This window comes from Pedococcus sp. P1_H8, assembly GCF_056405175.1.
In genome coordinates this window covers 1-704607 of sequence record NZ_JBFUCP010000004.1, presented here as the reverse complement: position 1 = coordinate 704607, position 704607 = coordinate 1, and the positions used below count along the sequence as shown (strand labels likewise).

The 704607-nt window shown below is 69.8% G+C and carries 665 protein-coding genes, 8 tRNA genes and 3 pseudogenes; 449 read left to right on the top strand and 227 right to left on the bottom strand.

What is annotated here, in order from left to right; all coding sequences use genetic code 11:
* The first annotated feature begins 82 nt into the window (after window positions 1–82).
* From AC1DYG_RS08805 to AC1DYG_RS08780, 6 genes are all read left to right on the top strand, one after another.
* Window positions 83–571: an N-acetyltransferase family protein gene (locus AC1DYG_RS08805; RefSeq protein WP_477639470.1), complete on the top strand. Its 489-nt coding sequence runs from the start codon at window positions 83–85 to the stop codon at window positions 569–571.
* Window positions 572–580: 9 nt separating this feature from the next.
* Window positions 581–1294 (top strand): AIM24 family protein, encoded by a 714-nt coding sequence (locus AC1DYG_RS08800; protein WP_477639469.1) that lies wholly within the window; start codon window positions 581–583, stop codon window positions 1292–1294.
* Window positions 1291–2790, top strand: a complete 1500-nt coding sequence (locus AC1DYG_RS08795) for a DUF7059 domain-containing protein (RefSeq protein WP_477639468.1) — start codon at window positions 1291–1293, stop codon at window positions 2788–2790. The genes AC1DYG_RS08800 and AC1DYG_RS08795 overlap by 4 nt, the downstream gene beginning before the upstream one ends.
* 134 nt (window positions 2791–2924) lie before the next feature.
* Window positions 2925–3572, top strand: coding sequence for a TetR/AcrR family transcriptional regulator (locus AC1DYG_RS08790; RefSeq protein WP_477639467.1), 648 nt, complete (start codon window positions 2925–2927; stop codon window positions 3570–3572).
* Window positions 3572–5308 (top strand): ABC transporter ATP-binding protein, encoded by a 1737-nt coding sequence (locus AC1DYG_RS08785; protein ID WP_477639466.1) that lies wholly within the window; start codon window positions 3572–3574, stop codon window positions 5306–5308. The genes AC1DYG_RS08790 and AC1DYG_RS08785 overlap by 1 nt, the downstream gene beginning before the upstream one ends.
* Window positions 5305–7341 (top strand): ABC transporter ATP-binding protein, encoded by a 2037-nt coding sequence (locus AC1DYG_RS08780; RefSeq protein ID WP_477639465.1) that lies wholly within the window; start codon window positions 5305–5307, stop codon window positions 7339–7341. Before AC1DYG_RS08785 ends, AC1DYG_RS08780 begins: the two co-directional genes overlap by 4 nt.
* Window positions 7342–7408: 67 nt before the next feature.
* On the opposite strand, the gene AC1DYG_RS08775 is transcribed toward AC1DYG_RS08780, so the two are convergent.
* Window positions 7409–8932: an alpha/beta hydrolase gene (locus AC1DYG_RS08775; RefSeq protein ID WP_477639464.1), complete on the bottom strand. Its 1524-nt coding sequence runs from the start codon at window positions 8930–8932 to the stop codon at window positions 7409–7411.
* 9 nt (window positions 8933–8941) lie between these two features.
* Window positions 8942–9373 carry a DUF1801 domain-containing protein gene (locus AC1DYG_RS08770; RefSeq protein ID WP_477639463.1) on the bottom strand — a complete coding sequence of 144 codons (432 nt, stop codon included), beginning with the start codon at window positions 9371–9373 and terminating at the stop codon, window positions 8942–8944.
* Window positions 9374–9511: 138 nt separating this feature from the next.
* Between AC1DYG_RS08770 and AC1DYG_RS08765 the strand changes: the two genes are divergently transcribed.
* Window positions 9512–11275: a sodium:solute symporter family protein gene (locus tag AC1DYG_RS08765; protein ID WP_477639462.1), complete on the top strand. Its 1764-nt coding sequence runs from the start codon at window positions 9512–9514 to the stop codon at window positions 11273–11275.
* An 11-nt stretch (window positions 11276–11286) separates the two neighbouring features.
* Window positions 11287–11601, top strand: coding sequence for a hypothetical protein (locus AC1DYG_RS08760; protein ID WP_477639461.1), 315 nt, complete (start codon window positions 11287–11289; stop codon window positions 11599–11601).
* Window positions 11602–11686: 85 nt separating this feature from the next.
* Here AC1DYG_RS08760 and AC1DYG_RS08755 read toward each other — a convergent pair whose 3' ends face one another.
* Window positions 11687–12088 carry a VOC family protein gene (locus AC1DYG_RS08755; RefSeq protein ID WP_477639460.1) on the bottom strand — a complete coding sequence of 134 codons (402 nt, stop codon included), beginning with the start codon at window positions 12086–12088 and terminating at the stop codon, window positions 11687–11689.
* Window positions 12085–12804 carry a TetR/AcrR family transcriptional regulator gene (locus tag AC1DYG_RS08750; protein WP_477639459.1) on the bottom strand — a complete coding sequence of 240 codons (720 nt, stop codon included), beginning with the start codon at window positions 12802–12804 and terminating at the stop codon, window positions 12085–12087. Before AC1DYG_RS08750 ends, AC1DYG_RS08755 begins: the two co-directional genes overlap by 4 nt.
* Before the next feature lie 139 nt (window positions 12805–12943).
* On the opposite strand from AC1DYG_RS08750, the gene AC1DYG_RS08745 reads away from it, so the two are divergent.
* Window positions 12944–14014, top strand: coding sequence for an NAD(P)-dependent alcohol dehydrogenase (locus AC1DYG_RS08745; RefSeq protein ID WP_477639458.1), 1071 nt, complete (start codon window positions 12944–12946; stop codon window positions 14012–14014).
* A 78-nt stretch (window positions 14015–14092) separates the two neighbouring features.
* Here the strand turns inward: AC1DYG_RS08745 and AC1DYG_RS08740 are convergent, their stop codons facing one another.
* Window positions 14093–14896 carry a dioxygenase family protein gene (locus tag AC1DYG_RS08740; protein WP_477639457.1) on the bottom strand — a complete coding sequence of 268 codons (804 nt, stop codon included), beginning with the start codon at window positions 14894–14896 and terminating at the stop codon, window positions 14093–14095.
* A 162-nt stretch (window positions 14897–15058) separates the two neighbouring features.
* Between AC1DYG_RS08740 and topA the strand changes: the two genes are divergently transcribed.
* The 12 genes from topA to AC1DYG_RS08680 all read left to right on the top strand — a co-directional run bounded on the left by topA (window position 15059) and on the right by AC1DYG_RS08680 (window position 29569).
* Complete coding sequence (gene topA, locus AC1DYG_RS08735) at window positions 15059–17860, top strand: type I DNA topoisomerase (RefSeq protein ID WP_477639456.1); 2802 nt, start codon at window positions 15059–15061, stop codon at window positions 17858–17860.
* A 6-nt stretch (window positions 17861–17866) separates the two neighbouring features.
* Window positions 17867–19231: a serine hydrolase domain-containing protein gene (locus AC1DYG_RS08730; protein WP_477639455.1), complete on the top strand. Its 1365-nt coding sequence runs from the start codon at window positions 17867–17869 to the stop codon at window positions 19229–19231.
* A 205-nt stretch (window positions 19232–19436) separates the two neighbouring features.
* Window positions 19437–20210 (top strand): ABC transporter ATP-binding protein, encoded by a 774-nt coding sequence (locus AC1DYG_RS08725; protein ID WP_477639454.1) that lies wholly within the window; start codon window positions 19437–19439, stop codon window positions 20208–20210.
* A 5-nt stretch (window positions 20211–20215) separates the two neighbouring features.
* Entirely contained in the window at window positions 20216–20923 is a 708-nt protein-coding gene (locus tag AC1DYG_RS08720) for an ABC transporter ATP-binding protein (RefSeq protein ID WP_477639453.1), read from the top strand.
* Window positions 20924–21032: 109 nt separating this feature from the next.
* Window positions 21033–22286, top strand: a complete 1254-nt coding sequence (locus AC1DYG_RS08715; protein WP_477639452.1) for an ABC transporter substrate-binding protein — start codon at window positions 21033–21035, stop codon at window positions 22284–22286.
* A 92-nt stretch (window positions 22287–22378) separates the two neighbouring features.
* Window positions 22379–23251, top strand: coding sequence for a branched-chain amino acid ABC transporter permease (locus AC1DYG_RS08710; RefSeq protein ID WP_477639451.1), 873 nt, complete (start codon window positions 22379–22381; stop codon window positions 23249–23251).
* Window positions 23248–24273, top strand: a complete 1026-nt coding sequence (locus AC1DYG_RS08705; protein WP_477639450.1) for a branched-chain amino acid ABC transporter permease — start codon at window positions 23248–23250, stop codon at window positions 24271–24273. The genes AC1DYG_RS08710 and AC1DYG_RS08705 overlap by 4 nt, the downstream gene beginning before the upstream one ends.
* A 160-nt stretch (window positions 24274–24433) precedes the next feature.
* The gene (locus AC1DYG_RS08700) at window positions 24434–25207 is read left to right on the top strand and encodes a MerR family transcriptional regulator (RefSeq protein WP_477639449.1); all 774 of its coding nucleotides are present in this window, start codon (window positions 24434–24436) and stop codon (window positions 25205–25207) included.
* A gap of 222 nt (window positions 25208–25429) precedes the next feature.
* Window positions 25430–26053, top strand: a complete 624-nt coding sequence (locus AC1DYG_RS08695; RefSeq protein ID WP_477639448.1) for a GNAT family N-acetyltransferase — start codon at window positions 25430–25432, stop codon at window positions 26051–26053.
* 186 nt (window positions 26054–26239) lie between these two features.
* On the top strand, window positions 26240–26857 hold the full coding sequence (tmk, locus tag AC1DYG_RS08690; RefSeq protein WP_477639447.1) for a dTMP kinase: 618 nt from the start codon (window positions 26240–26242) through the stop codon (window positions 26855–26857).
* Window positions 26854–27993: a DNA polymerase III subunit delta' gene (locus tag AC1DYG_RS08685; RefSeq protein ID WP_477639446.1), complete on the top strand. Its 1140-nt coding sequence runs from the start codon at window positions 26854–26856 to the stop codon at window positions 27991–27993. The genes tmk and AC1DYG_RS08685 overlap by 4 nt, the downstream gene beginning before the upstream one ends.
* 34 nt (window positions 27994–28027) lie before the next feature.
* Window positions 28028–29569 (top strand): alpha/beta hydrolase, encoded by a 1542-nt coding sequence (locus tag AC1DYG_RS08680; protein ID WP_477639445.1) that lies wholly within the window; start codon window positions 28028–28030, stop codon window positions 29567–29569.
* A gap of 74 nt (window positions 29570–29643) precedes the next feature.
* Here AC1DYG_RS08680 and AC1DYG_RS08675 read toward each other — a convergent pair whose 3' ends face one another.
* Entirely contained in the window at window positions 29644–30441 is a 798-nt protein-coding gene (locus AC1DYG_RS08675; RefSeq protein ID WP_477639444.1) for an SIMPL domain-containing protein, read from the bottom strand.
* Window positions 30442–30593: 152 nt separating this feature from the next.
* On the opposite strand from AC1DYG_RS08675, the gene AC1DYG_RS08670 reads away from it, so the two are divergent.
* From AC1DYG_RS08670 to AC1DYG_RS08650, 5 genes are all read left to right on the top strand, one after another.
* Window positions 30594–30670: transfer RNA gene (locus AC1DYG_RS08670), tRNA-Thr, on the top strand.
* Window positions 30671–30801: 131 nt separating this feature from the next.
* Window positions 30802–32064, top strand: a complete 1263-nt coding sequence (locus AC1DYG_RS08665; protein WP_477639443.1) for an alkaline phosphatase family protein — start codon at window positions 30802–30804, stop codon at window positions 32062–32064.
* Complete coding sequence (locus AC1DYG_RS08660; protein ID WP_477639442.1) at window positions 32064–33239, top strand: alkaline phosphatase family protein; 1176 nt, start codon at window positions 32064–32066, stop codon at window positions 33237–33239. The genes AC1DYG_RS08665 and AC1DYG_RS08660 overlap by 1 nt, the downstream gene beginning before the upstream one ends.
* Before the next feature lie 53 nt (window positions 33240–33292).
* Window positions 33293–33634, top strand: coding sequence for a DUF2200 domain-containing protein (locus tag AC1DYG_RS08655; RefSeq protein ID WP_477639441.1), 342 nt, complete (start codon window positions 33293–33295; stop codon window positions 33632–33634).
* Between the two features lie 112 nt (window positions 33635–33746).
* On the top strand, window positions 33747–34988 hold the full coding sequence (locus AC1DYG_RS08650) for an RNA polymerase sigma factor (protein WP_477639489.1): 1242 nt from the start codon (window positions 33747–33749) through the stop codon (window positions 34986–34988).
* Window positions 34989–35087: 99 nt separating this feature from the next.
* Here AC1DYG_RS08650 and AC1DYG_RS08645 read toward each other — a convergent pair whose 3' ends face one another.
* Window positions 35088–35723 carry an ANTAR domain-containing protein gene (locus AC1DYG_RS08645; RefSeq protein WP_477639440.1) on the bottom strand — a complete coding sequence of 212 codons (636 nt, stop codon included), beginning with the start codon at window positions 35721–35723 and terminating at the stop codon, window positions 35088–35090.
* 249 nt (window positions 35724–35972) lie between these two features.
* Here AC1DYG_RS08645 and AC1DYG_RS08640 point away from each other — a divergent pair, with 249 nt between their 5' ends.
* The 4 genes from AC1DYG_RS08640 (at window position 35973) to AC1DYG_RS08625 (ending at window position 38398) form a co-directional block, all read left to right on the top strand.
* Window positions 35973–36179 carry a hypothetical protein gene (locus tag AC1DYG_RS08640; RefSeq protein WP_477639439.1) on the top strand — a complete coding sequence of 69 codons (207 nt, stop codon included), beginning with the start codon at window positions 35973–35975 and terminating at the stop codon, window positions 36177–36179.
* 30 nt (window positions 36180–36209) lie between these two features.
* A complete protein-coding gene (locus tag AC1DYG_RS08635) occupies window positions 36210–37094 on the top strand; it encodes a diacylglycerol/lipid kinase family protein (protein ID WP_477639438.1) in 885 nt (294 codons plus the stop codon).
* 128 nt (window positions 37095–37222) lie between these two features.
* On the top strand, window positions 37223–37642 hold the full coding sequence (locus AC1DYG_RS08630; protein WP_477639437.1) for a hypothetical protein: 420 nt from the start codon (window positions 37223–37225) through the stop codon (window positions 37640–37642).
* An 81-nt stretch (window positions 37643–37723) separates the two neighbouring features.
* Window positions 37724–38398, top strand: coding sequence for a DUF6766 family protein (locus tag AC1DYG_RS08625; protein ID WP_477639436.1), 675 nt, complete (start codon window positions 37724–37726; stop codon window positions 38396–38398).
* A 10-nt stretch (window positions 38399–38408) separates the two neighbouring features.
* Here AC1DYG_RS08625 and AC1DYG_RS08620 read toward each other — a convergent pair whose 3' ends face one another.
* The 4 genes from AC1DYG_RS08620 to AC1DYG_RS08605 are packed head-to-tail and all read right to left on the bottom strand — an operon-like array spanning window position 38409 to window position 42230.
* Window positions 38409–38786 (bottom strand): hypothetical protein, encoded by a 378-nt coding sequence (locus tag AC1DYG_RS08620; RefSeq protein ID WP_477639435.1) that lies wholly within the window; start codon window positions 38784–38786, stop codon window positions 38409–38411.
* Window positions 38783–39475, bottom strand: a complete 693-nt coding sequence (locus AC1DYG_RS08615) for an HAD family hydrolase (RefSeq protein WP_477639434.1) — start codon at window positions 39473–39475, stop codon at window positions 38783–38785. Before AC1DYG_RS08615 ends, AC1DYG_RS08620 begins: the two co-directional genes overlap by 4 nt.
* Window positions 39468–40487 (bottom strand): SDR family oxidoreductase, encoded by a 1020-nt coding sequence (locus AC1DYG_RS08610; protein ID WP_477639433.1) that lies wholly within the window; start codon window positions 40485–40487, stop codon window positions 39468–39470. Before AC1DYG_RS08610 ends, AC1DYG_RS08615 begins: the two co-directional genes overlap by 8 nt.
* 39 nt (window positions 40488–40526) lie before the next feature.
* Complete coding sequence (locus AC1DYG_RS08605; protein WP_477639432.1) at window positions 40527–42230, bottom strand: alpha-amylase family protein; 1704 nt, start codon at window positions 42228–42230, stop codon at window positions 40527–40529.
* A 159-nt stretch (window positions 42231–42389) separates the two neighbouring features.
* On the opposite strand from AC1DYG_RS08605, the gene AC1DYG_RS08600 reads away from it, so the two are divergent.
* Window positions 42390–44228: a GAF domain-containing SpoIIE family protein phosphatase gene (locus AC1DYG_RS08600; protein WP_477639431.1), complete on the top strand. Its 1839-nt coding sequence runs from the start codon at window positions 42390–42392 to the stop codon at window positions 44226–44228.
* A 47-nt stretch (window positions 44229–44275) separates the two neighbouring features.
* On the opposite strand, the gene AC1DYG_RS08595 is transcribed toward AC1DYG_RS08600, so the two are convergent.
* The gene (locus tag AC1DYG_RS08595) at window positions 44276–44959 is read right to left on the bottom strand and encodes a phosphatase PAP2 family protein (RefSeq protein WP_477639430.1); all 684 of its coding nucleotides are present in this window, start codon (window positions 44957–44959) and stop codon (window positions 44276–44278) included.
* A gap of 91 nt (window positions 44960–45050) precedes the next feature.
* Window positions 45051–45491, bottom strand: coding sequence for a YkvA family protein (locus tag AC1DYG_RS08590; RefSeq protein WP_477639429.1), 441 nt, complete (start codon window positions 45489–45491; stop codon window positions 45051–45053).
* Between the two features lie 435 nt (window positions 45492–45926).
* On the opposite strand from AC1DYG_RS08590, the gene AC1DYG_RS08585 reads away from it, so the two are divergent.
* The 4 genes from AC1DYG_RS08585 to AC1DYG_RS08570 are packed head-to-tail and all read left to right on the top strand — an operon-like array spanning window position 45927 to window position 51083.
* Window positions 45927–49736 (top strand): sensor histidine kinase, encoded by a 3810-nt coding sequence (locus AC1DYG_RS08585; protein ID WP_477639428.1) that lies wholly within the window; start codon window positions 45927–45929, stop codon window positions 49734–49736.
* The gene (locus tag AC1DYG_RS08580; protein WP_477613829.1) at window positions 49723–50142 is read left to right on the top strand and encodes a roadblock/LC7 domain-containing protein; all 420 of its coding nucleotides are present in this window, start codon (window positions 49723–49725) and stop codon (window positions 50140–50142) included. Before AC1DYG_RS08585 ends, AC1DYG_RS08580 begins: the two co-directional genes overlap by 14 nt.
* A 4-nt stretch (window positions 50143–50146) precedes the next feature.
* The gene (locus AC1DYG_RS08575; protein WP_477639427.1) at window positions 50147–50518 is read left to right on the top strand and encodes a DUF742 domain-containing protein; all 372 of its coding nucleotides are present in this window, start codon (window positions 50147–50149) and stop codon (window positions 50516–50518) included.
* Complete coding sequence (locus AC1DYG_RS08570; RefSeq protein ID WP_477624873.1) at window positions 50499–51083, top strand: GTP-binding protein; 585 nt, start codon at window positions 50499–50501, stop codon at window positions 51081–51083. The genes AC1DYG_RS08575 and AC1DYG_RS08570 overlap by 20 nt, the downstream gene beginning before the upstream one ends.
* Window positions 51084–51219: 136 nt before the next feature.
* On the opposite strand, the gene AC1DYG_RS08565 is transcribed toward AC1DYG_RS08570, so the two are convergent.
* The 3 genes from AC1DYG_RS08565 to AC1DYG_RS08555 are packed head-to-tail and all read right to left on the bottom strand — an operon-like array spanning window position 51220 to window position 53969.
* Window positions 51220–52686 (bottom strand): LLM class flavin-dependent oxidoreductase, encoded by a 1467-nt coding sequence (locus AC1DYG_RS08565; RefSeq protein WP_477639426.1) that lies wholly within the window; start codon window positions 52684–52686, stop codon window positions 51220–51222.
* 35 nt (window positions 52687–52721) lie between these two features.
* Window positions 52722–53111, bottom strand: coding sequence for a VOC family protein (locus AC1DYG_RS08560; RefSeq protein ID WP_477639425.1), 390 nt, complete (start codon window positions 53109–53111; stop codon window positions 52722–52724).
* 24 nt (window positions 53112–53135) lie between these two features.
* Window positions 53136–53969, bottom strand: a complete 834-nt coding sequence (locus tag AC1DYG_RS08555) for an alpha/beta fold hydrolase (RefSeq protein ID WP_477639424.1) — start codon at window positions 53967–53969, stop codon at window positions 53136–53138.
* Window positions 53970–54017: 48 nt separating this feature from the next.
* On the opposite strand from AC1DYG_RS08555, the gene AC1DYG_RS08550 reads away from it, so the two are divergent.
* The 3 genes from AC1DYG_RS08550 to AC1DYG_RS08540 all read left to right on the top strand — a co-directional run bounded on the left by AC1DYG_RS08550 (window position 54018) and on the right by AC1DYG_RS08540 (window position 57589).
* The gene (locus AC1DYG_RS08550) at window positions 54018–54464 is read left to right on the top strand and encodes an SRPBCC family protein (protein ID WP_477639423.1); all 447 of its coding nucleotides are present in this window, start codon (window positions 54018–54020) and stop codon (window positions 54462–54464) included.
* A gap of 73 nt (window positions 54465–54537) precedes the next feature.
* Window positions 54538–55857, top strand: coding sequence for an MFS transporter (locus tag AC1DYG_RS08545; RefSeq protein ID WP_477639422.1), 1320 nt, complete (start codon window positions 54538–54540; stop codon window positions 55855–55857).
* Window positions 55858–56224: 367 nt separating this feature from the next.
* Window positions 56225–57589, top strand: coding sequence for a C40 family peptidase (locus tag AC1DYG_RS08540; RefSeq protein ID WP_477639421.1), 1365 nt, complete (start codon window positions 56225–56227; stop codon window positions 57587–57589).
* Between the two features lie 169 nt (window positions 57590–57758).
* On the opposite strand, the gene AC1DYG_RS08535 is transcribed toward AC1DYG_RS08540, so the two are convergent.
* Complete coding sequence (locus AC1DYG_RS08535; protein WP_056921746.1) at window positions 57759–58316, bottom strand: inorganic diphosphatase; 558 nt, start codon at window positions 58314–58316, stop codon at window positions 57759–57761.
* Window positions 58317–58426: 110 nt separating this feature from the next.
* On the opposite strand from AC1DYG_RS08535, the gene dacB reads away from it, so the two are divergent.
* From dacB to AC1DYG_RS08485, 10 genes are all read left to right on the top strand, one after another.
* Window positions 58427–59863, top strand: coding sequence for a D-alanyl-D-alanine carboxypeptidase/D-alanyl-D-alanine endopeptidase (gene dacB, locus AC1DYG_RS08530; RefSeq protein WP_477639420.1), 1437 nt, complete (start codon window positions 58427–58429; stop codon window positions 59861–59863).
* 14 nt (window positions 59864–59877) lie between these two features.
* Window positions 59878–60897: a zinc-dependent metalloprotease gene (locus AC1DYG_RS08525; RefSeq protein ID WP_477639419.1), complete on the top strand. Its 1020-nt coding sequence runs from the start codon at window positions 59878–59880 to the stop codon at window positions 60895–60897.
* Window positions 60894–61874, top strand: coding sequence for a tRNA lysidine(34) synthetase TilS (gene tilS, locus AC1DYG_RS08520; RefSeq protein ID WP_477639418.1), 981 nt, complete (start codon window positions 60894–60896; stop codon window positions 61872–61874). The genes AC1DYG_RS08525 and tilS overlap by 4 nt, the downstream gene beginning before the upstream one ends.
* Before the next feature lie 35 nt (window positions 61875–61909).
* Window positions 61910–62461, top strand: a complete 552-nt coding sequence (gene hpt / locus AC1DYG_RS08515; RefSeq protein WP_477639417.1) for a hypoxanthine phosphoribosyltransferase — start codon at window positions 61910–61912, stop codon at window positions 62459–62461.
* A 155-nt stretch (window positions 62462–62616) separates the two neighbouring features.
* Window positions 62617–64713, top strand: coding sequence for an ATP-dependent zinc metalloprotease FtsH (gene ftsH / locus AC1DYG_RS08510; RefSeq protein ID WP_477639416.1), 2097 nt, complete (start codon window positions 62617–62619; stop codon window positions 64711–64713).
* Complete coding sequence (gene folE / locus AC1DYG_RS08505) at window positions 64703–65296, top strand: GTP cyclohydrolase I FolE (protein WP_477639415.1); 594 nt, start codon at window positions 64703–64705, stop codon at window positions 65294–65296. The genes ftsH and folE overlap by 11 nt, the downstream gene beginning before the upstream one ends.
* On the top strand, window positions 65293–67029 hold the full coding sequence (locus tag AC1DYG_RS08500; protein WP_477639414.1) for a phosphatidylglycerol lysyltransferase domain-containing protein: 1737 nt from the start codon (window positions 65293–65295) through the stop codon (window positions 67027–67029). The genes folE and AC1DYG_RS08500 overlap by 4 nt, the downstream gene beginning before the upstream one ends.
* A gap of 107 nt (window positions 67030–67136) precedes the next feature.
* Window positions 67137–67934 carry a dihydropteroate synthase gene (gene folP / locus AC1DYG_RS08495; RefSeq protein WP_477639488.1) on the top strand — a complete coding sequence of 266 codons (798 nt, stop codon included), beginning with the start codon at window positions 67137–67139 and terminating at the stop codon, window positions 67932–67934.
* A gap of 93 nt (window positions 67935–68027) precedes the next feature.
* Window positions 68028–68912 (top strand): 2-amino-4-hydroxy-6-hydroxymethyldihydropteridine diphosphokinase, encoded by an 885-nt coding sequence (gene folK, locus AC1DYG_RS08490; RefSeq protein ID WP_477639413.1) that lies wholly within the window; start codon window positions 68028–68030, stop codon window positions 68910–68912.
* Entirely contained in the window at window positions 68909–69385 is a 477-nt protein-coding gene (locus AC1DYG_RS08485; RefSeq protein WP_477639412.1) for a DUF3180 domain-containing protein, read from the top strand. Before folK ends, AC1DYG_RS08485 begins: the two co-directional genes overlap by 4 nt.
* 200 nt (window positions 69386–69585) lie before the next feature.
* Here the strand turns inward: AC1DYG_RS08485 and AC1DYG_RS08480 are convergent, their stop codons facing one another.
* Window positions 69586–70719: an NADH-quinone oxidoreductase subunit D gene (locus AC1DYG_RS08480; RefSeq protein ID WP_477613915.1), complete on the bottom strand. Its 1134-nt coding sequence runs from the start codon at window positions 70717–70719 to the stop codon at window positions 69586–69588.
* Between the two features lie 132 nt (window positions 70720–70851).
* Window positions 70852–71427, bottom strand: a complete 576-nt coding sequence (locus AC1DYG_RS08475) for a hypothetical protein (RefSeq protein WP_477639411.1) — start codon at window positions 71425–71427, stop codon at window positions 70852–70854.
* Between the two features lie 93 nt (window positions 71428–71520).
* Here AC1DYG_RS08475 and AC1DYG_RS08470 point away from each other — a divergent pair, with 93 nt between their 5' ends.
* A complete protein-coding gene (locus tag AC1DYG_RS08470; RefSeq protein ID WP_477639410.1) occupies window positions 71521–72723 on the top strand; it encodes a cytochrome P450 in 1203 nt (400 codons plus the stop codon).
* Here the strand turns inward: AC1DYG_RS08470 and AC1DYG_RS08465 are convergent.
* Window positions 72707–73651 carry an SAM-dependent methyltransferase gene (locus tag AC1DYG_RS08465; protein ID WP_477639409.1) on the bottom strand — a complete coding sequence of 315 codons (945 nt, stop codon included), beginning with the start codon at window positions 73649–73651 and terminating at the stop codon, window positions 72707–72709. The genes AC1DYG_RS08470 and AC1DYG_RS08465 overlap by 17 nt on opposite strands.
* 95 nt (window positions 73652–73746) lie before the next feature.
* On the opposite strand from AC1DYG_RS08465, the gene AC1DYG_RS08460 reads away from it, so the two are divergent.
* The 9 genes from AC1DYG_RS08460 (at window position 73747) to AC1DYG_RS08420 (ending at window position 81574) form a co-directional block, all read left to right on the top strand.
* Window positions 73747–74643: a Rossmann-like and DUF2520 domain-containing protein gene (locus tag AC1DYG_RS08460; protein ID WP_477639408.1), complete on the top strand. Its 897-nt coding sequence runs from the start codon at window positions 73747–73749 to the stop codon at window positions 74641–74643.
* A gap of 18 nt (window positions 74644–74661) precedes the next feature.
* Window positions 74662–75612, top strand: coding sequence for a pantoate--beta-alanine ligase (panC, locus tag AC1DYG_RS08455; RefSeq protein WP_477639487.1), 951 nt, complete (start codon window positions 74662–74664; stop codon window positions 75610–75612).
* A 22-nt stretch (window positions 75613–75634) separates the two neighbouring features.
* Window positions 75635–76060 (top strand): aspartate 1-decarboxylase, encoded by a 426-nt coding sequence (gene panD, locus AC1DYG_RS08450; RefSeq protein WP_477639407.1) that lies wholly within the window; start codon window positions 75635–75637, stop codon window positions 76058–76060.
* Window positions 76053–77786 (top strand): L-aspartate oxidase, encoded by a 1734-nt coding sequence (locus AC1DYG_RS08445; RefSeq protein ID WP_477639406.1) that lies wholly within the window; start codon window positions 76053–76055, stop codon window positions 77784–77786. Before panD ends, AC1DYG_RS08445 begins: the two co-directional genes overlap by 8 nt.
* Entirely contained in the window at window positions 77783–78685 is a 903-nt protein-coding gene (gene nadC, locus AC1DYG_RS08440; RefSeq protein ID WP_477639405.1) for a carboxylating nicotinate-nucleotide diphosphorylase, read from the top strand. Before AC1DYG_RS08445 ends, nadC begins: the two co-directional genes overlap by 4 nt.
* A 222-nt stretch (window positions 78686–78907) precedes the next feature.
* Window positions 78908–80365 carry a lysine--tRNA ligase gene (lysS, locus tag AC1DYG_RS08435; protein ID WP_477639486.1) on the top strand — a complete coding sequence of 486 codons (1458 nt, stop codon included), beginning with the start codon at window positions 78908–78910 and terminating at the stop codon, window positions 80363–80365.
* Window positions 80362–80562 carry a hypothetical protein gene (locus AC1DYG_RS08430; RefSeq protein WP_477639404.1) on the top strand — a complete coding sequence of 67 codons (201 nt, stop codon included), beginning with the start codon at window positions 80362–80364 and terminating at the stop codon, window positions 80560–80562. The genes lysS and AC1DYG_RS08430 overlap by 4 nt, the downstream gene beginning before the upstream one ends.
* Before the next feature lie 89 nt (window positions 80563–80651).
* On the top strand, window positions 80652–80981 hold the full coding sequence (locus AC1DYG_RS08425; RefSeq protein ID WP_477639403.1) for a histone-like nucleoid-structuring protein Lsr2: 330 nt from the start codon (window positions 80652–80654) through the stop codon (window positions 80979–80981).
* 197 nt (window positions 80982–81178) lie between these two features.
* On the top strand, window positions 81179–81574 hold the full coding sequence (locus tag AC1DYG_RS08420; protein ID WP_477639402.1) for a (2Fe-2S)-binding protein: 396 nt from the start codon (window positions 81179–81181) through the stop codon (window positions 81572–81574).
* A 13-nt stretch (window positions 81575–81587) separates the two neighbouring features.
* Here AC1DYG_RS08420 and ligD (AC1DYG_RS08415) read toward each other — a convergent pair whose 3' ends face one another.
* On the bottom strand, window positions 81588–82469 hold the full coding sequence (gene ligD / locus AC1DYG_RS08415; protein WP_477639401.1) for a non-homologous end-joining DNA ligase: 882 nt from the start codon (window positions 82467–82469) through the stop codon (window positions 81588–81590).
* A complete protein-coding gene (ligD, locus tag AC1DYG_RS08410) occupies window positions 82462–83406 on the bottom strand; it encodes a non-homologous end-joining DNA ligase (RefSeq protein ID WP_477639400.1) in 945 nt (314 codons plus the stop codon). Before ligD (AC1DYG_RS08410) ends, ligD (AC1DYG_RS08415) begins: the two co-directional genes overlap by 8 nt.
* 88 nt (window positions 83407–83494) lie before the next feature.
* Here ligD (AC1DYG_RS08410) and ku point away from each other — a divergent pair, with 88 nt between their 5' ends.
* The 3 genes from ku (at window position 83495) to AC1DYG_RS08395 (ending at window position 86165) form a co-directional block, all read left to right on the top strand.
* The gene (ku, locus tag AC1DYG_RS08405; RefSeq protein WP_477639399.1) at window positions 83495–84361 is read left to right on the top strand and encodes a non-homologous end joining protein Ku; all 867 of its coding nucleotides are present in this window, start codon (window positions 83495–83497) and stop codon (window positions 84359–84361) included.
* Window positions 84362–84394: 33 nt separating this feature from the next.
* Window positions 84395–85222: an Fpg/Nei family DNA glycosylase gene (locus AC1DYG_RS08400; RefSeq protein ID WP_477639398.1), complete on the top strand. Its 828-nt coding sequence runs from the start codon at window positions 84395–84397 to the stop codon at window positions 85220–85222.
* 157 nt (window positions 85223–85379) lie between these two features.
* Window positions 85380–86165: a hypothetical protein gene (locus tag AC1DYG_RS08395; protein ID WP_477639397.1), complete on the top strand. Its 786-nt coding sequence runs from the start codon at window positions 85380–85382 to the stop codon at window positions 86163–86165.
* A 61-nt stretch (window positions 86166–86226) separates the two neighbouring features.
* Here the strand turns inward: AC1DYG_RS08395 and AC1DYG_RS08390 are convergent, their stop codons facing one another.
* The 5 genes from AC1DYG_RS08390 to AC1DYG_RS08370 form a co-directional block, all read right to left on the bottom strand.
* Window positions 86227–87339 carry a VWA domain-containing protein gene (locus AC1DYG_RS08390; protein ID WP_477639396.1) on the bottom strand — a complete coding sequence of 371 codons (1113 nt, stop codon included), beginning with the start codon at window positions 87337–87339 and terminating at the stop codon, window positions 86227–86229.
* 2 nt (window positions 87340–87341) lie between these two features.
* Window positions 87342–88328, bottom strand: a complete 987-nt coding sequence (locus AC1DYG_RS08385) for a vWA domain-containing protein (protein WP_477639395.1) — start codon at window positions 88326–88328, stop codon at window positions 87342–87344.
* Window positions 88325–89233, bottom strand: a complete 909-nt coding sequence (locus AC1DYG_RS08380; protein ID WP_477639394.1) for a DUF58 domain-containing protein — start codon at window positions 89231–89233, stop codon at window positions 88325–88327. Before AC1DYG_RS08380 ends, AC1DYG_RS08385 begins: the two co-directional genes overlap by 4 nt.
* A gap of 11 nt (window positions 89234–89244) precedes the next feature.
* On the bottom strand, window positions 89245–90288 hold the full coding sequence (locus AC1DYG_RS08375) for an AAA family ATPase (RefSeq protein ID WP_477639393.1): 1044 nt from the start codon (window positions 90286–90288) through the stop codon (window positions 89245–89247).
* 62 nt (window positions 90289–90350) lie between these two features.
* Window positions 90351–91199 carry a S1C family serine protease gene (locus AC1DYG_RS08370; protein ID WP_477639392.1) on the bottom strand — a complete coding sequence of 283 codons (849 nt, stop codon included), beginning with the start codon at window positions 91197–91199 and terminating at the stop codon, window positions 90351–90353.
* A 146-nt stretch (window positions 91200–91345) separates the two neighbouring features.
* On the opposite strand from AC1DYG_RS08370, the gene paaK reads away from it, so the two are divergent.
* The 3 genes from paaK to AC1DYG_RS08355 all read left to right on the top strand — a co-directional run bounded on the left by paaK (window position 91346) and on the right by AC1DYG_RS08355 (window position 96117).
* Window positions 91346–92623 carry a phenylacetate--CoA ligase PaaK gene (gene paaK, locus AC1DYG_RS08365; protein WP_477639391.1) on the top strand — a complete coding sequence of 426 codons (1278 nt, stop codon included), beginning with the start codon at window positions 91346–91348 and terminating at the stop codon, window positions 92621–92623.
* Window positions 92624–92730: 107 nt separating this feature from the next.
* A complete protein-coding gene (locus tag AC1DYG_RS08360) occupies window positions 92731–93243 on the top strand; it encodes a hypothetical protein (protein WP_477639390.1) in 513 nt (170 codons plus the stop codon).
* Window positions 93244–93594: 351 nt separating this feature from the next.
* A complete protein-coding gene (locus AC1DYG_RS08355) occupies window positions 93595–96117 on the top strand; it encodes an ATP-dependent Clp protease ATP-binding subunit (protein WP_477639389.1) in 2523 nt (840 codons plus the stop codon).
* A 90-nt stretch (window positions 96118–96207) separates the two neighbouring features.
* Here the strand turns inward: AC1DYG_RS08355 and AC1DYG_RS08350 are convergent, their stop codons facing one another.
* On the bottom strand, window positions 96208–96918 hold the full coding sequence (locus AC1DYG_RS08350) for a DUF305 domain-containing protein (protein WP_477639388.1): 711 nt from the start codon (window positions 96916–96918) through the stop codon (window positions 96208–96210).
* A 147-nt stretch (window positions 96919–97065) separates the two neighbouring features.
* On the opposite strand from AC1DYG_RS08350, the gene AC1DYG_RS08345 reads away from it, so the two are divergent.
* The 4 genes from AC1DYG_RS08345 to AC1DYG_RS08330 all read left to right on the top strand — a co-directional run bounded on the left by AC1DYG_RS08345 (window position 97066) and on the right by AC1DYG_RS08330 (window position 100832).
* Complete coding sequence (locus AC1DYG_RS08345; protein WP_477639387.1) at window positions 97066–98433, top strand: LVIVD repeat-containing protein; 1368 nt, start codon at window positions 97066–97068, stop codon at window positions 98431–98433.
* Window positions 98434–98546: 113 nt separating this feature from the next.
* Complete coding sequence (locus tag AC1DYG_RS08340; RefSeq protein WP_477639386.1) at window positions 98547–99716, top strand: LCP family protein; 1170 nt, start codon at window positions 98547–98549, stop codon at window positions 99714–99716.
* On the top strand, window positions 99709–100239 hold the full coding sequence (locus AC1DYG_RS08335; protein WP_477639385.1) for an amino-acid N-acetyltransferase: 531 nt from the start codon (window positions 99709–99711) through the stop codon (window positions 100237–100239). The genes AC1DYG_RS08340 and AC1DYG_RS08335 overlap by 8 nt, the downstream gene beginning before the upstream one ends.
* 146 nt (window positions 100240–100385) lie before the next feature.
* Window positions 100386–100832 carry a hypothetical protein gene (locus tag AC1DYG_RS08330; RefSeq protein ID WP_477639384.1) on the top strand — a complete coding sequence of 149 codons (447 nt, stop codon included), beginning with the start codon at window positions 100386–100388 and terminating at the stop codon, window positions 100830–100832.
* Window positions 100833–100895: 63 nt separating this feature from the next.
* Here the strand turns inward: AC1DYG_RS08330 and AC1DYG_RS08325 are convergent, their stop codons facing one another.
* From AC1DYG_RS08325 to AC1DYG_RS08280, 10 genes are all read right to left on the bottom strand, one after another.
* Window positions 100896–102404 (bottom strand): MFS transporter, encoded by a 1509-nt coding sequence (locus tag AC1DYG_RS08325; RefSeq protein ID WP_477639383.1) that lies wholly within the window; start codon window positions 102402–102404, stop codon window positions 100896–100898.
* A 7-nt stretch (window positions 102405–102411) separates the two neighbouring features.
* On the bottom strand, window positions 102412–103314 hold the full coding sequence (locus tag AC1DYG_RS08320) for an HhH-GPD family protein (protein WP_477639382.1): 903 nt from the start codon (window positions 103312–103314) through the stop codon (window positions 102412–102414).
* Window positions 103311–104387 carry a DNA integrity scanning diadenylate cyclase DisA gene (gene disA / locus AC1DYG_RS08315; RefSeq protein ID WP_477639381.1) on the bottom strand — a complete coding sequence of 359 codons (1077 nt, stop codon included), beginning with the start codon at window positions 104385–104387 and terminating at the stop codon, window positions 103311–103313. The genes AC1DYG_RS08320 and disA overlap by 4 nt, the downstream gene beginning before the upstream one ends.
* A gap of 44 nt (window positions 104388–104431) precedes the next feature.
* A complete protein-coding gene (gene radA, locus AC1DYG_RS08310) occupies window positions 104432–105817 on the bottom strand; it encodes a DNA repair protein RadA (RefSeq protein ID WP_477639380.1) in 1386 nt (461 codons plus the stop codon).
* Between the two features lie 81 nt (window positions 105818–105898).
* The gene (locus AC1DYG_RS08305; RefSeq protein WP_477639379.1) at window positions 105899–106327 is read right to left on the bottom strand and encodes an SRPBCC family protein; all 429 of its coding nucleotides are present in this window, start codon (window positions 106325–106327) and stop codon (window positions 105899–105901) included.
* A gap of 115 nt (window positions 106328–106442) precedes the next feature.
* Entirely contained in the window at window positions 106443–107141 is a 699-nt protein-coding gene (locus AC1DYG_RS08300; RefSeq protein ID WP_477639378.1) for a class I SAM-dependent methyltransferase, read from the bottom strand.
* A complete protein-coding gene (locus AC1DYG_RS08295) occupies window positions 107138–107938 on the bottom strand; it encodes a DUF3109 family protein (protein WP_477639377.1) in 801 nt (266 codons plus the stop codon). The genes AC1DYG_RS08300 and AC1DYG_RS08295 overlap by 4 nt, the downstream gene beginning before the upstream one ends.
* A 162-nt stretch (window positions 107939–108100) precedes the next feature.
* The gene (locus AC1DYG_RS08290) at window positions 108101–109147 is read right to left on the bottom strand and encodes a HEAT repeat domain-containing protein (protein ID WP_477639376.1); all 1047 of its coding nucleotides are present in this window, start codon (window positions 109145–109147) and stop codon (window positions 108101–108103) included.
* A gap of 8 nt (window positions 109148–109155) precedes the next feature.
* Window positions 109156–109824 (bottom strand): matrixin family metalloprotease, encoded by a 669-nt coding sequence (locus AC1DYG_RS08285; RefSeq protein WP_477639375.1) that lies wholly within the window; start codon window positions 109822–109824, stop codon window positions 109156–109158.
* Window positions 109825–109827: 3 nt separating this feature from the next.
* Window positions 109828–110334 carry a hypothetical protein gene (locus tag AC1DYG_RS08280; protein WP_477639374.1) on the bottom strand — a complete coding sequence of 169 codons (507 nt, stop codon included), beginning with the start codon at window positions 110332–110334 and terminating at the stop codon, window positions 109828–109830.
* A gap of 133 nt (window positions 110335–110467) precedes the next feature.
* Here AC1DYG_RS08280 and AC1DYG_RS08275 point away from each other — a divergent pair, with 133 nt between their 5' ends.
* The 8 genes from AC1DYG_RS08275 to AC1DYG_RS08240 all read left to right on the top strand — a co-directional run bounded on the left by AC1DYG_RS08275 (window position 110468) and on the right by AC1DYG_RS08240 (window position 117009).
* Window positions 110468–111394, top strand: coding sequence for a Ppx/GppA phosphatase family protein (locus tag AC1DYG_RS08275; protein WP_477639373.1), 927 nt, complete (start codon window positions 110468–110470; stop codon window positions 111392–111394).
* Window positions 111395–111417: 23 nt separating this feature from the next.
* Entirely contained in the window at window positions 111418–112236 is an 819-nt protein-coding gene (locus AC1DYG_RS08270; protein ID WP_477639372.1) for a sugar phosphate isomerase/epimerase family protein, read from the top strand.
* Window positions 112233–112826 carry a TetR/AcrR family transcriptional regulator gene (locus tag AC1DYG_RS08265; protein ID WP_477639371.1) on the top strand — a complete coding sequence of 198 codons (594 nt, stop codon included), beginning with the start codon at window positions 112233–112235 and terminating at the stop codon, window positions 112824–112826. The genes AC1DYG_RS08270 and AC1DYG_RS08265 overlap by 4 nt, the downstream gene beginning before the upstream one ends.
* 88 nt (window positions 112827–112914) lie before the next feature.
* Window positions 112915–113640, top strand: coding sequence for an ABC transporter ATP-binding protein (locus AC1DYG_RS08260; protein WP_477639370.1), 726 nt, complete (start codon window positions 112915–112917; stop codon window positions 113638–113640).
* Window positions 113637–114371, top strand: a complete 735-nt coding sequence (locus AC1DYG_RS08255) for an ABC transporter permease (RefSeq protein ID WP_477639369.1) — start codon at window positions 113637–113639, stop codon at window positions 114369–114371. Before AC1DYG_RS08260 ends, AC1DYG_RS08255 begins: the two co-directional genes overlap by 4 nt.
* A 143-nt stretch (window positions 114372–114514) precedes the next feature.
* Complete coding sequence (locus AC1DYG_RS08250) at window positions 114515–115465, top strand: proline dehydrogenase family protein (RefSeq protein ID WP_477639368.1); 951 nt, start codon at window positions 114515–114517, stop codon at window positions 115463–115465.
* A 36-nt stretch (window positions 115466–115501) separates the two neighbouring features.
* Window positions 115502–116308 carry a pyrroline-5-carboxylate reductase gene (proC, locus tag AC1DYG_RS08245; RefSeq protein ID WP_477639367.1) on the top strand — a complete coding sequence of 269 codons (807 nt, stop codon included), beginning with the start codon at window positions 115502–115504 and terminating at the stop codon, window positions 116306–116308.
* A gap of 164 nt (window positions 116309–116472) precedes the next feature.
* A complete protein-coding gene (locus tag AC1DYG_RS08240; protein ID WP_477639366.1) occupies window positions 116473–117009 on the top strand; it encodes an N-acetyltransferase family protein in 537 nt (178 codons plus the stop codon).
* Between the two features lie 107 nt (window positions 117010–117116).
* Here the strand turns inward: AC1DYG_RS08240 and AC1DYG_RS08235 are convergent, their stop codons facing one another.
* The gene (locus AC1DYG_RS08235) at window positions 117117–117800 is read right to left on the bottom strand and encodes a potassium channel family protein (protein WP_477639365.1); all 684 of its coding nucleotides are present in this window, start codon (window positions 117798–117800) and stop codon (window positions 117117–117119) included.
* A gap of 88 nt (window positions 117801–117888) precedes the next feature.
* On the opposite strand from AC1DYG_RS08235, the gene AC1DYG_RS08230 reads away from it, so the two are divergent.
* Together AC1DYG_RS08230 and AC1DYG_RS08225 are read left to right on the top strand one after the other, a co-directional pair.
* Window positions 117889–119085 (top strand): acetoin utilization protein AcuC, encoded by a 1197-nt coding sequence (locus AC1DYG_RS08230; protein WP_477639364.1) that lies wholly within the window; start codon window positions 117889–117891, stop codon window positions 119083–119085.
* 214 nt (window positions 119086–119299) lie between these two features.
* Window positions 119300–119461: pseudogene (locus AC1DYG_RS08225) on the top strand (helix-turn-helix domain-containing protein); the annotation flags it as partial.
* A gap of 48 nt (window positions 119462–119509) precedes the next feature.
* On the opposite strand, the gene AC1DYG_RS08220 reads toward AC1DYG_RS08225, so the two are convergent.
* Window positions 119510–122746 (bottom strand): M36 family metallopeptidase, encoded by a 3237-nt coding sequence (locus AC1DYG_RS08220; protein ID WP_477639363.1) that lies wholly within the window; start codon window positions 122744–122746, stop codon window positions 119510–119512.
* Window positions 122747–123022: 276 nt separating this feature from the next.
* Here AC1DYG_RS08220 and AC1DYG_RS08215 point away from each other — a divergent pair, with 276 nt between their 5' ends.
* The 3 genes from AC1DYG_RS08215 (at window position 123023) to AC1DYG_RS08205 (ending at window position 125712) form a co-directional block, all read left to right on the top strand.
* Window positions 123023–123121 (top strand): 30S ribosomal protein bS22, encoded by a 99-nt coding sequence (locus AC1DYG_RS08215; protein WP_003792170.1) that lies wholly within the window; start codon window positions 123023–123025, stop codon window positions 123119–123121.
* A gap of 186 nt (window positions 123122–123307) precedes the next feature.
* A complete protein-coding gene (locus AC1DYG_RS08210; protein WP_477639362.1) occupies window positions 123308–124357 on the top strand; it encodes an SDR family oxidoreductase in 1050 nt (349 codons plus the stop codon).
* A complete protein-coding gene (locus AC1DYG_RS08205; RefSeq protein ID WP_477639361.1) occupies window positions 124357–125712 on the top strand; it encodes a lysophospholipid acyltransferase family protein in 1356 nt (451 codons plus the stop codon). The genes AC1DYG_RS08210 and AC1DYG_RS08205 overlap by 1 nt, the downstream gene beginning before the upstream one ends.
* A gap of 7 nt (window positions 125713–125719) precedes the next feature.
* Here AC1DYG_RS08205 and AC1DYG_RS08200 read toward each other — a convergent pair whose 3' ends face one another.
* The gene (locus AC1DYG_RS08200) at window positions 125720–126892 is read right to left on the bottom strand and encodes a hypothetical protein (protein ID WP_477639360.1); all 1173 of its coding nucleotides are present in this window, start codon (window positions 126890–126892) and stop codon (window positions 125720–125722) included.
* 171 nt (window positions 126893–127063) lie between these two features.
* Window positions 127064–127771, bottom strand: coding sequence for a sigma-70 family RNA polymerase sigma factor (locus AC1DYG_RS08195; RefSeq protein ID WP_477639359.1), 708 nt, complete (start codon window positions 127769–127771; stop codon window positions 127064–127066).
* A 358-nt stretch (window positions 127772–128129) separates the two neighbouring features.
* Here AC1DYG_RS08195 and AC1DYG_RS08190 point away from each other — a divergent pair, with 358 nt between their 5' ends.
* From AC1DYG_RS08190 to hemB, 6 genes are all read left to right on the top strand, one after another.
* Window positions 128130–128393, top strand: a complete 264-nt coding sequence (locus AC1DYG_RS08190; protein ID WP_477639358.1) for a glutaredoxin family protein — start codon at window positions 128130–128132, stop codon at window positions 128391–128393.
* Window positions 128394–128526: 133 nt separating this feature from the next.
* Window positions 128527–129243, top strand: coding sequence for a redox-sensing transcriptional repressor Rex (locus AC1DYG_RS08185; protein ID WP_477639357.1), 717 nt, complete (start codon window positions 128527–128529; stop codon window positions 129241–129243).
* Window positions 129240–130550, top strand: a complete 1311-nt coding sequence (locus AC1DYG_RS08180) for a glutamyl-tRNA reductase (RefSeq protein ID WP_477639356.1) — start codon at window positions 129240–129242, stop codon at window positions 130548–130550. The genes AC1DYG_RS08185 and AC1DYG_RS08180 overlap by 4 nt, the downstream gene beginning before the upstream one ends.
* Window positions 130547–131614, top strand: a complete 1068-nt coding sequence (gene hemC, locus AC1DYG_RS08175; RefSeq protein WP_477639355.1) for a hydroxymethylbilane synthase — start codon at window positions 130547–130549, stop codon at window positions 131612–131614. The genes AC1DYG_RS08180 and hemC overlap by 4 nt, the downstream gene beginning before the upstream one ends.
* The gene (locus AC1DYG_RS08170; protein ID WP_477639354.1) at window positions 131611–133251 is read left to right on the top strand and encodes a bifunctional uroporphyrinogen-III C-methyltransferase/uroporphyrinogen-III synthase; all 1641 of its coding nucleotides are present in this window, start codon (window positions 131611–131613) and stop codon (window positions 133249–133251) included. Before hemC ends, AC1DYG_RS08170 begins: the two co-directional genes overlap by 4 nt.
* A gap of 6 nt (window positions 133252–133257) precedes the next feature.
* On the top strand, window positions 133258–134253 hold the full coding sequence (gene hemB, locus AC1DYG_RS08165; RefSeq protein WP_477639353.1) for a porphobilinogen synthase: 996 nt from the start codon (window positions 133258–133260) through the stop codon (window positions 134251–134253).
* A 157-nt stretch (window positions 134254–134410) separates the two neighbouring features.
* Here hemB and AC1DYG_RS08160 read toward each other — a convergent pair whose 3' ends face one another.
* Window positions 134411–134944, bottom strand: coding sequence for a YceI family protein (locus AC1DYG_RS08160; protein ID WP_477639352.1), 534 nt, complete (start codon window positions 134942–134944; stop codon window positions 134411–134413).
* Window positions 134945–135060: 116 nt separating this feature from the next.
* Between AC1DYG_RS08160 and AC1DYG_RS08155 the strand changes: the two genes are divergently transcribed.
* Genes AC1DYG_RS08155 through AC1DYG_RS08120 form a run of 8 tightly spaced genes read left to right on the top strand, consistent with a single transcriptional unit; the run spans window position 135061 to window position 141911 of the window.
* A complete protein-coding gene (locus AC1DYG_RS08155) occupies window positions 135061–135618 on the top strand; it encodes a MarR family winged helix-turn-helix transcriptional regulator (RefSeq protein WP_477639351.1) in 558 nt (185 codons plus the stop codon).
* Between the two features lie 45 nt (window positions 135619–135663).
* Complete coding sequence (gene hemL / locus AC1DYG_RS08150; RefSeq protein ID WP_477639350.1) at window positions 135664–137007, top strand: glutamate-1-semialdehyde 2,1-aminomutase; 1344 nt, start codon at window positions 135664–135666, stop codon at window positions 137005–137007.
* Between the two features lie 32 nt (window positions 137008–137039).
* Complete coding sequence (locus AC1DYG_RS08145; RefSeq protein ID WP_477639485.1) at window positions 137040–137654, top strand: histidine phosphatase family protein; 615 nt, start codon at window positions 137040–137042, stop codon at window positions 137652–137654.
* On the top strand, window positions 137651–138253 hold the full coding sequence (locus AC1DYG_RS08140) for a TlpA family protein disulfide reductase (RefSeq protein ID WP_477639349.1): 603 nt from the start codon (window positions 137651–137653) through the stop codon (window positions 138251–138253). The genes AC1DYG_RS08145 and AC1DYG_RS08140 overlap by 4 nt, the downstream gene beginning before the upstream one ends.
* Window positions 138254–138295: 42 nt before the next feature.
* On the top strand, window positions 138296–139048 hold the full coding sequence (locus AC1DYG_RS08135) for a cytochrome c biogenesis CcdA family protein (protein ID WP_477639348.1): 753 nt from the start codon (window positions 138296–138298) through the stop codon (window positions 139046–139048).
* 1 nt (window position 139049) lies between these two features.
* A complete protein-coding gene (resB, locus tag AC1DYG_RS08130; RefSeq protein WP_477639347.1) occupies window positions 139050–140651 on the top strand; it encodes a cytochrome c biogenesis protein ResB in 1602 nt (533 codons plus the stop codon).
* Window positions 140648–141601, top strand: coding sequence for a c-type cytochrome biogenesis protein CcsB (gene ccsB, locus AC1DYG_RS08125; RefSeq protein ID WP_477639346.1), 954 nt, complete (start codon window positions 140648–140650; stop codon window positions 141599–141601). The genes resB and ccsB overlap by 4 nt, the downstream gene beginning before the upstream one ends.
* Window positions 141602–141614: 13 nt before the next feature.
* The gene (locus AC1DYG_RS08120) at window positions 141615–141911 is read left to right on the top strand and encodes a DUF4229 domain-containing protein (protein WP_477639345.1); all 297 of its coding nucleotides are present in this window, start codon (window positions 141615–141617) and stop codon (window positions 141909–141911) included.
* A gap of 9 nt (window positions 141912–141920) precedes the next feature.
* On the opposite strand, the gene AC1DYG_RS08115 is transcribed toward AC1DYG_RS08120, so the two are convergent.
* The 3 genes from AC1DYG_RS08115 to menE form a co-directional block, all read right to left on the bottom strand.
* Entirely contained in the window at window positions 141921–142796 is an 876-nt protein-coding gene (locus tag AC1DYG_RS08115; protein WP_477639344.1) for a 1,4-dihydroxy-2-naphthoate polyprenyltransferase, read from the bottom strand.
* Window positions 142797–142899: 103 nt separating this feature from the next.
* The gene (locus AC1DYG_RS08110; protein WP_477639343.1) at window positions 142900–143178 is read right to left on the bottom strand and encodes a PLDc N-terminal domain-containing protein; all 279 of its coding nucleotides are present in this window, start codon (window positions 143176–143178) and stop codon (window positions 142900–142902) included.
* Window positions 143179–143190: 12 nt separating this feature from the next.
* Window positions 143191–144384 carry an o-succinylbenzoate--CoA ligase gene (menE, locus tag AC1DYG_RS08105; RefSeq protein WP_477639342.1) on the bottom strand — a complete coding sequence of 398 codons (1194 nt, stop codon included), beginning with the start codon at window positions 144382–144384 and terminating at the stop codon, window positions 143191–143193.
* A 67-nt stretch (window positions 144385–144451) separates the two neighbouring features.
* Here menE and AC1DYG_RS08100 point away from each other — a divergent pair, with 67 nt between their 5' ends.
* Together AC1DYG_RS08100 and AC1DYG_RS08095 are read left to right on the top strand one after the other, a co-directional pair.
* Window positions 144452–144904, top strand: a complete 453-nt coding sequence (locus tag AC1DYG_RS08100) for a hemerythrin domain-containing protein (protein WP_477639341.1) — start codon at window positions 144452–144454, stop codon at window positions 144902–144904.
* A 216-nt stretch (window positions 144905–145120) separates the two neighbouring features.
* Window positions 145121–146044 (top strand): aminoglycoside phosphotransferase family protein, encoded by a 924-nt coding sequence (locus tag AC1DYG_RS08095; protein WP_477639340.1) that lies wholly within the window; start codon window positions 145121–145123, stop codon window positions 146042–146044.
* A gap of 114 nt (window positions 146045–146158) precedes the next feature.
* Here the strand turns inward: AC1DYG_RS08095 and AC1DYG_RS08090 are convergent, their stop codons facing one another.
* From AC1DYG_RS08090 to AC1DYG_RS08080, 3 genes are all read right to left on the bottom strand, one after another.
* Window positions 146159–147097 carry a 1,4-dihydroxy-2-naphthoyl-CoA synthase gene (locus AC1DYG_RS08090; RefSeq protein WP_477639339.1) on the bottom strand — a complete coding sequence of 313 codons (939 nt, stop codon included), beginning with the start codon at window positions 147095–147097 and terminating at the stop codon, window positions 146159–146161.
* A gap of 61 nt (window positions 147098–147158) precedes the next feature.
* Window positions 147159–147599: a TA system VapC family ribonuclease toxin gene (locus tag AC1DYG_RS08085; protein ID WP_477639338.1), complete on the bottom strand. Its 441-nt coding sequence runs from the start codon at window positions 147597–147599 to the stop codon at window positions 147159–147161.
* Window positions 147596–147844, bottom strand: a complete 249-nt coding sequence (locus AC1DYG_RS08080) for a CopG family ribbon-helix-helix protein (protein WP_477639337.1) — start codon at window positions 147842–147844, stop codon at window positions 147596–147598. Before AC1DYG_RS08080 ends, AC1DYG_RS08085 begins: the two co-directional genes overlap by 4 nt.
* Window positions 147845–148114: 270 nt before the next feature.
* Here AC1DYG_RS08080 and AC1DYG_RS08075 point away from each other — a divergent pair, with 270 nt between their 5' ends.
* Entirely contained in the window at window positions 148115–148918 is an 804-nt protein-coding gene (locus AC1DYG_RS08075) for a hypothetical protein (protein WP_477639336.1), read from the top strand.
* A 45-nt stretch (window positions 148919–148963) separates the two neighbouring features.
* Here the strand turns inward: AC1DYG_RS08075 and AC1DYG_RS08070 are convergent, their stop codons facing one another.
* A complete protein-coding gene (locus tag AC1DYG_RS08070; RefSeq protein WP_477639335.1) occupies window positions 148964–149446 on the bottom strand; it encodes a glutathione peroxidase in 483 nt (160 codons plus the stop codon).
* A gap of 114 nt (window positions 149447–149560) precedes the next feature.
* On the opposite strand from AC1DYG_RS08070, the gene AC1DYG_RS08065 reads away from it, so the two are divergent.
* The 10 genes from AC1DYG_RS08065 to menD all read left to right on the top strand — a co-directional run bounded on the left by AC1DYG_RS08065 (window position 149561) and on the right by menD (window position 160636).
* The gene (locus AC1DYG_RS08065) at window positions 149561–150118 is read left to right on the top strand and encodes a CHRD domain-containing protein (protein ID WP_477639334.1); all 558 of its coding nucleotides are present in this window, start codon (window positions 149561–149563) and stop codon (window positions 150116–150118) included.
* A 62-nt stretch (window positions 150119–150180) separates the two neighbouring features.
* Complete coding sequence (locus AC1DYG_RS08060) at window positions 150181–151218, top strand: o-succinylbenzoate synthase (protein WP_477639333.1); 1038 nt, start codon at window positions 150181–150183, stop codon at window positions 151216–151218.
* Window positions 151219–151228: 10 nt separating this feature from the next.
* On the top strand, window positions 151229–152452 hold the full coding sequence (locus AC1DYG_RS08055; RefSeq protein ID WP_477639332.1) for an ATP-grasp domain-containing protein: 1224 nt from the start codon (window positions 151229–151231) through the stop codon (window positions 152450–152452).
* A 16-nt stretch (window positions 152453–152468) separates the two neighbouring features.
* Window positions 152469–153485, top strand: a complete 1017-nt coding sequence (locus AC1DYG_RS08050; RefSeq protein ID WP_477639331.1) for a type 1 glutamine amidotransferase family protein — start codon at window positions 152469–152471, stop codon at window positions 153483–153485.
* Window positions 153482–154630 carry an alpha/beta hydrolase-fold protein gene (locus tag AC1DYG_RS08045; protein ID WP_477639330.1) on the top strand — a complete coding sequence of 383 codons (1149 nt, stop codon included), beginning with the start codon at window positions 153482–153484 and terminating at the stop codon, window positions 154628–154630. The genes AC1DYG_RS08050 and AC1DYG_RS08045 overlap by 4 nt, the downstream gene beginning before the upstream one ends.
* 35 nt (window positions 154631–154665) lie before the next feature.
* Window positions 154666–155388 carry an esterase family protein gene (locus AC1DYG_RS08040; protein ID WP_477613728.1) on the top strand — a complete coding sequence of 241 codons (723 nt, stop codon included), beginning with the start codon at window positions 154666–154668 and terminating at the stop codon, window positions 155386–155388.
* Window positions 155385–156824, top strand: a complete 1440-nt coding sequence (locus tag AC1DYG_RS08035) for a M20/M25/M40 family metallo-hydrolase (RefSeq protein WP_477639329.1) — start codon at window positions 155385–155387, stop codon at window positions 156822–156824. Before AC1DYG_RS08040 ends, AC1DYG_RS08035 begins: the two co-directional genes overlap by 4 nt.
* Before the next feature lie 92 nt (window positions 156825–156916).
* Window positions 156917–157243, top strand: coding sequence for a hypothetical protein (locus AC1DYG_RS08030; RefSeq protein ID WP_477639328.1), 327 nt, complete (start codon window positions 156917–156919; stop codon window positions 157241–157243).
* Window positions 157240–158778: a PGAP1-like alpha/beta domain-containing protein gene (locus tag AC1DYG_RS08025; protein WP_477639327.1), complete on the top strand. Its 1539-nt coding sequence runs from the start codon at window positions 157240–157242 to the stop codon at window positions 158776–158778. Before AC1DYG_RS08030 ends, AC1DYG_RS08025 begins: the two co-directional genes overlap by 4 nt.
* A gap of 40 nt (window positions 158779–158818) precedes the next feature.
* Window positions 158819–160636, top strand: coding sequence for a 2-succinyl-5-enolpyruvyl-6-hydroxy-3-cyclohexene-1-carboxylate synthase (gene menD, locus AC1DYG_RS08020; RefSeq protein ID WP_477639326.1), 1818 nt, complete (start codon window positions 158819–158821; stop codon window positions 160634–160636).
* A gap of 38 nt (window positions 160637–160674) precedes the next feature.
* On the opposite strand, the gene AC1DYG_RS08015 is transcribed toward menD, so the two are convergent.
* Window positions 160675–161325, bottom strand: a complete 651-nt coding sequence (locus tag AC1DYG_RS08015) for an HAD family hydrolase (RefSeq protein WP_477639325.1) — start codon at window positions 161323–161325, stop codon at window positions 160675–160677.
* 2 nt (window positions 161326–161327) lie between these two features.
* A complete protein-coding gene (locus AC1DYG_RS08010; RefSeq protein WP_477639324.1) occupies window positions 161328–162620 on the bottom strand; it encodes an isochorismate synthase in 1293 nt (430 codons plus the stop codon).
* A gap of 121 nt (window positions 162621–162741) precedes the next feature.
* Between AC1DYG_RS08010 and AC1DYG_RS08005 the strand changes: the two genes are divergently transcribed.
* From AC1DYG_RS08005 to AC1DYG_RS07925, 17 genes are all read left to right on the top strand, one after another.
* Window positions 162742–163464, top strand: coding sequence for a demethylmenaquinone methyltransferase (locus AC1DYG_RS08005; RefSeq protein WP_477639323.1), 723 nt, complete (start codon window positions 162742–162744; stop codon window positions 163462–163464).
* An 89-nt stretch (window positions 163465–163553) separates the two neighbouring features.
* Window positions 163554–164888 carry a geranylgeranyl reductase family protein gene (locus tag AC1DYG_RS08000; protein ID WP_477639322.1) on the top strand — a complete coding sequence of 445 codons (1335 nt, stop codon included), beginning with the start codon at window positions 163554–163556 and terminating at the stop codon, window positions 164886–164888.
* 133 nt (window positions 164889–165021) lie between these two features.
* A complete protein-coding gene (locus tag AC1DYG_RS07995) occupies window positions 165022–165384 on the top strand; it encodes an NADH-quinone oxidoreductase subunit A (protein WP_477639321.1) in 363 nt (120 codons plus the stop codon).
* 20 nt (window positions 165385–165404) lie between these two features.
* Window positions 165405–166034, top strand: a complete 630-nt coding sequence (locus AC1DYG_RS07990; protein WP_477623838.1) for a NuoB/complex I 20 kDa subunit family protein — start codon at window positions 165405–165407, stop codon at window positions 166032–166034.
* Complete coding sequence (locus AC1DYG_RS07985; RefSeq protein ID WP_477639320.1) at window positions 166031–166843, top strand: NADH-quinone oxidoreductase subunit C; 813 nt, start codon at window positions 166031–166033, stop codon at window positions 166841–166843. Before AC1DYG_RS07990 ends, AC1DYG_RS07985 begins: the two co-directional genes overlap by 4 nt.
* The gene (locus tag AC1DYG_RS07980; protein ID WP_477639319.1) at window positions 166843–168204 is read left to right on the top strand and encodes an NADH-quinone oxidoreductase subunit D; all 1362 of its coding nucleotides are present in this window, start codon (window positions 166843–166845) and stop codon (window positions 168202–168204) included. Before AC1DYG_RS07985 ends, AC1DYG_RS07980 begins: the two co-directional genes overlap by 1 nt.
* Window positions 168204–169130 carry an NADH-quinone oxidoreductase subunit NuoE gene (nuoE, locus tag AC1DYG_RS07975; protein WP_477639318.1) on the top strand — a complete coding sequence of 309 codons (927 nt, stop codon included), beginning with the start codon at window positions 168204–168206 and terminating at the stop codon, window positions 169128–169130. The genes AC1DYG_RS07980 and nuoE overlap by 1 nt, the downstream gene beginning before the upstream one ends.
* The gene (gene nuoF / locus AC1DYG_RS07970; RefSeq protein WP_477639317.1) at window positions 169127–170440 is read left to right on the top strand and encodes an NADH-quinone oxidoreductase subunit NuoF; all 1314 of its coding nucleotides are present in this window, start codon (window positions 169127–169129) and stop codon (window positions 170438–170440) included. Before nuoE ends, nuoF begins: the two co-directional genes overlap by 4 nt.
* Window positions 170437–172947 (top strand): NADH-quinone oxidoreductase subunit G, encoded by a 2511-nt coding sequence (locus tag AC1DYG_RS07965; protein ID WP_477639316.1) that lies wholly within the window; start codon window positions 170437–170439, stop codon window positions 172945–172947. The genes nuoF and AC1DYG_RS07965 overlap by 4 nt, the downstream gene beginning before the upstream one ends.
* 35 nt (window positions 172948–172982) lie before the next feature.
* On the top strand, window positions 172983–174350 hold the full coding sequence (nuoH, locus tag AC1DYG_RS07960) for an NADH-quinone oxidoreductase subunit NuoH (protein WP_477639484.1): 1368 nt from the start codon (window positions 172983–172985) through the stop codon (window positions 174348–174350).
* Window positions 174343–174951 (top strand): NADH-quinone oxidoreductase subunit NuoI, encoded by a 609-nt coding sequence (nuoI, locus tag AC1DYG_RS07955; RefSeq protein WP_477639315.1) that lies wholly within the window; start codon window positions 174343–174345, stop codon window positions 174949–174951. The genes nuoH (AC1DYG_RS07960) and nuoI overlap by 8 nt, the downstream gene beginning before the upstream one ends.
* Window positions 174948–175718: an NADH-quinone oxidoreductase subunit J gene (locus AC1DYG_RS07950; RefSeq protein WP_477639314.1), complete on the top strand. Its 771-nt coding sequence runs from the start codon at window positions 174948–174950 to the stop codon at window positions 175716–175718. Before nuoI ends, AC1DYG_RS07950 begins: the two co-directional genes overlap by 4 nt.
* Window positions 175715–176014, top strand: a complete 300-nt coding sequence (gene nuoK / locus AC1DYG_RS07945) for an NADH-quinone oxidoreductase subunit NuoK (RefSeq protein WP_140741957.1) — start codon at window positions 175715–175717, stop codon at window positions 176012–176014. The genes AC1DYG_RS07950 and nuoK (AC1DYG_RS07945) overlap by 4 nt, the downstream gene beginning before the upstream one ends.
* Before the next feature lie 13 nt (window positions 176015–176027).
* Window positions 176028–177980 (top strand): NADH-quinone oxidoreductase subunit L, encoded by a 1953-nt coding sequence (nuoL, locus tag AC1DYG_RS07940; protein ID WP_477639313.1) that lies wholly within the window; start codon window positions 176028–176030, stop codon window positions 177978–177980.
* The gene (locus AC1DYG_RS07935) at window positions 177980–179509 is read left to right on the top strand and encodes an NADH-quinone oxidoreductase subunit M (RefSeq protein ID WP_477639312.1); all 1530 of its coding nucleotides are present in this window, start codon (window positions 177980–177982) and stop codon (window positions 179507–179509) included. The genes nuoL and AC1DYG_RS07935 overlap by 1 nt, the downstream gene beginning before the upstream one ends.
* 8 nt (window positions 179510–179517) lie before the next feature.
* Window positions 179518–181107 carry an NADH-quinone oxidoreductase subunit NuoN gene (gene nuoN, locus AC1DYG_RS07930; RefSeq protein WP_477639483.1) on the top strand — a complete coding sequence of 530 codons (1590 nt, stop codon included), beginning with the start codon at window positions 179518–179520 and terminating at the stop codon, window positions 181105–181107.
* On the top strand, window positions 181104–182141 hold the full coding sequence (locus tag AC1DYG_RS07925; RefSeq protein WP_477639311.1) for a polyprenyl synthetase family protein: 1038 nt from the start codon (window positions 181104–181106) through the stop codon (window positions 182139–182141). The genes nuoN and AC1DYG_RS07925 overlap by 4 nt, the downstream gene beginning before the upstream one ends.
* Window positions 182142–182392: 251 nt before the next feature.
* Here AC1DYG_RS07925 and AC1DYG_RS07920 read toward each other — a convergent pair whose 3' ends face one another.
* Entirely contained in the window at window positions 182393–184414 is a 2022-nt protein-coding gene (locus AC1DYG_RS07920; RefSeq protein WP_477639310.1) for a PhoX family protein, read from the bottom strand.
* Window positions 184415–184588: 174 nt separating this feature from the next.
* On the opposite strand from AC1DYG_RS07920, the gene AC1DYG_RS07915 reads away from it, so the two are divergent.
* The 9 genes from AC1DYG_RS07915 (at window position 184589) to AC1DYG_RS07875 (ending at window position 195572) form a co-directional block, all read left to right on the top strand.
* Entirely contained in the window at window positions 184589–185734 is a 1146-nt protein-coding gene (locus tag AC1DYG_RS07915) for an amino acid deaminase/aldolase (protein ID WP_477639309.1), read from the top strand.
* On the top strand, window positions 185731–187032 hold the full coding sequence (locus AC1DYG_RS07910) for a D-arabinono-1,4-lactone oxidase (protein WP_477639308.1): 1302 nt from the start codon (window positions 185731–185733) through the stop codon (window positions 187030–187032). Before AC1DYG_RS07915 ends, AC1DYG_RS07910 begins: the two co-directional genes overlap by 4 nt.
* A 25-nt stretch (window positions 187033–187057) precedes the next feature.
* Window positions 187058–187567 (top strand): DinB family protein, encoded by a 510-nt coding sequence (locus AC1DYG_RS07905; RefSeq protein ID WP_477639307.1) that lies wholly within the window; start codon window positions 187058–187060, stop codon window positions 187565–187567.
* A gap of 151 nt (window positions 187568–187718) precedes the next feature.
* Window positions 187719–188933 (top strand): ROK family protein, encoded by a 1215-nt coding sequence (locus AC1DYG_RS07900; RefSeq protein WP_477639306.1) that lies wholly within the window; start codon window positions 187719–187721, stop codon window positions 188931–188933.
* Window positions 188930–189811: a carbohydrate ABC transporter permease gene (locus AC1DYG_RS07895; RefSeq protein WP_477639305.1), complete on the top strand. Its 882-nt coding sequence runs from the start codon at window positions 188930–188932 to the stop codon at window positions 189809–189811. Before AC1DYG_RS07900 ends, AC1DYG_RS07895 begins: the two co-directional genes overlap by 4 nt.
* Window positions 189804–190685, top strand: a complete 882-nt coding sequence (locus AC1DYG_RS07890; protein ID WP_477639304.1) for a carbohydrate ABC transporter permease — start codon at window positions 189804–189806, stop codon at window positions 190683–190685. Before AC1DYG_RS07895 ends, AC1DYG_RS07890 begins: the two co-directional genes overlap by 8 nt.
* Window positions 190686–190754: 69 nt before the next feature.
* A complete protein-coding gene (locus AC1DYG_RS07885; RefSeq protein ID WP_477639303.1) occupies window positions 190755–192020 on the top strand; it encodes an ABC transporter substrate-binding protein in 1266 nt (421 codons plus the stop codon).
* Window positions 192021–192087: 67 nt separating this feature from the next.
* A complete protein-coding gene (locus tag AC1DYG_RS07880; protein WP_477639302.1) occupies window positions 192088–193269 on the top strand; it encodes a glycoside hydrolase family 15 protein in 1182 nt (393 codons plus the stop codon).
* Window positions 193266–195572, top strand: a complete 2307-nt coding sequence (locus AC1DYG_RS07875; protein ID WP_477639301.1) for a glycoside hydrolase family 31 protein — start codon at window positions 193266–193268, stop codon at window positions 195570–195572. Before AC1DYG_RS07880 ends, AC1DYG_RS07875 begins: the two co-directional genes overlap by 4 nt.
* Before the next feature lie 82 nt (window positions 195573–195654).
* On the opposite strand, the gene rarD is transcribed toward AC1DYG_RS07875, so the two are convergent.
* From rarD to AC1DYG_RS07830, 9 genes are all read right to left on the bottom strand, one after another.
* Window positions 195655–196575, bottom strand: coding sequence for an EamA family transporter RarD (gene rarD, locus AC1DYG_RS07870; RefSeq protein WP_477639300.1), 921 nt, complete (start codon window positions 196573–196575; stop codon window positions 195655–195657).
* Window positions 196576–196599: 24 nt separating this feature from the next.
* Window positions 196600–197697, bottom strand: coding sequence for a 2-oxoacid:ferredoxin oxidoreductase subunit beta (locus AC1DYG_RS07865; RefSeq protein ID WP_477639299.1), 1098 nt, complete (start codon window positions 197695–197697; stop codon window positions 196600–196602).
* Window positions 197694–199637, bottom strand: coding sequence for a 2-oxoacid:acceptor oxidoreductase subunit alpha (locus tag AC1DYG_RS07860; protein WP_477639298.1), 1944 nt, complete (start codon window positions 199635–199637; stop codon window positions 197694–197696). Before AC1DYG_RS07860 ends, AC1DYG_RS07865 begins: the two co-directional genes overlap by 4 nt.
* A gap of 159 nt (window positions 199638–199796) precedes the next feature.
* Window positions 199797–200507: an urease accessory protein UreD gene (locus AC1DYG_RS07855; protein WP_477639297.1), complete on the bottom strand. Its 711-nt coding sequence runs from the start codon at window positions 200505–200507 to the stop codon at window positions 199797–199799.
* Window positions 200491–201246: an urease accessory protein UreG gene (gene ureG, locus AC1DYG_RS07850; RefSeq protein ID WP_477639296.1), complete on the bottom strand. Its 756-nt coding sequence runs from the start codon at window positions 201244–201246 to the stop codon at window positions 200491–200493. Before ureG ends, AC1DYG_RS07855 begins: the two co-directional genes overlap by 17 nt.
* The gene (locus tag AC1DYG_RS07845; RefSeq protein WP_477639295.1) at window positions 201239–201907 is read right to left on the bottom strand and encodes an urease accessory protein UreF; all 669 of its coding nucleotides are present in this window, start codon (window positions 201905–201907) and stop codon (window positions 201239–201241) included. Before AC1DYG_RS07845 ends, ureG begins: the two co-directional genes overlap by 8 nt.
* A gap of 13 nt (window positions 201908–201920) precedes the next feature.
* On the bottom strand, window positions 201921–203630 hold the full coding sequence (locus tag AC1DYG_RS07840; protein WP_477639294.1) for an urease subunit alpha: 1710 nt from the start codon (window positions 203628–203630) through the stop codon (window positions 201921–201923).
* Entirely contained in the window at window positions 203623–203943 is a 321-nt protein-coding gene (gene ureB / locus AC1DYG_RS07835) for an urease subunit beta (protein ID WP_477639293.1), read from the bottom strand. Before ureB ends, AC1DYG_RS07840 begins: the two co-directional genes overlap by 8 nt.
* A gap of 53 nt (window positions 203944–203996) precedes the next feature.
* Window positions 203997–204299, bottom strand: coding sequence for an urease subunit gamma (locus AC1DYG_RS07830; protein ID WP_477639292.1), 303 nt, complete (start codon window positions 204297–204299; stop codon window positions 203997–203999).
* Between the two features lie 127 nt (window positions 204300–204426).
* Here AC1DYG_RS07830 and AC1DYG_RS07825 point away from each other — a divergent pair, with 127 nt between their 5' ends.
* The 3 genes from AC1DYG_RS07825 to AC1DYG_RS07815 all read left to right on the top strand — a co-directional run bounded on the left by AC1DYG_RS07825 (window position 204427) and on the right by AC1DYG_RS07815 (window position 206990).
* Window positions 204427–205110, top strand: coding sequence for a hypothetical protein (locus AC1DYG_RS07825; protein WP_477639291.1), 684 nt, complete (start codon window positions 204427–204429; stop codon window positions 205108–205110).
* Window positions 205111–205426: 316 nt separating this feature from the next.
* On the top strand, window positions 205427–205756 hold the full coding sequence (locus AC1DYG_RS07820; RefSeq protein ID WP_477639290.1) for a hypothetical protein: 330 nt from the start codon (window positions 205427–205429) through the stop codon (window positions 205754–205756).
* A 1-nt stretch (window position 205757) separates the two neighbouring features.
* Complete coding sequence (locus AC1DYG_RS07815; protein WP_477639289.1) at window positions 205758–206990, top strand: hypothetical protein; 1233 nt, start codon at window positions 205758–205760, stop codon at window positions 206988–206990.
* Window positions 206991–207073: 83 nt separating this feature from the next.
* On the opposite strand, the gene AC1DYG_RS07810 is transcribed toward AC1DYG_RS07815, so the two are convergent.
* A complete protein-coding gene (locus AC1DYG_RS07810) occupies window positions 207074–208561 on the bottom strand; it encodes an HNH endonuclease signature motif containing protein (RefSeq protein ID WP_477639288.1) in 1488 nt (495 codons plus the stop codon).
* A gap of 254 nt (window positions 208562–208815) precedes the next feature.
* Window positions 208816–209235, bottom strand: coding sequence for a cupin domain-containing protein (locus tag AC1DYG_RS07805; protein ID WP_477639287.1), 420 nt, complete (start codon window positions 209233–209235; stop codon window positions 208816–208818).
* A 103-nt stretch (window positions 209236–209338) separates the two neighbouring features.
* On the opposite strand from AC1DYG_RS07805, the gene AC1DYG_RS07800 reads away from it, so the two are divergent.
* Window positions 209339–210322: a glycosyl hydrolase gene (locus tag AC1DYG_RS07800; RefSeq protein ID WP_477639286.1), complete on the top strand. Its 984-nt coding sequence runs from the start codon at window positions 209339–209341 to the stop codon at window positions 210320–210322.
* 107 nt (window positions 210323–210429) lie between these two features.
* On the top strand, window positions 210430–210972 hold the full coding sequence (locus AC1DYG_RS07795) for a GNAT family N-acetyltransferase (protein ID WP_477639285.1): 543 nt from the start codon (window positions 210430–210432) through the stop codon (window positions 210970–210972).
* A 56-nt stretch (window positions 210973–211028) separates the two neighbouring features.
* Here the strand turns inward: AC1DYG_RS07795 and AC1DYG_RS07790 are convergent, their stop codons facing one another.
* Window positions 211029–211526: a DinB family protein gene (locus tag AC1DYG_RS07790; protein ID WP_477639284.1), complete on the bottom strand. Its 498-nt coding sequence runs from the start codon at window positions 211524–211526 to the stop codon at window positions 211029–211031.
* 46 nt (window positions 211527–211572) lie between these two features.
* Complete coding sequence (locus AC1DYG_RS07785) at window positions 211573–212220, bottom strand: LON peptidase substrate-binding domain-containing protein (RefSeq protein ID WP_477639283.1); 648 nt, start codon at window positions 212218–212220, stop codon at window positions 211573–211575.
* 70 nt (window positions 212221–212290) lie between these two features.
* On the opposite strand from AC1DYG_RS07785, the gene AC1DYG_RS07780 reads away from it, so the two are divergent.
* The 12 genes from AC1DYG_RS07780 to AC1DYG_RS07725 all read left to right on the top strand — a co-directional run bounded on the left by AC1DYG_RS07780 (window position 212291) and on the right by AC1DYG_RS07725 (window position 222662).
* Complete coding sequence (locus AC1DYG_RS07780; protein ID WP_477617950.1) at window positions 212291–212647, top strand: NADH-quinone oxidoreductase subunit A; 357 nt, start codon at window positions 212291–212293, stop codon at window positions 212645–212647.
* Window positions 212647–213234, top strand: a complete 588-nt coding sequence (locus AC1DYG_RS07775) for an NADH-quinone oxidoreductase subunit B (protein WP_477639282.1) — start codon at window positions 212647–212649, stop codon at window positions 213232–213234. Before AC1DYG_RS07780 ends, AC1DYG_RS07775 begins: the two co-directional genes overlap by 1 nt.
* Window positions 213231–213797 (top strand): NADH-quinone oxidoreductase subunit C, encoded by a 567-nt coding sequence (locus AC1DYG_RS07770; RefSeq protein ID WP_477639281.1) that lies wholly within the window; start codon window positions 213231–213233, stop codon window positions 213795–213797. Before AC1DYG_RS07775 ends, AC1DYG_RS07770 begins: the two co-directional genes overlap by 4 nt.
* Entirely contained in the window at window positions 213794–214753 is a 960-nt protein-coding gene (gene nuoH, locus AC1DYG_RS07765; protein WP_477639280.1) for an NADH-quinone oxidoreductase subunit NuoH, read from the top strand. Before AC1DYG_RS07770 ends, nuoH (AC1DYG_RS07765) begins: the two co-directional genes overlap by 4 nt.
* 84 nt (window positions 214754–214837) lie before the next feature.
* Window positions 214838–215449 carry a NuoI/complex I 23 kDa subunit family protein gene (locus AC1DYG_RS07760; RefSeq protein ID WP_477639279.1) on the top strand — a complete coding sequence of 204 codons (612 nt, stop codon included), beginning with the start codon at window positions 214838–214840 and terminating at the stop codon, window positions 215447–215449.
* Complete coding sequence (locus AC1DYG_RS07755; RefSeq protein ID WP_477639278.1) at window positions 215446–216018, top strand: NADH-quinone oxidoreductase subunit J family protein; 573 nt, start codon at window positions 215446–215448, stop codon at window positions 216016–216018. The genes AC1DYG_RS07760 and AC1DYG_RS07755 overlap by 4 nt, the downstream gene beginning before the upstream one ends.
* Complete coding sequence (nuoK, locus tag AC1DYG_RS07750; RefSeq protein ID WP_477639277.1) at window positions 216015–216338, top strand: NADH-quinone oxidoreductase subunit NuoK; 324 nt, start codon at window positions 216015–216017, stop codon at window positions 216336–216338. The genes AC1DYG_RS07755 and nuoK (AC1DYG_RS07750) overlap by 4 nt, the downstream gene beginning before the upstream one ends.
* Window positions 216335–218209, top strand: coding sequence for an NADH-quinone oxidoreductase subunit 5 family protein (locus tag AC1DYG_RS07745; RefSeq protein WP_477639276.1), 1875 nt, complete (start codon window positions 216335–216337; stop codon window positions 218207–218209). The genes nuoK (AC1DYG_RS07750) and AC1DYG_RS07745 overlap by 4 nt, the downstream gene beginning before the upstream one ends.
* Complete coding sequence (locus AC1DYG_RS07740; RefSeq protein WP_477639275.1) at window positions 218203–219678, top strand: complex I subunit 4 family protein; 1476 nt, start codon at window positions 218203–218205, stop codon at window positions 219676–219678. Before AC1DYG_RS07745 ends, AC1DYG_RS07740 begins: the two co-directional genes overlap by 7 nt.
* The gene (locus AC1DYG_RS07735) at window positions 219675–221216 is read left to right on the top strand and encodes a proton-conducting transporter transmembrane domain-containing protein (RefSeq protein ID WP_477639274.1); all 1542 of its coding nucleotides are present in this window, start codon (window positions 219675–219677) and stop codon (window positions 221214–221216) included. The genes AC1DYG_RS07740 and AC1DYG_RS07735 overlap by 4 nt, the downstream gene beginning before the upstream one ends.
* A gap of 104 nt (window positions 221217–221320) precedes the next feature.
* Complete coding sequence (gene htpX, locus AC1DYG_RS07730; RefSeq protein ID WP_477639273.1) at window positions 221321–222208, top strand: zinc metalloprotease HtpX; 888 nt, start codon at window positions 221321–221323, stop codon at window positions 222206–222208.
* A 241-nt stretch (window positions 222209–222449) separates the two neighbouring features.
* The gene (locus tag AC1DYG_RS07725) at window positions 222450–222662 is read left to right on the top strand and encodes a cold-shock protein (RefSeq protein WP_477639272.1); all 213 of its coding nucleotides are present in this window, start codon (window positions 222450–222452) and stop codon (window positions 222660–222662) included.
* A 111-nt stretch (window positions 222663–222773) separates the two neighbouring features.
* Here AC1DYG_RS07725 and AC1DYG_RS07720 read toward each other — a convergent pair whose 3' ends face one another.
* Window positions 222774–223661 carry an SGNH/GDSL hydrolase family protein gene (locus AC1DYG_RS07720; protein ID WP_477639271.1) on the bottom strand — a complete coding sequence of 296 codons (888 nt, stop codon included), beginning with the start codon at window positions 223659–223661 and terminating at the stop codon, window positions 222774–222776.
* A gap of 104 nt (window positions 223662–223765) precedes the next feature.
* Here AC1DYG_RS07720 and pepN point away from each other — a divergent pair, with 104 nt between their 5' ends.
* The 3 genes from pepN (at window position 223766) to AC1DYG_RS07705 (ending at window position 229770) form a co-directional block, all read left to right on the top strand.
* Window positions 223766–226237 (top strand): aminopeptidase N, encoded by a 2472-nt coding sequence (pepN, locus tag AC1DYG_RS07715; RefSeq protein WP_477639270.1) that lies wholly within the window; start codon window positions 223766–223768, stop codon window positions 226235–226237.
* Window positions 226238–226395: 158 nt separating this feature from the next.
* Window positions 226396–228561: an MSCRAMM family protein gene (locus tag AC1DYG_RS07710; RefSeq protein ID WP_477639269.1), complete on the top strand. Its 2166-nt coding sequence runs from the start codon at window positions 226396–226398 to the stop codon at window positions 228559–228561.
* A 246-nt stretch (window positions 228562–228807) separates the two neighbouring features.
* Window positions 228808–229770 carry a serine/threonine-protein kinase gene (locus AC1DYG_RS07705; protein ID WP_477639268.1) on the top strand — a complete coding sequence of 321 codons (963 nt, stop codon included), beginning with the start codon at window positions 228808–228810 and terminating at the stop codon, window positions 229768–229770.
* 3 nt (window positions 229771–229773) lie between these two features.
* On the opposite strand, the gene AC1DYG_RS07700 is transcribed toward AC1DYG_RS07705, so the two are convergent.
* Window positions 229774–230274: a YajQ family cyclic di-GMP-binding protein gene (locus AC1DYG_RS07700; RefSeq protein ID WP_477639267.1), complete on the bottom strand. Its 501-nt coding sequence runs from the start codon at window positions 230272–230274 to the stop codon at window positions 229774–229776.
* A gap of 101 nt (window positions 230275–230375) precedes the next feature.
* Between AC1DYG_RS07700 and AC1DYG_RS07695 the strand changes: the two genes are divergently transcribed.
* Window positions 230376–230459 (top strand) — tRNA-Tyr (locus tag AC1DYG_RS07695).
* A gap of 272 nt (window positions 230460–230731) precedes the next feature.
* On the opposite strand, the gene AC1DYG_RS07690 is transcribed toward AC1DYG_RS07695, so the two are convergent.
* A complete protein-coding gene (locus tag AC1DYG_RS07690) occupies window positions 230732–231463 on the bottom strand; it encodes a FadR/GntR family transcriptional regulator (protein ID WP_477639266.1) in 732 nt (243 codons plus the stop codon).
* Between the two features lie 156 nt (window positions 231464–231619).
* Between AC1DYG_RS07690 and AC1DYG_RS07685 the strand changes: the two genes are divergently transcribed.
* From AC1DYG_RS07685 to AC1DYG_RS07670, 4 genes are read left to right on the top strand one after another with little or no spacing between them, the layout of a single operon-like run.
* Window positions 231620–232468 (top strand): fumarylacetoacetate hydrolase family protein, encoded by an 849-nt coding sequence (locus tag AC1DYG_RS07685; protein ID WP_477639265.1) that lies wholly within the window; start codon window positions 231620–231622, stop codon window positions 232466–232468.
* Window positions 232468–233232, top strand: coding sequence for an SDR family NAD(P)-dependent oxidoreductase (locus AC1DYG_RS07680; RefSeq protein ID WP_477639264.1), 765 nt, complete (start codon window positions 232468–232470; stop codon window positions 233230–233232). The genes AC1DYG_RS07685 and AC1DYG_RS07680 overlap by 1 nt, the downstream gene beginning before the upstream one ends.
* A complete protein-coding gene (locus tag AC1DYG_RS07675) occupies window positions 233229–234080 on the top strand; it encodes an amidohydrolase family protein (protein ID WP_477639263.1) in 852 nt (283 codons plus the stop codon). The genes AC1DYG_RS07680 and AC1DYG_RS07675 overlap by 4 nt, the downstream gene beginning before the upstream one ends.
* Entirely contained in the window at window positions 234077–235054 is a 978-nt protein-coding gene (locus AC1DYG_RS07670) for an aldo/keto reductase (protein WP_477639262.1), read from the top strand. The genes AC1DYG_RS07675 and AC1DYG_RS07670 overlap by 4 nt, the downstream gene beginning before the upstream one ends.
* A gap of 5 nt (window positions 235055–235059) precedes the next feature.
* On the opposite strand, the gene AC1DYG_RS07665 is transcribed toward AC1DYG_RS07670, so the two are convergent.
* Window positions 235060–235812: a FadR/GntR family transcriptional regulator gene (locus AC1DYG_RS07665; protein ID WP_477639261.1), complete on the bottom strand. Its 753-nt coding sequence runs from the start codon at window positions 235810–235812 to the stop codon at window positions 235060–235062.
* Between the two features lie 147 nt (window positions 235813–235959).
* On the opposite strand from AC1DYG_RS07665, the gene AC1DYG_RS07660 reads away from it, so the two are divergent.
* The 14 genes from AC1DYG_RS07660 to AC1DYG_RS07595 all read left to right on the top strand — a co-directional run bounded on the left by AC1DYG_RS07660 (window position 235960) and on the right by AC1DYG_RS07595 (window position 247323).
* The gene (locus AC1DYG_RS07660; RefSeq protein WP_477639260.1) at window positions 235960–237363 is read left to right on the top strand and encodes an ABC transporter substrate-binding protein; all 1404 of its coding nucleotides are present in this window, start codon (window positions 235960–235962) and stop codon (window positions 237361–237363) included.
* 4 nt (window positions 237364–237367) lie between these two features.
* Window positions 237368–238279 carry a carbohydrate ABC transporter permease gene (locus AC1DYG_RS07655; protein ID WP_477639259.1) on the top strand — a complete coding sequence of 304 codons (912 nt, stop codon included), beginning with the start codon at window positions 237368–237370 and terminating at the stop codon, window positions 238277–238279.
* 10 nt (window positions 238280–238289) lie between these two features.
* Window positions 238290–239234 (top strand): carbohydrate ABC transporter permease, encoded by a 945-nt coding sequence (locus tag AC1DYG_RS07650; protein WP_477639258.1) that lies wholly within the window; start codon window positions 238290–238292, stop codon window positions 239232–239234.
* Between the two features lies 1 nt (window position 239235).
* Window positions 239236–240372, top strand: a complete 1137-nt coding sequence (locus AC1DYG_RS07645) for a mandelate racemase/muconate lactonizing enzyme family protein (protein ID WP_477639257.1) — start codon at window positions 239236–239238, stop codon at window positions 240370–240372.
* A gap of 28 nt (window positions 240373–240400) precedes the next feature.
* Window positions 240401–241099, top strand: coding sequence for a deoxyribose-phosphate aldolase (gene deoC, locus AC1DYG_RS07640; RefSeq protein WP_477639256.1), 699 nt, complete (start codon window positions 240401–240403; stop codon window positions 241097–241099).
* Window positions 241089–242051 carry a ribokinase gene (locus AC1DYG_RS07635; RefSeq protein ID WP_477639255.1) on the top strand — a complete coding sequence of 321 codons (963 nt, stop codon included), beginning with the start codon at window positions 241089–241091 and terminating at the stop codon, window positions 242049–242051. Before deoC ends, AC1DYG_RS07635 begins: the two co-directional genes overlap by 11 nt.
* The gene (gene rbsD, locus AC1DYG_RS07630) at window positions 242048–242545 is read left to right on the top strand and encodes a D-ribose pyranase (RefSeq protein WP_477639254.1); all 498 of its coding nucleotides are present in this window, start codon (window positions 242048–242050) and stop codon (window positions 242543–242545) included. Before AC1DYG_RS07635 ends, rbsD begins: the two co-directional genes overlap by 4 nt.
* Before the next feature lie 129 nt (window positions 242546–242674).
* A tRNA-Tyr gene (locus tag AC1DYG_RS07625) sits at window positions 242675–242754 on the top strand.
* Between the two features lie 361 nt (window positions 242755–243115).
* Window positions 243116–243655, top strand: coding sequence for an ABC transporter substrate-binding protein (locus AC1DYG_RS07620; RefSeq protein ID WP_477639253.1), 540 nt, complete (start codon window positions 243116–243118; stop codon window positions 243653–243655).
* A gap of 233 nt (window positions 243656–243888) precedes the next feature.
* Window positions 243889–244215 carry a hypothetical protein gene (locus AC1DYG_RS07615; RefSeq protein WP_477639252.1) on the top strand — a complete coding sequence of 109 codons (327 nt, stop codon included), beginning with the start codon at window positions 243889–243891 and terminating at the stop codon, window positions 244213–244215.
* 433 nt (window positions 244216–244648) lie between these two features.
* The gene (locus AC1DYG_RS07610; protein WP_477639251.1) at window positions 244649–245731 is read left to right on the top strand and encodes a sigma-70 family RNA polymerase sigma factor; all 1083 of its coding nucleotides are present in this window, start codon (window positions 244649–244651) and stop codon (window positions 245729–245731) included.
* A gap of 2 nt (window positions 245732–245733) precedes the next feature.
* On the top strand, window positions 245734–246627 hold the full coding sequence (locus AC1DYG_RS07605) for an STAS domain-containing protein (protein WP_477639250.1): 894 nt from the start codon (window positions 245734–245736) through the stop codon (window positions 246625–246627).
* A complete protein-coding gene (locus tag AC1DYG_RS07600) occupies window positions 246624–247010 on the top strand; it encodes an STAS domain-containing protein (RefSeq protein WP_477639249.1) in 387 nt (128 codons plus the stop codon). The genes AC1DYG_RS07605 and AC1DYG_RS07600 overlap by 4 nt, the downstream gene beginning before the upstream one ends.
* Entirely contained in the window at window positions 247003–247323 is a 321-nt protein-coding gene (locus tag AC1DYG_RS07595; RefSeq protein ID WP_477639248.1) for a phosphatase RsbU N-terminal domain-containing protein, read from the top strand. Before AC1DYG_RS07600 ends, AC1DYG_RS07595 begins: the two co-directional genes overlap by 8 nt.
* 43 nt (window positions 247324–247366) lie before the next feature.
* Here AC1DYG_RS07595 and AC1DYG_RS07590 read toward each other — a convergent pair whose 3' ends face one another.
* Both AC1DYG_RS07590 and AC1DYG_RS07585 read right to left on the bottom strand, forming a co-directional pair.
* Window positions 247367–247744 (bottom strand): VOC family protein, encoded by a 378-nt coding sequence (locus AC1DYG_RS07590; protein ID WP_477639247.1) that lies wholly within the window; start codon window positions 247742–247744, stop codon window positions 247367–247369.
* A gap of 242 nt (window positions 247745–247986) precedes the next feature.
* Entirely contained in the window at window positions 247987–248349 is a 363-nt protein-coding gene (locus AC1DYG_RS07585; RefSeq protein WP_477639246.1) for a response regulator transcription factor, read from the bottom strand.
* A gap of 100 nt (window positions 248350–248449) precedes the next feature.
* Between AC1DYG_RS07585 and AC1DYG_RS07580 the strand changes: the two genes are divergently transcribed.
* A complete protein-coding gene (locus tag AC1DYG_RS07580) occupies window positions 248450–248938 on the top strand; it encodes a hypothetical protein (protein WP_477639245.1) in 489 nt (162 codons plus the stop codon).
* Between the two features lie 179 nt (window positions 248939–249117).
* Window positions 249118–250215, top strand: coding sequence for a lactonase family protein (locus AC1DYG_RS07575; protein ID WP_477639244.1), 1098 nt, complete (start codon window positions 249118–249120; stop codon window positions 250213–250215).
* Between the two features lie 133 nt (window positions 250216–250348).
* Here the strand turns inward: AC1DYG_RS07575 and AC1DYG_RS07570 are convergent, their stop codons facing one another.
* Window positions 250349–251773 (bottom strand): glycosyltransferase 87 family protein, encoded by a 1425-nt coding sequence (locus tag AC1DYG_RS07570; protein ID WP_477639243.1) that lies wholly within the window; start codon window positions 251771–251773, stop codon window positions 250349–250351.
* A gap of 152 nt (window positions 251774–251925) precedes the next feature.
* Between AC1DYG_RS07570 and AC1DYG_RS07565 the strand changes: the two genes are divergently transcribed.
* Both AC1DYG_RS07565 and AC1DYG_RS07560 read left to right on the top strand, forming a co-directional pair.
* Entirely contained in the window at window positions 251926–253065 is a 1140-nt protein-coding gene (locus tag AC1DYG_RS07565) for a molybdopterin-dependent oxidoreductase (RefSeq protein WP_477639242.1), read from the top strand.
* On the top strand, window positions 253062–253388 hold the full coding sequence (locus tag AC1DYG_RS07560; RefSeq protein WP_477639241.1) for a hypothetical protein: 327 nt from the start codon (window positions 253062–253064) through the stop codon (window positions 253386–253388). Before AC1DYG_RS07565 ends, AC1DYG_RS07560 begins: the two co-directional genes overlap by 4 nt.
* 75 nt (window positions 253389–253463) lie before the next feature.
* On the opposite strand, the gene AC1DYG_RS07555 is transcribed toward AC1DYG_RS07560, so the two are convergent.
* Window positions 253464–254711, bottom strand: coding sequence for a TIGR04282 family arsenosugar biosynthesis glycosyltransferase (locus AC1DYG_RS07555; protein ID WP_477639240.1), 1248 nt, complete (start codon window positions 254709–254711; stop codon window positions 253464–253466).
* A 38-nt stretch (window positions 254712–254749) separates the two neighbouring features.
* On the bottom strand, window positions 254750–255427 hold the full coding sequence (locus AC1DYG_RS07550) for a glycosyltransferase family 2 protein (RefSeq protein ID WP_477639239.1): 678 nt from the start codon (window positions 255425–255427) through the stop codon (window positions 254750–254752).
* Between the two features lie 123 nt (window positions 255428–255550).
* Between AC1DYG_RS07550 and AC1DYG_RS07545 the strand changes: the two genes are divergently transcribed.
* On the top strand, window positions 255551–256255 hold the full coding sequence (locus tag AC1DYG_RS07545; protein ID WP_477639238.1) for a response regulator transcription factor: 705 nt from the start codon (window positions 255551–255553) through the stop codon (window positions 256253–256255).
* Between the two features lie 5 nt (window positions 256256–256260).
* Window positions 256261–257400 (top strand): sensor histidine kinase, encoded by a 1140-nt coding sequence (locus AC1DYG_RS07540; RefSeq protein WP_477639482.1) that lies wholly within the window; start codon window positions 256261–256263, stop codon window positions 257398–257400.
* A 30-nt stretch (window positions 257401–257430) separates the two neighbouring features.
* Here the strand turns inward: AC1DYG_RS07540 and AC1DYG_RS07535 are convergent, their stop codons facing one another.
* The gene (locus AC1DYG_RS07535) at window positions 257431–258486 is read right to left on the bottom strand and encodes an NAD-dependent epimerase/dehydratase family protein (RefSeq protein ID WP_477639237.1); all 1056 of its coding nucleotides are present in this window, start codon (window positions 258484–258486) and stop codon (window positions 257431–257433) included.
* Window positions 258487–258735: 249 nt separating this feature from the next.
* On the opposite strand from AC1DYG_RS07535, the gene AC1DYG_RS07530 reads away from it, so the two are divergent.
* The 17 genes and pseudogenes from AC1DYG_RS07530 (at window position 258736) to mmsB (ending at window position 281178) form a co-directional block, all read left to right on the top strand.
* Window positions 258736–261816, top strand: coding sequence for an alpha-mannosidase (locus AC1DYG_RS07530; RefSeq protein WP_477639236.1), 3081 nt, complete (start codon window positions 258736–258738; stop codon window positions 261814–261816).
* Between the two features lie 226 nt (window positions 261817–262042).
* Window positions 262043–262705 carry a GntR family transcriptional regulator gene (locus tag AC1DYG_RS07525; protein WP_477639235.1) on the top strand — a complete coding sequence of 221 codons (663 nt, stop codon included), beginning with the start codon at window positions 262043–262045 and terminating at the stop codon, window positions 262703–262705.
* 123 nt (window positions 262706–262828) lie between these two features.
* Window positions 262829–263620: a biuret amidohydrolase gene (gene biuH, locus AC1DYG_RS07520; protein ID WP_477639234.1), complete on the top strand. Its 792-nt coding sequence runs from the start codon at window positions 262829–262831 to the stop codon at window positions 263618–263620.
* Window positions 263617–264312 carry a cysteine hydrolase family protein gene (locus AC1DYG_RS07515; RefSeq protein ID WP_477639233.1) on the top strand — a complete coding sequence of 232 codons (696 nt, stop codon included), beginning with the start codon at window positions 263617–263619 and terminating at the stop codon, window positions 264310–264312. Before biuH ends, AC1DYG_RS07515 begins: the two co-directional genes overlap by 4 nt.
* A 35-nt stretch (window positions 264313–264347) precedes the next feature.
* Window positions 264348–266006 (top strand): hypothetical protein, encoded by a 1659-nt coding sequence (locus tag AC1DYG_RS07510; protein WP_477639232.1) that lies wholly within the window; start codon window positions 264348–264350, stop codon window positions 266004–266006.
* Entirely contained in the window at window positions 266006–266380 is a 375-nt protein-coding gene (locus AC1DYG_RS07505; RefSeq protein ID WP_477639481.1) for an AtzH-like domain-containing protein, read from the top strand. Before AC1DYG_RS07510 ends, AC1DYG_RS07505 begins: the two co-directional genes overlap by 1 nt.
* A 4-nt stretch (window positions 266381–266384) precedes the next feature.
* Window positions 266385–268094, top strand: a complete 1710-nt coding sequence (gene atzF / locus AC1DYG_RS07500; protein ID WP_477639231.1) for an allophanate hydrolase — start codon at window positions 266385–266387, stop codon at window positions 268092–268094.
* A gap of 193 nt (window positions 268095–268287) precedes the next feature.
* Window positions 268288–270354: a S8 family serine peptidase gene (locus AC1DYG_RS07495; RefSeq protein WP_477639230.1), complete on the top strand. Its 2067-nt coding sequence runs from the start codon at window positions 268288–268290 to the stop codon at window positions 270352–270354.
* Between the two features lie 157 nt (window positions 270355–270511).
* On the top strand, window positions 270512–270736 hold the full coding sequence (locus AC1DYG_RS07490; protein ID WP_477639229.1) for a hypothetical protein: 225 nt from the start codon (window positions 270512–270514) through the stop codon (window positions 270734–270736).
* Window positions 270645–271745: pseudogene (locus AC1DYG_RS07485) on the top strand (glycoside hydrolase family 32 protein); the annotation flags it as partial. The gene AC1DYG_RS07490 and the pseudogene AC1DYG_RS07485, both read left to right, overlap by 92 nt.
* 64 nt (window positions 271746–271809) lie before the next feature.
* Window positions 271810–272844, top strand: a complete 1035-nt coding sequence (locus AC1DYG_RS07480; protein ID WP_477639228.1) for a LacI family DNA-binding transcriptional regulator — start codon at window positions 271810–271812, stop codon at window positions 272842–272844.
* A gap of 183 nt (window positions 272845–273027) precedes the next feature.
* Window positions 273028–274698 (top strand): ribulokinase, encoded by a 1671-nt coding sequence (araB, locus tag AC1DYG_RS07475; protein ID WP_477639227.1) that lies wholly within the window; start codon window positions 273028–273030, stop codon window positions 274696–274698.
* Complete coding sequence (locus tag AC1DYG_RS07470) at window positions 274695–275393, top strand: L-ribulose-5-phosphate 4-epimerase (RefSeq protein WP_477639226.1); 699 nt, start codon at window positions 274695–274697, stop codon at window positions 275391–275393. Before araB ends, AC1DYG_RS07470 begins: the two co-directional genes overlap by 4 nt.
* Complete coding sequence (araA, locus tag AC1DYG_RS07465) at window positions 275390–276889, top strand: L-arabinose isomerase (RefSeq protein WP_477639225.1); 1500 nt, start codon at window positions 275390–275392, stop codon at window positions 276887–276889. Before AC1DYG_RS07470 ends, araA begins: the two co-directional genes overlap by 4 nt.
* 96 nt (window positions 276890–276985) lie before the next feature.
* Entirely contained in the window at window positions 276986–278083 is a 1098-nt protein-coding gene (chvE, locus tag AC1DYG_RS07460) for a multiple monosaccharide ABC transporter substrate-binding protein (protein ID WP_477639224.1), read from the top strand.
* 142 nt (window positions 278084–278225) lie between these two features.
* A complete protein-coding gene (gene mmsA, locus AC1DYG_RS07455) occupies window positions 278226–279758 on the top strand; it encodes a multiple monosaccharide ABC transporter ATP-binding protein (RefSeq protein ID WP_477639223.1) in 1533 nt (510 codons plus the stop codon).
* Between the two features lies 1 nt (window position 279759).
* Window positions 279760–281178 carry a multiple monosaccharide ABC transporter permease gene (gene mmsB, locus AC1DYG_RS07450; protein WP_477639222.1) on the top strand — a complete coding sequence of 473 codons (1419 nt, stop codon included), beginning with the start codon at window positions 279760–279762 and terminating at the stop codon, window positions 281176–281178.
* 62 nt (window positions 281179–281240) lie between these two features.
* Here the strand turns inward: mmsB and AC1DYG_RS07445 are convergent, their stop codons facing one another.
* Window positions 281241–281978, bottom strand: a complete 738-nt coding sequence (locus AC1DYG_RS07445; protein ID WP_477639221.1) for a GntR family transcriptional regulator — start codon at window positions 281976–281978, stop codon at window positions 281241–281243.
* A gap of 172 nt (window positions 281979–282150) precedes the next feature.
* On the opposite strand from AC1DYG_RS07445, the gene AC1DYG_RS07440 reads away from it, so the two are divergent.
* The 6 genes from AC1DYG_RS07440 to iolD are packed head-to-tail and all read left to right on the top strand — an operon-like array spanning window position 282151 to window position 288834.
* Window positions 282151–283155: a Gfo/Idh/MocA family protein gene (locus AC1DYG_RS07440; protein WP_477639220.1), complete on the top strand. Its 1005-nt coding sequence runs from the start codon at window positions 282151–282153 to the stop codon at window positions 283153–283155.
* 3 nt (window positions 283156–283158) lie between these two features.
* Window positions 283159–284067 (top strand): TIM barrel protein, encoded by a 909-nt coding sequence (locus tag AC1DYG_RS07435; protein WP_477639219.1) that lies wholly within the window; start codon window positions 283159–283161, stop codon window positions 284065–284067.
* Window position 284068: 1 nt separating this feature from the next.
* Window positions 284069–285082 carry a 5-dehydro-2-deoxygluconokinase gene (iolC, locus tag AC1DYG_RS07430; RefSeq protein WP_477639218.1) on the top strand — a complete coding sequence of 338 codons (1014 nt, stop codon included), beginning with the start codon at window positions 284069–284071 and terminating at the stop codon, window positions 285080–285082.
* 47 nt (window positions 285083–285129) lie between these two features.
* Window positions 285130–285996: a Cgl0159 family (beta/alpha)8-fold protein gene (locus AC1DYG_RS07425; protein WP_477639217.1), complete on the top strand. Its 867-nt coding sequence runs from the start codon at window positions 285130–285132 to the stop codon at window positions 285994–285996.
* Complete coding sequence (gene iolB, locus AC1DYG_RS07420) at window positions 285993–286898, top strand: 5-deoxy-glucuronate isomerase (protein ID WP_477639216.1); 906 nt, start codon at window positions 285993–285995, stop codon at window positions 286896–286898. Before AC1DYG_RS07425 ends, iolB begins: the two co-directional genes overlap by 4 nt.
* A gap of 1 nt (window position 286899) precedes the next feature.
* Window positions 286900–288834 (top strand): 3D-(3,5/4)-trihydroxycyclohexane-1,2-dione acylhydrolase (decyclizing), encoded by a 1935-nt coding sequence (gene iolD / locus AC1DYG_RS07415; protein WP_477639215.1) that lies wholly within the window; start codon window positions 286900–286902, stop codon window positions 288832–288834.
* Window positions 288835–288891: 57 nt separating this feature from the next.
* On the opposite strand, the gene AC1DYG_RS07410 is transcribed toward iolD, so the two are convergent.
* Genes AC1DYG_RS07410 through AC1DYG_RS07395 form a run of 4 tightly spaced genes read right to left on the bottom strand, consistent with a single transcriptional unit; the run spans window position 288892 to window position 292254 of the window.
* Window positions 288892–289299: a universal stress protein gene (locus AC1DYG_RS07410; protein ID WP_477639214.1), complete on the bottom strand. Its 408-nt coding sequence runs from the start codon at window positions 289297–289299 to the stop codon at window positions 288892–288894.
* On the bottom strand, window positions 289296–290129 hold the full coding sequence (locus tag AC1DYG_RS07405) for an ATP-binding cassette domain-containing protein (RefSeq protein ID WP_477639213.1): 834 nt from the start codon (window positions 290127–290129) through the stop codon (window positions 289296–289298). The genes AC1DYG_RS07410 and AC1DYG_RS07405 overlap by 4 nt, the downstream gene beginning before the upstream one ends.
* Window positions 290126–291148 carry an ABC transporter permease gene (locus tag AC1DYG_RS07400; RefSeq protein ID WP_477639212.1) on the bottom strand — a complete coding sequence of 341 codons (1023 nt, stop codon included), beginning with the start codon at window positions 291146–291148 and terminating at the stop codon, window positions 290126–290128. Before AC1DYG_RS07400 ends, AC1DYG_RS07405 begins: the two co-directional genes overlap by 4 nt.
* A gap of 2 nt (window positions 291149–291150) precedes the next feature.
* A complete protein-coding gene (locus tag AC1DYG_RS07395; protein WP_477639211.1) occupies window positions 291151–292254 on the bottom strand; it encodes a substrate-binding domain-containing protein in 1104 nt (367 codons plus the stop codon).
* A gap of 112 nt (window positions 292255–292366) precedes the next feature.
* Between AC1DYG_RS07395 and AC1DYG_RS07390 the strand changes: the two genes are divergently transcribed.
* Window positions 292367–293401, top strand: a complete 1035-nt coding sequence (locus AC1DYG_RS07390) for a LacI family DNA-binding transcriptional regulator (protein ID WP_477639210.1) — start codon at window positions 292367–292369, stop codon at window positions 293399–293401.
* A 30-nt stretch (window positions 293402–293431) separates the two neighbouring features.
* Here the strand turns inward: AC1DYG_RS07390 and AC1DYG_RS07385 are convergent, their stop codons facing one another.
* Together AC1DYG_RS07385 and AC1DYG_RS07380 are read right to left on the bottom strand one after the other, a co-directional pair.
* A complete protein-coding gene (locus AC1DYG_RS07385; RefSeq protein ID WP_477639209.1) occupies window positions 293432–294175 on the bottom strand; it encodes a DUF4386 domain-containing protein in 744 nt (247 codons plus the stop codon).
* Window positions 294176–294187: 12 nt separating this feature from the next.
* Complete coding sequence (locus AC1DYG_RS07380; protein ID WP_477639208.1) at window positions 294188–294451, bottom strand: putative antibiotic biosynthesis monooxygenase; 264 nt, start codon at window positions 294449–294451, stop codon at window positions 294188–294190.
* Between the two features lie 77 nt (window positions 294452–294528).
* Here AC1DYG_RS07380 and AC1DYG_RS07375 point away from each other — a divergent pair, with 77 nt between their 5' ends.
* Together AC1DYG_RS07375 and AC1DYG_RS07370 are read left to right on the top strand one after the other, a co-directional pair.
* Complete coding sequence (locus tag AC1DYG_RS07375; protein WP_477639480.1) at window positions 294529–295152, top strand: helix-turn-helix domain-containing protein; 624 nt, start codon at window positions 294529–294531, stop codon at window positions 295150–295152.
* Window positions 295153–295200: 48 nt separating this feature from the next.
* Entirely contained in the window at window positions 295201–298011 is a 2811-nt protein-coding gene (locus AC1DYG_RS07370; RefSeq protein ID WP_477639207.1) for a winged helix-turn-helix domain-containing protein, read from the top strand.
* On the opposite strand, the gene AC1DYG_RS07365 is transcribed toward AC1DYG_RS07370, so the two are convergent.
* Complete coding sequence (locus AC1DYG_RS07365; RefSeq protein WP_477639206.1) at window positions 297995–299269, bottom strand: MFS transporter; 1275 nt, start codon at window positions 299267–299269, stop codon at window positions 297995–297997. The two genes, AC1DYG_RS07370 and AC1DYG_RS07365, sit on opposite strands and share 17 nt — an antisense overlap.
* Window positions 299270–299543: 274 nt before the next feature.
* On the opposite strand from AC1DYG_RS07365, the gene AC1DYG_RS07360 reads away from it, so the two are divergent.
* Window positions 299544–299798 (top strand): hypothetical protein, encoded by a 255-nt coding sequence (locus AC1DYG_RS07360; RefSeq protein ID WP_477639205.1) that lies wholly within the window; start codon window positions 299544–299546, stop codon window positions 299796–299798.
* Window position 299799: 1 nt separating this feature from the next.
* On the top strand, window positions 299800–300531 hold the full coding sequence (locus AC1DYG_RS07355; RefSeq protein ID WP_477639204.1) for a DUF4386 domain-containing protein: 732 nt from the start codon (window positions 299800–299802) through the stop codon (window positions 300529–300531).
* A 163-nt stretch (window positions 300532–300694) separates the two neighbouring features.
* On the opposite strand, the gene AC1DYG_RS07350 is transcribed toward AC1DYG_RS07355, so the two are convergent.
* A complete protein-coding gene (locus AC1DYG_RS07350) occupies window positions 300695–304261 on the bottom strand; it encodes a galactose oxidase-like domain-containing protein (protein WP_477639203.1) in 3567 nt (1188 codons plus the stop codon).
* A 174-nt stretch (window positions 304262–304435) separates the two neighbouring features.
* Here AC1DYG_RS07350 and AC1DYG_RS07345 point away from each other — a divergent pair, with 174 nt between their 5' ends.
* On the top strand, window positions 304436–305482 hold the full coding sequence (locus tag AC1DYG_RS07345; protein WP_477639202.1) for an NAD(P)H-binding protein: 1047 nt from the start codon (window positions 304436–304438) through the stop codon (window positions 305480–305482).
* 43 nt (window positions 305483–305525) lie between these two features.
* On the opposite strand, the gene AC1DYG_RS07340 is transcribed toward AC1DYG_RS07345, so the two are convergent.
* Window positions 305526–305993, bottom strand: a complete 468-nt coding sequence (locus AC1DYG_RS07340; protein ID WP_477639201.1) for an SRPBCC family protein — start codon at window positions 305991–305993, stop codon at window positions 305526–305528.
* Window positions 305994–306068: 75 nt separating this feature from the next.
* Here AC1DYG_RS07340 and AC1DYG_RS07335 point away from each other — a divergent pair, with 75 nt between their 5' ends.
* Window positions 306069–307340, top strand: coding sequence for a D-arabinono-1,4-lactone oxidase (locus AC1DYG_RS07335; protein ID WP_477639200.1), 1272 nt, complete (start codon window positions 306069–306071; stop codon window positions 307338–307340).
* Window positions 307341–307366: 26 nt separating this feature from the next.
* Complete coding sequence (locus tag AC1DYG_RS07330) at window positions 307367–307993, top strand: TetR/AcrR family transcriptional regulator (RefSeq protein ID WP_477639199.1); 627 nt, start codon at window positions 307367–307369, stop codon at window positions 307991–307993.
* Here AC1DYG_RS07330 and AC1DYG_RS07325 read toward each other — a convergent pair.
* From AC1DYG_RS07325 to paaA, 7 genes are all read right to left on the bottom strand, one after another.
* Window positions 307981–308838 carry a 3-hydroxyacyl-CoA dehydrogenase family protein gene (locus AC1DYG_RS07325; RefSeq protein WP_477639198.1) on the bottom strand — a complete coding sequence of 286 codons (858 nt, stop codon included), beginning with the start codon at window positions 308836–308838 and terminating at the stop codon, window positions 307981–307983. The two genes, AC1DYG_RS07330 and AC1DYG_RS07325, sit on opposite strands and share 13 nt — an antisense overlap.
* Before the next feature lie 171 nt (window positions 308839–309009).
* Window positions 309010–310188, bottom strand: a complete 1179-nt coding sequence (locus AC1DYG_RS07320) for a thiolase family protein (protein WP_477639197.1) — start codon at window positions 310186–310188, stop codon at window positions 309010–309012.
* Between the two features lie 60 nt (window positions 310189–310248).
* Window positions 310249–311349 carry a 1,2-phenylacetyl-CoA epoxidase subunit PaaE gene (gene paaE, locus AC1DYG_RS07315; protein ID WP_477639196.1) on the bottom strand — a complete coding sequence of 367 codons (1101 nt, stop codon included), beginning with the start codon at window positions 311347–311349 and terminating at the stop codon, window positions 310249–310251.
* Entirely contained in the window at window positions 311350–311922 is a 573-nt protein-coding gene (paaD, locus tag AC1DYG_RS07310; RefSeq protein ID WP_477639195.1) for a 1,2-phenylacetyl-CoA epoxidase subunit PaaD, read from the bottom strand.
* 2 nt (window positions 311923–311924) lie between these two features.
* Window positions 311925–312968 (bottom strand): 1,2-phenylacetyl-CoA epoxidase subunit PaaC, encoded by a 1044-nt coding sequence (paaC, locus tag AC1DYG_RS07305; RefSeq protein ID WP_477639194.1) that lies wholly within the window; start codon window positions 312966–312968, stop codon window positions 311925–311927.
* An 11-nt stretch (window positions 312969–312979) separates the two neighbouring features.
* On the bottom strand, window positions 312980–313306 hold the full coding sequence (gene paaB, locus AC1DYG_RS07300; RefSeq protein ID WP_477639193.1) for a 1,2-phenylacetyl-CoA epoxidase subunit PaaB: 327 nt from the start codon (window positions 313304–313306) through the stop codon (window positions 312980–312982).
* Window positions 313303–314298 (bottom strand): 1,2-phenylacetyl-CoA epoxidase subunit PaaA, encoded by a 996-nt coding sequence (gene paaA, locus AC1DYG_RS07295; RefSeq protein ID WP_477639192.1) that lies wholly within the window; start codon window positions 314296–314298, stop codon window positions 313303–313305. The genes paaB and paaA overlap by 4 nt, the downstream gene beginning before the upstream one ends.
* Before the next feature lie 242 nt (window positions 314299–314540).
* Between paaA and AC1DYG_RS07290 the strand changes: the two genes are divergently transcribed.
* The 17 genes from AC1DYG_RS07290 (at window position 314541) to AC1DYG_RS07210 (ending at window position 333315) form a co-directional block, all read left to right on the top strand.
* Window positions 314541–320060: an ATP-binding protein gene (locus AC1DYG_RS07290; protein ID WP_477639191.1), complete on the top strand. Its 5520-nt coding sequence runs from the start codon at window positions 314541–314543 to the stop codon at window positions 320058–320060.
* On the top strand, window positions 320057–320674 hold the full coding sequence (locus tag AC1DYG_RS07285) for a nucleotidyltransferase family protein (protein WP_477639479.1): 618 nt from the start codon (window positions 320057–320059) through the stop codon (window positions 320672–320674). Before AC1DYG_RS07290 ends, AC1DYG_RS07285 begins: the two co-directional genes overlap by 4 nt.
* 48 nt (window positions 320675–320722) lie before the next feature.
* Entirely contained in the window at window positions 320723–321613 is an 891-nt protein-coding gene (locus AC1DYG_RS07280) for an AAA family ATPase (RefSeq protein WP_477639190.1), read from the top strand.
* A complete protein-coding gene (locus AC1DYG_RS07275) occupies window positions 321610–322752 on the top strand; it encodes a vWA domain-containing protein (RefSeq protein WP_477639189.1) in 1143 nt (380 codons plus the stop codon). Before AC1DYG_RS07280 ends, AC1DYG_RS07275 begins: the two co-directional genes overlap by 4 nt.
* The gene (locus AC1DYG_RS07270; RefSeq protein WP_477639188.1) at window positions 322745–323968 is read left to right on the top strand and encodes an XdhC family protein; all 1224 of its coding nucleotides are present in this window, start codon (window positions 322745–322747) and stop codon (window positions 323966–323968) included. The genes AC1DYG_RS07275 and AC1DYG_RS07270 overlap by 8 nt, the downstream gene beginning before the upstream one ends.
* Window positions 323969–324079: 111 nt before the next feature.
* Entirely contained in the window at window positions 324080–324577 is a 498-nt protein-coding gene (locus tag AC1DYG_RS07265) for a (2Fe-2S)-binding protein (RefSeq protein ID WP_477639187.1), read from the top strand.
* Window positions 324574–327060: a xanthine dehydrogenase family protein molybdopterin-binding subunit gene (locus tag AC1DYG_RS07260; RefSeq protein ID WP_477639186.1), complete on the top strand. Its 2487-nt coding sequence runs from the start codon at window positions 324574–324576 to the stop codon at window positions 327058–327060. The genes AC1DYG_RS07265 and AC1DYG_RS07260 overlap by 4 nt, the downstream gene beginning before the upstream one ends.
* On the top strand, window positions 327057–327911 hold the full coding sequence (locus tag AC1DYG_RS07255; RefSeq protein WP_477639185.1) for an FAD binding domain-containing protein: 855 nt from the start codon (window positions 327057–327059) through the stop codon (window positions 327909–327911). Before AC1DYG_RS07260 ends, AC1DYG_RS07255 begins: the two co-directional genes overlap by 4 nt.
* Window positions 327912–327915: 4 nt before the next feature.
* On the top strand, window positions 327916–328659 hold the full coding sequence (locus AC1DYG_RS07250) for an SRPBCC family protein (RefSeq protein WP_477639184.1): 744 nt from the start codon (window positions 327916–327918) through the stop codon (window positions 328657–328659).
* 161 nt (window positions 328660–328820) lie between these two features.
* Entirely contained in the window at window positions 328821–329270 is a 450-nt protein-coding gene (gene aroQ, locus AC1DYG_RS07245) for a type II 3-dehydroquinate dehydratase (protein WP_477639183.1), read from the top strand.
* Between the two features lie 61 nt (window positions 329271–329331).
* Window positions 329332–330549: an acyl-CoA dehydrogenase family protein gene (locus tag AC1DYG_RS07240; RefSeq protein WP_477639182.1), complete on the top strand. Its 1218-nt coding sequence runs from the start codon at window positions 329332–329334 to the stop codon at window positions 330547–330549.
* 217 nt (window positions 330550–330766) lie between these two features.
* Window positions 330767–330839: transfer RNA gene (locus tag AC1DYG_RS07235), tRNA-Thr, on the top strand.
* Window positions 330840–330871: 32 nt separating this feature from the next.
* A tRNA-Met gene (locus AC1DYG_RS07230) sits at window positions 330872–330945 on the top strand.
* Between the two features lie 129 nt (window positions 330946–331074).
* Window positions 331075–331245, top strand: coding sequence for a 50S ribosomal protein L33 (gene rpmG / locus AC1DYG_RS07225; protein ID WP_179420867.1), 171 nt, complete (start codon window positions 331075–331077; stop codon window positions 331243–331245).
* A 111-nt stretch (window positions 331246–331356) separates the two neighbouring features.
* Window positions 331357–331803, top strand: coding sequence for an FAS1-like dehydratase domain-containing protein (locus AC1DYG_RS07220; protein ID WP_477639181.1), 447 nt, complete (start codon window positions 331357–331359; stop codon window positions 331801–331803).
* 2 nt (window positions 331804–331805) lie between these two features.
* A complete protein-coding gene (locus tag AC1DYG_RS07215; protein ID WP_477639180.1) occupies window positions 331806–332228 on the top strand; it encodes a MaoC family dehydratase in 423 nt (140 codons plus the stop codon).
* A gap of 10 nt (window positions 332229–332238) precedes the next feature.
* On the top strand, window positions 332239–333315 hold the full coding sequence (locus tag AC1DYG_RS07210; protein WP_477639179.1) for a UDP-N-acetylmuramate dehydrogenase: 1077 nt from the start codon (window positions 332239–332241) through the stop codon (window positions 333313–333315).
* A gap of 91 nt (window positions 333316–333406) precedes the next feature.
* On the opposite strand, the gene AC1DYG_RS07205 is transcribed toward AC1DYG_RS07210, so the two are convergent.
* The 3 genes from AC1DYG_RS07205 to AC1DYG_RS07195 all read right to left on the bottom strand — a co-directional run bounded on the left by AC1DYG_RS07205 (window position 333407) and on the right by AC1DYG_RS07195 (window position 336354).
* On the bottom strand, window positions 333407–334435 hold the full coding sequence (locus AC1DYG_RS07205; protein ID WP_477639178.1) for an adenosine deaminase: 1029 nt from the start codon (window positions 334433–334435) through the stop codon (window positions 333407–333409).
* A 19-nt stretch (window positions 334436–334454) separates the two neighbouring features.
* Complete coding sequence (locus AC1DYG_RS07200; RefSeq protein ID WP_477639177.1) at window positions 334455–334952, bottom strand: DUF5709 domain-containing protein; 498 nt, start codon at window positions 334950–334952, stop codon at window positions 334455–334457.
* Window positions 334953–335043: 91 nt separating this feature from the next.
* Window positions 335044–336354: an aspartate aminotransferase type Ic gene (locus AC1DYG_RS07195; protein WP_477639478.1), complete on the bottom strand. Its 1311-nt coding sequence runs from the start codon at window positions 336352–336354 to the stop codon at window positions 335044–335046.
* A 248-nt stretch (window positions 336355–336602) separates the two neighbouring features.
* On the opposite strand from AC1DYG_RS07195, the gene AC1DYG_RS07190 reads away from it, so the two are divergent.
* The 25 genes from AC1DYG_RS07190 to tuf all read left to right on the top strand — a co-directional run bounded on the left by AC1DYG_RS07190 (window position 336603) and on the right by tuf (window position 365751).
* Window positions 336603–336675, top strand: a tRNA-Trp gene (locus AC1DYG_RS07190).
* Between the two features lie 59 nt (window positions 336676–336734).
* Window positions 336735–337004, top strand: coding sequence for a preprotein translocase subunit SecE (gene secE / locus AC1DYG_RS07185; protein WP_477613544.1), 270 nt, complete (start codon window positions 336735–336737; stop codon window positions 337002–337004).
* Between the two features lie 65 nt (window positions 337005–337069).
* On the top strand, window positions 337070–337981 hold the full coding sequence (nusG, locus tag AC1DYG_RS07180; RefSeq protein ID WP_477639176.1) for a transcription termination/antitermination protein NusG: 912 nt from the start codon (window positions 337070–337072) through the stop codon (window positions 337979–337981).
* A 93-nt stretch (window positions 337982–338074) separates the two neighbouring features.
* Window positions 338075–338509 carry a 50S ribosomal protein L11 gene (gene rplK, locus AC1DYG_RS07175; RefSeq protein ID WP_477639175.1) on the top strand — a complete coding sequence of 145 codons (435 nt, stop codon included), beginning with the start codon at window positions 338075–338077 and terminating at the stop codon, window positions 338507–338509.
* A gap of 194 nt (window positions 338510–338703) precedes the next feature.
* Window positions 338704–339423: a 50S ribosomal protein L1 gene (rplA, locus tag AC1DYG_RS07170; RefSeq protein WP_477639174.1), complete on the top strand. Its 720-nt coding sequence runs from the start codon at window positions 338704–338706 to the stop codon at window positions 339421–339423.
* A 128-nt stretch (window positions 339424–339551) separates the two neighbouring features.
* The gene (locus tag AC1DYG_RS07165) at window positions 339552–340307 is read left to right on the top strand and encodes a hypothetical protein (protein WP_477639173.1); all 756 of its coding nucleotides are present in this window, start codon (window positions 339552–339554) and stop codon (window positions 340305–340307) included.
* Window positions 340308–340611: 304 nt separating this feature from the next.
* Window positions 340612–341280, top strand: coding sequence for a 50S ribosomal protein L10 (gene rplJ, locus AC1DYG_RS07160; RefSeq protein ID WP_477639172.1), 669 nt, complete (start codon window positions 340612–340614; stop codon window positions 341278–341280).
* 86 nt (window positions 341281–341366) lie between these two features.
* The gene (gene rplL, locus AC1DYG_RS07155) at window positions 341367–341753 is read left to right on the top strand and encodes a 50S ribosomal protein L7/L12 (protein ID WP_477618540.1); all 387 of its coding nucleotides are present in this window, start codon (window positions 341367–341369) and stop codon (window positions 341751–341753) included.
* Between the two features lie 183 nt (window positions 341754–341936).
* Window positions 341937–342938, top strand: a complete 1002-nt coding sequence (locus tag AC1DYG_RS07150; RefSeq protein WP_477639171.1) for an ABC transporter ATP-binding protein — start codon at window positions 341937–341939, stop codon at window positions 342936–342938.
* Window positions 342938–343708, top strand: a complete 771-nt coding sequence (locus AC1DYG_RS07145; protein WP_477639170.1) for an MlaE family ABC transporter permease — start codon at window positions 342938–342940, stop codon at window positions 343706–343708. The genes AC1DYG_RS07150 and AC1DYG_RS07145 overlap by 1 nt, the downstream gene beginning before the upstream one ends.
* A 15-nt stretch (window positions 343709–343723) precedes the next feature.
* Window positions 343724–344551, top strand: coding sequence for an MlaE family ABC transporter permease (locus AC1DYG_RS07140; protein WP_477639169.1), 828 nt, complete (start codon window positions 343724–343726; stop codon window positions 344549–344551).
* A gap of 3 nt (window positions 344552–344554) precedes the next feature.
* Complete coding sequence (locus AC1DYG_RS07135) at window positions 344555–345874, top strand: MCE family protein (RefSeq protein ID WP_477639168.1); 1320 nt, start codon at window positions 344555–344557, stop codon at window positions 345872–345874.
* Window positions 345871–346917: an MCE family protein gene (locus AC1DYG_RS07130; RefSeq protein ID WP_477639167.1), complete on the top strand. Its 1047-nt coding sequence runs from the start codon at window positions 345871–345873 to the stop codon at window positions 346915–346917. The genes AC1DYG_RS07135 and AC1DYG_RS07130 overlap by 4 nt, the downstream gene beginning before the upstream one ends.
* Entirely contained in the window at window positions 346914–347885 is a 972-nt protein-coding gene (locus AC1DYG_RS07125) for an MCE family protein (protein ID WP_477639166.1), read from the top strand. Before AC1DYG_RS07130 ends, AC1DYG_RS07125 begins: the two co-directional genes overlap by 4 nt.
* Window positions 347885–349168: an MCE family protein gene (locus AC1DYG_RS07120; RefSeq protein WP_477639165.1), complete on the top strand. Its 1284-nt coding sequence runs from the start codon at window positions 347885–347887 to the stop codon at window positions 349166–349168. The genes AC1DYG_RS07125 and AC1DYG_RS07120 overlap by 1 nt, the downstream gene beginning before the upstream one ends.
* Window positions 349165–350418: an MCE family protein gene (locus tag AC1DYG_RS07115; protein WP_477639164.1), complete on the top strand. Its 1254-nt coding sequence runs from the start codon at window positions 349165–349167 to the stop codon at window positions 350416–350418. Before AC1DYG_RS07120 ends, AC1DYG_RS07115 begins: the two co-directional genes overlap by 4 nt.
* Window positions 350415–351686 (top strand): MCE family protein, encoded by a 1272-nt coding sequence (locus AC1DYG_RS07110; RefSeq protein ID WP_477639163.1) that lies wholly within the window; start codon window positions 350415–350417, stop codon window positions 351684–351686. Before AC1DYG_RS07115 ends, AC1DYG_RS07110 begins: the two co-directional genes overlap by 4 nt.
* Entirely contained in the window at window positions 351683–352285 is a 603-nt protein-coding gene (locus AC1DYG_RS07105; RefSeq protein ID WP_477639162.1) for a hypothetical protein, read from the top strand. Before AC1DYG_RS07110 ends, AC1DYG_RS07105 begins: the two co-directional genes overlap by 4 nt.
* A 7-nt stretch (window positions 352286–352292) precedes the next feature.
* Window positions 352293–352973, top strand: a complete 681-nt coding sequence (locus AC1DYG_RS07100) for a hypothetical protein (RefSeq protein ID WP_477639161.1) — start codon at window positions 352293–352295, stop codon at window positions 352971–352973.
* A 435-nt stretch (window positions 352974–353408) separates the two neighbouring features.
* A complete protein-coding gene (gene rpoB, locus AC1DYG_RS07095; RefSeq protein WP_477639160.1) occupies window positions 353409–356885 on the top strand; it encodes a DNA-directed RNA polymerase subunit beta in 3477 nt (1158 codons plus the stop codon).
* Between the two features lie 104 nt (window positions 356886–356989).
* Window positions 356990–360907, top strand: coding sequence for a DNA-directed RNA polymerase subunit beta' (locus AC1DYG_RS07090; protein WP_477639159.1), 3918 nt, complete (start codon window positions 356990–356992; stop codon window positions 360905–360907).
* A gap of 450 nt (window positions 360908–361357) precedes the next feature.
* Window positions 361358–361732 carry a 30S ribosomal protein S12 gene (gene rpsL, locus AC1DYG_RS07085; protein ID WP_056883290.1) on the top strand — a complete coding sequence of 125 codons (375 nt, stop codon included), beginning with the start codon at window positions 361358–361360 and terminating at the stop codon, window positions 361730–361732.
* A complete protein-coding gene (gene rpsG, locus AC1DYG_RS07080) occupies window positions 361732–362202 on the top strand; it encodes a 30S ribosomal protein S7 (protein WP_056915473.1) in 471 nt (156 codons plus the stop codon). The genes rpsL and rpsG overlap by 1 nt, the downstream gene beginning before the upstream one ends.
* Window positions 362203–362322: 120 nt before the next feature.
* Window positions 362323–364440, top strand: a complete 2118-nt coding sequence (fusA, locus tag AC1DYG_RS07075; protein ID WP_477613521.1) for an elongation factor G — start codon at window positions 362323–362325, stop codon at window positions 364438–364440.
* A 114-nt stretch (window positions 364441–364554) separates the two neighbouring features.
* Window positions 364555–365751, top strand: a complete 1197-nt coding sequence (gene tuf / locus AC1DYG_RS07070) for an elongation factor Tu (protein WP_140743520.1) — start codon at window positions 364555–364557, stop codon at window positions 365749–365751.
* A 195-nt stretch (window positions 365752–365946) separates the two neighbouring features.
* Here the strand turns inward: tuf and AC1DYG_RS07065 are convergent, their stop codons facing one another.
* Both AC1DYG_RS07065 and AC1DYG_RS07060 read right to left on the bottom strand, forming a co-directional pair.
* A complete protein-coding gene (locus AC1DYG_RS07065; RefSeq protein WP_477639158.1) occupies window positions 365947–366561 on the bottom strand; it encodes a GNAT family N-acetyltransferase in 615 nt (204 codons plus the stop codon).
* Complete coding sequence (locus AC1DYG_RS07060) at window positions 366561–367865, bottom strand: alpha-hydroxy-acid oxidizing protein (protein WP_477639157.1); 1305 nt, start codon at window positions 367863–367865, stop codon at window positions 366561–366563. The genes AC1DYG_RS07065 and AC1DYG_RS07060 overlap by 1 nt, the downstream gene beginning before the upstream one ends.
* A gap of 166 nt (window positions 367866–368031) precedes the next feature.
* Between AC1DYG_RS07060 and AC1DYG_RS07055 the strand changes: the two genes are divergently transcribed.
* From AC1DYG_RS07055 to rplQ, 32 genes are all read left to right on the top strand, one after another.
* Window positions 368032–368604: a hypothetical protein gene (locus AC1DYG_RS07055; protein ID WP_477639156.1), complete on the top strand. Its 573-nt coding sequence runs from the start codon at window positions 368032–368034 to the stop codon at window positions 368602–368604.
* A gap of 492 nt (window positions 368605–369096) precedes the next feature.
* Window positions 369097–369405, top strand: a complete 309-nt coding sequence (gene rpsJ / locus AC1DYG_RS07050) for a 30S ribosomal protein S10 (protein ID WP_009775966.1) — start codon at window positions 369097–369099, stop codon at window positions 369403–369405.
* A 10-nt stretch (window positions 369406–369415) separates the two neighbouring features.
* Window positions 369416–370072 (top strand): 50S ribosomal protein L3, encoded by a 657-nt coding sequence (gene rplC, locus AC1DYG_RS07045; RefSeq protein WP_477639155.1) that lies wholly within the window; start codon window positions 369416–369418, stop codon window positions 370070–370072.
* Between the two features lie 5 nt (window positions 370073–370077).
* Window positions 370078–371139: a 50S ribosomal protein L4, sunset domain variant gene (rplD, locus tag AC1DYG_RS07040; protein WP_477639154.1), complete on the top strand. Its 1062-nt coding sequence runs from the start codon at window positions 370078–370080 to the stop codon at window positions 371137–371139.
* Entirely contained in the window at window positions 371136–371447 is a 312-nt protein-coding gene (gene rplW / locus AC1DYG_RS07035; RefSeq protein ID WP_477613514.1) for a 50S ribosomal protein L23, read from the top strand. The genes rplD and rplW overlap by 4 nt, the downstream gene beginning before the upstream one ends.
* A gap of 35 nt (window positions 371448–371482) precedes the next feature.
* Complete coding sequence (rplB, locus tag AC1DYG_RS07030; RefSeq protein WP_056923997.1) at window positions 371483–372319, top strand: 50S ribosomal protein L2; 837 nt, start codon at window positions 371483–371485, stop codon at window positions 372317–372319.
* Window positions 372320–372337: 18 nt separating this feature from the next.
* Window positions 372338–372619, top strand: coding sequence for a 30S ribosomal protein S19 (gene rpsS, locus AC1DYG_RS07025; protein ID WP_056923996.1), 282 nt, complete (start codon window positions 372338–372340; stop codon window positions 372617–372619).
* Between the two features lie 32 nt (window positions 372620–372651).
* The gene (gene rplV / locus AC1DYG_RS07020) at window positions 372652–373020 is read left to right on the top strand and encodes a 50S ribosomal protein L22 (RefSeq protein WP_477613901.1); all 369 of its coding nucleotides are present in this window, start codon (window positions 372652–372654) and stop codon (window positions 373018–373020) included.
* Window positions 373020–373841: a 30S ribosomal protein S3 gene (rpsC, locus tag AC1DYG_RS07015; protein ID WP_477639153.1), complete on the top strand. Its 822-nt coding sequence runs from the start codon at window positions 373020–373022 to the stop codon at window positions 373839–373841. The genes rplV and rpsC overlap by 1 nt, the downstream gene beginning before the upstream one ends.
* Window position 373842: 1 nt before the next feature.
* The gene (gene rplP / locus AC1DYG_RS07010; RefSeq protein WP_477639152.1) at window positions 373843–374262 is read left to right on the top strand and encodes a 50S ribosomal protein L16; all 420 of its coding nucleotides are present in this window, start codon (window positions 373843–373845) and stop codon (window positions 374260–374262) included.
* The gene (gene rpmC / locus AC1DYG_RS07005; protein WP_477639151.1) at window positions 374262–374516 is read left to right on the top strand and encodes a 50S ribosomal protein L29; all 255 of its coding nucleotides are present in this window, start codon (window positions 374262–374264) and stop codon (window positions 374514–374516) included. Before rplP ends, rpmC begins: the two co-directional genes overlap by 1 nt.
* Window positions 374513–374815, top strand: a complete 303-nt coding sequence (rpsQ, locus tag AC1DYG_RS07000) for a 30S ribosomal protein S17 (protein ID WP_477639150.1) — start codon at window positions 374513–374515, stop codon at window positions 374813–374815. Before rpmC ends, rpsQ begins: the two co-directional genes overlap by 4 nt.
* 134 nt (window positions 374816–374949) lie before the next feature.
* Window positions 374950–375318 carry a 50S ribosomal protein L14 gene (gene rplN / locus AC1DYG_RS06995; RefSeq protein ID WP_056923992.1) on the top strand — a complete coding sequence of 123 codons (369 nt, stop codon included), beginning with the start codon at window positions 374950–374952 and terminating at the stop codon, window positions 375316–375318.
* Window positions 375319–375321: 3 nt separating this feature from the next.
* Window positions 375322–375681: a 50S ribosomal protein L24 gene (gene rplX, locus AC1DYG_RS06990; protein ID WP_140743544.1), complete on the top strand. Its 360-nt coding sequence runs from the start codon at window positions 375322–375324 to the stop codon at window positions 375679–375681.
* 5 nt (window positions 375682–375686) lie between these two features.
* A complete protein-coding gene (gene rplE, locus AC1DYG_RS06985) occupies window positions 375687–376277 on the top strand; it encodes a 50S ribosomal protein L5 (RefSeq protein WP_477639149.1) in 591 nt (196 codons plus the stop codon).
* Window position 376278: 1 nt separating this feature from the next.
* A complete protein-coding gene (locus AC1DYG_RS06980) occupies window positions 376279–376464 on the top strand; it encodes a type Z 30S ribosomal protein S14 (protein ID WP_035902511.1) in 186 nt (61 codons plus the stop codon).
* A 79-nt stretch (window positions 376465–376543) separates the two neighbouring features.
* Window positions 376544–376942 carry a 30S ribosomal protein S8 gene (gene rpsH, locus AC1DYG_RS06975; RefSeq protein ID WP_477613507.1) on the top strand — a complete coding sequence of 133 codons (399 nt, stop codon included), beginning with the start codon at window positions 376544–376546 and terminating at the stop codon, window positions 376940–376942.
* 11 nt (window positions 376943–376953) lie between these two features.
* On the top strand, window positions 376954–377490 hold the full coding sequence (gene rplF, locus AC1DYG_RS06970; protein WP_477613506.1) for a 50S ribosomal protein L6: 537 nt from the start codon (window positions 376954–376956) through the stop codon (window positions 377488–377490).
* A 3-nt stretch (window positions 377491–377493) separates the two neighbouring features.
* Window positions 377494–377868 (top strand): 50S ribosomal protein L18, encoded by a 375-nt coding sequence (rplR, locus tag AC1DYG_RS06965; RefSeq protein WP_477613505.1) that lies wholly within the window; start codon window positions 377494–377496, stop codon window positions 377866–377868.
* 40 nt (window positions 377869–377908) lie between these two features.
* Window positions 377909–378565, top strand: coding sequence for a 30S ribosomal protein S5 (rpsE, locus tag AC1DYG_RS06960; protein ID WP_457253833.1), 657 nt, complete (start codon window positions 377909–377911; stop codon window positions 378563–378565).
* Window positions 378562–378744 (top strand): 50S ribosomal protein L30, encoded by a 183-nt coding sequence (gene rpmD / locus AC1DYG_RS06955; RefSeq protein ID WP_056924254.1) that lies wholly within the window; start codon window positions 378562–378564, stop codon window positions 378742–378744. The genes rpsE and rpmD overlap by 4 nt, the downstream gene beginning before the upstream one ends.
* Before the next feature lie 2 nt (window positions 378745–378746).
* Window positions 378747–379232 (top strand): 50S ribosomal protein L15, encoded by a 486-nt coding sequence (gene rplO / locus AC1DYG_RS06950; RefSeq protein ID WP_477639148.1) that lies wholly within the window; start codon window positions 378747–378749, stop codon window positions 379230–379232.
* Window positions 379233–379392: 160 nt separating this feature from the next.
* Window positions 379393–380706: a preprotein translocase subunit SecY gene (gene secY, locus AC1DYG_RS06945; protein ID WP_477639147.1), complete on the top strand. Its 1314-nt coding sequence runs from the start codon at window positions 379393–379395 to the stop codon at window positions 380704–380706.
* Window positions 380706–381281, top strand: a complete 576-nt coding sequence (locus tag AC1DYG_RS06940; protein WP_477639146.1) for an adenylate kinase — start codon at window positions 380706–380708, stop codon at window positions 381279–381281. The genes secY and AC1DYG_RS06940 overlap by 1 nt, the downstream gene beginning before the upstream one ends.
* Entirely contained in the window at window positions 381281–382123 is an 843-nt protein-coding gene (map, locus tag AC1DYG_RS06935) for a type I methionyl aminopeptidase (protein ID WP_477639145.1), read from the top strand. The genes AC1DYG_RS06940 and map overlap by 1 nt, the downstream gene beginning before the upstream one ends.
* Window positions 382124–382261: 138 nt before the next feature.
* A complete protein-coding gene (gene infA / locus AC1DYG_RS06930; protein ID WP_006946284.1) occupies window positions 382262–382483 on the top strand; it encodes a translation initiation factor IF-1 in 222 nt (73 codons plus the stop codon).
* Window positions 382484–382563: 80 nt separating this feature from the next.
* The gene (gene rpmJ, locus AC1DYG_RS06925) at window positions 382564–382677 is read left to right on the top strand and encodes a 50S ribosomal protein L36 (RefSeq protein WP_010148647.1); all 114 of its coding nucleotides are present in this window, start codon (window positions 382564–382566) and stop codon (window positions 382675–382677) included.
* A gap of 237 nt (window positions 382678–382914) precedes the next feature.
* Window positions 382915–383292 (top strand): 30S ribosomal protein S13, encoded by a 378-nt coding sequence (gene rpsM / locus AC1DYG_RS06920; RefSeq protein ID WP_477613499.1) that lies wholly within the window; start codon window positions 382915–382917, stop codon window positions 383290–383292.
* Window positions 383292–383696, top strand: a complete 405-nt coding sequence (rpsK, locus tag AC1DYG_RS06915; protein WP_057378146.1) for a 30S ribosomal protein S11 — start codon at window positions 383292–383294, stop codon at window positions 383694–383696. The genes rpsM and rpsK overlap by 1 nt, the downstream gene beginning before the upstream one ends.
* 35 nt (window positions 383697–383731) lie before the next feature.
* Window positions 383732–384340: a 30S ribosomal protein S4 gene (gene rpsD / locus AC1DYG_RS06910; protein ID WP_477613498.1), complete on the top strand. Its 609-nt coding sequence runs from the start codon at window positions 383732–383734 to the stop codon at window positions 384338–384340.
* A 145-nt stretch (window positions 384341–384485) separates the two neighbouring features.
* Window positions 384486–385520 carry a DNA-directed RNA polymerase subunit alpha gene (locus AC1DYG_RS06905; protein ID WP_477639144.1) on the top strand — a complete coding sequence of 345 codons (1035 nt, stop codon included), beginning with the start codon at window positions 384486–384488 and terminating at the stop codon, window positions 385518–385520.
* Window positions 385521–385585: 65 nt separating this feature from the next.
* The gene (rplQ, locus tag AC1DYG_RS06900; protein ID WP_477639143.1) at window positions 385586–386308 is read left to right on the top strand and encodes a 50S ribosomal protein L17, sunset domain variant; all 723 of its coding nucleotides are present in this window, start codon (window positions 385586–385588) and stop codon (window positions 386306–386308) included.
* A gap of 177 nt (window positions 386309–386485) precedes the next feature.
* On the opposite strand, the gene AC1DYG_RS06895 is transcribed toward rplQ, so the two are convergent.
* Window positions 386486–387694, bottom strand: coding sequence for an MFS transporter (locus tag AC1DYG_RS06895; protein ID WP_477639142.1), 1209 nt, complete (start codon window positions 387692–387694; stop codon window positions 386486–386488).
* Window positions 387695–387759: 65 nt separating this feature from the next.
* Here AC1DYG_RS06895 and AC1DYG_RS06890 point away from each other — a divergent pair, with 65 nt between their 5' ends.
* On the top strand, window positions 387760–388629 hold the full coding sequence (locus AC1DYG_RS06890) for a tRNA pseudouridine synthase A (protein ID WP_477639141.1): 870 nt from the start codon (window positions 387760–387762) through the stop codon (window positions 388627–388629).
* Between the two features lie 108 nt (window positions 388630–388737).
* Here the strand turns inward: AC1DYG_RS06890 and AC1DYG_RS06885 are convergent, their stop codons facing one another.
* Entirely contained in the window at window positions 388738–389316 is a 579-nt protein-coding gene (locus AC1DYG_RS06885) for a cupin domain-containing protein (RefSeq protein WP_477639140.1), read from the bottom strand.
* Window positions 389317–389377: 61 nt separating this feature from the next.
* Here AC1DYG_RS06885 and AC1DYG_RS06880 point away from each other — a divergent pair, with 61 nt between their 5' ends.
* Entirely contained in the window at window positions 389378–390028 is a 651-nt protein-coding gene (locus tag AC1DYG_RS06880; protein WP_477639139.1) for a TetR/AcrR family transcriptional regulator, read from the top strand.
* A 17-nt stretch (window positions 390029–390045) separates the two neighbouring features.
* Here the strand turns inward: AC1DYG_RS06880 and AC1DYG_RS06875 are convergent, their stop codons facing one another.
* Window positions 390046–390918, bottom strand: a complete 873-nt coding sequence (locus AC1DYG_RS06875) for a hypothetical protein (RefSeq protein ID WP_477639138.1) — start codon at window positions 390916–390918, stop codon at window positions 390046–390048.
* Between the two features lie 188 nt (window positions 390919–391106).
* Here AC1DYG_RS06875 and AC1DYG_RS06870 point away from each other — a divergent pair, with 188 nt between their 5' ends.
* Window positions 391107–392789, top strand: a complete 1683-nt coding sequence (locus AC1DYG_RS06870; RefSeq protein WP_477639137.1) for an ABC-F family ATP-binding cassette domain-containing protein — start codon at window positions 391107–391109, stop codon at window positions 392787–392789.
* A gap of 111 nt (window positions 392790–392900) precedes the next feature.
* Window positions 392901–395993: a pullulanase X25 domain-containing protein gene (locus AC1DYG_RS06865; RefSeq protein ID WP_477639136.1), complete on the top strand. Its 3093-nt coding sequence runs from the start codon at window positions 392901–392903 to the stop codon at window positions 395991–395993.
* 4 nt (window positions 395994–395997) lie between these two features.
* On the opposite strand, the gene AC1DYG_RS06860 is transcribed toward AC1DYG_RS06865, so the two are convergent.
* Genes AC1DYG_RS06860 through AC1DYG_RS06850 form a run of 3 tightly spaced genes read right to left on the bottom strand, consistent with a single transcriptional unit; the run spans window position 395998 to window position 398647 of the window.
* A complete protein-coding gene (locus tag AC1DYG_RS06860; RefSeq protein WP_477639135.1) occupies window positions 395998–396657 on the bottom strand; it encodes an LmeA family phospholipid-binding protein in 660 nt (219 codons plus the stop codon).
* A 35-nt stretch (window positions 396658–396692) separates the two neighbouring features.
* Entirely contained in the window at window positions 396693–398039 is a 1347-nt protein-coding gene (locus AC1DYG_RS06855) for an MFS transporter (protein ID WP_477639134.1), read from the bottom strand.
* Window positions 398036–398647 carry a winged helix-turn-helix domain-containing protein gene (locus tag AC1DYG_RS06850; RefSeq protein WP_477639133.1) on the bottom strand — a complete coding sequence of 204 codons (612 nt, stop codon included), beginning with the start codon at window positions 398645–398647 and terminating at the stop codon, window positions 398036–398038. The genes AC1DYG_RS06855 and AC1DYG_RS06850 overlap by 4 nt, the downstream gene beginning before the upstream one ends.
* A gap of 267 nt (window positions 398648–398914) precedes the next feature.
* Between AC1DYG_RS06850 and rplM the strand changes: the two genes are divergently transcribed.
* From rplM to glmM, 3 genes are all read left to right on the top strand, one after another.
* Complete coding sequence (gene rplM, locus AC1DYG_RS06845) at window positions 398915–399358, top strand: 50S ribosomal protein L13 (RefSeq protein ID WP_140743592.1); 444 nt, start codon at window positions 398915–398917, stop codon at window positions 399356–399358.
* 9 nt (window positions 399359–399367) lie between these two features.
* Complete coding sequence (gene rpsI / locus AC1DYG_RS06840; protein ID WP_457253813.1) at window positions 399368–399874, top strand: 30S ribosomal protein S9; 507 nt, start codon at window positions 399368–399370, stop codon at window positions 399872–399874.
* Between the two features lie 162 nt (window positions 399875–400036).
* The gene (gene glmM / locus AC1DYG_RS06835; RefSeq protein WP_477639132.1) at window positions 400037–401392 is read left to right on the top strand and encodes a phosphoglucosamine mutase; all 1356 of its coding nucleotides are present in this window, start codon (window positions 400037–400039) and stop codon (window positions 401390–401392) included.
* 178 nt (window positions 401393–401570) lie between these two features.
* On the opposite strand, the gene lhgO is transcribed toward glmM, so the two are convergent.
* Window positions 401571–402770: an L-2-hydroxyglutarate oxidase gene (lhgO, locus tag AC1DYG_RS06830; RefSeq protein WP_477639131.1), complete on the bottom strand. Its 1200-nt coding sequence runs from the start codon at window positions 402768–402770 to the stop codon at window positions 401571–401573.
* A gap of 148 nt (window positions 402771–402918) precedes the next feature.
* On the opposite strand from lhgO, the gene AC1DYG_RS06825 reads away from it, so the two are divergent.
* On the top strand, window positions 402919–403341 hold the full coding sequence (locus AC1DYG_RS06825; RefSeq protein WP_477639130.1) for an Ohr family peroxiredoxin: 423 nt from the start codon (window positions 402919–402921) through the stop codon (window positions 403339–403341).
* Between the two features lie 120 nt (window positions 403342–403461).
* Here the strand turns inward: AC1DYG_RS06825 and AC1DYG_RS06820 are convergent, their stop codons facing one another.
* The 4 genes from AC1DYG_RS06820 to glpX all read right to left on the bottom strand — a co-directional run bounded on the left by AC1DYG_RS06820 (window position 403462) and on the right by glpX (window position 407759).
* Window positions 403462–403995, bottom strand: a complete 534-nt coding sequence (locus AC1DYG_RS06820; RefSeq protein WP_477639129.1) for a beta-class carbonic anhydrase — start codon at window positions 403993–403995, stop codon at window positions 403462–403464.
* A 32-nt stretch (window positions 403996–404027) separates the two neighbouring features.
* Window positions 404028–405713: a fumarate hydratase gene (locus AC1DYG_RS06815; protein WP_477639128.1), complete on the bottom strand. Its 1686-nt coding sequence runs from the start codon at window positions 405711–405713 to the stop codon at window positions 404028–404030.
* A gap of 22 nt (window positions 405714–405735) precedes the next feature.
* Complete coding sequence (locus tag AC1DYG_RS06810; protein WP_477639127.1) at window positions 405736–406653, bottom strand: PfkB family carbohydrate kinase; 918 nt, start codon at window positions 406651–406653, stop codon at window positions 405736–405738.
* 74 nt (window positions 406654–406727) lie between these two features.
* On the bottom strand, window positions 406728–407759 hold the full coding sequence (gene glpX / locus AC1DYG_RS06805; RefSeq protein WP_477639126.1) for a class II fructose-bisphosphatase: 1032 nt from the start codon (window positions 407757–407759) through the stop codon (window positions 406728–406730).
* Between the two features lie 96 nt (window positions 407760–407855).
* Between glpX and AC1DYG_RS06800 the strand changes: the two genes are divergently transcribed.
* Entirely contained in the window at window positions 407856–408413 is a 558-nt protein-coding gene (locus AC1DYG_RS06800; RefSeq protein ID WP_477639125.1) for a DUF4245 domain-containing protein, read from the top strand.
* On the opposite strand, the gene AC1DYG_RS06795 is transcribed toward AC1DYG_RS06800, so the two are convergent.
* Both AC1DYG_RS06795 and xseA read right to left on the bottom strand, forming a co-directional pair.
* Entirely contained in the window at window positions 408410–408652 is a 243-nt protein-coding gene (locus AC1DYG_RS06795) for an exodeoxyribonuclease VII small subunit (protein WP_477639124.1), read from the bottom strand. The genes AC1DYG_RS06800 and AC1DYG_RS06795 overlap by 4 nt on opposite strands.
* Window positions 408653–408663: 11 nt before the next feature.
* Window positions 408664–409926 (bottom strand): exodeoxyribonuclease VII large subunit, encoded by a 1263-nt coding sequence (gene xseA / locus AC1DYG_RS06790; RefSeq protein WP_477639123.1) that lies wholly within the window; start codon window positions 409924–409926, stop codon window positions 408664–408666.
* 116 nt (window positions 409927–410042) lie between these two features.
* Here xseA and AC1DYG_RS06785 point away from each other — a divergent pair, with 116 nt between their 5' ends.
* Together AC1DYG_RS06785 and AC1DYG_RS06780 are read left to right on the top strand one after the other, a co-directional pair.
* Window positions 410043–411068 (top strand): 4-hydroxy-3-methylbut-2-enyl diphosphate reductase, encoded by a 1026-nt coding sequence (locus AC1DYG_RS06785; RefSeq protein WP_477639122.1) that lies wholly within the window; start codon window positions 410043–410045, stop codon window positions 411066–411068.
* A gap of 95 nt (window positions 411069–411163) precedes the next feature.
* Window positions 411164–412450, top strand: a complete 1287-nt coding sequence (locus tag AC1DYG_RS06780; RefSeq protein WP_477639121.1) for a cytochrome P450 — start codon at window positions 411164–411166, stop codon at window positions 412448–412450.
* Here AC1DYG_RS06780 and AC1DYG_RS06775 read toward each other — a convergent pair.
* Entirely contained in the window at window positions 412387–413583 is a 1197-nt protein-coding gene (locus tag AC1DYG_RS06775) for a DNA recombination protein RmuC (RefSeq protein WP_477639120.1), read from the bottom strand. The two genes, AC1DYG_RS06780 and AC1DYG_RS06775, sit on opposite strands and share 64 nt — an antisense overlap.
* 48 nt (window positions 413584–413631) lie before the next feature.
* Between AC1DYG_RS06775 and AC1DYG_RS06770 the strand changes: the two genes are divergently transcribed.
* The 5 genes from AC1DYG_RS06770 to ychF all read left to right on the top strand — a co-directional run bounded on the left by AC1DYG_RS06770 (window position 413632) and on the right by ychF (window position 419899).
* The gene (locus AC1DYG_RS06770; RefSeq protein WP_477639119.1) at window positions 413632–414522 is read left to right on the top strand and encodes an NUDIX hydrolase; all 891 of its coding nucleotides are present in this window, start codon (window positions 413632–413634) and stop codon (window positions 414520–414522) included.
* 181 nt (window positions 414523–414703) lie between these two features.
* On the top strand, window positions 414704–415375 hold the full coding sequence (locus tag AC1DYG_RS06765) for a peptidoglycan-binding protein (protein ID WP_477639118.1): 672 nt from the start codon (window positions 414704–414706) through the stop codon (window positions 415373–415375).
* A gap of 117 nt (window positions 415376–415492) precedes the next feature.
* Window positions 415493–417802: a hypothetical protein gene (locus tag AC1DYG_RS06760; protein ID WP_477639117.1), complete on the top strand. Its 2310-nt coding sequence runs from the start codon at window positions 415493–415495 to the stop codon at window positions 417800–417802.
* Between the two features lie 68 nt (window positions 417803–417870).
* Window positions 417871–418737 carry a thioesterase family protein gene (locus AC1DYG_RS06755; RefSeq protein WP_477639116.1) on the top strand — a complete coding sequence of 289 codons (867 nt, stop codon included), beginning with the start codon at window positions 417871–417873 and terminating at the stop codon, window positions 418735–418737.
* Between the two features lie 76 nt (window positions 418738–418813).
* On the top strand, window positions 418814–419899 hold the full coding sequence (ychF, locus tag AC1DYG_RS06750; RefSeq protein WP_477639115.1) for a redox-regulated ATPase YchF: 1086 nt from the start codon (window positions 418814–418816) through the stop codon (window positions 419897–419899).
* A gap of 20 nt (window positions 419900–419919) precedes the next feature.
* On the opposite strand, the gene AC1DYG_RS06745 is transcribed toward ychF, so the two are convergent.
* Window positions 419920–421038, bottom strand: coding sequence for a tyrosine-type recombinase/integrase (locus AC1DYG_RS06745; RefSeq protein ID WP_477639114.1), 1119 nt, complete (start codon window positions 421036–421038; stop codon window positions 419920–419922).
* A 227-nt stretch (window positions 421039–421265) separates the two neighbouring features.
* Between AC1DYG_RS06745 and AC1DYG_RS06740 the strand changes: the two genes are divergently transcribed.
* Entirely contained in the window at window positions 421266–421574 is a 309-nt protein-coding gene (locus tag AC1DYG_RS06740) for a helix-turn-helix transcriptional regulator (RefSeq protein ID WP_477639113.1), read from the top strand.
* Window positions 421575–424067: 2493 nt separating this feature from the next.
* Here the strand turns inward: AC1DYG_RS06740 and AC1DYG_RS06735 are convergent.
* Entirely contained in the window at window positions 424068–424523 is a 456-nt protein-coding gene (locus AC1DYG_RS06735) for a class F sortase (protein ID WP_477639112.1), read from the bottom strand.
* Between AC1DYG_RS06735 and AC1DYG_RS06730 the strand changes: the two genes are divergently transcribed.
* Window positions 424522–424647, top strand: a complete 126-nt coding sequence (locus AC1DYG_RS06730; RefSeq protein ID WP_477639111.1) for a hypothetical protein — start codon at window positions 424522–424524, stop codon at window positions 424645–424647. The genes AC1DYG_RS06735 and AC1DYG_RS06730 overlap by 2 nt on opposite strands.
* A 121-nt stretch (window positions 424648–424768) precedes the next feature.
* Here AC1DYG_RS06730 and AC1DYG_RS06725 read toward each other — a convergent pair whose 3' ends face one another.
* The 4 genes from AC1DYG_RS06725 to AC1DYG_RS06710 form a co-directional block, all read right to left on the bottom strand.
* The gene (locus tag AC1DYG_RS06725; protein WP_477639110.1) at window positions 424769–425533 is read right to left on the bottom strand and encodes a hypothetical protein; all 765 of its coding nucleotides are present in this window, start codon (window positions 425531–425533) and stop codon (window positions 424769–424771) included.
* 141 nt (window positions 425534–425674) lie between these two features.
* On the bottom strand, window positions 425675–426037 hold the full coding sequence (locus AC1DYG_RS06720; protein WP_477639109.1) for a hypothetical protein: 363 nt from the start codon (window positions 426035–426037) through the stop codon (window positions 425675–425677).
* A gap of 71 nt (window positions 426038–426108) precedes the next feature.
* On the bottom strand, window positions 426109–426534 hold the full coding sequence (locus tag AC1DYG_RS06715; protein WP_477639108.1) for a cupredoxin domain-containing protein: 426 nt from the start codon (window positions 426532–426534) through the stop codon (window positions 426109–426111).
* 501 nt (window positions 426535–427035) lie between these two features.
* Window positions 427036–427185 (bottom strand): hypothetical protein, encoded by a 150-nt coding sequence (locus AC1DYG_RS06710; RefSeq protein ID WP_477639107.1) that lies wholly within the window; start codon window positions 427183–427185, stop codon window positions 427036–427038.
* Window positions 427186–427491: 306 nt separating this feature from the next.
* On the opposite strand from AC1DYG_RS06710, the pseudogene AC1DYG_RS06705 reads away from it, so the two are divergent.
* Window positions 427492–428691 (top strand): annotated as a pseudogene (locus tag AC1DYG_RS06705) (IS110 family RNA-guided transposase).
* Between the two features lie 256 nt (window positions 428692–428947).
* On the opposite strand, the gene AC1DYG_RS06700 reads toward AC1DYG_RS06705, so the two are convergent.
* The 5 genes from AC1DYG_RS06700 to AC1DYG_RS06680 all read right to left on the bottom strand — a co-directional run bounded on the left by AC1DYG_RS06700 (window position 428948) and on the right by AC1DYG_RS06680 (window position 436215).
* A complete protein-coding gene (locus tag AC1DYG_RS06700; protein WP_477639106.1) occupies window positions 428948–431458 on the bottom strand; it encodes a glycoside hydrolase family 32 protein in 2511 nt (836 codons plus the stop codon).
* Between the two features lie 317 nt (window positions 431459–431775).
* Window positions 431776–433044: a glycoside hydrolase family 32 protein gene (locus tag AC1DYG_RS06695; protein ID WP_477639105.1), complete on the bottom strand. Its 1269-nt coding sequence runs from the start codon at window positions 433042–433044 to the stop codon at window positions 431776–431778.
* Window positions 433041–433964, bottom strand: a complete 924-nt coding sequence (locus AC1DYG_RS06690; RefSeq protein WP_477639104.1) for a carbohydrate ABC transporter permease — start codon at window positions 433962–433964, stop codon at window positions 433041–433043. Before AC1DYG_RS06690 ends, AC1DYG_RS06695 begins: the two co-directional genes overlap by 4 nt.
* Window positions 433964–434899: a carbohydrate ABC transporter permease gene (locus AC1DYG_RS06685; RefSeq protein WP_477639103.1), complete on the bottom strand. Its 936-nt coding sequence runs from the start codon at window positions 434897–434899 to the stop codon at window positions 433964–433966. The genes AC1DYG_RS06690 and AC1DYG_RS06685 overlap by 1 nt, the downstream gene beginning before the upstream one ends.
* A 65-nt stretch (window positions 434900–434964) precedes the next feature.
* Window positions 434965–436215: an extracellular solute-binding protein gene (locus tag AC1DYG_RS06680; protein ID WP_477639102.1), complete on the bottom strand. Its 1251-nt coding sequence runs from the start codon at window positions 436213–436215 to the stop codon at window positions 434965–434967.
* Between the two features lie 82 nt (window positions 436216–436297).
* Between AC1DYG_RS06680 and AC1DYG_RS06675 the strand changes: the two genes are divergently transcribed.
* From AC1DYG_RS06675 to AC1DYG_RS06650, 6 genes are all read left to right on the top strand, one after another.
* Window positions 436298–437455 carry a LacI family DNA-binding transcriptional regulator gene (locus AC1DYG_RS06675; protein ID WP_477639101.1) on the top strand — a complete coding sequence of 386 codons (1158 nt, stop codon included), beginning with the start codon at window positions 436298–436300 and terminating at the stop codon, window positions 437453–437455.
* A gap of 1227 nt (window positions 437456–438682) precedes the next feature.
* The gene (locus tag AC1DYG_RS06670; protein WP_477639100.1) at window positions 438683–439618 is read left to right on the top strand and encodes a hypothetical protein; all 936 of its coding nucleotides are present in this window, start codon (window positions 438683–438685) and stop codon (window positions 439616–439618) included.
* Window positions 439605–440492, top strand: coding sequence for a hypothetical protein (locus tag AC1DYG_RS06665; protein WP_477639099.1), 888 nt, complete (start codon window positions 439605–439607; stop codon window positions 440490–440492). Before AC1DYG_RS06670 ends, AC1DYG_RS06665 begins: the two co-directional genes overlap by 14 nt.
* A gap of 86 nt (window positions 440493–440578) precedes the next feature.
* Window positions 440579–441274, top strand: a complete 696-nt coding sequence (locus tag AC1DYG_RS06660; RefSeq protein ID WP_477639098.1) for a hypothetical protein — start codon at window positions 440579–440581, stop codon at window positions 441272–441274.
* Window positions 441275–441413: 139 nt separating this feature from the next.
* On the top strand, window positions 441414–442442 hold the full coding sequence (locus AC1DYG_RS06655) for a GmrSD restriction endonuclease domain-containing protein (protein ID WP_477639097.1): 1029 nt from the start codon (window positions 441414–441416) through the stop codon (window positions 442440–442442).
* A 49-nt stretch (window positions 442443–442491) separates the two neighbouring features.
* Window positions 442492–443136: a TOPRIM nucleotidyl transferase/hydrolase domain-containing protein gene (locus AC1DYG_RS06650; RefSeq protein ID WP_477639096.1), complete on the top strand. Its 645-nt coding sequence runs from the start codon at window positions 442492–442494 to the stop codon at window positions 443134–443136.
* A gap of 346 nt (window positions 443137–443482) precedes the next feature.
* Here the strand turns inward: AC1DYG_RS06650 and AC1DYG_RS06645 are convergent, their stop codons facing one another.
* From AC1DYG_RS06645 to AC1DYG_RS06610, 8 genes are all read right to left on the bottom strand, one after another.
* Window positions 443483–444340: a trypsin-like serine protease gene (locus AC1DYG_RS06645; protein ID WP_477639095.1), complete on the bottom strand. Its 858-nt coding sequence runs from the start codon at window positions 444338–444340 to the stop codon at window positions 443483–443485.
* A gap of 173 nt (window positions 444341–444513) precedes the next feature.
* Window positions 444514–445230, bottom strand: coding sequence for a VIT1/CCC1 transporter family protein (locus AC1DYG_RS06640; RefSeq protein ID WP_477639094.1), 717 nt, complete (start codon window positions 445228–445230; stop codon window positions 444514–444516).
* 4 nt (window positions 445231–445234) lie between these two features.
* Window positions 445235–445543 (bottom strand): 4a-hydroxytetrahydrobiopterin dehydratase, encoded by a 309-nt coding sequence (locus AC1DYG_RS06635; protein WP_477639093.1) that lies wholly within the window; start codon window positions 445541–445543, stop codon window positions 445235–445237.
* A gap of 48 nt (window positions 445544–445591) precedes the next feature.
* Window positions 445592–446641 (bottom strand): ABC transporter ATP-binding protein, encoded by a 1050-nt coding sequence (locus AC1DYG_RS06630; RefSeq protein WP_477639092.1) that lies wholly within the window; start codon window positions 446639–446641, stop codon window positions 445592–445594.
* Window positions 446642–446699: 58 nt separating this feature from the next.
* Window positions 446700–447791: an ABC transporter ATP-binding protein gene (locus AC1DYG_RS06625; RefSeq protein ID WP_477639091.1), complete on the bottom strand. Its 1092-nt coding sequence runs from the start codon at window positions 447789–447791 to the stop codon at window positions 446700–446702.
* Window positions 447788–448795: an ABC transporter permease gene (locus tag AC1DYG_RS06620; protein ID WP_477639090.1), complete on the bottom strand. Its 1008-nt coding sequence runs from the start codon at window positions 448793–448795 to the stop codon at window positions 447788–447790. The genes AC1DYG_RS06625 and AC1DYG_RS06620 overlap by 4 nt, the downstream gene beginning before the upstream one ends.
* A 56-nt stretch (window positions 448796–448851) precedes the next feature.
* Window positions 448852–450627 carry an ABC transporter substrate-binding protein gene (locus AC1DYG_RS06615; protein WP_477639089.1) on the bottom strand — a complete coding sequence of 592 codons (1776 nt, stop codon included), beginning with the start codon at window positions 450625–450627 and terminating at the stop codon, window positions 448852–448854.
* Window positions 450628–450682: 55 nt separating this feature from the next.
* Window positions 450683–451675: an ABC transporter permease gene (locus AC1DYG_RS06610; RefSeq protein ID WP_477639088.1), complete on the bottom strand. Its 993-nt coding sequence runs from the start codon at window positions 451673–451675 to the stop codon at window positions 450683–450685.
* A 250-nt stretch (window positions 451676–451925) separates the two neighbouring features.
* Between AC1DYG_RS06610 and AC1DYG_RS06605 the strand changes: the two genes are divergently transcribed.
* The 6 genes from AC1DYG_RS06605 (at window position 451926) to AC1DYG_RS06580 (ending at window position 459364) form a co-directional block, all read left to right on the top strand.
* Window positions 451926–452363, top strand: a complete 438-nt coding sequence (locus AC1DYG_RS06605) for a (deoxy)nucleoside triphosphate pyrophosphohydrolase (RefSeq protein WP_477639087.1) — start codon at window positions 451926–451928, stop codon at window positions 452361–452363.
* Between the two features lie 213 nt (window positions 452364–452576).
* A complete protein-coding gene (gene typA / locus AC1DYG_RS06600; RefSeq protein ID WP_477639086.1) occupies window positions 452577–454460 on the top strand; it encodes a translational GTPase TypA in 1884 nt (627 codons plus the stop codon).
* A gap of 4 nt (window positions 454461–454464) precedes the next feature.
* Window positions 454465–456201: an ABC transporter substrate-binding protein gene (locus AC1DYG_RS06595; protein WP_477639085.1), complete on the top strand. Its 1737-nt coding sequence runs from the start codon at window positions 454465–454467 to the stop codon at window positions 456199–456201.
* Between the two features lie 4 nt (window positions 456202–456205).
* The gene (gene mshB / locus AC1DYG_RS06590; protein WP_477639084.1) at window positions 456206–457132 is read left to right on the top strand and encodes an N-acetyl-1-D-myo-inositol-2-amino-2-deoxy-alpha-D-glucopyranoside deacetylase; all 927 of its coding nucleotides are present in this window, start codon (window positions 456206–456208) and stop codon (window positions 457130–457132) included.
* Window positions 457129–457671: a flavin reductase family protein gene (locus AC1DYG_RS06585; protein WP_477639083.1), complete on the top strand. Its 543-nt coding sequence runs from the start codon at window positions 457129–457131 to the stop codon at window positions 457669–457671. Before mshB ends, AC1DYG_RS06585 begins: the two co-directional genes overlap by 4 nt.
* Window positions 457672–457684: 13 nt before the next feature.
* Window positions 457685–459364 carry a VanW family protein gene (locus AC1DYG_RS06580; RefSeq protein ID WP_477639082.1) on the top strand — a complete coding sequence of 560 codons (1680 nt, stop codon included), beginning with the start codon at window positions 457685–457687 and terminating at the stop codon, window positions 459362–459364.
* A gap of 8 nt (window positions 459365–459372) precedes the next feature.
* On the opposite strand, the gene AC1DYG_RS06575 is transcribed toward AC1DYG_RS06580, so the two are convergent.
* Complete coding sequence (locus tag AC1DYG_RS06575; RefSeq protein WP_477639081.1) at window positions 459373–459786, bottom strand: VOC family protein; 414 nt, start codon at window positions 459784–459786, stop codon at window positions 459373–459375.
* Window positions 459787–459840: 54 nt separating this feature from the next.
* Window positions 459841–460875: a GNAT family N-acetyltransferase gene (locus AC1DYG_RS06570; RefSeq protein ID WP_477639080.1), complete on the bottom strand. Its 1035-nt coding sequence runs from the start codon at window positions 460873–460875 to the stop codon at window positions 459841–459843.
* Between the two features lie 21 nt (window positions 460876–460896).
* On the opposite strand from AC1DYG_RS06570, the gene fdxA reads away from it, so the two are divergent.
* The 3 genes from fdxA to AC1DYG_RS06555 all read left to right on the top strand — a co-directional run bounded on the left by fdxA (window position 460897) and on the right by AC1DYG_RS06555 (window position 463811).
* Window positions 460897–461223: a ferredoxin gene (gene fdxA, locus AC1DYG_RS06565; RefSeq protein WP_066673553.1), complete on the top strand. Its 327-nt coding sequence runs from the start codon at window positions 460897–460899 to the stop codon at window positions 461221–461223.
* 25 nt (window positions 461224–461248) lie between these two features.
* Window positions 461249–462403: a succinyldiaminopimelate transaminase gene (gene dapC / locus AC1DYG_RS06560; protein WP_477639477.1), complete on the top strand. Its 1155-nt coding sequence runs from the start codon at window positions 461249–461251 to the stop codon at window positions 462401–462403.
* A gap of 112 nt (window positions 462404–462515) precedes the next feature.
* Complete coding sequence (locus AC1DYG_RS06555; protein WP_477639079.1) at window positions 462516–463811, top strand: citrate synthase; 1296 nt, start codon at window positions 462516–462518, stop codon at window positions 463809–463811.
* 76 nt (window positions 463812–463887) lie between these two features.
* Here the strand turns inward: AC1DYG_RS06555 and AC1DYG_RS06550 are convergent, their stop codons facing one another.
* The 3 genes from AC1DYG_RS06550 to dapD form a co-directional block, all read right to left on the bottom strand.
* On the bottom strand, window positions 463888–464787 hold the full coding sequence (locus AC1DYG_RS06550; protein ID WP_477639078.1) for a DUF559 domain-containing protein: 900 nt from the start codon (window positions 464785–464787) through the stop codon (window positions 463888–463890).
* 67 nt (window positions 464788–464854) lie between these two features.
* Window positions 464855–465742: a hypothetical protein gene (locus AC1DYG_RS06545; protein ID WP_477639077.1), complete on the bottom strand. Its 888-nt coding sequence runs from the start codon at window positions 465740–465742 to the stop codon at window positions 464855–464857.
* Window positions 465729–466661: a 2,3,4,5-tetrahydropyridine-2,6-dicarboxylate N-succinyltransferase gene (gene dapD, locus AC1DYG_RS06540; protein ID WP_477639076.1), complete on the bottom strand. Its 933-nt coding sequence runs from the start codon at window positions 466659–466661 to the stop codon at window positions 465729–465731. The genes AC1DYG_RS06545 and dapD overlap by 14 nt, the downstream gene beginning before the upstream one ends.
* Window positions 466662–466775: 114 nt before the next feature.
* On the opposite strand from dapD, the gene dapE reads away from it, so the two are divergent.
* Entirely contained in the window at window positions 466776–467864 is a 1089-nt protein-coding gene (dapE, locus tag AC1DYG_RS06535; protein WP_477639075.1) for a succinyl-diaminopimelate desuccinylase, read from the top strand.
* A gap of 44 nt (window positions 467865–467908) precedes the next feature.
* Here the strand turns inward: dapE and AC1DYG_RS06530 are convergent, their stop codons facing one another.
* Both AC1DYG_RS06530 and AC1DYG_RS06525 read right to left on the bottom strand, forming a co-directional pair.
* Window positions 467909–469261, bottom strand: coding sequence for a serine hydrolase domain-containing protein (locus AC1DYG_RS06530; RefSeq protein ID WP_477639074.1), 1353 nt, complete (start codon window positions 469259–469261; stop codon window positions 467909–467911).
* Window positions 469262–469287: 26 nt separating this feature from the next.
* Entirely contained in the window at window positions 469288–469869 is a 582-nt protein-coding gene (locus tag AC1DYG_RS06525) for a GNAT family N-acetyltransferase (RefSeq protein ID WP_477639073.1), read from the bottom strand.
* A 91-nt stretch (window positions 469870–469960) separates the two neighbouring features.
* Here AC1DYG_RS06525 and AC1DYG_RS06520 point away from each other — a divergent pair, with 91 nt between their 5' ends.
* The 7 genes from AC1DYG_RS06520 (at window position 469961) to AC1DYG_RS06490 (ending at window position 474974) form a co-directional block, all read left to right on the top strand.
* Window positions 469961–470803, top strand: a complete 843-nt coding sequence (locus AC1DYG_RS06520; protein ID WP_477639072.1) for an LOG family protein — start codon at window positions 469961–469963, stop codon at window positions 470801–470803.
* 78 nt (window positions 470804–470881) lie between these two features.
* Window positions 470882–471136 carry a hypothetical protein gene (locus AC1DYG_RS06515; protein ID WP_477639071.1) on the top strand — a complete coding sequence of 85 codons (255 nt, stop codon included), beginning with the start codon at window positions 470882–470884 and terminating at the stop codon, window positions 471134–471136.
* A gap of 37 nt (window positions 471137–471173) precedes the next feature.
* A complete protein-coding gene (locus AC1DYG_RS06510) occupies window positions 471174–471446 on the top strand; it encodes a DivIVA domain-containing protein (protein ID WP_477639070.1) in 273 nt (90 codons plus the stop codon).
* Between the two features lie 3 nt (window positions 471447–471449).
* A complete protein-coding gene (locus AC1DYG_RS06505) occupies window positions 471450–471905 on the top strand; it encodes an SRPBCC family protein (protein ID WP_477639069.1) in 456 nt (151 codons plus the stop codon).
* Window positions 471902–472513, top strand: coding sequence for a DNA-3-methyladenine glycosylase I (locus tag AC1DYG_RS06500; protein ID WP_477639068.1), 612 nt, complete (start codon window positions 471902–471904; stop codon window positions 472511–472513). Before AC1DYG_RS06505 ends, AC1DYG_RS06500 begins: the two co-directional genes overlap by 4 nt.
* Entirely contained in the window at window positions 472513–473703 is a 1191-nt protein-coding gene (locus AC1DYG_RS06495) for a hypothetical protein (RefSeq protein WP_477639067.1), read from the top strand. Before AC1DYG_RS06500 ends, AC1DYG_RS06495 begins: the two co-directional genes overlap by 1 nt.
* The gene (locus AC1DYG_RS06490) at window positions 473700–474974 is read left to right on the top strand and encodes a hypothetical protein (RefSeq protein WP_477639066.1); all 1275 of its coding nucleotides are present in this window, start codon (window positions 473700–473702) and stop codon (window positions 474972–474974) included. Before AC1DYG_RS06495 ends, AC1DYG_RS06490 begins: the two co-directional genes overlap by 4 nt.
* A 16-nt stretch (window positions 474975–474990) precedes the next feature.
* Here AC1DYG_RS06490 and AC1DYG_RS06485 read toward each other — a convergent pair whose 3' ends face one another.
* On the bottom strand, window positions 474991–475869 hold the full coding sequence (locus AC1DYG_RS06485) for an enoyl-CoA hydratase/isomerase family protein (protein ID WP_477639065.1): 879 nt from the start codon (window positions 475867–475869) through the stop codon (window positions 474991–474993).
* Between the two features lie 155 nt (window positions 475870–476024).
* Between AC1DYG_RS06485 and AC1DYG_RS06480 the strand changes: the two genes are divergently transcribed.
* The 3 genes from AC1DYG_RS06480 to AC1DYG_RS06470 all read left to right on the top strand — a co-directional run bounded on the left by AC1DYG_RS06480 (window position 476025) and on the right by AC1DYG_RS06470 (window position 478179).
* On the top strand, window positions 476025–476198 hold the full coding sequence (locus AC1DYG_RS06480) for a DUF3117 domain-containing protein (protein ID WP_082592686.1): 174 nt from the start codon (window positions 476025–476027) through the stop codon (window positions 476196–476198).
* 104 nt (window positions 476199–476302) lie between these two features.
* Window positions 476303–477826 carry a leucyl aminopeptidase family protein gene (locus AC1DYG_RS06475; RefSeq protein WP_477639064.1) on the top strand — a complete coding sequence of 508 codons (1524 nt, stop codon included), beginning with the start codon at window positions 476303–476305 and terminating at the stop codon, window positions 477824–477826.
* Window positions 477823–478179 (top strand): hypothetical protein, encoded by a 357-nt coding sequence (locus tag AC1DYG_RS06470; RefSeq protein ID WP_477619318.1) that lies wholly within the window; start codon window positions 477823–477825, stop codon window positions 478177–478179. The genes AC1DYG_RS06475 and AC1DYG_RS06470 overlap by 4 nt, the downstream gene beginning before the upstream one ends.
* 1 nt (window position 478180) lies before the next feature.
* Here the strand turns inward: AC1DYG_RS06470 and AC1DYG_RS06465 are convergent, their stop codons facing one another.
* Complete coding sequence (locus tag AC1DYG_RS06465; protein ID WP_477639063.1) at window positions 478181–478813, bottom strand: O-methyltransferase; 633 nt, start codon at window positions 478811–478813, stop codon at window positions 478181–478183.
* 165 nt (window positions 478814–478978) lie between these two features.
* Between AC1DYG_RS06465 and sigE the strand changes: the two genes are divergently transcribed.
* The 4 genes from sigE to AC1DYG_RS06445 are packed head-to-tail and all read left to right on the top strand — an operon-like array spanning window position 478979 to window position 482209.
* Window positions 478979–479626, top strand: a complete 648-nt coding sequence (gene sigE, locus AC1DYG_RS06460; protein WP_477639476.1) for an RNA polymerase sigma factor SigE — start codon at window positions 478979–478981, stop codon at window positions 479624–479626.
* Entirely contained in the window at window positions 479623–480255 is a 633-nt protein-coding gene (locus tag AC1DYG_RS06455; protein ID WP_477639062.1) for an anti-sigma factor, read from the top strand. The genes sigE and AC1DYG_RS06455 overlap by 4 nt, the downstream gene beginning before the upstream one ends.
* Window positions 480252–481844 (top strand): S1C family serine protease, encoded by a 1593-nt coding sequence (locus AC1DYG_RS06450; RefSeq protein ID WP_477639061.1) that lies wholly within the window; start codon window positions 480252–480254, stop codon window positions 481842–481844. Before AC1DYG_RS06455 ends, AC1DYG_RS06450 begins: the two co-directional genes overlap by 4 nt.
* Window positions 481845–481858: 14 nt before the next feature.
* Entirely contained in the window at window positions 481859–482209 is a 351-nt protein-coding gene (locus AC1DYG_RS06445; RefSeq protein WP_477639060.1) for a twin-arginine translocase TatA/TatE family subunit, read from the top strand.
* Window positions 482210–482305: 96 nt separating this feature from the next.
* On the opposite strand, the gene AC1DYG_RS06440 is transcribed toward AC1DYG_RS06445, so the two are convergent.
* The 4 genes from AC1DYG_RS06440 to AC1DYG_RS06425 are packed head-to-tail and all read right to left on the bottom strand — an operon-like array spanning window position 482306 to window position 485946.
* Complete coding sequence (locus AC1DYG_RS06440) at window positions 482306–483463, bottom strand: Mrp/NBP35 family ATP-binding protein (protein WP_477639059.1); 1158 nt, start codon at window positions 483461–483463, stop codon at window positions 482306–482308.
* Between the two features lie 9 nt (window positions 483464–483472).
* Complete coding sequence (locus tag AC1DYG_RS06435) at window positions 483473–484042, bottom strand: DUF1003 domain-containing protein (protein WP_477639058.1); 570 nt, start codon at window positions 484040–484042, stop codon at window positions 483473–483475.
* Entirely contained in the window at window positions 484035–485309 is a 1275-nt protein-coding gene (locus AC1DYG_RS06430; protein ID WP_477615638.1) for a magnesium transporter MgtE N-terminal domain-containing protein, read from the bottom strand. Before AC1DYG_RS06430 ends, AC1DYG_RS06435 begins: the two co-directional genes overlap by 8 nt.
* 22 nt (window positions 485310–485331) lie before the next feature.
* Window positions 485332–485946 carry a hypothetical protein gene (locus tag AC1DYG_RS06425; RefSeq protein ID WP_477639057.1) on the bottom strand — a complete coding sequence of 205 codons (615 nt, stop codon included), beginning with the start codon at window positions 485944–485946 and terminating at the stop codon, window positions 485332–485334.
* A gap of 51 nt (window positions 485947–485997) precedes the next feature.
* On the opposite strand from AC1DYG_RS06425, the gene AC1DYG_RS06420 reads away from it, so the two are divergent.
* From AC1DYG_RS06420 to AC1DYG_RS06410, 3 genes are all read left to right on the top strand, one after another.
* On the top strand, window positions 485998–487104 hold the full coding sequence (locus AC1DYG_RS06420) for an HpcH/HpaI aldolase/citrate lyase family protein (RefSeq protein ID WP_477639056.1): 1107 nt from the start codon (window positions 485998–486000) through the stop codon (window positions 487102–487104).
* On the top strand, window positions 487097–488008 hold the full coding sequence (locus AC1DYG_RS06415) for an HpcH/HpaI aldolase/citrate lyase family protein (RefSeq protein WP_477639055.1): 912 nt from the start codon (window positions 487097–487099) through the stop codon (window positions 488006–488008). The genes AC1DYG_RS06420 and AC1DYG_RS06415 overlap by 8 nt, the downstream gene beginning before the upstream one ends.
* A 338-nt stretch (window positions 488009–488346) precedes the next feature.
* Window positions 488347–489231 carry a L,D-transpeptidase family protein gene (locus AC1DYG_RS06410; protein ID WP_477639054.1) on the top strand — a complete coding sequence of 295 codons (885 nt, stop codon included), beginning with the start codon at window positions 488347–488349 and terminating at the stop codon, window positions 489229–489231.
* On the opposite strand, the gene AC1DYG_RS06405 is transcribed toward AC1DYG_RS06410, so the two are convergent.
* The gene (locus AC1DYG_RS06405; RefSeq protein WP_477639053.1) at window positions 489225–490013 is read right to left on the bottom strand and encodes an alpha/beta fold hydrolase; all 789 of its coding nucleotides are present in this window, start codon (window positions 490011–490013) and stop codon (window positions 489225–489227) included. The two genes, AC1DYG_RS06410 and AC1DYG_RS06405, sit on opposite strands and share 7 nt — an antisense overlap.
* A gap of 52 nt (window positions 490014–490065) precedes the next feature.
* Window positions 490066–490902, bottom strand: coding sequence for a serine protein kinase RIO (locus AC1DYG_RS06400; protein ID WP_477639052.1), 837 nt, complete (start codon window positions 490900–490902; stop codon window positions 490066–490068).
* Window positions 490903–491310: 408 nt separating this feature from the next.
* Here AC1DYG_RS06400 and AC1DYG_RS06395 point away from each other — a divergent pair, with 408 nt between their 5' ends.
* The 5 genes from AC1DYG_RS06395 (at window position 491311) to AC1DYG_RS06375 (ending at window position 496560) form a co-directional block, all read left to right on the top strand.
* Window positions 491311–492522: an acyl-CoA dehydrogenase family protein gene (locus tag AC1DYG_RS06395; RefSeq protein ID WP_477639051.1), complete on the top strand. Its 1212-nt coding sequence runs from the start codon at window positions 491311–491313 to the stop codon at window positions 492520–492522.
* A 62-nt stretch (window positions 492523–492584) separates the two neighbouring features.
* A complete protein-coding gene (locus AC1DYG_RS06390) occupies window positions 492585–493166 on the top strand; it encodes a YflT domain-containing protein (protein ID WP_477639050.1) in 582 nt (193 codons plus the stop codon).
* 256 nt (window positions 493167–493422) lie between these two features.
* Window positions 493423–493821 carry a response regulator gene (locus AC1DYG_RS06385; RefSeq protein WP_477639049.1) on the top strand — a complete coding sequence of 133 codons (399 nt, stop codon included), beginning with the start codon at window positions 493423–493425 and terminating at the stop codon, window positions 493819–493821.
* Window positions 493814–494944, top strand: coding sequence for an adenylate/guanylate cyclase domain-containing protein (locus AC1DYG_RS06380; RefSeq protein ID WP_477639048.1), 1131 nt, complete (start codon window positions 493814–493816; stop codon window positions 494942–494944). The genes AC1DYG_RS06385 and AC1DYG_RS06380 overlap by 8 nt, the downstream gene beginning before the upstream one ends.
* A complete protein-coding gene (locus AC1DYG_RS06375) occupies window positions 494941–496560 on the top strand; it encodes a peptide ligase PGM1-related protein (protein WP_477639047.1) in 1620 nt (539 codons plus the stop codon). The genes AC1DYG_RS06380 and AC1DYG_RS06375 overlap by 4 nt, the downstream gene beginning before the upstream one ends.
* 46 nt (window positions 496561–496606) lie before the next feature.
* Here AC1DYG_RS06375 and AC1DYG_RS06370 read toward each other — a convergent pair whose 3' ends face one another.
* A complete protein-coding gene (locus tag AC1DYG_RS06370) occupies window positions 496607–496792 on the bottom strand; it encodes a hypothetical protein (RefSeq protein WP_477639046.1) in 186 nt (61 codons plus the stop codon).
* 151 nt (window positions 496793–496943) lie between these two features.
* Here AC1DYG_RS06370 and AC1DYG_RS06365 point away from each other — a divergent pair, with 151 nt between their 5' ends.
* Window positions 496944–497612, top strand: coding sequence for a Crp/Fnr family transcriptional regulator (locus AC1DYG_RS06365; RefSeq protein WP_477639045.1), 669 nt, complete (start codon window positions 496944–496946; stop codon window positions 497610–497612).
* A gap of 248 nt (window positions 497613–497860) precedes the next feature.
* A complete protein-coding gene (locus AC1DYG_RS06360) occupies window positions 497861–498604 on the top strand; it encodes a PIG-L deacetylase family protein (protein WP_477639044.1) in 744 nt (247 codons plus the stop codon).
* Between the two features lie 9 nt (window positions 498605–498613).
* Here AC1DYG_RS06360 and AC1DYG_RS06355 read toward each other — a convergent pair whose 3' ends face one another.
* From AC1DYG_RS06355 to glpK, 8 genes are all read right to left on the bottom strand, one after another.
* On the bottom strand, window positions 498614–500104 hold the full coding sequence (locus tag AC1DYG_RS06355) for an aminopeptidase P family protein (RefSeq protein WP_477639043.1): 1491 nt from the start codon (window positions 500102–500104) through the stop codon (window positions 498614–498616).
* Window positions 500105–500209: 105 nt separating this feature from the next.
* Window positions 500210–501211 carry a DNA topoisomerase IB gene (locus AC1DYG_RS06350; protein WP_477639042.1) on the bottom strand — a complete coding sequence of 334 codons (1002 nt, stop codon included), beginning with the start codon at window positions 501209–501211 and terminating at the stop codon, window positions 500210–500212.
* 5 nt (window positions 501212–501216) lie between these two features.
* The gene (locus AC1DYG_RS06345) at window positions 501217–501645 is read right to left on the bottom strand and encodes an SRPBCC family protein (protein WP_477639041.1); all 429 of its coding nucleotides are present in this window, start codon (window positions 501643–501645) and stop codon (window positions 501217–501219) included.
* Window positions 501645–502694: an NAD(P)H-binding protein gene (locus tag AC1DYG_RS06340; protein ID WP_477639040.1), complete on the bottom strand. Its 1050-nt coding sequence runs from the start codon at window positions 502692–502694 to the stop codon at window positions 501645–501647. The genes AC1DYG_RS06345 and AC1DYG_RS06340 overlap by 1 nt, the downstream gene beginning before the upstream one ends.
* 4 nt (window positions 502695–502698) lie before the next feature.
* Window positions 502699–503457 carry a CPBP family glutamic-type intramembrane protease gene (locus tag AC1DYG_RS06335; RefSeq protein ID WP_477639039.1) on the bottom strand — a complete coding sequence of 253 codons (759 nt, stop codon included), beginning with the start codon at window positions 503455–503457 and terminating at the stop codon, window positions 502699–502701.
* Entirely contained in the window at window positions 503454–504821 is a 1368-nt protein-coding gene (locus tag AC1DYG_RS06330) for a cryptochrome/photolyase family protein (RefSeq protein ID WP_477639475.1), read from the bottom strand. The genes AC1DYG_RS06335 and AC1DYG_RS06330 overlap by 4 nt, the downstream gene beginning before the upstream one ends.
* 134 nt (window positions 504822–504955) lie before the next feature.
* Entirely contained in the window at window positions 504956–506695 is a 1740-nt protein-coding gene (locus AC1DYG_RS06325; protein WP_477639038.1) for a glycerol-3-phosphate dehydrogenase/oxidase, read from the bottom strand.
* On the bottom strand, window positions 506679–508202 hold the full coding sequence (gene glpK, locus AC1DYG_RS06320; protein ID WP_477639037.1) for a glycerol kinase GlpK: 1524 nt from the start codon (window positions 508200–508202) through the stop codon (window positions 506679–506681). The genes AC1DYG_RS06325 and glpK overlap by 17 nt, the downstream gene beginning before the upstream one ends.
* 176 nt (window positions 508203–508378) lie before the next feature.
* Here glpK and AC1DYG_RS06315 point away from each other — a divergent pair, with 176 nt between their 5' ends.
* Window positions 508379–508930 carry a MarR family winged helix-turn-helix transcriptional regulator gene (locus AC1DYG_RS06315; RefSeq protein ID WP_477639036.1) on the top strand — a complete coding sequence of 184 codons (552 nt, stop codon included), beginning with the start codon at window positions 508379–508381 and terminating at the stop codon, window positions 508928–508930.
* A 16-nt stretch (window positions 508931–508946) separates the two neighbouring features.
* On the opposite strand, the gene AC1DYG_RS06310 is transcribed toward AC1DYG_RS06315, so the two are convergent.
* Window positions 508947–509480, bottom strand: a complete 534-nt coding sequence (locus AC1DYG_RS06310) for a MaoC family dehydratase (RefSeq protein ID WP_477639035.1) — start codon at window positions 509478–509480, stop codon at window positions 508947–508949.
* A gap of 119 nt (window positions 509481–509599) precedes the next feature.
* On the opposite strand from AC1DYG_RS06310, the gene AC1DYG_RS06305 reads away from it, so the two are divergent.
* From AC1DYG_RS06305 to AC1DYG_RS06280, 6 genes are all read left to right on the top strand, one after another.
* Window positions 509600–510460 carry a PHP domain-containing protein gene (locus AC1DYG_RS06305; RefSeq protein WP_477639034.1) on the top strand — a complete coding sequence of 287 codons (861 nt, stop codon included), beginning with the start codon at window positions 509600–509602 and terminating at the stop codon, window positions 510458–510460.
* Entirely contained in the window at window positions 510457–511074 is a 618-nt protein-coding gene (locus tag AC1DYG_RS06300; protein ID WP_477639033.1) for a MarC family protein, read from the top strand. The genes AC1DYG_RS06305 and AC1DYG_RS06300 overlap by 4 nt, the downstream gene beginning before the upstream one ends.
* Before the next feature lie 10 nt (window positions 511075–511084).
* The gene (locus tag AC1DYG_RS06295) at window positions 511085–511945 is read left to right on the top strand and encodes a RecB family exonuclease (RefSeq protein WP_477639032.1); all 861 of its coding nucleotides are present in this window, start codon (window positions 511085–511087) and stop codon (window positions 511943–511945) included.
* A gap of 104 nt (window positions 511946–512049) precedes the next feature.
* On the top strand, window positions 512050–512790 hold the full coding sequence (locus AC1DYG_RS06290) for a ParA family protein (RefSeq protein ID WP_477639031.1): 741 nt from the start codon (window positions 512050–512052) through the stop codon (window positions 512788–512790).
* 101 nt (window positions 512791–512891) lie between these two features.
* Window positions 512892–513938, top strand: a complete 1047-nt coding sequence (locus tag AC1DYG_RS06285; protein WP_477639030.1) for an NAD(P)-dependent alcohol dehydrogenase — start codon at window positions 512892–512894, stop codon at window positions 513936–513938.
* Window positions 513939–513963: 25 nt separating this feature from the next.
* Window positions 513964–514512, top strand: a complete 549-nt coding sequence (locus tag AC1DYG_RS06280) for a GNAT family N-acetyltransferase (protein ID WP_477639029.1) — start codon at window positions 513964–513966, stop codon at window positions 514510–514512.
* 113 nt (window positions 514513–514625) lie between these two features.
* On the opposite strand, the gene AC1DYG_RS06275 is transcribed toward AC1DYG_RS06280, so the two are convergent.
* Window positions 514626–516278, bottom strand: coding sequence for a DEAD/DEAH box helicase (locus AC1DYG_RS06275; RefSeq protein ID WP_477639028.1), 1653 nt, complete (start codon window positions 516276–516278; stop codon window positions 514626–514628).
* 209 nt (window positions 516279–516487) lie between these two features.
* Between AC1DYG_RS06275 and AC1DYG_RS06270 the strand changes: the two genes are divergently transcribed.
* Window positions 516488–517192: a ferritin-like fold-containing protein gene (locus AC1DYG_RS06270; RefSeq protein WP_477639027.1), complete on the top strand. Its 705-nt coding sequence runs from the start codon at window positions 516488–516490 to the stop codon at window positions 517190–517192.
* On the opposite strand, the gene AC1DYG_RS06265 is transcribed toward AC1DYG_RS06270, so the two are convergent.
* The 3 genes from AC1DYG_RS06265 to AC1DYG_RS06255 form a co-directional block, all read right to left on the bottom strand.
* Window positions 517156–517425 carry a GlsB/YeaQ/YmgE family stress response membrane protein gene (locus tag AC1DYG_RS06265; protein ID WP_477639026.1) on the bottom strand — a complete coding sequence of 90 codons (270 nt, stop codon included), beginning with the start codon at window positions 517423–517425 and terminating at the stop codon, window positions 517156–517158. The two genes, AC1DYG_RS06270 and AC1DYG_RS06265, sit on opposite strands and share 37 nt — an antisense overlap.
* Window positions 517426–517605: 180 nt before the next feature.
* Entirely contained in the window at window positions 517606–517827 is a 222-nt protein-coding gene (locus AC1DYG_RS06260; RefSeq protein ID WP_477639025.1) for a DUF3107 domain-containing protein, read from the bottom strand.
* Window positions 517828–517906: 79 nt separating this feature from the next.
* Window positions 517907–518548 (bottom strand): TetR/AcrR family transcriptional regulator, encoded by a 642-nt coding sequence (locus AC1DYG_RS06255; RefSeq protein WP_477639024.1) that lies wholly within the window; start codon window positions 518546–518548, stop codon window positions 517907–517909.
* A 75-nt stretch (window positions 518549–518623) separates the two neighbouring features.
* Here AC1DYG_RS06255 and moeB point away from each other — a divergent pair, with 75 nt between their 5' ends.
* The 4 genes from moeB to AC1DYG_RS06235 all read left to right on the top strand — a co-directional run bounded on the left by moeB (window position 518624) and on the right by AC1DYG_RS06235 (window position 527050).
* Window positions 518624–519865 (top strand): molybdopterin-synthase adenylyltransferase MoeB, encoded by a 1242-nt coding sequence (moeB, locus tag AC1DYG_RS06250; protein WP_477639023.1) that lies wholly within the window; start codon window positions 518624–518626, stop codon window positions 519863–519865.
* A gap of 10 nt (window positions 519866–519875) precedes the next feature.
* Complete coding sequence (locus AC1DYG_RS06245) at window positions 519876–520235, top strand: MGMT family protein (protein ID WP_477639022.1); 360 nt, start codon at window positions 519876–519878, stop codon at window positions 520233–520235.
* A gap of 102 nt (window positions 520236–520337) precedes the next feature.
* Entirely contained in the window at window positions 520338–523598 is a 3261-nt protein-coding gene (locus tag AC1DYG_RS06240; RefSeq protein ID WP_477639021.1) for an ATP-dependent helicase, read from the top strand.
* Window positions 523598–527050 (top strand): ATP-dependent helicase, encoded by a 3453-nt coding sequence (locus AC1DYG_RS06235; protein ID WP_477639020.1) that lies wholly within the window; start codon window positions 523598–523600, stop codon window positions 527048–527050. The genes AC1DYG_RS06240 and AC1DYG_RS06235 overlap by 1 nt, the downstream gene beginning before the upstream one ends.
* Window positions 527051–527080: 30 nt before the next feature.
* Here the strand turns inward: AC1DYG_RS06235 and AC1DYG_RS06230 are convergent, their stop codons facing one another.
* A complete protein-coding gene (locus tag AC1DYG_RS06230) occupies window positions 527081–528460 on the bottom strand; it encodes a phosphotransferase (protein WP_477639019.1) in 1380 nt (459 codons plus the stop codon).
* Window positions 528461–528501: 41 nt separating this feature from the next.
* Between AC1DYG_RS06230 and nudC the strand changes: the two genes are divergently transcribed.
* Window positions 528502–529491 (top strand): NAD(+) diphosphatase, encoded by a 990-nt coding sequence (gene nudC / locus AC1DYG_RS06225; protein WP_477639018.1) that lies wholly within the window; start codon window positions 528502–528504, stop codon window positions 529489–529491.
* Between the two features lie 30 nt (window positions 529492–529521).
* Here nudC and AC1DYG_RS06220 read toward each other — a convergent pair whose 3' ends face one another.
* Complete coding sequence (locus tag AC1DYG_RS06220; RefSeq protein WP_477615682.1) at window positions 529522–529791, bottom strand: glutaredoxin domain-containing protein; 270 nt, start codon at window positions 529789–529791, stop codon at window positions 529522–529524.
* Between the two features lie 133 nt (window positions 529792–529924).
* Here AC1DYG_RS06220 and AC1DYG_RS06215 point away from each other — a divergent pair, with 133 nt between their 5' ends.
* The 8 genes from AC1DYG_RS06215 (at window position 529925) to AC1DYG_RS06180 (ending at window position 536399) form a co-directional block, all read left to right on the top strand.
* Window positions 529925–530410 (top strand): PPOX class F420-dependent oxidoreductase, encoded by a 486-nt coding sequence (locus AC1DYG_RS06215; RefSeq protein WP_477639017.1) that lies wholly within the window; start codon window positions 529925–529927, stop codon window positions 530408–530410.
* A gap of 36 nt (window positions 530411–530446) precedes the next feature.
* Complete coding sequence (locus tag AC1DYG_RS06210) at window positions 530447–532636, top strand: ATP-dependent DNA helicase UvrD2 (protein ID WP_477639016.1); 2190 nt, start codon at window positions 530447–530449, stop codon at window positions 532634–532636.
* Window positions 532637–532784: 148 nt separating this feature from the next.
* Entirely contained in the window at window positions 532785–533024 is a 240-nt protein-coding gene (locus AC1DYG_RS06205; RefSeq protein ID WP_477639015.1) for a hypothetical protein, read from the top strand.
* Window positions 533025–533291: 267 nt separating this feature from the next.
* Window positions 533292–533579: a WhiB family transcriptional regulator gene (locus AC1DYG_RS06200; RefSeq protein ID WP_477616690.1), complete on the top strand. Its 288-nt coding sequence runs from the start codon at window positions 533292–533294 to the stop codon at window positions 533577–533579.
* A gap of 167 nt (window positions 533580–533746) precedes the next feature.
* Entirely contained in the window at window positions 533747–533878 is a 132-nt protein-coding gene (locus AC1DYG_RS06195) for a hypothetical protein (protein WP_477615687.1), read from the top strand.
* A 104-nt stretch (window positions 533879–533982) separates the two neighbouring features.
* A complete protein-coding gene (locus AC1DYG_RS06190; RefSeq protein ID WP_477639014.1) occupies window positions 533983–535464 on the top strand; it encodes an alkaline phosphatase family protein in 1482 nt (493 codons plus the stop codon).
* Window positions 535465–535560: 96 nt separating this feature from the next.
* The gene (locus AC1DYG_RS06185) at window positions 535561–536184 is read left to right on the top strand and encodes an HhH-GPD-type base excision DNA repair protein (protein ID WP_477639013.1); all 624 of its coding nucleotides are present in this window, start codon (window positions 535561–535563) and stop codon (window positions 536182–536184) included.
* An 11-nt stretch (window positions 536185–536195) separates the two neighbouring features.
* A complete protein-coding gene (locus AC1DYG_RS06180; RefSeq protein ID WP_477639012.1) occupies window positions 536196–536399 on the top strand; it encodes a hypothetical protein in 204 nt (67 codons plus the stop codon).
* Between the two features lie 117 nt (window positions 536400–536516).
* On the opposite strand, the gene AC1DYG_RS06175 is transcribed toward AC1DYG_RS06180, so the two are convergent.
* From AC1DYG_RS06175 to AC1DYG_RS06165, 3 genes are all read right to left on the bottom strand, one after another.
* The gene (locus AC1DYG_RS06175) at window positions 536517–537854 is read right to left on the bottom strand and encodes an ABC1 kinase family protein (RefSeq protein WP_477639011.1); all 1338 of its coding nucleotides are present in this window, start codon (window positions 537852–537854) and stop codon (window positions 536517–536519) included.
* Window positions 537851–538834 carry a hypothetical protein gene (locus tag AC1DYG_RS06170; RefSeq protein ID WP_477639010.1) on the bottom strand — a complete coding sequence of 328 codons (984 nt, stop codon included), beginning with the start codon at window positions 538832–538834 and terminating at the stop codon, window positions 537851–537853. The genes AC1DYG_RS06175 and AC1DYG_RS06170 overlap by 4 nt, the downstream gene beginning before the upstream one ends.
* A gap of 161 nt (window positions 538835–538995) precedes the next feature.
* On the bottom strand, window positions 538996–539154 hold the full coding sequence (locus AC1DYG_RS06165; RefSeq protein ID WP_091788997.1) for a DUF5679 domain-containing protein: 159 nt from the start codon (window positions 539152–539154) through the stop codon (window positions 538996–538998).
* A gap of 132 nt (window positions 539155–539286) precedes the next feature.
* On the opposite strand from AC1DYG_RS06165, the gene AC1DYG_RS06160 reads away from it, so the two are divergent.
* From AC1DYG_RS06160 to AC1DYG_RS06145, 4 genes are all read left to right on the top strand, one after another.
* Window positions 539287–540111, top strand: a complete 825-nt coding sequence (locus tag AC1DYG_RS06160; protein WP_477639009.1) for an enoyl-CoA hydratase/isomerase family protein — start codon at window positions 539287–539289, stop codon at window positions 540109–540111.
* Window positions 540112–540144: 33 nt separating this feature from the next.
* Window positions 540145–541395 (top strand): acyl-CoA dehydrogenase family protein, encoded by a 1251-nt coding sequence (locus AC1DYG_RS06155; RefSeq protein WP_477639008.1) that lies wholly within the window; start codon window positions 540145–540147, stop codon window positions 541393–541395.
* The gene (locus AC1DYG_RS06150) at window positions 541392–542465 is read left to right on the top strand and encodes a phosphotransferase family protein (protein WP_477639007.1); all 1074 of its coding nucleotides are present in this window, start codon (window positions 541392–541394) and stop codon (window positions 542463–542465) included. Before AC1DYG_RS06155 ends, AC1DYG_RS06150 begins: the two co-directional genes overlap by 4 nt.
* Window positions 542466–542579: 114 nt before the next feature.
* The gene (locus AC1DYG_RS06145; protein WP_477639006.1) at window positions 542580–543149 is read left to right on the top strand and encodes a M48 metallopeptidase family protein; all 570 of its coding nucleotides are present in this window, start codon (window positions 542580–542582) and stop codon (window positions 543147–543149) included.
* A 41-nt stretch (window positions 543150–543190) separates the two neighbouring features.
* Here AC1DYG_RS06145 and AC1DYG_RS06140 read toward each other — a convergent pair whose 3' ends face one another.
* Window positions 543191–543775, bottom strand: a complete 585-nt coding sequence (locus AC1DYG_RS06140) for an NUDIX hydrolase (protein WP_477639005.1) — start codon at window positions 543773–543775, stop codon at window positions 543191–543193.
* A complete protein-coding gene (locus AC1DYG_RS06135) occupies window positions 543772–545307 on the bottom strand; it encodes a zinc-dependent metalloprotease (RefSeq protein WP_477639004.1) in 1536 nt (511 codons plus the stop codon). The genes AC1DYG_RS06140 and AC1DYG_RS06135 overlap by 4 nt, the downstream gene beginning before the upstream one ends.
* A 61-nt stretch (window positions 545308–545368) precedes the next feature.
* On the opposite strand from AC1DYG_RS06135, the gene AC1DYG_RS06130 reads away from it, so the two are divergent.
* From AC1DYG_RS06130 to AC1DYG_RS06120, 3 genes are read left to right on the top strand one after another with little or no spacing between them, the layout of a single operon-like run.
* Window positions 545369–546529: an NAD-dependent epimerase/dehydratase family protein gene (locus AC1DYG_RS06130; RefSeq protein WP_477639003.1), complete on the top strand. Its 1161-nt coding sequence runs from the start codon at window positions 545369–545371 to the stop codon at window positions 546527–546529.
* Window positions 546526–546978 carry a molybdenum cofactor biosynthesis protein MoaE gene (locus tag AC1DYG_RS06125; RefSeq protein ID WP_477639002.1) on the top strand — a complete coding sequence of 151 codons (453 nt, stop codon included), beginning with the start codon at window positions 546526–546528 and terminating at the stop codon, window positions 546976–546978. Before AC1DYG_RS06130 ends, AC1DYG_RS06125 begins: the two co-directional genes overlap by 4 nt.
* Window positions 546975–548171 (top strand): YlbL family protein, encoded by a 1197-nt coding sequence (locus AC1DYG_RS06120; RefSeq protein ID WP_477639001.1) that lies wholly within the window; start codon window positions 546975–546977, stop codon window positions 548169–548171. Before AC1DYG_RS06125 ends, AC1DYG_RS06120 begins: the two co-directional genes overlap by 4 nt.
* Before the next feature lie 27 nt (window positions 548172–548198).
* On the opposite strand, the gene AC1DYG_RS06115 is transcribed toward AC1DYG_RS06120, so the two are convergent.
* Window positions 548199–548753 (bottom strand): PPA1309 family protein, encoded by a 555-nt coding sequence (locus tag AC1DYG_RS06115; RefSeq protein WP_477639000.1) that lies wholly within the window; start codon window positions 548751–548753, stop codon window positions 548199–548201.
* Between the two features lie 158 nt (window positions 548754–548911).
* Between AC1DYG_RS06115 and AC1DYG_RS06110 the strand changes: the two genes are divergently transcribed.
* Window positions 548912–551992: a UPF0182 family membrane protein gene (locus AC1DYG_RS06110; protein ID WP_477638999.1), complete on the top strand. Its 3081-nt coding sequence runs from the start codon at window positions 548912–548914 to the stop codon at window positions 551990–551992.
* Window positions 551993–552107: 115 nt separating this feature from the next.
* Window positions 552108–552184, top strand: a tRNA-Met gene (locus tag AC1DYG_RS06105).
* Between the two features lie 322 nt (window positions 552185–552506).
* Here AC1DYG_RS06105 and AC1DYG_RS06100 read toward each other — a convergent pair.
* From AC1DYG_RS06100 to AC1DYG_RS06085, 4 genes are read right to left on the bottom strand one after another with little or no spacing between them, the layout of a single operon-like run.
* Window positions 552507–553766 (bottom strand): MFS transporter, encoded by a 1260-nt coding sequence (locus tag AC1DYG_RS06100; RefSeq protein ID WP_477638998.1) that lies wholly within the window; start codon window positions 553764–553766, stop codon window positions 552507–552509.
* Window positions 553763–555136, bottom strand: coding sequence for an MBL fold metallo-hydrolase (locus AC1DYG_RS06095; RefSeq protein ID WP_477638997.1), 1374 nt, complete (start codon window positions 555134–555136; stop codon window positions 553763–553765). The genes AC1DYG_RS06100 and AC1DYG_RS06095 overlap by 4 nt, the downstream gene beginning before the upstream one ends.
* A 31-nt stretch (window positions 555137–555167) precedes the next feature.
* Complete coding sequence (locus AC1DYG_RS06090; RefSeq protein WP_477638996.1) at window positions 555168–555521, bottom strand: cupin domain-containing protein; 354 nt, start codon at window positions 555519–555521, stop codon at window positions 555168–555170.
* Between the two features lie 20 nt (window positions 555522–555541).
* Window positions 555542–556315 carry a methyltransferase domain-containing protein gene (locus AC1DYG_RS06085; RefSeq protein WP_477638995.1) on the bottom strand — a complete coding sequence of 258 codons (774 nt, stop codon included), beginning with the start codon at window positions 556313–556315 and terminating at the stop codon, window positions 555542–555544.
* Window positions 556316–556418: 103 nt separating this feature from the next.
* Between AC1DYG_RS06085 and AC1DYG_RS06080 the strand changes: the two genes are divergently transcribed.
* Window positions 556419–557081: an ArsR/SmtB family transcription factor gene (locus AC1DYG_RS06080; protein WP_477638994.1), complete on the top strand. Its 663-nt coding sequence runs from the start codon at window positions 556419–556421 to the stop codon at window positions 557079–557081.
* A gap of 472 nt (window positions 557082–557553) precedes the next feature.
* Here AC1DYG_RS06080 and AC1DYG_RS06075 read toward each other — a convergent pair whose 3' ends face one another.
* A complete protein-coding gene (locus AC1DYG_RS06075; protein WP_477638993.1) occupies window positions 557554–557973 on the bottom strand; it encodes a nuclear transport factor 2 family protein in 420 nt (139 codons plus the stop codon).
* A gap of 396 nt (window positions 557974–558369) precedes the next feature.
* Between AC1DYG_RS06075 and AC1DYG_RS06070 the strand changes: the two genes are divergently transcribed.
* Window positions 558370–558849 carry a hypothetical protein gene (locus AC1DYG_RS06070; RefSeq protein ID WP_477638992.1) on the top strand — a complete coding sequence of 160 codons (480 nt, stop codon included), beginning with the start codon at window positions 558370–558372 and terminating at the stop codon, window positions 558847–558849.
* Window positions 558850–559226: 377 nt separating this feature from the next.
* On the opposite strand, the gene AC1DYG_RS06065 is transcribed toward AC1DYG_RS06070, so the two are convergent.
* Entirely contained in the window at window positions 559227–560729 is a 1503-nt protein-coding gene (locus AC1DYG_RS06065) for an MFS transporter (protein ID WP_477638991.1), read from the bottom strand.
* Window positions 560730–560972: 243 nt separating this feature from the next.
* Complete coding sequence (locus AC1DYG_RS06060; protein WP_477638990.1) at window positions 560973–562343, bottom strand: alpha/beta fold hydrolase; 1371 nt, start codon at window positions 562341–562343, stop codon at window positions 560973–560975.
* 315 nt (window positions 562344–562658) lie between these two features.
* Between AC1DYG_RS06060 and AC1DYG_RS06055 the strand changes: the two genes are divergently transcribed.
* On the top strand, window positions 562659–563423 hold the full coding sequence (locus tag AC1DYG_RS06055; RefSeq protein WP_477638989.1) for an HD domain-containing protein: 765 nt from the start codon (window positions 562659–562661) through the stop codon (window positions 563421–563423).
* Between the two features lie 129 nt (window positions 563424–563552).
* On the opposite strand, the gene AC1DYG_RS06050 is transcribed toward AC1DYG_RS06055, so the two are convergent.
* Window positions 563553–563732, bottom strand: a complete 180-nt coding sequence (locus AC1DYG_RS06050; RefSeq protein ID WP_477638988.1) for a hypothetical protein — start codon at window positions 563730–563732, stop codon at window positions 563553–563555.
* 188 nt (window positions 563733–563920) lie between these two features.
* Between AC1DYG_RS06050 and AC1DYG_RS06045 the strand changes: the two genes are divergently transcribed.
* From AC1DYG_RS06045 to AC1DYG_RS06020, 6 genes are all read left to right on the top strand, one after another.
* Window positions 563921–564214: a heavy-metal-associated domain-containing protein gene (locus AC1DYG_RS06045; RefSeq protein WP_477638987.1), complete on the top strand. Its 294-nt coding sequence runs from the start codon at window positions 563921–563923 to the stop codon at window positions 564212–564214.
* 288 nt (window positions 564215–564502) lie between these two features.
* The gene (locus tag AC1DYG_RS06040) at window positions 564503–565468 is read left to right on the top strand and encodes an NAD(P)-dependent alcohol dehydrogenase (RefSeq protein ID WP_477638986.1); all 966 of its coding nucleotides are present in this window, start codon (window positions 564503–564505) and stop codon (window positions 565466–565468) included.
* Window positions 565469–565676: 208 nt separating this feature from the next.
* On the top strand, window positions 565677–567137 hold the full coding sequence (locus AC1DYG_RS06035) for an MFS transporter (protein WP_477638985.1): 1461 nt from the start codon (window positions 565677–565679) through the stop codon (window positions 567135–567137).
* 125 nt (window positions 567138–567262) lie between these two features.
* The gene (locus AC1DYG_RS06030; RefSeq protein WP_477638984.1) at window positions 567263–568900 is read left to right on the top strand and encodes a serine hydrolase domain-containing protein; all 1638 of its coding nucleotides are present in this window, start codon (window positions 567263–567265) and stop codon (window positions 568898–568900) included.
* Window positions 568901–569209: 309 nt separating this feature from the next.
* A complete protein-coding gene (locus AC1DYG_RS06025) occupies window positions 569210–572482 on the top strand; it encodes a heavy metal translocating P-type ATPase (RefSeq protein ID WP_477638983.1) in 3273 nt (1090 codons plus the stop codon).
* A gap of 216 nt (window positions 572483–572698) precedes the next feature.
* Window positions 572699–575875 carry an AfsR/SARP family transcriptional regulator gene (locus AC1DYG_RS06020; RefSeq protein ID WP_477638982.1) on the top strand — a complete coding sequence of 1059 codons (3177 nt, stop codon included), beginning with the start codon at window positions 572699–572701 and terminating at the stop codon, window positions 575873–575875.
* Between the two features lie 77 nt (window positions 575876–575952).
* Here AC1DYG_RS06020 and AC1DYG_RS06015 read toward each other — a convergent pair whose 3' ends face one another.
* A complete protein-coding gene (locus tag AC1DYG_RS06015; protein WP_477638981.1) occupies window positions 575953–576585 on the bottom strand; it encodes a DJ-1/PfpI family protein in 633 nt (210 codons plus the stop codon).
* Between the two features lie 129 nt (window positions 576586–576714).
* On the opposite strand from AC1DYG_RS06015, the gene AC1DYG_RS06010 reads away from it, so the two are divergent.
* Both AC1DYG_RS06010 and AC1DYG_RS06005 read left to right on the top strand, forming a co-directional pair.
* The gene (locus AC1DYG_RS06010; protein ID WP_477638980.1) at window positions 576715–579462 is read left to right on the top strand and encodes a helix-turn-helix transcriptional regulator; all 2748 of its coding nucleotides are present in this window, start codon (window positions 576715–576717) and stop codon (window positions 579460–579462) included.
* A gap of 166 nt (window positions 579463–579628) precedes the next feature.
* On the top strand, window positions 579629–581191 hold the full coding sequence (locus AC1DYG_RS06005; protein WP_477638979.1) for an MFS transporter: 1563 nt from the start codon (window positions 579629–579631) through the stop codon (window positions 581189–581191).
* Between the two features lie 99 nt (window positions 581192–581290).
* Here the strand turns inward: AC1DYG_RS06005 and AC1DYG_RS06000 are convergent, their stop codons facing one another.
* A complete protein-coding gene (locus AC1DYG_RS06000; RefSeq protein ID WP_477638978.1) occupies window positions 581291–582550 on the bottom strand; it encodes an alpha/beta hydrolase in 1260 nt (419 codons plus the stop codon).
* A gap of 345 nt (window positions 582551–582895) precedes the next feature.
* Entirely contained in the window at window positions 582896–583687 is a 792-nt protein-coding gene (locus AC1DYG_RS05995; protein ID WP_477638977.1) for an IclR family transcriptional regulator, read from the bottom strand.
* Between the two features lie 125 nt (window positions 583688–583812).
* Between AC1DYG_RS05995 and AC1DYG_RS05990 the strand changes: the two genes are divergently transcribed.
* The 4 genes from AC1DYG_RS05990 to ptsP are packed head-to-tail and all read left to right on the top strand — an operon-like array spanning window position 583813 to window position 588846.
* Complete coding sequence (locus AC1DYG_RS05990) at window positions 583813–584604, top strand: MIP/aquaporin family protein (RefSeq protein WP_477638976.1); 792 nt, start codon at window positions 583813–583815, stop codon at window positions 584602–584604.
* Window positions 584605–584640: 36 nt separating this feature from the next.
* Entirely contained in the window at window positions 584641–585642 is a 1002-nt protein-coding gene (gene dhaK / locus AC1DYG_RS05985; protein WP_477638975.1) for a dihydroxyacetone kinase subunit DhaK, read from the top strand.
* Window positions 585643–585644: 2 nt separating this feature from the next.
* Window positions 585645–586280: a dihydroxyacetone kinase subunit DhaL gene (dhaL, locus tag AC1DYG_RS05980; RefSeq protein ID WP_477638974.1), complete on the top strand. Its 636-nt coding sequence runs from the start codon at window positions 585645–585647 to the stop codon at window positions 586278–586280.
* Between the two features lie 58 nt (window positions 586281–586338).
* Window positions 586339–588846 (top strand): phosphoenolpyruvate--protein phosphotransferase, encoded by a 2508-nt coding sequence (gene ptsP / locus AC1DYG_RS05975; protein WP_477638973.1) that lies wholly within the window; start codon window positions 586339–586341, stop codon window positions 588844–588846.
* Window positions 588847–588878: 32 nt separating this feature from the next.
* Here ptsP and AC1DYG_RS05970 read toward each other — a convergent pair whose 3' ends face one another.
* Window positions 588879–589466, bottom strand: a complete 588-nt coding sequence (locus tag AC1DYG_RS05970; protein WP_477638972.1) for a helix-turn-helix domain-containing protein — start codon at window positions 589464–589466, stop codon at window positions 588879–588881.
* Window positions 589467–589631: 165 nt separating this feature from the next.
* Between AC1DYG_RS05970 and AC1DYG_RS05965 the strand changes: the two genes are divergently transcribed.
* The 6 genes from AC1DYG_RS05965 to AC1DYG_RS05940 all read left to right on the top strand — a co-directional run bounded on the left by AC1DYG_RS05965 (window position 589632) and on the right by AC1DYG_RS05940 (window position 596299).
* The gene (locus AC1DYG_RS05965) at window positions 589632–590549 is read left to right on the top strand and encodes an ABC transporter substrate-binding protein (RefSeq protein ID WP_477638971.1); all 918 of its coding nucleotides are present in this window, start codon (window positions 589632–589634) and stop codon (window positions 590547–590549) included.
* A gap of 2 nt (window positions 590550–590551) precedes the next feature.
* Window positions 590552–591454: an amino acid ABC transporter permease gene (locus AC1DYG_RS05960; protein ID WP_477638970.1), complete on the top strand. Its 903-nt coding sequence runs from the start codon at window positions 590552–590554 to the stop codon at window positions 591452–591454.
* The gene (locus AC1DYG_RS05955; RefSeq protein WP_477638969.1) at window positions 591454–592248 is read left to right on the top strand and encodes an amino acid ABC transporter ATP-binding protein; all 795 of its coding nucleotides are present in this window, start codon (window positions 591454–591456) and stop codon (window positions 592246–592248) included. The genes AC1DYG_RS05960 and AC1DYG_RS05955 overlap by 1 nt, the downstream gene beginning before the upstream one ends.
* Before the next feature lie 2 nt (window positions 592249–592250).
* Window positions 592251–593222 (top strand): agmatinase, encoded by a 972-nt coding sequence (gene speB / locus AC1DYG_RS05950; RefSeq protein ID WP_477638968.1) that lies wholly within the window; start codon window positions 592251–592253, stop codon window positions 593220–593222.
* Window positions 593219–594814, top strand: coding sequence for a thiamine pyrophosphate-binding protein (locus AC1DYG_RS05945; RefSeq protein ID WP_477638967.1), 1596 nt, complete (start codon window positions 593219–593221; stop codon window positions 594812–594814). The genes speB and AC1DYG_RS05945 overlap by 4 nt, the downstream gene beginning before the upstream one ends.
* A 66-nt stretch (window positions 594815–594880) precedes the next feature.
* Window positions 594881–596299 carry a gamma-aminobutyraldehyde dehydrogenase gene (locus tag AC1DYG_RS05940; RefSeq protein WP_477638966.1) on the top strand — a complete coding sequence of 473 codons (1419 nt, stop codon included), beginning with the start codon at window positions 594881–594883 and terminating at the stop codon, window positions 596297–596299.
* Window positions 596300–596303: 4 nt separating this feature from the next.
* Here AC1DYG_RS05940 and AC1DYG_RS05935 read toward each other — a convergent pair whose 3' ends face one another.
* The gene (locus AC1DYG_RS05935) at window positions 596304–597245 is read right to left on the bottom strand and encodes a LysR family transcriptional regulator (protein ID WP_477638965.1); all 942 of its coding nucleotides are present in this window, start codon (window positions 597243–597245) and stop codon (window positions 596304–596306) included.
* 108 nt (window positions 597246–597353) lie between these two features.
* Between AC1DYG_RS05935 and gabT the strand changes: the two genes are divergently transcribed.
* Both gabT and AC1DYG_RS05925 read left to right on the top strand, forming a co-directional pair.
* Window positions 597354–598694 carry a 4-aminobutyrate--2-oxoglutarate transaminase gene (gabT, locus tag AC1DYG_RS05930; RefSeq protein ID WP_477638964.1) on the top strand — a complete coding sequence of 447 codons (1341 nt, stop codon included), beginning with the start codon at window positions 597354–597356 and terminating at the stop codon, window positions 598692–598694.
* 30 nt (window positions 598695–598724) lie between these two features.
* Window positions 598725–600191, top strand: coding sequence for an NAD-dependent succinate-semialdehyde dehydrogenase (locus AC1DYG_RS05925; RefSeq protein ID WP_477638963.1), 1467 nt, complete (start codon window positions 598725–598727; stop codon window positions 600189–600191).
* A 137-nt stretch (window positions 600192–600328) separates the two neighbouring features.
* Here the strand turns inward: AC1DYG_RS05925 and AC1DYG_RS05920 are convergent, their stop codons facing one another.
* The 3 genes from AC1DYG_RS05920 to AC1DYG_RS05910 form a co-directional block, all read right to left on the bottom strand.
* Window positions 600329–600625 carry a DUF3303 domain-containing protein gene (locus tag AC1DYG_RS05920; protein ID WP_477638962.1) on the bottom strand — a complete coding sequence of 99 codons (297 nt, stop codon included), beginning with the start codon at window positions 600623–600625 and terminating at the stop codon, window positions 600329–600331.
* A 251-nt stretch (window positions 600626–600876) separates the two neighbouring features.
* Complete coding sequence (locus tag AC1DYG_RS05915) at window positions 600877–602103, bottom strand: nuclease-related domain-containing protein (protein ID WP_477638961.1); 1227 nt, start codon at window positions 602101–602103, stop codon at window positions 600877–600879.
* A 220-nt stretch (window positions 602104–602323) separates the two neighbouring features.
* Window positions 602324–603244, bottom strand: a complete 921-nt coding sequence (locus tag AC1DYG_RS05910) for a cation diffusion facilitator family transporter (RefSeq protein ID WP_477638960.1) — start codon at window positions 603242–603244, stop codon at window positions 602324–602326.
* A gap of 438 nt (window positions 603245–603682) precedes the next feature.
* Here AC1DYG_RS05910 and AC1DYG_RS05905 point away from each other — a divergent pair, with 438 nt between their 5' ends.
* Window positions 603683–605944, top strand: coding sequence for a DEAD/DEAH box helicase (locus AC1DYG_RS05905; protein ID WP_477638959.1), 2262 nt, complete (start codon window positions 603683–603685; stop codon window positions 605942–605944).
* Window positions 605945–605966: 22 nt separating this feature from the next.
* On the opposite strand, the gene AC1DYG_RS05900 is transcribed toward AC1DYG_RS05905, so the two are convergent.
* The 4 genes from AC1DYG_RS05900 to AC1DYG_RS05885 all read right to left on the bottom strand — a co-directional run bounded on the left by AC1DYG_RS05900 (window position 605967) and on the right by AC1DYG_RS05885 (window position 609361).
* Window positions 605967–606428, bottom strand: coding sequence for a hypothetical protein (locus tag AC1DYG_RS05900; protein ID WP_477638958.1), 462 nt, complete (start codon window positions 606426–606428; stop codon window positions 605967–605969).
* Window positions 606429–606568: 140 nt separating this feature from the next.
* Window positions 606569–607948 (bottom strand): DUF4331 domain-containing protein, encoded by a 1380-nt coding sequence (locus tag AC1DYG_RS05895; protein WP_477638957.1) that lies wholly within the window; start codon window positions 607946–607948, stop codon window positions 606569–606571.
* Between the two features lie 3 nt (window positions 607949–607951).
* A complete protein-coding gene (locus AC1DYG_RS05890; protein ID WP_477638956.1) occupies window positions 607952–608212 on the bottom strand; it encodes a hypothetical protein in 261 nt (86 codons plus the stop codon).
* A gap of 156 nt (window positions 608213–608368) precedes the next feature.
* Window positions 608369–609361 carry a MerR family transcriptional regulator gene (locus AC1DYG_RS05885; RefSeq protein WP_477638955.1) on the bottom strand — a complete coding sequence of 331 codons (993 nt, stop codon included), beginning with the start codon at window positions 609359–609361 and terminating at the stop codon, window positions 608369–608371.
* Window positions 609362–609464: 103 nt separating this feature from the next.
* On the opposite strand from AC1DYG_RS05885, the gene AC1DYG_RS05880 reads away from it, so the two are divergent.
* The 14 genes from AC1DYG_RS05880 (at window position 609465) to AC1DYG_RS05815 (ending at window position 624644) form a co-directional block, all read left to right on the top strand.
* On the top strand, window positions 609465–610682 hold the full coding sequence (locus tag AC1DYG_RS05880) for a heparan-alpha-glucosaminide N-acetyltransferase domain-containing protein (RefSeq protein WP_477638954.1): 1218 nt from the start codon (window positions 609465–609467) through the stop codon (window positions 610680–610682).
* Window positions 610683–610750: 68 nt separating this feature from the next.
* Complete coding sequence (locus AC1DYG_RS05875) at window positions 610751–612124, top strand: NAD(P)/FAD-dependent oxidoreductase (protein ID WP_477638953.1); 1374 nt, start codon at window positions 610751–610753, stop codon at window positions 612122–612124.
* Window positions 612121–612852, top strand: a complete 732-nt coding sequence (locus AC1DYG_RS05870) for a DUF1365 domain-containing protein (RefSeq protein ID WP_477638952.1) — start codon at window positions 612121–612123, stop codon at window positions 612850–612852. Before AC1DYG_RS05875 ends, AC1DYG_RS05870 begins: the two co-directional genes overlap by 4 nt.
* Window positions 612849–614186, top strand: coding sequence for a class I SAM-dependent methyltransferase (locus AC1DYG_RS05865; protein ID WP_477638951.1), 1338 nt, complete (start codon window positions 612849–612851; stop codon window positions 614184–614186). The genes AC1DYG_RS05870 and AC1DYG_RS05865 overlap by 4 nt, the downstream gene beginning before the upstream one ends.
* A complete protein-coding gene (locus AC1DYG_RS05860; protein ID WP_477638950.1) occupies window positions 614183–615496 on the top strand; it encodes a class I SAM-dependent methyltransferase in 1314 nt (437 codons plus the stop codon). Before AC1DYG_RS05865 ends, AC1DYG_RS05860 begins: the two co-directional genes overlap by 4 nt.
* Window positions 615496–616281 carry a DUF1295 domain-containing protein gene (locus tag AC1DYG_RS05855; protein ID WP_477638949.1) on the top strand — a complete coding sequence of 262 codons (786 nt, stop codon included), beginning with the start codon at window positions 615496–615498 and terminating at the stop codon, window positions 616279–616281. Before AC1DYG_RS05860 ends, AC1DYG_RS05855 begins: the two co-directional genes overlap by 1 nt.
* 105 nt (window positions 616282–616386) lie before the next feature.
* Window positions 616387–616998 carry an RNA polymerase sigma factor gene (locus AC1DYG_RS05850; protein ID WP_477638948.1) on the top strand — a complete coding sequence of 204 codons (612 nt, stop codon included), beginning with the start codon at window positions 616387–616389 and terminating at the stop codon, window positions 616996–616998.
* Window positions 616991–617686, top strand: coding sequence for a hypothetical protein (locus AC1DYG_RS05845; protein ID WP_477638947.1), 696 nt, complete (start codon window positions 616991–616993; stop codon window positions 617684–617686). The genes AC1DYG_RS05850 and AC1DYG_RS05845 overlap by 8 nt, the downstream gene beginning before the upstream one ends.
* Before the next feature lie 60 nt (window positions 617687–617746).
* Window positions 617747–618169, top strand: a complete 423-nt coding sequence (locus tag AC1DYG_RS05840; RefSeq protein WP_477638946.1) for an HIT family protein — start codon at window positions 617747–617749, stop codon at window positions 618167–618169.
* A 126-nt stretch (window positions 618170–618295) separates the two neighbouring features.
* Window positions 618296–618790 (top strand): methylated-DNA--[protein]-cysteine S-methyltransferase, encoded by a 495-nt coding sequence (locus AC1DYG_RS05835; RefSeq protein WP_477638945.1) that lies wholly within the window; start codon window positions 618296–618298, stop codon window positions 618788–618790.
* A 137-nt stretch (window positions 618791–618927) separates the two neighbouring features.
* Entirely contained in the window at window positions 618928–620061 is a 1134-nt protein-coding gene (locus tag AC1DYG_RS05830) for a lytic murein transglycosylase (RefSeq protein WP_477638944.1), read from the top strand.
* Window positions 620062–620405: 344 nt separating this feature from the next.
* A complete protein-coding gene (locus AC1DYG_RS05825) occupies window positions 620406–621827 on the top strand; it encodes an NAD(P)/FAD-dependent oxidoreductase (protein WP_477638943.1) in 1422 nt (473 codons plus the stop codon).
* Between the two features lie 145 nt (window positions 621828–621972).
* A complete protein-coding gene (locus AC1DYG_RS05820) occupies window positions 621973–623259 on the top strand; it encodes a M16 family metallopeptidase (protein ID WP_477638942.1) in 1287 nt (428 codons plus the stop codon).
* Window positions 623256–624644, top strand: coding sequence for a M16 family metallopeptidase (locus AC1DYG_RS05815; protein WP_477638941.1), 1389 nt, complete (start codon window positions 623256–623258; stop codon window positions 624642–624644). The genes AC1DYG_RS05820 and AC1DYG_RS05815 overlap by 4 nt, the downstream gene beginning before the upstream one ends.
* 6 nt (window positions 624645–624650) lie before the next feature.
* Here AC1DYG_RS05815 and hisN read toward each other — a convergent pair whose 3' ends face one another.
* A complete protein-coding gene (hisN, locus tag AC1DYG_RS05810) occupies window positions 624651–625442 on the bottom strand; it encodes a histidinol-phosphatase (RefSeq protein ID WP_477638940.1) in 792 nt (263 codons plus the stop codon).
* A 360-nt stretch (window positions 625443–625802) separates the two neighbouring features.
* Here hisN and AC1DYG_RS05805 point away from each other — a divergent pair, with 360 nt between their 5' ends.
* From AC1DYG_RS05805 to AC1DYG_RS05785, 5 genes are all read left to right on the top strand, one after another.
* The gene (locus AC1DYG_RS05805) at window positions 625803–627482 is read left to right on the top strand and encodes a peptide ABC transporter substrate-binding protein (protein ID WP_477638939.1); all 1680 of its coding nucleotides are present in this window, start codon (window positions 625803–625805) and stop codon (window positions 627480–627482) included.
* Window positions 627483–627575: 93 nt separating this feature from the next.
* A complete protein-coding gene (locus tag AC1DYG_RS05800; RefSeq protein ID WP_477623225.1) occupies window positions 627576–628502 on the top strand; it encodes an ABC transporter permease in 927 nt (308 codons plus the stop codon).
* A complete protein-coding gene (locus tag AC1DYG_RS05795; RefSeq protein WP_477638938.1) occupies window positions 628495–629424 on the top strand; it encodes an ABC transporter permease in 930 nt (309 codons plus the stop codon). Before AC1DYG_RS05800 ends, AC1DYG_RS05795 begins: the two co-directional genes overlap by 8 nt.
* Before the next feature lie 38 nt (window positions 629425–629462).
* Window positions 629463–630491, top strand: coding sequence for an ABC transporter ATP-binding protein (locus AC1DYG_RS05790; RefSeq protein WP_477639474.1), 1029 nt, complete (start codon window positions 629463–629465; stop codon window positions 630489–630491).
* A complete protein-coding gene (locus AC1DYG_RS05785) occupies window positions 630484–631584 on the top strand; it encodes an ABC transporter ATP-binding protein (RefSeq protein ID WP_477638937.1) in 1101 nt (366 codons plus the stop codon). The genes AC1DYG_RS05790 and AC1DYG_RS05785 overlap by 8 nt, the downstream gene beginning before the upstream one ends.
* Before the next feature lie 66 nt (window positions 631585–631650).
* Here AC1DYG_RS05785 and AC1DYG_RS05780 read toward each other — a convergent pair whose 3' ends face one another.
* Together AC1DYG_RS05780 and AC1DYG_RS05775 are read right to left on the bottom strand one after the other, a co-directional pair.
* Window positions 631651–632250 (bottom strand): hypothetical protein, encoded by a 600-nt coding sequence (locus AC1DYG_RS05780; RefSeq protein WP_477638936.1) that lies wholly within the window; start codon window positions 632248–632250, stop codon window positions 631651–631653.
* Complete coding sequence (locus tag AC1DYG_RS05775) at window positions 632247–632774, bottom strand: RNA polymerase sigma factor (protein WP_477638935.1); 528 nt, start codon at window positions 632772–632774, stop codon at window positions 632247–632249. Before AC1DYG_RS05775 ends, AC1DYG_RS05780 begins: the two co-directional genes overlap by 4 nt.
* 148 nt (window positions 632775–632922) lie before the next feature.
* On the opposite strand from AC1DYG_RS05775, the gene AC1DYG_RS05770 reads away from it, so the two are divergent.
* Together AC1DYG_RS05770 and AC1DYG_RS05765 are read left to right on the top strand one after the other, a co-directional pair.
* Window positions 632923–633459: a hypothetical protein gene (locus AC1DYG_RS05770; RefSeq protein WP_477638934.1), complete on the top strand. Its 537-nt coding sequence runs from the start codon at window positions 632923–632925 to the stop codon at window positions 633457–633459.
* A complete protein-coding gene (locus AC1DYG_RS05765; protein WP_477638933.1) occupies window positions 633459–634058 on the top strand; it encodes a hypothetical protein in 600 nt (199 codons plus the stop codon). Before AC1DYG_RS05770 ends, AC1DYG_RS05765 begins: the two co-directional genes overlap by 1 nt.
* Here AC1DYG_RS05765 and rsgA read toward each other — a convergent pair.
* From rsgA to AC1DYG_RS05750, 3 genes are read right to left on the bottom strand one after another with little or no spacing between them, the layout of a single operon-like run.
* Window positions 633980–635047: a ribosome small subunit-dependent GTPase A gene (gene rsgA / locus AC1DYG_RS05760; RefSeq protein WP_477638932.1), complete on the bottom strand. Its 1068-nt coding sequence runs from the start codon at window positions 635045–635047 to the stop codon at window positions 633980–633982. The two genes, AC1DYG_RS05765 and rsgA, sit on opposite strands and share 79 nt — an antisense overlap.
* On the bottom strand, window positions 635044–636393 hold the full coding sequence (aroA, locus tag AC1DYG_RS05755; protein ID WP_477638931.1) for a 3-phosphoshikimate 1-carboxyvinyltransferase: 1350 nt from the start codon (window positions 636391–636393) through the stop codon (window positions 635044–635046). The genes rsgA and aroA overlap by 4 nt, the downstream gene beginning before the upstream one ends.
* Window positions 636380–636919 (bottom strand): DoxX family protein, encoded by a 540-nt coding sequence (locus AC1DYG_RS05750; RefSeq protein WP_477638930.1) that lies wholly within the window; start codon window positions 636917–636919, stop codon window positions 636380–636382. Before AC1DYG_RS05750 ends, aroA begins: the two co-directional genes overlap by 14 nt.
* Window positions 636920–637018: 99 nt before the next feature.
* Here AC1DYG_RS05750 and AC1DYG_RS05745 point away from each other — a divergent pair, with 99 nt between their 5' ends.
* Together AC1DYG_RS05745 and AC1DYG_RS05740 are read left to right on the top strand one after the other, a co-directional pair.
* Window positions 637019–637942 (top strand): SOS response-associated peptidase, encoded by a 924-nt coding sequence (locus tag AC1DYG_RS05745; protein ID WP_477638929.1) that lies wholly within the window; start codon window positions 637019–637021, stop codon window positions 637940–637942.
* Window positions 637939–638586 (top strand): alpha/beta hydrolase family protein, encoded by a 648-nt coding sequence (locus tag AC1DYG_RS05740; RefSeq protein WP_477638928.1) that lies wholly within the window; start codon window positions 637939–637941, stop codon window positions 638584–638586. The genes AC1DYG_RS05745 and AC1DYG_RS05740 overlap by 4 nt, the downstream gene beginning before the upstream one ends.
* Here the strand turns inward: AC1DYG_RS05740 and AC1DYG_RS05735 are convergent.
* Window positions 638583–639125 (bottom strand): ferritin, encoded by a 543-nt coding sequence (locus tag AC1DYG_RS05735; RefSeq protein ID WP_477616615.1) that lies wholly within the window; start codon window positions 639123–639125, stop codon window positions 638583–638585. The two genes, AC1DYG_RS05740 and AC1DYG_RS05735, sit on opposite strands and share 4 nt — an antisense overlap.
* Before the next feature lie 226 nt (window positions 639126–639351).
* Between AC1DYG_RS05735 and AC1DYG_RS05730 the strand changes: the two genes are divergently transcribed.
* Entirely contained in the window at window positions 639352–640002 is a 651-nt protein-coding gene (locus tag AC1DYG_RS05730) for a sigma-70 family RNA polymerase sigma factor (protein WP_179420630.1), read from the top strand.
* Window positions 639999–640280 carry a mycothiol system anti-sigma-R factor gene (gene rsrA / locus AC1DYG_RS05725; RefSeq protein ID WP_477638927.1) on the top strand — a complete coding sequence of 94 codons (282 nt, stop codon included), beginning with the start codon at window positions 639999–640001 and terminating at the stop codon, window positions 640278–640280. The genes AC1DYG_RS05730 and rsrA overlap by 4 nt, the downstream gene beginning before the upstream one ends.
* A gap of 96 nt (window positions 640281–640376) precedes the next feature.
* Here rsrA and AC1DYG_RS05720 read toward each other — a convergent pair whose 3' ends face one another.
* The gene (locus AC1DYG_RS05720; RefSeq protein WP_369791897.1) at window positions 640377–640451 is read right to left on the bottom strand and encodes a 50S ribosomal protein bL37; all 75 of its coding nucleotides are present in this window, start codon (window positions 640449–640451) and stop codon (window positions 640377–640379) included.
* Between the two features lie 478 nt (window positions 640452–640929).
* Here AC1DYG_RS05720 and AC1DYG_RS05715 point away from each other — a divergent pair, with 478 nt between their 5' ends.
* Both AC1DYG_RS05715 and AC1DYG_RS05710 read left to right on the top strand, forming a co-directional pair.
* Window positions 640930–642384: an HD-GYP domain-containing protein gene (locus tag AC1DYG_RS05715; protein ID WP_477638926.1), complete on the top strand. Its 1455-nt coding sequence runs from the start codon at window positions 640930–640932 to the stop codon at window positions 642382–642384.
* Window positions 642381–643685, top strand: a complete 1305-nt coding sequence (locus AC1DYG_RS05710; protein WP_477638925.1) for an HD-GYP domain-containing protein — start codon at window positions 642381–642383, stop codon at window positions 643683–643685. The genes AC1DYG_RS05715 and AC1DYG_RS05710 overlap by 4 nt, the downstream gene beginning before the upstream one ends.
* 142 nt (window positions 643686–643827) lie before the next feature.
* Here AC1DYG_RS05710 and mctP read toward each other — a convergent pair whose 3' ends face one another.
* The gene (gene mctP, locus AC1DYG_RS05705) at window positions 643828–645504 is read right to left on the bottom strand and encodes a monocarboxylate uptake permease MctP (protein ID WP_477638924.1); all 1677 of its coding nucleotides are present in this window, start codon (window positions 645502–645504) and stop codon (window positions 643828–643830) included.
* Complete coding sequence (locus AC1DYG_RS05700) at window positions 645501–645800, bottom strand: DUF3311 domain-containing protein (protein WP_477638923.1); 300 nt, start codon at window positions 645798–645800, stop codon at window positions 645501–645503. The genes mctP and AC1DYG_RS05700 overlap by 4 nt, the downstream gene beginning before the upstream one ends.
* 158 nt (window positions 645801–645958) lie before the next feature.
* On the opposite strand from AC1DYG_RS05700, the gene AC1DYG_RS05695 reads away from it, so the two are divergent.
* Window positions 645959–646675 carry a class I SAM-dependent methyltransferase gene (locus AC1DYG_RS05695; protein ID WP_477638922.1) on the top strand — a complete coding sequence of 239 codons (717 nt, stop codon included), beginning with the start codon at window positions 645959–645961 and terminating at the stop codon, window positions 646673–646675.
* Between the two features lie 51 nt (window positions 646676–646726).
* Here AC1DYG_RS05695 and AC1DYG_RS05690 read toward each other — a convergent pair whose 3' ends face one another.
* Window positions 646727–647233 carry a GtrA family protein gene (locus AC1DYG_RS05690; protein ID WP_477638921.1) on the bottom strand — a complete coding sequence of 169 codons (507 nt, stop codon included), beginning with the start codon at window positions 647231–647233 and terminating at the stop codon, window positions 646727–646729.
* Between the two features lie 63 nt (window positions 647234–647296).
* Here AC1DYG_RS05690 and AC1DYG_RS05685 point away from each other — a divergent pair, with 63 nt between their 5' ends.
* Both AC1DYG_RS05685 and AC1DYG_RS05680 read left to right on the top strand, forming a co-directional pair.
* Window positions 647297–648427, top strand: a complete 1131-nt coding sequence (locus AC1DYG_RS05685; protein WP_477638920.1) for a glycosyltransferase — start codon at window positions 647297–647299, stop codon at window positions 648425–648427.
* A complete protein-coding gene (locus AC1DYG_RS05680) occupies window positions 648424–649383 on the top strand; it encodes an NAD-dependent epimerase/dehydratase family protein (RefSeq protein WP_477638919.1) in 960 nt (319 codons plus the stop codon). Before AC1DYG_RS05685 ends, AC1DYG_RS05680 begins: the two co-directional genes overlap by 4 nt.
* Before the next feature lie 70 nt (window positions 649384–649453).
* Here AC1DYG_RS05680 and sodN read toward each other — a convergent pair whose 3' ends face one another.
* The 5 genes from sodN to AC1DYG_RS05655 all read right to left on the bottom strand — a co-directional run bounded on the left by sodN (window position 649454) and on the right by AC1DYG_RS05655 (window position 653091).
* Window positions 649454–649852 (bottom strand): superoxide dismutase, Ni, encoded by a 399-nt coding sequence (sodN, locus tag AC1DYG_RS05675; RefSeq protein ID WP_477619418.1) that lies wholly within the window; start codon window positions 649850–649852, stop codon window positions 649454–649456.
* 157 nt (window positions 649853–650009) lie between these two features.
* Window positions 650010–650378, bottom strand: coding sequence for a S24/S26 family peptidase (locus AC1DYG_RS05670; protein ID WP_477639473.1), 369 nt, complete (start codon window positions 650376–650378; stop codon window positions 650010–650012).
* Between the two features lie 72 nt (window positions 650379–650450).
* Window positions 650451–651341, bottom strand: a complete 891-nt coding sequence (locus AC1DYG_RS05665) for an amino acid ABC transporter ATP-binding protein (protein ID WP_477638918.1) — start codon at window positions 651339–651341, stop codon at window positions 650451–650453.
* Window positions 651341–652090, bottom strand: a complete 750-nt coding sequence (locus tag AC1DYG_RS05660; protein WP_477638917.1) for an amino acid ABC transporter permease — start codon at window positions 652088–652090, stop codon at window positions 651341–651343. Before AC1DYG_RS05660 ends, AC1DYG_RS05665 begins: the two co-directional genes overlap by 1 nt.
* Window positions 652091–652173: 83 nt before the next feature.
* Window positions 652174–653091: an ABC transporter substrate-binding protein gene (locus AC1DYG_RS05655; RefSeq protein WP_477638916.1), complete on the bottom strand. Its 918-nt coding sequence runs from the start codon at window positions 653089–653091 to the stop codon at window positions 652174–652176.
* Between the two features lie 216 nt (window positions 653092–653307).
* Between AC1DYG_RS05655 and AC1DYG_RS05650 the strand changes: the two genes are divergently transcribed.
* A complete protein-coding gene (locus AC1DYG_RS05650) occupies window positions 653308–653631 on the top strand; it encodes a hypothetical protein (protein WP_477638915.1) in 324 nt (107 codons plus the stop codon).
* Window positions 653632–653903: 272 nt separating this feature from the next.
* On the top strand, window positions 653904–655061 hold the full coding sequence (locus tag AC1DYG_RS05645; protein ID WP_477638914.1) for an NAD(P)-dependent malic enzyme: 1158 nt from the start codon (window positions 653904–653906) through the stop codon (window positions 655059–655061).
* Between the two features lie 2 nt (window positions 655062–655063).
* On the opposite strand, the gene AC1DYG_RS05640 is transcribed toward AC1DYG_RS05645, so the two are convergent.
* From AC1DYG_RS05640 to rfbA, 13 genes are all read right to left on the bottom strand, one after another.
* A complete protein-coding gene (locus tag AC1DYG_RS05640; protein WP_477638913.1) occupies window positions 655064–656347 on the bottom strand; it encodes a glycosyltransferase family 4 protein in 1284 nt (427 codons plus the stop codon).
* Window positions 656344–657732: an O-antigen ligase family protein gene (locus AC1DYG_RS05635; RefSeq protein WP_477638912.1), complete on the bottom strand. Its 1389-nt coding sequence runs from the start codon at window positions 657730–657732 to the stop codon at window positions 656344–656346. Before AC1DYG_RS05635 ends, AC1DYG_RS05640 begins: the two co-directional genes overlap by 4 nt.
* The gene (locus AC1DYG_RS05630; protein ID WP_477638911.1) at window positions 657729–658973 is read right to left on the bottom strand and encodes a lipopolysaccharide biosynthesis protein; all 1245 of its coding nucleotides are present in this window, start codon (window positions 658971–658973) and stop codon (window positions 657729–657731) included. The genes AC1DYG_RS05635 and AC1DYG_RS05630 overlap by 4 nt, the downstream gene beginning before the upstream one ends.
* A 113-nt stretch (window positions 658974–659086) precedes the next feature.
* Window positions 659087–660202 (bottom strand): non-hydrolyzing UDP-N-acetylglucosamine 2-epimerase, encoded by a 1116-nt coding sequence (gene wecB / locus AC1DYG_RS05625; RefSeq protein WP_477638910.1) that lies wholly within the window; start codon window positions 660200–660202, stop codon window positions 659087–659089.
* Window positions 660199–661308: a polysaccharide biosynthesis C-terminal domain-containing protein gene (locus AC1DYG_RS05620; RefSeq protein WP_477638909.1), complete on the bottom strand. Its 1110-nt coding sequence runs from the start codon at window positions 661306–661308 to the stop codon at window positions 660199–660201. Before AC1DYG_RS05620 ends, wecB begins: the two co-directional genes overlap by 4 nt.
* Window positions 661308–662339, bottom strand: coding sequence for a polysaccharide biosynthesis protein (locus tag AC1DYG_RS05615; RefSeq protein WP_477638908.1), 1032 nt, complete (start codon window positions 662337–662339; stop codon window positions 661308–661310). The genes AC1DYG_RS05620 and AC1DYG_RS05615 overlap by 1 nt, the downstream gene beginning before the upstream one ends.
* Before the next feature lie 2 nt (window positions 662340–662341).
* Window positions 662342–663604 (bottom strand): glycosyltransferase family 4 protein, encoded by a 1263-nt coding sequence (locus AC1DYG_RS05610; protein ID WP_477638907.1) that lies wholly within the window; start codon window positions 663602–663604, stop codon window positions 662342–662344.
* Complete coding sequence (locus AC1DYG_RS05605; RefSeq protein ID WP_477638906.1) at window positions 663601–664236, bottom strand: NeuD/PglB/VioB family sugar acetyltransferase; 636 nt, start codon at window positions 664234–664236, stop codon at window positions 663601–663603. Before AC1DYG_RS05605 ends, AC1DYG_RS05610 begins: the two co-directional genes overlap by 4 nt.
* Entirely contained in the window at window positions 664233–664853 is a 621-nt protein-coding gene (locus AC1DYG_RS05600; RefSeq protein WP_477638905.1) for a sugar transferase, read from the bottom strand. The genes AC1DYG_RS05605 and AC1DYG_RS05600 overlap by 4 nt, the downstream gene beginning before the upstream one ends.
* 3 nt (window positions 664854–664856) lie before the next feature.
* Window positions 664857–665987 carry a DegT/DnrJ/EryC1/StrS family aminotransferase gene (locus AC1DYG_RS05595; protein ID WP_477638904.1) on the bottom strand — a complete coding sequence of 377 codons (1131 nt, stop codon included), beginning with the start codon at window positions 665985–665987 and terminating at the stop codon, window positions 664857–664859.
* The gene (locus AC1DYG_RS05590; RefSeq protein ID WP_477638903.1) at window positions 665987–667810 is read right to left on the bottom strand and encodes an SDR family NAD(P)-dependent oxidoreductase; all 1824 of its coding nucleotides are present in this window, start codon (window positions 667808–667810) and stop codon (window positions 665987–665989) included. Before AC1DYG_RS05590 ends, AC1DYG_RS05595 begins: the two co-directional genes overlap by 1 nt.
* 199 nt (window positions 667811–668009) lie before the next feature.
* Entirely contained in the window at window positions 668010–668609 is a 600-nt protein-coding gene (locus AC1DYG_RS05585; RefSeq protein WP_477638902.1) for a dTDP-4-dehydrorhamnose 3,5-epimerase family protein, read from the bottom strand.
* Window positions 668609–669487, bottom strand: coding sequence for a glucose-1-phosphate thymidylyltransferase RfbA (gene rfbA, locus AC1DYG_RS05580; RefSeq protein ID WP_477638901.1), 879 nt, complete (start codon window positions 669485–669487; stop codon window positions 668609–668611). Before rfbA ends, AC1DYG_RS05585 begins: the two co-directional genes overlap by 1 nt.
* 65 nt (window positions 669488–669552) lie before the next feature.
* Here rfbA and rfbB point away from each other — a divergent pair, with 65 nt between their 5' ends.
* Both rfbB and rfbD read left to right on the top strand, forming a co-directional pair.
* Complete coding sequence (rfbB, locus tag AC1DYG_RS05575) at window positions 669553–670548, top strand: dTDP-glucose 4,6-dehydratase (RefSeq protein WP_477638900.1); 996 nt, start codon at window positions 669553–669555, stop codon at window positions 670546–670548.
* Window positions 670548–671429, top strand: a complete 882-nt coding sequence (gene rfbD, locus AC1DYG_RS05570) for a dTDP-4-dehydrorhamnose reductase (protein ID WP_477638899.1) — start codon at window positions 670548–670550, stop codon at window positions 671427–671429. The genes rfbB and rfbD overlap by 1 nt, the downstream gene beginning before the upstream one ends.
* A gap of 21 nt (window positions 671430–671450) precedes the next feature.
* Here rfbD and AC1DYG_RS05565 read toward each other — a convergent pair whose 3' ends face one another.
* Entirely contained in the window at window positions 671451–672344 is an 894-nt protein-coding gene (locus AC1DYG_RS05565; RefSeq protein WP_477638898.1) for a nucleotidyltransferase family protein, read from the bottom strand.
* A gap of 124 nt (window positions 672345–672468) precedes the next feature.
* On the opposite strand from AC1DYG_RS05565, the gene AC1DYG_RS05560 reads away from it, so the two are divergent.
* Both AC1DYG_RS05560 and AC1DYG_RS05555 read left to right on the top strand, forming a co-directional pair.
* Window positions 672469–673458: a zinc-binding dehydrogenase gene (locus AC1DYG_RS05560; protein ID WP_477638897.1), complete on the top strand. Its 990-nt coding sequence runs from the start codon at window positions 672469–672471 to the stop codon at window positions 673456–673458.
* 53 nt (window positions 673459–673511) lie between these two features.
* On the top strand, window positions 673512–673730 hold the full coding sequence (locus AC1DYG_RS05555; RefSeq protein WP_477638896.1) for a hypothetical protein: 219 nt from the start codon (window positions 673512–673514) through the stop codon (window positions 673728–673730).
* Between the two features lie 38 nt (window positions 673731–673768).
* Here the strand turns inward: AC1DYG_RS05555 and AC1DYG_RS05550 are convergent, their stop codons facing one another.
* The 7 genes from AC1DYG_RS05550 to AC1DYG_RS05520 form a co-directional block, all read right to left on the bottom strand.
* Window positions 673769–674299: a hypothetical protein gene (locus AC1DYG_RS05550; protein WP_477638895.1), complete on the bottom strand. Its 531-nt coding sequence runs from the start codon at window positions 674297–674299 to the stop codon at window positions 673769–673771.
* 61 nt (window positions 674300–674360) lie between these two features.
* Window positions 674361–675011, bottom strand: a complete 651-nt coding sequence (locus AC1DYG_RS05545) for a GDSL-type esterase/lipase family protein (RefSeq protein ID WP_477638894.1) — start codon at window positions 675009–675011, stop codon at window positions 674361–674363.
* Window positions 675012–675014: 3 nt separating this feature from the next.
* The gene (locus AC1DYG_RS05540; RefSeq protein WP_477639472.1) at window positions 675015–675191 is read right to left on the bottom strand and encodes a DUF6104 family protein; all 177 of its coding nucleotides are present in this window, start codon (window positions 675189–675191) and stop codon (window positions 675015–675017) included.
* Between the two features lie 249 nt (window positions 675192–675440).
* Window positions 675441–676358, bottom strand: coding sequence for a DUF559 domain-containing protein (locus AC1DYG_RS05535; protein ID WP_477638893.1), 918 nt, complete (start codon window positions 676356–676358; stop codon window positions 675441–675443).
* A 268-nt stretch (window positions 676359–676626) separates the two neighbouring features.
* On the bottom strand, window positions 676627–680460 hold the full coding sequence (locus AC1DYG_RS05530) for a multifunctional oxoglutarate decarboxylase/oxoglutarate dehydrogenase thiamine pyrophosphate-binding subunit/dihydrolipoyllysine-residue succinyltransferase subunit (protein WP_477639471.1): 3834 nt from the start codon (window positions 680458–680460) through the stop codon (window positions 676627–676629).
* A 243-nt stretch (window positions 680461–680703) separates the two neighbouring features.
* Window positions 680704–681507 (bottom strand): ABC transporter permease, encoded by an 804-nt coding sequence (locus tag AC1DYG_RS05525; RefSeq protein WP_477638892.1) that lies wholly within the window; start codon window positions 681505–681507, stop codon window positions 680704–680706.
* Complete coding sequence (locus AC1DYG_RS05520; RefSeq protein ID WP_477638891.1) at window positions 681504–682502, bottom strand: ABC transporter ATP-binding protein; 999 nt, start codon at window positions 682500–682502, stop codon at window positions 681504–681506. Before AC1DYG_RS05520 ends, AC1DYG_RS05525 begins: the two co-directional genes overlap by 4 nt.
* A gap of 89 nt (window positions 682503–682591) precedes the next feature.
* Between AC1DYG_RS05520 and AC1DYG_RS05515 the strand changes: the two genes are divergently transcribed.
* Both AC1DYG_RS05515 and AC1DYG_RS05510 read left to right on the top strand, forming a co-directional pair.
* Window positions 682592–684031: a hemolysin family protein gene (locus AC1DYG_RS05515; RefSeq protein ID WP_477638890.1), complete on the top strand. Its 1440-nt coding sequence runs from the start codon at window positions 682592–682594 to the stop codon at window positions 684029–684031.
* Window positions 684028–685062 (top strand): hemolysin family protein, encoded by a 1035-nt coding sequence (locus tag AC1DYG_RS05510; protein WP_477638889.1) that lies wholly within the window; start codon window positions 684028–684030, stop codon window positions 685060–685062. Before AC1DYG_RS05515 ends, AC1DYG_RS05510 begins: the two co-directional genes overlap by 4 nt.
* Window positions 685063–686117: 1055 nt before the next feature.
* Here AC1DYG_RS05510 and AC1DYG_RS05505 read toward each other — a convergent pair.
* Window positions 686118–686192 (bottom strand) — tRNA-Arg (locus AC1DYG_RS05505).
* A gap of 59 nt (window positions 686193–686251) precedes the next feature.
* On the opposite strand from AC1DYG_RS05505, the gene AC1DYG_RS05500 reads away from it, so the two are divergent.
* The 14 genes from AC1DYG_RS05500 to prmC all read left to right on the top strand — a co-directional run bounded on the left by AC1DYG_RS05500 (window position 686252) and on the right by prmC (window position 703241).
* Window positions 686252–686656 carry a response regulator gene (locus AC1DYG_RS05500; RefSeq protein WP_477638888.1) on the top strand — a complete coding sequence of 135 codons (405 nt, stop codon included), beginning with the start codon at window positions 686252–686254 and terminating at the stop codon, window positions 686654–686656.
* 10 nt (window positions 686657–686666) lie between these two features.
* Complete coding sequence (gene argS, locus AC1DYG_RS05495) at window positions 686667–688313, top strand: arginine--tRNA ligase (protein ID WP_477638887.1); 1647 nt, start codon at window positions 686667–686669, stop codon at window positions 688311–688313.
* Between the two features lie 3 nt (window positions 688314–688316).
* Window positions 688317–689753, top strand: a complete 1437-nt coding sequence (gene lysA / locus AC1DYG_RS05490) for a diaminopimelate decarboxylase (protein ID WP_477638886.1) — start codon at window positions 688317–688319, stop codon at window positions 689751–689753.
* A 166-nt stretch (window positions 689754–689919) separates the two neighbouring features.
* Window positions 689920–691287, top strand: coding sequence for a homoserine dehydrogenase (locus AC1DYG_RS05485; protein WP_477638885.1), 1368 nt, complete (start codon window positions 689920–689922; stop codon window positions 691285–691287).
* Window positions 691287–692372 carry a threonine synthase gene (thrC, locus tag AC1DYG_RS05480; RefSeq protein ID WP_477638884.1) on the top strand — a complete coding sequence of 362 codons (1086 nt, stop codon included), beginning with the start codon at window positions 691287–691289 and terminating at the stop codon, window positions 692370–692372. Before AC1DYG_RS05485 ends, thrC begins: the two co-directional genes overlap by 1 nt.
* Window positions 692372–693334: a homoserine kinase gene (thrB, locus tag AC1DYG_RS05475; RefSeq protein WP_477638883.1), complete on the top strand. Its 963-nt coding sequence runs from the start codon at window positions 692372–692374 to the stop codon at window positions 693332–693334. The genes thrC and thrB overlap by 1 nt, the downstream gene beginning before the upstream one ends.
* Window positions 693335–693545: 211 nt before the next feature.
* Entirely contained in the window at window positions 693546–695714 is a 2169-nt protein-coding gene (gene rho, locus AC1DYG_RS05470; RefSeq protein ID WP_477638882.1) for a transcription termination factor Rho, read from the top strand.
* A 136-nt stretch (window positions 695715–695850) separates the two neighbouring features.
* Entirely contained in the window at window positions 695851–696234 is a 384-nt protein-coding gene (locus AC1DYG_RS05465) for a response regulator transcription factor (protein WP_477638881.1), read from the top strand.
* Complete coding sequence (locus tag AC1DYG_RS05460; protein WP_477638880.1) at window positions 696231–697283, top strand: HEAT repeat domain-containing protein; 1053 nt, start codon at window positions 696231–696233, stop codon at window positions 697281–697283. The genes AC1DYG_RS05465 and AC1DYG_RS05460 overlap by 4 nt, the downstream gene beginning before the upstream one ends.
* Window positions 697280–698728: a glycosyltransferase family 2 protein gene (locus AC1DYG_RS05455; protein ID WP_477638879.1), complete on the top strand. Its 1449-nt coding sequence runs from the start codon at window positions 697280–697282 to the stop codon at window positions 698726–698728. The genes AC1DYG_RS05460 and AC1DYG_RS05455 overlap by 4 nt, the downstream gene beginning before the upstream one ends.
* Window positions 698725–700791, top strand: coding sequence for a sensor histidine kinase (locus AC1DYG_RS05450; protein WP_477638878.1), 2067 nt, complete (start codon window positions 698725–698727; stop codon window positions 700789–700791). The genes AC1DYG_RS05455 and AC1DYG_RS05450 overlap by 4 nt, the downstream gene beginning before the upstream one ends.
* A 110-nt stretch (window positions 700792–700901) precedes the next feature.
* Window positions 700902–701126 (top strand): 50S ribosomal protein L31, encoded by a 225-nt coding sequence (gene rpmE, locus AC1DYG_RS05445; RefSeq protein ID WP_056922415.1) that lies wholly within the window; start codon window positions 700902–700904, stop codon window positions 701124–701126.
* A gap of 172 nt (window positions 701127–701298) precedes the next feature.
* Complete coding sequence (gene prfA, locus AC1DYG_RS05440; RefSeq protein WP_477638877.1) at window positions 701299–702384, top strand: peptide chain release factor 1; 1086 nt, start codon at window positions 701299–701301, stop codon at window positions 702382–702384.
* A complete protein-coding gene (prmC, locus tag AC1DYG_RS05435; RefSeq protein ID WP_477638876.1) occupies window positions 702381–703241 on the top strand; it encodes a peptide chain release factor N(5)-glutamine methyltransferase in 861 nt (286 codons plus the stop codon). Before prfA ends, prmC begins: the two co-directional genes overlap by 4 nt.
* Window positions 703242–703309: 68 nt before the next feature.
* Here prmC and AC1DYG_RS05430 read toward each other — a convergent pair whose 3' ends face one another.
* On the bottom strand, window positions 703310–704284 hold the full coding sequence (locus AC1DYG_RS05430; protein WP_477638875.1) for a DDE-type integrase/transposase/recombinase: 975 nt from the start codon (window positions 704282–704284) through the stop codon (window positions 703310–703312).
* Window positions 704285–704607 lie beyond the last annotated feature (323 nt).

Here is a 704607-nt window from a genome sequence, read left to right as displayed (position 1 = left end):
GGCTCACCCACCTGGGGTGAGCCGGCCCGCTCCGCGTTCCAACGGTATGCCGGATTCTCCGGACCGCGCGTAGGGTCGCGCCATGGACCCGGAGCGTTCGTTCCACATCTCGCCGGTCACGCCGGACGACCTTGCTGACCTGCTGCCCCTGATGCGGGCCTACTGCACGTTCTACGAGAGCGACCCGACGGACGAAGACCTGCGCGCCATGGCCACCGCCCTTCTCGACGAGGGCGCGGGCGGCACCCAGCTGATCGCCCGCGACGGCGCCCGCGACGGCTCGCGCCAGGCGCTCGGCCACGCCACGATGCTCTGGAGCTGGGACACCACCCTCGCCCAGCCGCTCGCGGTGATGGAGGACCTGTTCGTCACGGCGCAGGCGCGTGGTCGGGGAGTGGGGGCCGGACTCATCGAGGCGTGTCGTCAGCTCGCGGCCGACCGGGGGATGGGCTGGCTGGCGTGGGAGACCGCGCCGGACAACGAGACCGCCCAGCGGCTCTACGACGGGCTGGGGGCTCAGCGGGACACCTGGTACGCCTATCGCCTGTCGACGGACCGGCCCGCATCCTAGGCTGGGGCCATGCAGAGTCCGCTCTTTGACCAGGCCAACCTCGAAGTCCAGGCGCAGCAGCGGTTCGCGCTGCAGAACCCCCAGATGCTGCGCGTCCACCTCGGCGGTGACGTGCTGGCGGTCAAGGGGGCGATGGTCTCCTACCAGGGCCAGATCCGCTTCGACCACGAGAAGGCCGGCAGCGTCGGCAAGCTCTTCAAGAAGGTCGTGACCGGCGAGGACGTCTCGTTGATGCGGGTCTCCGGCGAGGGCGACGTCTTCTTCGCGTCCGAGGCCGGTTTCGTCTTCCTCATCGACCTCACCGGCGACGCGCTGTCGGTCAACGCCCGCAACCTGCTGGCCTTCGACTCCAGCATCGAGTGGGACATCAAGCGGGTGCAGGGTGCCGGCATGCTCAGTGGCGGGTTGTTCAACACCACCCTCCACGGCACCGGGACGGTCGCGATCCACACGGTCGGACAGCCGGTGATACTCGACTGCAGCCAGCAGCCCACCTACGTCGACGTGCAGGCCTGTGTCGGCTGGTCGGCCAACCTGGTGCCCCAGGTGGTGTCGAGCATGAACGTGCGTTCGATGCTGCGTGGCGGTTCGGGCGAGGCGTTCCAGTACGCGTTCTCGGGACCCGGCTTCGTCGTCGTCCAACCGAGCGAGTGGACCCCACCCGCGGCCCAGAGCGGTGGCGGCGGAGGCGGGTTCAACCTCGGCGGCCTGCTCGACGGATGAGCGCCCCCACGCCGCTTGCCGACGCCGAGCTCGTCGCCCGCCTGCGGGCGGACCTGGCCGCCGCGGCATACACGGTCGAGACGGTCGGCGAGCTGCTGGGACCGCTCGCGGCAGCGGCCCTCGCCCGTGAGCAGGTGCTGCCCGCGCAGCGGGTCACGGTCGACGTCGGCACCCCGCTCGCCACCCTGGTGCGACTCTTCGCCCTCGGGGACGCCGTCGACAGCGAAGAGGCGGCGGCCGCTCTCCCGACCCTCGGCCTGGCCGGCGCGGCGTCACTCGGCCTGGTGCAACCGCAAGGCCCGGGGGTGGTCGCCACCTGCGACCTGAGGCCCTACGGCGACGACGACCACGCCTGGTGGATCGCTTCCGACCTCACCGAGCTGCAGACCCGGGCGCCGCTGCGCGAGGACCACGTGCTCGGGATCGGGGGCGCTTCGACGACGTTGGCTTCCTGGACCCCGCGACCGGCCGTCGAGCGGGCCCTCGACCTCGGCACCGGCTGTGGGGTCCAGGCGCTCCACCTGGGTGCGCACGCCGGGCAGATCACGGTCACGGACCTCTCCACCCGGGCGCTGGACTATGCCCGGTTCAACGCCCTGCTCAACGAGTGCGTGTGGGAGGTGGTCGAGGGTTCGATGCTGGATCCCGTTGCGGGACAACGCTTTGGGCTGATCGTCAGCAACCCGCCGTTCGTCATCACGCCCAGGACGCCCGACGTCCCGCTCTTCGAGTACCGCGACGGAGGGCAGGCCGGCGACGCCATCGTCGCCGACCTCGTGCGCTCCATCGGCGCCCATCTCGAGCCCGGTGGCGTCGCGCAGTTCCTGGGCAACTGGGAGGTCGTCGGTGAGGCCGACTGGCGGGACCGCGTGCGCGGCTGGGTGGCCGGCACCGGACTCGACGCGTGGATCGTCCAGCGCGACGTGCAGGACCCGGCGGAGTACGCCGAGACCTGGTCTCGCGACGGAGGTCACCACAGTGCGACCACCGAGTTCGCGACGATGTATGCCGCGTGGCTCGACGACTTCGCGTCGCGGGGCGTGAGCGCGATCGGCTTCGGGGTGATCACCCTGCAGCGGCCGCTGGAGGAGCGGACGCCCTTCGTCGAGCTGACCGAGGCGACCGGGCCGGTGGCCTCGCCCATGGGTCCGCACGTCCTGTCGGGACTGCGGGCCCGCACCTGGCTGGCCGAGCACACCGACGACGAGGTCCTGGCCGTCGCGTGGCGCTGCGCCGACGACGTGACCGAGGAGCGACACGGCAAGCCGGGTGCCGAGGACCCGTCGGTGATCCTGCTCCGGCAGGGTGGCGGCCTGCGTCGGGCGGTCCGGCTCGACACAGTGGGGGCCGCGCTCGTCAGCGTGAGCGACGGGACGCTGGCCGCGGGCGCTGCTCTTGCTGCCATCGCGGAGCTGCTCGGCTCCGACCTGGGCGAAGTGCGCGCCGCTGCAGTGCCCGTGGTGCGCGAGCTCGTGGCCGACGGCCTGCTGGTCTGACGTCCCCTGATTCCCCTCCCCGCGCCGGGGAGTCCTGAGTGAGTGGTGACCGGGACATTCGTCATGGCCGGGTGTGTTTGCGCAGGTGGAAAACAGAGTTGTGAGTGAGTGCTCACTCACTCATACTGAACACCATGTCACCCCGCGCCCCCGCGATGGCCCCCGACGACCGCCGGGCTTCGATCATCTCCGCCACGATTCCGCTGTTGCGGGACAAGGGCCGGGGGATCAGCACCCGCGAGATCGCCAAGGCGGCCGGCATCGCCGAGGGCACCATCTTCCGGGTGTTCGAGAGCAAGGACGAGATCATCCACGCCTGTGTCCACGAGGCGTTCGACACGGCCGCCGTGAAGGCCGAGCTGGCAGCCGTGGACCGGGACCTGCCCCTTCGCGAACGACTCGCCGCCGCGGTAACCGTCATGCAGACCCACCTCCAGGGCATCTTCGCCCTGATGAGCGTCCTGCAGTCGTCCGGTCAACCGCTGCACCGCCCGATGGACGCCAAGGCGCTGCGACGCCGCCAGGAGGGGACGGCCGAGCTCGACGAGGCCTTCACCGCCCTCATCGGTGACGATGTCGCCCTGCTGCGGATCCCGGTCAAGAACTTCATCGGCTACCTGCGCATGCTCACGCTCTCCAGCGTCCATCCGATGCTCGACGGCCAGGACTCCACCGCGGCCGAGCTCGTCGACGTCGTCCTCGAGGGCGCTCTCGCCCGCTCGACCACCGCAACGGCGTCGCCCACCGCGACTGCGTCGCCCAACTCCAGGGGGAAGAAGTAGTGCTGATCCGGATCATTCGTGACTACCTGAAGCCCTACCAGGGCCTCGTCGCAGTCCTCGTCGGGCTGCAGCTCGTCGGGACCATGGCGTCGCTCTACCTGCCCAGCCTCAACGGACGGATCATCGACGAGGGCGTCGCCAAGGGGGACACGGGCTACATCGTCAGGACCGGCGGGTGGATGCTGGCCGTGTCGCTGGTGCAGATCGTCGCCACCGTCGCCGCGACCTACCTGGGGGCGAAGTCCGCCGCCGGCCTCGGGCGCGACCTGCGCGCGGGGATCTTCGCGCGGGTGGGCGACTTCTCCGCCCAGGAGGTGTCGAGGTTCGGCGCCCCCACGCTGATCTCCCGCAACACCAACGACGTCACCCAGGTGCAGACGGTCGTCTTCATGGGCGCCGCGATGATGGTGTCGGCTCCGATCATGATGGTCGGCGGCATCATCATGGCGCTGCGAGAGGACGTCGGGCTGTCGTGGCTGGTCGCCGTCGCCGTGCCGGCGCTGGCCCTGTCGGTGGCCCTGGTGATCCGCAAGATGATCCCGAACTTCCGCCTCATGCAGGAGTCGGTCGACTGGGTGAACCGCGTGCTGCGCGAACAGATCACCGGCATCCGGGTGGTTCGGGCCTTCGTCCGCGAGGACCACGAGCGGGCGCGGTTCGCCGATGCCAACACGCAGTACACCGGGACGGCGCTTGCCGTCGGTCGCCTGATGGCGCTGGTCTTCCCGATCGTCATGCTGATCTTCAACGCCTCGACCGTGGCCGTCCTGTGGTTCGGGTCGCACCGCGTCGAGAACGGCCAGATGCAGATCGGCGAGCTGACCGCCTTCATGAGCTATCTGATGCAGATCCTCATGTCGGTCATGATGGCGACGTTCATGTCGATGATGATCCCCCGCGCGGCGGTGTCGGCCGGCCGGATCACCGAGGTGCTAGACACCGACTCGACCGTCGTCCAGCCCGCACGGCCGGTTGCGATCCCCCGCACCGGAACGAGCGTGGAGCTGCGTGACGTCGAGTTCTGCTATCCCGGCGCGGATGTGCCTGTCCTGCAAGGCGTTTCATTGACCGCCGAGCCAGGGCGCACGACCGCCATCATCGGCAGCACGGGTGCCGGCAAGTCGACGCTCCTGTCACTGATCCCGAGGCTCTACGACGTCACCGGCGGGTCCGTCCTGCTCGGCGGGGTCGACGTCCGGGACGCGACGCTCGAGGACGTCTGGTCGCGGATCGGACTGGTCCCCCAGAAGCCCTACCTCTTCACCGGGACGGTCGCCTCCAACCTGCGCTACGGCGATTCCGGGGCCACCGACGACGAGCTGTGGGAGGCGTTGCGCATCGCACAGGCGGAGGACTTCGTCCGGGCCATGCCCGAGGGCCTGAACGCGCCGATCTCCCAGGGCGGCACCAACGTCTCGGGCGGGCAGCGCCAGCGGCTGGCGATCGCGCGGGCGCTGGTCTCCAGACCTGAGGTGTTCCTCTTCGACGACAGCTTCTCGGCCTTGGACCTGTCCACGGACGCGAGGCTGCGGTCGGCCCTCAAGCCGGTCACGCGGCATACGGCGGTGATCGTGGTGGCACAACGGGTCTCCACCATCATCGATGCCGACCACATCGTCGTCCTGGACGACGGCAAGGTGGTCGGCGCCGGGCGACACGACGAGCTGCTCGAGACCTGTCCGACGTACGTCGAGATCGTCGAGTCCCAGCGATCTGCAGAGGAGGTGGCGGCATGAGCTCGGAGGGCGTGAAGACCGAGGAGGAGAAGGCAGCTGAGCTGCGGCGCGGACCGGTGGCGAACGCCGCCCAGCGGCGCGGGCCCATGTCGATCGGCCTGCCGTCGGAGAAGTCGCGGAACTTCGGCCCCTCGGCCAAGCGACTGCTGTCCCTGCTCCGCCCCGAGCGGGCAGCCCTGTATGCCGTGTTGGCGCTGGCTGTGTGCAGCGTCGCCCTGAACGCCGTGGGCCCCAAGATCCTCGGCAAGGCGACCGACCTCATCTTCGCGGGGGTGGTCGGGAAGTCGTTGCCGCCCACCGCTACTCGCACCCAGGTCGTCGAGGCGCTGCGCGCCCGCGGTGACGACAAGTTCGCCGACATGGTCGCCAGGATGCCCCACCTCGTGCCCGGCTCTGGGATCGACTTCGGCGCGGTAGGCCGCGTGCTGCTCTTCGTGCTTGCGCTCTATGCCGTGGCGAGCGTGCTGTCGTGGGCGAGCGGCTGGATCCTCACGGGTGCCGTCAACCGCACGATCTTCATCCTGCGTCGTGACGTGGAGGACAAGCTCAACCGACTGCCCCTGCCGTACTTCGACGCGCAGCCGCGCGGTGAGCTGCTCAGCCGCGTCACCAACGACATCGACAACGTCGCCCAGAGCCTCCAGCAGACGATGAGCCAGCTCCTGACGTCGTTGCTCACGGTGGTCGCGATGGTCGGGATGATGCTCTACATCTCGCCGCTGCTCGCCCTGATCGCTCTCGTCACCATCCCCGTGTCGATGTTCGTCACGGCCACCATCGGCAAGCGTTCGCAGAAGCACTTCGTGCAGCAGTGGAAGAGCACTGGCGAGCTGAACGCGATCGTCGAGGAGACCTTCACGGGTCACCAGCTGGTCAAGGTCTTCGGCCGGCAGGACGAGGTGCGCGCGGCGTTCCGCACCAAGAACGACGACCTGTTCGATGCCGGCTTCGGCGCGCAGTTCATCAGCGGCATCATCATGCCGACGATGATGTTCATCGGAAACCTCAACTACGTCGTCATCGCCGTCGTCGGTGGGCTCCGGGTGGCGAGCGGGTCGATGAGCCTCGGTGACGTCCAGGCGTTCATCCAGTACTCGCGTCAGTTCACCCAGCCACTGACCCAGGTGGCGTCCATGGCGAACCTGCTCCAGTCCGGAGTGGCCTCTGCCGAAAGGGTTTTCGAGGTCCTCGACGCTCCCGAGCAGCGGCCCGACGCAGCCCAGCCGACGACCCTGGACGACCCGCACGGGCGGGTGCAGTTCGAGGACGTGTCGTTCTCCTACGACCCGGCCAACCCGCTCATCGAGCACTTGGACCTCACCGTCGAGCCGGGCCAGACGGTGGCCATCGTCGGTCCGACCGGGGCCGGCAAGACCACCCTCGTCAACCTCATCATGCGGTTCTACGAGCTGGACTCCGGGCGCATCACACTCGACGGCGTGGACATCACCGACCTGACCAGGCACAACCTGCGTGGCGAGATCGGGATGGTCCTGCAGGACACCTGGCTGTTCGGCGGCACCATCCGCGAGAACATCGCGTACGGCAGGCCGGGCGCCAGCGAGGAGGAGGTGGTGGCTGCGGCCACGGCGACCTACGTCGACCGGTTCGTGCACTCCTTCCCCGACGGCTACGACACGGTGCTGGACGCCGAAGGCGGGAACATCAGCGCCGGCGAGAAGCAGCTCGTCACCATCGCCCGTGCGTTCCTGTCCGACCCGGCGCTGCTCATCCTCGACGAGGCGACCAGCTCGGTCGACACGCGCACCGAGCTGCTCGTCCAGAAGGCGATGTCGGCGTTGCGGCAGGACCGCACCAGCTTCGTCATCGCGCACCGGCTCTCCACGATCCGCGACGCCGACGTCATCCTCGTGATGCGGGACGGCCAGATCGTCGAGCAGGGTTCGCACGACGTCCTGCTCGCCCGAGGCGGTGCCTATGCGGAGCTCTATGCCGCGCAGTTCAGCGGCGCTGCCGTGGACGTGGACACGGGGGAGGCTCCCGCACCTGACCTGGCCGGCGCCAAGGTCTGAGTCCGGACACGAACCAGTCGGTATGCCGCGTGGCCGCGTCGACCACGCGTCATACCGACGTCAGCCCTCAGGGATTGCACTCCGCGGCCGCGGGCTTTGTGCCGTTGAGCAGAAAGGCCGTCATGGCCGAGTCGACGCACTCGATCCCGGCGAAGGCCGCGGTGTGGCCCCAGATCCCCACCCGCAGATGGCTGGATCCCGGCAGCAGGCCGCGCACCTGGTCCGCGCCTTCGCGCGGTGTCGCCGGGTCGGCGGCGTTGCTCACGAGGAGCGCCTTGGCCCCGGTCGCCGACGGAAGCCCAGCCTTGGGTAGCGGGCGGGCAGGCACCGGCCAGTCGGCGCACGCGGCCGCGTCCGTCGCGAGCATGCGGCCGAAGGTCGGGCTGGCGTCCTCGAGGGCGAAGCGGTCTGCGTCCCTGACATCGGGACGCGGAGCATCCAGGCACGTCGTGGCCAGGAACAGGCCGTTCTCGACGTTGCCCGGGAGCGTGCCAGGAACGAGGGCCACCTTGTCCGAGAGCGCGACGAACGCGGAGGCATCGCCCTTGCGCAGCCCGGCCACGGCGTCCGGGAGGTCGAAGGCGAGGTCCGGTGTGTACAGCGCGTTGAACATCACGGCCGTGAACCGACTTTCGTCGACCGCGTGGGCGGCGTCGCGGCCCTTGATCGGCACCGGTTTGGCATCCAGCGACCTCTGCAGTTCGTCGAGCGCAGCAAATGCGTCGTCTTCAGACGAACCCAGGGAGCACTTCTCCTCGACGCAGGCCGCGACGAAGTCGAACAGGGCGTCCTCGGCCGCCACCGCACGTGCCTTGGCCGCGTTCACCGGTGACTGGCCGGGGACGACGACACCGTCGAGCACCATCCTGTGCAGCCGTGCCGGAAACAGTCGCGCGTACTCGTAGCCCAGGAGGCTGGCGTACGAGAAGCCCAGGATGTCGATCTGATCGACGTCCAGCGCCGAACGGAGGATGTCCACGTCGCGGGCGAACTCCTCGGTCCCGAGGTGCCCGATCAGGGACGGTTGTCGCTGCTGGCACGAGTCGCCCAGCCTCTTCAGGTGGGCCGCGAAGGCGGTGCGCTCAGCCTCGTCGTCAGGGGTGCCATCCAGCGGGGACGTCCAGGTCCGTGCCTCTGGGTCGGTGCAGCTCAGGTAGCCCGATTCGCCGACGGCACGGGGGTCGATGGCGACGATGTCGAACGCGTCGCGCACGCCGTCCGGGAGCGCATCGGCCAGGTCGCTGATCGTCGCGGTTGCGGGTGCGCCGGGACCGCCCGGGTTGACGACGAGAACACCCTCGCGCTTGGTGCGGGCCTGGACGCGCGCCACGGCGAGCTCTTGCTGACCGTCGCCCGGGGCCGCGTAGTCGGTCGGGACCCTCAGCCGAACGCATTCCGACTCGCCCTTGACGGCCTCGCCCGCCTGGAACGACTCGCCGTGGCCGCACCCGCGCCACGCAAGGCGCTGCGCGGCATACCCACTCGGCGCGTCATCGGCCTCTCGTCCGGGGTCTCCCGAGCAGGCGGTGGCGGTGGCGACGACGAATGCGAGCGAGGCCCCGAGGAGGCGCGTGGAGTTGCGGTGCTTCATGTCCTTGCTTCAGCCGGTCTGGTCGAGGGTCATGCCGTGTCGGATGGCTGCCTGCAGGACGTCGGGATCGATGTCTGCCAGGCGTTTGAACTTGATGCAGTACCCCGTGACGCTTGCCTTCCCGATCGAGGCGGCGTAGGTGCGCGTCAGGAAGGTCTTGTCGTCGAGGCCGAGCACGTAGACCGAAATGCCAGTCGTGTTGGCGCTCAGGCCGATTCGATAGAACTCGCGCGAGGAGCCGTCCGCGTAGCCGATGGTGTGGACGCCGTAGCCGATGTTGGGGTTGGCCACGACCTTGCCCTCGTCGTTGGTGCCGTCGGAGAACCACAGCCGGCACGCGGGGAACTCCGCCACCACGCGCTCGTGCAGCCGTCGGAGGTCGGCCTGCTTGGGCTCGCGCTGACTCGCGAGGTACCCCTCGACTTGCTCATGGACATCCATCTCGCGCCAGATGCTAGCAACGCCGAGATGTGGCGAACTGGCCATTCAGGCCGGGGGTGACGGCTGCCCGGGTGCCGATTCGCGGCATACGCCCTAGGTTGGGCGGAGGTCCGCCGACGCACCGCCCAGGAGCCGCTGATGTCCTTCCTCGCCCCCCTCGCCGTCCCGGCGGCCGAGACCCTCATCGACGCCAACTGGCTCGACTACACGTTGGTGGCGATTTACTTCGCCTTCGTCCTGGGGATCGGTGTCATCGCCCGGCGCTCGGTGTCGGACTCCATCGACTTCTTCCTGTCGGGCCGCTCGCTGCCCGCCTGGGTCACCGGTCTGGCGTTCATCTCCGCCAACCTGGGTGCCGTCGAGATCATGGGGATGTCCGCCAACGGCGCCAAGTACGGCCTGCCGACGGTGCACTACTTCTGGGTCGGCGCCATCCCGGCCATGCTCTTCCTCGGCGTCGTGATGATGCCCTTCTACTACGGCTCCAAGGTGCGCTCCGTCCCGGAGTTCATGTTCAGGCGCTTCGGCACCGGAGCCCACCTCGTCAACGCCATCAGCTTCGCCGTCGCCCAGCTGCTGATCGCCGGCGTGAACCTGTTCCTGCTGGGCTCGATCGTGCACGCGCTGCTCGGCTGGCCGCTGTGGGTCGCGCTCATCGTGGCGGCGCTGATCGTGCTGTCCTACATCACCCTCGGCGGTCTGTCGGCGGCGATCTACAACGAGGTCCTGCAGTTCTTCGTCATCGTGGCCTCGCTCCTCCCGCTGACCCTGATCGGGCTGCACCGCGTCGGCGGCTACGGCGGCCTCAAGGACAAGCTCACGGCGTTCGCCGAGGCGGCTCCCGCATCGGCCAAGGTTCCGCCGGCCGCCCAGCAGCTCGAGTCCTGGCCGGGTCAGGCCTTGTCCGGCTTCGACTCCGGGTTCCTGTCGGTCATCGGGATCGTCTTCGGTCTCGGCTTCGTGCTGTCCTTCGGCTACTGGACGACGAACTTCGTCGAGGTCCAGCGCGCCATGGCCTCCAAGTCGATCTCCGCGGCACGCAAGACCCCGATCATCGGTGCGTTCCCCAAGATGTTCGTGCCCTTCATCGTGATCCTCCCCGGCATGGTCGCCGCCGTGCTGGTGAAGGAGATCATGGACCTCAAGAACGGCGGCACCCCTCCAGGTGGCGCGAGCGGCGAGGGCGTGAAGTACAACGACGCGCTGCTGCTGCTGATGCGCGACGTCCTGCCGAACGGACTGCTGGGACTGGCGATCGCGGGCCTGCTCGCCGCGTTCATGGCCGGGATGGCAGCCAACATCTCCGCCTTCAACACGGTGTTCAGCTATGACCTCTGGCAGCGCTACATCCGCAAGGACCACAGCGACGACTACTACCTGCGGATCGGCCGGCTGGCCACCGTGGGTGCGACCGTCATCGCGATCTTCACCGCGTCGATCGCCGGCAGCTTCTCCAATGTCATGGACTACCTGCAGACGCTGTTCGGCTTCTTCAACGCCCCGTTGTTCGCGACGTTCATCCTCGGCATGTTCTGGAAACGGATGACCGCGACGGCCGGTTGGGTTGGCCTCGTCTGCGGCACCTTGTCGGCGGTGACGGTGGCCTTCCTGAGCGAGGACGCGTTCGGTTCGGCGAGCCTGGGCGTGATCGGGCTGTCCGGTCAGGGGGCCAGCTTCGTCGCGGCCTCGGCGGCGTTCGTCGTCGACATCATCGTCAGCGTCCTCGTGACGATGGTGACCAAGTCGACTCCTGCGTCCGAGCTCAAGGGGCTGGTCTACTCCGAGACTCCCCGAGAGGACCTCGTCGACCCCGTGGAGGCCTCACTGCCATGGTTCCAGCGGACCCTGCCGCTGGCCGGGATCGCCCTGGTCATGGTCCTCGTCCTCAACTTCGCCTTCTGAGAGGAGTAGTCATGACCGACAAGCCGACCACCTCGGGGGCCCCAGCCAAGAAGACTGCTGGAGCGTTCGACATCCGCAACATCATCGGAGCCCTGCTGGGCATCTACGGCGTGCTCCTGCTCTTCGCCGGGTTCGCCCTCGACACCGCAGCGGCCAAGACCGGAGGGGTCAACGCCAACCTGTGGACCGGGCTTGCTCTCGCCGTGGCATCAGCGGTCTTCCTCGTCTGGGCCCGGCTCAAGCCGATCGTCGTGCCGGACCACGTCGAGCCTGTCGAGGACGACCCGACGCGCCCTGCCCCCCGCCGACGCCCCGGCGGCCACTGACGCACGACAACTGACGGGTATGCCGCGTGGTCACCACGCGGCATACCCGTCAGTGGGTCTCGGCCGTTTTGTGGGGACGCTCAGGTCACCACATGGCCTCGAGGTCTGGGTGGCCGAGAGCCGGCGGGTCGTAGGTGGGCTGGTAGAGCGTCATCGTCCCGGCGCCGGGCACCGTGAGCTGGATGGTCGAGCCCCACTGCTGCTCGGTGACCTCGCCCTCGAACTCGGCGCCGCGCCCGCGCAGCTCCGCCACGGTGGCCGCGAGGTCGTCGCAGATGAGGGACAGGTCGAACCGCTGGTCCGTGCCGCCCGACTCCCCGCCGTGCTCCCACGACGCGGGGTGGACCCCGAGCTCGCTCGGTCCGGAGGCGAAGATGAGCCACCCGCCTCCGGTGTCGGTCGCGGGGAACTGCAGGACGTCACGGAAGAAGGCACGGGCGGCGTCGGGGTCCTCGGCGTAGACGAGGGTGTGCAGGGCTTTGATCATGAGCCCACGGTAGAAGCCCGACGGCGCTCCAGCCCGTCGAGAAGCACGTCGAGCCCGAACTCGAACTCGCTCTGGTCGTCGCACCAGCCCAGAGTCGAGTCCGGGTCGTCGTGCGCGACCTCGCCGAGCATCGCCACGAGGTGCGGGATCTGCGTCGCCATGGCCGCGAGGAGCTCTTCCGACGCGCCGTCGGCCGCAGCGTCGCCGGGGTCGAACAGCTCCTGCGAGAAGCCGATGACCCGGCTGCCGAGGGCGTGCAGCGAGTGGTGCGCGAGGTCGTTGGTGAACCCGCCGGCGCGCAGGATCGCCACTACGCCGTCGTAGTAGCGGACGATGTCGAGGCTCATCGTCGTGCGGGTCTCGAGGACCCCGGGCGCCCAGCGGTGTCGCAGCATGACCTCCCGGGCGGCGAGGGCTCGCGCCCGCAGTGCGCCCCGCCAGTCCCCTGCGGGATCAGGGGCATCAGGCAGGGTGAGGGCGGCCAGGATCTCGGCAGCGACGTGGTCGACCATCGCGTCGAGCAGCGCCTCCTTGCCGGCCACGTGGTTGTAGAGGGACATCGCCTCGACGCCGAGCTCCTGCCCGATGCGGCGCATCGACACGGCCGAGATGCCCTCGGCGTCCGCCACGTCCACCGCGGCACGCATGACGCGCTCGCGACTGAGCGGGCGACGCGGGGCGTCGCGGGTCGTGTCGGTCTCGACGGTGTCGGTCACGAGTCCCTCCAGATAGGCCGTGCTGTCGTCAGACGGTCGTCACGAATGCTAGCTCCCGACCGTTGACAGACTTACGGTGTAGGGCTAACTTACACCGTATCCTTACAGCGTAAGTAGCCGCCACGACCCAGGAGCCACCATGAGCGACCTCGACCAGACCAGTCGTCCCGTATCGACGCCGAGCGTGGTGGCGGAGCCCGCCCCGCGGCATAGCGGCTCGACGCCCACGACGATGCGCGCTGCCGTCCACGAGCGCTACGGGCGTCCGGAGGAGGTCGTGACCGTGCGGACGCTGCCGGTACCCGAGGTCGGCCCCGACGACGTGCTCGTTCGGGTGGGGGCGGCCTCGGTCAACGCGCTCGACTGGCACTACGTCACCGGGCTGCCGATGTTCGCGCGCCCTACCCTGGGGCTGCGCCGCCCGAAGCGGCAGACGCCCGGCGCTGACGTCGCCGGCGTGGTGGAGGCTGTCGGTGCCAACGTGACCCGGCTCGCCATCGGCGACCGCGTGTTCGGCGAGGTGTCGGGCGGTGGCTTCGCCGAGTTCGTGGTGGCGCCGGCGGACTGGATGGTGCCGATCCCCGAGGGGGTCGAGATCGAAGAGGCCGCCACCGTCGGCGTCGCCGCCGAGACCGCGCTGCAGGGCCTGCGCGACTGGGGCCTGCTGCAGCCGGGGCAGCGGGTCCTGGTCAACGGCGCGTCCGGCGGGGTGGGCACCTTCGCCGTCCAGCTGGCCAAGGCCCTGGGCGCCTCGCACGTGACGGCGGTGTGCAGCACGGGCAACGTGGAGGCGGCCCGTCGCGGCGGGGCGGACCGCGTGGTCGACTACACCCGGGAGGACCTGCGCTCGCTCGACGACACGTTCGACCTGTTCTTCGACAACGCCGGCAGCCTGAGCCTGCGCGACAGCCGCCGCCTGCTCGCCCGCGACGGGACCTACGTCATGGTGACCTCGCCGAAGTCGAAGTGGCTGCGACCCCTGCCGCGGATGCTCAGCGTGCCGGTCCACTTCGCTTTCGGCAGCCAGAACGCGCCGGCGTTCAAGGTCGCCTCGCGCGACCGCGCCGACCTCGAGTTCCTCATCGACCTGGTGGCGGCGGGCAGGTTGAGTCCGGTGATGGACCGGCGCTGGGCGCTCTCGGACGCGGCCGAGGCCCTGCGCGTGCAGGGCGAGTTCCACTCGCGCGGCAAGTCCGTCGTCATCCCCTGACTCGCCGTCCCCGACTCCCATTGCAACCTGAGCGCCCCAGGGGGCGCTCAGGTTGCGGGGAAGGGGGAAGTGGAGGGGTCAGGCGAACTGCCAGGACCGCTTGCTCAGGCCGAACCAGAAGCCGTCGATGACGCTTTCGTTCTCGAGGCTGCCCGACTCGTATGCCGCGCCGAGACTGACGTAGAGCGGCGCCCAGTGCTCGGTGCGCGGGTGCGCCTCACGGGCGGCAGGTGCCTTGCGCATGAAGTCGAGGATGGCGTCGACGTCCTGGCGCTCGAGCGCCTCGGCGGCCCAGTTGTCGAACTCCGAGGAGGCGGCCGGCGGGGTGCCGTCAGGACCGGCTGAGGGGTTGAACCAGCGCAGGTTGTGGGTGGTGAAGCCCGACCCGACGATGAGCGTGCCCTGGTCGCGCAGCGGGGCGAGCTTGCGCCCGAGGTCGAAGAGCGCGCGCGGGTCGAGGGTCGGCATCGACATCTGCAGCACGGGGATGTCGGCGTCGGGATACATCTCGACGAGCGGCACGTAGGCGCCGTGGTCGAGGCCACGGGTCTGGTCCTGGTGGACGGGGGTGTCTGAGGAGTGCATGAGCTTGGCGACGTCGGCCGCGAGCTCAGGCGCACCCGGGGCGGCATACGTGACCTCGTAGTAGTGCCGCGGGAAGCCGTAGAAGTCGTAGACGAGGGGGACGTCGCCGGAGGTGGCGGACAGCGAGAGGGGCGCCTCCTCCCAGTGGGCGGAGACCATCAGGATGTTGGTCGGCTTGTCGAACTGGGTCGACCAGGTCGAGAGCTGGTCGGTCCACACCGGGTCGTCGGCCAAGGGTGGTGCGCCGTGGCTGAGGTACAGCACCGGCTGGCGGGCGGTGGTCGCGGTCTCGCTCATGGGAAAAGCGTACCCCACTTTACTTGAACCTTCAACTAAAGGGTTGGTCGAGGACCGAACCCTGCGACGCGAACTTGACGCGCTCGGATACCGTCATCGGCGATGCCGTGTCCATGCAGCGACGAATCCGCTGCACATGGGGTCAGGAACTGAGGTTGAACCATGAGCGGTGGGCGCAAGCTCGTCATCGTCGAGTCGCCGGCCAAGGCGAAGACGATCGGCGGCTACCTGGGCAAGGACTGGGACGTCGAGGCGTCGGTCGGTCACATCCGCGACATCCCGACCCCGTCGGAGATGCCCGCCGAGATGAAGAAGGGCCCGTTCGGCCGGTTCGGCGTGGACGTCGACAACGGCTTCGAGGCCTACTACGTCGTCGACTCCGACAAGAAGAAGAAGGTGTCCGAGCTCAAGCGACTGCTCAAGGGTGCCGACGAGCTCTACCTCGCCACTGATGAGGACCGCGAGGGCGAGGCGATCGCCTGGCACCTGCTCGAGGTGCTCCAGCCCAAGGTCCCGGTCAAGCGGATGGTCTTCCACGAGATCACCAAGGAAGCCATCCAGCGCGCCGCCAACAGCACCCGCGACCTCGACGTCGCGATGGTCGACGCCCAGGAGACGCGGCGCATCCTGGACCGCCTCTACGGCTACGAGGTCAGCCCGGTCCTGTGGCGCAAGGTCAAGGCCGGCCTGTCCGCCGGTCGGGTCCAGTCCGTCGCCACCCGCATGGTGGTCGAGCGCGAACGCGACCGGATGGCGTTCGTCCGAGCGTCCTACTGGGACGTCGAGGGAGACTTCACCCCTGACGGCGCGTCCAACCAGTTCGGAGCCCGCCTCAGCGCGGTCGACGGGGCCCGCGTGGCCACCGGTCGCGACTTCGCCGACGACGGTTCACTCAAGGCCAAGGGTGTCGTCCACCTCGACGAGGAGACCGCGAACTCCATTGCGCGACAGGTGATCTCGGCCCAGGTCAAGGTCACGAGCGTCCAGGAGAAGCCCTACACCCGGCGCCCCTCCGCCCCGTTCACGACGAGCACCCTCCAGCAGGAGGCGTCGCGCAAGCTGCGGCTGTCCTCCAAGAACGCCATGCGGGTCGCCCAGCGTCTCTATGAGAACGGCTACATCACCTACATGCGCACCGACAGCACCACGCTGTCGGAGGCAGCCCTCACCGCAGCACGACAGCAGGCGCGAGACCTGTATGGCGCGGAGTACGTCCCCGACTCCCCTCGCCGTTACGAGAAGAAGGTCAAGAACGCCCAGGAGGCGCACGAGGCCATCCGCCCCGCGGGGGACCGGTTCCGCACCCCGGCCCAGGTCGCCGGCGAGCTGCGCGGCGACGAGTTCGCGCTCTACGAGCTGATCTGGAAGCGCACCGTCGCCTCCCAGATGGCCGACGCCCGCGGGTCGACCGCGACCGTCAAGCTCGGCGGCACCCTCGAGGACGGCCAGGTCGTGGAGTTCAGCGCCTCGGGCACCGTCATCACCTTCCGTGGGTTCCTCGCGGCCTACGAAGAGGGCCGCGACGAGGAGCAGATCAGCAAGGCGCAGGAGGCCGACGAGGAGCGTCGCCTGCCCAAGCTCAGCGAGGGCGTCGCGATCACCACGCTGCGCGCCGAGGCCGACGGGCACGAGACGTCCCCGCCGCCGCGCTACACCGAGGCAACGCTGGTCAAGGCCATGGAGGAGAAGGGGATCGGCCGACCGTCGACCTACGCCTCCACCGTCGGCACCATCCAGGACCGTGGCTACGTCAACACGCGCGGCAACGCCCTCATCCCGACCTGGCTGGCCTTCGCGGTGACCCGGTTGCTCGAGGAGCACTTCACCGAGCTGGTGGACTACGACTTCACCGCCTCCATGGAGGAGGACCTCGACCGCATCGCCGGTGGCGACGAGCAGCGCGCTCGGTGGCTGCACCGGTTCTACTTCGGTGGCGAGGGTCTGGGGGCCGCCACGGTCGGCGGCACCGGAGGTGGCCTCGTCGGCGGCTCGGGCCAGGGCCTCAAGCACCTGGTCGAGGACCTCGGCGAGATCGATGCCCGCGCGATCTCGACCATCGAGATCGGCGAGGGCATCGTCGTCCGAGTCGGGCGCTACGGCCCCTACGTCGAGGAGACCGTCCCGCGTGGCGTGGACCTCGCGACGGGCGAGATGACCGACGACGCCGCCGTCACCCCGCGGCGCGCCACGATCAACGACGACATCGCTCCCGACGAGATGACCCCGGCCAAGGCACGCGAGCTGCTCGACCAGTCCGCCGACGACGGCAAGGTGCTGGGTCAGGACCCCGCCAACGGTCGCGACATCGTCGCCAAGGCCGGTCGCTACGGTCCCTATGTCACCGAGGTGCTGGACGAGGAGACCGCAGCCCTCAAGGGCAAGGCCAAGGTCAAGCCGCGCACCGCCAGCCTGTTCAAGGACATGGACCTCGCCACCCTCGACCTCGACACGGCGCTCAAGCTGCTCAGCCTGCCGCGGGTCGTCGGCGTCTCCAGGGAGGAGGACGGCACCGAAGTAGAGATCACCGCGCAGAACGGTCGCTACGGCCCCTACCTCAAGAAGGACACCGACTCCCGCTCGCTGGCCACCGAGCAGCAGCTCTTCGACATCACCCTGGAGGAGGCGCTGGCGATCTACGCCCAGCCCAAGCAGCGCGGGCGTGCCTCCACAGCTCCCCTCAAGGAGCTCGGCAACGACCCGGTGTCGGGCAAGCCGATGGTGGTCAAGGACGGCCGCTTCGGGCCCTACGTCACCGACGGCGAGACCAACTCGACCCTGCGCAAGGGTGACGACCCCGAGTCGATCACCCCCGAGCGCGGCGCCGAGCTGCTCGCCGAGAAGCGTGCCAAGGGGCCGACCACCCGCAAGCGCGCCGCCAAGAAGACGACCACGAAGAAGACGGCGGCCAGGAAGACGGCGACCAAGAAGGCCGCCACCAAGAAGACGGCAGCCAAGAAGGCCTAGGGACGCATGACGATCGAGCCGAGCACCGCCCGCCTGCTGGACCACCGACTCGCGAGCGAGCAGTCGCAGCAACGGCTCCCGTCGGTCGCGGCGGGCTTGGTGCGTGGCGGCGCGCTGGTGTGGTCCGGTGCGGTCGGGACGCTCGACGGCCGTGCCGGCGGGGCGCCGGCGACCACGGCGACGCAGTACCGCATCGGGTCGATCACCAAGACCTTCGTCGGTGTCGAGGCGCTGCGGCTGCGTGACGAGGGTCGGCTCGACCTGTCCGACGCCGTCTCGGGGCTCCTCCCCGAGACGGCCTCGTCGGCGTTCGGGCACGTGACCGTGGCCCAGCTGCTCTCGCACTCCTCGGGCCTGCAGGCGGAGACCGACGGCCCGTGGTGGGAGCGCACCGCCGGCGGCGGCTGGGAGGCGCTGCTCGCCAGCCGGCCGCAGTTGCGCTTCCGCCCGGGCGCGCGCTTCCACTACTCCAACGTCGGGTATGCCGTGCTCGGCGAGGTGTGCGCGCGGCTGCGCGGCGTGCCGTGGCTCGACGCCGTGCGGGACGGACTGCTCGTGCCGCTCGGCATGACGTCGACCTCACCGCGACCGTCCGAGGGGGCGGCTGCGGGGTGGGGCGTCCACCCGCGGGCCGACCTGCTGCACGTCGAGCCGGAGCACGACGCCGGGGCGCTGGCACCTGCCGGCCAGCTCTGGTCGACCGTCGATGACCTCTCGCGGTGGGCGGCGTTCCTCGCGGGTGACACGGCCGATCTGCTGGCGCTCGAGACGCTCGACGAGATGTGCCTGCCGATCGCCGTCAACGACACCCCGAACGCGCCCTGGACCGGTGCCCACGGCCTCGGCTGGCAGGTCTGGAACGTCGACGGGGTCCGCTACGCCGGTCACGGCGGCTCGATGCCCGGCTTCCTCGCGGGGCTGCGGGTCAACCGCGCAACGGGTGACGGCTGCGTCGTCTTCGCGAACGCCACGTCCGGCATGTCGCCCAGCCTCCTGACCGACCTGCTCAGGCTGCTGGCCGAGCACGAGCCGACCGCGCCCGAGCCGTGGTCGGCCGACGCCGAGCAGGCGAGCGGGCTCGAGCTGGTCGGCGACTGGTATTGGGGCACGACGGCATACACGCTGCGTCTGGCCCGGGACGGGCACCTCCTGCTCGGTGAGCCGGGAGTCCAGCGCGGGTCGCGCTTCCGGCCGACCGGGTCCGGCTGGGTCGGGCTCGACGGCTACCACGAGGGTGAGCCGCTGGTGGTCGTCCGCGACGAGCAGGGGCTGGTCAGCCACCTCGACCTCGCGTCCTTCCGTTTCTCGCGCAGCCCCTACGACCCCGCCTCGGACGTGCCGGGGGACGTGCACCCCGACCGCTGGCACTGACCCACCCCGGCTGAGCGGGCGCGCCCGCCAGCAAACCGCCAAAAAGCGGTCATACCGTGACACGCACGGGATGTGTGCGGAGGACATGTTCTGTCAGGGTTGTGTGGCGAACCCGGCCATATCAGGCGCCACCGAGCCCGCCTAGGGTTCTGCAGAACGCGACGGCTCCCCCCACCGTCGCACCGAGCCGCACGAGGAGGTGCCGGTGCCCCGCGACGCCACCACGGACACTGCTGGAGCCCTGCTCCAGACCCGCGGCCTGACCAAGGAGTTCCGCGGCTTCCGCGCCGTCTCCGACGTCAGCCTCAGCGTCACCGAAGGCACCGTCCACGCCCTCGTCGGCCCCAACGGTGCGGGCAAGACCACCCTGTTCAACCTGCTCACCGGATTCCTCGCACCGACGTCCGGGCAGATCCTGTTCCGCGGGGAGGACATCACCGGTCGCCAGCCCGAGCAGATCGCCCACCTCGGGATCGCCCGGTCGTTCCAGATCACCAGCCTGTTCGACCAGATGAGCGCCGTCGACCACGTCGAGCTCGCCCTGGCGTCGCCCACCGGGCTCGGCTACCGGTTCTGGCGGTCGTCCTCGCAGATGCGCCAGTTCCGCGACCGTGCCATGGACCTGCTCGGGCAGGTCGGCCTGGCCGACCGCTCAGGTGCAGCCGCCGGGTCGCTGGCGTACGGGCAGAAACGGGCCCTCGAGCTGGCCCTGGCCCTGGCTCTGGACCCCCAGCTGCTGCTGCTCGACGAGCCGACGGCCGGGATGGGCCTGGAAGACGTCGACCGCACCATCGCCCTCGTCAAGCAGGTCGCCCACGGCCGGACCGTCGTCTTCGTCGACCACAACATGCACGTGGTCGGGTCGCTGGCCGACACGGTGACCGTGCTGCAGGCCGGACAGGTGCTGGCCGAGGGCGGCTACGACCAGGTGCGAAACGACGAGCGCGTCATCACCGCCTATCTCGGACAGGCAGGGTGACCCCGATGGCCGGCGAGATCCTGGAGGTTCACGGGCTGTCCGCCTGGTATGGCGAGGCGCGGGTGCTCTCGGACGTCGACCTGCGGGTCGCCCCCGGAGAGGTCGTGACGCTCGTCGGGCGCAACGGTGCCGGCAAGACCACCCTGCTCCGCTCGGTGATGGGCCTGCACCGCCAGGTCGAGGGCACGATCTCCTGGGCCGGCCGAACGCTCGGCAGGTCGAGCGCCGACAAGCGGGCCAAGGCCGGCCTCGGCTGGGTGCCCGACGACCGCGGCATCTATGCCACCTTGTCGGTGCAGGAGAACCTGCTGCTGCCGCCGATCACCAGCAAGGCCGACGCCTGGAGCCTCGAGCAGGTCTACGAACAGTTCCCCGTACTGCAGGAGCGGCGCGACTTCCCGGGCACCAAGCTGTCCGGTGGCGAGCAGCAGATGCTGGCCATCGCCCGCGTGCTGCGCACCGGCTCCCGCCTGCTCCTGCTGGACGAGCCGTCCGAGGGGCTGGCGCCGGTGATCGTCCAGCAGATCGGCGACATCATCCGCCAGATCAAGGACCAGGGCGTCTCGGTGCTCCTCGTCGAGCAGAACGTGAAGTTCGCCTCGACGGTCGCCGACCGCCACTACCTGCTGGCCCAGGGTCGCGTCGTCGAGTCGCTCGACAACGACTCGTTCCAGTCCCGCACCTCCGAGCTGCTCGAGTACCTCGGCATGTGACGACCGCAGTCGACCGCGGCGACGCCTGATCGCACCCGCTCCACTTCTTTCCGCAGGACAACAGCCCGACACCCGTTCGACATCCGCACCAGAACCCCAGGAGGGGAACATGCAGCGCACCAAGACCAGACAGACCATGGCCTTCATGGCCATCGCTGTCACCGGCAGCCTCGTGCTCGCCGCCTGTGGTGGGGCCGGCGGCCCCAGCTCCGCCGGCGGAAAGATCAGCGACGACAAGGTCGTCATCGGTCTGCTCAACGACCAGTCCGGCGTCTACAAGGACCTGTCCGGCCCGAACTCGAAGGTCGCGATCCAGATGGCGGTCGACGACTACAAGGCCAAGTACGGCGACAAGGCGGTGGCCAAGGACATCGAGATCGTGGCGGCCGACCACCAGAACAAGCCCGACGTGGCCAACACCAAGGCCCAGGAGATGTACGACCGCGACAAGGCCGACATCATCCTCGACGTGCCGACGTCGTCGGCCGCGCTCGCCGTCGCCACCCAGGCCAAGGCGAAGAAGAAGCTGTTCATCGACATCGGCGCCGGGAGCACGGCCCTCACGGGCAAGTCCTGCAACAAGTACACGTTCCACTGGGCCTACGACACGGCCATGCTGGCCCGCGGCACCGGCAGTGCGGTCGTCGAGGGTGGCGGCAAGAACTGGTCGATCGTCTACCCCGACTACGCGTTCGGCCAGGACATGACCAAGTCGTTCACCGCTTCCGTCAAGGGGGCCGGTGGCACGGTGCAGCAGTCGATCGCGACGCCGTTCCCGAACGAGAACTTCGCCACCTTCATCACCAAGGCGGCATCCTCCAAGCCCGACGTGGTCGGGATCATGGCAGCCGGCGGAGACCTGGTGAACTTCGTCAAGCAGTACAACCAGGCCGGCATGCAGGAGAAGGCACAGCTGGCCGTCGGCCTGATGTTCATCACGGACATCCACTCCCTGGGTGTCGACGCGTTCAAGAACACGACCTTCACCGACGCGTGGTACTGGAACTTCGACGCGAAGAACAAGGCCTGGGCCGACAAGTTCAAGGCCAAGACCAACACCCGTCCCTCCTTCGCCCACGCGGGCAACTACTCGGCCGCCCTCAACTACCTCGAGGCGATCCAGTCGGCTGGGACGGACAGCTCCGACGCCGTCGTGAAGCAGCTCGAGGGCAAGAAGATCAACGACATGTTCCTGCGCAACGGCGAGGTCCGGGCAGCCGACCACAACGTGATCCACGACTCCTACCTCGTGAAGGTCAAGAGCAAGGACCAGGTCAAGGAGGAGTGGGACTACGAGGAGGTCGTCAAGACCATCCCCGCGGCCGACGCCTACGGACCTGCCTCCACCGACTGCACGATGTGACCTCAGGTATGCCGCCCGCTCGCCTCGAGCGGGCGGCATACCTCCACTGCACGACACGAACACGACGCACCTCCGACACGGGAAGACGCGGCATGAGTGCCTTCATCCAGTACACGCTCCAGGGCCTGGCCCTCGGTGGCTTCTACGCGCTGGCCGCGCTGGGACTGGCCGTGATCTTCGGTGTCCTCGGGGTGGTCAACTTCAGCCACGGCGCCTGTTACATGCTCGGCGCGGTGGGCGCGGCCGTCCTGCTCGACGCGACGGGTCTCGGGTTCTGGTGGGCGCTGCCGATCATGACCATCGCGATGTTCCTGTTCGGCGTGCTGATGGAACGCCTGCTGGTCCAGTGGCTGCTGCGACTCGACCCGCTCTACAACTTCCTGCTGACCTTCGGCCTGACCCTCCTGCTCGTCGACGTCGTCAAGAAGAAGTACGGCGTCTCGGGGCTGCCCTACCCGCTGCCGGCCGGCCTCGAGGGGCGGATCACGATGGGGTCGGTCTCCCTGTCGACCTACCAGGTGTTCGCGGCGGTCTTCTCGATCGTCGTCTGCCTCGGCGTCTGGCTGGTCCTGACCAAGACCCGCGTGGGCATGATCGTGCGGGCCTCGACCGAGGATGCCGAGCGGTCGCGCGCCCTGGGCATCAACGTGAGTCGTTGGGTGACACCGGTTTTCGGTTTCGGCATCGCCCTGGCCGGGCTCGCCGGCGTGCTGCGCGCCCCCACCGGCTCGGTGAACGCCGACATGGGCAGCTTCTTCATCATCATCCTGTTCGCGGTCGTCGTGATCGGCGGACTGGGCTCGATCCTGGGCGCCGTCGTGGCCGGCTTCCTGGTGGGTCTCGTGGAGGCCTACGGCCAGGGGTATGCCGGCCGGTTCAGCCAGGTCTTCATCTTCATGCTCATGGCGGTGGTGGTGCTGGTCCGGCCCTCGGGCCTGTTCGGCCGTGAGGAGGCTGCGTCATGAGCTCGCAACTGGAGAGCAAGGTCGAGGTCGAGCTGCCTGCTGCGCCCGTCTCGGCGGCGCGGCGTCCGGTGGTCCGCTGGGTGATGCTGGCGGTCGGGCTGGTCGTGACCCTGGCGCTGCCGTGGTTCATCTACCCGCCCGTGGCGATGGACATCGCGGCGTGGGCGCTGTTCGCGATCTCGGTCGACCTGCTGCTGGGCTACACCGGGTTGCTGTCGTTCGGGCACGCCGCGTTCTGGGGCACCTCGGCCTACACGACCGGCCTCATCGCCAGCCATGTCGGCCTGCCGTTCCCTGTCGCGATCCTGGGCGGGGCCGTCGTCGCCATGGTGCTGGCCGTGCCGATCGGCTACCTCTCGGTCAAGCGCACCGGCATCTACTTCGCCATGGTGACCCTGGCGTTCGCGCAGATGCTCTACTTCATCGCCAACCAGTGGCGCTCGGTGACCGGTGGCGAGAACGGTCTGCAGGGGATCCCCAAGAACCTCGGTCCGCTGACCGACACCATCAACAGCGACTCGTTCTACTTCTACTACGCAGCGCTGCCGATCATCCTGCTCGGCGTCTTCATCGCCTGGCGCACGGTCAACAGCCCGTTCGGCCGGGTGCTCGTCGCGATCCGGGACAACCCGGCGCGCGCCAGGGCGCTCGGCTACGACGTGGAGCGCTACAAGATCATGGCGTTCGTGCTCTCGGCCGGGCTCGCGGGTCTGGCGGGTGGGGTGTTCTCGATCAGCCACGGGTTCGCCTCGCTGCAGGAGCTGATCTGGACCACGTCTGGCAAGGTCGTGCTCATCACCGTGCTCGGCGGGATCGGCACGCTGTGGGGTGCCGTGGTCGGCGCTGCGCTGGTCGTCACGCTCGAGGACCAGTTGGCGTCGTCCGGCTTCAACGGCATCGGGATCGTCACCGGCGCCATCTTCGTCATCATCGTGCTGGCCTTCCGGCACGGCATCTGGGGCACCGCCCGCAACGGGCTGAACTCCTGGCTCCGCAAGCGCCGCAGCGCTCGCAACACCTGACGCCCACCCCGTCCCCCCTTTATCGGGTTTAGGGACTTGGTTGTGCTTCACCCGAGAAGGGAAGTTCGGTGAAGCGCAACATTCCCCCTAAACCCGATAAAGGTGCGCGTCGGCAAACGGGGCTTGACCCTCACGCGGCGTGAGGCGTCACAGTGGTGCCATGACCGAGAGGACACAGACCCTGCTCACGGTGGGGCAGGTGGCCGAGCGGCTCGCGATCACGGTGCGCACGTTGCACCACTACGGCGAGATCGGGCTGCTCCAGCCGAGCGAGCGATCGCCGGCGGGCTACCGGCTCTACACGGAGGACGACCTCACGCGCCTGCAGCACGTCGTGGTCTACCGCCGCCTCGGGTTCGCCCTGGAGGAGATAGCTCTCCTGCTGGACCACCCCGAGAGCATCGAGCAGCACCTGCGTCGTCAACGCGCAGCGGTCCAGCACCGGCTCGACGAGATGCGCGACCTCGTCACGGCCATCGACCGAGCACTGGAGAGAGAGATGAACGACGAACACGCCACCGCCGAGGACATGAAGGAGCTCTTCGGAGAAGGTTTCGAGGACGCCCAGGCCGAGGCAGAGCAGCGATGGGGTGACAGTGACGCCTGGCAGCAGTCGCAGCGGCGCACCAAGAACTACACCAAGGCCGACTGGGAGGCCGTGAAGTCCGAGAGCGACGCCCTGCACCAAGGGTTCACCGATGCGATGGACGCGGGGGAGCCCCCGACGAGCGCCGCGGCGATGGATGCCGCCGAGGCCCACCGGCTCAACATCAACGAGCGGTTCTACGACTGCTCGCCGCAGTTCCACCGCAACCTCGCCGACCTGTACACCAGCGACCCGCGGTTCACGGCGACGTACGACGAGATCCGCCCGGGGATGGCTCACTACGTCCGGGACGCGATCTACGCGAACGCGGACCGCCAGGAGCGCTAGCCCGCCAGGAACCCAGACCCCTTTATCGGGTTTAGGGACAAGGTTGCGCTTCACCCGACACCGTTGTCCGGTGAAGCGCACCCTTGTCGGGTCCAGCAACGCCAGCCCTTCGTCCTGGCCCTGCGCTCTGCGGCTCCTACGCACTGCGCCCCTACGGCCCTGCGCCCCTACGGCCCTGCGGCTCGGGCGGCCATGCGACGACCGGCTGGCTACCCTCGGACGATGAGCACCTCCTCGGCCGACTTCAGCACCGTGCCCTGGCCCGTGCGCACCCGCCGCGCCTCGATGCGACCGGTCAGGGCTGAGGATGTCGACGGAGTGCTCAGGCACCGCTCGCTCCCGGAAGTTGCCGAGTTCCTCAGCCGTGGGCCGCTCGATCGGGCCGAGGTGGCCGACCGCATCGCCAGTGACGTGGCGCGCAGCGAGCCCGGTCATCCCGAGCCGCTCCTCGGCCTCGTCATCGAGGTGGACGGTGCGGTCGTGGGCGACGCGATGATCCGTCTCGAACCCGACGACAACGGCATGTGGGTGGCGGTCCTCGGCTACACGGTGCACCCCGACTCGGCCGGGCAGGGGCTGGCAACCGAGGTCGCGGAGGCGCTGGTCCGCCTGAGCTTCGCCCATCTGGGCGTGGCCATGGTCCAGGCCGACGTGTTCGTCCCGCACCGTGCCTCCCAACGGGTGCTGGAGAAGGTCGGCCTGCGGCGGGTGGCGGAAAAGGCTGCGGGAAGCGACGGCGACGGCCATCCCCGGATGGACGACTACATGTATGCCGTGACCGCGGCCGAGTGGGCCGCCCGGCAGTCGCCGGCCGCTGGCCGCGTAACTCCCCCCGACCGCGCCTGACCGGACCGGGGAAAGTTGCGCTTCACCGGACAACGGTTCTCGGGTGAAGCGCAACTTTGTCCCTAGACCCGATAAAGGGGGCGAGGCGCGTCGGCAACCACGACGGGAGGTATGCCGCGCGGCACGCGGCCACGCGGCATACCTCCGCGGGTGGGTCGTGTCCCCCCGCTGGCCTAGGCTCGCCCCGTGACCGACGGACTCTTCATCGCCTTCGAGGGCGGGGACGGCGCGGGCAAGTCCACCCAGGTGGCCCTGCTCCGCGAGGCCCTCGAGACCGCCGGGCGCACGGTGACGGTCACCCGCCAGCCCGGGGGCACCGACCTGGGCCGGGAGATCCGCGACCTCGTGCTGCACGGCGCCCATGTGGCGCCGCGCGCCGAGGCGCTGCTGTTCGCGGCTGACAAGGCCCACCACGTCGACCAGCTCATCCGGCCGGCGCTCGACCACGGCGAGGTGGTGCTGACCGACCGTTACACCGACTCGGCCGTGGCCTACCAGGGTGCTGGGCGAGACCTCGGAGCCCAGGAGATCCACGACCTCAACATGTGGGCGGTCGACGACCTGGTGCCCGACCTGACCGTCGTCGTCGACGTCTCGGCCGAGGAGGGCCGCCGCCGCCGGGGCGACGTCCACGACCGCCTGGAGGCCGAAGAGGACGCCTTTCACCAGGCGATCCGCGCGCACTACCTGGCCATGGCCCGGGGCAACCCCCAGCGCTACCTCGTCGTCGACGGCACGCTCGCCCCCGAGGCGATCCACGCCCAGGTCGTCGAGCGGCTCCGGAGCATGGGAGCCCTGCCGTGACAGTGTGGCGCGACGTCATCGGGCAGGACACGGCGGTCGCGACTCTGCAGCGCGCGGTCACCGACACCACTGCGATGACTCATGCCTGGTTGCTCACCGGGCCACCGGGGTCGGGACGTTCGGTGGCGGCCCGGGCGTTCGCCGCCGCGCTCGAGTGCCCCCAGCACGGCTGCGGCGAGTGTCGCGAGTGCCGCACCGCTGTCGACGGCACCCACGCCGACGTGGATGTCGTTGCCACTGAAGGACTTTCGATCAAGGTCGAGCAGGCCCGCGAGCTTGCGGCCATGTCGGCGCTGCGCCCGTCGGTCGGTCCGTGGCGGGTCATCATCGTCGAGGACGCCGACCGACTGACCGAGCGTGCCGCCGACGCCCTGCTCAAGGCGATCGAGGAGCCGGTGGCCCGCACGGTGTGGATCCTGTGCGCCCCCTCGCTGGAGGACGTCGTCATCACCATTCGCTCGCGCTCGCGGCACGTCCGCCTGCGCACGCCACCCGCCGAGGCGGTCGCCGAGCTGCTGCACCGTCGCGACGGGGTCGAGCTGCCGATGGCCATGTATGCCGCGCGGGCGGCACAGAGCCACGTCGGGCTCGCCCGGCGGCTGGCCCGCGACGAGGGCGCCCGGATCAGGCGGCGCGACGTGATCAGCCTGGCGGGGCGGATCCATGGCGTCGGCGACGCGATCGGCGCTGCCGCCGACCTTGCCTCGATCGCCGACGAGGAGTCCACGGCTGCTGCGGCGGAGCGCGACTCGGCGGAGCGGCAGCGGCTGATGGAGGTGTTGGGGGCCGACCCGTCGGCCCGCACCCAGCCACCCCACATCCGCAGCCAGCTGTCCGGTCTCGAGAAGGAGCAGAAGGCGCGGGCGACCCGCCACTCACGCGACGTGCTCGACCGGTCGCTCGTCGACCTGCTGTCGGTCTATCGCGACGCCCTCATCCTGCACAGCGGAGCCGCCCTCGGGCTGGTCAACCAGGACAGCCTCCCCATCGTGCAGGGGGTGGCCCGCTCGATGAGCGCCGAGCAGCTGCTCCAGGCGATGGACGCCATCGGCACGGCGCGGGAGCGGATCGGCCTCAACGTCGCCCCGCTGCTGGCTCTCGAGGCCATGGCGATCTCGCTGCGGGTGCCGCGTTGAGTCGTCCCCAGCCTCTCGGGATACGGTCGACTGCATGACGGTGAAGGCGAACGTCCTGGTGGCTGCCGCCGCCGCACTGGCGGTGGGTATGTCCGGCTGCTCGATGCTGAGCGGCGGTTCCAGCGAGGCGTCCACGCCGCTGCCGAAGGCCGCACGCACCGCCCCGCCCGGGTCGGAGGCGCTCGCGAAGTTCTACGGGCAGACGCTGGCCTGGAAGAAGTGCGGACCCGGGCAGTGCGCCGGGCTGTCCGTCCCCTTGGACTATGCCAAGCCCGACGGCGAGGCGATCACGATCCGGGTGCTGCGGATGCGTGCCACCAAGAAGGGACAGCGGCTCGGGTCCCTGGTGGTCAACCCGGGTGGCCCCGGAGGGTCCGGCATCGACTACGCCGCGGCCGCCGACACCATCGTGGGCAAGCCGGTACGCCAGCGCTTCGACGTCGTCGGCTTCGACCCTCGCGGGGTGCAGCGCTCCAGCCCGGTCGACTGCCTCAGTGACGCGGCGATGGACGACTTCCTGGCGCAGGATCCCACGCCGGACGACCCGGCCGAGGTGCAGACCTACCTCGCGACGATGAAGGACCTGGGCGACGGCTGCCTCGCCCGGACCGGCCCGCTGCTCGGACACATCTCCACGGTGGACACCGCCAAGGACCTGGACATCCTGAGGTCGGCTCTCGGTGACGTGAAGCTGAACTACCTCGGCAAGTCCTACGGCACGCAGCTCGGCGCCGTGTATGCCGGCCTTTTCCCATCGCTGGTCGGCAGGTTCGTCCTCGACGGTGTGCTCCCTCCTGACCTGACCTGGGAGGAGTCGGCCGTCGGTCAGGCGGAGGGCTTCGAGCGCGCGGCGCATGCGTGGGCCAAGAACTGCGTCGCCAGGGGCAACTGCCCCCTCGGCGACAGCGAGTCCGCGGTCATGACAAGCATGTCTGACCTGCTCAAGCGGCTCGATGCCTCACCAGTGCCCATGCAGGACGGACGCGAGTCCCAGCTCACGGAGGGGTGGGCGACCCTGGGCGTCGCCCAGGCGATGTACGACCCACGGTCGTGGAAGGCGCTCACCGAGGCGCTGCGCCAGGTCGTCGTCAAGGACAACGGCACCACGCTGATGCTGATCGCCGACCAGTACGCGCGGCGCACCCCCAGCGGCAGGTACGCCCAGAACCTGCTCGAGGCCTTCTACTCCATCAGCTGCCTCGACAACCCGGGCAGCCCCGACGCGGCGTACTACGAGGACATCGTCGCCAAGGCGAGAGTCAAGGCCCCGGTCTTCGGCCCGGCCCTCGCCTGGGGTGCGGCGATCTGCACCCAATGGCCCGTCAAGACGGGTCAGACCCCGCACAAGATCAGCGCGGAGGGCAGTGGACCCATCGTCGTGATCGGCACGACGCGTGACCCGGCGACGCCGTACGAATGGGCTGTGCGCGAACGCGACCAGCTCGCGAACGCGCGCCTGCTGACCTTCGACGGCGACGGGCACACCGCCTACACGCGGTCCAACAAGTGCATCGACAATGCGGTCAACAGCTACTACACGAGCGGCAAGGTCCCGGCCGACAACACCAAGTGCTGACCAGACCCGGCGCTATCCCATGCAAAAGGCGAATCAGCGCCGGGAGGTGAGCTCCCGGCATACCGACGGCGGCGTCAGCGGAAGGCGTAGACCACGGTGACGGTCACGCCGACGGTCTCGCTGCCGACCTGGATCGGGACCGGCGAGGCCGAGTCCTTGGCACCTGCGGCGGCGCGCAGGTCGTAGTTGACCGGGGGAGGGTCTGCCACGGTCTCAGTGATGCTGACGACGGCGCCGAGGTCGCGGCCAGAGGCCTTGGCGTACTGCTCGGCCTTGGTCTTCGCGTTCGCGACGGCTTGGTCGCGGGCGGCGGTGAGGAGCTTGCCGTTGTCGTCGAGGTCGAGGCTGATTCCGTTGACCTGCACGGCATTTACACCGGCGTTGACCGCTGCGGTGATGGCGTTGCCCGCCTTGCCGAGGTTGCGGAGGGTGGCGCTGACACCTTCGCTGACGACGTAGCCCTTGATGACCGGGGTGCCGTTCATCGGGTAGGAGTACTCGGGCTGGACCTGCAGGTTCGACGTCTGGATGTCCTTGCCGGCGACGCCGTTCCTGGTGAGCGAGGACTGGACGCGGGCGGTGAGCGAGTTGGCCGCGTCAAGCGCCTTGCCCACGGTGGCGGCACGGGTCTGGACGCTGAGGTCGAGGCGCAGGGTGTCCGGCCTGCCGGCGACCTGGGCGGTGCCGGTGACGGTGATGCCGGGACTGCTGACAGACGTGCTCGCAGTGCCGGGGGTGGTCGGGCTGGGGAACGTGACGAGGGTCGCGGCGGAGGCTTCGCGACCGGAGTGGGAGCCGACCCAGAAGGCGCCTCCCAGCAACACCGCGGCCGCGACGGCGACCGCTCCACGGGACATCGGCTGGGTGCTCATGGCGATGGGACGGTATGCCGCGTGGCCGGGTTCCGCCCGCCGTCTCGGCTCGTGCAGCTTGCGGCGCGGTGAGTTGGTCTGGGTGGTCTTCTGGCCGGTTCGGAAATCTGCGGGGTCATCCGTATACTCATCGTCCGTGCCTTCGGGCACCCGCCTCCTTAGCTCAGTCGGCCAGAGCGATTCACTCGTAATGAATAGGTCATCGGTTCGATTCCGATAGGAGGCTCCACAGCACTACCCGAGGAATGGCCCCTGTGACTCCGGTCCCGGGGGCTTTCCGGTCAGTTCCAGGTCGGTGAACGTCGGGTGAACAGGGTCACCTGGCCGTGACCACCTCCCCCCAAGGGGCGTTGTCCGGGCATGAGCATCTCGCGGAGACACCTTCTGGCCGGCGCGGGCGCAGCGTTGGGCGCGACCGCCCTGGGGCTGCCCGACAGCTCGCCCGCAGCCGGGGCGAGCACGATCCTGCCGGACCCGGCCCACAGCGGCATCGAGCACGTCGTCGTCGTCATGATGGAGAACCGGTCGTTCGACCACTACCTCGGGTGGCTGCCGGGGGCGCGCGGCAAACAGGCCGGACTGACCTACACCGACCGCTACGGGGTGCAGCACAGCACGCACCACCTGACCGACTACCAGGGGTGCGCGCACCCCGACCCGGACCACTCGTTCGAAGGTGGGCGCGTCGAGTACAACAACGGTCGCTGCGACGGCTGGCTCAAGGCGGGCGACAACGACACGTTCGCCATCGGCTACTACACCGACGCCGACCTCGCGTTCTACGGGAAGGCAGCTCGCGACTGGACCGTGTGCGACAACTACTTCTCTGCCATCCTCGCCGAGACCTACCCCAACCGGTTCTACCAGCATGCAGCGCAGACCGACCGGATCCACAACTCGACCGACATCGCGACGATGCCGACCATCTGGGACCGGCTCGCCGCCGCCGGGGTGAAGGGCACGTACTACTTCTACGACACCCCGTTCACCGCGCTGTGGGGCAGCAAGTACCTCGACATCTCCAAGCCGTACCCGCAGTTCCTGGCCGACGCGGCAGCCGGGACCCTCCCGGCGGTGAGCTTCGTCGACCCCAAGTTCCTCGACGAGGGCACCGGTTCCAGCGCCGACGACCACCCCCACGCCGACATCCGCGCAGGGCAGCACTTCCTCGACCAGGTCTACGACGCAGTCACCTCGGGCCCGGGCTGGGACAAGACCGTGCTTGTCGTCAACTACGACGAGTGGGGCGGCTTCTACGACCACGTCGCCCCGACCGCCGCACCCGACGCGCACCCCGAGTGGGGCATGCGCGGCTTCCGGGTGCCTTGCCTGGTCATCTCCCCACTGGCCCGTCGCGGCTACGTCGCCAAGAACGTCTACGACCACACCTCCGTCCTGAAGATGATCGAGTGGCGGTGGGGACTGTCCGCGCTGACGCCGCGTGACGCCGCAGCCCGCAACCTCGCCGAGGTGCTCGACTTCACCAACGCCCCTCACGCCGACGTCCCGCGCTACGCCGTCCCACCCTTCGTCGGCACCCCGTGCCCCCCAGCTGGAACGGCCGACTACGAGGACTGGCACGCCCTCAAGGACCTTGCCAACGCCCACGGATGGAGCCTGTGATGATCCGCCCCCGCACCCCTGGCCACAGCACCGCTGCCGCCCGAACGGCTCCAACCCGCGTCGCCGCTGCTGCGACGGCGGCCCTCGTGGGCATCGTTGCCACGACAGCAATCTCGCTCGGAGCGTCAGCCGCGGCCGGAGCCGCCCCCGCCCCCGCAGCCAAGCCCGCGGCATACCTGCCGCCTGTGAAGCACGTCTTCGTCATCAACCTCGAGAACAAGGGGTATGACGAGACCTGGGGTCCCGGGTCGGCTGCCCCCTACCTGTCGCAGACCTTGCGGGCGCAGGGGAACCTGCTCACCCAGTACTACGGCACCGCGCACAACAGCCTGCCGAACTACATCGGCCAGGTCAGCGGGCAGGGGCCCAACCCCCAGACCCAGGGCGACTGCCACGTCTTCAGCGACTTCGCCGGCGCCGGGACGACTCCGCCCGGTCAGTACGTGGGCGACGGGTGCGTCTACCCCAAGACCGTGCCGACCCTGCAGGGTCAGCTCGACGCGGCAGGCCTGACCTGGCGCGGGTACATGGAGGACATGGGCACTCCTTGCCGGCACCCGGCGGTGGGCGCTCCCGACGACACGCAGAAGGCGAAGGTGGGCGACCAGTATGCGGCCCGCCACAACCCGTTCGTGTACTTCCATTCCGTCATCGACGACCCGGCCTACTGCGCCTCCCACGTCGTCGACACCACGGCCCTGACCTCTGATCTCGCTGCGACCGCGACCACGGCGAACCTGACGTACATCACGCCGAACCTGTGTCACGACGGTCATGACGCGCCCTGCGTCGACGGGCAGCCCGGGGGTCTCAGGTCAGCCGATGCGTGGCTGAAGGCGACGGTTCCGACCATCCTCGGCTCCCCGGCTTTCAAGCAGGATGGCCTCCTGCTCATCACGTTCGACGAGTCCGACGGGCCCCAGAGCGACGCCACTGCCTGCTGTGGCGAAGGGCCCGGACCGAACACGCCACTGCCGGGCATCACCGGGATGGGCGGCGGTCGCGTCGGCGCCCTCGCACTCTCACCGTTCGTGCGTCCGGGATGCCTGAGCAGCACGCCGTACAACCACTACTCGATGCTCGCGAGCATCGAGGACCTGTTCGGCCAGGCCCGTCTGGGCTACGCGGCACAGGTCGGCCTCAACCGGTTCGGGATCGACGTGTACAACCGCTGACGGTTCGCCTTCATCGCGGAACGCGTTGGAGGGCAAGCAACTACGATCAGGGGATGAGCCGGATCTTCTCCGTCAGCTTTGCGTCCGTGTATCCCCACTACGTAACCAAGGTGGAGAAGAAGGGGCGCACGAAAGCCGAGCTGGACCAGGTCATCGAGTGGCTGACCGGCTTCGACGAGTCAGCGTTGAGCGGCCACCTGGCCACAGGCACGACCTTCGAGGACTTCTACGCGCAGGCGCGGCTGAACCCGCACGCGTCGTCGATCACGGGTGTGGTGTGCGGAGTGCGGGTCGAGCAGATCGACGATCCGTTGATGCAGAAGATTCGATACCTGGACAAGCTGGTCGACGAGCTCGCCAAGGGCAAGTCGATAGACAAGGTCCTGCGAACCTGACGCGGCAAGCTCTTGAAAGCAGTCCACCAGGCGGTGTCGGATCAGGGCGGAGCCGTTCGTAGTAGGGGTGAAGGCCACCCACGAAGGCCCCCGGACCACAGGAGATGAACCTCTGACCCTCGACGACGTCGGGCAGGTGATCGCCCAGACCCACCACGAGGAGTGGGCACGGGTGGTCGCCTCACTGACCCGGCGCTTCGGAGACCTCGACATTGCCGAGGAGGCCGCAGCCGAGGCGTTCGCCACCGCCGTCGAGCGGTGGCAGGCACACGGCATACCTCCCAATCCCGGTGCATGGCTGACCACGACCGCCAACCACAAGGCCATCGACCGGATCCGGCGGGAGAGCAAGCGCGACGGCAAGCAGAAGGAGGCCCACCTGGTGTTCGACGACGACCCACCCGAGCCTCTCCAGGCCATCGGCGCCATCGACGACGATCGGCTGCGGCTGCTCTTCACGTGCTGTCACCCCGCACTCGCGATGGAGACCCGCGTGGCGCTGACCCTGCGCATGGTCGGCGGTCTGACCGTGCCGGAGGTCGCCCGTGCCTTCCTGGTGCAGGAGACCACCATGGGGCAGCGGATCACCCGCGCCAAGGCCAAGATCAAGGCGGCTCGCATCCCTTACCGCGTGCCGTCCGCCGAGGAACTCCCCACTCGCGTCTCGGGAGTGCTCGCGGTCCTGTTCCTCGTCTTCAACGAGGGCTACCTCGCGACCGGACCCGACACCGATCCACTTCGCCATGACCTGACCGCAGAGGCGATCCGGCTCACCCGCCTGATCCGCGTCCTCCTGCCGGAGGACGGTGAGGTGGCCGGCCTGCTGGCGCTGATGCTCCTCACCGAGGCCCGCCGCACGGCCAGGGTCTCCCCGAGCGGCGAGCTGGTCACCCTCGACGAGCAGGACCGTGGGCGCTGGGACGCCGCGCTGGTCGCCGAGGGCCATCGGCTGGTGCGCGAGCGGTTGGCCAGCGGCGTGGCTCCCGGGCGCTACCAGCTCCTCGCGGCGATCAACGCGGTCCACACCTCGGCCCGCGACGTGCGTGACACCGACTGGTCGCAGGTCGTCGCGCTCTACGACCAGCTCGTGCGCCTCGATCCCTCGCCAGTCGTCTCCCTCAACCGCGCCATCGCGGTCGCCGAGCTCGACGGCCCTGAGGTGGCGCTGGCGGCCGTCGACCGTCTCGACGACAGGTTGGCCGGCTACCACGCCTACCACGCGACGCGCGCCGACCTGTTGCGTCGGATGGGCCGAAGTCGGGAGTCCCGCGGGGCCTACGACCGGGCCATCGAGCTGGCGGGCAACACCGCCGAGACCGCCTACCTCACCCGCCGCCGCGACCAGCTGGCGTGACCAGTTGGCGAGGTCACGTCGCCACACGCCTCTGGTCGCCCAGCGACGAGGAGGTATGCCGCGTGCGACCGTCTCGTGGGGCCGCTTCGCCTCCAGCGGTCAGGCAGTGTCCTGGGTGTCCTCGACCGCCGCGCTCTCGAGGCTGAGCAGGATGTCGAGCAGGCAGCGGACTGGTTCCTCGCGGGCGAAGGCTGGATCGGCCAGTCCGGCGATGATGTACTCCGCCACTCGCACCAGCTTGGTGTTGTGCTGGTTGGAGTAGGTGCGCAGCATCTCGAAGGCCGCGTCCTCGCCGATCCCGAAGCTGAGCATGAGGGCGCCCTTGGCCTGCTCGATCGCGGCCCGGTGCTCGGTCGAGGCCAGCACCGCTTCCGCGGCTCCGTTACGGATCGTCTGGGTGATGTCGACGATGAAGCCCGAGAGTTGTTTGACCTCACCGCCGGCGTCTTCGCTCTGGCCCACGAGGACCAGGCGTCGGGTGCGGCCTTCGGGGTCCTCGAGGCGGTACTCGAGGGAGAAGGGGCGGGCGCTGGTCAGCACCTCCCGGAACCGCTCCAGGACGACCGGACGGTCCTGCTCGACAACGCGTTCGAGCATCAACGCCGTGGTCGGGTCCTGTCCGGGTGGAATGCCGTACAGCTCACGCAGGTCGGCTGAGCAGGTCCACCGGTCTGCGATGGCGTCGTACTCGAAGAACAGTGCAGGCTCGTCCGTCAGGGACGCGAGAAATGACATCAGACCCTCCATCGCCAGAGACCGCCGCGGGACAGCAACCACAAGTTTCAGAGAGGCCACTTCTTGACCTTCGGCCAAATGATACGAATCGCGCCGGGCCCGTCAACCCCATCTCGGCGGAAATCTCAGTGGACCTGTCCGGGCGGTGCCTACGGCGGCGTAGTCCGATGTGATGGTGCTCGAAAGGCGTACGCCATATGCGTGTGAATGACGTACGAGCGCAGCCCCCGTCCGCCCTAGTGTCGGTAGATGGTCGACGATGCCGACGACTCGGAGATGACGGACGCGGTGCTGCGTTCGGAGATCGAGTTGCTCGCTGACCTGATTGCCGCCCTCTGTGAGGTCCCCGGACGGCTCACCGAGGCGCAGGTCGATGCGGTCCTGGGTCTGCCCCCTCCCGTTCCCCGAGCCGAGGGGGACGCCGGCGGTGCCCCTCCGACCCACTTGGCGTCGTGAAGGTGTCGTCAACACCCCTACGCTGGCGGCGTGCCCTCCTTTGACCGCGTGGTCCTGATCTTCAATCCCCACAGCACCGGCAACGCCAAGGAGCTGGCCGAAGGCCTTCGAGAGGACTTGGCCGAGCGTGTCCCGACGCTGGCCGTCGACCTGCTGCCCACCGAGCACGCGGGACACGCAGTCGAGCTGGCCCGCGAGGCTGCCGAGGGCGGAGCGCCCCTGGTGGTGTCGGTCAGCGGCGACGGCGGCTACAACGAGGTCGTCAACGGGGTCATGCAGGCAGCCAACGACCGCGCCTTCACGGCAGTTCTGGCAGCGGGGAACGCCAACGACCATCGCCGCACCACCAAGGAACGTCCGATCGCCGAGGCGATCGCCGACGGATCCGTCAGCCGGATCGACCTGCTGCGGTTCACCGTCGGCGGGGCGGCCGGTGACGAGGTGCGGTACGCCCATTCGTACATCGGGCTGGGACTGACACCGGTGGTTGCGGTCGACCTCGAAAAGGGAGGCAAGGGCTCGCTGCGGGAGATGGTCACCGTCGTGCGCTCCTTCGCCAAGTTCCGCCCGTTCGAGATCCAGGTCGAGGACGGCACACGCCAACGGTTCGACAGCCTCGTCTTCGCCAACATCGCGCAGATGGCAAAGGTCGCCACGCTGGCCGAGGACCAGGGGAAGCCCGACGACGGCCTGTTCGAGGTCATCACGCTGCGTCACACCGCGAAGTGGCGCATCCTGGCCACGGCCATCAAGGCGAGCACCACCGGCCTGGGCAAACAGCCGAGCGTGCGCAGCTACACCTTCACCACCGTGACGCCACTACCCCTGCAGATCGACGGCGAGGTCGTCGACCTGCCGGCCGGGGCGACGGTGCGCGTGGACATCCTCACCAAGGTTCTGCAGACCGTCCTCTAGGTGGTTGCTCGCGTCAGCGGCGAGGGCCATCCCCCGGGGCTGGTCGCCCTCGCAAAGGTCTCTGACCTGCAGAAATGCCGGGAGATTGAGGCGATGCTGCCCACTGTAGAGGTCTAGAGTGCCGTCTCGTGACCTTGAAACTTCGTCGGTTGTCGCCCGGCGCATCGGGCCTGCTGATGGCCCTGCTCGCTCTGGGCGGATGCGCCGGCCAGGGCAGCGCAGAGGACGGGAACGCCGAGAAGGCCGCCGTCGAGTTCAGCCGGTCGATCGACGCGTCCACCGCAGTCGCATGCGGTCTCTTGGCGCCTCAGACGCTCAAGGAGCTCGAAGCCGCGGAGGGAGCCTGCGCCGATGCGCTGCCCAGCGAGGTGCAGTCCGCCTCCGGCCCAGCGGCATCGACCGAGGTGTATGGCAAGGACGCCGTCGTGCACCTGTCGACCGACACGATCTTCCTCGCCCGGTTCCGGCAGGGTTGGCGCGTGACCGCCGCCGGCTGCACGCGGCAGCAGGATGGCCGTCCGTATGACTGCAAGGTCAAGGGAGCCTGACGTGCGTGCCTGGTTCGTCGGCTACCTGTTGTTCATCGGACTGGGACTCGCCTTCTGCCTGGCCATGGGGGTGACCCACCGATGAGGGCGTGGTTGCGTGAGAACAGCCTCACCCTGGCCTTCTCACTGCTCCTCCTGGCTGCTCTCGTCGGGCAGGCCCTCACCGGACAGGCGTCCTACGACGAGGCGGCGATGGACGCCGGACTGCCCACACTCACGTTGGGGCAGTACGTCACGTCGTCGCAGTTCGCGGTGGACGTCGCCGAGAACTGGCAGTCGGAGTACCTCCAGTTCCTGCTCTACATCCTCCTGACCGTGTGGCTGCTGCAGAAGGGGTCGCCGGAGTCCAAGCCGCTCGACAAGGCTGGTCGTGAGTCGGACAAGGACCAGAAGGTCGGACGCTACGCGGACGAGGGCTCGCCCTCATGGGCCAAGGTCGGGGGTTGGCGGACCGGCCTGTACTCACGCTCGTTGGGTCTGGCGATGGGGACGGTCTTCATCGGGTCGTGGACGGCACAGCTGGTCGCCGGGCGCAGCGCCTACAACGCCGAGCAGCTGCAGGACCTCCAGGACCCGTTGACGTGGAGTGGCTACCTCCAGGCTCCGGACTTCTGGAATCGCACGTTCCAGAACTGGCAGTCGGAGTTCCTCGCGGTCGGCAGCATGGTCGTGTTCAGCATCTACCTGCGAGAGCGCGGGTCACCCGAGTCCAAGCCGGTCGGGAGTGCGCACAGCACCACGGGCGTCGAGGGTTAGGCGCCCTGCGTCAGCTTCCCGCGGCGACAACGACCGTCAGGGCACCCAGCAGGACACTGAGGGGAGCCATCACGACGCGCTCGGAACGGCTCTTCGAAGCCAGGTTGCCCGCAGCTCCGAGCAGGAAGAACGCCGCGATGACCCAGGTGGCCACGCTCAGGGCGCCGTGGCCACCGCCGACCTGGGCGGCTCGAGCGAGGACGACCCACCCGATCACGACGTAGGCGACGATCGCGGCCACGCTGCCGATCCGCATAGGAGTCGGAAGGACGTCGCGCTGGCCACCCCACGCGAACCGTCCGAGAGGGGCGCCACCGGCCAGGAGCGCCTGCAACACGGCAAGGGCACCGAGGAGCACACAGATGGCGAGGGCAGCAGCAGTGGTCACGATGGGTGAGCGTACGGGCTGTCCGACCGGGCGGCCTGAAGGGCGTCGTGCAGTGCGGCGAGGTCGGGAAAGGTCAGCTCGGCACCGGCATCGTGCAGCTCAGGCGCACTGGTCCCTCCGGTGGCGACCCCCACCCCCGCGGCGCCGACACGTATCGCGGCCTCCATGTCCCAGACGGAGTCGCCGACCACCACCAGGTCCTCGGGCTCGAGGTCCGCTCGCGTCATGACCGACTCGAGCAGGTCCTGGCTGGGTTTCGAACTAAACACGTCGTCGCCCGTGACGATCAGGTCGAAGTCGGGCTGGTCGAGGACTTCGAGCATGGCCCACAGGTCCCGCTCCCCACCGGACGTGGCGAGCGCCACCGTCAGCCCCGCGTCCCGACACCAGTTCAAGAGTGAACCGGCACCGGGAAGGGGGTGCAGGCGGTCGTACCACGTGGCGAAGAGTGCGTCGTGCGCGGCCGCGATGGCGCTGTCCTGACTCGGGTTCCGCCTCTCGCCGAGCACATGGTCGAGCAGGTGATCGGCACCCATCCCCACGGCGTGGTGCACCATCGCCATCGGACGGTCGTGACCGAACTGCTGCATGGCCTCCCACCAGCTGATCGCGTGCACGTATGTTGAGTCGACGAGGGTGCCGTCGAGGTCGAAGACGATCCCGCTGACACGGGTGAGCACGTCAGACATGCTTCCTTCCCCGCATCGCCCGGCCGGCGAGAAGCGTCCCACCCGCGGCGCCCAGGGCGAGGATCGCCGAGACCCGCCTGGGGTGATGAGCGAGGTCCTGCTGCCAGCTGCGCGCCTTGGCGCGTTCATCGAACGAACCGTGGGCGCCGAAGTCCCGGCCACCGGGACCGTCGGCCGCTTCCCACAGGTTCTCGGGGTCGGCCGGGTCCCGAGGTTCGTCGGTCTGCTGCGCGTCGTATGCCGTCCGAGCCAGATAGCGATCGAGCAGGCCGGGTGCGACGGCATTGGCGACGAGGGTGCCGACGGTGGAGGCGCCGACCCAGTACTCCCGTCGGCGTGGATGATCGGCGGCATAGACGACCGCCCGGGCAGCGACCTCGGGCTGGTAGATGGGCGGGACGGGCTGGGGACGTCGCGGGAGCCTCGACAACACCCAGCTGAACTGGGGCGTGTTCAGCGCCGGCATCTGGACCATCGTCACGCGCACGTTGCTGCCGTCGTGGAGCAGTTCGCAGCGCAGTGACTCGTGGAACCCCTGCACTGCGTGCCGTGCCCCGCAGTAGGCGGTCTGGAGCGGGATCCCTCGATACGCCAAGGCGGATCCCACGTGGACGATCGTTCCCCGGTTTCGCGCCCGCATCCGGGGAAGGGCCGACATCGTGCAGTACACGTAGCCGAGGTAGCTCACCTCAGTGGCCCGGCGAAACTCCTCGGGAGTGACCTGGGCGAACGGCGCGAACACCGAGGTGAAGGCCGAGTTGACCCACACGTCGATCGGACCGAGCTCATCCTCGATCCGCGACACAGCGCGCTCGACAGCCTCGGCATCGGCGACATCCACCGGCACCGTGAGCGCCTTGACCCCAGCCTGCCGGGCCTCCCTGGCAGCAGCATCGAGCCCCGAGCTCCCTCTCGCGACGAGGGCGACATCGTCGCCTCGTCGGGCGAACTCACGGACGCAGGCGCGCCCCACGCCCCCGCTCGCTCCCGTCACGACGACCACTCTGTTCATGGGTCAGCTCCTTTCTTGGTCTCCTCCTGGCCGACGAGGTCAGGCGATCCGTTCGTCGCCCTCACGGATGACCTGCAGCCACCGACACCCGTAGCCGTCGAGGTCGACCTCGACCGTTGGGGCGGAAGGCTTTCCGGTGGGCTCGAGGCGGTAGTCGGCGAGCAGGTCGGTGAGGTGGACGATCGGCGGCAGGTCGTCGCCGGCGATCGTGGCAAGCGACAGCGGCACCTTGCAGGCCTCCGAGCCGAGGTTGTGGACCGCGATGGTGGCCCACGGGTCGATGCGCGCGACGTGCGCAATGACGGCGTCGAAGGGCTGCTCGAGCGGGTGGAACCGGCCCCAACCGAGCTCGGGCGACTGGCGGTAGCGGCGGATCAGCTGGGCGACGAAGGTCCACAGCGAATCGGGGTCGTTGCGCTGGGAGGCCACGTTGACGTGGTCCGGTCCGTACGCCCCTTCCGTCAGAGGCCGCGGCAACCGGCCTTTGGGGGCCCGGGAGAAGCCGCCGTTCTGGGCCGCGCTCCACTGCATTGGCGTGCGCACGGCATACCGGCCTGGCACGTCGAGGTTCTCGCCCATGCCGATCTCCTCGCCGTAGAAGAGAACCGGGCTGCCGGGCAGCGAGAACATGAGGGAGTAGGCCAGCCGGATGCGGCGGGGGTCGCCGTCAAGCATCGGCGGCAGCCGGCGTCGCAGGCCGCGGCCGTAGAGCTGCATGGCGGGATCGGGTCCGAACGCGTCGAAGACCTCCTGGCGCTCCTCGTCGGTGAGCTTGTCGAGCGTGAGCTCGTCGTGGTTGCGGAGGAAGTTCACCCACTGGCTCTCCTCGTCGGCCTCCGGCCTGCCGCGCAGCGCCTCGACCAGCGGTCGGGCGTCGCCGCGCGCGAGAGACAGCCAGGTCGCCTGCATGGCGATGAAGTCGAACTGCATGGTGAGCTCGTCGCCGTCCGCGCCGCCGAAGAAGGCCGCCTGTTCGGCGCGCGGGACGTTGACCTCTCCGAGGAGGATGACCTCGCTACCCCGTCGGCCGCAGAATGCCTTGACGTGGCGCAGGGCCTGGTGGGGGTCCCACTCGAACTTCTCGTCCTTCTTGGGCAGCGTGTCCTGGGCGAAGAGGAACGGCACGGCGTCGATGCGGAACCCCGAGACGCCGAGCTCGAGCCACAACCCCATGACCTTGACGAGCTCGTCGCGGACCTTGGGGTTGGCGGTGTTGAGGTCGGGCTGGGTCTTGTAGAAGTTGTGGAGGTACCACTGGTCGGTGCGGGTGTCCTTCTCCCAGATGCCGTCCTCCTTGTCGGGGAAGACGACCATCGCCGACGTGTCCGGCGGTGCGGTCGAGCGCCACACGTAGTAGTCGCGGTAAGGGTTGTCGATGCTCTTGCGGGCCTGGACGAACCACGGGTGGTGGTCCGAGGTGTGGTTCATGACGAAGTCGAGGATGACCCGGATGCCGCGGGAGCGTGCCGTCCTCACGAGCTCGACGAAGTCACCTAGGTCGCCGAGCCGGGGGTCGACGCCGAGGAAGTCGGTGATGTCGTAGCCGTCGTCCACGTCGCGCGTCGGGTAGAGCGGCATGAGCCACAGGCACGTGACGCCGAGGTCCGCGAGGTAGTCGATGCGGCGCGCCATGCCCGTCAGGTCGCCCTGCCCGTCCCCGTCAGCGTCGAGGAAGGTCTGGACGTCGGCACAGTAGAACACCGCGGTCTTCCACCACAGGTCGGCCGTCTTGGACATCTGCATGTGTCCTCACTACCACCGTTCACCCGACCCAGCCACCGCGAAAGCGCTGGTCAGGGGTATGCCGCGCCAGGTGGCGCCGACGTTCTGCCCCGGAAGATCGCCCGGCCGGGTTCTTGCCGATCCCGCGCCTTGCCGGGCGGTCGCTGCCATCATGTCGACATGACACAGGGGTCCGGCACCGAGGCGCGCCTGGACTACCGGCTGACCGGGCTCGCCCGCGTGACAGCCGAGCTCATCCGAGCGGCCAGCGCAGAGGACGTCACGAGGATCGTCGTCGAGCACAGCTCCGAGGCCGTGGGGGCGACCATGGCGTCGCTCAGCCTCAGGGACGGGCCCGACGTCGTCCGGCTCATGGGGCTGCGCGGCGGCGACGAAGGTGACGCAGAGGCGTTCGCGACCTACCCCTTGTCGATGCAGAGTCCGGCTGCTGATGTCATCCGGTCCGGGCAGCGGCTGCTGCTGGCCGGACGCGCCGCGATCCTCGAGGCCTACCCGCACACCCCGGGAGTCGACCGCGGGGACCGCTCGGTGCTGGTGCTGCCGTTGAACACCGCGACCGACACCCTCGGGGCGATCGGACTGTCCTTCCCCGGGCGGCGGGAGTTCGAGTCCGCGGAGCTCGACTGCCTCGACATCCTGGCCGATACCTGCGCCCAGGCGTTGCTGCGTGTCCAGGCCGAGCAGGAGGCAGCAGAGCGCCAGGCCAAGCTGACCTTCCTCGCCGAGGCCTCGGCCGAGCTGGCCAGCAGCCTCGACTACGAGTCCACGCTGGCCCGGGTGGCCCAGCTGGCCGTGCCGACCTTTGCGGACTGGTGTGCGATCGACCTGGTCAAGGACAACCGACTGCGCCGGCTCGCGGTGGCCCATGTCGACCCGGCCAAGGTGGCGTACGCGCACGAGCTCGCGGAGCGGTACCCCAGCGACCCTGACTCCGCCAGCGGCGCGTGGCAGGTGATCAGGACGGGGCGCAGCGAGCTCATCGCGGAGATCACCGACGAGATGCTCGTCGCCGGAGCCCGCGACGAGGAGCACCTTCGGATCGCGCGAGAGCTGGCGTTGTGCAGCGTCGTCACGGTCCCGCTCATCGCTCGAGGCCGGACCCTGGGCGTCATCACCTGGGTGAGCGCAGAGTCGAAGCGGCGGTACGCGCAGGACGACCTCGAGTTCGCCGAGGACCTGGCGCGCAGGGCAGCCGTGTCGATCGACAACTCCGAGCTGCACAGCGAGACGCTGGCCGTCGCCGTCCGACTTCAGCACGCCGTCCTGCCTGCCGCGTTGCCCGTGATCAAGGGCTGCGAGGTCGCGGCGCGCTACCTGCCGTCCGGCCGTACGGAGATCGGGGGCGACTTCTACGACGTGATCGCCCTGACCGACGGCCGGGTGGCCGTCTTCGTCGGAGACGTGATGGGCCGTGGGGTCGAGGCCGCCGCGTCGATGGCGCAGATGCGGGCGTCGGTTCGTGCGTACATCGCTGCGGATCCGCTGCCGGACGTGGTCCTGTCCAAGCTCGACCTGATGCTCGCGGCGTACGGCGACGACCAGTTCGTGACCCTGGCGTACCTGCTGGCAGACCCGGCACGGAACGAGCTGCTGGTCGCGAACGCCGGACACCCCGCACCGATCCTGCTGCGAGCCGACTCGTCGGTCGAGCACTTCCCCAGCGCCGACGGTGGTCCGTTGGCCATTGGGGAGGGTCGACGCCGTCGGCACCGGTTGCGGTTCGATCCGGGCGACACCGTGCTGCTCTTCACCGACGGGTTGATCGAGCGGCGCACCGAGGACATCGACGTCGGCCGGGAACGGCTCACGGCGGCCCTCTCCGGCCTCGCGGACCCCGACCTGTTCCGCGGCCTGTGCGGCACCATCGCCGCCGTCGGGGACGAGACGCACGACGACGACGTGGCCGCGGTGGCCCTGCGCCGGCACGCCGTGGCGCCGACGGCGAGAGCCCTGGAGAACGTCGCCGCCGGCGCCGACGACCTCGAGCCCTCGGCCTGACGACCGCGAGCCCTCGGCCTGACGACCGCGAGCCCTCGGCCTGACTGCTAGGCCCGGTTGCGACGCAGGTACGCCCACGCGAGCAGCGCGCAGGCCAGGCCGTTGGCCACGCCCACGAGGATGTCGGTCAGGTGGTGCATGCCTCGGTAGAGGCGGGCCCACGCCACGAGCACGGGGATGACGAGACAGAGCGACGTCACGACCCGGCGCAGCACCGGTGAAGCGATCCGCTGGGCCAGGAGGGCAAAGCTGACGTAGAGCGCGGTGGCTGCACCGACGTGACCGCTCGGGTAGCTCGAGGTCGGGGGAGCCGGGTCGAGGTGGGGCACGTGCGGCCGGGGCCTCGCCACGACCGCCGTCGCGATCACGAAGACGGTGGCCTGGAGGGCGATGGCGATGGCCGGTATGACGGCCACCCACCACTGCCGGGTGAGCCACCAGAGGAGGCCAACAGCGATCACACAGACGCCGATGACGATCTCGGTGTTGCCGATGTGTGACCACACCATCGTCACGTCGTCCCACCGCGGCGTGCGCAGGCCCTGGGCGTCCTTGCTGACGGTCTCCTCCGAAGGCAGGCCGCCGAGGGGGCCCTTGATGAACAACCCGATGCCCACGATCGCAACCCAGAGGGCCACGGCCGGGGTGACCGCGCGGAGGAACACGTCACGGAGCGCGGACCCCACGGTCGGTGTGGAGCGATCGTCGGTGTAGCGCGTCAGGAAGGCCATGGTGTCCTACTCCGGTCGGGTGCACACAACTGCTCGAGCCTAGCGCCCAAACCTCGTGCGACAGGTTCCTGACCTGCGCAGATGCAGCTGATCAGTCCCGCAGGCCGACCAGGGCACGGACCGCCGCGAGGCCCTCGGGGGTGCCGGGCCAGTGCCGCTCCAGCGCCCCGGCCCCGGCGCGGCGGGTGACCGAGCGCAGCACGAGGGCCACGAGGATGGCGTCGTCGGCATAGCCGATGACAGGCAGGAAGTCCGGGACGATGTCGACCGGGCTGGCGAGGTAGGCGAGCAGCAGCCAGAGGCGAACTCGCGCTCCACGCGGCACCGAGGCGTCCACGGCCAGTCGTCGCAGCAGGCGTAGGAGGTCGGGCAGCAACCGCAACGCCTCCCGCAACCGCAGGTCGTCCGGACGGGCCCACCACAGTCCCACGACCAGGACGACCCACAGCAGCACCAGGCCGCCGCCGATGGTGGCGGCCAGCGACCACCACGAGGATCCGCCACCGGTCAGCTCGATCCGCAGGGTGTGCATGCCGTCAGTCTTGCCGACACCGATGGCGGTGCGTCCGGACCGGGTCGAGGGGTATGCGCGCCAAGCCGTCGAGGGGGTTGCGCGCCAAGCCAGGACACGCCTCCACAGGCAACCGGTGCCTAACGCTCACTCGGGCCACGCATTTTCTGGCTCCCGCCCCTCCTATACCGGCGATGCCACTGGCATGCTGGTTTGCCTCTCCGGGGCGTTCTAGTCCGTTCGGTCAGTTCTACGCAGGCCAAACGTGCCAACCGCCCTCGGATACCTATCCGTGCCCCCGGTGCACGCACGTATGTTGCCGTTCGCCCAAGTTTTCGTCGTGAGGAAGGTGGCTCCGTGTCCAGACTGCAGTCGGCGGCTGGCCGTGTCCCCCAACGCTGGTCGTTCGGTCAGTGGCCCCTCCGCAACAAACTTGCTGCCGCCATCGTTCTTCCTGTGCTGCTGTCCTTCGTCTTCGGTGGCCTGCGCGTCAAGAACGACTTCGACTCCTCGCAACGGCTGTCGCGGGCTGCGGACACCGTCCTCGTCATTCGCCCCGTCGTCGAGTACAACCTTGCCGTCCAGCGGCTTGCCGCGGCCGCGAGCGTCGGCGGCGGCGGCGTCATCTCGGCCATCACCAAGTACGAGTCCGCAGCAGCGGACCTCCGCATCGCCCTGAAGGTCGACGGCGTCCCCGATTCGGTGAAGGCCAGCGCCCAGACCGCCCTGTCGCTCGGACAGGCAGTGCGCACCGCCAAGACGCAGAACGGGTTCTCCGACACTGTCATCGACAAGTCGGGCAACACCGCCAGCCTGATGTCCTCGGCCGTCAGCGACCTCGGCCTGAGCGACGACTCGGCATCGGCCAAGCTCGTGGTGGCCCTCCAGGACTCCATCGCGGCCCAGCGCGCGTTGACCGGTCAGCAGCTCAACCTCGCAAACACCGATGACGCGGCCGCCAGCATGCGCGCCGTCGGTCAGGTCGGCGCCGAGACCGCCGCGCTCACCCGACTGCTGTCGGCCTCCACCCCCGACCAGGCCGGGCAGGTGCGCCAGCTCCTCAACGAGAACGGCCGGCGCGGCTACACCCTCCAGCAGACATCCCCGGGCAAGGCCCAGATCGAGGGGCTCGGCACCGTCATCGAGTCCAGCAACGCGGCCTACACCAAGCTCATGGACGGGCAGCTGACCTCGCTCGAGACCAACCTCCGCCAGCGCGCGTCCGAACACCGCACCAGCGCCATCCTCAACGCCATCATCGTGATCGCTGCGCTGACCGCAGCGCTGGCCCTGGTGGTGGCCCTCATCCGCTCGCTGCTCATCCCGATCCGCGCTGTGCGCCAGGGCGCGCTCGAGGTCGCCACCAAGCGGCTGCCCGAAGCGGTTGCCGCCATGCGTGACGGCAGTGAGCTCCCCGTCTTCGAGCCGATCCCGGTCCACACCACCGAGGAGATGGGCCAGCTCGCTCGCGCCGTGGACGACCTCCACACCCAAGCCCGCACCCTCGCCGGCGAGCAGGCCCGCCTGCGCGTCCAGGTCGGTCACATGTTCGAGACGCTGTCGCGGCGGAGCACGTCCCTCATCGACCAGCAGCTCAGCCTCATCGAGCGCCTCGAGAGCGACGAGGAAGACCCCAAGCGCCTGCAGAGCCTGTTCCGCCTCGACCACCTCGCCGCCCGTATGCGCCGCAACAGCGACTCGCTGCTGGTGCTCGCCGGCACGTCCACGCGTCGCGGCATGTCCGGCTCGGTCTCGGTGTCCGACGCCGTCCGCGCGGCCGTGTCAGAGGTCGAGAACTACGAGCGCATCGACATCGGTGACACCTCCAACGACCACGTCCTCGGTGCGGTTGGTTCCGACCTGATCCACCTGGTCGCCGAGGTCGTGGACAACGCCCTGTCCTACTCGCCGCCCACCTCCCGCGTGGCGATCCGCGGTGCCCGCACGCCCGAGGGTGGCCTCCTCATCGAGGTCTCCGACCGTGGCCTCGGTATGCCGCCCAAGGAGCTTGCTGCCCTCAACGACCAGCTCGCGCACGGTGGCGACATCACCGCGGACACCGCCCGCCGCATGGGTCTGTTCGTGGTCGGAAGCCTCGCGAAGCGGCACGGTATCGCCGTGCGGCTGCGTCGCAACGGCGACGACAAGCAGGGCATCACGGTGTCGGTGCACCTGCCTGCGGCCCTGCTGGCCGACAGCACCCGGGGTGAGCGTCCCACCCGCCCGGCGGCCGTTGCCGCACCTGCTGTCGATGCCCCTGCGGCCGCGTCCCTCGCGGTCCCGACGGCGCCTGCTGTCGGTGGCACGACGAAGTCCGGCCTCCCGACCCGCGTGCGTGGTGCCAGCGGTGCCACGCCGAGCCCGGTGCCCGGCGCAGCCAAGAAGGTGCTGCCCACGCGCACACCGGGGGCGCACGGTCCCGCGGCCGCGAACGGCATACAGACTCCTGCCAAGCCCGTCATCGACCGTGCCGACGCGGCGGCGGAGGAGAAGGCGCCCACCAACGGCCACGCCGCCCCGGACAAGGTCGTCAACGGCGCGTCCGACAAGCCGGCCGTGAACGGCGCGCCGGTCGCGCCCGAGGAGGCCAGCCCGGCCCCGCAGGCTGCGGCCGACGCCCCGACCGCCGCTGTCGTCGAGCCCGAAGTCGCCCAGGCCTCCACCGAGAGCCAGGACTCTCCGGCGGCCGAGCCGGCCTCCGGCCCCCAGTTCTCCGCTTCCGGACTCCCGGTCCGCAAGCCGCGGGCCACCGGGATCACCGAGTACCGCGAGTTCGAGGACGGCCCGTCCACGCCGCAGGAAGAGGCGCCGACCAAGGTCGACGCCAAGTCGAGTGCCCCCGCCGCCAAGACGGGCCGACTCAGCTGGCTTCCCGGCCGTGCGAAGGCAGCGGCCGAGGCTGCCCGGATCGAGGCCGAGGCCGACGAGCCCCGTCAGATGCCCTCCAACCTGTCGGCCTGGCTCGACCACCGCGCCAAGATCGTCGAGGCCGGCAAGGCGCGTGAGCTGGGAGCCGATGCCCCGGCGACCGACGGCGAGACCCCGGCACAGACCGGCGTCGCAGCCCCGGGCGACTCGACCGACTCGAGCGACACCAGCGACTCGATCCCCGCGACCGACTCGACTGACTCGACCGACTCGACCGACTCGACCGACTCGACCACCGATCTGCACGTGCCCGAGGAGTGGGTGGCCGAGGTTGCCACGACCGAGGCTGCGGACACTGCGTCCGACCTGGGCTCCGACCACGACTCCGACGACGCGCCTGTCGCGGAGGCCGGAGCCGAGCGGGCCGCCGACGAGGCACCCGAGGCACCTGTCGTCGACGCGCCGGCTGAGGTGTCGGCGCCGGTCGACCGCCTCGATGTGGTCGAGGCTCCGGTCACGGGGTCGGACGACACGACGCCGCTGCCGACCCGCGTCCCAGGAGCCACGTCGGCTCTGGCCGCCCAGGACCCCACGGCTGCCGCGACCAGCTCGCGACCGGCCATGCGGGCGCACAACACGTCCTTCTTCGGCGCTCGTCGGGCCCGCGACGCGGCGGCCGCAACGCCGTCGCCCCAGGAGTCCGTCGCCAGCGCGCAGGTCGCCACCGCCGAGCCCGTGCTCGACGCCGAGCCCGTGCCTGACGTCGTGACAGAGCCGGTCGCCGTGGTCGAGGAGGCCGCCGTCGAGGAGACCGCCGAGGTTGTGGTCGTCGATGAGGCCGCCGTCGAGGAGACCGCCGAGGTTGTGGTCGTCGATGAGGCCGCCGTCGAGGAAACCGCCGAGGTTGTGGTCGTCGATGAGCAGGCCGACGAGGAGACCGCCGAGGTTGTGGTCGTCGATGAGCAGGCCGACGTCGAGGAGACCGCCGAGGTTGTGGTCGTCGATGAGCAGGCCAGCGCGCCTCGCGGCGCAAACCTCAACGACACGCCCATCTTCCGAGCGATGATGTCGCGCTGGCTCACCGACGACTCGTCGGTGCCCGCCTCGGCATCGTGGTCGACCAACGAGGCTGACCAGGCATGGTCTGCCGCCGCACGGATCGAGGAGACCCAACCCCTGGAAGAGTCCGCAGCCGGCCTCCCCATGCGACGCCCGGGCAGTTACCTGATCCCCGGGGCCGTTGACGAGGCCGACGAGAAGCCCGCTGCCCCCGCAGCATCGCGACGCGATCCTGAAGCGATCCGCCGCAACCTCAACCGCCACAAGAACGGCGTGAGCTCCGCTCGCACCGAGGCACAAGATGGAACACACCGAGAGGAAGCCGATGTACACCACTGACGCCATGGCCCAGCCCAAGGGCGAGTACGACTGGCTCGTGGCCAAGTTCACGACGGAGACCCCTGGCGTTTCACACGCCATCCTCGTCTCCGCCGACGGGCTTCCCATGGCCGCCAGCGAGCAGCTGCCCGTTGATCGCGCCGAGCAGATGGCAGCCGTGGCCTCGGGCATGGCCAGCCTGGCCTCGGGTGCGGCCCGCCTCTTCCAGGGCGGCACGGTCCTCCAGTCCGTCATCGAGATGGAGCTGGGCTACCTGCTCCTCATGAGCGTCGGAGACGGCTCGCACCTGGCAGCACTCACCAGCACCGACTCTGACATCGGTCAGGTCGGCTACGAGATGGCGGTCCTGGTTGACCGCGTCGGCAAGATGATCGACGCGTCTGCCCGGACCCCGATGTCGGGCTAGACCCATGGCGCCAGACGGACGCGACGTGTCGGCGGGCCCTCGGCTGGTCCGGCCGTACGCGTTGACGTCCGGACGCACCGAGTCCGTGGTCGACCTTCCCATCGAGGCCACGTTCGAGGTGCTTCCCTCCGGACGCACCACGACCTGGCCCGAGGGCGACCTCTCGGGGCGGATCATCGACCTGTGCTCGGCCAAGGAGTCGGTGGCCGAGGTCTCGGCAAAACTTCACATCCCACTCGGCGTCGCCCGGGTGCTCCTGGGTGACCTGGTCACCGGGGGGCACCTCAAGACGCGAACGACCATCTCCGAAAACACGACATCCGACGAACGACGTGAACTGATTGAAAGGACACTCAGTGGACTACGCGCCCTCTAGCCGCAACAGCGCCTCGACGAAGATTGTCGTGGCCGGCGGGTTCGGCGTCGGCAAGACCACCTTCGTTGGTGCCGTCTCCGAGATCGATCCCCTGCGCACCGAGGCTCTTGTCACCAACGAGTCCGAGGGCCAGGACGACATCTCCAAGGTGCAGCAGAAGCACACCACCACGGTGGCGATGGACTTCGGCCGCATCACCTTGGCCGAGAACCTCGTCCTCTACCTGTTCGGCACTCCTGGCCAGCGCCGGTTCTGGTTCATGTGGGACGACCTGGTCAAGGGAGCCATCGGTGCGGTCGTGCTGGTGGACGTCCGTCGCCTCGACGACAGCTTTGCCGCCGTCGACTACTTCGAGGCCAAGGGCCTGCCGTTCATCGTCGCGCTCAACCAGTTCGACGGTTCGCAGGAGTTCGGTCCCGACGAGATCCGCGAGGCCCTCGCGATCCCCTCGCACATCCCCGTCATCGCGGTCGATGCCCGCGACCGGGAGTCCGCCAAGCGGGCCCTGGTTCGCATCACCGAGTTCGCGCTGACGCAGCTCACGGGTGTGTCAGCCTCGGCCTGATCCCAGCCCGTCAGCGGACGCGCAAAGCTCGACCCCCGTCGCCGGGTGCCACTTCGCCGAAGTGGCACCCGGCGAAGTCGTGTCCAGCGGCCGGCGCACACTCGCCTTTTGCATGAGATAGCGCCGGGGTCGGGAGCTACGAGCCGGTCAGGACTCCCGCGAGCCGCTCGACGTCCTCGGGGCCGTCGAGGTCGGGCAAGCCCACGAAGACCGTCCGGACGCCGCGTTGCGCCAGCGTGAGGAGGCGCTCGTGGTGCAGCGCAGCTTCCCCCGCGTGGTGACGTGAGGCGAAGGTCGCGGCCGGGATTCGACCGCGCAGCCGCTCGACCCGGCGCCAGGTGTCGTCGCGGTCGATGCCGACGACAGGCAGGTCCAGAACGGTCACGGCCACGTCGTTCGGATCACGTCCCGCCCGGTCGCAGTGCCTGCGCAGCACGGCGAGCTTGCGATCGAGGGTGGGCAGGTCACTGGGGAGGTTGCAGGCGTCCGCGAGCTCCGCCGCGATGCGCAGAGTGCGCCGCTCGCCGCCGCCCCCCACGATGATCTGTGGCTGACCCAGAGGCCGCGGGTATGCCGTGGTCTCGGGCAACGTGACGCGCCTGCCCTCGTGCGCCTTGGTGCCCTTGCCCCACAGGGCGCGGATCGTCTCGATCGAGGCCTCGAGCTGGTCGAGCCGCTGTGCCGGCGGCGGAAAGGGCAGTCCGAACGCGAGGTGCTCGCGCTCCCACCAGCCTGCCCCGAGTCCGACGAAGGCGCGCCCCCCGGACAGGACGTCAAGCGTGGCAACGGTTTTCGCAATGATGCCGGGCGCGCGGAAGGTCACCGGCGAGACGAGGGTGCCGAGTCTCAGGTTCGTGTCCAGGCCGGCGAGCATGCCGAGCGTCACCCACGGCTCGGGGATCGGCTCCCAGGCCCGGTCCACCTGGGGGATCTGGATCAGGTGGTCCATCAGCGCGATTCCGCTGAAGCCGAAGTGGTCCGCCGCCAGGGCGACCGAACGCAGCCAGCCGGCCGGGTCCGCACCCCAGGGAAAGCGTGACACCTGGATCACGACCTCCAGCCCGAGGTCACCGGCTCCTGCCGTCGACCCCGCGTCCCCCGACCCAGCAGCCGTCGAATCGGCGGGTGCCGCGGCAGGAGGCGCCATCGGTCGCGCCGAGGGTGCTGCCTCGGTGACGATCCGGACCGCGTCCCAGCCCTGGTCCGCGAGGGAAGCCCGGACTCGCTCGAACGTCGCGAGCTGTCGGCCGAGGACGGCCGCTGGGACTGGTCGGTCTCGCTGGGCGTTGCGCGCGCGGCATACGGCCGGGGGTGTGTCGAAAAGCACTGCGACGCAAGGAAGTCCAGCGGCCCGGCCTTGCTCGCGGAGGCGGTCGCGGAGGTCCGGATCGAGGCCGAGCGTGTCGACGACGACGGTCAGTCGGCGGCGAGCTCGCGCAGCCACGACCTGGTGCAGGAGCGCGAACGCGTCGGCCGAGGCATCGAGGTCGAACTCACCGCTGCCCACCACCGCACGCAGGGCGTCCGACGACACAACCTCCTGCCGCCGGTAGTGCTGCGCGGCCCAGGTCGACTTGCCCGCACCGCTGGGGCCGACGAGCACGACCAGCGCCGGGTCGGGCAGCGGTGGCGCTGTGGTCAGCCCTCTGCCCTCGGCGCGTGGCTGACCAGCCCGACGAGGTTGCCCTCGCTGTCACGGATGAAGGCCATCCACTCGTCGCTGCCCGCGGGCCCGAGGGTGTCGTCGGTGTGGCTGAAGATGATGTGGGGCTCGGCCTCGACGACGACCCCGTCGGCGCGCAGCTCCTCGACGCGGGTGGGGACGTCGTCCACGGCGAGGTAGAGCAGGGCCGAGGTCGCGGCCTGCTCGAGGAGGAGCCGGGTGTCGCCGAGCCCGAAGAACAGCAGCCCGGGCGGGTCGAACCTGGCGAGCGGCGGCGACCCCAGCAGTCGTTCGTAGAAGACCGCCGCGCGGTCGAGGTCCTCTGCGTGCTGGGCCACCTGTGCCAGTCCCGTGCCACCTGTCATCGCACCCACCTCCTGCGCGTGAATCTACTGCTGGACGGTCCGTCGCCGCTCGAGGATCGCAGCGGCGACCTCCTGCGGATGGGTCTCGGGCAGCCAGTGCCCGGCATCGAGCTCGGTGAAGGTGTAGTCGGCGGCGACATGCCTCCGGGTGCGTTCGGCGGCCGCGCGGCCGAGCGCCGGGTCGTGCCGACCCCAGACATAGGACGTGGGCGTCGAGATCCGACGAGAGGCCGTCGTGTCGTCAGAAGCATTGCGGCGCAACGGTATTGCGCGATACCAGGCCAGCCCGCCACTGGCCATGCCCGGGCGACGGAACCGTGCGGCATACCTCTGCACGTCCTGCTCGGGCAGGCCGGAACGGCGCAGTGCGGCGGGCAGGCGACGACGCAGGACCAGCTCTGGCAGGGCCGGGACCTGGAAGGCGGCCATGTACCAGCTCCGCCGGGCCTGGTCCGCGTGACGCAGTGCCCAGGCGATGGCCCGGTGGTGCGGGGTGGAGACCACGGTGAGGCTCAACAGCCGTTCGGGGTGGCGCTCGGCGAACGCCCAGGCGACCGACCCGCCCCAGTCGTGGCCCACCAGGTGCACGCGAGCCTCGCCCAGCGAGTCGGCCAGGGCCAGCACGTCGGCCACGAGCTCGCCCATGCGATAGGCGGCGCGACCCCGGGGCAGCGCGCCCGGTGAGTATCCCCTCTGGTCGAACGCCACCACCCGTAGCCCGCCGGCGGCGAGCAGGGGCGCCACCTGCGACCACGTGTGTCGGTCCTGGGGCCAGCCGTGCAGCAGGACCACGACGTCGTCACCGACGACGCTGTCTGCGACGTCGAACACCAGGCCGTCCCGCATGAACTGCTCCACGCGGTGAACCTACCGGCGTGCGTGATGACGGCGGGCATGATGAGTCCTGTGCCGACCTTCCATTTCCACCACCGCTGGAGCCTGCCCGCCGCTCCCGGGCGGGTCTTCGACGCCCTCGCGGACGTGGAGCGGTACGCGCTGTGGTGGCCGCAGGTGCGCTCCGCCGAACGCATTGACGACCACTCCGGGCGCACCGACATCCGCAGCTTCCTGCCCTACACGCTCCACCTGGTGCTCCGACGGGAGGTCGAGGACCAGGCGACCGGTCGCCTGCGGGTGGAGGTCAGTGGCGACCTCGAGGGGTGGTGCGAGTGGCGGGTCCAGGACGCTGGCGACGGCGCCACGATCGCCGAGTTCGACCAGGAGGCCGTCGTCACCCCCATGCTGCTGGCCCGGACCGCTCGGGTGACCGGCCCGCTGCTGCGCGCCAACCACGGCTGGATGATGAGGTCGGGGCGAGCCGGTCTGGCGGACTACCTGGCGGGGAGCGCGTAGGGCGCACCGCTCGGCCCCCGCGCCACCGTGACCCGCGGTGCCCGAGGGGTGGGGGGTGCGGGACACTGGGGGCGTGACCAGACCCGCCGCCCAGTTCGCACTCGGGGGTCGGCGGGCGTGGATCGTGTATGCCGCGTCGGTGTCGGTCTACGTGCTGGCGGTCTTCCACCGCAGTTCACTCGGGGTGGCGGGGTTGCTCGCCAGCGAGCGCTTCGACATCGCCGCCACGCAGCTGTCCGTTTTCACGATGGTGCAGCTGCTGGTCTATGCGGCGATGCAGATCCCGGTCGGCGCGCTGCTGGACCGGTTCGGGCCCAAGCGGCTGCTGCTGACCGGCGTGACGCTGATGACCGTCGCGCAGCTGGGGTTCGCCTTCGCCGACTCCTTCGTCGTGGGTATCGCGGCCAGGGTGTTCGTCGGGATCGGCGACGCGATGATCTTCATCCCCCTGCTGCGGCTCGTGGCCCTGTGGTTCCCGCCGCTGCGCATCCCGATGGTCTCGCAGCTCACCGGTCTGCTCGGCCAGCTGGGGGCGCTCGTGGCGGCCACGCCCCTCGTGTACGCCCTCCATGAGTGGGGCTGGACACCGTCCTACGCCGGTGCCGCGCTGTTCGGGGTGGTCCTGGCGGCGATCGTGCTCGTGGTCGTGCGGGACTCGCCCAACCCCGACCACGAGCTCGACCAGATCAAGGTCCGGGCGCTGGCCCGCAGCGTGCGCGCCGCGTGGCGCACCCCCGGCACGCGGCTCGGGCTGTGGTCGCACTTCTCCGCCCAGTTCGGCGCGACGGTGTTCGCCCTGCTGTGGGGCTACCCGTTCCTCGTGGCGGGACAGGGGCTCTCGCCGAAGGCGGCCGGCATCCTGCTGATGCTGATGACGGTGACGACGGTGCTCACCAGTCCGCTCATCGGAGGGTTCGTCACGAAGTACCCCTTCTCGCGCTCGACCCTCATCCTCGGGATCGTCTTCTCGATCATGACCGTCTGGGCGGTCGTGCTGCTCTGGCCCGGGCGGGCGCCGCTGCCGCTGCTGGTGCTGCTCGTCGTCATCACGGCCGTCGGTGGTCCCGGGTCGCTGGTGGGATTCGACCTGGCCCGGACCTTCAACCCGCCCACGCGGCTCGGGAGCGCAACCGGGATCGTGAACGTCGGCGGCTTCCTCGCCTCGCTCTCGACCGTGACGCTGATCGGGATCATCCTCGACCGGGTGGCGCCCGGCGGGCCGAGCACCTATGACGTGGACACCTTCCGCGCCGCCATGTCGGTGCAGTACCTCGTCTGGGGCGCCGGCGTCGTGCAGATCCTGCGGTACCGGCGCAAGACCCGTCGGGCCCTGCGGGAGAGCGATCCCGAGGCCTACGCCGCCCTGCGGGCCGGCGAGACCATCACCCCCTGACCCGCCCTTCCTTCCCGACTTCTGGCCACCCGTACCGCACCCCGGAGGTTATTGAGGGGTTTGGTGCCAGATGGGTGGCCAGAAGTCGCGGTTGGCGGGGGGCCGAAATGGGTCGTTCAGGGCTCTCACCTGCGAAAATGCGGATTTCGTTACCGATTCGTGACCATTTCTGGACACGTGATCGAAGGAGTCTCGCTGCCTGCTGAAAGACATTCGTGTAACTCCCCGAAGTACACGTCTGTCATTTGCCGTACCGGCGCGTAAGGCGTGGGATTTGTGTGACTGGAGTGCTCCGAGTGAAAACCCGGCTCTAGTCTCGTGCGGCTGTCCCAACCACACCGGTCACCCGACTCGAGAGGCATCCCCCGTGCCGAACGCCCACCCCGCACGTCGCGCGCTACGCAGTGCCGCGACGCTCTCCATCGTGGGGATCCTGGCCGTCACCACGGGACTGTCCGCCTCTGCCGACCCGGGCCCGGTCTACCCGTCCAAGTCCCAGGTCGACAAGGCGAAGTCGGCTGTTGCCAGCACCTCCGGCAAGGTCTCGAGCCTCGACGCTCAGTACGCCACGGCCAGCGCCAGGCTGAGCCAGGTGCAGGAGAGCGCGGCAGCGGCGGCCGAGGCCTACAACGGGGCCCGCTACGAGCTCGACAAGCGCACCGCCGAGGCCGCCGCCGCCAAGAAGCGCGCAGCCCAGGCCCAGGAGATCGCCGACGCCGCGGGGCTGCAGGTGCGTCGCTACGCCGCCAGCGTCTACCAGCAGGGCGGCAACCTCGGCGAGCTCGAGGCCTATCTGTCGAGCACCGGCCCCCAGGACCTGATGGACCGCGCCACCGCCATCGAGGCCGTCAGTGACTCCCGGACCCGCACCCTGCAGCGGGCAGCCGCCTCCTCGATCGTCGCCGACACCATGCGCAAGCAGGCCGCGAGCGCCGAGGCGGCGCAGGCCAAGGCGGCAGAGGCCGCCCAGGCGGCCCGCAACGCAGCGCAGGCACAGGCCGACCAGGCCCAGGCCGCAACGGCCCAGATCCAGCACCAGCAGCAGGCCCTCACCGTGCAGCTGGCCAGCCTCCGCAAGACCTCGGTCGCCCTCGAGAAGCAGCGCCAGGACGGTCTGGCCGCGGCCGCCGTCGCCCGTGCGGCAGCGGCCGAGGCGGCGCGGCAGGCCCGCCTCGCCGCAGAGCGAGCCAAGGCAGCGCGCACCGCCGCCGCACGCAAGGCCGCCGAGCGCGCCGCGGCTCGTGCCGCCGCGGAGGCGGCCCGCCAGAAGGCCGCTGCCGAAGCCGCCGAGCAGGCTGCCCGCGAGGCCGCCCAGCAGAACCAGCCGAAGCCCAGGCCGCAGCCCGAGAACCCGCCTCCGCCGCCGTCCACCAACGGTGGGGTCTCCGCGGTCATCGCGTACGCCCGGGCCCAGATCGGCAAGCCCTACGAGTGGGGTGGCGACGGTCCGAACACGTTCGACTGCTCCGGCCTCACGATGCGCGCCTGGCAGCGAGCCGGTGTCGGCCTCTCGCACTACACCGGTGCGCAGTGGGACGAGACGTCACGGGTCGCCATCAGCGACCTGCGCGCCGGCGACCTCGTCTTCTTCGGCAGCTCCGGCCCGAACAGCCACCACGTGGGTCTCTACATCGGCGACGGCCAGATGATCGAGGCTCCCTATACCGGGGCTAACGTCCGCTACGCCTCGATCTACCGGTCGGACCTCGTCTCCTACGGCGGTCGTCCCTAGCACCGCGACCGGCGCGGCCCACGGCCCGCCGCCCGCCGCGCCGCCCGCCGCGCCGCCGGCGCGCTCGGGCGCTGACACACGCGGCATACCCCCAAGCACCAGGCCCCCAGGTTGACGTGACGTCGCCTGGGGGCCTGTGTATGCCGGTTGCGCGCCGCCGCGCGCGGTCTCAGTCGGTGGGCGGCTTGGCCTCGGACATCGGCTCGGCGGACACGTCGGGCATGCGCCAGCGAGCAGTCGTCATGCCCGCTTCCTTGGCACGCTGGATCGCCTCGCGCACCACCCGCTCGGCCTCCTCGCGCCCGGCCCAGTGGGCGCCTTCGACGGACTTGCCGGGCTCGAGGTCCTTGTAGGTCTCGAAGAAGTGCTGGATCTCGAGGCGGTCGAAGCTGCTGACCTGCTCGAGGTCGACGAGGTGAGCCTGGCGCGGGTCGCCGGCCGGCACGCAGAGGATCTTGTCGTCACCGCCGGCCTCGTCGCGCATGTGGAACATCCCGATCGGGCGGACCCGCACCAGGCAGCCGGGGAAGGTCGGCTCCTCCAGCAGCACCAGCGCGTCGAGCGGGTCGCTGTCCTCACCGAGGCTGTCCTCGACGTAGCCGTAGTCAGCGGGGTAGCGCGTGGAGGTGAACAGCAGCCGGTCCAGCCGGATGCGACCGGTCTCGTGGTCCACCTCGTACTTGTTGCGATGCCCCTTGGGGATCTCGATGGTGACGTCGAACTCCACGACGATGTCCCTTCAGTTGTGCCCATGCCTGAGACGTGGTGCGCGGGCCTATGACCTAGGCTCGCGGCTAAGTGTTCCGTATGACGCAAGTCCAGCGCTGAGGGGGTCGAGTGCGTCGCATCCTGGCCGCCCTGCTGGCGGTGGTGGTGCTGGGGGTGGCCTACGCAGCCCTCGACGTGTTCGACATCGTGCCCGGGATTCTGACGCGTGACCAGCCACGCGCGGCGCCGACCCCCACCACCCCCACGGGCACCGCGACGCCCACCGCCGCCGTGCCCACCATCGATCCCGCCGCGCAGCCGCTCGAACCCGCCTCCGCCAGTGCACCCATCCCAGACCCCGCGGCGCTGGCCAAGGCGCTCGCGACCGTCGTCGCCGACCCTGCCCTGCGTCCCGGGCCGGGCGTCGTGGTCCGCGACGCCTTCACGGGCCAGACGCTGCTGAGCAAGGATGCCGCCCGGGCGCGCGTGCCCGCCTCGACGGCCAAGCTGCTGACTGCCCTCGCGGTCGACACGACGCTCGACCCGCTGGCCACCCTCCCCACCACCGTGGTGCAGGGGGCCACGCCCGACGAGATCGTGCTGGTCGCGGGCGGCGACACGATGCTGGCCCGGGCCAAGGGGACGCCCACCGCCGTCGAGGGTCGCGCCGGCCTGGCCGACCTGGCCGGTCAGGTCGCCCTGGCTCTGCAGGGCGCGGGGACCACGCAGGTCACCCTCCGGCTGGACACGACCTACGCCAAGGGTCCGCGCTGGGCGCCCGGCTGGAACCAGGCAGACGTGAGAGCGGGCTTCGCCGGCGGGGTCTCGATGTTGGGCCTGGCAGGCCAGCGGGCCGTGCCGTTCAAGCCGGCTCCACGCAACCCCGAGGCCGCCGTGGGCGCCGCCTTCGTGGGCGCCCTGGCCAAGGTCGGCATCACGGCCACCCTCGCCCCGGAGGCCACCTGGTCGACGAAGGTGCCCGAGGGCGCCACCGAGGTGGGGCGGGTGGAGTCGGCTCCGATCGGTGACATCCTCGCCCTCGCCCTCGACGACAGCGACAACGGGCTCACCGAGGGGCTCGCGCGACAGGCGGCCGTGAAGGCAGGGGGTCCCGCGACCTTCGCTGCAGCCGTGTCGTTCGTGACGAAAACGGTGAAGGCCCAGGGCGTCGATCTCACGGGGGTGGTCCTCAAGGACACCAGTGGGCTCACCTCAGGTCAGGCGATCCCTCCGCAGGTGCTCTCCGACGTGCTCCAGCTCGGAGCAGACGGGTCGGTCCCCGCCATGCAGGACACCATCGCGCGGCTGCCCGTGGCGGGCCTGTCCGGCACGCTGTCGACCCGCTTCCATGCGAAGGGGACGCGCGCTGTCGCCGGCCTGGCCCGCGCCAAGACCGGCACCCTCACCGGTGTGAGCGCCATGGCCGGCACGGTGATCGACGCCGACGGACGCGTGCTGTCCTTCGTCGTCCAGGCCGACGGACTCCCCGGAGGCCCCGGAACGCTGAACGCGCGGGCCGCGTTGGACCGCTTCGTGGCGGTGCTCGCGACCTGCGGGTGTCCCTGACCTACCGTGAGGGGATGACCGTGTCCGAGGCAGCAGCTCCGAAGACCACCCGCTACGTCGACTGGCAGTTCGCCAAGGCCACCGGGACGCGGCTGGTGCCCGCGGGGCCCAAGGTGACGGTGGCCGAGGCCGGCGAGGTCGTCGCGTCGGTGCGTGCCGCAGCCCATCGGGCTCAGCAGCCCGTGGCCGAGACCGCCCGGCTGCACGCCCCGGGCGACGCCCCCGGGCCCGTCGTCGTCGACCGTCGCACCTGGATCTCGCTCAACGCCGACTCGATGTCGGCGCTCATGGATCCCGTCTTCGGCAAGCTCGTCGACAGCCAGAAGACGGCACCGAACCAGACCATGCAGGCCATCGGCGGCAAGGTCACCGGCGGGGAGGCCGGGGCGCTGCTTGCCTTCATGTCGAGCAAGGTCCTCGGCCAGTACGACCTGGCGCCCGGGGGCACGCCCCAGCTGATGCTCGTGGCCCCCAACCTCGTCCAGGTCGAACGCGAGCTCGGCCTCGACCCGGCCGACTTCCGGCTCTGGGTCTGCATGCACGAGGAGACCCACCGCGTGCAGTTCACGGCGGTGCCGTGGCTGCGCGACCACATGATCGAGCGGGTTCGCACCCTGGCATCCGACCTGGTCCCCGACCCCGAGACCCTGCAGGAGACGCTCTCGCGCCTCACCAAGCAGCTGCCCGACGCACTCAAGAGCGGGGGCGCCGGCCTCACCGACCTGATCGCCTCGCCCGAACAGCGTGCCGAGCTCGCCCGCGTCACCGCCGTCATGTCGCTGCTCGAAGGGCACGCCGACGTCGTCATGGACGAGGTCGGTCCCCAGATCATCCCCTCCGTCGCCCACATCCGCAGCAAGTTCAACGAGCGCCGCAAGGGCGTCGGGGCCTTCGACCGGGTGCTGCGCCGCCTGCTGGGGCTCGAGGCCAAGATGCGGCAGTACCGCGACGGCGCGATCTTCGTCCGCGAGGTGACGGAGGCGGTCGGCACCGACCCTCCAGGGCGCTCAGGTTGCGGGGAGGGGCTCCGATGACTGGTCCCCACCCGGCGACCGCGGCGATCCGGGTCGCCGTGCGCGCGACCCTGGCCGAGTGCCGCCCCGGCGACCTGGTCCTCGTCGCGTGCAGCGGGGGAGCGGACTCGCTCGCGCTCGCAGCCGCGGTCGCCTTCGAGGCGCCCAAGCTGGCGGTCCGGGCCGGAGCGGTCGTGGTCGACCACGGGCTGACGGCCGAGTCGGCGACCGTTGCCCGTCGGGCCGCGGCCCAGTGCGACGCCCTCGGACTCGTGCCCGTGAGCTGGGAGACGGTCGACGTGGTCCCGGGCCCGGACGGCCTCGAGTCCGCGGCGCGCGACGCCCGTTACGCCGCGCTCGGCGGAGCCGCCGACCGGCACGACGCGCGCCTCGTGCTCCTCGGCCACACCCTCGACGACCAGGCGGAGCAGGTCCTGCTCGGCCTCACCAGAGGTGCGGGTGCCCGCTCCCTCGCCGGTATGCCGCGGGCCCGCGACCGCTTCCGGCGTCCCCTTCTCGGGGTCACCAGGGCGCAGACCCGTTCCTCGTGCGCGGCGGAAGGCCTCACCTGCTGGGACGACCCGATGAACGACGACCCGGCCTTCACGCGCGTCCGGGCCCGCCGGGCGCTCCTGGACCTCGAACGCGACCTCGGCCCCGGTCTCGCCGCCGCCCTCGCGCGGACGGCCGACCTCCTGCGGGAGGACGCCGACCACCTCGACGACCTCGCCGACGCCGCCCTCGCGACCCTGGGGGGCAGTCCGTGGGCGGTCGACGAGCTTGCGGCTCTGCCGCGAGCCGTCCGCACCCGGGTCTGGCGGCGCCTGGCGGTCGCGGCCGGTGCGCCGGCCGGGCAGGTGAGCACCCGGCATACCGAAGCCTGTGACGCGCTCCTCACGCAGTGGCACGGGCAAGGACCCGCCCACCTGCCCGGAGACCTGCGTGCGACCCGATCCGGCGGCCGGGTATCCATCGCCCCGCGGGCTCGGGTTGAATAGCCTCGCACCGGAGCCATCGACCTAGGAGTTGTGCCGTGGACGCTGCCCACATGGGAGCCGATCTCGAGAAGGTCCTCATCACCGAGGAGGAGATCCACGCCAGGCTCGACCAGCTCGCGACCGAGATCTGGGCCGAGTACGAAGGCAAGGACCTGCTGCTCGTCGGCGTCCTCAAGGGCGCCGTCATGGTGATGGCCGACCTGTCCCGCGCGCTGCCCGGCACGGCCCCCGTCGACTGGATGGCCGTGTCGTCCTACGGATCTGGCACGAAGTCCTCGGGTGTGGTCCGGATCCTCAAGGACCTCGACACCGACATCACCGGCAAACACGTCCTCATCGTCGAGGACATCGTCGACTCCGGGCTGACGCTGTCGTGGATCAAGGCCAACCTGGAGTCCCGCTCGCCGGCCTCGGTGGAGATCTGCACGCTGCTGCGCAAGCCCGAGGCCGCGAAGGTCGAGATCGACGTCAAGTGGGTCGGCTTCGACATCCCCAACGAGTTCGTCGTGGGGTACGGCCTCGACTACGCCGAGAACTACCGCAACCTGCGCGAGGTGGGCACCCTCGCCCCCCACGTCTACGCCTGAGGCGTAGTCGGAACACTGGGCCCATCCGGGTCGTTGACCAGCACGAGCCACCGGAGCACTGCGTAGTACCGTCGTGGTAGAGCCGTGCCCAGGCCGGGCAACGGCACCCAGCGTCAGCGAGCAGGAGGAACGGGGCGGCCAGCCCCGCTACACACATGGATTTCAAGCGCATCCTTCGGGCCCCGTTGTTCTGGGTCGTCGCCGTCATCGCGATCACGCTGATGGTCTTCAGCCTCAGCGACGCCGGCGGCTACACGCGGATCGACACCTCCGCCGCACAGCAGCTCATCACCGAGAAGAAGGTGGAGCGCGCCGTCGTCACGAACAACGAGGTGGTCGACCTCGACCTCAAGAAGGGTGTGACCTACTCCGACGGCAAGAACGTCAAGGACGCGACCAAGGTCCGCACGCAGTACGTCGACGCGGCCGGTCCCTCGTTCATCAAGCTGCTCGAGGACAACGCCCCGCCCGGTCGCATCAACCAGGTCATCAAGGACACCAACCCGCTGCTCTCCCTGCTGGGTTCGCTGCTGCCGATCATCATCCTGCTCGGCCTCTTCTGGTTCCTGATGAACCAGATGCAGGGTGGCGGTTCGCGCGTCATGCAGTTCGGCAAGTCCAAGGCCAAGCTCGCCACCAAGGACACGCCCAAGGTCACCTTCGCGGACGTTGCCGGCGCCGACGAGGCGGTCGAGGAGCTCCACGAGATCAAGGAGTTCCTGGCCGAGCCGGCGAAGTTCCTCGCGGTGGGCGCCAAGATCCCCAAGGGTGTCCTGCTCTACGGCCCTCCCGGCACGGGCAAGACGCTGCTCGCCCGAGCCGTCGCCGGTGAGGCGGGAGTGCCGTTCTACTCGATCTCCGGTTCGGACTTCGTCGAGATGTTCGTCGGCGTCGGTGCGAGCCGGGTGCGTGACCTGTTCGAGCAGGCCAAGGCCAATGCCCCGGCCATCGTCTTCGTCGACGAGATCGACGCCGTGGGCCGCCACCGTGGCGCCGGCCTCGGCGGTGGGCACGACGAGCGTGAGCAGACCCTCAACCAGCTGCTGGTCGAGATGGACGGCTTCGACGTCAAGACCAACGTCATCCTCATCGCGGCGACGAACCGTCCCGACATCCTCGACCCGGCCCTGCTGCGCCCGGGCCGCTTCGACCGCCAGATCGCGGTCGAGGCTCCCGACATGATCGGCCGCCACCGCATCCTCGAGGTGCACTCCCAGGGCAAGCCGATGGCCACCGGCGTCGACCTGCTGGCGGTCGCCCGGCGGACCCCCGGCTTCACCGGTGCCGACCTCGCCAACGTGCTCAACGAGGCCGCCCTGCTCACGGCTCGCAGCGACGGTAAGCTCATCGACGACGCAGCCCTGGACGAGGCCATCGACCGCGTCATCGCGGGCCCGCAGAAGCGCACCCGGATCATGTCCGCCAAGGAGCGCAAGATCACGGCCTACCACGAGGGTGGGCACGCGATCGTAGCAGCGGCCATGAACCACCTCGACCCGGTGACCAAGGTGACGATCCTGCCGCGTGGCCGCGCCCTCGGCTACACGATGGTGATGCCGACCGACGACAAGTACTCCACGACGCGCAACGAGATCCTCGACCAGCTGTCCTACGCGATGGGTGGCCGCGTGGCCGAGGAGGTCGTCTTCCACGACCCCACGACCGGTGCCTCGAACGACATCGAGAAGGCCACCGGCATGGCCCGCAAGATGGTCACCGAGTTCGGCATGAGCGAGCGGATCGGCGCCATCAAGCTCGGCCAGTCGCAGGGCGAGGTCTTCCTCGGCCGCGACATGGGCCACCAGCGCGACTACTCCGAAGAGGTCGCCAGCATCGTCGACGAAGAGGTGCGCAAGCTCATCGACGCCGCCCACGACGAGGCCTGGCACGTCATCAACGACAACCGCGACATCCTCGACCGGCTGGTCCTGGATCTGCTCGAGCACGAGACGCTCAACGCCAAGGAGCTCGCGGCCATCTTCGAGCCGATCCGCAAGCGTCCCGTGCGCCCGACCTGGCTCTCCAGCGAGACCCGCTTCCTCTCCGACCAGCCGCCCGTCCTGACCCCGGCCGAGAAGGCCGCCCAGAACGGCTCGGCCCCGGTCCTGGAGGCCGCCGGCACCGACCGGGCCACCGCCGAGGCGATCGACAAGGCTGCCGAGGCCGGTGCGGTCAAGTCACACGAGGAGCACCCGCCCACCCAGGTGATCGAGGTCCCCGAGGGTGGCCAGGTCGATCCGAATGGCCACTGAGGGCAAGCCTCACGTGGTCGACCAGCCGCGTGCGGAGGCGGCAGTGCGTGAGCTGCTGATCGCGATCGGCGAGGACCCCGACCGCGAGGGACTGGTCGAGACGCCGGCCCGCGTCGCGCGAGCCTATGGCGAGTTCTTCGCGGGGCTGGCCCTCGACCCCGCGGAGGTCCTCGCCAAGACCTTCCAGATCGAGCACGACGAGATGATCCTGGTGCGCGACATCGAGGTCTACTCGATGTGCGAGCACCACCTCGTCCCCTTTCACGGCGTGGCCCACGTCGGCTACATCCCTGCCAAGGACGGCCGCGTGACCGGGCTGTCCAAGCTGGCCCGGCTCGTCGAGATGTATGCCCGGCGACCGCAGGTCCAGGAGCGGTTGACGACGCAGGTCGCCGACTCCCTCGTCACCCACCTCGGCGCCCAGGGCGTCATGGTGATCGTCGAGTGCGAGCACCTGTGCATGTCGATGCGCGGCATCCGCAAGCCCGGGTCGCGGACCATCACCTCGGCCGTCCGCGGCCAGCTGCGCGACCCGGCCACCCGGGCCGAGGCCATGGCGCTGCTGCTGGGGGGCAAGCGGTGAGCGGACGCGAACTCGCGCGCCCCACCACCCCTGCCAACACCAACAGCCGGCTACCCGGCATACTCGCGGCCTCCACGGCGCCTCGACTGCTCGGCAACCTCACCTACTTCGTCGGCACGGTGGACCTGCTGACCGGCCTGCTGCACTCCTGGCGGCTGCACCTGCACGGTCTCACCGAGATGCTCCCCGGGGCGCTGTCCGATGCGGCGGCGGCGGCCACCGTCGTGTCCGGGATCTTCCTGATCGTGCTCGGACACTCGCTCAAGCGCCGCAAGCGCAGGGCCTGGCGGGCGGCGGTCGGACTGCTGGCCCTGTCGGTCGTCCTGCACGCCATCAAGACCGAGCCCGCCTCTGCAGTCATCTCCCTCGTCGGGCTCGGGCTGCTGCTTCGGTACCGCGCCCAGTTCCGCGCCCTGGGTGACCCGACGACCCGCTGGCGGGCAGTGCGCGCGTTCGTGGTCCTGCTCGTCGTGTCCGTCCTGGCCGGCGGCCTGGTCATCTGGCTCAACCGGCGCGACATCGTCGGCGGCTTCCCCGGGCTGGGGGAGTTCGTGCAGGAGCTGGGCCTGGGCATGGTCGGCGCCAACGGACCCCTGACCTTCACCCAGGACAGGGCCGCGGACATCGTCGGGTCCCTGCTGCTCGGCCTCGGGCTGATGACGCTGCTGACGCCCGTCTACCTCGCGCTGCGGCCCGCCGAACCCGTGCCGTCCCTGACCGCCGACGACGAAGCCAGGCTCCGTGCGCTCGTCGACCGGCACGGCGACTCCCTCGCCTACTTCAACACCCGTCGCGACAAGTCGGTGATCTGGTCCTCGTCCGGCAAGGCGGCGATCGCCTACCGCGTGGTGTCCGGTGTGATGCTGGCCAGTGGCGACCCGGTGGGTGACCCCGAGGCCTGGCCCGGCGCGATGCACGCGTTCCTCGCGGAGGCGGACGCCCACGCGTGGACCCCCGCCGTGTTGGGCTGCTCGGAGCACGCAGGCACGATCTGGGTGCGCGAGACGGGCTACACGGCCCTGGAGCTCGGCGACGAAGCCGTCGTGGACGCCTCGGCCTTCACGCTCGAGGGCCGCCCCATGCGCAACGTGCGCCAGATGGTGGGGCGGGTCGCGCGGGCCGGGTATGCCGTCGACGTCTGCCGCGTCCGCGACGTCACCGCCGCTGTGCGTGACCGAGCGATGGCGGACGCCTCCGCGTGGCGGTCCAGCGCCACCGAGCGCGGGTTCTCCATGGCGCTGGGCAGGTTGCTCGACGAGGGCGACCCCGAGTGCGTGTTCGTGGCCGCACGGCAGGATGGGGTCGTGCGAGCCTTCCTGCAGTTCGTCCCCTGGGGTCCCGACGGGATGTCCCTGGACGTCATGCGACGCGACTCGAGCGCGGACGCTGGGGTCAACGAGCTGATGATCACCGAGGCGCTCGCAGCCGCCCCGGGTCTGGGCGTGCAGCGCGTGTCGCTGAACTTCGCGGCCTTTCGCTCCGTGCTGGAACGCGGTGGCAAGCTGGGTGCGGGGCCCGTGCTCAAGTCCTGGCGACGGGTGCTGCTCTTCGCGTCGCGATGGCTGCAGATCGAGAGCCTCTACCGGTTCAACGCGAAGTTCCAGCCGCAGTGGCAGCCGCGGTTCCTCGTCTACCCCTCGGGATCGGACCTGCCGCGGGTCGGACTGGCCGCGCTCGAGGCGGAGGCCTTCCTCACCTGGCCCACGCTCGGCCGGCTCGGCGGTGGCGCGTGAGCACCCCGGGCGGGGCTGGCACCGGGGCTGGCAAGGGGGCTGGCACCGGGGCCGGCACTGGGGCTGTCGCGTGGCCGCTGCGGCGGGACGACGGACTGCCGGTGGTGATGGGGGTGGTCAACGTGACCCCCGACTCGTTCAGCGACGGCGGCCAGTGGTTCGAGCCGTCCGCGGCGATCGAGCACGGCCGTGAGCTGGTCTCCGAGGGCGCCGACATCGTCGATGTCGGCGGGGAGTCGACCCGGCCCGGCGCCGAGCGTCCGTCGGTGGCCGAGGAGAAGCGCCGGGTGCTTCCGGTCGTCGCCGCCCTGGCCGCGGCAGGCGCGGTCGTGTCGGTCGACACCATGCGTGCGGAGGTGGCGGCGGAGGCGCTCGCGGTCGGAGCGGCCATCGTCAACGACGTGAGCGGAGGCATGGCAGACCCCGAGATGGCCGGCGTCGTCGCCGCGGCAGGGGTGCCGTTCGTGGCGATGCACTGGCGTGGACACAGCGTCGACATGCAGTCCCGGGCGGTCTACGACGACGTGGTGGCCGAGGTGGTGGCCGAGCTGTCCCACCGGGCAGGGGAGCTCGCGGCCGCCGGGATCGCGGCCGACCGGATCGTGCTCGATCCCGGCTTCGGGTTCGCCAAGCTGACGGGGCACAACTGGTCGCTCCTGCGCGGGCTCGACCGGCTGCTGGAGCTCGGCTACCCGGTGCTGGTGGGCACCTCGCGCAAGACGTTCCTCGGTCGGATCGGGGTGCCGGCGGGGAGTGAGCCACGGCCACCCCTGGATCGCGACATACCCACCGCTGCGACGTCCATGCACGCCGCGCGACTGGGAGCGTGGGGCGTGCGCGTCCACCACCTCCCCTCGACCCTCGACGCCATGCGGGTCGCCCGCGCCATCCAGGACGCGCAGTGACGCGGACAACATCGACAGAGGTGCAGCGTTGACAGCGGGCAAGATCAACAGAGGTGCAGCAATGACACGGGCAACATCGACAGAGACGCAGCGATGACGGATCAGATTGTCCTCAAAGGGATTTCAGCCAAGGGCTACCACGGCGTCCTCGACTTCGAGAAGCGAGACGGACAGACCTTCGTCGTGGACGTGACCATGCACGTCGACCTCGGGCCGGCCGGCACGAGCGACGACCTGGCTGACACGGTCAACTACGCCGAGGTCGCGGGCGACGTCGTGGCGCTCATCGAGGGCGACTCCCTCGACCTGATCGAGGCCCTCGCGTCCCGCATCGCCGACCGCGTGCTCGCGCGGCCACTCGTCGAGGCGGTCGAGGTCGTCGTCCACAAGCCCGAAGCCCCCGTGGGGCACCCGTTCACCGATGTGCAGGTGCGGGTCAGTCGCGAACGCCAGTCGCACGTCGTGATCGCCATGGGCTCCAACGTCGGCGACTCCATCGAGACCCTGCACGACGCCGCCATCTCGCTCTACGGGCTGATCGACATCATCGAGGTCTCCTCCGTCGTCGAGACCGATCCGGTGGGCGGTCCCGACCAGCCGGCATACCTCAACGCGGTGGTGACCGGGACGACTCACCTCGCGCCGTCCTCGCTCCTGGCCGGCTTGCACGACATCGAGCGCGCGCACGGGCGGACCCGCGAAGTCCGTTGGGGCCCAAGGACCCTGGACCTCGACCTGATCCAGTACGGCGATCCGGTGTTCGACACCGACATCGTCATGGACAGCCCGACGCTCACCCTTCCGCACCCGCGGGCGCACGAACGCAGCTTCGTGCTGCTGCCCTGGCTCCAGGCCGACTCGGAGGCTGTCCTGCGCGTCGGCGGCCAGGTCAGGCGGGTAGCCGACCTCGTCAGCGGGATGGACGTGTCCGGCGTTCGCCCGGGGCCCGACATCGACCTGCTGGAGGGGCCGTGGTGAACGAGGGCCACGGGCTGCGCTGGGCGCAGCTCGCCGGGATCGTCGTCGTCGTCGGCCTGCTGTCGTGGCTCGGCTGGCGGCTCTACCTCAATGCCGGCCACCTGCTCGGACCCGCGTCCTGGGTCTCGGCGGTCATGCTCGTCGCCATGGCGGTCCTCGTCATCGGCGCCGGGCTGCCGGTGCGCCGCTTCCTGCGCGGCGAGGCGCGCAAGTCGCTGAGCCCGATCAGGGCGGCCCGCACGCTGGTCCTGGCCCAGGCTGCCGCGCTCACGGGGTCAGGGGTGCTCGGGTGGTATGCCGCGCAGGTGGCGCACGCGCTCTCGGACGTCGACCTGCCGGGCTACCGCGACCTGCTCTGGCGGCTGCTCGCGCTGTGCGCGGCGTCGTTGGTGCTCACCACCGCGGGGATGCTGACCCAGCGGATGTGCCGCGTCGACCCGCCCGGCGACGCGGACCGCGACTCGCACTCCTGACCCCGCGCCGCGGCATACCCCCTCCCCAGCCCGCCCCTATCGCTAACCTCTGCTAGCAGATCTTGGCTCTCTCAGCAGAGGTTGCACCGTGCGCTGAGACAGCGAACTTCTGCTAGCAGAGGTTAGGCAGCGGGGGTCGGGCGGCCTCGTCGGGCGGCCTCGTCGGGCGGCGGGGAGTGAGTGTCGCACTCCTGATGTGGCTACTTGTCGACGTCGCCCACGACGAAGAACATCGAGCCGAGGATCGCCACCATGTCGGCGATGAGGTTGCCGGGCAGCACCTCGGCGAGCACTGCGACGTTGTTGAACGACGCCGACCGGAGCTTGAGTCGCCACGGGGTCTTCTCCCCGCGCGACACGAGGTAGTAGCCGTTGAAGCCGAGCGGGTTCTCGGTGGCGGTGTAGAGGTCGCCCTCGGGCACCTTGAGCACCTTGGGCAGCTTGACGTTGACCGGACCCTGGGGGAGCGACCTGAGCCGGTCGAGACATGCCTCGGCGAGGTCGAGGCTCACGTGCACCTGCTCGAGGAGCACCTCCAGCCGGGCCAGGCAGTCGCCGGCCGTGCGCGTCACCACGCGACCGGGTCCGCCCTCGGCGAACAGTTCGGCGTAGGCGAGGTAGGGCTCGTCGCGCCGCAGGTCCATGTCGACGCCGGCAGCACGCGCGATTGGACCCGAAACCCCATACGCCGCAATCACTTCCGGCGACACCACGCCGACTCCGCGCGTGCGGGCCTCCAAGATCTCGTTGCCCACGATGAGCGACTCGATGTCGGGCAGTCGCCCACGGACTGCTGACACGGCATAGGCGACGCGGTCGAGCCAGCCGGCGGGGAGGTCCTCCTTGAGCCCGCCCACGCGGTTGAACATGTAGTGCATCCGCCCGCCCGACGCCTCCTCCATGACCGCCTGGAGCTCCTCGCGCTCACGGAAGGCGTAGAAGATCGGAGTGATCGCGCCGAGCTCGAGGGGGTAGGAGCCGAGGAACATCAGGTGGTTGAGCACGCGGTTGAGCTCGGCCAGCAGGGTGCGCGCCCACACCGCCCGCTCGGGCACCTCCATGCCGAGCATCCGCTCGACGCCGAGCACCACGCCCAGCTCGGACGAGAAGGCCGACAACCAGTCGTGGCGGTTGGCCAGGACGATGATCTGGCGGTAGTCGCGGACCTCAAAGAGCTTCTCCGCGCCGCGGTGCATGTAGCCCACGATGGGTTCGGCCGACACGATGCGCTCGCCGTCGACGACGATGCGCAGCCGCAGCACGCCGTGGGTTGCCGGGTGCTGCGGACCGATGTTGAGGACCATGTCCGCCGTGGCCAGGCCGCCGGCGCCCATGCCGACGGTGAGCTCGCGTCGGCCTTCCGTCGTGGTCACCTCGCCAGTCTGCCGTATGCCGCGTGGTCGCCGCGGTGCAAGGGCGTCAGGTCAGGCGGTCCCGGGTCAGCCGGGTCAGCCGGGGCAGGCCGGTCAGCCGGGGCAGCCGGGGATGTTGCGCATCGAGGTGGCGTTGCCGTTGGCGTCGATCTGGACGAGCACGGTGTTCTCGCGGTCGGCCAGCCCCTTGAGGGCGGCGGGAGCGACCGACTTGATCTGCAGCGGCTGGTCCTTGTCGATGCAGTGGCTGTAGAGGATCCGGGCTCCGGCAGCCACCGGGATCGTGTAGGTCAGCTTGGCGTTCTGGTTGGTGTACGGCACCGCGCCCACGAACGGGCCGGTGGGCACGCCGTCCTTCGCCAGCTTGGCATCGTCCAGCTTCTTCCACGTCCAGCGGTCCAGCTCGATGACGGCGGTGCCCGCGACCGAACTCACCTTGGTCACGACACCGAAGTCGAAGGCGCGGCCCTTGACGTCCGACTTGGGGGCCTTGGGCGTGGCCGGCGTGTCGCCAGCGGGAGGCTTCGCAGTGACGGTCGGCGTGACCGTCACGGTGACGTCGCCACCGGTGGCGGGAGAGTCGGACCCACAGGCGGACAGCAGTGCACCAGCCGCGAACGCGACCAGGGTCGCGGCGGTGGTCGCGCGCAGGTGGTGCTGGTGCTTCATGGGGACAGGGGTCCTTTCGAGTGACAGCAACAGTCAAGTTTGCCCTCGAAGGAGCGCCTGACAAAACCGGGCGATCTGCGGCAGGCTGATCGCGTGCCCGCCCCGCCTGCTGTCGACGCCGCCGACTTCCTCGATCTGGGCGACCCCACCGTCGTCGCGGACCCCTACCCGCACCTCGCCGCACTGCGGACGGTCGCTCCGCTCGCCTGGCACAGCGGCCTGGGTGTCTGGCTCGCGAGTGGACATGCCGAGGCCGGTGCCGTCCTGCGTGACCGACGGCTGGGCAGGGTGTTCGCACCCCGCACTCCGGACGCCGACTGGGACACCTTCAACTGGCTGCACGCCGACTCGATCCTCGACAGCGAACCGCCGAAGCACACCCGCCTGCGGCGCCTGGTGGCCGGCGCCTTCGGGCGTGGGCACGTGCAGCGCCTGGCCCCCCGGATCCAGGAGCTGGCCGAGGGGCTGCTCGCGGAACTGCCAGACGGCGAGTTCGACGTCATCGAGCACTACGCCGAGCCGTTGCCCGTCCTGGTGATCGCGGAGCTGCTCGGTGTCCCCGAAGCCGATCGCCACCACCTGCGGCCCTGGTCCCAGGCCATCGTGCGGATGTACGAGGTGGGCCGCACCCCGGCCGACGAGGCGGCGGCGCGCGAGGCCTGTGGTGCGTTCGCGGCATACGTCGAAGAGCTCGCGGCGCACCGCGCCGAGGCGCCGGGCGACGACCTGCTGACCGACCTCGTCACCGCTCGCGACGGGTCGGACCGGCTGTCGGCGCACGAGCTCGTGGCGACGGCCGTGCTGCTGCTCAACGCGGGGCACGAGGCGAGCGTCAACGGCTTCGGCAACGGGCTGCACTCGTGGCTCACCGCGGGCGACCGGTCGGAGCCGGACGTCGCCGACGATGCGGCGGTGTCGCGCCTGGTCGAGGAGTTCCTCCGCCACGACTCGCCCCTGCACCTGTTCGAGCGAACCGCGAAGGAACCTGCCGAGGTGGCCGGGGTCGCGCTCGAACCCGGTGACAAGGTGGCGGCGCTGCTCGGTGCGGCCAACCGTGATCCCGCGGTGTTCGCCGAACCCGACCGCTTCGACCCGACGCGCGACCCCAACCCGCACCTGGCGTTCGGGGCCGGGATCCACTTCTGCATCGGTGCGCCCCTGGCCCGGCTGGAGCTCGAGATCTCGGTGCGCACCATGCTCGGCCGCTTCCCCGACCTCGTCGTCGTCGAGGCGCAGCGCCGCCCGACGTTCGTGCTCCGGGGGTTCGAGCGACTGGTCGTCAGCCCACGCGCTTGACCGCCCACAGGAAGTCGCCGAAGCCGCCCGGAGCGGTGAGGGCTGCTGCGGCTGACGAGGTGGCCAGCCCCTGGAGGTAGGCCTGGGGGTCGCGACTCGCCAGCTCGAGCGGCGGGTGCCGACCGTCCACGCCGAGTCCGCGCAGCGCCGTGCGCTGGTCGAGCAGCTCGTCGTGGTCGAGGGTGTCCATGGCCACGTGCGCCGTCAGGTCGCACGTCCCGTCGGGCACGGGCGGGACCAGCTGACCGCGCCGGTATGCCGCGAGGGTGCCTGCCACAGGGCGGTCGCCACCGCGGTGGCCGTAGTCCACGGCGACGAGGACGCCGCGGCGGACCCGGCTGACCAGCTCGGCCCACGCGCGGTCGCGCGGGAGCCCGACCTCGACCCTGTCGCCGCTCTGCATTGTCTCCCAGTGTGTTTCGGCCCAATCGAGATCGTCGCCGCCGACCTCCTGACCAAGGGACTCCTCACCGGTCTCGACGTCCACCTGCACCAGCCGGAGGGTCCCCTCGCCATCCACCTGCGCCACCGGACACGGCACGACGTCGAGCCATTCGTGGGCGAAGACGAGCGCGCGGTCCAGGTCCCGCAGGTCTGACGGCAGGGCTGGCCCACCCGGGGAGACGTGCCACTCGATGGACGGCGCGAGGGCCTGCGGTCTGGAGACCACGTCGACTCCGGTGAGGCGCAGCGCCGCGTCGACGGCCTGCACGTGGGTGAGGAGCTCGCCACGGCCGGCGCCGACGTCGACGACGTGGGTGAGGCCGTTGTCGCGCGCCAGCTGTGCCACCGCGCCCGCCAGGACCTCGCCCAGTGAGCCGTGCGTGGCCGTCGTGAAGTGGCCGGCGGGACCCGGAGCGGCGCGGTAGAAGCCGTCGGGACCGTAGAGGGCGCCCTGCCAGGCCGCCTGCCAGTCGAGGAGGGTCACCCGGTCAACCTATGCCGGGTCGTGCGGGTCGGCACTCGCCCAATCGACGCAGGAGCGCTGCGTCAGGTGGACAACCCGCGAGATAGGTTGGGCGGGTGACTTCGGCCGACGAGCGTCCTGCCCGACTCGACGTCGGTGTCGTGGGGGCCGGTCGCGTCGGTGCCGTCCTGGGGGCGGCCCTCCAGCGGGTCGGCCACCGCGTGGTCGCGGTCTCGGGCGTCAGCGAGGAGTCCCGGACGCGCGCGGCCCAGCTGCTGCCCGGCATACCCGTCGTCGCCCCGGAGGATGTGGTGCGGCGCTCCGAGCTGGTCCTGCTCGCGGTTCCCGACGATGCCTTGACGGACCTCGTCGCGGGACTGGCCGCGACGAGGTCGTGGCAGGCGGGCCAGCTCGTCGCGCACACGTCCGGCAGGCACGGACTCGAGGTCTACGCACCCGCCCTCGAGCAGCACGTCCTCGGGCTGGCCCTGCACCCGGCCATGACCTTCACGGGCACCGGGCTGGACCTCGAACGCCTCGTGGAGTGCTGCTTCGGCGTGACCGCTCCCGAGCCGCTGCGCCCGGTCGCCGAGGCCCTGGTCCTCGAGATCGGCGCCGAACCCGTCTGGATCGAGGAGTCCGCCCGTCCGCTCTACCACGCGGCGCTCGCCCACGGCGCCAACCACCTCGTCACCCTGATCGCCCAGTCGCTGCAGGCGCTGCGGGCAGCAGGGGTCGAGACGCCGTCGAGGGTGCTCGGCCCGCTGGTGTCCGCGGCGCTCGACAACGCGTTGCGCGCGGGTGACGCTGCCCTCACCGGACCCGTCGCGCGCGGTGATGCGGGTACCGTTGCCGAGCACCTGCGACAACTCCAGAGCCTCAGCCCCGACATCCGACCCACCTACCTGGCCCTCGCCCGGGCCACCGCCGAGCGAGCCCTGGCCAGCGGTCGGCTCAAGCCGCACGTGGCCGAACCCCTGTTGGACATCCTCGCGACCGACCAGGAGCGATAAGTGAGCGAACACTCCGGTATGCCGTCCGCCTCCGCGGGCGCCATCGTCACCGACGTGCCCCCTCCCTTGGGCGTCGACCCCGTGGTGGCGCGGACCCGCGACGAGCTGCGGACAGCCAGGCGCAGCCTCATGGACGGGGATGTCGCGGTGGTCATGACGATGGGCGCGCTGCACGACGGGCACGCGACCCTCATCGAGACGGCCAGGCAGCGCGCCGCGCACGTGGTCGTCACGATCTTCCTGAACCCCCTGCAGTTCGGGCCGCGCGAGGACCTGTCGCGCTATCCGCGGACCTTCGACAACGACATGGAGATCTGCCGTCGAGCGGGCGTGGACCTGGTCTTCGCACCGACGCCCGACGTCATCTACCAGGACGGCGACCCTGCCGTCCGGATCTCGGCGGGGCCGTTGGGCAACGTGCTGGAGGGACAGGCTCGCCCCGGCCACTTCGACGGCATGCTCACGGTCGTCGCCAAGCTGCTGCACCTCACTCGCGCGGACTCCGCCTACTTCGGGCAGAAGGACGCCCAACAGCTGCTGCTGATCCGGCGGATGGTGCGCGACCTCGACTTCCCGGTGAAGGTCGTCTCGGTGCCCACCGTTCGTGAGGCCGACGGACTGGCGATGAGCAGCCGCAACACCTACCTCACCGACTCCGACCGGGAGACGGCGCTGTGCCTGTCACAGGCGCTGCGGGCCGGTGCGGCAGCGGCGGCCGAGGGGCCTTCGGCGATCCGCCGGGCCGCCCGCACGGTGCTGGTGCGCGAGCCGTTGGCGCTGATCGACTACCTCGTCCTCGTGCACCCTTCGACGTTGGAGGACGTGCCCGAGTGGTACCGCGGCGAGGCCCTCCTCGCGGTCGCCGGACGAGTGGGCACCACCAGGCTGATCGACAACCTGCCGATCTCGGTCGGGCCCGGTGGAGGGGCGCTCGAGGTCTTCTCCGACGTCGACTCCGCCAGCGGCTGACCACACAGCGAGGAACGTGCACATGCAGCGCTTCATGCTCTACGCCAAGATCCACCGGGCCACGGTGACCCAGGCCGACCTGCACTACGTCGGGTCGCTCACCATCGACCTCGACATCATGGATGCCGCAGGCTTGCTGCCGGGCGAGCAGGTCGACGTCGTCGACGTGGACAACGGCCAACGCCTGACGACCTACGCGATAGCGGGGGAGCGAGGGACGGGGATCGTCTGCATCAACGGTGCGGCGGCCCGGCTCATCTCGCCGGGCGACACCGTCATCATCATCGCGTATGCCGCGATGGACGACCACGAGGCGAGGTCCTTCGAGCCCCAGGTCGTCTTCGTCGACAAGGACAACAAGATCGTGGAGATCGGCCACGACGGTGGGGACGTGCCCGAGGGCTTCGGGCTCAAGACCTCGGCCGTGACGCGGCGCCACCATGACTGACGCCACCAGCACTGGCCCCACCGTGACTGACCCCCCGGGGCCGAGCATCCCTCGCCGGCTGGTCGCCGGTCTGCCCGGCTGGACCACGTCGGCGGACGTCGTCGTGGTGGGTTCGGGCATCGCCGGGCTCACGACGGCCCTGCGGCTGCGACAGCGCGTGGACCGGGTGCTCCTGGTGACCAAGACGGTGCTCAACGAGGGGTCCACCCAGTGGGCCCAGGGTGGCATCGCGGCCGCGCTCGACCCGGGGGACTCGCCCGAGGAGCACCTGCACGACACCCTGGTGGCCGGGTGTGGAATCTGCGACGTCCCCGCGGTCACAGCCCTGGTCCACGAAGGCCCGGAGCGAGTCCGCGAGCTGGTCGCCCTCGGTGCCGAGTTCGACCTCGACGACGCTGGCGAGCTCAAGCTCACCCGTGAGGGCGGCCACCACAAGGACCGGATCGCCCACGCGGGTGGCGATGCCACGGGCAAGGAGATCTCCCGGGCCCTCATCGCCGCACTGCACCGCGTCATCGACGACCCCGGCATCGAGGTGATCGAGCACGCCCTGGTCGTGGACCTGTTGCAGGACAGCGAGTCCCGCGTCTGCGGCGTGACGCTGCACGTCATCGGCGAGGGGCAGATGGACGGCGTCGGAGCCGCCATGTCGCGCGCCGTCGTCCTGGCCACCGGCGGCCTGGGGCAGGTCTACTCCGCCACGACCAACCCGTCGGTCGCCACCGGCGACGGCATGGCTGCGGCCCTGCGCGCCGGCGCCGTGATGGCCGACGTCGAGTTCGTCCAGTTCCACCCCACGGTGCTGTGGCTGGGACCGGGGTCCAGCGGCCAGCAGCCGCTCATCTCCGAGGCCGTCCGCGGCGAGGGAGCGTTCCTCGTCGACCGTGACGGGGTTCGGTTCATGCAGGGGCGTCACCCGCTGGCCGACCTGGCTCCGCGCGACGTGGTCTCGCGAGCCATCGTCGACCGGATGCAGGAGACAGGGGAGGACCACGTCTACCTCGACGCCCGCCACCTGGGGAAGGAGTTCCTCGAGGAGCGCTTTCCCTCCATCGTGGCGCGCTGCCGGGAGCTCGGTTTCGATCCCGCGACCGACTTGCTGCCGGTCGCCCCGGCACAGCACTACGCCAGCGGCGGGGTGCGCACCGATCTCGTCGGACGTTCCTCGCTCGACGGCCTCTACGCCTGTGGTGAGGTGTCCTGTACGGGCGTCCACGGCGCCAACCGGCTCGCCTCCAACTCGCTCCTCGAAGGCCTGGTCTTTGCCCACCGCATTGCTGACGACATCAGCGAACGGATGGCGGGCGGCCAGTTGCCGCAGGCAGATCCGGCAGTCGAGACACGCGAGGAAGCCCTGTCCAGCGGGTCCGCCCTGCTCGACGGCTCGGCCAGGATGCAGGTGCAGGCCGCGATGACGGCGGGCTCGGGCGCGGTGCGGTCGGCCGCCTCGCTGGCGAACGCCGCGCTCGCTCTTCACGACCTCGCCCTGGCCGCCACGTCCACCGAGTCCGGTCCCCAGTCGTGGGAGACGACCAACCTGCTGCACATCGGCCAGGTACTCACCCTCGCAGCCTCGTTGCGCGAGGAGACCCGTGGTGGTCACGTCCGCAGCGACCACCCCGCGCAGGTCGATCCCCGCTGGCGCGGCCACACCCTGGTCGTGCGAGGCGCCGACGGCACGCTCTCCACCACGTTCGAACCCGTTCCCGAACAGGACCTCGCATGACCGATCCGCACCCAGCCGACCTTGCCGACCTGCGGTTCCCCGAGGCCGGCGCCCTGGCCGTCATCCGCATCGCCCTCGACGAGGACCTCGGGGGGCCGGACGGAGTCGACGTCACGACGACGGCCACCATCCCGGTCGACCAGGTGAGCACGGCGAACGTCGTGGCGCGCGAGGACGGCGTGCTGGCCGGCATACCCCTCATCTCCATGGTGTTCGACGAGGTGGCCACGCGGATGGGCGCCGAGCCCCTGAGCATCACCACGAAGCACCGCGACGGCGACCTCGTCGGCAAAGGCGACGTCGTCGCCACGCTGGCCGGCTCGGCCCAGGTGACCCTGGTCGGCGAGCGAACCATGCTCAACCTCGTGTGCCGGCTCTCCGGCATCGCCACGAACACCCACGCCTGGGCGCAGCGGCTCGAGGGCACCGGTGCCACGGTCCTCGACACGCGCAAGACCACTCCCGGGTTGCGCGCCCTCGAGAAGTACGCCGTCCGCGCGGGCGGCGGCACCAACAAGCGCATGGGCCTGTTCGACGTGGCGATGATCAAGGACAACCACAAGCTCGCCGCCGGCTCACTGAGCAAGGCGTATGCCGCGGTGCTGGCGAAGTTCCCCGACGTCCCGATCCAGGTGGAGGTCACCACGACCGAGGAGGCCCTCGAGTCGGTCGAGGTCGGCGCGCGGTTCCTGTTGTGCGACAACATGCCTCCGCAACAGCTGCGCGAGACGGTGCTGGCCGTGCGCGCGACCGGTGAGGACGTCGAGCTCGAGGCCACGGGCGGGCTCACGCTGCAGGTTGCGCGCGAGTACGCCGAGACGGGGGTCGACTACCTCAGCGTCGGCGGGCTGACCCACTCCTCCCCGATCCTCGACCTGGCCCTCGACCTCACCGACTGACCCCACCGACGACAGACCTGCACCCCCGAGATCCCAGCTCTCGGGCCGGTTCGAGGTTGTATTGCCCGAGAGCTGGGATCTCGGCGTGGGTCGCGCCGTACTCCTTCCCCGCTGTGCGGGGCGCATCACGCAGATCGGTACCCTTTGCGGGTGAGCCAGACCCCCAGCGCAACCGACGCCACTGCCGTGGCGACCCAGCCCGACGCCGACCTGCCCGAGCAGATGAAGGTGCGTCGCGAGAAGCGGGACCGGTTGCTGGCCGAGGGCAAGCAGGCCTTCCCGGTCGCGGTGCCGCGCACCCACACCCTCGGTGACGTGCGCGAGCAGTGGGGTCACCTCGAGACAGGCGAGGAGACCCAGGACCTCGTCGGGGTCGCAGGCCGCGTCATCTTCATCCGCAACACCGGCAAGCTCGCCTTCGCGACCCTCCAGGAGGGCATCGGCACCCGCCTGCAGGTCATGCTCAGCCTCGCGGAGGTCGGCGAGGACTCGCTGGCCGAGTGGAAGTCGACCGTCGACCTCGGCGACCATGTCTTCGTCGAGGGCCGCGTGATCTCCTCGCGCCGTGGCGAGCTGTCGGTCATGGCCACCCGGTGGGAGATGGCGTCCAAGGCGCTGCGCCCGCTGCCGGTCCTGCACAAGGACCTGTCGGAGGAGTCGCGGGTGCGCCAGCGCTACGCCGACCTGATCGTCCGGCAGGAGGCCCGCGACATGGTGCGCACCAAGGCGCGCGCCCTGTCGGCGATCCGCGGGGTCCTCGAGGCCCAGGGCTACCTCGAGGTCGAGACGCCCATCATCCAGCTCATCCATGGCGGGGCGGCGGCCCGACCGTTCCGCACCCACATGAACGCCTTCGACCAGGAGATGACCCTGCGCATCGCGCTGGAGCTCAACCTCAAGAAGGCCGTCGTCGGGGGAGTCGACCGCGTCTACGAGATGGGCCGCATCTTCCGCAACGAGGGCGTCGACGCCACCCACAGCCCCGAGTTCACGATGCTCGAGGCCTACCAGGCCTATGGCGACCAGACCAGCATCGCCGCCCTCATGCGCGACGTCTTCCTCGGCGTCGCCGACGCACTCGGCTCGCGCCAGGTCGAGACCGCTGCCGGCACCGTCGACCTCGACGGCGAGTGGCGCTGGCTGCCCGTCTACCAGGGGGTTTCCGAGGCGCTGGGTGAGACGGTCACCATCGACACCGACGTGGACACCCTGCGCGGGTATGCCGCGAAGCACGACGTGGCCATCGACCCGGCCTGGGACAAGGACAAGGTGTTCCTCGAGCTGCTGGGTGAGCTGGTCGAGCCGGGGCTGCTGCAACCGACGTTCCTGTGTGACTACCCGGCGATCGCGCAGCCGCTGGCCCGCCCGCACCGCAGCGAGCCGGGACTGATCGAGGCCTGGGACCTCATCATCGGCGGGGTCGAGCGGGGGACGGGCTTCTCCGAGCTCGTTGACCCGGTGGTCCAGCGCGAGGTGCTCACCGCCCAGTCGGTCAGGGCTGCCGGGGGCGACCCCGAGGCCATGCAGCTCGACGAGGACTTCCTGCGGGCCCTGGAGTACGGCGCTCCGCCGATGGGCGGCCTCGGCTTCGGCGTCGACCGCCTCGTCATGCTGTTCACCGACGCCAGCATCCGCGAGACCATCCTGTTTCCGCACCTCAAGCCGGAGGTTTCCCGATGAGTGGCATCTGGCCCTACATCGCCGCGTTGATCCCGTCGGCCGGCGTCGGATTCCTCTTTTGGCTGGTCATCAAGAACATGATCGAGGGCGATCGCAAAGAGCGTCTGGCGCATTCGCAATGGGATGCGGAGCATGCTGAGGGCGAGAGCACGAAGGACAATTCAGGGCATTCCGCGAATGGCGAGAAGATTTCCTGAGGGGCCTTTCTGATCGGCATTTGAGAATGGGCTGATGTGACCACTATCTTTGACACACTTCCCATTCACGTTTTCCGAGAGGAATCTCCATGGCCCAGCGCGTCAGCATTGTGCTCGAAGACGACATCGACGGTTCGGTTGCAGAGGAGACGGTGACGTTCGCCCTCGACGGCGTCACCTACGAGATCGACCTCAACGGCAAGAACGCCGCCGCCCTGCGCGATGCGCTGGCGCCCTATGTCGGTCACGCGCGCCGCTCGGCGGGCCGCCGCACCACCGGTCGTCCTGCCGGTGGCCGGGGCACGGGAAAGCGCGACCTCGGTGACGTGCGCGAGTGGGCGCGCTCCAACGGGCACAAGGTCAGCGATCGCGGCCGCATTTCCGCCGAGGTCCAGGCCGCCTACGACAAGGCGCACTGACGCTGGATATCCGCCAGGTCCCAGAAGGGACTCAGGGCCTTTCCTGGGACTGGCGGGCAATTCTCGACGGTCAACGCAGCGGAGCCGATCCACTGCGTGAATGGCGTCGCCACCTGACGATCTCGACGGGACGCCAGTACGCCGCGATCGTGCCACCGGCAATGCCGTCGGCCTTTGTCCTGCAATGGACTCTCGAAGTGGCCGCCGAGGTCGGGGTGTATGCCGCGCGGCACCATTCGTGGGTCGTGCACCCCGAGGCGTCGGGCCTCAGTTTCGAACTGCAACCGACCCAGCTCTACCCCGTCGCAGCCCAGTTCATGACGCCCACAGGCACCCGGGCGCCGCTCGACGACCGGCTGGAAGCCGCCCGGGCGGCATACCGGGTGGCTGGACTCGAGCTGGCGCTGGGCTATCGGTCCGACGCCAAGCTCGGTGACCACACCAGGCGCGCCATGGTCGACGACGTGTGGGCCATGACCCTGGCGCGGGCCAGGGGCAAGCGCCCGCCGCGGCGCGGGTCCTGCTGCTTCATCTACGTCCTGCCCGGCGTGCACGAGTGCTCCGGCTGCCCGCGGGTGGGTGGGACGAGCTGACGCGGCGGGGGGCCTAGGGCAGCAGTTCGGCCAGGAGGTCGCCGTCGGACTCGAGGCGGTCGAGCACCTCGTCGAACATCAGCTGCTCGAACTTCGCGCCCTCGGCGCCGGCCTCGACCTCGTCCCACGAGCGGGGCGCTGCGACCGTCGGTGTCTCCTTGCCGCGCATCGAGTAGGGGCAGACGGTCGTCTTGGCCGCGACGTTCTGGCTCCAGTCGAGGAAGATCTTGCCCGGCCGCAGCGACTTGGTCATCTTCCAGACGATCAGGTCGGGGTGCTTCTTGGTGAGCTCCTGCGCCAGCTGCATGGCGAGGTCGCGGGTCTGGTCGGACGTGAGGTCGCCCGGCAGCCCGGCGTAGAGCTGCATCCCTTTGCTCCCGCTGGTGACCGGAAAGAGGTCGAGGCCCAGGGCGCCGAGCCGGTCACGCACCATGACGGCGACCTGGGCGCACTCGCGCAGCCCGGCCGGCGAGCCCGGGTCGAGGTCGATCACGAGCCGGTCGGGGTGCTGCCGCTCGCCGTCGAGCACGCGCCACTGCGGGATGTGCAGCTCGATGGAGTTGAGGTTGACCAGGTAGGTGAGCTGCGCGAGGTCCTCGACCATCGGGTAGGTCACCGTGTCGATGGTGACCCGGGGGAGCCAGGACGGCGCCCCCGACGGCAGGTTCTTCTCGAAGAAGCTCTGGTCACCCGTGCCATGCGGCCAGCGCACCCGGGTCAGCGCCCGGTCGGCCAGGTGGGGGAGCAACACGTCGGCCACCTGCGCGTAGTAGCTGAGCACCTCGCCCTTGGTGGTCTCCGTCGACGGGAAGAGCAGCTTCTCGAGGCTGGTGAGCTTGAGCGTGCGGCCCGCGACCTCGACGCGGGTGGCCTGCGGGACGTAGCGCTCAGGCACCGTCCACCTCCTGGAGGTCGTCGGGCGTCAGGTCGGCGCGGATGCCGAGGTATGCCGGTTGGCGCAGCCTCCCGTCGCGCGTCACCTCCAGGGTGCGCGCCTCGACGACGACGACCGGGTCGACCCACCTCGCGCCGACGCTGTCGATGCGCGGCACATCGTCGCTGAAGGGCGAGTCCGGCCGGATGTGCGGGGCGAGGGCGTCGGCGAGCTGGGTGGCCGCGCGACCGGCGATACCGCTGCCCATCCGCCCGGCGAACCGCCACCCACCGGCGCCGTCGGGCACACCGAGCAGTACGGCTCCCAGCCGCCCGGAGTCGTTGGTCTTCTCGGGCCGCCAGCCACCGACCACCGCGGAGACCGTCGAGCGGTGCGGCGACTTGAGCCAGTCGCCGGAGCGCCGACCGGGCAGGTAGGGGGCTGATCGACGCTTGCTCACGACGCCCTCGAGTCCCTGCTCCAAGGTGGCGGCGAAGAGCTCGCGGCCGTCCTCGTAGACCGGGGGCACCTGCCAGTGTCGACCGGCGAGGTCGAGCCGTTCGAGCAGCTCGCGCCGCGCCGACAGCGGCTGGGAGGTGAGGTCGGAGCCATAGAGCCGTAACAGGTCGAAGACCATCAGGGTCACGGGTCGCACCGCCGACAGACGCTCGGCCTTGCGCCGGTCGCGGACGTGCATGCGGTCGGCCAGGGCTCCGAACGACGGTCGGCCGCCGTCGAGGGCCACGACCTCCCCGTCGAGGAGCATGTCGTCGTAGGCCTCGGCCAGGGGCAGCAGCTCCGGGTAGCTCACCGTCACGTCGTTCCCGATCCGCGACGTCAGCGTCAGCACCCCGTCGTGGACGTCGGCAAGGACGCGCATGCCGTCCCACTTGACCTCGTGCAGCCACTCGTCACCCTCGGGGATGAAGGTGGTGGGACTGGCCAGCATGGGGCGCATGGGGCCATCCTGACGCATAGGCTGGTGACCACGTGCGGGGCCCGAGGAGTCTCGTCACGGACAGCGTCGGACGGAAGGACGAGCAAGCATGCGAGCGATTTGGAAGGGCGCGGTGTCCTTCGGCCTGGTGAACGTGCCGATTCGTCTCTACTCCGCCACCGAGAACCATGACGTGCAGTTCCGGCAGGTGCACCGCGAGGACGGCGGCCGCATCAAGTACCAGCGCATCTGCAGCATCGACGGCGAGATCGTGTCCTACGACGACATCGCCAAGGGGTACGAGACGGAGGACGGCGAGATGGTGGTCCTCACCGACGAGGACTTCAAGGACCTGCCGGCGACGAGCAGCAAGGAGATCTCGGTCGAGAAGTTCGTCCCCGCCGAACAGATCGACCCGATGCTCTATGACAAGTCCTACTACCTCGAGCCCGACAAGGCCTCGACCAAGCCGTACATCCTGTTGCGCGATGCCCTCGAGAAGGAGAATCGCGTCGCGGTCGTGACGGTGTCGATCCGCACTCGCATGACGATGGCGGTGCTGCGCGTCCACGAGGGCGTCATCCTCATGCAGACCATGTTGTGGCCGGACGAGATCCGCAAGCCGGACTTCGCGACCCTCGACGACGAGGGCAAGGCCACCAAGCAGGAGCTTGCCATGGCCGACCTGCTGATCGAGCAGCTCGCGGGGGACTACCAGCCCGAGGACTACGAGGACGACTACGCCGCGGCGCTGCAGTCGCTCGTCAAGGCCAAGGTCGAAGGCGGCGAGGTGCAGTTCGCGCCCGAGTCCAAGGACGAGTCGGGCGAGGTCGTCGACCTGCTCGCCGCCCTCAAGAAGTCCGTCGACAAGGCCAAGGCCTCGCGCGGGGAGTCCACCGCCGACACGAAGAAGCCGGCCGCCAAGACCGCCGCGAAGAAGACGGCGGCCAAGAAGGCCGCCAAGAAGGCCAGCTGACGCCCACGTTCGCTGGCAGGCCATGATGGGCCCATGCCCGAAGGCCACACCCTGTTCGCGCTCGCGCGGGACCTCGACGCGGCATACCGGGGGACACAGCCGACGGTGAGCAGCCCGCAGGGAAAGTTCGCGGCCGGCGCCGCGCTGCTGTCCGGGCGCACCTTCGTCCACGCGACCTCGTGGGGCAAGCACCTGTTTGCCGAGTTCGAGGAGGACGCGTGGCTGCACGTCCACCTCGGCCTCATCGGCACCTTCACCATCGACGACCGCCCGTATGCCGGTGAGCTGCCGGTGGTGGGCCAGGTCCGGCTGCGCTTGGCCACCGACGAGCACGTCGCCGACCTCCGTGGTCCCAACCTGTGTGCCGTGATCACGCCCGACCTGGTGGAGGCGGTGATGGCCCGCCTCGGCCCGGATCCCCTTCACCCAGAACCGGATCCGGAGATCGCCTGGCGCAAGATCTCCCGCAGCAGCAAGGCGATCGGCGAGCTGCTGATGGACCAGTCCGTGTTGGCAGGGATCGGCAACGTCTACCGCAGCGAGGTGCTGTTCCGTCAACGGGTCGACCCGTTTCGACCCGGCAAGGAGATCCGCCGCACGACGTGGGATGCCATCTGGCTCGACCTCGTCGACCTGCTGCCCCTGGGGGTGGCCACCGGCAAGATCGTGACCGTGGCGGAGCAGGTGGACCAGATCCGGGCCGAGCTCGCGGCGGGCCAGGTCGACCGGCTGGCGGAGCGGACGTCCTACGTCTACCGCCGTCAGGGCGAGCCGTGCCGGGTCTGCGGTTCGCGGATCCGCACCCGGGTGGTGGCCGGCCGCAACCTGTTCTGGTGCGGTCGCTGCCAACGTCGCCGCTGACGGCCGTCCCGCTCGAGCCGCGCTGAGTGAAGGATTCCATGGGCTCTGGTCCACGGAATCCTTCACCGAACTTCCCCCGGCTCGCGCGCACGAGGGCCGGCCGCACCGGCTGTGGATGGCGAGAAGCCGCTGCGCCTGGACCTGTGACGCTGGGCGGGTGCCGATCAACTGGGGAGAGCTCCGACGACTGGCGGACGGCCAGGCTGACCACCTGACACGAAAGCAGTGCCTCGCGGCCGGGATGACCGAGGCCGGGCTCAAGTGGCGGGTGGACTCCCGGCGATGGATCCGCGTCCACGCGGGCGTGTTCCTGACCAAACCCGGTCGCACGGATTGGCACGGCTCGGCTGTCGCGGCATTGCTGCGGGTGGACTCGGGCGGATCGGCTGCTGATGCCGCTCTGAGTGGGAGGTCCGCGGCCCATCTGTGGGGACTCCAGCCCCGCCCGCCTTCCACGCTCGAACTGGTGGTGCCACTGCGCCGCAGCGTCACGGCACCCAAGGGTCTACGGGTGACGCGGTCATCGAGGTGGGACGACCTGGTTCATGACCTGGCCTACCCGTGGCGCACGACGGTCGCCGCAACAGTCGTCACTCTTGTCGGCCAGAGTTCCGCGGTGGACGCGCTCGCCCTGGTCGCCAACGCTGTCCACAAGGAGCTGGTCAGCACGACGGAACTCCGCGAAGAACTCCGACGGTGGACCCGGCACCGACATGCTCGACTGTTGGCACCGGTGCTGGGGGACGTGGAGGACGGCGCGCAGAGTGGCGCAGAGGTCCTGTTCATCCGCGACGTCGAGCGGGCTCACGGCCTGCCCGTTGCCACCCGGCAGGCGCCGACGCGCAGCGGTCCTCGGCGTTATCGCGACAACCTGTACGACGCGCAAGGGGTGGTGGTCGAGGTCGACGGCCGGCTGGGTCACGAGCTTGCGAGGTGCCGATAGCGACGGAGTGAAGGATCCCGTGGGTCAGGATCGACGGGATCCTTCACCCAGGCGTTTCTCGTCACTGCGGGTGGGCGGTCCAGCGTCCGGCCAGCCCCAGCCCGAGCAACAGGAGGAGCGCCGCCAGGCCGGCAAAGGCGACGCTGATCTCGACGTTGCGTTCCTGCAGGTCGACATGCTTGGGCAGGTCGTTCAGTACCCCCTGCAGCTGGTCGGCGTCGCTGGCCTTGAAGTACTCCCCACCGGTCGTCCGGGCAACCGTCTGCAGCGCGTCCTCGTCGACGACGAGGAAGTTGCGCCCTCCCGGCCCCAAGCCGCCGCCGAAGCCGCCGGGCGGACCGTCGAAGAGCCCTCCTCCGAGCTGGTCGCGCGTGCAGACCATCTGGGTCGGCTCGGTGGTGCCGAAGCCGATCGGGTAGACCCGCACCCCGCGCGCGGCCGCCTGGATCGCCGCCACCTGGGGAGACACCCCGCGGGTGTTGGCGCCGTCGGTCAGCAGGACGACGATCTCGGGCACGATCTTGGCCCGCTCCACCTCCGGCGACCCCGGCGGGACCGTGGGGCTGGGCGTCGGAGTCAGGGAGTCGGGGCCGTCGCCGGCGGTGTCGCTCGAGTCGACGGGGGCGACGTCGGGGTTGATCTCGGCGATCGCGTCGATCGACTTGAGGATCGCTGCCCCGATGGTGGTGCCGCGTCCGGTGGTCAGCCCGTCGACGGCATGCAGGAGGTCGTCGTGGTTGGTCGTCGGCGCGACCGCCACCTGGGCGAACCCGGAGAAGACCACCAGCCCGATCCGGGTGCGGTCGTCCTGGTTGTCGATGAAGTCACGCACCGCTTCCTGAGCTGCCGCAAGGCGATTCGGGCTGACATCTGTCGCGCACATCGATCCCGACACGTCGACGGCGAGGATCACGGCCGAGCTCGAGATCGGCACCTGCGCACGCACTTGCGGCCGGCCCGCCGCCAGACCGAGCAGGGCCAGGCTGAGCAGGACGAGGGCAAGCGGCACATGCCGGCGCCACGTCCGTTGGCGGGGCAGCACCGCGCGGATCAGCGCGACGTTGGAGAACTGGACCGCCACGCGGCGGCGTCGCCGCAGCTGCCAGAGGTATGCCGCGACGAGGACGGGGACGGTCAGCAGCCCCAACAGGGCGGCGGGGAGCGCGAAGGACATCGCTAGACCACCCGTCCCGAGCGGACGACCGAGACGGCTGAGCCCAGCATCAGCAGCACGGCTGCGGCGGCGGCAAACCAGGACGTGATCTCACGACGCTCTGTCCGCGCGGTCCAGGTGAGGTTGATGGAGCTGTAGACCTTGCTCAGGGCGGCGCTGTCGCTCGCGGCGTAGTAGGTGCCGTCGGTCGTCTCGGCGATCTTCTGGAGAGTGGCCTCGTCGAGGCGGGTCGAGATCTGGAAGCCGTCGACCTCGAGGACGGTGCCCTGGGGGCTGCCCAGCCCGATCGGGAAGATCCGCACGCCGGCGGTGGAGGCAAGCTCGGCCAGCACGAGTGGATCGGGATCGGTGGTGTTCTCGCCGTCGGACAGCAGCACCACGGCAGCCGAGCCGTAGTAGCCGACGTCGTCCCCCGCAGCCGTGCCGTCCTGGCCGGTCTCGTCGACGCTGATCGGCTTGCCCGCTATCGCGCTGATGGCCGAGACGATGCCTCGCCCGAGAGCCGTACCGCCCTGAGGGGCCAGCCGGTCGATGGCGGCCAGCACCTCCTTGCGGTCGTCGGTCGGCTGCTGCGAGATGACCGCCGAGTCCCCGAAGGCCACGACGCCCAGCTTGATCGACGTCGGCTGTTTGGCCACGAAGGTGCGGGCCGCTGCCTTGGCCGCGTCGAGCCGCGTCGGCGCGAGATCCTTGGCCGCCATGCTCGTCGAGACGTCGAAGGCCAGGATGACGGTGCCCTCGCGTCGCGGCTCGGCCACCGTTGCCGAAGGACGCGCCAGCGAGGCCAGCAGCAGCGTCAGGGCGGCGAGCAGGAGCAGAGGTGCGACGGGACGCCATCGGTCGGGGCGCTCCTGGGTGGCCGCGACCAGTCCCTCCGCCGCCAGCTGCGCGCGACGCCGGGCGCGGCGGCGCAGCTGGGCCCGGTAGGCGACCACCAGGGCGGGGACCGCGAACAGGGACAGCAACAGCATCGGCCACTCGAAGCTCATCTCCGCCTCCGCCTGCGCAGCTCGGAGATCCGGGCCAGCGCCCTGACCAGGTCGTCGTCCGTGGCCACGGCGTAGATCTCGGTGCCTGACCGACGTGCTGTCGCGACGAGGGCGTCCTGCCGCTCCCGGGCCCCCGTCGCCAGCCGTTCCCGGAAGACCGGGTCGTTGGTGTCGACGAAGATCTGTTCGCCCGTCTCGGCATCCTCGACGTAGACCATCCCGACGGCCGGAAGCTCGGACTCCCGCGGGTCGACCACCTGGATGGCCACCACGTCGTGGCGTCGCGTCAGCAGCGACAACGGCTGCTCCCAGCCAGGTTGCGTGATGAAGTCGGAGACGATGACCAGCAGCGAGCGGCGACGAGCCAGCCCGAGGGCCGCACGCAGCAGCCGGGACAGGTCGGTGGTGTCCTGCGACCGGACGCCGGGCGGCGGTCGCAGCAGTGCCTGGCTGATCCGGAGCACCTGGTTGCGACCGTGCCCGGGGGGGATCGTCTCGATGCTCCCGTCGAACAACGCCGCACCGATGCGGTTGCCACCGCGGGCCAGGATGTGCGCGATCGTCGTGGCGATCTCGGCCAGTACCAACGACTTCTGGCGATCCACCGGCCCGAAGCCCATCGATGCCGACCGGTCCAGCAGGAGCCAGGCCGTGACCTCACGGTCCTCGACGTACTCGCGAACGTAGGGCGTGTCCATCCGGGCGGTGACGTTCCAGTCGATGTGCCGCAGGTCGTCACCCGGCTCGTACTCGCGCAGGTCGGTGAAGTCCACGCCGGTGCCGCGGAACAGGGTCCGGTAGTCGCCTTGGAGCCGCCCGTCGAGACGGCGCACCACGCGCCACTCGAGCCGCCGGAGCAGGCGCTCGGCGGTCAACGGTCCCGTGGCGGCTGGCCCGGGAGCCACAGGCTCTGGGGTCAGCGGGGTCCGGCGGCCCATGGCGCCTCGGAGGTGGGCTGGCTCTGCTGGCGGCGCTCGCGCAGGGGGACGTCCGGCATCGTCACCGCGTCCAGGATCGGGCCGAGGAGGTCGTCGGCCCCAATGCCCTCGGCGAGGGCCTCGTAGGACAGCACCAGCCGGTGGCGCATCACGTCGCGTGCCAGGTCTCGCACGTCCTGCGGCCGGGCGAAGTCGCGTCCCCGGAGGAAGGCCAGCGCCTTGCCGGCGAGCACCAGGTTGATCGACGCACGCGGGCTGGCGCCGAACGACAGATAGCGCGCCAGGTCGGGCAGACCCACCGCTCCCGGTGAGCGGGTGGCGCCAACCAGCCGCACGGCATACTCGATCACGGCGGGGTCGACGTAGACCGCGTCGGCGCGCTTCTGGAACTCCACCAGCTGACCCGGCTCGAGCACTCGCTGGGCCGCCTCGAAGGTCGTCGTCATGCGCTCGACCACGACGAATTCCTCTGAGGCAGTTGGGTATCCGACCAGGGCCTTGAGCATGAACCGGTCCACCTGTGCCTCAGGGAGAGCGTAGGTCCCCTCGGACTCGATGGGGTTCTGCGTCGCCATCACGAGGAACGGGTCCGGCGCCTTGAACGTCTCCCGTCCGATCGTGACCTGGCGCTCCTGCATGACCTCGAGCAGCGCGCTCTGCACCTTGGCGGGCGCGCGGTTGATCTCGTCGGCCAGCACGAGGTTGGCGAAGACCGGGCCCAGCGAGACCTGGAACTCGCCGTCCCTCTGGTTGTAGATGCGGGTGCCGATGACGTCTGCGGGCACGAGGTCAGGGGTGAACTGGATCCGCTGGAACTCGCCCCCGATGGCCTGGGCGAGCGTCTTGATCGCCATCGTCTTGGCCAGCCCCGGAACGCCCTCGACGAGCAGGTGGCCGCGGGCCAGCAGCGCGACGAGCATCCGCTCGAGGAGCACGTCCTGGCCGACGATGGTCTTCTTCACCTCGTAGAGCGCCTGCTCGAGCGGGTGGTGTCGGCCGAGCTCGGGGTGGTGCGGGTCCATGCGCTCTCCTCGGGTGCGATCCGCTGCTGCGGTGGGCTGCTGCGGTGGGCTGCTGCGGTGGGCTACTGCGGTGGGCTGCCGGCGATCCCCCCGGCGGTGGCGATGGGCACGGCGAAACCGATGCCCACGAAGAAGTTCTGTTCGGACGGGTTGGCCAGTCCGGTGACGATGCCGACCACCTGTCCGGCCTTGTTGAGCAGCGGACCACCCGAGTTGCCGGGGTTCACGGCGGCGTCGAACTGGATGAGGCCCTTCAGCGTCCGGTCGGTGCCGACCTGGATGGTGCGGTCCAGCGCCGAGACCACTCCGGCGGACAGGGATCCGTTGAGGCCCAACGGGTGCCCGAGCGCAAACACGGGGTCGCCCACCTGCGCTCCGCCGCCCAGGACCGCGGGGACGACCACCTGGGGCAGCTGTGCCGGGGTGAGGACGGCGATGTCGGTCGCCGGGTCCTGGTCCTCGACGCTCGCGCTCGACGCGGTCCCGTCGGAGAACGTCACCTCGATGCTCTTCGCCCCGTCCACCACGTGCAGCGCGGTGAGGACGGCGCCGCTGGCGCTGACGACCACACCCGCGCCGGTGCCGCGCTGCACACCGTTGCTGCCGTTGCGCTGGGTGGTGATCGTCACCAGTGACGGCAACGCCACCCGGTATGCCGCGGCCGCGTCAGGAGGTGCCTTGGCGGCGTCCTCCTTGGCTTTGGCGATGCCGTCCCGGACGGACTTGTCCACGTCGCTGGCCGTGATCGGCGCAGTGTCGGGTCCCCACGTCGCCGCGACTGCGGCAAGGGAGAGGAGGGCCACCACCACGATCGCGGCGAGCAGCCACCGTCGGGGTGGGACGCGTCTGCGGACACGCGGGGGTTCGCCGACCACCTCTCGAGGTGGCTCGACGACCAGAGGCGAGCCCACCCGGTCCACCTTTGGCAGCGTACGTCCGATCCCCGCGCTGCGATACGGAAGTCGGGGATTCACGGCCAACTCTCAGGTTCGGCGGCGCCACGATCCGCGGCCACGCGGCATACCTCGGGTTGTGTTGCAGTCGTAGATTGCCGGGCATGGACAACGTCGTCGCCACGGCCCCGGAACTGCGCTCACTCCAGCTGGACCGGATGCGCTGGAGCCTGGCCCACGCCTACGGGAACGTCCCCCACTACCGAGCTGCCTTCGACGCGGCGGGGGTGCGGCCCGACGACCTCCACGAGCTGGCCGACCTGGCCCGGTTTCCCTTCACGGCCAAGGCGGACCTGCGCGACAACTACCCCTTCGGGATGTTCGCCGTGCCGCGCGAGCAGGTCGTGCGCGTCCACGCCTCGAGCGGCACGACCGGAAAGCCGACCGTGGTGGGCTACACCCGCGACGACATCGACATGTGGGCCGAGGTGATGGCGCGGTCGATCGAGGCCGCCGGCGGACGCCCGGGCGACCTGCTGCACGTCGTCTACGGCTATGGGCTGTTCACCGGTGGGCTGGGCGCGCACTACGGAGCCGAGCGGCTGGGCTGCACGGTGGTGCCCGTCAGCGGCGGCATGACCGAGCGCCAGGTCCAGCTGATCCAGGACTTCGAGCCGCGGATCGTCATGGTGACGCCGTCGTACTTCCTGGCCATCCTCGACGAGATGGACAGGCAGGGGATCGATCCCAGGCAGACCTCGCTCGAGATCGGAATCTTCGGGGCCGAGCCGTGGACGGAACAGATGCGCGAGGAGGTCCAACGACGCAGCAACATCCGGGCCGTCGACATCTACGGACTCTCCGAGGTCATCGGGCCGGGGGTGTCGCAGGAGTCCGGGCTGACCCAGGACGGGCTGCACATCTGGGAGGACCACTTCTACCCCGAGGTCGTCGACCCCGTGACGGGCGAGGTGCTGCCCGACGGCGAGGAGGGTGAGCTCGTCTTCACGTCGCTGACCAAGCAGGCGATGCCCGTGGTTCGCTACCGGACCAGGGACCTGACCACGTTGCTTCCGGGCACGGCCTACCCGCAGTTTCGGCGGATGGCCAAGATCACCGGCCGCAGCGACGACATGATGATCGTCCGCGGCGTCAACGTGTTCCCCTCGCAGATCGAGGAGCACCTGCTCGCCGTCGACGGCCTGACGCCGCACTACCTGTGCGTGCTGACCAGGCCCGGTCGGATGGACGAGCTCACGGTGCAGGTCGAGGCGGCGTCCGAGGCGTCGAGCGCGGAGGACCGCGCGCGAATGGCACGCAACCTGCAGAAGCGGGTCAAGGACCGGGTCGGCGTGACGATCCGGGTCGACGTGCTCGCGCCGCACGCCCTCGAGCGGTCGCTCGGCAAGGCGAAGCGGATCAGCGACCAACGCCCGCGCTGAGGGGGTGCCGGTCGCCGGCCGCGGGGTCGTGGCGATCCGGGAAGCGGGGCGTTCGCCGACAGCGGACAGCCATCCCACCTCGCGCGTAAGCGTGTAATCATCATTACATGGCAACGAAGACAACCGCCGAGGCGTGGCTGGCCGGCCGCCTCCCGACCGACTGGTTCACCGGCCCCGTCGAGGTCACCCGCGACCGCGACGAGCTCATCATCATCGGCACCCTCGCCGAACCCACGCAGGACGGCGATGTCGACGACACCGACCGCACCATCGCGGCGCGCGGCCGGATCAAGTCCTTCCGCGAGGACACCCGCGAGCGACGCATCGAGATCGCCCGCGAGCTCGAGCACCTGAGCGGCCGCAAGGTCTCCTGGGGTGTGCGGGTGGGCGAGACCGAGGCGCTGTTCACCCATCTCGCGGCTCCCGTCATGACCCGGCTGCGGCAACCCGAACGCCAGGTGCTCGACACCCTGGTCGAGGCCGGAGTCGCCAAGAGCCGCTCCGAGGCGCTCGCCTGGTGCGTCAAGCTCGTGGCCGACAAGTCCGACAGCTGGCTCGGCGAGCTGCGCGAGGCGATGGCCCACGTCGACGAGGTCCGCAAGAAGGGCCCGGCCGCCTGAACCGGGCCCCGCGGCATACCCGTCCCAGCTTTATCGGGTTTAGCAGGAAGGTTGCGCTTCACCCGAGAACCGTTCTCCGAGGAAGCGCAACAAAGTCCCTAAACCCGATAAAGGGGAGGTATGCCGGGGGGCTGGGGGAGCGGCAGACGTGACCCTTGGCGTCCGCCCACGGCGAACATGAGCGGACTTCGCTCAGGGCGGGGAACAGGGGGCGAACGCTCCACGTTCCCCCCAACGAGTCGTGTCAGAGGAACTGTTTCGTCCCGATCCAGTATCGGTACCCGAAAGGCGTACGCCGGGACCTCGCAGCACGGATAGCATCGAGGTGATCTCGATAGGCAGGAGCAGAAGATGTTTGAACGGTTCACCGACCGGGCCCGTCGGGTGGTCGTGCTTGCGCAGGAGGAAGCGCGCATGCTCAACCACAACTACATCGGCACGGAGCACATCCTGCTCGGTCTCATCCACGAGGGTGAAGGCGTCGCCTCCAAGGCTCTGGAGAGCCTCGGCATTTCGCTGGAGTCGGTCCGCGAGCAGGTGCAGGAGATCATCGGCCAGGGGCAGCAGGCCCCGAGCGGCCACATTCCCTTCACGCCCCGGGCGAAGAAGGTCCTCGAGCTGAGCCTGCGCGAGGCGCTGCAGCTCGGCCACAACTACATCGGCACCGAGCACATCCTGCTCGGCCTGATCCGCGAGGGCGAGGGCGTCGCCGCCCAGGTCCTCGTCAAGCTGGGCGCCGACCTGAACCGCGTGCGCCAGCAGGTAATCCAGCTCATCTCCGGCTACCAGGGCAAGGAAGGTGGCTCCGGCGCCGGCCTGGCAGGCAACGTGCAGCAGGAGGGCACCCCCGCGGGTTCGCTCGTGCTCGACCAGTTCGGCCGCAACCTCACGATGGCTGCCCGCGAGGGCAAGCTCGACCCGGTCATCGGGCGTGAGAAGGAGATCGAGCGGGTCATGCAGGTGCTGTCCCGCCGCACCAAGAACAACCCCGTCCTCATCGGCGAGCCCGGTGTCGGCAAGACCGCCGTCGTCGAGGGCCTGGCCCAGGACATCGTCAAGGGCGAGGTGCCCGAGACCCTCAAGGACAAGCAGCTCTACACCCTCGACCTCGGCGCACTCGTGGCCGGCAGCCGCTACCGCGGCGACTTCGAGGAGCGGCTGAAGAAGGTCCTCAAGGAGATCCGCACCCGCGGCGACATCATCCTGTTCATCGACGAGATCCACACCCTGGTGGGTGCGGGTGCCGCCGAGGGCGCGATCGACGCCGCCAGCATCCTCAAGCCGATGCTGGCCCGCGGTGAGCTCCAGACCATCGGGGCGACCACGCTCGACGAGTACCGCAAGCACATCGAGAAGGACTCGGCGCTCGAGCGCCGCTTCCAGCCGATCCAGGTCGCCGAGCCCACGCTCAGCCACGCGATCGAGATCCTCAAGGGCCTGCGCGACCGTTACGAGGCCCACCACCGGGTGTCCATCACCGACGGTGCCCTCGTGTCCGCGGCCAACCTCGCCGACCGCTACATCAACGACCGGTTCCTCCCCGACAAGGCGATCGACCTCATCGACGAGGCGGGCGCGCGGTTGCGCATCCGCCGGATGACCGCACCGCCGGACCTGCGCGAGTTCGACGAGAAGATCGCGGCCGTGCGGCTGGAGAAGGAGTCGGCCATCGACGGCCAGGACTTCGAGAAGGCCGCGCACCTGCGTGACGACGAGAAGAAGCTGCTTCAGGCCAAGGCCGAGCGCGAGACGCAGTGGAAGTCCGGCGACATGGACGTCGTGGCCGAGGTCGACGAGGAGCTCATCGCCGAGGTCCTGGCGGCCAGCACCGGCATCCCGGTCTTCAAGCTCACCGAGGAGGAGTCCAGCCGACTGCTCCACATGGAGGACGAGCTGCACAAGCGCGTCGTCGGCATGGACGACGCCATCAAGGCGATGTCCCAGGCGATCCGTCGCACCCGCGCCGGTCTGAAGGACCCGCGTCGTCCCGGTGGCTCGTTCATCTTCGCCGGTCCGACCGGTGTCGGTAAGACCGAGCTCGCCAAGACGCTCGCCGAGTTCCTCTTCGGCGACGAGGACAGCCTCATCCAGCTCGACATGTCGGAGTTCTCCGAGAAGCACACGGTCTCAAGGCTCTTCGGTTCGCCTCCCGGCTACGTCGGCTACGAAGAGGGTGGCCAGCTCACCGAGAAGGTCCGCCGCAAGCCGTTCTCGGTCGTGCTGTTCGACGAGGTCGAGAAGGCCCACCCCGACATCTTCAACACCCTGTTGCAGGTGCTCGAGGACGGCCGGCTCACCGACTCCCAGGGTCGGATGGTCGACTTCAAGAACACCGTCATCATCATGACGACCAACCTCGGCACCCGCGACATCACCAAGGGCTCGCTCGGCTTCTCGGCCGGTGCCGAGACCCAGAGTGGCTACGACCGGATGAAGAACAAGGTCACCGACGAGCTCAAGCAGCACTTCCGCCCCGAGTTCCTCAACCGCGTGGACGACATCATCGTCTTCCCGCAGCTCACGCGGGACGAGATTGTGGCCATCGTCGACCTCGAGATCGCCAAGCTGGACAAGCGTCTCAAGGACAAGGACATGGGCATCGAGCTCACCATCGAGGCCAAGAACGTGCTGGCCCTCAAGGGTTACGACCCCGTGCTCGGTGCGCGACCGCTGCGTCGCACCATCCAGCGCGAGATCGAGGACGTCCTGTCCGAGAAGATCCTCTACGGCGAGCTCAAGGCCGGCGAGCTCGTGCTCGTCGGGGCAGAGGGTGACACCAAGAACGGCACGTTCACCTTCGTCGGCACCCCTCACCCGGGCAGCATCGAGCTGCCCGTCGTGCAGACGGTGGCGGACTCCGCCGACGCCAGCTGAGAGCACCACACCCGACACACAAGCCGAGGTATGCCGCGTGGTCACCACGCGGCATGCCTCGGCTTCGTGCACGGTCCGGACGACGGACCCTCAGGCGAGGCGGTCGAGCATCTCGCGCATGTAGCCGATCTGGACGGACTGCGTCACGTGAACCTCGTCACCGAGCTGGGTGACGACGTCGTCCGTGCCGGCGGCGTGCTGGTCGACGACCATCGCCAGGGCCCTCTGGTGGTGAGCGGCCATCAGGGTGAGCCACAGCCGGTCTGCCGCTGTCCCGCGAGCCGCCTTGAGCTCGCGCAGCTGGGCCTCGGTCGCCATTCCGGGCATGTCGCCGTGCTGGTGGCTGCCGGAACCGAACTCGGGTTTGGTGGCCTGTGGCGGCACGCTCTGGCCCTTGGCCTTCAGCCACTTCGCCATGGCGTCGATCTCCGGTCGCTGCTCGTCGGAGATGCGCGAGGCGAGCGACCTCACCTGCGGGTCGGTGAGGTGGTCGCGCACCAGGGAGACCATCACGATCGCCTGCGCGTGGTGGACGATCATGTCCTGCATGAACTCCACGTCGGCCGCCGTGGGCGAGCCGGTGCGAGAGGGCAGCGCCGCCGATCCGGTGAGAGAGGCGTTGGGCTGACCAGGTGTGCCGGGCTGTAGCACCGGAGCGGTGGGGGAGGTGGCCGAGGGCGCTGGCGCGGGGGTCTGGCCGGAGCACGCGGTCAGGGCGAGTCCGACCATGAGCGCCCCGGTAAAGGCGCCGGTGAAGGCCCTGGTGAACGCCCGCGCCTGCGACGGTCGGTGGAAAGTCATCACAAAGGCACCTTACTGGGAACTTTTTACCGTAAACAGGACAGCGACCCCTTGAAGGTCGACGGGGCGCCCGGCAGGGTGGACAAATCGTCATGATCTCGACATCGAAGGGGTGCCGGGGCGGGCGATTCACGGCAGGAGCCAGAGATGAGAACCCGCCACGCGGTGCTCGCCACGCTCGCAGCGCTCGCCCTCACCATCCCCGCCACCGCGGCATACGCTGCGGACGGTGTCGGCAAGTCCGGCACCCAGCTCGGGCCTGATGAGATCGGTCGCAGCGCGAACGTCGAACACCTGACCAACATCCCCAGCAGCGGCCCGTTGGCCGGTGCCACCGGCAGCGACCTCGCCTTCCAGGACAACCTGGCGTTCGTCGGCAACTACAACGGCTTCGTGGTCTACGACGTCAGCAAGCCCGCCACGCCACGCATGGTGGCCCAGGTCCACTGCCCCGGGTCCCAGAACGACATCAGTGTGTCGGGGGACCTGCTCTACGTGTCGACCGACTCCTCGCGGTCGAACGACTCGTGCACCTCGGTCGCCCAGCCGGCCACCGAGAAGTCTTCCTGGGAGGGCATCAAGATCTTCGACATCTCCGATGTCAGCAACCCCCGCTACATCAAGTCCGTGGAGACAGCGTGCGGTTCGCACACGCACACGCTGATCCCCGGCAAGAAGACCGACGTCCTGTACGTGTCGAGCTACTCGCCGAACGCGACCTATCCGGACTGCCAACCGCCGCACGACTCCATCTCCATCATCGAGGTGCCCACAAAGAACCCGACGGCAGCCAGCGTCGTGGCCACGCCGAACCTGTTCCCGGACGGCGGCTACACGAACACGTCGGGGTGCCACGACATCACGGTCAACCCGGAGCGGAAGATCGCCGCGGGTGCCTGCATGGGTGACGGCATCATCATGGACATCTCCGACCCGCTGGCGCCGAAGGTGATCGACCGCGTGCGCGACACGACGAACTTCGCGTTCTGGCACTCGGCGACGTTCAACAATGACGGCACCAAGGTGGTCTTCACGGACGAGCTCGGCGGCGGCGGTGCGGCCACCTGCAACGCGGCCATCGGGCCCGACCGCGGAGCCAACGGCATCTACGACCTCAGCAAGGACCACAAGCTCAGCTTCCGGTCCTACTACAAGATCCCGCGGCACCAGTTCGACAGCGAGAACTGCGTGGCGCACAACGGGTCGCTGATTCCGGTCGAGGGCCGCGACGTCATGGTGCAGTCGTGGTACATGGGTGGCACCAGCTTCTGGGACTTCACCGACAGCGACAACCCGCGCGAGATCGGCTACTTCGAACGCGGACCGAACGGTGGCGTCGGAGGCGGAGGTGGCGGCACCTGGTCGTCCTACTACTACAACGGCCACGTCTTCTCCTCGGACCTCGGCAAGGGCTTCGACGTCCTGAAGATCACCGACGAGGACCTGCGGAAGGCAGCCACCGTCGCGATGGACCAGCTCAACGTCCAGAGCCAACCGATCTACAAGACGAAGTAGGGCGCCACCCGGACGACAAGCGTCTGCGATTCGGACGCTTGTCGTCCGCGTGTCGGACACCGACGCGACGGCGGAGTCACGAATCAGGGAGCACAACGCTTACTCTGGAGCGCGTGTCTTACTCCCCCATGCCCCGCCGTTCGGTCCTCCTCGGTCTGCTCGCCGCGCCCCTGACCCTCGCCGCGTGCTCGAAGGACAAGCCTGCCCCCGGCCCCTCCAGCACCACGACGACCCCTGCGCCGACACCGACTCCTGCGAAGGTCACCGGGGCCAACCTGCCCGCTGACCTGCTCGCGACGATGACCGCCCTCTATCTCGGCGGCAAGCCGGCAACCGGTGGCTCGACCATCGCGGCCGCGCTCGCCAAGCGCACTCAGCGCACCGCCCCGGTCGCGGTGACCGGGACGACCGGCACGTGGCAGGGCACGCCCATCGCCACGGTCGTGGAGGGCAAGGACGTCACCCTGCTCGTCAAGGCCAAGTCCGGCTGGACCGTCGTCGGGGGCTGGTGGCCCTCGCTCAAGGTCGCGCGGCCGGCGTTCCCGACCATGCGGATCCTCGCCATCGGGTCGGACGCCCGCAATCCGCAGCCAGTGACCAAGTGCCGAGCGGACGCCCTCCACATCATCGGGGTGAACGCGACGAAGGGTGTCGGTGGCATCGTCGGCATACCGCGTGACTCGTGGGTGCCCATGCCCGGAGGCGGCAGCGGCAAGATCAACGCCGCCCTGGTCTTCGGCGGCGTCAACGGACAGGTCAGGACGGTCGAACGTACCTCGGGGGTGCAGATCGACGGCTACGTCATCACCGGGTTCAAGGGCTTCCGGGGGATGGTCAGGAGCCTCGGCGGAATCGTCTTCGTGGCGGCCAAGGCGCTCAAGAGCGTGGACGGCCTGGCGATCATGAAGGCCGGGTCCAACAAGCTGGACGCCACGCACGCGCTCGCCCTCGCCAGGGAGCGCAAGCACCTGCCCAACGGTGACTTCGGCCGCTCCGCGAACCAGGGTGCCATCATCCGGGCCGGCATGGTGATGGCCCAGAAGGCCGGCCCGGGCGCACTGGCCCGGCTGCTGTCCAAGATGGGCCCCCACCTGAGCACCGACCTGAGCGTGTCGGAGGTGCTCAACCTGTCGGCCAGCCTCTACCTGTCCAACGCGGCCAAGGTCCCCAACACGGTGGTTCCCGGCGCGATCGGCACCCGGGAAGGCCAGTCGGTCGTCCTGCTGGGCGGCCCCGCCAAGCGCATCTTCGCCGACATGAAGAACGGCCGTCTCGGTGCCTGAGCCCGCGACACCCGTCCGGGAGGCCGGATCGGTCACGGTCCGGGCGGCCCGCACGAGCGACATCCGAACGATCCGGGAGATCGTCCGGCCGCACGCCGACTCGCGCGTGCTGGTGTCCAAGGACGCCGTGACCTACTACGAGGCGCTCCAGCAGTTCCGCGTGGCCGAGCTCGACGGCGTGGTCGTCGGGTGTGGTGCGCTCCACGTGATGTGGGAGGACCTCGCCGAGATCCGCACGCTGGCGGTCCGCCCCGAAGCCAAGGGCAACGGCGTGGGGTCGATGTTGTTGGAAGCCCTGATGGCCGACGCGCGCGAGCTCGGGGTGCAGCGGTTGTTCTGTCTCACCTTCGAGGTCGACTTCTTCACCCGGCACGGGTTCGAAGCCATCGAGGGGCAGGCCGTCGAGCCCGATGTCTACGCGGAGCTGGTGCGGTCCTACGACGAGGGTGTCGCGGAGTTCCTGGACCTCGAGCGGGTCAAGCCCAACACGTTGGGCAACACCCGGATGCTTCGCACCCTCTGACCCCCAGCCCCTCCCGCCCCCCAGCCCCTCCCCGGGTCGATGTAAACGCGCTGGGGAGTCCCGGCGCGTTGACATCGATCAGGGGGCGGGCGGCCTCGTTGCTGGCCTAGGGTGTCCGCACGGACCAGCGACCCAGGGGGGACACCGTGTTCAAGAGTGCTGAGGAGAGGGAAGCCGAGCGCCAGCAGCGCGAGGTCGAGCAGGCCCGTCAGGCTGCCGCGCAGGAGGAGCAGCGACGGGAGGCCGAGGCGGAACGCCAGCGGGCGGCCTACCTCGCCTCACCCGTCGGGGCAGCCACTGCGGCCCGAGCTGCCGGCGAGCAGTTCTTCGAGCTCCAGCTCGAGGTCAGGACCCAGCAGGGCCAGGTCTCCTTCGGCCAGGCCGGCTCCTCCCACACGGTGAAGAGCTCCGCCTCGGTCCTCGCCCAGGTCGAGGCGGTCGGGTGGCGCCTCGAGCACGCGAGCTACTACTTCGCGGTGACCGGTCAGAGCAGCACCGAGCGCGTCTTCGGCTCGGGGGAGAACACCGCGGTGACCGGCGTAACGGTGGGTGCCTACCTCTTCCGCCGGACCGCAGTCGCCGATTCGATGTGAACGCGCCGAGGATGCCCGGCGCGTTGACATCGAATCAGGCAGAGGGGGGTCGGCCGGGTGGGCTCAGGCCCGGTGGACGCGGTGGTGGCGGCTCATCCTGATCCGCACCGATGCGGCGAGGACGAGCAGCAGCAGGCCGGAGATCACCCCGAACCCGAGCCGGGGGAGCAGCGGCAGCGCGATGCCGATCCCGCCACCGATGACCCACGCGATCTGCAGCACCGTCTCGGACCAGGCGAATACGCGGGTGCGCACCGACTCCTCGATGTCACGCTGCACGACGGCGTCGCTGCTCAGCTTGATGAGCTGCGCACCGAGCCCCGCCACCAGCCCGAGGACGAGCAGGGCGGTCAGGGAGTAGAACAGGGCAGCGCCCAGGGCGACTGCCACGTCGGCGATCAGGGCCACCGCGATGATCAGGTCGGGTCGGAGTCGGCGCAGGGCGTTGCCGATGACGGTGCCCAGGGCGTTGCCCGCGCCGGCGGCTCCCACGACCAGGGCCAGCACGAAGGTCCCGCTGTGGCCCGGGAGGGGGTGCTCGCGCATGAGGAAGGCGATGAACAGCGTGAGGAAACCAGTGAGCAGCCGGGCGCCCACCGCACTGCAGAGGGCAGTCAGCACCGGCACCGGCAGGGCCGCCACCCGTGCTCGCAGTCGCTCGAACAGCCCCAGCTTTCGGCCGTCACGCCGGCCGATCGGGACCGGTCCGGAGTCCTCGATGTCCTGCTCGCCGCTGCTCGAGTCCACCCGCGACGGCAGCCGGATGGCGAGGACCGTGCCTACGACGTAGATGAGGAAGGCCAGCCGCAGCGACCACTCGGGTCCCACCCGGGCCGCGGCGCCGGCCAGGCCGCCCCCGACTGCCATGCCGGCCACCCCGGCCAGGGCGTTGCGGGAGTTGGCGTTGACCAGGCTGAACCCGGGCGGCAGCAGCCGCGGCACCGCCGAGGCCCGTGTCACGCCGTAGGCCTTCGAGGCGACCAGGCAGCCCAGCGCCGCGGGGAAGAGCCACGGCGAGTCGTTGGCGGCGGCGCCGGCCAACACCCAGCAGAGGAAGGCCCGCAGGGCGAGGGTGGTGCCGATGGCCCAGCGGCGGCCGTGCCGGAACCGGTCGAGCAGCGGCCCGATGAAGGGCGCGAGCAAGGCGAAGGGCGCCATCGTGAGGACGAGGAACTGGGCCACCTGACCGCGTGCCTCGTCGGTCGGTATGGCGAAGATCGTGCCAGCGAGCGAGACGGTGAGCGCCGCGTCGCCCATCAGGTTGACGAAGTGCAGCTCGACCAGGCGCGCGAGGCCGCTCTCACCCGCACCGGCCGAGTGCGTGTAGGCCCGCGCTCTGCGGGCACCGGCCTTACTGCCCCGACCGGCCAGCCTGGCCCCGGCCACCGTGCCCCGTCCGACGACCCGCCCGGTGCGTGACGCGCCGATGCGCAGCGCGTGGGCGGCTCGCCTCCCGGCGCTCGGCCCGGCGCCCGGTCCTGCGCCCGGTCCTGCGCTCGGCCCGGTGCTCGGCCCCGCGCCCGGAGGGGTGCTCGCCCGGTCGCCGGTGGAACCCTGGTCGCTGGGTGACATGGAGGTCTCAGCTCGCCTCGCGCGACGCGGGCAGCCGGTAGCGCCCGCCCGCGAGCGGCTCGACCAGACCGTCAGCGACCAGTGAGTCGAGGCACCGCTCGCGCTGGATCTCGTTGTCGGACAACGACTCGAGCGCGGAGCGTGGCACGGGGGTGTGGCTCGCGCGCAGCACCGCGAGCAGCGCGCCACGCAGCTGGCGGTCGGTGCCCTCCCAGGCCTGCCCCTTGCGGGCCGGACCCTGGTATGCCGGTCGGCCGGCGAGCTGCCACGCGCACAGGTCCGCGACGGGACAGTCCGAGCACCGCGGGGACCGGGCGCTGCAGACGAGGGCGCCGAGCTCCATCACCGCCACGCTCCACGTGCGGGCCTCGACGGCGTCCTCCGGCACCAGGCCGGCAGCAACGGTCAGCTCGGCCCTGGTCGGTGACGGCGCGGCATACTCCTCGCCTGCCACCACGCGGGCCAGCACGCGACGCACGTTGGTGTCGACGACGGTGGTGCGCTCGCCGAAGGCGAAGGTGGCGACGGCGGCGGCGGTGTAGCTGCCGACACCCGGCAGGGCGAGCAGCTCTGCCTCGGTCGAGGGGACGGCTCCGGCATGGTGCTCGGTCATCGCCACGGCGGCGGCGTGCAACCGCAGCGCCCGGCGCGGGTAGCCGAGCCGGCCCCAGGCCCGGACCGCCTCACCGGGCGCGTCGGCAGCGAGGTGGGCTGGCGTGGGCCAGCGCGACAGCCATTCGCGCCAGACCGGCTCCACGCGCACGACCGGTGTCTGCTGGAGCATGATCTCGGAGACGAAGATGCCCCAGGGAGTGGCGTCCGGCCGGCGCCACGGCAGGTCGCGTGCGGACGCGGCGTACCACTCCAGCACCCCGTGGTGCAGTTGTTCAGGAGCGGCGCAGGTGCTCACACGTAGCGTTCGAGGATGCTCGACTCGGCCAGTCGCGACAGGCCCTCGCGGACGGCGCGGGCGCGACCCTCACCGACGCCCTCGACGTCCATGAGCTCCTCGAGGTTGGCGGCGAGCAGCTTCTGGAGGCTGCCGAAGTGCTCGACCAGCCTGTCGACGATGGCGCCGGGGAGACGGGGCACCTTGGTCAGGAGGCGGTAGCCGCACGGGCTCACCGCCGAGTCGAGCGAGTCGCCGCCGACGGCGAACCCGACGGCCTTGGCCCCGGCGGACAGGTCGAGCAGCTCGGTGGAGGTGAGCTCCTCGAGGGCGGCCATCGCCTCCTCGAGGGTCAGGTCGGTCTTGGCGACCGGGAGGTAGTCGCGGATGACGAGCTCGCGGTCGTTGCCGAGGCCGCCGGTCAGCTCCTCGAGCTGGAGGGTCAGCAGGCGTCCGTCGACCCCGAGCTCGATGACGTAGCCGGAGATCTCGTCGCGGATCCGACGCACCATCTCGAGACGCTGGAGGACGCTGGCCACGTCGCGGACGGTGACGAGGTCCTCGATCTCGAGGGCCGAGAGGGTGCCGGTGACCTCGTCGAGGCGCGACTTGTAGCGCTCGAGGGTCTGCAGGGCCTGGTTGGCGCGGGACAGGATCGCACTGGAGTCCTCGAGCACGTGCCGGCGGCCGTCGACGTAGATGGCGACGATCCGCATCGACTGGCTCACCGAGATGACGGGATAGCCGGTCTGCTTGGCCACCCGCTCCGCCGTGCGGTGCCGCGTGCCGGACTCGCTCGTCTCGATGGAGGGGTCGGGGACCAGTTGGGTGGCGGCCCGCAGGATGCGCGACGCCTCGCGGTCGAGCACGATGCCGCCGTCCATCTTGGCCAGCTCGCGCAGCCGGGTGGCCGAGAACTCGACGTCGAGCGGGAAGCCACCGGTGGACAGCTGCTCCACGGTGCGGTCGTGGCCGAGGACGATCAGCGCACCGGTGCGGCCCCTGAGGATGCGTTCGAGCCCGTCACGCAGCTCGGTGCCGGGTGCCACGGCGGCGAGGGTGGCGCGCAGCACCTCATCCTCGCGAAGATCCACTGGTCAAACCCCTTTGGTGCCGCTGGCGTCGGTCTGGCGCGAGTCTAACTGTGCACGGGCTGCAGCGCCGCGCGCACCGCGGTCCGAATGTCGTCGCACTCGATCACCTGCATGCCCTCGGGCGTCGGAGCCGTGCCGAGGACGCCCGACGGGACGTAGGCGGTGCGGAAGCCCAGCCGTCCCGCCTCCGCGAGGCGACGAGGTATGCCGGTCACCGGCCTGATCTCGCCGGCCAGCCCCAGCTCGCCGAAGGCGATGGCGTGGTCGGGCAGTGGCTGGTCCTTGACCGCGCTCGCCACCGCGAGGGCGATCGCCAGGTCGGAGGCGGGCTCGGTCAGCCGCACCCCGCCCACCGTGGAGAGGTAGACGTCGGCGTTGCCGATCGGGGCCTGCGCCCGCTTGGCCAGCACGGCGATGATCATCGCCACCCGGGCCGAGTCCAACCCGCTGGTGGCACGCCGGGGCGTGGGGATCTCGCTCTTGGCGACCAGCGCCTGGACCTCGGTCATCAACGGACGGCGGCCCTCGAGGGTCACCGTCACGCAGGTGCCGGGAACGCTGAGGGTGCCCCGCGACAGGAAGAGCCCGCTGGGGTCGGCCAGCCCGACGATGCCCACGTCGGACAGGTCGAAGCAGCCGACCTCGTCGGTGGGGCCGTAGCGGTTCTTGACCGCCCGCACGAGCCGCAGGCGGGAGTGCCGGTCGCCCTCGAACTGCACGACCACGTCGACGAGGTGCTCGAGCACGCGCGGGCCGGCGATCGACCCGTCCTTGGTCACGTGGCCGACCAGCAGGGTGGCGATCCCGCGTGACTTGGCCACCTGGATCAGCGAGGCCGCGACCTCACGGACCTGGGTGACGTTGCCGGCAGATCCCTCGACGTCGCCGCTGGAGATGGTCTGCACCGAGTCGACGATCACGAGGTCGGGCTGCACCGCGTCGATCTGGCCGAGCACGGTGGCGAGGTCGGTCTCGGCGGCGAGGAACAGCGAGGAGGCCATCGCCTCGATCCGCTCGGCCCGCATCCGCACCTGGGCCGCCGACTCCTCGCCCGTGACGTAGAGGACGGTGCGGCCGTTGCCGGACCTGGCCGCGCGGGCGGCCACGTCGAGCAGCAGGGTCGACTTGCCGATGCCGGGCTCGCCCGCCACCAGCACCACGGCCCCGGGCACGAGCCCGCCACCCAGGACCCGGTCGAACTCGCTGACCCCCGTGCTGACCGCCTCGGCGCGCCGGGCGTCGACCTGCCCGATGGGCACGGCGGGCCGCTCGACGCGGGTGGCCGCGGTCGTGCGCACCGTGACGGCGCCGATCTCGCTGACGCTGCCCCAGGACTGGCACTCCCCGCACCGGCCGACCCACTTGACCGCGGTCCAGCCGCACTCGGAGCAGCGGAAACCGCTCGACCTCGTCGTCGTCTTCGCTGCCATGGACGACAACCTACGGCGCGGCGCCGACAGCCCAGCGGACCGGCAGTCGCATCGTCGCCGGTGTCGGGTCCCGGCAGCAGGTCAGTGGCCCTCGGCGACCTTCTTGAGGCCGTCGAGCATGCCCTGCCAGTTCTGCGAGAACTGCTCGGCCTGCTCGGCGCTGTCGCAGCCGTCCTGGGTGAGCTGCACCGCCGTGCCCTCACCCTCCGGCGACAGGTCGTAGCGGACCCGGTGGTAGTTCTCCGGCACGTCGTCGTCGCCGGTCATCGGGCTGTAGTGGGTGATCTCGAGGAGCCGTCCCGGCTCTACCTGCAGCACCTCGCCCTTGTCCTGGTAGGGCTTGCCCTCCCACTCTCCGGTCCAGGTGATCGGGCTGCCGGGCTGCCAGTCGCTGGCGACCTCGCTGCCCATCATGTACTCGGCGACCAGCTCGGGTTCGGTCATCGCCCGCCACACCCTGTCGGGGTCGGCGTCGATGGTCGTCCTGGCGGTGGCGACGTGGTCGGTCATGGTGTCTCCTGTGTCGTCCGGGGTGTCCGGTTCCTCCCACCCTGTCCCGCAGCGGCGCCTGTGTCCAGACCCTGTATCACCGACCCGTCACCGCACCATCACCTCGCCGTCACGCTCAGAACTGACGCCACCACAGGCTGACCGCGTAGTCGACGCCGGTGCCGTCGTGCTCCGCGAGGATGCCTTCCGCAGCCGTCTCGGGGAACTCGATCCGCACCACCGACTCGAAGTCCTCGCGCGAGTCGAACTCCCAGTCGATCACCAACCGCTCGAGTGACCACCCCTGGCGAACCCAGAAACGTTCCACCGCAAGGGGATCGTAGGAAGGGTTGGCGCGCGTGAACCACCTGCCGAAGGTCGAGCGGGTGGCGTCGTTGTCGATGACGTAGGCCGTGCCGCCGGGTCGCAGGACCCGCTCCAGCTCGCGCAGGCCGGGTTCGCAGCCGGCGCCGAAGAAGTAGGCCCACCTCGCGTGGGCGATGTCCATGGAGGCATCGGCCAGCGGCAGCGACTGGGCCGCACCCTCGAGGACCCGCACGTCCGGCATACCTGAAATGCGTTGCCCGGCAAGGGAAACCAGTGGTGGGTGCGGCTCCACGCCGACCACGCTCGCGCACCCGAGCGAGGCGAAGCGAGGCAGGTGGAAGCCGGTACCGCAGCCGACGTCGACGAGGTCGGCTCCGGCGAACGGGTGCAGCGACGCCATGGCAGCCTCGATGAGCCCGGCGCGGTCGACACCGAGGTTCTCGACCTCGTAGACGTCGGGGAAGTCCCAGATGTTGGGGCTGCGGGTCGGCTCAGGCGTCGAGCTCATCGGGACTTGCGGGGCTCTTGCGCAGCCAGCGTCGCGGGATGCACCAGGAGGGGAAGCATCTTGCGGGAGTATGCGTTGCGGGCAGCTTTCACGCTCGCGAGGTGGGCCTCGCAGCGGATCTCGAGCTCGGCGTAGGCGTCCTCACCCATCAGCTCGACCAGCTCCGCACGGTTGCTGCGGAACACCGGCTCACGGCCGACGTGGGCCTCGGGGTTGCTCGAGCAGTACCAGTCGAGGTCGTGGCCTCCGGGGCCCCAGCCGCGGCGGTCGTACTCAGTGATGGTGACCTCCTGCCAGCTCGACCCGTCGGGCAGCTCGACCTTGCGGTAGGTGCGGCGGATCGGCAGCTGCCAGCAGACATCGGGCTTGACGGTGTGCGGCTCCTTGCCCGTGAGCACGGCGTGCTGGTGCAGAGCACACCCGGCACCGGCGGGGAATCCCGGCCGGTTGAGGAAGATGCAGGCGCCGTCGACGACCTTGGTCTTGAGGGCGTCGTCCTCCTTCTCGGTCCAGGCGGACAGCTTGGTCGAGCCGGGGTGCAGCTGCCACTCGTCCTCGCCGAGCTCCTTGACGACCTTCTTCACGCGCTGGATGTCGTCGTCGTCGGTGAAGTGGGCGCCCAGGGTGCAGCAGCCGTCGTCCGGCCGGCCGGCGTAGATCCCCTGGCAGCCGTTGCCGAAGATGCAGGTCCAGCTCGACGTCAGCCAGGTCAGGTCGCAGCGGAACCGCTGACCCGTGTCGGCGGGATCGGTGAACTCCACCCAGATGCGGGCGGTGTCGAGCGGGGTCTCAGGCACGTTCGCAACCTTACGTCGCGCGGTGCCCCGCTCAGGTCGTGGCCCGTATGCCGGTCGTGCCCGGGAGGCGGCACACCGCGACCCGGGAGGCGCCGGACCACCGCCCGGGAGGCGGCACACCGCGACCCGGGAGGCGCCGGACCGCCTCCCGGGCGCGGACCTTCAGCCGATCGGTGCGGACACCGGACCGGAGGGGTCGAACTGCACGGGCACCGGCGCCGGCTGCCGACGCGCGGTCGTGACGCCCTTCTCGGTGCGGCCGTCGACCTCGAGCTTGCCCCTCACGAGCGACACCGTGACGTGCGCCGCGGTGGCTCCCGGCGCGTCGACCGCGTCCACGGTCACTGATAGCGCGCCGTCGACGATCGTGCCCCGTCCCACGAAGCCGACCTCACCGGTCGGCCGCGCCACGGTGACGGCCAGCCCGTCTCCGTCGGGCCTGGTCAGCACGACCCAGCGAACGAAGGTCGTGCCCATCGACTCGTTGACGCCGAGCAGCGTGCCGGCGATGCCCGGCGCCCATGCGAGTGACTCGGGATCCTTGCCGGCGAGCACGACGTGCGTGCGGTCCCCACAGCTGAACGCACCCACGGGCGCGGCGCCCTCGGGCACCAACGACCGCCAGGGCAGGTCCGCGGTGGCGGCCTTGCGCGCGACCGGCATCTCGACCGGCTTGATGCGGGTCTTGAGCCGAGCCGTCACCGGCAACACGGGTGCGGTCTCGCCGGTCAGCTGCTGGCGGGGGTCCGTCGGGTCGACGGCCGCTCCCACCCGGTGGGCGAGCAGGCGTGCCGAGGCGCTCGCCCGGGTGCTGGCGTGGGGCCAGTCCGCCCGCTCGCTCGCCGACCTCAGTCGCCGGACGTCACTGCGGGCACCCAGGTTGGTCAGGCCTGCGGAAGCCGCCGCGATGAGCTGGCCGTCCTGGGCTTGGTCGACGACTTTGCGCAGGGCACGGACCGAGGTCGCGGAGTGCACCTGTCCCAGGCCCTTGGCCGCGGCGACCCGCACCTGCGGTTCGTCATGGTCCGAGACCACCTTGGCCAGGGCGTTGGTGGCCCGTCGGCCCGCCACCTTGTCCGGGCCCGCGGCCGCGGCCTCGGACAGGATGCCGATCGCGGCACCCGGGGTCAGCGTGGTGGGTTTGCCGGCGAGAGCCGCGATGGCCCCCGACACGGTGCGGTCCTTGCGGGACCCGATGATGACTGACATGTCGCCTCCTAGCAGGGGTTCTTCATGCGGCAGTGGTCCCGCATGTTGTCGGCCTCGGACGTGGTGATGACGCCCCCGTTGGGGATCGTCGGGTTCATCAGCGCCGTGGAGTTGTTGCGGTGGCTGAGGCCGAGGTAGTGGCCCAGCTCGTGCGCGGTGGCGAAGTCGGAGACCCCGCCGCCCGCGTTCATCTCGACGACGCTGCCGTCCATTCCCTTGGCGTTCTTGTCGCAAGGGCCGTCGACCCGGGACAGGCCTGCGGTGCTGCCGACGTACATCCGCACGAAGAACAGGTCCAGCGCGTCGTTGGGCACGGTCCACTCGTCGGTGAGCGTCTCGGCCTCGCCGTCGGAGTTGATGACGTCCCGCCCGCCGGCGTCGCCGGTCGAGATGACGAAGTGCTGGATCCGGCCGACACCCATCGAGCGGCCGGCACCGGCATAGAGGTCCCGGGTCTTGGCGACGGCGCGGTCGATCTCCACCGCGTCGTTGAAGGTGAACTGGTCGGACCCGACCTGGATGCAGTTCACGTGGACGAACTTGCTCCCCAGCCGGTCCAGCTGGGTCTTGAGCGACACGGGGACCGAGTTGGTCAGCTGTCCCATGAAGTCGCGGCGCACCGAGAGTGGCGACGTCGCGATGCCGATGCAGGCAGCGCGTTGGCGGAGGCTGGCCACCGGTCAGCCCTCGAGCTTCTTGACCTTGGCGTCGAGGTTCTTGATGAGGTCGCCGTAGCGAGCCAGCGTGTCCTCGAGGCTCAGGTGGCCGAACGGGCTCTTGACCGTCAGCGTGCCGTTGACGACGATCGCCCCGTTGATCTTGACCGGTCCGTTGATGGTGACGCCGCCCGGGTAGTCGTGCGCCCAGTTGATGGTCAGGCCGTCGTCGAAGTCGTGGACGAGCGCCCGGCGCCAGGGAGTGGAGCTCTTGCGCCGCGCCGCGTGGTCGAGCACGACGTCGGCCTGGTGACAGGTCAGCCGGAAACCCTCGACCGTGACCCCACCCGGGTAGTCCGAGTCCCAGTTGAGCGTCATGCCGTCTTTGAAGTCGTGCACGATCGCACGGCGCTGTCCGGCGCCGCTCGAGCGACGGCTCGGCGCGTCGATGACGACATCGGCGGCGGTCGTCTTGAAGACGTCCCCCTGGGCCGTCGTGGTGTTTCCGTCCAGACGCAGGTCTGCATCCATGGTGGTGTTCCCCCCTGTTCGACGAGGCCCCGGCGGCCCCGTCCCCGCAGGCAAGGAGGCTCCGGGGGTCTTCGTGATACCTCTGCGGTGAACCGTCCCGCTGGCTGGCGGTCCCAGCCGATACCGTGCAGCCATGCGCCTCGGAGTCATCGACGTCGGCTCCAACACGGTCCACCTGCTCGTCGTCGACGCACACCGCGGGGCCCAGCCCCTGCCCGCGAGCTCCCACAAGATCGAGCTGCGGCTCTCCGAACACGTCACCGACAGCGGTGACATCGCCGAGTCCGGCGAGGCCGCCCTGATCGCGTTCATCGGCGAGTGCCTCACGGTCGCTGGGGACCAGGGCGTCGAAGAGGTGATGGCCTTCGCCACCAGTGCGATTCGCGAGGCGCCGAACGGCGAGGACGTGCTGGCCCGGGTGCGCGCGACCACCGGCGTGGCGCTCCAGGTCCTCTCCGGTGAAGAGGAGGCACGCCTCACCTTCCTGGCCGTGCGCCGGTGGTTCGGCTGGTCGAGCGGCACGCTGCTCGTGGTCGACATCGGTGGCGGGTCGCTGGAGCTCGCGGCCGGCATGGACGAGGACCCGGACGCCGCCGTGTCCCTGCCACTCGGGGCCGGGAGGCTGACTCGCGACCTGCTCCCGGGTGACCCGCCGACGGCCGAGGTGGTCAGGGAGGCGCGCCGGGCCATCCGGCTGCGGCTGGCCGCGGCCATGCGGCCCCTGGCCAAGGCCGGGGCCGCCGATCGTGCCGTCGGCACCTCCAAGACGATGCGTTCGCTGGCCCGCGTCACGGGCGCGGCGCCGAGCAGTGACGGTCCGTATGCCGCGCGCAGCCTCGAGCGCGGCGCCCTCGCCTCGGTCGTGGCCGACCTGGGCGGCATGACCTCCCAGCAGCGGGAGCGCCTGTCGGGCGTCTCGGCCAGTCGCTCGCGCCAGCTGCTCGCGGGTGCCCTCGTGGCCGAGGCGGCGATGGACCTGCTCGGTCTGGAGCGCCTCGAGATCTGCCCCTGGGCGCTGCGCGAGGGCGTCATCCTCAGCCGACTCGACGCGATGCGCTGACCCGCGCTGGGTAGGCTCGGTGCATGGCCGAAGCCGTGTCGATCCCAGGAGCCACGGTGGCCCTCTCGACCGCCTCGGTCTACCCGGATACCTGCGCGTCGGCCTTCGCCACGGCGGCGCGGCTCGGCTACGACGCCGTCGAGGTGATGGTCTGGACCGACCCCGTCTCTCAGGAGGCCGGTGCGCTGGCGGCGCTGTCCCGGCTGCACGGCATACCGATCGTGTCGGTGCACGCGCCCACGCTCCTGCTCACCCAGCGCATCTGGGGACCCGACCCCTGGACCAAGGTCGACAACTCGATCGCCCTGGCCCAGGAGGTGGGGGCCTCCACCGTGGTGCTGCACCCACCGTTCCGGTGGCAGAAGGAGTACGCCGGCGACTTCGTCGAGGGTGTGGCCATCCGCGAGCACGAGACCGGAGTGGCCCTGGCCGTCGAGAACATGTTTCCGTGGCGCGCCCGGCAGCGGGAGTTCGAGGCCTACCTGCCCCACTGGGACCCCGTGCCGCAGGCCTACGACAACGTGACCCTCGATCTGTCGCACACGTCGACGGCCGGCTCCGACGCCATGGCCATGGCCGCGGCGCTCGGCCCGCGCCTCGCCCACGTCCACCTCGCCGACGGGCTCGGCTCGCTCAAGGACGAGCACCTCGTCCCCGGACGCGGCACCCAACCGTGCGCGGAGTTCTTGGAAATGCTTGCGGTGCAACAGTTCTCGGGATCGGTCGTCGTCGAGGTGAGCACGCGCAAGCTCGCCCAGGACCAGCGAGAGGTCGACCTCGCCGAGTCCCTGGCGTTCGCGCGGCTGCACCTCGCAACCGCGTCGACGGTCGTCGCCCCATGAGCCCCCGTGGCCGCCGCCCCGGGGGCGTCGACACCAGGCAGGCCATCGTCGAGGCCGCTCGGGTCGACTTCGCCGACCAGGGCTATGACGGCACCTCGCTGCGCGGCATCGCACGCCGGGCCGCCGTCGACCCGGCCCTGGTGCACCACTACTTCGGGGGCAAGGCACAGCTGTTCGCCGCCGTGATGGACATCCCCGCCGATCCGGCAGCCCTGATCAGCGCCGTGGTCGACGGGCCTCGAGACCAGGTGGGCGAGGCGCTGGTGCGGACCTTCCTCGGGGTCTGGGACTCCGAGGACGGGCGGCAGCGCTTCCAGGCCCTCATGCGCGCCGCGGTCAGCCACGAGGAGGCGACCAGGATGCTGCGCGAGTTCCTGACCAGGGAGGTCTTCGGCAGGGTGCTGCGGTCTTTGGCCGCCGACGGCGACCGGCCTGCCGATCTCGAGCTGCGCGCGGGCTTGGCGGCGTCCCAGATGGTCGGGCTGGCGATGATGCGCTACATCGTCGAGTTCCCTGCCGTGGTGGACGCCGGGCACGACGAGCTGGCCGCCCTGGTCGGACCCACGATCCAGCGCTACCTGGCCCCGTAGCCCGGCGGCGCTAACTCGCCTTTTGCATGAGGTAGCGCCGGGGGAAGGGGTCTTGTCGACGGGGTGGTCTGGCTGTATATTTCATCGCATGATGAAAAACGCCATCGAGATCACGAACCTCCGCGTCGTGCGCGGCGGTCGTGAGGTGTTGCCCGACCTGACCATGGTGGTCCCGGCCGGCCAGGTGGTCGGCCTCCTCGGGCCCAGTGGCAGCGGCAAGTCGACGCTGATCCGTGCGGTCGTGGGGGTCCAGATCGTCGAGTCCGGCGAGGTGACAGTGCTCGGGGAGCCCGCGGGCTCGCCGTCGCTTCGCCAGCGGATCGGCTATGTCACCCAGACCCCGAGCGTGTACGACGACTTGTCCGTGCGGGCCAACGTCCGCTACTTCGCCAGCATCCTGGGCGCCCCCGCGTCGGCGGCCGACGAGGCCATCGAGGCGGTCGACCTCACCAGCCACGCCGACTCCCTCGTGGGCCGGCTGTCCGGCGGACAGCGTTCCCGCGTCTCGCTGGCGGCCGCACTTGTCGGTGACCCCGAGCTGCTCGTCCTCGACGAACCCACCGTCGGCCTCGATCCGGTGCTGCGACGGGACCTGTGGGAGCTGTTCAAACGCCTTGCGGCCCAAGGGCGTTCGCTGCTCGTGTCGAGCCACGTGATGGACGAGGCGAGTCGCTGCGACCGGCTGCTCCTGCTGCGGGAGGGCCGCATCATGGCCGACGACACGCTGCCCGAGCTGCTCGCCCGCACCGGCGCCGACGACGCCGAGCATGCCTTCCTGTCCCTGATCGACCGCGCCGAGGAGACTGCCCGATGAACGTTCACCGCACCCTCGTGACGGCCGCGCGGGTCCTGGCCCAGCTGCGCGCCGACCACCGGACCATCGGGCTGATGCTCGTCGTCCCCTGCGTGCTGATCGGCCTGCTGGCCTGGATCTTCAACGGCACCCCCGTCTTCGACGGTCTCGGGGCGCCCCTGCTCGGGGTGTTCCCCTTCGTCGTGATGTTCATCGTCACGAGCGTCGCGACACTGCGCGAGCGGACGTCCGGGACGCTTGAGCGGCTGCTCACCACACCGATGGGCAAGGGCGACTTCATGTTCGGCTACGCCCTCGCCTTCGGGGTGATGGCGATCCTGCAGGCCCTCATCGCCACGGCCTTCGCGGTCTACGTGTGCGGTCTCGACGTCGCCGGCCCGGCGTGGCAGCTCGTCGTGGTGGCCGTGCTCGACGCGCTGCTCGGGACGGCGCTGGGCCTGCTCGCAAGCGGCTTCGCGCGCACCGAGTTCCAGGCCGTGCAGTTCATGCCGGCCTTCGTGCTGCCGCAGTTCCTGCTGTGCGGACTGCTCGTCGCACGCGACGGGCTGCCCGACGTCCTGCGCTGGCTCTCGGACGTGCTGCCCCTGTCGTATGCCGTGGACGCCATGAAGTCCGTGACGTCCAGTGCCAGCCCGGGCGCCGACGTGGCCGGTGACGCGGCCGTCATCGGCCTGTGGGTGCTGGTCGCCCTGGTCCTCGGCAGCCTCACCCTGCGCAGGCGCACCGCCTGAGCGGGCGCGGCCGCCGCAGCGGAACGCTGTGGTCGGCTCTCAGGTGAGGCGGCACGGGACCCCGCGACGCGGCATACCTGCTGGATGGCGGTTAGCCTTGTCGGCGGCCGTGACCTCCGCGGCCACCGGTTGGAAGGACCCACGTGGACGCCAGTGACCTGCTGCGCAACAGCCTGCTCCAGCTCTCCAAGAGCGGTGCTGTGCGACAGACGATCGAGAAGGCGCCGGTGAGCCGTAGCGTGGTCAGGCGGTTCGTCCCGGGCGACCGCACCGCGGACGCAGTCGGCGCGACCGCCGAGCTGCGCGCCACCAACCGGCTCGCGACGATCGACTACCTCGGTGAGGACACCGCCGACCTCACCCAGGCGATCCGCACCCGCGACCACTACATCGAGCTGCTCAAGGCGCTCGCAGACGCCGACCTGTCCCAGCACGGCATGGGCGAGGTCAGCCTCAAGCTGTCCGCCCTGGGCCAGTACCTCCCCGGCGACGGCCACAAGATCGCCCTGGACCACGCCCGCGAGATCTGCCAGGCGGCGGCGAATGCCGGCACGACCGTGACCCTCGACATGGAGGACCACACAACCACCGATGCCACCCTGGAGTCGCTGCGCGAGCTGCGCGAGGACTTCCCGTGGGTCGGAGCCGTGATCCAGTCCTACCTGCACCGCAGCGAGGCCGACTGCCGCGACCTGGCCCACGAGGGCAGTCGTGTGCGGCTGTGCAAGGGCGCCTACAAGGAGCCGGAATCCGTGGCGTACCAGAGCAGCTCGGACGTCGACCAGAACTACGTGCGCTGCCTCAAGATCCTCATGGCGGGTGACGGCTACCCGATGGTGGCCAGCCACGACCCGCGGTTGGTGGAGATCGCCGGTGCGCTGGCGTCGCACCACAAGCGCGACGCCGACAGCTACGAGTACCAGATGCTCTACGGGATCCGGCCGGAGGAGCAGAAGCGGATCGCCGACCGGGGCAACCAGATGCGCGTCTACATCCCGTATGGCGAGGAGTGGTACGGCTACCTCATGCGCCGGATGGCCGAACGTCCCGCCAACACGATGTTCTTCCTGCGCGGTCTCGCCACCAAGAACTGAGGCGCACACACGTCCCGCGACTGGAAGACTGCCGTCATGGGAACTGTCGCAATCCTCGGGGCCGGCGTGATGGGCGAGACGCTGCTGTCCGGGCTGATCCGGTCTGGTCGAAGCGCGGACGAGCTCATCGTGACTGCTCGTCGGCCGGACCGGGCCGACCAGCTGGCCGAGCAGTACGGCGTGCGAGCCATGTCCAACATCGAGGCGGCTGAGGCGGCCGACACCCTGGTGCTGGTCGTGAAGCCGCAGGACATGGGTGGCCTCGTCGAGGAGATCCGCGACCACGTCTCGCCGGGCAACCTCGTGGTCAGCCTCGCCGCGGGCATCCCGACGACCTACCTCGAGCACCGGCTCCCCGCGGGGGTCGCTGTCGTCCGGGTGATGCCCAACACCCCTGCCTTGGTGGACCAGGGGATGGCGGCCGTCAGCCCGGGTCGCAGCGCCGACGCGGACCACCTCGAGGAGGCAGCCGAGCTGTTGCGCTCGTGCGGACGGGTCGTGCAGGTCGCCGAGAAGCACCAGGACGCCGTCACCGCCATCAGTGGCAGCGGACCGGCCTACATCTTCTACGTGGTCGAGGCGATGATCGAGGCGGGCGTCGTGCTCGGCCTGCCTCGTCCGACCGCCACCGAGCTCGTCGTCCAGACGCTGTTCGGTGCCGCGACGATGATGCGCGAGACCGGCCAGCACCCCACCGTCCTGCGTGAGCAGGTGACCTCACCCGGCGGCACGACCGCCGCCGCGCTGCGCCAGCTCGACGACCACAAGGTGCGAGCCGCCTTCATCACGGCGATGGAGGCCGCCGCCAACCGCTCGCACGAGCTCGCCTCGGGCAACGACTGACCGGTCGCCGACCCTCCCGATTGCCCCCGTCGAGACGGCGCGCACCGGCTCTGTCCAGCCGAGTTCGAGGTGGACCACGTCCTCGCAGAACTCACAGCGGGCTCTGGGTGAACACCCAGCAACCCACCTGACCGAACCCGCGCGGATCGTGCGAGAGTGGGTCCATGAGCGACATCACCGTGCGGTCACTGGGTGAGGACGAGTGGGAGCAGTACCGATCGGTGCGGCTCAGCGCCCTCGAGGATTCGCCCGACGCGTTCGTGGCGAGCGCCGAGGAGGAACGCGGCTACGAGGAGGAGTTCTGGCGCAACCGGATGCGCCGCTCCCAGCGACTGATCGCTGAGCGGGACGGCGCCCCGGTGGGCGTGGCAAGCATCGGCCAGGCCCGCCAGGAGGGCGAGAAGGACAACGACAAGGTCGCCGAGCTCTTCGGCCTCTGGGTTGCCCCGACTGCCCGCGGCACCGGCGTCGCCAGCCAGCTGGTGCAGGCCGGCGCGGACGCCGCTCGGCAGCAGGGCCGCAGCCACCTCGCCTACTGGGTGGGCGTGGACAACGGCCGCGCAGTGGCCTTCGCCAGCGGCTTCGGGTTCCGCCCCACCGACAACCGCCGGCCGATGCGGATCAAGGGCGACGACGACGCCGAAGACGAAGTCGCCATGGTGCTCCCCCTGGGCGAAGACCGCGGGGTCCCCAACCTCTGACGCTCCCCGGTATGCCGCGTGGCGCTATCTCATGCAAAAGGCGAGTTAGCGCCGCGGTCAGGCGGCGCTAGCTCGCCTTTTGCATGAGATAGCGCCGCGTGGGCGGCTCAGGGGCGCGACGCGAGGCGGTCGAGCAGGTCGGTGGGGCCGCTGACGATCAGGGTGTCGTGGGCGGTCACCTTGGTCTCGGGCACGGCATACGTGAAGTCGCTGCCCGGCGCCTTCACGCCCACGACGGTCACGCCGTACTTGCTGCGGATCGCGCTCTGCTTCAGGGTGAACCCGATCGCCTCCTGCGGCGGCTTCATCTTGACGATCGCGAACCCGTCGTCGAACTCGATGTAGTCCATCAGCTTGCCGTTGAGCAGGTGCGCCACCCGACGGCCGCTGTCGACCTCGGGGGAGATGACGTGGTGGACGCCGATGCGGTCGAGGATGCGGGCGTGCTCGGGGGAGAGCGCCTTGGCCCAGATCATCGGGATCTGCGCGTCCACGAGGTTCATCGCGCACAGCACCGACGCCTCGACCGAAGACCCGATGCCGACCACCGCGATCTGGAAGCTGCGCGCCTTGAGGTTGGCCACCGACTGGGGCTGGCTGGCGTCGGCCTGGACGATGCGGGTCACCTTGCCGAGGAACGACTCTGCCAGCTGGGGGTCCCGCTCGACGGCCACGACGTGGTGCCCTAGTCGCTGCAGCTCGATCGCCACCGCACCGCCGAACCGACCGAGGCCGATGACGAGCACGTCGTCCTCGTAGAGCTTCTTCGCCACTGCGGTCCTCCGCGGCATCGGGGATGGTGAGACCTCCCACGCTAGCGCGTCCCTGCAGGTGGGACCGTGCTGTCCGCAATCGCCCCTCGCCCGGTAGCGTCGGGCCATGCCCTCACAGGTGCGGGTGGTCTGGGATCCCGGCTTCACCGCCTACAACTTCGGACCGGGTCATCCGATGAACCCGGTCCGTCTCGACCTGACGGCCCGGCTCTGTGACGCGTTCGGCCTGTTCGATGCCGACGACGTGGAGGTCTTCTCGCCGGAGGTGCCCGCCGACGACGTCCTGGCCACGGTGCACACCGCTGACTACGTGGCGGCGGTCAAGGCGGCGTCGGCCGACCCGTCGTCGGCCGATCCGGCGTACGGCCTCGGCACCGAGGACGACCCGGCCTTTCCCGGCATGCACGACGCGAGTGCTCGGGTGGTCGAGGGCACCCGCCAGGTGTGTGCCGACGTCTGGGAGGGCCGCACGCAGCACGGCGTCAACTTCTGTGGCGGGCTGCACCATGCGATGGCGGGGAACGCCGCGGGCTTCTGCATCTACAACGACATCGCCGTGGGCATCCAGTGGCTGCTCGACCACGGTGCCCAGCGCGTCGCCTACGTCGACATCGACGTGCACCACGGTGACGGCGTCGAGCGGATCTTCTGGGACGATCCCCGGGTGCTGGCGATCTCGCTGCACGAGTCCGGTCGGGCGCTGTTCCCCGGCACCGGCTTCGCGGGCGACATCGGCGGCCCGAAGGCCCAGGGCGAGTCGGTCAACGTCGCGCTGCCGCCCGGCACGGGCGACTCGGCCTGGCTGCGTGCGCTGCACTCCACGGCGCTGCCCCTGGTGCGGGCCTTCAAGCCGGACGTCCTGGTCACCCAGCACGGCTGCGACACCCATGCCCAGGACCCGTTGGCCCACCTGGCCATGTCGGTCGATGCCCAGCGGGCGGCGGCGGAGTCGCTGCACCGGCTGTCCCACGAGGTCTGCGACGGCCGCTGGGTGGCCCTGGGTGGCGGCGGCTACGAGCTGGTGCAGGTGGTGCCGAGGACGTGGACGCACCTGACCGCGATCGCTGCGCACCGGCCGATCCCCTTGACCGAGCAGGTGCCGCAGGACTGGCTCGACCACGTCCGACAGGCGTTCGGTCGAGAGGGTCCACGCCGGATGGGCGACCTCGACCCTGCCGACGGTCCGATCTGGCACCAGCCGTGGGACATGGGGTACAACCCCCACGACGAGGTGGATCGGGCCATCATGGCGACCCGCGAGGCGGTTTTCGGACTGCACGGCCTGGACGTCTGGTTCGACTGACGACGCCCCAGCGAGGAGTGACACCGGCCCGGCGAGGAGTGACACGCTTGTGATTCACAGGACCCTTGCGGCGTGTCGACTGGACAAGTCCAACGAGTTTTCTCAGTTGGCTTCCCCACGAGTCACATCAGCCCCTACAGTTCCTTCTGCACGAGCGTAGAGGTCCGCCGGACGGGAAGCCGGCGATGCGCGCGTGTAGAAGATCGAGGTAATCATGTCCAACGAGCGACAGCTCGCCGAGGTGCGGTTCCTGACCGTTGCCGAGGTGGCCTCGATCATGCGCGTGTCGAAGATGACGGTGTACCGCATGGTGCACGCCGGAGAGCTTCCCGCCATTCGCGTGGGACGGTCCTTCCGGGTTCCGGAGGACGCCGTGGGCCGGGACGCGAAGTCCCGGCCCACCCTGTCCGTTGCCCGGGTCGGGTCAGCGGTTGTCGACCGCGGTGATGTCCACCTTCACGTTGGCGCCGGTGTAGAGCTGGGTCAGCAGGTAGACCGAGCCGGGCGGGATGACCGCCGACTCGTCGGCAGCCGACGTGGCCACCGAGCCGGTGAGCTGGCAGCCGCTGTCGAGGAAGTACAGGTCCAGGTCGTGGCCGGTCGCCTCGTCCGCGTCGCTGGTGCCCTTCACCGAAACCGAGTGCAGCCCGTCGGAGAACCCGAGCGGGAACTTCGTCACCCAGCCGTCGGCGCCCTGGCTGGCCGGCGGGAAGGTGCACGCGGTGTTCATCTCGGTGCCGGTCACGCCGAACACGTTCTGCAGGCCGGTCGGGTCACCTGCGGCCGGGTTGGGCGCGACGATCGAGCCCGAGTCGGTGTAGGCCGGGTCAGGCGTGACCGAGCCGTTGCCGACGCTCGCCCCTGACCCGAAGACCTCGATGTCCGCCACCTGGGCCGACGTCGTGGTGTCGCCCTGCACCGAGTCGATGAAGAACCGGACGTACCCCGCCTTCACCGGCTTCGCGAGGCTGAACGTCGCGAAGTTGAGGTCGGGCGCGGTGGGCCGCGGCGCGGCATACGCGAAGCCACCCGTGCGTGCGGTCGTCCAGCTGACCCCGTCGGTCGACGTCTGGAAGGTGAAGTCCTTGAGGGCGACGAAACGCGAGGCGTTGGTGGCCTTGAACGCGCTGACGCGCAGGCTGCTCACCGTGGCCGGCGCCGCCAGCTTCACCGTGACCCGCTGGTCCGGACCGGCGTTGTATGCCGTGGCGCCGGGCTTGGTCGACCACACCGATGCGGCGGTGTCGTCGAAGGCGAACTTCGCGGGGGCTCCGTCGTCCTCACTGGAGACGTTGACGACCTGCGCGCCCGCGGCCGTCGAGGCCAGGTTGGGGGCGAGCTTGATCGTCTTGGCCGTGTTGCGTCCTGCGGTCACGGCGAAGGCGTCGATGGTCTGCACGCCGAACCCGGGCGCCTGGATGGTCAGCGGGTAGGTGCCGGCGAGCGCCTTGATGCTGGCGCCGCCCGCGGAGCCGGTGCGCACGAGCGGGGTCACCCGCGCCTCGAAGCGTCCGAGGATCACCTTGGCGTTGTCGATCGGCTGGCCGGTGGTCGCGTTGACGAGCGTCAGCGCCACGGTGCCGTTCTTGGCCGCCACGGGGTGGTCGAAACCGGGAGTGGGGTCGGTGTCGTCGCCGGTGTCGGAGTGGGCACTGGCGCCGGCACCGCGCTTGGCGAAGACCGACCAGATGAGGTCGGTGTTGTCACCGTGGTACCGGTCGAGGTCCGCGGAGAGGATGCCGTCACGGGCGTCGAGGAAGCTCGGGTCCGGGGCGGTCAGGGGCATGCCGTCGGTGACCAGGCGGGCGGCCACCTCGGCCCCCTGCGTGGCGCCGTACCGTGCCACGAGGGCCTTGCGCAGGTCCCACAGGGTCGCGGTCCAGATCTCACCGTCGGCGTGCACCTCGGGTCCGGTCAGGTCGTAGCCGATGTCGCCGAAGGTCGTCGGGTTCTGGTCGTAGTTCCAGTTGCGGATGCCGCGGGTGGGGTTGCCGGTGACGTAGTCGCCGACGATCGGCTGGGTGAGCAGCCCGGCGTTGAAGCCGTGGTTGAGGGCGTACCAGTCGGACCAGCCCTCACCCATCGAACCCGCCTGCTGCGAGCCGAGCGCGCTGCCGCCCGCGACGTAGCGGGTCGACAGGCCGTGGGTGTACTCGTGCTGGATCACGCTCATGTCGAACGAGCCGTCGCGGTAGGGGCCCTCGAACGCGTCGTCGATGGGCTCCCACAGGAACATGCCGCTCCACGGCGGGATCCCGTCGTCGAGGGTGAGCATGTAGGCGTTGTCGCGGCCCGTGTAGGTCGGGTTGCCACCGGACGCGGCACCGGCCTGGACCAGTCCCCGGATCGGGTCCCCTCCCGAGCCGCCGTTGCTGCCGTTGTCGAGCTGGAAGTTGCCGGCCGTCTCGGTGAACCCGAGGGCGTAGTACTCGTCGTGGATCCGGTTGTGCTGGAAGAACAGGTTGGTCGCGGCGGGGTTGAGGTCCTCGGCGTAGGACGGGGGAACCGTCTGGCCCTTCGTGGCCGCCCACTGGTTCGTGTAGCTGTAGCTGAAGTTCCCGGTCGGGGCGACGGGACGCGGAGCGTTGTCCACGGGGCCGATGAAGTTGGACCAGTTGGCGTAGGTGTCGGCGTTGTTGCCGTAGGTCGTGACGCCCGTGCCGAGCAACCCGGTGGGGTCGACCCAGCCCTTGGGCGACTGCGTGGTCGGCCCGAACGACTGCTGCCGTGGCTGGCCGCCCTTGGCCGCACCCGGGTAGTTGTCGTAGACCGTGCCCTGCGGGTCGCCCTCGAAGTCGACGACCGAGGTCCGGTAGAGGGTGCGCCCGGTGGTGCCGTCGACGACGACCTCCCAGGCTTCCTGCGGGCTCTTGATGAAATACACCTTGTATGCCGCGACGGGGCCGGCCTTGGTCCCGAAGGTCACCTTCTTGACGTACGACGGGCCGCCGAACGGTCCCGCCGCGTAGGTCGTGTAGCCGGCCTGGGTGCCGCTCGCCTTCGGGGCGTAGGCCACGCCCGGGGCGAGCCCGCCCGCAACCTTGAGCAGGGCAGCTGCCTCGCCGAGCACCCAGCCGCCGGTGAGGTTCGCACCCGGCGTGGGGTCGCCGGCATACGAGAGCACCCTGCCGTCCTTGGTGACTGCGACGTTGAGGCGTCCGCCGCGCGCAGCGGCGACTCCGTCAGCGGTCTGCACGAAGTCCACGACGTGCGTGCCGGTGGTGGGCAGCGCGTGGTCACGGACCACGGCGAGCGAGTCGACCTCGGTGGTGGTCAGCCCGAACGCCGCGGCGTTGGCGCGCAGCCAACCACGGGCGACGTCGACGGCCGAGCCGCTGGACGCGGCGGTGAGGTAGCCGTCGGTGCGCACCGACCGCAACGTGCCGAACCGCTCGTCCCAGGTGGCGCGGGTTCCGCTGCCGGCCTTGGCGATCAGCGCCGAGGCGGCGGTGCGGGCGGACGTCGTGGGCACGACGGCGTCCTTCACAGCCCGGGTGTCGAGGGTCTTGGTGAGTGCGTCCACGGTGTCCCCGAGGGCGGGGAGGACCGGTGCGCCGGGAAGGGCGGCGGACGCGCTGGACAGGGGGAGCACGGTGGCGACCGCGGTCAGCAGGCACACCCCGATTCCCAGTGGTCTGACAGCGGGGTGCTTGCGGGACATGGTCGACGTCTCCTGCGCTCTGCGGGCCCTCGCTGGCCCGGGTGGCCTGACAACGAGACGTCGGCGTGAGTGGTTACTGGCAGGTCATGTCGGGCTGGCGCCCCCGTGGTGGCGGATCCCCGCCACGTGCTGACCGGCTTGCCGTGTCCGTCGGCCTCGCCGGGACGTGGGTTTGGGTTGCGGGGTCGCAGGCCGCTAGAGTGACGTCCACAGTTCGGCGTGGTGCGTTGGTTCGTTGCCCCGTCCGGCAACACCGACCACGATCAAGAGGACACCATGGGCTCTGTCATCAAGAAGCGCCGCAAGCGCATGGCGAAGAAGAAGCACCGCAAGCTCCTTCGCAAGACGCGCCACCAGCGTCGCAACAAGAAGTGATCGAGGGCCCCCGCTGAGCGGGGGCCTTTTGTCTTGAGCGGGGAGTGGGACTGCGAGTGGGGTCGGCCGAAAGTGTGACGAGGCCCGCGTCCATGGACGGCGCACCCCCGTCGGCATCGGCCTTGCTCTCGGTAGGGTTGGGACGGGTCGCGAGCTTCGCGCCCATCGGACCCACCGGGAGGGATCGTGGCTGATGTCGTCCTCGTGACGGGCGTCTCTCGCTACCTCGGCGGGCAGTTCGCCAGGGCCCTGACCCAGGACCCCACGGTCAAGCGCGTCATCGGCGTCGACGTCATCCCGCCGCCGGGGGACATCGGCCGGGCCGAGTTCGTCCGCGCCGACATCCGGAACCCGATGATCGGCAAGATCATCGCGCAGTCCGAGGTCGACACCGTCGTGCACATGAACGTCATCGCCACGCCGACCCACGCCGGTGGCCGCACCTCGCAGAAGGAGATCAACGTCATCGGCACCATGCAGCTCCTCGCTGCGTGCCAGAAGGCGTCGAGCATCAAGCGTCTCGTCGTGAAGTCGTCTGCGGCCATCTACGGTTCCAGCCCGCGCGACCCGGCCATGTTCACCGAGGACATGGGCCCGAAGTCGTTGCCCAGAGCGGGATTCGGCAAGGACTCGGTCGAGGTCGAGGGCTACGTCCGCGGCTTCTCGCGTCGCCGTCCCGACGTGGAGATCTCCATGCTGCGCTTCGCCAACATCATCGGCCGCGGCATCCGCACGTCCCTGACCGACTACTTCGCCCTGCCCGTCGTGCCGGTGCCCTTCGGCTACGACGCCCGCCTGCAGTTCGTGCACGAGAGCGACGCCATCGGCTCGCTGCTGCTCGCCACGACGGGCCCGAGCACGGGCATCACCAACATCGCCGGGGACGGTGTCATCACCGTGAGTCAGGCGGCCGGGATGGCCGGTCGACCGATCATCCCCGTGCCGATGCCGGCGGCCGGCATCTTCGGCAACCTGGTGAAGCGGTCCGGACTCGCCGACTTCAGCAGCGACCAGATCCAGTTCCTCGCCTACGGTCGCGGGCTGGACACCCAACGGATGCGGGAGGTGCTGGGGTACGAGCCCGCCTACACGACCCGAGCTGCCTTCGCGGACTATGCGCAGGGCGTCGGCTCAGCGATACCGGGGGCGGGGATGTTCGGGTCGGCCGTCACCGGCGCCGCGGAGAGTGCCGCCGGCGCGATCAGCCACGTGTGGGCTGCAGGGAGGAACGACTGATGGCCGCGACACCCAGGAAATCGGTGAAACCCGCCGCCCGCAAGGATGCTCTCGCGGCGGGTGCCGCACGCGCGTCGGGCGAGCGCGCCAAGCGACGCAGTACGCCGCTGATCGCGTCGGCAGACCCGGGCAGGCCCATGGTCGAGGCCGCAGGCGACACCTCTGGGTCGACCGCGCCCACGACGGCCAGCGGCAAACACCGCCCACGGCCGGTGGCCAAGTCGGTGCCGACCGGCAAGGCGGTGTCCCGTTCCGGTGGGCGCACCACCCAGCCCAGCAAGCCCGCCAAACCCACCCGGCCACCGCGTGAGCTGACCGGTGCGGCCACGCCGAGCACGCGGCATACCGCGGAGTCGAAGGTGCGGACCCTCAAGGCGGTGACCGACGAGACCGTGGTGCCGATCGACGTCGTGGAACCGGCAGCCTCGCGGAGCATCGCGCCGGGCGTCGAGGAGCTGCTCACCGCGGGCATCGCCGCGGTTCGGGTCGCGTCCGAGGCGGCGGGGATCTCGTCGGACGACGTCGAGCGCCACATCGCGTCGCTGCTGTCGTTCCTGCGCCGGCGCGTGACGGGCGACTACACCGTCGACGAGTTCGGCTTCGACGAGGACTTCACCAGGCACTTCTACCTGCCTGTGCTGCGCCCGCTCTACCGCTCGTGGTTCCGGGTCGAGGTGCGCGGTATCGAGAACATCCCCGCCGAGGGTGGCGGCCTGGTCGTCGCCAACCACTCGGGGACCATCGCGATGGACTCGCTGATGACCCAGGTCGCGGTCCACGACGAGCACCCGGCGCACCGCCACCTGCGGATGCTGGGCGCCGACCTGGTCTTCCAGACGCCCGTCGTCGGGCAGGTGGCCCGCAAGTCGGGTTCGACGCTGGCCGCGAACCCCGACGCCGAGCGGCTGCTGTCCAGCGGTGAGCTGTGCGGGGTCTGGCCCGAAGGCTTCAAGGGAGTGGGCAAGCCGTTCAGCGAGCGCTACAAGCTCCAACGGTTCGGGCGAGGTGGCTTCGTCTCCGCCGCGCTCAAGACGGGCGCGCCGATCATCCCGTGCTCGATCGTCGGCGCCGAGGAGATCTACCCGATCATCGGCAACATGAAGACCGTGGCCCGACTGCTCGGTGCGCCCTACGCGCCGATCACGCCGACCTGGCCGCTGCTCGGTCCGCTCGGACTGATCCCGTTGCCCAGCAAGTGGATCATCGAGTTCGGCGCACCGGTGGAGACCGCTGACCTGGGGCCGAACGCCGCCGACGACCCGATGCTCGTCTTCGACCTCACGGACCAGGTGCGCGAGACGATCCAGCAGACGCTCTACTCACTGCTCATGCAGCGCCGGTCCGTCTTCTTCTGACGCGAGATCAGGGGAGCGTGACCGTGGCGCCGGGCAGGGTGACCGGGCCGAGGGTGCTGCTCGGGACCGTGGCGCTGGCGCCTCCGGTGCCCAGCGAAGCCGACGGCAGGGGCACGGTGGCGCTGGCCGAGGCCACTCCCGGCACGGAAGCGCTCACGGTCGGCAGACCCACGCTCGCGCCACCCGTCGACAGGCTGGCGCTGCCGCCGCCGCCGCCAACCACCGCTCCGGAGCTGCTCGAACCGCCGGGCAGCACACCGCCCCCGGGGGCGGTGACGGCCGTACTGGGCACGGTGATGCCACCCGACGTGCCGCTGGTGGGTGACCCGGAGGGGCCCGAGGTGGTCGCGGCGCCCGGGAGCGAGCTCGGGCCGAGCGTCGACGAGAGGTTGTCGCTGCAGGAGCTGCCGCATGCAGCGATCCGCCGCGACGTGCTCTCCTGCGTGTCGCGCAGCAGGGCCTCGAGCTGACCGAGCGTCGGCAGCGATGGGGCGGGTACCTCCGCCTTCAGGGCGTCGATCTGCGGGAGAGCCCGCTCGGTGAAGTCGTGCATGGCGATCAGGGACTGGGGGTTGCCGGTCGCGGCATACGAGGTGTCGAGACCCTGCCGCCCCTTGCGCACGGAGTCGATGGCTCCCTCGAGCGCGACGTTGACGTCGGTGGGGTCCTCGCGCTCGAGCTCGGACAGCTGACGGGCGTCGGAGATGTGTCCCTGGGCCTGGGACAGGTAGGTCTGGCCGCGGTCGAAGTCGTTGTCGGCGAGCCGGACGGCCACCCCGTCGAGCCAGCTCTTGACGGGGTACAGCGCGTCGCCGGGCACGGCGCTGCGGGAGACGGCGCCCACGATGCCTCCGACGAGCAGCGCCGAGGCGGCGGCTCCGGCGACCATGCGGGGGAGGCCGCGACCCACCAGGACCACGACAGGGGTGTTCCGGGAGGCGGCACGACGGGCGGCCGCGGCCCTGGCGGCGACCGGGCTGGGTGCGGGCATCCGCGCGGCTTCGGCCATCAGCCGGTCGCGCAGGGTCGTGACGAAGGCGGCGTCCGGCGCCGGGATGGTCGGGACGAGGTCCACGAGATGGCGGCTGGTCTCGACGAGCTCGACGAGGTGCGCGTCGGTGATGCGCTCGCCGTCGAGGGCGCGCTGGAAACGGTCTGCCGAACGGTTCAGTACTGGCATGTCGGCTTCTCCCTCCCCAGCCCTGCGGTGTTCCCTGCAATCTTCCCGGTGATGGTGCTCCCGGTGTCCCCGGTCATGATGTCCCGCATCATGTCCCGGTCATGGTGTCGTGCTGAGAACGAGCGGCAACGCCGGAAGTTACGCGTCGCGACGTAGCGAAACTCGTGGGTTTCAGATGTCGACATCGGCGAGCTCCCGGTGCAGGGCCCGCACGGCGCGGAGCTGGAGCTGCTTGACGGCACCCTCGGACTTGCCGAGGACCTTGGCGGTCTCCGCTAGGGTCAGGCCCTGCAGGAACCGCAGCACCACGCACTCGGCCTGCTCGGGCTTGAGCCCCTTGACGGCGGCGAGGAGGCGCTGGTCGCGCAGTCGGTCTAGCACTTCCTGGTCGGGTGCGTCCACGCGCCGGTCGGCGTCGAGCATGTCGGCGGTGGTGACCTCCATGCGGAAGCGCGCCGACTTGGCGTTGTCGGTGATCAGGTTCCGGGCGATGGTGATGAACCAGGCCGCGATGTCGCGGCCCTGCCAGGAGAAGGAGTCCATCCGGCGCAGCGCTCGCAGGAAGGTCTCGGAGGTGATGTCCTCGGCCAGCTGCTTGCCGCCCACGCGCACGTAGACATAGCGGTAGACCACGTCGACGTAGCGTTCGTAGAGCATCCCGAACGCCTCGGCGTCGCCCCGCTGGGCGAGCTCGACGAGGGCGGAGATCCGTTCGAAGTCCTGCGGCGCCTCGCCCGGGCCGAAGCCGGCGCGCGCCGCCGAACCGCCGCCGGCGCCTCCGTGGCCGCCACCGGACAGGGTGCCGGCCGTGCCCGCCTCTCCAGCCAGGCTCAGCAGCACCCGCAGGGTGCCGAGGAAGTCCGCGGTGGCCGCTCCCATGCCGTGGTCGCCCGCCGTGGCGTAACCGAGGGCCGGGCGGCTCGTTGCCCAGATCGGAGCGTTGCCACCAGCAGGTTGACCGGCCCGGAGGGCAGCACGAGGGACCGCGAGTCGTCTCGCGGCGCTGCGTGGTGCACGAATCCGGATGAGGGCCTCCTGACCCGACAGTTTCCCCGATATCTGCCAGATTGTCAGGAGACCTGCGACACATCCCGGTATGCCGTGGTGTCCAGCGGGTCGCGTGGGTGCATTGGGGCGCGTGGGGCGAAACCCCCGCGGCGCCCTTTCCGCAACCTGAGCACCCCAGGGGGCGCCCAGATTGCGGAAACGAGGCGACCACCCGGCATACGCTGCAGGTGTGTCCCGAGACTCCACGGCCGCCGCCCGCATCACCCTGGTCAGCAAGCCGGGCTGCCACCTGTGCGAGGAGGCGCGGTCCGTCATCGAGCGCGTTGCCGCCGACCTGGGGGTGGGCTGGGTGGAGCTGTCGATCGAGGACGACCCGGCACTCAAGGAGCAGTACTGGGAGCAGATCCCGGTCACCTTCGTGGACGGGCGCCAGCACGACTACTGGCGGGTCGACGAGACCCGGCTGAGGAGCGCGCTCACGAGCACGAGGTGACGTGGCTCACGTGCCTGGTGAGACGGTCGCTTGTGACTTTGTGCATCCGTTCACAAAAGCGTAATCTGGCCAGGCTCCCATCCGCCCCAGCCAGGCGCGGACTGCCCGTGATGAGAAGGAGCCGGAAGAGACTGTGTCTGCCGACCCGAGCGCCCGTCGGGGTATTCCCGACGCCACGGTCGCACGGCTACCCGAGTACCTCCGCGCCCTGACCGGCTTCGCGGAGCGCGGGATCACGTCGGTGTCCTCCGAGGAACTCGCCTCGGCTGCCGGTGTCCGCAGTGCCAAGCTCCGCAAGGACCTGTCCCACCTCGGGTCCTACGGCGTGCGCGGGGTCGGCTACGAGGTCGACCACCTCGCCTACCAGATCTCCCGCGAGCTCGGCCTCACCCAGGACTGGCCCGTCGCCATCATCGGGATGGGAAACCTCGGCCACGCACTCGCGGCCTACAGCGGCTTCGCCACCCGGGGGTTCCGCGTCGTCGCCCTGCTCGACCAGGACGACACCCTGCTGGGGCAGGAGATCGCCGGGATCACCGTGCAGCCCATGGACGCCCTCAGGTCCCTGGTGGCCGACCAGGGCCTGGCCATCGGGGTGATCGCGACGCCCGCTGCCTCGGCGCAGGACGTCGCCGACCAGCTCGTGGCCGTCGGGGTGCGCTCGATCCTCAACTTCGCCCCGTGCGTGCTCGCCGTGCCCGAGGACGTCGACGTTCGCAAGGTCGACCTCTCGACGGAGCTGCAGATCCTCGCCTTCCACGAGCAGCGCAGGGCACTCGCGGCCGAGGGTGCGCTCGACCACGTCGCCGAGGGCGCGCTCGACCACGTCGCCCTGGCGGTCGGCCGATGAGCCTGGTCATCCTGGGCCTGTCCCACCACACCGCGCCGCTGCCCCTCCTCGAGGCCATGTCGCTCGACGCCGAACGCCGCCGGGCGCTCGCCGCCAGCCTCACCGGCCGCGAGAACCTCACCGAGGCGATCGTCGTGTCCACCTGCAACCGCACCGAGGTCTATGCCGAGTCGATGACCTTCCACGGCGCGGTCACCGACATCTCGGACGCGCTCACCGAGGTCACCGGCGTGGGTCGCGACGAGCTGCGCGAGCACCTCTACGTGCACTACGAGGACCGCGCCATCGCGCACGCGTTCACGGTGGCCTGCGGTCTGGACTCGATGGCGGTGGGTGAGGCCCAGATCCTCGGCCAGATGCGCACCGCTCTGCGCGAGTCGCAGAAGTCCGGACATGCCGGCCCCGCGCTCAACACCCTTTTTCAGCAGGCCCTCCGGGTCGGTAAGCGGGCCCACACCGAGACGGGGATCGACGCCGTGAGCGTCTCCCTGGTCGAGGCGGGCCTGGCTCGCGCCGAACGCGAGCTCGGATCCCTGGCCGGGCTGAAGGTCCTCGTGGTGGGTGCCGGCGGCATGAGCTCCCTGGCCGCCACGACCGTCTCGCGCCGCGGCGCCGCAGGACTCACGATCGTCAACCGGACGCTGGCCAAGGCGGTCCGCCTGGCAGAACGCACCGGCGGCGTCGCCCGACCGCTCGACGACCTCTCTGCCGCCCTCGCCGGCGCCGACGTCGTCATCTCGTGCACGGGGTCGACGGGCGTGGTCGTCGACCTCGCGACGGCGGGGGATGCCCAGGTGGCCCGCGCCGGGCGCCCGCAGGCCTACATCGACCTCGCCCTTCCTCACGACGTCGCCCCCGAGGTCGCCTCGCTGAGCGGGGTCACCCTCGCCGGGCTGGGCGCGCTGGGCGAGGAGCTCTCCGGCGGCCAGGCCCCGCCCCAGGTGCGTGAGGTGGCGGACCTCGTCATCGGTGAGGTCGCGGCATACCTCACCTCGCGGGCGGCCGAGACGGTCGCGCCGACCGTGGCCGCGCTGCGGTCGCACGCCGCCGACGTCGTCGCCGGCGAGCTCAACCGACTCGACCAGCGGCTCCCCGACCTCGACGACGTCGCTCGCGCCGAGGTCCAGCTCGCCATCCACCGCATCGTCGAGAAGCTGCTGCACACCCCGACCGTCCGCATGAAGGAACGCGCCGTGGGCGGTGAGGGCGCCGACTACGCCCAGGCCCTGCGCGACCTGTTCGACCTGCGCCCCGGCGAAGCCGTCACCGCGTCCGTGCCCCCGCCCGAGCGTGGAGGTATGCCGTGAGCGCACCTGCCGCTGCGCCCCTCGCCCTGCGCCTGGGCACCCGCCGCAGCCCCCTGGCCACCACCCAGTCCACCTGGGTGGCAGACCTGTTGCGCGCCCAGGGGCACACGGTCGAGCTCGTCGAGATCGTCACCGAGGGCGACACCTCGACCGCCTCGCTCGCCTCGATCGGCGGCACCGGCGTGTTCGCCGCCGCGCTGCGGCGGGCCCTGCTCGCGGGCGAGGTCGACCTTGCCGTGCACTCGCTCAAGGACCTGCCGACCACACCCGAGCCCGGCCTGGTCGTGGCGGCCCTCCCGCTCCGTGAGGACCCACGCGACGTGCTCGTCTCCTCCGGTGGTCGCACCCTGGGTGAGCTCGGCGAGGGGGCGGTCGTCGGCACCGGTTCGCCGCGCCGCGTCGCCCAGCTCGCGGCCCTCGGACTCGGGCTGTCGTTCAAGGACATCCGCGGCAACGTCGACACCCGCATCGGTCTGGTCAGGGACGGCGCCCTCGACGGTGTCGTGCTGGCCCGCGCGGGTCTGGCCCGGCTCGGCCGGCTGGCGGACGTCGCCGAGGCGATCGACCCCCTCCAGATGTTGCCCGCCCCCGGCCAGGGCGCGCTCGCCGTGGAGTGCCGGGCCGACGACGCCGCCACGCGCGTCGCGCTCGCGGTCCTCGACGACCCCGACACCCGCGCATGCGTGACCGCCGAGCGTGCTGTCCTCGCGGCGCTCGAGGCAGGCTGCTCGGCGCCGGTCGGAGCCCTGGCCGAGATCGTCGAGGGTGAGGACGGGCTCGAGCTGTCCCTGCGAGCCTTCGTGGGTGCCGTCGACGGGTCGTTCGACCTGCGCCGGTCCCTCGTGGGCGGCGTCGACGACGGTGCGGCCCTCGGGCGCCGACTCGCCGCCGTGCTCCTCGAGGACGGCGCCGACCTCCTCAAACCGCAACCTGAGCGCCCCGGAGGGGGCCCAGGTTGCAAGACCCCAGACCCAGCCGGGGCGACCGGACCTGATCCGATCGCCGGCCCCGACAGCAGCACCGACCGCATACCCGAACACGACAGCACGGAGCGTGCACTGTGAGCCCCACGCGCTCGACCCAGCCCACCACCCACCAGACCCCTCGTCAGAGCCGGGTCCCGGGACGCGTCGCCTTCGTCGGCGCCGGCCCCGGCGACTCCGGACTCATGACCGTGCGGTCCCTGGAGTTCCTCGCCGCAGCAGACGTGGTCGTCATCGACCAGGTGGCTCGTGAGGACGTCGTTGCCCGCTACTGCCGCGCCGACGTCGAGATCATCGACGCCGGCCACGGTGAGCACGGGCAGCCGCTGACCCACGCCATGCGGGCCAAGCTCGTCGTCAAGGCCGCCAAGTCCGCCACCGGCGGCCTGGTGGTCCGGCTCATGGACGGCGACCCGGGCACCTTCAACGGCCTCGCCGAGGAAGCCCTGGCGTGCCAGAAGGCCGGCATCGGGTTCGACATCGTGCCCGGCGTCAGCGCGGTCTCGGCCGTGCCTGCCTATGCGGGCATCCCGCTGACCTCGAGCAGCTCACCGGCAGTGCACGTGATCTCCGCCAACGACCGGCACGTCGACTGGTCGGCCTCGGTGGCCGACTCCGTCACCGTGGTCCTGCTCGGCCAGCCCGAGGACCTCGGCGTCGCGCTGGGCAAGCTGCTGGCCGCAGGTCGGTCGGCCGACAGCCCGGTTGCCCTCACCGAGCGGGGCACGACGATCCGACAGGCCACCCGCGTCACCACCCTGGGTGAGGTCGCCAAGGTCATGAAGACCCTGGAGTTCCCCGCCCTCGCCGTGGTGGGCACGACCGTGGCGCTGCGCGAGAACCTCTCCTGGTTCGAGACCAAGCCGCTGTTCGGCTGGAACGTCCTGGTGCCCCGCACCAAGGAGCAGTCCGGCTCGACCATCGCCCGGCTGGAGTCCTTCGGCGCGACGGCCGAGGTCGTCCCGACGATCTCGGTCGAGCCGCCGCGCACGCCGCAGCAGATGGAGCGTGCGGTCAAGGGTCTGGTCACCGGTCGCTACGAGTGGATCGGGTTCACCTCGGTCAACGCCGTCAAGGCCGTGCGGGAGAAGTTCGAGGAGTTCGGGCTCGACGCCCGGGCCTTCGCCGGACTCAAGATCGCTGCAGTCGGTGGCGTGACCGCCGCCGCGCTGCGCGAGTGGGGCATCGTGCCCGACCTCGTGCCTTCCGGTGAGATGTCGGCCAACGGGCTGCTCGAGGAGTGGCCGCCGTTCGACGAGGTGCTCGACCCCATCAACAGGGTCTTCCTCCCGCGCGCCGACATCGCCACCGACACCCTCGTCGCAGGCCTGCAGGAGATGGGCTGGGAGGTGGACGACGTCACGGCATACCGCACGGTGCGCGCCGCTCCGCCGGCCGCGCACATCCGTGAGGCCATCAAGGGTGGACAGTTCGACGCGGCCGTCTTCACGTCGTCCTCGACGGTGCGCAACCTGGTCGGCATCGCCGGCAAGCCGCACCCGTCCACGGTGATCGCGTGCATCGGCCCGGCGACGGCCAAGACGGCCGAGGAGCACGGCCTGCGGGTCGACGTCCTCGCGCCCGAGGCGTCGTCCGACTCGCTCGTCGACGCGCTGGCCGACTACGGCCTGGGGCTGGCAGCAGCTGCCGCCGAGGCCGGCGAGCCGGTCGTGCGCCCCAGCGCCAAGAAGTCCGCGTCACGCCGTCGGGCGAAGTAGTAGCCCGTGACTGACCACTCGCACTCGACGGGGCCGGTGATCCGGCCCCGTCGGCTGCGGCAGTCGGTGGCCATGCGGCGGCTCGTGGCCGAGACCCGGCTCGACCCGGCCGAGCTGGTGCTGCCGGTCTTCGTGCGCGAAGGCATCTCGGAGCCGGTCGCCATCTCGGCGATGCCGGGGGTCGTCCAGCACACGCTGGAGTCCCTCGTGGGCGCCGCCCGCGAGGCGGCGGACGCGGGGCTGGGCGGGCTGATGCTCTTCGGGGTGCCGTCGGCCAAGGATGCGGTGGGTTCGGGCGCCGATGACCCGGACGGCATCCTCAACGTCGCCCTGCGTGCGGTCGTCGACGCCGTGGGGAGTCGGATCGTCGTGATGGCCGACCTGTGCCTCGACGAGTTCACCGACCACGGCCATTGCGGAGTCCTGTCCGAGGACGGCCGGGTGGACAACGACGCCACCCTCGACCGGTATGCCGCGATGGGCCTGGCGCAGGCCCGCGCCGGCGCCCACGTGCTCGGACTCTCCGGAATGATGGACGGCCAGGTCGCGCACGTCCGGTCGGCCCTCGATGCGGAGGGCTTCACCGACACCGTCCTCCTCGCGTATGCCGTCAAGTACACCTCGGGTCTGTACGGCCCGTTCCGCGAGGCGGTCCAGTCCTCGCTCGTCGGTGACCGGGCGACCTACCAGCAGGACCCCGCCAATGCCACGGAGGCGCTGCGCGAGCTCGCGCTCGACATCGCCGAGGGCGCCGACATCGTCATGGTGAAGCCGGCCGGGCCGCACCTCGACATCGTGGCGGCTGCTGCGGCCGTGTCGACCGTGCCGGTGGCGGCCTATCAGATCTCGGGGGAGTACTCCATGATCGAGGCGGCCGCGGCCAACGGCTGGATCGAGCGTGACCGGGCGATGATGGAGTCGCTGCTCTCCATCCGCCGCGCCGGCGCCCAGGTCATCCTGACCTACTTCGCCGTCGATGCGGCCCGCCTCCTGCGCCCCTGACCTCTCCTGCAACCTGGGCACCCCCTGGGGCGCTCAGGTTGCAGGAAGGAGCCGGGAGGGGTCGGGCATGACGAAGGGCCGGTTCCCCCGAACCGGCCCTTCGTCAGTCTGTGCAGCCCAGCGCGGGCTCAGTGTTGCTGGGTGTTGCTGGGTTCGGTCAGGCGGCCTTGGTCAGCTGGATGTCCAGGTTGAGCTTGACCTTCTCGGAGACGAGCACGCCGCCACCCTCGAGGGCGACGTTCCAGCCCAGGCCCCAGTCCTTGCGGTTGATCTCGGTGGAAGCCTCGAAGCCGGCCTTCTCGGTGCCCCACGGGTCGGTGGCCAGCCCGGTGAAGTCCAGGTCGAAGGTGACCGGCTTGGTCACACCCTTGATCGTCAGGTCGCCGGTGAGCGAGTCCGGGGTGACCTCGGTCGAGGTGAAGCTCATGGTCGGGTTGGTCTCGGCGTCGAAGAAGTCGCCCGACTTGAGGTGGGTGTCGCGGTCGGCGGAGCCGGTGTCGACGGAGGCGATCTGGGCGACGGCTGTCACCTGGGAGTCGGTGATGTCGTCGCCGACCTTGACGGTGCCCTCGAACTCCTTGAACTGGCCGCGGACCTTCGTGACCATGAGGTGACGGGCGACGAAGCCGATCTCGCTGTGCGAGGCGTCGACGGTCCAGGTGCCGGTGGGGAGGTCGTTGATGCTTGCCATGGGGGTCTCCTGTGGTGGTGGGTGCGACCGGGCAGTTCCCGAACGCTTCATCTCTTCGAACATAGCAGACCTCATTTATATTTCAACTAACTGCCGGGATGACATACTTCACGCTCATGAGCACCCCCACCGGTGAGCCGCAGTGGCTCAGCGACGACGAACAACGGGCTTGGCGTGCCTATTTGCGGGGTAGTCGCCTGATCGAAGAGGCCCTCGACCGCGACCTCCAGTCGCACGGCGTCCAGCTGACCGAGTACGAGATCATCTCCATGCTGTCCGAGAGCCCGGGGCGCCGCCTGCGCATGTCGAGCATGGCCGACCTCGTGGTGCAGTCGCGCAGCCGCCTGACCCACACGGCCTCGCGGCTGGAGAAGCGCGGCTGGGTCGTGCGCGAGTCCTGCCTCGACGACAGGCGGGGGGTGGAGCTGGTCCTGACCGAGGCCGGGTGGCAGGCGGTCCAGGACATGGCCAGGGTGCACGTCGCCAGCGTTCGTCGCGCGGTCATCGACTCCGTGCCGGCGCCACTGTTCAAGGCCCTCGGCGAGGCGATGGACGCGATCCGGACCGCCCTCGCGCCGGGCGGCGACGAGGGTGGCCACCCGGCGGTGGCCCGCGAGGCAGTGGCACACGAGGCCCACACCCAGGTGGACGCCCGGCGGGTCGGCAGCGCCTGACCCCCAGGGGCACAGGCACTCAGGTACGGCTGGGACACTGGCCTCATGACGGCATACCCCTACGACGCACCGGCCTCGCAGGCGCTCCTCGAGCGAGCCCTGGCCGTGACGCCCGGTGGCGTGAACTCGCCGGTCCGCGCCTTTCGCGCCGTGGGTGGGACGCCGCGGTTCATGGTGTCCGGCCGGGGGCCCTACCTCACCGACGCCGACGGCCGTGAGTACGTCGACCTGGTCTGCTCGTGGGGGCCGATGATCCTCGGCCACGGTCACCCGGAGGTCCAGCGGGCGGTCAGCGAGGCCGCGGCCAAGGGGTTCTCGTTCGGCACCCCCTCGGAGAACGAGGTCGCGCTCGGGGAGGAGATCGTCCGGCGGGTGGCTCCCGTGGAGCAGGTGCGCCTGGTCTCCAGCGGCACCGAGGCCACCATGAGCGCCATCCGCCTCGCGCGCGGCTACACCGGCCGGTCCCTCGTGGTGAAGTTCGCGGGCTGCTACCACGGACACGTCGACTCGCTCCTGGCGCAGGCCGGCTCGGGCGTCGCGACGTTCGCGCTGCCGGACTCGGCCGGGGTGCCCAAGGAGATGGCCGCCGAGACGATCGTGCTGCCGTTCAACGACCTCGACGCCGTCGAGGCAGCCTTCGCCGAGCGTGGCTCCGAGATCGCGGCCCTGATCACCGAGGCGTCCCCCGGCAACATGGGTGTCGTCCCGCCAGGCCCGGGCTTCACCGAGGGGCTGCGTCGCATCACGGCCGCCCACGGCGCGCTGCTCATCTCCGACGAGGTGATGACGGGCTTCCGGTGCAGCGAGGCCGGCTGGTTCGGCCTCGAGGCAGGGGAGCAGGGGTATGCCGCCGGCTCACCCGACCTGTTCACCTTCGGCAAGGTCATGGGTGGCGGTTTCCCTGCCGCCGCCTTCGGCGGACGGGCCGACGTGATGGCGCTGCTCGCGCCGCTCGGGCCGGTCTACCAGGCAGGCACGCTCTCGGGTAACCCGGTCGCGACCGCCGCCGGGCTGGCCACCCTCCAGCACTGCACGCCCGACCTCTACGCCCGCCTCGGCGAGGTGGCCGACTCGCTCACTGCCGGCCTCGACGAACACCTGACGGCAGCGGGCGTCCCGCACGTCGTCCAGCGGGCCGGGAGCATGTTCAGCGTCTTCTTCCGTGACGGCCAGGTGACCGACTATGACCAGGCCCGGGCCCAGCACGTCCCCGCGTTCGCGGCGTTCTTCCACTCGATGCTGAGCCAGGGGGTCTACCTGCCCCCGAGCGCCTTCGAGTCCTGGTTCGTCAGCGGAGCCCACGACGAGGCAGCCGTCGATCGGGTGCTGGCGGCGATCCCGGCCGCGGCGTCGGCTGCCGCCGAGGCGTTTGCGACAATCGACTCGTGACCAGCGCAACCGACCGCACCGTGGTGCACCTCATGCGCCACGGGGAGGTCCACAACCCCGACGGCGTCCTCTACGGACGGCTCGACGGCTACCACCTCTCCGACCTCGGTCACGAGATGGCGCGCACGGTGGCCGACCATCTCGCCGACCACGACGTCACGCACGTCGTCGCCTCCTCCCTGCTGCGCGCCCAGGAGACCGCCGCACCGGTCGCCGAGGCACACGGCCTACCGATCACCACGGACGACCGCGTGATCGAGGCGGGCAACTCCTTCGAGGGCGAGCGGGTCGGCGGGATGAAGCCCCTGGACTTCGTCCGCCCCGCGCACTGGTCCAAGCTGGTCAACCCGCTGCGGCCGTCGTGGGGTGAGGCCTACTCCGAGATCGCCGAGCGGATGTCCGCCGCGATCGCCGACGCCAGGGCTGCCGCGCGTGGCCACGAGGCCGTCATCGTGTCCCACCAGCTGCCGATCTGGACCGCCCGCAATGCGCTGATGGGCAAGCGGCTGTGGCACGACCCGCGCAAGCGCGAGTGCCGCCTCGCCTCGCTCACCACCCTCACCTACGTCGGCGACGAGCTCGAGTCGATCACCTACTCCGAGCCTGCCGTCGCCTTGCTGGCCCAGTCCCACGGCGGCACCGGATGACACGCCTCGGTATGCCGCGTGCGGCAGTGCTGCTCGCGGCGCCCCTGCTCGTCCTGACGCTGTCCGCGTGCACCGAGGACCCGAACTCCATTGCGGCGCAGGCGAAGTCGGGGAACCAGCAGGGCTACGTCTCCCAGGACGGCGCGTTCGAGACGATCCCCGTGGCCAAGCGCCAGAAGCCGGTTGCCCTGACCGGCACGACGCTCGACAACCAGCAGTGGTCGTCGCAGGACGTCGTGGGCAAGGTCGCCGTGCTCAACGTCTGGGCGTCCTGGTGCCCGCCGTGCCAGAGCGAGGCCCCCGAGCTGAAGAAGGCTGCCGAGCAGATCGCCGCGGCTGACAAGCCGGTTGCCTTCATGGGCATCAACTACCGCGACAACGCCGACTCGGGTCGGTCGACGGCGAAGCGGTGGGGCATCCCGTTCCCGTCCCTCGACGACCCGGCGGGCCTGACCATCCTCGCGTTGCAGGGCAAGGTGACCGCACCGCCCACCACACTCGTGCTCGACCGCACCGGACGCATCGCCGCCCGCGTCAGCGGCGAGGTGAAGGCGTCGACCCTCACCGGGCTGGTCGACGACGTCCTGGCCGAGCAGTAGACCCCCGACGACTGACGACTGATGACTGGTAGCTGACGACTGATGACTGCTGACGCGGCGAACGCAGTGACCTCCGGCGCCCTGCCGGTGGCGATGGCGGTCGCCCTCCTCGCCGGCCTGGTCTCATTCGCGTCGCCCTGCGTGCTGCCGCTCGTGCCAGGGTTCCTCGGTTACGTGACCGGGCTGTCCGACGAGACGCTGGAACAGCGCAAGCGGCACCGGATGGTGCTCGGTGCGCTCCTCTTCGTCCTGGGGTTCACGGTGGTGTTCATGGCCACGACGGCCTTCATCGCCGGGGTGGGTGCCAGTCTCATCCGGCACCGTGAAGTGCTGATGCGGGTCGGGGGAGTGCTCGTCATCCTGATGGCGTTGGTCTTCATCGGGGCAGGCTCCCAGCGCGAGCTCAAGCTGCACCTTCGTCCGGGATCCGGGCTCGTCGGAGCCCCGTTGCTGGGCGCCGTCTTCGGCCTGGGCTGGGCGCCCTGCACCGGCCCCACCCTGGGTGCGGTCACGGTGCTGGCCACGGCCACCGGCAACGACTCGGCGGTGACGAGGGGGATCGTGCTGGCGCTCGTCTACTCGCTCGGTCTCGGCCTTCCCTTCCTTCTCATCGCCGCGGGCTACGAGCGCTTCGGCCGGGTGTCCGCGTTCCTGCGCAAGCGGCAGCGCGGCATACAGCTCTTTGGCGGTGCACTGTTGTTCGTCGTCGGGATCCTGCTCGTGACCGGACTGTGGGAGTCGATCACCCGCCACGTGCAGACCACGCTGGTCGCGGGATTCCGGACGGTGATCTGAGGTGACCGACTCCATCACCCAGCCCCGGCTGGGCCTGGTCGGCTGGCTGCGCTGGATGTGGCGGCAGATCACGAGCATGCGGACGGCGCTGTTCCTGCTGCTTCTGCTCGCGATCGCGGCCCTGCCCGGCTCCATCTGGCCGCAACGCAGCATCGACGCCGCGCGGACGGCGCAGTACATCGCCGACCACCCGGACGCGGGACCCTGGCTCGACAGGCTCGGCTTCTTCGAGGTCTACGCGTCCCCGTGGTTCGCGGCGATCTACCTGCTGTTGTTCATCTCGCTGGTCGGGTGTGTCCTGCCTCGGAGCAAGGTGCACTGGAAGGCCATGCGGTCCTCACCGCCCAAGGCTCCGGCCCGGCCGGCCCGTCTGCCCGCCGGCGGCACGGTCGAGGTGGCCGGCACGCCCGACGCGGTCCTCGATGCGGCACGGGACGTGTTGCGCGGCAAGCGGTTCCGCACCGTCAACCACGACGAGACGTCGGTCAGCGCCGAGAAGGGCTACCTCAAGGAGACGGGCAACCTGGTCTTCCACCTGGCGCTGATCTTCGTGATCGTCGGGGTCGCGATCGGGCACCTGTTCGGCTGGAAGGGCGACGTGATCGTCCCGGTCGGTGAGTCGTTCGCCAACACGATCGGGAGATACGACACCTTCAGCCCGGGCCCCCTGGTCGACCCGACCAAGCTGTCGCCGTTCCAGCTCACGGTCGACCAGCTGGACGCGACCTTCGAGGAGACCGTCACCGGACGCGGGCAGTTCGGCCAGCCACGGGACTTCACTGCCCACGTCACGACCAAGGCGACTCCCGGTGCGGCCGCGAAGAAGTCGACGATCAAGGTCAACCACCCCCTGGAGATGGACGGCGCCGGGGTCTTCCTCCTGGGCAACGGCTACGCCCCCGTCGTGACGGTCCGCGATGCGAAGGGCACCAGCATCTACCACGGCGCGACGCCCTTTCTGGCCAGGGACAACAACTACACGTCCGTCGGGGTCATCAAGGTGACCGGGGCCGAGCCCGCCCAGCTCGGCTTCTCCGGACTCTTCCTGCCCACTGCCGTCATCGACAAGGAGAGCGGTCCGATCTCGGTCTTCCCCGACGCGAAGAAGCCGGCTCTCGCCCTGACCGCCTACGAGGGTGACCTGCTGCCCGGTGGACGTCCCCAGTCGGTCTACGTCCTGGACATCGCCGAGCTCACCCAGCTGAAGAACGACAAGGGGGACCCGCTGCGGATCTGGCTCGAGCCGGGTCAGACCTACCAGCTGCCCGGGGGGCGCGGGAGCATCAGCTTCGACGGCGTCGAGCGGTTCGCCGGACTCTCCATCCGTCACGACCCGGGCAAGTTCGTCACGCTGGCCGCCGCCCTGCTCGCCCTGGCCGGCCTCATCGCCTCGCTGGTGATCCGGCGCCGACGGGTGTTCGTGCGGGTTTCCCCCGCCACGGTGCCGGGTCGTACCGTGGTAGCCGTCGGCGGCCTCGCCAAGGGTGACGACGACGGACTCCAGGACGTGGTGGACCGGCTGGTCGCGACCTTGGGGACCAGATTCGACACCGACGCGGCGCCTGAACCCGAGCTGGACAGCAGATTGGACGCACGAGGATGACCAACGAGAACCTGGCGGGCTACGCCAACCTCAGCCTCTACTCGGCGATGGCTGTCTTCACGATCGCCATGGTGTGCCATGCGATCTACCTCGCAGCCCTGCTCCCCGCCCGCGACCGGCTCCTGACCGGTGCGGCCGACCGCGAGCTGGTCGGTGCCGGGGCTCCCGTGCCGGCCGAGGCGCCCGCGCGGCCGGAGCTGTCCGCGCGAGCGGCCAAGGCGGCCGGCATCGCGTCCAGCACCACCTGGCTGGGTGGCTTCCTGCTCGTCCTCTCGGTGCTGCTGCGCGGCCTCGCGGTGCACCGCTGGCCGCTGGGCAACATGTTCGAGTTCGCCGTGATGGGCTCGATGTTCACCGTGCTGGCGTACTCGATCTGGTCGACGCGGCGCGACCTGCGCTGGCTGGGGCTGTTCATCACCGGTCCGGTGCTGCTCATCCTCGGGATGGCCGTGGCGGTCTGGTACACCGAGGCCGCCGAGCTGATGCCGTCCCTGCGCAGCTACTGGCTCGTCATCCACGTCACGGTTGCGACGCTCGCCACCGCCGTCTTCACCATCGGGGCGGCGCTGACCGCTGTCTACCTGCTCAAGGACGCCTTCGAGCGGTCGGGTCGCCGCAGCGTGCTCGACCGGTTCCCGGAGACCGCATCCATCGAGCGCACGGCCTACAGCCTGCACATCGTGGCGTTCCCGTTGTGGACCTTCACCCTCATCGCCGGAGCCATCTGGGCCCGCCAGGCGTGGGCGTCCTACTGGAACTGGGATCCCAAGGAGGTCTGGACCTTCGTGATCTTCGTCGTCTACGCGGCCTACCTCCACTCGCGGGCGACCAGCGGCATCACCCGCCAGACGGCCTCCTACATCGCCCTGGCGGGCTACGCCTGCATCATCGTCAACTTCGCCGTCGTGAACGTCTTCTTCGTCGGCCAGCACTCCTACTCAGGGCTGTAAGGATTCGTCACCCATGCTTCGCTACTCCGTCCTTCGCCTGCTCCTCTTCTTCGGGGTCCTGTCCCTGCTGTGGCTGCTCGGGCTGCGCGACCAGGACCAGCAGTGGATGCTGCTCGTCCTCAGCGCGCTGATCTCGATGGTGTTGTCGTTCTTCGTGCTCGCCCGGTTCCGCGAGGAGGGCACCACGGCGATCGCCGAACGCCTGCAGCGTCGCGTCGAGACCAAGCAGGCGGGCAAGCCTGCTGTGCACGGTGCCGACGAGGAGGCCGAGGACGCCGAGGACGAGCGCGGGCCGGCCGAGTACCGCTAGCCCGACTCGCTAGTGGCTGAGGGCGACCCCGACAGCCAGCAGCACGGCATACGCGATCTCGAAGAGGCCGGTGGCGGCGAGGACCGGCACCAGGTCGCGCCCGGTGGCGCCGGACAACAGGGACTTGAGCGGCTTGCCGACGATGCCGAACGCGAGGAGCGCCAAAAGGGCCCACGGGTAGTCGCGCCCGACGGCCAGCAGCGAGACCGCGGCGACCACCAGGAGCAGCACGTAGAAGGCGCGGGTGCCCCGGTCGCCCAGCCGGACGGCCAGGGTCAGCTTGCCGCTCTCGCGGTCCGTGGGGATGTCGCGCAGGTTGTTGGCGACCAGGATGGCCGTGGCGATCGCGCCCACCCCGACGGCGCACGCGAGGCCCGTCCAGGTGAGCCGGTGGGCCTGCGTGTAGAGCGTGCCGAGGGTGGCCATCAGGCCGAAGAAGAGGAAGACGTAGACCTCGCCGAGGCCGCGGTAGCCGTAGGGGTTGTCGCCGCCGGTGTACTTCCACGCGGCGACGACGGCCAGGGCGCCCAGCGGGATCATGATCCACGCCTCCGTGATGGCCACCAGCGCCAGCCCGACCAGGGCGGCGGCCCCGAAGAACGAGAACGCCATGAGCTTGACGTTGCTCGGGTCCGCGAGGTGCTGGCCGACCAGCCGGACCGGGCCGACCCGCTCGCCGTCGGTGCCGCGGATGCCGTCGGAGTAGTCGTTCGCGTAGTTGACCCCGACCTGCAGGCCGAGCGACACGAGGACGGCGAGCAGCGCCAGGCCGAGGTTCGCCTTCTCGAGCGGGATCGCCGCGGCAGTGCCGGCGACGACGGGGGCGATGGCAGCGGGGAGGGTACGCGGGCGGGCGCCGGCGATCCACTGGTTCAGGGTGGCCATTCGGGTGGTGTTCTCACTCGCGGTGGTGCGGGCAGGGGCGGTGGTGCCGGCAGGGGGCTGCTCGGCGGTGCCGGCAACGTCGGTGGTGCGGGCGGGGTGCTTTTCAGAGCCTACGGAGGAAGTCCGGGTCGTCGTCGGGGCCACGCGGGGGCGGCGGTCGGTGAGTTGGCCCACGCCCGCTCGGTCCACGGCCGGCTGTCCCTCGTTGCGGCCGTCCGGCGATGAACCAGGCGATCGCCCCGACGATCGGGAACAGCAGGATCAGCAGCAGCCACAGGAGCTTGGGCAGGCCCCTGACCTGCGCGTCGTCGGTCTGGACGCAGTCGACGACGGCGTAGACGGTCACCGCGATCGTCAGCAGCCAGGGCAGCAGCCGGATCATCTCCCCATGGTGTCACGCGTGGTCGGCGAAGCGTGCGGCGACCGCCGACCGGTCCGGCTTGCCCGGCCCGCGCAGGGGCAGAGCCGGCAGCACCAGGAGCCGCCGGGGCAGCGCTTGCGCAGGGAGTGTGCCGCGCAGCAGCTCGCGCAGCTCCTCCACCGTGGGTGCCGGGTCGGGGCTGGCCGACTCGGTGAGGACGACGGCGGCGCTGACGACCTGGCCCCAGTGGTCGTCCGGAGTCGCGACCACGACGGCCTCGGCAATGCCCGCCAGCGAGGTGAGGGCGTCCTCGACGAGGCGTGGCGCGACCTTGAGGCCGCCGGTGGTGATGACGTCGTCGAGGCGTCCGTCGACGTGCCAGCGCTCGTCCTCGAGGTGGCCGACGTCGTCGGTGCGGAACCACCGGCGCCCCTCGGAGTCGGTGCTGAAGGCCGCCGCGGTGAGGTCGGGGCGGCCGAGGTAGCCGGTGGCCAGGGTGGCGCCGCCGAGGTGGATCCGACCGTCGTTGCCGACACGGACCTCGCTGCAGGAGAGCGGGACTCCGTCGTAGACACAGCCGCCGGCGGTCTCGCTCATGCCGTAGGTCGGGACGACGGTTATCCCGGACTCACGGGCCCTGACCAGCAGAGCGGGAGGGCTGGCCGCCCCGCCGACGAGCACGGCGTCGAAGCCGGCGAGGGCGGCGGTGGCACGCTCGTCGTCGAGCAGACGGACCAGCTGGGTGGGCACCAGGGAGGTGTAGCGGCGCGCCCCGTCGAGGGCGGCCGACGCCTCGGTGAACGCGGCGGCGCTGAAGCCCCCCGACAGGTCCACGAAGCCCGGCTCGGTGCCTGCTGCCAGGCATCGCAGCAGCACCTGCACCCCGGCGATGTGGTGTGGGGGCATCGCCAGCAGCCACGCCCCGGGCCCGCCGAGTCGTTCGTGCGTGGCGGCGGCGCTCGCGGCGAGGGCGGTCGCCGGGAGCATCGCGAGCTTGGGGGCGCCGGTGGATCCCGACGTCCCCACGACGAGAGCGGTGCCTTCGTCGGGCTCGGGCCCGCCGGAGTCCCCGCCGACGGAGGCAGCGCTGTCCGGGACGGTCGGCGGGTGGCCGCCCGCGGCATACGGAAGGACGGCGAACTCGCAGTCGAGGGCCTGGCGCAGGGCCGGGAGTGCTGCCACAGCGGCCCGGCCGGCGGCGATGGCCAGCGGTCGCAGCGACGTCACCCGGTCAGGTTAGCCGCCGGGTGGACGCGCCCGACGCGCGGCGGGACGATGGACCCCGGGAGGTGCCATGGACGCCGACTTCGCGGCATACATCGAGCGGGTGCGGGCTCACCGGGGGGAGCTGCGCGACTCGGTCGCGGCCGTCGACGACGCCCTCGCCTCGCCCATCGCGCGCGGGGGAGCGTGGCGCGAGCGCGTCCGGGCGGCGCTGGCCGAGCTGTCCCACGACTTCCAGGACCACATCGACCTGACCGAACGGCCCGGCGGGATCTACGACGGGGTGCGACGCGGGGCTCCGAGGCTGATTGCGGCGGTCGACCGGCTGACCGGCGAGCACGCGAACCATGCGGAGGCGATCGCCGGTTACCTCGCGGTCCTCGAGCACGGTGGCACGATCGCCGACCTGCCGGCCTTCCGCGAAGAGGTCACCACGCTGATGGGGCAGCTGGTGCGGCATCGGCAGCGGGGGGCGGACCTCGTCTACGAAGCCTTCGAGGTCGACCTCGGCGGCTCCGGCTGACGGCCTCCGCCGCAGCGCGCTCCGACTTGTTGCTCGCTGCTGGTCACAGGAGGGCCTATTCGGGGTGCCGGTGACCACGAGGCGGCAACAAGTGCCCGGCCGCTGCGACTTGTTGCTCGCTGCTGGTCACAGGAGGGCCTATTCGGGGTGCCGGTGACCACGAGGCGGCAACAAGTCGGTGGATGGGCGGGCCGGGGTGGGGCAGCATGACCACCCATGACCTGGACCGTGCCTGCGCCGTTCGTCGCGAGCCGTCGCGCTGGGCAGCGGGAGTGGGCGCGATCCCTGGGGTCCGTGGCCGCAGGGATCGCGGAGGGCTGGTCGCTCGAACCTGCCGGCGACCCGATGTGGGGCTATGTCTCCGTGGTGTGGCCCGTGCGTGGCCCGGCCGGCGAGTCCTGGGTGCTCAAGCTCAGCGAGGACGATCCCCGCATGCGCGCCGAAGGACTCGCCCTGCGTGCCTGGCAGGGCCCGGGTGTCGTCGAGCTCGTGCGGCACGACCTCGAGACGGGAGCCCTCCTGCTCGAAGCGCTGGACGCCGGTCGCGACCTCGAGGGAGAGCCGGACATCGACTCAGCCACCGAGCTGATCGGTGGCTTGATCGCCGACTTCGCACAGGTGCCGGCCCTGGAAGGTGTGCCGAGTCTGGCCGACGAGCTGCGCCGAATCAGCGGCAACGTGCGGCCGCGACGCGACATCTCCGTGGACGGGCTCACCCGACGCGACTTCGACCTCGCCCTCGACACGCTGTCCTCCGTGGCCGATCAGATCGACGCGAACCGGCCGTGGCCTGCCGTCCACGGGGATCTGCACTACTGCAACGTGCTGCACACCAGGGCGGGTGCGGCCGATCCGGGCTGGCGGGTGATCGACCCGCTGCCATCGGCGGGGCCAGCCGAGCTCGACGTCATCGCGGCGATACGCAATCGGTGGGCGGACGCCCTCGCGACGGGCGACCCGGAGCGTGCCCTGCGTCGCCGCCTCGACCAGCTGGTCGACGTCGCCGGGCTCGACGTCCAGCTGGCCAAGGCGCTTTGCCAGGCCGTCGCCGTGGACAACGTGTCCTGGATCCTGCTGGAGAAGCCGATCAAGCAGGACCAGTTCCTCGCCCCCTACCGCGTCATGGCCGGCTGGCGCTGACGCGTCGCTCGCCGGGGTTGGGCGACTTGTTGCGCGCTCGTGGTCACGGACGGGCTTTCTGCGCTGCCGGTGACCACCGGACGGCAACAAGTGCCAGCCGGGATGGGGGTCGGCTCAGAAGTACCAGGGGAAGGGAGACCAGTCGGCGTCCCGCTTCTCGAGGAACTGGTCGCGGCCCTCGACGGCCTCGTCGGTCATGTACGCGAGCCGGGTCGCCTCCCCGGCGAAGACCTGCTGGCCCATCAGCCCGTCGTCGAGCAGGTTGAACGCGAACTTGAGCATCCGTTGCGCCTGGGGGCTCTTGCCCATGATCTCGCGCGCGACCTGCAGCGCATCGGACTCGAGCTCGGCGTGCGCGCTGACGAGGTTGACCGCGCCCATCCGGTGCATGTCGTCGGCGGTGTAGGTGCGACCGAGGAAGAAGATCTCGCGGGCGAACTTCTGACCGACCATCTTGGCGAGGTAGGCCGAGCCGTAGCCCCCGTCGAACGAGCCCACGTCGGCGTCGGTCTGCTTGAACCGGGCATGCTCGCGGCTGGCCATGGTCAGGTCGCAGACGACGTGCAGCGAGTGACCACCTCCGGCCGCCCAGCCGTTGACCACCGCGACGACGACCTTGGGCATGGTGCGGATCAGCCGCTGCACCTCGAGGATGTGCAGCCGTCCGCCCTCGGCCTGGACCCTGCGCTGGTCGACCGTCTCGGCCGTGTCCCCCTGTGCGTACTGGTAGCCCGACCGCCCCCGGATCCGCTGGTCGCCTCCCGAGCAGAATCCCCACTGCCCCTCGCTGCCGGTCCCCTGCGGCCCCGGGCCGTTGCCGGTGAGGAGGACGACGCCGACATCGGGTGTGCGGCGTGCGTGGTCGAGAGCCTGGTAGAGCTCGTCGACGGTGTGCGGCCGGAACGCGTTGAGCACCTCGGGTCGGTCGAACGCGATGCGCACGGCCCCCACCCCACGCGCCCGGTGGTAGGTGATGTCGGTGAACTCGAACCCGTCCACGGCATCCCACGCGTCCGGGTCGAAGGTCTGGCTCACCACAGGCTGCTCGCTCACCTGCGCGAGCCTAGCCGCGCCCACGGCGAGGTATGCCGCGTGGTCGCCCCCGCGGCATACCTCACCTTGGTAACCGCTCGCCGAGGACCGTGAGGTGCAGACCGGGGAATCGCTCAAAGCCCTGGTCGAAGGTGACGAAGTGCGCGTCGAGCTCGATCGCCTGGGCCGCCAGCCAGGCGTCAGGAACGTCGTTGCCGCTCAGCTCCAAGGCGGTGACCAGCCCGACGAAGCGTTGCCAGGCGGCTGCGCCCGACTCCACCCGCTCGGCCATGGGCGCGGCTCGGATGCGCTCGCAGAAGGCCAGTGCCTGCTCGGTCGACGCAGTCTGGGTCTTGATGCGCCGGTTGGTGCAGATGCGCACCGTCGCTGTCAGGGTGTCGTCGATCACGCCGACGGGCTCGGTGCCCGTCAGCGCTCGGACCAGGGCCTGGTTCGCCACCGGGTAGCTCGCGGCGTCGAGGTCCATGGCGGTCACGAAGACGTTGACGTCGAAGATGATCACAGTCGGTCGTTGTCGCCCAAGGCGTCGGCCAAGGCTTCCTTGTCGAGGATGTCGACGAGGAAGCCGCCGCCGTGATAGCTGGGCAGGGTGAAGTCCCGCCGGCGTCGCTCCTCCGACTCGGTCTGTCGCGCGAGCATCTGCCGGAGGGCCTCCTCGAGGACGCTGCTGACGGTGCGGTCGGTCTGGGCTGCCATGACCTTTGCCTCCCTCAACAGGTCTTCGTCGATCGTGATGGTGGTGCGCATGGCATCAGTGCATCACATTGTGCATCATGATGCAACGGCTTGAAGGCCTGCCTGGGCGACCCTGTGGACAAGTCGTCGGCAGTGTCACCAGGGGCTGTCAGGGTGTTCTCACAGAGGTGGCCCGGGGTGGGTCGCCCTGGTAAATGGGGGGACGAGATGAGCCATGTCAATGGCAGTGATCAGTTCAAGGGCACGGATCGGTGGGGGGACCAGGCCGCAGTGTTGCCGTTCAGCCGAGCAAGCAGGGACGAGCGCCGGTACGAGGACCTGATGGCTGATGACAGCTTCGACGACGACTACGACGACGGATTCGGTCGGGGACATGGGCGCGATCTCGGTCAGCTGACCATGGTCGTCCTGATGGATGACAAGGTCGTGGACACCATTCGCAGACCCGTCGAGGGAAGTGGCTACGAGTGCGCCGCCCTCGAGCTGGGGCGGGGTGAACCTCGACCGACGGCACCACCCACTGTGGTCCACGTGCCCATTCAGCCGCGGCACGAGCTGGCGAGGACGTGGCTACGTTCCCTGGTCGGCGGTGCGGAGGAGCTGGATGCGCTGACCAGGGAGCCTCTGCCCGACGAGCCGCTCGACCTGGGTCTGGTGCCGGCCGACCTCCGCGATCGAGTGGCCGCGATCGCGGCGCGCACTGACGCAGTGGCCCTGTCGCTGGCCGGCGTAGAAGGTCGCACCGCCTGTCGGCGTCTGCTCGTCCGTGCGGTGGCCGGCGAGCCAGCCTTGCTGCGTGGTCACGACCGTGACGACATCTCGGCAGGCGCCGTGATCCACGCGGTGGCCATGGCCAACGACCTGGTCGGGCCTGGCCGAGCCCTCACGTCGACCGCCCTGTGGACGCACATGGGGCTCAGGTCATCTCCCCACGACAGGGCACGCAGGTTCGCCCACGCGGTGGCAGGCCCGGACGGTGTGGACGTGTGGCTTGGCCACCCACACCGTGCGCCGGACGTGTGGAGGCTGGGGAGCGCCGACCTTCTGGTGGGTCGGTTCAGGAACTTCCTGATGATGCAACGAGCTTTGGCAGACCTCGAGGCAGCTCCCCCTCCGAAGACCTGAGCCGCGCGTGGGTGGGCGGCGCCCAAGGGACGTCGCCGTGGGGGCTCAGGCGGCGAGGGCGTCCTCGATGTCCTTGGCGATGGCTTCGGGCTTGGTGGTCGAGCCGTAGCGCTTGAGGACCCTGCCGTCGCGCCCCACGAGGAACTTGGTGAAGTTCCACTTGATCTTGGCGCCCATCAGGCCGCGCTTCTCCGACTTCAGCCAGTCGTAGAGCGGGTGGGCCTCGGCGCCGTTCACGTGCACCTTGGCGAACATCGGAAAGGTCACTCCGTAGTTGCGCTGGCAGAACTCGCCGATCTGGGCCTCGTGACCGGGCTCCTGGCCGCCGAACTGGTTGCACGGGAACCCGAGCACGACCAGGCCCTGGTCGGAGTACGACGCGTACAGCTCCTCGAGACCGGCGAACTGGGGCGTGTAGCCGCACTCGCTCGCCGTGTTGACGACCAAGGCCACCTGGCCGGCATAGGTCGAGAGCGGCTGGTCCTCGCCGGTCAGGGTGGTTGCGGAGAAATCGGACAGGTTCGGCACGGGTGGCCTCTCGTCGGACGGTTTCTGGGCACCGTCGATGAACGTTTGTCGACGGGGATTCGTAGCAGAAGGGCGGGCGGATTCCCGTCCCGCCCCCTTTTTCAGGAGGTCTGCATGAACACACTCAAGCAGTGGGGCGTCATCGCATCAGCCGTGGGGCTCGGTGCTGTCGGCATCCTCGCGGCGGGCACCGTAGCCACAGCCGACAATGGCAGCGACGGGAAGGCCTTCACGATCACCAAACGGCTGGGCGGGTACCGCGAGGTCCCGGCCATCTCCACCGCCGCGAGCGGCTCCGTCCGCCTGCGCGTCGACCCCGACGCTGGCACGATCGCGTACACCGTCCGCTACGCCAACCTCGAGGGCGCGGTCACCCAGTCCCACATCCACTTCGGCTCGCGCACCGACGCCGGGGGCATCAGCGCCTTCCTGTGCAGCAACCTCGGCAATGGGCCCGCCGGGACGCCGGCGTGTCCCCCGACCAACCCCGGCGAGGTGAGCGGAACCCTGACGGCGGCCAGCGTCGTCGGCCCCACCGGCCAGGGCATCGCGGCAGGAGAGTTCTCCGAGCTGATCGCGGCCATCCGGGCCGACCGGACCTACGCCAACGTCCACAGCACCAAGTTCCCCGCGGGTGAGGTCCGCGGGCAGCTCACTCCGCACGACCACTGACGGCAGGGGGTCGCGCCCGGGCCGCCACCAGCGGTCSGGGCGCGTCTGCTGCAATGGGGCGCATGACCACCCCGCCGCTGCCCGCGCTGCCCCCGATCGAGGAGCTGCTCGCGGGGCTCCGCGTGGTTTCGATCCCGCTGCGGGTCCGCTTCCGTGGCGTCACGGTGCGCGAGGCGGCGCTCGTGCGCGGTCCGGCAGGGTGGGGTGAGTTCTCGCCCTTTCTCGAGTACGCCGCGAATGAGTCCTCCCGATGGCTGTCCGCGGCGGTCGAGGCGGGCTGGGGCGAGTGGCCGGCAGCGAGGCGCGACAGCATCCCGGTCAACGCGACCGTGCCCGCCGTACCCGCGGATCAGGTCGCGGGCGTCCTGGCGCGCTTCGACGGCGCGACGACGGCAAAGGTCAAGGTCGCCGAGCAGGGCCAGAGCATCGAGGACGACGTATGCCGCGTGGCCGCGGTTCGCGACGCGATGGGACCGGCGGGGCGGATCCGGGTGGACGCGAACGGCGGGTGGTCCGTGGCCGAGGCGACGGACGCGCTGAGGCGGCTCGCGGCATACGGGCTGGAGTATGCGGAGCAGCCCTGCGCTGAGGTGAGCGAGCTGCGAGAGCTGCGCCTGGCGTTGGCCCGCAACGGGATCGACGTCCTGGTCGCCGCGGACGAGTCGATCCGCAAGGCAGAGGACCCGGTACGGGTGGCCCGTGAGGAAGCCGCCGACCTCGTGGTCGTCAAGGTGGCGCCGCTGGGGGGCGTCCAGCGCGCCCTGGAGGTGGTCGCGGACTGCGGGCTCCCCGCGGTGGTGTCCTCGGCGCTCGACACGTCGGTCGGGATGGCCGCGGGGGTGGCGCTGGCCGCGGCGCTACCGGACCTGCCGTTCGCCTGCGGGCTGGGCACGGTCGCCCTCCTCGAGGGGGACGTCTGTGCGGACCCGCTCGTGCCCCGCGCCGGAGCCCTGCTCCCGGGTCGGGTCGCGCCGGACGAGAGCCTGCTGACCCGCTGGGCCGCGACGCCCGAGCGGGAGCGCTGGTGGCGCGAGCGGGTCGGGGCCGCACACGCGCATCTCGCCGCACCGCGGCGCGCACTCCGGCCCGGGTCGGCATAGGGTCGGGTCCGTGAACATCGTCTTCGTCGAGCCGGGGTTCCCCGCCAACCAGCGCCGCTTCGCCCTCGCCCTGGCCTCCGTGGGGGCCAACGTCATCGGGATCGGGGAGTCCGACGAGTACACCCTCGACGACGAGCTCCGCAGCGCCATGAGCGGCTACTACAAGGTCGGATCGGTCACCGACCTGAGGGCGATGATCGAGGCGGTGCGGTTCATCCAGTCCAAGGTGTGGGTGGACGGGCTCGAGGCGACCGTCGAGGCCCACACCATGGTCGCCGCGCAGGTCCGCGAGGCCACCGGCGTCCCGGGCACGTCGGTGCGCACCACGTGGCTGTGCCGCGACAAGCCGTCGATGAAGCAGGCGCTGCGTGAGGCAGGCGTGCCGACGGCCGCGTCCGCCGCCGTCGACCACGCCCACGAGGCCTGGGCCTTCGCCGAAGCCGTCGGCTACCCCCTCATCCTCAAGCCCCGCGACGGCGCCGGGGCCAAGGACACGATGCGGGTCGACAACGACACCGAGCTGGCGCACGCCCTGACCGAGTTCGGGGCGCACGGCGCCGCGTCGATCGCGATCGAGGAGTTCGTCGAGGGCCACGAGGGGTTCTACGACACCATCGCCAAGGACGGCCGCGTCGTCCACGACTGGACCACGCACTACTACCCGAACGTCCTCGAGGCGATGCGCAGCCGCTGGATCTCGCCCCAGTTCGCCACCACCAACCGGATGGCCGACTCGCCCTTCTACACCGAGGTGGCCGCGATGGGCGCCCGCGTCATCGAGGCCCTCGGCATCGGGACGAGCGCCACCCACATGGAGTGGTTCCACGGACCGAAGGGGCTGAAGTTCTCCGAGATCGGGTGCCGGCCGCCAGGCGTCGGGTGCTGGGACCTCTACTCCGCGAGCAACGAGGTCGACGTCTACCGCGAGTGGGCCCACGTCATCACCCACGGCGTCCCCGAGCAGCAGATGCGACGCCCCTTCTCCGCCGGGATCATCGCGCTGCGTCCCGAGGCCGACGGCCACATCACGGGCTACACCGGCATCGACCAGATCCAGGGCCGCTACGGGCAGTGGATCATCGACGCCCACTTCCCGCCCGAGGGCCACCACACCCAGCCCGTCGAGGCCGGCTACATGGCCAACGCCTACGTGCGCATGCGTCACCCCGACTACGACACCCTCCGCAGCATGCTCGACGACGTGGGCCAGACCATCCACGTCCACGCGGGCTAGCCGTCGCCGCCCCTTGATGCGCACCGTCCTCCTCGGGCCGCAACGGTTCATGACCACGGCCGGCACCGCCCTGCGATCGCTCGGTGTCGACGGACCCGTGGCGACCATCAACGCGGGGTGGGAGGAGCGCGAGGACGTCGTCGACGAGCTCGACACCGTTCTCGGCGGGGACACCCGTCACCTGCGGCTCTACCACCGAAGCCTCGACGTCATCACCAAGGACTCCGAGTTCGCCTCTGCCGCCCTCGCGTTCAGGGACCGCCACGACGGCCTCCTGTCCATCTACCGCCTGCGCCTCCAGAACGCCATGGACGGGGTGTATGCCGTGCAGCGACGCACGCGCGAAGGCGAGGGTCGCGCGCGGGCTGAGCACCCGGCATACGCGGCGCTGGACGACGCGATCGAGGTGGTCCGTCACGTCGACAACTGGTATGCCGGGCAGCTCAAGGCGCTCTATGCGGACCTCGACGCGGCTTCCCCGATCAACGCCAGCGGCGTGATCGGCTGGCACCGCGGGGAGCTCGCCGACCTGCTCGGGCAGTCGGCCGCGGTGGTGCTCACCGGCGGGCACGTCGGCACCCTCCTGCGCACCCTGCGGCTCTTCGCGATCAGGATCCCCGACGAGGTGCCGGTGATCGCCTGGTCGGCCGGTGCGATGGCTCTGACCGAGCGCGTGGTGCTGTTCCACGACCACGGGCCGGAGGGAAACACCGAGGCCGAGGTGTTCGACCGTGGGCTGGGACGGGTGCGCGGCCTGGTGGCGCTGCCCCACGCGCGCCGCCGGCTCCGGCTCGAGGACCGCGACCGGTGCGCCGTGATGGCACGCCGTTTCACCGACCAGCACTGTGTCCTGCTCGACGACGGCACGGCCCTCGAGCTGACCGCCGACGGCGGGCTGCCCCTGGGCGCCCGGATCCTCGGGATCGACGGCGCCATCCACGAGATGGGCGTCGCGAACGGGTCGAAGACGGCGATCGAGTCGCGGGGCGCGCAGGCGCACCACGTCATCGACAGCAGGGGGGCGGGCTCGTGAGCGAGGGACGACTGGCCGTCAACCGGCTGCGCGAGCGCCTGCCTGTGGACGGCGCCGTGATCGACCGGTTCGTCGCGCGGCACGGGGCCCCGATCGTCGAGGGCGAGCGCGCGACTTTCCTGTTCCGCGGCGAGGCCGACGAGGTGCGGGTCCGGCACCGCGTGGTGGGGCTGCCCGACCCGCTGCCCATGAAGCGGCTGCCCGACACCGATCTCTGGGCGGCGACGACGGTGCTGCCCAACGGCTCGCGGGTCGAGTACCAGCTCGAGACCCGCAACGGCGAGCACTACGAGACGTTCAACGACCCGCTCAACCAGCGCGTGGCGCACTCCCCGATGGGGTCGAGCTCGGTCTGCGCCGCCACCGGCTACGAGGTGCCGGACTGGGTGCACCACGACCCCGAGGCCCGGCCGGGCGAGATCGTCGAGGACACGTTGCACTCCAAGGCGTTGCGCCGCGAGCAGCACGTCAAGCTCTACCTGCCGGCCCGCTACAACCCGGCGCTGCGCTATCCGTTGCTGGTGGTCCACGACGGCACGGACTACCTCGACTATGCCGCGATGAAGACCGTGCTGGACAACCTCATCCACCGGCTCGACGTCGCCCCGCTGATCGTCGCGTTCGTGCCCCCGCGGGACCGGCTGCGGGAGTACCCCAACCACGCGCCGCACGCCCGGTTCATCGCCCGCGAGCTGCTCCCGACGCTGGCCGAACGGCTCCCGCTCATCGACGACCCCCACGCACGAGCCCTGATGGGTTCGAGCTTCGGCGGCATCGCGTCGCTGTCGACGGCCGTGCGCTATCCGGGCGTGTTCGGGTCGCTGTTCCTGCAGTCTGCGTCGCTGGTCTTCACCGACATCGGCACCGACCACGGCGGCGGGCCGGCGTTCGACCCGGTCGTGAAGTTCGTCAACCGCTACCGGGCCAAGCCCACGGCGCCCGTGGAGCGGCTCTTCATGAGCTGCGGCATCTACGAGCCGCTCATCACGCCCAACCGGTCGATGGTGCCGGTCTTCCGCGGCGCGGGCATGACGGTCAAGTACGTCGAGGCGCGCGACGGCCACAACTGGGAGGACTGGCGGGACCGGCTCCGCGACGGGCTGTCCTGGCTGTTCCCCGGACCCCAGAAGTTCGTGTACGAGTAGATGAACCCCACTCCCCCCACCCCCTGGAGGACGGCATGAAGGTCACCGAACGCTGGCATTCCGAGCGGATGGGGCGCGACATCACCCTGGTGCGCTGGGGTCACTACGGCGTGCCCGTGCTGCTGTTCCCGACCGCTGGCGGGGACGCCGAGGAGGTGGAGCGGCACCACCTGGTCGGGACCCTCGCGCCGCTGATCGAGGCGGGCCGGATCAAGGTCTACTCCTGCGACAGCGCCGCAGGCCAGGCGCTGCAGCGCAACGAGGGGTCGCCAGAGCACCGGATGTGGCTCTTCAACCAGTACCACCAGGCCGTCGCCGAGGAGGTCGTGCCCGCCATCCACGCCGACAGCTCCCCCCAGGCCGTGGTCGTGGCCGGCGCCTCCATCGGTGCGTTCAACTCCTACGCCATGATCTGCCGCTACCCGCATCTGTTCGCCGCGGCGGTCTGCATGAGCGGCACCTTCCGCGTGGAGAAGTTCATCGGCGGCGACACCACGCAGGACTGGTACTTCGCCTCGCCGCTGCAGTTCCTGCCCGGGCTCGAGGGCCCGGCTCTGGAGATGCTGCGCAGGCGCTACGTCGTCCTCGCCTCCGGCAGCGGCCGCTGGGAGGACGTCGGCGAGTCCTGGGCTGCTGGGGATGCGTTGGGCCGCAAGGGAGTTCCCAACCGGGTCGACGACTGGGGCGACCGCTACGACCACGACTGGCCGACCTGGTGGGAGATGCTCCCGCTCTACCTCGACGACCTGGTGCCGTGACGGCACCGTCCGCGCACCTCGCCGCGCGCCTCGCGGCCGCAGTCGAGGCAGGTATGCCGCGGGCTCGCGACGACCTCGCGCGCCTCGTCGCGCTGCGTTCGGTGGCGAACCCGGCCATCGAGCCCGAGAGCGAGTGCCGGGCGGCGGCCGCGCTGGTCGGTGACCTGTTCACCGAAGCCGGCGTGGACGGCATACGGGCGCACGAGACACCCGACGGATCGCTCGCCGTCGTCGGGCGCTCAGCCGGCCCCGTCGGGGCGCCGCGAGTGCTGCTGTACTCGCACTACGACGTCGTGCCGGCCGGCGACCCGGAGGCCTGGCAGACCCCGCCGTGGGAGCTGACCGAACGCGAGGGGCGTTGGTACGGCAGGGGATCGGCCGACTGCAAGGGCAACCTCATGGCCAGCGTCCTGGCGCTGCGGGCCCTTCGCGCGGTGCTCGGCGAGTGGCCGGTCGAGGTGGCCGTCGTCTGCGAAGGCTCCGAGGAGCAGTCGAGTGGCGGCATGGAAGCCCTTGCCCGTGCTCACCCCGAGCTCGTGCAGTGCGACGCGCTGCTCCTCGCTGACACCGGCAACGTCGAGGCCGGGCTCCCGACCCTCACGACCTCACTGCGGGGCACTGGAAGCGTCCTGATGACCGTGCGCACGATGAGGCACGCGGCGCACTCCGGCATGTTCGGCGGCGCCGCGCCCGATGCGCTCCAGGCCTTGCTCATGGCGGTGGCCAGCCTGCGCGACCCGAGTGGCGAGACGACGATCGACGGGCTCGACCACGGCGGAGTGTGGGACGGGGCGCCCTTTGACACCAACAGGTTCCGCGGCGATGCCGGGCTCCTCGACGGCGTCGAGCCGTTGAGGGGCACAGGCTCCGTGGCGGACCTCCTGTGGGCGCGACCGGCGGCCACCGTGCTGGCCATCGACTGTCCTCCCATCGCACAGGTGACGGCCGCAGCCCAGGGCGAGGCGCGCGCCGTGGTCAACCTCCGGGTGCCGGCGGACACGGATGCCGCTGCCGCCCAACAGCTGCTCATCGCGCACCTTCGGGCGCACACGCCGTTCGGCGCGCAGGTGGAGATCAAGCCGGTCTCGCTGGGACACGGGTTCCGCGCGCGGACCGACGGACCGGCATACGAAGCCATGCGGCGGGCGATGTGGACGGCGTTCGGCCGCGAGGCGGTCACCACGGGACAGGGTGGCTCGATCCCGCTGGCGACCGCCCTCGCCGAGCTCGTCCCCGCTGCCGAGATCATGCTGCTGGGGGTGGAGGAGCCCGAGTCGCGGATCCACTCGCCGGGCGAGAGCGTCGACCCCGACGAGCTGCGGCGGACCGCGCTCACCCAGGCGTTGTTCCTCGCCGACCTCGGTGGGCTGCTCGAGCCTCTGGACCGGGAGGTGCTCGAACGGGATCCGCTCAGCGATGGGGCCGCTGCGGACTGATCGGTCCACAGGGGTGCGTCTCAGGACCGTCCGCCCACAGGGCTCGATGAGGGGGGCCGCGCGAGGTCGGGCGGCACGGCACGGTTGGTCGCATGATGGGGGATCCGCACGAGATCAGGGCACTGGCGACGCGGCTGCGCGCCGATGCCGAACAGCTTCGGCAACTTGCCGCGAGGGTGGGACGGGCCCGCGACGTGGCGTGGCGGTCGAGGGCCGCGGCCTTGTACCGCGACCGCGTGGGCGAGCGGGCGCACGCGCTGCGGCGTTCGGCGCAGCGGCTCGACGAGGCGGCTGGACGGGTGCAGGCCCACGCCGACGGGGTCGAGGCCGCCCGGGCCGAGGTGCTCCGCGTCGCGGCACTCGGCGCGGACTTCGCCCGTGCCGCGGGTCAGGCTGTCACGCGGGCTGGTCGCCCATGAGCGGTGACCTCATCCACGTCCGTGGCGGTTCCGCGGGGACAGCCGTCGAGCTGGACTCCCTGGACGCCGCGGCCCACCTGATCGCCGTCGTGGCAAGGGACGCGGCGAACCTGGCTTGTCGAGTGGCTGCGGTCATGGCCGATCCGGACCTGGTGGCCGGGTCCGTGCTCAGTCCCGGCACCGGGGCTCGGGCCCGTGCCTCCCTCGCCGAGGTCGTCGGGACGCGTGGCCTGGTGGGCGACATCGCGTCGATGGTGTCGCTCTCCTCGGCCGTGGCTGCGGCCTCGAGGTCCTACCGGCGGGCCGAGGAGGCTGCTGCCAGGGCTGTCGAGCTGGCCCAGGACACGGTGATGGTGGTCATGGGTGGGCTGGCCCCTGAGATCCTCGTCGGCGTGCTGGCCCTCGACGCGCTCGGCGTCGACGTGGCGGGTGTGCTGGACCGGGTCGTGTTCGACGAGCCGGCCATCGCCGACCTGGCTGGGGGAGCGGAGGGGCTCGTGGTGGGACTGAGGTCCAACCCGCTGACCGCCCCCTTCGTGCCCGCACTCCCGCGCACCGAAGGGCTCACTTCCGGGCAGGACTGTTCCGACCGGGACGACTGCACAGAGCAGGACCGTTCCGATCACGACTACGAGGTGGCTGTCCGCCGACTCGCCGACTCCGCCGCCCTGTGGGGACTGCTGTCCGACCGTGGTCGCGCCCGGGTGACCACAGAACCTCGACCGCGCCCCGGACACCGAGTCCCTCGCACGCTGGAGGACCTCGCTGGGGACCAGCGCAATGTGGGCGACGGCGAGAGCTACGCCGGGCGCATCAGGGTCATCGAGGTGCCGCAGCCCGAGGGCTCGGTCTGGATCGTCGAGATCAGCGGCACCCAGGTGTGGAATCCCCGGGCCGGCAGCAACCCGTTCGACGTCACGACCGACGTTCGTGCGATGGCCCAGGACGCGACGGTGCTCGCCGACGGTGTCCACCAGGCCCTGGAACAGGCGCAGGCTGCGTCGATCGCGACGGCGGCGGCGACATCGACGGGGACTCCGGCGACGGCGGCGGCACCGGCACCGGGGTCGCCGGCGGCGGGGCGGGCCCGGAGCGCGGGACCGGTCATGCTCGTGGGCCACAGCCTTGGCGGGATCGCCGCGGCAGGACTCGCGTCGTCGCCGCGGTTCACCGAGGCCCACCGGGTGACCCACCTGGTCACGATGGGTTCGCCTGTCGGGCGGATGCCGGTGTCGGCCGACATCGCCGTCCTCTCCCTCGAACACACGCAGGACGCGGTGCCCCGTCTGGATGGAGTTCGCAACCCCGACCGAGCGACCTGGGTCACCGTGTCACGCGACCTGGACGGTGCGGGCGTCGACCGGACCAGCAGGGCCCACGACACGCGGTTGTATGCCACCACCGCGGGCCTCGTCGACGGCTCCACCGATCCGTCGGTCGCCACCTGGCGAGCCGGCAGCGCACCCTTCTTCGCCGGTGACACCCACGGCGATCCGGTCGTCCGCGACTACGCCGTCGAGCGGGTCGCGCCATGAGGCGCGGTCCGCCCGGGGGACGGGTGGCACAATCCGACCCGTGAACCCGTCCACCGCGCTCGCGAGGGTCCTGGTGGACGAGTTGGTCCGACGAGGGGTCCGCCACGCCGTGCTCTGCCCGGGTTCGCGCTCGGCTCCCTTGGCCTATGCCCTCCGTGAGGCCGAGCGCGCCGGCCGGATCGAGCTGCACGTGCGCGTCGACGAGCGGTCGGCCGGCTTCCTGGCGCTGGGTCTGGCCAAGGTGACCCGGGTGCCGGCGGTCGTCGTCACGACCTCCGGCACGGCGGTCGCCAACCTGCACCCCGCGGTGCTGGAGGCGCACCACGGGGTGGTCCCACTGGTCGTGCTGTCGGCCGACCGGCCGGTCGAGCTGCGAGGCACGGGTGCCAACCAGACCACCGTGCAGCCGGGCATGTTCGCCGGGGCCGTCCGCTGGTCCGTGGACGCCGCCGCCCCGAGGCGCGCGACGGGTGAGGTCGCGCGTTGGCGGCAGATCGCCGCCGACGCATTCCGGTTTGCCACCGGCGCCACCGGTGTCTCCAGTGTCTCCAGTGTCGCCGGAGTCACCAGTGCCACGGCTGCCAGCAGCGCGACCAGTGCCAGCAGCGCGACCAGTGCCACCAGTGCCAAGGCCGTCGGGGAGCCGGGGCCGGTCCACGTCAACGTCCAGCTGCGCGAACCGCTCGTTCCGACCGACGACGACGGACCCTGGCCCGAGTCGCTGGACGAGCGGCGGGCCGAGGACGCCGCCGACTCCAGGATGGCGGCGGGGTCGGCCCCGGGTGCCCACGTCTCGCGTCAGCCTGCCCGGACAGTCGTGGTGGTCGGCGACCTCCCTGAGCCCGACCAGTTCGACCGTGCCGTACGGTGGGCAAAGGCCAGGGGCTGGCCGGTGCTCGCCGAACCCTTCGGCACCCACCCACGGGGCGACGTCGTGCCGCACGGCCCGCTGGTCCTGTCCGACCCGCGATGGCTGGACGAGCACGCCCCGGACCGGGTGATCGCGGTCGGACGGCTGACCCTGTCGCGGCCGGCCGCGGCGCTCCTGCGCCGACCCGGCATCCAGGTGGAGGCCGTGGGCGCGCACGCCTGGATCGTGTCGCGTCCCGATGTCGAGGCCGTCCACCCGGTCTCAGTGCTCGACGCTCCCGTCGACGACTCCGACAGCGATGCAGGGGCGGCCGCCCGCGACGAGGCCTGGAGCGATGCCTGGCGCGCCGCAGGCGAGCGGGTCGCCGGGGCGCTGGCCGAGGAGAAGCCGCCCTGGACGAGCGGCGCCGCCGTGGCCGATGCCGTCCTGGCAGGTCTGCCGGCGGGTGCCACGCTCTTCCTCGGCTCGTCGAACACGGCCCGCGACGTCGACCTCGCGGCCCCTCGGTCCGACTCGTTGCGCGTGGTGGCGAGCCGCGGACTCGCGGGCATCGACGGCTGCGTGTCCACCGCCATCGGCCTGGCCCTGGCGGACGGGTCACCGACCTACGCCTTGATGGGTGACCTGACCTTCCTGCACGACGCCAACGGGTTGCTCGTCGGACCACTGGAGCGCCGTCCGGACCTCACCGTGGTCGTCACCAACGACGACGGAGGAGGCATCTTCACCCTGCTCGAGCCGGGCGAGCCCGCGCGGGCGGCCGAGTTCGAGCGACTCTTCGGCACTCCGACGGGCGCCGACCTCGCCGCACTGTGCGCGACCCACCACGTCCGGCACCAGCACGTCTCGAGCCGCGACGAGCTCGTCGCCGCCATCGCGGAACGCCCGTCCGGACTCAGCGTCCTCGAGGTGACGGTCGACCGTGACGGCCACCGCGGCCGCCACGCCCAGCTGCGCGAGCGCGCCGCCGCCGTCCTCCGGAGCTGACCACCGCGACAGCGACCGGCCGGGCGCTCAGGCGGCCGTCAGGGGCGGCGGCGCAGCGGCATACCGCGGGCGATCAGGTCTTCACGGAGGTCGTCGGGTCCGGTGAAGCTGACCGCGTCCATGCCCGTCTCAGCCGCGGCCACCACGTTGGCCGGGCTGTCGTCGATGAAGATGCAGTCGTCGAGGCCGGCGCGGTGGCTGACGCGCTCCTCCAGGACCTCGAAGATCTCGGGGTCGGGCTTGGCCACGCCCTCCTCGCCCGACACGATGATGTCCTCGAACAGGTCGAGGAAGTCGAACCGGTCCAAGGCCACCGGGAAGAGGTCGGCCGACCAGTTCGTCAGCGCGAACAGGGGCACCTCGGCCTCGTGCAGCTCACGCAGGATCTCCACGCTGCCCGCGATCTCGCCGACGAGCGAGGCGCCGAAGTGCTCGCGGTAGGCGACGATCTCCTCCGCGTAGTGCGGGTGTGACGCCAGCGCGACCTGCTCGGCCTCGTCGAACCCGCGCCCCGCGTCGTTGGCGCGGTTCCAGGCGGCGAAGTCGAAGTCCGGGTCGGCGACGAACGCCTCAGCCCGCTCGAGCCCCACCGCCACCGAGACGGCCGCGACCGGGTCCCAACGGATCAGGACGTTGCCGAGGTCGAACACGACGGCGTTCGCGGGTCGGGGCCCGAGGTGGTCGGACACGGTCAGTCGGCGGTCAGCGCGTCGCGCATCGGGACGAGCTTGGCGTCGGACTCGGCGACCTCGGAGTCGGGGTCCGAACCCGCGACGATCCCGCAGCCGGCGAACAGCCGCATGGCCGAGGAGTCCTCGCGATCGAAGGCACCGCACCGCAGGGCGATGCCCCACTCTCCGTCGCCGGTCGCGTCCATCCAGCCGACCGGCCCGGCATAGCGGCCGCGGTCCATCTCCTCGAGCTCGGTGATGAGGTCGTCGGCCGCGGCCGAGGGGGTGCCGCAGACCGCCGCGCTCGGGTGCAGCGACGCGGCAAGGGTCAGCGACGTCGCGTGGTCGGCCAGCACGCCGGCGACGTCGGTCGCCAGGTGCATGACGTTCGACAGGTGCAGGACGAATGGCGCCTCGGGCACATTCATCGACGAGCAGTGGGGGCGCAAGGCGTCGGCAACCGACCGGACGGCGTACTCGTGCTCCTCGAGGTCCTTGCTGGAGCGGGCCAGGGAGGCCGCCAGGGCCAGGTCGTGCTCGTCGTCACCGGTGCGGCGGATCGTCCCGGCGAGGACGCGGGACGTGACCAGGCCCTTCTCGAGACGGACGAGCATCTCGGGTGTCGCGCCCACGAGCCCGTCGACGGCAAAGACCCAGGTCGTGTCGTAGCGCTCGGCCAGCCGGGTCAGCAGCCAGCGGGGGTCGATCGGCGCGTCGGCGCTGACCCTGAGGTCGCGCGCCAGGACCACCTTGTCGAGGCTGCCTCCCGTGATGCGTTCGACCGCGCGCTCCACTGCGCCGGCCCACTGGGCCGGAGGCAGCGCACCGTCCGCGAACGCCACCCCGGACGGCTCACGTGGCTGTGACTGCTGGGGTATGACGGGTGTGGGCAGCTCGTCGCCGGTCCCGATGGTGGTCACCCACCACCGACCGTCCCGCGCACCCACGACCACCTCGGGGACGACGAGGGTGGCACCGGACGGTGAGTCCGCGGCATACGAGATGGACCCGAAGGCGACCGGCCCCGTGCCGGGCAGGGCGACGTCGTTGCGCACGACCGCGCCGTCGACGACGTCGCGCCACCAGGCCTCGGCCCGCTCGAACCGGTCCGGGCCCGCAGCAGTGAACTCCAGGGCGCGACCCCAGCCGACCAGACCCTCGCCGCGACGCACCCAGCTGAACAGCTCGGCCGGGTCGGCGCGGTCGGGCAGGAGGGTGAGCAGCATGCCGGGGTCGTGCAGTGCCACGGTGCGGGCGACCACGGGCGAGCCGTGGGGTCGACTCGCAGGCTGGGACGTGGGAAGGCTGGTCATGTCGGGGAAAGCCTACGGCGCGCCCACCCCCACCTGGCGGGAGGTGGCCGCGGCGCACCGCGGGTTGGGCGGGGCGCAGCCGCGGCAAGAGGGCTGCGGGCCGGATGGGAGGATGACGACCATGACCCGCGCCAGCCTCGACAAGGATCCCCGCGACGTCGCCGCGATGTTCGACGACGTGGCCGGCAAGTACGACCTCACCAACGACGTGCTCTCGCTCGGCCAGGACCGGTTGTGGCGCCGGGCGGTGCTCAGGGCGGTGGCCGCCCAGCCCGGCGAGACGGTGCTCGACATCGCCGCGGGCACGGGCACGAGCAGTGAGCCGTTCGCCGACCACGGGGTCAACGTCGTGCCGGCCGACTTCTCCCTCGGCATGCTGCGGGTGGGCAACCGGCGGCGTCCCGACCTCGGTTTCACGGCGGCTGACGCGATGCGGCTTCCCTTCGCGGACAACAGCTTTGACGCGGTCACGATGTCTTTCGGCCTGCGCAACGTCTCGGGGGTCGAGGGGGCCCTGGGGGAGTTCCTGCGGGTGACCAGACCCGGGGGTCGTCTGGTGGTCTGCGAGTTCAGCCAGCCGGTGAACGGCGCGTTCCGCAAGGTCTACAGCGAGTACCTCATGCGGTCGCTGCCCCCGATCGCCCGCAAGGTCAGCAGCAACCCCGAGTCCTACGTCTACCTCGCCGAGTCGATCCAGGCCTGGCCGGCCCAGCGCGAGCTGGGGGAGCGCATCGCCGCGGCCGGCTGGGGTGAGGTGGGCTGGCGCAACCTGACCGGCGGCATCGTCGCCTTGCACCGGGCGAGCAAGCCTGGCCACCCCGGTTCAGCCGGAGGACAGCGGTAAGGGTCGCCTTACTGGTGACCGCACTGCGGGTCGGGAATAGACTCCGCAGTTGAAGTTCGTGAAGACGTTCACAAGCGGGTGAGGCAGGCGTGACAGACACCATCAGCGAGGCCGCCGGAGGCAGCTCCACGGCCGGGGCTCCCACGGAGACCGCCGACGTCATCGTCGTCGGTGCCGGTCCCGCCGGATCGGCCACGGCGGCATACCTCGCCATGGCGGGGCTGGACGTCCTCGTCCTCGAGAAGACGAGCTTCCCGCGCGAGAAGGTGTGCGGCGACGGGCTCACCCCGCGCGCCGTCAAGGAGCTCATCACCCTCGGCATCCCCACGCCCGAGGACGACGGCTGGATCAAGAACCACGGCCTGCGGATCATCGGCGGCGGCATGCGCCTGTCGCTGCCCTGGCCCGACCTCGCGAGCTTCCCGCCCTACGGCCTGGTCCGCACGCGGCAGGACTTCGACGACATCCTCGCCAAGCACGCGGTCAAGCACGGCGCGCGACTGCGGGAGGCCACCAACGTCACCGGCCCCATCCTCGACTCCAAGGGCGCCATCGTGGGCGTCACCGCCCGCGCCATGGACGAGAAGGGCCGTGCGACTGGCCCCGAGCTCCGGTATGCCGCGCCGCTGGTCGTCGCCGCGGACGGCAACTCCTCGAGGTTGTCCCTCGCGATGGGCCGCGAGAAGCGCGAGGACCGCCCCATGGGCGTGGCCGTCCGCACCTACTACACGAGCCCCCGCCACGACGACGACTACCTCGAGTCCTGGCTCGAGCTGTGGTCCACGGACGACAACGGCAAGAAGGTGCTGCTGCCCGGGTACGGCTGGATCTTCGGCGTCGGCGACGGCACCTCGAACGTCGGCCTCGGGATCCTCAACACCTCCAGCGCCTTCGGCAAGACCGACTACAAGGACGTCATGCGTCGCTGGGTCGCGACGATGCCCGAGGACTGGACCTACAGCGACGCGACGATGGTCGGCCCGATCCGCGGCGCAGCGCTGCCGATGGGCTTCAACCGGCAGCCGCACTACGACAACGGACTGCTGCTCGTCGGTGACGCCGGCGGCATGGTCAACCCGTTCAACGGTGAGGGCATCGCCTACGCCATGGAGTCGGGGCGACTGGCGGCCGAGGTGATCGCGCAGGCGTTCGCGCGCGGCACCGACGCGCAGCGCGAGCGGGTGCTGCAGTCCTACCCCAAGGTCATGGCGGACGCCCTCGGCGGCTACTACACCCTCGGCCGCTACTTCGCGAAGATGATCGGCAACCCCGAGATCATGCGGCTGGCCACCAAGTACGGGCTGCCCCGCACCACCTTGATGAAGTTCCTCCTGAAGGTGATGGCCAACCTCGCGGAGCCGCACGGCGGCGACGCGAGCGACCGCCTGATCACGGCCATGTCCAAGATGGCCCCCGACGCATGACCCGGCGTGCATTCTCTGGCCGCGCCCCTAGGATTGGGCCGCACCGCAAGGATGTGACCGGTGCCACAGTCGGCAGGGACGACGACAGCAGCACCCACGGCAGTAGCAATCACAGAAAGGGAGTGGCACGGCGATGAGCAACCCCTACGTCCCGTTGCTTTTCCTGTTGGCCATCGGTGGCGGTTTCGCCGTCTTCTCGGTCGGCGCCGCGGCGGTCTCGGGCCCCAAGCGCTACAACCGCGCCAAGCTGGACGCCTACGAGTGCGGCATCGAGCCGACCCCCCAGGCCATCGGCGGTGGTCGCGTGCCGATCAAGTACTACCTGACCGCGATGCTCTTCATCATCTTCGACATCGAGTCGGTGTTCCTCTACCCGTTCGCGGTGGCCTTCAGCCAGCTCGGCCTGTTCGCGCTCGTGGAGATGGTGCTGTTCATCCTGACCGTGTTCGTGGCCTACGCGTACGTGTGGCGCCGCGGCGGCCTCGAGTGGGACTGACGAGGGACTAGGACCAAGTAATGGGAATCGAAGAGAAGCTGCCCGCAGGCTTCCTGCTGACCACGGTCGAGCAGGTCGCCGGCTACATGCGCAAGAGCTCGGTCTGGCCGGCCACGTTCGGCCTGGCCTGCTGCGCCATCGAGATGATGGCCGTCGGCACGCCCGACTACGACATCGCCCGGTTCGGGATGGAGCGGTTCTCCGCCACCCCGCGTCAGGCCGACCTGATGATCGTCGCCGGTCGCGTGAGCCAGAAGATGGCCCCGGTCGTCCGCCAGGTCTACGACCAGATGCCCGAGCCCAAGTGGGTCATCTCGATGGGTGTGTGCGCCAGCTCCGGTGGCATGTTCAACAACTACGCGATCGTCCAGGGCGTTGACCACATCATCCCGGTCGACGTCTACCTGCCCGGCTGTCCGCCCCGCCCCGAGATGCTGCTCAACGCGATCATCACGCTGCACGAGCAGATCCAGAACTCCAAGCTGGGCGTCAACCGCGTTGCCGCCGCCCGCGCTGCCGAGGCGGCAGCCCTCTCCGCGACGCCGACCCACCAGATGACCGGCCTGCTCGCCCAGGGTGCCGGCAGCGGTCACACCCACGCGCACGGCCATCTGCACGGCACCGACGTGACGCAGGGCGGTGTCGCATGAGCGACAAGGACCCCGGCGACAAGCAGGACGCACCCGACCAGCCGGCACCCGAAGCGGCCGCGGCGACGGTGGGTGTGCAGCCCGGTGAGGTCATCGACCGCGCGGACGACGAGCGTCTGCCTGCGGCGCCCGGCACCACTCCCGACCCCGTCGTGATCGGCGAGCGTCGCGGCATGTTCGGTGCGTCCGACACCGGTGACACCTCCGGCTACGGAGGCATGGTCAGCCCGATCCTGTTCCCCGGTGCGTCGGTTCGTCCCTACGGCGGCTACTTCGACACGATCGCCGACCAGCTCGAGCGCGGCCTGCTCGGAGGCACCGCCTCCTATGCCGAGGCTGTCGAGCGGGTCGTGGTCGACCGCGGTGAGATGACCCTGTTCGTCCGACGCGAGCACCTGCCGGCGGTGGCCCGCGCGCTGCGCGACGACCCCTCGCTGCGCTTCGAGATGTGCACTGGCGTCTCCGGGGTGCACTACCCGCACGAGTCCGGCCGCGAGCTGCACGCCGTCTACCACTTCCTGTCCATCACCCACGGCGGTCGCCGGGTCCGCGTCGAGGTCACCGCGCCCGACGACGACCCGCACATCCCGTCCATCGTCGAGATCTACCCGGCGAACGACTGGCACGAGCGCGAGACGTGGGACATGTTCGGCATCGAGTTCGACGGTCACCCGTCGCTCACCCGCATCCTCATGCCCGACGACTGGCCGGGCCACCCGCAGCGGAAGGACTACCCCCTCGGCGGCATCCCCGTCGAGTACAAGGGTGCGACCATCCCGCCGCCGGACCAGCGGAGGTCTTACAGCTGATGACGACCAACTCACTCAAGGACAAGGACATCTACGCCACCTCGGGCGCCGACACGGCGGCCGCAGCGGGCGCCCACGTCTTCAACGCCACCGGCGGGGACTGGGACCAGCTCGTCGACGAAGCCGCGGCCCTCCACGAGGAGCGGATCGTCGTCAACATGGGTCCGCAGCACCCGTCGACGCACGGCGTGCTCCGGCTCATCCTCGAGCTCGACGGCGAGACGGTGACCGAGACCCGCGCAGGGATCGGCTACCTGCACACCGGCATCGAGAAGAACATGGAGTTCCGCACCTGGACCCAGGGCGTGACGTTCTGCACCCGCATGGACTACCTCACGCCGTTCTTCAACGAGGCCGTGTTCTGCCTCGGCGTCGAGAAGCTGCTTGGCATCACCGACCAGATCCCCGAGCGCGCCAGCGTCATCCGCGTCCTCATGATGGAGCTCAACCGGATCACCTCCCACCTCGTCGCCCTGGCGACCGGTGGCATGGAGATGGGTGCCACCACCGTCATGACGGTCGGCTTCCGCGAGCGCGAGCGGATCCTGTCGATCTTCGAGATGGTCACCGGCCTGCGCATGAACAACGCGTTCATCCGCCCCGGAGGCGTCGCGCAGGACCTGCCGCCGGGCGCCATCGACAAGGTGCGCGACACGATTCCGTTGGTGCGCAGGGGACTTGGCGAGCTCGAGCTCCTCCTCAACGAGAACCCCATCCTCAAGGGCCGCACCGTCGACGTGGGCTACCTCGACCTCTCGGGCTGCATGGCACTGGGCATCACCGGCCCCATGCTGCGCTCGACCGGTCTGCCCCACGACCTTCGCAAGCTGGACCCCTACTGCGGCTACGAGACCTACGACTTCGAGGTCATCACCCGCACCGAGTCCGACGCCTACGCCCGGCTGCGGATCCGCATCGACGAGATGTACGAGTCGCTCAAGATCGCCGAGCAGTGCATCGACCGGCTGCAGGCCGGCTCCGGTCCGGTCATGGTCGAGGACAAGAAGATCGCCTGGCCGGCACAGCTGGCCATCGGCGGCGACGGCATGGGCAACAGCCTCGACCACATCCGCGAGATCATGGGCACCTCGATGGAGTCCCTCATCCACCACTTCAAGCTGGTGACCGAGGGCTTCCGGGTCCCCCCGGGCCAGGCGTATGCCGCGGTGGAGAGCCCCAAGGGCGAGCTCGGCTGCCACGTGGTGTCCGACGGGGGCACGCGCCCCTACCGCGCGCACTTCCGCGACCCGTCGTTCAACAACCTGCAGGCCACGGCCGTGATGTGCGAAGGCAGCCAGATCGCCGACGTCATCGTCGCCGTCGCCTCGATCGACCCCGTCATGGGAGGCGTGGACCGCTGATGGAGCACTACGGGATCCAGACGGCGGCAGGGCACCTGACCGTCGCTCCAGAGTCCAAGGAGCCGTATGCCGCCGACGTGCTGGCGGGCCTGCACGAGGACGCCGCGATCGTCGTCGCGAAGTACCCGCAGAAGCGTTCTGCGCTGCTGCCGCTGTTGCACCTCGTCCAGTCGGTCGACGGCTACGTCACCGGACGCGGGATCGACTTCTGCGCCGAGGTCCTCGACCTGAGCACCGCCGAGGTGTCGGGCGTCGCGACGTTCTACACGCAGTACAAGCGGCACCCCAACGGGGAGTACACCGTCGGCATCTGCACCAACACCCTCTGCGCCATCATGGGCGGCGACCAGATCTGGGACGAGGTCTCCGAGCACCTCGGCATCGGTCACGACGAGACGACGGCCGACGGCAAGGTCACCCTCGAGCGGGTCGAGTGCAACGCCGCCTGCGACTTCGCGCCGGTGGTGATGGCCAACTGGGAGTTCTTCGACAACCAGACGCCCGAGTCGACCAAGCAGCTGGTGGACGACCTGCGCTCCGGCAAGGACGTCAAGCCCAGCCGCGGCCCCGACAAGGTGTGTTCCTTCAAGCAGGTCTCGCGCGTCCTGGCCGGTTTCCACGACGGCCTCGCCGACGAAGGCGTCGGCGCCGGGCCCGCGTCGCTGGAGGGCCTGAGGATCGCCAACGAGCGTGGCTGGACCGTCCCCAACGGCGCCCCCCACGGCGACTCCGACAGCAACGCCGCCGAGGCGCCCCAGGAGGAGCACGCCCCCGAGGCGACCTCCGACGAGATGGCGCCGGGACGGCATACCTCCACCGACAGCGCGGCCAACGCGCCCGACGAGGTCGTGGACGACAAGCCGGCCACCCTCTTTGACGGTGACGAGACCGATGCTGAGAAGACGGACGGGAAGGACGAGGCATGAGCACCACGCTGACCCCGATCCTCACGAAGTTCTGGGACGACCCCCAGTCGTGGACGCTCGAGACCTACGAGCGCAACGAGGGCTACCAGGCGCTGAAGAAGGCGCTGGGCATGAAGCCCGCCGACCTCGTCCAGATGACCAAGGACTCCGGGCTGCGCGGTCGTGGCGGCGCCGGCTTCCCGACCGGCATGAAGTGGGGCTTCCTGCCCCCGCCGGACGGCGGCCCCCGCTACCTCGTGGTCAACGCCGACGAGTCCGAGCCGGGCACCTGCAAGGACATCCCGCTGATGATGGCGGCGCCGCAGTTCCTCATCGAGGGCTGTGTCATCACGTCGTTCGCGATCGGCTGCAACCACGCCTTCATCTACCTGCGTGGCGAGGTCGTGCACGTCTACCGCCGCCTGCTGCGCGCGGTGGAGGAGGCGTATGCCGCGGGCCACCTCGGCAAGAACATCCACGGCTCGGGCTTCGACCTCGACATCACCGTGCACGCGGGCGCCGGCGCCTATATCTGTGGCGAGGAGACCGCGCTGCTCGACAGCCTCGAGGGTCGTCGCGGACAACCGCGCCTCAAGCCGCCGTTCCCCGCTGTCGCGGGCCTGTACGCCCGCCCCACCGTGGTCAACAACGTCGAGTCGATCGCCTCGGTGCCGCCGATCCTGCTGCACGGCGCGGACTGGTTCTCGGGCATGGGCACGGAGAAGTCGCAGGGCTTCGGCATCTTCAGCCTCTCTGGCCACGTCAAGCGACCCGGTCAGTACGAAGCACCGCTCGGCATCACGCTGCGCGAGCTGCTCGACCTGGCCGGTGGCATGCGCGACCCCAACAAGAAGCTCAAGTTCTGGACGCCCGGTGGTTCGTCCACGCCGTTGTTCACCGACGAGCACCTCGACACCCCGCTCGACTTCGAGTCGGTGGCGGCGGCGGGCTCGATGCTCGGCACCCGCGCGCTGCAGATCTTCGACGAGACCACCTGCGTGGTGCGCGCGGTCGACCGCTGGACCGACTTCTACAAGCACGAGTCCTGTGGCAAGTGCACCCCATGTCGTGAGGGCACGTGGTGGCTCAAGCAGATCCTCGGCCGGCTCGAGCACGGACAGGGGTCCGAGGAGGACCTCGAGAAGCTGCTCGACATCTGCGACAACATCCTCGGCCGCAGCTTCTGCGCGCTCGGTGACGGCGCGACCAGCCCGATCACCAGCAGCATCCAGTACTTCCGCGAGGAGTACCTCGCGCACCTGACGCACGGCGGCTGCCCGTTCGACCCACGAGACTCCACCCTGTTCGCAAAGGATGCGGTGTCCGCATGAGCGTGACCACGAGCCCCAGCGCCGGCGGCAACGCCGTCAGCACCGGGGGCAACGCCTCGACACCCCCGTCGGTCGACCTGGTGACCCTCACCATCGACGGCGTCTCGGTGTCGGTTCCCAAGAACACGCTGGTGATCCGCGCCGCCGAAGAGGTCGGCGTCCAGATCCCGCGGTTCTGCGACCACCCCCTCCTCGAGCCGGTCGGCGCCTGCCGCCAGTGCCTCGTGGACATCGCCACCCCCGGTCCCGACGGCACGCTGCGGGCGATGCCCAAGCCGCAGGCCTCCTGCACCATCACGGCGACCGAGGGCATGGAGGTCAAGACGCAGGTGACCTCCCCGGTCGCCGACAAGGCGCAGCAGGGCGTGATGGAACTGCTGCTCATCAACCACCCGCTGGACTGCCCGGTCTGCGACAAGGGCGGCGAGTGCCCCCTGCAGAACCAGGCCATGAGCAACGGTCGCGCCACGTCCCGCTTCGAGGACGTCAAGCGCACCTACCCCAAGCCGATCAACATCTCCTCGCAGGTGCTGCTCGACCGCGAGCGCTGCGTCCTGTGCGCCCGCTGCACCCGCTTCTCCGACCAGATCGCCGGTGACCCGTTCATCGCCCTGGTCGAGCGCGGCGCCCTGCAGCAGGTCGGCATCTACCAGGAGCAGCCGTTCGAGTCCTACTTCTCGGGCAACACCGTCCAGATCTGCCCGGTGGGCGCCCTGACCGGTGCGGCCTACCGCTTCCGCAGCCGCCCGTTCGACCTGATGTCGACCAAGAGCGTCTGCGAGCACTGCGCCTCCGGCTGCTCCATCCGCACCGACCACCGCCGCGGCGCGGTCCTGCGGCGGATGGCCATCAACGACGTGGCGGTCAACGAGGAGTGGAACTGCGACAAGGGTCGCTGGGCCTTCCAGTACGCCAGCACCGGTGACCGCTTCGACTACCCGATGGTGCGCGACGAGGACGGCGAGCTCCAGGTCGCCTCGTGGCCCGAGGCGCTGGCCGCCGCTGCCGCCGGACTCCGCGGCTCCAAGGGTGTCGGCGTGCTGACCGGTGGACGCGTGTCCGTCGAGGACGCCTACGCCTACGGCAAGTTCGCCCGCGCCGTGCTCGCCACCAACGACATCGACTTCCGCGCCCGCCCGCACTCGGCGGAGGAGGCCGACTTCCTCGCGTCGTCCGTCGTCGCCACCGGTCCCTCTGTCGATGGAGCACAGGGTGGCGCGGTCACCTACGCCGACCTCGAAGCCGCCAAGACCGTCGTCCTCGTGGGCTTCGAGCCCGAGGAGGAGAGCCCGATCGTCTTCCTCCGGCTGCGCAAGGCCGTGCGCCGCACCAAGACGGCCGTGTATGCCGTGGCGCCCTTCGAGACGCGCGGCCTCACCAAGCTGAACGGCACGCTCATCCCGTCCGCACCGGGCACCGAGGCCGAGGTGCTGCGCGCCCTGGCCGACGGTGTGACCGGTGACGGGGCAGCCGCGCGTGCGGCCCAGGCCCTCGAGGAGCCGGGCGCCATCGTGATCGTGGGCGAGCGCCTCGCCACCGTCCCGGGGGCACTGTCAGCGGCAGCGGCCCTGGCGACCTCCGCCAACGCCCGCCTCGCCTGGGTGCCACGTCGTGCCGGTGAGCGCGGAGCGCTCGAGGCCGGCGCCCTGCCCACCATGCTGCCCGGGGGTCGCCTGGTCGCCGACGCAGCAGCCCGTGAGCAGGTCGCCGAGGTGTGGGACGTCGTCGGGCTGCCCGACGTGCCCGGCCGCGACGGTGCCGGCATCCTCCGGGCCGCCACGACCGGCTCGATCAACGCCCTGGTCGTCGGTGGCGTGGACGCGGCCGACCTGGCCAGCACCCACACCGAGGAGGCCCTCGCCAAGACCTTCGTCGTGTCGCTCGACTTCCGACCGTCGTCGGTGACCGCCGTGGCCGACGTCGTGCTCCCCGTCGCTCCGCACGCTGAGAAGGGCGGGACGTTCGTCGACTGGGAGGGACGTCCGCGCACCTTCGAGGCTGCGCTCGACAGCGCCGCCCAGTCCGACTACCGCGTCCTGGACATGCTCGCCTCCGAGATGGGTGCCTTCCTCGGCACCCGCACCCTCGCCGAGGTCCGTCGCGAGATGACCGCGCTCGGCCCGGCGACCGGCGAGCGTGCCGCTGCTCCCACGGTCCAGGTCGGTGACCTACCGAGCGCAGGAGCGGGTCAGCTCGTGCTGGCGACCTGGCACCACCTGCTCGACCGTGGTTCGCTGCAGGACGGCGAGCCGTTCCTCGCCGGCACCGCCGCCAAGGCCTTCGCCCGCGTGTCCGTCGCGACCGCCGAGTCCTTCGGTCTCGTCGACGGCGACACGGTCACCGTGTCCACCGCCGCCGGCTCGGTGTCGGCCCCGGTCGCGGTCACCGCCGGCATGGTCGACCACGTCGTCTGGCTGCCGACCAACTCCGACGGCTCCACCGTCCGTGCCGCCCTGGGGGCGGTCTCCGGTGACGTCGTGACCGTCACGAAGGGAGGCGCCCAGTGAGCACCCTGACGTATGCCGCGGACGCCGTCACCGGCATACCGCACCTTGCTGTCGGGCTCGGCGCCTCGGCGCCGTTCGCCGACAACCCGAGCGCGGACTTCAGCGACACCCCGTGGTGGCTGCACCTGGTGAAGGCGCTCCTCGTCTTCGTCTTCCTCTTGGTCAACACGCTGGTTGTCATCTGGTTCGAGCGCCGCGTGATCGGCCGGATGCAGCAGCGTCCTGGCCCGAACCGCACCGGCCCGTTCGGTCTCCTGCAGACCCTCGCCGACGGCGTGAAGCTGGCCCTCAAGGAGGACCTCACGCCCAAGAACGCCGACAAGGTCGTCTTCGCGCTCGCCCCGGCCATCGCGGGTGCGATGGCCTTCGTGTCGTTCGCGATCATCCCGATGGGGCCGACCGTCTCGATGTTCGGGCACCGCACGCCGTTGCAGCTGACCGACATCCCCGTCGCCGTCCTGCTGGTGCTCGCCGTCGCCGGGGTCGGGGTCTACGGCATCGTGCTGGCCGGCTGGTCCTCGGGTTCGACCTACCCGCTGCTCGGTGGTCTGCGCTCGACCGCCCAGGTCATCTCCTACGAGATCGCCATGGGCCTGTCGCTCGTCGCGGTGTTCCTCTACAGCGGGTCGATGTCGACCTCGCAGATCGTCGGCGCCCAGAAGAGCCTCTGGTACATCCTGCCGCTGGTGCCGAGCTTCCTGGTCTACGTCGTCACCATGGTCGGCGAGACCAACCGCCTGCCGTTCGACCTCGCCGAGGGAGAGGGCGAGCTGACCGGCGGCTTCCACACCGAGTACTCCTCGCTGAAGTTCGCGATGTTCTTCCTCGGTGAGTACGTCAACATGTTCACCGTCTCCGCGCTGGCCACGACGATGTTCCTCGGTGGCTGGATGGCCCCTCCCGGCATCGCCGCCTTCAACGATGGCTACTTCAACCACGGCTGGTGGGGCCTGCTCTGGTTCGTCATCAAGCTCTGGCTGTTCATGTTCTTCTTCGTCTGGCTGCGCGGCTCCCTGCCCCGTGTGCGCTACGACCAGTTCATGCGGTTCGGCTGGAAGTTCCTCATCCCGGCCACCCTCACCTGGGTCGTCATCGCCGCGTTCATGAAGGCGAGCCAGCTCGGCTTCATCGACGGTCCGAAGCTCACCGTCCGGGGACGCGAGTACCCGATCCTGAGCATCGTCTTCATCGTCGTGCTCGCCGCGGCCGTGTTGATCGGGACCTGGATGCGCGACACCCGCAAGAACGAGCAGGCCGCCATCCGCAACACGCCACCGCCGGACGAGATCGACCCCTTCGCCGGCGGCTACCCGGTGCCCCCGCTGCCGGGGCAGCGGCTCAAGGAGCCGTCGCTCGCGATCGGCGAGCGCGCCACCGACAAGGAGGAGGCCACTCGTGGCTGACGACCAGAAGAAGCCCGGGTTCCTCGCGGACCTCTTCGCTCCCGTCGGCGGGTTCGGCGTCACCTTCGCCACGATGTTCCGCAAGCTGGAGACCGAGGAGTACCCCGAGGAGAAGCGGCCGACCCAGCCGCGCTTCCACGGACGTCACCAGCTCAACCGGCACGCCGACGGACTCGAGAAGTGCGTCGGGTGCGAGCTGTGCGCCTGGGCCTGCCCGGCCGACGCGATCCTCGTCGAGGGTGCGTCGAACGACGACTCCGAGGGCGGCTCCGGCCGGTTCTCTCCCGGTGAGCGCTACGGCCGCGTCTACCAGATCAACTACCTGCGCTGCATCTTCTGTGGGCTGTGCATCGAGGCCTGCCCGACCCGGGCCCTGACGATGACCAACTTCTACGAGCTCGCCGACAACAACCGCGCCGACCTCATCTTCACCAAGGAGCAGCTGCTCGCGCCGCTCTCCGAGGGCATGCTCCCGGCGCCGCACCCGATGGTCGACGGCCTCGAGGAGCGCGACTACTACCAGGGCAAGGTCGCCAAGGCGACGCCCGACCAGGAGGAGTGGGTGGCCGCACACGCCGCCGAGGATGGTGAGTCCGCATGACCGGCTTGGGCGAGCAGATCATGTTCTGGATCCTCGCGCCGATCAGCGTGCTCGGTGCGCTCGGCCTCATCTTCGCCAAGAAGGCCGTCCACGCCGCGCTCGGCATGGCCCTGGTGATGATCAACCTCGGCATCTTCTACATCGCGCAGGAGGCGGAGTTCCTCGGCATCATCCAGATCTTCGTCTACACCGGCGCGGTCATGATGCTGTTCCTCTTCGTGCTGATGCTCGTCGGCGTCGACTCCTCCGACTCCCTCGTCGAGACCCTCAAGGGCCAGAAGTGGGCGAGCCTGCTGCTCGCGTTCGGGCTCGCCGCTCTGCTCTTCACCGCCATCGGCCGGGCCGAGTTCGGACCGATGAAGGGTCTGTCGGCCGTCAACGAGAGCACCGGCAACGTGTCAGGGGTCGCGGAGCTGATCTTCGGCAAGTACGTCTGGACGTTCGAGATCACCTCCGCCCTGCTCATCACCGCAGCCCTGGGCGCCATGGTGCTGGCCCACCGCGAGCGGATCGGCGCCAAGCCGAGCCAGCGCGCGTGGTCCGAGCGCCGCGTCCTGGAGAACCGCAACGTCGCAGGCCTCCCGGCTCCCGGTGTCTACGCCCGGAGCAACGCGGTCGACACCCCGGCGCTGCTGCCCGACGGGTCGCCCAGCGAGCTGTCCGTGTCGCGGGTGCTCACCGCGCGTGAGCAGAACGTCGCCCCAGCCCGCCACATCGAGTCCGAGCACGGCATCGAGCACGAGATCGAGGAGGGATCGCAGCGATGAACCTCGTCAACTACATCTACCTCGCGACCCTGTTGTTCGCGATCGGTGGCGCCGCAGTCCTCATGCGGCGCAACGCCATCATCGTGTTCATGGGGGTCGAGCTGATGCTCAACTCGACCAACCTGATGTTCGTGACGTTCTCCCGGATGCGCGGCAACCTCGACGGCCAGGTGATCGCCCTGTTCGTCATGGTGGTCGCCGCTGCCGAGGTCGTCGTGGGCCTGGCCATCATCATGGCCATCTTCCGTGCCCGCCGGTCGGCCTCGGTCGACGACGCCAACCTGCTGAAGCTGTAGAAGGAGCCACCAGGTGACCTCCCTCGCCCACCTCGCCACCGCCGCCACCACGTCAGAAACCGCCGCCGCCGCGGCCACCGGCGTCACGGCATACGCGTGGCTGCTCGTGGCTCTGCCGCTGCTCGGTGCTGCCGTGCTCCTGTTCGGGGGCCGCGCCACCGACAAGTGGGGGCCGCTGTTCGCCGTCGCGATGTCGTGGGCAGCCTTCGTCGTCGGCCTCGTCGTCTGGATCTCGATGCTCGGCCGCGGCGCCGAGGAGCGGGCCGCCCACCTGCACCTGTTCAACTGGGTGCCGGCGGGGTCGTTCAACCTCGACGCCGGGATGCTCGTCGACCAGCTGTCGGTGACGTTCGTGCTGCTGGTGACCTTCGTCGGGTCGCTCATCCACGTCTACTCGCTCGGCTACATGGAGCACGACCCCGACAAGCGCCGGTTCTTCGCCTACCTCAACCTGTTCGTGGCCGCGATGCTGCTGCTGGTGCTGGCCGACTCCTACCTGCTGCTCTACGTCGGCTGGGAAGGCGTGGGTCTGGCGTCCTACCTGCTCATCGGGTTCTGGAACCACAACCCCACCTATGCCACGGCGGCCAACAAGGCGTTCGTCGTCAACCGCGTCGGTGACTTCGGCCTGTCCGTCGGGATCATGGTCATGTTCGCGGCCTTCGGCACGGTCACCTTCGCCGGCGTCCAGGAAGCCGCGCAGGGTGGTGCGGGCGAGGGTGTGCTCACGGCAATCGGCCTGCTGCTGCTGCTCGGTGCCTGCGGCAAGTCGGCGCAGTTCCCGCTGCAGAGCTGGCTCGGCGACGCCATGGCCGGCCCCACCCCGGTGTCGGCGCTCATCCACGCCGCGACCATGGTCACCGCCGGGGTCTACCTCGTGGTGCGCAGCAGCTTCATCTTCGACAACGCGCCCAACGCCCAGCTGGCGGTCGTCGCCGTCGGTGCGGTGACGCTGATCTTCGGGGCCATCGTCGGTTGTGCCAAGGACGACATCAAGAAGGCGCTGGCCGCCTCGACCATGTCGCAGATCGGCTACATGATGCTCGCGGCCGGGCTCGGTCCGGTCGGCTACGCCTTCGCGATCTTCCACCTGCTGACCCACGGCTTCTTCAAGGCCGGCATGTTCCTCGGCGCCGGGTCGGTCATGCACGGCATGAACGACCAGGTCGACATGCGCCGCTTCGGTGGGCTGTCCGGTGCCATGAAGATCACCTGGGTCACGTTCGGGCTCGGCTGGCTCGCGATCCTCGGTGTCCCGCCGTTCTCCGGTTTCTGGTCCAAGGACAAGATCATCGAGGCAGCCTTCATCGGTGAGGGCTGGCGTCCGTGGGTGTTCGGCGGGGCCGCGCTCATCGGTGCCGGCATCACGGCCTTCTACATGTCCCGCCTGTTCTTCATGACCTTCCACGGCAAGAAGCGCTGGACCGAGGACGTGCACCCGCACGAGTCGCCCCTCACCATGACCGTCCCGATGATGGTGCTGGCGGTGGGCTCGGCCCTGCTCGGCCTCGTCCTGTCGATCGGTGGCACCTTCACCTCCTGGCTCGAGCCGGTGGTCGGAGGTCACGAGGAAGGCGAGCACCCGGTGCTGCCGGTGTGGTCGCTCATGACGCTGACCCTGCTGCTGGTGGCCGGCGGCATCGCGCTGGCGTGGATGCGCTACTGGCGTGACGAGGTGCCGCACGCCCAGCCCGCGGGCTCGCTCGTCACCCGCGCCGCGCGCCGCGACCTCTACCAGGACGACGTCAACGAAGGAGTCTTCATGCGACCCGGTGTCCACCTCACCCGGGCGCTGGTCTTCGCCGACAACCGCGGCGTCGACGGCGCGGTCGGTGGTCTGGCCGCCCTCGTCGGTGGCACGTCCAGCCGCCTGCGTCGCCTCCAGAACGGCTTCGCACGCTCGTACGCCCTGACGATGCTCGCCGGCGTCGTCGTGATCCTCGGTGCCATGTGGGTGATCCAGTGATGACGAACTTCCCCTGGCTGACCGTGATCGGGCTGATCCCGCTCATCGGTGCTGCCGTCGTGGCCGGACTCCCGGCCGGCCTGACCGATCGGGCCAAGCACGTCGCCCTGGGCTTCTCGCTGGTGACGCTGGTCTTCGGCATCGCCGCGGCGCTGCAGTTCGAGAACGGTTCCGGCGAGCAGTTCCAGCTCACCGAGCAGCACGAGTGGATCCCGCAGTTCGGGGTGTCCTACGCGGTCGGCGTCGACGGCATCGCGCTGGTCATGATCCTGATGGCCCTGGTGCTGACGCCTGTCTGCATCCTGGCCGCCTGGAACGACGTGCCCGAGGGCGGCAAGCGCGAGAAGAACTACTTCGCGCTCATGCTCGTGCTGGCCACGTTCATGGTCGGCGTCTTCGCGGCCACCGACGTCTTCCTCTTCTACGTCTTCTTCGAGGCGATGCTGATCCCGGTGTACTTCCTCATCGGCTCCTTCGGGGGATCGCGCAGGCAGTATGCCGCGGTGAAGTTCCTGCTCTTCTCGCTCGCGGGCGGGCTGGTCATGCTGGTCGGCGTCATCGCGCTCTACCACTACGGCCCGGGTGGGGCAGACGGCTTCCTCGTGTCGAAGCTCACCGGTCTGTCGCTGGGTGCGACGCCCGAGCGGCTGATGTTCGTGGCGTTCTTCATCGCGTTCGCCGTCAAGGCTCCGATGTGGCCCGTCCACACCTGGCTGCCCGACGCCGCCACCGAGGCACGGCCCGCGACGGCCGTGCTGCTCGTCGGCGTCCTCGACAAGGTCGGCACCTACGGGATGATCCGGTTCTGTCTGCAGCTGTTCCCGGAGGCCTCCAAGTGGGCCACGCCGGTGGTGCTGACCCTCGCGGTCATCTCGATCCTCTACGGTGCGCTGCTCGCGATCGGCCAGACCGACATCATGCGACTGATCGCCTACACCTCGATCAGCCACTTCGGCTTCATCGTGCTGGGCATCTTCGCCCTGACGACGACCGGTGGGGCGGGCTCCACGCTCTACATGCTCAACCACGGGTTCTCGACCGCCGCACTGTTCCTCATCGGGGCCATGCTCGTCGCCCGTCGTGGCAGCAAGCGGATCCCCGACTTCGGTGGCTGGCAACGCGTCACGCCCGGGTTGGCCGGTGTCTTCCTGGTGGCCGGCCTCTCCGGTCTGGCGCTGCCCGGACTCAGCTCCTTCATCTCCGAGATCATGGTGCTCGTCGGGACGTACCAGCGTTACCCGGTGCCCGCGGTCATCGCGACGGCAGGCATCGTCCTGGCGGCGCTGTACATCCTGCTGATGTACAAGCGGATGATGACCGGGCCCAAGCCGGAGCTCGACGGCCCGGTCCGCGACATCACGCTGCGGGAGAAGCTCGTCGTGGCCCCGCTGATCGCGGCGTTCCTCGTCCTCGGGTTCTACCCCAAGCCCGCTCTCGACCTGCTCAACCCGGCGGTGACCGCCACGCTGAAGTTCGTCGGCGCCACCGACCCAGCCCCCACCTCCGCTGCTGACGGGAGCACGAAGTAATGCCCGCCATGACGGTCCTGTCCACGCCGGCGCTGACCACCGCCTTCAAGGCCGCTGACGTCGACTACGGCGCCATCGCCCCGATGCTCATCGTGGTCGGAGGCGCCATGGTCGGGGTCCTCGTCGAGGCCTTCGCCCCGCGTCGGCTGCGGCACGCGATCCAGGTGAGCCTGGCCCTCGTGACCCTCGTGGCGGCGTTCGTCGTCCTCGTGACGGTGTCGACCGACGCGAGCCACCGCGGCGGCACGCTCGCCCAGGCGGTCATCATCGACGGCCCGGCGCTGTTTCTCCAGGGCGCGATCCTGGCGATGGCTGCGCTCGGCATCCTCACCATGGCCGAGAAGTTCGGTGGCCAGGGCGCCGACGCCTTCACCCCGATGGGTGCTGCCGTGCCCGGGTCGCCCCACGAGGCGGCCGCACTGCGCGCCGGGCTCGCAACCAGCGAGGTCTTCCCGCTGACCCTGTTCTCCGTGGTCGGGATGCTGCTGTTCCCAGCGGCGGGTGACCTGCTGACGATGTTCGTCGCGCTCGAGGTGCTGTCCCTCCCGCTCTACCTGCTGTGCGGGTTGGCGCGTCGTCGCCGGCTCCTGTCGCAGGAGGCCTCGCTCAAGTACTTCCTGCTCGGTGCCTTCAGCTCGGCGTTCTTCCTGTTCGGCGCGGCCCTGCTCTACGGCTACGCCGGCTCGCTCTACCTCGCCGACATCGCCACGGCGGTCAGCGCGGCCAACGGGGCGCTCGAGGGCCTGCTCCTGCCCGGCGTGCTGCTGGTCCTGATCGGTCTGCTGTTCAAGGTCGGCGCGGTGCCGTTCCACTCCTGGACCCCCGACGTCTACCAGGGTGCCCCCACGCCGGTGACCGGCTTCATGGCCGCCTGCACCAAGGTGGCCGCCTTCGGCGCGATCCTGCGCGTGGTCTACGTCGGCATCGAGGCCAACAGGTGGGACTGGCGCGGTGGCGTCATCGCCGTCGCCGCCCTGACCATGGTCGTGGGTGCGGTCCTGTCCGTGACCCAGACCGACGTCAAGCGACTGCTGGCCTACTCGTCGATCGCGCACGCCGGCTTCATCCTCGTCGCGGTGCTGTCCTTCGACCGCACCGGCGTCTCGGGCACGATGTTCTACCTCGTCGCCTACGGCTTCATGACGATCGCGGGCTTCGCCGTGGTCTCCCTCGTGCGTCAGGGCGGCTCCGAGGCGTCACACCTGTCGCAGTGGGCGGGCCTGGGCCGCAACCACCCCGTGGTGGCGGGCGTCTTCGCCTTCCTGCTGCTGGCGTTCGCGGGCATCCCCCTGACGTCCGGCTTCGCCGCGAAGTATGCCGCGTTCTCGCCGGCGATCACCTTCGGCGGCCGTTCCGGGCTGGCCCTGGTCATCATCGGCGTCCTCTGCAGCGTGATCACCGCGTTCGTCTACGTCCGCCTGATCGTGCTCATGTACTTCACCGACCCGCCGGCAGGGGAGGCCGTCGTGGCCGAGACGGCGTCGCCGTTCACCACGATCGCGATCACCATCGGCACGCTCGTGACGCTCGCCCTCGGGGTGCTCCCGTCGCAGGCCCTCGACCTCGCCGAGCGGTCGTCTCAGTTCCTGGTGAAATGACGCACCCTGCCGAGACGCCGCAACCTCGTCAGGCGAGTTCGACTCCTCCGGTCATCGTCCTGCCCGGCACGTCGGAGCAGCTGTCCGCGCGCCTGCAGGCCGGGCTCGACGAGGTCGACGCGCTGCTGCGCCGCGAGGTCGACCACGACGACCCGTTCATCGCCGAGGCGAACACCCACCTCATCGAGGCAGGCGGCAAGCGCTTCCGCCCGCTGCTGACCCTGCTGGCCTCCGAGCTCGGGACCGGTATCAACGCCGACGTCGTCGCCGCGGCCGCCGGGGTCGAGCTGACCCACGTCGCGTCGCTGTGCCACGACGACGTCATGGACGAGGCCGAGGTCCGCCGTGGCGCCCCCAGCGCCAATGCGAAGTACGGCAACTCCACCGCCATCCTGGTCGGCGACATGCTCTTCGGCACCGCGTCGTCGATCATCGCCGACCTCGGCGCCGACGCCGTCAAGATCCAGGCCGAGACCTTCGTGCGGCTGTGCGCCGGGCAGATCCGTGACGACCGCCCCAGCCCCAGCGGGCAGGACCCGGTCGACTACTACCTCGGCGTGCTCGCTGACAAGACCGGCGTCCTGATCGCGACGGCCGCACGCTATGGCGCGATGTTCTCCGGCTGCGACGCACAGACCGTCGAGATCATGCGCGAGTACGGCGAGCGGCTCGGCATGGCCTTCCAGCTCGCCGACGACCTCATCGACGTCTCGTCGGAGGCGCAGGACCTGGGCAAGACCCCCGGCACGGACCTGCGCGAGGGCAAGCGAACGCTCCCGGTGCTCTACGCCCTGGCCTCGACCGACCCGGCAGACGCCCGGCTCCGCGAACTGGTGCAGACCGAGGTCCGCGACCAGGCGCTGCTCGACGAGGCCCTCGCGCTGCTGCGTGCCCACCCGGCCATGGAGCAGGCCCGCGAGCACACGGCCGCCGTGGCCAGGGCGGCCCAGGACGTCCTCGACCCGCTGCCCGACAGCGAGGCCAAGGCCGCCCTGCGGGCCCTGGCGACCAGCGTCGTCACCCGCGTCGGCTGACCCCGACCCGTCCAGTCGGCTGACCCACCCGTCCACCCGAACCACGTCGCGTTCTCATGCAAAAGGCGAGTTGGCGCCGCGTGGCCCGGCGCTAACTCGCCTTTTGCATGAAGTGGCGCCGCCTGGTCCGGCGCCAACTCGCCTTTTGCATGAGATGGCGACGGCAGATTAGGTATGCCGCGGGGGTGAGTCCGCGGCATGCCTCCTCGTGCGTGGGGTGACCCCGCCACCTCGGCGAGGTGGCGGCGGAGTCAGGCGTGGTGGATCTGGATGACTGCCGGTCGGGGCTGGCCGCCGCCGAGGTAGGGGAACTGGCTGCGCGGGGCGGCAGGTGACGCACCGCTCGTCTCACCGGGGTGCTGGATGGCAGCCAGCACCGTCCTTTGGTCCCAGGTGACGAGTGGTCCGCAGCACTCGGAGTAGGCGGGTACCGACAGGAACTGCTGCAGGTGGCCCTTGTGGGGCCCGGCGAGGGGGAAGAGGTACATGCCGTCGCACGCGCCGAGGGCGTTGCCGTCGGTGGCGATCCACATGTTGCCGTCGTTGTCGAAGGCGATGTTGTCGGGGCAGGAGATGGGCGAGACCTCGGACCGGTCGTAGCCGTTGAAGTACGTCGTCGGGTCGTTCGGGTCACCGGCGATGAGGACGATCTTCCAGGTGAAGGTGGTCGCCGCGTCGTCGCCACCGCTCGGCGTGATCTCGATGATGTGCCCGTGCTTGTTGTTGGCGCGCGGGTTGGCCTCGTCGATCTGGCTGGGCTGGCGGCTGGTGTTGTTCGTGCACACGACATAGGTGCGGCCGTTGACCAGGTTGGGCTCGACGTCCTCGGGCCGGTCCATCTTGGTGGGGCCGACCTTGTCGGCGGCGAGCCGGGTCCAGATGAGGACCTCCTCGTGCGTGAACCCGGCGACCTTGCTCTCGTTGTCCACCACGAGGGGCAGCCACTGGCCGGAGCCGTCGCTGATCCCGTCCTCGAACCCGTCGCCCGTGAACTTGGCGACATAGAGGTCGCCCGAGGACAGCAGGGTCAGGTTGTGGGCCCGTGCCTTGTCGGAGCTGCCCGGGCGGAAGGTGCCGTGCGAGACGAACTTGTAGAGGTAGTCGAACCGCTCGTCGTCGCCGAGGTAGGCGACCACCCGACCGTCGGGCGCCACTGTGACGTTGGCTCCCTCGTGCTTGAGGCGGCCCATGGCGGTGTGCTTGACCGGGGTCGAGGACGGGTCCGAGGGGTCGAGCTCGACGATCCAGCCGAACCTGTTGACCTCATTGGGTTCCTGAGTCGCGTCGAAGCGGCCGTCCACCCGCTCCCAGCCGCGGCCCTTGGAGCCGGTGAGGCCGTAGCGCTTGTAGGCGTCGGCCTGGTCGGCCGGGGCGGTGGCGGCGGAGAAGTAGCCGTTGAAGTTCTCCTCACCCGACAGCACCGTGCCCCAGGGGGTGAGGCCGCCCGAGCAGTTGCCGAACGTGCCGAGCACGCGGGTACCGGAGGCATCCTTGCTCGTCTGCAGCAGCCGGTGGCCGGCCGCCGGGCCGTCGAGGTGGAACGGCGTGGTGGCGGTGACCCGGCGGTTCGCCGCGCCGCCCTTGACGTAGCTCCACGGTGCGGTGGCGATCTTGCGACGCAGCTCGACGACCGACATCCCGTGGGCGGCCATGATGATCCGGATCTGCTCGGGCGTCAGCGACGCCGACCCGGCGTAGCCCCGGAACATCAGCTCGTCGTTGGTGTACTCGTTGTTGCACACCAGGGTCGCGTGGTTCTCGTCGCGTCCACGGACCAGGGTCGTGTAGTCGTTGTTGTAGCCGAACTGGCCCTCCTGCGCGGCCGCGCTCTGGTGCTCGAAGTCGAAGTCGGGGGCGTCGGCCAGGATCGGGTCGCCCCACGCGACGATCGTCGACCACTCGAAACCGTCGGGGATCACGACCTTGTCGGTGCCCGCGGGCTGGGGAGCGATGGCCGTGAAGCCGAAGGGGGACTTAGTGCCACCGGAGGTGGAGGGCGCGGCGGGGGTCGACGCGGGCGCGGCAGCTGCGGACTGCACTCCGGCCAGGGTGCCGAGCCCGACGACGGCGGCAATCACGCTGCTGCCCTTGAGGACTGCGCGACGGGACGCCCCGGCAGCGACCAGGTCGCCGAAGTAGCCGTTGCCGGTCTCGTTGGGGATGGGTTTGCTGCACGCGTCGTCGCACTTGAAGTGGCAGGTCATCGCGCTGCGACCGCCCTGGTGGACGGTGAGCAGGGGGAGGGCCGTGCGCTCGGGCGAAACTGCTGACATTGAATCCTCCGGGTCTCGGATCTCGGGTCTCGGGCCGCGCACGGGGCGCGGGCTCGCGCGGGAGGCGCGGTCACCCGCCAACCTAGGAACGCGGGGCCGACTGCCGGGGGCGCGCAGGTGAAGGTCGGGTGACTTCCGGTGAACAGGAGGTATGCCGTCGATAGGGTCGGGTGTGTGACCCTCTTGTGGGACGCGGCGACCGCGGCCGTGCAGCCTCCGTTCGCCGTCGTCGACCTCGACGCCTTCGACGCCAATGCGGCAGACCTGGTGCGGCGCGCTGCCGGGACGCCGATCCGGGTGGCGTCCAAGTCGGTGCGTTGTCGTGCCCTCTTGTCGCGGGCGCTCGGGCAGCCCGGCTACGCCGGTGTGATGGCGTATGCCGTGCCGGAAGCCCGTTGGCTGGTCGCCTCGGGCTTCGAGGACGTCTTCGTCGCCTACCCCAGCGTCGACCGGGCTGCGCTCGCGGCCGTGGCGTCTGACAGGCGGGAGGCTGCGCAGGTCACCCTCACGGTCGACTCCGTCGAGCACGTGGAGCTCCTCGCGGGGCTGGACCGGCCTCATGGGCTTCGGGTGGCCGTGGACGTCGATGCCTCACTGCGGATAGGTCGCGTGCACCTCGGTGTCCGGCGGTCGCCGCTGCGAGAGCCCGGGGATGTCGTGGCCGTGGCGAGAGCCGCCGCAGCTGCTGGTCTGTCGGTCGTGGGGCTGATGTTCTACGACGCCCAGATCGCCGGGCTGCCCGACTCCTCGCCCGTGGTGCGGTTGGTCAAGAAGCGCTCCGCCGAGTCCCTCGCCCAGCGTCGCGGCGAGGTCGTCGCCGCCGTGCGGGAGGTGGCAGACCTCGAGTTCGTCAACGGTGGCGGGACTGGTTCGTTGCACGTCACGGGCCAGGACCCTGCGGTGACGGAGCTGGCGGCCGGGTCGGGGCTGTACGGCCCGACCCTGTTCGACGGGTACGACGACTTCACTCCGCAAGCGGCGGCGGCCTTCGCCCTGCCCGTCGTGCGACACCCCGGACCGGGGTTCGTCACGGCCTTCGGTGGCGGCTACGTCGCCTCGGGGCCGCCCGGGTGGGCGCGCGTGCCGGCCCCGTTCGGTCGCCGCGGTGTCAAGCTGGTCAAGTCGGAGGGGGTTGGTGAGGTGCAGACTCCATTGCAGGGCAAGGGAGTTCGTGACCTCGAGCTGGGAGATCGGGTGTGGTTCCGCTACGCCAAGGCAGGGGAGATGTGCGAGCGGTTCGACGCGCTGCACCTGCTGAGTGGAGACCAGCTGGTCGAGACGGTCCCGACCTACCGCGGTGAGGGAAAGAACTTCGGATGACGACCTGGACCAACTGGGCCGGCAACCAGACCAGCCACCCGGCCGAGGTCGCCGCCCCTCGACGCCCCGAGGAGGTGACGGCGGCGATCCTGCGTGCGCAGGCACGCGGCATACCCGTCAAGGCGGTGGGTGCGGGGCACTCGTTCACGGCGGTGGCGGCCACCGACGGGCTCCAGCTGTGCCTCGACCGGCTGAGCGGGATCACCCAGGTGGACCGGGAGCGACGCCGGGTCCGAGTGCTCGCAGGGACGCCCCTGCACGTCCTGAACCCGGCGCTGCAGGCTCTGGGGCTGGCACTGCCCAACCTCGGTGACATCGACCGGCAGTCGGTCGCAGGGGCGATCTCGACAGGCACGCACGGCACCGGCCTGCGCCTGCAGGGAATCGCCGCCGCGGTCTCGGGACTCGTCCTGGCGCTGGCCGATGGTTCGCTGCTGGAGTGCTCGGCGCAGGTCGAGCCCGAGGTCTTCCAGGCTGCGCGGGTGGGCCTGGGGGCGCTCGGCGTGATCACGGAGGTCGAGCTGCAGTGCGTGCCCGCTTTTCGTTTGCACGCCAAGGAGTTCGGCGCCCACCTGTTCGAGGTCCTCGAGCGCATCGACGACGACGTCGAGCACCACGACCACGTCGACATGCACTGGTTCCCGTTGACCGACCGGGTCCTCGTCAAGCACAACGACCGCGTCGACGCCGACCACCCGGGCGCCCCACTGCCACGATGGCGCGCGGTCCTCGACGACGACCTGCTGTCCAACCGGCTGTTCGAGCTCACCAACCGCGGCGCGACGCGCTGGCCGGGGGTGGTCCCGCGACTCAACGCCGTGAGCGCGCGCCTGCTCGGCGCGCACGAGTACACCGACGACTCGTGGCGCGTCTTCGTCGCCGAGCGCGCCGTGCGCTTCAGGGAGAGCGAGTATGCCGTGCCTCGGGCCGCCGTCGCGGATGTCGTTGTGGCAGTGCGGAACTGGCTCGAGCACCACAGGACCCCACTGACCTTTCCGTTGGAGATCAGATTCATCGGCGCTGACGACATCTGGCTGTCCACCGCCTACGAGCGGGAGAACGCCTACATCGCGATCCACCAGTACCACCGGATGGACGACTACGGCGCCTTCGCCGCGTTCGAGGCGATCGTGGCCGAGCATGCCGGTCGCCCGCACTGGGGCAAGCTGCACACCCTCGGCGCAGAGCGCCTGGGTGCGCTGTATCCACGGTTCGGTGACTTCCTGGCCGTGCGAGACCGCCTCGACCCGCAGCGGTTGTTCGCCAACGCGCACCTGGACCACGTCCTGGGCCGGTGACACCGGCTGTCGCTAGCCTCGGAGGATGACTCCGGATCCCGTCATGTCGCCCTACGTCGCCGACGAGAAGGCCGTCCTCCTGGCGGCTCTGCAGAGCCACCGCGACGTGATGCTGTGGAAGCTGGAGGGCTTGTCGGACCAGGACATCCGCCGTCCGATGGTGCCCAGTGGCACCAACCTCGTGGGGCTGGTCAAGCACCTCGCCAATGCCGAGTACGGCTGGTTCGGTGAGACGTTCGGGCGGCCCACCGAGCCGCTCACCGACATCTCCGGTGACCCCGAGGCCGACATGCGCGCCGCCGAGGGGGAGGCCACGGAGGAGATCGTGGCGTTCTACCGGCGGGCCTGGGCGGCAGCGGACGCCGCGATCCACGAGCTGTCGCTCGAGGACACCGGCACGGCCTACACCGGTCGAACCGTCAGCCTGCGATGGGTCTTGGTCCACATGATCGAGGACACGGTCCGCCACGCCGGCCACGCCGACATCCTGCGCGAGCTGATCGACGGCGGCACCGGCCACCACGTCCCGCGCTGACGGCCACGCCGGACGCACCTGCCACCCCGGGCCGCCGGTTGCGCCCCGACGTCGGTTGCCCCGACGTCGGTTTCGCCCAAGGGGTTGACAGGTGAGCGATCCCGACTTAGGTTCACCCTAAATTTAGTATCAAACAAAGGGTGAGCCGACGATGTCTCCGACCGGACCTGTTGCCACACGTGGCAACCTCGTGCGCGCCGCCGTGCTCGGTCTCCTCGGCACCCGTGGTCCGTCGTCCCGGGCCGACATCGCCCGGGTGCTGGGGGTCAGCCCCGCGACGGTCACCCAGACCATCAAGGAGCTCCTCGCCCGCGAGCTGGTGACCGAGCTCGAGTCGGTCCCGAGCCAGGGCGGTCGTCCGGCCACGCTCCTGGGACTGGTGCGCAGTGCGGGCGGCGCCATCGGCGCCAAGGTCACCCCGAACCACGTCGCGCTGGTGTCCATCGACCTCGACGGCACCGTGCGTTCGTCGAGGGCCGTGCCCTTCGATGCGGCCCGCCCGGCCGCACTGGACGCCTTGGCGGACATCTTGCGCGAGGCCGTGGCGCAGCACGAGGGCCGGCTGCTCGGGGTCGGTGTCGGCTTGCCCGGCGCGGTCGACTCCCAGGCGTCGGGCATCGTCGACGCCCCCACGCTGGGATGGGACCGGGCGCCGGTGGGCCCTCGGCTGCGTGAGGCGCTGGGCGTGCCCGTCCTCGTGGACAACGACGTCAACACGCTCGCGGCGGCGGAGAGCGTCTATGGCATCGGTCGGTCGCACGAGTCCTACCTCGTGGTGACGATCGGCTTCGGGGTCGGGCTCGGCATCGTCCAGCAGGGCTCGGTCAGCCGCGGGGCCCACGGTGGCGCCGGCGAGATGGGCCACCTCCCCGTGACGGTCGACGGCCCGCGGTGCGGTTGTGGCAACACCGGCTGCCTCGAGGCGCACATCGGCGAGTCCGGACTGGTTGCCGCGGCCGTGGACCGCGGTGTGATCGCCGCCGGCGGCACCATCAAGGACCTCGTCCGCGAGGCGCGCGGGGGCAACTCCGACGCCCTTGCCGTCTACCGCGAGGCGGGTCGGATGCTCGGCAGCGCCCTGGCTGGCGTCGTGAACATCCTCGATCCCGAGCTGGTCCTCCTCATGGGCGAGGGCATGACCGAGTGGGGGTTCTGGGAGGACGGGTTCGAGGATTCGTTCCGGGCCTGCCTGATGCCGACTCGTCGCGGAATCCGTTGTGCCGTCGAGTCCTGGACCGAGGACCAGTGGGCGGTCGGCGCCGCATCGCTCGTCCTCGCAGCACCGTTCGATGCCGAGACGGCCGGGTCGCAGGGCGAACTGGTGCGGGAGCGCATGCAGACGGCTGCCGTGGGCGGTGCCTCGTGACCGGCCGGGCCAGGTGGCGCAACCTGGGCTGGGTGGTGTTCTTCCTGGCGCCCAGCGCCATCCCGCTCGTCCTGTTCACGGCGACCCCGATGGCCTCGTCGATCTGGGTCAGCCTGCACGAGTGGAATCTCATCTCCCCGATGCGCTGGGTGGGCCTGGACAACTACCGCAGCCTGCTGGCCGACCCCGGCACGCGCAGCGTCTTCCTGCACACCCTGATCTACTGCGCCGGCTACCTGCCGTTGGTGTTCACGGGCGGGCTGGCGCTCGCCCTGGCGCTCAACCAGAAGCTCGCCGGTCGGTCGTTCTTCAGGGCGGCCTACTTCCTACCGGTCGTGACGAGCTGGGTGGTCGTGGCGCTGGTCTGGAAGTGGCTGCTCAATCCCACCAACGGCCTGGTCAACACGCTGCTCGGGGCCGTCGGCGCGCCGCAACCGGGGTGGTGGACCGACCCGAACTGGGCGCTGCCCGCGGTCATCCTCTCCTCGGCGTGGAAGGACCTGGGTTTCGTCATGGTCATCATGCTGGCCGGGCTGCAGGCGATCCCCCAGGACGTCCTCGAGGCCGCCTGGGCCGACGGCGCGAACGCCTGGCAGCGCTTCTGGCGGATCACCCTGCCGCTGCTGTCCCCGTCCACCTTCTTCGTCGTCGTCATCTCCCTGATCAACGGCTTCCAGGTCTTCGACCAGGTCTACGTCATGACGGGGGGCGGTCCGTCCGGCTCCAGCCAGGTGGTCGTCGGTCAGGTCTACGACCTCACCTTCCGCTACGGCCGGGCCGGCGAGGCGAGCGCGCTCTCGTGGATCCTGTTCGCGGTCATCCTGCTCATCACCGTGGTCCAGATCCGCGGCCAGCGCCGGTGGGTGAACTATGCCTGACACGCTGACGCCGCTGGCCCCGCCTGCCGCCCCGGCCGCTGCACCATCGCGACCGCGCCGACCGCTGTCGGCCTGGACCGCCCTTCGGTATGCCGCGGTGCTGGCCGGCGCGGTCGTCATGCTCTTCCCGTTCCTGTGGACCGTGGTCACCTCGATCACGCCGGAGGGAAGTCTCGCGGGCGGGCCGAAGCTGTTCGTCGAGAACCCGACGCTGGCGGCATACCGCACACTGTTGGACGCCTTGCCGATGTGGCGGATCGTCGCCAACTCGCTGTGGGTCGCGGTGGTGTCGACGCTGCTGCAGCTCGTGACGGGGTCGATGGCTGCCTATGGCTTCGCACGGCTGAAGTTCCGCGGCAAGAGCGTCGTCTTCGCGCTGTACCTCGCCACGCTGATGGTGCCCATGCAGGTCCTGGTCGTGCCGCTGTTCATCGAGATGAAGTCGCTCAACCTGCAGGACACCTACATGGCGCTGCTCGCGCCGTCGATCGCCTCGGCGTTCGGGGTCTTCCTGCTGCGACAGGCAGTGGAGTCGGTGCCGCGTGAGCTGGACGAGGCAGCCACGATCGACGGTGCCGGTCACCTGCGCATCTTCGTCACGATCATCCTGCCGCTCATCCGACCCGCCCTGGCGACGGTCGCGGTGTTCGCCTTCATGGGCAGCTGGAACAGCTTCCTGTGGCCGCTGGTCGTCATCCGCTCTCCCGAGTTCATGACCCTGCCGCTCGGGCTCGCGACCCTGCAGGGCCAGTTCACGACGCAGTGGGACGTCGTCATGGCTGGCTCGGTCTTCTCCATCCTCCCCATCGCCGTGGTCTACCTCCTGGCCCAGCGGCACATCATCGCCGGTGTCGCCCACACCGGCATCAAGTAGCCACCCGCACCCCCCACAGCAGTCCCGACCGCGCGCCAACCGGAACGCGGCAGGCCCGAAAGGAACACCATGAGGAACATCGCCAGGCGCAGCGTCGCGCCTGTCATCGCTGCCGGTCTGGCGCTGGCGCTCGGCGCCTGCGCGCAGGGGTCGGCCACGAAGTCGGTCGACGCGGCGGCGTCCGGTGGGAAGACCACCATCCGCTACATGAACTTCTCGGCCAACGGCGGCCACGAGAAGGACCTCGACGCGATCAAGGCAGCCTTCGAGAAGGCCAACCCCGACATCACCGTGCAGCTCGAGACCACGCCGTACGACGCCTACTTCACCAAGCTGCAGACCGCCGTGGCGGGTGGGACGGCAGGCGACGCCTTCGAGCTCAACTACGAGAACTTCGTGACGTACTCCTCCAACGGCTCGCTCGCGGAGCTGAAGGGCGTCAAGGGTGCGGCCTACAAGAAGTCCCTGCTCGACGCGTTCAGCGCGGACGGCAAGCAGTACGGCCTGCCGGAGTCCTTCTCCAACGTCGTGCTGTTCTACAACAAGGACCTCTTCAAGGCAGCCGGGGTCGCCGAGCCCACGTCGGCGTGGACCTGGGTCGACGAGCAGGCAGCGGCGAAGAAGCTGACCAACAAGTCAAAGGGTGTCTGGGGCGACTACCAGCCCGTCTCGTTCTTCGAGTTCTACAAGGCGCTGGCGCAGTCCGGTGGCGAGTTCCTCTCTGCTGACAAGAAGTCCGCGACCTTCAACTCCGACGCGGGCAAGCAGGCTGCGACCTTCCTGGTGTCCAAGTCGGGGACCACGATGCCGACGGAGGCCCAGGGCGCCGGCACGCCAGACTTCGACTCGAAGCTGTTCAAGGACGGCAAGCTGGCGATGTGGCACTCCGGGATCTGGATGTTCTCCGGCATGGCAGATGCCAAGTTCGGCTGGGACATCGCCGTCGAGCCGGGCAACACCACCAAGGCCTCCGCGATGTTCACCAACGGGGCAGTCGTCTCGGCCAAGAGCAAGAACCAGGCCGCGGCCCAGAAGTGGGTGACCTTCCTGACGTCGTCCGACGACATGGTCTCCGCGCGCCTGGCCACGAGCTGGGAGCTGCCGCCGGTCGCCGACCAGGCCAAGCTGGGGAGCTACCTCGACGCAGGCAAGCCGGCCAACCGCAAGGCGGTCTTCGAGTCCCTCGAGGCCACCGCGCTCCCGCCCGTCATCGAGCGGCAGCAGGAGATGCAGGACGCGGTCAACAAGGAGCTCACGGCCGCCGCTGCAGGACGCAAGGACGTGTCGGCTGCGCTGACCGACGCGCAGAAGGCCGTCGACGCGCTGCTCAAGTAGCCCGCTCTTCGCTGCCGGGGCCTCGCCCCCCACGAGGCCCCGGCAGCACCTCGACCACGAGAGACCCATGACCTTTCTCCACGACGCCACCGTCCAGGCCGCCACCGTCCAGGCCGCCAATGCGCTCCCGACGCCCGCTGAGCGCAGTCGCCTGCAGGACCTGGCCCGTCACAGCCACGCCGTGATCACTGCCCACCAGGACGAGGGCGGCGCCTACCCGGCCTCGCCCACCTTCTCCGCCTATCGCGGCTACGCCTGGTTGCGCGACGGATCCTTTACGGCCGAGGGGATCTCGCGCTACGGCGACGTCGCCTCCGCCGACCGGTTCCACGACTGGGTATGCCGCGTGCTCACCAACCGGCGTGGCCAGGTGGACGACCTCCTCGCCCTCAAGGCCGCCGGTGGCACGGTCCCGCTGGACCAGATGCTGCCCACGCGGTTCACCTTCGCGGGCAAGGACGGGTCGGACCCCTGGTGGGACTTCCAGACCGACGGCTACGGGATGTGGCTCTGGTCGGTGGTCACGCACGCGCAGCGGCACGGTCGCGACCTGCGGCGATGGCTGACCGGCGTCGAGGTCGCCCTCGACTTCACCACGGCGTTCTGGGACCTCCCTTGTTACGACTGGTGGGAGGAGCACGTCGAGCACCGACACACCTCGACCCTGGGAGCCATCCATGGCGGCCTTGTGGCGATCGCCGACGCAGAGGTCCTCGACGCTGGCCGCGCCCTCGTGGCACGGGCCAAGGCGGCGGAGGCGCGGGCCCTCATCCTGGGCGAGGGCGTCGTCGACGGCCACCTGGCGAAATGGTTCGGCTCCCGCGCGGTCGACGGGTCGCTGCCGGCCTGCATCGTGCCGTTCGGGGTCGTCGCGGTCGACGACCCGATCGCGGTCGCGACCCTGGCCACCGTCGCGGCCGATCTCGACGTCGACGGTGGCGTCCACCGCTTCCGTACCGACGTCTTCTACGGCGGTGGGCAGTGGCTCCTGCTCAGTGCCCTGCTCGGCTGGAACAAAGCCGCCGCGGGAGACCTCGACGGCGCCTGGCGTCACCTGCGGTGGATCGCCGACCACGCGACTGCCGAGGGCGACCTCCCGGAGCAGGTCCCCGACGACCTGCGACACCCCGAGTCCCGCCAGGAGTGGCTCGACCGCTGGGGCCCGGTCGCGACCCCGCTGCTGTGGTCGCACGGCATGTACCTGATCCTCGCCGACGATCTCGGCCTCCTCGAAGGGCTCCACCCGTGACCACCTCCGGCCCGCTGCTCACCCACCGCCCCTACGGGATCGAGCACCCGTACGCCACCTCGCTCGACCAGCGCATCCCCGTGCTGCCCGAGACCGGCCAGAGCGTGCTCCTGGGAGTCGTCGCCGATCCCGGCATCGTCAGTGTCACCTGCGAGTGGCGGGACGCGACCGGTCACGTCCAGAGGCTGCAGCTGTCCCCGCGTCGTGCTGACGCGGCGTCGGCGGCGGCCCTGGCGGGCGGCGAGGGACACCTCGCCGAAGCCCAGGCCGCGTCGTTGGGAGGCGACGGTGGCTGGGCCGTACAGAGCCCGCCCGTCGTCGACGAGGCCGGCTACACCTATCGCTTCACGGCGGTTCGTGGTGATGGCGTCGGCTCGGCCGCCACGGATGGCGACACGGATGCCACCGGTGCCACCACCGAGTGGTTCGAGGTGCGACCGGCCCACTGGACCCGCACCCTTCCCGACGGGCTCGAGGCAACGTTCACAGGCGGTGGCACGCGACTGGTGGCTGACTCGGTCGAGTGGCTGGTCACGGCGACCGGCGTGCATCGGGCCAGGTTCGCCCTGTCGCTGGCACCAGGGGACCACGTCGTCGGGTTCGGCGAGCGGTTCGACCACCTCGACCAGCAGGGCCGTCGTCTCGACGCTGTCGTCTTCGAGCAGTACAAGTCCCAGGGCGCTCACGGGCGCACCTACCTGCCCATGCCGTTCGCGCACGTGGTCGGGGCGGATGGGGTGGCCTGGGGCTTCCACGTCCGCACGACCCGGCGCTCCTGGTATGACGTCGGAGCGAGCGCACCGGACCGGTTGCGCGTCGAGGTCGAGGTGGGGGGTGGCCGCGTGGCACAGGTCGACCTGGGCACCTATGACGGCTCGCCGACCGAGGTGCTCTCGGCCTTCCTGGACGACGCTGGCCGAGCCGAGGAGCTCCCCGACTGGGTCTTCCGGCTCTGGGCCTCGGGGAACGAGTGGAACACCCAGGACCTGGTCATGGCGCGGATGGACACCCATCGTGAGCTCGACATCCCGGTCGGTGCCGTGGTGATCGAGGCGTGGAGCGACGAGGAGGGCATCATGATCCCGCGCGATGCGACGTACGACGTCCGCGCTGACGGAACGCCCTTCGCCGCAACGGATTTCACGTATCCAGAAGGCGGCGCGTGGTCGGATCCCAAGGCCATGGTGGACGAGCTCCACAGCAGGGACATCAAGGTCCTGTTCTGGCAGATTCCCCTGCTCAAGACGGCACGGTCCGAGGACGGCCTGCACGAGCAGGTGCTGGCCGAGGGATCGGCGATGGTCGACGGCGGTCACGCGGTCCGCGAAGCCGACGGCACGGCATACCTCAACCGGGGCTGGTGGTTCCCCCAGTCCCTGATGCCAGACCTGTCCACCCAGCGCACCCGCGACTGGTGGACCGCGAAGCGGGACTACCTCGTCGAGGGGCTAGGGATCGACGGGTTCAAGACCGACGGCGGCGAACACGCCTGGGGACACGACCTGGAGTACGCCGACGGACGCCGTGGCGACGAGGGGAACAATCTCTATCCGGTGCACTACGCCAAGGCGTTCGGCGACCTCCTGCGCAAGCACGGCAAAGCTCCGGTGACGTTCTCCCGCAGCGGATTCACCGGCTCGCAGGCGCACGGAGTGTTCTGGGCCGGGGACGAGGACTCGACGTGGGAGGCCTTTGGAAACTCGGTCACGGCCGGTCTGACGGCCGCATCGTGCGGGATCGTCTACTGGGGCTGGGACCTCGCCGGCTTCTCCGGACCGGTGCCCGATGCCGAGCTCTATCTGCGGGCTGCGGGCGCTTCGACGTTCATGCCGATCATGCAGTACCACTCCGAGTTCAACCACCACCAGCTCCCGCTGCGCGACCGCACTCCCTGGCACGTCGCCGACCAGACCGGGGACGACCGCGTCGTGCCGGTCTTCCGCAGGTTCGCCCAGCTCCGGGAGCGCCTGGTGTCCTACCTCGCGACGCAGGCCGCCCTGACGGTCGCCACCGACCGGCCGCTCATGCGTCCGCTGTTCTTCGACCACCCGGACGACCCGCAGGTGTGGCAGCACCCGCGACAGTGGATGCTCGGGGCTGACTTGCTGGTCAACCCGGTGACGGAGCCAGGACAGGACTCGTGGGCGACCTATCTGCCCGAGGGCGACTGGGTCGACGTGTGGACAGGAGCGACCGTCGGCGGCGGACAGGTCGTCGAGCGGGCAGTGCCGGTCGACGTCGTCCCCGTCTACGCGCGGGCAGTGGCGTGGTCCACCGGACTGGCGGATATCTTCGCCCACTGAGGCGCCAGCGTGATCTCGCCCTGTTGGTAGTGAAACCTCCGGATATCCGGAAGTTCCACTACCAACAGGCGTCCAAGCGCGGTCAGGGGAGCACGGCGTCGACGTCCGGGCGACCGCGTCGCGGCAGATTGCGCAGCGAGTCAAAACTCAGCACTGCCAACGCAATCCACACGATCCCGAAACCGATCCACCGGGTGCCTGACATGTGCTCGTCGAGGAGTAGCACGCCACAGAGCAGCTGGAGCACCGGCGTGATGAACTGCAGCAGGCCGATCGTCACCAGCGGGACCCGCCGGGCGGCGGCGGCGAAGAGCAGCAGCGGTGTTGCCGTCGCGACGCCGGCCGCGACGAGCAGCGTGGTGTGCCAGCCGCCGTCGGTCGTGAAGGTGGTGTCTGCTCGGGCGGTGAGCACCGCGAGCATCACCACGGCGACCGGGGCGAGCACGGCGGTCTCGGCGGCGAGCGAGTGCATCGCCTCCAGGGACGCGCCGACCTTCTTCTTCACCAGTCCGTACAGCCCGAACGACATCGCGAGACTGATGGCGATGAGCGGCACGGAGCCCGCGGCAATGCTCAGGTAGATGCCGGCGAGCGCCCCGATCGCGACGGCCACCCACTGCAGGGGCCGCAGGCGTTCGCGCAGGACGACGACGCCCAGGGCGACGGTGACGATGGGGTTGAGGAAGTAGCCCAGCGCGGCCTCGGTCGTCTTGCCGCCCAGCACCGCCGCCACGTAGATCACCCAGTTGGCGGCGATGAGCAGCGCGGCCGCGGTGACACCGAGCCCAAGCCGCGGCCGCTGCCACAGCTGTCGGGTCCAGCCGAGGTCGCGGCGCACGACGAGCACGAGGGCGCAGAGCAGCAGCGTCCACAGAATGCGGTGCGACAGGATCTCCCACGCGCCGGCGGGTTTCAGCGCCGCGAAGTACAGGGGGAAGGTCCCCCAGATGGCATAGGCGAGCAGCCCGTATGCCGCGCCGCGCCGTTCGTCGTCCCGCGGCACCTCAGGCCGTGGTCGCGGGGCGCGTCACGCCACGGTCCAGGTGTCTCGTCCGTGGATGAGCTCGTCGATGTCCGCGTCCGTGGGCCGACGCCCCGCGGTGTCGATCGCGGCGTCCACCTGGGCCCGGACGAGGTCGTCGTAGGTCGGTCGGGTGACGCTGCGGAAGATGCCCATCGGGACGTGCGTCATCTGCGGGGAGTCGAGCCGGGACAGGGCGAACGCCTGCGTCGGGTCGGGCGCGGCGGCGTCGTGGACCACCACGTCACGGCCCTGCGCCTGGGACTCGGGGACGAACTCCATCGACCCGGCCTCGCCACGCACCAGGATCTGGCGGTCGGCCTCGGGCCCGACGCCGACGGGCTGGCCGTCGACGAGGTGGACGATGCGGGCTTCCTGCTCGGAGCGGTCCTTGATCAGGTCGAACGCGCCGTCGTTGAAGATCGGGCAGTTCTGGTAGATCTCGACCAGCGACGTGCCGCGGTGCTCGGCGGCGGCGCGGAGGATCTCGGTGAGGTGCTTGCGGTCCGTGTCGGTCGTGCGGGCGACGAAGCTGGCCTCGGCGCCGAGGGCCAGGGACACCGGGTTGAACGGGTGGTCGACCGAGCCCATCGGAGTGGACTTGGTGATCTTGCCGACCTCGGAGGTGGGCGAGTACTGGCCCTTGGTCAGTCCGTAGATCTGGTTGTTGAACAACAGGATCGTGAGGTTGACGTTGCGGCGCAGCGCGTGGATGAGGTGGTTGCCACCGATCGACAGGGCGTCGCCGTCGCCGGTGACGACCCACACCGACAGGTCCGGACGGCTGGTGGCGAGGCCGGTGGCGATGGCGGGGGCCCGGCCGTGGATCGAGTGCAGGCCGTAGGTGTCGAGGTAGTAGGGGAACCGCGACGAGCAGCCGATGCCGGAGACGAAGACGGTGTTCTCGCGCTTGAGACCGAGCTCGGGCAGGAAGCCCTGAACGGCGGCGAGGATCGCGTAGTCGCCGCAGCCCGGGCACCAGCGCACCTCCTGGTCGGAGGTGAACTCCTTCTTGGTCTGCTTGGCGGCGTCGTCGGCGAGGCGCGGCACACCGGCGGTGCCGCTGCGAACGCCGATGGACGGCATACCGAGGTCGGTGCTCATGCAATTCCTCCCTTGGCAGCCACCGCGTCGGCGGCCTTGCTGTCAGAAGCCATGGTGTCGTCGCCGGAGGCGAGCGACACGATGGCGTCGGCGAGCTCGATGGTGGTGAACGGCAGGCCCCGGACCTGGGTGAAGGAGTGCACGTCGACGAGGAACTTCGCGCGCAGCAGCAGGGCGAGCTGTCCCATGTTCATCTCGGGGACGAGCACCTTGTCGTAGCGTCGCAGCACCTCGCCGGTGTTGGCCGGGAACGGATTGAGGTGACGCAGGTGGGCGGTCGCGACGTCGGTGCCGGCGTTGCGGACGCTGCGGGCCGCTGCGGCGATCGGACCGTAGGTCGAGCCCCAGCCGAGGACGAGCACGCGCGCCTCGCCGCTCGGGTCGTCGACCTCGAGGTCGCCGATCGTGTCGGCGATTCGATCGACCTTGGCCGCCCGTAGGCGGGTCATCAGGTCGTGGTTGTCGGGGTCGTAGGAGATGTTGCCGGTGATGTTGGCCTTCTCGATGCCACCGATGCGGTGTTCGAGACCGGGTGTGCCGGGGACCGCCCACGGCCGGGCGAGGGTCACCTCGTCGCGCAGGAACGGGTGGAAGACCGGCTGGCCGGAGTCGTCGGTGTCGTTGGGCTCCGTGGCAAACTCGACGGTGAGGTCTGGGAGCTCGGCGACCGACGGGATGGACCACGGCTCGGAGCCGTTGGCGAGGTAGCCGTCGGACAGCACGAAGACCGGGGTGCGGTAGGCCGTCGCGATGCGCACCGCCTCGAGGGCGGCGTCGAAGCAGTCCGCCGGCGACTTCGGGGCGATGATCGGCACCGGCGACTCGCCGTTGCGGCCGAACATCGCCTGCAGCAGGTCGGACTGCTCGGTCTTGGTCGGCAGCCCCGTCGAGGGGCCGCCGCGCTGCACGTCCACGATGACGAGGGGCAGCTCGAGCGAGACCCCCAGGCCGATCGTCTCGGACTTGAGGGCGACGCCGGGTCCGGAGGTCGTGGTGACCCCGATGGCACCGCCGAACGAGGCGCCCAGGGCGGCCCCGATGCCGGCGATCTCGTCCTCGGCCTGGAGGGTCGTCACGCCGTAGCGCTTGAGTCCCGACAGGGTGTGCAGGATGTCGGAGGCGGGGGTGATGGGGTACGACCCGAGCACCAGCGGGATGCCGGCGCGGTGGGCCGCGGTGACCAGGCCGAGCGCGAGGGCGGCGTTGCCGGTGATGTTGCGGTAGGTGCCGGGAGCCATCTTCGCGGGCGCGATCTCGTAGGACACGACGAAGTCCTCGGTGGTCTCGCCGTAGTTCAGACCTGCCTTCAGCGCCGTGAGGTTGGCGGCCAGGATGTCGGGCTTGGAGCCGAACTTCTTCTCCAGGAACGACTCCGTGCCGGTGGTCGGCCGGTGGTACATCCACGACAGCAGCCCGAGCGCGAACATGTTCTTGGCGCGCTCCTTGTCCTTGCGGGACAGGGTGTCGAACGCCGCGAGCGCCTCCACGGTGATCGAGGTCAGCGCCACCGGGTGCACGTGCCAGGACTCGAGGCTGCCGTCCTCAATCGGGTTGGTGTCGTAGCCGACCTTGGCGAGGTTGCGCTTGGTGAACTCGTCGGTGTTGGCGATGATCGTCGCGCCGCGGGGCAGGTCGCGCAGGTTGGCCCTGAGCGCGGCGGGGTTCATGGCGACGAGCACGTCTGGGGCGTCGCCGGGGGTGAGCACGTCGTGGTCGGCGAAGTGCAGCTGGAAGCTGGAGACGCCGGGGAGGGTGCCCTGGGGCGCGCGGATCTCGGCCGGGAAGTTGGGCAGCGTGGACAGGTCGTTGCCCAGCGCGGCGGTCTCCGACGTGAAGCGGTCTCCCGTGAGCTGCATGCCGTCGCCAGAGTCACCCGCAAACCGGATCACGACTCGATCGAGGCGCTTGACGGACTTGCTGCTCGACTGTGTCTGCGTCACTACGTGTTTCCGCCACCTGTTCATCTGCTGTTTCTTGCGCGTCGCGCTCCTCCTGCGGACGTTCTTCCATGGTAGGACGGCCGCCCTCGCCGCATGCGGGCAACCCGCATTTCGGACACCCGGGCATGTCGTTATTGGCGGCGGGCGCCCGTCAGGGAGTCACAGCTGGCGTTTCCAGTCGGCCCACAGGGCTGGCACGGTCGAGTCGTGGGCCCGCGCGAGCAGCTGCCTGCTCACCGTCCCCGGTTCGTGCAGCCGGTATGCCGCGTGGTCGGCAGGGGTCTCCGGTCGCCATCCGATCGCGGTCACCGAGTCGACCACCCGGGCGGTGCCGAGCGCCCCCGGCCCCAGCCCCGAACGCACCTCGAGGTGCTCCACGAGGGCCGGCCGGCCGGCATACGTCATGGTCGTGTGGCAGTCGAGACGACCGCCCTCCTGGCCGCTGCGCCCCAGCGACACCTGGTCGTGCAGCAGGAGTCGGCCGTCGTCGGCGGTGTCCACGCGCAGGTGGCGGGTGACCTCGGCGCCGTCGGTGACGACGAGGGGTTCGCAGGCCCAGGTGAGCGTCGCGCCCTCGTGCACGCGCAGGGACACGTCGACGACGCAGCCGAGGCCACGACCGTGGTAGGCCACGGTGCCGGCGACGTCGCGCAGGTCGAGGCGCAGGCCGGGGCCCACCTCGACGGTGAGGTGCAGCGCGTCGCCGCCGAGGAGGGTGGCGGTGGTGGCGATGAGGGCGACCTCGGCGCCGCCGCTGTCGTGGCGAAGGACTCGCGGGGAGACCAGGCCGCTGGCGAGCTCGAGCCGGCAGCCTCCGGCCTGTGGCCACAGGGCCACCCGGGCGGTGCGGACGTCAGCGTGCGTGGACACCGCCACCGCCGACATGACTGTGGGTAGGGCCACCACCATGACTGTGAGGGGCCATCGGCCCGGGGTCGACCGGGGTATGCCGACCTCCGCGGTGCGAGGCGACCATGGCGAGCACCCACTCGCGCAGCGCGGCCACCGACTCGGCGTCCGTGCGCGACAGGCCGATGACGGGGCGTCCGTCGCGGGCGTCCCGGCCCTCGCGCTGCATCAGGTCGGCGTCGACGCCGACGTGGGGCGCGAGGTCGGTCTTGTTGACCACCAGCAGGTCGGCACGCGAGATGCCGGGGCCACCCTTGCGGACGACGTCCCCGCCGCCGGCCACGTCGAGCACGAAGATCTGCGCGTCGACCAGGGCAGGGGAGAAGGTCGCCGTGAGGTTGTCACCGCCGGACTCGACCAGGACGACGTCGAGCGGGGCGAAGTCGGCTTCGAGGTCCTCCACCGCGAGGAGGTTGGCCGTCACGTCGTCGCGGATCGCCGTGTGCGGACACGCGCCGGTCTCGACGGCGCGGATCCGGGCGGGGTCGAGGACGCCGGCGGCCCGCAGCATGCGGGCGTCCTCGTCGGTGTAGATGTCGTTGGTGACGACTCCGAGCTCGAGCTCGTCGCTGAGCTCGCGGCAGACCATGGCGATGAGCGAGGACTTGCCGGTGCCGACCGGCCCGGCCACGCCGAGTCGGAACGCGCGGGTCGGCACGCGTGGGGTGTCGCGGGTCGTCTGGGGGGTGGTCTCAGGCACTGAACAGCCTCCGTGGATGGGTGGGGTGGGCGTGCTGCCACTGCTCCAGCAGCGGCGATGACGGGGCGGGTATGGCGTCCGGCTCGGTGAGGTGCGCGACCGCCCTGACGACCTCCTCGATCTCGGGGCCTGCGTGCAGCAGCCACTCCGTCGTCTCGACGGGGTCGAGCGGGCAGAGCTTCAGGGCGGCGGCGCACAGCGACTGCACGTCGTCGTAGGCGACCAGCCGGGCGGTCCGCACGCCGTCCAGACCTGCCGCGGCAGCCATCGAACCCACGGCCACGGGTCGCGCGGGGGCAGGCATCGTCGCCAGTGCGGAAGCGGTCGCCGTGCCGGGCCAGAGTCGCTGCGCCAGACGGCGCTGTCCGCGGCCGACGGCGACCGAGGCGGCACGCGTCACCTCGCTCGGGTTGCGAGCGGCCCAGGCGAGCTGGACGAGGTCGAGGGGCAGGCCGGCGAGCGTGTGGTGGCGCGCCACGACGGCCGTCGCCGCGTCGACGAGCACGACGGTGCGCAGCCTGGTGGAGATGAGTCCGGGGACGTCCCGCGGCTCGAGCCCGCCGAGGAGCGCTGGCTCGAGTCCGGAGGACTGGGTGTGAGCGCCGACGGGGAGTCGTCCGTCGGCCAGCAGCATGGCCGCGAACTCGGGGTGAGGGAGCATTGTCAGACGACCGTCAGAAGAGTGAATAGCGTTGGGCGAGCGGGAGTTCCGTGGCGGGCGCCGGCTCGACGAGCTCGCCGTCGATGCGGATCGCGAACGACTCGGGGTCCACCTCGATCAGCGGCAGGGCGTCGTTGTTGATCATGTCCGCCTTCGTGACCTCCCGGGTGGGCCGGACCGGGGAGAGGGTGCGCCGCAGGCCGAGGCGCTGGCCCAGCCCGTCCTGGAGTGCGGCTGGGGCCACGAACGCCAGCGAGTGGTCGGCACCGGCACCTCCCTCGCCGACGAGGGCGGGGCGCATGAGGACCGGCTGCGGCGTGGGGATCGACGCGTTCGGGTCGCCGAGCGCGGCATACACGATCGCTCCTCCCTTGAGGACGACGTCGGGGCGCCAGCCGAAGAACTTCGCGTCCCAGAGCACGAGGTCGGCGAGCTTGCCCGCCTCGACCGAGCCGACCTCGTGGTCGATGCCGTGGGCGATGGCGGGGTTGATCGTGTACTTGGCGACGTAGCGGCGGGCGCGCTCGTTGTCGGCGGGCAGGGTGTCGCCGAGGTGGCCCAGGCGCACCTTCATGACGTGCGCCACCTGCCAGGTGCGGGTGACGACCTCGCCGATCCGTCCCATCGCCTGGGCGTCCGAGCTCGTCATCGACAGCGCGCCGAGGTCGTGCAGGATGTCTTCTGCCGCAATGGTGCTCGCCCGGATCCGGCTCTCGGCGAAGGCAAGGTCCTCGGGCACGGACGGGTTGAGGTGGTGACAGACCATCAACATGTCGAGGTGCTCGGCGACGGTGTTGACGGTGTGCGGGAGGGTCGGGTTCGTCGAGCCGGGCAGCACGTTGGCGTGCCCGGCGATGGTGATGATGTCGGGGGCGTGGCCGCCGCCGGCGCCTTCGGTGTGGAACGCGTGGATGCTGCGCCCACCGATCGCGCGCAGGGTCGAGTCGACGAAGCCCGCCTCGTTGAGGCTGTCGCTGTGCAGCGCCACTTGGAGCCCGAACTCGTCCGCCGCGCGCAGGGCCGCGTCGATGGCCGCCGGGGTGCTGCCCCAGTCCTCGTGCACCTTGTAGGCCGCGGCGCCGCCCAGCGCCTGCTCGCGCAGGGCTTCCGCGCTGACGGTGTTGCCCTTGCCCATCAGGAGCAGGTTGGCCGGGAGGTGGTCGAGCCCTCGCAGGACCGACTGGAGGTGCCACGGGCCGGGCGTGACGGTGGTCGCCTTCGAACCCGTGGAGGGTCCCGTGCCGCCCCCGCCGAGGGTGGTGACGCCCGAGGCTAGCGCCTCGTGCACCTGGCTGGTGGACAGGAAGTGGACGTGCAGGTCGACGCCACCAGCCGTGAGGATCCGGCCCTCGCCGGAGATCACGTCGGTGCCGGGGCCGATCTCGAGGTCGGGGTGCACTCCGTCGGCGATGTCGGGGTTGCCGCTGCGGCCGAGCGCGACGATGCGCCCGTGGCGGAGGCCGACGTCGGCGCGGATGACGCCCCAGTGGTCGAGCACGATGACGTTGGTGATGACGGTGTCGAGCGCGCCGCCGGCGCTGGCGCGGGTGCCCTGGGCCATCGACTCCCGGATGGACTTGCCGCCACCGAAGACGGCTTCCTCGCCCCCGAAGGTGAGGTCGTCCTCGATCTCGATCCACAGGTCGGTGTCGCCGAGGCGCACCTGGTCGCCCGTGGTGGGGCCGTAGATGGCTGCGTAGCGCTCGCGGTCGAGGTCAGCCATCGAGCTCACCGTCCGGCCCGTGCGGCGTGGGCCGGTGCGCTGGCACCTGCAGGCCGGGGACGCGGCGACGCCCGCGCAGCGCCACGGCGGCCACCTCCCGACTGACGCCCGGCTCGAACCGGACCGACGTCCCACTGGGGATGTCGAGCCGGAAGCCGTGCGCCGCGTCGCGATCGAAGTCCAGCGCTGAGTTGCCGTCGGGCAGGTGCAGGTGCGAGCCGATCTGCACCGGCCGGTCGCCGGTGTTCACGATGACGAGGGTGAGTCGCTCGGCCTCGGTGCGGTTGGCGTTGATGGTCACGGTGCCAGGCATGACCCTGATCGCGCCGGGGCCAGAACTGTTGCTGCTCAACGGACCACGTCCTCTCAGGCGATCGGGTGGTGGAGGGTGACGAGCTTGCGACCGTCGGGAAAGGTGGCCTCGACCTGGACGTCGCTGACCATCTCGGCCACTCCCTCCATGACCTGGTCGCGGTGCAGGACGGCGCGGCCCTGCTCCATCAGGTCGGCGACGGTGGAGCCTTCGCGGGCACGTTCGATGACCCAGGTGGAGAGCAGCGCGACGGCCTCGGGGTGGTTGAGCTTCACGCCGCGCGACAACCGGTCACGGGCGACCATCCCGGCCACCGAGAGCAGGAGCTTCTCGGTGTCCGCGGGCGACAGGTGCATGCGGCCTCCTTGGCGGGTGCGGGCCCAGTAGACCAAGGCAGTGTTTCGCGGGCGTTTCATCACCGCCACCCGTGACTGCGACGAGCTCCTGGCGCCGGGGTGCCTTCGGCGGGCTAGCGTGCCGAGGGTGTCGCCGCGCCTTGTCATCCTGCCCAGTCCGCTGCTCGGCCCTGCGACGTATGAGCCACTGGCTGCCGCGTTGACCGCTCGCGCGACGACGACCACCGTGGCCGAGCTCCCGGATGGTGATTTCTCCCCGTCACAGGTGTTGACCTGCTTCCGGTCCCAGGTCGCGGACCAGGGCGCGACGGTGGTCCTCGCCCACAGCAACGCCGGCTACTACGCGCCCACGGTGGCGTTCGAGGCCGGCCTGCCGACGATCTTCATGGACGCGGCGCTACCCGGTGAGGGTGAAACCGAGACCCTGTTGGCGCCGGCAGCCTTCGCCGAGTTCATCGGCTCGCTCCCGCTCCGCGACGGACTGCTCCCGCCGTGGCCGCTCTGGTGGGATCGCGCTGACCTTGCTCCGCTCTTTCCCAGTGACGACTGGCTCGACCTGGTGATCCGCGAGGCGCCACGCCTGGCGCCCGCGTACTTCACGACGCCGGTTCCGGTGCCGCCCGGCTGGGAGCCGCGGCCCGCGGCATACCTGGCCTTCGGCGACACGTATGCCGCCGAGCTGGCCTTCGCGCGGCGCGCCGGTTGGGTGGCGCGGCAGGAGGGTGGTCACCACCTCAGGCACCTCACCGAGCCCGAGCACGTTGCGCAGGTCGTCGTCGAGCTCTGCTCGGAGATGCACGTCGGCACCTGAGGCCGCCGCCACCCTCGGCCACCACACATACCGCACCAACGCGCGCGGAAGGCCTACACGCCTCCGTGAGAGTGGTGACACCACCGCGACGTCACCTCGAAGCATGTGGAGCGTCTCCATGGTCAACCGTGCGGATGGGATTGAGCCATCAGGCTCGGCCGGCTCGAGGGGAGCAGGAGGGGTTCAGCTTGAGACCGCGACTCTTGACCGCGGCGTTAGTCGCGTGTGGCCTGTTGGTTGGTTCCGCGCAGGTGAGTGCGGCGGTGACCACACCAATTCCGCAAGTCGACGGGCCCGCGCCGACTGGACGAGAGGGGTGAACCGCTGGCGTGGAGTCAACTGGTACGTGCAGGTGCACGCACCGAGCGGGTCACTGCTGAAGTCGGTGGCCGCGCAGAGCATCGGTGGCAACGGCATGCCGTTCTCGGGTGACACCGTCGAGTTCGGAGGGGGCGCCCACTACAACGGGCACCCGGCGTCACGGACGATCGGCCACTGGATCGCCGCCTACGCCTACTCCGGCAGCGGGTCAACCATCAGCTGGGCCGACTCGTCAACTACCGTCTACCCAACCACAGCGAGGTATTTCTCGTACAGCTCGTCCTCGTTCGCGACCTTCCTCCAGAGCAACGGGATCGCGTACTGAGGTGAAGCGCGCCAATGCCATCGGGGTCGCCCTGACTGCCCTGCTCCTTGCAGGCTGCCAGGGCGACCCCGGCACGGGTTCCACCGAGCGTCCCGATGGAATCAGGTCCACGACCAGCAGCACCACGCCCTCCTCCGCCTCAACTACCACCGGCGTCCCCCGCGAGCTCAGTGTCGACACGGCCAGGGCGCTTCGCGCCGCGGACGAGACGGACGTGCAGACAATCGTGGGCGCGAGTACGTCCACCGCAGACACCCGGTTCGTCCTGGCCATCTCCAGCACCGGTCAGGCACTGGTCAGTGTCAACCCGCCGCCGACCGGCGGCGCTCTCATCGGCCAAGCCCGACTCGAGCTGGTCACCAACGGGAAGGCGCGCCGGTTGCCCACGACAGCCCGCGGCGACCGACCTCGACAGGCCTTCGAAGGGGCAGTTCCCGCGGCGTCCTCGGCAGTGTGGACGGAGACCCGGTCCACGGACCTGTTCGACGTCGACTGGAGTGTTTTCGGGTGGTCCAACGGGACCGTCCGAACTCTCGCGACCTCGGACGCCTTCGTCAAGGGACACCCGCTTCCCCCGGCCGCTGGCGGCGAGCACCTCCTCGCCGCGACCGACACCGAGGTCTGGTGGGCCTACACCACGCCCGGGACAAATCGGAGGCGGACAGACATCGCGACCGTGGACACTGCCGGCAAGCAGCCTCCCCGAACGGTCGTCAGGGGCGGCGAGCTACCGACCGCCCATGCGCAACTCGGACTCGTGTACGTCCGCGACCCGCAGTCGACGTTGGACGGAAGCTCGTACGAGATCCACGCACTCAAGGACGGTCGCGACCGCACGTTGGGTGAGGGCAAGCTCAGCCAGGGTGAGTTCGTGTCCGCCATGTGCGCTGGCGCTGAGGTGCTCGCGTGGGCGGTGGCGGCCGAGCAGGACGACCTCGGTGGCAAGCTCGTCGTCATGGACTGGAGGAACGCAACCACGAGGACGGTTCAACTCCACGACAGCGCCCGCTCCACGTCGCTGGGATGCGGCGACGACTTCGTCGCGTGGGGCAACGGCAGCGGCGGTGGTGACCCGTCCCAGTACCTCCTCGCCGCTGGTGCTGACTCGCTGGTGAAGCTGGGAGAGTCGCCGGGCGTGAGCATCGTGCGTGCAGCCGGCCGCTACGTAGCATGGACGCTTCCTCCGAAGTCGGCCCGGGAATCTGCTCCCACGCGAGTGGTGCGCTGGAACTGATCGCTCGGATCTGCCGATAGTCGAGGGGCTTACGCCAGCGCCGCCCACTGTTCTGACGGTGCCAGGAGAAGGGGTGTGGTGGGTCAGGCGGCTCGGAAGCCGTGGCGGTCCAGTGGCCACGTCGTGTGGGTGCGGCCGTCCGGGGCCGTCCAGGTGCAGACGCCGAGCGGGTCCATCTCGACCCGCCACCCGGCATGGTGCTTGAACCCATGGTGGGTGGCACAGAGGGACTGCAGGTTGGGGACGGAGGTGGGGCCGTCGGGGTGACGGATGACGTGGTCGAGCTGGCACCGCCTGGCGGCGGTGGCACAGCCGGGGAACCGGCAGGTCCCGTCCCGCGAGCGGACGGCGCGCGCCGTCGCGTCGCCGGGTCTGTACTTGGTGGGGTCCTGCCATCGCACGGCTCCGGTGACCGAGTCGCTGCGGGCCAGGCGCAGGACGACGTCCGGATCGTTCAGGAGGGTGACCACGTCGGACGGGAGCAGCGAGCCGAGCACCGGCACCTCGGTGTGCGAGGACACGAACCACAGGTGCTCCTCGTGGTCGTGCAGGACGCCGTCGTCGAGCTCCTCGCAGCCGCCGAGGTCGTGGTACCAACCCGACACCTCAGCGACGGGCTCAGTCGCGTCGGTGTCGGTTGAGTCGGCGTCCGTTGAGTCGGCGTCCGTTGAGTCGAGGGCTTCGTCGCGGACGCCCAGGCAAGGCGTCGAGACCGGAGGTCGGACGGAGCCGGGCCGCTCGCAGTCGATCGGCGCGACCAGCTCGACCGTGGTGCTGATCGTCGCGTTGGCCTCGATGAGGTCGGACAGCGCGTCGGCACGAGCGGCGCCGATCCGCAGGCCAGGCTGAGCCCGTGCGTACTCGGCGGCGAGCCCGTCCACGGCGCTCCACAGCCGCAGTGCGGTCGGAGTCGGCAGGTCGACCACGAGCCGGGTCATGCCGGCACATTCGCCCGGACGGATGCTGACGTCACGCCGACCCCTGGCCCGCTCGGCTGCTTGTGCCGCCTCCTCTCGGTTGCACCGCTCGGCGCTGCGACGCGCCCGCCGCCTGAGGGCGGCACAGGAGAGCTGGGTCACGTCACCCTCCAGCACCCGGGCCTCGAACTCGTGCAACCGGTCCGTCGGTGCGGCAAGGGACTCCGACACGACCGCATCCACGCGGTAGGGCTCGAGGTCGCCGGACCACGCAAGCGCCTGGATCTCGGGCAGCGAGCAGACGACGCGCCGTGCGTGGCTGATGCGGGTCGACATGCTGCGCGGTGAGACATGGAGGACGGCAGCCAGCGAGCCTGTGGCGACCGCATGTCCTGACACGTGGTGCCGGCGCATTCCCACGGCCACCCCATCGGTCACGTCGCGCTCGACCTGCTCGTCGCAGCGTCGGGCGACCGTCTCCATGGCCGAACGCTGTCGCGCCGTGACTGCGCTCACGACGCGCTGAGTGGCGACCGTCAGCGCCTCGGCCTGCTCCAGGCTCATGCCCTCGATGTCGTCGTCGGTGAGCGTGAAGAGCGCGCTCGCGAGGGCGGCGGGATCGGTCGCCTCCACGGTTTGCACGCTTTCGAACATGTGTTCGATCGTAGCGAACGCCACTGACAGCGACTGGACAGCCATGCGCCACCAACCACGCCACCCAATCCCGTGGGAAGGCAGAGGTCTTCGGGTTGCGGTAGTTGGATGGACCGGCCCCTGCTCGACGACGCGCTGAAGGACCGCGACGCCATTCTGCGGGCGTTCTTCACGAGGGACGGGAGGCTCTCGGCCATCCCACCAAGATCCGCAAGCGGCGCCCGGCACGATCGACACCCCAGGTTGATCGGGGCCTAACCTGCGGTCAGCTCGAAGTCCTCGAAGTCGAACCCCGGCGACACGAGACAGCTGACGAGGGCGTCGTGGTCGGCAGCCACGGTCCGTTGCCAGCAATCGGCGGGGACGCGGACCTGTGCCTCACCGGTGGCCGCGAGTAGGCGCCGCTGGCGCGCACCATGGTCGGCAGGGGCCTCTCCCGAGCCGCCCAGCTCGAGCGTGACGGCACCGGTGTGGGCCAGCCAGATCTCGTCGGACCTGACCCGGTGCCAGGCCGACTCCGCGCCGGCAGGGAGCAGGAAATAGATCAGCGTCGCGGCCGACCTGGTGCGCCCGTCGGCGAGCGAGACCGTGGCGGGTGAGACCCACGTCTGGCGGTACCACCCACCCTCCGGATGTGGCTCGAGGTCCAGGGCTTCGGCGAGTCGCGGCTTCATGTGCCAAGTCTCCCGGAGGCGGTACGACCGATGCGTGAAGGCAGTCCCGTCCCACCAGTCGGTTCAGCGGGTGGGCCGACCCACCTGCTGCCAGACTCTGGTCATGCTGAGGCTGGATGACCTGTGGGTCTGGGACTCTTGGATCGCCGACGACGGCGACCTCTACCACCTGTTCTTCCTCCAGGCGCCGCGCGCACTCGGGGACCCGGGCAAACGGCATACGGCGGCGCGGGTGGGGCACGCCACCTCGCCAGACCTCGTGAACTGGACCGACCTCGGCGAGTGCTTCGGACCCGATCGCAGTGGCACGCCACGGTTCGACGACCTCGCGATCTGGACGGGATCGGTGGTCCACGACGGCGAGCGATGGCGGATGTACTACACCGCCGTCTCCACGACCGGGCACCACGTCTACGACCAGCGGGTCGGGTGCGCCGTCTCCAACGACCTGCAGCACTGGCAGCGCGGTGGCCCGGAGCCGGTCGTGCGGGTCGATGGGCGCTGGTACAAGAACCTGGCCAACACCCCGGCACCCACCGAGGGTCCCGACCTCGAGGGATCCAGCGAGACCTGGCGCGACCCCCTCGTCTTCGCCGATCCGGGTGGCGACGGCTGGCACATGTTCGTCAGCGCGCGGGCCCGCGACGCTGCGCGAAACGACGACGGGGTCGTCGCCCACGCGACCAGTCCCGACCTCGAGACCTGGACGCTCGGCCCGCCGCTGTGTGAGCCCGGTGCGGGCTTCGGACAGCTCGAAGTGCTGCAGAACAAGCAGATCGACGGGCGCTGGGTCCTCGTCTTCACCTGCCACCCGCAGGAGATGACGGCAGAACGCATCGCCCGCAGCGGCAACTACTGCACCTGGTCGGTGCCCGGCCCCGGACCGCTCGGACCGTGGGACATCGACGCCGCTCGGCCGTTCACCGCGGAGCCCGACCTGTTCGCGGCGCCGCTGGTGCAGCAGCGCGACGGGTCGTGGGTGCTCGTCGGGTTCCGCAACCTCGAACCCAAGGGCATCGACGCGTTCGAGATCATCGACCCCGTCCCGGTCACCCTCGACGCCGACGGCTACCTCGTCGCCCACTGACCACACCCGGAGGTATGCCGCGTGGCCGAGCCGGCTTCGCGGCATACCGTTGGCTGCCCCAGGAAAATCGGGGGCGCGGGGGTGCGGCCGTGTCTAGGGTCGCCAGCATGTTCATCCGCCAGGAACGCCCCTCCGACGCCGATGCCATCCGGGCGCTGCACCGCCTCGCCTTTGCAACGCCGGCGACCGACGAGGCGCCGGCCCGTGACGGACAGGTCGAGGCCAACCTGGTCGATGAGCTGCGGGCCGAGGGCGACCTCGTCCCCGCGCTGTGCCTGGTCGCCGAACGCGACGGAGTCGTCGTCGGCCACGTCGCCGTCAGTCGCGGGACGGTGGACGATGCCCCCGCGAGAGTGGTCGCCATCGGTCCCCTTGGAGTGCTCCCCGTCGTCCAGAACGCAGGCGTCGGGTCGGCGCTGATGCACGCATCCATCGCCGCGGCCGACGCACTCGGCGAGCGCGCGATCATCCTGCTCGGCCACCCGACGTACTACCCGCGGTTCGGGTTCGGGCCTGCCGTCGACCACGGCATCACCCCGCCCCGGGACTGGGGTCCGGCCTACTTCATGCTGCGCACGTTGGGCGCCTGGGGCGACGGCCTCACCGGGGCGTTCCGCTACGCGCCGGCCTTCGAGCGACTCGACGACTGACCCCGTGGCGCGTTGTCCAGGGCGGGCGGCGGCAGGGGGCGAGAGGCGGTGGCGGGTCAGTCTCCGGTGCGGCCGTCGGCGAGCTCGCGCAGGATGTCGAGGTGGCCGTTGTGGCGTGAGTTCTCCTCGATCAGGTGCAGGATCACCCACCGAAGCGTGGGGTGCTCACCGGACCGGAACGCTGTCGCCGAGCGGTCGTCGAGGTCCAGCCCCGCGATGAGGGCGTCGGTGCGCACCGCCTGCTCGGCGTACTCCGCCAGGGTCTGGGCAAGGGGAGTCGTGGCACCGAGGCTGAACTCGCGGTCGGGCTCCTCATCGGTCCACGGGCCGAGGTCGGGACCGCCGACGAAGCGGTTCTCGATCCACGAGTGCTCGACCCAGCGCAGGTGGTTGACGACCCCGCCGAGCGTCATCAGGGGCGACGTGGGCAACGCGGCCCGGCCCACGTGCTCCTGGGCGAGGTCTCGGCACTTCTCGGCAGCGGTGTCGCGGGTGTACTGGAGCATCGCCAGCAGCGTCGAGCGCTCGTCCCCCGAGAACGGTTCTCGGGTCAAGCGCAACTTTCCTGCTAAACCCGATAAAGGGGGCGGCGGGTGGGGGCTAGTTGAGGTTGAACCCGTGCTCCGGCGACGGCGGCACCACACCGAGCCTGGCCGCCAGCTGTCCTTCGCGCCTGACCAGTCGGAGGCCGAGCCGGAGCCGCGTCTCGGCGTCGTCGGCCGCGAGCAGCTGTTGGCGCTCGCCGAGGTCGAGCCCCACCGCTGCGCCCACGGCATACGAGAGCTCCACGGGGTCGGTGGGCCACTCGGGCTCCTCGGCACCCACGGTCCGTGCGTACCCGTGCAAGGCCCGCCGCAGCCGCCGGGCCAGGCGTGCGACCTCCTCGGCGTCCCCGATGGGCTCCTCCAGCAGGGTCACCTCACCCATCAGGTATGCCGTGCCGGCACCTGCCACGATCGCGTCCAGGCGGAAGCGCCGGACCCCCCTGCTGAGCACGACGTAGCGACCGTCTCCGACCGGGGCGGCATTCGTCAGCCGGGCCAGGCAGCCGACGTCGTGCAGGTCGTGCACCGAGTCGGGGCCGACCTCATGGCCCTGGCGGATCGCCACGACGCCGAACTCGGGAACCTCCATGGCGTTCACGAGGTCGCTGAGCAGCTCGACGTAGCGCGGCTCGAAGACCTGGAGCGGCAACCCGGCGCCCGGCACCAGGACGGTGCCGAGGGGAAAGAGCGGAACCCGCGCCATATCGTCACGGTAAATGCCCACGACCCGGCGCAACACCCCCTCGCAGAGGAGGGCCACTAGGCTGCCAACCGTGTCGCCCTACGTCGTCATCGCCGCAGTGGTCGCCGTCGGCCTGCTGCTCTTCGTGGCCGCGATGGGCGCCCGGGCACTGCTGGCTCCGAAGGCCCCGACCCGGGCGAAGCTGACGACCTACGAGTCCGGGGTCGATCCGGTCGGTCGGGACTGGGCCCAGACCCAGGTGCGCTACTTCGTCTACGCCTTCCTCTACGTCATCTTCGCGGTCGACGCCGTCTACCTGTTTCCCTGGGCCCTCGTCGTCCGGAGCAACCTGGGGGCGGTGTCGCTGCTCGAGATCGCGGTGTTCATCGGGATCCTGCTCGTGGGACTCGTCCACGCGGCACGGCGCGGCCTGCTGAGGTGGCTGTGATGGCGACGACCCCCCTGCCCATGCCCCGGGTCGGTCCCGCCACCGACCTCGCGCCGCAGCCGATCCGGGTGGTGCTCAACTGGGGACGCCGCTACTCGCTCTGGGTCTTCAACTTCGGCCTCGCGTGCTGTGCGATCGAGTTCATCGCCGCCTCGATGGCCCGGCACGACTTCATCAGGCTCGGTGTCATCCCGTTTGCCCCCGGTCCGCGGCAGGCCGATCTCATGGTCGTGTCGGGCACCGTGACCGACAAGATGGCTCCGGCCGTCCGACGGCTCTACGACCAGATGCCCGAGCCCAAGTACGTCATCTCTTTCGGTGCCTGCTCCAACTCCGGCGGCCCCTACTGGGACTCCTACTCCGTCACCAAGGGTGTCGACACCATCATCCCGGTGGACGTCTACGTCCCCGGCTGCCCGCCCCGACCCGAGGCGCTCCTCCAGGGCATCCTCAAGCTGCAGGAGAAGATCGCAGCAGAGACCCTGTCCACCAAAGGAATTCGCGCGAAGTATGCCGGGCACCGCCTCGCGTCAGCGGGCGAGGTCAAGCGACCGTTGGTGCAGCCCCCGACCAAGGACGCCTCGTGAGCGGCCCGAGCCGCGTGAGCGACCCAAAGCCCGCGAGCGACCCCAGTGCCCTCGAGCGCGCCGAGGTCGACCCCGCCGACTGGGTGGCGACGATCGCCGCGGCCCGCGACGCGGCCTACACCTTCTTCGACTGGCTCACGGCGGTCGACCAGAGCGACGACGCGCTGGCCCCGGGCCTCGACGTCGTGTGTCACCTCATGGACGGGTCCTCGCCAGGGGCGTTGCGGCGCAAGCTGTTTCGCACTCGCGTTCCGAATGGCGCCAGCCTGGGCAGCCTGACCGGCGTGTTCCGCGGGGTGGCGTGGCACGAGCGCGAGACGCACGAGATGTTCGGTCTCGACTTCGAGGGTTTCGACGACGGCACCGGCCTGGGTCTGCGCCCGCTGCTGCTTCCCGACGGGTTCGAGGGCACGCCCCTGCGCAAGTCGTTCGTGCTCGCGGCTCGGGCCTCCAAGCCGTGGCCGGGGGCCAAGGAGCCGGGCGAGTCCGAGCACGCCAGGCCGACTGGTCGGCGCCGGGTGTCCGCCCCCGGCGTGCCCGACCCCGAGTGGGGGCCGCGATGAGCGACGCCGTCGAGGTGACGTTGCGGGCGGTGGGGGTGCTGGCTGCCTTCCTCGTGCTGCCGCTCCTCGTGGGCCAGACCGAGCACAAGGTGATGGCCCACATGCAGGGCCGGCTCGGCCCGATGTATGCCGGTGGCTTCCACGGGTGGGCGCAGCTGGTGGCCGACGGGCTCAAGTTCGTGCAGAAAGAGGACATCACGCCTGCCGCTGCGGACAAGCGGATCTTCCGGTTCGCGCCGGCAGTCGCCCTGGTGCCCTATCTCGTTGCGCTGGCAGCGATTCCGCTCAGCCCCGACCTGGTCGCCGCAGACCTTCCAGCGTCGGCGGTGTTCGTCCTCGCGGTGACCGCGGTGGGCATCCTCGGCACCCTCATGGCTGGCTGGGCCAGCGCCAACAAGTACTCGCTGCTGGGCGCGATGCGTGCCGCGGCGCAGCTGCTCTCCTACGAGCTGCCGATGGTGCTCGCCGTCGCCAGCGTCTGCCTCGCGGCCGGTTCGCTGTCGCTGTCCGGGATCGCTGCCGCCTGGTCTCCCTGGTGGCTGGTCTTCCAGCTGCCGGGAGCCATCGTGTTCCTCGTGTCGGCCGTCGCCGAGCTCCAGCGGCCGCCGTTCGACATGCCGGTGGCCGACTCGGAGATCGTCTTCGGCGCCTACACCGAGTACACCGGCCTGCGGTTCGCGTTCTTCCTGCTGGGTGAGTACGCCGGGATCGTCGTGATGTCGCTCCTCTTCGCGGTGCTCTACCTCGGCGGCTGGCAGGGGCTCTTCAGCGACCAGCTCGGCTGGCTGTGGACCCTGCTCAAGGGGTTCTGCATCGCGGTGGTCGTGATCTGGCTGCGGGTCGCCTGGCCCCGCCTGCGCGAGGACCAGCTGCAGCGGCTGGCCTGGCTGGTCCTGGTCCCGCTGGCGCTGGCCCAACTTGCCATCACTGGTGTCTGGGTGGTGACCACGACGTGAAGCGGACAGCGAGGCGAGGACACGAGCGAGGTACGAGCGAGGTACGAGCGAGGCCCGGAGCAAGCGCGGAAGCGAGCCATGGTCATGAGTGAAGAGGCGAAGAAGCCGGGCGGGATCGGCATACCCGGCATCCTCAAGGGCCTGGCCGTCACGGCCCGGACCATGGCCAGGCCGACCCACACCGCTGAGTACCCCGACGCGCAGCCGCACCTGCCGCCCCGCAGCCGCGGCGTCATCGCGCTCCTGGAGGAGAACTGCACCTCGTGCATGCTCTGCGCCCGCGAGTGCCCCGACTGGTGCATCTACATCGACTCGCACAAGGAGACGATTCCCGCCACGACCCCCGGTGGGCGTGAGCGCCAGCGCAACGTCCTCGACCGGTTCGCCATCGACTTCAGCCTCTGCATGTACTGCGGCATCTGCATCGAGGTCTGCCCGTTCGACGCGCTGCACTGGAGCCCGGAGTTCGAGTACGCCGAGCTGGACATCCGTGACCTCCTGCATGAGAAGGACCGGCTCGGCCAGTGGATGCCCACCGTGCCGCCACCCTCGGCGCTCGACGAGCACTCGGCCGAACCCGCGGAGATCGGAGCCACGACCCGACCCGGTCGGCTGGTGCGCTCCACGCCGACCCGCCCTGCCCCCGCCCGGGTCACTCCGACTGGGTCGGAGTCAGCGCCGGAGACCGGGGAATGACGGCTCTGGACCTGGCCTTTGCCGCGGTCGGGCTGATCACCGCCGCCAGCGCGCTGCTCGCCGTGACGACGCGCCACGTCGTCCATGCCGCCCTGTGGCTGGTGGTCTGCCTCGGAGCCGTGGCCGGCTGCTACCTCGTCCTGGGCGCGGAGTTCGTGGCGCTCGTGCAGCTGCTGGTCTATGTCGGCGCGATCGTCGTGCTCGTGCTGTTCGCCCTCATGCTGACCCGCGCGCCCATCGGGCCCAACCGCGAGATCAGCACCAGCCGCCTGCACCGGGTGCTCGCGGCAGTGCTGGGGGCCGGCATCACCGCGCTGCTGGCTGCCGCCCTCCTCCCCATCGCGGGTCCGGCCGTCGAGCGCCAGGAGAGCTCGACCACGCAGGTCGCTGAGCAGCTCTTCGGCACCTGGGTGTGGCCCTTCGAGGTCCTGTCCCTCCTGCTGCTGGTCGCCCTGATCGCCGCCATGGCGGTGTCGCGGATGACCCGCCCCGACCGTGCCGCCGACAGTGCCGCCGACCGTGCCGGAGACCAGGCAGGCTCCGACCAGGCCGCTCAGGAGTCCGCATGATCCACCTCGCGGGGCCCTACCTGCTCGCCGCCGTGCTCGCCGGCATCGGGGCGTACGGCGTGTTGGCGCGGCGCAACGCCGTGCTCGTCCTGATCGGGGTCGAGCTCATCCTCAATGCCGCCAACGTGCTCCTCGTCTCCGTCGCCGCCGCGGGTGGCGACCGCTGGGCCGCGGGCAACGTGCTTACGCTGTTCGTGATCACGATCGCGGCCGCGGAGGTCGTCGTGGCGCTCGCCGTGGTCCTCGCGGTCTACCGGCTGCGCGGCGACATCGATCTCAACGAGCCGATCAGCGACGGGGCGGACGAGGTGAGGTCATGAGCGCCGCGGCTGCCCGGTTCGTCGTCCTCATCCCGGCCGTCACGGCCCTCGTCGTGCTGCTGCTGGCCCGCCGTGCCGACCCCCGCGCGGCCCGCCTCGTCGCCGTCGGGGCCTCCCTGCTCGCGGTCGTCGCGGCCCTGCTCCAAGTGGTCGCCGTGCACGGCTCGTCGAGGGTGACCATCGTCCACACGATCCCCGCCCTCGACGCGGGGGAGCTGCGAATCCCGTTGCAGCTGCAGGCAACTGCCGCGACCGCCCTCATCGCGCTGGTCGTGGCGATCGTCGGCTGGGCGGTGCAGGCCTTCGCCGGCTGGTACCTGCGCGAGGACGACCGCTACGGCATCTTCGCCGCCACGGTCTCACTGTTCACGGCAGGCATGCTCCTATCCGTCCAGTCCGCCGACCTCGTGCTCACCCTCGTGGGCTGGGAGGTGATGGGCTGGTGCTCCTACCTGCTCATCGGTCACTGGAGCCGCAAGGAGTCCGCCCGTCGCGCCGCGCTCAAGGCCTTCCTCGTCACCCGCCTCGCGGACGTCGGCTTCGTGCTCGGGGTGGTGATCCTCGCGGCGGGAGCCGGCTCCACGGCATACCCCCAGGTGCTCCAGGCCTGGGCCGCGACGGACTGCCCGGACGGGGGCGCGTGCCTCGCACCGAACGCGACCCTGCGCACCGCTGCCATGGTGCTGCTCGTGATCGGCATCCTCGGCAAGTCCGGCATGGTGCCGTTCCACGACTGGCTCCCCGACGCGATGGAGGGCCCGACCCCCGCGTCCGCCCTCATCCACGCGGCGACCATGGTCGCGGCCGGCACGTTCGTCCTCGCACAGCTGTTCGACGTCCTCGCGGCCAGTGAGGGCGCGCGCTGGGTCCTCGCGCTCAGCACCGCCGTGACGATGGTGTATGCCGCCGGGCTGGCGTTCGGGCAAAGCGACCTCAAGCGGCTGCTCGCCTACTCGACCCTCAGCCAGGTTGCCCTGATGCTCTCCGCCCTGGCGGTCGCCCCCGTCGACGAGGGTCCGGGCGCCGGCGTGTTGCACCTCTACTCGCACGCGTTCTTCAAGGCCCTGCTCTTCCTCGCGATCGGCTGGCTGAGCGTGACGGTCGGGGGCACGGCGGCCGCGACGATGCGCGGCGGCCTGCGCGGTCACCTGTTCATCCGCCCGGCGATGTTCGTCGGGCTGCTGGCCCTCGCCGGGGTGCCTCCGCTCGTCGGGTTCGTCTCCAAGGAGCACGTCCTCGCTGCGGCCGAGGCAGGGGCGGCCGACGGACAGGCGCGCGCGTGGATCGTCCTGCTCGCGGGCCTTATGACCGTCGTCCTCACCGCGGCCTACTGCATGCGCGCGTGGATCGTCCTGGACGACCTCGCCTCCGCCGACATCGCGCGCCACGAGGCCGACACCGCCAGCTTCCCCGTGAGCGCGGCGGTGACGGTCCTGACCATCCTGACCGTCGTCGGTGGGCTGGTCGTCTTCACGCCGCTGCTGGACCTCGGCGGTCACATCGGGTGGCTCGTGGCGCTGCTCAGCGTCCTGCTGATCGTCGGAGCCGGGCTGGCCGTGCGTTCGCTCGCCGGCGGTGCGGATCCGGCCGTGCGGGTCGTCGGTGCCCGGATCCCGTCGTTCGACAACGGTTTTGGGGTCGACCGGCTCTATGTCGACTACGTCGCCCGGCCCGTCGTCGCGCTCGCGCACCTCGTGGTCTTCCTCGACCGCGAGGTCGTCGACGCCTACGTGCGCGGTGCGGCCGCGGCAACCCGGCTCGGCGGCACGGGTGGACAGCGGGCCCACCGCGCCGAACGCGCGGCCTCCGGGTTGGCCTGGGTCGTCGCCGGTGTGGTTGCCGTCGCCCTCGCGGGGGTGACGCTGTGGTGATCCTGGTCAGCCTCGTCGTCCCGGCAGCGGTCGCCGTCTGGCTGCTCGCCGGTGGCCGCGCCGTCTCCCACCGCTCCGCCAACCTCCTGGCCAGCGCCGCGAGCGTGGTCACGCTGGCCGCGGTGATCGTGGCCGTGATCGTGCGTCCCACGGTCGACCGCGCCTGGGTCCCCTCGCTCGGTCTGCGCTGGCAGCTCGCCGTCGACGGCATCAGTGCACCGCTGTTGCTGCTCACCGCGATCCTCGGTGTCGGCGTGGTGCTCCACACCCTCGACCGGCCGCCCCAGGGCGGCACGACCGCCGCCTTCCACGCCTGCCTGCTCCTCGTCGAGTTCGGCGCGCTGGCGACCTTCTACGCCCGCGACGCGGTCCTGTTCTTCGTCGCCTTCGAGCTCGTCCTCGTGCCCATGTGGGTCCTCATCACCCGGTTCGGCGACGCCCACGACGCCGACGCCCGCGCCGACGCCGGGGGCCGGTTCGTCCTCTACACCGCGTTCGGCTCGACCCTGATGCTCGTCGGCATCCTGGCGCTGGTCGCCAAGGCGGGCACGTCCGACCTCGACGTCCTCGCCCAAGGTGGCGGCCACGGCATACCCGTCGGCACCCAGACCCTCGTTGCGGCTCTCCTCGTCGCCGGGCTCGCGGTCAAGGTGCCGGTCTTCCCGGTGCACACCTGGCTCCCACCGGCGCACACCACGGCTCCGACCGCCGGGTCGGTCCTGCTGGCGGCCGTCCTGCTCAAGATGGGCACCTACGGCCTGGTCCGGCTGCCACTCGCCTCGGTCCCCGACGGCTTCGCCAGGGTCGCGCCGGTGCTGGCCGTCCTCGGGGCCGTCGGCATCCTCTGGGGAGGGCTGGCCTGCCTCGTCGAACGCGACCTCAAGCGGCTCATCGCCTACTCCTCGGTCGCCCACATGGGGTTCGTCGTCCTCGGCCTGTCCAGCGGCACCCGCACCGGGCTTCAGGCGGCCCTGTTCGCCAACGTCGCCCACGGCGTCATCTCGGCCCTCCTGTTCGTCGTCGTCGGCGGGCTCAAGGAGCGGTGGGGAAGCGCCGACCTCGAGACCGCCCGCGCCGCCCTGCGCGAGGTCACCCCGCGGCTCGGGTTCGCCCTCCTCCTCGGACTGGCCGCCTCTCTCGGCCTGCCCGGCCTGGCGGGTTTCTGGGGCGAGTTCCTCAGCGTGTATGCCGCGTGGTCGCCCGCCGCCGACCGTCCCGAAGGGCTGTTCCGCACCCTGGCCGTCGTCGCCGCGGTCGGCACGGTCCTCGCGGCCGCCTACGCGCTGCGCGTCGCGCGCACCGTGTGGGCGGGGGAGCGCACGACGCCCGTCATCGACGACAGCCGCGACAGCGAGTGGGACGTCATCGCCGTCCTCGTGCTGGGGGTGCTGGTGCTCGGGATCGCACCCGGACCCCTGCTGGCCATGACGGGCGACGCGGTGACCACGATCATCGGGGCCGCACCATGATCGCCACGACCGTAGCGGTGGCGGCCGTGTCCACGACGATGCCCGCCGCGACCAGCCTGGTGAGCTTCGACTGGTCGGTGCTCGGGCCGGTGCTCGTCCCGGCCCTCGGTGCGGTGGCCGTGCTGGTCCTGGACGTCATCGCCCCGCGCCTGGTCCGGTTGCACGCCGCCATGGGCCTGCTGGCCCTCGCTGCAGGCATCGCCCTGGCCGTCCCCGGCGCCCTGCGGGCGGGCGACGACCCACTCCGCACGCTCTGCCTGCCGGCCCCCGACGGCGCCTGCCTCTTCGAAGCCGGGCCGCTCGCCAGCGCCCTGCAGCTCGGCGCCCTCGGGTCCGCGCTCGTAGTGCTCCTGCTGAGCTGGCCGGGCACCGATCCGCGAGAGCACCTGCGGGGCGGCCCGGCTGTCCTCGTGTCCCTGGTCCTGGCGGCCACGGCCGGCGCCGCAGGGGTGGCCGCGGCCCACGACCTCGGCTCCTGGCTGGTCTGCCTCGAGCTCGCGACCCTGCCCGCCATCGCACTGGTCGCGCTGCGCGGCGACGCACCGGCCGGGCGCGGGGCCCTCGCCCTGCTGACCACGTCCCTGGTGTCGTTCGCGATGGTCGTCCTCGGCGCCGCCCTGTGGCTGGTGTCGACCGGCGAGGCGGTGTTCGCGCCGGGTGCCGCCGCCGATGCGCTCGCCGAGCCGGAGCGACGGGTCGTACTGCTCCTCGCGGCCCTGCTGCTGCTCGCAGGTCTGGGCTTCAAGCTCAGCCTCGTGCCCTTCCACGTCTGGACGCCGCAGGCCTACGCCGGGTCCACCGAGCCGGTGGCAGCCTTCCTCGCAGCCACCTCCAAGGTGGCGGCGCTGGCCGCTCTGCTGGTCGTCGTCCAGGCCCTCGTGGGGGCCGGTGCCCCGGTCATCGTGGGCGTCGGCATTCTCACCGCGGTGTCGATGACCCTCGGCAACGTCCTCGCCCTCGTCCAGGACGACCCCGTGCGACTGCTGGCGTGGTCCACGGTCGCCCAGGCGGGGTGGGTGGTGCTGCCGCTGTCTGCCCTCAACGATCGGGCCGCGGCCGCGTCAGGTGGCTACCTGCTGGCCTATGTGATTGCCACGCTGGTCGCGTTCGTCGTGGTGCACGTCGTGACCTCGACCCCGCGCCTTCGTGGCGCCGTGGACCTCGGACGCACGCTCACGGCATACACCGGTTTGCTGCGGGCCCACCCGCTGCTGGGTGGAGCGCTGGGTCTCGCGCTGCTCTCGCTGGCCGGCCTCCCGCCGGGGGTGGTCGGCCTCATCGCCAAGGTGGTGGCCCTGCGGCCCGTGGTCGGGGAGGGGCAGTGGGCGCTGGCCGTGGTCGCCGTCCTCAACGCGGTGATCGGCGTCGCGGTCTACCTGCGCTGGTTCGCCGTGCTGCTGCGCGACCCCGAGGAGGGCCCTGCCCGGCCCGTCATCCGCAGGATCCCGCGTCCCGCGCTCGCCGCCCTGGTGCTGGCCGGACTCGCGCTCGTGGCCACCAGCGTGATGCCCCAGCTGCTGTTCGGCCTGCTGGGCTGAGGGCCACGCCGACAGCGCTGGAGCAGCGCTGGAGCAGCGCTGGGATGGCGCCGGGACGGCGCTGGATCGGGAACGCGAGCACGGAAGGGAGCGTTGAGGCAGACATGCACAACCATTTCAACGGGCTCAAGACCGCAGCCCTCTTCGGCGGCATCTTCGCCCTCCTCCTGGCCATCGGCGGCGTCATCGCCAGTTCTACCGGCAGTCCCGCCTTCATCTGGCTGTTCGCCCTGCTCGGCGTCGGCATGACCGCCTACGGCTACTGGAACTCCGACAAGCTCGCGATCAAGGCGATGCACGCCTACCCGGTCAGTGAGGCCCAGGCGCCCGGGATGTACCGCATCGTCCGCGAGCTCTCCACCGCCGCAGGCAAGCCGATGCCCAAGCTCTACATCAGCCCCACCGCGGCGCCCAACGCCTTCGCCACCGGCCGCAACCCCGAGAACGCCGCCGTGTGCTGCACTGAGGGCATCCTGGGACTGCTCGACGAGCGTGAGCTGCGCGGGGTCCTCGGGCACGAGCTGATGCACGTCTACAACCGCGACATCCTCACCGGCTCGGTGGCTGCCGCGGTCGCCGGTGTGATCACCTCGGTGGCCCAGATGCTCATGTTCGCAGGCATGTTCGGCGGTGGCGGCAACGACGAGGATCGTCCCAACCCGATCGCGATGCTGGCCATGGCCCTGCTCGCGCCGTTCGCCGCGATGATGATCCAGATGGCGATCAGCCGGACCCGCGAGTACGACGCGGACGAGGACGGCGCCACCCTCACCGGCGACCCGCTGGCGCTCGCGTCGGCACTGCGCAAGCTCGAGACGGGGGTCGCCAACGCCCCGCTGCAGCCGACCCCGGCCATCCAGAACTCCAGCCACATGATGATCGCCAACCCGTTCCGCCCCCAGGACGTGTCGCGCTTCTTCTCCACCCACCCCCCGATGACCGAGCGGATCGCCCGGCTCGAGGCCCAGGCCTCCGGGTTCCGTCAGCGCTGAGAGAAGGCCCTCCGCGTGCTCGGCGACGGGGTCTGGACGACCTCTTCGCAAGACTCGCGGGGGGCTGGGAATGAAAGTCTGGCCGATACGCGTTACGATGGCTGCAGTTGCAGTTCCTCGTGTGAGTGGGCCCGCCAAGCGCGGGCCTTTTCTTTAAGCGGTGTATTCCGTGTCGTGGTGATGTCGCAGCTGGTGGTCCGCATCCGCGGCCACATCGGCCAATTAGGAAAAGAGTTATCCCATGGCACAGGGAACAGTGAAGTGGTTCAACGCTGAGAAGGGCTTCGGCTTCATCGAGCAGGACGGCGGCGGCGCCGACGTCTTCGTGCACTACAGCGCGATCGAGTCCGGCGGCTACCGCTCGCTCGACGAGGCACAGCGCGTGGAGTTCGACATCACGCAGGGCCCGAAGGGTCCCCAGGCGGAAGTTAGCGCCGCCGGATCGCGGCGCTAACTCGCCTTTTGCATGAGAGAGCGGCGGGGACGGTATGCCGCGTGGTCACCCGCACGGGCCACGCGGCATACCGACGGTGTTGGTCGGTGCAGTGTCAGAGGCCCAGCAGTGTCAGAGACCCAGGGCCGCCATCGCGCGCAGGGCCATCGCCGCCTCGCCGAGGGCGTTCGGGTGCACCGGCACGGTGTTGGTGCCGAACAGGACCGGCTCGACCCAGCGCGTGCCGATCGGCTGGCACGCGTCACGGCCGGTCGCCGACATGTCGACGAAGGTGGTGCCGGTCTCGGCGGCAGCCCGCTTGATGACCGCGTTGACGTGCGCCTGGATGTTGTAGACGTAGGGAACGTCGCCGTAGGCGATGGGCATCTGGGCGAAGCATCCCCGAGTGGGCGGCAGGATGTTGGGGTATCCCAGGATGGCCACCTCGGCGTTGGGAGCCTTGGCGTGGATGTCGCGCAGGGCCTTCTTCACGGCCGGGTAGGTCTTGGTGTCGATCAGGTTGTCGTAGTAGCTGCCGAACCAGTTCTTGCACGGGCTGCCGAAGCCGAAGGTCAGCATGCCCTTGGTCCCGCAGGTCACGATCGCGCCGAGGAAGACCTGGCTGTCGTTCCCACCGATGGTGAGGGTGACCAGGTCGGCGTCGGACCTCACGGCGTTGAGCTGCGCCGGCACGCCGAGGTACTGCGAGGTGTAGAAGTGCCGGGTCTCGGCCGCGGTGCACGTGACGTCCTTGAGGTATGCCCCCGTGGCCGACGCGATGAGTCGTGGGTAGTTCTTGGTCGTGCGGACGCAGAGCGGCGACGCCGAGTAGTCGATGGGCAGGATGCCCGCCCCGGCGGAGTAGCTGTCGCCCAGGGCTACGTAGTTGAAGGGGCCGTCGTTGAGGGTGTCGGCGGTGAGGGAGGTGGCCGCGCTCGCCGGTGCGGCGGTGGCGACAACAGTGAGAGCGGTGGCAAGGGCGGCAGCCCCAGCCAGTCCCCGGCTCAAGGTAGAACGCATCGAAACAACTCCTTTGTTGTTACTGTGGGTAAGTTACTCAACGGTAGGAAATTGGCAGCACAGGGCCGAACCAGGCAAGAAGCGCTGCTGGTTGAATCGGTCACATGCCTTCCCTCACCCGGGCTGACGCCCGAGAGCGTTCTGCCCTCATCGACGTGACGCGGATGGAGGTCGATCTCGACCTCGACCGCGGGGAGGAAAGCTTCGAGTCGCGAGTTCGGATCTCGTTCTCCTGCAACACTCCTGGGCGCTCCACCTTCCTCGACGTCCATCCCTCGGAGTTGCGGTCGCTGACGCTCAACGGCACCCCTGTCGATGGTGAAGGCCTCCGGGACGGGCGCATCGAGCTCGCGGGTCTCGCGGCCGAGAACGTCCTCGAGGTAGAGACGCTGATGGCCTTCAGTCGTGACGGTCAGGGGCTGCACCGGGCGGTCGACCCGGCCGACGGTGAGCACTACGTCTATGGCCACCTGTTCCTCGACGCAGGCCCGCGGGTGTTCGCCTGCTTCGACCAGCCCGACCTCAAGGCGCCCTACGTCGTCACCGTCACCGCGCCCGAGCACTGGATCGTGCTCGGCAACGGTGCGGCCACGCGGGTGGGTCCGGGGAGGTGGGAGCTGGCCGAAACCCAGCCACTGGCAACGTATTTCGTGACGGTCTGCGCTGGTCCCTACGCCTCCGTGCGCGACGAGCACGACGGCATACCGCTCGGGATCCATGCGCGGGCCTCGCTCAGGGAGCACCTCGAGCGAGAGGCGCCACAGATGCTCGAGGTGACCAAGGCGAGCTTCGACTACTACCACTCGCTCTTCGGGATCCGCTATCCGTTCGGGGAGTACCACCAGGTGTTCGTGCCGGAGTTCAACGCCGGAGCCATGGAGAACCCGGGCTGTGTGACCTTCCGGGACACGATGATCTTCCGGGGGGCTGCCGCGCGCGACGAGGTGCTGTCCCGCACCAACACGATCACCCACGAGATGGCGCACATGTGGTTCGGCGACCTCGTCACCATGCAGTGGTGGGACGACCTCTGGCTCAACGAGTCGTTCGCCGAGTACATGTCGCACCGCACCTGCGTGGAGGCCACGGAGTTCACCGACGCCTGGATCGACTCGACGATGGCCCGCAAGGGCTGGGGGTATGCCGCGGAGCGAACCCCCTCGACGCACCCCGTGGCCGGGTCCGCCGCGCTGGACACCCAGGCGGCGCTGCAGGACTTCGACGGGATCTCGTACGCCAAGGGAGCGGCCACGCTGCGCCAGCTGATCGCCCACATCGGTGACGATGCGTTCATCGCCGGGGTGTCGGCCTACCTGCGTGAGCACTCGTTCGGCAACGGGACGCTGGCGGACTTCATGGGCTTCATGGAGCGGGCGTCCGGTCAGTCGCTCTCGGCGTGGAGCCGGGCCTGGCTGCTCACGGCCGGCCTCGACGTGCTCTCGGTCGACCCGGGCACGGGCGTCGTCGACCGGGCCGTGCCACCACGGTTTGCGGCGGACCGGCCGCACACGATGGATGTCGCAGGGTTCACCCGTGGCGTCGAGGTGTTCCGCGTCCCGGTGACCGTGACGCAGGACCGCACGACCGTCGAGGCGCTGCGCGAGGCGCCGGCTGCCGAGCTGGTCGTGCCGAACGCCTCCGACCTGACCTGGGCCACGGTGACCCTCGACCCGGCTTCCGTCGCCGCCGTGCCGACTGCCTTGGCGGCGGTGCCCGACACGCAGGCCCGGGCCGTGGTGTGGATCGCCCTCCTCGACGGGGTCTGCCTCGGCACGGTCGACCCACGGGTCCTCGTCCGGACGTTCGGAAACGCCTGGCCGGCCGAGGACAACGACTCGGTGCTGAGCCGGACCGCACTGGCGCTCCTGGCCCGGTTCGTCCCGACCTTCCTGCCGCCCGACGAACACGCCTGGGCCGAGCAGGTGGTCGCCGACGCCGCCGGACAGCTGCTGAGATCGGCGGACCCGGGATCGACCCGTGCCCTCGTCGCGGCCCGCACGGTCGCCCGGTCCACGGCAGACGAGTCCCTGCTCCGCGCCTGGGCCGCGGGCAAGGACCGACCAGCGGGACTGGAGGAGGACTCGGACTTCGGCTGGATCGCGGTGCGCAACCTCGCCTCCCGAGGCCTGGTCGACCGCGACTTCGTCGAGGGCCGGCGCGCCGAGGACGACACGCTCCAGGGCCGCCTCAACGCGCTGTTCGCCAGCGCGTCGATGCCGTCGGCCGACGCGAAGGCCTGGGCCTGGGACGAGCTGACGACCAACCGGTCGCGCTCCAACTACGAGCTCAACGCCCTGGCCCAGGGGTTCTGGCTCGCCGACGACCTCGACGTCGTGCGGCCCTATGCCGAGCGCTATTTCACGGAGGTCCCTGCCATGACCGCCTGGGTCGGGGAGGACGCGATCGCCCGCGTCGCGACGCTCGCCTATCCCGCGCGGATCGTGGAGGAGGCGACGGCTGCGCTCAGTGCTGCGGCAGTGGAGGGCGGCGGACTCAGCGTGGGGGTGCGACGCAGCGTGGTCGACGCCGAGTCCGAGCTCCGCGAGGCGCTGCGCTCGCGGGCCACCTTCGGCTGAGCCCGGCCGCTGCCGTTCGAGAGTGCAGGTATGCCGCCTGCTCAGGGCCGGGCGGTGGGCAGGTAAGGAGTTGGTCTAGAACCCACCGGACGGCCCACGGTCGCTGCTATGTTCCGCCCGATTTGTTCATACAGACACCGGCGGAAGGCAAGCGGCTCATGCGCGCAGCATTCGGGCGGGTCGGGGGGATCGTGCTGGCGGCTGCGCTGGCAACCGGGGTCCTTGCCGCACCCGCGCAAGCAGAACCATCGACCATCTCGGGGACCATCACGGCGGCAGCCACGGGGGAGGGCCTGCAGGGGTGCGTGAGCGTCTACGACCTCGGGTACTCCTTCATCGCGTCGGGCTGCACCGACGACAGCGGTCAGTGGACCGCCGAGGGAGTGGACACGGGCGTCGGCTACAAGGTCGAGGCCTACGCGTTCGACTCGCTCTACAAGGGGCAGTGGAGCGGCGGAGCCGGCTCGTTCGAGGAGGCCGCAGTCGTCGAGGCCCCGGCCCACCTCGACTTCCCGCTCGAGTACGCCCACGAGGTCGGTGACTCGAGCCTGTCCGGGACGATCACGGCCGAGGACACCGGAGCCCCGCTCCAGGCCTGTGTGTCGATGACCGACGAGGCCGACACCTACATCGCCTCGACGTGCACGGCAGAGGACGGCACCTGGACGGTGGGCGGCCTGGTCGCCGGTGCCGGCTACAAGGTCGAGTTCGAGGCCTATGACGACGTGCACGTGGGCGAGTGGGCCAACGACGCCACGTCCTACGCGGACGCAGACCTCATCACCGCACCCGCCACGGTGGACGCAGCCCTCGCCACCGGCGGGCACCTGCAGGGGACACTCACCCGTGCGGACGGGCAGCCCGCGGAGGGGGCCAGCGTCTCGATCTCGAGCTCCACCGACGACGGCTCCACCGCCGCGTTCGCGTATACCGACCAGGACGGCGCCTGGACCGCGTTGGTGCGGCCCGGCGAGTATGTCGTCAACTTCGACTCATGGCCCGCGTACCAGTGGGCCTACGGCAAGACGTCGCGCGAAGACGCGGCACGCTTCACGGTCGCGGCGGGTGACTCCGTCAGGGTGGACGACCAGTTCCTCGCCGCGGCCAAGGTCCAGGGCACAGTGACCAGCGACGCGACGGGCGGTCCCGTCGAGGGTGCCTGTGTCGCGGTGCTCACGCCGACGCAGAACCCGGACGACAAGATGCAGGCAGGGGAGGGCTGCACAGGCCCCGACGGCACGTACTCGATCGACATCTCTGAGCCCGGCGAGTACATCGCCGCCATCTACGACCCGCAGGGGCGGTACGCCGGCGAGTACACCGGTGACACCCAGGTCATCGGCTCAGCGCAGACCTTTGTCGTCGACAGGGGTGCGCCGGCGACTGTCAACGCGTCAATCGCCAAGGGTGCCGTCATCACCGGGCTCGCGGTCGACGCCAAGTCGGGCGCTGCGATCCCGGAGGCCTGTCCGGGTGCGTACGCCGGCCACGCGGGCCGGTACGCCGAGTTCTCCGTTCCGGTGTGCAGCGGCGCCGACGGCCGCTGGACCATCAAGGGTCTCGCGGCGGGTGACTTCGCCGTGGTCCTGAGCGTCTACACCCAGCCACGCACCTACAGCGACACGTGGGCGTTCAAGGCGACCTCACAGGCATCAGCCGACCTCATCACCGTCGGCGCGGGCCAGACCAAGAAGGTCCGCAACGTCCAGCTGAAGCCGGGCGGCCGTATCTCGGGCCGGATCACCGACTACCAGGGGCAGCCGGTCGAGGGTGCCTACGTCAGCATCGACGGCGGCTATAGCGGGCGCGCCGGTGGGCCGAACGGGCCGACCTACGCGCAGACCGATGCGGACGGCAGGTACACGATCTACGGCGTGCCAGCCGGCGATCACACGGTCTTCGTGGAGCCCAACCAGTGGGGTGGGCTGGCGCCACTGTGGTCGGGCAACGCCGACCAGCGGGAGGATGCTGTCCCGCTGCGGGTCAAGGCGACCAGGACGGCGTCGTACGACGCGGTCCTGCAGCCCGGCGCCCGGATCAACGGCAGCGTCGTCACGGCCGATGGCCAGCCCACGACCGACTACTGGGTGGGCATCATCCGCACCACGTCGGGCGACTACATCGGTGACTTCGACGTCTACAACGGGAACACCTTCAGCTCGACGTACCTGCCACCGGGCGACTTCACCCTGGCGTTGACCCGGTACACCGAGGACGGCCAGGGCGAGACGGCCTGGTACGACTCGGCCACCTCCGAGGCCGACGCCACCACGGTGTCGCTGAGCCGCGGTGAGCAGCGAGAGATCACGATCCACCTCCCCTGAGGGGAACACCCCGCCAGGTATGCCGCCGTGCCCCACTGGGGCACGGCGGCATACCTCTGTCTGGGGGCAAGGCTCGGCCTGGAGAAGCGCGGCTCGTCGCGCGTCTGCGCAGGTCAGGGGGCTGATTGCCGGACGCTCAGTGGCCCATGCCGACCGTTTCGGGGCTACCATCGCAGGTGGCGAGGGCTTTTGCGATGTCAGTTGACGTTCACCTCCGTCTGCGGAGGTACGAATGGACATCCCAGGATGAACCGACTCGACGAGGGTGACACGCTCGGCGGTCGTTACGTGCTCGGTGCACGGATCGCGTCCGGCGGGATGGCCGACGTCTGGGCCGGCACCGACACCGTGCTGCAGCGCACCGTGGCAGTGAAGGTCATGCGTCCCGACACCGGACACGAGGAGCTCTTCGCCCTCCGGTTCCGTGACGAGGCCGTGCACTCGGCTGCCTTGCTGCACACCAACATCGCGACCTTGTTCGACTACGGCGAGGACGACGGTCTGGCCTTCCTCGTCATGGAACTCGTCAAGGGTGAACCGCTGTCCCTGCTCCTCAAGCGGCGCGCCCCGCTCGACCCGGCGGAGGTGCGCTCCCTCATCGGACAGGCCGCCCTCGCGCTCGGCGTCGCCCACGAGGCGCGGGTGATCCACCGCGACGTGAAGCCGGCCAACATCCTCGTCCGCCCCGACGGGCTCGTGAAGCTGACGGACTTCGGGATCGCGCGGGCCCTCGACGCCGCGGGCCACACCCGGGCCGGCGAGATGCTCGGCACCCCGGACTACCTCAGCCCGGAGCAGGCCCTGGGCCAGGCCGCGACGGGGGCCAGCGACCTCTACGCCCTCGGAGTGGTCGCGCACGAGATGCTCTCGGGGAGCAGGCCGTTCGACAGGGGGACCCCCGTCGCGACGGCCCTCAGCCACGTCAACGAACCGCCACCGCCACTGCCCGACGGTGTCCCCGAGGACCTCGCGTCTCTCGTGAGGGACTGCCTGGCGAAGGACCCCGCGGACCGTCCCGCCAACGCTCGCGAGGTCGCCTCCCGGGTGGGCATCGGCGACCACGAGATGGCCGGGCTGGCGCTGGGTCTGGCGAGCGCACTCGACAGCTGGTCCGAGGACGACTCGCCCAACACCGACGGCTCGGTCATCCGCTTCCCCGACCTGGGTGGTCCGACCATGGCCATGGAGGCCGAGCCCGGCAGCGCCTAGGACTCAGCGGTAGTTGGTGAACTGGATCGCGAAGTCGAGGTCGTCCTTGCCCTTGAGCAGCGCCTGCACTGCCTGGAGGTCGTCGCGCGACTTGCTGGTGACGCGCAGCTCGTCGCCCTGGATCTGGGACTTGACCGACTTGGGCCCCTCGTCGCGGATGATCTTGCCGACCTTCTTGGCGTTCTCCTGCGAGATGCCCTCCTGCAGGCCGAGCTCGAGGCGGTACTCCTTGCCGGAGAGCTGGGGGCCGCGCTCGGGGACGTCGAGGTGCTTGAGCGAGACCTTGCGCTTGACCAGCCAGGTCTGGAAGACGTCGAGGACGGCGTTGGCGCGCTCCTCGGTGTTGGCCTTGATGATCACCTTGTCCTCGCCGCTGGCCTCGATGGAGGCGCCGACGTTCTTGAAGTCGTAGCGCGTCGCCACCTCGCGCGAGGCGCTGTTGAGGGCGTTGGCGACCTCCTGGTGGTCGATCTTGCTGACGATGTCGAACGAGCTGTCGGCCATGGTGGCGTGTCCTTCCTGGGCGTCACGCGGTAGTCGCCGGGTCAGGCGACTACCGGTTTCGGCATTCGTGGGTGTCCTTGCTATCCTTCCACGCGCACCACGGCAGGTTGCCCGAGCGGCCAATGGGAGTGGACTGTAAATCCATCGCGAAAGCTTCGAAGGTTCGAATCCTTCACCTGCCACCACGTGCACAGAGGGCGCCTGACCTGCGGAAGCGCAAGTTGGGCGCCCTCTGTCTCTACCCGCTAGGGGTATCTGAGGCCGGAAGATTTACGGCCTTGTCGCCTGGCGTAACCTGCGCAAATGCTGGGTCTGTTTGGGCGCGCGGGGAATGGGCGGAGAAATCTGCGTTCCGAGGTGGATGCGGCCGCCCGCCGTCAGATAGGGCGAGGACGACTGAACCAGTGAGGTTGCTGCCAGATGTGTGCCCGCGGCTGAGGTCCGTGCGGGGCGACCTTCACGGCTTCTCCTTAGCGGGGCGCCTGCGCTGCCACGATTCAAGGATGTGTTCGTCCATCGCCTGCTCGGCTGCTTTTGCGTCACCGGCCAGGACTGCCTCGTGAACCCGTTGGTGGGCCTCGTGGGTCAACTGGATGTGCTCCCTGGAGGGGTCGCCGACGAAACGCATGCTGCGATAGGCCTCGACGGTCACGGTGTGGATCATGGCTCGCCCCAGACGATTTCGTGAGGCGGCCATGATCGCGTCATGGAAGGCCACATCAGCGGTCAGGTAGGCCGAGGCGTCGTCGATGCTGCCGTCGAGCGCAATCATGCACTCGGTGATTGCAGCTCGGTCGGCTTCCGTGGCGTTGGTGGCGGCCTGACCAGCCATCTGGGCTTCCAACGCCCGGCGAACGTCGACCAGGTCCTCCAGGATCGAGTTGCCAGCGTCGTGGCGAACAACGGCCGACAGCACTGTGGGGTTCAGCAGGTCCCAGTCGGCCAGGGGGCGGACCCGCGTCCCCTGACCCTGCTGGACCGTGACCAGGCGCATTGCCTCGAGTGCCTTCACCGCTTCGCGCACGACGGTGCGGCTCACACCGAAGGTCTGGCACAGCACCGGTTCGGTGGGCAGGCTGTCGCCGGTGACCAGTTCGTCGCTCACGATCCGGTCGACCAGCTCCTCGACCACGGCGGTGGCGAGACGACGCGGCCGGCGTGGCCACGGCGAGGACAGGTTTGCGCTCATGGCCGCAGCATAACCAGAAAAGCGTCTTGACAGAATACGTATGACGAATAATGATTAGGCCGTCGAGAGCGTGTCATCCGCAGGGTCCCCCGCGACCCGCACCAGCACACCCACCGCGCGGCCTGTGCCACTTGGTGGGCAAGGAAGGCAGTACCCATGAAGTTGGCACGCATCGGGGCCGCTGGCGCAGAGCGTCCCGCTGTCCAGGACGAGTCGGGGGCGTGGCGCGACCTCAGCAGCGTCATCGGCGACCTGGATGGCACGGTCCTGTCCGGGGGCCTCGACACGACCGTGGGGCGGGCACTGTCCGCCGGCGACCTGCCGGTGATCGACGGGTCCACTCGGTTCGGTCCCCCGCTGGCCAAGATCGGCAAGATCGTCTGTGTCGGGCTCAACTACCGCGACCACGCCGCCGAGACCGGTGCCGCCGTCCCGAGCGAGCCCGTGCTGTTCATGAAGGCTCCCGACACGGTGGTGGGGCCGGACGACGAGGTCCTCGTCCCGCGAGCCTCGGCGAAGACCGACTGGGAGGTGGAGCTCGCTGTGGTGATCGGCCGCGAGGCGGCCTACCTCGAGAGTCCTGCCGCTGCGGCAGCGCACATCGGCGGCTACGCCATCAGCCACGACGTCTCCGAGCGCGAGTTCCAGATCGAACGCGGCGGGCAGTGGGACAAGGGCAAGAACTGCGCGACCTTCAACCCGTTCGGCCCCTGGCTGGTGACCCCCGACGAGGTGGCCGATCCGCAGGCGCTCACCCTCCGCCTCTGGGTCAACGGCGAACTCAAGCAGGACGGCAAGACCTCAGACATGGTCTACGGAGCCCACTTCCTCGTCCACTACATCAGCCAGTTCATGACGCTCTACCCCGGTGACGTGATCAACACCGGCACCCCCGCCGGGGTCGCCCTCGGCGTGCCGGGCACTCCCTACCTCAAGGCCGGGGACGTCGTCGAGCTCGAGATCGACGGGCTCGGCCGCCAGCGCCAGACCTTCGGAGCCGCGTGATGAGTGCCACTGCAGAGTTCGCAGGTCTCAAAGCGCTCGTCACGGGTGGCGCCTCGGGTATCGGTCTGGCGATCGCCGACCTGTTGGCTGACCGCGGTGCGGCGGTCGCGGTGCTGGACCGCGATGTCAGCCCGGTCGTTGGTGGCAGGCACCTCGCTGTCGCAGCCGACGTCAGTGACGACACCGCGGTCCGCGCTGCCGTCACTGAGGCCGTCACTACCCTTGGGGGACTCGACATCGTCGCCAACAACGCCGGCATCGGGGCGCAGGGCGGCGTCGACGCCAACGACGACGCGGAGTGGCTCAAGGTGCTGGACATCAACGTCCTCGGCATCGTGCGCGTGACTCGCGCTGCCCTGCCGAGTCTGCGCGAGTCGGCCCACGCCGCCATCGTCAACATCTGCTCCATCGCCGCGACGGCCGGCCTGCCCAACCGGGCGGTCTACTCAGCCAGCAAGGGCGCCGTCCTGTCGCTGACGCTCGCCATGGCGGCGGACCTGTTGCCCGAGGGCATCCGGGTCAACGCGGTGAACCCCGGCACGGCCGACACCCCGTGGGTGCAACGCCTGCTCAACGCCGCAGATGACCCTGCCGCAGAGCGAGCAGCGCTGGAGGCCAGGCAGCCCCACGGGCGACTGGTCACCCCGGAGGAGATCGCGCACGCCGTCGCATACTTCGCCTCCCCTCTTGCCGGCTCCACGACCGGCACCACATTGGCCGTGGACGGCGGGATGGACCGGCTTCGACTGCGACCCAGATCGTGACCACAGCGACCGCCGATCGCATCGACGCCCACCACCACGTCTGGGACCTCGACGTTCGGCCCCAGGGATGGACGACGGCATTTCCCGAGATCGACCGAACCTTCACGATCGGTCAGCTCGAGCCGCAACTGGTTGCCGCCCGCGTCAGCGGGACCGTCCTCGTCGAGACGATCAACGTCGCGGCAGAGACCGCCGAGTTGCTGGCCCTCGCCGCCACGACCCCAGTCGTCCGCGGCGTCGTCGGTTGGGTCGACCTGACCGCGCCGGATGTGTCGGAGCGGATCGCCGAGCTCACGTCCTCGCCGGGCGGGGAGCACCTGGTGGGTCTGCGACACCAGGCGCAGCTCGAGGCCGACCCCCTGTGGCTGAACCGCAAGGACGTGCGGCGAGGGCTGGCGGCCGTGGGTGGGGCGGGGCTCGCCTTCGACTTCCTCATCCACGAGAACCAGCTCCCCGCCGCAATCGAGACTGCACGCCAGGCCCCGGAGGTCCGGTTCGTCCTGAGCCACCTCGGCAAGCCGTCGATCGCGACGGGTGACCTCGAGCCCTGGTCCACCCACCTGGCCGACCTCGCGACATCCGAGAACGTGGCCTGCAAACTGTCCGGGATGGTCACGGAGGCGTCCCCGACCTGGTCGGTCGCCGACCTCGAGCCGTATGCCGCCCACGCCCTCGCGGTCTTCGGTCCTGACCGGATGATGGCGGGCTCCGACTGGCCCGTCTGCCTCATTCGCGCCGACTATGCGACGGTGTGGAGAGCCAACGAGGAGCTTGTCTCCCAGCTATCGCCATCTGAGCAGCGGTCGGTCCTCGGGGGTACCGCCTCGACCTGGTACGGCCTGCCATGACCAACCTCGAAAGGCGACGGCTGGGGGCGACCGACGTCGAGGTGACCACACTGGGCTTCGGGGGTGCCAACCTCGGGAACTTGTATCGAGCGGTCGCGGACGAGCAGGCCGGCGCGGTGGTGAATACGTCGTGGGACAACGGAATTCGCTACTTCGACACTGCCCCCCACTACGGCCTCGGACTCTCTGAGCGCCGACTGGGAGCGGCGTTGGTTGATCGGCCGCGCGCCGAGTACGTTCTCTCCACCAAGGTCGGTCGGCTGCTGGTCTCCAACGTGAACGCCACGGGGTCTGACATGGCCCACCAGTTCGACGTCGCCGACGACCTGCGCCGCGAACTGGACTACTCGGGCCCAGGAGTACGCCGCAGCCTGGAGGAGAGCCTCGAGCGCCTGGGCGTCGACCACGTCGATGTCGCGTACGTGCACGACCCCGACGACTTCACGCAAGAAGTTCTCGACGGAGCGCTGCCCGAACTGGTGCGCATGCGCGACGAAGGCATCGTGAGGGCGGTCGGCGTAGGCATGAACCAGTGGCAGGGGCCGCTGCGGTTCGTGCAGGAGAGCGACCTGGACGTCGTCATGGTGGCGGGCAGATGGACCTTGCTCGACCGCACGGGTGCACCGCTGCTCGAGGCCTGCCTAGGGCGAGGGGTCAGCGTCGTGGCTGCTGCGCCGTTCAACTCCGGCCTGCTGGCGAGAGCCGATCCCCACGCAGAATCGCACTTCAACTACGAAACCCCTGATGCAGGCCTCCTGCAGGCAGCTCGTGACCTCGCCACCCTCGCCCGGGAACACGGCTGCACCCTTCCCCAGGTCGCCCTGCAGTTCCCCCTCAGGCACGCTGCTGTCGCGAGCGTCGTCGCCGGAATCGGCAAACCCGACCACGCCGAATCTGCCGTCCGGTGGCTGTCACAGCCCGTGCCCGAGGCGTTCTGGGACGACGCCGACGCCATCGTCGAAGGGCTTCTCTGAGTCCGTCAGTTGGCGCCGCGGGCGTCCGCGGCGGCCGGACGGCGTCGCTCCCACGACCCGAGGATGTGCGCCCGCATCGCCAGCCCCGCGCGAGCGCCGTCCCGGTGCTCAAGGGCATCAAGGATGGCCCGATGCTCGGCCAGCGTGATGTCGATGTTGGCCTGGGTTGCCGAGCCGTGGTACCGACCGGTGGTGCGGGCCTGGTCGTGGATGCTGGTGACGATGGCGCGCCCCAGCCGGTTTCCGGACAGGGCCATGACGGCATCGTGAAACTGCACGTCGGCCCGGGCGAACGCCTGGGCATCGCTGGAGCTCTCGGTCATCTCGGCGTAGGTCAGCCGCAGTTCGCTCAGATCGGCAGCCTGCTGACCTCTGCAAGCCTCCTCCGCCATGGCCATCTCCAGCGCCGCCCGGACTGACACGAGGTCATCGAGGATGCCCAGCGACTCGTCGTACTTGACCATGGCGCTCAGGACGACCTCGTCGATGAGGTCCCACGAGTCCATGGCTCGCACGACCGTCCCGACCCCCTGGCGGCTCGAAAGAAGTCCCTTGGACTGCAGCGTCTTCACCGACTCGCGGATCACCGTCCGCGAGACGCCGAGCTGCTCCCCGAGCTCGGCCTCGGAGGGGAGGATCGTGCCTACCTGCAGGGCGCCGCTGACGATCTGGTCCACCAGGGTCGCGATGACCACGGTGCCCAGGCTGGAGCGCTGAGCTCGGGCCGGAGCGGTCCATCTCCCTTCAGCGGTTGTCATCGTGCAGCCTCCTCCTGATCGCAAGTACTGCCTGGCGGGATAGTAGTAGCATCAGCCTATTGCATGATCATCATATGTATGACATGTTAAGAGTCAGCCAACGCGGCACCAGGCCGCTGAAGACCTGCTCGACGAAGGAGTCATCCCATGGGTATCGGAATGCGGAACACCCCAGCCGGCGCCGCATCAGCGGCCGCTCGGACGCAGCGGGCCGTGGTCGCAGCAACCGCCCTTGCCTGCGCGCTGGCCCTGGCCGCGTGCGCTGGCGGGCAAAGCGTTGGCGGAACCAAGAACAGCGCGGATGCCGGAAGTCCTTTCGGCTTCAAGACCGCAGCGCAGGACGAGAAGGCCGAGATCACCGTGTGGGTCGACTCGACGCGCCAGCCGGTCGCTGAGGCGTATGTCGCGGCTCACCCGGACGTCAAGGTCAAGATCGTCGCGTACGACGGCAATGCCAACGGGTCGAACTCGTTCAAGACCAAGACGCAGTTGTTCGACCGCGCCGGCTCCGGCTGGCCCGACGTCGCCTTCACAACGGACAACAGCTCAGCTGCCTGGGGTTCACAGGGCGGCACTGGCGCCCTCGCCCCCGTCAACAAGGGGATGGTGCCCACCGCGACGCTCGACGGGTACTCCAAGGGCGCGCTGGATGTGTGCACCCTTGACGGGGTGGCCTACTGCCTCCGCAATGATCTGGCTCAGAATGTGCTCTGGTACAACAAGAAGCTGATGGACGAGTGGGGCTACTCCGTCCCCAAGACGTGGGCGGAGTACGAGCAGCTCGGGAACAAGGTGTCTGCGGAGCACCCGGGATACCTGGTCGGCACGGCCGGTGACGCCTGGGCGCCAGAGATCTACATGTGGGCCGCGCAGTGCCCCGCCAACCAGGTCGACGGGCCCACCAAGCTCACGGTCAACACGGGCGACCCCAACTGTGTGAAGGCAGCCAAGCTCCTCGACGGCCTGATCGCCAACAAGTCCATGTCGACCCTGTCGCTGTTCGGCCCCGAGTTCGCCAAGACCAAGGCCGACAAGGTGCTCATGCTGCCCGGCCCGTCGTGGTACGGCGGCGCCGTCTTCCAAGGCACGCTCAAGACGCCGAAGGGTCAGCTGGCAGTTGCCCCTCCGCTGGCATGGGACGCCGCTACTGCGGCGACCGGCAACGTCGGCGGCGGCGCGTGGTGGGTCTCGGCCCACAGCAAGAACCTCAAGGCGGCGGCCGACTTCGCAACCTGGGTCACGAGCCAGTCCGCCGTCGGGGGAACGCTCCTGCCCACGTACCCGGCATACAGTCAGGCGGCCACAGCGTGGCTGGCCGAGACGCAGAAGAGCGGGTACTACGCCGGTGACATCGCTCCTGCCCTCCAGCAGGCAGCCGGGCAGGTTTGGTCCGGCTGGGGCTCGCCGTCCTTCAGCCAGGAAGCGATCTGGGCCAAGGTCGTCCAAGCGGGTATGACCAAGGGCGAGACCATCGAGTCCCTGCTCCCCGCATGGCAGAAGCAGATCGAGAACGAAGGCAAGATCCTCGGCTACCAGGTCAAGACCAGCTGACATCATGGCAATCCCCACTGCAACGATCCCCGGGAGCCGGCCCGCCGCCGGCTCCCGGGGGAACGGCAAGGCCGGGTACCTTTTCGTGACGCCGTTCGCCATCCTGTTCCTGTTCTTCGGGGTCATCCCGGTGCTCTACTCGCTCTACCTTGCGTTCACCACCGGGTCGGGGGGTTTCGCGGGCCTGTCCAACTTCACCAAGGCCGCCACCGACTTCCGGTTCCTCCCGGCCGTGGGCCACGTGGCAGCGTTCGTCGCAATCTGGCTTCTGCTCCTCTCCGTCTTCGTCGTGACTCTGACCTTGGTCATGAACCGTTTGGTGCGACGTCGGACCAAGACCTTCGTCCGGTTCGCCTACTACATCCCAGGCGCCCTGGCGGGTGCCTCGAGTGTCCTGCTGTGGCTGTTCCTCCTGGACCCCACGGTGAGCCCGGTGGCCTGGGTGCTCAAGGCCACGGGTTCCGACACGTTCCAGCAGGTCGTGGCGCCCGGACACCTGCCGGTGATCTTCGCCCTCATCGCCTTCTGGACGGGTGCTGGCGGCTGGATCCTGGTGCTCTACGGCGCCCTGAACACGATTCCCACCGAGGTCATCGAGGCCGCCAAGGTCGACGGGTGCGGTCCCGTCCGGAGCGCATTGCAGATCGAGCTGCCGATGATCCGCAAGTCCATCGTCTACATGCTGATCCTCTCCCTGGCCGCGGGAACCCAGCTGTTCGTGGAACCCCAGCTCGTCTCGCAGGCCAGCTTCGGCGTCGTTCCCAACGACTACAGCGTCAACCAGCTCGCCTACATCTACGCCTTCGGTCAGAACGACTTCAACGGATCAGCGGCCATCTCGATCATGTTGCTCGTCGTCGCGGCACTCGCAGCGGGGCTCTTCGTCGCCCGCGGTCGACTCTTCGAGACGGACTGAGGGAGACGTCATGACAACCACCACGACACGGCCCAACCGACTCCAAGCCCGCCGTGTGGCATACCGGAGATCAGGCAACTCACCCACCTCCGGCACGTTCGCCGGCCGGGCGCTGATGGCGATCGTGCTCGGCGTGTTCGCCCTGTTCTTCCTCGTGCCCGTCATCTGGCTCTTCCTGGCGGCCACCAAGGACTCGGGCGAACTGGTGAACGACGGACCCTTCAGCCTCGGGAGCCTGTCCGCGCTGCGCGACAACTGGAACGCCTTGATGTCGTTCCAGGACGGAGCCATCCGCACCTGGATGACCAACTCGGTTCTCTACGCGGGCTTGGCCCTGGTCCTGACCCTGTTCGTGAGCGTCCCCGCCGGCTACGCCTTGGCAAAGATGCGGTTTCGCGGCCGGCGGCTGCTCCTGGTCGCGACCCTCGTCGTGATGCTCATGCCTGCGACCTCGCTCGTGCTGCCCATCTTCCTCGAGATCAACTACGTCAGCCTCGTCAACACACCCCTGTCGGTCGTCCTGCCGTACTCGTTCTTCCCGTTCGGCGTCTACCTGGCCTACATCTACTTCTCCACGGCCATGCCCAGCGAGCTACTCGAGGCGGCCAAGATCGACGGCTGTGGGGAACTGCGGACCTTCACGTCGATCGTGCTACCCCTCTCCACGCCGGTGGTGGCCTTGGTGGGCTTCTTCAGCTTCGTGCAGAACTGGAACAACTTCTTCCTGCCCTACGTGATGCTGCCAGGCAGCGATGCCTACCCCATGCAGGTCGGCCTGACGCAGATGCTCGCCTCGACACCCAACTTCAACCCTGTCGTGGGTGCCAACGCCGCCGTGAGCCCCCCAGAGCTCGTGCTGGCCACGCTCGTGTCCGTCGCGCCGGTGCTCGTGGTCTTCCTGATCGCTCAGCGGTTCCTCGTCACCGGCCTGACCGCCGGCGCGACGAAGGGCTGACATGAAGATCACTGGATACCGCAGCCTCACGACCTACCACCGGTGGGGGCGCTCCGTCGGTGACGCCAACGGGTTCATCCCGGACGCGGTGACCGAGGTGCCCATCTTGATCGTCGAGACCGACGAAGGGGTCGAGGGTGTCGGCCTCGGGGCACATCGCGATGTGGACCGCGTGTTCGCGGCCGTCGAAGGCGAGGACCCGCGCGCGGTGGTCTCCCTCTACGACCGGATGCTGCGGCAGGTGTTCAAGACCGGGCACCAGGGCGCGACGTTCGGAGCCGTCGGCGCTCTCGACATGGCGCTGTGGGACCTCAAGGCCAAGCTTGCCGGAGAACCGTTGTGGCGCCTGCTCGGGGGCAGGGATCGGTTCGTTCCGGGCTACGCCTCGGGGCTCGACGCGGGTCTGGGCGACGACGAGCTGGTCGAGGTGTACGAGTCTTTCGCTGCCCGAGGCTTCACGGCCGCGAAGGTCAAGGGGGGGCTCGATCCGACTCGCGACCTCGCCCGGCTGCGACTGGTGCGCGATGTCCTGGCACGAGGCAACGCCTCGCCCGCCCTCATGCTCGACGCCAACGAGGTCTGGCAGCCCAAGGAAGCGATCCGCCACGTCGCCATGCTCGAGGAACACCTCGACCTCACCTGGGTCGAGGAGCCCGTGCGGCGCTGGGACGCCGAGGGTCATCACCTGGTCCGTCGTGGCATCAAGGCCGCGGTCGCGACCGGAGAGAACCTCACCGGGCTCGAGCAGTATCGATCACTGCTCACGGCCCAGGGGGTCGACGTCGTCCAAGCCGGCAGTGTCTGGGGGATCACCCACTTCCTGCGGGTGGCCGCCATCGCCCACGCGTACGACCTCCCAGTCAGTCCGGTGGGCTACCACACGAATCCCCTGGCGGCAGCATCGACCGCCCTTCCCAACGTCATCGCCATCGAGGTGCAGAACCTCGAAGAGCCACTCGGCCTCAGCGTCGACCACACCGTTGCCGACGGGGGCCTGGTTCTCGGCGACCAGCCGGGAAGCGGACTCGTCGTTGACGAGGCCGCCATCGGCGCCCCCGCAGGCGTCCCCTGGTCCACCGCCAACGGCCCCCACGTCCGCTCCGACCGGGCCGGCCTCCGACTGACCCAGCCCACGTGACTCAATCCATCACCGAAAAGGACCACTCATGATCGACTTTGCCGACCCCAAGGCCGTCGCCAACGCCATCCAGTACACCAACGTCAACCCCGACCTCACCCGCGACGGAGTGCTCGAACACCTGCGGACCGCGCGAGAGTACGGGTTCGACGCCGCCATGATCGCACCGGTCTGGGTCTCTCTGGGCAAGGAGGTGCTGGCCGGTTCCGACGTCAAGGTTGCCTCGACCCTGAACTTCCCCATGGCCAACGACACCCTTGGTATGCGGCTTGCGGCCCTGCGGGAGCTGGCCAAGGCCGGAGCTGACGAGTTCGACTTCCCGCCTCACCCCGGCTACCTGCTGGGTGGCCAGATCGACGAGTACACGCGCGACATGAACGAGATCGTCAAGGCCGCGCATGACGAGGGCATGAAGGTCAAGGCGATGCTCGAGTTCGGCTACCTCGACGAGGAGCAGAAGGTGCTAGCGACGCGAATCGCCTACGAGGCCGGCATCGACTGGGTGAAGCAGTCCAGTGGCTGGGGTGTGGGCGGCTGCGCCGCCACCGTCGAAGACGTGGCCCTCCTCAAGGCGAACATCGAACCGCCCTGTCGCGTCAAGGTCTCCGGCAAGGTCAACTCGCTCGAGAAGATGCAGGCCATGTTCGAGGCGGGAGCCGAGCTGGTCGGCACCAGCTCGGCACCGCAGATCGTCGACGGGCTGGTGGGTGATGCCAATGCCTACTGAGGATGCCAAGGGCGCCCGGGTGACCGTGGTCGGGAGCTATGCCAAGGCGATCGTCATCACCGCCGACCGGATCCCCACGACTGGCGAGACCTTGGTGGGCAGGGACTACCGACAGACCTTTGGTGGCAAGGGATCTGACATGGCGGTGCAGGCGGCGCGACTAGGGGCAGCCGTCGATTTCATCGGAGTCGTGGGCGACGATCCCTTCGGGCGGGAGTTCCTCGAGCTGCTGGCTGAGGAGGGGGTCACGACCACACATGTCAGGGTGACGCCGGACCAGCCCACGGGTGTCGGCCTGATCATCAAGGACGAGGCGGGGCACAACATCATCGTCATCGACCCCGGCGCGAATGCCCTCTTCTCGACCGACGACGTGGCGGCGGCTACGGCTTCGCTTCGCGAGGCACGGGTCGCCCTGGCGCAGCTGGAGATCCCGCTGGCAACAGCCCTCGCCGGCCTGGCGGCCGCCAAGCAGGCGGGTGGCCTCACCGTGCTCAACCCGGCACCTGCCGTGCCCTTGGTCGCGGTCCTACCCCCCGATGGGCTGGCGGGCGTGGACGTCATCACGCCGAACCAGACGGAGGCGCGGGTGCTACTCGGACTGGACCCCGACAGCAACGAAGACAACCGGCTCATCGCAGACCGGCTGCTCGCCATGGGAGCGGGTGCCGTGGTGATCACCAGGGGTGAGCACGGCGTCGATCTGTTCACCCCTGACGACCAGGTCCACGTGGCGCCGCACCAGGTGGACGTTGTCGACTCCAACGGAGCAGGCGACAGCTTCAACGCTGGACTCGCCGTTGCCCTCGCCGAGGGCCGGGAGCTCGTCGAGTCGGTGCGATTCGCCAATGCTGTCGCGGCCCTGTGCTGTGAGGGCTGGGAAACCGTGCCGTCCTACCGCGACCGGACAACGGTCGACGCCTTCCTCGCCGAGGCCGGAGTGCGGCGATGAAGGGCGGAACGCTCCTCCACCCGGAGCTGGCGCAGGCGCTGGCGACTCTCGGTCACACCGACACCATCCTCGTCACCGACGCCGGGTTCCCGATCCCGGCCGATGCCCACCGGATCGACCTCGGCGTACGTCCCGGGTTGATCGACGTGCGTGACGTGCTGCGGGTCGTCCTCGACCAGGTCTACGTCGAGGAGGCGGTCTTCGCGCCGGAGCTCAAGTCGCACCATCCGAGGCTCTACCGAGAGGTGCAGGAGATCTTCACGGGATCCGGCGCGATGTTCAGCTCGGCCAGCCACGAGCTCCTCTGCAGCGACTACGCCCCTCGGGCCAAGTTCGTGATCAGGTCGGGCTCCTTCGAGCCGTGGGCCAACTTCTCCTTGGTCGCCAGCACCGACCCGTTCGCCTGGTTTGCTGACGACGAAGTGGAGATCCTCCCGGCCTACGTCGAACGGCGAGAGCGAATCCAGCTAAGGCACGTACCCGACCTTCCCTGAGAGACCTGCAGCGCGCCACCTGCCATGACATTCCCATGCTTGAGGTGTCCGACTGATGTCGTCTGGCTTCGGTTGGCGTCGAGTGGCTGTGGGGAAATCGCGGCGAAGTTCGCGCGCGAGCCGTGAAGCGGCAGGTGAGCGGGCGGCATACGGCGGGCTGTAAATCCATCGCGAAAGCTTCGAAGGTTCGAATCCTTCACCTGCCACCACGTGCACAGAGGGCGCCTGACCTGCGGAAACGCAAGTTGGGCGCCCTCTGTCTGTACCCGCTAGGGGTATCTGACGCCGAGAGTCTGGGCAGGGTCGATCGCGAAGTTCTTCCTCACCATCACGTCGCGCGGACGCCTTCGCTGGTCACGCATGACGCGGCTGTCCATGGATAGCGGTCTTCGCCACGCCGGAATGTTGGCGCCCCAGGGTCGACCGAGCGGGAAATCCCGCGTCATGTGGCTGGTGACCGGAGTCTTCATCTGTGTGGCCAGGAACCAGTTGGACCCACAGGTCCACGCCTCGCCGACGGAGTGCAAGCCCCTACGGAGCTTTTACCGGGCTCCACCGAAGGAGCAAGTCATGTTGAAGACCAAAGTTGTCGGAACCGGCACCGCGATCCTCCTGGCCGGCGCAGTCGGACTCGTTCCCGCCGCCGCGTCCGCCAGTGCAGCGCCCATGGCGAAGGCTGTGGCTCCGGCTGCACAGCCCGCGACCACCACGCTGCCCGTGACGGGAGCCCTGCCCGACGGCACGGCGTTCACCGGTGCCCTGAGCAACCTGACGACATCGGTCGCCGATGGGGTGGTGCAGCTCTCCGGGACCATCACCGGCACCGGCCTGCCGGTGGGCGGTACAGCCTTCACGGCCCCGCTGCAGGACGTGGCGGTGACGCAGGGGTGCACCATCTTGACCCTTGACCTCGGCCCGCTCCACCTCGACGTGTTGGGCCTGGTGATCGACCTTGCCCCCGTCAACTTGGACATCACCGCAGTCCCGGGTGCAGGCAACCTGCTGGGCAACCTGCTGTGTGCCGTGGCCGGTCTGCTCGACGGGCCGGGTAACCCCTTGGGCGGAATCGCCGCGCTGCTCAACCGCCTGCTGACCGGTCTCGGTCTCTGAGGCGGCGTCAGCACCCCAAGCGGCAGTGGCGTCCCTGCGTCACCCCTCACGGCAGGGGCGCCACTGCCACCCCGCCAAACCGAAAAGCGTCCCCCGCCCGATCTAGTTGGAGACCCGTCATGACCGTGATCGCCTTCAGACCCCGACCCAGTCGTGGTGCGCCGCGTCCTCCGGACAGTGACGGCATCGCGATCACGGGGACGTTCCGATCTCCCCGTGGGCGCTCGGGGACCATGACCGGCTCCTTGCGGCTCCAGCGACTGGTGATCGTGCCGCGTGGTGCTTTCGTGACCGGGGTCTTCACCGGGGAGCTTCGCGAGCCGGACGGGACCCTGGTCGGCGTCGACAGCCGTCGTGCCAGCGCTCCGGCAGATCTGGTGCCCTTCGACAGCGGTCTGCGGCCTGTGGTCCGACCGCTGCAGCTGGATCTCATGGGGATCGCCATCGACGTCAACAGCTTCGCCATCGAACCATGGCTTGCCTTTCCGCGCGGGGAGAGCCGCAACGGACGGAGGATACGCAGAGCCCGCTCCGGGCGAGCTCGCGTCGAACCGGTATGAAGGCCGTCGCTTTGGTCGCGCCGGTCCTGGTGCTGGGGCTGCTGCACGTTCTCCAGAAGCTGGAGACCTGGACGGTGGGGGACAGCCTTCCGGTCTCCCACGGCAGACCCATCGCGGGGAGACCCGAGTCCGCTTCCCCGAGGACACCGTCGGCCATGCAGCCACCGGAACCGCCTCAGGCGTCAGGGTCTCAAGCGCCACCGCTACAGCAAACGGACGCCGACGCGCGTTAGCAGCGCGTGCACCACGTGATGGCGGGGGCAGGGCCAGCCGCATGGCGCCGGGATGCGAGGTTCCTCTCCTGGCGCCATGCGGCCTCCACCCGGGACCCGCCCCCATGCACCGGCGCCTCGACGTGCCGGGTGGTGTGGCGTTCGGGCAAAGCCGCAGGTCAGAGAGGTGGAACTGCGCGTCGAGGCGTAGGGTCGCTCCCGTGAGCACGGCCCGGGCGACCGACGAGCCGCAGGAGTCTGGAGGGGCGGCAGACGTCGCCGCCCTGATCCCCATGCTGCGGCGAATCGTTGCGGCCCGTGTGGGTCAGCACCCCGCGGCCGAGGACCTGGTCCAGGAGACACTGCTCCGGGTGCTGGCGGCTGAGGACCGGATCGAGCCCGGGATGATCGAGCCGTATGCGATCGCCACCGTTCGCAACGTCATGGCGACCATGTGGCGCAACGACGACCGAGAGGCCCGCAACAGGCACAGGGTCCACGACCCCAGCGAGCCCGACGAGGCGGAAGAGGTCGTCGTCGCGTCTGAGGAGCAATCCGCAATCACGGAGGCGCTCCGCCGATTGACCGATCGCGAACGAGAGGTCTTGCTGGCCCACGAGGTGAGCGGTCGACCCACCCAGTCGCTCGCGGACGAGACAGGCAGCACCGCTGGCGCTGTTGCCGCCCAGCTGAAGCGCACCCGGGCCCGGTTACGGGTCGAGTACCTCCTGGCGCTGGAGCGCGCTGAACCTCCGACGGACCGCTGCCGACCGGTGCTGTTGGCGCTCTCGAGTGCGGACCGACGACGTCAGCGGGAGGTCGACGCGGCTCGCCACCTGCTCGAATGCGAGCTCTGCGCCCGGCTCAGCCAGCCTCTGCTTGGCAGAGGGCCGGTGCGCGACGACGAGGTGCACGTGCTCATCAGCGGCGACCCGGACATCGTGGCGGTTCGTCAAGCGGCTCGGGAGCTCGCGGTGCGCGCCGGCTTCACCGGGACCGACCTGACACTGCTCGCCACGGCTGTGTCCGAGGTGGCCCGCAACATCGTTCGGTTCGCCTCGCACGGGGAGGTGACGATCGAGCTGCTCGAGCAACCACGAACAGGCATTCGCGTCGTCGCCCGGGACGCCGGACCCGGCATACCGGACGTCGAGCTGGCCATGGAGGACGGCTACAGCACCTACAGCGGACTCGGCCTTGGGCTTCCCGGCGCCAGGCGCCTGATGGACGAGTTCAACATCGTCTCGGAGGCAGGGCACGGCACCACCGTCAGCATGACCAAATGGTTCGACAAGAAGGGATGAGCATGAACGCCCAGAACACGGAGAATCCTTCAGAGCAAGACCTGTCGCTGTCCGGCAACCAGCTGCTTCCCCAGCTGGTGGCCCACCTCAGGGAGCACCGGGCGAAGCTGCGCAACGAGTGGGCGTCCCGCATCAGGGATGCGCATCTGCTCGAGGCCATGACACCGCAGGAGATGATCGCCGAGACCACGTCGGTGTACGACAACTACGTAGAGGTGCTCGAGACCGGCAGTGTGGAGGCGTTGCAGCACTACGCCCGCGACCTCTCAGAGCGGATCATCCCGCGGGGGGTGGAGACTCATGAAGTGGTCGGCATCGTCCTGCTGCTGAGGGACGTCCTGGCTCGGTCACTGTTCGAGAAGTACCAGCGGGACTTCGCCCTACTCAACCAGATCCTCGACGCCTACGAGCCGGCCGCAAACCGGATCGCCAACACGGTGGCCGTCAGCTTCGTCGACGAGCGTGAGCGCGTCATCCGCCAGCAGCAGGACGCCATCAAGGAGCTCTCCACGCCAGTGCTTCCGGTCCGGGAGAGGCTGCTCATCCTGCCGATCATCGGCGTTCTGGACAGCGAGCGAGCCAGGCAGCTGACCGAACAGCTGCTGAGCGGCATACGCACCCACCGCGCCAAGGTGGTGGTCATCGACATCACCGGTGCCCCAGATGTCGACGAGACCGTCGCCAACCACCTGGTGCAGACCGTGGACGCCTCGCGGCTCATGGGCGCCAGCGTCATCATCACGGGCCTTTCGCCCACGATTGCGCAGACCCTGGTCACCATCGGTGTGGACCTGAGCAAGATGAACACCATCGGCGACCTGCAGGGCGGTCTGGAGGAGGCCGAGCGGCTGCTCGGATACGCGGTGACCCGCAAGGCGGTGACGGACGGCTCGTGAACTCAGGACCGGCCCTCGTCTCCATCCTGCGTCAGGGTGACACCCTCGTCGCGTCGGTCCACACTGCCCTGGACGACTCCGAGATGGTCCGGTTCCAACACGACCTCGTCCGCCAGATCGGTGAGCACAGGGCGCGCGGCGTCATCATCGACGTCGCGGCTCTGGACGTGATCGACAGCTTCGGGTCGCGCACGCTGCAGTCGATCGCCGACATCGCCCGCCTTCGGGGAGCGGTCACCGTCATCGTGGGCATCCAGCCCGAGGTGGCGTATGCCATGGTGCGCCTGGGCATGGGGATGGGCGAAGTGCCGACTGCGCTGGACCTGGAGGAGGGCCTCGACTTCCTCTCGAGAATCCGTGGACACGGGAACAGACGTGAGTGACGTCGGGGACCTGACCCTTGACTATCGAGCCGCGTTCCAGCGCTACCTGCCGCAACGCAGCGAGGCGGCGCTGACCCTGGGTTACGAGCTGGGGCGACAAGCCATCGTCCGGCGCGTGAGCCTGCTCGACCTGGTCCACGTCCACCACCTCGTTCTCGCCGAGGTGCTCGAAGACAGTCGCGAAGAGGACGTGCGCCGGGTCATGTCGGCCGCGGCCGAGTTCCTGCTGGAGGTGCTGTCGACGTTCGACATGGCACAGCGGAGCCTGAGCGCCCGGTCCCGCAGGACGGCGCAGCCCCCAGGTACCGCATGACGTCCCTTCTCGCGTCTTACCCATGGCCCCACGGGGGCCGGTGTCAGGTCTCCTGGCCGATCGACAGGATGTTGCCGTCAGGGTCCTTGAACCAGGCGCCCTTGACGCCCTCGATCTCGGCGATGCCACCCACCGTCTTCAACCCCGGCATGTCGTACTCCTCGAAGACCACCCCGCGCTCGCGGAGCTCACCCACCGCCTTCTCGACGTCGTCCACGTCGAAGCCCATGTAGGTGCTCTTGGCAGTTCCGGCGAACTGGGACGGATAGACGAGCACCAGTGACCCTCCGCCCGCGTCGTACCGGACTCCATCGGCCCTCTCGTCGTTGACCTTCAGGCCCAACGTCTCGCCGTAGAACTTCTTGGCCCTCTCGATGTCTGACACCGCGATGGTCGGAGTCGCCCTCAGTGCTTCGAACATTTCCCAACCTCCTATTTCGGCGCTCACTGCCTCTACCTCCGGGCCGGCCGGGAACGTGGTCACGACCCTGATCAGACGCTACGCCGCTGGCCTGCGCTTGGCGTCCCCCCTTCGACGTGCCCTGATGGGTTCGGCTGACCAGGTGACCTGGGCAAGTGCCGGGCCGGGTCAACGCTGCTGCCGACAAGGGGCGTAGGGGGCGTCTCGTAGTAGATCGTCGGGCGTGACACCCGGACTGCTGCCTAGGTTGAACTGACATCCTTGGCCGTCAGGGACTGCACCCGACTGAGCAGCTCGCGGCCCCGAAACGGCTTGACCATGTAGTCATCGGCTCCCGCGGTGAAGGCTTGGTCGATGTCGGCCTCCTGGGCTCGAGACGTGAGCAGCAGGATCGCGATGTCCTTGGCCCGAGGGTCCGCACGCATGGCCCGGCAGACCTCGACCCCGGTCAGACCCGGCATCATCCAGTCCAGGATCACCAGGTCGGGTTGCTGCGCCAGCGCGGCGGCCAGTCCTGCGTCACCGTTGCCCTCGGTGAGCACGTCGTAGCCAGCGCGACTCAGCACGCTGATGACGATGTCCTGGATGTCTACGTCGTCTTCCACGACGAGAACCTTCATGGCTGGTCCCTCCCGGGCGGCTCGACTCGCACCGCCGGCGATCTGGCAGTTGCCCATTCGACTCTAGTCGGGCAGTCTCACCGGCGTGGACCGCGTCGAATTCGTGCGACTCAGGGCCGCGCTGACGATGAACCTGCCGCCCGCGTCTGGTGCCCTGCTCGACGCCGCCGCGTCCAGGCTCCGTCAACGACTGGCGTCGAGCGTGATGTTCAGTCAGGTCGAGGTGGAGGTCACGGAGGACCCCCAGCGTCTGCTGGTCGCCATGGTCCGCTACCGGCCCGGCACGCCCGAGCGTCAGGTGTCCAGCTTCCTCGAGGCGGTGTGGATCTCGGAGCTGCGTCTCCCCGGCCTGGATGTGTTCAACTTCCTCGCCGAGGACGGGCACGTCGAGCTCGAGTCCGTCACCGGAGACCAGGAGTCCGGCTTCTTCCTCAGTCTCCAGCTGATAGCCATCGAGGGCAGCACCGAAGACTTCGAGGGCAGCGCAGACTTCCAGAGCAGCGCAGACTTCCAGACCCGGTCTCCCGACGAGACCGATGCCCCGCGCACCAAGAAGCGGTGGTTCCGCGGCTAGCGCCATGAGCTGCACTACGCCGACGGCGAAGAAAGTCTGCGCCACTTCACGCCCGAAATGCCTTGTCGCGCAAGGCCGCTCTTACGGCGCTCTTACGAGCCGCGAAATCGGGAAGGGCAACCACTCCCGCGGAGGTTGACCGAGTCATCGCGAACCACCAACCGAAAGGGATGACTCTCATGACCACCACCCGCTCAACGGTCCTCGTCGCAGCCACGGCCACGGCAGCTGCCGCCATTCTGGTCGCCGCCACCGGAACCGCTTCCGCCCAAGAGCCCGCCGCTGGACCGACCGCCGTGGGCCACGTCTACGAAGCCACCAACGCGGCGACAGGAAACGCCGTCGCCGTGTTCGACCGCCGCTCGGACGGCTCGCTGCACCCCGCCGGAACCGTCGCCACCGGAGGCCTCGGCGCCGGTTCCTCGCTCCACTCCCAAGGAGGTCTGGTCCGTGATGGCCGGATCCTGTTCGTGGTCAACGCCGGGGATGACTCGGTGTCAGCCCTGGCGTCAACGTCGCAGGGCCTCGTCCTTCGCGATCAGATCAGCAGCGGCGGCGACTTCCCCGTGAGCGTCACCGTGCGGAACGGGGTCGGCTACGTGCTCAACCAGGGCGATGACACCATCCGCGGCTTCCGCTACGACGCGAGAGGACATCTGCACAGCCTGCCCGGTTCCACGCGGGCTCTCACCCCCAACCCGGCAGGCGGCACGACTGATGCCGCCCAGGTCTCCTTCACCCCCGACGGGCGCTCACTCGTCGTGACCGAGAAGGCAGCCAACCGCCTCGAGACGTTCAGCGTCGTCGGCGGCTACGCCCGGGACGCACGACCGCACCCCTCGGCGGGCACGACGCCATACGGGTTCGACTTCGATCGGCGTGGCCACCTCGTCGTCTCGGAGGCAGCCACGGGGTCCGCTTCCTCGTACCGCGTCCAACCTTTCGGTGCCATCACCAACGCCCTCGCCGACACCCAGAGAGCCGCCTGCTGGCTCGTCGTCGCTGGCGACTGGGCCTACGTCGTCAACGCGGCGAGCACGTCGATCTCTGCCTACCGCATCGCCCACGACGGCTCCCTCACGCTCGAAGCGGCAGTCGCTGCGACCACCGGTGCAGGCCCGACCGACGCGGCTGTGTCCGCCGACCGGCGAACCCTGTCCGTGCGCCTCGGTGACGGTTCGGTGTCCTCTTTCGAGATCGGCACCGAAGGAGGCCTGACGGCCATCGGCACGGCTGCCGGTACGGCCTACGGCACCTCCGGCCTCGTCGCGGACTGACCCGCGGTCGGAAGCAGGATGGGTGTCCGCTCCACGGGGCGGGCACCCTTCTGTGGGATCCCCGCGCTGACCCCAAGGGGCTGATCCAACGTGCTGACCCAAGGGGTTGACCGAAGGCGAATTGCCGTGCGCGTCATCGCCGCTGCGGGCGATCACTCCAGCGCTGCGCGGCGACGAGGAGCACGAAGACCGCGGACGCGGCATACGCCACGGCGGGCAGTGGGTGGACGGACACCGATGCGTAGGCCAGGACGCCGGCGGCGGCGACCGCCAGCCACTCGAGGCGTTCTGCCAGGACGGCGCAGGCGACCAGGGGCAGGGCGTACCAGGGGTAGCTCGGCGTGGTGAGCAGCAGCAGCGAACCCAGGACGAGCGCCGTGCCCGCCGCTGGATCGCGGCCCGGATGCGGCGCGCCCCGCCACGCGGCCAGGCCCGCCACGAACGCGAGAAGCAGGACGGCAACGGGAGTCACGGCGACAGTCGGCAGGGCCAGCGACAGGACGCCGGAGCGGTTCGGGCCGGACTCCTCGAGGAGGTACGCGGGCAGGTAGCCCAGGACGAGGTGTCCTGCCGCAAGCCAATGCGGAAGGTAGGCCAGGGCAACTGTCAGGGTCGCGGCAGCCACCGCCATGAACGCGCGGGAGGCGTTCTGCCGCAACGAGAACAACGGCGCCAGCATGACGGCCGGGTAGAGCTTGACTGCGATTGCCAGGCCCGACAAGAGGCCGGCCAGACCCGCCACTCGACCTCGACGTCCGGCTCCGACGGACATCGTCGCGGCCAGTGCCGCCACCACGAACCCGGCAGCCAACACGTCCACGTGGGCGCCGTTGCCGGCCTCGGCCACCACGGCCGGGCACCACGCCCACCACAGCGCACCCCACGGGTCGCGAACGCGGCGGCGAAGGAGTGCCGCCAGGGCGGCGGCGACCCCTGCCGCGAGCAGGCTCGATCCTGCTTGGAGGCCACGCGTCCCCCAGGACCACGGCGTCACCGCAGCGACCGCGGCGAACCAGGCCTGCGCGACGGGCGGATAGATCGTCGGCACCTGCGGACGGTTGATCACGGTGCGAGGGTCGTTCGCCGAGCGGGCCAGCACCTCGCTGCGGTCCGTCGGCAGCGGTTGGGTCGCATAGCCCGAGTGGTCTTCCGGCCGGAGCCAGGGAAACAGGATCGGATCGCGCAGCCCGGAGAGCCGGTCGTCGAGTGGCGCGTACCTGTAGGGCGAGGTTCCGGACAGCTGGACCCGTCCGTCCCAGACATAGCGGTAGGCGTCGGAGCTGGACCGCGGTGGGCTGATCAGCCCCGGTAGCTGAACGGCGAGGGCAACGACGAAGACCAGCAATGCCGTGTGCCGCAACGGGAGTGGGGACGTCACGCCGCCACTCGCGACCCTCCCGCGGGGACGAAGGACCCACCGGGTCGTCACGACGGCCACCACCCACCAGAGGACCATGACGACGGCCAGCCGCAGGCGATGGGTGTCCAGGTCGCCGGACAGCGCATAGGCGGTGGAGCAGGCGGTCAGGACCGCCGTGCCCGCGAGGAGTCTGCGCATGCCACCCACTGTGTCCGACGACGGCGACCGGAGGGGTCTGCAGGTTGTGCGCCGGGCGATCCGTCATCGGCCCGTAAGGGGAGGCCGTTCGTCATCGGCCCGTAAGAGGCGTGGCCCGTTTCAGCCGTCGTTGCGTGCCTAGCGTTGCTGGCATGCCCAGACTGCCCGCTCCACCTGCACCCGAGGACTTCGCATCTCCCGTGCACGACCGCACCGTCGTGGCCCGGATGGGTCTCTGGCTGGGAGCCGCCTTCACGGTCTGCTTCCTCACCGGTCTGGTGAGCCATGTCCATCAGTATCCGGTGGCCAGGCTGCCGATCCCCACCGGTCCGTCGTGGGGCTATCGCGTGTCCCAGGGGCTGCACGTTGCATCCGGCACGGCGTCGGTGCCGCTCCTGCTGGCCAAGCTCTATGCTGCCTACCCCCGACTGTTCACCCGGCCCGTCGTCGGCTCGCCGGCCCAGATGCTCGAGCGGGCCTCGATCGCCGTCCTGGTGGGGTCGTCACTGCTGATGGTGACCACGGGCATCGCCAACGTCGCGGGTTGGTACGTCTTCGGGTTCGGGTTCACCAGGGTGCACTGGGCGTTCGCCTGGGTGGCCATCGGGGCCCTGGCGGTGCACATCGCGGTGAAGCTGCCCGCGATCAGGGACGCGCTCTCCCCCGAGGGCGTCGCGGTCGCGGGTGAGCAGGGGCGTCGCGCCTTCGTCGTCGGCGCCGTGGGTGTGGCCGCCGGCGCCGTGGTCCTGACGGTCGGCTCGTCCGTGCCCGCCCTCGAACCCGTCTCGGTGCTCCGTTCGCGGCGCCCGGGCACCAGCCCGATGGGGGTCCCCGTGAACCGGACCGCCGCTCAGGCCGGTATCGCCGAGGCCCTCGACCCGGCGTCCGGGGACGACGACTGGGACGTGGTGGTGCGCGGCCCGGGTGGTGAACGCACGGTCACCGCGGCACAGCTCCGCGCTCTCACGCAGCGCACCGTCTCCCTGCCCATCTCCTGCGTCGAAGGCTGGAGCGCCCAGGCGAAGTGGGAAGGAGTGCGGCTCAGGGACGTGCTGGCCCTGGTCGGCGGACCGGTGGGCGACGTCCGCGTCGTGTCGGCCGAACGCAGGGGCACCTATCGCGAGAGCGTCCTCCCGCGCGCGTACGCGGACCACCCGAGCACGCTGCTGGCCTTGCGGCTCAACGGATCTCGGCTCACCCGTGATCATGGGTTTCCGGTGCGACTGATCGCGCCGAACCGTCCAGGTGTGCTCCAGACCAAGTGGGTCACCCAGCTGGAGGTGCAGTCGTGAGGGAGGCGTATGCCGGGTTGCGCGGCGCCGGGGCGGGTCGCCTCTCGTGGGGAGCAGCCGGGGCGGCGCTCGTCATGGTGGGCGCCTGGCAGTTCTTCGCCCACGTGCCTGCGACCGGCTGGGTGCGCGTCGTCCTCTGGATCGGTGCGGGGATCGCGGTCCACGACGGCATGCTGGCACCCCTCGGTGTCGTGACGGGGTGGGTGTTCGTTCGCCGGGTGCCGGCCCGGTCCAGACCCGTGGCGCGCTTCGCCGGGCTGGCTGTCCTGACCGTGGTGCTGCTCGCCGTGCCACTGCTCGCCACCGGCGGCCTCCGCCAGTGATCGGCCTGGCCGGGCTGAGGGAGGTCCGGCCGGAGTTGCGCCTTCGCCGGTCGGCTCAGGCCTGCGCCGATCGGCTCAGGCGGCCCGGCGCAGGGTGACGAATGCGCGGCCGTCCGCACGCCAGTCCTCGACCGCGAGCAGGCCGGCCTGCCCGGCGTACCGAACCAGGGCAGACGCACCCACCAGGGCCCACGGGATGGGGGTGGAGCGGCGACCCCATGGGCCGGTGAGGGTCACCGTGGTGCGCACATCCACGTGCTCGACGGCGTCGACCTCGACGAGCGCCCAGCCCTCCGGACTCAGCAGCTGTCGGCACCGGTGCAGCAGCTGCAACGGGTCACCGCCGATGCCGACGTTGCCATCGGCGAGCAGCAGCGTCTGCCAGCGCCCTTCGCCCGGGACCCGCTCGAAGACGCTGCGACGCAGCGCGCTTCCGCCACGCGCGCGGGTGTGGCCGACCGAGCTGCCGGACACGTCGATCCCGAGGGTGGGCAGGCCGCGCGCGGCAAGGGCCTCGACGAATCGTCCGGGCCCGCAACCCACGTCGATCACCGCGCCCGAACACCTGCTCACGATGAGGTCGTCGACGTCGGACATCGTGAGCCACTGGGCCACTGGCAGCGGTCGTGGAACCCCAAAGGCCGCCGACTCTCCCTCGACGTGGACGCTGCCCCGGACGAGCGCGGTGTCGAACATCAGCGTCGGGTCGCAGGGTGTCTGCACAATCCGGCGGAAGGTCCGCGCGAAGCGCGTGTCAGGAGCGATGGTCGCTGCGGCTGCGGCGTCCGCGGGTTCGTCGACGTCCCGTTGGGTCGGCAGCAGGTGCACCGACAGCCCTTGGGAGACAAGGCGTTCGAGCTGCGCCAGACCCGTCCGGGCCGTCGACATCGGCACGCCGACAAACAGGCCCGGCTGGTAGCGACGCAACCCGATCGCCCAGTAGCCGCCGTCCTCGCTCAACCCGAGCACCGCGTCTGCGCCCTGCCAGCCGGCGAGGAGGTCTGCGGCGCCGACTTGCGGCGTGTCCATGCCGATGAGCAGCGTCGGCTCGTCGCCGTCGGGGGGCAACGCCTCGCGGAAGGCGTGGTCGAGTCGCTCGCCGAGGCCGCCACCTCGCTGGGGGTGCACGGGCACGTCGTCCGGAATCCAGGGCGTGCGCGGGCCGTCCCACGACAGGACGGTCCGAGCCCCAGTGGCCCGGGCTGCGGCAAGGGTGTCGCGGATCGCAGCCGCGGCGAGTGCGGCGGCCTCGCGGGGGGAGAAGTCGGGGGTCAGCCGAGTCTTGACCCGGCCGGGCTGGGGCGACTTGGCGAGAATCAGCACCGTGCGAAGCTCGTTCGAGCGGGCCCCGGCCGAGGCCGTCACGATGCCAGCACCCGGCTCATGTCATGTACGGCGCGGGCGGCGCCCAGCCAGGTTCCGGTGACCTTGGATCGGCCGGACCGAGGGAGGTAGGGGATCGGCACCCCGGTGACCGACCATCCCGCGCGCGCGGCGCGGAGCACCGTCTCGAGGGGGTAACCCGAGCGCCGGTCGTCGATGGGCAGCCCCTGCAGGGCTGCGGTGGGGGCCAACCGCAGTGGCCCGATGTCCTCGAGGTCGACACCGGTCGCTCGCCGGACCTGCTGGGCAAGGACCCTGTTGGCCAACCGAAGTCGCCCGGGCCACGCCGCTCCAGACACCGGGCGCCGCGCACCCACGACGAGGTGGGACCGCCCGTGGTCGAGAGTGCCTCGGTGTTCGGCGAGCAGGGCCTCCAGCGACCGTGGGTCGAGGCTGGCATCGGCGTCCATGAAGGCGACGAGGGGCGCTGTCGCGGCCCGCAGCCCGGCATGACAGGCCGCGCCGTATCCCCGCTGGAGGACCTCGACGACCTGGATCCCACGACCTTGCGCGATGGCCACCGATGCGTCCGTCGAGCCGTTGTCCGCGACGATCGGCCGGGCCCAGTCCGGCATCCGGTCGAGCACCCAGGGCAGCGCCTTCGCCTCGTTGAGGCAGGGGAGCACGACATCGACTTCCGGGGATCGGTGGGCCATGGAGCCGACGCTAGGGCGCAGGTGGCCACGTCCGAGCTTCGCGTCGATGACGAAACCCTTACGGGTGGGCGCGACGGACCGCGCGGACCCCGGGGAGGCGCCCACGCGGCATACGCTGCGGAGATGGTCGCAACTGTGCTGGTCGTCGAGGACGACCCCACCGTCTCCAGCGTCCTCTCGGCCTACCTGCGCCGGGCGGGCTTCGAGTCGGTTCTGGCCGCAGACGGGCTGACTGCGCTGCAAGCCTGGCGCGAGCGCCGGCCGGACGTGGTGATCCTCGACGTCATGCTGCCGATGATGTCGGGCCTCGAGGTGCTGCGCCGCCGCCGGGCAGAGGACGACCACGCCGCCGTCATCGTCCTGAGCGCCCGCGGCGAGGAGGACGACCGGCTGCTCGGACTCGAGCTCGGCGCCGACGACTACATGGTCAAGCCGTTCAGCCCGCGGGAGGCGCTCGGCCGCGTGGAGGCGTTGCTGCGTCGAGGCGAGCGACTCGGCGCCACGGCGTTGCTGCCCAGGGTCACCGAGCGGCTCGGCGTCCGCGTGGACACCGGCGTGCGGTCCGCGACGGTCGACGGCCGGGGCACCGAGCTGACCGCACGCGAGTTCGACCTGCTGGCCTACCTGATCGCCCACCCGGGGCTGACCTTCACCAAGGAACAGCTGATGCATCGCGTCTGGGGCTGGGACTTCGGCGACACCTCGACGGTCACTGTCCATGTGCGCCGCGTGCGCGAGAAGATCGAGGACGACCCGTCCGACCCCCGGCGGATCGTCACCGTGCGGGGGGCCGGCTACCGGTTCGGTGACGCCGAGGAGCAGCCGTGAGCGACATGCAGCAGATCATCGCCGTGACCACCCTCGTCTGCCTGGCCGCCGGGGTCGGCGGAGGTGTCCTGCTCTCCTCGATGCGGGGTCGGTCCACGGCCACCCTCGTCGTCGTCGCGTCGCTGGTGCCCTTGCTCGCAGTGTCGCTGGCCGTCTTCGTCAACGTCCAGCGGATGTTCATCTCGACGCACGACTCCACCGTCGTCCTGGTGGCCCTCGGCTGCGCCGGCCTCATCGGGGTGCTGCTCTCGCTGGTCCTGGGCCGGCAGGTGGCTGCCGGGTCCAGCGCCCTGGCACACTCCCTGCGTTCGCTGGGCGACGGCTCCGACCACCAGCACTCGCGGACGCGGAGCGCGGCGGTGTCGTCCGAGCTCTCGGAGCTGGGTCGCGAGCTCGACACCACCAGGAGCCGGCTGGCGGCATCGGAGCAGCGCGAGCGGGCCCTGGAGCGCTCCCGACGCGAGCTCGTGGCTTTCATGTCGCACGACCTGCGCACCCCCCTGGCGGGGCTTCGAGCGCTCGCCGAGGGCCTCGAGGACGGTGTCATCGAACCCGAGCCGGCACTGCGCCAGATGCGGCAGACGGTGGGCCGGCTGGACGGCCTCGTGGGTGACCTGTTCGAGCTGTCCCGGGTCAGCTCCACCGAAGCCCGCGCACGCGAGAACACCGCTCTGGTGAGCCTGGTCGAGGTGGCCCACGACGTCGTCGGAGAGCTCCAGCAGCACGCCCAGCAGCGTGAGGTCTCCCTGCAGCTGCGGACCCGCGGAGACGATGACCGGCTGGCCGTCACAGGCAATGGCGACGAGCTCACCCGGTTGCTCGGCAACCTCGTCGGCAACGCTGTGCGCCACACGGCGCCAGGTGGGTCGGTCGTGGTCCGCGCAGAGCGCAGCGCGGACGGTCGCACCCAGGTCTCGGTGCTGGACCAGTGCGGGGGCATCGCGGAGCCCGACCTGCACCGTGTCTTCGAGGCGGGATGGCGAGCCGACCCGGAGCGCAGTGGACATGACGCGGGTGCTGGCTTGGGTCTGGCCATCGCCAAGGGCATCGTCGAGTCGCACGCGGGGTCGATCTCGGTCGCCAACGTCGACGGAGGGTGCAGGTTCGAGGTGGCGCTGCCTGCCGCCGACGTGCCGGTTAGCTGAACGAGCGTCGTCGAGCCGGCTGCGCGTCGTTCAGCCGAAGGACAGTCCGCTGAGCCCTTCTCGCAGGGGAGTCGTTGCAGCCCAACCGATCTCGCGGGCAGCCAGGTCGCTGGAGGCCGTGATGTGACGCACGTCGCCGAGGCGGTACTGCCCCGTCACCTCGGGCGCGGGGCCGCCGGCCAGTGCGGCCAGCTCGGTCGCCACGTCACCGATCGTGTGCACGACGCCGGAGCCGACGTTGTATGCCGAGCGTCCGGGTCCGTGGCCCGACGTGTCCCGGCCCAGCGCCGCCACGAACGCGCTGGCGACGTCGTTGACGTGGATGAAGTCGCGACGCTGGCCACCGTCCTCGAAGACCTGCGGCGGCACCCCCATGGCCGCGGCTGACCAGAAGATCGCGGCGACACCGGCGTAGGGCGTGTGCCGCGGCATACCCGGCCCGTAGACGTTGTGCAGGCGAAGCGACATGGCAGCCGCACCGGTCTCACGCGCCCAGACCGAGGCGAGCTGCTCCTGCGTGACCTTCGTGGCTGCGTAGGTGTTCCGCGGATCCATCGCGGCGTCCTCCGAGACGAGGGTGGGGTCGAGGTCGTCACCACAGGCGGGGCACGTCGGCTCGAACAGTCCGCGCGCCAGCCGCTCCTCCTCTCGCGGAGCGGGGGAGACCCGACCGTCACGGCCGCACGTGTAGGAGCCCTCGCCGTAGACGACCATGGAGCTGGCCTGGACGAAGCGCGGGACGCCGGCGGCGTGGCAGGCCCGCAGCACCGTTGCCGTGCCGAGCGCGTTGCTCGAGACGTAGTCGTCAATGTCGTCCAGGTTCACGCCGAGCCCGACCTTGGCAGCGAGGTGCACGACCGCGTCCGCGCCGTCGAGGTGTGCGCGGACCGCCTGGAGGTCCCGGACATCGGCCTCCACCAGGTGCACGCCCAGGGCGGACAGCCGGGCCCGGGCCGCAACCCCACCGTCACGGTGGACGTCTGCACGGAGGGAGTCGACGACGAGCACGTCGTGCGCCGAGCTCGCAAGGGTGCGCACCAGGGCAGCACCGATGAACCCGGCTCCGCCGGTGACGACGATCTTCATGCCGCCCACCCTGCCAGCGCGCATCGCAGTCTCGGCGGTCCGCCACCTTGCGGCGCGATTACGAGTGGCTTCCTGCGGTCCGGCCCAGATCGAGTACGTTCCGGCAGACGGTGGCGAGCCTTCTCCGGCAAGGTGGTGCCACGGCAAGGCCAAGCCACGGCAAGGTGGTGCCACGGCAAGGCCACGCCACGGCAAGGCCACGCCACGGCATACCAGTCGACGACCACGGCGCATCGATGAGAGGCAGCCATGCACGATGACATCCCCCTGACCGTCGGCCGCGCCACGCGTGTCCTGGAGGAGCGCATCCTCCCGGCAGTGCACGCCGTGACGGCTCCGGTGACCGTCGAATGGCACGAGCTACCGGGTGAGCCCGTGCGGGTGGCGCGAGGCCTGGGCCTGGAGTACTCGCCGCATGAGGTGGGGACGCCGTGGGGTGCCGCGTGGGGGACGACATGGTTCCGGTTCACCGGGCAGGTGCCCGCCGAGTGGGCGCGACGGCGCGTTGAGCTGCTCGTCGACCTCGGCTTCGACACGGACATGCCGGGCTTCCAGTGCGAGGGGCTGGTGTACCGGCCGGACGGGTCGCCCGTGAAGTCGGTCAACCCGCGCAACCAGTGGGTCCTGGTTGCCGAGTCGGCAGCGGGTGACGAACCCGTCGAGCTCTACCTCGAGGCGGCGGCGAACCCGGTCCTGCTCGACCACCACCCGTTCCTGCCGACGCAGGAGGGCGACATCCAGACCTCGTCGTCGCGCCGGCTCTACACGACGCGGCGGATCGAGCTCGCGGTCTTCGAGGAGCAGGTGCACGAGCTGGCCCTCGACCTCCAGGTGCTGCTCCAGCTGCAGGCTGAGCTGCCGGAGGGGCCACGCCGGATGAAGGTCCTCCAGGCGCTCGACGAGGCCCTGGATGTGCTTGACCTGCAACACATCGCGGACACCGCGCTCGACGCAAGGGAAGCGCTCGCCCCCGCCTTGGCCCGTCGCGCCGACGAGAGTGCGCACGAGATCTGGGCCATCGGGCACGCCCACATCGACTCGGCCTGGCTGTGGCCGGTCCGGGAGACCATCCGCAAGGTGGCGCGCACGGCTGCATCGATGACCGAGCTCCTCGACCAGACCGACGACTTCCTCTACGGCATGTCGAGCGCCCAGCAGTACGAGTGGATCAAGGAGCACCGGCCCGAGGTGTTCGAGCGGGTCAAGCAGGCCGTGGCCGACGGCCGCTTCGTCCCGCTCGGCGGCATGTGGGTCGAGAGTGACACCGTCATGCCCTCCGGTGAGTCTCTCGTCCGGCAGTTCCTCTACGGCCAGCGCTTCTTCGAGCAGGAGTTCGGTGTCCGCTGCCGCGGCGTCTGGTTGCCCGACAGCTTCGGCTACTCGCCGGCCCTGCCGGGGCTGATCCGTCGGGCGGGGTTCGACTGGTTCTTCACCCAGAAGATCTCGTGGAACCAGGTCAACACGTTCCCCCACCACACGTTTCTCTGGGAGGGCATCGACGGCTCGCGTGTCCTCAGCCACTTTCCGCCCATGGACACCTACAACGCGCAGCTGTCGGGCGCGGAGCTGGCCACGGCATCGCGGCAGTTCCGCGAGAGCCGCCTGGCGACCGGGTCGATCGCGCCGGTCGGTTGGGGTGACGGGGGCGGCGGCACCACCCGCGAGATGACCGGCGTCGCGGCGCGTGTCGCCGACCTCGAGGGGAGCGCCAGGGTGCGGTGGCGTCACCCGGACGACTTCTTCGAGCAGGTGCGGGCCGAGCTGCCGCACCCGCCGGTCTGGGTCGGCGAGCTCTACCTCGAGCTCCACCGCGCGACCCTGACCTCGCAGCACCAGACCAAGCAGGGCAACCGGCGCACCGAGCACCTGCTCGTCGAGGCGGAGCTGTGGTCGGCGACCGCGGCCGTCCGTGGTCTGGTCGACTACCCCTACGACGAGCTCGACGCGTTGTGGAAGCAGGTGCTGCTCCAGCAGTTCCACGACATCCTCCCCGGCACCTCCATCGCCTGGGTGCACCGAGAGGCCGTCGCCGAGTACGAGCGGGTCACCGCAGCGGCCCAGGCGCTGGTCGAGCGTGTGCTGAGGGCGCTGGTCGGAGACGGCGACCAGCCCATCACCGTGAACGGCGCGCCGTTCGCTCGGCACGGCATACCGGCGTATGCCGCCCTGCCGGCCGGCGTCGCGGCCCTCGCCGCCGGTGCGGACTCACCGGCGCCCGCGCAGGTGGAGGAGCGCGACGGTGGCCACGTGCTGCAAAACGGGCTCGTGTCCGTCACCTTCGACGCCGACGGCCTGATCGCCTCGGCCGTCGACCTGGCGACCGGTCGTGAGGCCATCGCACCCGGAGCGAGGGGGAACCTGCTCCAGCTGCACCAGGACTTCCCGAACAAGTGGGACGCCTGGGACGTCGACCGGTTCTATCGCAACCGGGTGACGGACCTGCGCTCGGTGTCCTCCCTCACGGCCGATCTGGTGGACGGTGTGGCCCAGCTGGTGGTCGAACGCAGCATCTCCGCGGATTCGACTGTGCGACAGGTGATCTCGCTCGAGCCCGGATCTCGGGTGCTGGAGTTCGCCCAGACGACCGACTGGCACGAGACGGAGAAGTTCCTCAAGGTCGCCTTCCCGCTCGACGTGCGGGCCGAGCACAGCGTCGCCGAGACCCAGTTCGGCCACCACAAGCGCGTCACGCACACCAACACCAGCTGGGAGGCCGCGAAGTTCGAGACCTCCATGCACCGTTACGTCCTGCTGGAGGAGCCGGGGTTCGGGGTCGCGCTGGTCAACGACTCGACCTATGGCTTCGACGTCACCAGGGCCGCCGATGACGGCGACGTGACGACCACGGTGCGGCTCTCACTGCTGCGGGCGCCGCGGTTCCCCGATCCCGAGACCGACCAGGGGGTGCAGACCCACCGGTACGGCCTGGTGGTGGGAGCCGACATCGCTTCCGCGACCGAGGCCGGGGCTCTGCTCAACACCGACGAGCGGACCGTCACCGGCAGCCAGGGCGTCGACCCGCTGGTCGTCGTCACGGGGACCGGTGTCGTGCTGTCCAGTGTGAAGCTTGCGGCGGACCGGTCGGGCGACCTGGTCGTGCGCGTCTTCGAGTCGCAGGGTGCCCGCACCAGGGCCGAGCTGACGTTCGGCATTCCAGTGGGCGGGGCGGGCGGGGTAGTCGACGTGGTCGAGGTGGTCGAGGTCAACCTGCTCGAGGAGGAGCTCGAGACCGCGCCAAGCCTCGCGCTCGACGCCATGGGCACGATCTCGTTGTCGCTCAAGGCCTTCGACGTCCGCACCTTCCGGGTGCGACTCGACCGGCACCCGTGACGACGCCGTTGAGCGGCAGGTGGGCGGGCAGCATACGTCGGCCTGTAGATCCATCGCGAAGGCTTCGAAGTTCGAGTCCTTCACCTGCCACCACGTGCACGAGAGGGCGCCTCACCCGCGGAAACGCGAGTCAGGCGCCCTCTCTCACGCCCGCGGCCTCCCCAACCGACCCACGCGTGGACGTCATACTTCCTGCAGGAAGTCAGCCTGGGTGAGGAGCAGGGACGTGGAGACCGACGGGTCGACGGGCGGGATGCTGCGGTCACAGAGCCTCGTGGAGCTGGTCACAGACCAGCTCAGGGGCGACATCCTTTCCGGCGCGCTCGAACCCGGAGAGCGGCTCGTCGAGGGGCAGCTGACCCAGCGGTTCATGATCAGCCGCGCGCCCCTGCGCGAGGCGCTGCGCCTGCTGGTCGAGCAGGGACTTGTCGAGCACCTACCGCGCCGAGGCGCCAGGGTCACCACGTACTCGGCTCGTGACTTCGACGAGCTCTTCGCGGTCCGTGACGCGCTCGAGCGGTTCGCCCTGTCGCTGGTCCAGGAGCAGGAAGCGGCAGAGCTCGACACGCGAGCCGTCGAGGCCGCCCTGACGACGCTCGCCGACGCCGCCGATCGCGGCGACAGGCTGGCCGCGAGCAACGCCCACAGGGCCTTCCACCTTGCCCTCGTCGCGATGGCCGACAGCCGTCAGCTGCTCATCGCCTACGAACCGCTGATCGTCAAGCTCCAGATCTACATGGCCGCGAACCTGCGGCGGGAGGCGGACACCAGCTCACCCGCCGAGGGTGTGCGTCGCCATCAGCGCCTGCTCGACGCCGTGCTCAGCGGCGATCGCGTCCGCATCGGCGAGGAGCTCGACCGCCACGGATCGCGGCGGTACTTCCACTAGTCGCTTCAGGTGGTTTGGGCCTGATTGCCGGACTTCGAAACCTGACTTTCACGTCAGCGCAACCTATGGCCATCGCCAAACGGTCGACAATCGACATTCAGTAGCGATGCCCAGGAGGCGAGCGTGACTGACACCGAGATCTCCCCGTTGACCCGGCTCCCCGTCGTGACGAGCCGTGACGCCTCATGGTTCGTCGGACCGGTCGACGCCCGCCCCTACCCGTGGCCGTACGACCACTCGGTCGACGCGCGGCACGTGGCCGTGATCTGCATCGACTGGCAGGTCGACTTCTGCGGTTTCGGGGGATACGTCGACCGCATGGGGTATGACGTCGGCCTCACCCGTGCGGGCCTCCCAGCAACGGCAAGGCTCCTTCAGCACGCCAGGGACACCGGGATGACGGTGATCCACACCCGTGAGGGTCATGCGCCGGATCTGGGTGACCTCCCCGCGAACAAGCGGTGGCGCTCTGCACAGATCGGCGCCGAGATCGGGTCGGACGGCCCCTGCGGTCGCATCCTCGTCCGGGGCGAGCCCGGGTGGGAGATCGTCCCGGAGGTGGCGCCGGTCGCCGGCGAGTTCATCGTCGACAAACCGGGCAAGGGCGCCTTCTATGCGACCAACCTCGACCTCCTGCTGAGGACCAACCAGATCACCCACATCGTGCTGACCGGCATCACGACGGACGTCTGCGTCCACACCACGATGCGGGAGGCCAACGACCGGGGTTACGAGTGCCTCATCCTCTCCGACTGCACCGGGGCGACCGACCGGTCCAACCATGACGCGGCACTGCACATGGTCACCATGCAGGGCGGCGTGTTCGGAGCGGTCGCCGAATCGGGCGCCGTCATCGCCGCCACCTACCAGGCCGCCCCCCACCAGGCCGCCACCTATGAAGGGCAACAGCAATGAGCGAGCCCATCACCGTCGAGGCGGCACCCTCACCGTTCCGCTTCGAGCCGTCCCGCACCGCCCTGGTGCTCATCGACATGCAGCGGGACTTCGTGGAGCCCGGAGGTTTCGGCGAGACGCTCGGCAACGACGTCTCGATCCTGCAAGCCGTCGTCCCTCCGCTGCAGGCCGTGCTCGCCGACGCCCGGCAGCGCGGACTCATGGTCATCCACACCCGCGAGGGGCACCTGCCCGACCTCTCCGACTGCCCGCCAGCAAAGCTGCACCGTGGCGCGCCGTCGATGCGCATCGGCGACCCCGGCCCCAAGGGCCGGATTCTGATTCGTGGCGAGTACGGCCACGACATCATCGACGACCTCGCACCGTCGCCGGGCGAGCTCGTGATCGACAAGCCCGGCAAGGGCTCGTTCTACGCGACCGACCTGCACGACCACCTGGTCGAGGCCGGAATCACGTCGCTGATCGTCACCGGCGTCACGACCGAGGTCTGCGTGCACACCACGGTGCGCGAGGCGAACGACCGCGGCTACGAGTGCCTGGTCCTGTCCGACTGCGTCGGGTCCTACTTTCCCGCGTTCCAACAGGCAGCTCTGGCCATGATCAGCGCACAGGGCGGCATCTTCGGTTGGGTCGCCCCGTCAACGGCATATCTCTCGGCCCTCGCCACGGCCGACGCCACCATCACCGCCTGACATCTCTCTGACGTCCCCCGTCCAAGGAGCCCCCCATGTCTGTGCTCACCCGCCCCTTCCGCCCGTCACCTCGGCCGTCTCCCGGCCTGCGCCTCCCGTGGTGGACACCCGGCGACACCAACGCCGCCTTCGGCCTCGGATTCAACGTCCTCGTCAACGTGCTCGTCCTCAGCTCGCTCTGCATCGGCGTCCTCGGGCTGTCCCAGGACAACGTCTACGGGACGATCGTGCCGGCGCTCGGCATCCAGCTGCTGATCGGCAACGTCTACTACACCTACCTGGCCCGGCGACTGGCGCAGCGGGAGAACCGCGAGACGGTGACGGCGATGCCGTACGGGCCGAGCGTCCCGCACATGTTCATCGTGGTCTTCCTGATCATGCTGCCGGTCTTCCTCGCCACCAAGGACCCACTCAAGGCGTGGGAGACCGGGTTGGCCTGGGCCTTCATCATCGGTGTCATCGTGGTCCTCGGAGCGTTCGTCGGGCCCTACATCCGCCGGTTCACGCCACGGGCGGCGATGCTCGGGACGCTCGCAGGCATCTCGCTCGCGTTCATCTCGATGCGCCCGGCCGCGCAGATGTGGGATGCGGCGTGGATCGCCCTCCCGGTGTTCGTCATCATCCTGGCCGGGTTCTTCGCAGGCGTGAAGATGCCCTTCGGTCTCCCCGTCGGGCTCGTCGCCCTGCTGGTGGGCACAGCAGTCGGCTGGGCGGGAGGTTTCATGTCCGTCCCCGACGTGACGTCGGCCGCGAAGGACATCGCCATCGGCATCCCGACATTCCAGCTCGACCTGCTCCTGGGCGGGCTCAAGGACATCGGCCCGCTGCTCGCCACGGCGATCCCGCTGGGCATCTACAACTTCACCGAGGGCATGAGCAACGTCGAGAGTGCCGCCGCGGCCGGTGACGACTACAACCTCCGGAGCGTCCTGCTCGCGGACGGCGCCGGTGCCATCGTGGGCTCGGCCCTGGGTTCGCCGTTCCCGCCCGCCGTCTACATCGGGCACCCGGGGTGGAAGGCCGCAGGCGGACGGACCGGCTACTCGCTCGCCAGCGGCGTCGTGATCGCGTTGCTCTGTTTCCTCGGACTGTTCGGTCTGATCAACACGCTCCTTCCCACCCCGGCGATCGTCCCGATCCTGCTCTACATCGGCCTCGTGATCGGCGCCCAGGCGTTCCGCGCCGTGCCGAGGGCCCACTTCGTCGCCGTCGTGATCGCGATCATCCCCAACATCGCAGCCTGGGCCCAGACCCTCATCGACAACGCCCTCGGCGCGGCGGGGACGTCCGCGGCAAAGGTCGGCGAAGCCGCTCTCGAGGGCAACAGCGTGCTCTACCACGGGATCCTGGTCCTGGGCAGCGGCGCCGTGCTCGCAGGCATGATGATCGGAGCGGTAGTCGCGTTCATCATCGACCGCAACTTCGTGTGGGCAGCGGGCTACCTCGTGGTCGCCGCCGCGCTCAGTTTCGTCGGGATCATCAACGCGGAGAAAGTCCAGCTCAACGCCAGCTCACAGGTCACGATCGGCTACCTGCTCGCAGCGGCCGTGTGCGTCGCGTTCGCGACCATGAAGCTCCCGCGACGTGAGAAGGAAGCCGACGAGCTGGCCCTCGACGCGGAAGAGGCGATGGTGCAGCGGGCTCCCGTCGTGACCGAGCCAGAGCCGACCCGTGCGGCACGATCCGCGACGTGATGATGGCTGCTGCCGCAGGGCTCGCCCAGGAGGTCATGGACTGCTTCACGGCCTACGAGGCGGCTCTGGTGGCCGGGAATGCAGCCGCGACGGACTGGTGGTTCGCCGACGACATCCGGACCGTCCGCTTCGGGATCGCCGAGGAGCAGTGGGGTGCCGACGAGGTCCGGCGGTGGCGCAGCAGTGCCGCCACGGTTCCCGCCGGTCGCCACCTCACTGACACCCGGGTCGACGTCTGGTCCGAGAGCCTCGCGGTCGTCACGACCCGCTTCGCCTATCCGTCGTCACGCTCCGTCGGCCGTCAGAGCCAGACCTGGTTGAGGACCGAGGCAGGCTGGCGCATCATCCACGCACACGTCTCCGAGCGAACCTGAGCCGATGACGTTTCCCCGCAACGGATCCTGGGATGTTGGCGCGGCCCGTGCGGCCGCGCGGCGCCTCGACAACCCGGCATTCATCAACGTCTTCGATGGTCGCCGAAGGAAGGGCGGCGACGCCCACACGACCGCCACCCCTTCCCGGCTGAGCGGTCTGCCGTTCGCCGTCAAGGACAACATCGACGTTGCCGGCGTCCCCACCACCGGCGGCTGCCCGACGCTGACGACACCCGCCGCTCGCAATGCGCGCGTGGTCGACCAGCTGATGGCTGCGGGCGCGATCCCCATCGGCAAGACGAACATGGACCAGTTCGCCACCGGCCTGGTGGGCACGCGCTCCCCGTACGGCGCGTGCCACTGCGTCGACTCCGACAACCACATCAGCGGCGGGAGCAGCTCCGGCAGTGCCGTCGCGGTGGCTGCTGGCGTGGTGCCGTTCGCCCTCGGCACGGACACCGCGGGCAGCGGGCGGGTCCCGGCAGCGCTCAACGGGATCGTCGGCTTCAAACCAACCCGCGGCGTCGTCAGCACCCGAGGGGTGCTCCCCGCCTGCCCGTCCCTCGATTGCGTATCCGTATTTGCACCAACGGTTTCCGTGGTTCGTAACGTCCACGACGTCCTCGCGCGTTTCGACCCTGAGGACCCCTGGTCGCGTCAGCGACCCAGCCCCCTGCCTGCCGGGGTCGCACGGGTCATGGGCGTTGTCGGCATACCAGCAGCTCCGATCGATCTCGACGCGCAGCACCGCGCAGCCTGGAAGGTGGCCCTGGCGCAGCTCTCAGGGCTGGTGCGCCTGGTGCCGGTGGACGTGTCCGCCATGCTCGAAGTGGCGACGATGTTGTACGAAGGTCCCTTCGTGGCCGAGAGACTGGCCTCCTTCGGTCACTTCCTGGAACCGGACGGGCCGCACCTCGATCCGATCGTGCGGCGGATCGTCCTGGGTGCTCGTGGGCTCGAGGCGGAGCAGCTCTTCACCGCCCAGCACCGGTTGGCTCGGCTAGCCCGGCAGGTCGCCGCCGCGACGGCCGGCGTCGACGCCGTGCTCCTCCCGACGACACCGTTCCACCCGACCCTCGCTGACGTGGCTGCCGACCCCGTGGGTGTCAACAGCCGGCTGGGGACCTACACGAACATGGCCAACCTGCTGGACCTCTGTGCGGTCGCCTTCCCGGCCGGGCGCCGACCCGACGGGCTCCCTTTTGGAGTCCAGCTGCTGGCGCCGGCCTTCGCCGATCAACAGCTGCTCGACCTGGCCTCGGTATTGACCGGGGAGCGACTGCCCGACGCCTCACCACCCATCCCGCCCGGGCGGCGCCTGCTCGCCGTGTGTGGTGCCCACCTGTCCGGACAGCCCCTGAACTCGGTCCTGACCGATGCGGGGGCACGCCTCTACCAGCGAGGGCGGACGGCCACGGGCTACCGGATGGTCCGACTGGAGGGCACGATGCCGCGCCCTGGCCTGCTCGATGACGGCCACGGCCCGAGCGAAGGCATCGAGGTCGAGCTGTGGGAGGCGCCGGCCGAGCTGGTGCGGCAGCTCGCGGTCGACGTGGAGCCGCCACTCGAGATCGGGCTGGTCCGGCTGTGGGACGGCTCGACGGTCGCTGGCTTCACGGCGAACGCGAGCGCCCGCCGCGCCGCCGACATCAGCACGGCCGGGAGCTGGCGCGCCCACCTCGCCCGCCGCCGCAGCACCGACACGACGAGGTGAGGGGCTGGTCGCCGCTGCCCGTGGTGCGTGAAAGGTGTCCCGGATGTCGGGCGATCCCGATATGCCCTCGACCGAGCGGCCGATGGCCGGTACTCCATACAGGCGATGCCGATCCCCGCCCGGGGGACGATGCTGAAGAGGGCGGCCACGGGGCTGCGCTGAGCGGGTCTTGTACCTGTCGAAGGGTGCTGCGATGTCCACGTTGTTTCGTCAGCTCGTCAGAGGGTCTGTGGTGGCACTCGTCGCAGTGGCACCAGCCCTGTCAGTCGCGGCCGCTACCGCGGCGCCGCCGTTGGACGGCCCATCGCCCCGCCCCGACGGTGCATCCGTGGGCAAGGGCGATCGCGACCACGACAAGGTGGCCGACGACCTCGAGGCAGCCCTCGTCGGGAGGGCAGCAGGCGACCGCGTGCGGGTCATCGTCCAGGGCCTGTTCCCCGGTGAGGGCCGCCGTGCTGCGCCATCACTGCTTGTCAGCCACAGCTACGGACTTGTCCGCGCGTTCAGCGGATCGGTCACCGCAGGACAGGTCTCGGCCCTGGCCGCGATGCCTTCGGTGACGAGAGTGGAGCTCGACGGGATCGTCCGGGTGATGGACGCCGCGGGCGACGACGGCTACGGCGTGACTGCCGCCCGCGCGGCATACAGCCCAACCGCCGGCGCCCTTGACGGCGGGGGCGTTGGCATCTGCATCATCGATACCGGCATCGACCCCAACCACGAGCAGCTCGTTGACCGGGTCGTCGGGTGGCGGGACTGGGTGAACGGCCGTGTCACGCCCTATGACGACCACGGCCACGGGACACACGTCGCCAGCATCGCGGCCGGTGACGGCACGGGGTCTGCGGATGCTGACCGCTATGGCGGGGTGGCCAGGGGCGCGCTGCTCGTCGGCGCCAAGGTACTCAACTCGTCGGGCTCCGGTTCGGACGCCGACGTCGCCGCCGCGATCGACTGGTGTGCCACCCGCAGTGACGTGCGGGTCATCTCGATGTCGCTCGGAAGCCCAGGCGGTGACGGCTCCGACCTCGGCAGCCAGATGGCCAACGCCGCCGTCGCGGCGGGAAAGGTCGTCGTCGTGGCGGCTGGCAACTCCGGTGACGCACCCGCCACGATCACATCGCCCGGCGTCGCGACCAACGTCATCACCGTTGGTGCGGCGTCGGACGAGACGACCCTGCCCGGTGGACTCGACACCGACACCGGGCTCTACCTCGCAGGGTTCTCCGGGCGTGGACCCACCGCCAACCCGGCTGCGCCCCTCAAGCCGGATGTGGTCGCCCCGGGTCTGAGCGTCGTGGCGGCGAAGGCCAACACGACCAGCTCCTATGTCGCCTTCTCCGGCACCTCGATGGCGACACCATTCGTTGCCGGGATCGTGGCCCTCGGCCTCGAGGCCGCGCCAGCCAGCACTCCGGCGGCCGTGAAGGCTGCCCTGCAGGCCAGCGCCCAGGACGCCGGCGCGACCGGCGCGGACAACGAGTGGGGTTTCGGCCTGGTCGATGCGCGTGCCTTCATCGCGGAGTTGGGCGCCGGGCCGGCCGGCACCGCCGCGTGGCCGGGCCACCAAGTGCTGACGGGCTCGGTCGGTGCGAACGCGATTCGTGACACCGCGATCAGCGTGTCCAGTGCGGGACGGCCCCTCGGCGTGACCCTGCAGATCACTACTGGCGCAGCGACCTGCGTGCTGCCGATCGGCACAACCTGCCTGTATGGGTACGAGTGGTCCCCGGACCTCGACGCCCACCTCATCAACCCTTCTGGCAGCGTCGTGGCACAGAGCCGCTGCATGCTCGAGGCCACGAACGGGAACTGTGCGGCGCCAGGCCGCTTCGAGACCATCGGTGTCTCGAACGCCGAGGCCGGCACGTGGACGCTGCGCGTGGAGTCGTTCGCCGGCGCTGGGAGCTACCGCGCAGACGTCTTCGGCGGGCCTTTCGGATCGAGCCCGCCGCCACCGCCAGCCCCCGCCGTGCCGTCGGCGCCCACTGGGCTGACGGCCGTTGCCGCGTCGGCGACGCAGGTCCGGCTGGCCTGGACCGACACCTCCACCAACGAGAACGGTTTCCGCCTCGAGAGGTGCACGGGTGGGAACTGCACGGCGTTCGGTGTCGTGGCCGCACTCCCAGCTGGCAGCACGGCATACACAAACACCGGGCTGAAGGCCAACACGAACTACCGCTACCGCGTCGCGGCCTGGAACGACGCGGGGGCGTCCGCCTACTCCAACATCGCCTCGGTCAGGACTCCACGAAGGTAGCCAGATCGGGCTCGCGGCAGAAACCGTCCCAACCCGGGAAGTCCGCAGGCAGGCCGCGAGTGGGGCGGGCGGCAGGCGCCCGGCGCAGGCCCAACCTGAGTGGGCTGGCATGCTGGCTGGGTGAAGCCTGAAACCGTCGTGGTCCCGGAGTCCTGAGGTGGAGGCCGAGGGCCGACGGCCCGGCTTGCACCTGACGGCAGACCGCGGCTGGGTGAACGACCCGCTCGCCCCCACGTGGGACGGGGAGAGGTACCACCTGTTCTTCCAGTACGTTTCCGGACTCGGTCGAGTGGGCGCTGAACTGTCACTGGGGCCACGCCGTCTCAGCCGATCTCGTGCACTGGGAGCACCGGGGGACAGCCCTTGCGCCCGGCGAGGATGACGACGGCGTGTGGTCGGGGTCGATGGTGCGACACGACAAGGGATACCGGATCTTCTACACGGCGGCCACCGCCGACAACCTGCCGATGAGTCGGGTGCGCTGGGCGGACTGCTCAGACCTCAACTCGGGGTCGTGGACAAAGGGTGAGGTCGTCGTCACTGCCCCACCAGATCTGGACGTGACCACTTTCCGCGACCCCTTCGTCTACCGGGACGGACAGCTGTGGCGGATGCTCGTGGGAACGTCCATCGGCCGCGACAGGGCGGCCGCGACAGCCTTCTCCTCGCAGGACCTGTCCCACTGGAGCTATGCCGGGATCGCGGCCTCGCGCCACACGACCGTCACCGATCCGGTCTGGTCCGGCGGCATGTGGGAGTGCCCGCAACTGGTCGAGGTCGCCGGCGCGGAGGCGTTCGTCGCCTCGGTGTGGGACCACGACGTGCTTCACCACGTCGTCGCAGCCATCGGTACCACTGACGGCCCGACGTTCACCCCACAGCAGTGGCAACAGCTGACGTTCGGTCAGGGCTACTACGCCCCGGCTGCCTTCCGCGACGCCGACGGTCAGCCCTGCCTGGTCTTCTGGATCCGCGGCTTCCTCGACCAGGGGGCAGGACGGGCCGGCGCGCTGAGTGTCATCCACCGCCTCGACCTGGTCGACGGCCAGCTCCTCCTGCGGCTGCACCCGGCCCTGACCTCCAGGGGTCGGTCGGGTCGTGAGGGAGCAAACGCCGCCATCGTCGAGCCCGCTGACCTGACCAACGGCGCCGTGCGGCTCACGTCCGGCGGCAGGCCGGTGCTGACGATCTCTCACCAAGACGGCGAGGTGATCGTGGAAGCCGGCACCGAGACGGTTGCCATAGTCGCCTCACCCCGGCAGGTGCAGGTCCTCGTCGACGGCCCGTGCATCGAAGTGCTGACCTCCGGCGGCGCCTTCGCCCACGCACTCCCCGCCCCGACGTGGTGGGATGACCGCGCGGAAGGAGCAGACCTGCGCTGGCTCGACTGACATCGTCGGGCGCGTCGCTCCCTGGGGCGCGATCGCCCGCCGGGCGGATGGCACAATCCGAGACGTGAACCCCTCGACGAGCTCGGCGCCTCGGACAGCCCCTCGTCTGGAGGACGTCGCCCGCGTTGCCGGGGTGTCGCACCAGACGGTCTCGCGAGTCGTGAACGGGTCCTCCCGGGTGGCGCCGGCCACTCGGGCCCGGGTGCTCGAGGCGGTCGCCGAGCTCGGCTACCGCGGCAACAGCGCGGCCAAGGCGCTCGCCACCCAGAAGAGCGGCGTGGTCGGGGTGGTCGTCGCAGGGCTGGGCTTCTTCGGCCCGTCCAGCACCGTGGTGGGCCTGGAGCTGGCGGCTCGCGCCGAGGGCTACGGCATGGTGCTCGCCTCCCTGCCAGAGGTGACCCAGGAGGCGACCCAGGACGCCCTGGACCACCTGGTGGGCGAGTCGGTCGAGGCCATCGTGCTGATCGCACCCGTCGACACCGGCCTCGATCTGGGGGTCCGGTCACGGCTGCCGGTCCCTGTCGTGGTGCTCGACGCGAACCCCCTGCGCGCGCGCCTGTCGGTGGGGGTGGACCACGAGGCCGGGGCCCGGTTGGCCACCCAGCACCTCATCGACCTCGGGCACCGCCACATCGCCCACCTCAGTGGTCCGTCCGACTGGTACCAGGCCGAAGCCCGTACGTTCGGCTGGCGCAGGGCGCTGGAGGCGGCCGGGCTGCCGATCCACGAACCCCTGGTGGGGGACTGGACCGCCTCGAGTGGCTATCGCCTCGGGCGTCAGCTGGCCGCGGAGTCGGAGGTGACGGGGATCTTCGTCGCCAACGACCAGATGGCCATCGGCTTGCTGCGCGCCCTGGCCGAGGCCGGGCGCACGGTGCCCGGCGACGTCAGCATCGTGGGTTTCGACGACCTTCCGGAGTCCGAGTACTTCACGCCCCCGCTCACGACCATCCGGCAGAACTTCGTGGCCCTGGGTCGCGGGGCCATGGGCCTGCTCACCTCAGCGATCCGTGGCGAGCTGGAGGAAGGCACCGTCACCGTTCCGCCCAAGCTCGTGGTGCGTGCCTCGACCGGGCGTCCTGGGCGTCCTCCCGGCTGAGTCGAGCCTGACCACCCGCCGATTGGAAGCTCGGCCCCGCCGGCCCCGGAGTCTTCTTTCGTCAGTTTTCTTTCGGCGATCCCTTGACAGGGAGGATGTTAGCGCTAACATCCATGGTTAGCGCTAACACACCGTGGAAGGCGCGCTGGCTCACTGGCGAACCAACAGCACGAGGAGCGTTCGATGACGAACGAGGACCGCGACGACATCTGTGTCGTCGGCGTCGACTTCGGGACCTTGTCCGGCCGGGCCGTGGTGGTCCGCGTCAGCGACGGGACCGAGCTGGGCAGCGCGGTCTCGGTCTACCCCCACGCGGTCATCGACGAGGTGCTCCCCGGGACGGGCGAGCGACTTCCCCCGGAGTGGGCGCTTCAGGTCCCCACGGACTACGTCCACGTCCTGCGCACCGCGGTCCCCGAAGCCATCCGCGCCGCGGGGATCGCCCCAGACCGGATCGTCGGCATCGCGACCGACTTCACGGCGTGCACGATGGTGCCCACCCTCGCGGACGGCACCCCGCTCAGCGAGACCTCCGACTTCGCCTCCTCGCCGCACGCCTACGTCAAGCTGTGGCGCCATCACGCGGCCCAGGGACAGGCCGATCGCATCAACGCCCTCGCCGCCGAGCGCGCTGAGCCGTGGCTTGGTCGCTATGGCGGCCTCGTCTCCTCGGAGTGGGAGTTCGCCAAGGGCCTGCAGATCCTCGAGGAGGCCCCCGAGGTGTATGCCGCGATGGCTCACTTCGTGGAGCTCGCGGACTGGATCGTGTGGCAGCTGTGCGGGGAGTACGTGCGGAACGCCTGCACGGCCGGGTACAAGGGGATCTACCAGGACGGCGAGTATCCGAGTCCCGAGTTCCTGGCGGCGCTCAACCCGGGGTTTGCCGGCTTCGTCGAGGACAAGCTCGCCCACCGCATCGGACAGCTCGGTGACCCTGCCGGACGGCTGACGGCGCAGGCGGCCTCGTGGACCGGACTGCCGGAGGGCATCGTGGTGGCGGTCGGCAACGTCGATGCGCACGTCTCGGCTCCCGCAGCCCAGGCCGTCGAGCCGGGGCAGCTCGTCGCGATCATGGGTACGTCGACCTGCCACGTCCTCAGCAGTGCCGTCCTGCGCGACGTCCCCGGGATGTGCGGTGTCGTCGACGGGGGCATCATCCCCGGCCTCTGGGGTTACGAGGCCGGTCAGTCGGGCGTGGGTGACATCTTCGGCTGGTTCGTGAACTCGTGCGTCCCGCCGGAGTACCACGCCGCGGCGGCCAAGGCGGGGCTCTCGGTCCACGAGCACCTCACCGACCTGGGTGCGGCCCAGCCGATCGGCGCGCACGGCCTGGTGGTGCTCGACTGGCACAGCGGCAACCGGTCGACCCTCGTGGATCACGAGCTGTCCGGTCTCATCGTGGGCCAGACGCTCGCGACCGCCCCTGAGGACACCTACCGCGCTCTGCTCGAGTCCACCGCGTTCGGCGCGCGGGTCATCGTCGAGGCCTTCACGGGGTCCGGTGTGCCGGTCACGGAGTTCATCGTCGCGGGTGGCCTGCTGCGCAACCCCCTGTTGATGCAGATCTATGCAGATGTCCTGAACCTCCCGTTGTCGGCGGTTCGGTCGGAGCAGGGCCCGGCGCTCGGCTCGGCCATCCACGCGGCCGTGGCGGCAGGGGCGTACCCCGACATCCGCAAGGCCGCGCAGGCGATGGGCGGCCGCACCGTCGCTGCCTTCGTCCCGGTGCCGGAGAACGTGGCCGCCTACGACGAGCTGTATGCCGAGTACCTCGCGCTCCACGACCACTTCGGACGAGGCGGCAACGACGTCATGCGCCGGCTCAAGGCCATCCGCCGCAAGGCCCTGTCATGAGCGCCCTGGCCCTGCCCGCCGTCCGGGAAGCCGTCGACGAGCTGCGCGCCTCGGTGGCCGACCTGCACGCGGAGCTCACGCGCAACGCTCTCGTCGCCTGGACCGCAGGCAACGTCTCCGCCCGGGTCCCGGGGGAGGAGCTGCTGGTCATCAAGCCCTCCGGGGTGTCCTACGACGAGCTCACCGCAGACGCGATGGTCGTGACCGACTTCGAGGGCCGGCTGGTCGAGGGGTCCCACGCTCCCTCGTCCGACACGGCAGCGCACGCCTACGTCTACGCCCACCTGCCCGAGGTCGGGGGAGTCGTGCACACGCACTCCACCTACGCCACGGCCTGGTGCGCGCGCCGCGAGTCGATCCCCTGCGTGCTCACGATGATCGCCGACGAGTTCGGCGGGGACATCCCCGTCGGCCCGTTCGCCCTGATCGGCGACGACTCGATCGGTCGCGGCCTGGTCCAGACCCTGGCGGGCAGCAGGTCCAGGGCAGTCCTCATGGGCGGGCACGGCCCGTTCACGGTGGGCGCGGATGCCCGAGCAGCCGTCAAGACGGCCGTGATGCTCGAGGACGTCGCCCGCACCGTGCACCTCGCGAGCCAGCTCGGCAACCCCTGGCGGCTGGACCAGGCAGACATCGACCGGCTCTACGACCGATACCAGAACGTATACGGGCAGAAGGGAACTCCCGCCTCATGAGCATTCAGCCGAAGATCTGGTTCCTCACCGGCAGCCAGGGTCTCTATGGCGAGGACGTGTTGCGCCAGGTCGCCGCACAGTCCGCAGTGATCTCTGATGCGCTGCAGGCTGCAGGGACCCTCACCGCCGAGGTCGTGGCCAAGCCCATCCTGACCGACGCCGCGTCGATTCGCCGCGTCATGCTCGACGCCAACAGCGATGACGACGTCGTCGGCGTCATCGCGTGGATGCACACCTTCTCCCCGGCGAAGATGTGGATCTCCGGGCTCGATGCCCTGGCGAAGCCGCTGCTGCACCTGCACACGCAGGCGGGGCGCGACCTCCCGTGGGCCACGATCGACATGGACTTCATGAACCTCAACCAGGCCGCCCACGGCGACCGCGAATTCGGCTACATCCAGACCAGGGTCGGGGTCACGCGCAAGACGGTGACCGGGCACGTCAGCGACCCCACCACGATCGAGCGCATCGCGACGTGGGCCCGTGCCGCGGTCGCCCGGGCCTCCCTGCGCACGATGCGGGTGGTGCGCTTCGGTGACAACATGCGCGACGTCGCCGTCACGGACGGCGACAAGGTCGAGGCCGAGCTGCGCCTCGGGGTCTCGGTCAACACCTACGGCGTGAACGACCTCGTGGCCGTCGTGGACCGCGTGTCCGACGGTGATCTCGCGACGCTCGTGAAGGAGTACGAGGACCTGTACGACGTGGCGCCGGAACTGCGCTCGGACGGCGGGCGGCACGAGTCCCTGCGCTACGGAGCGCGGATCGAGCTCGGGCTGCGGAGCTTCTTGGAGGAGGGCGGCTACGCCGCCTTCACGACCAACTTCGAAGACCTCGGCGGACTGCGCCAACTTCCCGGGCTTGCCGTGCAGCGCCTCATGGCCGACGGCTACGGCTTCGGTGGCGAGGGGGACTGGAAGACCGCGGTCATGCTCCGCACCCTCAAGGTGATGGCGCAGGGACTGCCCGGCGGCACCTCGTTCATGGAGGACTACACCTACCACCTCGAGCCCGGTCGCGAGCTGATCCTCGGCGCGCACATGCTCGAGGTTTGTCCCTCCATCGCGGCCGAGCGCCCCAGCCTCGAGATCCACCCCCTCGGTATCGGGGGTCGTGAGGACCCGGTGCGGCTGGTGTTCACCGCCGCTGCCGGCGAAGCCGTCGTGGTCGGGATCTCCGACATGGGCGACCGGTTCCGGCTGACTGCCAACGAGATCGACGTCGTCCCGCCGCTGGCCGACCTGCCCAACCTCCCGGTGGCGCGAGCGGTCTGGAGCCCGCGTCCCGACCTGCGCACCGCCACCGAGTCCTGGCTGGTGGCGGGAGGCCCGCACCACACGGTGCTGTCGACCGCCCTGACGGCCGAGCACCTGCACGACTTCGCCGAGATGACGGGCCTCGAGCTGGCCCTCATCGACGCCCACACGACCACCCGCGGCTTCGTTCGCGAGCTGCGGTGGAACAACGCTTACCACCGGCTGGCCCAAGGCCTGTGAGGCGCCGCGCCCTTGGCGCACAACTGAATAGCACACACCCATCAGTACCTTCAGCCAGCGCCTTCGCAGGTTGACTTCCATGGAATGGAGCACACAGTGCGCAGAATCATCGCGGCAGCTGCCGTCGGCCTCCTCGCAGTCGGCCTCAGCGCCTGCGGTCGCCAGACGGACAACGCCTCGTCCGGCAGCGGCGCTGCCGCCAATGTCAAGGGCACCATCGGGGTGGCCATGCCGACCAAGACCTCCGAGCGGTGGATCAAGGACGGCAACTACATCAAGCAGCAGCTCGAGGCCGCCGGCTACAAGGTCAACCTCCAGTACGCCAACGACGACATCCCGACCCAGGTCACCCAGGTCAACGACATGGTGACCAAGCAGAACCAGGTCCTGGTGATCGCCTCCATCGACGGCACCGCCCTCAAGGGCGCCCTCAAGGAGGCCAAGGACGCCGGGATCCCCGTGATCGCCTACGACCGCCTGCTTCGTGACACCGACGCCGTCGACTACTACACGACCTTCGACAACCTGAAGGTGGGCAAGCTGCAGGCCGAGTCCCTGCTCGCCGGCCTCGAGGCCAGCGGTGCCCCCAAGCCGTGGAACGTCGAGCTCTTCGCCGGGTCCCCGGACGACAACAACGCCACCTTCTTCTTCAACGGGGCCATGGAGGTGCTCCAGCCGAAGATCGACGCCGGTGACATCAAGATCGCGTCCGGCGAGACCAACTTCAAGACCGTGGCGACCCTGCGTTGGGACGCGGCCGTGGCCAAGAAGCGCATGGAGAACGTGCTGACGAAGTCGTACTCCAAGGCTGACGTCAACGGCGTCCTGTCGCCCTACGACGGTCTGTCCCGTGGCATCCTCGCCGCCCTCAAGGGCAGCGGTTACGGCACCGGTGGCAAGAAGCTGCCGGTCGTCACCGGCCAGGACGCCGAGCTCGAGTCGGTCAAGTCGATCCTCGCGGACGAGCAGTACTCGACCGTCTTCAAGAACACGCGTGACCTGGCCCAGGCCACCGTCACGATGATCACCGAGATCGCCGGCAAGAAGACCGTGACGGTCAACGACACCGAGTCCTACGACAACGGCGTCAAGAAGGTCCCGACCCAGCTCCTCGAGCCGGTGGCCGCCGACAAGTCCAACGTCAAGGACATCCTGCTCAAGGCGAAGTACTACAGCGAGGCCGACTTCTCCTAGTCGCCCCACCAGCTCCGTGGCGGCGGACGGATGACCGYCCSCCGCCACGGACACCACGCAGAGCCAGTACCGCTGGACCCTGCACGTACCGCACGATGAACCACGACCAACGGGACCCAGAAGACCCACGGAGGCTGAGCGGATGTCCACCCCGATCCTCACGATGCGTGACATCACCAAGGAGTTCCCTGGCGTCAAGGCGCTCTCGGACGTGAACCTGTCGGTGCAGCGCGGCGAGATCCACAGCATCTGTGGTGAGAACGGCGCCGGGAAGTCGACCCTCATGAAGGTGCTCTCCGGTGTCTACCCGCACGGCACCTACCTCGGAGACATCGTCTTCGAGGGCAACGAGATGCAGTTCAAGGGGATTCGCGACAGCGAGTCCGCGGGCATCGTCATCATCCACCAGGAGCTCGCCCTCATCCCCGAGCTCTCGATCGTGGAGAACCTCTTCCTCGGCAACGAGCAGGGCAGGGCCGGCGTCATCAACTGGCCGGTCGCGCGACAGCGCGCCCTCGACCTGCTCGCCCGGGTGGGGCTGGACGAGGACCCGAACAGCCAGGTCAAGAACATCGGCATCGGCAAGCAGCAGCTCGTCGAGATCGCCAAGGCGCTGGCCAAGGACGTCAAGCTGCTGATCCTCGACGAGCCGACGGCCGCCCTCAACGACACCGACAGCCGACACCTCCTGGACCTGCTCCTGGGCCTCAAGGCCAAGGGCATCACCTCGATCATGATCAGCCACAAGCTGGGCGAGATCGAGGAGGTGTCCGACTCGATCACCATCATCCGCGACGGCCGCACCATCGAAACGCTGGACATCACCAAGGGTGAGGTGAACGAGGACCGGATCATCCGCGGCATGGTCGGCCGCGACCTCGACCACCGGTTCCCCCCGCACGAGCCGACGATCGGTGACGTCCTCCTGGAGATCCGTGACTGGACCGTCGGGCACCCCCACGACGCATCCCGGATCGTCGTCAAGAACGCCAACCTCAGCATCCGCCGCGGCGAGATCGTCGGTCTGGCCGGCCTGATGGGCGCGGGTCGCACCGAGCTGGCCCGTAGCGTCTTCGGTGAGTCCTACGGCCACAAGGTCGGCGGCGAGCTGGTCAAGGACGGCCGGACGCTCAAGGCGAACACCGTCCAGAAGGCCATCGACGCCGGGCTCGCCTACGTCACCGAGGACCGCAAGAGCCTTGGCCTGAACCTGCTCGACACGATCAAGGTGTCCATCACGGCGGCCGGGCTCAGGAAGATCCGGCGGCGGGGCGTCGTCGACGAGCGCGAGGAGGTCCTCGCCGCCGAGCGCTACCGCAAGAGCATGAACATCAAGACCCCGAGCATCGAAGAGGGCGTCGCCAAGCTGTCAGGCGGCAACCAGCAGAAGGTCGTCCTCGGCAAGTGGATGTTCACCGAGCCGGACGTGCTCATCCTCGACGAGCCCACCCGTGGCATCGACGTCGGTGCCAAGTACGAGATCTACGAGATCATCAACCGCCTCGCCGACAGTGGACGCGGCGTGCTCGTGATCTCCTCCGAGCTGCCCGAGCTGCTGGGGCTGTGCGACCGCATCTACACCCTCAGCGCCGGTGTCATCACGGCCGACGTCGCCCGAGCCCAGGCAGACCAGGAAGTCCTCATGCGTTACATGACCCAGCGAAAGGCAGACTGACATGGCGACCGACATCGCCCCCGCGCCCACGGCCCCCGCGCCGCCGCCCACCGAGTCACTGGTGAGCGAGATGCGCAAGGCCCTCAGCGGCAACATCCGCCAGTACGGGATGATGATCGCGCTGCTGCTGCTGGTTCTCATGTTCCAGGTGCTGACCGACGGCCTGTTCCTCCAGCCGCGCAACGTCACGTCGCTGCTGGTGCAGAACGGCTACATCCTCATCCTCGCGATCGGCATGGTCATGGTGATCATCGCCGGCCACATCGACCTCTCGGTCGGCTCGGTGAGCGCCTTCGTCGGTGCCACGGTGGCGCTCTCGATGGCCAAGCTGGACCTGCCCTGGCCTGCCGCCATCCTGCTCGGGCTCGCGCTCGGCATCCTCGTGGGGATCTGGCAGGGCTTCTGGGTCGCCTACGTGGGGATCCCCGCCTTCATCGTGACGCTGGCCGGCATGCTGCTCTTCCGCGGCCTCGACCTGATGATCCTCAACGCCGAGTCCATCCCGGTGCCGGAGAGTTTCCAGAAGATCGCGAACGGCTACCTGCCCGAGGTCGGTCCGGTGACCGGCTACCACAACCCCACCCTCGTCCTGACTCTGCTGGCTGTCGCCGTGATCGTCTACCTCGAGCTGCGCCGCCGGTCCGACCTTCGGCGCTACGGCATGGACGTGCCTCGCCTGACCCTGAGCATCATCAAGCTGGTCGTCATCTGCGGGCTGCTGCTGGGCTTCGGCCTCCTGCTCGCGTCCTACAAGGGCGTCCCAGTCGTGGGCCTGATCCTCGGCGGCCTCGTCGTGCTCTACACGTTCATCACCCAGCGCACCGTGCTCGGCCGTCACATCTACGCTGTCGGTGGCAACTCCAACGCCGCACGCCTCTCCGGCGTGGACACGCGACGGATCGACCTGTTCGTCATGGTCAACATGGGCTTCCTGGCCGCGGTCGCGGGCATGGTGTTCACGGCATACCTCAATGCCGCGAACCCCAAGGACGGCGTCAACTTCGAGCTCGACGCGATCGCGGCCGTCTTCGTCGGTGGCGCGGCGGTGGCCGGTGGTGTCGGCACCGTCACGGGGTCGATGATTGGCGGCCTCGTCATGGGCGTGCTCAACCTGGGCCTTGCCAACCTGAGCGTGGACAGCAACTTCGTCCAGATCATCAAGGGCCTGGTGCTCCTCGGCGCCGTCGCGTTCGACGTGTACTCGAAGAGCCAGGGCAAGCCCAGCTTCATCGGGATGATCCTCAAGGGTATGCAGCGTGGCCGAGGAGGCGACGGCCCCAGCGGCCCCAGCGGGGGCGCCGGGCCGTCGACCCCGGTGGCCGAGGGGGAGGAGGGCACCGGCTTCCGCAACGCCAGCCGCTCGCACACTGGCATCGCGGAGAGCGGTGCTGCACCGAAACCCCAGCCCTCGGCCTGTTAGCCGGGTAGGTCGGCGGCGCCCGACCCGGGTCAGGGGTCGGGCGCCGCGGCAAGCCCGGCCGCTCAGCGTTCGTCGATCATGACCTCGATGCTGTACGTCGACGCGCGGTAGCAGTGGTCGCCGAACTCCACCGCCTTGCCGACCGCGTCGAAGGCGCTGCGCGACATGGTCAGCACTGGTTCGCTCCCGCGGATGCCGAGGTGCTTGCGCTCCCGAGTCGTGGGAGTCCGGGCGCCGATGCTCTGGTGCGCGACGACCGGCCTGACTCCGCGTTCGCGGAGCAGGGCGTAGAGCCCCTGCTCCTCCAGCTCCTCGCGGCTGATGTCGTCGAGTCCTGGTGGGAGCCAGTTCTGCAAGACGGCCAGCGGCGTGTCGCCCGAGCACCGCAGGCGCACGATGGACAGGAACACCGTCTCGGCGGGGAGGTCGAGAGCAGTGGCGACCCTTTCGTCCTGCACCAGCTCGTGGCTCAGCACGTGCGTCGTGGGCCTGGCACCAGTGCGGGCGAGGTCGTCCCAGAGGCTGGTGAGCTCGGCGCGACGGTGCACCTTGCGCGCCGCGACTGTCGTGCCGAGACCACGTCGACGAAGCAACAGGCCCTGGTCGACCAGCTCCTGGATCGCCCTGCGCACCGTGGGTCGCGAGAGGTTGAGGCGAGCCACTATGGCCACCTCGTTCTCGAAGGGATCACCCGGCTGCAGCTCGCCGCTGTTGATCGCCTCGCCGAGCTGCTCGGCGAGCTGGTGGTAGAGCGGCACGGGTGATGCCCGATCGATCAGCACGCCCACCGGTTTGGTCATTCGCACACTCTAGCGGGTGCTCTTCGTTCCTTACGTGAGAATGTCCTAACAAATGGTTGACACGGCATCCGCCCCTCGGCACGCTGTCTCTGCAACCGCCGCGTGCCAACTTCCCCTCCCGGGTCCTGACAACGGCGATAGGCTTCGACACCGGATGGGAAGAGTTCCGCTGATGCGCATCGGACTAGCAGGTACAGGACGGATCGGGGCCTTTCACGCCTCGACGCTCAAGAGCCTCGACGCGGTCGATGAGGTCGTGCTCGCCGATGTCGACGGGGAGTCCGCCCGACGGGTCGCCGAGGAGCTCGGGCTCGCCCATGCCGCAGACACCGAAGAGCTGCTCGGCTCGGGAATCGACGGTCTGGTGATCGCGACGGCGACTCCCGGCCACGCGCCCCTGCTGCGCCAAGGCATCGAGCGTGGCATCCCGACGTTCTGCGAGAAGCCGGTCGCTGCCACTCTCGAGGAGACCATCGACCTGTCCCGCCTCGCGGCCGACTCGGACACCCCCGTCCACATCGGGTTCCAGCGCCGCTTCGACACCGGCTACCGCAACGCCAGGGCGGCCGTGGCTTCTGGGGAGCTCGGCTTCGTCCACACCATCCGGGCGGCGACGCACGACCAGGCTCCGCCGCACGCGGCCTACATCCCCACCTCGGGCGGGATCTTCCGCGACTGCAACGTCCACGACTTCGACATCATCAGGTTCGTCACGGGCCGCGAGGTCGCCACCGTCTACGCGACGGGCGGCAACAAGGGTGCGCCGTTCTTCCGGGACGCGGGCGATGTCGACACCGGTGCCGCCGTCCTCACCCTGGACGACGGCACGCTCGTGCTCGTGAGCTCCACCCGCTACAACGGCGCGGGCCACGACGTCCGCATGGAGGTCCACGGAGAGCTGGGCGCCATCGCGGTCGGGCTCGACGACTCGCTGGCCTTCCGGTCGGCCGAGGGCGACGTCGACTTCCCCCGGGGGCCGCAGAGGTCGTCGTTCATGGAGCGCTTCCTGCCGGCCTACCGCGCCGAGCTCGCTGCCTTCTGCGAGGTCGCCGCGGGCAGGCTGCCGACTCCCTGCACCGTCGACGACGCACTGCAGGCCTTCCGCGTCGCAGAGGCGTGCGAACTGTCGCGCAGCGAGCGCCGCCCGGTCGACCTCTCCGAGATCAAGGGAGCCTGACCCATGACCAACCAGACACCGCCACTGTCCGACCGCATCGCCGGCGCCCCGATCTCGTGGGGCGTCTGCGAGGTGCCCGGCTGGGGGTGGCAGTACGACCCCGCGACCGTGTTGAGGCAGATGGCAGACGTGGGGCTCGCTGCGACCGAGTTCGGACCCGACGGGTTCCTGCCCGACGAGCCGCAGGACAAGGCGCGCGTGCTCGCCGAGGGGGACCTCGAGGCGGTCGGCCAGTTCGTGCCGGTCGTCCTCCACGACTCGGGGCACGACCCGGTGCCCGAGGTCGAGCGGGCTCTGGACGGCCTCGTCGCCGCGGGCGCCTCCACCGTCGTGCTCGCCGCGGCAACCGGTGCGGAGGGCTACGACGAGCGGCCCGTTCTCGACGACGCCGGCTGGGCGACCCTGCTGGCCAACCTCGACCGCCTCGACACCGCTGCGGGGGCACGTGGCATCACCGCCACGCTCCACCCGCACGTCGGCACCATGGTCGAGTCCGGCGAGGAGACCGACAGGGTCCTCGCGGGCTCCACGATCGGGCTCTGCCTCGACACCGGACACCTCCTCATCGGGGGTGGCGACCCGGTCGCGGTCGTGCGCAGCCATCCCCAGCGAATCGCCCACGTGCACCTCAAGGACGTCAGCGAGGCGGTGGCCAGGCGCGTGCGAGCCGGCGAGCTCTCCTACACCGAAGGGGTGCGTGAGGGCCTCTACGTGCCGCTCGGGCAGGGCGACGTCGACATCGCCGCCATCGTCGGCGCCCTCGAGGACAGCGGGTATGCCGGGTGGTACGTCCTCGAGCAGGACACCATCCTGCCGGAGGACCCCGGAGCCCAGGGCCCCCTCGGAGACGTCGAGACGAGCCTCAACTACCTCCTGGCCCTGGCCGCGCAGCACTCCGGCGTCGGGGTCTGACTTGTCCCGGACCCCTGACACGTCCCAGACCTACGACCTCGTCTCCATCGGTCGAGTGAGCGCCGACATCTACCCGCTGCAGGTCGGCGTCGGGCTGGAGGAGGTGCGCACCTTCGAGAAGTTCCTCGGCGGCAGTGCCACCAACGTGGCCGTCGCGGCAGCCCGCTACAACCGTCACTGTGCGCTGATCACCCGCACCGGGCACGACGCCTTCGGCCGCTACGTACGGCAGGAGGCCGAACGCCTCGGCGTCGACCCGGCATACATCAGCGAGGTGGACGGGCCCCCCACCCCGGTGACGTTCTGCGAGATCTTCCCGCCGGACGACTTCCCTCTGTACTTCTACCGCTACCCGACTGCCCCGGACCTGCTCATCGAGCCGGACACCTTGCCCCTCCACGCGATCCGGGACGCTCGGGTGTACTGGAGCACCGTCACCGGGTTGTCGCAGGAACCCAGCCGGGCCGCCCACTTCACCGCCTGGGAGCACCGCGGCAGGCGCGAGCACACGATCCTCGACCTCGACTACCGGCCGATGTTCTGGGCCGACCCCGCCGAGGCGAGCGAACAGGTCGACAAGGCTCTCCAGCACGTGACCGTCGCGGTGGGCAACCGCGAGGAGTGCGAGGTCGCGGTCGGTGAGACCGACCCGCAGCGCGCGGCCGACGCCCTCCTCGATCGCGGGCTCGAGCTCGCGATCGTCAAGCAGGGCCCTCGCGGCGTCCTGGCGGCAACGCGCGACGAGCGTATCGAGGTCCCGCCGTTCCCCGTCGACGTCGTCAACGGCCTCGGGGCCGGCGATGCCTTCGGTGGTGCGTTGGTGCACGGGCTCATCTCGGGCTGGCCGCTGCGTGACGTGCTCGAGTTCTGCAACGTCGCCGGGGCGATCGTCGCCTCGCGGCTCGAGTGCTCGACGGCCATGCCGACCGAGGCCGAGGTGCGAGAGGCGATCGCGACCGGCACGGTGCCGGTACGGATCGGCGCGCCCGGTCGCACCCAGGAGGGGGAGCAATGAGCGCTACCACGGCCACTGGACCGAGACTCGGACGCGAGGAGCTGGCGATGCTCACTGAGACCCGGGTGAGGACTCCCCGGGCGATCGCCGAGCGGTGGGAGGACCGGGTGCTGCGCGAGCTCGTCGGCCCGGACGGGCGACTGCTCATCGTGGCGGCCGACCACCCCGCCCGTGGCGCGCTCGGCGTGCGCGGCGACGGGCACGCGATGGCGAGCCGGAGCGACTTGATCGGCCGGCTCGTCGAGGCGATCTCGCGGCCGGGAGTGGACGGCGTGCTCGGCACCCCGGACATCCTCGAGGACCTGCTGCTGCTCGGCGCCCTGGAGGGCAAGGTCGTGATCGGTTCGATGAACCGTGGCGGCCTGCAGGGGGCGACGTTCGAGCTCGACGACCGGTTCACCGCCTATCGCGCCAAGGACATCGTCGCCAACGGCCTCGACGGCGGCAAGATGCTGACGCGCATCGCCTACGGTGACCCGGGCAGCCTGCCCACCCTCGAGGCCAGCGCCCAGGCGGTCACCGAGCTCGCGGAGCACGGGCGGATGGCCATGGTGGAGCCATTCATCTCGGTGCGGGAGGGGGGGCGCGTCGTCAACCAGCTCGACCCTGACTCGACCATCCTGTCGATGCACATCGCCGCTGGTCTCGGAGCGACCAGCGCGCACACGTGGCTCAAGCTGCCGGTCGTCGACGAGCTCGAGCGCGTCATGGACGCGACCACGCTGCCGACGCTGTTGCTGGGAGGCGACCCGCAGACCCACCCCGACGAGACCTATGCCTCGTGGGGTCGGGCACTGGAACTGCCGTCGGTGCGCGGCCTGGTCGTCGGCAGGGCCTTGCTCTACCCGCCAGATGGCGACGTCGCCGGCGCGGTCGACATCGCCGCCGGGCTGGTGCACGGGGAGGTCGGATGAGCCTCGGTCGTGACAACGACACCTGGGTGCGTCTGGCCGGTACGGCGAAGAGGGACGGCTGGGACGTCGTCATCGACGACACGGTCCCGGGATGGCGGCACACCGGGCTGTATGCCGGGTCGCTCGGTGAGGGTGAGAGCCGCGCCGTCGAGGCCGGCGAGCGAGAGCACGTGGTGGTACCGCTGTCCGGCTCGGTGCGCGTGGCGGTCCCCGGGGCGCCGGATGTGCTGCTCCTCGGCCGCGATTCGGTCTTCGCCGGACCGACCGATGTCGCCTACGTGGCGCGCGACTCCGCGTTGACGGTGACCGCCGAGGGCGGCCCCGCGCGGGTCGCGGTGTGCGCCGCGAGGGCGACCACGCGGCATACCCCTGCGGTGCGGCACGTGTCGGCAGCCGAGGTGCCGGTCGAGCTGCGGGGCGCCGGGCGCTGCTCGCGCGAGGTCCGCAACTTCGGCATCCCCGAGGTGCTCGACGCGGACTCGATCATCGCGTGCGAGGTGATCACCCCGGCCGGCAACTGGAGCTCCTACCCGCCGCACAAGCACGACGAGGAGCGCCCCGGCGAGGAGACGGAGCTCGAGGAGATCTACTACTTCGAGACGCAGGCAACCGCCGGTGGCGACACGCCGGATCCCGTTGGCTACCAACGGGTCTACGGCAGCGAGGAGCGCCCGATCGACGTGCTGGCCGAGGTGCGCAGCGGCGACGTGGTGCTCGTCCCGCACGGCTGGCACGGCCCCGCGACGGCCGCGCCGGACGCCGACCTCTACTACCTCAACGTCATGGCCGGACCGGGGGAGCACCGGGCCTGGCTCATTCGCGACGACCCGGCGCACGCCGGGGTGCGCGAGACCTGGACGACGCAGGACGTCGACCCCCGACTGGTCGAGGGAGGCAGCTGACATGGGTGCGAACGACAGCGCGACGGTGCGGCTCACCGTGGCACAGGCCGTGGTCCGGTTTCTCGCCAACCAGTGGAGCGAGCGCGACGGCGAGTGCCAGAAGCTGTTCGCGGGCTGCTTCGGGATCTTCGGGCACGGCAACGTCGCGGGACTCGGCCAGGCTTTGCTCCAGAACGAGCTCGCCGATGGCGAGGAGCACCTTCCGTACGTGCTGGCGCGCAACGAGCAGGCGATGGTGCACACCGCGGTCGGCTACGCGCGACAGAAGGACCGGCTGCAGACCTGGGCGTGCACGGCTTCGGTCGGCCCGGGCTCGACGAACATGCTGACCGGGGCTGCCCTCGCCACGATCAACCGGATCCCGGTCCTGCTGCTGCCCTCGGGGACGTTCGCCACCCGAGTGTCTGCTCCCGTGCTCCAGGAGCTCGAGGTCCCGTATGCCGCGGACGTGACCGTCAACGACGCGTTCCGCCCCCTGTCACGCTTCTTCGACCGGGTCACCCGCCCGGAGCAGCTGGCGTCGGCACTGTTGGGGGCGATGAGGGTCCTCACGGACCCGGTCGAGACGGGGGCGGTGACCGTCGCCCTGCCCCAGGACGTCCAGGCCGAGGCGTTCGACTTCCCCGTCGCGCTGTTCGCCCGGCGCGTGTGGCACGTTGCCCGCCCACCGGCCGAGGCGGCACGAGTCGCGGACGCGGCGGAGGTGATCCGGAGCGCGGAGCGACCGATGGTGGTTGCGGGCGGTGGGGTGCACTACTCCGGTGCGGAGCAGGCGCTGGCGGCGTTCTGCGAGGCGACCGGCATCCCAGTGGGGGAGACCCAGGCCGGCAAGGGGTCGCTGCCGCACGGCCACCCGCAGCTGCTCGGGGCTGTGGGTGCCACCGGCACCACCGCGGCGAACGCCGTCGCCCGGGACGCCGATGTGGTCATCGGCGTCGGGACGCGATGGTCGGACTTCACGACCGCGTCGCGAACTGCCTTCCAGGACAACGGAGTCCGCTTCGTCAACGTCAACGTCGCCGGACTCGATGCCGGCAAGCACGCGGGCCTCTCCGTGGTCGCCGACGCCCGCGAGGCCCTGACCGCGCTCACCTCGGCCCTGGACGGGTATGCCGTGGAACCCGCCTACCGCGAACGCCAGGGCGAACTCTGGCGGGCATGGGATGAGCAGGTGGAGGCGGCCTACGACCCGCCGGCCGAGGTGACCTCGAAGCTGGCGGAAGGCCTGCTGACCCAGGCTGAGGTGCTCGGGGCGGTCAACGAGCTGTCCGACCCGCGCGACGTCGTCCTCTGCGCCGCGGGTTCGATGCCCGGCGACCTGCACAAGCTGTGGCGGGTCCGGGACCGCAAGGGCTACCACGTCGAGTACGGCTACTCCTGCATGGGTTACGAGGTGCCCGCCTCCTTGGGCGTCCGACTGGCCGATCCGACCCGCGACGTGTTCGCGATGGTGGGCGACGGGGGCTACCTGATGATGCCGACCGAGCTCGTCACCGCGGTGCAGGAGCGGATCAAGGTCGTCGTCGTCCTCGTCCAGAACCACGGCTTCCACTCGATCGGCTCCCTCTCGGAGTCGCTCGGGTCGCAGCGGTTCGGCACGTCCTACCGCTACCGCTCCGAGGAGTCCGGCCGGCTCGACGGCACGCCGCTCCCCGTCGACCTGGCGGCGAACGCCCGAAGCCTGGGCGCACACGTCATCGAGGTCCACTCGCGCGCCGAGCTCGCGGCGGCGATCGGGGAGGCCAAGGCCGCCCCGGCCGACGGCGGCCCCGTCGTCATCCACGTCGAGACGGACCCGCTCGTCCACGCGCCCGACAGCGAGTCGTGGTGGGACGTGCCGGTCTCGCAGGTGAGCGAGCTCGACAGCACGAGGTCCGCGCACGCGGCCTACGGGAAGTCCAAGGCGACCCAGCGCCCGCTCATCACCCCGCATTGAGGCTCGGCCTGGGCCAGCGCGAAGCTGAGCCCAGGCCGAGGTCTTTGGGGGGCCGGCTCAGGCGCTCCTTCTGGCCTTGACCGCCAGCACCGCGCAGGGCGCGTCGAGCAGGACCTGTTGTGAGGTGCTGCCCAGGAAGAGCTTGCCCACGGGCGTGCGGTGGCGAATGCCGATGACGATGAGGTCCGCCGACTCGGCCTGCGCCACGCGCAGGATCTCCTCGGCTGCCGCGAGCCCGGTGGTGGCCTGGAGGACCTCGTGGACCAGGCCCGCCTCCTGCAGTTCCTTCGAGATCGCGTCGATGTCCTCTGCGGTGGCGAAGCTCGGGGTGGCGAAGTCACCGTTCTGGCCGGTGTTGACGACCAGGAGCCTGCAGTCTCGGAGCAGCGCCTCGTCCTTGGCTCGCTCGAAGGCAGCAATCCCCTCGGGCGTCGGGATGTAGCCGACCACCACCGTGCCGGTCACGAGGAGCCCTCGAGGCGGGTGGCGCCCGTCATGATGGCCACGCCCTCACCCATGTCGTGCGACTGGGGCGTGATGACCCCGGCCCGGCCACCGAGCCGCTGGATGTGGATGCGGTCGGCGACCTCCCACACGTGGGGCATGTTGTGGCTGATGAGGATGATCGACAGGCCCTTGTCCCGCAGCTGCTTGACCATGTCGAGCACCATGCCGGACTCCTTGACACCGAGCGCCGCAGTCGGCTCGTCGAGGACCACGAGCCTGCTCCCGAACGCCGCGGCACGGGCGACTGCGACGGCTTGGCGCTGCCCGCCGGAGAGGGTCTCGACGGCCTGGTTCATGTTCTGGATCGTCTGGATGCCGAGGTTCTTCACCGACTCTCCGGCGCGCTTCTCCATGCCCTTCTTGTCGAGCATCCGCAGCACCGAGCCCAGGGGGCCTTTGCGACGCTCCTCACGGGCGAGGTAGAGGTTGCTCGCGATGTCGAGGGCGGGAATGACGGCCAGCTGCTGGTAGACCGTCTCGATCCCCGCTTCACGGGCATCCTGGGGCTTCTTGAAGTGGACCGGCTGGCCGTTGAGCGTGATCGCACCCGAGTCGGGGACATATGCCCCCGTGAGGCACTTGATCAGGGTCGACTTGCCGGCACCGTTGTCGCCGATCACGGCGAGCACCTCGCCCGGGTAGAGGTCGAGGTCGACCCCGTCGAGCCCGACGACACGGCCGAAGGTGATGACGAGCTTGCGGGCCGAGAGAACGGGGTCCTGCGCGTAGATGTGCTCCTTGCCTTCGGGCACACCGCCGTGGGCGACCTCGAGCGTGGTGGTGCTCATGCCTTCACCTTCCTGATCCACTGGTCCACAGCGACGGCGACCACGACGAGGATGCCGATGGACAGGTAGCGCCACTGCTGGTCGACGCCGAGCTGGGAGAGTCCGAATGCGAACGTCTGGACGATGAGCGCTCCGATGAGCGTCCCGACGAGGCGACCACGGCCACCGAACAGGCTCGTGCCGCCGATGACGACGGCGGTGATGCTCTGGAGGTTGGCGTCCGGGATGGCGTTGGGGGTCGCGGCCCCGGCCCTGCCGATGAGGATCCAGGCGGCAATGCCGTAGATGAGTCCGGCCACGGTGTAGACGGTCAACAGGATGCGCTTGCTGGGGACGCCGGACAGGCGGGCCGACTCGGGGTCGTCACCCACGGCATACACGTAGCGGCCCCAGGCCGTCTGGGACAGGACGAAGGCCATCACCACGTAGATGAGAGCCACGACGACGATCCCATAGGTAAGCCGGAACGAACCGATGCCGAACCCGTCGCCGAGGAAGTTGATCAGGTCGGGCAGGTGGCTGGCCTGGATGCTGGAGCCACCCGAGTAGAGCAGCGCGATGGCGCCGAAGATGCTCAGCGTGCCGAGGGTGACGATGAACGGCGGGAGGTTGATCCGCGTGACCAGGAGGCCGTTGAGTGCACCGGCCCCGGTGGCGAGCAGGAGTCCCGCGATCAGCCCGAGGATGCCGGGCATGTTGTCGTCCTTGGACAGGGTGGCCATCACCATCATCGACAGCACCATGATCGACCCCACCGACAGGTCGATGCCGGCGGTGAGGATGACGAGGGTCTGTCCCACCGCGAGCGCGGCGACGACGGCCGTCTGTTGGAGCAGGATGCCCATCGAGCTGGCCGTGAGGAACGTCGGCGTCGCGATGTAGAAGGCGATGAACGCGATGAGGAGCAGAAACAGCGGGCTCAGCCACGGTTTGCCGTGCAGCTGATGCTGCACGCGCTGAACGGGGGACTGCTGCCGCCGAGCGAACTCGGCGGCAGCGGAGGTGACCTCGGTGCTCATGGTCAGTTGCCCCAGCAGATCTTGGTGCCCTCGTCGGACGTGATGCTCTCGACGCCGTCCGACTTCTTGTCCGTGACCAGGGCCACGCCGGTGTCGAAGAAGTCGAGGCCCTCGGTGACCTTCGGCTTCTCGCCACCGCGGGCGATCTTCGCGATGGCCTCCATGCCGAGCGTGGCCATCTTCAGCGGGTACTGCTGGGCGGTCGCGCCGATGACGCCGCTCTTGACGCTGCCGACGCCCGCGCAGCCACCGTCGACCGAGACGATCAGAGCGGTCTTGTTCGCCGCCTTGAGGGCCGCGTTGGCGCCGACCGCCGTGGGCTCGTTGATGGTGTAGACGAGGTTGATGTTGGGGTTCTTGGCCAGGCACTTCTCCATGGCAGAACGCCCGCCGTCCTCCGCGCCCTGTCCGGCTTCGTTGCAGACGATCGTGTAGTCGCCGCCCTTGCCGCCGGTGTACTTCCCGGTCTTGGCCTCGTCACCGTTCTTCTTGCCGTCGGCCACGGGAACGCCCAGGCCCTCGAGGAAGCCCTGGTCGCGGTTGTAGTCCACGGAGACGATCTTGTCGTCGAAGAGGTCGAGCAGGGCGATGACCGCCGGCTTGCCGTCGAGCTGGGCCGCGGCCCACTGGCCGTCGAGCTTGCCCGCATTGCGGTTGTTGGTCGCGAACGTGATGTCCACGGTGTCGGCCGGGTCGGGCGGGGTGTCGAGGGCGATGACGAAGAGCTTGGCGTCGCGGGCCTTCTTGATGGCGGCGTTGACGCCGTCGCTCATCGGGGTGATGAGGATGCCCTTGTCGCCACGCGCGATGGCGTCCTCGATGGCCGTGATCTGGCCCTGGTCGTCGCCCTCCTGCTTGCCGGAGGCGACCGTCAGCTTGACGTTGTTCTTGCCGGCATCGGCCTTGGCGCCCTTCTGCATGGCGACGAAGAACGGGTTGGTGGAGTCCTTGGTGATCAGGGTGACGCCGACGGTGGACTCGCCGCCACCGCCACCGCTACCGGTGTCGGTGGAGCCACCGCGGTTGCACGCGGTGAGGGCGAGGGCGGTGGACGCCACGGCAGCGACTGCGACGGTCCTGCGCAGGGAGGGGGTGATGCGGGACATGGACGGCTCCTTCTTCTGCGGCGGGAAACCGCGTTGACAACGTTGTCGAGACCATTAGTAGCGCGCGTCTTGTATATTTGTCAACGGTTCCTGTACAACTAGCACCGTGACGATGACATCGATGTCAGACGCCGGGCGAAGGCCCCGCGCAACCATGCGTGAGGTAGCGGCTCTGGCCGGCGTGAGTCTCAAGTCCGTGTCCCGGGTGGTGAACCGCGAGGGTGGCGTGTCCTCCGACGTGACCACCCGTGTGGAGCGGGCCGTTGCGCAGCTGGGCTACCGCCACAACCTGGCTGCGAGCAACCTGCGTCGTGGCGACGGGCGCAGCGCGATGGTGGGCGCGCTGCTGCAGGACGTGAGCAACAGCTTCTCGGCCAGCCTGCTGCGCAGCCTCGAGGACGCAGGCCGCGACCGGGGCGTCGCGATCGTCGCATCAAGCCTGGACGAGGAGCCCGAGCGCGAGCAGGCCCTGGTGGAGAGCCTCGTGCGGCGCAGGGTGGACGGGCTGCTCCTCATGCCGGCGACCGAACGCCAGGAGTACCTCGCCGACGACCTGCGCACCGGGCTGCCCGTGGTGTTCGTGGACCGCCAGCCGAACGGGGTCGACACCGACTCCGTCACCATCGACAACGACCTCGGCGCACGGCTGGCGGTGAACCACCTCGTTGCGCACGGCCACCGCCGCATCGCGCTGCTCAGCGACATGACGACGATCCAAACCGCTCGGGCCCGGCACGAGGGCTACCTGTCCGCGCTCAGGGATGCCGGTATCGAGCCAGATCCCCGACTCGCCGCCACCTCGCTGCGGTCGTCCGAGGACGCGGTGGACGGACTGGGCCGCCTGCTCGACCTCGAGGACCCGCCGACCGCGATCTTCGCGGCGCGCAACTCGTTGGCAGTGGGTGCGATTCGTGCACTGCATCATCGCGGACTGGCCGGACGGATTGCCCTGGTTGGTTTCGACGACTTCCCTCTGGCCGACATCGTCGACCCGCCGCTCACGGTGATCCGGCAGGACGTCGCAGCCATCGGGGCCGAGGTCGCCGCGCGGTTGTTCGCCCGCATCGACGGAGACACCTCGGCTCCGCGCCACGTCGTGCTCAAGCCCGAGCTCGTCGCTCGCGGGTCGGGCGAGATCCGCCCCTAGTCCCAGGCTCTTCTCGTGCCGGTGGCCTTCTCACGCAGGGGCGGACCCGGGGGCTGGGGGATGAGTTGTCCTGACGCCCTTGATGAGCAGATAGGCCAACAGGGCGACCTCGCAGAGGATCTCGGGCCCGACGAAGATGACGGCCGACGTGTCTGCGAAGGTCGGGGCGAGAAACCGGCTGAGAGCGTCGGTGACGTAGCAGACCGTGCCGAGCATCAGCAGGAACGAGAGCCATCTCGGGAACATGCCGGAGCGATGGCCGAGTACTCCCAGGGCAAAGAGCCACAGCCAGCCGAGCTGCGCGACCAGGTAGCCGTAGTGCTGTAGATCCATGAGGAGCAGGACCAGTGCGTTCGAGCCGGCGACGCCGAACGCGGAGCTGTAGGCGTCGTTCGTCGCGACCAGCAGGGCGCCGAGCTGGTTGACCATGTTGAGGGAGGCGATGGCGGCCGAGACTGCGACGAAGACGACCATGCCGCGGGCGACGCTCCTCCCGGCGTGCGCGAAGAGCCGATGGAGGGTCACGGCCATGACGATCCAGACCAGGGCCTGGACCAGGTCGGCGGCGAAGCTCAGCCGGACCAGCGTCGCGTTGGCGACCAGGTTCGCTGCGGTCGCCGCGGCGTCACCGGGTTCGTACACGCTGACCCGCACGGCTTGGGCGAATCCGCCGAAGATCGCGACGACGAGGTACAGCAGGCCTGCCAGCCTCGCGAGTCGTACCGCCCCAGCCGGCGGACGACTCACGCCGACGGGCGCGTGGTGAGTGGTCATGGCGGCGTGGTCCTACTGTGCTGCGGGCCGGGTGAGGAAGCGGGCTCGCGCCTTGTGCAGCTGGGGCATGAGGCCGTAGATGACGATCGGCACGGCGATGGTGGCCAGGACGAACGTGCGCAGCACGGGCGACATGGGGCGAAGCCAGTCGCCCAGGGCGAGGTTGATGACCGTGAGCGTCGGGAAGACGCAGAGCCAGATCATCACGGCGAGCTGGTGCTTGGTCGGAGGGCCACTTCGTGGTGGGGCTGGGTGCGGTGCCTCGTGGGTTCTCATGCGTGAACTGTGACCCTGCTGCCGCGTTGGGGCAACGTTCGTTGCCGTTTCCGGGAAAGGTTGCGACAGTGAGCGACATGGACGACACGGGGGCAGCCATCGCCCGGGCCCTTGACCAGGTGGGTCCGCGACTCAAACAGCTCCGAGCCCATCGTGGAGTCACGCTGGCGGCGCTGTCCGAGTCGACTGGCATCTCCAAGAGCACGTTGTCGCGGCTGGAGACGGGGCAGCGGCGCGCCAGCCTGGAGCTGCTGCTGCCACTGGCGCAGGCCTACCGGGTGCCGCTTGACGACCTCGTCGGCGCCCCCGAGGTGGGGGACCCGAGGGTGCGGCTGAAGGCCAGTAAACGCAACGGGCGCACCGTGCTGCCGCTGACCCGTCAGCCGGGCGGGGTGCAGGCGTGGAAGATCATCGTCCCGACGAGCAACAGCACCCCCCGACCGAAGGTCCATGAGGGGTACGAGTGGCTGTTCGTGCTCTCTGGTCGCATGCGGCTCGTCCTCGGCGACCACGACCTCGTTCTTGGTCCGGGCGAGGTGGCTGAGTTCGACACCCGGGTTCCGCACTGGTTCGGCAGCGACGGGACCCAGGCGGCCGAGGTGCTCAGCCTGTTCGGTCCGCAGGGTGAACGCGTCCACGCCAAGGCCGGTCCTGCGCCGGTGGCAAGGGGCGAAAAGAAGCCAGTGACGTCGACCCCCTGACCTACGCTTCGAGGGAACTCCCTTCCCCCACCGTGAGGCTGAGCGGTCATGACGAGCCCACTGGTCGGCACCAAACGGTTCGTGCCGCCGCTACGCAGTACGTTCGTAGCGCGGCCACGGCTGGGTGCCCGGCTGGGGCGCGACGCGCGGTTGACCCTCGTCTCCGCGCCCGCCGGCTTCGGTAAGACGACGGCGCTGTCGGCCTGGGTGTCAGGGGCGCGGGCCGACGGCAGGTCCGTCGCGTGGCTGTCCTGCGAAGAAGGAGACCAGAAGGCCACGGTCTTCTGGTCGTACGTCGTGAACACCCTGCAGAGCATCGAGCCGACCGTGGGCGCAGATGCGCAGCCGCTGCTGGAGTCAGCGCAGGCGCCCCTCGAGTCCGTCGTGGTGACGCTGGTCAACGACCTCGCAGCACTGCCGAACGACCTCGACCTCATTCTCGACGACTACCACCTCGCCGACAGTCCGGAGGTCGCAGCCGGGATGCAGTACCTGCTGGAACACCTGCCGCCGAATGTACGTCTCGTTGTGAGCACCCGGGTGGATCCTGCCCTTCCGCTGGCCCGGATGCGCGCGAGGGGTGAGTTGCTGGAAGTCCGCGCCGAGGACCTGAGGTTCACGCTCGAGGAGGTCACGGCATACCTCAGGGTGGCAACTGGACTGGAGCTGGACGTCGGAGACGTCGCGGCCCTGGAGCAGCGCACCGAGGGCTGGATCGCGGCACTGCAGCTGGCCGCGTTGTCGATCGAGGGACGGGCCGAGCCCACTGCGTTCATCGCGGGCTTCACGGGCGACGACCGCTATGTCGTCGACTACCTTGTCGACGAGGTGCTGGGTCGCCAGCAGGAGGACGTCCGCACGTTCCTGCTCCAGACCTCGATGCTGGACCGGCTCACCGGACCGCTGTGCGACGCGGTCACTGGCCGCGCAGACGGCCGGGTGGTGCTGGAGTCGTTGGAGCGAGCCAATCTCTTCGTGGTGCCACTGGACGACACCCGACGCTGGTACCGGTACCACCACCTGTTCGCCGACGTGCTGCAGATGCACCTGCGGGACGAACGGCCGGGCGAGATCGTGACTCTGCACCGCAGGGCGAGCGACTGGTACGAGGGGGCGGGGGAGGCTGTGCCCGCCGTCCGTCATGCGCTCGCAGCAGGCGCAGTGGACCGGGCCGCCGACCTGGTGGAGCTCGCCATCCCCGAGGAACGCCGCGAGCGGCGGGAGGCCCGGGTCGTCGGGTGGCTCGACGTCATCCCTCCTGAGGTGGTCAGGACGCGACCGGTGCTCGCCATCGGTTTCGTCAGCGCCCTCATGGCCAGGAACGAGTTCGAGTCCGTGCCCGCGCGGCTCGACGACGTCGAGCGACTGCTCGCAGCCGGTTCGCCTGTCACGGTGGTCGACCAGGCCGAGTTTGCTCGGCTCCCCGCGACCATCGAGCTGTACCGGGGAGCGCTCGCCCTCGTCGCCGGTGACGTGGAGGCCATCCACCGCCACACCCGTGCAGCCGTCGACCTCGCGCCCGACGACGACCACGTCACGCGCGCCTCTGCCGTGGCGCTCTCCGGGCTCGCGCACTGGGCGGCGGGTGACCTGGTCACTGCGCACCGTGACTACACCGCCAGCGCTGACGGGCTGTTGCGGGCGAGGCACCTGTCCGACGTGCTGGGCTGCTCGATCACCCTGGCCGAGCTCCGACGCGCGCAGGGCAGGCTCGGCGACGCCCAGGCGACCTTCGAGCGAGCCCTCGAAGTGTCGGCGCATCAACCGCCGGCGCATCAACCTGCGGCGTTGCGGGGCACGGCGTTGCGGGGAACGGCCTTGCGAGGAACGGCCGACATGCTCGTGGGGCTCAGCCAGGTGGCGCTCGAGCGCGGCGACCTCGATCGGGCTGTCCATCACCTCGAGGAGGCGCGGGCACTGGGTGAGGCGTCCGGCCTGCCACAGCACCCCTACCGGTGGCGCGTCGCGTTGGCTGGTATCCGTGAGGCACAAGGCGACTTGGCGGGTGCCTGCGCCCTGCTGGGCGACGCGGAGCGGGTCTACCTGGGCGACTTCAACCCCAACGTGCGGCCCGTGCCGGCTCTGCGGGCTCGCCTGCTGGTTGCCCTTGGACGGGTGGCCGAGGCTGCGGACTGGGCACGGCGCAGCGGGTTGTCGGCGGACGACGAGGTGTCCTACCTGCGCGAGTGCGAGCACCTTGCGCTGGCCAGGGTGCTCATCACCCGGTCCCAAGAGGGCGGGTCAAAGGCCGACATGGGGCAAGCCCTGGACCTCTTGCAGCGTCTCCTGGCTGCCGCGGAGCTGGGGGAGCGTAGAGGCAGCGTGGTCGAGATCCTCACGCTGCAAGCTGTGGGACACCAGAGCGCTGGCGATCGCTCCGCCGGTCTGGAGTCCCTCGCGCGTGCCCTCGCCATGGCCGAGCCGGAGGGGTACCTGTGGGTCTTCGCCCGCGAGGGAGAACCCATGCGCGCCCTCCTGCGTGGCCTCGTCAGCGACCGGCCGGAATGGCCCTATCCCCAGCGGGCGCTCGACTTCTCCGAGTCCTGCGAGCGGCGCAGGGAGGTGGAGCTGCAGACCACCCCGCTCGTCGGCGCGTCACAGGGCGTTCTCCCACCGCCCGCCGCAGCGGATGGGCCCCGACCCGGGTCGCCCATCGAGCCGCTGAGCCGGCGCGAGCGTGACATCCTGCGGCTGCTCGCCAGCGACCTCAGCGGTCCGGACATCGCCGGCGAGCTGGTGGTGTCGGTCAACACGGTGCGCACCCACACCCGGAACATCTACGCGAAGCTCGGCGTCACCAGTCGGCGCGCAGCGGTACGTCGGGCCGGCGAGCTCGGCCTCCTCAGCGGGCAGCCCTGACGGGCACGATCGCGACGGCGCCCACGACGGCGCACCCGGCAGCCACGGCATACAGGAGCGGGTAGCCGCCACCCCCGACGGTGAGGATGACCGGCGCGAGCACTGGTGCAACGGCGAACGGCAGCGCTCCTGCGTAGTTGAGGACGCCGAGGTCCTTGGCAGCGCGGCTCGGGTCGGGCAGCACGTCGGCGACCAGCGCGAGGTCGACGGCGAAGTACATGCCGAAGCCCAGACCGCTGACGGCGATGCCGACGAGGAAGGCGCTGAAGCTGTCCGCGACGGCGACGAGCACCATCGCCACGGCATACACCAGGGCGGCCGCGAAGACGAAGGGCTTGCGCCGACCCAGCCGGTCCGACACCCGGCCGCTGACCAGGGACGTGGTGACGACGACGGCCGACTGGACCAGGGTCGCGACGAAGACCTGTTGTGGCACAGCGTCTTCCGCGCTTCCGAGGTGGTCGATCAGGAAGTAGACCTGGTACGTCGTCAGGAACGCGAAGGCGAGCACGAGCATGAACCTGCTCGCGAAGACCCACGCGAAGTCGGGGCTGCGGCGAGGGTCGAAGTAGAACGTGCCCGCGAGCTCGCGCAAGGACCACGCGGGCCTGTCCTCGCGCCGGAGGTGACGGTCGTCGAGCGTGGTGGCGAAGGCCAGCACGAGGACGCCGCCGATGAGGCACGGCGCCAGGAACATCGCCAGGTGGCTCCCGCTGAAGACCTTGACGAGGAACGTCGCGCCCACCGACGCGATGGGCAGGCAGATGCCGAGGATGCCGGAGACGACCCCACGCTGCGTCGTCGGCACCTGGTCGGGCAGGACCGCCGCCTGCACCGCGAGCAGCGCGTTGAAGAACAGCTGGGCGGCGCACCAACCTACGAGGACGATCGGCACGGAGGGCGCTGTCGCCACCACGAGGATCGCCGCGGTGCCCCCCACGACCCCGACCACCATCCAAGGCCGACGCATGCCGAACCGGGAGGCCGTGCGGTCGCTGAGCCTCCCCACCAACGGGTTGCCGACCAGGGCGACGAGCGACCCGGTCCCGACGACGAGGGCCAGAGCGCCCGGCGCCCGGTCGATGCCCACCAGCGCATTGACCTTCAGCGCCAGCGTGATGGAGACGGGGGCGATGAGCACCAGGCAGGTGCCCAGGTATGCCGCGGTGTACCGCGCGACGAAGCCCGGCCCCACGGTGTGTGGTCGGGATGGTTCAGGGCCTCGTGCAGTGGCCTCGGTGTGCGCGCTGAGCTGCATGCCGAGCTCCCTCGAGTTCGCGGACGGAGCCATTGATGTGATCGGCACCTGGGCTCCGGCCCACCCCCACAGTAGGGACCGGTGTGGCCGGCGGCCATGGCTCACAGGAGTGGGATGGGTCGGGTTTGGGCCATGGTGTCCGATTCCTCGGCGCGAGTTCACCAGATCTCTCATCAGACGCGGTGATGTCCACTCACCAGATCGGCTCCTAGCGTGCAAGGCAACCCACCCGGCGACCGCCGGATGTGCGGGGCAGCACCGATCGAGGAGCGCCATGGGCTGGTACGAGATCCGCGTCCAGGGCCGGCTCGCGGCCCTCTGGGCCAACCGGTTCGACGGGATGACCCTCACGCCCGGACCTGACGCCACCACGGTCATCACCGGTCCGGTCCCCGACCAGGCCGCGCTGCACGGTTTGTTGCGGGCCCTGGGAGACCTCGGTCTCCCGCTCCTCGCGGTGACCGAGGTCCACCCGGACCGCCGTTCCACCACCCACCCGATCGACGACAACGCAAGAACTGGAGACTGACATGACCACCATGACCGCCCAGGCCGCGACCGCCCGTCGCGCCCCTGCCGACTGGACCCGCAACAACGCCCGCGTCGCGGGGATCTTCTACATCCTCACCTTCGCCTCCTCGATTCCCGCTGCGTTCTACTTCCTCTCACCGATCCTCGACGACCCTCGCTACGTCCTCGGCGCGGGGCAGGACACCCGGGTCGTCATCGGGTGTCTGCTCGACGTCGTCAACGCGCTGACCTGTATCGGCACCGCCGTCGCGGTGTATCCGGTCGTCAAGCGGCAGAACCAGTCGCTCGCCCTCGGCTTCGTGACCTCGCGCATGTTCGAGGCTGCGGTTGTCATGATGGGCGTCGTGAGCCTGCTCGCGGTGGTCAGCCTGCGCCAGGACGCGGCTGGCGCCGACGAGGGCAGCCTGCTCGCCACCGGGCAGGCCCTCGTTGCGCTGCGGGACTACACCTTCCAGTTCGGGCCCAACATGAGCGCGGCCATCAACGCGCTCCTCTTCGGCACCCTCCTGTACAAGTCACGCCTCGTGCCCCGGGTGCTCCCCATCATGGGTCTGACCGCGGCGCCGCTGCTTCTCGGCGCAACCGTCGCCACGGTGCTCGGACTCACCGAGCAGGGCTCCGTCTGGTACGCGCCCGGAGGCGCCCTGATCTTCGTCTGGGAGCTGTCGGTCGGGATCTACATGACCGTCAAGGGTTTCAAGCCGTCCCCGATCACGGCGACCCGGCCGTGATCCCCGCCGAGCGCTGAGGCGGCAGGTGAGCGGGCGGCATACAGCGATCCGTGAATCCGTGGCGAGAGTCTCGTCGGCTCGAATCCGTCATCACCGCCACCACGTGCAGGAGAGGGCGCCCGACCGGCGGCAGCGCGAGTCGGGCGCCCTCGGCCGTGCCAGTTCAGCTCTTCTTCGTCGCGCGAGTCGCCCGCTTGCTGGGCGCCTTGGTGGCGGCCTTGGTCGCGGTCTTGCGCGGTGGTTTGCGGATGGGCAGCCCGGGGATGACGAAGCCCGGAAGGTGCTCGTGCCCGCCCATCAGGTGATGGGTGCCTGTGGGGACCTTCGGCGGGGCGAGCCGAGGCCGGTCGAGGTGGACCCACAGTGCGACGGAGGGGATGTCGCAGTCGTCGACGACGAAGAGCATGTACCACCCGGGTGGGGCGAGGTTGGGGTTCTTGGTGACCTCGACGGTGATGGTGCAGGCGTCGCGGCACACGATGGGCAGGTCGACGAGGCGCTGGCTGGTGTCGTCCGAGTGCGTGGTTGCCATGGGGCGCACCAGGTGGGCCCACTTCAGGCTCATGGCCGACGGGGTGCTCACCTCGACCGTGCTGCCGTACCGCCACTCGGTCGGAGCGGAATCCACCAGCGGGCGCGGTCCCCGGAACAGGTAGGGCGGGTGGTAGAGCTCGAGCCGCAGCTCGTCGTCGCCACGGTCCGGGTTGGACCCGGCCGTGACCACCCGCCCGTCGGGCAGCAGCAGGGCGATCGAGTGGTAGAGCCGTGACACGGTCGCCTCGGCCACGGATCGGAGGGTGTTGGTGGCCGGGTCATAGATCTCCGCGAGGTGGACCGCATCGGCGCGCGTCTCACCGTGCAGGCCACCCCCGGTGACCAGGACGGTCCGGTCGGGCAGGATCACCGAGTTGCACAGCCCGCGTGCCTTGGCGAGGTCGGGTCCGGGGTGGAAGGCCGCCCCGCCAGGACCGGCAGACAGGTCGATGATGTCGGTGCGCTTCGTGGCGGCGGGCGCTCCATTGCCGCCGATGACCATCACCCGCTGGTCCTGGGCCGGTGGCAGCAGGATGCTGTTGCCCTGGTCCCGTTTGGCCTTGTCGCGCAGCCCTGAGACGGTCTGCTCAGCCCCCGTCCAGGGGTTGATGACTCGGCCCTCGATGGTGGCGCCGCCGAGCTGGCCACCGGTGTAGAACAGCTCGCCGTCCTTCAGCAGCAACAGGTGGGGATAGAGCGGAAGGCTGGTGGTGTTGGGCAGCGGACGCCACCCGATGGCGGGATCGAAGACCTCGTTGGGCGCCTGGATGCCGGAGCTGACCACGGCCCGGCCGTCGCCCATGGTGACGAGCGTCGGATACCACCGGTGCGCGTCCATGTCGTCGACGCGGATCCATTGCCGCAGCTGCGGATCGAACAGGTAGGTGGCCTGCGAGCCGACGAAGTCGTCGTACTTGTCCGTCCCGCCGGCCACCAGCACCTTGCCGTCGGGCAGCACGGTCTGGCTGGCGCAGAACACGTCGAACGGACAGCCCGGGTCGTAGAACGTCCCCTCCTGGTAGTCCCACACGACGCTCCTGACGAGGTGGGCGTTGAAGTTCGGGACGTTGTTTCCGGAGCCGGCGAAGAACAGCACCTGACCCGTGTGCATGAGGACGGCGTGCACCGCGAGGACGTGGGAGTCGACCGGGAGCAGTTCCCAGTACCCAGTCTCAGCCAGCTCGCACACGTCGACCGGCTCCGCGGACGGCATACCGGGCATGGTCATCACGGCTGTCGTGGCCGTCGTAGCCGTTCCCGCTGACGTCCCAGCCCCGCCGTGCAGGGGCAGGTGCATGGCTTCGACGAGGGAGTCGGAGGCCATCGCGGCGGTGGCGCCCCGAGCAGCGCTGCGGGCGGGGTGTCGGTGCCCGTGTCCGGGCGGCGAACCCTCCTCCTGCCCGCCCTCGTGGTCGTCACCGTCGTCGGTGTTGTCGCCCTCGGTGTGGTCGTCGCCGTGGTGGTGTCCGCCTCCATGGGTGTGGTGGCCGCCGACGCGTTCGCAGACCTCGCACTGCTCGTCGGCGTCGTGCCCGCAGCAGCGGGTGGTGCCGTGGTCGTGTCCGCAGCAGCGCCCGCCCGGCTTGCCCGGCGGGTGGGCATGGTCGTGGGTGCACTGCTTGGGGTCACAGTCGGTGCCGTCGTGGGCGTGCCTGGGTTCGTGGTGGTCGCCATCGTCGTCGTGGTCGCCATGGTCGTGGTGGTCGTCGTCGGGTATGCCGCAGCACGGGTTGTGCGGCTTGGTGTGCGGGTGCGGGTGGTCGTGTTCGCCGGTGGCACAGTCGCCGCATCGGACGAGGTCGACCCAGTCGAGGTCGTTGCGACCGTCGTCGAGGGGCAGCCTCAGGTCTGCTGACCACGCCGTCTTGGGGTCGACCCAGACCCAGTCGCGGGCGCGGACCAGCCCGGCCAGCCCGGCCATCATGTGTTCCTCAAGGTGGCAGTGGAACAGGAAGTCGCCCTTGACCCTCACCCGGCAGGCGTCGTCCGGTGGGTCGCACTGCAGGGCCTCCAGGTCGCAGGGCAAGCGCAGCGCCGCAGGCACGATGGTGTCCGCGGAGAAGCCCTCGGCGGGACTCAGCCCGTGCACGTCGGCCGCGCCGGCCGGGGGTGCCGGGAGCGCCCATCGGGCAGAGTGCGGGTGGAAGTTGTGCCAGACCGAGCCGAGGTCGAGGTTGACGACGTGCCAGCGCAGCCGCTCGCCGGTGTCCGCCTCGATGGTCGGGGTGTTGCCGACGAACGCGCGTCCGTTGAGGCAGTAGGTCAGGGCCCCGCCGCCCGGCGCCAGCACGATGTGGTCGAAGTTCTGGTCGAGGGTCCAGATGACCTTCTTGCCCGGGCGGACCGACACCGCCTGCGGCACGAAGGTGTTGTCGCGGATGTCGACGGCGCGGTCACCGGCCGGGGCGCCCGGGTCCACCGTGACGGTCCCCGACATCGTCGGGCCGTGGATCTTGCAGTGGTAGGCGACCACGCCTGCGGTGGTGAAGGTGTGTTCGAAGGTCTGCTTCGGCGTCGCCTTGTGCAGGGTGGGGCTCTCGAACGCGTCGTCGGTCGAGGGCGCCTGCATGGCGTGCAGGAACAGCGGGACGTCCAACGCGCGCGGGGCGGACGGATCGCGCACGACGAGGGCGCCGAACAACCCGCGGTTGACGTTGGCCTGAACCATGTGGGTGTGGTCGTGGAAGGCCCACACCCCGATGGTCTCCTTGGTGACGTCGAACGTGTAGGTCCAGCTCTGACCCGGGAGGATCTCGTCGCTGCGCAGGCCGCGACGGGTGCCGAGCCCGAACGGCCAGGCGCCGTCGGAGTCGATGCCGTACTTCACCCCGTGGACGTGCAGGCTGTGACAGTCGTCGTCGCCGTTGAGCACGTGGATACGCAGCTGCTCGCCGGGCTCGGCATACAGCACGGCCCCTGGGACCCGGCGGTACCACGGCGGCTCGTTGACGTCGGCGTCGACCAGCTTGGCCGTGTTCGGGGTCGTGTAGTGGTCGTCGAGGTACTCGCGGTAGACCAGCGCGTTGACGGTGGTCGCGGCGATCTCCGTGGGTTGGACGCGCCCGATCTCGTGACCCATGCCGTACATCGCGTCGCGCCCGTACCACCGGCTGCCGACGATGGGCGCCAGCGGGCTGTACCCGCCCAGCGGCTCGATCTTCAGGAAGATGTCCCGCCGACGCAGGCACTCGGACATAGCGCGCTCCCGTTCCCAGAGTCGGCCACAGCCTGACGAACGCTGCGGTGAAGCCACAAGCAGGGTATTGGCGCCGGGTTGGCCCCGAGATCCACCGTTTGCCGTAGTTGGGTGTTGCCTGGCTGGGACGGTCGCGGTGAGGCGGGCGGTAGGTTCGAACCGTCGTGGAGCGCCGTGGGCGACCGCGCCGCGGCACCGTCCGAGCCGTCCGAACCGTCCGAAACCCGGGAGTCGCTGGTGCGCGTCGTCGTGATGGGCGCGGGAGGCTATGTCGGGAGTCGCCTGGTGCCGGCCCTCCTGTCGCACGGCCACGAGGTGACGGCGACCTTCACCGATGCCCTGTCGGCTGCGCGCTTCTGGTGGTCCGACGAGGTCCACGTCGTCCGGATGGACGTCCTCGCCCGGCCCTCGGTGCGGGCGGCGTGCGAGGGTGCCGACGCGCTCTACTACCTCGTTCACGGCCTCGGCGGTGACGACTTCGCGACCAGCGACCGCGAGGGCGCGTACAACGCGGCGCACGCAGCCGTCCGTGCCGGCCTGGAACGCATCGTCTATCTCGGTGGCCTCGTCCCGGACGTCCCGGACCGCGACCTGTCACCGCACCTGAGGTCGCGGCTCGAGGTCGAGCAGGTGCTCACCGACTCGGGCGTGCCGACCCTGGCGCTGCGCGCCGCGATGATCGTCGGCAGCGGCTCGACGTCCTTCGAGATCATGCGCCAGATGAGCGAACGCCTGCCCGTCCAGGTGCTCCCGCGCTGGATGGACAGCCAGGTCGAACCGGTGGCGGTCACCGACGTCCTCACCGCCCTGGCCGGCGCGCTCTGCGCGCCGGGGCACAGCCGCGCCTTCGACCTCGGCAGCGGAGAGCGGATGGCGTATGCCGCGTTGCTGCGGCTCTACGCGGACCGCGCCGGTCTGCGGCGGGTCCAGGTGAGCGTGCCCGGGCTGCCGACCGGCCTGGTGTCGAGGCTCGCTCCGATCCTGACCCGGGCTCCCGCCTCGACGGTGCAGTCGCTGGTCGAGAGCCTGCACCACGACATGGTCTGCGGGCGGCAGGACTTCGTGGTGCACCTGATGCCTCCAGGGCACGTGCTGACCCCCGTCGCCGAGGCCCTCGACCGCGCGTTGGCGTTGCCTGACGAGGTCGTGCCCGACCGCGAGCGCGACGTCATCGGACCGCTGACCTCCGATGCGAGCTGGGCCGGCTCGATGACCGGCTGACTCAGGAGCGCTGGCTCAGGAGCGCTGACTCAGGAGCGCTGACTCAGGAGCGCCGCGACTTGAGCTGTCGCTCGAGGTTGTGCGCGAACCCGACGCCCATCGCCGCGATGACCGCCTGCATCGAGGCCTGGACGGCTGGCTTGGCGAGTCTCGGGAAGGGCAGGTCGACGTCGACGCCGAGCTCGATGGACAGCCGGGTCCCGTCGCCGCTGTCGGCCAGGACGTAGATGCCCTCGACGCCCGCACGCTCGTCCCCCTTGGGCGCATGGGTGTAGGTGATCCGCTCCTGTGGCGTGAACTCCATGCGCTCCGTGAAGGACAGGCCGATGCTCTTGCCCAGGACCTCGATGGGCGCGAGCTTCCACAGCCACGTCTCGCCATGGTCCTCGATCGAGCGGACCATCGGGGTCAGCTTCGCCACGAGCTTCGCATCGCTCAGGACTGCCCACACGGCGTCCCGGGGGTGGGGCACGACCGCGGTGGACCGCTTGGAGGCTGAGAAGACCGACATGCCCCGAGTCTGGTCCATCGTTCCGCCAGCTGGCCCGCCGGGACGCGAACGGGCCCGCCACACCAGACTGGAGCCATGGTCGAGCGGAACTGGGCGGGCAACGTCACCTACCGGGCAGAGCGGGTCGCACGGCCGGCCAGCGTCGAGGAACTGCAGGAGCTGGTGTCCGCGGCGCAGCGGGTCCGTGCCCTCGGGTCGCGGCACTCGTTCACCGACCTGACCGACACCGATGGCGTCCTCGTCTCGCTCGCCCAGCTGTCCCACGAGTCGCCGCACGAGTCGCCGTACGAGTCGCCCCACGCGCTGGCCCTCGACGAGTCGGCCCGCACCGTCACCGTCGCCGCCGGCCGGGACTACGGCACCGTGGCGGCTGCCATCGAGGCGCGCGGCTGCGCGCTGGCCAACCTTGCGTCGTTGCCGCACATCAGCGTCGCGGGGGSCGGCGCGACGGGCACCCACGGGTCGGGGGACGGGCTCAGGTCCCTGGCCGCCGCAACGGCGGCCGTCGAGCTGGTTGGTCCCGACGGCGACCTGCGCACGGTGGCGCGCGGCGACGCCGGGTTCGAGGGCAGCGTGGTCGCGCTGGGCGCCCTGGGCATCGTGACCCGGCTGACCCTCGACGTCGAACCCAGCTACTCGATGCGCCAGGACGTCTACACCGAAATGCCTTGGCACGTGGTCGAATCCGAGTTCGAGGCCATCACGTCCAGCGCCGACAGCGTCAGCCTGTTCACGCGGCTCGACGACCGCGGCGTGCTCCAGGTCTGGTGCAAGAGCCGGGCCCATGAGGCGCCCGACGACCTGTTCGGGTCGCCACGGGCCACCGGGCCCCTCCACATGCTCGACGGGGCCCCGACCGACTCGGTCACCGATCAGAGCGGCCTGGCCGGCGCGTGGCTCGATCGGCTGCCACACTTTCGCCGCGACGTCACCCCCAGCCGCGGTGCGGAGCTGCAGAGCGAGTACCTCGTCGACAGGTCCGTGGCGTTGGAGGCCCTCGCCGCCCTGCGGCGGCTCCAGCCACTCCTCGCCCAGGTCCTGCAGAGCGTCGAGATCCGCACGGTGGCCGCCGACGACCTGTGGCTCAGCAGCTCCTACGAACGGCCGACGGTGGGGTTCCACTTCACCTGGCTGCTCGACGAGCCAGGCGTGTATGCCGTGCTGCCGACGATCGAGGCCGCCCTGCTGCCGCTGGGCGCGCGCCCGCACTGGGGCAAGTGCTTCGTGGCCACGAGCGACGAGCTCGCGCCGTTGTACCCGCGGTGGGACGACTTCCGGCGGCTGCGGGGCAGCGTCGACCCGCAGGGCAAGTTCGGCAACGACTTCCTCGATCGAGTGCTGGGCTGAGGCCCTGCCGTGAGAGTCTGGCCAGCGTGAGCGAACCGGCACCGGTGACCCCCCGCAGGGGTCGTCCCGGCTACGACCAGGAGACGGTGCTGCGCCGCGCTATCGAGCTGTTCAACGAACAGGGCTACGACGGCACGAGCATGGGTGACCTCGCCCGTGAGCTGGGTTTCACCAAGTCCGCCATCTACCACCACGTCCCGAGCAAGACCCACCTGCTCTCCCTCGCCCTCGACGAGGCCCTGGACGGGCTGACCCAGGTGATCGAGGAGGCGAGCAGCGACGCTGCCGGCCGCACGGCATACGAAAGGCTCCGTCAGGCGGTGCACAAGAGCGTCGAGGTGCTGGTCGAGCACCAGCCGGCGGTCACGCTCCTGCTGCGGGTGCGCGGCAACAGTGAGGTCGAGCTGGCCGCGTTGCGGCGCCGCCGCGAGATCGACGCGCGGCTCGCCGCCCTGGTCAAGGAAGCCATCGACGAGGGTTCGCTGCGCACCGACGTGGCCCCGGCGCTCGTGAGCAGGCTGCTCTTCGGCATGGTCAACTCACTCGTCGAGTGGCACCGCGCCGGTGGCGGGGTCGACGGAGCGCAGCTGTCCGAGGCGATCACGACGATCGCGTTCGACGGATTGGCGATCGCGCCGCCTCACCAGTCGTAGAAGCCGCGCCCGCTCTTGCGGCCCAGCTCGCCGGCGGCCACCTTGTCGCGCAGCAGCTGTGGCGGTTCGAACCGTGGTCCCAGTTCGCGCGCCAGGTGTTCGGCGATGGCCAGCCGGACGTCGAGGCCGACGATGTCGGTGGTCTTGAGCGGTCCCACGGGGTGGCGGTAACCCAGGGTCATCGCGGTGTCGATGTCTTCGGCGGACGCCACGCCCTCCTGCACCATCCGCATCGCCTCGAGGGCGATGGCGACACCGAGCCGACTGCTCGCGAAGCCGGGTGAGTCCCTGACCGTGATCGCCGTCTTGCCCAGGGCCGCGACCCAGCCGCGAGCCTGCTCCACCAAGGGGTATGCCGTGTGCTCGCCGACCACGACCTCGACCAGGTCGCTGGCCGGGACCGGGTTGAAGAAGTGCAGGCCGATGAAACGCTCGGGCGCGCGCAGGGCCGCCGCGATGGTGTCGATCGACAGCGAGCTGGTGTTGGTGGCGAGGACCGCGTCCGGCGCGACCTGCTCGACCCGTTGGAAGACGGCCAGCTTGAGGGCGGCGTCCTCGGGGACCGCCTCGATGACCAGCTCGACGTCGGCCAGGTCGGCGGTGTCGCTGGTCGTGGTGAGACGCGCCGCGATGGCATCGACGTCAGCCAGCAGTCCCCGTTCGGCGGCCTTGCCCAGACTGGTCACGACTCGCTCCCGGGCGGCCACTGCCGTGGGTTCGTCGCTCTCGACGACCACGACGGTGCAGCCCGCGGCGAGGAACGTGTGCGCGATCCCGGCGCCCATCCGGCCGCCGCCATAGACGCCGACTCGGTCCGGCAGCTCGTTCTGGCGCCGGTCGGTCATCTCAGCTCTCCTCCGATCATGAATCCATCCCCACCCGTCGCTATTTCATGCAAAAGGCGAGTTAGCGTCGGACTCGCGAGCGGGCGGGCCGGCGCTAACTCGCCTTTTGCAGGGGTAAGCGCCGCGGTCATCGTGGGCTCCTGTGCTTGGTAGCTCGGGCTGGCGGGGTGCTCACGGGCGCTCGAGGAGCAGCGCGCTGCCCTGGCCGACGCCGACGCACATGGTGGCCAGGCCACGCCGGGCGTTCGCGCGCTCCAGCCGACCCAGCAGGGTGACGACGATGCGGGTGCCGGAACAGCCGAGCGGGTGGCCGAGGGCGATCGCGCCGCCGTCGGCGTTGACCAGGTCCTCGTCGAGCCCGAGGTCGCGGATGCAGGCGAGGGACTGGGAGGCGAAGGCCTCGTTGAGCTCGATGGCGTCGAGGTCTTCGACGGTCCACCCCGCACGGATCAGCGCCTTGCGGGTCGCGGGGACGGGGCCGACGCCCATGACCTCGGGGGCCACCCCGGCGCTCGCTGCAGCGACGATCCGCGCCCGCGGTGTCAGGCCGTGCTCGGCGATGAACCGCTCGCTCGCGACGACCACCGCGGCGGCACCGTCGTTCAGGCCGCTGGAGTTGCCGGCCGTGACCAGCCCACCGGGGCCGTGCAAGGGGCGCAGCGCGGCGAGGCGCTCGAGGCTCGTGTCGGCCCGTGGTCCTTCGTCGGTCGTGAACTCGCCGTCGCGCAGCGGCACCGCGACCGTCTCGGCCTCGAACCGGCCGTTCTTGATCGCGTCGAGTGCCCGCTCGTGGGAGCGCAGGGCATAGGCGTCGAGCTCGTCACGCGTCAGGTTCCACTGCTGCGCAACGCGTTCGGCGGTTTGCGGCATGGTCAGCGTCGTGTCGGCGTCGAAACGCGGATTGGTGAAGCGCCACCCGATCGAGGTGTCGAACGTCGCACCGGGGCGCGCGAAGGCCTTGGTCGGCTTCTCGGTGACCCACGGCGCCCTGGTCATCGACTCGACCCCACCGGCCACCACGACGTCGGCGTCGCCCGCTGCGATCATCTGGCGGGCCGTGGCGATGGCCGTCAGGCCCGAGGCGCAGAGCCGGTTGACGGTGAAGCCCGGCACCGACTGGGGGAGCCCGGCCAGCAGGACCGCCATCCGGGCGACGTTGCGGTTGTCCTCACCGGCCTGGTTGGCCGCGCCGAAGACCACCTCGTCGATGAGCTCGGAGTCGACACCGGCGCGCGTGACGGCCTCGCGGACCACGAGGGCCGCTAGGTCGTCGGGGCGCACGGAAGCCAGCCCACCGGCATACCGACCGATCGGGGTGCGCACGCCGTCGACGATGAAGGCTTCGGCCATGCTCTGGGTGGCGGAAATGCTGTCCTCCTCAGGGTTGGTGCGGTTCAGGGTCTCTCGCGGTCAGGCGTCGAAGTCGACGGTCACGGTGTCGGTGACCGCGTAGGACTGGCAGGTGAGGACGAAGCCTTCGGCGACCTCGGCCTTCTCCAGTGCGTAGTTGCGCCGCATGTCGACCTCGCCGTCGCGGACCAGTGCCCGACAGGTGCCGCAGACGCCGCCCTTGCACGCGAAGGGCAGGTCGGTGCGTGAGGCCTGGGCGGCGTCGAGGATCGACTGGCCGCGCGGCATCGGCGTGGTCGAGCTCAGCCCGTCGAGCACCACCGTGACGTCGCTGGTCTCACCCTCGACGACGGCGTCGGCGCGGTGCAGCTCCGGTGGCGGCTCGTCGACGTAGAAGAGCTCGAAGTGCACGCGGTCCTCAGCCACGCCCACCTCGGCCAGCACCTCGCGCGCCGCGCCGATCATGGCGAAAGGTCCGCACAGCCACACGTCGTCGACGTCGTCGACCGGCACCAGCACGGCCAGCAGGCGCCGCAACCGGTCGGCGTCGATGCGGCCGGAGAACAGCTCGACGTCGCGGGGTTCGCGGGACAGCACGTGGATGAGCTGAAGCCTTGCGCCGTAACGGTTCTTGAGGTCGGCCAGCTCCTCGGCGAACATCACCGAGCCGGTGGTGCGGTTGCCATAGATGAGGGTCACCTCGGCCGCAGGGTTGCCGAGCATGGTACTGGCGATCGACAGCATCGGCGTGATGCCCGAGCCTGCGGCGATGCACAGGTGACGACCGCCGGTGGCGGGGTCGGCCCGGAAGCTCCCCGATGGCGTCTGCACCTCGACCTCGGTCCCCGGCTGCACCTCTTGGACCAGCCAGCGGGAAAAGAGCCCGTCCGGGATCTCGCGCACGCCGATCCGGGGGCGCTCGCTGACAGCGGCGCAGATCGAGTAGGTGCGGCGGTGCTCCTGCCCGTCGATCGTGCGTCGCAGCGTCAACGACTGACCAGCAATGAAGTCGTATGCCGCGGCGAGCTCGGCCGGGACGTCGAAGCTCACCGCGACGGCGTCGTCAGTGAGCTGTTCGACGGAGTGGACGGTCAGGGTGTGGAAGGTGGGCGCTGCCCGCTTGGTCTTCGGGAGCAGCAGGGAGCCGGTGGCGGTGGTCACTCAGATCTCCTTCACGTGCTCGAACGGCTCGAGGCAGGTCGAGCACCTGTACAACGCCTTGCAGGCCGTCGGGCCGAACTCGGAGGTCAGCTCGACGGCACCGGAGCCGCACCGGGGGCAATGGATTGCGCGCCGGATCGGCTTGAGGGACAGCGCGATCGGTCCCGAGCGGGCGGGGACCGGGCCGGGGGCGGACAGCCCGTGGTCGGCGAGGGCCTGCCGACCTCGCTCGGATATCCAGTCGCTGGACCAGGCGGGAGACAGGGACACCTGGATCGTCACGTCCGCAAAGCCGGCCGCACGGAGCACGCGGACGAGGTCGTCACGCATCGTGGCCATGGCGGGGCACCCGGTGTAGGTCGGCGTGATCGCGACCGTCACGGCACCGGCATCGGACACCTCGACCCAGCGCAGCACCCCGAGGTCGTCGAGGGTGAGCATCGGCATCTCGGGGTCGGTGACCGTGCGCGCCGCGACGAGCGCCCGCTCCCGCCGGGACTCTTTCCTGCAACCTGAGCGCCCCAGGGGGTGCTCAGGTTGCAGGACGGAGGGCGCGGACGTGGTCGCGGACATCGTCACCACTGACCCATCGGGTGGGCCCGGGCGACGACCTGCAGCTCACCGACGATCCGGCTCAGTGCCTCGGTGTGCATGCCGTCGCGCCCCTGCCGGCCCTGGACCGCGGCGAGCGGAGCCTTGGTCGGCTGCTCGACGCCGCTGAGGGCGAACACCTGCGCGAGGACGACGGCGACGTCATCGGCGACCGCGGCCGGGTCGACACCGACGCCCGCGGCGGCAACTCGCGCCTCGACCTCGTGCGTCCTGAACAGCTCGGCGTGCAACGGCCACACCGTGTCGAGGGCGGCAGCGAGGCGGCGCCGCGACTCCTGCGTGCCCCGCGCCAGGGTGAGGAACCAGCGCCCGGCGTAGTCGCGGTGGTAGGTCAGCTCCTTGACGCCCTTGGCCGCGACGGCTGCCAGCACGTGGTCGCGGCTGTCGACGAGCTGCTCGAAGATCGCGATGCGCGCGCTGGAGTGGAGCAGCAGCTTGACGATGGTCACCGCGAAGTCGCCGTTGTCGAGCTCGACGAGCCGCACGTTGCGGAAGTCGCCGGCGCCGCGGAAGAACGCCAGGGCGTCCTCGGGCGGAACGGGTGACCCCTCGGGCAACGTGGGCACGAGCGAGGGGTCGGCCGCGGCGGCGCGGGCGAGGAGCAGCCTGGCCTGGCCGAGCAGGTCGAGCGCGATGTTGGACAGCGCGATGTCGTCCTCGAGGTCGGGCGCCCGGCTGCACCACTCCGAGAGCCGCTGTGACGCGATCAGGGCGTCGTCGGCGAGCATCAGGCAGTAGGCGCCGAGGTCCGCGGCCTCCACGCCGTCGGGCATCGTCGTGTCGACCCCGGCCAGGGGGTCCTCGAAGTCGGTGCCGAACGCCCAGTGCGACGGGTCGCCACCGAGGAGTCCGTCGTAGACCGACCCGTGCGCGTCGTTGGGGTCGGGCGCCGGGTGGGACGGCTGGTGGACGACGTCGTCGGCCACCGACTGGATGGCGTCGAGCCCGTCGGGCATCGCGCTCTCGGGCATCGCGGACCGGTCAGGCAGCGCTGTCTCTTCAGGCATGGGTCAGCAGCTCACATGTGGGGAACGTTGTCGGGGATCTCGTAGAACGTGGGGTGCCGGTAGACCTTGTCGCCGCTGGGGGCGAACAGCGGGTCCTTCTCGTCCGGGCTCGAGGCGGCGATGTCCTTGGACTGCACCACCCAGATGCTCACGCCCTCGTTACGACGGGTGTAGACGTCGCGGGCGTGCCGCAGCGCCATCTCGTCGTCGGCCGCGTGCAGCGATCCCACGTGGACGTGGTTGAGGCCGCGCTTGCCGCGGACGAAGACCTCGTACAGCGGCCACTCGGCGCGCACCCGCTCGGTGGCGTCCGGGGTGGGGGACGGTGCGTCACTCATGCGGTGCCTTCCTCGGCTGCGCGGGATGCCTCAAACGAAAGCTGTTGCGCGGCATACGCGGTCGCCGCCTCACGGACCCAGGCGCCGTCCTCGTGCGCGGCCCGTCGGTGGGCGATGCGCTGGGTGTTGCACGGGCCGTTGCCCTTGACGACCTGCATGAACTCGTCCCAGTCGGGCTGGCCGAAGTCGTGCGCCTGGCGCTCTTCGTTCCAGCGCAGGTCGGGATCCGGGAACGTCACACCGAGCACCTTCGCCTGGGGCACGGACATGTCGACGAACCGCTGGCGCAGGTCGTCGTTGGTGTTGCGCTTGATGCCCCACGCCATCGACTGCGCCGAGTTGGGGGACTCGTCGTCGGGCGGGCCGAACATCATCAGCGCCGGCCACCAGAACCGGTTGACCGACTCCTGCACCATGGCGCGCTGCTCGTCCGTGCCGCGCATCATCGTCATGAGCAGCTCGAAACCCTGCCGCTGGTGGAAGGACTCCTCCTTGCAGATGCGGATCATCGCGCGGCCATAGGGCCCGAACGACGTCCGGCACAGGGGCACCTGGTTGCAGATCGCGGCGCCGTCGACGAGCCAGCCGATGGTTCCGACGTCGGCGTAGGACAGCGTCGGGTAGTTGAAGATCGAGGAGTACTTCTGGCGCCCCTCGATGAGCATCTCGGTGAGCTGGCCGCGGCTCACACCGAGGGTCTCGCAGGCGGAGTAGAGGTAGAGCCCATGGCCGGCCTCGTCCTGAACCTTGGCCAGCAGGATCGCCTTGCGTCGCAGCGAGGGGGCGCGCCCGATCCAGTTGCCCTCGGGCTGCATGCCGATGATCTCGGAGTGCGCGTGCTGGGCCACCTGGCGGATGAGCGTCTTGCGATAGCCGTCGGGCATCCAGTCGCGGGGTTCGATGCGGTCGTTGTGGCTGATCGTCGCCTCGAACCCGGCCAGCAGGTCGGCCTCGCCGCCCGGCGTGGCCGGGGCAGTGGTGGTGTCCGTCATGCAACCCTCCGCAGTGAGGCGAATAACTGACCGAACGGTCTGTATTAGTGTCGCAGGTGCCGTCCAGTGTTGGCAAGAAAGCAGGTGGCAACCACGGTATGCCGCGCGGCCGGGCGTCGCATTACTCGCGCGTCACCCGTGATCGGTGGCAGGCTCGGGGCCGGTGACCTGAGCCACGGCGCTCCGCCATGCCGCGGCTTGGTCACCTGACCGCAGTCCGTCGTCGCTGGGAGGCCCACCCGATGTTCTCGCGCATCGCCATCGTCAACCGCGGCGAGGCCGCCATGCGGCTCATCCATGCCGTGCGCGACCTCAACGCGCAGGCGGGGGCCGACGGGCACCGCATCGAGACCATCGCGCTGCACACCGAGGGCGAGAAGCGGGCGATGTTCGTCCGCGAGGCCGACCACGCCTACAACCTCGGGCCTGCGGCCGACCGCCCCTACCTCGACTACGCCGTCCTGGAGAAGGCCTTGACCCAGACCCGTGCTGACGCCGCCTGGGTCGGCTGGGGCTTCGTCGCGGAAGACCCGAACTTCGCCGAGGTCTGCGCGCGGATCGGCGTCACCTTCATCGGCCCGAGCCCCGAGGCGATGCGCAAGCTCGGCGACAAGATCGGGTCCAAGATCATCGCCGAAGAGGTCGGCGTCCCGGTGGCTCCATGGAGCGGCGGCGGCGTCGACACCCTCGAGGACGCGAAAGCGGCGGCTGCCCGGATCGGCTACCCGCTCATGCTCAAGGCGACCGCAGGCGGCGGTGGGCGGGGCATCCGGATGGTCGCGTCCGACGCCGACCTCACCGACGCCTACGAGCGCACTCGCGACGAGGCGCAGCGCGCGTTCGGCTCCGGCGTGGTCTTCCTGGAGCGGCTGGTGACCGGCGCCCGCCACGTCGAGGTGCAGGTGATCGCCGACGGCCAGGGCACCGCCTGGGCCATCGGCGTCCGCGACTGCTCGATCCAGCGCCGCAACCAGAAGGTCATCGAGGAGTCGGCCTCGCCCGTCCTCGCGCCCGAGCAGGTTGCAGAGGTCAAGGCCAGTGCCGAACGCCTCGCCGTCGCGGTGGGGTATGCCGGTGCCGGCACCGTCGAGTTCCTCTACCACCCGGGCGACAAGTTCTTCGCCTTCCTGGAGGTCAACACCCGCCTGCAGGTCGAGCACCCCATCACCGAGGTCACGACCGACACCGACCTGGTCAAGCTGCAGATCCACGTGGCCGGCGGCGGTCGCCTCGAGGGGGAGCGCCCGCGCGAGGAGGGGCACGCCGTGGAGGCGCGCCTCAACGCCGAGGACCCCGACCGCGACTTCGCACCGTCACCGGGTCGGATCGCGCTGCTCCAGCTCCCCAGCGGCCCCGGCATCCGGGTCGACACCGGCGTGGGAGAAGGGGACTCGATCCCCGCCGACTTCGACTCGATGATCGCCAAGATCATCGCCGTCGGACGTGACCGGGACGAGGCCCTGGCCCGCCTGCGTCGCGCCATGGGCGAGACCACAGTCGTCATCGAGGGGGGTTCGACCAACAAGAGCTTCATCCTCGACCTGCTCGACCAGCCCGAGGTCATCGACGGCAGCGCCGACACCGGGTGGATCGACCGGGTCCGCGCCGAGGGTCGCCTGGTCTCCCACCGCCACTCCGGCGTGGCCCTCGTCGCCGCGGGCATCGAGGGCTACGAGGACGAGGAGGAGGTCGAACGCACCCGGCTGCTCGAGACCTCGCGCGGTGGACGACCCCAGGTGCAGCACCGCACCGGCCGCGCCATCGACCTCAAGCTGCGCGGCACGGCATACAAGGTCACGGTGTGGCGGATAGGGCCGCACAGGTTCCGCGTGGCCCTCGCCGCGGGTGCGGTCGAGCAGACCGTCGACGCCGACCTCGACCGTCTCGACGAGTACACCAGCCGCATCACGATCTCCGGGCGCACCCACCGCCTCATCACCGCCACCCACGGCCCCGTCCAGCTCGTGGAGGTCGACGGGGTCACGCACCGCGTCAGCCGGGACGAGGGCGGCGTGCTGCGTTCGCCGGCTCCAGCCCTCGTCGTCGCCACCCCTGTCGCCGTCGGCGCCGAGGTCGCGGCGGGCGCCCCGGTGCTCGTGCTCGAGTCGATGAAGATGGAGACCGTCCTGCCCGCGCCGTTCGCCGGCCGGGTCAAGGAGCTCCTGGTGTCGGCGGGCAGCCAGGTCGAGACCGGCACACCGCTCGTCCGCCTGGAACCGGTGGGTGACGCCGACGAGGCGGCTGACGTCGGTGCCGCCGACGAGGCGGTCGACCTCGACCTGCCCGAAGACTCAGCCACCGGCGACGGTGCGGCCGCCTCTGCGGATCACGCCCGATCCGCCCTGGCCGCGATGCTCCTCGGCTACGACCTGGACCAGCGCGACGAGGGCAGCACCCTGGCGACCTATCTCTCCGCGCGTGACGAGCTGACGGCCCAGGGTGTCTCGCAGGTCTGCGCCGAGGTCGCCGTGCTCGAGGTCTTCGCCGACTTCGCCGAGCTGAGCCGCAACCGGCCGGCCGGCGAGGAGACGCATGTCGAAAACCGGGTGCACAGCCCGCGCGAGCACTTCCACACCTACCTGCAGAGCCTCGACCCGGACCGCGGGGCGCTCCCCGAGCAGTTCCGCGCCAAGCTCTCGAACGTCGTGCGGCACTACGGCATCGACAGCCTGGACCGCACCGCCGAGCTGGAGCAGGCCGTCTTCCGGGTCTTCCTCTCGCAGCAGCGGTCGGCTCCGGATGTCGCGCTCGCGACGTCTCTGCTGCAGCGCTGGATGGTCGAGCCCTGCCCCGAAGCGCCTCTCGACAGCGCCGCCCGCGAGGTCCTCGACCGGCTCGTCGTCGCCACCCAGCTGCGCTTCCCGGTCGTCGGCGACCTCGCCCGCAGCGTGCGGTTCCGCTGGTTCGACCAGCCCCTCGTCGACGCCGACCGGGCCAGCATCCTCGGGGGCGTCAGTGACGAGCTGACCGCCCTGGAGGCCATGCCCGAGAGCGAGGAGCGCGCCCGCCGGATTGACGCGCTTGCCGCCATCCCCGAGCAGATCGTGCAGTTCCTCGCCGAGCGGTTGGACAGAGGCGTGCCGGAGCGCGAGCCGATGCTGGCCGTCCTCATCAAGCGGCACTACCGTGAGCACGATCTGACGGCCCTGCGCGAAATCTCAGTCGGGGCAAGGCCATTCGCGATCGCCGACTACTCGCTCGACGGCCGCCCCACCCATCTGGTGACCAGTGTCGGCCGGGTCGACGAGCTGACCGCTGAAGGCGAGCTCGGCGTCGCCGTTTCGGCCCAGCTGGACCAGGGCTCCGCAGGCTCCGACGGCGTGGTCGACCTCTACCTGTCGTGGCCCGACGAGCCCGCGTCCCCCGAGGACGCCTCCGACCGCCTGGCTCACCTCCTTGCCGGTATGCCGTTCGCCCAGCGGGTGCGCCGGGTGGCCGTCGCCGTGTGCCCGGGTGCCCGACGACCGGTGGCGTACTTCACCTTCCGACCCGACGGCGCGGGCGCCATGGTCGAGGACCGGCTCGTGCGCGGCGTGCACCCCATGGTCGGGCGCCGCCTCAACCTCTGGCGGCTGCGCGACTTCGACGTGACCCGTCTGGAAGCCCCCGAGGACGTCCTGCTCTACCTGTGCACCGCCCCCGGCAACGAGGCCGACCAGCGGCTCGTCGCGCTGGCCCAGGTCCGTCAGCTCGTCGTCGTCCGCGACGAGCAGGGCCGGGTGACAGCCCTGCCCCACGCCGAGCGCGCCATCGCCAACTGCCTCGAGGCCATCCGCCGGGCGCGGTCGGCTCGCGGAGCGGCCGGGGCCCGGCTCGACATGAACCACGTGTGGGTCCACATCTGGCCCCCCGTCGAGGCCGATCTCGACCAGCTCACCGCCCTCCAGGCCCGGATCGCCCCGTTGACCGCCGGCGCGGGCATCGAGGAGGTCCTGGTCCAGGGCCGGATCGCGACGCCCGACGGTGCCAGCGCCCCTCTCGCCGCGCGGTTCCACTACCAGCCCGGGTCGGGTGTCGTGACCTCCGTCGAGGAGCCGCCGACCACCCGCCTCAAGCCGCTGGACGACTACGCCCAGAAGGTCGTTCGCGCCCGTCGTCGGGGGGTCGTCTACCCCTACGAGCTGCAGGCGATGATCGCAGGACCCGGTGGTACCGCCACCGAGTACGACCTGGACGACGGCGGCGTGCTCGTCCCCGTCGACCGGCCCTACGGCCTCAACAAGGCGGGGATCATCGCAGGCGTCATCACGACCCCCACCGAGCGCTATCCCGAGGGCATGACGCGGGTGCTCCTCTGTGGTGACCCGCTCAAGGCCCTCGGCGCCGTCTCCGAGGCCGAGTGCGCGCGGGTCATCGCAGCCCTCGACCTGGCCGAGCGCATGCGCGTCCCCGTCGAGTGGTTCGCCCTGTCCGCCGGCGCGCGGATCTCGATGGACTCCGGCACCGAGAACATGGACTGGGTGGCCAAGGCCCTCAAGCGGATCATCGAGTTCACCCAGGGCGGTGGCGAGATCAACATCGTCGTCGCGGGGATCAACGTCGGCGCGCAGCCCTACTGGAACGCCGAAGCCACGATGCTCATGCACACCAAGGGCATCCTCGTGATGACCCCGGACAGCGCCATGGTGTTGACCGGCAAGCAGTCGCTCGACTTCTCCGGCGGGGTGTCGGCAGAGGACAACTTCGGCATCGGCGGCTACGACCGGGTGATGGGGCCGAACGGTCAGGCGCAGTACTGGGCGCGCGACCTCGCGGGCGCCTATGGCGTCCTGATGGCCCACTACGACCACACGTACGTGCACCCGGGTGAGGCCGGGCCACGTCGTGCGAAGTCCACCGACGACGTCGCTCGGGACGTCACGGCATACCCGCACGTCATGCCGGACTCGGGCTTCACGACAGTGGGCGACATCTTCTCGGCCGCCACGAACCCGGACCGCAAGAAGGCCTTCGACATCCGCATCCTGATGGCGGCAGTCGCCGACCAGGACCACCGGACCCTCGAGCGCTGGGCAGGCATGGCCGACGCGGAGACGTCGGTCGTGCAGGACGCCCACCTCGGCGGCATACCGGTCTGCCTCATCGGTATCGAGTCCAAAACCGTTGCGCGACGCGGTTTCCCGCCCACCGACGGACCCGACACCTACACCGCGGGCACCCTCTTCCCGCGTTCGTCCAAGAAGACCGCGCGGGCGATCAACGCCGCGAGCGGCAACCGCCCCGTCGTCGTGCTCGCCAACCTGTCCGGCTTCGACGGGTCGCCCGAGTCGATGCGCAGCCTGCAGCTCGAGTACGGCGCGGAGATCGGCAGGGCCATCGTCAACTTCGAGGGTCCGATCGTGTTCTGCGTCGTGAGCCGCTACCACGGTGGTGCCTTCGTGGTGTTCTCCAAGGCGCTCAACCCGAACATGACGGTCCTGGCCGTCGAGGGGTCGTTCGCCTCCGTCATCGGTGGCGCCCCCGCAGCGGCGGTCGTCTTCTCCCGCGACGTCGACGCCCGCACCGCCGCCGACGCGCGGGTCAAGGACCTCGAGGCGCGGCTCGGCGAGGCGTCGGGTGCACAGCGCGCCCGTCTGTCCACCGAGCTCGCCGAGCTGCGCACGGCAGTGCGCAGCGAGAAGCTCGGTGAGGTCGCCTCCGAGTTCGACGGGGTGCACAGCATCCACCGCGCGGTCAGCGTCGGATCGGTCGATGCCGTCATCGACCCGCACGAGCTGCGCCCGCGCATCATCGGGGCCATCGAGGCGGGACTGCGCCGCTGAGCCCGCCGGAGCCGCGAGGGCCCGCGCCACAGACCCCTGCAAGGCCTCCCGTCGGGCTGCTGCTCGCGGCCGGCGGTGGTCGTCGGATGGGCACGCCCAAGGCGCTGGTCGAGGACCCCGCGGGGGGCACCTTCGTCGAGCGCGGCGTTCGCGTGCTGCGCGACGGAGGCTGTGCGCCGGTCGTGGTGGTTGTCGGCGCGCAGGCCGAGCGCGTGTCAGCCCTGGCCGCCAGCGCGGGGGCGGACCTCGTGGTGGAGGCGAGCGACTGGGCAGACGGCCAGAGCGCCTCGCTGCGCCGGGGCATTGCCACCCTCGCCACCACGGAGGCCGAGGTGGCGTGCGTCCTGCTCGTCGACCTCCCGGACGTGGGCCCCGACGTCGTCGCCGCGGTGCTCGCCGCCGCCGGTGGCGGGCTCAGCGCCCTGGCGCGGGCGGCATACCGAGGAGTGCCCGGGCACCCGGTGGTGATCGGTCGCGACCACTGGGAGGCCATCGCCGGCGACGCCACCGGCGACCGCGGCGCCCGCGACTACCTCGCGACCCACGCCCACACGGTCGTCGAGGCCGGTCACCTCGCCACGGGACGCGACGTCGACACTCCTGGCGACCTGTGACGCGGGTTGCCCCTTCAATTACTCGCCAGCATGGGTGATGCTGTGGACATGGAGCCACGCGAGGCCTTTGAGTCCGCGGGGGAGCTGACGCAGGGGCTTGCCGACACGGGATACCTCGCCGACGACGCCCTCGCCACGGTTGCCTGGCTCGCACTCCGGCTGCAGCGCCCGCTGCTGCTCGAGGGCGAACCCGGCACCGGCAAGACCGCCCTCGCGGAGGGCATCGCGGCCGCGCTCGACCTGCCACTGATCCGGCTGCAGTGCTACGAGGGCATCGACGCGACCCAGGCGCTCTATGACTGGGACTTCCCCCGCCAGATCCTCCACCTGCGGGCCGTCGAGGCGGTGGCGGCGGGCGGGCAGGACCTCGCCGAGGTCGAGGAGCAGCTGTTCGACCAGCGGTTCCTCCTCGCCCGACCAGTGCTGCGCGCGCTGCGCGAGTCGCCGGTGGTGCTGCTCGTGGACGAGATCGACCGGGCCGACGACGAGTTCGAGGCGTTCCTGCTCGAGGTGCTCTCGACCTGGCAGGTGACCATCCCCGAGCTGGGGACCGTGACGGCCGCGACGCCGCCGATCGTCGTCCTCACCTCCAACCGCACCCGCGAGCTCCACGACGCCCTCAAGCGTCGATGCCTCTACCACTGGATCGACCACCCCAGCCTCGAGCGCGAGCTCCAGATCGTCCGGACTCGGGCCCCGGAAGTCTCCGAATCCCTTGCCGCACAGGTGGTTTCGACGGTTCAGCGGCTGCGCAACGACCAGGACCTGATCAAGCCACCGGGCGTGGCGGAGACCCTCGACTGGGCTCGCGCTCTGCAGGAGCTGGGAGCGTCGGACCTCGACTTCGACACCGCCTCCGCGAGCCTGGGCGTTGCCGTGAAGTACCGCGAGGACGCCGAGCGGGTCCGCGCGGCGCTCGACCGGATCCTGGCTCGATGACTGCCCCGATGAGTGCCCCCACCCCGCCGCTACCTGCCGCACCGGTGCACGCCGCGGACGAGATTCTCTTGGGCTTCGCCCGCGCCGTGCGTGCCGCGGGCGTCAACGTGACGGCCGACCGCGAGCGCACCTACCTCGATGCGGTGGCGGCCGTCGGGGTGGGGGACGAGCCCGGTGCCTACTGGGCTGGGCGCGCGACGCTGTGCGCCTCGCCGGCCGACCTCGAGCGCTACGACCTGGTGTATGCCGCGTGGTTCGGCCTCGAGCGCGCCACGAGCCGCGCGCGGCGCGACACGACGACCACGGTCGCGCACGCCCCCCTCGACACGGGACGAGGCGGTGACGACCCGGAGTCGCCACAGGACGTGGTGCGGGCGTCGGCGAGCGCCGTCGAGGTGCTCCGACACCGTGACGTGGCGTCCCTCAGCAACGCCGACCGCGCGCGGCTTGCAGCGATGTTCGCGGCACTGCGGCCACGCGCGCCCCGTCGTCCGGCCCACCGGCACACCCCGTCGCGGCGAGGTGGGGTCGATGCCCGCCGCACGCTCAGGGAACAACTGCGCCGGATGGGGGAGCCGGGCCCGATCGCGTGGCGGCACAAGGGAACTCGCCCTCGACGGGTGGTCCTCCTCGTCGATGTCTCCGGGTCGATGAGCGCCTACGCCGACGCCTTGTTACGGCTGGCCCACACCTACGCCGCCAGCGGTCTGCCGGTCGAGGTGTTCACCCTCGGCACTCGGCTGACGCACGTCACGCGCCCGCTGCGACAGCGCGACCCCGAGCGGGCGATCGTCGCGTGCGGGGCCTGCGTACCCGACTGGTCGGGCGGCACCAGGCTCGCCGAGGGGATCGGCGCCTTCCTCGACCGGTGGGGTCGACGGGGCATGGCCCGGGGTGCTGTGGTCGTGCTGTTCAGTGACGGCTGGGAACGCGACGAGCCCACGGCGCTGGGCGAGCAGATGCGTCGTCTGCGGGCCCTCGCCCACCGGGTCGTCTGGGTCAACCCGCATCGCGGCAAGCCGGGCTACGAACCCGTCCAGCAAGGCATCGTCGCCGCGTTGCCGCACGTCGACGACTTCGTGGCGGGTCACTCGATGGCCGCCTTCGAGGAGCTCGTGGAGGTGGTTGCCCGTGCGTGAGGTGCTCCCGGAGCTGCTCCGCTGGTGGCGGGCCGGTGCCACGGTCGGTGTCGGCACCGTCGTCGCCACCTGGCGCTCGGCGCCCCGACCGGCCGGAGCGGCGATGCTCGTGGGGCCGGGGGGCGAGGCCGTCGGGTCGGTCAGCGGCGGGTGCGTCGAGGGCGCGGTCTACGAGCTCGCCCAGGGGGTGGTCGCCGACGGTGTCCCCGTCCTGCAGCGCTACGGCGTCAGTGACGACGACGCGTATGCCGTGGGGCTGACCTGTGGGGGCATCCTCGACGTCTTCGTCGAGCAGGTGAGCCGCGAGACCTTCCCCGAGCTCGGGGCGGTCGCCGAGGACATCGAGGCCGGTCGCCCGGTGGCCGTGGCGACGGTCATCGAGCACCCCGACCGGACCTGGCTGGGGCGCCGGCTGGTCGTCCGCCCGGAGTCCGGCGCCCCCGGTTCCGGTGCCTCCCGGCCTGGCGAGGACCCTGCGGGCACCGGGTCGCTGGGGTCGTCGCGAGCCGACGACGCCGTCACCGACGACGCCCGCGGCCTGCTCGCCTCTGGTCGCACCGAGACCCTCACCTACGGCCCCGACGGGGAGCGCCGCGGCGAGGGCATGCGGGTGTTCGTGTCCTCCTTCGCGCCCAGGCCCCGGATGCTGGTCTTCGGAGCCATCGACTTCGCGGCTGCGGTGGCGCACCAAGGCCACTTCCTCGGCTACCAGGTGACGGTCTGTGACGCCCGACCCGTCTTCGCGACGGCCTCGCGGTTCCCGTCGGCCGACGAGGTCGTCGTGGACTGGCCGCACCGATATCTCGCGGCCGAGCGGGACGCGGGCCGGATCGACGCCCGGACGGTGATCTGCGTGCTGACCCACGACCCCAAGTTCGACGTGCCGGTCCTCGAGCTCGCCCTGCGTCTCCCTGAGGTGGGCTACGTCGGTGCCATGGGCTCGCGCCGCACGCACGACGACCGGATGGCCCGGCTGCGGGAGGCCGGTCTCACCGAGGCCGAGCTGGCCCGACTCTCGAGCCCGGTCGGGCTCGACCTCGGGGCGCGCACCCCTGAGGAGACCGCGGTGAGCATCGCGGCCGAGATCATCGCGCTGCAGTGGGGAGGCCGGGGCGACCGCCTGGGCCACCGCGAGGGGCCCATCCACCACCACGCGACAGGGCTGGTGGGCGCCACCACGGGACCGGAGGAGGCCGTGGGAAACTACCCGGATTGACCGTTGCCACCACCCGTGTTGGCGACAAGTATCCGAAGTGCCGGGCCTACCCAGCCAGCGTTTTCGTCACAGGTGTTTCGTCACGTGTTTTCGTCACAGAGAGGTGAGCGAATGACCCGCATCAGCGTCACGGTCGATGGAGTCGAGTACTCGGACGAGGTGGAGCCGAGAACGCTCCTCGTCCACTACCTGAGGGAACAGCTGGGCAAGACCGGCACCGTCGTCGGGTGCGACACGAGCAACTGCGGAGCCTGCACCGTGCACCTCGACGGGCGCAGCGTGAAGTCGTGCAACGTGCTCGCGGTCCAGGCCGACGGTCACGACGTGACGACCATCGAGGGACTGGCCACCAACGGCGAGCTGCACCCGATGCAGGAGGCGTTCCACCAGTGCCACGCGCTGCAGTGCGGCTACTGCACCCCGGGGATGATCATGCAGGCCATCGACGTGCTCAACGAGAACCCGAACCCCACCGAGCAGGAGATCCGGGTCGGGCTCGAGGGCAACCTGTGCCGCTGCACCGGCTACGTCAACATCGTCAGGGCGGTGCAGCAGGTCGCGGGGGCCTCCGCCGCGGGGAGCTCAGGCTCGAACGGAGGCCAGGCATGACCGCCGTCGACACCCGTCCGGCCGCCGAGATCGGCAGCCGGCGCCTCCGCAAGGAGGACCAGCGCCTGATCACGGGTCGCACCCGCTGGACCGACAACCTCATCCTGCCCGGCATGCTCCACGCCGCCATGGTCCGCAGCCCCCACGCCCACGCCATGATCAAGGGCATCGACACCGCGGCGGCCCGCAAGGCTCCCGGGGTGGTGGCGGTCGTAACCGGAGCCGACGTGAAGGACGGCCAGGGGGCCGTGGCCAACGCCTGGCCGATCACCACCGACCAGTTGGCACCGGCCCACCTGCCGATCGTGGTCGACCACGTCGCGTGTGCCGGCGAGATCGTGGCCGTGGTCGTGGCACGCACCGCGGCCCAGGCCCGCGACGCCGCGGAGCTCGTGGACGTGGACTACGACGAGCTCCCGGCCGTCCTCGACGCCAAGGAGGCGGTCGACGACGCGGTACTCGCCCACCCCGACCTCGGCACCAACAAGTCCGCGCTCTGGCGTCTCGACTCCGCCGACCAGGGCAGCGGGGGCGATGTCGACGAGGAGATCGCCAAGGCTCGCGCCGACGGCATCGTCATCGAACGGGAGATCCGCCAGCAGCGACTGATCCCGGCCTTCATGGAGCCCCGCTCGACGGTGGTCGACCCCACGGGTGAACAGATCACGGTGTGGACCTCGACCCAGGTCCCCCACATCCTGCGCTTCCTCATCGCGGCCACGACCGGCATACCTGAGTCCAAGGTGAGGGTCATCGCACCCGACGTGGGCGGCGGCTTCGGCGGCAAGCTGCAGACCACGGCCGAGGAGTTCGCGACGCTGGCGGTCGCCCGCCACGTCGGCAGGCCCGTCAAGTACACCGAGACCCGCTCGGAGTCCCTCGTCTCCGGCCACCACGGCCGCGACCAGTACCAGAAGCTCACCCTCGCGGCGACGAAGGACGGCACGGTCACCGCCTTGAAGGTCGACCTCATCGCCAACCTCGGCGCCTACGTCGGCCTCGTCGGCGGCGGTGTCCCCGTGCTCGGCGCGTGGATGTACAACGCCATCTACAAGTTCCGTGCCTACCGGTTCACGGTGCAGACGGTGCTCACCAACACCACCTGGGTGGACGCCTACCGTGGCGCCGGCCGTCCCGAGGCGACGTACGCCATCGAGCGGCTGATGGACGAGCTGGCGGCGGAGGTGGGTGTCGACCCCCTGCAGATCCGCGAGCAGAACTGGATCAGGCACGACGAGTTCCCATTCACCTCGGTGGCCGGCATGACCTACGACTCGGGCAACTACGAGGTCGCCACGGCGCGCGCAGTTGAGCTCTTCGACTACGAGGGCCTCCGGCGTGAGCAGCGCGAACGTCGGGAGCGCAAGGACCCCGTTCAGCTCGGGATCGGCGTCTCCACCTTCACCGAGATGTGCGGCCTCGCACCCTCCCGGATCCTCGGCGCGCTCAACTACGGCGCCGGCGGCTGGGAGCACGCCTCGATCCGGATGCTGGCGACCGGCAAGGTGGAGGTCATCACCGGCACCTCACCCCACGGCCAGGGCCACGAGACGGCGTGGAGCCAGATCGCGGCGGACCGGCTGGGTGTGCCCTTCGAGGACATCGAGGTGCTGCACGGCGACACGCAGATCGCGCCGCGTGGCCTCGACACCTACGGCTCGCGCTCGCTCGTCGTGGGCGGCGAAGCGGTCGTGCGTGCCGCCGACAAGGTCGTCGAGAAGGCCAAGGTCGTCGCCGCCCACCTGTTGGAGGCGAGCGTCGACGACCTGGAGTTCTCGGCAGGCCGGTTCACCGTCCGCGGCACCGACAACGGCATCGGCATCACCGAGATAGCGACCGCCCAGTTCACGTCGCACAACCTGCCGCCCGGTCTCGAGTCCGGCATCGACGCCGACGCCACCTTCGACCCCGACGACTTCTCGTTCCCCCACGGCACGCACCTGTGCGCCATGGAGGTCGACACCGAGACCGGTCAGGTCACGATGCGCAAGTACGTCAGTGTCGACGACGTCGGGCAGATCATCAACCCGCTCATCGTGGAGGGTCAGGTGCACGGAGGCGTACTCCAGGGCATCGCGCAGGCGTTGTGGGAAGAGGCGGTGTTCGACGACCAGGGCACCCTGGTCTCGGGCTCGTTCGTGGACTACACCCTCCCGACCGCCGCCGACACGATCAGCTTCGTCACGGAGAACACCACCTCGCCGTCGACGACGAACACGCTCGGCACCAAGGGGGTCGGCGAAGCCGGCTGCATCGCGTCCACGCCGGCGGTCGTCAACGCCATCGTCGACGCGCTGCGACCGCTCGGCATCAACGACATCCAGATGCCCTGCACGCCAGAGCGCGTCTGGAAGGCCATCCAGTCGGCCGGGTCCAACCAGGCCGACGCCACCACGGGCCAGGCGCAGCCGCACTTCGACGCGGATGCCCCCAACCAGGACGCCGGCACCACCGGTGCCGCGACGAACGGAGCAGACCAGTGATCCCCGCATCGTTCGACTACGTCGCACCCACCTCCGTGGCCGACGCGTTGGCTGCGCTCGCCGAGGCCGGCGACGACGCCAAGGTGCTGGCCGGTGGCCAGAGCCTGCTGCCCATCCTGCGGATGCGACTCAACGCCCCCGAGAAGGTCATCGACCTCGGCCGGATCGAGGAGCTCAAAGGTGTCACCGAGGACGGTGACCACCTCGTCATCGGTGCCATGACCACGTATGCCGATGTGCTGGCGAGCGATCTCGTCCGTCAGCACGCGGGGCTGCTCACCGACGCCATCGCCGAGGTGGCCGACCCGCAGATCCGCCACCGTGGCACGGTCGGCGGAGCGCTCGTCCACGCCGACCCGGCTGGTGACGTGGGTGCTCCGGCGCTCGCGCTCGACACCGAGTTCGTCATCCATGGCAGTGGCGGCGAACGCACCGTGGCCGCCGGCGACTTCTTCCTGGACCTGTTCGAGACGGCCGTGGGGGAGGGCGAGCTGCTCACCGCCATCCGGATCCCCAAGCACACCGGGTGGGGCCACCGCTACGAGAAGTTCGTGCGGGTGTCGCACCAGTGGTCCATCGTCGCCGTCGCCGCGACGGTGCGCGTCGACGGGGGCACGATCGCCGAGGCGCGGATCGGGCTGACCAACATGGGGTCCAAACCGCTGCGGGCCACCACGGTGGAGCAGGCGCTGGTGGGCAAGGCAGCCACCGACGACGCCGTGCGCGAGGCGTGCGCCGCGGCTGCGGACGGCACCAACCCGCCGTCCGACCTCAACGGCGACAGCGACTACCGCAGGCACCTCGCGACGGTGCTGACCCGACGAGCCGTCCTGTCCGCAGCGGGAGGCTGAGCCCGTGGAGCTGAGCCACTCCTTCACCGTGCCTGCGACGGTCGACCGGACCTGGGCGACCTTCATGGATCTGCCCCTCGTCGGTGGCTGCTTCCCCGGCGCCACGGTCACGGAGGTGACCGAGGAGGGCTTCGCGGGCACGGTGAAGGTCAAGCTCGGCCCGATCGCGTTGGTCTACTCCGGCACGGGCGCCTTCGTCGAACGTGACGACGGCGCCCACCGGGCCGTCATCGAGGCCAAGGGCAAGGACAAGCGGGGCAACGGCACAGCGGGTGCCACCGTGACCATCCAGCTCACGGACGTCGGCGACGGCTCGACGCGCGCCGACGTGCGGACCGACCTCGCCGTGACCGGCAAGCCCGCTCAGTTCGGCCGTGGCGTCATGCAGGACGTGTCGGACAAGCTGCTCGGCCAGTTCATCGGCTGCATCGAGGGCAAGATCGGCGAGGTCCCCACGATGGAGGAGCCTTCGGCCGCGGCCGCCGGCCCCGAGCCGTCCCCGGAGCCGTCCCCCGACGCCGGCCCCGAGCCGGAGGCCCAGCCAGCCCCAGCCGCCAGCCTCGAGCCGTCCCCCGACGCCGGCCCTGAGCCGGAGCCCCGGCCAGCCCCAGCCGCCAGCCCCGAGACGTCTCTCGACCTCGGCAGCACGGTGCTGCCCATCCTGCTCAGGTCCTACGGCAAGCAGATCGTCATCGGTGTCGTCGTGGTGGTGGCCGTGATCGTGATCTGGAGGGCGATGAGCGGCTAGGGACCAAACGGCCGCTTCCCCCGCCAAACGGATGATGACGAGATCATCCGGTCATGTGGTCCTGCTGTGGCCTACCCTGAAAGGGACCGGCCACATGGCAAGGTGGCCGCACCGCAGAGCCGCGGCCACACGGCATACCGCAAGCACAGGAGCGCGCCAGGATGAGCCAGCAGACCGTCGTCGTCCTGAACGGACCGAACCTCAACCTGCTCGGTGAGCGCGAGCCGGAGATCTACGGATCTGACACCCTGGCCGAGATCGAGGCGCTGTGCCGCAAGGCTGCCGGCCTGGCTGGCCTGGACGTGGACTTCCGGCAGAGCAACCACGAGGGCGCGCTGATCGACGCCGTCCACGAGGTCCGCAAGAGCGCGGTCGGCATCGTCGTCAACGCAGGCGCCTACACCCACACCTCCATCGCCCTGCGTGATGCGCTCGCCACGGTGAGCATCCCCGTCTTCGAGGTCCACCTCAGCAACGTGCACCAGCGGGAGGAGTTCCGGCACCACTCCTACCTGTCCGCCGTCTCGGACGGTGTCATCAGCGGCTGTGGCCCCAGCGGGTACGCCTATGCGATCGCCCGGATCTCCGAGCTCATCGACGACCGCCACTGAGCACTCCTCGACGACCGCCACTGACCGGCAGTCGGGCGTTGCCCCTGCAAGACTGGCGAGCATGACCCCCCCGTCTGCGCTCGACCCGATGGACCTCGCAGGGATCGACGACCTGCTCACTGACGAGGAGAAGGCGATCCGCGGCACCGTCCGCGCCTTCCTCGACAAGCGGGTCGAGCCGTTCGTCGCCGACTGGTTCGAGCGCGGTGAGATCGACGACGTCCGGGGCCTGACCAAGGAGCTCGGCGCCCTCGGGCTGCTCGGCATGCACCTCGAGGGCTACGGCTGTGCCGGGATGAGCGCTGTCGACTACGGGCTGGCCTGCCTCGAGCTGGAAGCCACCGACTCCGGCGTGCGCAGCCTGGTGTCGGTGCAGGGATCGCTGGCCATGTTCGCGATCCACCGCTGGGGCACGGAGGAACACAAGCAGGAGTGGCTGCCGCGGATGGCGGCCGGTGAGGCGATCGGCTGCTTCGGCCTGACCGAGCCCGACCACGGCTCCGACCCCGCCTCGATGCGCACCCGCGCCCGTCGGGACGGCGAGGACTGGGTCCTGGACGGTTCGAAGATGTGGATCACCAACGGCTCGATCGCCGACGTCGCCGTGGTGTGGGCCCAGGTCGACGAGGGCGGGGCCGGGGCTGGGGGTGGAGCCAGTCGAAGCGTCATCAGGGGTTTCGTCGTGCCCACCGACACCCCCGGTTTCTCGGCCCCCGAGATCAAGCACAAGCTGTCGCTGCGGGCCTCGGTGACCAGTGAGCTCGTGCTCGACGGGGTCCGCCTGCCCGCCGAGGCGGTCTTCCCCGAGGTCACCGGACTCAAGGGACCGCTCGCCTGCCTGTCGGAGGCGCGCTACGGCATCGTCTGGGGCTCCCTCGGCGCAGCCCGCTCGAGCCTCGACACGGCCCGCCGCTACTCGATCGAGCGGCACCAGTTCGGTCGCCCGCTCGCCGGCTTCCAGCTGACCCAGCAGAAGCTCGCCGACATGGCCCTGGAGCTCGTCAAGGGCCAGCTGCTCGCCCTGCACCTCGGCCGCCGCAAGGATGCCGGCACGCTGCGCCCCGAGCAGGTCAGCCTCGGCAAGCTCAACAACATCCGAGAGGCCCTGGACATCTGCCGCACGTCGCGAACCATCCTGGGCGCCAACGGGATCAGCTTGGAGTTCCCCATCATCCGGCACATGAACAACCTCGAGTCCGTGCTGACCTACGAGGGCACCGTGGAGATGCACACGCTCGTCATCGGACAGGCGATGACCGGCCAGCAGGCCTTCCGCTAGACCCCGCCGAAGCACGTTTATCGGGTCTAGGGACAGGGTTGCGCTTCACCCGACTTCGCAACTCCGGTGAAGCGCAACGAAGTCCCTAAACCCGATAAAGTTGCGGCCCGGAGGGGGCCCGGCCACGCGGCATACCCTCGATTTTCGGTGGAGGCATCGGAGCGTGTAGTCTCACCGTCGCACTTCCGCGCGGCTCTCACGAGCCCCCGGTGGGCAGGCCCCCTTAGCTCAGTCGGTAGAGCGTTTCCATGGTAAGGAAAAGGTCGTCGGTTCGATTCCGACAGGGGGCTCTGGGAAAGGCGCCGCGAGGCGCACGCCCCATGGCGGGGTAGCTCAGCTGGTTAGAGCGCACGACTCATAATCGTGAGGTCGCGGGATCGAGCCCCGCTCCCGCTACAGCCGCGATTTCAGGATTCCCCCTGGATTCGCGTATTCTGATGCGTCGTCGCGCCATCATCGGTGCGCCCCCATCATTCTGTTTGAACCAAGACAGACCACCAGTCAGTTTCGAGAGCAGGTTGCCCCGTGGCTAGCAAGAGCACCGACGTCCGCCCCAAGATCACCTTGGCGTGCGTGGATTGCAAGGAGCGCAACTACATCACCAAGAAGAACCGTCGGAACAACCCCGACCGCCTGGAGATGAAGAAGTTCTGCCCCCGCGACGGCAAGCACACGCTCCACCGCGAGACCCGCTGACCTGACGCGTTTCGACGGCCGCCCCGGACCTCGGTCCCCGGTCGGCTTTGTCGTGTCTGGCGGGTGGCGGCCCTGGTCGCGTCGTCGTCGAGCACCAATAGAGTGGTGGCCATGGCCGTCAACGCAGACTTCGCAGGGCGCAGCTACCCGCCCAGTGGCCCGTATGCCGTGGACGCGGCGACGATCGCGGCGTTCGCCGCCGCGGTGGGTTCGCAGGATCCGGTGCACACCTCGAGCGAGGCCGCGCGCGCAGCCGGCTACCGCGACGTGATCGCGCCCCCCACCTTCGCCGTTACCTTGGCGCAGCAGTGCGACGCGGTGTTCGTCCAGGACCCCGAGGCAGGGATCGACTACACCCGGGTGGTGCACGGCGAGCAGCGCTTCGTCCACCACCGACCCATCACGGCGGGCGACTCCGTGCTCGGCATCCTGACCGTCGACACGGTGCGCGAGGCGGGTGGCCACGCGATGGTCACGACCCGCACCGAGCTGGCGACGCGGGACGGCGAGGCACTGTGCACCTCCACCTCCACCATCGTCATCCGGGGAGGGGAGTGATCGTGGGCGCACGCACCCTGGCCGAAGCCACCGTCGGCGACACCATCGGACCGCTGACGCTCGCCGTCGCGCGCGAGACCCTCGTGGCCTACGCCGGTGCCTCCGGCGACCAGAACCCCATCCACCAGGACGAGGCCTTCGCCAAGTCCGTGGGTCTGCCCGACGTCATCGCCCACGGCATGTGGACGATGGGCGCCGTCGGCTCGGTCGTCGAGAAATGGGCCGGCGACGGTGGCCGGGTCGTCGAGTTCGGCACCCGCTTCACCAAGCCCGTGGTGGTGCCCCCGGGCGGCGGCGAGGTCGAGGTGACCGGAGTGGTCAAGAGCGTCGACGAGGACACCCGGCGCGCCACCGTCGAGCTCACCGCGACGAGCGAGGGCGCCAAGGTGCTCGGTCGGTGCATCGCCGTCGTCCAGCTCGACTGACCGGCCCTCGATGCACGACGAGCACGACGTCCCCCTGGCGTCCCTGACGACGATGCGGGTCGGGGGCCCGGCTGCCCGGCTCGTCACGGCCCAGACGATCGACGAGGTCGTCGACGCCGTCCGTGAGGTCGACGACGCCGACGAGCCGCTGCTCGTCATCGGTGGCGGATCCAACCTCGTCGTGGCGGATGCCGGTTTCGCGGGCAGCGTGGTGCGGCTGGCCACCGACGGCGTCACCGTCGAGTCCGCCGACCTGTGCGGCGGGGTGATGGTGCGCGTCGCTGCCGGCGTGGTCTGGGACGACTTCGTCGCCCGAGCCGTGATCGAGGGCTGGTCGGGAGTGGAGGCGCTCTCGGGGATCCCCGGGTCGAGCGGCGCCACCCCGGTCCAGAACGTCGGCGCCTACGGCCAGGAGGTCGCTCAGACCATCGCCTCGGTGCGGGTCTACGACCGGGCCCAGCAGCAGGTTCGCACCCTGGCGGCCGCGGACTGCGCGTTCACCTACCGCCACTCCGCCTTCAAGGCGACCTCGCGCTTCGTCGTGCTCGACGTGCTCTTCCAGCTCATCCCCAGCGAGCTCAGCCAGCCGATCGGGTATGCCGACCTGGCCCGTCAGCTCGGCGTCTCACCGGGGGAGCGGGTGCCGCTGGCAGAGGCCCGCGACGCCGTCTTGGCGCAGCGGCGGCTGCGGGGGATGGTCCTGGACGCCGACGACCACGACACGTGGTCCTGCGGGTCCTTCTTCACGAACCCGATCCTGTCGCCGCAGCGGTTCGCGGCCCTCGAGTCCCGGTCGGCCACCCGGCTGGGCCCAGAGGGGTCGACGCCGCCGAGGTTCTCCGGCGAGGACGGCGGGGTCAAGACGTCGGCGGCCTGGCTGATCGACAGGGCCGGGTTCGCCAAGGGCTTCGCGCTGCCGGGCAGTGGGGCCGCCCTCTCGACCAAGCACACGCTGGCCATCACCAACCGTGGTGACGCCACGGCATATGACATCGCGGAGCTCGCCCGTCACCTGCAGTCGGGAGTCCACGACGCGTTCGGGGTCACCCTGGTCAACGAGCCGGTGTTTGTGGGACATGAACTATGAAGCTCAGGGTGGGCCACGAGCTGTGACGTGGTCGCCGCGAGTTTGAAGGATCGGCCGGACCAGGACCCGTCAGATCCTTCAAAGTCGGAGGTCAGTCTGGCGGGCTCGCGAGCCAGGCGTCGATGTCGTCCAGGGCCGCCTTCTGTAGGGCGGTCGGCGCCCGCGATGCGGTCACCGAGCCACGAGCCAGCTGGGCCAGCTCGTCGTCGGTGAAGCCGAGGGGGGTGCGCGCCAGCGCGTACTGGTCGGCCAGCCGCGAACCGAACAGCAGCGGGTCGTCGGCTCCCAACGCCACAGGTATGCCGTGCTCCACGATCGTGCGCAGCGGCACCTGCCCGGGGCTGCCGTAGACCCCGAGGGCGATGTTGCTGCGGGGGCAGACCTCCAGGGCGACTCCGGACTCGGCGACGAGGTCGAGCACTCGCGGGTCCTCCACGCTGCGGACGCCGTGACCGATCCGGTCGGGGCGGATGGCCTCGAGGGTCGTCTCGACCGCCGCCGGGCCGAGGAGCTCCCCGGCGTGGGGGACCAGGGCCAGCCCTGCGCGCCGCGCGATCTCGAAGGCAGGCGCGAACTCGGAGGTCTGGCCGCGACGCTCGTCGTTGCTGAGCCCGAACCCGACGACGGTGCCCGCACCTTCGCCGGCGTGGTGCGCGGCGAGCCGCGCCAGCGTCCTGGCGTCGAGGGGGTGGCGGATGCGGCTGGCTGCCACCACCACCGCCACCTGCGTCGACTCCTCACGGGAGGCGGCGGAAGCCTCGTCGAGGACGATCTCGAGAGCGGGGGTGATGCCCCCGACGAACGGCGCGTACGACGTCGGGTCGACCTGGATCTCCAGCCACCGCGACCCCTCGGCGGCATCGTCCTGCGCTGCCTCACGCACGATGCGGCGCAGGTCGGACTCGTCGCGCACACAGGCGCGAGCGGCGTCGTACAGTCGCTGGAACCGGAACCAGCCGCGCTCGTCCCGCGCGCTGAGCTGCGGCGGGTAGCCCGTCGTCAGGGCCTCGGGGAGGTGGAGGGCGTGCTGGCGTGCGAGGTCGCGCACCGTCTCCACGCGCATCGAACCGGTGAAGTGCAGGTGCAGGTGCGCCTTCGGGAGGGCGGTCACCGGGCGCATGCGGAGCAGTCTGGCAGGGCTAGTCCTCCACGATGTGCATGGCCGCCTCTTCCGGGCTCTGCAGGTCGCCGCTGGACGCCGACTCGTCGCCGACCAGTTCGCTGTCGACGTCGGGGCGGTCGCCCTCGTCGGGATCGGTGAGCTGCCCCACGCCCGCGTCCCCGACCCCGTCGTCACCGAGGTAGTCGTCCTCCGCCGCGATGGAATCGGGGTCCGCACCGCCCAGACGGGCTTCGGCGTCGAGGCCCCCCTCGTCGTCGGGGGCGCCATAGGCGGAGTCCGGGTCAGGGACCTCCTGCCGGATGCGCTGCTCGATGCTCTCCTCCTGGCCCTGCTCGGCGGCCGTGGTGCCCCACTCGGTGGCACGCGGCTGCAGGTCAGGCGGCGACGACGGTTCGTTGTCGCCCTCGCTGGAGTCGAGCAGCTGGTCCTGCCCGCTGCCCGCATCCACGCCGTCGTCCAGGCTGACACTGCCCAAGTCGTCGTCGAAACTTTCCGTGCCCGGCTGATCGCTCATGTCCCCACCCTGCGACAGGGGGAGCAGCGCCGCAAGGGGAGCAGCGCCGCAAGGGGAGGCGCGCGGCCTGCGAGCAGTTGGTCGTCGGCGATCAGGCCCCGCCGCGCACCTTCTCCACCGAGGCGAGCAGGACACACGTGGCCACGGCCTCCATCGCCTCACTGACCTGCTCCAGCGGGGGGAAGGTGGGGGCGAGGCGGATGTTGCGGTCGCGCGGGTCCACCCCGCGAGGGAACGAGGCGCCGGCCGGCGTGAGGGCGATCCCGGCCTCCTTGGCCAGCTGCACCACCCGGGACGCGGTGCCGTCGAGCACGTCGAGGCTGACGAAGTAGCCGCCGGTCGGCCTGGTCCAGGTCGCGACCCCGAGGCCGCCGAGGCGCTGCGACAGGATGCGCTCGACCTCGGCGAACTTGGGGGCGATGACCTCGCGGTGCTTGGCCATGTGGTCGCGGACGCCCTGCGGGGAACCGAAGAACTGCGCGTGCCGCAGCTGGTTGACCTTGTCCGGACCGATCGCGCCCTTGCCCAGGTGGCCGGTGTACCACTTCACCGTCTCGACCGACCCGGCCAGGAACGCGACGCCCGCGCCGGCCAGGGTGATCTTGGAGGTCGAGGCGAACATGATCGGCCGGTGCGGGTGCCCCGCGGCTGCCGCCAGGGTGAGGATGTCGGGGCTCTTGGCCTCGTCCTCCGTGAGGTGGTGGAAGGCGTAGGCGTTGTCCCAGAAGATCTTGAAGTCGGGCGCGGCAGTCTCCATCGCGGCCAGGCGGGCGGCGATCTCCTGGGTGACGACCGACCCGCTCGGGTTGGCGTAGGTCGGCACCAGCCACATGCCCTTGATGCTCGGGTCGCTCGCGGCCAACCTCGCCACGGCCTCGACGTCAGGGCCGTCCTCGTGCATGGGCACGGTCACCATGTCGATGCCGAACCACTCGAGCAGGGTGAAGTGGCGGTCGTAGCCGGGCACCGGGCAGATGAAGGTGACCTTCTCCTCCTGGCTCCAGGGGCGCTCGCTGTCCACGCCGCCGTGCAACCACAGGTCGACCAGCACCTCGCGCATCATCACGAGGCTGGAGTTGCCGCCGGCCACGACCTGCTCCGGCTCGACCCACAGCAGCTCGGCGAACATCTCGCGCAGCTCCTTGATCCCCTCGAGCCCACCGTAGTTGCGGGTGTCGACGCCGCTCGCGTCCTTGACGCCCTTGGGCAGGTTGAGCAGGTCCTCGGCCAGGTCGAGCTGGGCCGCGGCGGGCTTGCCACGCGTGAGGTCCAGCGACAGACCGCGCGCCTTCAGCGCGGCATACGCCTCCTGCTGCTCGGCGGCGAAGGCCTCGAGCTCCTGCGCGGAGCGCTGGGCGAGGGGGGTGCTGGCGGTGGCGGCCTGCTCGGTCACGTTGTCCATGCTCACGGTGTGAATGATCGCAGAGCCCCGGTATGCCGCGAACCCCTCGTCCGCGCCCCGGTCACCACCCACGCGGCAGCGCCGCACAGAATCCTTGGTCCGCGCCCCGGTCACCACCCGCGAGTTCGCGTTCGGCATCGGGCCTCACGTATGCTTTCTCCTCGGTTGACATTGGCCATGCTTCCGGCATGCCCGCGAACGGGTCAGGTCAGCCTCCCGGAACCCACCGCCCCCGCGGCGAGTTCCGTAGGGCAGTGGCTCAATTGGTAGAGCTCCGGTCTCCAAAACCGGCGGTTGGGGGTTCGAGTCCCTCCTGCCCTGCGTAGCAGAACCTGTGACCGGACCCGGTCACGGCATACATGAGTGAAAGCAGAGGCATCGTGACGGACGTGAGCGCGGACACCCGCGGCTCTGGTCGCACCGGCCGCAAGAGTGACAAGGGCGGCAACCCGATTTCGAGGTTCTTCCGCTCGATGTCCCTCTTCGTCAGCCAGATCCTCGACGAGCTCCGCAAGGTCGTCCGACCGACGCGGTCCGAACTGGTCAACTACACGATCGTCGTGATCGTGTTCGTGACGTTCGTGATGGCGTTGGTCGCGTCCGTGGACTTCGGCTTCACCAAGCTCGTGCTGTGGGTTTTCGGCGGCTGACCGCCGCCCTGCCACAGCCACTCCGGGGTCACCCGGCGAATACCAGAAGGAAGTAGGTCATCAGCGTGTCCGACCAGTGGACCACCGACAACGCCGAGCCCGAGACCGATGAGGTCGCGGCCGATGGTGCTGTCGCAGAGGACGCCGACGCCCAGTTCGAGGCGGAGGTCGAGCGCGACGAGGCCGCCGAGACCGACGAGACCGAGGTCGTCCGCGACGAGACCGACGATGCCGACATCGAGGCCCACCAGCCGCAGGTGTCGACCCTGACGTTCTCCGAGGACGCAGCAGCCGAGGACGCAGCCGAGGGCGACGCAGTCGACGACGACTCCGACGCGACGACCGAGGACGACGTCGACGCCCCGCCGGCCGACCCCGTGCAGGAGTTCAAGGACGCCCTCGCCGCCAAGTTCGGCGACTGGTACGTCGTGCACTCCTACGCCGGCTACGAGAACCGCGTGAAGGCCAACCTCGAGAACCGCACGACCTCGCTCAACATGGAGGACTTCATCTTCGAGGCCGAGGTGCCGATGGAAGAGGTCACCGAGATCAAGAACGGCCAGAAGAAGCTCGTGCGCCGCGTCCGGATGCCCGGCTACGTGCTGGTCCGGATGGACCTCACGGACGAGTCGTGGGGCGCCGTGCGCCACACGCCCGGCGTGACCGGCTTCGTCGGCAACGCCCACCAGCCCGTGCCGCTCAGCCTCGACGAGGTCTTCACCATGCTCGCTCCGGCCGACCTGGAGAGCCCGGCGACTGCCGGCGCCGCCGGTGGTGGCTCGGGCAAGGCCAAGGAGGTCGCGGTCGTCGACTTCGAGGTCGGCGAGTCCGTCACCGTCATGGAGGGGCCCTTCGAGACCCTTCCCGCCACGATCTCCGAGATCAACCCCGACACCCAGAAGCTCAAGGTGCTCGTCTCCATCTTCGGCCGGGAGACCCCGGTCGAGCTGTCGTTCAACCAGGTCGCCAAGATCTGACCGCACGACAGCAACCTGTTCCCGGCATCCCGGGAGCATGCAACCGGGTCATCGCCCACGGCGTAGGCCCACCACAACAGAAGGAACACAGCAATGCCTCCCAAGAGCAAGAAGATCTCCGGCTTCATCAAGCTGCAGATCCAGGCCGGTGCGGCCACGCCCGCCCCGCCCGTCGGCCCGGCCCTCGGCCAGCACGGCGTCAACATCATGGAGTTCGTCAAGGCCTACAACGCTGCGACCGAGTCCCAGCGCGGCAACGTCATCCCGGTCGAGATCACGGTCTACGAAGACCGCTCCTTCACCTTCATCACCAAGACGCCGCCGGCCGCCGAGCTGATCAAGAAGGCCGCTGGGGTGCCCAAGGGCTCCGGCGAGCCGCACAAGACCAAGGTCGCCAAGCTGTCGGCCGACCAGGTCCGCGCCATCGCCGAGCAGAAGATGGAAGACCTGAACGCCAACGACATCAACCAGGCGATGAAGATCATCGCCGGCACCGCCCGCAGCATGGGCATCGACACGTCGCTCTGACGACAGGGCGAGGACCCGACCGAGCGCTAGCGAGGGAGGCCCGGAGCCCCGAGGTAGAGCGACAATCAAGCACCACCCTCTAAGGGAAACAAGCCCGGTATGCCGCCCACGCGGCATACCGGGAACGTGGCAGGACCGCGCTGGTCCGAACTGACCACAACTCCACCGCACCACCCTTCACAACAGGAGCAGAAATGAAGCGCAGCAAGGCTTACCGCGAGGCGGCCGACAAGATCGACGTCACTAAGAGCTACGCCCCCCTCGAGGCCGTCCGCCTCGCCAAGGCGTCCGCCAAGGCCAAGTACGACGAGACGGTCGAGGTCGCGATGCGTCTCGGCGTCGACCCCCGCAAGGCCGACCAGATGGTCCGTGGCACCGTCAACCTGCCGCACGGCACGGGCAAGACCGCCCGCGTCCTCGTGTTCGCCAACGGCGACAAGGCCGAGGCCGCCCGTGAGGCCGGCGCCGACTTCGTCGGCTCCGACGAGCTGCTCGAGAAGGTCGCCGGCGGCTGGCTCGACTTCGACTCCGTCGTCGCGACGCCGGACATGATGGGCAAGGTCGGTCGGCTCGGCAAGGTCCTGGGCCCGCGTGGTCTCATGCCCAACCCGAAGACCGGCACGGTCACCATGGACACGGCCAAGGCCGTGACCGACATCAAGGGCGGCAAGATCGAGTTCCGCGTCGACAAGCACGCGAACCTCCACTTCATCATCGGCAAGGCCTCCTTCGACGAGAAGTCGCTGGTCGAGAACTACGCGACCGCGCTCGACGAGGTCCTGCGGCTGAAGCCGTCCTCCTCCAAGGGCCGCTACATCGAGAAGGCCACCCTGTCGACGTCGATGGGCCCCGGCATCCCGCTGGACTACACCCGCACCCGCAACCTGCTGGTCGAGGACGAGGCCACCGCCTGAGTCCCCGCACCACCCGCGAGAGCCCGTCACTCCTGAGGTGGCGGGTTCTCGCACGTCCTGACGGGTGTGCTGGGTAGGCTCGCTGGGCACGCAGCGCCGCACGCTGTGCCGCAGATGGGGGAGATCTCATGAAGAAGTCCATGTCGTTCGCTGCCCTGGCGCTGGTCGCCGGCCTCGGCCTCAGCGCGTGTGGTGACTCCGGCACCGATGCCGGTGCCACGTCGTCCTCGAGGTCGTCCGGCTCCTCGGGTCCCGGCCTGGCCGCCGGCGCGACGGTCGACGGGGGAGACCTTGCGACGAAGATGACCGACGCCATGGTCAAGGCCGGCTCGGGCACCGTCTCGATGGAGCTCGGCAGCGATGGCAGGAGCTCCGGTTCCTTCACCATCAAGGGTGGGGTGATGGAGCAGCAGATGACGCTGCAGGTCGAGGGGCAGGCGATGGAGATCGTCTCCACCGGCGGCATCATCTACCTGAAGGGACTCCCGGGATCGGCAAAGCCCTGGGCCAAGATCGACCTCAAGGCCGACGACCCGGTGAGCAAGATGTTCGCCGGACTGGCCGGTGACATGTCCGACCCGCGCCAGCTCGCCAAGGCGCTGGAGGGCACCAAGGCCACCGTGGTCAGCTCGACCGCGGACGCGTCCAGCTACGACGTCACCATCGACCCGTCAGCGATCCTCGGCGAGGAGGGGTCGACCGCCGTCCCCTCCACGGCCCCCGTGAAGGCGCGCTACAGCCTGGACGCCCAGGGGCGTCCCACGACGATGGTGGCCCAGGTGCAGGGCCAGACCGTGAAGATCACCTACGGGAACTGGGGCAAGCCGGTCACGATCAAGGCCCCGCCCGCCGACCAGGTGGGCGCGTTCGAGTTCCCCAGCTGAGCTGGTGCGGGGCCCCCGCCCCACACTCGACCCCTGCGCCCGACTCCGAGGGGGCGCGATTTGGTCGGGGGCCCACGCACCCGTACTCTGGACCCTGACCAAAGACCGCTCGGTTGTCGCGTGCCACCGCAATAGGCAGCACGTGACCGAAGGTTCCACTCCGGTGGGCGTCCAGCGCAGGCCACGATTCACCCGCAGTACCGGCTCCCAGAGCCTGTCCGCGTGCGAGCCCCGTGCCCTGTGCATGGGGCTCTTTCCATGTGGCCTCCAGCTCCGACGGTCGAACACACGGAAGGGAGGCCCCATGGCCAAGGCTGACAAGGCTGCCGCCATCGCCGAGCTGTCGGACAAGTTCCGCAACTCCGGCGCGGCCGTGCTGACCGAGTACCGCGGGCTTTCGGTGAAGCAGATCACCACGCTCCGCAACTCGCTGCGCGGAAACGCCACCTTCGCCGTCGTGAAGAACACGCTCACCGAGCTTGCTGCCAAGGACGCCGGCGTCACCGCGTTCGACGGCCAGCTCGTGGGACCGTCCGCCATCGCGTTCGTTGATGGTGACCCGGTCGAGGCCGCAAAGGGCCTGCGTGACTTCGCCAAGGCGAACCCCCTCCTCGTGATCAAGGGCGGCGTCCTCGACGGCAAGGCCCTGACTCCCGCGGAGATCACGAAGCTTGCGGACCTCGAGTCCCGCGAGGTTCTCCTGGCCAAGCTGGCCGGTGCCCTTCAGGCGTCGCTCAGCCAGGCTGTCTACCTCTTCGCCGCGCCGCTGTCGCAGACCGCTCGGGTCGTCGACGCGCTGCGTGCCAAGGTCGAGGCCGAGGGCCCGGTGGCAGCTGCCGCCGCTCCCGCTGCCGAGGCCGAGGTTGCCGAGGCTGACGACAACACCGCCGAGGCTCCCGCAGCCGAAGCGCCCGCCGACGCCCCCGTGGCCGAGGCAACCGCAGACGTCGCCGAGGGTGGCGACGAGAGCTGACCCGGTCGGGGGCAACCCCACACCGAGCCGGCTCACACACCAAAACGCCACTCACGGCATACCAAGAATTAGAAAGGACGCCCATCATGGCGAAGCTCTCCACCGACGAGCTCCTTGAGGCTTTCAAGGAAATGACCCTCATCGAGCTCTCTGAGTTCGTGAAGCAGTTCGAGGACACCTTCAACGTCACCGCTGCCGCCCCCGTGGCCGTTGCCGCGGCCGGCGCCCCGGCCGGCGGCGGCGCCGCTGAGGTCGAGGAGCAGGACGAGTTCGACGTCGTCCTCGAGGCTGCTGGCGACAAGAAGATCCAGGTCATCAAGGAGGTCCGCGCGCTGACCTCCCTCGGCCTGAAGGAAGCCAAGGACCTCGTGGACGGCGCCCCCAAGCCCGTTCTCGAGAAGGTCGACAAGGCTGCGGCCGACAAGGCCAAGGAGGCCCTCGAGGCCGCCGGCGCCACCGTCACCCTCAAGTGATCTGAGCTCCCCTCGGGGAGCACCAGCACACTGCTGCGAAGCGGGTCCGACCGAACAGGTCGGGCCCGCTTCCGCGTCCCCGCGGCATACCGGGGCGTAACTTCACCGACCCCGCCTCGTTGAGCCATGCGAACCGGGGCCCGCCTCACTGGCGGGCGTGGACATTCACGACGAGGTGGAGCTGTGGGCGTTGAGATCAGGGTCGAAGGCCTGACCAAGCGATTTGGGTCGCAGGTGATCTGGAACGACGTCTCGCTGACCCTTCCCGCGGGCGAGATCTCCGTGATGCTCGGGCCGTCCGGCACCGGCAAGTCGGTCTTCCTCAAGACCCTGGTCGGCCTGCTCAAGCCCGACGCGGGCGCGATCTGGATCCAGGACCGCGACCTCACGCAGATGCGCGAACGCGACCTGTACGAGGTGCGCAAGCTGTTCGGGGTGCTGTTCCAGGACGGCGCGCTGTTCGGGTCGATGAACCTCTACGACAACGTGGCGTTCCCCCTGCGTGAGCACACCAAGAAGTCCGAGTCGGAGATCCGCTCCATCGTCCTCGAGAAGATGGACCTGGTCGGGCTGACCGGCGCGGAGTCCAAGCTCCCCGGCGAGATCTCCGGTGGCATGCGCAAGCGGGCGGGTCTGGCCCGTGCGCTGGTGCTCGACCCCGAGATCCTGCTGATCGACGAGCCGGACTCCGGTCTGGATCCGGTCCGCACCTCCTACATCAACCAGCTGTTCATCGACCTCAACGCGCAGATCGACGCGACCTTCCTCATCGTCACCCACGACATCAACTCGACGCGCACCGTGCCCGACAACATCGGGCTGCTCTACCACCGGCACCTGGCGATGTTCGGGCCGCGCGAGATGCTGCTGAGCTCGGAGGAGCCGGTCGTGCGCCAGTTCCTCAACGCCCAGACCATCGGCCCCATCGGCATGTCCGAGGAGAAGGACGCCGACGAGCTGGCCTCCGAGATCGGCCAGGAGCTGCCGCCCCTGCCGCCCATCCCGCTCCAGCTCGGCACCAGCGACGGCACCCCCCGCCGCGGCGAGCGTCCGGCCGGGGACTGGTGTCGCGCGAACGGCATCACGCCGCCCCCCGGGTCGTTCCAGTCGCACAACGCCGGAGTCCCCGGTGTCCGTCACTCGGAGTCGTCCGAGCCCACCCCGATCGCGGGGGCGACGTTCTGATGAGCAATCCAGCCATCGGCGCGCTGCGCCAGAGCGGATCGCTCTTCGCGCTCGTCCTCGACGTGGGACGGTCCCTGCCGAAGCGACCCTTCCAGACCAAGGAGTTCATCCAGCAGTGCTGGTTCATCGCCTCGGTCACGATCGTCCCGACGGCCCTGGTGTCGATCCCCTTCGGCGCGGTCATCGCCCTGCAGCTCGGCACCCTGACCCGTCAGCTCGGCGCCCAGTCCTTCACGGGTGCTGCCTCGGTGCTCGCCGTCATCCGTGAGGCGTCACCCATCGTCACCGCCCTCCTGATCGCCGGGGCCGGAGGTTCGGCGATCTGCGCAGACCTGGGCTCGCGCAAGATCCGCGAGGAGATCGACGCGATGGAGGTCCTCGGGATCAGCCCCATCCAGCGCCTCGTCGTGCCCCGGGTGCTCGCGGCCATGGTCGTGGCCCTGCTGCTCAACGGGCTGGTGTCGGTGGTCGGCGTCGCGGGTGGCTACTTCTTCAACGTCATCATCCAGGGCGGGACCCCGGGCGCCTACATCGCCTCGTTCACCGCGCTGGCCCAGCTGGCAGACCTGTGGACCAGTGAGATCAAGGCGCTCATCTTCGGCTTCATCGCCGCCGTCGTCGCCTCGTACAAGGGCCTGACGGCCGGCGGTGGTCCCAAGGGAGTCGGCGACGCCGTCAACCAGAGCGTGGTCATCACCTTCATGTTCCTGTTCGTCGTGAACTTCGTCGCCAGCGCCGTGTACTTCCAAGTCGTCCCCCAGAAGATCTGAGGAGGTGTCCCTCTCATGAGCAAGGTCCAAGATGTCGCCGGCCGTCCTGTCCAAGCGCTCGACAGCCTCGGCGAGCAGATGCGGTTCTACGTCCGCTCGCTCGCCTGGAGTCCGCGCACGCTGCGCCGCTACAAGAAGGAGATCCTGCGCCTCCTCGCGGAGGTGTCCCTCGGCTCGGGAGCCCTGGCCGTCATCGCAGGCACCGTCGGGGTCATCGCCTTCCTCGCCTTCTTCACCGGCAGCCAGGTCGGCCTGCAGGGCTACTCATCGCTCAACCAGCTCGGCACCGGCGCCCTCACCGGCTTCGTCTCGGCCTACCTCAACACCCGGGAGATCGCGCCGCTCGTCGCAGGGCTGGCGCTCGCGGCGACCGTCGGGTGCGGCTTCACCGCCCAGCTCGGCGCGATGCGCATCTCCGAGGAGGTCGACGCGCTCGAGGTCATGGGAATCCCCTCGCTGCCGTTCCTCGTGACGACCCGGATGATCGCGGGCTTCGTGGCGGTCGTCCCGCTCTACGTGCTCGGCCTGCTCTCGTCCTACGGCGCGACCCGCTTCATCGTCGTGCAGTACTTCGGGCAGTCGGCGGGCACCTATGACCACTACTTCCACCTGTTCCTGCCGCCGATCGACGTCCTCTTCTCGTTCCTCAAGGTGATGGTGTTCGCGGTCGTGATCATCCTCATCCACTGCTACTACGGCTACAACGCGTCCGGTGGTCCGGCTGGTGTGGGCGTGGCCGTCGGCAAGGCCGTTCGGACCTCCATCGTCGCCATCAACATCGTGGACTTCTTCTTCTCCCTGGCGGTGTGGGGCGCCACGACCACCGTACGGATCGCGGGTTGACCCATGGCTGAGACGTCGAACGGCAGCATGTCGCGCCTGGGCAACCGTGCCTATGGTGTGGGCTTCATCGTCATCGTGGGCCTGCTCATCGGTTTGTCGGTGGCCGCATTCCAGCAGCGGTTCACCCCCGTGGTGATGGTCAACCTGATGACCGACCGGATCGGGTCGCAGCTGCAGACCGCCTCTGACGTGAAGATCCGTGGGTTGATCGTCGGTGAGGTGCGCTCTATCGAGACCACCGGCAACGGCGCCACCCTCAAGCTGGCCCTGAAGCCGGAGATGGTGGACCTGATCCCGGCCAACGTGTCGGCGCGGCTGCTCCCGAAGACGTTGTTCGGTGAGCGGTACGTCGACCTGGTGACCCCGACGACCGGTGCCGTGGGGCGGCACATCGCCAAGGGCGACACCATCGGTCAGGACCGCACGTCGGTGGCGATCGAGCTCGAGAAGGTCTTCGACGACCTGTTGCCGTTGCTGCGCACCGTGCAGCCGGAGAAGCTGGCGATGACGCTGAACGCGCTGGCGTCGGCGCTGGACGGGCGGGGGACCCGCCTCGGCCAGAACCTGGTCCTGGTGGACAACTACTTCAAGCAGATCAACCCCAAGCTGCCCGTGATCAAGGCGGACATCAGCGGGCTGGCCGACCTTGCGTCCACGTATGCCGTGGCGGCACCGGATCTCGTGCGCGCGGCGACCGCGTTGATCACCACGAGCACGACGATCGTGGCGAAGAAGGACGAGCTGGCGGGCTTCCTGGCGGGGACGGCAGGCTTTGCGAACACGACAGCGGACTTCCTGGACGCCAACGGCCAGCGGATCATCCAGGTGGGTCGGGTGCAGCGGCCGACGGTCGAGGTGCTGGCGAAGTACTCGTCGCAGTACCCGTGTGTCGCCACCGCGATGGTCAACTGGCTGCCCCGCATCGACGAGGCCTGGCGGGACAAGACCTTCCACATCACCGTCGAGGTCACCCAGCAGCGCCCGGGCTACAAGCCCGGCGAGGAGCCCCGGTGGGGCGAGAGCCGTGCGCCGAGCTGCCAGGGCCTGCCGGGCCGCGTCGGCACCCAGGCGAACCCGTGGAAGGGCAACCACTTCGACGACGGCACCAACCACTCGAGCTCCGGGGCGGCAGGCAGTGCGCTGCCGTCGATGTTCTCCGGGCTGTCGGGTCAGGGCATCGCTGAGGCCGACTCAGGTCTGGCCGGCACCGAGCAGGAGCAGAACGTCGTGGCTGCTCTCCTGTCGCGCGACGGTCGCCCCTCGGCCATCACGACCCTCCTCGCAGGGCCGATGCTGCGTGGAACGGTGGTGAACCAAGGATGAGTACCCGATCCAGCCTGGTGAAGTTCCTCATCTTCGTGGTGGCGACCCTGCTCGCCACGGGCACCCTGGCGGCCACCATCTCCAACACCCAGTTCGGCGACAAGGCGACCTACCGCGGCATGTTCACCGACGTGACCGGCCTCGCCTCGGGCCAGGAGGTCCGGATCGCCGGAGTGCGCGTGGGTGAGGTGAAGTCCATCAAGGTCGCCCGCGACCGGGTGCACGCGGACGTCGAGTTCAACGTCTTGAAGACCAGTGTCCTCACCCAGGGGACCAAGGCCACGATCAAGTACCGCAACCTCATCGGTGAGCGCTACATCGCCCTCACCCAGGAGGTCGGCAGTGCCGCGCCCCTCAAGGACGGGTCCACCATCGGACTGGACCACACCCAGTCCGCGCTGGACCTGACGGTGCTGTTCAACGGCTTCAAGCCGTTGTTCGCCGCCCTGTCGCCCAAGGACGTCAACGAGCTGTCGGCCAACATCATCAGCGTCCTGCAGGGGGAGGGCGGCAACATCAACTCGCTGCTGTCCAAGACGGCCTCGTTGACCTCGACCCTCGCAGACCGCGACGAGGTCATCGGGCGGACCATCTCCAACCTCAACGCGGTGCTCGGCACCGTGGACGCCCACGACTCCGCGCTCAAGCAGCTGATCGACCAGCTCCAGCGCTTCATCTCCGGTCTGGCCGCCGACCGCACGACGATCGGTGCCTCGTTGACCAACATCAACTCGCTGACGGCCGAGACGGCCGACCTGCTGAAGGTCACCCGTCCCTCGATCAAGGCCGACATCAGCAACCTCCGCGGCCTCGCCACCAACCTCAACAAGCCGTCGAACACCGCGACGTTCGAGAAGTTCCTGTCGACGTCGCCGGGCAAGATCAACACGATCACGCGGACGGCGACCTACGGCTCCTGGTTCAACTTCTACATGTGCGACTTCAGCGGCACGATCGTCGTGCCCTCGCCGACCAAGGGCGCCCCGGCCATCAAGATCCCCGTCGACAAGCCGGCCGGGCTCTCCGCAGCGAGGTGCTCATGAGCACCCCCTTCCGTGAGCGCAACCCCGTCCCGATCGGCGCTGCCGGCCTGGCGTCCATCGCGCTCGTGCTGTTCCTGGCGTTCAACGTCCAGAGCATCCCGTTCATCGGCGGCGGCGTCCACTACCGCGCGGCCTTCAGCGAGGCGGGTGGCCTCATCAAGGGCGACGACGTGCGCATCGCCGGGGTCAAGGTCGGCAAGGTGGAGAAGGTCGACCTCGCGGGCAACCGCGTGATCGTCGACTTCAAGGTCACCGAACCCGCAGCCTTCGGCACCCGGACCGGTGCCAGCGTGCGGATGCGGACGTTGCTCGGTTCGAAGTTCCTCGCCCTCGAGCCCGCCGGTGGCGGCCAGCTCAAGGAGGACAGCGAGATCCCGCTGGAGCGGACTGTCTCGTCCTACGACATCGTCAACGCGTTCACCGACCTCGCGACCACGTCCGAGGAGATCAACACAGACATGCTGGCAAAGTCGCTGACCACCCTGGCGACGGGGTTCAAGGACAGCCCGCCCGACGTCAAGGCAGCCCTGGACGGTCTGAGCAGGTTGTCCAACACCATCGCCTCGCGCGACGACGAGCTCAAGCGGTTGCTCGCCTCCGCCAACAGCGTCTCGGGCACGGTCGCCGAACGCAACAAGGCCGTGGAGTCGATCATCAAGAACGCCGACCTCCTGATGGTCGAGCTCAACGCCCGTCGCGACGCGATCCACACGCTGTTCACCAACACCTCCGCGATGGCCCAGCAGCTCACCGGGCTGGTCCGGGACAACCGTGCCGAGCTCAAGCCCGCCCTCGACCAGCTCACCAAGGTCCTCGCGGTGCTGCAGAAGCACGAGAAGGACCTCGGCGACACGATTGCCGCGATGGGCCCGTTCACGCGGTTGTTCGCCAACGTCCTCGGCAACGGCCGGTGGTTCGACACCTACATCCAGAACCTCACGACCCCCGTCTCCCCGGGAGGCCACTGATGAAGCGCCTGTCCGCTCTGCGGCGCCCCTCGCTGCCCGCGACGCCCCGGCTCGGCCTGATCCCCAAGGTCGTCGCCGCGCTCGTCGTGGTCGCCCTCGTCGCCGGCGCCTACGCCTTCTGGCCGCGCCACGACGACATCCACGTGACCGGTGAGTTCAGCCGCGCGGTGGGCCTCTTCCCCGGATCGGACGTGCGCATCCTCGGCGTCCAGGTCGGCAAGGTCACCGAGGTGACCCCCAAGGGCGACAAGGTCGAGGTCAAGTTCGAGTTCGACCACAAGTACAAGGTGCCCGCGGACGCCAAGGCGGCCGTCGTGGCCCCCTCGCTGGTGAGCGACCGCTACGTGCAGCTGCTCCCGGCATACACCGCTGGTCCGGTGATGAAGGACAACGCCCAGATCGGCCTGGACCGCACCGCGGTCCCCGTCGAGCTGGACCGCATCTCCTCGAGCCTGGACGACCTGCTCGTGGCCCTCGGCCCGACCGGTGCCAACAAGGACGGCGCCTTCGCCGATGTCCTCGACACCGGTGCCAAGAACTTCGACGGCCAGGGACAGAAGCTGCACGACACCAACCGCGACCTCAGCCTGGCGCTCGAAGCGCTGTCCGGTGGTCGTAACGACCTGTTCGGCACCGTGAAGAACCTCCAGACCTTCACGACGATGCTCGCCACCAACGACAGCCAGGTGCGACGGCTCAACAGCGACCTCGCCAACGTCTCGCAGCAGCTCGACGGGGAGCGCGACGACCTCGCCGCGGCCCTGAAGAACCTCGCCGTGGCGCTGAGCGAGATCAGCTCGTTCGTCCACGACAACCGTGCGGGCCTCACCACCAACCTCAAGCAGCTCGCGTCGGTGACCGGCACGGTGGCCAAGCAGCGGGACGCCCTGGCCGAGACCCTCACCAACGCCCCGGTGGCGATCAGCAACCTGCAGAACGCCTACAACCCCGACACCGGCACGCTCGACACCCGGGCCAACGTCAACGAGAACCTCACCCTGCAGAACATGCTGTGCTCCCTCATCGTCCAGGGCGGTCAGCCGGACTCGCTGTGCAAGACCGTCAGCGGGGCCCTCAAGCCGATCCAGTCGCTGCTCGACCAGCTCGAAGGACAAGGCGTGAAGCTGCCCGTCGATCTCCTGTCCGCGCTGCCGCAGTCGCAGGCCGCCACGTCCTCGACGGGCTCGACGGCCACGACCGCCACGCCCGGCCAGGGCGGCGCAATGATCACCATGCGCGGTGCCGACCCGACCCTGGGCGGCCTGCTGGGAGGTTCCCGATGAACAAGCCACAGACCACGGGTATGCCGCGTGGCCGGCGCCTCCTGTCCGGTCTCGTCGTGGGCGCGGTCGTCCTCGGGGTCTCCGGCTGCCAGGGCGCGTTCGACCTGCCGCTGCCCGGTGGGGCGGCGAACCGCGGTGACATCTTCCGCGTGACGGCGGAGTTCGCCGACGTCCTGGACCTGGTCCCGCAGTCCTCGGTCAAGGTCGACCAGGTGACGGTCGGCTCGGTCGAGAAGATCGAGCTCAACGGCTGGACGGCCCGGGTGACGCTGCGCCTGCCCCAGAACGTCAAGCTGCCTGACAACGCAGTCGCGGAGCTCAAGCAGACCTCGCTGCTCGGTGAGAAGTACGTCCAGCTGTCCGCGCCGAGCGGCGCGGCCCCCGAGGGCCGGCTCGGCGACGGCGACAACATCCCCCTCGCCCGCACCGGCCGCAACCCGGAGGTCGAGGAGGTGCTCAGCGCGATGTCGCTGCTGCTCAACGGCGGTGGCGTGGCCCAGCTCAAGATCATCGAGACCGAGCTCAACAACGCGGCGCGGGGCAACCAGGCGCAGATCAAGGACGTCATCAAGCAGCTCGACACCTTCATCGGCGGCCTCGACAGCCAGAAGTCCGAGATCGTCCGCGCCATCGACAACATCGACGCGCTCGCCGGCAAGCTCGCGGCGCAGAAGGAGGACATCGGCAGGGCCCTCGAGGCGCTGCCCAAGGGCCTCAAGGTGCTCGCCGACCAGCGCCAGCAGCTCGTGCAGATGCTCCAGGCACTCAGCCGGCTCGGCGCCGTCGGCACCCAGGTCATCCAGCAGAGCAAGGCCGACACCGCGGCGAACCTGAAGTCCCTCGCCCCGATCCTGGCGCAGCTCACCAAGGCCGGGGACAACCTGCCGAAGTCGCTGCAGCTGCTGCTGACCTACCCCTTCTCGGACGCGACGACCGGGGCCATGAAGGGCGACTACACCAACATGTCTGCCGACCTGGACCTCAACTTCGCGAACCTCGCCGGCAACCTGGGGATCCCGACGAGTCCGCCCACCGGCGGCCCGACGGGCACGCCCACGCTTCCCGGCCTGCCGCTGCCGACCCCGTCGGTCAGCGTCCCCGGTGTGCCGATCACCCCCGGAGGCAGTTCCACCTCGGGCGCGTGCCTCCCCGGCGTCATCTGCGTCGGTGCCCCGGCCCAGCAGTCCGGTTCGTCCAGCTCGTCGGGCTCGGACGACTCGTGGCGCTCGCTCTACGGAGGTGCCGCATGATCCGCCGGTCGGTCAAGGTCCAGCTCCTCGCGTTCCTGCTCATCACCCTCGTCACCGTCTCGGTGCTCTCGGCCCGCTACGTCGGGCTGTACGACCGGGTGGCCGGTGGCCAGTACCACGTCTCGGCCGACTTCGAGCAGTCCGGCGGCATCTTCGTCGGCTCCGAGGTCACCTACCGCGGCGTCACCGTGGGCCGGGTCGACAACCTGAAACTGTCCAAGGACGGCGTGGTCGTCGACGCGAAGATCCAACGGGGAGTAGTGATTCCGAAGGACACGAAGGTCGTCGTGGAGAACCGCTCCGCGGTCGGTGAGCAGTACCTCGACTTCCAGCCGCGCAGCGACAGAGGGGCCTCGCTGAAGGACGGCGACACCATCGCGCGCAAGGACACGGCCTTCCCGCTACGCGTCGACACGCTGCTCCTCGACCTCGACCAGACCGTCAACTCGGTCGACAAGCAGGACCTGCGCATCGTCGTCGACGAGCTCGGCAAGGGCTTCGCCGACGGGGGAGAGGACCTCCAGCGACTGATCGACAGCGGTGACAAGCTGACCCGGTCGGCCACCGAGGCGCTGCCCGAGACGATCAAGCTGATCGACGACGGCCGCATCGTGCTCGACACGCAGCGCGACACCTCGGGGCAGATCAAGGTCTTCGCCAAGAACTTCGCCGACCTGTCCGAGACCCTCAAGGCCTCTGACGGCGACCTGCGGCTCATCCTCGACCGCGGCGTCGTCGCGTCCAAGGAGCTCGAGGCGCTGATCAGGGACAACCAGGGCAACCTCGCGGCGCTGCTGGCCAACCTCATCACCGTGGGCCAGGTGACCACGGCCCGGGTCGACGGGATCCAGCAGCTCCTCGTGACCTACCCCGACGTGGTGGCCGGCGGCTTCACGGTCGTCCCCGGCGACGGCACGGCCCACTTCGGGCTGGCCATGGCGCACGACCCGCCGGTCTGCACGCAGGGGTACCAGGGCACCCCCCGCCGCTCGCCGGCCCAGACCAGCGACACCAAGGCGAACACGGCGGCGCGCTGCACGGCCCCCCGCGGGTCGACCGCCAGCGTGCGCGGCGCCCAGAACGCCCCGGGGCCGCAGTCGGGCACGAACTCCACCGTCCCGTTCGCTTTCGGCGACCAACCCGTATCCCCGGGCATGGCTGCCTCGTTGGGCATGACAACACCACAGGTATCGGTGCCACTTCCTCCGTCCGGAGGTGAGAGCGGCGAGGCCTCGTGGTTGTGGATCATGAAGGAGGCTGCTCGATGAGCACGATCACCACCCACGCCGGGAGGGCGGTGGAGGCAGACGAAGGCGTGTCGCACCCCGACGCGCTCGCTGCGGACACAGACCACCAGACGACCCGTGACCGGGTCCGGTCACTGCGCATCACCCCCACCATCGTGTGGATCGTGGTGGCCATCGCCCTCGTCGCGAGCCTTGCGCTCGGGGCCACCCGCGGACGCGACTGGTATGCCGCGCGGCAGACGTCGGCGGCCAACGCCGACGCCGTGGCGGCCGCCAGGCAGCTGGCCATCAACTTCGTCACGGTCGACTACACCAAGGTCGACGCGGACATGGCCCGGGTGAAGGCCGGGGCCACCGGGGACTTCCTCAAGAGCTACTCGACCTCGGCCGCGCAGCTCTCCAAGGTGCTCGTGGCCAACAAGACGGTCTCCTCGGTGCAGCGCACCGAGGCCGCCCTGGTCTCCGGTGACGAGGACTCCGCCGTCGCGCTCGTGGGCGTGGTGGCTCCGACCAAGAACACCGCCGTTCCGAACGGCGAGACCAAGACCTACCGGATGCGCCTTGACCTGCGCCTGGTCGGCGACGAGTGGAAGGTGGAGAACCTTGAGTTCGTCGGTTGATACGAAGGTGAAGCCCCGACCCCGGGTGGCCGGTGAGCGCTCCCGAGCGCGCACCCCACAGCAGTCCCACCTCGGTGACCGCGGCGCACAGGTCGGCTCGGGCGCCCGCGCCGTCGAGTCAGGCGACCAGCCGCGCCCCGAGCGACGCTGGCCCCGGCTCCCGAAGCTGCCCACGCGGCATACCTCAACGTCGGCCGAGTCGGCCGCCGGCGGCCGGCGACGGTGGATCGCTCCGCTCGTGGCCCTCGTCGCCGTGCTGGCGGTGCTCGGGACGGTCGTGGGGGTCAGCCTGCGCGACGCCGGTGCCCAGGCGGCCACCAACCGGGCAGCGGCCAGCCAGGCCCGCACGTCCATCGAGCAGATGCTCAGCTACAACTACAAGACGATCGACGCTCAGGCGGCCCAGATCGAGGGCCTGCTCACCGGGTCGTTCAAGGGCGAGTTCACGACCGCGATGGACAAGGACATCAAGCCGCTCGCGGTCAAGAACCAGACTGTCGTGCAGGCCAAGGTGTCCGACGTCGGGGTGATGAGCTCCTCGCCCACGACGGTCAAGGTGCTGGCGTTCGTCAACCAGGCCCGCATCGGCACCGACCAGCAGGACCCCGTGGTCGACCAGAACCGGGTCATCGCGACGATGTCCAAGGTCGGCGACCGCTGGCTGATCAGCAAGGTCGAGGCCTTCTAGCGGCCACCCGCTCTCCTGCAGATCCGCTGCGGCGACGCCTCGCGGATCGTGCCTGACCTGCGGCGATGCATCCCCTCTTCGGGTGCGTCGCCGCAGGTAGTTCGGCGCCACACGGGACGAATGTCTTGACGTGGGGGGTTTCGCGCGTCATCCTCGTCTGCGTCGGATCAGCCCGTGGCTTGTGGCCCGGGCCGGACCCCCGTCGACGGTCGTGGCGCGAGCCCGCTGGACACGGTTGGACGAGGCTGCCCACTTTCGTGTATGCTCTTCCTTTGCGCTGCCCTCTTTCTTCGATCCCGCCTCAGACCTCAGCCCTTCGTCGTGCCCTGCGGCACGAATTCGTGGCCCTGTCTCCTGCGTGGTCGTACCGGCGGTCGGCGCTGCACCGGTTTCGAACCATCAGATTTAAGACAAGGCCCGTGGAAGGACCCCTCCTTGGCTGCCTCGCGCAACGCGACTCAGACTGTGTCCACCGCACGGACGGTTTCAGGCCGTCTGTCGTTCGCAAAGATCCGCGAACCCCTCGAGGTCCCCGACCTCCTGGCGCTGCAAACGGAAAGCTTCGACTGGCTGCTCGGTAACGAGCGCTGGCAAGCCCGCGTTGCAGAGGCCAAGGCCGCTGGCCGCGGGGACGTGCCGGATCGCTCCGGCCTCGAGGAGATCTTCGAGGAGATCTCCCCGATCGAGGACTTCAGCGGCTCCATGTCGCTGTCGTTCCGCGACCACCGCTTCGAAGAGGTCAAGTACTCCATCGAGGACTGCAAGGAGCGCGACCAGACCTACTCCGCGCCCCTGTTCGTCACCGCGGAGTTCATGAACACCACGACTGGCGAGATCAAGAGCCAGACGGTGTTCATGGGTGACTTCCCGCTCATGACCGAGCGCGGCACCTTCGTGATCAACGGCACCGAGCGTGTCGTCGTCTCCCAGCTGGTCCGCAGCCCGGGCGTCTACTTCGAGCGCACGCCCGACAAGACGTCCGACAAGGACATCTACACCGCCAAGGTCATCCCGAGCCGCGGTGCCTGGCTGGAGTTCGAGATCGACAAGCGCGACATGGTGGGCGTCCGCGTCGACCGCAAGCGCAAGCAGTCGGTCACGGTCCTCCTCAAGGCCCTGGGCATGACCGAGGCCGACATCCTCGAGGAGTTCGGCGAGTTCGAGTCGATGCGCCTCACCCTGGAGAAGGACCACACGGCCGGCCAGGACGACGCGCTGCTCGACATCTACCGCAAGCTGCGCCCGGGCGAACCGCCGACCCGTGAGGCTGCCCAGACCCTGCTGGACAACCTCTACTTCAACCCCAAGCGCTACGACCTGGCCAAGGTCGGCCGCTACAAGATCGACCGCAAGCTCGGCGTCGCTGCCGAGCTCAGCGCCTCGGTCCTGTCGGTCGACGACATCGTCGCGACCATCAAGTACATCGTCTCGCTGCACGCCGGTGAGTCGACGCTCGCGGGCAAGAACGGCGACGAGGTTCCGGTCGAGGTCGACGACATCGACCACTTCGGCAACCGTCGTCTGCGCAACGTGGGCGAGCTCATCCAGAACCAGGTCCGCACCGGGCTGTCCCGCATGGAGCGCGTCGTCCGCGAGCGCATGACCACGCAGGACGTCGAGGCGATCACCCCGCAGACCCTGATCAACATCCGCCCCGTGGTGGCGTCGATCAAGGAGTTCTTCGGCACCTCGCAGCTGTCGCAGTTCATGGACCAGAACAACCCGCTCGCGGGCCTGACGCACAAGCGGCGTCTGTCGGCCCTCGGCCCGGGTGGTCTGTCCCGTGACCGCGCCGGCATGGAGGTCCGTGACGTCCACCCGTCGCACTACGGCCGCATGTGCCCGATCGAGACCCCTGAGGGCCCGAACATCGGCCTGATCGGCTCGCTCGCGTCCTACGGACGGATCAACCCGTTCGGCTTCATCGAGACGCCCTACCGCAAGGTCGTCAAGGGCCGGGTCACCGACAAGGTGGACTACTTGTCCGCCGACGAGGAGGACCGCCACGTCATCGCGCAGGCCAACGCCGTCATCAACGCCGAGGGCCTGTTCACCGAGGACCGCGTCCTGGTGCGCACCAAGGGTGGCGAGATCGACTACATCCCCGGTGCCGACGTCGACTACATGGACGTCTCCCCGCGCCAGATGGTGTCGGCTGCGACCGCGCTGATCCCGTTCCTCGAGCACGACGACGCCAACCGTGCGCTCATGGGTTCCAACATGCAGCGCCAGGCGGTGCCGCTGGTCAAGTCCGAGGCGCCGCTGGTCGGCACCGGCATGGAGTACCGCGCCGCCCTCGACTCGGGCGACGTCGTCCGGGCCGAGACCGCTGGTGTGGTCACCGAGGTGTCCGCCGACCTCGTCACCGTTGCCGGTGACGACGGTTCGACGCGCACCTACCGGATCGCCAAGTTCGCGCGCTCCAACCAGGGCACGTCCTACAACCAGGTCGTCGTCGTCAACGAGGGCGACCGGGTCGAGACCGGCGGCGTCATCGCCGACGGTCCCGCGACCGACGGTGGCGAGATGGCCCTGGGCCGCAACCTGCTCGTGGCGTTCATGCCGTGGGAGGGCCACAACTACGAGGACGCGATCATCCTCAGCCAGCGCCTGGTGCAGGACGACGTCCTCTCCTCGATCCACATCGAGGAGCACGAGGTCGACGCCCGCGACACCAAGCTGGGCCCCGAGGAGATCACCCGGGACATCCCGAACGTCTCCGAGGAGGTCCTGGCCGACCTCGACGAGCGCGGCATCATCCGCATCGGCGCCGAGGTCCGCGACGGCGACCTGCTCGTCGGCAAGGTCACGCCCAAGGGCGAGACCGAGCTGACGCCCGAGGAGCGCCTGCTGCGCGCCATCTTCGGCGAGAAGGCTCGCGAGGTCCGTGACACGTCGCTCAAGGTGCCCCACGGCGAGACCGGCACGGTCATCGGCGTCAAGGTGTTCGACAAGGACGAAGGCGACGACCTGCCCCCGGGCGTCAACCAGCTCGTCCGCGTCTACGTCGCCAACAAGCGCAAGATCACCGATGGTGACAAGCTCGCCGGCCGGCACGGCAACAAGGGCGTCATCTCCAAGATCCTGCCCGTCGAGGACATGCCGTTCCTCGAGGACGGCACCCCTGTGGATGTCGTGCTCAACCCGCTCGGTGTCCCCGGCCGTATGAACGTCGGCCAGATCCTCGAGCTGCACCTCGGCTGGGCCGCCTCCCGCGGTTGGGAGATCGCGGGCAACCCGGACTGGGCCAAGCTCATCCCCGAGGACGCGCGGTCGGCCCCGGCCGGCACCCGTGTCGCCTCGCCGGTGTTCGACGGTGTGCGCGAGGACGAGATCGTGGGTCTGCTCGACTCCACGACCAAGACCCGTGACGACGTGCGGCTCATCGACGGCTCCGGCAAGTCCCGGCTCTTCGACGGTCGCTCCGGCGAGCCGTTCCCCGAGCCGGTGTCCGTGGGCTACATGTACATCCTCAAGCTGCACCACCTCGTGGACGATAAGATCCACGCCCGCAGCACCGGCCCCTACAGCATGATCACGCAGCAGCCGCTGGGTGGTAAGGCTCAGTTCGGTGGCCAGCGCTTCGGTGAGATGGAGGTGTGGGCACTCGAGGCCTACGGCGCCGCGTACGCACTGCAGGAGCTGCTCACGATCAAGTCCGACGACGTCCAGGGCCGCGTGAAGGTCTACGAGGCGATCGTCAAGGGCGACAACATCCCCGAGCCCGGCATCCCCGAGTCCTTCAAGGTGCTCATCAAGGAGATGCAGTCGCTGTGCCTGAACGTCGAGGTGCTCAACAGCGAGGGCACTTCCATCGAGCTGAAGGAGTCCGACGAGGACGTCTTCCGCGCGGCGGAGGAGCTCGGCATCGACCTGTCCCGGCGCGAGCCCAGTTCGGTCGAAGAGGTCTAAGGCGCTGGTATGCCGCGTGGACGCCCTCGGCGGGCACGCGGCATACCGCCCCTCCTCACGACCAGCCCCTTAGTTTTAGCTAGAGACACGGAAGAAGGAACCACGTGCTCGACGTCAACTTCTTTGACGAACTGCGCATCGGCCTGGCCACTGCTGACGACATCCGTCAGTGGAGCCACGGCGAGGTGAAGAAGCCCGAGACGATCAACTACCGCACGCTCAAGCCCGAGAAGGAGGGCCTGTTCTGCGAGCGCATCTTCGGCCCCACCCGGGACTGGGAGTGCAACTGCGGCAAGTACAAGCGGGTCCGCTTCAAGGGCATCATCTGTGAGCGCTGCGGCGTCGAGGTCACTCGCGCCAAGGTGCGTCGTGAGCGGATGGGCCACATCGAGCTCGCCGCCCCGGTCACCCACATCTGGTACTTCAAGGGCGTCCCGTCGCGGCTGGGCTACCTGCTCGACCTCGCCCCCAAGGACCTCGAGAAGGTCATCTACTTCGCGGCCTACATGATCACGTCGGTCGACGAGGAGCAGCGTCACAAGGACCTGCCCTCGCTCGAGGCGCAGATCGAGGTGGAGAAGAAGGAGTACCAGAACAAGCGGGACTCCGAGGTCGACACCCGCGCCAAGCGGCTCGAGTCCGACATCGCCGAGCTCGAGGCCGAGGGTGCCAAGGCTGACGCCCGCCGCAAGGTGCGCGAGTCCGCCGAGCGCGAGATGAACCAGATCCGCAAGCGCGCGGACATGCAGATCGAGCGCATCGAGCAGGTCTGGGACCGGTTCAAGAACCTCAAGGTCCAGGACCTCGAGGGCGACGAGATCCTCTATCGCGAGATGCGTGACCGGTTCGGTCTGTACTTCGAGGGCGGCATGGGCGCCGCGGCGATCCAGAAGCGCCTGCAGGACTTCGACCTCCAGGCCGAGTCCGAGCTGCTGCGCGAGATCATCGCCACCGGCAAGGGCCAGAAGAAGACCCGTGCCCTCAAGCGGCTCAAGGTCGTCACCGCCTTCCAGGCGACGACGAACAAGCCGTCCGGCATGGTCCTGGACGCCGTCCCGGTCATCCCGCCGGACCTGCGCCCGATGGTGCAGCTCGACGGTGGCCGCTTCGCGACCTCCGACCTCAACGACCTCTACCGTCGCGTGATCAACCGCAACAACCGACTCAAGCGTCTGCTCGACCTCGGTGCACCGGAGATCATCGTCAACAACGAGAAGCGGATGCTCCAGGAGGCTGTGGACAGCCTCTTCGACAACGGCCGTCGTGGTCGCCCGGTCACGGGTCCCGGCAACCGCCCGCTCAAGTCGCTGTCCGACATGCTCAAGGGCAAGCAGGGCCGGTTCCGCCAGAACCTGCTCGGCAAGCGCGTCGACTACTCCGGCCGTTCGGTCATCGTCGTCGGCCCGCAGCTCAAGCTGCACCAGTGCGGTCTGCCCAAGCAGATGGCCCTCGAGCTGTTCAAGCCGTTCGTGATGAAGCGTCTGGTCGACCTCGACCACGCGCAGAACATCAAGTCGGCCAAGCGCATGGTCGAGCGCGCCCGTCCGGTCGTGTGGGACGTCCTCGAAGAGGTCATCACCGAGCACCCCGTGCTGCTCAACCGCGCGCCCACCCTGCACCGCCTCGGCATCCAGGCCTTCGAGCCGCAGCTCGTCGAGGGCAAGGCCATCCAGATCCACCCGCTCGTCTGCTCGGCCTTCAACGCCGACTTCGACGGTGACCAGATGGCCGTGCACGTGCCCCTGAGCACGGAGGCGCAGGCCGAGGCCCGCATCCTCATGCTCTCGAGCAACAACATCCTCAAGCCGGCCGACGGCCGTCCGGTGACCATGCCCACCCAGGACATGATCATCGGGCTCTACCACCTCACCTCCGAGGTGGAGAACGGCAAGGGCTCCGGCCGCGCGTTCTCGTCGGTCTCCGAGGCCAGGATGGCGTTCGACGCCGGCGAGCTCGAGCTCGGCAGCATCGTCAAGATCCGCCTGCTCGACGTCGTCCCGATCCCCGGCACCGAGCTCGCCGAGGGTGTCGAGGTGAACGACCAGGGCCAGGTTCCCTCGCTCACGGTCGAGACCAGCCTCGGTCGCGCGCTGTTCAACCAGACGCTGCCGGTGGACTACCCGTTCGTGGACGCGGTCGTCGACAAGAAGCGTCTGTCGACCATCGTCAACGACCTGGCCGAGCGCTACACCAAGGTGCAGGTTGCCGCGAGCCTCGACGCACTGAAGGAGTACGGCTTCCACTGGGCGACCCGCTCGGGCACCACGGTGGCCATCTCCGACGTCGTGACCCCGCCGCGCAAGCTCGAGATCCTCGAGGGCTATGAGGTCAAGGCCACCAAGGTCCAGGTGCAGTACGAGCGTGGTCTGATCACCGACGACGAGCGCCGTCAGGAGCTCATCGAGATCTGGACCCAGGCCACCAACGAGGTCGCCAAGGAGATGGAGGCCAACCTCCCGAAGACCAACACCATCTACAAGATGGTGTCCTCGGGTGCGCGTGGTAACTGGATGCAGCTGCGACAGATCGCCGGTATGCGTGGTCTGGTGTCCAACCCGAAGGGCGACATCATCCCGCGACCGATCCGCGCGAACTTCCGCGAGGGCCTGTCCGTGCTCGAGTTCTTCATCTCCACGCACGGTTCCCGTAAGGGTCTTGCCGACACCGCGCTGCGTACCGCCGACTCGGGTTACCTGACCCGTCGTCTGGTGGACGTGTCGCAGGACGTCATCATCCGCGAGGACGACTGCGGGACCGAGCGTGGCCTGACCATGCCGATCGCGCAGAAGTCCGCGTCCGGCGCCCTGGTGGAGCACGACGACGTCGAGACCTCGGTCTACGCCCGCACGCTCGCTGCCGACGTCGAGAAGGACGGTTCCGTCCTCGCCGAGGCCGGCATCGACCTCGGTGACGTCGTCATCGACGCGCTCGTCGCCGCTGGCGTCGAGCAGGTCAAGGTCCGCTCGGTGCTCACCTGTGAGTCCCACGTCGGCACCTGCGCCGCCTGCTACGGCCGATCGCTCGCGACCGGCAAGCTCGTGGACATCGGCGAGGCCGTCGGCATCATCGCGGCCCAGTCGATCGGTGAGCCCGGCACCCAGCTGACGATGCGTACCTTCCACACCGGTGGTGTGGCTGGTGACGACATCACGCAGGGTCTGCCCCGTGTCGTCGAGCTGTTCGAGGCGCGCACCCCCAAGGGTGTCGCCCCGATCGCCGAGGCGTCCGGTCGGGTCAGCATCGAGGACACCGACAAGACCCGTCGCATCATGCTCACCCCGGACGACGGCTCCGAGGAGCACGCCTACCCGGTGAGCAAGCGCGCGCGCTTGCTGATCGCCGACGGCGACCACGTCGAGGTCGGGCACCGCATGACGCAGGGTTCGATCGACCCCAAGCAGGTCCTTCGCATCCTCGGCCCGCGGGCGGTCCAGATGCACCTCGTCGACGAGGTGCAGCACGTCTACCGCCAGCAGGGTGTGTCGATCCACGACAAGCACATCGAGGTCATCGTCCGCCAGATGCTGCGCCGGATCACGATCATCGAGTCCGCCGATGCCGACCTGCTCCCCGGTGAGCTGGCCGAGCGTGGTCGGTTCGAGACCGAGAACCGTCGCGTCGTCGCCGAAGGTGGCCGCCCGGCCTCGGGTCGCCCCGAGCTGATGGGTATCACCAAGGCGTCGCTGGCCACGGACTCCTGGCTCTCGGCCGCCTCCTTCCAGGAGACGACCCGAGTGCTGACCGAGGCCGCGATGAACGCCAAGTCGGACCCGCTGCTGGGTCTGAAGGAGAACGTCATCCTCGGAAAGCTCATCCCGGCCGGCACGGGTCTCCCGCGCTACCGGAACGTCAAGGTCGAGGCCACCGAGGAGGCCAAGGCCGCGATGTACTCGATGCCCAGCTACGAGTACCGCGTGGTCACCACGCGGCATACCCGCCCTTTTCGGTTGCCAGCCGGGGCACGTGCAGCCGACTTGTTGCGAGCTGGTGGTCACTGGCCCGGCGTTTCGGGGGTCTGGTGACGATCTCCGCGCAACAAGTCGGCACGGAATCGGACTTGTTGCGATCTGGTGGTCACCAAGCCCGTGATTCGGCTGTCCCGTGACGATCTCCGCGCAACAGGTCGCAGCAGCACCCGGGAGTGCCGGGGCCGGCGTAACCGATTTGGACCGCCACCACGCAGGCGGTATCTTTGAACACTGTGTCTGAGGTCTGCCTCAGTCATGCGCTGGAGTCGGTGCCGACCGCTGAGTTTGACCAACTGGACCAACGTCGGCTGCTGGACCAGCACCCCTCTCGCCGGGCACTCCGCAATCGATCCGCACTGGGTCGCGCGTGGAGGGTGCAGGGGAGAGCGCCAAGCACGACACACCCGAGTGCGGGGGTCGGGCGAGGCACCACACCAAGGAGTGCCCGAGGGTTGCGAGATGCAGCCCGAGGACACAGAACATCAACTACGTACGGAGAACAGGTTGCCTACGATCAACCAGCTTGTGCGCAAGGGGCGTCAGGACAAGGTCACCAAGACCAAGACTCCTGCCCTCAAGGGCTCGCCCCAGCGCCGTGGTGTGTGCACGCGTGTGTACACCACCACCCCCAAGAAGCCGAACTCTGCCCTGCGGAAGGTCGCCCGCGTGCGCCTCACCAGCGGCATCGAGGTCACGGCCTACATCCCGGGCGTCGGCCACAACCTGCAGGAGCACTCGATCGTGCTCGTGCGCGGTGGTCGTGTGAAGGACCTCCCCGGTGTGCGTTACAAGATCGTCCGCGGCTCGCTCGACACCCAGGGTGTCAAGAACCGCAAGCAGGCCCGCTCCCGTTACGGCGCGAAGATGGAGAAGAAGTAATGCCTCGCAAGGGACCCGCGCCCAAGCGCCCCCTCGTCGTCGACCCGGTCCACAACTCCCCGTTGGTGACCCAGCTGGTCAACAAGATCCTCCTCGATGGCAAGAAGTCCATCGCCGAGACGATCGTCTACGGCGCCCTCGAGGGCGTCAAGGAGAAGACCGGCTCCGACCCCGTCGTCACCCTCAAGCGCGCGCTGGACAACATCCGTCCGACGCTCGAGGTCAAGTCCCGCCGTGTCGGTGGCGCGACCTACCAGGTGCCGATCGAGGTCAAGCCCAACCGCGCGACCACCCTGGCCCTGCGCTGGATGGTCGGCTACTCGCGTCAGCGTCGTGAGAAGACCATGACCGAGCGCCTGATGAACGAGATCCTCGACGCGTCCAACGGCCTCGGTGCCGCGGTGAAGCGTCGCGAGGACACCCACAAGATGGCCGAGTCCAACAAGGCCTTCGCGCACTACCGCTGGTAACAGCGACCGGTATGCCGCGTGCGCCAGGCGCGCMCGCGGCATACCGGAGGTGCGCGGTCGTGGCCCGGCCCCCGCGCACCACAACGAACTTTTTCTAACGAGCGAGATGAGACGATCACATTGGCACTCGACGTCCTGACGGACCTGACCAAGGTCCGCAACATCGGGATCATGGCGCACATCGACGCCGGCAAGACGACGACGACTGAGCGCATCCTCTTCTACACCGGTGTCAACCACAAGATCGGTGAGACCCACGACGGTGCGTCGACCACCGACTGGATGGAGCAGGAGAAGGAGCGCGGCATCACGATCACGTCTGCCGCCGTGACCTCCTTCTGGGAGGGCACCCAGATCAACATCATCGACACCCCCGGTCACGTGGACTTCACGGTCGAGGTGGAACGCTCGCTGCGCGTCCTCGACGGTGCCGTCGCCGTGTTCGACGGCAAGGAGGGCGTCGAGCCCCAGTCCGAGACCGTGTGGCGTCAGGCCGACAAGTACGACGTCCCCCGCATCGCGTTCGTCAACAAGATGGACAAGCTCGGCGCGGACTTCTACTTCACCGTCGACACCATCAAGGACCGCCTCGGCGCCGAGCCCCTCGTGCTCCAGCTGCCGATCGGTTCCGAGAGCGAGTTCGTCGGTGTCGTCGACCTCATCTACCGTCGCGCCCTCGTGTGGCCGGGTGACTCCAAGGGTGACGTCACCATGGGTGCCAAGTACGAGATCCAGGAGATCCCGGCCGACATGCTCGAGAAGGTGGAGGAGTACCGCCACGCCCTCGTCGAGCGCGTTGCCGAGTCCGACGACGTCCTCATGGAGAAGTACCTCGGTGGCGAGGAGCTGACGCCCGAGGAGATCAAGGGCGCGATCCGCAAGCTCACGGTCAACTCCGAGCTCTACCCGATCCTGTGCGGCTCTGCCTTCAAGAACCGCGGTGTGCAGCCGATGCTCGACGCCGTCGTCGACTACCTGCCCTCGCCGCTCGACGTCCCCCCGATGGTCGGCCACAAGCCGAACCACGAGGAGATCGAGATGACGCGCAAGCCCGACACGAGCGAGCCGTTCTCGGCGCTGGCCTTCAAGGTTGCCACGCACCCGTTCTTCGGCACGCTGACCTTCATCCGCGTCTACTCCGGCCAGATCTCCGCCGGCTCCGCGGTCGTCAACACGACCAAGGGCCGCAAGGAGCGCATCGGCAAGCTCTTCCAGATGCACGCCAACAAGGAGAACCCCGTGGAGGAGGCCCTCGCGGGTCACATCTACGCGGCGATCGGCCTGAAGGACACCACCACCGGTGACACCCTGAGCGACCCGAACGAGCAGATCGTGCTCGAGTCGATGACGTTCCCGGACCCGGTCATCCAGGTGGCCATCGAGCCCAAGACCAAGGGTGACCAGGAGAAGCTCTCCACGGCCATCCAGAAGCTCTCCGCCGAGGACCCGACCTTCCAGGTCCACCACGACGAGGAGACCGGCCAGACGATCATCGCCGGCATGGGCGAGCTCCACCTCGACATCCTGGTGGACCGCATGAAGCGAGAGTTCAAGGTCGAGGCCAACGTCGGCAAGCCGCAGGTGGCCTACCGCGAGACGATCCGTCGCACCGTGGAGAAGCTCGACTTCACCCACAAGAAGCAGACGGGTGGCTCCGGCCAGTTCGCCAAGATCCAGATCAGCATCGAGCCCCTCGACACCGCGGAGTCGGGCGAGATGTACGAGTTCGTGAACAAGGTCACTGGTGGCCGCGTCCCGCGCGAGTACATCCCGTCGGTCGACGCCGGTATCCAGGACGCCATGCAGTACGGCGTGCTCGCGGGCTACCCGCTGGTCGGCATCAAGGCCACGCTGCTCGATGGCGCCTACCACGACGTCGACTCCTCGGAGATGGCGTTCAAGATCGCCGGTTCCATGGCGCTCAAGGAGGCCGTCCGCAAGGCCGACCCCGTGCTCCTCGAGCCGATGATGGCCGTCGAGGTGCGGACGCCCGAGGACTACATGGGCGACGTCATCGGTGACATCAACTCCCGCCGTGGCCAGATCCAGGCCATGGAGGACATCAGTGGTGCCAAGGTCGTCCGCGGCCTGGTCCCGCTGTCAGAGATGTTCGGCTACGTCGGTGACCTGCGTTCCAAGACCCAGGGCCGGGCGAACTACTCGATGGAGTTTGACTCCTACGCCGAGGTCCCCAAGGCTGTTGCCGAGGAGATCATCAAGAAGACCCGTGGTGAGTGACCGGTAGCATTACCGGTCGCACCACGGACTGCACAGCACCAACCCCCTAATCCGCGCCACGTCCCATCTGGGCAAAAGGCGTTTCACCAAGAAGAGTCCTGAGGAGGACATCAAGTGGCGAAGGCAAAGTTCGAGCGGACTAAGCCGCACGTCAACATCGGCACCATTGGTCACATCGACCACGGTAAGACGACGCTGACGGCTGCGATTTCCAAGGTCCTGCACGACAAGTACCCGGACCTGAACCCGCAGTTCGCGTTCGACGACATCGACAAGGCACCCGAAGAGAAGCAGCGCGGTATCACGATCTCGATCGCGCACATCGAGTACCAGACGGAGAGCCGTCACTACGCCCACGTCGACTGCCCCGGTCACGCTGACTACGTGAAGAACATGATCACGGGTGCGGCGCAGATGGACGGCGCGATCCTCGTGGTTGCGGCGACCGACGGCCCGATGCCGCAGACGAAGGAGCACGTCCTCCTGGCCCGCCAGGTCGGCGTTCCCTACATCGTCGTGGCGCTCAACAAGGCCGACATGGTCGACGACGAGGAGATCCTCGAGCTCGTCGAGATGGAGGTCCGCGAGCTGCTGTCCGACTACGAGTTCCCGGGCGACGACCTGCCGGTCGTCAAGGTCTCGGCGCTCAAGGCGCTCGAGGGCGACGCCGAGTGGGGCAACTCCGTCCTGGAGCTCATGGACGCCGTGGACAACCACATCCCGATCCCCGAGCGTGACGTCGACAAGCCGTTCCTCATGCCCGTCGAGGACGTGTTCACGATCACCGGTCGTGGCACCGTCGTCACCGGTCGTATCGAGCGCGGCATCCTGAACGTTAACGCTGAGATCGAGATCGTCGGCATCCACACCGGTCCGCCGACCAAGACCACGGTCACCGGCATCGAGATGTTCCGCAAGCTGCTCGACGAGGGTCGTGCGGGCGAGAACGTCGGCCTGCTCCTTCGTGGCACCAAGCGCGAGGACGTCGAGCGCGGGCAGGTCATCTGCAAGCCGGGCTCGATCACCCCGCACACGGACTTCGAGGCCAACGTCTACATCCTGTCCAAGGATGAGGGCGGCCGTCACACGCCGTTCTACGACAACTACCGCCCGCAGTTCTACTTCCGCACCACCGACGTGACCGGCGTCGTGCACCTCCCCGAGGGCACCGAGATGGTCATGCCCGGTGACAACACGGAGATGAACGTCGAGCTCATCCAGCCGATCGCCATGGAGGAGGGCCTGCGCTTCGCCATTCGCGAGGGCGGCCGTACCGTCGGCGCCGGCCGCGTCACCAAGATCACCAAGTAGTACCCCTGCTTCACCGCGTGATCTGACGCACCAGCACCACTGGAGGGCCCCGCAGCTTCGGCTGCGGGGCACTTCGCTGTGCCCGGTATGCCGTGGCCCGGGACGTGTTGCGCTGCGGTGGTCACCGGGTGGCGATTTCCGGGCCTGGTGACGACCTGTGGGCAACAAGTGCGGGGTGGTATGCCGTGTGGCCGGCTACCGGGGGCGGGTGGCCGCGAACTCGGCGGCGGTCAGCTCGTAGACCACCTCGCCGAGCTCGGCACCGGGCAGGGGATCGTCCCACTCCCTGATGTCGGTGCGGACGTGGCGCAGGCCGAGCCGTTCGAGCACAGCCCTCGAGCGCACGTTCACGGCCATCGTCTCGGCCCAGATCCGGTCCAGGCCGACCGTCCTGAAGCCGTGCTCCAGCAGCCGAGCTGCGCCCTCCGTGGCCAGCCCTCGACCCCACGCGCGCCGGCGCAGCCGGTACCCCAGCTCGGCAGCCACGAGCCCTGGCCCGCTGTCCCGCGGCTCGTCCTCCACAGCGGCCACGGCGAGGGTCCCGTCGTCCGGGGTCAGGCAGAACCACCCGACGAAGACCCCGCCCTCGAAGGCCGACCAGTAGCCCAGCCCGAGGGCGTCGTGGGCAGGTTCGGTGCGGCGCGGCATCCACACCTCGATGACCTCGCGCGACTCGGTGGCCCGTCCGGTCAGGAACTCCATCACGTCGGGGTCTCCGTCGAGCTCGACCAGCAGGTCGCTGTCGTCGGCCTTCAGTGGCCGCAGCTCGAGCCGCGTCGTCGACAGGTGCGGTCTGTGCGGTCTGGGCATCAGGAGGCGGTCTGCACGAGCTCGGGACCGATCTGCGCCACCGAGCCGACCCCCGACAGGCCCATGGTCAGGTCGAGCTCGGCCACGATGTTGGCCAGCACGTCCCGGACGCCATCCCGACCGCCGAGGGCCAGGCCGTAGAGGTAGGGCCGGCCGATCGCGACGGCGTCGGCGCCGAGGGCGAGGGCCTTGACGACGTCGCTGCCGGTGCGGACGCCGCTGTCGAGGATGACCGCGAGGTCGGGTCCCACCGCCGCACGCACGGCCGGGAGGGCGTCGAGGGAGGCGATGGCGCCGTCGACCTGCCGTCCGCCGTGGTTGCTCACCACGACCCCGCTGGCGCCCGCCTCCACCGCCCGGGTCGCGTCCTCCGGGTGCAGGACGCCCTTCACGAGGAACGGCAGCTCCGTGCGTTCGCGCAGCGTGGCGAGCTGGTCCCAGGTGAGCCCGGGGTTCGAGTAGATGTCGAGGAAGGTCTCGACGGCCGCACGCGGAGTGGGGGAGCGCAGGTTGGCGCGCAGTTCGCCGGGGTGCTCGCGGCTGATCGACAGCAGCGACCGCAGCGCCCCGACGGTGACCTTGACGTCCTCCTTCGGACCCCCGGCATCCGCCGCGGCGGCCTTGGCAGCGATCCGGTCGCGGACCACCTCCTGGAACCGCGGGTCTGAGGTGTACTGCGCGATCCCGATGCCCTGCGAGAACGGCAGCGACCCGAGGTTCAGGTCCTGGGGACGCCAGCCCAGCATGGTCGTGTCGAGGGTGACCACGATGGCCTCGGCTCCACTCGCGGCAGCGCGCGCGAGGAGGCTGTCGACGAGAGGTTCGTCGGTGGACCAGTACAGCTGGAACCACCGCGGCGCGGAGCCCATGCAGGCCGCCACGTCCTCCATCGGCGAGCAGCCCTGGTTGGACAGGATGTACGGCAGGCCGAGCTCGGCCGCGGCCGAGCCGATCGCGAGGTCGCTGTCCCGGTGGACCAACCCGGCGGCACCGACCGGCGCCAGCAGCACCGGCGCGGGCAGTCGCCTGCCGAGCAGCTCGGTGGACAGGTCGCGCCGCGCGTTGCCGGGCAGCAGGCGTGGCACGATCCGGACGCGCTCGAAGGCTGCGCGGTTCGCCCGCATGGTCGCGCCCTCGCCCGCCCCTCCCGCGACATAGCCCCAGGCCCGGGGTGACATGGCCGCTGCCGCGCGTCGCTCGAGCTCGGCGAAGTCCGTGGGGATCGTGGGTCGGTGGCCCAGCACCCCCGCGCGGTAGATCAGGCTCTGCCGGGCCCGACCGGGACCCTCGGGCGGCGTCGTCATGGCCCGATCCTGCCAGCGCGACCACCCGCTCGGGGGTGAACGGCGCGGACGCCTCTGACAGCCCAGTGACAGGTGCAGCACGGCTCCATGCCAGTCACGCGGCGCAGCCTCGACGTTCGAGGAGCCGCACCGGCGCGCTCCCCTGCCGAGAGGACGAAGGCCCACCATGCCCACAGTCAGCAAGTCCATGAAGATCGCCGCAGCGGGCGGGGTCGCGGCCGTCGCGGCCGGGATCGGCGCCAGCGCGGCCATGGCGGACACCACCCCTACCCCGACCACGACCACGACCGCGACCGCCGCCCCGTCGCAGCCCGGTGCGGACGCAGGCAGGGGACCGGGCGGCCCTGGCGGACACCGCGGCGGCCCCGGCGGCCTCGACGCGGCCGCCCTCGCCACCAAGCTGGGGCTCACGGAGGCCAAGGTGAGTGCGGCCCTGGAGAAGGTCCGGGCCGCCCAGAAGCCGACGACGCCCCCGGCCCAGGGCACCAAGCCGACCGATGCGCAGCGCCAGGCCCGGGAGAAGGCGCGGGTGACCGCGCTGGCCAAGGAGCTCGGCGTGAGCGAGGCCAAGGTCCAGGCCGCGCTCGACGCGATCAAGGCCGACCGCGAGGCCAGCCGCAAGAGCGAGCTGTCCGCCCGCCTCGATGCCGCGGTCAAGGCGGGGACCCTGACCAGTGCGGACAAGACCTCGGTCCTCAAGGCGTTCGACGCGGGCGTCCTGGGCGGCGGACGGCCCTAGGGCGTCCCTGACCGGCCCCGGCTTCGTCCGTCCCCCAGTGGGCGGGGCCGGGGCTTCGTCGCGCCCGGGGTCAGCGCGGCGAGGTGCCCGCCACCCGCTGCCTGCCCCTGCAGCGGGTGGCGGGCCCGCGGCATACCGGGGAGGTGGTGGACCTGCGCGACGCGCCATCGGAGCGGGTATGCCGCGTGGCCCCGCCTCGATTTGGTAGGTCACCGTCGGCTCTGGCACACTGGACCGGTTGCTTGACGCGCGCCGTTGACCCATGTCGACGCCGCCACCCCCGGTGACACACCTCGAACCGTGCATTGATGCGCGGGGCGACACTCCAGGGAAGCGCAAGCCCCGGCTCTGCCGGTCAATCCGAACCGCACGACTGCGTGAAAACGCGTGTCGTCCGGCCGCGAAGCGGGTGCGACACACCCGACCGCGGGGGTCGGAGATGGCCAAGAGCCGGCCAAGCTAGATGTTCGGCGAGAGAGAGACGTAACGGAGATGGCGGGACAGAAGATCCGCATCCGCTTGAAGTCGTATGACCACGAGGTCATCGACAACTCGGCGCGCAAGATTGTCGACACGGTGACCCGTGCTGGCGCGACGGTAGTCGGCCCTGTGCCGCTGCCCACGGAGAAGAACGTCTTCGTGGTCATCCGTTCGCCCCACAAGTACAAGGACAGCCGCGAGCACTTCGAGATGCGCACCCACAAGCGCTTGATCGACATCATCGACCCGACGCCGAAGGCCGTCGACTCGCTGATGCGTCTCGACCTGCCGGCAGACGTCAACATCGAGATCAAGCTCTGAGGCTGGCGAAATGACCACCACTGCTACCAAGACCGTGAAGGGCGTACTGGGCAAGAAGCTCGGTATGACCCAGGTGTGGGATGCCGACAACCGGCTCATCCCCGTCACCGTCATCGAAGCGGGCCCCTGCGTCGTGACGCAGGTCCGCGCCGCTGCGAAGGACGGCTACGACGCCGTCCAGATCGCGTTCGGCGCCATCGACCCCCGCAAGGTGACCAAGCCCCTGACCGGGCACTTCGAGAAGGCCGGCGTGACCCCGCGTCGCCACCTCGTGGAGCTCCGTACCGCTGACGCCGCCGAGTACACGCTCGGCCAGGAAGTCACGGTCGAGACCTTCGAGGCCGGCCAGACCATCGACGTCACCGGAACCACCAAGGGCAAGGGCTTCGCCGGCGTCATGAAGCGTCACGGCTTCCACGGCGTCAGCTCCTCCCACGGTTCCCACAAGAACCACCGCAAGCCTGGCTCGATCGGTGGCTGCGCCACCCCGGGTCGCGTGTTCAAGGGCATGCGCATGGCCGGCCGGATGGGTGGCGAGCGTCAGACCACCCAGAACCTCACGATCCACGCCGTGGACGTTGAGCGGGGCCTGCTGCTGATCAAGGGCGCCGTTCCCGGGCCCCGCAACGGCACTGTCCTCGTCCGCACGGCCGCGAAGGGAGCCTGAACCAGATGGCAACCAAGACTGTCGCTGCTGACCTGCCCGCCGAGATCTTCGACGTCCAGGTCAACGTTCCACTGATCCACCAGGTCGTCGTGGCCCAGCTGGCCGCCGCGCGTCAGGGCACGCACTCCACCAAGACCCGCGGCGAAGTCCGCGGTGGTGGCCGCAAGCCCTACCGCCAGAAGGGCACCGGCCGCGCCCGTCAGGGCTCGACCCGCGCTCCACAGTTCGCCGGCGGTGGCGTCGTCCACGGCCCGCAGCCGCGTGACTACAGCCAGCGGACCCCCAAGAAGATGAAGGCTGCCGCCCTGCGCGGTGCTCTCTCCGACCGGGCCCGCAACGACCGGGTGCACGTCGTCGACTCCCTGGTGACCGGCACTGCGCCGTCCACCAAGGACGCGCTCGCGCTGCTCGCCGGCCTGACCGACCGCCCCAACCTGCTCGTCGTGCTCGACCGCAGCGACGTCGTGTCGCTGAAGTCGGTCCGCAACCTCGACGGCGTCCACGTGCTCGCCGCCGACCAGCTCAACACGTATGACGTGCTGTGCGCGGACGATGTGGTCTTCACCAAGGCTGCCCTGGAGGCGTTCGTCACCAAGGCCCAGCCCGTGGGCGGCGTGATCGAGGTCGAGATCGTCGACGACGCACCCGCCAAGGCCGACAAGCCGGCCAAGGCTGCCAAGACCGAGAAGTCCGAGGCCAAGGCCGACAAGCCGGCCAAGGCCGACAAGCCCGCCAAGGCTGAGAAGCCGGCCAAGGCCGACAAGCCCGCCAAGGCTGAGAAGCCGGCCAAGGCTGAGAAGGCCGCCACGCTGGTGGACGCTCCCGAGGCCACCGACGGTGGCTTCGGCGCCGACTCGGCTGCCGCCCTCGAGGACGGCTCCGCGCCGGAGGGCTTCGAGGTCAAGGGCAACAAGGACTCGATGAAGTTCCACGTCCCCGGCTCCCGCTGGTACGACGCGACCGTCGCTGAGGTCTGGTTCCGCACTGCGGATGCCGCCGCGGCTGCCGGTTTCGTCCCCGCCGGTGGCGCTGCCGCCCAGGACGTGGCTGAGGAGGAGACCAAGTGAGCACCCAGTCTGCTCTGTACGGCAAGGACCCCCGCGACATCCTGATCGCGCCGGTCGTTTCCGAGAAGTCGTACTCGCTGCTCGACCAGGGCAAGTACACCTTCATCGTCGACCCGCGGGCGAACAAGACGGAGATCAAGATCGCCGTCGAGCGCGTCTTCAACGTCAAGGTTGACTCCGTCCACACCCTCAACCGCGTCGGCAAGACCCGCCGCACCCGGTTCGGCCTCGGCAAGCGCAAGGACACCAAGCGTGCGATCGTCACCCTCCGCGAGGGCTCGATCGACATCTTCGGTGCCGGCGCCTGACGGAATCGCTGAAGAGACGTAAGGGATTACGAAACATGGGTATCCGCAAGTACAAGCCGACCACGCCTGGCCGCCGAGGCTCCAGCGTCGCCGACTTCGTCGAGGTCACGCGCTCCACGCCTGAGAAGTCGCTGGTGCGCCCCCTGACGAAGTCCGGTGGCCGCAACAGCAACGGCCGCATCACCACCCGTCACATCGGTGGTGGACACAAGCGCGCTTACCGCGTCATCGACTTCCGTCGCCATGACAAGGACGGCGTGCCGGCCAAGGTCGCTCACATCGAGTACGACCCCAACCGCACGGCGCGCATCGCGCTGCTGCACTACGCCGACGGTGAGAAGCGCTACATCCTGGCCCCCAAGGGTCTGGAGCAGGGCGCCAACATCGAGAACGGCCCCTCGGCCGACATCAAGCCCGGCAACAGCCTGCCGCTGCGCAACATCCCGACCGGTACGGTCATCCACGCTGTCGAGCTCAAGCCCGGTGGCGGCGCGAAGATCGCCCGTTCCGCTGGTGTGCGTGTGCAGCTCGTCGCCAAGGACGGCCCCTACGCCCAGCTGCGTATGCCGTCCGGTGAGATCCGCAACGTCGACCTGCGCTGCCGCGCCACGGTCGGCGAGGTCGGCAACGCCGAGCAGTCCAACATCAACTGGGGCAAGGCCGGCCGCATGAGGTGGAAGGGCAAGCGCCCGACCGTCCGTGGTGTCGCCATGAACCCGGTCGACCACCCGCACGGTGGTGGCGAGGGGAAGACGTCCGGTGGACGTCACCCCGTCAGCCCGTGGGGTCAGGCCGAGGGCCGCACCCGCCGCCCCGGCAAGCCGAGCGACAAGATGATCGTTCGCCGCCGTCGTACTGGCAAGAAGCGCTGAGAAGGAGCCTGAGAAACCATGCCTCGTAGCTTGAAGAAGGGCCCCTTCATCGACGGCCACCTTCAGAAGAAGGTCGACGTCCAGAACGAAGCGGGCACCAAGAACGTCATCAAGACCTGGTCACGTCGGTCGGTCGTGAGCCCCGACATGCTGGGTCACACCCTCGCCGTGCACGACGGCCGCAAGCACGTCCCGGTGTTCGTCACCGAGTCGATGGTCGGCCACAAGCTCGGTGAGTTCGCACCGACCCGCACGTTCAAGGGTCACGTGAAGGACGACAAGAAGGGGCGTCGTCGCTGATGGCCGCCCCAACTGAGAACAAGGACAACGTGATGGAAGCCAAGGCGAGTGCGCGGCACGTCCGCGTCACGCCCCAGAAGGCCCGCCGCATGGTGGACCTGATCCGCGGCAAGCAGGCCACTGAGGCCATCGCCGTGCTCCGGTTCGCGCCGCAGTACGCCTCCGACCCGGTGCAGAAGGTGCTCGAGAGCGCCATCGCCAACCTCCGGGTGAAGGCGGACAAGGCCTCTGAGGCCTTCGACGAGACCAACCTGGTCATCAGCGAGGCGTTCGTCGACGAGGGTCCGACCATGAAGCGGTTCCGCCCGCGGGCCCAGGGCCGCGCGGCACGCATCAACAAGCGGACCAGCCACATCACCGTGGTCGTCACGCCGAAGACCACCAAGGGAGGCACCCGCTAATGGGTCAGAAGGTCAACCCGCACGGCTTCCGCCTCGGTATCACCACCGAGCACAAGAGCCGCTGGTTCGCTGACTCCACCAAGGAGGGTCAGCGGTACCGCGACTACGTCAAGGAAGACGTCGCCATCCGCAAGCTCATGTCCGAGGGCATGGAGCGGGCCGGCATCTCCCGCGTCGAGATCGAGCGCACCCGTGACCGCGTCCGTGTGGACATCCACACCGCGCGTCCCGGCATCGTCATCGGTCGTCGCGGCGCGGAGGCCGACCGCATCCGCGGCGAGCTCGAGAAGCTGACCGGCAAGCAGGTCCAGCTGAACATCCTCGAGGTCAAGAACCCCGAGGTCGACAGCCAGCTCGTCGCGCAGGGCATCGCCGAGCAGCTCTCTGCTCGTGTGTCGTTCCGTCGTGCGATGCGCAAGGGCATGCAGTCCGCCACCCGCGCCGGCGCCAAGGGCATCCGTGTCCAGGTCTCCGGTCGCCTCGGCGGCGCCGAGATGTCTCGCACCGAGTTCTACCGCGAGGGTCGCGTCCCGCTGCACACCCTGCGTGCGCAGATCGACTACGGCTTCTACGAGGCCCGCACCACCTTCGGTCGCATCGGCGTCAAGGTGTGGATCTACAAGGGCGACGTCACCGCTCGCGAGCTGGCTCAGCAGCAGGCTGCTGCGCCGCGTCCGAGCCGTGGCCCGCGTCGTGACGGCGCAGACCGTCCGGCCCGCGCTCGTCGCGAGCGTCCGGAGGCCGCCACCGAGACCGCTGCTGAGGCTCCCGCCGCTGAGGCGACCGCAGCCCCGGCCAGCACTGAGGGAGAGCAGTCCTGACATGTTGATTCCTCGTCGAGTCAAGCACCGCAAGCAGCACCACCCGGGTCGTTCGGGCGCTGCGAAGGGTGGCACCAAGATCGCGTTCGGCGACTACGGCATCCAGGCCCTCGAGCCCGCCTACGTCACCAACCGTCAGATCGAGTCCGCTCGTATTGCGATGACGCGTTACATGAAGCGCGGTGGAAAGGTGTGGATCAACATCTACCCCGACCGCCCGCTGACCAAGAAGCCTGCCGAGACCCGCATGGGTTCCGGTAAGGGCTCCCCCGAGTGGTGGATCGCCAACGTCAAGCCTGGTCGCGTGATGTTCGAGGTGAACGGTGTGTCCGAAGAGGTCGCCCGTGAAGCCCTGCGTCTGGCGATGCACAAGCTCCCCATGAAGTGCCGCTTCGTTCGGCGTGAGGGTGGTGACATCTGATGGCAGTCGGATCCAAGGACCTGGTGTCCGAGAACCTGCGTGGTCTCGACGACGACCACCTGGTCGACGAGCTCCGCAAGGCCAAGGAGGAGCTGTTCAACCTCCGGTTCCAGTCGGCCACCGGCCAGCTGGACAACCACGGCCGCCTGCGCGCCGTCCGCAAGGACATCGCCCGCATCTACACCGAGCTGCGTGAGCGCGAGCTCGGCATCGGGCAGGGCCCGAGTGTCGAAGCCAAGGAGGAGTCGGCATGACCAAGAACACGAAGGACAAGACCGTGGATGAGGCCGTGACGGCTGAAGACCGCAACTACCGCAAGACCCGCCAGGGCTACGTGGTGAGCGACAAGATGGACAAGACCGTCGTGGTCGAGGTCGAGGACCGCGTCAAGCACGCGCTCTACGGCAAGGTCCTGCGACGCTCGAGCAAGGTCAAGGCCCACGACGAGGACAACGCCGCCGGTATCGGTGACCGCGTCTCGATCATGGAGACCCGTCCGCTCTCGGCCACCAAGCGCTGGCGCGTGGTGGAGATCCTCGAGAAGGCCAAGTAGTACACCTCAGCATCCGCCGCCCACGCGGCATACCGGAAACACCCAGGTATGCCGCAGGGGCACGGAAACAAGCCCCCCACAGTTCGGCAAGGCTCACCTCGCGTGAGAACCAGCTCGACGACAGGAGTTAGACAGTGATCCAGCAGGAGTCGCGACTGCGCGTCGCCGACAACACAGGTGCCAAGGAAATCCTTTGCATCCGTGTTCTCGGTGGCTCGGGTCGTCGTTACGCCGGCATCGGTGACGTCATCGTCGCCGCCGTCAAGGACGCCATTCCGGGCGGCAACGTCAAGAAGGGCGACGTCGTCAAGGCCGTCATCGTGCGCACCACCAAGGAGCGCCGTCGCGGTGACGGGTCGTACATCAAGTTCGACGAGAACGCCGCCGTCATCCTCAAGGCCGACGGGGACCCCCGTGGCACTCGCATCTTCGGCCCGGTGGGCCGCGAGCTGCGTGAGAAGAAGTTCATGAAGATCATCTCGTTGGCGCCGGAGGTGCTCTGACCCATGGCTGACAAGAAGAAGATGAAGATCAAGAAGGGTGACACCGTCAAGGTGCTCACCGGCAAGGACCGCAACAGCATCGGCAAGGTCATCGCCGTGTACCCCGAGACCGAGCGCGTGCTCGTCGAGGGCGTCAACCGGGTGACCCGCCACACCAAGGCGGGTCAGTCCGCTCGCGGCACCCGTACCGGTGGCCTGGTGGTCCAGGAAGCCGCGATCCACGTGAGCAACGTGGCCGTCGTGGACCCCGATGACAAGAAGCTCGCGACCCGGATCAAGACCCGCGTCGAGACCGTCGAGCGCAACGGCCGCACCAAGACCGTCCGCACCCGTGTCGCGGTGCGCTCGGGCAAGGACCTGTGAGAGACATGACCGAAACCGAAACCAAGCCCCAGACCGAAGTTTCCGCAGCGGTGACGCCGCGCCTCAAGCAGCGCTACGCGGACGAGATCAAGGGCGGGCTGTTCACGCAGTTCGGCTACGAGAACGTCATGCAGGTGCCCGGCGTGGTCAAGGTCGTCGTCAACATGGGTGTCGGTGACGCCGCCAAGGACGCCAAGCTCATCGAGGGCGCGATCAAGGACCTGTCCGCCATCACCGGCCAGAAGCCCCTGGTCACCAAGGCCCGCAAGTCCATCGCGCAGTTCAAGCTGCGCGAGGGTATGCCGATCGGTGCGCACACCACGCTGCGCGGCGACCGGATGTGGGAGTTCCTCGACCGCCTCGTGTCGGTGGCCCTGCCTCGTATCCGTGACTTCCGCGGCCTGTCGCCCAAGCAGTTCGACGGCAACGGCAACTACACCTTCGGCCTCACGGAGCAGTCGATGTTCCACGAGATCGACCAGGACCGGATTGACCGCGTGCGTGGCATGGACATCACTGTGGTGACCACCGCCACCAATGACGACGAGGGCCGCGCACTGCTCAAGGCGCTCGGCTTCCCCTTCAAGGAGAACTGACATGGCGAAGACCGCCCTGGTCAACAAGGCCAACAAGAAGCCGAAGTTCAAGGTGCGCGGCTACACCCGTTGTCAGCGCTGCGGCCGACCGCACTCGGTCTACCGCAAGTTCGGGCTGTGCCGCATCTGCCTTCGCGAGATGGCTCACCGCGGCGAGCTGCCCGGCGTCACCAAGAGCTCCTGGTAATACCCACCGATTTTCATCCTTACATCGCAGGTCGCTGCATGAGCAGTGAAACCACGGTGAGAGAGGGCCGGAGAAGCCCATGACCATGACTGACCCGATTGCGGACATGTTGACCCGCGTCAGGAACGCCAACTCGGCGCACCACGACGATGTCTCCATGCCGTTTTCCAAGCTGAAGTCCCACATTGCCGAGATCCTCCAGGCGGAGGGCTACATCGCCGCCTGGAAGGTCGAGGACGCCGAGGTCGGCAAGACGCTGACCATCGAGCTCAAGTACGGCCCCAACCGCGAGCGTTCCATCGCTGGCGTGCGCCGTGTCTCCAAGCCCGGTCTGCGCGTCTACGCCAAGTCGACGAACCTGCCCAAGGTTCTCGGCGGTCTCGGTGTGGCCATCCTTTCCACCTCGTCTGGCCTCCTCACGGACCGCCAGGCCAAAGCCAAGGGTGTGGGCGGGGAAGTCCTCGCCTACGTCTGGTAAGGGGATTCGACATGTCGCGTATCGGACGACTCCCGGTCTCCATCCCGAGCGGTGTCGAGGTCACCATCGACGGCCAGTCCGTCAAGGTGAAGGGCCCCAAGGGCGAGCTCAGCCACGTCGTGGCCGAGCCGATCACCGTCGAGAAGGGTGACGCGGACCTCGAGGTCAAGCGCCCCAACGACGAGCGCCAGTCGCGTGCCCTGCACGGCCTGACCCGGTCGCTCATCAACAACATGGTTCTCGGTGTGACCGAGGGCTATGAGAAGAAGATGGAGATCCACGGCACGGGTTACCGCGTGGCCAACAAGGGCGGGGACCTCGAGTTCGCGCTCGGCTACAGCCACTCGATCACCGTCAAGGCCCCCGAGGGCATCTCCTTCGCCGTCGAGAACCCGACCCGCTTCGCGGTCCAGGGCATCGACAAGCAGCTCGTTGGCGAGGTTGCTGCAAACATCCGCAAGCTGCGCAAGCCCGACCCGTACAAGGGCAAGGGCGTTCGCTATGCGGGCGAGCACATCCGTCGCAAGGTCGGAAAGGCCGGTAAGTAAGCCATGGCAATGATCGTCAAGCGCGCCAAGGGCAAGTCCGCTGCACGCGGACGTCGCCACCTGCGCCTGCGCAAGAAGGTGACCGGCACGACGGTTCGTCCGCGCCTGGTCGTGTCGCGGTCCTCGCGCCACGTCTTCGTGCAGATCGTCGACGACACCCTCGGCAAGACCGTGGCGTCGGCCTCCACCATGGAGGCGGACCTGCGTTCGTTCGAGGGTGACAAGACCGCCAAGGCCCGCAAGGTGGGCGAACTGCTCGCCGAGCGTGCCAAGAGCGCCGGTGTCGAGGCTGTCGTCTTCGACCGTGGTGGCAACAAGTACCACGGCCGCGTCGCTGCCATCGCCGAGGGCGCCCGCGAGGGTGGACTGGCCCTGTGAGCACCGTGACCGCAACTGTTATTGAGATGAGGAACATCTGATGCCCGGACCCCAGCGTCGAGGCACTGGTGCCGCTGCTGGCGGCGACGCAGCTCGTGGTGAGCGCGGCGACCGCCGCGGTGGCCGCGACAACCGTCGTGAAGGCGGCCGCGACCAGGCCGAGAAGAGCGCCTACGTCGAGCGCGTCGTGACCATCAACCGCGTGTCCAAGGTCGTCAAGGGTGGACGTCGCTTCAGCTTCACCGCCCTCGTGGTCGTGGGCGACGGCGACGGCACCGTCGGCGTCGGCTACGGCAAGGCCAAGGAAGTTCCCGCGGCGATCGCCAAGGGTGTCGAGGAGGCCAAGAAGGAGTTCTTCAAGGTCCCCCGCATCCAGGGCACCATCCCGCACCCCGTGCAGGGTGAGGCCGCTGCCGGTGTCGTCATGCTTCGTCCCGCCGCCCCCGGTACCGGTGTCATCGCCGGTGGTCCGGTGCGTGCGGTGCTCGAGTGCGCCGGCATCCACGACGTGCTGAGCAAGTCGCTCGGCTCGGACAACGCGATCAACGTCGTCCACGCGACGGTTGCGGCCCTGCGGGGTCTCGAGCGTCCGGAGGAAGTGGCTGCCCGCCGCGGCCTCCCGGTCGACCGCGTCGCCCCGGCCGCCATGCTGCGCGCCCAGGCTGCTGGCCGCGAAGCCGCCAAGGCAGGTGCCTGATGCGTCTCAAGGTGACCCAGACCCGTTCCGAGATCGGTGGCAAGCAGAACCAGCGTGACACGCTGCGCAGCCTCGGTCTGAAGCGCATTGGCGACGTCGTCGTCAAGGAGGACCGTCCCGAGATCCGCGGGATGGTCAAGACGGTGACGCACCTCGTTGCCGTCGAGGAGGTTGACTGACCATGGCAGAGAAGAAGGCCGCCAAGGCCGCTGCCGCGCCCGAGGGCACGACCCTCAAGGTGCACCACCTGCGTCCGGCTCCCGGCGCCAAGACCGCGAGGACCCGTGTGGGTCGCGGTGAGGGCTCCAAGGGCAAGACCGCCGGTCGTGGCACCAAGGGCACCAAGGCCCGCTACCAGGTTCCGGAGCGCTTCGAAGGTGGCGCCATGCCGCTGCACATGCGTCTCCCCAAGCTGCGTGGCTTCAAGAACCCGTTCCGCGTGGAGTTCCAGGTCGTGAACCTGGACAAGCTGTCCGCCCTGTTCCCCGAGGGTGGCGATGTGACCATCGCCGACCTCGTGGCCAAGGGTGCGGTCCGCGACAACTCCCCGGTCAAGGTGCTCGGCACCGGCGAGATCACTGTCAAGGTCAACGTGACCGCTGACAAGTTCTCGGCGGCCGCCAAGGAGAAGATCGAGGCCGCTGGCGGCTCGGTCACCTCCGCCTGACCAAGCCAGAACGACAGGGTATGCCGCGGGCTCACCGCTCAAGGTGAGCTCGCGGCATACCCCGTTTGCTGTCCCGTGCAAACTCTCGGGGTAGCCTTCGTAGGATTGCCTGACCGTCATCACCGCGAGGCCCGATCGGCCCGCGTCACCAGGAGGACCTGTGCTCACCGCCTTCACCCGTGCGTTCAAGACGCCGGACCTGCGCAGGAAGCTGCTGTTCACCCTCGCGATCGTCGTCATCTTCCGGCTGGGCTCGCACGTGCCCGTCCCCGGCGTGAGCTACAAGGCCGTCCAGGCCTGCATCAAGGGTGCCGACTCGACCACCGGTGTGCTCGGCCTCGCCAACCTGTTCAGTGGCGGCGCGCTCCTGCAGCTGTCGATCTTCGCGCTCGGGATCATGCCGTACATCACGGCGAGCATCATCGTGCAGCTCCTCACCGTGGTCATCCCACGGTTCGAGGCCCTCAAGAAGGAGGGCCAGCAGGGCCAGACGAAGATGACGCAGTACACGCGCTACCTGACGATCGGCCTGGCGGTCCTGCAGTCCTCCACGCTCATCACGTTCGCCCAGAACCCCTCGGCGCTGTTCGGCCCCAACTGCACCAGCATCCTGCCCGACGAGTCGATCCCGACCCTGGTCATCATGGTGCTCACCATGACCGCCGGCACCGGCGTCGTCATGTGGCTCGGTGAGCTCGTCACCGACAAGGGCATCGGCAACGGCATGTCGCTGCTGATCTTCACCTCGATCGCCAGCTCGTTCCCGTCCTCGCTGTGGGCGATCCAGCAGAAGGACGGCCGCTGGGACATCTTCATCGGCGTCATCCTGCTCGGCTTCCTGATCATCGCGCTCGTCGTCTTCGTCGAGCAGAGCCAGCGGCGCATCCCGGTGCAGTACGCCAAGCGCCAGGTCGGCCGCCAGATGTACGGCGGCACGTCCACCTACATCCCGCTCAAGGTCAACATGGCCGGCGTGATCCCCGTGATCTTCGCCTCCTCCCTGCTCGCTCTGCCGTCATTGCTGGCACAGTTCAACAGGTCGACCACGGGCAACCAGCCCGGGTGGGTGACCTGGATCGACCAGCACCTCGTGCGGGGCGACCACCCGATCTACATGCTCGTCTACATCGTGCTGATCCTGTTCTTCACGTTCTTTTACGTGTCGATCACGTTCAACCCGGTGGAGGTGGCCGACAACATGAAGCGCTACGGCGGCTTCATCCCAGGTATCCGCGCCGGGCGACCCACGGCCGAGTACCTCGACTACGTGCTCACCCGCATCACGGTTCCAGGGGCCATCTACCTCGGCCTCGTCTCGCTGGTCCCGCTCATCGCACTCGTACTCGTCGGCGCCAACCAGAACTTCCCGTTCGGTGGCACCTCCATCCTCATCATCGTGGGCGTCGGCCTTGAGACGGTGAAACAGATCGAGTCGCAGCTGCAGCAGCGCCATTACGAAGGGTTCCTCCGCTGATGCGCCTCATCATCCTCGGGCCTCCCGGTGCCGGTAAGGGCACCCAGGCCGCCAAGATCGCCTCGAGCCTCGGCATCCCCGCGATCTCCACGGGTGACATCTTCCGCGCCAACATCAAGAACGAGACTCCGCTCGGCCTGCAGGTCAAGGAGGTGCTCGCGTCCGGTGGCTACGTCACCGACGAGATCACCAACGCCGTCGTCCGCGACCGGCTGTTCGAGGAGGACGCAGAGCAGGGCTTCCTGCTCGACGGCTTTCCTCGCACCGCGGCGCAGGTCGAGACCCTCGACGCGATCCTGGCCGAGCACGGCCACGCGCTCGAGGCCGTCCTCGAGCTGACCGTCGATGACGAGGCCGTCGTCCAGCGGCTGCTCAAGCGGGCCCAGATCGAGGGCCGCGAGGACGACACCGAAGAGGTCATCCGCGAGCGTCAGGCGATCTACCGTCGCGAGACCGCTCCGCTGACCGACGTCTACGCCGCTCGTGGCCTGCTCGTGCAGGTCGACGGGATGGGTTCGGTCGACGACGTCTTCACCCGTATCTCCGACGCCCTCGAAGGGGTTGCTCGATCCTGATGTTCGGCCGGTCCCGCATCGAGACCAAGACCCCAGACCAGATCCTGCGCATGCGCAAGGCTGGTCTGGTGGTCGGTCAGACCCTGCAGCTGATGGCCCAGACGGTCCGTCCGGGCATGACGACCAAACAGCTCGACGAGCTCGCCGAGGAGCACATCCGCGGGTGCGGGGCGACCCCGTCGTTCCTTGGCTACCACGGCTTCACCGGCTCGCTCTGCACGTCGGTCAACGACGAGGTCGTGCACGGCATCCCCGGGACGCGGGTGCTCGCCGAGGGAGACCTCATCTCGATCGACTGCGGCGCCATCGTCGACGGCTGGCACGGTGACGCCGCCATCTCGGTCATCGTGGGCGGTCGTGACGCCGGGCGCCCCGAGGACCTCGCGCTCATCGACGCCACCGAGGACTCCATGTGGGCCGGCATCGCCGCGCTCGCCGTGGGGGAGTCGTTGTATGCCGTGGGCGCCGGTGTCGAGGACAGCATCGTCGCCTCGGGCGAGCGCGACGGCCACGACTACGGGATCGTCGAGGAGTACGTCGGCCACGGCATCGGCACCGAGATGCACATGGACCCGCAGGTGCCGAACTACCGCGTCCGCGACAAGGGGCCGACCGTGCGTGCGGGCGTCACGGTGGCGATCGAGCCGATGATCACGCTCGGGTCCGCCGAGACCCGGGTGCTCCAGGACGACTGGACGGTCGTGACCACCGACTCCTCCCGCGCCGCGCACTGGGAGAACACCGTGGCGGTCACCGACGACGGGCTGTGGGTGCTCACCGCCCTCGACGGTGGCAAGGAGCGGCTGGAAGCCGCCGGCGCGGCATACGCCCCCCTCAGCTGACCAGAAACCGAGGGGTCTGAGCCGGATTTCGTGCTCAGCGCGTCCTGGCGTAGACTTGTCTGTCGGTGCGCGACCTCGCGCGCCGTATTCGTGTGCGCGCCCCACCAGGGGGTGTCACGACAGCAGATTGTGGAGGATATGGCCAAGAAGGACGGTGTCATCGAGATCGAGGGCACGATCGTCGAGGCTCTCCCGAACGCGATGTTCAGGGTCGAGCTCACGAACGGTCACAAGGTTCTCGCTCACATCTCGGGCAAGATGCGTCAGCACTACATCCGGATCCTCCCTGAGGACCGTGTGGTGGTGGAGCTCAGCCCGTACGACCTGACCCGTGGCCGGATCGTCTTCCGCTACCGCTAGACGCACCACCCAGCAACACCCCCGCAAGACCTGCTGGTCCGCCCGGACCGGCAGTGCCAGATCGAGGCGAAGCAGAGGCTATGAAGGTTCAGCCGAGCGTCAAGAAGATCTGCGACAAGTGCAAGGTGATCCGCCGTCACGGCCGGGTCATGGTGATCTGCGAGAACCTGCGCCACAAGCAGCGCCAGGGCTGACCAGAAGTACCGCAGGGCCCGGCAACGGGCCTCGCCGAGCACGACTCGCATCTCTTCGAGAAGCGCAGACAAGTGAATTGACCGCAGTACCCGGCCCCTGAGAGCAGCGTCGTCGACGCAGCCCAGGACGTCACCCCCGGCCCGGAGGCCGGGGACCGGTGCCCCGAGGAAAGCTTCGGGACCAAGCCCGGAACGGTACTGCTCCAGACCTCCGGTGAAACAAAGGAAACACACAAGATGGCACGTCTTGTTGGTGTTGATCTCCCGCGCGAGAAGCGCGTCGAGATCGCTCTCACCTACATCTTCGGAGTGGGTCGTACCCGCTCCCAGCAGGCGCTGGCTGCCACGGGTGTCAACCCGAACACCCGCGTCCGCGACCTGACCGACACCGAGCTGGTCCAGCTCCGTGACTTCCTCGAGGCGAACGTCAAGATCGAGGGTGACCTCCGTCGCGAGATCGCCGCCGACATCCGCCGCAAGGTCGAGATCGGCTCCTACGAGGGCATCCGCCACCGCCGTGGCCTGCCCGTGCGTGGACAGCGCACCAAGACCAACGCGCGCACCCGCAAGGGCCCGAAGCGCACCGTTGCCGGCAAGAAGAAGGTTGGTAAGTAATGCCTCCCAAGGCTCGCACTGCCGGCGCCAAGAAGGTGCGCCGCAAGGAAAAGAAGAACATCGCCCACGGGCACGCTCACATCAAGAGCACCTTCAACAACACCATCATCTCGATCACGGACCCCACCGGCGCCGTCATTGCCTGGGCCTCCGCCGGCCAGGTCGGCTTCAAGGGTTCGCGCAAGTCCACCCCGTTCGCTGCGCAGATGGCCGCTGAGGCTGCCGCCCGTCGCGCGATGGAGCACGGCATGCGCAAGGTCGATGTCTTCGTCAAGGGCCCCGGCTCCGGCCGTGAGACGGCCATCCGCTCCCTGACCGCCACCGGCCTCGAGGTCGGCGCGATCAGCGATGTCACCCCCTCGCCGCACAACGGCGTCCGCCCGCCCAAGCGCCGCCGCGTCTGAGCCGTCGGTAAAGAACAGGGAGATAGAGAAAACTCATGGCTCGTTACACCGGCCCCATCACCAAGAAGTCGCGTCGCCTCAAGGTCGACCTCGTCGGCGGCGACAAGAACTTCGAGCTCCGTCCCTTCCCGCCCGGCCAGCACGGCCGTCGCCGGATGCAGGAGAAGGAGTACCTCACCCAGCTGCAGGAGAAGCAGAAGGCCCGCTTCACCTACGGCGTCATGGAGAAGCAGTTCCGCGGTTACTACAAGGAGGCCTCACGGCGTTCCGGTAAGACCGGTGAGACCCTGCTGCAGATCCTCGAGTCCCGCCTGGACAACGTGGTCTACCGCGCCGGCCTGGCCCGCACCCGTCGTGCGGCTCGTCAGCTCGTCACGCACGGCCACTTCGAGGTCAACGGCGTGCGCGTGGACGTTCCGTCCTACCGCGTCGAGCAGTACGACATCATCACCGTTCGCAAGCAGTCCGTGAACACCTTCCCGATCGAGCTGGCTCGCCAGACGTTCGGTGAGCGCCCCACCCCGGCCTGGCTCCAGGTCGTCCCGGGCACGCTGCAGATCATGATCCACCAGCTCCCGGAGCGTGCGCAGATCGACACGATCCTCACCGAGCAGCTGATCGTCGAGCTCTACTCGAAGAACTGACGGCATGAGGTATGCCGCGTGGGTGACCACGCGGCATACCTCGCCTGTGGTCGTGTCCGCAGACAGAGGTGGGCACGGCGGACCGGGACAACCGGTCCACATTCTCGGCGTCATATAGCGGTCGCCGACGAGAAAGGAAACACCCGTGCTCATTGCACAGCGCCCATCCCTCAGCGAAGACGTGGTTGCAGACAACCGCAGCCGCTTCGTCATCGAGCCCCTCGAGCCCGGCTTCGGCTACACGCTCGGCAACTCCATGCGCCGCACGCTCCTGTCGAGCATCCCCGGCGCAGCCGTGACCAGCATCCGCATCGACGGTGTGCTGCACGAGTTCTCCACGATCCCCGGGGTCAAGGAAGACGTCACCGAGATCATCCTCAACATCAAGGGTCTGGTCGTCTCCTCGGAGCACGACGAGCCGGTCGTCATGTACCTGCGCAAGCAGGGTGCCGGCGCCGTCACCGCCGCGGACATCGCGCCGCCGGCCGGCGTCGAGGTGCACAACCCCGACCTGCACATCGCCACGCTCAACGGCAAGGGCAAGATCGAGATGGAGCTGACCGTCGAGCGCGGTCGCGGCTACGTCTCGGCCAACCAGAACAAGTCCGGTGACCAGGAGATCGGCCGCATCCCGGTCGACTCCATCTACTCGCCCGTGCTGACCGTGACCTACAAGGTCGAGGCCACCCGCGTCGAGCAGCGCACCGACTTCGACAAGCTCATCGTCGACGTCGAGACCAAGAACTCGATGGCCCCGCGTGACGCCATGGCTTCGGCCGGCAAGACCCTGGTCGAGCTGTTCGGCCTGGCCCGTGAGCTCAACGTCGAGGCCGAGGGCATCGACATGGGCCCGTCGCCGACCGACGCCGCCCTGGCCGCCGACCTGGCGCTCCCCATCGAGGACCTCGACCTCACCGTGCGGTCCTACAACTGCCTCAAGCGCGAGGGCATCCACACCGTGGGTGAGCTCGTGGGTCGCAGCGAGGCCGACCTGCTCGACATCCGCAACTTCGGTGCGAAGTCGATCGACGAGGTCAAGGCCAAGCTGGTCGGCATGGGTCTGGCGCTCAAGGACAGCCCGCCCGGGTTCGACCCGAGTGCGATCGCTGACAACTACGGCGACTACGACGACGACTTCGCTGACGACGGCCGTTCGCTGGCCGAAGACGAGCAGCTCTGACCAACCGCCGCTGAGGGGCGGGCGGGAGACCATCCGCCCCTCGCACACCAAGGAGAACCTGAACCATGCCTACCCCCACCAAGGGTCCCCGTCTCGGCGGCGGTCCGGCCCACGAGCGACTGATCCTGGCCAACCTGGCGCAGTCGCTGTTCGAGCACGACTCGATCACCACCACCGAGGCCAAGGCCAAGCGCCTGCGCCCGCTGGCCGAGCGTCTGGTGACGTTCGCCAAGCGCGGTGACCTGCACGCGCGTCGTCGCGTCCTGTCGGTCATCTCCGACAAGGGCGTCGTGCACCGTCTCTTCACCGAGATCGCGCCCGACATGGCCGAGCGTCCCGGCGGCTACACCCGCATCACCAAGATCGGCGCCCGCAAGGGTGACAACGCCCCCATGGCCGTGATCGAGCTCGTCCGCGAGCCGCTGGCCAAGAAGGCGACCGTCAAGGAGGCGGAGGCGGCCACCAAGCGCTCCGCCAAGCAGGCTGAGGCCAAGGAGGCCGCGGCGCAGACCAAGGCCGCCGAGGACGACGCCAAGGCCGAGGAGAGCACCGAGGCTGCGACCCTGGTCGAGGCCGAGGCCCCCGCTGCCACCGAGGTGCCCGAGGGCGCCCTCGCAGCCAACGAGGACGGCTCCTCGCCCGACGAGGCCTACACGGTCAAGGGCAACGCCGACTCGGGCAAGTACCACGAGGCCGACGGCCAGTGGTTCGACCAGACGGTGGCCGAGTTCTGGTTCAAGTCTGCTGCCGACGCCGAGGCCGCTGGCTTCACCAAGGCCGGCGCCTGACCCAGGCAGCGCCGCAGCACGCACGGGCCGTCCACTCCCTCGGGGGTGGGCGGCCCGCCGCGTTGTCAGGACGGTCAGCCACGTGTTGCCACCTCATGGTCACGGACGGGCGGTTGCGGGGGTCTGGTGACGCGCAGGTGGCAACACGTGGGCCGCTTCCGCGACGCCGCTGACCCCTCAGGTATGCCGCGCGGCCGGCTCGGCGCGGAAGGCGCCGGCGAGCGGGAGGATCGCCAGGATGAGGACCATGGGGACGGCGAAGCCCGGTCGCAGCGAGTCCGAGCCGACCACGCCGGTGAGAACCGCCCCGAGGAGACCGCCGACGTAGTTGAACTGGTTGAACCGGGCGATGACTGCGTCCACCCGGGCCCGGCGCGCCTCGGGGTCGAGCCCGCCACCGGCCACGACGGCCGCCGCGGAGAAGGACAGCGGAGCGATCACGGCCACCGACCCGCCGAGCACGGTGAACCCGAGCACCGCGACCGGCCACGACGGCGAGAAGACGATGACGGCCAGGGCCGCGCAGGCGACGAGTGCGCCGATCCGCAGCAGTGGCACCGCCCCGACCCTGGCCACGGCGGTGTCGCCGGCGAGCCTGGTGGCCAGGCTCGCCACGAGGTAGGGGAGGGTCGCCAGGGGGAGCAGCCAGTCGGGAGCCTCGTGGACCGACTTGAGGAAGACCGGCCCCCACGTGGTCGCCGCCGTGTCGACCATGTAGAAGAGAACCATCGCGGCACCGAGCAGGGCGATCTTGCGCCAGGGCACGTCCAGTGCGGCCCGGTCCGTCATGTCCGGCGCGGTGGCGGGGGCGTCGGCACTCGGGGGCAGCAGGGGTGCCACGAGCAGCCCGAGGGCGATGACGCACAGCGGCAACAGGCCGACGGCCAGTCCCAGCCGGGTCACGGCGATCGTGACGACCGTCGCGACGATCCCACCCGCGGTCCAGGCGCCGTGGAAGGACGGCAGGATGGTGCGCCCGTAGCGGTGCTCCACGGCCACCGCCTGCATGTTGGAGGCGGCGTCGACGACACCCAGGCCCAGGCCGTAGACCGCCAGTCCTGCGACGAAGACGGGTCGCTGGGGCGCCACGGCGACAGCGCCCAGGCCCAGGGCCTGCAGGGCGAACCCGGCCCGCAGCGTGCTGGCGCTGCCCAGCCGGGTGGCGGCCAGCTCCGCGAGGGCCGACCCGGCGCCGGCGAGCAGCACCACCATGAGCAGCAGGCCGGAGACGAACAGCTCGGACAGGTCCCAGATGGTCTGGAACCTCGGCAGCCGGGTCGTCAGGGAGATGAACAGCAGGCCCTGCACGGCGAATGCGGCGGCGACGGCTGCGCGGTGTCGGGACAGCGCGGCGGTGGTCGGCGTCGGGGCGGTGGCACTCCTCACGCGGCCACTCTGGCAGACGTCGGGTCTGGCGGGGGTCAACCCCCACGCGTGGCTAGGCTTGCCGCATGGACGAGGAGCAGGGGGAGCGACCAACGGTGCCCCTGCGGATCCGGCTCGACTTCGGCTACGACGGCACGGACTTCTCCGGGTGGGCGGCCCAGCCCGGACTGCGGACCGTCGAGGGGGTGCTGTCCACTGCCCTGACCACCCTCCTGCGGGCCGAGGAGCCCGTGCGGCTCACCGTGGCAGGGCGCACCGACGCCGGTGTCCATGCGCGCGGGCAGGTGGCTCACCTCGACCCGGACCCCGCCGCCTGGGCGCTCTTGCCCGGGCGGTCCACGCGCACACCCGAGGAGGCGGCGCTGACTCGGCTGCGCGGCATACTCCCTGCTGACCTCGGCATGCGGGCAGTGACCGTCGCAGCTGACGGTTTCGAGGCACGCTTCGCGGCGCTGCAGCGCCGGTATCTCTACCGTCTGGCCGACCGACCGGAGCTGGTGGACCCGCTCCGTCGCCGCGACACCGTGGTCTCCAGGCGCTCACTCGACGTCGATGCCATGCACGCGGCCGCGCAGAAACTGTTGGGGCTGAACGACTTCGGGGCGTTCTGCAAGAAGCGCGAAGGCGCGACGACCGTGCGGACGCTGCTCGACTACGCCTGGCGGCGCGCCGACGACGGCACGCTCGAGGCGACGGTGGTGGCTGACGCGTTCTGCCACTCGATGGTGCGCTCGCTCGTCGGCGCGGTCGTGCCGGTGGGCGAGGGGCGCAAGGGGATCGAGTGGCCCGCGGAGGTGATGCGTGCCGCGGTACGCGACGCCGCGGTCGTGGTGATGCCGCCCCACGGGCTCTCGCTCGAGGAGGTCGTCTATCCCGACGACGAAGGGCTGGCTGTCCGGGCCAAGGAGTCGCGGGTCAGGCGAACCCTGGGCTGACCCGCTCGACCCCTAAAGTCTGCTAGCAGACGTTGGCTCGCCCAGCAGAGGTTGCGACATGCGCTGAGCGAGGGAAAGTCTGCTAGCAGAAGTTAGGCGCACACAGGGCTAGGACCCCTCGGGCAGGGGTGGCCCGACCACCTCGAGCCCGTACGTGGGTCCGACGGCGTTCCAGCGCGGGATCTCCTCCGCCATGGGCCGCCCGTCAGCGCCAGGCAGGCGGCGCTCGCCGGCGGGCATCCCCACCTCGTCGTAGAGCCCGAAGAGGTGTCCCGGGTCGGCCAGGCCGAGGAAGCGCACCGGCCTGTCGCCGGTGACACGGAAGGCGTGGGGGAGCATCGGCGGCAACCAGATGAAGTCGCCCTCGGTCAGGTGGAAGACCTGGTCCCCTGCGCGGTAGGTCATTGCGCCCTCGAGGAGGAAGAAGGCCTCCGCCTCACGGTGGTGGCGGTGCAAGGGTGTCGCGATGCCCGGCGGCTGGGTCACCAGTGCCACCCCCAGCGTGCCCCCGGACTCCTCCGCCGTCAGCAGGTGCTCGAACAGCGAGCCCATCGCCCACGTGCCGCGCGCCGTTCCCCCTGCCCGGAAGACCGCCCCGCGCGGTGGTGTCGCCCCGTCGTCGAGCTGGGGGGTAGTGGCGGTCGGCGACCCGTCGGTCTGCGGCTTGTCGGTCATGGAGTCGGTCATGGGGTTCCTCCCAAATATTCATCCGAAACAGATTCGGGCGAATATTGGTAAGGTAAGCCCAATGAGCGACACCGTCAAGCCTCGGCGCTACACCTCGCCCGTCCGCGCTGAGCGGGCTGCCCGCACCCGCCGCGAGGTCCTGGCGGCGGCGCGAGACCTGTTGTCGGACAACGGGTATGCCGCCACCACGGTCGCGGAGATCGCCACGCGGGCAGGGGTGTCGGTCGACACCGTGTACGCCAGCGTCGGCCGCAAGCCCGAGCTGATGGTGGCCGTCATCGACATGGTGCTGGGTTCCTCGGACGAGCCGATCCCGGCCGAGCAGCGCGACTACGTCCGCGCGGTGCGGGCTGCCTCGTCGGGCCGGGCCAAGATCGCCGTGTATGCCGCGTCGCTCGGTGTGCTGATACCGCGGACCGCGCCGCTCATCGAGGCCCTGCGACGCGCGGGGGACGATGACGAGGAGTGCGCGCAGGCGTGGGCCCGGCTCGTCGAGCGCAGGGCGGCGAACATGCTGCTCTTCGCCGCTGACCTCCGGTCCACCGGGCACCTGAGGGTCGATCTCACCGACCGCGAGGTCGCCGACATCGTCTGGTCGACCAACGGACCGGAGTACTGGCTGCTGCTGGACTCGCGAGGCTGGTCGGCGCAGCGGTATGCCGCCCATCTCGCGGACCTTTGGTGTCGGATGTTGCTCACCGACGGCGCCTGATCTCTCGCGGCGGGGGCTCAGGGAGCCAGGGAGGCGTAGCCGCGCGAGTCGTGGATGGCCAGGCCGGCGAAGGCGGGCGAGGTCGAGAAGGCCGCCGTGACGGCTGCCAGCTGGACCTCCATCTGGGTCCGGGTCATCCCGGCGAAGGTCTGCTTCGCCTCGGTGGGGTCGGCGCCCAGGAAGTTGGTCTCCTGACCGATCCGCACCGGGCGGCCCAGCTGGGCACCCGCCGCCACCTCGGCCGAGGCGAGGGCGATCGTGCCATCGGGCCCTGCGGCGTTGTTGCGGTAGGCCATCACGGTGACGGCATCGGTGCGGCGCATGATCTCGCGGTCCAGCGTCGAGCCGTTCGCGGCGATCTCGTCGAACCAGAACGGGAGGTCCGCCTCGATCGGTGTCGATGCCGCGGCCGTGCGGAGCGTGTCGAGGGTGGTGAGGTACTTCTTGATGACCGCCTTGCGGTTCTTGGTCCAGGCGGAGGTCGTATAGGGCTCGATGTCGACGTGGACCCCGGTGAACAGCCCGGTGGCGAGCGTCGGCTGGAGCCAGTTGGTGACCACCCACGCGGGGTTGTCGATCCAGCCGGGGTCGCCTCCGAGGGCGTCGACCCGCAGCCCAACAGCGTCGGCCAGGGCGACGAGCTGCTGGAGCTCGGCGAGCTTTGGTGAGCTGTCCACGTGCGGGGGCACGGCGGCATACAGCTGGCCGATGCCTCTGGCCGTCGCGAGGCTGACGACCGCCTGCGGGTCGGAGGTGTCCCAGACCCACATGGCCCTGGCCGCGGCGGGGCGGTCCGAGCGGTCCACCGCGGCCTGCGAGGAGGCCGTCGCCTGACCTGCCACCGTCACACCGACGGCACCGACGATCGCCACGAGGGCGACCATAGCCATGAGGCGAAGGGGAGAGGCGGGGCGGGGCACGGGTTGTCCTTTCGACGACCTCGCCATCATCGGGGGGCCGGCGCAGTGCCCCTGACCAACTTGGCCAAGCCTTTAAGGTCGTCTAGTCCCTTTGTCCCGGTTCGCCCGGCCAGACAACTGAGGTGACGCGCGGGGGTCGGGTAGAGCACCCTTGACCCGTGGGACACCTCGACATCAACACCGTGAACTTCACCCTGCCCGACGGCAGGCCGCTGCTCAGCGACGTCTCGCTGCGGGTGGGGGAGGGTGCCAAGGTCGCGCTCATCGGTCCGAACGGCACCGGCAAGACGACGCTCGGTCGGATCATCGCCGGGGACCTGGTCGCCCACGAGGGTGCGGTGACCCGCTCCGGCGGGCTGGGGGTGATGCGCCAGTTCGTGGGGTCGGTGCGCGACGACTCGACGGTGCGCGACCTGCTGCTGTCGGTGGCGCCGGAACCGCTGCGACGTTCGGCCGCCGAGATCGACCGCACCGAGCTGTTGATGATGGAGCGCGACAGCGAGGCCGACCAGATGGCCTACGCGCAGGCGTTGGTCACGTGGGGCGACGTGGGTGGCTACGACTACGAGACGCTGTGGGACGTCTGCACCGTGGCGGCCCTGGGTATGCCGTTCGACAAGGCCCAGTGGCGCAAGGTCACCACCTTGTCGGGTGGGGAGCAGAAGCGGGTCGTCCTCGAGGCGCTGCTGCGCGGCCCCGAGGAGGTGCTGCTTCTCGACGAGCCGGACAACTACCTCGACGTGCCGGCCAAGCGGTGGCTGGAGGACCAGCTGATCGCCTCTCCCAAGACGGTGCTGTTCGTCAGTCACGACCGCGAGCTGCTCAACCGGGTGGCCACGCGGGTCGCGACCCTCGAGCCCGGCGGCGCGGGGTCGACGCTGTGGGTGCACCCTGGCAGGTTCGCTACGTACCAGCAGGCCCGGGAGGACCGGAACTCCCGCCTGGAGGAGCTGCGTCGCCGCTGGGACGAGGAGCAGGCCAAGCTCAAGGCGCTGGTGATCATGTACCGCCAGAAGGCGGCGTACAACTCCGACATGGCCCCCAAGCTGCAGGCTGCGGAGACGCGGCTGCGGCGGTTCGAGGAGGCCGGCCCACCGGAGGCGGTGCCGCCGCGACAGAACGTGCGCATGCGGCTCAAGGGCGGCCGCACCGCCAAGCGCGCGGTCATCGCCGAGCAGCTCGAGCTCAGCGGCCTGATGAAGCCGTTCGACCTCGAGATCTGGTTCGGCGAACGCGTCGCGGTCCTGGGCAGCAACGGCTCGGGCAAGTCGCACTTCCTGCGCCTGGTCGCCTGCGGCGGCAGCGACCCCGACGCCGAGCACCGCCCCGTGGGTGACATCCAGCCCGTGCCCGTGACCCACACTGGGCGGCTGCGGCTCGGCTCGCGCGTGCGGCCCGGCTGGTTCGCCCAGACCCACGAGCAGCCGGCGCTGGTCGGCCGGACCCTGCTGGAGATCCTGCACCGCGGCGACGAGCACCGCACGGGACGTCCCCGCGAGGAGGCGGCTCGGGTCCTCGACCGCTATGGCCTGGCGCGGGCCAGCGAGCAGACCTTCGACTCCCTCTCGGGCGGCCAGCAGGCGAGGTTCCAGATCCTGCTGCTCGAGCTGTCCGGGGCGACCTGCCTGCTGCTCGACGAGCCGACCGACAACCTCGACCTGCACTCCGCCGAAGCCCTCGAGGAGGGGCTCGAGGCCTTCGAGGGGACCGTCATCGCCGTCACCCACGACCGGTGGTTCGCCCGTGGCTTCGACCGGTTCCTCGTGTTCGGCGCCGACGGCAGGGTCTACGAATCGGACGAACCGGTCTGGGACGAGGGGCGGGTGGCCCGCGCCCGCTGAGCGACCGCCACGGAACGTCACCGTGGGGATGCGTGTAAAGGTTTTCGCAGCTAGCGTGCGAGACACCGCAGCGCGCCGATGGAGTCGCGCCGCGACCTCGGAGGAGCAGCCATGCCAGGTCCACGTCGACTGTATGCCGTGCTGCTGGGAGCAGCCCTCGCGATCGGTTCGGGGGTGGTGTCGGGGTCACCCGCGGTGGCGGTGCCAGCGACCGAGACCGTCACCCTCGTCGGGGACCTGCAGACCGAGCTGGGCTGCGCCGAGGACTGGTCGCCCCCGTGCGACAGCTCGAAGCTCACCCGGGTCGGCACCACCGCCACCTATGCCAGCACCTTCACCGTGCCCGCCGGGACGTGGGCCTTCAAGGTCGCCATCAACAACTCGTGGACCGTGAACTACGGGGTGGACGGCAAGCCGGACGGAGCGAACTTCTCGCTCAAGCTGCTGAGCCCGATGCGGGTGGCGTTCAGCTACGACGACACGAGCCACCTGGTCTCCTTCGCACCTGCGGACCTGGCCGGGGGAACGACGGCCGCCGACGCGGCATACGCGAAGAGCTCGCTGCGCTCGTCGCTGACCCGTGAGCGCTTCTACTTCGTCATGGCCGACCGGTTCGCCAACGCGTCCACGGCCAACGACGCCGGCGGGTTGACGGGCGGACCCCTGACGACGGGTCTGGACCCGACCGCCAAGGGCTTCTACCACGGTGGCGACCTCAAGGGCGTCGAGAGCAAGCTCGACTACATCAAAGGCCTTGGCACCACTGCGATCTGGCTGACGCCGAGCTTCAAGAACAAGGCGGTGCAGGGTGGCCCGGGGCAGGAGAGCGCCGGGTACCACGGCTACTGGGTCACCGACTTCACGCAGATCGACCCGCACCTCGGCACCAACGCCGACATGACGTCGCTGATCGCCGCGGCCCACGCCAAGGGCATGAAGGTCTTCTTCGACATCATCACGAACCACACGGCCGACGTCATCGACTACGAGGGTGCCAAGTACACCTACCGGTCCAAGGGCAGGTTCCCCTACAAGGACGCCTCTGGCGCGACCTTCGACGACCGTGCCTACATCGACAAGGCGTTCCCGGAGATGAACCCGGCGACGTCTTTCCCGTACGTGCCCTTCTTCCACCCGGGTGGCGACACCGCCAAGGTCCCGTCGTGGCTCAACAACCCCTTGATGTACCACAACCGCGGTGACTCGACCTTTGCCGGCGAGTCCTCGACCTACGGCGACTTCTCGGGTCTGGACGACCTGTTCACCGAGCGCCCCGAGGTCGTCAAGGGCATGGGGGACATCTACAACAAGTGGGTCGACTTCGGCATCGACGGATTCCGCATCGACACCGTCAAGCACGTGAACCTCGAGTTCTGGCAGAAGTTCATCCCCGACATCCTCGGCCATGCCAAGCAGGCAGGGAAGCAGGACTTCTTCGCCTTCGGCGAGGTCTTCGACGGCAACCCTGCGGTGATGTCGGAGTACACGACGGCTGGCAAGCTCCAAGCCACCCTCGACTTCGGGTTCCAGCAGCAGGGCGTCGACTTCGCCAAGGGTAGGCCCGCCAAGACCTTGGCCGACTTCTTCGCCAAGGACGACTGGTACACCGACGCCGACAGCAACGCCTACCAGCTGCCGACCTTCCTCGGGAACCACGACATGGGCCGCGTCGCGATGTTCCTCAAGGACTCTGCGCCCACCGAGGCCGAGCACCTCAAGCGCGTGCAGTTCGCGGACTCGCTCATGTTCACGACGCGGGGCAACCCCGTCACCTACTACGGCGACGAGCAGGGCTTCGTGAGCACCGGTGGCGACCAGGCGGCGCGCGAGGACATGTTCGCGAGCAAGGTCGCCCTCTACAACAACGAGACAGTTCTCGGCGGCCCTGACGGCTCGATGGACCGGTACGGCACCACCAACCCGATCTACCAGCACCTCGCGGCGCTCTCCCAGGTTCGGGCCAAGCACCCTGCCCTCGCCGACGGTGCCCAGATCGCCAGGTATGCCGCCGACGGCGCCGGCGTTTTCGCGGTGTCCCGTGTCCACGCCGGCCAGAAGGTCGAGTACGTCGTCGCGGCCAACAACGACACCAAGGCCGCCACGGCCACGTTCCCCACGTGGAGCAGGGGCAACGGCGTCGTGTTCACCCCGGTGTTCGGCACCGACACCACGACGAAGCCCAAGGCCGACGGGTCGGTCACCGTCACCGTCCCGCCGCTCACGGTGAGCGTGTGGCGGGCCAACAAGGCCATCGCCACCTCCGGCGCGGCCCCGACCGTCCAGACGGAGGTCGTGGGCGCCGACGGCGGCCACGGCATCTACGGCCGCGCCGAGATCACGGCGAAGGTCCAGGCCAGCACCTTCGCCCAGACGACCTTCCTCTACCGGCCGGTCGGGACGTCGACCTGGGCGACCCTGGGCACCGACGACAACGCGCCGTTCCGCGTGTTCCACGACGTCTCGGGCTTCCCGGTCGACACCTACCTCGAGTACCGCGCCGTCACCAAGGACGCCGCTGGCCGGGTCGCTGCCGACTCCACCTGGGCAGTCGTCGCCAACCCGCCCCAGCCGGTGATCGACAACGGTGACCGGCCCGCCACCCAGCCGACCAGCGTCACGGTGGCCGGCACGCCCAACTCCGAGATGGGTTGCTCGGAGGACTGGATGCCTGCGTGCACCCAGGCCATGCTGGCGTTCGACGGCAACGACGGCATCTGGAAGAAGGCCTTCACCCTCCCGGCAGGGTCCTACTCCTACAAGGCCGCCCTCAACGGCAGCTGGACGGAGAACTACGGCGACAAGGGGATTCGCGATGGTGCGAACATCTCCTACGACACGGACGACGGCACCGTGACCTTCTACTACGACCCGACGACCCACTGGGCGACCTCCGACGAGCAGGGGCTGATCGTCACGGCGCCCGGCACCTTCCAGTCCGAGCTCGGGTGTTCCGGTGACTGGCAGCCCGCCTGCATGCGACCGTGGCTGCAGGACAAGGACGGGGACGGCGTCTTCACCTGGTCGACGACCCAGATCCCTGCCGGCGACTACGAGTTCAAGGTGGCCTACGGGCTGTCGTTCACCGAGAGCTACGGCGACGGCGGTGGCCCGGCCAACATCGCGCTGACCGTCCCTGCTGCCGGCGCGACGACGACCTTCAGCTTCGACTCGGTGTCGCACCTCACGACGGTGACCAGCGAGTGAGGAGCTAGCTGACCAGCGCGATGCGACGGCCTTCGAGGTGCACGCGGAACCCCCCGTTGACCACCTCGACGCTGGTCAGGCGCATGCCCTGGGGCAGGCCCTCGACCCGCTGACGGACGGTCACGAGCTGCCGCACCGCGGCGGAGGCCGCGGTGTTGAGCAGGGACGGGCCGCCGAGGTCCACCGTCTCGGGCTCGATCACGAGCAGGCCGTCCTCGGCGCGCACCGTGCCCGTGGCCACCACCGGCACGTCGCGACCCAGGAGCGTCACGGTCCTGCGCAGGCCCGCGCGGCCCGACCCCGCGGCATACAGCACCACCCCGTCACCCACCTGCGCTCCGGCGGACGCGAACGGGAGGACGGCGTCGATGGTCAGGCTGCCGGCGGTCAGGCCCGCCTCGGTGAGGCTCACCTCGCGTCCGGTGGCGCGCACGTCGGTGAGCGGGCCGTCAGCCGTGAGGACGGCGGCGCTGTCGAGGGCGACCGTCGACAGCCAGGTCTGGCCGCGCGCGATCCGCGAGGGTGCGCCGGGGATCGCCACTGGCGGAGCGCTCGGTGGTGGCTCGTCCTGGGGGACGGACAGCGCGAGGGCGGCGACCCCTGCCCCGAGGAGGAGGACGGCGGCCAGCAGTCCGGTGAGGAGGCCGAGGAGGAACCTGCGCATGCCCCATCCTCTCCCGTGCTGCCGACCATGCCGGCTCACTGGGTGGTCGCGGCGTCCCCGACCTCGAGCTGGTCCACCTCGAGCTCGTCCACGTCGCGCTCCTCCACCTCGCGCTCCTCCACCTCGAGGTCCTCGACCGACTGGCTGCGCCCCCGGCGCCAGGCCGGGAGGAAGCAGACGAAGCCCAGGGTGCTGATGGCCCCGGCGACGACCATGGCGGTCGCGATCGACGTGTGCGCAGCCAACAGACCCAGCAGCGGACCCGCCACAGCGCCACCCGCCTGCATGACCAAGGAGCCCAGGGACAGGATCGTCGCGCGGTTCTTGGCACTCGCCTCGCGGTGCATCAGGCCCATGTAGGCGGGACTGGCAGCCCCGTGCAGCGAGTAGGTCACGAGGTAGGCCGCGATGAGGGCGGCCGGACCGAGGACCAGGCCCATCGCCACGACGCCGAGGCCGTTGAGCACCCGACCGAGCACGGCCGCCTGCACCAGCCCGAAGCGGTCGGCGGCACGCCCGCCCAGCCACGACCCGACCGAGAACAGCGCCCAGCCCCCTGCCGCCGCCGGGCCCATCCAGGCGCCGGCCCTCGCCTCGGAGCCGAGCAGGTCGGACAGCCGCAGGGGCATCAGCGTCTCGTAGGCCATCATCCCGATGACCCAGAAGAGCTCGACGAGCACCAGCCCTGCCAGCACCCGGTTGCGGGTCACCAGGCGGAGCCCGTCGCGCACCACCACCGGGGTCTCGCGGACGGAGTCGGTCAGCCTGGCGCGCAGCCGGCTGTCAGTGCGCGGGGTCTCACGCAGCAGCACGATGGTCGCGATCAGGTGCACGACGCACAACGCCACGAACACCTGGATCGGCAGCAGGAGGGCGCTCGAGTCGCGGAACGGGTGCCAGGCCACGAGGCCACCGGACACCAGGGCGCCACCACCCATGCCGAGGCCGACCAGCACGCCCTGCGCCGACATGGCGCGGTGGACGTCGGCGCCCGGCTCCCGCTCGTGCACCGTGTCGACGTACCAGGCCTCGAGGGGGCCGGAGTCGAGCGCCCGATAGACCCCCATCAGACCGGCGGACAGGGCGAACTGCCAGAACGACTGCGCGAAGAGGAATGCCAGTCCGGCGCCGATGTTGACCACGCCGGCGACGAGCAGCAGCGGACGCCGGCCGAGCGCGTCGGCGAAGCCGCTGGTCGGCAGCTCGAGCAGGAAGACCATGATCCCCTGCGCGGTCATGTAGAGCGTGATCTGCTGGATGGTCAGGCCGCGCTCGCGGGCCACGAGGGTGAAGAGGCCGACGACGAAGCCGACCGGGAGCCACCGGGTCATGCTGAGGATGAGGAAGACCCGCTTGGCAGCAGTGGGGGAGAGGGTGGTCATGACACGTCCTTGCCGGTTGGGGCTCGGTCGAGGTCGAGTGGGTATGCCGCGTAGTAGACGGCCAGGCGGCGCGCCTTAGGGTTGCCCTGCCCGACCCGTCGGTACCTCAGGAGGAGCTCGTCGAGCTCGGCCTTGAGCTGCTCGACCTGCTCGGGGGTGGCGACCACGAAGTTGTCGCTCATGCCGGCGGCGTCGCGCCACTCCACCGGCCAGGTCTCCTGCACGTCGAGCCACTGCTCGAACTTCTCGGAGAAGTGGCGGGCGTAGTCGCGGACCAGCCAGTTGAGCGCCGTCTCGGAGTCCTCGTCGCCGGCGAAGTCGCTGGCCTCCCACGTGTGGAAGTCGGTGGCCGCCTGCCAGAGCCGGCGCTTGCCCTCACCCTCACCGTTGTCCGAGACCAGGCCCACCGACTCGAGCTTGCGCAGGTGGTAGGAGGTCGCCCCGGAGTTGGTCGAGAGCCTGGCGGCCAGGGCGGTGGCGGTCGCCGGGCCGTCGACCCGCAGCGCGCTGAGCAGCCGCGAGCGCAGCGGGTGGGCCAGGACCTTGAGGGCGGCGGCGTCGAGGCGCAGCCCGGTCAGGTCGCCGATCTGTGTGGTCGAAGGAGCCATGCGTGCACAATACCTTTGCACAGTTCGTTTGCACAAGTATTGTGCATGAGAAATGTGCACGGGCATCGCCGCAGGTCAGAGGCCATTTGCGGGGCTGTCAGAGGCGATTTGGGGGCACGTCCCTCTTGCCCGTAACATTGACCACTGTTGTGCCGTGCGCCCTCGACAGGCGCTCACCCAGCGGTCCGGTCACGGAACGCGCGCCTCGGGCGCACACGGCATACGAGTCCATCGTCATCACTTCACCAGCAGTAAAGGGCCATTACCTTGCGCACCTTCACCCCCAAGCCGGCCGAGGTCACTCGCACCTGGCACGTCATCGACGCCACGGACATCGTCCTGGGTCGCCTGGCGAGCCAGACCGCGATCCTCCTGCGCGGCAAGCACAAGACCACGTTCGCCCCGCACGTTGACGGTGGCGACTTCGTCATCATCATCAACGCCGAGAAGGTCGCCCTCACCGGCGCCAAGCTCGAGCAGAAGAAGGCCTACCGCCACTCCGGTTTCCCGGGCGGCCTCAAGAGCACCTCCTACACCGAGCTGCTCGCCAAGAGCCCGGCCAAGGCCGTGGAGAAGGCCGTCCGCGGCATGCTCCCGCACACCACGCTCGGTCGTGAGCAGCTGACCCACCTCAAGGTCTACGCCGGCTCCGAGCACCCGCACAGCGCCCAGAAGCCCGTCCCGTTCGAGATCACCCAGGTCTCCCAGTAAGGATTTCTTGTGACTGACATCAACACTGAGACCCCTGTCGAGGGTGACGAGGTCGAGCTGACCGAGTACACCTCCGAGTCCGAGGGCCCCGTCTCCTCCGACGAGCCCACGCGTCGCGCCAGCGCCACCGTGCCCGGCGCCGCGACCGGTCGACGCAAGCAGGCCATCGCCCGCGTGCGCATCGTCCCCGGCAACGGCGAGTGGAAGATCAACGGGCGCACGCTCGAGCAGTACTTCCCGAACAAGGTCCACCAGCAGATCGTCAACGAGCCGTTCACGCTGCTCGAGCTCGACGGTGCCTACGACGTGCTCGTGCGCGTCCACGGTGGTGGCCCCTCCGGCCAGGCCGGCGCGGTCCGCCTCGGCGTGGCGCGCTCGCTCAACGGGATCGACGAGGAGCTGAACCGTCCGGCGCTCAAGAAGGCCGGCTTCCTCACCCGTGACGCCCGCGTCCCGGAGCGCAAGAAGGCTGGTCTCAAGAAGGCCCGCAAGGCGCCCCAGTACTCCAAGCGCTGATCCTGGCTCCTGCCAGCAGCACCGCCCCAGGCGGCACCCGACTACTCGGGTGCCGCCTGCGGCGTTGTCAGGAGTAGGTTCGCAGCAGTTGCGTCCGTGCGCCCGGCCGAGCCGACGAGGTATGCCGGGTGCGCACCCTGATCGTCGGAAAGGCTCCCCTTCATGCCCACAACGGCACGACTCTTCGGTACCGATGGTGTTCGCGGCCTCGCGAACGTCGACATCACGGCCGAGCTGGCGCTGCGCCTGAGCGTGGCCGCGGCACACGTCCTCGGTGACGATGCCCGCCGCGCCGGTCGGCGCCCCAAGGCCGTCGTCGGCCGGGACCCCCGCGCCTCGGGCGAGTTCCTCTCTGCCGCCGTGATCGCTGGCCTGGCCTCGGCCGGGGTCGACGTCTACCACGCGAACGTGCTGCCGACGCCCGCCATCGCGTTCCTCACCGCGGACACCCATGCCGACTTCGGCGTGATGCTGTCGGCGTCGCACAACGCCATGCCCGACAACGGCATCAAGTTCTTCGCCGCGGGTGGTCACAAGCTCGACGACCAGATCGAGGACGAGATCGCCGCGCGACTCGACCAGGACTGGGAGCGGCCGACCGGTGCTGACGTCGGCCGCGTCGTCACGATGCCCGACGGTCACACCCGCTACATCTCCCACCTGCTCACCGTCCTGCCCAACCGGCTCGACGGCATCAAGGTCGTCATCGACGGCGCCCACGGGGCGGCCAGCTCGGTCTCACCCGAGGTGTTCCGGCTGGCTGGGGCCGAGGTCTTCGAGATCGGCACCGAGCCCGACGGCCTCAACATCAACGACGGCTACGGCTCCACCCACCTCGACCACCTCAAGGCCGCCGTCCTCTCCCGGGGTGCCGCCCTCGGCATCGCCCACGACGGCGACGCCGACCGCTGCCTGGCCGTCGACGCCAACGGCACCGAGGTCGACGGGGACCAGATCATGGCCATCCTCGCGGTGTCGCTCAAGTCCCGCGGAGCCCTGGCCCAGGACACCCTCGTCGCCACCGTGATGAGCAACCTCGGGCTGCTGCAGGCGATGGAGCGCGAGGGCGTCGCCGTGCGCCAGACGGCGGTGGGCGACCGCTACGTCCTGGAGGACATGCGGGCGTCGTCGTTCTCCCTCGGTGGTGAGCAGAGCGGGCACGTCATCTTCCTCGACCACGGCACCACCGGTGACGGCGTGCTCACCGGCCTGATGCTGGCCGCCAGGGTCGCCGAAACCGGTCAGCCCCTCTCCGAGCTGGCCACCGTGATGCGCCGCCTGCCGCAGGTGCTGATCAACGTCAAGGGCGTCGACAAGTCGCGCGTCGAGTCCGACGAGGAGCTCCAGCAGGCCGTCAAGGCCGAGGAGGTGGCGCTCGCCGGCACCGGTCGGGTGCTCCTGCGCAAGTCGGGCACCGAACCGGTGGTACGCGTCATGGTCGAGGCCGCGGAGCACGAGGAAGCCCAGGCCGTTGCCGACCGCCTTGTCGAGGTCGTCAAGGCACGCCTGTCCCTCTGACCCCAGCCAGGTCCAAGGCGAGGTATGCCGGGTGGTCACCCCCCGGCATACCTCCCCTTTATCGGGTTTAGGGACTTTGTTGCGCTTCACCCGAGAACGCTTGTCGGGTGAAGCGCAACCTTCCTGCTAAACCCGATAAAGGGGCGGTGGGGTGGGGGCGCGCGAAAAGCGTTGGTGGCTAGGCGGATTCGTCGAGGAGGTCGACGATGTGCCGGGCGATCTCGAAGGAGCTGGTCGCGGCCGGTGACGGAGCGTTGAGGACGTGCACCACCGACCCGGACCGCTCGATGAGGAAGTCGTCGACCAGCGAGCCGTCGCGTTTCATGGCCTGGGCGCGCACCCCTGCCGGGGCCGGCAGCAGGTGTTCGTCGCGCACGTCGGGAACGAGGCGGCGCAGGCTCTCGGCGAACCGGTGGCGCGACAGCGACCGGGCGATCTCCGCCGACCCAGCCCGGTAGTTGCGCGCTGCGAGCCGCCAGAAGCCGGGGTAGGTCAAGGTGTCCCGCAGCTCGCGGAGCTTGACCGTGCGCCAGTCATATCCCTCGCGTGCGAAGGCGAGCACGGCGTTCGGCCCCGCATGGATGTGGCCCCCGATGCCGCGGGTGAGGTGCACGCCGAGGAACGGGAAGTCCGGGTCGGGCACCGGGTAGATGAGGTTGCGGACCAGAGGGGTGGCCTCGGGCGTCAGCTCGTAGTACTCGCCGCGGAACGGCACGATGCGGGCCGAGGGCTGGTGGCCCAGTCTCCGCGCGACCTCGTCGCAGTGCAGGCCGGCGCACGCGACCACGAGGTCTGCAGCGACGTCGCCCACCGTGGTGCGCACGATGGTCGTCACCCCGGAGCGGACGGCGCCGAGCACCTCGGCGCCCAGCATCAGGGTGGCGCCCGCCCGCTGGAGGCGTCGCACGAGCGCCGCGCACACGGCGCCGTAGTCGATGATCCCCGTCGCCGGCACGTGCAGGGCCGCGACGGCGTTGACATGCGGCTCGTGCTCCTTCGCCCGCTCTCCGGTGAGCCGGGTGACGACGAGACCGTTGGCGAGCCCGCGCTCGTGCAGGCGCGCCAGCCCTGGCAGCTCGTCCTCGCGGGTGGCGACGACGAGCTTTCCGCAGATCTCGTGGGCGATGCCCTCCTCCTCGGCAAAGGCCACCATGGAGGCCGCGCCGGCACGGCACATCAGGGCCTTCTTCGACCCCGGTGCGTAGTAGAGGCCCGAGTGGATCACCCCGCTGTTGCGCCCGGTCTGGTGGGCGGCCCAACGGTGCTCCTTCTCGACCAGCGTGACGTGCGCGTCAGGGTGCTCTCGGCACAGCCGCTCGGCGACGGTCAGCCCGATGATCCCGCCGCCGATCACGAGGTAGCGCAGCGGCGTCGGCATGCGTCCAGCGTAGAACCCGGTGGGATGGACCCGCGGCGGAACGATCAGGATCGTCGGCGCCGGAATGCCCGTCGTCCGGCGGCGGTTGTCAGGACCGGTTGGTGAGCCGAGGATGTCACCACCCGTCACCCCACCGAAGGCGAGCGCCATGCCCCACGAGTCCCTGACCGAACCGCTGTACTCCATCGCCGCCACCGCGCAGGGCGGCCGGGCCGGCCACGTCACGAGCGCGGATGGCGTCGTCCACCTCAAACTGGGCAAGCCCGGCAGCAAGGCGAACCCCAAGGCCAACCCCGAGACGCTCTTCGCCGCTGGCTTCGCCGCCTGCTTCGGCAACGCCCTCAACTCGGTGGCCACCGCGATGGGTCTGGACACCTCGGACTCGACCGTCACCGCGACCGTGACGCTCGGGAAGACCGACACGGGCGTCGGTCTTGCCGTGGCGCTCGTCGCGGAGGTGCCCGGCCTCGACCGCGGCACCGCGCAGCAGCTGGTCGACGCCGCGCACGAGCGCTGCCCCTACTCCAAGGCCACCCGCGGCAACATCGACGTCACCGTCGCCCTCGCCTGACCGTCCCTCGGGAGCGTGCGACCCGGGCGCCGAGATCCCAGCTCTCGGCGTTCCCGGGGTGCCGCAAGCCCGAGAGCTGGGATCTCGAGGGGCCCCGCCCTGCCGGGTATGCCGCGGGCGTCAGACCAGCCGCGACAGCAGGCCGGTGTCGACGTCGTACATGAAGCCGCCCACGGCGACCTGATCGCCGATGAGGGGGTGCGACCGGACGGCGCGCACGTCGGCGAGCAGCGCTTCGCGCTGGTCGTCGATGACGTGGAACCCCTGCCACGAGGCGTCCTGACCGGCCGAGGCGCCGACGCGTTCGCGCAGCTCGGCCTCGGTGTTGCTGGCCATCGCGCACCTGGTGTGGGGGACGATGAGGATGCGCTCGACCCCGAGCAGGTGCACGCCGAGGACCAGCGCCTCGAGGGCGTTCGCCGTGATGCGGCCGCCGGGGTTGCGGAAGATCTTGGCGTCACCCGGGGACAGGCCGAGCATGCGCAGCGGGTCGATGCGTGAGTCCATGCAGGTGACCACGGCGACGCCGCGGTGCGCGATGCCGTCGAAGCCGCCGAGGGTGAAGCGGGCGGCGAACGCCTCGTTCGCGGCGAGGAGGTCGTCGAAACCCCTGGGGGCAGAGGTCCCGTGGTCCACAGCAGAAGGGTTGCTCACGGCAGCATTCTCGCTCACGTCAGGTGTGTCGCTCACAGGAGTCCCGGTCGCTTGGGGATGGACGTGGCCATCGGCTTGATGGTGGAGGCGAAGAAGTCGTTGCCCTTGTCGTCGACGACGATGAAGGCGGGGAAGTCCACGACCTCGATCTTCCAGACGGCCTCCATGCCGAGCTCGGGGTACTCCAGCACCTCGACCGACGTGATGCAGTCCTGGGCGAGCCGGGCGGCTGGACCGCCGATCGAACCGAGGTAGAAGCCCCCGTGCGTGTCGCACGCGTCGGTGACCTGCTTGGAGCGGTTGCCCTTGGCCAGCATCACCATCGAGCCGCCGGCCGCCTGGAACTGGTCGACGTAGGAGTCCATCCGACCGGCGGTCGTCGGCCCGAACGAGCCGCTCGCATAGCCCTCCGGTGTCTTGGCCGGGCCGGCGTAGTAGACGGCGTGGTCCTTGAGGTACTGAGGCATGCCGTCGCCGGCGTCGAGCCGCTCCTTGATCTTCGCGTGCGCGATGTCGCGGGCGACGACCAGGGGACCGGAGAGCGAAAGTCGTGTCTTGACAGGGTATTTCGTGAGTTCCGCGCGGATCTCGTCCATCGGTCGGTTGAGGTCGATCCGCACGACGTCGTCGCCCTCGTCGTCGAGGTGCTCGTCGGTCGTCTCGGGCAGGAACCGCGCGGGGTCTCGCTCCAGGACTTCGATGAAGACGCCCTCGGGGGTGATCTTGCCGAGTGCCTGCCGGTCTGCCGAGCAGGAGACGGCGATGGCGATGGGGAGTGAGGCGCCGTGGCGGGGGAGCCGGATGACCCGGACGTCGTGGCAGAAGTACTTGCCGCCGAACTGCGCGCCGATGCCGAAGTTGCGAGTCAGCTCGAGGACCTGCTCCTCGAGCTCGGTGTCGCGGAACCCGTGCGCCGAGCTCGACCCCACCCTGGGCAGTTCGTCGAGGTACTTGGCCGACGCGTACTTGGCTGTCTTGAGGGCGAACTCGGCACTGGTGCCGCCGATGACGATGGCCAGGTGGTAGGGCGGGCACGCCGAGGTGCCGAGGCTGCGCAGCTTCTCGTCGAGGAAGGCCAGCATGCGCTCGGGGTTCAGGACCGCCTTGGTCTCCTGGTAGAGGAACGACTTGTTGGCGCTGCCGCCGCCCTTGGCCATGAACAGGAACTTGTATGCCGTCTCGTGCCCCTCGGCGGTGTCGGCGTAGAGCTCGATCTGGGCCGGGAGGTTGGTGCCGGTGTTCTTCTCCTCCCACGTCGTGATGGGAGCCATCTGGGAGTAGCGCAGGTTGAGCCGGGTGTAGGCGTCGTAGACACCTCCGGCGATCGCGCGCTCGTCGGTCCCCGAGGTGAGGACGTGCTGGCCGCGCTTGCCCATGACGATCGCGGTGCCGGTGTCCTGGCACATCGGCAGGACACCGCCGGCGGCGATGTTGGCGTTCTTGAGCAGGTCCAGCGCCACGAACTTGTCGTTGTTGCTCGCGTCGGGGTCGTCGATGATGCGACGCAGCTGGGCCAGGTGCGCGGGGCGCAGGTAGTGCGCGATGTCGTGCATGGCCGTCTCGGTGAGCGTCCGCAACGCCTCGGGCTCGACCTGGAGAAAGGTGCGTCCCCCGGGGCCCTCGACCGTGGAGACACCCTCGGTGGTGACCAGGCGGTACTCGGTCTCGTCCGGGCCGATCGGCAACAGGTCCACGTAGTCGAAGTCGTTCTCGGGCATGGTTCGGGATGTTCTCCTTGGTCTACAGCTCGTCGAGGGCGGGGGCGTAGGCCCCGGCCTTCCCGACCGTGACGCCGCTGGTGGCTATGCCGCGGGCGACGGCCGGTCGGACGTCCTCCAGTGTCGCGCTGCGGAGTCGCTCGCGTGCACCCGGGTCCCCGAGCAGGCCGGAGGCGAGCAGACCCGACAGGAGTCCGGCCATGAACGAGTCACCGGCGCCCACGGTGTCGACGACCGTGCGGGCGGCGGTCGGCGCCCGGCCCTCGCCCGGCCCGCTGGCGACGCGGTAGGCCACGCCGTCGGCGCCGAGGGTGACGACCACGACACTCGGACCCTGACCCAGCCAGCGCGTCATCACCGCCTCCGCGCTCTCGTCGGGGTAGAGGTAGGCCAGGTCGTCCCCCGAGGCCTTGACCACGTCGCTGAGCCCGACGAGCTCTTCGACCCGTGTCCTCACCGGCTCGAGCTCGCCCATGATCCCGGGGCGGATGTTGGGGTCGTAGGACACCGTGCCGTGCTCGCGGCCCGCGACCAGGGCATCGGTGACGCTCTGCGCCCCGGGCTGCAGGATGGTGCCCAGCGACCCGGTGTGGACGTGGCCGGTGCCGTCCGGGATGGGGATGGTCGGCAGGTCCCAGTGCAGGTCGAACGTGTAGGTGGCGGTGGCGTGCTCGTCGAGCGTGGCCAGAGCAGTCGAGGTCGGCAGGTCGCCGAAGCTCTCGGGCAGCACCGTCACCCCGTGCGAGCGCAGGTGGGACGCGATCCGCTCACCCCGGTCGTCCCGCCCGACCCGGCACGCGAAGTCCACGTCGTGCCCGAGCATGGCGAGCCCGATGGCGACGTTGGCCGGGCTGCCGCCGACGTGCTCAGCCGTGGTCCCCGCGCTGTCGAGGACGATGTCGACGAGCGCCTCTCCGATGACGAGGTTCCTGACGTTCACGGAGCTGCCTTCTTTCAGGATGTGGCTCGGGTGGGATGTGGCTGGGTGGGTGACGTGCGGTGCCGGGGGTGCGCTCAGCCGGCGTGGTCGAAGTCGATGGACGAGTAGGCCCGCAGCTTGGCGAGCTGGTGGTGGCTCTCGATGAGGCGGATGGTGCCGGACTTGGAGCGCATCACCAGGGAGTGGGTCGTCGCCCCGCCTGCGCGGTAGCGAACCCCCTTGAGCAGCTCGCCGTCAGTGATGCCGGTGGCCACGAAGAAGCAGTTCTCGCCGGTGACCAGGTCGTCGGTCGACAGCACCCGGTCGAGGTCGTGCCCAGCGTCGATGGCGCGCTGACGCTCGTCATCGTCCTGGGGCCACAGCCGGCCCTGGATGACGCCGCCGAGGCACTTGATCGCGCAGGCCGTGATGATCCCCTCCGGCGTCCCGCCGATGCCGAGGAGCAGGTCGATGCCGGTGTCGTCGCGCGCCGCCATGATCGCGCCGGCGACGTCGCCGTCGGAGATGAACCGCAGCCTGGCCCCGGCGTCGCGGACCTCCGCGGCGAGCTGGTGGTGACGTGGCCGGTCGAGCATGACGACCGTGACGTCCTCGACGGTCTCCTTCTTGGCCTTGGCGATCCGCTTGATGTTCTCGGCGACGGGGAGTCGGATGTCGACGACGTCGGCGGCCTCCGGGCCGGTGACGAGCTTGTCCATGTAGAAGACGGCGCTGGGGTCGTACATCGACCCGCGGTCCGACACGGCGAGCACCGAGACAGCGTTCGACTGGCCCTTGGCCGTGAGCGTCGTGCCGTCGATGGGGTCGACGGCGACGTCGCACTCGGGCCCGATGCCGTCACCGACCTCTTCGCCGTTGTAGAGCATCGGGGCGTCGTCCTTCTCGCCCTCGCCGATGACCACGACGCCCTTCATCGACACCGTGCTGATCAGCGCGCGCATCGCCTCGACGGCCGCACCGTCGGCGCCGTTCTTGTCGCCCCGGCCGACCCAGCGGCCGCCGGCCATGGCGGCTGCCTCGGTCACCCTCACCAGCTCGAGGGCGAGGTTGCGGTCAGGTGCCTCGACACCGACGCGCAGGGACGAGGGGAGGTGCTGCTCGGACATGCATCGATCCTTCACACGGCGACGGGTGAGCGCCCGAAGCCTATCGGTGGCGGGGGTGGTTGGCGCCCAGCGGTGCGCGTCAGGGACGATGGGGGTGTGAGCGACCCCGCACCCCGCAGTTCCTACGCCAACGGCTCCGCGGCCAACATGATCCGGTCCCTGCTGGTCATCGGCGTGATCGTGGCGGCGCTCATCGCCATCGTGCCGCGGGTCAACAGCGTGTCGCAGCCGCCGGTCGACGTCGCCGGGGCCTCCGTCGAGGTCGCCCGAGACAGTGGCTGGCCGATCGACCGGCCTGAGGCCCTGCCTGAGGGCTGGAAGGCCACCAGCGTGCGCTACGTGCGCTCCACGGGGGGTCTGATGACCTGGCACGCGGGCTACCAGTCGCCGACCGGCAACTACATCGCGATCGAACAGACCAAGGACGCCACGGCCGCGTGGGTCTCGGCCCAGACCAACCGCGCCACGAAGACCGGTGAGGTGCAGGCCGCCGGGAAGACCTGGGGCACCTACGTGCGCAACGGCAAGCTGCAGAACAGCCTCGTCCACCGCGCCGAGAGCCCGGCCGAGCTCACCACGATCGTGACCGGCACGGGCACCTTCGAGGAGCTCACGGCCTTCGCCGAGACGCTCCGACCCGTCCCGAGCAGCTAGGCCTCGTCCTGGCTGAGGGCGGCTTCCGCCCCGTCGAGCCAGGTGCTGCAGTGCGCGGCCAGGGCTTCGCCGCGCTGCCACAGCCGCATGCTTTCCTCGAGTCCCAGCTGTCCGCCCTCGAGCTGCGCCACGACGCTGATGAGCTCGTCGCGGGCCTGCTCGTAGCTCAGGTCAGCCACGTCGTCGTTCGCGTCGGTCTCGACGGCGTCGGTCGTCGCCTTGTCTGCTCCCTTGGCCATGGTCCAGCAGCCTAACCGGCCGGGCCGGGCAGCCCGACGACGCTCGCCGCGAAGTCTCCCCGCGCCACCCGCACGCGCAGCACCTCGTCCACGGCAACCTCGCCCTGGTCCATGACGACCCGGCCGTCGCGGTGCTGCACCACGGCATACCCCCGCTCGAGGGTGGACAACGGCGACAGGGTCCGCACCTGGGCGTGCAGGTGGTGGATTTGGTCGGCGGCTCGGTGCACGGAGGCGAGCACGCGCCGGTGGGCGCGGTCGGTGAGCGCCTCGAGCTCTTGGCGGCGGGCGTCGATCATCGCGGCCGGCCGGGCCATCACGGGCCGGGACCGCAGGGCAGTCAGGTGGCGTCGCTCACTGGCGATCCGCGCGTGCAGCGCGCGTCGGCCGCGTTCGCGGGAGTGGCGGATGCCGTGGCGTTCTGCCTGTGCGTCGGGCACCACCCGCTTGCCCGCGTCGGTGGGGGTCGAGGCGCGCCAGTCCGCGACGTGGTCGAGCAGGGGGGTGTCGACGTCGTGGCCGATCGCCGAGACGACCGGCGTGCGGGCCGCGGCCACGGCGCGGACCAGGGCCTCGTTGCTGAACGGCAGGAGGTCCTCGACCGACCCGCCGCCGCGCGCGATGACGATCACGTCCACCTCGGGGTCGGCATCCAGGTCCCGCAGGGCCGCCATCACCTCCTGCACGGCCGCGCTGCCCTGGACGGCGACCTCACGGATCGCGAACCGGACCGTCGGCCACCGACGGCGGGCGTTCTCGACGACGTCCTTCTCGGCGGCACCGGCCCGGCCGCACACCAGACCCACGGTGCGCGGGAGGAACGGCAGCGGCTTCTTGCGGTCGGTGTCGAAGAGACCTTCCGACGCGAGGGTGCGCTTGAGGTGCTCGACCCGGGCGAGCAGCTCGCCCACCCCCACGGGACGGATCTGGCGGGCATCCAGCATGAGCGAGCCGCGCTGGGTCCAGAAGACCGGCTTGGCCTGGAGCACCACGCGCTCCCCCTGGGTCAGCGGGGTCGGCATCGCGTCGAGGGCGTTGACCTGGATCGCGACCGACAGCGACATGTCGACGTCCGGGTCGCGCAGGGTGAGGTAGGCGGTGCGCTGACCCGGCCGGCGGGTGAGCTGGACGACCTGCCCCTCGACCCACAGGACCGACATCTTCTCGACGTACTCCGCGATGCGCATGCTCAGCAGTCGCACCGGCCACGGCGACTCGGCGGACGTGTCCGCGGCCTTCTCCGGCAGCGCCGGTCGCTGTTCTGGGCCGCTCACGCGGCTCACTCTAGGACGTGCCCACCGACAATCCTTCCGGTATGCCGCGGGGCGACCACGCGGCATACCCTCGCCGGCGATTGGGGTGCCGTGCGACGGCAACCTACGATGGACCCATGACTGACGCCACGGAACGACCCACCAAGCGCGTGCTGCTCGCCGCCCCGCGGGGGTACTGCGCAGGCGTCGACCGGGCCGTCGTGACCGTCGAGAAGGCCCTCGAGCTGTACGGCCCGCCCGTGTACGTGCGCAAGGAGATCGTGCACAACAAACACGTGGTCACGACGCTGGAGAAGCGCGGCGCGATCTTCGTTGAGGAGACCGACGAGGTGCCCGAGGGCGCCACCGTCATCTTCTCCGCACACGGGGTCGCTCCGGTGGTCCACGAGGAGGCCAAGGCGCTCAAGCTCAAGACCATCGACGCGACCTGTCCGCTGGTGACCAAGGTGCACCGCGAGGCGGTCCGGTTCGCCAGCGACGACTTCGACATCCTGCTCATCGGCCACGAGGGCCACGAGGAGGTCGTCGGCACCTCGGGTGAGGCGCCCGAGCACATCACCCTCGTGGACGGGCCTGACGACGTGGCCAACGTGACCGTGCGCGATCCCGACAAGGTGGTCTGGCTGTCGCAGACCACGCTGTCGGTCGACGAGACGATGGAAACCGTGCGCCGGCTGCGGGAGCGCTTCCCTTCGCTGCAGGACCCGCCGAGCGACGACATCTGCTACGCCACCCAGAACCGCCAGCTCGCCGTCAAGCAGATGGCTCCGGACTGCGACCTGATGATCGTCGTGGGTTCGCGCAACTCCTCGAACTCCGTGCGCCTCGTCGAGGTCGCGCTCGAGCACGGCTCCAAGGCGGGACACCTCGTGGACTATGCCGACGAGATCGACGAGACGTGGCTCGAGGGCGTGGCCACCGTGGGCGTCACGTCCGGGGCCTCGGTCCCCGAGCTGCTCGTCCGCGACGTGCTGACCTACCTCGCGGAGCGTGGCTACGCCGATGTGGCGCCGGTCGTCGCCGCCGAGGAGAGCCTGCTGTTCTCGCTGCCCAACGAGATCCGACGCGACCTCAAGGCCCGCGGCCTCAGCGACAAGATGCGCCACGACGCCGCCTTCGAAGAGGCCGGTTCGCTGCACTGACGGACCCCCGCACACCGGGGCGAACGCGGACACGATGCGCGCCGTAGGCCCGATGGTGTCAACCAGATGTACCCCGCCCGGGTACCGTCTGACCCATGATCGGCCTGACCAGTGCGCGAACGCGGCTGACGCAGCGGCTCGTCGCCCGGGCCACGGGTGGCGGGCCCGTCGACCTCACGAGCCTGGAGGCCGTCCCACGCCGGCTCCTGCGACCGTTGCGACGGTCCGGGTTGGACCCCGTCCACCGGATCGGCTCCTCGGCGCCGGAGCCGGTGCACCGCCTGGCCCACATGTTCGGCATGAACATCTGGCTGGTGTCGGGCCAGGAGGAGGTCAAGGCCGTGCTGGCCGACCAACGGCGGTTCAGCAACGACATCCGCCCCTACGTCGGTGCCGCTGGAGCGAGTGTCGGCGGGCTGGGGTTCACCGACCCGCCAGAGCACACCCGGTTGCGGTCGCTGCTCACCCCCGAGTTCACCATGCGCCGGATCAACCGGCTGACGCCTCGCATCGAGGCGATCGTCGACGCGCAGCTCGACCGGATGGAGGCCAGCGGTCCGGTCGTCGACCTCGTCGAGCAGTTCGCCTTTCCCATCCCGTTCCTCGTCATCTGTGAGCTGCTCGGACTGCCAGCCGAGGATCGTGCGCGGTTCATGACCCTCAGCCACGCGCGATTCGACGTCACGGCCGGTGGCGCGGGTGCCTTTGGTGCCATCTCGCAGAGCCAGCTGTTCCTCCTCGACGCCACCCGGAAGCAGCGGGTCGACCCCGGCGACGGCCTGCTGGGCCGGATCCTCGCCGCCGTGGGCGACGAGGTCGGGGACGAGGAGGTCGCCGGTCTGGCCGACGGGGTCTTCACCGGTGGCTACGAGACGACGGCCAGCATGCTGGCGCTCGGCGCACTGGTCCTGCTGCGCGACCGCAAGCACTTCGAGCTGGTCCGCGACGACGACACCGCGATCGACCGGGTGGTCGAGGAGATGCTGCGTTACCTCAGCGTCGTGCAGATCGCCTTCCCGCGGTTTGCCAAGGAGGACCTCGACCTCTTCGGCAAGCGGATCCACAAGGGGGACGTCGTGATCGCCGCGCTCAGCCGTGCCGACCGGGACCACCGCGTCGGGCCGGACCTCGGCACCTTCGACCCGAACCGGCCACCCTCACCGCACGTGGCGTTCGGGTACGGCTTCCACCGTTGCGTGGGCGCCGAGCTGGCTCGCCTGGAGCTGCGGATCGCCTTCCCCAGACTGGTCCGCCGGTTCCCGGAGCTGGCCCTGGCCGTGAAGCCGGAGACCTTGGCGTTCCGAGACAAGTCGATCGTCTATGCGGTCGACTCCCTGCCGGTCCACCTCGGTGGGGTGTCGAGGTCGTCGAACGCGAGCTGAGGGCGCTCCGCGTCGGCCGTGGCCGCCTCGATGAGCTCCATCGCCGTGAGCACCCGCGGGCCGGCCTCGAGCGCCTGGGGGCTGGGGAGTGGCTGCTCCACGATCCCCGCCTCGTGCATCCGGCGTGCCGAGACCAGGACGCGTGACTCGAGCGCACCGACCATCTGGTTGTAGGCCTCGACGGACCGCTGCAGTGCGGTGCCCATCTTCATCGTGTGGCTGCCCAAGGTGCCCAACCGGTCATAGAGGTCGCGGCCCAACGTCATGACCTCCCGCGCGTGGGCCGTCAGGGCGTCCTGCTGCCAGGTGAAGGCCACGGTGCGAAGCAGGGCGAGCAACGAGCCGGGCCCGACCAGCACGACCCGCCGGGACATGGCGTCCTCGTGCAGCGCAGGGTCGGCGGACAGGGCCGCGGCGAGCATCGCGTCGCTGGGGACGAAGCAGACCACCATCTCGGGCGAGTTCTCGAACGCGGTCCAGTAGTCCTTGGCCGCCAGCGCCGTGACGTGGGACTTGAGGGATGCCGCGTGGGCTCGCAGGAAGGTCGCGCGCTCACTGGCGGAGAGGTCCTCCGCCTGGGCCGAGAGGAACGCGCCCATCGGGGCCTTGGAGTCGATGACGAGGTACTTGTCCCCGGGCAGCCGCACCACCACGTCGGGGCGCACCTGGCGCTGGTGCCGGCTCACGCGGCATACCTGCTCGTCGAAGTCGCACCTGGCGAGCAGGCCCGCGTGCTCGAGGACCCGGCGCAGCTGCACCTCACCCCACGCCCCGCGGACCGTCGAGGAGTTGAGCGAACCAGCGAGCGACTGGGTCTGGCGGCCGAGGGCGGTGGTCGACTCGCGCACGGCGGCAATCGTGGTCTCGAGCGCCGCGAACTGGCTGGTGCGGTCGCGCTCGAGGGTGCCGACCTGCTGCTCGACCCGGACCAGGGCGTCGCGCAGGGGCAGCAGTGCCGCCGCCGTCTGCGCGTCGTCGGAGACGGCCGCCTCGAGGTCGACCACCCGCTCGCGCAGGAGGTCGGACTCGGTGCGCGCTGACGCAAGGGCGGCGGCGCCGGAGGTGCGCGCGACCCACCACCCCGTCGCCGCGCCGACGACCAGGCCGAGGATGAGGATGCCCACGAGTTCCATGCGCCGACCATCCCATCTGGCGCCGACAGCCGTGTCTAGGCTGGCCGGGTGCCCACCCCACAGCTGACAGATGGTGACGACCTCGTCCTGCGAGGCCTCGCCGTCGAGGACGACGGCGACCACGCGTTCGCGGTCGAGTGGGAGGACGAGCAGGTGGGGCGCATCGAGGTGATCGAGGACGGGTCCGGTGACGCCGACCTGATCTGGGCGGTCGTCGCCGAGTACCGCGAGGTCGGCATCGTCGAGCGCGCCCTGCGCCTGGCCGTCTCGTGGGCGTTCGAGACCCTTGACGTGCAGCGCATCGAGGCCCGGGTGGCCGACGCCGACCGGGCGGGGGTGCGGGCTGCGCTGCGGGCCGGGCTCCGCAAGGAGGGTGTCGCGCGCGGCGCCCTGGCAGGGCCGGGTGATCGCCGCGACACGATGGTCCTGGCCCGGCTGCGCACGGACGCCGCACCCGACAGCCGCGACGGTTTCATCGCCCTGCTCAACTCCTCGTTGCCGACCAAGCGCGCCATCGCCCAGGGAGTGCTGCGCGATGCCGAGGGCCGGGTCCTGCTGTGCGAGCTGACCTACAAGGCCGAGTGGGACCTGCCGGGCGGTGTGGTCGACCCGTCGGAGTCGCCCGCCCAGTGCGTGGTGCGCGAGGTCCGGGAGGAGCTCGCCATCGACGTGGAGGTCAAGGGACTGCTCGCGGTCAACTGGTTGCCGCCGTGGCGCGGCTGGACCGACGCGACCGTGTTCGTCTTCGACCTCGGGGTCGCGCCTGACGACCTCATCGCCGCAAGCACCTTGGAACGCCGGGAGATTCGCGCGCTGCACTTCGTGGGCGAGGAGGAGTGGGAGGAGCGCGTCGCGCCCTACAACCAGCGCCTGCTCGCCTTCCTGGCCGTCCATGCCGGCCCCACGGCCTACCTCGAGGACGGGCTCCCAGCCCTGTGAGGTGAGGTCGACCACGTATGCCGCGCGGCGGCCGACGCCCGACCGCCCCGGGGAGCCCCCGGGAGACCGTTTCCGGGCATCGCCGCAGGTCAGAGCGCTGGCCCGATGTGCAATGCCGACCGGCGCCCGATAGCCTCGCAGAGTCATCGGGCCGGGGGAACCGTCGAACACGGAGTGCACCATGACTGACTCGAGCATGCCGCCGCTGACCGCGGACGACCTGGCCGCCGAGGGCGGCACCGCCCTGCCCGACAAGGAGGTCATCAGCCTCCTGGACCTGAACGCGGACCTCGACATCGGCCTCGACGCTGCTGCGCCCATCGACCTGGCAGTCGCGGCCAACGCCAACGTGGCGGCGCCGATCGACGCCGCCGTCGGCGCGAACGTCCTGTCCGTGGGCTCCGAGGCCCAGGCCCTCGCCGACCAGGGCGTCGTCATCGACCAGGGCATCACCGGCGAGGCCATTGCCCACGCTGGCCAGGACTCGACCATCGACCAGGCGGCGGACACCGCGCCGGTCGACGCCCCGGTCGACGCCCCGGTCGACGCGACGACTCCAGTGGACGGCGCGACCGACCCGACGGCCCCGGTCACCAGCAGCGGTGCGCTCGACGGCGACCTGCTCAATGTCGACGTCGACGTCGCCGCCGACCTCGACCTCGCTGCCCCGATCGCCGGAGCCGTGGCCGCGAACGCCAACGTCGCCGCGCCGATCGACGCCGCGGTCGCCGCGAACATCGGCTCGATCGACTCCGACGCCGCGGCACTCGCCCAGCAGGACGCGATCATCGTCCAGCACATCGACGCCGACGCGAACGCGACGACCGACCAGTCGTCGGACATCTCCCAGTAGCCGGCGCGAAGTCTCCTTGACGTGACTCCCTTCGAGGGGCCAGGGGCCCCCGCTTCACCGGCACCTGCCCTCGCAGAGGCGACCGCATCCCCATCGTCCGATGGGGGTGCGGTACCCGTGCGTGCCGACGGGGTGCAGCTGCTCGGAGCGGTGCCCGGGTCGGGCTACCGGGTCGCACCCGCTCTCGTGCGCCGCGGCGACGGCCAGACGATCCAGCTGACCCCGCTGCTCTACGCCGTGCTGGAGCAGGTCGACGGACGTCGGTCCCTGGCAGAGGTGGCCGAGGCGGTGGGGGAGTCCGTCGGGCGACAGGTGTCGGCCGACGACGTCGAGACGTTGTGTGACAGCAAGCTGCGCACCTTGGGCGTGCTCAAGAAGGCCGACGGCTCCGACCCCGAGGTGCGTCGCTCGAACCCGTTGCTCGCCCTGCGGTTCAAGTACGTCGTCTCCGACCCGGAGGCGACCAGGCGCGTCACGGCCCCGTTCGCCCTGCTCTTCGCGCCCGTCATCGTCGTGGTCCTCGTGGTCGCCTTCTTCGCGGTGTGCGGCTGGGTGCTGCTCCACAAGGGACTTGCGTCGGCCACGCACCAGGCGTTCGACCAGCCGGCCCTGCTGCTGGCAGTGTTCGCGCTGACCGTCGTCTCCGCGGGATTCCACGAGTTCGGGCACGCGGCGGCAGCTCGCTACGGCGGGGCCACGCCGGGGGCGATGGGCACCGGTCTGTACCTCGTGTGGCCGGCGTTCTACACCGACGTCACCGACAGCTATCGGCTCGGTCGGGCCGGACGGGTGCGCACCGACCTCGGCGGCCTCTACTTCAACGCGATCGTCGCGGTCGCGATGTTCGGTGTCTGGTGGGCCACCGGGTGGGACGCCATCCTCCTCATCATCGCGACCCAGGTGCTGCAGATGGTGCGCCAGCTGGCTCCACTCGTTCGATTCGACGGCTACCACGTCCTGGCCGACCTCACTGGTGTGCCTGACCTCTACCACCGGATCAAGCCGACCCTCGTCGGCCTGCTTCCCCGGCACTGGAACGACCCGGAGGCCAGGGTGCTCAAGCCCTGGGCCAGGGCGGTGGTCACCCTGTGGGTGGTCGTCGTCGTCCCGCTGCTGCTGTTCTCCCTCGTGATGATGGTGCTGAGCTTCCCCCGGGTGGCGGGCACCGCGTGGGCGTCCGTCGGTCGGCAGTGGGCGCGGCTGGAGACCCAGTTCGGCGACGGGGACGTGCTCGCCGTGCTGGTGCGGGCCCTCTCGATCGTCGCCATCGCCCTGCCGGTGCTCGGCGTTGCCTTCATCGTCACCCGTGTCGTGCGGCAGGTCGTGGCGGGCACGTGGCGAGCCACGGAGGAACGTCCGGTGCGGCGTGCTCTCGCCGCAGTGGTCGCGCTCGCCGTGGTCGCCGGGCTGGCCTGGTCCTGGTGGCCCCAGCCGGGCACCTACCGCCCTGTCCAGGCCTACGAGCGCGGAACGTTGGCCGACGCGGTCTCGAGCACGCTTCGGTCGGGAGTGCCGGCAACCCTGCAGGAAGGTCGCGAGGGCGCCGGGCGAGCGGTCTGGCCGCAGGGTGCCGCCCTGCCGACCGCCGAGGAGCCGGAGCTTGCGGTCGTCATGGTGCCGCGCCCCGGTCAGGCGCAGGCTGGCGGAGGCCCGCTCCCCACCTGGGTCTTCCCGTTCAACCGCCCGTTGCCGCCCGGCGAGGGAGGCAACCAGGCCATCGCCGTGAACACCACGGACGGGTCGAAGCTCTACGACGTGGCCTTCGCTCTCGTCTGGGCGGACGGCGACACCGTGGCCAACACCAACGAGGCCTATGCCCTGGCGTCGTGTGCGGGGTGCCAGACCGTGGCCGTCGCCTTCCAGGTCGTCCTCATCGTCGGCAACGCCCACGTCGTCGTCCCGGAGAACGTCGCCGCGGCCGTCAACTACAGCTGTGTCCAGTGCGTCACCGCGGCGCTCGCGACGCAGCTCGTGGTGACGCTCGCGGGACCGTTGAGCCCCCAGAGCGCCGCCGACCTCGGCGAGCTGTGGAGGGAGATCTCCGCCTTCGGAGCGTCGATCACCGGCGTGCCCCTCAGTGAGCTGCAGGATCGGCTCACGGAGTACGAGCGGCGGATCCTGGCGATCGTGCAGCAGGACCCGGCGTGGGTCGCGCCCGTGGCCGGCAACCCGTCGGGTCCGACCGCGCCCTCGACCGGCACGTCATCCGGCACCTCGCCGGCGGGCGGTGCCCCCGGCACCACCTCGTCGCCCACCGCCGGTCCGAGTGGGCAGTCGTCCGGCACCGCGTCGTCGAGCACGCCCCCCGGACCGGAGGGCTCGACGAGTCCGACGGACGGCACGGCCCCGACCGCCCCCTCGTCCGAACCCTCGCCGACCTCGGCGGCGACCCCTGCGGACGTGGCGGAGGCCACGGCCACCCCCTGACCGGCCGCTGCGCGGCATACCCTCCAATGACGTCAGGTATGCCGCGCAGCGCACGATGGGAGCAGCGAATGGTCAATGGGGCCAGCGAGTTCGACGAGGGTTCAGCAGTTTCGGCGCGCACCGGTGAGCCGGGGGTCTACGACTCCGCGTTAGGCGAGGGGTGGCGGATCGGTGGGGGAGTCAACGGCGGGGTGCTGCTCGCGATCGCCGGGCGGGCGCTGGCCACCGAGCTCGGCACGGCGGACGGGGATCGTCCCGCCCACCCGGACCCGCTGGCGATCAGCGCCTATTACCTGACACCCGGGGTCCCGGGTCCGGCGACCGTGCGCACCTCGATCGTGCGCCGCGGACGCGCGGTGTCGACGGGGCAGGCGTCGCTGCTGCAGGACGACGGCGCAGGCGGCGAGGTCGAGCGGGTCCGCTTCCTCGCGACCTACGGCGACCTGGAGTCCGTGGACGGCGACCTCACGACGTCAGCCCAGCCGCCGGACCTGCCACCGCCCGACCGGTGCGTCTCCGCCGCGCAGGCGCCCCCGGACTTCCTCAAGCACGCGTCACTGCTCGAGCGCCTCGACATGCGGCTCGACCCGGCGACGACCGGCTGGGCGGTCGGGAAGCCGTCGGGCAACGGCGTGATCCGTGGCTGGCTGCGCATGGCCGACGGCCGTGAGCCCGACCCGCTGCTGCTGCTCCTGGCGGTCGACGCGCTGCCGCCCGTCGCGTTCGAGCTCGGGCTGCCGGGCTGGACCCCCACGCTCGAGCTGACCGCCCACGTGCGCGCGCGACCCGCTCCGGGGTGGCTTCGGGTCAGCCTGACGAACCGGACCCTGGCTGGTGGCTTCCTCGAGGAGGATGCCGAGGTCTGGGACAGCGACGGCCGGCTGGTGGCGCTCTCCCGGCAGCTCGCCCGGGCGACGCCCTCGAAGGCCGGCTGACCCGGCATACCCACGCCCTCCAGCGGGCGACGGCGTGGTCGGCCGGCAGGCAGGGCGCCGGTAGACTCTCGGCCTCGTGGCCCTCACTATCGGAATCGTCGGACTGCCCAACGTCGGCAAGTCCACGATGTTCAATGCCCTGACCAAGAACAACGTGCTCGCCGCGAACTACCCGTTCGCGACCATCGAGCCGAACGTCGGGGTCGTCCCCCTGCCGGACGCGCGACTGCAGCGGCTCGCCGAGATCTTCAGCTCCGAGCGGATCCTGCCTGCGACCGTGTCGTTCGTCGACATCGCCGGGATCGTGCGCGGCGCCTCGGAGGGTGAGGGCCTGGGCAACAAGTTCCTCGCCAACATCCGCGAGGCCGACGCCATCTGCCAGGTGGTCCGTGCGTTCGAGGACGGCGACGTCGTCCACGTCGACGGCAAGGTCTCGCCGGCCTCCGACATCGAGACCATCCACACCGAGCTGATCCTCGCCGACCTGCAGACCCTCGAGAAGGCCGTGCCGCGCCTCGAGAAGGAGTCGCGGATCCAGAAGGAGAAGAAGGCGTCCTTCGACAACGCCGTGCTCGCCCAGAAGGTGCTCGAGGAGGGCAACACCCTGTATGCCGCGGGCGCGGCTGCGGGGGTCGACCTCGCCGAGGCGCGGGGGCTGGGCCTGCTGACCACGAAGCCCTTCATCTACGTCTTCAACCTCGACGAGGACCAGCTGGCCGACGCCGACCTGCACGCCTCTTTGCGTTCGCTGGTGGAGCCGGCAGACGCGGTGTTCCTCAACGCCAAGCTCGAGGTCGACCTCATGGAGATGGAGCCCGGGGAGGCCATGGAGATGCTGGAGTCCTTCGGTGCGACGGAGTCCGGGCTCACGCAGCTGGCTCGCACGGGGTTCCACACCCTCGGCCTGCAGACCTACCTCACCGCCGGCCCGAAGGAGTCCCGCGCGTGGACCATCGGCCAGGGCTGGACGGCTCCTCAGGCTGCTGGCGTCATCCACACCGACTTCCAGCGCGGATTCATCAAGGCCGAGATCGTCTCGTTCGAGGACCTGGACGCCACCGGTTCGATGGCCGCGGCGAAGGCTGCCGGCAAGGTCCGCATCGAGGGCAAGGACTACGTCATGTCAGACGGCGACGTGGTGGAGTTCCGCTTCAACGTGTAAAGCCGCAGGTCAGAGCCTGTTTAGGCGTCCTCTGCCCTCACAGTGCCCTCACCAGATCCGAGGACCTCGGCCACGAGGCGGGCTGACGCGTCGCGGACTCGGTCTTCAGCCGACGGCCACAAGTGGGCGTAGGTGGTGAGAGTGGTGGTCGACTTGGCGTGGCCCAGAGCCCGCTGGACCGCCACGACGTCGCAGCCGGAGGCGATCAGCCCGGACGCGTAGAAGTGCCGCAGGTCGTGGAGCCGGACGCCCTCGATCCCAGCCCTGAACAGAGTGGTCCGCCACCGGTAACCGACGGTGTTCTGGTGGGGCGGAACGCCCTCGACGCCCGCGAAGAGCCAGCCGTTGAAGAGACCCAGCTCGACGTGCTGGGCGAGCATCTGGGCGAGCGCGTCGGGGATGTGGACAGTGCGCTCGGAGTTGTACTTCGGGAGCCGGATGTCGAGCTCGCCGCCGGTGAGTCGCTGGACCTGTCGGCTGACCTGAACCTGGCGGCGCAGGAAGTCGACGTCTTCGACGCGCAGGGCTGCGGCCTCGCCAAGGCGCAGGCCGGCGAAGGCGCACAGCCCGACGAACGCCGTGAACCGTGGGTCGGAGGCGTCGAGAATGCGTCGAACGACCTCCGGGGCGGGGATCGTCATCGCCGCCTCGCGCTTGCGCAGGCGGGGGAGGCGGACCGAGAGGGTGGGGTCGACGGCGATCATCCCGTCGCGGACGGCAGCCCGGAAGACCGATCGCACGTTGACGAACCGGGTCTTGATCGTGCCCGGCGCCAAGGGTCGGGGTCGCTTCTGGGCGGGGATGGTCATCGACTTGACCCACGCCTCGATGTGGCTGGGGCGGACGCGGCGTAGGTCGACGTCAGCGAAGGTGGTGGACCGGGCGGCCAGTGAGATCGCCTGCCGGGTGCCGTCGGTCCAGACCTGGTCGCGTTCCCACGCCTCGAAGTAGCGGACGAAGGACACCTTCCCTGCCTCGGGGTCGACCCACCGTCCGCGATCCAGGGCATCGAGCTGCTGACGCCTCCACCGGACTGCGTCGGCCTGCCTGGGGAACGACCGCTCGTGCTGCCGACCCGTCTCGGGGTTTCGGTACCGGGCGCGCCAGGACTCACCGCGACGGCTGATCCCCTCAGGCATCGAGATTCCCATGGTGCTGCGCGATGGACGCCATGCCATTCCTCTCCGAGGTTCGCCACGTTAGCCGCGACCTCCGACGGCGGTCGAGGCCGACTGGTGGCCCGTTCCGGACATTCACGGTTATCGCCGGACCCGATAGCAGTTCCTCCAGGTGACCACCGACGACGACCCCTCGGCATTCGTCAGCGACAGGCCGAACCCACCAACATCGCGAGGAGATCGTCGTCATGAGCCAGAACGCCAAGGACCAGGAGCAGCTGGGGCTGTGGGACAGCGTTGGGTACCCCCAGAACGCAGATCGACGCACGTCACGGCCCGCACCTCCGCTGCCGGCCCGTCGGCCAGCAAAGCCGATGGCGTACCAGGAGCTGTGGGACATCGACGACCTGGCCAACTACCTCGGGGTGCCCAAGCAGACGATCTACTCGTGGCGGACGACGGGATACGGACCGAAGGGGATGCGGATCGGGAAGCACCTGCGGTGGCGTGCAGCGACCGTAATCACCTGGACGCTCGGACTGGAACAGCACCAGTGACGCGAGATGGGCGCGGAGTCCGCGCGTGCCCTCGCTGCGGTCGGGTGATCCCAGAGGCGTGGCCGCCTCGACCCGGACGACCCAAGCGGTGGTGTTCGCCGCAGTGCCGCCGGGCAGCGTCGGAGGAGCGACGCGCGGCGGACAGCGGAGCTATCGGCATCCGGTATATCGCCACCGTGGTCTCGATCGAGGACCACGTCCGGGCCGTCCTCAACTCTCCAGCCGCCTGCCGCCGAGTGCTGAGAGAATTGGGGGACCGTGCAGCTCGCGGCGACCTGGACGACGCGCGGTGGCGCAGCGTCTTGACCGACCTGGAGCACCTGCGTCAGCCCGCAGGTGGACCGCGGGATCGCTACCTGTGGCGCCGTTGACGGAATTTCGTCCGCCGGAACCTCGCCGACAATGCATGAGGTGTGTGGGACATGGCGGTGGTCGGTTATGGCTGGGGGTACGTCGGGAGAAGGGAAAGGGCGATCGGGTGTGGCCTGAGTGTGGGCTGTGACGGTTGTCCGCTGGGGGAGCGGTCCAGGGCTTTCGGGGGTGGCGGGCTTCCGTGATCAGAGGACAAGGTGATGCGTCAGACCCAGGACCGGCCGGTCAGCAAGCAGAGCGCTCGACAGTTGGCCCGTCGGGCGGCGCTGGACGCACAGTCCAAGATGAGCCAGCAGCGCGTGGAGCGGGACGCGGCTCAGTGCCGGTGGGGTCGAGGTCATGGTGGCGATGGGGGAGCGGGACGAGAGGCACAGCTGGCCCTGTTCGGCGTCGCGGCGACCGCTGAGGACGCCCGGCGACGCCTCACCCATCTCGAGGTCGAAGGCCGGTTGGACGCGGCTGACCGGGTCATCGCCGCCCCGTTACGTTGTCACCGCAGGTGCTCGCCCATGAGCCGATCCATGGCCGCTGGGCTGGGTGGCTGCGTCCTTGAGTCGAGTTCCACGTGCCAGTCGCGGTGTATCTGCAGCGAGAGGTCGTCTCGCCACACATAACTCCCGCACTTCGCGCATGTGAGCCCCCCTCCCGACCCGATCTCTACGAATCCGTCGCCCGATCCCTCGCTCATCTGCCCACTGTCCCACCTCCATGGAGGTCAGACCAAGGGATAAGGCAGTGTCACTCCGCAGCCAGGATGACGGCGCTTTGACGCATTCTGAGCCAATACACGTGCAAGCACTATTGGGTGAGCCGCCGCCGCCCACCAACGAGACCCATTGTTCTCGCCGTCCAAGGCGGTAGCAGCGTCGATGACATCAGCAAGGCCGTTAGGAGGCATCGTCGTCACCCCCTGGCGTTTGGCCGCGTCTCGGACCGCGACATGGGCGTTGTTGTCGACAAGGTTGATCGTCCGATTCATCCGACCTCCACCCGAAAGTCCGCGATCTGACTCACCGCGACCTTGTTTAGGAGTCCGATTCGGCGGAAGTCGGTCGGGTTGATGCGGCCGGCATGCACGAGCCCAAGCATGCGGCGCGAACACTCGCCAACGTTGTACTTCTTCAAAACCCGCACTGGAAGAGCCGCTTCCTGGGGCCGCCGCCTTGGCTTCCCACAAAGTTCCTCTCGAGCCGCCGCTGGATTGTCTGCCCTTGCACACCGCATGCTGACGGAATCCTCGAGTTCGTCGGCAAGCAAGAGGCCAAAGTGGTTGCTCGCGCGACGGTTTCAAAACGCTTGGGTCGACGCGAACCGAGGGGCTCACCACGAGCTCCTGACGGCTCACCGGCAACACCGGCCACGTGGGTGTGTATGCCCCGCCAGGGGAGGGAGTTTTCCCTTGAAGTCCGGGTCGGCGTGCCCGGATGGCGTAGTGTCAGCACAGCCTCACTTTGGGGCCCATGCCCTCTCGCCAGCGAGAGGAGATTGCTGGTCCAACAGTGGACACCAACTCACCCGGTATGACCGCCTCTGGCTCCCGGTCCGAGTCCGCCCCTGAGGTGCACAACGCCGCGATCGACGAGGTCGCCGCCCTGCAGGGTGGCTGCGCGCAGGTGCACCTAGCGAGCGGAAGCATGTGCACCTTGCGGAACGGCCATGACGGATCATGCGAGTTCACCCCCGCCAATCGGGCGGATGCCCTGCTGGCCGAGCACAAGGCCGCCGAAGGCTGGTGACCCCAGGCCTCGTCGCGGCAGGGGAGTCGGGGAGCGGACCTCGCTGGGCGGCACGGGATGTCGTTGGGTGTGCCCCTCGTGTGCCCGCCTGTCGAACACTCACCGGCTGAGCTCGTGGATCCGCATGGGCGGGACCTGCGAATAGGACATCGCGCGCTGAGCGCAACGACCAGGCCGAGCCAGAGGTCATTAGCCGTTAAGCGCAATGCCGCCTTGCGGCAAGGTCGGCAGGACAGTGCGGCAAGGTCGGCAGGACAGGCGCGCCCGCCCGGAAGTCGGCCCGGCATCCGCGGATTGGAGTCGTCGGCTGCGTCGAAGGCGACCACGCGGCATACCAGGTCAATGGCAACGTGGTCCTGCCGCTGGCGAGGATGGGAGGCGCTGGTTACTCCAATAGGTGCGCGAAGGCAACGATGTTGTCGACGTAGTGCCCGCTGGACTGGTCGAAGGCTCCGCCGCAGGTGATGAGGCGGAGCTCGGCGCGGCCTTTGGTGTCGCCGTACACGGTGGCGGTCGGGAAGTCGGCCTTGGCGTAGCGCGCGACACGGTCCACCACGAAGCGCGCTGTCGAGCCGTCCTTGCGGACCACGGAGACCGCTGCGCCCTTCTTGAGCGAACCCAGGCGGTAGAAGACCGCCGGGCCGGACTTGCTGTCGACGTGCGCACCAATGACAGCTGGACCGAACTCGCCCGGGGTGGGACCGCCGGCGTACCAACCGGCCTTGGCAAACTCGGTAGGGGCCTCGAGCTTGCCACTCTTGTCCAGCTTGAGGTCGACAATGCCCTTGGTGCGCACCCCAATGGATGGAATGACCAGGGACACGGGCGAGCTCGGCCCCATGATAGGCCCAAATTCCGAGGTGCTCGCAGGCGTGGACTGGGTCGCGCTGGAGGTCTGCGACGGTGTCGCGCTTGGCGACGGCGGTGACGAGGAGGACGGCGCGGACTGGGCGGCGTCGGGCTGAGGCGCTGCTTCGGTTCCAGTAAGGGACTTGGCCACCAGGGCACCACCCACCAGGAGAAGCGCGACGGTGACCGCCGCGGCAATGTTGCCGCGGCGGTCACCGAACTTCATGGGGTGGGACATCAGACGCGGTTACGTGCCTTGCGAGCAGTGAAGGCGCCGGTACCGGCGGCAGCGATGAGCAGGCCGCCACCGAGCAGGAGCATGCCCTCGTTGTTCGGGGTGGAGGTGCCACCGGCGCCGGTGTCCATGCCGCCGGCCGGGGCCGCGTTCAGGACGCCACAGATGGCCGGGTCGGTCGCCTCGGTGGGCAGGCTCGGGTCGAGGTCGCTCTTCGTCTCCCCGTCGTACTTGCCGTTGTCGTTGTGATCCACACCGTGGACGACGACCACTGCCTTGCCCTCGGTGATGGCCTGGGCCACATCGGAGGAGACGTTGATGCTGCCGCGCTCGTAGCTGATCTTGCCGCCGGGGGCGGTGTCGAAGCGGTCGACCGCCAGGCCGCTCTTGGGCGAGGTGTCGCCGGTCTTGGTCAGCGAGACGACGATCGGGCCGTATGCCGGGCCGCCGTCGGTCGTGTTGATGGTGCCGTCGCCCTTGGCGTCGTCACCGGCGACGGGGCACTCGTGACGGGCGTCGGCCCCGAAGTGGATGTGCGCCGCGTGCGGGCTGCCAGCCAGCAGGCCGGACGCGGCCATGGTCACGTCGATGCGGGTACCGCTCACGGTCACCATCGCGGTGCCGTTGGCCTTGACGCCGTTGAGCGCAACCGGGCGAAGGGTTGCCATCGTGTTCCCATCCGCGGCCTGCGCCATGCCGGCACCGAGGAAGGGGAGAAGGGCCGCCGAGCCGAGGGCGACGGTGGCGATCTTGGTGGTGGTGCGCATACGGGTGCTCCTTGTTCCTGTGGCCGTGTTTGGCCGTCAATCCTGAACAACGCTTGTGCAGGTACTTCGTCGTGGTCCGTGCGGCAGATGGGTCCGAGGCCGGACTAGTTCGCGGCAGGCGCATCCCCGGTAGGCGCGTGATTACCCCCGCTGCCGAGGTACGAGGGCCATGGCAGCCAGCGCCGCGGCAGCTGCCACGCCCTCGAACACCGCGCTCAAAGACTTCTCGAAGAACCACACGGGCTCGTACATGGCCGGAAGTGGGCCCAGGGCAGGGACGTTGACGTAGCGGTAGAGGACGACGGCCACAGCGGCACTCGAGCCGACCGCGAAGGCGGCGAGCAGGGCAGCGCGGTTACCTCGCCAGAGCACCCATGCCGCCACCACCAGAGCAACCGCGGCCTCGATGCGGAACAGGTTTCCCGCGCCGATGCCGCTCGGCGCGGACTGTTGGTAGCCGCCCGCGAGCCGGAGGTGAACGACCGCATCGACGGCGAGGGACACGGCGACAAGAACACGCAGTACGAGGGAGAGAAAGTGCCGCGCGGTGCGCGGGGCAGCTATCGCGGCGGTGGTCACTTGACGACCAGCGTGCTGTTCATGTTGGCGTGGAAGGTGCAGACGAACGGGTAGCTCCCTGGCTTACTCGGCGCGGTCAACGTCGCCGTCCCGTTGGGATCCACCTTGACGTCGAACCCGCCCGCCTTGGACGTGACCGTGTGCGCCTGTGAGTCACCGTTCTTGATCGTGATGCTGGCGCCGGGCGCCACCGACGCAGGGACCTTGTACGCGAAGTCCGTGATCCAGATGACGGCCTCCGTCGCGTCCGCGGCGGTTGAGGATGTCGGCTCCGCAGAGGTGGTGGTGGTGTTCGCCTCCGAGGGCATCGGCATCGACGACATGGCCGACGTCGACGACGAGCCGGTGTCCGATGAGCCACAGGCCGACAGGCCGAGCGTCAGCGCGGGAACGAGTACGAGGAGCGTGATCTTGCGGTTCATGTGTTGCCTCCCGAGTCAGGCAGCCGAGACGACGACCGCAACAGGGAGTTCGCTACCGGCTCCTAACCGGCTTGGTGGCTCGAGCCGATTGACTGCGCCAGGGCAGGAGGCGACGTTCATCGAGCCCGTTGCCGGAGCCGACGCAGGCCCAAGGGCAGACCCGCACCAAGGGCAGGTGAATGAGGGCCAATCCCTTGGGGCTGGGGTACCGAATGACACGGCGGGTGTAGTGCGCCCGCACTGAGGGGCATCTGCGATCAAAGAGGATCCGCCATGAAGAAGAAGATTTCGGTTTTCTCGCTGCACCCGTGGTTCTGCTGATGTCTGCCGGTGCCCCCGTCGCTGTCAGTGCGGGAAGCTTCGACGCCACGCTGAAGCCCATCCCCCACAGTGAGTCCGCCGACGGCGGATCTGATGTCCACGGGCAGGCGACACTGCGCCTGACAGGGCGGACACTCGATATCAATCTGACGGCTTCCGGGCTGCGTCGAGCAGGGGTGCTTAGCTGTCGTCGCTGAAGGTGCCTCCGTAGATGCTGGAGTTGCCGAAGGTCGGCGCGCACTGGTTGTTGGGTCCGGGGCGAAGGGCGGTGGAGTGGGTGGCCGGGAGCTCGGCCGCCTGTTCCTGGTCCTCCTTCTCGTCGCCAACCATGGGCGCAGCGGCGCCGCCGGTGACATCTTCGAAGAACGCCTGGCGGTAGGCGTTGATCGCCGCGCAGACGGTCCAACGCGGCTACTAGACGATTCCTCTAGGGCCGGTGTCTGGCCAGACTCGGTCCAGGTGATCGGCGGGTAGCTCTTCATGCGGCTGCCCACCGGCTGAACTGGTGTGGCTCACTATCGGTCTGCGGCCCGCCGTCACCGCGACGAGGCGTGGCTCAAGAAGGGACTGCCCTGCTCGTAGTAGCAATGCCCACCTCGCCGTCCACATCGGAACGAGCACAGGCTGGAGCAGCACATGGAGCACGTCATCATCGGGGTCGATCCCCACAAGCTGTCGGCCACCATCGAGGTCGTCGATCATCACGAGAAGCTCCTGGGCTCGGGACGGTTCACCACCGACCGGGCCGGGTACGCCGCGATGCGCACGTACGTCGCCGGGTGGCCTAACCGGGTGTGGGCGGTCGAGGGCAGCAACGGCGCTGGCAGGCCATTGGCGCAGCGACTCCTCGAAGACGGCGAGCAGGTCGTCGACGTCCCGGCCAAGCTTGCCGCCCGGGTCCGGCTGTTCGACACCGGCCACAACCGCAAGACCGACGCCCGTGACGCGCACTCGATCGCGGTCGTCGCGGTCCGCACCACGACGCTGCGGGTGCTGCAGCTCGACGGGGAGCTCGAGGCGCTGCGGATGCTCACCGACCGCCGTGAAGCACTGACCCGGCGCCGGGTCCAAACCGTCGATCGACTCCAAGCCTTGCTCGCCGAACTCCTTCCAGGCCAAGGCAAACGCGACATCACCACCGGCTAGGCCAAGGCAATGCTGGGCACCGTCCGCCCTCGCGACATCGCGGGCAAGACCCGCCGACGCATCGCCGCCGAGGAGCTGGCCGAGCTGGTCGCGGTCGAGGCCAAGATCAAGAAGGCCACCGCCGAGCTCAAGGCGATCGTGCTTGCCCGCGGCTCGCACCTGATGGACCTGCACGGCGTCGGACCCGTCGTCGCGGCCCGGGTCCTGGCCGATGTCGGCGACGTCACCCGGTTCGCCGACCGCAACCGGTTCGCGTCCTGGACCGGCACTGCACCACTGGATGCGTCCTCCGGTGAGCAGAACCGCCACCGGCTCTCGCGGGCCGGGAACCGGCGCATGAATCACATGATCCACATCGCCGCGATCAGCCAGATCCGCCTGGACACCGACGGCCGGGCCTACTACCGACGCAAGCGAGCCGAGGGCAAGAAGCCCCTCGAAGCGATCAGGTGCCTGAAGCGAAGGATCTCCGACGCCATTTATCGACAGCTCCTCGACGATGCCCACGGGGCGGCCGGCACGGGCCCGGGAGGGCACAGCGGGGCGACTCTAGAATCCAGCGCGGTCGACCTGCCCCCGCACATCGACACTTCGGATCAGCCACTTCCCGGACCCGCACAACCCACGCTACGCCCGCCCTCAACGACCCGGAAGACCCACCGCGAAACGACCCTGACAGCGACCGGTTGACAACAGAAGGGAGCCGAAATGACGCAACGCAGGAGTTTCAGGTACGGCTGGCGCCCCGGTCAGTGCGTGGCTCCGCAGCGATCACGCCAGGCTGAGCTCTCCCTCCCGCGGCCCTCCGCTCCGCACCTCCCGCTCCTTGCGCTCAGACCACGGCGACGGGGAGACCGCACCTCGTCGGCAACCGCCTCGCGATGAGTCATGGACGGGCGGGGCGGCCAGTGCAACTGCTGGAGCTGCACCGGCCGCCTCGACCCGGTCAGGGGCGGATGGGCGTCACCTTGATGTCGACCGCCTTGGCCGTCCCGCCCACCGCGTATGCGGCGATACCCGTCGCCGAGGCCGGCGGGTAGATGAGGTCGGTGACAGAGACCTGACCGCCCTCGGCCAGCACCTCGACCGAGCTGCGGTCGAGGTATGCCGTGAAGGTCACCTCACCGTCGCGCACCGTCACGGGCGCCTCCTCGACGCTGGGGAAGAGGGGGTTGAAGCCGACGTTGCCGCTGCGCGTCCGGTCGACGACCAGCGTGCCGTCGCGACGGACACCGATCCTGGTGCCCACGGCGCCGTCGGCGCTGCGCCGCAGCACGACGCCGGCCTCGGACGCCGAGCCCAGGGCGACCCGGACCTCGACCCGTGCCACGGTCGCGGCAAGCCCGGTCGGCGTCACACCGGCCGGGACCGAACGCTCCTTGGCCTGCTGCTTGTCACGGTTCACGGTCACCGCATCGACTCCGGGGACCGGCGTCTGGCGAAGGCGCGGTCCCGCCTCGGTGGAGACGAGGGACAGCCTGCGGGGCATCGTCATCTGGCCGCGCCACGGGTCGGTGGGCACGTCACCGGCGTACTGCCAGTTGTTCATCCAGCTGATGGTGGTGCGCTGGTTGTCGGCCAGCCCGTTGAAGGTCACGCCGGCGTAGTTGTCGCGTCCGAAGTCGACCCAGCTGGCACGGTCGGTCCCGCTCTTGGCCGGTGCCGACGCGAGCATGAACTGGTCGGCGAGGATGTGGCCCCACCCACCGGAGCTGTGGTCGACGACGGTGATCTGCGCGGTCCTGCCCTGCAGGTCGCTGAGGTCCCACGAGGCCCAGTCGAGGGCTTCGCTGTCGGACCCGGTGCTGGACCGCACGACCTCCCCGCCGACGACGAGGTTGACGGTCGTCTGGGTGTCGCGCGGGCCGGCTGGCGTGTCGGAGACCCGGATGTCGTCCACCATGAGGTGTCCCCAGTCGCCGCCGCTGTGGTCGTCCCGGACGACGATCCGGGCTTGCTGGCCCACCAGTGCCGTGGCGTCGATGTGGCGCCAGTCCATCTCACCGGAGCTGTTTCCGGTCACCGACCCGACGACCTCTCCGCCCGAGACGAGCTCGACGACGGTCGGGCCACTTGTCCCGACCGGGTGCGTGCCGCCTGCGATGAGGAGGTTGACGTAACCCTTGGTCACGGTGAACTCGGGCGACACGAAGGTGCCCACGGCGAGGTCACACTTGTCGGGCACGACGCAGGTGTCGAGCACCTTGTCACCCTGGTGGTAGGGCAGGCTCGAGCTGGTCGCCCCGTAGCCGACGAAGTCCCCTGTGGCGCTCCACCCGGCGGGCAGGTGCGTCGCGGGGTCGAGGCTCTCGAAGGTGGTGAAGACCTCGCCGCCAGGGTCGCCCTGGGTCGCGCCGGCGACTGCCTCGTGGTGGCCACCGCCGATGAGGAAGTTGAGGTACCTCTGGTTGATCGTGAACTGCGGGGAGGTCAGCTCGCCCTGGGCGCCGTCGAAGTCGATGAAGCTGTTGGCGAGGTGCTCGCCCACGTAGCCGGTGACGGGCTGCTGGCCGGGCAGCGAACCGGATGCGGGCTCAGACCCGAAGGCGGTCCCGGTCGGGGTCCACCCGGCATACCCGTTTTCGAATCCCTGTAGGAGCGTGCCGGTGGGAGGCTCGTAGCTCGCGGGCCCGTCCGGCGTGAACGTCGTACCGTCGAAGTCACCGACGAAATACTGGGTGCCCGAGCCGCCGGCGATCCCACCCGGGTTGAGGCTGACGATCATGACCCACCTGACGTTCCCCGGGTCGCCGTCGACCGCTAGCGGGAAGAGGTCCGGGCACTCCCAGAGGCCGCCGATGGCGTCGCGGGGGCCGAACTCGGAGAGCCGGGTCCACTGCTTGAGGTCGGCGGAGCGCCAGATCAGGACCTTGTGCTCGTTGGCGATCACCGACACCATCCGCCACTCCTTGGCGGCCTCGTACCAGAAGACCTTGGGGTCGCGGAACTCGCGCGAGCCGATGTCGATGACCGGGTTGCCCGAGTACTTGGTCCACGTCTGACCGTCGTCGGTCGAGTACGCCAATGACTGTGCCTGAATGCCCTCGCGGCCGCTGGCGGCCGTATAGGCGCTGGTGTACATCGCCACGAGAGCGGGGTTCTTCACGGTCCCGAAGCCGGAACTGTTGGTCTTGTCGATGACGACCGAGCCGGAGAACACTCCCTCGTTGGCGTCGAACGGGATGGCGACCGGTTGCTCCTTCCAGTGGACGAGGTCGGTGCTAGTCGCGTGCCCCCAGGACATGTTGCCCCAGACATTGCCGAGCGGGTTGTGCTGGAAGAAGAGGTGGTAGACGCCCTTGTAGAAGACGAGCCCATTGGGATCGTTCATCCAGTTCTTCGCGGGGCTGAAGTGGTACGCGGGGCGGTGCTGCGGCGTGTCCGCCGCCGCGGGTGCCACGCCGAGTGCGGCGAGGAACGCGACGACGAGCAGGACGACGGCGAGCGGCCGGCGCATAGGTGAACGAGTGCTGACAGCCATGACGAACCTCCGGTCTGACAACGTTGTCAGTAGCGAGTTGGAAGGGTGGTTTCGGTGGTGTTGGTCGGTGCGACCGCGGCCGCGGGCACCCCGACTGTTTTTGGCGACCGCGGCCGCGAGCACGACCAGGAGAGAACGAAACACTCTGCAATCCTTTTCAACGTTTGTCACGACCGGCGGAGGCAGGTCACCACGTGGCGGATGGTCTCCCCCTCCGGGGCCGGTCAGGCCGAGTCAGATACACCGCATTTCGGGCCAAACATGACGGCTCGATGCCGGGCTTCGTTGGGAACTCAACTGAGGTGCCACCAGGCGACCCGGCCCGGATCGCCAGTGTGCGGCTGGAGTCCAGTCTCGGATGCCGGAAGGGGCAATCCGACCAAGCCGCCGTCGGCGACGACCTCGAGGACCTGGGCGTCGGCGATGATCCGCAGGCACTCGCTGTGGTGGCTGACCGTGACCGACGCGGCGTCGCGAACGGCGACCGTAACGGTCCACCCCTCGACGTGGACCGATGCCTGCACCTCGCCTTCGGGAGTGACCAGTTGCAGCCTGTCCTCCTGGCGGGGCCGCCATTCCACGTCGATGGCTCGGCCGACGTGGCCGGCGTCAGGGGGGAGGCGCGCCGCCGCGACCGCAGGGTGAGGCTCCAGACGGACGTCGTCGCCGTCTGCGGTGACGACGTACGGCAGGCTCAAGGCACCGGCCCACCGACCGGGGTCGGTGATGCCTCGTATCCAGAAGATCAGGCAGGACCGTCCCTCGACGTCGGTGAACGCCGAGGCGGCGAAGTGGCCAGCGCCGGCTGAGAGCAAGCGCCAGTGACGCACGACAAACCGGCCGTCGGCGTAGGTCCCCGTCGCCGCTGCCACATCGTGCGGCTTGTGGTCGTCCCAGATCGACACCACGAGAATGTCGGGCGCATCACCGTCGCCGCTGATTACTTGCGGGCACTCCCAGGCAGCGCCCGTCCAGGGGTGCTGCGAACGGGTGCTTCGCGAAGCCAGGATCCCGACGGGCGTCCAGCTCGCGAGGTCCGAGGACGAGAACACCTCCGCACACGCGGTGCCGTCGGACCGGCCGCTGCCAACAACCATGGTCCAGTGGTCGCCGTCGCGGAACACTGTCGGGTCCCGAAACACGCGCGTCGCCGTGTCCACAGCCTCAACCACGACCGGACCCTTGACCCACTGATCGCCGGCCTGTGACAACCGCGCGGAGCGGATCCTTCCGAGGTCCACGTCCTCGCCGCCGGCCGAGGTGTAGAAGAGCACCGGCCGGCCGTCGTCACCGATCACCGCACTGCCTGACCAGATGCCCTCGTCGCCCTCGCCGGGTGCAAGGACTGGGGCCGCTGGGCGCCAGTGGACGAGATCCTTACTGGTGGCATGGCCCCAGGAGATCCCGGTCTGCCACTCCACCGCGTCCGGCACGTGCTGGAAGTACAGGTGGTAGACACCGTCGAGCCAGTAGACCCCGTGGGGGTCGTTCATCCACCCCTCCGGTGGGGTGAAGTGGACGATCGGCCGGGTTTCGGTCGCCCGGGGCGCTGTCGAGGTCATCCCTTCACGCCGCTCGCGGCAATGCTGCCGATGAAGTTTCGCTGGAAGGCCAAGAAGAGCGCGAGGACGGGGATCGTGATCATGCTGGAGTAGGCCATCATCGGGCCCCACTCGACGTTTAGCTGGAAGAAGTAGCTGACACCGAGCATGACGGGCCGCAATTCCTCGGTCTGCACCACCATGAGGGGCCACAGGTAGGAGTTCCAGGCGGGGAGGAACGTCAGGATCGAGACCGAGGCGATAGCGGGTCCGGAGAGCGGCATGATGATGCTGCGGTAGATGCGGAACCATCCGGCCCCGTCAACGATGGCTGCCTCGTCGAGCTCCTTGGGGATGCTCTGGAAGTAGGAGTAGAAGAGGTAGATCGAGAACGCGTTGGCAACGAATGGCAGGATCTGCACTCGGTAGGTATCCAGCCAGCCCTCGGTCCACAGCAGGGTGAAGCCGTCGTGCGTGAGCCAGGGCAGGTGGTTGACCCACCAGAGCAGCGGCAGCGCGAAGGTCTCGAACGGCACGACCAGGGTTGCAAGCACCAGGGCGAGCACGATCTTGCGGCCCTTCCACTGCAGCCGGGACAAGCCGAAGGCAGCCAGGCTGTTGATGAACAACCCGAGGGCAACGGTCACTCCCGAGACCACGATCGAGTTCAGCAGGAACCGCAACGCCGGGACGGTGTCCAGGGTCGTGCGGTAGTTGTCGAGAGACAGGTGTCCGACGGGGAGGAACGCCTTGAGGGAGCCGAGATCGCCGAAGATCTGCTCGTCCGGCTTCAGCGAGGACACCAGCATGAAGACGATCGGGAATGCGAAGAACAGTCCGAGAACGAGGCGAGCGATGTTCAGGCCGACCGTGCCTCGGGTGATCTTGCGGCGCGGCTTCGAGGCTCGGCGGGAGGCGGCCTTGTGTGTGAGCGTGGTCATCAGGCGTCCTTGTCTCGGGTGAGGAACTGCTGGATGAGCGAGACGGTCAACACCAGTGCGAAGAAGACCAGGGAGATCGCGGATGCGTAGCCGGTGGCCTGCTGCGTGTAGCCGGCACGAACAGCTTGGTAGACGACGGTCGAGGTCGAGTCGAGCGGGCCACCGCTGGTCATGACCTGGACCTGCGCGAAGAGGCTGAGCGCAGCAATGGTGATGGTGACGAGAATGAACGTGCGGGTGTTCTTGAGGCCCGGCCACGTGACGAAGCGGAACTGGTCCCACCGGCCGGCACCGTCGAGCGAGGCCGCTTCGTACAGGTCCATGGGGATGGTCTGCAGGCCGGCAAGCCAGATCACCATGTGGAATCCGACGGCCTGCCAGATCGACATCAGGATGACCGCCGGCATGGCGGTCGAGGTGTTGCTCAACCAGTCGGTGCCCTGCACCGTGTTGAACGTCACCAGCTGCAGCATGCTGTTGATGAGACCGTCGCTCGCGTACATGAAGCGCCACAGGATCGACACGACGACGATCGATGTCACCACAGGCACGAAGTACAGGGTGCGGAAGAAGTTCTTTGCCCGTCCCTGACCGTTCACCAGGATCGCGAGCAGCAGTGCCAAGGCGGACTGCAGCGGCACGACGACCACCGCGAAGTAGGCCGTGTTGCGCAGCGACTTCCAGAACAGGGGATCGGAGAACAGTCGTTGGAAGTTGTCCAGCCCCGTGATCCTGGTGGGCTCACCGGAGATGAGCCGAGCGTTCGTGAAGGCCAGCAGGAAGCAGAGGATCAGCGGCACGAAGAAGAACACGAGCAGCATGACGATGGCCGGAGCAGTGAAGCTGAATCCGACCCAGGAGCGCGTGTGCGCCTTGGACGGCGGTCGGGTCCTACTGCGTGAAGTGGTGGTGCGCGGGGCGACTGTGGTGGTCATCAGGACTCCATATTGAGGGGCTCGATGGGGGCGGGCGGCTGTCATTGCCGCCCGCCCCAGCGAGCTCAGTTGCCGTAGTAGTCGTTCGCCTTAAGGTCGGCGTCGATGTCGGCGGCCGCCTTGTCGAGGATGGCGTTGGCGTCACCACCGGCGATGATGTCCTGGGCCGCCTTGGCGAAGGTCGTGGTCAGGAACGGGTAGCCCGGCGTCGGGGGACGAAGCTCGGCGAAGGCCGCAGACTCGTCGAGGAAGAAGCGCTTCGGGCCTCCCTCCTGCCACCCCGGCGACAGCTGGGCCGCCTCGTCCGTTGCCGGGACGTTGCCGGAGTCGGTCACGATCTTCGAGAGGTACTTCGGCTGGAGCGAGTAGGCGAGGTAGTCCATTGCAGCGGCCTTGTTCGCGCAGTTGGAGCTCACGCCCCACTGCCAGGAACCGCCGCCGATCTTGGGACCCTTGCCGAAGTCCGGGGGCGGCAGCGCGACGCCGTCCTTGACCTTGTCGAGACCCGTGGCGTTCCAGATACCTGTCCAGACCATCGCCGACTTGCCATTGGAGAAGTCGGCGAACGCGTCGACCCCGGACTTGGCAGGGGTGTAGCCCTGGTCCACCAGACCGCGGAACCACGCGGCCCACTTCTTGGCCGCGTCGCCGTTGATCGCGCCCTGCGCGGTCTTGTAGCCGGAGCGGTCGACGAGGTCGCCGCCGAAGCTCTGCAGGAAGGGCGAGTAGCCGTAGGTCCACCACTCGGTGCCCGAGTCGCCGGTGCCGAGGTCGAACGTGGTCTTGTACTTCGCGCTCGCCTTGACCTTCTTCAGCGCGTCATCGAACTCGGCGGCGGTCCACGGCTGCTTCACGGTGGGGATGCGCACGCCAGCCTGAACCAGGGCGTCCTTGTGGGCGAAAATCGCCAGTGCCGCCTCGAAGTAGCCGATCGAGTAGAGCTTGTCCTTGTAGATGCCCTTGGTGCTGTCGAGGTTCTTGGCGACCAGGTCTGCTGGCAGGTCGAGCGGGGCCAGGAAGCCGGCCTTCGCCCAAGCGGGGACGTTCGGCGCGTCGATGTCGAGGATGCAGGGGAGCTTCTTCGACGTGGCGGCCGCCGTGACTGCGCCGTTGTACGCCTCTTGCGGGAACGACTTCAGGTCGACCTTGTACTTCTTCTGGCTCGAGTTGTAGTCCGAGATGGCCGTCTTGAGGAGCGCGATCTCCTTGGGGGCGCCACCCGCGTGGGTCCACAGGGTCAGGGTGCCCCCGTCTCCGCCGCTGGCGTTGGTGGTGGCCTTCGCACAGCCCGTCATCATCAGAGCAGTGGTTGCCAAGAGCGCGCCAGCACTCACAACCCTGCGTCGCATGTCTCGATTCACTGTGGTTCTCCTTGGGGTTGAGGTACTGTCGAGAAGATTGAAGAAACGTTTCCGCAATAGTGATACAACGTTTCTTCGCTGTCAATACCCAACCGGAGCCCAGTTTCCGGACGATGCTGAAGGAGAATCTGTGCCGCCCTCTCGTCCCACGTTGAAGGACGTTGCCTTGCGTGCCGGCGTCTCGATCACGACGGTTTCGGTCGTGCTCAATGGGAAGCGACAGGGTGTCCGAGTTCCTGAAGCGACCCGAGAGCGCGTGCAGAAGGCGGCCAACGAGCTCGGCTACCGGCCCAACGAGATGGCCCGGGGGCTGCGACGTCGAAGCAGCCAGGCGATCGGTTTTCTGTCCGATGAGGTGACCACCACCCCGTTCGCTGTGGCGATGTTGGCGGCCGCGCAGACCGAGGCTGCGCGCAACGGATTTCTGCTCATCACGGTGAACATCGGTCGCTCACCCAACGACGCTGACATGGAACGCGCGCTCGACTCCTTGGTGCAGCATCAGGTGTCCTCACTGGTGGTCGCGCACATGTTCCACCAGGAGGTCGAACCCCTCCCGGGACTTCCCGAGACGACGATCTTCCTCAACTGCCGCGCCACGAGCGGATTGTTTCGCTCGATCATTCCCTCCGAGACGGCTGCGGCATACGACGCGACACGGGAGCTTCTCGCGCACGGACACACCCGCATCGCCTACCTGGGGGACAACACCGGTCTTGTTGCCTCGAGCCTTCGCCTAGCCGGGTACCGGCAAGCCCTCGCAGAGGCCGGAATCCGCCCCGACCCGCGCCTACGCCTTGGTGTCTTGCCGAGGGTTAGCGGCGGCGTGATTGGAGGCGAACTGCTCGACCTCCCTGACGATGTGCGTCCCACCGGGGTGTTCTGCTTCAACGACCAGGTCGCGATGGGCTTCTACCGCGCCGCGCGACAGCGAGGGCTCTCGGTCCCCCGCGACCTCTCAGTGATCGGCTTCGACGACCAAGAGTTCATCGCCTCAGAACTCGACCCACCCCTGACGACGATGCGGCTGCCTCATGCCGAGATGGGAAAGCTGGCAATCCAAGCACTGCTCGGGCATGACACCTCGTCCGCCTCCTGGCAGCCCAATGGCAACGGTGAGGTCGCCCGCTTGGAGTGCCCTCTCGTGCGCCGCGCCTCGGTGACCGCTGTCAGACCTGTCCGACTCCAGGCGTGACTAGCGGGGCCCTGCGTCACTCTGGGCGGTATGCAGCACCTCCGGCGCGGCCGCCGTCTCAAGTGAGTCGGGCCGGGCTGTGGCTCCCTTGGAGAGGTCGCGGCGGGAGGACGCTCTGCCCTCAATCTGCCCTCACCAGCACCGGAATCAACCGGGATCGTCCACAGTGGACTCGAGGCCGATGGTCACTGTTTGCGCAGGTCAGAGCCCATGTACGCCGAACGACCGCAATGCTTCGAAGAGCGCGTCAACGTTCCGCTTCAACGTCTAGACCCGCAGGTCACCATGGCGAGCAGGGTTGGGATGTAGGGCCACGGCTTCTTACCGGATCCATTCACAGCCTTTCACGCTACTCCCGGCTGACCATTGCGGCGCGTCCGGTGGGGGGAGCGCACTCGCTGTGGGTAGAGGTACCCCACGCCGGAGGGGATGGGGGAGGCGTGGGTGCCTGGCTGTCCCGTCACCTCGCACTAGGACCGCTGTCGGACGACCGCTCGGCTCGCCGTGAGTAGCATCGGGGCCATCGCGGCCCTCCGGGTCTGTCCCCCCTCACCCAGGCCGCGATAGCCGCCCCGCCTGCACCCCTGCAAGGCGGGGCGGTGCCAACGCTCTGGGCGGTATCCATCGGCGCCCGCCGCAGGTAGCATTCCGTCTTGGCGCCTGCCCGGACCCGCATCGCCGAACTCTGATGGCGAACGTCCGGGTCCAGCAGCGAGGTCCGGGGAGACCAAGCCATCCGGGCGACGTCTGACACCACAGGGGAGTCTGGCGACGTTGACCGAGCGATGCCCCCACTCTCTCTGGGAGTGGGGGCATCGCTGTCTTGATGTCGAGAGACTGTCAGGCCGATCGGTGCTCCTCAAGGCACGCTGGCTTGCCGCCTCTCGGTCCACGACCGTTGAACTCCCGCAACTCGTTCGGGGCACTCCTCACCACTGAGCCACCGACCCGACTCCGCAGTCTCCGCAACGTGGAGACCCGCGCCTGTGCGGAGGTCTGGGGTTCAGCCGATCCCGTTGGCTGGCGCGAGCGCAGTCACAGCAAAATACGCCAAACGAGCGATGACAAGGTTCACCCGGGCATCGACAGTCGAAGCGTGGGCAAACGCAGTTCACGCCCGGGCAACCGCACGGCATGGGCTCGGGTGGCGGGGCCGGTCGCCGTGGCGGGGCCGGTAGCCTGCTCGCGCGGAGTGCCTGGCAGGACCCCGGCCGATGGGGGGCCTGTGTGAGCGGTGAGCGGCGGGTCCCCGAGGCCGAGGGTCTCACACCCTCGGGATCGTTCGGGGTCATGGAGGGCGGAAACCCGAAGGTCACCGCCCATGTCACCGTCTCCCCGTCGGGGTTCGCGTCCGACGGAGCTGCTCTCTTCGACGAGATGCATGCAGTTCTCACCGAGAAGAGAGCCGAGCCGCACTTCCTGTACGACCCCGTCACGGACCGGCTGGGCCAGTACTTCCCGCTTGACCGGTCGGCGCGGGCGCTGGGCAACGAGCTCAACCCCGACCTGACCGTCAAGCGTCGCACCAACGGGTCCGGGCTCGTGAACATCCAGATCGAGTTCGTTGCCTGGCCGGGTCCGATCACCGACCGTCATGGCGTCACGACGCAACACGCGGTCTTCACCGACGACTGGAGGCCCGGTCCCAACTACCGCGCCATGATGCGCGCGATCCACTCCTGGGGAGTTCCGGACCAGTGGAATGGCCGACTCTCCACGACGCAGTTCGATCCGGTCCCACGGACCTGGGACAACTACAGCAGGGCCGGGTGGTTCGGGCACTGCCAGGTGCCCGGCAACGACCACTGGGATCCGGGCGACATTGACCAACCCGCGATCTTCGCGGCAGCAGACGCCATGTTTTTCGCAGCACAGGAGGATGACGTGAAACCCGAAGAGCTGATGGACTTCGACACGGTCCCGTCGCCGATGTTCCCCGACAACCCGACCGTCAGCGTGCGCTCCGCGCTCAAGTTCGCCATGCAGTGGTCCCTCGCGGGCCGTAACGCGGCGCAGGCGGCTGCCCGCGACTCGGCGTCCGGACTGGAGATCATCAAGGCCCTTGCCGCGGCCCAGAGCAACCAGCTCACCGCGGCCGAGATCGAGGCCGCGGCCGAACGCGGAGCCCGCAAGGCTGTGGGGGAAGGCAATGGCCCTCTCTGAGGCCCTGAGCAAGGAGTACGACGAGCTGTTCGCGTCGTGCACGGTGCGCGCTGAGCGGGTGGCCACGATCGACGCGGTCGCCGATCGGGCAGTGGCGAACCAAGGCCGCTACGAGGCCGTTGCCAGCACGCTCGGCACCCCTTGGTATGTCGTCGCCACCATCCACAGCCTCGAGGGGAGCCAGAGCTTCAAGGGTCACCTCCACAACGGCGATCCGCTGACCGCTCGGACGGTCCAGTTTCCACCGGGCCGGCCGAGTCAGGGTCAGCCTCCGTTCACCTGGGAAGAGAGCGCCGAGGATGCCCTCCGGGGACACAGGTTCCACGAGGTCGGGACGTGGACGATTCCCGTGTTGCTGTTCAAGCTCGAGGAGTACAACGGCTTCGGCTACCGCGACTTTCATCCGGAGGTCCTGTCGCCGTACCTCTGGAGCTTCACCAACCACTACACCCGCGGCAAGTTCGTGGCGGACAACCAGTTCAGCTCCACGGCGGTCTCCCAGCAGTGCGGTGGCGTCGCGCTGATCAAGCGGATGCTCGACCGACAGCTGATCCCCGCCGCGGACGCGGCCGGCGTCCTGGCAGTAGAGGTCGACACGACACCAGAGGAGCTGATGGACTTCGACACGATCCCCTCGCCGATGTTCGCCGACAACCCGACCGTCAGCGTGCGCGCCGCGCTCAAGTTCGCCATGCAGTGGTCCCTCGCGGGCCGCAACGCGGCGCAGGCCGCTGCCCGCGACTCGGCGTCTGGACTCGAGGTCATCAAGACCCTTGCCGCGGCCGAGAGCAACCAGCTCACCGAGGCCGAGATCGAGGCAGCAGTCGAACGCGGAGCCCGCAAAGCGGTGGAAGCCGGGGACCTACCCGGCTGAACCTGCAGGTCAGGCGCGCATGAATCGTCGGTGCGTCGTCGGTGTGGCAGCCGGCTTCTCGCGGGGTGCGGCAGTAGACCAAGCGGGTGAGCACCCAGATCCACCGCAAACAGCACCCCGGCGAGGTCCGCCTTCCGGCAGCTCTGGCCGTCCTCGTGGCCATCAGCCTGTATGCCGCGCTGCCCGAGGGGCTGCTGCTCGGCCCGCGCCTTGCCGTGCCCCTGCTCGAGGCGGCCCTGTTCATCCCGCTCGTGGCCGCCAACCCGCGCCGGATGACCCGGGACAACCGATGGCTGCGCAGGGTCTCGATCGCGCTGGTGCTGCTCATCGCAGCGACCAACGCCGGGTCGCTGGTCCTGCTCGTGCGGGCCCTGGTGAGTGGAGCCGCCGAGGACGGACCCGGCCTGCTGCTCGCCGCTGGTCAGGTGTGGCTGACCAACGTCCTGGTGTTCGCGCTCGCGTACTGGGAGCTGGACCGAGGCGGCCCGGTCAAGCGCACGCAGACCGCAAGGCCGGGCCTGCCTGTGGCCGACTTCCGGTTCCCGCAGGACGAGGACCACGACGCGATCTACGAGGTGGCCGCCCGGTCGGCAGCCAAGTCGGGGTGGGTGCCCGGGTTCGTCGACTACCTGTACGTCTCGGTGACGAACTCGTCCGCCTTCAGCCCGACCGACACCATGCCGCTGTCCCCGCGCGCCAAGATGCTGATGGCGCTCGAATCGGTCTCGGCACTCATGCTCTCGGTCCTCGTCATCGCTCGTGGGGTCAGCCTGCTCAAGTAGCCGATCGACTTCGCTCTGACCTGGCCAGGTCGGGATCGTCTGTTTGGGCAGGATTGTCCGGTTCGATGAACACGGGCATCGGATCGGCCTAGCCTTTCCGCGTTGTGACCTCGCCAACCGAAAGTGCCTGTCCCACCTCATGATCCGCCGTCCCGACCTCCACTGGCCCGCCTCTGCCGGCGCGCTGTTGGCGGTCCTGGTCGTCGCGGCGTGCGGCCCGGCAGTCGCCGACTCCCTGGGTTCCGACGCGTCCGCGACGACGTCGAGCACCACGAGCTCCCCCAGCACGTCGAGCGCGCCCGCGACGACCACCGGCACGACCAGCTCCACGAGTATCCCTGCCAAGGCGACACCCACGCCCGCCAAGACCGTCCGGCCCGGCTCCGCGGTCACCACCTTGGCCACGCTGGTCATCAAGGGCCGTGCGCCCAAGACCGGCTACGACCGCTCCCTCTTCGGCCAGGCGTGGGCCGATGTCGACCGCAACGGCTGCGACACCCGCTACGACATCCTGCGCCGTGACCTCACCCGCTTCACCCTCAAGGCCGGCACCCACGGCTGCCTCGTTCTCAAGGGCACGCTCCACGACCCCTACACAGGTTCCACGATCACCTTCGTCCGCGGCCAGAGCACCTCGAACGCCGTCCAGATCGACCACGTCGTCGCCCTGTCCGACGCGTGGCAGAAGGGCGCCCAACAGTGGTCACAGACCCGCCGCACTGCCTTCGCCAACGACCCGCTCAACCTGCTCGCGGTCGACGGCCCGACGAACCTGCACAAGGGTGACGGCGACGCCGCCACCTGGCTGCCGCCGCACAAGGCGTTCCGCTGTGCCTACGTGGCGCGCCAGATCGCGGTGAAGCACCGCTACGGACTGTCGGTGACTACAGCAGAGCGGGACGCGATGGTGCGGGTGCTCACGGCCTGCCCGACTCAGGCACTGCCCACGGCGGCCGCCATCCCGCTCGGCGGTGGCCGCGAGCAAGCCGCTCCGACACCCAGCCAGACCACCACGCCCAAGCCGTCCACCTCCGCTGGCACCGACCCCCGGTTCGGCACCTGCCGCGAGGCCAACGCGGCCGGCTACGGCCCGTACCGGAGCGGCATCGACCCTGAGTACGACTGGTACCAGGACAGGGACCACGACGGGATCGCCTGCGAGCGGTGACGTAGGCCCAGACGCCACTGCGGCGCAGGGACTCTGGCAGATTGGGTGCATGACCGTCTCGGTGCCCGCGGGGTGTCGCGTGTGGGTCCTGCTCGAGGGCGCCAGCGACGTGGCGGCCGTGCGTGTCGTGGCCGAGCGCACGGGGCTCGGTCTCACCGACCAGGGCATCCACCTGGTCGACATGCACGGGGCCACCAACATCCGTCGCCACCTGCTCGCCGCGACCGAGGCCGTCGACAGCCCGCGCGTACTCGGCATGTGCGACCTTCCCGAGGCGCGCTTCTTCGTCCGGGCCCTGCGCCGTGTCGGCTGCGCTGTCGCAGCGGTGGACGAGCTGCCGTGGTGGGGTTTCCAGGTCTGCGACCGCGACCTCGAGGACGAGCTGATGAGAGAGCTTGGCGAGCAGGGACTCCGCACCGTGCTGGACGACCTCGGACTGACTCAGCGGTTCGCCATGCTCACCCAGCAGCCCGCCTGGGTGTCCGAGAGCTTCCACGAGCAGGTGCACCGGTTCGCCGGCGCGGCCTCCGGCCGCAAGGAGCTGATGGCGGCCGCGATGGCCGCAGCGCTCGACCAGGGTGCGTTGCCCCGCCCCCTTGCCGGACTGGTCGAGGCGATGGACAGCCCCGGGCCGATGTTCGAGCAGCTCCGCGGCGCGCCTCCGGACCGGTTCGGGGACCGTCTCGGCGACTGAATCGGCAACTGGATCGGCGACGTACACCGAGACCCACACTGGGACCCACGCGGCGGCTGACCCAGGTGTGGTTCCGGCCCGCCACGAGCCCGGGTGACGTCCACAGCAACCCCACAGCGGCGGCATACCCGGGCCAGAGCCCGACCACCGAGGGTGGAGCCATGACCACCGCAGCAGCCACCCTCCGCCCCGTGTCCCTCACGTCAGCCGCCCTGCGTCCGGTGTCGTTCCGTCAGCGCAGCAATCGCCTCGCCGCCACGGCCCTCGTCCTCGCCGGCCTGTCCATCCCGCTCACCGGGGCACCTGAGCACCCCTGGGGGCGCTCAGGTTGCGCTAGAGGGAGGAGTCAGCCGGCGTGGCCCACTCCGAACCCGGCCAGCCAGTTCTGCACGACCGGGATGTCGATCCGCTGGAGGCCACCGAGGTACCGGCAGTTGTTCGTGTAGCCGTAGCTCGTCACCGTCACCTGGTACCCACCGTTGAACGACGGGCCTCCGGAGTCACCGAAGCAGGTGCCACCGCCACCGCGCGGGTCGTTCTCGTTGCCGTTGACCTGCAGGACCTGCGGCGTGAGCTTCTGGCCCACCTCGTCGGTGACCCGACGAACGATCGGGTAGGACTGCGGGGTCGGCTTCTGCGGGCCGGACGCCGCCTGACGGACCTCGGTGCCGTAGCCGACCGCCGTGAACAGCGTCTTGTTGAGCACGTTGGGGGTGTACTTGTCGAGGTAGTTCGTCGGGGCGATGGTGGCCGGCACGATCCCCGTCACCGGGGCGTCGAGCACGATGACCCCGACGTCGTTCCAGTTCCTGAGGTCGGTGAAGTTCGAGTAGCCCGGGTGGGTTCGCGCGGTGCCGCTGAGGAACCCAGCGGCCGTGAGCTCCGCGGAGGTGTAGCCCGCAGCAGTGTTGGCTGCGACGGGAAGTGGCGACGGCGGTGCCTCGGCCACGACCGACTTGAACGTGACGGCGGTCTTGCCGACCGTGCCGTCGGTGCAGTGCGCGGCGGTGACCAGCACCGTCGGCGACACGAGGGTGGCGCTGCAGCGGAACCGCCCGGTCCCGTCGTAGAACGCGATCATGCCCACGTTCGGATGGCCGTTGCCGTCGAGGTCGCCCCCCGTGATGGCTGATGCGGCGAGGGTCGTGCCCCCGACCAGCGCGGTGGTGAGGCCGAAGACGGCCAGTGCGCGGCGAAACTTCATGCGGACTCCCTGCGGTCGTGTCGCCCCGGTGGGCGAAGACCCGCATTCAACTGCTACCGGGGCCGACTGTCCAGCGTCATCCGGAGGATTTCCAGCAGGTATGCCGTGTGCCTACCGTCTGCTGGCCGGCCCCCGCCGCATCTCGAGGCCGTGTGATCCGGGGCTTCGCCGACTCAGACCTGCGTGCCGACCAGGGCGCCGATGCCGTAGGTCACCAGCATCGCCAGCACACCTCCGGCCACGTTGCGCAGCACCGCCGGACTGACGGGAGCCTTCCCGAGTCGCGCACTGCCCCAACCGGTGAGGGCGAGGGCGGTCACGACGGCCAGTGCGGTCACCCAGATGCGGGCGCCGACCGGCGGCAGCAGGATCGCGATGAGTGGCAACAGCGCGCCGAGGGTGAACGACACCATCGAGGCGAGGGCGGCGTGCCAGGGGTTGGTCAGCTCCTTCGGGTCGATGCCCAGCTCGGCCTCCGCGTGGGCACCCAGCGCGTCGTGGGCGGTCAGCTGGCGAGCCACCTCGGCGGCGAGGTCGGGCGTGAGGCCCTTGTCCTGGTAGATCTGGGTGAGCTCCTCGAGCTCCTCCTCGGGCATGTCCCGCAGCTCGCCGCGCTCCTTGTCGAGCAGGGCCTGCTCGGTGTCACGCTGGGTGCTGACCGAGACGTACTCGCCCGCCGCCATGCTCATCGCGCCCGCGGCCAACCCCGCGATCCCTGCCGTCGCGATGGTCGAGCGCTCGACGGTGGCCGCAGCGACACCGATCACGATGCCCGCCGTGGAGACGATCCCGTCGTTGGCTCCGAGCACGCCGGCGCGCAGCCAGTTCAGGCGGGCTCCGATGCCCTGGCTGTGCTCTTCACCCTCGTGTGGCTCGACCTCGGCGGTCACTGCCTCAGCCAACGGTGGTCGCCCCCAATCGGGCCGCTGCCTGGCCAACGCGGTGGGCGAGCTCGACGTCCAGCTGGGTGAGTCCGCCCTCGGAGTGGGTCGACAGAACGAACTTGACTGTGCGCCAACGGATGTCGATGTCGGGGTGGTGGCCCATGTCCTCGGCCTCGATGGCGACCTCGTCGACCAGTCGGATCGCGGTGGGGAAGTCCGGCGCCTCGTAGCTCGCCGAGATCTCGTCGCCCTCGCGGGTCCAACCGGGCAGGTCGCCCAGCTGGCGCCCGATCTCCTCGTCAGTCAGCAGTCGGCTCATGCCTCCTACTCTGGCAAGGAAGTCCGAACCTGTCACCGAAGCCGAGCCTCACCTCACCTCAGCCGGCGTGACGTTCTCGGGGAAGTGGCAGGCGACCTGGTGCCCCGGGGCGAGGGCGACCAGGGGCGGTTCCTGCGTGCTGCAGATCTCCTGGGCCTTCCAGCAGCGCGTGTGGAAGCGGCAGGCCGGCGGCGGGTTGATCGGGCTCGGCACGTCTCCTTGGAGGCGGATCCTCTCGCGCTTGGTCCGGCGGGTGGTGTCCGGGATCGGCACGGCCGAGAGCAGCGCGGTGGTGTAGGGGTGCATGGGGCGCGAGTACAGGTCGTCGCGGTCGGCCAGCTCGACGATCTTGCCGAGGTACATGACGGCAACGCGGTCGGACATGTGCCGCACGACAGACAGGTCGTGGGCGATCACGACGTAGGTCAAACCGAGCTCGTTCTGGAGGTCCTCCAGCAGGTTGATGACCTGGGCCTGGATCGAGACGTCGAGAGCCGACACGGGCTCGTCGGCGACGATCAGCTTGGGGCGCAGGGCGAGCGAGCGGGCGATGCCGATGCGCTGCCGCTGACCGCCGGAGAACTCGTGCGGATAGCGGTTGTAGTGCTCGGGGTTGAGCCCCACCAGCTCCAGCAGCTCCTGCACCGCCTTCTTGGTGCCCTGCTTCGGCTTGACCCTCTGGAGCTGGAAGGGAGCGCCCACGATGGTGCCCACGGTGTGACGCGGGTTCAGGGAGCCGTAGGGGTCCTGGAAGATGATCTGGACATCACGCCGCAGCGGCCGCATCTTGCCCGTCGACAGGTGGGTGATGTCCCGGCCGTCGAAGACGATCTTGCCGTCGGTGGGCTCGATCAACCGGGTGAGCATCCGGCCCGTGGTGGTCTTGCCGCAGCCCGACTCGCCGACCAGAGAGAGGGTCTCGCCCTTGGCGACGTCGAAGGTGAGACCGTCGACTGCCTGCACGGCCCCGACCTGACGCTGCAGGAGCCCGCGCCTGATGGGGAAGTGCTTGGTCAGGTTGGTGACCGACAGCAGCGCCTCGCCGCTCGTCGCGGGGCGCGACGGCGTGGTCTCGGTGGTGTCGGACGTTGTGTTCACGATGTGGCTCCCAGGTGGGCGGGGTCAGCGATGGGTTCGGCGGGCAGCGGTGACGGGCTCACAGCTTCGGGAGGATCTCCGTCTCCCAGATCCGGCCACGCTCCCCGTCGTCGAGGTGGCACGCAACGTAGTGGCCGGGGAGGCTCTCGCGGAAGGCTGGGCGTTCAGTGGTGGCCAGGCCGTTGGTGCGGTCCCCGAAGGCGCACCGGGGGTGGAACGGGCAGCCCGAGGGAACGTTGATCAGGCTGGGCGGAGTGCCCTTGATCGGGAGCAGTCGCTCGGTGCGTTCGCGGTCCAGCCGCGGCATCGACCCGAGGAGGCCCCAGGTATAGGGGTGCTGCGGACGCTCGAAGATCTCCTCGGACGAGGCGTACTCCACGGACCGGCCGGCATACATCACCATGATGTCGTCGGCCAGCTCGGCCACGACCCCCAGGTCGTGGGTGATGATGATGACGGCCGAGTTGAACTCACTCTGCAGGTCGCGGACGAGGTCGAGGATCTGCGCCTGGACCGTGACGTCGAGTGCGGTCGTGGGCTCGTCGGCGATGAGCAGGTCGGGGTCGCACGAGAGGGCCATGGCGATCATGGCGCGCTGCCGCATGCCACCGGAGAACTGGTGGGGGTAGTCGTCCACGCGTGAGGTGGGCTGGGGGATGCCGACGCGCTTGAGCAGGTCGATGGCGTGCTTGCGGGCCGTCGCCTTCGGGACGTCGTTGTGGACCCGGTAGGCCTCGATGATCTGGTGGCCCACCGTGTAGAACGGGTGCATCGCGGACAGCGGGTCCTGGAAGATCATCGCCATCTTCTTGCCCCGCAGCGCCCGGATCTGGCCGGGCGTGGCGCCGACCAGCTCGTCGCCGTCGAGCAGGATGGAGCCGGACATGTTGACGGTCCCGGGCTTGTGCAGCCCCATGATGGACATGCTCGTCACGCTCTTGCCGGAGCCCGACTCGCCCACGATGCCGAGCGTCTTGCCGCGGGCCAGGTCGAAGGACAGCCCGTCGACGGACTTGACGACTCCGTCGTCGGTGGGGAAGTGGACGCGCAGGTCGCGCACGGATAGGAAGGCGTCCTTGCTCGGCGCGCCCATGCCGCCGATGCCCACCGTGTCCGGGCGGCTTGCCGTGCGGTCGGTGGTCTGGGTCATGAGGCTCGCACTCTCGGGTCGATGACGGCATACAGGAGGTCCACGACCAGGTTCGCCAGGATGATGAAGAAGGCGCCGATCAGGGTCACCCCCAGCACCTTGGGCAGGTCGTTGTTGGTCACGGCCTGCACTGCGTACTGCCCGATGCCCGGCAGGGAGAAGGTCGTCTCGGTGAGGATGGCGCCGCCGAGCAGCAGACCGAGGTCGAGGCCGAAGATGGTCAGGATCGGGGTGAGGGCCGCTCGCAGGCCGTGCTTGATGACCACGTCCCGCTCGCCCAGCCCCTTGGCCCGGGCCGTGCGGATGTAGTCCTCGTTCATGGTCTCCAGCATGCCCGCCCTGGTGAGCCGCGCATACGCGGCGGCATACAGGAAGGCGAGGGTGATCCACGGGAGGATCAGGCGGTAGGCCCAGTCGAGGGGGTTGCTCGCGTCCATCGGGTTCGCGCCGCCGGGGGCGGTGATGCCGAGCGCGTAGCTGAAGACACTCAGGCTGAGCAGGCCGGTGAAGAAGATGGGGAGGGAGACGCCGGCGAGGGCGATGCCCATCATCGACCGGTCCAATGCGGTGCCTCGGCGCAGCGCCGAGACGACACCCGTCGCGACGCCTCCGAGGAGCCACAGGAAGGCAGCGCCGGACGCGAGGGAGAGGGTGACCGGAAGTCGGTCGAGGAGATCTGGCAGCACGGGGTTCTGGCTGACGAAGGAGTACCCCAGACACGGTGCGGGGCAGTGGTCCACACCCGCGCCGGTGCTGTAGTCGGCCCCGGCGACGATGCCCTTGGCAAACCGTCCGTACTGCTCCCAGAGGGGGTCGGTGAAGCCGAGGCGCACCGCAGCGGCGTGGATCTGCTCCTGGCCGGCGCTCTTGCCGACGTAGCGGGACGCAAGGTCGTCGGCGGTGGCGCCGCCGATGCGGGGGACGAGGAAGAAGATGCAGAACACGACCGCGCTCACGATGAAGAGCAGGATCGCCGCCAGCCAGCCTGGCCGGCTGACCGCCACCGCGTCGACGCCCCACCTACTTTCTTGGGTGGCGTTGGTGGGTGGGAGTAGAGCTACTACTTCTTGGACGTACCCATCGCCGTGTAGTCGTACTGGTTGAACCCGTCGTTGACGAAGATGTTCGTCAGGTTGTCGGGCCGGAAGAGCAGACCCTTCGACCAGACGCCCGGGACGACTGCGGCGTTCTCCATGACGAGCTTGTCGGCGTCGCCCCAGATCTTCTCGCGAGCAGTCTTGTCGTTTTCGGCGAGAGCCTTGTCGATCAGTGCGTCGACGGCGGGGATCTTGATGCCGAGGTTGGTGTTACCCGACGGACGGATGACCCGGCTGTCGATGATCTGGCTCAGGAAGCCGAAGCCGTCCGGCCAGTCAGCGCCCCAGCCGTAGATGATCAGGCCGAGCTTGTTCTTCTTGGCGTAGTCGGGCTTGCCGGCGTAGAGCTTGGTGTAGTCCGAGGTCGGGAACGGCTTGATGTTCAGCTTGATGCCGACCTTGGCCAGCGACTGCTGCAGCGACTCGGCCGTTGCCTTCTCCTTCGGGCGCTCGGCACGGTACGAGACGGTGGTCTCGAAGCCGTTCGGCTGACCGCACTTGGCGAGCGCGGCCTTGGCGCCTTCGACATCGCCCTCAGGCTTCGACTTGAAGTTGTAGAGGTCGAAGTCGACGTGACCCGGGACGACCGGCGGCATCAGGCTGGTGGCGATGTCGCCACCCGTGGCGCCACCGTAGGCGCGCTGGTAGCCCGTCTTGTCGTAGGCCAGCTCGACCGCCTTGCGGCAGTCCACGTTGTCGAACGGCGCCACGTCACTGTTGATCACGGTGAACCAGGTGCGCGCGGCTGCGGCGTTGTCGGTCTTCGCCTTGAGGTCGGCGTTCGCGAGGATCTTGCCCTGCGACGCGGCCTGGACTCCGGTACCGGCGATGTCGACGTCGAGGTCGCCCGCCTCGAGGCGGTTGTCGATGTCGGGTGCGTTGAGACCGAGCTCGACCGTGAGCTTGTCCGGAAGAGCCTTGCGGCCGGACTCCGGGTCGGTCTTGGGGTCGTAGTTCGGGTTGCGGTCGAGCTCGTACCGCTTGCCGAACTGGTAGGTCGTGAACTTGTACGGACCGGTCGAGATGACGTGCTCGCGGTACTTGGTACCGGTGTCCTTCGCCACGGGGACCGGCGAGGTGGCCGGGAGCTGGGCGAAGTAGTCGAACCCGGAGAAGGCCGTCTTCAGGTGGAAGACGATGGTCTTGTCGTCCGGGGTGTCGATGGCCTTGAGGTTGTCGAGGTTCTTGTCCTTGTAGACCGAGTACCCGTCCGGGACGTCCGCGAGGAAGTCGTTGAAGTAGGTCGGCCCGTTCGGGAACGTGTCCTTGTCGAGCTGCCGCGCCACGGCGTACTTGACGTCCTTGGACGTGATCGCGGATCCGTCCTCGTACTTCAGCCCGTCACGCAGCGTGTAGGTCCAGGTCTTGTTGCCGTCGCTCGCCTTGCCCAGGGACGTCGCGAGGTCGGGAACGAGCTCGGTGCCACCCGAGCCGGGTGCCGACTTGAAGACGACCAGGGTGCGCGCGTAGTTGCGCAGGAAGTTCCAGGAGAGTCCGTAGTACGTGTCCCCGGGGTCGACCGAGTCCCAGTCACCCGCCATACCGAAACGGAGCGTGCCGCCCTTGGTGTCGGAGGGCCGGAAGACCTTGCCAACAGCGGCGTTGGCCGCCGGCTTGGCGTCCGCTCCGCTGCTCGAGCTGCCGGAACTGCCCGAGCCGCCCGAGTTGTCGGCACACGCGGACAACCCCAGGGCAAGGGCAGATGCCGAGGCGATCGCCAGAATGCGTTTGTTCTTCATGTGTGGTTGCGCTCCTTGTTCGGTGTAGGAGGGAACTGCATGGGTGCGGTGGGTTCTACCGCGCCCGTGGGTCGAGGGCGTCACGAAGGCCGTCCCCGAACAGATTGAAGGCCAGCACCGTCACGAAGATGGCCAGGCCGGGAGGCAGCAGGAACCAGGCGTCGACCTGGTACCACTGAGCGGCGTCGGAGAGCATGCCGCCCCAGGTGGCGCGCGGCGGTTGGACGCCGACCCCCAGGTAGGACAGCGCTGCCTCGAAGAGGATGTTCGTCGGGATCAGCAGCGTCGAGTAGACGAGGATCGGCGCGACGAGGTTGGGGAGCAGCTCCTTGACGAGCACCCGCGGCGACCGTGCGCCCAGGCTGCGCGCCGCATCGACGAACTCGCGCTCGCGCAGCGAGAGGGTCTGTCCGCGGATGATGCGGCCGACGTAGGGCCAGTTGAAGAAGCCGATGATGAACACGATCACGGAGATCCGCAGGGCGTCGCCCCTGAGGCCGAACGCGTGGTCCGGGATCACGCCGGCCAGGGCCAGCGCGAACAACAGGATGGGGAACGCGAGGAAGATGTCCATGAGCCGGCTGATGATCGTGTCGACGATCCCCCCGGCAAACCCGGCGATGGCACCGAGGGCGGTGCCGATGACGACCGAGACCAGGGTCGCGAGGAAGGCGATCAGCAGTGAGATCTGGGAGCCGTAGATGACGCGGCTGAACAGGTCACGGCCGTTCACGGGCTCCAGGCCGAAGGGGAAGTCCGCGGAGGCGCCGCCGTACTTGCCGATCGGCACCTGCGTGTCGGGGTTGATGAGCTTCTGGTGGAACTCGTTCGGGGGGTGGCCCAGCAGACCGACGATGAGGGGCGCGCACACCGACATCACGATGAGGGCCAGGACGACGAACCCACCGGCGAGCGCAAGCTTGTCGCGCTTGAGGCGGCCCCAGGCGATCTGGCCCAGCGAGCGCCCCTCGATCTTCCCGGCACCCTCCAGGACGCTCTCGGGCATCGCAGTGGTGGCACCCGGCTCGAGCTCTAGGGGAGCACTCATGGGTGGCGCACACCTCCATTGTTGACGACCGTGTCCCTGCCTGTTCGTCGGGCAGCGTAGCGTCGGACGAGCCGACTGTGGGACGGAACGCGCTGAGCCCTTCGGCGCCCATCATCCGGCTCGTATGGGTCCGTCACAACAACCTGATGCCGAATCGTGACGCGGCAAAGGAGATCCTTCGGGGCGTCGCCACCGGTCCACGAAAGCCCTGGTGGGTCGCCGAGCATGGACAAACTGGCACAGTGGGCCCATGACGACCGAGCCGGAGGGGGCCCGCGTGGCGGCAGTGGTCGGCGCGGCCATCGTCGACGACCTCCAGCACCCCACGATGCTGCTGGCCGCCCGGCGCACCGAGCCACCGGCGCTCGCTGGCGGCTGGGAGTTCCCGGGCGGCAAGGTCGACCCCGGAGAGACCGAGGAGGAGGCCTTGCACCGCGAGGTGCTCGAGGAGCTCGGCGTCGAGGTGGAGCTCGGCGACCCGGTGCCCGGGCCGCTGCCGGACGGCCGGTGGCCCCTGGGTGAGGCCTTCGCCATGACCGTGTGGCTGGCCCGCGTGACCGCAGGCGTCCCGGCGCCGATCGAGGACCATGACCAGCTGCGCTGGCTGCGCCGAGACGACCTCTACGACGTCCCGTGGCTGCCCGCCGACCTGCCGATCGTGGACCTCATCGCTGCCCAGCTCGGCTGACACGCACCTTTATCGGGTCTAGGGGGAAAGTTGTGCTTCACCCCGGAACGGTTGTCGGGTCAAGCGCAACAAAGTCCCTCAACCCGATAAAGGTGAGGCAAGGGGGTATGCCGCGGGGCCGGCCACGCGGCATACGTCACCGCGTGTGGGCGTGCTCACGCGCGCAGGCGCGCATGGTCAGCGCGTGCTCAAAAGCCTGAGACAATGGTGCTCATGCCTATGAAGACCCGCGGTGACATCCGCAATGTCGCCATCGTTGCCCACGTTGACCACGGAAAGACCACTCTGGTCGACAAGATGCTCTGGCAGGCCGGTGCGTTCGGCGAGCACCAGCACGTCGACGAGCGGGCGATGGACTCCGGTGACTTGGAGCGCGAAAAGGGCATCACGATCCTCGCGAAGAACACCGCGATCCACTACGCGGGCAAGGCGGCCGCCGAGGCGGGCCTGCCCGACGGCGCGACCATCAACATCATCGACACCCCCGGCCACGCCGACTTCGGTGGCGAGGTCGAGCGCGGTCTGAGCATGGTCGACGGCGTGGTGCTCCTCGTGGACGCGTCCGAGGGCCCGCTCCCGCAGACCCGGTTCGTGCTGCGCAAGGCGCTCGCGGCCAAGATGCCGGTCGTCCTGTGCATCAACAAGGTCGACCGCCCCGACAGCCGCATCGCCGAGGTCGTCGACGAGGTCTACGAGCTGTTCATGGACCTCGACGCCGATGAGCACCAGATCGAGTTCCCGATCGTCTACGCCTCCGCCAAGAACGGCCGCGCGTCGATGAACCGCCCCGAGAACGGCGGCCTGCCGGACGCCGAGGACCTCGAGGCGCTCTTCGAGACGATCCTGTCGACCATCCCCGCGCCCGTCTACGACGACGAGGCACCGCTGCAGGCGCACGTCACCAACCTGGACGCCTCCAACTTCCTCGGTCGCCTCGCCCTGCTGCGCGTGCACAACGGCACGATCCGCAAGGGCCAGTTCGTCGCCTGGTGCAAGGTCGACGGCACCGTCGAGCGGGTCAAGATCACCGAGCTGCTGATGACCGAGGCGCTCGAGCGCAAGCCCGCCGAGTCGGCCGGCCCCGGCGACATCATCGCCATCGCGGGCATCCCCGAGATCATGATCGGCGAGACCCTCGCCGACGCCGAGAACCCCATCCCGCTGCCCGTCATCACCGTCGACGAGCCGGCCATCTCCATGACCATCGGCACCAACACCGGTCCCATGGTCGGTCGGGTCCGCGGCTCGAAGGTCACGGCCCGCATGGTCAAGGACCGCCTCGACAAGGAGCTCATCGGCAACGTCTCGCTGCGGGTCCTGGCCACCGAGCGCCCCGACACGTGGGAGGTGCAGGGTCGAGGTGAGCTCGCCCTCGCCATTCTCGTCGAGCAGATGCGCCGCGAGGGCTATGAGCTGACCGTGGGCAAGCCCCAGGTGGTCACCCGTCAGGTCGACGGCAAGACCCACGAGCCGGTCGAGCGCCTCACCATCGACACCCCCGAGGAGTTCCTCGGCCCGATCACCCAGATCCTGGCGACCCGCAAGGGCCGCATGGAGCAGATGACCAACCACGGCACCGGCTGGGTCCGGATGGAGTTCCTCGTGCCGTCGCGCGGCCTGATCGGCTTCCGCACGCTGTTCCTCACCGAGACCCGCGGCACGGGCATCGCCCACCACGTGTTCGAGGACTACGAGCCGTGGTTCGGCACCATCACGACCCGCACCAGCGGCTCGCTCGTCTCGGACCGGACGGGTGTCGTGACGGCCTACGCGATGGTGAACCTGCAGGAGCGGGGCACCCTCTTCGTCGACCCGACGACCGAGGTCTACGAGGGCATGATCATCGGCGAGAACTCCCGCGCCGACGACATGGACGTCAACATCACCAAGGAGAAGAAGCTCACCAACGTGCGCGCCTCCTCCTCGGACAACTTCGAGAAGATCGTGCCCCCGCGCAAGCTGAGCCTCGAGCAGTCGCTCGAGTTCTGCCGTGAGGACGAGTGCGTCGAGGTCACCCCCGAGGCCGTCCGCATCCGCAAGGTCGAGCTCGACCAGACCGTGCGCGCCCGCAGCGCGGCTCGGGCCCGCAACGCCTGAGCGCGTGCCGGGAGCGATGCAGGTCCCCAGGTCTCGGGCGCTCGCCATCGGCGTGGCCGTTGCCACGCTCGGGGTGTCCGGGTGCACGGGAATGGGGTCCGACCGCGACAACGGTGCCGCCGAGGCGGGCCAGCTGTCGGTCCTGTCCCTGGGACCGGTGGCGACCTGGGACCCGCAGCGCATGTCGACCGCGCAGGACGTCGCCTTCGCGGGCAGGGTGTTCGCGCGCACTCTCACCGCGTTCCCCGCGGGTGCTGACGTGGCCCGCCAGCGCTCCGTCGAAGGTGACCTCGCCACCACTGCGGGCACGGTCGACCCCACACTGAAGATCTGGTCGTTCACGCTCCGCGGCGGTGTGTCCTGGCAGGACGGGTCGCCGGTCACGTGCGAGGACGTGCGCTACGGCGCCTCCCGTTCCTTCGCCGAGCCGTTCGCCTCCGAAGGCCTGAACTACCCGCTGGCCTACCTCGACATCCCCCGCAAGGCCGACGGGTCCTCCATCTACGCCGGTCCCGATGCCAAGGACGCCAAGGGTCAGGCGGCCTTCGACAAGGCCGTGTCGTGCGACGGCTCGACCGTCACCTTCCGGCTGAGCACGCCGATGGCCGACTTCAACCAGGTGGTCGCACTGCCCGTCTTCGCCCCCTACAAGGAGTCGCAGGACAAGGGCAAGGACGGCACGTATGCCGTGTTCTCCAACGGCCCGTACCAGCTCAAGGCGGCCTGGGACCCGAGTGCTGGGGGCACCTTCGTGCGAAACCCCAAGTGGGACAAGGGATCCGACCCCATCCGGCAGGCGAAGCCTGCATCGATCGCGTACGTCGAGGGCACGGAGTCACAGACCGCAGTGCAACGCGTGATCAACGACGATGAGGGCAACCGTCAGTCGGTGACCCTCGACTCGGCGCCCCCGGCAATGCAGCAGCACATCCTCTCCGACGCCGCCCTCTCGGTCCGGTCGGTCAACCCGTCGGCACAGTTCGTGGACTACCTGGCCCCCAACGTGGTCAAGGGTGTGATGCACAACCCCAAGGCGCGCCAGGCCTTTGCCCTCGCCACGAACCGCGAGGGGTACGTCACGGCCCTGGGCGGCGCGAGTGCCGCCAGCTCCGCCTTCACCCTGATCGGCCCGTCCCTGCCCGGACACAGCGATGCGGACCCGGTCGGGTCCGGCCCGTCGGGTGACGCCGCGAGGGCGCGCGCGGCGCTGCAGGAGTCGGGACTGACCCTGCCGGTGAAGGTCCGGGTGGCCTACCGGTCGACCCCGACGTCCGACAAGGCGCTGGCCGCCCTGGTCAACGGGTGGGAGGAGGCGGGATTCGCCGTCCAGCTCCAGCCGATCGCCAAGGAGTACTTCAGCGAGGTGTCGGCGCCGGGACGCACGGACCAGACTGACGTGTTCTGGGCCAACTGGGCACCTGCGTGGCCCTCCGCGTCCACGGTGATCCCGCCCCTGTTCGACAGCCGGATCAACGTGACCAAGAACGGCAACGGCCGCGACTTCGGCGGCTTCTCCGACGAGGCGGTCAACAAGGAGATCACCCGGATCGGGGCCTTGCACGACCTCAGCAGCCAGGCGACGTCGTGGGGTGCCCTCGACGCCTCGTTGGCCGAGCGCGGCATCTTCATCGCCCTCGCGCAGCGCAAGGCGTTGTACGTCGCAGGCAGCTCCGTGACCGGTCTGAGTGCCAACGAGGCGCTGGGCGGGTTCGTCGACCTCGCCACCGTGGGTGTGAAATAGCGCCGTGACCGCCCCCGCCGAGCCGCTGCTGTTCGTCCACGCCCACCCCGACGACGAGACGCTGACGGCTGGCCTCACGATGGCCCACTACGTGCGGGCCGGCCACCCCGTGCACGTCCTCACCTGCACGTTGGGCGAGGAGGGTGAGGTCATCCCCCCCGCACTGCTCCACCTGGACGCGGCGCACGAGGACGCGCTCGGCCCCTACCGGCGCGAGGAGCTGCGGGCCGCCATGGAGTCGCTCGGAGCGACCCACGAGGTGCTGGGCGAGGACGCCGAGACCGGTGCCCTGTCGCGCTACCGCGACTCCGGCATGGCGGGCACGCCCAGCGCTGCCAACCCTGTCGCGTTCGTGAACGCCGACCTCGACGAGGCCGCCGACCTGGTGGCCGAGGTCGTGCGGCGGGTCCGTCCGGCCGTCGTCGTGACCTACGACGAGCAGGGCGGCTACGGCCACCCCGACCACATCCAGACCCACCGGGTCACCTGCGCGGCCCTCCGCGCCCTGCCCGAGGACGAACGACCGCCTGTGTATGCCGTGCTGACGCCGGCGTCGTGGGCCCGCCAGGACCGCGAGTGGCTGGCCGAGCACCCGCCCGTCGGTACCGGCTGGTCCCTGCCCGACCCCGACGGGGAGTACCCGCCGTCGGTCGTCGTCGACGACCTCGTGACCCATGAGGTGGTCGACCCCGCCCTGGTGCCCGTGCAGGCCGACGCCCTGCGCCAGCACGCCACGCAGGTCACCCTGGCGGACACCGGCGACACCTACGCCTTGTCGAACGACATCGCCGCGCGGATCCCCGGCCGAGAGGGGTTCGCCCTGCTCGATCCGGCAACCGGACGGCTCGCGACGCGCGGGGCGACGGACGAGGTGCCACCCGGCAACGAGGCGACCACGCGGCATACCGGGTTGCTGGGTGGGCCCCGATGAGCCCACTGGACGCTGCGGGCCCGGGTGACTCCACTTCGCCCCCGGAGGCGGGTCCTGTCGATCCCGACCAGTTCCGGCTGGCCATGGGGCGGTTCGCCACGGGGGTCGCCGTCCTCACGACCTTCAGCGGGGGACACGACCACGCCATGACCGCGAACGCCATCACGTCGGTGTCGATGGACCCCATGCTCGTGCTCGTGTGCGTCGAGGTGGACGCGCGCTTCCACGACGCGATCATCGACTCGGGGGTGTGGGGGATCAGCGTGCTGGCGGCGGCGCAGCGACCCGTCGCCGACTGGTTGTCCACGCAGGGGCGACCCCTGCACGGCCAGCTCGACCGGATCGCGCACGGTCGCGGTCCGGTCACCGGTGTCGCGCTGCTGGACGACGCCCTCGCCACGATCGAGCTGCGGACCACGGCCGTGCACCCCGCGGGAGACCACAGCATCGTCCTGGGCGAAGTAGTCTCCCTGTCGAGCAACGAGCACCCCGCAGATGCGCTGGTGTACTACCGCAGCCGCTACCAGGCGCTGAAGTGATGGGAGTCCAGCCGTGAAGGACAGCGGTTCATCGGCGCTGCGTCTCGGGGTCGCCGTGGCGGTCCTGCTGGCCGGTTACCTGGGCATGGCGTGGTTCCTCGGACGACACATCCCGGCCAACTCGACGGTCGCGGGCGTGCCCGTGGGGGGCATGTCGCCGCACTCGGCCGAGAGCACCCTGCGCCGGGCGCTGGCGGCCAGGGAGGGTGCCAAGCTGACCCTCAAGGCCGGCGACAAGACCTTCGAGATCGACCCCAGGTCCGCCGGGCTGGCCATCGACTACGCAGGCACCGTCGACGGGCTTTCCGGCTTCAGCGCCCAGCCGGCGGACCTGTGGGACAAGCTCACCGGCGGTTCCGACGAGAAGCTCGAGACCACCGTGGACCGAGCCCGGCTCGAGGCTGCCGTGAAGGCGGCCGAACAGACGCTGGACACTCCGGTGGTGCAGGGCGCGATCACCTTCCCCGCGGGGAAGGTCGCCGTCGTCCGGCCCGTGACGGGCGCCACGCTCTCGGTGGAGGAGACGGCCGACGAGGTCGCCGCCCGATGGCCGACCAGGTCGGCCATCGCGCCGCGCCTGCACCAGGTGGCCCCCACCGTGTCCGCCGAGGAGGTCGACAGGGCAGTGGCCGAGTTCGCGACACCGGCCATGTCGGGTCCGGTGACGGTCAAGGTCGGAGCCAAGTCGTTCGCCGTCACGCCGGCCGCCTACGCGCCCAGCATCTCGATGCAGGCCGACCCCACGGGCAAGCTCGCTCCCGTGGTCGACAACGCGAAACTCGTTGCGGCAGTGCGCAAGGCTGCCTCAGCGGCTGGCCTCGAGGCGAAACCCCGGGACGCCAAGATCACCTTCAAGGGCAGCAAGATCGTCGTGGTCCCTGCCGCAGCGGGAGCAACCCTCGAGGAGAAGTCCGTGGTCGCGGCCTTCGTCCCCGCCATGACCGACCCGGCCCGGACCGCCACAGTCGTCACGACGGTCGTCCAGCCAAAGCTCACGACTGCGGAGGCCGAGAAGATCAAGCCGCGTGAGGTGGTCTCGACCTTCACGACGAACTTCCCCTACAACCCGCCGCGCACCAACAACATCACCATCGCGGCGCGCACCCTGAACGGCACCTACGTCGGTCCCGGCGAGCAGTTCAGCCTCAACGCCACCCTGGGCCAACGCACAGCGGCCAAGGGGTACATGTCGGCACCTGTCATCGAGGACGGCCGGCTCAAGAAGGACTACGGCGGCGGCGTCTCGCAGGTGTCCACGACGACCTTCAACGCAGCCTTCTTCTCGGGCGTGCGGATCGACCAGTACCTGCCGCACAGCTTCTACATCTCGCGCTACCCCGAGGGTCGTGAGGCGACGGTCTCCTGGCCGGACGTCGACCAGAAGTGGACCAACGACACGGGCTACGGGATCCTCATCCAGGCAACCGTGTCCCCGAGCTCGATCACGGTGACCTTCCACGGCACGAAGGTCTGGGACATCGAGTCGGTCAAGGGCCCGCGCCGCAACGTCGTGCAGCCCAAGACGATCGTGGACGACAGGCCGGGCTGTGTCACGCAGTCGCCCAGCACCGGTTTCGACGTGACGGTCACCCGGGTGTTCAAGAAGGGTGGCAAGACGGTGCGGACGTCGAACTTCTCGACGCACTACATCCCCGAGGACAAGGTCACCTGCACGCATCCCAGCGCCAGCTGAGAGCCCTCTCAGGTCACGAGGTGGGCATAGGGGTCGGGACGCTCGGACTCGCTGCGGAGTACGCAGAACTCGTTGCCCTCGGGGTCGGCGAGCGTGACCCAGCCGGTGCCCGGCCCGTGGTGGTCGCGCAGGTCGTGGACCAGGGTCGCGCCGACGGCGACTAACCGGTCGACCTCCTCGTTCATCGTCCGGTCGGTCGGCCAGAGGTCGAAGTGGATCCGGTTCTTGACCGTCTTGCCCTCGGGCACCTCGATGAACAGCACCCGCTGACGACCGTCCGGCGAGAAGATCATGCACTCCTCGTGACCGGGCAGGTTGGGGTCACGCGGATCCTGCGAGTACCCGAGGACCTCGCCCCACCAGAGCGACTGGTCGTGGGCGTTGCGGGAGTCGACGGTCGTGTGCGAGATGCGGGAGGTCATGGTCGACAGCCTGTCGGCGGGGACGGCATTCGCGCCAGCGGGTTTCGGCTGCGGTCAACCCTGGGTGAGGTAGACGTAGGACGAGTGCACGTCGAAGCCGAGCCGTCGGTAGAGGCGGAGGGCCGTCGCGTTGTCGTGCTCCACCTGGAGGTGGATGAGGGCGATGTCCTCCTCCCGGAGCCGCACGGCCAGGCCGGCGGTGAGGTGCGCGGCCAGGCCTCGTCCTCGGTATGCCGGGTCCGTCCAGACCGCGCCCAGGCCTGCCCAGCCGGCGCCGATCCCGATACGTGCCAATGCAATCGGGGTCGTCCCCGCTGCATCCGCAGCTCGCAGGCCCAGCTGCTGCGACAGGCCACCGCCCGGCGCGATGCTGCCGAAGAGGACCCGGGGGCTGTCACGCAGTACCGCCTCCGTGGCGCCGGGCACCGTGGCGCGGGTGCGCCGGTAGACCTCGAGCCACGTGGGGCTGAGCTCAAGGGTGACGGTCACGCTCGGCCCGCCGGGGTCCGCGGCGACGATGGTCTCTCTCGCCGCCGTGAGGTTCAGCGTGCGGCTCCCGACCGCATACCCGTGCTCCAGCAGCAGCGCGCCCAACGGGTCCCCGGCGGGGTCGAAACCCTGCGGCCCGGCGAGGGCGAACTTCGCTGGGAGTCCGCGCGCGGCATACCAGGCCTCGACCTCGGCGACGGCGTCGACGAGGGGCTTGCCGGGGCTGCCGACGGGCACCACCGAGTTGCCGCGCTGGGTGTAGCCGGCGGAGGCGCGCAGCGCCCAGTCCCCGAGCGTGTCCCGCTCGACGGCGCCCCAGGAAGGCGTCATCACGCGCTGGAGGTCCTCGATCGACAGGGCGAGGTGGGCGGCGCCGCGGCGAGAGGGCTTCGGTGGGACCTCCTTGGCCGCCGTGATCCGGTGCAGGGCAATGGTCACCGGGCCGCGCGACGTCTCGACCGACACGGTCTCGGTGTCGCGGTGCAGCAGGGTCCCGACGGCGTCGGTGAGCGTGGCCCCCGTGGCCGGGTCAGGGGTCTCCAGCCGCCACCTGACCACGACTCGGGACCCGAGGGGGAGGTTGCTGACGTCGGTCGACATGGGCCGCATAGTATGTGCGACATGACGTACGTGATCGCCCAGCCTTGTGTGGACCTCAAGGACAAGGCCTGCATCGAGGAATGTCCGGTCGACTGCATCTACGAAGGTGAGCGGTCGCTCTACATCCACCCGGACGAGTGTGTCGACTGCGGTGCGTGTGAGCCGGTCTGCCCGGTCGAGGCGATCTACTACGAGGACGACACCCCCGAGCAGTGGGCCGACTACTACAAGGCCAACGTCGAGTTCTTCGACGACCTCGGCAGCCCCGGCGGTGCGGCCAAGCTCGGCCTGATCCCCAAGGACCACCCGCTGATCGCCGACCTGCCGCCGCAGTCCCACGACGAGTGATCGACGGGTGATCGGCGGCGAGGGCCTGCGCGCTCTGCCTGACTTTCCCTGGGACTCGCTCGCTCCGTACAAGGAGCGGGCGAGTCTCGCTTTTGGTGTGCCTGGCGCTGCTGGGGAGCCCGGTGGCGGTCTGGTCGACCTGTCCGTGGGCACGCCCGTGGATCCGACGCCCGCCGTCGTGCAGGACGCCCTGCGGCGCGCCGCGGACGCGCCGGGCTACCCCCAGACCTACGGCACGCCCGCCCTGCGGGAGGCGGTGGCGTCGTGGTTCGCCCGACGTCGCGGCGTGCCCGGCGTCGACCCGGACGGCGTCCTGCCGACCATCGGGTCCAAGGAGCTCGTGGCGTGGCTCCCGACGCTGCTCGGTCTGGGTGCGGGCGACATCGTGGGCTTCCCCGGCGTGGCCTACCCCACCTACGACGTCGGAGCCCGGCTGGCCGGGGCGCGACCCCAGGTGGTCGACGGACTGGCGGCGCTGGGTCCGCTGACCCCTGCCACGACACCGAATCTGTTGTGGCTCAACAGCCCCAGCAACCCGACGGGTCGCGTCCTCGGTCTGGAGCACCTCGCCAAGGTCGTGGCCTGGGCCCGCCAGCACGGCGTGGTCGTGGCCAGCGACGAGTGCTACGCCGAGCTCGACTGGCGGCCCGACTCCGAGCGTGACCCTCGCGTGCCGACGACTCCGAGCATCCTCGACCCGCGGGTCTGCGGCGACAGCCACGAGGGTCTGCTGGCGGTCTACTCGTTGAGCAAGCAGTCCAACCTCGCGGGCTACCGAGCGGCCTTCGTGGCCGGCGACGTGACGCTCGTGCGCCGCCTGCTCGAGGTCCGCAAGCACGCCGGGATGATCGTGCCCTGGCCCGTGCAGCAGGCCCTCACGGTCGCCCTCGGCGACGACGCCCATGTCGCCGAGCAGAAGGCCCGGTATGCCGCGCGGCGCACCACCCTGCGTGCGGCCGTCGAGGCCTTCGGGCTGCGGGTGGACCACTCCGACGCAGGCCTCTACCTGTGGGCGACCCGGGGCGAGGACGCCTGGGCGACCATCGACGCATTGGCCGCCCGCGGCATACTCGCGGCTCCTGGCAGCTTCTATGGCGCCGCTGGTCGCGAGCACGTGCGCATCGCCCTCACCGCCACCGACGAACGCATCGCCACGGCCGCCGAGCGTCTCGCCAGGTAGCCGGGCCGATTCCCGGCGGCCCCCGGTGTTGGGGTAGCGTCGCACTGCGCGAGAAGCGCCCGGCACGCACACCAGATCCGGGCGCCCGCACGACGTGGAGGATGGATTTCGGATGACTGACGCAACCGCTGGCGCCACCCTGACTGCCGGGGGCAAGACCCTCGAGCTCCCGCTGGTCAAGGCAGCCGAGGGCAACGACGGGTACGACGTCTCCAAGCTGATGAAGGTGACCGGCAACGTCACCCTCGACTCCGGCTTCGTCAACACCGCGTCGTGCAGCAGCGCCATCACCTACATCGACGGTGACGAGGGCATCCTGCGCTACCGCGGCTACCCGATCGAGCAGCTCGCCGAGAAGTCGAGCTTCCTCGAGGTGTCGTACCTCCTGATCTACGGCGAGCTGCCGAGCCAGACCGAGCTCGACGACTTCGACCAGAAGGTCCGGCGCCACACGCTGCTGCACGAGGACCTCAAGGCGTTCTTCGGCGGCTTCCCGCGCGACGCCCACCCGATGCCGGTGCTCTCGTCCGCCGTGTCCGCGCTGTCGACCTTCTACCAGGACAGCCTCGACCCGTTCGACAAGGAGCAGGTCGAGATCTCCACGGTCCGCCTGCTGGCCAAGCTGCCCACGATCGCTGCCTACGCCTACAAGAAGTCGGTCGGCCAGCCGTTCCTCTACCCCGACAACTCGCTGTCGCTCCCCGAGAACTTCCTGCGCATGACGTTCGGGTTCCCGGCCGAGCCGTACGACCTGGACGAGGACATGGTCAAGGCCCTCGACCTGCTCCTGATCCTGCACGCCGACCACGAGCAGAACTGCTCCACCTCGACCGTGCGCCTCGTCGGTTCCTCCAACGCCAACCTCTTCGCCTCGGTCTCGGCGGGCATCAACGCGCTGTTCGGCCCGCTGCACGGTGGCGCCAACCAGGCGGTCCTGGAGATGCTCAACACGATCCACCAGGACGGGGGCGACGTCGACACCTTCGTGAAGAAGGTCAAGAACAAGGAGGACGGGGTCAAGCTGATGGGCTTCGGCCACCGGGTCTACAAGAACTACGACCCCCGCGCGGCCATCATCAAGAAGACCGCCGACACGATCCTGACCAAGGACGGCGTCTCCGACCCCCTGCTCGACATCGCCCTGCAGCTCGAGCAGCGGGCGCTGGAGGACGACTACTTCGTGGAGCGCAAGCTCTACCCGAACGTCGACTTCTACACCGGCCTGATCTACAAGTCGATGGGCTTCCCCGAGCGCATGTTCACCGTGCTGTTCGCCCTCGGCCGGCTCCCCGGCTGGATCGCCCAGTGGCGCGAGATGATCGAGGACCCGCAGACCAAGATCGGCCGTCCGCGCCAGATCTACACCGGTGCGACCGAGCGCGACTACGTCGCCATGGACGGCCGCTGACCCTCCCCGCTTCAGGCTTCACCCAGTGAGCGCCAACCAACTCTCCGGCTCGTCCTGAGAGTTGGTTGGCGCTCACTCACAGGACGAGTCCCCGCAGCATCGCGACAAGGGCCTGCAGGCGGCTCGCGTCGAACAGGTCGAGGCTGGTGATGCGGATGACGCGCAGCCCCCTTTCCTCGAGCAGGCGCACCCGGGCGATGTCGTTCTGCCACTGCCGTCGGTCCGTCCGGTGCTGGTCGCCCTCGTACTCGACCACGACGCCCGCCTCACGCCACAGGAAGTCGACCCGCGCGAGGAAGTGACCATCGGGTCCGTGCACGGTGGCGTTCAGCTCAGGCTCGGGGAGCCCGGCCGCGAGGAACGCCAGTCGCGCGCGAGTCTCCATCGGTGACCCGCTCCCGGACCGCAGCAGCTCCGCCGCGGCCCGGAGCTTTCGAGCCCCGCGGCGAGGCCCGCCTCCGCGCCCCATGGCCACCATCCGCTCCAGCAGAGCCGGGTCGCGAGTGGCAAACGCGTCACCTGCGATGACGAGATCCTCGACAGAGAGTTCCGGCAGGCTCGCCAGATCGGCCCACGTCCAGGCCGCAGTCGTCGTCGGGTGCCCGCGCAGCACTTCAGTCTCGCGGTGCTCGAGTCCCCGGTGTCCGACCAGACCGGGCCTCCTGACCTGGGCCGACTCGGTGGGGCGCAGGACGTGCAGCGGCTCGCCGCTGGTCCACTCAGACGGAAGGGGAAGCCGGAAGAGCCGAGCGGCGGTGAGGTGCGACCACGCCCACGGCGGGGGTAGGGCCAGCGCCAAGTCGGTGGCCAGGTCGTCGAGGGTGGTGGCCGCGCGGTGGGAGCGGACGCCCTTGGCCGGTCGGTGGAGGTCTCCCGAGCGGAGCCGGTGCTCGGGGACGTCTGCGTCGACCGCTTCTGCCACCGTGAACGCCCGGCGCGCGAGCGAGGGCGGCAGCGGACGACGTGGGAGCGGCATCGTCGGAGCATGGCGTCACCCGGACACCTGTGGGTGCCGGGCGGGCGTCGCGGGCTGGAGGGACGGGTCAGGCGGCGAAGGTGACGATCACGGTGCTGGCCGTGCCACCGGTCTTGGCGTCGTGCCACTTCCAGCCGGAGGAGTCGCGCGTCCGCGTCCACTCGCGCGACCCGACGCGCACCGCCGTGGCGCCGTGCAGCGAGGCCGTCGCCACGGCATACGCCCCGGCGCTCCAGGCGGCACGCTCGGAGCCGGCGGTCACGGTCAGGGTCCGGCCGCTGACGGCGGAGGTCACGCCGAGCTCGGTCTTCAGGGCAGCCTTGAGCGCTGCCGGGTCGCCGGTGGTCGCGTCGTTGAGCCGGCAGCCGAGGCCTTCGGGGGAGTGGCCGCTCAGCGTGGAGGCGAGCAGCCGCCCCTCCTGCTCGTGGTCGGCATAGGCCTCGGGGTAGGCGCTCTTCTGCACCTTCTGGGCGATCTCGGTGATCCGCATCGCCTCATAACCGTCGATCTTGACGAGGGCGTCGTAGAACTTGTTGGTCGCGTAGACGGGGTCGAGGATCTGGTCGACGGTGCCCCAGCCCTGGCTCGGCCGCTGCTGGAACAGCCCCACGGAGTCGCGGTCGCCATACTTGAGGTTGCGCAGCTTGGACTCCTGGATCGCCGTCGCGATCGCGATGGTGGCGGCTCGCGCGGGCAGGCCGCGCTTCTCGGCGACCGCCTCGATCGTGGCCGCGTATGCCGTCTGGCTGGGGTCGAAGTCGACGCTGGTACCCGAGGCGGTCGCCTGGCAGCGGGGGCCCCCGAAGTTGCTCACCACACCGCGAGCGCCGACGATGCCGGCGCCGACGACTGCACCCGCCAGGATCAGCACGACCACCCGGGTGGCGAACCGGCGCTTGCGCGAAGGTGGTCGTTGCTCCGAGAGCACGACACCGCCGCGCCTAGTCGTTGGCATGCAGGGCCGAGTTCAGGACGATGCCGTGACCGTCGCGGGCACGGGCCTCGACGGTGCCGGTCACGGAGTTGCGGATGAACAGCAGGTTGGACTGGCCGGACAGCTCGCGGGCCTTTACCACCCGGCCGTCGGTCAAGGTCACCTTGGTGCCGGCGGTGAGGTAGAGCCCAGCCTCGATGACGCAGTCGTCGCCGAGGGCGATGCCCAGGCCCGACTCGGCGCCGAGCAGGCAGCGCTCGCCGATGCTCACGCGCTCGGTGCCGCCCCCGGACAGGGTGCCCATCGTGGAGGCGCCACCGCCGATGTCGGAGCCGTCGCCGACGACGACGCCCTGGCTGATCCGACCCTCGACCATGGAGTGGCCGAGGGTGCCGGCGTTGAAGTTGACGAAACCCTCGTGCATGACGGTCGTGCCCGGGGCAAGGTGCGCGCCGAGGCGTACGCGGTCGGCGTCCCCGATCCGGACACCGGCGGGCACGACGTAGTCGGTCATCCTCGGGAACTTGTCGACGCCCAGGACCTGCACCGGGCCGCGCGCCCGCATTCCTGCACGGGTCAGCTCGAAACCCTCCACCGAGCAGGGTCCCTGAGTCGTCCAGACGACGTTGACGAGGACGCCGAAGAGGCCGTCGAGGTTGATCGTGTTGGGCTGCACCAGAGTGTGGGAGAGCAGGTGCAGGCGCAGGTATGCGTCGGCTGGGTCGGCAGGCGCGGCGTCGAGCTCGATCTCGGTGGCGACGAGCTCACGGCGGACCTTGCGCACGTCGTCCTTGCCGACCAGCGCCTCGAGCTCGGCCGGGGCCTGGGTGTCAGCGGGGCGGGCGCCGAGGGCGGGCTGCGGGTACCACGTGTCGAGGATCGCCCCGTCGTCGTGGATGGTCGCCAGGCCGAAACCCCATGCGGTGCGCTCGCTGCTCATGGGGCCAGCCTACGAGACGAGGTGGTCTCGCCCAGACCCACGGGTGTTCCGAAGACGTGCCGTGCCAGGACCCGGCGGATCTTGCGAAGAAGCGGCGGTGGATAGGGTTCTGGCATGCCGAACTCACCGGGAGACACCGCGACACTCGACCTCTCCGCGGACATCGTCACCCTCACGGCGGCGCTCTGCGACATCGAGTCGGTCTCACGGGACGAGGCTGCGATCTGTGACGCCATCGAGTCGGCGCTCGCCCCGCTCGAGCACCTCACGGTGACCCGGATCGGCAACACCCTGGTGGCCCGGACCGACCTCGGTCGCGACGAGCGGGTCGTCCTGGCCGGCCACATCGACACGGTGCCGTTGACCCGGGACCCCGCCAACCTGCCGACCCACCGGCAGGGAGACGACCTGTGGGGCCGCGGCACGGTCGACATGAAGGGCGGCGTCGCCGTCCAGCTCAAGGCGGCCCTCGTGGCCGAGCCGAGTCGCGACCTCACGTTCGTGTTCTACGAGGGGGAGGAGATCGACAGCGAGTTCAACGGCCTGCTCCACATCGACCGGCAGCGTCCGGACCTCATCGCCGACGCCGACTTCGCAGTGCTCCTCGAGCCGACCGGCGCGATCGTCGAGGGCGGGTGCAAGGGCACGCTGCGCGCCGAGGTCGTCACCAAGGGCATCGCCGCCCACTCCGCCCGGCCCTGGAACGGGCACAACGCCATCCACGACGCTGGAGAGGTCCTGACCCGGCTCGCGACCTACCAGCCCGAGACCGTCGTGGTCGACGGGCTGGAGTACCGCGAAGCCATGAACGCCGTGGGCATCGCCGGTGGCATCGCCGGCAACGTCATCCCCGACAGCTGTGTCGTCACCGTCAACTACCGCTACGCCCCCGACAAGTCGCCCGAGGACGCGCTCGCGGTGGTCCACCAGCTGTTCAGCGGCTACGTCGTCGAGGTGAAGGACAACGCCCCGGGCGCCCGCCCCGGCCTGCACCTGCCGGCCGCCAAGGCGTTCGTCGAGGCGCTGGGTGTCGACGTCGTGGCCAAGCAGGGCTGGACCGACGTCGCGCGGTTCTCCGCCATGGGCGTGCCGGCCGTGAACTTCGGCCCGGGCGACCCGAACCTGGCCCACCACGACGAGGAGCGCTGCCCCGTCAGCCAGCTCGAGTCCGCCGAGGCCGCTCTGCTCCGCTGGCTCGCCTGAGCTGGTGCTCGCCCGACTCGCCCGACTCGCCTGACCGCCTCTCGTCATCCCTCGAGCGACTCCCCGAAGCCCAGCGGTGCCCGCGTGACGAGGTAGGTCGCCCAGTTCATCTTGAGCACGGTGCCGTCGGCGGCGCGGGTGACCCGCAGCTGCTCGCCGCGCTCGCGTCCCGACACGGTGCGGAAGGTGCTGTCGTCGAGCCGCTCGAAGACCGACGGCGCGCGGGCGGCCGGTGCCGAGTCGGCACGTGCCTCGAGCCGCCCTTCGCGCACCGTGAAGGTGTATCCCGAGCCCTCGGAGAACCACCGGCCCAGCAGGGGCGCGAGCTCCTCCGGCACCGATGTCCCCGGACGCCACGGCTCCTCCTCGGCAGGGTCGTTGTCGAGGACGTGGTCGCCGAGGGCGATCGCGAAGGCCGCCGGGTCGGGCGACGAGGAGCTGTTCATCAGGACGATGCCTCCCGTGCCGCTCTCGCGGTGGGTGAACACGCCGGACACCTGGCCCGGCATCCCGCCCGTGTGGCCCACCCACGTCCGTCCTGTGGCAGAGCGCATCAGGAAGAAGCCCAGACCCATCGCGCCGCCCCAGCCCTCGGGGTCCACCAGCAGCTGCGGCTGGCACATCTCCTCGAGCGTGTCGGGCGACAGGATGGCCGCATCCGGGTCGGCGACGAAGCCGGACCACCTGGCGAGGTCGGTGATCGTGCTGGCCAGTGCGCCGCACGGTCCCATCGCCCGCAGGTCGAGCACCGGCTCGACCCGAGGCACGTCGTGGAACGGCTGCACGTGGTAGCCCGTCGCCCGCGGCGCGCCATCGAAGCCGACGCTGGTGCGGGTCATCTCCAGGGGCTCGAGGATGCGGGCCTGCAGCGACTCCTCCCACGGGCGGCCCTCCAGCCGCTCCACGAGCTGGCCCAGCACGGCATACACGATGTTGGAGTAGTGCCAGTGGTCGTGGGGGCGGCCGACCCGCTCGATCGCGTTGAAGTCGCTCATCAGGGTGGCGGCGTCGGGCTGCTCGAGCGTCTCCCAGATGTCGCCGAGCGGCTCGCGGGCCAGACCTGTGGCGTGGGAGAGCGCCTGCCTCACCGTGGCCCGCTGGGTCACCCCGGGCAGGTGCTGGTCGAGGGTGTCGTCGAGGTCGAGCCGCCCCTCGTCGCGCAGGGCCATCACCAACACCGCCGTGAAGCTCTTGGTGTTCGAGGCGATGAGGAACTGGTCGTCCGACCCGGGCGCGCGCGGGGAGGCGACGTCGGCCGTGCCGATGCCGTCGGTCCACACCGGCTCCCCGCGACGGACGACAGCGGCCGCGAGGCCCGGCACGCGACCGGTGCGCTGGCGCTCCAGGGCCAGGTCGCGTAGCCGTCGGATGGTGGTGTCCTGCAACGTGGTGTCCACGCACTGCACCATATCCGCGGGATCGGTCAGGAGGCTGGCGCTACCTCGCGCACCATCACGCAGTTGCCCAGTCCCTTCGGGCGGTCGTAGGTGAAGCCCTCGCGCTCGTACATCGTGCGAGTGCCGTTGTAGAGGAAGGACGAGTTCTTCTTCCGGACCCCGCCGGTGTCGTGCGGGTAGCCCTCGACCACGCCGCCGCCGGCCTGCGCGATCAGCTCGACGGCTCCGCGCAGGGCGACCGACGCCAGGCCTTGACCTCGATGGGCGCGCTCGACCTGGATGCAGGTCACCCGGTAGTCGGGAAGCCGCTCGGCCGTGGCGAGGTACTGCTTGCGGTGGTGGATGCCCGGGAGCTCCTCGGGTGTTCCGTACTCCGCCCAGGCGATGGCGAGACCGCCGTCGTAGACCAGCGCCGCGTGCGCGATGCCCTCGTCGACGCGGCGCTTCTTGAACGCCCGGTTGTCCTCGGCGGTGCTGTCCGGCTCCCTGTCCTCCGGGTGGAACCACGTGCACCAGCAGTTGGCGAACATGCCCTTGTTCCGCTCGACGAGGGCGGCGAAGTCGTCGAACGTCTCCGGCGTGAGTGCCCTGATCGTGTAGTCGGACATGCTCGCCAACGTACTCGGGAAGCCGGACACTGGGCGTCCGGTTGGCTCGCCCCTCGCCCGGTTGCCGTCTCGCTCGCCTAGGGTGGCGCGCGTGAGCGACGAGACGCAGACGGACGAGACGCAGACGGACGAGACACAGGCCGAGGACACCCGAACCGCTGGCGCGACGGAGCACGACCACGACTACACCGGGTTCGACTACCACACCGGCCCGGTGACGTTGCGGGGTTCGCGGGTGCCCGGCACGACCACCGACCAGCGCCTGCTCGACAGCCGCGGCCCGAGCGACTGGCTGCACACCGACCCGTGGCGGGTGATGCGGATCCAGAGCGAGTTCGTGGAGGGCTTCGGCGCGCTGGCCGAGCTCGGCCCCGCCGTCAGTGTCTTCGGGTCGGCCCGCACCAAGGCCGGCACCCCCTTCTACGAGCTCGCCACCCAGGTGGGGCGCAGGTTGGTGGAGGAGGGGTATGCCGTGATCACCGGCGGCGGACCCGGCGCCATGGAGGCGGCCAACAAGGGTGCCCGCGACGCCGGTGGTGCCTCGGTGGGCCTGGGCATCGAGCTGCCGTTCGAGCAGGGCCTGAACGAGTACGTCAACCTCGGCGTCAACTTCCGCTACTTCTTCGCCCGCAAGACCATGTTCGTCAAGTACGCGCAGGGGTTCATCGTGCTGCCGGGTGGATTCGGCACGCTCGACGAGCTGTTCGAGGCGGTCACCCTGGTGCAGACCCAGAAGGTCACGTCGTTCCCGATCGTGCTGATGGGCACCGAGTACTGGGGCGGGCTGTTCGACTGGCTGCGCAGCACCGTCCTGCACGCGGGCACCGTCAGCGCCAAGGACATCGACCTGCTGCACCTGACCGACGACGTGGACGAAGCCGTCCGCATCGTCACCGAGGCGGAGGAGCCGGTCGCACCCAAGCGGCCCGAGTAGAGCGACGATGGCAGTCGCCCAGCAGATCCATGGTGCCCTGACATGGACGTGGCGACGGCTGGGCCCGATGATGGAGACGTGACCATCTCGCCCCTGCCGCGACATGGCGACGTCATCGTCGGTCGGGACGTCGCCGGCCGCACCCTGCGCATCTCCGGCCACCCGGAGTCCGGCCGGGTGGTGTTGTCGATCTGGCAGGACACCGTCTGTCGCGCCACCCTTCGCCTCACACCAGAGGACGTCCCGCAGTTCGTCGAGATGCTCACGCGCAGCGCGATCACCAGGTCCGACGACGCCGCCGACGACGTCCGTGACCTCGGCACGGCGGGCTGACTAGGTCGTCGTCGGGAGTTCGTGCGACGATCGCCCCGTGATCTGGGTCTTCTTCATCGCCGTCGGCGTGCTGGTCGTCGGAGCGTTCGCCGCTCTCGTCGCGGGACGTCTGGGCTACGACCCCCTCGCGGAGGCGACCACGACCCAGGCGGACCCGATCCTCTCCGAGGAGTTCGGCTCCGGAGAGATCTCCGCCATTCGTTTCGACACGGCCCTGCGCGGCTATCGCATGGACCAGGTGGACGCCGTGCTCGACCGGCTCCAGACCAGGATCGCGGAGCTCGAGGCCGGCAGCGATCCCCGCCGCTGACCCATGGCCGACTTCCACCTCACCCGGCACTGTGCCGCGCCGCCCACGGCGGTGTGGGACGTCGTGAGCGACTTCGCGGCATACGGCGACTGGATGCCGCTCACCCGCATGCGGGTGGACGCGGGCGGGCCGCGGCCGGGCTGGGGTTTCGCGGGGTTCAGCGGCGTCGGCCGGTTCGGCTTCTCCGACTCGATGCTGGTGACGGCGTGGGAACCTCCGGACGCCGGGGGAAGGGGCCGCTTCCGGGTCGTCAAGACCGGCAGGTTGCTGGGCGGCTGGGCCGAGATCGCCGTTGAACCGGCTGACGGCGGCACCCGTCTGGACTGGCGTGAGGACGTCGTCGTGCGGCCGCTGCCGTTCAAACGTGTCTTCGCGCCCGTCCTGCTCCGCACGAGTGTCTGGCTCTACGGCCGGGCGGTGGACGCCATGGTCGCGCGGGCTCAAGAGCGTCACCGGTGAGCGGTCTCACGGTGGGTGAGGACGGACTCGCCCGGTGCGCGTGGGCGGGCTCGACGCCGGACTACCTCGCCTACCACGACACCGAGTGGGGAGTTCCGGTCCACGGCGAGCAGGCGCTCTACGAACGACTGACCCTCGAGGCGTTTCAGTCCGGGCTCGCCTGGATCACCATCCTGCGCAAGCGTGAGGGGTTCCGGTCGGCCTTCGCCGGTTTCGACCCCGAGGTCGTGGCGGCCTTCGGGGAGGACGACCGCGCCCGCCTGATGGCCGACACCGGCATCGTCCGCAACCGCCTCAAGGTCGACGCCGCCATCCACAACGCCGGCGCGGTGCTGGCACTGCGCGAGCGCGGCGGGCTCGACGAGTTCATCTGGTCGCATGCCCCCGACGAGCACACCCCGCCGACCACGACCGAACAGCTGCGCGCTACCTCGCCCGAGTCCGTGGCGCTCGCCAAGGCCCTGAAGAAGGCCGGCTTCGTCTTCGTCGGCCCCACCACGATGTATGCCGCGATGCAGGCGTGCGGGCTGGTGGACGACCACCTCGTCGGCTGCCACCGGGCGGGCGGTCGCGACGCGGGCGGACTTCAGGCGGGCGGCCACCAGTGATGCGCACCCTCACGGCGAGGGTGGCGCTGGCCTACCTCGCGCTGCGAGCCGTGTCGGCCGTGCTGCTCGTGCTGGCGAGCCACGATCAGGTCGTCATGCTGGACTGGACCGGCCCGACCGTCGAACCCATCGACATGACCGTGCTGTGGGACGGCAGCTGGTACCGCTACATCGCCGAGCACGGCTATCCGCACGCGCTGCCCGTCGACGCGGCGAGCGGTCACGTCGCGCAGAACGCCTGGGCCTTCTACCCGTTGTTCCCCCTGCTGTCGCGGATGCTCATGTCCGCCACGGGGCTCGGCTTCCCCGTCGTGGCGTCGTGCCTGTCCCTGGTCTGCGGCCTGGGGGCGGCCGTCATCATGGGCCGGCTCCTCGCCGAGCGCCTCGGCGAGCGGGTGGCGCTCGCGACGGTCGCCGTCTGGGGCGCCTTCCCGGCAGCGGTCGCCCTGCAGATCGCCTACACCGAGGCCATCGCGATGCTCGTCCTCTGCGCCCTGCTGTGGGCGCTGATGCGGTGGAACTGGCTCGCCGCCGGCGCCCTCGCGCTGCTGCTGGGGGTGACCAGACCGATTGCCGTTCCCGTCGCGATCGTCGTCGCGGCGATGCTCTGGCTGCGGTGGCGCCGCCGCGCGGCCGACCCCATCGACGGCGGCGAGTACGCCGCGGGAGCCTTCGCCCTGGTCGCCTCCGGCGTGGGCGCGGTGGCCTGGCCGCTCATCGCCTGGCAGGTCACCGGTTCGCGCAGCGCGTACACCGACACGATGGCCGCCTGGCGGGTCGGCGGCGAGATCACCCCGTTCAAGCCGTGGCTCGGCATGTCACAGTGGACCTTTCGCGACTTCGACGGTGGCAATGTCTACGGACCGGTCGCCCTTGCGGCCCTCGTCACCACCATCGTCGTGCTCACCTGCGGTCCCTGGGCGACCCGGCTGGGACCTGAGCTGCGCGTCTGGTCGCTGGTCTACCCGGCATACCTCGCGGTCGTCCTCGACCCCTTCACGAGCGTCTTCCGCTATGCCCTCCCCCTGTTCCCGCTCATCGCGGTGATCCTCGGTGGGGGCTGGGTGGAGCGTTCGGCGCGGTGGTTGTGGACCCGCACCGCCGTCCTCGTCGCCCTCGGCATCGCGGGACAGGTCCTGTGGATCTGGAAGCTGCTCGTCTTCGTCCCGCCGTCGGACTACCCGCCGTGACCGTGACCGGCCTGCGGGCCATCGTGACGTCCCAGGGCCGCAGCGCCGTGGGACGGTGGGCGCTGCGCCGCCCGGTGGTGTTCCTGCTGCTCGTGTATGCCGTGACGCGGGTGCTCGCGTTCCTCGCCATGTGGGTGGCGGCGACGTGGTTCCAGACGCCGGCCGGTGTGGGTCACCTCGACCCGACCGTCGGCGACATCCTCGGCGGCTGGGACAGCATCTGGTACCGGCGGGTCGCGACGCAGGGCTATCCAGTTCCGTTGCCTGCCGATCCCGACAGCGGGCTGCTCACCTACAGCGCCTGGGCGTTCTATCCGGCCTTTCCCATGATGGTGCGCGGACTGATGGCCATCGGCCTGCCGTTCGAGGTGGCGGGTGTCGGGCTCAACCTCGTGCTCGGAGCCGGCTGCACGCTGCTGGTGTGGCGGTGCTTCAACTACGCCATGCACGCGTCCCCCCAGCCGGCCCGCGAACGGCTCGCGCTGGTGACCGGCGTCCTGTGGTGCCTCTATCCCGCGACCGGCATCCTCGTCATGCCCTACACCGAGGCTTTGGCCGGGGTGCTGATCGCCGGGTCGCTGCTGCTGCTCATGCAACGTCGCTACGCCTGGGTGGCGGTGCTGACGATCGCCCTCGGGTTCACCCGGGCAGCCGCTCCCGCGATCGCCTGCGCGGCGATCGCCCACCTGGTGCTGCGGTGGCGCGAGGACAGGGTGGCCGGTGTGGCGCCACTGCGCGGCCAGCGCAGCACGGCGGCCCTGATGCTCCTGGCGACCGGGATCTCCTCCCTCGCCTGGCCGGTCGTCGTGGGTTTCATCAGTGGGCTGCCGATGGCGTTCTTCGACGTGCAGGCGGCGTGGGGGCAAAAGCCCGAGTCCGGTCCCTTCGTGCTCTGGCTCTCCTGGGCCTGGGAGGGACACGGCGTCGTCGGCGTGACGATCCTGGTTGCCCTCGTGGCCACCTACATCGCGCTCATCGTGGGCCGGCACGGTCGCTGGCTGGCGGTCGAGCTGCGGGTGTGGGCGCTGGCCTACCCGCTCTACCTGCTGGCCGTGGTGCGACCGATCACGAGCATGTGGCGCTTCCTGCTGCTGGACTTCCCCATCGCCGCGGTGGTCGCCTCGGTGGCGATGCGCACGTCGACCGGCGCCAAGATCGTGACCCACTGGCGCCGCCGGGTCGGGGTGGTGGGCGTGGTCCTGCTCGTCGGGCTCTTCTGGTTCACCTGCACCCTGCTGACCTACACGCCCTGGGCCTCCACGCCTCCGTGAGCCCACGGCATACTCGTCACTCGCCGGTGAAGACCGGCTTCTCCTTGGCGAGGAACGCCGCGACCGCGGCACGGTGGTCGGCGGTCCCGCCGGTCAGCGTCATGTACTCGCCCTCCTGGGCGAGGGACTCGGTGAGTCCGTGACCTGCACTGAACGCGACCGCCCGCCGGATGGAGCCGTAGGCCAGCGTGGGTCCAGCGGCCAGCGTCGTCGCCAGCTCGCGCACCTCCGCCTCGAACTCCTCGACCGGCACGACCTTGGTGACCAGGCCCAGGGCCAGGCACTCGTCAGCCGGGACCGTGCGGGGCAGCAGCAGGAGCTCCTTGGCCTTGGCCGGACCCACGATCCGCTGCAGCGACCAGGAGGTCCCGGAGTCGCAGGACAGCGCGATGCCGGCGAAGGCAAGGTTGAAGCCGGCCGTGTCCACGAGCACCCGGAAGTCCGCCGCGAGCGCGAAGCCGGCACCTGCTCCCGCGGCCACGCCGTTGACCGCTGCGATGACCGGCTTGTCCATGGTCGCGAGGAGCTCGACGATCGGGTTGTAGTGCTTGGCCACGGTGTCCCACAGCGCCGGGTCGTCGCGCTGCAGGAAGGTGATGTGCTCCCGCAGGTCCTGCCCCACGCAGAACGCGCGACCGCTGCCGGTCAGCACCACGCACCGCACCGTCGGGTCCTCGGCGACGTCTGTCAGGGCTGTGACCAGCGCATCCTTGGTGGCGATGTCGAGCGAGTTCATCGCCTCGGCGCGATTGAGCCGCACCGTGGCCACCGCGCCGTCCCGATCGACGAGGACGGGGGACTGCCTCGGGAGGGTCGCATCGCCGCTGGTGCTGTCGCTCGTGTTGTCGCTGGCTTTGTTGCTGGTGGCGGGGGTGGTGTCCGCTGTGTCGGTCATGGCGCCATCCTGCCGGACCGTCGTCCGACCCGGATTTCGCCTGTGAGCGGGTTCACGGGATAATGGAGCAAATCTGGCGCGCGCGGGGATGATCACAAGCACTGGCGTGGATCCGCGTGGCCAGCAGCAGACCACGCCAAACGGAAGGGACACTCATGGCGGCAATGAAGCCGAGGACCGGCGACGGCCCGCTCGAGGTGACCAAGGAAGGTCGGGGCATCGTGCTGCGCATGCCGCTCGAGGGTGGCGGCCGGCTCGTGGTCGAGATGACCCCCGACGAGGTTCGCGCGCTCGGAGACGCGATCACCAACTGCGAGGGCCTCAAGTAGCCTTCACCGCACGTTTCGAGGACCCCCTTCGGCACTGGCCGACGGGGGTCCTCGCGCGTCCAGGGGTATGCCGCGGCCGAACCACGGGTGGGTAGGGTCGGTCCGTGCGTGCACCCGAACTGCTCGACCCCGCCTCCAGCGCCTGGACCCTGTTTGCCGAACCCCTGGCCGACGTCCTCGCAGACCTCGACCCCACCGACCTGGTGCTGGCGCTGCCGGTTCCCAGTGGTGGACTGGCGTCGACGGGGGCCGGCGCGGCGGCCCTGGCCCTGGTCGGCCTCGACGCCGGTGACGTGGTGGCTGCGCACGAACCCAAGGCCATGGCTGGATCGATCACGCGGATCCCGCTCGTTCCGGGGGAGCGACCGGCCCGGACGGTCCTGCTCGTGGGAGTCGGCGACGCCACTGCGTCGGACCTGAGGACTGCCGGGGCCGCCCTGGGGCGAGCTGCCAAGGGGCACGCCTCCCTGGTGACCACCCTCGGCAGCGGCGGTGCCCGCGGTGCGCAGTCGGCCTTGGCCGAGGGGCTCGCGCTCGGTGGCTACTCCAGCCCGCGATGGGTGGGCGACGACGCCAAGCCCGCGACCGGTCCGGCGGGGGAGATCGCGCTGGTCGGGTCCTATGACGAGCCCTCGGTCCGGCACTCCGTCGTGCGCGCCCGAGCGACGATGCTGGCCCGCAACCTCGCGGTGGTTCCGTCCAACATCAAGAACCCCGCCTGGCTCGCCGCCCAGGCCCGGACGCTGGCGGGCCGGGCCGGGCTCGACGTGCAGGTGTGGTCCGAGCGTGAGCTGCGTGCCGAGGGATTCGGCGGCCTGGTGGCCGTCGGTGCCGCCTCCGCGTCGCCTCCCCGACTGGTCCAGCTCGACTACGCGCCGGAGGGCGCCACCTCCCGGACGCCGCGAATCGTCCTGGTCGGCAAGGGAATCACCTTCGACACCGGTGGGCTCGACATCAAGCCCGCCGAGGGAATGCTCGCCATGAAGACGGACATGAGTGGTGCGGGCGTCGTGCTCGCCGTGCTCGCCGCCTGCCGCGAGCTGGCCGTGCCGGTGAAGGTGACCGGCCTGCTGGCGCTGGCCGAGAACAGCGTCGGCGGCGCGGCCTACCGCCCCTCGGACGTCATCACGCAGTACGGCGGACGTACGGTCGAGATCGGCAACACCGACGCCGAGGGGCGGCTCGTGTTGGCGGACGCCCTCGCCTACGCCGACCTGCGGCTGCGCCCCACCGTGCTGGTCGACATCGCGACGCTCACGGGCGCCGCCCGGGTCGCCCTCGGCCGTTCCATGGCGCCGGTCTACGGCACGGACGACGCCGTCACCCGGGCGCTCGTCGGGGCGGGCGAGGCGACGGGGGAGCTGCTCTGGCCGATGCCGCTCGTCGAGGACTACCGACCGAGCCTGGACAGCGACGTGGCCGACATCAACCACATCGCGGGCATCGGAGGCGGCGGTGGCTCGATCTCGGCAGCATTGTTCCTGCGCGAGTTCGTGGGTGCGCGACGCTGGGCACATCTCGACATCGCCGGGGTGGGTCGCTCCGACGTCGACCGCGGACTCCTCACCAAGGGCGGGACGGGCTTCGGTGCCCGCCTGCTGCTCACCTGGCTGGAGGAGATGTCATGAACGCGGGATACGGCCTGAGCGTGCGGTGGTCCCTGGAGACCGCACCCGACGGCGTCGCCCAGGAGCTGCGTGACTACGTCGTGGGTACCTCGATGGCGAAGTTCATGTTCCTCGACGGGCTCGCCTTCAAGACCTGGCGGATGGTCGAGGGCAAGTGGTTCGAGGGCACCTACGTCTTCGACGAGAAGGTCTACCGCGACGACTTCCAGCGCGAGTTCACCGCGACGGCGGCCGAGTCCGCCGGCAGCGGCATCATCGGGTCCTCCCCGACCCTCATCGAGCCGTTCGAGGTCGTGGCCATCGCCGAGGGCCCCGGTCGGTTCCGTCGCGGCCCCGGTCCCGGCACCGCCTGACTCAGCGCTTGACGGCCGCCAGGACGCCGTCGCCGACCGGCAGCAGGGCCGGGATCAGCCGCTCGTCGTCGCGCAGCGTCTTGCCCAGGTCGCGCAGCACCGAGGTCTGCTGGTCGCGCGCAGCCGGGTCGGCCACCTTGTCGTGCCACAGCATGTTGTCGAGCACGAGCACACCCCCCGACCGCAGCAGCCGGATCCCGTGGCTGACGTACTCCGGGTACTCCACCTTGTCGCCGTCGATGACGACCATGTCGTAGGCGCCGTCGGTCATGCGAGGAAGCACGTCGAGAGCCCGGCCGGTGATGACGCGGGTGCGCTGGTGGGCGATCCCCGCCTCGGCGTAGGCCTTCTTGGCCACGCCCTGGTGCTCGGCCTCGACGTCGATGGTCGTGAGGATCCCGTCCTCGGGCATGCCCTGGAGCAACCACAGTCCTGACGTGCCGGCGCCGGTGCCGACCTCCACGACCGACTTCGCCTTCACGGCGGCCGCCAGCAGTCGCAAGAGCACGCCGGCACCGTTGCCGACCGGAACAGCCCCCAGCTCCTCGCCGCGGCGCCGAGCAGACTCGATGACCTCGTTCTCGGTGACGAAGTCCTCGGCGTAGGCCCAGCTGGCCGGCTTCTGTGCGCTCATGCGCCAAACCCTACTGCCGCAAGCACGACGAACCGGGCACGCGGCATACAGGAAACGCTCAGGTTGTTGGGGAACGATGCAAGCCGTTCGGTCGTCTGGACCGAATGCAGGGTGTGCGCCGCCAGGCGCCCGACGGAGGTGAGGGACGTGACCGCGACCGACACGATCGGTTCGGCCCGACAGGATGCCCAGGGGGACGTCCCGGAGGCATCCGCGTGGGTGCCCCCGACGTGGGAGGAGATCGTCGAGCAGCACTCCGCGCGCGTCTACCGGCTGGCCTACCGCCTCACCGGCAACCCGCACGACGCCGAAGACCTGACCCACGACGTGTTCATCCGCGTCTTCCGGTCGCTGCACAGCTACCAGCCCGGCACCTTCGAGGGCTGGCTGCACCGCATTACGACCAACGTCTTCCTCGACAAGATGCGTCGCAAGCAGCGGATCCGCTTCGACGCACTCTCCGACGAGTCCGCTGCCCGCCTGCCCACCCGTGAGGCGGGGCCGGAGGCGACCTTCGAGGCGACCCACTTCGACGACGACGTGCAGCGAGCTCTCGATGCCCTCTCCCCGGACTTCCGGGCCGCGGTCGTGCTGTGCGACATCGAGGGACTGTCCTACGAGGAGATCGCCGCCACGCTCGGCGTCAAGCTCGGCACGGTGCGCTCGCGCATCCACCGCGGCCGGGCCCAGCTGCGCGAAGCCCTCGCCCACCGCGACCCCACCCTCGCCCGCCCCGCGGTGGACGCCGACCGCGCGCCGGTCGCCAAGCGCCGCATGCCGGTGCTCGGCCGGGCGGTGCACGGATCGCGATGAGTCGCCCGAGCTGGGCTGGTATGCCGGGTGCGGCCCTCGCGGGAGGCCGGGGCCGGTGTCTCGGCGACCAGCTGACGGCCTATGCCGACCGTGCCATGGACGAGGCGACCCTGCTGCGGTGGGATCGCCACGTGGTCGCCTGTCAGTGCTGCCGGGGAGCTGTCGACGAGGAGCGTCGCGTGCTGATTGCCCTCCGGTCCTCGCTCGGCTCCGCCGTCCCTGGTGACCTGCGCGGCATGTTGCTCGCCCTGGGTGCCCAGACCCCGGGTCGGGCCCCTGATGGCTCGGCGCTCACGCCTCGCCCGCTGCTCCCGCCCATCCCGGTCGCGCCCGTGCGGGTCGTCGACCGGGGGGCCCCGGCCCAGCACCGCTCGGCCGGTCGGGCGACCGTCTACGCAGGTCTGGCGGCCGGGGCCACGGCTGCCGCGGCCCTGAGCCTGGTGGTGACCGGTGGCCTCGCCCCGACCACCCCGACGGTCGCTCCGGCGGTGCAGCGCGCCAGGCCTGCGACTCCGGGTTTCGCCACGGCGTCGTTCACCGTCCCCGGGCTCGGCAGCACCCCGGGCGCGACCTCCGTGGCACCCACCGTGGGCACCGGTCGCGGTCGTTCGGCACAATCGTCTCCATGAGCGACGAGCGAGACCCGGCAGGCCCCGACCAGCCAGTCTCCGCTGACCCCGACCAGTCTGCTCCGGACCCGCTGGGCGAGTCCGTCTGGGACCCCTGGGCGCCCCCGGGGCGTGCCGCCGGTGACCACACCCAGCCGGTCGACCTGTCGCACACCCAGGAGCTGAGCGGCCCCGCCGCACCCGTGCCGTCCGACCCTGTGCCGTCCGACCCTGCGCCGTCCGACCGTGTGCCGACCGAGTCGGCCCCCGCCGACCCGGTCTGGGCCGCTGAGCCGACCGGCTGGCCGGGCGAGGCCTCGGCACACCAGGCACCCGCCGGCCCCCCGGCACACCCCTCCAGCGCGCCGAGCGCGGCGGCCTCCTCCGCGGGCGCGGGCTGGGACCCGATCTCCGCTTCCACGGCGGACGCGGGGTATGCCGGCCAGCCGGCACCGTGGGTCGGTCACCATCCGGTGGAGCCCACGGCCCCCCAGCAGAAGGGCCCCGGGTGGGGCGCCCTGGTCGCCGTGGCAGCGGTCGCGGCCCTGGTCGCGGCAGGGCTCGGTGGCCTGTTCGGCGGCTGGCTCGGGGCGACCGGGCGGGTCGACTTCGGCTCGCTGGACCGCACACCGTCCTCGATCCCACGGGCCGGCGCCGGTGCGACGTCGCGGCCCGAAGGCTCCATCGCCAACATCGCGGCAAAGGCCCTGCCCAGCGTCGTGACCATCAAGGTCGACGGCGCCGACGGTGGCGGCACCGGCTCGGGGTTCGTGCTCGACCGGGACGGCCACATCATCACCAACAATCACGTGGTCGCCAGCGCCGCGACCGGGGGCACCATCAAGGTCGAGCTGTCCGACGGCACCGAGATCGATGCGACGATCGCCGGTCGGGACGGGTCCTACGACCTGGCCGTGCTCAAGACCAACCGCACCGACCTCGTACCGCTCGTCATCGGCTCGTCCAAGGACGTCGTCGTGGGGGACCAGGTCATCGCCGTCGGCGCTCCGCTCGGTCTCGAGTCCAGCGTCACCAGCGGCATCGTCAGTGCCCTCAACCGGCCCGTCAGCCCCGGCGGTGACGGCAACCAGCAGTCCTTCATCAACGCCATCCAGACCGACGCGGCGATCAACCCCGGCAACAGCGGTGGACCACTGCTCAACATGGCCGGCCAGGTCATCGGCGTGAACTCGGCCATCGCGCGGATCCCCGGGACCACCGACACGCAGTCGGGCAACATCGGCGTCGGCTTCTCCATCCCGAGCGACCAGGTCCTCAAGACGGCCGAACAGCTCATCAAGACCGGCTCGGCCCAGCACCCGGTGATCGGTGTCGTGCTCGACCGCGAGTTCACCGGTGACGGCGTGCGCATCCTGGCGAAGGCCAGCAACGACAGCGGTCCACCGGTCGACCCCAAGGGGCCGGCAGGCAAGGCGGGGATCAAGGCAGGGGACGTCATCATCGAGTTCGACGGGCGGCGGGTGACCGACCCCGACGACCTCGTCGTGGCGATCCGTGCCAAGAGCGTCGGCGACGACGTCTCGATGAAGGTCCGCCGCGGGAGTGAGACGATCAGCGTCACACTCACGTTGTCCGGCTCGGGCAAGTAGCGGCAGGGGCTGGCATGGCGGGCGTCAACGGCTGGGAGTTCATCGCGCTGATCGTTCTGGCCGTGGTGATCCTCGGCCCGGAACGACTGCCCGAGTACGCCTCGAAGCTGGCGCAGTTCGTCCGGCAGGCCCGCAGCATGGCCGAGGGCGCCAAGGGCCAGCTGCGCGAGCAGATGGGCCCGGAGTTCGACGACATCGACTGGCGGCAGTACGACCCCCGTCAGTACGACCCACGCCGGATCGTCCGCGAGGCGCTGCTCGACCCGATGCCGGTCCAGCCCGACGAGGCCAGTCCCACCTACTCGACCAGTACGGGTGGCCACGACGCGGCCAAGCCGACGCCGTTCGACGACGACGCCACGTAGGTCCTCCCGCTCCGCGCGGCGCTCACTCATGCAAAAGGCGAGTTAGCGCCTCGACAGGGCGGCGCTAACTCGCCTTTTGCATGAGTTGCCGACGGGCTAGCGACCGACGGGGGACAGTCCGAGCGAGCGGCCGGCGAGTCCGCGCGACCGGGTGCCCAGACCCCGGGCGATGGCCCGCAGCGAGACGGCGGCCGGGGACTCGGGGTTGCGGAGCACGACCGGGGTTCCCTGGTCAGCGCATTCACGCAGGTTGGTGTCGAGCGGGATCTGACCCAGCAGCGGCACCTCGGCGCCGACGGCCCGGGTGAGCGACTCGGCGACGACCTTGCCGCCACCGGAGCCGAAGATCTCCTGGCGCGAACCGTCGGGCAGCTCCAGCCACGACATGTTCTCGATCACGCCGACGATGCGCTGATGTGTCTGCAGCGCAATGGATCCCGCGCGTTCGGCGACCTCGGCGGCGGCCTGCTGCGGGGTGGTCACGACGAGGATCTCGGCGTTCGGGATGAGCTGGGCGACCGAGATGGCGATGTCGCCGGTGCCCGGGGGCAGGTCGAGCAGCAGCACGTCGAGGTCGCCCCAGAAGACGTCGCCCAGGAACTGCTGGAGGGCGCGGTGCAGCATCGGTCCGCGCCACACGACGGGCTGGTTGCCGGGCACGAACATGCCGATCGAGATGACCTTCACCTCGTGGGCGATGGGCGGCAGGATCATGTCGTCGACCTGGGTCGGTCGGTGCTCCACGCCGAGCATGCGGGGCACCGAGAAGCCGTAGACGTCGGCGTCGACGACACCGACCCGCAGGCCGCTCTGGGCGAGGGACGCGGCGAGGTTCACGGTGATCGAGGACTTGCCGACGCCGCCCTTGCCGGACGCCACGGCATACACGCGGGTCAGCGAACCGGGCTTGGCGAACGGGATCTCGCGCTCGGCGTTGCCCCCGCGCAGCTGGGTGCGCAGCGCAACGCGCTGCTCGTCGCTCATCACCCCGAGGGTGACGTCGACAGCGGTCACGCCGGGCACCTTGGCCAGGGCCGCAGTGGTGTCCTTGGTGAGGGTGTCCTTCATGGGGCAGCCCGAGACGGTGAGCAGGATCGTCACGGCCACGCGGCCGGCGTCGTTGACCGTCACGCTCTCGACCATGCCGAGCTCGGTGACCGGCTTGCGGATCTCCGGGTCGATGACGGTCGTGAGCGCCTGGTGCAGGGCGTCGTCGGTCACCGTGGGGGGAGCGTCGGTCGGGCTGGGGGACATGCCCCCATGCTAGGTCGCGCCCTGGTCCTTCGAAGAACCGGTGGGGCCGCTCACGCTGTCATCTGCCTCACGTCGGCGGACCTCGAGCCCGCGGTCCTCGAGCTCGTCGAGCAGGCCCCGCAGCTCGGACCGGAGGAAGTCGCGGGTGGCGGCGTCGCCCATGGCGTGTCGCAGCGACGCCACCTCACGGGTGAGGTACTCGGTGTCGGCGAGGTTGCGCTCGTCGCGGGCCCGGTCCTGCTCCAGGGCCACGCGGTCGCGGTCGGCCTGGCGGTTCTGCGCGAGCAGGATCAGCGGCGCGGCATACGACGCCTGGAGGCTGAGCATGAGGGTGAGGAAGATGAACGGGTAGTTGTCGAAGCGCCAGTCCTTGGGCGAGACGAGGTTCCAGGTGAGCCAGAAGACGACGAACACCGTCATCGCGAGCAGGAACTGGGCGGTGCCCATGAAGCGCGCGAACTGCTCGCTCCACCGCCCGAACGTCTCCTGGTTCATGGGGGGCCGCGGCAACAGCGCGCGGCGGGACTCGCGGGGCTGGTCCAGCCGGCTGGAGGCCATCCTCCGGTCGCGCTCAGCCATGGGTCACCTCGTGGCGTTCCTCGCGCCAGTCGTCGGGGAGGATGTGGTCGAGCACGTCGTCGACCGTCACCGCGCCGATGAGCCGGCCGTCGCTGTCGACGACCGGGACGCCGACCAGGTTGTAGGTCGCCAGCATGCGGGTGACCTTGCCGAGGGGAGCATCGGCACGCAGCGGTTCGATCTCCTTGTCGAGGATGCTGCCCACTGCGCCGTGCGGGGGTTCGCGCAGCAGCCGCTGGATGTGCACCATGCCGAGGTACTTGCCGGTGGGCGTCTCGTGCGGCGTCCGGCAGACGTAGACGGTCGAGGCCAGCGCGGGGGACAGCTCGACCCGACGCACGACGGCCAGCGCCTCGGCGATCGAGGCCTCGGGACCGAGGATGACCGGCTCGGTCGTCATCATGCCGCCGGCGGACTCCTCGTCGTAGGTCAGCAGCCGGCGCAGGTCGGCGGCCTCGTCGGGCTCCATGAGCTGGAGCAGCTCCTCCTGCTTCTCGGCCGTGAGGTTGTGGAGCAGGTCGGTGGCGTCGTCGGGCTCCATCGCCTCGAGGACGTCGGCGGCGCGTCCCACGGGCAGGGTCTCGAGGATCTCGACCTGGTCGTCCTCCGGCAGCTCCTCGAGGACGTCCGCGAGCTTGTCGTCGGCCATCGCCTCGGCCACCTCGGCGCGACGCTTGGGCGACAGGTCGTGGATGACGTCGGCGAGGTCGGCGGACTTCAGGTCGTCATAGGTCTCGAGCAGCATCGCGGCAGACTGCCCGGCCGTGGACTGGTGTATGCCGGTGACGTCCTCGACGGGGACGAGCACCGTGGCGCCGCGGCGCCGCCGGAACGCGCCGAGCGAGCCGCGCGCGGCACCTTGGCGCACGTAGACCTTCGACATGGCCCAGTCGCGGCTGCGCTCCTGCTCGATCGCGACGTCCTCGACGGTGGCCTCGTAGGCGCCCTCGGGGTCGTTGACCGTGACGGGCCGCTCGAGGATCTCGGCCATCACCAGGACCTCGTTGGTGCGCTGCTCGAAGCGCCGCATGTTGACCAGCCCGGTGGTGATGACCTGACCACCGTCGACGGAGGTCACCCGGGTCATCGGCACGAAGACGCGGCGCCGGCCGGGCACCTCGACCACCAGCCCGATGATGCGGGGACGGCGGCGCGAGGCCCCGAACGTCACGACGACGTCGCGAACGCGCCCGACCTGGTCACCGAGCGGATCGAACACGCTCAGGCTGGTCAGGCGGCCGACGAAGACGCGCGACGGAGTGCTCACGCGGCCAAGGTTATCCGTCCGGTCAGCCGTCGTCGGGGAGGCGGTTGCCGCGCCGTCGGCGCGGCCGTCCGCGCCAGTGCCAGGGACGCCAGGTCGCCGTCGTGGCCTCGCTCGGGGGCACGGGCGCAGCACCCGACGTCGTGGGGTACGAACCGGGCGCCTCGAGGGGGGCGCCGAAGGGCTGCAGGGCGCGCACCGTGCACTCGCGGGCCCACCGCTCGACGACGTCCTCGGTCGCGTTCAGGCGACTGGCCTTGAGGGCTTCGGTGGCCGAAGCCCACCGTTCGTCGGCGGGCCCGATCTCGTGCACGGTCGCCTGCACGGTCAGCAGCCGGCCGCCGGTGTCCTTGCTGCGCAGGATCAGCCGCACCTCAGGTGGCAGCCACGGCAACGTCTGCTCGCCCGGGCCCGACACGGCATACACCGTCTCGTCCGCCCAGGCGTGCCAGAAGGGCCACGCGCGGTCGTCCGGCGGTTGCACCCACATGAGCCCGGACTTGGTCGCGGCCTCCGCGAACAGGGCGGTGACGTTCAGCGGGGCGCCTGTGGGAGCGGTGGGAGCGGTGGGAGCGTCAGCGGGAGCGTCGGCTCGAGCCGGGGGCGCAGTCGCAGCAGGCTCTCGCGCGGACTCGGTCACACGTGAACTGTGTCATAACCGCCACGTGACTGTCGCTGCTAGCGTCGCCGCGTGCGCAGCCCCAAGGACTTCTTCGCCCCGCTGGCGGTGGGTGCTCCGGCTCCCCTCACCCAGGTGCCCTCCCGACCGTCCCGCGTGATCCACTTCTTCGACCCCAGCAACGAGAAGATGGCCGCCAAGGTCCCGGCCATGGTCGGCACCGTCGACGTGCTGCTGGGCAACCTCGAGGACGCCGTCAAGGCCGACAAGAAGGAGGCGGCCCGCGCCGGGCTGGTGGCCATCGCCAAGGCCACCGACTTCGGCGACGCCACCCAGCTGTGGACCCGCGTCAACGCCCTCGACAGCCCCTGGGTGCTCGACGACCTCACCACGCTGGTGACCGAGATCGGCGACAAGCTCGACGTGATCATGGTCCCCAAGGTGCAGGGCCCGGAGGACATCCACTACGTCGACCGCCTGCTCGCCCAGCTCGAGGCACGCGCCGGGCTCCAGCGCCCGATCCTCGTGCACGCCATCCTCGAGACGGCGCGCGGCGTGGCCAACGTCGAAGCCATCGCCGGCGCGAGCCCCCGCATGCAGGGGCTGTCCCTCGGGCCGGCCGACCTCGCCGCCGACCGCCGCATGAAGACCACCCGCGTCGGTGGCGGGCACCCCGGCTACCTCGTCCGCCAGGACCCCCCGGTGGGCGTGGACGACGCGGTGAACCAGCCTCGCGCCACCTACCAGCAGGACCTGTGGCACTACACGATCGCCCGCATGGTCGATGCCTGCGCGATGCACGGGATCTTTCCCTACTACGGCCCCTTCGGGGACATCCAGGACGTCGTGGCCTGCGAGGACCAGTTCCGCAACGCGTTCCTGCTCGGCTGCCTGGGCACGTGGTCGCTGCACCCCGTGCAGATCGAGATCGCCAAGCGGGTCTTCAGCCCCTCGGCGCAGGACGTGGCGCACGCGCGCCGGGTCGTCGAGGCGATGGGCGACGGCACGGGCGCCGTGATGCTCGACGGCAAGATGGAGGACGACGCGTCGCTCAAGCAGTGCCAGGTGATGCTCGAGCTCGCCGAGCGCCTCGCGGCCACCGACCCGCAGCTGGCTGCCCTGTATGCCGCGAAGTCGCCAGCTGTTGACGCGGTGGCCGGCGAAGGCGCCGGTGCCTGACGTGGCCGCGGCGCGCGAAGCCGGCGCCCCGGCATACCGACCGCGTCGTTCGGTCCTGTACATGCCGTCGTCCAACGAGCGGGCCCTGGAAAAGGCCAAGACCCTCCCCGTCGACGCGCTGATCCTTGACCTCGAGGACGCGGTGGCGCCGGACGCCAAGGAGCAGGCGCGCGAGAACGCGTGCGCCGCGGTGCGCTCGGGCGAGTACGGCCGCCGCGAGCTGACGATCCGGGTCAACGGCCTCGGCACGCGCTGGCACGACGCCGACCTGAGCGCCGCGTGTGCGGCGGGTCCGGACGGGATCGTCGTCCCCAAGGTCGGCTCGGCTGATGAGGTGCGCGCCCTGGTTGCCGCCATGGAAGCGGCCGGAGCTCCCGAGCGCACCCGGTTGTGGGCCATGGTCGAGACTCCCGCGGCGGTGCTGCACGCTGAGGAGATCGCCCGGGCGTCCGACCGCCTCGCCTGCCTGGTCCTGGGCACGAACGACCTCTACAAGGAGCTGGGCGCGTCCTTCGCCCCCGGGCGCGCGGCCATCTCGGCGAGCCTGCAGCTGGTCCTGCTGGCCGCGCGGGCTGCCGGTGTCGCTGTCCTCGATGGGGTCTACAACGACGTGTCGGACGCCGATGGCTTCCTCGCGGAGGCAGGGCAGGGGCGCGAGATGGGGTTCGACGGCAAGACGCTGATCCACCCCGGCCAGGTGGCGCCCTGCAACGAGACGTTCGCGCCGAGTGCGGCAGCCGTCGAGGACGCGCGCGCGGTGATCGCGGCGTTCGAGTCGGCGCAGGCCGAGGGACGTGGGGTCGCCACCCTGAACGGCAGGCTCATCGAGAGCCTGCACGTCGAGACGGCCCAGCGGGTGCTGGCCATCGACGAGGCCATCGCGGCGCTGGCCGACCAGGCCTGAGACGCCAGACCGCCCGGCCAGACAAAGGTGGCCAGACAAAGGTGGCCGGACAAAGGTGGCCAGACAAAGGTGGCCGGGCGAGGCAACCTTTGCGCTGTCCGGGGCGTCTAGGTGAGTGCGGTCGCTCTCGGGGGAGGGCGACCGCGCCAATGTCGCAATGTCGGCTGGTTCGATGTGAACGCGCCGGGAGACCCCGGCGCGTTCACATCGAATCGGTGAAGACAGGTTTGAGGGTCACGATTCGGCGCGGGGGACAACCAGATCGCCTTCGCGTGCGTCACCATGACTGACAGGACGTTGCCAGCGGACCGTTGTCCGCTGGCCTGGAAGGGGAGTCGATGGAGCGCAAGGACGCGGGAGCCCGCACCGCTGTGGCCGCATCCGTGCTGGCCGGTGTGCTCGTACTGAGCGGCTGCGGCGGCATCACCTTCGGGCAGAACACCGCGGCGACCCCGTCGGCAGCCCAGGGCACGACGCCGGTGCCGGACCCCTCCTCCGCACCTGTGGATCCGGCGCCCAGCGACACGACGACGAGCCCGGCACCCACGTCGACGACCCCTGCGCCGTCGACCACGAAGCCCGTGCCCAAGCCGACGCCCAAGCCGACCCCCAAGCCGATCCCCACGGCGGGCGACACCCTCCACGCGGGCGACTCGGGCCCCTACGTCAAGCAGGTCCAGCAGCAGCTCTCGGCCCTCGGCTACTGGAACGGGTCGGCCGACGGGTCCTACGGCGGCCTGACGTCTCAGGCGGTGATGGCCCTGCAGAAGGCGGCCGGACTCGGCCGTGACGGAGTCTTCGGTCCCTCCACGCGGCGCGCCCTGCAGAACGGCGTCCGCCCGCAGTCCCGCACCGGTGGCACCGGCATCGAGATCGACAAGGCCCGCCAGCTGCTGCTGGTCGTCCGTGGCGGCAGGGTCACCTTGATCCTCAACACCAGCACCGGCAGCGGTCAGCCGTACACCAGCCAGGGTACGACCCGGGTCGCGACCACGCCGGCCGGCAGCTACAGCACGTACCGGGTGGTCAACCACCTCGACAAGGGTCCGCTCGGCGACCTGTGGCGTCCGCGGTACTTCAACGGCGGCATCGCCGTCCACGGGGCGGGCAACGTGCCCGGCTACCCGGCCTCCCACGGTTGTGCCCGGGTCAGCAACCCCGCGATGGACATGATCTGGGCCAACAACCTCATGCCGCTCGGCAGCTCCGTCACGGTCTACTGACTGTCGAACTGCGGACGGACCCAGCTCAGCTGGGCCGCGCCGTGGCTCTTCCAGTAGTCAGCGGTGTGTCCGCCTGAGTCGAGGGTGAGCCTCGCCGAGGGGAGGGCCTTCGCGAAGGCCCTGTTGCCCGGCACGAACGGGTCGGAGCGGCCGCAGTCGAGCCGCACCGGGATCTGCCGCAGGACCTGCCTGTGGCGAACATCGAAGACGTCGTGGGCCTCGAAGTCCTCGGCGTCGTCGAACGCACCCGGGGCACTCAGCCCCGGGGCGGTCCAGAGCGCAGCGCTCTCGGCGACGACGGCGGCGACCCGCTGCGGGCCGAGCTGACTGGCCAGCAGCAGCGACCCGTAACCACCCATCGACCAGCCGAGGAAGGCGACCTTCCCGGCATACCCCGTCTCGCGCTGGACGAGGGGCAGGAAGTCCTCGATCACCATGGCGCCGGTGTCGACGCCCGCCCGGCGCGCGTGCCAGTAGTAGTCGCCGCCGTCGACGGAGGCGAGCGTCAGCCGTGCCGAGGTGACGTGGTCCTGGAGGTTCATGATCCGGAACGCGTGGCTGGCGTCGCCGCCCTTGCCGTGCAGCACGACGACGACACCTCTGAGGTCGGCGTCGCCCTCGGTCTGCTGGGCGATCCGCCACGTGATGTCGCGGCCGGGCCAGTGCTTGCTCTGCAACGACCCGGAGCGGACCTCGACGGCGGACGGCCCACACCCCGCGACACCCAGGGCAGCGGCGCCGGCCACCCCTGCGAGGAGGGTGCGGCGGGTGATCGTGGCCATGACTTCACCCTAGGGCGAGGCCTGCCAAGAGCTCGGTATGCCGCGTGGCCGGCTACCAGCGCGACGTCGCCTCCGCGACGAGGTCGCCGAGCAGCTCGCCCTCGTCGACCTCCAGACCCTTGCCGACGAACCAGCGACACATGTTCGCGACGTCGCGCTCGAGGAACTCGAAACCGCGCGGATTGCCAATGATGTCAACGATCTGCGGCCAGTCGATGATGACGAGATGCTCGTCGTGGAGCAGCACGTTGTAGGGCGACAGGTCACCGTGGGCCCAGCCGCGCTGCGCCAGGAGGACCATCGAGGACCGGAGCTGCTCGAACAGGTCGGCGAGGAGCCCTGGCTCGGGACGGGTCTGGGAGAGGCGTGGGGCCGCTTCGCCGTCAGCGCCGATGAACTCCATCAGCATCTCGCGGTCGCTCAGCTGCACTGGGTAGGGCACGGGCAGACCCATGCCCCACAGCGTGCTCAAGGCCTCGAACTCCGCGATCGCCCACTGTCCCGAGAGCAGCTCCTTGCCGAACTCGGTGCGCCGCGCCATCGCCCGCATCTCGCGGCTGCGACGGACCCGCCGGCCCTCGTGGTAGCCGGCGTCCCGGTGGAACAGCCGGTGCTCACCGGTGCGGTAGCGCTTGGCGGCGAGGAACGAGTCGACGGCAGGCGTGGTCGTGCCGTCCGGCATCCAGCGCCGGACGATGTGCACGTCGGCTTCCTTGCCCGTCTTGAGGACGCCGAGGTCGGACTCGACGGCGCCGAGTGCGGTGATGACCCAGTCGGGTCGGGGTTTCGGACCGTGCGTGGCACCGTCCCAGCTGGACCAACGCTCACCCTCGGGGGGTGCGTCGGGAAGGCTGTCAAACGAGAAGGAGAGGTGCTCCTGGAACTGCATGGGTGGACTCCATCGAACGAAGGGGAAGGGCAGCGGACGTGCCCCGGACAGTCGTGGACATCTCGTGCCTCCTTCGGTTGATGCAGTCGTCCCGCTGAGGGAGTCGTGCGCGCGGCGGGATGCTGCGCGGCATACGGAGGAAGCCTGACAGACCTCCCACGCACCGCGCCACCGATTTTCCCCTCGGCCCACGTTTATCGGGTTTAGGGGGAAGGTTGTGCTTCACCCGACAAGCGTTCTCGGGTGAAGCACAACAAAGTCCCTAAACCCGATAAAGGTGAGTTACGGGTGGGGAGGCTCACACGGCCGGAACCTGTGCTGGGACTGGGCCACTCGGCATACTCGCGGGAGGTCCATTTCCCCTGACCGCGACGACCCGGTCACGAAATCGCAAGGTGGCGAACCACGATGTCCCGACTCCAGCAGACCGATGGCCTGACCGAGGAGCAGACCGAGCTGGTCAAGCTCGTGCGCGAGTTCGTCAACGAGCAGATCATCCCGGTGGCGCAGGAGCTCGAGCACAAGGACGAGTACCCCACCGAGATCGTGGAGGGCATGAAGGAGATGGGGATCTTCGGGCTGATGATCCCCGAGGAGTACGGCGGGTTGGGGGAGTCGCTGCTGACCTACGCGCTCGTCGTCGAGGAGATCGCCCGCGGCTGGATGTCGGTCAGCGGCATCGTCAACACCCACTTCATCGTGGCCTACATGCTGCTGCAGCACGGCACCGACGAGCAGAAGCAGCGCTACCTGCCCAAGATGGCGACGGGCGAGATCCGCGGCGCCTTCTCGATGAGCGAGCCCGGGCTGGGCTCGGACGTGTCGGCGATCAAGACGAAGGCCGTGAAAGGCGACACCGTTGACGGTGTCGACCAGTGGTCGATCACCGGCCAGAAGATGTGGCTCACCAACGGTGGCAGCGCGAATCTCGTTGCGGTGCTTGTGAAGACGGACCTCGGTGCCGACTCGGTCTACAAGAACATGACGACCTTCCTCATCGACAAGACCGCCGGCTTCGGAGAGACCGCCCAGGGCGTCACCATCCCCGGCAAGATCGACAAGATGGGCTACAAGGGCGTCGACACGACCGAGATGGTGCTCGACGGCCACCAGACCACGAGCGCGCAGATCCTCGGTGGCGAGCCGGGCAAGGGCTTCTACCAGATGATGGATGGCGTCGAGGTGGGTCGCGTCAACGTCGCGGCCCGGGCCTGTGGCGTCTCGATGCGGGCCTTTGAGCTCGGCATCTCCTACGCTCAGCAGCGCGAGACGTTCGGCAAGAAGATCGCCGAGCACCAAGGCATCCTCTTCCGGCTCGCCGACATGGCCACCAAGGTCGAGGCCAGCCACCAGATGATGGTGAAGGCCGCGCGGCTCAAGGACGCCGGAGCGCGCAACGACCTCGAGGCCGGCATGGCCAAGTACCTCGCCGCCGAGAACTGCGCCAACGTGGTCGAGCAGTCCTTCCGGATCCACGGCGGCTACGGCTACTCCAAGGAGTACGAGATCGAGCGGCTCTACCGCGAGGCCCCCATGCTGCTGATCGGCGAGGGCACCGCCGAGATCCAGAAGATGATCATCGGCCGCCGCCTCCTCGAGGATTACGCGTTGAAGAAGTGATGGCGCCCTGAAGAAGTAGTGCCGATCAGCGCGCTCCCAGCCGGCTTTGACACACTGGGACCATGAGCACGCAGCCGAACGCCATGGCGAGGTCCCGCGCGGTCCTGGCGCTGGAGTACCCGATGTCCCTGGGCCGGTACGACACGTACGCCAAGGCGCAGAAGGCCGTGGACTACCTGTCGGACCACGAGTTCCCGGTGCAGAACGTCCTCATCGTCGGCACCGACCTCAAGCAGCTCGAGCGGGTGACGGGCCGGCTGACCCGGCAGCGGGTGGCCATCGGCGGCCTGGTGTCCGGTGCCTGGCTGGGTCTGTTCGTCGGGCTGATCTTCTCGCTGCTCGACACTAGTGGTGGCGCAGGTCTGGTGGGCGTGCTGCTCACGGTGGCCTTCGGTGCGGTGTTCGGGCTCGTGTGGGCCCTCATCGGCTACGCCCTGACCGGTGGGAACCGCGACTTCACCTCCGTCATGCAGGTCGTCGCCACCCAGTACGAGGTGCTCGTGGAGCACAAGTTCGCCGCCCAGGCCCGTGACCTGCTGACGGAGATGGACCCCATGGCAGCGGCGCAGGCCCAGGTCGACGCGGCGCGTGAGGCCGAGCGCCAGCGGGCAGCGGGCCAGCAGCCGCCGTCTCCGTCCGTCTGACGGGCCGCCCACGGTCGGCCGGCTCGCGGGGCGGGACCCGCTCACGATCGGCGGACCCGGTATACGTCATCGGGGCGCGCGGCATACGCAATCAACCGTAGGCAAGTCCGCGCTCCGGGGAGCACACTGCTAGAGGCATCCGCACCGCTGTCTCGCAGCCCGGCTCTTGACGGGAGACCCCCATGGCCCGGTCAGCCGACGTCCCCGTCGACCCCGTGCAGTCGGTCGATGCTTTCCAGCTGATCAGGGGAACGGGATGAGCGAGGGAACGGTGCTGCTCGTCGAGGACAACCCGCGCAACCTGAAGCTGGCGCGCGACGTCCTGGAGTTCGCCGGGTTCACGGTGACCGTCGCCACGACGGGGGAGGAGGCCGTCAGCGAGGCAACCCGGACCCTGCCCGACCTCATCCTGATGGATCTCCAGCTGCCCGGGATCAGTGGTCAGACGGCGCTGGGCCGGCTGAGGGACGATCCACGCACGGCGGACATCCCCGTCGTGGCCCTCACCGCCTTCGCGATGCGGGCGGATCGCGAGCATGCCCTGTCGACAGGGTTCGACGGCTATCTCGAGAAGCCGATCAGCGTGCGTGAGTTCCCCGACCAGGTGCGCAGTCACCTGCGCGCCGGCCGGGCGGGAGGACCTCCCCATGACTGACGTCGGCGGCACGGTGCTGGTGGTCGACGACCTCCCCCAGAACGTGCGCCTCATGGACGCGGTGCTCTCGCCGCGCGGGTACACGGTGGTGGGTGCCAGCTCGGGCGAGGAGGCGTTGGAGCTGATCGCCGCACACCTGCCTGACGTGATCCTCCTCGACGTGATGATGCCGGGAATGGACGGCTACGAGACGTGTCGACGCATCCGCTCCGATCCCGCCACGTCCTTTCTCCCCGTGGTGATGGTCACCGCCAGTGGCGACGCGGAGCGGTTGCGTGCCCTCGAGGCCGGCGCCGACGACTTCATCACCAAACCCCTGGACCAGCCCGAGCTGCTGGCCCGGGTCCGCTCCCTCGTTCGGGTCAAGCGCTACCACGACACCGTGACCGCTCAGGCCGAGGCGCTCGCGTCCTGGAACCGTGAGCTGGAGGCCCGCGTGAGCGCCCAGGTGGAGGAGCTCGAGCGGTTCGGGCGACTGCGGCGGTTCCTGTCGCCCCAGGTCGCCGGGCTGGTCGTCGACAGCGGCGATGAGTCGTTCCTGCAGAGCCACCGGTGCGAGATCACCGCGGTGTTCACGGACCTGCGCGGCTTCACGCCGTTCGCGGAGACCGCCGAGCCGGAGGAGACGATGGCCGTCCTGAGGGAGTACCACCTGGCCCTCGGGGAGCTGGTCTTCGCGTACGAGGGAACGCTCGAGCACTTCGCCGGAGACGGGTTGCTGGTCTTCTTCAACGATCCGGTTCCCTGCCCGGATGCGCCGGAGCGCGCCGTCCGGATGGCCGTTGCCATGCGGGAGCGCGTGACCGAGCTGGCCGAGGCGTGGCGCAAGCGCGGTCACGACCTGGGCTTCGGGGTGGGCATCGCGCAGGGGTACGCGACCCTCGGCCGCGTCGGCTTCCCCGGGCGGTACGACTACGCAGCGATCGGGACCGTCACCAACCTCGCCGCGCGGCTGTGCTCGGAGGCGGCGGCCGGCCAGATCCTGGTGACCCGGCGCGTCCTGACCGGCGCCGGGGCTGCGGCGACGAGCCGGAGCGTGGGGCCACTGGCGCTGCGGGGCTTCAGCCGCCCCGTGGACGCCCACGAGATCCTCGGACTGACGAGCGCGGAGGTAGCGCAATGACGAGCACCACAGACCTGGACGACCACGCCGCAGCTGACCGCACTGCAGCCGAGGGGACGGTAGTCGGTCGCACCCTCGACGAACTCGACGACGCGGCTCGGAACGACGCCTTCGACGCCCTCCAGGCCCGGATGCCCGAGGTCTGGCGGGCGATCGGGACCAATGCGGCGGACGAGTCAGTGGTGGTCATCCCCTCGATGACGGTGGACCGGGTGGTCGCGAGCTCGGGCGGCATGAACCAGGCCCTGGAGGAGCGCTTCCTGTTCCTCCTGCTGTTGCTGCGCCAGCCCCGGTTGCGCATGGTCTACGTCACCTCGATGCCGATCAACCCGATGGTCGTGGAGTACTACCTGTCGCTGCTGCCGGGCGTGATCCCGAGCCACGCCAGGGCGCGGCTGTCCCTCGTCGCCGTCGGCGACACCGGCGCAGAGCCGCTGACCGAGAAGCTCCTGGCCCGGCCCCGCGTGCTCGCGCAGATCAGGGCGCTCGTCCCGAACCGGTTGCGGTCGCACCTGATCCCCTACAACACGACCGAGCTCGAACGTGACCTCGCGCTCGTCCTGGGAATCCCCATGTATGGCGCGGATCCGCGGCTCTTCCCCCTCGGGACCAAGACGGGCTGCCGCCGCCTCTTCGGTGAGGCCGGTGTGTCCTATCCCGCAGGGTACGAGGACCTGCACTCGCGCGCGGACGTCGAAGCCGCGCTGCGGTCCCTGCGCCACGACCGACCGAATGCGACCGGTGCGATGGTCAAGCTCAACGAGGGCGTCTCCGGCGCGGGCAACGCGCTCGTGCGACTCGACGGACTCCCCCCGGTGGGGGCCGCTGACGAGGCTGCAGAGCTGGCTCGTCGAATCGACGAGATGGAGCTGGAGGACACCCGGATCTCGGTGGACGCCTACCTCGCCAAGCTCCTCGAGCGCGGCGGGATCGTCGAGGAACGCATCGCCGGCGACGAGCTGCGCAGCCCGAGCGTCCAGCTCAGGGTCACTCCGCTCGGTGAGGTCGAGCTGCTGTCGACCCACGACCAGATCCTCGGTGGCCCCAGCGGGCAGTCCTACCTCGGCTGCCGCTTCCCCGCAGACCCGGAGTACGCAGGGCTCATCACGCAGGATGCCCAGCGGGTCGGCGACCTGTTGGCCGAGAAGGGTGTGCTGGGCCGGTTCGCCCTCGACTTCGTGACGGTGCGCGAGGGTGACTCGTGGACGGCGCACGCCATCGAGGTGAACCTGCGCAAGGGCGGGACGACGCACCCCTTCCTCACCCTGCAGTTCCTCACCGATGGCCGGTACGACGCCGAGGAGGCGCGGTTCCTCACGCCCAGCGGCGAGGAGCGACACCTCGTGGCGACGGACCACCTGCAGGACCCGAGCCTGCGCGGGCTGCGCGTCGACGACCTGTTCGACCTCATAGCTCGCGCCGGGCTGCACTTCGACCAGGCGCGACAGACGGGAGTCGTCTTCCACATGATGAGCGCCCTGACGGCCTACGGGAGGGTGGGGATGACCGCGATCGGGGAGTCCCCGGCCGCAGCGGACCGCCTCTACGCGGCCGCCGAGGGCGCGCTCCTGGAGGAGGCTCGCGCCGCGCTGCGCGCGGACCCTGTGCCCACCTGACCGCCCCGGCATTTCCCCTGGGGGCGGTCAGGGGGCTGTCAGCGGGTCACGGCGCGATGGCCGTGGCGTGGAGCAGAGCCTCGATGACGACGTGGTGCCAGCTGGTCCGCTCGGTCGCGGTACGTCGGGAGGCGCCACCGCAGCGGCACTCCCACACCCACCGGGCGCCGACCCGTCGCACGGTCGGGTGGTGGTGGGCGATGTCAGGACGGTGGCGGGCGATGGTGCTCATGGGGTCCTCCCTCGTTCGTGGCCGGTGAGCCGGCCGCCCCCTGCGGGACACCTCAACCCTCCCGTCGGCGGGCCGGACGGTCTGTGGGCGGCGGCACGCCCTCTGTGTGCCGCCGATGACACAGGGGGCCGACCCGTGCTGCACTGAACGCATGGAGTGGCGGCTGCTGGGGGGTCTGTCGGAGCAGGAGCGCCGGCTCGTCATCTCGGGCACCCAGCGGCACCGCTACCGCACGGGAGAGGTCGTGTTCCACGAGGGCGACCTCGCGGAGTCCCTCCACTTCGTCGCGGAGGGTCGCCTCGTCGCGCGACGCACCACGGCGGCGGGTGACAACGCCACGTTCGCCGTCATGGGACCCGGAGAAGCATTTGGCGAGATGGCGATGCTCTCGGCGCAGGCACGGCGCACGTCCACCGTCGCTGCCCTGGAGCCGGCGGTGACTCTGACCCTCCGGTATGCCGAGTTCGCCCGGCTGCGCGCGGCGCACCCGGGCGTGGAGAGACTTCTCGTCGACGTGCTGGCGGAGCGGGTGCTGCGGTTGTCCGACCACCTCGTGGAGGCGTTGTACCTCCCCGCCGACCAGCGGGTGCTGCGTCGTCTCGACGGGCTCTGCGAGCAGTACGGCCCTGTCGCGAACGGGCGCCCGGTCCGGATCCCCCTCACCCAGACCGAGATCGGTGAGCTCTGCGGTGCTTCCCGGGCGACGACCAACCGGGTGCTCCAGGCGCTGGTGGCCGACGGACTCGTCACCCTGCACCGTGGCGGAGTGGACGTTCAGGACCGCGGCGCGCTGCACCGCCGTGCGACCGTGGCGCACTGACTCTGGAGTGCTCTCCACGGTCGGACAGGCACTGAGCTGGCCGCCCCTCGGGTTGATGTCCAGAAAAGCGAAATGCGCCTGACGGTTTCGTCAGGCGCATTTCGTTTTCCCCACATCGCACCAGCCGCTGGTCCAGGCGCAGATCAGGTCGGCCGAGCCCCCTCGGCACCTTCGGACGCGCTTTCGCCCCGCGTCGCGCTCCGACGAACGCAGTACGCGGTCGCGGCCACGCGGCATACCCTCTGTGCATGACTGAGCCTGCTGGGGACAAGCCCGCTCTCGCCGAGTTCGGCGACGACTTCTCGTCGGTGCTGTGCGTCGTGGCGCACCCGGACGACATCGAGTACGGCACCGCCGCCGCCGTGGCCAAGTGGACCGCGGCCGGCAAGACGGTGACCTACTTCCTGCTGACCCGTGGTGAGGCCGGGATCGACACCATGCACCCCGACGAGGCCGCCGGGGTCCGCGAGCAGGAGGAGCGCGACGGTGCCGCGATCGTCGGCGTGACCGAGGTGGACTTCGGCGACCACCGCGACGGCAACGTCGAGTACGGCCTGGCCCTGCGTCGCGACATCTCGCGCGAGATCCGTCGGCGCAAGCCGGATGTCGTGATCACCGGCCACTACGGTGACCGGTTCGTCCAGGGGATGCTCAACCAGGCCGACCACCGCGCAGTCGGGCTGGCCAGCGTCGACGCCGTCGCCGACGCCGGGAACCGCTGGATCTTCCCGGAGCTGGTCGACGAGGGTTTCGAGCCCTGGAACGTCAAGCGGCTCTGCTTCGCCGGCTCGCCGACGGCCACCCACTACGTCGACGTGGGCGACCACTTCGGCCAGGCGGTGGCGTCACTCGAGGCGCACCAAGCCTACAACGCGGCCCTGCCCGACGCGTTCCCCAAGCCGGCCGAGCTGATCGGCATGATCCTCGGCTGGGGCGGTCAGGCAGCCGGCGTCGACAAGGCCCTCACCCTCGACGTCGTCGACCGCCGCTGACCCACCTCCTCAGTGCGACTGGACCTGGCGGATCCACGCCTCCACGTCGCTCGACGTGCGCGGCATGGCGGCCGAAAGGTTCTCGTGGCCGTCGGTGGTCACCAGCACGTCGTCCTCGATCCGCACCCCGATACCGCGGAACCGTTCCGGCACCTTGAGGTCGTCGGCCTTGAAGTAGAGGCCGGGCTCGACCGTGAGGACCATGCCGGGCTCCAGGTCGGCGTCCATGTACTCCTCGCGGGTGGCCAGGGCGCAGTCGTGCACGTCGAGCCCCAGGTGGTGGCTGGTCCCGTGCACCATCCAGCGCCGGTGGTACTGGCCGTGGTCCTTGTCGAGGGTGTCCTCGACCGAAACCCCTTCCGGCAGTAGGCCCCAGGCGTGCAGGTGTTCGGCGATGACCCTGATCGCGGCCGCGTGGACGTCCGAGAACTTGTTGCCCGGCTTCACCGCCGCGAGGCCGGCCTCCTGCGCGGCATACACGGCGTCGTAGACCTCGCGCTGCGCGTCGGAGAAGGTGCCGTTGGCGGGGAGGGTGCGGGTGATGTCGGCGGTGAAGAGCGACTCCACCTCGACGCCGGCGTCGAGCAGGATGAGGTCGCCAGCGCGGAGCTCGCCGGTGTTCTTGATCCAGTGCAGCGTCGTGGCGTGGTCGCCGGCGGCGCAGATCGAGTCGTAGCCGACGCCATTGCCCTCGTGCCGGGCGGTGAGGCCGAAGACGCCCTCGACCCAGCGCTCGCCGCGGCCGTTGGCAAGCGCTTCGGGCAGGTCGGCGATGACGGCCTCGAACCCGTGGTGGGTCGCCTCGACGGCCTTGCGCATCTCCTCGACCTCCCACTCGTCCTTGGTGAGACGCAGGTGCGAGAGGAAGTGGGCGAGCTCGTCGTCGGCCTGGGTGAGGTCGTCCTGCTCGGTCGCCTCGGCGGTGCGTGCCGCGTCGAGCTCGCGGGTCAGGTCGCGGTCGGCGTCGCGCACCATCCGCACCGTCACCTCGCCCGAGTCCTTGACCGCCGCGTCGGCGAACTCGTCGATGTGGCGTCCGGTCAGGCCGAGCTCGGTCTCGATGTCCTCGATGGTCGGTCGCGCGCCGACCCAGAACTCGCCGTAGCGGGTGTCGGCGAAGAACTCGTCGGTGTCGCGACCGGCGAGCGGGCGGAAGTACAGGATCGCCTCGTGGGTGCCGTCGTCGCGGGGCTCCAGCACGAGGACGGCGTCCGGCTCGCGGTCGCCGCCGAGCCCGGTCAGGTGGGCGAACGCCGTGTGCGGCCGGAACACGTAGTCGGTGTCGTTGCTGCGGACCTTCAGGCCCCCGGCGGGGATGACCAGGCGGTCGCCCGCGAAGGCCGCGCTGACGGTGTCGCGCCGCGCCGCGGCATACCTCGCGGCCTCGCTGAGGTCGGCGGCGGCGGGGACCCGCGGCGCCCAGTCCTCGGCGACGAACGCACGGAACTCGTCGGTGGTGGGGCGGGCGCGGTTCTCGGGCGTCTTCTGCTCTTCGCTCACGTCGCCATCGTGCCACGCGGGTATGCCGCGTCGCAGCCTGCCCGGTCGCGGCGCCTCGGGTGGCACCTCGGATCGCACCTCGGGGGCGTCCTCACGCTTGGTGCGTCAGGCGTTGTCGAGCATCGCCAGGAGGGCCTTCTCCGCGGCGGCGCGACGACGCTCGGGGCTCCGGTACTTCTTGAGGGCCACCGTGATCGTGCTGCCCGACTCGTACTGGTCGATGACGCGGGGATCGATGTAGGAGTTCTTGGCGATGGTCGGGGTGTTGCCGAGGTAGCCCGAGACCTCGGTGACGGCACCCTTGACCGCCCGCTGCCGCGAGGCCTTGGTGTCACCCGGCTCGTCGCTCTCGGCCAGCGCTGACGCCGCCAGCACCGTCGCGTGCCACGTGCGGAAGTCCTTCGCGGTGAAGTCGCCGCCGAGCAGTTCGGCGAGGTAGTCGTTGACGTCCGCGGCGGTGAGGTCGACCCAGCGGCGACCGTCACGGTGGGCGAGCAGCCGATCGCTGTCGGTCCGCCGCTTGCGCATCGCGTCGAGGGCCGCGATCGCCTGGCCGTCGTCGATCTCGATGGTGTGCTCGATGCCCGATTTGCCGACGAAGTCGAAGACCAGGCGTCCCGACCTGGCCCGCACGTGGTGCCGTTCGAGGGTGGTGAGGCCGAACGAGCCGTTGTCCTCGGCGTAGGTGTCGCCGCCGATCCGGAAGTAGCCGAGGTCGAGCAGTCGGACGGCGGTGGCTGCTGCCCGGGCCGTGGGCATGCCGTCTGCCTCCAGGTCCCGGCTGACCTGCCGCCTCGCGACCGGCAGGTGGTGGGCCACCTCGGTGATCCGCTCGAACTTCGCCTGGTCCCGCTTGAGCCTCCAGGCAGGGTGGTAGAGGTACTGGCGGCGTCCGGCGACGTCGGTGCCCAGCGCCTGGATGTGGCCCTGGGGGAGCGGGCAGATCCACACGTCGGTCCAGGCCGGCGGGATTGCCAGCGACCGGATCCTTTCGGTGTCGGCCTGGCTCAGGCGGGCACCCGACTCGTCGAGGTAGACGAAGCCCTTGCCGGCACGCCGCCGCGTCCACCCCTTCGACCGGGGCGAGACCTTCCGGAGCCTGGGCATCTCTTCTACAGCCTGTCCAGGGCCGTCTTCAGGGTGCCGGCGGTGTCGTTGCCGAGCTTGTTGAGCAACGGCATCGCCACCGGCCAGAGCCACCGGCCGAGCCCGGTGAAGGAGAACTCCGCCTGGTAGTCCACCGAGGACCCGGAGCCGTCCGGGACCACCGTGATGGTGTCGCGGCTCGTCGTGGTCTCGTTGCGGCCCACGATGACGAAGCTGTTGTCCGAGACGCTCTCGAGCGTGTAGTCGAGGTCCACGGTCCGCCCGGCGAACGTCGACACGTTGTGCCAGCTGGTGCCCGGCGACCCGTCTCCTGAGAGCCGCTCGCAGCTGACCGTGCCGTAGTCCCACTCGACGGCGTTCTCGAAGTCGAGCAGGTAGGGCAGGACCTGGGCAGGCGTGGCAGACGTGGCGACGGTGCGCTGGACGGTGGGCATCAGGAGCTCCTGGGGTTTCGACGAGCACGGCGGGTGGTGAGGGCGGTGGTGCCCAGGACGAATGCGCCGGCGGCGACCGTGGCGGCCGTGCGCCGGGCTGTGTGCCGCCAGTGCAGCGGGTCCACCGTGCGCAGGGCCGCCCGGACGGAGGCGTCGTAGCCGGTCAGCCCGCCGGGCGGTGGGCCGATCGCCGTCAGGACGTCGTCCTCGTGGCAGACCGCGTCATGGACCAGGCTGCCGACGAGGGGACGCGCGATGCCCGGCGAGATCGGCGTGACGAGGCCGACCCACAACCCGGCCAGCCGCGGTGTCAGGACCGGGACGGAGACGATGAGACGGCGCCCGATGCCCGCGATCTGGGCATAGCGCTGCATCATCTCTGCGTAGGTCAGCACCTCTGCGCCGCCGATGTCGAACGTCCGGTTCGTCTCGGACGGCAGGTCGGCGGCTCCCACGAGGTAGTGGACGACGTCGTCCACGGCGATCGGCTGGATGCGGTTGTCGACCCACCTTGGAGCCACCATGGCCGGCAGTCGTTCCGTGAGGTGACGCAGCATGTCGAAGGACGCCGAGCCGTCGCCGAGCACGACCCCGGCCTGCAGCACCGCGGCCGGCACGGGGGCGTCGAGGAAGATCTCGCCGACCTCGACACGGGAGGCGAGGTGCTCGGACAGGTCGCCCTGCGGGTGCAGCCCGCTGAGGTAGACGATCCGGTGGGTGCCCGCGTCGGCCGCGGCCGCCGCGAAGGCCTGGGCCATCGTCCGGTCGCGCTGGACGAAGCTGCCCTGACCGTCCATCGAGTGCAGCAGGTAGTAGGCCACCTCGGCCCCGTCGAGCGCCCGAGCGAGGTCGTCGGGTGAGGTGGCGTCGCCCTCGATGACGTCGACGTCATCGCGCCAGCCGCGACGCTCGAGGCCGGCGCTGCTCCGCGTGAGGACGCGCACCGACCAGCCGGCGTCGAGCAGGGCAGGGACGAGGACGCCGCCGATGTAGCCGGTGGCGCCGGTGACGAGGGCGGTGCGGGAGGTCGGGGAGGTCGGGGAGGTCATGGGCTCAGCTTCCGGTGGACAGGACGGCGGGCAGGAGGAAGAGCATCCCCAGCGACCACGTCAGGTGCGTGATCACCGGGCCGAGGATGCCGCCGGTGACCCGGCGCTGGAGGGCCGTGACCAGGCCGAGGAGCGCGGCAGCGAGGACGAGCAGCGGTATGCCGGCCCCGGCCGTGGTGAGCGCGTAGACCACCGTGGTGGTCGCCACCGCATGACGCCGCCCGACGGCGGAGTAGAGGGCGCCGCGGAAGTAGAGCTCCTCGGCCACGCCGTTGACCGCCGTGAGCAGGGTGACGAGGGCCAGCGGCCCCAGGCGTGCGTGGTCGAGCAGGTGCTCCACCGGGTCGCGCAGGGCCGGGACGTGGGCGACGACGGCCGCACCGGCAAGGAACACGACGAGCAGCAGCGCGCCGAGAGCGAAGGACTGGACGATGGGCCGGGCGTCCTCCCCTCCGGCGCGGGTGTGCGCTCGCCCGAGGTGGAGGGGGCCGGACGCCAGCGCGCCGGCGGTCCAGACGCCGGCGAGGCCGAGCGTGGCCACGTAGAACATCGGGTCGCCGGGCTGGATCCGCAACGCGAACCCGAGGACGACCGCCCCGACGACAAGGGTGACCAGCGCGACCAGGCGACGGCGGCGGAAGGCCGAGTCGCTCTCGGTGTGGTCGCGGGCGACAGGTTGGACCAGAGCGGCCCGGACGAAGTCACGGACCTCCCGGACGGGGTTGAGGCCGTGACCCGGGTGGGAGGTCGCAGGCCCGGTCATGCGCGTGCCGCGTCGTATCGACGCAGCGCCTCGCGGCGTTCCTCGGCGTGGTCGACGATGCGCTCGGGGTAGCCGTGGGCGTAGCCCTCGGCGTGCTTCCAGGGCTCGTGGGCGACCTTGCCCGACAGGTGCGCGAGCTCGGGGACGTAGCGCCGGACGTAGTCGCCGTGGGGGTCGAAGCGCAGGCCCTGCGTCACCGGGTTGAACACCCGGAAGTAGGGGGAGGCATCGGTGCCGGTGCCGGCCACCCACTGCCAGCCATGGTTGTTGGAGGCGATGTCGCCGTCGATGAGGTGGTCCAGGAAGTGCCTGGCCCCGACCGGCCACCAGACGTGCAGGTCCTTGGTGAGGAAGCTGGCCGTGACCATCCGCATGCGGTTGTGCATCCAGCCCTCCGCGAGCAGCTGGCGCATCGCGGCGTCCACGACGGGGTAGCCCGTGCGTCCTTCGCGCCACGCCTCGACCCCGTCCCCGGACTCGTCGTAGTCCATCCCTGACAAGGGTGTGCGCAGGTCGTGCCACGCCGAGGACGGGTGGTGCCACAGGACGTCGGCGTAGAACTCGCGCCAGGCCAGCTCGGTGGCGAACCGCTCCGCCCCGTCGCCGAGGTGGCGGCGCCCGTCCGCCAGGTCTGCGAGCAGCGTGCGCGGGTGGACGGCTCCGATCTTGAGGTAGGGCGAGAGACGTGAGACCCCGTCGAGGTCGGCCCGGTCCCGGTCGGTGCCGTAGTCGGCAAGGGCGCCGTCGCGGAAGTCCGCCCAGCGTCGCAGCGCTGCGTCTTCGCCGGCTTCGGGCAGGCTCGGGAGGTCTGCGGCCTCGCGTGCCGCCTTCAGCGTGCGCAGGGCCGACTGGTCGGAGCGCACCTGCGCCAACCGCAGTCCCTTCGGTTCGGTCGCCGGCGCCGGCCAGCCGTGGTCGCGCCAAGCACGTGAGAACGGCGTGAAGACCTTGTAGGGAGCCCCCTCGCCGTTGACCACCGAACCCGGCCCCACGGCATACGGGGAACCGGTCTCGACCCAGTCGACACCCACGTCGGCGAGCGCGGCAGTGACCGCGCCGTCGCGCCGTCGCCCCGCCGGCGTGGTCTCGCGGGAGACGTGCACCGAACCGGCGCCGACCTCGTGCGCCAGCTGCGGGAGCACCGTCACGGGATCACCCTCCCGCACACACAGCCGCCCCTCGTATGCCGCGTCGGCGGCCTGGAGGCTCTTGGCCAGCCAAGCGCGGCGTGCGTCTCCCGCGCCTCGCCACAGCGCCGGGTCGAGCACGAACACCACGGCCACCTCGCCCTGTCCCGCGGCATCGTGCGCGGCCCCGAGGGCGGGGAGGTCGCCCCTGCGCAGGTCCCGGCGCAACCACACCATGCTCGTCGGGGGCACGCGGACCCTCCTTCGCGGGGGCGATCGGATGGACTCAGCTGCGAGGATCTCCCACGCTAACCGTCTGACCTGCAATGTTCAAAGTATGTCCAACCTGTCTCGAAGGGGCGCGAACGGGGTCAGAGGGTGCCGTCGGGCCCGCTGCGACGGGCCTCGTCGGCCGACGCGTCGTCGGGCATCGTCTGGCTGACCCGCTCGGCCTCGACCCGGCCGAGGTAGATGTCGACCTCCTCCTTCGTGCGCGCCTCGTCCCAGCCGAGGACGGGAGCGACGAGGGCGGCCGCGGCCGGGGCGGCGGAGACGCCGCGGTCCCAGGCCTCGATCGAGATGCGGGTGCGCCGGGTCAGGATGTCGGTGAGGTGCAGGGCGCCCTCGTGGGAGGCGGCGTAGACGACCTCGGCCTTGAGGTGGTCCTCGGCTCCGTCCAGCGGCTCCTTGAGCTCGGGTCGCTCGGCGACGAGGTCGAGGATCTCCTGGGTCAGTGAACCGTAGCGACGCAGCAGGTGCTCGACCCGCGCGACGTGCAAGCCCGAGGCGCGGGCCAGGGACTGGCGCTGGTTCCACGCGGCCTGGTAGCCGACACCGCCGAGCAGGGGGATCGTGTCGGTAGTGGAGTCGGCGATCCGGCCGGGGATGGCCTGGGCCGCCTCGTCGACGGCGTCCTTGGCCATGACGCGGTAGGTCGTGTACTTGCCGCCGGCGACGACGACCAGGCCCGGGGCGCTGTGGGTGACGACGTGCTCCCGCGAGAGCTTGCTCGTCGACTCGGACTCGCCCGCGAGGAGTGGTCGCAGCCCTGCATAGACGCCCTCGACGTCCTCGTGGGTCAGCGGGGTCGCGAGCACGCGGTTGACGTGGTCGAGGATGTAGTCGATGTCGACCCGGGTCGCGGCAGGGTGGGCCTTGTCGAGCGCCCAGTCGGTGTCGGTCGTGCCGAGGATCCAGTGTCGGCCCCACGGGATGACGAACAGCACCGACTTCTCGGTGCGCAGGATCAGGCCGGTGGAGGAGTGGATGCGGTCGCGGGGCACCACGAGGTGGATGCCCTTGGAGGCGCGGACGTGGAATTGTCCGCGCTCGCCGACCATCGCCTGGGTGTCGTCGGTCCACACCCCCGTCGCGTTGACGATCTGCTTGGCGTTGATCTCGAACTCGCGGTCGGTCAGCTTGTCGATGGCACGCACGCCGGTGACGCGCTCGCCTTGACGCAGGAAGCCAATGGCAGCAACGCGATTCGCGATGTGAGCGCCATAGCTGGCGGCCGTGCGCGCGAGTTCCATCGTGTGCCGGGCGTCGTCGACCTGGGCGTCGTAGTACTGCACCGCACCGGTGAGGGCGCTGCTCTTGAGGCTGGGCATGAGGCGCAGTGCCTGACGACGCGTGAGGTGCCGGTGGTGGGGCAGGGCCGAGCCGTTTCCGGAGCTCATCGCCATGGCGTCGTAGAGAGCGATCCCCGATCCGACGTAGGCGCGTTCCCACACGTGGTGCGTCAGTGGGTAGAGGAACGGGACCGGGCGGACCAGGTGGGGGGCGAGGCGGGTCAGCAGCAGGCCGCGCTCGTGCAGGGCCTCCCTGACGAGGGCGAAGTCGAGCATCTCGAGGTAGCGCAGACCGCCGTGGATCAGCTTGCTGGACCGCGAGGAGGTGCCGCTGGCGAAGTCGCGCTGCTCGATGAGGCCGGTGGACAGGCCGCGGGTGACGGCATCGAGAGCCGTGCCGCTCCCGACCACGCCGCCGCCGATGACGAGCAGGTCGAGCTCCTCGCCGCTGCCCAGCACGTCGATGGCGTGCTCGCGCCCCTGCGGTGAGAGTGCGGTGTTCGTCCCTGCCAGTCCCATCGTGCTACCCCTCGTCGACATCCACCCAGTCCAGGGTGCGTTCCACGGCCTTGCGCCACCCGGCGTACCCGTCGGCGCGCTGCTGGTCCGACCAGGTCGGTGACCAGCGCTGGGACTCCTGCCAGTTGGCGCGGAGCTCGTCGGTGCCTGACCAGAAGCCGGTGGCCAGACCTGCAGCGTAGGCCGCGCCGAGCGCGGTCGTCTCGGCGACCACGGGCCGGGACACGGGGACACCGAGGATGTCGGACTGCAGCTGCATGCAGAGGTTGTTGGCCGTCACTCCGCCGTCGACCTTGAGCACCTCGAGCTCGACGCCCGAGTCCTTGGTCATGGCGTCCGAGACGTCGCGGGTCTGGTAACAGATGGCTTCGAGGGTGGCCCGCGCCAGGTGGGCGTTGGTGTTGAACCGGCTCATCCCGACGATCGCGCCACGGGCGTCGGGGCGCCAGTAGGGCGCGAACAGGCCGGAGAAGGCAGGGACGAAGTAGAGGCCGCCGGTGTCCTTGACCTGGTTGGCGAGCCGCTCGATGTCGGCCGCGCCGGAGATGATCCCGAGCTGGTCGCGCAGCCACTGGACGGCCGACCCGGTGACGGCGATGGACCCCTCGAGGGCATAGACGGGCTTGGCGTCGCCGAGCTGGTAGCAGAGCGTGGTGAGCAGTCCCGACTCGCTGCGCACGATCTCCTCACCGGTGTTGAGGATCATGAAGTTGCCGGTGCCGTAGGTGTTCTTGCCCTCGCCGGGGGCGAAGCAGACCTGGCCGACGGTCGCGGCCTGCTGGTCGCCGAGGTCGCCAGCGAGCGGGACCTCGCCGCCAAGTGGGCCGCTCGTCAGGGTGTGGCCGTAGAAGCCGGGGTCGGAGCTGGGCCGGATCGTGGGAAGCATCGAGCGCGGGATGCCGAAGAAGCCGAGCAGCTCGTCGTCCCAGTCGAGGGTCCTGAGGTCCATCAGCATCGTGCGGCTGGCATTGGTCACGTCGGTGACGTGGACGCCGCCGTCGGTGCCGCCGGTGAGGTTCCACAGCAGCCAGGTGTCGATCGTGCCGAAGATCGCGTCGCCGCTCTCGGCTGTCGCCCGGGCCCCGTCGACGTTGTCGAGGATCCACTGGACCTTGCCGGCCGAGAAGTAGGCCGCGGGCGGGATGCCGGCACGCTCGCGGATGACGTCGCCCTGGCCGGACTGGTCGAGGGCCCGGGCGATCCGGTCGGTGCGGGTGTCCTGCCAGACGATCGCGTTGTGCAGGGGGCGCCCGGTGCGGCGGTTCCACACGACGGTGGTCTCGCGCTGGTTGGTGATGCCGAGCGCGGACAGGTCGCCGGCCTGGAGGTTGAGGTGCGACAGCGTCGAGCCGATCACGGTCTGGGTGCGTTCCCAGATCTCGAGCGGGTTGTGCTCGACCCAGCCTGCCCGGGGCATGAGCTGCTCGTGCTCGAGCTGGTGGCGCCCGACCTCTGCACCGTCGTGGTCGAACACCATGAACCGCGTGCTCGTCGTTCCCTGGTCAACCGCACCAACGAAATCGGCCATGTCGAGACATTAGCCGGGTGCGGCGGCGACCACGCGGCATACCGGCGGTCGTGTGCGGGATCACGCCTCCGGCTCCGTCCGGCAACCGGGGAGCTCGGCCACCAGCGATTCAGAACATGAAACTGGCCTGTGGATATCTGAAGGCTGGTTTCACGTTCTGCAGAGAGACTGTCGCGGTGAGCGAGGAAGGCGATGGGAGCGAAGGATTCTGGTCCGAGGCGGACGACCGGGAGGAGCGCCAAGAGCTCGCGGTGCAGGAGCGTGCCGCGGCGCTGGCCAGGGAGGACGCCGTCGTCGACCTGCCTTCCGTCCTAAGGCTGGCCTCTCGAGCCGTCGACGGGCTGGTGCGCAGCACCCTGGACGCCCAAGGGATGTCGCACGTCTCGCTGACCGGGCTCGACATCCTGGGCCTGGCCTGCGACCCCTGTCCCATCGCCAACCTTGCCGACCGTCTGAAGATCACACCGCAGTCGGTCAGCCAGGCCGTCCGGGACCTTGCAGCTCAGGGGTTGGTGGAGAAGGCGCCGGGCTACCCCGATCAACGGACTGTCACCGTGTCCACGACCGAGGAAGGTCGCCGACTGCACGAGTGTGCACGGAGGGCGATCGACGACGCCCTGAACTTCGTGGCGGAGGACGTCACCGACGGGAGGTTGGCCGACCTCACGGAGGACCTCGCTCGCGTCGCCGACGTCGACCGCGCCCGCCACCCGTGGAACCGGTGGTGAGCCGCCCCGCGCGGCGTCAGGCCCCGCCGGATGAGGCCTTGGGCTCGGGCTCGGTGAGCGTGGGACGGCCGGGCTGTTCGCCGCCACGCGCCTCGAGGTAGGAGTTCTTGGGCACCATCACCTTGCGGCGGAAGATGCAGACGAGCGTGCCGTCCTGGTTGTAGCCCTTGGTCTCGACGTACACGACGCCCCGGTCGTCCTTGGACGTGCTCTCCCACTTGTCGAGCACCTCCGTCTGGCCGTAGATCGTGTCGCCGTGGAAGGTCGGCGCGACGTGGCGCAGCGACTCGACCTCGAGGTTGGCGATGGCCTTGCCCGAGATGTCGGGCACGGACATGCCGAGCAGCAACGAGTAGATGTAGTTGCCGACCACCACGTTGCGCTTGAACTGCGTGGTGTTCTCCGCATAGTTCGCGTCGAGGTGGAGGGGGTGGTGGTTCATGGTGAGCAGGCAGAACAGGTGGTCGTCGTACTCGGTCACCGTCTTGCCGGGCCAGTGCTTGTAGACCGCACCGACCTCGAACTCCTCGTAGCTGCGTCCGAATTGCATGGGCCCCATCCTGCCGACCGGGACCGCTCCACGACACCGGTATGCCGCGTGCGTTCCCTCACAGCGACGAGCGGGGCGGCTGTCAGGCGCCCCGCGACAGACGCCCTACCCTTGGGCACGTGCCGATCGACCTCCACACCCACTCCACCGCGAGCGACGGCACCCAACCCCCCGCTGAGGTCATCGCCTCGGCCGCGGAGGCGGGCCTGGGCGTCGTCGCCCTCACCGACCACGACACGTATGCCGGGTGGCCGGACGCCGTGGCCGCAGCCCACGAGGTGGGCGTGGACCTGGTGCGCGGCGTGGAGGTCTCCTGCTCACGCCGGGGCGTCAGCGTGCACCTGCTCGGCTACCTCGTGGACCCGCAGGCTCCGGGGCTGCTCCGCGAGCTGGAGCGGGCGCGGGAGTCGAGGGTGACCCGGATCGACCGGATGGCCGAGCTGATGGCCGCCGACGGCATACCGGTCACGATCGAACAGGTGCGGGCGCAGGCGGGCGACGGCACGACGATGGGGCGACCACACATCGCCGACGCGCTGGTCGCCAGCGGCTACGTGCGCACCCGCGACGAGGCGTTCGCCGACGTGCTGCGCAACGGCAGTCGCTACTACGTCTCGCACTACGCACCCGATCCGGTGCTCGCGGTGCAGCTCGTCCGTGAGGCCGGCGGGGTGCCGGTGATGGCGCACCCGTTCGCGAACGGCCGCGGCTGGACCGTCGACGACGCCGTCATCGAGGAGATGACGGAGGCCGGCCTCGCCGGGCTCGAGGCCCACCACCGCGACCACCGGCCCGCTGAGGTGCGACACGCGGAGGAGCTCGCGGCGCGGCTCGGGCTGTTCGTCACGGGCTCGAGCGACTACCACGGCGCGGGCAAGGAGAACCGCCTCGGCGAGAACACCACGTCGCCGGAGGTTCTCGCCCAGATCGAGCAACAGGCAACCAGCAGCACCGACGTGGTCAGGGCAGGACGAACGTGAACGACATCATCAACCTCCAGACGTTCGGCTCGGTGTTCGTGACCCTGCTGGTCATCATGGACCCGCCCGGAGCCCTCCCGATCTTCCTGGCCCTGACCGGTTCACTGACCCAGAAGCAGAAGGTCGCCGCCGCCCGGCGCGCGTCGCTCGTGGCGCTCGGAGTGATCGTCCTGTTCGCCGTCTTCGGCCAGCAGATCCTCACCTACCTCCACATCTCCCTGCCTGCCCTGCAGGGCGCGGGCGGGCTCCTGTTGCTGCTCGTGGCGCTCCAGCTGCTGACGGGGTCGGAGCAGGAGCAACACGCCGACGCGGGCGTCAACGTCGCGCTCGTGCCGCTCGGCACCCCGCTCCTGGCCGGCCCCGGTGCCATCGTCGCGACGATGCTCCAGGTCAAGAGTGCCGACGGGGTGAGCGACTACGTGGCCGTCGCGGCCGGGCTGGTGGCCACGATGTTCGTGGTGTGGCTCTTCTTCCGCTTCGCCAGCCAGGTCCACCGGGTGCTCAAGGACAGCGGCACCGTGCTGGTGACCCGGATCGCCGGCCTGCTGCTCTCCGCGATCGCCGTGCAGATGGTGGCCGACAGCATCCGAGCCTTTGTCAGCGGCACCGCCTAACGTGGGCGGGGTGAGTGCGGGGGAGTTCGTGCAGGAGGAGTTCGGCGGTATGCCGCGGCGCCTGTTCCGGGCCAGCCCCAGCAAGCTGCTGGCCTGGGTCGACTGCCCGCGGCGCTACCGCATGCAGTACCTCGACCGGCCGGCGCCGCCCTCGCGCCCCCAGCGCGGACACACGTCGTTCGGGGTGGCCGTGCACAACGCCCTGCGCGACTGGTGGGACCTGCCGACCGAGCAGCGCACCCCGGCGGCCGGTGCCGAGCTCGTGCGGTCGTCCTGGATCGACCTCGGGTTCCGAGACGCCGAGCAGTCCCGCGAGTGGCGTGAGCTGGCCCAGCGGCAGGTCGTCGACTACCTCGACGACGTCGACCCAGCCCACCAGCCGCTCGGGATCGAGCGCACCGTCTCGCTGAAGACCGACGTCTTCACCCTGCAGGGCCGGATCGACCGACTCGACGACCGCGGCGGCGAGCTGACTGTCGTCGACTACAAGACGAGTCGCTGGGCGCCGACCGACGACGACGCCCGCACGTCATTGCCGCTCGCGCTCTATGCCGCTGCCGCCTGGAAGATGTTCCGACGCAAGTGCGTGCGGGTCGAGCTGCACCACCTGCCGAGTGGCGCCGTCGCCAGCCACGAGCACACCGGCGACTCGCTCAAGCGCAAGATCGCCGAGGCCGAGTCGATCGCCCAGGACGCGCGCAGGGCCGAGGAGGACTACGCCGAGTTCGGTGTCGACTCGGGCCGCTTCCCGGCCAACGTCGGTCCCCTGTGCCAGTGGTGCGACTTCCGCGCCCACTGCCCGGCGGGTCAGGCGTTCGGTCCGGAGAAGTCCGACTGGGCGGCCCTCGAACAGCCTGCGGTCCGCACCTGACAGACTTGTGCCCACCGGCATACGCAACTCTCGAGGCAATCACACAGAAGAAGGGCGGACCCTTGGTGGCCAGGACCTCCGCGAAACCGGCCACGATCGTCTCCGTGGCCAACCAGAAGGGCGGCGTCGCGAAGACGACGTCCGTCGCCTCCCTCGGTGCGGCCTTCGCCGAGCAGGGCAAGCGGGTGCTGCTCGTCGACCTCGATGCCCAGGCCTGCCTGACCTTCAGCCTCGGCGTGGACCCGGACGAGGTGGGGAACTCGATCAACGAGGTGCTGCTCGGGCGGGCCAGCATCGCCGACGTGCGCGTCGCCTGCGATGACGGTGTCGACCTGGTGCCCAGCGTCATCGACCTCGCCGGCGCCGAGGCCCAGCTGCTGCCGCGGCCCGGCCGGGAGTACATCCTGCGGACCGTGCTCGAGGAGGTGCGCAGCGAGTACGACGTGATCATGCTCGACTGCTCGCCGAGCCTGGGGGTCCTCACCCTCAACGCGCTCACGGCCAGCCAGGGCCTCATCATCCCCATGCCCTGCGAGATGCTCAGCCACCGCGGGGTCGGCCAGCTGCTCGACACGGTGACCGACGTGCAGAAGATCCTCAACAAGGACCTCGAGGTGTGGGGCATCCTGCCCACCCTGTTCGACGGTCGCAGCAACCATGCTCGCGAGGTGCTCGCTGACGTCGGTCAGCGCTACGACCTGCCGGTGCTGGACCCGCCGATCCCCAAGACGGTGCGTTTCGCGGAGGCGCCCGCCGTCGGGCGGTCGATCCTGGCCACCTCCCGCACCTCCAAGGGGGCCAAGGCCTACCGCGACGTCGCAGCCGCGCTGGCCAAGAAGCTCTGAACCGGGGCGGGGGCTCGGCCGGGCTCGTGGGAGCGTGGAATACCCCCGGGCGGAGCCGACTTGTCAATGGACGGTGACTGAACCCGACCCCGAGGAGAATCATGTCCCGCACAGCTGCACTGTCCACCGCCTCCGCAGGCGCCCCGCTGACGTCCACGACGATCGAGCGCCGCGAGCTGCGTGACGACGACATCACCATCGACATCGCCTTTGCCGGCATCTGCCACAGCGACATCCACCAGGTCCGCGAGGAGTGGGGAAGCGCGATCTTCCCGATGGTCCCCGGCCATGAGATCGCCGGTGTCGTCTCCGCCGTCGGTGACGGAGTGACCCGCCACAAGGTCGGGGACCGCGTCGGGGTCGGCTGCATGGTCGACTCCTGTGGCGAGTGTGAGTTCTGCAAGAACGGCCAGGAGCAGTTCTGCGTCGCGGGTGCCGTCATGACCTACAACGGCAAGGGCTACGACGGCGAGGAGACGATGGGCGGCTACAGCCAGCAGGTCGTCGTGAGCGAGCGGTTCGCCGTCCGCATCCCCGACGCCCTCGGGCTCGACGTCGCCGCACCGCTGCTGTGCGCCGGCATCACGACCTACAACCCGCTCAAGCGCTGGGGTGCAGGTCCCGGCACCAAGGTCGCCGTCGTCGGCCTGGGCGGCCTGGGCCACCTCGGCGTGAAGTTCGCCGCAGCCCTGGGTGCCGAGGTCACCGTGCTCAGCCAGTCGACCGCCAAGGAGGCTGACAGCAAGGCATTCGGCGCCGTCGACCACCGGTCCACCAAGGATGACGCCACCTTCGAGGACCTGCGCGGACAGTTCGACCTCATCCTCAACACGGTCAGCGCCAACCTGCCGTTCGACAAGTACCTGTCCCTGCTGCGTCCGAACGGCGCCATGGTCAACGTCGGTGCGCCGAGCGACCCCAGCTCGTTCCAGGCGTTCTCGCTCATCGGTGGCAGCAAGGTCCTGGCCGGCTCCAACATCGGTGGCATCCCGCAGACCCAGGAGATGCTCGACTTCGCCGCCGAGCACGGCATCGCGGCCGAGATCGAGACGATCAGCGCCGACCAGGTCAACGAGGCCTACGACCGTGTCGTCGGCTCCGACGTGCGCTACCGCTTCGTCATCGACACCGCAACCATCGGCGCCTGACGTCCCGGACGTTGGCCGGCCACCGATGAGCGGGTATGCCGTGGAGTTCCGGCGCGTGACGCGCGCCGACTTCCCGCTGCTCGCCCGGTGGCTGGCCGCCCCGCCGGTGGCCCGGTGGTGGAACCACGAGTGGTCGGCCGGCGCGGTCGAGCGTGACTTCGGGCCCTCCGCCGACGGGCTCGAACCCAATGAGGACTGGCTCGCCCTGGTGGAGGGGCGACCCGTCGGGCTCGTCCAACGCTCGCGGGTCGGCGACTACGCCGAGAACCTCGCGGACTTCTCCTCGCTGGTCACGGTCCCCGACGGCGCGCTGACGATCGACTACCTGCTGGGTGACCCGGCCACCTACGGCAAGAGCCTGGGTACGGCGATGATCGCTGCCTTCGTCGAGCGGGCGTTCGACGAGTTCCCCGACGCTCCAACGGTTCTCGTGTCCGTGGTGGCGGCCAACATCGCCTCGTGGCGAGCCCTGGAAAAGGTCGGGTTCCACCGGGTCGCCGAGGGCGACCTCGCGCCGGACAACCCCGTCGACGACCCACTGCACTACATCCTGCGCCTCGACCGCTCGGCCTGACCGTGCCGGGTCGCCAGCACAGGCACCTCCAACGGACGGCACCACCCTGACAGACAGGTGTGCCGCGCGGCCGGGGCCGCGCGGCATACCTGTCTGTCAGTGGTCGGGGGGCGTCAGGCCTGGGTTGCCTCGCCCGCGCCGGCGCCACCACGGGTGCGGCGACGGTTGCGGTTGCGACGCGGCTTGGCCGCGGCATCGCCGCCCTCGGCCGGTGCGCTCTCGGCGCGACGTTCGCCACCGCGGCCAGCCTCACGGTTGCTGTCGCGACCGCCGCGACCGCCATCGCGACTGCCACCATCGCGACTGCCGCCGTCACGACCACGGCCGCCACCATCGCGACCGGAGCCAGCGGCTCCGGGGCGACGCCCACCGGACTTGCCCGTCTCGCCGAGGTCCTCGAGCACCTCGGCGCCGAGGCCTGCGAGCTTCTGGGCGGCCTTGGGCAGACGGCCCTTGGCGGTGCGCGGGATGTCGAGCTGGTCGTAGAAGTGGTCGGAGGAGGAGTAGGTCTCCTCGGGCTCGGGGATGCCGAGGTCGAGGGTCTTGTTGATCATGCCCCAGCGCGGCAGGTCGTCCCAGTCGACGAAGGTGACCGCGATGCCGGTGTTGCCCGCGCGGGCCGTGCGACCGATTCGGTGCAGGTAGGTCTTCTCGTCCTCGGGGCACTGGTAGTTGATCACGTGCGTGACGTTGTCGACGTCGATGCCGCGGGCGGCGACGTCCGTGGCCACGAGGATGTCGACCTTGCCGTTGCGGAACGCACGCAGGGCCTGCTCCCGGGCACCCTGGCCGAGGTCACCGTGGATCGGAGCCGCGGCGAACCCGCGGTCGATCAGGTCGTCCGCGACCTTGGCTGCGGTGCGCTTGGTGCGACTGAAGATAATGGTCAGGCCACGGCCCTCGGCCTGCAGCATGCGGGCCAGCATCTCGACCTTGTCCATCGCATGGGCGCGGTAGACGAACTGTTCGACGGCCTTGACGGTGTGGGCGTTCTCCTGGTCGTCGCCCATCGCGCGGATGTGCGTCGGCTGGCTCATGTAGCGACGGGCCAGGGCGACGACGGCGCCCGGCATGGTGGCCGAGAACAGCATCGTCTGGCGGGCCGGCGACGTCATCGCGAGCAGCTTCTCCACGTCGGGGAGGAAGCCGAGGTCGAGCATCTCGTCGGCCTCGTCGAGCACGACGGACTTGCAGTGCGAGAGGTCGAGGTGGCCCTGCTTGGCCAGGTCGATGAGGCGGCCCGGTGTGCCGACGACGATCTCGACACCGTTCTTGAGCGCCTCGATCTGGGGTTCGTACGCGCGGCCACCGTAGACCGTGAGGACGCGGATGCCGCGGCGCTTGCCCGCGCGCTCGAGGTCGCTGGCGACCTGGACGGCGAGCTCGCGCGTCGGGGCGACGGCGAGGGCCTGCGGCTTGCCGGCGTGCGTGAAGGTGTCCCAGCCGTCGTCGCCCCGGGCGATCGTGCGGTTGAGCATCGGGACGCCGAAGCCGAGCGTCTTGCCGGTGCCGGTCTTGGCCTGGCCGATGATGTCGTGTCCGCCCAGGGCGACCGGGAGGGTCATCGCCTGGATGGGGAACGGCGTGATGATGCCGGCGTCGCTCAGCGAGGCGACGATGTCGGGGTGGACGTCGAAGTCGGCGAAGGTCAGTTCCGCCGGCGCGGCGACCGGAGAGTCGGGAGCGTCGGGAAGGGTGGCGTCCGGCGTGGTGGCGTCGGGCAGGTCGGCGTCGGGCGCACTCGTGCCCGCGGTGGTTTCGGTCATGAAGTTCTCTCGATCGGGGGCGCTCCCAGAAACAGGGGTGGCGCTCGCACAGCGGGCCGATCGGAGGTCTTCGTCATGGGGGGCGCGGACCGTGTCCGCGGCTGATTCGTGCCGACCGGGCACCTTTGACCACGCGAGTCTAGCGGTGCGCACCCGACATCCCCGCATCCGCGACGGCCACGGGCACCCCCGCCGTTAGGGTGACGGGCATGACCAAGGACGACTGGCTGGCCGATCCGCAGTACCGCGACGCTGTCGCCGACCTCCTCGGAGTGCTCGCGTACGGCGAGCTCACGGCGTTCACCCGGCTTGCCGGGGACAGCGAGCTGTCTCCGACCCAGCCGCTCAAGGCCGCAGTGGCTGGGCTGGCAGTGGCCGAGTTCCGGCACTACGAGATCCTCGTGGCGCGACTGGACGAGATGGGCATCGATCCCGAGGTGGCCATGGCGCCGTTCATCGCGCCGATCGACGCGTTCCACGAGCGCACCAAGCCGAGCAGCTGGCACGAGGGCCTGGTGAAGGCCTATGTCGGCGACGGCATCGCCACGGACTTCTACCGCGAGATCGCCGCCTACGTCGACCCGTCGACGCAGGCGCTGGTGCACTCGGCGATGGAGGACGTGGGACAGGCCGAGTTCGTCGTCAAGGTGGTGCGCGAAGCCATCAAGGCCGATCCCAAGATCGCAGGACGGCTGGCGCTGTGGGGCCGCAGGCTCGTGGGGGAGGCGCTCTCGCAGGCCCAGCAGGTGGCTGTCGAGCGCGACGCCCTGGCCTCGCTCATGGTGGGTGGCATCGGCGGTCCCGATCGTCCGAGCGCAGACCCCGTCCTGGTGGACGGGGCCCTTCGCTGGCGTCGAGTCCGACGCGGTTCGCCTGCTCAGCGAACCTGCTTCCTACCGGTCAGCGCGCCGTAGGCGACGACCAGGACGGCTGCGACGATGATGCTGATGATCCAGCGGATCCAGTCGATGCCTGAGGTGTCGCCCTTGTCAGAGATGGCGCCCCAGAGGTAGTACCCGGCGAGCGCGCCCAGGATGCCGAGGATGACGGTGACGAGAACGCTGATGTTCTGCTTGCCCGGCAGGACGAGTCGCGCCAGAAATCCAATTACCGCACCGAAGATGATGGTGCCAATCACAGCTCCCATGACTGCACTCCTTCTACACGGCAGCAGCCGTGCTGCATGTGGGCCTGGGTCAGGCCCGGACAAGACCAACTCGACCACGAAACTGCGCGAAACGCACGTTTGTGACCAGCGAGCCGGATCACGGTGTGGACACGATCGCTGCGGTATCGGTGCAGGTCAGGGCCTTGCTGAGGGCGGTGGTCAGACGCCGAAGCCGACGCCGCGCTTGTCGGACTCGCCGATCTGGACGTACCCGAGGACCGCCGCCGGCACGAGCAGCTGGCGGCCCTTGTCGTCGACGAGCGTGAGGACGGTGCCCTTCTCGAGCGACGCGCTCACGGCGGCAGCGATGTCGGCTGCGTTCTCGGTCGACTCGAAGACGACCTCGCGCGAGACGTTCTGGACGCCGATGCGGACCTCCACGGTGGTTCCCTTCAGGTTTGGGTGGGCACGCGGCATACGAGCGCGTGCGGAACTGTCGACAAGGCTAACCAGCGGTGCGTCAGGAACCTTCCCCGCCCACCTTGGGGAACGAGCCGAGGCCGCGCCACGCGAGCGCGCCCATCAGCAGGGCCGCCTCGTCCTTGGGGACGTCGGACCCCTGGGCGAGCCAGTGGCGGGCGCTGACCTGGGCCAGGCCGGTGAGGGCCATGCCGAGCAGCGAGGCGTCCTCATCGGTGAGCCCGGTGTCCTCGGCGATGACCTCGGCCACTGCTTCGGCGCAGACCAGGCCGACGGCGTCGAGGCGGTTGCGCACGGCGGACTCGTTGGTGAGGTCGGACTCGAAGATCAGCCGGAAGGCCGCCCCGTCCCGCGAGACGAAGTCGAAGTAGGCCGCGATGGTCGCGTAGACGCGCTCCTTGTTGTCCAGCTTCGAGGCGAGGGCCTCGCGGACGAGCTGTTCGAGCGCCTCGCTGTGCTTGTCGAGCAGCGCGAGGTAGAGCTCGAGCTTGCCGGGGAAGTGCTGGTAGAGCACCGGCTTGGAGACCCCTGCGCGGTCGGCGATGTCGTCCATCGCGGCCGCGTGGTAGCCGGACTCCACGAAGGCGGCCTGCGCGGCTTCGAGGAGCTGGGCGCGGCGGGCGGAGCGCGGGAGGCGTTGGCCTCGTGCGTTGTCGGTGCCTGGAACTGCTCGAAGCGACATGGTGACTCTCTGTTCGGCGGTCGTGCGGCTGTCGTCGGTGTCGTGGACATCGTACGGGTGGGTAACCTGCATCACATGGCGATCCCACCGCTGGTTGCTCCCGGACCCGAGCTGACGACCGAGCAGAAGGCCCGCTACGCCCGCCACATCCTGCTCCCCGAGGTCGGCCTGGAGGGACAGCGACGGCTGGCCAACGCCCGCGTGCTCGTCGTCGGCGCAGGGGGTCTGGGTTCGCCCGCCCTCATGTACCTCGCCGCGGCCGGGGTGGGCACGATCGGGGTGGTCGACGACGACGTGGTGGATGCCTCCAACCTCCAGCGGCAGGTCGTGCACGGGGTCGCCGACGTCGGTCGCCCCAAGACCGAGTCCGCGGCCGAGACCGTGGCGGCCATCAACCCGCTGGTCACGGTCGTCCGCCACGACGTGCGGCTCACCTCCGAGAACGCCCTCGAGATCCTGGCCGACTACGACGTCGTCCTCGACGGGGCCGACAACTTCCCGACCCGCTACCTCGTCAACGACGCGTGCGTCTTCCTGGGGATGCCGCACGTGTGGGGGTCGATCTACCGCTTCGACGGCCAGGTGTCGGTGTGGTTCTCGGGCCACGGCCCCTGCTATCGCTGCGTCTTCCCCGAACCGCCCCCACCCGACGCGGTGCCGTCGTGCGCGACGGGTGGCGTGCTCGGTGTGCTGTGCGCGGCGATCGGGTCCGTCCAGGTGGCCGAGGCCATCAAACTCATTGTGGGACAAGGCGATCCACTCGTCGGTCGGCTCCTCGTCCACGACGCCCTGCGTCAGACCTGGGACTCCCTCACCGTCCGCGCCGACCCCGAGTGCCCCGTGTGCGGCGAGTCCCCGACCGTCACCTCCCTCGTCGACTACGAGCAGTTCTGCGGTATGCCGGGTGCTTCCGTGACAGGGTCCGTCCAGGACGAGGGTCACGAGGGCGAGGAGGGCGAGGGGGGACCCCCGGCTGCCGCGTTTGCCGAGGTGTCGGCGAGGGACCTGGCAGCCATGCTGGCGGAGCGGGGCAGCGGGGACCGGGAGTTCGAGCTCGTCGACGTCCGCGAACCGGGCGAGCGCGCCGTCGTGTCGATTCCCGGGGCCCGGGCCCTGCACCTCGACCGGTTCCGCGACGGGACGGCCGCGGCTGAGCTGCCACCCGGCATACCGGTCGTGCTGCTCTGCAAGTCCGGCGTGCGGTCCGCCGAGGCGGCCGGGCTGCTCGCTGCGACCGGTCGCGCGGACGTGGCCAACCTGACCGGGGGCGTGCTGGCCTGGGTCAAGGACGTCGACCCGAGCCTGCCGGTCTACTGAGGCGACGACGGTGGTCACGGAGCCAGGGCGGGTCAGTGGTGCCCCGAGCGATTTCGCCGACGACGTGCTCGAGGTGGTCGACACGATCCCCGAGGGCATGGTGATGACCTATGGCGACATCGCCGAGCTGCTCGGTCGCGGTGGACCCCGCGGCGTCGGGGCCGTCATGGCGAGGTACGGGTCGGACGTGCCCTGGTGGCGGGTGATCCGCTCCGGGGGCTACTTCCCGCAAGGGCTCGAGGCGGAGGCGCTCGCGCACTACCGCGAGGAGGGCACCCCGCTGGTCCGCGGTCAGGTCGAGGGACGACGGGTCGACCTGACGCGCGCCCGGTGGCTGGAGGCGAAGGTCCCTGTCCCGCCCGTCTCCTGAGGTCAGGGTGCGGCATCGCCGCCACGGGGTGCGTAGGCACCGGGCGGGTGCGGAGGGCGTGGCGGCCGGTCGCCTGTCGGTCGCAGGTGGTGGGATGAGCGGATGCTGACCCTGCGCCGTGCTCCCAGCGTGGTGGCCGAGGCGCCCCCGCTCGACGACGTCCAGCGGGCTGCCCTCGCCCACCGCGGCGGAGTGCTGCGCGTGCTCGGGGGCCCTGGCACCGGCAAGACGACCACGGCCATCGAGGCCGTCGTGGCGCGGGTCGAGTCGGACGAGGCGACGCCCGACCAGTGCCTCATCCTGACGTCCTCGCGCGTGGCCGCGGGCAGCCTGCGAGAGCGGGTCACCGCCAGGCTCGGCGGCACGTCGACCGAGCCGCTCGCCAGGACGCACCAAGCCCTCGGTTTCGGCATCCTGCGCCAGGCAGCCGCCCTGCGCGGCGACCCCACACCGCGGCTGCTGAGCGGACCCGAGCAGGATGTCATCCTGCGCGAGCTGCTGGCCGGCCACGCCGAGGAGGGCACCGGCCCTGACTGGCCGGAGCGGGTCCACCTGGCTCTGGGCACGCGCGGCTTCAGGGGTGAGCTGCGCGACCTGCTGATGCGGGCGGTCGAGCACGACCTGGAGCCGGCCGACCTCGTCCGGTTGGGGCGCGAGCACGACCGTCCGGAGTGGATCGCCGCAGCGGACGTGCTGGCCGAGTACGACGAGGTGACCGCGCTGTCCGCGCCGGGCGCCTACGACCCGGCGTGGATCCTCGGCGCCGCGGCCGACCTGCTCGAGGAGGACCCGGCGGCACGCGAACGCCTCGTCGACGGTCTGCGCCTGGTGGTGGTCGACGACGCCCAGGAGCTCACCTCGGCCGCCGCGCGCCTGCTGCGCACCATCGCCTCTCCGGGCCTCGACCTGGTCCTGCTCGGCGACCCCGACAGCGCGGTGCAGACCTTCCGCGGCGCCGACCCGCGCCACCTCAGCGACGGCTGGACCCAGCTGGCGACGGGGGTGGAGCGAGCGGTCGAGCCACGCGCGGTCGATGCAGGCTCGGTCGGTGCACGCCCAGGCGGTGAGCCGCGCACGCTGGTGCTGCCCACGGCATACCGGCTCCCGCAGGCCGTGGTCGACGCGGCAGCCAGGGTGGCCCCCAAGATCGGCGCCCTCGGGGGCGGCCTCCAGCGCGGTGCCGCGGCCGGACGCGCCGGTGGCCAGGTCGATGTGCGGTTGCTGCGCGCGGTGAGCCAGGAGGCCAGCTTCGTCGCCGCCGAGCTGCGCGAGTCGCACCTGCGGTTCGGCATTCCGTGGTCGGAGATGGCCGTCATCGTCCGCGGCCAGGGCCGCACCGCGACCTTGCGACGCGTGCTGATGGCGGCGGGGGTGCCTGTCGCCGGGACGGCCACCGACCTGCCGGTGCGCGACGAGGTGGCGGTCCGGCCGTTGCTGGCGCTGCTCGAGGTGGTCCTCGACCTGGCCCGCGGCGCCACCGACGCGCTCGACCCCGAGGTGGCCGTCGACACCCTCCTGTCCCCGGTTGGTGGTGCCGACGCGGTCGGGCTGCGACGGCTGCGCCGGGCGCTGCGCAGGTTCGAGCTCGAGAACGGCGGGGGTCGCACGAGTGACGAGCTGCTCGCCGAAGCCCTGGTCATGCCCGGCGCCCTGATCGAGCTCGGGCCGGAGGCGCACCCCGCTCGGCGGGTGGCCGCCACGATCGCTGCCGGGGTCAAGGCGGCGCGGGGCGCAGTGGAGGGCAACGGCGTCGTGGAGGGCGACGGCGCCGTGGACGGCAACGGCGTCGAGGGCTGGCGCTGGGAGGCGGGGGTCAGCGCGGAGTCGGTGCTCTGGGCGATGTGGGCCGCCACCGGGCTCGGAGCCGAGTGGCAGGCGACCGCTCTCGGCGGGGGTGCAGGCGCCGCGCGGGCGGACCGTGACCTCGACGCCGTCGTGGGGCTGTTCGACGCGGCGGCGAAGTTCGTCGACCGGCTGCCGCAGGCCGGACCCGAGGAGTTCCTGACCCACATCGGGAGCCAGGACATCCCCGGTGACACCCTCGTCGCCCGGTCACCGGTGGGCGAGTCGGTCACCGTGACCACCCCCCAGGCGGCCGCCGGCCGTCAGTGGCACCTCGTGGTGGTGGCCGGGGTGCAGGAGGGCGTCTGGCCCGACCTGCGACTGCGTGGTTCATTGCTGGGTTCGGAGCAGCTGGTCGACGTGGTGTCGGGGCGGGCGACGACCTTCCGGGCCGCGCAGGCAGCCGTGCGCTACGACGAGACCAGGTCGTTCCTCGTCGCGCTGACCCGGGCGAGCGACCGGGTGATCGTGACGGCGGTGCGGTCCGACGACGAGCAGCCGTCGGTCTACCTCGATGTCGTCGATCCGGAAACCATTGCCACCCAAGGAGATCGGCGCTTCGCCGAGGTTGCCCGCACCATGACGCTGCCGACCCTCGTGGGCGAGCTGCGCCGTCAGCTCGTCTCCGAGGACTCGGCCGTGCGCGCCACCGCGGTGGCCGCCCTCTCCCGCCTGACCCGCGAGGGCGTCCCGGGCGCCGACCCCGGTCAGTGGTGGGCGCTGCGCGAGGTGTCCGACGACCGGCCGTTGCGGGCCGACGACCAGGAGGTCAGGGTCTCGCCGAGCAAGGTCGAGTCGTTCGGCAACTGCGGGCTGCGCTGGCTGCTTGGTTCGGTCGGCGGGGACGGGCCGTCCGTGGGCGCCGCAGACATCGGCACGCTCGTCCACGACATCGCGGCCGAGCTCGGTGACGTCGATGCCGACACCCTGGTCGCCGAGGTGGACGCCCGCTGGGGACGCCTCGGTATGCCGGCCGGCTGGGTCTCCGACCGCAAGCGCCTCGAGGCGCACGGCATGGTCCGCCGGCTGGCGACCTACTTCGACGAAGCGCGAGCGGGCGGCTGGGCGCGGCTCGGTGCCGAGATCGACATGAGAGTCGTCCTCGGCAGGGCCGTGCTGAGCGGCAAGGTCGACCGCATCGAGGGCACGCCCGACGGCACCGGCCTGCGCGTCGTCGACTACAAGACGGGCAGCAGCAAGCCCCGCGGCGAGGAGCTGGCGCGTCACCCGCAGCTGGGTGCCTACCAGCTGGGTGTCGAGAGCGGCGCGTTCGGCGAGCTGGGTGACCGGTCCGCCGGGGCCGCCCTGCTCCAGGTCGGCAAGGCCGCGTTGGTCAGGACGACCCTGCAGACGCAGGACCCGTTGCGCGACGACGCGGACCCGCAGTGGGCCGCCGACCTGGTGACGGCGACGGCCGAGGGGATGGCCGGCTCAACCTTCCGGGCGACGGTCGGGGACTGGTGCAAGCTGTGCCAGGTGAGGGCATCCTGTCCGGCGCAGCCCGAGGGGCGGGTGCTCTGATGACGCACAACCCCGTGACGCACGGCCCCGTGACGCAGGGCCTGGCGGCGCAAGGCCCCATGGCGCGAGATCCGTTGTCCGCCAAGGAAATTGCCCTCGCTCTGGGTCAGCCGGAGCCGACTGCTCAGCAGGTCGAGGTCATCGAGGCGCCGATGTCGCCGCTGCTCGTCGTGGCCGGAGCCGGCTCGGGCAAGACCGAGACGATGACCGGCCGCGTCGTGTGGCTGGTGGCCAACGGTTTCGTCGAGCCCGACCAGGTGCTCGGCCTGACCTTCACCCGCAAGGCCGCGACCGAGCTGTCCGAGCGCATCGGTGCCCGCCTGCGGCTGCTCCAACAGCGCGACGTGTGGCACCCGCGCACCGACGACGCCGAGACCGGCGCCGAGGTCCTCGGAGGCACGCCCACCGTGTCGACCTACCACTCGTATGCCGGGCGGCTGGTGCGCGAGCACGCGCTGAGGCTGGGCTACGAGTCCGAGTCGCGGTTGCTGTCCGAGGCCGCCGCGTGGCAGTACGCGTCCGAGGTGGTCGCGGCCTACGACGGCCCGATGGACGACGTGCAGTTCGCCGAGTCCACCGTGACGGCGGCCGTCGTGGACCTGGCCGGCGAGATGGCCGAGCACCTCGTCGGCGTCGGTGACGTCGCGGCATACCTCGAGCGGGTCCTGGACGCCCTCGCGGCGCTGCCCCCGCACGCCGGGGCACGCGGCAAGGACCTGCCCGGCGAGGTCAAGAAGATGCGCGAGCAGCTGCGGGCGCGAGCCGGGGTGCTGCCGATGGTCGAGCGCTACCTCGCGCTCAAGCGCACCCGTGACGCCATGGACTTTGCCGACCAGATGGCGCTGGCCGCCCGACTCGCGATGACCTTCCCGGACATCGGGGCCATCGAGCGGCAGCGCTTCGGTGCCGTGCTGCTCGACGAGTTCCAGGACACCTCGGCCGCCCAGCTCGAGCTGCTCCGGTCGCTGTTCGTCGCTCCGGGGGAGCCGTCGCCCGTGACCGCGGTGGGCGACCCGCACCAGTCGATCTACGGCTGGCGAGGAGCCAGCGCCACCACCCTGAGCGAGTTCCGCAGCGCGTTCGGCACCGACACCGCCCTGGCTCCGGTGCTGCCCCTGGCGACCAGCTGGCGCAACGACGTGGGGGTCCTCCAGGTGGCCAACGCGGTGGCGGGTCCGCTGCGTGCGGGGTCGAAGGTCCCCGTCGACGAGCTGGTCTCGCGGGTGGGGGCTGGCCCGGGTCGGGTGGTGGCTGCTCGCGTCGAGACGGCCGGCGACGAGGCTGCCCTGGTCGCCACGTGGCTGCAGGACCGCCGGGCGGCCGGGGCGAAGTCGTCGGCCGTCCTGTGCCGCAAGCGCTCCCAGTTCGCTGCCCTGATCGATGCGCTCGACTCCCGGGGGATCCCCCACGAGGTCGTCGGCCTCGGCGGGTTGCTGCTCACCCCCGAGGTCGAGGACATCACCGCGCTCCTGCACGTCGTCAACGACCCCAGTCGGGGGGACCAGCTCATGCGGCTGCTCACCGGCCCCCTGTGTCGTCTGGGCGCGGCCGATCTCGACGGACTCATGGCGTGGGCACGCCATCAGCAGGATCTCAGGCTGGGCATCGACGACCGGTTCGCTCCTCAGGACGACGACGACGCGGAGGGAGCGGTCGCGGGGCCTGCGTCGCGCGAGACCCGCGACCAGGCACCCGACAGCTCCGACCGGGTCAGCATCGTCGAGGCCGTCGACGACCCGCCGCGTCCCGGCTGGACCAGCTGGGACGGCAAGGGCCTCAGCGAGGTGGGGCTGGGTCGGCTGCGCGGCCTGCAGCAGGCCATCCGGCGGCTGCGGTCCCTGTCGGCACTGCCGCTGGCCGATCTGGTCGGCGAGGCGGAGCGGGCCCTGGGCCTCGACATCGAGGTGCTGGCCCGAGAGGGCTACACGCCTGCCGCGGCACGCGCCCACCTCGACGCCTTCGCGGACGTCGCGGCGACCTTCACCGTGAGCGCGGACCGGCCCAACCTCGGTGGGTTCCTCGCCTGGCTGGCGGCTGCCCTCAAAGAGGAACGTGGTCTCGACAAGGGCTACATCGAGGCCTCCTCCGACGCGGTCCAGATCCTGACCGTGCACGCGGCGAAGGGCCTGGAATGGGACGCCGTGGCTGTCCCCGGGCTCGTGGAGGGCTCGTTCCCCGCGCTGTCCTCGGCGGCCAGCCGCTCCGACGGCGAGCTGTGGCGGATGTCGTCGCCCAAGCAGCGCGGCTGGATCGGCGGGTTGTCCGACGGTGGCATCCCCTATGCCCTGCGGGGCGACCGCGACGGCCTCCCCCTGCTCGACTGGCAGGGAGGGGCGGACTGGAAGGACATGGAGACCCGGGTCGAGGACTTCCTCCGTGCCGGAGGAGAGCACGGCGTCGACGAGGAACGCCGGCTCGCCTACGTCGCCTTCACCCGGGCCCGGTCCGACATGCTGCTGACGGCGCCGGTGTGGACCGACGGCAAGACCCCCAAGGTGACCTCGCGCTTCCTCACCGAGGTCCTGGAAGCCGAGTCGGCACTGCCCGTCGAGCGTCTCGCCTGGGTCGAGATGCCTGACCCTGCGCTGCCCGAGGAAGCCGTGAACCCCACCGCCGCCGAGGCCGTGTCGGTCCAGTGGCCGGCCGATCCGCTCGCCCAGCGCCGTGCCGCGCTGGCCACTGGCGCCGCCGCCGTCCGGTCCGCGGTCAAGGCGCATGCCGAGGGGTCGGGCCAGCACGTCACGCCCGCTGAGCAAGGACTGCTGCCGATGCCGGGCGCCGCGCTGCCGGTGCTCGAGGAGCTCGACCTGCTGCTCGAGGAACGCCGCCGACTGGCGCACCGTGGCGACGTCACCGTCCTGATGCCGCGGCACCTCTCGGCGTCGGCCGTGGTGGCGCTGGCCCAGGACCCGGCCCGGTTCGCGTCATCCCTGCGACGCCCGATGCCCGAACCCCCGGCGCTGGCCGCTCGCCGGGGGACTGCCTTCCACGCGTGGGTGGAGCAGCACTTCGCCCAGGCCGCCATGGTCGACATCCTCGACCTGCCCGGCAGCGCCGACGACGACCCGGGTGAGGACGGCGACCTTCCCCTCATGAAGGAGCGGTTCCTCGCCAGCGACTGGGCCCACCGCACGCCGGCCGAGATCGAGATCGCGGTGGAGACCGTCATCGACGGGATCGCCGTCCGGGGTCGCATCGACGCGGTGTTCCCCCGGCCGGGCGGTGGCTTCACGATCGTCGACTGGAAGACCGGGGCCAAGCCATCGGGCGCTTCCGGGTCGACGCGGGCCCTGCAGCTCGCGGCCTACCGTGTCGCCTTCGCGCGCCTGCGCGGCCTCGAACTCGGGGCCGTCGATGCGGCGTTCTACTACGCCGCCACGGGCGAGACCGTCTGGCCGGACCTGCCCGACGACGGCGCCCTCGCGACCCTGCTGCGGGGCGTGCCCGACTAGGCGTCAGGCGAGACCGGCTGGGACGAGTGGTTACGGCCGCGGGCTGTAGCCGGGTTCGAACTCGGGCCCGGGGTCGTCGCCCTCGATGGGCTCGGGAGTGCGCACTGCGGATACGTCGATCTCTGCGGTGACGTCGTCCCCGACGAGCTCGAACTGGGGCTTTCCCTCGTCCTCGAGTCCCACGTTGTCCTCGAGTTCGGCGTGGTTCTCGAGTTCGGCGTCGTCCTCGAGTCCCACGTTGTCCTCGAGTTCGGCGTTGTCGTCGAGTTCGGCGTCGTCCTCGAGTCCCACGTTGTCCTCGAGTTCGGCGTTGTCCTCGAGCTCAGAGTCGTCCTCGTCAGGGTCAGCCGTGCGGCCGAACATCACTTCGACGTCGTCCTCTTCGTCGTCGTCGTCGTCGACGACCGGCGGCGGCACCAGCACCGGGCTCTTGGGCCGTGCCGGCGTGAGGCCGGCCCGGCGGTAGTCGTTGGCCTCCTCTTCCTCGGCGTGCACCCGCGCATCCAGTCTGCGCAGCGCCGAGGCATGGCGCTCGACCTCCAACCGGTCACCCCCGGTGACGGCGGACATGAGCTGTGACAGGGTCCGCATCTGGGCGCACAGCCGAGCCCGGGTCAGCAGGTGGACATCAGGGCGTTCGGCGCGGGCGTGCGCATAGGCCTCCATCAAGGTCTCCAGCGCCCTGGGTGACGCCTGGGTGACCAGGGCGAAGAAGTCGTCGGCCGGGTCGGCGACCTTGGCGTCCTCCCAGCCGGTGAGCGCCTTGACCCGACCCGTCGACGCGTCGTCCTCGTCGTCGAAGACCACCAGCACCTGGTCGCCCGTGAGGTCGCCGTGGGTCGGAGTCGGCGCGAACCGCCAGAGCGTGACGTCCTCTAGGAGCTTCTCCCAGCGCGCCAGGAGGCCGGTCGGCACGTGTCCGGTGGCTGCCGCCCGGTCGAGCTCGCTGAGCCGGCGGGTGCGGTAGGTGTCGGCGTCGTAGGCCGGGAGCCCGGCTTCGTCGAACAGCCCGTGGTCCGCGTTGTGCAGCGCCGCGATGGCCCGCCCCAGCTCGGCCGCGAGCCCGGGACCGCCGGGGAGCTGCGCGAAGTCGACGTGCTGCCCCGGAAGGTAGGGATAGATCGCGGCCCGGCCGCCCTCCTTGAGCGCCGCGAACCCCTTCGGCGTCGGCACGCTGAACGGCAGACGTCGCGCCAGCAGGGCCAGCAACCCGAAGGTCGACTCCATCTGGGCCGCGGCGGCCTGGCTGCGTGGCACCCGCACGACCCACCGTCGGTGCTGGGTGTCCTGCACGAACGCCACGTCGTAATGGTGCTCGGGTGCACCGGGGAGGGCCTCGACGCTGGCCGGGTCGAGGCCCGGCACGGCGGCACTCGCGAGTGCGGCGAGGAAGAGGGGGCTGCGGTCCACACCGTCACCGTATGCCGTGCGGGCGCGCCTAGGGTGGAGGCGTGGGCCTCCTGACCGAAACTCTCCCGAATGTCTCGCTCGCCCGTCCTGGCCTGGACCGTCACGCGGAGCGCCGGGCGGATCCGGACCTCGTGCCGCGGCTGCTGGCCGAGCCCGCCACCCGCGTCCTGGTGGTGCGCGGTGACAAGGTTCCCGTGGTGACCCGTGACGCCCCGAGCGAGGGCGCACCGGGCGGGGGCGCACCGAGTAAGGGCGCCCTTGACGAGCCCGCCCTGGCGCTGCGACCGCCACTGGGGTCCGACTCGGCCGCGCTGGTCCTCTACCTGGGGCAGGACGGTGCGGGCACGGCATACCTCGCGGTGGCTGAGCCGGCCGCTCCGGAGGGTGAGGTGCCGGCGGATGAGGAGGACAACTGGCGCTCGCTGCGCCAGATCGGGGCGGACCTGTCCGACCGCGACGCCACCCTCTTCGCCACCGCGCTGGCGCTGGCGAACTGGCACTCGACCCACACCCACTGTCCGCGCTGCGGCGCCCCGACCACACCCGTGCAGGGAGGGTGGCTGCGCCGGTGCGAGCAGGACGGCAGCGAGCACTACCCGCGCACCGACGTCGCGGTGATCATGTCCGTCATCGACGACCAGGACCGGATCCTGCTGGCCCGGGGTGCGGGGTGGGGGACCGGGCGCTTCTCGGTGCTGGCGGGCTTCCTCGAGCCGGGCGAGAGCCTGGCCGCGGCGGTCGCTCGAGAGGTGCACGAGGAGGTCGGCCTGGAGGTCAGCGAGGTCGAGTACCTCGGGGACCAGCCGTGGCCGTTCCCGAACTCGATCATGGTGGGGTTCACCGCCCGCGCCAACGGCAGCGACCTGCGACTGCAGGAGTCCGAGATCGCCGAGGCCCGGTGGTTCACGCGAGACGAGTACCGCGAGATCCTCGCCGCGGGTCACGTCAGTGCGTCGACGCGCCTCTCGATCGCCCGCCGCATCATCGAGCGCTGGCTGGGCCACGACCTCGAGGACGGCGCACCCGGCTGAGGAGCGGGTCGGCTCGGCCGGTCAGGGGAGTCAGGACGCGAGCTTCTTCTTGACCTCGTGGATCGAGGGGTTCGTGGCAGAAGAGCCGTCCGGGAAGAGCAGTGTGGGGACGGTCTGGTTGCCGTCGTTGGCGTCCATCACGAACTTCACGGCCTCCGGCACGTCCTCGATGTTCACCTCGGTGAAGGCAATGCCCTCGCGACCCATCTGGGCCTTGAGACGGTTGCAGTACCCGCACCAGGACGTGCTGAACATGGTCACGGAGCCGGGGGCAGGGGACTTCAGGGCGGTGGCGCTCATGCGTCGCGTCTCTTTCGAAGGTGGGGTCGCAGGTGGGGGCGGTCGCACGGACCGGGGGTGTGCGTCGTGGTCAACACCGACCCGGCGGCATACCTTCCGCGCCGGAGTGTGACCTCTATGACCATGATGTCCCATGCCGCAGAATCCCGCGCACGACCCCGCACTGCTCGCCCTGGCTGCCGGGCGCAACCTGGGCGCCCTCGCTGCTCTCAAGCGGGACGGCCGGCCCCAGCTCTCGATGGTCAACTTCGCGCTGGACCAGACCGGCAACAACGACCCCAACAATCCCACTGGTCCCACTGGTCCCGCTGGCCCCAGCGTCCGGGTGTCGGTGGTCGACGGTCGCGCCAAGGTGGCGAACCTGTTGCGCGACCTGAGGGCTTCGCTCATGGTCACCTCGCCCGACGGCTGGTCGTATGCCGTGCTCGAGGGTGACGTCGAGTTCTCGCCCGTGGCGGCGGCACGGGACGACGAGACCGTGGAGGAGCTGGTTGAGCTGTTCCGCACCATCCGGGGGGAGGACCACTCGGACTGGGACGACTACCGGCGCGCGATGGTGCAGGACCACCGCCGCATCCTGCGGCTGCACGTGACCCGGGTCTACGGCCTGGTCCAGTGACGACGGGCGTCGGTCGCGCATGACAGGATCGCGCCGATGCCTATCCAGCCCCGCGGCATACCCGTGCACGCCTCCGCCGACGACATCCTCGACGCCCTCGACCCCGAGCAGCGCGAGGTGGCCGCGCACCCCTTGGGGCCCATGGTGGTGCTCGCGGGCGCGGGCACGGGCAAGACGCGGGCCATCACCCACCGGATCGCCTACGGCGTGCACTCCGGCGCCTACCAGGGCCAGCGTGTGCTGGCGGTGACGTTCACCGCGCGCGCAGCCGGTGAGATGCGCACCCGCCTTCGCACCCTCGGCGTCGCCGGCGTGCAGGCGCGCACCTTCCACGCGGCGGCGCTGCGGCAGCTGCACTACTTCTGGCCCCAGGCCATCGGCGGCGCCGCTCCCGAGGTGATGAGCCAGAAGGCCGCGGCGGTGGCCCAGGCCGCCGCGTCGCTGCGGCTCGACCTCGCGCGCGACCGCACCGCCATCCGTGACCTCGCCGCCGAGGTGGAATGGGCCAAGGTCTCGATGCTCACCCCGGAGACGTATGCCGCAGGGGCGCGGGCCGCCCGCCGCGAACCTCCCGGTCTGGACGCGACCGCCATGGCGCGGGTGCTCGAGGCCTACGAGCAGGTGAAGACCCAGCGCGGCGTGATCGACTTCGAGGACGTCCTGCTGCTCACGGTCGGGATCCTCGCGGAGCGCGACGACATCGCCCGCGCGGTGCGTTCGCAGTACCGCCACTTCGTCGTGGACGAGTACCAGGACGTCAACGCGCTGCAGCAACGGCTGCTCGACCTGTGGGTGGGGCAGCGCGACGACCTGTGCGTCGTGGGCGACCCGGCCCAGACGATCTACTCCTTCACGGGGGCGAGCCCGGCGCACCTGCTGGACTTCCAGACGCGGCACCCCAAGGCCCAGGTCGTCCGGCTGGTCCGCAACTACCGGTCGACCCCCCAGATCGTCGGGCTGGCCAACCTCGTCGTGCGGGGGCCGTCGGGCTCGATGCGCAGCAACGCCGTGCAGCTGCAGGCCCAGGCTGCCGACGGCCCGACACCGGTGCTGAGCTCCCATCCGGACGACCCGGCCGAGGCGGCAGCGGTGGCCGGCGAGATCGCCAAGCGCGTGGCCGACGGGGTCTCCCCGGCCGAGATCGCGGTCCTGTTCCGCACCAACGGGCAGTCCGAGGCGTTCGAGTCCGCGCTGGCCGAGCAGGAGATCCCCTACCTCGTCCGGGGAGGGGAGCGGTTCTTCTCGCGCAGAGAGGTCCGCGACGCGATCCTGCTGCTGCGTGGGGCGGCCCGCTCGGACGACTCGTCCAAGCCACTGCCCGAGCTGGTTCGTGACGTCCTCCTCGGTGCCGGCTGGACCCGAGAGGCCCCGGGATCGGGAGGGGCCGGCCGCGAGCGGTGGGAGTCCCTCAGTGCGCTCGCCGCCCTGTCCGACGACCTGGTGGTGGCCACGCCAGAGGCGCGCCTGCCCGACTTCGTCCGCGAGCTCGACGAGCGCGCCGCGGCGCAGCACGCCCCGGCCGTGCAGGGCGTCACGCTGGCCTCCCTGCACGCGGCCAAGGGGCTGGAGTGGGATGTCGTGTTCCTCGCCGGCGTCTCTGACGGCTACCTGCCGATCATGATGGCCGAGACACCCGAGGCGATCGAGGAGGAGCGGCGGCTCACCTACGTCGGGGTGACGCGGGCCAGGCGCGAGCTGCGGTTGTCGTGGTCGGGGGCCCGGACGCCGGGCGCCCGCGCCAGCCGACGACCGTCCCGGTTCCTCGACGGCGCCGCGAGCATCCTCGGTGACGGTGCCCGGTCCGCACCCAAGGGATCCGGCAAGGTGGGCGGCGGCAAGGGTGGGCGCGGCAAGCCCCTCAAGCCGGTGCTTCCCGCCCACTGCCGCACCTGCGGCGCCGAGCTGACCACCGCGGGCCAGCGCAAGACCGGTCGGTGTGACACCTGTCCGCCGACCTACTCCGAGGAGACGTTCGAGCGCCTTCGCGCGTGGCGCCTCGCCGTCGCGCGCGAGACCAGCGTGCCGGCCTACGTCGTCTTCACCGACGCGACGCTGACGGCGATCGCCGAGCGTGAACCCACGTCCGAGGGCGAGCTGACCCAGATCTCGGGCGTCGGAGCGCGCAAGCTCGGGCTCTACGGCGCGCAGGTCCTGGCCCTCATCGATGGCGAGGACGTCGAATCTGTGCTCGAAAGCCGTTCTACTGCAACGGATTCCGACGACTAGGCGTTCGTCCGCGAATTCTTTGCGGGAATTCTCGTTAAATGCGTTGCTGCCGCCACAGGGCGTCCCCTACTCTGGACGAACACACCAGCCCAGGGTGTCGCGCGCGATGCGCTGGGGTCCACGAGCAGCCGAAGGAGGGTAGGTCCCAATGGAGAACATCACGATGACGATCGACGCGACTCACATGTCCCGCGTCCGTTCCGTGTGCCCCGAGGTCGGCCGTGTCCTCCTCGCAGGCAACCGTGGATGGGTCCAGGGGACCACTGTGCCCGCGCCCATCGCCGCCCGTGTGATCACCGATGCCCCGGTTCCGACGTTCTACGTCGGCGGCTTCGGCGCCACCACCAAGGATCTCGAGTTCCGTCCCTTCGGAGACCCACCTGTCTAGGCCACCAGCCAGCAGGCCCTCTCCAAGGCCGCGGAACCCGATATCCGGGATCCGCGGCCTTTCTGTTTGCCCCACCGGATGTTCGCACCGCCGGTTGGCCAACAGCAGAGATTTCTTCCGCACCACCACCAGCAGGAAGAAGCACCACCAGATGAAGTTCGACACCGAAGAGAACGGGCCGGCCCCCGACCGGGGACCCGCCGGCCAGACGGAACCAGGAGAACTCGCCACCACCGTGGCGGGACGACGAGAGGGAGGTGACACCCGATGCATTTGAGCGCACTCCACGACCTGAACGAGCAGGCCGCGATCGTTGGCGCCGGCATCCCGTGTCGAGACAACGACGCCGAGATGTGGTTCGCCGAGAGCCCGGCCGACGTCGAGTTCGCAAAGTCGCTGTGCCACACGTGTCCGGCCCTGGCCGCCTGCCTTGCGGGTGCCCTCGAGCGGTCGGAGCCGTGGGGCGTGTGGGGCGGTGAGCTCTTCGTCCAGGGAGCCGTCGTCGCACGCAAGCGGCCGCGGGGCCGGCCGCGGAAGAACCCGGTCGCCGCCTGATGTCGTCCGCGACGCCCGTCGTGACCTGTCGGGGGAACACCGGCGGGGGCGCCGGAGGGGTGATCGCGGGGCCMGCCGCAGGAGCTGGCCCCGCGGGACCGACCGTCGATCCCGTCCACGATCCCGACCACACCGATTTCCACCTTTCACTCACCAGGAGTTTCACCATGTTCCAGGCCTTGTACGCCGACCTGGCGCGCGCCCATCGAAAGCGCCGCCAACGGGAGTACCAGCGCCGGCTCGAGGCGCAGGCGCAGCACGACATGCTGCTCGCCCTGCCTCGCATGCTGGCCCGGTGACCCCCGTGCCCGAACCCGCCGGGACCTTCCGCTCTGGAGGTCGTCCCGGCGGGTTCTTCCTTGTCCGGAGGTCTTGAGCACACTCGACTCGTTATCGTCCGGACATGTCCCGCGAAGCCGTCGTCATGGCGCTGACAGCCCCCGACCTGTCCGCCGTGGTCGACCTCGTCGTGTGGGTGGACGAGGGGGTCGCCCACGCCGCCAACCACCTGGGTGTGGTCCGGTTGCACGTGGACGGCCATCACGAGGTGGTGTCGGGCGTCGATCCTGTGGCGAGCGAGGACCCGATGGCGTTCCTGCCCTACGGGGCGGAGCTGGCCGCAGCGGGTCCCCGGGTGTCCACCGACAACGCCTACCCGTATGCCGCGCAACGGATCCTCTCGTTGTTCGGCGACGCCGACCGCAGTCCCGACGTCGCGGTCGTGCACACCCCGAGGCACCACTTCCCCGACCAGGGCGGACATCTGGGCGAACACGGTTCCTTGGACGTGATCCAGTCGCGAGCGCCGTTGGTCATGTCCGGCCCCGGCGTCGCCAGGCTCGGCTTCGTCGACGACCACGCCCGGCTGGTCGACGTGGCACCGACCCTCGCCGTGCTGGCCGGGGTGCCGGAGGCGGACCTGCGCGACGGCAGAGGTGAGGCGCTGGACGGCCGCGTGCTCGCGGCATACCTCGAACCCGTGCCCGCAGGGCAGCGGCGCAGGGTGGTCGGCATCCTGTGGGACGGAGCGCACTGCGGCGACCTCCTGCACCTCGCCGAGGTGGGGGAGCTATCCGGACTGGCCCGGCTGATCGAGCACGGGCTGGCGTTGAGGGGAGGGGCGGTCGCGGAGTTCCCCAGCGTGACCCTGACCAACCACACCTCGATCCTCACCGGGGTCGGACCAGGGCGGCACGGGGTGCTGGGCAACGTGTACTACGACCGGGCAATGGACGAGCAGGTCGTGCCCAACAACGCCGAGACCTGGCATCGGAGCGCGGAGTGGCTGCGCCCGGGCGTTCGGACGGTCTTCGAGATGGTGAACGACCATGTGCAGCAAGGAGATTCGCCCCGGACAGCGAGTGTGAACGAGGCGATCGACCGCGGGGCCGACTACGGGACGATGGCGCTGCTGCGGGCAGCGGGCGGGTTCGAGGCGGCGACCAACGGCATGGGCGACCTGCTGCCCGACCCGGATGCCTCGCCGTTCGTGCAGCGGGCCGAGCACCTCGAGGACGCGTACTTCCGGTGGGGTGTGCAGGTCGACGACATGGGGCTGCAGCAGATGCTCCAGCTCTGGGAGAACGCCGAGGAGGCGCCGACGCTGACCTGGTGGGCGCACGTCGTGACCGACGCGGGGCACCACGCGGGCGGACCGAGGTCGGCGATGGCGCGCGACTCGTTGCGGCAGAGCGATGCCCGGCTGGTGGCCTTCCTCGACCACCTGGAGGCCTTGGGGGTGCTCGACGAGGTGACCTTCCTGCTGACGGCCGACCACGGGTTCGAGGGGGCTGACCAGAGTGTGACCGGCTCGTGGAAACCCGCCCTCGACGCGCTCGGCATCCCCTACCGCGACGAGGGCCCCGGCTTCGTCTACCTCCTCTGACGGGCCGTCCCCGGCCGACCCAGGGCGGCACCAGCCCCGGGTCGCGCGCAGGATTTCTTCCAATTGGGTCCGAACCCGCAGGCTAGGCTTGTCCGCATGGCTACGCAGATCCGGATCGCCCAGGACGAGGCCGCTGACGAGGTGCTCAGCAAGGATCCGTTTGCCCTGCTGGTCGGCATGCTGCTCGACCAGCAGTACCCCATGGAGCACGCGTTCCGGGGGCCGTGGAAAATCCTCGACCGGTTCGGGACCCTGGCGCCTGATGCGATCGCGGCGGCCGAGACCGAGGCCTTCGCCGACCTGTGCGCGACGCCACCTGCCATCCACCGGTACGGCCGGTCCATGGCCGGGCGCGTCCAGCAGCTGGCGACCGTCGTGCGCGACCAGTACGACGGTCGCGCCGAGACCATCTGGACCGACGCCAAGGATGCCCGCGACCTGCTCGACCGGCTCAAGGCGCTGCCCGGTTTCGGCGACCAGAAGGCTCGCATCTTCGCGGCACTGGTGGCCAAGCAGCTCGACGTGCGACCGGCGGGCTGGCAGGAGGCGATCGGCCCCTATGCCGAGGACGGCTCCTACCGCTCGGTGGCCGACGTCGTGGACGCGTCGTCCCTGGTCAAGGTGCGCGAGTTCAAGCAGGCCGCCAAGGCTGCTGCCAAAGCCAAGGCCGCCACGGTCGCGACCAAGCCCGCGGCCCGGTCCGTGAAGTCGCCGAAGTAGGACAACCGACCGTGTCCGACTCGGAGCGGGCCGAAGCGGGTGAGCCCGGGCCTCCGGTCTGCGCCACCTGCGGCACGACGGCGTCAGATCCCGCCCTGGCGACGATCACCTGGGCCCGCGGCGTCGAGAACGGCCGCGACACCTGGACCTGCGACCGCTGCAGCCGCGAGCACCTGCGCAGCATCGAGGGCAAGCTCGACTCCGCCTGGTGGTGACCCCCGTCCCGAGGACGGCGCGACCGGTGCACCTGTTGCCTCCTGGTGGTCACCGGACCCCCGAAACAGGCGGTCTGTGACGATCTCCCGGCAACAAGTCGCGGGGCGCTCCCGCCGTCAGGCGACGGGCGGGGGGAGGTGACGCAGCTTCATACCGGGCATGTGGTCGACCACGATCTGGCGAGCGGGCACGGTCCCGCCGAGCTGGCAGAGCACACCGATCCCGCCCAGCCAGACCCGGTGGATCAGCAGGTAGGACGGCGGCAGGTTGAGCTTCATCCCCACGAGGAACTCGGGCCGCCGGATGTCGTTGACGTGCGCGGCCACCCCCCGCAGCCAGGGCCGGCTGAAGGTGAACTCCGCGTGCGTCAGGGGCTCGATGAACGGCTGGAGGTACTCGAGCAGCGCCTCGGCGTCGAGTGACATCGACGGCTTGATGAAACCCTCGGACCGCAGGCCCTTCTCCAGCTCGGGGGCCTCGGAGCGCAGGGCCGCACTCACCAGCGAACCCATTGCCGGCGGCAGACCTGAGGGCAGCCGGTTGACGGCGCCGTAGTCGATGACGCCCAGTCGCCCGTCGTCCAGCAGCCGGAAGTTGCCGGGGTGGGGGTCGGCGTGCAGCAGCCCCGCGCGAGCCGGCCCGACCAACAGGAAGGCCATGTAGCGGGCCGAGGCGGCATTCCGCTCGTCCGGCGTGCCCGACGCCACGATCTGGGACAGGGGAGTCCCGTCCATCCACTCCGAGACGATGACGTGCTCGCTGTTGACGAGGACGTCCGGCACGGCGAAGTGCGGGTCGCCGCGGAACGCCTTGGCGAAGGTGCGCTGGTTGGCCGCCTCCAGGTTGTAGTCGAGCTCCTCGCTCATCCGCGACTTGAGCTCGTCGGTGATCGGCTTGATGTCCATGCCGGGGATCCAGCCGCCGGCCAGGCGGGCCACGCGCGCGAGCTGGTTGAGGTCGGACAGCAGGGCCTTGCCGGCGCCGGGGTACTGGATCTTGACGGCCACCTCGCGCCCGTCCCGCCAGACCGCCTTGTGCACCTGACCGATCGAGGCGGCAGCGGCAGGCGTGTCCTCGAACGACTGGAACTTCGCCGTCCGCCAGCGCAGCCCGAGCTCCTCGGCGAGCACCTTGTGGACCGTGGCTGCGGGCAGCGGCGGCGCCGCCTCCTGCAGCTTCGTGAGGGTCGCGCGGTAGGGCCCGGCCATCTCCTCGGGCAGGGCCGCCTCCATGACCGACATCGCCTGCCCGAACTTCAAGGCCCCGCCCTTCAGCTCGCCGAGCACCTTGAACAGCTGCTCGGCCGTGCGGGCCTGGAGCTCGGCCGCGACGGCCTCGGCGGGCTTGCCCCCGACCCGCTTGCCGAACCCCATGGCGGTGCGCCCGGCGAAGCCGAGGGGCAGGCTGGCCAGGCGGGCCGTGCGGGTGACGGCGCGGCGGGGGAGTTCGTTCACCCGGCCATTCTCGCCTGTGCGGGGGTGTTGACGTGGGCGGGTCGCCCAGACGTGTCGGATCCCACCGTGCAGCCGCACCGCGGGTGCACCTCCCACTGCCGCTGGCGCACCCGCGGCCACGGCAGCGAAACCTCCAGCGAACGCCCCAGCGGGAGCACCTGACCGTCGAGCACGGCGAGGGCCACCATGGCGGTCATCGACGTGGCCAGCCCCACGAGGGTGGTCTCGCCGCTGACCTCCGTGCCGGCGCCGACCCGGGCCGGGAGCAGCTGGCCGAGCAGGGCCGGCCATCCGGGATCGCGGTCCGCGCGGGCGAGGTCCAGGCAGCGCAGGCACGGCCCGTGGGGCACGACGACCGGCCCCACCACGGCCTCCAGCCCGTGCAGCACCACAGGCACGACGGGTATGCCGCGGGCTCGCCACGGTCCCGCGGCCGCCGAATCGAGGGCGCCGCTGCCGACCAGGACGACGAGCGCAGGCGCGGTCGGGGCGCCCCGTCCGCTGAGCGACTGCTCCCAGTCGTCGGCCACCTCGAATCCCTGTCGCACGGTTCCCACTCCGGCGTGGCGCAGCTCGGCGGCCACGGCGGACGGCAGCTCGCCCCGTCCCACGACGAACAGGTGAGCGGCGCGACGTCTGGCCAGCGCGGCATACCCGTGCAGTGGTGGCGTGGCGGTGCGCAGCAGCGCCTGCGCATCGTGGGTGAGCAGGGCACGCACCGGTGGCGGCAACGAGATCGGGTCACCGGCCTCGACGACCAGCCCGTGCCCGAGGAGCAGGTCCAGGAGGTCCTGCCCGGCCGCGGAGCGCAGCACCGCAGGCACCTCGCCCGTGCCGTCGAGCGACTCGAGGGCCGACACCTCGTCCTCGTGCAGCCCGTCGAGGACGACCGCGTGGTCCGGGTCCGTGCCGAACTGCACGCATCCGGCGCCCCGGCGAAACACGGGCCACAGGGTCTTGAGCAGGGGTCGTCCGGTCACGCGGCCAATCTCGCACAACCTCCGGGGCCGGCTGCCAGTCATCCACAGGGCTGCGAGACATGCGCACCAGTGCTGGAGCCCCAGCCGGGAACGCCGCGAGGGGCGGACCCGACCGAAGTCGGACCCGCCCCTCGCGATGGAAGGCCTGGGTGGTGCTGGTGTCAGGCCTTGCCGAGAATGCGGTTCAGGTTGGTGCCGCACACGGGGCAGACGCCCTTGGCCATGCGACGGCCGTTCGTCTCCACGACACGGCCCTCGGCCTCGCGCTTCTCCTTGCACTTCACGCAGTAGAACTCGCCCTTGTAGGTCTCTTCAGCCATCGCCATGTCTCCTCTTGTTCACGGCACACGGTGCGCCGTCGGACTTCGGCCAAACTTAGACCATGCTGAGCACAAAATCGCGCAAGGGGGGCCTGTGCGTCGTGCTCAGGGCCCACGCCTAGTCTTCGCCCCATGAGCGCACAGCCGTGGTGGGAGACCGAGCTCGAAGACCTGCGAGCCGAGCTGCGAGAGGCCTCGGGCCGACGAATCGCGGTGGTGACGTTGGACCTTCCGGAGCGTCGCAACTCGATGAGTACCGCCATGACCGCGTCATGGGTGAGGCTCATGGGGTTGCTGCGCACCGATGAGGCGCTCGCGGCGGTGGTGGTCACCGGCGCGGCCCCGGCCTTCAGCGGCGGTGGTGACCTGTCGTGGATCGTCCAGGACCCCGACGCGTCCGTCAGCGAGCTGCGGACGCGCATGCTCACCTTCTACCGCTCGTGGCTCTCGATCCGCGACCTCGAGGTGCCCACGATCGCGGCCGTGAACGGCGCGGCGATCGGTGCCGGGTGTGCCGTCGCCCTCGCCTGTGACATCCGGTATGCCGCCGCTGACGCCAGCCTGGGTGTGCCGTTCACCTCCTTGGGGCTGCACCCGGGCATGGCGACGACCTGGTCGCTGCCCAACATCGCCGGGCACGCCGTGGCCCGCGACCTGTTGCTCACCGGTCGCCTCGTCAGCGGCGCCGAAGCAGTCGGGCTCGGCCTCGTGTCCCAGGCGCTGCCGACCGACGAGGTGCTCCCCGAGGCGATCGCCGCGGCTGAGCGGGTGGCGGGGGCCGCGCCCATCGCCACGCGGCTGACCCTGCAGGCACTGCGCGACGGTGGGCACGCGAGCTTCGACGACGCGCTGCAATGGGAGGCCCTGGCCCAGGCGGTCACGCTCGCGACCGACGACCTGCACGAGGGGATCGCAGCGGCGGCGGCCAAGCGGCGACCGACCTTCCACGGCCGCTGACCCGCCCGGGCAACCTTCACTAGGGTCGAGCGCATGGACTTCTCCCTGTCACCGCGTGCCACCGACCTGCGCGACCGCGTCCGGGCGTTCGTCGACACCGAGGTCGAACCCGTCGAGGTCGGCGTCCACGCCGAGATCCTCAGCCGGCGTGAGGGCGGCGGCGACCCGTGGACCCCCTTGCCGGTCATCAAGGAGCTCCAGGCCAAGGCCCGTGCCCAGGGGCTGTGGAACCTGTTCCTGCCCAAGGAACACGCGGGCCGGTATGCCGCCGACTTCGGCACCGATGGCGGCGAGGGGCTGTCCAACGTCGACTACGCGCCGGTGGCCGAGGAGATGGGTCGCTCGGCGCTGGCGCCGCTGGTCTTCAACAGCAACGCCCCCGACACCGGCAACATGGAGGTGCTCCTGAGGTACGGCTCGCCCGACCAGCAGCGCGAGTGGCTGGAGCCGATGCTCGACGCGCGGATCCGCAGCGCGTTCTGCATGACCGAGCCGGACGTCGCCTCCTCCGACGCGACCAACATGGCCGCCACCGCAGTGGTCGAGGGTGACGAGGTCGTCGTCAACGGGCGCAAGTGGTTCTCCACCGGGGTGGGCAACCCCGAGTGCAGGATCCTGGTTTTCATGGGGCTGTCCGATCCGGACGCGGACCGCCACTCGCGCCACACCATGGTCCTCGTGCCGCGCGACACCCCCGGCGTCAAGGTCGAGCGGATGCTCTCGACGATGGGCTACTACGACGAGCCGCTCGGGCACGGCGAGGTGTCCTTCACCGACGTCCGCGTCCCGGTGGCCAACATCCTGCTCGGGCAGGGTCGCGCCTACGAGATCGCCCAGGGCCGCCTCGGACCGGGCCGCGTGCACCACTGCATGCGGACCATCGGCCTGGCCGAGCGATCGCTCGAGCTGGCCTGCGAGCGGGCCCTGGCGCGGACCGCGTTCGGCAAGCCGATCGCCAGGCTCGGGGGCAACCTCGAACGCATCGCGGACGCCCGCATCGCCATCAACCGCTCGCGTCTGCTGGTCATGCACGCGGCGTGGCTGCTCGACCAGGGCATGTCGACCGAGGCGTTGTCGGCCGTCAGCGAGATCAAGGTCGAGGTGCCGAGCATGGCGCTCGACGTGATCGACCTCGCCGTCCAGCTGCACGGCGGCGGCGGCATGACCACGGACTTCCCCCTGGCCGCGGCCTGGGTGGGGGCGCGCTCGCTGCGACTTGCCGACGGGCCCGACGAGGTGCACCGCAGCGTGGTCGGCCGGATCGAGCTGGGCAAGCACCGGTGAGTGCCGTGGCCGGCGCCAAGCCGGTGCGCTCGGAGGACGCCTTCGACGTCGACGCTGCAGTCGGGTGGCTGCGCACCCACACCGACCCCCGGTATGCCGCGGGGCTGGCTGGGCGGCCGGAGGTGCTCCAGTTCTCGGGGGGTGCGTCCAACCTGACCTATCTCCTGCGGTTCCCCGACCTCGACCTCGTGCTCCGTCGCGGCCCCAGCGGCACCAAGGCCAGGGGTGCCCACGACATGGGTCGCGAACACCGGATCCAGTCAGCGCTGGCACCCGTTTTCCCTTATGTCGCAACGATGGTCGCGTTCTGCGACTCCCCAGCGGTCATGGGCGGCGACTTCTACGTGATGGAGCGCCTCGTGGGCACGGTGCCGCGACGCGAGATGCCGGTGGACCTGTCGCCCGCCCAGGCCGGTCGGCTGTGCGAGTCCATGCTCGACGTCTTCGTGGAGCTGCACTCCGTCGATGCCGCGGCGTGTGGACTCGACAGCCTCGGCAAGGGCGAGGGCTACGTCCGACGACAGGTCGAGGGCTGGTCGGCGCGCTACCGCAAGGCGCACACCCCTGGTCAGCCCGACCTCGAGCACGCCATGGCCTGGCTCGACGAGCACCAGCCTGCCGACGTGCGCAGCGGCGTGATCCACAACGACTACAAGCTCGACAACCTCGTCCTGGCGCAGGACGACCCGACCCGGATCGTGGGCATCTTCGACTGGGAGATGGCCACGGTCGGCGACCCGCTGATGGACCTCGGCGCGGCGCTTGCCTACTGGGTGCAGGCCGACGACGACGAGGACTTCCAAGCCTTCCGTCGAGTGCCGACCCACCTGCCGGGGATGCTGACGCGCGAGCAGATGATCGCCGGCTACTGCAAACGGATGGACGTCGACATCACCCCACGGCAGGCGCTGTTCTACCAGGCCTACGGCGTGTTCCGGCTCGCGGTCATCGCCCAGCAGATCTACTACCGCTACGCCAATGGTCAGACCACCAACGAGGCCTACGCAGTGTTCGGGCCGGCTGTCCAGATCCTCGACCGACGGCTGCGCAAGCTCCTTTCTGCAACCTGAGCGCCCCAGGGGGCGCTCAGGTTGCGGTATGGAGCGCACCGGGAGCGGCGGGAAGTGCACCGGGAGCGGCGCGGATCACGGGAGTTGTCGGCGTGCTCGCCTATCGTGGTGGGTATGGGGAGCACCGACGTCGAGGTCCGTCGCAGCCGCAAGCGCCGTCGCACCGTGAGTGCCTACCGCGAGGACGGGCGCACGATCGTGCTGATCCCTGCCCGGTTCACCAAGGCCGAGGAGCAGCAGTGGGTGGCCACGATGCTCGACAAGCTGGCCAAGGGTGACAAGCGCCGGCGCCCGAGCGACGCCCAGCTGCGCACCCGCTCGGTCGAGCTGTCGCAGCGCTATCTCGGTGGCCAGGCCCGACCGAGCAGCATCCGCTGGGTCACCAACCAGAACTCCCGGTGGGGTTCCTGCACTCCGTCCGACGGCACGATCCGGATCTCCACCCGAGTCAAGGGCATGCCGGGCTTCGTCCTCGACTACGTGATCCTGCACGAGCTCGCCCACCTGCTCTCGCCGGGCCACGGCCCGGACTTCTGGGCCCTGCTCGAGGGCTACCCCCGGCTCGAGCGCGCCCGCGGCTACCTCGAGGGGGTGGCGGGGACGGCCGGCCTCGACCTGTCCGACGGAGAGACCGACAGCGACGAGCTGGGCCAGGCCGCCCTGGACTTCGGTCCCAGCGACTGACGGGTCCGACTGACGCCAGCCTCCGTCCGACTGGGCTCTGCCTAGGAGACCAGCACCCGTCGGGCTGCCTCGGCCAGCGGCCGGATCTCTCCAGCGCTGGCCCCCGGGAGCCCGTCCACCGGCCACCACGCCACGTCAAGGGACTCCTCGCTCACGGCATACGCGTCCTCGTCACTGGCCACACCGGCATACCTCAGGTCGAGGTGTTCGCTGCACCGACCGAAGCCCGCGGCGAGTAGAGCGTGCCGGTCGAGGTGGACCAGCTCGGGATGCAGCACGAGATCGGCAAGGCCCGACTCCTCGCGCGCCTCCCGCGACGCGGCCCCGAGCACCGAGTCATCGCCGGGTTCGAAGTGGCCACCGAACTGCAGCCAGATCCCGGCTTTGGCGTGCAGGGTGAGCAGCACCTTGTCGAGGGAGGCGTTGAGAACCAACGCGCTCGCGGTGAGGTGGGCCGGTGGGCCCTGCTTCGACAGGGCGTCCGGGTGCGCCATGCAGTGGCCGAGCAGTTCCACCCGCAGGCGCTCCTGCGGCGCGTCCGGTGCCTGCCACCCGTCGAGGACGCGCAGGGCGTCGTCGCGCAACGCGAGGTATGCCGGGGGCACGTCCGTGGGCGAGCCCGTCACCGTCCATCCCTGTCGGGGGAGGCGGGATCAGTGGGGCCGTCGTGCTCGCCACTGGAGTCGCCCTCGCTGAGGAGCTGGTCGAGGGCGGCGTCGAGGTCGGCGCTGTCGGACCTGCCGTAGCGCTCGACGTAGCCGAGGGGATCGTCGAGGTCGGCGCCGGTCGGCGCGACGTCGGGGTGTCCCCAGGCGCCGTCGCGCCCGGCGGCCCCGTGGCTGGCCTCGAGGGCGGCCCACAGGTTGGCGGCGTCGCGCAGCCGCCGAGGTCGCAGCTCCAGTCCGACCAGTCCCGCGAAGGCCTTCTCGGCCGGACCGCCGGTGGCTCGCCGACGCCGCACGGCTTCGCCGAGGGCGGCCGCTTGAGGAAGGTGGCCGCGAGTGGTGCGGTCGGCGACGACGTCGACCCAGCCCTCGACCAGGGCGAGGTAGGTCTCGAGGCGGTCCAGCGCCGCGCGTTGCGCCGCACTGGGGTCCGGGCGGAAGAGCTGGTCCTGCAGCGCAGCCTGCAAGGCGTTCGCGTCGCTGGCGTCCACCGACTCGAGCGCGGTCTCGATCCGATCGGTGTCGATGCTGATGTCGCGGGCGTAGTCGCGGACTGCCGCCACCAGCTGTGGCCCGATCCACGGCACCTCGGAGAACAGCCGGACCCGTGCGGCCTCGCGCACGGCGAGGTAGATGCGGACCTGGTCGAGGTCCACGCCGAGTCCGTCGGCGAAGGCCTCGACGTTGGCGGGGAGCAGGGCCACCGACCGGTCGGGCACGAGGGGCAGACCGACCTCGGTGCCGCTGACGGTCTCGGTCGCGAGGGCGCCCACGGCCTGGCCGACCTGCAGCCCGAACATCGCACCACTCATCTTGGCCAGCATCGGCTCCATCTGTCCGAGCATCGCCGCGGGGTCCATTCCTGCGGGCAGGATCCCTTCGGGCAGGCCACCCTCACCGAGCTGCTGCAGCTGGGCGCGCATGGCGTCCCCGACGGCTCGTCCGACGCCTTCGGCGACCGGCTCGACCAGGGTGCGCCACGTCGGCATGGTCGCCTCGACCCATTCGGCGCGGCTCCAGGCGTGGGTCGTGATGCCGGGTGCCTCGAAGGCGGTCACCTCGTCGAGCCAGAGCTCGGCGACCTGGACGGCCTGGTCGAGCTGGCGGCGGGCCGCGTCGCCGACCACGGCGTCGCCCGCCTCGGACACCGTCTTGCGAGCCGTGTCGGTCGCGAGGGTGAGGTTGAAGGCGTCGGTGTCGGTGCTGGCGAACATGGACTGCATCTGGCCGACCATCATCTGGAGCATGGCGGGGTCGACCTGGTCGATGCCCATGTCCTTGAGGGCCTTGGCCATGTCAGGGTCCACCTCGCCTCCGGTGAGCCTGGCCAGCACGGCCTCGATCTCCGGCGAAAGCCCCGAGCCCGAGGGAGAGTCGTCGAACGAGTCGTCGAAGGACTCGTCGGACGCGTCGTCGGGCTCGTCACGCGGGTCGCGTGAGTCGCTGGGGTCGTGGGGGTCTGGGTCGTTGCGGTCATCGGGAAGGTCGGGCACAACTGCTCCTCAGCGGTCCTGAGAGGATGGTCTCTCACTAGACAACCACGCGGAGGCCACAGTGAGTTCCCCCGGGCGGGCTGGACGGGACGCCGTTCGCTCGCGGCGTAGCGCCATCGACGTCGCGGTGATCGGCACGGCCGGTCCTGCGAGTCGTGCGGTGGTGCGGGCCCTGGTCTCGGCCGCAGCCCGAGGGTCCACCACGACAGGACCCGCCGGGGCCGTCGAGGAGGCCCGCATCGGTGCCGTGGTGGCGATCGACACCGAGCCGAGCTCGGTGGGTGGCGTGCAGTTCCGTCACGCCGACCCCGGCGAGCCGGGCCTGGTGAAGGCGCTCGCGGGAGCCCACGCCGCGGCATACGTGGCGGTGAGCACCAACCTCGCGCGCGACCTGGCGTTGGGCGCCCGGTTGCGCCGCGAACGCAGCCTTCGGATCGCCCAGACCGTCATCACCGCCGCCGCGGCCGCAGGGGTCCGCCACCTGGTCGTCGTCACGTCGGCGCAGACCTTCGGGGCGCTCGCCGACAACCCCGTGCCCCTCGAGGACGACGCGCCGCTGCGCGCGCCATCGGACGGGGGGCAGGTCGGTGACCTGATGGATGTCGAGCAGCTCATTCGCGTGGCCCGCGACGTGCACCCGGGACTGGTCATCACGGCGGTGCGGCCCGCGGCCCTGGTCGGCGGCGGCGTGGACACCGTCGTCACCCGCCATTTCGAGGCACCTCGGCTGCTCATGCTGCGAGGCGCCGAACCCGCGTGGCAGTTCTGCCACGTCGACGACCTGGGGTCGGCCGTCGCCCTCGTGATGTCGCAGGGACTCGGCGGCGAGGTCACGGTCGGCGCGCCCGGCCACCTCACCCAGTCCGACCTCGAACGGCTCACCGGCATGCGCAGGGTCGAGCTGAGCATGGTGGCGGCGATGGGAACTGCCGACCGCCTCCACCGCGTTGGGGTGTTGCCGGCACCCGCCAGCGACCTGGCCTTCGTGGCCTTTCCCTGGGCAGTGTCTGCCCGCACCCTGCTGGGTCGCGGCTGGGTGCCGGTCCACGACAACGAAACCTGCCTCGGCGTGCTGCTGGACACCATCCGGGGTTCGCATGCAGTGGCGGCCCGCAGACTGGACCGCAAGGATGCCGCCCTGGGGGCGGCCAGCGCAGCGGTGGCCCTGGTGGGCACGGCAGCAATCATGCGGCGACGCCGCAGGAAAGGTTCGACGGCATGACCGACCCGGTCACAGAGCTCGACAGCGAGCCCACGGTGGTGCTCAGCGACGTCCGCGACGAACCACTGAGCGTCGACGAGGTGCTCGCCCTCGTGCAGCACCCGCAGTGCGGGGGCATCGCCCTGTTCGTGGGCGTCGTGCGCGACCACGACCACGGCGCGCCGGTGTCGGCGCTCGACTACTCGGCCCACCCCAGCGTGGTCGAGACCCTGGAGCGGGTATGCCGCGAGGTCGCCGCCCGCCACCACGTCGCCCGCCTCGCGGCGGTGCACCGCGTCGGGCACCTCGAGATCGGCGACCGCGCCGTGGTGGCGGCGGTCTCGGCTCCGCACCGCGGCGAGGCCTTCGAGGCCTGCCGTGACCTCATCGACACGCTCAAGGGGACGGTGCCGATCTGGAAGCACCAGCTGTTCACCGATGGCAGCGACGAGTGGGTGGGGCTCCCGTGACCGAATCCCACCAGCAGCACTCGCCGCCGGTCGGGCACGCAGCAGACGCTGCAGCGAGCGACCATGCAGCGAACGAGCAGGCAGCGAACGAGCAGGCAGCGAACGAGCACGTGCCGCACCAGGCTCCGCTCGGCGACGACCCCTACCGGCTCAGCCGGCGGTCGACCGCTGCCCTGGTCGGCTTCTTCCTGCTGATCGCCCTGGGGGCCGTGTCGAGCATGGTCGGCCTGCCCTATGTCGTGATGAAGCCCGGACCGATCACCAACACCCTGGGCACCCTCGACGGCAAGCAGCTGATCACCGTCTCGGGCGCGCAGACCTTCCCGACAGGGGGAGCCCTCGACTTCACCACCGTCCGCATCGTCGGCGGCCCGGGCAAACGCGTGACCGTGTGGAACCTGCTGGCGGCCGCGATCGACCCCAGCGAGGACGTCGTCGACGAGGAGCTGTACTTCCCCAAGGGCATCACGGACAAGCAGGTCGAGGAGGAGAGCACCGCCGAGATGATCGACTCCCAGCAGGAGGCCGTGGCGGTGGCGCTGAAGGCCCTCGGCAAGAAGGTCGTCGAGCACGTCGTCATCGGCCAGGTCGCCAAGGACGCACCTTCGGCCGCCCTGCTGAAGGCCGGCGACGAGATCGTCACCATCGACGGCAAGCCGGTGGCCGACTCCACCGCGGTGCGGGCCGGCGTGGGTGCCCACAAGCCTGGGGAGACGGTCGCGCTCGGGTTGGTCCGGGGCGGCAAACCGCTCACGGTCCAGGCCCAGACGCGCGAGGCCGATGGTCGCGCCACAGTGGGCGTCTTCCTCGGCATCCGTTTCGAGTTCCCGATCGACGTCAAGATCAACGCCGGCAACGTCGGAGGCCCGTCGGCCGGGACGATGTTCTCCCTGGCGGTCTACGACACCCTCACGCCCGGCCCGCTCACCGGTGGGCAGAAGATCGCCGGCACGGGCACGATCAACGCGGCCGGCCAGGTGGGTCCGATCGGCGGCATCCAGCAGAAGCTCGTCGGCGCCCACGACGGGGGTGCCGCGTGGTTCCTCGCTCCGGCGGACAACTGCGACGAGGTCGTCGGCCACGTCCCCGACGGACTGCGCGTGGTCAGGATCGCGACCTTCGACGAAGCCAGGACCGCGGTCGAGGCGATCGCCGACAAGCGCGCCGACTCCCTGCCAACCTGCACGCGATAACGGCAAGGGGTATGCCGCGGGGCTGGCTCAGCCCTGCAGGGTCGCCTTGAGTGCGTGGACGAGGCCGGGTGCGATCTGGTCGCCGAGGGCGACCTTGTCGTCGCTGTCGTTGGCACGCTGGCGAAGCAGGCAGCGGCTCTGACCGTCACGGGTGACGGCGACGAGCAGCCGGACGTCCTGGCGGGCCGGGTGGGAGGCCAGCGCGTCGACAGCCGACTCCGTGTGGTCCGGCAGGTCGCGCTCGGCCTCCGGCGGGACGACGATGCGCTCGACGGCCAGGGCGGCGCCCACGACGCTGTCCGGCCATGCGATCCCTCCGAGCAGGCTCTCGAGGTTGGAGGTCGGCGGCAGGTCCTCCTGCTCGATCGCACTCAGGGCGCCCTCGGCCAGGTCGGAGCCGCGCATCTGGGCGCGCAGGTGCGGCTCGCGCTCGAGGAGCTCGGCCGTGGGCACGAGTGCGAACAGCCGCGGGTTCTGGTCCCACCCGGAGGCAGCGACGTGGCGTTCGGTGTCCAGGGCGGCGATGGACAAGGGGTCGGCAACGGGTTGGGAGTTCTGGCTCACGCGCCCATGGTGCCCCATGGCGCGTGGTGGCCGGCCACGCGGCATACCCAGGGCTTGCACAGCTGGTGCCGAAGCGTGTCCAAGGTGCGCGTGGGAACCACTGGGGCGGTCGGTAAGTTGGACCCACTACAGCAGGCGGCCTCGCTGGGCGGTCGCACGGGCAGATCGGGCGTGGCGTGAGTTCTTCTGAGTGGTTCGGCCAGGGCGAGTCGGGCGCCGAGGGTGCCCGTCCCGAGGGCACTCCGCGCGGGGCAGGGTCGGGAGCAGGGGGCCGCCGTCCTCCGTCGCTGTCCTTCAACAGACGGCGTGGGCCGCTGGTCCCGACCGTCGTGATCCTGGTGGTCCTCGGGTTCCTCGTGTCGATCATGGCGTCCGTGTGGACCGAGGTCTTGTGGTTCGACTCGGTGGGCTACGAGGGCGTCTTCGTCACGCAGCTCACGACCAAGATCCTGCTGTTCGTCGTGGGCTTCGTCCTCACTGCGGCCGTCGTGGCCTCGAGCCTGCTCATCGGCTATCGCACCCGGCCGATCTATGCGCCGGTGACTCCGCAGCAGCAGAACCTCGACCAGTACCGCGAGGCGATCGAGCCCCTGCGCAAGATCGCGATGTTCGCCATCCCCGGCATCCTGGGCCTTCTCGCGGGCACCGGTGCGGCGGGCCAGTGGAAGACGTTCCTGTTGTGGCGCAACGGCGTCCCGTTCGGCAGCAAGGACGCGCAGTTCCACCGCGACCTGTCCTTCTTCGTCTTCACGTTGCCGTGGGTGCAGTTCCTGCTCGGGTTCTTCACGATGGTGCTCGTGATGGCCACGCTGGCCGCGGCCTTCACGCACTACGTCTACGGCGGGCTGCAGATCCAGGCTCGGGCTGAGCGCACCTCGCGGGCCGCGCGCACCCACCTCGCGATCCTCGTCGCGGCCCTGGTCCTGGTCCGGGCGGCCACCTACTGGTTCGACCGCTATGCGCTCGCGACCAAGGACTCACCGCTGCTGACGGGTATCCGCTACACCGATGCCCACGCGGTCCTGCCGACCAAGGCGATCCTCGCCGTGGCCGCCCTGATGACCGTCGGTCTGTTCATCGCTTCGATCTGGACCCGCTCCTGGCGGCTCCCGGTGGTCGGCGTCGCCTTGCTGGTGATCACCTCGATCGTCGTCGGGAGCATCTACCCGGGGCTCTACCAGCGGTTCAAGGTCCGCCCGTCCGAGAAGTCCCTCGAGCAGGTCTACATCGACCGCAACATCAAGGCGACCCGCGCGGCCTACGGGATCGCCAACGTCGACACAGGGGGTTACACCGCGACGACGGAGGCAAGTCCGGGGCAGCTGCGCAACGACGCGGAGACCATCCCCGGCATCCGGCTGGTCGACCCCATCGTGGTCTCCCCGACGTTCAAGCAGCTCCAGTCGGTCAAGTCCTACTACGCCTTCCCCGACGCCCTCGACGTCGACCGCTACAACATCAACGGCAAGGTCAACGACACCGTCGTGGCGGTCCGCGAGCTGGACCTCGACGGCCTGCCGCAGAACCAGCGCAACTGGCTCAACGACCACACGGTCTACACCCACGGGTTCGGTGTGGTGGCGGCCTACGGCAACCAGCGTGGCGCCGACGGCCAGCCGGTCTTCTACGAGCAGAACATCCCCCAGATGGGTCCGCTTGGCCAGTTCGAACCCCGGGTCTACTTCGGTGAGCAGTCGCCCACGTACTCCATCGTCGGCAGTGCCGCCGGTTCCAGGGCGCGTGAGTTCGACTACCCCGACGGCAGCGCAGCCGGACAGAAGAACAACACCTACACCGGCAAGGGCGGGGTGCCCCTCACGTCCTTCCTGCGCAAGTCCGCCTATGCGCTCAAGTACCGCGAGCTCAACTTCATGCTGTCCGACGCCGTCAACGACAAGAGCCGGCTGCTCGACCACCGCGAGCCGATCGAGCGCGTGCAACGGATCGCCCCCTGGCTCACCCTCGACGGCAACCCCTATCCGGCAGTCGTCGACGGGCGGGTGCAGTGGATCGTCGACGGCTACACCACCACTGCCGACTACCCGTACTCACGGCTGACCGAGATCGACAGCGCGACCTCGGACTCGACGACGGCGAACTCGCAGTCGGTGCGCCCCATCGGCACCGGTCAGGTCAACTACATCCGCAACTCGGTGAAGGCCACCGTCGACGCCTACGACGGCTCGGTGAAGCTGTACTCCTGGGACGACAAGGACCCGCTGCTCAAGGCGTGGTCCAACGCGTTCAAGAACACAGTGCTTCCGATGAGCGAGATCAGCGGCGACCTCATGTCGCACCTGCGCTACCCCGAGGACCTGTTCAAGGTGCAGCGCACGATGCTCAACCGCTACCACGTGACCGATGCCGACTCGTTCTACGGCGCCGGTGACTTCTGGGAGGTGCCGGAGGACCCGGCTCAGGAGGGCAACGTCGACCAGCCGCCCTACTACCTCACCCTGAAGATGCCCGACCAGACGGGCGCGCGCTTCTCCCTGACGACGACCTTCAAGCCGATCGGCGACCGGCAGGTGCTGTCCGGCTTCCTGGCCGTCGACGCGGATGCGGGGTCCACCGACGGAAAGCGCAGCGACGACTACGGAACGCTGCGACTGCTCACCCTGCCCAAGGACAGCCAGGTCCGTGGGCCGGGCCAGGTGCAGAACGACATCAACTCGTCGAACGTCACCTCGCCCGACTCGACCCTCAACCTCAGCCAGTTCCTCAACAACGCGCGCCAGACGGGGTCCCAGGTCACCCTGGGCAACCTGCTGACCCTCCCGGTCGGCGGTGGGCTGTTGTACGTGCAGCCGATCTACGTGCGGGCCCAGGGCACCTCGGCGTTCCCACTCCAACGAGCCACCGTGGCCGCGTTCGGCGACAAGCTCGCCTGGGCCTACACCCTCGACGGCGCCCTGGACGGCCTGTTCGGCGGCAACTCCGGGGCCAGCGCTGGCGACTCCGGCTCGACTCCGACGACGCCGCCCACGGGTGGGACCCCGACCACCCCCACCACCCCGCCGCCGGCTGACGCGGCCGCGCTGGCCAAGGCCCTGGCCGACATCCAGACGGCCTACGACGCGGGTCAGAAGGCGCTCAAGGCAGGTGACTTCGCGGCATACGGCACGGCCCAGAAGCAGCTCGCCGACGCCATCGCGCGCGCTGTCGCTGCCGCCCCGAAGGGCGGGTCGGTGACGGTGACCCCCACGCCGTCAGCGACCACCACGACACCGGCGCCCACCGGGACGTCGACTCCCTAGCGGCTGCGCGCGGGCTCGGCGGAGGCTGGCCACGAGCTCGGCGGAGGCTGGCCACGAGCTCGGCGGAGCCGATTTGGTTCTGGCGCATGGGCTCCCGTAAGGTGGTGTCTACCGACGCGGGGTGGAGCAGCTCGGTAGCTCGCCGGGCTCATAACCCGGAGGTCGCAGGTTCAAATCCTGCCCCCGCTACCACGAAGTAGCAGGTCAGAGGCCCTTTCCCTTCTGGGAGAGGGCCTCTGGCGTTGGCACGTGTTGCCAAATGTGTAGCCAACCCATGCTGGGACACTTCCGGATGAGCGAGACGCGCCGGAACGGCTGGGACGAGGCAGAAATGCATGAGACGGCGCGCCGGAGGCGTCTGGACGTCATTTTCGGGGGGGGGTCGCCGGGTCGGTGTCCGGGCGATCGCCGGATTCTGCGCTTCCTCGCCCCCACTGATTCTCATCACGCGGTTCGATCCCGGGCGAGCGAGTCGCTGCAATCAGGGGCCCCGCGCTCTGGTGGCGCGGCGGCCTCAGGCGGGCTTGGCCCGGGTGAGCGCTCCGTGTGTTTCGTACATACGCTGGGCGACGACGAGTGCGGACGTAGCGGTCATTGCCGCGATCAGCCAGATCGCCGCGCGGACGCCGAGGGTGTCGGCGAGTACTCCGGTCAGGAGCGCGCCGACCGCGAATCCGAGGTCTCGCCAGAGTCGGTAGACGCCGACGGCGCGTGCTCTCCAGCTGGGGTGGGCGACGTCGCCGATGCTGGCCAGCAGGGTGGGGTAGACCATGGCCGTGCCGGCGCCGAGCAGCACGGACCCCAGGGCCCATGGCGTTTGCGAGTTAGCGGTCGCGATGATCGCCAGAGCGGCAGCTTGGAGCAGCATGCCGCCGGTGATGAGGTGTTTGCGGCCCCAACGGTCTGACAGTGCGCCGGTGGCGAGTTGCCCCACGCCCCAGACGGCGGGGTAGAGGGCGACGAGGATGCCGGTCTGGCCAAGCGACAGTCCGGCGGAGGTGAAAAGAACCGGGAACAGGCCCCAGGCGAGGCCGTCGTTGAGGTTGTTGACCAGGCCGGCTTGGCTGGCCGAGGAGAGGGCGGGCTCGCGGAAGCTTGTCAGCACGAGGACTTCCCGGTCGGTCAGGTCCTCGGAGTCGGCACGGGTCGCGGCCTCGTGCTCGGAGTGGGGACGGGTCTCCCGGACCCAGAGCGTGGAGAGGCCGAGGCCGAGCGCGGTGTAGGCGACGCCCAGCAGGAACGGCTCGGGCCGAAGTCCGGCGTTCGCTGCGATGGCGCCTGTGAGCAGGGCGGTCACGGCAACCGCGAGGTAGCCGGCGGACTCATTGAGGCCCATGGCTAGGCCCCGGTGTCGGGGCCCGACCAGGTCGATCTTCATGATCACGGTGGTGGACCAGGTCAGCCCCTGGCTGATGCCGAGCAGGACGTTGGCGGCGACGACGATCCACCACTGGGGCGCCCAGATGAGGAGCAGTGGGACGGGAAGGGCGACCAGCCAGCCGGCGACCAGGACGGGCTTGCGGCCGTAGCGCTCGGACCAGGTCCCGGCGAAGTAGTTGGTGACGGCCTTGGCCAGGCCGAACGCGAGGATATAGGTCAGCGCTGCAGTGTAGGAGTCGAGCCCGAACTCCTGGGTGGCAAGTAACGGCAGGACGGTGCGTTCCTGGCCGAGGGTTCCGCCGACCAGAGCGTTGACGGCAAGGAGTAGGCCGAACTGGGCAGCGTTCGCTCGTACGCCGAAGACGGGAGACGCCGACGTTCCTGCCCGTTTCACGGGCCGCTGGCCAGGTCCTCGCCGTTGGCTGAGGCCCAGTGCTGAGGGTTGCCGGCGAACACGGCGACCTGGGTGAATCCGGCTCCGGACAGCAGCGATGCCGCTCCCATGGCACGTTCGCCGTGTCCGCACATGACCACGGTCGGCACGTCGGTGAGGTGGCCGAGCACGGCAGGGAGGTCGCCGAGCTCGATGTTGAGGGCACCAGGGACGTGTCCGGCTCGGTACTCGGCCCCCTGACGGATGTCCAGGACCCGCATGGTGGCCGCGGCGCCTGCCGCCTCGCTCGCCTCGACCAGCGGCACCGAGGTGGTCGGTAGGCACGCGGCGGACCACGCGTCCTGGCCGCCGGCCAGCTCGCCGATGATGTTGTCGTAGCCGATCTTGGCGGCCTGCCAGAGCACCTCGTCGACGTTCTGGTCGGGTTCGCGGAGCACGACGAGTGGTTTGTTGTCTGGTGCGAGCCAGCCGAGCCAGCTCGCGAACGCGGGCCGTAGCGGGATCGAGAGGGCGCCCGAGGGGTGTCCGGCGGCGAAGGCGGTCACCGGGCGGACGTCGAGGATCACGGCGCCGGTGGCCTGCGCGGCGGCGGCCGCCTGCGGTGTGAGCTGCTCCAGCCCGAGCCGACCGGGCAGGATCGCTGGTCCGCGCCGGTTGACCTCGCCCAGTCTCAGGAAGTAAGGCGGGAACGAGCCGAGGCTGCCGAGCAGCCGAGCGACGAACGCGTCCTCGTCCGCGGCGGCCAGCAGTGGGTTCGCGGCGCGTTCGGAGCCGATGGTGCTGGTGCGGGCGGACCCGGCGGGTGCGGCGCAGAAGGAACCGGCGCCGTGGGTCGGCCACACCTCGACGCCGTCGGGCAGCTCCAGCAGTCGCTGCACCGACCGGTACTGGGCCCGGGCGAGCTCGATCGTGCGGTCGGGGTCGACAAGATCGGTTCGTGCAACTGCCCCGACCAGCAGTGAGCCCCCCGTGAAGACACCGACGGGATGCCCGCCGTCCAGCAAGAGGTAGGACAGGTGCTCATCGGTGTGCCCGGGAGTCCCGAGGACGCGCAGCCGCAGGCCCCCGAGGTCGAACTCGTCGCCGTCACTCAATCCGTGGTGGTCGAACATGCGGTTCCCGGCGGCCGAGGCCAGCACCGTCGCGCCCACGGTCGCAGCGAGCTGGCGAGCGCCGGAGATGAAGTCCGCATGCAGGTGGGTGTCCGCGGCGACGGCGATGCGAAGACCGCCGGCCTCGGCGGCCGCCTCCAGCGCGCGAAGGTCACGACTCGGGTCCACGGCCAGGGCGCGGCCGTCGCCGAGGTCGACCAGGTATGCCGTGTTGCCCAGCCCCATGTCCGCGATCTGGAGCGTGAGGGGTTGCGTCATGTGCTGTTCGGCTCCATCTGCGTCTCACGCCTCAGCTGGGCTTGGCATAGGCCTTGATTCCCGTGTCGAGCAGGACACAGGGCTCGTCGCCGTCGGTCCACGCGTCGTGCCCGGGGTCCAGGTCCACGACGTCACCGGGGCCGATGGAGACCTCGCTGCCGTCGTCGAACCGGACGGTCATCTGACCGGACAGGCAGATCCCCGTGTGGTGGGTCTGGCAGGAGTCGGTGCCGGCGATGGGCTTGACGTCGTTGGACCACCGCCAGCCTGGTTCGAACACACCGCGCCCTAGGGTGAAGCCGCCGAGGGTGACCACGTCCAGGTGGCCGTGAGCCTTGAAGGGGCGCTGCTCGTGCGGGGTGTCGATGTTCTGCTTCTCGGACATGGGTTCCTCCGGTGGTGGGTTTAATCGGTGGTCAAGGTGGCGAGGATGGAGATGCTCTTGACGCCATATTTGGCGCTGGCATTGCGGGCCTGGTCGGAGATGAACGCGTACGCGTTCTCGCGGAGATGGTCGATCGTGAAGCCTGCCGACTCGATGGCCTCCAGGTACTGGTCCTGCTGGGCTGCCCCGCCGATGCAGGATGCCCACAGGTCCGCGTTGCAGACGATGGAGTCCTTGAGCTGCTGCTCGCTGACGATGTCGGCGACCGCGAGCCGCCCGCCGGGCTTCAGCACTCGTGCGGCTTCCACGAACACCGCCTTCTTGTCCGGACAGAGGTTGATGACCCCGTTCGAGATCACGCAGTCCGCGGTGCCATCTCCCAGCGGGAGTGCCTCTATGCGGCCTTCTCGGAACTCGATCTGGGCGAGGCCGGCCTCGTCGGCCAGCCTGCGGGCCTTGTCCAGCTGCTCCGTGGTGTAGTCGACCCCGTAGACCCATCCGGTGGGGCCAACCAGGCCGGCCGCGCAGAAGGCGTCCATCCCTGACCCGCTGCCGAGGTCGACGACTGTCTCGCCGGGCTGGAGTGCGGCGAGGTCGAAGAAGTAGCCCACGCCGGCGAAGGACTCCACCGCGCCCGTGGGCACGTCCGCGAGCCGGTCGGCGTCATAACCGACGCGCAGCGCGACCGGTGCACCGAGCTCGAAGTGGAACTCGCCCTGTGGCTGCTGCGCCACCTGCTGGTACATGTCCTTGACCTTGGCCTCAAGCTCCTGCGGGTTCACCAAGATCGTCATGGTTCACCCTCTTCGGGATATTCAATGATTCACTTGAATAAAACTCCTGTAGCGTGGGCCTTGTCAAGGGAAATCTTGAATAGCAGGGTGAGAAGAGGTGACGATGGCAGACCACGCAGCAAAGGCTGCTCTGTATGACGCCTTGGCGGAGTCGGCCAAGGCGCTGGGCAACGGGCGGCGTGCGGAGTTGATCGATGTGCTCGCTCAGGGCGAGCGGTCGGTGGAGGAGCTTGCCGCCGAGATCGACCAGACCCTCGCCAACACTTCCCAGCACCTGCAGCGACTGTTGCGCTCCGGGCTGGTTCAATCACGTCGTGAGGGGACCCGGATCTACTACTCCCTGGCCAGCGAGGTGGTGGGTGACCTGTGGCGGACTATGCGACGCGCCGCCCAGGAGCATGTTTCCGGGCTCGAGCAGCTGGCTGCCGACTACCTCGGTGACCGCAGCACGCTGCGGACCATCACCCGCGACGTCCTGCGTACCCGGCTGCGCGACGGTGACGTGGTCGTGCTGGACGTACGACCCGAGGCGGAGTACGCCGCCGGCCATATCCGCGGAGCGATCTCGATCCCGATCCATGACCTGAGGTCGCGTCTTGGCGACATCCCTGACGGCGCCGAAGTGGTCGCCTACTGCCGCGGACCGTTCTGCGTCTTCGCCGACGAGGCCGTCCGGCTGCTCAGCAGGAAGGGCATCAGCGCCGCCCGGCTCGAAGACGGTTTCCCAGAATGGAGCGAGGCTCACCTGCCGGTCGCCCGCCCGTAGTGGCCGGATGTTACGACACCAGGAACCAAGCCCCTCGCGGCGCCGCGCCGAACGCCAGGTCGTGGTCGTCCAAAGGGGCTGCCCGATCCGGGGGAGTTGCATCACCGGCAAGATCACATTTCTCGCGATTGTTCCTTCCCTTGCCCTGGAGGGACACTGGGCGCTTCATTCGCTGTGGGGGTATCGCGCCCGCCCTACATGCCATCAGGGCTGCCTCCGAACCGCCTGCGGTTCCGGCGATGCTCGGGCAGCCTTCGCAGGCGGTACCGACGGCGACGCCTTCGAGTGCGAGTCGGACAGCTTCCTGGGTGAGGAACGTCAGGGTCGGCCGTCCGCTCTCGGCGGCCCCGACGGCGACGTGCAGGGCGACGGTGGCGCGCTCGCGCCTTCGAGTCCCGTGGTGAGGCTGCTGGCTGCTTTGTTGTCCATTGTGGTGCCCGTCGATGTGGTACGTCGCTCCCAGTGGAGTCGGTCAGGTGCGGTTCTCCCGCTGGAATCCGGAGCACAGGAGGTCTATCGACGCGATGCGCTCGCCGGCTTGCAGGTAGGCCTGCTGCTCGATGACGTGCCAGGCATCGTCGCCCCAGGGCGTCGGATGCATGCGGAGCCGCCACGCCACGTGCGGCCTGCCAGCGACCTCGCCGACGGCACTGTCGAGCACCTCGAACTCGTGGGCGCCTCCGAACCAGATCTGAAGGTTCTCCACGATCTGGGCGGCTCCGTGAAACGCGGTGGGTCCGCTGGGAAGCATGGCGCGCATGGTTGCGTCGGCCTCGAAGCACGCGGGCATCCGGTCAAAGTCGCGTGCGGCCAGAGCCTCCAGAAGCTGGGCGCCTGCCGACCTTCGATCCACCCGGTTCGGCCGGGTGGGCGTTGTCGTGGTCTCAGTCATGTCAGCACCTCCGCATATTCAAGTGATTACTTGAATATGATCCCGACATGGAAACTTGTCAAGAGAAATCTTGAATAGAGCCCTCTCACGCCTCAGGGAGGTCGACCGGAATGCTGACGCGGGCCCCTTTCGGTATAGCCGTCCTCGAGGCGAGCGGCCTGGTAGCCAGGGTCGGGTCATGGCGGGCCGGGAAGCCGAAGCTGACCGACCACTTCGAGGCGTTCCGTAGCACGCTCGGGATCGGAGTGCATGGTGCCGCCCGTTCGGAGCTCTCCGTAACGGCGGCTGTCGTACTAGTCCGATCGGGCGAGCCGGTCGCCGTGAGGTCGGAGGAACGTGCTGTGGTGCGGGCCTGGTGGGCCGCTCCGGCGCATCGCCCGCGTGGAGGAGCTGGCTATGAGAGCTTTTGCGGTTGTGCGCGCCACCCTGGTTGCTGCCGCGACTGGGGCCCTGATGTTCACTGGGACGGCGGCCATGGCTGCTGCCGGCTCTGTCACGACGGTTGTCCACGAGCACCAGGGCACGGACACCTTTGTCGACGTGGGTCCCGAGTGCGGCTCGACCGAACTCTTCGAGATCACCGTCACCTACAACTCGGTGGAGAAGCAATCCATCTTCGCCGACGGGCGAGAGCACGACACATTCACCCAGACTGGGACCTTCGAAGCGGTCTCGCTCGAGACGGGACGGACTGCGACCGGACACTTCACCGTCTGGGGCGGTTTCAACGTCAACGGAAAGAGCGTCAACGGGACATTCACGTTCAACGTCAACGGCGCCTACGACGACGGTCAAATGATCAGTGCCCACTCGGTCGACCACTTCAGCGGCATCCCCACCGGAGCGGTCTTCGAGTGGTCGAAGTGCCAGGGCTGATGACCGGCTGAGGTGATCTTCGACTCGAGGCGTTTTCTACCGGTGGGCGTGTACTCCACGTAGGCCAACGGCAGACGTGTCTTGAATGCGGGTAGGTGTAGCCACATGTGTAACCGGGAGGTGGCGGGATGGCGGGAGACGCGGCGCGACCATCAGGACGCGACACCGAAATTCGTGGGGCAGGGGAGATGGAACGGGACTTGTGAGACGTGGACAGGGCTGGCTCATAATCCGGAGGTCGCAGGTTCAAATCCTGCCCCCGCTACCAACGCGTCAGCGACAGAAGGCCCGGACCACTGATCCGGGCCTTCTGCTGTCTCCACTGGCTTCTGAGCGCTGGCTTTCGAAACACCCCGTGACCGGTCACAGCAGTGAGCTCACTTCGACTCTCGGGCGACCGTGATTCCGAGAGCAGCGGCGGCCAGTGCGACGACCGCCGCGGCGGTGAAGGCCGCCGAGAACCCGGTCGCACCGAGCAGGCCCGTGTCCGTGGCTCCCACCGAGATGCCGATCGCCGTGAACGTGGCCGTGCCGAGCGCGGCCCCGACCTGGGTCGCGGAGCCTGCCAGGCCGGACGCCAGGCCCGTGTGCGACTCGGGAGCGGCCGACGCGATGACCATGGTGGTGGGCGTGAAGCTGAGGGCGACACCGATGGCGACGAGCAGCAGCCCGGGGAGGACCGCGACGAGGTACCCGTCTGCTGCGGGTGCATAGGCCAACCACAGGTGGCCGGCGGCCAGGACCACAAGCCCGATGACCAGGGTGCGCTGCGGACCAAGCGCGCGCAGGACCCGGGGCAGCAGCGCGAGCGAGACGGCGAACCCTGTGAGCGAGGTGGGAACCATCGCGAGCCCGGCCTGCTGCGGAGCCATCGCGAGGGCCTGCTGGAGGTAGAGGGCGACGAGCACGAAGGTCGAAGCGCGCGCGGCCCCGCCGAGGACGGCCAGGGTCACGCCGGTGCTGAGGGTCCTGGACCTGAAGAGCTCGAGGGGCACGAGGGGGTCGGGGGTACGGCGTTCGACGGTGACGAAGACCGCGACGAGGGCGGCGGAGCCGGCAAGGCTTGCGAGAACGGTGGGGGAGGCCCATCCGCTTTCGGCGATGCCGAGGGCGCCGTGGACCAGGGCGAGGACGGCACCGGTGATGGCGGCCGCGCCGTGCCAGTCGAATCGGCGGCGCACGCCCTGCGCACCCTCGGGGAGGCACTGCGCACCCTCGGGGAGCACGTACCGAGCCATGGCGACGGCGGCGACCGAGATGGGCACGGTCACGAAGAACACCGCCGACCACCCGAAAGAGCCGACGAGCAGTCCGCCAGCCATGACACCGGTGGCCCCTCCGAGCGCTGAGGCGGCGCCCCAGATGCTCATTGCCCTAGCTCGCTGCGGTCCGGGGAAGGTCAGAATGAGCAGCGACATGGCGGCTGGGCTGAGTGCTGCGGCGCCGACACCCTGGACGATGCGCCCGCCGAGGAGGAGTCCTTGGTCGGTTGCGAGGGCCGAGAGCACGGTGCCGAGGGTGAACATGGCCGAGCCGGCGACGAACATGCGGCGGCGGCCGAACAGGTCGGCGGCGCGGCCTGACAGCAGCAGCAGGCCGCCGAATGCCAGGACGTACGCGTTGACGACCCAGGTGACGGCGGTGGGACTGAGCTGGAGATCTGCCTGGATGGAGGGCAGTGCCACATTGACGATGGAGGTGTCCAGCATGACGACGAACTGGGCGGACACCAGCAGCCCGAGTGCGACCCAGTGGCGGCGGCGCGCGAAGCGGTCCGCGGTTTCCACGTCATCCGGGGTTGCCCGGCGGAGGGTGGAGGTGCGGGTCTCGAGGGTGGCGGACACGAGGTCCTCCTTCAGCGTGGTCGGGATGTCGTTCACGTTCACAGTGCCGCCAGCGCCGGGGTGCTCGCGCCGGTCAAATGGCCGGGAAACCGGCAGGTCGAGGAACCGAGTAAAGCCTGAGGACGGGGTCCGGAGCGGCCCGCCACTGGTGGCGGGCCGCTCCCCGGGCCGTCGCCACCTGGCAGGGGGTTGGCGGCGTGGCCTCGGCGGTCACCTGGGAAGGGGGTTTGAGGTGACCGGGAGTTTGTGTGCTGCGTGAGCGCTGATGCAGGGGTGGTGTCAGCGGGTGGGCAGCGGGGTGTGGGTGCGGGCGGCGGTGACGACGTCGGAGATGGCGGTGACGGTCTGGGCGGCACCGGTCCTGTCGGTCAGGAGACCTACGTGCGACAGGTTCTCGACGGTGTGCCGGGAGTTGCTCGACAGGGCAGCCATCGCGTTTTGCGCGGTGCCCCAGCCGGGCTTGGCGTCGACGTTGTCCTTTGCGGTCAGCACGACCAGCGGGGTGTCTCCCAGGGTGGTCAGTGCTTGAGCCTGACGGAACGAGACCGGCAGCGCGGCCTGGTCGGCGCGCGTGTTCGCCATTCCTCGGGGGCTGTTCGTGAACGCGGCCAGCTGCGCACCGGCCCTGCCGGGCAGCGACGGCGTGCTCACGGCCTGGAGGGCGTGACCGACGCCGAACCGGAACACGGTCGGTGCGATGGCCAGGACGCGGCGCATGATCTGGTACTCGCCGTTGAACGGCTTCACGAGCTCGACCTGGTGCGGGCTGGCGCTGTCGAGCAGGACGACACCAGCGACGTCGGCCGGGTACAGGTGGGTGTAGGTCAGGGCGTGGACGCCGCCGCTGGAGTGTCCGGCCAGGACGAACGGGCCGGTCTCGCCGGCCGCGGTCAGCAGCTTGTGCAGGTCGGTCGCCGCGGTGGTGGCGTCGGCCGGGTTCGCCGAGTCGTCGCTCCAACCCTGGCCAGCGCGGTCGTACGCACAGACACGGCTGGTTGAGGCGGCGGCCGGCTGGACGCGCGCCCACAGGGGAGACGTCTCACCGAGCCCGTTGAGCAGCACGACAGTCGGGGAACCGGTGCCGGTGCAGTTCAGGTGCAAGCGGTACCCGCCGACGTCGACGAGCTTGCCGGGCATGGGGCCGGCTGCGGCCTGCGGCGCCCTGGTCGCGGCCTGGTACAGGCCGCCGAGTCCGGCGAGGAGCATGGCGAGGGTGACCGGGTAGACCCAGAGGCGGGCGCGGCCTGGGATGTCGTGGCGAGTGCGTCGCTCGACCCACACGGCCAGCACCACCAAGGCGGGGGCCCATACCCACGCCAGGCGGGACATGGCTGGCTCGCCCGGGTTGACTGCTGCCAGGACGGCGCCGGCGGTCGCCAGGACGGTAGCGGGCACGTACGCCCATCGCTGCGGGCGGGTCGTCTTGCGAGTGGTGAGGAACGCGAGCATGGCCCACCCGGCCGCGAACGCAACCAGGGCGGCGCCGACGACGCGGGCCTCGGACGAGTCCGGTACGACACCGAAGACGAGCGCGGCGGCGCCGACCACGCCGGTAGCCATGGACGCGAACGTGATGCGGCCCATCGGGCCGACCCGTGTGGCCGGCGAACTGGTCGCGAGCTCGGTCGGGGTGCTGCGGGTGGTGGTCATGACGGTTTCCCCTTTCCTGGCCGTCCGGGAGTGGTCGGCCACAGGCACCACGGTCGCGGTGAACGGATTTGCTCGCCCCGGTCACATGGCCGGGATTGCCGCCTCTTGGTTGGTGCGTCATCGACGCTAGGGACGGCGGGTTTCCGGCCTCTGTCCGGCGACTGTCGCCCCCGACGCCTGATGCGCGGGCCACGGCCGCACCGATTGCCGGCGGCAAACGTCACGGGGGCAGAACCCGGTCACTTGACCGGGGCGAACCACCCGGCCCTTGCGTCAACCTCGAAGCAGATCAACGCTGTGAAGAAGGAGTGCCACATGAACGCCGACACCCGAGTGGGAACGCACGCCTGGACGATGCGCACCGGCGGCCACCTGCAACCCGCAGACACTCGCCGACTGCTCGTCGACCTTGCCCGCGCCCACGCCACCAACGCCGTGGGACGCCTCGCCCTGCTGACGCACCTGCACCCGGGTCGGAACGCGTACGTGCCACCCGACCGCCTCGTCCCCCCGAGCTCGGCCCTGACGCGCGCAGCCACCGACGCCGCCACCAAAGTCCTGCCCACAACGCTGCTCAACCACAGCCACCGCACCTACGAGTTCGGCCGCGCCATCGGCGAGCTCGAAGGAGTCGACGTCGACGCCGAGGTCTTGTATGCCGCAGCCCTGCTCCACGACACCGGCCTCGTCCTCGCCAACGGACGCGACGACTTCAGCCTCACCTCAGCTCGCATCGCCAGAGATGTCGCCGAACACGTCGGCCTGTCCAGCGCCGCAACCGAAACCCTGCAGACCGCCATCACCATGCACCACAGCCCCCGCGTCACCCTCGACGCCGGACCCGTCCCCTACCTGCTCTCCGCCGGAGCCGGTGTCGACGTCGCTGGCGTCCGCACCTGGCAGCTACCCGCAGCCACCCTCAACGCCACCGTTCGCGACCACCCCCGCGACGGTTTCAAGAAGTACTTCACCCAGTCATGGGCCAACGAAGCGGCCCGCGTCCCGCAGGGCCGCGCCCGCCTCCTGCTTCGGTATGGCGCGTTGAGGGCCGCCATCCGCTTCGCACCGTTCGACGAATGAACACCCTCATCCCAAGACCCACCCCGCTCGCAAAGGGCCCAGTGACACGCAGCAGCCGGTTGACCAAGACCGGGTTGTGCGCCAGCGCCGTGCCGGTAGCCGCGCACGGGACGGCGGGTGCCGGGCCGGTCACCACATCATCAGACGGTCGCCCGTGGCGAGCACGAGGACCTGCATCGTGGGCGTCTCGCCGTCACGGCGAACCGGAGCGTGCTGTCGGTCCCGGGACTGCGAGAAGTCGCCGGCGTAGTAACCGTTGTGTGGGTGAGCCAGGTGCCGTGACGTGCCTGACTCTTCTTCGACAGACATCCATGCAGCCATCGGTCTCACGTCCCCTTGCTCGGTGCGGGTGGCCCCAGTCGGGGTCCTTGGGACCACCCTGCGGCTCGCCTCTTGCCCGGCCCTGTCTGGGCTCTTTCGCTGTGGGGGCCATCGACCTACCCATGCGGCTGGGGCGTGTCGGTGTGGACAGTCGACGGACAGCGCAGCATCGCATCGTGGAGGACAAGTCCTACACCGGAGGTGATTGCTGCATGCGGCAGCTCAACCTGTTTGTCGGCGGCATGAGCTGCCGACGCTGCGTCAGAGAAGTCACGGCGCTGCTGCGCGACGTGCCCGGAGTCGTCACGGTCAGTGCCGACGCAGCCCGTTCCGTCATCCACCTGAGCGGAACGATGCGACGCCGCGACGTCATCGCCGCGTTCGCTGGCTCAAGCTTCGTCCCGTCGCTGCTGCCCGCCACCACGGAGCCGGTGGCCGCTCCAGTTCACTCGAACGGGTCGACAGAGTGAGGACAGCACGGGGACAGGGGCCCCGGCAACGCTGGCCCCACCGGGCCCCACCGGGCCGCACGTGGCAGCTTCCTGCCGCCATCCTCACCTCCACTGTCCGCGACCACGCCCGCGACGGGTCCACGAAGCGCTTCACCCACGCCTAGGCGGATAAAGCTGCCCGCGTCCCCCAAGGCCGCGCCCGCCTCCCTTCGCCGCTACGGCGCGTTCACCGCCGCCATCGCACTCGCCCCGTTGGACGAGTGGCCCCGAACCACACACGCACAGCCACCCCGCAAAGGACCCGTCATGAAAGCCATCGTCCAAGACCACTACGGCAACGCCACCTCGCTCCGGTTCGACGACATCGACCCACCCACGGTCGGCGACAACACGGTCCTCGTCCAGGTCGTCGCCGCCGGCGTCGACCGCGGCGCCCTGCACTTCATGACCGGCCAGCCGTACCTCATGCGGCTCGGCACCGGGCTGCGAACCCCGCGAGTGCGCGTCCCCGGCGTCAGCTACGCCGGCCGCGTTGAAGCCGTCGGGTCCAACGTGACCGGCTTCGCTGTCGGCGACGAGGTCTACGGCGCCGCCCGCGGCACGTACGCCGAGTATGTGGTGGCGTCACCAACCAAGATGGCGCACAAGCCCGCCGAGCTCACGTTCGAGCAAGCCGCCGTGCTGCCCTACGCAACGTTCGCAGCCCTTCAGGCAGTCCGCGACCACGCAAAAGTACAGGCCGGCGAACGCGTCCTGGTCGTCGGCGCCACCGGAGCCGTCGGCAGCATCGTCGTCCAAGCAGCCAAAGCAGCCGGCGCCAACGTCACGGCAGTCACCGGACCCCGCAACCAGCAGGCCGCCATCGCCCTCGGAGCCGACCACACCATCGACTACACCCGCCATGACTTCACCGACGGCACCCGCACCTACGACGTCATCATCGACGTGTTCGGCCGCACCCCCACCCGACAGTTGCGCCAGACCCTGACACCGAAAGGACGGCTCGTCATCGCCGGCGGCGAAGGCGACCGATGGGTCGGCGGCATCCAACGCCAGCTTGGCGCCATCCTCCTCAACCCGTTCATCGGCCAGAGCCTGCGAATGTTCCTCGCCAAGGAGAACACCGACACCCTCGAGCGCATGAACGACCTCATTGCTGCGGGGACGGTCCAGCCGCCGGAGACGCAAGGCCACCCGCTGGTCGAGGCAGCCAACGCAGTTGCCGCCCTCGAAGAAGCGTCAACGGCTGGACGGCTCGCACTCACCATCTGACCGGCCGCGGCGACCGCATCATGCGGTCATCGGACAGAAGCCCGGGTCGGCGCCTGACGCCGGCCCGGGCTGCTGCCCGCCGCCACGGAGCCGGTGGCCGCCCCAGTCCACTCGAACGGGCCGACAGAGTGAGGACAGAACGGGGACAGGGGCCCCGGCAACGCTTGCCGCACAGCCACCGTCGGCTGACTGACACGAAAGAGGCACCATGTCTTCCACCTCACCCGTTGCGGGGCGCCAGAGCAACCGGCGCTGGCTGGCCCTTGGCCTGATTGCCACCGCACAGTTCTTCGTCATCATGGACACGTCCATCATCGGAGTCGCCCTGCCCAAGATGCAGGCCGACCTCGGCTTCACGGCCCAAGGCTTGAGTTGGGTCTTCAACGCGTACGTCGTCGCGTTCGGCGGATTGCTCCTCCTCGGTGGTCGGCTGTCTGACCTGTTCGGCGCCCGTCGCATCTTCTCCATCGGCTGGGCCATCCTTGCCGCCGGCTCCCTCGTTGCCGGTCTCGCCCAGAACGGACCAGTTGAGCTCATCGGCCGGGCCGTGCAGGGCGCCGGGTCCGCGCTCATCGCGCCCGCCGCCCTGACCCTGCTGTTCACCACGTTCGGCGCCACCCACAAGGAGCTCACCCGTGCGTTGGCGCTCTACGGCGCGGCCGCTCCTGCCGGTGGCACCGCCGGGGTGTTCCTCGGCGGCGTCCTGACCCAGTACGCGAGCTGGCCGTGGGTGTTCTTCATCAACATCCCGCTAGCCGCCGCCGTGCTCATCCTCACCCCCGCGGTCATGCCGCAAGGCGCTCGCACCCACGGGTCGCTGGATCTCGCCGGAGCGGTCACCGTGACCGGGGGGCTTGGCACCCTCGTGTTCGCCATCGTGCAGGCACCGAACACCGGCTGGACCTCACCCACCACCGTGACCGCGGCCCTGGCCGGCGTCGTCCTGCTGGCTCTGTTCGTGGTGCTGCAGGCGCGGCTACGTCAACCGCTGATGAGGCTCGGCATCTTCCGGGCATCCAACCTCGCGGCCGCCAACGGTGCCCAGTTCCTGCTCGGTGCCGCGTGGATTCCGATGTTCTTCTTCATCAACCTGTACCTGCAGCAGGTCCTCGGCCTGGGTGCGTTCGCCAGTGGAGCTGCCCTGCTGCCGCTGACCGTGACCATCATGGTTGGAATGGTCGTGGCTGCCCCGAAGCTCATCGCCCGGTTCGGGCCCAAGACCATGACCGTCACCGGTCTGGCCACCCTCGCTGCGGGACTGGTGTGGCTGTCCCTCATCCGGCCCGACGGCACGTTCCTCGTCGACGTCCTGCCGGCGACGCTGGTCACCGCTGCCGGTATGGCGATGGCATTCATCCCCTCACTGGGTCTGGCCCTTTCCTCGGCGGCGCCCCACGAAGGCGGGCTCGCCGCCGGCATCGTCAACACCAACTACCAGGTCGGGTCCGCCCTCGGCCTGGCCGGCATGACCGCGGTGGCTGCCGCGTTCGGCGGCCCCGGCGGCGACCTCGCCTCACTGACCGACGGGTTCTCCGCGGGGCTGCTCGGCGCCGCCGCTATCGCCGCCATCGGCGCTGTCGTCACGGCCGCCTGGCTGCGCACCCAGCAGCCGACCACGCAGTCCGCCGACTTCGCCACCGCCGGCGAGCCCGAGCACGCCGTGGCCTGACCCATCCCCAGGCTCCGCGCCTCCGGCGAGCACCTCACACCGCCGGGGGCGCGGCCCCCAACGCACCCCACGAACCCTCCCCAGCCACACCTCCGCGTCCCGCCCAGTCGCCCCTGGAGACCGCCATGTTTGACCAGCGCACTATCGCCGTCCCTGACAACCGCACCCGTCCAGTAGGGCATCGCCGCGCCCTCCGTGCCGTGCTGGGGGTCGTCGCCATGGCCGCGTTCGTGATGGTGGCCGCCGCACCGGCGCCCGCCACCGCCGATGTCGCTCCGCCAGCGCAGGGCACGGTCGCCGCGCGGGTCGACCGCTTCCTTGCCACCCAGCTCAGCGAGTCAGCCATCCCCGGTGCCGCAGTCGCCCTCACCCACGGTGACCAGGTCCTGATGGTCCGGGGCTACGGACACGACTCCACCGGTGCTGCGGTGACTCCCCGTTCCCTGTTCCGGGTCGCTTCGCTGAGCAAGTCCTTCACCGCGCTGGCCGTGATGCAGCTCGTCGACGCGGGCCTGCTGAACCTTGACGACCGCGTCCAAAAGCACCTGCCGGAGTTCCAGATGGCAGACCCGCGGGCCGCGCAGGTCACCGTGCGGCAGCTGCTGGATCAGACCTCCGGCATCAGCGACGCGGTCGTCCCCGACCTGAGCCGGCAGCAACCGACGAACCCGCAGGACGCCACCAGGAGCCTGCGGACGGCCAGGCTGGCTTCAGCCCCCGGAACGAAGTGGAGCTACGCCAACCCGAACTACCAGGTTGCCGCCCGCCTCGTCGAGGCGCTCAGCGGTGAGGAGTTCGGCCAGTACCTGAGCCGACACATCTTCGAGCCCGCCCACATGACGTCCACCACCTCGACCCTCACCGACGACCAACCAGTTCCCGGCCTGGCCGACGGTCACCTGCTCGCCTACGGTCACGCGTTTCCCACTGCAGCATTCGGCAGCTACACCGCGGGCGACGGCGGCATCGTCAGCTCTGCCGCAGACATGGCCCAGTGGCTGGTGGTGAACGCCCATGCCGGGCAGACCTCCGACGGAACCCGCCTCGTCTCCAGTCGCGGCATCCGGTTGCTGCACACCCCCAGCGCTCCTCGCGTCGGCTACGCCCTGGGCTGGTCCACTCGCGGCCCCACCAGTGCCCCTACCCGCCTCGACCACAGCGGCAGCCTCTTCACGTTCACCTCGCAACAGGCAGTGTGGCCGGCCAGCGGATATGGCGTCGTGATGCTGTTCAACAGCGGGTCCCCGATGGCCCTCGACCAGACCGCCATCACCCACGGCGTCTTCGACATCATCGAAGGAACGACCCCACCCACCAAGGCTTCGCACCTCACTCGGACCGCGGATTCGGTGCTGGGGGGACTCACCGTGCTGGCGCTCGTCCTGGGAACGCTCGGTGTCGTCCGCGCCAGCCGCTGGGCACGCCGCCGCGGCGGGCCTGTGCGGACGACCCTGAGGATGGTGCCGTCCGTCCTGGTCCTCGCCGTAGGGGCGGCCTTCCCACGGCTCAATGAGGTGTTGATTGGCCGCGACGTTACCTGGCGGGCTGCTGCGTACGAGTGGCCAGCGTTGGTGGCTTTCGTCGGTGCCGCCGTGGTCGCGGCGGCTGCCACCGTGCTGGCCCGGTCCTGGCGGTGGAGTGCCGCCCACCGCGCGACCCCCCAGCCGACACCAACGGAGCCATCGTCACGCAGGTCGGGCCACGTCACCAGCCCGCAGGACGGCGACACCCAGCCCGCGCTGTCCCCAGCCGTCGTCGGCTGACACCACCCCAACCCGGCGCGTTCCAGTCCAACTCATCGGTTCGAGCCCCAAAGAAGCCGCCGCACACCAGCAACCAACCCCAAGGAGAAGCACCATGAGCACCACCCAGACCTACACGGTCACCGGCATGACAGGTGACTACTGCGCTCGAGCAGTACGCGCCGAAGCCGGCTACACCCTGACCGCGTGACCGCCGCCCGGCGGGGCCATCCGAGCCTCGCCGGGCCACCGCAACGTCCGAAACACCGAGCGAACAGCGCCACCGCCGGTGCTTTGCCCCACAGGAACTTCACAGCCCCAGGAGAAGCAATGACCATTCAGACAACCACCGGCGCCGGCAGCGACCTGGACGCCGATGAAGGCAGCCAGAGCGAGACGTGCACCCTGCAAATCGGTGGCATGACGTGCGCGTCATGCGTTGGACGCATCGAGAAAGCGCTGAACAAGCTCGACGGCGTGACCTCAGCGCAGGTGAACCTTGCCACCGAGGTCGCATCCGTGACGTTCGCGCCGAACCTCGTTGGCGTGCAACAGCTCACCGCCGTAGTGACCCGTGCCGGCTACACCGCGACACCAACGGCCCCCCGGGCCGAAGCCCAAACCACCTCAGCCGACCACACCGCCGGTGACGACAGGGACCGGGACCTCCACCAGCTCAAACGCCGCTGGCAGGTCGCCCTCACCACCGGCCTGGGACTGATGGTTCTGATGTACGTCCCGCTCTACATCGACACCATGGACTGGCTGATGCCAGCCATCTTCGTTGTCGCGACCGTGGTCCAGTTCTGGGCTGGTCGAAGCATCTACGCCTCAGCCTGGGCAGCGGCCAAGCACCGCGCCACCAACATGACGACCTTGGTGGCGCTCGGGACCGGCGTGGCCTACGGGTACAGCACCTTCATCACCCTCTGGCCTGGCCTTGCGGAGAGCTGGGGTCTGCCGCTGCACGTCTACTACGAGACGTCGTTGGTGATCATCGCCTTGGTCCTGGCCGGCAAGTGGATGGAGGCAAAAGCCAAGCGGGCGACCGCGGCAGCGGTCAACGCACTGCTCAGCCTGGCACCTCCCACTGCTCGAGTCGTCAGGGACGGCCTCGAGGTCGACGTCCCAGTCGAAGAGGTCGTCGTGGGCGACACGGTCCGCATCCGGCCCGGGGAGAAGGTTCCTGTGGACGCAGTGGTGACCACCGGCAGCACCACCGTGGACGAAAGCATGCTCACCGGCGAAAGCCTCCCGGTCGACAAGGAGCCGGGTGACACCGTCATCGGAGGCACCCTGAACACGACGGGAAGCGTTCTGGTGCGCACCACAGCGGTCGGCGCCGACACCGCGCTGGCACAGATCGTGCGCCTCGTCGAGGATGCCCAGGGCGCCAAAGTTCCCATGCAACGACTGGCTGACACCGTGTCCTCGTTCTTCGTGCCAGCAGTCATCGTCGCGGCCGCCCTCACCTTCGCGGGATGGGCGCTCTTTGGACCCGGCTCGGACAACCTGACAATGGCAATCACCACGACGATTGCCGTGCTGATCATCGCCTGTCCATGCGCGCTTGGTCTCGCCACACCGACCGCCGTCATGGTCGGCACCGGCCGCGCCGCCGAGCTCGGCATTCTCATCTCCAACGGCGAAGCGCTCGAGCAGGCCAAGCGAGTCACAGCTGTGCTGCTCGACAAGACCGGGACCATCACCCGCGGACGTCCGGCCCTGACCAGGTTCACCACCACCGGCGGCTGGGACGAGAACCATCTCCTGTCCCTGGTCGCCGCAGCAGAGGCAGGCAGCGAGCACCCGGTCGCGCAGGCCATCGTGGCGCACGCCCGCGAGCTTGGCCTGCGCCTGGCCCAACCGCAGTCGTTCGACGCCGTCCCAGGCCACGGCTTGCAGGCCGTCGTGGACGGGTTCACGCTCAGCATCGGCAACAAGGCCCTCATGGACCGGGCCGGGGTCGATGTCTCGACGCTCGAACCAGTCGCAGACCGCGCGGCGGCCCACGGCGAGACACCGATGTACGTCGCCGTCGACGGCGACGCGGCCGGTCTGGTCGCGGTCGCCGACACCGTCAAGCCTGAGTCCGCGGAGGCCGTTGAGCAGCTGCACGCGCTCGGGCTGGAGGTGTGGATGATCACCGGCGACAACACCCTCACAGCCCGAGCGGTCGCCGCGCAGGTCGGAATCACCAACGTCATGGCCGACGTCCTGCCCGCGGACAAGGACGCGGCGGTCGCCCAGCTGCAGGCGCAGGGCCACATCGTGGCGATGGCCGGCGACGGCATCAACGACGCGGCCGCGCTGGCCCGCTCCGACCTCGGCATCGCCATCGGCACCGGCGCCGACGTCGCCATCGCCGCCTCCGACATCACCCTCATGGGTGGAGACCTGCGGGGCATCGTCTCGGCCATCGCCCTGTCCCGGCGGACCGTGAGCACCATGAAGCAGGGCCTGGTGTGGGCTTTCGGTTACAACGTCCTCCTCGTGCCGGTTGCGGCAGGGGCGCTCTACGCATTCGACGGACTCCTGCTGGACCCCGTCCTGGCCTCAGCGGCCATGGTGATGAGCTCGATCAGCGTGCTCACCAACGCGCTGCGGCTTCGGCGCTTCCGCAGGCCCCACTCGGCGCAGGAGATCCTGCACCCACCACTGCGGTCCCGGCTTGGCCAGTACGCCTACCTCACTGCCGTGGCAGTCCTGGCCTTGGCCATCGGCAGCGCCCTGACAGCGGTGAGCCGGATGGACTTCGCCGAGCGCGGGATGAACGGCCTGCTTGCGTGGAACCAGTCCACCGGCATGCCGATGCGGCCGGCCATGAGCACCATGATGAACGCCGACGTCCCGCCAACCGAGGCGGCGCAGGCCGGACTTGACGTGCGACTGTCCGTGCCGACCACAACCCGACCCGGCGTCCCGACCCGGGTGACTGCCACAGTCGTGCAGCACGGCAGCGGGGAACCGGTGACCGATCTGACGTTGAGCCACCAAGCGTGGATGCACATGATCGTCGTGCGGCAGGACCTCGCCACCTTCGCCCACGTGCACCCGCAGCCCACCGGGCACCCTGGCGAGGTCGCCGTCGAGATGACCTTCCCGGCACCTGGCCGGTACATCGTCAACATCGAGTTCCGCCGCCGCGGCCAAATGGGAGACGTGCACTTCCGCGAGGTCGTCACGGTGCCGGGCCCGGTGGCCGGTCCTCGCGAGCCCGTCACGGTGACCAGCCCTTCCGTGGAAGTCCAAGGAATCAACGTCCGACTCTTGGGCGATGCCCGCGTGGACGGCAGCAGCGACCTGCACTTTGAGTTCTCCGACGCCAGCACCGGCACGCCGGTGACCGACCTGCAGCCGTATCTCGCGGCCGCGGGGCACATCGTGGTCATGAGCGCCAACGGCACCTCATTCGCCCACGAGCACGCCGAAGTCGAGGACGAGCGCGGTCGTCCGGTGTTCGCCACACCGGGTCAGACCTTCGGGCCTGCGCTGGACGTCCGTGCCACCTTCCCGGCCCCCGGCACGTACCGACTCTGGGGCCAGTTCCGCCTCGCCAACGGCGTCGTGATCACCACCCCGTTCACCGTGCAGGCCAAGTAGGCACGCCGCCCGCCCGGCTCGCGTCCATCACCGAGTCGGGCGGCCGGACCTGAACTGACCGTGAAACGAACCCTGACCAGCCGGAACGACCCTCTCGAGGTGACGCAGCCGCCGACCAAAGACCCCCCAAAGACCGTTGCCGCCAGCCCCTCGTGACGGCACCATGGGCACCAACCACAGGGTTGGGGTGAGTCGTTGGAGACGTTGCGTTTCAGGGTGCTGGGCTCGACCGACATGCTTGTCGACGACGAGCCGGTCAACCTGCCCGGCGCAGCCGAACGTGCCCTGCTCGTGCTGCTCCTACTCTCACCAGGACGCATCGTCCCCGCGACCACCCTCATCGACCGGTTGTGGTCCGAGGCCGCGCTGCCGGCCGACCCCGTCAACGCGCTGCAGATCCGGGTGTCCAAGCTGCGCCGTGCCTTGCGAGACGTCGACCCGGACCTCATCACCCGGGAACACACCGGGTACCGCATCAACGTGGACGCGTCCGCCATCGACGCCGAGGCGTTCGTCGCCCAGCTTCGGCAAGCCCGCACAGAAGCCGCGCACGGCGAGTACACCCCGAAGCAGCTGCAGGCCTACGACGACGCCTTGGCCCTGTGGCGCGGCCAAGCCCTGGCTGACTTCCCCGAAGAGCACTGGGCGCTTGCCGAAGCGGCACGGCTGACCGAGCTGCGGCTCGCCGCGTTGTCCGAACGGGCCCAGGTCGCACTCGCCCTCGGGCTGCACCGGGAGGTGGTGGCCGACCTTGAACCGGTCGTCGCGAACGACCCCACCCTGGAGTCGCTGGCCGGGCAGCTGATGACCGCCCTGTACCGCAGCGGCCGGCAGGCCGATGCCCTCGAGGTGTACACGCGGACCAGGACCGTCCTGGACGAGAACCTCGGACTTGAGCCGTCCACCTCCCTACGGTCCCTGCACGAGCGGGTCCTTCGACAAGACCCGTCGCTGGGGGGCGACGGTGACAGTGCGCTGCTCGCGCCCGCCCCGGTCATGGCGCCCACCCGCCAACGGGGCCGCGGCGCGACCCAGGCGCCAGGCGCGTTGACGCTCACCACCACCACCAAACCGCTCATCGGCCGCGACGACCAGCTCGCCTCCCTGGGCATCATGCTCACCGACCAGCGACTCATCTCCCTCGTCGGGCCAGGCGGCGCCGGGAAGACCACGCTCGCCCTGGCCGCTGCAGCAGGCGCCGCGCAGGACTTCTCCCATGGCGCGGTCGCCGTCCGGTTGGCGCCGGTCAGCAACCCGGACCAGGTCCCGGTCGCCTTCGCGGACGCCCTCGGCGTCCCGCTGGACGGAGGCGCCGCAGACCGAGACATCCAGGACCGCTTGACCCGGTTCCTCGCGGGCCGGAACCTCTTGCTGCTCGTCGACAACTGCGAACACGTGGTGGACGCGGCCGCCACCGTGGTCGAGGACATCCTGGCCCGATGCCCGCAGGTCACCGTCATCACCACCAGCCGCGAAGCGCTCGCCGTGCCCGCCGAACTGCAGGTCCTCGTCGGCCCGCTCGAGACAGCCCCCGAACACGCTGGCCCGGACCAGATTCTGATCTACCCCGCCAGCCAGCTGTTCGCCGAACGCGCACGCATGGTCCGCCCTGGTCTGCTCATCGACGAGCAGGACGCGCAAGCCGTCGGGCGCATCACCCGCGCCCTGGACGGCCTGCCGTTGGCCATCGAACTGGCCGCAGCCCGGATGGCGTCATTGTCGCCCACCGAGATCTCCGAGCGTCTCGACCACCGGTTCGCCCTGCTCACCGGTGGGTCGCGGACCGCCGAAACCCGGCAGCAGACCCTGAGGGCAACGGTCGACTGGAGCTACGCGCTGCTCGAGCCGCGCGAACAAGCCGTGTTCGACGGGCTGTCAGTGTTCCGGGGCGGCTGGACCCTGGCCGCCGCCGAAGCCGTGCTCAGCGACGAGGGCATGGTCTACGGGGCGGTCCTCGATACCCTCGGCAGACTGGTCGAACAGTCTCTGGTCGTCGTCGACCCGGGCCGCACCACCCGTTACCGAATGCTCGAGACCCTGCGCGAGTATGCCGCCGAGCGCCTCGCGGCGCGTGGCGACGAGGACACGCTCGGGCGACGTCACGCGGACTTCTACAGCCGGTTCGCCCAAGACGCCGAGATGGAACTGCGCGGTCACGGGCAACGCGAGGCGCTGGTGCGTCTGCGGGCCGAGCAACCCAACATCCGGGCCGCGCTGGCGTGGCTGAGCTCACCGGGCGGAGACCTTGACGCCGCGCTGGCCATGGCGGGCGCGCTTGGTCTGTTCTGGCACCTCGGGCGCCACCTCGAAGGCCGCGAAGCCCTCGCCCGGCTGCTCGCATCCGAGGGTGCCAGCACAGACGCGATGGCCCGGGCTCTGCAAGCGGTTTCCATCGTCGAACGCCCCCGCGCGTGCCTGGTTCATCCCAGCCCCCGGTGCGCCGAGACGGCTGAACAGAGTCTGGGACTGTTCGAGGACCTGGGTGACACCTCTCGCGCCGCTCTGTCCCGGGTACTGCTGGCCGTCGAGGGCGTCACCGGGGCCCACACTGAACGCAGCGAACAGCTGCTGGCTCAGGCGCGGGACCAGTTCACCGCCGACGACGACCCATGGGGTCAGGCGGTCATCGGGTTCGTCCGGATGGAGACGGCGCTCAAGGCGGGACACCAGGACGTGGCCATCCCCACCGGCAGAGCGGCAGCCGCAGCCTTCCGCGAGCTCGACGACCCTTGGGGGCTCTCCGCCATCTTGTACCACCTCGGCTGGGGTCTTCGGCAGTTCGGCCGCTACCCCGAAGCCGCACGCACCCTCGAGGAAGCGATCGACGTGGCCACCAGCGCCGGCCTGTACAACACGGTGCAGTGGGCTCTGGCGGACCTAGGGGTGACCCATCTGCACCAAGGGCACCCGGAGCAGGCGCAGGACATGTTTGGCCGCGCCAGCGCTGCGTCCGAACACATCGGCGACGGCGCCGGCACGGTCCTGGCCGGCTATGGGTACGGGCTGATGGCGCAAACCGCAGGAGACTGGCCAGCAGCCCGCCACCGGTACGCGACCGCACATGACGGCTTCCGAACGCTGGGCACTCCCGTCCCGCAGGGGCTGGCCCTGGTCGGCCTTGCCCGCTGCGACGAAGCAGACGGTTACCTCGAGACGGCGCTCGATGGCTACCGGCACGTCCTGGACCTCAGCCACCAGGTAGGCGAACCGTCGTTGACCGCCACAGCCCTCGAAGGGTTGGGACGCATCGCCTGGGCCAGCGGGCAGGTAGAGGATGCTCGAGCAGTGCTCGCCCAGGCTGCCGAGGTCCGGACATCACGCAGCAGGCCGGCTCCGCCGCACGAACGGCGCGACCTCGCCGTGCTGGAGTCCACCGGCGTCCTCCCCACGTAGCGCCGGGCTTCCTCGGCCCGCGCGTGACACCCGCCCGGCCCGCGGGGCGCGAGCATCCCGAGCGCCGCGCGTGCCGGTCAGATGGGCGGCTGAGGGTCGTACTGCACGTCACGGCGCACCGCGCGGGCCCGGTCGGGACCTGCGAGCCGCGCCACGAGGTGCAGCGCCATGTCGATGCCGGCGCTCACACCGGCGCTGGTGATGACGTCCCCGTCGTCGACGAACCGGGCGGTGTCGTCCACGTCGATCGACGGGTCCAGCTCGTGCAGCAGCTCCAACGACTCCCAGTGCGTGGTGGCAGGCCGTCGAGACAGCAGACCGGCAGCGGCGTACACCAGGGCGCCGGTGCACACGCTGGTCATCAGCGGGACACGTGCGCGCTGCCCACGGACCCAGGCCAAGTGGTCCTCGTCGCGCATCAATGCTCGGGTGCCCTGACCGCCCGGGTGGATCAGCACCCGCATCGGCGGCACGTCAGCGAACGAGTGATGGGCGCCCATGACCAAGCCCTTGGAGGCGCGGACCGGCTGGCCGTCCTTGGACACGAACGAGACTGTCCAGCCGTCCTGCGGGTGGGTCAGGGTCCAGTTCGCCAAGATCTCCCAGGGGCCGACGGCGTCGAGCTCTTCGACGTCGTCGAACAGCAGGATGCCGATGTGCTTGGTCGTAGCAGGCTGATTGGGGTCCACGACGACGGTGGGGGAGGTCATGGAGAGTCCTTCGGTTTGGGCACGGTGTACTTCGGTGAGTCCACGATGCGCCCTGCGTGGCAGGTCTCGCCCCGGCCAATGTGCCGGGATGCCGCCTTCGGTGGCCTGGACCGGAGGTACGGTCGGCTGGTGCTACACGGCCGCGAGCGGGAACGCGGGCAGCTTGCCGCCCTGGTGGAACAAGCCCGCGCCGGATCGGGCGCCGTCCTGGTCGTCCTGGGGGAGCCCGGCGTCGGCAAGACTGCCTTGCTGCGCGACCTGACCACCGTCCAGCAGGCTGGTCAGGGTGGGAACGTTCGTGTGCTGCGCACAGCCGGCGTGGAGTCCGAGTCGCCGTTGCCGTATGCCGCGCTGCACCGACTGCTCCGTCCAGTCACCGATTTCGACCGGCTACCTGTGCCTCAGGCGCGAGCGCTGCGGGTCGCGTTCGGCCTCGAGGACGGACCCACCGTCGAGCCGTTCCTCGTGGGGGTCGCCACCCTGTCCGTGTTGACCGACGCAGCCGAGCCGGGTGAGCCCCTTCTCTGTGTGGTCGACGACGCGCACTGGCTCGACTCGGCCAGCGCGGACGCGCTGCTGTTCGCGGCCCGTCAGCTGGCTGCGGACCCGGTTGCCATGGTCTTCGCCGCCCGAACCGGTGACGGGGGCGGAGCGGCGTTCGCCCCGCCAGGGCTGCCCGTCCTCGAGGTCAGCGGCCTCGACGACGACGCTGCCCGTCAACTGCTTGACGAACGCGTCGGCGACCCGATCCCGGGCGAGGTAGCCGAACGACTCCTCCGCGACACCGGTGGGAACCCCCTCGCCCTGCTGGAACTGCCCTCCGTGCTGAGCCCCGCGCAGCTGCACGGGAAAGAGCCGCTGCCGCAACAGCTCACGTTGACCGGGGGAGTGGAACGCGCCTTCCTGGACCGGTGCCGTCGCCTGCCCGAACAGGTGCAGACGCTGCTGCTGGTGGCCGCCGCCGACTCCACCGGGCGGGTCGCCACGGTCCGGCATGCGGCCGCCATTCTCGGCGTGCACGCGACCGCGTGGGCGGTCGCCGAGCGGTCGAGCCTGTTGACCATCGTCGGCGACACGATGACTGTGCGGCACCCGCTGGTGCGGTCCGCCGTGTACCAGGCGGCCACCGGCTACGAACAGCGCCAAGTGCACCGCGCCCTGGCGGATGCGGTTGGCACCGACGACCCGGACCGCGCCACGTGGCACCGGGCCGCCTCAGCCGATGGACCCGACGCTGAGATCGCCGACGCCCTCCACGACGTCGCAGTCAGAGCCGAGCGACGCGGCGGCCACCTCGCCACCGCCGACGCGTTCGAACGCTCAGCCGCACTCACCGTGAGCGAACCTCACCGCGCCACCCGTCTGTTTGGGGCCGCGCGCGCCTCGTGGGCAGCAGGTCAGGCGGTCCGCGCGCGCACCCTCGCCTCCTCAGCTCGTGACCTCGCCGCCGACCCGCTGCAGCGCGCCGACATCGACCGGCTCCGGGCCCGCATCGAGGTCAACGTCGGGTCTGCCGTCGACGCGCACCGCATCTTCACCGTCGCGGCCCGCACCGTCGCCGACCACGACTTCGGCCGTGCCCTGGAGATGGCGTGCGCCGCAGCCCTGAACCGCACGTACGGTGCCGACAGCGGAGCCACCCTGACCACGGAGGTGCTGGCACGGCTGCTGACGGCGTCCGAGCAGGACACCGAACGCACCGCGTGCCTGCGGCTGCTGCTCGCGACCTTGACCGCGTCCGGGGACCAGGACTGGGCCCGCGCGGTTCCCGCGCTCGAGCGGGCGCTGGAGGCTGGACGCCAGGTCGAGGACCTGGACGTGATGGGCAACCTCGGCAACACCGCCCTGCACCTTGGCCACGACGAAGGAGCCCGCTTCTACTACTCCGCCATGGTGTCCACCGCCCGAGAGGCCGGGGCCGGCATGGTCGTCCTCTACGCCTTGGAACGGCTCATGTTCGGCCAGCTCCCCACCGGACCGTGGACCGCAGTACGCAGTTCTGCCGACGAAGCCCTCACCTTGTCGCGCAGCGTCGGCCAACCCACCCTGACCGCAGCTCCACTGGCCTGCCTGACCCTGCTGGCTGCCCTGACGGGCAGCGACGACTTCGACCAGTACCTCACCACCCTCGAGGACGTCGCAGCCAGACACCCGCTGGGGATCATGACCGGCCCGACGCACGACGTCACCCGATGGGCCAAGGGCACCCGCGCCACCGCCCAAGGTGATGCGGCAGCAGCGCTACACCACCTGTCCGGGATGCGAGTCCCAGCGCTGCACCGGTTGGCGGTCGTCGACCGGTTCGAGGCAGCCGTTCGAGCCGGCGACACCAACCAGGCCCTGGCCTGGGTGGACGAGCTCGCCCCGTTCGCGACCGGGACCGGCTACCCGTGGGCCCTCGGCGCGCTCGACCTGGGCCTCGCCCTGACCGCGACTGAGCCATCCGACGCGACCGCGGCGTTCGACCGGGCGGTCGGGCACTACCGGCACGCAGCGCGCCCCTACGACCTGGCACGGACCCAGCTCGCCTACGGCGAGTTCCTGCGACGCACCAACCGCCGCGTCGACGCTCGAACCCACCTGCGGGCAGCACTGGAAACGTTCACTGACCTGGGCGCCACGCCGCTGACCGAACGCGCCACCGGTGAGCTGCGCGCCTCGGGTGAGACCGCCCGCAAGCGAGATCCCTCCACGCTGTTGGACCTGACCCCGATGGAGCGCAAGGTCGCCCAGCTGGTCAGCACTGGCCTGTCGAACAAGGACGTCGCCGCCCAATGCTGGGTCTCACCTCGCACGGTGGCTTTCCACCTGCGCAACGTGTTCACCAAGGTCGGCGTCAGTTCACGCACCGAGCTCGCCCAGCTCCACCTCGGCTGACCCTCCACCCGCCCCGCGCGGGCACGCGCTCCGGTCCGCCGGCGGCATACCCCGGCCAATTGACCGGCGCGAGCCCTTGGCGTTCGGACGACGGTAGGTCCCACCATCGCAACTTCGGCGTTGGGACCAGAAGCAGAGCTTCACCGAGACCGCCCAAGGAGTTGTCATGCACGCCAAGCCCGCCGCCGAACCGCTCGCAATCGATACCGCCGCGCCCACCGCAACCACACCTCAGACCCCCATCGCAACCACACCCCACGCCCCGACCAGCACCACCCGCCGCGGCCACACACCCACCCTCAACCACCACGGCGACAGCAACGACGGACCCCGCAAGTCGTGGGTCGTCCTGGCCCTGGCCCTCGCCGCCCAGATTCTCGTCGTCCTCGACATCTCCGTCGTCAACACCGCCCTGCCGTCCATCGGACGCGACCTGCGCCTGGACGGGTCCGACCTGCAGTGGGTCGTCACCGCCTACCTGATGATGTCCGGCGGCGGGCTCCTGTTCGGGGGCCGCGTCGCCGACCTGCTGTCCCGCAAGTGGGTGTTCCTGACCGGCCTGACCGTATTCACCGTCGCGTCCGTCGTCAGCGGATTCGCCAGCAGCGCAACGGAGCTCATCGCCGCCCGCGCAGGCCAGGGGCTGGCTGCCGCCTTGATGACCCCCGCCGCGCTGTCCATCATCATGACCACCTACTCCGGAGCGCAGCGCCGCCTCGGACTCACCCTCTGGGGTGCGGTCGGGTCCCTCGGCGTCGCCGCCGGCGTCCTCCTCGGCGGAGCCCTCACCACGTGGGCCGGCTGGCAGACCATCTTCTGGATCAACGCCCCTATCGGCGCCGTCGCACTCCTCGTCGGCCTCAAGGTCATCCCCGCCGCCACCACGCCGCGCGTCACCCTCAAGCAGTTCGACGTCGCCGGTGCCGCCACCGTCATCGGCAGCCTCGCCGCCCTCATCTTCGGCCTCGGCGCCACCGAGCAGCACGGCTGGCTCTCCGCCCGCGTGCTCGTAGCGTTCGCGGTCTCGGCGGTCCTGGCGGTCGCGTTCAAGGTGAGGGAGAACAACGCTGCGAACCCGCTCGTCCCGCCGCACACGTGGAAGGTCACGTCCCTGGTCTCGGGCACCACGGTCATGCTCGGCGTCACCGGCATCCTCGTCGGCACGGTCTTCCTGGCGTCCATCTTCGTCCAGACCGTCATGGGGTACTCCGCCATCCGCGCCGGCGTCGCGTTCGTGCCGTTCGCGCTGGCCATCACCCTGGGCACCGTCGTGGCCCGGCACGCCATGGCTCACGGCACCCCGCGCGCCATCGCCGCCATCGGCCTGGTCATCGTGGCCGGTGGAGCGGTCCTGCTCGCGCAGGCATCCGCCGGGTCCAGCTTCGCCACCGGCGTCCTGCCCGGCCTGGCCATCATCGGCCTCGGCGTCGGCATGGTCTTCGCCCCAGTGTCCGTGACCGCGATGGCTGGCATCCCTCCCCAGCACGCCGGCATGGCATCCGGGTTCCTCATGACCGGCCACGAAGTCGGCGCCGCGCTGGGCGTAGCCATCCTGTCCGCGGTCGCCAGCACCGCCGGCAGCCTTGCCAGCGCGACCGGCATCGTGAACGGGTTCGGTCGCGGGTTCCTCGCCGCCGCAGGCATCGCCGCAGTGCTCGCCGTGTTCGCTTTCCTGCGGATGCCCGCCACCCGGGTCGAGGGCGGCGCCGGCATGCACATGCACCACTGAGACACGCCACCAAGACGCACGACCGATCACCTCTTGCGGGGTGCGGCAACCCGAGCCAGCTCGAGCGCCGCACCCCGACTGGAGGTCTGGGGCCTTGTTCTACTTGGCCAACGGACCCTTGCTCCGCACCGCTGCCAGCACGTCCAAGATGGCTTGGGTGCTCTGGGCCGCATCCGTCTGCTTGGCGACCAGGTCCTCATGAACGGCACCGGCGATGGTGCGTTGCGCACTGTTCGTCGACAGGGCCGCCATAGCGGCCTGCTTGGTGAACCAGTCCGGTGCGCTTCCCTTGCCCGCGGTCAGCACGACGAGGGGCTTGGAGCCGAAGTCGGTCAGCTGCGCCGCCTGCTCCATCGCCGTGTTGGCCTGGACGTACTCGTCGATGGTGCTCTTGACGGTGTCTGCCTTCGCGATGCTGGCGCGGATCTCGTCGCGTGACCGCGGGGGTAGCGTGCCAGCCTCCACATGCGCGTACAGCCTGCTCAGGCCGACCTCTCCGGAGGTGGCGACCATCGCCGACAGGTGACTTATCACGTCGTAGGACCCGGCAACCTTCCGCGTCGTAGGGTTCACCGCCGGCTTGGGTGCCGTGGAGTCCAGCAGCACCATCCCGACCACCTCGTCGGGGTACTGGGCGGCGAAGGCCAGCGTGTACAGGCCGCCGAACGAGTGACCGGCCAGGACGTATGGACCGCGGATGTCCGCGCGCGCCAGCAAGGCGTGCAGGTCGGCCACCAGGGCGGCACCGTCCTGCGGGGAGTCAGCCGGCTCGCTCCATCCCCGACCAGCCCGGTCGTACACGCACACCTTTGTTTGTCGGGCGACTGCCGGCGCAATCCATCCCATGTTCGAAGAGAACTCCCCAGCACCAGGCTGGAGGAGCACCGTCGGGGTCCCGGTCCCCGTGCAGCGCAGGTGCAGGCTGCGCCCGCCAATGTCGACCAGCTGACCACGCATCGGGTAGGCCTTCGCATCCGCTCGCGCGCCAAGCACCTGGTACGCGCCACCGACCGACGCCAACGCCAACACCGCAAGCAGCGGGTAGACCAGGAGCGGGCGGCTTCGACTGCGCAGGTGCCGCCGGGCTTGGACCCATGCCCAGAGCGCCAGCACCAGCAGAACAGGTGGCCACACCCATCGCAGCGCGCCCATCACGGACGAGCCAAAGGCGAGGAGGAGCACACCACCCGCGGCCATGAACGCTGCCAGCGCCCACGCCCACCGCTGCGGCTGGTCGGTCAGCCGATCGGAGAGCGCAGCCAACAGTGCCCACCCCAGCGCGCAACCGCACAACAGTGCACCCGTGACGCGGGGGACTTCGTCAGGGACGAACGGGGCAACAGCCAGGAGCACAGCCACCAACCAGCCAGCGGCGAACGAGGCCGTAACAACGAGTCCGATGCGCCCCCGGCCGCTTGGACCTTCATGCGTGGAGGGCTGCTGGTCCCTGCGGTGAGGTGTCGGAGAAGGTGCGGTCGGGGTAGTAGTCACGATGGACTCGATTCCGTGCACTGCTGGCGTCGCGCGAGTACAGGAAGCCGCACTTGAGGCACGTGCCGTCACTTCACAGTAGGCGTCACATCCCCGCGCCAGAACCCCCCGATGGGACTACTTGGGCTCGCGCCGGACCCGTGGCTATGAGCGAAATGCGGGAGCGAGCGAGTCAGTTCCGGTATGCCGTCTGGCCGGGTGGAGGTCCGGGTCTCAGCCCCGCGGCCGGTCGTGCGCTCTGTTGTCGCCACTTGGGCGTGGTGGCCACAGCTGGGAGCCAAGCTCTCGCGACACGGACCGCGCGGTGTCGCGAACCAGGTCGCGTGACTCGTGGCGGGAGGCCTCGCCATCGGAGGGGATCACGACGCCGATGGCCCCGATTGCCTCCCCGTACGAATCGAAGATGGGGCTCGCCAGCGAGCTCTCGCCGAGCACAGCCTCGTCCTGCTCGACGGCGATGCCAGTCGACCGGATCACGTCCAGCTGCTCGCGGAGCTGGTCGGGGGAGGTGATCGTCTCGCCGGTCATGCTGCGCAGCTCTCCGGAGGTCAGCACCCGCTTCTCATCCTCGGGGAGGAAGGCGAGCAGGGCCTTGCCCAGAGCGCTTGCGTGGGCCGGGATGACGATGCCCACCTCCGGCATCTGGCGGCCGCCGTCGGGGCGTGGCTCATGGTGGATGATCACGACGTCGTCGATGAGCAGCACGCCGGTGCGCACGGCGAACCCGGTGCGTCGGGCGAGGTCCTCGGCCCAGGGGATCGCCTTCGACCTGAGCTCGAGCGTGTCGAGGTAGACGTTGCCGAGCCGAAGCACGGCGGGTCCGAGCTGGTAGCGGCTCGAGCCGCGCTCCTGCACGACCATTCCGTGCTCGACCAGGCTGCGGACGATGCCGTGGGTGGTCGAAGGCGCCAGGTCAAGGCGGGCAGCCAGCTCCGACAGGCTCATCCGACGGGCGCCCTGCAGGGCGCTGAGAACCCGGATGGCGCGGTCGACCGATTGGATCACGTTTGTCCCTCCGCAGTGACGCAGATCACGAAAACTCTTGCCTCCTAGTGAATCACAGGTGTAGCCTCCAAATCACGTTCGACAATATCGAATGTCATTCAACTACTTGCAAAGGGGCAAGGGCGATGCTCGACGAGACCACCCTCCTTCAGCGCTTGGGCGCTGAGGTCATCGGAACGGCTTTCCTGGTGTTTATCGGGGTGGGGTCCGTCCCCGCCACCCTGATCGTCAACGGCAACGCGCCGTTCACGATGGCCGACCTGGGCGTCATCTCTCTGGCGTTCGGCACGATCGTCGTGGCCACCGTCTATGCCCTGGGGCATGTGGGTGGCAATCACATCAACCCGGCGGTGACCCTGGGCCTCGCTGTCTCAGGCAAGTTCCCCTGGGCCCAGGTGCCGGCATACATCGGGGCTCAGGTCGTCGGCGCGATCATCGGCGCTGCCGCGATCCTCGGTGTTCTCGGCCAGAAGGCGAGTGATGTGGGCCTGGGCGTTGCGTCGTACGGCGACATCAGCAGCCTGCAGGCCTTCACGGCCGAGTTCGTGGGCACGTTCATCCTCGTGTTCACCATCTTCGGCGTCATCCACCGCAAGGCAGCCGCCGGGTTCGCCGGCGTCGCCATCGGGCTGGTCGTGTTTGCGGCCATCATCCCTGTTGCTCCGGCAACGGGCGCATCCATCAACCCGGCTCGTACCGTTGGTCCCATGCTTGTCCAGCAACTCGCCGGCGGCGCGGTGAAGTGGGCCCAGCTCCCGGTGTACGTGGCAGCCGAACTCCTCGCCGGAGCCGTCGCTGCCGTCCTGTACGGCCTCCTCACCCGCACGCCGGCTGACCGTTCCGTCGCGGCTCCCGGGCTGGATCTCGGCGAGCCCGACGCCTCCCTGACCGTCACGCGCCAGACCAGCACCGTCTGACTTGTCCGCACCCCGTCGACTTCGAAGGAGACTCTCATGAAGAAGCTGATCAACGACCCGAATGACGTCGTGGTGGAAGCACTGCGTGGCATCGAAGGCGCTCACCCCGAGCTGCGGGTCGACCACGAAAGCAAGGTCATCTACCGCGGTGACGCCCCGAAGAGGGGCAAGGTTGGCCTCATTTCGGGCGGGGGGTCGGGGCACGAACCGCTGCATGGCGGATTCGTCGGCCTGGGGATGCTGGACGCGGCCTGTGCCGGCGAGATCTTCACCTCGCCGGTGCCCGGGCAGATCTTGGCTGCGACCAAGCTGGTGGACGGAGGTGCAGGGATCCTGCACGTCGTCAAGAACTACACCGGCGACGTCATGAACTTCGAGATGGCGGCCGAGATGGCGGCGGCGGAGACCGGAGCACGGATCGTCTCGGTGGTGACCGACGACGACGTGGCGGTCCAGGACAGCACGTGGACGGCAGGGCGTCGCGGCGTCGGCGTCACCGTTCTCCTCGAGAAGATCGCCGGGGCGGCGGCAGAGCAGGGTCGCGACCTCGACGAGGTCGCCCAGGTCGCCAGAACCGTCAACGAGAACGGCCGGAGCATGGGCCTTGCCCTCACTTCCTGCACCGTGCCGGCTGCAGGCCGGCCGACTTTCGACCTCGGTGACGAAGAGATGGAACTCGGTGTCGGCATCCACGGCGAGCCGGGCCGTGCGCGGTTGCCGCTCGCACCGGCCAGCGAGATCGCCGCGCTCCTGGTCGAGCCGATTCTCTCCGACCTTGCGTTCGACAGGGGTAACCCCGTCATCGCGTTCGTCAATGGTCTCGGCGGCACTCCGCTCATCGAGCTCTACGTGGTGTTCAACGAGGTCCAGAAGATCCTGAGCGGGCGTGGCGTGCCCATCGCCCGCTCGCTCGTCGGCTCCTACATCACCTCACTCGACATGGCGGGCGTGTCGATCACCCTGCTCAGGGTCGATGACGAGCTGCTCTCCCTCTGGGACGCTCCTGTCAACACTGCTGCACTGAGATGGGGCATCTGAGGATGAGCGAGAACGTGACCGTGGCGGTCTTCGGGCAATGGGTGCGCAGGTTCGCGGACCTGATCGCCGAGAACCGTGAGTTCCTGACCGAGCTCGACGCGGCGATCGGCGATGCCGACCACGGGTCGAACATGGACCGGGGCATGAAGGCCGTCGTGGTCGCGCTCGACGAAACCCCGCTGCCGACGGCTGGCGCCCTGCTGAGCAAAGTCGGGATGACGCTGGTGTCCACGGTCGGCGGCGCGAGTGGGCCCCTGTTCGGGACGCTGTTCATGCGGATGGGCAGCTCGCTGGGGGCCGCCGAGACCGTCTCGGCAGCCGACGTCGCGGCTGCCCTTCGAGCCGGGCTCGGGGGCATCGTCGATCGCGGCAAGGCCGGGCCGGGCGACAAGACCATGTATGACGCCCTGGCACCGGCCGTCGATGCCCTGGAGGGCGCGCTCGCGGACCACGCTTCCCTGGCCACTGGGTTGAAAGCTGCCCGGTATGCCGCCGCCTCAGGCCGCGACGCGACGATGCCGATGCTGGCCCGCAAGGGACGGGCGAGCTATCTGGGCGAACGGAGCGTGGGGCACCTCGATCCCGGCGCCGCGTCGGTCGCCCTCTTGCTCGAAGCGGCGGCGGATGCGCCGTTCTGAGCCATTGACCTGATTCAGGACCCAGAGAAATCGCGACCAGGAGCGGAGTGCAGTCGAAATGACCAAGAGCCATGCCGCGGACTCGTCGTCGGCGGATCCCCAGAGCGGCGTCGGGTTGGTCGTGGTTTCCCACAGCCGCGCGCTTGCCGACGCTGCGGTGGCCCTGGCGGCGGAGATGCTGCACGGGCGTCGGCTGAGGATAGAGGTGGCGGCCGGTCTTGACGACGCCAGCTTCGGGACCGACGCGGTCGCGATCATGGAGGCCATTGGGCGAGCCGACGGGCCGGAGGGGGTCGTCGTCCTCATGGACCTCGGCAGTGCCGTGCTGAGCGCCGAGCTGGCGCTCGACCTGCTCGACGACCCTTCGGCCCGCGATCGGGTGACGCTCTCGCCCGCCCCCTTGGTGGAAGGCCTCATCGTCGCCGCCGTGGCGGCTGCGGGTGGAGCCAGCCGGGATGAGGTCGCCGCCGAAGCGCGAGGCGCCCTGATGGGCAAGGCAGGGCACCTGGCGATCCCGGAGCAGGGCCCCGCCGAGCGGGGCGACGCAGCCGAGGGGGAGGTCGTCGGAGTGTTCCGTGTCGACAACCCCCACGGACTGCACGCCCGGCCCGCCTCCCGCCTGGTGAGCGAGGTGCGTGCGCTGGACGCCTCCGTGCGGCTGCGCAACCTCACCACAGGTGCCGGACCGGTTCCCGCAGGCAGCCTCAGCCGGGTCGCGACCCTGTCAGCCATGCGGGGCCATGAGGTCGAGGTCTGCGCCTCAGGGCCCCAGGCGCGAGAGGCGGTCGAGCACGTCCTTGCCCTCGCGAAACGCCGGTTCGACGAGACGCTCGGTGGTGATGTCGAGCCAACTGCTCCACCTCGAACCGCATCGAGCACCCATGGCCCCTTGCCTGCATCTCCCGGGATCGCGATCGGCCCCGCCAGGCGGCTGACTTCCGAGCCGGTCGACCCCGACCAGCGGCCGGCGGGAGAACCGGCTGTTGAGTGGCGACGCATCGTGGAGTCGGTGGCGGCTGTGCGTCGGGAGATCGAGCACGCCCGGGTCGTGACGGCGCGACGAGTGGGTTCCGAGCAGGCGAGCATCTTCGACGCACATCTCTCCCTCTTGGCCGACGCCGAGCTCCTGGCCGACGTCAAGGCCGGCATCGGAGCCGGCCTCGGGGCGGCAGGCGCCTGGACCCGCTGCCTCGCCGAGGTGGAACGCGAGTGGGCCGCTCTCCCCGACCCTTACCTCAGGGAGCGCGCGGCGGATGTCCGTGCGGTGGGCGACCAGGTGATGCGCGCCCTGACCGGGCAGACGGCACGACGGCTGACGGCCAGGGGTGTCCTGGTGGCAAGCGACCTCACCCCCGCCGAGACGGCCGGTCTGGACCTGGAACTGGTGACCGGAGTGCTCCTCGCGGAGGGCAGTCCGACGTCGCACGCCGCCATCTTGGCCCGGGCCCGCGACATCCCCGTCGTCGTGATGGCCGGCGATGAGGTCCTGAGCATCCCCGAGGGCAGCACGATCCTGCTCGACGGCGGCAGCGGCGAGTGGCACGTAGACCCCCCACGGGAGCTGATGGAGCAATTTCGCCGCGGTGCCGCTGACCTGGCTCGGCTCCGCGCCGGGCAGATCGCCCTCGCCGAGAAGCCGGCGGTGTCGAGTGACGGCACGGCTGTGCTCGTGGCGGCCAACCTCGGCTCGGTGACCGACGCTCGCGCCGCCCTGGCAGCCGGAGCCGACGGTGCCGGCCTCGTCCGCACCGAGTTCCTCTTCCTGGATAGGCAGACAGCGCCCAACGTCGACGAACAACAAGGTGTCTACGACGAGATCGCCGAGGCGATGGGCGGTCGTCGGGTCACCTTCCGCACGCTTGACGTCGGGGGCGACAAGCCCCTGCCGTACCTGCCGATGCCTCAGGAGGCGAACCCCTTCCTCGGCCAACGCGGCATCCGGCTCAGCCTTGAGCACCGCGACCTCCTGCGTGACCAGATGGCGGCCATCTGTCGCACGGCGCGGCACGCTCGAACCAGCATCATGATCCCCATGGTGTCGACGCCCGACGAGATGATCGAGGCGCGTCAGGTGCTCATGGAGGCAGCTGGTCCATCGGGGATCCCGGAGGGCTTGCGCATCGGCACGATGATCGAGATTCCAGCTGCTGCGCTCAAGATCGAGGCTTTCCTGCCCCACGTCGACTTCGTCAGCATCGGCACCAACGACCTGACCCAGTACGCCCTCGCGGCCGAGCGCGGGAACGGCGCTGTCGCGGCCCTCTCTGACGCCCTTGATCCGGGGGTCCTCCGCCTGATCGACCTTGTATGCCGAGCAGCAGGCGGTCGTATCGACGTCGCAGTCTGTGGCGAGGCCGCCTCCGACGAGCTGGCCATCCCGGTACTGATCGGACTGGGTGTCAGGGAGCTCAGCGTCGCACCTCCCGCCGTGCCCAGGGTCAAGGCGGCCATCCGTGAGCTCGACGTCGAGCGCTGCGCATCCGTGGCCCGACAAGCCCTCACGCTGGCCAACGCCAACGACGTCCGCAAGCTCGTGCTGGCCGCCATGGCGGAGGCCGCGGGGTGATCCGCATGCGGCGGGCCCCCACGCGGGGTTCCTCAGGAGCTGCCGCTCCAGGGCGCGGGCGACAGGATCCAGACCATCTCCGCCGTTCGTGAGGTGCTGGTGTTCTCCCAGGTGTGCGGCTCCCCGCCAGGAAAGGTCAGCGCGTCGCCTGCGGTGAGTCGCTGGCGGCGGTCCGAGAAGATGAGCTCGACCGCACCCTTGAGCACATAGAGAACCTCGAGCTCGCAGTTGATCGTGTACAGGTCTGCGCCTCCCGTGGCACCTGGTTCTGCCGAGGTGTGCACCAGCTGCACCCTGGCCTGGCCCCGAGGGGTCATCAGCTGCTCGCTGACTCCGGTGCCACCGAGGTTGATGGCCGGCGCCGACTCGCGGCGGACGAGTGCCACCTGGGGTGCGCTGAAAAGAGAGCCGACATCGACGCTCATCACCTCGCAGAGCGTGATGAGGGAGCTGACGCTGAGGGAGGTCTCGTCGCGCTCGACCCGGCTGAGGAACCCCTTGGTGAGCCCGGAGGCGGTGGCGAGCTGGTCGAGGGTGAACCCGTTCGCCTTGCGTGCGGCGCGCAGGCGTGCGCCTAGTCGAACCCCGCTGTGGGTGGGGGAGACGGGGACCGGGCGCATCTGCGGATCCTCTCTGGCCGAGCGACACGTTGCCGCCCTCGGTGAGGGCGACTGTACGGGCTGCTGCGTCCAAATCGGGCTGCACCCCTTGACATCCCATCATGCCTGCCCGATCCTCGTGACACAACCTTTGTTGCTCTACACGAAACATCAATGGAGATGACCATGCAGCTTCGACACCTCGCACTTGCCGGCACCATGGCCGCAGTCACCATCGCGTCCGGCTGCGCAGCCCCGGACGAAGCAGGATCCGGCGGGAGCAGCTCCAGCGGCGGCCAGACGTCGACCGTCGGCTCGCTCACCAAGGACGACGCAGTCGCCGCGAAGCTCCCGGCCGCCATCAAGTCCTCGGGCACGGTCCGCGTTGCCTCGGGCGTGAGCTTCCCGCCGATGGAGTTCTTCGACACCGACAACAAGACCGTCCTCGGGTTCGATGCCGACCTCGGCGCCGCCCTCGGCCAGGTCCTCGGCGTCAAGTTCGAGTTCCAGAACACCAACTTCGACGGCATCATCGGCGGGCTCGACGCGGGTCGCTACGACCTGTCGCTCACGAGCATGATCGACAAGAAGTCCCGCCAGACCACGGTCGACTTCGTGGACTACCTGAACTCGGGTGTCACGTTCATGGTCAAGAAGGGCAACCCTGCTGGTCTCAAGGACAAGCTCGACCTCTGCGGCAAGTCGGCGGCCGTCGAGAAGAGCGCCACGGGCGACCTGTCCGTCGACGACATCACCAAGGAGTGCACGGCTGCCGGCAAGCCCGCGGTGAAGAAGCAGCCTTTCCCGGACCAGGCCAGTGCCGTCCAGGCGTTGCAGTCCGGCCGCGCCGACGCCGTCGTCGCCCTCGACCTGACGCTTGCGTACAACGTCAAGCAGGCGCCGAACGCGTTCGAGGTGCCCGCCAAGCCGTTCGGCACCCTGCCGGTCGGCATCCCGGTGCCCAAGAAGAGCCCCGAGCTGCGGGACGCGGTCCAGGCGGCCCTGCTCAAGGTCATCGAGTCGGGCACCTATGACCAGCTCCTGGCCAAGTGGAACCTGCAGAACCAGGCGCTCGAAGGCGCACCGCTCAACTCCGGGAGCTGACCATGACCGCAGATGTCGTGCACGCCGCCGAGGTAGGGCACGCCGAGGAGCCGGTGGTCCGCCTCCGGCACCCCGGCCGGTGGGTGGCAGCGGCTGTCCTCTTGGTCCTGGCCGCGATGTTCGTCAACTTCGTGGTGACCACCGAGCAGCTGCGGCCGGACCTCGTGTTCGGGTACCTGTTCGAGCGCTCGATCCTGCGAGGCCTGCTCGTCACCATCGAGGTGACTGCAGCGGCCATGCTGGTCGGGGTCGTCCTCGGCACCCTGCTGGCCGTCATGCGCCTGTCCGAGAACCCGCTCCTGCGGGGAGTGGCTGGCGGCTACGTATGGCTGTTCCGCGGCACGCCGATCCTGGTGCAGCTGCTCTTCTGGTTCTTCCTCGGGACGGTGCTCCCGAAGGTCAGCCTGGGTATCCCCTTCGGACCCGAGTTCTTCAGCATCTCGAGCAACACCTTGATCACCCAGTTCGTGGCAGCCATCCTGGGACTCGGCCTCAACGAGGCCGCCTACATGGCCGAGATCGTGCGGGCCGGCATCGGCTCCGTGGACCGCGGGCAGACCGAGGCGGCGCAGGCCCTGAGCATGAACCCGGGCCTGACCTACCGCAGGATCGTCCTTCCCCAGGCCGCAAGGGTGATCGTGCCACCCACGGCCAACGAGCTGATCTCGATGCTGAAGCTCACGTCCTTGTGCCTGGTCATCGGACTCCCAGAGCTGCTCACGACTGCCCAGCTCATCTACGGACGCAACTTCCAGCAGATTCCGCTCCTGATCGTCGCGAGCATCTGGTACATCGTGCTCACCACGATCCTCACGGTGGTGCAGTCACGCATCGAGCGCCGGATGAGCAGGGGAGTCCTCGGTGCGCAGGTGCGCCGCAACCGCTTCGCGATAGGAGGTCGGTGATGACCAGCACGACAGCAGGCCGGACGACGCCGACCACACCCATGGTCGAGGCCATCAACGTCCGCAAGGTGTTCGGCGACAACGAAGTGCTCAAGAGCGTCAACCTGACCGTCCGGGCTGGGGAGGTGGTGTCCTTCCTGGGACCGTCCGGGTCGGGCAAGTCGACCTTCCTGCGCTGCATCAACCACCTCGAACGCATCGACGGTGGCGAGATCAGCGTCAACGGACACCTCGTGGGCTACCGACGCAGCCACGGCAAGAAGTACGAGCTCAAGCCCAAGGAGGTCGCGGCGGCGCGGCGCGACGTGGGGATGGTCTTCCAGCGGTTCAACCTGTTCCCGCACCTCACGGCCCTGCAGAACGTCATGGAGGCGCCGGTCTTCGTCAAGGGAGTCCCCAAGGTTGAGGCGCAGGCCCGAGCGCGCGAGCTCCTGGATCGGGTTGGTCTGGCAGACAAGCCGGCGGCCTACCCAGCGCAGCTCTCAGGCGGCCAGCAGCAGCGCGTCGCGATCGCCCGGGCGCTGGCCATGGAGCCGGCCCTGATGCTGTTCGACGAGCCCACGTCCGCGCTCGACCCGGAACTCGTCGGCGAAGTGCTCGATGTCATGAAGGGCCTCGCTGCCGATGGGATGACGATGATCGTCGTCACCCACGAGATCGGCTTCGCGCGTGAGGTGTGCGACCGCGTCGTCTTCATGGACGGCGGGGTCATCGTCGAGGAGGGGAAGCCCCACGACGTCTTCAGCAACCCCCAGCATGCCCGGACCCAGTCCTTCCTCTCGAAAGTGCTCTGACCATGGCTGACCATGCCACCGCAACAACTCCGCGCGGTCCCGTCGACGCGACGGTCACGCCCCGCTACGGCGGGCCCGCCACCTTCGCCCGACTTCCGCGCCTCGACGAGGTCGAGCTGGCCGACGTCGCGGTGCTGGGTGTCCCCTTCGACTCCGGGGTCAGCTATCGTCCCGGCGCCAGGTTCGGTCCGGCCCACGTCCGGGCCGCCTCCAAGCTGCTGCGCACCTACAACCCGGTCCAGGACGTCGAGCCGTTCGCTGTGCAGCAGGTCGTCGACGCCGGCGACATCGCCTGCAACCCGTTCGACATCCTCGAGGCCGTCCGCCAGATCGACGAGGGGGCCCGTGAGATCGCGGGGACAGGAGCCAAGCTGCTGACGATCGGCGGCGACCACACCATCGCGCTGCCACTCCTGCGCGTCCTGCACGAACAGCACGGCGAGATCGCCGTCGTCCACTTCGACGCCCACCTCGACACGTGGGACACCTACTTCGGCGCACCCATCACCCACGGCACGCCCTTCCGTCGTGCCAGCGAGGAGGGCCTGATCGACAAGACCGGCAGCATCCACGTGGGGATCCGCGGACCGTTGTACTCACCCCAGGATCTCAGCGACGACCAGGTGCTCGGCTTCCAGGTCATCGGCTGCCACGACATGGACGACCTGGGCTGGAAGGGCGCCGTCGAGCGGATCAAGGCCAGGGTGGGGGACCGGCCGACCTACGTGTCCCTCGACATCGACGTGCTGGACCCCGCCTTCGCCCCGGGCACGGGCACCCCGGAGGCGGGCGGGCTGACCAGCCGTGAGCTGCTCAACATCCTGCGCGCCTTCAGCGAGTTCAACCTCGTGGGCGCGGACATCGTCGAGGTGTCGCCCGCCTACGACCACGCGGAGATCACGGGCATCGCTGCCGCCCACGCGGCATACGAGCTGATCTCGGCGATGGCACCGCGCGAAGGGGCTTCCTCATGAACGAGACGGTCACCGGCGGCGCCGCCGTCATCGACTCCCTGGTGGCGCACGGGGTGACGGACGTGTTCGGCATCCCGGGCACCCACAACCTCGAGCTCTACCGCTACCTGCCGGCGTCAGGGATCCGCCACGTCGTCACCAGACATGAGCAGGGAGCGGGGTATGCCGCGGATGGCTACGCCCGCGTCAGCGGAGGTCCGGGTGTGCTCATCACCACCTCGGGTCCCGGCATCACCAACGCCGTGACGGCTCTCGCGACGGCCTATGCCGACTCCATCCCCGTCCTCGCCGTCTCGCCCGGCGCCCCACGCGGGCGCGTCGGCGCCGATGTCGGCTGGCTGCACGAGGTGAAGAACCAGCAGGCTGCCCTGGACGCCGTCACCGGGCGCAGCATCCGCGCGGAGTCGGCGGACGACATCCCAGGCATCGTGGCCGACATCTTCGAGGGCTTTGCCAGCCGCCGCCCGCGGCCAGTTCACCTCGAGGTCCCGGTCGACGTCCTCGAGGGTGACTGGTCCCGCAGGCCGTGTGCGCCCCGCCCCCTCCCCGGCGCCGCACGACCTGACCGCGCCGCCGTGGATGCGCTGGCAGCGGCCCTCCTGGGCGCAACGAACCCCCTCGTCGTCGCCGGCGGCGGCGCGCGAGACGCCACGGCCGAGCTGCGCGCCCTGGCAGAGCTCGGCATTCCCGTCCTCACGACGGTGAACGGCAAGGGCGTCCTCGACGAGACCCACCCCGCCTCACTGGGGGCCGGGGCTCGACTCGGCGCCGCCCACGACGCCGTCAACGAGGCCGACGTGCTGCTCGTCGTCGGGTCCGAGCTCGGCGACTCCGACCTCTGGGGCGGCACCGTCGCGCCTGGGAGGCAGGGGGAGCGCACGGTGGTGCGCATCGACGTCGATGCCGCCCAGGCGCACAAGAACGTCCGAGCCGACCTAGCGATCGTCGCCGATGCCCGTCTCACCCTCCGCGATCTCGTGGATGCACTGCGCGACAAGGGGATTCGTGGCTGGGACCTGGCGCGAGCCGCGACGCTCCGTGTCCAGATCGATGCCGAGGCGGCCCAGTCCGGCGCTGCGTGGGAGCCGATCCAGCGATCCCTTGCGGAGGCCCTTCCGGCCGACACGGTGGTCGCCGGGGACAGCTCCCAGGTCACCTACTACGGGACCGTGCACTCGTGGCCGTTCACGCCGGCCAACCGGCTGCTCTACCCGACCGGCTACGCGACCCTCGGCTACGGCCTGCCCGCCGCGATCGGGGCCAAGATCGCCGCTCCCGGCCGATCGGTCGTCGCCCTGTTCGGAGACGGTGCCGCGATGTTCTCCATCCAGGAGCTCATCACGGCCACTGAGCAGGGCCTGGCCATCCCCGTCGTGATCGTCGACAACGGCGGCTATGCGGAGATCCGGGAGCAGATGGTGGACCGAGGCATCGAGCCGCAGGCAGTCGACCTCTACCGTCCCGACATCCCGGCCCTGGCCAGGGCCATCGGGGCTCATGGCGTCGAGGCCGCATCCGTCGACGAGCTGGGACCCCTTGCGGCACAGGCTCTCTCGGCGGACCGCCCCACAGTCATCTACCACCGCGTCTGACCACACCCACCCCTCGCTGATCACCCCTCGCTGATCACCGCTCATCGACACCTGCTGGAGTTCGTCATGCCTTCCCTGCGCAACATCGTCAACGGCCGGCCGGTCTCGTCGGCCGCCTCGATGCAGTTCCACGACCCTGCGACCGGGGCGGTGCTCGGTGACGCTCCGCTCTCCTCCGCGGCGGAGGTGGATGCGGCAGTCGGCGCCGCGTCCGACGCGTTCGTCAGCTGGCGTCGCACGACACCCGCCCAGCGCCAGCGATCGCTGCTGCAGCTGGCCGACCTGGTCGAGGTGCACGCCGAGGAGCTGCTCGACTGCGAGGTGCGCAACACCGGCAAGCCGCGGTCCCTCACCCGTGAGATGGAGCTGCTGCCGTGCATCGACCAGCTCCGGTTCTTCGCCGGCGCAGCGCGCGTCCTGCAGGGTGTCGCCAGTGCGGAGTACGAAGCCGGATTCACCTCCTCCATCCGGCGTGAGCCCATCGGGGTCATCTCGCAGGTGACGCCGTGGAACTACCCGCTGATGATGGCGATCTGGAAGATCGGGCCTGCCCTGGCGGCGGGGAACACGGTGGTCCTCAAGCCGTCCGACACCACGCCGTGGTCCACGGTCCGGCTGGCCGAGCTGGCCCAGGAGGTGCTGCCACCCGGGGTGTTCAACGTGGTGTGCGGCGACCGCGACACCGGTCGGGCGCTGGTGTCCCACCCACGGCCCGACATGGTGGCCATCACCGGCAGCACCCGGGCCGGGTCCCAGGTGATGGCCTCGGCTGCCGAGACGCTGAAGAACGTCCACCTCGAGCTGGGGGGCAAGGCGCCGGCCGTGGTCTTCGACGACGTCGACCTGGCGGCGACGGCCGAGGCGATCGCCGGCGCCGGCTACTACAACGCGGGGCAGGACTGCACGGCCGCCACCCGCGTCCTCGTGCACGAGCGGGTGCACGACGAGTTCGTCGGCCTGCTGGCATCGGCCGCCTCGGCCCAGCGCGCGGGCCATCCCGACGACGCCGATGTCGCTTTCGGCCCGGTGAACAGCGTGGCCCAGCAGGCGCAGGTCGAGGGCTTCCTCGAACGGCTGCCCGCCCACGCCTCGGTGGTCGCGGGCGGGACGAGCCACGGCCCGGGCTACTTCGTCGACGCCACGGTGGTCGCAGGCGTGCAGCAGGACGACGAGGTCGTGCAGCGCGAGATCTTCGGGCCGGTGCTGACTGTGCAGCCGTTCCGTGACGAGGCCGACGCCCTTGCCAAGGCCAACGGCGTCGACTTCGCGCTGGCTTCGAGCGTCTGGACCCGCGACCACGGCCGCGCGACCCGGCTGTCGGCCGACCTCGACTTCGGTGTCGTCTGGGTCAACTGCCACCAGGTCATCCCGTCCGAGATGCCGCACGGCGGGTTCAAGCAGTCAGGAGTCGGCAAGGACCTTTCGATCTTCGGGCTCGAGGACTACACCCGGGTCAAGCACGTGATGAGCAGCCACGCCTCGTGACCGCTCACGGAGCCGGCCTATGGCGCCGTCCCCGGCGCCCCGCCGGCGTCACCTGCTCGCCGTAGCGGGCCACGCAGAAGGCGGCCAATCGCGCGGCGAGGCGGCCGATGGTCGCTGCGCCGTGGTGGTCTGGTTGCCAGGCGGCGTACAGGCTGATCCCCAGGGGACCGCTGGGACCGTCGATCCCGAGCGGCTGGAGGTCGAACCGCGGGTCGTCCGACACCACCGCGATCCCGCGGCCTGACGCGGCGACCGCCTGGGCGACCTCCGGTGAGCCGAACTCGTGCAGATCGGTGTAGGCGAGGCGCGCTGCTGCCGCCGCGCTGTCGAGGGCACGACGCGGGTGGTAGTCGCGGTTCTGGGTCAGGAGGGGACGCTCGACCAGCTCTGACAGCGGGACCTGGCCGCGTCCGGCCCACTCGTGGGTCCGCGGGACATAGGCCCACACGGGCAGGTCGGCGAGGGCCAACCCGGCGAGCTGGTTCGGGGGAGGCGTCGTGCCGATGGCGAGGTCCGCCCCCATCGCGAGGGTGGCGTAGACCGACCCCGGCGCCTCCTCCAGCACCGCGGGCATCGGGTCGTCGGCCTCCAGGGTGGCGAGGAAGGGAGCCACGACGTCGGTAAGGGTGGTGCCTGGGGCAGCGATCGCGACGTGCTGCAGTCGGCCGGCGGCGATCGCAGCAGCGATGTCGAGGACCGCCTCGGCCTGGACCACGAGCGACCGGGCGACGGGGAGGAACTCGACACCGGCGGCGCTCAGCCGTAGCCGACCCTCGTCGCGCACGAAGAGATCGACCCCCAGCTCGCGTTCCAGCTGGCGCATCTGGCGCGACAGGGAGGGCTGGGTGACGTGCACGGCGGCGGCTGCCGCCGTCACCGATCCCTCGTCGGCGACCGCGACGAGGTATCGCAGGGTGCGGATCTCCATGGCATGCCTCCGAGGCATCAGATCAAGGCTCAATAGGTATTGGACAGCATGCTATGCCAGGGCTGAGGCTGGATGGAGACCACGCGCCATACCTCAGTCCTTTCCCCTGTCCCACAAGGAGATTCCATGTCCGCAGTCGTCGAGCAGCGTCGTCGCCTCGTCACGGCCATCCCCGGTCCCCGATCCCAGGCGTTGCAGGCGCGCAAGGTGGCGACCGTTGCCGCCGGGGTGGCCACGGGTCTGCCGGTGTACATCGAGCGGGCGGCCGGGGGAGTGCTCGTCGATGTGGACGGCAACCACCTCATCGACTTCGGCTCGGGCATCGCGGTGACCACCGTGGGCAGCTCGGCGCCGCGGGTCGTGGCGCGCGTGCAGCAGCAGGTGGAGGAGTTCACCCACACCTGCTTCATGGTGACGCCCTACGAGGAGTACCTCGCGGTCTGCGAGAAGCTCGCTGCCGTCACGCCCGGGACGCACGAGAAGCGGTCGGCGCTGTTCAACTCCGGTGCCGAAGCCGTCGAGAACGCGGTGAAGATCGCACGGGTGTTCACGGGTCGCACTGCGGTCGTGGCCTTCGACCACGCCTACCACGGGCGCACGAACCTGACCATGGCCCTGACGGCGAAGAACATGCCCTACAAGCAGGGTTTCGGGCCGTTCGCCTCCGAGGTCTACCGCGTTCCGATGGCCTACCCGTACCGCTGGGCGGGCGACCGCACCCGGGTGGCCGATGAGGCGTTCGAGGCCTTCACCTCACAGGTGCACGCCCAGGTCGGCGAGGAGAACGTCGCGGCCGTCATCATCGAGCCGATCCAGGGGGAGGGCGGGTTCATCGTGCCCCCCCAGGGGTGGCTGCGCCGAGTGGCCGAGTGGTGCCGCGGGCACGGCATCGTCTTCATCGCGGACGAGATCCAGACCGGCTTCTGTCGGACGGGTGACTGGTTCGCGTGCGACCACGAAGGTGTTGTCCCAGACCTCATCACGACGGCCAAGGGGATTGCGGGCGGCCTGCCCTTGGCGGCGGTCACCGGCCGCGCGGAGATCATGGATGCCGTGCACGCCGGCGGCCTGGGCGGCACCTACGGAGGCAACCCGGTCGCGTGTGCTGCGGCGCTCGGCGCCATCGAGACCATGGAGGCGGAGGACCTGTGTGGGCGCGCCCGCGAGGTCGAGTCGCTGTTCACGGACCGGCTCCATCAGCTCGCCGAGAAGTTCGACGTCGTCGGCGAGATCCGCGGCCGTGGCGCCATGCTCGCCGTCGAGCTGGTCGTGGGCGGGGGCGACGACAGCCCCAACCCGGGGCTCACTGCGCGGATCAGCACGTCGTGTCACCAGCAGGGGCTGGTCACGCTGACGGCAGGCACCTACGGCAACGTGTTGCGGTTCCTGCCGCCGCTGGCCATCTCCGACGAGCTGCTGCACGAGGGACTCGACATCCTCGAGCAAGCCTTCGCATCCAACGCCTGAGAACGACTGCGGCACAAGGAGATACAACACATGACACTGTCACCCGCAGAGGTGGCTCTTGCCGCCTCGGTCCCCACCGGGCTCTTCATCGACGGCACCTGGCGCGAGGCTTCCGACGGGGCGCGAGTGCCGGTGGAGGACCCCTCCACCGGACTGGTCTTTGCCAGCGTCGCTGACGCCACGGTGTCCGACGGGGGCGACGCCCTTGCCGCCGCTTCGGCGGCGCAGGCGAGCTGGGCTGCGACGTCGCCGCGGGAGCGCAGCGAGCTCCTGCGGGCGGCATACGAGCTGCTCACCGAGAGGGCTGAGGACTTCGCGACCTTGATGACCCTCGAAATGGGCAAGCCACTCGCCGAGGCGCGAGGCGAGGTTGCCTACGGCGCCGAGTTCTTCCGGTGGTTCTCCGAGGAGGCGGTGCGCATCTCAGGGCGGTGGATGACCGCCCCCAACGGCGCCACCCGGCTGCTCACCATGAAGAAGCCGGTCGGACCCACCTTGATGATCACGCCGTGGAACTTCCCGCTCGCGATGGGGACCCGCAAGATCGGCCCGGCTATCGCCGCCGGCTGCACCATGGTGGTCAAGCCGGCGACGCAGACACCGCTGTCCATGCTCGCTCTGGCCGCCCTGCTCGACGAGGTCGGGCTCCCGGCGGGGGTGCTCAACGTCATCACGACGACCCGCACCGCCCAGGTGGTGGAACCTCTGGTCCGGGACGTGCGCACCCGCAAGCTCACCTTCACCGGCTCGACGCCCGTCGGATGCACGCTGGTCGAGCAGTCGGCCGAGCAGTTGCTGAGGGTCTCCATGGAGCTCGGCGGCAACGCGCCCTTCCTCGTGTTCGACGATGCAGACCTGGACGGAGCGGTCGATGGCGCGATGCTCGCCAAGATGCGCAACATGGGCGAGGCCTGCACGGCAGCCAATCGGTTCCTCGTGCAGGCCGGTGTGGCCGACGAGTTCGCCGCCCGCCTCACGGCGCGGATGGAGCAGCTGTCCGTCGGACGCGGCACCGAGGAGGGTGTGGATGTGGGTCCGCTGATCGACGCCGCGGCCCGGGCCAAGGTCAGCGAGCTCGTGGACGACGCGGTGCTGCGCGGCGCCCGCGTTGCCTGTGGAGGCAAGCCCGTGGGTGAGCGTGGTTATTTCTTCGCCCCCACGGTTCTCACCGACGTACCGGCCGATGCACGGCTCCTGCGCGAGGAGATCTTCGGCCCAGTGGCGCCGATCGCGACCTTCGACACCGAGGACGAGGCCATCGCGCGCGCCAACGCGAGTGAGTACGGTCTCGCGGCCTACGTCTTCACCCGCGACCTGTCGAGAGTGCTGCGGCTGGCCGAGGGGCTCGAGTTCGGCATGGTCGGCGTCAACCAGGGCATCGTGTCCAACGCGGCCGCGCCGTTCGGTGGGATGAAGGCCTCAGGTTTTGGACGCGAGGGCGGGTTCGAAGGCATCGAGGAGTACCTCGAGACGACGTACGTGGGCATCGCCCCCTAGCCTTCGGAACGCGCGGACCAGTGGTCCCGGCCTTCTGCCGTGCCCGTGTGGATGGTGAGTCTTTGAAGGATCCGCCGCGTCCTGGCGCGGCGGATCCTTCAAAGACTGGCGTTCAGAGGGAGCTGGAGCCTCCGGTGTCAGGCGATGGAGGCCCGGAACGCGATTCCCTCGCCGGCGATTTCCGCCGACTCCTCGATGGGATGGATGGGCCTGGCCGTGAAGCGGAGCCAGGGCGTGAACGGCGCCACCGTTCGGGCGAGGGTCGCAGCGCTGTCGACCTCGACGATGGCCACGCCACCTTCTCCGTCCGCGAAACCGTAGAAGCCTTGGAAGTCGGCCCCATCGGGCGGTTTCCACCCCTGGAAGACCGCCAGCGAACGGGCCGCGGCTTCCTCAGAGACGTCGGCGAACTCCCAGACGACATGCATCAACATGACCCGAAACCTCCAGTGTGGGATCTGGATCGCCGGGGCGAGTCCCCGGTTCAGACGCCGGGGCTCCCTGGCAGCGGCCACGGGCCACTGACGTCGCACCCAGCCTGCGCGGAGCCCGCCCACGAAGCCACCGGCAAATGGGTGAGAGAAGGCCCGGACCACTGCTCCGGGCCTTCGCTCACCTTACGTGCCTCAGGTATGCCGCGTGGCTGGGTCCGTGCTGCGATGGCATGACTTCCTCCCTGCGGGAGTCATGCCACCGCGGGCAGCCGCTCGGCCAGGAAGTCCCGCAGCGTGTCGCGGTCGTCCGGGCCGTAGGGGCCGGAGCCGGCCACCAGTGCCGTGAGACCGCTGGGGCGCAGCACGTGCATCCCGCCGACCTCGAGGTCGGCCACGGCCAGGGGCAGCAGGCCGTCGACGAAGCACAGGGCCCCGGTCACTGGCACGTCCGGGAGTCCGGCGGCCACCAGGATCAGGCGGAGCACCTCGACGCGCTGGGCGATCGCCCGCACGGCGGGGGTCAGGACCCGACCGCCGACCACGAGGTCGTCGCTGGCGGCGTCCGGCTCACCCGCTGGGCGGACCTCGATCGAGGCGTTCTTGAAGTGCAGGGCGTCGATGACGTAGACGCCGCCCGCGCCGATCGCGATGTGCTCGATGCGGCCACGGCGACCGGGCACTCGCCGGTTGTGCAGCGACACCACGCCCTTCGTGGTGGCTGCGCCAAGAAGTTCGGAGACCGCTGCATGCGCCTTGCTGACCTTCGGCTGGGCCTGCTGGGTCCGGAAGGCTCGCACCGTCAGCAGGCGGGTGAACAGCCCTGCTCGGCGACGTGGTGCCGACGCCGGCATGCTCTGCTCCTCAGCCGCCGATGCTGCGTGGCGTGAGCGACGCGTTTCTGTCGCGGCGATCGACTGGGCGATCGTCTGGGTCACGGCTGCGGAGGCGGCAGGGGCGACCGGCGGCGCGGCCTGTGGCACGGCTTGTGGCACGGCCGGCTGCTGTGCAGGCGGAAGGAACGCGGTGGGCGCCGTCGGCGCCGACGGGCCCGCGAGCTCGGCATCGCGCACCGGGTCGATCCGAGGCTTGCGCCGCGGCAGGATGATCAGCTGCTCAGGTGGCGCGGTCTCGTCCGGACCGACGATGGGGGCCGGTCCGGAGAACGGCGTCGACGACCACTCGGTGGGCACGTGGAGGACCTCCGGCCCGGAGGGGCGCCGCGTCGATGAAGACCTCTCACGAAGGGCCTTCAGCGTCGCCGCGATGACCAGCTCGTCCGCGGTCCAGATTGCAGGTAGCACCGCCGCGGTGGCGCGTGAGGCGTCATCGGCTTCGGGTCGGGCGGACTCGGCCGACAGGCAGGTGAGGCACACGACTCTTTCCTGCGGCGGGGCATACCCCGCCCGCTCGCCCGCTCCGACGAGCTCCCCGCAGCCGCACACTCCGGCTCGTTCCAATCTGACGATCTCAGGCACCATGGCGCCCACCCCCTTGGGTTCGAGGCTGCCAATGTGACACCCCGCGCTAGCACCCAGGCGGTCTTTGTGTGCGAAGTGGGCAGATTTGAGTACGCGGCCCGTATACGTTTGGTTGATTCAGGTAAGGACTTGGCCAAATCCCTAGTGTGCTCCACGCCCTCGGCGTACAATAACGCGGCTGCTCGGACTCATTGTCGCTTCAGTCCCACCGGCCCCACCGCTACCACGTCACTTCCTTGCAACCCGTGTGCGTGTCGGGCTCGACCTGCAGCGTGGCGTGCTCGACGCCGAACTGGCTGCGCATCACCTGCATGGCCTGGTCGAGCACCCCGTGGGAGTCGGCGTGCTCGCTCGTGACCAGGTGTGCGGTGGCGACGTTCATGCCCGAGGTCAGCGTCCAGACATGGAGGTCGTGGACGTCGCGCACCCCGGGGACGCCGGCGAGCGCCCGGGCCACCGTGTCGGGGTCCATTCCGGCGGGGGCCTGCTGCCCGAGGACCACCATGACCTCACGTCCCAGCATGACCGCCCGGACGGCCACGAAACCCGCGATCGCCAGGGCGATCCCGGTGTCCCACCACGCGCTTCCCGTGGCGGCGACCAGGACGCCGGCGGCGATGACGCCGGCCGAACCCAGCGTGTCGGCCACCACCTCGAGGTAGGCGCCCTTGACGTTCAGGGACTCCGCCGCGCCGCCGCGCAGGAGCGTCAGGCAGACGACGTTGACGACCAGGCCGATCGAGCCGACGACGAGCATGGGTCCCGATGAGACCTCGACCTCCGCGCCGATCCGTCGGATCGCCTCGAGGGCGATGTAGGCGGCGACACCGAGCATGAGCAGGACGGTGAGACCTGAGGCAAACACCTCGGCGCGATAGGACCCGAACGTCCGTCGGCCCGTGGTGTCGGGCCGTGCCGCGATCCGGGTGGCGACCAGCGCCGCTCCCAGCGCGACGACATCGGCGGCCATGTGGCCGGCATCGCTGAGCAGGGCCAGGGATCCGGAGAGGAGCCCGGTGACCAGCTCGACGACGAAGAAGCCGGCCACGAGGACGAACGCGGTGCGCAGCCGCCAGCGGTGGGCCGCGCCCGGGTGACCGTGCGAGTGGCCCTGCGGGAGGCGGTGCGAGTGGCCGTTCACGACGGCACGTCAGCGCCGGCGGCTGCGGCGGGCTCGCTCACGCAGCGCATGTCCCGATCGTACGTCACGGCGGGCCAGCCCGGCCTCCGCGCGCTGGACGGTATGCCGCGTCGACGGCACGGTGTTCGCCGCGTGGCCGCACCGGGAGGTACTATCGACGTGTTCCGGCTCCCGGCCGTACCGCAACTCTGGCAACACCGCAGCTCTGTCAACGACTGAGCTCGAAGCCTGGCGGACCTCGATCCGTGGTCGTCGGTTGCACGCGTGGGCGAGCCGTCGGGGTCGGCACGTCGATCTGTCCCAGCACGGCGGGACCGCGGAGCAGGCGGTCCTCCGGGCCGCTCGGCTCGGCGTCCCACACCGCCCCGGCCGCGCGCCTGCGCGACACGTGTCGTTCCGCTCGGCCCGCTCTTCGCGGGCATCCTTCAGGAGGAGTTCTTGGCTCAGCGAGGCCAGCGCCAGTCCGGCGCCCAGCGCACCCAGCGACGCGGTCGCCCCCTCGACAACGAGGGGATCATCCCCGTTTTGGCGCGCGCCGTGCGAGAGGTCGAGACGGACGCGCAGCGCGGCCGGGTCAAGCCTGCCGGACGGGTGAAGTTCCAGGTCATCGGTCTGTTGGTCCGCGAGGAGCGCGCCCGGGTGAAGGCCGACTCCACCGCCACGACGGCTGAGCGCGAAGCCCAGCTCAAGCGGCTCGACGGGATCGCGACGATCCTGGCCAAGACTGCAGCGAGGGACACCTCCCTGCTCGCCCTGCTCGCCGAGGACGCCGTGGTCAGCCAGGCGGCCTCGGGTCTACGGCGTGACATGGTGCGCGCCGCTGGTCTGGAGCCCGAGCCTGAAGCGGCCGAGCCGGAGGCGACCGCAGGGACGGTGGCCCCGCCCGAGCGTCGCGCGGTGCCGCAGTCCGTCGTCGCCCGCCAGCTCGCCAACCCGTTCCTCGCTCCCGACTTCAGCGCAGTCGCGCCACGCAAGCCCACGACCGGTCGGTTGGCCAGCTGGGAGCTCCTCGGGCCGCTGTTCAGGGCCTTCGAGTACGGCGGCGACTCGTCCTGCATGTCCCTGCCCGAACCGGTCAGCGTCCTGCGCGGGGCCGGCGAGCTCCAGCTCATGCACCACCAGGGTCAGGTCGTCGCGGCAGCGGCAGCGGGGCACCGCAGCTTCCTGCTCGCCGACGAACCGGGTCTGGGCAAGACGGCGCAGGCGCTGCTGGCTGCCCAGGCCGCGAACGCCTACCCGCTGCTGGTCGTCGTCCCCAACGTGGTCAAGGCCAACTGGGCCCACGAGGCGGAGCTGTGGACCCCTGGCCATCCCGCCACCGTGATCCACGGCAACGGTGACACCATCGACGGGTTTGCCGACATCGTCGTCGTCAACTACGAGGTCCTCGACCGTCACGTCGGATGGCTCGGTGACCTGGGGTTCCGCGGGATGGTCGTCGACGAGGCCCACTTCATCAAGAACAAGACCTCGCAGCGCTCGCAGCACGTGCTGCAGCTCGCCGAGCGGATCCGCACCCGCACCCCCAATCCCTTGCTCATGGCCCTCACCGGCACCCCGCTCATCAACGACATCGAGGACTTCAAGGCCATCTGGCAGTTCCTCGGCTGGATCGAGGAGAAGAAGCCGCGGCACACGCTGATGGCCGCCCTCGAGGAGACCGGGTTGACCCCGGCCGACTCCGGTTTCTACTCCGCGGCCCGCACCAGCGTCATCGACCTCGGCATCGTCCGTCGTCGCAAGGTCGACGTGGCCGCAGACATCCCCGCCCGCCGCGTCGCGGACCTGCCCGTCGAGCTGGACGACGATGCCGGCCGGTCCATCCGGGCCGCCGAGCAGGAGCTCGCGCGTCGACTCGTCAAGCGCTACCACGCCGCACTCGAAGCCCGCACGTCCGGAGTCGTCGTCGAAGGCATCGACCACGACCTCGTCCGCCGGGTGGCGACCTGGGAGCGCGAGGAGGGCAGCAAGGCCAAGTCCGGCGACAACGTGTTCACCGTGATGCGCCGGATCGGCCAGGCCAAGGCAGGGCTGGCCGCCGACTACGCGGGACAGCTCGCGCGCAGCGTCGGCAAGGTCGTCTTCTTCGCCAAGCACATCGACGTCATGGACGTCGCGGAAGAGACCTTCGCCCGGCGCGGGGTCAGGTACTCCTCGATCCGTGGCGACCAGACCCCCAAGGTGCGCAAGGCCAACATCGACGCCTTCGTCAATGACCCCGACGTCGCCATCGTCGTCTGCTCCCTGACGGCCGCCGGAGTGGGGCTCAACCTCCAGGTCGCCTCCAACGTCGTGCTGGCCGAGCTGTCCTGGACCGCCGCCGAGCAGACCCAGGCCATCGACCGGGTCCACCGCATCGGTCAGGACGAGCCGGTCACGGCCTGGCGGATCATTGCCGCCCAGACGATCGACGCCAAGATCGCCCAGCTGATCGACAGCAAGGCGGGGCTCGCGGCCCGGGCCCTCGACGGCTCCGACGAGGAGGTCGGCTCCTCGGCGGACGTGCAGCTCGAGGCCCTCGTAGCCCTGCTCACCGAGGCCCTGGCCGAGGAGCTCGGCGCAGCCGCCGAAGCGGTAGACGCGCTGGCCGCAACCGTCTCGCCTGCCACGGCCTCCGGCTCGGCCCGGGCTGAGGCGCCGGTCGCCCCGGTCCCGGCGCTCGACCTGTTCTCCACCACGGAGCTGTCGGCCACGCAGTAGGCGCGTCCGTCCGACCGAAACCCTAGGCGGGCCAGCGGTTCCGCGTGACCTGGCCGCCCGTGACCGACGCCGTCATCGCGACCGGACCGGACGGCAGGACGTAGAGCTCGTACTCGCCCTCGGTCACCGAGGGGTAGACGAGCGTGTGGACGACACCCTCGCCGTCGGGTCGGGCCACGACTGCGACGTGCGGGTATGCCGCGTGGCCGGGCGCCGCGTGGCCGCAGCCCGCTGCCGGGTGGACGTGATCGTGATCGTGCTCGTGGTTGTGGTGGTGGTCGGCCGAGGAGTGGCCGGGCGTGGGGGAGTGCCCCTGGCGGGCGGCGGTTCGGGCGCCGGCGGCGGTCGCGCCCGAAGGACGCAGCTCCACCTCGAGGCCTTCGCTCTGCGCCGGCATGACCACGACGAGGGCGCCCACGTCGCCACCGATGTCGAGCAGCACCGGTCCCTGACCGGCATACGGGTTCTCGCTGTTGCCGCCCATGGCGGCCTCCTTGCTGATGGTCGTCCCTGCTGTTGACGGTGACTGAGGTTGGTGGTGACTGACGGGCACAGCGCGGTGTCGTGACCCGATGAGCCGTGGCGGCGACCGGCTGGTGGTCCCCGGTCGCCGCCACGACGATCTCAGGCCGCGGGCGTCCCGGGCATCGTCTGGTAGCCCCCGGCCGGGTGGCCGAGGTAGGGGAAGGCGTCCAGGTAGGGCGCGTTCGTGTTGGAAGTTCCGTCCGTGAGGCCGCCGGTGGCGGCGTCGGGGGTGAAGCTCGGGTCGACGAGCGGGATGGTCGCCCCCGCCACCGCACGCAGCTCGATCGCCACGACGTCGTCGATCACCCGTCGGCCGTTCGGGAAGCCCGCGGCGTCACCCGCGACCAGCCCGATCGGGTTGGGGTTGGCGGTCGGAGGGACTGCGACATTGAGGCGGAGCATGTCCGCCTGGGTGCTTCCGGTGTAGTTCTGGAAGCCGGGGACGACACCCTTCGGGATGCCGGTCAGCAGGATCGCGAGCAGGTCGGCCCGGTCCTTGGTGTAGGCCGCCAGCTGGGGGAAGACGCCGGGGTACAGGACCGGGAGGAGCTTGGCCAGCTCCGGCTGGGCCACGTACTTGGCGAAGGTGGAGTCGTCGTAGGGCTGGGTGGCGTTCCAGCGGTCCTTCTTGGCCATCGGCGTGATGACCTCGTTGAACAGCGGGTTCCCCAGCCGGGAGACCTGGCTGAACGGACCGCGCCACGAGTAACGTCCCAGCGTGTCGTCCCAGATCCGCGACTTCTGTCGGCTGGCGGTGGCCCAGACGCCGATGACCGATCCTGCGTCGAGCGGGTCGGTCGGCCGCTTCGCCCCGCGGGTCAGGTCGGCGATCGGCACCTGGATGGCGATGCTGTGGACGTTGAGTCCTTGGGTTCCGTTGACCCCGACCGCGGTGGCCGACGGGATCAGGTGCGCCATCTGGAACGGTCGCAGCGTGCCGAGGTCGAAGATGCTCCCCAGGTCCACGTGGAAACCCTCGGCCCGTTGGCCGGCGAAGACCCTGCGGCCACCCTGGATCGAGTGGACCGCCTGGCCAGCCAGTGTCGAGTAGTTCGGTGTGCTGCGCGGGCCGATGTTGACCGGAGGACAGGACAGTCGGCTGGCCAGTAGCGCTCCCGTGTCGCCCCGGGCCACGCGGGTGACCGAGTAGGACTGGGGACGGTTCCAGGCCGGATCGGAGATCGAGCTGATCGGACCGGTGTTGTAGAGGAAGGTGGAGTCGTTGCGGACCTTGGTGCTGAACCGGAACTGGTAGGTCACGTCAGCCCGGGCGTCGCCCTTGTTGCTCACGTGGATCTCGTACAGCACGTCGTCCCCGAACTCGTAGAAGTTCGGTCCGCCCTGCGGGTTCTGGAACGGGATGAAGTTGGCGATCAGCGTGACGGTGTCGGGCCTGTCGGGGCTGACGAACGCGTAGACGTCGGTGTTGTCGGCCACCGGGTCCTTGGAGACCTCAGGGGCTTCGCGGTGTGAGGACATGGGTCACTTCCTCGCGGCCCGGGTGAGGCGGCGCACGAGGTCGGCATCCTCGACGACGACCTCGTCCTCGCCGAACAGGATGGACACGTGCCCCGTCGACACGTCGTCGATGTAGGCAACCAGGGGCTGGCCGTCCGGGTCCGCTGCATCCGGTCGGGACGTGCTCGGGGCGGCGAGCGCCCCGGGGGCGGCCACGACGGCCGCTGCGGCTGCGGCGCTCGACCCGGCCGCAGCCAGGAAGATTCGCCGGGATGTATCGCTCATTGCTGACTCCTTGAGAGGGCGTGGGCACCCTGATCCCACGCGTGCGGGTGGCCAAGCCAGCTGGGCACCAATCGTCGCTGGCGTGACCCACCTCACATTCGGACTTCCGGAKMTCCGGAAGTTCCACTTCCAACAGGCGGGGTATGCCGGCTGGCTTCAGCCGGCGGCGGCGGCTCGCAACGCCTCGGCCAGGGTGTGTGCCGCTGCGGACACCGTGTGGCCCAGCGGGACGGTGCCCTGACCGACCTCGAACTGGGCGCCCCCGCCGACGTGCACGGTGAGCCGCGGCCTCGCTGCGTGGAGCGCCGCCACCGTTTCGCGCACGGCCAGGACGTCCGTGCCGGTCGGCACCCCGATGACGACGGCCGCGGGATCGTGGTGCTGGACCACCGAGACCCAGTGCTGGGCGGGCAGGTCGGCGCCGAGGTAGACGACCTCGACCCCCGCCCGGCGCAGGAGGACGGAGAACGCCAGGATGCCGAGCTCGTGGTGTGACCCGCGGGCCAGGCCCACTGCGACGCGTGGCCCGTGCGGGACCGTGGGTGCAGCCTCCATCGCGACCCCCAGCTTCCGGTGCAGCGTGGCGCTGACGACGTGCTCGCCGGCGACGTCCACCCGCCCGGCCTTCCACTGGTCGCCGAGCATCTGGAGTGCGGGCATCAGCCAGGTGTCCACGACCTGTTCGAGGCTTCCCTCCGCGAACGCCCGGTTGACGGCCTCACCGACGGCGGCCGGGTCCATCTCGGCGGCTCCCCGCGCCAGCGCGGTGACATCCCAGGCTCCTCGAGCCACCGGCGCGTCCCCGTCGGGGGCGCGTCCCGTGAAGGCGGCGTTCCCGGCCGCGCCACCGGCCGCGTCACCGTCCGCGCCACCGGCCGCACCCGTGAGGTAGGCCTCCCACGGCTGGTGCTGCTCGTCGTCGGGGGAGTCCGTGGTGTCGGAGCGCAGGTGCTCCGCCGCCTGGCGCGGCGACCAGCCGGCGGCGACCAGGGCGGCCATCGCCCGGAGCAGCTGCAGCCCTCGCTCGTCATACAGCCGGTAGCCACCCTCGGTGCGGACCGGCTTCACCAAGCCGTAGCGCCGCTCCCAGGCTCGCAGGGTGGCGGACGGTACGCCGGTCAGGCGAGCGGCGTGCCCAATCGTGTACACGCTGGCAGCGTCCCACATCGCGCGTGGGCGCCGTCCCAGATCGTTGGGCAAACCATGGACAGCAATCGGCTCACGGTGCTGGCGCTGCTGACAGGATGTGGCCATGAGCCAGCCCGTCCTGCCCGAGGTGGCTCCGGGCCGGATCGTCGGCGTCGACGTGGCACGCGCGCTCGCCCTCCTCGGGATGATGGCCACGCACATGCTCCCTGGCATCGAGGGCACCCACGTGCCGTGGCCGCAACAGGTGGCGGGAGGACGCGCGTCGGCCCTCTTCGCCGTCCTTGCCGGCCTCAGCGTGGCGCTGGTGAGTGGGCGCACGACGCCAGTGCGCGGACGTGCCCGGTATGCCGCGTCGATCCGCCTGGTCGTCCGCGCGGGATGCCTCGGCGCCCTGGGCCTGCTGCTGGGACTCGTGCCCTCGGGCATCGCGGTGATCCTGACGTTCTACGCAGTGCTGTTCCTGCTCGGCCTGCCGTTCCTCGGCCTGCGGGCGCCGGCCTTGGCCGCGCTCGCCACCGTCTGGGCCCTCGTGGCGCCCGTCGTCTCGCTAGTGGTGAGGCCCCACCTGCCTGTGCACGTCGTCGGCAGCCCCACACCGGAGTCCCTGATGTCGCCCCACCTGCTGCTCAACGAGCTGCTGCTCGTCGGCTACTACCCGGCCTTCGTGTGGCTGGCCTACCTCTTCGCCGGGATGGCGATGGGCCGGGTCGACCTGCGACGCAAGGGAGTTGACGTGTGGCTCCTCGCGGTGGGGGTATCCCTGGCGGTGGCGGCGACTGTGGTCTCCAAGGCGCTTCTTGCCCGCCCGGACGCTGCTGCCGCGCTCGCCTCGACCTACCCCGATTCCTCGGTCGGCTCCGACCCCGCCGCCCTGCACGCGGCCCTGACGCACGGCCTGCACGGCACGACGCCCACGGGCTCGTGGTGGTGGCTCGCCACCGTGGCGCCGCACTCCGGCACGCCGCTGGACCTCGCGCAGACCATCGGGAGCGCGATGGCCGTGGTGGGCCTGTGCCTGCTCGTGACGAGGGTCCAGCCCCGCGCGTGGGCGGCGGCCTTCGGTGCTGGCGCCATGACGCTGAGTCTCTACACCCTCCACGTGCTCCAGATGGGCCGCGGCTGGTGGCCCGACCTCGAGACGCCCGACAGCTACGACGACCAGGTGCTCATCGTCCTCGGCATCGGCGCGGTCCTGGCCCTGATCCCCCTGCGCGGGCCACTCGAGGCCGCTGTGTCCTTCCTGGCCCGCGCCGCGGCGGCGCCCTTAGGTGAGCCGGCCCGCGAACCAAGCCCCACGGCATACCGGCGCCCGCGGCAGTGACCCCCCAATCCACCAGGTCGGGCGCGCCGAATCACTGTCGACCCGTCACCCCGAACGGATGGACCACCATGTCTGCACCACGCCGCGCCGTCATCGGCAGCGGAATCGCGGGACTCGCCGCAGCTCACGTGCTCAGCACGCGGGGCCCCGTGACGTTGTACGAAGCCGACGACCGCCTCGGCGGCCACGCCGACACCCACGAGGTGCAGGTCGACGGCCGAACCATCGGTGTCGACACCGGCTTCATCGTGCACAACGACCGCACGTACCCCACCCTTCTGCGCCTGTTCGGCGAGCTCGACATCGCGACGCAGGAGTCGGACATGAGCATGTCCGTGCGCGACGACGAGACGGGCCTGGAGTATGCCGGGGCCCGGGCTGCCCGGGGCCTGTTCCCGCGGGTGCGCAACCTGACCGACCCGGCCTACCTGCGCATGCTCACCGAGGTGAAGAAGTTCCACCGGGAGGCGCGCACGGTCCTGGCCCGGGAGGCCACCGACTCCGACCGCGACGAGACCCTGGGTGCGTTCGCCGCGCGCTGCGGCTTCAGCGCCTACTTCACCCGCCATTTCCTCGAGCCGGTCGTGGCCGCGGTCTGGTCCTGCGACCCGGCAGTGTCCCTGGAGTACCCGGCCCGCTACCTCTTCGAGTTCCTCGACCACCACGGGATGCTCACCGTCTTCGGCTCGCCGACGTGGCGCACCGTGACAGGCGGCTCCAAGCGCTATGTCGAGGCGCTGGCTGCCGGTCTGGCCGACATCCGGTTGTCCACCCCGGTGCGCTCCGTCGTCGAGACTCCTGAGGGGGTCGTCGTGACGGACGCCCACGGCCTCAGCGAGACCTTCGACTCCGTCGTGGTCGCGGCCCACCCGCACCAGGCCCTGGCCATGCTGGCCGAGCCGACCCAGGCCCAGCGCGACGTCCTCGGGGCGATCCGCTACTCGACCAACGTCGCACAGCTTCACACCGACGAGTCGGTGCTGCCCCGGTCCGCCGGGGCACGCGCCTCGTGGAACTACTGGCGGCGCGCCGAGTCCGGCGGCACCGGCGTGCTGGTCACCTACGACCTCACCCGCCTGCAACGGCTCGACGTGCCGGACCGTCGCTTCCTCGTCACACTGAACGGCGTGGACTGCGTGGACCAGAGCCTGGTCATCGACACGATGCACTACGAACACCCGCTCTACACACCGGAATCCGTTGCAGCTCAACGCCGCCTTCCCGAGATCAACACCAGTCGCGTCGCCTTCGCCGGGGCCTACCACGGCTGGGGGTTCCACGAGGACGGCGCCCGCTCGGGTGTCGCCGCGGCTGCTGCCCTCGGGGTCCCGTGGTCGGTCTCGGGCGTCGTCGACGTCGTCGACCTCGACCTCGACGAGCGGGCCGACCTGCCCGACGGACAGGAGGCGGAGGGTGACCTCGAGGAGGTGGGTGCTCGATGAAGGCCTCGCCCTCGACGCGCATCTACGCGACCTCGATCATCCACACCCGCACGTCGCCGATCCGGCACCGGTTCACCAACCGCAGCCACACCTGGCTGGTCGACCTCGACGACCTGCCGCGGCTGGGCGTGCTCGGCCGACTCGCCAGCTTCGAGTCGCGTGACCACCTCGGCACCCCCGAGCGCAGCCTGCGCGAGAACCTCGACACTTTCCTCGCCACCCGGGGCGTCGACCTGGAGGGTGGTCAGATCCTCATGCTGACGACGCCCCGCGTCCTCGGCGCAGTGTTCAACCCGATCAGCGTCTACTGGTGCCGTACCGCGGACGGCCGGCTCGCGTGCAACGTCGTCGAGGTCCACAACACCTACGGCGACCGGCACGCCTACCTCGTGCACGCCGACGAGCACGGTCACGCCGAGGTCGACAAGGCGCTCTACGTCAGCCCGTTCAACGACGTGTCCGGCAGCTATCGGCTGACCATCCCGACACCCGCCGACAAGGTCCACGTCCGGGTCGTCCTCGACCGTCCCGGCCAGGACCCCTTCGTGGCCGGCCTGCGCGGACGCGCCCTGCCGGTGCGAACCATCACCGTCGTCAAGCTCGCCCTGACCCAACCACTCGAACCCCTTGCCGTTGCAGCGCGAATCCGCTGGCACGGCATCCGACTGTGGCTGCGCCGCCTGCCGGTCCAGCCACGCCCTTCCCACCACCAGGAGGCAGTCCAGTGACCACCGCCATTGCAGGCCTGTCCACCCGGCCCGCCATCGACGCCAGCCGCTGGCCCGACCTGACGGCTCGGCGGGCCAAGGTGCGCCAGGCCGTCGAGGGCGCCGTCGCCCGCCGGATCTTCCTGTCCGCCGCGCGACGGCTGCCCGTCCGCATCCAGCTCGGTCGTGAGGCGATCGTGGGCGGTTCCGCCACCGATCCGCAGGCGCCGCTGATGGTCCTCGACCGCCCGGACGCGTTCTTTGCAGCCCTCGGGGCGGGGGGCCTCATCGGCTTCGGCGAGTCCTACATGGCCGGCGACTGGCACGCCGACGACCTCGGCGGCCTGCTCGAGGTGTTTGCCGCCCAGATGGGCACGCTGATCCCCGAGCCGCTGCAGAAGCTCCGCGCCTTCTACGTCGCCCGTGCGCCGCACACCGAGCGGAACACGACGCAGAACACGCGCAGCAACATCGCCCGGCACTACGACCTGTCCAACGACATGTTCGCCACCTTCCTCGACGGCACCCTGAGCTATTCCTCGGCGCTGTTCACCGGTGACGAGCAGGCCGGCCGACCGGTCGCGGGGGAGTCCGTCACCACCAGCACTCCCCGTGAAGTGCCCAGCTGGGACCAGCTCGCGGATGCCCAGCGCCAGAAGGTCGACCGCATGCTCGACTCGGCCGGAGTGGGCGAGGGCAGCCGCGTGCTGGAGATCGGCACGGGCTGGGGCGAGCTCGCGATCCGGGCTGCCGCCCGGGGCGCCACCGTCCTGTCGGTCACCCTGTCGAGCGAGCAGCAGGCCCTGGCGCGGGAGCGCATCGCCGCGGCGGGCTACAGCGACGCCGTGTCCGTCGAGCTGCTGGACTACCGACTCGTCGAGGGCGAGTTCGACGCCGTCGTGTCGGTCGAGATGATCGAGGCGGTCGGGCACCAGTACTGGGGCGAGTACTTCCGCAAGATCGACAGCGTCCTGGCCCCCGGCGGCAAGGTCGCCGTCCAGGCGATCACCATGCCGCACGACCGGATGATGGCCACGAAGTACACGTACACGTGGATCAACAAGTACATCTTCCCCGGGGGCTTCCTGCCCTCGACCGAGGCGATCGTCGAGGTCAACCGCGAACACACCTCGCTGCACGTCAGTGAGCGCCTGTCCTTCGGGCAGCACTACGCCGAGACGCTGCGGCTCTGGGACGAGCGCTTCCTGTCCTCGCTCGACCGGGTGCGCCAGCTCGGGTTCGACGAGGTGTTCGACCGCATGTGGCACTTCTACCTCGAGTACTCACGGGCCGGCTTCCGCTCGGGATACCTCGACGTCCAGCAGCTGGTGCTGGAGCGGGAGGGTGGCCGATGACCACCATCGACAGGGTCGAAACCCCTACTGCCACCACGGCATCCGGTGTCGCTGCCCAGATCGCCATCGCGGTGGCACCATTCGTGGGCGGCGACCTACCCGTGCGCCTCACGGCATGGGACGGCAGCGAGGCGGGCCCCGCCGACGCGCCGCACGTCACGATCCGCTCTCCCCGCGCCCTGCGCCGCCTCCTGCGCCACCCCGGTGAGCTCGGAGCGGCCCAGGCCTACGTCACCGGCGAGCTCGACGTCGAGGGCGACCTCGACGTGGCCCTCACGCACGTGTGGTCGGTGGCGCAGCAGCGCCGGCTCAGCGGCATACGTCCCACGCCTGCGGCGATCGCCGCGGTGCTCAAGGTCGCCCGGGGGGCCGGCGCCATCGGACTTCCGCTGCCGGCCCCGGCCAGCCAGGCGGTGCTGAAGGGACGGCTGCACAGCGTGGGGCGCGACCGTCAGGCGATCCACCACCACTACGACCTGTCCAACGACTTCTACAGCCTCATCCTCGACCGGCACCTGGCCTACTCGTGCGGCTACTGGCGGTCCACCGCCGCCGACTACACCGTCGAGGACGCCCAGCGCGACAAGTTCGAGCTCGTGGGGCACAAGCTGGGCCTCCGCCCGGGATCGAGACTGCTCGACGTGGGCTGTGGCTGGGGCTCCATGAGCCTGTATGCCGCAGAGCACTTCGGCGCCCAGGTCACCGGCGTGACCATCGCGGCCGAGCAGAAGAAGTTCATCGATGCGCGGATCGCCGAGCGGGGTCTGCAGGACCGCGTGGAGATCCGGCTGCAGGACTACCGCGAGGTGCCGGACGACGGCTTCGACGCCGTCGTCTCCCTGGAGATGGGCGAGCACGTCGGGCAACGCAACTACCGGACGTATGCCGCGGTGCTGCACGACAAGGTCCGTCCCGGCGGGCGGGTCCTCGTGCAGCAGATGTCCCGTCGTGGTCGCCATCCCGGTGGGGGGCCCTTCATCGAGTCTTTCATCGCTCCCGACATGCACATGCGTCCGGTGGGCGAAACCGTTGACCTCATTGAGAGTTCGGGCTTGGAGGTGCGCGACGTGCACGCCCTGCGCGAGCACTACGTGCGCACCGTGGCCGCCTGGCACCACACGTTCGAGGAGAACATCGACCAGGTCGTCGCCCTCGTCGGCGAGGAGGTGGCCCGCGTCTGGCGGCTCTACCTCGTCGGTGGGGCGCTGGCCTTCCGCGACGGCCGGATGGGCGTCGACCAGATCCTCGCCGTCCGTCCCGACCACGGCATGTCCGACCTCGAGCCGGTGCGTCCGGCAGAGTGGTCCTGATGTTCGACACCTCGAACTTCCTTGCGGTCACTGGGTTCTCGCTCCTGGCGGTCGCCGTCCTGATGGTCGCGACCGCGGTGGAGGGGCACCGGCAGGGACGCGTCAGCGTCGTCGACACCACGTGGGGCCTGGGCTTCGTCGTCGTGGCTGCCGTCGCGGCCGTCGTCGGTGACGGTGCAGGGTGGCGCCGCGTGGCACTCCTCGTCGTCGTGGCCGTCTGGGGGCTGCGGCTCGCCTGGCACATGCACCAGCGCAACAGCGGCAAGGGGGAGGACCCGCGCTACGCGGAGATGCTGGCGCAGGAGACGGGCAACCCGACGTGGGTGGCCATTCGCAAGGTGTACGCGACCCAGGGCCTTGCGGTCTGGTTCGTCTCGCTTCCCATCCAGGTCAGCGCGGCCAGCGGCAAGGGGGTGGTCCTCGTGGCGGTCCTGGGCTTCCTGCTCTGGACTCTCGGCGTCACCTTCGAGGCACTGGGGGACAAGCAGCTCAAGGACTTCAAGGCCGACCCCGCCACCAAGGGCAGGGTCATGGACCGCGGCCTCTGGTCCTGGACCCGGCACCCCAACTACTTCGGTGACTCCTGCGTCTGGTGGGGGATCTGGCTGGTTGCGGCGAGCGCCTGGCCGGGGGTCCTCACCGTGCTGTCCCCGGTGGCGATGACCTACTTCCTCGTCTTCGCCACTGGGGCTCGGCTCCTCGAGAAGCACATGGCCGAGCGTCCCGGCTACGCCGAGTACCAGCAGCGCACGAGCTACTTCCTGCCACGCCCACCCCGACGCTGAGAGATCCAGACGGGGGCAAACGCGCGCAAACCTCTGTCCGACCCGGTACTGTCCTCGATGGCGAGCAGGGCGCCACGGAGCCGGATCGAGCGGAGGTGGACACCTGTGGACGGCGACCTCATGGACGCCACCGTCGCTGCGGCGAGGGAGGGTGACCGCGCTGCCTTCGGACAGCTGTGGCTGGAGCTCTCCCCGCGCGTGGCCGCCTATCTCCGCTCGCACGGCGTCGCGGAGGCCGAGGATGTCACGAGCGAGGTGTTCCTCGCCGTGTTCCGACAGGTGGGTCGCTTCTCGGGCGGAGGCGCAGCCTTTCGCGCCCTCGTCTTCACCGTCGCCCACCGCAGACAGGTGGACTGGCACCGGCAGCGGACCCGCCGTGGGCCGTGGCTGCCGTTGGACGAGGCGGGTCCGGACCCAGCGGTGCCGTCGGCCGAGAGCGCGGCGCTGGCGCTCCTGGCGGAGAAGCAGGTAGTCGAGGTGCTGGAGACCCTCACGCCGGACCAGCGGTCCGTGCTCACGCTCCGGGTGGTGGCCGATCTCAGCCTCGAGGAGACCGCGGCCGTGCTCGGCAAGGACCTCGGCGCCGTGAAGTCTCTCCAGCACCGGGCGCTGAGCCGCCTGCGGCGAAACCTTCCGGGCGTAGCAGGAAATGCAAATCTTTCGCCAGACCCGTATCCCCGGGACGCCCTCGCGCGATTGAACCCCCGACATGCCTGAACCTGAAGACTCCACCCCCAGCGGACTGCACCTGCCCGCCAGCGACCCGGCGGCCTCGGCCGTCGAGGCGCTGCGTGCCATGGCGTCCCATGGGCCGGTGGAGGCAAGCGCCGAGCTTGCGGCGTTCTTCGACGACCCCGCCGGTCAGGGCCTGGGCACCACACCCCACTCAAGGAGCGATCTCGTGACCGTTGTCCGTCTTCCCATCCGCCGTGCCGGCCGCGTCGCCGTCGCCGTCGGTGCCGCCCTCGCCCTCGCTGCCCTGGGTGGCGCGGCCGTGGCCGCGACCGGTGGCGGCCAGGACCGTGAGCCCGCCCAGGTGCAGCAGGACGACCCCAGCGACACCACGACGACGACGTCCACCGAGACCGAAACCGAGTCCACCGAGACCGAGACCGCTGAGCCTGCGGAGTCCGAGACCACTGACGCCGGCGACGAGGACAGCGCGACGCACACGGCCAACCCGGTCGCCTCGGCCAACCACCACGACGGTGTCGGCAGCGACGACGAGCACGCCGACGTCAACGGCGGTGGCGAGGTCGACCACCGCGCCGAGCACTCCCAGACGGCTCACCCGACCAGTGGCGACGACGCCGACGAGAACGACGACGACCAGGGCGAGGACCAGCAGGGCGACGACGAGCAGGCTGACGACGACGGCGGCGCCTCCTCCAAGCACGGCCACTGAGTCCCGGCTCACCGACCCGCCTGACCGGTGGCTGCCCAGCCGCGGGGCTAGAGTCCCCGCGTGGACTGTCTGTTCTGCCGGATCATCGACGGCGCGCTGCCCGCGACCGTCGTGCTCGACGAACCGTTCACGCTGGGCTTCCTCGACACGAGGCCGGTCTTCAAGGGGCACGTCCTGCTCGTCCCCAAGATCCACGTGGACACCCTCGTCGACCTGCCTCCCGAGCTGCTTCCGGTGCTGATGGGGGCGGCCCAGCGGATGTCCGGAGCCGTCGTCGGCGGCCTGGGGGCACAGGGCTCGTTCGTCGCCGTCAACAACGTGGTGTCGCAGTCGGTGCCGCACCTGCACGTGCACGTCGTGCCCCGCACCAAGGGCGACGGACTGCGCGGCTTCTTCTGGCCGCGCACGAAGTACGCCTCGGACGCCGAGGCCCAGGAGTATGCCGCGCGGCTGGCTGCCGCCCTCCCGCCTCCTCCCGCCTGACGCGCGACCCGCGAGTCTGAAGGATCTGCCGGGCCAGGACCCGCACGATCCTTCAGAGTCGGGCGCTGGGCGGGTCGCCTGTCGGTGAGGGCTGGCAGGATGCCGCTCGTGAGGACCCATGTCGTAATGCCCTCGCCCATCGGCGAGATCACCCTCGTTGCCGAGGACGGCGCCCTGGTCGGGTGCTTCATGGACCTCCCGGACCGCGACCCGTCCGACGAGACCCTGGGCCCACCCGCCGAGGACGGGTCGGCCGATCCGGTGCTGGGGGAGGCCGCGACCCAGCTCACCGAGTACTTCGCTCGGGACCGCACCGAGTTCACGCTGCCGCTGGCGCCCAGGGGAGACGCCTTTCAGCAGCAGGTCTGGGCGCTGCTGCGTGAGATCCCCTACGGCCAGACCCGCAGCTACGGCGACCTCGCCCGGACGCTGGGAGACGTCAACCTCAGCCAGCGGGTCGGGTGGGCGAATGGGCGCAACCCCCTCGGCATCATCGTGCCGTGCCACCGGGTCATCGGGGCTGACGGCAGCCTGGTCGGCTATGCCGGGGGGCTGGCCCGCAAACGCTTCCTGCTCGCCCTGGAGGAGCCTCCGGCGGACGAGGCCGATCGCCTCTTCTGAGCGTCGATGAAGGGCGCCAGGTTGCGTCCAATGGGGTTTGTGTCCGTTTGGTGATCGTCCGTTCGTCCGGTTTTGGCCGAAGTCTGCGTGGCGACCCGCGGATCACCGCCACGATGCCGTGCGGAAGGAGGCGGCCCATGCACAGGCCTCAGTTGGGTCCAGCGGCGGTTGCCGTGGCGGCGATGACCGTGCTGACCGCCTCCGCGCCCCTTGCCTGGGCTGATCCGGCGCAGGTGTCGCCACGCCCGGGAACCTCCGACGCGCGCCTCTTCGAGGCAAGTCCATCCCTGTTCGCCTTCGACGACCTCGCCCCCGCTGAGGCCGTGGCTCGTTTCGGTGACCGGACGGCCGTTCCCGTTGCGCCGAGCACCCCGGAGCCGAAGCTGAAGCGTCCGCCCCGCAACGGGGCCGTGGGGAGCTCGCCACCCGCGGGGACCCCCCAGGCCGTGCTCGCCGCGGCATACCGCAAGGCGGTGTCCCGAGCAGCACGCGGCTGCCACCTTCAGGTGGCTCACCTTGCCGCCATCGGACAGGTGGAGTCCGGCTCGATAGGCGGACGCTCCGTCACGGCCGACCATCGGGTCACGCCCGCGATCTACGGCCCGCTGCTCGACGGCGGCCCGTTCGCCGTGGTGCACGACAGCGACAGGGGCGCCGTCGACGGCGCCGCCGACTACGACCGCGCAGTCGGTCCACTGCAGTTCCTGCCGGGCTCGTGGAGCTGGGCCGGCCGCGACGGTGACGGCGACGGCCGACGTGACCCGCAGAACGTGTTCGACGCTGCGCTCGCCACGGCCGACTACCTCTGTCTGGGTGGTCGCGACCTCGCGCGGGCCGGCGACCTGCGCAGCGCCGTGCTGTCCTACAACCAGTCGGGCGCCTACCACTCGGCCGTGGTGGAGTGGGTGTCCTACTTCCAACGCCACGGCCTGGCCGCCCTGGTCACCGTGGCGTTCCGGGTGGGGTCGGGGGGACGGGCCAGTGCCATGACCGTCGCCACGCCAGATCCCAGTCCACCCGCGAGCGCGCCGAGCACCACGGCCGCGAAGCCGTCCCAGACCGGATCCGGCGCCGCCACGGTCTCGGCCGGCACAGCGACGCCGACGGCGACCACCACGGCCCCGCCCGCAGCCACCCCCACCACGCCGACCCCCGCCGAGCAGCCGTCGCCACACCCGACCACACCCGCGCCCTCACCGACGCCCACCAACCCAGAGCCCGCCGACCCCGGGCCCGTCGAACCCGAGCCGACACCCACCCCCACCGGATAACAGCACCACCACCCCTTTATCGGGTTTAGGGACAAGGTTGCGCTCCACCCGAGAAGCGTTCCGTGGTGAAGCGCAACCTTGTCCGTTGAGGCGCCGGTTCCCCGACCGCCAGCACCACCGCCCAGCGCCTGAGACCGCTCCTCGCCAGAGGATGAGACGGCGAAGGTGATGCGCGTCGCACTGCGCGCACGGACGCGCCGAGACGGCATACCAGCGGGTCTAGGCTGGTTGACGAAAGAGTGCTGGTTGTCAGCACCGGCTGGATGTCCACAGAGCATGCGTCAGCGAGGACGGCACACCCCCAGGGGTGGCCGTCCTCACGTCTTTCACAGGAGAGTGTTGGCATGACCGCGCAGCAGGTACCCGCAACGCCCCGCCACCGCGTCGTCGTGGTCGGTTCCGGCTTCGGCGGGCTCTTCGGCACCCAGGCGCTCAAGCGCGCCGATGTCGACGTCACGCTCATCGCCAAGACGACGCACCACCTCTTCCAGCCGCTGCTCTACCAAGTGGCGACCGGCATCCTCTCCGAGGGCGAGATCGCGCCGGCAACCCGCGAAGTCCTTGCGCGCCAACGCAATGCGCGCGTCCTGCTCGGCAACGTCACCCACATCGACCTTGCCGCCAAGACAGTCACCTCGCGCGTCCTCGACCGCGACACCGTGACGCCCTACGACACGCTCCTCGTCGCAGCCGGCGCCGGTCAGTCCTACTTCGGCAACGACCACTTCGCGCAGTTCGCCCCGGGCATGAAGTCGATCGACGACGCCCTCGAGCTCCGCGGCCGCATCTTCGGTTCGTTCGAGTGGGCTGAGCTGGCGAGCACCCCCAAGGAGATCGAGCGACTCATGACCTTCGTGGTCGTGGGTGCTGGGCCGACGGGGGTCGAGATGGCCGGCCAGATCGCCGAGCTGTCGCGCCGCACGCTGCGCAGGGACTTCCGCAACATCGACACCAGCCGGGCGCGCATCGTGCTTCTCGACGCCGCCCCCACGGTGCTCGGTGCCTTCGGAGACCGACTCGGCGCCAAGGCAGCCAAGCGGCTCGCCGAGATCGGCGTCGAGGTCCAGCTCGGCGCCAAGGTGACCGGCGTCGACGCCACCGGCATCGACGTCGAGGATGCCGATGGCACCCAGCGCCGGATCGAGTCCGTCTGCAAGGTGTGGGCGGCCGGTGTGCAGGCCTCCCAGCTCGGTGCGCAGCTGGCCGAGCAGTCCGGGGCGCAGCTCGACCGCGCCGGGCGCATCGCCGTCAACGACGACCTCACCCTCCCCGGCCACCCCGAGGTGTTCGTCGTCGGCGACATGGCCTCGCTCAAGGGCTATCCAGGCGTGGCGCAGGTCGCCATCCAGGGGTCGCGCCACGCCGCCGAGGTGATCAAGCGGCGCCTCGCAGGCAGGGAGCCCAAGGGGCCGTTCGAGTACCACGACAAGGGCTCGATGGCGACCATCTCACGGTTCAGCGCAGTGGCCTCGATCGGCAACCTGCGCTTCACCGGGTTCATCGCCTGGCTGCTGTGGCTGGCGGTCCACCTCGTCTACATCATCGGGTTCAAGCACCGGCTGACCACGCTCCTGCACTGGACGGTGAGCTTCCTCGGCCGCGGACGGTCCGAACGCACCGTGACCGAGCAGCAGGTGTTCGCGCGCACGGCGATCGAGCAGCTCGGGTCGGGGTACGCGCCCTCGCTCCCGAGGGTCCCCGCTGACAAGCGACCCCTGGCCCAGTCGGTCACCCAGGCCCGCGACGAGGGCAGCCGCACCCTCTGAACGACCTCGACGCCGATGCCCCGAGCGTCAGACGGTGCCCGGACGGTGCCCGGACGGTGCCCGCACGGTGCCAGGAGGGAGGGGGCATGGTGACCGGTGCGTGAGATTCCGCGTGCTCCGCAGGCGACTCGCCTAGGGTTGCGCCATGCCGCTGGACTACCCGATCCACGAGAAGACACTGGCCAACGGCCTGCGGGTCGTCGTGTCACCGGACACCTCCGTGCCCACCGTGACCGTCAACATCTGGGTGAACGTCGGGTCGCGCCACGAGCTGAGCGGGCGCACCGGCTTCGCCCACCTCTTCGAGCACCTGATGTTCCAGGGGTCGCGACACATCGCGAGCGGTGAGCACTTCACCCGGCTGATGGCCGAGGGCGGTCGGCTCAACGCGACGACGTGGTTCGACCGGACCAACTACTTCGAGACGGTGCCCAAGGGAGCCTTCGAGCTGGCCCTGTGGATGGAAGCGGACCGACACGGTCACCTCCTCGACGCGGTCACGCAGGAGAACCTCGACAACCAGCGGGACGTCGTCAAGGAGGAGAAGCGCCAGCGTTACGACAACGTCCCCTACGGCACGGCCCTGATCGAGGTGTATGCCGCGGTGTTTCCTCCGGGGCACCCCTACCACCACCCCACGATCGGGTCGATGGAGGATCTCGACGCCGCCAGCCTCGAGGACGTGCACGCCTTCTTCCGTCGGTTCTACGGGCCGAACAACAGCGTGCTCACCCTCGTCGGCGACCTCACGCCGGACCAGGGCTTCGCGGCGGCGGAGCGCTACTTCGGCCATCTCCCGCCCTCGGCCGAGCCCGCTCGACCCCCCGTTGCACCCCTGGAACCGGTCAGCGAGCCGGTGCGGGTGGACCGGCCGGGCAACGTCCCCAACGACCGGATGCACATCGCCTTCCGGCTCCCCGTCGACAACACGGCCGAGTTCTTCGCGGCGGGACTGGCCATCGACGCCCTCGGCGGCCTGTCGACCTCGCGCCTGGTGCAGCGGCTGGTTCGGCGTGAGCAGGTCGCCAACGCGGTGCAGGCCCACGCGATGGGGTTCGTCGACGGGGTGTCCTTGGGCTTCCTCGTCGTAGACGTCGCTGACGGCCAGGACCCCGAGGCGGTGGAGGCTGCGGTGGTCGAGGAGCTGGTGCGGTTCGCGGCGGAGGGGCCGACCGAGGTGGAGATGGAGTCCGCCATGGCCCAGTCCGAACGCTCGTGGCTCTCTGCCCTCGCGGGCCAGGAGGAGCGGGCCGACCTGATCAGCCAGCACGTCCTGCTCCATGGTGACGGACAGTTCGTCAACACCTTCCTCGACCGGATCGGGGATGTCGGCGTCGAGGAGGTGCGCGCCGCCGCTGCCAGGTGGCTGCGGCCCGAGAGCCGCGTGGTGGTGCGTCACCTCGCCGTCCGCGACGAGGAGGAGGTGGCATGACTTCGGTGAGCGAGGCGGCCGACCGGGTTGCCGACGAGACACCACCGCGCCCGGAGGTGCAGCCGCCGGAGAGGTGGCGCTTCGCCACCCCGCAGCGGCACCTCCTGGCCAACGGCATCGAGCTGCTCACCTACGACATCCCCGGCCAGTACGTCATCTCGGTGCGCACCGTCCTGCCGTTCGCGCTGTCGGTCGAGCCGCGGCCGGTTGAGGGCGTGGCCACCATCATGGCTCGGCTGCTGGACGAGGGCACTGCGGAGCACTCGCCCGAGGAGTTCGCAGAGTTGTTGGAGCGCAAGGGAATTGCGCTCGGTGCGTCGGTCACCGACGGTGGACTGGGTGTCGATCTCGACGTGCCGAAGCGTCGGCTCGGCGACGCCCTGGACCTGCTGCGACAGGCTCTCGCCGAGCCGGTCTTCCCCGAGCCCGAGGTGGACCGGCACCGCAAGACCAGGCTGGCCCAGATCGAGCAGGAACGCGCCCTCGCGCCGCAGCGTGCGGCCCAGGCGTTCATCGCCACCCACTTCGACGAGGCAGACAGGGCATCACGGCCCACGGCGGGGACGACGACCAGCATCACGGCCTTGACCCGCCAGGACATCGTGGCCTTCCATGCCGAGCGCGTCGGCCCCACCGGCATGACGGCCGTCATCGCCGGCGACCTCTCGGGCCTCGACGTCCGCGACCTCGCCGAGACCACGCTCGGCACGTGGGTCAGCGCGACCCACGTGCCCTCGCCCGGACCGACCGAGGCCCGTCGGGCGGTGGACGCCGCCCGCGTCGTGCTCGTCGACCGACCCGGGTCGGTGCAGAGCGAGCTGTTGGTGGGGTGGACGGGTCCGGACCGTCGCGCCCCGGCCGGCTGGGCGGCATACCCCGTCCTCGGTTTCATGGTCGGTGGCTCGCCCAACGCCCGCGTCGACGCGGTCCTGCGCGAGGAGAAGGGCTACACCTACGGCATCCGCTCGGTGTTCCGCCCGCGCCGCGTCGGCGGGCTGTTCCTCACGTCCGGCTCGGTGCGGGCCGATGCGACCGTGGAGTCGGTCCGGCTGCTGCTGGACCTGCTGGCCTCCGGGCGGGAGGGCTTCAGCCCCGAGGAGGTGCGGGCCGGCGTCGACTTCATCAGCAAGACCGCGCCGGGGCGCTTCGCCACGGCCGATGCCGTCGCCGACGAGGCCGCGACGATGGCCCTCGACGGACTCACCACCGACTTCACCACCCAGACCCTCGACGCGATGCGGGACCTCGACGGTGAGCGCCTCACGGCGGCCTACCGCGACTGGGTGCAGGGGGAGTGGACCGTGGTCATCGTCGGCGACGCCAGCACGTATGCCGACGGGGTGCGTGAGCTGGGGATCGGCGACGTGACGGTGGTCCCCGCCTGAGCGACGTCAGGCGCGGGCGTCCGTGCCCAGCCGGGCCAGGACCTCGTCGTGCAGCAGCCCGTTGGTGGCGACGGCATTGCCGCCCCACGGCCCGTCCTTGCCTGCCAACGAGGTGAACCGGCCACCGGCCTCCGTGACGATGGGGACCAGCGCCGCCATGTCGTAGACGGCGAGCTCGGGTTCGGCGGCGATGTCGACCGCGCCCTCGGCGACGAGCATGTAGGACCAGAAGTCGCCGAACGCCCGGGTCCGCCAGCAGGCGTCGGTCAGCTCGAGGAACTCCTCCTGGCGGTCGAGGTTTCGCCAGCCCTTGAGGTCGGAGTAGGAGAACGACGCGTCCGACAGGTTCGAGACGGCAGAGACGTGGATCTGCTTGGCCGCGGAGAGGCTGCGGCCCGACCACGCGCCGGACCCGTTGGCCGCCCACCAGCGCCGCCCGAGGGCGGGGGCGGCCACCAGGCCGAGCACCGGCATGTCGTTGTCGACGAGCGAGATCAGCGTCGCCCAGGCGGGCACGCCACGGACGAAGTTGTGCGTGCCGTCGATCGGGTCGATGACCCAGCGACGCGGGCCGTGGCCGGTCGTCTCGAACTCCTCGCCCTCGACGGCGTCGCGCGGGCGGGTGCGCTTGAGCTGGAAGCGCACCATCTCCTCGGCAGCCTTGTCGGCGTCACTCACCAGCGACAGGTCGGGCTTGGACTCCACGACCAGGTCGTGGGCCCGGAACCGGGCCATGGTGATCCGCTCGACGGCGTCCGCCAGGACGTGGGCTAGGCGCAGATCATCGTCGTAGGGCACCTTCCCACGCTAGCCCGTCGGCCGGTCCGGACGCGGGATGCCACGTCTCCCGGCGGGTGCGACGACCTGCGCTGGACGGGCCACGAGGCCGCTGGGACGACCGAGGGGCGTTTGGCACGAAACACCATCAAATGGGGTTAAAAGCCACCTGGGCCGAAGATCTGCTCTCAACTCGGCAGCGGGACGATCACGTTTTTGTCTCGGGTTGGCCCAGAGCGTCGCCTTTGCGCCCTCCTTGCTCTTTCATAGGGGCCACAACACACGAACGCCCTGTGCGTTACAGGGCTGCGCCCAAATCGGTGCACAGCCCGGAACGACCGCCCATCATCTGGGCGGCAGACCCCAAGTAGGAGGACGTCAATGCGAGGAACTACTCGCACGGTGGCCATGGTTGCTGGAATCTCGTCCGTCGCGCTGCTTGCTGCAGCCTGCGGTGGCGGTAACAGCAGCGATGACACCAGCTCCAGCGCTGGTGGCAAGACCGGCGGCGCTGTCACGGTCCGCGGGTGCAACCCCCAGAACCCGCTCATTCCGAGCAACACCACCGAGACCTGCGGTGGCAACGTGCTTGACGCCATCACGGCCAAGCTCGTGCACTACAACGCCGAGACCGGTGCCCCCGAGAACGACATCGCGGACAAGATCGACTCGACGGACAACCAGAACTTCACCGTGACCCTGAAGAAGGGCTACAAGTTCTCGGACGGCACCGAGGTCAAGTCGAAGAACTTCGTCGACGCCTGGAACTACGCCGCCTACGGCCCCAACGCCCAGTCCTCCGGCTACTTCATGGAGCCCATCGAGGGCTTTGGCGCCACCCAGTGCACCGGTGACGGCGACGACCCCTGCGCAGGCGCGGGCAAGGCCAAGGCCGACAAGCTGACCGGTCTCGTGGTGAAGGACGACTACACCTTCACCATCAAGACGACCGAGAAGGTCTCCAACATGGCCGTCCGTCTCGGCTACTCGGCCTTCGCGCCGCTGCCCGACTCGTTCGCTGCCGACCCGGCCGCCTATGGCGAGAAGCCGGTTGGCGCCGGCCCGTTCAAGCTCGACAGCTGGACCAAGAACACCGAGATCAAGCTCAGCAAGTTCGCTGGCTACTCGGGCAAGTTCGCCGGCAAGCTCGACGGCATCACGTTCAAGATCTACCAGGACGAGGACGCCGCCTACAACGACGTCATCGCCAACCAGCTTGACGTGACGGACCAGGTCCCCTCGTCCGCGATGATCGATGACAAGTACAAGACCGACCTCCCGGACCGCAACTCGCAGAAGTCCGTCGGCGTCATCCAGACCATCACCTTCGCGCCGACCAAGGTCGACCCGAACTACGCTGACCCGAAGATCCGTCAGGCCATCTCCATGGCCATCGACCGTCCGACGATCATCAAGCAGATCTTCAACAACACGCGTCAGCCCGCCACCGGCTGGGTCTCCCCGGTCGTTGACGGCTACAAGGCCAACCAGTGTGGCGAGTGGTGCACGTTCGACGCCGCCAAGGCCAAGGCCAAGCTCGACGAGGCCGGTGGGTTCAAGGGTGGCAAGATGACCCTCGCCTACAACGCCGACTCCTCGCACAAGGCGTGGACCGAGGCAACCTGCAACTCGATCAAGGGCGCCCTTGGTGTCGACTGTGTCGCGACCCCGGTCGTGGACTTCGCCACCTTCCGCACCCAGATCGCCAGCAAGAAGATGAAGGGCATGTTCCGCACGGGATGGCAGATGGACTACCCGTCCATCGAGAACTTCCTGGCCCCGATCTTCAAGACTGGTGCCTCGTCCAACGATGGTGACTACAGCAACCCCGAGTTCGACAAGCTCCTCAACGAGGCTGCTGCTCAGACGGACCCGGCTCAGGCCAACGCCAAGTACCAGGAGGCCGAGGCACTGCTCGCCAACGACATGCCGGCCATCCCGATGTGGTACTCGACCCGCCCCCCCCCCCCCCCCCCCCCCCCCCCCCCCACGGCCTGTCCGGGGTCAGTCAGGGGCAACCCTCCTGATGACCCCGCACCGTCCAAAACGACTATGTTGTGACAAGCACGGGCGCGCACGTCTGGCCCCGCACGGCTTGTCCAGCCACGCCTCCGGGAACACCCCACCCGGCGGCGTCATAGAGAGGGAGGTGACGTGTACAAGTACATCCTTCGGAGACTTCTCCAGATGATCCCGGTGCTGCTTGGATCCACGTTCATTATCTTTGCCATGGTTTTCGCCCTGCCCGGAGATCCCACTGCAGGCATGTGCGGCGAGCGCCCGTGTGCCCCGGCCTTCGTGGCCAAGTTCCGGGCCGAGCACAACCTGAACGACCCACTGCCGACGCGCTACGCCAAGTACATGGGCAACATCGCCCAGGGCGACCTCGGCACCACCTTCCGCAACATCAAGGTGGCGGACGAGCTCAAGCAGCGTTACCCCACCACCGCCAAGCTGGCTGGAATGGCGATCCTCTTCGAGACGCTGATCGGCGTCATCGCGGGTGTGCTGGCGGGGATACGCAAGGGCAAGTTCATGGACAACCTCGTCCTCGTGAGCACCCTGTTCGTGATCGCCATCCCCATCTTCGTCATCGGCGCGACGCTGCAGTACTACCTCGGCGTCAAGTGGGGCCTGCGACCAGTGACGGTCTCGTCCGAGGCGACGTTCAACGAGCTGCTGCTCCCTGCCTTCGTGCTCGGTAGCGCCTCGATCGCCTACGTCGCCCGACTGACCCGCACCAACCTGGTGGAGAACCTCCGCGCGGACTACCTGCGCACGGCCATCGCCAAGGGCCTGACCCGTCGACGGGCCATCGGCCTGCACGCCCTGCGCAACTCCCTGATCCCGGTCGTCACCTTCATCGGCGCCGACTTCGGTGGTCTCCTCGGTGGCGCCATCGTCACTGAGCGCATCTTCAACATCCAGGGCGTGGGCGGCTACCTGTTCACCGGCATCCACAACCGCGACGGCGTGTCCGTCGTGGGGACGGTGACGGTCCTGGTGCTGGTGTTCCTGCTCGTCAACCTGCTCGTCGACCTCTTGTACGGCGTGCTCGACCCGAGGATCAGCCATGACTGAGGCATCGACCATTGCCGTTGGCGCCGAGACCGGCGCCGCCGCCCCAGGACACGACGAGGCGCGTTCCCTCACCTCCGACGCCTGGCGGTCCCTCAAGAAGAACCCCATCTTCTGGGTCTCGATGGCGCTCATCGTGGTGTTCCTGTTGATGGCCGCGTGGCCGGCGCTGTTCACCAACGTCGACCCGGCCGCCGCGGTGCTCAAGGAGGCGCGTGAGCGTCCCAACGCGAGTGCCTGGTTCGGACGTGACATCCAGGGCTACGACATCTACTCGCGCACCATCTACGGTGCACGCGCGTCGATCCTCGTCGGTGTCTTCGCGTCCATCGCGACCGTGCTGATCGGTGGTGCCATGGGCATCGTCGCCGGCTACTACGGTGGCTGGCTGGACGCCGTGGTGTCCCGTGTCACGGACATCTTCTTCGCCATCCCGCTGCTGCTCGGCGGCATCCTGTTCATGGCGACGTTCCCCAACGACGTCGACTCGCCCTACCTGCTCGTGGTGGGCAAGGTCGTGCTGGTGCTGTCGATCTTCGGCTGGCCGGGACTGGCCCGCCTGATGCGTTCCAGCGTGCTGCAGGTCAAGCCCAACGACTACGTCCAGGCTGCTCGTGCCCTCGGGGCCACGCCGTGGCGGATCATCCGGGCGCACGTGCTTCCGAACGCGCTGGCGCCGATGATCGTCGTGGCGACCATCAACCTGGGTGTGTTCATCGCCGTCGAGGCGACCCTGAGCTTCCTCGGCATCGGGCTGACCCCGCCGGCGATCTCCTGGGGTGTGGCCATCTCCGACGCCATCGTGGCGTTGCGGACGACCCCGCACATCCTGTTGTTCCCCAGCCTCTTCCTGAGTCTGGCGGTGCTGGCCTTCATCATGCTCGGCGACGCCGTGCGCGATGCCTTCGACCCGAAGTCGCGCTGAGCGGGAGAGACGACACAACCATGACAACCTCTGAAACCATGGCCCGGGAGTCTGCGAAGTCCTCCGGCCAGACCTACGCGCCCAAGGACGGGCTGCTGCTCGAGGTGGAGGACCTCCACGTCGAGTTCCACACGCCCGACGGCATCGCCCGGGCGATCAACGGCGTCAACTTCGACCTCTTCGAGGGCCAGACCCTGGCCATCCTCGGGGAGTCCGGTTCGGGCAAGTCGGTGACCGCGCAGGCGATCATGGGCATCCTCGACATGCCGCCGGCGGTCATCCCCAAGGGCCAGATCCGCTACTGCGGCCAGGACCTGCTGACGATGCCCGACGAGCAGCGTCGCCGCACTCGTGGCCCGGAGATCTCGATGGTCTTCCAGGACGCGCTGTCCTCGCTCAACCCCGTGTTCCCCGTGGGGTGGCAGATCGCGGAGATGTTCCGGGTCCACCGCGGCATGAACAAGTCCGACGCCCTCGAGCGTGCGGTCAAGCTCATGCAGCGGGTGCAGATCCCGGCCGCCAAGGAGCGCGTGGGGGCCTACCCCCACCAGTTCTCCGGCGGCATGCGTCAACGCATCATGATCGCGATGGCGATCGCGCTCGACCCGGCGGTCCTGATCGCCGACGAGCCGACCACCGCCCTGGACGTCACCGTCCAGGCGCAGATCATGGCGCTGCTGCAGGAGCTGCAGGAGGAGCGCCAGATGGGGCTCATCCTGATCACCCACGACCTGGGTGTCGTGGCGAACGTCGCCGACAAGATCGCGGTGATGTATGCCGGCCGGATCGTCGAGCGCGCGGACGTCTACGACCTGTACCGCCAACCTGGTCACCCGTACACGAAGGGTCTGTTGGAGTCGATCCCGCGCCTGGACCAGAAGGGACAGCAGCTCGCCGCCATCGGTGGCCTGCCGCCGAACCTGATGCGTATCCCGGACGGCTGTGCCTTCAACCCGCGGTGCAAGTTCGCCCAGGACGTGTGCCGCGAGGACCGTCCTGCCCTGCTCGAGGTCGCTCCCGGCCGAGAGAGCGCCTGCCACTTCGCCGAGGAGGTCCTCCATGGCTGAGGCCATTCTGACTGCGACCGACCTGGTCAAGTACTACCCCATCAAGGGCGGCGTGCTGCGCCGCACCGTGGGCCACGTCAAGGCCGTCGACGGCGTCAGCTTCGAGCTCCTCAAGGGCGAGACGCTGGGCATCGTCGGTGAGTCCGGGTGTGGCAAGTCCACCCTCGGCCGCCTGCTGATGCGCCTGGAGGAGCCCACCTCGGGCTCCGTCGTGTTCGACGGTGTCGACATGTACGCCCAGAAGGGTCGCGCGATGCGCAAGCTGCGTCGCGACATCCAGATCGTGTTCCAGGACCCCTACACGTCGCTGAACCCTCGCAAGACGGTGGGCGACATCGTGGGGGAGCCGTTCGACATCCACCCCGATGTGGTGCCGAGGAAGGGCCGCCGCAAGGCCGTGCAGGACCTGCTCGACCTGGTGGGCCTCAACCCCGAGCACATCAACCGCTACCCCCACCAGTTCTCCGGTGGACAGCGGCAGCGCATCGGCATCGCCCGCGGCATCGCGTTGAACCCGAAGGTGCTGATCTGCGACGAGCCGGTCTCCGCGCTGGACGTGTCGGTGCAGGCCCAGGTCGTCAACCTGATGGAGAAGCTCCAGGACGAGCTCGGCCTGTCCTACATTTTCATCGCGCACGACCTGTCCGTGGTGCGGCACATCTCCGACCGTGTCGGTGTCATGTACCTCGGCAAGATGGCAGAGCTCGGCGAGGAGGACGACATCTACGGTCGTCCCACCCACCCCTACACCCAGGCCCTGCTGTCGGCGGTCCCCGTGCCCGACCCGACGCTGCGCGACAAGAAGGAGCAGATCGTCCTCAAGGGCGACGTCCCCTCGCCTGCCAACCCGCCGTCGGGCTGCCGGTTCCACACCCGGTGCTGGAAGGCCCAGGACAAGTGCAAGACCGACATCCCGCTGCTCGAGCTGCGCCCCGACGGCGCTGGCGAGCACCTGTCGGCCTGCCACTTCGCCACGCCGCGCGAGATCATCGAGACCGTGGACGTCTCCGACGCAGCCTCGGTCACGTTCGACTCGGGTCTGCGCGACGACTCGTCGCTCGAGCCCGTCGGTGACGGCCCTCAGGATTCGTGACCGCGAGCGCACGGCCTACGACGGCGCCGTTCCCCACCAGGGGGCGGCGCCGTCGTCGTCCCCTCCTCAGAGGCGCCGGTTGAGGGAGAACACCCGTCCCAGCAGCGGCATGAGCACGATGTTGAGGCCGTGCAGGATGCCGATGATGAGGAGTATGCCGCCGAGCCGGCCGAGCTCGAACGTCACCTGTTCGGCGGTGACCTCCTCGCTGATCCTGTTGTGCCAGCTCTCCTGCGGGGCCACGTGCAGCGAGAACAGGATGTAGGCGGCGAAGATCAGGTAGTAGACGATGTCGGTGAGCACGATGTAGCTCTTGCCGGTCAGGGGGTTGTCGTGGAAGACGTCGGCCGCGTAAGCGCGGCCGAACCGTTTGATGAACGGGCCGAGCCACAAGGCGATGCCGAGCAGGGCGAGGTTGGTCCCCACCTCGAGAATCCACCAGGGCATGTGCAGTCCTCTCTCGTCTCTGGGGGTGAGGGTCAGCAGTGTGGTCACCGAGCCGGCCAGGGCCACGATCCAGGCCGCCGCGACCCGACGGACCCGCCGTCGCCGGGCGCGGTCGTGGTCGATGCCTTCGACGACGCGGGCGAACAGGTCAGGAGACGGGGTGTGCACCCGTCCCTCGGCGGTCAGCGCATCATGGAGGCGATCTTCGAGCGCGCTCATCGCGTCTCCTCCAAGGTGGCAGCCAGGGACCTCAGGCCGCGTTGCAGATGGGTCTTGACCGAGTTGGGTGAGAGCCCGAGGGTCCTGGCGATCTCCTCGACCGACAGCTCGAGGTAGTACCGCAGAGCCACGCAGTCCCGCTGTCGCCGGGGCAGGTCGTGCAGTGCCGCGACCACCTCGAGGCGCGACTCACGAGACGCAGCTGTCTCCTCTGCCGAGGGCTCGTCCGGTACGGCCGGTGGCCGGTGCCGTAGCGACACCAGGCCGCGCCGGTTGTGGTCACGCGCGAGGTTGATGACGATCGAGCGCAGGTAGGCCGCGGCTCGCTCGGGGTCGCGGATGCGCTGGGCGCTGCGGGACAAGCGGATGAACGCCTCCTGGACGAGGTCCTCGGCCGCAGTGCGGTCCTGGACGAAGAAGCGGGCGAGGGTCACCAGTCGAGCGCCCTCGGCAACGAACAGGGCCGAGACCAAGGTGTCGACGTCGGCCTGCGCCGTCGACTCCCCGATGCTCCCTGTCAGCATTCCCGCAGACTCCATCACCTAGACAGACGAACGAGCAGAGCCGTTGGGTGACAACCAATTTCGGTGATTTTCGGTGTCACCCGGTGCGCCGTGGTGCCGCGTCAGTCAGGTGTCAGCACCACAGTTTCACAAGCGTAAGGAGAGCACCATGGAACACTCGCAGTCATCACCTCTTTGGCGGAGGTCTGCCACCGCCGTGGCGTGTGCCGCGGTACTCGGCGTCGGCGCCGCGGTGGCACCGGCCGTCGCCGGGGTCGCCTTCAACTTCAAGAGCGACCTGCGTGACTTCGCCCCCGCGGCCGCCGGACCGTTCGACGGAGCGCGTGCCAAGCTGACGCTGGTCGCCAAGGACTCCAGCATGGCCGTGTTCGTCGTGCACGGCGTCGACCCGACTGTCGCCGGACGGACCTTCGGAGCGCACCTGCACGTCGGACCGTGTGTCGCGGGCAGCGGCGCGTCAGCACTGGGGCACTACAACCACTCGACCACGAGCCCGCTGACGGTCAACGACCAGACCGAGATCTGGCTCGACTTCACCGTCGATGACGAGGGCAACGCACAGAGTTCCGCAGCGGTCGACTGGGCCCCGGTGCCCGGTGCCCGCTCGGTCGTCATCCACGCGAACCCGACCGCACCTGACGGCACGGCCGGGGCAAGGCTCGCGTGCCTGCCAGTGGAGTGGTGATGACAGTGCTCTCACGGCACGCGGTGCTCCGCGCCGCCCTCATCGGCTTCGGCCTGGGGGCGGTGTGGGGCGTGGCCGCGAGGGCGTGGATGCGATGGGTGTCGACCAGCCCCGAGTTCAGCTGGTCGGGCACCCTGATGATCATCGTGCTGAGCGCCGTCTTCGGGCTGCTCGTCGGCCTGTCCTGGCGGGCCCGTCAGGCGAGCGGGTGGCGGCGTCGGTTCAGGTTCCTGTTCGTGCCGGGCCTGATCCTCTTCGCCGGACAGGGATTGCCGCTGGCGCCGGGGTTCCTCGTGGCCGGGCCGCTGCTGCGTCGTCGTGGCGCGCTGGCACGGCTCGGCGTCCTCCTCGCGATCGTCGGACCGGGCGCGTTGCTCTGGTGGTCGGAGCGCCTGAACGAAGAGACGATGCTCAGTGCGCCACTACACGTGCAGGTCGGTCTGTTGTTTGGAATGCCATTGGTGGCAACGGCATTGGCGCTTGCCGGCCATCTGGTCATGGGGCCTGTGGCAGACCGCGCTCACTCGGTGTCGCCCGAACGCGCGCGCAGCAGCCGACGCAGCGACTCCAGTCTCGAGGTGCCCGCCGGGCCTGCCTGACCCGAGGCCACCCACGCGTCGAGGGCGCACTCCTCCTCGTCGTGGCCGCAGCCGCGGGGGCACTGTGAGGTGCCGGGCTCGAGGTCGGGGAAGTGCTGGATGATCCGTGCGAGGTCGACGTGGGCCAGACCGAACGACCGCACCCCTGGGGTGTCGATGACCCACCCGGCCTCGTTGGGCAGTCGCAGCGCGACAGCCGAGCTCGAGGTGTGACGACCCCGACCGGTGAAGTCGTTGACGATCCCCGTCGCTCGGCGTGCGTCCGGGACCAGGCCGTTCACGAGCGTCGACTTGCCGACTCCGGAGTGCCCGATGAAGACACTGATCCGGTCGAGGAGCTGTTCGTGCAGAAGTTCGAGACCCTCGAAGCCGGACTCCCCGGTCGCGGTCACGACGTGGCGGACGTTGAGCGGGGCGTAGTTGGCGAGAAAGGCGTCGGCGTCGGCGAGGTCGGCCTTGGTCAGCACGAGCAGGGGGTCGAGGCCGGCGTCGTACGCCGCCACGAGGCAGCGGTCGATCATGCGCGGGCGCGGCTCGGGGTTGGCCAGCGCGGTGACGATCACGAGCTGGTCGGCGTTGGCCACGATCACTCGCTCGACGGGGTCGGTGTCGTCCGCGGTGCGACGCAGCACGGAACGTCGGGGGGTGAGGCGGACCACGCGGGCCAGGCCGTCAGGATTGCCCGAGGTGTCGCCGACCAGCTCGACGTCGTCACCGACCACGATTCCCTTGCGCCCCAGCTCGCGTGCCTTCATCGCGGTCACGATGCGCTCTGACGACCCCTTCCCACCACTGCCTTTGCCACCATTGCCTTTGCCACCAACGTCTTTGCCGACGAGGACCGTGTAACGGCCCCGGTCGACGCCGATGACGAAACCCGGGACGGCGTCCTCGTGAGCCGGACGGTCCTTGGACCTCGGGCGTGACCCTCGCTTGCTGGGACGGATCCGGACATCGCTCTCGTCGTAGTCCGACGTGCGCCGACTCATGGGGTCGGGCCGTCGGGGTCGACGAGAGCGTGCCAGAGCTCGACGAACTCGGGGAGGGTCTTGCCGACCGTGTCGGGGTCCTCGACGACCAGGCCCGGGGCCCGCAGGCCCAGGAGGGCGCCCGCCATGACCATGCGGTGGTCGGCATAGGTGTGGAACAGCCCGCCGGTCAAGGGCCGCGGCGTGATGCGCAGGCCGTCCTCGGTCTCCCTCACCTCGGCTCCGCGGTCCCCGAGCTCGCGAGCCAGGGCAGCCAGCCGGTCGGTCTCGTGCCCCCGGATGTGGGCGACCCCGCGGATGACGCTGGGGGAGTCGGCGAGCGCTGCCAGCGCGGCGATGACGGGGGTGAGCTCGCTCGCGTCGTGGAGGTCGATGTCGATGCCGTTGATCTCACCGGTGCCCGAGACGGTGAGCCCCTCGCGGGCGAGTGAGACGTCGGCGCCCATCGTGTCGAGGATGTCGCGGATCGCGTCTCCGGCCTGCGTGGTGTGCTGTGGCCAGCCCGGCACCGTGACGCGGCCGCTGGTCACCAGCGCCGCGGCGAGGAAGGGCGCGGCGTTCGACAGGTCGGGCTCGACCTGGACGTCGAGGCCGTTGATCTCGGACGGCTCCACCCGCCACGTGTCGGGGTCTGCGTCGTCCACGATCGCCCCGGCGTCGCGAAGGGTCTCGACCGTCATCTCGATGTGCGGTTCGGAGGGGACCGGTTGGCCGGCGTGGTGGATGGTCACCCCTCTGTCATAGCGCGGACCGGCCAGCAGCAGCGCCGAGATGAACTGCGAGGAGGAGGAGGCGTCGAGGGTGACCGAGCCGCCCGGCATACGTCCGGTGCCGTGGACGGTGAAGGGCAAGGTGCCGCGTGCCTCGTCCTCCACCTGCGCGCCGAGGACGCGAAGCGCCTCCAGCACCGGGCCCATCGGGCGCACTCGCGCCTGCTGGTCCCCGTCGAACGTCACCAGTCCGTGCGCGAGCGCCGCCACCGGCGGCAGGAAGCGCATCACCGTGCCGGCCAGGCCGCACTCGATGTGGGCGCTGCCATTCAGGGTCGCGGGCGTGACGACCCAGTCAGGGGAGGTCGAACCGTGCGCTGTGGCGTCCTCGACCCCCGCGCCGAGCTCGCGCAGGGCCTGCGCCATGAGCAGCGTGTCGCGTGACCGCAGCGGCCGACGAAGCAGGGACGGACCGTTGGCCAGCGCCGCGAGGACGAGGAAGCGGTTGGTCAGGGACTTGCTGCCGGGCAGGGTGACGTCTGCGTCGACCCGTCGCCGGGCGGTGGGGGTGGACCAGCCGGCGGTTTCGGGGACCGAACCCGGGTATGCGGTGCGCGATGGGTCAGGTGAGGGCATCGTGCGCCTGGGACGCGGCCAGCTTGGCCTCGCGGCGTGCGGCACGCGAGGCATGCCTGGCCTCGCGCTTGGCACGTTTGGCCGCCCGCTTGGCGGTGTCGCTGGCCAGGCCCGCGCGATAGGCCAGACCCGGCCGCCCCTCCGTGTCGACGCTGGCCAGCAGCAGCCCGCCGATGAGGCCGAGGTTCTTGAGGAAGTTGATCCGCTGGGCGCGCTTGACCGCGGGGTCTGTCTCGGTCCAGAACTGGTGTCCCACATAGGTGGTCGGCACCATGGCGCCGACGAGGGCCAGGGAGGCGAGCCGCGGCACGCGACCGACGGCCAGGAGCGCTCCACCGCCAACCATGGTGGCGCCGTTGGCCCGCACCAGGAGCTCGGGGTCGTTGGGCAGGCCCAGCGGCGCGAGCCGCTCGGCAAGGGGTGCGACCTTGGGCTTCAGCGCGGAGGGGTGGCGGAGCTGCTCAAGTCCCTGGACGACGAAGATCGCGGCGAGCAACGGTCGGGCCACGCGGCGGACGACGGTCATGTTCACTCCTGGGCTGATGCGGGTTGGTGCGGGGTTGTTTCTCAGCGTCTCCCTTCTTACCGTATGGGCAGGTCAGCGTCCCTGCGTACCCTGTCCACCATGTGCGGCCGATATGCAGCCACAGCCAATCCCGACGAGCTCGTCGAGGAGTTCGAGGTCGAGCAGGACCGGACTTCAGAGCGGGCCCGCAGCATCCTCAAGAACCCCCAGTCGCCGCCGGCGGGCACACCCGACTTCAACCTGGCGCCGAGCAAGCAGGCGCCCGTGGTCCTCACCCGCGCCCCGCGCCCAACGCAAGTCCCGTCCGGACAGCCCACGCCCAAGGAGGGGTATGCCGGTGACGCGCCTCCCGTCCGTCAGCTCCGGCTGCTCACGTGGGGCCTGGTGCCCAGCTGGGCCAAGGACACCAAGATCGGCATGCGGATGATCAACGCCCGTGCGGAGTCGGTCCTGGAGAAGGGGTCCTTCGCCAAGGCCGCGGCATCGCGTCGCTGCCTGGTTCCGGCCCAGGGGTGGTACGAGTGGCAGAAGTCGCCGGTCAGCACCGATGCCAAGGGAAACCCGCGCAAGCAGCCCTTCTACATGCACCGGGCAGACGGTGACGTGGTCGCGTTCGCCGGGCTCTACGAGTTCTGGCGCGATCGTGAGGTCGCCGATGGCGCCGACCCCGAGGCGTGGCTCACGACCTTCACCATCATCACGACGGAGGCCGAGGCCGGACTGGACCGGATCCACGACCGACAGCCCCTGGTGCTCGAACGTGAGGACTGGTCGACCTGGCTCGACCCGTCGGTGACCGACCACGACGACGTCGCCGGACTGCTCGCGTTCTCGGCGCCCGGGCGGTTCGAGGCCTACCCGGTGGGGACAGCCGTCTCGTCCAGCCGCAGCAACGGTCCGCAGCTGATCGAGCCCGCGGGCATCGACGAGCTCGACGGAGTGGTCGACCCGATGACCGGGGAGATCATCGGGGGCCAGGCCCTGACCACAGCCGAGACCGGCGGGGGACCGAACCCCGCATGAGCAGGGAACCAAGCAGCGAACGCGTGGTCGAGGTCGAGACCCCACTGGGGCCGGCGCGGGTGCACGTGGCGCGTCCACCGCGGGCGCACGGCTCGGTCGTCCTCACCCACGGAGCCGGGGGCAGCATCCGCGCCGGCGACGTGACCGCCGTGGCAACCGGCCTCGTCGAGGCCGGGTGGGCAGTCGCCCTCGTCGAGCAGGCCTGGGTGCTGGCTGGTCGCAAGATGCCGCCACCCGCGGCCACCCAGGACCCGTCATGGCTTCCGGTGCTCGCCCACCTGACGGCCGGGCGCGGCGCCCTGCCGAGGCCGCTGGTCGTGGGCGGCAAGAGCAACGGCGCCAGGGTCGCCTTCCGGACCGCGCACTCCGTGGGCGCCGATGCGGTGCTCGCGCTGGCCTTCCCGCTCCACCCTCCCGGCAAGCCCGAGGCGTCGCGGGCCGAGGAGCTGCGCGCACCCGTGCCGCACGGCATACCGCTGCACGTGGTTCAGGGCGAGGCAGATCCGTTCGGCACGCCCGCGGAGGTGCGTGCCGAACTGCCCGACCCGTCCTGGGTGAGCGTGGTCAAGGGCGGCCACGGCTTCACCAGGAAGCCGGACGACCTGGTCGCAGCCGCCCTGGCCTTCGTGAACTCACTGGGCTAGAGCGCGCCGCCTGCGGCAGTCGGGGCGGAGGCGTCCTTGCCGCCGTCGCCCACGGCTTCACGGGCGAGGTGGTCCTCGATCTGGAACCAGTCGTCACCGGCGCGCTCGGCGATGGTCAGCAGGGTGTTCATCGCGGCGACCTCCTCGACCTGCTCCTTGAGGAACCAGAGCATGAACTGCTCGCCGAGCACGTCGCCCTCGGCGCGCGCCGCCCGGAAGAGCGCCTCGATCTGGCCCGTGACGGCCTTCTCCTGGGCCAGGGCCAGCTTGATCGGCGCGGTGAGCGCGTCGAAGTCGTTGCGGACCTCGTCGACGCCGGGCACGGTCAGGGCCCAGTCCCGGTCCAGCATGTACTGGACCATCATCATCGCGTGGTTACGCTCTTCGACGCTCTGCAGGTAGAAGTGCGTGGCCAGCCGGGGGAGGTCGTGGCCGTCGAACCACACGGCGATCGCGATGTACTGCTGGCTGGCGGTGAACTCGTGGCGAACCTGCTGCGTGAGCAGCTCGACGAACGAGGCTTCGGATGTGCGCGACATACCGGAGACCGTAGCGGGTGGGAATGACCGCGCGAGGCACTCGGTTGGACCAAGGGACCGACCGCGACACGGTCGGCGAAGCCGATACACCACCAGGAGTTCGCTCGTGCCCGTTCTGACCGCGCAGCCCGTCGGCGAAGCCGCGCTCTCCGCGCCCGTCGCACTGGGCTTCTCCGCACCGACCGACAAGCCAGCCAAGGCCGAGGCCGGGCTAGGCTGGAGGGCAATGACTGAGACACCTGCCACCGACACCATCATCGACGAGGCCACCCCTGACGCCACGGTCGACGTGGCGAGCGAGACCCCTGCCGAGCGGCAGTCGCGTTTCGAGCGCGAGGCGATGCCCCTGCTGGACCAGCTGTACTCCGCGGCGCTGCGGACCACGCGGAACCCGGCCGACGCCGAGGACCTGCTCCAGGAGACCTACACCAAGGCCTTCGCCGCGTTCCACCAGTACCGCCCCGGCACGAACTTCAAGGCGTGGATGTACCGCATCCTCACCAACACCTACATCAACACCTACCGCAAGAAGCAGCGTGAGCCGCTGCAGTCCGACGCCGCCGAGATCGAGGACTACCAGCTGGCCCGTGCCGAGTCGCACACCTCCAGCGGGCTGCGCTCGGCCGAGACGGAGGCGTTGGACCACCTGCCCGACACCGAGGTGAAGCGGGCACTGCAACAGCTGCCGGAGGACTTCCGGTTGGCGGTCTACCTCGCCGACGTCGAGGGCTTCGCCTACAAGGAGATCGCCGAGATCATGGATACCCCCATCGGGACCGTCATGTCACGGTTGCACCGCGGCCGGCGCCAGTTGCGGGAGTTGCTGACGGAGTATGCCGCCGAGCGCGGCTTTGCCACCCAGGGAGCGGACTCATGAGCTGCGAAGGTCAGGGAGCGGGAGAGGCTGCGGGTTCGGACTGCTCGGAGGTGCTGCACCGGGTCTACGAGTACCTCGACGGTGAGATGACGCAGGACGACACCGTCAAGATCAAGCACCACCTCGACGAGTGCGGGCCCTGCCTGCAGGAGTACGACCTCGACCAGGCGCTCAAGGCGCTGGTCAAGCGGTCCTGCGCCTGCGAGGAGGCCCCCGTGGAGCTGCGGACCCAGATCATGGCCAGGATCACCACGATCCGCTACGAGATCTCGGAGTAGTCGCGCGGCGGTGACCGCGAAACGCTGACAGGTACCGACGAAGGGGCGGTCGAACCAGATGGTTCGACCGCCCCTTCGATGCGTCGTGGCGCAGGCTCAGGCGTTGGGCTTGCGGCCGTGGTTGGCCGCGTTGCCCTTGCGCGAGCGGCGCTTGCGGGCGCGCTTGCTCATGGGTCACTCCGTCAGTGGGTGGTGTGGCGCGTTACGCACCGGGTGCCGGGCCAGTCTCTCACAGCCTAGAGGCGAGAACGTGCCGTCGGGCCAATACCGGGAGCCATGCGGACAAACGCCGTCCAAAGGGTCGAACGATTGATGCCAAAGGGGCGATAGGACCTTCAAGGTTTGGCAAAGAACGGGCAAGGAGCGTCCCAAGGACGCAGGTTGCCCGGCATCATAGTCCTGTCCACGCACCGCACCCCTGGCGGCTCGGGACAAGTGACCGCCTGAAGTAGCCGAACGTATGAGTCGAGCCTCAGGCAGAAGGAGCACCGCCATGAAGGCGATCACCACCATCTTCGAGTCCATCCTCTCCGGCAACGACAACATCGTGTGGTCCCCCCAGGACGTCGAGTCCTCGACCGGCATGACCTCCGTGTGGAGCTGGGGCGGCTGACCCACCCCGATGGCCCCCCGGGCCTAGATTGGTGCCGTGAGCACAAGTCCTGACCCGGGAGCGTCTGCGCGCAGACTGCACAACCGCGCGACCATCATCTATGTGGCGGTCGTCGTGGCTCTCGCGCTGGGTCTTGCCTCGATAGGTTGGCTGGCCACGGGTCAGCTGGGCGACATCTACGCAGTCTTCGTTCTGTCCGGGCTGGGCATCACCAGCTGGTTGTTGCGCGAGATTGACGTCGGTTCGCGCATTCAGCTGTCGTTCCTGAGGATCATCCTGCTCACCTCTGCTGTCGTGGTTGGCCCTGTGGGGGCAGCCATCGTGGGCGCCGCCGCCGCTGTGGTCCAGAAGGAGTCACAGCCGGTCATCGTCCGCCTCTTCAACGTCGCACTCTGCAGCTCGATCGGGTCCCTGGGTGGTCTGGTCTACCTGTGGGCCGGGGGACTGAGTGATCCCGGCGGCTCCGACTCGGCCGGTCGCATCCTGCTCCTCGTGGGGCTGCCCCTCATCGTGGCCGACGTGGCCCAGTGCCTGCTGAATGCCGCACTGATCTCCGGTGTCGTGAGGTTCTCCGCCGGCACCCCGATGCGCACCCAGTTCTTCAAGCTGCTCACCACCTCCGGCGCGGCCTACATCGGCTACGGCGTCATCGGTTTCCTCTTCGTGGTGCTGTGGCTTCCGGCCGGCGTGGGCTGGTTCAGCGCCGTCCTCGTCCTCGCGCCCCTGTTCGTCGCCCGCTGGGCGTTCGTCCAGTACGGCGACGAGTTGCGTGCCCACGACCGGACGCTGCGGGCACTGGTGACGGCCGTCGAGACCAAGGACCCCTCCAACAGCGGGCACAGCGACCGCACCGCCCAGCTTGCCCAGTGGCTCGCCGAGACGCTTGGCCTGGGGCACAAGGAGATCCAGGACGTCCGCACGGCGGCGATGCTCCACGACATCGGCAAGGTCTGCGTGCCCAGCAAGGTGCTTCGGGCTCGGCAGCCGCTGACCGACGACGAGCTGGTCGTCCTCGCCGAGCACGCACTCAGCGCGGTGGAGCTGGTCCAGGGGATCGACTTCGTGGCGGGCTCGGTGGACGGCATCGCCCACCACCACGAGCGGTTCGACGGCCGCGGTTACCCTGCCGGGCTGAAGGGCGAGGACATCCCCCTCACCGCGCGACTGGTCGCGGTCGCCGACACCTTCGACACGCTGACCACCTCCCGTTCCTACCGTGCCGCGATCAGCGTGGACGCCGCGCTCGAGGTGGTCGCCGCCCGCGCCGGCACACAGTTCGACCCCGCGGTCGTCGACGCTCTTCGGCGAGTGCTGGCTCGGCACGTGTGGGCCATGACCGAACGCACCCCCGAGGAGCTCGCAGGGGCGGCGGTGACTCTCGACCACGACGAACCCGAGGTCTCGGACCTCTTCGCCCAGCGCCACGACCTGAGGGCCAAGGTCAAGGGAGCGACGGCCTCCGTGGCCATGCCGGTCGGAGGGGCTCTGTGACCACCCTGCGGCGGATCACCGTCGACCTGCGGTGGCCCCTGGTCCTCCTGGCGCTCTTCGTGGTCGCCGAGGCCTTCTTGTCCGGGCGCCAGGAGCTGCTGTCGCTCAGGGGCGCACCGCTGCTGTCGGTCTCGCTCTTCTGCCTCGCCATCATCCTGGGTGAGACGGCGCGGCTGCGGATCCTCACCGGCCGCGAGACTGCGCCGATGTCCACGGCAGCCGCGCTGGGCCTGGCGCTCTCTGCTGTCCGCGAGCCCGGGGGCGCGCACCTTGGCGCCGCCCCCGTCGTGCTCGTCGTGGCTGTCGCCATGATCGTGGGAGGCCTCGTCCTGCGGGTCTCCGGTTCGACCGTCTCCTGGGTGGACGTCTCTGCGCGGGTCGCCGGCGTGTCACTGGCCCCGGTGCTCTACCGCGGTGTCGAGTTCAACGGCCAGACCCTCGTCGAGTGGCAAGGCAACTGGGCCGGCCAGCGCTGGCTGGTCGGTGTCGTCATGCTGCTCGTCGGTGGCCTGACCATGGTGGCCCAGCTCGCCCTCGAGGCGGCAGCGCACGCCGGACGCGACCACGCCCCCCTCGTCCCCGCCGTCATCGACGAGGTCAGGTCGACGCTGGCCCTCGGCACTGCTCTGGTCACCTCGGGCGCGCTCATCGCGCTGGCCGACGTGGCCATCGGGATCGCGGCCCTGCCGCTGTTCCTGTTCCCCCTTGTCCTGACGACGTTCGCCGTGCAGCGCAACGCCAGCATCCGCACGACCTACCGCCAGACGATCGGGGCGTTGTCCTCCCTGACCGACCGTGCCGGCTACACCGTCTCCCACCATGCCCAGCGGGTCGCGGATGTCTCCCTGGCGATCGGTCGCGACATGGGCATGGGCCAGCGTGAGCTCACGGATCTGGAGTATGCCGCCCTGCTGCACGACCTGGGGCAGGTCGCCCTCCGAGAGCCGATCCCGGCCGGGGCGACCGTGATGGCTGCCCCCGCGGACCAGCAGCGGATCGCCCACGACGGTGCCGAGATCGTCCGGACCACCGGTGTGCTCGACAGCGTGGCCGCGATCATGGAGGCGCAGACCACCCCCTACCGGCAGGTGCGCGAGTTCGGTCAGGATCTCCCGATGTCCAGCCGCATCATCAAGGTGGCCAACGCCTACGACGACCTCTGCGACACGGGTGGGAACGACCACAGGGCGATGGAGCGGATCCACCTCGGCCTGGGCTACGAGTACGACCCGCGGGTCGTCGACTCGCTCACCCGGGTGCTCGAACGTCGACGAGGACGGTCCGCCGCGAGCGGGTCCTGACCCCGCGGCATACCCGAGGTGGTTGACCTGCAGCCCCGCCACGCGGAGCAACCTTTGCCAGCAAAGGAAAGTGGATGGCGGACAGGTTGCACCCTGTCCACCATCCACTAGTCCCTGCCAGCAAAGGTGACGAACGCAGCTACTACGGCGTGCCCGTGGTGAGATGCGCATCCATGGCGAGGTTCTTCTCGACGCGGGGGTCGCCGGCGTCGGCGAAGTAGTCGCCCTTGATGGTGTCGTCCCTGCCCGGGTCGACCTTGAGGCCCCTGAGGATGAGCGTGGCGACGATGGCGATGATCAGGTTGATCACGAAGGCCGTCATCGCGATGTAGCCCATCTTGCCGAGCATGGGGATCATCGCCAAAGAGCCGCCGAAGTGGCCCTTGGTGGTCGGGTTGATGACGTTGTAGGCCGCGATCGTGCCGTAGACCATGCCGACCGCCCAGCCGCCGAGCAGCGCCCACCGGTGGAACCACCGCGTGTACAGCCCGAAGACGATGGACGGGAGCGTCTGCAGGATCCAGATGCCACCGAGGAGCTGGAAGTTGATCGCGTTCTGCTTGTCGAGGGTGAGGACGAAGACGAGCGCAAATGCCTTGACCAGCAACGAAACCAGCTTGCCGACCTTGGCCTCCTGGGCATGCGTGGCGTCGGGCTTGATCCAGTCGCGGTAGATGTTGCGGGTGAAGGTGTTGGCCGCCGCGATGGACATGATGGCTGCCGGGACGAGGGCTCCGATCGCCACCGCCGCGAAAGCGACTCCGGCGAACCAGCTCGGGAACATGTCCTCGAACAGCTGGGGGATGACCAGTTGCGCGTTCGGCTTGCCGTCGAGGCCGATCGGCTTGGTGCCGGCGGCGATGGCGACCCAGCCCAGCAGGGCCAGCAGGCCGAGCACGAAGGAGTAGGCCGGCAGGATCGAGGCGTTGCGGCGGATCGTGTTGCGGCTCGAGCTCGACAGGGTCGCCGTGATCGAGTGGGGGTACATGAACAGGGCCAGTGCCGAGCCGAACGCCAGGGTGGCGTAGGCCCAGTACTGCTGGCTGTTCGGGATGAACGCACCGGTCGGCTTGGCCGGGTTGGCGACGCTCGGCTTGGCCATCTTGGCCTCCGCCGCGCTGAAGACGTTGTCCCAGCCGCCGACCTTCGACGGGAGATAGATGACCGCGACGATGATGACCAGGTAGATCAGCGCGTCCTTGACGAACGCGATGATGGCGGGCGCCCGCAGTCCGCTGGAGTAGGTGTAGGCAGCCAGCAGGGCGAAGGCGATGAACAGCGGCAGGTCCTTGGCGAGGGCGTTGCTGCCGCCGACGCCGGCAACCTCGAGAACGGCCTGGATGCCGACGAGCTGCAGCGCGATGTAGGGCATCGTCGCGAGGATGCCGGTGATCGCCACCGCGAGGGACAGCCCCCGCGAGCCGTAGCGGCCCTTGACGAAGTCCGCCGGCGTCACGTAGCCGTGCCGGTGGCTCACCGACCAGAGCCGCGACATGAAGATGAAGATGATCGGGTAGAGCACGATCGTGTAGGGCACCGCGAAGAACCCGCTGACCGAACCGAGGGCGAACATCGCCGCAGGCACGGCGACAAAGGTGTATGCCGTGTAGAGGTCACCTCCGAGGAGGAACCACGTCACCCAGGTGCCGAAGCGTCGACCGCCCAGGCCCCACTCGTCGAGGGACTCCATGCTGTCGGCCTGACGCCAGCGGGAGGCCCAGAAGCCCATACCGGTGACGAGAGCGAAGAGCAGGATCAGAACGGTCAGTGCGACACCGTTGACACCGGTGCCTGCTGCGGTGGGCGCGAGGGCGTTCATCGGCCGGCCTCCATGGTGTCGTCGAGGCCGGAGTCGTCGCCGGTCATCGGGCGGTGGGGGCGGGCCTTCAGGACCAGCTTGTAGGCGGTGAAGGTCAGCGCCGAGCACAGGAAGACCCACAGGAACTGGTACCAGATGAAGAACGGGAAGCCCCAGAGCTCGGGGTCCTTCTTCGCGTAGCTGCCCACCCAGAGGAGGGCGATCATCGGGATGGCCAGCAGCACGCCGGCGATGGCCAGCAGTCCCTTGTTGGCCGGGGGGACGGTGTCGTGGTCGACAGCGTTGTCGGTACTCACCTTCGGACCTCCGCATGGAAGAAGGAGCGACTGCCGATGGGCAGTTCGCGATGTACGTTATGCCCGACTCGTCGGTAACCGTGGGATGTCCGACCGGCGAAAGGCACGGTGCCGGCCGATGCCGCGGGCAGCCCCGGGATCCGGTTAGGGTGTCGCCCATGACTGTGGCTCACGGTGGTTCCGCCTCGATCGCCGCGCCGACGTACTGGTGGTACCGCGCGCGCACGGACCTGCTCCGAGAGGTGCTCGAGGAGTACGTCGACCGGGACGCACGCATCCTGGACGTGGGCAGCGCCGACGGCCCCAGCGTGGCCTGGCTGCGAGGGGGCGACCGCCACGTGTCCCTCGACCTCGATCCGCGCGGTCTCGGCGCTGACGGAGTCTGCGGCTCGGCCCTGGCACTCCCCTTCGAGGACGCGGCGTTCGACATCGTGGCGGCGTTCGACGTGATCGAGCACTGCGAGCCCGAGCGGACCGCGCTGGACGAGGTCGCTCGCGTCCTGGCCCCCGGAGGGCGGCTGCTCGTGTCGGTGCCTGCCTACCAGTGGGCCTGGACCGACTTCGACGACCAGAACGGCCACCACCGCCGCTACACCCGTGCCCGGGCCGTCGCCGCCGTCGAGCGCAGCGGACTGACCGTGGACCGGGCGACGTACGCGTTCGCCTCCGTGTTTCCGTTCTTCGTCGCCGAGCGGGTCGCCCGCCGGGTGCGGCCGTCGTCGAGCGAGGCAGCGGACGTGGTCAGCCTCCCGCAGGTCCCCAAGTCGGTGGAGCGGGTGCTGATGGGCCTCAGCCGGGTCGACCGGGCCCTGCTGGCCCGGATGGACCTGCCGTTCGGCTCCTCCGTGGTCGTCGCGGCGAGCAAGCCCGCCTGAGCCAGCGGCGCCCGCACCGCCCAGCAGCGCCCGCGCCGCGGAGCAGGCAGGCTACGTAGTCGGGTCGTTTCTCTCGTGCTCGATGAGGTCGCCCGGGTAACCCGGCCCGAGGTCGCGGGCAAAGCTGAAGTGCTTGTGCGCGAAGTAGCTGAGCACGACCGTCAGCCCGGTGGCGATGGCCTGCGCCACAAAGGGCCCGAGCCCGGCAACCTCGATGAGCAGCGGCAGCAGGGCGGCGTTGATCGCCAGCGAGGTCGAATGCACGCCGACGAACCGCGCCAGGTCACGGGCGCGGTGGCCCTTCACCCTGAACACGAACCGCCGATGGAGCTCGAACGCCACCAGGATCGCCAAGGCGTAGGCCACCACCAGGGACCCCATGTAGCCGATCGTGCTGCCGAGCAGCCAGTGCGCCAGCGCGAAGAAGCCGAGTCCGATTGCGGTGTTGATGCCACCGACGAGGAGGTAGGCGACCTGTTGGTTGCGGACCAGCTGGGTCAGCGGACCGGCGGGGGGCAGGTGCGGCTCCGTCGCGTCGGGGGCGGAGAGGTTGGCCATGGCACCCGGTTCCTCGAAAAGGTCGCCCCGAGGGGCGGGGGACTGGATGACTATAGTGCGGGCATGCCGGCAGCACCCCCTCCCCAGTTCGCCGCCCACCTGATCTCGGTGGTCATCCCTGTCTACGCCGGCCGCGCGACGCTGCCGCAGGTGGTGGCTGAGATCGCCGAGTACACCAAAGACTTCCGCACCGAGGACGGCCACCTGGCGCGGGTGAGCGAGCTGTTCCTCGTGCACGACAACGGCCCGGACGGGTCCGACCAGACCATCCGCGAACTCGTCCGGCAGTACGACTTCGTCCGCCCCGTCTGGTTGAGCCGGAACTTCGGCCAGCACGCGGCCACGTTGGCGGGGATGTCGTCCTCTGGCGGCGACTGGGTCGTGACGATGGATGAGGACGGGCAACACGACCCGGCCTACCTGGGCGCCCTCCTCGACCGCGCGATGGCTGAGCAGGTGGCCGTCGTCTACGCCCGTCCCACCAACAAGCCTCCGCACGGTCCGCTGCGCAACACCGCCTCGAAGGGCTCGAAGTGGCTGGTCGAACGGCTGACGGGCAACACCGGCGCGAACCTCTACCACTCCTACCGCCTCGTCCTGGGCGAGGTGGCCCGCGGACTGGCGGCGTATGCCGGCGCGGGCGTCTACCTCGACGTGGCCCTCGGGTGGGTGGCGGGCGGCGTGACCAGCTGTCCCCTGCCCATGCGTGAGGAGGGAGACCGTCGCAGCGGCTACCGGCTGCGGAGCCTGATGTCGCACTTCTGGAGACTGGTGCTGACCAGCGGCACCCGGTTGCTGCGCTTCGTCAGCATGATCGGGGCCGCGTTCGCGCTGCTCGGCGTCGTCGTCGCGGTGGTGCTGGTGGTGGTCAGGCTGTTCGGCGGCATCATCGTCCCCGGATGGACGTCGGTGATGGTGTTCGTCATCGTCGGCACGGGGGCCGTCCTGTTCTCGCTCGGCATCGTGGCCGAGTACCTCGGAGTCGCGGTCAACATGGCCATGGGCAAGCCGCTCTACCTCATCACGACAGATCCCCAGCGCGGCCCGCTCGGACGTCGACCCGCACAGCGTGCGGATGCCGGGCTCGAGGCGGATGGCGGGCCCAAGGCAGATGCCGGGCACGACGCGGCGGCCGCGCCGCGGGTGGACACCGGGCAGGACGCCCAGGGACCACGGGTGAGCGAGGGCGCATGACGCGGGCGACCACCTGGGTCGTCGGTGCCGGCGGCCTGTTGGGCTCGCACGTCGCAGCATCGGTCCGCCGGCGCGGTGGCGAGGTGGTCACCGCGCGCGTGCCGTGGTCGGACCCCGTGGCCGCGCGGGCAGCGTTGCGGGAGGGGATCGCGACCCTCGCCGAGCGCGCGGACGGCGGCAGCTGGGCCGTGGCGTGGTGCGCCGGGGCCGGCGTGGTCGCCACGGCCGAGGCGGATCTGCTCGCCGAGGTGGAGCTGTTCGAGAACTTCCTCACCGACCTGGCCGCCGCGCTGCCCGAGGGCAGGGATGGCGCCTTCTTCCTCGCCTCCTCCGCCGGAGGGGTGTATGCCGGGTCGCCGGTCCGCGCGCCGTTCACCGAGGACTCGCCCACCGCTGCCCTGGTCGCCTACGGGCGAGCCAAGCTGAGGATGGAGGAGGCGGTCGCGGAATTCTCGCGGCGAACGGGGACGGCGGTCCTGGTGGGTCGCATCGGCAACCTCTACGGGCCGGGGCAGGACCTCACCAAGCCCCAGGGCCTCATCTCCCAGCTCTGCCGCACCCATGCCACCGGTTTCCCTCTGACGGTGTACGTCCCCCTCGACACCATGCGCGACTATGTCTACGCCGAGGACTGCGGCAACCTCGTGGCTGCAGGCCTGGCCGGCGTGCGTGCCCACGTCGAGGGACAGCCCTCACGCGTCGTCACCAAGATCATCGCCTCCGGCCAGTGCACGACGATCAGTGCGCTCATCGCGGAGTCGGCCCGGCTCTACAAGAAGCGGCCCCGCGTCGTCGTCAAGGCCCCGGTCGAGGGCACCGGCCAGGTGGTCGACCTGCGCCTGCTGTCGGGGGTCTGGACCGAGCTGGACGCCCACCTGCGCACCTCGGTCACCATCGGCATGGCCAGAACTGCTGCCGACGTGGGGGAGCAGACCCGGCACCCGTCCGCGGGCTGAGTGTCGCGACGTGCCGGCACGGCAGAGGGCCGCCCACCAGCGGKGGGCGACCCTCCGATGACCGTGTGGCTCAGGCGGCCTTGGTCTCCTTGAAGATCTTGTCGATCTGGTCGATCTTGGCGAGCAGCTCGTCGGCCTTGGCGGCGTCGAACTCACCCTTGGTGCCCGACGCACCGGCCAGCTTGGTGGCCTCGTTGAACAGCGTGTGGAGGTCGGGGTACTTCTCGAAGTGCGGCGGCTTGAAGTAGTCGGTCCACAGCACCCACAGGTGGTGCTTGACCAGCTCGGAGCGCTGCTCCTTGATGACCACCGCACGGGTGCGGAAGTCGGGGTCGTCGTTGTCGGCGACCTTGGCGATGATGGCCTTGATCGACTCGGCCTCGATGCGTGCCTGGGCGGGGTCGTATACACCACAGGGCAGGTCGCAGTGGGCGCTGACCTCAGTGGTGCGGAAATGGCGGGAGAGCATGCGAATCCCTTCTGCGAGGTGGATGTTCTCGTGCGGCTTCGACCCTACCCCGCAGGTCAGCGGGTCGCACGGCACCCCCAGGGGGTGACCGGCATACGAGCAGGTATGCCGCCCGCGCACCTGTGGGAGGTGGGGTGCGGCTGGGTGCCGAGCCGCGTCAGCGGGTGAAGCGGCGGACCAGCCGGCGGGCGAGTCGCCGCCCGGGATAGGACGCGGGCAGCCGGAAGAGGACCAGGGCCCGGATCTGCTCGCGGGCGAGCGAGCCGATGCCGTGGGTCCACGAGTCGGTGACGCCGGGGGCGGACTGGTTGTCGCTCTCCACCCAGTAGCGGGTGGGATCGGACGGATCGCGCCTGGTCACGCGCTTGATGGCGAGCGGGCGCCGGACCCCGTCGGAGTCGTCGGGGAGGCGCACGATCGCGAGGCGGCCGAGGCGTGGCGGCGCCCCACGCAGGACGACGAGCCGGTCTCCGGTGTGCAGGGTCGGTTCCATGGAGCGACCTCGGACGCGGACTACCCCGATCACCGTCACGCACTCTCCCAGTCGTCGTCGCCTGATGCCATCATGCCTAGCCCGGAGCAGTCGCGCATCCGCATCTCACCCCGACGCCCCGGCGTCGGGGCCAGCAGGCTCCATCGGTGCGGCAAGATCCGACTCTTTGCGCTGCGCGGCCTCGAGCAGGTGCTCGGCGTGCTCCTGCTCTTCCTGGCGCATGCGGCTGAGGAACGACTTTGTCCGCGCGTGCTGCGGGTTGGAGATGACCTCGCTCGGCGGCCCCTGCTCGACGACGACGCCACCGTCCATGAAGACGACCCGGTCGGCCACCTCGCGGGCGAAGCTCATCTCGTGGGTCACGACGATCATCGTCATGCCGTCCTTGGCGAGCTGGCGCATCACCTTGAGGACCTCGCCGACCAGCTCGGGGTCGAGGGCAGAGGTGGGTTCGTCGAAGAGCATCAGCTTGGGCTGCATCGCGAGCGCCCGAGCGATGGCGACCCGCTGTTGCTGACCGCCGGACAGCTGGGCGGGGTAGGCGCTGGGCTTGTCCTTGAGGCCGACCTGTTCGAGGAGGACCAGGGCGCGTTCGCGCGCAGTCGCCTTCTTCTCGCCCTTGACCTGGATCGGGGCTTCCATGACGTTTTCCAGGGCGGTCTTGTGCGGGAACAGGTTGAACCGCTGGAACACCATGCCGATCTCGCGTCGCTGTGCGGCGATCTGCTTGTCGGTGAGGTGGTGCAGCGTGCCACCGCGGTCGGCGTAGCCCATGAGGTCGCCGTCGACCCAGATTCGCCCGCCGTCGATCGACTCGAGCTGGTTGATGCAGCGCAGGAAGGTCGTCTTGCCCGAGCCGGACGGCCCGAGCAGGCAGACCACCTCGCCGGCGTGGACGTCCATGTCGATGCCCTTGAGCACCTGGTTGCCGTGGAACGACTTGGTCACGTTGACCGCGTGGACGAGCGGTTCGCCGGTCTGTTGTGTCGTGGTCATCAGTGGTCCGCCGCAACTTGTTGGAGCTTCTGCTGGGCCTTGGCACTGGGCGCGCCGAAACCTCGCCCGAAGTACTTCTCGAGGTAGCTCTGTCCGACCATGAGGATCGAGCAGAGGATGAGGTACCAGAGGGTCGCTGCCATCAGGCCGGACATCACCTGGAAGGTCCGCGAGCCGAACAAGGTCGCTTGGTAGTAGAGCTCCAGGGTGATCTGCGCCGCGATGAACAACGACGTGTCCTTGACCATGGCTATCGTCTCGTTGCCGGTCGGCGGGACGATGACCCGCATTGCCTGCGGCAGGACGATCCGCCGCATGGTCTTGCCTGGCGACATGCCGATCGCCTGGGCGGCCTCGGCCTGACCCTTGTCGACCGACAGGATTCCGGCGCGGGCGATCTCGGCCATGTAGGCCGCCTCCGACAGGCCGAGGGCCAGGCCACCGATCCACACCGTGCTCGAGTACGCCTGGTAGTCGAGCGTGAAGAAGTGGATGGACGTGAAGGGCACGCCGATCTGGAAGGTGTTGTACAGGTAGCCGATGCCGACGGCGAACAGGGACAGCAGGACGTAGCGGGGGATCGACCTGAAGAACGCCGTGTAGGCGAAGGAGACCCCGCGCAGCACGAAGTTGTCCGACATCCGCATGATGGCGAGGATGATCCCGAGCACGATGCCCACCGCCATGGCGATGACGGTGCCAAGGATCGTTCCCACGTACACGCCCTGAATGACGGGCTTCTGGATCATGATCTGGAACGTGTAGCTCCAGTTCCACTTGTCGTTCGGCGTGGATCACGCCCGGCCGGTCCTCTGCCTGAGGGGCCATGGCGTCAGCCGACCGACGGGTTTACCGCGAAGTCACTGATCGACCCGCCCTCGGCCTTCCACTTGTCGAGGATCTGCTTGTAGCTCCCGTCCTGTTCCATGGACTTGAGCGCGTCGACGATGGCCTGACCGAACTCGGTCTGGTCCTTGGGGAGAACGAAGCCGTAGGGGGCTGAGTCGTACTGTTCGCCGAGCAGCTCGACGGAGCCCTTGGTCAGCTGCACGGCCGCGATGGCCGGCGGGAGGTCGACCGCCATGGCGTCTGCCTTGCCGGACTGGATCATCGCGGTGACCTTGGCCTGGTCCGGGTCGACCAGCTGGGTGATCGCCGGCTTGCCCGCGCTGGTGCACTTCGTGCTGCGCGCGGCGAGGTCGTCGACCTGAATGGTGCCCTTCTGGACCGCGACCTTGAGCCCGCAGGCGTTCTCCGCATCAACCTTCTTCGGGTTGCCCTTCTGCACGACCCACTGGGTGCCGGCCTTGAAGTACGAGACCATCGTCACCTGCTTCATCCGGTCCGCGTTGACGCTGAACGAGGACACGCCAACGTCGTACTTGCCGCTGCTGACCCCGAGGATGATGGAGTCGAAGCCCGTGGGCTGCCACTCGGTCTTGATGCCGAACTTGGCCATGACGGCGTCGAAGAGGTCGACGTCCATGCCGATGACTGTCTTGCCGTCCGTGTCGAGGTACTCGTTGGGCTGGTAGGTCGCGTCCGTGCCGATCACGATCTTGCCGGCGCTCTTGACCTTGGCGGGCAGCTTCGCCACCAGGGCCTGGTCGACCGCGGCCTTGGTCGTGGAGCTGCTGCTCGAGCTGCTCGTGTTCGTGGACAACGAGTCCGAGCCGCAGGCCGACAGGGCCAGTCCTGCGGTGGCCAGCCCCGCGATCAGGAGAGTGGTGGGGCGCAAGCGATGGGTCATGCGGTGAGGTTCCTTCCTCGTATGCCGTGGGGCCTGGGATGGCCGCAGGTCGCCCGCTGGGGGTTAGGGGCATCCTGCCAGCAACGATCGGGAGGCGGGCTAGATCTGACGTTCCGAAACAGTCTCGAATCCGAGATGTCCCACTCGGGGCGTTGATTGACGTGCCCATCCACTGGCGAGGACCCTCGAATACGTGTTCGCAGAGAGGAGATAGTGATGAAACTGAAGGTCTTGGCGTTCGCCGTGATCCTCGTCGCTGGTCTCGTGGGTGGGCCTCTTCTGGTCGGGGAACCCCGTGCCGATGCCGTTTCCTGTGCCGTGCGGGGGGCCATCGACCGCGCCGGCAACAACTCGGTGTACATCGTGCGAAACCAGTGCACCGCGACGTACTCGTTCAAGGTCTACCTGCCCATCTACCAGCGGTACGCGATCAGTGGGCAGTCGTCGTCTGGCGCTGCCTGCAGGGCGATCGGTGGTGGAACAGCCGGCACCTTCTGGTACACCGTGCCGGACAACGGTTGGACCGTGTCGGCCTGCTAGCGGTGCCTCCGCAACGGGGGCGGGCGGGCTTGCGTTCGCCCACCCCAGGCTTCGCGGTGCCTGGCCGGCACGTGGCCAGCACTCGGGGCGACGCGGGTCACACTCGCGTTACGACGGTGGTTTCGCGCGCTCGGGTGTGCCACCATGAACTCGCGGGTAACCCCCGCGTATTGCGTCTGAGAGGCCACACCCGGCTGTCGTTCGACCGCGGATCTATCCGTGCGCGGTGTGCCCCACGCATTTTTCTTGTCTTCCTTTGAGGTGAATCGTCCATGTCTGCGTTCCCGTCCTTTCCGCTGTTCGACCCGTCCGACCCGGTCTTCCGGGCGCACGAGGGCGGCAAGCTCGGGGTACACGCCACGCAGCCCCTGCGGGACCGCGTCGATCTCGCGCTGCTCTACACGCCGGGCGTGGCGGACGTGTCCCGGGCGATCGCCGTCGACCCCTCGCTCGCCGCCCGTTACACGGCTCGGGCGAACACCGTCGCCGTCATCACCGACGGCACCGCAGTCCTCGGGCTGGGCGACATCGGGCCGCTCGCGGCGATTCCGGTGATGGAGGGCAAGGCGGTGCTGTTCAAGCACTTCGGCGGCGTCGATGCGGTGCCGGTGTGCATGGAGACCGGCTCGGTGGACGAGCTCGTCGACGCCATCGTGCGGATCGCCCCGACCTACGGCGGCATCAACCTCGAGGACATCTCGGCGCCACGGTGCTTCGAGATCGAGCGGCAGCTGCAGGAGCGGCTCGACATCCCGGTGTTCCACGACGACCAGCACGGCACGGCGATCGTGGTCCTGGCCGGCCTGATCAATGCAGCCAAGGTGGTCGGCCGGCCCCTGGAGTCGCTGCGGGTGGTCGTCTCGGGTGCCGGGGCCGCGGGTGTCGCGGTGACCAAGCTGCTGGCGCGCGCCGGAGTCGAGGACATCGTGGTGTGCGACTCGCGAGGCATCGTCGCGCCGGCACGCGAGGACCTCGCCGACCACAAGCGCCGCCTCGCCGCGACGACGAACCCACGCGGCCTCTCGGGGTCGCTCGGCGACGCGCTGGTGGGCGCCGACGTCTTCGTCGGGGTGTCCGGCGGTCAGGTGCCCGAGGCGGACATCGCGCGGATGGCCCCGTCGTCGATCATCTTCGCGCTCGCCAACCCCGATCCCGAGGTGCACCCCGACGTGGCGTCGAAGTATGCCGCGGTGGTCGCCACGGGCCGCTCGGACTTCCCGAACCAGATCAACAACGTGTTGGCCTTCCCGGGGATCTTCCGCGGAGCGCTGGACTCGGGAGCGCCGCAGATCACCGAGGCGATGAAGCTGGCGGCAGCACAGGCCATCGCCGGGCTGGTGCCCGAGCCGACAGCGGACGAGATCGTGCCCAGTGTCTTCGCCGAGGGCGTCGCCGACGCCGTGGCCGCAGCGGTCGCCGAGCTCGCCTAGGGCTAGCGGCTGCGGCTCATCGGGAGCCGCTTGGCAGCGTCTCCTGAAGCCAGGGCAAGGATCCGCTTGGCGGCGACGTCCGACGACAGTTCGTCGGCGTAGTAGCGCCGTGCGGCGTCCTGGCGGGCCGCGTAGCGGCCGTCGCGCCACTCCGTGAAGAGCTCGGTCACCGCGTCGGCCAGTCCCTGATTGTCTCCGGCCTCGATGGACAATGCCGCCCCGGTCGAGGCGATCATCGGTCCGACATCCGACGTGCGTTCAAGGCAGAGGATTGCCGGAACGCCCATGCGGAAGTAGTCGACGATCTTCGATGGGAACGACGGGATCGAGACGTTCGGCACCGTCACCGCCAAGCCCGCCTGAGCTCGTGACAGCAGTTCCAGGTACTCAGGGCGGGGGATGCGGCCGAGGAACTCCACCTGTGCGAGCCCAAGCTCTCGCGCCTGCTGGCGGAGTCGTGCCTCGTCCGGACCCGTGCCGGCGATGATGATGTTGGCGGGGATCCCGCGGTCCTCCAGGAGCTTGGCGGCATCGAGGAGCGTCTCGACCCCGCGCCCGAAGGTCAGCTGACCGCCAAAGACGAGCGTGAACCTGGGGTCTCGGCCCATCTGGTTCGGTCCCGTGGAAGGGGCGGGGGAGCTTTGTGCGGTCTCAGGCTTGTTCAAGTTGACGTCTGCGTTGCCGCCCCATGGGGGAACGATGACGACGTTGCAGTTCAAGCCTGGGTGGTAGGAGGCGAGGAATCGAGCGCTCGCAGGGCTCATGACGCAGATCGTGTCGGCGGCGGCCATCGCTCGGCGCTCGATCCATTTGAGCACCGGCAACGCCGGACTTCTGCCCAGGCGGCCGACTTCAGCTTGGTGGACAGGAAAGAAGTCCCAGAGCACAAAAGCCACATGGCGTGCGCGTCCGGCGCGCCGAAGGCGGGACGGGTAGAAGCCGCTCAGGAATGCAGGAGAAAAGAACACCACCAGGTCGTACGTCTTGGCGCCCACGAACGTGCGGCCCAGAACGCGGTAGCGCAGTCCTGCCAAAGCGTGCTGGAGCAGTCGCCGTGGTCCGCTCGAGTCGGCGGTCGGTCCCACGCTGAACACGCGGGCCCCGCCCAAGGTGCCCGTGAGTCCGCGTGGGCGAGGGGTCGCCGCATCGTGCACCAAGACGTCAACGTCCGCACCGTGCGCGCGAAGACCCTCGACGAGGTCGTCGACAAGCCATGGGTCCATGCGCGTGCTGCCGTTGAAGACGCTCGCGACCACCAAGACCGATGAGGGTGAGCTGGCCTTCACGATTGAGTTCCCTTGAGAGGACTGTTGATCCGTGACCGGATCCACGGCTGTGGCCGCTGTGCCCGCGTGGGGGGTATTCCGGGTGGGGCTGACTCAGCGCGCTTGATGGACCCGGCGGCGGCGAAAGCGAACAGCCAGAGCCATGAAAGGAGGGGGGTTGCCCCCCCAAAGCCGAAGAGGGTCGACTCAGTCAGCTGAAGGATGAGGACGGCCAATGCAGGCCCAACAAGTGCACGCTCCGGTCCCTGGCGCGCCGAAGATTTCCAAAGGCTGACAAGGAGTGCCAAGAACATCAGGGCGCCGATAACCCCTAACTCGGCCAGGAGGCTCAGGTAAATGTTGTGGGCAGTCACCGTCCCCCGTCCAAAGTCCTCAGCTGTTCGAAATCCAGCACCCGCAATTGGATGCTCTTGCCACCTTTGGATCACCTCAGCGTAGATCTCGAAGCGACCGGCTGACAGGTCCGTCCGTTGCTGTATTCGACTGAAACTGTCGAAGAGGCCGTTGAACAGGGTCGGTCGGACGAGATAGGCGAGAGCAACAACTGCGCTGGCCGCCCAGAGGGCCCTTATGGCACGGACGCGCTGAGAGCGCATGGCGAATGTGGCAAGAACTCCCATGATGGCCGCGAGTAATGCCCCTCGTGACCCGGAGAGAACCAAGGAGGTCAAGAGTGCTGCTTGGGCAGCCAAGAGCATGATCCGACCCGTTGGACGCGGATAGACCGTGAATAGGTAGATCGAGGCCGGTATCGCTACTGCAGACAGCTCGCCCGCGAAGTTGGGATTTGTCAAGATTCCCTGATATCGCCCGTAGTCACTCAGAGCCCAAGCCGCGCCCGAGGTCCATCCGAACAAGCCGAGCATCTGTGCCGCGGCAGCTATGCCGACCAGCGTTGCTACATCCCCTGCCAGTGCGCTTCTGCTTGTCCATCGAGGCATCGATGCGACAAGGAAGGAAGCGACCACGAGAAAGAGGCCGGCTTGAGCGATGGATGTAGCCGGCTCAGCACTCCACGAGGCGGATGCAGCGGCAAGCACGACCAGGAGCAGGATGAGCACCCTCGGTCCCCAAGGCGCTGGTCGACCTCGGCCGACGAGAAGTGCTATTGCCCCCGCGAGAATCAGCGGGGCGAATTGCATGGCGTACCAGACTTGATCTTCCAGCAGCAGTTTCGTGGCGGCGTTTCCGTGTCCCGCGGAGGCCGCGAACGAAACGCAAACGAGGACGCGCCACACGCCCATCTTCAGGCACAGGGGCACCGCGATGATCAAGAGTGCCGATAAAGCCATTTGAGAGGTGGGGAGGGAAAGCATGACAGCGAGAAGCGCGCCTGCGGCGCCAACGACGCAGGTCAAGACCACGAGACTCGGGTGCTGCTTCACTGAGATCGTCCTTCGCCGCTCGCGCCGGTCAGGTGGAGGCCCCGGCCTGGACGACCGTTTGGCCCCAAGGCCTGCCCGAAAATGTGGGCCTTCCGTTGCAGGGTGATCGTGGCCGCTGTCGCGTAGCTGATACTCACGATAGACATGACAACGCTGGCACCGAGCGAACCGTAGGCTGGTCCGAGCAGCACGAGCGATATCAGTGCGAGACCAAGGGCCAAGGCGCTGAACAGGGAAGCGCGGCGTTCGAGGCCAGCGATCAGCATGAGCGCATTCACCGGTCCCAAGGCCACGACGACCACAGACGACAGGGCGAGAAGGCGCAGGCTTCCGGCGGCTGCGATGTACTGCTCGCCGAACACCCGTAGTGCTTGGGCGGGGAATACCGCCAGTAGCGAGCCGAGCAAGCCAGCGCAGGCAGCCGCGCGCCGCGTTGAACGTTGAGCCAGAAGGTTGAGTGAGTGAGTGTCACCGTGATGGTGCAACGCTGCGAACCGTGGCGCGAGATAGGTCACCTGGATCGCGGGAAGCAAGGCGACCACGGCGGCCAGGCGGGCGGCGCTGTTGAAGTAGGCAGCCTCTGCATGTGAGCTGAACAGACCGAGGGTCAGCACTGGCGCCCATGTGAGCAGGTAGAACAACAGCGACGTGCCCATCATCGAGGCCAGGGCACCGGTGGCCTGAGGCGGAAGGTCTCGTACCCCCTCTACCCCGGTTTGAGTTGTGCGTGTTGCAACCAGAGCAGCGGGCAGTGCCCACACGGATGTGGCCAAGTTGGCCAGCGAGAAGATCACCAGGCACGGGAGCACGCCCGGATCGGCAGCGGCATCGAACCCGAGCAGCGCGACAAAGCCCAGAAGGGGCGTCGAGCCCAACTCGGCCAGGGTGCCTGTCGCGACCCGCCCGCGCGCCCGCAGGATCGCGCTCGCGGTCACGGAGAGCGAGGCCGGTAGCACCCCCGCTCCGAGGAGGGCCGATCCGGCGACCAACTGGCCGCCTGAGAGGGTCTCACGCAGGAGTGCGGCGCCAATCAGGCCCATCAGCACTGCAGCAACGCACGCGGTCGCCGCGCACACCTGCAGGAGGCGCCGTGACTCGGGGCCGCCACCCTGGCGCAGGCCGGCGATCCGCTTGATGGCCATGTTGTCGGTGCCGAATCGTCCAAGCGTTGCGGCGCCTGTGAAGACCGCAAAGAGCACGAAGAATTGGCCGGCGGCCTCGGGTCCCAGCTGTCGCGCCACGAGGGCGGCGAAGGCGAACGATGCCGCGATCGATGCCCCCCGCGCGAGGAAGGACCCTCCGACGGACCTCAGCCCGAGCCCATCTGCACGCTGCCTAAGTGCCACGGTGGTTATCAACGGCGAAGGCCGTGCCACTGCTCGTGCCGGCGGTGTGTGGACAGGATGAACCGGACCGCTCGCTCTGAGCAGTTGTCGATGGCGTAGTCGGCTGGCACGACCTGCCCGGCGCTCGCGTCGTGCACAACAACCTCGATTGCCTCGACGACGTTTTCGGGATCCAGACCCGTCATGATGATCGAGCCTGTGTCGAGCGCTTCGGGGCGCTCGATCGAGTCGCGCAGGGTGACGGCAGGGAAGCCGAGGATCGAGGACTCCTCGCTGATCGTCCCGCTGTCGGACAGGACGCAGCGCGCCTCCTGCTGGAGGCGCACGTAGTCGATGAAACCGAGCGGCTTGTGGAAGATCAGCGCCGCAGGCAGCTCGCGTCCGAGGGCCTCGAGTCGCTTGCGGGTGCGCGGGTGGGTCGATACGAGGACGGGCAGGCCAGTCCTCTCGTGGGCGGCCACCAGGCAGTCGAGCAGCGCTCCGAGCCGCTCGGGGTTGTCGACGTTTTCCTCGCGGTGCGCCGAGACGAGCAGGTAGCCCTGAGGTTTCAGGCCGAGGTCTCCCACGATGGTGCTCTGGGCGAACTGGTCGAGGTGCTGGAGCAGCACTTCCTTCATCGGCGACCCGGTCAGCAGGATGCGACGGGGGTGCAGCCCCTCCGCGAGGAGGTTGCGGCGGGCATGCTCGGTGTAGACGAGGTTGAAGTCGGCGACATGGTCGACGAGCCGCCTGTTGGTCTCCTCCGGGACGTTCTCGTCGAAGCAACGGTTGCCGGCTTCCATGTGGTACACCGGAATTCGCATCCGCTTCGCCATGATCGCGGCGATGCAGCTGTTGGTGTCGCCGAGCACCAGGACGGCATCGGGCTGCTCCTCGAGGAGAACCTGTTCGGCCTTGATGAGGGTCTCGCCGAGGACTCGCCCCAAGCTCGACGTGTCGACCTCGAGGAAGTGGTCCGGCTTTCGAATCCCCAGCTCGTCGAAGAAGATCCCGTTGAGCTCGTAGTCGTAGTTCTGCCCCGTGTGGACCAGCACGTGGTCGACCGTCGCGTCGAGTCGCGCCATGACCCGCGAGAGCCGGATGATCTCGGGGCGGGTCCCGACGATGGTCATCACCTTGGTCATGCATCCGCCTTTGCAACGTCAGCCACGGGTTCCCAGTAGGTATCGGGGTTCTCCGCGTCGAACAGTGAGTGTGTCCAGAACAGCGTGGTCACCTCGGTCTCACCAGTGTTGGTGATGTTGTGGACCCACATGGTGGGCATGTCCACGACGGAGGGCGAGTCGCCCGAGACCTCGAACGACACGACCTCGTCATGGAACACCCGCCGCAGCGATATCCGTGCCTGTCCACTGAGCACCGCGAACCGTTCGACCTTGCCGAGGTGGAAGTGCTCGCCTCTGGTGATCCCCGGTTTCGTGGTGGAGACGAAGGTCTGACCCTGGCCGCCGTGGGCGCGGACCGTCTCGACCAGGCGTCCGCGGTCGTCGGAGTGGGCGGTCAGCGCAATGGGGTAGTGGGCCGGGAAGAGGGCTGCGCGGTAGGTGTTGAACAGGTCCACTCGCAGCGCTGTGTCGAGCACGGGAATGTCTCCTGTCGCATAGAGCTCGTGGAACTCACACAGCAGCGCGTAGATCTCACCGACCGATGTGGGTGTGGCGGCGGGTGTCAGAGCCTTTTCCGACGTCTCGAGGGCATCCAGGAGCACTTGCGCGGCCCGCTGAACGTGCAACAGGGCCACCTCCCGGTCGCTGAGCTGGGGCTGCTCGCCTCGCACGACCGCATCGACAAAAGTCGCCACGAACGAGTTGTAGGCCGGTTGGCCATGCTCGCCGAAGATGTTGGGGAGTAGGACGTCGACGAAGTGACCTCCAGTTGCTGTGGCGGCGTCGGCCAAGAGGGCAGCAGCCTGCTGCTTGCCCGTGCCGTAGGGCGTGCCGTTGCCAGCCTGGATCGAGTTGGCGTAGACGACTCGCACTGGCCTACCGACCTGCCGCACGGCGTACGCGAGGTCCCCTGCCAAGCGCACGTTGGCTGCCTCGACCTCCTGTGGGTCCCCGCGATTCACGCCCGCGACGTGGATCACAGCATCGGCGCTCTCGAGCAGCGTTGGGAGCTGGTCCCAATTCTCCCTGGTGACAGGGACGATTTCGTGGTCCGTCAGGGCATGCAGGCGCGTCCGAGTGTGCCACCCGAGGAACCCGGCTGCGCCGGTCAGCACTAAGCGCATCAGGCGACGACTCCAAGAACTCGCTGCATCTCCGGGAGCTTGAGGAGCAGTTCCTTGGTCTGCGCGACGTCGAGCTGCTCGGTGTTGGCTGAGGTGTAGTCGTCGACCTCGGCGGCTTCCTTCTCGCCCTCCTCGACGTAGACCTCGTACTGGAGGCCGCGGGCATCGAGCGGGACGCTGAAGTAGTCGCCCTGGTCTTTCGACTTGAGCATCTCCTCGCGGCTGAGCAACGTCTCGTGAAGCTTCTCGCCGTGGCGAGTGCCGATCACCTTGATCTCGGGGTCATCGTCTCCGAGGAGGGATGCGACCGCACGAGCGAGAACGTCCACAGTCGCGGCGGGGGCCTTGCGTACGAACAGATCGCCCGGCTCCGCCTCAGAGAAGGCGTACTGGACGAGGTCGACGGACTCAGGCAGGGACATCAGGAAGCGAGTCATGCCGGGCTCGGTGAGAGTGAGTGGGCGTCCCTGCTCGAGCTGCTGGACGAAGAGCGGGATAACGGATCCGCGCGAGTACATGACGTTTCCGTACCGGGTTACCGAGACTGTGGTCTTGGAGTGCGGATTGTTGCGGGCGTACGCCTGGGCAGTCTTTTCCATCAACGCCTTCGACATGCCCATGGCGTTCACCGGGTAGACAGCCTTGTCCGTGCTGAGGCAGACGACGGAGCGCACGCCAGCAGCGGCGGCCGCTTCGATGACGTTGTGGCTGCCCACGACGTTGGTCTTCACGGCCTGTTCAGGGAAGAACTCGCAAGACGGCACCTGCTTGAGCGCCGCGGCGTGGAAGACGAAGTCGGTGTCGACGAAGGAGTTGGCAACGGACTCGCGATCACGCACGTCCCCGAGGAAGAACCTCAGCCGCGGGTCGGAGAACCGCTTGCGCATCTCGTCCTGCTTGGCCTCGTCACGACTGAGGACGTGCACGGTGCTGACCCCCTGCTGGAGGAGGTGGGCGGCCATGGTGGAGCCGAACGATCCTGTCCCGCCGGTGATGGCCACAGTCGCCCCGCTGAGGTTGTCGAGGTGCACTTCTACGTCCTTCCGAAATTGTCTGTGGTCCGGAGCATCGTCTCGAGTCGGTCGAGGCCGACCTTCGACGAGAAGTGCTCCATGGATAGGGCTCGAGCGGCTGAGCCCATACCCGCGATTTGAGCGTCGCTTGCGGCGAGGAGAGAGCCTATGGCCGCAATCGTTCCCTCAATGTCGCCGGGGGCCGCCACGGCGCCCACGTGATTGTCCCGGATGAGTGCGGCCACATCGCCAGCGGTGTGGGCGAGGACCGGCTTTCCATGAGCCAGCGCGCTCTGGGTCTTGCTGGGCATCGTTGCACGAAGCAGGGGCGTGTCCTGCAGGGACACGATTTGGATGTCGGACGCTCTGATATAGGCGCCCACCTGGTCTGACGGCAGGTGGCCGAGGAAACGGACATTGGTGGCCCCTGTCCGGTCCAGGATGGACTCAAGGCCCGGCCGGGCCACGCCGTCGCCGACCACGACAAGGTGGGCTTCGGGTACCGCCGCGAAGGCGGCAACCAACGGCTCGAGGCCCTGCATCTCGCCGACGTTTCCGGCGTACATGAACAGCCGTCCTGAAGGCAGACCGAGCGCCGTCCGATCGCCCTCACCGTGCTGGAGTGCCGCACCGTCGGAGGCAGCATCGTGGGAGGAGACTGCGCTGTCGGTGGTCACCCAGTTCGGTGTGTCGAAGATCTTGTCGTCAGGTACGCCTCGCTTCACGAGGATGTGGCGCATGCTCGGGCTGATCACGCCGATGCCGACCGCCCGGCTGTACGACCACCGGCAGAATCGGGTGAGGGCACGCTCGATGCCCCGGACCACTCGTCCCCCTACGAAGCCGCTCTGCGTCACGCTGTCCGGCCACAGGTCCTGGATGATCAGGAACATGGGCACTGACCGGCCCCATCGGGAGAGCAGGGCCGGGACGGCCGCGGTGGCCGGGGACGAGTAGATGAGCCAGGCATCCGGGCGTGGGACTCGCGTCGATCCGACCGCGGTCGCAGCCAGCGCGAAGGACAGGTAGTTGACCATGCGGCGCGCAGCGGACCTGTCGTGGCTCGGGTACAGGGGCGCGCGGTGCACCGTGATACTTCCCAGCTGTTCCCGGCGATACGGGCGGATCGGGTAGTCCTCGTGCAGCTCGCCAGTGGGGTAGTTCGGAAAGCCGGTGAGCACGTGGACCTCGTGCCCACGACTCGCCAACCCCTCGGCGATGGCAGAGGCGACCAGCGTGCCCGGCTCAGGGGGAAACCACTGCGTGACGAATGCGATCCTCATCGGGCTGGCACCCCCTTGACGGTGGCCCCTTCTGGCACATCGCGGACCACCACGGCGCCCGCTCCCACGACGGCCCCGGCCCCCACGGAGAGGCCCTGCAGGATCGTGGCGTTGGCGCCGACGAGGGCTCCTTCGCCCACTCGGACGGAGCCCGAGACGCATGCCTGCGGGTTGAACCGCGCGTAGTCGCCGACGGTCGTGTCGTGGCCGATCGTCACCGACTGGTCGACGTGGACGTGACGTCCGAGCCGGATGTTCGTGGTGAGCCGGGACCCTGCGCAGAGGACCGATCCTGCAGCAAGGGTCACACCCTGGCCGAGCGTGGCCGACGGGTGGACCAGGACGGGACTCTGCCATCCGAGGTCGGTCAGCCGCCCGTCGACTGCGCGTCGGTGGTGGCCACTGCCGATACCAATGACGGCGTTGCCCGGAGGCAGGCCGGCGAGCGCGTCGAGACCACCGAGTACCCGAGCGCCCCGGGACGCGAGCAGCTCTTGGTTGTGGTCGCTGGGGTCGTCGTCGACGTAGCCGAGCACGTCCCAGGTGACTGACACGGCGTTGATCGCATCGATGAGCGAGTGCAGCTCGCGGCCGAAACCACCACATCCGACGATGACGATGGGAGAGGTCACCGGTCGCCGTCCATCGGCCGTCGACCGGTGAACTCCGACATGGTGACTTCGCCTTCGCCGCTGATGCCCTCGCGCCGCAGCACCGAGCCAACCGTTCGTCGCAGGATCGACAAATCCAGCGACAGGCTCTGTCGGTCGACGTACTGCACGTCAAACCGGAAGCGGTCCTCCCAGGTCAGGGCGTTGCGCCCAGAGGCCTGCGCGAGTCCCGTGAGCCCCGGCAGAACCTCGTGTCGACGGGCTTGTTCTGCTGTGTACCGCCCGAGGTACTGCACGAGCAGGGGTCGCGGGCCGACCAATGACATGTCGCCGCGAACGACGTTCCACAGAGTCGGAAGCTCGTCAAGGCTCGTGGAGCGCAGGAGGGCGCCGAGAGGAGTCATCCGGGAGGCGTCATCGGTCCACCCACGCAATGGGTCCACCGGGCGCATCGTTCGAAACTTCATGAGTTCGAAGGACTTGCCACCCAGACCCGGTCGGGCCTGGCGGAAGAGCACAGGCGACCCGAGCCGCAGCCGGACGAGGACGGCTACGACGAGCTGGATCGGCAGCGACAGGAGGAGTACGGGCAGTGTCAGCGTCAGGTCGAGGGCGCGCTTGCCCCGATATCCAGCCATGAGTCAGCGCGCGCCGGTCGCCGAGCGAACCTCGTCGACCACCCGTGTGATGTCGGCGTCGCTGAGGATCGACCCGCTCGGCAGGGTGACTCCATTCGCGAACAGCTCGTCGGAGACGCCGGTGACGAATGCGCGAGCCTCCGCGTGGACGGGCTGGCTGTGCATCGGCTTCCAGAGGTGGCGGGCCTCGATGTCGGCCGCATCCAGGTGCTTGATCACCGATGTCGCCGCGGCCAGCCCTGGGTCGATGATGATGCAGGTCAACCAGCAGTTGTCGGTGTGGCCGGGAGGTCCGTCCTCTCCCAGGACGCGCAGCCCCGGGACGTCAGCGAACGCCTCGACGTAGGTCGACCGGATCTCGCGTCGACGCGAGATCATCGCGTCGAGGCGGCTGAGCTGTGCGCGCCCGAGCGCCGCCAGGATGTTGGACATCCGGTAGTTGTAGCCGATCTCGGTGTGCTCGTACCACGGGACCGGCTGACGGGCCTGTGTTGACAGGTAGCGGGCGCGGGCGATCAGGTCGAGGTCGTTTGAGAGCAGCATCCCGCCGCCGGACGTCGTCATGATCTTGTTGCCGTTGAAGGAGAGGGCCGCGGCCCGACCCCACGCGCCCGCCGCGGTCTCATCCAGGGTCGCGCCCAGGGCTTCTGCAGCGTCCTCGATGAGAGCGACGCCGCGTTCGGCCAACGCGTCGACGATGGACGGGTAGTCAGCACAGCGTCCGAACAGGTCCACCGACATGACTGCAGCCACCGTGACTCCCTCATCGAGCAGGGTGTCCACCGCCTGAACCAGGAGCTGCGCGTCGACGTTGCCGTCGCTGCTCTGTGAGTCGACGAAAACCGGCGCGGCACCGGTGTAGGCGACCGCGTTGGCGCTGGCGGCGAAGGTCATCGATGGCAAGACCACGGAGGTCCCCGGCCCGGCACCGGCGTCGAGCAGAGCGAGGTGCAGCGCGGCGGTGCCCGACGACAGCGCCAGGGCTCCCGCGACGCCCACACGGTCGGCCACCTCGCTCTCGAACCGGTCCACGTCGGGTCCGAGGGGCGCGACCCAGCCCGAGCGCAAGGCGCTGAGGACGTATCGCTCCTCCACGTCCGTCACGTGGGCTTGCGACAGCAGGATTCTCGCCATCAGCCGGTGACGCCGATCGCGCCCGGGACCTGCGCCTCGCGACGCATCCACTCCGCTGCCGACTGATGACTGGCCAGACGGACGCCGAGGACGTCCGAGCCGTCGATGGATGGCACATCGACGCTGGACACCAGTGCGTGACTGGTGGGCATGGCCTCTTCGGCCGTGGAGAACAGCTCTTCTCCCAACTTCTCGCCGGCACGCAGACCCGTGTAGACGATGTCGATATCGCGACGGCCGGACATCCGGATCAGGGTGTTCGCGACCTCGATGATCTTCACCTGCTCGCCCATGTCGAGCACCATGACCTCACCATCGCGGCCGATCGAGGCAGCCTCGAGCACGAGTTGGCAGGCCTCAGGGATGAGCATGAAGTAGCGCTCGACGTCCGGGTGGGTGACCGTGATCGGGCCACCACGCTGGATCTGTTCGGTGAACGCGTGAACAACGGACCCGCGCGAGCCGAGCACGTTGCCGAACCGAACCGACACGTAGCGACCCGCGAACCGGCGGGAGAAGTCCGCCGTGATCCGCTCGGCAAGCCGCTTGCTGTAGCCAAGGACGCAGATAGGGTTCGCAGCTTTGTCAGTGGAGATGTTCACGAACGTGCCGACGCCGACTCGGGAAGCCGCGTCGAGGACGTTCATCGTGCCCAGGACGTTGGTCTTCCACGCCTCGAGAGCGTGCGATTCGAGTAGCGGCAGGTGCTTGAGCGCTGCTGCGTGGAACACGATGTCCGGGCGGGCCCGCTCGAAGGCGTGGTCCATGGCCTCGATGTCGCGAATATTGGCCAGGATGAGCTCGTCGCTGTCGAGCAGCCCGTTGCCGTGCAGGCTCATCTGGGTCGACTGGAGGCCCGACTCGTCCCGGTCCAGCATGAACAGCTTCCCCGGACCGAACCGGGCGATCTGTCGGCACAGCTCGGAGCCGATGGAGCCTCCGGCGCCGGTGACCAGGACGCGCTTCCCGGCGATCTGCTCGGCGATGACGGCCATGTCGAGCTCGATGGGGCGGCGGCCGAGGAGGTCGGCCACGTCCACGTCACGCAGGTCGCCTGCGGTTGGCCGGCCACCGATGATCTCCCGCACGGGGGGCAGGGTCAGGACCTCGAGCCCGGCGTCCTCACCCAGCAGTGTCAGCTCACGAATCGTGCGCGCCTCGGCCAGCGGCAGGGCGATGATCAGGGCGTCGGCTGCATGCTTCTGCGCCACCTTGCCCATGGCGGCTCGCGTGCCGCGGACCTTGACGCCTTCGACGCGCAGACGCGCCTTGGCGGAGTCGTCGTCGAGCAGGGCCACGGGCGTGTAGCCGCTGCCCTCGTCGCGGATCAGGCTGCGGGTGAGTCGTCGTCCGGCCTCCCCAGCGCCAAAGACGATGGCCCGCTGGTCATCGCCATCGTGTCCGGCAGCCTGGCGGGTGCGGATCGAGCGGATGATGAAGCGGGCGGCAAACATGCCGAGCACGGCAAAGGCAGGCGCTGTGAACGGGACGCTCCGGGGAATCGGCCCGAGATGGAGGGCGAAGACGGCGGCTGTCAGCACCAGGGTCGTCAGCACCACCGTGCGGCCGACGTCGTAGGTCTCCTCGAAGGAGCCGCGGTCATGCCCGACGGCGTAGGGACCGAAGAAGGCTCCGAAGATCACCTGGCCCGCGACCGCGATCAGGGTGAACCACAGAACCGGAGGCGTGAGGACGTCCTCGACCCGCAAGTCATAACGCAGCCACGCGGCAAGAAAGACGGCAACCACCCAGGCGGCCGAGTCGATGACGGCCCACAGCCACCGGCTGAGCCGATCGCGACGCCTCGCTCGTGCTGTAGGCACGCAGCTCCCCTTCCCCGTTGGCCGCAAACAGCGTGAAGTTTACATGCGCGACGAGACGAATCGGCGCACATCGGGCGTGTGACCAGCGACAACTGCAGCAAATGGGGCCAGAAGGAAGCGATTCGTTCCGGTGCGACGCCGACGAAATCAGCGGGCGTCGCCGGCGAAAATCATGGGACAGCACGGGCCCCCACGCTGATCAGGCGAGGCTGGCGTAGAACTCCTGGCACGCGGCATACGTCGGCAGCAGTCCCTGCTCCCTCGCCTCGGAGAGGCTGGGCGCCTCGGCGTCCTTCGGCGAGAGCAGGGGTGACGTCATGCCATCCGGCAGGGTGAGGCCCACATCCGGGTCCAGCGGGTGTATGCCGTGTTCGCGGTTCGGCGCGTAGGGGGTGGTGACGAGGTACATGGCTGTGGTGTTGTCCTCGAGTGCGGCAAACGCGTGCCCCATCCCCTCTGGCAGGTAGACCGCGCGACGGTCGACCGTGTCGAGCAGCACGGAGTCCCACTGACCGAAGGTGGGGGATCCCACCCGGATGTCGACGATGTAGTCGATGAGGGAGCCGCTGAGTGCGGTGATGTACTTCGCCTGGGAGGGCGGGACGTCCGCGAAGTGGATGCCGCGAACCGTGCCGCGTGAGGAGACCGACACGTTGGTCTGCACGATCTCGGGCTGGTGCCCGATCGCCTCGGCCAGCCGGTCCCCGCGGTAGGACTCGAGGAAGACACCGCGGTCGTCGGGAAACTGACGCGGCGTGATCTCGAACGCGTCCGCGATCTTGAGCGGTCGGATCTCCACTAGAGCCTGCCCCGCTTCTCCTCGAGCAGCCCGGACATGTAGGTGCCGTAGCCGCTCTTCTCGAGGGAGGCGGCCAGTGCGGCGAACTCGTCGTCGCTGAGCCAGCCGTTGCGCCAGGCGATCTCCTCGACGCATCCGATCTTGTGACCCTGGCGCGCCTCGACGACGTGGACGAAGTGCGCCGAGTCCATCAGTCCCTCGAAGGTGCCGGTGTCGAACCACGCGGTGCCACGGGGGAGCACCGTGACCGAGAGGTCGCCGCGCTGGAGGTAGGCGTCGTTGACCCCGGTGATCTCGAGCTCGCCACGGGGGCTCGGCTCGAGGTTGCGCGCGATCTCGACGACGTCGTTGTCGTAGAAGTACAGGCCGGGCACGGCGTACGAGGACTTCGGCCGCGCCGGCTTCTCCTCGATCGAGAGCACCCTGCCGTCGTCGGCGAACTCCACGACGCCGTAGGCCGAGGGCTCCGTGACGTGGTACGCGAAGATGTTGCCGCCGCTCACCGAGGTGTTCGACCGCAGCGCGGTGCCGAGGCCGGTGCCGTAGAAGATGTTGTCGCCGAGCACGAGGGCGACCGAGTCGTCCCCGATGAAGTCGGCCCCGATGATGAACGCCTGGGCCAGGCCGTCGGGGCTGGGCTGGGCGGCATACGACAGCTCGATGCCCCATTTCGAGCCGTCCCCGAGGAGTCGCTGGAACTGTCCCTGGTCCTCCGGCGTCGTGATGACCAGCACCTCGCGGATGCCGGCCATCATCAGCGTCGAGAGCGGGTAGTAGATCATCGGCTTGTCATAGACAGGCATGAGCTGCTTGCTGATGCCGAGGGTTATCGGGTGCAGTCGCGTGCCGGAGCCGCCAGCCAGGATGATGCCCTTCATGGAGCACGACACTAGTGCGACAAGCAGTGTCACGAGCGAAAGGCCTCCGCGATAACCTCGGCGGCATGAAGGTCCTCGTCACCGGCGCTGCCGGGTTCATCGGCTCGAACTTCGTCATCCGGGCCCGCCAGGTGCGCCCTGACTGGCGGCTCACCGTCCTGGACTCCATGACGTATGCCGCGAACCTCACCTCGCTCGACCCCGTGGCGGGCGAGGTCGACGTGGTGAAGGGGTCGGTGACCGACGCCGACCTCGTGGACGAGCTGGTCGCCGCCCACGACCTCGTCATCCACTTCGCCGCGGACTCCCACAACGACAACTCGTTGGACGACCCCTGGCCCTTCATCGACACCAACATCATCGGCACCTACCAGCTCATCCAGGCGGTGCGCCGGCACGACAAGCGGATCCACCACATCTCCACCGACGAGGTCTACGGCGACCTCGAGCTCGACGACCCGGCCAAGTTCACCGAGACCACGCCGCTCAACCCCTCGAGCCCCTACTCCGCGTCGAAGGCCAGTGCCGACCTCCTGGTCCGCGCCTGGATCCGCTCCTTCGGGCTCAAGGCGACGCTGTCGAACTGCTCGAACAACTACGGCCCGCGCCAGCACCCCGAGAAGTTCATCCCCCGGCAGATCACGGGGATCATCGACGGGGTGAAGCCCAAGCTCTACGGAGCCGGTGCCAACGTTCGCGACTGGATCCACGTCGACGACCACAACGACGCCGTGATCACCATCGTCGAGCAGGGCCGGCTGGGGGAGACCTACCTCATCGGTGCCGACGGCGAGATGAACAACAAGGACGTCGTGGCGCTCATCCTCGGCCTCATGGGCAAGCCGGCCGATTGGTTCGACCACGTCCCGGACCGGCCGGGCCACGACCTGCGGTATGCCATCGACGCCACCAAGCTGCGGGCCGAGACCGACTGGCGGCCGGCCCATCCCGACGTCCGTTCGGGCCTCGAGGACACCATCGCCTGGTACGACAACAACCAGGACTGGTGGCGGACTGCCAAGGTCGTCGCCGAGGCCAGGTACGACCGGCTCGGCCGCTGATGACGCGCTGGCTGGTGACCGGCGCAGGCGGCATGCTCGGCCTCGACCTGCAGGTGACCTTGGCGCTCGCCGGAGTTCCGGAAGACGACGTCACAGCGCTGAGCCGATCTGACCTGGACATCACCGATGCGGACGCCGTGCGTGATGCGGTGCGGGGCCACGACGTCGTAGTGAACTGCGCGGCATACACAGCGGTTGACGATGCGGAAAGCCATGAGGGGCAGGCCTTTTCGGTCAACGCGGTCGGCGCGGCCAACGTCGCCGACGCCTGCCGCGCCGTCGGTGCCCGCCTGGTCCACATCTCGACCGACTACGTGTTCGCCGGCGACGCGACCGAGCCGTATGCCGAGGACGCGCCTCTTGCGCCGCTGTCCGCCTATGGGCGGACCAAGGCCGCAGGGGAGTGGGCGGTGCAGGCGCGGTGCCCGCAGGCGTGGATCGTCCGGACGGCCTGGCTGTACGGCGCAGGGGGCCCGAACTTCGTGAAGACGATGGCGAGGCTGGCCGACCGACACGACACCCTCGACGTCGTCGACGACCAGACGGGCCAACCGACCTGGACGATGGACGTGGCGCAGGCGATCCTGCGGCTCGTGGACGAGTCGGCGCCGTTCGGCGTGTGGCACGCCACCAGCCAGGGGGAGACGACCAAGCACGGCCTCACGCAGGAGATCTTTCGCGGCCTGGGCCTGGATCCCGAGCGCGTGCGGCCGACCACGAGCGATGCGTTCCCGCTCCCCGCGCCGCGTCCGGCCTACAGCGTGCTGGGCCACGACGCGTGGCGCATGACGCGCATCGCGCCCCTGCCCCACTGGCAGGAGAGCCTCGCGAAGTCCCTTGCGGACGTCGTCTCGGAGTCCGTGACCCCGGGCTCAGCCTGAGGGGCAGACGGCGAGCCCGGCCTACTTGGGGCGCTTCATTGTCCACGTCACTGCCTCCGGCAAGGCCCGGAGCCCACGAAGCCATCGGGCAACGTGGAGCTTGGCGATCGTGGGACGGTCAGCGACGGGCGCCGCCAATGAGTTGAGGAGGAGTTCCCTCGGCGGCAGGAGCGCATGTCTGAGCAAGGAAGGGCGCTCCCGCCACGGCGATCGCACCAGCTCAGTCATCCACATGACACCGGGCGTTCGGGCGGCCTGCTGGTGGAACGCCCATGCGGCTGCCTGGCCTGACAGGCGGGCGTCAGCTGCGTCCCTCGGGAGTCCTTGAGCTGCTTTCACGACTGGGGCGGCCGTGAGCTGTGATCCAGTGAGCACGCTCAGCTGGCCAAGGTCGGCGAGCGACTCCCGGTCAAGCGACCCCAAAGCGACCCCCAGGTGATCGAGGTCGTCCGTGCTGGTCAGCTTGTCCGGATCCCGAAGAGCATGCAGGGCCACGACCAACGAGTGCCCGATCAGGTCTGGCGTGCAAACCTGCTGACCCGCAACGTCTATCTCGACACGTCTGCCCCAGAGCGCCTCAAAGACCTCATCGGCCGGCCGGAGGAAACCCGCGAAGTTGTAGTGGAGGTCCAGGTCGCAGGGCCAATCGGCGTGGATGTAGTGCTCAGAGTGCACGAAGGACACATCTCCAACGTGCATCAGGCGAAAACCGCTCGCGTTTCGGTTCATCCAGCCGGCGGACTCGATTGCGGAGCACAAGGCCTTGAACGCCGGAGGGTCCACGAGGACGTCGACGTCCGTGGACGGCCGGTCCGGGCGGGCGCCGACGGCCACTGCGGTCGGTCCCTTGATGAAGAGCACCCGGGCACCCACCTGGTCGGCCAGGCGTGCCACGAGGGCGTGCGCGAGCAGCACACCCTCGGTCATGGACAGCGTGGACTCCGGCACACCGTCAGTATCGGGGCTGCGGCGGATCGTGCTGCCCCGTTTGAGGTCCCCTCCGCCGTTCGTGCCATAGGACTCTCGCTAAGGTCGAAACATGCTCGCTGCCTATGCTGCCCGCCAGTCCGCCGACGACCCGCTGTCCGGCCTCGAGGTCGGCGATCGGCCCGATCCGCAGCCGCGCGAGGGGTGGACCACCGTCACGCTCAAGACCGCTGGGCTGAACCACCACGACGTCTGGTCGCTGCGCGGAGTCGGGTTGTCCGCCGACCGGCTCCCGATGATCCTCGGTTGCGACGGTGCCGGGATCGACGAGGACGGCAACGAGGTCATCATCCACGCGGTCGTGCCCAGCGACGGGTGGCGGGGCGACGAGACCCTCGACCCGCGACGCACGCTCCTCTCCGAGCTGCACGACGGGACCCTCGCGCAGAAGGTCGCCGTCCCCACGACGAACCTCGTCGCCAAGCCCGCAGACCTGCCGTGGACGCACGCCGCGTGCCTGTCGACGGCCTGGCTCACGGCATACCGGATGCTTTTCACGAACGCAGGACTCACGCCCGGCGCGACGGTGCTCGTCCAAGGCGCCGGCGGTGGCGTGGCCACTGCCCTCGTCCAGCTCGGTGCGGCAGCGGGTTACCGGATGTGGGTCACCAGCCGCGACGAGGAGAAGGGCCGGCTCGCGGTGGGGATCGGTGCGGACCGCGCCTTCGGGAACGGAGAGCGGCTGCCCGACCGGGTCGACGCGGTCATGGAGACCGTCGGGGCCGCCACCTGGTCGCACTCGGTCAACTCGCTCAAGCCGGGCGGGACGATCGTCATCTCCGGCGCGACGTCCGGCGATGCCCCGAGCAAGGCAGAGCTGACCAAGATCTTCTTCAAGCAGCTGCGCGTCGTCGGGTCGACCATGGGCACCCGCACCGAGCTCGAACGGCTCACGCAGTTCGTGGTGCAGCAGCGGATCGAGCCGGTCATCGACACGACCCTGCCACTGGACCGGGCGCGGGAGGGTTTCGCCAAGATGGCGGCCGGCGACGTGTTCGGCAAGGTCGTCTTCACCGTCGACCCCGATGAGTCGTCTCGCTGAGAGCCGCCTGAAGTCGATTAGGGATCTGGCCGACACAGGCGTAGTAAGGGGGGATGGAAGAGTTTCCCTCGTCACCGGACGACGTCATCGACTCGAGGTGGACCGGCAATCCCCAGGCGATGAGACCGGCTCCCCACATCGGCCGTCCCAAGGCCACGCAGACCGACCTCGACGCCGAGATGCGGGCCGTCGTCAACCCGTGGCTGGCCGGTGACCGCAGCGCGGCCGAGACCCTTCAGGCCCTGCGCGCCCTGGCGGACCAGCACCTCTAGCCAGTGGCGGGATGCGTCCCGGCGGCAGTGCTTTCTCGCTAGAGGACCGAGACGACCAGCCACACGAGGCCCGCGACGGCCAGGACGGCCAGCGTGGCGGCGGCGACGATGATCCCGCCCTTCTGGGTGGCGCCCATCTTCTCGGTCCACCCCTGGGCCGACGCGACGTCCCTGATCAGGTCGCGACCGTCGTTGGCGTCGAACGAGTAGTCGACGACCTTGCCCAGCCGACCGGTCTGCAGGTCCACGCCGTACTCCTTGCGGAACGACTTCTCGTAGACCCTCCCTCGCTGGGTGGATGCCTCGGCGATGAGGCGCGGCGAGGACCCGCCGCCGCTCCACGAGAACGTGTTGCTGACGTCGGTGATGGTCATCGAGTGGTCCGACTCCCTGAGTCGCACCTTGTGCGTGAAGACCTTCTTGACGCCGTGTGCCTTGAAGATCGCCAGCCACTGGGCGTCGGCGACGTCGATCGTCAGGTCGAAGCCGTCCGGCGTCTCGCGCACGGCGTACGGCGTTGCACCGGCAGCGGATCGGATGCTGGTGATGAGCTCTGCGGACGTACCCATCGAGGGCCCCCTCGGTCGACGGTGGTGTGTCGGGTGTTGCGTGGCGCCTGCCAGGTGGTGGTCAGGTCGGCGAGATCTGCAGCCAGTCGTACCAGCCGTTGTGCAGCACCAGCCAGGCGATGAGACCGTATCCCGCCTGCCCCGGGTGATGGGCGATCCGGCTCGCCGCCAGGTCGCTCTGCCACTGCTCGTGACCGAGCAGCGGACGGAAGCAGTCGACGAACGGCACGCCGCGGCGCGCACAGACATCGGCCTGCGCCTCCACGAGCACATCGAGCTTGGCGTTGATCTCCGAGTCACTGGTGGGCGTCGGGCTGGCCACGAACGTCCCGATGCCTGCGCTGGCCGCGTCGTCGAGGATGTTGGCAAGGTTGAGCCGATGCCGTGCCAACGTCACGCCGCTGGCGGCGTCGTTGCCGCCGACGGAGATGACCAGGCGCTTCTCGGCGCGTCCCGCCCAGCGCGGCGCGCACTCCGCCTTCCAGCGGGCGAGCACGTCAGCCGTGGTGTCGCCACGCACCCCGAGGTTGTAGGCCGTGAGCTCGAGGTCCGGGTGGTGCGTGCGGCCGGCCACGCGGGAGACCCAGCCCTGCCCCTTGGGGTCGCCGACACCGACGACGAGCGAGTCGCCGACGAAGACGAGACCCACGTCCCGGGGACCGTCGGAGGCAACCTGGAACTCGGCGCTCGGGGTGAAGGTGGGGTCGCTCACGCGTCAGTCCTCGTCGTCGTCGAGCCGCGCCAGCCAGGTGGCCAGGCGCTCGACGGGGATCTCGAAGTCGGGATTCAGGTCCACGAAGGTCCGCAGCTGGTCGGCCAGCCACTCGAAGGAGACCTCTTCTTCCCCTCGGCGAGCGACCAGCTCCTCGATGCCGCGATCCGTGAAGTACACGACTGCAAGGTTAACGGGGGTATGCCGCGTGGCTGGCTCAGCCACGCGGCATACCGTGTCCCTTTGGCCTGACTCCTCCCCGACGACGCTCGTTCCTCGCGCTGTCGGGGAGGAGGTCGTCGTCAGGCGTGTCCCTTTGGCCTGGTTGTGGGCCGACGACCACGCTCAGCCACCTGCGTCACCCTCCCGCGCTCACGGCAAGGGAGAACGAGGACGCGGGGCGACGACCCTGGTCGTTCCCCGACCAAGTCACGCGGTTGGCCGCAGGCGCGCCAGCCGCACCTCGTCGCGCAGGGCCAGCTCCCCGCGGCGGATGGCCACGGCGGCGGCGATCATCTCGGCCACCCATTCGGGCTTGGTCATCACCCTCGTCCACGGGAACCGCAGCACCAACCAGCCATCGGCCACCAGCTCGTCGTACCTCACGCAGTCCTTCTCGAACAGCTCGCCCTCACCGTGGAACTCGAAGCTGTCCGCCTCGAGCACGATCTTCAGGTCCACATCCGCGAGGTCGACCCTCCCCACCCACCGGCCGTTGCGGTCGATGCGGATCTGGGGCACGACAGACAGCCCGGGGACTTCGAGTGCGATGGCCCGCAGGACCGACTCGAACGGGTTTGCCGCTCGCCCGTCCGTGAGCTCCACCACGCGCGCCACTCGGCGGCGGGGACCGCGCGCCGGCAGTGCGGCGACCGCTCGCGTGAGTTCTGCCCTTGTCACCGTGCGATCGCGCAGGGCCGAGTCGGCGACCGCGAGCGCCTCGTCGAACGGCAGCCGCGCACCGCAGTCGATCACCGTGCGCAGCGCAGTCGTGATCCGCCCGTCCACATCTGAGGGCGGCAGGTTCATCCAGGACACCTGCGCCGACGCCCGTTGTTCAGGGGTCAGCTTCCGACCCCGCCTTACGGCTACCTGTGGCTGTCTCGACTGCCACTTCAGCGCCCAACCCCAGTGCGCGGCGGCGCTCAGGAGCACGGCGGTTCCACTGAGCTGAACTGCCGCGCGTCGACCCGTCGATGCCGTGGGCAGGGCGTAGCGGCCCCGCGCGACCCGCTCTACGACGCCGTCACGAAGAGCGCGCTCGAGGGCCAGCCGGCCGGTTGCCGCAATGACCTCGGCCCTGGTGCCAGCACCCCCGAGTCGCTCGAGCGCGTCCTCGACGTCCACGGGGCGAGTCTGGCCCGGCCGCGACCAGCTTCTCCGAGGTTGTCCACAGCCCCGTGGGCCGACGACCAGGGTCGAGCTGCTGGGCCGGGACGGCTGCTCCGAAAGTCCGCGCGCGCGGCGTGGGCAGCGACCATGGTCGTCCGCCCACGCCCGCCCCAGACGGGAGTATGCCGCGTGGCTGAGCCAGCCACGCGGCATACCGTGTCCCTTTGGCCTGACTCCTCCCCGACGACGCTCGTTCCTCGCGCCGTCGACGGGGAGGTCGTCGTCAGGCTCTGGCGAAGGCGGCCGTGATCAGCTCGGCCTGCTGCTCGGCGTGCCTCTTGCTCGAGCCGGTGGCCGGGGAGGCCGACGCCTTGCGCGAGACCACGCGCAGCTGGCGGGTCTCGCCGAGTCCGGCCAGGGCCTGCGGCAGGTTGAGTGCAATGAACGGCCAGGCACCCTGGTTGTTGGGCTCGTCCTGCACCCAGACCACATCGGCGGCCGGGTACTTCGCGAGCTCGGCGGCGATCTCCTTGGCCGGCAACGGAGCCAGCTGCTCGACCCGCACGATGGCGGTGGAGGTGTCACCGGCCTTGTCGCGGGCAGCCTCGAGGTCGTAGACGACCTTGCCGCTGGCCAGCAGGACGCGGGTGACGCCGGCGGTGTCGAACGACGCGCGGTCGGGCAGCACCGGACGGAAGGTGCCCTCGGTGAAGTCACCTGGCATGCTGCTCGCCGCCTTGAGCCGCAGCATCGACTTCGGGGTGAAGACGATGAGCGGACGACGCGGACGGGCGTAGGCCTGTCGGCGCAGCAGGTGGAAGTAGCTCGCGGGCGTCGAGGGGTAGGCCACCGTCATGTTGTCCTCGGCGCACATCTGCAGGAAGCGCTCGATGCGGGCGGAGGAGTGGTCGGGTCCCTGACCCTCGTAGCCGTGCGGGAGCAGCAGCACGACGGACGAGCGCTGGCCCCACTTCTGCTCCGAGGACGAGATGAACTCGTCGATGATCGTCTGGGCGCCGTTGAGGAAGTCGCCGAACTGCGCCTCCCAGAGGACGAGGGCATCGGGACGCTCGACGGAGTAGCCGTACTCGAAACCCATCGCCGCGAACTCGGACAGCAGCGAGTCGTAGACCCAGAACCGGGCCTGCCCCTCCCCGAGGTAGAGCAGCGGGGTCCACTCCTCGGCCGTGTTCTTGTCGATGAGGACGGCGTGGCGTTGGACGAACGTGCCGCGCCGGCTGTCCTGACCGGCCAGTCGCACCGGCGTGCCCTCCATCAGCAATGACCCGAAGGCCATCAGCTCACCGGTCGCCCAGTCGATGCCACCGTCCCGGGTCGACTGCGCGCGCTTCTCCATGGCCTGGAGCAACTTGGGGTGCACGGTGAAGCCCGGCGGGGGGTTCACGAAGGCGTCACCGATGTGCTGGAGCTGGTCGGCCGGGATGGCCGTCTCGTCGGCCGAGCGGGTGGCCTGGTCGGTGGCCTGCGCGGTCGGCGGCTCCAGGCCGGAGTGGCCCTCGGCGTCGGTGCCGGCGAGCGTGGCATCAGTGGAGTCGGCCGTGGCGGCCTCCTTGAGAGCGGCCTTGGTCTCGACGAACACCCTCTCGAGCTGCTGCTGGTAGTCGCGCAGCGCGGCCTCGGCCTCCTCCTGCCCGATGTCGCCGCGGCCGATGAGGGCCTCGGTGTAGAGCTTGCGGACCGAGCGCTTGGCCTCGATGAGGTTGTACATCAGCGGCTGCGTCATCGAGGGGTCGTCGCCCTCGTTGTGCCCGCGGCGGCGGTAGCAGACCATGTCGATGACGACGTCCTTGTTGAACTCCTGCCGGAACTCGTAGGCCAGCTCGGCCACCCGGACGCAGGCCTCGGGGTCGTCGCCGTTCACGTGGAAGATCGGCGCCTGGATCATCCGGGCGACGTCGGTCGAGTACGTGCTCGACCGGGACGCGCTCGGCGACGTCGTGAAGCCGACCTGGTTGTTGATGACCACGTGGATGGTGCCGCCGGTGCGGTAGCCGCGCAGCTGAGACAGGTTGAGCGTCTCGGCGACGACCCCCTGCCCGGCGAACGCCGCGTCACCGTGCAGCAGCAGCGGCAGCACCGTGAAGTCTTCACCCGCAAGGTCGAGCCGGTCCTGCTTGGCGCGGGTGATGCCCTCGAGGACCGGGTTGACCGCCTCGAGGTGGGAGGGGTTGGCGGCGAGGTAGACCTTGGTCTTGTTGCCGTCCTCGGCGACGAACTCGCCCTCGGTGCCCAGGTGGTACTTCACGTCGCCGGAGCCCTGCACGGACTTGGGGTCCTGCTTGCCCTCGAACTCACGGAAGATCTGGCCGTAGGACTTGCCCGCGATGTTGGCGAGCACGTTGAGGCGCCCGCGGTGCGGCATACCTATGCAGACCTCGTCCATGGCGTCGGCGGCGGCGCGGCACAGAATGCGGTCGAGCAGCGCGATGACCGACTCGCCACCCTCGAGGCTGAACCGCTTCTGGCCCACGAACTTGGTCTGCAGGAAGGTCTCGAACGCCTCGGCGGCGTTGAGTCGGCGCAGGATGCGCAGCTGCTCGTCGGGGCCCGGCTTGGCGTAGCCGACCTCGATCTTGTCCTGCAGCCAGCGGCGCTGCTCGGGGTCCTGGATGTGCATGTACTCGGTGCCGATGGTGCGGCAGTAGGAGTCCCGGAGGATGCCGAGGATCTTGCGCAGCCGCAGCATCGGCGCACCGCCGAAGCCGCCGGTCGCGAAGTCGCGCTCGAGGTCCCACAGCGTCAGCCCGTGCGAGGTGACGTCGAGGTCGGGGTGACGGCGCTGGCGGTACTCGAGCGGGTCGGTGTCGGCCATGAGGTGGCCGCGGACGCGGTAGGCGTGGATGAGCTCCTGCACTCGAGCGGTCTTGTTGACGTCGTCGTCGTGGTGGGTGGAGATGTCCTGGACCCAGCGCACCGGCTCGTAGGGCAGCCGCAGGCTCTCGAAGATCTCGTCGTAGAAGCCGTTCTCGCCCAGCAGCAGCTGGTGCACGATGCGCAGGAAGTCTCCGGACTGCGCGCCCTGGATGATGCGGTGGTCGTAGGTGCTGGTCACCGTGAGGATCTTGGAGACGGCGTTGCGGTTGAGGGTCTCCTGGCTCGCGCCCTGCCACTCGGCGGGGTACTCGAGCGCGCCGACACCGATGATCGCGCCCTGCCCGGCCATCAGCCGCGGGACCGAGTGGACGGTGCCGATGGTGCCGGGGTTGGTGAGGGTCAACGTGGTGCCCTGGAAGTCCTCGACAGTGAGCTTGCCGCTGCGGGCCTTGCGGACGATGTCCTCGTAGGCCGTCCAGAAGTGGGCGAAGTCCATCGACTCGGCGGACTTGATGGAGGGGACCAGGAGCTGGCGGGTGCCGTCGGGCTTGGCCATGTCGATGGCGAGGCCGAGGTTGACGTGGCCCGGGATGACGAGCGCGGGCTTGCCGTTCTCCTCGGTGAACCCGTTGTTCATCTCGGGCATGTGGCCCAGGGCCTTGACCAGGGCGTAGCCGATGAGGTGGGTGAACGACACCTTGCCGCCACGCGAGCGCTGCAGGTGGTTGTTGATGACGACCCGGTTGTCGATGAGCAGCTTGGCCGGCACGGCACGCACGCTCGTGGCGGTGGGGACCGTCAGCGACGTCTCCATGTTGGTCACCGTGCGGGCGCTCGCGCCACGCAGCGGCTTGACCTGGTCCTGGTTGACCGGCACGGCCTGCTTGGGCGCCTCGGGTTCGCGCGGCTTGGGCGCGTCCTTGGGCGTCTCGATGGCGGAAGGGGCCTCGGGCTGAGCCGCGGGCGCGGGGGCCGGGGCGGGGGGCGCGGGCACCGCCGCGGGGGCGGCGTTTGCTGCGGGAGCTGCCGGCGCGGCGGGAGCAGTGGCCTGCGGGGCGGCGTTTGCTGCGGGAGCTACCGGGGCGGCCGGAGCAGCCTGCGCGGGAGTGGCCCCGTTGGGCCCGGATCCGTTCGCGGTGTCGTCGCCACCGGGCTGGTAGCCGGCACTGGGCTGGTAGTCCTCGAAGAGGGACCACCACACCTTGTCGACGGAGTTCTTGTCGTTCTTGTACTGCTCATACAGCTCGTCCACGAGCCACTCGTTCGGCCCGAAGGCCGACATGGGGTCGTTGGTCGGGGACTGGTCGGGCACGGCGGATACGCCTCTTTCGTAGCGTCGACAATGACGGGGCAAATACGTGCTCCCAGCCTATCCCCGCCCGCCTCGCCGTGCGGAGGCGGGGAAGAGTTTCCGAGACACTCGTCACGACACGTTCGATCGACCCCGCAGCGACCAGTTGCTGGTATGCCGCGGGGCCGGCTCCCGTGGTGGGAACCGGCCCCCGCGSCATACCTGGGCGCTCGTCTAGCTGATGTCGCTGCGCACCGTCCGCCACGAACCGAAGCCGGCCATCGCCGCGGCATACGCGGCGAGCACGAGGGCACCACCCCACCAGGCGAGGAGGTGCACTGGGCGGTCGGTGTTCTGGCTCACCCCGCTCACCATCGCGCTGGTGGCCTGGCTGGGCAGGTAGGGGACGATGTGCTCGCGCCCCCACGTCCAGAAGGTGAGGCCGAAACCGGCCAGCGGCTCCACGATCCAGGCCACGCCCACCGAGATGAGCAGGGCTGCGACCTGGTTGGGGATGAGGATGCCCGCACCGAGCCCGACCAGTGCCCAGAGACCGAGAACGAGCAGGCTCAGGGCCAGGGTGCGGAACACGGCCGTCTCGGGGAACGGCGCGTAGCCACGGGCGTTGAGCACGATCGCACCTGCCAGGACGGAGCCGGCGAGCGAGATGAGCGCGTAGATCGCCCCGATGCCCAGCAGGGCGATGACCTTGGCCCCCATGACCCGGACGCGCTTGGGCGTGCCCAGGAACGTGCTGGTGATGGTCTTGTGGCGGTACTCGGACCCGATCTGCATCACGCCGATCGTCAGCGTGAGCAGGTACCCGACACCCAGTCCGGCGGTGTAGACGCTGTTCGCGATCTGCAGCGGGGTCCCCGTCGGCGCTGGGTTGGGGTCGTTGGGATCGGGCTTCAGGGTGTAGATGAAGCCGAACGCCACGGCCAGCGCGATGCCGGCGAGGAAGATGGCGATGGCCATTCCCCACCACATCCGGGTGGTGAAGAACTTGCGGAACTCGGCGCGGATCGCGGCGGTCATCCGTTCGCCCCTTCCTGTCCGGTGATGGCATCTCGCTCGGTCGCTGCGTCCTGAACGAGCGACGCGCCGTCGCCGAGGTTGCGGTTGGTGCCCTCGGTGAGCTCGAAGAACAGTGCCTCGAGGTCGGTAGTGGCCTGGCGGAGCTCGTAGACGGGGAGCCCGGCGCGCAGTGCCACGTCGCCGATGAGGCGCAGGTCGTGGGTCTCGGCGAGCAGGGCGCCGTCCTTGACCTCGCTGGTCACGTCGGCAACCCGCAGGGCTCCCGCGAGCGCGTCGAGGTCGGTGGTGCGCACGATCGCGTGGGCCTCGCCGTGCAGGTCGGACATCGCGCCCTGCTTGACCAGCTTGCCGTTGTTGATGATGACGACGTCGTCGACCGTCTGCTCGACCTCCTGCAGCATGTGGCTGGAGATGAGCACCGTCTTGCCCTGGGCGGACAGGTGGCGCAGGAACCCCCGCAGCCAGCGGATGCCCTCGGGGTCGAGGCCGTTGGCCGGCTCGTCGAGGATGAGCACCTGGGGGTCGCCGAGCATCGCGGCCGCGAGGCCGAGCCGCTGGCGCATGCCCATGGAGTAGCCGCCGGCCCGCTTGCGTGCCGCGGCGGGGATGCCGACGAGCTCGAGCATCTCGTCGACCTTCTGGGCTCCCACCCCCGCGGTGTCGGCCAGCACCCGCAGGTGGTCGCGTCCGGTGCGACCCGGGTGGAAGTTGGTCGCCTCCAGGGCCGAGCCGACGACCGCCATCGGCTGGGTGATGTCGTGGTAGTCGATGCCGCCGATCGTCGCCGCGCCGCTCGACGGCTTGACGAGGCCGAGCAGCATCCGSAKCGTSGTSGTCTTGCCGGMGCCGTTGGGCCCGAGGAAGCCGGTGATGCGGCCCGGCTCGACGGTGAAGGACAGGTTGTCGACGGCGGTGAACGTGCCGAACCGCTTGGTCAGGTCGCGCACCTCGATGCGGGTCCCCTCGCCCGGCCTGGTCGCTGTGTCTGTGGTCATCGTTCCCCCGAGTTGAGTGCCATGCGCTCATCCTGCCAACTGACGTGGGGGGAGGGTCAACCGGGTTGCCGCCTTAGGATGTCCGGACTATGACCGAATGGTTGCTGGTCCTGACCGGCGTGGGTTTGACGATCGGCACAGCCATCTTCGTGGCCACGGAGTTCTCCCTGGTGGCCCTCGACCGGCCGACCGTGCAGAAGGCGGTGGACGAGGGGGACGTGCGCGCCGAGGTCGTCCTCGGCTCGTTGCGCAGGCTCTCGACCCAGCTCTCGGCGGCACAGGTCGGCATCACCCTGACGACGCTGATCCTCGGATTCCTCGCGACACCCTCCCTCGGGGTGCTGCTCGAGACCCCGTTGCAGGCCCTGGGGCTGAGTGGCTCCACCCGCGCGTCGGTGGCCGCTGGAATCGCGCTGGTCATCGCCACGCTGTTCTCGATGGTCTTCGGCGAGCTGCTGCCGCAGTTCCTCGGCATCTCCGCGCCACTGGCGACGGCGAAGATCGTGGCGATGCCGGTTCGCGGTTTCGCGCTGGTGGCCCGCCCCTTGATCTATGTGCTCAACGGCTCGGCCAACCTGTTCCTGCGCGCCCTGGGCATCACGCCTCGCGAGGAGCTGTCCGGTGCCCGCACGCCCCAGGAGCTGGCGTCGCTGGTGCGCCGCTCCGCCCAGGCGGGAACGCTCGATGCGGGCACGGCGCGGCTCGTCACCAAGTCGTTGGACTTCGGTGAGCAGACGGCCGCCGATGTGATGAGTCCGAGGGCGAGGGCGTCGTCGATCGAACGCACCGCCACCGCCGAGGACGTCGTGCGGCTGGCCCGGCGCACGGGTCACTCGCGCTTCCCCGTCACCGGCGAGGACTGGGACGACATCGATGGCGTCGTGCACGTCAAGCGCGCGATCGCCGTGCCGCACGAGCGGCGCGACGACGTGCCGGTGTCGGCGCTGATGGTGCCGCCGCTGCTCGTGCCGGAGACGATCCGGCTCGACCCGTTGCTGCTGATGCTGCGCGAGCACGGCCTCCAGCTGGCGATCGTCGTCGACGAGTACGGCGGCACGGCCGGCATCGTGACGTTGGAGGACGTCGTCGAGGAGATCGTCGGCGAGGTGTCCGACGAGCACGACGTCTTCCGCACGACCGGGCGCGAGTTCACCGACGGGTCGTGGACGGTGCCCGGCCTGTGGCGACCCGACGAGGTGCGCGAACGCCTGGGTGCGGTGGTCCCGGATGGACCTGCCTACGAGACGACCGGGGGCTTCGTCATGGCCGACCTCGGCCGGATCCCCACCGTCGGTGACACCGTCAGGATCCCCGGCTGGGAGATCACGGTCCTCGCGATGGACGGCATGCGGGCAGACCGGCTGCGGTTCGTCCCGCTGGCGATCACCGAGGGCGATGTCGAGGGCACTTCCGAGGGCACTTCCGAGGGCACGGCCGACGGCACGGCCGAGGGCACCGCCCAAAGCGGTCTCGAGGGCAGTGCCGCCGCCGACGGCCGTCCTCACGGCCGGGGCGAGGTGGCGCCGTGAGCACCGGCGCCGTCTGGGTCACCATCCTGCTGCTCCTGCTGAACGCCTTCTTCGTGGGCGCCGAGTTCGCCGCGATGTCCGCGCGGCGCTCCACCCTCGAACCGCTCGCGGCCCGCGGGTCGCGTCGGGCACAGGTCTGCCTGGATGCCCTCGAGCAGATGGGCTCGCTGCTTGCCTGCGCGCAGCTCGGCATCACGGTCTGCTCGGTGCTCCTGGGCGCCATCTCCGAGTCCGCCCTCCACCATGCCCTCGAACCCGTCGTCCACCACCTGGGACTGCCTGACGGGGTGACCGACGGCGTGGCGCTCGCGCTGGCCCTGCTGGTCGTGGTCTACCTGCACGTCGTCGTCGGCGAGATGATCCCCAAGAACCTCGCGCTCGCCGGACCCGAGCGCTCGGCGCTCATCCTGGTGCCCGTACTGCTGCTGATCACGAAGGCGCTGCGTCCGATCATCTGGGTCATGGAGGCCATCGCGAAGTCGCTGGTGCGACTGTTCGGGGTGGAGCCCAAGGACGAGATCACGTCGGCGTTCACGGTCGAGGAGGTCGAGCACATCCTGGCCGAGAGCAGGCACGAGGGACTGATCAAGGAGGGCCAGCACGGGCTGGTCGGCGCGGCCCTGGAGTTCAGCGACAAGGACGCGGTGGATGTGGCCGTGGCGCTGGACGACCTGGTGACGCTGCCGCTGACCGCAACCCCTGACGACGTCGAACGGCTCGTCGCGAAGCGGGGCTTCTCGCGCTATCCGCTCCTGAACCGGGCAGGCGAGCTCACTGGCTACCTCCACCTCAAGGACGTGCTCTACGCCGACGACACCGAACGCGACATCGCCGTTCCGGTGAAGCGGGTCCGCAAGCTCGCAACGGTGCAGGCGGCCGACGAGGTCGAGGAGGTGCTCCGTACGATGCAGCGCACCGGAGCCCACCTCGCCCGGGTGGTCGACCCCGAAGGCCGTGACATCGGCGTGGTCTTCCTCGAGGACGTCATCGAGGAACTGGTCGGCGAGGTCACCGACGCCTCCCAGCGCTGAGCCGAGGTCCAGAGGTCAAATACGCCTCCCGGCGCTGGCGCACGCCGACATGGTGCCAAATCGACCCTTCCACGCAGGATGAGGTCGATCTGCCACCCGCTCGACGTCGAGGTATCGCTGCCTTGGTATTCGCCGATGACCTTCTGGTCGCGCCAGACGAAGTCACTGCGGCAGACGAACCCTGAACCGTCCTCGGCCATGACCTCGACGTTGAGCTCGGGCTCGGGCAGCCCGTGGCGGACGAACAGCAGCCGTGACCGGGTCTCCATCGCCGACGCCGAGCCAACCCGGATCCACCGAAGTGCCTCGCGCAGGGCGCGCACGCCGCGGACGCTTCCCCGGAGGGCCACCGCACGATGCAGCAGCTCGACTGACTCCGCGCGACCAGCGATCTGGTCGCCGATCACGACCAGATCCTCGACCCCGAGGAGGGCGCCCAGGTCGACCCAGACGTCGGCGCCAGCCACCACCCGGACGCCGGAAACCGTCGCGACCCACCTGTGCTCCAGGCCGCGGTGGGGCCTGACCTGCGGGCGGTCGATCGGGTTTCGTATGGAGGCGCGCATGACGTGCAGGGGGTGGGCATGTTCGTGGCTTCGCGGCAGTGGGAGGTCGTGGATGAGCGCAGCCGTGCAGTGCGAGAAGACCGCGTCGCGAGGCAGGACGAGCGAGGCGGCGCGCGCGGCGGTCAGAGCGGCCCGCATGGTGGGTGACGAGGGATCGTCAGCCTGCTCAGCGACGAGTGTGGCCAGTTCTCGCACTCCGTGGAGAGGTCGAAGGAGGTCCGTTCCGCGCAGCCGGCCTTCCTTCACGCCGGCCTCACGTGCCGTCGACGTCGTGAAGGCGCCGGACCTCAACGGTTCCGGAAGGCGGCCAGGGCGGCGAGGCATGGCGGCAAGCGTGGCCGATCCGCGGCATACATCTGCCTGCTCATCCACAGGCACCCTCGAGAGGGTGGCATTCCGCTGCCTCCGCCGGCGAAAGAGTCGATCTGCCACCCTCTCGACGACCGATGGGGGGCACCAAAAAGGCCAAGCGCTGCGCGCCTGGCCAATTGGTGCCCCCGGCAGGATTCGAACCTGCGCCACCGCCTCCGGAGGGCGGTGCTCTATCCCCTGAGCTACGGGGGCGGACACTGCGCCCCCGCTAGGGAGGCGCTCGCCGAGGTTAGCAGCCTAGGGTGTCCACCATGGAACCAGGGGGACTGGTGTACGTGTGCGACGACACCGAGCAGATCAGGCGCCTCATCAGGGTCAACCTCGAGCTCGAGGGCTACGACGTCCACGAGGCCGCCGACGGGGGAGAGCTGCTCGAATCGCTGCGCGCGCGCACCGACGTGCCCGGCGTCATCACCCTCGACGCGCAGATGAGCCCCCGCGACGGCTGGTGGGCGATCTCCCAGATCCGCGCCGACCCTCGCCTCGCCGCGGTCCCGGTGATCATGGTGACGGCCTCGGTCCAGCAGCACGACCGGGTCCAGGCGGAGGGGTCAGGCCTCGACGCGTTCGTGTCCAAACCCTTCGACCCGGACTACCTCATCACGCTCGTCGGCGGCTTCATGGCCGAGGGAAGGGCGCACCAGCCCGCGCCCTAGACTTGCCCGGGTGACTCCCGAAGAGCTCTCCGCAGCCATCCGCACCGCCCTGGTCGAAGCCGTCGCCGCCGGCGACCTCCGCGTGGACGTGCCCGCGGAGGTTCGCGTGGAGCGACCGCGCAACCGAGACCACGGGGACTGGTCCACCAACGTCGCGCTCCAGCTCGCCAAGGGCGCGGGTATGCCGCCGCGAGACGTGGCCATCCCACTCGCCGAGCGCCTCGGCCGGGTGTCCGGCGTGAAGGCTGTCGACATCGCCGGCCCCGGCTTCCTCAACATCACCCTCGACGCCTCGTCGGCCGGCGAGCTCGCCCGGTCGATCGTCGAGGCCGGTCAGGCGTACGGCCGCAACGACTCCGAGTCCGGCCACGTCATCAACCTCGAGTACATCTCGGCGAATCCCACGGGGCCGCTGCACCTCGGTCACACCCGCTGGGCGGCACTGGGTGACTCGATGCACCGGCTGCTGCTGGCCTCCGGGGCCGACGTCAAGGCCGAGTACTACATCAACGACGCGGGCGCGCAGATGGACAAGTTCGCCGCGTCGGTGCTGGCGCGGGCCAAGGGGGAGCCGACCCCTGAGGGTGGCTACCCCGGCGCCTACGTCGACGACCTCGCCGCCACGGTGCTCGCAGCCCGGCCCGACCTGCTCGAGCTGCCCGAGGCCGAGGCGCTGGCGGCGACCCGGGCGGTGGCCTACCCGGCCCAGCTGCAGGACATCAAGGACACCCTGACCGACTTCGGCGTCACGTTCGACGTGTGGTTCTCCGAGGCCGAGCTGCACGACTCGGGTGCGGTCGATCGGGCAGTGGACCGCCTGCGCGAGCAAGGCCACGTCTTCGACCAGGACGGTGCCATCTGGCTGCGGACCACGGACTTCGGCGACGACAAGGACCGGGTGCTCGTGCGCGCCAATGGCGAGCCGACCTACTTCGCCGCGGACGCCGCCTACTACCTGAGCAAGAAGGACCGCGGCTTCGACGAGAAGATCTACCTGCTGGGCGCCGACCACCACGGCTACATCAACCGGCTCAAGGCGATCGCCGCGTGCGCGGGGGACGACAAAGAGCACAACATCGAGGTCCAGATCGGCCAGCTGGTCAACCTCGGCGGCGCCAAGCTGTCCAAGCGGGCCGGCAACATCATCGAGCTGCGCGACCTGATCAACTGGATCGGCACCGACTCGATCCGCTACTCCCTGGCCCGCTACCCCGCCGACAGCCCGCTGTCGCTCGAGGGCGAGGAGCTGCGCAAGCAGACCAACGACAACCCCGTGTTCTACGTCCAGTACGCCCACGCCAGGACCTCCAACGTCGCGCGGCTCGCCAACGAGGACGGTGTGCTGCGGCAGGACGGGTTCGACCCGGCCCTGCTGACCGACCCGACCGAGTCCGCCCTGCTCGCGATCCTCGGCGACTTCCCGCGGGTGGTGGCCCATGCCGCCCACCTGCGTGAGCCGCACCGGGTAGCCCGCTACCTCGAGGACCTCGCCGGTCACTTCCACAAGTGGTACGACACGTGCCGCGTGCGCCCGATGACCGCGGACGAGGAGATCACCGACCTCCACCGCACCCGGCTGTGGCTCAACGACGCCACGCGCCAGGTCTTGGCCAACGGACTGGATCTTCTAGGGGTCTCCGCACCCGACAGGATGTAGCCCATGCGCGCTCACGAGGCCGGAGCCCTCCACGCCGAGGGGTACGGCGGACCACCGCACTGGTTGCCCTGGCCCACTGACGTCATGGAGCTGCTGCCGCAGCTGTGGCCGCAGACGATCGGTCGTGACGCGCAGGGACGCCTGACCGTCGGGGGACTCGATGTGGTGAGCATCGCGCGCGAGTTCGGCACCGCTGCATACGTCGTCGACGAGGAGGACTTCCGCGCCCGCGCGCGGGCCTTCCGCGACGAGTTCGCGGCACCGTTCGTCGAGCTCGGCGGAGTCGACGTCTTCTACGCCGGCAAGGCGTTCCTGTGCACCGAGGTGGCGCGGTGGGTGGCCGACGAGGGCCTGTGCCTCGACGTCTGCTCGGGTGGTGAGCTGGCGGTGGCGCAACGGGCGGGCTTCCCCGCAGCGCGGATCGGCTTGCACGGCAACAACAAGTCCGTGGCCGAGATCCGTCAGGCCCTGGACTACGGCGTGGGGAGGATCGTCGTCGACTCGTTCGAGGAGATCGACCGCATCGCCGAGGTCGCCGCAGAGCTCGGCGTCCGCGCGCCGGTCATGGTGCGTGTCACGGTCGGCGTCGAGGCGCACACGCACGAGTTCATCGCCACTGCCCACGAGGACCAGAAGTTCGGCTTCTCCCTGGCCGGTGGCAAGGCCGCCGAGGCGGTCAGCCGCATCCTGGCCCACGGCGACCGGCTCGAGCTCCTGGGGCTGCACTCCCACATCGGCAGCCAGATCTTCGATACCGCGGGCTTCGAGGTGTCAGCCCGCCGCCTGATCGGGCTGCACGCCGAGGTGGCGCGACTGCACGGCATCCACCTGCCCGAGCTGGACCTCGGGGGCGGCTACGGCATCGCCTACACGACCGAGCACACCCCGCTCTCACCGCGCGAGCTCGGCGAGCAGATGGCCGACCTGGTCCGGCGCGAGCTCAAGGCGGTCGGCGACGGGAGTCCCGACACCCCGACACCCAGGATCTCGATCGAGCCGGGACGCGCCATTGTGGGGCCGAGCACGTTCACGCTCTACGAGGTCGGCACCGTCAAGGACGTCGACGTCGCCGAGGGCCTGGCCCGCACGTACGTCTCGGTCGACGGCGGGATGAGCGACAACATCCGGACTGCCCTCTATGACGCCGACTACTCCTGCACCCTCGCCAGCCGTCGCTCGGAAGCCCCGCCGCGGCTCGCCCGTGTGGTCGGCAAGCACTGCGAGAGCGGTGACATCGTCGTCATGGACGAATACCTCCCTGACGACATCACCGCGGGCGACCTGATCGCCGTCCCCGGCACCGGCGCCTACTGCCGCTCGATGGCCAGCCAGTACAACCACACGCCGCGCCCTCCCGTGATCGCCGTCAGGGACGGCCGGGCCCGGGTCCTCCTCCGCCGCGAGACGGTGGAGGATCTGCTGGCCCTGGACGTCGGCTGACGAAGGATTGCCGCCGATGGACGCAGCAGCGACAGTTCGTCCGGATGACGGAACAATGAGCGTCCACACCGTGGACACCGGCACGATGGCCGGGGTCCGGGCACCATGGCCGGGGCCGGCAGAAGGCCCATCAGGGCGCAAGGAGCACGCAGTGAAGGAAGTCAGCGTGAGTGAGAGCCAGCAGGCAACCGCCGAGCGGCCCCTGAGGGTGGCGCTCCTCGGGTGTGGCGTCGTCGGCTCGTCCGTGGCCCGGATGCTCACCCAGCACTCCGACGACCTCGCGGCCCGCGTCGGCCGGCCCCTCGAGCTGATCGGCATCGCCGTGCGCCGGTCGGGCAAGGACCGGTCCGACCTGCCCGTCGATCCCGCCCTGTTCACGACCGACGCCGAGTCGATCATCACCAAGGCCGACATCGTCATCGAGGTGATCGGTGGCATCGAGCCGGCCAGGACTCTCATCGAGCTGGCCATGAAGCACGGTGCCTCCGTGGTGTCGGCCAACAAGGCGCTGCTGGCGGAGGCCGGTCCCGCCTTGTATGCCGCCGCGGCAGAGCACGGCGTCGACCTCTACTACGAGGCCGCGGTCGCCGGGGCCATCCCGATCCTGCGGCCGATCCGCGAGTCGCTCGCCGGCGACGACGTCCGCAAGGTGCTCGGCATCGTCAACGGCACCACCAACTACGTCCTCGACAAGATGGACTCGACCGGCATGGGGTTTGCCGAGGCCGTCGAACAGGCACAGGCCCTGGGCTACGCCGAAGCCGACCCGACCGCCGACGTCGAGGGTTTCGACGCCGCCGCCAAGGCCGCCATCCTCGCCTCGCTGGCCTTCCACACGCGCGTCTCCAGCGACCAGGTCTACCGCGAGGGCATCACCGAGGTGTCCTCGGCGGACATCCAGGCGGCACGCGAAATGGACTGTGTCGTCAAGCTTCTCGCGATCTGCGAGCGCACCGAGGTCATCGGTGAAGACGGCACCCTCGCACCCGGCGTCAGCGTCCGGGTGCACCCGGCCATGATCCCTCGCTCACATCCCCTTGGCGGTGTGCGAGACGCCTTCAACGCGGTCTTCGTGGAAGCCGACGCAGCCGGTCAGCTGATGTTCTACGGCAGGGGCGCCGGTGGTGACCCCACCGCCAGCGCCGTCCTCGGTGACGTTGTGGCCGTAGCCCGGCACCGCGTCGGCGGCGGTCGTGGCCCGGGGGAGTCGGCCTACGCCGACCTGCCTGTGCTCGACATGGGCCAGGCCCTCACGAGGTACCACATCAGCCTCGACGTGGCCGACCGCCCGGGTGTCCTCGCGCAGGTCGCGACGTCGTTCGCCGAGCACGGGGTGTCGATCGAGACGGTCCGCCAGCACCTCATCGCCGCCGACCCGGAAGGTCCCGACGGCGAGGGCGCCGAGTCCCGCGCCAACCTGATCGTCGTGACGCACATCGCCCCTGACGCCGCGCTCGCGGCAACCGTCCAGGCCCTCGCCGGGCTCGACACGGTCACCGAGGTCGTGTCGGTCATGCGGGTGGAGGGCGACTGATGGCGAGCCTGTGGCGCGGGGTGATCCGCGAGTATGCCGACCGGCTGCCGATGCTCCAGGGCGCACCCGTGGTGACCCTCCAGGAGGGCGGCACCCCGCTGATCCCAGCGGAGCACCTGTCCGAGCTCACCGCGGCGCAGGTCTTCGTGAAGTACGAGGGACTCAACCCGACGGCGTCCTTCAAGGACCGCGGCATGACGGCCGCGATCTCGGTGGCCGCCAAGAACGGCGCCAAGGCCGTGATCTGCGCGTCGACGGGCAACACGAGCGCCAGTGCCGCGGCCTACGCCACCAAGGCGGGCATGACCTGTGCGGTGCTCGTCCCCGACGGCAAGATCGCCATGGGCAAGCTCAGCCAGGCGATCGCGCACGGCGCGACCCTGCTCCAGGTGGACGGCAACTTCGACGACTGCCTCACGCTGGCCCGCAAGCTCGCCGAGTCCTATCCCGTCGAGCTCGTCAACTCGGTCAACCCGGCGCGGATCGAGGGTCAGAAGACCGCCGCCTTCGAGGTCGTCGACGCGCTCGGTGACGCCCCCGACATCCACTGCCTCCCGGTCGGCAACGCCGGCAACATCACGGCCTACTGGAAGGGCTATCGCGAGTACCACCGCGGCAGCGAGCAGCCCGGCCCCGCAACCAGGCTCCCGCAGATGTGGGGTTTCCAGGCGGCCGGTGCCGCACCCATCGTCCTGGGACATCCCGTCGACGACCCGGACACCATCGCCACGGCGATCCGCATCGGCAACCCGGCGTCGTGGAAGCAGGCGGAGGCCGCCCGCGACGAGTCCGGCGGTCGGATCGAGTCCGTCACCGACGAGCAGATCCTCGCCGCCCATCGCATCCTCTCGGCCCGCGAAGGGATCTTCGTCGAGCCCGGCTCGGCGGCGTCGGTCGCCGGGCTGCTCCAGGCCGCCGAGGCAGGACACGTCCCAGCCGGTGCCACGATCGTCTGCACGGTCACCGGGCACGGGCTGAAGGACCCGCAGTGGGCGCTCCGGAACGCCGACGGCTCCGACGTCACGCCGACGAGGGTGCCGGTGGACGCGTTCACGGCGGCGCAGGCCCTGGGGTTGCAGGACTGATGGGCGAGCTCCTCGCCGGCAGCTCCGTGCAGGTGCGGGTGCCGGCCAGCAGCGCCAACCTGGGGCCGGGCTTCGACTCGGTCGGGCTCGCCCTCGGGCTCTGGGACACCTGTGTCGCGACCGTGACCGACCAGCCCGGGGTGCGGATCGACGTCGAGGGGGAGGGCGCCGCCGAGGTGCCCCGCGATGCCAGCCACCTGGTCGTCCGCGCCATGGTGCGGGCGTGGGAGGAGCTCGAGACCGAGCCTGCCGCGGGACTGCACCTGCAGTGCCGCAACGAGGTGCCGCACGGCCGCGGACTGGGGTCTTCGGCCACCGCGATCGTGACCGGAATCGTTGCCGCACAAGCACTCCACGACGTATGCCGCGGGGTCACCGATCCGCCCGACCTCACCTTCACCAACGACCTCGCAGCCCGTCTCGAGGGCCATCCGGACAACTCGTCGGCGTCGGTCTACGGAGGCCTCACGCTGTCCTGGGCCGACTCGCCCGAGGGTGGCACGCAGACCCTGCGCCTCCAGCCCCATCGCGACGTGCGTGCGGTGGTACTCGTGCCCGCGGCCCAGCTGTCCACCGCCAAGGCACGGTCGGTCCTGCCGACCCACATCCGGCACGGTGAGGCCGCCCTGAACTCGGCCCGCGCGGCGCTGCTCGTGCAGGCGCTGACCAGCCACCCGGCATACCTGCTGGCGGCCACCCGCGAGTGGCTGCACCAGGAGGCGCGCAGGGACTCCTTCCCTGCCTCGATGTCCGTCGTCGACGCGCTCAGGGGCCGTGGTCATGCCGCCGTGATCTCCGGGGCGGGCCCTTCGGTGCTGGTCCTCACGACCGACGACCAGGTGTCCGCCATCGCCGGGGAGGCAGGCGACGCGTGGCGGGTCCTCGACCCCGGCATCCCAGCGACAGGTGCGCAGGTCAGGCCCCTGCGACGCGGAGGGGACATTCTGGGCAGTCGGGACTGACGCGCGCACCAACGGTGTTACATTGGGTGCGCACTCGCAGCCGATGCCTCCTCTTGCGCATCCAGCAGCGAAATGCACCCACCACATGTCGGCGGCCTTCGTGCTGCCACGCCTCCCTGTGCTGCATGTGGCTCCATCGGTCAGCACTTCTGACCCAAGCACCGGTCCGGGATCTGAACGCCGGACCGCGAACGAGGGGGAAGGATCCTTCGTGACAGACACCACCACTCTCGACTCTGCGGGTTCGCAGGACGAGAAGCCGCGCCGCTCCGGCGCACTGAGCACCATGAAGGTTGCCGAGCTCCAGGGCCTGGCCGCCAGCATGGGCATCACCGGCACCGCCAAGATGCGCAAGGGTGACCTGGTCACCGCCATCAAGGACCGCCAGTCCGGAGCAGGAGCGCCGGCCCGCCGGACCGCCCCGCAGCAGGAGCGTCCGGCCCGAGCCGAGACGCCCACCACCGAACAGCAGGCCGGCGCCGAGCGCGCCCCCCGCAGCGGCAGCGAGCAGGTTGACGGCGCCGAGCGCCCCGAGCGTGGCGACCGCGCCGACCGTGCCGACCGTGCCGACCGTGCCGAGCGTGCCGAGCGTGCCGACCGCGCCGACCAGGGCCGAGACAGCGTCGGGGACGCCGAGTCCGCCGACCGCGGCGACCGCGCCCAGGGTGAGCGTCCGCAGGGCGAGCGTCCGAGCCGCAACCGGGCCGACCGGGCCGCGCGCCTGCAGGCCCAGCGTCAGAACCGTGAAGGCCTTCGCGACGGCGACGAGCAGGACCGCGACCAGCAGGACCGCGGACCGGACCGCGACCAGGTGGGCCGCGACCAGAACCGTGACCAGAACCGTGACGCCGGCCAGGGCCGCGACACCCGCGACGACCGTTTCCAGGGCGACCGACGCGAGCGTCAGCAGGCGGACCGACAGACCCGCGACGACCGGGACAACCGGGACAACCGAGACAACCGGGACGACCGGGGCGGCCGCGACGACCGCGACGACCGGGGTGGCCGCCAGCAGGGCGGGGCGGCCGGCCAGGGGCAGCAGGGCGGCCAGCGCAACCAGGGCCAGCAGCAGGGCCAGCAGGACCAGCAGGGTTACGACGACGACGGCGACGGTCGCGGCGGACGTCGCCGCAACCGGAACCGGAACCGCAACCGTGACAAGCGCGGTCAGCGCGGCGACTACGGCAGCGACTACGAGAACGAGCCGATGGTCGAGGAGGACGACGTCCTCGTCCCCGTGGCGGGCATCCTCGACGTGCTGGACAACTACGCGTTCGTCCGGACGTCCGGCTACCTGCCGGGGCCCGGCGACGTCTACGTTCCGCTCGGCATGGTCAAGAAGAACGGCATGCGCAAGGGTGACGCGGTCACCGGTGCCGTGAAGGCCCAGCGTGATGACTCCCAGCAGAACCAGCGTCAGAAGTTCAACGCGCTCGTGCGCCTCGACACGGTCAACGGGATGACCCCCGACGATGCCCGCAAGCGCGTCGAGTTCGGCAAGCTCACGCCGCTCTACCCGCAACAGCGCCTGCGCCTCGAGACCGAGCCCGGCATCCTCACCACCCGCGTGATCGACCTCGTCGCGCCCATCGGCAAGGGCCAGCGTGGTCTCATCGTCGCCCCGGCCAAGGCCGGCAAGACGATGGTCATGCAGGCCATCGCCAACGCCATCACGACCAACAACCCCGAGTGCCACCTGATGGTCGTGCTCGTGGACGAGCGTCCTGAGGAAGTCACCGACATGCAGCGCGCGGTCAAGGGCGAGGTCATCTCCTCGACCTTCGACCGGCCGGCCGAGGACCACACGACGGTCGCCGAGCTCGCGATCGAGCGGGCGAAGCGTCTCGTCGAGATGGGCCACGACGTGGTCGTGCTGCTCGACTCGATCACCAAGCTGGGTCGCGCCTACAACCTGGCCGCCCCGGCGAGCGGGCGCATCCTTTCCGGTGGTGTCGACTCCGCGGCGCTCTACCCGCCGAAGAAGTTCTTCGGCGCCGCGCGCAACATCGAGAACGGCGGCTCGCTCACCATCCTCGCGACGGCCCTCGTCGAGACCGGGTCCCGCATGGACGAGGTCATCTTCGAGGAGTTCAAGGGCACCGGGAACATGGAGCTCAAGCTCGACCGTGGCCTGGCCAACCGCCGGATCTTCCCGGCGGTCGACATCAACAACTCGGGCACCCGCAAGGAAGAGATCCTCCTGTCGGGCGACGAGCTCAAGATCATGTGGAAGCTCCGGAGGGTCCTCGCCGCGCTCGACCAGCAGCAGGGCATCGAGCTCCTGATCGACCGGATCAAGAAGACCAAGAGCAACATCGAGTTCCTCATGCAGGTCCAGCAGAACTCCTCGATCCGCCTGGACGAGGGCGACAAGGACTGATCGCATCCGGGCGTGCCGTGGCACGACAAACTCGACTGGGGTCCGCCACCACGTGGTGTCGGACCCCAGTTGCGTGTCCCACGGATTAGCATGGGTACCCGAACCACCAACTGGACGACGACCGAAGGGAATGGCAGTGACCGCGGCAGAGGCAATCCGAGTGCTCGTCGCTGACGACGACCCGGATATTCGCGATCTCGTCGAGTTCAAACTCACCCAAGCCGGATATGTCGTGCAGGCCGTTCCAGACGGACTGAGCGCCTGGGAGGCGTTCCAGGCGCAGGCGCCCGCGCTGGTCATCCTCGACGTGATGATGCCAGGGCTGTCGGGTATCGATGTCCTGCGCAAGATCCGGGACAGCGGCGCCGCCACGGTGCCGGTCCTGCTGCTCAGCGCGAAGTCCCGAGACAGCGACGTCGACACCGGCTTCGCCGTCGGGGCCGACGACTACGTCATCAAGCCGTTCAGTCCACGAGAGCTGCTGCACCGGGTCAACGGGATCCTGGCGCGCGTCCGGTGACCCCGCGCGACCTGCTGTGGGCCTCCTCAGCTCTGGTCCTGCTGGCCTGTCTCGCCCTGGTGCTGCTCATCGTGCTCACCAAGGTGTCGCGCACCCGTCGGGAGCGACGAACCGCAGGGCTCGTCGCACCGCACCGCGCACACCTGCTCGCCGTCGCCTCGGGCGAGGACGACGACGGGAGCCATCGTGACGCGCTGATGGAGGTCGACGGCCCCGCCCGCGMGGCCGTCGACGACGTGGTCCTCGAGCTCCTGGGCAAGGTGAGGGGGTTCCCGGCCGAGGAGCTGGCGTCCGTGCTCCTCGTCCACGGTGCGGTCGACCGCGCACCCCACGACCTGCGCGACCGCAGCACCCTGCGTCGGGCGCGCGCCGCGCACATCCTGGGCCTGTGCAACGTGGGGGCCGCACTGCCGCTGCTCGTCGAGGCCCTCGGCGACCCGGCGCCCGAGGTGCGCGTTGCCGCGACCCGGGCCCTCGGCCGGCTCGGCGAGCCGTCGGCGTCGGCGGCCCTGCTCGCGGCGGTCGGGGCAGATCGGGTCGTCCCGGCCGGGCCCGCTGCCGACGCCCTCGAGGGAATGGGGGTCGGCATCGCCGGGTCGCTGCGCGACGCGCTGTCGGCGAGCAACCCCACCACTCGCACCGTCGCGGCATACCTCAGCGGTGAGGGCAGCTTCTCGCGGTCCCTGGTGGCGCTTCGGGTCGCCCTGGCCGGCGACGACGACCACACCGTGCGTGAGGCGGCGGCGGTCGCCCTCGGACGGATGGGCCGGGCCGAGGACGTGGCCGCGCTCCTGCGCCAGACGGCCGCAGACCGGCCACGGTCACTGCGTCGGGCCTGTGCCTCCGCCCTGGGTGAGCTCGGCGAGACGTCGGCCGTGGACGGTCTCGGCGAGCTGCTGGGCGACCCGGATCCGCGGTTGGCCGAGATCGCCGCCACCTCCCTCCTGCAGCTGGGTCCGGCCGGGCGCACCGTCCTCGACTCGGCTCCGACCAACGCGTCGGTCGAGACGGCCCTGACCCTGGCCCGGCTGAAGGGGAGCGCGGCGTGAGCTGGGACGGCTTCGTCGAGGGGCTCCGGGCCGTAGTGGTCTGGCTGATGGACTTCAGCTCGGTGCCGATCCTGGTCTACTTCGCGGTCATCAACCTCTCCTACCTCCTGCTCATCGTCCTGGCCAGCATCGACTTCCGGGCGCAGCACCGCCGTCGCGAGGCCGTGGTCGAGACCTTCGGGGGTGCGCTGACGCCGGGTGTCTCACTCCTGGTGCCCGCCCACAACGAGGAGATGGGCATCGTGACCTCGGTGCAGGCGCTGCTCTCGCTGCGCTATCCCCGGCACGAGGTGGTCGTCGTCGACGACGGCAGTTCCGACGCGACCTTCGAGCGACTGCGCGCGGCGTTCGACCTCGTGCCGATCCCGCGCGAGATCCCGCAGGACGTCCCGATCCGGGCCCGGATCATCGACGTGCACGTGCCCCGCGACGGCCGGACCCGGCTCGTCGTCGTGCGCAAGGAGAACTCCGGTCGGTCCGAGGCGATCAACGTCGCCCTCAACGCCGCCACCGAGCCACTCGTCGCGATGGTGGATGCCGACTCCATCCTCGAGCCCGACGCCCTGCTCCGGGTGACCCAGCCCTTCGCCGACGACCCGATCCGCATGGTGGCAGCCGGGGGTGCCATCCGGCCGGTCAACGGCAGTCGGGTGGTGTCGGGGCGCATCGTCAAGGTCCAGATGCCGAAGCCCTGGCTGGCCCGCATCCAGGTCGTCGAGTACCTCCGCGCGTTCCTGCTCGGCCGGACCGGGTGGTCGCGGTTCGGGGCCCTGATCCTGATCAGCGGCGCCTTCGGCCTGTTCCGCCGTGACGTCGTCGTCGAGGTCGGTGGGCTCGACGCCGACAGCATCGGAGAGGACTTCGAGCTGGTTCTGCGCATCCATCGCAAGCTGCACGACGAGCAGCGGGACTACCGCGTGGGATTCGTCCCTGAGCCGGTCCTGTGGACCGAGGTCCCCTCGACCGTCGCTGTGCTGCGCAACCAACGGCGACGCTGGCACCGCGGGCTGTGGGAGACGCTGTGGGCCTACCGCGGCATGGTGCTGCGGCCCCGGTACGGCAAGGTCGGCATGATCGCGCTGCCCTACTACTGGATCTTCGAGCTCTTCGCCCCGCTGCTGGAGTTCTTCGGCATCATCATCGTGCCGCTCGCGCTCCTCCTCGGTGTGGTCGACATCCCCTACGCCCTGCTCTTCCTCGCGCTGGCCTACGGTCTGGCGATCCTGGTGACGTTGTCGGCCATGGCCGCCGAGGAGTGGTCGTTCCACCGTCACGAGCGGTGGCGCGACCTCGGGCTCACCTTGATCGCGTCGGTGCTGGAGAACATCGGATACCGCCAGCTCACCGTGTGGTGGCGGCTCGAGGGCTGGTGGGCGAGCTTGCGCCGCAAGAAGCAGGTGTGGGGCGTGATGACCCGCGCCGGATTCGGCGAGGCGGGCGAGTGACCCCGTTCGCGAGCCGATCGGTATCCGGTCAGCTCAAGGTCCTCGGGCTCTCCCTGGTCCTGTTGTTCCCCATCGTCGCAGTCGCGTCCCTGGTGAACATCACGAGCCAGAGTCGTGACCTCCAGTCGCTGACGCTGTCCTACGGCCCCGCCTTCGACGCCAACAACGCCGTCCTCATCGAGATGACCGAAGCCAACGCCGGGTGGAGCGAGCTGATGGGCGGCTCCGCCCAGCCGGCCTACCGCCTCAAGCGCGACCTGGTCTCAGGGGACCTCGCCACCATCGAGCGCACCCTGAGGTCACGGTGGCTACCCGTCGAGAACCGCACGCGGTATGCCGCCTTGCTGCAGACCCAGCGCGCCGCCGTCGACGCGTGGTTCAGGGCGGCGCAGGCAGCCGAGGTCGGCGCGAACCTCCCCCCGTCGGGGCGCAGCGTCCTCGAGGCCGATGCGATGGATCAGTTCCGGCTCTTCCGCGACAGCAACCGGGGTCTGTCCGAGGCGATCCGACTCGAGCGGGACGCGGCGCGAGAGGGGGCGCGGGACTCCGTCCAGCGCATTGTGGCGATCGCAGCCGGCACGATGGTGCTGTCCATGGCCATCGTGCTCGGTGGATGGCGGCTGTTGCAGCAATCGGTCAGTGGTCCGCTGGAGCGGTTGCGATCGGTCGTCGAGCGGCAGCGCGACGGTGACCGCGACGCCCTGGCCGACACCGACACCGGCGCTGCCGAGGTGCGCGGGCTGGCTGCCGACTTCAACGGCCTGACCCGCTCCAACCAGGTGCTCCAGGAGCAGCAGTCGGTCGTCCTGCTCGCGCACCAGCTGGCTCTCGACGTCGCCCGCGTCGTGCACGGGGCACCAGATCTCGACACCGCCCTGCACACCGTGTGCGCGATGCTCGGTGAGGGCTTGTCGGTCGACCGGATCATGCTCTACACCCACGACGACTCAGGGGCGATCGACCAGCGGACCCAGTGGCACCGCGACGACCTGCCCGATCTCGGGCCGCTGCCATCATCCCTGGCCGACGAGGTCAAGGAGGTCGGAGACGAGCTGCGTCGTCAGGCGACCGTGTTCGTCCTGTCCGACTTCCTCCACGCCGAGGTCCAGACCCAGGACCGGGCCGAGCGCTTCTACCGCGCCACCGGTGCCACGTCGCTCCTCATGGTCCCCGTGGGAATCGGCGAGCAGGGCCTGGGGGTGTTGTCGCTGATGACCGTGGACACGCCGCGACGGTGGCGGCGCTACGAGATCCAGGCTGTCCAGCAGTGCGCCGGGTACGTCGCGCAGTCGATCGTGGACCTGCGGTTGCGGGAGATGCGAGAGGCCCAGGTGGACCAGCTCACCGCACTCGACCGGCAGAAGACCGACTTCATGGCCACCGTGTCGCACGAGCTGCGCACGCCGCTGACCTCGATCAACGGCTATCTCGAGCTGCTCGAGGACGGCGACTACGGCGACCTCTCCACAGCGCAGCTCGGGGCCCTCGACATCATCGGACGCAACGCCAACCGGCTGCGCGGCCTCATCGAGGACCTCCTCGTCCTCAACAAGATCGAGGCGACCGGGTTGCAGTCCTCGACCGAGGACGTCGCCGTCGAGGGGCTCGTGGAGGACGTCGCCGACCTGCTGCGCCCCGTGGCCGAAGCGGCCGGCGTCACCCTGGTCGTCGAACCGATCGACCCCCAGCTCCTGATCCGGGTGGACCGCGGCCAGCTGGAGCGCAGCCTCATCAACCTCGGCTCCAACGCGGTCAAGTTCACCCCATCCGGCGGGCAGGCCACGATCGGCGCCACGGAGACCGACGGTCGCGTCGTCGTCACAGTGGCCGACACGGGCATCGGCATCCCCGAGCAGGACCTGCCCCAGCTGTTCGGCCGGTTCTTCCGCGCCTCGAACGCCACGGCCGCCGCGATCCCGGGCACCGGGCTCGGGCTGGCCATCGTGCGGGCCATCGTCGAAGGCCACGGCGGCGAGCTGCAGATCAACTCGGTCGAGGGCAAGGGGACCGTCATCCGGGTGGTTCTACCCACCGGGAATGACGCGGCCCTGAGCACCGTTTAGGAGATGTGCGCCGCTCTCTGGCACACTTGACCGCTGACCGGTTCACGGCATGGAGACCTCCAGGGCAGCCCGCCCAGCCGACCCGGCCACATTGACTCAAGGAGCACGTTGTGCAGAAGGACATCCACCCCGAGTACGTCGAGACCACGGTGAGCTGCACCTGTGGTTCCACGTTCACGACTCGCAGCACCGCGACCTCCGGCGTGATCCGCGCCGAGGTGTGCTCGCAGTGCCACCCGTTCTACACCGGCAAGCAGAAGATCCTCGACACCGGTGGCCGCGTGGCCCGGTTCGAGGCCCGCTACGGCAAGAAGGCCGCTGCCGAGAGCAAGTAGCTTTCCCGATGCGCCGGTCCTGACCCCTCGTGGTCGGGGCCGGCGCATTGCTTTCCCCTCGCCTCGGAGGCTTGCCTGCCGGCCCCCGGCGCGACCACATCCTTCCCCGTGCACCCCCTTTCCCGCGCGACGCAGTCCCTGCACCACCACCCGCACGACCTCAGGAGCCCCCATGTTGGAGTCCGCAGCAGCGCTCGTCCACGAGCACGCCGACCTCGAGAAGCAGCTGGCGGACCCCGAGGTCTTCGGGGACCAGAACCTCGTCCGCAAGCTCAACAAGAGGTATGCCGCGCTGGCACCGACCGTCGCGGCCTACCACGCGTGGCACGCGGCGACCGACGACCTGGCGGCTGCCCGCGAGCTCGCCAAGGAGGACGAGGGCTTCGCCGCGGAGGTACCCAGCCTCGAGGCCCGCCTCGCCCAGACCGAGGACACCTTGCGCCGGCTGCTCATCCCGCGCGACCCCGACGACGACCGCGACGTGATCCTCGAGGTCAAGGCCGGTGAGGGTGGCGAGGAGTCGGCCCTGTTCGCCGGCGACCTGCTGCGGATGTACCTGCGGTTCGCCGAGCGCCGCGGGTGGAAGACCGAGATCATCGACGCGACCGAGTCCGACCTGGGTGGCTACAAGGACGTCCAGGTGGCCGTAAAGGCCAAGGGCACGCCGGCGCTGGGGGAGGGCCCCTGGGCGAGGCTGAAGTACGAAGGCGGCGTGCACCGCGTCCAGCGGGTGCCCGTCACCGAGAGCCAGGGGCGGATCCACACGTCCGCGGCCGGGGTCCTCGTCATGCCCGAGGCGGAGGAGGTCGAGGTCACCATCGACGCCAACGACCTCAAGATCGACGTCTACCGCTCGTCCGGGCCCGGTGGCCAGTCGGTCAACACGACCGACTCGGCGGTGCGGATCACCCACCTGCCGACCGGTGTCGTGGTGTCCTGCCAGAACGAGAAGAGCCAGCTCCAGAACAAGGAGTCGGCGATGCGCGTCCTCCGGGCCCGGCTGCACGCGGTGGCCAAGGAGGCCGCAGACGCCGAGGCGAGCGCGGCGCGCCGCAGCCAGATCCGCACCGTGGACCGCTCCGAGCGGATCCGCACCTACAACTTCCCGGAGAACCGGCTGTCCGACCACCGCACGGGCTTCAAGTCCTACAACCTCGACACCGTGCTCGACGGTGATCTCGAGGCAGTCGTCCAGTCCGCCGTCGACGCCGACGAGGCCGCGCAGATGGCGGCCGTCGCCGAGGGCGCCGGTCAGTGACCGACGACGCCGCCGGCGACCTGCGCGAAGCGGTGCGGGAGGCCACCCGTCGCCTGGCCGAGGCCGGCGTGCCCTCACCCGAGGCCGACGCCGTGGCGCTCGCCGCGCACCTGCTCAAGGTCTCCGTCGGGGACGTCCACAAGGCGATGGTGCTGGGGGCCGCGGCGCCTGCGGCATACCCAGGGCTCGTGGCCGAACGCGCCGCCCGGGTGCCCCTGCAACACCTGACCGGGCGGGCGGGATTCCGCCGGATCGAGCTCAGTGTCGGCCCCGGCGTCTTCGTGCCGCGCCCCGAGACCGAGTTCGTCGCCGGGCTGGCCATCGACGCTGCGCTCGCACTGGAGGCGCCGCTGGTGGTGGACCTGTGCACCGGTTCGGGCGCGATCGCCCTCGCGGTCGCCGACGAGGTGCCCGCCGCGTCGGTGTATGCCGTGGAGCTGGGTCGCGAGGCGCACGCCTGGGCCGAGCGCAACGTCGCCGACACCGGGCTCGCGGTGGACCTGCGACACGGCGACGCTGCCGAGGCCTTCCCGGAGCTCGAGGGAACCGTCGACGTGGTCGTGTCCAACCCGCCGTACATCCCGCTTGGCATGGTGCCGCTCGACCCCGAGGTGCGCGACCACGACCCCGAGCTGGCGCTCTACGGCGGCAGCGAGGACGGCCTGGCCATCCCGCTGGCGGTGGCAGGGCGCGCGGCGCTGCTGCTGCGTCCCGGCGGGCTGCTGGTCATGGAGCACGCCGACAGCCAGGGCGTCACGCTGCCGGGTGCCCTGCGCCGGACCGGCGAGTGGACCGAGGTGGTCGACCACGACGACCTGACCGGCCGCCCGCGCGCGACCACCGCACGCCGCGCCTGAGCCGACTGCCCACCCCGAGTCTTTGATGGGTCGACGGGACACGGATGTCCGGGTAGATGTGGGACATTTTAGGCGGCTTCTCGCAGGCGGCCTTGGTATCGCTTGGTGGGGTCGAGTCGGTGGTGGCCGAGCAGGGTTCCGTCTGGAGCGTAGATGTTTACGTTGGTGTCGCCGTCGGTCAGGACGGTGAGGCGTTGGCGGGCGCGGTGGGAGCCGACGCTGAGGCTGTAGTAGCCGATGTACAGGGAGCCGTTGGCTTGGACGGTGCGGACCGAGACGTCGGCGTCATGTTGGACRGGCAGGTGCTCGGGGCCGCCGTGGTCGGGTGCCTGGTTCCAGGTTTGCTGTGGGGGCTTGTTCCAGGCGCTGTGCCAGCGGGTGGTGTTGTACCAGCTTTGGTAGGTCGCGCAGAGGGTTTGCAACTGCCCCAGGTTGGTCGGGGCTGGTTGGGTGGCGAGCCAGTCCTTGAAGGTGCGGTGGTGGCGTTCGACCTTGCCGCAGGTTTGCGGGTGGTAGGGGCTGGAGTGGATCAGCCGGGCACCTGCCCCGGTGACGACGCGGGTGAACTGTGAGGTGCCGCCGGTGGTGAGTCGGGAGGTGAACGCTGTGCCGTTGTCGGACAACACGATCGCGGGCACCCCGAAGTCTTGGAACGCGGCCCGGATCGCGGCGATCGCTGCCGCTGCGGTTTCCGCGTAGGCGGCGTGGGTGGCCACCAGCAGCCGGGTGCAGTCGTCCAGCACCTCGATCACCACGGCCGTCCCGAACGGCAGGTCGACCAGGGTGGTGCCATCGATCTGGTAGCAGTCCCGTGGGCGGGCGTAACTGAACCGGCGGTAGGAGTACTTGGGGCGTTTGCGTGGGGCCGGGGTGACCAGCCCGGCTTGGCGAAGGTGGTGGTGGATCGTGGACCGAGCCGGCACCACCCATCCCCGCGCAGTCCAGTCCTGCTCGGCGGACAACAGCTGCAGGTGGTACCGGATGGTGTCCGCGCCGTTGTCGGGCCCCAGCTCGGCTCGCAACCGCAGGGCGTGATCGATCACTGGCTGCGGGGTCCGGCCCGGGCTAGTGCGCGGCGCCCGGGACCGTTCTTTCCACGACCCCTGCGCCTGGATCCGGGCCTTGTGCCGGTACGCCGTCGAGCGCGGCACCCCGACCTGTTTGAGCCAGCTTTCGAAGTTCCCACCGAACACGTCCGCGCCCTCAACCACAGCTGCATGCAACGCCGCATCGAGCATCTTCATCCGAGCCGCCGATCTCGCCATGACACCAGCCATAGCGCACCTGGTGCCCCACGAGGCGGTCAGCAGCCGTGTCTCACATGTCCCAAGACATCAGGTGTCCCAGATGTCCCCGGACTCGACAC

What these genes read in the sequence shown, in the direction of transcription:
- AC1DYG_RS08805 (WP_477639470.1), top strand. Translation starts at nt 83, where the DNA reads ATGGACCCGGAGCGTTCGTTCCACATCTCGCCGGTCACGCCGGACGAC.
- AC1DYG_RS07840 (WP_477639294.1), bottom strand. Translation starts at nt 203,630, where the DNA reads ATGGCTGACCTCGACCGCGAGCGCTACGCAGCCATCTACGGCCCCACC.
- AC1DYG_RS06575 (WP_477639081.1), bottom strand. Translation starts at nt 459,786, where the DNA reads ATGACCTCCCGCATCTCGCACACGACCGTCGACTCCCGCAACGCCCAC.
- AC1DYG_RS07845 (WP_477639295.1), bottom strand. Translation starts at nt 201,907, where the DNA reads ATGCTCCCTCACCCCGAGTTCGCGGCCATGCTGCTGGCCGACGGACGA.
- rsgA (WP_477638932.1), bottom strand. Translation starts at nt 635,047, where the DNA reads ATGAGTCGGCGCACGTCGGACTACGACGAGAGCGATGTCCGGATCCGT.
- AC1DYG_RS06545 (WP_477639077.1), bottom strand. Translation starts at nt 465,742, where the DNA reads ATGCCAACGACTAGGCGCGGCGGTGTCGTGCTCTCGGAGCAACGACCA.
- AC1DYG_RS05960 (WP_477638970.1), top strand. Translation starts at nt 590,552, where the DNA reads ATGACCGCAGATGTCGTGCACGCCGCCGAGGTAGGGCACGCCGAGGAG.
- dapD (WP_477639076.1), bottom strand. Translation starts at nt 466,661, where the DNA reads ATGAGCAGCGAGCGCACCGCATGGGGTTTCGGCCTGGCGACCATCCAC.
- glpX (WP_477639126.1), bottom strand. Translation starts at nt 407,759, where the DNA reads ATGTCCGAGCAGCACCTCCCCTCGTCCCTGCGCGTCGGTGTCGAGGCA.
- AC1DYG_RS07925 (WP_477639311.1), top strand. Translation starts at nt 181,104, where the DNA reads ATGACGCACCCTGCCGAGACGCCGCAACCTCGTCAGGCGAGTTCGACT.
- wecB (WP_477638910.1), bottom strand. Translation starts at nt 660,202, where the DNA reads ATGACCAAGGTGATGACCATCGTCGGGACCCGCCCCGAGATCATCCGG.
- AC1DYG_RS05815 (WP_477638941.1), top strand. Translation starts at nt 623,256, where the DNA reads ATGACTTCGGTGAGCGAGGCGGCCGACCGGGTTGCCGACGAGACACCA.
- fdxA (WP_066673553.1), top strand. Translation starts at nt 460,897, where the DNA reads ATGACGTACGTGATCGCCCAGCCTTGTGTGGACCTCAAGGACAAGGCC.
- AC1DYG_RS05845 (WP_477638947.1), top strand. Translation starts at nt 616,991, where the DNA reads ATGCCTGAACCTGAAGACTCCACCCCCAGCGGACTGCACCTGCCCGCC.
- radA (WP_477639380.1), bottom strand. Translation starts at nt 105,817, where the DNA reads ATGGCAGCGAAGACGACGACGAGGTCGAGCGGTTTCCGCTGCTCCGAG.
- AC1DYG_RS07320 (WP_477639197.1), bottom strand. Translation starts at nt 310,188, where the DNA reads ATGGCCGAAGCCTTCATCGTCGACGGCGTGCGCACCCCGATCGGTCGG.
- AC1DYG_RS08215 (WP_003792170.1), top strand. Translation starts at nt 123,023, where the DNA reads ATGGGCTCTGTCATCAAGAAGCGCCGCAAGCGCATGGCGAAGAAGAAG.
- AC1DYG_RS08065 (WP_477639334.1), top strand. Translation starts at nt 149,561, where the DNA reads ATGAACACACTCAAGCAGTGGGGCGTCATCGCATCAGCCGTGGGGCTC.
- AC1DYG_RS05990 (WP_477638976.1), top strand. Translation starts at nt 583,813, where the DNA reads ATGCTCGACGAGACCACCCTCCTTCAGCGCTTGGGCGCTGAGGTCATC.
- AC1DYG_RS08350 (WP_477639388.1), bottom strand. Translation starts at nt 96,918, where the DNA reads ATGACTTTCCACCGACCGTCGCAGGCGCGGGCGTTCACCAGGGCCTTC.
- AC1DYG_RS06815 (WP_477639128.1), bottom strand. Translation starts at nt 405,713, where the DNA reads ATGCCCGAGAACGACTTCGACTACGTGGACCTGTTGCCGATCGGCCCG.
- AC1DYG_RS06435 (WP_477639058.1), bottom strand. Translation starts at nt 484,042, where the DNA reads ATGGCTGAGCGCGACCGGAGGATGGCCTCCAGCCGGCTGGACCAGCCC.
- AC1DYG_RS07685 (WP_477639265.1), top strand. Translation starts at nt 231,620, where the DNA reads ATGAAGTTGGCACGCATCGGGGCCGCTGGCGCAGAGCGTCCCGCTGTC.
- AC1DYG_RS06610 (WP_477639088.1), bottom strand. Translation starts at nt 451,675, where the DNA reads ATGAGTGCTCCCCTAGAGCTCGAGCCGGGTGCCACCACTGCGATGCCC.
- nuoH (WP_477639280.1), top strand. Translation starts at nt 213,794, where the DNA reads ATGAGCGACGCCGTCGAGGTGACGTTGCGGGCGGTGGGGGTGCTGGCT.
- AC1DYG_RS08640 (WP_477639439.1), top strand. Translation starts at nt 35,973, where the DNA reads ATGGTCGACGATGCCGACGACTCGGAGATGACGGACGCGGTGCTGCGT.
- AC1DYG_RS06265 (WP_477639026.1), bottom strand. Translation starts at nt 517,425, where the DNA reads ATGGGAGCTGTGATTGGCACCATCATCTTCGGTGCGGTAATTGGATTT.
- AC1DYG_RS08100 (WP_477639341.1), top strand. Translation starts at nt 144,452, where the DNA reads ATGGACGCCGACTTCGCGGCATACATCGAGCGGGTGCGGGCTCACCGG.
- dhaK (WP_477638975.1), top strand. Translation starts at nt 584,641, where the DNA reads ATGAAGAAGCTGATCAACGACCCGAATGACGTCGTGGTGGAAGCACTG.
- AC1DYG_RS08375 (WP_477639393.1), bottom strand. Translation starts at nt 90,288, where the DNA reads ATGGACCCGCACCACCCCGAGCTCGGCCGACACCACCCGCTCGAGCAG.
- AC1DYG_RS08800 (WP_477639469.1), top strand. Translation starts at nt 581, where the DNA reads ATGCAGAGTCCGCTCTTTGACCAGGCCAACCTCGAAGTCCAGGCGCAG.
- AC1DYG_RS07240 (WP_477639182.1), top strand. Translation starts at nt 329,332, where the DNA reads ATGACCCCCCCGTCTGCGCTCGACCCGATGGACCTCGCAGGGATCGAC.
- AC1DYG_RS06280 (WP_477639029.1), top strand. Translation starts at nt 513,964, where the DNA reads ATGAGCGGGTATGCCGTGGAGTTCCGGCGCGTGACGCGCGCCGACTTC.
- AC1DYG_RS06370 (WP_477639046.1), bottom strand. Translation starts at nt 496,792, where the DNA reads ATGAGCACCATCGCCCGCCACCGTCCTGACATCGCCCACCACCACCCG.
- AC1DYG_RS08270 (WP_477639372.1), top strand. Translation starts at nt 111,418, where the DNA reads ATGGCCGAAGCCGTGTCGATCCCAGGAGCCACGGTGGCCCTCTCGACC.
- AC1DYG_RS07390 (WP_477639210.1), top strand. Translation starts at nt 292,367, where the DNA reads ATGACATCGATGTCAGACGCCGGGCGAAGGCCCCGCGCAACCATGCGT.
- paaB (WP_477639193.1), bottom strand. Translation starts at nt 313,306, where the DNA reads ATGAGTGACGCACCGTCCCCCACCCCGGACGCCACCGAGCGGGTGCGC.
- AC1DYG_RS05645 (WP_477638914.1), top strand. Translation starts at nt 653,904, where the DNA reads ATGTCTGCGTTCCCGTCCTTTCCGCTGTTCGACCCGTCCGACCCGGTC.
- AC1DYG_RS06875 (WP_477639138.1), bottom strand. Translation starts at nt 390,918, where the DNA reads ATGGCTATGGTCGCCCTCGTGGCGATCGTCGGTGCCGTCGGTGTGACG.
- AC1DYG_RS06115 (WP_477639000.1), bottom strand. Translation starts at nt 548,753, where the DNA reads ATGGGGCACCATGGGCGCGTGAGCCAGAACTCCCAACCCGTTGCCGAC.
- AC1DYG_RS06005 (WP_477638979.1), top strand. Translation starts at nt 579,629, where the DNA reads ATGCACGCCAAGCCCGCCGCCGAACCGCTCGCAATCGATACCGCCGCG.
- AC1DYG_RS07395 (WP_477639211.1), bottom strand. Translation starts at nt 292,254, where the DNA reads ATGTCCCGCATCACCCCCTCCCTGCGCAGGACCGTCGCAGTCGCTGCC.
- ccsB (WP_477639346.1), top strand. Translation starts at nt 140,648, where the DNA reads ATGACCAACGAGAACCTGGCGGGCTACGCCAACCTCAGCCTCTACTCG.
- prfA (WP_477638877.1), top strand. Translation starts at nt 701,299, where the DNA reads ATGTTGGAGTCCGCAGCAGCGCTCGTCCACGAGCACGCCGACCTCGAG.
- rpsE (WP_457253833.1), top strand. Translation starts at nt 377,909, where the DNA reads ATGCCCGGACCCCAGCGTCGAGGCACTGGTGCCGCTGCTGGCGGCGAC.
- AC1DYG_RS06015 (WP_477638981.1), bottom strand. Translation starts at nt 576,585, where the DNA reads ATGACCTCCCCCACCGTCGTCGTGGACCCCAATCAGCCTGCTACGACC.
- AC1DYG_RS07985 (WP_477639320.1), top strand. Translation starts at nt 166,031, where the DNA reads ATGAGCGACAAGGACCCCGGCGACAAGCAGGACGCACCCGACCAGCCG.
- tilS (WP_477639418.1), top strand. Translation starts at nt 60,894, where the DNA reads ATGACTGGTCCCCACCCGGCGACCGCGGCGATCCGGGTCGCCGTGCGC.
- AC1DYG_RS08595 (WP_477639430.1), bottom strand. Translation starts at nt 44,959, where the DNA reads ATGGCCTTCCTGACGCGCTACACCGACGATCGCTCCACACCGACCGTG.
- AC1DYG_RS06155 (WP_477639008.1), top strand. Translation starts at nt 540,145, where the DNA reads ATGGACTTCTCCCTGTCACCGCGTGCCACCGACCTGCGCGACCGCGTC.
- AC1DYG_RS07125 (WP_477639166.1), top strand. Translation starts at nt 346,914, where the DNA reads ATGAGCACCCCCTTCCGTGAGCGCAACCCCGTCCCGATCGGCGCTGCC.
- AC1DYG_RS06690 (WP_477639104.1), bottom strand. Translation starts at nt 433,964, where the DNA reads ATGACCACGCTCACACACAAGGCCGCCTCCCGCCGAGCCTCGAAGCCG.
- AC1DYG_RS07550 (WP_477639239.1), bottom strand. Translation starts at nt 255,427, where the DNA reads ATGGCCCACCGATCCCCGGAAGTCGATGTCGTGCTCCCCTGCCTCAAC.
- AC1DYG_RS08145 (WP_477639485.1), top strand. Translation starts at nt 137,040, where the DNA reads ATGCGCCACGGGGAGGTCCACAACCCCGACGGCGTCCTCTACGGACGG.
- rfbB (WP_477638900.1), top strand. Translation starts at nt 669,553, where the DNA reads ATGAAGGTCCTCGTCACCGGCGCTGCCGGGTTCATCGGCTCGAACTTC.
- AC1DYG_RS06735 (WP_477639112.1), bottom strand. Translation starts at nt 424,523, where the DNA reads ATGGGGCCGAGCTCGCCCGTGTCCCTGGTCATTCCATCCATTGGGGTG.
- glpK (WP_477639037.1), bottom strand. Translation starts at nt 508,202, where the DNA reads ATGGCCGATTTCGTTGGTGCGGTTGACCAGGGAACGACGAGCACGCGG.
- rsrA (WP_477638927.1), top strand. Translation starts at nt 639,999, where the DNA reads ATGAGCTGCGAAGGTCAGGGAGCGGGAGAGGCTGCGGGTTCGGACTGC.
- nuoF (WP_477639317.1), top strand. Translation starts at nt 169,127, where the DNA reads ATGAGCACCACGCTGACCCCGATCCTCACGAAGTTCTGGGACGACCCC.
- rpsM (WP_477613499.1), top strand. Translation starts at nt 382,915, where the DNA reads ATGGCACGTCTTGTTGGTGTTGATCTCCCGCGCGAGAAGCGCGTCGAG.
- AC1DYG_RS07545 (WP_477639238.1), top strand. Translation starts at nt 255,551, where the DNA reads ATGGTCGCAACTGTGCTGGTCGTCGAGGACGACCCCACCGTCTCCAGC.
- AC1DYG_RS06035 (WP_477638985.1), top strand. Translation starts at nt 565,677, where the DNA reads ATGTCTTCCACCTCACCCGTTGCGGGGCGCCAGAGCAACCGGCGCTGG.
- AC1DYG_RS07705 (WP_477639268.1), top strand. Translation starts at nt 228,808, where the DNA reads ATGAACCGACTCGACGAGGGTGACACGCTCGGCGGTCGTTACGTGCTC.
- AC1DYG_RS08425 (WP_477639403.1), top strand. Translation starts at nt 80,652, where the DNA reads ATGGCCCAGCGCGTCAGCATTGTGCTCGAAGACGACATCGACGGTTCG.
- AC1DYG_RS05735 (WP_477616615.1), bottom strand. Translation starts at nt 639,125, where the DNA reads ATGTCGCGCACATCCGAAGCCTCGTTCGTCGAGCTGCTCACGCAGCAG.
- AC1DYG_RS07205 (WP_477639178.1), bottom strand. Translation starts at nt 334,435, where the DNA reads ATGCGCCCGGTGACCGCCCTCCCGAAGGCGCACCTGCACCTGCACTTC.
- AC1DYG_RS05620 (WP_477638909.1), bottom strand. Translation starts at nt 661,308, where the DNA reads ATGCGCTTAGTGCTGACCGGCGCAGCCGGGTTCCTCGGGTGGCACACT.
- AC1DYG_RS08400 (WP_477639398.1), top strand. Translation starts at nt 84,395, where the DNA reads ATGCCCGAAGGCCACACCCTGTTCGCGCTCGCGCGGGACCTCGACGCG.
- AC1DYG_RS07660 (WP_477639260.1), top strand. Translation starts at nt 235,960, where the DNA reads ATGGGTATCGGAATGCGGAACACCCCAGCCGGCGCCGCATCAGCGGCC.
- AC1DYG_RS07530 (WP_477639236.1), top strand. Translation starts at nt 258,736, where the DNA reads ATGCACGATGACATCCCCCTGACCGTCGGCCGCGCCACGCGTGTCCTG.
- rpmJ (WP_010148647.1), top strand. Translation starts at nt 382,564, where the DNA reads ATGAAGGTTCAGCCGAGCGTCAAGAAGATCTGCGACAAGTGCAAGGTG.
- AC1DYG_RS07805 (WP_477639287.1), bottom strand. Translation starts at nt 209,235, where the DNA reads ATGAAGCCGCGACTCGCCGAAGCCCTGGACCTCGAGCCACATCCGGAG.
- AC1DYG_RS05550 (WP_477638895.1), bottom strand. Translation starts at nt 674,299, where the DNA reads ATGGGTACGTCCGCAGAGCTCATCACCAGCATCCGATCCGCTGCCGGT.
- AC1DYG_RS05890 (WP_477638956.1), bottom strand. Translation starts at nt 608,212, where the DNA reads ATGAGCGATACATCCCGGCGAATCTTCCTGGCTGCGGCCGGGTCGAGC.
- AC1DYG_RS08115 (WP_477639344.1), bottom strand. Translation starts at nt 142,796, where the DNA reads ATGGCCACCCTGAACCAGTGGATCGCCGGCGCCCGCCCGCGTACCCTC.
- AC1DYG_RS07760 (WP_477639279.1), top strand. Translation starts at nt 214,838, where the DNA reads ATGAGTGAAGAGGCGAAGAAGCCGGGCGGGATCGGCATACCCGGCATC.
- AC1DYG_RS08795 (WP_477639468.1), top strand. Translation starts at nt 1,291, where the DNA reads ATGAGCGCCCCCACGCCGCTTGCCGACGCCGAGCTCGTCGCCCGCCTG.
- AC1DYG_RS06190 (WP_477639014.1), top strand. Translation starts at nt 533,983, where the DNA reads ATGTCCCGCGAAGCCGTCGTCATGGCGCTGACAGCCCCCGACCTGTCC.
- AC1DYG_RS07495 (WP_477639230.1), top strand. Translation starts at nt 268,288, where the DNA reads ATGTCCACGTTGTTTCGTCAGCTCGTCAGAGGGTCTGTGGTGGCACTC.
- AC1DYG_RS07565 (WP_477639242.1), top strand. Translation starts at nt 251,926, where the DNA reads ATGCCCAGACTGCCCGCTCCACCTGCACCCGAGGACTTCGCATCTCCC.
- AC1DYG_RS05775 (WP_477638935.1), bottom strand. Translation starts at nt 632,774, where the DNA reads ATGCTGACAGGGAGCATCGGGGAGTCGACGGCGCAGGCCGACGTCGAC.
- nuoK (WP_477639277.1), top strand. Translation starts at nt 216,015, where the DNA reads ATGATCCACCTCGCGGGGCCCTACCTGCTCGCCGCCGTGCTCGCCGGC.
- AC1DYG_RS07950 (WP_477639314.1), top strand. Translation starts at nt 174,948, where the DNA reads ATGACCGGCTTGGGCGAGCAGATCATGTTCTGGATCCTCGCGCCGATC.
- AC1DYG_RS06775 (WP_477639120.1), bottom strand. Translation starts at nt 413,583, where the DNA reads ATGGAACTCGTGGGCATCCTCATCCTCGGCCTGGTCGTCGGCGCGGCG.
- AC1DYG_RS06195 (WP_477615687.1), top strand. Translation starts at nt 533,747, where the DNA reads ATGTTCCAGGCCTTGTACGCCGACCTGGCGCGCGCCCATCGAAAGCGC.
- AC1DYG_RS06855 (WP_477639134.1), bottom strand. Translation starts at nt 398,039, where the DNA reads ATGACCACCCTCTCCCCCACTGCTGCCAAGCGGGTCTTCCTCATCCTC.
- AC1DYG_RS08195 (WP_477639359.1), bottom strand. Translation starts at nt 127,771, where the DNA reads ATGGGAGCGGCCACCGCGGACTTCCTCGGCACCCTGCGGGTGCTGCTG.
- AC1DYG_RS07360 (WP_477639205.1), top strand. Translation starts at nt 299,544, where the DNA reads ATGGGCTGGTACGAGATCCGCGTCCAGGGCCGGCTCGCGGCCCTCTGG.
- AC1DYG_RS07995 (WP_477639321.1), top strand. Translation starts at nt 165,022, where the DNA reads ATGAGCAACCCCTACGTCCCGTTGCTTTTCCTGTTGGCCATCGGTGGC.
- deoC (WP_477639256.1), top strand. Translation starts at nt 240,401, where the DNA reads ATGATCGACTTTGCCGACCCCAAGGCCGTCGCCAACGCCATCCAGTAC.
- rplA (WP_477639174.1), top strand. Translation starts at nt 338,704, where the DNA reads ATGAAGCGCAGCAAGGCTTACCGCGAGGCGGCCGACAAGATCGACGTC.
- AC1DYG_RS07690 (WP_477639266.1), bottom strand. Translation starts at nt 231,463, where the DNA reads ATGAGCGCAAACCTGTCCTCGCCGTGGCCACGCCGGCCGCGTCGTCTC.
- thrC (WP_477638884.1), top strand. Translation starts at nt 691,287, where the DNA reads ATGGCGAGCCTGTGGCGCGGGGTGATCCGCGAGTATGCCGACCGGCTG.
- AC1DYG_RS08610 (WP_477639433.1), bottom strand. Translation starts at nt 40,487, where the DNA reads ATGAACAGAGTGGTCGTCGTGACGGGAGCGAGCGGGGGCGTGGGGCGC.
- AC1DYG_RS07340 (WP_477639201.1), bottom strand. Translation starts at nt 305,993, where the DNA reads ATGTCGGTCTTCTCAGCCTCCAAGCGGTCCACCGCGGTCGTGCCCCAC.
- AC1DYG_RS08280 (WP_477639374.1), bottom strand. Translation starts at nt 110,334, where the DNA reads ATGGATGCAGACCTGCGTCTGGACGGAAACACCACGACGGCCCAGGGG.
- AC1DYG_RS08770 (WP_477639463.1), bottom strand. Translation starts at nt 9,373, where the DNA reads ATGGATGTCCATGAGCAAGTCGAGGGGTACCTCGCGAGTCAGCGCGAG.
- AC1DYG_RS06270 (WP_477639027.1), top strand. Translation starts at nt 516,488, where the DNA reads ATGACCAAGGACGACTGGCTGGCCGATCCGCAGTACCGCGACGCTGTC.
- AC1DYG_RS06730 (WP_477639111.1), top strand. Translation starts at nt 424,522, where the DNA reads ATGATAGGCCCAAATTCCGAGGTGCTCGCAGGCGTGGACTGGGTCGCG.
- AC1DYG_RS06405 (WP_477639053.1), bottom strand. Translation starts at nt 490,013, where the DNA reads ATGGCCACGATCACCCGCCGCACCCTCCTCGCAGGGGTGGCCGGCGCC.
- AC1DYG_RS07615 (WP_477639252.1), top strand. Translation starts at nt 243,889, where the DNA reads ATGACCGGCTCCTTGCGGCTCCAGCGACTGGTGATCGTGCCGCGTGGT.
- AC1DYG_RS07725 (WP_477639272.1), top strand. Translation starts at nt 222,450, where the DNA reads ATGGCACAGGGAACAGTGAAGTGGTTCAACGCTGAGAAGGGCTTCGGC.
- AC1DYG_RS07110 (WP_477639163.1), top strand. Translation starts at nt 350,415, where the DNA reads ATGATCCGCCGGTCGGTCAAGGTCCAGCTCCTCGCGTTCCTGCTCATC.
- AC1DYG_RS08655 (WP_477639441.1), top strand. Translation starts at nt 33,293, where the DNA reads ATGAGCCGGATCTTCTCCGTCAGCTTTGCGTCCGTGTATCCCCACTAC.
- htpX (WP_477639273.1), top strand. Translation starts at nt 221,321, where the DNA reads ATGCACAACCATTTCAACGGGCTCAAGACCGCAGCCCTCTTCGGCGGC.
- AC1DYG_RS06695 (WP_477639105.1), bottom strand. Translation starts at nt 433,044, where the DNA reads ATGACCTCGACAGCGCCCCGGGCGACCGAAACCCGGCCGATCGTCCAC.
- AC1DYG_RS07880 (WP_477639302.1), top strand. Translation starts at nt 192,088, where the DNA reads ATGACCTTTCTCCACGACGCCACCGTCCAGGCCGCCACCGTCCAGGCC.
- rpsH (WP_477613507.1), top strand. Translation starts at nt 376,544, where the DNA reads ATGACCATGACTGACCCGATTGCGGACATGTTGACCCGCGTCAGGAAC.
- AC1DYG_RS08385 (WP_477639395.1), bottom strand. Translation starts at nt 88,328, where the DNA reads ATGAGCTTCGAGTGGCCGATGCTGTTGCTGTCCCTGTTCGCGGTCCCC.
- AC1DYG_RS05595 (WP_477638904.1), bottom strand. Translation starts at nt 665,987, where the DNA reads ATGGCGAGAATCCTGCTGTCGCAAGCCCACGTGACGGACGTGGAGGAG.
- AC1DYG_RS06455 (WP_477639062.1), top strand. Translation starts at nt 479,623, where the DNA reads ATGAGTCGCCCGAGCTGGGCTGGTATGCCGGGTGCGGCCCTCGCGGGA.
- AC1DYG_RS07055 (WP_477639156.1), top strand. Translation starts at nt 368,032, where the DNA reads ATGCCCACAGTCAGCAAGTCCATGAAGATCGCCGCAGCGGGCGGGGTC.
- AC1DYG_RS08480 (WP_477613915.1), bottom strand. Translation starts at nt 70,719, where the DNA reads ATGGGCGCCGGCGGCCTGGCCACGGCGGACATGGTCCTCAACATCGGT.
- rplJ (WP_477639172.1), top strand. Translation starts at nt 340,612, where the DNA reads ATGGCCAAGGCTGACAAGGCTGCCGCCATCGCCGAGCTGTCGGACAAG.
- AC1DYG_RS07290 (WP_477639191.1), top strand. Translation starts at nt 314,541, where the DNA reads ATGTTCTCGCGCATCGCCATCGTCAACCGCGGCGAGGCCGCCATGCGG.
- AC1DYG_RS08525 (WP_477639419.1), top strand. Translation starts at nt 59,878, where the DNA reads ATGACCGTGTCCGAGGCAGCAGCTCCGAAGACCACCCGCTACGTCGAC.
- AC1DYG_RS08765 (WP_477639462.1), top strand. Translation starts at nt 9,512, where the DNA reads ATGTCCTTCCTCGCCCCCCTCGCCGTCCCGGCGGCCGAGACCCTCATC.
- AC1DYG_RS05560 (WP_477638897.1), top strand. Translation starts at nt 672,469, where the DNA reads ATGCTCGCTGCCTATGCTGCCCGCCAGTCCGCCGACGACCCGCTGTCC.
- AC1DYG_RS06335 (WP_477639039.1), bottom strand. Translation starts at nt 503,457, where the DNA reads ATGACCGGGCCTGCGACCTCCCACCCGGGTCACGGCCTCAACCCCGTC.
- AC1DYG_RS07965 (WP_477639316.1), top strand. Translation starts at nt 170,437, where the DNA reads ATGAGCGTGACCACGAGCCCCAGCGCCGGCGGCAACGCCGTCAGCACC.
- rpsS (WP_056923996.1), top strand. Translation starts at nt 372,338, where the DNA reads ATGCCTCGTAGCTTGAAGAAGGGCCCCTTCATCGACGGCCACCTTCAG.
- AC1DYG_RS07670 (WP_477639262.1), top strand. Translation starts at nt 234,077, where the DNA reads ATGACCAACCTCGAAAGGCGACGGCTGGGGGCGACCGACGTCGAGGTG.
- AC1DYG_RS05745 (WP_477638929.1), top strand. Translation starts at nt 637,019, where the DNA reads ATGTGCGGCCGATATGCAGCCACAGCCAATCCCGACGAGCTCGTCGAG.
- AC1DYG_RS07200 (WP_477639177.1), bottom strand. Translation starts at nt 334,952, where the DNA reads ATGAGCGATCAGCCGGGCACGGAAAGTTTCGACGACGACTTGGGCAGT.
- AC1DYG_RS05790 (WP_477639474.1), top strand. Translation starts at nt 629,463, where the DNA reads ATGGCCCGGGAGTCTGCGAAGTCCTCCGGCCAGACCTACGCGCCCAAG.
- AC1DYG_RS08345 (WP_477639387.1), top strand. Translation starts at nt 97,066, where the DNA reads ATGAGAACCCGCCACGCGGTGCTCGCCACGCTCGCAGCGCTCGCCCTC.
- AC1DYG_RS06665 (WP_477639099.1), top strand. Translation starts at nt 439,605, where the DNA reads ATGGCCCTCTCTGAGGCCCTGAGCAAGGAGTACGACGAGCTGTTCGCG.
- AC1DYG_RS06070 (WP_477638992.1), top strand. Translation starts at nt 558,370, where the DNA reads ATGAGAGCTTTTGCGGTTGTGCGCGCCACCCTGGTTGCTGCCGCGACT.
- AC1DYG_RS08705 (WP_477639450.1), top strand. Translation starts at nt 23,248, where the DNA reads ATGAGCTCGCAACTGGAGAGCAAGGTCGAGGTCGAGCTGCCTGCTGCG.
- AC1DYG_RS06450 (WP_477639061.1), top strand. Translation starts at nt 480,252, where the DNA reads ATGAGCGACGAGCGAGACCCGGCAGGCCCCGACCAGCCAGTCTCCGCT.
- AC1DYG_RS05500 (WP_477638888.1), top strand. Translation starts at nt 686,252, where the DNA reads ATGGAACCAGGGGGACTGGTGTACGTGTGCGACGACACCGAGCAGATC.
- AC1DYG_RS08355 (WP_477639389.1), top strand. Translation starts at nt 93,595, where the DNA reads ATGTTTGAACGGTTCACCGACCGGGCCCGTCGGGTGGTCGTGCTTGCG.
- AC1DYG_RS06145 (WP_477639006.1), top strand. Translation starts at nt 542,580, where the DNA reads ATGGGGAGCACCGACGTCGAGGTCCGTCGCAGCCGCAAGCGCCGTCGC.
- AC1DYG_RS06380 (WP_477639048.1), top strand. Translation starts at nt 493,814, where the DNA reads ATGACTGACGTCGGCGGCACGGTGCTGGTGGTCGACGACCTCCCCCAG.
- AC1DYG_RS06095 (WP_477638997.1), bottom strand. Translation starts at nt 555,136, where the DNA reads ATGACGCAACCCCTCACGCTCCAGATCGCGGACATGGGGCTGGGCAAC.
- AC1DYG_RS07435 (WP_477639219.1), top strand. Translation starts at nt 283,159, where the DNA reads ATGACCAACCAGACACCGCCACTGTCCGACCGCATCGCCGGCGCCCCG.
- AC1DYG_RS05525 (WP_477638892.1), bottom strand. Translation starts at nt 681,507, where the DNA reads ATGACCGCCGCGATCCGCGCCGAGTTCCGCAAGTTCTTCACCACCCGG.
- proC (WP_477639367.1), top strand. Translation starts at nt 115,502, where the DNA reads ATGGGAACTGTCGCAATCCTCGGGGCCGGCGTGATGGGCGAGACGCTG.
- AC1DYG_RS06795 (WP_477639124.1), bottom strand. Translation starts at nt 408,652, where the DNA reads ATGGCCAAGGGAGCAGACAAGGCGACGACCGACGCCGTCGAGACCGAC.
- AC1DYG_RS08660 (WP_477639442.1), top strand. Translation starts at nt 32,064, where the DNA reads ATGATCCGCCCCCGCACCCCTGGCCACAGCACCGCTGCCGCCCGAACG.
- AC1DYG_RS07105 (WP_477639162.1), top strand. Translation starts at nt 351,683, where the DNA reads ATGAGCACGATCACCACCCACGCCGGGAGGGCGGTGGAGGCAGACGAA.
- AC1DYG_RS06645 (WP_477639095.1), bottom strand. Translation starts at nt 444,340, where the DNA reads ATGAAGTTTCGCCGCGCACTGGCCGTCTTCGGCCTCACCACCGCGCTG.
- AC1DYG_RS07135 (WP_477639168.1), top strand. Translation starts at nt 344,555, where the DNA reads ATGGCTGAGACGTCGAACGGCAGCATGTCGCGCCTGGGCAACCGTGCC.
- AC1DYG_RS06185 (WP_477639013.1), top strand. Translation starts at nt 535,561, where the DNA reads ATGGCTACGCAGATCCGGATCGCCCAGGACGAGGCCGCTGACGAGGTG.
- AC1DYG_RS05920 (WP_477638962.1), bottom strand. Translation starts at nt 600,625, where the DNA reads ATGTTGATGCATGTCGTCTGGGAGTTCGCCGACGTCTCTGAGGAAGCC.
- AC1DYG_RS08680 (WP_477639445.1), top strand. Translation starts at nt 28,028, where the DNA reads ATGACGGTGAAGGCGAACGTCCTGGTGGCTGCCGCCGCCGCACTGGCG.
- AC1DYG_RS08005 (WP_477639323.1), top strand. Translation starts at nt 162,742, where the DNA reads ATGACCCGCGCCAGCCTCGACAAGGATCCCCGCGACGTCGCCGCGATG.
- AC1DYG_RS08160 (WP_477639352.1), bottom strand. Translation starts at nt 134,944, where the DNA reads ATGGCAAGCATCAACGACCTCCCCACCGGCACCTGGACCGTCGACGCC.
- AC1DYG_RS06765 (WP_477639118.1), top strand. Translation starts at nt 414,704, where the DNA reads ATGACTGACTCGAGCATGCCGCCGCTGACCGCGGACGACCTGGCCGCC.
- AC1DYG_RS06345 (WP_477639041.1), bottom strand. Translation starts at nt 501,645, where the DNA reads ATGCCCACCGTCCAGCGCACCGTCGCCACGTCTGCCACGCCTGCCCAG.
- AC1DYG_RS08305 (WP_477639379.1), bottom strand. Translation starts at nt 106,327, where the DNA reads ATGACCGACCACGTCGCCACCGCCAGGACGACCATCGACGCCGACCCC.
- thrB (WP_477638883.1), top strand. Translation starts at nt 692,372, where the DNA reads ATGGGCGAGCTCCTCGCCGGCAGCTCCGTGCAGGTGCGGGTGCCGGCC.
- AC1DYG_RS08025 (WP_477639327.1), top strand. Translation starts at nt 157,240, where the DNA reads ATGAGCGGTGACCTCATCCACGTCCGTGGCGGTTCCGCGGGGACAGCC.
- ureB (WP_477639293.1), bottom strand. Translation starts at nt 203,943, where the DNA reads ATGCCTGGCACCGTGACCATCAACGCCAACCGCACCGAGGCCGAGCGA.
- AC1DYG_RS07145 (WP_477639170.1), top strand. Translation starts at nt 342,938, where the DNA reads ATGAGCAATCCAGCCATCGGCGCGCTGCGCCAGAGCGGATCGCTCTTC.
- AC1DYG_RS07920 (WP_477639310.1), bottom strand. Translation starts at nt 184,414, where the DNA reads ATGTCAGCAGTTTCGCCCGAGCGCACGGCCCTCCCCCTGCTCACCGTC.
- ptsP (WP_477638973.1), top strand. Translation starts at nt 586,339, where the DNA reads ATGACCAAGAGCCATGCCGCGGACTCGTCGTCGGCGGATCCCCAGAGC.
- AC1DYG_RS06940 (WP_477639146.1), top strand. Translation starts at nt 380,706, where the DNA reads ATGCGCCTCATCATCCTCGGGCCTCCCGGTGCCGGTAAGGGCACCCAG.
- AC1DYG_RS05795 (WP_477638938.1), top strand. Translation starts at nt 628,495, where the DNA reads ATGACTGAGGCATCGACCATTGCCGTTGGCGCCGAGACCGGCGCCGCC.
- AC1DYG_RS07350 (WP_477639203.1), bottom strand. Translation starts at nt 304,261, where the DNA reads ATGTCCGAGTGCCTGCGTCGGCGGGACATCTTCCTGAAGATCGAGCCG.
- moeB (WP_477639023.1), top strand. Translation starts at nt 518,624, where the DNA reads ATGGCGATCCCACCGCTGGTTGCTCCCGGACCCGAGCTGACGACCGAG.
- AC1DYG_RS08010 (WP_477639324.1), bottom strand. Translation starts at nt 162,620, where the DNA reads ATGACCAGCCTTCCCACGTCCCAGCCTGCGAGTCGACCCCACGGCTCG.
- AC1DYG_RS08745 (WP_477639458.1), top strand. Translation starts at nt 12,944, where the DNA reads ATGAGCGACCTCGACCAGACCAGTCGTCCCGTATCGACGCCGAGCGTG.
- AC1DYG_RS05900 (WP_477638958.1), bottom strand. Translation starts at nt 606,428, where the DNA reads ATGGGCGGCAACAGCGAGAACCCGTATGCCGGTCAGGGACCGGTGCTG.
- AC1DYG_RS08075 (WP_477639336.1), top strand. Translation starts at nt 148,115, where the DNA reads ATGGCTGATGACAGCTTCGACGACGACTACGACGACGGATTCGGTCGG.
- AC1DYG_RS06325 (WP_477639038.1), bottom strand. Translation starts at nt 506,695, where the DNA reads ATGTCGACGAGGGGTAGCACGATGGGACTGGCAGGGACGAACACCGCA.
- AC1DYG_RS06275 (WP_477639028.1), bottom strand. Translation starts at nt 516,278, where the DNA reads ATGACCGAAACCACCGCGGGCACGAGTGCGCCCGACGCCGACCTGCCC.
- AC1DYG_RS05895 (WP_477638957.1), bottom strand. Translation starts at nt 607,948, where the DNA reads ATGTCCTCACACCGCGAAGCCCCTGAGGTCTCCAAGGACCCGGTGGCC.
- AC1DYG_RS05685 (WP_477638920.1), top strand. Translation starts at nt 647,297, where the DNA reads ATGCCGGCAGCACCCCCTCCCCAGTTCGCCGCCCACCTGATCTCGGTG.
- rplB (WP_056923997.1), top strand. Translation starts at nt 371,483, where the DNA reads ATGGGTATCCGCAAGTACAAGCCGACCACGCCTGGCCGCCGAGGCTCC.
- AC1DYG_RS05780 (WP_477638936.1), bottom strand. Translation starts at nt 632,250, where the DNA reads ATGAGCGCGCTCGAAGATCGCCTCCATGATGCGCTGACCGCCGAGGGA.
- AC1DYG_RS05860 (WP_477638950.1), top strand. Translation starts at nt 614,183, where the DNA reads ATGACCACCATCGACAGGGTCGAAACCCCTACTGCCACCACGGCATCC.
- AC1DYG_RS08325 (WP_477639383.1), bottom strand. Translation starts at nt 102,404, where the DNA reads ATGTCACCCAGCGACCAGGGTTCCACCGGCGACCGGGCGAGCACCCCT.
- AC1DYG_RS07735 (WP_477639274.1), top strand. Translation starts at nt 219,675, where the DNA reads ATGATCGCCACGACCGTAGCGGTGGCGGCCGTGTCCACGACGATGCCC.
- AC1DYG_RS07510 (WP_477639232.1), top strand. Translation starts at nt 264,348, where the DNA reads ATGTCTGTGCTCACCCGCCCCTTCCGCCCGTCACCTCGGCCGTCTCCC.
- AC1DYG_RS06365 (WP_477639045.1), top strand. Translation starts at nt 496,944, where the DNA reads ATGGAGTGGCGGCTGCTGGGGGGTCTGTCGGAGCAGGAGCGCCGGCTC.
- AC1DYG_RS06340 (WP_477639040.1), bottom strand. Translation starts at nt 502,694, where the DNA reads ATGACCTCCCCGACCTCCCCGACCTCCCGCACCGCCCTCGTCACCGGC.
- rplP (WP_477639152.1), top strand. Translation starts at nt 373,843, where the DNA reads ATGTTGATTCCTCGTCGAGTCAAGCACCGCAAGCAGCACCACCCGGGT.
- paaC (WP_477639194.1), bottom strand. Translation starts at nt 312,968, where the DNA reads ATGCCTGAAGAGACAGCGCTGCCTGACCGGTCCGCGATGCCCGAGAGC.
- AC1DYG_RS06235 (WP_477639020.1), top strand. Translation starts at nt 523,598, where the DNA reads ATGACGCACAACCCCGTGACGCACGGCCCCGTGACGCAGGGCCTGGCG.
- glmM (WP_477639132.1), top strand. Translation starts at nt 400,037, where the DNA reads ATGCCCACAACGGCACGACTCTTCGGTACCGATGGTGTTCGCGGCCTC.
- AC1DYG_RS06410 (WP_477639054.1), top strand. Translation starts at nt 488,347, where the DNA reads ATGGAGCGCAAGGACGCGGGAGCCCGCACCGCTGTGGCCGCATCCGTG.
- AC1DYG_RS05690 (WP_477638921.1), bottom strand. Translation starts at nt 647,233, where the DNA reads ATGGCCAACCTCTCCGCCCCCGACGCGACGGAGCCGCACCTGCCCCCC.
- AC1DYG_RS07370 (WP_477639207.1), top strand. Translation starts at nt 295,201, where the DNA reads ATGACGAGCCCACTGGTCGGCACCAAACGGTTCGTGCCGCCGCTACGC.
- AC1DYG_RS08575 (WP_477639427.1), top strand. Translation starts at nt 50,147, where the DNA reads ATGGCGCCAGACGGACGCGACGTGTCGGCGGGCCCTCGGCTGGTCCGG.
- AC1DYG_RS06255 (WP_477639024.1), bottom strand. Translation starts at nt 518,548, where the DNA reads ATGTCGCTTCGAGCAGTTCCAGGCACCGACAACGCACGAGGCCAACGC.
- AC1DYG_RS06160 (WP_477639009.1), top strand. Translation starts at nt 539,287, where the DNA reads ATGAGCGCACAGCCGTGGTGGGAGACCGAGCTCGAAGACCTGCGAGCC.
- hemL (WP_477639350.1), top strand. Translation starts at nt 135,664, where the DNA reads ATGACGGCATACCCCTACGACGCACCGGCCTCGCAGGCGCTCCTCGAG.
- AC1DYG_RS07570 (WP_477639243.1), bottom strand. Translation starts at nt 251,773, where the DNA reads ATGCGCAGACTCCTCGCGGGCACGGCGGTCCTGACCGCCTGCTCCACC.
- AC1DYG_RS06885 (WP_477639140.1), bottom strand. Translation starts at nt 389,316, where the DNA reads ATGACCGACTCCATGACCGACAAGCCGCAGACCGACGGGTCGCCGACC.
- rplV (WP_477613901.1), top strand. Translation starts at nt 372,652, where the DNA reads ATGGAAGCCAAGGCGAGTGCGCGGCACGTCCGCGTCACGCCCCAGAAG.
- rplE (WP_477639149.1), top strand. Translation starts at nt 375,687, where the DNA reads ATGACCGAAACCGAAACCAAGCCCCAGACCGAAGTTTCCGCAGCGGTG.
- AC1DYG_RS05665 (WP_477638918.1), bottom strand. Translation starts at nt 651,341, where the DNA reads ATGACCACGACACAACAGACCGGCGAACCGCTCGTCCACGCGGTCAAC.
- AC1DYG_RS06210 (WP_477639016.1), top strand. Translation starts at nt 530,447, where the DNA reads ATGCCTATCCAGCCCCGCGGCATACCCGTGCACGCCTCCGCCGACGAC.
- AC1DYG_RS08730 (WP_477639455.1), top strand. Translation starts at nt 17,867, where the DNA reads ATGACGATCGAGCCGAGCACCGCCCGCCTGCTGGACCACCGACTCGCG.
- AC1DYG_RS07210 (WP_477639179.1), top strand. Translation starts at nt 332,239, where the DNA reads ATGCACGACGAGCACGACGTCCCCCTGGCGTCCCTGACGACGATGCGG.
- AC1DYG_RS07905 (WP_477639307.1), top strand. Translation starts at nt 187,058, where the DNA reads ATGACTCCGGATCCCGTCATGTCGCCCTACGTCGCCGACGAGAAGGCC.
- AC1DYG_RS06525 (WP_477639073.1), bottom strand. Translation starts at nt 469,869, where the DNA reads ATGTCCGACTACACGATCAGGGCACTCACGCCGGAGACGTTCGACGAC.
- AC1DYG_RS07865 (WP_477639299.1), bottom strand. Translation starts at nt 197,697, where the DNA reads ATGAGCACCGACCTCGGTATGCCGTCCATCGGCGTTCGCAGCGGCACC.
- AC1DYG_RS06220 (WP_477615682.1), bottom strand. Translation starts at nt 529,791, where the DNA reads ATGAGCGCCACCGCCCTGAAGTCCCCTGCCCCCGGCTCCGTGACCATG.
- AC1DYG_RS06495 (WP_477639067.1), top strand. Translation starts at nt 472,513, where the DNA reads ATGCGCACCCTCACGGCGAGGGTGGCGCTGGCCTACCTCGCGCTGCGA.
- AC1DYG_RS07620 (WP_477639253.1), top strand. Translation starts at nt 243,116, where the DNA reads ATGTTGAAGACCAAAGTTGTCGGAACCGGCACCGCGATCCTCCTGGCC.
- AC1DYG_RS08600 (WP_477639431.1), top strand. Translation starts at nt 42,390, where the DNA reads ATGACACAGGGGTCCGGCACCGAGGCGCGCCTGGACTACCGGCTGACC.
- AC1DYG_RS06685 (WP_477639103.1), bottom strand. Translation starts at nt 434,899, where the DNA reads ATGACCACCACAGTCGCCCCGCGCACCACCACTTCACGCAGTAGGACC.
- AC1DYG_RS06850 (WP_477639133.1), bottom strand. Translation starts at nt 398,647, where the DNA reads ATGGCTCCTTCGACCACACAGATCGGCGACCTGACCGGGCTGCGCCTC.
- AC1DYG_RS06755 (WP_477639116.1), top strand. Translation starts at nt 417,871, where the DNA reads ATGGTCAATGGGGCCAGCGAGTTCGACGAGGGTTCAGCAGTTTCGGCG.
- AC1DYG_RS08235 (WP_477639365.1), bottom strand. Translation starts at nt 117,800, where the DNA reads ATGCCGCGGAGGACCGCAGTGGCGAAGAAGCTCTACGAGGACGACGTG.
- AC1DYG_RS08720 (WP_477639453.1), top strand. Translation starts at nt 20,216, where the DNA reads ATGGCCGGCGAGATCCTGGAGGTTCACGGGCTGTCCGCCTGGTATGGC.
- AC1DYG_RS07535 (WP_477639237.1), bottom strand. Translation starts at nt 258,486, where the DNA reads ATGAAGATCGTCGTCACCGGCGGAGCCGGGTTCATCGGTGCTGCCCTG.
- ftsH (WP_477639416.1), top strand. Translation starts at nt 62,617, where the DNA reads ATGGATTTCAAGCGCATCCTTCGGGCCCCGTTGTTCTGGGTCGTCGCC.
- iolD (WP_477639215.1), top strand. Translation starts at nt 286,900, where the DNA reads ATGGGTGCGAACGACAGCGCGACGGTGCGGCTCACCGTGGCACAGGCC.
- AC1DYG_RS07575 (WP_477639244.1), top strand. Translation starts at nt 249,118, where the DNA reads ATGACCACCACCCGCTCAACGGTCCTCGTCGCAGCCACGGCCACGGCA.
- AC1DYG_RS06025 (WP_477638983.1), top strand. Translation starts at nt 569,210, where the DNA reads ATGACCATTCAGACAACCACCGGCGCCGGCAGCGACCTGGACGCCGAT.
- AC1DYG_RS06480 (WP_082592686.1), top strand. Translation starts at nt 476,025, where the DNA reads ATGGCGGCAATGAAGCCGAGGACCGGCGACGGCCCGCTCGAGGTGACC.
- panC (WP_477639487.1), top strand. Translation starts at nt 74,662, where the DNA reads ATGCCGTCCGCCTCCGCGGGCGCCATCGTCACCGACGTGCCCCCTCCC.
- AC1DYG_RS05970 (WP_477638972.1), bottom strand. Translation starts at nt 589,466, where the DNA reads ATGCGCCCGGTCCCCGTCTCCCCCACCCACAGCGGGGTTCGACTAGGC.
- AC1DYG_RS06360 (WP_477639044.1), top strand. Translation starts at nt 497,861, where the DNA reads ATGACTGAGCCTGCTGGGGACAAGCCCGCTCTCGCCGAGTTCGGCGAC.
- nuoN (WP_477639483.1), top strand. Translation starts at nt 179,518, where the DNA reads ATGACGGTCCTGTCCACGCCGGCGCTGACCACCGCCTTCAAGGCCGCT.
- AC1DYG_RS05965 (WP_477638971.1), top strand. Translation starts at nt 589,632, where the DNA reads ATGCAGCTTCGACACCTCGCACTTGCCGGCACCATGGCCGCAGTCACC.
- AC1DYG_RS06350 (WP_477639042.1), bottom strand. Translation starts at nt 501,211, where the DNA reads ATGCCCAGGCTCCGGAAGGTCTCGCCCCGGTCGAAGGGGTGGACGCGG.
- lhgO (WP_477639131.1), bottom strand. Translation starts at nt 402,770, where the DNA reads ATGCCGACGCCGCTGCGCTACCTCGTGATCGGCGGCGGGATCATCGGG.
- aroA (WP_477638931.1), bottom strand. Translation starts at nt 636,393, where the DNA reads ATGCCCTCACCTGACCCATCGCGCACCGCATACCCGGGTTCGGTCCCC.
- AC1DYG_RS05925 (WP_477638963.1), top strand. Translation starts at nt 598,725, where the DNA reads ATGACACTGTCACCCGCAGAGGTGGCTCTTGCCGCCTCGGTCCCCACC.
- AC1DYG_RS05515 (WP_477638890.1), top strand. Translation starts at nt 682,592, where the DNA reads ATGACCGAATGGTTGCTGGTCCTGACCGGCGTGGGTTTGACGATCGGC.
- AC1DYG_RS07325 (WP_477639198.1), bottom strand. Translation starts at nt 308,838, where the DNA reads ATGACCGACCGGCGCCAGAACGAGCTGCCGGACCGAGTCGGCGTCTAT.
- folP (WP_477639488.1), top strand. Translation starts at nt 67,137, where the DNA reads ATGGGGGTGGTCAACGTGACCCCCGACTCGTTCAGCGACGGCGGCCAG.
- AC1DYG_RS05785 (WP_477638937.1), top strand. Translation starts at nt 630,484, where the DNA reads ATGGCTGAGGCCATTCTGACTGCGACCGACCTGGTCAAGTACTACCCC.
- paaA (WP_477639192.1), bottom strand. Translation starts at nt 314,298, where the DNA reads ATGACGGACACCACCACTGCCCCGGCCACGCCGGGCGGCGAGGCCGAC.
- AC1DYG_RS06125 (WP_477639002.1), top strand. Translation starts at nt 546,526, where the DNA reads ATGACCGACCCGGTCACAGAGCTCGACAGCGAGCCCACGGTGGTGCTC.
- rplF (WP_477613506.1), top strand. Translation starts at nt 376,954, where the DNA reads ATGTCGCGTATCGGACGACTCCCGGTCTCCATCCCGAGCGGTGTCGAG.
- atzF (WP_477639231.1), top strand. Translation starts at nt 266,385, where the DNA reads ATGACGTTTCCCCGCAACGGATCCTGGGATGTTGGCGCGGCCCGTGCG.
- AC1DYG_RS06445 (WP_477639060.1), top strand. Translation starts at nt 481,859, where the DNA reads ATGGCGGGCGTCAACGGCTGGGAGTTCATCGCGCTGATCGTTCTGGCC.
- AC1DYG_RS06400 (WP_477639052.1), bottom strand. Translation starts at nt 490,902, where the DNA reads ATGCAGTTCCAGGAGCACCTCTCCTTCTCGTTTGACAGCCTTCCCGAC.
- AC1DYG_RS07665 (WP_477639261.1), bottom strand. Translation starts at nt 235,812, where the DNA reads ATGACAACCGCTGAAGGGAGATGGACCGCTCCGGCCCGAGCTCAGCGC.
- AC1DYG_RS08180 (WP_477639356.1), top strand. Translation starts at nt 129,240, where the DNA reads ATGAGCCTGGTCATCCTGGGCCTGTCCCACCACACCGCGCCGCTGCCC.
- dhaL (WP_477638974.1), top strand. Translation starts at nt 585,645, where the DNA reads ATGAGCGAGAACGTGACCGTGGCGGTCTTCGGGCAATGGGTGCGCAGG.
- AC1DYG_RS06890 (WP_477639141.1), top strand. Translation starts at nt 387,760, where the DNA reads ATGGACGAGGAGCAGGGGGAGCGACCAACGGTGCCCCTGCGGATCCGG.
- AC1DYG_RS08700 (WP_477639449.1), top strand. Translation starts at nt 24,434, where the DNA reads ATGACCGAGAGGACACAGACCCTGCTCACGGTGGGGCAGGTGGCCGAG.
- AC1DYG_RS08205 (WP_477639361.1), top strand. Translation starts at nt 124,357, where the DNA reads ATGGCCGCGACACCCAGGAAATCGGTGAAACCCGCCGCCCGCAAGGAT.
- AC1DYG_RS07935 (WP_477639312.1), top strand. Translation starts at nt 177,980, where the DNA reads ATGACGAACTTCCCCTGGCTGACCGTGATCGGGCTGATCCCGCTCATC.
- AC1DYG_RS06570 (WP_477639080.1), bottom strand. Translation starts at nt 460,875, where the DNA reads ATGTCGACCGACGTCAGCAACCTCCCCCTCGGGTCCCGAGTCGTGGTC.
- AC1DYG_RS07910 (WP_477639308.1), top strand. Translation starts at nt 185,731, where the DNA reads ATGACGACCTGGACCAACTGGGCCGGCAACCAGACCAGCCACCCGGCC.
- AC1DYG_RS08675 (WP_477639444.1), bottom strand. Translation starts at nt 30,441, where the DNA reads ATGAGCACCCAGCCGATGTCCCGTGGAGCGGTCGCCGTCGCGGCCGCG.
- AC1DYG_RS07140 (WP_477639169.1), top strand. Translation starts at nt 343,724, where the DNA reads ATGAGCAAGGTCCAAGATGTCGCCGGCCGTCCTGTCCAAGCGCTCGAC.
- AC1DYG_RS08590 (WP_477639429.1), bottom strand. Translation starts at nt 45,491, where the DNA reads ATGCACACCCTGCGGATCGAGCTGACCGGTGGCGGATCCTCGTGGTGG.
- map (WP_477639145.1), top strand. Translation starts at nt 381,281, where the DNA reads ATGTTCGGCCGGTCCCGCATCGAGACCAAGACCCCAGACCAGATCCTG.
- AC1DYG_RS08430 (WP_477639404.1), top strand. Translation starts at nt 80,362, where the DNA reads ATGAGTGGCATCTGGCCCTACATCGCCGCGTTGATCCCGTCGGCCGGC.
- AC1DYG_RS07755 (WP_477639278.1), top strand. Translation starts at nt 215,446, where the DNA reads ATGACGGCTCTGGACCTGGCCTTTGCCGCGGTCGGGCTGATCACCGCC.
- AC1DYG_RS08140 (WP_477639349.1), top strand. Translation starts at nt 137,651, where the DNA reads ATGACACGCCTCGGTATGCCGCGTGCGGCAGTGCTGCTCGCGGCGCCC.
- AC1DYG_RS08135 (WP_477639348.1), top strand. Translation starts at nt 138,296, where the DNA reads ATGACTGCTGACGCGGCGAACGCAGTGACCTCCGGCGCCCTGCCGGTG.
- AC1DYG_RS07680 (WP_477639264.1), top strand. Translation starts at nt 232,468, where the DNA reads ATGAGTGCCACTGCAGAGTTCGCAGGTCTCAAAGCGCTCGTCACGGGT.
- AC1DYG_RS05945 (WP_477638967.1), top strand. Translation starts at nt 593,219, where the DNA reads ATGAACGAGACGGTCACCGGCGGCGCCGCCGTCATCGACTCCCTGGTG.
- AC1DYG_RS06615 (WP_477639089.1), bottom strand. Translation starts at nt 450,627, where the DNA reads ATGAAGAACAAACGCATTCTGGCGATCGCCTCGGCATCTGCCCTTGCC.
- topA (WP_477639456.1), top strand. Translation starts at nt 15,059, where the DNA reads ATGAGCGGTGGGCGCAAGCTCGTCATCGTCGAGTCGCCGGCCAAGGCG.
- AC1DYG_RS07810 (WP_477639288.1), bottom strand. Translation starts at nt 208,561, where the DNA reads ATGTTCGAAAGCGTGCAAACCGTGGAGGCGACCGATCCCGCCGCCCTC.
- AC1DYG_RS08615 (WP_477639434.1), bottom strand. Translation starts at nt 39,475, where the DNA reads ATGTCTGACGTGCTCACCCGTGTCAGCGGGATCGTCTTCGACCTCGAC.
- AC1DYG_RS08220 (WP_477639363.1), bottom strand. Translation starts at nt 122,746, where the DNA reads ATGTCCCGCAAGCACCCCGCTGTCAGACCACTGGGAATCGGGGTGTGC.
- AC1DYG_RS07260 (WP_477639186.1), top strand. Translation starts at nt 324,574, where the DNA reads ATGACCGCCGTCGACACCCGTCCGGCCGCCGAGATCGGCAGCCGGCGC.
- AC1DYG_RS06550 (WP_477639078.1), bottom strand. Translation starts at nt 464,787, where the DNA reads ATGCCGCTCCCACGTCGTCCGCTGCCGCCCTCGCTCGCGCGCCGGGCG.
- AC1DYG_RS05870 (WP_477638952.1), top strand. Translation starts at nt 612,121, where the DNA reads ATGAAGGCCTCGCCCTCGACGCGCATCTACGCGACCTCGATCATCCAC.
- AC1DYG_RS05830 (WP_477638944.1), top strand. Translation starts at nt 618,928, where the DNA reads ATGCACAGGCCTCAGTTGGGTCCAGCGGCGGTTGCCGTGGCGGCGATG.
- panD (WP_477639407.1), top strand. Translation starts at nt 75,635, where the DNA reads ATGCAGCGCTTCATGCTCTACGCCAAGATCCACCGGGCCACGGTGACC.
- AC1DYG_RS08790 (WP_477639467.1), top strand. Translation starts at nt 2,925, where the DNA reads ATGTCACCCCGCGCCCCCGCGATGGCCCCCGACGACCGCCGGGCTTCG.
- folE (WP_477639415.1), top strand. Translation starts at nt 64,703, where the DNA reads ATGGCCACTGAGGGCAAGCCTCACGTGGTCGACCAGCCGCGTGCGGAG.
- AC1DYG_RS06485 (WP_477639065.1), bottom strand. Translation starts at nt 475,869, where the DNA reads ATGACCGACACAGCGGACACCACCCCCGCCACCAGCAACAAAGCCAGC.
- AC1DYG_RS06780 (WP_477639121.1), top strand. Translation starts at nt 411,164, where the DNA reads ATGATCGGCCTGACCAGTGCGCGAACGCGGCTGACGCAGCGGCTCGTC.
- rplR (WP_477613505.1), top strand. Translation starts at nt 377,494, where the DNA reads ATGGCAATGATCGTCAAGCGCGCCAAGGGCAAGTCCGCTGCACGCGGA.
- AC1DYG_RS08625 (WP_477639436.1), top strand. Translation starts at nt 37,724, where the DNA reads ATGAGGGCGTGGTTGCGTGAGAACAGCCTCACCCTGGCCTTCTCACTG.
- AC1DYG_RS07165 (WP_477639173.1), top strand. Translation starts at nt 339,552, where the DNA reads ATGAAGAAGTCCATGTCGTTCGCTGCCCTGGCGCTGGTCGCCGGCCTC.
- AC1DYG_RS08755 (WP_477639460.1), bottom strand. Translation starts at nt 12,088, where the DNA reads ATGATCAAAGCCCTGCACACCCTCGTCTACGCCGAGGACCCCGACGCC.
- AC1DYG_RS06050 (WP_477638988.1), bottom strand. Translation starts at nt 563,732, where the DNA reads ATGTCTGTCGAAGAAGAGTCAGGCACGTCACGGCACCTGGCTCACCCA.
- sodN (WP_477619418.1), bottom strand. Translation starts at nt 649,852, where the DNA reads ATGCTCTCCCGCCATTTCCGCACCACTGAGGTCAGCGCCCACTGCGAC.
- rplQ (WP_477639143.1), top strand. Translation starts at nt 385,586, where the DNA reads ATGCCTACCCCCACCAAGGGTCCCCGTCTCGGCGGCGGTCCGGCCCAC.
- AC1DYG_RS06090 (WP_477638996.1), bottom strand. Translation starts at nt 555,521, where the DNA reads ATGTCCGAGAAGCAGAACATCGACACCCCGCACGAGCAGCGCCCCTTC.
- speB (WP_477638968.1), top strand. Translation starts at nt 592,251, where the DNA reads ATGGCTGACCATGCCACCGCAACAACTCCGCGCGGTCCCGTCGACGCG.
- AC1DYG_RS07540 (WP_477639482.1), top strand. Translation starts at nt 256,261, where the DNA reads ATGCAGCAGATCATCGCCGTGACCACCCTCGTCTGCCTGGCCGCCGGG.
- AC1DYG_RS08155 (WP_477639351.1), top strand. Translation starts at nt 135,061, where the DNA reads ATGAGCACCCCCACCGGTGAGCCGCAGTGGCTCAGCGACGACGAACAA.
- AC1DYG_RS06650 (WP_477639096.1), top strand. Translation starts at nt 442,492, where the DNA reads ATGACCGTCTCGGTGCCCGCGGGGTGTCGCGTGTGGGTCCTGCTCGAG.
- AC1DYG_RS08780 (WP_477639465.1), top strand. Translation starts at nt 5,305, where the DNA reads ATGAGCTCGGAGGGCGTGAAGACCGAGGAGGAGAAGGCAGCTGAGCTG.
- ligD (WP_477639400.1), bottom strand. Translation starts at nt 83,406, where the DNA reads ATGCGCCCCATGCTGGCCAGTCCCACCACCTTCATCCCCGAGGGTGAC.
- AC1DYG_RS07795 (WP_477639285.1), top strand. Translation starts at nt 210,430, where the DNA reads ATGTTCATCCGCCAGGAACGCCCCTCCGACGCCGATGCCATCCGGGCG.
- AC1DYG_RS06055 (WP_477638989.1), top strand. Translation starts at nt 562,659, where the DNA reads ATGAACGCCGACACCCGAGTGGGAACGCACGCCTGGACGATGCGCACC.
- AC1DYG_RS08775 (WP_477639464.1), bottom strand. Translation starts at nt 8,932, where the DNA reads ATGAAGCACCGCAACTCCACGCGCCTCCTCGGGGCCTCGCTCGCATTC.
- rplK (WP_477639175.1), top strand. Translation starts at nt 338,075, where the DNA reads ATGCCTCCCAAGAGCAAGAAGATCTCCGGCTTCATCAAGCTGCAGATC.
- AC1DYG_RS06865 (WP_477639136.1), top strand. Translation starts at nt 392,901, where the DNA reads ATGCCAGGTCCACGTCGACTGTATGCCGTGCTGCTGGGAGCAGCCCTC.
- AC1DYG_RS06060 (WP_477638990.1), bottom strand. Translation starts at nt 562,343, where the DNA reads ATGACCACCACCCGCAGCACCCCGACCGAGCTCGCGACCAGTTCGCCG.
- AC1DYG_RS07445 (WP_477639221.1), bottom strand. Translation starts at nt 281,978, where the DNA reads ATGACCAAACCGGTGGGCGTGCTGATCGATCGGGCATCACCCGTGCCG.
- AC1DYG_RS06440 (WP_477639059.1), bottom strand. Translation starts at nt 483,463, where the DNA reads ATGTCCCCCAGCCCGACCGACGCTCCCCCCACGGTGACCGACGACGCC.
- rpmC (WP_477639151.1), top strand. Translation starts at nt 374,262, where the DNA reads ATGGCAGTCGGATCCAAGGACCTGGTGTCCGAGAACCTGCGTGGTCTC.
- AC1DYG_RS06605 (WP_477639087.1), top strand. Translation starts at nt 451,926, where the DNA reads ATGACGACCGAGCCGGAGGGGGCCCGCGTGGCGGCAGTGGTCGGCGCG.
- AC1DYG_RS06745 (WP_477639114.1), bottom strand. Translation starts at nt 421,038, where the DNA reads ATGCCTGAGGGGATCAGCCGTCGCGGTGAGTCCTGGCGCGCCCGGTAC.
- rfbD (WP_477638899.1), top strand. Translation starts at nt 670,548, where the DNA reads ATGACGCGCTGGCTGGTGACCGGCGCAGGCGGCATGCTCGGCCTCGAC.
- AC1DYG_RS08110 (WP_477639343.1), bottom strand. Translation starts at nt 143,178, where the DNA reads ATGATCCGGCTGCTGCCCTGGCTGCTGACGATCGCGGTGACCGTCTAC.
- mmsA (WP_477639223.1), top strand. Translation starts at nt 278,226, where the DNA reads ATGTCCACCCCGATCCTCACGATGCGTGACATCACCAAGGAGTTCCCT.
- AC1DYG_RS07645 (WP_477639257.1), top strand. Translation starts at nt 239,236, where the DNA reads ATGAAGATCACTGGATACCGCAGCCTCACGACCTACCACCGGTGGGGG.
- AC1DYG_RS06205 (WP_477639015.1), top strand. Translation starts at nt 532,785, where the DNA reads ATGGAGAACATCACGATGACGATCGACGCGACTCACATGTCCCGCGTC.
- rpsJ (WP_009775966.1), top strand. Translation starts at nt 369,097, where the DNA reads ATGGCGGGACAGAAGATCCGCATCCGCTTGAAGTCGTATGACCACGAG.
- AC1DYG_RS06240 (WP_477639021.1), top strand. Translation starts at nt 520,338, where the DNA reads ATGCTGACCCTGCGCCGTGCTCCCAGCGTGGTGGCCGAGGCGCCCCCG.
- AC1DYG_RS08760 (WP_477639461.1), top strand. Translation starts at nt 11,287, where the DNA reads ATGACCGACAAGCCGACCACCTCGGGGGCCCCAGCCAAGAAGACTGCT.
- AC1DYG_RS06310 (WP_477639035.1), bottom strand. Translation starts at nt 509,480, where the DNA reads ATGCAATTCGGACGCAGCTACGAGGAGTTCGAGGTCGGTGCGGTCTAC.
- AC1DYG_RS08710 (WP_477639451.1), top strand. Translation starts at nt 22,379, where the DNA reads ATGAGTGCCTTCATCCAGTACACGCTCCAGGGCCTGGCCCTCGGTGGC.
- AC1DYG_RS08390 (WP_477639396.1), bottom strand. Translation starts at nt 87,339, where the DNA reads ATGTCCTTCGCGCTCCCCGCCGCCCTGTTGGGGCTGCTGACCGTCCCC.
- AC1DYG_RS07425 (WP_477639217.1), top strand. Translation starts at nt 285,130, where the DNA reads ATGCTCACTGAGACCCGGGTGAGGACTCCCCGGGCGATCGCCGAGCGG.
- AC1DYG_RS05530 (WP_477639471.1), bottom strand. Translation starts at nt 680,460, where the DNA reads ATGTCGGCCTTCGGGCCGAACGAGTGGCTCGTGGACGAGCTGTATGAG.
- AC1DYG_RS06465 (WP_477639063.1), bottom strand. Translation starts at nt 478,813, where the DNA reads ATGAGCGCACAGAAGCCGGCCAGCTGGGCCTACGCCGAGGACTTCGTC.
- rpsQ (WP_477639150.1), top strand. Translation starts at nt 374,513, where the DNA reads ATGACCAAGAACACGAAGGACAAGACCGTGGATGAGGCCGTGACGGCT.
- AC1DYG_RS07980 (WP_477639319.1), top strand. Translation starts at nt 166,843, where the DNA reads ATGACGACCAACTCACTCAAGGACAAGGACATCTACGCCACCTCGGGC.
- AC1DYG_RS06385 (WP_477639049.1), top strand. Translation starts at nt 493,423, where the DNA reads ATGAGCGAGGGAACGGTGCTGCTCGTCGAGGACAACCCGCGCAACCTG.
- AC1DYG_RS05770 (WP_477638934.1), top strand. Translation starts at nt 632,923, where the DNA reads ATGGAACACTCGCAGTCATCACCTCTTTGGCGGAGGTCTGCCACCGCC.
- mmsB (WP_477639222.1), top strand. Translation starts at nt 279,760, where the DNA reads ATGGCGACCGACATCGCCCCCGCGCCCACGGCCCCCGCGCCGCCGCCC.
- AC1DYG_RS05825 (WP_477638943.1), top strand. Translation starts at nt 620,406, where the DNA reads ATGACCGCGCAGCAGGTACCCGCAACGCCCCGCCACCGCGTCGTCGTG.
- infA (WP_006946284.1), top strand. Translation starts at nt 382,262, where the DNA reads ATGGCCAAGAAGGACGGTGTCATCGAGATCGAGGGCACGATCGTCGAG.
- AC1DYG_RS08715 (WP_477639452.1), top strand. Translation starts at nt 21,033, where the DNA reads ATGCAGCGCACCAAGACCAGACAGACCATGGCCTTCATGGCCATCGCT.
- AC1DYG_RS06375 (WP_477639047.1), top strand. Translation starts at nt 494,941, where the DNA reads ATGACGAGCACCACAGACCTGGACGACCACGCCGCAGCTGACCGCACT.
- AC1DYG_RS07380 (WP_477639208.1), bottom strand. Translation starts at nt 294,451, where the DNA reads ATGAGAACCCACGAGGCACCGCACCCAGCCCCACCACGAAGTGGCCCT.
- AC1DYG_RS08080 (WP_477639337.1), bottom strand. Translation starts at nt 147,844, where the DNA reads ATGCGCACCACCATCACGATCGACGAAGACCTGTTGAGGGAGGCAAAG.
- rpsG (WP_056915473.1), top strand. Translation starts at nt 361,732, where the DNA reads ATGCCTCGCAAGGGACCCGCGCCCAAGCGCCCCCTCGTCGTCGACCCG.
- AC1DYG_RS06085 (WP_477638995.1), bottom strand. Translation starts at nt 556,315, where the DNA reads ATGACGATCTTGGTGAACCCGCAGGAGCTTGAGGCCAAGGTCAAGGAC.
- AC1DYG_RS08560 (WP_477639425.1), bottom strand. Translation starts at nt 53,111, where the DNA reads ATGACAGGTGGCACGGGACTGGCACAGGTGGCCCAGCACGCAGAGGAC.
- AC1DYG_RS07280 (WP_477639190.1), top strand. Translation starts at nt 320,723, where the DNA reads ATGGAGCCACGCGAGGCCTTTGAGTCCGCGGGGGAGCTGACGCAGGGG.
- paaD (WP_477639195.1), bottom strand. Translation starts at nt 311,922, where the DNA reads ATGTCCGCGACCACGTCCGCGCCCTCCGTCCTGCAACCTGAGCACCCC.
- rpsK (WP_057378146.1), top strand. Translation starts at nt 383,292, where the DNA reads ATGCCTCCCAAGGCTCGCACTGCCGGCGCCAAGAAGGTGCGCCGCAAG.
- AC1DYG_RS07505 (WP_477639481.1), top strand. Translation starts at nt 266,006, where the DNA reads ATGATGGCTGCTGCCGCAGGGCTCGCCCAGGAGGTCATGGACTGCTTC.
- AC1DYG_RS06075 (WP_477638993.1), bottom strand. Translation starts at nt 557,973, where the DNA reads ATGACTGAGACCACGACAACGCCCACCCGGCCGAACCGGGTGGATCGA.
- AC1DYG_RS07405 (WP_477639213.1), bottom strand. Translation starts at nt 290,129, where the DNA reads ATGAGCACCACCACGCTCGAGGTCGCCCACGGCGGTGTGCCCGAAGGC.
- rpsD (WP_477613498.1), top strand. Translation starts at nt 383,732, where the DNA reads ATGGCTCGTTACACCGGCCCCATCACCAAGAAGTCGCGTCGCCTCAAG.
- AC1DYG_RS06505 (WP_477639069.1), top strand. Translation starts at nt 471,450, where the DNA reads ATGGCCGACTTCCACCTCACCCGGCACTGTGCCGCGCCGCCCACGGCG.
- AC1DYG_RS05650 (WP_477638915.1), top strand. Translation starts at nt 653,308, where the DNA reads ATGAAACTGAAGGTCTTGGCGTTCGCCGTGATCCTCGTCGCTGGTCTC.
- AC1DYG_RS08695 (WP_477639448.1), top strand. Translation starts at nt 25,430, where the DNA reads ATGAGCACCTCCTCGGCCGACTTCAGCACCGTGCCCTGGCCCGTGCGC.
- AC1DYG_RS07400 (WP_477639212.1), bottom strand. Translation starts at nt 291,148, where the DNA reads ATGAGCACCGAGGTCACCTCCGCTGCCGCCGAGTTCGCTCGGCGGCAG.
- AC1DYG_RS08580 (WP_477613829.1), top strand. Translation starts at nt 49,723, where the DNA reads ATGTACACCACTGACGCCATGGCCCAGCCCAAGGGCGAGTACGACTGG.
- AC1DYG_RS06390 (WP_477639050.1), top strand. Translation starts at nt 492,585, where the DNA reads ATGAGCACGCAGCCGAACGCCATGGCGAGGTCCCGCGCGGTCCTGGCG.
- AC1DYG_RS08475 (WP_477639411.1), bottom strand. Translation starts at nt 71,427, where the DNA reads ATGAAGCACCAGCACCACCTGCGCGCGACCACCGCCGCGACCCTGGTC.
- AC1DYG_RS05765 (WP_477638933.1), top strand. Translation starts at nt 633,459, where the DNA reads ATGACAGTGCTCTCACGGCACGCGGTGCTCCGCGCCGCCCTCATCGGC.
- AC1DYG_RS06860 (WP_477639135.1), bottom strand. Translation starts at nt 396,657, where the DNA reads ATGCGCAGGTTCCTCCTCGGCCTCCTCACCGGACTGCTGGCCGCCGTC.
- AC1DYG_RS06470 (WP_477619318.1), top strand. Translation starts at nt 477,823, where the DNA reads ATGAACGCGGGATACGGCCTGAGCGTGCGGTGGTCCCTGGAGACCGCA.
- AC1DYG_RS06710 (WP_477639107.1), bottom strand. Translation starts at nt 427,185, where the DNA reads ATGGTTGGCGACGAGAAGGAGGACCAGGAACAGGCGGCCGAGCTCCCG.
- rfbA (WP_477638901.1), bottom strand. Translation starts at nt 669,487, where the DNA reads ATGAAGGGCATCATCCTGGCTGGCGGCTCCGGCACGCGACTGCACCCG.
- AC1DYG_RS06625 (WP_477639091.1), bottom strand. Translation starts at nt 447,791, where the DNA reads ATGACCCAGACCACCGACCGCACGGCAAGCCGCCCGGACACGGTGGGC.
- lysS (WP_477639486.1), top strand. Translation starts at nt 78,908, where the DNA reads ATGAAGGTGCGTCGCGAGAAGCGGGACCGGTTGCTGGCCGAGGGCAAG.
- AC1DYG_RS08740 (WP_477639457.1), bottom strand. Translation starts at nt 14,896, where the DNA reads ATGAGCGAGACCGCGACCACCGCCCGCCAGCCGGTGCTGTACCTCAGC.
- AC1DYG_RS05820 (WP_477638942.1), top strand. Translation starts at nt 621,973, where the DNA reads ATGCCGCTGGACTACCCGATCCACGAGAAGACACTGGCCAACGGCCTG.
- AC1DYG_RS08200 (WP_477639360.1), bottom strand. Translation starts at nt 126,892, where the DNA reads ATGCCAGTACTGAACCGTTCGGCAGACCGTTTCCAGCGCGCCCTCGAC.
- AC1DYG_RS07650 (WP_477639258.1), top strand. Translation starts at nt 238,290, where the DNA reads ATGACAACCACCACGACACGGCCCAACCGACTCCAAGCCCGCCGTGTG.
- AC1DYG_RS06715 (WP_477639108.1), bottom strand. Translation starts at nt 426,534, where the DNA reads ATGAACCGCAAGATCACGCTCCTCGTACTCGTTCCCGCGCTGACGCTC.
- AC1DYG_RS05600 (WP_477638905.1), bottom strand. Translation starts at nt 664,853, where the DNA reads ATGGCTGGATATCGGGGCAAGCGCGCCCTCGACCTGACGCTGACACTG.
- AC1DYG_RS05935 (WP_477638965.1), bottom strand. Translation starts at nt 597,245, where the DNA reads ATGCCTCGGAGGCATGCCATGGAGATCCGCACCCTGCGATACCTCGTC.
- AC1DYG_RS07885 (WP_477639303.1), top strand. Translation starts at nt 190,755, where the DNA reads ATGAGGAACATCGCCAGGCGCAGCGTCGCGCCTGTCATCGCTGCCGGT.
- AC1DYG_RS08050 (WP_477639331.1), top strand. Translation starts at nt 152,469, where the DNA reads ATGCGCACCGTCCTCCTCGGGCCGCAACGGTTCATGACCACGGCCGGC.
- rplL (WP_477618540.1), top strand. Translation starts at nt 341,367, where the DNA reads ATGGCGAAGCTCTCCACCGACGAGCTCCTTGAGGCTTTCAAGGAAATG.
- rplD (WP_477639154.1), top strand. Translation starts at nt 370,078, where the DNA reads ATGGCAACCAAGACTGTCGCTGCTGACCTGCCCGCCGAGATCTTCGAC.
- AC1DYG_RS07515 (WP_477639233.1), top strand. Translation starts at nt 263,617, where the DNA reads ATGAGCGAGCCCATCACCGTCGAGGCGGCACCCTCACCGTTCCGCTTC.
- AC1DYG_RS08665 (WP_477639443.1), top strand. Translation starts at nt 30,802, where the DNA reads ATGAGCATCTCGCGGAGACACCTTCTGGCCGGCGCGGGCGCAGCGTTG.
- AC1DYG_RS07220 (WP_477639181.1), top strand. Translation starts at nt 331,357, where the DNA reads ATGGCCGTCAACGCAGACTTCGCAGGGCGCAGCTACCCGCCCAGTGGC.
- AC1DYG_RS07990 (WP_477623838.1), top strand. Translation starts at nt 165,405, where the DNA reads ATGGGAATCGAAGAGAAGCTGCCCGCAGGCTTCCTGCTGACCACGGTC.
- AC1DYG_RS07710 (WP_477639269.1), top strand. Translation starts at nt 226,396, where the DNA reads ATGCGCGCAGCATTCGGGCGGGTCGGGGGGATCGTGCTGGCGGCTGCG.
- AC1DYG_RS07655 (WP_477639259.1), top strand. Translation starts at nt 237,368, where the DNA reads ATGGCAATCCCCACTGCAACGATCCCCGGGAGCCGGCCCGCCGCCGGC.
- AC1DYG_RS06725 (WP_477639110.1), bottom strand. Translation starts at nt 425,533, where the DNA reads ATGCGCACCACCACCAAGATCGCCACCGTCGCCCTCGGCTCGGCGGCC.
- AC1DYG_RS07355 (WP_477639204.1), top strand. Translation starts at nt 299,800, where the DNA reads ATGACCACCATGACCGCCCAGGCCGCGACCGCCCGTCGCGCCCCTGCC.
- AC1DYG_RS07775 (WP_477639282.1), top strand. Translation starts at nt 212,647, where the DNA reads ATGGCGACGACCCCCCTGCCCATGCCCCGGGTCGGTCCCGCCACCGAC.
- AC1DYG_RS06740 (WP_477639113.1), top strand. Translation starts at nt 421,266, where the DNA reads ATGAGCCAGAACGCCAAGGACCAGGAGCAGCTGGGGCTGTGGGACAGC.
- AC1DYG_RS08290 (WP_477639376.1), bottom strand. Translation starts at nt 109,147, where the DNA reads ATGTCAGTCATCATCGGGTCCCGCAAGGACCGCACCGTGTCGGGGGCC.
- araB (WP_477639227.1), top strand. Translation starts at nt 273,028, where the DNA reads ATGACGAACGAGGACCGCGACGACATCTGTGTCGTCGGCGTCGACTTC.
- AC1DYG_RS07890 (WP_477639304.1), top strand. Translation starts at nt 189,804, where the DNA reads ATGCCTGACACGCTGACGCCGCTGGCCCCGCCTGCCGCCCCGGCCGCT.
- AC1DYG_RS08240 (WP_477639366.1), top strand. Translation starts at nt 116,473, where the DNA reads ATGAGCGACATCACCGTGCGGTCACTGGGTGAGGACGAGTGGGAGCAG.
- AC1DYG_RS07830 (WP_477639292.1), bottom strand. Translation starts at nt 204,299, where the DNA reads ATGCACCTGTCGCCCGCGGACACCGAGAAGCTCCTGCTCTCGGTGGCC.
- AC1DYG_RS07720 (WP_477639271.1), bottom strand. Translation starts at nt 223,661, where the DNA reads ATGCGTTCTACCTTGAGCCGGGGACTGGCTGGGGCTGCCGCCCTTGCC.
- AC1DYG_RS08230 (WP_477639364.1), top strand. Translation starts at nt 117,889, where the DNA reads ATGCCCTCACAGGTGCGGGTGGTCTGGGATCCCGGCTTCACCGCCTAC.
- AC1DYG_RS06980 (WP_035902511.1), top strand. Translation starts at nt 376,279, where the DNA reads ATGGCGAAGACCGCCCTGGTCAACAAGGCCAACAAGAAGCCGAAGTTC.
- AC1DYG_RS06655 (WP_477639097.1), top strand. Translation starts at nt 441,414, where the DNA reads ATGATCCGCCGTCCCGACCTCCACTGGCCCGCCTCTGCCGGCGCGCTG.
- AC1DYG_RS06825 (WP_477639130.1), top strand. Translation starts at nt 402,919, where the DNA reads ATGCCCCACGAGTCCCTGACCGAACCGCTGTACTCCATCGCCGCCACC.
- AC1DYG_RS07440 (WP_477639220.1), top strand. Translation starts at nt 282,151, where the DNA reads ATGCGCATCGGACTAGCAGGTACAGGACGGATCGGGGCCTTTCACGCC.
- AC1DYG_RS05695 (WP_477638922.1), top strand. Translation starts at nt 645,959, where the DNA reads ATGACTGTGGCTCACGGTGGTTCCGCCTCGATCGCCGCGCCGACGTAC.
- AC1DYG_RS05750 (WP_477638930.1), bottom strand. Translation starts at nt 636,919, where the DNA reads ATGACCGTCGTCCGCCGCGTGGCCCGACCGTTGCTCGCCGCGATCTTC.
- AC1DYG_RS06785 (WP_477639122.1), top strand. Translation starts at nt 410,043, where the DNA reads ATGACTGACGCCACGGAACGACCCACCAAGCGCGTGCTGCTCGCCGCC.
- nuoE (WP_477639318.1), top strand. Translation starts at nt 168,204, where the DNA reads ATGGAGCACTACGGGATCCAGACGGCGGCAGGGCACCTGACCGTCGCT.
- rpsC (WP_477639153.1), top strand. Translation starts at nt 373,020, where the DNA reads ATGGGTCAGAAGGTCAACCCGCACGGCTTCCGCCTCGGTATCACCACC.
- ku (WP_477639399.1), top strand. Translation starts at nt 83,495, where the DNA reads ATGCGAGCGATTTGGAAGGGCGCGGTGTCCTTCGGCCTGGTGAACGTG.
- AC1DYG_RS07785 (WP_477639283.1), bottom strand. Translation starts at nt 212,220, where the DNA reads ATGGCGCGGGTTCCGCTCTTTCCCCTCGGCACCGTCCTGGTGCCGGGC.
- AC1DYG_RS07115 (WP_477639164.1), top strand. Translation starts at nt 349,165, where the DNA reads ATGAACAAGCCACAGACCACGGGTATGCCGCGTGGCCGGCGCCTCCTG.
- AC1DYG_RS05880 (WP_477638954.1), top strand. Translation starts at nt 609,465, where the DNA reads ATGAGCCAGCCCGTCCTGCCCGAGGTGGCTCCGGGCCGGATCGTCGGC.
- AC1DYG_RS05610 (WP_477638907.1), bottom strand. Translation starts at nt 663,604, where the DNA reads ATGAGGATCGCATTCGTCACGCAGTGGTTTCCCCCTGAGCCGGGCACG.
- AC1DYG_RS08265 (WP_477639371.1), top strand. Translation starts at nt 112,233, where the DNA reads ATGAGCCCCCGTGGCCGCCGCCCCGGGGGCGTCGACACCAGGCAGGCC.
- AC1DYG_RS05955 (WP_477638969.1), top strand. Translation starts at nt 591,454, where the DNA reads ATGACCAGCACGACAGCAGGCCGGACGACGCCGACCACACCCATGGTC.
- AC1DYG_RS08030 (WP_477639328.1), top strand. Translation starts at nt 156,917, where the DNA reads ATGATGGGGGATCCGCACGAGATCAGGGCACTGGCGACGCGGCTGCGC.
- AC1DYG_RS06700 (WP_477639106.1), bottom strand. Translation starts at nt 431,458, where the DNA reads ATGCGCCGGCCGCTCGCCGTCGTCCTGCTCGTCGTCGCGTTCCTCGCC.
- pepN (WP_477639270.1), top strand. Translation starts at nt 223,766, where the DNA reads ATGCCTTCCCTCACCCGGGCTGACGCCCGAGAGCGTTCTGCCCTCATC.
- AC1DYG_RS08445 (WP_477639406.1), top strand. Translation starts at nt 76,053, where the DNA reads ATGACTGACGCCACCAGCACTGGCCCCACCGTGACTGACCCCCCGGGG.
- AC1DYG_RS07060 (WP_477639157.1), bottom strand. Translation starts at nt 367,865, where the DNA reads ATGACGACGCCGCCCGAGGGTCCCGGTCGGGCCCGGCAGAGCCTGATC.
- AC1DYG_RS07265 (WP_477639187.1), top strand. Translation starts at nt 324,080, where the DNA reads ATGACCCGCATCAGCGTCACGGTCGATGGAGTCGAGTACTCGGACGAG.
- AC1DYG_RS07130 (WP_477639167.1), top strand. Translation starts at nt 345,871, where the DNA reads ATGAGTACCCGATCCAGCCTGGTGAAGTTCCTCATCTTCGTGGTGGCG.
- AC1DYG_RS05660 (WP_477638917.1), bottom strand. Translation starts at nt 652,090, where the DNA reads ATGATCCAGAAGCCCGTCATTCAGGGCGTGTACGTGGGAACGATCCTT.
- AC1DYG_RS06585 (WP_477639083.1), top strand. Translation starts at nt 457,129, where the DNA reads ATGAGCCCACTGGACGCTGCGGGCCCGGGTGACTCCACTTCGCCCCCG.
- AC1DYG_RS05655 (WP_477638916.1), bottom strand. Translation starts at nt 653,091, where the DNA reads ATGACCCATCGCTTGCGCCCCACCACTCTCCTGATCGCGGGGCTGGCC.
- AC1DYG_RS07275 (WP_477639189.1), top strand. Translation starts at nt 321,610, where the DNA reads ATGACTGCCCCGATGAGTGCCCCCACCCCGCCGCTACCTGCCGCACCG.
- AC1DYG_RS07900 (WP_477639306.1), top strand. Translation starts at nt 187,719, where the DNA reads ATGTCTCCGACCGGACCTGTTGCCACACGTGGCAACCTCGTGCGCGCC.
- paaK (WP_477639391.1), top strand. Translation starts at nt 91,346, where the DNA reads ATGGACAACGTCGTCGCCACGGCCCCGGAACTGCGCTCACTCCAGCTG.
- AC1DYG_RS05875 (WP_477638953.1), top strand. Translation starts at nt 610,751, where the DNA reads ATGTCTGCACCACGCCGCGCCGTCATCGGCAGCGGAATCGCGGGACTC.
- AC1DYG_RS08040 (WP_477613728.1), top strand. Translation starts at nt 154,666, where the DNA reads ATGAAGGTCACCGAACGCTGGCATTCCGAGCGGATGGGGCGCGACATC.
- AC1DYG_RS08645 (WP_477639440.1), bottom strand. Translation starts at nt 35,723, where the DNA reads ATGTCATTTCTCGCGTCCCTGACGGACGAGCCTGCACTGTTCTTCGAG.
- AC1DYG_RS05835 (WP_477638945.1), top strand. Translation starts at nt 618,296, where the DNA reads ATGCCCTCGCCCATCGGCGAGATCACCCTCGTTGCCGAGGACGGCGCC.
- araA (WP_477639225.1), top strand. Translation starts at nt 275,390, where the DNA reads ATGAGCATTCAGCCGAAGATCTGGTTCCTCACCGGCAGCCAGGGTCTC.
- AC1DYG_RS07590 (WP_477639247.1), bottom strand. Translation starts at nt 247,744, where the DNA reads ATGTTCGAAGCACTGAGGGCGACTCCGACCATCGCGGTGTCAGACATC.
- rbsD (WP_477639254.1), top strand. Translation starts at nt 242,048, where the DNA reads ATGAAGGGCGGAACGCTCCTCCACCCGGAGCTGGCGCAGGCGCTGGCG.
- AC1DYG_RS07800 (WP_477639286.1), top strand. Translation starts at nt 209,339, where the DNA reads ATGCTGAGGCTGGATGACCTGTGGGTCTGGGACTCTTGGATCGCCGAC.
- rplC (WP_477639155.1), top strand. Translation starts at nt 369,416, where the DNA reads ATGACCACCACTGCTACCAAGACCGTGAAGGGCGTACTGGGCAAGAAG.
- AC1DYG_RS06330 (WP_477639475.1), bottom strand. Translation starts at nt 504,821, where the DNA reads ATGGTGTGGTTGCGCCGGGACCTGCGCAGGGGCGACCTCCCCGCCCTC.
- AC1DYG_RS07195 (WP_477639478.1), bottom strand. Translation starts at nt 336,354, where the DNA reads ATGGACAACGTGACCGAGCAGGCCGCCACCGCCAGCACCCCCCTCGCC.
- dapE (WP_477639075.1), top strand. Translation starts at nt 466,776, where the DNA reads ATGCCGAACTCACCGGGAGACACCGCGACACTCGACCTCTCCGCGGAC.
- gabT (WP_477638964.1), top strand. Translation starts at nt 597,354, where the DNA reads ATGTCCGCAGTCGTCGAGCAGCGTCGTCGCCTCGTCACGGCCATCCCC.
- AC1DYG_RS06555 (WP_477639079.1), top strand. Translation starts at nt 462,516, where the DNA reads ATGACTGACGCAACCGCTGGCGCCACCCTGACTGCCGGGGGCAAGACC.
- AC1DYG_RS05740 (WP_477638928.1), top strand. Translation starts at nt 637,939, where the DNA reads ATGAGCAGGGAACCAAGCAGCGAACGCGTGGTCGAGGTCGAGACCCCA.
- AC1DYG_RS08300 (WP_477639378.1), bottom strand. Translation starts at nt 107,141, where the DNA reads ATGAGCTCGACGCCTGAGCCGACCCGCAGCCCCAACATCTGGGACTTC.
- AC1DYG_RS05730 (WP_179420630.1), top strand. Translation starts at nt 639,352, where the DNA reads ATGACTGAGACACCTGCCACCGACACCATCATCGACGAGGCCACCCCT.
- AC1DYG_RS07745 (WP_477639276.1), top strand. Translation starts at nt 216,335, where the DNA reads ATGAGCGCCGCGGCTGCCCGGTTCGTCGTCCTCATCCCGGCCGTCACG.
- typA (WP_477639086.1), top strand. Translation starts at nt 452,577, where the DNA reads ATGCCTATGAAGACCCGCGGTGACATCCGCAATGTCGCCATCGTTGCC.
- AC1DYG_RS08605 (WP_477639432.1), bottom strand. Translation starts at nt 42,230, where the DNA reads ATGCAGATGTCCAAGACGGCCGACCTGTGGTGGAAGACCGCGGTGTTC.
- AC1DYG_RS06200 (WP_477616690.1), top strand. Translation starts at nt 533,292, where the DNA reads ATGCATTTGAGCGCACTCCACGACCTGAACGAGCAGGCCGCGATCGTT.
- lysA (WP_477638886.1), top strand. Translation starts at nt 688,317, where the DNA reads ATGCGCGCTCACGAGGCCGGAGCCCTCCACGCCGAGGGGTACGGCGGA.
- mctP (WP_477638924.1), bottom strand. Translation starts at nt 645,504, where the DNA reads ATGAACGCCCTCGCGCCCACCGCAGCAGGCACCGGTGTCAACGGTGTC.
- AC1DYG_RS08120 (WP_477639345.1), top strand. Translation starts at nt 141,615, where the DNA reads ATGCTTCGCTACTCCGTCCTTCGCCTGCTCCTCTTCTTCGGGGTCCTG.
- AC1DYG_RS08060 (WP_477639333.1), top strand. Translation starts at nt 150,181, where the DNA reads ATGACCACCCCGCCGCTGCCCGCGCTGCCCCCGATCGAGGAGCTGCTC.
- AC1DYG_RS08360 (WP_477639390.1), top strand. Translation starts at nt 92,731, where the DNA reads ATGGCAACGAAGACAACCGCCGAGGCGTGGCTGGCCGGCCGCCTCCCG.
- AC1DYG_RS06395 (WP_477639051.1), top strand. Translation starts at nt 491,311, where the DNA reads ATGTCCCGACTCCAGCAGACCGATGGCCTGACCGAGGAGCAGACCGAG.
- AC1DYG_RS07365 (WP_477639206.1), bottom strand. Translation starts at nt 299,269, where the DNA reads ATGCAGCTCAGCGCGCACACCGAGGCCACTGCACGAGGCCCTGAACCA.
- AC1DYG_RS05915 (WP_477638961.1), bottom strand. Translation starts at nt 602,103, where the DNA reads ATGGTGCCTGAGATCGTCAGATTGGAACGAGCCGGAGTGTGCGGCTGC.
- AC1DYG_RS06635 (WP_477639093.1), bottom strand. Translation starts at nt 445,543, where the DNA reads ATGAGCCGACTGCTGACTGACGAGGAGATCGGGCGCCAGCTGGGCGAC.
- AC1DYG_RS05805 (WP_477638939.1), top strand. Translation starts at nt 625,803, where the DNA reads ATGCGAGGAACTACTCGCACGGTGGCCATGGTTGCTGGAATCTCGTCC.
- AC1DYG_RS08275 (WP_477639373.1), top strand. Translation starts at nt 110,468, where the DNA reads ATGCGCCTCGGAGTCATCGACGTCGGCTCCAACACGGTCCACCTGCTC.
- AC1DYG_RS05555 (WP_477638896.1), top strand. Translation starts at nt 673,512, where the DNA reads ATGGAAGAGTTTCCCTCGTCACCGGACGACGTCATCGACTCGAGGTGG.
- AC1DYG_RS07605 (WP_477639250.1), top strand. Translation starts at nt 245,734, where the DNA reads ATGAACGCCCAGAACACGGAGAATCCTTCAGAGCAAGACCTGTCGCTG.
- AC1DYG_RS07635 (WP_477639255.1), top strand. Translation starts at nt 241,089, where the DNA reads ATGCCTACTGAGGATGCCAAGGGCGCCCGGGTGACCGTGGTCGGGAGC.
- AC1DYG_RS08260 (WP_477639370.1), top strand. Translation starts at nt 112,915, where the DNA reads ATGATGAAAAACGCCATCGAGATCACGAACCTCCGCGTCGTGCGCGGC.
- AC1DYG_RS05680 (WP_477638919.1), top strand. Translation starts at nt 648,424, where the DNA reads ATGACGCGGGCGACCACCTGGGTCGTCGGTGCCGGCGGCCTGTTGGGC.
- AC1DYG_RS07470 (WP_477639226.1), top strand. Translation starts at nt 274,695, where the DNA reads ATGAGCGCCCTGGCCCTGCCCGCCGTCCGGGAAGCCGTCGACGAGCTG.
- folK (WP_477639413.1), top strand. Translation starts at nt 68,028, where the DNA reads ATGACGGATCAGATTGTCCTCAAAGGGATTTCAGCCAAGGGCTACCAC.
- AC1DYG_RS05940 (WP_477638966.1), top strand. Translation starts at nt 594,881, where the DNA reads ATGCCTTCCCTGCGCAACATCGTCAACGGCCGGCCGGTCTCGTCGGCC.
- AC1DYG_RS07385 (WP_477639209.1), bottom strand. Translation starts at nt 294,175, where the DNA reads ATGACCACTCACCACGCGCCCGTCGGCGTGAGTCGTCCGCCGGCTGGG.
- AC1DYG_RS06080 (WP_477638994.1), top strand. Translation starts at nt 556,419, where the DNA reads ATGGCAGACCACGCAGCAAAGGCTGCTCTGTATGACGCCTTGGCGGAG.
- AC1DYG_RS06285 (WP_477639030.1), top strand. Translation starts at nt 512,892, where the DNA reads ATGTCCCGCACAGCTGCACTGTCCACCGCCTCCGCAGGCGCCCCGCTG.
- AC1DYG_RS08095 (WP_477639340.1), top strand. Translation starts at nt 145,121, where the DNA reads ATGACCTGGACCGTGCCTGCGCCGTTCGTCGCGAGCCGTCGCGCTGGG.
- nuoK (WP_140741957.1), top strand. Translation starts at nt 175,715, where the DNA reads ATGAACCTCGTCAACTACATCTACCTCGCGACCCTGTTGTTCGCGATC.
- AC1DYG_RS07120 (WP_477639165.1), top strand. Translation starts at nt 347,885, where the DNA reads ATGAAGCGCCTGTCCGCTCTGCGGCGCCCCTCGCTGCCCGCGACGCCC.
- iolB (WP_477639216.1), top strand. Translation starts at nt 285,993, where the DNA reads ATGAGCCTCGGTCGTGACAACGACACCTGGGTGCGTCTGGCCGGTACG.
- AC1DYG_RS07065 (WP_477639158.1), bottom strand. Translation starts at nt 366,561, where the DNA reads ATGCCCAGACCGCACAGACCGCACCTGTCGACGACGCGGCTCGAGCTG.
- AC1DYG_RS08255 (WP_477639369.1), top strand. Translation starts at nt 113,637, where the DNA reads ATGAACGTTCACCGCACCCTCGTGACGGCCGCGCGGGTCCTGGCCCAG.
- rplO (WP_477639148.1), top strand. Translation starts at nt 378,747, where the DNA reads ATGGCAGAGAAGAAGGCCGCCAAGGCCGCTGCCGCGCCCGAGGGCACG.
- nadC (WP_477639405.1), top strand. Translation starts at nt 77,783, where the DNA reads ATGACCGATCCGCACCCAGCCGACCTTGCCGACCTGCGGTTCCCCGAG.
- AC1DYG_RS06880 (WP_477639139.1), top strand. Translation starts at nt 389,378, where the DNA reads ATGAGCGACACCGTCAAGCCTCGGCGCTACACCTCGCCCGTCCGCGCT.
- AC1DYG_RS06215 (WP_477639017.1), top strand. Translation starts at nt 529,925, where the DNA reads ATGCCGCAGAATCCCGCGCACGACCCCGCACTGCTCGCCCTGGCTGCC.
- AC1DYG_RS06165 (WP_091788997.1), bottom strand. Translation starts at nt 539,154, where the DNA reads ATGGCTGAAGAGACCTACAAGGGCGAGTTCTACTGCGTGAAGTGCAAG.
- AC1DYG_RS07375 (WP_477639480.1), top strand. Translation starts at nt 294,529, where the DNA reads ATGGACGACACGGGGGCAGCCATCGCCCGGGCCCTTGACCAGGTGGGT.
- AC1DYG_RS06030 (WP_477638984.1), top strand. Translation starts at nt 567,263, where the DNA reads ATGTTTGACCAGCGCACTATCGCCGTCCCTGACAACCGCACCCGTCCA.
- AC1DYG_RS06040 (WP_477638986.1), top strand. Translation starts at nt 564,503, where the DNA reads ATGAAAGCCATCGTCCAAGACCACTACGGCAACGCCACCTCGCTCCGG.
- AC1DYG_RS05855 (WP_477638949.1), top strand. Translation starts at nt 615,496, where the DNA reads ATGTTCGACACCTCGAACTTCCTTGCGGTCACTGGGTTCTCGCTCCTG.
- aroQ (WP_477639183.1), top strand. Translation starts at nt 328,821, where the DNA reads ATGAGCCAGCAGACCGTCGTCGTCCTGAACGGACCGAACCTCAACCTG.
- AC1DYG_RS07700 (WP_477639267.1), bottom strand. Translation starts at nt 230,274, where the DNA reads ATGGCCGACAGCTCGTTCGACATCGTCAGCAAGATCGACCACCAGGAG.
- rplX (WP_140743544.1), top strand. Translation starts at nt 375,322, where the DNA reads ATGGCTGACAAGAAGAAGATGAAGATCAAGAAGGGTGACACCGTCAAG.